This is a genomic window from Pseudomonas sp. S150 (assembly GCF_004526365.1).
In the GTDB taxonomy this organism is placed as follows: domain Bacteria; phylum Pseudomonadota; class Gammaproteobacteria; order Pseudomonadales; family Pseudomonadaceae; genus Aquipseudomonas; species Aquipseudomonas putida_A.
The window spans coordinates 2981336-3904081 of the sequence record NZ_CP038207.1 but is presented as its reverse complement, the minus strand read 5'-3'; the positions used below and the strand labels follow the sequence as shown (position 1 = coordinate 3904081).

The window sequence follows — 922746 nt, the reverse complement described above, 5'->3', positions numbered from 1 at the left end:
CCGTCAGCTTTATAGCGAGCAACGATGAAGTCGGCCTCGACGCCGCCGATCGTTGCACCCACCGCCATGATCCGACCATCCGCCATGCGTTGCGCGGCGCTCCACTGGCAACCACTGGGACCGATTTCCAGCAGATGCGGGTGGCCAGTGTCGTTGCGCCAGTCCGGGCGGCCGTTAGGATGCAGGCTCAGCGCCAGGCAGCGGATCGGATCGCGACTGCTGCCAAAACAGTGCAGATGTTCCTTTGACTCGATGACCTGACAGACCATCGCACTTTTGCCGTTGGCTTTGAAAGCCAGGAAGCCATCCACCGCGAAGCGCTCATCAAGACGCCCGTCAGGCAGGTAGCGCGCCACCAGCCCCTCCTGGGGAAAATCAATTGAGCCGGCGACAAGGATCCGCCCGTCCTTCTGCAATACGAGGCTGCTGAGCCACGTGTTGAGCAGCAAATGTCGAATCATCACGAAACCGCGCCCATTGAAGCTTGCATCGAGCGTCCCGTCTGGCGTCAGGCGGATCAGCATTCCGGCATGGTCGGCGAGTTCGAAGTGGTGATTGGCGATCAGCAGAATATGCCCGTCGTCCTGCACGGCGATGTCACAGGCTTCAGCACCCGGTACGCCGGGAGGCAGCCAGCAATCGCGGGAACCGATGGACAGGTCGCCGGGCAGGCGCACCACTTTTCGGCCATTTTCACCAAAGCTCGGGTCGGGGATACCCTCGGTGCTGAACAGGGCAAGGGCGGGCAGGGTGCGATGGGCGTTTTGATAATGCAGCCCGGCCAGCAGGATTCGTCCGTCGGGCAATACCTGGACCTTGCCACCGGTGGCCTCAAAACCGCGTTCGAACTCGCCAATCACGCTGCCATGCTGGCCGAAAGCGAGGTCGGCCGAACCGTCCGCGAGTAGGCGTGCCAGACCGAAACGACTGCCTTGAGCAGTGCCGACCTTGGCGGCGACCAGCACGCGCCCCTGTCGATCCAGTGCGACACCCTGAGTCATGCTGGAAACACTGCCGGCGAAATACACTTGGGCGACGCCAGTGTTGGCAAATTGTTTGTCGAGTTGCCCGGAACTGTTGAGTAGTGCCGGGCGCGCAAAGGCGTTCTCGGGTGACATGCATGCCTCTCCTTGCAAGTTGACCAGGCCCGAATGGGCGGTAACTGCATGAGCGGAACATTCAATCCCTGAATACACGCAAGTTCAACTGACAGAACTAACAGGTGGAGGGTCGCACTGTGCCATAACAGTGTCTTTTTGAACCAAACGAAAGCCTGCCAAGCAGTGGCGCCTGGCAGGTTGAAGAAAGTTGTACAGAAGTATTGAAGATAAACAGCAGCGGATAACTAACAAAGAACAGAGCGGATGACGTGAAAGTCATCCGCATCAGCCTCTGATCAATGTGGCATCGACCACGATTGCAGCAGGTAACCTTCTTTGCTCAATTCGGCGCGGGCCTGTTGCAACAGCAGTTCCAGTTGCGCCGGGTCAGAGTAGGCGCTGCTCGGAATCTGCTGGCGACCGATGTGCGAGTTGGTACGGTCGATGACGGTCAGGTTCAGTTCGCCATTGCCGTCTTGTGGGGCCCAGGCCACGCACTGAAAGGGTTTGAACGCGTGGTTGGCAATCAAAAGAGCTTCGTTGATACGGAGCGGGGCGGTCATTGGGGTCTTCTCTCTGTCGTGCCCATTCAAGTGATGTGCCGTCGGTTGGGCTTACCGTTCGGCTGGTTACTTGTACTGATGCACGCAACCCCGTGGCAGGTCACACACGAAACAAAGAAATTTCAACTTAATTGCTCAGGCTCAACATTCCGAACGTTTTTGAAAGCCTGGTGAAAGATAGCAACTCGATAGCTGACTAATAAACTTGCTTCTTATAACTCGTTAGCTTGTACACCTATAAGCAATCGATACAAGGCCCTGTCAATTTCTTGCTAATTTTACAGTCGGGTCTGCCAAATGACTGTTTTTACAATAATTTCCTTAAATTTGGCGCCAAGGAACAGTCATGATCGAAGCGCCTGCGTTACGACGTTTATTGGTGGTCGACCCGTGCGACGACTGTCACCGGTTATTACCTGGTTTGCGCTCGGTGGGCTGGGATGTCGACAGTTGTACCCTGGAAAATGCCGCCGATCGGACATGCGATGTCGGGCTGCTGCGACTGCAACCTTTTCACCTTGAACGTCCCGAAGCGGTCAAGGAACTGATCAGCCGTAGCGGCACAGAGTGGATCGCAGTGTTGAACCAGGAAGTCCTGCGGTTGCAGAACGTGGGTGACTTCGTTTGCGAATGGTTTTTCGATTTCCACACCTTGCCGTTCGATGTCTCACGGGTTCAGGTGACCCTGGGCCGCGCGTTCGGCATGGCGCGTTTGCGCGGGCAAGGCACGATTCACGTCGACCAGCCTGAACACGAGTTACTCGGCGACAGCAAGCCGATCCGCGAACTGCGCAAATTATTGAGCAAACTGGCACCGACCGAATCCCCGGTACTGATCCGCGGTGAAAGCGGCACCGGTAAAGAACTGGTGGCGCGCACGCTGCACCGCCAGTCCCAGCGCCACAGCAAGCCGTTTGTGGCGATCAATTGCGGGGCGATTCCCGAACATTTGATTCAATCCGAACTGTTCGGTCACGAAAAAGGCGCCTTTACTGGGGCGCATCAGCGCAAGGTCGGGCGCATCGAGGCCGCGAATGGTGGCACGCTGTTTCTTGATGAAATCGGCGATCTGCCGCTGGAATTGCAGGCCAATCTGCTGCGTTTTCTGCAGGAGAAACACATCGAGCGCGTCGGTGGCAGCCAGCCGATCCCGGTGGATGTTCGCGTGCTGGCGGCCACCCACGTCGACCTCGAAGCGGCGATCGAGAAAAAGCGTTTTCGCGAAGACCTGTATTACCGCCTCAATGTGCTGCAAGTGGTGACCGCGCCATTGCGCGAGCGCCACGGTGATCTGTCGATGCTGGCCAACCATTTCTCGCATTTCTACAGCCACGAAACCGGCCGCCGCCCGCGCAGCTTCAGTGAGGATGCGTTGATTGCCATGGGCAAGCACGACTGGCCAGGCAACGTTCGAGAACTGGCCAACCGAGTGCGACGGGGTCTGGTTCTGGCAGAAGGCCGACAGATCGAAGCCCGGGATCTGGGATTGCTCAGCCAGCACACGATTTCGACGCCGATGGGTACGCTGGAAGACTACAAGACGCGCGCTGAACGCCAGGCGCTGTGCGATGTGTTGAACCGTCACAGCGACAACCTCAGTGTGGCGGCGAAAGTGCTGGGGGTGTCGCGGCCGACGTTTTATCGCCTGCTGCACAAACACCAGATTCGCTAGAGACCAAAGCCCAAAAGATCGCAGCCTGCGGCAACTCTTACAGGGATTAACCCTGTAGGAGATGCCGCAGGCCGCGATCTTTTGCTTTAGAAGTAGTACGGGAATTTCAGGCTGAAGGAAAAGTCGGGGGCATCCGGGGTCATGCCGATCGACAGATTGGGCACGATAGTCAGGTTGTCCGTGGCGGCAATGGTCATGCCGACGTTGAAGTAGCCTGCGTTGGCGTCACTTGAGACCACCGATTGCCAATCCCCGCCATCGGGTTTGAGTTTGCTCCTGCGTTGCACCAGATCAGACATCGAAAACGACATACTCATCTTTTCGTTCAGTGCAAACGCAATACCGGCGCCGATCTGGAAGCTGTCGCCAATGCTGACCTTGCCCGGGGTTTTCTGGTTGACGGTCGAGCTGATGTCGTCGAACGACTCCTCCAGGTTGTGGGTGTAGGACAAGCTGCCGAACAGCACTGCCGGGTCGAACGTCTTGACCAGCGAAACCCCGGGTGTGATCGACCAGACACCGTTACCGGTTGGCAGCGTGTCAGGCACGAACAGGTTGGAGTTGGCGTCGGTCTGGCGCAGTTTGATGCCGAACGGATCCTTGCCGGTTGGCGCCTTGACCCGCAGGGTGACCACGGCGTCCGGCGTGTTGACCGACTCGTCGAGGAACTTGTACGCGATGCCGAAGTTGACGTCGCCGATGGTCGGGTCGCGCGAAACATCCTGTTCCGTCGTGACGTTGGACGCACCACCGTTGCCGCCACCGGACTGGTAGGTCGATTCGCGGTAAACCACCGGCACGTTCACGTCGAACTGCCAACGGTTGTCGAAGTTGTAGCGCCCGGTCAGATCCAGCGTCCAGGTGTCGGCCTTGATCCGGTCGAGGTTGATGTTGCCCAGAAAGATCGAGTCCAGCGCGAGGAAGCCGTTGAGGATCAGCTGTCGGGTGTCGTAACGCGAATAGGTCACGCCGGTTTCAAAGCTGAATTTACCGCCGCCGAAGAAGCCGCTGGCCTCGTCGTAGAGGTTGGACACACTCTGGGCCGGTTGCGAATCGTCGGCCAGCGACTGGCCGTAAGAAGCGCCGCTGCCCCCGGCGGCGCCCCCCGATGCTGCTGCCGCGCCAACTCCGGGAGCCCCGGTACCGGTCGCGACTTTTGGATTGCCTTTCATGTCAGACGGCGACTTGGCCAGCCGTTTGGGTTGCGGGGCTGCCGGTTGATCTTCGACCTGACGGACCCGTTGTTCGAGCACCGCCAGGGCCTTTTGTTGCACTTCGTATCGTTGCTTCAGCTCCAGAAGTTCCTGTTTCAGGGTCTCCACATCTGCGTCGGGTGCTGCTTGCAGCATCGCCGCGGGTAGAAGAGTACTCAGACATACAGCGGCACGCAGTGATACTGATCGATACATGAATAAGCCGTCCCTTTAAGCCCAATGATCGAGACTCAGCGTAGTTCAATATCCGATATTGCGTAGTGCCCTGAGTTGAGTCAGGTTGCAGTCCAGTGCGCCGGGGCTGATGCCGTTATTGTTAAGCACAACATTGAGTTGGGTCATGTTGTTGACCACGTTGGCGCTGCCGAGCAGGCGGGTGTTCTGCAGCAGGCCACCCTGGGCCACTTGTTGCAGGGCGGTGCCCTGATTGCCCGAGGCCTGAATGGCCATTTGCACGCCACTGTTGGTGGCCGAAACGGCGACACTGCCAGCGGCATTGCTGGCCCCGATAGTCTGCCCGGCCATCAGGGCCTGGCCTTGTGCGGGTGCCAGCGGAGGAGGGGTGTTGGCTTCTTTTACATTGATGGCCACATTGTTGCTGGCGGTGTTGCCGTCGCCGGCGGCGCGTACGCTTTGGGTCACGCCCTGGCTGCTGTTGAGTGCCGCGCCACCAATGACATTGCCAGTGCCCGGAGTCGGGGTGCTGCCGTTGCCCTGTTCCTTGATAGTCGAGACATAGAATTCCGGTTTGATCGTGGCGGCCTGGATTTGCATCGACGTCGCAGCGCCGATCAGATCACCGCTGGCGTTGCGCCAGGTACTGCTCATGACAATGCCGAAGCTGATGATCCGCCCCGGCATGACGTAACGACCACGAAGCTGGGACAGCTCCTGATCCTGAACTTCGATGGGTTTGAATCCTGCATTGGCATAGCCTGACGCGCTCGCTGCCAGGCAGGCGGCGGCCAGCCAGTATGAGGTTTTCATCTGCTGCTCCCGGGACATCCAGCCCCATTCTTTATAATCGGCGATTAAAAGAAGTCGCTCTGTATGAACCCGAAGTCCATCAATTCGGCATCTCTGACAGGGTTGAAGTTATCCAGCTTGTTCTTCGCGGTCAGCGGGGTCGGCGGCATGCGCAATGCATTGGTTTTGTCATAACCGGGGCCGACGATGGCGAAGACGATGCCGTTCCAACCTTTGACAAAGTCATCATGGGCGTAGCGTTTGTGGCCTAAGACGGGATCTCCGATATAAACCCAATCCTTGTCCGAACGCTGCAGCACCACGAAATGCTTGTAGCCGCGAATTTCCATCAGTACCACCACCGGGATTGTTACGTCGTCGAGTTTTTCCGGTGGAATCTTGTAGCCCCTGGCGCGCATGCCGATGCTTTCTATGTAGCGTTTCATGTCCAGCATGGAGAAACCTTGGGTACGAACAAGGTCCTGGTCAGCGTTGACCAGCATGCCTTTGATGATGTGCTCTTCATCGACGTCGAGCCAATAAGCCTGGCGCAGTACCGTGGCCAGTGCGGCGGCGCCGCAGCTGAAATCGGTTTTTTGTTCGACGATGTCGGCAAACTTGCGTTCACGAATGCTTTGCACGTTCTTGTAGATGAGTACGCCGCCAGGCAGGGCAGCGACGGGCATCTGGGCAGCCTGGGTCAGGCCGGACAGGCAAAGCAGGGCGATAAAGGCAGTCTTACGCATGATCGATACGCCTTTGCGGACTGAGGAAAAGCCCCGTTTCCGGGGCTTTCGTTTCGATCGCGATTACATGCAGGCTTTGCAACCTGCAGCGATGGACAGCGAGTTGCTTTGTTGGTTGCCAACACCGGCAGCGTTGTTGAAGCCACCGTTACCCGACCAGTTGTTGCCTACGTTGGTCATGCTGGCGTTGTTGGTAACTGGGTTTTTCCAGCCGTCTGGGGTCAGCACTTGTTGCGTGGTTACACCAGCAAGACCGAAGGCACCCACAGCTTCGAAGGTGGCTTTCTGATCTTTGCTGCCGCCATTGCCGCCATGGCCTTTGTCGTCGTTGCCATAACCGCCACCGCCGTGGCTGTCACCTTTGATGGTAGCTTCGCCCACGGCGCCGAATACGCCGACGGCGGCGACAGTGCCAGTGAGGGTGTCTTTTTTGTAGGTCTGAGTGCCGTTGTTGCCGACTTGCAGACCGGTAGTGCTTTGGTTGGCAGCAGCAGCGGCTTGCGCTACACGACCACCGGACACAGCGATTGCCAGGTTGTTTTTCTGTTGGTTGAAGTTGCCGGCAGCGTTGTTCACGCCAATGTTACCCGAGCCACTGTTGCCGACGTTGTTCATGCCGGCGTTGTTGGTGCTGGAGTAGTTGCCAACGGTGTTGTTGCTGTTGACTTGAGTGGCGCTGGAAGCGGACACCGCAGAGCCGAAGATGAAGCTTTCGTCAGCGGTGGCCAGAGCCGCGGCGTTGTCTTGCTGGTTGCCGTCACCGGCCACGTTGTTGGCCCCGATGTTGCCGTTGGCGCCGTTAAGCGAGCCACTGATGCCGGCGTTGTTCTGGGTGCCCTGGTTCAGGACGGTGTTACCGCCGTTGTTTTGCACGTCGAGCACTGCAGCACCGGCACCTGCGCCGATTTGCAGCAGTTCTTCCAGGGTAGGGCCTTTTGGTGGAGGAGGATTGTGACCGTGACCACCGTTGTTACCATGATCATTGCCGCCTGCTTGAGCCGCCATTGCCATTACTGCTGCAAGTGCGAAAACCAGTGGTTTGAGAGCCATTGTAGTTTTCATGGTGTTTCTCCATCGTGCTTATTAGTTGGTTAAGTGTTGGTACTTTCTAATTGCACTGCTTTTGTTGTTTGGGTCAGTCAGCGACCCGGATGCTCAGGGTGTTAGCCATACGGTTCCCCACCCCGGCACTCTGGTTCACCTGAATCACCCCTCGGCTGCCGGTGAAGGCCTGATCACTTGTCGTGACCTGGCGACTGCCGGGTGAGGTGCCAGTTGCTCCTGAGCTCGGTAAAAGCGCCACGTTCTGTTGCGACAGGGCGCTGTCGTCAACGCTTTGCGGGGCAGCACTGATGCTGACGCGCGTCACGTTGGCCATCTGGTTGTTGGCACCGGCGCCCTGGTTCACGCCCAGGATCCCGTTGCCATTACTGAAAGAGGTGCCGCCAATGGTGGCGCTGGCGTTCATCGACGGGTTGGCAGGGGTATCCAGCTTTTGCCTGACGATGGTGGTGGCACTGGCATTGGTGCCAATGGCGATCGCTTTGGTGTTGGTCTGTTGCATCTGGTCGCCGGCGGCCTGGTTGACATTGAAGTTGCCGCGGTACTGCACACCGGTATCCTGGATGTCTGCGTTGTTCACGGAACTCGGATCGGCCATGACGCTGGCACAGCTGAAGAGGGCAAGCAGCAGAAGGGAACGATTCATCTCATTGACCTCCAGCCATGCGAGTCAGCGGCGCCAGACCGGTGCTCAGCGAGCGATTGATCGTGTTGGAGATCGTGCCGCCACCGCCGCCGCCGTGACCGGCACTCATGCCAGGCAGGCCGTTGGGGTTGGTCAGCACGTTCATGCCGGGCATGTCCGAGTTCGGCGTGATCATGTTGCTGCGGATCGAAGCGCCGCTGGCGACACTGGCAAAGTCGCCATCACTGAGTTCGGTGCTGGTCATCGCTTGATGGATTCGATCGGAAGGGTTGGCGTTGACCGTGGTTGGATACGGGTCTTTGCCACCGCTGCGCCCGATTGCAATAGGCTGGACGTCGCGGTTGAGAACGATCACGCCATTGCCTTCGGCCTGAACGTTGAAACTGATGAATGTGCTGGCGGCTGATCCAATCAGCAGAAGGCAGGTCAGGCCTTTATTGATATTCCCCACGGCGGCAATTCCTTCTTCAGTGGGCTGGCTCTTGTCAGCGTTGGGAAGGAGAGAGCGAAAGCTGTGCCGCTTTTTAGTTGTCTATTGTTTTCAACGGGTTGGCGCTGCGGCACGCAATCTTGATACATAACCTGTTTCAGCGCTGAAACAGTCACGCCGACAGCGGCGGGGGCAGGGGCGGTGCAAAGCTCTGGAACAAGGGTTTGCCGGGGACTGTTTCACTGGCGTAACAGATGCCCTTGCAGAATGATGAAGGCCATTTAAACGGCTGCTTTGCGCGGAGTCGGGTGTTTCAAGAATGGACACTTGGGCTTCGAAAGGAGCTGTTTGCCAGGTCAATCAGCCATTAAACGCGCCACGGCTTCGAAAGCCTGAGACCGCCGCTCATCCCAATCGCCCTGAATGATCTGCAGCGGTTGCCGTTGTTGTTCCAGCCAGTCGCGGGTGGCCTGAAAGAACGCCATGCGTTCGCTGAGTTGCGGCTGGCAGCGTTGGCCGTCGTCGGTCCAGTCGATCTGCTCCGGCGACAACAGCAGATGCAGGTCGTAATGCCGGGCCAGCAGCTCGGGTTCCAGCCACGCCGGGCAGTCGCCAAACAGGGTCTGGCTCCAGAGGATGTTGCTCAGCAAATGGGTATCGAGAATCAGCAATTGCGGTTGCTGCGCCCGCGCCTGATCTTCCCATTGCAGCTGCCCACGGGCGATAGCGGGGATGTCGTTGAGGCAGGTATCGCGTGGATTCTGCTCGATGAACCAGCGCACGTATTCGTCCACCCGCAGGCCGCCGAAGCGCGCCTGAAGGCCAGCGGCCAGCCAGCTCTTGCCGGTGGATTCCGGGCCGGTGAGGACAACTACCTTCATCGCTGCAACGCCGGATCGGCGCGCCATTCGCGCCAGCCTTGCACAGCAATCAGGGTGAACAGGGCATACAGCGCGGCGGTGAGGTACAGACCCTTGTACAGGAACAGACCGACGAAAATCACATCCAGCACGAACCACAGCGCCCAGCATTGCAGGCGTTTCTGCGCCATCCACAATTGCGCAACCAGGCTGAACGCCGTCAGCGCGGCATCGAGCCACGGCTGCGCCGCGTCGGTCCAGTGCGCCATGGCCGCGCCGAGCAGCAGGCTGCCCAGTGCCCCGATACTCAGACCGAGCAGGATCGAGCGCCGATCCAGACGCGTGACTTCACGGCCGTCATGCATCGTCCCGGCGCGGGTCCATTGCCACCAGCCGTAGACTTGCAGCGCGGCGTAAATCACTTGCAGCAACATGTCCGAGTACAGCTTCACGTCATAGAAAATCCAGCTGTACAGCAAGACCATGACCAGCCCGATCGGCCAGCACCACGGATTCTGTTTGACCGTCAGCCAGACGGCGATCACACCGAGGGCGGCGGCAAACAGTTCAAGCCCGGACATGGGGGTTCCTTGGGGGAGTTGAGGAGGGAGCGGATTGTACCCAAAAACCTGTAGGAGTGAGCCTGCTCGCGATGGCGGTGGGTCAGCCGCTCTGTGGTTGACTGATACGACGCTATCGCGAGCAGGCTCACTCCTACAGGGGGAGCGGGGTCAGACGCGGAACTGGCGCAGAAGCTGGTTCAGCTGTTCACTCAATTGCCCCAACTTCACGCTCGCCGCACTCGACTGCTCCGCCGCCAGCGCCGTACTGTGCGACAGACCGGCGGCCTGCGTGACGTTCTGGTTGATGTCCTCGACCACATGCGCCTGTTGCAGTGTGGCGCTGGCAATCGAGGCATTCAGGCCGTTGAGATTGCGCAGCGCCTGGCCGATCGCGTTAAGGCTGGCACCGGCGAGGCCGGCCTGTTCGATGGTCAGTTGCGAGGCCTTGCTGCTGTCGCCAATGACTTTCACCGCCGCTTCGGAATGATTCTGCAGGCGTTCGATCATGCTCTGGATTTCCGCCGTCGACTTTTGCGTGCGCTGCGCCAGCAGCCGCACTTCATCGGCCACCACCGCAAAGCCCCGGCCCTGTTCCCCGGCGCGGGCCGCTTCGATGGCCGCGTTGAGCGCCAGCAGGTTGGTCTGCTCGGCAATCGAACGGATCACCTCCAGCACACTGCCGATCTGCGTACTTTCGGCCGCCAGGGTGCGAATCACTTCGACCGCTTGGTCAATGGTTCCGGACAACTTGTCGATCTGTTGCAGACTGCCGTCGATGTTGATCTGGCCCTGCTGCGCCTGAGCTTCGGCATCGCGCATTTCAGCGGCAGCATGTTCGGCGTTCTTCGCTACGTCCTGTACGCCGTAGGTGACTTCGTTGATCGCGGTCGCCACCAGTTCCATCTGCTGCGATTGCTGTTGGCTGCGCTGCTGGGCCTGAGTCGCATCGTTGCCCAGTTCACTGGACGACTGACCCAGCGCACTGGCCGAAACCTGCAGGTCACCGATGACCCGGCGCAACTTGGCGGTGAAGGCGTTGAAGTGATGCGCCAGTTGCGTGACTTCGTCCTGACCGTGGGTGTCGAGGCTGCGGGTCAGGTCGCTCTCGCCGCTGGCGATGTTGGCCATGGCGTTCACGGTTTCCTGTAACGGACGGACGATGCTGCGGGCAATCAAAATCACCAGCAGGGCCATGATCACGGCGATCACCAAACCAATCACTGAAGCCTTGATTAACTGCCCCCGGAACTCGCTCTGCACATCATCGACGTAAACCCCGGAACCGAGCACCCAGCCCCACGGTTCGAACAGTTTCACGTAGGAGGTTTTCGCCACCGGTTCGCTGGCACCGGGCTTGGGCCAGCGGTAATTGACCATGCCGGCGCCTTTGCTTTTGGCGATCGCGACCATCTCGTTGAACACCGCGAAACCGTCCGGGTCGCGGATCGCCGAGAGGTTCTGGCCTTCGAGTTTGGGGTTGGTCGGGTGCATGACCATCACGGGGGTGAGGTCGTTGATCCAAAAGTAATCGCTCTGGTCGTAGCGTAGGCCACGAATGGCGGTCAACGCCTGTTTCTGCGCGACGTCGCGGGTCAGGGTGCCGGCGGTTTCCAGGTCGTGGTAATAGGTCAGCAGGCCGCTGGCGGTCTGCACCACATGCTGGGTTTTCTGCGCCTTGGCGTGGTACAGGTCGTCGTGGATCTGCTTGAGCATCAACACGCCCAAGGTCAACAACATGACCACCGCCACAATCAAAATGAGCCACAAGCGTCGGCTGATCGACACACTGCGCAAGCTGTTCATAACGCTGTCACTCCGATTTCTTTTTCTTGTAATAAATCAACGCCAGCATCCAACCACGTTTGCGTGGTCAGGCATACGCGACCCAAGTCGTATAACGCCGCAGCACTATTAAGGCTTGTCTGTTAGGATTTCGGCCCCGCGCGTGAAAACCTGAATCCGAATTGATATTTCACGGAATTTTGACCGTTTCGTGTGGATCCTGTGCGCGCGGAATCGGTACAGCTACGCTGAACGCAGTGAACGTTAGAAAAATATTATCGGGGCATGCCCGCGTGCATCGCTCTTTGGGGGATTGATGGATCTTTGGACCGCCTTGCAGGCACTGATTCTTGGAGTTGTAGAGGGGCTGACGGAGTTTTTGCCCATTTCCAGTACCGGACACCAGATCATTGTTGCCGACCTGCTCGAGTTCGGCGGCGAACGGGCCATGGCGTTCAACATCATTATTCAGCTCGGCGCGATCCTTGCGGTGGTCTGGGAGTTTCGCCGCAAGATTCTCGACGTGGTGATCGGCTTGCCGACCCAGCCGAGTGCACGGCGTTTTACTGCCAACCTGCTGATCGCGTTTCTGCCGGCGGTGGTGCTGGGGGTGATTTTTGCCGACCTGATTCACCAATACCTGTTCAATCCGATCACCGTCGCGACCGCGCTGGTGGTGGGCGGTGTGATCATGCTGTGGGCCGAGCGTCGGCAACATGAAGTGCACGCCGAAACCGTGGACGAGATCACCTGGAAGGACGCGCTGAAAGTCGGTTTCGCCCAGTGTCTGGCGATGATCCCCGGCACCTCGCGTTCCGGCTCGACGATCATCGGCGGCCTGCTGTTTGGCCTGTCGCGCAAGACCGCGACCGAGTTCTCGTTCTTCCTGGCCATGCCGACCATGGTCGGTGCGGCGGTGTACTCCGGTTACAAGTATCGCCATCTGTTTGTGCCGGCGGACTTCCCGGTGTTCGCCATTGGTTTCATCACCGCGTTCATCTTCGCCATGATCGCCGTGCGCGGTCTGCTCAAGTTCATCGCCAGCCACAGTTACGCGGCATTCGCCTGGTACCGGATTGTTTTCGGTCTGGTGATTCTGGCGACCTGGCAGTTCGGCTGGGTGGATTGGTCGGCGGCGAAACCATGAGTGATTCCCGCGCGCGCCGCCCGGATGGACGACCGTCCGGTGGCGGCATTCAGCATCTGAAACTGAAACTGGCGGTGCTGCTGATCGTGTGCGCGCTGCCGCTGTTCGGCTCGCTGTCGATGTGGCTACGTGGCATCTCGCTGGTGCCGTTGACTGCTTATGGCGTGGTCAGCGTGCTGGCGTTTTTCATGTACTGGGCAGACAAGCGCAAGGCCCGCGCCGATGCGTGGCGCACACCGGAAAACATCCTGCATGCGCTGGAACTGGCCGGCGGCTGGCCCGGCGCGCTGATCGCCCAACAGGTATTCCGGCACAAGACGCGCAAGGTGTCGTTTCAGATTCTGTTCTGGGTGATTGTGGCGCTGCATCAGGTGTTCTGGATCGATCAGTTGTTTCTCGGTTCGAACCTGCTTTCACATATTTAAGCTTCACACATGACCCATGTGGGAGCGGGCTTGCTCGCGAAAGCGGTGTGCCAATGGACGAATATGTTGTCTGACACACCGCTTTCGCGAGCAAGCCCGCTCCCACCAAAATCAAAATCAAAAAGCTAGAGCAACAATCCGATTTGGGTTTTTTTGGGCAATTTGCCTACCACCAATTGATGCGAACGCGTCAGTAATCCCTGCAGCTCCTCGGCACCCAGCGGGTAGGGCGGGTGCATGATGATCCACTGCGCCCGCGCCAGATAAGGCGCAGGGTGAATGCCCGGGCGGTCGCAATGGCCGAGAAACAGATCCTTGTCGACCTTGAACGCCAATGAATCCCCGCGCAGCCCTTGCAGGGCAAACATCTTGTTGCCGGCAATCGAGAACACCCGCACGCCGCCCCATTTGTAATCCTCCCGCGCACCCGGCAAGGCCAGGCAGAAGGCAGCGACATCCGCTTCGTTCATTTTTCCCTTGTTCATAACAACCGCTCCCCACACGCATTGAACGATTCGACCAGATGATCGATCCATGCCCGCACCGCCGGCATCACCCCGCGTCGATGCGGATACACCGCCTGCAACCAGCCGCCGGGCAACGACCACTCGGGCAACAGTTGCACCAGCGCGCCGCTCTCAAGGTCGGCTTCGCAATACATCATCGGCAGCAGGGTAAAACCCTGGCCGGCGAGCACACAGGCCTTGCGCACGATGAAGTCATCGATGCCCAACCGCGCCTCCATGTTCAGTTCGACGCTGTTGCCTTGCTCATCCAGCAAGCGCACATGCACCATGCGATCGGCCTCCAGCGCGCCGAGCACCGGCAGGTTCTTCAAGTCCTGCGGATGAGTGATGGTTTTGCCCTCGACAAAGGCCGGGCTGGCGACGACGACCATTTGAGCCTGACGCAAACGTCGAGTCACCAGTAACGGATCTTCATCACCGAGTTCGCGCACACGCAACGCGACGTCGAAACCTTCAGCAACCAGATCCACCCGGCGATTGAGCAGCACCACCTCCAGTTGCACCTGAGGGAATTTGCCGAGGAATTCGCTGATCACCCACGGCAACATTTCCCGCGCCAGACCGGTAGGACAGGATACGCGCAGGCGGCCACGTGGCTCGCTGGACATGCTGGCGACCGCTTCGTCGGCCATCTCCGCTTCCAGCAACATCGCCTGACAGTGACGCAAGTAGCGCTCGCCAACAGCGGTCAGGTTCAACTGGCGCGTGGTGCGTTGCAGCAGACGGGCGCCGAGGCGTTCTTCGAGTTCGGCAATGCGCCGTGACAGGCGGGACTTGGGAATGCCCAGCAAACGCCCGGCTGCGGCGAAGCCACCGGCCTCGACCACCTTGGCGAAATAGTAGAGATCATTGAGGTCCTGCATGAAAAGTCCACCGTTCTATCAGTGGGACGAACTATCGCATTGTCGGCGGCTAATCAGCTATTGGTTTCTTCCGTAGGATTGTCTCCATTCCGTCGCCGCCGGCGATTCTTTACAGGAGATTCCACATGAAACTGCTGCACATCGATTCGAGCATTCTGGGCGACAACTCCGCTTCCCGTCAGCTGAGCAGCCAAGTCGTCAAAGCCTGGCAAGCCGCCGAGCCAACCGCCGTGGTCACCTACCGCGACCTGGCCGCCGACGCCATCAGCCACTTCTCGTCGACCACCCTGGTGGCCGCCGGTACCACCGCTGAACTGCGCGACGCCGCACAACAGCACGAAGCCGAGCTGAGCGCTTCGACCCTGGCTGAATTCATCGCTGCCGACGCCATCGTCATCGCCGCGCCGATGTACAACTTCACCGTACCGACCCAGCTCAAGGCCTGGATCGACCGCGTCGCCGTTGCCGGCCAGACTTTCCGCTACACCGAAGCCGGCCCTGAAGGCCTGTGCGGTGGCAAGAAAGTGGTGATCGTCTCCACCTCCGGCGGCATCCATGCCGGTCAGGCGAGCGGCATCGCTCACGAGGAATATCTGAAGCTGGTATTGGGCTTCCTCGGCATCACCGACATCGAAATCGTCCGTGCCGAAGGTCTGGCCTACGGTGATGAAGTGCGCAACAACGCGATGAGCGCTGCTCAGGCGAAGATCAGCGAGCAGTTGTTCGCCGCCGCGTAAGCATTGCGTAAAGACCAGCTGCCGTTCAGGTAGCCCCTCAAAAAACTCTGTATTCTGGTTCTGCAAGGGCCAGATGCGGAGTTTTTTGTTTCTGACTGTTGCATAATCTGGCCCGGGTTATGCAGTCAAACGATCAACGTCTGAGTGCACCGTTGCGCCGGATCTCCGAACCTCAGGGTTTGGGGCGTGTCGGAACACAAAGGATCTTTCGATTGAGTAACACAGGGTGGGCCATCCCATGATGCGTCTTTGTGCAACGTTACTGATTTGCCTGCTCGGCAGCCTCGGTTCAGTGCATGCCGCGCCCGGGCGACACCCTGTCTGGAGTGTCGGTTACCACGAAATGACATTCCTCGATCCGCTGGATCTGCAACCGATGCGCGCCATCGCCTTCTATCCTTCCAGCGACCGCGAACATAGCAGCCTGCTTGAGGGTTACACCGTCGAGGCCGGCGCTGACACCAAGGTGGCCATCGGTCGTTTTCCGATGCTGATGCTGTCTCACGGCAACACCGGAACGCCGCTGGCGCTGCATGACCTCGCCACCTCGCTGGCACGCAAGGGCTTTGTGGTGGTCGCGGTGATTCATCCCGGCGACAACTCCAAAGACCACAGCCGCCTCGGCACCCTGAGCAATCTGTATGGGCGGCCGATCCAGATTTCCGAAGCGATCACCGCGACCCTCGGCGACCCGATGCTCTCGCCGTTCGTCAACGCTGATCAGGTCGGGGTCATTGGTTATTCGGCCGGTGGCGAAACCGCGTTGATTCTCTCCGGCGCGCAGCCGGATCTGGATCGTCTGCGCCGCTACTGCCAGGAACGCCCGGACGACCATGATGCCTGCAACACCCAGGGTGAACTGATCGTCGACCGCGACGATTTGCAGCCAGTGGCCGATCCGCGTGTGCATGCGCTGCTGTTGATGGCACCGCTAAGCCTGAAATTCGGCCGTAGCACCCTGGCGGATGTGCATGTGCCGGTGCTGCTGTACAGCGGCGATGGCGACAAACTGGTGGCCTTCGACAAAAACGCCGCGGCTCTGGCGCGCAAACTGCCAACCGCACCGGACTTCAAATTACTGGCCGGGGCAGGGCACTTCGTATTCATGGCGCCGTGCAACGAAGAGCAGATCCGCGCCATGCCGGCGTTGTGCACCGACGCCGACGGCGTGGATCGCGAAGACATTCACCGCAACCTGATCTCCGAGGCCGGGCAGTTCTTCTCGCGCACGCTGGGCAAGCCGAGCCGGGCGGGGATGCAGACCGCGGATCAATAAACGACTCAATCTCCCCTGTGAGAGCGGGCTTGCTCGCGAATGCGATAGATCAGTCACTCTATATTTTGACTGACCCACCGCCTTCGCGAGCAAGCCCGCTCCCACAGTGATTTGTACGTAATTTCAGGATGTCGAGTGGTGCTTGAGTACCAAGGTCAACCCCAGCCCGATCACTGACAACAGCGCCGCACTGAAAAAAATCCACGCATACCCCAGATTCAACGCCACTGCGCCCATCAACGGCCCGGCAATCGCCAGCGCCAGATCAAAGAACACCGCATAAGCCCCCAACCCCGAGCCACGGCTGGAGCTGGGCACCTGCTTGATCGCCTCGACCCCCAGCGCCGCCGGATACACCAGCGACAAGCCAAATCCCGCCAGTCCCGCGCCGATCAGGGCGAACGCGGTAGAGGGCGCCAGCCATAGCAACACACCAGGCCGACGGTCTCGATGCTCATGCAGGCGATCGCCGAATTGAAACCGCCAAAGCGGCTGATCGCCGAAATGAACAGCAGCCGCGACAGGATGAAACATACACCGAATACCGTCAGGCAATACGCCGCGCCGCTCCAGCCACGGTTGAGGTAATAAAGGGTGATGAAGGTGGTCAGCGTGCCGTAACCGATCGACGCCAGAGTCAAACTGGCCCCATACGGTGCAATCCGCCCGAACACCGCCCAAAAAGGCAGCCGTTCGCCGCGTACCACCGGCACCGAAGGCTTATTGCGGATCAACACCAAGGCCCCGGCGGCCAATATCGACAGAGCGATGCCCAGGCTGGCAAAGCCGTAATCGGCGACCATGACCACGCCCAGTGGCGCGCCAATCGCTATTGCGCCATAGGAGGCAATACCGTTCCAGCCGATCGACCTCGCCGTGTGTTCGACGCCGACCTGGCCCATGCACCAACTGATGGTACCGACGCCGATCAGGCCCTGTGCGACGCCGAGCAGCAGTCGACCGATGATCAGAATGATCAGGCTCGGCATCGGGAAGTCCTGCAACAGCGTCGAGATCAGCGTCAGCAGCCCGCTGAGCACAATCCCCGACAAGCCAAAAACAATCGCCCGTTTGGTACCCAGCGTATCCGACATGCGTCCGGCCATCGGCCGACTGAGCAGGGTGGCCAGATACTGCGAGCCGATGACCAGCCCGGCAATAATGGCGCTGAAACCCAGCTGCTCATGCACATAACCGGGCAGCACCGCGATCGGCAGGCCGATGCACAGGAAGGCGACAAAGGTGTAGAACACGATGGAGACGATCTGCAGGGTGATCGCCAGGGAGCTTTGCGGAGGCGGTTGCTGCGCAGACATGTGGACTCGTTCGCGGGCGGCGGTGGGAGAGTCGGCATCATGGCTGGGTGCTGGAATAAAAGGAAGCAGGCTAACTATTTTTCCTGGCTATTCCGATTGTTGCTGGTGGCCTCATCGCGAGCAGGCTCACTCCTACAGGAGGGGGCGCATTTCAAATGTAGGAGTGAGCCTGCTCGCGATGGTGTTGGTGCCCGCATAAATATTGGCTCCGAAATGCAAAAAGCCCTGTCACACCGACAGGGCTTTCGCTTGAAGCTGGAGGCTCGTAGCTGCTCTTAGAACACCACACCCTGACTACGCAGGTAGTCATCGTAAGTGCCGCTGAAGTCAGTCACGCCGTTGGCGCTCAGCTCGATGATGCGCGTCGCCAGGGACGATACGAACTCACGGTCGTGACTGACAAAGATCAGCGTGCCCGGGTAGTTTTCCAGCGCCAGGTTCAGCGCCTCGATCGATTCCATGTCCAAGTGGTTGGTCGGTTCGTCCATGATCAGCACGTTCGGCTTTTGCAGGATCAGCTTGCCGAACAGCATGCGACCTTGCTCACCACCGGAAATCACTTTGACCGACTTGAGGGATCTCGTCGTTGGAGAACAGCATGCGGCCCAGAGTGCCGCGAATCATCTGCTCGCCCTGAGTCCACTGACCCATCCAGTCGAACAGCGTCACGTCGTCTTCGAAGTCGTGCGCATGGTCCTGAGCGTAGTAGCCCAGTTCCGCGGCGTCGGTCCACTTGACGCTACCGGCATCCGGGGTCAGTTCGTTGACCAGGGTACGCAGCAGGGGTGGTTTTGCCGATACCGTTCGGGCCGATGATCGCTACGCGCTCGCCGGCTTCAACCTGGAAGCTGAAGTCTTTGAACAGTGGCTTGCCGTCGAAGCCTTTGGCCATTTTTTCGACCATGACCGCCTGACGGTGCAGCTTTTTGTTCTGCTCGAAGCGGATGAACGGGCTCACGCGGCTGGAAGGCTTGACCTCGGCCAGCTGGATCTTGTCGATCGCCTTGGCGCGGGAAGTGGCCTGTTTGGCTTTCGAGGCGTTGGCCGAGAAGCGGCTGACGAACGATTGCAGCTCGGAAATCTGCGCTTTCTTCTTGGCGTTGTCCGACAGCAGTTGCTCGCGGGACTGGGTCGCCACGGTCATGTACTCGTCGTAGTTGCCCGGGAACAGGCGCAGCTCGCCGTAATCCAGGTCAGCCATGTGCGTGCACACGCTGTTCAGGAAGTGACGGTCGTGAGAGATGATGATCATCAGGCTGTTACGCTGGGTCAGAACGTTTTCCAGCCAGCGAATGGTGTTGATGTCCAGGTGGTTGGTCGGTTCGTCGAGCAACAGCACTTCCGGATCGGAGAACAGCGCCTGCGCCAGCAATACGCGCAGTTTCCAGCCTGGCGAGACTTCGCTCATCGGGCCGAAATGCTGTTCCAGCGGAATACCCAGACCCAGCAGCAGTTCACCAGCGCGGGATTCTGCGGTGTAGCCGTCCATCTCGGCGAACTCGGTTTCCAGCTCGGCCACAGCCATGCCGTCTTCTTCGCTCATTTCCGCCAGCGAGTAGATGCGATCGCGCTCGGCCTTGACCTTCCACAGCTCTTCGTGACCCATGATCACAGTATCGATCACGGTGAATTCTTCGTAGGCGAACTGGTCCTGGCGCAATTTACCCAGACGGACGTTCGGCTCGAGCATGACCTGACCGCCGGACGGATCGAGGTCGCCGCCGAGGATTTTCATGAAGGTCGACTTGCCGCAACCGTTGGCGCCGATCAGGCCGTAGCGGTTACCCGCGCCGAATTTGACCGAAACGTTTTCGAAGAGCGGCTTGGCGCCGAACTGCATCGTGATGTTAGCTGTAGAAATCAAAGGTTTTTCCTGCGAAGCATTCTGAGTAGCGAGGGTGCGGCTGGAGCGCTTGGCCCGAGTCAAAGTGCGCTGAAGCGGGACAGTCCCGTCATCAACCAAGGGGGGCGCGTAAAGTTTGGCGGCGATTGTACTGGTCTGGCTCTTTAAACGATAGGGCGATGACGTCGCGCCTGCTGTTTGGCAGATTCAGCGGACAGTTTTTCACAGATCAGGTTCACTATTGGTTACAAAGTATGGCTAAAATGCCATCCGATTACCCAATAGCCGTTAACGGCATGGGCTCAAGGAAGTGCCACCGGGATAGTATTTGTATTCATGCCACTGCATCAGACCCTGGGCCTCCGGCCGGCAGGCGCGCAGTTTGTTCACTTTTGACGTGTGACGATTTCCGTGAAACTCATCATTGCCGCTATTTATGTCATTTCGATTGCATACGTTCACCTTCGTGGACGTGTGCGTCACAAACTGGGCCGTCAACTGAGCGATCACTCGACGTTTCTGGCCCCGATCAACTGCTTCCTTTACCTGTTTTCGAAGAAGCCGAACAAACCGTATCTCGATCCGTCCGAGTTTCCGGACCTGAGCCCGTTGCAGGCGCATTGGGAAGAAATTCGCCAGGAAGGGCAGAACCTGCTGCGCGCCGGTGAGATCAAGCGCTCGAATCAGTACGATGACGTCGGTTTCAATTCGTTCTTCAAAAGTGGATGGAAGCGTTTCTACTTGAAATGGTACGGCGAGAGCCATCCGTCGGCGATGAAGCTGTGCCCGCGCACCACTGAGCTGGTGCAGAGCATCGGTTCGATCAAGGCGGCGATGTTCGCCGAGCTGCCACCTGGGTCGAAACTGGTTCGCCACCGTGACCCGTATGCCGGTTCGTACCGCTACCACCTGGGTCTCGATACGCCGAATGATGCCGGTTGCTACATCAATGTCGACGGCGAGAGCTACCACTGGCGCGACGGTGAAGCGGTGATGTTTGATGAGACTTACATCCACTACGCCGAAAACACCACCGACAAGAACCGCATCATCCTGTTCTGCGACATCGAGCGCCCGATGAAATATCGCTGGGCGGCGGCGTTCAACAGCTGGTTCAGCCGTACCGTGATGTCCGCGGCCGGTGCGCCGAATGACGCCGGTGACCGCACCGGTGGGATCAATCGCCTGTTTACCAAAATCTACAAGGTTCGCCTGCGTGGTAAAGAGCTGAAAAAGCGTAATCGTGCGCGTTACTACATGGAGAAGTGGGCGATTTTCGGCGGTTTGCTGGCGATCTTCATTTTGATCTGACCGGTGTATCGCGCCTGTTTATGCCATCGCCAGCAGGCTGGCTCCTACAGTGGAATGTGAGTTCAGGAAAGAACGCATTTCAACTGTGGGAGCGATGAGTCTCTCAAAGCCAACCTGTCAGCTTCCTGACAGGAACCGCATCTGATTACGCCCCCGAGGCCTTTTTGGTCTTTCTCGCCGGGGCTGCCTTACTGGCAGGCTTTTCTTTTGCCTTCGCTTTGGCCGGCGCTTTACCGCCCAGGCTACGTTTAAGCAACTCGGTCAAGTCGATAACATCCGCAGACTTGCGCTCCTCCTCGCCACCCACGGTCTCGACATCCTCGATCTTGCCTTCGTGGGCCTTTTTCTCGACCAGGGCCATGATCTTGTCTTCAAACTCGTCCTTGTAGTCCTCCGGGCTCCAGTCGCCGCTCATGTCCTGCACCAGACGTTTAGCCATGTCCAACTCGCCCTTGGCCAGTTGCGGTTTGGTCACTTCGCTGCCCAGCTCCAGCTCATCAAGGCCGCGGACTTCCTGCGGCCAGCGCAGTTTGACCAGCACCAATGCCGATTCCAGTGGCATCAGTGCCGCCAGATATTGCCGAGTGTGCAGGACGACACGGGCGAGGGCGACCTTGTTGGTTTTGCTCAATGTTTCACGCAGCAACGCGTAGACCTTGCCGCCGCGTTTGTCCGGGGCCAGGTAATAAGGCGTATCGATGTTTTGCAGCGGGATCTGCTCGGCATCGACGAAGGAGAAAATGTCGATGGTCTGTGTCGACACCGGGTGCGCCGAGCGGATCTCTTCCTCGCTGAGCACTACGTAGCGACCTTTTTCATAGGCCACACCTTTGACGATGTGCTCCTTGGTGACTTCCTTGCCGGTGACCTTGTTTACCCGTTTATAACCCACCGGATCCATGCTGCGGCTGTCGAGCCAGTCAAAGTCCACGCCGTGCGAAGAGGTTGCCGACACCAGCGCGACAGGGATGTGTACCAGTCCGAAACTGATCGCGCCTTTCCAGATTGCCCGAGCCATGGTGAGTTCTCCAAGTGATGATCAGGTGACCTGTGGCGCAGTGCGAAAGTTTCCGGCATTTGCGTGGCGCGCGGCGTTGCCGGTCAAGCCGTGTTACATCTTGTTTAAGGGCAACGGGTTAACAAATCCGAACCCGGGGCGTAGCGTGGACTCGAAGGCTCTATCACCTGTGCACCGCGAGGCCACCCCATGAAACGACTACTGCCAGGCATTATCGTTCTGCTCCTTGGGGCCGGTCTGGCGCATGCCGACGTCGCGGCACCGTCCGCGCCGCTATTGCTGGCGCAAAGTCCCACCGGCACCAACAACAATCCCTACAACAGCCCGATCCGCCGGGCCAATCCCAACAGCATGCAGGGCACGCAGCCCAGCGCGCCGGCGATTCGCGGGCCGAATACCGTGCCGACGCCCAGTACGCCCACCGTTGGTAACGGCGGGATTGGCAATGGTCAGCAGCAACGCTCGGTGCCGAGTACGCCGCCCAGATTCATCCCCAACCCACCGCCACGCGATGGAGACAGCAACCGTTGAACGGCGGGACTGCGTCCCTGTCAGCCTTTGAAATGAACAAAAGGAATCGTGCATGTTGCGTAAAACCCTTCTAGCCACGCTGTGCGCCAGCGCGCTGATCAGCGCTCCAGCTTTCGCCGCTGCTCCACAAGAGTTGCAAAGCGAGCAGGGCACCCTTGAAGTCACCACGGTCACCCAAGGCCTTCAGCACCCTTGGGCGCTGGCGTTTCTGCCAGATCGTCAGGGCATGCTGGTGACCGAGCGCCCGGGAACCCTGCGGCTGATTACAGCCGACGGCAAGCGTTCCGAGCCCATCAGTGGCGTGCCGAAGGTCTGGGCCAAGGGCCAGGGCGGTTTGCTCGACGTGGTGCTGTCGCCGGACTTCAAACAGGATCGACTGGTCTATCTGTCCTACGCCGAGGGCGGTGGTGCCGGGGACAAGGCCGGTACGGCGGTGGGGCGTGGGCGGCTGTCGGATGACCTGAAGACGATCAGCGATTTCAAGGTGATCTTCCGTCAGGAGCCGAAACTCTCGACCGGCAACCACTTCGGCTCACGACTGGTGTTCGACCGCGACGGTTATCTGTTCATCACCCTGGGCGAAAACAACGACCGACCGACCGCGCAGGATCTCGACAAGCTGCAGGGCAAGGTCGTGCGGATCTTCCCCGACGGCAAGGTGCCGGATGACAACCCGTTCGTGGGCCAATCCGGTGTGCGTCCGGAAATCTGGTCGTACGGCCAGCGCAACCCGCAGGGCGCGGCGCTCAATCCGTGGAATGGCACTATCTGGGAAAACGAACACGGCCCCCGTGGCGGCGATGAGGTGAACATCATTGAGCGCGGCAAGAACTACGGTTGGCCGCTGGCGACCCACGGCATCAACTATTCGCTGCAACCGATCCCGGAAGCCAAGGGCAAGAGTGTCGAGGGTGCGGTTGATCCGCACCATGTCTGGGAGAAGTCCCCCGGTGTCAGCGGGATGGCGTTCTATGACGCTGACCGCTTCAAGCCTTGGCAGCAGAATCTGTTTATCGGCGCGCTGGTCAGTCAGGAGCTGATTCGTTTGCAGTTTGACGGGGACAAGGTGGTGCACGAGGAACGGCTGCTGGGTGAGCTGAAACAGCGGATTCGTGATGTGCGGCAGGGGCCGGATGGCTATCTGTATGTGCTGACGGATGAGGAAGAGGGTTCTTTATACAAGGTCGGCCTGAAGTAACTTCACTTCAAATTTTCACAGATGTCCTGTGGCGAGGGAGCTTGCTCCCGTTGGGTTGCGCAGCAGCCCCAAAATCTTGTGAGCGCTACGCACTCATGCGGGAGCAAGCTCCCTCGCCACAAAAAAATCTCTAGAGCGTAACGATAGTTGGCGTAGCGCGGGCATACAAAACCACCGCCGCGCGCAATTTGCCACGCCCAAACCGGCTCATCTTCTCAAACTCGCCATGGCTGACCGGCACATGCTGGCAGTCCATCGGCTGACGATGCTGGCTGTGATCGACATCCGGATCGTGCAGATACACAAAGTCTTCATCGCAGTCGGTCACCATGACCCAATGCGGTGATTTGGAGCGGGTCAGGCGATAGCTGCTGATCAGCACCAGAGGCTGTCCGCCAGCCTGTAACAACTTCGGCAAATCCAGGTGGGTGCCAATCTGCCGATCGATGTCGGTTTCGTGCATTTGCGCAGTGAACTCCTCGTGCACCAGGCGCATGACGTCTTTTTTATGCTCATCGCGCACGCCATCGAGGAACAATGGCCCGGCCATACTCAGCTGCAAACGCACCTTAAAACCCCGTCGCCAGGCCGCCAGTGCCAAGCCCTGGGGGCTGCAGCCACCATGGCCGGAGGTCATGAACACCGTGGTCGCTTCACGCCAGATCTGCAATTCCTCACGCCGCTCCAGCAAGCGCTCAGGTTGCAGCGCGCCCATGGCCATCAGCAGGCAAGCCGGGCCACAGGTGAACTCAGTGGTTTGCGGGTAATAGGGCACCTTGATGTTGCGCGAATCACGGTGCTGAACAATGCGCTTTTCCAGACGCAACGCATCGGCGTGGTCTTCGTAGTAATCGTGAATCAACGCAAAGCGTCGGTAGCCGTTGCGCTCGTAAAGCGCGATGGCGGTGGGGTTGTCGATACGCACTTCCAGGCGCAGGTATGCGCAGTCATGCTCGACGGCGCAGGCCTCGATACGTTGCAGCAACTGTTTGCCCAATCCGCTGCCGCGAGCTTCCCCGGCAATGGCGATCGAGTACAGGCGCGCCAGCGAGGTGCCGCGATGAAACAGCACCAGTGCGTAGCCGAGCAATCGACCGTCGATCTCGGCGACCATTAGCTGCGCATGGGCGCGGGTGATCATCCATTGAAAGCTGCGGCTGGTGAGCCGGTCGGTGGTGAAACATTGCATTTCCAGGGCCAGCAACGCTGGCAGATCTTCAACTACCGCCAAACGAAAAACAGCACTCATATGACCACCGTAAAAGTTGCGTAACGAAACGGGACTTTCGAAAAACTTCGTGCTTAATAGAAATGGTCTTGTTCTCCAACGGATCAATCTCTATGTCAGCGGTACAGGGTCATTGGCGCGAAGTATCCGAGCAAAGTTTGCCGGCGGCAACTTTTTTAAATCCAGCCATCAGAACTTCCAGTCAAGTGTTGATTATCGTCGAACGCAAGGAAGACTGGGCCTCGTACTTTCCCAGCGAGGACATCGTCACGGCTCAGGAATATCTTGAGCAAACCCGTGACAGCGAGCCGGGCAAGCGGGTGCAGGTGATCAATCTGTGCCGCAGCTACAAGTACCTGGGCCACGGTTACTACTGCTCGCTGCTGGCTGAAGCCCGCGGCCACAAGGTGATTCCATCGGTACGTACCATCAGCGAGCTGACCAAAAAATCGCTTTACGGTCTGGCACTGGACGATCTCGATAAAACCCTGGAAAAGGCCCTCAGTCATCATCTCTACAGCGATACCGAAGGTTTTACTCTGACACTTTACTTCGGCAAGACGCATATCGAGCCGCTGCAGGATCTGGCTCGACAGTTATTCGAAGTGTTTCCTTGTCCGATCCTGTTAGTTGAGTTTCGGCGAACTAACGGTTGGCACATCGAAGGCATAAAGTCCGGCGCGCTGCACAAGTTGCGCGACGATCAGGAAGATCAGTTCGCCAATGCGCTGGACGGCTTCAGCCGTAAAGTCTGGCGGGCGCCACGCTCGCCACAAGTGGCGCGTTACGACCTGGCGATCCTGCACGATCCGCAGGAAGCCTTGCCGCCATCCAACGCCAAGGCGCTGGAAAACTTCGTGCGGGTCGGCAAACGCATGGGCATCGACGTCGAACTGATCGAGCGCAGGGATTATGCGCGGATCGCCGAGTACGACGGCTTGCTGATCCGCGAGACCACCAGCGTCGACAACCACACCTATCGCTTTGCAAAAAAAGCCGAAAGCGAAGGGCTGGTGGTCATGGATGATCCGACGTCGATCCTGCGCTGCACCAACAAGGTGTATCTGACCGACCTGCTCAACAGCCACCAACTGGGCATGCCCGCCACCGAAATTCTCTACAAGGAACGACCGGAAGACTTCGAGCGGGTCGGCGAACGCCTCGGTTTTCCGCTGGTGCTGAAGATTCCCGACGGCTGTTTTTCTCGCGGAGTGATCAAGGTCGAAAGCCAGCAGGCGTTGCTCGAAGCCACCGCCGAACTGTTCGAGCACTCGGTGTTGCTGCTGGCTCAGGAGTTTTTCTACACCGAGTACGACTGGCGCATCGGCGTGCTCAATCGCAAACCGATCTTCGCCTGCCAGTACTTCATGTCCAAGGGCCACTGGCAAATCTACAACCACAAAGCCAAGGGCCAGGACATCAACGGCGAGTGCCGCACCCTGGCGGTCCATGAGGCGCCGCGAGCGGTGGTGGAACTGGCGGTCAAGACCGCCAACCTGATCGGCGATGGCCTCTACGGGGTGGACCTGAAACAGGCCGGCGACAAAGTGGTAGTAATCGAGGTCAACGACAACCCCAACCTCGATGCCGGTATCGAAGACGCCTACTTGCAGGACGATCTGTATTCACTGGTGCTGGAGGAGTTCGTGCGACGGCTGGAGCTCAAACGTCGCGGCCAGGCCTGGTGACGCGCCGATGATCAGCAGTTTCGCATTGAGTCATGGCGCGTTGCAGCGGGTCGAGCGGCTGGACGCCGAGGTGATGCTGTTCAGCAATCCCGATGCGGCCGAGCGCGATTTGCTGCACAGCCACTACAAGGTCGACGAACACGCGTTGGCCTCGGCGCTGGACCCGGACGAGGTCTCGCGAATCGAGTTTCACCCCGATCACTTGTTCCTGATCTGGAAACGTCCGGAAAACTATTCCGGCGGTGGCAGCCTGGCGTTTGAGGTGTCGTCCTGCGGCCTGCTGTTCGCGCCCGGGCAACTGCTGGTGATCGCCACCGACGACACGCCGCTGCACGGCATCGGCACGCGCCAGCCGCTCAATGCACCGCTGGATGTGCTGCTCGATTTGCTGTTCAACAACATCCATCACTACCTCGGCCATCTGAAGGTGATCAAACTGGTGGCCCGCGAGCTTCAACAGAAATTCAACGCCTCGATGCAGAACCAGCATCTGGTGCAGATGTTCAACCTCAGCGAAAGCCTGATCTATTACATAAATGCTCTGCACAGCAACGGCGCGGTGCTGACGCGGCTGCGCAATCACGCGGAAAAACAGCATTTCGGCAGTGAAGCGATCGGGCTGATCGACGACCTGATCATCGAGAATAACCAGTGCTACAAGCAGGCGGAGATCTACTCCACGGTGTTCTCGGGGCTGATCGATGCGCGCGGCAATCTGATGAACAACAGCATGAACAACCTGCTGCGCAAACTGACGTTGATCAACGTGGTGTTTCTACCGTTGAACCTGATTGCGAGCATTGGCGGGATGTCGGAGTTCAGCATGATGACGGCGGGCACGCCGTGGTGGATTTCCTACCCGGTGTTTCTGCTGGTGATGTTGCTCGGGGCGGGGGGGATGTTGTTGGGGTTGCGGCGGTTGGCCAAGTGATCTGTTGTGACTTGGCCGACGCCTTCGCGAGCAAGCCCGCTCCCACAGTGGATTGCGGGTTGGCAGGGGATCTGTGCCTGATACAAATCCCTTGTGGGAGCGGGCTTGCTCGCGAAAGCTATTTCAGCAGCACCGGAGGCTCAGGATAAGCCCGCTGGATCTGGCACAATCACTTTCCGGCGCTCCCGAACCCCACGCACCACCAGATACAACAACGGCCCAATCGACACAAACACCGCCGTCAGCAACAGATACGGCACCACCGACCAGATCGACATTCCTCGCGCTCGCGCATCCTTGACCATCCATACCCCGGCCAACGTCGCCAGCAGATACAGATCAATCACCACCTGCGCCGTGTCCGGACGCGACATCAGGCTGATACCGAAGTCGATCAACGACTGTTCGGCCTGGAGCATCACCGATACGGTGTAGCCAGTAAACGCAATCAACGCAGTGAGGGGCAGGGCGACAGACATCATGCATTCCTTCCTTGGGGTGATGAGCAGAATCGCCAGCCTACCTTGGCGTCCGCAAATAAGCCATTGACTCGCCGGCCGCCGCCGGGCTAATTTCAGGCCCATGACTTCCACCGTATTGCGCTGCCAGCCAAGCATTATTACCGCCATTCCTCATTTGGCGGGCTAGCTCACGACTGCAGCACCCAACCCGCCCTAGAGGCGGGTTTTCATTTTCTGTCTCCAGGGTTTTAACAACGATGGCTCCCTGTAGGAGCTGCCGAAGGCTGCGATCTTTTGACTTTGTTTTACTCAAAAAAACAAGATAAAAAGATCGCAGCCTTCGGCAGCTCCTACACAGAGCGCCCGGAGATGACGATGAAATACAGCCCCGACCAGCAAGCCCTGCTTGAGCAGTACGTGAAAAGGATCCTCGCCGCGCCGGTCTACGACATTGCCGTGCGTACGCCGTTGCAGGCGGCGCCGGCGCTGTCCGAGGCGCTGGGCAACCGGATCCTGCTCAAGCGCGAAGACCTGCAACCGACGTTCTCCTTCAAGATCCGTGGCGCCTACAACAAGCTGGTGCAATTGAGCGATGCGCAGAAAGCACGCGGGGTGATCACCGCCTCGGCGGGCAATCATGCCCAAGGCGTGGCTCTGGCAGCGCGGGAGCTGGGGATCGCGGCGACCATCGTCATGCCCTCGACCACCCCCGAACTCAAGGTGCTTGGGGTACGAAGTCGGGGTGCCGAGGCGCTGCTGCACGGCGAGAGTTTTCCGTTTGCCCTGGCCCATGCGCTGCAACTCGCCGAGCAGACCGGGCGCACCTTTGTCTCTCCATTCGACGACCCGGACGTGATCGCCGGCCAAGGCACGGTTGCCATGGAAATCCTCCGTCAGCATCAGGGGCCGCTGGATGCGATCTTCGTTCCGGTGGGCGGTGGCGGTCTGATCGCCGGCATCGCGGCGTACGTCAAATACCTGCGTCCGGAGGTGCGGATCATCGGTGTCGAATCGGAGCACTCGGCCTGCCTGAAGGCGGCGCTGCAAGCGGATGCGCGCGTTGTGTTGCCCAGTGTCGGAACGTTCGCCGATGGCGTGGCGGTGGCGCAGATCGGCGCTTATGGTTTTGAGGTGTGCCGGTTCTGCGTGGACGAGGTGGTCACCGTCAGCAATGACGAGCTGTGCGCGGCGATCAAGAATATCTACGACGATACCCGCTCGATCACCGAGCCTTCCGGGGCATTGGCGGTGGCCGGTATCAAGCAATACGTGGCGCGCAGCGGTGTTCGCGGGCAGACCTTCGTCGCGATCGACTCCGGCGCGAATATCAACTTCGACAGCCTGCGCCACGTCGCCGAGCGCGCCGCGGTGTGCGGCGTCCCGGCGTGATACCGCTCAGGGCAGCAGTGGGCGCAGGAAACTGCGCTCGTAGCTGACGATGAATTTCTTCTGCACCAGTGATTCCACCAGCGCCGTGCTTTCCGGGTCGGTCAGCGCGATGTGCCGGTAGCTTTCGTAATCGGCCAGCGAAGGAAAGCTGAACAGGCAATAAGCGATGTTGCTCGCGCCCTCGGAGGGCAGGAAATAGCCGTGATGCGTGCCGCCCAAGCGCTCGACGATGCCCAGCCAGGCCTTGGCGTAGGCCTCGAATTCGGTCAGTTGGTACGGATCGATCACGTATCGCACATGGCAAGTAATCAAGATTGGCGCTCCCTGTTCAGGTCATTCCGCGATGGCAGTGCCGACCTTGTCCGAAGCAGACCAGATGCGATAGCGCACCTCGACATCTTTCGGGGCGTAGATCACCAGTGGCAGCTTGCTGTTGTAGCGCAGCATGAAGCCGTCACCGACAACCGGGACAAAGGCGCGTTTCTTCGCGGTGCCGGGTGGGCAGGCCATCAGCGTACTCATCGGGCCGATGACTTTTTCCAGGCGGTAGAACGGATAGCCCCAGCCTTCGAGGTTTTTCTCGTCCAGAGCGCCGCCCAGGCGCTGGCGATTGCAGTCGACTTCCAGGGTTTTGCCGGCGAGCACTTCAACCTGGAAGTTCTCCTCCTGATCCTGTTTGGGCAGGTAGATGACTTGGCGGGTGAAGCCGTTTTCCGCCTTGGGATACGGCGCGACGTCTTCGAGTTTGGCCGCGTGGGCGAGGGTAGACAGGCCGGCAACGAGCAGACCGATTGTCGCGCGAGCGCGTAAAGAACCCATGAAAGCCTCCTGGCGGGTGTAGGGTGGATGTCGGGCATTCTCACTATCATCAGCGATGAATGCAAACCGGCGTCGACTTGCAAATTGCAGTGCTCAGGAGGGTCGATCTTGCATTTTGCAACTGGCCAACTGCTGGCCAGCGCGCCAAGTGCTTGATTTCATGAGGGTCGAAATGACCCGATGAAAGGCACGTTTTATGCGTCGCTTTGGTGCAGCGCACCGGCTTCGGGCGCCTACACTCCAATGGGCATTTCGCAGTACAACCGTTTGCCGCACCAGGGAATCAGCGGGGACACACCCGTGCAGGGGCAGCAAAAGCGGTCAACGTGAAGAGTTGATTGGCAGTTTCATCAATAAGGAGAGGTTCACCATGTTTCTGTCTGCCTTGGAACTACGCAATATCATTGAAAGCAGTTTTCTGCCTAAACGCTGCCAGTGCACGCTGTCGCCAGACCTGTCGATGACCGTCAAGGTCTTCGGTGACCACCAGACTGACCAGGTTGATCTGCACGTCAGCGGTATCGACGCCAGCCATCTCAATGGCTGTCGCGAGATCAACGAACTGATTGCCGGCCTGCGTTCGGATCTGGCGCAACAAACCACGCCACAGCATTACAGTCCTCGCTCCAGAGCGCTTTAACTCACCGTTTCACCCAGTTCGACCGTCACGCGCCGGGCCTGCACAAAGCCAAGGCCCAGCGCGAACTCGACCAGCACCGCGAGCAGAATCCCGGGGCCAGCATGGCCGTTCAGCCATTCGCCAAAACCCAGTACCGCCAAACCAAAACAACCGACGATAAACCCGTTACTCAGCGCATTGCGACCCAGCGACGGCGGCGCGCTGCGCACCAGATAAAACATCACCCCCAACGCCGCAAACAGCACCGCACTGCGCCGCGCTACAAAACCGGCAGCGAACGAATACTCAATGCTCCAGATCGCCAGCAACACCTGCGGGAAAAAGCCCCAAGCCAGCGCGAGCACGAAACACAACAAAGACGTGATGATCGACAACGTGCGAAACGACAACTGCATGGCGAGTCCTTGCGGCAGTGAGAAGTGACCCCGAGCATAACCCGCGAACCCTTCACCGCCTACCGCAAAGCCGCAAATCAGAGCCTTCTGTCAGTTCTGGAAGCTGCAGGCGTCAGACATTTTCCGGTAGGTGATTTCCGCCGGCTTGCCTGCATTGTCGATGTACTTCATGTCAGCGGTGATGACCTTGCACTGCTGAGTCTGTGGCTCGGTCAGGGAAATCACTTTGTTCACATGCAACGGCATGCCGTACTGATAGGGAACGGGCTGGGTAGCAGCGTTGGTGTCATTGGCCTGAGCCAGCCCGGCGAATGCGCTGCAGGCGAGGGCGGAGGTGAGCAATAGCGTGCGAATGTTCATGAATCGGACTCCCGTGCGACGGAATAAGCGTTCGGCGCCTTACGGCCGAACCTGCCGCACTCGGCGCCAGCCAGGGGCTGAGGTGTGCGGTTCAGTAAAGTCTTGGACTGCGGCGTTAAGCGATGGTTAACCTCGCTGAACGCCGGCTGTCTGGCAGAGGGATGATTTCTCGGGAATGCGGTGCCGATTCCTACAAGGATGGATGCTTTGTCTGCTTCCGGCGGCGGGAACGGGGCGGTTATGGTTTGGCGTCGCTGCAAAATCAGCGATTCGGGTTTGGTCACCTGAGCACGACACCATTGCAGATGTGCCATCATTTTCGCTGCGGACTTCTATGTCTTTGCAGTGCGCTGTTATGGCGGCTGTGTGCAGGGCGCCTTCGGGCGAGCTGAGTTTTGGCGTTGTCTCAGTTGACCAATCCTGCATGCGGCCGCCTCCCACTGTTTGGTCACGGTACTGGCGGTTACTTTCTAAAATATCGAGTAATCAAAATGCCAATACTAAACCCGCTCCCAAACCGCTATCACCCGCTCAACAGCGGCGTCACCGACAGCGCGCCAATGGTCATCGACACCCAAGCCAACCCCCAAGACATCCTCGAGTCCGCCGTCCAGCGCATCCGCGCGTGCAGCGACCTGCTCGAAACCCTGCATTGCATGTGCTTCCGCCATGGTGATGTTCAGGACATTCCACACATTACCCATGCGCTGTACTTGCTGGCGCAGGACGGCAATGATTTGCTGCAGGTGGCACAGCAGCAGATGCTGGATTGGAAGGCGCCGGTTTGATTCGCAATTGACAGACGTAGACGCGGGTAGGGAGTGAGACTCGCCCGTGTTCAACGTAGCAAAGCCTCAGACTCAAACGGAAAAGCCGCGCTCGCGCTCTAAATCAATCAGTCTCGTGGTGGGGCCATCAGATCGTAGTCTTTCGGTAACAATTTCAGGCCAGCGATTACGTGAACGACGCTTTGCCCTCTCATATACAAATTCCTGGATCTTATTGGAAGGGTAAAAAATGATGTTGCTTATTAGCATTAGTGCGTCAGTGCCGGTAAGGAAATTTTTTCCGCCACTAGCTTCTTTTTTGTTTTGGATTATTTTTCGCCAGGCACTTAAATTTTCAGACTGCTTTAGATTTAATGCTAATTGGCTTTTCACAAACTCATCCGACTCGCTATGTTCTCCATTGTGGTCGAACCAAGGCCCATTGTTCATGTAGGAGCGAATGTATTCCCAGAATCCTTTTTGCATGTTTAATGATTTACCTGCTGGGGCGCCTAGGCTGACCATAATTGAGTTTTCAGGCTCTCCCAGTCGTTTCATCAATACTTCGAGTGAAGCGTGTCGAATGTTACCAGAGTAGATACCTACAATGTCAAACTCGAAGGCAACGGCTTCTATTCCTCGCCATGGTGTGTGGTAAAGTTCGCCATCGTTATCGAAGTAAATTTCTTTAATTCTTCGGTTGAAGATCACAGGAAGCGGCAGTTTTCGTCTCGCTTCAATAACAATCGGCACTGTGAATAAAGGTATGCCCAGGATTAACATCCAAGCAACACCATCCCATTTGCCGAGCAGCGCCATCCACACTCCAATAATAAGTGCAATTAAGGCTGAAACTCCTCCAAGGAGTCCGCTGAGTAAGCCGCGGTTTTGGTCTGTGCCAGTTTTTAGCGATAAATAATTTTCTGTGTGTTCATCAGTTATAAAAAGCTCTAGAGGCTTTTGCCCTGTCGGCGTGTGTTCATTGAGAGTCTCCGCAGGGGCGTTGCCATATTTGGCGATTATTTTTTGCATTGCTTCTTTTAGAACCATACCAGTTCCTTGATTTCGATGGGCGGTAACGTCATGCCTTCTAATGGGGAGTAAAAAAGCTGTCCATTAATATTGTTGATGGCTCTACCTTCGCGATCCAGATGATACACGCGTCTATATGTTGCGACCCATGGTTCTGTGCTGTCGTTCAAGGCGCAAATGCTGTAGGGTTATTTTGCCGCGCAGACGCTTCGTACCATGTTTTTGGTATATGCGTTCCTATAGTTGCTTTTCGCTAAAAGTGCTTCTCCTGAATAGTGCTGTGAGCCCTCGATTCCAGGCTGCGCCTGTTGCTAGTTTAGATATGGCGGAGTCTGTTTATAGTCGATTGTATAAAATTGCCCCAGAAGGTTATTTGCTTGTTTTTGATTGGCTGCGCGGATTCCAACTGTGGAAATAGTATTGCAGCCAAAGATAAAGAGGGGAGTTAATCAAGGGAGGTGCACCCTCCCATTCACAGATGTAAGCGGCGAGATCAACGCTAACAATTTAATAACGGCTTTTTGTGATGTTTTTTTAGTCGGAAAGCTCATCTTCGAGATCGTGATTTAAAAGCCAAATTCAGGCGTGAAATAAGAAAGAGGAGGATTGGAGGACTTCCAGTCTTTGGTGATTTTCTTTGCTTGATCGATCTCCTTGTTTGACATGCTACTTGCCAATGCCGGTAACTGTTTTTGTGCCAAGTCACCTGGGCTACTGTCACCGAGTTCTGAAAGAAGGCTGAATAGGGCGTAGGATTTTGATTTGTCGACCTCCACGCCATATTTTTTTCCGTGATCCTCAGATGAGAGAGCGGCGGCGTACTCAAACACTGCATCTACATATCCGGTCTTTGCTGAATTTATCAGTGTTTCTCTCGCGGCTTCTGGTTGACCTTCTTTCGCTAACTCCATAGCCCATTCAAACATCGCAGGAGGGTACCCACCGTCAGACGAGGCCTTGGCCAATTTCATAACGGCTTCTTTACGTTGAGATGGAAATAAAAACCATCCTTCACCCTCTTCGAAGCGATGCGCAAGAAGGCTCTGTGCCAAGGGGGTGCCGGCTTCTGCTGATTTTTTAAGCCATTCGACGTCAGCGGTTGCGTTGTACATCATCAGCAAGCATTTCTTTTCGCCGGCGTCTGCGCATTCTTTCGCGGTTTTACGTGCGGTGTTTATCCAGTATTTTTCATCCTGCTTGCATTCATCCGTCAACGTACAAATTTCTTTGTTCTCACCGAGTCTTAGCATTGAATACACATGACCTTTTGAAGCTGCCTTTTCGTACCAATATTGTGCGTCTTTGGTCATAAAAAGTTTTTGATGGCGTAATGCTTCTGCCAAGTAATATTGGGACTCTATGTCGCCAGCTTCAGCTGATACTTTCAGGTATGGCTCTAATTTGAACCATTGATTTTGATTGTATAGCTCAAGTCCGTGGCTTTTGGCGCTTGCTTGTTCAGGTGTAAGTGCACCAAATGACAGGCTGGGAATTAATGCCAGAAAAAATAAAGCTACAGTTTTATATTTCATTTTTGTCCTGAGTATACTGTTGTGGTTGTGTTGTAAGCGTCTGAGATAAAGCCCAGGGGACTGCTTTCAACGGTAGTGCTGCACAAATGATTTATATGCTGGCCCAAGTTGGCGACGTTTTTCTTGTATTCGGCGCGGCGCAAATCAATGGTCGTTCTCTCGGCTCCTAGTTTTCCGGTTTGCTCCTCCATAAATTTATTCAGGCGATACAAGTTTTTGCAGAAATCAAGTTTTGGCTCTTCGGAGGTTAATCCATGACGGTTCATGCGCGAAACGGCCTCTTCAAACTGACGTTGGGCTTCATTCGGTATCACTGCATTGAAAGGTTGTTTGGTTGGGGACTGAGCAATCCATTCAATACAAAAGCCAATGGCTTGCTGTTGATACATTATCGCCTGAGTTGAGTCAAAGCTCTTGGCGGTAGCCGTATCTGAAGAGTCCGTTGCCTTGAACCCCCGTGGAGTACTACAAAGTGTGTGAAGTAGTGGGCCAATCGCTTCAGGTTGAAGGCCCGCAAACCACTCTTTATAACCCATTTTATCCGGGAAGCTTGCAATGCTGTAGCCAATTAAGCTCGCCCGATTTCCATTCGTCATTGAGTCGTATAGCTGATTAACTCTTGCTTCAGTTTGGGCTGCATAAAAAGCGACGTCTCCCATGGTAACAATACCTAGGAAGGATAGTTTGCTTAAATAGCTAAATGCACTTTCATCAATCCATTCCAATCTATGCATGTCATTTTCAATAAGGGCGGTCCTAATCATCCTTAACCAATCACTTATACTTTTTGCGTCTATTTCAAAGCTGACAGAGCCAGTTGCCCCTAGACCAAAAAATAAAGAAGCTTTAGCATTTAATCTCAAACGGCCGTCTTTCATGCTAATAGAGAATGCACCATGTAGAGACGCGCCTGCGCCACCGGCTACGCTGACTTCAAGTTTTGCGAGTGTGTTCCAGGCATTTGTACGTGCATAGCCAGGGACTGGAGGGGCGGGGCGGATATTTACAGGGGGCTTCCATTTCAATTGTCCTGTTACTTGACAGCCGACTTGAGCGCCGAGAAATAGCTTTACATCGGGTTCGGTTTCTTTAGGTTTCGCAGGGTCTTGGCTTGCATCTTTTACCGTTTCTGTCGCTTTTTCAATGGCGTCATCGGACCCGCTAATTCCCAGTTTTCCGTGTTCGGCGCTGACTTTCAGGTCTCTGGCTAGAATCAAACTAGCGCCTACAAAGCCCCATGCTTTGGCGTTTATTTCTAAATAGTATTCGCCAAGATCCAGGGTTTTTGGTTCACCCTTGTAAGAAATATATTCCAAGGTTACAGGCTTTATGCTTGCCGGGTCAGGTAGCTTTAGATCAAGTATATCCACCTCTCCACGGGCTAAGGAAACTTCCATTCCGATTTCAATGCCCGCTAGCTTCTTATCCTTTAGTTTCGGTCCGCTAATTTCTGCTCTTCCATGTATGCTGGGAGCTGCTCCGCCGCCTAGCATTCTGACAAACATTGCGGCATAGCTATTATCAAAGAGAGCCAGTTGGCGCAAAGTATCGTCTTCGAAGATCATTGCTTGCAAGTTTTCTCCCCATGGTTTTTGGGCCGAAGGAGACCGGATGCTTTTGACTTTGAAGTGTTCCTTGTCAAGGAATTTGAAGAGGCGCTCAGGCTGAAAGAGTCCTTTATCAAACCAATCGGTGTTGATTTCTAATGACTTGCATCCCTTGCCAACCAAGTATTCAGTGAATGCAGCATCTTCATCTGATTTTGCAATGCCCTTAATCTTAGTGTTTTTTAATAGCTCATACATCCCCTTATTTGCATAAGCGCGTAAGTCCATAAGGCTTAGATGGGAAAGGGGTTTGCTAGAAGAGGCCATGCTGACCTCGCGAAGTGGGATGTTAGCCTTCACAAGAGAGTCAACTGGCTTAGGCGTATAGGCTTGCGGATCCCAGAGCAATAATCTGTATGGCTTTACAGCAGTTAAGTTTTTTTCTGCTTGTTGCCGCATCAAACGAGACTTTTCCTGAATCTCTAAATATTTGTTCTGGTTCTCAGTGAAAACTGAAGAGGGCGGTACTGCCCTGTCCCCAGTTGCGGCACACCACTTTTCAAAATCTGCGATAATTTTTTTTATCGTAGAGTCTAACTCTTTATCCAGTTGCATGTAGTCATGAAAGCGTAAGGTACCCGCACGTTGGCTTTCAGGATTGAGGGCGAATTCTGGAGTGGCAATTCCCAGGTCTGCGAGGTCGAGAATGATTTTCGTATATTCCGCTAGGACACTTTCCAAGTGTTCAATGCGCTTGCTAATATCCTCTTTTAATAGTCCGTCGACCTTTTTTTCTTTTTCTGTGCGTTCAAGAAGCTTTTCATAATGGGTGAGTAACTCCCAGATGGGCGCTTCACGCTTCAGGAAAAAGTCGTTTTCTGTAAATGCTTTCTTTTTAGAAGCTTCCCGGTATTTGCAGTAAGTTCCTATGAGGCCGCTAATTTTAATTTCTCGCGGACTGTACAGTCGGCCGTTCTCTTCGATATATCCTTTCGTTAGAGCTTCTTTCCGACCTTTATTTTCAAGTTGCTTTCGTTCTTCTGCTAAAGCGAGAACATCATTGCGAAGAGATAGATTTGCTGCATTTTCTGCCTCGTAAATGTCGATGCGGCGCCTTACTACATCGGTCTGAGCCTTAGCGGTGTCTAATGAGCTCTTGTTGGACGACTCTATCTTATTGATTTGGTCGTCAAGTTCATCAAAGCGTTTCTTGTCTTGTCCGTCTAGAAAAGAAGACAGCGCTGGAGAGGCGAAGCATGCCATTAGGCCGGCCTTGTCTAACTGCTGCATACGTTCGGCGCGATCCGTGACGGCCACTCGTTTCGACATGAGTACGGCGCTTTCTTCGAGTTGGTCCGCCACTTCCTTAGTGATTAACCAGAATTTTCTTTGTGCTGTTACATAAATAATATCTTCATATTCTTTAGCGCAGCCAGTGCCTGGATTATCTCCAAATTTTTCAGTGCTTTTTATTTTAACTTCAGTTGCAGGCTCTAATACTACAGGCGACTGTTTAGGTTGTTCAGTTGAAATTGTCATGGCTTTCATCCCTTAGCCAACGATTCGAGTTGTGCGGTTTTCTCATAAGCCTTTATATCTTTACGCAAAATCTCTTTTGCTTCGGGCATGAGGACAAAATCAGGATCGTTAAGAATCTGAGGAACCAACGATTGCAGGTGAGCCCCCTGATCGATTCCTGATTTAACTAATACATTAAGTTGATAAATGGCTTTTGAAAGATCAAGATCCCTTGCGTCTATATTTTGTTCAAAAGCTTGGTGGTAAATCCAGTACTGCCAACGCAAAGTTTCACTCATATCAAAAAAAACGTCGGGGATTTCTAACGGTAAGTCGGGCGTAGTGGAGGTTGTATTCGTATTTGGGTTGTCCCACCGACCCCATTTAAACTCATTGATGTTGCTATTTGGCAAAAGGGTCCAAACATGTTTGATTGGTCCGTATAATCTAGATTTGAAATTATCGTTTAATGAGTGGTGTAGGCAAGACCAGTTAATGGGGTCGTAATAGCGTGAATACACTAACCCATGTTGGCGGCAATTTTTTGTAAAGAGATACTGCAGGTGTTTGCGAACAGGGGATTCGGCAGCCAACAGAATCCCGCAGCGATCTACCTGTAGCTTTTGCCTGACATTGTCAGGTAGCAATCCTTGTTTTAAGTTCACAAGGATCGGGCTTGCATCCCCTAAGTGGCCGTGCGGAGAGCCTGCGAGTAGCGAACTCACTTCAATGTTATTGTCTTTGTAGAGCTCTTGTAGAATCTCTGGAGAGCGTACGCGATCAGCCAGAAGCCATAGGCTCATTCCAGCTTGAGCACGAGGGTAATCTGTAGGCGCTAATTCGTCACAAGATTTCAACATCAAATGCATGTGCAGTCCCCGCGAGTACAAATTCCATTAGATTGTTTACCGCACACTGGAATTACTTGTACCCCTGCTACGCTGGCTTTTTTAAAATTAATTAAGGCGGTCAACGGTATTTGGGGAACTGGCGATGTCGGAGCATCAAGAGGCAAGTTTGGTGGCAGAATCCCAATCCCGGTTCCCGCCCCCGGCGCCCCACCGGTATTGATCTTCACCTCAGCCCCGCTGATGGTCACCCCACCGGCATCGACCTTCACAAAACTCCCGCCAGCCTTGGCCGTGAGTTCCATACCTCCTTCAACCACCACCTTGTCACCCGCGTGATAGTGAATCTCGGTCCCGGCCTCGACAAACTGCGCCGTACCGACCTTCACATGCTGCGTCACGCCTACCGTCAGGTGGTCATCCGCGCGCATCTCGCTGATGCGATCCAGATGGGTAATCCGGTGTTCCTCAACCTTGAACTCGCTCAGGGCATTGGCCTCAACCGTGTCATGCCGCTCATTCCCCACACGGATCTTCTGGTCGTGCTCGATGTTCTCGTCCCAATCGCGCTGGGCATGGATGTAGATTTGCTCGGCACCCTTTTTGTCTTCAATCCGAAACTCGTTATAGCCCTTGCCGCCCGGGGAGCTGAGGGTTTTGAAGGTGCTGCGGGTTTTGTTCGCCGGCAGGTCGTAGGGGACGACGTTTTCCTTGTGGTACAGGCAGCCGGTGACGAGTGGCTGGTCGGGGTCGCCTTCGAGGAAGGTGACGAGGACTTCCATGCCGATGCGCGGGATGGCGATGCCGCCGTAGGCGGCGCCGGCCCAGCCGCTGGCGACGCGCAGCCAGCAGGTGGTTTTGTCGTCGGACTGGCCGTCGCGGTCCCAGTGGAACTGGACTTTGATGCGGCCGTACTGGTCGCAGTGGATTTCTTCACCGGCCGGGCCGGTGACGACCGCGGTCTGGCTGCCGAGGACTTTGGGTTTCGGGTGTTCGAGGGCAGGGCGGTAGTGCGCGTCCCACGGGGTGGCGAGGAAGCTGTTGCGGTAGCCCTGGTGGAAATCGCTTTTGTTGTCGGTGACGTCGCTGGTGACGTTTTCACCGAGCACTTGCGGTTGTTTGCCTTCGTGGAAGACTTCCAGCAGCAGCCACAAGTCGTTCCATTCAGCGCGCGGGTGTTCGGCCAAGGTCAGGAAGTGGCCGCTGGTCAGGGTCGGTTCGTCACCTTTGCCTTCGGCGAGTTTGTAGTCGCTGCGATGACGTTCGAGGGCGCGGGTCGAGAGGAATTTGCCGCGCTCGCGGGTGGTGAAGCGGCCGGGGTAATCGTAGTCCTCAAGGTCCGGGGCGAACTCGGATTTGACCGCGCCTTCGGGCAGGATCTTCGGTTTTTCGAAGTCGTAGTCGCGGCGGCTGACGCGGGTGGTGCGGGTTTCCAGGCGCAGGTTGAAGCGCTTGATCACCGGTTTATCGGCGCTCATGCCGGAGTCTTGCTGGTAGCTCACGGCCTTGAGTTTGCGGAACACTGTCTGATCGTCGCCGAACACCAGTTTGTGCCCGCTGCTGCTGTGCTGGAAATGGAAGTGAATGCCTTCCTCTTCGCACAGACGCTGGATGAAATGCAGGTCGGACTCGTCGTACTGCACGCAGTAATCGCGCTGCGGGTACTCGGCGTTGAGCTGGAAGCTGTAAGCGTCGGCCAGAATGCCGCGATCTTCGAGGACCTGGGCGATGATCTTCGGCACCGTGAGGTTCTGGAAAATCTGCTGGTCATGGTTGTGCCGCAGATAGGCCAGTTGCGGCACCAGGCTGATGCTGTAGCGGGTCAGGGTCTTGCCGGAATCGCCTTGTTCGATGCGATACACCAGGCCATGAATCTTGCCTTCGCCGGTGGCGCCGAAGGTCAGGACGCCGGGCTTGTGCAGCAACTCTTCGAGTTTGAGGTCGGGGCGGGCGCTGACCAGTTCGAGGTCGAAACGGAAAGGCTCGTTGAGGGCTTCGCGACCAGTGAAGCTCAGCACTTGCAGGTCGGCGGAGGCGCCTTCGAGGGTAAGGGTAATGTGGGTAGCGTTGGCGTCCAGCATGCCTTGAATTCCGTCCATTGAATAAGCAGGTGACGGATGATGGAGGATTAAACCGCCTCGTTCAAGGCGCAAATGCCGTAGAGAGGGGGCCCGCGCTGTATAGGGAAAACCCCTATGACGGCGTTTAAACCCAATGAAATCGGGGGCTTCGCAGTCGTGAGCCCTTGGTCAGCGCATGATTTGAGCCAATCGCAGGCCGAAGAATCGCCAGTCAGTTTCAGACTAAAGTCGCCTTCAACCCGTAAAAGCCATCTGCCATCATTGCAACTCACCCCTGCGTGTCCACTTCTTCCCGGCTGTTTTTGACCCGGGACGGGAGCTATTTTTCTGGCTGACTGCGCCCCGGCGCAAACGCTGTACTGTTGGAGTTTTTCATGCGTCCCCCATTCCCTCTCATCACCCCGCGCCAGTCGTTTGGCTTCGGAGCCGTTGTGCTGTGCGCCGGTTTTGCCGCGCAGGTTCAGGCCAGCGGTTTTCTCGAAGACACCACGGCGAAAATCGAATCGCGCACGGTGTACTTCAACCGCGATTTCCGTGATGGGCATACCTCCAGTGACCAGGGCGCTTCCAAGCGTGAAGAGTCGGCGCAAGGCTTTATTCTGAATCTGCAATCGGGTTACACCGAGGGCACGGTCGGCTTCGGTATCGATGCGCTGGGCATGCTCGGGTTTCAGCTCGACTCCAGCCCCGATCGCAGCAACAGCGGCTTGTTGCCGTCCAGCGGCGAGAACCCGCGCGGCTCGAAGGGCCAGTACGCGAAAATGGGCCTGACCGCCAAGGTCAAGGTTTCGGACACGGTGTTGAAGTACGGCGCACTGCTGCCGGATCTACCGCTGCTCAAGTACAACGACGGCCGCTTGCTGCCGACCATGTTCAACGGCGCCATGCTGACCTCCAGGGAAGTGAAGGATCTGACCTTCATGGCCGCGCGTCTGGACAAGTACACCGCGCGCGATTCCACCGATTCGCAAGACATCCGCGTGCACTGTAAGAACAAGCGCTACGCCTGCAACACTACCGCCGATCATTTCGACATGTACGGCATCGATTACAAGATCAACGATCGCCTGACCGCGCAGTATCACTACGCCGAGCTGGAAGACATCTATCGCCAGCACTTCATTGGCTTGCTCGGCAACCAACCGCTGGGTGACGGTGTGCTGAAGGCCGATCTGCGTTTGCTGAAAAGCGCCGACAGCGGTGATGCCAAAGCCGGCTCCATCGACAACCGCGCCTTGAGCGGCATGCTCTCGTACGGCATCAGCGGCCACACCTTCAGCGCCGGCTGGCAGCGCATGAACGGCGACAATTCGATGCCGTACCTCGATGGCAGCAATCCGTATCTGGTCAACTACGTGCAGGTCAACGACTTCGCCGCGGCGCAGGAACGCTCCTGGCAGCTGCGTTATGACTATGACTTCAAGGCCATCGGCATCAACGGCCTGAGCTTCCTGACCCGCTATGTCAACGGTGATCACATCAAGGTGCCGGGCAGTGATCAGGAGGGCAAAGAGTGGGAACGCGACAGCGAGTTGAAGTACGTGATCCAGACGGGCACGTTCAAGGATGTCAGCCTGCGCCTGCGCAATGCGACTTACCGCACCAACTATGAAAAGTTTGCCCGGGATGTGGATGAGACCCGGTTGATTGTGAGTTACAACTTTTCGGTGTTGTAACTGTGAGGGCTGCAGTGTCTGGATGACCGCCTTCGCGAGCAAGCCCGCTCCCACATTGGATCATGGGTGAACACAAATTTTGTGCTCGGCACTGATCCCCTGTGGGAGCGGGCTTGCTCGCGAAGGCGTCCTCACAGGCTCCCCTACAACCAATGCCAGAACCGGCTCCAGAAGCCGCGATTCAGATCCTCTTTGCACCCGGCATACTGCCGCGCATACACGTCGGAGCGCGCCTGCACCTTGCGTGCAGTCGGCATCAGCCAGGCCTTGCTGGCGTAGGTTTTGTTGCGAAAGCCGCCCCAGCCTTCGTGGTAGTTCAGGTACTGGTTATAGGCGTCGTACTTGTACACGCCGTTGATCGAAGTGGTCTTGTCCATGTACCAGCCGACGAAGTCGATGGCGTCGTCGAAGTCTTCGCGGTCGGCGCCGTGTCGGCCGGTGCTTTTCTGGTAGTCGGACCAGACTTCATCCTTGGCCTGGGCGTAGCCCGAGGCTGTGGTGACCCGGCCCCACGGAATCACCCACAACAGGTATTTGCGCGGGGTCTTGGCGTCGTAGCGGTAGCCGGACTCCTGATACATGATCGCGAAGGGCACCTGGATCGGCACGCCCCAACGCTTTTGCGTGACTTGCGCCGCATCGTACCAGTCGCTTTTCTCGCGGAAGATCGCGCAAATGTCTTCCGGCGAACGCGGCGGCGAGGTGCCGCAGCCGCTGAGTAATCCCGCCAGTATCAAAAGTCCCGCCGTCCGCCCCGACATCAAACCGTCATCCCCATGCGCGCAAAAAGGCCGACAGTCTACGCGCTCAGCTCAACTGGTGACGATAGGGCAAATCCGGACCGGTCTTGCTGCACGTAAGGGCGGCCGCCTGTACGGCAAACCTGAGCATCGCGTCGATCTGCTCGCGGCTGAGTTGTTGAACCCCTTCGACCGAATCCAGTGCTTGCTCGGTCAACCAGGTAATCAGCGCTGCTTGAAAGGTATCGCCGGCGCCGACGGTATCGGCGATTTTCACTGAAACCGCTGGTACCGACCATGAACCGTGAGCACGGCTGAACACCGTTGCGCCTTCGCCGCCACGGGTCAGGAACACCAACTGGCAGCGATGCTGCAGCCAGCCTTCGATCACGCGCTGCGGGTCCTGCTCGGGATACAGCAGGCTCAGGTCTTCGTCGCTGACCTTGATCATGTCGGCCAGTTGCACCAGGGTCGCCACGCGCTGGCGCCACAGGTCGATGTTCGGTTCCGGGTTGAGGCGCACGTTGGGATCGAGAGTGATCAGGCGCTTGCCGCTTTCGCGTTGCACCAGAGTCAACAGGGTGTCGGCGATCGGCTGCACCACCAGCGAGAACGAGCCGATGTGCAGACCACGGACTTCAGCGCCCAGTTGCGGCAGATGGGCGAGGCTTAATTGGCGATCAGCACAGCCCTCGCCGCGAAAACTGTAATGCGGCGAACCGTTGGCGCCGACCGCGACCATCGCCAGCGTGGTTGGCGCGGCGAAGTCGATCAGGTAGTCCGCACGCACACCTTCATCCTGCAGCACCTGCTGCAGACGTCGGCCGAGATAGTCGGTAGACAGCCCGGCAAACAGCGCCGAATCCACGCCCAGACGGCGTAAGCCGACCGCGACGTTGAACGGCGAGCCGCCGGCAATCGCCTTGAAATTGACTTTCGAGGCCAGACCTCTGGCATCGTCTTCGCTGAAGAAATCGAACAGGGCTTCGCCACACACCAAATACATAATTGTTTGCTCTTTATAGGGTTGCGACATGCTGTTGATAGCGTTCATAGGCCTGCTGGAACGCCGCGACATGGGCGGCGACCGGCAGGGTTTCACTGTGCAGATCGAGCTTCACGCAGCGCTGGCACAGATCGGCCAAAGTGTCTTCGTGGCCGTTCGACCATGACTTGCACCACGCCGCCTGAATCGCCGCGCCAAGGGCTGCGGCTTCGCTGTGTTCGGTGCAGATCACCGGGGTGTTCATGATGTCGGCGACGATCTGCCGCCACACTGCACTTTTCGAACCGCCGCCGATCAGGCAAATGCTGCGGCTTTGTAAACCATTGTGGCGCAACAGATCCAGTCCATAACGCAAACCGAAGGTGGTGCCTTCGACCACGGCGCGACACAGGTTGGCCTGGGTCAGGTTGCTCAGGGTCAGGCCGTGCAGGCTGCCGGTGGCATGGGGCAGTGCGGGGACGCGCTCTCCGTTGAGAAATGGCAGCATGCTCACGCCTTCGGCGCCGATCGGTGCTTGGGCCACGAGGTCGTTGAATTGTTCGAGATCAAGGTCGAACAGTTCGCGGATCGCGCCGGTGGCGTTGGTCAGGTTCATGGTGCAGATCAGCGGCAGCCAGCCGCCGCTGGACGAGCAGAAGGTCGCAACCGACGCATCCGCGCTAACCTGCGGTGCCTCGGCGTACGCGTACACCGTGCCGGAGGAGCCGAGGCTCATGGTGATCGCTCCCGGCTGAATGTTGCCGGTGCCGATGGCGCCCATCATGTTGTCGCCACCGCCGCTGGCGACCAGCGCATTCGGGCTGAGGCCGAGCTGTTCGGCAATCGCCGGCAGCAGGGTGCCGACCGCTTGATGCGCGTCGATCAGCTCCGGTAACGCGGCTTGCAGGCGACCCGTGGCGTCGATATCGCGCAGCAGTTGCAAGTCCCACTGACGGCTGCGCACGTTGAAATAGCCGGTGCCGGAGGCGTCGCCGTATTCGCTGCAGGCGCGGCCGGTGAGCCAGAAGTTCAGGTAGTCGTGGGGCAGAAGGATGCGCGCGATACGCGAGAACAACTCCGGGTGTTGTTCCTTGGTCCACAGCAGTTTCGACACTGTGTAGCCCGGCGCGATGACCACCCCGAGGCGCTCCAGCGAGCCTTTTTCGCCGCCGAGGTGCTTGAGCAGACGGTCATTTTCATCGGTGGTTTCGGTGTCGCACCACAGCTTGGCCGGACGCAGCACCTGGCCCTGATCGTCGAGCAGCACCAGACCGTGTTGCTGGCCGGATACGCCGATGCCGAGGATCGCCTGACCGTCAACATTGGCTAAGAGCAAGGCGCGGCGGGTGGCGAGGGCGAAGGCGTCGAGCCACTGTTGGGTGTCCTGCTCGCGCCGGCCATTGGCGCCGCTGATCATCGTGTGCGTGGCCGCGCCTTCGCCGAGCACCTGACCGTTGCTGGCATCGAGGATGATCGCCTTGGTGCCCTGGGTGCCGCAGTCGATGCCGAGGAAGAGTTGTCGGGTGGTCACAGTGAGGTCCTCAGGGTTTCAGATCTGCCAAGGTGAGGCTGCCATTCGCGAGCAAGCCCGCTCCCACATTTTGAAACGCGTTCCCCTGTGGGAGCGGGCTTGCTCGCGAAGGCGTCGGTGGTTTCACCGCTGAATTCAGGCCAAAACCCGCTCCAAAGTGCGCGTCACCCCCACCTCGCGCAAGCTGTTGCAGCACCATTCAAATGCCGCAACAAACTCCGCCGACCGTGGAATCGCCGTGCCGAAGATCTCCTCGACCGCCAGCAACCGCTGGGTAATCAGCGCATCATCCGCCACCAGTCCCTGACAGAATTCCGCCCGTGGATCGGGAATCGTATAAGTGTCGCCATTCTCATCCACGCCCTTCAAATACAACGCCCAGGCCGCCACCACCAACGCTGCGCGCTTGGTCTCCTGGCCATCGGTAATCAAGCGGTTGATCGTCGGAATGGTGAACTTGGGAAACTTCGACGAGCCGTCTGAACACACTCGTTCCAGCTGATCGGCAATCGCCTGATTAGAGAAGCGCGCGACCAGCGTATTTTTGTAGTCGGTCAGATCGATGCCCGGTACCGGCGCCAGTTGTGGGGTGACATCGAGGTCCATGTACGCACGCATGTAGCGCACGAACAGCGGGTCGTTCATGGTTTCGTGAACGAAGCGGTAGCCCTTCAGAAACCCCAGATAAGTCAGCGCCAGATGGCTGCCGTTGAGCAGTTTGATCTTCATTTCTTCGTAGGGCGAAACGTCATCGGTGAACTGCACGCCGACCTGTTCCCAGGCCGGGCGACCGTTGACGAATTTATCTTCCAGCACCCATTGCACAAACGGCTCGCAGACCACTGGCCAGGCATCGTCGACCGCGTGTTTGTCGGCCAGTTGCAGACGATGCGCGGTGCTGGTCATCGGCGTGATGCGGTCGACCATGGCGTTGGGGAAACTGACGTTCTGCTCGATCCAGTCGCGCAGCCTCGGGTCGCGCAGGGTGGCGAAGGCCAGCAGCGCCCTGCGGGTCACCGCGCCGTTATGCGGCAGGTTATCGCAGGACATGATCGTGAACGCCGGTATGCCCGCGCCACGGCGTTTTTCCAGCGCCGCGCAGAGGAAACCGAACACGGTTTTCGGCGTTTGCGGGTGTGCCAGATCGTGTTGAATCTGCGGCAGGTGCGCCATGAATTCGCCGTTGCTGTCGTCGATGCAGTAGCCGCCTTCGGTGATGGTCAGCGAGACGATACGGATCTGCGGATCGGCGAGTTTTTCGATCAGTGCCTGCGCGCCATCTTCGGCCAGGAGCATGTCGCGGATCGCACCGATCACCCGCACTTCGGTGTCATTGCTATCACCGAGTTCAAACAGGGTGAACAGGTAGTCCTGCTCCTTGAGGTCGTCACGGGCGCGGCGGTCTTCCGCGCGCAAGCCGACCCCACAGATCGCCCAGTCCGGCGCCTGGCCGGTGTTCATCAGCGCATCGGTGTAATACGCCTGATGCGCGCGGTGGAAGCCGCCGACGCCAATGTGCGCGATGCCCTGACGGGTGTCGCTGAGGTTGTAGGCCGGCAGTTGCACCTCGGGGGCGAGGCGATGCAGGTTTTGTTCATTCAGTTTCATCGGGCAGGTCTCGAAATTCAGGCCGCGGCGCGAAGCGGGCGGGTCAGCGCCACGCCATCGGCGTCGAACAGGTGGCAATGGCTGGCGTCCAGGTGCAGGTTCAGTTGCTCGCCGTAGCGGCTTGCCAAGTCGCCGCGCACGCGCATGGTCAGGGCTTCGCCCGCGTTGGTGGTGACGTGGCAGAAGGTGTCGCTGCCCAGGCGTTCGCTGACGTCGGCGGTGACTTGCAGGGTGCAGTCGCCCGGTTGTGCCAGCTCCAGATGTTCCGGGCGAATGCCCAGGGTCACCGCGCTGCCGACGCTCAGGTTGGCGGCGTTGAACGGCAATGTGATGCGCGTACCGGCGTCCAGCGAGACTTCGCAGGTCTGGCCGTCGATGCGGGCGATCTTGCCTTTGAGGAAGCCCATTTTCGGCGTGCCGAGGAACCCGGCGACGAACAGGTTGGCCGGGTTGTGATAGAGGTCCAGCGGCGAGCCGACCTGCTCGATTTTGCCGCCGTTGAGCACCACCACTTTGTCGGCCATGGTCATCGCTTCGACCTGATCGTGGGTCACGTAGATCATCGTGGCTTGCAGGTCCTTGTGCAGACGCAGCAGCTCCAGACGCATCTGCACCCGCAGCGCGGCGTCGAGGTTGGACAGCGGTTCGTCGAACAGAAAGATCTTCGGATTGCGCACGATCGCCCGGCCGATGGCGACCCGTTGCCGTTGGCCGCCGGACAGCTGTTTGGGCTTGCGCTCGAGCATCGGCCCGAGCTCGAGAATGCGCGCCGCTTCGCCGACCTTTTTCTCGACTTCGGCTTTCGGTACACCGGCCAGATCGAGGGCGAACGACATGTTTTTCTTCACGGTCATGTGCGGATACAGCGCGTAGGTCTGGAACACCATCGCCAGATCGCGCTTGGCCGGGCTGACTTCGGTGATGTCGCGGCCATCGAGCTCGATGGTGCCGCCGCTGACCTCTTCCAGCCCGGCGATCAGTCGCAGCAAGGTGGATTTGCCGCAGCCGGACGGGCCGACGAAGACCACGAATTCCTTGTCATTCACCTCAAGGTCGATGCCCTTGATGATGGAGAAACCTTCGAAGCCTTTTTGCAGATTCTTGATTTTCAGGTTGGCCATTTTGATGGGCCTCCACTTAAGTTAATTCAATGGCGCCGGGCATGCTTTTGGTGGGAGCGGGCTTGCTCGCGAAGGGGCCGTGTCAGTCACGATCATTGTTGGATGACCCACCGCTTTCGCGAGCAAGCCCGCTCCCACAGGGGAAGGTGTTGGTTCTGGAATATTCATTTCACGGCACCGAACGACAAGCCGCGCACCAGTTGTTTCTGGCTGATCCAGCCGAAGATCAGGATAGGTGCACAGGCCAAGGTCGAGACCGCCGACAACTTGGCCCAGAACAAGCCTTCGGGGCTTGAGTACGAGGCGATCAGCGCGGTCAGAGGCGCAGCTTTCGACGAGGTCAGGTTCAGCGACCAGAACGCTTCGTTCCAGCACAGGATCAGCGACAGCAACACGGTCGAGGCGAGGCCGCCCTTGGCGATCGGCAGCAGCACGCGGACCATTTCCTGCCACAGGGTGGCGCCGTCGAGGCGGGCGGCTTCGAGGATGTCTTTGGGGATGTCCTTGAAGTAGGTGTAAATCATCCAGACCACGATCGGCAGGTTGATCAGGGTGTAGATCACGATCAACGCGATGCGCGTGTCGAGCAGGCCGAAACTCTTGGCCAGCAGGTAGATCGGCATCAGCACGCCCACCGGCGGCAGCATCTTGGTCGAGAGCATCCACAGCAGCGTGCCTTTGGTGCGCTGGGTTTCGTAGAACGCCATCGAATAGGCGGCGGGCACCGCGATCAGCAGGCACAACGCCGTGGCACTGAACGAGATCACCACCGAATTCCAGGCAAAACTGAAGTAGTCGCTGCGCTCGTTGATGTGCAGGTAGTTCTCCAGCGTCGGCGTGAAGATGAACTGCGGCGGCGTGGCAAAGGCGTCGATTTCGGTTTTGAAACTGGTCATCACCATCCAGAAGATCGGGAAGAAAATCACGATCGCGATGGCCCAGGCCAGGGTGCCGAGCAGCAGGCTTTGCAGCCGGCGGGATTGTTGAAGAGTCATGGCAGGCCTCAGGCTTTGTCAGTCAGGTTTTTGCCGATCATCCGCACCAGAATGATCGCGGCGATGTTGGCGATGACCACGGCAATCAAGCCGCCCGCCGAGGCCATGCCGACGTCGAACTGCACCAGCGCCTGGTTGTAGATCAGGTAGGCGAGGTTGGTCGAGGCGTAGCCGGGGCCGCCGTTGGTGGTGGTGAAAATCTCGGCGAACACCGACAGCAGGAAGATCGTTTCGATCATCACCACCACCGCAATCGGCCGCGCCAGGTGTGGCAGGGTCAGGTGCCAGAAGATCGCCACCGGACCGGCACCATCGAGGCGCGCTGCTTCTTTCTGTTCCTGGTCAAGGGACTGCATGGCGGTCATCAGGATCAGGATCGCGAAGGGCAGCCATTGCCACGAGACAATGATGATGATCGACAGCAGCGGGTAATGCGCCAGCCAGTCCACCGGCTCGGCACCGAACAGCCGCCAGACGTAGGCGAAAATCCCCGACACCGGATGGAAAATCAGGTTCTTCCAGATCAGCGCACCGACGGTGGGCATGATGAAGAACGGCGAGATCAGCATCACCCGCACAATGCCGCGTCCGAGAAATTCGCTGGCCTCGAGCAACGCGCTGATCAACACCCCGAACACCACGCTGATCAGCAGCACGCTGCCCACCAGCAACAGGGTGTTGGTGGCGCCGGGCAGGAACCCGGAGTCGGTGAGGAAATAGCTGAAGTTCTCCAGCCCGACGAATTCGTTCACCCCCGGATCGAGCAGGTTGTAGCGAATCATCGAGAAGTAAATGGTCATGCCCAACGGCACGATCATCCACAGCAGCAACAGGGCCACCGAAGGGCTGACCAGAAACCAGCCGGGATTGCGTACGCGGACTTTGCGCTGAGGTTGCGACAAGTCGAGGTGGGCTTTGGCAGTTGAAGTATTCATGGTGATCACAACCGAGTCATACAGACCTATGGAGATCCCATGTGGGAGCGGGCTTGCTCGCGAAGGCGTCGTGTCAGTCAATACACATGACACTGACCCACCGCTTTCGCGAGCAAGCCCGCTCCCACAGGAGGCAGGAGCAAGTCGTTCAGTGGTTACTTGGGATAACCGGCGCGCTTCATCTCGCGTTCGGTGGTTTGCTGCGCGGCGGTAAGGGCCTGATCCACCGTGGTCTGGCCGATCAGCGCTGCCGAGAACAGCTTGCCGACCTGGGTGCCCACGCCCTGGAATTCAGGAATGGTCACCAGCTGAATGCCGATGTAAGGCACCGGTTTCAGCGTCGGTTTGCTCGGGTCTGCGGCCTTGAGCGATTCCAGCGTGACCTTGGCGAACGGCGCGGCGCTCATGTAAGCATCGCTGTAGGTCGAGGCGCGGGTGCCCGGTGGTACGTTGGCGATGCCGTCGGTCTTGGCCACCAGCTCGCCGTATTCCTTGGAGGTGGCCCAGGCGCTGAACGCTTTGGCGGCGTCCTTGGCCTTGGAACTGGTCGGAATCGCCAGTGCCCATGAATACAGCCACGCCGAACCTTTGTCAGTGACCTGATGCGGGGCGAAGGTGAAACCGACGTGATCGGCGACCTTGCTCTGGGTCTTGTCGGTGACGAACGAGCCGGCGACGGAAGCGTCCACCCAGATCGCGCACTTGCCGCTGTTGAACAGCGCCAGGTTCTCGTTGAACCCGTTACTGGAGGCGCCCGGCGGGCCGGATTTCTTCATGGTGTCGACGTAGAAGTTCAGCGCGTTTTTCCACTCCGGGCCGGTGAATTCCGGCTGCCATTTCTCATCGAACCAGCGCGCGCCGTAAGCATTGGCGACAGTGGTGATCAACGCCATGTTCTCGCCCCAGCCGGCCTTGCCGCGCAGGCAAATGCCGTACTGCTCTTTGTCCTTGTTGGTGAGTTTTTCGGCGAAACCGGCGATCTGTTCCCAGGTCGGGCGCTCGGGCATGCTCAGGCCGGCGTCCTTGAACAGGTCGGTGCGGTAATAGGTGATCGAGCTTTCGGCGTAGAACGGCAGGGCATACAGCGAACCCTTGACTGACAGGCCTTCGCGCACCGACGGGAACACGTCGTCGAGGGCGTAAGAAGCCGGCAGATCCTTCATCGGTTCGAGCCAGCCCTTGGCGCCCCAGAGTGCCGCTTCGTACATGCCGATGGTCAACACATCGAACTGCCCGCCCTGAGTGGCAATGTCGGTAGTCAGGCGCTGACGCAGGACGTTTTCTTCCAGCACCACCCAGTTGAGCTTGATCTCCGGATGCTCGGACTCGAAAGTTTTCGAGAGCTTTTGCATGCGGATCATGTCGCTGTTGTTGACGGTGGCGATGGTCAGGGTCTGGGCGCCAAGGCTGACGCTGCTGAGGGTCATGCAGGTGAGGGCTAGCAGAGCTTTTGCAGTGGGTTGCATCGTGCACTCCTTTTCTGCACCCGGCGGGCGGCAGAAGGACAGTTATTGTTTTTGTGTCTTCCGAATGCAGGAAGAATGTGCGCTGATTACAGCCCTCAATCGACGGACTGACAAATCATCCGTCGCACTCAAATCAATACTTTTTTGCACTGGGGTTTGTTGCGGTAGACGCAGGGAAGGGCTTTTCAGTGGGAAGGGGCTATCGAATCAGTACAGGTTTCATCGCATCAGATGCTCTTTGTGGGAGCGGGCTTGCTCGCGAAAGCGCTGTGTCAGTTTGCCGATCAGTTGACTGATACCCCGCTTTCGCGAGCAGGCTCACTCCTACAAGGGGCGGTAATATCAGCCGAGGTTTTGTTCAGTCAGGCGCTGCACCGCGAGGCGTCGATAGTGCGACGGCGTCATGCCCTTGAGTTGCTGGAAGCGCCGATTGAAGTTGGAAATGTTGTTGAACCCCGACTCGAAACACACCTCGGTCACCGGTTTGTCGCCGTCAGCGAGCAGTTCGCAGGATTTACTGATGCGCAGGCGATTGACGAACTCGATGAAGTTGCGCCCGGTGGCCTGTTTGAACACGCGGCTGAAATAGGTCGGCTTCATCCCCAGATGATCGGCGACTTCTTCCAGGGTCAATTCGCGGGCGTAATGGTCGAAGATGAAATCGACTGCGCGGTTGGTGCGGTCGATGTTGTGCTCGTCGGCCAGTTGCGTGTTAGTGGCGCCGGACAGCAATTGATAATCGTCAGTCGTCGCCAGCAGCTCCATCAGAATGAAAAAGTGTCCGAGACGGGTAACGCCGCGGGTGTCGGCAATTCGCTGCATCAACGTCATGGCCTGACGGATCGTATCCTTATCGCGAAATTCGATGCCATATTGCGCACGCTCCAGTAGCGGCGCCAAAGTCTTGAGTTCGGCGAACACCTGGTGCCCGCTGTCGAACAACTCATCGGTGAAGTTCACCAGCATGTCGCGCTTTTCCACCACCTCGTCGTCGGCCACCTGGCTGATCCAGTTGTGCGGCAGATTGGGCCCGGTGAGGAACAGTGTTTGCGGATAAAAGTTGCCGATGTAGTCGCCGATGAAGACCTTGCCGGAACTGGCAACTATCAGGTGCAGTTCGTATTCCTTGTGAAAATGCCAGCGCACTAATGGGCACGGAAAACCATGCTGACGGTAGATGATGGACAACCCGTTATGGTCGTCCATCAGTTCGTAGGAGGGATCAGTGATTCTGGTTGCCCGAGTCATGTCCGATGCGTCTTGTTGTGGTGTTCAGGTGCCCATCATGCACGCGCGCCACGGACAGTTCCAGCGCCTCAGTCCCGGGCCTTGCGTAGACCTTTGGACTGGTTGACCTGCTGGCAATGGCCGATCAGTGGAGTGCCACCGATGAAGTCGGCATTGATAATGCTGCACTTCGGCGCCCATCCCGAGTCTGGGCCAAACCATTGATCGAGTTCGTCGGTGATCCGCTTGACGCCGGCCAGTTCGCCATAGCTGGTGGCCGACAATGACCAGAGGCTGCCGGGTACCGGCGGGTTGGCCAGGGTTCGGGTGATGTGTTGCTTGAGTTGCTCTGGCGAGGTGATGTCCGACCCGCTCCATTCATGGCGGATTTTCGGCCAGTACAGGGGCGAATTGAAATCCGGGTGCGAGTCGCTTGCCAACACCACGCGTTGTAGCGAACTGGCCCTTTTAAGTTGTTCAAGGGTCAGATGACCGTTGTTTCGGGGAATAAGCCGCGAAGCCAGCTCCGTGGTGATGACTTCATGGAAACCCTTGTAATCGAATGGCTGATCGTTGGTGCCCTTGAGTTCATGTAAGTCCAATACGATGAACTCGTTCGGATTTTCATTGAGGAAAAAATTGAGACTTTTTACCAGCTCGCTCAAGGAGCGTCCCTGGAGCAGTTTCACGCCATGAAAGGTATGAAACTTCCTGATGCCCAGCCAGTGTTCATCTGAATGCAGACGCAAGTCGAAGGCGCGCACGCCTTCATTAAGTTGCTGAATGAACGGACCGTCCTGACAGACAAACCAGTTCTGGGCGGGTTGGAGATAAGTCGGGTACGGAAAATCAAAATCCAGCCCGGAATTATGCGCGCCGGGCCAGACCACTTCACTAAGGGTCAGTCGGTCCATATCCGGTGTAGCCGCCATCCAGTTTTTGAAAGGGTAATTACTCATGGTGCATTCCGTTGCAGATAAAGTTTAATTTCCGACCAGTCAACTTGTTTGGTCAGTTCGGAAGTTATTCTTTGGTGCAAACGGAAAAAGTACAAGCCAGCACTCTTTGCAAAGTATTGGCAATGTGCTTTTGCACTTTAATTATCAACTTTTCTGGTTCTTTGCTTCGATCCACTGCGCCATGTATTGAGTGCTTTTATGCAAGTGGTGACGCAACATGCTGCCAGTAAAGTTGGCGCGACGTAATGCTGACAAGTTGTCGCGGCAATATTGCAGGCGAGCGATCAGCGCCGGGCCGTGATCAGTCTGCCGATAGCGCGCATTCAACAACGCGACGCCGGCCTGCTGTGCATCAGCCCAGCGCAATCTGTCTTCGTGCAGCGCCACAGCGGTGTCGGCCAGGGCCTGGGCCGACTGAGCCACCGCACCGGGCCAGGGCAATGCGCCGCCCATGCCTTCGGCGCCGATGGGTGTCGTGACATTGGGCGTGCCGCAGAGCATCGCATCGACGATCTTGCCCTTGATCCCAGCGCCGAAACGCAAAGGCGCCAGGCAAACCCTGGCTTGCGACATCACTTGCAGCGCATCTTCTGCCCAGTTCATCACATGAAACCCCTGCGCCGCGTTGTGCAGGGCTGTGGCCTTGGGCGGCGTATAGGCACCGTAGATATGCAGTTGGGCGCCGGGCAATCGCTGGCGGATCAGCGGCCAGACGGCGGTCTTCATCCACAGCACGGCGTCCCAGTTGGGCGCGTGACGGAAGTTGCCGATACTCAGAAAGTGCGCCCGCTCTTCAAAGGGGACGAACGAATCGCGCGGTGGTTCGAGCATCAGCGGGCACCAGTGCAGCAGGTCGCCAGGGACTTGAAACTGTTCGACCAGCAACTGAATTTCAACTTCGGAAATCATCAGATTCAGATCGCAGCGATACAACGCGGCGATTTCCCGTTTGGCCAGGTCAGTGTCGGCCATCAACTCGAACTCTTCGCGCAGCGCCGGGGCGAACAGGGCGCTGAAGTCCTGATTGTCCGGGTCGTCTTTCAAACGTTCCTTGAGCCGTTGGTGGCGGGCGTGGCGCAGGCTCTGCAGGTCGGACGTCTCCAGTACGCGCAAGGCATTCGGGCATTGCTTTTCGACGCGCCAGCCGAACTGCTCTTCCATCATGAACTGGTCGAACAGCACGATATCCGGGGCCAGTTCACTGATGAAACTATCGAAGCTGCTGTTGTTGAGTTCGATCGGCACTTCGCGGATGCCCAGCGCGGTCAGGTCAGCCTTGTGCTCGCCCGGGCCGGCCGGGCTGCTGAAGGTGATGTCCCAGCCTTGCTGCAAAAACGTCTCGAGGATCTGCATCACATGCCCGCTGGCTGCCGAAGAGCGCGGTTCGGGCCAGACGTAACCGATGACCAGAACTTTGGTGGCGGGTGATGCAGTCATTGACGGGGGTTCCTTGCAGGCAGGCGGCTAAAAATGGCGCGCAATTAGAGCACATCCGCAGCCGCTGCCGAATCAAGGCCAATCACTGTTTCAGAATGGCCTTGACCTTGTCACGCAGTTGATCGATCGAGAATGGTTTGCCGATCACGTGCATATCCGCAGGCACGTCGATGTTTTCGGCGTATCCGCTGGCGAACAGCACGGGCAGAGAGGGGCGCATTTGACGTGCCTTTTCGGCCAGTTCACTACCTGTCATGTCCGGCAGACCGTGGTCGGTCATCATCAAGTCGATAAGCTTGCTCTGATTCCCGAGAATCTCCAGCGCAGACTCGCCGTCTGCCGCCTCCAACACCTTGAACTCCAGCTCCTCCAGCACATCGACGATGAGCATACGTACGATGTCGTCGTCTTCTACTACAAGGATGGTGGACTCTGGGGTGGACATAGGGATAGCTCTCAAGAAATGAAATCGGAACGGCGACCGGTCGAAAATGCCGGGCTCTTGCATGAGTAAGTGGCGCATGGCCACAAGTTCCCGAGCGGATACGAAAAAGATTAGCTGCAAATCGGGGCGGCAAGGATACCCGTTGCCTGATCGGGAAGTGCAGCAAATGTAGGAAATTGCCACCATGGCAGTGAGAAAAATGGATCCATAGTACCGTTTTGGGGCAAACTCCCGGGTTTCGACAGTTCGACAAGGCTGCCCCATGTCCACTCGGTCTACAGTTGACGAAACACGGTTCCGTAAACTCCTGACGCGCAACATCAGTCTGCCTTTGGGCGTCGGCGCGATCAGTGCAGTGTTTTTCATTTCGCTGATCACCTATTTGCTCTCGGTGATCCAGTGGGTGGAACACACCGACCGGGTGATCAATAACGCCAATGAAGCGGTGAAACTCACCGTTGATCTGGAAACCGGCATGCGCGGCTTCCTGCTCAGCGGCGACGAGCACTTCCTCGACCCGTACGAGACCGCCAAGCCGCGGATCAACGTGGCGCTCAATACCTTGCTCGAACTCACTGCCGACAATCCGATCCAGACCGACCGGTTGCGGCGTCTGCAGGCCTTGCAGACTGAGTGGAGCAACTACGCGCAATCGATGATCGATCTGCAGCGCTCCAGCGGTGACTACCGGGGCGCGGTCAAGGCCGGGCGCGGCAAGCGCCTGACCGATGAGATCCGCAAGCAGTTCGAAGACGTGATCGACATGGAGCAGCAGTTGCGCACCACGCGCAACGAAGAGGTGCGCCGTACCACGATCTGGAGCATCACCTTATACCTGCTGTTCATCGCCGCGATCAGCGGTTTGCTCGCGTATGTCGGTCGCCGCGATCTGGTCAGCCTGTCGGACAGCTACAGCGCCAACCTTGCGGCGCAGCAAGCCAGCGCCGAGCGTCTGGAGCGCCAGGCGTGGATGCGCAGCGGCCAGACCGAACTGGCGGAACAGGTGCTGGGGCAACTGACGCTTAACCTGCTGGGGCGCAACATCCTGCAGTTCTGCGCACAATATCTGGGCACTGCGGTGGCGGCGCTGTACGTACGCGAAGAACACGGCGGCCTCAAGCGCGTGGCGTCCTATGGATTCTCCCGCGAACAGGAAGAAAAAGATCAGCAGATCTACAGCGGCGAAGGCATCGTCGGCCAGGTTGCCCAGCAGGGGCAACTGATTCGTCTGGATTCCGTCCCCGCCGACTACTTCAAAGTCAGCTCCGGCCTGGGCGCAGGTCTGCCGCACAGTGTGCTGGTGGTGCCGACCAGTGATGATGACCGGGTCAACGGCGTGATCGAACTGGGCTTCCTGCGCCCGCTCACCGACCGCGATATCGATTTGCTGGAACTGATTGCCGGCAACATCGGCACCTCGATCGAAGCGGCGCGTTATCGCCAGCGTCTGCAGGAAGTGCTGGCCGAAACCCAGCAGCTCAACGAAGAGTTGCAGGTGCAGCAGGAAGAGCTGAAAACCGCAAACGAGGAGTTGGAAGAACAGTCGCGTATTCTCAAGGAATCCCAGGCGCATCTGGAAACCCAGCAAGTCGAGCTGGAGCAGACCAACGAGCAGTTGGCCGAACAGGCGCAGACTCTGGCCGAGCAGCGCGACGCCATGGACCAGAAGAACACAGAGCTCAATCAGGCTCAGGTGCAGCTCGAAGAACGCGCCGAAGAACTGCAGCGTTCGAGCAAGTACAAGTCCGAATTCCTCGCCAACATGTCCCACGAACTGCGCACGCCGCTGAACAGTTCGCTGATCCTCGCCAAGTTGCTGGCCGAGAACCCGCAGGACAATCTGACGGCCGAGCAGGTCAAGTTCGCCGAGTCGATCTATTCGGCGGGCAACGATCTGCTGAACCTGATCAACGACATTCTCGACATTTCCAAGGTCGAGGCCGGCAAGCTGGAAGTGATCCCGGAAAACACCAGTGTCGCGCGGCTGGCCGACGGCCTGCGCAGCGTGTTCGAACCGCTGGCGGCGGACAAGCAACTGACGTTCAGCGTCGAGTTGCAGCCGGATGCGCCGATCATGCTGTACACCGATCGCCAGCGTCTGGAGCAGGTGATCAAGAACCTGCTGTCCAACGCCGTGAAGTTCACCGAACACGGCGCGGTCAGCCTGACCATCGCCGGCCAGCCGAACGAACGCATTGCGTTCATCGTGCGCGATTCGGGGATCGGTATCGCCGCAGATCAGCAGGAAAGCATCTTCGAAGCGTTCCGCCAGGCCGATGGCACCACCAACCGCAAATACGGTGGCACCGGTCTGGGCTTGTCGATCTCGCGTGATCTGGCGGCCTTGCTCGGTGGCTCGATCAGCGTCAGCAGCGCACCGGGGCAGGGCAGTGTGTTTACCCTGGTGCTGCCGCAGCAATACAGCGAGCCGGGTGACAGCCCTGCGATCCCGCTGACCTTCACGCCGCCGGTATCGGCCCCGGCCCCGGTGGTGCAGCCGCCATCGATCGCGGTGTCGCCGCTGGCGCCGGTGCACATCCCGCGTTTTGCCGATGACCGTGGCAAGGCGCCGTTCGCCACGCGCTGCATTCTGGTGGTGGAAGACGAGCCGAATTTCGCCCACATCCTTTACGACCTGGCCCACGAACTGGGTTATCAGTGTCTGGTGGCGCACGGAGCGGATGAAGGTTATGACCTGGCCCGCGAGTTCGTGCCCGACGCGATCCTGCTCGATATGCGTCTGCCGGATCACTCCGGTCTGACCGTGCTGCAACGCCTGAAAGAACACGCCGAAACCCGGCACATCCCGGTGCACGTGATCTCGGTCGAAGACCGCGTTGAAGCGGCGATGCACATGGGCGCGATCGGTTATGCAGTCAAGCCGACCACCCGCGAAGAGCTCAAGGACGTGTTCGCCCGTCTCGAAGCCAAGCTGACTCAGAAGGTCAAGCGCGTGTTGCTGGTCGAAGATGACGATCTGCAACGCGAAAGCATTGCCCGCCTGATCGGTGATGAAGACATCGAGATCACCGCGGTCGGTCTGGCGCAAGACGCGCTGGAGAAGCTGCGCACGACGATTTACGACTGCATGGTGATCGACCTGAAATTGCCGGACATGCTCGGCAACGATCTGCTCAAGCGCATGTCGACCGAGGACATCTGCTCGTTCCCGCCGGTGATCGTCTACACCGGACGCAACCTGACCCGCGATGAAGAGGCCGAGCTGCGCAAATATTCGCGCTCGATCATCATCAAGGGCGCGCGCTCGCCGGAACGCCTGCTGGATGAGGTGACACTCTTTCTGCACAAAGTCGAATCGCAGTTGTCCCATGAACGGCAGAAGATGCTCAAGACCGCCCGCAGCCGCGACAAGGTCTTCGAAGGCCGCAAGGTGCTGCTGGTGGACGATGATGTGCGCAACATCTTCGCCCTGACCAGTGCGCTGGAGCACAAGGGCGCAGTCGTGGTGATCGGCCGTAATGGTCGCGAAGCGATTGATAAGTTGAATGAAATCGAGGACATCGACCTGGTGCTGATGGACGTGATGATGCCGGAGATGGATGGTTTTGAAGCCACCATTGAAATCCGCAAGGATCCGCGCTGGCGCAAACTGCCGATCATCGCAGTGACGGCCAAGGCCATGAAAGACGATCAGGAGCGCTGCCTGCAGGCGGGCGCCAACGATTATCTGGCCAAGCCGATCGATCTGGATCGCCTGTTCTCATTGATTCGCGTGTGGTTACCGAAGATGGAACGCATTTAGTGGATAGCAGTCACTCCGCGGAGCGCAACAGCGAAATCGAATTACGCTTGCTGATTGAGGCGATCTACCTCAAGTACAGCTACGATTTTCGCGATTACTCGGGCGCTTCGATCAAGCGCCGGGTGCAGCACGCCTTGAGTCAGTTCGAATGCGCAACGATCTCGGCGTTGCAGGAGAAAGTCCTGCACGATCCCACGGCGTTCATGCAGTTGCTGCAGTTGCTGACGATCCCGGTCAGCGAGATGTTCCGCGACCCGTCGCACTTCCTGGCAATCCGCAAGGAAGTGGTGCCGCTGCTGCGCACCTATCCGTCGCTGAAGATCTGGATCGCCGGGTGCAGCACTGGCGAGGAGGTTTACTCGATGGCGATCCTGCTGCGCGAAGAAGGCCTGCTCGACCGTACGATCATCTACGCCACCGACATCAACCCGCGCTCGCTGGACAAGGCCAAGCAGGGCATTTTCTCGATGGAGAATGTCCGGGCCTACACTGCCAATTACCAGCAAGCCGGCGGTCAGCGTTCCTTTGCCGATTACTACACCGCAGCCTATGGCTACGCGATCTTCGACAAGAGCCTGTGTGAGAACGTGACCTTCGCCGATCACAGCCTGGCGACGGACAGCGTGTTCTCCGAAACGCAGTTGATTTCCTGCCGCAACGTACTGATTTACTTCAACAAGAAACTTCAGGACCGTGCCTTCGGTCTGTTTCACGAATCGCTGTGCCACCGTGGCTTTCTGGTGCTGGGCAGCAAGGAAACGCTGGATTTTTCCGGTTACTCGAATCAGTTCGAACCGTTGGTCAAACAAGAACGGATCTACCGCAAATTATGAACGATGCCGTGGATTTGCCTCGTGTCGAGGCCATCGTGGTCGGTGCTTCAGCCGGTGGGGTTGAGGCCCTGCTGACTTTGCTCGCGCCGTTGCGCCAGGGTTACGTGTTGCCGATCATTGTTGTGTTGCACCTGCCGGAGGAGCGCCGCAGTCAGTTGGCCGAAGTGTTCTCCCGGCGCCTGATGCTGCCGGTGGCAGAGGCGACCGACAAGCAAGACATCATGCCCGGCACGGTTTATTTCGCCACGCCTGGGTATCACCTGTCGGTGGAGCAGGATCGCAGTCTGTCGCTGAGTCTTGAAGACCGCGTGCACCATTCCCGTCCGGCCATTGATTACTTGTTTGAATCCGCCGCTGATGTTTACGGCGAAACCCTGGCTGCCGTGTTGCTGACCGGTGCCAATCACGATGGCGCTCGCGGCCTGGCGCAAGTCAAGCAGCGTGGCGGACTGACCATCGTGCAAGACCCGCAGGACGCGCAGGTCGCCACCATGCCTCTGGCTGCGCTGAAAATTCAGCAGCCTGACCATGTCCTACCCATTCACGGCATCGGCCGTCTGCTTGTCGAGCTGGAACGAATCGCATGCTGAGTAATATCCAGGCCAAATTGCTGATCGTCGACGATCTGCCGGAGAACCTGCTGGCCCTCGAAGCGCTGATCAAGCGCGAGGACCGCACGGTGTACAAGGCGCTGTCGGCGGACGAGGCACTTTCGCTGCTGCTGCAACACGAGTTCGCCATGGCCATCCTCGACGTGCAGATGCCGGGGATGAACGGCTTCGAGCTCGCCGAGTTGATGCGCGGCACCGAGAAAACCAAGAACATTCCGATCATTTTCGTCAGCGCCGCCGGCCGTGAACTGAACTACGCGTTCAAGGGCTACGAGAGCGGGGCGGTGGACTTCCTGCACAAGCCGCTGGATATCCACGCGGTGAAGAGCAAGGTCAACGTATTCGTCGACCTGTACCGCCAGAGCAAGGCCATGAAACAACAGGTCGAAGCCCTGGAGCAGGCGCGTCGCGAGCAGGAAGCGCTGCTGCAACAACTGCAAAGCACGCAACTGGAGCTGGAGCAGGCGGTGCGTATGCGCGATGACTTCATGTCAATCGTCGCTCACGAAGTGCGCACGCCGCTCAATGGCCTGATACTCGAAACCCAGTTGCGCAAGATGCACCTGGCGCGGGACAACGCCGCGGCGTTCACTCTCGACAAGATGCACGCGATGGTCGATCGCGACGAGCGCCAGATCAAAAGCCTGATCCGGCTGATCGAAGACATGCTCGACGTCTCGCGTATCCGCACGGGCAAGCTGTCGATCCGGCCGAATCGTTTCGACCTGACGCAACTGGTGAGCAACCTGCTGCAGAATTTCGCCCAGCAGATAGAGGCGGCGGAGACCGAAGTGTCGTTCACCGCGCCGCAGCCGGTGGAAGGTTACTGGGACGAATTTCGCATCGAGCAGGTGGTCTCCAATTTGCTGACCAATGCCTTGCGCTACGGTGGCCGCAGCCCGATTCAGGTGCGCGTGTACCGTGAAGGCGACGAGGCGCGGGTTGAGGTTCAGGACCGTGGCATCGGCATCAGCGAAGAGAACCAGAAGCGCATTTTCCAACAGTTCGAACGGGTTTCCGCCAAGACGGTAGTGGCTGGTCTCGGGCTGGGTCTGTTCATTTCCGAGCAGATCGTCGCCGCCCATGGCGGTTCCATCGTCGTCGAGAGTCAAATCAACGAAGGCGCCCTGTTTCGCGTTTGTCTGCCAATCCAGGAAAACGGCATATCCGACGCAACCTCTGAGTGACCGCACGGTCGTATCAGCAGCTATTGACCGAACAAAGGCTTCCCATGAGCGTAGATGCACAAGATGTAGTACTCGTCGTCGAGGACGAACCGGTTATCTTGATGGTGCTGACAGATTACCTGTCGGGGCAGGGGTACCGCGTGTTGCAGGCCGAAAACGGCGAGCAGGCGTTCGAGATCCTCGCGAGCAAGCCGCATCTGGACATGCTGATCACTGACTTCCGCCTGCCGGGCGGGATCTCCGGCGTGCAGATCGCGGAGCCGGCAGTAAAACTGCGCCCGGATCTCAAGGTGATCTTCATCAGCGGCTACCCGCAGGAAATCCGCGAGACCGGCAGCCCGATCACGCGCAAGGCGCCGATCCTGGAAAAACCGTTCGATCTGGATGTATTGCAGGAAAAGATTCAGGAATTGCTGGCCTGATCCGTAGCGGCTGATGCTCCCCATGTAGGAGCTGCCGCAGGCTGCGATCTTTTGATCTTAAAAAACAAGATCAAAAGATCGCAGCCTGCGGCAGCTCCTACAGTCGTTTTGGGGGATCAGTTCTGGATCATCTCGCGCACTTTCGCCGTCAGCAGATCGAAAGTGAACGGTTTGGTGATCATCTGCATGCCCGGGTCGAGGAAACCACCGCGCACTGCCGCGTGCTCGGCATACCCAGTGATGAATAACACCTTCAGCCCCGGCCGATACTGCCGGCCGATTTCCGCCAGTTGCCGGCCGTTCATGCCTGGCAGGCCGACGTCACTGATCAGCAGGTCGATGCGCTGAGTCGAGTTGAGGATCGGCACGGCGCCGTCGGCATCGCCGGCTTCGACAAACGCATAACCCAACTCACTGAGCACCGCGCTGACCAGTACGCGTACGGCAGGGTCGTCCTCGACGATCAACACGGTTTCGCCATCCATTGCTTCCGGGGCCTGCTGAGCATCGGACACCGGATGCTCCAGCTCTTCGCCGCGAAAGCGCGGCAGGTACAGTTTGACCGTGGTGCCCTGATCGATTTCGCTGTCGATCGAGACGTGACCACGAGACTGCTTGCTGAAGCCGTAAATCATCGACAGACCCAGCCCGGTGCCCTGGCCGATCGGCTTGGTGGTGAAGAACGGATCGAACGCGCGGCTGACCACGCTCTGCGCCATGCCACTGCCGTTATCGGTGACGCTGAGCATCACGTAGTCGCCGGGTTCGAGATTCGGGTAGGCCTCGGTGAATTCCGGCTTAAGCACCTGATTGCTGGTTTCGACCACCAGTTTGCCGCCCTCGGGCATTGCATCGCGGGCGTTGAGTACCAGGTTGAGCAGGGCGCTTTCCAGTTGATTGGGATCCGCTTCGGCGATCCACAACTGGTCGTTGAGGCGCATCTCCAGCTGGATACTTTCGTTGAGGCTGCGCTGCAGCAGCTCGCCCATCGACAGCACCAGTGTGTTCATCTGCACGGCTTTGGAGTCCAGCGATTGCCGGCGGGAAAACGCCAGCAAACGGTGGGTCAGGCCGGCCGCGCGGTTGGCTGAAGTGACACCGAGATCGATCAGGCTGTCGAGGTCATCAAGGCGTCCGCGAGCCAGCCGCCGGCGCAGCAATTCAAGGCTGCCGATAATCCCGGTGAGCATGTTGTTGAAGTCGTGAGCGATGCCGCCGGTCAACTGACCGACCGCTTCCATTTTCTGTGACTGGCGCAGGGCTTCTTCGTTGTGGCGCAGTTGCGCGGTGCGTTCCTCGACCTGTTGCTCAAGAGTTTCCAGGGTCGATTGCAGTCGGCGTTCGCTTTCACTCAAATCGATCAGGCGGTCGCGGGCTTCGTACTGTCGTCGTCGCCCGCGCAGGGCGGTGGAGACCAGACTGACCAGGGTCGCCGGATGAAACGGGCGCTCAAGGAACGTGACGTTGCCCAGCAGTTTGCTCAGGCGCGAGGAGGGGCCCGGTTCCGGGCCGCCATGGTGGGTCAGCAAGACGATCGGCAGATCCGACCAAGCCGGCTGCTGTTCGAGAAAATGCAGAAGATTTTCCAGCTCGGGGCCGCGCAGGGCTTCGGTGGCGATCAACAAAAGTCCGGCGCCAGGCTCCAGTTCTGCGCACAGCGCGCCCAGATCCGGGGTGATGACGCCGCCGTAACCCGCCTCATTGAGGATCATCAGCGCCACTTGGCTGTCCCGGCCCATGGGCGCCAGAATCAGCGCCCGTTCCGGCAGTGATACGGAGGCTGTCACAAGGTTTCTTCCCGCAACAGCGGATTGCTCGCGCCGAGGTAAGTCGGCACGCCACGCAACACACCCTGGAACGCTTCCAGTGGTTCGCCGATGGTCATGCCCTGGCCCGAAATGCGGTATTCACGGATGGTCGATTCGTGGCTGCCGGTGCGTTTCTTGATAATGGAAATGGCTCGACGGACCTTGCCGATGGCTTCGAAGTAGCGCAGCAGGATCACCGTGTCGGCCAGGTAAGTGATGTCGACCGGCGCCTGCATGTCGCCGACCAGGCCATGCTGGGCAACGGTCATGAAGGTCGCCGCGCCTTTGCGGTTCAGATACAGCAGCAGCTCATGCATGTGCAGCACCAGCGCGTTTTCTTCCGGCATCGCGGCCTGATAGCCGTTGATGCTGTCGATTACCACGGTCTTGATGTTGCCTTCGTCTACGCAACGACGCACCCGGTGCGAGAACTCGCCGGGGGACAGCTCGGCGGCGTCCACTTGATCGATCAGCAGGTTGCCGGTGGCTTGCAGGGCCTTGAGGTCGATGCCGATGTTTTTCATGCGCTCGAACAGCAAGCCCAGCTCTTCATCAAAGATGAACAGCGCCGCTTTTTCGCCTCGGGCCACTGCGGCAGCGGCGAAGATCATCGAAATCAGCGATTTACCGGTACCGGCCGGGCCAAGAATCAGCGTGCTGGAGCCGGTTTCGACCCCGCCGCCGAGCAGGGCGTCCATTTCCTGAATCCCGCTGCTCAGTTGCAGGCGCGGGTAGTCGCTGCGGTGTTCGGCGGCGACCAGTCGTGGGAACACATGGACGCCGTCGCCCATGATGGTGAAGTCGTGGTAACCGCCACGGTATTTCTGGCCGCGATATTTGACGATGCGCACGCGGCGGCGCTCGGCACCGTAATTGGGCGTCAGTTCTTCGAGGCGGATTACACCGTGGGCGACACTGTGTACGGTCTTGTCGAGGGACTCGGTGGTCAGGTCGTCAAGCAGCAGCACGGTGGCGTCGTAACGCACGAAGTAATGTTTGATCGCCAGAATCTGCCGGCGGTAGCGCAGCGAACTCTGCGCCAGCAGGCGGATCTCCGACAGGCTGTCGAGAACCACGCGGGTGGGCTTGAAGCGCTCGACCACTTCGAAAATCTGCTTGGTGGCTTCGCCCAGCTCAAGGTCGGACGAGTACAGCAGGCTTTGCTGATGCTCGGCGTTGAGCAGGCTTTCGGGTGGCGTCAGCTCGAAGATTTCAATGTTCTCGTTCAGCTCCCAGCCGTGGGAGGCCGCGCCTTGACGCAATTCACGCTCGGTTTCCGACAGCGTGATGTAGAGACAGCGTTCGCCGGCCCGGGCGCCCGCCATCAGGAAATGCAACGCGACGGTGGTTTTGCCTGTACCGGGTTCACCTTCGAGCAAAAACACATGCCCTCGGGACAGACCACCGGCGAGGATGTCATCCAGGCCAATGATGCCGGTGGCGGCTTTTGCACTGATCAACTCGTTGGACGTAGACAAAGAATGCCCTCTCATGACTAGGGGAATCGAGGCAGCAGGCTGTATCAGCCGTTGTGCTCTACCTGATTACTTGACCGCTGCCAGTCATGACGGTTCCGATGTTTCGATATCAAAATGTCATTGAATCAGCGGGTAAGGGCTCAGAGTCCCTGCTGTAACGCCGGGTCATCAGGGTTCATCTGCTCCAGTTGCGCGAGCAGAATCTGCACGTTCTGCAACTGGCCGCTTTCCTTCCAGTAATTGATCAGCAGCACTCGCGCCTTGCGGTCGGCTGGGTGACGCTGGACGACTTCCTGCAACTGCTTTTGCGCCGCTTCCAGCTCTTCGGCAGCGTGCAGGGTGGTGGCGAGGTCGTAGCGGTAATCCTTGTTGTCCGGCTCCAGCTCCACCGCTTTGGACAAGCCGAGCAGGGCGAATTCACGCTGGCCGTGGTGCAACAGCCACAGTCCGAGCGCGTGTTGCAGGTAGGCGGAATCCGGTTGCGCCTGCAACTGTTTGGCGAGCAACTGGCGGGCGGCGTCGCTCTGACCCTGGCGGTCGAGGACATCGATCTGCATCACCAGTGCCGGCAGGTTGCCCGGTTCCAGCCGCAGGGTGTTGTCCAGCGCTTGTTGGGCCTGTTTGAGTTCGGCGTTGTGCAGATACAGGCGTGCCAGTTGCGCATAGGTGGCGGCGCTTTCCGGCTGTCCCTTGAGCGCTTGTTCCCAGCCATCGATCGCCTGCTGCAGCGGGGCGAAATACAGCCCCAGTTCATCCGGCGTCAGACCGAGCAGGGCGTTGATGGCGGCGAAGCGTACGCGTTGGTCTTCATCGTCGAGCATCGGCCCGAGCAGCAGACTGCGTTGTCCGCCGGGCACCAGCCCGACCACACTTTGAATCGCCGCCAGCCGTACTTCGGGGGCTTCGTTTTGCAGATGGGCGTCGGCCAGTTTTAGCGCTTGCGGGCTCGGATAGTTGGGCAGCTCGGCCAGCAGCCAGACACTGCGTTTGACCGACAGGTCCGGGCGACCCAATTGCTGATACAACTGTCGCGCGGCTCCCGGCTGACCGGAACGGGCGGCCGTCAGGGCTTCGCTGTAGCCGCGCTTGATCGCTTCCGGCACCACCGGGGCGGTGGAGCGCAGGGATAACCAGGCGATGACGACGAGCAGCACAAGGCCAAGGCTGATAAGCAGGTAGCGGCGGGACTGAGGCATGCAGATTTCCGTGAACTGGCGTTCTATAGCAGAACGGCAAGCTTCGACCAGCGAGGGCCGTGAGTCAAACCCCGTGCATGCGAATCGCCCTACAACATCTGTCGATTCAGTTACCCATCAGGCATTCGATGCAGAGTCTACGCTTGCAGGAGTCGCTTCGATGAGAGCCCCCATGCAAGCCCTGCGCAATTATTTCCAGGTCGTGATCCATCCCGGTCAGGCTGTCCTGCTGTTTGCCCTGCGCACCATTGCCGCCGGGCTGTTGACGCTGTATCTGGCGTTTTTGTTCGATCTCGACCAACCCAAGTGGTCGATCATGGCCGTCGTGATTGTCAGCCAGCCGTTGGCCGGCATGGCGCTGGCGCGTAGTTTCGGTCAAGTGATTGGCACCACGCTGGGTGCTGCGGTGGCGGTGTTGATCATGGCGATATTCCCGCAGGCGCCGCTTCCGTTCATCACAACGCTGGCACTGTGGCTGGCGCTCTGCACCGCGGGCGGCACGTTGCTGCGCTATACCAGTTCTCAGGCGTTTGTGCTCAGTGGTTATACCGCCGTGGTGGTGGCATTGCTGGCCATTCCCGACCAGGATGGCACCTTTCTGCTGGCTTTCACCCGCGTTACCGAAACCTTGCTGGCCGTAGCGTGCGTCTGCGTGGTCAGCCTGCTCACTGCGCGTCCGGAAGCAGTTGCCAAAGGTTACTTCGCCAAGGTCGATCAGGTGATCAAACTGGCTGCCAGTCACTCCGCTGCGGTGATTCGAACAGAAGAAAGTGAAGCCGACTTTCAGCGCCGTCAGATGCAGTTGCTCGGTGAAATCAGCGCGCTCGAAGGGTTGCGCCGCCATCTGTATTTCGATGCCCCACGGTTGCGCGGTGCCGACAATCTGGTGCTGCTGTTGGGTAATCAACTGATGTTGCTGACCTCGCGTTTGACTGCATTACGTCATCAGCGCGAATTGCTCACCGAACGTTGGGAGGGCGATCTTCCTCTGGACGTACAGCGCTTGCGTGCAGAAGAGCTCGCACTTCTCGACCAGTTGGCGCAGTTGGGCCGAGCGCTGCCCGCCGAGCGGCGGCATCAATTCATCACGCTGCAGCAGCAGTTTGAAACCTTGGCGTATGAGGCCGAACAACTGACCGAAGACATGAGCGCTATCCTGCGCTCGCTGGCGTGGGCGTTACGCTGGGAGCAGGCGCGGCTGTTGCAGCAACTGGAGCAGATTCTGGAGTTGAGTGATGCCATTCAGGAAGGGCGCGAAGCCAGTTGTCTGTATCGCGGTCAGGCCAGCCCGCTGCATCTTGATTTCACACTGGCTTCAATGAACGCCATCCGCGCCTTTACCGCATTACTGGTAGCCGGGTTGATCTGGATCGAAACCGCCTGGGATGGCGCGCGGGGCGGGATGATTCTGGTGGGGATTCTTTGTTCGCTGATGGCGACATTCCCGCGGCCACTGATGGCCGCGCAGAGTTACGCGCGTGGGTTGGGACTGGCACTGGTGGTCTCGGCGTTCTATCAATTCATGCTGGTGCCGACCATCAGTGATTTTGAGCCATTGGCGTTGATGCTGGCACCGCTGCTGTACGTGATCGCTGTCGGTTTGGCGAGCCCGACGACCGCGGGCATTGGTATGGGCCTGGGGTTGTCGAGTTTCCTCCTGCTCGGCCCACAGAATGTCGGCACCGGGCAGAACACTGCAATTCAATGGTTCGAATTCGCCGGCGCCTATGTCAGCGCGGCGATGCTCGCTTTGATGGTCTACGCATGGATTTTCCCGTTCCGTCCGGCATTGCGTCTCCGCCGCTTTTATAACGAGGCGCGTGAGCAGGTTTATGAACTGACCAAAAAACCGGCCACCGATGAACAGCAATTCGCTTTCGAAAGCCGTATGGTCGACCGACTGACCAGCATGCTTGGCTTGCTGCCGGCCGTGAGCGAGCGCGCCATGCAGCAGCTCTATGAAATCAGTCTGGCGTGCGTCGCATTGGGCGTAGCAATGCATCAACTCCGGCAGCAGGCGCAGAACAATGCATTGCTAACGGACGCGTTCAGCCAGCAATTGGCTTCGGCGCTGCGCAAGACCGGCCGTTTTGTGGCCGGGCGCCAGGACGTGCAATTGCAAGCGTTGTTGACCTCGCTCCAGCTATTGGGTGATGAGCTGGACGAGTTGCACGTCGCCAGCCACGAACATTTGTGGTCGGTGTTTCGCATGCGCGTGGCGCTGTTGATCGTCGTGTCTTTCCTGAAACGCCACGGCGAATACCTGCAACGTAACGTCTCGGAAGGAGAACCGGCCCTTGCCCATTGATTTCGAAATGGGTGGCGTTTATCTGCCACCCATTGCCCAGGCCCTATTGCTGGCGATACCGATATTTATGCTCCTGGACTGGTGGTTGCGACGTCTGGGTGTGTTGCGACTGGTCTGGCACGAGGCGCTGTTTGAGGGCGCCTTGTATGCATGCGTTTGTGCCTCGCTGATTTTGCTGATGGGAGCCTGATGCCTTGAAAGTGTTACTCGCTCGAACAACGACATTAGCGGTGGTGTTGCTGGCCATCGTGCTTGGCTGGTTTGCCTGGGAGCATTACACCCGTGCGCCTTGGACGCGGGATGCGCGGGTGAGGGCGGATGTGGTGACGCTATCAGCCGATGTTTCCGGGCGTATCGTCAGCCTCGTGGTGCAGGACAACCAGCATGTCGACAAGGGGCAATTGCTCATGGAGATCGATCCGGCGCGCTACAGCCTGGCAGTCGAGCATGCGCGGCGTTCGGTCGAGGTGGCGAAGGCGACGCTGGGGCAATCACAGGCATCCATCGTCGCCAGTGAAGCGCTGCTCAAACAACGCCAGAGCGAAGAGCGGCGCCGGCGTACGCTCAAGCAGGGTTTTGCAATTTCCGGGGAAGAATGGGAGAAGTCCAATACCGATGTGGCGGTGGCTCAGGCTGATCTGTTGCGCAATCAGGCCAATCTCGGGCTGGCCGAGGCCAATGTGCAATTGGCGATTGCTGCACTGACTCAGGCGGAACTGGACTTGCAGCGTACTCGTGTCGAATCGCCGGTCAGCGGTTACGTCACTAATCTGCTGACCCGACAGGGTGATTACGCGGTTGCGGGTGGTGCACTGCTGGCACTGGTCGACAGCGATTCGTTCTACGTCAGCGGTTACTTTGAAGAGACCAAATTGCCGCGAATCGAGGAGGGGGACCGCGTGCGCGTGCAGTTGATGAGCGGAGAAACCTTTGGTGGCACGGTCCAGAGCATCGCCTTTGCCATCGCCGACCGGGAAAACGCCACGGGTGGCCGACTGTTGGCCAATATCAATCCGAGTTACACCTGGGTGAAGCTGGCGCAGCGGGTGCCGGTGCGCATCGGCATTGATGGTGACTATGCCGGCAAGAATCGATTAAGGGCCGGTACGACAGCCACTGTCACTGTTCTGGAAGCGCAAAACCATCAGGCGAAAAAAAGCCCCGCGACCGAATGATACGCGGGGCAAAAAAATTGGTTGGTTGCGGCCAACCAAAGGAGCTCTTTAACAACTATTACTTACTGGCGACGGTTTCCGGCTGCCAGCCACCACCCAAGGCCTTGTAGATCGCGACGATGCCGCGATACAGATCAACTTCGGCCTGTGCCTGGCTGTCTTCGGCATTCAGGCGTTCGCGCTGAGCATCGAGCAGCACGAGGAAGTCGGTGGTGCCTTCGCGGTAGCGGATTTCCGCCAGATCGGCAGCCTTGCGGCTCGATTCACTCTGACGAATCAGCGAGATCAGCCGTTGCTGACGCTTGCCGTAATCGCTGAAGGCGTTTTCCGATTCTTCCAGCGCCAGCAGCACTTGTTGCTCGTAGGTGGCGAGTGCGCCTTCGGCGTCGGCATCGGCGCCGCGCAGACGAGCGCGCACGCTGCCCAGATCGAACGCCGCCCAGGTGATGCTCGGGCCGAGTGCCCAGGCGTTGGCCGCCGAGGAGCCGATCTGCGAACCACGCCCGGCCGTCCAGCCGAGGAACCCGCTGAGGCTGACCCGTGGAAACAGATCAGCCTTCGCCACACCGATTCGCGCGGTGGCTGAGGCCAGTTTGCGTTCGGCGCTGAGGATGTCCGGCCGGCGTTGCAGCAGTTCACCCGGATCGCCGATCGGCAGGGCCTTGGCAATCGCCGGCAAGTCTTTCGGGCTCAGATCCACGGTCAGTTTGTCGGGACGTTCACCCAACAGAGTGGCGATGCGGTTTTTCTGCCGAACCTGTTCCGCCTGCAATTGCGGCACGCTGGCTTCGACCGAGGCCAGACGCGCATCGGCACGTTCGACGTCGAGCTGATCGCCCACGCCGGCGTCACGCAGGCTGATGGTGATCTTGCGCGACTCCTGCTGGTTCTCCAGGTTGGCCACGGCGATCTTCTCGCGCAATTGCGCACCGCGCAGTTGACCGTAGGCGTCCACCAGTTCGGCAATCATGGTGACTTGCAGTTGGTACAGATCGGCTTCGGCCGCCTGCTGGTCGGCGTCGCTGGCTTCCAGATTGCGCTGGATACGCCCGAACAGGTCGAGTTCCAAGGCCATGTCCAGCCCCAGGTCGTAGCGTTCGCTGTTGACCCGTTTGGTGGTCTGGCCGGGGATTTGCCCCTTGGCCAGATCACTGCTCGCGCGGCTGGTGATGGTCGGCATCGCATCGTTGCTGACGTCGTCGCGGATCGCCCGGGCGGCTTTCCAGCGGGCGAACGCCACGCGCAGTTCACGGTTGCCTTGCAGCGATTGCGTCACCAACTGGTTGAGGGTCGGGTCGTCGAATTGCTGCCACCAGATGCCTTCGAATTTCGAACGGTCAAAGTTCTTCTGACCGGCAGCGCCGTCGGTGGCGGTCGTGATATTGGCCGCCTCCGTGGCTGGGGTCTTGTAGTCGGGGCCGACGGCGCAGGCGCTCAATGCCAGCACCAGCAGACTCGGCAGGAAGACTTTCAGACTCATTATTGCGCCTCCAGTGGCTTTTGAAGAGCTTGTGCCTTGGCCGCTTTGCGGGCTTCGCCGCGCTCGACGAAATTACGGATCAATACGTAGAACACTGGCGTCAGCAACAGACCGAAGAAGGTCACCCCGAGCATCCCGGAGAACACCGCTACACCCATGGCGTGACGCATCTCGGCACCGGCACCGCTGGAGAACACCAGTGGCACCACACCCATGATGAACGCGAAGGAGGTCATCAGGATCGGCCGCAGACGCAGACGGCAGGCTTCCAGTACCGCAGCCAGCGGATCGAGACCTTCCAGCTGTTTATCCTTGGCGAATTCGACGATCAGAATCGCGTTCTTGCACGCCAGACCCACCAGTACGATCAGGCCGATCTGGGTGAAGATGTTGTTGTCGCCGCCGGAGACAATCACCCCGGTGATGGCAGACAGCAGGGTCATCGGTACGATCAGGATCACCGCCAGTGGCAGGCTCCAGCTTTCGTACTGCGCCGCGAGCACCAGGAACGCCAGCAATACGCAGAGCGGGAACACGAACAGCGCGGTGTTGCCGGACAGAATCTGCTGGTAGGTCAGGTCGGTCCACTCGTAGGTCATGCCGTTCGGCAATTCATCCTTGAGCAGTTTCTCGATGGCTTTTTCGGCCTGGCCGGAGCTGTAGCCGGGGGCTGCCGCACCGTTGATTTCCGCAGTGATGAAGCCGTTGTAGTGCATCACGCGATCCGGACCCGAGGTGTCGCTGACCTTGATGAAGGTCGCCAGCGGGATCATTTCGCCCTTGTTGTTGCGCACTTTCAGTTGACCGATCTGGTCGGATTCGAGGCGGAACTGTTGCTCAGCCTGAACGTTGACCTGATAGGTGCGTCCGAAACGGTTGAAGTCGTTGGCATACAGCGAACCCAGGTAAATCTGCAGGGTGTCGAAGATGTCGCTGACGGCCACGCCGTGGGTCTTGGCTTTTTCGCGGTCGATGGCAGCATCGACCTGGGGTACGTTCACGGTGTAGCTGGTGAACAGCCCCGCAAGCTCAGGCACGCTGTGGCTCTTGGTGATGATGTTCATCGTCTCTTTGTACAGCTCGTCGTAGCCCAGGTTGCCCCGGTCTTCGATTTGCAGACGGAAACCGCCAATGGTGCCCAGACCTTGTACCGGCGGAGGCGGGAAGATCGCCATGTACGCTTCCTGAATGTTCGCGTACTGACCGTTCAAGGCCCCGGCGATGGCACCGGCGGACATGCTCGGGTCTTTACGCTCGTCGAACGGTTTCAGGGTCACGAACACGATGCCGGCGTTCGGGCTGTTGGTGAAGCCGTTGATCGACAGGCCCGGGAACGCTACGGCGCTTTCCACGCCCGGCTGTTTCAGCGCCAGGTCGGACATGCGCTTGATCACGTCTTCGGTGCGATCCAGGCTCGCGGCGTCCGGCAGTTGCGCGAAGGCCACCAGGTATTGCTTGTCCTGGCCAGGTACGAAACCGGTCGGTGTGCTGGAGAATCCGAAGAACGTCAGCACCATCAGGCCTGCATACAACAGCAGGGCGATGCCGCTGCCACGGATGACCCGGCGCACAGTACCGACGTAACCGTGACTGGCCTTTTCAAAGAAGCGGTTGAACGGACGGAACAACCAGCCACCAAAGATCTTGTCGAGCACTTTGGAGAAGCGGTCTTTCGGCGCGTCATGACTTTTCAGCAACACAGCGGCCAGCGCTGGCGACAGGGTCAGCGAGTTGAACGCGGAGATCACGGTCGAGATCGCAATGGTCAACGCAAACTGCTTGTAGAACTGCCCGGTGAGGCCGGAGATGAATGCCGCCGGAACGAACACCGCACACAGCACCAGCGCGGTTGCGATGATCGGGCCGGTCACTTCACGCATCGCTCGCTTGGTCGCTTCGACCGGGGTCAGTCCGAGCTCGATGTTCCGTTCGACGTTCTCCACCACCACGATGGCGTCGTCCACCACGATCCCGATCGCCAGTACCAGGCCGAACAGCGACAGGGCGTTGAGCGAGAAACCGAACAGGTGCATGACTGCAAACGTACCGATCAACGATACCGGCACCGCCACCAATGGAATGATCGAGGCGCGCCAGGTCTGCAGGAACAGGATCACCACCAGCACCACGAGGATCAGCGCTTCGAAGAGGGTGTGAACCACCGCCTCGATCGAGCCGCGTACGAAGATCGTCGGGTCATAGACGATGCTGTAGTCCATGCCTTGCGGGAAGCCTTTCTTCAACTCTTCCATCTTGCCGCGAACTTCGTTCGAGATATCGATGGCGTTGGAGCCTGGACGCTGGAAGATCGGGATCGCTACAGCGGGCTGGTTATTCAGCAGCGAACGCAGGGCGTACTGGCTGGAACCCAGCTCGACGCGCGCGATGTCCTTCAGACGAGTGATTTCACCGTTATCGCCTGCGCGAATGATGATGTTCTCGAACTCTTCTTCAGTGACCAGACGGCCCTGAGTGTTGACCGACAGCTGGAAGCTCTGGGCATTCGGGGCAGGGGGCGCACCGAGTTGACCGGCAGCGACCTGACGGTTCTGTTCACGAATTGCGGTCACCACGTCGGTGGCGGTCAGGTTGCGCGAAGCAGTCTTGTTCGGATCGAGCCAGACCCGCAGCGAGTAGTCGCCCATACCGAACAGCTGCACGTCACCGACACCACCCAGGCGCGCCAGCTCATCCTTGATGTTGAGGATCGCGTAGTTGGACAGGTAGAGCATGTCGTAGCGTTTGTCCGGCGAGGTCAAGTGCACAACCATGGTCAGGTCGGGCGAGGCTTTGTCGACGGTGATACCGATGCGCGTCACTTCTTCGGGAAGTTTCGGCTCGGTCCGGGTCACCCGGTTCTGCACCTGCACCTGCGCGTTGTCCAGGTCGGTGCCCAGAGCGAAGGTGATGGTCAGGGTGATCTTGCCGTCGGCGGTGGACTGCGAGGACATGTACAGCATGTTCTCGACGCCGGTGATGGCTTGCTCCAGCGGAGCGGCCACGGTTTCACCGATGACTTTGGGGTTGGCGCCCGGGAAGTTGGCACGCACCACCACGGTCGGTGGCACGACTTCCGGGTATTCGCTGATCGGCAGCTGGAACAGCGAGATCGCACCGGCGATCAGGATCAACAGCGAGAGCACCGCTGCGAAGATCGGCCGTGAAATGAAGAATTGGGAAAAATTCATCGGAGTTGTCGTCCCTTAACCGCGTGGGGTCGTAGCGGCCAGCTTCACAGCCGTACCCTGTGCACCTTTGGCGGGTGCGACTTTGGGCAGGTTGCTGGCTTCCAGCGCTTGACGTTGTTGAGCCAGAGCGGCAATGGTCTGCTCGCTGGCCATCGGGATCACTTCAGGGGTCACCGGCGAACCCGGACGTACCCGCTGCAGACCCTTGACGATGATCGTGTCGTCCTTGTTCAGACCGCTGCGCACAATGCGCAGGCCTTCGATCTTCGGCCCCAGTTCGACGGCGCGGTAAGCGGTCTTGTTGTCCGCATCCATCACCAGCACGAACTTCTTGCCCAGATCGGTACCGACCGCTTCGTCGTTGATCAGCATGGCGTTGTAGGTGCCGCTGCCGACCAGTTTCAAGCGTGCGTACAGGCCCGGGGTGTAGGTGCCGTCGCTGTTGTCGAACACCGCACGACCACGGATGGTGCCGGTTTTCGGGTTGACCTGGTTGTCGACGAAGTTCATCTGACCGAGGTGCGGATTGCCGTCCTCGTTGGACAGACCCATGTACACCGGGGTGGTGGCGCCACGTTGGCCGTTGCGGGCGAGTTGGGTGTATTTGAGGAACACACGCTCGTCGGCGTCGAAGTAGGCGTAGACCTTGTCGGTGGAAACCACGCTAGTCAGCGGGGTGGTGTCGGCAGTCACCAGGTTACCGGCGGTGATCTCGGCACGGCTGACGCGACCGCTGATGGGCGCGGTGACGCGGGTGAAGCTCAGGTTCAACTTGGCCAGATCCAGTTGCGCCTGCAGGGCGCCGACGGCGGCGCGGGCTTCCTGGGCGGCGCTGGTGCGAGAGTCGGCCAGTTCAGCGGAGATCGCGTTGCTCGCACGCAGACGTTCGCCACGCCCGGCTTCGTTTTCACTGCGAGTGGCATTGGCGCGGGCCTGGGCTACCAGGGCTTCGAGGCGGCGCACCTCAGCCTGGAAAGGACGCGGATCGATCTGGAACAGCAGGTCGCCTTTCTTGACCAGCGCACCTTCGGTGAACGCCACCTCGTCGATCTGGCCAGAGACCCGAGGACGAATTTCAACAGTTTCCGGCGCTTCGAGGCGCCCGGTGAATTCGTCCCACTCGTTGACCGGTTGTTCCAGCACCTTGGCCACGCTGACTTTAGCAGCGGGCATAGTGGCGGCAGTCTCCGGAGTCTTGCCGCAAGCGCTCATCACCAGCACGGCCAGCATGGCCAAGGGGAAGCGCAAATGTTTGAGTGACTGTTCCATGGAATCATCCGCCAATGTATTGAAGATGGGCGGATGATGCTCGGCGGGCTGTGATGGCACGAATCGAATGAAGCAAAGGTAACTATCATTCGGAATGATATAAGACCGATTCGAGCCCTCTAGCATGCACCTTTCGTTAGGGGGCTATCAATCTTTTCAAATGATATTCAGTGTTGCGGCATGTGCAAGAGTCGGTTGTGGCAATCGGGTGCGTCTCGCTCGTCGCGTGCAAGAGGCTGTGGATTGCCGCTTGAAAGGGGCTTGCTGTGCGTGACTGTAATTCTGGCAATCAAGTCCGTAAGCTCTACTTCGACATCCGTGCAATCTATGCATTACAAGAAAGGGAAGACATGTTTGAGACGTACAGTATTCAGTTGCCTGGCGCGAAGTATCCCTGTTCAAAGGACTACCAGACACTTCCGGCGAACGCCGAAAAATGGCAGCGGCTTCTGAAAAACGCACATGGTAAATCGGCCACTTGTTTATGTCTTGGCAACGGTCAAAAAGCATTGAATATCCGCCACCTCAAGGCTTTGAAGCGTTACGTGCTTGCCAGGTCTGCCAATTCAGGGCATGAACACGCGACGGATTGTCGATTTTTCAGTGAGGCCGAGTATCGGACGGGGTTGGGGTCATACGTTGAAGGGGTTGTTCAGGAGGGTAACGAAGACGACGTATCTGTCCGTCTCTCCCAAGCGATTCAGCTCAGGAAGAAGAACGATGACGCCGACCCCAAAGTTGACCTCCCATTCGATTCTCGTAAACCCGGGCGAACTCAGCGTGCAATGAGTCTCCTCGGTTTACTACATCTCCTGTGGACGCGTAGTGGCCTGAATACTTGGTTTCCAAAAATGGAAGGCAAGCGGGATGACTCCATTCTTCAATGGTTACTCGAGCGGACCGCCGAGAATATCAAAACCCATCGTATGACACTGGATCGCGTGCTGTTGAGTCCTGCAAAACATGGTTCGCGTAACCGTGAAGTCTTGGATAGGGCCAAAACCCACCAATACCGTTTGATTGCTGTGGGCGTGCTCCAGCCATTTTCCGGCGGTGTCGATGACACATTGGATGACCTGCAGTCACTGCCACTGATGAGCAGCGCCGGCATACCGACCATGTGGCTTAAAGGGAAGCCCTGGGCGGATGCGCGGCTTAGTTTTGCCCGCGAGCTCAACGCCTGGAAGTCTGGAGCAAAGACCGTTGCCATCGCGTTCTTGAGCCTTCGGGATAAGAGCAGATATTACGATGTTCTAGAAGTAGCGCTGATGCGCGTGAGCGAAATGCTAATCCCTTTGGACTCAGGTCTTGAAGGTAAAGTTGAAGCAATGTTGCGCGAACAAAAGCGTAAATTTTCCAAGCCGTTGCGTTTTGACGCTGATGACAAAACTATCCCGGACTTCTGGTTGAACGACCTGGACGACGAGTTCCCAATGGAAGTGTTCGGGATGAACACAACAGAGTACGTGCTACGCAAAAATACGAAGATCTCTCACTATCAGACTGAGTATGCACAACGCTTGGGGTGGTGGTACTGGGATGCCTGTAACAACTCCGATGTGACGAGCATACCGCCACTGCCGCCAGCTACACGGTAGCTTCATCGAGTTAATCCAGCCTGACCCGGTTTACCGTTTTGGGGCAGTTGGGAACAGTGGTATTTGATCTGGACCTGTAGCGATACCAGTCACTTTCTCGACATGGTGGAGCGTTTGACCGGCACTTTGCTACTCAGAATACGTCGCGCAGCATGTACCGCGCGCTCGGAGAGCATTTCCATGCGCGGCGATTGCAACTCCCAGGCGTGCCAATAAAGCTCTACATCGGTGAAGTGATTCGGCGCGACATCCACCAGTTCCCGACTTTTCAGCAAATCGCTGACCTGCATGTGCGGCACCATTCCATAACCCAGTCCACGGCGTATGGCTTTGAGGCGTGCCTCCGGAAGTGACAGGTAGTGCGTGGGATAAGCGTCTGCGGTAAGACCGAAACGCGACTGCATGAAATCCGACTGCAAGGTGTCCTTGCGCGAATAGGCGAATACCGGCGCCTTACGTGCAGTCGCGCGAGTCAGGCCCTTGGCAAACCAGCGCTGCTGAAACGCGGGCGATGCGACCAACTGATAGCGCATCGACCCCAGCAACTCGGCAAAACATCCCCGCATAGGCTGTGAACGCGTGCCGATGCAGCCAATAACCTGACCACTTTCCAGCAAGGCATAGGTGTGATCCTGATCGTCGACCACAACGTCGAGCAAAATATTCTCGCTGACGAAGATCTCGGCCAGTGCCGGAAAGAACCAGGTCGCCAGCGTGTCGCCATTGACCGCAATCACCACGCGCAGGTGATCCTGTTCATCGCCGCTCAGCTCGTTGAGCAGTTCCTCTTCAAGCACGGTTGCACGGCGCAGATAGAGCATCAGTTTTCTACCCGCCAGCGTCGGCTCGCACGGGCGCCCGCGCACCACAACCGAGCTGCCCAGACGCACTTCAAGGGCGTGTATGCGTTGCGACACCGCCGACGGCGTCACGTTTAGCCGTTCCGCAGCCTTCTCGAAACTGCCGCTGTCGACCACAGCGAGGAACGCCTGCATCTGTTTTGCGTCGAGTTGCATGGCTGTCGCTCTGGATAAGTATTTCTAATCTTTGCTGAAAGATACTGCGTTTTTCTTCACTTAAACATATGGCTGCTCAATCATTGCTCTGCGGTGACAGTGAGCGGCTTCAACCTGCACAACACACTGCACCGGGTGTCATCCGAACTTTCGCATGACAGCAATGAGGCTTGATTCAAAGAGAAGGGTGGGCGTGATGAGCAATCAAATATCCAGCGTCCGATACTGGCCATGAAACTCAATATGATCATCGCTGTGAGCGCAATTGCATTGGTCGGCAACTATGTCTGGCAGTCCCATGACCTGAAACTCGGTCCCTACGAGTACCAGGTCTCGGCAAAGACACTGCAGTCCCGACACACGCACTCCGAGGCCCGTCGGATGGCCCTTGATGGCGCCGAGAAAAAATGTGCATCGCTCGGCAAGCAGATCGACGTGTTTGACGTGCAATCGCGCCTGCCGCTCGATCCTGCGAATGAAGTAACCAATGTGACATTCGTCTGCAAGTAAGCAGCCCTTAATCAATCGGCGGTACACACTATGAAATTATTGATGATTGCGTTGTTTGCGACGCTGTTGAGCGCCTGTGTGACATCTGTGCAGGACTGGTCCAGGCCCGGCGCCAGTGCTGCTGATATCCAGCACGATAAAGCTGAATGCCAGTATCAGGCCAAGGCCGCGACCGCCAGCTACCATTCAACCCCGGCAGCGAACGATAAAACCCACGGCATGGGCAGCGCCGTGGGTGACGGGATTGTCATAGCGGAGAAACAGATCGACCTGACCAATGACTGCATGCGCGTCAAAGGTTACTCGGGCCAGTGAACAAGGCAGATTGATTGATCAAGACCTCGTATGCTCTACCGCATTGGACCCGATCAGTGTGGCTTGACCCTCTGATGGTGCGTCCCCTGAACGTCGACACATTCGGCAATCGGTATCAAGACACCGACAGATGGGCACAGATCGCTTGCGTACAATTACGCGCGATCATCAAAGAGTAATACGACGTTTAAATGAGTGATTCTACGGCGACAAACAACGGCAACTGGTACGCAGTCATTGCCTTGGCACTGGCTGCGTTCGTGTTCAACACCACCGAGTTCGTCCCGGTCGGTCTGTTGAGTTCGATCGGCAGCAGCTTCGACATGTCGACTGCGCAGGTCGGCCTCATGTTGACCATCTATGCGTGGGTGGTGTCTTTGACGTCGCTGCCGATCATGCTGCTGACGCGCAACGTCGAGCGGCGGAAATTGCTGATTGTGCTGTTCGGGATGTTTATCGCCAGTCACATTCTGTCGAGTCTGGCGACCAGCTTCGGTGTACTGCTGGTGAGCCGGATCGGTGTGGCGTTGTCGCATGCGTTGTTCTGGTCGATCACCGCGTCTCTGGCCGTGCGCCTGGCACCACCGGGCAAACAGGTTCAGGCCTTGGGCTTGCTGGCAACCGGTACTTCGCTGGCGATGGTGCTGGGGATTCCCCTCGGCCGCTTGCTGGGCGAGGCCATGGGCTGGCGCACCACGTTCATCGTGATTGCAGGCTTTGCCGCGGCGCTGGTGTTCTGCCTGGCGAAGGTACTGCCGCTGCTGCCCAGCCAGAACTCAGGCTCGCTCAAGAGCCTGCCGATATTGCTGAAGCGACCTGCGCTGGTGGCCGTCTATGTTCTGACGGCTCTGGTGGTGACGGCACAGTTCACCGCTTACAGCTACATCGAACCGTTCGTACTGACCGTGGCCAACATGAGCGGCGACGTGGTGACGCTGCTGCTGTTGCTATTCGGCGGTGCCGGTATCTTCGGCTCGCTGCTGTTCAGCTACCTGCACAGCTATAACCCCCAGCGCTTTCTGATCATCTGCGTATCGGTGCTCGCCTTGTGCCTGGCTTTGCTGTTGCCGTTGAGCGGCAACGTCTCCTACCTCGGCGTGCTGAGTGTGTTCTGGGGTATGGCGATCATGGGCTTCGGTCTGGCGTTGCAGTCAAAAGTCCTGGTGCTGGCGCCGGACGCCACCGACGTGGCGATGGCGCTGTTTTCAGGCATCTACAACATCGGTATCGGCGGCGGGGCACTGGTGGGCAGTTGGGTGGGCAGTCAGTTTGGTTTTGCTTACATCGGCGTGGTGGGGGGGATGCTGGCGGCTTCGGCGCTGGCGTTTTACTGTTTGTCGATTTATCGACTCGCCCGGTCCGGGGCCTGAGCTCGCGGACTTCCGTTCGCCGCCGGGCGCATTTCATTTCGAGGTTGCCTGCTCAATGCGCAGGCAACTCGAGACTGTCCGGGTCGCCAAAAAACATCTGAATCCGCGACCGCAACCAACGCTCCCCCGGATCGTTATCCTGCGACCCACGCCACGCCATATGCAGTTCGAACGTGCGCGTCGGCAACGGTGGATCCTCCGCCCGCACACCGCCGGCAGCCGTCAGTGCATCCGCGGTGTAGTCCGGCACGGTCGCAACAATGTCAGTGCCAGCGAGCAACGTACTCAAACCATTGAACTGCGGCACGGCCAGCACCACGTGGCGCTTGCGCCCGAGTTTCTCCAGCTCTTCATCAATAAAGCCACTGAGGTCACCGGCGAACGACACCAGTGCATGCGGACGCGCGCAGTAGTCATCCAGACTAAGCGGGCCGGGCACGGTGTCGGCGCGCAGCAGTTTCGGCTGGCTGCGGCGCAGCACCTTGCGCTTGGCGTTGGCCGGCAGGTCGGTGGTGTAGCTGACGCCGATGGAGATTTCGCCGGAGGCCAGCAGGCCCGGCATCAATATGTAGTTGACTCGGCGCACGACGAGGACGATGCCCGGTGCTTCGGCGCGCAGGCGTTTGAGCAGCATCGGCAGCAGGGCGAATTCGACGTCGTCGGACAGGCCGATGCGAAATACCGAAGTGCTGGTGGCGGGGTCGAATTCCGCCGCGCGGCTGACAGCCGTTGAAATCGAGTCGAGCGCCGGGGAGAGCAGGGCGAAGATTTCCACCGCGCGGGCGGACGGTTCCATGCTGCGTCCGGTGCGCACGAACAACGGGTCATCGAACAGGCTGCGCAGGCGCGAGAGCGCCGCACTGATCGCCGGCTGGCCGAGAAACAGCTTCTCGGCGGCGCGGGTCACGCTGCGTTCGTGCATCAGTGTTTCGAATACGATCAACAGGTTCAGGTCGACACGACGCAGGTCATTACGATTCATCTGGAGTCCTGGCAGAGTCATCAAGCTTGACGAGAGCGACCATATGAGAACAATGGCCGGCATGAATATTACGGGGAAAGGCTGGTACTCTGCACCGCTAAATTCAGCTTTACCGGGCCGGTGGCGGCATTTTTTCATCAATTTTGCCAATGCCGTTCATACTGCGGAATCAATGACAGGCATGTCGACTATTAATAGCCACTGATAGTCTTGGGTCAAAAGCCCAGATAGAGTTCAGGGCATTAGAGGTTACTTTGACGAGGTTTGCGATGTCCCGCACGATCCGTTTTCACAAGTTTGGTCCGGCCGAGGTGCTCAAATGCGAAGAGCATGCGGCCGCTCAGCCAGGTCCTGGCGAAGTGCAGGTGCGTGTCGAGGCGATCGGCATCAGCTGGTACGACATTCTCTGGCGTCAGAACCTGGCCTCGTCCCAGGCACGCCTGCCGTCCGGTCTCGGCCATGAAATGGCCGGTGTGGTCACCGCCGTCGGTGACGGTGTGGACGATCTGTCGGTCGGCGACAAGGTGGCCAGTTTCCCGGCCGAAAGCCCGAACGATTACCCGGTATATGGCGAGCAGATCGTGCTGCCACGTACCGCGCTGACCCGTTATCCGGATGTGCTCAGCCCGGTTGAGGCCAGCGTGCATTACACGCCGTTGTTGATCGCCTATTTTGCCTATGCGGATCTGGCGCGGGTCAAACCAGGGCAGTTTGCTCTGGTCACTGACGCCAGCCATTGCGCCGGTCCGTCCTTTGTCCAGTTGGGCAAGGCCATGGGCGTGCGGGTGATTGCCGCGACAAAAACCGCTGATGAGCGTGAATACCTGCTGTCGCTGGGTGCCGAGAAAGTCATCGTCACCGAGGAAGAAGACTTGTTGATGCGAATCAACAAGATCACCGACAACCGTGGCGTCGATGTGGTGTTCGACGGTCTTGGCGGCCCGCAGATGTCGTTGCTCGGTGATGTCCTCGCACCGCGTGGCAGCCTGGTCCTGTATGGTCTTCAGGGTGGCAACCAGACACCATTTCCGGCCTGTGCGGCGTTCCAGAAAAACATCCAGTTCTTTGTGCACTGCATCGGTAATTTCACCGGTAAACCCGAGTTGGGCATTGTTCAGGATCAAGTCGCCTTGCAACGTGCCCTGCGTGATATCAATCAGCTGACGGCCGACCGTGTGCTGCTGCCGCTCAAGACCCGGGTCTTCCCGTTCAACGAGTTCGTCGAAGCACATCGCTACATGGACGAATGCCCATGCCGCGAACGGGTCGCCCTGCAGGTCGAACCCGCGTAACGCCCTCCGAACAGAGTCCGTGGCCCCACGGACTCTTGCGTTTTTACCTCTCGCAAATAATCAGACAGACCAAGCATGGTGCGTGGCCGGTTGTGCATCTGAACCGGTTTTTGTCTGCCATCTGTATCTTCTATTCGCCATATAAGCCCTGATAATTGAATGATTACTTTCATCTCAAGGAATGAGCCATGTCTGTGCATTCTGTTTTTCATTTTGCGTTTAACGTTTCCCCTCATGGGCGATATAGCGGTTTTTGTTTAATGACTGTAGGGCATTTCCTATTGTTGTTCTGCTTTTGTTGTACTCAATGTTCGTGGGACGCTGTAAGAAGTTTCCTCAGATATTTTCTGATCAGAAAAAACTCAATGCTGACGGGGGTTTACGTTGTCTGAGGCGGTGGGGTTGCTGACTTCATTGCGTCAAGTGTTTCAAATAACTTCAAAATCATAAGTGTTAGTATTTGATCGTCTATTACTTATTGATGAATTTATTGCGCCAGCGTCATCGCTGATGCGCGATATGAATTTTTTATGCCGGGTAAAGTACTGATGAGCACGATCCATGATCAGGCAATGAACTATGTCTACCAGCAAGTATTGCAACGCCTGCTGAGTTTCTTTTCCAGAGCCGAGCGCACAGCGCTGCAGTTGCTGATCCAGCGTCTGGTGGTCGCCGCCGGCGGAATGGAGCGCATGGGTGAATACAAGGTCATGGTGACGCCATCCGGTACCCGTGACAGTTGCTACATGCTGGCGCTGCTGCGCGCCGCCCAGTTGAGTATTGCCGGCCGCGCCCCCGCCACGTTCCAGTTACGTGTGGCCACCTTGCGCCGCAGCGAATCGGGGACGGCGGCGCTGAACAACATGCACCGCAGCTTCGCTGCCTTGTTTCTGTATGACGACCCCCGTGTCGAGTTGCTCATGGTGGAACATCGACAAGTGTTGCCGTTCAACCATCTGGCGCCACTCGGAATGGACAGCGCGGACGCCCATCGCACCAATCTGCTGATGATGGGGCATCGACGTGCCAGGGGCGAGAAGCTTGAGTGGCGGGACGACGCCTGCCTGGCCTGGGCCGAATTTTACGGCCAGATTGCTCGCTGGAGTAACGGCGTGGATGCCTGGCTGGCCAGCGAATCGCCGCGTCGTCAGAAGCAGTTTGTCGAAGACCTGGACCGGGCCGTGCAGAAGGCCGGTATCGGGGCGCTGACGCCGAATTCCGGGACGTTCGATGAGCTGTTCGCTTTGCTGGACGGATTGGGAGGGGATTTGTATCGCGGTTTTTACTCCGAATCGGAGCGGCAATGCTGGCGTCCCGAGGGTGGCTTCGAGTCATGTCGTCGCACGACATTTGTCGACATTCATGACATGGCGGTCGGCAATCTTGAAGAACGCTGGCCGCTACTGAGCGAGTTTCTGGGGTTCGAGGCAGAGGAATGGGTGTTTCACCAGGGTGAGGGCGAATACGCCGACCCTTTGATCGAGGCCCATTTACGCGGCCTGGAAGCGGAGTTCATCAGCGATCGCAGCTATGAAGCGGGGTTCTCGGAACATGTCCAGCGCATGCTGGCGAACATGCAGCTGCAGCGGGTGCCGGAACCGGTCTGCGAGCAGATGATCGCAAGATTGGGGCAACGGCAGACCACGGAAGAACTGCGCGAAGCAGCGGCGAGCTGGCTGCACCAGACTTACGGTCTGAGCGAAGCACAATGGATCTGCCTGCTGTTCACGCCGTTCATCGAGCGTGGAGCCGGGCTCGAGCGGTTTCTGCGCAGCTGTCATCCCGGCATGTTGGTGGCGCTGCCTGATTTGCATCGGGCCATGCAGGGGCTGCACGGCCCGGAGCAGGTAATGCAGTGGATGATGGACGTCAGCGGTTTACCGGTTCGGCTCATCGGCCACCTCTACGCCATGGAACCCTTGCCTGCGCACGGTGCGGCCCGGCAAACACTGGAGACCGCACTCGACGCGGCAGGCCTCGATGGCTCCGGCGTGGGTGACCGGTCAGTGGAACGATGAAGTGAGCGAGCGATCCTTGGGCGCACCAACGGTTATGGTGTCCGTCTCATGAAGGCTGCACGGGAATCCGGTTTCGCCTACCAGGCAGTCTATCGATACCTGATGCGCTTGATGGCCGAGTCGGCTTACGATGGCAATTCACGGCTGCCATCGCTGCGTCAGTTGGCAGATCGCTTGAACGTGTCGATCTCGACCATTCAATACGCTTACTCGTTGCTCGAAAAGGAAGGGCGGATCTATTCGGTGGCCAAGTCCGGGTATTACGCCAGGGCGGTTTCGGGGGGGACGCCACCTGCCATGAGCAATGATCTGCTCGAAACGCTCTATGTCAACGCGCGGCACCCGGGTATGCGTTTGTTGAATGCTGATGATCCGGTTTCGCTGCAGTCACTGGACAGTCCATTGCTGTTGTTGGAGCGTGAGCTGCTGCGCCAGTATCCCCGCCAGCCGCCGTTGCTCGACCAGCCTTGTGGTGAACTGGAATTACGCGCCGTCCTGGCGGCCCGCTATACCACCTCGCCAAAGCAGTGCTGGCACGCCGAGGATGTTTACATCGGCGCGGATATGCGCGGGGTGCTGGAGATCCTGGTGGCCGTTCTGCAGCTCAGGCACACAACCATTCTGGTCGAGTCGCCCTGTGACTGGGTGATACTGCGGTTGCTGCAGGCGGCTGAGGTGCGTGTAATCGAACTGCCGTTGCAGGCCTGTGGCGGGCTGGAGCCGCAGCGGCTGGAAACACTGCTCAAGACCGAAGACGTGCGGCTGATTCTGCTGTCCTCGGGCCTGTGCATGCCGCGCGGTACACAGGTTCCAGCGGATAACCGCAACGCGATCGCCGGCCTGCTTGGCGAGCACGGCACCTGGGTGCTGGAAAACGACTGCTACGGTGAACTGGGCGAGGCAACGGGCGTCGAGCGTCTGCGTGATCAACTGGACCCTGACCGACTGCTGGTCTTCTCCACGTTCGAGAAATTCATCGGTATCGAAGCGCCTTACGGGTACGTGTTGTCGCGCCAATGGAAGCACGAAATGCAGCGGCATTTTCTGATGCGCTCGTTCCGGTTGTCGCCCGTTCGCCAGAAAGCCATTGCCCGGCTGTATGGAAACGGTCGGGTCGATCAGCATCTGCACGTACTTCGCCGGCTCCTCAAGGAACGCCGTACGCCGATGATCGACTTGTTGCGCGAACGTCTGGGCGAAGCGTTGCAGGTTGTCGAGCCACAAGGTGGGGCGACGGTCTGGGTGCGGGCACGGCGGCCGGTGGACATGCGCGATGTGTTTCAGCGCCTGCTCAGGCAACATGTGTTGATTGCGCCGGGCGAACTGTTCAGCTTGCAGGGATTGCACCGTCGGCATCTGCGCCTGAACCTGCTGGATCATGGCGAGAGCGGCTTGGGCGGAGCGCTCGAGAGGTTGGGAGAGGCGTTGCGCTTGGCGCCGCTGGAATGAACGTTGAAATCTGTCGGATAGATCCCGTCGCGCTGCGGTCGAAGTGTCAGTAAACTGCGCTCTATTTCCTGAACCACTCTATTTCAGAGGTTTTGCATGACTATCAGTCCTTTTGCGGGCAAACCGGCACCAGCAGAATTGTTGGTCGACATCCCGCGACTGGTAACGGCTTATTACACCGGCCAACCGGACGCTTCGATTGCCACCCAGTGTGTTGCATTCGGTACTTCCGGGCACCGCGGCAGCTCCTTCGACCTGAGTTTCAATGAATGGCACGTTCTGGCGATCAGCCAGGCGATCTGCCTGTATCGCGAAGCCCAGGGCATCGACGGCCCGTTGTTCGTCGGTATCGACACCCATGCGCTGTCGACCCCGGCCGGGGCCAGTGCGCTGGAAGTGCTGGCGGCCAACGGCGTGACCGTGATGATCGCCGAAGGTGACGAATACACGCCGACACCGGCGGTTTCGCATGCAATCCTCTGCTACAACCGTGGCCGCACCTCGGGCCTGGCCGATGGCATCGTGATTACGCCGTCGCACAATCCGCCACAAAGCGGGGGCTACAAATACAACCCTACCAACGGCGGCCCGGCCGACACCCACATCACCAAGTGGATCGAAGCCAAGGCCAACGAGCTGCTGGCCAACAAGCTGGCAGGCGTCAAACGCATCAGCTACGAGCAGGCGCTCAAGGCCAGCACCACCCACCGTCACGACTACCTCAACACCTACGTCGCTGACCTCATCAACGTGATCGACTTCGATGCCATCCGTGACGCCAAGCTGCGTCTGGGTGTAGATCCGTTGGGCGGAGCAGGGGTGCGCTACTGGTCGGCGATTGCCGAGCATTACCGTCTTGATCTGGATGTGGTGAATAAGCAGGTCGATCCGACTTTCCGCTTCATGACGGTCGACTGGGATGGACAGATCCGTATGGACCCGTCGTCCAGCCATGCCATGCAAGGTTTGATCGGTCTCAAGGAGCGTTACGACGTGGCCTTCGCCTGCGACCCGGATCACGATCGCCATGGCATCGTCACCCCGTCGGGTGGTCTGCTGGCACCGAACAACTATCTGGCGGTGTCCATCGATTACCTGTTCCAGAACCGTCCGCAATGGCGCGCCGACGCCGCCGTGGGTAAAACCGTGGTCAGCAGCGGTCTGATCGATCGTGTGGCCAAGCGTCTGGGACGTCGTCTGTACGAAGTGCCGGTCGGTTTCAAATGGTTTGCCGATGGCCTGTTCGATGGCTCGCTGGGTTTTGGTGGCGAAGAAAGCGCTGGCGCTTCGTTCCTGCGCAAGGACGGCGGCGTCTGGAGCACCGACAAGGACGGTCTGATTCCGGCGTTGTTGGCGGCGGAAATGACTGCTCGTACCGGGCGTGATCCAAGCCAGGCTTATCGCGCACTGACCGATGAGCTGGGCGAGCCGTTCTCGGTGCGCGTAGACGCCAAGGCCAACCCTGAGCAGAAAGCGCTGTTGAGCAAACTGTCGCCGGAGCAAGTAACGTCGACCGAACTGGCAGGCGAGAAGATTCAGAGCATTCTCAGCCATGCGCCGGGCAACGATCAGGCCATTGGTGGTCTGAAGGTGATGACCGAAAACGGCTGGTTCGCCGCACGTCCTTCGGGCACCGAAGACATCTACAAGATCTACGCCGAAAGCTTCATTCGCGATGACCACCTCAAGCAACTGGTGGCTGAAGCGCAAACGCTGGTGGATGGCGCAATCAGCACCAAGTGATCTTCAGGGGGGTGAGTTCTTCCTGTGGTGAGGGGATTTATCCCCGATGGACTGCGTAGCAGTCCGCTCCATTGAAAAGAAGGCCGCTTTGCGCCTATCGGGGATGAATCCCCTCGCCACAAAAGCTGCAAAAAAGGGGCGACCATGACGGTCGCCCCTTTTTTTACCTGCATATCAGGCGATCAAGCCAGATCCACCAACACGATTTCGCTGTCTTCGAGTGCCGTCACCGTCAGTATTGACTCATGCTCGACGGCGACACCGTCTCGAGCTTGTGCGCGCAAGCCATTGACTTCAATCAGACCGGTGGCGGGTACCAGATACGCTCGACGTCCGGCATCCAACTGATATTCAGCTGTTTCGCCGGCCTTGAGGTTGGCCGCGACCAACCGCGCATCACCGCGAATGCGCAGGCTCTGATCGTCGCCGTCCTTGCCGCTGGCGAGGGTCACGAAGCCTTCGCGCTGGCCTTTGGGGAACGGTTTGGCACCCCACGATGGCGGCGCGCCAGTTTCCGTCGGCAGAATCCAGATCTGAAAGATTCGGGTCTCTTTGTCTTCCAGGTTGTACTCGCTGTGTGCGATGCCGGTGCCGGCGCTCATGACCTGCACGTCGCCTGCTTCAGTACGGCCCTTGTTGCCAAGGTTGTCCTGGTGGGTAATCGCACCTTCACGCACGTAAGTGATGATTTCCATGTCGCGGTGCGGGTGCAGCGGGAATCCGGTGCCGGCGGCGATCACGTCATCGTTCCACACCCGCAGATTGCCCCAGTTCATGCGTTGCGGATCGTAGTATTCGGCGAACGAAAAGTGGTGATGGGCATCCAACCAGCCGTGGTGAGCGCCGCCCAGCGTATTGAAAGGTCTGAGTTCAAGCATGATCGTCTCCTCAAAAGGTTCGTCATGGGGCGTAACGCCAAAGCCATGAAGCGAGACCGTCGGTTATGACGGGCATCATCCATCAGGCAACCATCGAGAAAAAGCGTAAAAAGTGCGGCATTCTCATCGAATCCGTTGATGAGAAACTGGCTCGAAACGATCTCATCCAACTTTCAGTTCATCGCCTAAACCAATGAGCTGTAAGCATTTCGCTAGAACTCACGGGCGAATACGGCCACCATAGCCCCCAACAGCCTCACACACTGGAGCCCCTCAGCGTGGCGCAACACACTCCCGATCTTCCTCCCGAACTTCGCCCACTGGCCGAGATGCCATGGTTCAAGCGTCTGGCCGCGCGTTTTTTCGGCCACGGCCTGACGCGTTTGCGCGCCCAGCACCGAGCCTCTTGGCTGCACGGTCAGGCGGACGGTTTTCGCAGCGGACACACCGCTGGCGTGGAGTACGGCTTCAAAGAGGGAAAACTTGAAGGGCTGGAGGAAGGCCGCCAGGTTTTGCTGATTCGTGACAGTCGCAGCACCGAGCATCGTCCGCCGAGCGTCGATAATCATCTGTTCGACGACTGGCGTCTGCCGCTCAGCGCCGAGCTGAAGAAACGCATGAAAGCCGATGTGGCGCGCCTGCTGCCCGCGCATACCCAGCCAAGCCTCGCTCAATGGAAGATGATTTTCAGTGACACTCCTTCGACCTCGGTGATCGCCGGGGCCGGGGCAGGCAAGTCGACCACGTTGGTGCTGCGCATCCTGTTGCTCACGCATTATCTGGGCTTTGAGCTGGATTCAATGACCGTGGTGACCTTCACCCGTGAGTCGCGCAAGGATTTCATCAATAAGCTGATCGAGATGTTCGCGCTCTGGGGCCAGCCATTGAGCCTGCAACAGGCGCGGGAACTGGTGCGCACCTTTCACTCACGCATTTTGCCGATGGTACGCAGCCTGCCGGGGTTCGAACGCTTGCAGGCTTTTGAAAATCTCAGCAATCGGCCACAAGGCGCTGACGAGGAGGTCGACAGCAACCCGTTCGATCTGCGGATCAACGATGCCCAGCGCCAGCAGCTCAACGCGTGCTACCACCGTTTATTCAATCAGGACCAACGTTTCCGCCAGTTGATTCAACCACTGGCCAAGGCTGCCTTGCAGCTCAAGGAGCTTGAGCGCGATCACCCGGACGTGCAGAAGCGCATGGCGGTGACCGAACTGGCAGCCAAACGCGACGAAGAACTGTGCGATGCCATCGAAGACCTGTGGTTTCGCGCCGGTGCCTGGCCGATCAAGGGCATTGAGCCCAGCCGGCAGACGTTCGAGATCAACGGTTCGACCTTTCACTGCCACGGGTACATTCCCAGCCTCGATGCCTGGGTGGTGCTCGGCTTCGATCCCCGGGAAAACCCGCAAATCTGCCGTCCAAACGCCAAACTTAGCGTGCGTGCTGAATGGGCTGTGAAGCGCACCCTGTTTCAAGCTTTCTGTCGTAAGCCATTGATTTGGCTGGATAGCTATGAAATGTCAAAGCGGGTTCTGTCGACGTTGGCTGGCGATGCGAGCGCGGGTCCGGGGTTCGATTACAAGGTCAAAGGTGAACTGGTTTCGGCGCCGTTACTGGACTGTTTTGTTGCGGCGGCCGGCTTTATCGAAAACCTTGGGCTGGACGTGCCGGATGCCGTCGGCCGCATGAGTTTTGCCAAAGACGACCCGGACCGATTCTTCTTTGAGGCGCTGAGCCTGTTCTGGCGTGCCCTGGAAGATCATTTGCTCGATCAGAAGCCGCCGGTGATGACCTACAACCGAATGTTCGCGCTGTTCAGCGAACATTCGCCGGAGAACCTCAAGTTGCTCAGCGATGAGCTGCTGCGACCGATGTCGCACCTGATGATCGACGAGTTTCAGGACGTATCGCCGCAAATCGTCTCGTGGATCCGCGCCAGCCTCGCGGAAATCCGCAGTCGCGGCCCGGCCATGCATGTCGGGCGGGGTGCGCAGCGTTCTTCGTTGCTGTGTGTCGGCGACGATTGGCAGTCGATCTACGGCTGGCGCGGCAGTTCGCCGAGTTACTTCATGGAGTTCAACAAGGAATTCCCGTCACCGAGCACCACGCGGGTGATGCTCAGTGACAACTATCGCAGCCATCAGCACATCATCGATGCTGCCGAACACATCGTCCGCGCCGCGCCGGCAATCCCCGGCAAGAAGGCCAAGGCCAGCGGTGCTCCCAAGGCATTGCAGCCAGTCAATGTGCTGGAGCGCGATGATCAGGCCTTGGGACAGCGCCTGGCTGAACATTACAATCGTGGCGATTCGATCTTGATGCTCTATCGAAAAAGCAGCGATAAGTTATTGATAGAGCAGCATATTCAGCCTGTAGTTAATGTTGATTCGAGCTTGCCGTACGAAGCGCGACGGCTGAAACAGCTGACTTACCACAGCGCCAAGGGGCTGCAGGCTGATGCGGTGTTCCTGCTCGGTGACTGCCAGCACCTGACCAGTTCGCCCTACAAGAATCAAGTGTATCGCATGGCCGGCTTGGGCAAGGCTGGCGACAGTGAGCCTTATGACACGGCGCAGAAGGACGAGATTCTGCGGCTGGCCTACGTTGGTATCACCCGGGCGGTCAGCCATTGCTACTGGTACGTCGAGCCGCAGGATACCCAGGCGGTGAACATGCCAAGGGCGTCCGATCGGGTTGCCCAAGGCAAGGCATACTTCGTCGATCACCGAAAACAGCCGCAAAACGCGTAGCACGCAAGCACAAAAAAAGCCCGCCTGAATTGGCGGGCTTTTTTATATAAAACAATAGTTTATGCGTAACTCTTGAGAGATTCCGGAGGAATGAAAGCCTCCAGTTCGTCTTCCACAGCCTCAATGATGCGCTCGACATCGGCCGCGTTCATCACCGTCGCACAAGGAATACCGGCGATGGCGATCATGGTTTCACCGCTGGCACGATCAAACAGACGGGCAATCATGCTGCCCGGCGCATCCATCGTTGCCTCAAAACCCATGGGATGAAAGTGCCAACGCATCAGTTGGCACGCATTGGGAAACGTGACTTTACTGGAGCCTTTATTCATGTGTTGCCCGCCTTCTTCATCGAGCGCTTCCTTTTGCTCATGTTAGGTGGGAAGAGCCTTCATTGGCTCAACCGGTCAGTGACGTTAAAAGTAGCACCCGCGTGTGAATTTTCCGTGAGATTTTTCAGTTCATTTTGCGATTGCTGCGCGTTTTTTGATGTAAGTCACGTCGGGATCAGTCATCGCCAAATGGCCACTACGGTTTGCTCGTTGATCGTTTTGTCGAACTTGGGCAAGCTCGGTTCTTTTGCGCCGAGCCCTTTATGCACGCCGACGATGACGGCCCCGAACAGACCCCGGCCACGGCCGCCACGGTCATGCGCTACCACCTGAGCTGGAAGCACCGCGATCTGGACAGCGTCATGGCGCTGTATCACCCGGACGTCCAATACAACGATTTCTTTCAGAACCGGGTCCTCGGCCTCGACGAATTGCGTGAGTACGTGCGCGTGAGCATGCCGCGAGAATCCGACGAAGCGCTCGAGCATTGCGACCGGATTCGCGTGGATGGCAACACCGCGTTCATTCAATACGAAGTGACTTTGCGCGGTGGCGACGGGCTGGTGTCATTCCGATCCAGCGAAGCGATCACGGTCAAGGACGGCCTGATCTGGCGGGTCAACGAATACGCCTCGCTGGTCCGCACGCAAACCAACGGCGCTGTCGCACCCAGTCAGCGCCCGGCGGTCAGTCGCTTGGGGCTGTCGCCGCGCCAGATCAGTTTCATGGCCGAGGATCTGCAGCAATATTTCGAACGCCAGCAACCGTATCTCGATCCGGAACTGGATCTGCAACGGGTGGCAAAGGAGTGCGGCTACAGCCGCAATCAGATTTCCTATCTGCTCAATCAGGTGTTGGGCCAGAGCTTCTATCGCTACGTCAACCAGGCCCGCCTGCAGCACTTGCTCAAGTCACTGGATCAGGCCACGCCACCGCTGCGCATCGATGAGCTGGCGTTTGCTGCCGGTTTCAACTCGCTGTCAGCGTTCTACAGTTGTTTCCGCCAACACACCGGCCAGTCGCCGAAGGCCTACGCTAAACAAATTTCTTTGCGGGCACGCGCGCAAGACAGTGATTGAAGTCACACACTAGGATCGACGCCATCGAAGGTTTTCAGTGGCGGAGTCTTGCATGCCGGCGTGGCGCACTATCAGTTTGTGGATGGATCAACTCGACGAGCCGCTGATTGCGCGGCCGGCGCTGGAGCAGGATCTGGATGTCGACGTGGCGATCATCGGCGCCGGTTATACCGGGTTGTGGACCGCGTACTACCTGAAAAAACTCGCCCCCGGTCTCGATATCGCCATCGTCGAGGCGCAAACCGCCGGTTTCGGCGCGTCCGGGCGCAATGGCGGCTGGCTGATGGGTAACCTGCTGGGCGAGGATCGACTGTTCGCCGGTCTCTCTCCACAACAACGCCGCGCATCGTTTGATCTGCTGCACAGCATCCCCGATGAGGTGGAAGTTGTCCTCGAACGTGAGAGCATCCACTGCGATTACCGTAAAGGCGGGGTGCTGTACTGCGCCGCCCGTTACCCGGAGCAGGAAGCCAGCCTGCGCGAATACCTCGACAAACTGCACGCCCAAGGCCTGACCGACAACGATTACCGCTGGCTGAACCCCGAGCAACTGGCGCAACAGATTCGTGTGGCGAAACCCTACGGCGGCATTTACGCGCCGCACGTGGCGACCATTCACCCGGCGAAACTGGTGCGCGGTCTGGCGCGCACCGTGCAGAGCATGGGCGTGAAGATCTATGAAAACAGCCCAGTCACCCATTGGCAGTCCGGCAGTTTGCGCACGGCCAGGGCCAGTGTGCGCAGTCGCTGGATTGTGCCGGCGGTCGAAGGTTATTCGGTCACGCTCCCACCGTTGGGCCGCTATCAGTTGCCGGTGCAAAGCTTGATTGTCGCCACCGAGCCGTTGTCGGCAGCGACCTGGGATGAAATCGGCCTCAACCGTGGCCAGGCTTTCAGTGAGTTCAGCCGTCAGGTCACTTATGGCCAGCGCAGCGCCGATAACCGCCTGATCTTCGGCGCCCGCGGCGGTTACCAGTTCGCCGGCAAACTGCGCCACAACTTCGATCTGACCCGTGATGAGGTTGAGCTGCGCCGCTATCTGTTCGGCGAGCTGTTCCCGCAGTTGAAAAACGTGCAGATCACCCACGCCTGGGGCGGCAACCTCGGCATGTCCCGGCACTTCAAGCCGCACATGCTCTGCGATCGCGCCAATGGCATTGCGCTGTCCGGCGGTTATGGCGGGGAGGGTGTGGGTGCCAGCAATCTCGGCGGCCGCACCCTGGCCGATCTGATTCTTGAGCGCGATACCGAACTGGTGCATCAGCCGTGGGTGCTGTCGGACGGCGGAATTCATGCGCTACGCGCCTGGGAGCCGGAGCCGTGCCGCTGGCTTGGCTACAACGCGATCATCAAAAGTTTTGTCCACGAAGACCAGACCCTGGCCAACCCGGCCACTGCACCGTGGCGGCGCAAGCTTGCCAGCCAGGTCGCGGGCTTCATGGAAGGTTTCATGCACTAACCGCCATTTTCTTCAAAAGACAGGTCCCCCCATGAGCATTACGCAGTTCAAGAACACCGCCAGCCTGCAACTGGACGAATCCAGCCCGGTCGCCGTGCCACTCGGCGAGCCGGTCGCTATTGCCTCGACCACCAGCGTCGAGCGCGACGATGGCGTTGAAACCGGCGTCTGGGAATGCACCCCGGGGCGCTGGCGCCGGCAGATCACCGCACAGGAGTTCTGCCACTTCATCTCCGGCCGTTGCACGTTCACCCCGGACGACGACGGCGAAACCCTGCACATACAAGGTGGCGACGCACTGATGTTGCCGGCCAATACGCTCGGCATCTGGGATATCCAGGAGACCGTGCGCAAGAGCTACGTCCTTATTTTCTGATTGTTTGATCCTTTGATTGCCTGCCAACAAAAATAGCCACTACAGGAATCGACCCCATGATCCAGAAAACCCTCGCTCTGGCGCCGCTGCTGCTGGTCGCCTCCATTAGTCATGCCGCCGAAACGGTGAAGATTTACAACTGGTCGGACTACATCGCGCCGGACACCACGAAAAACTTCCAGAAAGACACCGGCATCGGCGTCACCTATGACGTCTACGACAGCAACGAAACCCTCGACGGCAAGTTGATGACCGGCAAATCCGGTTATGACGTGGTGTTCCCTTCCAACCACTTCATGGCGCGGCAGATCCAGGGCGGGGCGCTGAAGAAGCTCGACAAGAGCCAGTTGCCGAACTGGAAAAACCTCAACCCGGTGTTGCTCAAGGCCTTGCAGGTCAATGACCCGAACAACGAGCACGGTTTCCCGTATCTGTGGGGCAGCACCGGCATCGGCTACAACGTCGCCAAGGTCAAGGCGGTGCTGGGTGATAACGCGCCAGTGGATTCCTGGGATCTGATCTTCAAGCCCGAATACATGGAAAAACTGCAGAAGTGCGGCGTGGCGATCCTCGATAACGGCCCGGAACTGCTGCCGGCGGCGCTCAATTACCTGGGCTTGCCGCCCCACAGCAAGAACCCCGAGGACTACAAGAAAGCCGAAGCACTGCTGATGAAAGTGCGGCCGTATGTCAGCTACTTCCATTCCTCGAAATACACCAGCGACCTGGCCAATGGCGATATCTGCGTGGCGGTCGGTTTCTCCGGTGACATCCTGCAAGCGGAAAACCGCGCCAAGGAAGCGAAGAACGGCATCGACATCGGTTACGCGATTCCCAAGGAAGGCGCCGCCATCTGGTTCGACATGGTCGCCATGCCCGCCGATGCGCCGGACGAGAAGGCCGGTTACGCGTTCATGAACTATTTGCTGCGTCCGGATGTGATGGCCGGCATCAGCAATTACGTGCACTACGCCAATGGCAACCAGCAGGCCGACAGCCTGATCGATCCGGCAATCAAGGGTGACACCAAGGTCTATCCGAGCCCGGAGATGATGGGCAAGCTGTTTGCGCTGGAGGCAATGCCGCTGAACATCGATCGGATCCGCACGCGGGTGTGGAACAAGATCCGAACGGGTAGTTGATTCACTTCATTCCTGTGGGAGCGGGCTTGCTCGCGAATGCGTCCGTTCAGTCAGCAATTATGTTGATTGATAAGCCGCATTCGCGAGCAAGCCCGCTCCCACAATGTGTTTTCAGCGCAGCATTTTATTTGATATCAATACACTGGCATCGCACTAATAGAGTGCAGCAAAGTGAGACGTATCTATCAAAAAGCAACTTACCCATATTTAATATTTAAATAGAAAATCGTCAGACAATTAGGCGAGAACAAACACCTCATAACAATCTTTCGACCCCGCAGTCATTGTTTACGGGCATTTGACGGAACAGTCGGTTTTGATCTCAAAAAAATGCTAGACGACAGATTTCAAATTGTGTCAGGTTTCTTACGCCTTCATTGGGCGAGTGATAGGACGATCTCGCCAGGGATCGTCGCTATCTGACAAAAACTGTTCCATTGCTAAACAAGGAAGTGTGTTTATGTCGAAAGTAAAAGCGAACGCTATTGATATCACCGCAGACACATTCGTGCCTGTCGGCGCAGCGCAATCTCTGGCTGCGACCAGCTCTGCCTGGAACCAGATCAATAGCTTCAGCCATCAATACGATCGTGGCGGCAACCTCACGGTCAATGGCAAACCGTCCTTCTCGGTGGATCAAGCCGCCACTCAACTGTTGCGCGACGGTGCCTCCTGGCACGACCTGGACAACAGTGGCAAGATCGAACTGACCTACACCTTTTTGACCGCCAAAACCGCTAACTTCAGCGGCCTGGGCGTCACCGGTTTCAGTCAGTTCAGCTCCCTGCAGAAAGCCCAGGCCGTGCTCGCCATGCAATCCTGGGCGGATGTCGCCAACGTGACGTTCACCGAATCGGCCCGAGGTGGCGACGGGCACATGACCTTCGGTAACTACAGCGGCGGCCAGGAAGGCGCAGCGGCGTTTGCGTTCCTGCCAGGCACCGAGCCAGGCTATGACGGTCAATCCTGGTACCTGACCGGCAGTGGCTACGACGTCAACAAAACCCCGGGTCTGAACAATTACGGGCGTCAAACCCTGACCCACGAAATCGGCCACACCCTGGGCCTGTCTCACCCTGGCGACTACAACGCCGGCGAAGGCAATCCGACTTACAAGGATGCTTCCTACGGGCAAGACACCCGCGGTTACAGCCTCATGAGTTACTGGAGCGAAAGCAACACCGCCCAGAACTTCAGTAAGGGTGGTGTGGAAGCCTATGCTTCCGGCCCGCTGATGGATGACATCGCGGCCATCCAGAAGCTGTACGGTGCCAACATGAACACCCGTACCGGTGACACCACCTACGGCTTCAACTCCAACGCCGGTCGCGATTTCCTCAGCGCCTCGTCGTCGAGCGACAAGCTGGTGTTCTCGGTTTGGGACGCGGGCGGCAAGGACACCTTCGACTTCTCGGGTTTCACCCAGAACCAGAAGATCAATCTCAACGAAGCCTCGTTCTCCGACGTTGGCGGCATGATCGGTAACGTGTCCATCGCCAAGGGCGTGACCATCGAGAACGCCATTGGTGGTTCGGGCAACGACCTGCTGATCGGTAACAGTGCGTCCAACGAGCTGAAGGGCGGTGCCGGCAACGACATCATCTACGGCGCTGGTGGTGCGGACAAACTGTGGGGCGGTGCGGGTTCGGACACTTTCGTGTTCGCCTCCAGCTCCGACTCCAAGCCGGGTGCAATCGATCAGATCCTCGATTTCGTCAGCGGTCTGGACAAAATCGACCTGAGCGCCATCACCAACGGTTCCGGCCTGCACTTTGTCAGCAGCTTCACCGGTTCGGCCGGCGACGCGATCCTGACCTCGTCGGGCGGTAACAGCCTGTTGTCGGTGGATTTCTCCGGGCACGGCGTGGCGGACTTCCAGGTCAGCACCGTGGGCCAGGCAGCGACCAGCGACATCGTGGCGTGATGTGAAACGGGAAGCGGCGCTTGATGCGCCGCTTTCTTTGCTTGCATCGTGTTGATGGCTGGGCAAGGCTAGGTGCTGGAGCGAATTTTCTGATGATCTGTAAAGTTTTTACCTACAAGGCAATGGCGTGGCTTTCGGCGGCGTTCATCATGATTTCTGGAGAAACAACCATGGCAAGCAGCCTCAGACTTGAAGATCCATCGGTTTTTGCCGGGCAATGGCAGGCGACGTTGAGCACTGAAAATGACGCGCCCGAAGTGCAAAAGCTGCAGGATAAACCGTCGAACACCTGTGCCCTCGAACTGCAAGCCAATCAGACCGTCGGCAAGGGCGCCGAATGCCTCGGCGCATGGCTGGAAGATTCACCCATCGGTTGGTTTCCGGAACCCGACGGAGTTTCGATCACCGGCAAGGAAGGTTCAAGAATCGTGTTTTTCAGCCGACAAGGTGACGGGCTCTATTCCAGCACTTTGAAGTCGGGCCTGGTTGTTACACTCGAGCGCGCGACGAAATAAACGCTCAACTAATCCAGTTCGAATATATGGCAGTGTTTGAACGTTATAAGTGATCGTCGCAGTTGTTGAATGGTAAGCGAGTACTTGCAAAACATCTTTCGCAGGTAGGCGGAACATTAATTGAGCGCTCGTCGAAGTCTGGCGGGATCTATCATTTCAGGAAGAAACAATGAAGATGGCGAAGGCCCCAGCCACCGCTCCCTTGTTCAAGGCTTTGGGTGACTATAAAAGCATTCTGATCAGCGTCGGGTGCTTTACCGCACTGATTAACGTGCTGATGCTGGTGCCCTCCATTTATATGCTGCAGGTCTACGACCGCGTACTGTCTTCGCAGAACGAAACGACGTTGGCGATGCTGTCGTTGATGGTGGTTGGCTTCTTTGCCTTCATCGGCATGCTGGAGGTGGTGCGCAGCTTCATCGTGATCCGCATCGGCAGCCAACTGGAGCGCCGCTTCAACCTGCGGGTGTATCAGGCGGCGTTCGAACGCAACCTGTTCAAGGGCGAGGGCAACGCCGGGCAATCGCTGGGCGACCTGACTCACATTCGACAATTCGTCACCGGCCCGGCCCTGTTCGCGTTTTTCGACGCGCCGTGGTTCCCGGTCTATCTGTTTGTCATCTACCTGTTCAACGTCTGGCTGGGCGTGCTCGCCACAGCCGGCGCGCTGCTGCTGATTGCGCTGGCCTACCTCAACGAATACATGACCAAAAAACCGCTGGGCGAAGCCGCCGGTTACTCGCAGAAGTCCAGCCAACTGGCCACTAGTCACCTGCACAACGCGGAAACCATCCAGGCCATGGGCATGCTCGGCGCGTTGCGCAAGCGCTGGTTCGGTGTGCACTCGCGTTTCCTCGGTCTGCAGAATCAGGCCAGCGACACCGGCGCGGTGATCAGCTCGATCAGTAAGACCTTGCGCCTGTGCCTGCAATCGCTGGTGCTGGGCCTCGGTGCGTTGCTGGTGATCAAGGGCGACATGACCGCCGGGATGATGATTGCCGGTTCGATCCTGATGGGCCGCGTGCTGAGCCCGATCGACCAGTTGATCGCCGTGTGGAAACAGTGGAGCGGGGCGAAGCTGGCCTATCGTCGTCTGGACTCTTTGCTGCAGGCGTTCCCGCCGAGTGACGACGCCATGGCGCTGCCGGCGCCGAAAGGCCAGATCACTTTCGAGCAAGTCAGTGCCGGCCCTCCGGGGCAGCGCGCGGCAACCCTGCAGATGATCAATTTCAATCTGGGCGCTGGTGAAGTGCTCGGCGTGCTCGGTGCTTCCGGTTCCGGCAAGTCGACCCTGGCCCGTGTGCTGGTCGGCGTGTGGCCGACCCTCGGCGGCACGGTGCGCCTGGACAGTGCCGACATCCATCGCTGGAACCGCGACGAGCTCGGCCCGTACATCGGCTACCTGCCACAAGACATCGAACTGTTCAGCGGCAGCATCGCCGAGAACATCGCCCGTTTCAGCGAAGCCAACCCGGAGAAGGTCGTGGCCGCCGCGCAACAGGCCGGCGTCCACGAGATGATTCTGCGCCTGCCGCAAGGCTATGACACGCAACTGGGCGAGGACGGCAGTGGCCTGTCCGGCGGTCAAAAGCAGCGTGTGGCCCTGGCCCGTGCGATGTATGGCGATCCGAGCCTGGTGGTGCTCGATGAGCCGAACTCCAACCTCGACACTGTTGGTGAAGCCGCGCTGGCCAGCGCCATCGCCCAGCTCAAGGCCAAGGGCACCACCGTGGTGCTGGTGACGCATCGCTCTTCGGTACTGGCTCAGGCGGACAAACTGCTGGTGCTCAACGATGGCCGCTTGCAGGCGTTCGGCGCCAGTCAGGAAGTGCTCAAGGCGCTGTCCGGCGCTCAGGAACAACAACGGGAAAAATCCGCGCAGGCACCGGGCGGGCTCAGCATGAGCCGGCAGTACCAGCCCTCGACAAGGAATTCGGGTGTATGAGCAGCGCCAGCATGAACACTGAAAACGAAGCCTCCATGGAACACGCGTACGTCACCGAGCGCCCGGAGCGCGATGCGAAATTCTTCGCCCGCATGGGCTGGATTCTGGCCATCGTCGGCGCCGGCAGTTTCTTCACCTGGGCCGCACTGGCGCCGCTTGATCAGGGCATTCCGGTGCAGGGCACCGTGGTGGTCTCGGGCAAGCGCAAGGCTGTGCAGTCGATGAGCAGCGGCGTGGTCAGCCGGATTCTGGTGCGCGAAGGCGAGATCGTGAAGCAGGGTCAACCGCTGTTTCGCCTCGATCAGACCCAGGTGGCCGCCGACGTGCAGTCGCTGCAAGCCCAGTACCGCATGGCCTGGGCCAGCCTCGCACGCTGGCAGGCCGAGCGCGACAACCTCAAAGAAATCACCTTTCCTGCCGAACTGAGTAACGATCCGGATCCGCGTCTGGCGCTGGTTCTTGAAGGCCAGCGTCAACTGTTCAGCAGCCGTCGCGAAGCGTTCTACCGCGAGCAGGCCGGTCTGCGCGCCAGCATCGAAGGCGCCACCGCGCAGCTGGCGGGCATGCGTCGCGCCCGCACCGACCTCAATGCCCAGGCCGATTCGCTGCAACAGCAACTGAGCAACCTGCAGCCACTGGCGGACAACGGCTACATCCCGCGCAACCGCTTGATGGAGTACCAGCGTCAGCTGTCGCAAGTGCAGCAACAACTGGCGGAAAACACCGGTGAAAGCGGCCGGGTGGAGCAGGGCATCCTCGAATCGCGCCTGAAACTGCAACAGCATGGCGAGGAATATCAAAAGGAAGTGCGCACGCAACTGGCCGACGCGCAACTCAAAAGCGTGACCCTGTCCGAGCAACTGACCTCGGCCGGTTTCGACCTGCAACACAGCGAGATCCTCGCCACCGCCGACGGCGTGGCGGTCAACCTTGGCGTGCACACCGAAGGCGCTGTGGTGCGTCAGGGCGAAACCCTGCTGGAGATCGTCCCGCAAGGCACCACCCTGGAAGTCGAAGGGCACTTGCCGATCAACCTGATCGACAAGGTCGGCACGCATCTGCCGGTCGACATCCTGTTCACCGCGTTCAACCAGAGCAAGACCCCGCGTGTACCGGGTGAGGTCAGCCTGATTTCCGCCGACCAGATGGTCGACGAGAAAACCGGCGTGCCGTACTACGTGTTGCGCAGCAGCGTCAGTGATCAGGCGATGGAAAAACTCCATGGCCTGGTGATCAAGCCCGGTATGCCGGCAGAAATGTTCGTGCGCACGGGCGAACGGTCACTGCTCAACTACCTGTTCAAACCACTGCTCGATCGCGCTGGCTCTGCGTTGACTGAAGAATAAGGATGTTCGGCTGTATGAATAAGCTTTCGATGTTGGGAGCAGCGTTCGCGCTGCTCGCAGGAAACAGCGCGCTGGCGGCCATGGGGCCATTCGAAGTCTACGAACAGGCATTGCGCAACGATCCGGTGTTCCTCGGCGCGATCAAGGAGCGCGACGCGGGCCTGGAAAACCGCATCATCGGCCGCGCCGGGCTGTTGCCGAGACTGGGTTACAACTACAACCGGGGTCACAACACCTCGAAGGCCACGCAACTGACCGCTCGCGGCAACCTCACCGAAGACCGCAACTACAACAGCTATGGCTCGACCCTGACCTTGCAGCAACCGTTGCTCGACTACGAAGCCTACGCGGCGTATCGCAAAGGCGTGGCGCAGTCGCTGTTCGCCGACGAGGCGTTTCGCGGCAAGAGTCAGGAACTGCTGGTGCGGGTGCTGGATAACTACACCAAGGCCTTGTTCGCCCAGGATCAGATCGACATCGCCCAGGCCAAGAAAAAGGCCTATGAGCAGCAGTTCCAACAGAACGAGCACATGTTCAAGCAGGGCGAGGGCACCCGCACCGACATTCTCGAAGCCGAGTCGCGCTATGAACTGGCGACCGCCGAAGAGATCGAGGCGCGCAACGAGCAGGACGCGGCGCTGCGCGAGTTGGGCGCGCTGGTCGGCGTGCAGACGGTGGACATCAGCGAGCTGGCACCACTGGATCAGAATTTCCAGACCTTCGCGCTGATGCCGGCCAACTACGACACCTGGCATGAGCTGGCGATCAGCAACAATCCCAATCTGGCGTCGCAACGCCAGGCGGTGGAAGTGGCCAAGTACGAAGTCGAGCGCAACCGCGCCGGGCACCTGCCGAAAGTCAGTGCCTATGCGTCGATCCGCAAGACTGAATCGGACAGCGGCAACACCTATAACCAGCGCTATGACACCAACACCATCGGCTTTGAAGTCAACGTGCCACTGTACGCCGGTGGCGGGGTATCGGCCTCGACCCGTCAGGCCAGCCGCACCATGGAGCAGGCGGAATACGAACTCGACGGCAAGACCCGCGAGACGCTGATCGAACTGCGCCGCCAGTTCAGCGCCTGCCTGTCGGGCGTCAACAAACTGCGCGCCTACCAGAAGGCCCTGGCCTCGGCTGAAGCACTGGTGGTGTCGACCAAGCAAAGCATTCTTGGCGGTGAACGGACGAACCTCGATGCGCTGAACGCCGAACAGCAACTGTTTACCACCCGCCGCGATCTGGCCCAGGCGCGCTACGACTACTTGATGGCCTGGACCAAGCTGCATTACTACGCGGGGACGTTGAACGAACAGGATCTGGCGCGGGTGGATGAGGCGTTCGGTGTTGCTCATCGCTAATGTGCATGGCTTGGGAGTGGCCCTCACCCTAACCCTCTCCCAGAGGGAGAGGGGACTGAATGGGGGATGTTCCAGATGGGCACCGATATGAGCGAGCGGTGCTGAATCCATAATCGACTCGGTTTCTCAGGTCGATGCATGGCTCAAGACACCCGGATTGGCTCTCTCTCCCAGAGGGACAGGGGACTGAATGGGGGGTGTTCCAGATGGGCACCGATATGAGTGAGCGGTGCTGAATCCATAATCGACTCGGTTTCTCAGGTCGATGCATGGCTCAAGACACCCGGATTGGCTCCCTCTCCCTCTGGGAGAGGGCTGGGGTGAGGGTTTTACACCGCAGAAGAACCTGCATAAAACAATAAAAGTGAGTGGTGAACATGGAAGTACGCATCAAGCCGGCAGCGGTCGGCACCCTGTTGCTCGCAGTTTCCATCGCGCAAGCCAATGCGCAGTACCTTGAAACCGGCAAGCCCGGCGATCCCGCCAGTTGGCGCAGCGCCGAATTCCAGCGTGACTGGGGCCTTGCGCGGATGCAGGCGGATCAGGCCTACGCTGCCGGCATCACCGGCAAAGGCGTGAAGATCGGCGCCCTCGACTCCGGCTTCGATGCCGGCCACCCCGAGTTCGCCAGCGACCGCTACCACCCGGTGCTGGCCTCCGGCAGTTACGTCGACGGCTCACTGTTCAACGTCAACGGCACCCTCAACCCCAACAACGATTCCCACGGCACCCACGTGGTCGGCACCATGGGCGCGAGCCGTGACGGCACCGGCATGCACGGGGTGGCGTACAACGCGCAAATCTACGTCGGCAACACCAACAACAACGACAGCTTTCTGTTCGGCCCGAAACCCGACCCGCGTTATTTCAAAGCCGCGTATGACGCCCTGGCCGCTGCCGGCGTGCGCGCAATCAACAACAGTTGGGGCAGTCAGCCGCCGGATGTCAGCTATCGCACCCTGGCCGATCTGCATGCCGCTTACGCCCAGCACTGGAATCAGGGCACCTGGCTCGACGCGGCGGCGGACGTCTCGCGTCGTGGCGTGATCAACGTGTTCAGTGCCGGCAACAGCGGCTACCCGAACGCCAGCGTGCGCTCGGCGCTGCCGTACTTTCAGCCGGACCTCGAAGGCCACTGGCTGGCAGTTTCCGGGCTGGACCAAAGCAATCAGCAAAAGTACAACCAGTGCGGTATCGCCAAATACTGGTGCATCACCACGCCGGGGGCGAAGATCGACAGCACCATTCCGGGTGGCGATTACGCAATCAAGTCCGGCACCTCGATGGCCGCGCCGCACGCTACCGGGGCACTGGCGCTGGTGATGGAACGCTACCCGTACATGAATAATCAGCAGGCGCTCGAAGTGCTGCTGACCACCGCCACGCAACTCGACGGCTCGATTACCGATGCGCCGACCGAGCGGGTCGGCTGGGGCGTGGCCAACCTGAACCGGGCGATGCGCGGGCCGGGGCAGTTGCTTGGCGCGTTCGATGCCAACCTGGCGGCCGGGCAAAGCGATGTGTGGGGCAATGACATCTCCGACAAGGCATTGATTCAGCGCCAGCGCGAAGACCTCGCCGAACACGGCGCCTGGCAGCAGACCTTGCAGGACAAGGGCTGGCAGAACGGTATTCCGGCCGGCGCCACTCAGCAGGATCAGACCGACTACGCCGTCGGTATGGCGCGCGATGCCGCAGCGGCGACGCGGGTCTATCAGGGCAGCCTGATCAAGTCCGGGGCAGGGCGCTTGCTGCTGACCGGCGACAACACTTTCCGTGGCCCGACCACGGTCAATGGCGGCTTGTTGAGCGTCAACGGCTCGCTGGCCTCGGCGGTGACCGTCAACGACAGCGGCACCCTTGGCGGTTCGGGGAGGATCGCTTCGCTGATCGCCAACAGCGGTGGCCGCGTGGCGCCGGGCAACTCCATCGGCACCTTGAGCGTGGCCGGTGACGTGACTTTCGCCCCAGGCTCGACCTACGCGGTCGAGCTGTCGCCGACCAGCAGCGACCGCATCGTCGCTGGCGGCAGCGCGAGCATCAGCGGTGCCACGGTCAGCCTGTCGCTGGAAAACAGTCCGACCCTGCTCAGCACCACTGAAACCCGCAGCCTGCTCGGCCATTCGTACGACATTTTGCAAGCGGCCGGTGGTATTCAGGGCCAGTTCGGCGCGGTGCTGCCGGATTACCTGTTCATCGGCGGCAACCTCGACTACACGGCCAACGCCATTCAGCTCGACATTCAGCGCAACGCCACCTCGTTCGCCAGCGTCGGGCAGACCCCGAATCAGCGTGCGGTGGCGGCCGCCGTCGAAGGCCTCGGCGCCGGCAATTCGGTGTACGAAAGCCTGCTGCTGTCGGCGTCTGCCGCCTCGGCGCAGCAAGCCTTCCAGCAATTGAGCGGCGAAATCTACCCGGCGCTCGGCTCGATGCTGATCAATGACAGCCGCCAGTTGCGCGACGCGGTCGGTGAGCGTCTGCACGATGCCAACGCCACGCAAAGCAATGGCTGGATCAAGGCCCTCGGCGCCTGGGGTTCGACCAACTCAGGTAACGACACCTCGCGCTACAGCACCTCAATCGGCGGTTTGCTCGCCGGTGTTGACGGCGCGCTGGACGAGCAGACGCGCATCGGTCTGGTCACCGGTTACAGCGACAGCTCGCTGAACATGGGCTCGGACACGCATTCGTCGGCCAAGGTCGACAGCTATCACCTCGGCGCTTACGCCGGTCATGACATCGGCGCCTGGCGCCTGAGCACTGGCGCGGCCTACAGCTGGCATCGCGCCGATGTGAAGCGCGATCTGCAATACGGTGACGTCAGCGCCAAACAGAAAGCCAAGGTCGATGCGGCGACCACGCAGGTTTTCGGTGAAGCGGCTTACCGGCTGAACCTGCAGCCGCTGGCACTGGAGCCGTTCGCCAACCTCGCTTACGTGCATCTGGATACCGAAGGCTTCACGGAAAAGGGCGACGCGGCGGCGCTGAAAAGCTCCGGCGACCAGCGTGATGCGGTCCTCAGCACCCTCGGTGTGCGTGCGGTTAAGCGCTTCAATTTGTCGGCGCAACAGGCACTGGACGTCAGCGGCCACCTCGGCTGGCAGCACAGCCTCAGCGACATCGACGCCGAACAGCATCTGCGCTTTGCCAGCGGTAGCACACCGTACGCGGTCGAGAGTTCGGCATTGGTGCGTGACGCGGCGCTGGTCGGCGTACAAGCCAGCCTGGCGCTGAGCAAGGACGTGCGAGTCAACCTCGATTACAACGGACAACTGGCCAACCGCGAGAAGAGCCACGGCGTGGGGCTGAGCCTGAATTGGCAGTTCTGAAACAAACCCCGCAGGTCAGGTGAACACACACTTGTGGCGAGGGGATTTATCCCCGATCGACTGCGCAGCAGTCGCTCACCCGGACAACTCGGTTACTGGAAGCTGCTCGGGGTCGCTTCGCGCCCCATCGGGGATAAATCCCCTCGCCACAAGCGTTATTTCCCATGCCCGGGTGTGGGCCTGGTACACGGATTTTTCGCAACAACACTAAGGAAGGTCGCTGGATGAATAACAACAAAACCCCCGCGCAAACGGGCGGTCGCTTCGCCATGAAAACCCTCAATTGCGCCGTGATTTGTGCGCTGACCACCTGGGGCACCGCGCACGCGGCGCCTTACGTGGAAAGCGGCCGCACTGGCGATCCCGCCAGTTGGCGCAGCGCCGAGTTCCAGGCGGAATGGGGCCTGGGCGCCATTGGCGCGGATCACGCTTACGCCGCCGGTTACACCGGCAAAGGTGTGAAACTGGGGATCTTCGACCAGCCGGTGTACGCCGCGCACCCGGAGTTCTCCGGTGCCAATAAAGTCATCACCCTGGTCACCAGCGGAATCCGCGAATACACCGACCCGTACATCCCGGTCAAAGCCGGCGATGCGTTCCGTTATGACGGTTCGCCCTCGGTCGGTTCCGACGGCAAGCTCGGTGCCCACGGCACCCACGTCGGTGGCATCGCTGCCGGCAGCCGTGACGGCGGGCCGATGCACGGCGTGGCGTTCGGTGCGCAGATCATCAGCGCGGATAACGGCGACCCGGGCCCGGAAGACGGCATCGTCCGTGGCAACGACGGCGCGGTGTACAAGGCCGGTTGGGATGCGCTGATCGCCAGTGGCGCGCGGATCATCAACAACAGCTGGGGCATCGGCATCACTGACCGTTTCGACCTCGGCGGCCGCGACCCGGCGTATCCGCACTTCACCGTCAACGACGCGCAAGTGCAGTTCAACGAGATCCGCACACTGCTCGGCACCAAGCCCGGCGGCGCCTACGACGGCGCCATCGCCGCCGCCCGCAGCGGCATCGTGACGATCTTCGCCGCCGGTAACGATTACAACCTGAACAACCCGGACGCCATCGCCGGCCTCGGCTACTTCGTGCCGGACATCGCGCCGAACTGGATCACCGTCGCCGCGTTGCAGAAGAACCCGGATCTGGCCAGCGCCAATCCGTACATCATGAGTACGTTTTCCTCGCGCTGCGGCTACACCGCGAGCTTCTGCGTCTCGGCGCCGGGCACGCAGATCTACAGCTCGATCATCAGCGGCACCAACGCCGATAACCTGACCACCGGCTACAAGAACTACAACGGCACCTCGATGGCCGCACCGCATGTGGCGGGCTCGATGGCGGTGTTGATGGAGCGCTTCCCGTACATGACGGGCGATCAGGTCGCCACGGTGCTGCGTACCACCGCCACCGACCTCGGCGCACCGGGCGTCGACGCCTTGTACGGCTGGGGCATGATCAACCTGCGCAAAGGCATCGACGGCCCGGCGATGTTCGTCACCGAGCAGGACATCCCGGAAGAGTTCCGCATTCAGGGGGCCTACGGTTCCGGGCAGTTTGTCGCGGACTTGCCGGGCATCGGCGCGATCATCGACAAGGGCAAACCGACCGAGCGCCTGTGCACCGACATCACTTGCGGCCTCGACACCTGGCGCAACGACATTTCCGGTCACGGCGGCCTGACCAAGCAGGGCATCGGCACGCTGGTGCTGACCGGCAACAACACCTACAGCGGCCCGACTCTGGTCAATCAGGGGCGTCTGGCGATCAATGGCTCGCTGGCTTCGGCGGTCACGGTCAACGACAGCGGCATCCTCGGCGGTAACGGCCGCATCGGTGCACTGACCGCGAAAAGCGGCGGTACCGTCGCCCCGGGCAACTCGATCGGCACGCTGAACGTCGCCGGTGACGTGACCTTCGAGCGCGGTTCGACCTACGCGGTGGAAGTCTCGCCGACCAGCAGCGACAAGATCGTTGCTGGTGGCAAAGCGCTGATCGATGGCGCCACGGTCAGTCTGTCGCTGGAAAACAGCCCGACCTTGCTGACGACGACTGAAGTGAAGAGCCTGCTCGGTTCGCAGTTCAACATCCTGCAAGCGGCCGGTGGCATCCAAGGACAGTTCGGGCAAGTGCTGCCGAACTACGCGTTCCTCGGCGGCACCCTGGCGTACTCGGCAAACGGCGTGCAACTGGACGTCGGGCGCAACGGCGCGTCGTTCGCCAGTGTCGGCCTGACGCCGAACCAGCGTGCGGTTGGCGCGGCTGCCGAGGGTCTGGGCGCGGGCAATGCGCTGTTCGAAACCCTGCTGCTTTCGCCGAATGCGGCCTCGGCGCAACAAGCCTTCCAGCAACTGTCCGGCGAGATTCATCCCGCCATTGGGACGATGCTGATCAACGACAGTCGCTACCTGCGTGAAGCGGTGGGCGAGCGTCTGCGTGAGCGTGATCTGTTCAATGCCGACGCACCGACCGACGACCGCAGCAACGCCTGGGTCAAGGTACTGGGTTCGTGGGGCAAGAGCGATGGCGGCCATGAAAACGCCGACTCCAACAGCTCCATTGGCGGGCTGCTGGCCGGTGTCGACGGTTTGATTGCTGAAGATACGCGTCTGGGTTTCGTTACCGGTTATAGCGACAGCTCGTTGAACATGGGCAGCGACACGCATTCGTCGGCCTCGGTCGACAGCTACCACCTGGGTGCGTACCTGGGGCATCAGATTGATGCGCTGCGTCTGACCGCCGGTGCGGCTTACAGCTGGCATCGCGTGGATGTGAAGCGTGATCTGCAGTTCGCGGGCGTCAATGGCAAAGAGAAAACCAAGCACGATGCGGCGACCACTCAGGTGTTCACCGAAGCGGCTTACGATCTGCGCCTGCAACCGATGAATCTGGAGCCTTTCGCCAACCTGTCGTACGTGCACTTGAACACCGACAGCTTCACCGAGAAGGGTGATGCTGCGGCGCTCAAGAGCGGCGAAGACAACCGCGACGTGATGCTGTCGACCCTTGGCGTACGCGCCAAACGCAGCTTCGCGCTGTCGGACAAACATCAGCTGGAACTGGGCGCGACCCTCGGCTGGCAGCACAACCTGAGCAGTGTCGATGCTGACAGCCACCTGGCCTTCGCCAATGGCAACAGCGCCTTCACTGTGCAGAGTGTGTCGATGGATCGTGACGCGGCGGTGGTCGGCGTACGCGCCGGGCTGGCGCTCAATCGCGATGTCCGGGTCAACCTGGACTACAACGGACTGATCGGTAACAACGAGAAAGACCACGGTGTGGGTCTGACCCTCGACTGGCAGTTCTAAAAGCGTGCCGGCAGTCCCTTGGGGGCTGCCGGTTTTGAAGGAAGAGAGAGCACAACATGGGATTGTTCGATTATAAAAATGCCGACGGCAAAGCGTTGTACAGCGATGCCATCGCACTGACGCTGTATGCCTACACGCCAACCGGCCAGCCGTTGCCGGCCACCGCCTGGAAACCGCTCAGCGCCACGGCGCTGGGTTATCAGGGCAAGGTCGGCGCCCAAGGCACGTTCTTCGGCGAGAAGGACGGCTTCACCAGCGCCGAGGCCGAGGTGCTCGGCAAGTACGACGCCGGCGGCAAGCTGATCGGCATCGGCGTGGCCTTTCGCGGCACTGGCGGACTGGGTTACAGCGACACCTTCGGCGACATGAAGAACAACCTGCTGGCCGCCATCGGGCCATCGGATTACGCGAGCAACTACGCGAAAAATGCCTTCGACAACCTGCTCAAGTCCGTTGCCGCGTTTGCCATCGCCAACGGCATCGCCGCCAAGGACGTGCTGTTCAGCGGCCACAGCCTCGGTGGCCTCGGGGTCAACAGCGTGGCCGAGTTGAGTGCCAGCAACTGGGGCGGTTTCTTCAAGGATGCCAACTACATCGCGTTCGCTTCGCCGACCCAGAGCAGCACCGGCAATAACGTGCTGAACATCGGTTACGAAAACGATCCGGTGTTCCGTGCGTTGGACGGCACCACGTTCAGCAGCGGTTCGCTGGGCAAGCACGACGGGGCGCATGAGTCGACCACCGACAACATCGTCAATTTCACCGACAACTACGCGTCCACCGCGCAGAACCTGGTGCCGTTCAGCATCGTCAATCCGCTGAACTGGTCGGCCCACAGCTCGCTCGGGTATGCCGATGGCTTGAACCGGGTGATCGATTCGAAGTTCTACAACCTCACACACAAGGACTCGACCCTCATCGTCTCCAACCTTGAGGAATCGTCCCGGGGCAAGACCTGGGTCGAGGATCTGGGGCGCAGCGGCGAGCCGCACACCGGCAGCACCTTCATCATCGGCACGCAGAGCAACGACTGGCTCAAGGGCGGGGCGGGTAACGACTTCCTCGAAGGCCTGGGCGGCGATGACCGCTTCCGCGATGACGGTGGTTTCAACATCCTCCTCGGTGGTCAGGGCCACAACACCTTCGAGCTGCAGAAACCGCTGCAGAACTTCAGCTTCGCCAACGACGGTGACGGCACGCTGTACGTGCGCGACGCCTACGGCGGCATCAGCATGACCCGCGACATCGGCTCGCTGGTGAGCAAGGAGTCGGGTTCGTGGTGGGGCAGCAAGGAAATCACCTGGGGTGTCACGGCCAAGGGTTTGACCAATGGCAGCGAACTGACCCAGTACACCCATTCGCTCAACGGCGATGCGTATGGCAACGCACTACACGCCAGCGCCGAGGGTGACTGGCTGTTCGGGCTGGGTGGCGATGACAAGCTGATCAGCGACAAGGGCCACGTAACCTTCGTCGGCGGCGCCGGCAACGACGTGATGACGGCGGTGGGTGGCAACAACACCTTTCTGTTCAGCGGCGCGTTCGGTTTCGACGCGATCAATGGATATCAGGGCAGCGACAAACTGGTGTTCATGGGCGTCGAAGGCGCGGGGCAGGGCTACGACTACAAGCAGCATGCTGTGCAGTCGGGGGCCGATACCGTGCTGAAGATTGGCGAATATGCCGTGACCCTGGTCGGGGTGGGAGTGGCTAACCTGTCGGACTCGGCGTTCGTGTTCGCCTAGCTCCTTGTTAAGACAAACCCTGTAGGAGTGAGCCTGCTCGCGATCGCGGTCAGTCAGTCTCCATCCATGTTGCCTGACACGGTCTCATCGCGAGCAGGCTCACTCCTACAGTTAAAAGCAATGCAAGTAGTACTGAAATGCTCCGGGGCGTGCCCGTGAGGGGCGCCCTGGCTGTGAGCTATCTCTGACAATTCCAACAAAAGAGAGGCAATAGCAATGGGTGTGTATGACTACAAGAACTTCGGCACAGCCGATTCCAAGGCGCTGTTCAGCGATGCCATGGCGATCACGCTGTATTCCTACCACAACCTCGATAACGGCTTTGCCGCCGGTTATCAGCACAACGGCTTCGGTCTCGGCCTGCCGGCCACGTTGGTGACTGCGCTGCTCGGCGGTACTGATTCGCAAGGGGTGATCCCCGGTATTCCGTGGAACCCCGACTCGGAAAAACTCGCCCTCGACGCGGTGAAAAAGGCTGGCTGGACACCGATCACCGCCTCGCAACTGGGCTACGACGGCAAGACCGACGCGCGCGGAACCTTCTTCGGTGAGAAGGCCGGTTACACCACCGCTCAGGTGGAAATCCTCGGCAAGTACGACGCCCAGGGCCATATCACGGAAATCGGTATCGCCTTTCGCGGCACCAGCGGCCCGCGGGAAAACCTGATCCTCGATTCCATCGGCGACGTGATCAACGACCTGCTGGCAGCGTTCGGTCCCAAGGACTACGCCAAGAATTACGTCGGCGAAGCGTTCGGCAATCTACTGAATGACGTGGTGGCGTTCGCCAAGGCCAACGGCCTCAGCGGCAAGGACGTGCTGGTCAGCGGCCACAGCCTCGGCGGGTTGGCGGTCAACAGCATGGCTGACCTGAGTGGCGGCAAGTGGGGCGGGTTCTTCGCCGATTCCAACTACATCGCCTACGCCTCGCCGACCCAGAGCAGCACCGACAAAGTGCTCAACGTCGGTTACGAAAACGATCCGGTGTTCCGCGCCCTCGACGGCTCGACCTTCACCGGCGCCTCGGTCGGCGTGCACGACGCGCCCAAGGAATCGACCACCGACAACATCGTCAGCTTCAACGATCACTACGCCTCGACCGCGTGGAATCTGCTGCCGTTCTCGATTCTCAATATCCCGACCTGGATCTCGCACCTGCCGACCGCTTACGGCGACGGCATGAACCGCATCATCGAGTCGAAGTTCTACGACCTGACCAGCAAGGACTCGACGATCATCGTCGCCAACCTGTCGGACCCGGCGCGGGCCAACACCTGGGTGCAGGATCTGAACCGCAACGCCGAAACCCACAAGGGCAGCACGTTCATCATCGGCAGTGACAGTAATGACCTGATCCAGGGCGGCAGCGGCAACGACTACCTCGAAGGTCGCGCCGGCAATGACACTTTCCGTGACGGTGGTGGCTACAACGTGATTCTCGGTGGCGCCGGCAACAACACCCTCGATTTGCAGAAGTCGGTGAACACCTTCGACTTCGCCAACGACGGCGCCGGCAATCTGTACGTGCGCGACGCCAACGGCGGGATCAGCATCACCCGCGACATCGGTAGCATCGTCACCAAGGAGCCGGGCTTTCTCTGGGGGCTGTTCAAGGACGACGTGACCCACAGCGTCACGGCCAGCGGTCTGAAGGTCGGCAGCAACGTCACTCAGTATGAGTCCAGCGTCAAAGGCACCAGCGGCGCCGATACGCTCAAGGCGCATGCCGGCGGTGACTGGTTGTTTGGTCTGGATGGCAACGATCATTTGATTGGCGGCGTCGGCAACGACGTGTTTATCGGTGGCGCCGGCAATGACCTGATGGAATCGGGGGGCGGGGCGGATACGTTCCTGTTCAACGGCGCGTTCGGTCAGGATCGGGTGGTAGGTTTTACGTCGAACGACAAACTGGTGTTCCTTGGCGTGCAGGGTGTGTTGCCCAATGATGACTTCCGCGCGCATGCCTCGATGGTGGGGCAGGACACGGTGCTGAAGTTTGGCGGGGATTCGGTGACATTGGTTGGGGTGGCGCTGAATAGCCTCAGTGCCGATGGAATTGTGATCGCCTGATGCATCCGTAACCTGTGGCGAGGGAGCTTGCTCCCGCTGGGTCGCGAAGCGGCCCTGAAGATTTTGTGAGCGCTACGCGCTCAAGCGGGAGCAAGCTCCCTCGCCACAACTCGGTATCAAAAGTGACTCAACAGCCACACCCTGACTCAAAAGCTCTGCAAACAGCAGAAGCGGCCTAAAGCCAGCACGTGCACACACGTTCTATAGCCAGCCGCCATTGAGTACAGGAGATGCACACGTGAAAAGGTTCAAGGGGTATGTCGGGATTGTCGGACTGGCGCTGTTATCGGCCAATGCCTGGGCCGATCTGCCTCAAACCTCGATTTTGAGCCGCTACGGCATCAGCAGCGATCAATTGCCGAAACCGGCGAAGACCGAAGCAGCCGAGCCGGTCGAAGAGAAAAGCCTGTTTCAGATCCAGCCCGAACAGCCGTTCGTGACGTTTCGGCGCGGTGATGACAAACAAGCGCAAGCCACTGGCAATCTGAGCATTGACCGCATGACCCAACAGGATCTGGAGCGCTGCCGGCGTCTGCAAGCGGAGCTGGCGCGGCGCGGTGAGCAGCATTTCAGTTGCGATCACAGCATTGTGGGCCTGCCTGCTTTCGAATAACCCAGGCGGATAACACTTCCCCTGTAGGAGCTGCCGAAGGCTGCGATCTTTTGATTTTGATCTTGAAAAACAAAGTCAAAAGATCGCAGCCTTCGGCAGCTCCTACACGTACAGCAGGGTGTCAGTCTTCCTTGCGCACCGTCGCGACTTCGTCAGAGCGGACCTTCACCTTGGTCCCGGAAATATCCTCGAACTCATAGAACCCGTCCTTGTTCTTGGTTTTCGGCATGTCCTTGGTCAAATACTGAGTACCGTTCTGCAAGGTCACCACGGTCGGTGTCGAGCAGCCGCCCAATGCCAGGAAGGCTGCTACCGCCAGGGGAAGACCCAGAGTCTTGATGTTCATACCCACCTCAAATCCCTCATTCCATATCAATTGACCGACTTCGGTCTCTAACGCGGTTGGTGCCATCGAACGGGGAAAAGTTCGATGGCACCCTGAAAAAATCCCGATTGCGCTGCCACTGATCTTTTTCCGTTTGCACGCGACGGGGCAGAGCTGGTATCTGTACGCATAACCAGTATTCGCTCGCCATGGCCCTGAATTACCGTGACTGCCAACCCGCTCGACGATCCGTTCTATTACCTCAACAACTTCCGGCAAGTGCTTGATTGGCTTGAGCTTCGCTATGCCGATGTGATGAGCGAATCCGAGCACGGCTTTATCCGCGACTTCAAGGCCTTGCCACGCGCTTCGCAGGGTTTGCTGGTGCGCATGATAATGCGCAAGGGCGTGCATTTCCGCTTCGGCAAACTCAACTACCCGGAAATCGGGGACATCAGCAACGCCGCGCAGCCGTTGTTGCGTCACGGCTGGCTCGACGATCAGGCTTTATTGAGCATGCCCGAAGTGTTCGACGTGTTGCTCAAGGCTGAACTGCTGCAGGCGTTCGGCAGCTTTATCGAGCAACCCAAGGGCCGCAAGGACGACTGGCTGCCGCCGCTCGCCGAGCAATTCAGCGAGTCGCGCAGCCTCTCCGTTTGGGCACCGACGCTCGGCGACCGCTTGCTCAGCCTGACCATCATGGACCTCTGCGACCGCCTGCGTCTGATGTTCTTCGGCAATCTTTATCAGGACTGGTCGGAATTCGTCCTCGCCGACCTCGGGATCTTTACCTACGAAAAAGTCGAGTTCTGCGCTGACTCCCGTGGTCTGCGCAGCCGTGAAGACGTTGACGCCTGCCTGTTCCTGCATCATTGCCAACTGCTTTTCGAAGCCGGTGAACCGTTGGAGCCCATCGTCGAGCAGGTCCGCGCGTTGCAGTTCGACAACCCGTGGCTGCAGCGGCGGCGCGGCAAGGTGCTGTTCCAGATCGGCCAGTATTGCGAACGCATCACTGAGTTCGCCCTGGCGCTGAGCATTTACCGCGATTGCGCCTACCCCGGCGCCCGTCAGCGAATGATCCGCGTGCTGGAGCGCTGTGGCGAATACGCACTGGCGCTGGAGCTCGCCAGCCTCGCCGAACAGGCGCCGGAAAGCGCCGCCGAACAGCAGAGTCTGCAGCGGATGCTGCCACGGCTGCGACGCAAACTCGGCGGGCCGCCGCTCAAACGCGCAACGCCACGCCCGGTCGAGCGCCTCGATCTGCAACTGCCGCGCACTGATCCGGGATTGTCTGTGGAGTTTTACGTGCAGGCGCATTTGCACGAAGACAGCGGCCCGGTGCACTACGTCGAGAACAGCCTGATCAACTCGCTGTTCGGCCTGTTGTGCTGGCCGGCGATTTTTGCGCCGTTGCCGGGAGCGTTCTTTCATCCGTTCCAGCGCGGGCCGGTGGATCTGCTCAACGAAGACTTTCAGCAACGCCGCGCCGAACTGTTCCAGGCCTGTCTCGACCAACTCGACGACGGCCGTTATGCGGCGACCATTCGTGAGCGCTTCGCCGCCAAATGGGGCGTGCAGTCGCCGTTCGTGTTCTGGGGCGCGTTGAATGAGCAACTGCTGGAGCAGGCGCTGGCGTGTTTGCCGGCGGAACACCTCAAGCACTGGTTCAATCGCCTGCTGCTCGACATCAAGGCCAATCGCGCCGGCATGCCGGATCTGATCCAGTTCTGGCCGCAGCACAAGACCTACCGCATGATCGAAGTCAAAGGCCCCGGTGACCGCTTGCAGGACAACCAACTGCGCTGGCTGGAATTTTGCCACCAACACCAGATGCCGGTCGCCGTGTGCTACGTGCAATGGGCGGAGCAGAGCGCTTGAGCTACAGCATTGCCGTCCGCGCGCTGTGCGAGTTCACCGCCAAGACCGGCGACCTCGACCTGCGTTTTACCCCTTCACCGACAGCCCTCGAAGGCATGCTCGGGCACCGTACCGTGGCCTCGCGGCGTAGCGACAAATACCAAAGCGAAGTGGCACTGGAAGGCGAGTTTCTGCAATTGAAGGTCAGGGGCAGGGCGGACGGCTATGACCCGGCGCAGAACTGTCTGGAAGAAGTCAAAACCTATCGCGGCGACCTCAGCAAGCAACCGGCCAACCATCGGCAGCTGCATTGGGCACAGGCGAAAATCTACGGCTGGCTGATGTGCCGCAAGCTTGAACTTGCGCAGATCAATCTGGCGCTGGTGTATTTCGACATCGTCAGCGAAAAGGAAACCTGTCTGGTCGAGGCCTTCAATGCGCCGGTCTTGCAGGAATTTTTCGAACAACAATGCCGGCTGTTCCTGAACTGGGCCGAGCAGGAAATGGCCCATCGCGAGGCGCGCAATCTGGCCGGGCAGCAATTGGCCTTTCCCCATGCGGACTTTCGCCCCGGCCAACGGCATCTGGCCGAATCGGTGTTCAAAGCGGTCAGCACCGGCCGCTGCCTGATGGCCCAGGCGCCCACCGGGATCGGTAAAACCCTTGGCACGCTATTCCCGATGCTCAAGGCGCTGGCGCCGCAGCAACTGGACAAGGTGTTCTTTCTGACCGCCAAGACCCCGGGGCGCAAACTGGCGCTGGATGCCAGTCAGGTGTTGTTCGATCAGTCTGAACGCTTGCCGCTGCGGGTGCTGGAGATGGTCGCCCGCGACAAGGCCTGCGAACACCCGGACAAAGCCTGTCACGGTGAATCCTGCCCGTTGGCCCAGGGCTTTTATGATCGCCTGCCCGCCGCCCGGCAAGCGGCCAGCCGGATCAATCTGCTCGATCAGGCGGCGATGCGCGAAGTGGCCCGTGAGCACACGGTGTGCCCGTATTACTTGAGCCAGGAAATGGCCCGCTGGGCCGACGTGGTGGTGGCGGACTACAACTATTACTTCGATTTCAGCGCGCTGCTGTTCGGTCTGGCCCAGCTCAATCAGTGGAAGGTTGCGGTGCTGGCCGATGAAGCGCACAACCTGGTCGAACGCGGGCGCTCGATGTACAGCGCCAGTCTCGATCAGGCCGCGCTGGCCAGTGTGCGCAAGAGCGCTCCCGAGGTGCTGAAAAAATCCCTGCAACGGGTCAACCGCGAGTGGAACGCGCTGCATCAGCCGCAACTGGCGCCGTATCAAGCCTACGACAAGGCCCCGGAGAAACTGCTGCAAGCGGTGTCGCTGTGCAGCGCGGCCATTGGTGATTACCTCAACGACCATCCGCAGGGACTCGACAGCGCGCTGCAAACCTTCTATTTCGACATGCTGCAGTTCGGCCGGGTGGCGGAACTGTTCGACGAGCATTACCTGTTCGACATCAGCAAGCGCGACCTTGAGCGCAAGCGGCCGCTGTCGCAGTTGTGCCTGCGCAACGTGGTGCCGGCGGCGTTCATCGGCCCGCGCCTGAAAGCGGCGCGCAGCAGCGTGTTGTTCTCGGCGACGCTGAGCCCGCGACGCTATTACGCCGATCTGCTCGGCACGCCCGCCGACACGGTATGCATAGACGTCGAATCACCCTTCAGCGCCGAACAGCTGCAAGTGCAGATCGTCAGCCGTATCTCCACGCGCTTCAATCATCGCCAGGCGTCGCTGGAACCGATCGTCGAGCTGATCGCCCGCCAGTTCAGCGAGCGCCCGGGCAATTACCTGGCGTTCTTCAGCAGCTTCGATTACCTGCAACAAGTGCTGACGCTGCTCGCCGAACGCCATCCGCAGATCAATCTGTGGCAGCAGTCCCGGGGCATGGCGGAAGGACAGCGGCAGGCGTTTCTCGATCAGTTCACCGCCGACAGTCAGGGCATCGGCTTCGCCGTGTTGGGCGGTGCGTTTGGCGAGGGCATCGACTTGCCCGGGGCACGGCTGATCGGCGCGTTCATTGCGACCCTGGGGCTGGCCCAGCTCAACCCGGTCAACGAACAGTTGAAACGGCGCATGGCGGCGATTTTCGGCGCCGGTTACGACTACACCTATCTGTATCCGGGCGTGCAGAAAGTGGTGCAGGCCGCCGGGCGGGTGATCCGCACCCGTGAAGATCGTGGCGTGGTGATGCTGATCGATGACCGCTTCGCCGAACCGCGCATTCAGCAACTGCTGCCACGCTGGTGGTCGCTCGGCACCGACTCGTCCTCAATCAACCCATTGATCATGCCGTGAATAGAGGCGCGTTTGCACCTTCCCATGGCGCCGGATTGCCGCATACTTGCGCTAATGAAAACCAGCGGTGAATCTGATGAGTGACAAACCCGAGCAAAACTGCCGCGATCGAGGAGATGCGTTTCTGTCTGCTGATCGATGCGGTGGTCGATTATGCGATTTACATGATCGACCCGGACGGCATCATCACCAGCTGGAACTCCGGCGCCAAACGCTTCAAGGGCTACGAAGAGGCGGAGATTCTCGGCGAGCATTTCTCGCGCTTCTATACCGCCGATGATCGTGCGGCGGGTCTGCCGCAACGCGCGCTCGACACAGCGCTGCACGAAGGACGCTTCGAAGGCGAAGGCTGGCGGGTGCGCAAGGATGGCACCAGCTTCTGGTGCCATGTGGTCATCGATCCGATCATTGATCCCAACGGCAAACTGCTCGGCTATGCCAAGATCACCCGTGACCTGACCGACCGCAAGATGGCCGAGGAAACCCTCAAGCAAAGCGAACAGCAGTTTCGCCTGCTGGTGCAGGGTGTCACCGATTATGCGATCTACATGCTCAGCCCCGAAGGGTCGTGTGAGCAACTGGAATCAGGGCGCCCAGCGGATCAAGGGGTACCAGCCGGAAGAAATCATCGGCCAGCATTTTTCGGTTTTCTACACCCCGGAAGACCGTGTGGCCGGCGAACCGCAACGGGCACTGGAGATTGCCACCCGCGAGGGCCGTTTCGAGAACAAGAGCTGGCGCATGCGCAAGGATGGCACGCGGTTTCTGGCCCACGTGGTGGTCGATGCCATTCGCGGCGAAACCGGCACGCTGCTCGGGTTTGCCAAGATCACCCGCGATGTCACCGAAGCCCATGAGTCGCAAGTGGCGCTGGAAAAGACCCGCGAAGCGCTGTTTCAGGCGCAGAAGATGCAGGCCATCGGTCAGCTCAGCGGCGGCATCGCCCATGACTTCAACAATCTGCTGACGGTGATTCTGGGCAATCTGGAGATTCTGCAAAAACGCATCGGTGACGACCCGAAAAACAGTCGTCTGCTGGAAAACGCCACGCAGGGTGCATTGCGTGGCGTATCGCTGACCCAACGCATGCTGGCCTTCGCCCGCCGTCAGGAACTCAAGACCGAGCCGGTCGATATTCCGCAACTGGTGCAAGGCATCACCGGACTGTTGCGCAGCTCGATAGGCCCCGGGATTCGCATCGAGACACGCTTTCCCGAGGATCTGCAACCGGTGCTGGCCGACAGCAACCAACTGGAACTGGCGTTGCTCAATCTGGCGACCAACGCCCGCGACGCCATGGCCGACGGTGGCAGCCTGTGCATTTGCGCGCAGCCGGAAGTCGTGCTTGAGCAAAGCCATTCGTCAATGGCGGCGGGACGCTATGTGTGCCTGAGCGTGATCGACACGGGTGAGGGCATGGACGAAGCCACGCTGGGTTCGGCCAGGGATCCGTTTTTCACCACCAAGGGCGTGGGCAAGGGCACCGGGCTGGGCTTGTCGATGGTGCATGGCTTTATCGAGCAACTGGGTGGCCGTTTCATTCTCAAGAGCGAAAAAGGCCATGGCACCCGCGCTGAAATGTGGATACCGGTGGCGTTAGCCGGGGAGACGGCAAAAAACCTCTACCCGGCGGTCAAACCGGTGTTGGTGCCGCGCCTCAGCGTGCTGGTGGTGGACGACGATTCGCTGGTGATGACCAGCACCACGCTGCTGCTCGAAGACCTTGGCCATCGCGTGATCAGCGCCACGTCCGGTGCCAAGGCGCTGGCGTTGTTCGAGCAGGGCGAAGTCATCGATCTGATGATCACCGACATGGCCATGCCGCAGATGAGCGGCGCGCAACTGGCGCATGCGGTGCGTTTGCTCAAGCCGGATCTGCCGATCATTCTGGCCACCGGTTACGCCGAACGTCTGGAAGGCTTTGCCGCGCAATTGCCGCGTCTGCCCAAGCCATTCACCCAGCTCAACCTGGTGGAAATCATCGCGCAGTCGATGAAGTGAATCCGCCTGAACTTGTCCGTGGCGAGGGCCTTCTAAAAGGTTTCCCCGCCACGGAGTGCGCGTCCCTTGCCCCGCATACTGACTCAGCCCAGCGCTGAAGAGCACTTGACCGAACACGATGCCAAGATGTTCGGCTCACCTAAGGAACGGCTGGATTTCTATCGCAAGGAAATCCAGTACGAAACCAGCATCCTCGCCAATCGCACCGATGCCTATCTCGCGGCGCAGTCGTTTCTGGTGATTGCCTTCGCTTCGTGCATGGCCAACCTCAACCCCGAGTGGGGCAAGCTGTTCACGCTGGTGGTGCCGCCGTTTCTCGCACTGCTCGGGTTGCTCAGTTCGCTCAACGCCTGGCCGGGGATTCGTGCGGCGTACGACATCATCGATCACTGGCACTACAAGCAGAGCGAGTTGTTGCGCAGCGAGCCGATCATGGGCATGGCTTACGACGAGTCGCCGCTGTTCAGTGAAATGGAGTCGAGCCACAAGGGCTATCGCAAGTCGCTGTTGTTTTCGGTGCGCACGCCTTGGATCTTCGCCACGTTCTGGATCCTGCTCGGGGCTTATGCAGTGTTCATTCAGGTGACCAACCCCGGGGGCTGAACGCCGCCCAAAGAAAAAGCCCGGACATCGCTGCCGGGCTTTTTCTTGTGTGCTTTATTCGACGGTTTCAAGTTGCCGACGCAATTCCTGCGAGTGATGCGGTGACATTGGAATCGGCGGGAAGTCTTCGTTGAGGACGCACAAGTGATCGATGGCTTCCTCGAACTTCGCATCGGCTTTGCGGTGCAGTGCTCGATAGTGCTCAAACTGTTCGAGGTCCAGATTGTCCGCTTCCAGCAGCTCGTAAGCCGCTCGGTTGAGGGCGTGGGCATCTTCGAACAGTTGACGATTGCGTTCCAGGGCCAAAGCCCTGCAAGCCTTGATTTGTGCAGGAGTCGAGCATTCTTTCATGACCGTGACCTTGTTATCCAAAGATTCCTCTTCATGGGCTGCAAGCCGCAGGGGAACCGAACCTGCCGGACCTCGCCGAGTGCATCCAGCGAGGGGTTATGGTTGTGACTGTCGGTTTTGGCCGAGGGATCCATTTATTTTCAGAAAAAACTTCGATGGATTTCCCGACATATTGCCGCCGGAAAAATCAGTTTTTTCGTTTTTGCCGTTGTTCGTAGCGCGCCAGCAGCGGCTGGGTGCTGATGCCATGCAGTAAAATGCTCAGCGCTACCACGGACAGGGTGATGTTGGTGCACAACGTCGCGACTGAAGGACTGAGGCCATGGTTCAAGGCATAAAACAGATAGAACAGACTGCCGATCCCGCGAATGCCGAACCAACCGATCAACAGCCGCTGACCACCGTCGAGCAAAGTGCCCCAAGGCATCAACGCGACGCAGGCCGGACGCACCACGCAGAACAGCACCGCGCCAATGACCAACGCCCGCCAGTCCCAATGCGGCACCAGCACCACGCCGAGCAGGGTTACCAGAAACACTTCCATGGCCCGTTCCACCAGGCTGCCGAACGAGAGCATGTCGCCCATCATGATTCCGGCCGCGACCTGGCTGCTTTCCAGTCGTTCGGTATCACCGTGCACCGCGTGCTGCGGTTCGATGTTCTGATGGCCCACCACCGGTTGCACCAGGTGTTCGGCGGGTGGCTGGCTGGCGCCGGTGGATTTGACTTCTTCCTGACGCAAGCCGAGGCCGGCGGCGAATACCGACAGAAAACCATAACCGCCAATCGCATCTGCGCCGACATAAGCCAGAGCAATCAGCGACAGCGCCAGATAATCATTCGGGCTCAGGGTGCTGTCGTCGTTGCGGATGCGCAGCGACAGGGTCAATCGACCGATGCCGCGGCCCATCCAGTAACCGGTGAGCAAACCGACCGGCACCGCCCAGAGCAAACCGTGCAGCACCCAATCGGTCAAGGCGCCGGGTTGCGCGTCGGCCTGCAATAGCAGCAAGCCGAGAATCACGAACGGAAAAGCGATGCCGTCGTTCAGTCCGGCTTCACCGGAAAGACCAAAGCGCACGCTGTCGACATCCCGTGCGTCGTTGACCTGCACCAGCGCGGCCAGCACCGGGTCAGTCGGTGCGAGAATCGCGCCGATCAGCAGCGACGATCCCCAAGGCAGTTGCAGGCCCCAATGCAGCAATACGCTGACTCCGGCGATGGTCAACACCATCACCGGGCCGGCCAGCCCGAAAGCAATCCGCCAGCGCTTGTCGCGCAGTGGCAGACGCAGCTTGAGGCCGCAGACAAACAGCGAAAACAACACCGCCACTTCCGTGAGGTGTTCCATCCATACGGACGCGTTTTCCAGTGACAGTTTCAGCAAATCCAGACCGCTGGGGCCGATGCCGATCCCCAGCAGCAGGCACACGGCCGAAGTGGTGACCGGCATCCAGCGCAGGTACGACGAGGTCAGCGCGAGGGTCAGCAACACCGCGCCAAGCACCGCGACCCAGATGACAAAGCTCATGGAGGCTTACAACATCGGCTTGCCGCCGGTGACGCCATAGCGCTGACCGGTGATGTAACTGGCTTCATCGGAGGCGAGCAGCACATAGATTGGCGCCACTTCCACTGGTTGTCCGGGGCGACCGAGTGGGGTTTCGCTGCCGAAGTTCTGCACCTCTTCATCGGGCATGGTCGAGACGATCAGTGGCGTCCAGATTGGTCCGGGGGCCACGCAGTTCACGCGGATTTCTTTTGGCCCGAGTATCTGTGCCAGTCCGCCGGTGAAGTTGGCGATCGCGCCCTTGGTGGTGGCGTAGGCCAGCAGGGTCGGTTTGGGCATGTCCGAGTTGACCGAGCTGGTGTTGATGATCGACGCGCCGGGGCGCATGTGTTTGATCGCCGCCTGGCACAGCCGGAAAATCGCCGTGATGTTGACGTCGAAGGTCATCACCCATTCTTCGTCAGGGATTTCTTCGAAGGTCTCGTGGGTCATCTGGAACGCGGCGTTGTTCACCAGAATGTCGATGCGCCCGAAGCGTTCGACGGTCTTGTCCACCAGTTCCTGGCAATGGGCTTTGTGCGCGAGGTCGCCGGACAGCAACAGGCACTGGCGGCCTGCCTGTTCGACCCAGCGCGCGGTCTCTTTGGCATCTTCATGTTCATTCAGATAAGCCACGACCACGTCTGCACCTTCACGGGCAAAGGCGATCGCCACCGCGCGGCCAATGCCGCTGTCGGCACCGGTAATCAGCGCAATCTTGCCGGCCAGCCGCCCGGAGCCGACGTAGCTTTGCTCGCCGCAGTCGGGGTAGGGCTGCATTTTGCTTTGCGCACCGGGGACGGCTTGGGCTTGTGCGGGGAAGGGTGGTTTTGGATAGTCGGTCATCACAGATCTCCGAGGTTCTTAGGGCAGGTATGGGCGGTTGACCCGGACGGTTTGCCGTGAGTTCGATCGGATTTGCGCTGGATTGTTTGGCGATGACAATGCAAAACCCTGTGGGAGCGGGCTTGCTCGCGAATGCGGTGGTTCAGTCAACATTGATATCGGCTGACACACCGCCTTCGCGAGCAAGCCCGCTCCCACAGGGGATCATCTGTGTTTCAGGTATTGCGGTTGTTCAGGGCGCGCTCCATGCGGCGGATGCCCTCTTCGAGCAACGACCGTGGGCAGCCGAAGTTCAGGCGCACGAACTGTTGGTGTTGATCACCGAAATCCAACCCGGCGCTCAGACCGACCTTGGCCTGTTCGAGGAAGAACTGCTGAGGATTGTCCAGCTCCAGCGCCGAGCAATCGAGCCACGCCAGATACGTCCCTTGCGGCACATTGATGGTCACCCCCGGCAAGCGGCTGCGCACCGCGTCCACCAGCCAGTCGCGGTTGGCCTGCAGATAGGTTTTCAGTTCGGCCAGCCACGGCGCGCCTTCGCTGTAGGCGACGCGGGTGGCTTCCATGCCCAACGGATTGACGCTATCGACCATGCCACAACGTGCATGGTTCACGCGCTCGCGCAGGGCGGCGTCCTGGATGATCATGAACGAGGTCTTGAGGCCGGCGATGTTGTAGGCCTTGCTCGCCGACATCAGGGTGATGGTGCGCTTGGCGATTTCCGGGCTGAGGGACGCGGTCGGAATGTGCACGCGGCCGTCGAAGCACAGTTCGGCGTGGATCTCGTCGGAGATGATCCAGGCGTCCTGTGCCGCACAGATATCCGCTACGGCTTGCAGCTCCTCACGGCCAAACACCTTGCCGATCGGGTTGTGCGGGTTGCTCAAGAGCAGGGCGCCGCCACCGTTCAGCGATTCGCGCAGGGTCTCCAGCGGCGTGGCGTAAGTGCCATCGGCCTGGGGGATGAATTCCAGCTCGACCTTGTTCAGCCCCCAATGCCCCGGCGCATGCCGCAGCGGCGGGTAGTTCGGCACTTGCACCACGACGTTCTGCTGCGGCTGTACCAGGGCTTTCAAAGCCATGTTGAAACCGGATTCAACGCCCGGCAGGAAGATCAGCTCCTGCGGTTTGACCTTCCAGGCGAACTTGTCCCACAGGTCGGCGACGATCGCCTCACGCAAGTTGTCCTGCGCCACGCTGTAACCCACCAGTGGGTGCAACAGGCGCTGCTGCAGCGCCTCGATGATCACCGGTGGCGCGGCGAAATCCATATCAGCGACCCACATCGGCAACACATCCTCCGGGTAGCGGCTCCACTTGGTGCTGCCGGTGTTGTGGCGGTCGAATACCTGATCAAAATCGAAAGTCATGCGCGGTCTCGTGAAGGCGGGATGGGTCCTGGGCGCCATTCTAAGCCCAACGCGACGCATGTGGGAGCTGGCTTGCCAGCGATGGCGTCGTCACTGTCGCTATTAGTGTTGACTGATCCACCGCTTTCGCTGGCAAGCCAGCTCCCACAGGGTTTTGTGTTCGTTGGCGAATAGACCGACAAACGGCCGACGGTCGGTTTTCACACAGAGTGTGTGGTCATTGTCTACAGTGAAAAAGCCGGCAGGCATTCTGCCGTAACCGTGTTTGTCCAGAAAAAGCCCGGCTCAAGTACCGGGTTCCACCTGATCAGGAGTGCACGATGGATCTCAGCCGTCGTCAATTCTTCAAGGTCGCCGGTATCGGCCTTGCAGGCTCTAGCCTGGGCGCGTTGGGCATGGCCCCGACGCTGGCCTTCGCCGAGCAGGTGCGTCACTTCAAGCTTGCCCACACCCATGAAACCCGCAACACCTGCCCGTATTGCTCGGTCGGTTGCGGGTTGATCATGTACAGCCAGGGCGATGCCGCGAAGAACGTCGCGCAAAATATCATTCACATCGAGGGCGATGCCGACCACCCGGTCAACCGCGGCACCCTGTGCCCGAAAGGCGCGGGCCTGCTGGACTTCATTCACAGCCCGGGCCGCCTGCAATACCCGCAAATGCGCAAGCCCGGCAGCAGCGAATGGACCCGGATCAGCTGGGATGAAGCACTGGATCGCATCGCCGACCTGATGAAGGCCGACCGCGACGCCAACTTCATCGAGAAAAATTCCACTGGGCAAACGGTGAATCGCTGGCTGACCACCGGATTCCTCGCAGCGTCCGCAGCGTCCAACGAAGCCGGTTACATCACCCAGAAGGTGATTCGCAGTCTTGGCATGCTGGGGTTCGATAACCAGGCGCGTGTCTGACACGGCCCGACGGTGGCAAGTCTTGCCCCGACGTACGGCCGTGGAGCCATGACCAATACCTGGACCGATATCGCCAACGCGAATCTGATCCTGGTGATGGGTGGCAACGCAGCAGAAGCGCATCCATGCGGCTTCAAATGGGTGACCGAGGCCAAGGCACATAACGCTGCCCGGCTGATCGTGGTCGACCCGCGTTTTACCCGGACCGCTTCGGTGGCCGACTATTACGCGCCGATCCGTACCGGTACCGACATCGCCTTCATGGGCGGGCTGATCAATTACCTGCTGACTCAGGACAAGATCCAGCACGAATACGTGCGCAACTACACCGACGTCTCGTTCATCGTCAAAGCCGGCTATGGCTTTGAGGACGGCATCTTCAGCGGCTATGACGCGGCCAAACGCAGCTACACCGACAAATCCGGCTGGGGTTACGAGCTGGGTGAGGATGGCTTCGTCAAGGTCGACCCGACCCTGCAGGATCCGCAGTGCGTCTATCAATTGATGAAGCAGCATTACAGCCGCTACAACATTGATCTGGCGAGCCAGATCTGCGGCATGCCGGTCGATGCGATGCAGAAAATCTGGGATGAGATTGCCACGTGCTCCACGCCCGGCAAAACCATGACCATCCTCTATGCCCTCGGCTGGACGCAACACTCGATCGGCGCGCAGATCATCCGTAGCGCGGCGATGGTGCAACTGCTGCTGGGCAACGTCGGCATGCCGGGTGGCGGGGTCAATGCCTTGCGTGGGCACTCGAACATTCAGGGCCTGACCGACCTCGGGTTGTTGTCCAATTCGCTGCCGGGTTATCTGACCCTGGGTGGCGATGCCGAGCAGGACTACAACGCCTTTATCAAAAAGCGTACGCAAATGCCGTTGCGTCCGGGGCAGCTGTCCTACTGGCAGAACTACAGCAAATTCCACGTCAGCCTGATGAAGTCCTGGTACGGCGCCAACGCGACGCTGGAGAACAACTGGAATTACGACTACCTGCCGAAACTGGATATCCCCAACTACGACGTCCTGAAGATGTTCGACCTGATGAGCCAGGGCAAGGTCAACGGCTACATGTGCCAGGGCTTCAACCCGATCGCTGCGTTGCCGGACAAGAACCGGGTGATGGCTGCGCTGGCCAAACTCAAATGGCTGGTAGTGATGGATCCGCTGGCCACCGAAACCTCGGAGTTCTGGCAAAACGTCGGGCCCTACAACGATGTGAAAAGCGCCGAGATCCAGACCGAAGTGATTCGCCTGCCGACCACCTGCTTTGCCGAGGAGGACGGCTCGCTGGTCAACAGCAGCCGCTGGCTGCAATGGCACTGGAAAGGCGCCGACGGCCCCGGCGAAGCACAGACCGACATTCGCATCATGAGCGAACTGTTCTTGCGTCTGCGCAAACGTTATCAGGCCGAGGGCGGCAAGTTCCCCGATCCGCTGCTGAACCTGTCGTGGCCGTACAAGATCCCCGACGAGCCATCGCCGGAGGAGCTGGCCAAAGAGATCAACGGCAGCGCCATGGCCGACTTCACCGATGCCAGCGGCGTGGCGGTCAAGGCCGGTTCGCAACTGGCCGGGTTCGGCCTGCTCAAGGACGACGGCAGCACCGCGTCCGGTTGCTGGATCTTCGCCGGCAGCTGGACCGAGGCCGGCAACCAGATGGCCCGGCGTGACAATGCCGACCCGTATGGCATGCATCAGCATCAGGGCTGGGCCTGGGCGTGGCCGGCCAACCGGCGGATTCTCTACAACCGCGCTTCGGCGGACGTCGCGGGCAAACCGTGGGATCCGAAAAAACGTCTGGTGTGGTGGAACGGCAAGGCCTGGGGCGGCACCGATGTGCCGGACTACAAGGCCGATGTGCCGCCGGAAGCCGGGATGAACCCGTTCATCATGAACCCCGAAGGCGTGGCGCGGTTCTTCGCCGTCGACAAGATGAACGAAGGGCCTTTCCCCGAGCACTACGAGCCGTTCGAAACGCCGATCGGCATCAACCCGCTGCATCCGCAAAACAAGAAAGCTACCAGCAACCCGGCGGCGCGGATCTTCGATTCGGTCTGGGAAAGCCTCGGCGAAGCCAAGGACTTCCCATACGCCGGTACCAGTTACCGGCTGACCGAGCACTTCCACTTCTGGAGCAAGCATTGCAAGTTGAATGCGATTGCCCAGCCCGAGCAGTTCGTCGAAATCGGCGAAGTGCTGGCGAAGGAGAAGGGCATCGCCGCCGGAGATCGGGTGCGGGTCAGCTGCAAGCGCGGGTTCATCGAGGCCGTGGCGGTGGTGACCAAACGCATCCGGCCGCTGCAGGTCAACGGCCAGGTGGTGCATCAGATCGGTATCCCGCTGCACTGGGGATTCACCGGCCAGACGCGTCACGGTTACCTGACCAACACCCTGGTGCCGTTCCTCGGCGATGGCAACACACAGACCCCGGAATCCAAGTCATTCCTGGTCAACGTGGAGAAACTGTAAATGGCCAGCCAAGACATCATTGCCCGCTCGGCCACCACCACGGTGCCGCCCTCGGTGAGAAATCAGCAGGAAGTCGCCAAGCTGATCGACACCACCAAATGCATTGGCTGCAAGGCCTGCCAGGTCGCCTGCTCGGAATGGAACGAGCTGCGCGACGAGGTCGGCCACAACCACGGCACCTACGACAACCCGCAGGACCTGAGCGCAGAAACCTGGACCTTGATGCGCTTCACTGAACACGAAACCGACGCCGGCAACCTCGAGTGGCTGATCCGCAAGGACGGCTGCATGCATTGTGCCGAGCCGGGGTGCCTCGCGGCATGCCCAAGTCCCGGGGCGATCATCAAGCATGCCAACGGCATCGTCGATTTCGATCAGGATCACTGCATCGGTTGCGGCTACTGCATCACCGGTTGCCCGTTCAATATTCCGCGGATTTCGCAGAAGGATCACAAGGCCTACAAATGCACCTTGTGTTCCGACCGCGTCGCGGTAGGGCTGGAGCCGGCCTGCGTGAAAACCTGTCCCACCGGCGCCATTGTCTTCGGCACCAAAGAAGACATGAAGGAACACGCCGCCGAACGCATCGTCGACCTGAAAAGCCGTGGCTTCGACAACGCCGGGCTGTATGACCCGGAAGGCGTCGGCGGCACTCACGTGATGTACGTGCTGCACCACGCCGACACGCCGAAGATCTACGCCGGGTTGCCGGATGCGCCGGCCATCTGTCCGCTGGTGGGTCTGTGGAAAGGCATCAGCAAACCGCTGGGCCTGCTGGCGATGGGTGCGGCGGTGCTCGCCGGTTTCTTCCACTATGTGCGCATCGGGCCGAATCGCACCGAAGAGGATGATCATCCGACGCCGCCCGATACCTCGGTGCATGTCGTCGATCCGGCGGTGCACACCTTCGATCCACGCGGGGAGGACCGGCCATGAGCAACAAGACGATCCTGCGCTACACCGCCAACCAGCGCACCAATCACTGGCTGGTGGCGATTCTGTTCTTCATGGCCGGGCTGTCCGGGCTGGCGTTGTTTCATCCATCGATGTTCTGGCTGACCCACCTGTTCGGCGGCGGGCCGTGGACACGGATTCTGCACCCGTTCATGGGCGTGCTGATGTTCGTGTTGTTCCTCGGCTTGGTGTTCCGCTTCTGGCGCGCGAACTTCTTCATCGACAACGACTGGAAATGGATGCGCCGCATCGATCGAGTGCTGGTCAACGATGAAGAAAGCGTGCCGCCGGTGGGCAAGTACAACGCCGGGCAGAAGATGCTGTTCTGGACTTTACTGCTGTGCATGCTTGGTTTGCTATTCACCGGTCTGGTGATCTGGCGCGCGTATTTCAGCGCGTACTTCGGCATCACCGTGATCCGCTGGGCCATGCTCCTGCATGCGCTGGCCGGGTTTGTGCTGATCCTCAGCATCATCGTGCACATCTACGCCGGCCTGTGGATCAAAGGCTCAGTCGACGCAATGCTGCATGGCTGGGTCAGCCGCGCCTGGGCGAAGAAGCACCACGAACTGTGGTATCGCGACATCACCCGCGATGAACGCAATCCGGACGTGCCGGAGCGACCGATCACCAAAAAGGGCTGACTTTTGGCAACCATTCTTGAACCCGGGGAAATCGAGGCGGCGGCCAGTTCGCCGCCGTTTCTACACCTGCCGCCGCACAACCTGTTCACTTTGCGTGCCCAGCGCCTGGAGCAATTGGCTCAGGGGCATCCGCTGGCCGATTACCTGCGACTGATCGCCGGATTGTGCCGGACTCAGCAGCAGGTTTTCGACGATCCACCGCTGACGGTACCGTTTGATCAACAAAGAATTGAAGCCTGTCAGTTGCATGGTTTGCCGCCGTTTGCTGCCGACACATTGGTGCGCGAGGAGGGCTGGCAGGTTTATCTGGATGCTCTGTTGCAACGCTATGTGCCGCCCGATCAACCCGCCGTAGTCGACGCGCTCGCCACTCTGCGCAGCGCCAGTGCCGGCCAGTTGCGTGCGTGGGCGGTGGCGTTGGTCAGCGGTCAATATTCGATGGTGCCGGCGCAGTTGGTACCGTTTCTCGGCGCCGGGCTGCAAGCGGCGTGGAGCCACTGGCTGCTCAGCGCACCGAACCTGCAACTGAAACCCGGCGACAGCCTCAGCCAGTGCCCGGGCTGTGGTTCACCAGCGATGGCCGGGGTGATCCGCCATCGCGGCAAACACAACGGTCTGCGTTATCTGGTGTGTTCGTTGTGCGCCTGCGAATGGCATGTGGTGCGGGTCAAGTGCGTGTATTGCGAGTCGAGCAAGGGCCTGGATTACCTGAGCCTGGAGGACGATCGCCACGCCGCCAATCAGGCGCCGATTCGTGCGGAGGTCTGTCCGAGCTGCAACAGCTACCTGAAACTGGTCTATCTGGAGAACGATGCCGAAGGCGAAGCGTTGTCGGCGGATCTCAGCAGCCTGCTGCTCGACATGCGTCTGGCGCAGGACGGCTATCAGCGTCTGGCACCGAATCTGATGCTGGCGCCGGGAGACGAATGACCAGAACGTCTACACTCCTGAAAAACCTGTGGGAGGGGGCTTGCTCCCGAAGGGGCCGTGTCAGTCAGATCATTTGTGGCTGACTCACCGCATTCGCGAGCAAGCCCGCTCCCACAATTGGGGGCCGGTGTGCTGTATTTAGACGCGTTGCGTCAAGTCATGCCGGAGAGTCTTGTTTTCGGGAGTGGCTGATGTCTTCGAGTGTTGCCCTGCGGTTGCCTTCCATTGATGGTTTGTTGCGTCACCCGGCGTGTGCGCCGTTACTTGAGCGTCACGGCCGCGAGTCGTTGCTGGCCAGTTTGCGCCAGCTGCTAGATGAGTTGCGTTCCAGCGTGTTGAACGGCCAATTGTCAGCCGTCGAAATCAGCCCCGACGTACTCGCCGGGCGGGTTGCTGAGCGTCTGGCCCAGCAGCAGCGCAGCAACGTGCGGCGGGTGTTCAACCTGACCGGCACGGTGCTGCACACCAATCTTGGCCGGGCGCTGTTGCCGGATGAAGCCATCGACGCGGTGCAGATGGCCGCACGTTACCCGCTCAATCTGGAATTCGATCTGGCCAGTGGCAAGCGCGGTGATCGCGACGACCTGATCGAAGGCCTGATCCGCGAACTGACCGGCGCCGAAGCCGTCACCGTGGTCAACAACAATGCCGCTGCGGTGTTGCTGACGCTGAACAGCCTCGGCGCGCGCAAGGAAGGCATCATCTCGCGCGGCGAACTGATCGAAATCGGTGGCGCGTTCCGCATCCCCGACATCATGGCCCGCGCCGGTGTGCGCCTGCATGAAGTCGGCACCACCAACCGCACCAACGCCCGCGACTACGAAGCAGCGATCAGCCCGCGCAGTGGTTTGATCATGCGCGTGCATGCGAGCAACTACAGCATCGAAGGCTTTACCGCCCGGGTGCCCACCGCCGAGCTGGCCGAGCTGGCGCATCGGCATGGCTTGCCGCTACTGGAGGATCTCGGCAGCGGCAGTCTGCTGGACCTGACTCGTTGGGGCCTGCCAGCGGAACCCACGGTGCGTCAGGCGTTGCTGGATGGTGCGGACATCGTCACTTTCAGCGGCGACAAATTGCTCGGCGGACCACAGGCTGGCTTGATTGTCGGGCGCAAAGACCTGATCGCGAAGATCAAGAAAAATCCGTTGAAGCGTGCTTTGCGGGTCGACAAGTTGACCCTGGCGGCACTGGAGGCGGTGCTGGGTTTGTATCGCGATCCGGATCGCCTCGCCGAACGTCTGCCGAGTTTGCGGCTGTTGACTCGCCCCCAAGCCGACATCTTCGCCCAGGCTTGCCGTTTGCAACCGGCAATGGCTGAGGTCTTGGGCGAACCCTGGCAGGTCAGCGCCGTGCAGGCCTTGGGCATGATCGGCAGCGGCAGCCAACCGGTGGCGCGGTTGCCGAGTGCGGCGCTGTGTCTGCGCCCGCAAGTGTCCAAGCGTTTACGCGGACGCTTTCTGCTGAATCTGGAAGCGGCATTGCGTGCGTTGCCAATCCCTGTGCTCGGGCGCATTGACGACGATGCGCTATGGCTCGATCTACGCCAACTCGACGATGAGCCGACGTGGCTGGCGCAGTTGCCGCAGTTGCAGGTCGAGTCGTGATCGTCGGCACCGCCGGGCACATCGACCACGGCAAGACCTCGCTGCTGCAAGCGCTGACCGGCCAAACCGGCGACCGCCGCCCGCAGGAGCGCGAGCGCGGAATGACCATCGACCTCGGTTATCTCTACGCGGAGCTGGAACCCGGAGCCGGGCTGACCGGGTTTATCGATGTGCCGGGCCACGAGAAATTCACCCACAACATGCTCGCCGGGGCGCAGGGCATCGATCTGGTGTTGCTGGTGGTGGCGGCGGATGACGGGGTGATGCCGCAGACCCGCGAGCATCTGGCGATTGTTCAGTTGCTGGGCATTCCCCGGGCGCTGGTGGCGATCACCAAATGCGATCGGGTTGAAGCGGGCAGGGTGGAGGAGGTGCAGCACCAGGTTCTCGATCTGCTCGAAGCCGGGCCATTCGCCGATGCGCCGACGCTGGCGGTGTCGAGCGTGACCGGGCAGGGCGTCGATGAACTGCGCCAGAGCTTGCTGCAGATTCAAAGCGAAGTGCATGAGCGCAGCCGCGAAGGTGGTTTTCGCCTGGCCATCGACCGCGCCTTCAGCGTGGCGGGCGCCGGGATTGTGGTCACTGGCACGGCGTTGTCGGGAACGGTGTCAGTCGGGGACAAACTGGCCCTCGGGCCGTCCGGGAAATCGGTGCGGGTGCGGGGCTTGCACGCGCAAAACCAGCCCGCCGAGCAGGCCTTCGCCGGGCAACGGGTGGCACTGAACATCAGTGGCGATCGATTGACCCTTGAGCAGATCCATCGCGGCCAATGGCTGTTGCCCGAGTGGCTGCACGCACCGACGCAACGGGTCGATATCGAGTTTCAACTGTTGCCCGGTGAGCGCACCTTCGAACACTTTCACCCGGTGCATGTGCACCTCGGTACGCAAGACGTCATCGCCCGCGTGGCGTTGCTCGAAGGCCCGCGTTTGCGTGCAGGCGAACGCATGTTCGCGCAACTGCTGATCAACGCCCCGGTGCACGCGGTGAAGGGCGATCGCCTGATCCTGCGTGACCAGAGCGCGCAACGCACCCTCGGTGGCGGTCAAATACTCGACCCGTTCGCCCCGGCCCGCCAGCGCCGCAGCCCGGAACGGCTGGCGCAACTGCAGGCCCTGGCCGGCAGCGACAGTCTTGATCAAGCGTTACCACTGCTGCTCGACCACAGCGCTGGCGGCCTCGATCCGCAACGAATTGAGCGCCAGTTCAATCGTCAGCGTGAAGACTGGGCGCTACCAGCCAATGTGCGCCTGATCGACACCCGCCAGGGACCGGTGCTGTTCAACGTGCAGCGCTGGGGGCAGTTGAAGTTCACCCTGCTGGAGCAACTGGCGAAATTGCACGAGCTGGAACCGGACCAGATGGGACCGGATCGCGATCGCCTGCGACGCTTCAGTGGGACGGCGCTGGAGCGCTCGACCTTTGTCAGCCTGCTGGAAGAACTGCGCGCTGCCGGGGCGATCAACGCCAGCGGGCCGTGGTTGCATTTGCCCGATCATCAGGTGCGTTTGAGTGCTGAAGACGAAACCCTGTGGCAGCGCATGCAGCCGCTGTTCGAGCAGGCCGGGTTTGATCCGCCGTGGGTACGTGATGTCGCCAAAGTGTTGGGCGTGGAAGATGCGATGGTGCGCCTGCTGTTGCGCAAACTGGCGCGCTTGGGATTGATGCACCAAGTGGTGCGCGATCTGTTTCTGTCTGACGGGCAACTGCGGCGCATGGCCGACATTCTGTTGCAACTGGAACAGGAAAATCCGTCGATCCAGGTGACAACCTTCCGTGATGCGCTAGGCTTGGGACGCAAACGCTGTATTCAGTACCTGGAATACTTCGACCGCCTCGGCCTGACCCGGCGCATCGGCGAATCCCGGGTGATCCGCCACGACAACGCGCTGGCCAGTGCCGACGCACCCTGAGTTCAAAGGAAGGCAATCGCGCCCGGTGGCGCGGCCGGGCTTCAAACCCGGTTGGGGACGGCATCCGTTCCCGGGCAGGTTCGACTCCGGCTGCCTTCCGCCAATAAATTCCCGTCCTCGCCGCAGTGATGCTTGCTGTCGCGGCGCAACGGTCAAGGCTGATAGGGAATCAGCTTGTCCTTCTCCAACTCTCCCAGAAACTGATCCAGCATCTGCTGCTTGTTCTTGTTGTCCGGGATCGGCACGTACCACGCCATCACGCTCCAGCCTTCGCGGGAATAGTTATAGGTCTTGAGCAGTTTACCGTCCTTGAAGACCGAGCTGCGCAAGTTGTCCTGGTAGTGATAAGGCACTGGGAGGGTGAACAGGGTCAGAACATTGAACATGGCCAGATAATGGGTTTCGCCCGACCACGGCTGGGTAATCAGCAGGCTGTAGCCGTTGCGGGTGTAACCGCCGTCGAGCATGGAAAACGCACCGGAGTCTTTCAATGCAGAAATGGTTTCACGCTGACGATATTCTTCGTGCCGGGTATTGGCCGGGCCCAGGCTCAACGTCACCGGCACATAGGCTTGCGTAGCGTGATAATCGAGGGGCGGCAGGGTGTTGGCGCAACCGCCGAGTGCCATTAGCGCACTGAGCATGGCGCCGTTCTTGATCAAGGCCAGCTTCATTGGGCACTTCCCACGACAGGGATCAACCGGTCATGTTGAACGTCCTGGGCAAAGGCCCGTGCAATACGGCTGAGGTTCTGTCCTTCCAGCTCGCCACCCTGGTCGAGCAACCAGGTGTATTTCTGGGTGTTATTGCGATAGGTGTACTGCTTGAGGCGCTTGTCGCCTTGATACACCGAGAACTCGGCCTGCGTGTCGTATTCCTTCGAAAGCGGCAGCATGAACAGTGTGGCGCAACTCAACAACACCACCGGGAACGGCGGGAACTCGCGTTGCATGTTCAATTTGACTTGGACGTTGTACGCATCGTTTTGGCCGGACCCGGTTTCGACGTTGCGAAATACGCCAGTTTCGCGCAGATGATTGCGCAACGACGAAGACTGCAGAGGGTCGTCGATCATGACGTGGATCGGTGTCAGATAATCCTGTCCGTCGGCCAGTGTGCGCTCTGGCAAGGTGTTGGTGGCGGTACAACCGGCCAGCAGAGCGACGGTGGCAAGCGTGGTGATTTTTTTCATGGTTTGATGTCCGCGGCAACACCCGGCGGGGTATCGGCAAAAATATAGGGTTCGGCGCTTTTCAGATCGAGCTTCAGTGATTGCAGAGGTGGTAGTCCGGGAACCTGGCGCTGGGCGATCACGGCGTCGCGGGCGCGCTGATCGCGCCAGAGGAAGGTGCAGCCGATGCCGTTGAGGCAGAGCGAGCGATATTCGCCCATGTAATAGGCTTTTCCGGCTTCAAGACGTAGCGGAAGGTTGAATTTCTCACGCGCTTCCATCGAACTGTAAACGGTGCCAAGCCCCGGTGTGTATCGCGCAGAGAAGAACTGGAAATCGTAGAACTCGTAGTCGCCCGGTTTCAAAGCAAGGACGAAGACACTCGCGGCACCGCTAGCGTCCTGAATATCCTGCGGCGTTGAATAGGCACCGGCCATTTTCCAGATACCGGCAGCGCCGTACTGGGAGCCACGTTTGCGTATAAACAGGCGTTGGTTATCCGCCGGAGACAGTTTGAGCGAGCGCGGCCCGATAGACCCGATCAGATAAGCCACAGGCTCATTGGCCTTGGCCTGCAATGGTTCGCTGACCCATGACGCGCTTTCGGTGATACAACCACTGAGCAGCGAGGCCAGCAGGCCGGCGACCACTATTTTGAAGACATGAAACATGAACATCCCTGAATCTGCGTGATTGATGACGTTCAGTTGCGAAGGCCAATCAAAGCCTTCCTGGCCAAACGTTTTTGCGGGGCGCGCAGACTAAGTGATGTAGTGGCATTTGGCTAGCCAATAACGCAGGTCGGCTTCCGTCCGCGAATCACGCAATGTTCAATATGTCACTCGATCCCCTGGTTGGAGCCAGCCTGCTGGTGGTGGCCGGTGTGTCATTAACCTCAAAGTCGGCTGATCGGCCGCTTTCGCGAGCAGGCTCGCTCCCACAGGGGATCGGGGTTTCAGGCGGGTGGGTCGAGGTTGTCGAGGGCGCGGTTGACGGTCAGTTCGCCGAGCATCACGACTTGCTGAATGCCCAGCAGGGCTTCGTTGTCGGCGGCTTCGTGAAGTTTTTTGAGTCGATGGATTCGTAGGGCGACCTCGGGTCTGAGTCCGGGTTTAATCACGGGCCATCAGAACCCCAACGGGTACTGAATCACCACATAAATCCGGTCGATATCATCCCCGGCCTGTGCCTCGTTGGCCCGGTGCGAGACGTGCGACAGCTGCACCGACAGGTCCTTTGCCGTGCCCGATTGCACGATGTATTTCAGATCGATATCCCGTTCCCAATGCTTGCCGCCAGCGCCTTGCTGCGGCTGATAGTCGCCAGTCTCGGCATCGAACGGGTTGTACGCGCCGCCCTTGGGCGCGTGAGTGCCGTCGATGTGGTCGCCGGAGACGTAGCGGGTCATGAAGGTCAGGCCAGGGATGCCGAAGGCGCCGAGGTCAAGGTCGTAGCGTGCTTGCCAGGACCGTTCGCCAGCGCCGTTGAAATCGGCGTATTTGATCGAGTTGGCGAGGTAGATCGAGTCGCCGCCCACGAAATCGAACGACGTGTCGCCATTGACGCGTTGCCAGCCGAGCATGACCGCGTGCGGGCCGAAACTGTACTTGCCGGACAGGCTGAACGCGGTGTTGTCGATCGCGCCGGCCAGCGCCCGACCGGTATCGCGGGTGTGGTAGAGGTTGGCATCGAGCAACAGGCCGGACTGTTTGAAGTGCAGATTGGCGTAGTACTGGTGCCAGGTGTCAGTCAGATCCGAGGCGTAAAGCGATCCACCCACCGGACTGTCGCCGAACAGATCGGCGCCGAGAAAACTGATTCCGCCAGCCTCGGTAGTGGCGCCGTAACCGGAAAAGTCGCCGCGCCCTGAGGAGCTGTCCTGATTCTTGAATGCGGTGAAGTGTCCGGCCGTGAAGTTAACGTTGTCGATTTCACGACTGTTCACTAGCAAACCTGTGGCGTATTCCGGTTGCAGGCGTTTGTCCGAGGTGTCGAACACCGGCGTTTCCACGGTCATCTCGCCGAACGCGAGGGTGGTGCGCGAAGCTTTCAGTTTGAACGCGCCGCCAGCGCTGGAGTAGTTCGGTTCACTACGACCATTGCTGTCGACCGGCAACAGACCCGTGCCGGAATGTCCTTTGCCGCCATCGAGTTTCAGGCCGAGAAAGGCGTGGGCATCGATGCCGAACCCGACAGTGCCTGGCGTGTAGCCAGAGGTGAACGTGCCGATAAAGCCCTGGGCCCATTCCTGTTTATAGTTTTTGCCGGAGGGAGAGGGCGAGCGGTAGTCGTTGCTCAGGTAGAAGTTGCGGCTGAGCACTTCGGTTTTGGCGTCGTTGAAGAAGTCGCTGGCGAAAACAGTGTCGGTCGCTGCGCAAAGCAGGGCCAACAGTGCAAAGCGTGGTGTCGAGGGAGCCATCGTGAGGGACCGACAATCAGGGAAGGTCTGCTGATGATGGGCAGGATCAACCGGGCTGGATTGAGCCGATGTGCTGAGTTCAAGGCATACCTGATTCCGTTGTAGGAGTGAGCCTGCTCGCGATAGCGGTCGATCAGTTTAGATCGATGTTAATGACACACCGCTATCGCGAGCAGGCTCACTCCTACAAGGGGTATGTGTTACAGCACGCCATATTCGCGAGCCGTGCGATCTACGGTGATGCGTGTCTTGTCGACCAATTCATCCAGCTCCGCGCGCGTGGCGATCAATGCGGGGGCCATGATCATCCGGCCCAGCGTCGAGCGAATGATCAGGCCTTCCTCAAAACCAATGGTGCGGCAGCGCCAGGCGATGTCGTTCTCGTTGGCAAAGCGCTTGCGGGTGGCTTTGTCTTCGGCGAATTGTAGCGCCGCCACCAGCCCCACGCCCTGAACCTCACCCACCAGCGGATGGTTGCCGAACACCTCACGCAGGCAGTTCTGCAGATAAGGACCGGTGTCGTTTTTCACCTGAGTGACCACGCCTTCATCGCGCAACGCCTTGAGGTTGGCAATCGCCACCGCAGCCGCCACCGGGTGCCCGGAGTAGGTCAGGCCGTGAGCGAACACGCCGCCTTTTTCCACCAGTGCTTCGGCCATGCGTCGCGACAGGATCAGGCCGCCCATGGGAATGTAGCCGGAGGTCAGGCCTTTGGCGATGGACAGGGTGTCCGGTTCAAAACCGAAGGCCTGGTGCGCGAACCATTCGCCGGTGCGACCGAAACCGCCGATGACTTCGTCGGCGCACAGCAGCACATCATATTTGCGGCAGATACGCTGGATTTCCGGCCAATAGGTGGCGGGCGGAATGATCATGCCGCCGGCACCCTGGAACGGTTCGGCGACGAACGCGGCGACCTTGTCGGCGCCCAGTTCGAGGATCTTGTCTTCCAGTTGCCGTGCGGCGCGCAGGCCGAATTCTTCCGGGCTGAGGTTGCCTTCGTGGGCGAACCAGTACGGCTCGTCGATGTGCGCGACGTCAGGGATGGTGCCGCCCATTTCGTGCATGAATTTCATGCCGCCCAGCGCCGTCGCGGCCAGGGTCGAACCGTGGTAGCCGTTCCATCGGCCGATCATGATTTTCTTCTCGGGCTGGCCCATCACCTGCCAGAACTTGCGCACGGTGCGGATCAGCACTTCGTTGGCTTCCGAGCCGGAGTTGGTATAGATCGCGTGGCTGTAGTGCTGGGGCAGCAGGCTGAACAACAGTTCGGAGAGCTCGATCACCTGCGGGTGTGTGGTATGGAAGAACATGTTGTAGTAGGGCAGTCGTTGCAGCTGCGCGCTCGCGGCAGCGGCCAGGTCCTTGCGCCCGTAACCGAGGTTGGTGCACCACAGGCCGGACATGCCGTCCAGGTAGCGATTACCGTCGTTGTCCCACAGCGCCAGGCGATCACCGCTGACCATCACCCGCGGGCCTTCCTCGTTGAGGGCTTTCTGATCGACGAACGCGTGAATGTGGTGGGCGGCGTCGGCGGCCTGGTAATCGCGGGTGCTACGGGTCGGATCGAATTCGGCGGACATGGCGGTTCTCCAGAGAAACGGGGCAAGTGGGTGCGCGTTCATTCCAGCGGTGCACGGTTAATATTTGTCACTTAAAAATATTTTTGTAAAGAAAATATTTGTCGGTGAAAAAAGAAATCCGTAGGCTGACGCCGATCAGCAAGACAGGACATCAGCACCATGAGCGGGCTCAGAGAACGGCAAAAGGAACAGCGCAGGGAAGTCATCGCGCAGGCAGCGCTGGAGTTGTTCAAGACCAACGGTTTTGCGGCCACCACGCTGGACCAGATCGCGGTCCAGGCCGGGGTTTCCGCGCCGACGGTGGTCAATTATTTCGGTGGCAAACAGGAGATTCTGCTGGCCTTGCTCAAACAGCCGGACGAGCAGGCGATGCGCGAGGCGCGGGCCAATCTGGATGACGACAGCGATCCGCTGGAGGCGTTGTGCGAGTTCGAAGGCTTGATGACCGACTATCAACTGCAAGCGATGCCGGCCTCGTTGTGGCGTGAGTTGGCGCCGTTTCTGCTCACGGGTGAACTGGCAGAGGCGATGAGTCCGTGGAACGCCGTAGTTATTGAAGAAACCAAGGCTTTGCTGGAGCATTTTCAGCGGTTGGGCAAGGTGCGCGAGTCAGTTGATATCGATGTGGCTGCCAAGCTCTTCAATCAGTACGCGAATATGGCGTTCATTCGCCTTGCGACCGACGAGTCGGCAGACCGGGATGCTCACGCCGGGCATATGCGAAGTGTGTTGAATCTGATATGCGGGGGGATTTGTGCTCAAGGATGACGAGCCTTGGATTGTTCGGAGAAGCTAATCAAACCTAAATAAAAGGAACTGAACAAACTCTTACCTATTGCCAAATGAACTAAAAAACTGTCATTTTTTACAGTTAAAAAACATCCTCAGATCCTTGAATATGCAGATTCGTAGCAGTGCTGATGCAATACATTTGCTCTTATTCAAGGAGATAAAAAATGGGTGTTATTGTAGATACGATTAAACCTGGTAACGGCGTTACTTTCCCGAAGAGTGGGCAAACGGTCGTGGTTGAGTACACCGGTTTTCTTATAGATGGTCGGACGTTCGATTCAAGTAAGTATAAAGAGAAGCCCTTTAAGTTTAAAATTGGTCGAGGACAGGTCATTAAAGGCTGGGACGAGGGTATTGCTCAAATGAGTGTAGGTGAAACCAGCAAGCTGACAATCACTTCTGATTATGCCTACGGGCCGCTAGGGGGGCCGGGCGGCGCAATTCCACCTAATGCGACCCTTATCTACGAAATAGAACTTCTTGCCCTGGAGTAGCGACAACCTATTTACAAAGTCATGACGCCCCCGCTTGAACTACCCAAATAAACCAGGCATTGCCAATCTGTCTTGCGATAACGACGATGCTTGGTTTGTCAAATAACTTCCTCGCCAGAGAACGCCTATGAGCTCAACGCGAGTGGCTCATAACCGTCAAGGCACACCGTCCCCTACGATATACAGCGCGCTGAAGGGATAGCTCCGCACAGCGTCTGCCCATTCTTGTAGCTCAGTCCAGTTACCAGCTGCCACGTCTCGCTCATCAGATCTACAGAGGATATGTGTTTACCGGCGGATGGCCGTATACGATTGCCGCAGATCACTGGCCCAACCATCCAGCACGCCTTTGACGTCATCGGCGGTCAGCACCTGTTGGTCGTTTTCCAGCGGCAGCCCGATGCCCTTGCGCACGACTTCGGCGACCACTTCGCCGGTTGAGCCGTCTTCGAACGAGACTTCGGTGGTGATTTCACTGTCCTGGTCACGGATGCCGCTGGCGGTGCTCACGCCGGCGGCAACCAGAGTCACCGGGAGCCATTCATAAAAGCGCAGGCCCTGGGTGCTGGCGGCGACGCGGGTGATCGCCGGTCTGACGGTCAGGGTGTTCGGGCCGGGTTGCGATACCAGGTGCATGACCTTGCCCAGTTCCAGCCTGAGGGCGGCGTCGTAGTAGTCGGTGACGCCGGACAGCGTGCTCAGCGGGATCCGCTCGGTTGGCGCGGCGCTGGGGTAGAACTGGCTGGGCGCCAGATAGGCCTGGGTGTAACGCCCCCGCGCCAGCGCCGGGCTGACCCAACCCAGCACCGTCTGCCCAGATGGCGACTGGCGCTCGCTGAGCACGCTGTAATCGTGCAGAAATCCGGTGTACTTCTGCGGTTCGACGGTTTTGTTGCTGCAGGCCGAGAGGCTGAGGGACGCCGTACATAGCACCGACATCAAGCAATGGCTTCTGATCATGCGAATCCTTGTTTTGCGCTTTTGCCTCGCGTGGTTCAAGCGCGGGCAGTGATTGGGGAGGAGAGCGGCGGGGTGTTGTCCGAGCATTCGATGTGCAACTGGCCGTGGCTCATGATCCATTGGATCAGGTCGGCGGTCGGAATCGAATGCACGTACTCGACCCATTGCGAATCGCCGGGGCCGTACTGCTCGAAATAGCGGCGCAGGACGATGCGGCTTTGATCATCTGACAGGCCCAGGCAGAACTCCTGGAACAACAGCGGCGTATCCTGCTCGGGCGCGCTGGTGCGCTGGCTGAGAATCAACGGATAGCGGGCGTCGTGGCCCTCGGCGGTATAACGGTTGTGCAATGCGCTCATTGAAAGCCCCCCGGTTGTTGATGGCGTGCAGGGTGCCTTAGGGGTTTTGCCGCAGAATGTCCGCTTGATGTCCGGGGCGACGGAATGTTGCTCGATTGAAATATATGACCCGCCCGCCAGAATAGTTTTAGATGCGTTCTTTTTGGCCTGAGGATCCTGTGCCCGTGAGCAGACTGCTGATCGTCGACGATGACGTGGAAATTCTCGCCCTGCTGAAGAAGTTCTTCGTCCAGCACGCCTACGAGGTCGATGTCGCCGCCGACGGCGCAGCGATGTGGGCGGCAATTGCGCAGCAGCGCCCGGACACGATCATTCTCGACCTGATGCTGCCCGGCGAAGGTGGCCTGAGCCTGTGCCAGAAAGTGCGCGCGCAGATGGGCATTCCGATCATCATGTTGACCGCCATGGGCGAATTGAGCGACCGGATCGTTGGCCTCGAACTGGGCGCCGATGACTACGTCACCAAACCGTTCGCCCCGCGTGAATTGCTGGCTCGCCTGCGCGCCGTGCAGCGCCGCGCCGGTGAGCAGGTCAGCCCCGCGAGCGAGCCGTCACGGCCGGTGATCGCCTTCGCCGGTTGGCATCTGGACATCACCTGTCGCGAGCTGCGCTCCCCGGAAAACGTGATGATTCCGCTGTCCGGTGGCGAGTTCGATCTGCTGGTGGTGTTTCTCGAACACCCGCAGCGCATCCTCACCCGCGAGCAACTGATCGACCTGTCTCGTGGTCAGGGCCACGACGCCTTTGATCGCAGCATCGACGTGCAAGTCAGCCGCCTGCGGCGCAAGATCGAGCCGGACAGCAAGCGCCCGGATCTGATCCGCACCGTGCGTAACGGTGGTTACATGTTTACCGCCAAGGTCACGCGTTCATGATCCGTCGATTCCTGCGCCGTGATCCGCTGAGTCGGCGGATCGCCCTGACCATCGTCGCGGCCATGCTCGCGTCGCTGGCACTCAATTTCCTGTTCGTGGAGGTGGCCGGGACCTGGGCGCGACCACCGATTGAACGTACCGGGTTGCTGGAGCAGATTGCCGCGACCGTCAAAGTGATCGAGGCTGCACCAGCGCCTTTACGCCCGAAACTGGCGCACGCGGCAACCGGCCCGACGCAGGAGGTGACGTGGAGTGCGCAACGCGACGAACTTGGATTGCCAGCAGGTGGTACGCAGCTCATCGCCAACAAGACGTCGGGGTTGCATCAGTTGTTGGGCGATGAGCGAGACATTCGGGTGTTCAATCCCGCTGACTGGCCGAGCGGCAGTCCGCTGGCGCGCTATGCGGCGCTGATTCAACTGCCGGATTCCAGTTGGCTGTTGTTCTCTTCGCCCGAGCGCTCCTGGGGCCTGGACATCGGCACGCGCATCGCGATCATCATCGCCCTCGGCCTGATCGCCACCGTGCTGGTGGCCTGGCTGGCCACGCAGCAACTGGCCAAGCCACTGCAACGCTTTGCCAGCGCCGCCCGGCGTTTTGGCGGTGATCTGCGTGCGCCGCCGATCAAAGTCGAAGGCCCCGACGAGATCCGCCAGGCGATCATCGCCTTCAACACCATGCAGGCGCAGATTCAGCACTACATCAGCGAGCGCACGCACATGTTGGCGTCGATTTCCCACGATTTGCGCGCACCGTTGACCCGCATGCGCCTGCGCAGCGAGTTCATGGAGGATCTCGATCACCAGAGCAAACTGATCCGCGACATCGAAGAAATGCAGTCGATGATCAACGCGGCACTGGCGTTCTTTCGGGAAGACACTCAGCCGGAGCAAAGCACCGCGTTCGACCTGTCGGAACTGTTGCAGACGATCATCGACGACTACCGCGACCAGAACATTGCCATCGATTTCAACGGCCCGGCGCATCTGGTCTACGAGGGCCGGCCGCTGGGGATCAAACGGGTGATCGTCAATCTGCTGGAAAACGCCGAAAAGTACGCGCAGCAGCCGGCAATCGCGCTGAGCAGCGACGGTTACAGCGTGTGCATCGACGTCAGTGACAACGGGCCGGGAATTCCCGAAGCGTCGTTGCAGCGGGTGTTCGACCCGTTTTTCCGCCTGGAAACCTCGCGCAACCGGGAAACCGGTGGTGTCGGGCTCGGGCTGTCGGCGGCGCGGGCGATTGTGCGCGAGCAGGGCGGCGAACTGAGTTTGAGCAATCGCAGCAGCGGTGGCTTGCTGGCGCGGGTTGAGTTGCCTTTGTAATACTTTGAAACATTTGCGAGCGGCCGGCGGTCAACAGGACACATTCACTGCAAGAAGCGTCCATGAAAACCCCACGGCCCTCCGCACGTCTTGAACCCCTGTCGCAACTGCGCAATCTGAAAATGGCTCGCTCCGCCCACGCCTATGTCCGTGGCAGTACGGTGCAGTTTTATGAGTGGCTGCACAGCCAACCGGGCCGCAACTTACCGAAGGGGCCGGCGGTGTGGATCTGCGGCGATTGTCACGCCGGCAATCTCGGACCGACCGGCGACCTGAAAGGGCGCATCGACATACACATCCGCGACCTCGACCAAACCGTTATCGGCAACCCTGCGCATGATCTGGTGCGTCTGGCGCTTTCCTTGGCCACCGCCGCCCGAGGTTCGGACCTGCCCGGCGTCGCCACCGCGCGCATGCTTGAAGAGATGATGCGCGGCTATGAACAAGCATTCGAAGACGACGTCGACAAAGAGCCGCCAAGACCCGCGCAAGTCAAGGCCGGCATGCGCAGCGCGGTGCAGCGCACCTGGAAGCATCTGGCCCAGGAGCGCATCGAGAGCACCAAACCAACTATTCCGCTGGGCAAGCATTTCTGGTCGCTGTCACGGGAAGAACGCAGTGCGCTGAAGACCCTTTGCGCCACGCCAGACCTGCACACGCTGGTGACCTCATTGAAGGGCCGCAACAAGGACGACCGGGTGAAAATGCTCGACTCGGCTTATTGGGTCAAAGGCTGCAGTTCGCTGGGGCTCAAGCGTTATGCGGTGCTACTCGGTGTGGGCGAGGGCGACGATCAGGAATATTGTCTGCTGGATATCAAGGAAGCGATTGCCGCCGCCGCACCTCGGGTGGCCCGCGCCGCGATGCCTCGCGATAACGGCAAACGTGTGGTTGAAGGCGCGCGTTTTCTCTCGCCGGGCCTGGGCAATCGGATGATCGCCACCCGCGTGCTCGACCATGGCTTCTTCATCCGCGAACTGCTGCCGCAAGACATGAAACTGGAACTGGATCAATTGAGCCAGACCGACGCTATGCTCGCCGCCGGCTATCTGGCCCGCGTCGTGGGGCTGGCCCATGCCCGGCAGATGGACATGAGCACACGGGCGTCATGGATGCGTGAACTGCAAGCGTGCCGCTCGAAGACACTGGATGCGCCGTCGTGGCTGTGGACCAGTGTTGTGCAGTTGGTTGGCAAACATGAGAAAGGTTATTTGGAGCATTGCCGGCGTTATGCGCTGGAGCATTGATCTGCGTGGGTGAAACAGTTGTCGGTTGCCGATATGAAATTTGTTCTGTAGATTTTCATGAAATTATAAGAAATAAATTTCATGAGGCGCCGAATGTTTCAGCAATCCCAACAGCATGTCGCCAGTTATTACGCCCACAGTTGCGCCGATATTCTCAGCACACGGCCGGCGCTGGAAGGTGCGCACGACACCGACGTGGTGATCATCGGTGCCGGTTTCAGTGGGCTGCACACCGCGTTGCGCCTGGCCCTGGCCGGCAAGCGCGTCACCGTACTCGAAGCCAGTCGCGTGGCGTGGGCCGCGTCCGGGCGTAATGGCGGGCAGGCGATTTTGGGCTGGTCGTGCGACATGCCGCCGCTGGAGGCTGCGCTTGGATATGAGTGCGCCAGGCGTCTGTGGGACGGCATGCGTTGGGCCGCGCAGGAGCTGCGTGAATTGCCCGGGCGGCATGGTTTCGATTGCGACTATCGCCCGGGCCATTTGTGGACGTCGGTGATGCCGCGTCGAGTCAGCCTGCTGACTGAGTGGCAACACGAAGCCAGTCACAAGTGGGGCCACGACGGTCTGCAGTTCATCCCTCGCAAAGATTTGCCGCAATGGGTCGCCAGTGATCGTTATCAGGCCGGCCTCTTTGACGCCGAGGGCGCACACCTCAATCCGTTGAAGCTTGCCCTGGGGCTGGCCGCCGCCATCGAGCGTGCCGGCGGGCGTATTCATGAGCAAAGCAAAGCGTCGAGTTATCAGCAGGAGGGCAATGGCTTCCGGGTCAATACCGAGCGCGGTTCGGTGAAGGCCGATGTGCTGGTGCTGGCCTGCAACGCCTATCTCGATCAACTCGACCCGCAACTCTCCAGCTGCATCCTGCCGGTTGGCACCTATCAAGTCGCCACCGCACCGCTGACACCGGAGCAAGCCACCGCGCTGCTGCCGAGCAACGTCTGTGTGACCGACAACCAGTTTGTTCTCGATTACTTCCGTCGCACGCCGGACAACCGCTTGTTGTTCGGCGGTGGCTGCACTTATCTGGGCGGTATGCCCAAGGACATTGCGGCGGCGACTCGGCCGTTTCTCGAACGCGTGTTTCCGCAGCTTAAAGGTGTAGAGGTGGAATTCGCTTGGGGCGGGCATATCGATCTGACCATGAACCGCACGCCGGATGTCGGCGGCGAGGGCAATCGTTATTGGCTTCAGGGTTATTCGGGGCACGGCGTGTTGCCGACGCTGGCCGCCGCCCGTGCGGTGTCCGATGCGATTCTCGGCGAGGCGGATGAATTGGCGTTGTACCAGGGCCTGAGCAATGGCCGTTTCCCCGGCGGCAAGCACTTCGCAGCACCGCTGGAGGCTATCGGCAAGGCTTGGTATCGGCTGCGCGACAGCATTTGATGAGATTTTGACCATGAACAAGCAAGAAGAAATCGCTGCGCTGGCGATCCTGATCCACGACCTGCGCAAGCACAAGAAATACACCCTCAAAGAGCTGGCCGACAAGATCGGACGTTCGGTGGGCTTTCTCTCGCAAGTCGAACGCGGCTTGTCGCGCCCGACCGTGGCCGACCTCACCGCGATCAGCGAAACCCTCGGTGTGCCGACCACCTATTTCTACAGCCTGCCCAAAGCCAAACAAGTGCCGTGGGTCACCCGTCCGGACGAACGACGCACGCTGTATTACGCCAACGGCATCACCGACATTCTGGTGTCGCCGCAGATGCGTGCCTCGTTCTCCATGCTCGAAAGTCATCTGGAGCCGGGCGCGAGCAGCGGCGACCGGCACATGAGCGACAGCTCGGAGCAGGGCGGCTACGTCCTTGAAGGCGAACTGACCTTGTGGCTGGGCAACGACGACGAGCCGGTGACCTTAAAGGCCGGTGACAGCTTTCAATTCGACAGTCACACCCATTGCCGCTACGGCAACCGCACCGGGCAGCTCACCCGCGTGCTCTGGGTCTACACCTGATAACAACAAAGGATGAACACGATGGACGCTGTCTGCTCTGACCTGCTCGCCGAAGTGCGCGCGTTTCGCCAACGTTACCCCGAGGTGCGTTATGTCGACCTGATTTCCCTGGACATTCCGGGGCATTTTTACGGCAAACGCTATCCGGTGGACATGCTCGAAAAAGTCGCGGCGGGCAGCGCGCTGAAGCTGCCGCAGAACTGCGTGCTGCTCGGCGTGCAGGGCGGTCTGTTCAAGATTGGTGATTACTGTTTCAACGACGGCGACCCGGACGCCGTGCGCCGCTTGGTGCCGGGCACGCTCAAGCCCGTGACCTGGGAAGCGCAGCCGCTGGGGCAGATGCTGATTACCTCCGACGGCACCGCCAAACCGATCGAGTTCGAACCCCGCGAAGTGCTGGCGAAGGTACTGGATCGATTGGCGGGCAAAGGCATTCACCCGGTGGTGGCCTTCGAACTGGAGTTCTATCTGTTCGACAAAAAACTGCGCGACGGCCTCCCGCAATTCCCTCGGGACGAACTGACCGACGATGCCGATGATCAGCCGAACATGCACATCGAACGTCTGTCACGTTTCGCCCCGGTACTCGACGAAATGGTTGAAGCAACGCGGGCGCAGGGTATCGACGCCACGGTGATCACCGCCGAGCTGGGGCCGGGGCAGTTCGAAATCAATTTCGGCCATCTGGACGACGGTTTGTGCGCTGCGGACTGGGCGGCGCTGTTCTGTCGTAGCACCCGCGGGGTGGCGCTCAAGCACGGCTACCGCGCCAGTTTCATGGCCAAGCCGTACGTGGAGCATCCGGGCAGCGGCATGCACGTGCATGTCAGCCTGTATGACGCCGCTGGCAATAACCTGCTGGCCGCCAATCACCAGCAAGCGCTGCGCCATGCGGTGGCCGGCTGCCTGGATCTGCTGCCGCACAGCATGCCGATCTTCGCTCCAAACCAGAACGCCATGCGCCGCCTGAGCGGCACGGTGAACACCGCGACCCAGGCGAGCTGGGGTTACGAGGATCGTGACGCCTGCCTGCGCATTCCCGAATCGGACACGAAAAACCTGCGCATCGAATACCGACTGGCCGGCGCCGACGCCAACCCGTATCTGGTGCTGGCGGCGATTCTGGTGGGTCTGGAACATGGCCTGGAAACCGGTAAGGAGCCGATTCCGCCGCTCAACGATGACCGCAACAGCGGCATCGCTTTCCCCACGGAAATCCTCGACGCGGTGCGCGCCTTGCAGCATCAGCCACAACTGCGTGCGGGACTGGGCGCCGAGTTTGTCGACGTGTATTGCGAGAACAAACGTCAGGATCACCTGGCATTCATGCAGGAGATCAGCGCGCGGGAGTATCGCTGGTATTTGTGATCACTGGTTCAGCACACCACGTGAATCGGGTGCAGGGGCCGCGATGAGCGATCCACGAGGTATTTTGAACACCGGGCGTGAGGATGGCGAAATAACGGCTTGAATGACGTCTGGAGAAAATCCAACGCCATCCCATGCGGTGTCCGCGCTGAGTTGGAAATAGTTGACTTTGGCTGGCAGCTATCGGCCAGAAGGGGTCATTCAAAGGATGGTTGTCAGTCTCTAACTATTATTTCTTCACACTTCTTTTGCTTTATGGAGGTGCACCAAATAATTCATATGCGCTCCTTTTTGATGCTGTTGCAGCCGCATCTCCACAATTAAAGGCTCCGTTGGTCGTGGTTTATTTGCCAAAATGGTGCATAAAAAATAGTTTGACAGCGCAGTTCGGTTGAACATTAATTATCAGGGCGCTCAACTGGAATGTGAAACACACTCTGCTACGGTTCGTGTTTAAGGGTTGCTACTTCGTATTGACCAGTATGAGCGATTGGGCGCTCGACCGGTTGAGGCCGTTTCTACGATTGGCAGCTTGCGACTGTGCTAAGGGGGTTGACCATGTTTTTCGGCGTAAGATGGTATGATCGAGAGTATTTCGAAAAGAATCGAGATATATACAAGAATAAAATGCACGGCCACCTCTTTTCTAAGTTTGGTGTGAGCGCAGAAAGCTTTAAAGTCAATCATTTTGTAGCAGGCTGATTCGTGTGAAGGGGTCGCCATGGCAGGGAGCTATAGCGGCGTTCATACGAAGAAGGAAATTATGAATTGAGTACATTTCGAACGTATCTATGCCTGGAGTTATTGCTCTGGATCTACCTCGGATGTTGGAACACAACGCTGCCTCTGATTATTGTACAGCGGGGCAGCCTGTTTGAACTGGCTGTCTACGAAACAGCACTCGCATTCGCAGCGATAATTTCAATGTTGTGCTTTGCGCCACGCGTTGAGTCGATGCGCCGTAGTACTGCTCTTAAGGCAGGTTGTATTGTAATCTTGTTTGCCAGTGCATTGCGGTACTTATTTGCTTCTAACTGGTATTCGCTTGACGCCCTGATTCTCATCGACGTTATCGCCGTAGCAGCATTTGGAGTGGTCCAGCCTCTTTTTGGCATCTACCCTGCTGAAACTGTTGATAAACATCAAACGAGTGCTGCATTTCGCATTCGGCGTATTGTTGTTACCGTGGGTAGGGTTGCGGGGCCTTTGTTAGCGGGCATTGTAATTGCGGTGTATTCATTGGACATCTCGCTACTTTTTTCTTCAATACTGGGACTAGTAGCCGTAGTAATAGCAATGGCTCTACCGATAAGTGAAGCCCCCACAAAGCCGAGATCAACATCACATCGTATTAATGACATATTTCTTGGGCTTAAACTTAAATGCATTCTTCCGCCAGAACAATTTTTGACCTGTTCTGGGCTGCTACTTGGTTTGACCGTCACGGCGATCGTGCCGATGCTGGTTCCAACACTTATACATACTCGCAATCTTGCGGAAGGCAGTGCAGGCCTGTTGAATGCTGTCTTCGCGAGTGGAGCTATTGCAGGCTTGTTAATTTTGAGCCCAATTATTGCTAAAAGACAAAATCAGCGCAAAAAGTATCTTGGATGTTGGTCGTTACTGACTTTTTCACTTTGCGCGACGACGCAAAGCGATGAAGTTTGGCTATTGGTTCCTTGGCTATTTTTCGCGGGGGCGGCCAGTGCTTGTATTACCTTGATCGGGATGGATAAAAGAGTTGTGTCTATACCTTCGGGTGCACGCGTAAGATTGGTGGCGTCCACGTTGGTTATTAGTCAGTTGGGAAGCTCGGTTTCATTCGTGATGACTGGCGCTATCATGTCAAAATTCAGCACGGCGAGTCTGGTATGGCTGTATCTGGGAGTGTTTGCAGTTATCGTTTTATACTCCATGCGTTCAAAAGAGGTATGGCAATTCCTAGAGAATGATGCTGAGGTGGAGCTGTATTATCAAAATAAACATCCGAAGCTCGCGGCAGTTATGGCTACATGACATAGGCTTCAGGTAAATGGAAGGGTTTATTGTAAAATATCAAGGGATTGTGGTTGCTCGTGTACGTCATACAAACATGACCTTACCGTGATGGGCGCTCCATCGAGTAAAGGGCGTATTGCAGGTCTAGGACAGCTCTTGTAGGGGATGGGGGTGTCGAGTAGACGTCGGGCACCTCATATAGGTTGGAAGAGAGGCAGATACTACACAAATGCCAATACGTCCGCTTCTGGCCCAGAGTGTGTAAAAACGCTAGATCTCCTCTCGGTCTTCAAGGCTGACCCTGCTCTCGCGAAACGCGGGGTCGAAGTTATCTGATTTGGAACAGGCGGGAGATCGCGGTTATGGCCTTGTCTCCGTCAGTTTCATAGAGACCGAACAGGCGCGTTTGGTCGCTCAGACGATGAAGCCGAAAATGGTTATAGAACGCTTGGCCTAAGCGCTGATTATCGAATACACCGCGTTCCCAAAGAGTTAAAAACTCTTGATACGCAACGCGCTCAATTTCCAGTCTCGGCATGCTTTCCATATACACATCCATCTATGTCAGCGATGACCGAATCCTACTGACGCCGGACAGATGCGGCAATGCGTGTTTGGGGCGATTTTTAATCATCCGAGCTGGCTTTGGAGTTTTTATCGGGCAACTTCCGGTCAGAAGGCGACACTCGCGAGTGACCGCTTTCCCATAGCGGCCCTGCGCGAACGGCGGATAAAGAGGAAGTCTGTCGCTCTCGCTTAGCCCAACCTCACACCAGCGCATCATCCTGATGTGACAGCGGCTGCACCGCCAGGTGTGGCGTTTCGCCGAAGAACTCGATCAGCAGTTCAGTGAGCACACGAATTTTGCGCGCAGGGTGCGGACCCGGCGGGCGGATGATGTAGGCACCGGCCGGAGGGGGAGGATGGTTTGTCATGATCGGCACCAATGCGCCGGATGCCACGTGTTCATGGGTGAGGCAGTCGGGCAGGTAGGCGACACCCAGGCCTGCGGTCGCGGCGGCGACCAGGGCGATGCCGTTGTCGGCCTTGAAGCGGCCTTGCGGACGAACCGTGATGACTTTGTCGCCATCCATGAATTGCCAGGCTTCGGTGCCCTGCATGAGCGCCTGATGGGCAATCAGTTCATCCGGCGTCTGGGGTTCTCCATGCGCGTTGATGTAGGCGGGGCTGGCGACGAGCTTGGTGTAGATAGGGCCAATCCGTCTAGCGATCAGATTGGAGTCCTGCATATAGCCCACCCGGATGGCGCAATCGTAGCCCTCGGCAATGAGGTCAACGAAGCGATCGCTGTAACAGGTCTGGACGTGCAGCTGCGGATGCCGACGCGCCATTTCTGCCAGCATCGGGGCGAAGTGACTCTGGCCGAACGACAGCGGCACGGCCACGCGCAAGCGGCCGCGGAGGGCGCCGGCGGGCAGGATCGTTTCCTTGGCGATGTCGATCTCGGTGCAAACCCTGGCGGCGTAGTCCCGGAACGTCGCACCGGCCTCGGTAAGCGCCGCCCCGCGCGTGGAGCGTGCCAGCAATTGCACACCCAATTCGGTTTCAAGCCGAGCCAGGCGGCGGCTGACGATCGATTTCGACACGCCAAGACGCAGGGCAGCCTGCGAAATGCCCCCGGCATCAGCCACTTCCACGAAGGTCTGCAGTTCTTCGATGTCCACTCTTGCGTTCCTCTTTTCGCGACACAGCACGTCGCGCAATGCTACTACTGCGTCAAACATGGGAACAGCACAATGGATTTGCCGGGCATGGCGTCATTCGCACGTGTCTCGGAACCCATCACCCGCACAGGCTCCGGCCTGATTCACAAACGTGCGTCACCCATGAAAAGGATTTGCCAATGGCAAGCGAGACTCTCCGCAACCCCCATACCGATCAGCTACTGACCCCGGAAAACTCGGCGTTGATCATCATCGATTATCAGCCTGTTCAGGTTTCTTCGATCCGCTCGATGCCGCGTGATGAACTCGTCTTCAACATAACCAGCGTCGCGAAGGCGGCGGTCAACTACAACCTTCCGATCATCCACTCGACAGTCAATGTCGCGACCGGCCGCAACAAGCCGCCGATCCAGGAGCTGCAACAGGTGCTCGGTCATCTGCCGACCTATGACCGCACATCGATCAACAGTTGGGAGGACACGCAATTCAAGCAGGCAGTCAAGGCGCTCGGGCGCAAGAAGCTCATCATGACTGCACTCTGGACCGAAGCGTGCCTGACATTCCCGGTGCTCGACGCGATCCAGGAAGGTTATGACGTTTATGTGCCAGTCGATGCGGTCGGCGGCACATCGCTCGCCGCGCACGAGGCGGCGTTGCGCAGAATGGAACAGGCGGGCGCGAAGCTCATCAGCCGGGTGCAAATGTACTGCGAACTACAGCGCGACTGGGCGAGAGAAGTGACCGTGCCGGGCTTTCTGGGCGTATTCGAGAACTTCGACGGGTTCAACGCTGAAAAAGCGCTGGAAGAGGCGGACAAGAAGGCCTGATTAGCGGGCAATGAATGAAGGTGTCGCTCGCGAAAGCGGGCGCCACCTTATTTTTTACTGCTGCAAACGACTGCTTTTGTGCCGGCCCCGCCGCCGATTCAGTACCCTGAATGCGTCATGACCCTGTCAGATATCAACATGTGGATACTGGACAGTCGTGTCGCTAACTCATGTCTCAGGAAGAGGCTTCACCAAAACCAATACGGCAGAAACTTCGGTGTGGGTTCGATCATGAGTTCCAGGTGGTAGGTGATCGGGTTGAAGAAAAACATATCCAGTATCAGAAATGCCGCTACGCCAAACGACAGCGTCATGAACTCGCGATAGGGATGCTCGGCGAAGTACTGGTGTTTGCCATGGTAGAAGCTCAGCAGCGCAGACAATCCCAAGACTACGCCCAGGTAGTTGGGCTGTAACGGAACATCGGCGAAGTTGTTGTAGACCAGCACCGCCACCAGCATCCCCAACCCAAGCAGAGGCAACTTCAGGCAGAAATTCATCAGGCTGTTTTTGGCGCGGACCAAGGCGGCTTCCTTGCTGACGAAAAGGTAGGCGGCCAGCAGCGAAATGGCCGGGGTGATTGCGAGGATGTAGCGCGCTTTCTTCGAGCTGGGAATAGTGAACAGCACCAGCAGCACCAACAGCCACCCGGTCAGATACAGCAGCAGGTCGATGTCTTTATCGCGGGTCGAGCGGAAGAACAGTTTGTACTTCTTGAGAATTACATTAATGGCGTAAAACACCGTGATGCCGTAGGTCAACAAGCCTGCGGAGAAGTAGAAGTAATAGCGTGGCGCGTGGTCGGAACCGAAGCGTCCGATGCCCTGCATGTTCAGCACTTCCTCAAGGAACGCTTGCCCGCCTTGCAAGTAGGCCGCCCATGCCAGCAGCGCAACGCCAAGAGTCAGAATCACGCCCGAGAGCAATGAATACAGCAGCAACATGCGCCACTGCCGACTCAGCAAGTAATAAGCGCCAATGACACTCGCGGGCCCGATCAAGCCAATTGGCCCACGAAAGGCGAAACCCAGCGCCAGGCCGAGGTACAGAAACACCAGGCGCTGTGGGGCCTTTTTCATTTCGGCCGAATAGGCAAAGTAGAAGCACATCACCGTTAACAGCGCCGGATAGATATCCAGTGCCAGTGAGTTGACGCCGTCAAGAAAAGCCCAGGTGAGCAGGCTGAAAAGAACGCCATACGCGCCCCATTTCTTGCTGTGCAACGCGCCCAGCCGATAAATGAATACCAGCATCAGCGAAGCGGCCACGCAGGACGGAAGACCCATGGAAAGAATGGACACCCGGCCGAACGGCAAGGAAACCAGATAGACCAACAGGGTATTGAGAACCGTATAGTCGGGATAAGGCTTGATGTCGTCGGCAATCGGGAACAGTGTGATGCCGTGCAGCAACATGTACTCGGCAAAGTCGACAAAACGTGTTGTGTAGTTGAGGACAGCGGGTTTGTACTGCAACGCCATGAACACGGCCAGCGTCATGAAAAAAATGCTCAGGCATGGATTTCTTGTAATCAGTCCTTTCAACAACACTGCCCGCCAAGTGCGCTCTACAACAAGCGGGGCCTCATATCGATCCATCGGTAACCCTTTAGTGAAGATGTTCTTTTTTACCGCAGTCCTGAAAGCCCGGTAAGCCGTAAGTGAAGTTGTGTATTTCGGAAAATTGAATTTGAGCCTAGCCCACGGCATGGACTATTCAAGCATGACGTGCCTAAACACTCCCTGAACAAGACTAATCAAAGTCGACAAAAAACATTATTAACGAGGCGCGTCGAGCCGGGCTTTCTACGTATTTCGTGCTCGGCAATATTGGCGGTAGGTAGAAAAGGTTTGATGTGAGTTGATCCCTGTTTAATCTTGAAAGTAACAGCGGACTCCATCTGTGCCAGTCAGTAGGCAATGGGGTCGAAGCTCACTTTTTGATTGTTCGGGAACATAACTATTCCACCCAGACTACCGCGTCCAGGGTGAAAGCACTTTTGCGCCTGGCAAATTAGCTAGTCCATGGCTCCGCTGCGCAAGCGCCCGGCATCTCGGGCAGGAGGCAGGCCAAACATTCGCGCGTAGTCACGGCTGAATTGGGACGGACTCTCGTAGCCCACGCGGTAACCGGCACTCGCCGCATCCAGTGCTTCGGCCACCATCAGGCGCCGGGCTTCCTGCAGCCGAAGCAGACAGCGAAATTCGATCGGACTCATCGACGTCACCGCTTTGAAATGAGCATGAAAGGTGGAGCGGCTCATGCCTGCGATGTCGGCAATATCGTCAATGCGCAACGGTTCCTGATAATGGGCACGAAGCCAAGTAATCGCTTTGGCGATCTGGCCGAGGCGGCTGTCGGCCTTGGCCATTTGCCACAGCATGCCATTGCCACGGAGGGTGAGCAGGCGATAGAGCACCTCACGTACCACCAGCGGAGCCAGTTCGGCTGCGTCTTGCGGCGTGTCCAGTAAGCCAGCCAGCCTGGTCACCGCGTCGAGTAGCTCCGGCGTGCTGCCATTGAGTTCGATGCCGGTCGACACCACGGCCTTCTCGTGGCTGGTCGGAGGATTGCGCAAGGCCAGTTCGCTTAGCACCGTCATGTCCAGATCGAGCACCAGGCATAAATAGGGTTCTGCCTCGCTGGCTTCGATAACCGAACCCATCACCGGAATATCCACCGAGGCCACCAAGTAGTTGGCCGCGTCGTAAACGTAGGTCGTGCTGCCCACCAACACTTGCTTGCGGCCTTGCACGATGTAGCAGAGCGTCGGCTCATAAACCACGGGCATGGGCACTGTCGGGGTATCAGAACGCACCAGAGTAACGCCTGCCAGTGGTGTCAGGTGAAAACCATTTGACGGTGCATGACGGCTGATGAGGTCGATCAGCTTGTGCCGCGGATTCATGGCGTTTCCCAAAACGTTCTACTACGGAACGCAAAATGGTTCGGAGGATGATGCAAGGATGCTGGACGATACTGATACGTGCAAGTCGCGATCTCCACGCAAAATCTCCCTACAGAAAAACCTGTGTTTCGTAAGGAGTTCCTATGTCTACTCGTTCAGCACTCGATCACTACCGTCTGCTCGGCCGCTCCGGCATTCGTGTTTCCCCGCTCGCATTGGGCACGATGACCTTCGGATCTGACTGGGGGTGGGGGACGGACGCCGCCGGCGCCCGGCAAATTTTCGACGCCTATGTCGAGGCGGGTGGAAACTTTATCGACACCGCGGTCAATTACACGAACGGGGCTTCCGAGCGCATTCTTGGCCAATTGATGAAGGGCCGGCGCGAGCGCCTGGTTATTTCAACCAAGTACACCATGGCCCGTAATCCCGGTGATCCCAACTCAGGCGGCAATCAGCGCCTGAACCTGATGCGTTCGGTGGAAACCAGCCTTCGTCAACTGGACACTGATCGCATTGACCTGTTGTACCTGCATGCATGGGACTTCACCACGGGTGCGGAAGAAGTGATGCGCGGCCTGGATGACCTCGTGCGCAGCGGCAAGGTGGTGTATCTGGGCATCTGTAACACGCCCGCGTGGAAGGTGGCGCAAATGCAAACGCTTGCCGAGCTGCGCGGTTGGTCGCCCCTCGTGGCACTGCAAATCGAATACAGCCTGGTGGAGCGCACGGTGGAGCACGAGCTGCTACCAATGGCGCGAGAAATGGGACTGGGCGTAATGCCGTGGTCTCCGCTGGGCGGCGGTGTTCTGACCGGCAAATACGGGCGTGACGACCTGAGCAACAGTAACGAAGCCGGCATAGCGGCAAATCGCAAGGGCGTGATCAGTTCATCGGGCCACTTGACCGAGCGTTCGTTGCAAATCGCCAGTGTGGTGGTTGATATCGCTGGGGAGATCGGCGCGAAGCCGTCCCAGGTAGCGCTTGCGTGGACATTGCAAAACCCGGCCGTGGTGGCGCCCATTATCGGCGCGCGAACATTGGCGCAAGCCGAGGACAACTTGAAAGCACTGAGCATCGAGCTGGATCAATCGCATATCGCCCGCCTGGATCAGGCAAGCGCGCCGGAGCTGATTTTTCCAGGCCGGTTTGTGGCCAAGCCGATGGTTCAGCAATTGGTATTTGGCGGCATCAAGCTGCAGGGACGAGCGGGCTAAGTGCCGCAAGCAGGAACACTATCGATAGCAGGAGCAAATACCATGGCCAGAATCCGTTTCGCCAATCTCACCTACAAGCTTGTGTTCTGTGCTTTGCTTGCCTGTTTTGCGACTTGCGCCTCGGCCAATCTCGAGCAAGGACAGGGGGCGGTGGTCGCAAGCAACAAGGCCTTTGTTGCCGCGGCGTTCGACCGTTGGGCGGCTGGTGGGGCTGACTTCTTCAACGATGTTGTGGCCCCCAACGTCGTGTGGACCATTGAGGGATCAGGACCTCACTCCGGCACTTACCGTGGCCGCAACGACTTGATGGAGCGAGCCGTTCGCCCCCTGACCGTCCGCCTCAAGACGCCCATCCGGCCAGTGTCAAGGCAGCTTTGGGCCGATGGTGATTACGTCATCATCCACTGGAAAGGCGAAGCCGTCGCTCACGACGCAAAGCCCTATACCAACAGCTACGTCTGGATCTTCCGCATGGAGCAAGGGCGTGCGACAGAGGTGACGGCGTTCCTCGATCTGTCTGCTTATGGCGATGTGTTACGTCGAATTCCCCCGTCAGAGTAAAGCCAGGCGCCATGGTGAGCAGGTCGTTAATCTGTTCGGCTGTGGGGGGGCTCTGGTCGACATCATCGAGGAAGGATTTGAGAAGTTTTCCAGCGCGTTCAAGCGCTGGATCGAGTCGAAATTGTTTCAGCGCCAAGGTGGGCCATCTGAGACTTTACGGGCTCCGACTGCCGCTTGAGGCATGGCAAATCTCAGCTTGTGGCAAACGGCTGCCGCTCCTTGAACCACGTGAGCGCCTGTTGTTTGAACGCCTCGGCCGGCGGTGTCAGTGGATAACGCTGGTCGTGGGCGAGCACGATGCGTTGCACCGGCAATGGCTCGCGAATGGGGCGGCAGACCAGTGGCTGGCCGTCGTAACTGTGATCGCCGAAGGGCCGGGTATAGGTCAACGCCACGCCAAATCCGTTGGCCACCAGACTGCGCTGAAACTCGAAACTGTGGGTGTGCTGAACGCTGGCCGGGGCATAGCCATGGAAGTTGAACAAGTCCAGCACGTGCTGCCAGCTGTGGATCTGATCCGTCACCACCAGAGGGCATTCGCTTAGTGCTTGCAGGCAGACCTCGGCCGCACTGGCCAGCGGATGATCGGCCGGCAGCAGGGCGTGTGCGCGCAGCTGACAGAGCTCGACGCATGTGGTGTTGGCCGGCAAGCCCAGATCGTAGGTCAACGCCAACTCCAGCGTGCCCTCGGCCAGACGCTTGCCGAGATACTCGAACTCGCCTTCGCGCATGTCCACCGTGACCTGCGGGTGTTCCTGCTGCAAGCGTCGCAGGATCTGGGGCAGGCAGTACGGCGCCAGATCCGCGTAGCAGCCGAGCACCAGTTCTCCGGAAAAATCCGTGCTGTCAGCACCGATGTCGGCGAATGCCCGAGCCTCGCTCAACACGCGCTTGGCCTGAGTCATCAGCGTGCGCCCGAACGGCGTCAGCGAGACCCCAAGGCCTCGTTGACGAACGAACAACGGCTGGCCGAAAAGCTGTTCCAGTTCGGTAATCGCGGTGGAGATCGAGGGCTGTGAAACATGCAGTTCCTCGGCCGCCAGTGTCAGGTTGCCGTGCTTGGCCGCAGCGAGTGCGTAACGCAGTTGTCGCAGGCTGAACTTCATAAGATTTTCTTCGGTGACAGATCAAGACATATTATTTTCTCTTGGCTGAGTGTCATGGAATATTTGCCCTGCGCCTACTTTTATTTCTTGCGTGAGGGAGTTTCAGGTCATGACAGCCAGCGCTTACACCGTTAATGAAAAAGACATCGAAGCCTTCCAGCGCGATGGTGCGGTTTGCCTGCGCGGAGTGTTCTCCGGGTGGATCGACACGATTGCCGCCGGCATCGAGCGCAACCTCGCTGAACCGGGCGTGTATGCGAGCCGCTACGTTGAAAAAGATGACCAGCCGGGCGGATTTTTCGACGACTACTGCAACTGGCAACGGATCCCGGAATTTCGCCACATGGTCGAACAGTCCCCGGCCGCATCGGTCGCCGCTGCGATCATGCGTTCAAACTCGGCACAGTTCTTCCATGATCATGTGCTGGTCAAGGAGCCAGGCGCGCAGAAAGCCACGCCTTGGCATCAGGACATTCCCTATTACTTCGTTGAAGGCAGCCAGAGCGTGAGTTTCTGGATTCCGGTCGACCCGGTTCGCGAGTCGACGTTGCGCCTGCTGGCCGGGTCGCATCGTTGGGAGAAAGGCATCAAACCGGTGCACTGGGCTGATCAGAGTGACTTCTACCGCGATGCCGATGGCTATCGTGAAGCGCCGGATCCGGATTCGGAGGAGGGCATGCAAGTGCTGGAGTGGGAGATGCAGCCGGGCGATGCGGTGCTGTTCGATTTTCGCACCGTGCATGGCGCCCGAGGCAACGCGTCGGCGCAGCGTCGCCGGGTGCTATCGCTGCGCTGGCTCGGCGATGACATGCGCTACTTCGAGCGGCCGGGGCGGACTTCGCCGCCGTATCCGGGGCATGCGATGCAAACCGGTCAACGACTGCGCGAAGACTGGTTTCCGACGATTCATCGGCAAGCCTGAGTTGTGAATTGCTGACAGGTGCCCGTCACGTCGTGATGAGCACCTGTACCGCCGTAATCCTGTTCACTGTGTTGGAGCGTGCGATTGTGAAAAGAACAAACAGCCTGTTGGCCCCCCTGTTTTCCATCGGCCTGTTGGCCGTCAGTGCGTCGAGCCAGGCCGCCGGTTGGTGCGAGTCGGGCAAACCGGTGAAGTTCGCCGGGCTCAATTGGGAAAGTGGCATGTTGCTCACCGAGGTGCTGCAGATCGTGCTCAAGGATGGTTACGGCTGTGCCGTCGACACGCTGCCCGGCAACTCCATCACCATGGAAAGCGCCTTGGGCAGCAACGATATCCAAGTGTTGGCGGAAGAGTGGGTCGGGCGCAGCGAGGTCTGGAACAAGGCCGCCAGCAGCGGCAAGGTCGTGGGTGTCGGTGCGCCGATCATTGGCGCCACCGAAGGCTGGTATGTGCCGCGGTATCTGGTCGAGGGCGATGCCAAACGCAACCTCAAGCCCAAAGCGCCGAACCTGAAAAACATCGCCGATCTGCCGCAGTACGCCGCGCTGTTCAAGGATCCGGAAGAACCGGGCAAGGGCCGTTTCTACAACTGCCCGGCCGGTTGGACCTGCGAACTGGAAAACAGCGAGATGCTCAAGAGCTACGGCCTGCAAGCCAGCTACACCAACTTCCGCCCCGGCACCGGCCCGGCCCTCGATGCGGCGGTGCTGTCGAGCTACAAGCGCGGCGAGCCGATCCTGTTCTACTACTGGTCGCCAACCCCGCTGATGGGTCAGGTTGATCTGATCAAACTGGGCGAGAAACCCGGCGTCGATAAACAGATCAGCATCAAGGTCGGCCTGTCCAGCGTGTTCCATGCGCAGGCACCCGAACTGGTCGGCGTACTGGAAAAGGTCAATCTGCCCATCGATCTGCTGAACCAGAACCTGGCCCGCATGACCAACGAGCACATCGACTCGCCGAAACTGGCGAAGATATTCTTCAAGGAACACCCGGAAATCTGGCACACCTGGGTCAGCGATGCAGCGGCGAAAAAGATCGACGCGACGCTTTAGTTCGAATCCGGGCAGGGACGCCCGCTTGGCTAGATGACGCGACCTTTCTTCGACGGCGAATGATCGGCCGGCCCGGTTCTGGCGGTTTGCAACAACCGGGCGAACGCCGTTTTGTCTATTGGTCGACTCATGAAATAACCCTGCACCTCATTGCATTGATCCTTGCCGAGAATCTCCAGTTGCTCCTCGGTTTCCACGCCCTCGGCGGTGACGGTCAAGCCCATGGCTTTGCCCAGGCCGATGATCGCCTGAACCACGGCGCGATCGTTGGCGCCGTTGCTGATCGAGGCGATGAAGCGTTTGTCGATCTTGATCCCGTCGAACGGGTAGGCGCGCAGGTAGCCGAGCGACGAATAGCCGGTGCCGAAGTCGTCCATGTTCAGCCGCACCCCGAGTTGCTTCAGCGCATTCATCGTGGCCAGCGCGCCGTCGGTGTCGACGAGCATCACGTTTTCGGTGATTTCCAGTTCCAGGCGACTGGCCGGGAAACGGGTCTGGATCAGCGCTTCGCGCACGTCTTCGACGACATCGCTGAGGGCAAACTGTGCCGGGGACAGATTGACCGAGAGCAGAATGTCCGACGGCCAGCTCAGTGCGGTTTCACAGGCTTCACGCAATACCCAGCGCCCCAGCGCCACGATCAGGTCGGTCTGTTCCGCCAGGCCGATGAACACGTCCGGCCCCAGCAGGCCCTTGGTCGGGTGTTGCCAGCGTACCAATGCCTCGACCGAGACGATGTGCTTGCCGTCGACGGTGTAGCGCGGCTGGTAATGCAGGATGAATTCATCGTTTTTCAGCGCACCGCGCAAATCGCTTTCCATTTGCCGGCGGGTCTGGATCTGGTCGTTCATGTGCGCTTCGAAGTAGCACCAGGTGTTCTTGCCCTCGGACTTGGCCTGATACAGCGCGATGTCGGCGCAACGGATCAACTCGCTGGGCACGAAGCCCTGGCGGCGGCTCAGAGCGATACCGATACTGGCGCCGACGTGCAGCGGATGGTGCTCGAAGACCATCGGTTGATGCAGGCTCTCGACCAGCCGGGTACAAAAGCGGTCGACCTCTTGCCGAGTGTCCATACCATTGAGCACCACGACGAATTCGTCACCGCCCAGGCGGGCGACGATGTCGAGCTCACGGGTGCATTCGCGCAGGCGACTGGCGACTTCCTGCAACACCGCATCACCGGCCGGATGGCCGAGCGAGTCGTTGATCGGCTTGAAGTTGTCCAGATCGATCACCAGCAACGACAGTGGCGGGGCATGCTCTTTGAGCAGCAGCGCGTCATCCAGATAACGCGACAACTGATTGCGATTGGGCAGGCCGGTCAAGGCGTCGTGCATCGACAGGTGCTGGATCTGCGCATGGGCAGCGACTTCGTCGGTGATGTCACTGGCGGTGCCGCGATAGCCGACCACGCTTTGTTTCTCGATGATCGGCCGCGCTGATAGCCGGCAGTGGCGTTGCTGCCCGGCGTGATCGCGGTAGGTGCAGCGCAGGTCGCTGGCATTGCTGTCTTCGGTGAGTTTTTTCAGCCACAGCTCCAGCGGCGTGGTATCGCAGGACACCAGTTGCCCGATGCCTTGCCCCAGCCACTCGGTTTGCGGGTAACCGGTCACCTCGCTGAAGCGCGCCGAGAGATAGGTCAGGCGCAGTTGATTGTCAACTTCCCAGATCCAGTCCGATGCGGCTTCGGCCACGGCGCGAAAGCGTTCTTCACTGGCTTCCAGCGCGTGGTTGGCCGCCTCCAGCGCCTGATTCGAGGTCTTCAACGTGCTGAAACTCTGATCGACGTAGGTCGACGATCGCACGGCGTGACGCAGGAAATAGGCGGTCAACAGCATCAGCACTGCCAGCACGCTGCCGAGTGTTGGCAGCAATGACCACAACAATTGCTGCCCGGGTCGCTTCAGATCTGCCGTCAAGCTGAAACCGGTACTGTCCAGCGGCACGCGTGGTTGCTCCCCGCTGAGCTGTTCATCCGGAATCAGCGTCAGGTTGTTCAGTCCATAGGCCACGCCAAGCGCTTGCAGTTTGGCCGGCGTCAGCTTGTCGACGAATACCAGCACCGATGTCTGTTGCGGATCGCCCACCGGACGCTCATCGTTGGGCAGAATGGCCGCCGCCGTGACCAGCGCCGGCCAGCCGTCGAACAGCGAGTAAGTACTGACAGGCACAGTCAGATCAGACTGGTTTTGCACCTGATCAATCAACGACGCGGCAGGCACTGCGAGCCAGTGCGCGATGTCCGCGTCTTCCTGCTGTCCCTGCACCACGGCGTATTTGGTGCGCTGCCGATCCAGCACGAACACGCCGTCATAACCGTCAGTGGTGAACAGCGTCTTGCCAATGTTCTGTTGGGTGTACGCCCAGTCGGTATCGACCTGGGTGTGCAGGTGCTCATAGGCGGTGGTCCAGTCAGCGTAACTGGTGATGTAGCTCTTTGAGGTGCTGATGCGGTTTTCCAGGGCGCGGGCCGTGTAGAAACGGTTTTGCTCGACATCCTCGCGATCCAGGCGAGCGGCAATGCCGAGCAGGGTGCCGATAGCGGCAATCACCCCGACGATAAACAGCGTGCCGACCGCAAACGCCAGGCGGCGGGTGATTGCGCTTTGCTGAGGCGGAACCGGCGTGGCAGGAGCGAAACTGTCCATATGCTCGTCCTTGGTAGCTTGGGTTTGCTCATCTGGAACAGCGGCCCGAGCGCAATGTTCAATCTGTTGCTGACGATTGCGCTGCGGCGGATTTCTCAAGCGTAGTGAATGCGCGAGGATTTTGCCTTTGAGGCCACGCTATTGCGCTCTGAGCAACTGCCCCAACGCCTGCAGCTCAGCTTTCTCCACATCCGACACCAGCACGAAACGCATATAACTGGCCTGCCACGACACCACATTGAAGCCGCGCAAGCTTTGGCTTTGCACGGCTTTATCAGCCTCGCTCGTCGGCAGGATGAACACGTTGATGATGTGTTTGCCATGCCCATAGCTCAGGGCAGCGGTGGTCTGGTGTTGCAGGTAATCCAGGCGCCCGCCGAGCAAGGGAAAGCCCTGCGCCGAGTAGTCGGAAACCGGGGGCGAGAAGTCGAGTTTGCCGGTGAACCAGGGCTTGACGGTGTGGCGGTCGGATGACACCACGTCGTTGAGGTGTTCGCCCATCAACGAGCGCACATGGCTGGACACGGCCTCGTCGATCAAGGGTTGCTCGCTGCCCGGAGTGGCGACATACAGCACCATCGCCAGGGCCAGCGCTGCGGCGGAAAAGCCCGGAGCCAGCCATTTTTGCCAGCGCCGGATGCCCCCCGGCGCAGGTGTGTCGGCTGCGAATACGCTGGCCGCCAATGAGGCGGGGGCGGGGTAGTACGGCGCATGGCGCTTCACGCTGACCTTGAGCAACTTCGCTTGATCATGCAGCCGCGCGCACTCGGCGCAGGCGCTCAAGTGCGCTGCCACCTGCGTAGCTGTCGCCGGATCAAGTTCCTGATCCAGATAGCCGTGCAGCTGTGTCTGGCAAACCGTGCAGTCGAGTTCATTCATGATCGTGCAACTTCAGTAGTTCGAGCTTGAGCAGGGCCCGCGCCCGGGCCAACCTGGACATCACGGTGCCGATGGGAATATCGACCACCAGAGCGATGTCCTTGTAGGGCAGGTCTTCGAGTTCCTTGAGCACGATCACCTCGCGAAACGCCGGCGGCAGGGCGCACAGCGCTTGCTGCAGCAGCGCGGCGTTTTCCGTGTGAATGGCCAGCAATTCCGGGGTCTGGCTATGGCTCAGGTGGCCGTCGTCAGTCGCCATGTCGTCATCGATGGCGACCCAATGGCGTCCGGCCGAGGCCTTGAGCCAGGTGTAGCTTTCGTTGCGCACAATGGTCAGAAACCACGCCTTGGCGTTGCCATCGGCGAAACGCTGCAAAAACCGGAAGGCGCGCAGGGCGCTTTCCTGCACGACGTCGCGCGCGGCGCTGTCGTTGCCGGTGAGCCAGCGCGCAAGGTTGTAGGCCGCGTCCAGATGGGGCGCAATCAGTTCCTCAAATCGCTTCATGGTCGGTTCCGCACCGTCACACCCCTATAACCATGCTGCGGCGGGTTTTATTCGCGCCAAAAGATTTATTTTTTGCCGTGGAATAAAGCCTCGCGCGGCCAGGTTTACCTCGTGTCAGCTACCTCACTGTAGTTCGCCCGCGAGGACATACCGATGGACATTCAAGCAAAACATCCGTTGCGTACCGACGGCCCGCTCAACCCGGACCGGCGCACCCTGCTCAAATGCTCGGCGTGGGCCGGGGCAGGAGTCCTCTGGGCCTTGAGCGGCGGGATTCCCAAAGCCTTTGCGCTGGACGAGGCGGGTGACGTCAGCGATCCCAAAGCGCTGGCCAGCAGCTTTCACTTCGTACAGATCAGCGACTCGCACATCGGCTTCAACAAGGAAGCCAATCCGGAGCCGGTGAAGACCTTGCAAGTGGCGATCGACAAGGTCATCGCACTGCCCAAACGGCCGTCACTGATCCTGCACACCGGTGACATCACCCACCTGTCCAAACCTGAGGAATTCGACACCGCCGCACAGCTGCTCAAAGGCCTGCCATCCACCGTGCATTACGTGCCCGGCGAACACGACACCCTCGACGAGGGCGGCGGCAAGCTTTATCTGGAGCGCTACGGCAAGGGCACCAAAGGCAACGGCTGGTACAGCTTCGATGATCACGGCGTGCACTTCATTGGGCTGATCAACGTCTTCAACTTCCAGGCCGGTCACGAAGCCACTCTCGGCGCCGATCAACTGGCCTGGCTGGCGGATGACTTGCGTGCGGTCAGCAGCAGCACGCCCATCGTCGTGTTCACGCACATCCCGCTGTGGACGATTTATCAGCCGTGGGGCTGGGGCACCGAGGATGGCGATCAAGCAATAGCGATGCTGCGCAAGTACGGTTCAGTGACGGTGCTCAACGGGCACATCCATCAGGTGATCCAGAAAGTCGAAGGCAATATCACCTTCCACACCGCCCGTGGCACCGCGTATCCGCAGCCGGCACCGGGTGCTGCACCGTCGCCGGGGCCGATGACGGTGGCGGCCGATCAATTGCGTAATTACCTGGGGATCACCGACGTGCGCGCGACTCAGGGCGATCATCCGCTGGCACTGATTGATTCGACACTGGTGTAACCGAGGGCGAACCGATGAAAACGCGACTGTTGGCGCTGATGGGCCTGTTGCTGGCGATGCCGCTGTGGGCCGCGGAAGTGAAGATCGACATCAAGGAATTCATGTTCGCCCCCAAGGACCTGACCGTGGCCGTCGGCACCAAGGTGACGTGGGTCAATGACGATCAGATTCCGCACACGGTGGCAGAAACCCACAAGGTGTTTCGCTCGGGAGCGCTGGACACCAATGACAGCTTTTCCTGGGTGTTCGATACGCCGGGGGAGTTTGAATATTTTTGTGTTTTGCATCCGCAGATGATTGGGAAGGTGGTGGTGACGCAGTAGACGCTCTTTATCCAGCCGACAAAATCAAACGCCGCTCAGGGGATCTTTGCATAAACAGGATGACGTCGAAGATTCGACCTGGCTCTGTACTGAGTTCAGGATAGTTGCTCTGGAGAATTGCCTCGGTCAGCAGCGCTTTATTGTCGCGCCAGCATTGGCCCAAGGAAAATGGTAGATGGCAAATGCGCTGGCCAGCGGCTCTATAGGCGTTTTTTGGTAGAAGGTACTGTGTGCCGCTGAACCCGGATATTCCTGCACGTTGCAAACCCTTTCTGACCTGGCTGTCAAACGCGGGCATGAATCCAGTGATCAGTAGTAAAGCCTTCATTGGATAAGTGACGTTGGTATTGTTGATGAAGAGCGCATGCGCCAACGCCTCGAGGATACTTAGCAATTCAGTATCAAATTGGTTGAGCGAGCTGAAGGGTGTCTCTCGGATGAAGTTTCGACCGCCCGCAGGGTCTAGATCCAAAGCATCCAGTCCGATGCGGTCGAGGCACACAAGCCTGGAATGCAGCGCCTTGCTGCTCAGCGCTGCAGCGATGTGCTGAGTTGGACGGAGTATCGGAGCCTTGCGCGTACACGCTCCCCAGTTGGCCAATGCGGCGTATAAGGCCTCAGCGAGCTCGCCAGCACGCTCTATTGAAACATCAGCGGCAAGGTACCGACTGGAAATTTTGCGTACGTGAGCAAAATCAGCATGGTAAGAGGCGTTGAACGCATTGATTGCTGATTTGATATCGGTAGTCTGGCCAATCAACTGAAGCATTGTCTTTATCCGGATTGAAGTGAGCTGCGGAGCGAACAGAGCATATCGATACAACTGATAAGGGCAAGTGCCCGGACAGCCTGATCGCCACTTCAGGAAGTGCTCAGGTTGTAAACGAATCCAATTGTTCGTTCTCAGCCAGCGCCTTTACTGACGAGCACACACTTTTTCACAAAGACCTCCCGGGATCCAATCGGTGGCAGAATCTCCCTGACTTGAACGTTCAGGAGAACATCATGCTTCGTGTGTTTGAACGAAGACTCGACCCTTTCCCGCCTGACGAGGTGCCACCGCCACCCAACGGTCTGGCTAAATTTCTCTGGGCCTGCACTCGCGGCGCTCGCGGCTACATTCTGGCATTGGCGTTGCTCAGCGCTGCTGTGTCGATCTATGAAGCGTGGCTGTTTTCCTTCCTCGGCCAGGTCGTCGATTTGCTCTCCACGTGGCAGGCCGGCGGCGAAGCGGCGGTGCAGGAGAGCCGTGTGTTGTGGGGCATGGGCATCGTCATGGTCTTGAGTGTCGGGCTGGTGGCGTTGCGCACCATGGTCCAACACCAGATTCTGGCGATTAACCTGCCGCTGCGCCTGCGCTGGGATTTCCATCGGCTGATGCTGCGGCAGAGCCTTTCGTTTTTCTCCGACGAGTTCTCCGGCCGGGTCACGACCAAAGTCATGCAGTCGGCGCTTGCCGTGCGCGACGTGCTGTTCACCATGATCGAGATTCTGCCGGGGATTGGCGTGTACTTCATCGCGATCATTGCCCTGGCTGGCGGTTTTGCGCTGAAGCTGATGTTGCCGTTTCTTGCTTGGGTCGTGCTGTTCGGTCTGGCCATGTGGTACTTCGTGCCGCGCCTGGGCAAGGTCGGCCAGGAGCAGGCCAATGCGCGGTCGATGATGACCGGGCGTATCGCCGACGCGTACACCAACATCACCACCGTGAAGCTGTTTTCCCACTCCAACCGCGAAGCGCACTTTGCGCGGGCGGCGATGGAAGATTTCAAGCAGACCGGTTTTCGCCAGATGCGTCTGGTCAGTCTGTTCGAGATCGTCAATCAGGCCTTGGTGGTGGCATTGATCATGTCCGCCGGCGGCTATGCGCTGTGGCTGTGGCACCAGGGCGACGTCGGCGCCGGTGCGGTGGCGGCGATTACCGCCATGGCGTTGCGGATCAATGGCATGTCGAACTGGATCATGTGGCAAATGACCTCGCTGTTCGAAAGCATCGGCACCGTTCAGGACGGCATGGCGACGCTGACCCAAGGCACCAAAGTGCAAGACGCGCCGGATGCCGGCGTGCTGGTCACTTCTGGCGGCGCGGTGACGTTCGACAAGGTCAAGTTCAACTACGGTGGCGAGCGTCAGGTGCTCGATGGCCTGAGCCTGAGCATTCGTCCCGGTGAAAAAATCGGTCTGGTAGGGCGCTCAGGTGCGGGCAAATCGACGCTGATCAACCTGCTGCTGCGTTTCTATGACGTCGACAGCGGCGAGATTCGTATCGATGGCCAGAACATTGCGCACGTGACCCAGGACAGCCTGCGCAGCGCGATTGGTATGGTCACCCAGGACACTTCGCTGCTGCACCGTTCGATTCGCGACAACATCGCCTACGGCCGGCCCGATGCTACCGACGCACAGATCCGCCGCGCCGCTGCCAATGCGCAGGCTGATGAGTTCATCAGCCAACTCAGCGACCGCCAGGGCCATACCGGCTACGACACTCTGGTAGGTGAACGCGGGATCAAGCTGTCGGGCGGCCAGCGGCAACGGGTGGCGATCGCCCGGGTGATGCTGAAGAACGCGCCGATCCTGCTGCTGGACGAAGCCACCAGTGCACTGGACTCGGAAGTCGAAGTGGCGATTCAGGAAAGCCTCGATGACATGATGCAGGGCAAGACCGTGATCGCGATCGCACATCGACTGTCGACGATTGCAGCGATGGACCGGCTGATTGTCATGGATGACGGACGCATCATCGAGCAGGGCACCCATTCCGAATTGCTGGAGAAGAACGGCGTGTATGCGCGGCTGTGGGCGCATCAGAGTGGCGGGTTTCTGGGTGAAGACAAAGGCGTGGTTGAGGCTTTGGATCAGGCGTAAACGGGCAGGGCACATGGCCGGGGCATCTTGTGGGTTCCCGGCCGATTTGCCTCGGTTCATTCAAGCCAGATCGACACTCGCCATCATTCGAACGCTGGCAAACGTCGATTCGTTTCTCGCCTGATCGAGCGTTGTCAGTGTGTTGATCGATGATGGCGGCGTTATCCGTTTACGACTCATTGCAGAACCTGAGCGCTCGTCGCTCGGCGGCACCCCAAAGTGCTCGCGATAGCATTTTGAGAAATGCGGTGTGGAGGCAAAACCGCAGACATACGCCAGTTCCACGATCGACAGCGAGGTTTGCTTGAGCAGTTGTCGCGCGCGAATCAGCCGCAACTTCAAGTAGTAGCGTGACGGCGTGCATTGCAGGTATTTCTGAAACAGCCGCTCCAGCTGTCGGCGTGACAGATCGACGTATTCGGCAAGGTTGTCCAGCTCGATCGGTTCCTCAAGATTGGCCTCCATCAACGCAACGACTTCTTGCAGCTTGGGCTGATGCGTACCGACCACATGCTTGAGCGGTACGCGTTGATGGTCCTGCTCGTTGCGGATGCGCTCGTAAACAAACATCTCCGAGATGGCGGCTGATAACTCACGACCATGATCGCGGGCGATCAGGTGCAGCATCATGTCCAGCGGCGCTGTTCCTCCGGAACTGGTAAAGCGGTTGCGGTCGAGGGTGAAGAGGCTGGTGCTGACGTTTACGCGTGGGAAAGCTTCCTGCATGGCCGCCAGAAATTCCCAATGCACGCTGCACTCATAACCATCGAGCAATCCGGCTTTGGCGAGTGCCCAGCTACCGGTGCACACGCCGCCCAAGCGTCTGGATTGGCGCGCCAGGGCTTGCAGCCAAGTGGTGTGCTCACGGGTGATCGCGCTCTGGATGCCGACCCCGCCGCAGACAATCACCGTGTCCGCCACGCCGGGGTTGCTCCACGAGGCGTCCGGCGTGATCGGGACCCCGTCGCTGGCCCAGACCGGCGCTCCACCGGGGCTGAAGGTATGCCAGCGATACAGCGTTCGCCCCGACAATTGATTGGCCATGCGCAGTGGTTCGACGGCGGATGCCAGCGACATGAGGGTGAATTTATCCAACAGCAGAAACCCGACGGATTGGGTCTTACCGTCGGCCACGGAGGGGGTCGATGACATCGTGTCCTCACAGGAATCGGTCTGAGATGCAGGCGTCGGTCATTCCCTTGGTCTTCGCCAAGGGAATATCGGCTTCGGCGTGAACGCCTAGCCCACCGAGGTTGCGCGTGCCGCCGGGGCAGGGTGACGCGAAGTCATCAGGCCGATAAAGGAGATTGCCAGCGCCAGGCCAATGGTGGTGGTGACTTCGGTGCGGTGCTGCGGGGTGATCATCATGACCGCCAGCGCCGCGCAGATGAAGCCGATCACCAGCCACGTCAGCCACGGGAACAGCCACATGCGGAAGGTCAGCTCGACCTTGCGCTGTTGCAATATCCGCCGCATGCGCAGCTGCGACACCGCAATCGCCAGGTACACCAGAAGGGCAATCGCCCCGGAACTGGCCAGCAGGAACTCGAACAGCCCGGCGGGCATGAAGTAGCTCCACACGGTGATCGACGCACCCAGCACGGTGCTGGCGATCACGGCGGCGCGTGGCACACCGGCCGCGGAAGTCGCCTTCAGCGCTTTCGGTGCATCGCCGCGACGGCCCAGCGAGTACAGCATGCGCGAGGCAATGTAGATCGAGGAGTTCATGCAACTGGCCACGGCGATCAGCACGACAACGTCGACCATGAACTTGGCGTTTGGAATGTTCATGATTTCCAGGGCGCGCTGATACGAGCCCACCGAGGCCAGCAACGGATCATTCCAGGGCACCACGGAGATGACCACGAAGATCGACAGCAGGTAGAACACGCCGATGCGCCAGATCACCGAGCGGGTGGCCTTGGCGATGTTCTGCGCCGGGTTATTCGATTCGGCGGCCGCGATGGTCACCGCTTCAGTGCCGATGAAGCTGAACATGATCGTGATGAAAGCGCCGACCACCGCCGACAAGCCGTTGGGCGCAAACCCGCCGTGCTCGGCCATCAGGCCGCTCAACCCGCTGACTTCGCGGTCGGGCACCCAGCCCATCAACACGGCAAAACCGACCCCGATGAAGCCGATGATCGCCACAACCTTGGCCATGGCGAACCAGAACTCGAATTCACCATACTTGGACACGCTGAACAGGTTGGTCACCACCAACGCAATGATCGATCCCAACGCGAACAGCCAGGCATCGACCTGCGGAAACCATTGGTGCAGCACATGCCCGGCCGCCAGTGCTTCGATGGGAATCACCAACACCCAGAACCACCAGTACAGCCAACCGATGGTAAAACCGGCCCAGCGGCCGATGGCCTGGTCGGCGTAGGTGGAGAACGAACCGGTGTCCGGATTGGCCACCGCCATCTCGCCGAGCATGCGCATGACCAGCACGACAAGCAGACCTGAAAACAGATAGGCGAGCAGCACCGCCGGCCCTGCTGCGGCAATCGCGTGTCCTGAACCGACGAACAAACCGGCGCCGATAATCCCGGCGATGGACAACATTGTGACGTGACGAGGCTTGAAGCCCTGCGCCAATTGGCTACTCGAATCCATGGAGTTCGGGCTGATCATCGGTATTTTTATTCTCTGCTGATCGACATTTAAGCAATTGACCGGGCACACGACCGAGCACCATCGTTGCCTGCTGAAACTCCCGAAAGAAGCCCGTCCAACCGCCGCAGTTCTTATCAACCCCATGATCTGACCGGGATTGTTTTGATAGGAAGACACGGCACCTTAGCCGGCCTTGCTGCCGATTCAATAGCCTGATTGCGCCATGATCGTGTCTGATATCGACATGTGAATACCATCAGGTCGTATTGGAGACCTGTCGGTCACGCAAGGCTCTGGCAATCAAAACCCAGATTGACCAAGTCATGTTCGTTTTTGAGATGGGGCCTGAATTCGACGGTGAAGCCAAACTGGGCCCCACAAGTCAGGCTCTCTATACTGGCCTTCCAGGATGGTAAATAGAGCACAACCTATGCCCGTCGCACCCAATCAAAATTCCCCGGTCATTTTGGTCCCGGCTCAACCAAGCGACGTGGAAAATCTTGTAGCCATTCGAATTGAGGCCATGCGCGAAAGTCTGGAGCGTGTCGGGCGATTTGATCCGGTGCGTGCGCGTGAGCGGTTTCTTGGCGGTTTTGACGCTCGCAACACACGCTATATCGAGGTATCTGGAGAGAGGGTTGGTTTTGTAGTGGTCAAGCATCACCACAATGAACTCTTGCTCGACCACTTGTATGTGAGACCGAGCGCGCAAGGATCAGGTGTAGGGGCTGCTGTTCTCACTCAGATTTTCAAAGAGGCGGATGCGGCTGCGCTCCCTGTTAAAGTTGGCGCTCTCAAAGAAAGTGCTTCGAATCGCTTTTATACCCGCCATGGCTTCCAATTCACCGAAAGCAGTGAATTCGACAATTATTATGTGCGTCAGAGTGTTCCGGCGAAACAACGGTAGAAAGCGTTCTCAGGCTCGGTATATCCAGTAAACTTGGCGTCAATCTCGCGCCTTAGAGCGCCTGGGTATACAGAAGGAAACCGCCATGCTTGAACTCGAACCGCTGTGCTTCTCGTCCGACTGCCCTAGCCGGGCTTTATTCGAGCAGATCGCTGATAAATGGTCGATGATGGTATTAGCCGTGCTTGATGACGGTCCGCAACGCTTCAACGCGATCCGTCGTCGCCTGCAAGGCGTCACCCAAAAAGCGCTCACGCAATGTCTGCGCCGGCTGGAGCGCAACGGCCTGGTATCGCGCGAGGTGATTTCGCTTTCGCCAGTCGCGGTGCAGTACCAAATCACGCCGCTGGGCCGCACGCTGCAACAACCTTTTCGAGCACTGCATGAATGGACGCTCGCCAAGTTGCCGGAGGTTGATGCTGCCCGGCAGAAGTTCGACGCCGCTGCAATCGGACCAACAAGTACGTAGGGAAGGTTGCTTCACTGGATTACTTGAACGCGTTGTCGGCCGCCCATGCTGCGCTTCGGAACTTGTCATCCGATGGCTTGAAAAACACCGAAGATCTCAATCGAACCAGCGCGATCATGTAAGCATGAAACTCTGCCAACACTTTTGTTGTTGGCAGTGCGCTGGTTTTTGCCTTTCAACCGCGGGCAATCAATCTCGATACCTGCTTCAAACGAACCTTCACATCGATTGCTCAGGCCGTTCGATCATGAACGCAGAGCGTCCTGCTCTTGCGCGCGAGGCCCCTGTATACGGCTCGCCAGCCCCTACGCCGCCGACCATTTCCTGACGGTAGGTATCCTCAGACCTACCAGGTGTACGAACGGTGCCTAATTGACGCCAGGTTTATTATTGATACCTTGTCGACTGTCCTCATTTGAGGGAAGCGGTCCGAACCGGACCCTTCGTTCGCCACTCTTGCCGGCGGCTTGCAGCCAGCCAATCGAGCATCCAACAGAAGCATTTCTTTGGTCGAGCCGCACTTGAGAAATCGTTAGGCACGGGCGGACATTCAATAAAATTTATTCTGAGGAAAGTATGGGAAATTTTAAGCTTCTAACCCCCTTGAACAACGAAGAGCTCACTTTCAGAAATCGGGTGTTCATGGCGCCGATGACAAGAGGTCGATCCAAGGATCAGGTGGCCAACGAATTGACTGCGACCTATTACGCACAGCGTGCCTCGGCGGGCCTTATTTTTACCGAAGGCACCCAGATCAGCGCCCAGGCCGTCGGCTGGACGAATACCCCAGGGATCTATACGCCTGAACAGATTGCGGGCTGGAAGAAGGTAACTCAGGCAGTTCATGAAGCCGGCGGCCTCATTTTCGCCCAGCTTTGGCACACCGGTAGAGCATCTCATCCTGATTTTCATGGAGGAGAACTCCCGGTCGCGCCATCGTCAGTCCCCTTCAATAGCCAGGCGTTCACGCCAGAAGGCATCAAACCCTCGGTGACCCCACGCGAACTGACCATTGATGAAATCAAGTCCACCATTGCGGACTACGAAAAAGCTGCACAGGCCGCGAAAGATGCGGGCTTTGATGGTGTAGAGATACACGGTGCCAATGGTTATCTGCCCGCGCAGTTTCTGGAAGACGGCTCAAACAAACGCACCGACGAGTACGGCGGTACCATTGAGAAGCGGGCGAGGTTCTTGCTTGAAGCCACGGACGCTGCGATCAGAGTCTTCGGACCGGCCCGTATCTCGGTCAGGCTGTCGCCGCGCATTCCGTACAATGACATGGGCGACTCCAATCTCGAGCAGACCTACATGTACGCGGTAGAAGCGCTGGAAAAGAGAAACGTTGGAATTCTGCATTTCATGGAACCTGGGACTCTGCCGGAAGGCGCGAAACCCTTGGCGCCCGGGGCTCGCAAGCGGTTCTCAGGAATTTTCGTGTTGAATGTTGGTTATGACCGGAAGTCCGCGGAACAGGCCCTGCAAACCGGTCTGGCCGATGCAGTCACATTTGGCACGCTGTTCATCAGCAACCCTGATCTGCCGGAACGCTTCTTCCTTGATGCGCCGCTGGCTACTGCGGATGCCTCCACTTTTTACAGTGGTTCGGAAGAGGGCTATACCGACTACCCGCCGTTGGCCTAGAGATCGAAGCGCGATTTTCGTTTTGGTACCGACCAACAGTTTGATCATGGACGAGCAACTTGCCGCCTCACGACGGCAAGTTGCTTCAGGCTTTACAGAGTAAATGACAACGCAGAGAAGACCATCCCGCCACTGCCTGCCCAACCCATGCAAAACTGGTCTTTCTCGGCTTCGCCCCGACTCATCGCATCGAAGATGCCGTAGGGGATGGACGCGGTAATGATGTTGCCGGTCTTATGCCCGACGTGGTGCAGCTTGTGATCAATACCGATCAGTTGCCCAATGTGCTCCCACATCTTTGGCGAACCGGTATGAATAAACACTTTATGAACATCTGCTGCAGAGATGTTTTGCAGATTGAAGACTTTTATCGCTTCATTGCGGCCATCTTCATGCAAGGCTGCCGCGTAGGAGTTGAATTGATATTGCCCGCCGGTCGGTGCAATACGGGGAATATCCTCCTCATTGCAGAACAGTTTCCAGTCCGGCAGGGAAATGGTCGACAAGTCACTCAAGTCCGGCCGGTTGATGTACGAGAACTTGAAGTTGCCGGGGGCCTCATGACTGAGGATGGTGACCGTGACGGCTTCGCCAATGGTAAAACTCGGAAACTTGTAAGCCAGTTCCGCCGACGACTGTAAAGAGAAGTTCTTGGGCATGACCGGCCCGCCAGCAGACATGCCAAATTCCATATTGACGATCGCCGCGTAGCGAATCTCGCCGGCCTGCATCTTACTGTTGATGACATCCATGGCAGTCACCCAGCCATTGCAGGCGTCCACCACATCGAAGTTTCTGCAGCTCAGGCCCAGCGCCTTGGCGATGAACGTACTGTTGGCCGGCTCGATGAAGCCTCGCGTAACGTTCGGATAGATCAACAGATCCAGGTCGGTCTTGTCGATATTGGCCTGGGCGAGCGCGGAGTTGAATGCAGTCTCCATCAGTTGCATCGGCGTTTCGTCGGCGCCCAGCCAGTGGCGCGTGCCGCTGCCGCTTTTTTCAAGCAACTTGCTGATGGTCTTCAATGTTTTTGGCAAGTCTTCCTGGAAGGTATCTTTAGAGTGTTCCTCAACCAGGTTTATAACGTCTTGATTGCTGATAATGCGTGACGGGAGAATCCCGGACAGCCCAACTATTTTCATATGACTTCCTTGTTGAAAGTATGCATCCGTGGGCAATGGCTGCGGATGAGCAAACCCTTACTCATCCCTGTAAGGAGCCGCTGGCGGCAATACTTTTAGCACAAAGAAAATGCGGATCAAGGACGTTGCTCGTTATTTGCCTCAATCGAATTGAATCATGACCTGGGTCAATTTAACGGCTTTCCAGTTAATCGAAAAAACAGTCGGGCGGACCCTCGCGACGCGGTTGGCATCTGTGTTTGATGTCGTCGGCTATCGGCGAAAAGGACACACCTGAAGGGATAAACACCCCTCAATAGCCAATTTTCGTCACGTGGTTGCGTAAAAGCCCCAAGCTGGCCCTAAAATCCTCGAAAACCGAGGGAACTATTAACGTCCACCAACAGACTGAGCTGCTGTTGCGACCTTCATGCAAACGTCGCACGAAACGATTTCTACAATAAATGGAGCACACAATGGGCAGGGCACGCGATGAGTTTGATTTCTGGTGGGGTACTTCTGGGTCGTGGGTGGAACCGCCGAATGTGCGCCGCAGCGGCACCAGCGGTGTCCAGTTGATCGTTCAAGGTGACAAGACGTTTTTCGTAAAGCGCCAGACCGGCCATTTGTTCCGCAGTTTCCGTTACCCCACTGGCCGACCCACCGCACTGCGTGAAGGCGTTGCCCTTTCAAGACTCGAAGAGCTGGGCGTGAATGCGCCAAGACCGGTATTTTATGGCGCGAGAAAAGTCGACGGCGTATGGCAGGGGGTCTTGGTTACCAAAGACCTGGGCGGCTTCATCGATCTGGATACCTGGTATAGCCAGGGCGCTGCAAGCCTGTTGACCACAGAGCAACATCTGCGACTTCTTGAACGTTTGGCGCAAATGCTGGCGCGGATGCACTCGGGCAAATGGCAGCACGGTTGCATGCGCTCCAAACACATCTTTATCAAGGCGTCGATTACCGACACAGACTTCGATTTCGAACTGGCGCTGCTTGACCTGGAGAAATCTCGCGGTCGTGCTACGGCAATGGGCGCGGCGCGTCACGACATTCCTCAACTCAGACGGCATTCTTTCTGGGATGAATCGCAGTGGCGGCATTTCCTTTCGAGCTATGAGCAGGCCAGTGGTAGAACCCTGTAAGCAGGTGTGCAAAGCCATTGGTTAGAACAGGCTGTGGTGCGTGCTCAGCACATAAGTCACGCACCAGACTCCTGTGAATAATTACCACTGACCGCTTCCGAGGCAGGCGATTATTTCCCAGCCACTGAATTCCCACCAGGAATAGCGCTCATCAGAGCAACTTCTGGCCAGGCTGGCCGTCTGGATTTCTCCGGCTTTTCGCTGGGTTGAGAAAGGTGTGTCAATCGAGGCGGTCGCCTGCTTGACCGTCTGTGGAGCAGTGATGGTGGTTGGATGGAGGGCAGCGTTTGTGGCCGTTGCGGCGAGAGCGAGCGTCGCCGCGATGGCCAGAGTAGTCATGGACTTTTTCATGTTCGAATCCTTTCAGTTAGCTGACAGCGGGCTTATACATAGGCCCCGACCTGCCTTCTGAACAGATCGGGCATTCGCGTAATGTCACGCCAGAAAAGCCTACCACTGCGCTATCTATGGAACAGTCGCACAACTGCGCTATTGACAACTTGTTGAACGGCCGGTCTTCGCCATGGGCGCTGGATCAGAGTCAAATAATCTGAACCCCGCCCGAACGCCCACGCCTAACGATCAGCTTGTGTTCATTCGCACAGGCCCGGTGCCAATACCGGCACATTCCGAGAGGTGGTCAACGTGGCTAAAGACGAGAAGAAAAGCAAAAAAGACGACGCTTCGAAAGCCAGCAAGGACTTGAAAGACAAAAAGTCTTCGCCGGAAAAGAAATCAGCGGCAGCTTCGGCGCTTTCCAAGTCCTCCGACAAGAAAGACAAGAAGAAAGACGCCGAACCGAAAAAGTCTGCGAAAAAAGCCGATAGCAAGCCGGAAAAGGCCAAGGATGCTAAGAAGGCTGACAAGCCGGCGAAAAAGAAGAAGTAATACCTGCGACTCGCCAGGGCTTTACGCCCTGGCATCCCTCAGATCGCTCTTCAAGCCGTTTCTTCAACCCTGCGTGCGTCCCCCAGCGAATCACGCTGCATCGACTGCAGGTTTTTCTCGATGGTTTCGCACAGGGCTTCCATCTGGATTTGGTGCTCGCTATGGCGAAACGGGCTTTGCAGGTCAGTACCGATGCGTTCGATGGCCAGCAGCATGAAGCCCACCACCGTCGAGGCCAGCGGGGTGAACCAACCCAGCGATTCCACCAGCCCCACCGGCACAATCAGGCAGAACAGCGAGATAAACAGGCGCGGAAAATACACATAGGGGTAGGGCAGCGGTGTGTTGGCAATTCGCTCCATCCCGCCCTGGCTGTTGGACAGATCGACCATGGTCGATTCCAGCCGTGCCAGCCGAATGCTGTCCAGGCGCCCGGCCTTGTATTCCCGAGCGAGCAACGCCGCGGAACCGGTGAGGATGTCGTTGGCAAAGTTGTTGGTGGTGCCGCTGCGGGCGAATTCATCCGCCGGGATGAACGCGCGGACTTCTTCCGGGCAAGGCTGACCCTGCAGATGCGCGGCGAGGCAGTTGACGTACGCCACATGCCGGCGCAACAGCGTCGCCTTCACCGGGTTCACTTCGTTATCGGGATCATCCAGCAGCGTCAGCACCTGCCGGGCAAAGCTGCGCGAGCTGTTGATCATCATGCCCCACAGCGTGCGCGCTTCCCACCAACGGTTGTAGGCGCTGCTGTTGCGGAAACTGATCAGCACCACCAGAGCAGAACCGAGCAATGTCAACGGCATCAGCGGCAGGTTGATCTTGGCGTTGAGGAACAACATGAAGTCGACGGTGACGGCGATGTCCCAAAGCAATAGCCAGAACAGCGACCAGCCCACGTAGCCCATGGTCTTGATGATCAAACGGTATTTTTTGACGATGGCTGCTTTCAAACGGAAACCTCGTGGCGAGCGGTAAGCGTTAACGCCCTAGCTCCGACGCTGGTTCGGGGGTAAAGGTTCGGTGTCGAGTGAGCTTCTTGGTTACGACAATTTTCAGGCAATAAAAAACCCGGTCATTACGCCGGGTTTTTTATTGCCTGCAGTTCTGCCAGAAGTCAGAGCGAAGCTTTCACCTGCAAGCCAAACACCAACGCATTGTCGATGTCCTGACCGGAAAACGCGCCCGGTTCGATGATGTATTGCATGTTCGGGCGCAGCGTCAGCCACGGCGTGGCCTGATAGCCGTAGCCGAGTTCGATCAACTGCTCGCCACTGTCCAGGTTCGGGAACTGCGTGCCATTGGCCATGGCAGCGTCCTGTTGCACGTCGCGGCTGCGCGAGTTAGGCACGGCGCGGCCGTAGCCCAGAGCGATGGTGTCACGCGGGCGACCTTCGAACGGTTTGTACAGCACCAGACCGGTGCCGTACCACTTGCTGAATGGCGAAGCCGCTTCGCTGGCCGCCGAGTATTGGCCGAACGCATGCAGGCTGCGGCCCTCGGACGTTGGCGAACTCCATACGGCCTGATCGATCAGCAGGTAGTGACCGCCACGGCCGGAGACTTCTTTGTCGCTGCCAATGCGTTTCACGTCGGAGCTGTCGTAGTAGTAACCGAGCTTGTATTCGCCAGGCAATTGGCCCGCGTGCTTGTACACCAGTTCGATCGGCACCACGGTGCCGGTGGTGTGTTTCGGGCCCAGATGCCAGGCGCGGCTGGAGTTGCCGTTGCTTTCCGGATCGACGTTGAACGCGGCCACGCGCAGTTGCCACGATGGCGACAAGTCGTATTTCACCCGCACGCCCAGGTGCGCGTTGGGGTAGTTGGTCCAGCCACTGCCGCCGGACATGTTCAGCGGATGGCCGCAGAAACCGGCGTTCATGAAGTTGCACAGAATGCCGCTGTCGAGGCCGCCGAGGTCGTTGCCCATGGCCATGTAACCCAGCTTCACGTTGAGCGCCGGGGTGAACAGACTGCGCTCATAGCTCAGTTCGGTCAGGCGGGTGTAGAGGCCGCCGTAGTTTTCCTGGATCGGCAGACGGTTGCCAACCAGATCTTCGGAGGCGCTGTTGCCGCGGCGGTCGTTGATGGTCAGCTGAACCTTGCCGGCGTTCTCTACGCCATACAGCTTGCTCAGGTCGAACTGCGCGCCGAGCTTGATGTTCTGCGAATAACGACCGGAGCGGTGCAGGCCGCCGTCGGCGTTGTAAGCCATTTCGCCGGTGTAATCGCCGGTGAACTTGATGCCGTCTTCGTCCATCTGGTGGCGCAGGCCACCCCAGTCACCGGTCAGGGTGTTGCGGGTCAACAGGTTCGAATCGGTATCGGCGAAGGCGGGCAGGGTGGTGCAGGTCAGGCCCAACAACACGCCGTTGACCCAGCCGTTACGAGTAAAACCAAACATGGAGATCTTCCTGCTCAAAGCTGTAGCGATATCGGAAAGCGGCGCGGCACCCTCAGGTGCCGCGCGCAAAAAGAAAGCGCCCGTGTTCAACACGGGCGCTGCGGTTTACGGCAAGGCGTAAGCCATCACGTAGTCGCCGCGATCGGTCGACTGACGTGCACCACCAGCGGTGACGACGATGTACTGCTTGCCGGTCTTCGGCGAAACGAAGGTCATCGGGCCGCCCTGACTGCCAACCGGCAGACGCGCTTTCCACACTTCTTCGCCATTGGCGCTGTTGAAGGCGCGCAGGTAGAAGTCCTGGGTGCCGGCGATAAAGATCAGGCCACCTTGGGTCGACAGGGTGCCGCCGAGGGTTGGCAGACCGATCTTGATCGGCAGGTGCATGCGAATGCCCAAGGGACCTGTGTCTTCAACGGTGCCGACCGGAACCTGCCACGCGACTTTCTGGGTCTTCATATCAATGGCGGTCAGAGTGCCGAACGGCGGAGCCTGGCACGGAATGCCGGCCACCGACAGGAAGCGGTTTTTGTTGACCGCGTAAGGCGTGCCTTTGAGCGGTACCGCGCCCATACCGGTGTTCAACGCTTCGCCACCGGAGGAAGCTTGAGCCTTGTTCTGCGACGGGATCATCTGAATCCACAAACCCAGGCGCATGTCGTTGACGAAGATGAAACCGTGCACCGGGTCAGTGGAGATGCTGCCCCAGTTCATGCCGCCCAGGGAACCCGGGAAGCTCAGGGATTTATCGGTACCGGGCGCGGTGTACAGGCCGTCGTAACGCATCGATTTGAAATCAATCCGGCACAGCAACTGGTCGTACGGGGTGGCGCCCCACATGTCCGACTCAGTCAGATGCTGGGCACCGATCTGCGGCATGCCCACCGATTTTGGCTGGGTTGGCGAGTACGGTTCGTTCGGGATGTTCGCGGCTTTGACCGGGACTTCTTTAACCTCGGTCAACGGTTTGCCGGTGGCACGATCGAGCACGTAGATCTGCCCGGCCTTGGTGCCGATGACCAGCGCCGGAACGCTTTTGCCGTCCTTGGTGAAGTCGATCAGGCTCGGCTGCATCGGCAGGTCGAAGTCCCAGAGATCGTTGTGCACGGTCTGGAACACCCAGCGTTCATCACCGGTGGTGGCGTCCAGCGCGAGGATCGAGGCGCCGTAGGTGTGATCGAGTTTGCTGCGCTCGACACCATAGATGTCGGTGGACGAGCTGCCCATTGGCAGGAACACGGTGTTGGTTGCCGGATCGTAGGACATCGGCGCCCAGCTGTTCGGCGTGCTGCGCACATACGTGCTGCCGTCGGCCGGGGCCTTTTTGTCCTGCGGGTTGCCCGGGTCGAAGGCCCAGCGCATGGCGCCGGTGATTACGTCGAAACCACGGATCACGCCGCCCGGCATGTCGGTTTGCACGTTATCGGCTACGCGACCGCCGACCACCACAGTGGTGCCGGCCATCAGCGGAGCGGAGGAGAGCTGGTAGTAGCTGTCCGGTACGTCACCGAGACCGGCCTTCAGATCAACCTGGCCGTTGTTGCCGAAGCCCTGGCAGAACTCGCCGGTGTCGGCATCGACCGCGATCAGGCGGGCGTCGATGGTGTTGGTCAGCAGACGGCGCTGGCAATTGGCGGCCGGCGCCGGTTTGGCTTCGATGATGCTCGAATTGCTTGGCTGAGCGATGCTTTTGGTCGCATCGAAATAGGCCATGCCACGGCAACGCTGCCAGACTTTGGATTTGGCGTTGATCGCGTTCTTCCACAGCTCTTTGCCGGTGTCGGCATCCAGCGCGATCAGGTTGTTGTGCGGGGTGCAGATGAACACCTTGTTGCCGATCTGCAGCGGAGTGAGCTGGTCTTCGGCACCGTTGCCATCGCTCTCGGCGACGTCACCGGTGTGGTAGGTCCACGCTACTTTCAGCTTGTCGACGTTGTTGCGGTTGATCTGGTCCAGCGCAGCAAAGCGGCTGCCGCCCTCGGTATTGCCGTAGTGCGCCCAGTCTTTTTGCGCCTTGTCTGGCTCAACCGGGGTCAGGCCTGGGCCAGTGCCGGTGGCAGCGACGGTCGGATGCGCGACGAACATATTGCCGGCAGCCACCGCCAGTCCCACGGCCAGGACAGCGGCAACGGCGTAAGCGCCACGACCCGGAACACCACCGTTGGCACGCTTGAGCAGCGGATAGACCAGCGTCACCGCCAGACCCACGGCGCTGAACATGAACAGACGCGAAAACACCGGCCAGAACACCAGCCCGGCATCGCTCACCGCCCAGATCGCTGTCCCCACCAGAAACGCTGCAAACAGCCAGGCGCCGGCCGTCTTGAAGCGAGCGATCAGCAGACCGGAAACGGCCATCACCAGACCGCCCACGAGGAAGTACCACGACCCTCCCAGGCTGACCAGCTTCACTCCGCCAGCCGCAAGTGCCAGGCCGAGCAGGGCGATGATCACCCCCAGCCCGACCAGAATGAATTTTGATATGCCCGAGAGGCGTTGACTCTGCTTCACGTTGAATGTCCCGTTGAAATGAGGCGTGCATTATATAGATAGGTAACTACCTAGTTAAATCACTAATTCAGTAATGAACTGTTGTTCATTGCGAAATCCCCGTCCTGAGCGGGGACCTGCGCTTTCAAGGGCCTGGAAAGATATTTTGAATGCCTGAAAAAGCGCCTTTTTGTCAGAAAAAATGGGAGTTATGACAGCTGCCGTCATCAACCACGGTTATTGCGCAGAATCGAAAAATTCAACGCCGCCGCTACACACAGCCAGGCCAGATACGGAAACAGGATCAACCCGGTGATCAAATCCAGGCGCAACGCCATAAACACCATCACCGCGACCACCAGCCACAACAGCAGCAGAATCACCATGGCGGCGGCCACCTGATGCGCGCCGAAGAACACCGGCGTCCACAACGTGTTCAAGGCAATCTGCGCGGCCCATAGCGCCAGTACTGTCTGACTGCCAGGAATCAGGCTCAAGCGATAACCGGCCCAGGCCAGCAATAGATAGATTATTGTCCAGGCCACCGGAAACGCCCAATTGGGTGGAGTAAATCCGGGTTTATTGAGCCCTTCGTACCATGGCCCGGGTTTGAAAATCACCCCGGTAGTCGCCGCAGCGCCGCACGCGATCAGAAAAATCAGAAACGTCACCATTTATCACTCCTTGGCCGCAGCCACTCTCTCTGGGATTTCAGCGCCGCAACGGTCGCTCATTTGGATTTCATCGCCATCAGGTCGCTGACCCGCGCCACCAGCGTGTCGACGGCAAACGGCTTGGTCAGCACCTGCATGTCCGGGCCCAATTGACCGGCGCCAATCACCGCGTTTTCTGCGTACCCGGTAATGAACAGGGTCTTCAGATTCTGGCGGATTTCCCGGCCGGCATCGGCCAGTTGCCGACCGTTCATGCCGCCCGGCAAGCCGACGTCGGTGATCAGCAAGTCGATGTGTATGTCCGAGCGCAACATCTTCAGCCCGACCACACTGTCAGCGGCCTCTATCAAGGTGTAGCCGAGATCGCCGAGCACGTCAGTCAGCAGCGCACGCACCGTAGGCTCGTCGTCCACCACCAGAATCGTCTCGCCAGACTTGGGCAAGGCTGCCGGCGTGTTGTCCTTGTGATCCTGATTCGGCACGGGCTCGCCATGGTAGCGCGGCAGATAAATGCACATCTCGGTGCCCTGACCGACCTGCGAATGCACGCGCACCTGGCCACCGGACTGCTTGGCGAAACCGTAGATCATCGACAACCCCAACCCCGTGCCCTGGCCCAGCGGTTTGGTGGTGAAGAACGGGTCGAAGGCTTTGGCGATGACATCGGCGGTCATGCCGGTGCCGGTATCGGTCACGCACAGGCACAGGTATTCGCCCTCGGGCATGTCCAGGGTGCGCGCCGTCTCGCAGTCCAGCGCACGGTTGGCCGTTTCGATGGTGATGCGCCCGCCATCCGGCATCGCATCGCGCGCGTTGATGCAGAGGTTGAGCAGGGCGTTCTCCAACTGGCTGGCATCTACCAGCGTTGGCCAGAGCCCCGGCGCGCCGCGGGTTTCCAGAACGATGCTGGGGCCGACCGTACGCTGGATCAGTTCGGTCATGCCGGTCATCAGCGTGTTGACGTCGGTCGGCCGCGGATCGAGGGTCTGGCGTCTGGAGAACGCCAGCAGACGGTGGGTCAGGGCGGCGGCTCGCTTGACTGCGCCCTGGGCGGTCACCATGTACTTGTCGACCTCATTCAGCCGGCCCTGGCTGATGCGCGCGCCCATCAACTCCAGCGCGCCGGAAATGCCGGCCAGCAAATTGTTGAAGTCATGCGCCAGGCCCCCGGTCAGTTGGCCGACGGCTTCCATTTTCTGCGACTGACGCAGTTTCTCTTCGGCTTGCATCAGCTCTGAAGTGCGCGATGACACGCGCTGCTCCAGCGTATCATTGAGCGCGCGCAACGCGGCGATGGCGCGGTCGCGCTCCGCTTCGACATTGCGCCGTTCCTCGACATCGATCAGCACGCCGGGAAAGCGCAGCGGCGTTCCATCATCGGCACACTCAACACGGCCGTTGGCCTCGATCCACTGATATTTGCCGTCTGTGCGGCGCACACGGTACTGGTGGGAGTAGGCGCCACCACGGCCGATGGCTTCGTTGATCGCGGTGGTCAGGCCATCCTGGTCTTCGGGATGCACGGTCACCATGACTTGTTCGAGGCTGAGCCCTTCGCGGCCCAGCGCCGGGTCGAGGTCAAACACCCGGGCGAATGCTTCGTCCACGGCAAAGCGGTCGGTGAGCAGGTCCCAGTGCCAGGTGCCGATGATCGCACCGGCGGCAAGCGCCAGTTGCACACGCTCGACGTTCTCCCGCGCCAGCGCTTCACTGGCTCGCAAGCGCTCTTCGGCGTCGCGCCGCTGGGTGACGTCGTTGAACAGGATCGCGATCTGCCGGTCGGCAGGATCGCCGACCCGTACCGCGCGCACGTCGAACCAGCGTTCGAAGGTGTTGGCGTAATTTTCGAAGTTCGCCGGCTCTCCGGTCTTGGCCACGTGGCCATAGGTTTCGAACCAGAAGCTTTCCAGATTGGGCGCGAACTCGGTCACCCATTTGCCGCGCAGGTTGACCCCGCACTGGTGTTCGAACGCCGGGTTGGCTTCGACGAAGTAGTAATCGACGGGTTTATCGTCAGCGTCGAATTTGACCTTGACGATGGCGAACGCCGATTCGATGGTTTCCAGAATGGTGATGAAGCGTGCCTCGCTGCGGGCGAGCGCATCCCGACTGGCTTGCAGTTGCGCCGCCATGTCGCGATCGAGGTCAACGTCCTGCGTGTCGACCAGGGTGCTCTGAAGCGCCGCGCGCAATCGCCTTACCTCTGACTCAAGCGCTTCGCGACTAAGGTGTTCAAGGGTATCCATGTGACCTGCTTTATTGAATGTTCAGGGGCTGGCTTCATAGAGCGCGTAGGCACAACGCGAGCAGTGAACGTCGCGCTCGCAGTGGACTCGAGCGCCAATCATCCGTTGACCGGGCGCGCTGTGCTTAAGTTTCACCACCCGCGCAAGCGAGCGCTCATTTCAGATCGATTCGCCGTTATCCAGGCGCGCCAACAGGTTCTGCCCGCGTTGCCACAGCGCCTCCTGCTTGGCTGGCGGCATGCGGTCGAGGTTCTTGTACATCATCGCCATGCGCTGATTGCCGCGCAGTTGTTCACCGTGGCGCATCAGAAAATGCCAATACAACGCATTAAACGGGCAGGCATTGTCCGCGGTACTTTCGCTGACCTTGTAGGCGCAGCTTCGGCAGTAGTCGGACATGCGATTGATGTATTGGCCACTGGCGCAATAGGGTTTGGAACCGAGGTAACCGCCATCGGCATGCATGACCATGCCCAAGGTGTTGGGCAGCTCGACCCAGTCAAAGGCGTCCATATAGATCGCCAGATACCACTCACAGATCTGGCTCGGCGCGATGCCGGCGAGCAGGGCAAAATTGCCGGTGACCATCAGCCGCTGAATGTGATGCGCGTAGGCATGCTGCAGACTCTGGCCGATGGCCTGGCGCATGCAGTTCATCTGCGTCGCACCGGTCCAGTAGAACTCGGGCAGTGGCCGGTCGTTGCCGAATGCGTTGCCCAGTGCGTAGTCCGGCATTTTCAGCCAGTACACGCCGCGCACATATTCCCGCCAGCCGATCAGTTGCCGAATGAAGCCTTCGGCGGCATTCAGGGCAATCCTGCCGGCCCAATAGGCCGACTCGACGTCGCTGCACAACTGCCGCAAATCCAGCAGGCCAATATTGAGCGCAGCGCTGATGCGCGCGTGAAACAGAAACGGTTCGTCACTGGCCATGGCGTCCTGATAGTCGCCGAATCCTGCCAGGCCAAAATCCAGAAAATACTCCCACAGCGCCTGCGCGTCGGCATGGGTGACCGGGTAGTTGAAGTCGTCGAGTGCGCCATAGTGCTGACTGAAGCGTGCCCTCACCAGGGCGAGCACATCGCGGGTGATCGCGTCATTACCGAAACGGATCGGGTAGGGGGCTTTCACGCCTTTGGGCAGGGCCTTGCGATTCTCCGCATCGAAATTCCACGCACCACCCACCGGCGTGCCGTCGCCATTGAGCAGCAAGCGACTCTTGCGGCGCATCTCGCGATAGAAGAACTCCATGCGCAACTGCTTTTTGCCGGCGGCCCAGGCGGCGAACTCATCGCGACTGCAAAGAAAACGCGCATCGGCGTGCCAATGAATGGGCAAGCCACAGTCCCTGATCGATTGCTCCAGACGCCAGTCGCCGCATTCGGTGACGTGCACTTCTTCGACCTGCAACCGCTGTTGCCAGCGGCGTAATTCCCCCGGCACCGAGCCGCTGTTGTGCGGATCATCCAGGGTCACGTATTCGACATGAACGCCCTGGTCTCGCAGGGCCTGGGCGAAATGGCGCATGGCGCTGAAGATCAGGGCGATTTTTTGTGGATGGTGCGGCACATGGCTGGCTTCTTCCATGACCTCGACCAGCAGCACGCTGTCGCGCTCGCTATCGAGCGTCTGCAATGAAGCCAGCTCAAAGGACAACTGATCGCCCAGTACCAGGCACAACCGACGGTTCTGGTTCATTCACAGCATCCGTTTCATAACGCTGTGGTCAGCGAAAACGGAATCCGCAGCTCTTCGACGGGCCCGCTATCACGCCCGCACATTTCGTCGTGCACGCATTGCTGCACCAGCATGCAGGGGAATGCCGGCACAGTCTGCAGCAGGTCACGCAGATGGGTGATCGAGCGCAGATGCATCGGTTTGGCTGCATCGTCGAGCAAGGTGAACTGGCCGTGATCCAGACGGATGCGGGCCAGATAAAAACCACCTTCAAGCGACAGCAGCTCCAGCTCACGTATTTCGCTGTTGGCCGCACGTTCGGTCAGGGTTTGCAGATTCACGCTTCACTCCTTGCCTACCAGGGCAGGCGTTGTCCATCGTAGGCAAAGAACTGGCCGCTGTCGGCCGCGGTCAATTGGTCAATCAGGTTGAGTAACTGGTCAGCGGCGACATCTGCCGGACGCGCGCTGGAAGCGCCGCGAAAAGGTTGCGACAAGCCCGACACGACTGTGCCTGGATGCAAACTCAGCAAGCGGCTTTGTGGGCGGGTGCGCGCCAGTTCGATCGCCGCCGTCTTGATCAGCATGTTCAGTGCTGCTTTGGAGGCGCGATAGGCGTACCAGCCGCCCAAACGGTTGTCGCCGATGCTTCCGACCTTGGCCGAGAGCATCGCCATCGCCCCTTGGGGAGCGAGCAGCGGCAGAAAATGCCGCAACACCATTGCCGGTCCCAGCGTGTTGACTTGAAACACGGCTTGCAGCGCATCCGCCTCGATCGCGCTGTAGCTCTTTTCTGGCTTGATCCGCTCACGATGCAGCAGACCCGCAGCGTGCACGATCAACTGATAGGGCGCTTCTGCGGCCAATTCGGTGGCTGCGCTGGCGATGGTTTCCGGTTGCTCCAGATCCAGCGCCGGAACGGTACGACGCCCCAGCTCACGAACCCCGGCACAGCGCGGATCCTGACTGAGCTGCTGGCAAAACGCGCTACCGATAGCACCACTGGCACCAATCACCAGTGCGCGATAACCATCGCCCAGGGAAGCCATGCTGAACGGGCTGTTCATTGGTTTTCTCCCGCGCTCTGGCGACGGAAGAACAAGGTCACCTGACCGACTTCAACACCGAGTTTGGACATGCTGGTGCGGTTGATCAGCGTGTCCTCGTCCATCTGGTACATCCAGTCGTCCATGCTCATTTCATAGGTTGAGCCGTCGACCGGCAGATTCAGGCGATAACGCCAGTGCAGCGCATTGCCAGCGACCTGACCTGTAGCGACACCCACCACATCACCCGCACGCCCACTCCAGCGTCCCTGGCCCTCGGGCGTCAGGGTCCAGACGCGGCGTTGGCGCGTGCCGTCGCTGTACAGGAAGCGCTCATCGAGAATCAGGTTGTCGCCTTCACGATGGCTGACGATGTTGACCTCAAAGCGCTTGACCACTTCCCCGGAGCGCTTCTGAAACATCCCCCAGGCTTTCACGGGTTTGCTGAAAAAGCGTTGCAGATCCAGCGCCGGTTGCTGATCGGCATAGTGGCTGACATCCACGCTGCCGCAGCTTGCAACGCCGAGTACCAGAGCCAGTAAGAGCACAAGTCGGGCCATTGCCGTTCTCCCTGAGTGCACAGGTATGGGGGTGAAGTTGGGAATATCGTGCTTGTACAGTGGGTTTATCGTGTACAGGTTTATCGCGCCTGTCGAAGGTCGGAAATCAACTTCGCCGCCCGATCAATTGCAGGAACTCCTGACGCGTCGTGGAGCTGTCGCGAAAAGCACCGAGCATCACCGAAGAGGTCATGATCGAATTCTGCTTTTCGACGCCGCGCATCATCATGCACATGTGCCTGGCTTCAATGACCACGGCCACGCCAGAGGCATCGGTGATCTGCTGAATCGCCTCGGCGATTTGCCGGGTGAGGTTTTCCTGGATCTGCAGACGGCGGGCGAACATGTCCACCACGCGCGCTACTTTCGACAGTCCCAGCACCCTGCCGGTGGGGATGTACGCCACGTGCGCCTTGCCGATAAAGGGCAGCATGTGGTGCTCACACAAGGAATAGAGCTCGATGTCACTGACGATGACCATCTCATCGCTTTGCGATTCGAACAGGGCACCGTTGGTGACATCTTCCAGGCGCATCGAGTAGCCGTTGCACAGATACTGCATCGCTTTGGCCGCACGTTGGGGTGTGTCGAGCAGACCTTCGCGTTCGGGATTTTCACCGACACCGACGAGGATTTCGCGGTAATGGCTGGCTAGTAGTGGGTTCATTCAGGGTGCTCGCGGCAGTGCTGTGCGTGGGGGCCAATCCGTAGCGGAAGAGTTGTACGTAAAGAAGTGCTTTGTATAGGTTTTGTTCAAGATAGGCTGAAAAAATAAACCTGACAATCAATCGGCAATCTTTTTTGTGCAGATGCGAAAACCTCGCAGCGCAGCGCGCGAGGTTGCGGGTGTAGCGGGGGAGAAGAGGAAGCGCTCCCGGTGAGTGGGAGCGCTGTGCGAATTCGCGGAATTATTCGCTGTAGGTCGGGTAATCCACATAGCCTTCGGCATTGCCGCCGTAGACCGTCGCGGGATTCAGTGGATTGAGCGGCCAGTCATTGGCGATGCGCGCCGGCAGGTCCGGGTTAGCCATGAACGGACGGCCGAAAGCCACCAGATCCGCCAGTCCCGATTCAAGCAATTGCACACCGGATTCTGCGTTGTAGCGCCCGGCGTAGATAATCGCGCCATTGAAGGTATCGCGCACTGCACGGCGGAAGGTTTGCGGCATCGCGGGCGCGTCGTCCCAGTCCGCTTCGGCGATGGACAGGTAGGCGATGCCCACATCCTCAAGCACTTTGATCGCTTCGATGTAAGTGGTGTGCGGGTCCTCTTCGACCATGCCCAGATAGGTGCGCGCTTCATCGGTGGTGGTGAACAGCGGCGCGAAACGTACGCCGACTTTCTCTTTACCGATGCACTCGGCGACACCCGACACCACTTCGCGCAGAAAGCGCAGGCGATTGTGCAGCGAGCCACCGTATTGATCGGTGCGCACATTGCTGTGGGCAGAAATGAACTGGTTCACCAGATAGCCATTGGCGCAGTGCAGTTCGATCCCGTCGAAGCCGGCGTCCATCGCATTGCGCGCCGCCTGTATATAGAGCTGAACCAGTTCCTGGACTTCATCGGTGCTCAGTGCTCGCGGCGCGGATGGCGTAACCAGTTCGCCGGCGCCCGGCGCAGTTTCGATGAACACGCTGACTCGCTCGGTGGCGATGGCGGACGCTGAAACCGGTGCCGCCCCATCAGGCTGCAGCGCGGTGTGGGACACACGGCCGACGTGCCAAAGCTGGGCGAATATCACGCCGTCCTGTGCATGCACCGCTTCGGTGACTGTGCGCCATCCGGCAATTTGCTCAGGGGTGTGAATGCCGGGAGTCCAGGCGTAGCCCTGACCGCGAGGCTCGATCTGCGTGCCTTCGGTGACCAGCAGACCGGCGCCGGCGCGTTGCTGGTAATACTCGGCCATCAATGCGTTGGCGACATTGCCCGGTTGTGTGCTGCGCTGGCGGGTGAGGGGCGGCAGGACGATGCGGTTCTTCAGGGTGTGCAGGCCCAGTTTGACGGGGGTGAAGTAAGGGCTGTTTTTCATGTGATTCCTGTTTTGGCCTTATTAGACCAGTCGACTAGTAATGCGGTAAAAAAAACACCGTGCGGGATGCGCACGGTGTCTGGACGCTGGAGGGTTCAGGCCAACAGCTTCAGCAGTTTTTCGGCGACGGCTGCCGAGCTGGCAGGGTTTTGACCCGTCACCAGTTGGCCATCGGTCACCACGTGAACCTGCCAGTCAGCGACTTTGGAGTAGCGGCCGCCGAGACGCTGGAATTCGTCTTCGATCAGGAACGGCACGACATCGGTCAGGCCTACAGCGGCTTCTTCAGCGTTGGTGAAACCGGTGACGTCCCGGCCTTGAATCAACGGCTTGCCATCGGCAGCCACCACGTGACGCAGAACGCCCGGCGCATGGCAGACGAAACCGTGAGGTTTGTTGCTGCGGTCGAACGCTTCGATCAGCGCAATCGAGTGTTTGTCATCGGCCAGATCCCACAGCGGGCCATGGCCACCGGGATAAAACACGGCATCGAAATCCTCAGCGCTGACATCCGCCAGGCGCCCGGTATTAGCCAGCGCCTGCTGAGCAGCAGGGTCCTTGCGGAAGCGGTCGGTTTCAGCGGTTTGCGCATCGGGCTCATCGCTTTTCGGATCGAGCGGTGGCTGGCCGCCGGCCGGCGATACCAGAGAGTGATCTGCGCGCCGGCATCCTTGAAGGCGTAGTAGGGGGCCGCGAACTCTTCGAGCCAGAAGCCGGTTTTCTTGCCGGTGTTGCCAAGCTGATCGTGGGAAGTCAGAACCATCAAGATTTTCATAGAGCGCCCTGTATTGGTCTGGTGTCCTCGACGGGTTCGTCTGCGACACCTCGGAAGGAGTGACAGGCACAGAATAGATTCATATTAGACCGGTCGTCTAGTAAATTTTTACGCCCGTGTTTCCGCGCCATCACTGTGGCAAACTCCTGCCCATCAGAAATATACGACTGGTCTAATGTTTGGTATTTTGCGCCCCATGAAACCGACCTACGACGATACCCGCCAACACCTGCTCGACACCGGCCACCGCATGATGGCCGAAAAGGGCTTCACCAGCGTGGGCCTGAGCGAGATCCTGCAGACCGCCGGTGTGCCCAAGGGCTCGTTCTATCACTACTTCAAATCCAAGGAACTCTACGGCCAGGCGCTGCTGGAGGACTACTTTGTCGGCTACCTGGCAGATATGGAGCGACGCCTGACTCTGCCTGGGCTCAGTGCCTATGAGCGGCTGATGGATTACTGGCAGGGCTGGCAGAACCGCTGCACCCTGGAAGGCCATGGTGATGAATGCCTGGTGGTGAAGTTGAGCGCGGAAGTCGCCGACCTGTCCGAGTCGATGCGCCTGACCTTGCGCGACGGCGCCGAGCGCATCGTTGCGCGAATTACGACGTGCCTGGAAGAAGGGCAGCTGGATAAAAGTTTGCCGCAGACTGACGCTCGGCAACTGGCAGAAACGCTCTATCAACTGTGGTTGGGGGCGAGTTTATTGAACAAACTGCAGCGCACGGGGCAGTCGTTGCAGACGTCGATGGTGATGACCAAACAGCTTTTGCAAAGCTGAGGACACCCACAACCCTTTCTCCCGACCCGCCAAGGAAGCGTAAATGGGCGTGCGACATACTCTTTTTTTTCACATGCCAACAGGTTGCATCTTGGCATTGGCCGGCGTGCTTCTCAGCGGCTGCTCCAGCCACACGGTGCCCCGACCGGTCGAGCGCGACCCTTGCCTCGACGCAGGCCCGGTAAACAGTGTCGGGTACGATCACTGTGTGGCTGAGCGGGATCGCCAAAGGAAGGAAGCGCTTGAAGCGCTGCTTGACGATGACCCGGCTCATCTGCAGCGCTTGCAAGCCATCGAAATGCCCGAGAGCAAGTACCAATCTTCTGATTTCCCGGATACGCCCATCCCCATGTCCTACAGGGGAGTGGATTCGATTTCGCTGGCTGAAAAGCAAGCGCTGCCGTTCAAGGCCCGGATAGTCTGGAAATATTCTTCACCGAGCCTCCAGCCAGAGCGCCGGGACGCCCTGCAGATGGAGAAAATGCAGGTGCTGATCATGGCGGCGGTGCAGGAAAACGGGCTGGCGAAGTGGGTATGCACAGCCACCGGTGGGCAACAGCGGGAGTGGATCTTCTATACGCAAAGCGATGAGGCCTTCATCACCAAGGTACGAGCCGCTCTGGCGCAGACCGGTCCATATCCCGTCGAGTTAAAGGCACAGAGGGACGCGGCGCCCAGCGTCGGGAGGCAACCAGCACAAGATATCCGTGTCACCCCCAAATTGTGTATGGAATGAAACGCGTGCCGCGGGCGCGGCGATTACCATTTTTTCAGCACCACTGACGAGCGGCAGCCATAAAAAGTGGAACTACAACTCCCAGCCACCAGTCAACTTTTCTGTCGAGACTCAGAGCTTCCCACTTAAACGAAGGTTTATGAATCATGAAGAGTGAACAGGTAGAAGGCGTAGCGGAAAAGTTGGCTGGCAAGGCGCAGAGCGCGGTCGGGAAACTGATGGGTGATTCGAAGATGGAAGCTGAAGGTGCCGGACATCAGGCGGCTGGACAGCTGACTAAATCCTACGGCGATGCACTGGATAACGTATCGACCTTCGTCAAAGAAAAACCGATAGCTGCAATCGCGATAGGTGCTACGGCATTGATCCTGATAAACCGAATTTTTCGTCGCTGAGTGAGTGACCGGGTTTTTCACCAGACGTTGAAAGACAGGAAAATTGAATTAAAGGAAAGGGCCCTTAGGGGCTCTTTTTTTTAACCGGCCTTTCATGGACGTTATGGATTCAACGACATCCCGCTCAATGCGCGGGAAATGCAGTGTTCTTCTCAGTGATAGTGGATCATGTTCTGGAAGATGAGCGCGCCGCCCAATCCATCCCGTCGCTCAGTTCGCCGCCCAATCGGCTCGATACTGCAACAGGAAGTCGACGAATGCCCGAACCCGCTGAGGAACATAGCGGCCATGGGGGTAGAGCAGGGTGTAAGGCCTGGAGCGTCCATTGTAGGGCTGGAGTACCTCGACGAGGCTGCCATCGGCCAGTTCGCGCTCGACAATGAATTTGTAAGTCTGGAACAGACCCGCACTGTGTTTGGCCAGGGTAACGCCGCCCAGCACATCATCCGAGCAGCAATAACTGCCCTCAGTGAAGATCTCCCGATGTTTGCCCCCAACGTCGAACAGCCATGAGATGCGTCGACCGCTGCTCGGCAGTTCAAATTGAATGCACTCGTGAGCGACGAGGTCATCCAGTGTCGTTGGCGTGCCGGCCTTGCTCAGGTATTCAGGTGTTGCGACCACGACCAGTTGTGCGTCTTCGAGCAAGCGCGCAATCAGGGTCGAGTCCGGTTGAGCGCGAACCCGAATCGCCAGGTCATAGCCCTCCGCCACGAAGTCGATATTTCGGTTACCCAAGTGGATATCTACGCTGACGTCTGGATAAAGCGCTCGAAACTTCGGCAGAAGCGGCAAGATCCGGTGATGCCCATAGGTGGTCGGAAGACTGATACGCAGCCGCCCTGAAGGCATCGATTGAGCGCCCATGACTTCTTGCTGCGCTTCCACCAATTGAGTCAGGGCCTGTCGACATTGTTCGTAGAACACCCGCCCCGGTTCAGTCATCCGGATGCTGCGCGTGGTTCTCACGAACAGGCGTGATCCCAAACGCTCCTCAAGACGCAAAATCGATCGGCTTACTGCCGCAGGCGTCACACCGGCGACCTGCGCGGCTGCGGTAAAACTGCCGGTTTCCGAGGCGAGGCAAAACAGCTCGATGCTGCCTAACTGCAGGTCATCAAAATGGCGCTTCATATTAATCACACCGGGTATTCGCGAAGTGCCCGAAAGCATACCGATGTCGATGATGCAGTGGCGAGGACCGCGGATCGATTCATTACACCGCGTCACAAATGAAGTAACCGCAGCCGCATTTATTCATTGAAGGCAACCTCCTAGAGTTCACTCCACTTGCCGCCTCCTCATGCCGATGAGGCGCGAACTGGAGACTCTCCCGTGCCTTTCATCAGCGTTCGTATCACCCGCGACGGCGTTACCAAAGAACAGAAAGCCCAGGTCATCGCCGAGATCACCAAAACCATGCAGACGGTGCTCAACAAGGATCCGCACCTGACGCACATCGTGATCGAGGAAGTCGATACCGATAACTGGGGCTACGCAGGAATAACCACTACCGAGTACCGCCAGTCGCTGGTGGAGCCCAAGTAATCACGCCATCAGGCTCGTCTGTGTGTGAAACCCCTTTCGTAAACTATTGAGGAATTATCATGAGCCATTCAAAAAAAGTCGTTGTGGTCACTGGCGCATCCCAAGGGCTGGGCGCAGGCATCGTTGAAGGTTTTCGCAAACTCGGCTATCAAGTGGTGGCGACTTCGCGTTCCATCAAACCGTCAGCGGATCCGGACATCCTGACCGTCGCCGGTGACATTGCCGATCCGGTGACTGCCGAGAAAATCATCCGCGAAGGCGTAGCGCGTTTCGGCCGCATTGACACGTTGGTGAACAACGCCGGGATCTTCCTCGCCAAACCGTTCACAGCCTATACCCGCGAAGAGTATGTAAATACTGTGGCCACCAATATGGGCAGCTTCTTCCACATGTCGCAGCAGGCGATTGCCCAGATGGAGAAACAAGGTGAGGGTGGACACGTGGTCAGCATCACCACATCGCTGGTCGATCATGCCATCGATGGGGTGCCGTCGGTGCTGGCGTCGCTGACCAAAGGTGGCATGAACGCCGCGACCAAATCCCTGGCGATCGAGTACGCCAAGCGCGGCATCCGCGTTAACGCCGTATCGCCTGGCATCATCAAGACCCCGATGCATGGCGAGGAAAATCACGCCGCTCTGGGCAGCCTGCATCCGGTCGGACACATGGGCGAGGTGCAAGACATCGTTGCAGCGGTGCTGTACCTGGACAGCGCCAACTTCGTCACCGGCGAAATCCTGCATGTCGATGGCGGCCAAAGCGCCGGTCACTGATGAAGAAAGCGAGTCGACAAGAAGCCGCCCCAGGCGGCTTCTGCCTTACTTATCTGTCGCCATCACATCTGTTTGCCGTTACGCGCAGCGATCGCAACGGTGGTCGGCGAATCAGCCAGTGACACGAATTTGCGGGTCGCGCCATCCAGAGCATCGATGCATCCCGCTTCGATGTCGTAGACCCAGCCGTGCAGATTCATACGTCCCTGCTCAAGCGCCAGGGCCACCGATGGATGCGTCCGCAGATTCGCCAGTTGCGCGATCACGTTTTCCCGCACCAGACCATCAAGCTTGGCGCGGGGGGTGTCGAACTCATGTGCTGCGTTAATCGCTTTCGCGGCGTCCGAGTGACGTAGCCAGTTAGCGACCGCCGGAAGATGGTCCAGGCACGTGCAGCGTGAAATCGCGCCCATCGCCCCGCAGTCCGAGTGGCCGCAGATCACAATATCCTGTACCCCGAGCACGGCGACCGCATACTCGACGGTCGCCGACACGCCACCCGGTTCAGGGCCGTAAGACGGCACAATGTTGCCGGCGTTACGAATCACGAACAGTTCGCCCGGCTCGCGCTGCGTAAGGAGTTCCGGCACCACACGGCTGTCCGAGCAGGTGACGAACAACGCCTTTGGATTCTGTTCTGTCGCGAGCTGCTTGAACAGCTCGACGCGTTGCGGATAAACCTCGCGCTGAAAGCGCAGAAAGCCGTCAATAATGTCCTGCATGAAGTCCTCCAAACCCGAAAAGCAGATGTGGGCACGAGCACTCGATATGCCTTCGCGCCGCTGTGGTCGGCATTATTGCAGACGTCGCAGGTGTTGGCAGTAGTCGTGCAAGATGCACTTCGAGCCAAGTGATGTCGGCGACGAAGCTCTGGCATTGCTGGCGTCGTCGCTGCACAGCATTTCGATCCGCGCTTGGCGACTATTATTCTGCAACGGCGGTTACCTGATCACTTATAAGCTGAGCCAAAATTCGCACAGGCTCGGTGAAACTCTGTCGAGATCGATGTACCAGCCCGATATCCCGGTGAAAGGTGTGTTGTCCCAAATCGATCGCTCGTACACCTTCGGGCCATTCCTGATGGGGCTCTGTCTGTGGCACCAGCGCTATGCCTACACCTTTTTCCACCAGTTTGATGATGGCCTCCAGTTCATCCAGTTCGCAAACTTCCTGCAAGGTGAAATGCATCTGTCGCAGGAAACGATCAACCTGCCGGCCGCCGAAAGATGATCGGTCATAGCGAATGAATGGCTGGCTGGACAGCAGTTCCGACCAGTCATTTCCCTCCAGCTCGCGCGGCACGATCAGTCGGTAGGGCTCTCGCGCCAGCGTCGTCCAGCGCAGGTCACTTTGAAGAGAGAAAGGCGGTCGAATGATGACAGCCATGTCGATTTCGCCGGCGTCTACGAGGTTCACCATCTCCATTGAAAGCCCTGGAATGACACGTGTGCGGCATTGCGGACACTGCTGGTGAAACTTCGCCAGCGCATCGGGCAAATAGGAACGTTGCACGGATGCGATCGCACCGATGTTGATGAGTATGTTGGTAGGTTGGCCCTGCGCAGTGGAACCCAGATTGTCGAATAGCCTGAGTAACTCCTGCGCCTGCAGAAGTATCTGGTGACCCATTTTGTTCAGATGGGCCGAACGTCCTTTCCTGTCGAAAATCTCAAAACCGAGTTCGGTTTCCAGGCGCTGAATCTGCGCGCTGACAGCGGCCTGGGTCAGGCCGATTTTGTTCCCGGCAGCGGCGAATGTGCCTTCCCGCGCCACCGCAATGAGTGTTTTCAGTTCTTTGATCATTCACAAATATTAATTGTGTTTCTGAGAAATATATATTGATTTTTATGTTTGGTTTTCCGTCCTAGGATGTTTTCCATCCCCGGCACCGGCTGAACCCAGAGAGTTGATGACGGTGGAAATGTTCGCCAACCAACAAAAAATATTTGGAGTTCTGATGAGCCTCTCGCCATTTCACCTCGCGATCCCTGTTTATGACCTGGCTGCGGCGCGCACCTTCTACGGTGAGGTCTTTGGTCTTGAAGAAGGGCGCTCCAGCACGCAATGGGTCGATTTCGATTTTTATGGTCACCAACTGGTGATCCACGAACATCCGAAAACAGCCTCACAAGAGAGCGTTCACAGCAACCCGGTCGACGGACACGATGTCCCGGTTCCGCACTTCGGCATCATTTTGGGTTGGGAACAATGGGAAGCGCTGGCCGAACGTCTGAAGTCGTTTGGTACCGAGTTTGTGATCGAACCGTACATTCGGTTTAAAGGCCAAGTAGGCGAGCAAGCCACCATGTTTCTCTTTGACCCGTGCGGCAACGCTCTTGAATTCAAGGCGTTCAAGGATATGAGCCAGCTCTTCGCTAAATAGGAACACGCATGGCACAACCCGTTTGTGCCATTCGATCTCAAGTGAGCTGGAAGCTCATGACTCTAGCAACTGCGAATAGACGCAGACCTTTCATTCCAACAAGAAGGCTAGACATGAAACGTATTCCCTTGGTGTGGCAAATCGTTGCCGGGCTATTGCTTGGCGTGCTTGCAGGTTGGTACTTCAATACGCATCCGCACTATCAGACATGGGTGAGTGCGGAGATCCTCAAACCGCTCGGTGACATCTTTATCAAGATGATGAAGATGGTGGTTGTTCCGATCGTGTTCTGTTGCATGATTTTGGGGATCGCGGGCGGAGGTGACAGCAAATCGTTCGGGCGTATGGGTGTGAAGTCGCTCGGCTACTTCTTTGCGATTACCGCGCTGGCCATCGTCATAGGCCTGTGTTTTGCCAACCTCTTCGAACCAGGACGAGGAACCGATATTTCAGGCCTTTCGCATGGCGCTGCATCGATCACGCTTGAGCCGTCCAAAGGGGCGCTGGTGATTTTGCAGAACATCGTTCCAGACAACGTGATAGTGGCAATGTCAGAAGCGAAGTTGCTGTCGGTACTGTTCTTCGCTGTGCTGTTGGGGCTGGCGTTGAATGCTTTGCCCAAAGACAAAAGCGCGCCATTTATTGCGGTTGTTCAGAGCCTTTCCGATGCGATGTTCAAGGTGGTTTCCATTGTGATGGCCTACGCGCCGATAGGGGTGTTTGGCATGATCGGCGCGACCGTCGCGACGTTTGGTTTTGCCTCGCTGCTGCCGCTGCTCAAGTTGATTGGGGTGGTGTATCTGGCGCTGATGGTGTTCGCTTTAGTGGTACTGGGTGGCATTTGTTATTTGATTGGCGAAAACATCTTCAAGTTGATCCGCTACTTCCGTAATGAGTTGATTCTGGCGTTTTCCAGTGCCGCCTCAGCCGCCGTCATGCCGCAACTGATGACCAAACTGGAGAGCTACGGTGTACCGCGTCGGATCGTCAGTTTTGTGGTGCCGGTGGGGTATGCGTTCAATCTCGATGGCGCATCGATTTTTCTCGGTGTGGCGACCATTTTTGTGGCGCAACTCTATGGGATCGACCTGTCTCTGTCGCAGCAGATTCTGTTGGTCGTGACGATGGTACTGACCTCGAAGGGCGCCGCAGGTGTGCCTGGGTTTGCAATCGTGATCTTGTCAGCCACCTTGGCCTCTGCCGGTCTTCCGTTGGAAGGTGTGGCATTGATCGCCGGCATTTTCAGGATTATCGACAGCGGCACCACCACGCTCAATGTACTGGGCAATGCGATTGCGCCGCTGGTTATCAGCAAGTGGGAGAAAGTCGCGCTAGAGCCTTCACGAACGGGTCATACAAACGACCACCTGTGTGACCAGGTGCAACGCTGCCGGTAACAGTCGTGAACACGATGGCAGCTTTTGAAACAGCATCATCACCAGCAAACGCCTGCTGACAAAGAGGCGTATTTTTTTAACCCTTCACTAGACGACCGGTCTATTCAATCGAGGACTTTATGACGGCTAATACTTTTGACACCGACCTTTTTTCGCCCATGCAAATGGGCGCACTCCAATTGGCTAACCGAATTGTCATGGCACCTGTGACACGCAGCCGAATGGCCGAAGACGGCGTACCGAATGAAATGCACGCGACTTACTACGCCCAGCGCGCCAGTGCAGGCTTGATCATCGCCGAAGCGACCAATATTTCTCCCCAGGGGCGGGGTTACGCCATGACCCCGGGTATCTGGTCGGAGGCACAGGTAGCTGGCTGGAAAAAAGTCACTGACGCGGTGCACGCGGCGGGCGGAAAAATCGTCAGTCAGTTGTGGCACGTGGGGCGCTTTTCGAGTGTCGAGCTACAACCCAACGGAGAAGCGCCAGTAGCGCCTTCGGCGATCAAGGCCGAAGGCAGCACTTACACCGAGAAAGGCTTTGTCGAGGTGTCGATGCCTCGCGCATTGGAAACCTCGGAGATTCCAGGAATCATCGAGCAGTACAAACTGGCCGCAGAGAATGCCCGGCGAGCCGGTTTCGATGGTGTGGAAGTGCATTCCGCCAACAGCTATCTGCTTGACCAGTTCCTGCGCGACTCCACCAATCAACGCACTGACCCATATGGCGGCTCCATCGAGAACCGGGCTCGACTGACGCTGGAAGTCACCGCCGCCGTGATTTCGATCTGGGGTAGCGATCGGGTCGGTATTCGCCTCTCGCCAGTCACACCCGATGCCGGAAATACACCTCCCGACAGCAATGTCATGGCGACTTACGGTTACCTGATTCAGCAGCTCAATCAATTCAATCTGGCTTATCTGCATTTTGTCGAAGGCGCCACGGCGACCTCCCGCACGGTCCCGGAAGGCGTGGATCTGGACGCGCTGAGTGCGCAGTTCGAAGGGCCATTCATTGGCAATAACAACTACGACCTGCCGATGGCGCTAGAGCGTCGTGCGCAGGGGCGGATCGATGCGGTGGCGTTTGGTCGTTTGTTCATTGCCAACCCCGACCTCGTGGAGCGCTTGCGTCGCGGGATCGAGCTCACCATCGCGCCACGCGAGAGTTACTACGGCGGCGGTGCCAAGGGTTACATCGACTGGCCAACCGCGAACGCCTGAACGACGGCATTTATCGATAAGAGGTAATGAGCATGAATTATCTGCAAGACAAAGTAGCCATCGTCACCGGCGCGTCTTCCGGCATCGGCGCCGCCACCACCCGCGCGCTTGTCGCCCAAGGCGTGCGCGTAGTGGCCGCCGCACTGGATGAACAGGGTCTGGAAAGCTTTGTCGCCGAGTTGCGGGCGGGCGGTAACGAAGTGGTCGCTTTTACCACCGACGTGACTCAGGCGCATCAAACCCAAGCGCTCGCGCAATTTGCGCATGAGACCTACGGCACCGTAGACATTCTGGTGAACAACGCCGGGCTGATGCTTTTTTCCAACTGGGTCGACCTGGCGGTACAGGACTGGGAAAAGATGATCGACGTGAATATCAAAGGCTACCTCAACACTACGGCGGCGGTGCTGCCTTTCATGCTGGAGCGCAAGTCCGGGCAGATTCTCAATATGGACTCTGTTGCCGGTCATCAGGTCGGACCGGCGGCCGGTGTTTACAGCGCAACAAAATTTTTCGTTCAGGCCATGACCGAGTCCATGCGCAAGGAGCTCGGTGTGCAGCACGGCATCCGCGTCAACACGGTCAGCCCGGGTGTCATCAATACCGGCTGGGCCGACAAGGTCAGTGATCCTGAAGGGCGCAAGGCTGCCCAAGCGCTCAACCGAGTTGCCATCGCCCCCGACGATATCGCGGGGGCCGTGATTTACGCGCTCAACCAACCGGAAAACGTCACCGTCAACGACTTGATCATCTCGCCGACGCGCCAGGATTGGTGACTGTTTACCGAGCCTCGTCCGTAAACCTTCCTTGCTTTCTTCAGCCATTTACCAACTCAGGAATACCTCATGTCCACTTCAACTTATGTTCAGGAATACAACGCAATCGTCGACGTGCTCAGCCAGTACAACGAAGGTGGTGCCAAAGCTGACAGCGCCTTGATGAAGCCCGCATTCAACCAGCAGGCCACCATGTTCGGGGTCAACGAAGGCAAGCTCGTCGGCGGTGCGATCCAGAACCTGTACGACGTCATCGATAACGCGTTCCGCCCATCTCCGGAAGCGCAAGCAGCGATCGTTCGCATCGACATCGTAGGCACGGCAGCCAGCGCCCGGGTCGACACCGACAATGTTTCAGGATTCCGTTTCACCGACTTCTTCAACCTGCTGAAGGTTGAAGGTCAGTGGACGATTGTCAGCAAGATCTACCACACCCACCCAAGCGCCTAAGCCGTTGAATGCAATTGGCGAGGTGCGTCGCGCCTCGTCCTTACTGGAAGGACAGACCCATGTCGAAAAACATCAAGGCAGTACCCACCGCTGAGTACAACGCTGTCATCGCCATTGCCAATCAGTATGTTGAAGGGCTGCGTGTGGGCAGTGCACAGAGCGTTGCGCAGGCGTTTCATAAAGACGCTGTGATGTACGGATTCACCAATGGTGAACTGCTGGGCGGCCCGATCAGGAATCTGTTTGATTTCGTAGAGAAGAACGGCGATGCCCCGAACATCATCACCCGACTCGACGTACTGGCGATCACGCCAACCACCGCCGTGGTTCGTGTCGATATGGAACAGGATGCAATCGGCGCTGATTACAACGATTACCTGACCCTGATCAAAATCGACGGGGCCTGGAAGGTCATTGCCAAGGTTTATCACCAGTTCGAAGGTTGAGCGTCTTCCGATCCCGGTTGATCCATACCGGGACCGGATTTCATCCACCTCTGACGTGCGCAGAGGTCAGGTTCGAAAACAGTTGATTTTGAGGGTGTACACGATGTCGATGGTTGAGTTCTCCGCTGTCCTGGACAGCGATATAGCGCACGTCTGGAGCGTGTTGAAGAGGTTTGGTGAGATTGGTAAATGGCATCCCTCCATTGTGGAAAGCAGCATTGAGGACAACCAGCCCGATGGATTGATTGGCTGTATTCGCAAACTCACGTTGGTCGACGGTGCGGTGGTCAGGGAGCGTCTTTTGTCGGTCGATGATCGCAATACGATGCTGTCTTATCGCTTCGAGGAAGCTCCGTTACCGTTGGACAACTATGTAGCTACTGTTCAATTAGCCTCGCTGACTGGACAGTCAAAGACGTTCATCCGTTGGTCTGCAAGCTTCGATCTGCAAGATCTCACTACTGCCGAACACTATGAGGCGCTTGTTAGAGGACTGATCGTAGACGGCCACAACAGTCTCCAGTCATTTCTCCAGCGACAAGCTGAGGAGGGCGGTGAAGCAGGGTGAGGGCAGGGCCATGCCATTGGAAATGACAATTCAGCCATTGGAATGCCAGGAATGCGGTTAGAGTGACCCTCCGTCAATCCATCGTTATGTGAACAATGAATCGTCCGCTGTTTGTTTCTCTGGATGGGCCAAAAGGCACCGGCAAAACCACGCTGTTGGAGGCCGTTACGACGGCACTGAGGGCCGGCAACAGGAAAGTCATCCGGCTCTGCGAGAGAAAAAGCGATCCTTTCCGGGGTGAAACCATGGCCCTGATCAACTCGCTTGTCAGAAATCCTTCCCGGGATCTGGAATGGGCTGTGTGCCAGCGCCTGGCTGATAGTCGGCGCTGGATTTCCCGAAACGTGCTGACGGAGCAGCCGCTGGACAGCATCATCCTGATCGATCGCTGGTATCCGTCTGATGCAGCGTTTCGCCGATCTATCCCGTTTGCCGAGATTCTCCAGTTGAACCTGGATCGAGATGTGCGAGTGCCGGATCTGCATGTTGGCGTCGTCACCGATCCGGATATTTCATGGGCAAGGGCTGCGACAAGATCGCGAGGATTGGGCGGCACTGTGATTCAGAAGCACGCAGAGCATTTGTCGTGTACGGAGATGTTCGAGCAAGCGGTCAAGGAGCACGGTTGGGTTTTGTGCCGTAATGAGAGAACAATCGAAGACGCTACGATGCAGGTGGTTTCTGAGATTTATAGGGTGCTGGGGTGATTGTTGGAGTGGAGACAGATGTTGGTGCAGGAAGGCGCGTAGCGTAATACGTGGTTTAACAAGTGGGCGATGTCAAATGTTCATAAGCCTCCGAGATGCTTATCAGAGTTTGCTGAGCGATCGATAACTAGAAAGGACTGTTCACCGATTTATGTTCATGGCGCCTGGGCCGACACGGTGAGTGAGCTGTTTCCCTTCTTTGTTGCAGCCTGTTAGCCTGTTTTTCCCTTTGACTAAACCTCATGGATGCTTATGAAAATTCGCCGTTTCTCGCCAGGAGATGAGGCCGCGTTGTTTCGTGTCTTCTTCTCGAGCATTCATCAACTCGCGGCGGTTGATTACACTCAACATCAAATTGATGCTTGGGCACCAGAAGACATTGACCCGCAGTACTGGACGACACGGATGCGAACAATCAATCCGTTTGTCGCTGAACACAACGGCGAAATAGTGGGCTATGCCGATATTCAGTCCAATGGTTACATCGACCATTTTTTTGTTTCCGGTGTCCATGCTCGTCAAGGCATCGGCACTCTTCTTATGGGTCGTATCCTCGAAGAAGCGAATATGCTGGGAATTCGAGAACTCACTTCAGACGTCAGTCGCACCGCTGAGATCTTCTTTGAGCGTCACGGTTTTCATGTAGTGGAGAGAAAGCTCTCGGTCACCCGCGGTGTGTCGTTGCCGAATGCGCTGATGCGTAAAGAGCTGAAGTGAAAGGTGAGTTCGACCGACTTAGAACCTATAGTGCTGTAGCGCGAGGGTTTCCGGCTGGGGTCGGTTTTATGATCCTTTGCAAATCTTCGCCTCGGACGGGTAGTTGCAATATACGAAGTGAGGGTAGTGAGCGTTTTTTGGCCCACTCGGCAAGGTGACGGCGCTCCTGAAAGTTCACATCCGAGGTGAGAATGATCAGGTTTATCGCGCGATACCAAGCAAGGGATTTCAGGCAATCGCTGTCCCTGCGAACTTCAAAATTGTCGAAGATCAACGTTTCGAATCGATCTCCAGCTTCGAGCAGTTCTACAACCTCTTTTGCAGTGCTACGAAGCGTAATATTGAAAATCCCCAGGCGGTTAAGCAAGCGTGTGAACTCCAGCATCTCGCCAAAACGCTTTCCTATCACGACGACTCTCTCTTGAGTTCTCTGCATCGCTACGTCTCCAAAAAATCGCAAAAGCCTATGCAATTGATTGAGGGTTGTGCACAAGAAAAATCTTGTCTGGGGCCGGGTATATTCTCGAATATGCTCTGGGGCTCACGAATCCGTCGAGGCCAGAAAGTTATTCAAATCGCTGAGCAGGTTCTCAACGGACTGATACAGTTCATCAACGACTTTCGCAAACTCCGTACTATCGGGTCCTGAACAGGCAAGTTGCAATTGATCACAGGCGTTTATCACGCGGTTAGCCATTATGATTCTTGCTACCCCCTTCACGCGGTGGGCCAGGTCATATAAGCCGATATGGTCGTCCAGGGCGAACAACCTGAGAATATGCCGTAAATCTTCCTCGCTCTCGCGGATGATGTCGTGTAGCAATTTAGTCATGAGCTCGGCATCGTGACTTGCGAGTTGTGTCAGGTTGGCAATGTTAAAGCTCGTCTGTTGTTGCGAAGATTCGCTTTCTGAGTCACGTGCATCGACCGGCGTTGCCAGGTGTTGCAGGCGTTTTGCCAAATCATCCAAGCTGACAGGCTTGAACAAACAGTCATCCATTCCTGCTGCCTTGCACATTTCCACTTCACGCGCCTGAGCATTTGCGGTAAAGCCTAAGATAAGGCAAGGGGCTCTAGCTGACGTTTTCTCCACGTGACGGATTTTTTTGGCCAGGTCGTAGCCGTTCAGAATGGGCATATTGCAGTCAGTGAACACGACGTCGAACCCGCCTGCATTCCAGGCACGGAATCCACTGATACCATCAACTTCATCGGCCACCTGATGGCCGAGATAGATGAGTTGTTGGGTCAGCAACAAGCGATTGGCCGGATGATCATCCACCACCAGGATCTTCAGTTCGCGACTCATGGGCATTTCGAGGATGCTGACCGCGTTACGGAGCTCGGGTGGTGCAAATTCCACATTAAGAGTTAACTCAACCTCCGTACCTTTTCCAAAGACACTCCGAAGATTCAAGGTACCACCCATCATCGAAGACAGTGCCTTGCTGATATTCAATCCCAATCCTGACCCAACCGAAAGTGAAGCGCTATCAGTACCCACTTGGCTAAAAGGCGTAAACAGTTTTGGTATATCTTCGGCCTTAATTCCCACGCCGGTATCGCGGACACAGACGTTTAACGCCAAGTGGCTGGTACTCCATCGATGCGCGCTGACATCGACGGTGACATTACCCTGCGAGGTGAACTTGATCGCATTACTCAGCAAATTGGAAAGTATCTGTTTGAAACGAAGTGGATCGATAAACACCTCGCATTCAGCCAACGCATCAACCTTGACGTCAATACTAAGCCCTTTCTGTCGAGCGAGACTGTGAAAAACGCGCGTGGTCGAAATGATAAGATCCTTCAACGCCACACGCTCAGGTGCGAGTGTCAGATGCCCCGACTCGACGCGTATGATGTCTAGTGTATTTCCGATGATACCCACAAGGTTTTTCGAAGAGTCGTAAGCGACCTCGATCGCCAGACGATCAAGTACCCCCTGCCGGGCTTTGATCATGGCAAGTTCCAACATACCCACGACAGCGTTCATCGGCGTCCTGATTTCATGGCTTATGGTTGCTACAAATTTTGTTTTGGCTTGACTGGCGCTATCGGCCTCATGTTTTGCTTCTATGAGTTTTAATAGCAACGCTTCACGCTCTGTGATATCCACCCACCCGCCAATTACACCCTTGATCACGCCATCATCATCCTGGTAGGGAACAACCCAATGGAAGGCGGTAATCGAACGATCTCCAGGAAGGTAGAGCTTCATGTCCTCCGAGTATTGTTCGCCCGTCGCCATCACATGCAGGTATCTATTTTGAAAGACATTTGCATACTCTGGCGGTATGAATGAGTAATCGGTCAGAAGCGTCCCGGTTACGTCGCTCGATGATAATCCTGTTTCTGCCAGATAACGCTGATTGCAGGTGATCAAACGTGCAGTTTGATCCCTCACATACATGGGATGGGGGAGACTATTGATAAGAGTCTCCATGAACTTCATTTGATCTCGCAACGCCTTTTCAGCGATGACTCTCTGGTTGATGAGATGCCGAAGGTACAGGATCCAGACGATGGCGACCGCGAGAAGAAGAACGGCCGACACAATCCATCGGTGATAGACACTGCGTGCAGCGACCAGCTCGGTTTTATCGATAGCCACATCACCGCCCCAACGGCTGGCCAACGCTCTCAACTGTTCCGGGTTGAGCGATGCGACCGCAGCGTCGAGAATAGAATATAAAAGCATATTCTCAGGACGTGTCCCCAATGCGAAGTGAGAAAATTTACCATCCACGACATTGGCGATGCGCAACTCATCCTTCTGATCTTTCGCAAGAGCATACTTGGCCGTTGCAAAATTCCCGATGCTGGCATCCACTTGGCCTGTTTTGAGTAAGTGGAGCGATGTATAAATGCCATCGGAGGGCACCTGTATTATGTCTGGATATTCCCGCCTCAGATAATCCACAAATTCGAGATTGGTAGTGTCGAAAGCGACGCGACGTCCCGCCAGATCAGAAATTTGTGTGATCAACGTATCCGACGCCCGGGAGATCAGAACTCTCGGAGTCGAGAGAAACGAACGGGTATAAACGATCTCAGCATCGGGCCGGATACCGGACAAATTAAGTACGACATCAACCTCGCCATTCGCGAGCTTCGTTCTGACCTCTTTTCCCGAGGAGCACTCTACGATTCTAAAATGTAGACCTGTAACTTCGCTTATGTATTCAAAGACATCAGCAGCTATACCTCGGTAAGCATAGTTTTGATCGTGAAAGGAGATAGGCGGGTAATCGGTGACAAGACCAATTTTGACCGGTGAGTTTTCAGTGATCCAGTGGCGCTCGGCGGGTGTCAGTTTCAACTCAGAGAGGGGTGAGGTGTTGATTGTGGTACCAGTCCAGCGCTGTATGATGCCTGCTTGTTTCTCTTGGTTAACAGCCGACAATACCAGGTTGACCGCGCGCTGAAGATCTTGATCGGATCGGCGAAATCTAAAGCGTATTGTACTCGAGACCTCTTCAATAGGGCTTAAATACAAGCCAGAAAAAAAGTTGGCATTGATCACGTGCGTCGCATCCAGTGCGCCCCCCACAAAGCCATCTACCAACTCGAATTTAACAGCAGCGATTGCTTCCAGGGAGCTCGGGTAATTTGTGATCGTAACGTTAGGGTATGCCTTGTGCAGAGCCGCCAGTCCAATAGAAGACGTCACCGCAGATAAATGAAGCACCCGCTGCGAAGAGTTGAGAGGGGGAGTCTTCTGTCGAGTCACGATCACGCTGGGATCCACCCAATAAGGGGACGATTCAATAAAGGACTCCGTGGAAGCGCGTGTCAGCCCCCGGGGGCCCAAAATGTCGACCTCACCATTAAGTAACGCGGTTTCCACCGACGCCTCATCAACATATCGCCGGACGCGAATCTCCACACCCAGCGCGTCGGCAATCAGTTCAAGGTAATCGGCGGTAATTCCGCTGTACTCACCTTTTAACGTTCTGATTTCCAAAGGAGGGGCGCCCGCAAGGGAGGTACCAAATGTGATAGTTTTTTTCTGCTGTAACCAACCCTTATTGAGAATTTTTTCGGACTGGCTGAGTGGCACCATGTGCGATCGCCCGTTCAGCGGTAAGGACTCGACCGCAGCGCTCGCCGCAAATGAAACCAATGTCAAGCTCCAAATCGCCAAGACGCAAAGCAATTCTGTCCTGTACTTCATTTATATGAGGTTATTTCGTTTGGCGAAGGCGGCAAGATAAACCACCGAGCGTACTTGGAGTTTTTCGGCAAGTCGTGTCTTATACGTACTAACTGTCTTGTTGCTCAAGAGCATAGCCTCGCCGATTTCTTTATTGCTAAAGCCACGAGCTAATTGCTGCAAAATAGCGAGCTCACGGTTCGAGAGATTCTGGATCATCAACTGTTCGGATTTCTCTGTGTCCGTGCGACACACCGAGCTTGTTGGCAACTCGGGGAAGAAGGGATAGCCACTCATGATGGCTCTGACGGCTCTGCGCAGCTCCGCAAAGTCGCCGGTTTTACACACGTACCCGGCGGCACCGGCTTGCATGCAACGGCGAGCAAAAAAGTTTGGCTCTTGAGACGTAAAGATCAAAACCTTGGTCGTCAGCCCATAAGTACCTATACGCGTCAGAACCTCCAAGCCATCAAGCATTGGCATTGCGATGTCCAGTATCAGTAACTGCGGGGAATGCGTGCGTACCATCTGTACCGCCTCAGCGCCATCGCCGGTTTCAGCGACAATATCAAAATTTTCTTCCTTCAAGAGCATCCGTACACCCACACGGATAATAGGGTGATCGTCCACAATCATCGCTTTCACATCGACACCTCTGTAACACCAAACCTTGAATAGCTCAGGCTGTCACCATGAGCAGATCAAGGATAGGTCAGATAGGAGCCGCGGTAATGTAGGAAATTTCTTACGTCTCGCCAGCCTCGCTCTGAGGTGTGCGATCTAGCTTGTCTGTGGACTGTCCCCGCGTTCCAGGATGCTGGCTAGCAACGATGCTGGCATGAAAAGAAATAGATCGCCGCATTCTCCACAATTAGCCACTTGGGAAATTTCCTACAGATACCACAGCTGATCCTGCTTACAGTGCCGCCATCACGACTTACCCACTCCTTCTATATAGGGATTTGAAATACCGTGAAGCGTCAATTCCCAACATACCTCGAAAGCGAATCTGGAGTCAGAGCTGCAGCAGCAAGCACTGCCCACTCTCAGCTACATATTGTGGCTGATATCAAACGAGGTTTGAAGTCACAGGAATTTAAAGCCTTTATACAGCCCAAGATTCATCTGCTTGATCGCCAGGTCGTGGGCGGCGAGTTGTTGGCGCGGTGGAATCATCCTATCAGGGGAGTTTTGTCAGCAGGGGAGTTTATCCCAGCGATGGTGCAGCACGGGCTGATCGACTCACTGCTCTGGGTATTATTCAAACAGGGGTTGGCACTTCAGAGACAGCTGACGCAAATGGATGCTGTAGTGCCTCTTTCATTGAATTTACATCCAGTGCAACTAGCGAACAAAAATTTGGTAGAGAGGTTAATTGAAGAAATAGAAAGAAATAACGTAAGGCACAGCAGCATTGTTTTTGAAATTTTGGAGTCCGCGACGCTCCCCGGTAGTTCCGCCGCTTACGAAAATGCGTTGCATTTAAGACGTGCAGGATGTGGATTGTCATTGGACGATTTTGGCTCAGGGTACTCAACGCTGGAGAGACTTATCGTATTACCGTTTACCGAGGTGAAGCTCGATCGGCCATTTGTCCAAAGAGTTCCGGATAATTTTCAGGTTGAGGCGATCATCTCCTTCGCACTTGCGCTTACAGAGAAGCTGAGCATGTCAATGGTGGTAGAGGGCGTCGAAACTGCCACGCAATGTCAGCGTTTGATTCAGCTCGGTGTGCAATATGCACAAGGCTTCTTCTTTGCACGCTCTATGCCTTCGGAAGTATTTGTTGAATATTGCGGTAAATTCGGAAGGGGCGTCTCCAGCGCCCGTACTCGGTTGTTTTGAGAGGAATGTGCGGAGGTTATTTTTAATCGCCTTGTCACCAGGCGCGAATAAATCAAGATTAATCGCACGACAGTCATGGCTTCCTAAAATCTATTAATGCAACTGGAAAACTTATGAAACAATACCTTAAAACGTTCGCGGCCGTATCGGCTGTTATTGCTAGTGTCCACTCCGTAGCTGCCACAAACGTGTCAGGTGGCGTGATCTCTTTTAACGGCATGATCACCGACACCACTTGCACAATCAATGGCGGCAAGAGTGCCGACTTCACTGTCGCACTTGCGCCTATAACGGTGGCAGAGGCTGGGACGACTGTAGGTCCAATTTCGAAGAACAAGAAGTCATTTTCAATGACCTTTTCGGGCTGTAATGCGGCCAGCAGTTCCGCGACTACGCCAGCTGCGCCGACCACGCCACTGATGATGTACTTTTCGTCAGCGGATAATATCTCCACCGATGGAAAATATTTGCTGAATACCTCGGTTAACGAGAGTGACGCGGCGGTTGCCAAAAACGTTGGCTTTTCTCTGGGCTTACCTGGAACGCAAACACCTGTGCAACTGAACACGCCGTTTAATACCGGGATTATCGGCGCAAAGAAATCGCCCGATTCAGACACCCTAGTGTTCGACGCTTACTATTACAAAACAAACACGGCTGCTGCAAAGGTAGGAGCAATAAGCTCTAGTTTGATATATACCATTTCGTATCTCTGATACGCCCTTCGAAGATCCAGGCCGCTACAGCAGGCCTGGTTTGAGGCATGCGATGTTTAAGTTACTGATATTGGGGTGTTTTGCCTTGGGCTCGGCTTATGCTCAAGCAAACATAATTTTGAATGGTACACGAATTATTTATCATGAAAGTAAGGGGTTTGAAGCCGTACAACTGACGAGCACTGGGGCGGACGCTTCTTTGGTTCAGGCATGGATTGATGACGGAGATGTCAACTCTACGCCCGAAACAGCACAAGTGCCGTTTTTGTTATCACCTCCCATCGTCAAAGTGCTCGGCCACGGCGGCCAGCAACTCAGGATCGAAAAAACTGATCAACCGGTATATGGCGATCGTGAAAGTGTATTTTATTTGAATATTTTGGAAGTACCGGCATTTCCGGAGCACTTGCAAGGGCAAAATACGCTGCAATTAGCACTTAGAACGCGTGTCAAACTTTTTTATCGCCCGAGCACTTTGAAGTCCCGCCCTGACTTTAGTAGTGAAAATATCAGAATTGTGGCGCACAGCACGGGCGTGTCTGTTTTCAATGATAACGCCTATCACTTGACGATTGTACGAATTGCGGAAAAAAACTCGAGCGTTGAAATCGCGGGGTCCAACATGATCGCTCCTTATGCTTCGTTGGATATACCAGGCAAAAGTAAGCTTGAGCCTGATACTCAATATATTTTGACTTATGTTGACGACTTGGGTGCATACCGAGATGAAGTGGTCACATTGCGCTAAATCGATTTCTTACATAGAAACAATAAAGGCTTTCGCTTGTTTTAGCGTGCTACTGAACGTCTCAACGGTGATGCATGACGCGCGCGCGGAGTTGTTTGACACTTCGCTTCTGGCCGGCAGGTCGAAAGAATCAGATCTTTCCAGATTTTTGAGCAATGTTGAGCTGCCTGCTGGTCAACATACATTAGATGTTTATGTAAACGATCTATGGAAAGGCCGATATAAGGTGCTGCTTGGTAGCACACGAGAGGATGTTAAAATCGCTTCAGCCGCTATTTCAGAACTGGGGCTCCAAACCTCTTGGGCACCACCCGCTGCGGATTCCAATGATTGGATTCCGGTCCAGTACATTTCAGAGGGAACTACTTTTGTCTTGGATATCAGTACACAGAGCCTTCGCGTGAGTGTCCCTCAGGCCTATGTACGACGTACTGATGAAAGCTACATTGATCCGCAGTTCTGGGATCCTGGACTGCCTGCATTGATCCTTGGCTACAATGCTGTTTATAACCGGCTGGAAGCCCAAAGTACAAATGTCGCCACCAATGACTTTTACTCAGGCCTGAATCTAGGTGTAAATATCGGCGGGTGGCAGTTTAGAGAGCTTGGCTCGGCAAGTAAGCGGTACGACGAGCGGATCCAGTACCAGTCCAATCTACGTTATGCGCAAAATAATATTGCGTCACTGAAGTCCGTGGTAAGAGTCGGTGAGTTTTATTCCGGCGGGGAATTATTTGAATCTGTTAAAACCAAAGGCGTCGGGTTGTCTTCGGACATCAACATGCTTCCTAATTCAATGCAAGCATTTTCTCCAGTGGTCCGAGGAACCGCCAGAACTAATGCACTGGTGATAGTGAAGCAGAACGGCAGCATCATCTATCAGGAAAACGTACCGCCAGGTCCCTTCGTGATTGATGCATTACCGCATACCGGTTCGGCGGGGGATCTCACAGTGATTGTTCAAGAGGCTAGCGGAGAGGTCACTTCATTCACAATACCTTTTTCGTCTGTTCCAAGCATGCTGAAAGCTGGTGTCAGTAAATACGCTTTAACATTGGGCTCAGCAGTACAACCTAATACGAACTATACCCCGGATTTTTTTCAGGCTACCTGGCAACGAGGGCTTGATAATCGCTCAACGGGTTACCTCGGAAGTACAATGAGCTCCGAATATCAAGCGTACCTGATCGGCGGCGCCTTTAATTTGCCAGTGGGTGCTCTGTCTCTGGACGTTACCCATGCACGCACGGATCTAAAAAAGCAAAATTTCACCGGTCAGAGTATTCGAATCACCTACAGTAAACTTCTCGATGCCACTGCCACAAATTTTACGCTAGGCGCTTTTCGGTACTCAAGTGCAAATTTCTATACGTTCGATGATGCCATTTATGCGAAAGAAAACAATTTCAGCAAAAATCGAAAAAAATACCAGAATCGATTTGACATACATCAGACCGAAGACACCTCTGTGATTGACATGAAGACCTGGGATTCGTTAACCGGCGCACGGCCGCGTAACAATTTCAGCCTCAATATTAGTCAACGCCTGCCCGGCGAATGGGGGTCTGTATATTTCGCAGGCGTGCAGCGAGATTACTGGGGCTCCAACAAAAAAAGTCGGGAGTACCAGTTTGGCTTTTCAAAATCGTTCAACCAGGTATCCATTAGTCTGTCCGTCAACAAGGTTCGTGATTCACATGGGCATGAGCAGACGCGGTCGTATATTGGTTTTACTATTCCATTCGAGATGTTCTCCAATCGTGCAACGCTCGCCAGTAGTGTTTCATTTGCCGAATCACGTTATTCGCAAAGCAATACGAGTGTCAGCGGTAGCGCCCTGCAATCTCAACGGCTTAGTTATAGTGTAGCGGCGAGCCATGACCCTGAGAACCGTGCCATCAGTGTGGGCAGTACTTACCGCGCCAACAACGTCACCGTCGGGGGAACCCTCGGTGAAGCATCCGATTACCGGCAGTTTGGCTTGGACGCACGCGGCACCGTGGTCATGATTCCAGGAAAAATTCTGGCATCTAATGATATGGGTAATACGATGCTAGTTGTCGAAGCTCCCAAGGCAAAGGGAATGGTTGTCAATGGTGATGCCAGTGTCGTTACCGATGAAGATGGTTACGCGCTTGTACCTTACGCAAGCCCGTACCGCACAAATTCAATTATGCTGTCCGAGGGCGCTAATGCCTCGGGTGGGAGAGTTATAGGCAACGTTGCTCACAGCGTGCCGTTTGCCGACGCAGTAGCAAAGGTCACATTCAAAACTGACTTGCGTCAGGCGCTGAACTTTCGTGCTTTACATGCAAATGGTTCCCCGTTGCCCTTCGGCGCCGAGGTGCTGGATCAGGCCGGGAACTCTATCGGCTATGTTGGCCAAGCCAGTACGTTATACATAAATTATGACGTGCGACCATCACAGCTGACTGTGCGTATGCATGACAGTTTCTGCGCTGTAAACCTGCCGGATGTACTCGCCCCTCGAGCGTCCGTTTCGTGTCGATGAGTGGAGACGTACCGATGTCTGCTTGGTCAATTATCAAATTGTTTTTTGCCATTTTGCTATTGAGCCTTATTTTTAACTATGCCGCCAATGCAACGTGCTATGACGATATTACATCCCGAGGCCCTGATATTGTGCTGGATCTTTCGGAGCGCTTGAAAAAGGATATTTCCCCAACGTGGACGACGACAGTCTATACCAACTTTACGAATCGGCCGTTTAGTTGCTCTGGAGGCGAACAGCTGAAGTATCAATCTGCTCTTAAAAAATCCGGCGGGGTATTAATCGGATTTCACAATGGCGCCTATTGGATCCGGGTTGAAATAATCTCGATACCGGAATCCATACCCATGAAATCGGGTTCACATCGAGGCGCCGAGGTCAATACGGCCATTACGATGCGATTTACCTTGGAAAACGGGACGGGACCTGCCGAGACAAAATTTCAAAGTAGCGTGGCGCTGCTCAAGAACTTTGTAAATGTCATTGACGACTCGGGCATGGGTTGGCTTGAATGGCTTGGTTCGATTGTCAGCTCGGGGTACTATCTGATAGTAGGGGCACCCGATTGGAAAAGGAACATGTTTACTCAGAACTTGGCATTGATCTACACGCCTACCTATACTACTTGCAAGTTGGACAACCCCGGGCTCACCGTTAGTCTTCCGGAGGTCGGTATCTCGAGCGTTACTGCAGGTTCGCGGCCTGGCTATACTCCATTTAATTTGAACTTTAGCTGCGACAACCTCCGGGGAAATGGGTTATCGGACCGTATGGTTGACATCTTCCTCTCTAGTAATGACTTGGGCACTCGGGATACCTATCTAGTTGACCAGCGTCCTCTTGCAGCGCAAGGAGTCGGCATCATGCTGGTTGCTGCAAACAACCCATCGACGCCCGTGATATTTTCGCGATCCCCCATGGCACGCGGACGAGCGACTTCGATTCACAGGTTGCAACCCGGCAGTTATAGCCCCGATCTCTTTAGCGTCTCACTGGGTGCGTTCTACTTCCCGTTTGCGCCGAAAAAAGTAACTATCGGCCCTCTCAAGGCATCTGCTACCGTCAACATCACTTACCAATAGAAAAGCAGGTCTGAGCATGCTCTGAGGAAATCCTGAAAGTTACTCCCAAAAGTCAAAGGTACTCGTTATGACCGCACCGCCGGGTCTTTATATTTAAGGGGCAGGGCAATGGCGAAAGGGCATCAGGTGCTTGCGAGATGTCGATCTGGTTGGTATCACCCTGTCATTGGTTGGTAGCGTGTCCGGGGAGATGTGTCGCGCTGACAAGGATGGGGCTCGAGGTTGGGCATCATTGCGCCATATCGCACTTTGGGCGTTTATGACCAGGGTAGCGAAATGTAGGAAAAGGATCACTGGCCGCTTAAATCGCGACCGTCCAAATCATTCCAAATTGGAAATATATCTACCCAGCCCGTCAAGCAAGCGCGTGTACGCCTGTATCTCGCCAAAAGGCTTTCCTATCACGGCGACTCTGTCTTGAGCTCTCTGCATCGCTACGTCTTCAAAAAATCGCAAAATCCTATGCAATCGGTAGAGGGTTGTGCATGAGAAATTTCTTGTCTGGGGCCGGGTATATTCTCGAAGTGCCTGGTGCTCCACAGACATGCATGTGTTGGTTCAAATCCGAAGATATCATTAAGACCAGGCGTGGCTGATTTATACCGTTTTTTGGAAAGCGAGAAAAACGGACCGGCCGAGCTAGCCAGCTACACACATATTTGATGAAAATATTGCTTATGAGCCCCGCATTTTCATCAGATACTCAGGAGGTACGTCCTAAAAATTATGGTGACGACATGAGCAAAAAAGTCCTGATCGTTGATGATCATCCGTTGATTTGCCACGCGATCCGCTCAGCTTTGGCCCCGATCGGATTCGAGTCAGTGGGGGAGACTGCCGACGGCGTAGATGCCATACGCATGATCGAGTCGCTGACGCCGGACATTGTCATATTGGATATAGGTCTGGAAAAGCTTGATGGCTTGACCGTACTCAAACGCATCAGGCGGGATAAGCTGGATACCAGGGTGCTGGTGTTTACTTCCCAAGCAAAGGAGAATTACGCGTCACGCTGCCTGCAAGCCGGGGCCAGTGGCTTCGTCAGTAAAAACGAACCTATAAGCAAGCTGGTCAAGGCTATCGAGACGATTGCCGATGGATACATTTTTTTTCCGAAGGACGCCATGCCTCTGCTTGGCAACGTCGATGCGACGGCGGATCTCGAAGATCTTACCGACAGGGAATTACAGATTTTCAAGTTGCTGGCCGAGGGGCTTTCCAATAGTGATATCGCCAGCCGTCTCAGCTTGAGCAATAAAACCGTCAGTGGGCATAAGGTCAATATCCAGAGCAAACTTGGTGTTGCATCGGCAGTCGAGCTGGCAGACATTGCCCGCCGGCATCACGTCATTTGATCACCTTACGATGAAAATCTGCCTGCAAACCCTGTCGTTTGTGCTTTTTTTGATATTCAGCTACGGCAGCCCGTCGTACGCTCGAGACCTGAGCCCAATCGCCCGACAACCTCTTGACGATCTTAAAGTCCAGCTTTCTCAGAGGGAAAGGCAGTGGCTTGCGCAGAAAGGACTGTTGGTGGTCGGCGTTTTTGAAGATCCGCTGCCGCCTTATCGCATCTTCGAAGAGAATCAGAAATTCGAAGGCCTGATGGCCGATTATTTGGTGGCGCTGCAACGAGAGCTGGGTGTGGCAGTTCATTTGCGCTCTTTTGAAACGCGTGCTGCCATGTATGGCGCCTTGCGTGACGGCACCATCGACATGGTCAGCAACGTCACTCGGTTGATGGCGAAGAATCAAGGCATGAGTCTCAGCTCACCCTATGTCGTGACAGAGCTGGCGCTGTTTTCCGAGGCCGGGGATTTGCATGAATATAGTGCTGACGATGGGCAGACTCGGATTGCAGTCGCCAACGGCAAGATGCTGGAACTCTTCCAGAGTGTAGGGGGGCGCGGGAAGTTTCAACACTACCCATCGGCATTGTTGGCGATGTCGTCGGTTCTAACAGGGGAAAACCAGGTTTTTCTCGGGGATACGCTGTCCACTCATTACCTCTCGAGCCAAATATTCAGCAGCCAGTTGGTAGTTAACCAGAGCGCAAAGCTGTCGGAGGTGGACGTTGGTTTCGGACTCGAACCGGGCAACGTTATGCTGCAAGGCATCCTCGATCGGGCGCTGGGCGGACTCACTCGCTGCGAGATCATCAAGGCCCAGCAACTCTGGGGTGATACCGAAGATTGCAACGTCAGCAAGTTTCGCGATCGGCTTTCCTTGGCAGAACGTGAATGGCTGGATCGCACTTCAACTGTGCATCTGGTTGTCAGCGAGGATCTCGCTCCCTACGCATTTTTCAACAGCCGCGGGCGCTTCAATGGTATCGCGTCGGACGTGCTGGACATTATCCGGCGTAAAGCCGGGATCCGCTTTAATATCCATCGTGTCAGCTCGATCAGCGAGGCTACGGCTCAACTTGGGCGGGGGACAACGATTCTGAGTGTTCTACCCCAATCATCTGCGGATTCGTCCCGATTTCTTCATACTCGTCCGCTGACTTTTGCACCCTATCTATTCGTTGAGAGGCAGGAGGATGCGTCGTCAAACCTGAACTCGCAAAGCCAGGTTATCGTTGCAGTTGCCAAAGGCTATGCTGACCTGAGTATGCTCGGCAGCCAATACCCGAACCTGGTTTTCAAGCAGACTGACACCATAGGTGAGGCCTTTAAACTGGTACGTGACGGCGACGCTGACAGGGTTTTGGCTCCGGCGCACGTGGCGCGTTACTACCTCTCCTACAAATATGAAAACAGCATGAGGGTTGGAGGTGTCGTCAACGGGCCCGAGGCGCGAATAGTATTTGCGGCGCCTCAGGATCAAGCGCTTTTTATCTCTATTCTTAATAAGGCGATGCTGGATATCACGCCTCGAAAGAACCTTCAGATCATCGGTCGATGGCGTGCCAACTCTGCGACAGATGACCGGTATTGGGAGGGGCTGAGGACGAGCTTCTGGCGCTCTCTCGGGGGGCTGGCGGGGCTGCTCCTTGTAGCAGGTCTGCTGATTTTCGCCCAGCGTCGGCGCATTCTGCGCAAGCGACAGGATCTGCAACAGCGTCAGTTACTGCTCGACGAATTGCAGATCGCCAAAGAGTCTGCAGATCGGGCGAGTCGAGCCAAAACGGTGTTTCTTGCCACCATGAGCCATGAAATCCGTACACCGCTCAATGCCATCATCGGCATGCTGGAACTGGTACTCACACGCAAGAGCAACGTCGATCTAAATCAACAGTCGGTGCACATCGCCTATGAATCGGCAATCGGGTTGCTTGCCCTGATCGGCGATATTCTAGATATATCGCGTATCGAATCAGGCAAACTCACCCTGACGCCCGAGCCGGCCCGAATGAAGGATGTGCTGGAGTCGGTAAGCAACGTTTTCTCCGGACTTGCAAGACAAAAGGGGCTAAATCTGACACTCAACCTTGACTCGCTTGCCGCAGAGCAAGTGTGGATGGATGCAGTTAAGGTCAAACAGATCGTTTCAAATCTGCTGAGTAATGCGATTAAGTTTACCGAACGCGGAAATGTCGATCTTTCTTGCTCGGTGCACGTGGTTGAAGACTCCATCTTGAGTTTTCAGATCGCCGTCAGTGACACCGGGACGGGTATACCACCGTCTCATCTGGATCAAGTTTTAAAGCCGTTCTACCTGGTCGATGGTGTGACCAGCGATTCCAATTCCGGAGCTGGGTTGGGGCTGGCAATCAGTCAGGCGCTCTGCCAATTGATGCAGAGCACTCTGCAAGTGCAAAGCGAACTGGGCAAGGGTACTCGCATGAGCTTTTCGCTCGACCTGAACAGGGTGGTTGATGCGGCAGCAATGCACGAGGAGGGCAAGGGGGCTGCACGGAACACTGAAGAGTTGTTTACCGTCCTGATCGTCGAGGATCACCTGCCGAGTCAATATTTGCTCGTCCAGCAGATAAGCTATTTGGGGCATCGTCCGCTTACCGCGAACAACGGCCTGGAAGGGCTTGCGGTATGGAGCGAGCATGATGTCGACATCGTGATTACTGACTGCAACATGCCGGAAATGGACGGTCTCGAGATGGCCCGCGCCATGCGCCGGATGGAGCAGGGCAAAGGAATCAAACCGTGCCTGATCATTGGTCTCACCGCCGATGCGCAGCGGTCAGTGCAGCAGGCCTGCATCGACGCCGGAATGGACCATACGCTAGCCAAGCCGACAAACTTGGCAGTACTCAACCAAATGATTCCCAAATTTGGAAACGATCAATCACCCGTGCCGGACGGGACATCCTGGACCCAGGATATTCGTACCAGGATGGCCGAGGAGGTGTGCAGGAGCAATCAGAGGGAAAGTATTGCGCTGCGTGAGGCGCTGGATAGCGGAGACACACTCGCGATTCAAAACATCGCCCATAAGCTGAAAGGTACGGCTTATCTACTCAATCATCAGGTACTGCTGGAGCGCTGTGTCGAGATGGAAGAACTCTCGGCGGGAACACTCACTCAGGAACTGCTCGAAGCAGGGCAGATGCTTCTCGAATCTCTCGAGAGCATCAGTCTGTCGCTACAATCCCATTGAGGTGAGCTGAGGAACAGATTTGTCTTGGTAGAATTCAAGACGCGTCTTAGAGGACCTGGGCGATGACTCGCATACCCTTTGCGAATGATTTGAGCCAGGTTCTCTTGCACATGTTCACAGTATTCTCCCCTCCAACACCTACCCATGACGAACCACACCGTACGGTTGCTCCCGATGCAAACGAGATCCACAGAGGATTGCTAAAAGGGGAATTCCGGGCGTTTGTACAGCCGAAGTTCGATATTGTCAGCAACGCCGTTCTCTCGGTGGAAGTCCTTGCGCGCTGGCAGCATCCCGAATGCGGGATGCTGACGCCCGCGGCGTTCATCTCGACAATGGCTCGCGAAGACCTGCTCGATGACTTGTTATTCGCGCTGCTGGATCAAGGCCTGGCCGCTCAGGTCGAGTTGCGTAACCGGGGCCAGGTATTGGGTTTTGCTTTCAATCTCAGCCTTAATCAGTTGGCGAACGAAACGTGGGTCAGTGCTTTGATCGCACGCTTGCAGCGACATCCGATGTCGTTGTCGCTGGTGACTTTCGAGATTACGGAGGACGGCCCGGCAATTGCGAGCGCGCGCTGCGTACAGAACATCCTCCGCCTTCGCCAGATCGGGGTTCGTTTGTCAATCGATGATTACGGCACGGGGCACTCCTCGTTGTATCGTCTGTGCCAACTGCCGTTCGACGAAATCAAGCTCGCCGGCGAGTTTACGCGGGAGGTTCTTCGTTCCTCGCAGCATCAAAGCGTCGCCCGCGCCACTGTCCTGTTGGCGCGTGAGCTGGGTATGCGGCTGGTTGTTGAAGGCATTGAAACGCAAGAACAGCGTTTGTGCCTTGCGCAGATGGGGGTAAGGATCGGACAGGGATATCTTTGCGCCCGTCCGATGCCGGTTGAATGCCTGTACGGCTGGCTTTCGTCATCGAGCCGTGACTTTGCGGCCTGAGCAACACCGGTCGAGCGATCGATGCCCGACCTGTACACATCACCCTATCAGTTGTAGTCGAGGATGTAATTCAAAACCGCATCGGCTCTGCCGGGTTTTATCTTGGCGCTGCCTTTGCGCGCATATTTTGCATTGAACTCAAACGTATAGCGCTCGCCATCTTCTTCACTTTTTACCCATTGCATAGCTAACCCGGCCCATTTACTAAACGGAAGTTTCACCCCCGCTGGGGTGGTTAGGGCGACACCAATGCCTTCTGCTCCTCCGGGGGTCAAGTTGAGCAGTCCGGCGCCTTCGTTATTACCTTCAAAGTATATTTTCACGGGTAGATTCGATCCCGGAAGAAGGCCAGTGCACAGCACGCTCAAGCCGACAGTGCGAGGCGTCTGCTGTTCTAGAAGCGGAATAGCTACTTTGCCAAGGGGAATGTCCTGACGTTTTTCACCGGCGCATCCTGAGAAATAGTTACTGGAAATCACCTCTACTTGGCCAACGATATCTATTTCTGCTGCGTCCCAGTCTTCAACTTTCGCGTGTATTTTAATGTTTAAATTGAGTTCGCCTTTTTTGATGTCGCGGGCTGTACGTATGAGTTCTACATGCAAAGGGTCTGGTAGCCGACCGATCATTCTTGGGGCATTGGTATAGCTATTTTCAAAAGGCAGAGCTCTGTTCAATCTAAAATCTACGAGTCGAATTCCAATGCCGGATAGATTGGTGCGATAGACATCGTCGTATCCATCCTCCAAAGGCGCATCTATTGCGTAACTGTAGTGAATAGGGTTTATTTTTGTTGGGCACTTGAAGTCAATACTGCGGCTCGCAGCTTTCAAATAAAATGCTTGATAACTCATGCGCTGACCAATGGGTGCGAGATTCAGCGTTTTAGGAGTCATAGCTAAACTAAAGTAAGCTTTCCCTTGAACTGCCGCTAGTGGCGACCAAAAGCATTCTGCTGTGTTATCAGCAGTGGCGGCATTGCTGGCTGCTGTAAATAACAATGCCACAATACTATGTAATGCAAATTTCAACTTTTCACTCCTTGATCAGCCTGCAGACCGCAGGTCACGTTCATCTGGTCGTAAGTCAACGCAATGTTTTGGGGAGGGAGTCGATAGGGGGCCGAACAGATACCGTCAGCCCACTTTACTTTCAGCCAGCCTTCGTTTTTGATGCCGAAGACCAGCGCACGGGACTGGTTGTCGACCACGGCCAGTAATTTGCCGCCTTCGTCTTCTACCTGGGCGCCAAACGGCAGTTTTTTCCCGTCATGGAGGACAAGGTCAATCTGCACGCGCCGGCCGGACGACGCATCAAAATGCGCCTTGACCACGGCCCCACGACGCGGCACGACGCGGGCTGAGGTTTCGGTGACCTCAACGTCAGTGCCCAGAGTCTGGGTGTCCAGGTCGAGATCGTTGTAGCGATAGGGCTGAACGTAACTCTCGATGGCGTATCCGGCACTGTCTGTATGCGACGCGGCACCGTTGATACTGGCGCCCTTGACTCCCGGCACCTCCACCAGCGCGAAGGTTTCTCCCACCGGCTGGCCAAAGGTGACGCCGCCGCTGTGAGCAACGACCGACCCCGATGCAGACAGATCCATATGGCGTGCAGAGCCGGACATGCCGTAGTTGCCGGCAACCTTGGCCATTGGCGCATCCCACCCAATACCGATACTGCGTGAACGTTGATCGCCGTAGACGTCGGCCTGGGCGGAGTACGAGAGCCGGCCGTTATCGTCGAGATACCCCGAAACCCCGGTCTGAAGGCTGTCGTCGCTTTTGCCCGAGCGGGTGAAATTGCTGTACACGCGCTGCGACCGAGAGCGCGATCCAAAAGGAAAGCTCACCGACAGAGCGAGCTGATTGTCTGATTCATGCGAACGCCCCCCATCCTGCGTGTGCGAGGCGGTGATGCTGTAAGTGACTTCACCGACGTTGCCGCTGTAACCCAATTGCAGGCGTCGTGTGCTGCCGGCGCGATTCCAGTAACTGGTCTCTCCCGCGCTGACAAACACTGAACCGTGACCTCCGATGTTCTGATTGATGTTCAGGTCCAGTCGACTCTTGGGGCGACTGCTGATGAAGTTCTGCTGGTCAATTTCGCTCATCTCCTGGATATGCTCGCTAAGCGTGCGATAACCCGAAGTCGAGTAGCGGTAGCCCACCATGGTGAAGGTCGTATTGGTGTTGTTAAGTGTCTTTGAATAGAGAAAACGTACACTCTGGCCGGTACTCGCCTCGCCGTGAGCCGGTTGCGACTGACTATTGGTGATGTCCAGGGACATCCCGCCCAGAGCGGTGTTGAGGCCAAGACCAAAGTTGAAAGCGTTGTAATCCTCGGCGGCGAGCAAGCCTCCGTAGGTTGTCAGGTTGTCGGTGGCGCCATAGACCGCCGTGCCCTGCATCAAGTGAGGCGACTTCATTCCTTCGTTGCTGTATTTGCCCAATGACAGGCTGTACTGAAACGTACCTCGCCTCACCATGACCGGCAGATAGGAATAGGCTTGCGTATACTTTCGCTCGCGTCCATCGGACTCGATGATCGTCACCTCAAGGTCACCGTTGGAGCCACCCGGATAGATGTCGTGAATCTCGAATGCGCCTGGGGACACCGTCGTGGAATAGATGACGTAGCCGTTCTGGCGCACTTCAACAGTGGCATGCGTCTCGGCAATGCCGCGTACAACGGGCGCGTAACCCGATTCGTCATCGGGCAGCATGCCGATGTCCGAACCGAGTTGAATCCCACGAAAACGACTGCTGTCGAAGATGTCGCCATTGGTATAGAGCTGTCCGACTGCAAAGCGGCTCTTGAGTGAGGTAACGTCGTGTTCCAGATAGGTGCGGTTGCTGGAAAAGGTGCGTGATGCTCCAGTGCTCTGACTGAACGACGAATCGTTACGCAGGCGCCATTGACCGATGTTGAACCCGTTGCGCAAACCCAAGTAGCCGTAATCGTTTTTGAAACCGCCACCATTGTTGCGATTGAAGTTCAGTTGGTAGTTACTGAAGGCGGCGGTAATTCCCTCGTCCCACAGAGACGGATCGACGTAGCCGCGTGAGCGGCGCTTGATGTAAGCCTGCGGTACGCTGATGTAGAGAGCCAGTTGGGAGACATCCATCTCCACCGTCGCCCCCTCGATGCGCAGCACATTGACCGACTCGTCGTCCGTAATGTGCTCGGAAACAATGCCTTCTTTCTGCAGCCGCTCAACGTCCACGCCCATTTCGCGCAGCATGCCGAATTTCAGGATCGGCCGTGCATCAGCATTGGGCGCGTCTTCGTCGACAATAAAGGAAATGTCCTGGCGTCGTTCCAGGCGTTGGTTCAGATATACATCGACACTGTAGTCACCCGGTACGACACCATTGGATTGTTCGAAGTACCGCAAGTCGACCTTGGCTCCCTTGTCCTTGAGGAACATCGGGTTGAATTGTGTGGCGGATGCCGCCGAGGCACTTAACATGCTCGCGGCGGCCAGGCAGGAGAGATACTTGCCTGAGCGTTTTTGCGCGCGCTTCTTCCGAGACTTCCTGTTGTACTTTCTGATTCGCATGGAATAAGGCCAAACTTCCGTCAAAACACTACTTCCTGTGCACGAGGAGTCCTGGGATGCATATCCCAAGGCGTGCGCGGATGAAACGAGGGTGAAGCGGGAAAGGGGAGCGGCGTCAGAACTTGATCGAAGCCGTGTGTTCGATCAGTGCGCCGTAGTCATTGATCGATTCCCAAACGACCCGGGCATCGCCGCCCAGTGAGGCAGGTAATCCTTTGATTGCCATTTTCCGGGAACCTCTTGGGCCGATCATGGCGGGCTCCAGCGGGTATTCTTTTTCGCCGATCGTCACGCTCATCTTCGCGAAAGAAACATGAAAGGCTGAGTCATTGGTCGCCAGCAATACGGCTTGGCCGGCGGTTCTCAGAATGTTCCACTTCAAAGCTCCGGCGGCCTCTTCTGCGTTCCCTGGTAACCCGTTGGGGCGGTAGAACAGCTTCAGGCGCTGACGAAAAGCCACTTGCAGGCTGTTCTCGGAACTGCTGATTTGAGGGATTTCCTGCACGCTTACCCAGACCACCGATTCTCGATCCTCCGGCAGTCCTTTGCCCTGGTAAAAGATCCGCAACGTCTGTTGCTTACGGTGACCCAAGCGCGCCAGTGACGGGGTGATTGCAAAAGGAATCTCACGCTCGGCCTGACCTGGACCGGCCTCGATCCAGGACTGGATCATGATGTCATCGTTGCCTTCATTTCGAACCTGAAGCGAGGCTTCATGACTGGACGCCGGAAAGATGATCCTCGTGCCGCCCACTTGAATGCCCGCGTCGGAAGCATCGGATAGCAATGAAAGTGTCAGTAAAAGACAGATACGAACAAAATTACCGGTATTCATCATCGACTCGCAGAAAACGAGGGGCGTGTAAGCCCCTCTTTTTTGGACGATTTACTCGTACGTCAGGGTGAAAGGCAGAGTGCCGTTGGCAGTACCTGGCTTGAGTTCGGCACCGTTGGCCACATAAGAGGCCCGCATGCGCAAATCGGCGGAATACTTGGCGTCCTTACCTTCACCTTGGACCGTCAGTGGGGCGGAGTACGTTTCGTTTCCGGACATGTTGATCAGGTGGTTGTTGTCGTCGAACATGCCGATTCCCACACCCTCGGCACTCCCTGTGATCTTCAGCAGACTGTTGTTTTTCGGATCGACTCCGGAGCCGGACATCGGGTCGAAGCCAAACTTGACCGTCGTCAGGCCGGCGGCGGTGTTGCCGCAGTCCAGGTTGAGGTTGATGGCAGTACCGGCTGCAATGTTGCCTTCGCCCGCACCGTTGATGGCATCCATGCTGACCTTGCCGAGATTCACGTCAACGATCTGCTGACCAGCACCACCGCCCACCGTGGAACCGGCGCCGGCAGACGCGATGCACGACGCCGCGACAATTTCGCCGGTGAAATTGATGGTGCCGTCAGCCGCCATCGCCGTGCCGGTCATGGCGCACACAGCCGTGGACAGCATCAGAAACTTAATTGCTTTCATGGAGATAAAACTTCCTTGCAGTGTTAGATCAGGCAAAAAGCGCCGTGATGCAGCGCGAGGAAATTCTAGGAATCAGGGCGGGGGATAGGAACAAGAACAATCTTGAGTGATGAGGGGAAAATTCTTGAATGCAGTTGTGGTGTTTGCCTATTACCTGGGTTCGGCTACCACAACGTACAGTGCGCCTGATGCTGAGAAAACTGTGCAACGAGTTAACGGCGTCACTCGATCTCCGCTCAATGATTGGTCTGGAAAAAATTGGCAATGTCGTAAAGAGCGCCAATGCTCAAGATAACGTCAGATCTCCGCAGATTTGGTTGACGATCTACTATCGACGAGCAGACCATCGAGTTTCGCCTTGAAACCATGCAGACTCCGAGTCTTGACTCAGAAAAATGACGGGCAATTTAATCACAGTAGGGGCATCGCCGATGCAGTTGACGGCTGGCAAGCTCTCTGACTACCTATTTGCTCAATCGCCTGCGGGCTTTCCGGTAACTGATTGCAGCGCTGATTGTCACGCATGTGCATGCAATATGCGATGCGATGCGATGCGATGACCTTGCAGACCAGGAGAATGAGTTGTCCATTGATTAATAGAACGCATTGAATGATTACCGAGGAGAGTTAGCGGGAAATTTGCCCCTGCGCTCAACCAGCTCCAGATGTGCTTCAGAATGCTTTTGCACTGCCGATCATAGCCAGTGAGCGACCAGCTTAAACTCGACATTAAATGCTACGAAGAATCGACGAAAGATTGGCCAATTTAGAGAGGCGTAAAGCTATGTATCACTACTCGCTAGTGCAGCATACCGAGCCCACCGGTGTATGGTTGTCATGCACCGATATTCCGGAAATGAATGCCGAAGGCAGTACGCTGTGCGAAGCATTTGCCGAAGCCCTAAATGGTTTAGAGTCTGCGCTGTCGTTGTACGTAGAGCAGGGGCGCAGAATTCCAGCACCCTCGGCATCAAGCGCCACTGCGATGGTGCTGCACTTGCCGGTGCTGACTGTGGCCAAGATCTTGCTATGGAATACCATGTGTGATGAAGGCGTGAGCCGCGCCGAGCTTGCCCGGCGAATGGCCTGTTCGCGACAGGTTGTCGACCGTTTGGTGGACTTCATCCACGCCTCGAAAATTGAGCAGATCGAGCGTGCGCTTGCATTGCTGGGTCGGCGTCTGTCGCCGGTCCTGATGTAGCCTCATGCCGGAATCTATCATGTCCCAAGCACACCATTGACGCCTGCTGTTGGTCTGATACCACCGACGCCCTCGTGTATAGCCTAAGGCCGGGCTGGGTAGACTTCGAATATCAGTGGTCATTACCGATAGCTCAAATGTCATCGCTCGAAGAGTATGTGCTCAAGCAGCCTGGGCAGACCGACTTTTTCAACAGAGTCGGCCGAGATCCGCCGTTGCTGTTTAGGACAGAATTAGGGCATATGGGAGGCCGCTTGAGTCCGCTGTACGCCAACGGCGAAGCGTGAAAGCCCAGTTTTTGGTGGGCTAAAGCGGCCTGTAAGGACTCCAGAAGGGGTTTGAATCCCTACGGGACTCTCCTTGTATGTAGGCCATAACGGAAAATGCTCCGTATCTTTCGATACGGAGCATTTTTTTGAGCCATGTTCTGATTGCTAGGTTTTTAACACAGCCTGCTTATAGGCCCTTTTTTCTGCGGTCGATTCAATACGCATAAGGGGCTGGTCAGAGAGCACATTTTTTTGGCGATTCGAATGTTATGCCCGTTGATTGTTTGCTTGCTAAAATATAGTTCTCGTCGCCTAGCGATGCTTGGCGATAACTTAAGCCCATCTTGCATTCTGTGCCTGGATACATATCGAACTCGTATATCGATTGTCCAACAGCCCATTCTATTTGTTGGTCGTATCTATTTAGCAGAAGGAAAAATGTTGCTGGTGTCAAAGCCCAAATCGCCAAATAGAAAATTACCTGAAAAATAACTGTAGCAACGGCGTAGCGACTGCCTTTGTCATTAACCTTAACTCCAAAAATCCATTTCGTAAGTCGTGGTGCTTTTGTCGCAAAAGTCGATCCGTAAATGAAAAAGGGAGCCATTGCAACGGAGACAGGAATAAAGATTGCTCCCGCAGCAATAAAAAGAAACGGAATCGCGAATATTGCTAAAAAAGTCAAAGTATGAGGAAAGGTTGTAGGGGGTACATGAGCCATTCCACCGATTATTTTTCCCGAGACGCTGAGCGCGAGATTGGAGCCAACAGCAAATGCAATTGCGATCAACCCCTTGCCAACCGTGGTTTCATAGAGGATTGCGTAGATGCGATAAACATCATGCGCAGCCACTCCTAGGCAGTAAATAAAAAATATCATCGCGGTCGGTGCAAATAAATTGATGGGATCCAGCAAGTAAAGATATCCCAGAACAGGGAGGAACAGGATAACATTGAGATAAAGTTGATGATAGCGTTCAAGATTATCGTACCAGTTTGCTATGCCTCCCAAAAAACCAGCGAATTTATTGAGATCATATTTTTCTGGGTTCAGAATTTGCATAGTGCTAATTGCGACCGCGATACCAAGAAAAATCACAGTTGTTGAAAATGATACAAGTCGCCAATGAATCGGAGTGATGCAAAGAAAAAAGAAAAGAGCGATTCCGACTAATGAAACTCGCTTCGTGAGTTCGAGAAATTTTTCTCGCCTAGTAATGACAGCGCGCTCCCCGGAAGCAGTTTTGATAGTTCGCTTTACACTTCTCGTCATTGCTAATGATCCTGCATGAAATATTGTGATTGCGATGAGGTAGGATTACTGCGTTATCGGAATGAGAGTAAGAAACTTTAATGCTCTCCGTTTAAGTCATGGCCGCCCGACCTAAACTGAGATACCTTTCTTTCACCTACGCCAACTAGCCTTGTCCATAAGTCAGATGAGCTTTCCAATTTCGATCATGCCGGTATGGAGCGCCTAGGCGCGGTTGGAGGTTCAGAGAGGGCCTGAGCAAGGTTCAGGGTGTGGAAGCGGTGTATGTGGCGACGGGGTCACTCTACGAGCGGAATATGGGTTGGTTGCCTAGGGCGAATAAGGTTCATACGATACCCAGTGGGTACTGGAAGGTGATCTCCACAGGAAGTACGTCTGAATCGCCCCTGGTTTCCGATAGACAGCGGCAGCGGGCAGGATGGCGATTAGTACACTAGCAGCAATGGCTCCAGGCGTAAGGCGGAAATCACCGAAATACCCGATGCGCGGATCAAGGCCGCGCGCTGTACTCTGGGAATGTACACCTGCGACTCGTAAGAAATGTTTAGTGACTGGGCATCTTACCGTGCCGGGGGAGCTCTGCAATGACATCACAGCGCTGGGAGTCATTGACGGTTGCTCAAGCGTGCGAAGAAAATGCTGAACAACATACTACCCATCTGCGACCGCACCGGTTGTGGGTGTTGGGCGATCAACTGATGGATGCAAGGAACGCAAGTGAGTGATTTCAGAGGAGCTCGAGGTTCCAACACCGGCGACGACTTCCACGAGTTATGGGCCGCCCGGCATGCTATCCGCCTTCTAGACGACCGTGATCCGCTTCAAGCGTTGACTGTAGAAGGGATTGCTCCAAGTGACGAAGCTGGGTCATCCCCTTCTACGTGGGATGGCGTGGATTGCGCGTTGTACGAAGGCGGCGGCGACGCAAAGGAAGCTGATCGTATATTGCTGGAGCAACTGAAGTATTCCGCCGCGAATCCTCGCAGTTCGTGGACCGTCGCACGTATGGTGAGCGGCGATAAGCGCGAGGACAGCGTCCTGAATCGCTTGGCAAAAGCCTGGGCTGGGATACAAGCCCTGGAGCCAAAAGGAACAGTTGAAGTATCACTGGTAACCAACCAGCCGATCGCGGCTGAGTTAAAAACTGTTACAGCAAAGCTCGCAACAGGTAGCGTATCCGCTCCACGAAAACGACCTGGAAAGGATGAGCCAGACGAGCAAAAAATGGCGTTCGCCGCCGGACTGTCCAAATCTGTGCTGCCCGAATTTGCAAAGGCGCTTCGATTCAATGGTGGAGCAGGATCGCGCTTCGCGATTGAGAAAAAGTTGCTCGCTGATATTTCTGGATGGACCGATCTCGAGTTACAAGCACCAGTCTCTAATCTTCGCCAGTTCATTCGTCAGCGCATGCGTCCCGAATTCGCGGGCGAGTTAATAACGAAGGAGTCAGTTTTACTCGAACTCGGCGTCTCTACGATGGGCGCATTGTTCCCTTGCCCACCTGTCCTTGAACGAGTTGATGCACCGGTGCCACGGAGCAGCGTCGCTGACATTGCGAGCGAGATCGTTGCCGGCAAACAGCGAGTCTGTCTACATGGTCCTGGAGGGGTCGGCAAGACAACTGCGCTCCAGCAAATTGAGGCGGTGCTCCCGCCTCATTCGATCATGGTGACTTACGATTGTTATGGAGGTGGCACCTATCTAGATGCCGCTACTTTGCGTCATCGACATGTGGACGCGTTTTTACAGCTATCCAATGAGCTTGCCACGAGGCTGCGGCTGCCAATTTTGCTTAGCCGTCACCAGCTATCAGACCCTCCGCGTCTATTCTCGAATCGCCTAGGCCACGCAGCCCAGGCGCACGCGTCTGAATATCCGGACGCGCTGATCGTCATTGCCGTTGACGCCGCCGACAATGCCGTTACGGCTGCGACAACACGCAAACCGCCTGAGGCTTGCTTTGTACACGACTTCTTGGAACTGGGCGACTTGCCGCCCAATGTCCGGTTCATCGTTACGGCAAGGACAGGCCGTCTCGCTGAACTTGCCCTACCGTCTAGTTATAGCCTTTCAGAGATCGAGCCGTTTACCCGTGGTGAAACTGCAATCAATGTACAGCGGAAGTGGGCTGCAACAGATGATTGGATCGATGCGTTTCACAGGCTGACCATGGGAGTACCTAGAGTCCAAGCTTATGCTATGGATCTGGGCGATGCACCTCCCGAAAAAGCGATTGACCGCCTCTTGCCCGCAGGCCGGTCTCTGGACCAAGTATTTCGCGAGCAGTTTGAGCGAGCCCTGGGGAAAAGCGGAATCGCAACAGACCTTCCAAGGTTTTGTGCAGGTCTCATTGCTCTTGCGCGGCCGGTACCGATAGAAGATCTCAGCGCGATCATTGGTATCCAGGTGCCAGCGCTGATTGACATCTGCACCGACATGGCGCCAGCGATTCGGCTCATTGAAAACACTGTCGCCTTTGCGGACGAAGACTTCGAGCACTTCGTCCGCGAAGCGGGGGAGTCAATGCTAAGCGAAGTAACCCAGAGCGCTGCTGATTGGCTGATGAGCCGCTGCGAAAGCGATTCTTACGCTGCGCAGCACGTCGCAGGTCTACTCGCTGCGTCTGGCTTGGGCAATAAGCTGCTTGATCTCGTTGAACGCGAGCCTTCGCCGGCTGCAATTGATGATCCGGTGAAGCGGCGAGAAGCGGAACTTACGCGCTTACGGTTAGCTATCTCCTTCTGTCGGAAGGCGGGCGATAGTGAACGCGCACTGCGTTTCGTGCTCATCGGAGGCGAAGGGCTCAAGACTGAGCGCGCGCTACGGGCACTCCTGTCTAATAATCCAGACCTTGCGGTGCGATTCGCTGCTGACACTGCTGGGAGGCTCGTCCTTGCCGATCCGAAACAAACCGGCTACCACGGCGCTTTCCTGCTTCACAAACAAGTGATTGACTCGCTCAACGGTGATCGAATTTCGTTGCATGAGGGGCAGCGATTGATTGAAGCTTGGATGGCTGCACGTAAAGCCCTCCTTCAAAAGGCCCAGCATTGCGACTGGCGGCTTGAGGTTGCAGACGTTGCGGCCAGCATCGAAACAGCGCTTCGCAGTAATGGGCCAGAGTCTGCTTTGCAGTCGCTGTGGAAATGGAAGCCGAAGCGGGTTCGGCTGCTGGTGGCGCGCTGCCTGATTCCGCGGCTGATTGCGCAAGATGGCTCGGGGCTGCTTCAGGGAATACTGGACACACGTCATCTCAAACCCTGGGAAGAGCTTTTTGTACTCGTACCCTTGGTGGTGTCCGGTGCTCCCTTGGATACCAAAAGGCTCGCAAGAAGCCTGAGAGCTTTTTGCAAGCGCTGGATGTTATCTCCCAAGCGTCAGGGCGCACGCAGTCTGCTGGACAGCTTGTGGTCATGGATGATGGATGTTGCCATGACATCTTGTGAGCTTCTTGCCGCGGACCAGCTATCTGCGACTGTTGTAGATGGTTTCTTGGATGTAGTGCTTTTGCCTGAGAACCGGAGAGTCGACAAGGTTCATATCAGTAACATACGTCATATGGATCTGCTCTTTCGAGCGCACGCACTCCGAGCGGCCCGGTCCGGCGGGAAGTTGAAACCCGACGACCTCTACGAATCCAGGCCCGAGTCCGCGGAGAAAAAGGAGCGCGGCCGCGACACCTATCACCAAGAAGAGGCAGATCGTAAGCTAAACGAGCTGACCAATATGCTGTATCCCGTCTATGCGGCGACTGCAATAGCGATGTCCGGGAAGAATGACGACACAATCGCTAATGTTCTGGAACAAGCGACGAGGCGCAAAGAGAGCAACACATGGCGTCTCGCGCGCGATCACAGTGCTAGCGCGCTTGCCATGGCAGCCGCTCGTGGCGCGCTGTTGCTCGTAGGCCGTGAATTAGACGCGGAGTTCGTTCTACGCATCGCCAAGCGAATTCATGGTAGGTGGGGAGCCTCCGATTTGCAGCCGGATATAGAGTTTGCTGAGCGTATGATGCTGCGCCCAGAGCTGCAGACCGCACTTGTCGTGGATATTGACACAGCGGCTTCTGTTATGCGTACTCAACGCATTGGCGCCCGAGACAAATCCCAAGCGCTTCTAACCTACTCACGCCTGCTCCTGCCGTTCAGTCCCGACGATGCTAATGCTGTTTTTCATGATGCAATTGAGGCCGCCAGCCAACTCGATCGGGAAATCGTGGCACAACTACGCTTGCTCGGCCAGCTTTTCAAGCGAGGCACTAGTGACGTCGAGGACAGGAGAGTAGCCGCCCGCGATCTTTGTGAGGTGCTGGTTGACGCTGCCGTCCGTCTCGACGGCGATGAGAACCTGCCATGGAAAGAGGTCATGGAAACTGTTGCGGCTTTAGACCTTCCTCTCGCGCTCGCAAACACGGCGAAGTGGCAAGATGCCAATCTCGTCGACTTCTCACAAACACTGGCGCCGGTCCTCAACTCTGGACTCACCCAAGGGACACTAGGCCCAGCTGCGGCAATGGCATTGGAGTTGATCCTGCACGGCAATCATGCAATCGCTGATGCAGCATTGGATCACGTCGCCAACTGCGTTAACTCAGGATCTTATCTTGAGGAAGCGGCGTGGAACGCATTAGTCCGCCACAACGAACGTGATAACAGCAAGCTGCTCAATAGTCGTGGGATGGCGAAGTGGTCGGGGCAATGGAGCAGGGCACTCCGTGAGCGACAGGCATTTCTTGAAAGTCTGGAAGAGACAGGCTCTTCTCTGCCCGTTATCACGAAAGTAGCGACAGCAGAGCCTGAAGTTCGCTCCACAACGACTTGGACCCGGGAGAACCTGCTCAACGGCGAGGACTTTGCCAATGCTTTGAAAACTGCGCTTCAGACTGCACGTACTGCAGATAGATATGTTTCGCTATCGGATCTGATTGCAACTGCTGCGGAATGCGTTGAGATACGTGACCGCTTGGCTTTTCTCAAGGTCTTACGAGACCTAAAGGTTCGAGATGGTGCGAGCGTGGTCGAAACGATGCTGCTGATGCTCGATCGATGGAATACACCGGCCATTCGAAGATGGGCTGCATCGGAATTGCCCGAAGTTATCGTTGAGCGCCTTCCCGATTTTGCCAGATACATCGGACACAGCGAAACGTCTCTCCCTACAGCATTGAAGTGGACTGGTCTGGCCCCAGATGGAGCAGCAAATTTGCTTTTGCGTGGTGTGGAGCAGCATGGGCAAATGTTCGACGGAGAACAAGTCTTTGCTCTTGCGGGGCTAATTGCAGGGCATCTGGATCCGCACTCATCGTCAGTCATTGGCGTATGGTACGCAAACCGTCTTGCCGAACGTGTCTCTCCCGAAGATCGAGACCAAACCTGGCAACTGCGGGATGTACCTGTAAACGTTCCCGCATCGGTGGCGCGTTTCCTCTATGCATGCTTGGGCGACTATGATGTGCGAGTGCGATGGCGCGCAGCTCATGGGATACGGCGTTTGGCCAGACTTGATGCTGTCGAAGAGCTGAAAGCGCTAATCGACGAATACGGCCGTCGGGATGAGTCAATCTTTCGGTCATCTCGTCTCGACTTCTTCTGGATTGCCGCGCAACTGTGGTTTGTGATTGCCTGGGATCGCATTGCAGCTGAGCTGCCAGAAATAGGTGCTCAGGGGGGAGCACTACTGCTCGCCATCGCGTTGGATCAGACTTTTCCACATCTTCTTCTTGTCTCATTTGCGCGCGATGCTTGCCTCAAACTGGTAGACGCGGGCGCCCTTGCGCTTGATCCTTCCCAAATAGAACAACTGAATGCTACCGGGCGATCAGCGTTGATACCTCTGCCAGGGACGAGCCGCAGGCCACCTCGGGTCCGTAACGGCTCCGGGGAACCCGAACGCCGCTTTCAGTTCGACCCTATGGATACGGTGCCTTATTGGTACGATCCGATGCTTGATAGCTTTGCCAATGTTTCCCAAGATCTGTTGCTGACTACGGCAGAGAACTGGATTATTGATCGCTGGGGTTATCCTGGCGAGATTCGATCATACGAGGCAGAACGTCAGCAGGGACGTATCTCATCTCATGACTGGGTTCTCACGCGCAATGATCATGGTGCAAGTCCGACACTCGAGCGCCTGAGCACCCATCTCGAATGGCACGCGCTATGGTGTTCCCTTGGCGAGCTGCTACAAACCGAGCCGCTCGCTGAGGGAGAACACTCGGATTGGAGTTCGCTGTCTAATCGCATCGAACGTCAAATGCTAACCCAGCCGCCGTGCTGGTCGGCAGACCTCTTGGGGCCCGTTCCACTGCGGTCTGACTTCTGGCGAAAACCCGATGCACCGATAGATGTTTGGGTGGAGCAGGTCTCAGAGCTGAGGATGCGGAAAGAGTTGATACCGACCGATCGCCCTGGCCACATCCTTGTCGGCGGTGAATGGCGGCTTGTTAATGCCGATCGCGTTGAGACACTTTCTATTTCAAGCGCTCTGGTTGAGAAGGAACTTGGAGGATCTTTGGTACGCGCCTTACAGATGATGGAGAGCACGTGGGATTATTCGATCCCGACCGAGAGTGAGGACGCTTACGACGGCGATGACGGCGATTATCAGATGATTCCCTGGCTAAGCCGACCGTATTCAGATGGCGGAATCGATAGTCAAGATCCTTTGCGAGGCAACGCAACGCTCGTGGGCTGGATGCCAGCGAGCTGGATAATCGGCGAATACGGACTGGAATGCGATCCGGATGGCGGGAATGCCTGGTCGTTACCCGGTCAGGCAGCAATGTTTCGCTACGAAGTTTGGGGTGACCGTGAATCGGACGAAGATCACTACCAATCGTACCCTTCGAGCTCAGGATGCAGATTGCTGACCGAGCGTAATCAGTTAAGAGCGCTCCTACAGAATGAGGGGCTCGAGCTTGTCATCGTGATGGAGGTCAGACGTGAAGGACGCAGCAGTCGACGAGGCTATGACTCGGAAGAGCAGAATCCCGAGGCCACGTACGCTCGAGTCTACAGACTCGACGAAGAAGGGCAGCTCTATACCGCCGAAGGACGTATTGGATCTTGGGAGAGCGATTGTCCATCAGCTTGAAAACGAAACGCGTGGTGAGTTGGCGTCTCGCTGGATGGCTCATCATCTTGCAGAACTTATGGATCTCGCTGAGAACGGTGAAGGGGAGGTCCGACAGACAGCAAAAAAGCAAGCTGCGGAATTGATAATCAAGCTTTGGGCAAACCGCCGCTCTCTACCGGCATCGGTTGACCCAATGGGTGGTCAGATGGCCGCGGTAGAATTGCTGACTGCAATGCAGCCTACGGCGAATCCTTGGGCACGGTTTCGACGCACTCATTCGAAAGATGATCTGCTTCATGAAATGTTCGGTGTGCTCACACAGATCGTCATGAGCGGACTCCTGTTGACCCGTCCCGTGGAGGTTCGATCCATCGAAGATGCTGAATGGGATGCGCTAACGGAAGATGAACGATTCCTGACTGACCAGTTGGGACGGTGGAAGAAACTGTTAGTCATCCCAGCTTTAGAAGACCTCGACTTAGAGGCCTTCTATTCAAAATTTATCGACGATGACGTAGACACTGAACTGGAAGAACCAACAGGACCGTTAGCTGAGGAAGAGAAAGACGGGCCAGCTCCTAAGGACGAGCTGCGCGTGATCCTATCCAACCTCGAGACCTTTCAGTCAAAGCTTGCAGCACTCGTTGATCAGTGGCGTAATTCCCTGGATTCCGATGATGCAGTTGAGGCGGATGATGTGGACGAATCTGAATTACGGTAAGGGTAGATGACCTGAGCGACGCGTTCTCTACAAGTCAGCTCATCTTAATTCATAGCTCTATGCTCTTTAGCAAAACAGATGTCGCGAACAGCTACAAGAGGACTGAAATTTTAACAAAAACTGCAGCGCTCTGTATGTCGGAAGAGCATGAGCGCACACGCTCAGTTCTTGCCGCCTTCCGCCTGCCGTGCCCAGTAGAGACCGGCCAGAAACCTACATCCGCTATACACCTGCGCGTTCATTTACGTCGGCAGACCAAGTGAAGGGGCAGAGACAGCAACTGTTGGGCATTTGAAAGCAGAGGCAATCGCGGCTTGAGTTGGTGAAGTCAAAGGGAAAGGGGCCAGGGTAGAAATCGAACTTTTGCCTATCGTGCGAACTCGGAAGGGGGAATGCGTTGACGTCGCGCTCCAGCAGGTTTTTTCATCACCTTCCTCAAACGCTGAGCAGATTTCTTCCAGCTCGGAAGGCGAAGCAGGGCCAACGGCAAGCATTAACACATCACGGCGTTTCCGTTTACCTTCCAATTTTCAGAGAGGCTATTTTCCGGCTTTACAGGGAGTTTCATCGCTGCTGACCTCGATCTTCGGATCAAATTGGATGCTAGCACAAGCCTTCCAACCCACAGTCTTCCGTTGATTTCCTTTGCTTATGGAGCGTAATCCGTCAGATGCTCATTTCATCTCGCTTGGTAGTTCCATTCGAATTCGGGAAAACAGTTCATCGAGGGAGATCGGATTGTCCTGAAGCAAATAACAGCCTACGAGGATGGTCAGTGGATGAACGTCTAATACAGATGCCAGTTCGTCTACCTTCTCGATCGTAGGGCTCTTCAGACCGCGCTCCAGGGTGCTGAGATAGGTCCGACTACTGACGTCAGAGAAATCTTCCTGAGAAAGCTTCCTTTTCGATCTCAGCTTTTTCAGGGCCGCGCCAAATGCCTGTTTCAGTTCCATATTGCCGACCTCGCAAAAGGAACGATGAAGCCTTCGCGAGCTCTATAGGGCTACAATCTATAGTGTTCACTTTTGGGATGGCCGCAATGTTCATCACTCACAAACCAGCAGAGATTTTCCTCAGCGCGTACCTGGGTGATGACTCTATCCAGTACTGGCAGTACGTTGAGCAGACCACTCATTGTCCCTGGTTTTACGTCAGAGTGGGTCGACAACAAGGCGGTGAAGCGTTGGCTAGCATGGTTATGCTTCCCAGCATTTCAGCGCTTGAGCAGTTACTTAACGAACAAGGAGCAGACATCTGGCTGCTGGATGTCCAGTTGGTTTCACCGGCATATCTGAACGGAGGTGATGGGTGGAAGATGGAGAGGCTACTAGAGGTGCGTGAAACGGTGGATGACCTCAGTGAGGAGGCGGTATACATGTATAGCCTGGAGGGAGGGCATATCTACACTGAGGCCTTGGGGTCCAGCACATCCGATTTGCAAAATCCTCGTATCATTTTTTCGGCTACACCGGCATCTCGGCGAGCATGAGACCAACACGCTCGAACGGTTAACGGCATCTTCGACGCGCTAGCGATTAGGCAATCTAGCCTGCCCGCCGAATCAGTTGGCGGCGTTGGCAGCCTTTCTGCCACTTACCGTTTCCGCAACGGAGTCAGTATGTTTTCGACATCCAATCCTTTCAGCAGACAGTTGTGCGCAATTGCCGACAGTGCTTCATAGAGCTGGTCTCGCTGCTTTATCAAGTCGGCATTCTCCGCCTGCAGATTAGCAATACGTTCTTCGAGGCTTCTTCGGCGGCGGGCACCGTCTGGATCTCTCCCACTCTCCTTGAGTTGTGCGATACGGGCGGACTCGATTCGCCTCCCACGGTAACCCACTAATGTAGCTCGGCTAGTCAGGCCCAATCGACGCTGCACTTCGGGGCGTGAAATAGGTGCGAGCTCCAGCCCTAAGCTAATCATTTGAGCGAGGAGGGCGTCGATCGCCTCGTCCAAGGTGCCGCCCCTCAAGGTCTGTCGTTGCGCCATGGTCGCCTCTAATCATCCGAAACCGAACTGTGCCGTTGGTCCGTGTCCACAACTGTCATTGGATGCCCATTTGGAAACACGCGTTGCACACCTGCATTAGTGTCGCGAGCGAGGACGGATTTTAAATTGTTGAGCTTGTCTTCCTGATCCGCCAGCCATACATCGCTGCCTGCCTCTCCAGCGCCGGCATCGCGCATGATAGTAATTGCGGTCTTCAGATTCTCGGCTTGTGTCTCAAGGTTGGCCCGCTCCGATGGAGTGCCCATCAGATGGAGATGCGAGCAGCCATTCCAGCACTGAAGATGCTTAGGGCAGGGCGCTTGGGAGAAATCGTGTATGCAACCTCCGAAGGGTGTTACGTGTAGCGCCGTGGCGTGTACGGTGAGGAATGCTTCTGCAGTTGTCGTGCCTTTATCTGATAACAACGCATGGTAACTGTCGGTTAACGCGCCCTGAATACGTTTATCTCTTATGCCTGTATGCAGAAAATCGATGCGCTCGTGATGGCTATTGAACGCCAAGAACTCGTGATGCGCAGCAGTGTTTTCCTCAATGCTTGTGTGTTGGTAGTAGACATTCTGGTCGAGGCGTTTTCGCCCTAAGGCCAATGCTTGCTGAACATCACTCATACCGGTCAGATGATAAATAGTGTTTCGCCAGTGTCGAGGTTGGTGGCTAGTCAGTCGAATAGGCGCGCCGTTAGATTCTGTTAATGATCGGCGTGAAAAAATGGATGGATATTTTTCATCGTTCCCCAACGCGCGGTTAATGTCCAAGAGTGTCACTCGACGCGGGATTACTCGAAACACATTTGCTTCCCGCCCACCGAGGCGGAATTGACCATCAAACGCGATGGCTAATGTTTCGCTGGTTTTTAGGACAACACATAGTTTGCCTCCAACATTTTCAGTAAGCGCTGCATGATCGCGAAGTTTGGGAACAAGAAAACGCTCAATATCGCCAGCCAAGTATCTGCGTTTGATCGCCTTCCCTCGATCCTTGATCTCGTCGCAGGGATGAATTTCGTTTCGTAAAAAGTAAACGTATAGATTCCTAGCAGTGTCTCGGCCCTGGCTAAATCCGAGCCAACGCAGAACTTCATTCTCTGACATTGCAGTCTGCGGAGAGTAATCCCAGAGACGGCCAGGATGGGTCTCTTGCCACCTCGCGATTCCTCGTTGCTCTTGCGTCAGCACCTTCAATCGTTCGACCGCGCGCCTGGCTAAAGGAACGTCGCTTTCTGCGAACCAATGAACACGGGATTGAAACTGCTTTTCCGCAAAGTATTTGATCCCGCATTCAACCAGAGGCCTGCCATTGGCATCTACAACCACCTCACCTGTCACCCCTTTGATCGGTCTCTCGACCCAACAGTCATAGGGTATTACTGAAACCTCATTACCCCGTTGCCCAGTCGCGATCAGCAAGTCGATTACGCGCAGAAGAATTTCTTCACCCTCATTAAGTGGATTGTTCGAACATAAGGCGTAAGCTTCCATAGCCTCGCGAGAAGGCAATCTATCATCAGATTTGCGTTGTTTCACCGCACGATCAGGATCATGCAATGAAATGTAATCGTGTCGGCGTTTTTCTGGTTTCGCATCATGCTCGAAGTGGATGGCGATCTCGGTTAATTGCAGATTATCAATCGTATCCGCTATTACTTGGAGGTGAGAGATCGCGTCATAGAGATTTTTGTAACCGCTCTCACGGAGAAATACTACGACGCGATCAAAGTCGCCTCGCGTCAATTGTGTGGGCTCGGATACACCGCGCTCAAACAATGGGTTGTAGAGCCGCCGGACGGCAATACTGTATGCAGCGACCATCGAAAACTTCAGGTTTCGGGTACGTTGCAAATACACAATCAGGGCTTTGCTAAAATCCTGGAACGCGGAGGGGAGAGGTCCCTTGATAGGGGCAAGATAACCTGTCTTCTCGAGGGCTTGTCGGTGCGTCTCGAAGGTAAGAGCATGTTTGTTATGATCCCTTTGCGGTAACCAATTTCCTATACCCCACAATGGTTCTGGCCACGGTGTTGAAATCGGTAATGTCCGAAAAATCGCTTGCTCTTGTGTAATAAAGCTTTCAAGGTTCCGCCTTGCCCTAGACAGCGTCATCTTCGGCATCCTCCGTAAGCTGCCGGCAGCGTTCTATAGTAGCGCTTACCGCCAGTATGGTTGTCTGATGCTGGGCGAGGGGGCGGTTGTGAATGAGATCTCCAGCTTGTTCCGCCATGTCTATGAACCGTTGCGCTTCTCGTTGCAGCGCCTCTTTTACCTGCTCATGGCGGCCGTCAGCAAAGGGGTGAAACTTCTTGCAGGTGTAGCAGGCGTAGACGGGATTGTAGGGGCAGTGCGTATGAACCGGGAGGGCGCATGCACCGATGTCCCCAATGTACTGTGTGTCGATCACGCCACGGATCGCTCTTTCGGCAACGGTATCGCGGCGTTGCACGACTTCCCCGGTCAAGAGACTGCGCATAATGCGTTGATAGGCGGGACTCTTGCCGAGTGCTTTTTCTTTGATCCGGGCAATGTTGGGAGTTGCCGTGACGTAAGCGCGCGCCGCTACTGTGCTGTTGTGGCCAAGCAGTTCGGCAATCATGTCTGCCGGTGTTCCCTGGTCAGCCAAACCTTGCCCGAGGTGATGACGCAACAAGATAGTTACCTGGTTTGGCTTGTCTATCCCTGCTTCATGCAGTTCATATTTAAGGCCTATACCGATTTCGTTAACTGACAGACGTTTTCCATTAGGACTGACAAATAATGGTCCGCAGTCGCTGCCAAATTGGCGTTGAATTTCCGAGATGTGGCGTGAGATTTTTTCACCCAGTCGGGAGGTGACTTTGCGGGGCCGTCGCTCAGGCCTGCGCTGGCCGATCTTTTTGGCCATGGGTAGCCACAGGGTGTAGTACCTCTCATGATCAGCGCTTTCAATAAACTCAAAATCCGCGATGTCAAGCGTGTGGAATTGAATTGAGCGTGGTGCGAGTTCGAAACCTAAGTGAAGTACTATATTGAACTGGGCCTCCTCCCAAGAGATAGGTGAAACCTCTCGTTCAATGCGTTTGAGCAATCGAACTTCCTCATCGAGGTCTAAACCAGACTGCGAGAGAAAAATTCGCGCATACGGGTCAACTCGATCTGATTTCACATCCTTGATTTTTAAGTAGGTGATTGGATCGAAGCCATTGATTCCTCTATCCATTGCCCATCGGTAAAGCCTTCGAAATCCTATAAGTACTGCCCTCGTTTTTTTGAGTTCCTCGAGAGCAGTGACCAGTTGATGGGGTGCCCAAGGAAGTCCGGTCGCGAGATTTGTACTAGATAAAAAACGTAGGGTATCTACGAACATTACCGCGGTTCGAGGGGCATATTTCTCAAGTGCATAGGCCATAAAACCCTTGCCTATTTCGATTAGCTCCGAATTCAATTGGAGTGCAGTCCAATCGATTTTCATCGAGAGCCCACCGTCGTACCACCTCCACACCTTCAGCCTAGTATCGACGTATCGTGGCTGATCATTGGTGCGTGTTCGAATAGCGACCTGAGCCGGCCCTTGGAACAAATAACCCGTAAAAGAGGAGGAGGGTGAAGCGTGTTCTTGATCGGCTGATTTGGTCATGGCGAACCTCCCTCACTGTCAAGCCGGCTCCAGGCTGCCGAGGCACGCTGGGCATTGTGGTGGTTGGCCGACTCGGCTAGATAACGACTTGCATAACGGCGTGGCATCGTCGACGTATCAGACCAACCACAGATTCGCCGGAGTTCGTCCGTTGCGCGCTCGAGGTCATACCCACGTTGCTCGACAAGGTGAGCCAAAAACCGGTCGGCAAAGGTGTGGCGAAAGTCATGCGCGGAAAGTGTAGGCAACAACCCCGGATGAGCCAGTTCAATGGTCAGAAACAGCCGATCAAGGACGTTAGACAACGCGCGGATCGACAGAGGGCGCCCTCGATCCGAAATGAACAAATAGCGGTATGGCAATTTCATCGGCTTGCCGTCACGCATTGGGCGCCGCACGCTCTGGATATAGCGCTCATAGACCTCATACAACTGTGTGGAGATACCTACGGTCCGTCCGTGTGTTTTCAGCGCAGGCTCTTCAGCGCGCGGGTCACTTGGGTCATGTTCGCGATCATTGACGCTGACGTAGGCATGTTGTGAACCCTGATTGATGTCCGTGGTGTAGAGCTTCAGAAGCTCACCGCGCCGTATACCAGTCTCCAACAGTAATTCAATCATTAGCCAATTGCGCAACTGCAATCGTTCTGGAAACGGATTTTCCGCAGCGCTCGGGCGAATCAGTGTGCGAATGATCTGGAGTTGCGTATCTGTCAGGCTACGGTAACGAGCATGGTCGGGACGAACATTGATGATATGGCTCTCAAAGCGTCGTTCAATGACGTCGGCGACATCTGCAAATACCACCTCGATGTTAGCCAGGGTGGTTGAATTTTGACGAGCGCGCGGGATGTATCGGGCAACACACCAGGACAGGTATAGCTTCAGCAATCGCAGGTACTGGTCACGAGTACGAGGATCGATCTGCGGAAACGGTGCCATTTCAGCTGTGCCGATTCGGGCGATCAGGTTGTCGGCTTGACGGCCGCTTTGGAGCCAAATGGCGTAACCGTCCAGTAAAGCCAGGATCGATTCGAAGTGGCAGGCCAAGATGACCTCATCGAAATCCAGACCTCGAGTTTTGGCATAGGTGTAGAAAGCCTGGATCGCACGCAGATGTGCCGCCGCCGTGCTGTAAGCGCGGTACCTTAGCTTGAGTTGAACGTAGATGAACGGGACAAGCATAGGTAACGGCGCCACATCTCCGGTCTGCACGAGCAACGGTACACGCTGACCAGATGAGTAACGGCACTGAATCAGCTTCATCGGCAACTACCTCAATCTATGACTCGCCATGAACACAAAGGACATGGCCCGTTGAGAGAGTGGACTCCAGAAGCGGGTTTGTCGAATCAGTGGTTTAAGCGGCTCATGAACATCTATGACATGACCTGTCGTTTAACATAATATACATTACACGTAACAAGATGTTTCAGGATTAGCCCGGTTGCACGCCAGATTTCAATCCAGAGTTTTACCCTGAGTCCTCTTTTCAAAACCTCGGCCTTGCCTGCAATTGGCGACCTTCAATCAGCATCCCGCGTCAGTTTTTCAATCAGCATCCGGTGCTGTGGAAATCGCGCAATCAGTTTGCGTCGATCACCCATCTCCATATCCGCAAAATCAAATCCCGGCGACACGGCCTCGCTGATCAAGCCAAATCCATGTTCTCCCTCGAGCAGTCGCGAAGCTTTCCAGATTCCGCCAGGCACGTGCATTTGCAGATGCTGTCCCACCAGAATGTCGTTGCCCATTACCAGCGTTTCCAGCGAGCCGTCAGCATGGATCATGCTGTACTCGATGGGATCGCCCAGATGGAAAAAATGCACAATGTCGGAATGATTGAAATGAAACTGGCCCACTGGTGATTGCTCGGTCAACAGGTAGTAAATCGATGTCATCAGGTACCGTGGGCCACCGACGGTATCGAGCATCTCTCTATGATCGGCCTGATAGGTTCTGCGAAAATAACCGCCTTCCACGTGAGATTGCAGATCCAGCGCCTGAATCAAGGCCTGTGCGTTTACTGTGCGTTGAGACATGGTCTGCTCCGGTGGATGGCGGCTTATTTTACGATAGCTCTACTAAACGGCTATTTAGTGTAGTTAACAGTAGATCGCTGAATTTAGAAGATTTTACCCTCCTTTTAAGTGACCCTTTTATTCAAGAAAGCAATTCAGAAATCCACCGTTGCCGATAGCAGATAAGTCCTTGGCGTCGAAAGCGTCAAACCTGGTTCGCTGTCATCTGATGCGCCCGCCGAACTCCAATAGCGTTTATCCAATACGTTCTCGACATTGGCGCGTACGGTGATGGTCTTGTCGTCCAGTTTAAAGGCGTAACGCGTCCCCACGTCGAATCGCTCCCATGAGTCGATTTCCTTCTGGTTGGACTGATCCAGATACTGCGAACTCGAATAGATTCCACGGCCTGTCAGCGTCAGCCCCTGCATATTGGGTACATCCCACTCTGCGCCGAGATTGACGTTGTATTTGGGTGTCGCGGGCGCGCGGTTACCGTCAAAGGTTCCATTGGTGGTCTGGGTCAGTTCGCTGTCGATGTACATCACGCCGCCGAGCAATCGAAACCCTTTGAACGGCTCGCCGAACACACTCAATTCCACACCATCGTTCTGTCGTTTGCCGTTCGGGCCGAAGACTCGTGTCGAGGCGTTGGTTTCATAAGCAGGCTGTTTGATCCGGAACACAGACGCTGTAAGCGCATACGAACCCGCGTCATATTTGGCCCCGACTTCGACTTGTCGGCTGATAAAAGGCGGGAAGATTTCATCCTCGTTGATCGACGTCGATGGCGCAATTTTCCCTTGGCTGAGGCCTTCCATGTAGTTGGCGTAGAGCGAGAGCTTGTCCGTCGCCTTGAACAGAATGCCGCCCGATGGCGAGAGTTTTTCTTCGTCATACGCTGTGTCGCCCTTCACATCATCGCTCCAGTCGTCGACTTGAACCCTTTGCCAGCGAGCGCCAAGGGTCAGCAACAGGCGATCATCGAAGAACCCCAGCGTATCGGACAGTGCGACGCCGCTGAAGCGGTTTTCCGTGTAGACCCTGGCGTCGTAGCGTGTTGGCGTGCGCGGCTTTGCGGTTTCCACCGGGTCATACAGATTGCTGCGCCCTGCTGCATACCGCGCGCCGCCATTTTCGAAATCCATGTAGAAGTAGCTGGCCGCCAGATTGACCTCGTGGCTGACTGAACCGGTATGGAACCAGTTGCGCGCACCCGCCGTGGCAGTCCGGACATTTTCGTCACGGGTGAAATCCCGCGGCTGAACACTGAAGTCGCCGGCGTCGTTGGTCACCGACACCGCATGCCGAAGGAAATCGTGGTTACTTTTACGGGCGCCGACGCCGCCATACAACATGACCGAATCGCTGACGTCGAACTCGCCATTGAGCGTACCAAACGTATCTTTGGTTCGCGCCTGGCTCCAGGGTTGCGCGTAGTTGTCGCGCACATCATCAGCATCCGGAACTTTCGCGTTTGCACCGACCTGCACACGTTCTTGCGGTGCATCGGTATCGCGCTCGGTGTGACCGATATCGGTGGAAAGCCGCAGGCGCTCACCGCGAAAATCCAGGCCCAGCACGGCCATGTCGCGATCGACGCTCTGGTGATCCCATTCAGTGTCACCCGCTTGTTTGACGCCGTTGAAACGCAGGCCGAACTGGTTGTCCTCACCAAAACGACGGCCGATGTCGACGGCGCCGCCGAGTTGATTGTTCGAGGCGTAACTGGCCGTCAGCGATGTATTCGGCTGATCGCCGGCGCGCTTGGGCACCACGTTGATCCCCCCTCCTACACTGCCCCGCGGCGAAATCCCGTTGATCAGTTGGCTCGGGCCCTTGAGGATGTCGACGCGCTCGGCCATTTCCATGTCGATCGTGTAAGTGGGCAGAACCCCGTAGAGCCCGTTGTAGGAAACATCACTGTTGAACAGGCTGAAACCGCGGATGGTGAATTGCTCATAACGGCCGCCTGCCGGGTTGGTCGCACGCACCGAGGTATCGCTGGCGATCAGATCGCCCAGAGTGCGGGCCTGCTGGTTTTTCACCGTTTCGCTGGTGTAGGTGGTCATGCTGAACGGGGTCTCCATGAAATCCCTGGAACCCAGCAGTCCTTGCGAGCCTCGGCGCGCCACCTGGCCACCGGCAAAAACCTCTGAATCCGTGCCACCCGTCGATCCAAGAATCGAAGTGGCTGCCAGTTCCAGACTGCCGCCGTCTGGCGCAGGAATGACTGTGTAAGCGCGGTCGCCCGCCGGTTGCAGCTGTAGACCGGACCCCAGCAACAACCGGGTAAAGCCCTCCTCCACGCCAAACTCACCCGACAAACCATTGCTGTTGCGCCCGCTGACCAAGGCCGGATCTACCGACAGATTGACCCCGGCCAGTCCGGCAAAACGGGTCAGCGCAGCACCCAGGCTGCCGGCAGGCACCTGATAAGCGCGGCGGTCGGCGCTTTCCGCCCAACTGTTGGGGATCAACACAGGGCTGGCACTCAGGCTCAACAAAAGGCTCAACTGCAACAACGGACGCAAACGACCTGGAAATACTGCAGGCATAGGAAAAAGCTCTCGATTTGGTTCACTTGCCTGGAATGACCAGCGAGGCGAAAAAAAGGGACAGGTCTCAGACTGTTTTTTTGGACTGGGACAATTTTCGCGGAACGAGAGAGACCCAAAAGCGCGTGCGTTGCTGCACGTCGATCGGCAGGCTGGCCGCCAACAGTGAGAGCACTTGATCGGTGTTATCCAGGCGAAAACTGCCGGTGATGCGCAGCGCCTCCAGCTCCGGATCCCAGCGCAGCACGCCTGGGCGATAACGGCTCAATTCGCGCAGAAAATCCCCCAGCGGCTGGTTTTGCGCCATCAATACACCGTCGCGCCAGCTCGGCATCGATGCGTCAAACGCTCGGACAGCACCCGCGCCAGAAGCCTGCAGCCTGATCTGCTGGCCCTGATTGAGGACCAGCGCCGGCCCGCTTGACGGTTGCAACTGCACCGAGCCACGGACCACCGACACATTGCAGTCACGCTCATTGAGACGCACGCAAATCTCACTGTGACTGACGATGATTCGCCCGTACGGCACATTGATGATCAGGGCTGAGTTGCCTGGTACATCAAGGGCCATCTCTCCTCGCACCAGCGTCAGCTGACCGGCAGCAAGATCCACATTGACGGCACTGTCGGTATTGAGCTGCAACGAACTGCCATCGGCGAGTGGCAATGTCTTGTGTTCACCCGTGCCCGTCTGCAAATCCGCGCGCCAGACATCCAGCGGCAGTTGCCGACTGATCAGCCAGGCAGCCGGCACCAGTGCCGCGATACCAAGCGCGCGTTTCAGCACGGCCCGACGCGTTGCGTCCGGACGATCCAGCGTAGCCATGGCCAGCGCAGAAGGCAGAGCGGAAAACCGTTCGCGCAAGCGCTGGATTTTCTGCCACGCGTGTTCATGCCGGCTATCGCTGTTGCGCCAGACCTGCAATTGCGCATGATCGTCAGCGCCCGCTTCGCCGGACTCCATCAACGCCAGCCAGTGCGCGGCGGCGCGGGCGACTTCGCGGGCTTCATCACTGGGGGCTACGCGCATCAAAGCTCCACCAGCAGACAATGCTCGTAGGCCTGCGCCATGTAACGTTTGACGGTGCGCTCGGACACTTGCAGGCGCTCGGCGATTTCGCGGTAACCGAGGCCCTCAAGCTGACTCCACAAAAACGCCCGACGCACTGCTCGCGGCAAACCATCGAGCAACTCATCCAGCGCTTGCAGGGTTTCCAGCAGCAGCCAACGCTGCTCGGGCGATGGCACGCACTCTTCCGGCAGTTGCGCGAGGGCTTCGAGGTAGGCTTTTTCCAGACTGCGGCGGCTGTAGAAGTTGCTCAGTAGACGCTTGCCCACGGTCAGCAGATAGGCGCGGGGCTCACGCATGTCGGCAATCGGTTGCGCACTGCACAGCACGCGCATGAAGGTGTCCTGGCTCAGATCCGCCGCATCCCACGCGTTACCCATGCGTCGACGCAGCCAAGTTTCCAGCCAGCCTCGGTGATCGCGGTACAGCGCGTGCAGGCTCTGCTCAGATGGCGTGGCGGCTTCAATCATCTCAAGAGACCCTGCGCGAAGTTAGATTCAAATGAGACTGATTCTATTTAACTTCGCTTGGGACACAAAGATCTTTTTGCCCGTTACTGCAATCTCTAGCGTTTCAGCGTCTCGCTCGGCAGCTCTTTGAACAGCGCACGATAACTGCTGGAAAACCGCCCCAGATGCCAGAACGACCAGTGCATCGCCACCTCGGCCACAGTAGTTTCGGTAGGCCGGCGCTTGAGCAATTCGCGGTGTGCGCTGTTCAGCCGGCGCAGGCGTAGCCAGTGACTCGGGGTCATCCCGGTGTAGGCCTTGAATGCCTGCTGCAATTGTCGCAACGGCACCCCTGCGACCTTCGACAGTTCGAGCAGATTGACGGTGTCTTCCGGCGAATCTGCCGCCCACTCCCCTACTCGCTTCATGATCATCCGTTCTTCGCTACGCCGCTGTAATCCGCCGCGATCAAGACGGGTGTGTGCGTTGTCGAGGATGAACAGGCAGTCTTCGAGTAACTGCTGAGTCAGTGAGTCTTTATCAAACGGATCAACAGCTTGCGACAACTTCGTGAGAGTTGAGCTTAACCAGCGACTGAACAAGGCGTTCTGCCCGCAGTTAAGCGGCGCCATGAACAATCCTTCGAGTCTCGCCACATCCAGACCGTGCTGACGGACGAATTCCGGGCCGAACACCACGGCAATTTCCTGGTAGTTCTCCGGGGTGATCCAGATGTTGCGGCTGTCTTCGTTGAGCAGATACAGCGCGTTATCGCTGCGATCGAAACAGAAGGCCAAGGCACCCGACGGCGCGCTGAATGTCTGCTCGACACGGGTGTTCATCTGTTCTTCGTAGACCTGCACACCCTCCAGGTCCAGATAGCGGATCTGCCCGGCGAAATGCCCGGGAGACATCTGCTGGTAATGCTGGACCCAACCCGGCGTGGCGCGGATCTGTTCGCTGACATCAGCGGTATTGAAAGCCTGAACCTGTAGCGGATTACACGTTGTCATGGGAGACCTTGCGCACTCTTTTGGTGCGCTTTGGTGCTGCTTAAAGTGGATAGATGGAACGGCAAGGCACGCCCAAGATAGTCGTCAACGCGCCACAGGGGAAGGGGCGGAAGATGAAACCCGCCCTCCCCGGCGTCTATAAAACCAATAACGAGGTCTTTATGAATGCCCCTTTCGATCAGCTGTTCACGTGGCTGAAAGATCACAAGATTACCGAAGTTGAATGTGTGGTCAGCGACCTGACCGGCATTGCCCGCGGCAAGATCGCACCGACCAACAAGTTCCTGCATGAGCGAGGCATGCGCCTGCCGGAAAGTGTGCTGCTGCAAACGGTAACCGGGGATTTTGTCGACGACGACATCTACTACGACCTGCTCGACCCGGCCGACATCGACATGGTCTGCAAACCGGTGAGCGACGCCGTGTATGTGATTCCATGGGCGATCGAGCCGACCGCCATCGTCATCCACGACACCTTCGACAAGTTCGGCAACCCGATCGAACTGTCGCCGCGCAACGTGCTGAAGAAAGTCCTGCAGCTGTACACCGACAAGGGCTGGAAGCCGATCGTGGCGCCGGAAATGGAGTTCTACCTGACCCAGCGCTGCGAAGACCCGGACCTGCCACTCAAGGCACCACTGGGGCGTTCGGGCAGGGCTGAAAGCGGGCGGCAATCGTTCTCGATCGATGCCGCCAACGAATTCGATCCGCTGTTCGAAGACGTCTACGACTGGTGCGAGCTGCAAGGTCTGGATCTGGACACGCTGATCCATGAAGACGGCCCGGCGCAGATGGAAATCAACTTCCGTCACGGCGACGCACTGGATCTGGCCGACCAGATCACCGTGTTCAAACGCACCCTGCGCGAAGCGGCGCTCAAGCACAACGTCACTGCCACGTTCATGGCCAAGCCGATTGGTGACGAACCCGGCAGCGCCATGCACCTGCACCAGAGCGTCGTGGAGATCGCCACCGGCAAGCCGATCTTCGCCAATGCCGACGGCACAATGAGCGAGCTGTTCCGCCATCACATCGGCGGCCTGCAGAAGTACATCCCGAAAGTCCTGCCGATGTTCGCGCCGAACGTGAACTCGTTCCGCCGCTTCCTGCCGGACACTTCGGCACCGGTCAACGTCGAGTGGGGCGAAGAAAACCGCACCGTCGGCCTGCGTGTGCCGACCTCCGGGCCGGAAGCCATGCGCGTGGAAAACCGCCTGCCGGGCGCCGATGCCAACCCGTATCTGGCGATCGCCGCGAGCCTGCTGTGTGGCTACATCGGCATGGTCGAAGGCATCGAACCGAGTGCCGCCGTCGAAGGCCGCGCCTACGAACGCCGCAACCTGCGCCTGCCGATCACCATCGAAGACGCGCTGACGCAGATGGAAGAATGCGACACCGTTGCGCGTTACCTGGGCAACAAGTTCGTGCGCGGTTACGTCGCGGTCAAACGCGCCGAGCATGAAAACTTCAAGCGCGTGATCAGCTCCTGGGAGCGCGAGTTCCTGCTGCTGAGCGTCTGACTCCAGCACAAATCCCCTTCCTCCATGGCATGACTTTTTGTGGGAGGGGGCTTGCTCCCGAAAGCGGTGTATCAGCCAGCTGTAATGTTGGAGGTACCGGCCTCTTCGGGAGCAAGCCCCCTCCCACAAAGAGCAGGGGAACAATGATCCATCTGAAAATCCAGAACCACCTGAAAAACTCCAATAATTCCAAGAGGTGTCGATATGCGTCTATTGAAATCCATGGTTCCCGCCGCACTGGCGCTGCTGTGCAGCACCGCAGCCCTGGCCCAGCCACAGGTCAGCGTCTACAACTGGACCGACTACATCGGTGAAACCACCCTCGCCGACTTCCAGGCCAAGACCGGGATCAAGGTGATCTACGACGTTTTCGACTCCAATGAAACCCTGGAAGGCAAGCTGCTCGCCGGCCGTACCGGCTATGACGTGGTGGTGCCATCCAACCACTTTCTCGCGCGTCAGGTGAAGGCCGGGGCGTTCCTCAAACTCGATCGCGAGCAGTTGCCGAACTGGAAAAATCTCGATCCCAAGCTGCTTGAACTGCTCGAAAAGAACGACCCGGGCAATCAGCACTCGGTCCCATACCTGTGGGGCACCAACGGCATCGGCTACAACGTCGACAAGGTCAAGGCTGTGCTCGGCATCGATCACATCGATTCCTGGGCCGTGCTGTTCGAGCCGGAGAATCTGAAGAAACTCACCCAGTGCGGCGTGTCGATGATGGACTCGGCGGACGAAGTGTTCCCGGCGATCCTCAACTACATGGGCATGGACCCACGCAGCGAAAACCCGGAAGACTATAAAAAGGCCGAAGCGAAACTGCTGAGCATTCGCCCGTACATCACCTATTTCCACTCCTCGAAATACGTGTCCGATCTGGCCAATGGCGATATCTGCGTAGCCTTCGGTTACTCCGGCGACGTATTCCAGGCGGCCAACCGCGCCAAGGAAGCCAAGAACGGGGTGAACATCGCTTATGCGATTCCGAAGGAAGGCGCCAACCTGTGGTTCGACCTGCTGGCGATCCCGGCCGACGCCAGCAACACCAAGGAAGCCCACGCCTTCATCAATTACCTGCTCGATCCGCAAGTGATCGCCAAGGTCAGCGCTTCGGTCGGTTACGCCAACCCGAACCCGGCCGCCAAGCAGTACATGGATCAGGCGCTGGTGAACAATCCCGAGGTCTACCCATCCCAGGCGGTGCTGGACAAGCTCTACATCTCCTCTACCCCGCCCCAGTCGATCATGCGTCTGATGACCCGGTCCTGGAGCAAAGTGAAGTCGAACAAATGAATCAGTACAGCAAGGAACACGCCCGCTCCTATTACGCCGCTTCGGCCCGGGCCAGCACGCCCTGGCCGACACTCGACGGTGATCTCACCGCCGATGTCTGCGTGATCGGCGGCGGCTTCACCGGGGTCAACACCGCGATTGAACTGGCGCAGCGCGGGCTGTCGGTGGTGTTGATTGAAGCCCGACGCATTGGCTGGGGCGCCAGCGGGCGCAACGGCGGTCAGTTGATCCGCGGCATCGGTCATGAGGTCGAAGGCTTTGCCCGTTACGTCGGCAATGACGGCGTGCGTTACTTGCAGCGCGCCGGGATCGATTCGGTGGAACTGGTGCGCCAGCGCATCACCGAGAACGCCATCGAGTGCGACCTGCGTTGGGGCTTCTGCGAGCTGGCCAACACTCCGGCGCAATTCGCAGCGTTCAAGGACGAACAGGTCAGCCTCGACAAACTCGGTTATCAACACCAGACCCGTCTGGTCGGCCCGGAGCTGATCCGTCAGCAAGTGGTCAACGCCGACATCTACGCGGGTGGTCTGATCGACATGGGGTCCGGTCATCTGCACCCGCTGGATCTGGTGCAAGGCGAAGCGCGTCTGGCGGCGTCCCTCAGTGTGCGAATCTTCGAGCAAAGCCCGGTGCTGCAGATCATTCGTGGCGAAACCGTTGAAGTGCGCTGCGCCACTGGCAGCGTCCGCGCCGGCAGTCTGGTGCTCGGTTGCAATGCGCATCTGGATGAACTCGAACAGCAACTCAGCGGCAAGGTCCTGCCCGCCGGCAGTTACATCATCGCCACCGAGCCGCTGTCCGAGGAACGTACCGCGCAACTGATCCCGCACAACCTCGCGTTGTGCGACCAGAAAGTCGGCCTCGATTACTACCGGCTCTCGGCGGATCGACGCCTGCTGTTCGGCGGCGCCTGTCATTATTCCGGGCGCGACCCGGCGGATATCGCCGCCTACATGCGCCCGAAGATGCTCAAGGTCTTCCCGCAACTGGCGGACGTGCGCATCGACTATCAATGGGGCGGCAAGATCGGCATCACCGCCAACCGCTTCCCGCAGGTCGGCCGGCTCCAGCAGCAGCCGAACGTGTTCTACGCTCAGGGTTACTCCGGTCACGGCCTCAACGTCACCCATTGGTGCGCCAAGCTGCTGGGCGAGGCCATTCACGCCGGCCACAGTCAGGGCATGGACGTGTTCAGCGCCGTGCCGCACATGACCTTCCCCGGCGGCCCGGCCCTGCGTTCGCCGCTGCTGGCACTGGGCATGTTCTGGTATCGCCTGCGTGAAATCCTCGGCTGAGGCATCCACCACGTAACCATCTCCTCGCTTATTTGCTCTATCGCCAAGCACTTCTATATTGATGAAGTGCTTTTGCGTTCCTGACGCTCAGCATCCACAAAACCGAGGAGGACATGGATGAAGTCGTCAGCCGCCGATGAGCCACGAGCACCGGGCCAAGCGCCGATCAAGACGCGTCGCTTCAGTATTTCACTGGTGTGGATCGTGCCGATCGTCGCGGTGCTGGTCGGTATTTCGCTGGTGGTGCACAACCTGATGCAGGAAGGCCCGACCATCGTCGTCAACTTCAAGACCGGCAGCGGCCTGACCGCCAACAAAACCGAAGTCAAATACCGCAACGTGGTGATCGGTCAGGTGACTGACGTCGAGTTGAGCGGCGATCAGAAGAGCGTCGACGCCACGATCAAACTGGCCAAGCAGGCCGAAAGCTTTACCCGCGAAGACTCACACTTCTGGGTCGTGCGCCCGCGCATCGGCGCTGGTGGTGTGTCGGGCATCGACACCCTGCTCTCCGGCGACTACATCGGCGCCGACATCGGCCAGTCCGACAGCCGCGCCAAACACTTCAAGGGCCTGGAGAACCCGCCCCCGATCACTTACGGCGAACCGGGCAAGCGTTTCATGCTGCATGCGCCGGATCTCGGCTCGCTGGACATTGGTTCGCCGGTTTACTACCGCAAGATTCCGGTCGGTCAGGTGGTTACTTACACCCTCAATCCCGAGGGCAAAGGCGTGGACATCGAGGTGTTCATCCATTCGCCGAACGACGCGTTCGTCACCGAAAACACCCGGTTCTGGAACGCCAGCGGCATCGACATCAATGTCGGCGCCAACGGCTTTGCGGTGAAGACCGAATCGCTGTCGACCATGCTGGTCGGCGGCATTGCCTTCCGTGCGCCGGATTACAGCCCCAACGACGTTGCTGCCACGGACGACAAAGACTTCGAGCTGTTCGCCGATCAGCAGACCGCCCTCGCCCCGCCCAACGGCAAGGCACAATACATGGTGCTGCGTTTCGAGCAGTCCTTACGCGGGCTCAAGGTCGATGCGCCGGTGGAATTTCTCGGCATGGAAATCGGTCGGGTGGTCGGCATCAATCTCGATTTCGACGCGAAGAAACGCAGCTTCCCGCTTAACGTCGGCATCGTCATTTACCCGCAGCGCCTGGGGCAGGCCTACAAAAAGATGCTGACCGAATTCAAGCACGATCCCAACGACGAAGCCGCCGGCATTCGCCTGCTCGGCACCTTCGTCGACAATGGTCTGCGCGCCCAGGCCCGCAGCGGCAACCTGCTGACCGGGCAACTGTACATTGCGCTGGATTTCTTCCCGAAAGCCGAGAAAGTTGCGTTCGACGCGACGGCTCGGCCGGTGGTCTTGCCAACCGTGCCCGGCAGCCTCGAACAGTTGCAGGAAAAACTCGAAGCCGTGGTCGACAAGCTCAACAAACTGCCGGTCGAACGGATTGTCGGCAACCTCGACAGCAACCTCGTCGAGCTGCGCAAAGGCCTGACCCAGTTCAATGCGAAAACCCTGCCGAGCGTGCAGACCACCCTGGCCGACGTCAGCAAGACCTTGCAGTCCGCCAGTTCGACCCTGGCCGAAGATTCGCCACAGCGCGAGAAACTCACCGAGACCCTCGACGAACTCGGGCGCATGTCGCGTTCGCTGCGTGAGCTGTCGGATTATCTCGGTCGCCATCCGGAATCGCTGATTCGCGGTCGTCCCGACAACGCGGCGCCGCTGGATCTGAAAGGACCGCCGCGCAATTGAGCACAGGAGCTCCCCCATGGCTTTACCGCTGAAGATCACCGTGCTCGCTGCGTTCATGCTGCTGGGCGCCTGCCGCAGCGAGCCGATCAACTTTCACACCCTGACCCCGGTGCAACTGCCGGCGTCCCGCTCGGGCGCGCAGATTCCGATCGAGGGGATCAGCGTGCCGCCACAAGTCGACCGCCCGCAAATCGTCATCCGTCAGGGCAACAATGGCCTGGCGATTCTGGAAACCCAGTGGTGGGGGGCGAGTCTGGCGGATGAGCTGCGCAGTGCCTTGAACGATCAACTGAGCAATACCGGCAGTCGCGGCAACGTCTCGGTGCGCATCGATGTGCAGCGTTTCGACTCGATCCCCGGCCAGTACGGGCTGATCGACGTCAAATGGCGCCTGCGTCCCAGCGGTGCGGCGGACAATGCTCTGCTGACCTGCCATTCAACCTTGCAAACTCCGTCCGGCCCGAGCATCGACGAACTGGTGGCCGCGCAACAGAACAACGTCAAACTCCTGGCTGCATTGATCAATCAAGCGGCGGGTAATTCTCGCGTGTGCCCTTCGGCCTCCTGAGCCGCCGACAGCGTGACGGTGAAACGGCAGCCGTTGGGTTCGCGAGTCACCAACTGAACCTGCCAGCGCTGATGGCTGCAGATCCGCTGCACCAGCGACAATCCCAGCCCAAGGCCTTCACCGCGCTGCTCGTCACCGCGCACGAATGGCTGGAACATCGCATGACGTTTCTCTTCCGGAATACCGATGCCACTGTCCTCGACCACAAAGCTGTCCTTGAGCAGGGTCAACCTTACAAAGCCCTGATCGGTGTAGTGCCAGGCATTGCGCAGCAGATTGCCCATGACCGACTGCAAGAACGTCAGGTCATAACGCGTGGTGCCCGCCAGTTGCGGCTCGTAGATGAATTCCAGACCCTTTTCACGAATCAGTCGCCCCCAGATTTCCACTTGGGCGTCGGCGATCGATTTGAGTGTGCAGGTGGATTCGGTGCCAAGCTCTTCCGGCTTTCGCGCCAGCATCAAGAAAGTTTCGACCAGTTGGCGCATTTCAGCGCTGGCCCGGGCAATGCGTTTGACCTGCTGAGTGGAACGCTGATCCAGCGAGGGGTTGGCCAGCAACAGCTCGCAGGAGCTGGCCAGAATCATCAACGGTGTGCGCAGTTCATGACTGACATCACTGGTGAAGAGTTTTTCGCGGTTCAGGGTTTCGCGTAACCGGCCGAGTGTCTGGTCAAAAGACAGGGCCAGCTCTCCTACTTCATCATCGGCGTAGTCCGGATGCAGGGCCGGCGCCAACGCGATCAACTGATCACGATGCCGCACCTGCCCTGCCAGGCGAATCACCGGCGCCATGACCTGCCGCGCCAGCAGCCTGCCGAGCGCGACCGCCAGCATGACGCTGAGGATGAACCCGACTATCACCACCACGAACAGCAGGTGTTCACGCTGTTCGAAGCTTTCCTGATTGCGCAACAGCACATATTTGCGGCCACCGACCGCCTCGACCATCGCATAGAAGTCGTCGCCGTTGAGCGTGATCTCTTGAAACCCCACGGGCAGTTCCGCCAGTTGCGGCGTCAGCGCCATGGGCCCCGGGCCGTTCTCGAAAAAAAACAGTTCGCTCTTTTCCGGCTCGTGCCGCCATTGATTGATGTCGTCCATCGCCAACAACCGGCGCAGCCCACCGCTGAGGGCGGTCATGGTCAACTTGTGCTCCACGACATGCACGGTAGCCACAATGCCCATCGCGAAGACACCGGCCACCACCGCGCTCATCAAGGCGAACACAATCACGATCCGATTGGCGAGGCTTTGCTTGAGGTCCATCCGGTTCAATGACTCCAGTGCTGATGTCGGGGGCTGAAAGCAGCTGCGCCACGACGTTATCCAAAGTCGCAGCTTCGCCTCCACTGGCGCCATTGTTAAGTGGCCAAAACAAACAAAACGACTATTTGAGTTTAGTTATCAAATAGACTTTTCCGCTAATACCTGCGCTTCTCTCGCAAATTTTTCACATGTTCTTCACTGCCCCGCCACGACTCTGAACGTAGTGTTCAGCAGCCATTCAAGCAGATCCCCGTAAAGTAACTAATCTCCTGGAGCTTACGTTGCACTTTGCGTGTTGACTGAATGGAACTCGGGAATGACAAGGGGCAACGTTGTGGTTGAATTAGTACAAGTACAATCAGCGTCCAAGCGATGGGACCTGTCTCGTCCGCGCACCTGGGCAATCATTGCCGTCGGTTTGCTGCTGATCGCACTGATTTGCGGCTTCGTCTGGATGCAACGTTCGCCCGCCAACCTGCGCTATGCGAGTGCGTCGGCTACCCAGGAATGGGTGAAGGCCTGGCAGGCCGGTGAGGTCGTCGCACTGGTGCGACATACCGAACGTTGCGACCGCTCGACCAATCCCTGTCTGGGGCCGGCAGACGGTATCACCCAGGCTGGCAGCATTGCTGCAGCCGACGTCGGCCGTGGCTTTACGCAACTGGGTCTGGAAAAGACCCAGTTCTTCAGCAGCCCGTTGACGCGCACCATGCAGACTGCGCATTACATGCTTGGCCACGATGCCGTGGCGGCGGAATGGCTGGAAACCTGTGGCCCGACGATGCGCAATGAATTGGTGGCGCACAAGACCCCGGGACAGAACATGATTCTGGTAACCCACAGCGGCTGCATCGCCGATTTTGAACGGCAGACCGGTTACCCGCGCGCGGTCGCCGCCGAATATGGCAGCACTGTTTTGGCCCGGATAGATGCGCAAGGAAAACTTGATGTAATCGGCATCATGAATCCCGAAGGCTGGCAACGATTGGCCAAGTAATCATCAAACTTAGTCGAGAACAAACGGCCCGGCCAATGCTCTGGCACAGGGTATTGGCGTGTATGAAATTTGTAATAAGAAATGTTTTTCAGACTGAAAAAACTGGAAATATTTAATTTTAAAGCTTGTCTTCCCGAGGAGAACTTAAAGCTGGAAGCAGACCCGTTCTCTGAATGCAGGACACGCCCCTCGGCCATGCTCGCCTCTGCATTCATTCAACCCAGTGCCGCGCCTGCTACGGAAATCGCCGGGCCGTCACTGAAACGCACACTTTGTACTGCACCAAGGTCCAGTCATGACGTCTGAGAACAAACCGCTGCACCATGCAGCGCTGAATTTGCCGCGCCTCCACCAGAGCTCCCTGATCGAACGCTTTGCGATACCCGGTCTGGTGCTGGCATTCGTGGTGTTTTACCTGCTGCCGCTGATGACTCACGGTCTGTGGATTCCCGATGAAACCCGTTATGGGCAGATCAGCCAGGAAATGCTGCAGAGCGGCAACTGGGTGGCGCCGCACTTCATGGGCATTCGCTACTTCGAAAAACCGATTGCCGGCTACTGGATGATCGCCATCGGCCAGGCGATTTTCGGTGAAAACCTGTTCGGCGTACGCATCGCCTCGGCACTCAGCTCCGGGATTAGTGTGTGGCTGGCCTACCTGTTGGCCCGGCGCCTGTGGAACAACCCGCGAATCAGCGCCGCGTGCGCTCTCCTTTATATGAGCTTCGGCCTGATCGCAGGACAAGCCGGCTATGCCAACCTCGATCCGCAGTTCACCTTGTGGGTCAACCTGAGTCTGGTGGCGATCTGGTTTGCCATCGACAGCAACGCCCCGCGCGCGCGTCTGGGCGGCTGGGCTTTGTTGGGATTTGCCTGCGGCATGGGCCTGATGACCAAAGGTTTCCTCGCCCTGATGCTGCCGGTGCTGATCGCCCTGCCCTACATGATCTGGCAACGGCGCTTCGGTGAACTGGTGCGTTATGGACTGGTTGCCGTGGCGGTGGCCGCGCTGGTCAGCGTGCCATGGGCACTGGCCGTGCATGCGCGTGAACCGGATTTCTGGCGGTTCTTCTTCTGGCACGAACACATCCGCCGCTTCGCCGCCGGTGAAGACGCACAGCACGCACGACCATGGTGGTTCTACCTGCCGCTGCTGTTTGCGTCCACCTTGCCGTGGGCACTGCTGTTGCCTTCGACGCTGCTGCGTACCTGGCGCGAAAAGCGTGATCCGAAAATCGCCTTCCTCGCCTTGTGGTTCCTGCTGCCGCTGGCTTTTTTCAGCGCGAGCAGCGGCAAACTGCCGACTTACATCATGCCGTGCCTGCTGCCATTGGCTCTGTTGATGGGCTACACCGTGATGAACTGGATAGCTGACCAGAACGGCCGCGTCTTACGCATCAACGGTGTGGTCAACGTAGTGCTGGCCATCGCCGCACTGATCGCGCTGATTTATCTGCAAGCGACCCGTGAAATTTACGAACACACCGAAATGTTCAGCCTGTCGCTGGGCTATATCGTGCTGCTCGGCTGGCTGATTGCCGGATCGCTGCAAGCCTTGCGCCCTCTGGCGCTGTGGGCGATGCCGGCGTTGGGCATCGGCCTGCTCGTCGCATTGCTGCCAGCGGCGATGCCGGCGACCATCGTCAACAGCAAGATGCCGGATCAGTTCATTGCCGAACATCAGCAGGAACTGAGCGAAACCAGCTCGTTGCTGAGTAACGACCTTGGCGCTGCGTCGGCACTGTCCTGGCGCTTGCGTCGTCCGCAAGTCGACCTGTTCAACACCGTTGGCGAGCTCAAATACGGCCTCGATGACCCGGCCATGGCGTCACGCAAGGTCAGCCTCGACGGCGTAGGCGAATGGATGACCGAAGCGCGCAAAAAAGGCTCGGTGGGCGTGGTGATGCGCGTCAACAGCACCTCTGACGAGCAACAACTGGAGCTGTTGCCGATAGACGGCAAGCACTACCGCCGTGGCCAGATCGAAATCCTCATCTTCAGCCAGAGCCAGCCATGACCCAGACCAGGACTGAACGGAGGCAATTGCTGCTTCTGCTGGCGGCGACTGCCCTGCTGTTATTGCTCGGCCTGGGCAGTCGCGAGCTGTGGGGGCCGGAAACCCGCTGGGCCAACATCGCCTTGCAGATGCTGCAAAGCGGCGATTATTTCGACCCCTATCTCAAGGGCAGTCCTTATTACGACAAACCGCTGCTGTCGTACTGGCTGATCACCGCCACCTCGTGGTTCACCGGCGGACTGGGGCATTGGTCGTTGCGCCTGTCATCGGTGATTTCCGCGTGGTTCAGCGTGTGGCTGGTGTATCTGCTCGGCGAGCAACTGTTCCGCAAAGGCACCGGGCTGATCGCCGGCTGGATGCTGGCGACCACCTTCTATTTCGTGTTCTGGGCGCGAGTCGCCACCGCCGACATTCTCACCGTCTGCGGCGTGCTGGCGGCCGTCTGGTGGTACTGGCGCGGCCCGGATGACACCCGCTTCTGGCGCTATGTGGTGTTTTTCGGCTTGCTGTCGCTGACCTCGCTGTTCAAAGGCCTGATCGGTTTCATCCTGCCGGGGCTGGTGCTGCTGCCACACCTGCTCAGCGAACACCGCTGGAAACGTCATCTGAACCTGCGACTGTTCAGCGCGATATTGATCGCCGGGGCGTTTTACATGGCGCCGTTCCTGTTGTCTCACCTCTACGGTGCGCCCAACTACGAACAAAGCGGCCTCGGTCTGGTGCTGCGTGAAAACGTCGTGCGGTTTTTCCAGCCGTTCGATCAGTTCGGGCCGATTTACACCTACTTGATCTACCTGCCGGTTTACACCCTGCCCTGGGCACCGTGCTGGTTGATCGCCTTGTGGGTGGCCGCGCGCAACTGGAAGCACATCGAACCGGATACCCGCTGGCTGATTCAAGGGCTCGCGTTGCTGATGCTGTTCTTCACCGCCAGTGGCAGTCGCCGCAGCTATTACGTGTTGCCGCTGGTGCCCTTCGCGCAATTGCTGGGTGCCTGGTGGGTGACCCGGCGCATGGCCGCCCGCAAAAGCGAAGGCCGTGGGCTGAAGATCGGCTTCGCTGTCACTACTATACTGCTCGCTGCGGTACTGGGTGTGCTTTACCCATGGACCAACAGCGGCGGCGGTGTCATCCGCTTCGGCGAGCAGGTTCGCGAACAGGCCAGTCAGCAGGCACCGTTGAATCAATGGCGCATGGTCATGATCGAGGTCGACAACAAAGTACCGATGTACCTGCAAACCGGTGGTGCACCGTTCTACTACGTGCCGGAAACGATCGAGGACTTCCCGCACAATGGCGACACCGCGACGCTGATCGCCTGGCTGGAAAGGACCAGCGGGGAACATTGGGATCCGCAACGCACGATCTTCGTCGCGCAATATCGTTCCGGTGACGCCGTGCCACTGGATGCGCTGAAGGCTGATCATCAGGTCATCACCACCACCCCGACCCGTGGCGAACAGGTATTCCACGGGCGTGCAGACCAGAGCGTGGCTTACATTCCCCACTCCTGAGCAATGACGTTAAGACAAAAGGAGAGAGTCGCGGTAAATTTGAATGGCAATGACAAGTATTAACGGCTTCTTTGACGTTTTTTTCTCATTTGCCACCCTACATTGCCGCGACTCGACACTTGCAAATCGTTCGCATTGTTTCCTGCGAGGGTTTGCTCATAACGTCTGAAAACAGGAGCTGCCCGAATGAATCCACGCTTTCCATCCTTCTTCAAGCGCGCATTGCTGGCCACTGCGTTGCTCGGCACCGGGCAGGCTTTTGCCGCCGATTCGGTGGGTCTGGTGGTCTACAACGCGCAGCATGAAACGTTGACCAAGGCCTGGGTGGCCGGCTTCACCGAGGAAACCGGCATTCCGGTGACCATTCGCAACGGCGATGACACCGAGATGGGCAACCAGCTCGTGCAGGAAGGCGCCGCCTCGCCGGCAGACGTATTCCTCACCGAAAACTCGCCGGCGATGGTGCTGGTGGACAACGCCAAACTGTTCGCCCCTCTGGCGCCCGCTACCCTTGAGCAAGTCGATTCCGCCTACCGTCCGGCCCACGGCAATTGGGTCGGCATCGCCGCCCGTTCCACCGTGTTCGTCTACAACCCAAGCAAACTGACTGAAAAAGACCTGCCCAAATCCCTGCTCGACCTCGCCACCCCGGCCTGGAAAGGCCGTTGGGCCGCCTCCCCGGCTGGCGCGGACTTCCAGGCGATCGTCGCCGCTGTCCTGCAACAGAAAGGTGAAGCTGCCACGCTGGAATGGCTCAAGGGCATGAAGACCAACGCCACGATCTATCGCGGCAACAGTGCGGTGCTCAAAGCGGTGAACGCCGGGCAGATCGACAGCGGCGTGATCTATCACTATTACAGCTTCGTTGATCAGTCCAAGACCGGCGAAAACAGCAAAAACACCAAGCTGTACTACTTCAAACATCAGGATCCGGGCGCGTTCGTCAGCACCTCCGGCGCTGGCGTGCTGGCCTCGAGCAAGCATCAGGATGAAGCGCAGAAGTTCGTCAAATACATCACCAGCAAGGAAGGTCAGGAAGTTCTCGAAACCGGCACCTCCTTCGAATACGCCGTGGGTAAAGACGCGCCGTCCAATCCGAAGCTCACTCCGCTGAAAACCCTCGACGCGCCGAAAGTCGATGCGTCGACCCTCGACAGCAAAAAAGCCGTCGAGCTGATGACCCAGGCCGGATTGCTCTAAGTGATGCCCGAAACCTTGCCTGCACCGGCCGTTGCGACGGCCGCCGCCAGCCTCCTTCATACGCCCCGCGCGCTGGGCGGGCGTGGCAGCTCGTGGGTGGTGAGCTCGGCGGTGCTGGTGTCATTGCTGTCACTGCTGCCGATTGCGTTCGTGATCGGCGTGTCGTGGTACACCGGTTGGGCAACCATCGAAGCCCTGATCTTTCGCCCGCGGGTCGGCGAATTGCTGATCAACACCGTGCTGCTGGTGCTGATCACCCTGCCGCTGTGCATCCTGCTCGGAACCACCCTGGCCTGGCTGACCGAACGCAGCAATCTGCCCGGCCGACGCTTGTGGTCAGTGCTGGCGGTGGCTCCGCTGGCCGTGCCGGCGTTCGTCCACAGTTATGCGTGGGTCAGCCTGATTCCGTCGATCCACGGTCTGCCGGCCGGTGTGCTGGTGTCGGTGATCGCCTATTTCCCGTTTCTGTATTTGCCGATTGCCGCGACCTTGCGCCGTCTCGATCCGGCGATTGAAGACGTCGCGCAATCCTTGGGACTCAAGCCGTGGGCGGTGTTCTTTCGGGTGGTGTTGCCGCAATTGCGCTTGGCAATCTGCGGTGGCGCGTTGTTGGTCGGTCTGCATTTGCTGGCCGAGTACGGCTTGTACGCGATGATCCGTTTCGACACCTTCACCACGGCGATCTTCGATCAGTTCAAATCGACGTTTAACGGCCCGGCGGCCAACATGCTCGCTGGCGTTCTGGCGCTGTGCTGTCTGGCGATGCTCACCGCCGAATCTGCCGCCCGTGGCAACGCCCGCTATGCGCGAGTCGGTTCCGGCAGCGCCCGGGATCAGCGCAGCGTGCAACTGGGCCGAGGCGTGACAACCCTGGCTTTATTGCTGCAAACCTTGACCTGCCTGCTGGCACTCGGTGTGCCGTTGCTCACGCTGGGCCGCTGGCTGCTGGCCGGTGGCGTGCAGGTCTGGGAAGGTGACGAGTTGCTGCCGGCGCTGCTGCAGACCTTGTCTTACGGAGTGGCCGGCGCATTGCTGACCAGTGTCGCGGCGATTCCCATCGCGTGGCTGTCGATCCGCTCGCCGGGCAAACTGCAGCGCTTGCTGGAAGGCTGCAACTACATCACCAGCTCCCTGCCCGGCATTGTCGTCGCGCTGGCGTTGGTCACTGTGACCATTCATTTCGCCCGGCCGATCTACCAGACCACCATCACGGTGCTCTTGGCTTACCTGCTGATGTTCTTGCCGCGAGCACTGGTCAGCCTGCGCGCCGGTTTCGCACAGGCCCCGGTCGAGCTGGAAAACATCGCGCAAAGCCTTGGCCGCTCGCCGATACGCGCATTGTGGCTGATCACCGTACGCCTGGCAGCTCCCGGCGCGGCGGCAGGTGCGGCACTGGTGTTCCTGGCAATCACCAATGAACTGACCGCAACCCTGCTGCTCGCGCCCAACGGCACGCGCACCCTCGCCACCGGATTCTGGGCGATGACCAGCGAAATCGATTACGCCGCCGCCGCGCCCTACGCGTTCTTGATGATCCTGCTTTCACTGCCGCTGACGGCCATTCTCTATCACCAATCCAGGCGTACCGCTGGCCGATGAACGCTCTCGAACTGCTCAACCTCAGTAAAACCTTCGGCGCGCAGAAGGCGCTCGACGACGTCAGCCTCAACGTGCCGACCGGCAGCCGCACGGTGATCGTCGGCCCCTCCGGTTCCGGCAAGACCACGCTGTTGCGGATGATCGCCGGCTTCGAGTTTCCCGACAGCGGCAGCCTCACCCTCAACGGCCAGACGCTGGTCGACCGCAGCCACGCAGTGCCGGCCTATCAACGGCAGATCGGCTACGTCCCGCAGGACGGCGCGTTGTTCCCGCACATGACGGTGGCGGCGAACATCGGTTTCGGCCTGGCCCTGACCGGTGCGGCCCGCACCCAGCGTATCCTTGAGTTAATGGACAGCGTCGCCCTCGACGCCAACATGGCCAACCGTTGGCCCCACGAATTGTCCGGTGGCCAGCAACAGCGGGTCTCGCTGGCCCGCGCTCTGGCGCAGCAACCACGGCTGATGCTGCTCGATGAGCCGTTCTCCGCCCTCGACACCGGTTTGCGCAGTGCCATGCGCAAAATGGTCGCGCGCCTGCTCGAAGACGCCGGCGTCACCACCATTCTGGTGACTCACGATCAGAGCGAAGCGTTGTCGTTTGCCGATCAATTGGCGGTGATGCGCAGCGGCCGGCTGGTGCAGTCCGGGCATCCGATGGATCTCTACCGCTATCCGCAGGATGAACAGACCGCGCACTTTCTCGGCGAAGCGGTGGTCCTGCCCGCGCGAATCGAGGCGGGTTGGGCGCATTGCGATCTGGGTCAGGTGGCGGTGAACAGCAACGGCTTCAGCGGCGCCGCGCAGATCATGCTGCGCCCCGAGCAATTGCAGATCGCCGAAGGGGCGTCTGACAGTCAAGGCTGCCATGCGCTGGTCACCGACCGTGACTTTGCCGGCAACACCTGCACCCTGACCGTTGAACTGAGCTCATCCGCGACTCAGGATCCGCCCCGTTCGATTCTGGTGCGCAGCTCCGGCATGCACGCGCCGCCCGCCGGCAGCGCGGTGCAGCTGTCGGTACTCGGTGCGGCGCATGTGTTTGGCCTGAGCTGATCAGAGATCGAAGCGATCCACCGCCCGCCGCCGCTCGTTGTCATCGCGCACATCGTAGTTGGCGGTGGTCTGGATGTTGCTGTGATGCGCCAGTTTCTGCGCGATCGACAGGTCGTGCTCCTCGATCACCCGAGTGATGAACGAGCGACGGAAATCGTGGGGCATGATCTTCACCCCGACCTGCGTGCCGCGCTGGCGGGCGATGTAGTAGATCGCATGCTTGGTGATCCGCTCGCGGGTGATGTGGCTGCCACGGCGAATACGGTTGAACAGGAAGGCATCGTCGCTCTCGCCTTCCTTGAGTTGTGAACGGCGCAGTTCGAGCCACGCGTCGAGCTTGCTGAACGCCCATGCCGGAGCATATTTGATCAACTGCTTGTTGCCCTTGGCGGTGACGCACAGGCTGCGCTCGCTGAAGTCGACCTGATTCAGGTCCAGATCCACCGATTCCGACTTGCGCATACCGGTACCGTACAGCAGCGCGATGATTGCTGCATCACGCAAGCCCTGCGGGCGTGGGTCGGCGGCGCAGACTTCCATCAATTCGTGAATCAGCGTGCGCTTGAGATTGCGCCCCTGAGACAGCCGCGTGCCGGCAATGCCCTTGACCGAGCGCATCTTCAACAGATGTTCCTGGCTGATCAGACTCATGCGCCAGGCCTCATTCATCACCCCGCGCACCGCATTCACATACAACGAAGAAGTGTTCGGTGCGTAGTTGTCTGCGCGTAATGCAGCGACCAGCGCTACAACATCTTCCGGTTGCAAGGCATGCCAGGGAATCTCTTCGACATTCATGTCTTCAAAGCCCAGGCGATCGGCCGCATCTTGCAGCACATAGCGCATGGTCAGTTGGCTGGAGGGCGCCAAACGCGCGAGGTACAGGCTCATCGGGTTGGTTTTTGGAGCGTCGGGGGTTGCAGCAACTAAATCAATCAAACGTTAAACCTTGAGTAAAAAACGTACAGCACTACAACAACTAACAAATGCAATGTACTTGAAGTAAAGAAGGTACTTGAGCGGCACTGTCCGAGAAAAAACTGCGATGGACGGCAGAAGCCTGAACAGCGGCTGTATAAGTGACAGATAAACGATTCGCCAACCGGTTTTTCATGTTCCTTTCACAAAAACCGGCATAACCTTAATTCCCATAGGTTCGGTAGTGGCTATGCCCCAACCTGCCGGGCAAATCGTGAAAAGTCAATCAATCCCCGACGTCATGCTTTTTTTGCCAAGTTATTGATGCAGGAGCGCTTTTCTGTGTCTACGCTGTGGTTGGATCCAACAGTTACGTGAGTCCATCCTTTTATTTTTTGCAATGAGGTGCCCATGAGTCAGGCGTTTCTCCCCTTCTCCCGCCCAAGTATTGGCGATGAGGAAATTGCCGCTGTCGAGCAGGTGTTGCGCTCGGGCTGGATCACCACGGGACCGAAAAACCAGGCACTCGAAGAGCAGTTTGCGCAGTACGTGGGTTGCAAGCACGCGGTGGCCTTGTCTTCGGCCACCGGCGGCATGCACATCACGCTGCTGGCCCTGGGCATCGGCCCGGGCGACGAAGTCATCACCCCGTCGCAGACCTGGGTCTCGACCGCCAACATGATCTCCCTGCTGGGCGCCAAACCGGTGTTTGTCGATGTCGACCGCGACACGCTGATGACCGACGCTGCGCGCATCGAAGCGGCCATCACCCCGCGAACCAAGGCAATCATTCCAGTGCACTACGCCGGTGCTGCATTCGATCTCGATCCGCTGTATGCCCTGGCCGACAAGCACGGCATCCCGGTCATCGAAGACGCCGCCCACGCGGCCGGCACCCGCTACAAGGGGCGCCACGTCGGTTCGCAAGGCACGGCGATCTTCTCGTTCCATGCGATCAAGAACATGACCTGTGCCGAAGGCGCGATGTTCGTCACCGACGACGAAGCGCTCGCCAGCCGCGTGCGCATGCTCAAATTCCACGGCCTGGGCGTTGACGCCTATGACCGTCTGACCGGTGGCCGCAAGCCGCAGGCGCAAGTGATGGAACCGGGCTTCAAGTACAACCTGGCCGACATCAACGCCGCGATTGCCCTGGTGCAGCTGCAACGTCTGGACGAAATCAACGCCCGGCGCACCGAACTGGCCACCAGCTACCTGCAAAAATTCGAAGGCCTGCCGGTGCAACCGCTGGCCCTGCCCGCCTATGCCCAGCAACACGCCTGGCACCTGTTCATCCTGCGCATCGACAGCGAGCGTTGCGGCATGGATCGCGAAGCCTTCATGAAGGCGTTGCAGGATCAGGGCATCGGCACCGGTATCCATTTCATCGCCACCCACCTGCACACCTGGTATCGCCAGCGTGACCCCGACCTGTACCTGCCCAACACCGAATGGAACTCGGCGCGGCTGTGCTCGATTCCGCTGTTCCCCGACATGACCGGTCAAGACCTTGACCGGGTGGTCGGTGCCATCGCACACATCATGGAAAAACGCCTGTGAAACCTTATCCAATCCGTAGCGTGTCGATCGTCATCCCGGTCTACAACGAACAGGAAAGCCTGCCCGAGCTGCTGCGTCGTACCGAGGCGGCCTGCCGCCAACTGAATCACGATTTCGAAATCGTGCTGGTCGACGACGGCAGCCGCGACGAATCGGCGAACATGCTCGAAGAAGCCGCCGGGCGTGAAAACAGCCCGTTCGTGGCGGTCATTCTCAACCGCAACTATGGTCAGCACGCCGCGATCATGGCCGGTTTCGAACAGTGCAAGGGCGACGTGGTGATCACCCTCGACGCCGACCTGCAGAACCCGCCGGAAGAAATCCCCCGGCTGGTGGCCGAGGCCGAAAAAGGTTACGACGTGGTCGGCACCGTGCGCGGCAATCGTCAGGACTCGGCGCTGCGCCGTTATCCTTCGAAGCTGATCAACCTCGCCGTGCAGCGCTCCACCGGCGTCGCCATGAGCGACTACGGCTGCATGCTGCGTGCCTACCGCCGCACCATCATCGACGCGATGCTCGCCTGCCGCGAACGCAGTACGTTCATCCCGATCCTGGCCAACAGCTTCGCCCGTCATACCACCGAAATCGTCGTGGCCCACGCCGAGCGTGAACACGGCGACTCGAAATACAGCCCGATGCGCCTGATCAACCTGATGTTCGATCTGGTCACCTGCATGACCACCACCCCGCTGCGTCTGTTGAGCATCGTCGGCTTCGCCATGGCCGGATTGGGCGTGCTGTTCGCGATTGCGTTGATTGTCTTGCGTCTGGCCTTCGGTGCCGGTTGGGCCGGTGACGGTACCTTCGTGCTGTTCGCCGTACTGTTCGTGTTCACCGGTGGTCAGTTCATCGGCATGGGGCTGCTGGGTGAATACCTCGGCCGCATGTACAGCGATGTGCGCGCCCGTCCACGTTTCTTCATCGAAAAGGTGTTGCGCAGCCAGCCGGCCGATCCGGCCCCTGCCGTCACCGTTGATGGTCTTTCTTCTACCGCTACTTCTTCCACTTCCGATCAGGTTCTCTCATGAGTGCAAAAACTGTTGTCTTCGCCTACCACGATATTGGCTGCGCCGGCATTGAAGCCCTGCTCAACAGCGGCTTTGACATTGCAGCAGTGTTCACTCACGCCGATGATCCGAAAGAAAACGCGTTCTATGCGTCGGTTGCCCAGCTGTGCGCCAACAAAGGCATCCCGGTCCACGCCCCGGAAGACGCCAACCACCCACTGTGGATCGAGCGCATCGCCAAGCTGGACCCGGAGTACATTTTCTCCTTCTACTACCGCAACCTGCTGAGCGAACCACTGCTGGCCCTGGCCAAAAAAGGCGCGTTCAACCTGCACGGTTCGCTGCTGCCACGCTATCGCGGCCGCGCTCCGGCGAACTGGGTGCTGGTCAACGGCGAAACCGAAACCGGCGTTACCCTGCACCGCATGGTCAAGCGCGCTGATGCCGGCGCCATCGTTGCCCAGCAGCGCGTTGCCATCGAGCGCAGTGATACCGGCCTGACCCTGCACGCCAAACTGCGCACCGCCGCCAGCGACCTGCTGCGCGACACCCTGCCGAACATGCTGCAAGGCAAGATCACTGAAACTCCGCAAGACGAATCGAAAGCCACCGTGTTCGGTCGTCGCACGCCGGCGGACGGCAAACTGGTCTGGGCCAAACCGGCAGAAGAACTGTTCAACCTGGTGCGCGCCGTCACCCGTCCTTACCCGGGCGCGTTCTGCGCCGTGGGCGAACACAAACTGATCGTCTGGAGCGCTGAAGTCGTCAAGGGCAACGAAGGTCAGGCGCCAGGCCGCGTGATCAGCGTCGATCCGCTGCGCATTGCCTGCGGTCAGGACTCGCTGGTGATCAACGCCGGTCAGCGCAACGACAACGGCCTGTACCTCAGCGGCCCGCAACTGGCCAACGAACTGGGTCTGGTCGATGGCTCGCTGCTGCGCGGTGCCGAATCCGGTCGTGCGCCACGTCGTACTCGCGTACTGATCCTGGGCGTCAACGGTTTCATCGGTAACCACCTGTCCGAGCGCCTGCTGCGTGACGACCGCTACGAAGTCTACGGTCTGGACATCGGCTCCGACGCCATCGAGCGTCTGCGCAGCCACCCGAACTTCCACTTCGTCGAAGGCGACATCAGCATTCACTCCGAGTGGATCGAGTACCACATCAAGAAGTGCGACGTGGTCCTGCCGCTGGTGGCCATCGCCACCCCGATCGAATACACCCGCAACCCACTGCGCGTATTCGAGCTGGACTTCGAAGAAAACCTGAAACTGGTTCGCTACTGCGTCAAGTACAACAAGCGCGTGATTTTCCCGTCGACTTCGGAAGTCTATGGCATGTGCCAGGACAAGAACTTCGACGAAGACAGCTCGAACCTGATCGTCGGTCCGATCAACAAGCAGCGCTGGATCTACTCGGTCTCCAAACAACTGCTGGACCGCGTGATCTGGGCTTACGGCGCCAAGGGCCTGAACTTCACCCTGTTCCGTCCGTTCAACTGGATGGGCCCACGTCTGGACCGTCTGGATTCGGCGCGTATCGGCAGCTCCCGCGCCATCACCCAGTTGATCCTCAACCTGGTGGAAGGTACGCCGATCCGTCTGTTCGACGGTGGCGAGCAGAAGCGTTGCTTCACTGACATCGCTGACGGCGTTGAAGCCCTGGCGCGGATCATCGACAACGACAACGATGTCTGCAACGGCCAGATCATCAACATCGGCAACCCGGACAACGAAGCCAGCATCCGTCAGTTGGGCGAAGAGCTGCTGCGTCAGTTCGAAGCGCACCCGCTGCGTCACAACTTCCCTCCGTTCGCCGGTTTCCGCGACGTGGAAAGCAAGGCGTTCTACGGTGCCGGTTACCAGGACGTGGAACACCGCAAGCCAAGCATCGCCAACGCCAAGCGCCTGCTGAACTGGGAGCCGACCGTGGAAATGCGCGAGACCATCGGCAACACCCTGGACTTCTTCCTGCGTGAAGCCATGCTCGAAATCGCGGACAAGAAGTAATGCAGGCAGGTCTTCGTATCGATGTCGACACCTACCGTGGCACCCGTGAAGGTGTGCCGCGGTTGCTGGAGATGCTCGACGAGGCGCAGGTCAAGGCAACGTTTTTCTTCAGTGTCGGCCCGGACAACATGGGTCGGCATCTGTGGCGCCTGATCCGCCCGCAGTTCCTCTGGAAAATGCTGCGCTCCAACGCTGCCGGCCTCTACGGCTGGGACATTTTGCTGGCCGGCACTGCCTGGCCCGGCAAACCGATTGGCCGTGATCTCGGGCACCTGATGCGTCAGGCCCGGGACGCCGGTCACGAAGTCGGCCTGCACGCCTGGGATCACCATGGCTGGCAGGCCAACGCCGGGCGCTGGAGCGACGCGCAACTGATCGAACAGATTCGGCGCGGCGTCGACACCTTGAGCGACATCCTCGGCGAAAAGATCCAGTGTTCGGCCGCTGCCGGTTGGCGTGCGGACGAGCGCGTGATCGAGGCCAAGCAGACCTTCGGCTTTCGCTATAACAGCGATTGCCGCGGGCAGAGCCTGTTCCGTCCGCTGCTGGCGGACGGTTCGCTGGGCACTCCGCAGATTCCGGTGGACCTGCCGACCTTCGACGAAGTCGTCGGCCCGCACGTGGCGGCGAAGGACTTCAACGCCTTCATCCTCGACCGGTTCCAGGCGCAAGCACTCAACGTCTACACCATTCATGCCGAAGTAGAAGGGATTCTGATGGCTCAGGACTTTCGTCAATTGCTGGCCGATGCACGCCAGCGCAATATTGACTTCAAACCCTTGGGCGACTTGTTGCCCGAGTTTTTCAACACCCTGCCCGTGGGCCGCGTGCAACGCGGTGTGCTCGAAGGCCGTGAAGGCTGGCTGGGAGTGCAAGGCGCATGACCAGACGCTGGGCACTGCCGCTGTTGGTCGGCCTTTGTCTGCTGGCCTATCTGTTGCCGTTGAGCACCCATGGCCTGTGGATCCCCGACGAAACCCGCTACGCACAGATCAGCCAGGACATGCTGCTCAGTGGCAACTGGGTGTCGCCGCATTTCATGGGGCTGCGGTATTTCGAGAAACCGATTGCCGGCTACTGGATGATCGCCATCGGCCAGGAATTGTTCGGACAGAACCTGTTCGGCGTGCGCTTCGCCTCGGCACTCAGCACGGCGTTGAGTGTGCTGCTGGCCTACCTGGTCGCGCGCAGGTTATGGAACGATCCGCGCAAGAGCTTCGTCTGCGCCCTGCTCTACATGAGCTTTACAGTCGTCGCCGGTCAGGCCGGGTACGCCAACCTCGATCCGCAATTCACCTTCTGGGTCAACCTGAGCCTGGTGGCGCTGTGGTTTGCGCTTGACAGCAAAAGCACCGGGCACCGTCTGGGCGCCTGGGCGCTGCTGGGGCTGGCCTGCGGCATGGGTTTCATGACCAAGGGCTTTCTCGCCTGGTTGCTGCCGGTACTGATCGCGTTGCCGTGGATGCTCTGGCAGAAACGCTGGCGTGAACTACTGGTGTTCGGTCCGGTGGCGATTGCCATCGCGATCATCGTCAGCTTGCCGTGGGCACTGGCGGTGCACGCGCAGGAGCCGGATTACTGGCGGTTTTTCTTCTGGCACGAACACATTCGCCGCTTTGCCGGTGACGATGCGCAGCACGATGCACCGTGGTGGTTTTACCTGCCGCTGCTGGTGGCGTTCAGCCTGCCGTGGGTTGGCCTGTTGCCGACCGCGTTCAAGCAAGCCTGGCAAACCCGGGCCCAGCCGAACATGGTCTTTCTGTTGTTGTGGTTGTGGCTGCCGCTGGGCTTTTTCAGCCTGAGCAACGGCAAGCTGCCGACCTACATTCTGCCGTGCCTGTTGCCATTGGCACTGCTGCTGGGTAATGCGCTGGCTGATCGCCTGCGTCTGGAACAAGGTCGGGCACTGGGGATCAACGGTCTGCTGAACCTGCTGCTGGGTGTGGTCACGCTGATCGCACTGGTTTACCTGCAACTGAACAAACCGGTGTACGACCACGAACTGCACAGCCTGGTGCTGGTGTTCATCGCCCTGATCGGCTGGATCATCGCCAACCTGGCGCAAGCGTTCCTGCCGTTGCAGTGCTGGGCGGCACCGGCGCTGGGCAGTCTGTTACTGGCCGGGATCCTGCCGGCGGCGTTGCCCAAGTCGGTGGTGGCCAACAAGACCCCGGATCAGTTCGTCCGTCATCACGTCACTGAACTGTCCGGCGCTACGCATCTGCTGAGCAACGATCTGGGCGCGGCGGCGGCACTGGCCTGGCGCATGAAACAACCGGAGGTCGCGCTGTACAACACGGTCGGCGAACTCAAGTACGGTCTTTCCTACCCGGAAGGCGCCGAGCGCCGACTCACCAAGGACAACGTTCAACAATGGGTACGTGAAGCGCGCCGCAGCGGATCGGTCGGTGTGCTGATGCGCGTCAAGGGCCAGGACGAGCTCGAAGAGCTGGACTTGCTGCCCAAGGACGGTACCCGTTACGAATCGGGCAATCTGGTGATCATGGTGCTGCCCAAGGATCCGTCATGAGCTGGTTGCTGTTACTGACGGCGTGTCTGCTGACGTGCCTGGGGCAAGTCGCGCAGAAATTCGCCGTGGAGAGCTGGCGCGGCGTTGATTCGTCCTGGGTCGACAAACTGCGTTCGCCATGGTTGTGGCTGGCGCTGGTTTCTCTCGGCAGCGGGCTGCTGGTGTGGCTGCTGGTGTTGCAACGTCTTGAAGTGGGCATCGCTTACCCGATGCTCAGCCTCAACTTCGTGCTGATCACCCTGATCGCCCGCTTCGTCTTTCGCGAGCCCATCGACCGTCAGCATTGGCTGGGCGTGGCGCTGGTGATCGGCGGCGTGGTTTTGCTGGGGCAACAGTCATGAACCAGGCTCGAGGAATCGGTTTTGCTCTGGGCAGCGTAATGCTGGTCAGTGGCGCTCAACTGGGCATGCGCTGGAGCATGACGCGCCTGCCGCAACCGGAACAATGGCTGACGGCGCTGAGCGCCGGCAGTGTCGATCTGTCGGCACTGGCGGTGGTGCTGGTGGCAATTTTCGCCTACGCCCTGTCGATGCTCTGCTGGCTCGCGGCATTGCGCGATCTGCCGCTGGGCCGGGCTTATTCACTATTGAGCATCAGCTACGCGCTGGTGTACCTGCTGGCGGCCAGTCTGCCGCTGTTCAACGAATCGTTCAGTTTCACTAAATCGCTGGGCGTGGCACTGGTCATGCTCGGGGTCATCACTATTAACACTCGTCCGTCTCGTGCGCCCGAATTCAGGAGTGCTCCATGAAAATCACAGTATTTGGTAGCGGTTATGTCGGCCTGGTGCAGGCCGCCGTGTTGGCCGAAGTCGGTCACGACGTCGTGTGCATGGACATCGATCAGAAGAAAGTCGAACTGCTGCGCCAGGGTCACGTCAGTATCTTTGAACCGGGCCTGTCGAGCCTGGTACGCGAAGGCCTGGACTCCAGCCGCCTGCATTTCACGTCCGATGAAAAGCTCGCCGTACAACACGGTCGCGTCGCATTCATCGCCGTCGGTACGCCGTCCAGCGAAGACGGCTCGGCCGATCTGAAATACGTGCTGTCGGTAGGTGATGCCGTGGCTCGCCACCGTGAGCAGCCGCTGATCCTGGTGGAGAAATCCACCGTACCGGTCGGCACCGGCGACACCCTGCGTGCGCACATTCAGGCCGCGCTGGACAAGGCCGGTCGTGAGCTGCAGTTCGATATCGTCTCCAACCCGGAATTCCTCAAGGAGGGTTCGGCGGTGTCCGACTGCCGTCGTCCGGACCGCATCGTCATCGGCTGCGAAGGTGACGAAGTGCGCGATGTGATGCGCGACCTGTACTCGCCGTTCAACCGCAACCATGACCGCATCATGTTCATGGACCTGCGCAGCGCCGAGCTGACCAAATACGCCGCCAACTGCATGCTGGCGACCAAGATCAGCTTCATCAACCAGATCGCTGAACTAGCCGAACACCTGGGCGCCGACATCGAGTCGGTGCGTCAGGGCATCGGTGCCGACACGCGCATCGGTTACCACTTCATCTACCCAGGCTGCGGTTACGGCGGTTCGTGCTTCCCGAAAGACATGCGCGCGCTGATCCACAGTGCCGAACAGGCGCATTGCTCCAGCGACCTGCTGCAAGCGGTCGAAGCGATCAACGAGCGGCAGAAGCACAAGCTGTTCGACCGCATCAATGCGTTCTACAAAGGTGATCTGCGCGGCAAGACCTTCGCCCTGTGGGGCCTGGCGTTCAAGCCAAACACCGACGACATGCGCGACGCGCCGAGCCGTGTACTGCTCGATTCGTTGTTCGCTGCTGGCGCCAGCGTTCGCGCGTTCGACCCGGAAGCGATGCAGGAAACCCAGCATCTGTATCCGAACGAAGAAAAACTGATGCTGATGGGCACTCCGGAATCGGTGCTGGCGGGTTCCGATGCGCTGATCATCTGCACCGAATGGCAGCAGTTCAAGGCGCCGGACTTCGACCTGATCGAGCAACGCCTGAAAGCCCCGGTGATCTTCGACGGCCGCAACCTGTACGACGCCGAGCGTCTGGCACGCAACGGCTTCAAGTACTTCCCGATCGGCCGTGGCGATTCGCGCAAACTGCCGATCCCGCTGCAACAGTGGCCTAACAAAGCGGACGTCGCTTGATCACGTTGTCGCCTGTCATCCGCCGGCAGTCCCTGGTCGCAGGGCTGCTGGCATTGCTGTTGTTTATCGCCGGGGTTTACGGACAGGCTCCCATTGGCTTCGATTCACGGTTCGTACTGTTTGCCCAGGAAATGTTGCGACACGGGCCAACGGTATTCCCGACCACTTACGGTCAACCTTACGCCGACTATTCAGCGCTCTCGACGCTGTTCATCTGGTTGTTGTCGTTGCCCTTCGGCGCGATCAACACCCTGACGGCATGGCTGCCGAGCGCCATTGCCGGCGGCGTGATCGTGACGTTGATGTATCGGTTGCTGGCGGTGCATTCGCAACGCTGGGCCCTGATCAGCATCGCGCTGTTGATGCTCACCAGTACCTTCGTCACCGAAGTGCGCGCGGTGTCGCAAGACCTGATGCTCGCCGCCGTGGCGCTGTCGGTGTTTTACCTGGGCTACGCACACGACCACTTCGGCTCGCGCCGGCGCTGGCCGCTGATCTTTGTCCTGCTGTTGCTGGGCTTCGGGATTCGCGGGCCTATCGGCCTGGTGGTACCGACCGGCATGCTCTGCAGTTACTACCTGCTCAACCGTGAGTGGAAACGCCTCTTCGTGTTCGGCGTGATCGCTTCTGTGTTACTCGCAGCGTGTGTCAGCCTGCTGTTGTGGCTGGCGAAACTCAGCGGTGGCGAAGCCTTCCTGCAGGACGTGATCCGCATGCAGTTCATGGGGCGCATGGACGGCAGTGAGGGCGTCAGTGGTTCGCTGTATTACTTCACCAGCTCCATCGGCAACTACGCACTGGCGTATCCGCTGGCGATCCTGGCGTTGGCCGCGACCTGGCTGAGCAAACCGCATCAGCGCGGCCCGGCGTTGCGTCTGGTGCAATATTGCGCGGCTGCCGGGCTGATCGTCATGGTCGGTCTGTCGATTCCACAGGCGAAGAAGGCGCGTTACCTGCTGCCGATGTTGCCGATGGCGGCGATCATCGCGGCGTACCCGTTTCAGGTGCTGCACGGACGAGTGTTCCGCGTATTGCGTGGGGTAATTCAAGGCATTTGGCTGGTGACACCGGGGCTGTTGATGGTGGCCCTGCTGGTTGCCAAGCGCCGTTTTCCCGAGCAGCTGGACGGCATCACCCTGGTGCTGGTCGTGCTCGGCGTTCTGCAATTGCTCGCGTTGTCGCGCCTGATGGTCCCGCGCTGGCGGGCCGAAGTGTTGGCGCTGTGCTCGGTATTGGCGTTGTGGACGGTGTATGCCGCGGTGTTCGAACCGGTAGAGCGACGTCTGTACGACACGCAGGCCTTCAGTCGTGCTGCCTTCGCGCAGGTGCAGCAGAACCCGGCCCCGCTGGTGCTGCACGGCATGGGCAAAGACGCCAAGGCGATCAAGTTCATGGTCAACGTCGAGCAGGATCTGCAACCGCAGTTCACCGAAACAGTCCAGCAACTCGAAGCCCTCAAAGCCCCGGCCTGGCTGATGATGGACAGCAAGGACCTGCAATCGCTGCAAGGCACCTCGCTGGCCAGCCTGCAACCGGTGCTGACGGGGCGTTTCGACAAGAACGATTACGTGCTGTTGTATCTGAAGCCCTTGTAGGAACTGATTGAGGCTGCGATCTTTTGCGCTTTCAGGAAAAAGATCGCAGCCTGCGGCAGCTCCTACAGGGATTTTTACCATGAGTTTTGTTGTACGCCGGGCGCGGCAGAATGATGCCGCCGCCCTCCCCGCCATCGAACGCTCGGCCGCCGAGCTGTTTCGCACAGATCCGACCCTCGCCTGGCTTGCCGACACCGACGTGGCCAGCGCCGCGCAACACCGCCAAGCCATCGACAATGCCTACGTCTGGGTCGCCGAAACCACCTCGGCGCAACTGGCAGGGTTTATCCGCGCGCTGGATGTTGGCAACCAACTGCACATTGAGGAACTGTCCGTCGGCCTGGTGTTTCAGGGTCAGAGCGTGGGCCGTCAACTGCTGCTGGCCGCGATTGAACATGCCCGCCGTGAGCAGATGCACGCCGTGACCCTGACCACGTTTCGCGACGTGCCGTGGAATGCGCCGTTTTATCAGCGGATGGGGTTTGTGGAAGTCGCACCCGGTGAGCACGAAGCGCATTTGCTCGATGCTCTGCAGAAAGAAATCGAGCATGGCTTTGCCGCCGAGCGACGCTGCGCCATGCTCCTGCCCCTCTATTGATAACACCGCCAATCCCCTCTGTGGGAGCGGGCTTGCTCGCGAAGGCGGTGTGCCCGCTGATAACGATGCTGGATGTGCCGGCCCCTTCGCGAGCAAGCCCGCTCCCACACGGATTTGCGGTGTGTCAGGTTGACCGCTGAGCGGGACCCGGTGAGGATGACAACGCCGCCCGCGCATTCTGAAATAAGGACATTGACCTCTTCGTGGCCACCTACTCCCGCCTGATCCGCCGACTGATGATCACTTCGCTGAGCATCGTCATCAGCCGTGCCCTGATCAGTCCGCTGCTGACCCTGTTCCTCAGCAACAAACTGGGCCTCAACCCGCAGGACGTCGGTCTGCTGTTGGGCATCGCCGTGTTCAGTGCCACGCTGTTGTCGCTGTACGGCGGCTACATCATCGATCGACTCGACAAGCGCCAACTATTGATCCTGACCATGCTTTCCAGCGGTGTCGGCCTGATGCTGCTGACCTTCGCGCAGAATCTGTACCTGGTCACGCTGGTGCTGATCATCAGTGAAACGGCGTCGGCGCTGTTCCTGATCTGTTCCAAAGCGATGCTCAGTGAAAACCTGCCGGTCGGCCAGCGGGTCAAGGCGTTTTCGCTGAACTACACGCTGACCAACATTGGCTACGCTGTCGGCCCGATGATCGGCGTGGTGATTGCCGGGGTTCAGCCTTCAGCGCCGTTTATCGTCGCGGGGCTGATTGCCGCTGGCAGCGTTTTTCTGCTGCTGGGCGTGTCCCGCGAGGCCAGTCCGCTGTCGCAGGCCAGCCAACCGCAGAGCTTCCTGAACACCCTGATCATCCTGAAAAACGACCGCACGATGATCCTGTTCACCTTTGGTTGCCTGCTCAGCACCCTGGTTCACGGGCGATTCACCCTGTACCTGTCGCAGTACCTGCTGGTGACCCACACGCAGGATCAGACACTCGACACCATGGCCGCCCTGCTCGCCTGCAACGCGATCACGGTGATCCTGCTGCAGTACCAGATCGGGCGCTTTCTCAAACGTGAGCATCTGCGCTACTGGATTGCCGGCGGCACCGCGTTGTTCATCGTCGGTCTGATCGGCTTCAGCCTGGCCGACAGTCTGGTCGGCTGGTGCGTGGCGATGTTCATCTTCACCCTCGGCGAGATGATCATCTATCCGGCGGATTTCCTCTTCGTCGACACCCTCGCGCCCGAAGAGCTGCGCGGCAGTTACTACGGTGCGCAGAACCTCGCGGCACTGGGCGGTGCGCTGAGTCCGGTGATGTGCGGATTCCTGCTGATGCACACGCCAGCGCCAAGCATGTTCTACGCCTTGAGCGCTCTGGCGGCGCTGGGTGGGTATTTGTGTTTCGTCAGTGGACGCCGCGTGGCGACAACTCAAAAATAATGCACTGAAGCAGCATTTATATGAATTTGTCAGCATCGACTTTGCACGGCACACTGTGCACGTTCCTCCCCCAATAGTTGGAACGCTTCGAGGACTTTCCGAAACGGACAAGTCCTTTTTTTTGCCCCGAATTTACTGCAAGGACCCGATTCACATGCTCGCTCGCTGGTTGCCCGCCGCCATCAACACCCGCCCCACCGAATGGAGCCGCGCCGCGATCGGCATGGCGCTGGGCACCTTGTTCAGCGTCTGGGCGTGCAGTCAGGTGTTCGGCATCGAGGTCGCGTACCACCTGATCGGGCCGTTGGGCGCCTCGGCCGTGTTGCTGTTTGCCGTGTCTTCCGGCGCACTCGCGCAACCCTGGTCGATCATCGGCGGCTACCTGTGCGCCAGCGTGGTCGCGCTGCTGGTGGCCCACGTCCTCGGTCGCACCTTGGGGAGCGCCTGCCTGGCGGCGGGCATGGCGCTGATCCTGATGTGCTGGCTGCGTTGCCTGCATCCGCCGGCCGGCGCACTGGCGCTGACGCTGGTACTGGCCGATCCGGCCACCATCGCCATGGACTGGAAAGCCATGGAACCGGTGATGCTCGCCGCCGCCTGCATGCTGCTCAGCGCGCTGGCCTACAACAACCTGACGTGCATCCGCTACCCGAAACGCCCGGCCGAGCCTGCGCCGCTGCTGGCTCCCGTCGATAGCCAGGCAATTACCGCTGAGGATTTGAAACTGGCCTTGGCCGACATGGAAGCGTTCATCGACGTCACCCCCGAAGACCTCGAGCAACTGATCCACGCTAGCGAGCTGCATGCCAAACGGCGCAGCATCGGCGAAGTCTTCACCCGTTAAGCACCTGAATCTCTGTGGTGAGGGAGCTTGCTCCCGCTCGGCTGCGCAGCAGTCGTAAACCCGCGGTGTCGGGCCGCTTCGCAGCCCGGCGGGAGCAAGCTCCCTCGCCACAAAGGCAATCCTCAACCTGCTGCAAAAACGCAAACTCCCCCTGCACATATCCCGGTTGTACACGGCAAATTTGCACTGTTACGATCCGTCAACGCTCGCGCGCGAGCTTCTCGAATAAAGACAATAAAAGCAGGGAGTTAGTGATGACTGCTCAGGCTTCATCCCCGCGGACGCCGTCCATGGATGCCACGCCAGACGAAGTGCTGGCCGAGGTTCGCAATCACATCGGTCACCTGACCCTCAACCGCCCCGCCGGTCTCAACGCCATCACCCTCGACATGGTTCGTCAGTTGCAGCAGCAACTCGATGCCTGGGCGACTGACGCCAGCGTGCACGCCGTGGTGCTGCGCGGTGCCGGTGAGAAGGCGTTCTGCGCCGGTGGCGATATCCGTTCGCTGTACGACAGCTTCAAAAGCGGCGACACGCTGCACGAAGATTTCTTCGTCGAGGAATACGCCCTCGACCTGACGCTACATCACTACCGCAAACCGGTGCTGGCCTTGATGGACGGTTTTGTCCTCGGCGGCGGCATGGGCCTGGTCCAAGGCGCGGATCTGCGAGTGGTCACCGAAAAGAGCCGGCTGGCGATGCCGGAAGTGGCGATCGGGTATTTCCCCGATGTCGGCGGCAGCTATTTCCTCTCACGGATTCCCGGTGAACTGGGGATCTATCTGGGCGTCAGCGGCGTGCAGATTCGCGCGGCCGATGCGTTGTACTGCGGGTTGGCGGACTGGTTTGTCGACAGCAGCAAACTGTCGAGCCTCGACGAACAACTCGATCACCTGGAATGGCGCGACACGCCGCTCAAGGATCTGCAGGGCCTGCTGGCGAAAAACGGCGTGCAAACCCTCGCCGATGCGCCGCTGGAGAAACTGCGCCCGGCCATCGACCATTTCTTCGCCCTGCCGGACGTACCGAGCATCGTCGAGCAACTGCGCGCAGTCACCGTCGCCGACAGCCATGAGTGGGCGACTACCACGGCCGATCTGCTGGAAACCCGCTCGCCACTGGCGATGGCCGTGACCCTGGAGATGCTCCGTCGCGGTCGGCACTTGAGCTTGGAACACTGTTTCGCCCTCGAACTGCATCTGGATCGCCAGTGGTTCGCACGCGGCGACCTGATCGAGGGCGTGCGCGCCCTGCTGATCGACAAAGACAAGACACCACGCTGGAACCCGCCGACCCTCGCTGCGCTGGACGCCGGGCATGTCGCGAGTTTCTTCCACGGCTTTACTGAGAGCGGGAGCTGAGCCATGCACGATCTCGAACTGACTGAAGAACAAGTGATGATCCGCGACATGGCCCGAGACTTCGCCCGTGGCGAAATCGCGCCGCATGCGCAAGCCTGGGAAAAGGCCGGCTGGATCGACGACACACTGGTGGCGAAGATGGGCGAACTCGGTTTGCTCGGCATGGTGGTGCCCGAGGAATGGGGCGGCACTTACGTCGATTACGTGGCCTATGCGCTGGCGGTGGAAGAGATTTCTGCCGGCGACGGCGCCACCGGTGCGTTCATGAGCATCCACAACTCGGTGGGCTGCGGGCCGGTATTGAATTACGGCAGCGAAGAACAGAAAAAGACCTGGCTGGCGGATCTCGCCAGTGGCCAGACGATTGGCTGCTTCTGCCTCACCGAACCGCAGGCCGGCTCCGAAGCGCACAACCTGCGCACCCGCGCCGAACTGCGCGACGGCCAGTGGGTTATCAACGGCGCCAAGCAATTCGTCAGCAATGGCAAACGGGCGAAACTGGCGATCGTGTTTGCGGTGACCGATCCGGATCTGGGCAAGAAAGGCATTTCCGCGTTCCTGGTGCCCACCGATACTGCGGGTTTCATCGTCGATCGCACCGAACACAAGATGGGCATCCGCGCCTCCGACACCTGCGCGGTGACCCTGAACAACTGCAGCATTCCCGAGGCCAATCTGCTCGGCGAGCGCGGCAAGGGTCTGGCGATTGCCTTGTCCAACCTCGAAGGCGGCCGCATCGGCATCGCCGCGCAGGCTTTGGGTATCGCCCGGGCGGCGTTTGAAGCGGCGCTGGTGTATTCCCGCGATCGCATCCAGTTCGGCAAGCCGATCAACGAACACCAGAGCATCGCCAACCTGCTGGCCGACATGCACATGCAAATCAACGCGGCACGCTTGATGATCCTGCACGCGGCGCGCCTGCGCACGGCGGGCAAACCGTGCCTGTCGGAGGCCTCACAGGCCAAACTGTTCGCCTCGGAAATGGCCGAAAAGGTCTGTTCTTCGGCTATTCAGATTCATGGCGGGTATGGGTATCTGGAGGACTATCCGGTCGAGAAGTACTACCGCGATGCGCGGATTACCCAGATCTACGAGGGGTCGAGCGAGATTCAGCGGATGGTAATTGCGCGGGAGCTGAAGAACTATCAGTTGTAACGCCAAAAGCTTCGCGAGCAAGCCCGCTCCCACATTAGATCTGCGTCGTACACAAATCCCATGTGGGAGCGGGCTTGCTCGCGAAGGCGTCAGTTAGGTCAGCGCATTACTTGCCCTGAAACTCCGGCGTCCGCTTGGCCACAAACGCCGCCATGCCTTCCTTCTGATCCTGGGTGGCAAACGCCGCATGGAACACCCGGCGTTCGAAGCGCACGCCTTCAGTCAGGTTGACCTCAAAGGCGCGGTTGACGCTTTCCTTGATCATCATCGCAATCGGCAACGACTTGCTGGCGATCACTGCGGCGACTTTCAGCGCCTCGTCGAGCAGTTCATCACTCGGCACGATCCGCGCAACGATGCCGCAGCGTTCGGCTTCCACCGCATCGATCATCCGCCCGCTGAGGCACATTTCCATGGCCTTGGCCTTACCCACCGCGCGGGTCAGGCGCTGGGTGCCGCCCATGCCCGGGAGCACGCCGAGGTTGATTTCCGGCTGACCGAATTTGGCGTTGTCACCGGCCAGGATGAAGTCGCACATCAGCGCCAGTTCGCAGCCGCCACCGAGGGCGAAACCGTTGACCGCAGCAATGATCGGCTTACGGCGGTTGGCCACACGGTCGCTGTCGCTGAACAGATCATCCATGTAGATCTGCGGATAGGTCAGTTCGGCCATTTCCTTGATGTCGGCGCCGGCGGCGAAGGCTTTCTTCGAACCGGTGATGACGATGCAACCGATGTTCGCATCCGCTTCCAGACCATCGAGGGCATGGTTCACTTCGCTGACCAGTTGCGCGTTCAGGGCGTTCAGCGCCTGTGGGCGGTTGAGGGTGATCAGGCCGACGCGGCCGTGGTTTTCCAGCAGAATCGTTTCGTAAGTCATGGGCAAGATTCCTTGTCAGAGATTGCGCGAAATAACCATGCGCTGAATGTCGCTGGTGCCTTCGTAGATCTGGCACACGCGCACGTCGCGGTAGATGCGCTCCAGCGGGAAGTCGTTGAGGTAACCGTAACCGCCCAGCGTCTGCAACGCCATCGAGCAGACCTTCTCGGCCATTTCCGAGGCGAACAGTTTGGCCATCGAAGCCTCGACCAGCGCCGGCTGACCGCTATCGCGCAGGGCCGCGGCGTAATGCACCATCTGCCGGGCGACGGCGATCTGCGTGGCCATATCGGCGAGGCGGAAGGCCACGGCCTGGTGCTCGATGATCGGCTTGCCGAAAGTATCACGCTCACGGGCGTAATCGCGGGCCGCTTCGAACGCAGCGCGGGCCATGCCCACCGCTTGCGAGGCGATGCCGACCCGCCCGCCTTCGAGGTTGGCCAGGGCGATTTTGTAGCCTTCGCCCTCCTCACCCAAGCGGTTGGCGACCGGCACCTTCACGTCTTCAAACAGAATCTGGCAGGTGTCCGACGCGTGCTGGCCGAGCTTGTCTTCGACCCGGGCGACTTTGTAGCCGGGCGAATCGGTGGGCACGATGAACGCCGTGATGCCGCGTTTGCCGGCACTCGGATCGGTCACCGCAAACACGATCACGATCCCGGCGTTCTGCCCGGAGGTGATGAACTGTTTGCAGCCGTTGAGCACGTAGTGATCGCCCTCGAGGCGCGCGCGGGTTTTCAGGCTGCTGGCGTCGGAACCTGCCTGCGGTTCGGTCAAGGCGAAGGCGCCGAGCATGGCGCCGCTGGCCAGCGGTTTGAGGAAGCGCTCGCGCTGGTCGTCGTTGCCGAACTTGAGGATCGGCACGCAGCCCACCGAGTTGTGCACGCTCATGATGGTCGAGCAGGCGCCGTCGCCGGCGGCGATTTCTTCCAGGGCCATGGCGTACGCCAGGTAGCCGGTGTCACAGCCGCCCCACTGCTCCGGCACCAGCATGCCGAAGAAGCCCAGTTCGGCCATCTCGCCGATGGCTTCCTTGGGGAAACGATGCTCGCGATCCCACTCGGCGGCGAACGGTTTCAGCCGTTCCTCGGCGAACTGCCGGGCCATGTCGCGGATCTGGGATTGGTCTTCGTTGGGAATCATGGTGAATCCTTAAATTCAAGTCGCACCGCCTATTCATTGTGGGAGGGGGCTTGCTCCCGAATTGGCCGTGTCAGTCAGACAATTTCTGAATGACACACCGCCTTCGGGAGCAAGCCCCCTCCCACAGGGAGAAAGGGCGTTGGCCTCAGTAGATGCATTCCACGGCCATTGCCGTGGCTTCGCCGCCGCCGATGCAGATCGCCGCGATCCCGCGTTTCAGGTTTTTCTGGCGCAGGGCCGAGAGCAAGGTCACCAGAATCCGCGCGCCCGAGGCACCGATCGGATGGCCCAGCGCGCAGGCGCCGCCGTGCACGTTGAGCTTGTCGTGGGGGATTTCCAGGTGGGTCATCGCCGCCATCGCCACCACGGCGAACGCTTCGTTGATTTCGAACAGATCGACCTCGTTCAACGCCCAACCGGTTTTCTTCACCAGTTTCTTGATCGCGCCAATCGGTGCCACCGGGAACAGGCCCGGCGTGTCGGCAAACGCCGCATGACCGTGAATCACCGCCAGCGGTTTCAGTCCGAGTTTCTGCGCTTGCGACTGGCGCATCAGCACCAGCGCCGCCGCGCCATCGGAGATCGAGCTGGAGTTGGCCGCGGTTACCGTGCCGCCGTCGCGGAATGCCGGTTTCAGCGAGGCAACCTTGTCCAGTTTGGCTTTCGGCGGCTGCTCGTCGTTGCTGATCAGCACCTGTTCTTTGCCGACGGTCACGGTCAGCGGCACGATCTCGGCTTTGAAGCTGCCGTCGTTGATCGCCTGTTGGGCACGGGTGGTCGAAGCGATGGCAAACGCATCCTGGGCTTCGCGGCTGAAGTCGTTGGTTTCGGCGCAGTCTTCGGCAAAGGTGCCCATCAGACGGCCCTTGTCGTAGGCGTCTTCGAGGCCGTCGAGGAACATCGAGTCGAGCACCCGGCCATGGCCCATGCGGTAACCGGCGCGAGCACGGTCGAGCAAGTATGGCGAGTTGGACATGCTTTCCATACCGCCGGCGATCACCACATCGGCGCTGCCGGCCAGCAGCATGTCGTGGGCGAGAATGGTGGTTTCCATGCCCGAGCCGCACATTTTGTTGACGGTGGTGCAGCGTGTCGATTTATCCAGCCCGGCACCCAGTGCCGCCTGCCGCGCCGGCGCCTGACCGAGGCCGGCCGGCAATACGCAACCGAACAACACTTCATCAACCGCGTCGCTGGCAACCCCGGCGCGTTCAACCGCCGCTTTGATCGCGGCGGCGCCGAGTTGCGGCGCGGTGAGGCTTTTCAGTTCGCCCTGAAAGCCGCCCATCGGGGTGCGGACGGCGCTGACGATAACAATCGGATCGTTGGCAATAGTCATGACAAATCCTCCTTACTTGGCGGCCATGCGCAAGGCGCCGTCGAGACGGATCACCTCACCATTGAGCATGCTGTTTTCGATGATATGCCGAACCAGCGCGGCGTACTCGGCAGGTTTGCCAAGACGCGGCGGGAACGGCACGCCAGCGGCCAGCGACTCGCGCACTTCCGGGGTCATACCGGCCATCATCGGGGTTTCGAAAATGCCCGGGGCGATGGTCATCACGCGGATACCGAAGCGCGCCAGTTCGCGGGCGGCCGGCAGGGTCAGGCTGGCGATCGCGCCTTTGGAGGCGGAATACGCGGCCTGACCGATCTGGCCGTCGAACGCTGCGACCGAGGCGGTGTTGATGATTACCCCACGCTCGCCATCGGCATTGGCTTCGCTCTCGGCGATGGCCGCAGCCGCCAGTCGCAACATGTTGAAGCTGCCGATCAGGTTGACGTTGATCACTTGGGCAAAACTGGCCAGAGCATGCGGGCCGTTCTTGCCGAGGATCTTCTCACCCCGCACGATGCCGGCGCAGTTGACCAGACCGTTGAGGCTGCCAAAGGCTTTGAGCGTCGCCTGCACCGCCGCTTCGGCAGCGGCTTCGTTGCTGATGTCGGCCACCACGCTGTGCGCGCCGAGGCGCTGGGCCTGGGCGGCTACCGCTTCGGCGTTCATATCCACCAGCATCACTTTGGCGCCGGCGCTGACCAGCAATTCAGCGCTGGCCGCGCCCAGGCCGGAGGCGCCGCCGGTGACGATAAAAACCTTGTTCTCGATCTGCATGACTGACTTCCTGATTCAAGCTGAAACGTTGTGCGCCGCGGCCTCTTGAGCCTTGGCGATTTCCTGGTTGCGCAAGATAAAGCGCTGCAATTTGCCGCTTGGGGTTTTCGGCAATTCGCTGACAAATTCGATTTCACGCGGGTACGAATGCGCGGCCAGACGCTTGCGCACGTGTTGCCGCAGCTCTTCGGCCAGCGCCGGTTCGGCGCGGTATTGCGGGTTGAGCACGACGAAGGCTTTGACCAACTCGGTGCGCTCCGGGTCAGGCTTGCCGACCACGGCGGCTTCGACCACCGACGGGTGTTCGATCAGCGCGCTTTCGACGTCGAACGGGCCGACGCGGTAGCCGGAAGTGGTGATCACGTCATCACTACGCCCAACGAAGCTGATGCTGCCGTCCGGGTTCCATTCCACCGTGTCGCCGCTGAGGTAGTAATCGCCGACGAAGGCTTTGGTCGGCACGCCCTCGTAGCCGCCGAACCAGCACATCGGCGACTGGGTGCGGTCGATGGCGAGAATGCCCGGCTGACCGACACCGAGCTCGTTGTAGTGCTCGTCGAGCACCACGATGCGATGGCCCGGCGAGGCGAAACCGGCGGCACCGAGGTGGATCGGGTGTTCCAGGCCGTGGTGGTTGCACAGGACCATGCCCAGTTCGGTCTGGCCGTAATGGTCGTGAATGACTACGCCGAGGTTGTCGGCGAACCAGCGGATCACTTCCGGATTGAGCGGCTCGCCGGCGCTGCTGACGATGCGCAGCTTGCCCTTGATCGACTTGGCGAACTCGTTGCCGCCGGCAATCAACAATCGGTACGCGGTCGGCGAGCCAGTGAGGTTGGTGATGGCATATTTGTTGATCACCCGGCAGGTGCTTTCGAGGGTGAACGGGCCATCGTAAAAGGTGATCGGGTGCCCCATCGACATAGGGCCGGTGACGCCGAAATAGATGCCGTAGGCCCAGCCCGGATCGGCGACGTTCCAGAACGAATCTTCGGGACGCAGATCCACCGCGTCGCGGGTGTAGCTCTGGAACGCGACGATGGCCTTGAGCGGCACCGACAGTGCTTTCGACGGGCCGGTGGTGCCCGAGGTGAACATCAGCAGGAACGGATCTTCGCCGCTCAGCAGCACCGGCTCGCAAACGCTGGAATAGTTGGCCAGCTCGGCCCAGAAGCTGAAGTCGCCACGGACGATGCCCTGGCCCTTGGCGCCGCCGACGGTGACGATGGTCGGGCAATCGCGGACTTCAGCGAGCTTCGGCCGGTTGACCGCGTCGGTGACTACCACTTTGGCGCCGGAACTGTTCAGGCGATGTTCGATGGCCTTGGGGCCGAATGCGGTGAACAACGGCTGATACACCGCGCCGATGCGCCAGGTGGCGAACACGGTGATGAGCAACTCGATGTTGCGTGGCAGCAGACCGGCGACCTTGTCGCCCTTTTGCACGCCTTGTTCGCGAAGGAAATTGGCGAAACGCGCGGCTTGGTCTTGCAGCTCGCTGAAGGTGTACGTGGCACTCGCGCCGTCGCGGCCCTCCCAGAACAACGCAATGCGCCCCGGCAAGGCGTGGCGGTCGCAACATTCGACGCAGGCGTTGAGCGCCTCCAGCGTGCCGCTGAGCGCAGCGTCCACGGTGTGCTGATAGTTGAACTGTTCGGTGGCAGACAAGTAATCGCGCATTGCCAGAATCCCTCGGTGTTTTTATTAGGCTGGGAACCGTAAACAACACAGGGATAGTCGCGCTGCGGCGCGGAGGCGGCAATGGTCAAAGCTGTCAATCTGGCTGATTGGTTTGGCCAAGATTCCAGAGATGTGCCGCCTGGACTGGCGCCTTCGGGAGCAAGCCCCCTCCCACAAGGGAATTGCATTGCAAAGGGGGGATCACTGTGAAAGCTGCAATCACAGAAGATTGCATTTCAAAGAATGCTCCACCTGTGAAAACCAGGAAGGCTGCAATCACAGAAAGAATGCATTTCAAATGTGGGAGGGGGCTTGCTCCCGAAGAGGCCCGATCAGGCGACTGACAATCCGGATCAGACGGCTTCGTTGAGGATCAGCGTGCGGTAATGCCCCGGATTCGACCCGGACCACTTGCGAAAAGCCTTGTAGAACGAACTCGCATCGGCAAACCCCAGCCGCGTCGCGATTTCGACGAAGCTGATCGACGGTTCGGCCAGCCAGGTAATTGCCAGTTCCTTGCGCACGCTGTCCTTGAGCCCCTGATAGGTCTGCCCCTCCTCGGACAGTCGCCGGCGCAGGGTCGAGGCGGACATGCACAGTTGTTGCGCCAGCGCCTCAGTCTCCGGCCACTGTTCGGCGCGGGTAGCTGCCGCAGATCCTGCTTGATTCGGCTGGCGAGGCTTTCGGGGTCGCGGTATTTCACCAGAATGTTCGCCGGCGCATGGGCCAGAAAGCGTTTCAGTTCTTCGGCCGTACGCTTGATCGGCAGGTCGAGACAGTCGGCAGAAAATATCATCCGTGTGCGCGGACGGTCGAAGCGCAGGTTTTCCGAGAACATTACCCGGTAGTCGTCGCAGAAATCCGGCTCGGCGCAGCGCAGTTCGATCGCCAGAATCGGAATCCGCCGCCCCGCCAGCCAACAGGCCACGCCGTGGACGATCATCCAGTAGGTGAAATAGGTAAACGCCCGGCGCGGCTCGGGATCGTCTTCGAGCAGGACGATTTCCGCCAGGCTCTGCTGATGCGCCAATTGCGCGGGCATTTTTTCCAGCATCAAGGAGAGGAAATTCAGGCCCATGCTCAGGCCGACGGCCAGGGTCGGTTGCGCCATGGCGCTTCGACAAAGGAACTCAAGGCTGCCGGACTTGAGCTTGCGTGGATCCATGCCGAAGAACTCGTCATCGCCACGCCGGGCCAGCAAGCGCCAGAGTTTCGCGTATTGCGAGGCCGGCACCCGGCCTTGCTCGCTGTGCAGCAGCGCCGGAGCAATCCCGACCTTGTTCAAGACTTCATCCGTGGCCGCGCCCGGGGCACAACTTTGCAGCAGCGCTTCACGCACCAGTTGAACGGCAATGGTGTCTTTTTCCGACATGGAGCGAGGCAGACCTTGTTGTTTTCGAGTGACCGGCATCTTAACGCAGGATGCGAATTCAGCACGAATCCCCTGTGGGAGCGGGCTTGCTCGCGAAGGCGATGTGTCAGCAACATCCTTATCGACTGACGCGCCGCCTTCGCGAGCAAGCCCGCTCCCACAATTGGATCTGAGCAAGGCCAAGATAGGTGCCGTTCAGCGAATGTTCAGGTAAATGTCAACCATCCCCATTTGGGAATGAGTGTCATTATGTTACAACTTAGCCACCTATCTAAATCACTCGTGGTTGCCGCAATGCTCGTTCCCTTTCTGATCATGCTGCGCGAAGGCATTGAAGCCGCGCTGATCGTTGGCATCATCGCCAGCTACCTGCAACAGACCGGTCGTGGCCAGTGGATGCCGGCAGTGTGGATCGGCGTGTTTCTCGCTGCGGCCCTGGCGTTGCTGGTCGGTGGTGGCCTGGAACTGGTCAGCGCCGAATTCCCGCAGAAACAGCAGGAGTTGTTCGAAGGCATTGTCGGACTGGTCGCGGTGGGCATTCTCAGTTCGATGGTGTTCTGGATGCGCAAGGTTGCGCGCTCGATCAAGCATTCGCTGCAAGCCTCGCTCGATCACGCCCTGACCTCGTCAAAGCATCAGGTGATCGCGCTGATCGCCATGGTGTTCTTCGCCGTGGCTCGCGAAGGGCTGGAAACCGTGTTCTTCCTGCTCGCCGTATTTCAGCAGAGCGAAGGCCCGGGCGCGCCGATCGGTGCCCTGCTCGGCCTGGTGCTGGCGATTGTCGTCGGTTTCCTGATCTACAGCGGCAGCATGCGCCTGAACCTCTCGGCGTTCTTCAAGTGGACCGGGTTGTTCATTCTGGTGGTCGCCGCCGGGATCCTCGCCAACTCGGTGCAAGCCCTGCATGAAGCGGGCGTGTGGAATCACCTGCAAACCGTGCTGTTCGACTTCAGCGCGACGCTGCCGATGGACGGCCCGCTGGGTTCGGTGCTGGCCGGCATGTTCGGGTATCAGGATGCGCCGACCGTCAGCACTCTCGGTGCGTACCTGATCTATCTGGTGCTGGCGCTGGTGATGTTTTTCTACCCCGCCGCGCCGGCCTCCAGCGCTGACACCGCCGGCAAATCGTCTTCCGTTTCCAGCCAATAAGGGCCTCCATGTCAAAGCCTAATACTCCTCAGGCCTCGCCTCCCCGCGCCTTGCGCTGGGCGGTGGCCGGTTCGGTGGTCGTGATGATCGCCGCCGGTGGCCTGTTCTACTACGCCTCGAAAATGGCCGCGGCCAAGCGTCAGCACAACCATGACGAAGTGGTGGTCAACATCAACGCCCACAGCTGTGATCCGAACGAGTTGACGGTTCCCGCTGGCCGCGCCAGTTTCCGCATCGTCAACCGCTCCGACCGCGCAGTGGAGTGGGAAATCCTCGACGGCGTGCTGGTGATCGAAGAGCGCGAAAACATCGCGCCGGGCCTGAGCCAGGTGATCAACGCCAATCTGCAGCCCGGCGACTATGCGATCACTTGCGGTCTGCTGAGCAATCCACGTGGCGTACTGCACGTAACGCCGACTGCGGCTTCCGATGCTGCCGCCAAGGCCAAGCCATCGATGGTCGCCTTCGTTGGGCCACTGTCGGAATTCCGCGTGTATCTGGCGAGCCAGAGCAGCGCGCTGATCAAAGCCGTGACCGCCCTGAATCAGGCGATCAGCAGCGGCGACCTGAGTCAGGCGCAGGCGCTGTACCTGCCGGCGCGTGCCGCTTACCAGCGCCTGGCCCCAGCCGCGCAACGCCTGGCGGAACTGGACAACAGCATCAATGCCCGCGCCGATTACTTCGAAAAACGCGAACAGGATCCAGCGTTCGTCGGTTTCCACCGGATCGAATACGCGCTGTTTCAGCAACGCAACCTCGACGGCTTGAACCCGGTGGCCGAGCGTCTGCTGGCCGACGTCACCACCCTCAAACAGCAACTGCTGGCGCAATCGCTGCCACCGGAGCAACTGGTGAGCATCGTGGTGCGCAACCTCAACACCCTGGCCGACGTGCGCGCCGCCAGCGGCGAAGAGGAACGCTACAGCCACGCCGACCTCAATGGCTTCGCCAGCAACCTGGAAACCGCGCACAAAGTGGTCGAGCTGCTGCGGCCGATGCTGACCAAGTCAGCGCCGGATCTGCTGCCGAAAATCGACGCGGCGCTGAGCGATTTCGACAGCGTACTGAATAGCTTCAAGGTCAAGGACGGCTACGCCACTTACGACATGGTCAGTGGCGAACAACGCAAACAGATCGCCGACAAGGCTCAGGCCCTGGCTGACGCTCTGGATGGCATCGATCCCGCCCTCGGCCTTTCCGGCCTGTAAGCAGAAGACGAATACCGATGAAAGAATTGCAAAACCTCGATCTGCAACGTCGCCGCCTGCTGATGGGCATGGGTGTCGCCGGCGTCGCCCTGGCCGGTTCGGCCCTGAGCTGCCCGGCCATGGCTGCAGCGCCGGCGCAAGTCACCGAAGCGCCGAGCAGCGACAAGACCGAAGACCGCCACGATTTCCATGGGGTGCAACAGACCGGGATAGTCACCCCGCGTCCGGCGGCCGGCATGTTCGTGTCGTTCGACGTACTGGCCAGTGATCGCGCAGACCTGGAGCGGCTGTTCCGTACCCTCAACGAACGCATCGCGTTCCTGATGAAGGGCGGCCCGGTGGCACAGATCGACCCGAAACTGCCGCCGCCGGATTCCGGCATTCTCGGCCCGGTGGTGACCCCGGACAACCTGACCATCACCGTCTCGGTAGGCGAATCGCTGTTCGACGAGCGCTTCGGTCTGGCCGCCGCCAAACCGAAGCGCCTGCAACGCATGGTCGGCTTCCCCAACGATGCGCTGGAGGCCGATTGCTGCCACGGCGACTTGAGCCTGCAGTTCTGCTCGAACACTGCCGACACCAACATTCACGCCTTGCGCGACATCGTCAAGAACCTGCCGGACCTGCTGCTGGTGCGCTGGAAGCAGGAAGGCAGCGTGCCGCCGCAAGCTCCGGCCAAACCGGGTGTGCCGGCGCAATCGGCGCGTAACTTTCTCGGTTTCCGCGACGGCTCGGCCAACCCCGATTCCAACGACACCAGAGCGATGGACAAGATTGTGTGGGTGCAACCGGGCAGCGATGAGCCGGCGTGGGCGGCCCACGGCAGCTATCAAGCTGTACGGATCATCCGCAACTTCGTCGAGCGTTGGGACCGTACACCGTTGCAGGAACAGGAAAGCATCATCGGCCGGGTCAAGACCACGGGCGCACCGATGGGCGCGAATCACGAAACCGAAATCCCGGATTACAGCAAAGACCCGGAAGGCAAACTGACCAAGCTCGACGCGCACATTCGCCTGGCCAACCCGCGCACCGCCGCGAGCCAGGCCAACCTGATCCTGCGCCGGCCGTTCAACTACTCCAACGGCGTGAACAAGAACGGCCAGCTCGACATGGGCTTGCTGTTCATCTGCTACCAGGCCGATCTGGAAAAAGGCTTCATCACCGTGCAGACCCGGCTCAACGGCGAGCCGCTTGAGGAATACCTCAAACCGGTCGGCGGCGGTTATTTCTTCACCCTTCCGGGTGTCACCGGCGACAAGGATTTCATCGGTCGTTCGCTGCTCAATGCCACCCAACCCAAAACAGCTGCCTAACCATAAAAAACCTCGGAGCCGCTCCATGAAAAAGTCGCCACTCGCGTTACTGCTGACCCTCGGTTTGCTCAACACCCCGCTGTCGGCGTTCGCCGCGACGGCGCCACTGGATCTGGTCGGCCCGGTGTCGGACTACAAGATCTACGTCACCGTGCAACTGGATGAACTGGGCAGCCACACTAAACAATTCACCGATGCGGTGAAGAAAGGTGATCTGGCCACCGCGCAAAAGCTCTACGCGCCGACCCGCGTCTACTACGAGTCGATCGAGCCGATTGCCGAGCTGTTCAGTGACCTTGATGCGTCCATCGACTCGCGCGTCGACGACCACGAAAAAGGCGTGAAGGCTGAAGACTTCACCGGTTTTCACCGTATCGAATACTCGCTGTTCTCGGAGAAAACCACTGAAGGCCTGACCGCTCTGACTGACAAGCTCGATAGCGACGTGAAAGACCTGCAGACCCGCGTCGCCGGCCTGACCTTCCCGCCGGAGAAAGTCGTCGGTGGTGCGGCCGCGCTGCTGGAAGAAGTCGCCGCGACCAAGATCTCCGGTGAAGAAGACCGTTATAGTCACACCGACCTGTATGACTTCCAGGGCAACATCGACGGCGCGAAGAAAATCGTCGACCTGTTCCGTCCGCAGATCGAAAAACAGGACAAGGCGTTTGTTGCCAAAGTCGACAAGAACTTCGCCACCGTGGACAAGATCCTTGCCAAGTACAAGACCAAGGACGGTGGTTTCGAGACTTATGACAAAGTGAAGGATAACGACCGCAAAGCACTGGTCGGGCCGGTCAATACCTTGGCGGAAGACCTGTCCACATTGCGTGGCAAGCTCGGTCTGAACTGATTGATGTAGAGGCCTTAAGTGCCCCATCGCGAGCAGGCTCACTCCTACAGTTGGAATGCATTCCCCTGTAGGAGTGAGCCTGCTCGCGATAGCGGTTTAACCGCACCGAATAATCTGAAGGGTTACAAAATCCGGTAGAGCAACCGCTCGATCCGAACCCGACTCACCCGCTTGAGAAACTTCGCCACCCCCGCCGGGTACTCCGGCAAGGTCTCCAGGTTCTGGAAACTGGCAATCCGCGTGGTGTTGCGGAAGATCTCTTGCTGTTCCTTCGCCCGTGGCTCAAGCCACTCGCCCTGCGGATCATCGATCAACAGCGCGTTTTCCAGGTCGAGACGGAACGCCCGTGGATTGAGGTTGTTGCCGGTCAGCAGCGTATAGCGCTGGTCGACCCACATGCCCTTGAGGTGATAGCTGTTGTCGCCGTCACGCCACAGATGCAAGTTCAACTGGCCGCTGTCGATGTTGCGCTGATGCCGCTTGGCAAAACGCCGCAGGCTGATTTCGTACAGATACGGCAGCGCCGCAATCACCTTGAACGGCTCGCTCGGCGGAATGTAGAAATCGTTGGCCGTCTTGTCGCCGACCACGATGTCGATCTTCACCCCACGGGCCAGCGCACGGTTGACCTCGCGGATGATCGGCAGCGGCAGGTTGAAGTACGGCGTGCAGATGGTCAGCTGCTGTTGCGCACTGGCGATCAGCTCGACAATCACCCGGTTCAACGGGTTGTTCTTGCCCACGCCCAGCAACGGACTTACCGACAGGCCAGTGTGCGCCGTGCTGCCGGCGCTGGTGTCGTACGCCGCATATTTGAGACGGCTGCGCAGGTCGCCGATGTCGTTGCGCAAGCTGCGGGTAGTCGGCAGGTTCGGCAGGTCGAGGCGATGCACAGCCTTGGATTCGATCAGGCCGTGCTTGACCAGGTGATGCATTGAATCCGCCAGTTCGCGGCTGTGCAGCACGTGGTAGCGGTCGAAACGATACTTGTCGAACTTGTGCAGATAGACGTTATTCAGGCTTGCACCGCTGTAAACCACGCAATCGTCGATCACGAAGCCTTTCAGATGCAGGACGCCGAACAGTTCGCGGGTCTGCACCGGCACGCCGTAGACCGGCACTTCGCTCTGATGGGTGCGGGTCATTTCCTGGTACCACGCCGAGTTGCCCGGCTGTTTGCCGGCACCGATCAACCCGCGCTGGGCGCGCAGCCAGTCAACCACCACGACGATCTCCAGCTCCGGGCGCTTGAGCTTGGCGGCGTGCAAGGCATCGAGGATTTCCTGACCGGCCTCGTCGTGCTGCAGATACAGCGCAACGATGTAGATGCGCCGGGTCGCCTCGGCGATTTTCTCCAGCAGGCAACGACGGAACTCGGCGGCGCCGGACAGAATGGTCACGGCCTCGGCAGTCAGCGGAAAGCTGCGCAGTTTGGGCAGCAAAGAGCGTTTGAAAAGCAACGGCATAGGGCTCGCAATGGGTCGAATCCGAAGAACCCGAGAGCTTACACCATCAACCGGTTCGGGTCTTGTTACTGTCTGTAATGACCCCTTCGCGAGCAAGCTCGCTCCCACAGTGGATCGCATTTCAAATGTGGGAGCGGGCTTGCTCGCGAAAGCGGTATCGCAGACACAAAAATAACTGCTTGACCAAGGAGAACGATCGTTCTACTGTTCGCCACATGAACGAAATCAATGACACCTCGACCCGCGACATCATTCTGGATGTCACCGAAAAGTTGATCTACAAAAGTGGCATCGCGGCCACCGGCATGGATCTTCTGGTGAAAACCGCCGGCGTCTCCAGAAAAAGCATCTACCGCTACTTCGCCAACAAGGAGGAGCTGACCGTCGCTGCCTTGCAACGCCGCGATGTGCGCTGGATGCACTGGTACCGCAGCGCCGTCGATCAGGCCGAAACCCCGGCCGACCGCCTGCTCAACCTGTTTACCGTACTCAAAAGCTGGTTCGCCTCGGAAGGCTTCCGTGGCTGTGCCTTCATCAATACCAGTGGCGAGACCGGCGATCCTGAAGACCCGGTGCGCCAGGTCGCCAAAGACCATAAACAGAAGCTGCTCGACTACCTGTGCGAGCTGTGTACCGAACATGGCACCGAGGACCCGCAACGTCTGGCCAGACAGCTGCTGATCCTGATTGACGGCGCCATTACCGTAGCGCTTGTGATGGGTGATCACAGTGCCGCTGATAATGCGCAATGCATGGCGCGTAAGTTATTGGACCTGTAACGCCTTAAATAAGCCTCAACCGTTGTTTAATCGTTAATTAGATCGGGAGACTGAAAATGTCGACTGCTGCCCAAGTGCGTCCGCCTTTACCGCCGTTCAACCGTGAATCGGCTATCGAAAAAGTACGTCTGGCCGAAGATGGCTGGAACTCCCGCGATCCCGAGAAGGTGTCGCTGGCCTACACCCTGGATACCAAATGGCGCAACCGCGCCGAGTTCGCCAACAACCGCGAAGAAGCCAAGGCCTTCCTGACCCGTAAATGGGCCAAGGAACTCGACTACCGCCTGATCAAGGAACTCTGGGCCTACTCTGACACGCGGATTGCCGTGCGTTACGCCTATGAATGGCGCGACGATTCGGGCAACTGGTTTCGTTCCTACGGCAATGAAAACTGGGAGTTCGATGAGCACGGGCTGATGTTCCAGCGCTATGCCTGCATCAACGACATGCCGATCAAGGAAAGCGAGCGCAAGTTCCATTGGCCGCTGGGTCGGCGTCCGGATGATCATCCGGGGCTCTCCGATCTAGGCCTCTAAGTCCACATAGTTCCAATTGTAGGAGTGAGCCTGCTCGCGATAGCGGTGTGTCAGTCAGCCTGAATATTGACTGTTCATACGCAATCGCGAGCAGGCTCACTCCTACAGGTTTTTGTGGTGTTCAGGCTACTGCGGCAGTCCTTTCAGCCTCCAGCTCTCGCACCAACGGCAACACCCGCTTGCCGAAATACTCCACCTCCTCCTGAAAGTGCAGAAACCCCGCCAACACCAGATCCACCCCCACCGCTTTCAGCGCCACAATCCGCTCGGCAATCTGCTGTGGCGTGCCGATCAGGTTGGTCTTGAAGCCATCGTTGTATTGCACCAGATCCTCGAACGTCGATTTCGCCCAGTTACCCTCACCCTCCGGCGACGCCCTGCCCGCCTGCTTCGCGGCGTCACCGAAAGCGTTGACCGCGTCCGGGTCAGCCTGGTCGATGATCTGCGCCAGTACCGCACGCGCTTCTTCTTCAGTGTCGCGAGCAATCACGAAGGCGTTGACGCCGATCTTCACCGAGTGATTGTTGGCTGCCGCTTTGGCCCGGATGTCATCGACCTGCGCCTTGATCCCTTCGACGCTGTTGCCGTTGGTGAAATACCAGTCCGAGACCCGCGCCGCCATGTCTCGTGCCGCACGGGAACTACCGCCCTGAAAGATTTCCGGACGCCCGAGCGGTTTCGGTTTGAGGGTGTAATGGTCGAAGCGGTAGAAGTCGCCGCGAAAGCTGAAGTTATCCTGGCTCCAGATCCCGCGCAGCGAGCGGATGAATTCCTCGGAACGCCGGTAGCGCTCGTCGTGTTCCAGCCAATGTTCGCCGATGGCCTGGAATTCGCCCTTGAACCAACCGCTGACGATATTGACCGCAATCCGGCCGTTGGTGAGTTGATCGATGGTCGCCAACTGCTTGGCTGCCAGCGCCGGTTGCCAAGGCCCCGGCAGAATCGCCGCGATCACCTTCAGCTTGGTGGTAGCCGCCAGTAGCGCATGACTGAACGCCACCGACTCATGCTGGAACTCGGCACCGTAACCGGCGGTAAAGCGGATCTGCGTCAGGGCGTACTCGAACCCCGCCGCTTCGGCGAGTTGCGCGAGTTTGCGGTTGTAGTCGATGCCCCAGTCGGTGCGCTGCTCGATCTTGCTGACCACCAGGCCGCCACTGACGTTCGGCACCCAGTAGGCGAATTTCACGGCTTGCTTGCTCATTGGCGTGTCCTCGGGACATTGGGAAGGTCAATGGGACAGAGCAGCAAGCGTGCCAGCGTCCAGAGGGCCGGTTTTATTGGGCTTGAGGCTGATGGAGTTGCATTGTTGGAGGGTGATTTGTTGTCGAGGTGTTGGGTGGGCAACAGTTGAATAGGCGGTGCCTGAGCCGACCTCTTCGCGAGCAAGCCCGCTCCCACAGGTTGAATGCATTCCAGAATGTGGGAGCGGGCTTGCTCGCGAAGGCGTCAGACGGGTCGCCGCAACAGTTGGATACAGGTAACATGACCGCCTTCCCCGCAGCCCTTCTGCGCCCTGCCGAATAAGCCGATTCCATGCCTTTCGAACTCAGCGTTGACCTCACTACCCTGGCCGTTCTGGCCCTCGTCGCTTTCATTGCCGGTTTCATCGACGCCATCGCTGGCGGCGGCGGTCTGTTGACCACCCCGGCGCTGCTCACTGCCGGCCTGCCACCGCATCTGGTGTTGGGCACCAACAAACTGAGTTCGACGTTCGGCTCGGCCACCGCCAGTTTTACTTTCTACCGACGCAAACTGTTCCACCCTCGACAGTGGATGCACGCGATCGTCGGCACCCTGGTCGGCGCGCTCACCGGTGCCATCGTCGCGCACTACCTGCCGGCGGAATGGCTGAACAAGATGCTGCCGGTGATCGTCTTCGCCTGTGGCCTGTATCTGTTGTTCGGCGGCACGCCCAAAGCGCCGCTCGACAGCGACGCGCCGATCAAGAAGAAATGGCAATCGACCCAAGGCTTCAGCCTCGGTTTCTACGACGGCGTGGCCGGCCCTGGCACGGGTGCGTTCTGGACCGTCAGCAGCCTGCTGCTCTACCCGATCGACCTGGTCAAGGCCAGCGGTGTGGCGCGCAGCATGAACTTCGTCAGCAACATCGCGGCGCTGTCGGTGTTCGTGTTTTCCGGGCAAGTGGACTGGATCATCGGCCTGAGCATGGGCCTGTCGGTGATGGTCGGCGCGTTCTTCGGGGCGCGCACCGCGATCAGCGGCGGCGCCAAGTTCATTCGTCCGGTGTTCATCACCGTGGTATTGGGTTTGACCGTGCGCCTAGCCTGGCAACACTGGTTCAGCGTGGCCTAAGCGGCGCGCCACGTAGACGTCGATCAGGTACCGGGCAATCGATTTTGACGCCGGCAACGGCGGCAGGTCGTGCACGTTGAACCATTGGGCGTCTTCAATCTCGTCTTCCTGGCAGATGATCTCGCCCCCGGCATATTCGGCATGGAAACCGAGCATCATCGAATGCGGGAACGGCCAGCACTGGCTGCCCATGTACTGGATGTTCTTCACTTCGATGCTGACTTCCTCGCGTACTTCGCGAATCAGGCAATCCTCCGCCGACTCGCCCGGCTCGGCGAACCCGGCCAGCGTGCTGTAGACCCCGCTGACGAAACGCGGTGAGCGCGCCAGCAGGATCTCGTCGCCACGGGTCACCAGCACGATCATGCTCGGCGAAATCCGCGGGTAACTGCGCAGGTCGCACGGCTGGCAATACATCGCTCGCTCGCCTGGCACCTGCGTCATCGCCTGCCCACAGTTGCCGCAGAAGCGATGTTCACGCGCCCAGGTGCCGATCTGCGCGGCATAACCCAGCACTTTGTAAACGGTGTGATCGCCATCGAGCATGAACGCCCGCAGACCTTTCCAGTTGCAGCCCGGCACCTCGCTGGAACGGTGCAATTCCAGCAGATACACCGGCTCCCCATCGAGATGGCCGATGCCGTGTTCGGCGAGGATCGACAAGTCCTGGCGCTTGAGCCATTCCCGCGGGAACAGCGCGCCGTTGTCATCGAACAGAAAGCCTTCGGGGCTGCGCGCCACGGCCCAGCCGCCGGGTTGATCGGTGTCCAGTACTGCAGTGGTCCAGCGAGCTGTCATGGTTTCTCAATCCAGAAATTCGGGTTTCTGTTTACTCATATGGGCGGCCATGGCCACGCGCAAGTCGGTGGATTGCAACATGGCGGCGTTCCAGGTGGCAACGTATTCGAGGCCGTCGTCGATGCGATGGTCGCGCATGTAGCTGATCATTTCCTTGGTGCCGGTGACCGCGATTGGCGATTTGCTGGCGATCTCGCGAGCAATGTCCATCACGCCTTCGAGCAGCAGCTCCTTGTCAGCGTAAACACGATTGACCAGACCGATGCTGCGCGCTTCATCTGCGCCGAAAGTGCGCCCGGTGTAAGCCAGTTCACGCAGCATGCCGTCCCCGATGATCCGTGGCAACCGTTGCAAAGTGCCAACATCGGCAGCCATACCGATATCGATTTCCTTGATCGAGAACTGCGCGTCTTCGGCGGCGTAGCGCATATCGCACGCAGCAATCAGGTCAATCGCACCGCCGAGGCAGTAGCCCTGAATCGCCGCCAGTACCGGTTTGCGGCAGTTGTCGACGGCGTTGAACGAGGCTTGCAGGGTGAGAATCTTGCGCCGCAGCAGGCGCGCGTTACGGCCGACGTCCTTGCCCAGTTCGTTGGCGACGCCGGCGAGCATCATCAGGTCGATACCCGAGGAAAAGTGTTTGCCGTTGCCGCTCAGCACCACCACCCGCACTTCATCGGTGTCATCGATCCACTGGAAAATCTCGACGATCTCGCTCCAGAACGCGGCGTTCATCGAGTTGATCTTTTCCGGGCGATTGATCTGCACATGCGCGATGTTGTCGGCCAGTTCGACGCTGAAGGCGGTGTATTGAGTCATGGCAGTGATCCTTTACCGGGCTGAAAATGAGGCCCGAACTATAACAAGGCATCACGATGGCGGTTCGGCCAAATGCGGGACTGCTTCGAGAAATGGGGTGACAGGGCTGGCCTCTTCGCGAGCAAGCCCGCTCCCACAGGGTCAGGTTTGATCACAGACTTTGTGATCCACCCAAGACCTGTGGGAGCGTGGCTTGCCCGCGATAGGCTCACCGCCGATCTAACTAACCTTCACTGCCACATACGCCGCCGTCTCATAAGGCACCGTCAGCACATGCCGCCCACGCAACGCCGGCTCCGAGGCAATCAACGCGCGAATCTGCTCATCAACCTTGTCGCGCTGCGCCTGCGGCAAGGCCGCAATGAAACTGGTGGAGCGCACCCGATTGAAGATCACGTCCTCGGGCGAGCCGGTGTGCCCATGATGAAACTGCTGCAACTGCAACGGCCCGAACGCCGGATGCGGAAACGCCTGACGCCACTGGCCGGTGTAGTAACGCGGCGTGTCCCCCTCCAGCGCATTCACGATAGCGTCGAGTTTCGGCACCCAGCTGACCTGTGTATCGCGCAGGTTCCAGATCAGCCCGAGTCTGCCGCCAGGCTTGAGTACGCGGGCGATTTCCGTCAGGGCTTCCGGGGTGGCGAACCAATGGAACGCCTGCGCGCAGACCACTGCATCCACCGACGCGTCAGGCAGAGGCAGATCGGTCGCGGTACCGCTCACCGCCAACACCTGCGGCCAGGCCGCGGAAAGTTTTTCCAGCATCTGCGCCACCGGTTCCACGGCGATCACCTGCGCGTCAGTGGCCGCCAGCCGGCCGGTGAACTTGCCGGTACCGGCACCCAGATCGATGACGGTCTTGTGACTGTCCAGACCCAACGTCTGGGTCAGCCACTGACTGACCTGCGGCGGATAGTCCGGGCGGCCCTTAATGTAGGTGTCAGCGGCAGTCTTGTAGCCGGCAGCAGCGGAATGATGGACCTGATCTTTCATGGCAGTTCCTCGTGTGTCAGCGCCGGGGCATGGCAAAGCGCTGGATGGACGGCAGGCGTAGTCGAGCATAACCCCGCGATTTGCGCGTACCTTGAACAGAGCCTGACAAAGCAATGAATAAAATGCCGGGCTGTGGTGTTCAAAGTGAAACATAACCCTCTGTGGAGCCTTGCCCATGACTATCCGTTCCGTTATGTTCGCCGCCCCGTTGCTGCTGGTCACCGTGTTGTCCGCATCGATGGCGTTTGCCAACGGTGATGAAAGCGCGCCCGTGCAGAAGCCCAACTGCCCCAAAGGCCAGGTCTGGGACAGCAAATCACAGAAATGTGTGCTGCAGACCAGCAGCGCCGTACGGGATGCCGATCGCACCGACTATGCCTACCGATTGGCCAAGGACGGTCGCTACGAAGAGGCCCTGGCCCTGCTCGACACCCTGCAACAACCGAACACCGCCAAAGCCCTCAACTATCGCGGTTACGCCACGCGAAAACTGGGGCGTACCGATGAAGGCATCGGCTATTACCTGCAATCGGTGAAACTCGATCCGCAGTACGCGCAAGTGCGTGAATACCTCGGCGAAGCCTATGTGATCAAAGGCCGCGTCGACCTGGCGCAGGAGCAATTGCAGCAGATCAAATCGATTTGCGGCACCGCCTGCGAGGAATACCAGGACCTGGCTGAAGCCATCAACGATTCATCGAAAACCTGACATAGATAAAGGAACGCCATCATCGTCAGCGATCAGGCATTCAGAGCGGAACTCGGACAGCATCTGGCGCGGCTGTGGCGCTACGGCCTGCTGCTGTCGCGCAATCGGCACGTGGCCGAGGATCTGGTGCAGGCCACGTGCGTGCGGGCGCTGGAGCGTGCCGGGCAATATGTCGCCGGCACGCGCATGGATCGCTGGTTGCTGAGCATCCTGCATTCGATCTGGCTCAACGAAGTGCGCGCCCGCCGGGTGCGTCAGGGCGCCGGTCAGGTCGATGCCGACGCGCAACTGGCCTTCGATGGCGAATACGCCGCGCAGACTCATGTGATGGCTGCGCAGGTGATCCGCCGGGTCGATGCGTTGCCGGAAACCCAGCGCGAAACCGTGTATCTGGCTTATGTCGAAGGCCTGTCCTACCGTGAAGTCGCCGAGATCCTGCAGGTGCCGATCGGCACGGTGATGAGCCGTCTGGCCACCGCGCGCCTGAAACTGGCCGAATACCCGCCCCTGCAAGCCGTGCCGAAAACCACCGGAGGTGACCGCCCATGAACAAGCCCTCCGACGAACAACTGGTGGCCTACCTCGATGACGAGCTGGACCCCGCGTATCGCAGCCAGCTCGACAGCGCGATTGCCGACGATCCGTTGCTCAGCCTGCGCGTGCAATGGTTCGAACGCAGCAGCCTGCCGTACAAGGATGCCTATGACGAACTGGCGCAACAGGCACCGCTGGAACGTTTGCAGGCGCGCCTCGATGCCATCCCCGCCCCTCAGCAGCCAGGCCTGAGCCGACGCTGGTTCATCGGTGCGGCCGCCGCGAGTCTGCTGGCGGGCGGCGTGTTGGCCGATCGCCTGTTTCTCGCCTGGCAAACGCAGCAAACGCATAACTGGCGCGCCCTGGTGGGCGACTACATGGCACTGTATGTGCCGCAAACCCTCGATCACCTGCCCAGTGACGAAGCCAGCCAGCGCGCGCAACTGCGTGCGGTGGATGCACGATTGGGGCTGAGTCTGTCGCCGGCACTGGTGAGGTTACCGGGCGCCGAACTCAAACGTGCACAAATGCTCGAGTACGACGGTGTGCCGATTGCGCAACTGACCTATCTCGATGCGAAACACGGGCCGCTGGCCTTGTGCGTGACTCGCTCCAACAGTGGCAGCCAGCCTTTGGCGCACGAACGGCGCCACGAAATGAACGTGGTGTACTGGACCGAAGGTGAGCATGCGTGGATGTTGATCGGGCACAACCCGGCGCCGGCGCTGGAAGACCTGGCAAAACACCTGGTCGACAAGCTGGGCGCGTGAGTGCCGCTCCACTATGCTGAGCGGGTGATTATCCAAGGAGGAAGCCCCGATGCAGATTTCACCCCGCACCGCCCTGCTGGTCATTGACGTGCAGAACGACTTCATCCCCGGCGGCCAGTTGGCCGTGCCCGAAGGCGATCAGATCGTGCCGCTGATCAATCGCCTCGGTGGCCTGTTCAAACAGGTGGTGATTGCCCAGGACTGGCACCCGAGCGGCCACGCGTCCTTTGCCTCAAGCCACCCCGGACACCAGCCTTACGAGGTAATTCAGTTGCCCTACGGCGAGCAGGTACTCTGGCCGGAGCATTGTGTGCAAGGCACTGCCGGCGCCGAGTTTCACCCCGAGCTGAACCTGCCGCACGCGCAACTGATCATCCGCAAGGGCTGTAATCCGGACATCGACAGCTATTCGGCGTTTCTCGAGGCGGACCGGCGCACCACCACCGGTCTGGCCGGTTATCTGAAGGAGCGCGGTATCGACACGGTGTACATGGTCGGTCTGGCGCTGGATTTCTGCGTAATGTTTTCTGCGCTGGATGCACGGGCGGCGGGGTTCAACGCGTTCGTGGTGCTGGATGCCTGTCGTGCCATTGACAGGGATGGGTCACTGGCAGCGGCGATGGAGCGGATGCAGACGGCCGGGGTTGGCTTGATTCAGTCGAACCAACTGATCTGACCAACACAAACCCCCTGTGGGAGCGGGCTTGCTCGCGAAAGCGGTGTGTCAGATTAACTTATGTCGACTGACACTCCGCCTTCGCGAGCAAGCCCGCTCCCACGGGTTTCGGGTCAAGTCATGTCAGGCAACCACAACCTGAACCGCGCCCCACCCAGCGGCGAACTTTCAACCGTCAAGGTCCCGCCCTGCGCCTCCAGCGCCCGACGGCTGATGGCCAAGCCCAGACCAAAGCCGCCGGTAGCCCGATCACGACTGCGATCAAGTCGATAAAACGGTTCGAAAATCCGCTCACGCTCATCATCCGGGATGCCAATGCCATCGTCGTCGACCCAGATCTCGCAACCATCGGGGCTGACCTGCACGCCAATCTGAATGCGTTTTTCGCAATAGCGCATGGCATTGCGCAGCAGGTTCTGGATCGCCCGGGCGGTCAGGCGCGGATCCAGCGTGAAACGTTCGAGCTGACCGTGCAGCAGCACGTCGATGACGATGTCCGGCGAGTCCAGTTCTTCATCGACACTGCCCAGAATGCTGTCGATGAACTCATCCAGCGAAACCTCGACCTGTTCCGGCAACTGCGCCGGGTTCTGCAGGCGGCTGTAGGACAGCAGTTCCAGCACCAGCTCATCCAGTTCCCGAATGTGTGCGACCAGTCCTTGCAGGCGCTCGCGACTGGTCGCCGGCAAATCATCGGACAGCGCCAGGGCCAGACCGAAGTCCAGACGGGTCAGCGGCGTGCGCAATTCGTGGGACACCGCATTCAGCAGGTCGCGCTGCTGATTGAGCAGATTTTCGATATCGCCGGCCATGGTATCGAACACGTTGGCCAGGCTGCCGATGTTGGAGCTGGCGGGGATCTGCGTGCGCTCGTTCAGGTGGCCCTTGCCGAAGCGTTCGGCGGCGCCCTTGAGGCGTTCAAGATCGCGCCAGTGCGGACGAATCCACAGCAGCAGGCAGGCGAGCATGCTCGCGCCGATCAGCACGTTGATGCTCCAGTACAACAGATTGACGTCCAGCGGATCCGGCGGCACCACCATCTGCACGGCAACGTCATCGTTCAGCGGCGTGACCGCCAAGGTGCGCCATCCCCAATCGCCGATACGCACCACGTTTTCCCCGGCGCGCAAGCGCACTTGCTCGGGGGCGGTGAACCCGGCGTCGTCGATGCGCGCCAGTGCGATGTGCAGCGGCTGGAAGTCCTTGTCCATCGATTGCGCCAGTGCCGGCCACTGATCCTGCGGCACCGCGTGAAACTGCCGGGTGATCAGCGATTGCAGGCCGCGCGAGTAGTCGAGGTTGTAGGTGATGAAGCGCTCGCGGAACGCCATGATCACCAGATCCGGCACCAGATAGATCGCCGCGCTGTAGGAGACGATCGTCACCAGATACAGGCGAAACAGGATTCTGAACATCAGCTCAGCATTCCCATTCGGAACGGCTGAACAGGTAACCCTTGCCCCATACCGTCTTGATCTTGCGCGCCTCGCCCGCATGGTCGTCGAACTTGCGCCGCAGCTTGGAAATCGCCACGTCCACCGAGCGGTCGGTGCCGTTGAACTCGATGCCGCGCAGGCGTTGCAGGATCTGATCGCGGCTCAGCACTTCCCCGGCATGCCGGGCCAGCACCACCAGCAAATTGTATTCGCCGCTGGACAGTTCCACCGGTTGCTCGCGCCAGGTCACGGTGCGCTCGGACAGGTCGATGCACAGATTGCCCATGACGATGCGGTCATTGACCGTCATCGGTTCACCGAGGCTGCTGCGCCGCAGCAACGTACGCACCCGGGCCAGCAGAACCCGTGGCTCGCAGGGTTTGGTGACGTAATCGTCGGCGCCCATTTCCAGGCCCAGCACCTGATCGTGACTGTCGTCGCGAGCGGTCAACATCAGGATCGGCAGCGTCGCCGAATCGGCCCGCAGCAAGCGGCAGACCTGCAGGCCGTCGAGACCGGGCAGCATCAGGTCGAGGATCACCAGATCCGGCGGATTGATCCGTGCCCGCTCGCGCACGTGGTCACCACGGCCGATCACGCTGACGGAATAGCCGTTGCGCTCCAGGTAGCTGGAAATCAGTTCGGCGAGGGCGGTGTCGTCTTCGACCAGGAGGATGTTGGGCATGGGGTGTTCCAGGAAAGTGCTGTGGCGACTGTTTGGGCCTCATCGCGAGCAGGCTCACTCCTACAAGGTTCGTGTCTGACACAGTTCCAATGTAGGAGTGAGCCTGCTCGCGATGGCGGTTTATCTGTCGCAATAAATTTCAAGGCGTAAAGGATATACGCCCTCGCCCGTCCCTGAGTAAAACCCTTACACAATTTCACACAGCGCCTACAAAGCTTCACCGCTACCCTCGGCGTCTGGCCTTAGGATGCGGGCTTCAATATTGGGGGTGGTACATGTCAAAAAATCTTCTGGCCGGGCTCGGCCTGATCGCCGCTGCGCTGTTGCTGAGCGCCTGTGATTCGTCCTCGAAGGCCGAAGAAGAAGCGCCGCCAGCTACCGTGCGCATCGAGACCATCGAGGCCCGCCCCCTGTCGATCAGCAGCGAACTGAGCGGGCGTATCGCCGCCCCGCGCATCGCTGAAGTGCGTGCCCGAGTGGCCGGGGTGGTGTTGCAACGGACCTTCCGTGAAGGCAGCGACGTGAAAAAGGGTGACGTGCTGTTTCGCATCGACCCGGCACCGTTCAAGGCTGATCTCGATAGCGCCGAAGCCGCGTTGCGCAAGGCCGAGGCCAATGCCTTCCAGGCCAGGCTGCAGGAACAACGCTACGCGCAGTTGATCGACGACAAGGCCATCAGCGCTCAGGATTACGACAACGCCCGCGCCAATGCCCGGCAAACCGCCGCCGATGTGGCGGCCAATAAAGCTGCAGTGGAACGCGCGAAGCTGAACCTCGGCTACGCCACCGTCACCGCGCCGATTTCCGGGCGGGTCGGCCGTGCATTGGTCACTGAAGGTGCGCTGGTCGGGCAGAACGAAACCACGCCGCTGGCGCTGATTCAGCAGCTCAACCCGATCTACGCCGACCTTACTCAGTCGACCCGTGAACTCAACGAACTGCGTCGCGCGCTCCGTTCCGGGCAGTTGCAGGCAGTCGGTCAGGATCAGGTCAAGGCCACGCTGATTCAGGATGACGGCAGCCTCTATCCGTTGCCGGGTAAATTGCTGTTCAGCGACATCAGCGTCGATCCGGGCACCGGCCAGATCATTCTGCGCAGCGAGTTCCCCAATCCCGATCTCGACCTGCTGCCGGGCAGCTTCATCCGTGTACGTCTGCAACAAGCCACCGTACAGAACGGCATCACCGTGCCGCAACGTGCGGTGCAGCGTGACAGCGCGGGTATCGCCCAGGTGCTGACCGTCGACGAGCAGATGCGCGTCGCCCAGCAGCCGGTGCAACTGGGCGCGGTGCAGAACGACCGCTGGATCGTCACCGGCGGCCTCAAGCCCGGCGACCGCATTGTCATCGAAGGCCTGCAACACGCCCGTCCAGGCGAAAAAGTGCAGATCGACGACACCCCTCTTCCACTTGCCCAGACCTCTGGTCAGTAAGCAGGACGCTTTCATATGCCGCAGTTCTTTATCGATCGCCCGGTGTTCGCCTGGGTTGTCGCCCTGTTCATCCTGTTGGCCGGTGCGCTGGCCATTCCGCAATTGCCGGTGGCGCAGTACCCCGATGTCGCGCCGCCACAGATCGAAATCTACGCGGTGTACCCTGGCGCCTCGGCGCAGACCGTCGATGAAAGCGTGGTCAGCCTGATCGAAGAAGAACTCAACGGCGCCGATCACCTGCTGTACTTCGAATCGCAGAGCAGCCTCGGCAGCGCGACGATCAAAGCGACGTTCCAGCCGGGCACTAACCCGGAACTGGCGCAGGTCGATGTGCAGAACCGCCTCAAAGTGGTCGAGTCGCGCCTGCCGCAGGCAGTCAATCAGCAAGGCCTGCAGGTGGAGAAAGTCTCTGCCGGCTTCCTGCTGCTGATCACCCTGACCTCCAGCGACGGCAAGCTCGATGACGTAGCGCTCAGTGATTATCTGGCGCGCAACGTGATGAACGAGATCAAACGCATCGACGGCGTCGGCAAGGCGCAGCTGTATGGCGCCGAACGGGCGATGCGGATCTGGATCGATCCGCAGAAGCTGATCGGTTTCAACCTGACCCCGGCTGACGTCAACGCCGCCATCGTCGCGCAAAACGCCCAGGTTTCGGCGGGCAGTATTGGCGACTTGCCCAACCCATCCTCGCAGGAAATCACCGCGACCATTCTGGTCAAGGGGCAGTTGTCGACGCCGGAAGAGTTCGCCGACATCGTGCTCAAGGCCAATCCGGACGGCTCCACCGTGCGCATCGGCGATGTGGCACGGGTCGAAGTCGGCAGTCAGGAATACCAGTTCGGCACGCGCCTGAACGGCAAGCCGTCCACCGCCGTCGGCGTGCAGTTGGCGCCTGGGGCCAATGCGCTGGCGACCGCCACATTGATCCGGGCGAAGATGGACGAGCTGTCGCGCTACTTCCCGGCCGGCGTCGAATACAAAATTCCGTACGACACCTCACCGTTCGTCAAAGTCTCGATCACCAAGGTTGTCTACACCCTCGGTGAAGCGATGCTGCTGGTGTTTGCGGTGATGTTCCTGTTCCTGCAGAACATCCGCTACACACTGATCCCGACGCTGGTGGTGCCGGTGGCGTTGATGGGCACCTTCGCCACCATGCTCGCGCTGGGTTTCTCGATCAACGTACTGACCATGTTCGGCATGGTCCTGGCGATCGGCATTCTGGTGGACGATGCTATTGTCGTGGTGGAAAACGTCGAGCGCATCATGGCCACTGAAGGCCTGTCGCCGAAAGAAGCGACGCGCAAGGCGATGAAGCAGATTACCGGGGCGATCATCGGCATTACCCTGGTGCTGGTGGCGGTGTTCATCCCGATGGCATTCATGCAGGGTTCGGTGGGCGTGATTTACCGACAGTTCTCGCTGTCGATGGCGACCTCGATTCTGTTCTCGGCGTTTCTGGCCCTGACGCTGACGCCTGCACTGTGCGCCACGCTGCTCAAGCCAATTGCCAAGGGCGAGCACCACGAGAAAAGCGGATTCTTCGGCTGGTTCAACCGCCGCTTCGAGCAACTGACCGATCGCTATCAAGGCTGGGTCGGCTACGCGCTGAAGCGCAGCGGGCGTTATCTGCTGATCTACGGCGTGCTGCTGATCGGCATGGGGTTGTGCTTTGCGCGTCTGCCCTCCTCGTTCCTGCCGGTTGAGGATCAGGGTTACACCATCACCGATATTCAACTGCCACCCGGGGCCACCAAGAACCGTACGGTGCAAGTCGCCGAGCAGCTTGAAGCGCATAACGCTGGCGAGCCCGGTATCAGTGACAGTGTGGTGATTCTCGGATTCAGCTTCTCTGGTAGCGGGCAGAACGCGGCGCTGGCCTTTTCCACGCTGAAGGATTGGTCGCAGCGCAGCAGCGATGATGCGGCAAGCTCGATTGCCGACCGTGCCAACATCGCCCTGAGCCAGATCAAGGACGCCATGGCGTTCTCGGTATTGCCACCGCCCGTAGACGGCCTCGGCACGTCGAGCGGTTTCGAATTCCGTCTGCAGGATCGCGGCGGTCTCGGTCATGCGACATTGATGCAGGCGCGCACTGAACTGCTCGCCGCCGCCGAGAAAAGCCCGGTGCTGATGAACGTGCGCGAAAGCGCGCTGGCCGAAGCGCCGCAGGTACAACTGGAGGTAGACCGCAAGCAGGCCAATGCGCTGGGCGTGTCGTTCGCAGACATCGGCAGCATGTTGTCCACCGCCGTGGGTTCTTCCTACATCAACGACTTCCCCAATCAGGGGCGCATGCAGCGGGTGGTGGTGCAGGCCGAAGGCAATCAGCGCAGTCAGGTCGATGATCTGCTGAAAATGCACGTGCGCAACAATGCCGGGCACATGGTGCCGCTGTCGGCGTTCGTTCAGGCCAAGTGGACGCAAGGCCCGGCGCAACTGACCCGTTATAACGGTTATCCGGCGATTGCGATTTCCGGCGAACCGTCGCCGGGGCACAGTACCGGTGAAGCGATGGCGGAGATTGAACGCTTGGTCGCTCAGGGGCCGAAAGGTCTGGGTCAGGAATGGACCGGGCTGTCGTTGCAGGAACGTTTGTCCGGCAGTCAGGCGCCGATCCTGCTCGGTCTGTCGTTGCTGATCGTGTTCCTGTGCCTGGCGGCGCTGTACGAGAGCTGGTCGATTCCGACTTCGGTGCTGCTGGTGGTGCCGCTGGGTGTGCTCGGCGCAGTGCTGGCGGTGACCTTGCGCGGCATGCCCAACGACGTGTTCTTCAAGGTCGGGCTGATTACCATCATCGGTCTTTCGGCGAAGAACGCGATCCTGATCATCGAGTTCGCCAAGAGCCTGTACGACGAAGGTCATGACCTGATCGATGCGACGTTGCAAGCCGCGCGCCTGCGTCTGCGGCCGATCGTCATGACTTCGCTGGCGTTCATCCTCGGCGTGGTGCCGTTGGCCATCGCCACTGGCGCCAGTTCGGCGAGCCAGCAAGCTATCGGCACCGGAGTGATCGGCGGGATGATCACGGCGACGCTGGCGGTGATCTTCGTGCCGTTGTTCTTTGTGGTAGTGATGAAGCTCGTACGACGCTTCAGCAAACACCACTGATCCCTGTGGGAGCGGGCTTGCTCGCGAAGGCATCGTGTCAGTCAGCATTCATGTAGCTGACACACCGCTTTCGCGAGCAAGCCCGCTCCCACAAGGTCATCGAACAGTCACGTCAGTGGTCATCCGGTGATTTTCGTGCCGTTGTTCTTTGTGGTAGTGATGAAGCTCGTACAACGCCTCACTAAACACCACTGATCCCTGTGGGAGCGGGCTTGCTCGCGAAGGCGTCGTGTCAGTCAGTATTCATGTAGCTGACACACCGCTTTCGCGAGCAAGCCCGCTCCCACAAGGTCATTTGAGCAGTCAAGTCAGTGGTCATCCGAGACGTCGCTGGGCTAAGGTGTAAAAACATCCTGGCCCATCGAGTCCCCATGCGCTTTCTCGCCCGCACCCACCCTCGCCTGTCCGCCGCCGCTTTGGTCGGCCTTGCCACCGGCCTGCTGGTCCCTGCCGACTCCGTCGTCAGCAAAATCCTCATCGGCTGGAACGCCGGCGTCTGGACTTACCTGATCCTGATGTTCTGGCTCGCCACCCGGGCAAAGGCACCGGACGTCAAACGCATCGCCGTCGTCGAAGACGAGAATGCCGGACTGGTGCTGTTCGTGGTGTGCATCGCAGCATTGGCCAGCCTGGCCGCCATCACCCTGGAGTTGGCCGGCACCAAGGATCTGGATACCCATCACAAACTTCTGCATTACGCGTTCACCGCCGTCACCGTCGTAGGTTCCTGGCTGGTGATCGGGGTGATCTTCTGTGTGCACTACGCGCGCCTGTTTTACACCTGGGACGGCAAGGAACCGGCCCTGCGTTTCGCTGAAGGCCTGACCACGCCCAATTATTGGGACTTCCTGTATTTCTCCTTCACCATCGGCGTGGCGGTGCAGACTGCCGATGTCGGCGTGGCTACCCGCGATATTCGCAAGATCGTCCTGGCGCAATCATTGATCGGTTTTGTGTTCAACACCGCGATTCTGGGCTTTTCGATCAATATTGCTGCCGGCCTGTTTGGCTGAGCATTGCGCAGATACTTCAATAACGCTGAGCACCGCCCGTCGGCGCCAAGTTGAAGTACCACGCGCATTTACTTGACGGAGTGTCAGCATCTGGTGTTTCCTGAAACCGGTTTCATCGCCATCGCGGCGCATGAAACGAATAAATCCAATAATAGGTTTCAGACCGTGAACGACTTCTCCGCCGCCCAGCGCAGCCGCGTGACCATGCTTGATGTTGCCGAACGCGCCGGCGTATCCAAGGCCAGCGTCTCGCGCTTCATCGGCGACGACCGCGCCCTGCTCTCCGATGCCATCGCCCTGCGTATCGAGCAGGCGATCAGCGAGCTGGGTTACCGCCCGAACCAGATGGCCCGTGGCCTGAAACGCGGGCGCACGCGCCTGATCGGCATGCTGGTGGCCGATATCCGCAACCCTTATTCGATTGCCGTGATGCACGGGGTGGAAACCGCCTGCCGTGCGCACTGCTACAGCCTGGTGGTGTGCAACACCGACCGCGACGACGAGCAGGAGCGCCAGCATCTGGCGCTGTTGCGCTCGTACAACATCGAGGGGCTGATCGTGAACACCCTAGGCCATCACCGTGACGAACTCCACGAGTTGCACCGGGAAATGCCCTTGGTGCTGGTGGACCGCAAGGTCGATGGCCTCGACAGCGACATGGTCGGGCTGAACAATCCGCAAGCTGTTGAGATGGCGCTGAAGCACCTGGAACAGCGCGGCTATCGCGATGTGTTGCTGGTGACTGAGCCTTATGACGGCACCAGTTCGCGGATCGAGCGGGTCAGCAGTTTTCGGACGCAGATCGCCCAGCGCTCCGGGTTGACCGGGGCGGTGCTGGAAACCGGCGACGCACTCGCTACTCATCTTCAAATCTTTTTGGACACACCGGCGACCGGGCCGAAAGCACTGTTCTGCGCCAATGGCGTGGCAGCGCTGGCCTGTACCCTGGCCTTGCGCGAAATCGGTTGCCGATTGTTCGAGGATGTCGGGCTGATTGCCCTGGATGATCTGGATTGGTACCCGTTGGTCGGCAGCGGAATTACCGCCCTCGCCCAGCCCACAGCCGAGATTGGCGCGCGGGCGTTTGAGTGTTTGCTCAAGCGTTTGCGGGGGGATGTCGAGGTAGCGCGCAGAGTGGATTTTGCGCCGGTGCTGATTGAGCGCGGGTCTACCCGAGGATCTTTGCGGTGAATGTTATGGCGCCATCGCGAGCAGGCTCACTCCTACAGGGGGAACGCACTCCAAATGTAGGAGTGAGCCTGCTCGCGATGGCGCCCGAACGCCCGACGAAGATCAATCAGATTTTTTTGAACAAAAATGAAACCGGTTTCAGAGGTAGATAACAATGAATAAACCTGCCGTTTCCATCAGCCTTTCCAGCTACGGCGCCGAGCTTGTGCGCCAACGCGGGCAAGACTTCTTCATCGATGTGCTGGCTGCCGCCGGCGCTGATCGCATCGAGTGGCGCGAAGAGCTGCTGACTCGCGAAGTGCCCGAGCAACTGCAAGCCGCCACTCGGGCGCAGGGACTGCAAAGCATCTATTCGTCGCCTAGCGAACTGTGGCTCGCCGGTCAGGCGCGGCCCAATCCCGAGCTGATCAACGCCCTGCAACGCGCAGAGGCATTCGGCTCGAAATGGCTGAAAGTCTCGCTCGGTTACTTCACCGACAACTGTGATTTGCAGGCGCTGAAACAGCTGCTCGGCGCCAGCCCGGTGCAACTGCTGGTGGAAAACGACCAGACCTTGCAGGGCGGCCGCATCGAGCCGTTCCAGCGTTTTTTCGCGGCGGTGGAGCAGCATGATTTGCCGATCAAGATGACCTTCGATATCGGCAACTGGCAGTGGCAAGACCAGTCCGCCGCCAACGCCGCACGTCTGCTCGGACGCCACGTCGGCTACGTGCACTGCAAAGCCGTGGCCCGCCGCGCCGACGGCAAACTGGTCGCCGTGCCGCCCGCCGTCAGCGACCTGCATTTGTGGGAACAACTGCTGCGGCACATGGCCCAAGGCGTTATGCGTGCCGCCGAATACCCGTTGCAGGGCGATGACCTGGTGGCACTGACCACCGAGCACGTCGCCGCCCTCGCCCGCCTTGGTCAATCGCGTCTGGAGCCTGCCCATGTCTGACATCGATATTTTGTCGTTTGGCGAAACCATGGCGATGCTGGTCGCCGAGCAGACCGGAGATCTGGCTGCGGTCGAGCATTTTCACAAGCGCATTGCCGGCGCCGACAGCAATGTGGCGATCGGCCTGTCGCGGCTGGGTTTCAATGTGGCGTGGCTGAGCCGGGTCGGCGCCGATTCCCTCGGACGTTTTGTAGTCGAGACCTTGATCAAGGAAGGTCTGGATTGCAGTCACGTCGCGGTCGATCACCAGCACCCGACCGGTTTCCAGTTCAAGTCGCGTAACGACGACGGCAGCGACCCGCAGGTCGAGTATTTCCGCCGTGGCTCGGCGGCCAGTCATCTGTCCGTACAGTCGATCAGCGACACTTTGCTCAGTGCCCGCCACCTGCACGCCACCGGGATTCCACCGGCACTGTCGGCCAGTGCGCGGGAAATGTCGTTCGAGCTGATGACACGCATGCGTCATGCCGGGCGCAGCGTGTCGTTCGACCCCAATCTGCGCCCGAGCCTGTGGGCCACCGAGCAAGAGATGATCCGCGAGATAAATCGCCTCGCAGCCCTCGCCCACTGGGTACTGCCGGGTTTGAGCGAAGGTCGCTTGCTGACCGGGTTCGAAGATCCGGCGGACATCGCGGCGTTTTATCTCGATCAGGGCGCCGAAGCCGTGGCGATCAAGTTGGGGCCGCAAGGTGCTTATTACCGCACGCAGTTGGATCAGGGGTTTGTCGCCGGGGTGCCGGTGGCCAACGTGGTCGACACCGTGGGTGCGGGTGATGGCTTTGCGGTTGGCATGATCAGTGCCCTGCTGGAGCATCAGAGTTTTGCCGAGGCGGTGCAACGCGCGAACTGGATTGGCAGTCGGGCGGTGCAAAGTCGCGGGGACATGGAGGGGTTGCCGACCCGGTCTGAACTCATCGTTGAATTCGAGGCCGCTGATCGCGAGCAGGCTCACTCCTACAGTGGATCTCCGCCAGTCACAGCTGCAGCGGCAAACACATAACCCTTGTAGGAGTGAGCCTGCTCGCGATGAGGCCCGCTCAGACAACCCATTAATTGAACCTGCTGCGACAAAAACAACAAGCTCAGGAGCAACACCATGAAAACCGCAACCCTCGCCACCCGCCGCTGGTGGTACATCATGCCGATCGTGTTCATCACCTACAGCTTGGCGTATCTCGACCGCGCCAACTACGGCTTTGCCGCCGCCTCCGGCATGGCCGCCGACCTGATGATCACCCCGGGCCTGTCTTCATTGCTCGGCGCGCTGTTCTTCCTCGGTTATTTTTTCTTCCAGGTACCGGGAGCGATCTACGCGCAGAAGCACAGCGTGAAAAAGCTGATTTTCTTCAGCCTGATTTTCTGGGGCGGCCTCGCCACCCTGACCGGCGTCGTGTCCAACGCCTACTGGCTGATCGTGATTCGCTTCATGCTCGGCGTGGTCGAAGCCGCGGTGATGCCGGCGATGCTGGTTTACCTGTGCCACTGGTTCACTCGCGCCGAACGCTCGCGGGCCAACACCTTTCTGATCCTCGGCAACCCGGTAACGATGCTGTGGATGTCGGTGGTTTCGGGCTATCTGGTGCAGCACTTCAGCTGGCGCTGGATGTTCATCATCGAAGGTTTGCCGGCGGTGATCTGGGCGTTTATCTGGTGGAAGCTGGCCGATGATCGTCCTGCTCAGGCCAAGTGGCTGAGCGAACAGGAAAAGCACGACCTGGAAAGCGCTCTCGCCGCCGAACAGGTCGGGATCAAAGCGGTGAAGAACTACGCCGAAGCGTTCCGCTCGCCGAAGGTGATCATTCTGGCGCTGCAGTTTTTCTGCTGGAGCATCGGCGTCTACGGCTTCGTGCTGTGGCTGCCGTCGATCCTCAAGGCCGGCGCGCAAATGGACATGATCGAGGCCGGCTGGCTGTCGGCGCTGCCGTACCTGGCTGCAGTGATCGGCATGCTCGCGGTGTCGTGGGGCTCGGACAAACTGCAGAAGCGCAAACGCTTCGTATGGCCGCCACTGCTGATCGCCTCCATTGCGTTCTACGGTTCCTACGCCTTGGGCGCGGAACATTTCTGGTGGTCGTACACGCTGCTGGTGGTCGCCGGCGCCTGCATGTACGCGCCGTACGGGCCGTTCTTCGCCATCGTTCCGGAGATCCTCCCGGCCAACGTCGCCGGCGGTGCCATGGCGCTGATCAACAGCATGGGCGCGCTCGGTTCGTTCGGCGGCTCGTACCTGGTCGGCTACCTGAACAGCTCCACCGGTTCGCCCGGTGCTTCGTACCTGCTGATGAGCGGCGCGTTGCTGCTGTCTGTGGTGCTGACGATTTTTCTCAAGCCTGGCGCCAGTGATCGTGTCGTGGCCAAAGCCGTAGTCACGCGTCCCGTGCCGGCGCATTCCTGAAGAGATTTTTGCCCATGAAAAAGCAAGTCGTGCTGTACAAGAAACTGTCGCCAGCGCTGATGACGCGTCTGCAGCAACAGTGTGAAGTGACGTTGATCGAAAGCCTCGACGCCGACGGCCTGATGAAGCTGCGTGACGCCCTGCCCGGCGCCCATGGCTTGCTCGGCGCCAGCCTGAAACTCGACGCCGCGCTGCTCGATCTGGCGCCGCAGCTTGAGGCCATCGCCAGTGTCTCAGTGGGTGTCGACAACTACGACATCGACTACCTGACCCGGCGCAAGATCCTCCTTAGCAACACCCCGGACGTGCTCACCGAAACCACCGCCGACACCGGTTTCGCGCTGATCCTCGCCACCGCCCGGCGCGTAGTGGAACTGGCGAACATGGTGCGCAGCGGCCAATGGCATCGCAACATCGGCCCGGCGCATTTCGGCACCGATGTACACGGCAAGACCTTGGGCATCATCGGCATGGGCCGCATCGGCGAAGCGCTGGCGCAGCGCGGGCATTTCGGTTTTGGCATGCCGGTGCTCTATCACAGTCAGTCGCGTAAACCGGCGGTCGAGGCGCGTTTTGACGCGCAGTACCGTAGCCTTGAGGCGCTGCTGCAAGAGGCCGATTTCATCTGCCTGACCCTGCCGCTGACTGCGCAGACCGAAGGCCTGATCGGCGCCGAGCAATTTGCGCTGATGCGCCCCGAGAGCATCTTCATCAATATCTCGCGCGGCAAAGTGGTGGATGAAGCGGCGCTGATCGACGCGTTGCGCCACCAGCGGATTCGCGCAGCGGGGCTGGATGTATTCGAGCGTGAACCGCTGAATCATGATTCGCCGTTGTTGCAGCTGAATAATGTGGTGGCAACCCCGCACATGGGTTCGGCGACGCATGAGACACGCGAGGCGATGGCGCGGTGTGCGGTGGACAATCTGCTGGCGGCTTTGGCTGGGGAGAAGCCGGCGAATCTGGTGAATCCGGTGGCTTGGCAGGGCTGAAAAATGCGCTGAATGGCAGATTGCATTCGCGAGCAAGCCCGCTCCCACAGGGTTCGGTGTGTGTACAGATAACATTATGTACACACCCATCCACTGTGGGAGCGGGCTTGCTCGCGAAGAGGCCAGTTCAGACAACACAAGACTGTCAGGCACTACGCACCTGCAACAGTTGCACCGCACACAACGCAATCCGCGCACAGGCATCCGCCAGCCGCACCCGATCCAGAACCAGCCCGATGCGAATATGCCCCGCCGCACTCGGCCCGAACTTCGCCAGCCAGCACAGAGACCCCATAACCTTCCAGCAAGCGCTCGGCAAACCCCTGCGCGCCAAACCCGGTCTGGCGCACATCGACCATCACGAACATCCCGCCATCGGGCCGGATCGGCTGCAACCCCGGGCAACCGCGCAAACGCTCGCACACCAGATCGCGGCGCAACCGATATTCCTCGCGCATCTGCGTCACCTCCGGCAGATCGCTTGCCAACGCGACCTCCGCTGCTTTCTGCACGAAATCCGGCAGACCGAACAGCATGCTCAACGACAGGTTCACCAGATGCTCGGCCAGCACCTTCGGCCCGATCGACCAGCCGATGCGCCAACCGGTCATGGCATGGGATTTCGACAGGCTGTTGATGGTTGCCGTGCGTTCGGCCATGCCCGGCAGGCTCGCCGGACTGATGTGTTCGCCCTCGTAGAGCAGATCGCTGTAGACCTCATCACTGATCAGCCACAAATCGTGGCGCACGCACAGCGCCGCCAGCTCTTGCCAGATCAGCAGCGACAGGCTCGCGCCGGAAGGATTATTCGGACTGTTGAGCAACATCGCGCGGGTCTTCGGCGTGATCCGCGCGGCGACATCGGCGGGGTCAACGCGAAAGCCATTCTCCGGCCTGACCGGCACCGGCACCACTGTCGCGCCGCACGCGCCGAACACACCCTCATAGGTCACGTACATCGGCTCGGCGACGATCACTTCGTCACCCGGATCCAGCAGGCATTGCGCGACCGAATACACCGCGCATTGCGCGCCGGGCAGCACGATCACGTGCTCGGCATCCACCACCTGACCGCTGCGCCGCTGGTGGCGGGCGGCGATCAATTTGCGCAGCGCCAAGCGACCACGCACTTCGGAATAATGCGTATCGCCGGCCAGCAGACTGTCGATGGCGCCATGAATGATCGGCAGCGGCGTATCGAAATCCGGATCCCCCACGCTCAGCAGCAGGATATCGACGCCCTCGGCGCGCAGCTCCAGCGCTCGGTCATGAATCTGCCAGGCAGCGGCTCCCTCCCCGGCGATTCGTTGGGTCAAGGCTGAATAACGCATGCACGTCTCCTGATTGCGCGGTCTCCAGCCTTCACCCTAGGTCAAATCACAAACCGCGCCAGCCGCTTTGTCCTTTGGATGAATTTAAAGAAGAACTTCGTACTGTGGTCGATTAGCGGTCGACTGACTACCTGTCAGAGTTGACAGTAGCCCCGCTTCACAAACGCTCGCTTAATCAACATGAGGAAACAACTGCGGCCCCCTCTAATCGAAACGACGGAGTGTTGAAACGATGACGAATCTGAATGAAAAAACCCTCTTATTGGACGCACCGGAAATCCCCGATGCGCTACCCAATTTCCCTGGCAGTCAGGTTAACCTGTTGCCATTGAGTGCATTGGGATCTCCCCTGAAAGTGTTAATTCCAGAATGGTATAGTTCACCTTCTGATCCAGGCGTGCCCGTACTGTTAAGGCTGTTGTTAAACGGGAATAGGGTGGCGGACTATCCTTTTACGACACCCATCGACCCGGCGCTTTTCCCATTTGAGGCCCATATTCCTGAGGCACACCTGGTACAAGAAGGCGTATATGAGGTTTCATACATCCTCGATATTGGCGGGAATGAAGACATGGCCGCGAGCACGCCGATTACGGTCGATCTAACGGCTCCCAACTTCGGCAATCCGGGAGAACCTCCGCAATTTCCACCAGAAATCGACAGTGAGGGGATCACACCGCAGTATCTCGCCGCCCACAATGATGAAGTTCTGGTAACCATTGCCATCTATATGCAGCAGCGAGCCTGCGACAGCATCGAATTTCACTTTGGCTCACTTGCGGCGGAGCCAGTCATCATTAAAACGGTGCATGACGCAACTTCACCTACCGTTATCAAACTGAGTGGCGCGATTATCCGTGAGATAGGCTCCGGCACGATGTTCGCGTTTTACAGGCTGCGCGATCGTGCAGGAAACCTTGGGCAACAGTCTTCGTTTAAGCAAGTCAAAGTGGACCTGTCTTGAAGCGCTGACTCTTCGAGGTGGGCCGAACAATCATCTGGTTCGGCCCACTTCAGGCAACTGCGTATTTCTCAAATCACAAACCGCGCCACCATGGCATTCAAATCCACCGCCAGACGCGACAGTTCATGGGTTGCGGCGCTGGTTTGATTCGCGCCGGCGGCGGACTGCGTGGCCAGATCACGGATGTTGACCAGGTTGCGATCAACTTCACGGGAGACCTGCGCCTGTTCTTCCGAAGCGCTGGCGATCACCAGGTTGCGCTCGTTGATCTGATGGATCGACTGGGTGATCTGCTCCAGCGCCACACCCGCAGCGCGGGCCATTTCCAGAGTGGTCTGGGTGCGCTGGTTGCTTTGCTGCATCGACGACACCGCTTCGCCGGTACCGTTCTGGATGCCAGCGACCATTTTTTCGATTTCCTGAGTCGATTGCGCAGTGCGATGGGCCAAGGCGCGTACTTCGTCCGCTACCACCGCAAAACCGCGTCCGGCCTCACCGGCACGCGCTGCTTCGATCGCCGCGTTGAGGGCCAGCAGGTTGGTCTGTTCGGCGATGGCGCGGATCACATCCAGCACCTTGCCGATGTCGCGACCCTGCGCGGCGAGGCCTTCGATCATTTGCGCGGTGCTCTGCACGTCATGAGTCATGGTCTGGATCGCGTCGACGGTTTTCACCACTTGATCGCGACCTTCACGGGCGGCCTGGGTCGACTGGTTCGAGGCTTCGGAGGTCGATACCGCGTTGCGTGCGACTTCCTCCACAGCGGCGGTCATTTCGTTGACGGCGGTGGCGGCTTGTTCGATCTCGTTGTTCTGCTGTTGCAGGCCACGGGAAGCCTCTTCGGTGACCGCGCTCAGCTCTTCGGCAGCCGCGCCCAACTGAGTCGCGGAACCGGCGATCTGTTCGATGGTTTTGCGCAGGTTGATCTGCATCGTGGACAGGGCTTGCAGCAGTTGGGTGGCTTCGTCCTTGCCATCGACTTCGATGGACTGGGTCAAGTTGCCGCCGGCGATGGTTTGCGCAGCCTGTACGGCACGATTCAATGGGGTGACGATGCTGCGAGTCAGCAACAGGGCCAGCAGTACCGTGGCGAGCGCGGCGACCACGGCAACAACGATGATGCCGGTAATGGCGCTGTCGTAATGCTCACCGGCCTGATTGGAGGCGACTTTCGCGCCCGCCGCGTTGATTGCGATCAGCTTGTTCAGTTGTTCGCCCATCTGGTCGGTGCCGTCCTTGATCCGCGTGTTGATCAAGGTGCGCATCTCGTCGACCTTGTCCTGACGCGACAGCTCCATCATCTGGTTTTGCGCTTGCAGGTAGTTGTCGAGCGTGGTCGCGAACGTCTGATACAACGCACGCTCTTCGCTCTCTGCCGGCAACGCGGCGTAACTGGCCTGAGCACTGCGCACCTTGTCCACCAGCACGCCGATGCGTGTTTGCGCTTCTTGCAGACCTGCCGGGTCGCGGTTGACCAGAATCCGGAACGACAGAATCCGCAGGCGCAGAACGTTTTCCGTGACCACGCCAAGGTAGGTGACGCTGGGCAGTTGGTTGGTCTCCATGTCGATGGAAGCCTGGCGAATGGTCGACATGCGGTTGACGGCGAACACACCAAGGACAATCACCAGCAAGGCGATAAAGGCAAAACCGAGGAAGGCACGGGGCGCGATATTCAGGTTACGCAAGGACATGGTTGGACTCTCGGATAGAGGTAGCTGCGAGCGTCCTTGCCGTCATCACTGGCCCTTGGGGGCGGGACCAGTCAGGCGTCACTGTTCGAGGGAATCTGTGTGCGCCTAATCTCTGTATCGGCGGGGCTTTAGGAAGATTTCGTGTAAAGCGAAAATATTTTTCAAGGTGTTTCACCACTGAAACACCCTGACACCAACCCTCTGTGGCGAGGGGATTTATCCCCGATCGGCTGCGCAGCAGTCGCAAAATCTCAAAACTGGTTTTTTGCGAAAAACGCGGGGGGCTGCTTCGCAACCCATCGGGGATGAATCCCCTCGCCACAACATCTTCACGCAATCAGTTATTGAGTTTGGCCATCTGCCAGACGCGGGCAATGTCAGTCGCCCGTTCGCGCAACAAGCGTGGAGCTTCGGCACAGGCCTGCTCCAGGGTCATCGGGCCGCTGGTGACGGCGAATGCGGCGTCGATGCCGTGCTCGTAGAGTTCCTGATAACCCTCACCCAAGGTGCCGGCGATGACGATCACCGGCACGCCGTGCTGTTTGGCAATCCGCGCCACGCCGAACGGGGTCTTGCCGCGCAGGGTCTGCGCGTCGAAGCGCCCTTCTCCCGTGATCACCAGATCGGCGCCGTTGACCGCTTCGGCCAGGCCCACCAGTTCGGCAACCACTTCCACGCCGGCCTGAAATTGCGCACCGAGAAACGCCTTGGCCGCAAAACCCAATCCCCCCGCCGCACCACTGCCCGGCTCATCGCGAACGTCCTTGCCCAACGCTTGCGCGCAGAGCTCGGCGAAATGCCCCAGCGCCTGATCCAGTTGCTGCACGTGTGCCGGTGAAGCGCCCTTTTGCGGGCCGAAAATCGCCGAGGCGCCGTGCGGGCCGCACAGCGGGTTGTTGACGTCGGCGGCGATGTCGAAGCGCACGTGGGCCAGACGCGGATCAAGCTCGCTCAAGTCCAGTCGCGCCAGTTGTGCCAGCGCCAAGCCGCCCGGCACCAATGGCTGACCCTGCGCATCGAGCAATTTCACCCCAAGCGCCTGCATCGCGCCGGCGCCGCCGTCGTTGGTGGCGCTGCCGCCAATCGCCAGAATCACCCGTTGCGCGCCGGCATCCAGCGCGGCGCGAATCAGTTCGCCGGTGCCGAAAGTGCTGGTGATGCAGGCATCGCGTTGCCCCGTAGGCACTAATTGCAAACCACTGGCCTCGGCCATTTCGATGATCGCGGTGTGATTGTGTGGCAACCAGCCCCACGCGGCGTCGACCGGCGCACCCAGCGGCCCGCGTACTCGGGTGCGGCGCAGTTCACCCTCGCAAGCGGCGAGAATCGATTCCACCGTGCCCTCGCCGCCGTCGGCCATCGGGCATTTGACCAGTGTTGCTTGCGGCCAGACTTGCGCCAGCCCCAGCGCAATGGCCTCGGCAACGCCTTGGGCACTTAGGCTGTCCTTGAACGAATCGGGGGCGATGACGATCTTCATGCGAATTCTCCAGTTCCAATGCCGTTCATGCTGCCAGTCGGCCTGCGCATTGACGCCTGTCCGCTGCACAAGCGCGGTGGGCGTTTATTGTTCATTTCTACAAAAGCCTGTGTCGAATGTACCGACGCTTTCGCGAGCAAGCTCGCTCCCACAGGGGAATGCATTCCAAATGTGGGAGCGGGCTTGCTCGCGAAGGCGTCGGTGAAAACATCCGATCAGCCCGGATCAATGTGCGGCAGCAATTGCACCCCGAGATATAGCGCCAGCATCCCGTCGAGTTTCAGCGGATCAACCCCGCTCAACTCAGCAATCCGCTCCATTCGATAACGCAAGCTGTTGCGATGAATGCCCAGCGCATCGGCGCAGGCCTGACTCTGCCCGTCGTGTTCACACCAACTGCGCAGGGTCGCGAGCAACTGGCCATTGCCGTCCTTGGCGATAACTTTGCGCAACGGTTTGAGCAATTCATCCAGCGCATCATCGTTGCGATGGCGCCAGAGCATCACCGGCAAGCGATAGCGATTGAGCGTCAGCAAGCGCGAATTCGGCAGCACTTCCCGGCCATAAGCCAGCAGATCGCCAACCCGCCGATAACAGCGGCGTAACCCGGCCAGCCCATCCGCCTGCCCGCCCACAGCGATGCGCAGAATGTTCCAGCCGAGGCCATCGAGTTTTTCCAGCAGGCGATCATGCTCAACCGTTTGACTTGCGGGTCGGCACCACAGCAGCGACGACTTGGCCGAACTGACGCACCAGCTGTCCGGATAGCGCGAGGTCAGCCACGCGCTCAGCGCCTCGACGGTCTGCCCCGGCCCATGCTCCAGACCCAGTTCGAACAGATACGGCACCCGGGTCAACTGCGGCTTGAGCCCCAGTTGCTGCGCCTCATCGACCAGTCGCGGCGAGTCGCCGGCTTCGCTCAACAGCAACGCCAACAGGTCATCGCAACGCTGGCGCCGCCATTGCTGCTCGGCCTGCTGGTTGCGCTGACCGACGAGCATTTCGGCGGTCATGCGCACCAGTTCGGCGTAGGTGCGCAGTTGCTCCGGTTCGCCGGTAATACCGAGCACGCCGATCAGGCGTTGATCGAGCATCAGCGGCAGGTTGATCCCCGGCTGCACACCTTTCAAGTGCACAGCGGTTTGTGCATCGATCTCTACCACCCGCCCGTTGGCCAGCACCAGTTGCGCACCTTCGTGACGGGTGTTGATGCGCTCCGGCTCGCCGCTGCCAAGGATCAGGCCCTGGCTGTCCATGACGTTGACGTTGTAGGGCAAAATGGCCATGGCCCGGTCGACGATATCCTGAGCGAGGTCGTGATCGAGTTCGAACATGATCGGCAAAATCCTTAAGCAGCGGCGGCGGACGGTTGTTCACCCGCACAGGGTCTGGCGGCAAACCCTGTGCTCAGGCACAAAGACAATCCGGCCACAGGTGGCCGAGACTCTCGGGGCGATCAACGTTAACCTGTGCATCGCAAAAAATCATAATAAAGAGAGAGCCGCTATGTCGCAGAGCGCCGCAGCTACCCAGACCATCGACGACGGTAAAAACGCCGTCTACAAACGCATCACCCTGCGTTTGATCCCCTTCATCTTCATCTGCTACCTGTTCAACTACCTCGACCGGGTCAACGTTGGCTTCGCCAAACTGCAGATGCTCGACGCATTGAAGTTCAGTGAAACCGTATACGGCCTCGGTGCCGGGATCTTCTTCATCGGCTACGTGCTGTGCGGCGTGCCGAGCAACCTGGCGCTGACCCGATTCGGCCCGCGACGCTGGATCGCGCTGATGATGATCACTTGGGGCACGCTGTCGACCTGCCTGTTGTTCGTCACCACCCCGACCCAGTTCTACACCCTGCGCCTGTTCACCGGTGCGGCCGAAGCCGGGTTCTTCCCGGGTGTGGTGCTGTACCTCTCGCAGTGGTTCCCGACGTTCCGCCGTGGGCGGATCATGGCACTGTTCATGTCGGCGATCCCGGTCTCGGGCCTGCTCGGCAGCCCGTTCTCCGGCTGGATCCTCAATCACTTCGCCGCCGGGCAAGGCGGACTGGCCGGCTGGCAGTGGATGTTCCTGCTGCAAGGCATCCCGACCGTAATCCTCGGCGCCCTCGCCTATTTCCTGCTCAGCGACAGCTTCGCCAATGCCAAGTGGCTGAGCCCGCACGAGCGCGCGGTGCTTGAAGCCGATCAGGCCGAAGACCTGGCGAACAAACCGAAAACCACTTCCGACTCACTGCTCGCGGTGTTCAAGAACCCGGCAATCTGGGCCTTCGGCCTGATCTATTTCTGCATCCAGAGCGGCGTGTACGCGATCAACTTCTGGCTGCCGTCGATCATCAAGAACCTCGGTTTCAGCGACAACCTGGTGATCGGCTGGCTGAGTGCGATCCCCTATCTGCTGGCGGCGGTGTTCATGCTGCTGGTGGGGCGTTCGGCGGATTTGCGCAAAGAACGGCGCTGGCACTTGGTCGTACCGATGCTGATGGGCGCGCTCGGGCTGCTGATCGCGGTGAACTTCGCCGCCAACCCGGCCATCGCCATCCTCGGCCTGACCATTGCAACCATGGGCGCGCTGACCGGTCTGCCGATGTTCTGGCCAGTGCCGACTGCCCTGTTGAGCGCAGGCGCGGCGGCCGGTGGCCTGGCGTTGATCAACTCGATGGGGCAAATGGCCGGTTTCCTCAGCCCGTACCTGGTGGGTTGGGTCAAGGACAGCACCGGTTCGACCGATGCGGCGTTGTATCTGCTGGCGGGTGTGATTGTCGGCGGCAGCTTGCTGGCGTTGCGCATGACGCGGACGCTGCGGGCTTAATCATCACGCATCAAGATCAAAAGATCGCAGCCTGCGGCAGCGCCTACATGGAAATACGCGTTTCCCTGTAGGAGCTGCCGCAGGCTGCGATCTTTTTTTGCTCACTGATTGCAACGCCCGAACTTGCCAATCACGGAAAAATCCCGCAAAAACGCACGAATCTTTAAAGGATTTTTACCAATGAGCTCGATTCTCGATCTGGAGATCTTCGTCCGCGTGGCCGACTCCGGCAGCATCTCCGCCGCTGCCCGCGCGCTGGAACTGACGCCGGCCGCCGCAAGCATCGCGCTGAAGCGTCTGGAAACCCGCCTCGGCATCCGCCTGCTCGCGCGCTCCACCCGCAGCATGCGCCTGACCGAAGAAGGTCGGCGTTATCTCGACAGCGTACGCATTGCCCTCGGCGCACTGGCCGAAGGTGAACAAGCGCTCAGGCAACACGGCGAAGGCCTCAGCGGTGTGCTGCAACTGGCGGCGCCTTCGGACTTCGGGCGCAACGTGTTGTTGCCGTGGCTGGACGATTTCAAACGTGAACACCCGAATATTCAACTGCAATTGCTGCTCAACGATCGGCACGCCGATCTGTTCCGCGAAACCGTGGATGTCGCGCTGCGCTTTGGTGTGCCCAGTGATTCGACCCTGGTCGCGTTGCCGATTCTGCCGGCGCATCGCCGTGTTGCCTGCGCCAGCCCGGACTATCTCGCCCGCCATGGCACACCGCAACATCCCGGCGAACTGCGCGAACACAGCGCCCTGCTCTACCTGCGCAATGGTCGGCCCTACAACACCTGGCGCTTCAGTCGCGAGGACGAAACGCTGGAAATTGAAGTCCACGGCGACTACTTCAGCGATGACGGCGAAGTCGCGCGGCGCTGGGCCCTGGCCGGGCATGGCATTGCCTACAAAGCCTGGCTGGACGTCGCCGAGGATGTGCGCGGCGGACGCCTGCTGACGCTGTTTGATGACTGGCATGGCGAGAGCGTGCCGTTCAATCTGCTGTGCCCGCATCGGGTGCAGGTGTCCGAACGCGTTCGGGTGTTGCAGGCGTTTTTGCAGACGCGTTGCGCAGCACTGGGCCGATAATTCACTTTGCCCCGTCGGATGCTTCTGGTATTTGATTGGAGTTTTCCCACCCGATAAAAGGATTTCGGCATGAGCTACCGCACACTGGGGCATTCGGGGTTGCAGGTGTCCACCCTCACCCTCGGCACGATGATGTTTGGCGAGCAAACCAGCGCCGAGGACTCGCTGCGCATCATCGACAAGGCCTGGGATCAGGGCATCAATTTCATCGACACTGCCGACGTCTATACCAACGGCCGCTCGGAAGAAATTGTCGGCGAGGCGATCGCCCGCCATCGGCACGAATGGGTGTTGGCAACCAAGGTCGGTTTCGGCCCGGCGGACGGCGTGCCGAACCGCAGCGGCTTGAGCCGCAAGCACATCTTCAATGGTCTGGAGGCCAGCCTGACCCGTCTTGGCACCGACTATCTCGACATCTATTACCTGCACCGCGAAGACCACAACACGCCGCTGGAAGTCACGGTGTCGGCGATCGGCGACCTGATTCGTCAGGGCAAGATCCGTTACTGGGGCCTGTCGAACTATCGCGGCTGGCGCATCGCCGAGGTGATTCGCATCGCTGACAAGCTCGGTATCGACCGCCCGGTGATCAGCCAGCCGCTGTACAACATCGTCAACCGCCAGGCCGAGACCGAGCAGATCAGCGCCGCGCAAACCTATGGCCTCGGCGTGGTGCCTTACAGCCCGCTGGCCCGCGGCGTGCTCAGCGGCAAGTACGCACCCGACGCCACTCCCGACGCCAACAGCCGCGCCGGGCGTCAGGACAAACGCATTCTGGAAACCGAATGGCGCGTGGAATCGCTGCGCATCGCCCAGCAGATTCAGCAGTACACCCAGGGCCGTGGCGTCGGGATTGTCGAATTCGCGATTGCCTGGGTGCTGAACAACAGCGCGGTGAACTCGGCGATTGTCGGGCCGCGTACCGAACAGCAGTGGGACGCTTACACCAAGGCGCAGGCGGTGCAGATCACGGCGGAGGATGAAGCGTTTATCGACTCGCTGGTGACGCCGGGGCATGCTTCGACGCCGGGGTTTAACGATGTGAGCCATTTTGTGTCGGGCCGTAAACCGCGTTCGACGTGAGCCCCCCGCCCTCACCCTAGCCCTCTCCCGGAGGAGAGGGAACCGATCGGGGAATATTGAAGCTACGCTTTTGCCTGAAGCTGTTGTGTTGAATCCATAATCGACTCGGACTTTCACATCGCTGAATGTCGCGAGACCCTACGGTCAGTCCCCTCTCCCTCTGGGAGAGGGTTAGGGTGAGGGGCTTTTGGGTTCATGTAGAAAATATTGACCGCCCCGGCCAATATTCAGCACAAAAACCACGTATCCTGCGCGCCCTGTTTGATCACCCATCCGCGAGGACAGTTTGTCTAAAGGTATCGCTCTATCGGTTTCAGCTTCGGTGCTGTTTGCCGTCATGTATTACTACACCTCGCTGCTCACTCCGTTGAGCGGCGTGGAAATCTTCGGCTGGCGGATGCTGCTCACCGTGCCGTGCATGACCGTGTTCATGCTGGTGTCGGGTGAATGGCGGCGGGTGCTGGAGTTGCTGCGCAAGGTGGCGGGCTATCCAAAGCTGATTGGCGGTCTGATTGTTTCGTCGGGTTTGCTCGGCGTGCAGTTGTGGCTGTTCATGTGGGCGCCGCTCAACGGCTACAGCCTCGATGTGTCGCTGGGTTATTTCCTGTTGCCGCTGGCGATGGTACTGACCGGGCGCATTGTGTACGGCGACAGCCTGTCGTACCTGCAGAAAATCGCGGTGTTCTTTGCCGTTCTCGGCGTGGCGAACGAGCTCTATCGGGTCGGCGGATTTTCCTGGGCGACCCTGGTGGTCGTGGTCGGTTACCCGCTGTATTTCGTCCTGCGCAAACGCCTGAAGACCGACAACCTGGGCGGTCTGTGGGTCGACATGACCTTGATGCTGCCGGTGGCGTACTGGTTCGTGCGCGGTGGTGAGCAAGGTTTCGCCGTGTTCGATCAGTATCCGGGCTTGCTCTGGCTGATTCCGCTGCTCGGTCTGATCAGTGCTTCGGCGCTGGTGGTGTACATCATTGCCAGCCGCTTGCTGCCGTTCAGCCTGTTTGGTTTGCTCAGTTACGTCGAGCCGGTGTTGCTGCTCGGCGTGGCGCTGTTGCTCGGTGAAAGCATCAAGGCGGGTGAGTGGCTGACCTACATTCCGATCTGGCTCGCCGTTGTGGTGCTGATCTTCGAAGGCTTCAAACACCTGATGCGACAACGCAGGTCTTAAAAGCAACACAAAACTACTGTGGGAGGGGGCTTGCTCGCGAAAGCGTCAGTTCAGTCAACAAAGACCTTGAACGAAAGACCGAATTCGCGAGCAAGCCCGCTCCCACAGTTTTGCTGATGCAAAAAAAAATCCCGGCTGTGCATGACTGCAAGCCGGGATTTTTTCATTCTGGTGGAGGATTACTCGGTTGCGAGCACACCACGACGCACCTGATCACGCTCGATCGATTCGAACAGGGCCTTGAAGTTGCCCTCGCCGAAACCATCGTCGCCTTTACGCTGGATGAATTCGAAGAACACCGGGCCCATCAGGGTTTCCGAGAAGATCTGCAGCAGCAGGCGCTTGTCGTCCGGGTTCGACGAGCCGTCGAGCAGGATGCCGCGCGATTGCAGTTGATCCACCGGCTCGCCGTGGTTCGGCAGACGGCCTTCGAGCATTTCGTAGTAGGTGTCCGGCGGCGCGGTCATGAAGCGCATGCCGATCTTCTTCAACTGATCCCAGGTCTTGACCAGGTCGTCGGTGAGGAACGCCACGTGCTGAATGCCCTCGCCATTGAACTGCATCAGGAACTCTTCGATCTGCCCGGCGCCCTTGGACGACTCTTCGTTCAGCGGGATGCGGATCATGCCGTCCGGTGCGGTCATCGCTTTCGAGGTCAGGCCGGTGTATTCGCCCTTGATGTCGAAATAGCGGATCTCGCGGAAGTTGAACAGCTTCTCGTAGAAGTTGGCCCAGTAGGCCATGCGGCCGCGGTACACGTTGTGGGTCAGGTGGTCGATGATCTTCAGACCGGCACCGACCGGGTTGCGATCAACGCCCTCGATGAACACGAAGTCGATGTCATAGATCGAACTTCCTTCGCCGAAACGGTCGATCAGGTACAGCGGCGCGCCGCCGATGCCCTTTATCGCTGGCAGATTCAGCTCCATCGGGCCGGTTTCGATGTGGATCGGCTGAGCACCGAGTTCCAGTGCGCGGCTGTAGGCCTTTTGCGAATCCTTCACGCGGAACGCCATGCCGCACACCGACGGTCCATGCTCGGCCGCGAAATACGAGGCCACACTGTGCGGTTCGTTGTTGAGGATCAGGTTGATCGCGCCCTGACGGTACAGGTGCACGTTCTTGGAGCGGTGGGTCGCGACTTTGGTGAAGCCCATGATCTCGAAGATCGGCTCCAGGGTGCCAGGAGTCGGCGATGCGAACTCGATGAACTCAAAGCCCATCAGGCCCATTGGGTTTTCGTATAAATCTGCCATGGTGGCGCCTCATCATTCTTATCAATTAACCAGAGTTATTTGTCAGTAATGCTGAGACCGGCGGGAGGTGCGCAGGAGATGCCTCGCACACTGCGGGCGAGGAAGTCACCGTAGATCAGTTGAAACCCGAATATCTTCATTGTCGACCCAAGGCTCTTGCGGGCGAGGCTTCTGCTGCCAGAAGACGTTTATTATTGTATGCGTAACCCGATTCTACACAGCGTAAATAGGGTTGTCTGCCCTCTCTATAAAATCCGCCTTTTTCGCATCGGTGCAAGAGGTTTGTTGCGCACGTAAACAAGCTGAGCCTGTATCGCACTCGCCCCGCAGATCAATCGCCTGTAAGCGGCACAAGCGGCAACGGCCATCTATCATGCGTTTTGACTCCGCTGTTTTTCACAGGCGCGCCGTTGCCAGCCTGCATTCGAGAGTTTCACTCCATCGCAACAGGATGCGTCCATGCCCTTGACTGTCAAACCCCGCCGCAAACGTAGCGTGCGGATGATTGTGACCCTGCTTTGCGGCCTGCTGCCGGTGCTTTTGGGCACAGGGATTCTGTATCTGCAAGCCGAACGCACCTTGCAACAGAGCACGCAAAATACCGCCGAGGAGGCGCTGCGCCAGTTTGAACTGATGCTCGACAACACCGCCCAGGCCGCCAGCGAACTGCTGCCCCTGGCCGGCCAGCCCTGCGACAGCGTCAAACTGGCCTTGCGTGAGCAGGTGACCCGTCGACCTTTTGTACGCTCGACCAATCTGGTGTGGGACAACAACCTCTATTGCAGCTCGCTGTTCGGGGAGTTCAAGGAGGCCGTGAATCCGGGCGACTATACGCAGGGCAAACTGTGGTTGATGAATGGCAACCCCGTCACGCCCAACACCGCGCTGTTGGTGTATCGCCTCAGCGAAGGTCGCGGTGGCGCGCTGACCACCCTCGATGGTTATCACCTGAGCAACATCCTGCGCCTGATCGGCCGGCAGACGCTGCTGTTGTTGCAGGTCGGCGATAACTGGCTGTCCGTCGATGGCAAGGTGCATCAAGGCGCCCTGCCGCCGTTACCGGTGGCGCAGAGTATGCTCGCGTCTTCGCGCTATGCCTTCAGTGTCAGTGCAGGCTTCCCGCAGGGGCAAACGTGGCGCTACATGGCCGGCGAATACCCGCCGCTGTTCAGTCTGCTGATATTTTTCGGGGTGATCGCGGGCGCTATCGCCCATGTCCTGCAACGGCGCGCCACTTCGCCCAGCCATGAGATGCTGCGCGCGCTGGAGGCTGGCGAATTCATTCCCTACTTCCAGCCGGTGGTGCATGGCGACAGCCGGAAGTGGTCCGGCGCTGAAGTGCTGATGCGCTGGAATCACCCCAAGGAGGGTCTGGTGCGTCCGGATCTGTTCATTCCGTTTGCCGAACATTCAGGCCTGATCGTGCCCATGACTCGTTCGCTGATGCAGCAGACAGCCGCCCTGCTCGGCCCGTTGTCGGCGGAGTTCGACAAACCGTTCCACATCGGCATCAACATCACCGCCAGCCATTGCCAGGATCTGCAACTGGTCGAAGACTGTCGCGGGTTTCTCGCTGCTTTTGCCCCCGGCAGTATCAACCTGGTGCTGGAGCTGACCGAGCGCGAGCTGATTGAGCCAACCGATGTCACGCACCTATTGTTCGAGCAGTTGCACGCGCTGGGGGTGATGATCGCCATCGACGATTTCGGTACCGGTCATTCAAGTCTGGGCTACCTGCGAACATTCAATGTCGATTTTCTCAAGATCGACCAGAGTTTCGTCGCGATGATCGGCATTGATGCGCTGTCGCGGCATATTATGGACACGATTATCGAACTGTCGGCCAAGCTCGATTTGGGTATTGTTGCCGAAGGTGTAGAAACTCAGGCTCAGGCTGACTATCTGACCGCACACCACGTCAACTTCCTGCAGGGCTATCTGTTCGGAAAACCCATGCCTGGCGCCGACTTCATCGATGCATTAAGTCACCATTAACTAAAAATAAATTAAGCCCGGCGCTGCGACCGGGCGCACCAAATTGATACAAAACACCACTGTTGTTACATGACGACAAGATCAGGATTTACTCTTTGCGCATTAACTACTACAATTTTTTCAGCCTGTGCAAGATTGGCAGGTGAGCCATTATCACCGAGTCGCTTCAAGGCTCTTGGCTTATAGCTTTGTTTGCGGTTGGTATCAGCCAAACACACTATTGGAGTAAAGATATTGTCCAGACTCGCTGAATTTCGTGCAGCTGAAAAGGCCCTTCAGGAACAGCTCAAGCAGTTGGAATCGCTGAAGAACGATGCCGGGCTCAAGAAAGAAATCGAATTCGAAGAAAAGCTCCAGGGGCTGATGAAAACCTACGGCAAAGGCCTGAAAGACATCATCGCCATCCTCGATCCGAACCCGTCCAAGTCCGGCCTGCAAGTGTCTGCCGCACCGAAAACCCGCCGCGCTCGCGTGGTCAAGGTCTATCAGAACCCGCACACCGGTGAACTGATCGAAACCAAGGGCGGCAATCACCGCGGCCTGAAAGCCTGGAAAGAACAGTACGGTGCTGCCACCGTCGATTCCTGGTTGCGCGGTTAATCTTGCGTCAACAAACAAGCCCTGCTCTATGCAGGGCTTTTTTTCGACAATATCTAACAAAAGCAACGATTTCCGCCACGCTAATTATCAATCTGCTTTAACACCCACAAGCCGTGAGGCTAAACATTTTGCGCCGGGATGTTGCAACCGCAACGACCGCTAAACTTTATGCTTAATTCCTTCGGGTATCTAAACCCGTAGCGGTGCAAACAGACGCTTAAAGTTTCAAGCTGTTTCTCACTGCGACTATTTCCTCGGCGCTCGCCGTATAAACCTCAGCCTGACCCGCGTAAGAAAGTACATAAGCCTTATCCGTCGCGACCGCAGCAACCAATGTTTGCGACAACACATGACGGCCGTTTTCGGTGATCGTGCAGGTGGTCTCCAGTGCATCGAGAGCGGCGAGTTTTGCCGGATGTATCTTGTTGCAAACGCTTTGATAGCCGCCCTGGAAGAAGTCTTTCTGAATAGATTTGCGCATTTCCAGCAGGACACCCTGCACATTGACCTGATGGCCTGCCTCAACCTGGCTCATGGTCAACTCCATCACCATCACCTGATTGCCGTCGGTGTCGGTTTTCACCGCGCGCTGGCGCGAAACCTGAGGGGCTTGATCGGGCAGCGCCTCCACTTCCCAGCCTGCAGGCCAGGTGATACTGGGCTGATCCGCCAGCGCCGGAACGGCAAGCAGCGATGAGAAAAGGCAAACGAACAGCGCTTTGAACGGTCGGATCATTACCAGAGGCACTCGCAGATTGAGCAGCAAAGTCTGAGGCCCGGCCGCCCACAGAGCAAGCCGCGCATTCGGTTTGGCGATGCCGCCCCGCATGCGTATCATTGCGCCCATTCACTCGCCCCATTGTTACGGAGGGCCTATGAGCCTGCACGAACTGAACACTTTCCCCGGCGTCACCGCCACTCCAGACAGCGCAACCCGCAACTTCGTCTTCAACCACACCATGCTGCGTGTGAAGGACATCACCAAGTCGCTGGACTTCTACACCCGCGTCCTGGGTTTCTCGCTGGTCGAGAAGCGTGATTTCCCGGAAGCCGAATTCAGCCTGTACTTCCTCGCGCTGGTCGACAAGGCGCAGATCCCGGCCGACGCCGCCGCCCGCACCGAATGGATGAAGTCGATCCCCGGCATTCTGGAACTGACCCACAACCACGGCACCGAAAACGACGCCGACTTCGCCTATCACAATGGCAACACCGACCCACGCGGTTTCGGCCACATCTGCATCTCGGTGCCAGACATCGTTGCCGCGTGCGCACGTTTTGAAGAGCTGGGCTGTGATTTCCAGAAGCGCCTGACTGATGGCCATATGAAAAGCCTGGCGTTCATCAAGGACCCGGATGGCTACTGGGTTGAAATCATCCAGCCTGCGCCGCTGTAACTCACTGCAAATTTCTCCTGTAGGAGTGAGCCTGCTCGCGATAGCGGTGTGTCAGGCCATGATGTTTTGAATGTGCAGCCGCCATCGCGAGCAGGCTCACTCCTACAATTGGATTGTGTCAGGCATAAAAAAACCCATGATCGCTCATGGGTTTTTTCGTTTCAGCGACTGCCGTTTACGCCGGCGCAGAAGTACGGATCAAGTGATCGAACGCGCTGAGGGAAGCCTTGGCGCCCTCGCCCACTGCAATCACGATCTGCTTGTACGGCACAGTGGTCACGTCGCCGGCCGCGAAGATCCCCGGGATCGACGTCTCGCCACGGTTGTCGACGATGATTTCACCACGCGGCGACAGCTCGATGGTGCCTTTGAGCCAGTCGGTGTTCGGCAGCAGACCGATCTGTACGAAAATCCCTTCCAGCTCGACGCTGCGCAGTTCGTCAGTATTGCGATCCTTGTAACGCAGGCCGTTGACCTTCTCGCCATTACCGGTGACTTCAGTGGTTTGCGCACTGGTGATCACAGTGACGTTTGGCAGGCTGTGCAGTTTGCGTTGCAACACCGCGTCGGCACGCAGTTGCACGTCGAACTCCAGCAGTGTCACGTGGGCAACGATACCGGCCAGGTCGATGGCCGCTTCCACGCCGGAGTTACCGCCGCCGATCACCGCCACGCGCTTGCCTTTGAACAGCGGGCCGTCGCAGTGCGGGCAGTACGCCACGCCCTTGTTACGGTATTCCTGCTCGCCCGGCACGTTCATTTCACGCCAGCGTGCGCCGGTCGCCAGGATCACGCTCTTGGCTTTCAGGGTTGCACCACTGGCAAAGTGGACTTCGTGCAACTCGCCGTTCTTGCCGGGAATCAGCTTGTCGGCGCGCTGCAGGTTCATGATATCGACGTCGTACTGCTTGACGTGTTCTTCCAGCGCCGTCGCCAGTTTCGGGCCTTCGGTTTCCTGCACGGAAATGAAGTTCTCGATGGCCATGGTGTCCAGCACCTGACCGCCGAAGCGCTCAGCCGCAACACCGGTGCGAATGCCTTTACGGGCGGCATAGATCGCGGCCGACGCACCGGCCGGGCCACCTCCAACTACGAGCACATCAAAGGCTTGTTTGGCGCTGATTTTCTCGGCCTGACGCTCGATGGCGCCGGTGTCGAGTTTGGCGAGGATTTCTTCCAGGCCCATGCGGCCCTGGCCAAAGTTCTCACCGTTGAGGTAGATGCTCGGCACGGCCATGATCTTGCGATCGTTGACTTCGTCCTGGAACAACGCGCCGTCGATGGCGACGTGACGGATGTTCGGGTTCAACACAGCCATCAGGTTCAGCGCCTGGACCACGTCCGGGCAGTTCTGGCACGACAGCGAGAAGTAGGTTTCGAAGCTGAACTCGCCCTTGAGCGAGCGGATCTGTTCGATGACTTCAGCACTGGCTTTCGATGGGTGGCCGCCGACTTGCAACAGGGCCAGCACCAGCGAGGTGAATTCATGGCCCATCGGGATGCCGGCGAAACGCAGGCTGATATCGGCACCCGGACGATTGATCGAGAACGACGGTTTGCGGGCATCGGTACCGCTGTCGATCAAAGTAATTTGGCTCGAAAGACTGGCAACGTCTTTCAGCAGGTCAAGCATTTCCCGGGATTTCGCACCGTCGTCGAGGGAAGCAACGATCTCGATCGGCTGGGTAACCCGTTCCAGGTACGATTTCAACTGGGCTTTAAGATTGGCGTCCAACATACGGGCGATCTCCTGTGTCTTTATTCGAGGCGAAAAAAAGCCCGAGCGAATCTCGCCCGGGCTTTTTCAATGGGCGGTGCAGCTTACTGAAGTAGGTGCGGAGTCCCGCCCTGTATTGCGTGTCTCACAGACTCAGATCTTGCCGACCAGGTCCAGGGACGGAGCCAGAGTGGCCTCGCCTTCTTTCCACTTGGCTGGGCAAACTTCGCCTGGGTGAGCAGCAACGTATTGAGCAGCCTTGATCTTGCGCAGCAGCTCGGAAGCGTCACGGCCAACGCCGCCATCGTTCAGTTCAACGATTTTGATCTGGCCTTCAGGGTTGATCACGAAGGTGCCACGGTCAGCCAGGCCAGCTTCTTCGATCAGCACGTCGAAGTTGCGGGAGATGACGTGGGTCGGGTCGCCGATCATGGTGTATTCGATTTTGCCGATGGCTGGCGAGGTGTTGTGCCAGGCAGCGTGAGCAAAGTGGGTGTCGGTCGAAACGCTGTAGATTTCCACGCCCAGTTTCTGGAACGCAGCGTAGTTGTCGGCCAGGTCTTCCAGCTCGGTTGGGCACACGAAGGTGAAGTCGGCTGGGTAGAAGAACACTACGGACCATTTGCCTTTCAGGTCAGCGTCCGAGACTTGTACGAAGTCGCCGTTTTTGAATGCGGTAGCTTTGAACGGTTTTACTTGGCTGTTGATGATAGGCATTGATGACTCTCCGTCAGGGTTGTGAATTCGATGGGTGAATCCTACCCACTCACTCGACGGATGGCTCATTGGCAAACCTGATGCTGCTGATTTGTTTTCGCTATTAGCGGACTGTATTAATAGAAGAAAACCATATCTACGACGAAGCCGGTTTATCCGTAATCCGGGCCATCCCGTGAAAGGGGCTGGCTTCAACATAGCGCATGGCTGACTTCATATCCTTCCAGCCGACGTAACTCATCAGCGATTTCAGATCCCAGCCGCTTTGATGCGCCCACGTGGCAAAGCCGCGGCGCAGGGAATGGCTGGTGTAGCGCTCGGCCGGGATGCCGGCGCGCTCCAGCGCCTGACGCAGCAGCGGAATGATGCTGTTGGCGTGCAAGCCCTCCTCGCTCAGATGGCCCCAGCGGTCAACGCCGCGAAACACCGGGCCGCGTACCAGCGCTGCCTCGGTGATCCAGTCGATATAAGCCTGCACCGGGCACAGCTTGAGCAGCGCCGGCGCCTGATACGTCTGCCCGAGGTTGTCGCGGTCGCCCTTGCTGCGCGGCAGGTAGAGGGTGATGCCGCTGCCGGCGTGCGCTTGCACATGCTCGATCTGCAGACGGCACAACTCGTCGCTGCGGAAGCCACGCCAGAAGCCCAGCAAAATCAGCGCCCGATCGCGATAGGCCTTGAGCAACTGCGGACGATCCTCATTTTGTCTGGCACTACTGGCTTCCTGCTCCAGCCAGTCGACCACTTGCTGCAGATCGTGCAATTGCAACGGTTCGGCCTGTTTTTCCTGCGCCGGATGCAGTGCGCGAATGCCTTTGAACACTTTGCGCACCACCGGCGCCTTGGTCGGATCGGCAAAACCCTGACTGTTGTGCCACTGCGCCAGCGCTGACAGCCGCAGTTTCAGTGTGTTGATGGACAGCACCCCGGCATGCTCGACCAGATACCGCGCCACGCTGTCGGCGGTCGCTGGCAGGAAGCCGCCCCACTTCACTTCGAAATGCTCGATCGCAGAACGATAGCTGCGGCGGGTGTTGTCACGGGTGGCGGCTTGCAGATAGCGATCGATCTCGCTCATGGGCAGTGTTCTCGCAGGCGTACTGATTGCTGGATGAAAAAACCGATTCAGGGGTCTGACATTGGGTAATACCAGTATATCCCGCCTGTGATTAATCAAGCATTTAACTTTATTTTCAGCGTGGTACACTGCGTACTTTGGTGGCATGTACCACAGTACGTAATGGTAGGAGTTAAAATGGCCCGTGGTGGCGTTAACAAAGCAGTGGTGCAGATCGCGCGCTCAGCGATTCTGGCCCGAGGCGAACACCCCAGCATTGATGCAGTACGCATCGAACTGGGCAACACCGGTTCGAAAACCACGATCCATCGCTATCTGAAAGAGCTGGATGACGGCAGCCAACCGGTCGAAGCGTCCGCGGAACCGATCAATGACGAACTGACCGCACTGGTCTCGCGTCTCGCCCAGCGCCTGAAAGAACAGGCGCAAGAGCCGATCGAACAAGCGCGCGAGCAGTTCGAAGAGCAGCGCGAAACCCTGGAAGCGGAGCTCAAGCAGGTGCGCCAGGCACTTGAGCAACTGGAACAACAGCACGACATTCAAGGCGCGGCGCTGGCCAAGGAATCCGAAGCGCTAAAAGAAACCCGCTCGATGCTGCAGACCGAGCAAACCCGCAACGCCGGACTCAATCAGGCGCTGGCTGATTTCGAATTGCGCCTGCAGGACAAGGACGAGCAGATCCGCTCGCTGGAAGAGAAACACCTGCACGCCCGTGATGCTCTGGAGCACTACCGCAACGCCACTAAAGAGCAGCGCGAGCAGGAGCAGGCCCGTCACGAAGGACAGCTGCAGCAGTTGCAGATGGAATTGCGCCAGGCGCAACAAAGTGCACTGGTGCGTCAGGACGAGATCACTCAGTTGCATCGCGATAACGAACGCCTGCTCACGGAAAACCGTGGCACTCAGCGCGAACTGAGCCTGATGCAGGATCAGCTCAAGCACAGCAACCAGCGTCAGGATCAGTTGCTGGAGCAAGCCACTCGCGTCGACAACGAACGCACCCTCCTCCAGGAACGCCTGCGCGTGGCCCTGCTGGAAAGTCAGACGCTGAAACAGGATGCCGACGAACAGCGGCAGCTCAATCAGTCACTGGAAAAGGAACTGACCAAGACTCAGGCCAGCCTCGAGGACAGCTTGCGTCTGGCGGCTACCGTTGCGGCAGCGCCAGACACAGCCAAAGCGAAGGACGCTTAAGCGCCGACCGGCGTACGCATGGTGACGAACTCTTCGGCGGCCGTCGGGTGCACCCCGATCGTGTCGTCGAAGTCACGCTTGGTCGCGCCAGCCTTCAGCGCGATCGCCAAGCCTTGGACAATCTCCCCCGCGTCCGGACCGACCATGTGGCAACCGAGCACCTTGTCGGTCTTGCCGTCGACCACCAGTTTCATCAGGGTTTTCTCCTGACACTCGGTCAGCGTCAGCTTCATCGGGCGGAAGCGGCTCTCGTAAATCACCACTTCATGCCCCGCTTCCCGCGCCTCTTCTTCGGTCAAGCCGACAGTGCCGATGTTCGGCAGACTGAACACGGCGGTCGGGATCATCTTGTAATCCACCGGACGGTATTGCTCAGGCTTGAACAAGCGCCGCGCCACCGCCATGCCTTCGGCCAGTGCCACTGGCGTCAGTTGCACCCGACCGATCACATCACCCAGCGCCAGAATCGACGGCTCGCTGGTCTGGTATTGCTCGTCGACCTTGATGAAGCCCTTGTCGGTGAGCTGCACATCGGTGTTTTCCAGCCCAAGGTTGTCCAGCATCGGACGCCGGCCCGTGGCGTAGAACACGCAATCGGCTTCCAGCACGCGACCATCCTTGAGGGTCGCTTTCAGGCTGCCGTCAGGCTGTTTGTCGATGCGCGCGATGTCGGCGTTGAATTGCAGATCCATGCCGCGCTTGGTCAGCTCTTCCTGCAGATGCTTGCGCACCGAGCCATCGAAACCACGCAGGAACAGATCACCGCGATACAGCAGCGTAGTGTTCGCGCCCAGACCGTGGAAAATCCCGGCGAACTCGACAGCGATGTAACCACCACCGACCACCAGTACCCGCTTCGGCAGCTCTTTGAGGAAAAACGCCTGATTGGAACTGATCGCGTGTTCGTGCCCCGGGATTTCCGGAATCTGCGGCCAGCCACCCGTGGCAATCAGAATGTTTTTCGCGGTGAAGCGCTCACCGTTGACCTCGACCTCGTGCGGGCCGACGATCTTCGCGTGGGCTTCGTGCAGGGTCACGCCGCTGTTGACCAGCAGGTTGCGATAAATGCCGTTGAGGCGATTGATCTCGCGGTCCTTGTTGGCGATCAGGGTCGTCCAGTCGAAATTTGCTTCACCCAGACTCCAGCCGAAACCGGACGACTGTTCGAAGTCTTCGGCGAAATGGGCGCCGTACACCAGCAGTTTCTTCGGCACGCAGCCGACGTTGACGCAGGTGCCGCCCAGGTAACGGCTCTCGGCCACCGCCACTTTCGCGCCGAAACCGGCGGCGAAGCGCGCTGCACGTACACCGCCGGAACCGGCACCAATCACATAAAGGTCAAAATCGTAGGCCATTGCTATCTCCTCGGCAGGCCAACAGCATACCCGCCGCCGTCTATTGGGCAAGCGCCGTGAGCAGCTTTTCGCCCGTCTCGGCGAAGTCGGGAAATATCTCCAAATAATAATATTTCTTGTTTGTTACTAAATCGTCGTGCTGCGTCTCGTCTTTGAACCAATGGATTTTTTCCCTCGAAGACAAGGAGTCGGCTGCGATGTTCGCGCCCATTACCCGTTCCATGACCCTGACTGTCGGCTTGTTCAGCATGGCGTTGAGTCCCGATCTGCTGGCTGAAACCGATCCTGAAACAGCGCCACAATCCACCGCCCAGGCGCTGGAACTGGACGCCACCAGCGTCAGCGCCGAAGGCCTCGGCGTTAACACTGAAAACACTGATTCCTACACCACTGGCGCGATGAGCACCGCGACGCGGCTGAACCTGTCGATCAAGGAAACCCCGCAATCGGTGTCCGTGGTCACGCGCCAGCAGATGGATGATTTCAAGCTCGGTACCTTGTCCGAAGCCATGCGCCAGACCACCGGCATCGTTCGTGCAACACAACGACTCGGATCGGGTCAGCTATTCGGCGCGGGGTTACCCGATCAACAATTTCCAGATCGACGGAATGCTCAACACCTTCGGGCGCATGAAGTCAGACTCGGACACCATCATCTACGACCGCATCGAAGTGGTACGCGGCGCCACCGGCCTGACCACCGGCGCGGGTGATCCTTCAGCGACGATCAACATGGTGCGCAAGCGCCCGACTGCCCAGTGGCAGGCACTGGCCGGGGTCAGTGGCGGCAGCTACGACAACTACTACAGCTATGTCGATGTCGGCGGGCCGCTGGCCTTCGATGGTCGGCTGCGCGGGCGTACGGTACTGGCCTATCGCGACAGCCAGTCGTTCCGCGACAAATACGCGCTGCAGCGCGAGGTCGGCTACGGCATTCTCGAAGCTGATCTGACCGACTCCACGGTGCTTGCCGTCGGTTACGACTATCAGGACAAGCAGGTGCAAGGCACGTCCTGGGGGACGGTGCCGTACTGGAACGCCGACGGCAGCAAGGCCGGCCTAGGACGGTCGACCAACATGGCGACATCCTGGAGCTCCTGGCCGCTGAAGGACAAGACCGCGTTCGTTACCCTGGACCAGCAATTGGGTAATGGCTGGAAGCTGAAGGCCGCCTACACCCACCGCGAAAGTGATACCGACGGCAAGGTCTATTACGGCGGCTCCGGTTTTCCCGAGGCCGACCGCAGCGGCATGACGGCCTACATGGGGCACATGCTCGGCACGCAGAAAATGAGCGTGTACGACTTCAACCTGTCAGGGCCGTACCAGCTGTTCGGCCGCGAACACGAGATGATGTTCGGCTACGGCGAGGCGGAAAACCGCTCGACTTCGCCCTACGCCTTCAACAGTCCCCAAGCCGCCGACTACAGCAAGATCCGCGACTGGAAATACATGGGTGACATCGGCAAATTCGCCGACACTGTCACCAGCCTGCCGGGCGCGCGAGGCATCACTCGGCAAAAGGCCGGTTACCTCGCGACCCGTCTGAGCCTGACCGATGAGCTGCATGCAGTACTCGGCAGCCGCTATGGCAGCTGGGACGAATCCAGCACCGATTACTACTATGATGCGCAGCAAAAACTGACCAGCACCGATACCACCCATCAACGCCAGAATGATATCTGGACACCCTACGCCGGCCTGCTTTACGACCTGACGCCGGAGTACACGGTTTACGCCAGCTACACCGACATTTTCAAACCGCAGAGTAAGCGCGACAGCAAACGCAATTACCTCGACCCGGTGATCGGCAGCAACTATGAAGTCGGGCTCAAAGGCAGCCTGCTCGACGAACGCCTGAACCTGGCGACGGCAGTGTTCTGGAGCAAACAGGACAACGTCGCCGAGCGTGACAACTCGGCCCCCCCGGACCCGGTGAGCGGCGAGGAGTTTTTCAAGTCCGGCGGCAAGGGTAACAAGGTCAATGGCTTCGAGGCCGAAGTGTCCGGGGAAATTCTCAGCGGCTGGAACATGACCGCCGGCTACACCTACACCCATTCCGTCGACGGCGAAAAACAGCGCAGCAACACCGCTCAACCACTGAACATGCTGCGGCTGTCCACGGCCTATCGTCTGCCGGGCAACTGGCACGCATTGACCGTGGGTGGCGCGGTGAACTGGCAGAGCGACGTCTATGGCGCGGCTAACCGCCCGGTCGGGCGCGGCGCCAACGGCCGGATCATCACCGAACCGGCGCGGATCAACCAGGAGGCCTACACCGTGGTCAAGCTGATGTCGCGCTATGAGTTCGACAGGCATCTGTCGGCGTCGCTGAACGTCGATAACCTGTTCGACAAGAAGTATTACGACAACGTCGGCTTCTACAACGGCGTGTACTGGGGCGACCCGCGCACAGTGACGCTGAGCCTGGACTGGAAGCTCTGAGCGCACCGGTCCAACAAAACCCCTGTAGTGAGGGGATTCATCCCCGATGGGTCGCGAAGCGGCCCCACTCTCTCGGTGACGCGCAATGCGTCACCAAATCCCCTCGCCACCGCTGTTAACCCCGAGTTAATTCCCCGCCGGGACACTGTGCCCCGAGATCTGCTTCATGGACGAACGGCTCCGACGTTTTTCAGTAGGAGGCACCATGAAAACCACCACCGCCATTCTTGCCGGGCTACTCGCCCTCGGTTCCGCCAGCGCCTTTGCCGAGGGCGGCGCCGAACGCATGCGGCATTACTACGACAACTTCCCGGTCCACCACGCGCCAAGCGAACAGCCGACCGACAGCAAAGCAGCGGAACTGAAGGTTCCGAACGATCAGACCGCGCAAGTCACCGAGTCTTATCGCGACTGATTCACCGAGCAACCGATGGACCTCCGATGGCTCCGCTCTGGCCTCGGAGACGACAGTTGGGCGCCCTGTCCGGGGCGCCTTTTTTTATGCCTGCAGATCCTTGATCCAGAACAGCATACGGCCATGTTCCGGGTCGAACATGCCGGGGGCGAAGCCGAATTTGCGGTAGGAGTTCTGTGCCACCTCGTTGCCTTCGAGCACTTCCAGGGTGATCTTGCAGCAACCGCGCTGACGGCAGATTTCCTCGACCTTGCGCAGCATTTTCTGACTCAAGCCGAGGCCGCGAAATTTGCTCACGACCGCCACGTCATGGACATTGACCAGCGGCTTGCAGGCGAACGTCGAGAAACCTTCAAAGCAGTTCACCAGCCCTGCCGGCTCGCCACCGACGAACGCCAGCACACTGAACGCATGAGGCCTGCGCGCAAGTTCTTCCGGCACGCGACGCAACAGTTCCGGGTCAAGCGAATGGCCGCCGCCCATGGGATCTTCTGCGTAATGATTGAGCACGATGCCGATGGCTTCGGCGTGCAGTGGATTGGTGTAACTGGCTTGCAGCACAAGAATTTCTGCGGAATCCATTTCCATCCCCGATCATGGCCCCGGCGTGCAAAGTGCGCACCTGAAAGGCTGTTCGACCTTACCGCGAGGATGTTGCGGGCCACAACCGGATCTTTTGATTTCCAGGCTTCAGCGCCCCCAGATCAGCTCTTCGGTCCAGCCCAACTCGGCAAAATCCTGAGCACGCAACCCGCTCTCGCCGGCGCAGAAGAACTCATCCAGTTGCGGCGGTTTCACCGTGGTCGCGCTGAGCATCGCGTGCACCTGCCCACGATGATGAATCTGGTGCTCGAACAGGTGCGACAGCATACGCAAGCGACTGTCATGCTGCGGCGTTTCCCGGGCGATGGTGACGATCCGCCCCAGATCGGCATCGCGCAGTTGTTCGCAATAAGCGATCAGTCGACGATCGACGTGCGCCTGCTCTTCACGCAGCGCTGCGGCCTCGGTAAACGGCTCGTCATGGTTGAAAAACACATAGCAATCAGGATGCGGGTCGTCACCGCGCAACTCGCGTTCCAGTGCATCGACGTAGAACCAGTCGCACGTCAGGATGTGATTGAGGGTGAGGCGGATACTCGGAAAAAAGCTCGTTCGCGGCGCCGCCAGCTCAGCGGCGTCGAGCTGATTCCAGGCTTTGCCGAGGCGATGATTGGCCCACGCGTTCTGGTAGGCCATGGTCAGTAAATGATGCGACAGCGGTTGGCTCATACTCGCGCCCTCTTCGCTCAGGATTCGGCAAAACGCTGCAGCTGCATCTCCTGCAACCGGCTGAGGGTGCGCCGGAACGGGAATTCCAGATAACCCTCGGTGTACAGCGCCTCCATCGGTACCAGGGCCTCGATGTACAGCGGCACCTTACGGTCGTAACACTCGTCGACCAAAGCAATGAAGCGACGCACGCCGTCGTCGTGCACCGACAGTTGCGGCAACTCACGGTCACCGGCCACCACCTGCGCCGAGCCGTCCTCGGTGCCGCGAGCGATGCGCCCTTCGCGTTTCTGCGCGCTGAGGTTCGGCACGTCGCTCAACAGAATAGACCGATAGTTGTCGCACAGTGCGATGAAATCCATCGCGGCAAATGGTTGCTCGCAGAGATCGGCATAGCGGCACCAGAGCACCGTCGCACCGGCTTGCACCACGTTCAGCACACGATGGCCGACGGGCACCGGCTCGGCGCTGGCGGGCTGCCCGGCGTTGAGTGACTGGAAGACCTGCTCCAGAGCACTGCCCTGTCCCGGCGCAGCGACAAAATAGCGCTGCTGACCCGCGCCCGGATGCAGGCGATGATCCTCGGCACCATTTACCGCCACCACTTGCATGTGCGCCTTGATCGCGGCAATCGCCGGGACAAACCGGTCGCGGTTGAAGCCGTCGGCGTACAGCTCATCCGGCGGCAGGTTGGAGGTGCAGACCACCACCACGCCTTCGTCGAACATCACCTGAAACAGCCGCCCGAGAATGATCGCATCGCCGATGTCGTTGACGAACAGTTCGTCGAAGCACAACACCCGTACTTCCGCCGCCAACTCTTTGGCCAACGCCCGCAACGGATCGGCGATGCCAGTGAGCTGGAACGAGCGCTGATGCACCCAGCCCATGAAATGATGAAAGTGTTGACGTCGGGCCGGCACCCGCAGGCTCTGATAAAACTGATCCATCAACCAGGTCTTGCCGCGCCCGACCGGGCCCCACAAATACACGCCAGTGACCGACCGGGCACCGGTATGTAAGGCTTCATGGCATTTTTGCAGCGCCCAGACCGCATGCTCCTGGGCTTCATCCTGGATGAACCCCTTGTGCTCGATCGCGTGTTGCCAGGCGCTTAAAGGAGAGTCGAAAGTCATGCGCGGCAGTATGCCACGATGTCCCTGAAAAACAGGTGCCCTTTTGTGGGAGCGGGCTTGCTCGCGAAGGCGCCGGGGCAGCCAACATCACCGTTGAATGACACACCGCATTCGTGAGCAAGCCCACTCCCACATGGGTTCTGTGGGGAGTCGAAGATCGACTGTATATCTCGCGACCTCAAAACAGCGTGCAGGAACTGCCTGGAATACAACCCCCTGTGGGGAGTCGAAGATCGACTGTATATCTCGCGACCTCAAAACAGCGTGCAGCAACTGCCTGGAATACAACCTCCTGTGGGAGCGGGCTTGCTCGCGAAGGGGCCGGGGCAGCCAACATCACCGTTGAATGACACGCCGCATTCGTGAGCAAGCCCACTCCCACATGGGTTCTGTGGGGAGTCGAAGATCGACTGTATATCTCGCGACCTCAAAACAGCGTGCAGCAACTGCCTGGAATACAACCTCCTGTGGGAGCGGGCTTGCTCGCGAAGGCGTCAGGTCAGCCAGCAGCATCGTTGTATGACACACCGCTTTCGTGAGCAAGCCCACTCCCACATTGGCTTTGCGGTGTTTTAAAGGTCGACTTTGTGTCGAGCGGCGTAGAGGCAGAGCATTTCCATTGCCAGGGTGGCCGCTGCCAGCGACGTCACGTCCGCATGGTCATAGGCCGGCGCCACTTCCACCACGTCCATGCCCACCAGATTGATCCCGCGCAACCCGCCGAGGATTTCCAGCGCCTGCAGCGTGCTCAACCCGCCACACACCGGAGTGCCGGTGCCCGGGGCAAAGGCCGGATCCAGGCAATCGATATCAAACGTCAGGTACACCGGGTGATCGCCGACCCGCGCGCGAATCGCCTCGACAATCGCTTCGCAGCCACGCCGATGCACCTGGCGGGCGTCGAGCACGGCAAAGCCCTGATGATCGTCATTGGTGGTGCGCAAACCGATCTGCACCGAGCGCGCCGGATCCACCAGCCCTTCCCTGGCCGCGTGCCAGAACATGGTGCCGTGATCGACGCGTTTGCCGCCCTCGTCCGGCCAGGTGTCGCTGTGCGCATCGAAGTGGATCAGCGACAGCGCGCCGTGTTTACGCGCATGGGCCTTGAGCAGCGGATAGGTGATGAAATGGTCGCCGCCAAACGTCAGCATGGCGCTGCCAGCTTGAAGAACGCGTTCGGCGTGAGCCTCGATGCTTTCCGGGATGGTGTGCGGCGACCCGTAATCGAAATCGCAGTCGCCGTAGTCGATCACCGCCAGATGATCGAACGGATCGAACGCCCACGGCCAGTGGCGTTCCCAGGCGATCCCGGTGGATGCCGCGCGAATCCCCCGTGGCCCGAAGCGTGCGCCCGGGCGGTTGCTGGTGGCGGTGTCGAACGGAACCCCGCTGACCGCCACGTCGACGCCGCGCAAATCACGGCTGTAGCGGCGACGCATGAAACTGGTGATCCCGGCGTAGGTGCTTTCGGCGGCAGTGCCGTACAGGCTGTCACGGGTCAGGGCTTGGTCGTTGAGCATCGGCACGTCCATCGGTGTGCTCCTTTTGTTATTGATGGCTACGGAAAGTGGTCCACAGACGCGTGCGCTGACGCATGTCCTTGAGGCTCATGCTGCGGTCGGCGTACAAGCGATCGCGCATTTCGGCGGGTGGATAGATGTCTGGATCGTTACGCACCGCCTCATCCACCAGCGGCGTCGCGGCCTGGTTGGCGGTGGCGAAAAACAGCGTATTGGTCAGCTCGGCCACCGACTCGGGGCGCAGCATGAATTCGATGAACGACCGCGCCGCTTGCGGGTTTGGCGCGTCCTTGGGAATGGCCAGATTGTCCTGCCAGATCAACGTGCCTTCGCGCGGAATCCGGTAGGCGACTTCGTAGGCTTTGTTGGCCTTGTGCGCCTGATCGGCGGCCATGCTCACGTCGCCGTTGTAGGTCAGCGCCAGACAGACACTGCCATTGGCCAGATCGTTGATCTGCCGGCCGGTGGCGACATACAGCACCGACGGCTGGAGTTTCTGCAACAAGGCTTCGGCGGCGGCCAGATCATGCTTGTCGGTGCTGTAGGGATCCTTGCCGAGGTAATGCAGCGCCAGACCAATGACTTCCTGCGGCGAATCGAGCACGGCAATCCCGCAGTCCTTGAGTTTGCTGGCGTACTCGGGTTTGAACAGCAGATCGAGGCTGTTCAGCGGCACGTCCGGCAAGCGCTTTTTCACCGCCTCGACGTTCAGCCCCAACCCGAGTGTGCCCCAGGTATAAGGCACGGCGTAGCGATTGCCGGGATCGACGGCGGCGAGTTTTTCCAGCAGATCGGGATCAAGATTGGCGTAGCCCCGGAGGCCTTCATGCGGGATTTCCTTCAGCGCGCCCGCTGCCAAACCCCGGGCCAGCACGCTGGACGACGGCACCACCACGTCATAACCGCTGCCGCCGGTCAGCAGTTTGGTTTCCAGCACCTCGGACGTATCGAAGGTGTCGTAGCGCACATGAATGCCAGTCTCCTGCTCGAAACGCTGCAGCGTCTGCGCCGGCACGTAATCGGCCCAGCTGTAAAGATTGAGGGTTTTGTCCTCCGCCTGGGCATTGAGGGCCACGGACAGCAACAGCGCGGGAAAACATAGCTTGAACACGGGAGCCATGACGAACACCTGACCGGAGGAAGTGGTGGCAGGATGCGCCGTCGGATACATTGCAGAAATATCAAGTTTGTTAACCTGACTTTATCCCGGAGTAATGTAATGCTCGGTCAGCTTCACGACCTCGATTTGCAGTTGCTGCGCCTGTTTGTGCGGGTCGTGGAATGTGGCGGCTTCAGCGCGGCGCAAGGTGAGCTGGGCCTGAGCCAGTCGAGCATCAGCCAGCAAATGGCCAAATTGGAAACCCGCCTCGGCTATCGCCTGTGCAGCCGCGGCAAAGGCGGTTTCAACCTCACGCCCAAGGGTGAGCACCTGCTGATCGCGATTCGCGCCCTGTTCCAGTCCATCGAGACGTTCCGGCATCAATCCAACGGCGTCGCTGGACGGCTGATCGGTGAGGTGCGGTTGGGCCTGTCCGAGGCAGTTGATCAGTCGGTGCTGCTGCGGGTGGCAGATGCGATCCGGCGCTTTCGCGAGCGCGATGAGTCGGTGCGCATCGAGTTGATCAGCGCGATGCCCGGCGAGATGGAGCGCCTGCTGCTGCAACAGCGACTGGATCTGGCCATTGGTTATTTCTCTCAAGTGCAGAGCGCGTTCGATTACCGCGAACTGTTCCGGGAAACCCAGCATTTGTATTGCGCGCAGGGGCATCCGCTGTTCCGCGTGGATGAGCCGGATGACGCGGCGTTGCGGGCCTGCGACCGGGTGGATCATCCGTATCGGTTCATGCGCACGGGCGAGCCGTTCCCGGACAAGCGCTTTTCCGCGCGTTCGGAGCAGGTCGAGGGCACCCTTGCTTTTATTCTTTCCGGCAAGCATGTCGATTATCTGCCCGATCACTACGCGCGCGTCTGGGAGGACAAGGGCTTGCTGCGCGCGCTGCGGCCTGGGGAATTGAGTTTCGAAGTGGCGTTTCATCTGGCCCGGCACCGGGCGCAGCTGCCGGGGGATGCGCAGAAGGCGTTTGAGGAGGATTTGCTCGCAGCCTTCACCTGAAAAATTTCTGCCAGCAAATAACCCTGTAGCGAGGGAATTTATCCCCGATGGGCGCGAAGCGGCCCGGCTCTTTGGTATTCAGGAGCTGGGCCTGCTACGCAGTCCATCGGGGATAAATCTCCTCACCACAGAAACAGCAACCAGTTCAAACCCCGTATTTCTTGACCTTTCAGGCAATTTTTGCTCGTTGCCCTCGCCGTCCTCTTCCGGCATCCTGCGCCTCCATTTTCTGACCCGGCCCCGCCTCACGGCGCGCAAAACACCATGACCGCCTCTGAAAAAGTCCCGCGCAACAACGATCTGCTCTACGGCCTCAACGACCGTCCGCACCTCACCGCCACCGTCTTCGCTGCGCTGCAACACGTGTTGGCGAGCTTCGTCGGCATTATCACCCCGACCCTGATCATGGGCGGCGCCCTCGGTCTGCAAAGTGAAATTCCGTACCTGATCAGCATGGCGCTGTTCGTTTCAGGCCTCGGCACGTTCGTTCAAGCCAAGCGTTTCGGCCCGGTTGGTTCCGGTCTGCTGTGCCTGCAAGGCACCAGTTTTTCCTTTATCAGCGTGATTCTCAGCGCCGGATTCATGGTCAAGGCCCGGGGCGGCGGCACCGATGAAATTCTCTCGACGATCTTTGGCGTGTGCTTTTTCGCCGCGTTCATCGAAGTGGTGCTGAGCCAGTTCATCGGCAAACTGCGGATGCTGATCACCCCGGTGGTCACCGGCACCATCATCACCTTGATGGGCCTGTCGCTGATCAAAGTGGCGATGACCGACATCGCCGGCGGCTTCGGTGCGGCGGATCTGGGCGCGGCCAGCCATGTGTTTCTGGCGGCGTTGGTGATCGGCACTATCGTTGTGCTGAACCGTGTCGACGTGCCGTTTCTGCGCCTGGGCGCGATCGTCATCGGCCTGACCCTCGGCTACGTGGTCGCTTGGCTGATGGGCACGGTGGATTTCGCCTCGATGCCCGAAGTGCCGCTGGTCAGCGTGCCGGTGCCGTTCAAATACGGCTTCAATTTCGACTGGGTGGCGTTCGTGCCGGTGGCGGTGATCTTCCTGGTTTCGCCGCTGGAAGCGGCCGGTGACCTGACCGCCAACTCGATGATCTCGCGGCAACCGGTCAAGGGTCCGCTGTACATCCGCCGAATCAAATCCGGTCTGCTCGCCGATGGCCTCAACTCGGCGATGGCAGCGGTGTTCAACAGCATGCCGATGGTCACGTTCGCGCAGAATAACGGCGTGATCCAGTTGACTGGCGTGGCCAGCCGCTACGTGGCGTTCTTCATCGCCGGCCTGCTGGTGCTGCTGGGGCTGTTCCCGATGATCGGCGCGGTGCTGCAACTGATGCCTAAACCGGTGCTCGGCGGCGCTGAACTGGTGATGTTCGGCACCGTGGCCGTGGCCGGGATCAAAATCCTCGCCGAGGCCGGCCTGCATCGGCGCAACATGTTGATCGTGGCGATCTCCCTGGGCATGGGCCTGGGCATCGCCGCGGTGCCGGAAGTGCTGCGCGAGTTGCCGCAAGCGCTGCGTAACATCTTCGAATCGCCGATCACCGTCGGTGCGTTGTGCGCTATCGTGCTGAATATCTTCCTGCCGGAAGAATTCATTGAGCTGGAAGAAGACGATTTCGATCCGGAAGCGTCGATTCTGCAGGTCATGGAAAACCCCGATCTGCCGGCCAAAGCTGAACCTGCAACGGCCGCGGCGGTCGCACAGTTGAACCGCTGACGCTGCGCCATGAAAAAAGGGCTGAGCCGGCAACGGTTCAGCCCTTTTTCGTTGAGAGACTGTTTATGCGCCGCGTCCACGCCGTCATCCTGTCCCTGCTACTGTTGTCCCTGAGCGCCTGCGCGCTGTTTCCCAACCGCGATCCGGTGAACATCAACGTGGTCGGCCTCGAACCGTTGCCGAGCCAGGATCTGGAAGTGCGTTTCGCGATCAAGTTGCGGGTGCAGAACCCCAATGAGACGGCCATCGATTACAACGGCATCGCCCTGGATCTGGAGGTCAATGGCCGTCCACTGGCCTCGGGCGTCAGCGATCAGACCGGCTCGATCCCGCGCTTCTCGGAAACCGTGGTCAGCGTGCCGGTCAGCGTTTCCGCGTTCTCGGTACTGCGCCAGACTCTGGGTTTGAGCCAGACACAAACCCTCGACAACCTGCCCTACGTGCTGCGCGGCAAACTCGCGGGCGGCGTGTTCGGCACCATGCGTTTTGTCGACAGTGGCAAGCTGAGTTTGCCGAAGGCCACTGCTGCGACGTGGTAACCCACTAAACACACAAGTCTCCTGTAGGAGTGAGCCTGCTCGCGATAGCGTCACGTCAGTCAATAAAGGTGTTGGCTGATCTGACGCCATCGCGAGCAGGCTCACTCCTACAGGTTTTGTGTCGGCGCGGAAGTTATGCGGTGAAGCGTACGCCGGGTTTGGCCCGCTCATCGACACTCAGCTCAAACACATCCGGCCGCGCATAGTGGCCGACCACGTCATAGTCGTACCGCGCCCGCACCAGCTCATCAGTATCGATCTCAGCCGTCAGCAACCCGGCCTCGCCACGTAGCGGCCCGGCCAGCACATCGCCCATCGGCCCGACAATCACACTGCCGCCGGCAATCAGCGGCCGATCCGCCGGCCAGTTGGCAATCTCCACGCCCAGCTCGTTCGGCGAGGCCTGCACCTGACAGGCGCTGACCACAAAGCAGCGGCCCTCGTGGGCGATGTGACGCATGCTGACCTGCCACATCTCGCGCTCGTCCACGGTCGGCGCGCACCAGACTTCAATGCCCTTGGCGTACATCGCCGTGCGCAGCAGCGGCATCATGTTTTCCCAGCACACCACCGCGCCGAGTTTACCGACCTGAGTGTCGAGCACCGGCAGCGTCGAGCCATCACCCTTGCCCCAGATCAGCCGTTCGGTGCCGGTCGGCATCAGTTTGCGATGCTTGGCCACCAGCCCCGCTTGCGGATCGAAATACAGCGCCGTGCAATACAACGTGCTGCCGGCACGCTCGATCACGCCAATCACCAGATTGGCCCCGGTGCGCGCCGACAAACCGGCCAGTGCCTCGGTTTCTGCCCCCGGCACGTCAATGGCGTTGGCGAAGTAGCGGGCGTAGGCCTCACGCCCCTCGGGCAAGCGATAGCCCAACTGCGTGCCGAAGCCCTCACCTTTCGGATAGCCACCGAGCAACGCTTCAGGCATCACCACCAGTGCCGCGCCGGACTCGCTGATCGCGTCTTCCCAGCTCAGGATCTGTTCCAGAGTTTCAGCCTTGCCACCGGGCAAGGCGCCAATCTGCAGGGCGGCGACGATTGATTTGGGCATTGCGGTCACTCCATCGGGTTCAAGTGTTGCCGATTCTGCGGCGGCGCGGGATCATGAATAAACACCGATTCACTGCTGAATGATATGAGCCAAATGAATATCGCAACCGTCGACCTCAACCTGCTGAAAGTCTTCGAAGCCCTGCATGAGGAGTCCAGCGCCAGCCGTGCGGCGCTGCGTCTGGGCGTGACGCAATCGGCGGTCAGCGCGGCGTTGCGCCGGTTACGCGAGGTGTATGGCGATCAATTGTTCGTGCGCACTGGTCGCGGGTTGGCGCCGACGCTCAAGGCCAATCAACTGAAACCGGTGGTCAGCGAGGCGCTGAACAAATGTCGGCAGAGCCTGGCGATGGTCGATCCGGCGGCCCACCACTATGACGGCCGATCAGTCACCGTGGGCCTGTCGGATGATTTCGAAATCGCTTATGGCCGGCGCCTGATCGAAGCCATTGCTCGCAGCGCGCCCAAGCTGCGGCTGATCTTCCGCCAGACCCACAGCCAGATCGTCGCTCGCGCCCTGATGGAGCGCAGCATCGACCTGGCGATCACCGCCGGTGGGTTCGCCGAGCGTCTGCTCAGTCGTTCAGGTGCTGGGCGAAGGGGATTATGCGTGCCTGGTCGATCCGGGCAGTCTGGCGCCCGGCCAACAGCGCATCGATTTGCCGGAGTTCGTCGCGCGCGAGCACATTCTGGTGTCCTCGGGCGGTTTTATCGGCATCACCGATGAGGGGCTGGCGGCGCTGGGTCTGAGCCGGCGCGGGTCTGCGCCTCGACCACGCACTTTGCCGCGCTGCCGCATCTGCTCAAGGGCAGCGGCGCGGTGGCAACCATCCCCCGCCATGCCGCTCAGGCCATTGCCGAGCTCAGCGGACTGGTGCTGCTGCCCTGCCCGCTGGCGTTGCCGCGTTACCCGATCGAACTGGGCTGGCGCACCAGCACGCAGATCGATCCGGTGGTGATCAAGGTGCGTGAGGCGATTGTCGGTTGTTTCAACGCGGACTGAGGCGGGTGTTACTTGTTGGCTGCCATCAGTCGATTGACTTCACTGCGCACCATGTTGGCGAATTCCGGCGGGGACATGCCATCCAGCTCGGCGCGCACCCACTCGGCCCATTTGCCCTTGCGCTTGGAGCGTTCGCCGAACAACCGCGCGGCTTCGCCTTTGGCTTTGCCCAGATTGTTCTGCCAGAGTTCGAACAGACGGGATTTCTCGTCTTCCAGCGCTGCGCGCTCGGCGAGGGATTTGTCGGCCAGATTGAAACTCATGGGGAAATACCTGCTGCGTAAAATGGCGACATCTTACACGCTCGGCGGAAATCTCCCGCGCAGGTTTTTCTTTCGCACCTAAAATCAGTGCAACTTTTCAGTCAGCGCCACACTCCATTGATCACTGTTCATCCATCTGCAAGGAGTCACCCAATGGCCCGCAAATCCCGCGTGCAAGCCGTCGAAGACCAAATCAAGGATCAAGCCTTCAGCGAACTTCAGGCTTTGATCGAAGAGTCCGACAAACTGCTCAAGAGCAGCGCCTCACTGGTGGGCGAAGAAGCCGAGACCCTGCGCGGACAAATCGCCCTGAAACTGCAACAGGCACTGGATTCCGTATCGAGCGTGCGTGAGCGCACCAAACCGGCGGTCGAGGCTACCGAGAGCTACATTGGCGGCCATCCATGGCAGACCGTGGCGATTTCCGCCGGTTTCGGTCTGGTGGTGGGCCTGCTGCTCGGTCGTCGTTAAGTGACATTTGCCTGATCCCATTCTGTGGGATCAGGCAGTAAACCTGTGGCGAGGGAGCTTGCTCCCGCTGGACTGCGCAGCAGTCCCCTATTCTCAAGCAGATAAAAGGGGATCGCTTCGCAATCCGGCGGGAGCAAGCTCCCTCGCCACATGGGTTATCTGACAATTATTCCCCGGCCAATTCGCCCAACTGCGCCAGCGTCTGCTCCTCCAGCACAATCCCCTCGGCCAGCGATCTGGCCCGCTGCAAATGCCGACGATCACCCGGCAAGCGCTTCAACCCCACCCCATGCATCTGCCGCACCAGTTCTTCGCTGCGCTCGGCAAAGCTCTGCCCGGCGGACTTGCTCGGGTCGATGACGATCAGCAACTGCCCGGTCCACGGGGTCTTGGCCCCGGGATGGTTCGACCAGTCGAACTCGAAGGAGAAATTGCCCCCGGTCAACGCCGCCGCCAGCAGCTCGACCATCATCGACAGCGCCGACCCCTTATGCCCGCCAAACGGCAGCAGTGCGCCGCCTTCAAGAATGGCTTTCGGATCCTGCGTCGCCTGCCCAAGACCATCCACGCCCATTCCGGCGGGCAGACGTTCGCCCTTGCGCGCCGCGATCTGCACATCACCGTGAGCGATGGCGCTGGTCGCCAGATCAAAGACAATCGGCGCACCACCGGCCCGCGGCGCGGCAAAGGCAATCGGGTTGGTGCCGAACAGCGGCCGATCGGCGCCATGCGGCACCACGCAGGTCATGCTGTTGACCACGCTGAGCGCCACCAGCCCTTCTTCGGCAAACGGCTCGACGTCCGGCCACAGCGCCGCAAAATGATGGGAATTGCGAATCGCCAACACCGCGATCCCGGCGTTGCGCGCCTTTTCCACCAGCAACGAGCGGGCTGCGGCCAGCGCGGGCTGGGCGAAACCGTTGTCGGCATCGACTCGCACGAAACCCGAGGCTACGTCCTCGACTTGCGGCACAGCCTGACCATTGACCCAACCGCTATTGAGGGTCGAAACATATCCGGGGATACGGAACACGCCATGACTGTGCGCACCGTCGCGTTCGGCACCGGCGCAGTTGGCAGCCAGAGTGCGGGCGACGGACGCCGACGTACCGTGGCGCAGGAAAACCTTTTCAAGCAATTGCGTCAGCGCTTCGAGCGAGAGTGTGGACGCAACGGGGGAAGACACGGAATCGTGTGGCGCAGACATCTGAAGCTCCAGACTAATTATTGGAGGGAACAACAGCGTACGAACAGCTTGCCCAGCGATTAACCACGCCCGGTACGGGTGCTGTCAACCGTTGTGGTGCCGGCTTGTCGCGGCTAGCACATTGCGCTGCCGCTGGTGCGGTAACTATGTACCACCTCTGTTATCGATCCGGTCTTTAGTCTCGTGTCTCAATTTACCGGTGCACCGGACGGTGCCCTGAACGAGACCCGATGATGCCTGCTCCCATTCCTCCCCTGCTGTTCCAGCCCATCCTCAACTCCCCCGGATCGTGGCGCGAACTCGGCAATCTCCATCACTTGTCCAGCGCGGACTTCCAATGGTTGAGCCACGTGCAACTGGCGACCCACGCACTGCGCAGTCAGCAGACCCCGCCCATGCTTGCCCAGCGCATCCTGCTCAATACCAATGGTGCGCCAGCGGTGCCTCTGGCCGGCAGTTTCATACTCAGTGCCACCCCGGATGATCACGGGATCCTGTTGTACACACCTTTCGCCGGGCTGAAAAAACATGCCAGCCTCACCGCCCTGACCGCGCACCTGGAACAGCGTCTGAACAGCGCCAGCGAGGATGATCGGCTGCTGGCGTTCCTCGCCCTTTCCCAACGCAAACGACTGGCAGAACAGCACGGCATCAGCGTGACCTACCAGCTTGTCGAGGGCGATATCTTCGAAGATCAACGCGCCGTCATCGAGCATTGCCAGCAGCTCAACACGCAAGCGATGCTTGATGAATTGATGCAACTGCCCGAACTTGGCAGCCTGCTTCAGACCATTACCGACGAACTTCTGACGCCGACGATGCGCGGCGTCGACCAGACACACACGCGCGTGAACCTGTACGCGACCACGACCGCAACCGGCCCGGCATCGGCAGACCTCGCTTCGCGGCACGGGCTTGAAGCGCTGTCGCTTGGCGATGCGCTGCTGTTGCACTATCGCCACACCGGATGGCCGGTTGGCCAGACCCATGAGTTTTCGCACCCGAGTCGGACATTCCTGGCCAGTGATCAGCAACACTGGGAGACAGCCGTCACCACGGCATCAGGCAAACTGCTGGTGCTGCTGTACCAGCAAATGGAGCGCTACTGGAATGGGCCCAGTGCTAATGGGGCCTCGCGGCGCGACGTATTGGCGCAGATCATTCGGCAGCAGGCGCTGGCGGACTTTTTGCTCAAACGCGAGTCTGGCATCATCGATCAGCGCCAATTCGACAGCCTGCTGACGTCGCTGGGTTTCAGTGAAAGTCTGGCACCTCGCGCGGCCGTGGAAACCGTGCGTTTATGGGAGCACCAGGCAAACTTCGTGGAGCTGGCCGGCGCGCTGATGATCGGCCATTCCGAAAGCTGCCTGTATACCCCGACGCACGGCTTGCAGGTGCTCAAGGACTACGCAGATCTAAAATCCATGCTGCTCGGCAAGTTCGCCAGCCCCGGGCACGAAGACGAACTCTATGGTCTGCTGAGTCTCGAAGAGCGCCAGCGCTTCCTCGGTTTCGACCGGCCGCAGGTTTCCGGCAAATCGATCGCCGGAGACATGTTCAGCGTACTGCTCGAATTGATCATCACACCAAGCAACGACAGAACATCGACTATGCCTTGCAGTTGTACCGGCACAGCGACGGCGTCGTGGATATCCGCGCACTGTTCGATAAGGCCCTGGACATCCGCTCGATGCTCCACGAGCGCCTTGTCACCCTGGATGCTCGCGGGCGCTGGAGCACCCGGCCGATGCTCACCGGCAACCCATTGCCTTCAAGGGTGCTGGCGGACACCGCCGCAGCCGAAGTGCGCAAGTTCGCCAGCATCATGCCAACCATCGCCGCAGACTTCACCGCCCAGCCGTTGACCGTCACAGCGCTGCAGCGTACCTACCTGCAAGGTATCGCAGCGAAGCTGGCGCACGCCCTGTCTGTCGGCATCAATGGCGAAGCACGGTTGAGAGTCCTGGACGGAACGCTAAGCCGTCATGCGCAAGCCCTGGTCGACACCGTGTTCAATCCGGATCACCCGGATCGCAGCCACCGCAAGGCACTCAACGGGATTCGGCCGGATGCCTGGTCATTGACGTTACAGGTCGCCGGTGAGAGCGAAGTGCTGCCGCTGGCCAACTGCGTCCTGCTCACGGAACGCGGTGGCCTCGATACGCAGCACTCTGGACGCGCGATTTTGTGGACCCCGGCTCTGGGCCTGGAAGTCTTCCGCTCGATCGAGCACGCCAGACAGGTTTTGAGCCAGCGGCTGCTGGATCCGCAAAAACGCCTGGCGCTGCTGGAAAACCTTTCACCCCTGCACCAGAGGTTCCACCAACACTACACACTGGGACGGTTACAGCTGATCAGCGGCAATGTATTGCAGGATCGCACCGAATCAACGATCGAACATTTTCTCCAGCGCTGTGAACAGGTGCGGGGCCGCCAATGGCCAAAGCTGCGCGAAACCCAGATCCTCAAGACGTTGAGTGAGCAAGTCGTGGAGACCAATCTGCAACGCGCCAGCGCTCTGGCGCAGGCCCTCGCTAAACAGCATTCACTGCCTGCCTGGCTGGGAATGGCCAGGCTTGACGATCAGCAGTTGCACCTGGAACTGCTGGAACAGTGGCGTCACAGCGTCATCGACGATGAGGATTATCTCCACGCGCTGCCAACCTTGCGTGATTACATCCGGCAGACCCTAAAGACGCTGCTGAGCACCCGCTTGCACAGGCAGGATCTCGACCCCGAACAGATCACCGTCACTCCCGCGCTGAGCCTGATCGGGTCTGCAATGAGCCTGACCGATTTCGCCTTGAACCATGCGCATATTGCCCAGGACACTGCATTCTCCCTAAGTTCGCGCACCAACCGGGCGCTGCCGACCGGACTCGACCAACAAGCGGTCAGGAGCCTGCTGTTGTCCTTGAACGTTGCGACAACATTTGCCAATAAAATCACCTCGGTGTTGTCCGCGAATGACGTCGACGCCGAACAACGCAAGCTGCGTTTCATCCAGCAACTACCCTGGCAACTGCTGCAACATGCCCATCAGTTACAACTGCAACAACGCTTGTCGACAAAAGCCTTCGACTTGATTACACAGGTGCTCGACATGCCCGATGCCGTCGCTCGTGCGACCGTGCAAGGGGCCGATGCGATTGTCCGGCCGTTGGCGCTGATCAAGACCGCCGGGGCATCCGCGATCAAGGCGCTGGGGCTGTACTTGATCGGCCCTGCGGAAAAACCCGGCCCTCAGGTGCTTTATGCGCCCTACCATGGAGAGCACGCATTCAGTGAGTTCGAGGACGAGGCAGCAGTGATCGCCGCGCTGAATACGCCGGGCTCACTGCAGGACCTGCTGCTGCGCCGCTTGCCGGAAAGTCAACGTTCGATCTTCGGCGCGTTGTTCAAGGCGAGCAGCGGCCAGACGAGCGAGATGACCCTGGCCACCACCCCGATCAACGGCAACTTGCTGCTGCAGTTGTTCGAAGACAATCTGACCTTGTTGCCACACTTGCTGAGCAGCCATTCGCTGCCATCGGCGCAGGCGGATTGGGACGCCGCGAAGCACCTGTTCAGTTCAGGCTTCCAGCGGATCCGGGGCCTGCTGCCGGGCAAGCTCGCCTATGTGCAGTTTCTCTGGCAAAGCTACCAGGATTTTCTGGACTCGGCCGAAGCATTGCAGGATCACCACTGGAAACGTGCGCTGCAAACCTTTGTCGCCGGCGCAGCGGAGATGATCAGTCTCGGGCGACTGGCGCTGGAGTCACGTCTGGAATCTCAAGCCGTGGCAGCGCCGCAACCACTGCAGCCAACCACGCTGAGCGCCCCCGTCCTTGCGCAGACAAAGCCGACCGATCCGCTGCGCACCTCGCTGCAGACATTCGAAGCTCCGACTATCGCCCTGAAGGATCTGACTCACGATGCTGCCGAGGGCACGTATCAGGATCTGACAACCAAAGCGACTTACGCCCCTATCGCCGGCAAAGTCTATCCCGTGGAGCGGCCGGGAGCCGTCTGGCAGATCAAAGGCGCCGAGCAGCCAGGCCCGGTGTTGCAACACACCGCTTCCCGGCAACTGGTGCTGGACCCGGATCGCCATACCGTGCATTTCGGCAAGGCCATGTCGACGATGCTCAACCATTACGCCACCCATCGCCAGGCGCGGTACATGCTGAATATCGAAGCGCAAGGCATGGAAGAAATCCGCGCCCGCCATCCGGAGAAAGCCCGCATGTTGATCGAGGCAATTGATCTGGCCCGGCATTACGCGTTCAACAGCCTGCACAATCTTGCGCAGCTGAGAAACTATGTGCCGGGCACCCGCCTCGATACTTTTCTCAAGTCTTTTTTTGACGTGCAACGGATTGATGCCGACATTCTCGACAAGCTGAAGCAGGCCATCGTGCCGATCTGTGATGCCTTGGTCGATCCAACAGAAGACCTGTTGAACACCAGTCGCTTTGTGGTCGGCTCGAACAGACACAGCAGCTCGGGTGTAATCGCCTTTGTGCTGGGTGGCGATTTACTCAAGAAAGTCCATTTCACCGAAAAGTTCTTCAATCAAGGGCTGGATTGGTACAACACAGGCCTGACCGAACCGTTCAATGTTGACGGGCATGCACGGGCAGCGACGCTGATCCACGAGTTTTCCCATCAATTCAGCAAGACCGTCGACATTGCCTCCCTGGAAGCGCGGCGCCCGTTTGCTGATCTGATTGCTACGGTGACCGGTTACGGAGCTGCCCGCAAACAGGTACAGACACGATTTCAGCGCGAAGCACTGTCACTGTCCACGCGCCGTGAAGAGCTGTTTTCGCGCTGGAGCGACAACCTTCAGGAGTGGCTCGATATCGACGAGTTTGAGGGCATGGAACATGTGCGCAGGGAAGTTCTCAAGACCACGGGGACGAGGAATCTCGAGGACGCGCGAACGGCATTTCTCAGCCCGACCAACCCGCATCCACGCATCGACACCATATTGCGCAATGCCGATTCGATCGCCTTTCTGATTTGCGAAATGGGCCGCCAGCTGGATCCGGTAACCCAACCTCACGGAGGGCTCAACTGAGATAAAAAAAATGCGCAGGCGGTTGGCCTGCGCATGGTTCATCGCTGGGTGAACTCAGTCTTTCTGGTCACGCAATACATTGCCCGAGGCGCCATCGATGCGGAATTCATACACCGAACCGTCGGCCTTGCGGCCCTCGCCTTTCCAGTAGCCGTCATTGTCGGCCTCGATTTCATAGACTTCGACGTAACCGGCCTTGGTTTTCACGATCTCGATAGCCTTTTCGATGGTGACCCAGCCCGCACCGGGACGATCAGCCATGGCGGCACCGGCGCTGAACAAAGCGGCGGTGGCGATTGCAGCGGCTAAGGTTTTTTTGATCATTTTTTCACTCCATTTGTGGATGATGTTCCTCTGATGTCCTGTTTTTGGGCGTCTGACGGAAAAATAAGTTCCACTTTGATGGGCAATTGCCATGACGGATGTTCTCGGCGCAACGCCCGCAAGGTTAGAATGCAGCAAATCAGGACGAGTCAATGACCCAAGAATCCCTCTCGGAAGCCGAATACGATGCGATCACCGATGCCGCCGCGCACTGGTGCATGCGTCTGCACGCCGTAGACTGCTCCGCCGAGGAGCGTCTGGCTTTCGAGCAATGGCGCGATGCGCATCCGCTGCATGCATTCGAATACGAAGCGATGCTGGAGATCTGGGACGTTGCCGAACATCTGCCGCGTCCGCCGCTACCCCCAACGCTCAATGTGCCGCTGACCGCTGCGGTGCCCGCCTGGCGGCGCTACGCAATTGCCGCGAGCGTCTGCGCCCTGGCCTTGCCACTGGCGGCGTACGGTGGCTGGAATCTGGGCTGGTTGCCCAACAGCTATCAGCATTTCGCAGCCACCGACAATGTCCGTCAGGTCACCTTGAAGGATGGCAGTCAGGTCGAGCTCAACCTCAATACTGAGTTGACCTTCAGCAATTACAAGGATGAACGGCGGGTCACCCTGAAAAAAGGCGAGGCGTTTTTCGAAGTCAGCCATGACCTCTCCCACCCGTTCGTGGTCAGGGCCGGCGAAGGCAAGATCCGCGTGACCGGCACCCGCTTCAATGTCTGGCTCTACGAAGATCAGGTGCGGGTCAACCTGATCGAAGGCTCGGTTCTGGTAACCAGCAACGCCGCCCTGCCCGGCGACGGTCTGCGCCTGGGGCCGGCCATGCAGGCGCAGTACCGGCATGGCGACTACACGCCACAGATCAGCCAGACCTACGCCAACGATAACGCCCTGGCCTGGCGCAGCGGCAAACTGGTGCTCGACAACCTGGCGCTGAACGAAGCCTTGCCGCTGATCAATCGCTACCTGAGCAAACCGCTGAAACTGGCCGACGCCAACACCGGCGCGATCCGCGTCGGCGGCGTCTACAACATCAAAGAGCTCGGCGGCCTCGTCAACACCCTGCCCAAGGTGCTGCCGGTCTACCTTACGCGCAATACCGAGGGTGATCCGGTGATCAACTCGATGCCGCGGCAGCCACCAAAAACCTGAAAGCGGTTCCCGTCGGCCATGGCTGACTCAGGGCACAAAAAAGCCGCTGTTCCCGTCAAGGAGCAGCGGCTTTTTCGTTCAGCCTGACTTACTGCGCAACCACCTCGGTGCCCTTGCCCGCCACCTCGCGAACCGTTTGCACCTGATACTGCGGATCGGCAGCGATCTGCTGCTCAGTGAACGGCAACACGCTCCACTGCTTTTTCGAAAACGCCTCGGTCTGATCCCGGGAATATTTCGACTCAGGGTCGCTCGACAGCGAGAACGCCAGCAACCCTTGAGCGTGCGGGCCTTTGTCGTCGAAGGTCACCACTTGCAGGTAGCTGGTGCCGCTGACCACTTCGAGTTTGCCGTCTTCACGCGGCACGCTCTGGATCGCGTTGTAGATCCCCAGCGTTCCCGGCCCGCCGTGAATTGCGGTTTGTTGAGCGCCGCTGCTCGCCACCTGAATATCGCCCCAGCGGGTTTCAGGCTTGAGACCCATTTTCTGCGCAGTGGCAGCCGACGCCAGCAGCGCTTCACGCAGTGCCTTGCTCACGGCCGGTTGCTCGATCGCCAACCCGCGTGGCGTGTGTTGCGGGTCTTTTGGATCGAACGGCACACGCCAGACATCCGGCGACGCTTGCAGCGCCTGCATGATGTTCTGGAAATGCACCAGACCAATGCCCGAATCCAGATTCGCCCGGCCATCCCAACCCTTGAGACTGGCACAAACCGGCTTCAACGCGGCCGCGTCCGCACCCAGATCCGCAGCGCAGAACTTCAGCAGATCAGGCAGCACCTGAGTCGCCAGATAGACGTTGTCGTCCATCACCATCTGTTGCAGATCCTTCACCGCCAGCGGCCCTTTTTTGCCGAGTGTGTTCAGGCGCTCCAGCGCAAATCTTGATCGCAGGCCCAGCGGCTGGCCGTCCTGACTGATCAGCGGCGAGAACCCGGTCAGCGGTTGTGCCGGGTTCGCCAGCCACGCCGAATCGTTGGAATGCTGGACGAAGTCCTTGCGCAACAGTTGCGGCAGCTGGCTGGCGGCATAGATACCCTTCTGCGCAGCTTGCGGATCGATATCCCAGGCGCAAGCGCTGTTGGAACCGTCGAGCACGATCATCTGCAAGCCGATGCGCGGGTCGCTGCACTTGGCCAGTTTGTCGGCGCTGACGTTCGGCACCACCGACAGGTTCATGTACAGCGTCTGCCCCTTGTCATCCACGGCCAGGGTGTTGACCCAGGGGATGCCCTGAAGCTTGTGCACCGAATCCTGCAGAGCCTTGAGGCTCGACGCCTGGTTCATCGCGTACCACTGCGTCAGCACGCGATCATTGTCCAGGTTGGCGTCGCGCAGGCTGTAGGCGTACTGATGATCCCAGTCGAGTTTGCCCGGCCATTGCACGATCGGGCCGAACTGCGAGCTGTAGACATCGCGCGAGACCGGCACCACCTGACCGTCCGCCTGTTTGACCTGCACAGTGACCGTCTGCTTGTTCAACGGCAGCGACTTGCCGTCGAGCAGGTAGCGGGTCGGGTCTTTCGGGTCGAGTTGCAGACGATACAGGGTGAAATGTTTGGATGAATCCACCGTGTGGGTCCAGGCCAGATGCTGATTGAAACCGATGTTGATCATCGGCAACCCCGGCAAGGCTGCGCCCATGACGTCGAGTTTGCCCGGAATGGTCAGGTGCATCTGGTAAAAGCGCATGCCGCCAACCCATGGAAAATGCGGGTTGGCCAGCAGCATGCCGCGTCCGTTGAACGAGCGTTCGCTGCCCACCGCCACGGCATTGCTGCCGCGATCCAGAGCGAAGTGCTGCAGGCGCGCGTCCGCCAACTGATAGGCCCGGGCATCGCTGCCGAGCTGCGCCGTGGCCTGCGGCGGCGTCGCGCCAGCCAGGGCTTCGGCGAACTGTCCGACCCCGCCCTCGACCAGCAGGCGCCGAGTGAGTTTGACCAGATCTTCGGCGCTGATATCACGCACCCACTCACCCTGGCACTGTTGCGGGAGACCCTGCTGGCGGCGTTCGGCGAGATAACGGTTATAGCCCGCGGCATAACCTTCCACCAGGTCGTGCACCTGCGCCGGTTGCGCGTCCCAGAAGGCTTTCACCGCTGCGGGAGTGTTGAGCCAGGTGAAGAACAGGTCGCTGACGCGATTCTCGCGTTGTTCGACGGTGAACTGCTCCGGCCCGAAATAACGCGAGCGCTGGCCATTGACCGTGACGATCTCGTTGGCCAGCAGGCACAGGTTGTCCTGCGCGTAGGCGTAACCAATGCCGAAACCCAGTCCGCGTTCATTTTCCGCGCGGATGTGCGGCACGCCAAAGGAGGTGCGGCGGATATCGGCACTGGCTTGTGCAGCGGGACTGAACGCATGGGCGGACAGACTGAGTCCGAGAAACACACCGGCGAGGGCCAGTCCGGTTAACTGTCGTGAAATAATCACACTCGCTCCTGAACGACAAGACAAGGATCGGCGCTTGCGCCGGATCCACTCTGAAATTGATTCATGCGCCTGGGGCGCAAGACGGCTGTTCAGGAAACGAATGCGAGAAAAAAAATTTAGCCCGATTGAGGAAGGTGAAATTCACTGATTACGGGAAAACAACGAATAACCGACAAAATTTCTACATATTTCCTTTCATGATTTGTCGTGCTGAAACGTCTTGTTTACTGAGAGCAGTCAAAACGTTTCCTGATCGGGCTCTGAAAAGGAGTAACCCCATGTACAACTCGCAACTACCAATGGATGGTAGCCAGGCGTCACAAGGAGCTTCCATGAGTTCCCGCGCGAGCAGCTTCGCCCCCAGCCCCGAGCGTCAGGGCAATGAGCGTATTCGTCTGTTGCTGAAAAGCTTCGGCCTGCGCACCAGCCTGATTCGTCTGAAAGTCATCGACGCCCTGCTGGTCGCCGCACAAAGTGATCGACGCCTGGGCGTGCGCGGCGTACACAGTCAACTGCTGGACCTGGATATTCCGTTGTCCTTTCTCAGCGTGCGCGAAGTGTTGAAGCGTCTATGCGCCGAAGGGGTGGTCACCTTCAACCCGGACAAGAGTTACAGCCTGCATCCACAGGCTGCTGCCGTGCTCAATCACGATTGAAGCGTCCCGCGATCGCCGTCAGGGCTTGACCTTGCGGCGCATCACCCCGTTGATCACCACCACGACCACCGCCACACCCATGGCGATGTACTGGAACATCTTCTGACTGATCATCCCGGCATTTTGCAGCCAGGACAGGCCGAGCATGATCGCCAACACCGACAGGGCGATCAGGATCGAGTATTTCAAACGTTGCTTCTGGGTCATTGCAGGTTCCTGAAACTTTCAAATGTATCCGGTTTGTATCCGGTTGCATGCCATGCACATACCATGTTGCGGGGATGGGCCTGGCTGAACGCGGTCTCATGTTACAGCCGATGAAGAGTTTTGGCTTCATGCCGGCGTAACCATGAGGATCTTTGAAATGTTCCGTCGAATCACCTGGCTGATTCCTGTCCTTGCCGTTCTGACCTTGAGCGGCTGCATCATTTTCCCCCACGGCGGCTGGCATGACGACCACCATCGTTATCAGGAAGGCCCCGGTTATTACCATCGATAAAACAGGATCGTTCGCCCGCCGGTGCGCCTGAAATACCGGTCGGGATACCTCACCAGCCTTTTCAATGCCAACCATGCCCGCCCGCCAGCGGGCATTTTTGTTGGCGCGCCTGTGCCTCGCAAATGCCTTTTCGATCAGCCTGCAGGGGTCAGTAAATACGCTGTAAGTATTTGAAATTTCATGTCGCAGCAAAGGATTGGCTGCCGCGACAACTCTGCCTCTAGTCTCTGCGAACTTTTCTCGCTTACTGAAACAGGGATGTTTATGCAGAGAACCTTGATCGTAATGACGCCCGTGCAGATTATCGGATTCTGCCTGGCCATTACCGCTTTTGAACTGCTCACCTATATGGCCAGCGACATGATCATGCCGGCCATGTTGACGGTGACCGGCGAGTTCAACGCCGATACCCGGCATGTAGCCAACGCCTTCAACCTGTATCTGATTGGCGGCGTGTGCCTGCAATGGCTGATCGGCCCCCTTTCCGACCGTTACGGCCGGCGTCGCTTGCTGTTGCTCGGTTGTGCGCTGTTCGGCCTGGCGTGTAGCGCCGCAGTCATAACGCAGCGCATTGAAGCCTTTAATGCGTTGCGCCTGATCCAGGGCATGGGCCTGGGCTTTGTGGTCGCCGTCAGCTACCCGACCCTGCAGGAAGTGTTCTGCGAGGCCGATGCCGTGCGCCTCATGGCATTACTGGGCAACGTGGCGCTGCTGTCGCCGCTGCTCGGCCCTTTACTCGGCAGCCTGCTGCTGGAATGGCTGAGCTGGCGACAGATGTTTCTGGGGCTGGCGGTAACGAGTGTGGTTGTCTGGCTCGCTCTGTTTGCCTGGATGCCGGAAACGATCGACGTCGTGCGCCGTGACGGCCAGCGACAGCCTCCAGTGGCGTTTTCGCTCAGGCAGATCGGCCTGGGTTACCTCGCGCTGCTGCGCAACCGACGATTCATCGGCGCCTGTCTGACACTGGGCCTGATGAGCCTGCCGCTGATTGCCTGGATCGGACTGGCACCGGTGCTGCTCATGCAACGCCTGGAGCTGTCTGCGCTGGAATATGGCCTGTGGCAAATCCCGGTGTTTGCGGCGGTGATCCTCGGCAATTTACTACTGGATCGATTGCTCGTCGGGCACACGCTCGCCCAGGTGATCGGTCTGGCCCTGTGGCCGTTTTGCCTCGGACTGCTGGGGCTGATCGCTGCTGCCCTGAGTTCGGCTGCGCTGCCATTGGCCGTTTGCGCACTGGCCGTGTATGCACTGGGGCTTGGTATGAGCAACGCCGCGCTGTACCGCCTCGCGCTGTTCTCCAGCGATGCGGGCAAGGGGCTGGTGTCGGCCATGATCGGCATGCTGTCGATTGCCGTAATGGGCAGCGGCGGCTCGCTCATCGCCATCATCGGCGGTGGCTCGAACCTGCAATCCTTTTCCCTGCTCGCCGGCCTCGGCGGCCTGCTGTGCCTGCCCCTGCTCTACCGCCTTCTGCGGCACCCGCCGCGCCCACCACACATCAATAAGGATATTCGATGACTCTGTTCCCCCACAGCGATGCGCTTTGCGCATTGCCGCAGCCCTATTGCCAGGAGGCCGTCCCCAAAGGGCTGTTCAATCTGGCCATGAGCGAAATCACCCGGTTTCACGCTCGCCATACGCCCGGTTATGGCCACTGGTTGAACGCCCATGCAATCGCTGTCGATGACCTGGACGAGCTCGACGACTGGTCGCAATTGCCACCGATTTTCGCCAGTTTCTTCAAGCAGCAAATGCTGCTCAGTCCCACGGGCGAGGACGCCCTGGAACTGACCTCTTCAGGCACCAGCGGGCAGAAGAGCCGCATGCGCTATGACGCGCGCAGCCTCGGCGCCGCGCAGTACATGGTCGAACGGATTTTCGCCCAATATGGCTGGATTACCCCGCATGTCCCGTGCAACTACCTGTTGCTCGGCTATGAGCCCGAGCAGAAAAACACCTTGGGCACATCCTTCACCGATCAGTTCCTGTGCAGTTTTGCTCCCGCCAATCGGGTGGTTTACGCCCTGCGTCGCACTGGTGACGGCCACCAGTTTGATCTGTTCGGAGTGATCAGCGCCTTGCAGGCCTTTGCCGAAGAAGGTCTGCCGGTGCGCATCTTCGGCTTTCCCGCCTTTCTCTGGGAAACCCTGCAACGCATGCGCGCCACCGGCGTGGCGGACCTGCAACTGCCGGCCGGATCATTGTCATTTTTCGGCGGCGGCTGGAAAACCCGCGCCGCCGAAGAAGTCCCCAGACAAGCCTTATATGCACGGATCCAGCAACAACTGGGCATCGCTACCCAAGACTGTCGCGACGGTTACGGCGCCGTCGAACACGCGGTGCCTTACGTCGAATGCGCCCACCATCACTTTCATGTACCGGTCTACGCGAAAGTGTACATACGCTGTCCGGTGGATTTTTCGGTCTTGCCCTATGGCCAGCGCGGCCTGCTGAGTCTGGTCTCGCCCTACATTTCCTCAAGCCCGGCCCATGCCGTGGTCATGAGCGATCTGGCCACGCTGCATCCGGGCACCCGTTGTGCCTGCGGTCTGGCCAGCGACTGGTTCCAGTTGCATGGCCGCGCCGGCACCACGGCCGCGAGGAGCTGTGCCATGGCCGCGTCCGAACTGCTGGGGAGGCACTGATATGTACCTGATCAACGGTCACTTGCACACCGAGTGCAGCCTCGACAGCGCCTTGCACCAACTTCAGCGGGAGTTGCCACGAAGGCTACAGCTTCCACTGCAAACCAGCACGCTGCTCGCCACTGCCAAGGCCTTCGCCGAACGTCTGCAACAAGAAAAAACGGAACTGCCACTGGCTCCCGGTCAGCGCGAAGCACTGATCGATTTCTGCCAGCCTGCCGCCCTGCAAGCCAAGCTGGATCGTGAGCTGGGCTTGCGCCCCGATTCGCTGCGTCGCATCGACTATCGACAGTCACGCTTCGAGCGCTGGAGTCCGCTGGGCCTGGTGGTGCATATCACTCCGGCCAACGCGCCGCTGCTGGCGTTCTGTGCGGTGATCGAGAGTCTGCTGAGCGGCAACGTCAACTGGCTGCGCCCCAGCAGCAGTGACGCTGGCTTCACCGCGCGCCTGCTTCAGGCGTTGGTTGCATGCGACCCGAGCGGACAACTCAATGGTTACGTGGCGGTGCTGCCGACCCGCACCGAACAGATCGGTCAGTTGTGCAGGCACGCCAACGGTGTCGCGGCGTGGGGTGGTGAAACCGCGCTGCAAGCCATCCGCCAGCAGATCCCGCCAGGCTGTCGCTGGATCGACTGGGGGCACCGCATCAGCTTCGCCTACCTGACCCCGGACGCCGCATCGCCCGCCGTCCTCGATGCGATTGTCGATGAAGTCTGCCGCCTCGATCAGCAAGCCTGCTCCAGCCCGCAATGGTTGTTGGTGGACAGCGACGACGCGCGCGTACTGAACGAAATCGGGGCACAACTGGCCGCCGCGTTCGAGCGCCGTGCTGGTCAATGGCCTGCCCTTGCACCGACGCTTGAAGAGGCTTCGCAAATCACCACCTGCACGACAATGGCCCGGCTGGCCCAGAGTTTTGCCGGGCAGACCGGCCGGGTCTGGAGTGCCTCGGGCTGGCGGGTGATCTGGAGCCATGATCGCCAGCTCGAACCTTCTGCGCTGTTTCGCAGCCTGTTGCTCAAACCAATGCCCCGCGAGCGGCTCAGCGCCACGTTGCTGCCCTGGCGCAACGTGCTGCAGAGCTGCGCCTTGCTGTGCCCCGAGGCGCAGATCGCTGAACTGGCGCAAACGCTGATTGCCGCCGGTGTGACGCGCATTACCCCGATCGAGACTATTCACGATGGCTACGCCGGCGAACCCCACGACGGTGTTTATGCGCTGCAGCGCCTGAGTCGACGCGTATCGGTCAGTCTGCCGACGAACATACTGACCAGCCACTCCACGCTTGATCAGCTGCCTGCCCCACCACCACTGACCGGTCTGGCGATCATGGACAAAGGACAATTCGTCCGCCAGCCGCCGGATTCAGCGGCGCAGCTGTTCTTTCGCTCCGGCGGCAGCAGTGGCGCACCCGTGCTTTCCGGCTTCAGTTACCACGACTTCCAGCGCCAGATGCAGGCGGCCGCCGATGGCTTGCTCGCAGCCGGAATGGACCCGGCCCAGGACAGGGTCATGAACCTGTTTTTCAGCGGCGGGCTGTACGGCGGCTTTTCCAGTTTTGCCAAAGTGCTGGAACAACTGCAGGCCCGACACTGGCCGATGGGCGCACCGGCGGACGACGATTACCACGAGATCGCGCAGATGATCGAGGCTCAACGGATCACCGTGCTGATCGGCATGCCCGGCACCCTGCACCGGTTGTTTATCAACGAACAACAAATACTGCGGCGCTATGGTGGCGTCGCCAAGGTCTTTCTCGGTGGCGAACACCTGAGTGAGCAAACCCGCGAGCTCTTGCAAAGTTGCGGCGTCAGCCTGATCCGCTCGGCGATTTACGGCAGCGTTGATGCCGGTCCCCTGGGCCATGCCTGCCGGGCCACGGCAGATGGCGTTTTCCATCTGATGAGCGACATCCAGCACCTGGAAATTGTCGATTTCGAGCATGACGTGCCGGTCGGTGACGGCGAATCCGGTCGTCTGCTGGTGACCTCCCGCGAGCGTCAGGGTCAGTCCGTGCAGCGCTATGACATTGGCGACAGCGGACGCTGGTTACCCGGCCCGTGTGCCTGCGGTCTGACGTCGCCGCGCTTCGAACTGCTGCAACGCCACGGCAACCTGCTGCGCATCGGCACCGATTTTATTTCGCTGGCGATCCTGGAGCAGCACCTTCAGATGCCGTTTCAACTGGTCCTCGATCACGGCCCTGACGGCCTGGAACGCATGCGCCTGCACTGCCCTCTGGAGCCGGCCGAGGCCCACCGCCGACTGCAAAATTATTCGACGCTGATCACGCTGGTGCAGACCGGTTTGCTCACGCTGGACGTCGAGCAGTGTGCCGTCGAGCAGTTCGCCCGAAACCGGCACAGCGGCAAGACTCCCCTACTGATTGATACGCGCCGCTGACAGCAGCTATCTGCACGCGGCCCATCGCCACTTCATACAAGAAAAAATCATGAACACGATCGTTGAATTGAACAATTTGCTCGGTTACACCCGCCAACATTCGGCCTATTGCCGCGAACACTTCAGAGATGTCGCGGCACCCATCAGCTCATTGACCGAACTGCCCCTGATCGACCCTGAACAATACTGGCGTGACAGTCAGCATCCGCACCAATGGCCAGTGTTGTCAGGCCCGCTGGAAGACGCGATGGTCTTCAAGACCGGGGGCACCACCGGCTCAGGAAAACTCTCGCTGTTCACCCGCGCAGAATGGCAAACCCTGGTGCGCGATTTCGGCAGCCAACTCACGGCGCAACTGAACCCCGGCGACCGGGTCGCCAATCTGTTCTTCGTCGGCGACCTGTATGCCAGCTTCATTTTTCTTCACGACGCGCTGGCCCATGTCCAGACTCCCGTCAGCGAATTTCCCTTCACCGGGGCCGTCGACAGCGCCGTACTGGCCGAGTCGATCGTTGCGTACCGGATCAATGTGCTGGCCGGTCTGCCGGCGCAAATGCTCAAATTCGCCGCCTGGCTGGAACGCCAGTCACGGATCCTGGAGGGCGTCGAAACCCTGCTCTACGGCGGCGAAAGCCTGTTCGCCGCCCAACTGCAAACGCTCCAGCGGGTGTTCCCGAACGCACGCATTGCCTCTATCGGCTACGCCAGTGTCGATGCCGGACTGATCGGCGTCAGCACCCGCGATTGCAGCTTGGGCGAACACCGGATGCTGGAGCGGCACAGCGTGCTGGAGATCATCGATGAGGTGAGCGGTGCCGTCATCGAAGAGTGCAACCGTAACGGCAGGCTGGTCCTGACCAATCTCACCCGGCGCCTGATGCCGGTGATCCGCTATCCGGTCGGCGACCTCGCCTGCTGGCGTGAACCGGCAGGGACGCCGATGCGCAAGTTCGCCCTGATGGGCCGCAGCATGAACAGCCAGCGCGTGCGGGTGAGCGTGTTGAGTCTGGATACCGGTGACATCGGCGAGCTGGTGCGCAAGATCGCCGCCAGCGATGGCTGGCAACTGCTCATCGAACAGCGAGCAAGCAAAGATCTGCTGAGCCTCAAGTGGGTACCCTGCACGCGAACGGCTGACATCAGCCAGGCAAGCTCAACCCTGCGCCGTGCGCTGATCGACCAATACCCGCTGATCGAGAAGCTGCAGTCCGATCAATTGCTGGAGCTGAACGTGATCGCCTGTGCGAACGATGAACTGACCTGTCATCCACGCTCCGGCAAACATCAGCGGGTCGTGGATCGACGGCTTTATGACCATCCGCAGCAGGGGCAAGCGTGATGGACACGACAACCATCCGCCGCTATCGCGTCGCCGATGCGCCGGCAGTCAGCCGCCTGTTCGAAGAAATCTACGGCGTTCATTATCCTCAACCCCACGTGTATTTGCCCTGGATGATCAGCCAGAACCACAGTGTCGGTCGCTGGCACTCGCTGGTGGCGGTGGTAAACGAGCATATCTGCGGGCATGCCACGTTGTTTCGCCAATCTGGCCGAACCGCACTGGCGGAGCTGGCACTGACCGTGGTGCACCCGGACACTCGCGGGCAAAACATCGCCACCCAGTTGGGCCAGCAGTTGCTGATTCATGCCCAGGCGCTGGATTGCCGAGGCGTGACGATCAAGCAGGTCACGCATCACCCGTATACGCAGCGCATGGCCGCCGGCCTGGGGTTTCACAGCTGTGGTCTGTTGCCCGATTACGCGCCTTCGCCGTTCGGTGGAACCGGGCGGGAGACGATTGTTGTGGGTCACTGCAGCATCGACGGTCATCGGCGCCCGCTGCCGGCACTCGCCTGGCCGCAGGATTGCCGCGAGCTGATGGCGCGTCTGGAGGCGGTGTTTGGTACCACCGACCATACCGTGCCATGGAAAGGCCCGAAGATCCGCTTCGATCACGTATCCGGGCGCTACGACCTGCTGCTCAAGGCCCTCGATGACAACCTGCTCGAGCAATTGGGACAACTGCCGGCGCACTGGCTGATTTCGATCAGACTCAGACTCGCCCAAGGGTTTTCCAGCGCGCTGCGCAAACTGGCCGATGCCGGTTTCGCTTTCACCGGGATTGTCCCCGATGACCACAGCGACGGCTGGCTGGCACTGTTTCATCGTGGCTACCAGGCCTCCACGCTGAGCCTGCACTGTCCACACATGCAGCATCTGCAGGATCAGGCGCAGCAGGCCGGCGAAAGGTATCAGGACTAAAAACGAAAACGGCCCACCCAATCAATGGGTGGGCCGTGGGTGACCGGCTCAGGCCTTGGACTTGACGCCTTGGTCCACAGGTTTCGCCGCGTTGCCTTCACCGTAGGTTTTCAGGTTCTGCAGCACGTAGATCGCCTTTTTGTATTCAGGGATCAGGTTCTTGCCGTAGGCATTGCCATTGAGGCCATTGTTCTGAATGGCGTCGAGCTGGGTGGCGAAATACTCCAGCGCATTGAATTTTGCATCAGGGTCTTTGGTCACGCCGAAACGGTCGAACTTGTCGCCGGCATTGAGCAATGTAAAGGAGGTGATGTCGGAAATCAGCCCGCGTTCACGCAGAAAAACACTCAGATTGCTCAGTTGCTTGACCGAGACATTCGCCGGATCGAACCCCTTGATGTTCTTGCGCAGGCCCTGCTTGTCCATTTCGGCTGTGTTCAGCGCGTTAGGATTGGTGCCGACCTTGGCGAGCATCTGCTGCACCTTGAGGCTTTGTTTGACCTCTTTCTTCGCGCCTGTATTGCGAACCAGCACCCCTGCCTTGCTCTCCCAGCCGCCGACAATGCCGATCGTCATGAGAAGACTCCCTGTGAAATAACCATGAAATGCCCTTGCTGGACTACTTGAATGCCGGGAAGTATCTACCGGCGAACTGGTGGCACCAACCCTTTTAGTGCAGCCGCTTACAATTTTTGTACATTCTCGATACAAATTGCCAGAAGCTCACGGTGTCGCGGTTTCATGGCAGTTTGACGATTGCTCGCGAAGCTTTTTTTTGCGCTGGCTGACGGGAGGGTCGATCCATTTGTATCGGAGTCGACACGCCCCTTCCGTCAGCCCGACACTTTCTTGCACCAAAGTACTTAAAGCTTCCCCGTTCGCCGACGATACGCTGGTGTGACCCCGCCGTTTTTCCCTCGACCCCACAATAAGAATCGCAGCTCAAGGACCGGTATCCATGCCCGCACTCCGCACCATTCAGGCTCGCTACACGTTATTTCTGGTTCTGTTCATCCTGCTGCTGTCGGTGCTGACCGTGGTCGGTATCAGCCAATTGGTCGCGCCCAAGCTGCGGCATACCGAAGAACAGGTGGTGCTCAACCGGATTGCCGAAGTCGCCGAACAGATTCAGGGCGAACTGAACAAAGTCCAGGCGCAACAGCGCAGCATCACCCAGACCATTCCCCTGCTCGACAGCGCGGCCATCGACACAGTGTTGCCGGGCCTGGTGGATCAATACGGCGAGCTGAAAGTCTTCGGTGGCGGGATCTGGCCACTGCCGGGTCAGCGTGAGGCCGGGCGCAACAAGTTCAGCACGTTCTGGCACCGCGACGCCTCGGGCAAACTGGCGGTGAATACCTTCTGGAACAGCGACGCGGCGCCCAACTATTACGACCAGAGCTGGTATAAGGGCGGCATGCAGACCCCGCGCGGCCAATGTGCCTGGGCTGCGGCCTATAAAGATGACGCGAGTGCCGAGCCGCGCACCAACTGCGCCATGGCGATTCAGAAAAACGGTGCCGCGTGGGGCGTGTCGACCATCGACGTGACGCTGGGCTTCTTCAACGATCTGGTGGCGCGCAAGGAAAAAGACCTCAACGCCGAAATGCTGATCGTCGAGGCCGACGGCAAGATCATCAGCAACAGCTCGCGCATCAGCGGCCCGATCGTACTGAAGAACATCAGCGAACTGGCCGCCGGTTCGACCTTCGCCAGTCAGGTCAAGGCCGGCCTGCTGAACCGTGATCAGGCGCAACGCGTCGAGTTCGACAACAACGGCGAAGCCAGCACCTTCTTCATGCGCCCGATCGAAGGCACGCCGTGGTTCCTCGCCACCGCCCTGCCAACGAAAATGCTCACCGCCCAGCGTGACGACGTGCTCAGCAGCCTGAGCCTGTTGCAGATTCCGCTGGTGATCCTGCTGGTGCTGTTGCAGGTGTATGCGATCCGCCAACTGGTGTCGCGCATGAAAGCGCTGAAGGCCAACATCGACTTGCTGTCCAGCGGCGATGCCGACCTGACCCGACGCATCACCATCCGTGCCGAAGACGAGCTGGGCGCCATCGGCCACTCGGTCAACACCTTTATTGCCTACCTGCAAAACATGATCGGTGAAGTGACCCAGGCCACCGGCGCCATGGCTTCGAGCCTGGACGACCTGCAGCGTACGTCGGCCAACACCAGCCAGATTCTGCTGCGCCATGCTTCGGAAACCGATCAGACCGTTACCGCCATCACCGAAATGAGTTCGACGGCCGAAAGCGTCGCGCAGAATGCCGCTGAAACCGCTGCGTTCACCCAGCGCGCCAACGAAAACGCCGATCGCTCACGGGTGGTGGTTGGTGAAGCCACCAACAGCGTGGTGGCCTTGATCGACGAAGTGGCCAGCGCCACCCAGAAAGTCGAGAACATGCAGCAGGACGCGCAGCGCATCACCGAGATTCTCGGGGTGATCGGCGCAATCGCCGGGCAGACCAACCTGCTGGCGCTCAACGCCGCCATCGAAGCCGCCCGGGCCGGTGAACAGGGTCGCGGCTTTGCCGTGGTCGCCGACGAAGTCCGCGCCCTCGCCGCTCGCACCCAGGCCAGCACCTCGGAAATCAACGAGATGTTGACCCGCCTGACCCAAGGCGTGAGCTCGTCGGTCAGCGCCATGGAAAACACTCAGGCCAGCTGCCAGTCCGCCGCCGACGCCACGGCGCGGGTCAACTCCGGTCTGGATGAAATGGCCGGCTCGGTCAGCCACATCAACAGCCTCAGCACCCAGATCGCCACCGCTGCCGAACAGCAGAGTGCGGTCACCGAAGAGATCAACCGCAGCATGGTGCAGATCCGCCACATGGTCGAAGAACTGGTGCACAGCGGCCAGGCCAGCGAACTCAACACCCGCCAGTTGCTGGAAGCCAACAACCGGGTGAGCGCGATCATGGGGCGGTTCAAGGTTCGTTGAGCCTGACAGATTTGTAATCTCCCGCTCAGCAGGCTGTCAGGCTTGATCCATGATCATCCTGCCAGCCTGCCTTGTATCAACTTGAAACACTCCGTTGATGCCCGGCAGGATAATCCGGTCAAAATACTTTCCTTTTTGACCGTCATCCTTGTCGAGAGCCCACCATGCGAACCTCCCTGCGACTGGCCGCCCTCAGCGCCCTGCTCCTGTCCTCCCTGGCCCAGGCCGCCGAGCTGATCCCGATCGAAGTGCACCGCGACGCCAATTGCGGCTGCTGCAAGAAATGGATCAGCCACCTCGAAGCCAACGGCTTCAAAGTCGAAGACCATGTCGAAAGCGACATGAGCAGCTTCAAGCAGCAACACGGCGTGCCACCGCGCTTGGGCTCGTGCCATACCGCGCTGATCAACGGCAAGTTCGTTGAAGGCCATGTGCCGGCGGAACAAGTGCTGGCCCTGAGCAAGCGTGACGATCTGCTGGGTATCGCCGCGCCGGGCATGCCCATGGGGTCACCGGGCATGGAAATGGACGGCATGAGCGATGCCTATCAAGTGATCGGCCTGAAAAAGGACGGCACGGATGTGGTGGTGGCAGACTACCCGGCCCGCTGATGGCTGCCGGTTATGTCGGGCTGTTCGCGGCGGCGTTCGGCGCTGCGACGCTGTTGCCGCTGCAATCCGAAGCGCTGCTGGTCGGGCTGATCGCCAGCGACCGTTACTGGCTCTGGGGCCTGCTGGGCGTAGCGACGCTGGGCAACGTCCTCGGTTCGCTGGTCAACTGGTGGCTGGGGCGCGGCCTCGAACGCTTTCAGGATCGACGCTGGTTCCCCGTCAGCCCGAACCACATGGCCACCGCGCGCAAACACTACGAGCGCTATGGTCACTGGTCGCTGCTTCTGAGTTGGCTGCCGGTGATCGGTGATCCGCTGACCCTGATCGCCGGTGTCATGCGCGAGCCGCTCGGGCGCTTTCTGCTGATCGTCACGCTGGCCAAAGCTGCGCGTTACGCCGTGGTGGCGATGCTGACCCTGGGCTGGCTCGGTTGAACATTCCAGCCATGGCGTTGCCTGTGGTTAACGTCGCCCTAATCCGGGCGTTCCAGCATCGGCCGATTTCCATGGAGTTTGCCCTTATGTCCGTCACGCTATCCCGCTGGCTGCCTGGCCTGGTCCTGACTGCTGCGCTGCCGCTGTTCGCCCACGCTGCTGCGCCCACTGAAACTGCACCCGCCGATGGCCAGACCTATGGCCCGGAGCTGCAAGGTTTCCAATACCCCTACACGCTCAAACACTTTGCCTTTCAGTCCCAGGGTAAATCCCTGCAGATGGGCTACATGGACGTCGCCGCCCACGGCAAGGCCAACGGGCGCACCGTGGTGCTGATGCACGGCAAGAATTTTTGCGCCGCCACCTGGGACAGTTCGATCAAGGCCTTGAGCGAGGCCGGTTACCGGGTCGTCGCGCCTGATCAGATCGGCTTCTGCACCTCCAGCAAACCCGATCACTACCAGTACAGCTTCCAGCAACTGGCGACCAACACCCAACAGTTGCTCAAGGCCTTGGGCATCCAGAAAGCCACCCTGCTCGGCCATTCCACCGGCGGCATGCTCGCCACTCGCTACGCGCTGCTGTTCCCGGATCAGGTCGAACAACTGGCGCTGGTCAATCCGATCGGCCTGGAAGACTGGAAGGCCCTCGGCGTGCCGTACCGCACCGTGGATCAGTGGTATCAGCGCGAACTCAAAGTCACCGCCCAAGGCATTCGCGACTACGAGCGCAACACCTATTATGACGGCCGCTGGAAACCCGAATTCGACCGCTGGGTCGACATGCTCGCCGGCCTGAGCAACGGCCCGGGCAAAACCCAGGTGGCGTGGAACTCGGCGCTGATCTACGACATGATCTTCACCCAACCGGTGTACTACGAGTTCAAGGACCTGAAGATGCCGACCCTGCTGTTGATCGGCACGTCCGACACCACGGCCATCGGCAAGGACCTCGCGTCCCCCGAGGTCAAGGCGAAAATCGGCCACTATGAGGTGCTCGGCAAGCAGGTCGCCAAGCTGATTCCACAATCGACGCTGGTGGAGTTTCCCGGCATGGGCCACGCGCCGCAGATGGAAGAACCGGCGAAATTTCACCAGGCCCTGCTCGGCTGGCTGAACAACACCAATCCCGTTCGTTGATGAGGTAAGGCTGATGGCGGTGCAGATTGCAGTGATCGATGACTGGCAGGACGTGGCGCGGAACGTGGTTGACTGGTCGGTGCTCGACAGCATTGGCGAAGTGACGTTTGTGCATGACTACCCGGCGGACAACGCCACACTGGCCGCACGTCTGGGCCAGTACCAGGTGATCTGCGTGATGCGCGAGCGCACGCGTTTCGATCAGGACCTGCTGCAGCGCCTGCCCAATCTCAAGCTGCTGGTCACCGGTGGCATGCGTAACGCGGCGCTGGACATGCCGGCGGCCGCCGGGCTCGGGATCAAGGTCTGCGGCACCGACAGCTACAAACACGCGGCGCCGGAACTGACCTGGGCGCTGATCATGGCCGCTACGCGCAATCTGGTGAATGAAGCCAATTCCCTGCGCGCCGGCGGCTGGCAGCAAGGGCTGGGCGGTGATTTGCACGGCAAGACCCTGGGCATTCTCGGTCTGGGCAGCATCGGCCAGAAGGTCGCGCAATTCGGTCAGGTGTTTGGCATGCGCGTGATTGCCTGGAGCGAAAACCTCACCGCTGAACGCGCACAGCAGGCCGGCGTGACCTGGGTCAGCAAGCAGCAACTGTTCGAACAGGCTGACGTGCTGTCGGTGCATCTGGTGCTCAGCGAGCGCAGCCGCGGGCTGGTCGATGCGCAGGCGCTGGACTGGATGAAACCCACCGCGCTGCTGGTCAACACCGCCCGCGGGCCGATCGTCGATGAAGCGGCGCTGATCAAGGCGTTGCAGAAACAGAAGATCGCCGGCGCGGCGCTGGATGTATTCGATCAGGAGCCGCTGCCTGAACTGCACCCGTTCCGCACCTTGGACAACGTGCTGGCCACGCCACATGTGGGGTATGTCAGCCGACAGAACTACGAACAGTTCTTTGCGCAGATGATCGAGGATATTCAGGGGTGGGCCGCCGGGAACCCGCTGCGCCTGTTGAATTGATCGCAACGTTTCGATTGCGGTGAATTGACTGACGCCTTCGCGAGCAAGCCCGCTCCCACATTGGAAATGTGTCGTACCCGAATCAACTGTGGGAGCGAGCATGCTCGCGAAGGGGCCTGAATAGACAACACATCAACAAACTGCCCGCACCACAACAGTGCGCCCTGCCTCTCCACTAGCACAAAATCGTGACCAACTAGTCACCGTTTTAGCCCTCTCCCTCAAAAAAACCTGCCCTTCGTCGGTGCGTTCCTGCTTGCACACCACGGATTTCGCTGCCTGCAAACCGATTGTCGAACAATTTACCCGTTTGCTCTCGCCCGCTCTAGGATCTGGCCTAGACTGACTTTCGCGGATTAAAACCGGCCAGTCACAAACCCGAAAAATTGTCGAAACTTTTGCAGATGGCGGCGGGTCATCTGAAAGGCAGGGTCAACGCGACTGGTGCAATCCTTGCAACGGCCCCTTCACCCATTCTGCTTGCACGTGTTGGGTAGCGTTTGCTCACCGATGCGTGGCGCGTTTGCGCCCGGCCACAGGATTTGGCCACAGCTTGTTCGATACAAGAATCAGATCAACGACACGGGAGATTCATATGATCAGTGCGGCATTGGATATTCAGGGAGAGCGTGCTCAGCAGGCGGTTGGTGAATCGAGCACGGTGAGTCTTCCCGGCAGCCGGTCGATCAACGTCCCGGGCACTAAAACGCTGACGCCGGTCGCCAGCCAGAATCCCAACAAGAAGAAAGTGTTGTTCGTGACCTCGGAAATCGCCGATCTGGTGAAGACCGGCGGTCTGGGCGACGTCTCCGCCGCCCTGCCCCGCGCCATGGCGCACCTGCACGATGTGCGGGTGTTGATCCCCGGTTACCCGCAGGTGATGCACAGCGAAAACCCGATCCACATCATCGGCGAACTCGGCGGCCATGCTGCATTGCCTCCATGCAAGATCGGGCGCATGGACATGCCGGACGGGCTGGTGATCTACGTGCTGATCTGCCCCGAGCTGTATGAGCGTGAAGGCTCGCCGTACGGTGCCAACAACGGCCGCGACTGGCCGGACAACCATATTCGTTTCGCCCGCCTGGGCCTGGCCGCTGCCGACATCGCCGCCAACCTCGCACAAATTCACTGGTGCCCGGATCTGGTGCACGCCCATGACTGGCCCGCCGGTCTGGCCCCTGCCTATATGCACTGGCGCGGGCAGCGCACGCCAACCCTGTTCACCATTCACAACCTCGCCTATCAAGGCGTGACCAGCCTCGGCTCGTGCCCGGAGCTGGGTATTCCGACCCACGCCCTGCAACAGGAAGGCATGGAGTTCTACGGCAAGATGTCGTTCCTCAAGGCCGGCATGGCCTATTCGAGCCACATCACCACGGTCAGCGCCACCTACGCGCAGGAAATCACCACCCCGGATTTCGGCTGCGGTCTCGACGGTTTTCTCGCCGCCAAGACCCAGCAAGGCTTGCTCAGCGGCATCCCCAACGGCATCGACGAGAGCTGGGACGCGGCCACTGATCCACACCTGTTCGCGCCGTTCGCCATCGGCGACTGGGAAGGCAAAGCGGTCAACGCTGCCCATGTGCGTGAACTGTTTGGCTTGAACGATTCCAGCGGCCCGCTGTTTGCCGTGGTCTCGCGTCTGGTTTATCAGAAAGGTCTGGACCTGACTGAAGCCGTCTCCGAATACATCGTGCAGAACGGCGGCCAGATCGCAATCATCGGCCGTGGCGAGCCGGAAGAAGAACAGGCCATGCGTGAACTGGCGCTGCGCTTCCCCGGGCAGATCGGCGTGCGCATCGGCTTCAATGAAACCGACGCCCGGCGCATGTTCGCCGGCAGCGATTTCCTGCTGATGCCGTCGCGTTATGAACCCTGCGGCCTGAGCCAGATGTACGCCCAGCGCTTCGGCTCTTTGCCCGTGGCGCGCAATACCGGCGGCCTGGCCGACACCATCGAGAACGGTGTCACCGGGTTTCCTCTTTGACGAGTCCACTGTCGAGAGCTACCGCGAAGCCCTGAGCCGCGCGTTCAAGGTATTCGCCTTCCCCGACCTGCTCAACGCCATGCGCTGCAGAGCGATGGCCGCGCCGTTCAACTGGTGCAAAGCGGTCGAACCCTACGCCGAACTCTACGAACAACTGGTCGCCAAGGCGCTGGGTAAAGCCGGCCACAAATAACTCAGGGAGCTTTTCACAATGCCGTTACGGACCCAAGAAAACTGGCCCCACGGCGCGATCATGCAGGACGCCGAACACACTCAGTTTGCGCTGTGGGCACCGGATGCGTTTTACGTCAGTGTCGAACTTGAAGACGGCCAGTCCTTGCCGATGTTACCGCAGGCCGATGGCTGGTTCGTGATCAAGACCCGGTGCCCGGCGGGCACCCGCTACCGCTTCAACATCGATGGTGAACTGGAGGTGCCCGACCCGGCCTCCCGCGCCCAGGACGGCGACCTTGACGGCCACAGCGTGGTGGTCGATCCGCTGGCCTATCAGTGGCGCCACACCACCTGGCACGGCCGGCCGTGGAGCGAAGCGGTGATCTACGAGCTGCATGTCGGCGCGCTCGGCGGCTTTGCCGAAGTGGAGCAGCATCTGGCGCGCTTGGTCGAGCTGGGCATTACCGCCATCGAACTGATGCCTTTGGCGCAGTTTCCCGGCACGCGCAACTGGGGTTATGACGGCGTGCTGCCTTTCGCACCGCAAGCCTCCTATGGCACCCCGGAACAACTCAAACACCTGATCGACAGCGCCCACGGCCATGGGCTGGCGGTGATTCTCGACGTGGTCTACAACCACTTCGGCCCCGACGGCAATTACCTCGGACGCTACGCCAAAGGTTTTTTCCGCGAAGACAAGCACACGCCCTGGGGCGCGGCGATCGATTTCCGCCGCCGTGAAGTGCGGGACTTCTTCATTGAAAACGCGCTGATGTGGGTGCTCGAATACCGCTTCGACGGACTGCGCCTGGACGCGGTGCACGCCATCGAAAGCCCGGACTTCCTGCCCGAACTGGCGCAGCGTATTCGTCAGCAGATCGATCCAAGCCGCCACGTCTGGCTGACCGTCGAAAACGAGCTCAACCAGTCGAGCCTGCTTGAAGAGGATTACGACGCGCAGTGGAACGACGACGGCCACAACGCCCTGCACGTGCTGCTGACCGGCGAAACCGACGCCTACTACGCTGACTATGCGCTGCAACCCACCGAACAACTGGTGCGCTGCCTAAGCCAGGGCTTCGTGTTTCAGGGCCACATCACCCGCCACGGCGAACCGCGCGGCGAGCCCAGCGAACACCTGCCCTCCACCGCTTTCATCCTGTTCCTGCAGAACCACGACCAGATCGGCAACCGAGCCTTCGGCGAACGCTTGCATCAACTGGCCGATCCACGCGCCGTGCAGGCCGCCACCGTGCTGTTATTGCTGTCGCCGATGATTCCGCTGATGTTCATGGGCGACGAATTCGCCGCCGAGCAACCGTTCCTGTTCTTCACCAGCCACCACGGTGAACTGGCGGATCTGGTACGCGAAGGCCGGCGCAATGAATTCGCCGGGTTCAGCGCCTTCGCCGACCCGCACAAACGCGAAAAAATTCCCGATCCGAATGCCGAGCAGACCTTCCACGCCTCGCAGCCTCGCCTGGTCGGCAGCGGCAGCGCAAAACAGCAGGAAACCCTCGCGCTGTACCGGCAACTGCTGCAATTGCGCCACCGCTACATCATTCCCAATCTGTCCGGCACCCAGGCGCTTGGGGCGCACATGCTCGGCTTCGGTGCGGTCAGTGCACGCTGGCGCCTGGGCGATGGCAGTGAGCTGCGAATTGACCTGAACCTCAGCGATACGCCAGTGGTCAACCCTGCACAGACCGACGCCGTGTGGCTGTTTCAACAGCCGCCCGCCGTTGCCCTGTCGGAACCGGGCGTACTGCCCGCGTATTGCGCGCTTGTCAGCCTCACGGCCGCAACCCCCTTGCAACCTCTGGATGGAGAGCGCCTATGAGCGATGCGCAACTGGAAATACTCGCAAGCCGCGCCGGCCTCGCCGTCGACTGGATCGACGCCAACGGCCGCCCGCAGAAAGTCGCCCCGGCGGTGCTGCGCAATGTTCTCACCGGCCTGGGTCATCCAGCCAATACCGCGCAGGAAATCGACGCCAGCCTGCTGCAACTGCAACAGGTGCAACAGGATCGCCACCTGCCGCCGCTATTGACCGCAGATGTCGGAATCAGCGTTGATCTGGCCCGCTATTTCGAGCCTGAAACGCCTTGCGAAATCCACCTTGAAGACGGTTCACGCCTTAACCTCAAGCTCGATGCCGAGGCCAGACTGCCGGGGTTGATCCCGGTCGGCTATCAACAGGTGCACATCGCCGATCAATATTTCACCCTGGCCGTGGCCCCCGAACGCTGCTTCAGCGTCGGCGATGCGGTAGACAACCCGATCCCTCGCGTCTGGGGATTAAGCGCGCAACTGTACAGTCTGCGCCGCCCCGGCGATGGCGGTTTTGGTGACACTCAGGCGCTGGAAGAACTGGTGCGGGTGGCTGGCGAGCGTGGCGCCGATGCGCTGGCAATCAGTCCGCTGCATGCGATGTTCAGCGCCGACACCGGGCGCTACAGCCCGTATTCGCCGTCCAGCCGCCTGTTTCTTAACGCCTTGTATGCCGCACCGGGCGCCATCCTTGGCGAACGGGCCTTGCGCGATGCGATCGACGCCAGCGGTCTGGCCGAGCAATTCCGGCAACTGGAAGACTTGAAGCTGATCGACTGGCCCACCGCCGCCGACGCCAAACAGAAATTGCTGCAAGCCTTGTACGACGGCTTCGTCGCGGGCGAGCATCCGTTGCATCCGGACTTCGCCGGTTTCCGCCATGCCGGTGGCGAAGCCCTGGAAAACCATTGCCGCTTCGAAGCCATTCAGGAAATGCGCGCTGCCCGTGGCGAAAGCCTCGATTGGCGCGAATGGCCGGAACACTGGCACGACCCGCGCGGCGCCGCCCTCGAAGCCTTTGCCGAGGAATACGCCGAACGCATCAGTTACTTCGCCTTTTGCCAGTGGTTGATCCACCGCTGCCTGGAGCGCGCGCAAACGGCTGCGCGCAGCGCCGGCATGGGCATCGGCCTGATCGCTGACCTTGCGGTCGGTGCCGACGGCGCCGGCAGCCAGGCCTGGAGCTTTCAGGACGAACTGCTCGCCTCGCTCACCGTGGGTGCGCCGCCAGACATTCTCAATCGCTCCGGTCAGGGTTGGGGGATTTCCGCGTTTTCCCCCGAAGGTCTGATCCGCAACGGCTTTCGTGCGTTCATCGACATGCTGCGCGCCAACTTCGCCCACGCTGGCGGGCTGCGCATCGACCATGTCATGGGCCTGCAACGCCTGTGGGTGATCCCCAATGGCGCGGCGCCGGCCGATGGCGCTTATCTGTATTACCCGTTTGACGATCTGCTGCGCCTGCTGACCCTTGAGTCCCATCGACATCAGGCGATCGTCCTCGGCGAAGACCTCGGCACCGTGCCCGACGGTCTGCGGGAAAAACTCAGTGCGCGGGCGATTCTTGGCATGCGCGTGCTGCTGTTCGAACAGGACAACACTTATTTCAAACCGATCCTCGACTGGCCGGACAACGCGCTGGCGACCACCAGCACCCACGATCTGCCGACGCTCAACGGTTGGTGGCATGGCCGCGATATCGACTGGAATGCGCGTCTGGAATTTGTCGACGCCAACGGTGAAATCGAATGGCGCCGCCATCGCCAGCGCGAGCGCGAAGGCCTGCGCGGGGCCTTGAGTCAGGACCCGCAAAACTTTCGCGAAGAGTCCCACGAAGCCGATCAAGTGGTCGATGCCAGCGTGCGTTTCCTCGGCCACACCCGTGCACCGCTGGTGTTGCTGCCGCTGGAAGATGCGCTGGGCATCGACGAGCAGGCCAACCTGCCGGGCACCATCGACAGCCACCCGAACTGGTCGCGACGCCTGCCCGGCAACAGCGAAGCCTTGCTTGATGGCGCCGATGCCGCGCGCCGCCTGGAACTGCTGGCCTGCGCCCGCCTGCAAGCTGCCGAGCGTGACCAATGAACCAGACCCTCATCCAACCCCTGCGCGCCACCCTGCGCCTGCAATTTCACAAGGGTTTCACTCTGGAACAGGCGGTGCCGCTGGTGCCGTACTTTGCCCGCCTCGGCATCAGCCACATTTATGCCTCACCGCTGCTCGCGGCCCGCGCCGGCTCGATGCACGGCTACGACGTGGTCGACCCGACGCAAGTCAATCCGGAACTCGGCGGCGAACCGGCGCTGCGGCGTCTGGTCAGCACCCTGCGCGAACACGGCATGGGCTTGATCCTCGACATCGTCTCCAACCACATGGCCGTCGGCGGCGGTGACAACCCGTGGTGGCTCGATCTGCTGGAGTGGGGCCGACTGAGCCCTTACGGCGAGTTCTTCGACATCCAGTGGCACTCGCCGGACCCGTTGATGGAAGGCCAATTGTTGCTGCCGTTTCTCGGCAGCGATTACGGCGTCGCGCTGCAGGAAGGCACGCTGAAACTGCGCTTCGATGCGCAGCAAGGTCGCTTCCACGTCGAGCATTACGAGCACCACTTCCCGATCTGCCCGAATGACTACGGCGAGTTGCTCAAACCGCTCGAAGCGCTGAAATCCCTGGCCGATCGTTTCAGCACCCTCAGCTACCAGACCGACGCGCATGCGCTGGCGATGCCGCTCAAGGCTGAACTGAAAGAGCTGGCAAGCGATCCGCAGATTCTCGCCGCGATCGAGGAAAGTCTCGCGCATTACGACTCCACGACAGCAGAAGGCTTCGACAAGCTGCATCAGTTGCTCGAACGTCAAAGCTACCGCTTGGCCAGTTGGCGCACCGCAGCAGACGACATCAACTGGCGGCGCTTTTTCGACATCAACGAGCTCGGTGGCCTGCGCGTCGAGCGCCCGGCCGTGTTCGAAGCCACTCACGGCAAGATCTTTCAGTTGATTAGCGAAGGCCTGGTCGACGGCTTGCGCATCGACCACATCGACGGTCTCGCTGACCCGCGTGGCTATTGCCGCAAGCTGCGGCGGCGCCTCGACTTGCTTGCGCCGGATCGGCACTTGCCGATCTATGTCGAGAAGATTCTCGGTGCCGGCGAAACCCTGCGTACCGATTGGGCGGTGGATGGCAGCACCGGTTACGAGTTCATGAATCAGCTGTCGTTGCTGCAACACGACCCCGATGGCGAACATGTACTCGGCGACCTCTGGCAGCGACGCACCGAGCGTCCGGCGGCGTTCATTGAAGAAGCGCAACTGGCGAGGCAACAGATCCTCAACGGCTCGCTGGCCAGTGACTTCGAAAGCGTCGCCCAGGCGCTGCTGCAAGTGGCCCGCGATGACCTGATGACCCGCGACCTGACTCTCGGCGCAATTCGCCGGGTGTTGCAGGCGCTGATCGTGCATTTCCCGGTGTATCGCACTTACATCAATGCGCTGGGTCGCGCGGCTCAGGATGAACAGTTCTTCCAGCAGGCCATGGACGGCGCGCGGCAGACGCTGGGCGAAGGCGACTGGCCGGTGCTTGACTGTGTGGCGGCCTGGCTCGGTGGCACGCCCTGGCGGCAAAAGCCGCGCGGGCGCTCGCGCAAGATCCTCAAGCACGCCTGCGTGCGTTTCCAGCAACTGACGTCGCCGGCAGCGGCCAAAGCCGTGGAAGACACCGCGTTGTATCGCTCGGCGGTGCTGCTGTCGCGCAACGACGTCGGCTACAACACCGAGCAGTTCAGCGCGCCGGTCAGCGACTTCCATGCGGTCAATCAGCAACGCCTGGATGCGTTTCCCGACAATTTGCTGGCCACTGCGACCCACGACCACAAACGTGGCGAAGACACCCGTGCACGACTGGCAGTGCTCAGCGAACGCAGCCACTGGTATGCCGAGCAGGTCGAGTTGTGGCGCGCCCTCGCCCGGCCGCTGCGCGACGATGATCAAGTGCCGTCGTCCGGCGATGAACTGATCCTGTATCAGGCGTTGCTCGGCAGTTGGCCGCTGCAACTGAGCGATGACGATCAGTCAGGTTTCAGCGACTACGCCGAACGCATCTGGCAGTGGCAACAGAAAGCCCTGCGCGAAGCCAAGCTGCAAAGCAGTTGGAGTGCGCCGAATGAAGCCTATGAAAACGCTGCGCAGACGTTCACCCAACGCCTGCTCACCGGTGACGAAGGTGAGCTGCTGCGCGCCGCGCTGAGCAAGACCGTCAACAGCATCGCGGCAGCCGGCGCCCTTAACAGTCTGGCGCAAACCTTGCTGCGCATGACCGTGCCGGGGGTACCGGATCTGTATCAAGGCAACGAGTTCTGGGACTTCAGCCTGGTCGATCCGGACAACCGCCGGCCGGTGGATTACGCCGCGCGCGAGCAGGCTCTGGACGGACACGCGCCGCTCGAGGAACTGCTGGCGAACTGGCGTGACGGGCGCATCAAGCAAGCGTTGATCGCCCAGGTGTTGAACCTGCGCGCCGAACACGCCGAGCTGTTTCGCCGGGGCACGTATCAGGCCTTGGAGGTGCTGGGCGAGCAGGCGCACAACGTGCTCGCATTCGCCCGTGAGCACGAGGGCCGCTACGCCATCGTGATCGTGCCGATCCGCTGCGCGACGTTGCTGGAAAACAGTGCCGTGCCACAGGTGGATGCGCTGCGCTGGGGCGATACACGGGTGGTTTTACCGTTCGCCGCCTCTGACACAAACCTGAAGGGACTTTTTCACAGCAGCGCAGTCACAAAAAACAGGGAGCTGAACGTCAGCGCCGCGCTGGGGGATTTCCCGGTCAATCTGTTTACCCAACTCTTTACGTAACGACGAGTTCAGTTCAGGAGCATTGCGATGAGTACCGACGATAAACGCATCCGCGAGTTTGCCTATCAGATCTGGGAATCGGAGGGCAAACCTGAAGGTCATGAAGCGCGTCATTGGGAAATGGCGCGCAAACTGGCCGAAGCCGAGGCCCTCGCGCCGAAGAAGTCGCCAAAGGCTGCGGGCAGCAAAACTGCCGGCAAGACTGCGACCGGCAAGGCCACTGAAAGCAAGACCCCGGCGGCCAAGCCCAAGGCGCCAGCGGACGCCAAAGCCAAGCCATCCAGCGCCGCCAAAGTGATTCCACCGGGCGAAAAAGCCGCCGAGAAAAAGCCGCGCGCCCCACGCAAGCCCCCGGCCAACTGACACACCCGGATTATTGAACTGAATGACCGTGTGGCGGGTTCGCTCGCCACACAGGGACAACTCGTCCTCAGGAAACCTCAAACACCCCCTGTCAGGGACAGATGTCTGTGGTGAGGGGATTTATCCCCGATCGGCTGCGAAGCAGTCGCAGGGCCGCTGCGCGACCCATCGGGGATAAATCCCCTCACCACAGATTCTGTTCCCACAGTTGATCCGTTATTCGAACCAACCCGTTTTGCAGGAGCAATCATGTCCAGTCCAAAAAAAGCCGAGCCCGCAGCGCACGCTGAACCTTCGAGAATCCGTGAAGGCCTGCCCTTCCCGCTCGGTGCGACCTGGGATGGTCTGGGGGTTAACTTTGCACTGTTTTCCGCTAACGCCACCAAGGTCGAGCTGTGCATCTTCGACGATGCCGGCGAAGTCGAACTCGAGCGCATCGAACTGCCGGAATACACCGACGAGATCTACCACGGCTATCTGCCCGATGCCCATCCGGGGCTGATCTACGGCTACCGCGTGTATGGCCCGTATGACCCGGCGAACGGCCATCGCTTCAACCACAACAAACTGTTGATCGACCCGTACGCCAAACAACTGGTCGGCGAGTTGAAATGGTCGGAGGCGCTGTTCGGCTACACCATCGGCCACCCCGACGCCGACCTCAGTTTCGATGAACGCGACAGCGCGCCGTTCGTGCCCAAGTGCAAGGTCATCGACCCGGCGCACACTTGGGGCAACGACCACCGCGTCAGCGTGCCGTGGGACAAAACCATTATTTATGAAACCCACGTACGCGGCATCAGCATGCGTCACCCTTCGGTGCCGGAGAACGTGCGCGGTACGTTTGCCGGTCTGATGGTCGACGATGTGCTCGAGCACATCCGCAAACTCGGCGTGTCGAGCGTGGAACTGCTGCCGATCCATGCCTTCGTCAATGACCAGCACCTGCTGCAAAAGGGCATGACCAACTACTGGGGCTACAACAGCATCGCCTTTTTCGCCCCGGATCCGCGCTACCTGGCCAGCGGCAAGATCGCCGAGTTCAAGGAGATGGTCGCGCACCTGCACGAGGCCAATCTGGAAGTGATCCTCGACGTGGTCTACAACCACACCGCCGAGGGCAACGAGCAAGGCCCGACCCTGTCGATGCGCGGCATCGACAACGCCTCGTATTACCGGCTGATGCCGGACGACAAGCGCTACTACATCAACGATTCCGGCACCGGCAACACCCTCGACCTCAGTCACCCGTGCGTGCTGCAGATGGTCACCGACTCGCTGCGTTATTGGGCCAGCGAGATGCACGTCGACGGTTTCCGCTTCGATCTGGCGACGATTCTCGGGCGCTATCACGACGGTTTCGACGAGCGTCACAGCTTCCTCGTCGCCTGCCGTCAGGACCCGGTGCTGCGCCAGGTGAAAATGATCGCCGAGCCTTGGGACTGTGGCCCCGGTGGCTATCAGGTCGGCCACTTTCCGCCGGGCTGGGTCGAGTGGAACGACAAATTCCGCGACACCGTGCGCGCGTTCTGGAAAGGCGACGACGGCCAGGTTGCCGACTTCGCCAGCCGCATGACCGCGTCCGGCGAGATGTTCAACCAGCGCGGACGGCGGCCGTACTCGTCGGTGAACTTCATCACCGCCCATGACGGTTTCACCCTCAACGATCTGGTGTCATACAACGACAAGCACAACGAAGCCAACGACGAGAACAACCAGGACGGCAGCAACAACAACCTGTCGTGGAACCACGGCGTCGAAGGCCCGACCGACGACCCGGAGATCAATGCGCTGCGCCACCGGCAGATGCGCAACTTCTTCGCCACGCTGCTGCTGTCGCAGGGCACGCCGATGATCGTTGCCGGCGACGAATTTGCCCGCACCCAGGACGGCAACAACAACGCCTATTGCCAGGACAGCGAGATCGGCTGGGTCAACTGGGACCTGAGCGAGGACGGCAAGGCGCTGCTCAAATTCGTCAAACGCCTGATCAAGCTGCGTATGGCTTACCCGATCCTGCGTCGCGGGCGCTTCCTGGTTGGCGAATATAACGAGGACATCGGCGTCAAGGACGTCACCTGGCTGGCGCCGGACGGCACCGAGATGACCACAGAGCACTGGCATGACGCGCACAACCGTTGCCTGGGCATGCTCCTCGATGGTCGCGCACAGGAAACCGGGATCCGCCGCAAGGGTGCCGATGCGACGCTGCTGCTGGTGGTCAACGCCCACCACGACATCGTCAACTTCAGCCTGCCGGAAGTGCCGGAAGGCAGTTTCTGGACCTGCATGATCGACACCAATCAGCCATCGATTCGCGGTCAGGAACGCTTCGAGTTCGGCCATGAGTATTCGGTCACCGGACGTTCGCTGCTGCTGTTCGAACTGCAACGCGAAGAAGAAGACTGATATGGACCTGCACAGTTATCTGGCGCGCCGCCCGCCCGACTATCGCGACACCGCCGCACTCGGCCATTGCCTGCGGGCGCTGGTCGAGGCCGGTCTGGATCAGTTGCCGCTGCCCGGCAGCGGCCGCACGCTGGAGCGCTTTCAGCGTCTGGCCGAAGTCGGCGGACACGATCTGGGCTTGTGCAAACTCTACGAAGGCCACACCGACGCATTGGCGATCATCGAACAGCTTGGTGGCTCGCCCACACCGGGCAGCACTTGGGGCATGTGGGCGGCTGAACCACCGCAGGCTCGGGTGCAGGTGCGACCGGCCGGGCACATGGTGCGCCTCGACGGGCGCAAGGCCTGGTGTTCCGGGGCGGCGGTGCTCAGCCATGCGCTGCTCACCGCGTGGGACGTCGAAGACCGTCAGCAACTGGTCGCGGTGGCGCTGGATCAACCGGGCGTGACCATCACCGATCAGGGCTGGCAAGCGGTCGGCATGGGTGCCACCGGCAGCGTCGAAGTGCTGTTCGACGGCGCCGAGGCCCAGGCCATCGGCGAACCCGGCGACTACCTGAATCGTCCGGGTTTCTGGCAAGGCGGGATCGGCATTGCCGCGTGCTGGTACGGCGCGGCGCGGCAGATCTCCGAGGCGCTGCGTCAACACTGCGCGCAACGTCAGGAGCCGCATGCCCTCGCCCACCTCGGTGCGGTCGATGCGGCGCTGTACGCAGCGGCCAATGTGCTGCGTTTCAGTGCGTTGCACATCGATGCGCATCCCGAAGCCGATGCCGAACTGTTGGCCCGGCGTGCCCGCGCCGTGGTCGAGCAATCGGCTGAACAAGTGATGCGCGAGACCGGTCGGGCGCTGGGTGCCGCTCCGTTCTGCAAGGATCGGCACTTCGCCCGGTTGAGCGCCGATCTGCCGGTGTTCCTGCGCCAGAGCCATGCCGAGCGTGATCTGGCGGCCCTTGGCCAAACGCTGGCTGAACACCCCGAGGAGGCCTGGACGCTATGAATGCCGTGAACAAACCCGATCCGATCATCGGCCACCAAGGCACTTCGCTGCTGCAATGGCAACATTCCCGGCACCTCGCGGCGCTGGACAGCGTCGATGTCCTCAGTCTGGTGCCACCGGGCGCGCGGGCGGTGATTGTCGCCCCGCACCCGGACGACGAAGTGCTCGGCTGCGGCGGGATGTTGCAGTTGCTGGCCGCCGCCGGGCGTCAGTTGCAGTTGATCTCGGTCACCGATGGCAGCGCCAGTCACCCCGGCTCCGAGCGCTGGCCGGTGGAGCGTCTGAGCGTGGTGCGGCCGCAGGAATCAGCCGAAGCCCTGCGCCGCCTCGGCGTGCCGCTGCACCGGATGAAATGGCTGCGCGGCGGTTTCAGCGATAGCCAGGTCGCTGCGGATGAGCCGTCGCTGGTAGCGTTCATCGAACGCCACCTGCGCCCCGGCGACGTGGTGTTCAGCACCTGGTGCGAGGACGGCCACTGCGATCACGAAGCTGCCGGCCGCGCGAGTATCGAAGCCGCGCGGCGGGTCGGCGCCACCTGCCACGAATTGCCGGTATGGACCTGGCACTGGGCCTCCCCCGAAGACGCCTCAGTGCCATGGCAGCGCGCGCGCAAGATTCTGTTGTCGCCGGAGCAAGTGGCGCGCAAACGCCACGCGGTGCATGCGTTCGCCAGTCAGTTGGAGGGCGATCCGCAAGCCGGGCTGCAACCGGTATTGGCGCCGTACGTGCTGGATCGTCTGCTGCAACCGTTTGAAGTGGTGTTCCTATGAGTGTCGATGATCGTTACTTCGACGGATTATTCAGCGCTAACGATGATCCCTGGGCCTTCCGCGAGCGCTGGTACGAACAGCGCAAACGCGCTATCACCCTCGCCGCCCTGCCTCGCGCGCATTATCGGGCGATCTTCGAACCCGGTTGCGCCAATGGCGAACTCAGCGCCGAGCTCGCCGAGCGCTGCGACCGCCTGCTGTGTTGCGACACCGCCAGTGCCGCGGTGAATCTGGCGCGTACCCGATTGAGCCTGTTTGACCATGCCGAGGTGCGCCAAAGTCGCTTGCCCGGTGACTGGCCGGAGGAAAAATTCGACCTGATTGTATTTAGCGAAATCGGCTACTACCTCGATGCCCAGGATCTGACAGAAGTGATCCGCCGCATCAGTGAATCCCTGACGGCTGACGGCCAGTTGCTGGCCTGCCACTGGCGCCCGCCCATCGATGGCTGCCCGCTCAACGCGCGGCAGGTACATGACCTGATTCACGAGCAATTACCGCTACCGCGTCTGGCGCTGCATCAGGAAGCCGACTTCATTCTTGAAGTCTGGAGCCGTGAGCCGCGCTCGGTGGCCGCATTGGAGGGCCTGCGATGATCGGCATTCTGATTCCCGCGCACAACGAGCAAGACCTGCTCGAACAGTGCCTGAGCGCCGCCGTACGCGCCAGCAAACACGGGCTGCTGGCCGGCGAACCGGTCGAAGTGCTGGTGGTGCTCGACAGCTGCACCGATCGCTCGGCGCAGATCGTCAGCGGCTTTCCGGTACTGAGCCTGCACATCGACGCCCGCAACGTCGGCCAGGCCCGTGCCGCCGGCGCGCAGGTGTTGCTGGAGCGTGGCGCGCGCTGGATCTCCTGCACCGACGCCGACAGCCGTGTGGCCGAGGACTGGCTGGTGGCGCAGTTGGGTCTGGGTGCGGACGCGGTGTGCGGCACGGTGACCGTTGAACATTGGGATCCGACATTCGACGAAAGCGCGCAAATCCGCTATCACAGCCACTATCAGGCGCGGGACGGGCATCGCCATATCCACGGCGCCAATCTCGGGGTCAGTGCCGATGCTTATCGTTGGGCCGGGGGGTTCGCCCCCTTGACCTGTGATGAGGACGTGCAACTGGTGCGGCAACTGGAGTTGCTCGGTGCCGACATTGCCTGGAGCCATCGTCCGCAAGTGCACACCAGCGCCCGTCTGGACAGCCGTGCCCGGGGCGGTTTCGGGGACTACCTGCGAAAATTGGTACAGTTAGACATAAAAAAAGCGGATCAGATTGATCTGTAACGCGACGAACCGGTTTTCATGAGCAATACTCTGCTGCGCGGCAATCCAGGGTTGGGAGCGTCGCACAGCAATCCATTCGCCTTCACGGGTCGAGCGCACCTGCTTTTGCACGGTGCAGATTCGGCTGAGGGCCTGACTCGACAAGGACGTAGCACCCATGAAACCGTTATTCCTCAACGAAAACCCGCCGCCGGTACAGATCTGGAACAGTGCCCCGCAGCTGGACAACATTCCCGTCATCAACACCCATAGCCTCGTTCCCCGCGGTGCTCGCGCCGTCGTCGTCGCCCCGCATCCGGGTGATGAAGTGGTGACCTGTGGCGGCCTCCTGCAATTGCTCTCCAGCCTTGGCCATCCGCTGCAACTGCTGTCGATCACTGACGGCAGCGCCAGCCATCCCGGTTCGCGACAGTGGTCGGAAAAACGCCTGAGCGTGTTCCGTCCGCAAGAAAGCGTCGAAGCCCTGCGTCGGCTCGGCCTGCCGATGCACAGTCTGAAATGGGTGCGCGGCGGGTTCACCGACAACGCGCTGCTCGAGCGCGAGACGGAAATCAGCAGTTTCATCTCACGTTATCTGCGCCCCGGCGACGTGGTGTTCAGCACTTGGCGCAACGACGGCAACGACGACCACGAAGCGGTCGGACGTGCGAGTGCCAAAGCGGCAGCGCAAGCCGGAGCCACCTATCACGACGTGGCAGTCTGGGCCTGGCACTGGCCGGAGCGCGAGCAGAGCCTGATCCCCTGGGATCGTGCACGCAAACTGCGCCTCGACACCTGGACCGTGGCGCGCAAAAGCCACGCCACCCACGCCTATGCCAGCCAGCTCAAGGGCGAACCCGCGATCGGCATCGCGCCGATGCTGCCGCCGGTGATCCTCGAGCGGATGCGCCTGCCCTACGAAATTGTCTTCATCTGACACACCCATCCCCTGTGGGAGCGGGCTTGCTCGCGAAAGCGTCGGTTCAGTCACCTGTGATGTTGAATGTGCCGGCCTATTCGCGAGCGAGCCCGCTCCCACATTGATATGCGGCGAGCCAGTGGCTATGGCTCACGACCGTTCATCGCAAATACGTCCCTACCTGTAATTTCTGACAGTAGCCAGAGCCGTCATCTTCAGCGCTGAATAACTCCACGCCCTTTGTCTCCCGACAGTTCGCTTGGAGTTCCGACCATGCTCGTTCAGCCCAAGAAGAAAATCTCTGCCCCCCATTCATTGCTGGACCCGATAGTGCTCGGGCGCCTCCTGCCTTCCGGTCAGTGGGGGATCAACCGGGCGGCGGTGTTCACTTTTCCCGACCTCGGCCTGCTGGTCGTCATCCCCGTCTGGGCCACCAAGGCTGTCGGCGATACCGTCAAGCTGCTGCTCAATGACCGTGAGGTCGACGGGCGTCCCATCATTGACCAGACCGAGCTCAAACAACCGACCCTCTTGTGGGTGGCTCCTCGTCATCTGCAGACAGGTCCTTACGAACTCACCTACGAAATCAAACAGCCCAATCAAAAAGAAGAGCGTCCGGACAAGCCCCTCAACCTCTTCGTCAAACTGGAACTCCCCGGTGGCCAGGACATCGACCCGGGCCCTGGTCACTCCAACCTGTACATGTACATTCCCCCGGAAATCGTCAACGGCGGTGTGGACAAAGACGTTGCCGAAGCGGGGGTGCCGATTGTCATCAGGTCCGAGTCCGGCAGCGGCTTGCCTTACCCCGACATCGCGCAGGGCGACGTCATTCATCTCAGTTGGGGCGGCTTTTTTGAGTATTCCACACCGGTGACCCTGGAGCAGATCAACGATCCAGCGGCAAACCCGATATTAATCACGGTCTCCAAAGCCACTATTGAACGGGCTGGTGACACCGACCTCTTCGGTCTGGCGGTCACCTTCAAAGTGCGCGACATCGTCGGCAATGAATCGGAAGACTGGTGCAAGGCAACCCGCATCGTCGTCACCACCGGCATCGACCTGCTGGCCGCACCGATTGTTCAGGAGGCTGTCAATAATGAACTCGACGCCGATAAACAGGGCGATAACGACATCACGGTGCATGTCACGGCCACACGGCCAGACTTCGAGATGGATGACATCATTCACTTGACCATGCTCGGCACCACCCTGGAGGGCGAAAAAGTCGAAGTCACCGCCCTGCCCCAGACCGTCGACAATATCCCGCATAACTACGAGTTCAAGCTGTCCATTGCGGCCGTGCGTAAACTGGTCAATACCCAGGTCAGTTTCTTCTATCGGCTGGAACGCAGCGGCAGCAGTGACCCGTTAGGCTCAAAAAGGCAGTTTGTACAAGTCACCGGCGCAGCCCACCGCCTGGCCGCACCGATCATCGAAGAAGCCGAGGGAGAATTCATCGATCCCACGAAGACACCCATCAACGTCCGCATTCCGTTCGATCCGGCCATCGAGTACGGCATGGGCATTGAGCTGTTCCTGTTGGGTAAAAGTCCGGACGGCAGCACCTTCCTGCCTGAGTTGGAGTGGCACATTCCGGAGGAGGATGAAGTCGAGAATCCCGAAGGTTTTGTCATCACCGTCGATGACTACAACCTCAAGCTCCTTGACGGCGGAACCCTGAAGGGGTGGTACGACCTGCTGACAGCCGAAGGCGACGAGATCCTCAGACGGGAGTCGCTGCACACGAAATTGTTCAATGTGGGTGAACCGAAATTCGAGCTGGACGCCCCCATTGTCCTCGGGGTGGCGAACGGCTTCCTCGACCCGGCCACACTGCCCGGCGGTACCAGTAAACTGACCATCCCCAGGCCTGTGGTGAAGCCATGGGTAGCCAACGACGAGGCCACCTGGAAGTGGGTGGGCGACATCTCCGGCGAGGAACCCGGGTCCCGCACATTCAATGCCGTAACCGCCCAACAAGACTGGGTCATCAACCTGGACGCCGCCTTCGTCGCCCAACACATCGAACCGAACCGCGGCGGCAAGATCACCGTCCGCTACCAGCTCTGGCGCCATGCCACAGATGAGACCAGCCTTTCGAATCCATTGGTGTTCACCGTGGGCGTCGCGCTGGAACTGCTCGCCCCCTCGATCAAGGAGAACAACGGCGACAGCGCACTCAACCCGCTGCTGGTCAGGGACACCTTGACCATCGTGGTGCCGGACAACAGCGCGTTGCTGCCAAACCATGCAATCAGCGTCACCTGGACTGGCGCTGACGGCACACCGGCCGGCGGGTCGCACACCTCAGTGCCGCGTGCGGTAAGCGAAGGGCTTGAGTTTGCGATCCCCAACAGCGTGGTGGCGTTCAACCTGGGTAAGCAGGTAAAAATCTCCTACGTCGTGATCATTGATGGTCATCCAACACCGTCCCGGGAATTTGACCTGACGGTGCAAGCAATGCCGCAGAGCGCGTTGGCCAGCCCCACCATCGAGCAGGCCGACAACGACGGCGCCGGCCCGGAACTGCATACCGGCAACCTGACCCAAGCGTCCGTACGCATGGGTGACTGGCCGCTGATCGCCCTCAACCAATACGTCTGGTTGCGTCTGCGCGGGACCAATGCCGACGGCAGCGCCTACACACGCGAGATCTGGAGCGCACCGACGGCCTTCACCAACCCCGACTGGATCGCTGACCGGTTCTTCACTTTTCCGCTTCCAGCCGATGAGCTCCAAGCTCTGCAGGATGGCAGCAGCCTGGAATTGGCGTTTAAAGCGGCGCTTGGTCAGAGCACGGTGGAGAGTGAGGCGGTGGAGTTTCCGGTGCGTACTTATACGATCAAGGCGTTTGAGGATGTGCGGCCCACCATCATTTCGGCAAGAGACTCTGTGGGCCAGATGATTGTGTCTGGCCGTGATACTGCTGACAGAACGATAGTTCTGACCGGGGTCGCAAGCAGGGGCCAAAGAGTCGAAATTCTGGATAACCTGACAGCCATAGGCGAGGTCTTGGCAGACTCGCAAAACGGAGAATGGTCGTACACCTTGCTGGGGCTTGACGCGTTGACTCACATCTTCACAGCGAAGGTTCTAGATGGCAGTGATCAGACTTCTGCCCCGTACCTCATCGTTGTCATAGATGCAAAAGATGTTCTCAGTTTTTGGATGCAATTGCCGTCAGGAGGCGCCGGGTATCTTCCTCAAAACGGTAGCGTATTGTTATTTTCGAATTACGTCGGCTTGAGCTTGGGTTTTCAGGTCGTATCCCTCGCCATAGGAACTCATGTAGTAACGCTAAGTAGCCCCATGGTTGAGCTTCAAAGCAGGACTTTAGACATTAAATCTCCTGGTTCCCGTCAACTCGGATTATGGGGTATCAAACTCAACGGGCCGGGACTATATACGCTGAACTTTTTCGGCCCCACAGGAAAGCAGATAACTCCGCCCTTCACCGTCACATTCAATTGATAAGAAGGGTTTGCTCGCCTTAAACCCTAGTTGCTGAGAAGTGATAAGGGGACAGATTTATTTAATGGCAATCGCGAGCAGGCTCACTCATGCAATGGATCTTTGCCGGACACTTAACCTGTGACCAACGCAGATCCACTGTGGGAGCGGGCTTGCTCGCGAAGAGGCCAGAACTGTCAGCGCCTATTCCTTTGGCACAACATTATCCAGCGCCTGATTCACCGCCAACTCCCCCAGCATCACCACCTGCGCAATGCCCAACACCGTATTACGACTCGGCCCCTCCAGCGTGCCGGCGAAATCGCCCAGCATCACCGTGGCTGAGGCCAGGGATTCGCAGGCGTTGGCCAGCAGGGATTCGGTGTCGGTTTGTGGATTGACCAGGAACATGCTGCTGGGGGTGTAGGGTGTGGCCATGATTTGCGCGGGGGCCAGGTAGTGGTCCAGGGCGCGTTCGGCGGCTTCGTGGAGTTTTCTGGAGTTGAGGGATTCGTAGGGTGATAGCGGGTCTGTGACTGGCGGATTGGGTGGGGTTTCGGACATCAGATGGAACTCCGATCAAAGTACTTTGAAAGAATGACTCCCTGTAGGAGCTGCCGAAGGCTGCGATCTTTTGATCTTGTTTTTTAAAAGCAACATCAAAAGATCGCAGCCTTCGGCAGCTCCTACAGGGGGGACCGGGCAGTTAGTTCGGCACGCGGCGGCCATCGAGTACCCGGTTGACCATCAGTTCACTGAGCATGATCACCTGATGCAGCATCAGCATCGCCCGGCGCTGTGGGTTATCGACGGTGTAGCCGATGTCGCGGGCCATGTCACTGGCGGCGGCTAATGATTCGCAGGCTTCGACGAGCAAGGTTTCTTCGTCCACGGTGGGGTCGATGAGGAAGATTCTGTTCGCCTTGCATGACGAGGTTGAAGGGATCGAGATCTTCAGTGCGCCGGGGTTGAGGTAGAAGTTGATGGCGCGGTCGGTTGCCGCTTTTATCTTCTGCGGGTCGAGGGCTGGGTCGTACGGGATTGAGGTGTCTGGGGGGTTGGGTGTGGCTTTGAACATGGATGAAACTCCGTATCGAGAAATAGGAGCCATCACCCTCGCTACCAAACGATGGGTGGCGGCCATGCGCGGGTTGGTAGACCGGTCGATACGGAACCCGGCGCTCACGAATGAGCCCCACGCATGTCCACCATAAAACTGAGCCCCAAAAAGAGGCTGCATAAGGTGACGCCATACGACCGTACCGAAATGGGCTACCAAACCCGATCACTGTTTTCCAGTGACAGGGAAACGATAAGCTCAACGCATAGCCGTGTAAGCCGGCGGATTCTGGCGTACGCGTAGGTAACGGCGCAAGGCGTTGTAGCCGTTATGGCGTAACGGTTCGTGTACTTTAAACGTGGTTGCGGAGTTAGGTTTATATGCGCGGGGGTATCGAGAGTTACCCGGTTGTTTTGATGCTGTCTGGCAGGCCGCTTTCGCGAGCAAGCCCGCTCCCACAGTTGGAATGAGTGCATTCAGTTGGGAGGGTGATCGTCTTGTAGGCCGTCATCGCTGGCAAGCCAGCTCCCACCATTTGACCGAGTGCATTCAGTCGGAGATTGGTCGACTGTGAGGCCGCTTTCGCGAGCAGGCTCGCTCCCACAGGTTTCCTGGCGGCTCTGGTGATTTGTATTACGGCCTGAGGCATCTGGAAGGAACTGCCCGCTCACAGACCAGTCGCATGAACAGGAAGCCGTTTTTTCAGAGGAGTGAACGTGTCCAGCGATCCCAAGCGTCACGCCGTAGACGCACCCGTCATCCATCGCCTGCGCGTGTTGACGGTCAACACTCACAAGGGTTTTACCGCCCTCAACCGGCGCTTCATCCTGCCGGAACTGCGCGAAGCGGTGCGCAGCACCTCGGCTGATCTGGTGTTTCTGCAGGAGGTGGTGGGCGAACACGAGCGACATTCCAATCGCTACCACGAGTGGCCGCAAACCTCGCAATACGAATTTCTCGCCGACAGCATGTGGAGCGACTTTGCCTACGGGCGCAACGCGGTGTACCCCGATGGTCATCATGGCAATGCGCTGCTGTCGAAATACCCGATCCGCGAATACCGCAACCTCGACGTGTCGATCACCGGCCCCGAGCGCAGAGGCCTGCTGCACTGCGTGCTGGACGTACCCGGCCACGCCGAAGTCCACGCGATCTGCGTGCACCTGAGTCTGCTGGAAAGCCACCGCCAATTGCAGTTGCAGCTGCTTTGCCAGTTGCTCGAATCATTGCCCGACGATGCGCCGGTCATCATTGCCGGCGACTTCAATGACTGGCAGCTGCAGGGCAATGCCGCCCTCGCCCGCCGCGATTACCTGCACGAAGCCTTCGAACGCCACCACGGCCGCCCGGCCAAGACCTACCCTGCGCGTTTTCCACTGCTGCGCCTGGACCGCATCTACCTGCGCAATGCCAGCAGCCACGACCCGCAGATCCTCGGCAACAAGCCGTGGACGCACTTGTCGGATCATTTGCCGCTGGCGGTGGAAGTGCATTTGTAAGCACAGACAATGACTTGGATATGTGCAGAAAAACAAACGCTTGCAGCGCCTGATTTAGCTGTACCGCTCATCGTGCAGTTTCTTGACGCATGGGCATCGCTCTTCTTATCTCTACCTTACTACCCCCGGAATTACTCACCGGGGCGACCCTTACGGCACTCGCGAAATCGAGCGCCGCGGTTCGCCCCGCTCCATTCGGTCGCCCCTCGTTCGGGGTAGGAGAGACGCCAGAAAAGAGATCCCGCATGCGCTTGCAAGGTAGACCTCCATGAAAAGCTCATTCACCCCACAAGAGATCAAAGTGACGTTTTGCACAGTGTCGAGTTCGATTCTGCTGTGCTCATCCATGGAGGCGCAGGCCGGACCTGCGGCGGATGAAACCACTCCCTGGTATCACCAGGACATGCCCGTTCTGACCCTGCCGGCGACCGTTGTCACCCCCGAGCCACAACGCCTGAGTCCACGTCCCGATTTGCGCGGCACCGACCTGATCACCGAAGATCTGGCGCCGGCAGCCTGGGACCGGTTGTACGGACAAAGCGCCCGGCAAGCGCAAACCGACGTGCTGTCACCAGGTTTTGCCACCCCCGGTAACGGCGACTTCAAAGGCGCGCCAGTAATCACCGTGCAAAGCGCCGGCGGCCACACTCAGACCCTCGGCCTGATTGGCGGATACAACCAGATCCAGGCTAACAGCGGCGGCCCGATCAACAGCCGCGCCCTCGCCGACCCGGCCGTCGACACTCTGAACCTGCAAGGACAGAGCCTCGGCGCTTATTACCGCCTGACTGGCGCGCAAGGCTGGCATGTCGACCTGACGGCCAGCGGTGGCCGGGTCAGCGGTTTCAGTCGCAACGAACAAGGCGTGCGCCAGGCCACCGAAGGCAGTGCGATGACCTTCTCGGTCGAAGGTGGGTATCCGATCGGCCTGGGCGGCAACTGGGTGGTTGAACCCCAGGCGCAGCTGATCAATCAGCGCATCACCCTCGACACGCCGTACGCGGGCTCCGGCAATGCGTCGTCATCGGATCTGTCGGCATGGAGCGGCCGCGTCGGCGCCCGCCTCAAAGGTAGCTACGATGTGAACGGTCTGCCCGTGGAACCCTACGTGCGCACCAACCTCTGGCACACGGTGTATACCGGCAACACGGTGACCCTGGACCAGGTCGACAAGATCAGCAGCAGCCGCAAATCATCGACGGTCGAATTAGGGCTCGGATTAGTGGCGCGGGTGACGCCGGCGGTCAGCCTGTATGTCAGCGCCGATTACAGCAGTGATGTGGATGACAATGACTTGAACGGGTTGATTGGCAGCCTGGGGGTGCGGATGCGTTGGTGATTTCGGCTTGAGGGGCGATGGCCTCTGAGCTGACGCCATCGCGAGCAGGCTCACTCCTACAGGGAGACGCATTCCAAATGTAGGAGTGAGCCTGCTCGCGATGGCAGCGACGCGGTCGCGGATCAACCCTCCGGCTTGAGAATCAACACCGCCACAGCGGCGGCAGATTCAGTTCAAGCGACAACGACTGGCCATGGCTCGGCACCTCTTCGGTAAACGCCCCGCCGCCATTGCCATAATTCGAACCGGCGTAGGGTGTCGGCATCGCTGTTGAGCAGTTCGTTCCAGCGTCCGGCGAACGGTACGCCGACCCGGTACGACTGACGCGGCACCGGGGTGAAGTTGGCCACCACCAGCACCGGTTTGCCGTCCTTGCTCCAGCGCAGCCACGCGTACACGCTGTTGATCGCGTCATCGCCAATCAACCACTGGAAGCCCTGCGGTGCATCGTCCTGGTCGTGCAGCGCCGGTTCTTCGCGGTACAAGCGATTGAGGTCGCCGACCAGTTTCTGCACGCCTTTGTGTTCCGAGTATTGCAGCAGGTACCAGTCCAGTTGCTGATCGTGATTCCACTCGCGCCACTGGCCGAATTCGCAACCCATGAACAACAGCTTCTTGCCCGGATGGGTCCACATGAAACTCAGATAGGCGCGCAGGTTGGCGAATTTCTGCCAGCGGTCGCCGGGCATCTTGTCGATCAGCGAGTGCTTGCCGTGCACCACTTCGTCGTGGGAGATCGGCAGGATGAAGCGCTCGGACCAGGCATAGACCAGACCAAAACTCAGTTCGTTGTGATGGTGCGCGCGGTACACCGGATCCTGCTGGATGTAGTGCAGCGAGTCGTGCATCCAGCCCATGTTCCATTTGTAGGCGAAACCGAGACCACCCTGCTGGGTGCTTTGGCTGACGCCCGGCCATGCGGTGGATTCCTCGGCGATCACCAGCGCCCCCGGAGCTTCCAGTTCGACCACGTCATTCAAATGGCGGAGGAAATCGATCGCTTCCAGATTCTCGCGCCCGCCGTGACGGTTCGGCACCCATTCGCCGGCCTTGCGCGAATAGTCGCGATAAAGCATCGAGGCCACCGCATCGACGCGCAGACCGTCGATATGGAAATGCTTCAACCAGTGCAGCGCCGACGCCAACATGTAGCCGTGAACTTCGGTACGCCCGAGGTTGTAGATCAGCGTGTCCCAATCTTGGTGAAAGCCTTCCAGCGGGTTGCCATATTCGTACAGCGCGGTGCCGTCGAACTGCGCCAGACCGTGAGTATCTGTGGGGAAATGCGCCGGCACCCAGTCGAGGATCACGCCGATATCGGCGCGGTGACAGGCGTCGACGAACTCACCGAACTGCTCTGGCGTGCCGTATCGGGCACTCGGGGCGAATTGCGAGAGCAACTGATAACCCCATGAGCCGCCAAACGGGTGCTCCATGATCGGCATCAGTTCGATGTGGGTGAAACCCAGTTCCTTGACGTAAGGGATCAGCCGTTCGGCCAGTTCCGGCCAGGTGTAATGGCGGGCGACTTCGCCCAGATCGTCCAGTTCGCACTGCCACGAGCCGGCATGCAATTCGTAGATCGACAGCGGCGCTGAATGCTTCTGCCGTTCGCGACGGCCGTTCATCCAGTCCTGATCCTGCCAGTTGATCTGCAGCGGTGCGGCGACTTTCGACGCGGTGTCCGGCGGCAGACTGGTGGCCAGCGCCATCGGGTCAGCCTTCAGCGGCAGGATGCCGTGAGCGCCGAGGATTTCGTACTTGTACAACTCCCCTGCTTGCAGGCGCGGAATGAACAACTCCCAGACCCCGGACGGATGGCGCAGGCGCATCGGATGGCGGCGACCATCCCACACGTTGAAATCGCCGACCACCGACACTCGGCGAGCATTCGGCGCCCACACGGCAAAGCGCACACCGTCGACGCCATCGACGGTGGTCAGTTGCGCGCCGAGGCAGCTGCTCAGATCACGGTGATTGCCTTCAGCGAACAGATACAAATCCATTTCGCCGAGCAACTGGCCGAAGCTGTAGGGATCTTCCGCGACCTGTTCGCCGCCGGCCCAACGCGTGCGCAGCAGATACGGCCGCGCCTGATCGAAGTGACCGACAAACAATCCCGGTGTTTCGGTGGCTTGCAGTTCGCCGCGTTCTTCACCGCTGTCCTTGTCCAGCACTTCGACTTTCAATGCACCCGGCAGATAATCGCGGATGAACTGCCCACCGGCACCATCACCGTGCGGGCCGAGAATGGAAAACGGGTCGTGGTGTTCAGCGCGCACCAGGGCGTCGATGTCCCGCGCCGCCGGCAATAACGCTTCTTTAGCGTGACCCTGTTCCTTGTTCGAGAAACTCATGACTACTCTCCACCAAGATCGGAAAAGGGTTTAAGCCCCGTCAATAACCCATACAAACCGTGCAACGGCACGGGCAGCCACGTGGGGCGATTTTCGGCTTCATAGGCCACTTCATAGGCCGCCTTCTCCAGGCCGAACAGCGCAAGCGCAGCGTCGGCACCCGCAGGATCCTGCCAGGCATGATCAAGACTAGCTGCCGCTTGGCGATATGCCTGAACAAATGCCTCGCGCGCCTCACGCAGGTAGCGCTCGGCAACCCGATGCCGGGCCGCTTCCGACTCTGGACTGTGATCGACGTTGTGCACGTTGATCGTCATCGCCGCCGCGTAATCGAAGGAGCGCAGCACGCCGCTGACGTCCTTGTAAGGACTGTGTTTGCCGCGCCGTTCGTGCAGCGGCCGCGCCGGTTCACCCTCGAAATCGATCAGATAGGCATCGCCCTTGATCACCAGCACCTGACCCAAATGCAAGTCGCCGTGGACGCGAATACGCAAGCCGCCCACAGCTTTCTGCGCGAGTTCCTGCACATGGCCGAGGATGACTTTTTTGTTGTCGAGCAGCCGCGCGACCATTTTCTGATCCGCCGCGCTCAAGTGACTCTGATGTTGCTTGAGCAGCTTCAACGCATGCTCGACCTGCGCCGCGACGTCCTTGCCAGTGGCTTGGGCGTCCTTGGCGCTGGTGGTTTGCGGGGCGAAGTCGGGGTTGTCGCTCGGCGCCGCCAGCACCTGGTGCATTTCGCCCAGACGCTGGCCGAGCATGCCGGCAAAGTCCTTCAGTTCGCCGAGGGCGTTGTAATGCTGTTCCTGCTCGGACATCGAGTCGGCCAGCTCATCACGCAACGCCCGTTCGAGGTTGTTCTGCGTCCATTCCCAGGCATCGCCCTGATTGCTCAGATAGCCTTGGGCGATCATCAGCAGGTTGTCTTCGCCAGCGCCATCGCGGCGGATCACCGAGCCGAGCAGCGGCGAGATGTTGGCGAAACCGGCCTCGGTCAGGTACGCGCTCATTTCCAGTTCCGGGTGAACACCCGAGGCGACCTTGCGGATCAGCTTCAGCACCAGACTGTTGCCGATCACCACCGAACTGTTCGATTGCTCGGCCGACAGATAGCGCACCTCGGATTCGGCACCGAGGCCGAGTTTTTCCAGTTGCGCGGTCGGCGCGAAACGAATCTCGCCCTGTTCGGAATTGAGCACGGTGTTGCTCTGCATGCCTTGCAGCACCGCGTGCACAAACGTTTCGAGGCTGAACGCATCCGTGATCAGACCGACCTGACGCCCGCGACGAACACGCGACAATGCCAGTTGCTGCGGCAATGCCGGCCCGACCTGATCTTCAGCGATGAAGCCGAACGGCAGTTGATAGCGGCTGGTCTGCCCGGCGCTGGTGACTTCGATCTCGCTGAGCAGCACCGGATGCTGCGCATCGCCGAAGCGCACGCCGTAGGCCAGATTGACCTGTTCGATGGCTGCGTCCTTGCCGGCGAACCAGCGGCGGTTCTGCAGCCAGCTCGGCAGAATGCTCTGCTCCAGCGTGTTGCGGGTCGGCGTTTCGAGCAGTTCTTCCATGCGTTTTTTCAGCACCAGGGTGGTGAAGTCCGGCAGGCTCTGCGCCGGCTCCACGTGCCAGCTCGGCATCTGGTTTTCTGCAGCCAGGGCGAACCAGTAGAAACCGTACGGCGCCAGGGTCAGGAGGAAATTCAACTGGCCGATCGGCGGGAACGCATTACCGCCGAGCATCTCCACCGGGACCATGCCGACGTAGGCCGACAGATCGAGTTCCGCCGCCTGCGCGCTGCGCGAGACGTTGGCCACGCAAAGAATGATTTCGTGCTTGCCGTCGGCGTCGGTGAACTCGCGGGTGTAGGCCAAAATCCGTCGATTGCTCGGCGAAAGCATCTTCAGCGTACCGCGCCCGAAGGCCTTGGACTGCTTGCGCACAGCGAGCATGCGCCGCGTCCAGTTCAGCAGCGAATGCGGATCGCCGGCCTGGGTTTCGACGTTGACCGACAGATAACCGTATTGCGGGTCCATGATCGGCGGCAGCACCAGACTGGCCGGATCGGCGCGGGAGAAACCGCCATTGCGGTCAATCGACCATTGCATCGGCGTGCGCACGCCGTCGCGGTCGCCGAGGTAGATGTTGTCGCCCATGCCAATTTCGTCGCCGTAATACAGGGTCGGCGTGCCGGGCATCGACAGCAGCAGGCTGTTGAGCAGTTCAACGCGGCGGCGGTCACGCTCCATCAACGGCGCCAGACGCCGACGAATGCCGAGGTTGATCCGCGCGCGGCGGTCAGCGGCGTAGTAGTTCCACAGGTAGTCGCGCTCTTTGTCGGTGACCATCTCCAGCGTCAGCTCATCGTGGTTACGCAGGAAAATTGCCCACTGGCAGTTGGCCGGAATCTCGGGGGTTTGCCGCAGAATGTCGGTGATCGGGAAGCGATCTTCCTGGGCCAGCGCCATGTACATGCGCGGCATCAGCGGGAAGTGAAAGGCCATGTGGCATTCGTCGCCATTGACGCCCTCGGCATCGGTGTCGCCGAAGTACAGCTGGGTGTCTTCCGGCCATTGGTTGGCCTCGGCCAGCAGCATGCGGTCGGGGTAATTCGCGTCGATCTCGGCCCGGATCTGCTTGAGGACGTCGTGGGTCTCAGGCAGGTTTTCGTTGTTGGTGCCGTCGCGTTCGATCAGGTACGGAATCGCGTCGAGACGCAGGCCGTCGATGCCCATGTCCAGCCAGTAACGCATCACCGACAGCACTGCTTTCATTACTTGCGGGTTGTCGAAGTTGAGGTCGGGCTGGTGCGAGTAGAAACGGTGCCAGAAGTACTGGCCGGCGACCGGGTCCCAGGTCCAGTTGGACTTTTCGGTGTCGAGGAAGATGATCCGGGTGCCGTCGTATTTCTGGTCGTCATCCGACCACACATAAAAGTCGCGCGCCGCCGAACCGGGCTTGGCCTTGCGCGCCCGCTGGAACCACGGGTGCTGATCCGAGGTGTGGTTGATGACCAGTTCGGTGATCACCCGCAAACCACGCTTGTGCGCCTCGGCGATAAAGCGTTTGGCGTCGGCCATGGTCCCGTAGTCGCTGTGCACACCGCGGTATTCGGCGATGTCGTAACCGTCGTCGCGGCGTGGCGACGGGTAGAACGGCAGTAGCCAGATGGTGTTGACGCCGAGTTCGGCGATGTAGTCGAGTTTGGCGATCAGGCCGGGAAAGTCGCCGATGCCGTCGTTGTTTGAGTCGAAAAACGATTTGACGTGAACTTGATAGATCACCGCATCCTTGTACCAGAGCGGGTCTTTGATAAAGGTGGCTGCCTTGGGTTTCTTCGCCATGTGAAACTCCTGTTCAATTCTGTCAGACCACACGGATGCCCTGTGATGAGGGGCTCTGTGGTGAGGGGATTCATCCCCGACGGGCTGCGAAGCGGCCCTGCTTTTATTCAGTTTTACCCGGTTGTTCTTTGTGGCTGCTGCGCAGCCAGTCGGGGATGAATCCCCTCACCACAAGTTTTTGAGCAAGGTCTTACGCGGCAGTAATCCGCCAAATCCCGAACGGCTGGTACGCCGGGTCAATGCGCATGAACTGATACTTGCCATGCCAGTCCCAGCGATGCCCGTTCATCAAGTCCTCACCGTGGGTGGTCGCGTCGTCAGGCAGGCCCATCTCCCACAGCGGCAGTTCGAAATTGGCTTCCTGCACGTTGTGCGGATCGAGGCTCACCGCCACCAGAATGAAATTGCTGCCGTCAAAGCTGCGCTTGCCGAAGTACAGAATGTTGTCGTTCCACGCGTTGTAGATTTTCAACCCCAGGTGCGTGTGCAGCGCCGGGTTCTGCCGGCGGATGCGGTTGAGCTGGGCGATTTCGGCAATGATGTTGCCCGGCGCATTGAAGTCGCGGACGCGGATCTCGTACTTCTCCGAATCAAGGTATTCCTCCTTGCCCGGCACCGGCGCCGATTCGCACAGTTCATAACCGGAATACATGCCCCACAGGCCCGACCCCATGGTCGCCAGCGCCGCGCGGATCAGAAACCCCGGCCGCCCCGACTCATGCAGGAACGCCGGGTTGATGTCCGGCGTGTTGACGAAGAAGTTCGGCCGGTAGCATTCGCGCCACGGCGACTCGTTGAGTTCGGTGAAGTAGCTCGCCAGTTCCGACTTGGTATTGCGCCAGGTGAAGTAGGTGTAGCTCTGGCTGTAACCGACCTTGCCCAGACGCGCCATCATCGCCGGTGTGGTGAACGCCTCGGCGAGGAAAATCACCTCCGGGTGCAGCGCCCGCACATCGGCGATCAGCCATTGCCAGAACGGCAGCGGCTTGGTGTGCGGATTGTCGACGCGGAAGATTTTCACACCTTCGTTGACCCAGCCGACGACGATATCGCGCAGCTCGACCCACAGACTGGGGATCGCGTCCGGCGCATAGAAGTCGACATTGACGATGTCCTGGTATTTCTTCGGCGGGTTTTCCGCGTATTTGATCGTGCCGTCCGGGCGCCAGTTGAACCAGCCCGGATGCTGCTTGAGCCACGGGTGATCCTGCGAACACTGAATGGCGAAATCGAGGGCGATTTCCAGGCCATGCTCAGCGGCGGCGGCCACCAGCCGGCGGAAGTCTTCGCGAGTACCGAGCTGCGAGTGAATCGCCTCGTGCCCGCCCTCCTCACTGCCGATGGCATACGGACTGCCCGGATCTTCCGGGCCGGCGGTCAGGGAATTGTTGCGGCCCTTGCGGTGGGCGCGGCCGATCGGGTGGATCGGCGTGAAGTACAACACGTCGAAGCCCATGTCCTGAATCATCGGCAGACGCGAGTGCACGTCGTTGAACGTGCCGTGACGCTTGGGATCGTCAGTAATCGAGCGCGGAAACAGCTCGTACCAACTGGCAAACTCGGCCAGTTCCCGTTCAACATCCACCGGGAATTCGGCACTCAAGCTCAGATAGGCACGGTGATCGGCCTGCAACATCAATTGCGCACTGCGCGAGTGCAGAAACAGCGCCACCTGCTCGGTTTCGAGCAGGCCGGACAATTCATGATGCAAGGCGGCGAGCTGTTCGCTGAGCTGACCGTCGCTGCGTTCGGCGGCCTGCTGCACCATGCTGCCGCCCTTCCTGCAGTTCGAGCGACACCGGGACGGCGGCGTTGTGCTTCTTCTCCAGCTCGTACTGAAAACTGGCGAAATGGTCGATCCACGCTTCGATGCAGTACAGATAGCGACCCTGGCGCTCGGGACGAAACTGCCCCTGCCAACTGTTATTGCCCAGCTCGTTCATGACCTCGCTGTGCCAGCTCTCTTCGCCCTCCGCGCGCCAGCGGATGCGCACGGCCAGCTTGTCGTGGCCGTCGGCAAAGACCTTGCTGGTGACGATCACGTCACGCTCGACGATCGACTTGACGGCAAACTGCCCGCCATCGAGGGTCGGCATGGTGTTTTCGATCACGATGCGCGGCAGCAGCAATGCCTGCGACAGCGGCATGTGCGGGTTGTAGCTCTGCTCTGAAGGTTTTTCAGCAGACATCGAGCATCTCTCCTTAACGCCCCCAAGGACGCTCTTGTGCCGGAACAGTGTTCACAATGAGGCACCGGCCCCGACTTGAACTGACTTAGGTTCCGAGCGACCGGCGCGGGGAAAAGTTCACAGGGATTTGTCTGGACAGAAAAGCGGATCGAATTCATCACACGGTGGTCAATCCACTTAAGCACTTCTCACGCCATGTGCCACACGGAGGTCTACAGATGAACATCCCGATCCCGGCCGAAACGCCTGATCCGAACATCGACAAACCCACCCTGCCCGAGACCGAGCCACAACCGATCCCCGAGCAGGAACCCCCAGGCACCACGCCACCGCCGAAGGAAGAGCCGCCGACGACGATGCCACCGGTGATCGTCTAAGCACCCAGCCGATCGTTCCCACCATCATGGGAACGATCGGTTACAGGTGTTGGTTTTTCTCCCCATCCTTCTCAAACATCCTGACCACCCGTGGCATCACGCTGAAAATTCCCAGCGCCAGCAAAGTGCTGAGCAGCGCCGTCGCTTCCCTGCCCAACCCGGCCGCCACGCCGATCGCCGCCGTCATCCACAACCCGGCTGCTGTGGTCAGTCCTTTCACGTGCCCTTCGTCACCTTCCTGATTCTTCAGAATCGTCCCGGCGCCCAAAAAGCCGATCCCGGCGATCACTCCCTGCAACACCCGGCTCATCGCATCGGATTCAGCCCCCGAGGTCTGCGGCACCAGCACAAACAGCGCCGCCCCCAACGCCACCAGCATGTGCGTACGCACCCCGGCAGCCTTGCCCTTGTGCTCGCGTTCGAAACCGAGAATTCCGCCCAGCACCGCCGCCATCAACAGGCGCACGGTGATGCGCGTCAGTTGCGAGGCATCGCCGACGTCGGCGAACTCCGCTTGCAGCGTCACCCACACTTCATGCCACCAGGCGTTCATCGCTCCGTCCTTCTTATTTGTCGTTAGTGGATGGACAGCGGCGACCATTAATCAGTTGCGCAGAACGATTGGCAAAGCACGCGCCCTAACCTCTCAGGTACCCATGAAAAAGGACAGCCTCATGCCCGTTCGAATCGATGAATCCAATCCCGAATCCAAAGTGTGTTTTTTCACCGTCGAAAATGGTGAAGAAATTCGTATCTGCGACACGCTGGAAGTCAAAACCGATAGCGAAAAAGCCATGTCGTTCGTAGAGATTGAAGGCCGGCGCGTTTACATCACCGAAGCAGAAGCCGATGCACTGACCGTCGCCGGTGCGAAGGATGGCCGCAAGCACCTGAAGGCTGACGAGAGTGATTCGGTGATTTGACTGATCCGGATCAACATCCGGCGCAGACGCCTGCGATAGGCGTTTGCGCCTGCGTCTGCGGGCTGCTTCAAGTTGTCGCAGGATGTGTACCAAACGCCATCTGATACGCTTTTTATTAAAATAGCTGAGTCTGTTATGCAAACAGATCGGCGCTCATAGTTCGTCCGCCTGATGGAGGCTGATGAGCGAATGACCATGAGCGAACAAATCCCCGTCCGAACCGTAGAAGCAAGCCCCACCATAAAAAATGTGCCTGGTCGCCCGATGAAGGCGAAGGCCGGCTCCACCGACAATCACATCCACACCCGCAGTTTCACCGGCCTGTTCCGCACCTTGCGCATCAGCGGCGCGGGCTTTCTCTTTTTGCTGTTCTTCGGCACCGTGTGGCTGAACTGGGGCGGTCGTCAGGCCGTGCTGTGGGACTTGGCCGAAAGCAAATTCCACATCTTCGGCGCGACCTTCTGGCCACAGGATTTCATCTTGCTCTCGGCGCTGCTGATCATTGCTGCGTTCGGTCTGTTCGCCATCACCGTGTTCGCCGGCCGGGTCTGGTGCGGTTACACCTGCCCGCAGAGCTCGTGGACGTGGATCTTCATGTGGTGCGAAAAAGTCACCGAGGGCGAACGCAACCAGCGGATCAAACTGCAAGCGGCGCCCTGGGGTCTGAACAAACTGGCCCGGCGCGCGGCCAAGCACACTCTGTGGCTGGCGATCAGCGTGATGACCGGGCTGACGTTTGTCGGCTACTTCACGCCGATCCGGCCGCTGGCCGAAGAGCTGTTCACCCTGCAGATCGGCGGGGTCAGTCTGTTCTGGGTACTGTTCTTCACCGCCGCCACTTACATCAACGCCGGTTGGCTGCGCGAAGCGGTGTGCATGCATATGTGCCCGTATGCGCGGTTCCAGAGCGTGATGTTCGACAAGGACACCCTGGCGATTTCCTACGACGTCGCCCGTGGCGAAAACCGTGGCCCGCGCAAACGCGACGTGAAACCCGCCGAAGCCGGCCTCGGTGATTGCATCGATTGCCAGTTGTGCGTGCAGGTGTGCCCGACCGGCATCGACATCCGCGACGGCCTGCAGATGGAATGCATCGGCTGCGCAGCGTGCATCGACGCCTGTGATTCGATCATGGACAAAATGAATTACCCGCGCGGCCTGATCCGCTACAGTTCCGAACGCGAATTGCAGGGCGGCAAGACCCACTTGCTGCGGCCACGGCTGATCGGCTACGTCGCGGTGCTGCTGGTGATGATCGGCGCTCTGGCACTGGCCTTGGTCGAACGGCCGATGGTCTCGCTCGACGTGACCAAGGATCGCGGGCTGTTCCGCGAGAACGGTCAGGGCCAGATCGAGAACATCTACACCCTCAAGGTCATCAACAAGACCCAACAGCGCCAGGACTACACCCTGAGTCTCGTGGAGGGCGATGGCTTCCAGTTGCAGGGCAAGACCGAACTGAGCCTGGCGCCGGGAGAGATTGTCGATGTGCCCGTATCGGTGGCGATGACCACGGAACGCCCGGCCAGCAGCTCGCAGACCTTGAGCTTCAAGATCGCCGACAGCGACGAGCCCGAGATTTATAGCGTGGCGAAAAGCAGGTTTGTGGCGCCGATGAATCGCTGAGCCGTTAGAATCCTCCCCCTCACCCCAGCCCTTTCCCCCCGGGGGGCGAGGGGGAAAGGGAGCAGATCTCAGTGGCTTTCAAACCCGAGTTCGACTCCGGGCTTTCAAGTCGGCGTAACTCGAACATACAACCCGATCAGTCCCCGCTCCCTCCGGGAGAGGGCTAGGGTGAGGGGCTTTCCCTGACACCCTACACATCCAACCAGCACCAAGGCCCCCGATGAAACGCTACGAAAAATTCGCCGACGACATCGCTGAACTGATCCGCTCCGGCGTACTCGGCCCCGGGCAACGGGTGCCGTCGGTGCGCTACGCCAGCCAGACTTACGGGGTCAGCCCGTCCACGGTGTTCCAGGCCTATTACCTGCTGGAACGTCGCGGTCTGATCCGCGCACGGCCGCGCTCCGGTTACTTCGTCAACACTCACGCACCGAGTCCGTTCTCGGAGCCGGTGATCAGCAGCCACGTCAACGACTCCACCGAAGTCGACGTCAGCGAACTGGTGTTCTCGGTGCTGGAATCGATCAAGGACCCGAGCACCGTGCCCTTCGGCTCGGCGTTCCCCAGCCCGACCCTGTTCCCGCTGCAACGGCTGTCACGTTCGCTGGCCAGTGCGGCGCGGGAGATGGACCCGCGCATGGTGGTCACCGACATGTCGCCGGGCAACCCGCAACTGCGTCGGCAGATCGCCCTGCGCTACATGGTTGGCGGCTTGATGCTGCCGATGGAAGAACTGCTGATCACCAACGGCGCCCTCGAAGCGCTGAATCTGTGCCTGCAAGCAGTCACCGAGCCGGGCGATCTGGTGGCCATCGAAGCCCCGGCGTTCTACGCCAGCCTGCAAGTGCTGGAGCGCCTGAAACTCAAAGCCGTGGAAATCCCCGTGCACCCGCGCGACGGTATCGACCTCGGCGTGCTCGCCCAGACCCTGGAGCGCCATCCGATCAAGGCCTGCTGGTGCATGACCAGTTTCCAGAATCCGATGGGCGCGACCATGCCCGAGGCGAAGAAACAGGAACTGGTGGAACTGCTGCGCCGGCATCAGGTGCCGCTGATCGAGGACGATGTCTACGCCGAACTCTATTACGGTCAGCAGGCACCGAAACCGGCCAAGGCGTTCGACACCGAAGGGCTGGTGATGCACTGCGGTTCGTTCGCCAAGAGCCTGGCCCCCGGCTACCGCATCGGCTGGGTCGCTGCCGGGCGCTACGCACAGAAAATCGAACGGCTGAAACTGATGACCTCGCTCTGTGCCTCAATGCCGGCGCAAGCGGCCATCGCCGACTACCTGCAACACGGCGGCTACGACCGCCATCTGCGCAAACTGCGCTACGCCCTGGAAGAACAGCAAAGCGCGATGCTCGCAGCGATTGCCCGCTATTTCCCGGCGCAGACCCGCGTCAGCCAGCCGGCGGGCGGCTACTTCCTGTGGCTGGAACTGCCACCGCAGATGGATTCGTTGAAGTTGTTTCAGATGGCGTTGGCGCAAGGCATCAGCATCGCGCCGGGGCCGATCTTCTCGCCGACTCAGCGGTTCAGGAACTGCATTCGCCTGAATTACGGCAGCCCGTGGACCGAGGATTCGGAGAAGGCGATGGAGACGTTGGGGCGGATTGTGCGGTCGTTCTGACAGACAGATGTTGCCGCTTATGACGCCTTCGCGAGCAAGCCCGCTCCCACAGTAGACCGCGTTTCTCCAGATGGAATGCGGTCTACTGTGGGAGCGGGCTTGCTCGCGAAGAGGCCAGATCAGGCAACACAAATCCCAACGATCAGCGCCCGCCACCCAGATCAACAAACGTCCCGGTCGCATAAGATGCCTTGTCCGACAGCAACCACACAATCGCCTCCGCCACCTCATCCGGGCGTCCGCCCCGGGCCATCGGGATCGCCGACTCAAGCTTGCTGACCCGATCCGGATCGCCACTCAGTGCATGGAAATCGGTATAGATATAGCCCGGACGCACCGCGTTGACCCGAATCCCCTCACCCGCCACTTCCTTGGACAGACCGATGGTGAAGGTGTCGAGTGCGCCTTTGGACGCGGCGTAGTCGACGTACTCGTTGGGCGAGCCCAGGCGAGCGGCGACCGAGGAGACGTTGACGATGCTGCCGCCCTGCCCGCCGTGCTTGGGCGACATGCGCAGGATCGCGTGCTTGGCGCAGAGGATCGGCGCCAGGACGTTGGTTTTCATGATTTTGAGAATGCGGAATTCGGACATTTCATCGACCCGCGACTTGTGCCCGACGGTGCCGGCGTTGTTCACCAGCGCGGTGACCCGCCCCAATTCGGTGTCGACCCGCTGAAACAGCGCGATCACTTCGTCTTCGATGCTGACATCGGCGCGTACCGCAATGGCTTGCGCCCCCAGCGCCCGCACTTGCTCCAGCACGCTTTGCGCGGCCTGTTCATCCGACTGATAGTTGATGCAGATCCGATAGCCCTGCCCGGCAGCCAACAACGCCGTAGCGGCGCCAATTCCGCGCCCGCCACCGGTGATTACCATGACTTTATCCATGCTGGCCCTTCCCCCCAATGCACACGTAACAGTCGGGTTGAAGAATAACCGCCATTGGGCGGTTTTGCATGGGCTCTGTCAAAGACAAAACCCTGCATGAGACTGAGATGTTTTTTGTGGCGAGGGAGCTTGCTCCCGCTCGGCTGCGAAGCAGCCGTGATGCCGGGCAACACAGTAAAACCGAGTAAAAACGAGGCCGCTTCGCGCCCCGGCGGGAGCAAGCTCCCTCGCCACAGAATGCAGTCAGACTGCCGCCAAAGCCTCTCCACGGGCAATGTTCTGCATGAACGCATCCGCCGGCATCGGATGCCCCAACAGATAGCCCTGCAAAGAATCACAGCCCAACTGCGTGAGAAAATCCTGCTGCACGCCGGTCTCCACCCCCTCGGCAACAATGCGCAAACCGAGTGCCTGCCCCAACGCCACAATCGCCGAGACGATGGCCGCGTCATCGCTGTCGTGCTCCAGATCGCGGACAAAACCGCGGTCGATCTTCAGCTCGTTGGCCGGCAAACGCTTGAGGTACATCAGGCTCGAATAACCGGTGCCGAAGTCGTCGATCGACAGGTCGACGCCCATGTCGGACAACTCCTGCAACACCTTCATGCTCGCATCCGCGTCGCTCATGGCCGTGGTTTCGGTGATCTCCAGGGTCAGGCTGTTGGCCGGCAGATGGTGGGTCGCCAGCGCCTTGGCCACGCTCTGCACCAGCCCCGCGTGGCAGAACTGCAAGGCCGAGAGGTTCACCGCAATGCGCCAGTCGGTGTAACCGAGCACGTACCATTCGCGCATCTGCCGGCAAGCTTCGTTGAGCACCCACTCACCGATGGCGATGATCAGACCGGTCTTCTCTGCCAGATCGATAAACTTGTCCGGCAGCAACATGCCCTGGGTCGGATGCTGCCAGCGCAGCAGCGCTTCGGCACCGACCGGACGACCACTGATGGCGTCGAATTTGGGCTGGAAATACAGGCTGAACTGACTGTGTTCCAGCGCGGCGCGCAGATCTTGCAATAGCTGCAGCTGCTTGCGCGCGTTGCTGTTCATCGAAGCATCGAAGAAGCTGTAACCGTTTTTGCCGCTGCCCTTGGCGTGATACATCGCCGCGTCGGCATTCATCAGCAGTTCCTGGGCGCTCAGGCCGTTGCCCGGGTACAGGGCAATGCCGACGCTGGCAGAAATCTGCAAGTCGTGCTCGGCCACGCGGAACGCCTGACCGAGCAACCCGACCTGACGCGCGGCCAGCCCCAGAGCATCGTCGGGTTCGCTCAGACGCACCAGCAGCACGAACTCGTCGCCGCCAATTCGCGCGAGCGTATCCTGACTGCGCAGATCTTCGCGCAGGCGCACCCCGACTTCTCGCAGCAACTGGTCACCCATGTGGTGGCCGAAGGCATCGTTGACCGGTTTGAAACCGTCCAGATCGATAAACATCAACGCAAAACAGCCGCCCTGCTCCTCGACTTTTTTCATCGCCTGATTGATCCGGTCGTCCAGCAGCATGCGGTTCGGCAGGCCGGTCAGGGTGTCGTGCAACGCCAGTTGCGTCAGTTCACGGTTGGCCAGGGTCAGCGAATGCGCCAGATCGGCGGTACGCGCTTCAAGGCGCGCATCGAGAATCGAAGTGAGCAAGGCGATCGACAGCACCGCCAGCGTGGTGATCAGCACCAGATTGTCGAGGCCGTTGCCTTTTAGGCCGTCGAGCGTTGCGCCGCAGAAACTGCCATCAGGAAACTGCGCGGCGGCCATGCCGGTGTAGTGCATGCCGACAATCGCGATGCCCATGATCACTGCCGCACCACCACGAATCAGACGTACATAAGGCGAGTGCTGGCGCAGGCGGAAGGCGATCCATAACGCCGCCGCCGAGGCCCCGACCGCGATCAGCAATGAGGCGCCGAACAGGGTCGGGTCGTAATCGATGCCAGGCGTCATGCGCAGCGCGGCCATGCCGGTGTAATGCATTGCACTGATGCCGGCGCCCATGACCAAAGCGCCAAAGGCCAATTGCAAAATCGGCAGTTTCGGCTGGCTGACCAGCCACAGGGCAAACCCGCAGGACAGCACGGCAATCAGCAGCGACAGCGCGGTAATCGCAATGTCGTAGCCCAGGTCGATCGGCAGCTTGAAGGCCAACATGCCGATGAAGTGCATTGACCAGACGCCGACCCCCATCGCCAGTGCACCGCCGGCCGTCCAGAAATGCACTGCGCGCCCACGGGCGCTGGCGATGCGCCCGGTCAGATCGAGCGCGGTGTAGGACGCGAGGATCGCCACACACAAAGAAATGAAAACCAGGGTGAAGGAATAATTACCGATGAGCATGAAGATTCTCGCGACCACCCGCGCCGTACTGCGTCCATTCTCGGCTGGGCAAATGCGGCGATTGTACTGATTGCGCGGAAGAACGCACTGACAAAGTAATCATTTTGCCATCAACCCGATGAAACGCTTGTTTGATGGTTTTGCGAGGCTCTGGAACAACCATCACAACCTGTAGGAGCTGCGGCACGCTGCGATCTTTTGACCTTGTTTTTAAAGATCAAAAGATCGCAGCGTGCCGCAGCTCCTACACAGGCTATTCGGTGGCCAGTTGTCCGTCCCAGCCGCCACCCAGCGCCGCAATCAATTGCACACTGGCGATCAAGCGGTTCTGCAGAATGTTCAGCACAGTCCGCTCGTTGCTCAGCGCCGTGGCTTGCACCACAACCACATCGATGTAGGCAATCAACCCGGCCTTGTACTGGTTCTGGGTCAGGCGCAGCGAGTCGCGTGCAGCATCCAGTGCTTCCTGACGCACCGCCGCCTCGTCTTCATACACCTTCAGTTGCACCAGATAGTTTTCCACTTCGCGGAAGCCGTCGAGCACGGTCTGGCGGTACTTGGCAACGGTTTGGTCATACACCGCCTCGGTACGGTCAACCTCGGCCGAACGAATACCACCGTCGAATATCGGCAAATCCAGTTTCGGCCCGACCGACCAGAAACGGTTCGGCAGCGTTAAAAGATTTTTCGAGGTACTGCTGCTGTAGCCGCCGCTCATGCTTAAGGTCAGATCGGGGTAGTACGCCGCTTTGGCCACACCGATATTGGCGTTGGCGGCGATCACCGAACGCTCCGCCGAGGCAATGTCCGGGCGGCGTTCCAGTAGCTGCGACGGCAGGCTCAGGGGAATCTGCGGCAGATTCGGAATGTTCTGGGTTTCAGCGATGCTGAATTCGGCCGGCGCCTGCCCGGTGAGCACGGCGATGGCATTTTCAAACTGCGCCCGCTGCCAGATCAGGTCGACCAGATCGGCCTGGGTGGTTTTCAACTGGGTCTGCGCCTGCGCCACCGCATCACGCCCGGAAATCCCCGCGCGGTACTGGTTCTGGGTCATTTGCAGGGATTTTTCGTAGGCCGCGACGGTGGCTTCGAGCAGGCGTTTCTGCTGGTCGATAACTCGCAGTTGCAAGTAATTCTGCACCAGCTCCGACTGCTGGCTCAGGCGCATCGCGGCCAGATCGGCGAAGCTCGCCTGGGCGCTGGCCTCGTTGGCTTCCAGACCTCGGCGCAACTTGCCCCAGATATCCGCTTCCCAACTCACGCCCAACTGCGCGTTGTAGGTGTCGCGAATGCCGCTGGCGGAACTGCTCAGGCTCGAACTGCTGCTGCCGGTGCCCTGGCTGGAGCGGGTCTTGCCCACGCTCAGGTCGACACTGGGATAAAACGCTCCACGGGCGCTACGCACCAAGGCCTGGGCCTGACGAAACTGCGCTTCGGATTGCGCGACGGTCTGGTTGGAACTGTTGAGTTTTTCGATCAGGCCATTGAGTTGCTGATCGCCGTACAACTCCCACCAGGCGCCGCGCGCCAGCGAATCGCTCGGATTGGCCTGACGCCAGCCCTTGGCCTCCTTGTATTGCGCGACCTCGGCGGTCTGCGGACGCTGATAGTCCGGGCCCACAGCGCAGGCACTGAGCATCGCCACGCACAGTGACAGACTCAACAGGCGCGAGCCGCGCGCAGTGGCCAGATTGAGAAGCGAACGGTCAGTCATAGCGGAGTTTCCAGAGCGGCGTCAGTACGCACGCCACGCCACTTGTTGAAGCGGTGGCGCAGCTTGTCGAGATAGAGGTAAACCACAGGCGTGGTGTAAAGGGTCAGGACCTGGCTGAAGATCAGGCCGCCGATGATGGTCAGGCCCAACGGCTGGCGCATTTCTGCGCCTTCCGCGCGGCCGAGCAGCAACGGCAAGGCGCCGAGGATCGCCGCCAGGGTGGTCATCAGAATCGGCCGCAGCCGTTGCAGGCAAGCGCTGCGGATCGACTCCAGCGGCGACAGGCCTTGATGGCGTTCCAGTTGCAGCGCCAGGTCGATCATCAGGATCGCGTTTTTCTTCACCACCCCGATCAGCAGGAACAATCCGAGCAGGGAGATCAGGCTGAACTCGCCGCCCAGCGCATAGATCGACAACAGCGCACCGACCCCGGCCGAGGGCAAGGTCGAGAGAATCGTCAGCGGGTGAATGTAGCTTTCATACAGCACACCGAGCACCAGATACACCGCCAGCAGCGCACCGAGGATCATGAATGGCTGACTCTTCTGCGTGGCGGCAAAGGCATCGGCGGTGCCGGCCATTTTCGCGATCACGTCTTCCGGCAGACCGACCTTGGCAATCGCCCGCTCGATCGCGGCACTGCCCTGCTCCACGGTCACGCCTTCAGCCATGTCGAACGCGATGCTTTCGGAGGCGAACTGGCCTTCGTGGCTGACGCGGTCGTCTTCCAGGCTGTTTTCATAATGGGCGATGGTCGACAACGGAATCCGCGCACCGTCAGCGGTAATCACCTGCACCTGATTGAGCGTCACCGGATCCTGCGCGTATTTCGGATTGACCTCCATCACCACCTGATACTGGTTGAGGCTGTCGTAGATCGTCGAAATCTGACGCTGGCTGTAGGCATTGTTCAACACCGCCGTGACCATGTTCATGTCGACCCCGAGGCGTTTGGCCTGATCACGGTCGACAATCAACGTCACCTGCTGCGCGCCGCGCCCCTCGCGGGCATCAATGGCGGTCAGCTCGGGCAGTGCGCGCAGCGCGGTCACCACTTTCGGGTACCACTCGCGCAACGCCCCCAGATCCCCGCTTTGCAGGATGTAGCTGTATTGCGAGGTGGTCTGCTCGCGACCCCCGCCGAATTGCAGATCCTGATCGGCCATCAGCATCAACTGGGCACCGGGCACCTTGGGCATTTCCTTGCGCAGGCGCTCGATGACTTTCTGCGCCGACAGGTTGCGCTCCTTGATCGGCTTCAGGCGTACCAGCATGAACGCGTTGTTGGTGCCGTTGGTGCCGCCGATGAACCCGGCGACGCTTTCCACTGCTTCGTCCTTGAGCACGGCACGGCGGAAGGTTTCCATTTTCGGCTGCATCACGCTGAACGACAGACCGTCGTCACCCCGGACGAAACCGATCAACTGGCCGGTGTCCTGCTGCGGCATGAACGTCTTCGGCACCACCACGTAAAGCGCAACGTTGACCCCGACCGTGATGATCAGGCTGAGCAAGGTCAGGCGGCGGTGGCGCAGCACCCAGTCGAGGCTGGTCGCGTATTTGCCGACCATCCAGTCGTTGGCGCGGCGGCTCCAGCGTTGCAGGCGGTTTTCCTGGCCCGGCGTGTGCGGCTTGAGCCAGCGGGCGCAGAGCATTGGCGTCAGGGTCAGCGAGACCACCAGCGACACCACGATGGCTGCTGCCAGGGTGATGGAAAACTCACGGAACAGGCTCTCGACAATCCCGCCCATGAACAGGATCGACAGGAACACCGCCACCAGCGACACGTTCATCGACAGCAAGGTAAATCCGACTTCCTTGGCCCCGAGGTAGGCGGCCTGCATCGGTTTGACGCCTTCGTCGATGTGCCGGGAAATGTTCTCCAGCACCACGATGGCATCGTCCACCACCAGTCCGGTAGCCAGAATCAGCGCCATCAGCGACAAGTTGTTCAGCGAGAAGCCATAGAGGTACATCACCGCAAAGGTGCCGACCAGCGACACCGGCACTGCCAGCGTCGGAATCAGCGAGGCGCGGAAATTCCCGAGAAACAGGAACACCACCAGAATCACCAGCGCCACGGCGATCAGCAGGGTCATTTCCGCTTCGTGCAGCGTGGCCTTGATCACCGGCGAGCGGTCCATCGCCAGGTTCAGTTTGACGCTGGCCGGCAGCACCGCTTGCAACGCCGGCAACTGCGCCTTGATCTCGTTGACCGTCTCGATGATGTTGGCACCGGCCTGACGGTTGATCACCAGCAGTACCGCCGCGTCATCGTTGAAGAAGCCGCTGTTGTAACGGTCTTCGACGCCGTCGCTGACCTTGGCCACGTCCTTCAGGCGCAGGGCCGCGCCGTCCTTGTAATGGATGATCAGCGACTCGTAATCCTTGGCTTTCTCCAACTGGTCGTTGGCCTGGATCTGCCACAGGCGCTCGCCGTCTTCGACCGAGCCCTTGGGCCGGCGCACGTTGGCCCCGGCGATGGTCTTGCGCACATCGTCGAGCGCCACGCCGTACTGGTTAAGCGCCTGCGGTTCAAGTTCGATGCGCACCGCCGGCAGCGAACTGCCGCCGATCTGCACTTCACCGACACCCTGCACCTGGGACAGGCTCTGGGAGAGGATGGTCGAGGCCAGGTCATAGAGCTGGCCTTTTTCCAGCACATCCGAGGTCAGCGACAGCACCATGATCGGCGCCTGCGACGGGTTGACCTTCTTGTAGGTCGGCATGCTGCGCATCCCGCTCGGCAACAGGTTGCGTGAAGCGTTGATCGCCGCCTGCACTTCCCGCGCCGCGCCGTTGATATCACGGTCGAGGTCAAATTGCAGAATGACCCGGGTCGAACCCTGGCTGGAACGGCTGCTCATGGTGTTGACACCGGCAATCGCCCCGAACGAGCGCTCCAGCGGGGTCGCCACCGTGGACGCCATCACCTCGGGACTGGCGCCGGGCAGACTGGCCTGGACCACGATCACCGGGAAATCCATTTGCGGCAGCGGCGACACCGGCAACAAACCGAAACTGACACCGCCCAGCAGCATGATCGCCAGACTCAGGAGCATGGTCGCGACCGGGCGCTTGATGAAAGGACCGGACAGGTTCATTGACCGCAATCCCCAACATCACACCAGTCCCTTGTGGGAGCGGGCTTGCTCGCGAATACGGTCTGACATTCAACATTCATGTCGCCTGATACAGCGCTTTCGCGAGCAAGCCCGCTCCCACAGGGGGAATGTGTCCAGACAGTCATACCGGTACCTCTTTGGCATTGGTTTTGCCAAAGCGCCGACCGAGACGGTCGAAGTACAGATAGATCACCGGCGTGGTGAACAGGGTCAGCACCTGGCTCACCAGCAGACCGCCGACCATCACCAGACCCAGTGGCTGACGCAACTCAGCCCCGGAACCGGTGGCGAGCATCAACGGCACGGCGCCGAACAGCGCGGCCAAGGTGGTCATCAGAATCGGCCGGAAGCGCAGCAGCGCCGCCTGATAGATCGCCTGCTCCGGCGCCATGCCCTGGGTGCGTTCGGCGTCGAGGGCGAAGTCGATCATCATGATCGCGTTCTTCTTGACGATACCGATAAGCAGGATGATGCCGATGATCGCGATCATCCCCAGGTCATTGCCGCTGAGCAGCAACGCGAGCAAGGCGCCGACCGCCGCCGACGGCAGGGTCGAGAGAATGGTGATCGGGTGGATGTAACTTTCGTAAAGCACGCCGAGCACGATGTACATGGTCACCACCGCCGCCAGAATCAGCAGCAAGGTGCTCGACAGCGACGCCTGGAACGCTTCGGCCGCGCCCTGGAACTGGGTCTGCACGCCAATCGGCATGCCGATGTCCTTCTGCACCTGATCGATGATATCCACCGCATGTCCCAGCGCCACACCGGGAGCCAGGTTGAACGACATCATCACCGCAGGGAACTGGCCGATGTGGGTGATCGCCAGTTGCGCCTGACGCTCCTCGACATGGGCCAGGCTCGACAGGCGCACCTGCGCACCGTCAGTGGTCTTGACGTGAATCTGGTCCAGCGCCGCCGGGCCGATCTTCTCCCCGGCCTGCGCCTGCAGCACCACGCGGTACTGGCTGGCCTGGGTGTAAATGGTCGAGATCTGCCGCTGACCGAAGGCGTCATACAGCGCATCGGTGATGTTCTGCACCGAGACACCGAGGCGCGAAGCCGCATCGCGGTCGATCACCAGATAGACCTGCAGGCCTTTATCCTGCAAGTCGCTGGCAACGTCGGTCAGTTCCGGACGCTGGGCCAGGGCTTCGACCAGACGCCCGCTCCATTGGCTGAGCAGTTCGGCATCCGGCGAGGACATGCTGAACTGGTATTGGGTGCGGCTGACCCGATCCTCGATGGTCAGATCCTGCACCGGCTGCATGAACAGACGGATGCCGACCAGTTTGTCCAGTTGCGGTTGCAGGCGCGCGATCACCTCGGTGGCGCTCAGGTCACGCTGGCCATGCGGCTTGAGGTTGATCAGCAAGCGACCGCTGTTGAGCGTGGCGTTGTCGCCGTCGACACCGATGTAGGACGACAGGCTCTCCACCGCCGGATCTTCGAGAATCACTTTGGCCAGCGCCTGCTGGCGCTCGCCCATGGCCGCGAACGAAATCGACTGCGGCGCTTCGGAGATGCCCTGGATCACCCCGGTGTCCTGCACCGGGAAAAAGCCCTTGGGCACCACCATATAAAGGAACACCGTCAGCGCCAACGTACCGATAGCCACCAACAGGGTCAGCGGCTGGTGTTTGAGCACCCACTGCAACTTGCGCCCGTACGCGGCGATCATCCAGTCGATGACCGCGCCACTGGCCCGGTAGAAGCGGCCCTGTTCGTGGGCCTCCGGCTCACGCTTGAGCAAGCGCGCGCACATCATCGGCGTCAGGGTCAGCGAGACCACCAGCGAAATAAGGATCGCCACCGCCAGAGTGATGGCGAACTCGCGGAACAGCCGCCCGACCACGTCGGCCATGAACAGCAGCGGAATCAGTACCGCAATCAGTGACAGGGTCAGGGAGATCAGGGTGAAGCCGATCTGCTTCGCGCCTTTGAGCGCCGCCTGCAGCGGGCTGTCCCCTTCTTCAATGAAACGCGCGATGTTCTCCAGCATCACAATCGCATCGTCGACCACAAAACCGGTGGCGATGGTCAGCGCCATCAAGGTCAGGTTGTTGACCGAGAAGCCGGCCAGGTACATCACGCCAAACGTACCGATCAGCGACAGCGGCACCGCAACCGACGGGATGATCGTCGCGCTGGCACGCCGCAGAAACAGGAACGTCACCATCACCACCAATGCAATGGCGATCAGCAGTTCGTGCTGCACGTCAGTGACCGAGGCGCGGATGGTCTGGGTGCGGTCGGTGAGCACGGTGACGTCAAGGCCGGCCGGCAGGTTGTCGGTGATGCTCGGCAGCAACGCCTTGATCCGGTCGACCACCTCGATCACGTTGGCGCCCGGTTGACGCTGGATGTTCAGCAACACTGCCTGATTCTGATTGGCCCACGCGGCGAGACGTTCGTTCTCCGCGCCGTCGACGATTTCCGCCACATCCTTCAGACGCAGCGGCGCGCCGTTCTTGTAGGCGAGGATCAGGTTGGCGTAGTCCTTGGGCGATGTCAGTTGGTCGTTAGCGTCGAGCATCGAGACCCGGGTCGGGCCGTCGAAGTTACCTTTCGGCTGGTTGACATTGGACGCGCCGATCAGGGTGCGCACGTCTTCCAGGTTCAGGCTGTTCGCCGCGAGGGCTTCCGGGTTGACCTTGATCCGCACCGCCTGCCGCTGACCGCCGGCAATGCTGACCATGCCGACGCCGCTGATCTGGGCGATCTTCTGCGCCATGCGCGTATCGACCAGATCATTGAGCTTGGGCAGGAGCATGGTTTTCGAGGTGATCGCCAGGGTCAGCACCGGGGTATCCGCCGGGTTGACCTTGTTGTACACCGGCGGCGCCGGCAGGTCGGTCGGCAGCAGGTTGGTCGCGGCGTTGATCGCGGCTTGCACCTGCTGTTCGGCGACGTCCATGTTGATGTCGAGGCTGAAACGCAGGGTCAGCACCGAAGCGCCGCCGGAGCTGGTCGAGGCCATTTGCGTCAGGCCCGGCATCTGCCCGAACTGGCGTTCGAGCGGCGCGGTAACAGCACTGGTCATCACGTCCGGACTGGCGCCGGGATACAGGGTCATGACGCGAATGGTCGGATAATCGACCTGCGGCAATGCCGAGACCGGCAGCAGGCGATAAGCAATCAGGCCGGCCAGAACAATGGCCAGCATGCTCAGGGTGGTGGCTACCGGACGGAGGATGAACAGCCGCGAAATGTTCATGCGCCCTTCTTGGCCTTGTCAGCCGCGGCGGCGTCCGGCGCACTGGCGGCGGGTTTGCCCTGCAGGTGCCCGGTCGGGGTGGTCGGCACGTCATTGCTGTCGTTGACCACTTCCACTTCGCTGCCTTCTTTCAGGCGGTCGGTGCCTTCCAGCACCACGCGATCGCCCGCGGCGAGGCCTTCGGTGACCACGGTGTTGGTGCCGTCACTGGCGCCGATCTTCAGTTGGCGGATGGTGACTTTCTTGTCGCCGTCCAATGCGTAAACGAACGTGCCGTTGGTGCCGAACTGAATCGCCGCCGACGGTGCGAGTACCACGCCTTTCAAGGTATCGGCCAGCAGATGGACGTTGACGAACTGATTGGGGAACAGCGACTGGTCGCGGTTATCGTAACGGGCCTTGAATTTCAGGGTGCCGGTGGCGACGTCGATCTGGTTGTCGAGGCTTTGCAGCACGCCGCTGGCCTGGATCTTGGTATCGCCGCGATCCCATGCCTCGGCCGGCAGTTTGGCGCCGCTGTGGTAGCGCGCCAATACGGTTTCGAGACTGTTTTCCGGCAGGGTGAAGACCACGCTGATCGGTTGGGTCTGAGTGATGACCGCAAGGAACGTGGTGTCGTTGGCGGCGACGAGGTTGCCGACGTCGACCTGACGCAGACCGACGCGACCGGCAATCGGTGCGCGGATCTTGGTGAATTCGAGATTGAGCTTGGCGTCGTTGACCGCCGCCTGATTGGTCTTGACCGTGCCCAAGTACTGGCCGACCAGCGCTTCGGCGGTGTCCAAGGTCTGCTTGGCGATGCTGTCTTCCTTGTACAGGCCGCGATAACGCTCGACGTCGACCTGTGCGTTTTTCAACTGCGCCTGATTCTGCAGCAAGGTGCCTTCAGCCTGGAGCAAGGCGTTCTGGTACGGACGCGGATCGATCTCTGCCAGCAGGTCGCCGGCCTTGACCATCTGCCCTTCCTCGAAATTGATCTTCACCAGTTCACCGCCGACCCGGCTGCGCACGTTGATGGTGTTGAGCGCAGTCACCGTGCCCAGTGCCTTGTAATACAGCGGGAAGTCACCCGTGACCGCCGGCGCCACGCGCACCGGAATCGGCCCGGCCGCGCCGCCGAAGCCTGGCCGCATCATCCCCGAACGTCCGGCATGGCCGCTCGCCGCCTTGTCGGCGCCCTCCTTGTGGGCCGAACCGGCGGGCCAGAATTTCCAGCACAGGACGGCGATGACCAACAGGACGAGCAGGCTGATCAGCCAGCGACGGGAGTTGCGAGGGGACGATTGCATGGATTGATTAACCATTGGGCGCGTGGGCTTCTTTTACGGGAGGCTGAACGATAAGCACTGATCGGATTTAAGCAAAGCAGCTTTACCGGCAATTTACCTTCAACTTACGTTTCAAGGTGTGAGGCAAAACACTGATACACAAATGAAAACGGCCTGGACAGGGCCAGGCCGTTAACAATTGTAAAAGCGCTTATTTCAGAACGGCGAGTGCTGCGTCGTAGTTCGGCTCTTCAGCGATTTCCTTGACCAGTTCGCTGTGCAGGACGTTGTCGTTCTCGTCCAGCACCACCACGGCACGGGCGGTCAGGCCTTTGAGCGGGCCGTCAGCGATGGCTACGCCGTAGTTTTCGATGAATTCGGCACCGCGCAGGGTCGACAGGTTCTGCACGTTTTCCAGACCTTCGGCGCCGCAGAAGCGGGCCTGGGCGAATGGCAGGTCAGCCGAGATGCACAGCACCACGGTGTTGGCCAGTTCGTTGGCCTGAGCGTTGAACTTGCGTACCGAAGTGGCGCAGGTCGGAGTGTCGACGCTTGGGAAGATGTTCAGCACTTTGCGCTTGCCGGCAAAGTCTTTCAGGGTAACGTCGGACAGATTGCCGGCAACCAGAGAAAAGGCTGGCGCCTTGGAACCGGCTTGTGGCAACTGGCCGTTGACTTGAACCGGGTTGCCTTTGAGGGTGACTTGAGCCATGACTTTAGTCCTTCTTAACGTGGTGATTGAGCATGCAAGAGGCCGAAGTTAACCACGAAATTGTCCGACGACCTATGCCCTGCATGAAAATTGTCAGGGGCCTGCGCAAAAAATTGTATACAACCGCAAATCCTGTGGGAGCGAGCTTGCTCGCGAAAGCAATCTGCCAGTCAACGCTATGCTGAATGTGCCGCCGTCTTCGCGAGCAAGCTCGCTCCCACAGTGATCTTCGCGGAGCTCGAGTTTGCATCATTTACTTAGGAGTTCTGTCGATTCGTGAGGTGCCCGTTCGACTAAGCAGTGAATCAACCCCATTCCCTGGAGAAACCACCATGCGATTCATGATCCTTGTCAAAGCCAGCGTCGACTCCGAAGCCGGCATCATGCCCAGCGAAGAACTGATCACCGCCATGGGCAACTTCAACGAAGAACTGGTCAAGGCCGGCATCCTCATCGACGGCAATGGCCTGCACCCGAGCAGCAAAGGCGTCCGCGTGCATTTCTCCGGCGCCCAGCGCAGCGTCATCGACGGCCCGTTCATCGAGACCAAGGAGCTGGTGGCCGGGTACTGGATCTGGGAAGTCAAATCGAAGGAAGAAGCCATCGAATGGGTCAAGCGCTGCCCGAACCCGATGCCGGGCGACTCTGATATCGAGATACGGCAGATATTCTCCGCCGAGGATTTCGGTGCCGAATTCACGCCTGAGGCGCGGGCGCAGGAAGAACGTGTTCGCGAGCAAGCGAAGAAAAACCTGTAATCCCTGCCCCCTGTAGGAGCTGCCAAAGGCTGCGATCTTTTGATCTGGCTTTTAAAAAATCAAAGTCAAAAGATCGTCCGATCGCGGCCCGAGCCTGCGGCTGCTCCTACAAAGGCCCCAGCTTATTTGGACTTGAGCTTCACATACATCTGACGCATGTCATTGGCCCAGCCGTCGATGACAGGTTTGACGTCGGAGGCCTTCATCGCTTGAGTTTCATTTTCCAACGGTTTACCGGTGCCTTTGCGCACCACTTGCGCCACCACCTTGTTGCTCGCACCGTCGAGGAACACCGCTTCGGTGGCCAGGGTGGTTTCCTGATCGCGGATACCGCTGGCAGTGCTGACCGCTGCCGCGACCAGAGCGACCGGGATCACTTCATACGCGTGCAGGCCTTCGGTCTTGCTGCTCACGGCAGTGATCGCCGCCCGCACCACAATCACTCCTGGGCCGGGGCCGTTGGCCAACGGCAGATCCTTGCTGATTTCACGCTTGAGCGCCTGATCGTAATAGGAGGTGATGCCGTTGAGGGTCTGCTGCGAAATCTTCGCGGTCGGTTGCGGCTTTGGATAGAGCTGGGTTGGCTCGATGTACACGCTGGTGAACTTGCTGATGTCGACCTTCGGATCGATCCAGCGCATCACCTCGGCGCCGGACGGCGATTTGGCCTCCTTGAGCTGGCTGTAGTCCTTGAGAAAGCCGGAATACTCATCGGGAGCGACGGTTTTGCTGGAGCAACCCACCACCCCAAGGGTGGCGATGCAAAGGGCGCCCATCATTACTGCTAGCTTCATGCTGTAACTCCTGTCAGAAGGCCTGAATGTGCGTATGGGGGGAGTTACAGGTATAGCTAAAAGCGCGGCGATTGCGTTGCAAAACCACAAAATTCATACGAGACCCCGCGCGGCTTGGCAAACCTCATTTAAGCCACAGATGCAGATACCACTTAAGGCTGGAAGAAAATGAACATGAGCGATCCGGCGTTGAAGTAATCGCTGATCCCTTGTGGGAGCGGGCTTGCTCGCGAATGCATTCCCTCAGCCAACATCAAGGGTGACTGATGTACCGCATTCGCGAGCAAGCCCGCTCCCACAGGGTCAGTGTTGGTCTCGAACACTGAGTATTACCAGGAAGACGTCGCCCCGCTCTTCAACGCCATCTCGCGCCGGCTGTTGGCGCGCATCGCCTTGATCAGCGACACCGAGCCCACCAGCAGAATCGCAGCGCCGAACAGGAAGTCGATGTTGTACAGCTGGAAGTCCTGCACCGGCCCCACCAGCAGCACCCGCACCACGGCAATCGTCACCAGCGTGGCGAGGAAGTCGATCCCCGGCTCGTCACGATAGAACACGTGCAACAGCGGCAGGCACAGCACCAGCAGGAACAACAGCACCACGACCTTGAACGAGCCTTTGCGCTCGACGCTGAACGCGCATTCGTGCGGGCCGTAGGCCTTGTAATCCTCGTCGCGGATCATCGAGTTTTTCTCGTTGATGTACTCGACGCGGTTGTACTTCTGGATCGGCGTGAAGGTGTTGGACATCTCCATCAGCGTGGTGATGTTTTTGAAGCGCAGGTCGATGCGCTCGCTGCCCTTGAGGTAATACAGCACCGGTTTGTAGCCGTGGCGATAGGTGTCGAAGGGGAAGTCGGTGACCTGGCCCTGGACGCCGATCGGCCGTGGCTCAAGCTCGGCGTAGGCGCTTTTCGTTGGAGACGCGAGGTTGCGGCTCAGCGGCTGAACCTTGACCTGTTCGAGGAAGATCGGCGTCACGCCGTACGACCACTGCAACGGTTCCAGGCGCAGACGCAGTTCGTTGCGGCCCAGATCGTAACGGTTGAAGGTGCGTTCGGAGACCACCAGCGAGCCACTGAGCATGAACTCGCCGCGCAGGTTGTTGGTGACGCGCAAGGTCAGTTGATCCTTGCCCAACAGCGCCGCTTCGGTGGACGGCGGCGCGCCGCACCACGCGGTGCTTTCACCGGCGCCGCCCAACTGGCCGTCGCGGTTTTCCTTGAACACGTAGAAGTAACTGGCCCACAGCGTCAGCATCAACAGCAACGCCGTGAGGCCCAAAATCTTTTTGCCCGCACTCACTACCCAGACTCCCTTCTTCGTTCCGTCGTCCAGCCGAAAACCCGCTGGCGACGGGGACTCTACCAAAAGGCCAGCATCGACCCAAGGAAAAATCCGGGAATGGTGCGGGATGTAAGGGTTTCCCCTGTAGAGAAGGGGCCGCTAGGCAATTGTGATGAGGGGATTTATCCCCGACCGGCTGCGCGGCGGCCGCAGAACCAGCCAACAGGTTTTAGCTGAAGAAATGCTTCGGCAGATTTTAGGTCTGCTTCGCAGCCCATCGGGGATAAATCCCCTCACCACAAAGTATCTATCAAGCAATGGATATTCAGCGTCTACGAAACAGCGGGCGTGGCTCGATCACCGAGCGGCCGTACAGCACGCTCATGCCGGCCAGTCCCTTCAGCGCATCCTCAGCCGATTTGTCCTCGCGTACCGCAAAACTGTCGAACCCGCACTGACGCATATGGCTGAGCTGATCGCGCAGCACATCGCCAATCGCCCGCAGCTCACCGGCCCAGCCAAACCGGCTACGGAGCAGATACGCCTGACTGTAGGCGCGACCGTCGCGAAAGCTCGGAAAATCCAGGGCAATCAGCGGCAGCGAGGCCAGCCACGGCACCACGCTTTCAACTTCATCGTCCGGCCCCAGCCACACCGCGTGGGTCGAGGGCGATTGCAGCCAGTGCGCCAGCGGCAGGATCAACAATCCTTGCGGCCTGCCCTGCTCCGGCTCGCGAACCAGCGTCCATGGGTCGTCCTCGATCAGGCGTGCGACACCTTGCTCCAGACGCAGCAGATTGTTCATGCCGACGCCTCCAGCACTTTCGGGTAGACCCGTTCCTTGAAAGGCTCCAAGCCAATGCGCGCCACGGTGTCGACAAACAACTCCTCGCTTTCGCGGTATCGCACAAAAGTGCCGATGATCCGCTCGATCACCTGCGGCACTTCGGCCGCGCTGAACGATGGGCCGATGACTTTGCCCAAGGCGCTGTTTTTGCCCTGCGCGCCGCCAAGGGTGATCTGATACCACTCGCTGCCGTTCTTATCGACGCCGAGGATGCCGATATTGCCGATGTGGTGATGGCCGCAGGCGTTCATGCAACCGGAGATGTTCAGGCTGATGTCGCCCAGATCGTGCAGGTAGTCGAGGTTGTCGAAACGCGCCTGAATCGCCTGGGCAATCGGGATCGACTTGGCGTTGGCCAGCGCACAGAAATCGCCGCCAGGGCAGGCAATGATGTCGGTCAGCAGGCCAACGTTGGCGCTGCCCAGATTGCGCTCGCAGGCAAGCTGCCAGAGTTCGTACAGATCAGACTTTCGTACATCGGGCAGGACGATGTTCTGCTCGTGGGCAATGCGAATTTCGCCAAAACCGAAGCGCTCCGACCAGTCGGCCACCGCCAGCATCTGCAACCCGGTGACATCACCCGGCGGTGCGCTCAAACCGGGTTTGGTCGACAGCACCACGCTGGTGTAACCGGGTTTCTTGTGTGGCTGCACGTTGCGCGCAACCCAGCGGGCGAACGCCGGGCTTTCAGCCAGATGCGTGCCGAAATCCAGATCGGTATCGGCCAGGGTGTGATAGATCGGCGGCACGAAGGCACTGGCGACCCGCTCGTATTCAGCCTCGGTCAGCTGCGCCGGGCCGTCCTTGAGGTGTTGCCATTCTTCCTCGACCTCTTTGGCGAACGCCTCGATGCCCAGCGCCTTGACCAGAATCTTGATCCGCGCCTTGTACTTGTTGTCGCGCCGGCCATGGCGGTTGTAGACCCGCAGGATCGCCTCAACGTACGACAACAGGTGCTGCCACGGCAAACCTTCGCGGATCTGCAGACCGAGGATCGGCGTGCGCCCCAACCCGCCGCCGACGATCACCCGCAGCAGCATCTGCCCGTCGCGCCCCGGATAAAGATACAGGCCGATGTCATGCATCATGATCGCCGCGCGATCCTGCTTCGCCGAGCAGATGGCGATCTTGAACTTGCGTGGCAGGAAGAGGAATTCCGGGTTGATCGTCGACCATTGCCGCAAGATCTCGGCCAGCGGGCGCGGGTCGATCATCTCGTCCGCCGCGACCCCGGCAAACGCCTCGGTGGTGATGTTGCGCACGCAGTTGCCGGAGGTCTGGATCGCGTGCATGTTGACCTGCGCCAGCCGTTCAAGGATGTCCGGCACCTGCGCCAGTTCGATCCAGTTGAATTGCAGGTTCTGCCGCGTGGTGAAGTGGCCGTAGCCGCGATCGTAATCGGCGGCGATGCTCGCCAGCGTGCGCATCTGCTCGGCACTCAGGGTGCCGTAGGGAATCGCCACCCGCAGCATGTACGCGTACTTCTGCATATACAGGCCGTTTTGCAGGCGCAGCGGCAGGAACTCCTCCTCGCTCAACTCTCCGGCCATGAAGCGCTCGACCTGATCGCGAAATTGCGCAACGCGCTCGAACACCAACGCCCGGTCGTAATCATCGTATTGATACATGCAGCGGCTACCCCATCAGGTTTGATCCCAGATCAAAACTGTGGGAGCGAGCAAGCCCGCTCCCACAGGATTTTCCCCGACTATGGACGAGCAGCGCAGCACGCAACAGATTCACCTGAAGTCATAAAAACCATATCAGGGCGCGGCAGAACGCCGCAGGCAGGACTTGAATCTGATCCGTACAAATGAAAGATTCCTGAGCCTGTTTTGTTTCCAGTGGTGTTTCTACAGTGCAGCTCGTGCCAGACCAGGGTGGCCTGGCAAGACTTTGCAACCGTGGATGAACTGACCATGAGCACAGCAACAATCGGACAGGCTTATAACTACAAGGTCGTCCGCCAATTCGTTATCGCGACGGTTTTCTGGGGTGTTGTCGGCATGGCGATGGGGGTCTGGATCGCCTCGCAACTGGTGTGGCCGGACATGAACCTCGACCTGCCCTGGACCACCTTCGGCCGCTTGCGGCCATTGCACACCAGCCTGGTGATTTTCGGTTTCGCCGGCAGCGCGCAATTCGCCGCCAGTTACTACGCGGTGCAGCGCACCTGCCAGGTGCGGCTGTATTCGGACAAGCTCGCGGCCTTCACCTTCTGGGGCTGGCAATCGGTGATCGTGATCATGCTGATCACCCTGCCGCTGGGCTACACCACCACCAAGGAATACGCCGAGATCGAATTCTCCGGCGCGGTGTGGATGGCGGTGGTCTGGGTCGCGTACGCCATCGTGTTTTTCACCACCGTGGTGCAGCGCAAGACCAAACACATCTATGTCGGCAACTGGTTCTTCGGCGCGTTCATTCTGGTGATCGCCATGCTGCACGTGGTCAATCACCTGTCGATCCCGGTGGACTGGTTCAAATCCTATCCGGTGTATTCCGGGGCCACCGATGCCATGGTGCAGTGGTGGTACGGCCATAACGCGGTGGGTTTCTTCCTGACCACCGGCTTCCTCGGAATGATGTATTACTTCGTGCCAAAACAGGTGAATCGCCCGGTGTATTCGTATCGGTTGTCGATCGTGCATTTCTGGGCGCTGATCACCCTGTACATCTGGGCCGGCCCGCACCACTTGCACTACACCGCACTGCCGGACTGGGCGCAGTCGCTGGGCATGGCCATGTCACTGATCCTGCTGGCGCCGAGCTGGGGCGGCATGATCAACGGCATGATGACCTTGTCCGGTGCCTGGCATAAGTTGCGCACCGACCCGATTTTGCGCTTCCTGGTGCTGTCGCTGGCGTTCTACGGCATGTCGACCTTCGAAGGCCCGATGATGGCGATCAAGACGGTCAACGCTCTCTCCCACTACACCGACTGGACCATCGGCCACGTTCACGCCGGGGCTTTGGGCTGGGTGGCGATGATCACCTTCGGCGCGACGTATCACATGGTGCCGAAAGTCTTTGGCCGCGAGCAGATGTACAGCACGCCGCTGATCAACCTGCACTTCTGGCTGGCGACCATCGGCACGGTGTTGTACATCGCGTCGATGTGGGTCAACGGCATCACTCAGGGCCTGATGTGGCGAGCGATCAACGAGGACGGCACGCTGACCTACTCCTTCGTCGAAGCGCTGCAGGCCAGTCATCCGGGGTTCATCGTGCGCTTTGCCGGCGGGGTGTTCTTCCTCAGCGGCATGCTGCTGATGGCCTACAACGTCTGGCGCACGGTGCGGGTCGCCGACGTGGCGCTGGCACGCAGCCAGGCGCAGATCGCCTGAGGCAGGGAGCCGCAGAGGATGGATATTTTCTTGAATGTGCTGGGGGTGGTGTTTCTGTGGCTGGCGGTGGAGTACTGCCTGCGCCATCAGACTTCAGAGAGCCTCGACGATGCGAGCATGGTGCCGTTTGCTGATGATCCGGAGGTGGCACGGCGGGTGGAGCTGGCGACCGGCAAAACCGTGAAGGCGGTGGCGCCGGAAGAGGCGAAGCCGGGCTGGATCAACCTCGAGATGTAACCCCACCACCGCCCCTTTGTAGGAGTGAGCCTGCTCGCGATTGCGGTCATTCAGCCAACTGTATGGTGACTGATATACCGCTATCGCGAGCAGGCTCACTCCTACAGGGGACTTGTGCAAATCCTGAGATCTAGGCGCGATCGCGCGGGATCAGGCTCTGCAGCTGCTGCGCGAGAAAATCCGCATCAAACACAAACGTGTCGGGATCCTTCAAGCCATTGGTCTTGCGCCATTGCCACTCGCCGTTCGGCAGCCCGACCAACGAAATACTGCCGTAGCGCGCCGCCGTCAGGCCCATCACCGCCAGGGAAATCTGCCCGGTGCTGCCCATCACGTCTGGCACGAACTCCACCGCTTTGCCGGCGATCACGATGCTCAGTTTCTCCGTCTTGAAGGTCGAGGTTTCCACCGGCGTGCTCGGCCCGAATGCGACGTAAGCCTCGCGGCTCACCTCCAGCAGGTTCGGTGCCTGCACCGGTTCCAGCCATTGCTGGATCTGGCCGAACAGCTCGGTGATGCGGCTGGCCCACGCCTGTGACTGCGTTTCGAACAATTGCTTCTTGTGCGCTTCACTCTCGGCATAGTGACGAAGCATTTCGCCCAGTTGTTGTACGTCGTTCATCGGTACGTTCCTCGGGGAGAGCCTGCGATAGTCGATAGTGACAGATCGAGGCGCCGGCGTACGTTAAACCTCGATCGCCGGCACCGGGACACTTGGCAACAGGATCAACGGTACAGTTGCTTTGTACTGGCATCCGTCATTGAACCGATGGACACTCGGCCGGAGCCCGACTTTTCCAATACGGGCCATTGTTCGAGGAATTTCAATGCGCACCATCGGCCTGATCGGCGGCATGAGCTGGGAATCCAGCGCGGAATATTATCGTCTCATCAATCAACAGGTTCGTGACCGGCTCGGCTCGCTGCGCTCGGCGCAAATCCTGATGTACAGCGTCGACTTCGGCCCGGTCGAACAGGCCCAGCACGCCGGGCGCTGGGACGACGCAGCGGCGATTCTGGTGGATGCCGCGCGCAGGCTCGAGGCCGGCGGCGCCGAATGCGTGGTGCTGTGTACCAACACCATGCACAAGGTAGCGGCGCAGATTCAGGCAGCGATCAGCATTCCGTTCCTGCACATCGCCGAACCGGCGGCGCAGGCAGCATTGGCCATCGATGCGCGCACGGTCGGTCTGCTCGGCACGGCGTTCACCATGGAGCAGGATTTTCTCAAGCAGCGCCTGATTGCGCAGGGTCTGACGGTACTGGTGCCGGACGACGCCGAACGCAAGGACGTGCACCGGATCATCTATGACGAACTGTGCGTCGGGGTGATCAGTGACGAATCACGCAAAATCTATCAACGGGTGATCGAAGCGCTGACCGCGCGCGGCGCCCAGGCGATCATCCTCGGCTGCACGGAAATCGGCCTGCTGGTCAAACCCGAACACAGCGCCCTGCCCCTGCTCGACACCACCGAGCTGCATGCGCAGTCGGCGGTGGCGTTCGCTCTGGGCAACTGACTCCCACAGGATTTTTTGGCTTATCGACGACGCAGACGGGCCATGCTCAGGGTGTCGACCCATTGCCCGTCGCGCACGGCGTAGTCACGAAACAGGCCTTCGTTCTCGAAGCCGAACTTGCGGTAGAGACCGATGGCCGCCTGGTTGTCGGCGTACACCGAGAGTTCGACCCGGTGCAGGTTCATCCAGTTGTCGGCGACGTCCAGCGCCGCCGCCAGCAGTTTCGACCCGACACCCTTGCCTTGCCACGCCACAGCGACGGCCATGCCGACGCTGCCGGCGTGGGCGCGGCGAATCCGCGAATAGTTTTCCAGCCCGAGATGACCGACCACCGCGCCCTGATGCAGCGCCACCAGTTTGACCATCCGCTCGTTCTCCGCCAGCAGCCGTTGGCGCCAGATCTCGGTGGACTGAAACGGCATCTGCAACACCTGCCGGGTCACGGCCGGATCGTTGTACAGCGCGGTAACGGCCTCGATATGGGATTCGTTGAAGCGTTCGAGGGTGATGGCGGGGTTGTGGTCGGGCATGGCGGATCCTTCCTGGATCGATGTGTGGCTGATCACTCTAAACTGCCGGTTATCAATTTGGCGAGGTTTCAAACTGTGGGAGCGGGCTTGCTCGCGAATACGGTCTGAAATTCAGCACTTCTGTTGCCTGACACACCGCCTTCGCGAGCAAGCCCGCTCCCACAGTGGATTGGGGGTGTTGGGAAGATCAGGTCTGGAACCATTCCTGGCGTTCGTTGAAGGTGTGCTGGATCAGTTCGACCAGGGTTTGCACCTCGGCGACGTCCCGGGATTCAGCATTCACCGCCAGCCATGCCTGCAACTGCATCGGCTCGTCAAACAGCCCCGGCAGCGCAATCAGCCCGCGATCGAAACGGCTCATGTACGCCGGCAGCAACCCGATGCAAGCGCTGCAGCGGATCATTTCCAGCATCAGCTCATAGGACTGCATCTGCACCACGCCGGCTAGACGTTGTTCGACCAGTTCATTCCACGGCCGGAAGCTGTCGATCTGCCGGTCGTGCTGCCATTGCACCAGCATGAAATCGCTGAGGTCGTCGGCACTCGCCGGGCGCGCGGTGACGCGGGAATAGCGTTTGGCGATGTGCGGCAGGTAATCCAGACGCGCCAGGGCCTGCGGCTGACTGGTGGCGAAGGTCGGGCCGGGGCTGGAGGTTTCGCCGTGAGCCAGCCACAGCACCACGTCGGCGCTGACTGCGCGCAAGGCCAACTCGCTGTCCAGCGCAATGATCTCCAGGCGCACGCTGGCATTGCGCCGCAGCAACGCGATCAGGTCGCGACCGAGGATGTCATGCAGGATCGATTCGGCTACCGCCAGACGGATCAACGGTTGCTCGACCACCGGCAGTTTGCGTTCGTGGGCCAGCGCGACCAATTGCGCCTGCAACTGCTGACCTTCGCGGGTCAGGCTCAGGGCGCTGCCCTGAAAGCTGAACAGCGAGTGCTGCAGTTCCTGCTCAAGCTGCGCCAACTGCTTGCGCAGCAAGGTCGAGCGCACGTTGAGGCTGCGCGCGGCCTGCATGAAGCAACCGCAGCGGGCACTGACCAGAAAATATTGCGCGACCTCGGCATCGATGGTCGCGGCTTGCGCCAGCCAAGGCTCGCGCTCGCCCTGTGCCCAGCGACAGTCGGGGCTACCCTGTCGTCCTGCGGGTTCGGTGAATGACATCGATGACTCCCTGTCGATCTTTGTATTTTGGAAAACGCCACGGTTCTAATGTGGGAGCGGGCTTGCTCGCGAAGGGGCCATGCCAGCCAACTTGTTTGTTGAAAGACCCACCGCTTTCGCGAGCAAGCCCGCTCCCACCCGGGATCTGCGGTGAATCACCATCAGCGTTTCTCTTCGAGGACCTTGTTCAGCTCAGCCCCATCGATACTCAGCGTCGCGGTATTGAGCATCCCGTCCAGATACGCCTGAGCAATCTGCTCCTGACGTTGCGCACGCAAGGCTTGAGTCAATTGGTCGCGCAGTTCGTCGAGGGTCGCAGTACGTGCCGGTTGCTGTTCAGTGAGTTTGATCACATGGAAGCCGGCCGCGCTCTGCACTGGATCGGACACCGCACCGACCTTCAATTTCGCCACCGCACCCCTTACCTCCGGCACCAGTTGCTGCAACGGTTGCAGCCCGGTGTCGCCGCCGCGTTCGGCGGTCAGGCGATCCTGCGAATACTGAGTCGCCAGCGCGGCAAAATCCCCCGGTGTGCTCTGGGCCTTCTTGCTTAGCTCGGTGGCCTGCTTGCGCACAGCTTCCAGGCTCTGGGCATCCGGCACCGCGAGGAAAATCTGGCTCACCCGATACAACGCCGGAGTCTGCCAGTTGCCCTTGCCAGCGTCATACGCCTGCTGCAACTCGCTCGCACTCGGGTAGTCCGCCGGCACCGTGCTGACCGAGCGCAGGTAATCGCGAAAGACGATCTGCTCAGTGGCCGCGCGGGTTTGCCGCACCACGTCCGGACGCTGTGCCCAGCCCTGAGCGTCGGCCTGTTCCAACACGGCTTTTTCCGCCAACCGCGCACGAATCCAGCGCTCCAGCGCTTCACGGTTGCCGCGCAATTGCTCGCGAGTCGCCGGCGGGACGGTCGCCAGCAGCGCCTGCAACTCCTGCGGCGTCACTTGCTGATTGCCCAACCGCGCCACCGCAGGCCCCGCAGCAACCGCCGCCAACGGCGACGATTGCTGGGCGGCAACCGGGTCAGCACCCGGTCGCAGCACCAGCGCCACGGCTACCACCAACAGCGCCACTGCCCCGGCGCCGATCACCATGGCAGGCTTTTTCACAGCGCGACTTCCTCTTGCTCAGTGGTGGCGACTTTTGCTGTCGAAGCTTGTGCGGCCTGGCTGAAATCACGCAGGTAGACGATGAACTCCTGCAACAGGCGATCCCACAATTCCAGATTGCCGCGCAGGTGATCGTGGCTCACACCGGCCGCCAGCACCACGTCCATCTCCATCACCAGAAACTCGCCCTGCAACGACAACCGCGCAAAACGCCGGGTGGCGTTCCACTGTTCGGCCACGCCCTGTGGCAACTCACCTTGCACCCGCAGCGCGCAGCTGAAAGTGAAATCGACGTAGCTGCCCTGCTCCACCGCCGGGTTGCCGAAACGCACGGCATAACCGATGCCCTGACTGGCGCTGAGCAACTGTACGATGCCGTTCTGTTCGGTCTGGTTGACGCGATAACCGGCGGCTTGCAGGACGTCGGTCAGGGATTGTGGGGACACATGGCTGATCAATTGAGTCATGACTTCTTCCTTGTTGGTAAATCAGTGTGCGAGCGCGGCTTGTGGCGCGTCGAATTGAGTCTTGTACAGCTCGTCACCGAACCCCTGGGCCAACTCATCGAACTTGACCCGGGCACTACCCGCAAAGGGCTGGCGGATCTTCATCACCTCGGCCACATCGATGTTTTCGTAGGCGCTGAGGATCTGCTTGGCGACGCCATACATCTGCTGATTCTTGACTGAACATTGCTGCACTTGTGTGTCACGTTCAGCCAATTGCGCTTGAAGCTTAGACCGTTCTGCCTCTTTGGCACGGGCCATGACCAGCAACTCGTCGTAGGCCTTCTTGAACTTGCCGACCTGTTCGCTGCTGGCGGCGACTTGCGCTTGCGCCTGGTTGTGCAGGTTCTGCTGCTGGCCGGCCAACTGCTCGGCGACGCCTTTGGCCTTGGCCAGTTCGGCGGTCAATTGCTTGATCTGCGCCTGCGCAGCCTTGGCTTCGTTCTGCGCCGCCAGTTGCGCGGCGCTGGCTTGGGCCTGCTGGCTCTGCAGGGTCTGCAACTGCTGGGTGGTGCTGCGCAACTGGGTGCGCAGACGCTCCTCCATGCCTTCGGCGTGCGCGCCTTGTGCGATGAAAAAACTCAGCCCCAACAGAAAAACTCGTGCGTGCATGACCGTACTCCCGGCGCCTTAGAAGCGCGTGTTGATCTCAAGCTGCAAGACGTCGATGTCGAACGGCGCGCCGTACACCGCCTCGGTGCTCAGCCAGCGGCCGGTGGCGTAGACGTTCTTCGCCAGACCGTAATTGCCGCCGAGGAAATAGCCCTTGGCGTTGGTGCCGCCGAGGTGGAACGACGAATCGTTGAAGCCGTCGGGCAAGGCGTCCGGCTGGATGTACTTGTACCCGGCGAACATATTCCAGTCGCCCTGCTTCTTCAGGTCCAGCGCATTGCCGAGGGTGAACTGGACCATCCACGCATTGGCGCCGCTTTCGATCTCGCCGCTGCTGTTGAGGTTGTTGACGATCTGCCCCTCGGCGCGTTTGCGCATGTCGCCTTCGTCGTAACCGAGGTTGTGGATGTAGTTGCCCTGGCTGCGCAGCTTGAAGTCCTCTGGCAGATCGGCGTCCCACACCAGGTTCAGGTCGAGCAGGTTGAACTCCGATGCCAGGCCGACAAACTGCGGCTGCGGTGTGGTGGTCGGGTTGGCCGGGTTCGGCGTGATGTCGCGCAGCAGGAACACGCTGTTGCCCTTCTGCATGAACGCCGCACGGGTGCCATCGGTGTCGCAGCCCGGGGCGCCGGCCCAAGGTTCGCAAGGGCTGGAGCGTTGGCCTTGAATGTCGTCGAAGCGGTAGTAGGCCAGCGCACCTTTGAGGCGGTTGTTGCTGTTGATCGCCCACTTAGCGCCGAGCTGCGCGCCGTAGAGCCACTTGTTGTCGCTTTCTTCCTTGTCGAAACCGTTGCTGGTGGTGGTGTCGTTGGTGTAATCCACCGGGAACGCGCCGACGGTGCCGAACACACCCCAGTCGCGGTTGAGCTTGTGGTCGAAAATCGCCGCCACGCCGTCGAAATTCAGGTCGTTGGAATAGAGCATGTCGGTGGACATGAACGGGTTGGCGAAACGCCCGCCGGTCAGGGTCAGCTCATCGGTCGGCTTCCAGTTCAGGTAGCCCTGATCGAGCCAGATGTCTTTCTTGGCGAAGCCGCCGCCGAGGTTCTGCGTGGTCGACACCGGGTTGTTGTCCGAGCCGGTGCCGATGCGGATGCCGGCGGTCCATTCCGGCGAGATCACCGCTTTCATGCCCAGCCGTGCGCGCAGGCGGAATTGGTTGGTGCGGTCTTCACGGGTGTTGAGCAACGGCGGCAGGCTGGTGCTGCTGTTGGGGTTCACGTCGTACGGGCCGTTGTTGTTGAGTTTGGCGAAGTCGACGATTTCGTTGCTGTTGCTGCCCGAGTAGTAGCGCGATTCGTCGCGCAGGCGGATGTCGCCATCGAAGCTGATGCGCGAAGCCCAGTCCGGGAAGGTGTTGGGCGCCGCCCAGTTTTCCTGCTTGGCGGTGGCCATGACTTCGGCTTTGACCTGATCGCGGATCTGGTCGCGCACTGCCGCTGGCACGTACTGCACGCGCACATCGCCCGGTGCCGCCACCGGTCCGGCCGCTACGGCTGTCGAAGCCGCTGCCTGCTTGGCCTGGGCGGCTTCGTTCTGCGCCTGGGCGATCAGCGCGTCAGCCTTGTCCTGTTTCAGAATGCCCTGCTCGACCAGCAAGCGGATCAGATTGATCGTGGCGTTCTCCGAGGGCGCAGGCGCTGCCGCGGCCTGACCGACCAGGGTCGCAATGACCATGCCGACCGCCAGGGACAATCGATTCACGTTGGAAATCATCTGCACACAACTCCTTTTGGCAAAGCTTGAATGCTTGGCAATGAATAAGTGGGTTAACCCGGACGCCGCCCTTGCAGGGACAGGCGCACAGGCAAAGTGATGGAGGCCGGTGGCCGTTCGCTCAGATGGGGCGCGTTACGCAATGCGGCCAGCACCTGAGTGTCGATCTCGGGCTTGCCGCTGGACTTGACCAGCTCGACCCGGGTGATTTCGCCGACGCTGCTCAGCCACACATCGGCCTGCAGCGAGAATGCGAGGTTGCGCAGATCGGAGTTCTCGCGCAGCAAGCGCTGAAAAGTGAACGCGAGGAACTGGCTGTAAGTGCCGGTGCCCAGGCGTCCGCCACCCGCACCGGCCATGCCGCCACCCTTGCCAGCGCCGATGTTGAAAGCGTCGTTGCCACTCTGCGCGTCACCGTCCATTTGCATCGGGTTGGCCAGATCGTCCGCCGGCGATGGCGGCGCCTCTTCCTCGGGCTTGACCTCTTGCGGCTCGGGCGTGGGTTCGGGCTCGATGACTTTTTCTTCCACCGGGGTTTCCGGCTCCGGCGGCTTTTCCGGAGGTGGCGGCGGCGGAGGCGGCAACGGAATGATCGTCGGCACCTTCGGCGCTTCACGGCGCACGCCGCTCATGTCATTGGCCCACTGCCACAGGAACCACGCGGCGAGCGCGCCGAGCAGCAGCCCGGCGCCCCACTTTACAAAGCGCATCGGCGACCTTTTCACCGGCAGCGGCTCGATCGGAAGTTGTGCGGTCATCACTCAGCCCTGCGTCGGTTTGCCGGTCACCAGACCGACCTGAGACAGTTCGAGCCGGCGCAACAGATCCAGCACTTCAATGACCTTCTGGTACTGCACCGTGGCGTCGCCGCGCACGATCACCGGGAAGTCCGGGCTCTGCGCCTTCTCGATACGCAGGCGCTCTTCCAGCTCCGCAAGGGTCACCGGGTAGGCGTCGAGGAACACCTGACCGCCGTCGTTGACCGAAATCGCTTTGGTCTTGGCCTCCGACAGCGACACCGAGGCGCTGGCCTTGGGCAGGTTGATCTGGATCCCGGAGACCTGCGCGGTGGCGGTGAGGATAAACATCACCAGCACCACCATCAGCACGTCGACCAGCGGGGTGATGTTGATGCTGTCCACCGCTGCATCTTCGTCATCGTCGTGGGAGGCATTTACGGACGCCATGGCAGTGCTCCTCAGGCCGGTACGGAGTGGTTGGCGTGATGACCGCGCTGATGCGACGACTCACTGAACTGGCTCTCGCCGTGCATCTCCGCCAGACGCGTGATGAACTCGTCGACGAACACGCGCATGTCGGCGCTGACTTCCTTGTTGCGGGTGATCAGGCGGTTGTAGCCAAACAGCGCCGGGATCGCGACGAACAGGCCCATGGCGGTGGCCAGCAATGCGGCGGCCATGCCGGGCGCGATGGCGTTGATATTGACGTCGCCGGCCATGGCGGTGCCGAGGAACACCACCATGATCCCCAGCACGGTGCCGAGCAGGCCGATGTACGGGCCGCCGGCGATGGCGTTGGACAGGGTCGAAAGTTTCGAGCTGAGCGCCTGGTTCTCACGGGTACGCACGCCGTCCATCGAGCAGCGGATCGCTTCGATGGTTGCCGCCGACACCGAAGAGGTATCGGCGCCCTGCTCGCGGCGAGTACGGATTTCCTTGACCGCCACCGAGTACAGGCGCCACAGCGGCGAGTGCTGCAGACGCTGAGCGAGTTGCGCGTCGTCGGCGAACATCTCCAGACGGGTACCGACCTTGGCGAACTGCTCGCGGAAATCCTCGTTGGCCTTGCTCACGCGGCTGAGGGTGCGGTTCTTGCGCAGCATGATGATCCACGACTGGAACATCATCAGCACCAGCACGGCGATGATCACCCAGGCGTCCACCGGTACCGCGTTGAGCAGGAAACCGAGGCTGCCGAAGCCGAAACCGGACTGTTCTTCGTCGACGCCGTAGGCCACCAGTTTCGACTCGGCGCCTTGCGCGGTGGCGTCAGCCAGCAGCAACGGCGCCGGACGCGCGACTTTCGACAGGCGCAGTTCGTCGATGGCGCCCACGAACGGTTGGAACGGGCCAGCGGTCAGATCGCCGCCAATCGCCATCACCGAATTGAACGCCGGCATCGCTTGAGCGAGGGACGCGCCCTCACGACCGTTAATGTACAAGCTGACTTTCGAACCTTCGGCGGTCAGCGCGACGTGCTGCCATTGGCCTGGATTCAGCGGCTGAGTGGCCACGGCGCGCTGGCCGTCGATCTCCACAAACGGCACACCCTGATTGACCCCGACCAGCAGGCTGTTGGCGCCTTCGCGGCGGGCAAGGATCAGTTGCTCGCCATTGGCCTGATCCAGACGCAGCCAGACGCTGAAGGTGAACGCGCTGCCCGCGTTGTGCTGCAACGATGGGCTGGCCGGCAGCAGCAACGGCTGGCCGCTGAACTGCAAGGCGCGCCCGACCACGCCGTCAATCGCCGCGCCGGTGGCGCTTTGTGCGGTGTTGCCGTAAGCGGTGGTGTCCTTGGCCGGGGTGCCGGTGGTGCCGTCGAAGTGGTACAGCGCGGTGTAATTCGGATCGAAGGTCAACTGGCCGTTGCCGGTGGCCGGGGCCTTCTGATTGCCGTAGTACATCCAGATGTCCTGACGCTGGCTGCCCTCGACATTCGGCACATCGACCCAGATCAGCGCCATGCCCATCAGCGCATCGAAGCTTTCGATCTGGTGGTTGAGCACGGTCTTGTCATCGGCGGCGACGAAGCGCAAATCCGCGCCGTCTTCCTTGACCCCGTCGAAGGTGAAATTGCCGGTGTGCAGGCGCACCAGCAGCGCAGTGCGGCCCAGGGCCTGATTGATCCCGGCGCCCTGCGGCGTGGTGTCGACGGCGATCTGTTTGCGGTAATGCCAGTCGTCCTGCCACCAGGCCTGCGCCGTGGCCGGGAGCACGAAGCCCAGGCAGATCAACAACGAAAGAATGAGGCGCTGCATGAACGTGCTCCTTTAGAAAGTGGCTTGAAGGTTGAAGTGCAGGCGCGACTCCTGCTTCGAGGTGTTCGGCCCTTCGAGTAACGGGTAGCCCCAGTCGAGGCTGCCGGACAGCCATTTGCTCAGGCTGGCGCGGGTGCCGAGGCCGACGCTGGCCAGGGCGTAACTGGCGTCCTGGTCCGGCAGTTCGTCGCGCAGGTACAGTTGCGCGCCTTCGGCAAAGGCGTAGAAGCGCCATTCCTGCATCCAGCTGCCGGCGTATTTCGCCAGCGACGGCGTGCGCAGTTCCTGACTGAGCAGCACGCCGTCATCGCCGGTGCGCTCGGCCGCCAGATAGCCGCGCACCGAGGTCGCGCCGCCAGCGGAAAACTGTTCGTTGGAGACCAGTGGCCCCGACGCCAGCTGGAACGCGCCTTTGCTCGCGCTCTGCCAGTCGTTGTCGAAAGTCCAGGTGAAATTGCTGTCGCCCTTGAGCACGGCGAAACTCGGGTTGGCCCGGTAGCGTTTGTAGTCGAAGTCTTCGTCGGAGCTGCCGTAACCGAAAATGCTGCGGGTGGCTGCGACCAGGCTCAGGCCGAGTCCAAGCTGACTTTTTTCGGTGTAGCGGAAACCGTTGTAGGCGAAGGTGAACGGCGCGTATTTCAGCGGCACCTTGTCGCTCTCGCCGGACAGGGTCAGGCGCTCGTCGAAGTCCTTGAAGTCGATACCGGCCGACAGCGAGTTCGACCAGTTGCCACTGGACGGCAACGTGTAGATCGCCGACACGCCGTAGGAGTGCCCCTTGCCCAACACGTTACTGCCGCCGATGGTGGCGACGTTGCTGTCGGACTGATAACCGGAGAACTGCACGCTCCAGCGCTCGCTCAACGGCGCTGTGTAGGAAGCCGACCAGACCTTGGCGTTGTCGGTGTCTTGCGGCGCGGTGAAGAATGTCAGGTTGATGCTGTGGCCGAGCTGCCAGAGGTTGTTGTAGCCGAGACTGGTCACGGCGCGCAGCTTCTCGGTGTCGGCGCTGTAATCGTTGTTGAGGCCGACGCTGGCGCTCCACGGGTTCTGGTCTTCGACCTGCAAATCGACGTCCATGGTGCCGGGGCGTTGACCTTCGCGCACCAGCGGCATGACCTGGCGGCCCGGGGTTTTATTGAGCTGCGCCAGTTCGCCCTGAACCTTGGCGAAGTCCGGCACCTCGCCTTCTTTCAGCGCCGGGACGTTGTCGCGGATGTCCAGCGGCGAATAGTGTTTGGCGCCGACCACGCGCACCCGGCCGACCTTGGTTTCGCTGACTTGCAGATAGACGATGCCGTCCGCCACCGATTGCTCCGGCAACTCGACGAACACCGATTGGTAGCCACGCTCCTGATAGGCCTTCTGCAGGGCATCGCGGGCGCCTTCGATGTCAGTCATGGCTTTTTGCGGGCCGAGAAACGGGTACACCGCTTCTTCGATGGCCCTGGCGTCGAGCACGGTGTTGCCGCGCACGAAGTATTCGTTGACGTCCACCAGACGTTGCGGCGCGGCGCCTTGGGCGGCCTCTTCGGCGAATGCCGGTTGCGCGCCGGCCGTCACCAGCAGCCAGCCCCACAGCGCCAGCCGTGACGTGAAAATCTGATCCACACTACCCCCTGAATTCGCGATGACCTGTTGGCGCTGTTGCGCGCCTTGTGTGTTGCGTCAGTTGCTGACTGTCGAGACACCGCTGTGCTTGCCGAGCCAGGTGTGCAGCAGCGCGAAGTTCAACGAGAACTCGGGCATTTGCAGCAAGGCACCGCAGAACACTTCGCCGATGATTTTCTGGATGAGCTGCACCGCACGCGGGTTGTTGAGCAGCGTGGCGATGTCGCGACTGAGGACGTTGAAGCTCCAGACTTTCTGGTTCAGGCCAAGACCGACGAACCAGCGGAACAGCAGGTTGTAATTGAGTTGCTCATAAAGTTGCTGCTCGCTGGGCACCGAATACAGCAGTTGCAGGAGCAGGATGTGCATGACGGTTTGCGCGGGGATGAGCATGCCCGGCTCGACATTGAGCTCGTGCAGCAGGCCTTGGTGGGCGTCGAGCAAGTCATCAATCTGCGGGCGCAGCAACACCAGCGAATGGCCGGGCGGAATGTAGCTGGAGACCTCTTTCAAGGCGCCCTGCCAGTCATCCTGCGACACGATCCAGACCCACGGCGCGCCGTAGCGATATACCGAAACCGGCTTCTTGCGCGCGGCCTCGACGATCTTCGACAGGCGCTGATCGAGTTCCTGCATGCCCACTTTCGAGTAGCGTTCCATAGTCCCCATTGCCTCACTCCCGGCGTCCCGCCTCGGCTTGTGAAAAGCGCCCCGTTGGGCCCCTCAAGCGCGTTACATAGGCATGACCGGACTGGCTATGTGCTACCGAACTTTTGTCATAAAAGCTTCATTACAGAAATTGATCGGGATTTGACAGACAACACAAAACCCTGTGGGAGCGGGCTTGCTCGCGAATGCGGTGTGCCAGTCAAATAGATGCTGACCGACAGGACGCTTTCGCGAGCAAGCCCGCTCCCACAGGGGTATCTGAGGTGTTTTTGGGTCAGGTGTAGACCGGCCAGGTGTCGACAATCTTGCCGCCACGCACCGCCAGCAGATCACCGAATTGCAGGAGGACGGCTTCAGTCTGGGTCGGGCGCAGGAACACTTGATCTTCGATGGTCAGGCCCACGGCGTTGGAGCCGTTGACCATCTCCTGATTCGAACTGCGCCCGTACACCCCATTGCTCTGCAACCCTGGCGGGGATTCGAACTCGGCCATCCAGTTGCCGCCGTAGATGAAAAAAGTCTGCCGCTGGTTGGTGTCCCACCACGAGAACAACGTCGACTTGTCATCCAGCGCCGGGATATTCACCGCACCAGTGCTTTTCAGTACCGGCGTGGCGATGTAGGTCGCCGGCACGTGGTCAACCAGCGACGGCAGGTCGTAATGCGTCGGTTTGAGCATCGCCGTGCCCACCGACACCTCAGTGCTCAGTTTCTCGTTTTCGTGGATGCGGTAACTCGGGCTGCCGGCGGTGTTCAGGCACAGGTTTTCGTTCCACAACGCCGGAAACTGCTGGCGGGTGAAATCCACGCAGCGCTGATAAATCAGCATGACCTTGGCGAACAGTTCTTCCGGTGAGCCGAGTATCCCCGGCACGCCCATACCCACGAACGGGTCGTAACCCATGAACCCGGCGAACTGCAGATGCTGCGGATTGGCGCTGATGAGCGTGAGCATCTGCCCCAACACATTCACATCACTGACCCCACCGCGATGCAGGCCGACATCCAGCTCGATGTTGATGCGCATCCGCGTGCCCAGACCCTGCGCCAGCGCGAGGTATTGCTGCAAGCGCTCAGGCCCGTCGAGCAGCCATTGCAGTTGCCTGGAAGGATCGAACGAGCCTTTGTGAGTCTGATAAAACAGCTCGGCTGAACGCACCGGCAACGGCTTGCCGAGCAGGATGTCGGACTGGGGAAACGTGACGGCGTCGTGATTGAGGAACGGCTGGTGAAACGACATGAGTTTTTGCGTCCCGGCCCGTTGCGCGATGTAGCTCAACAAGCCCGGCGACGGCAGGGATTTTTCCACCAGACGCAATTGCTTGCCGCCGCGTTTGACCGACTGCACCACCACGTCGATGTTGTGATCGAGGCGATCCAGATCGATCAACAACACCGGGCGCATCGGGCCGTTGTCCTTCAATTCTTTATTCAGCGCGCGAAAATACTCGCTGTACGGGCCGCCACGATCACCCGGTCGCAGCCAGGCGCCCACGCCCACTAACAAAGCGCCGACACCCAGCGTGCCGAGGAGAAAATTGCGTCGATTGACCGCCATCAGCTCACCCCCAGAATCGACGACAGATGCGCATTGAGAAAGCGTCCGCTCGGATCCAGCGCCTGACGGACGTCGACAAACTCGTGCCAGCGCGGGTACAGCGGTTGCAGATTCTTCGCGTTGAGCGTGTGCAATTTGCCCCAGTGCGGGCGGCCGTTGTACTTCCAGAAGATCGGCTCGACCGCGGCGAAGAAGTTGTGGTGATCCATCTGGTAATGCTGGTGCACCGAGATCGAACAGCTGTCGCGGCCCTCGAACATGCTCAGCGGAATGTCGTCGGCCTTGACGTAGCGGTACTCGATGGGAAACCAGGTGCGCAGGTCCTTGTCCTGAATCAGCTTGAGGATTTCACGCAGACAGGCCGGGCCGTGTTCGGCGGGCACCGAGTATTCCATCTCGTTGAAGCGCACGGTGCGCACGTTGGCGTAGATGTCGAACGAGTCGCCGACCCGGTCATCGAAACTCGCCATATGCCGCAGGCTGTTAAGCAGCGTGCGGCGCAGCTCGGGGAAGTCGCTGCCGTATTTGTCGATCTTCTCGATCAGGGTCACGAACTCGTTGCCGCCCTCCTCCTCAGGGGGAATCGGCGGCGTGGCCGGGTCGCTGGTTTCGTTGAGGGCGATGGACAGCGCGTAGTCGGAATGGGTGACCACGAGCATTTCCCAGTGCTGATTTTCCCGGGTGTTTTTGTCGAGGTCTTCCAGCAGCTCTTCGGTCTTGGCGATCCACTGGCGTTCGCGCAGGCGGTAGGCCGGGCGATTTTGCAGACGGATTCTGGTGGCCACGCCAAGAGCGCCGAGCGAAACGCGAGCCGCGTTGAATACTTCAGGGTGACGCTGGCTGTCGCAGTCCAGCACCTCGCCGTCGGCCGTCACCAGTTGCAGGCCGCAGACATGCGCCGAGTACGACTGAAAGGTTTTCCCGGTGCCGTGGGTCGAGGTGGAAATTGCCCCGGCGAGAGTCTGGTAATCGATATCGGCCATGTTCTGCAGGGCCTGGCCGACGTCCTTCAGCGGCACGCCCATGCGCGACATTGGCGTACCGGCGCCGAATTCGGCCTGCAGGGTGTTCGGATCGTGGTCGAGCAGCCCGGTGAAGTAGCTCAGCGACAGCAAAGTGCCGTCGGTGGGCACCAGTGCGCTGAACGAATGCGCGGAACCGACCGGGCGGATTTTGCCCTGAGCCTGACGAATCGCAGCACTTAGTTCATCAAGATTCTTCGGCGCCAGCCGCGCCGCCGGCAGGCAACTCTGCCCGCCCGACCAGTTGCGCCAGGGAATCAGTCGCGGGGCGCGCATCAATTGTCCCAGCGCGGGATTGGCCGCCAATGCACTGAACGCGCCGACGATGCTTGCCCGTTGCAACACCTGACGCCGTGTCAGATCCATACTCATGCGCGCGCCCTTATTGTGGGAGGGGCTGGTCGGCCATGAAGCCGATCAGTTGCAGGAATTGTTCTTCGCTGCACTCGACACACTGGCCCATCGGCGGCATGCCGTTGTAGCCGTTGATGGCGTGGTCGAGCAGCGTGTCGGCGCCCTGGCGGATGCGTGGTTCCCAGGCTTGACGATCGCCAGTGAGCGGCGCATTGGCAGCCGGGTTGGCGTGACACAGCTGGCAGCTGTTGGTGTAGATCTGCGCCAGTGCCGGGTCGGTGGGAGTAGCATTGTGAGTGGTCGCCGGCGGTGCGGATTTTTCGTCGCAGCCGCACAGCGTCATCATCAGCGCCAGCAGTAAAGTGAGTGGGATTGCCCGCATAACGATCCTCGAGGGTGGCATCGCTTTTTGTTGTGATCACACCTTAAGGCAGGCACGGCAGCGGGTTGAGGGCATTGCCGGACAACGATGGGGCCAACCGGGGCCAGTAGAGAGTGTTCAGGCCACCCCATTCAACTGTGGGAGCGGGCTTGCTCGCGAATGCGGTGTGTCAGCCATGAGGATGTCAGTTGAAAGGACGCATTCGCGAGCAAGCCCGCTCCCACATTGGATTTCATAAACCAGTCAGAGCTCTGTTCCGCATCTCTGCGTGACATTCGCGTGACATTGGCGGGTTTAAATATCGGCGCATTCAGGCGTATAACCTGTAAAGACTTTTTGATCTGTATACGGACATCAACACGGGGTAGCGACATGACCACAGCAAACATCCTTGGCAATCTGTTCCCTTCTGTCAGCGACATCCCGGAAAAATACCGCCTCGACGGTCAGGTCGAGCAACGCGAATACCTCGTCGATGGCCAACTGCGGCGCTGGGACGGCCCACTCGCCACCGTGCGCAGCCCGGTGTATCTGCACGGCGAAAATGGCGATGAACAAGTGATTCTCGGCAGCACCCCGCTGCTCGACGCCGACACCGCCCTCACCGCCCTCGACGCCGCCGTGCGCGCCTACGATCGTGGTCAGGGCCTGTGGCCGACCATGCGCGTGGCCGAACGCATCCAGCACGTCGAAGCGTTCCTCGGCCGGATGCGCCAGCAGCGCGAAGCCGTGGTCAAGCTGCTGATGTGGGAGATCGGCAAGAACCTCAAGGACTCGGAAAAAGAGTTCGACCGCACCTGCGACTACATCGTCGACACCATCAACGCACTGAAAGAACTCGACCGCCGCTCCAGCCGTTTCGAACTGGAACAGGACACTCTCGGCCAGATCCGCCGCGTGCCGCTCGGCGTGGCACTGTGCATGGGGCCTTACAACTATCCACTGAACGAAACCTTCACCACGCTGATTCCGGCGCTGATCATGGGCAACACCGTGGTGTTCAAACCGGCCAAGCTCGGCGTGTTGCTGATCCGCCCGCTGCTCGAAGCGTTCCGCGACAGTTTCCCGACCGGCGTGATCAACGTGATCTACGGCAGCGGCCGCGAAACCGTCAGCGCGCTGATGGCCAGCGGCAAGATCGACATCTTTGCCTTCATCGGCACCAACAAGGCCGCCAGCGACCTGAAGAAACTGCACCCGAAACCACACCGCTTGCGCGCCGCGCTGGGCCTGGATGCGAAGAACCCCGGCATCGTCCTGCCGGAAGTCGATCTGGACAATGCGGTCAGCGAAGCGGTCACCGGTTCGCTGTCGTTCAACGGCCAGCGCTGCACCGCGCTGAAGATCCTCTTTGTGCACGAGGACGTGGTCGACGCCTTCATCGAAAAATTCAACGCCAAACTCGCCACCCTCAAGCCGGGCATGCCGTGGGACAGCGGCGTGGCGCTGACGCCGCTGCCGGAGTCGGGCAAGGTCGACTACCTGCACGGTCTGGTGGCCGACGCGCAGAGCAAGGGCGCACAAGTGGTCAACCCGAATGGCGGCGAGAGTCGCGAATCGTTCTTCTACCCCGCCGTGCTGTACCCGGTGACGCCGCAGATGCGCGTGTACAACGAAGAACAGTTCGGCCCGGTGGTGCCGATCGTGCCGTACCGTCACCTCGATACCGTGATCGACTACGTGCTGGAATCGGATTTCGGCCAACAACTGAGCCTGTTCGGCACCAACCCGGTGGCGATCGGCCGACTGGTCGATACCTTCGCCAATCAGGTCGGGCGGATCAACCTCAACGCCCAGTGCCAGCGCGGCCCGGACACCTACCCGTTCAACGGGCGCAAGAACTCCGCCGAGGGCACGCTGTCGGTACACGATGCCCTGCGGGTGTTTTCGATCCGCACACTGGTGGCGACCAAGTTCCAGGACAGCAACAAGGATCTGATCAGCGAAATCATTCGCGGCCGCGATTCGAGCTTCCTGACCACCGATTACATCTTCTGACGAGGACTTTGCACTGAGCACCTTCAGCACCCAACGACTGCCACCGCTGCTGCGGCGAATCCTGCGTCCGTTGCTGGACCCGTACCGCCGCTACCAGCACGCCCGATTGATTCACGCGGTGCGGGTAGCGCTGGGGCTGCTGGCGACCATCCTGCTGACCACCGGCATCAACCTGCCCCACGGCGAGTGGGGGTCGGTGACCATGCTGGTGGTGATTGGCGGCCTGCAACACCACGGCAACATCGGCAAGAAAGCCGCCGAACGCGCCACCGGCACCCTGATCGGTGCCGGCGTCGGTCTGCTGCTGGTGGCGCAACAGGCATGGCTGGGCCTGCCGTGGCTGACCTACTTTGCCATGGCGGTGGTCTGCGGGTTCTTCTCCTATCACGCGATCGGCAAGGGCGGGTACACCGCCCTGCTCTCGGCAATCACCGTATTCATTGTCGCCGGGCATGGCGACAACCCGATCACCGATGGCTTATGGCGCGGGGTCGACATCCTGATCGGCATCGCCCTGGCCCTGGCATTTTCCTTCGCCCTGCCGCTGTACGCCGTGTATTCGTGGCGCTACAACCTGGCCGATGCCTTGCGCGACTGCGCCACGTTGTACGGGCGGATCATCAGCGGCCAACCGGTCAGCGCCGATGAACATCTGAAGCTGATGGGCCGGGTGACTACGGTTATGGTGCAACTGCGCTCGCTGATGCCTTCGGTGTCCAAGGAAGTGAAAATCTCCATGACCGAACTGGACGCGATTCAACGCAACCTGCGCATGTGCGTCAGCACTCTGGAGATCCTCGGCAACACACGCCCGGATGCCAACGACCCTGAAGCCATGGCGCACCTGCAATCGGCACTGCGGGCCGAGCACCGGGTGATCCGCGTGCAACTGATCGGCATGGCCCGGGCCTTGAAGTCCGGCGCCACGCAACACCTGCAGCGACCGCTGGAATTACCGGACGCCAGCCTCGACACACCGCTCTACAACACGCTGGACGGCTACCGGTTGCTGACCCGACAACTGGCCGCAAACATTGGCGAGCTGCGCCAACGCCTGGCGATGACTGCACCGCGCTGGAACATCTGAGCCGTCGGAAAAAACCCATGTAACAAAGCTGACATCATCACTACAATGCGCCGCACAATGGATGTGACATGGACGCATAAATGCAATTCAGGAAGAGTATCAACGCCCTGCGGGCACTGGCCGTGCTTTCGGTCGTGCTGTTTCATTTCAAGGTGCCAGGGTTCGAGGGCGGATTCGTCGGCGTAGACGTGTTCTTCGTCATCTCCGGCTTCCTGATGACCGGCATCATCGTCAATGGCGTGCAGCAGCAGAACTTTTCCCTCCTCGGTTTCTATGCCTCCCGCGCCCGCCGCATCATTCCCGCCCTGCTGGTCCTGTGCGTTGCGCTGCTGATCTTCGGCTACTTTTATCTGTCGCTGGATGACTTGCGCGAAACCATCCGTACGATCAAGAGCAGTCTGCTGTTCAGCTCGAACTTCAGCTTTGCCCAAAGCGGCAATTACTTCGCGGCGCCGCTGCATGAAAACTGGTTGCTGCATACCTGGTCGCTGTCGGTCGAATGGCAGTTCTACCTGCTTTACCCCGTGCTGATCATGGGGCTGCACCGGTTCTTCGGCACCGATAAAACTCGCGTTGCCTTGCTGGCCGTGGCGCTGATTTCGCTGCTGGCGTCCATCATCGTGACCCGCGTCAACCCGACGTTCGCCTTCTACATGCTGCCCACCCGCGCCTGGGAAATGATCGCTGGCGGCCTGGTTTTTCTGTTTCCCCTGCGATTGAGCCAGCGCGGCGGCGCGATTTGCGAAGGGCTCGGTCTGCTGGCGATTGCCGTCAGCGTGCTGGTTTTTTCTGAGGCGGATCTGTGGCCGGGCTACCTGGCACTGGTGCCGGTGCTGGGGACGATGCTGGTGATTCACGCCAACACCCGGTCGATGTTCAGCGGCAATCCTGCGCTGCAATTTGTCGGGAGCATTTCCTACTCGGTGTACCTGTGGCATTGGCCGCTGGTGGTACTGCTTTACCTGTGCGGGCTGTTGAGCAGCTGGCCGCACGTGATCGGCGCAATCATCGCCTCGTTCGCCCTCGGCACCCTGTCGTTCTACCTGGTGGAATCGAAGGTGAAGAAAGGTACGAGCGCTACTCGAACAGTGGTCAAGTTCGCGTCACTGACGGTAGCGGTGGTGGCCGTGTCGGCAACGACGTCGTCGCTGGTCAAGCAACACCCCGACTGGCGCCCGGCACTGGTCGAACTTGGCCAGCCGGAATACACCAGCAAGCTGTATCCGCAGGAGTGCTACCCGAATGCCTATGCGGCGGCGGATTGCAAACTGGGCACGGGTGATGTGTCGGTAATTCTGTACGGCGACAGCCATGCGCAATCCACCGCAGCGGCGGTGCAGATGGAAAATCCTCAGGCGGCACTGTCATGGTCACGGGGCGGTTGCCCGACCCTGACGCACTTCGCCATGCACGACAAGACCGTCGAAAGCCAGTGCCGGGGCTTCAATCAGGAAAAGCTGCAACAACTGAAAACCGCGTACGCCGGCGTGCCGGTGGTGCTGTTCAGCCGTGCGGCGCTGTATGCGGATTCGGGCCGGGAAAACAGCTACCGGATTTCCTTTCCCGAGCGCCAGGCCACGTTTGCCGAAGCGTATACCGAAGAGTACGTCAGCACGGTCTGCTCGATCGCGGAAAACCATCCGGTGTACATCGTCAAACCGATCCCGGAGATGCCTTTCAGCGTCTACAAGGGCTTGAATCTGAATCAGCGTCTGTTCCGGCAAAACACAGACATTTCCTTGCCGTTGCAGGTCTATGAGAAGCGCAACCGCATCGCCATCGCAACCATCGAAGCCGCCGCCAGCCGCTGCAACGCGACGGTGATCGACCCGACGCCGTACCTGTGCCCCGACGGCAATTGCATGGGCTCCATGGACGGCGTGCCGCTGTACTTTGACGACAACCATCTGGTGGATGCCGGCAATCAGCAGCTCAAAGGCCTGTTCAAGGATCTGATCAAACCGATTTGAGCTGGCGCCGGGCTTTCAGGCCCCAGCCCTGTTGCATCCCGGCGGCGGCCAGCAGAATTGCTGCCACCCCGATCCATTGCAGGATCTGCAGGCGATGGCCGAAGGCGAACCAGTCGACGAAAATCGCCGCAATCGGGTAGATGAAGGACAGCGCACCGGTCAGGGCCGTCGGCAGCTTCTGGATCGCGCCGTACAGCAGCACATACATCAGGCCGGTGTGGACGATGCCCAGCGTCACCAGACTGGCCCAGGCTCCGTTGGTTTGCGGCAGGCCGTTGAAGTGCGCGAACGGCGCGAGCAACAGCACTCCGGTGCAGACCTGGATCAGCGCGATCAGATGCGGCGGCGTGCCAGTCAGGCGCTTGATGATCAGCGCCGCCATCGCGTAGAGCAACGCCGCCCCCAACGCCAGCGCAATCCCCAGCAGATATTCGCTACCGCCCTCGCCCTGCCCGCCATGGGCACTGACGATCGCCAGCATGCCGAGAAAGGAAATCGCCAGCCAGAACAGCTTTTGCAAGGTGATTTTCTCGCCGAGAAACAGCGCCGCCAAACCGACCAGCATGAACGGCTGCACGTTGTAGACCGCTGTGCCGATGGCAATCGAGGCGCGGGAATACGAGCCGAACAACAACACCCAGTTGCCGACAATCGCCACCCCACTGAGCACCGCGAGCAGGAACGTGGTGCGGGTCAGAATGCCCGGACGCAAGAAGCCGAACGCCGCGCATATCAGCAGCAAGGTGCCGGCGCCGAACACGCAACGCCAGAACACCACATCCAGCACCGGTTGCCCGGACACCAGCACGAACCAGCCGATGGTCCCGGAAATCAGCATGGCGGCGGTCATTTCCAATGAACCACGGCGGATTGTGTTGTCCATCATCGATCTCCCTAAGCGTTTGACGAAAGCGTGGCAAAAGTATGCCAAGCCGACCACGAGCGCCTCCAGCGCAAAAAGCAGGCTAAACTCGATTTCTGCCTTTTTTATCGCGGGTGGTTTCCCTCAAATGCCTAATACCGGAGTTGCCCCATGACCGACGATATCGACCAGATCCTCATCAGCGCCTTGATGGACGACTCGCGTCGCTCGCTCAAGGCATTGGCGCAAATCAGCGGCCTGTCCTCACCCAGCGTGGCCGAACGCCTGCGCCGCCTGGAGGAGCGCGGCGTGCTCAAGGGCTATACCGTCGAGATCGACCCCAAATGCTTCGGCTATCAGCTCCAGGCGATCGTCCGGGTGCGACCACTGCCGGGGCAATTGCAGGAGGTGGAGCGGCAAATCATGTCGATCCCGGAGTTCACCGAGTGCGACAAGGTCACCGGGGAAGATTGCTTCATCGCCCGATTGCATGTGCGTTCGATGGAACAGCTGGACACCCCTGCTCGATCGCCTCAATACGCTGGCCGAAACCAACACCGCGATCGTCAAGAAAACCCCGGTCAAGCGCCGGTTACCGCCGATGGCGTGAGTGCTTTTTGCGCCTGCTCGGCGTAGATTGAGGTTTTTCCGGCGAAAGGATTGGGCGGTAATGAAAATTCAGGCAGTGATGCTGACGGTGTTGATGCTCGGCGGGTGCGGGACGGTGCAGACCGTCGTGCTCAGCGACAAGGCTTCTGTGGACCAGCTGAAAACCAAGAAGAGCTACTGCGGCGCTGTTCCGCGCATTTATAGCGGTGCAACCTACGACTTCTGCATGCTGCACGCCGAAAAGCCGGATGACGTCGACGCGTTCAATTACAACAACGCCTCCCTTGGCCTGGTGGTCGATGCAGCAGTCTCAGGTGTGCTGGATACGTTTCTGCTGCCCTACACGATTTACAAGCAACAGGCCGATGGCAGCATCGTGATCAACTGATTGAAAACCTCCAGACGCCGAGACGTCTGGAGGCTGCTGCACTTTACTCGAGCAATTGCTGCAAGCTTGGGTCACGCATGACTTTTTGCTGAGGCTGCGAATTGTCGTCGCCTGTCTTGAGCATTTTCAACTTGAGGTTCTGAACCTTGGCGCAGGCGTTCTTGCCATCGGCGTAGATCCCGCTCATGTCACATTTCCATTCGAAATAATTAACCAGACCGCCTGACAGTTGCAGACTGTAGTCCGTGCTCTTGGTCCCTGGCGTGAACGGATGACCCGCCGGAATATTCTGGAACCACTTCATCCATTCCGCAGAACCCGGGCTCGGTATTTTGTCCTTGGGCTGGAAGGTGGGATTCATGATCGCCACCTGTGGCGACTCCCCCGTGGCGTGGCAGCTCAGGCAGGAACTGTTGGGGTTGTCTACAGGCCCGTTGAGGCGACCGTTCCAGCCCAGGTGGGTGGGCGGCAGTTCTTTGGTGTTGGCGTTGATTGCCGTCTGCTGCAATGCCGGGTTGATTCTGGTTTCAGTCGGCGTCGGATTGGTGAAGTCATTGCCGGTTTCTTTCGGATCGTTACCCCACATGATCCCGACCGGAACGAGATTGTCCCAACCGGGTTTGCCGGTTTTAGCCCCGTTGTACTGGAAGGTGCCGAAAATCCAGCCTGTGTCGCTCATACGGGTATCACGCACGGCGATGTCCATCTGAATGAGCGCAACATCTTTGATCTTGCGATTTGCGGACGTGAAAGTTTCAGTGATATAGCCTTGCCACAACACCGGGTTGACGAGGAACGGTACGGTGGTGCGATCAATATCGGCAAACAATGCCTTGCAGACTACGGTGCCATTGGCAAAGCTTTTGGGTTGCGAAGTGAAGCCAGGATCCGGGTTGTTCGGATCTTTCCAGACCTCGCCAATGGTGTAGGCGCCAATGTCGTTGTAAATGCCCACGGCGTAGGTCTGGCCGCTGGCGATCTGCGTCTGTGCCAGTTGTTTGACCGGAATTTGCGCTTCCTTGGTCAGACCATGAATACCTTCACGCCCCAGCGGGCCATAGTGCTGCCAAGGCATGTGGTACCACTGACGCAGCTTGTTCTTCTGTACATTCCAATCGACCTCGACATTGCCTTCCAGGCAATAGTCCTTCACCTCCTCCATGTAGGCACGCCAGGTTTCAAAGTTGTTGTCGGGTTTGGCCGGGAGTTTTTTGAAAAAATCCGGCAGCGCTCCTTGGGGAGCTTGGGTCGGGTAACTCTGGCTAAGTTCGAACAACGGGCCTGAATATTGGCTGGCGGGTGGCTGATAGCCAAAATCGGGGTAGACACCGGCAAGAGTCGAGGCACTGAACAGTGCTGTCGTGATAGCCAATACGGCACGCTTTCCTTGGGACTGGTTCATCGATGATCTCCTTGATTGGGACAACGCCTGCAGCGACCCATGAATCGAGTCCGACCACCAGGGCCTCCATTATTTTTTTGATAATCAGGGACTCGGCTTGCGGGCCGAGAGCAACTCACGGTTGAATCTGGGTAGGCTGGTTTGGAGGACCTCCTGTTTTCCGGATGAACGAATACGACAACCCGGGCGACGCTCCGGGCTTGAACAGAAGAAGAAACATGGGATGCGGGGGCTGTAGAAGGTGTTACTGCATGCCGACTCCTGTCGACCGCCTGCCGTTCTTCCTTGTCTTAGGTGTAGGCCAATTCCATAAAGGCGCCATGATTTCTTGAAAAAATGTCGGCGAAAGGCCACTACGTTTTCGCACGGGCAACAAAAAACCCGCCGAAGCGGGTTTTTTGTTGATTCACAAACAGCGATCAGTCGTCGCGGCTCATGATGCCGAAGATCTGCAACAAGCTGATGAACAGGTTGTAGATCGATACATACAGGCTGATGGTTGCCATGATGTAGTTGCGCTCGCCACCGTGGATGATCGCGCTGGTCTGGAACAGAATGCACACCGACGAGAACAGCACGAAACCGGCGCTGATCGCCAGTTGCAGGCCGCTGATCTGGAAGAACATGCTCGCCAGCGTTGCACCCAGCAACACGAAGAAACCGGCGGTGATGAAACCACCGAGGAAGCTCATGTCCTTGCGGGTGATCAGCACGTAGGCCGAGAGACCACCGAACACCAGCGCGGTCATCGCGAATGCCGAACTGACCACTTCAGCGCCGCCCTGCATGCCCAGGTAACGGTTGAGGATCGGGCCGAGCAGGAAACCCATGAAACCGGTCAGCGCAAAGGCGGACACCAGGCCCCACGCAGAATCACGGAGTTTGTTGGTGAGGAAGAACAGCCCGTAGAAACCGATCAGCACCACGAAAATGTTCGGATAGCCGACGCGCATCTGCTGGGCCACGAAAGCCATCACACCGCTGAATGCGAGGGTGAGCGCCAGTAGACCGTAAGTGTTGCGCAGGACGCGGCTAACCTCTAGCTGCTCAGCCTGCACGCTGTTGTGAACTGCGTAATCCTGTTCGCGCATGGCGACACTCCTGTTGGTTTGAAACGTTCAGTGGCAAAGATCATAACAGACGCTCTGTAACAAGCCATGCACAGAGTTTGACAGTGTGTTTCATTCAGGTATTATGGCGCCCGCAACGCAAACGGAGGTGTGGCCGAGTGGTTTAAGGCAACGGTCTTGAAAACCGTCGACTGTAACAGGTCCATGAGTTCGAATCCCATCGCCTCCGCCATATTTGATATGACAAAGCCCTGATTATTCAGGGCTTTGTCGTTTCTGCCGTTCTGAAAAATCTTCGCCCTTCAGGATGCGTTCCATAACTATTCTGGACGTGTTCCATAACTAACCGCTTTTCACTCCCTCCCCGGCGTCCTGCCGACGAATACCAATCCAAAATCCTACAGCTCGTCGCCTCGCCCTCGCCCACCTTGCGACACTCGATTACTGTACATGCATACAGCATTTGTACAGTGAATCCGTTCCCATGAATTTCGACCAGGCGAAAGCCCTCCGACTCCAGCGATGGCGCTCAACTCTCGATGATCAAGATTTCCGCATGCAAAACCCAGAGGGGCACCGCGAAACCCTTCATGAGATGTCAGCGGCGCTGCAAACAGAGGGACTGATCGACCAGCTTGAACAGTTCGAAATGAACGAGGTGGCAGACGCTGCTTACTGGCACGCCGTCGAGGAGCTGCAGAATTCGCCGGGCCATTACCGCGGTGCGTCGACCTACAGGGTCGTGCAGATCGACAACGGAAAGCTGCTGGGCACCATCAGCCGGTCCATATTCAACTTCGCATCTGCCACGCCGCGAGGCGCGTCATCCGCGTATGACGGGAAGGTTTACTCTGGTCCAGAAGGCATACATCTCAACCTGGGGCTATCAAGGAACATTGGCAAAATTTCCGGGCTGATCCTGGCCATGTATGGGCAGCAATATCAGTTGGTCGAAACTGAGCGGGTCATCGGTGGCGTCGACTACAGCCCCATCGACGACCCAGACACTTACCGCGCGCTGGTTGATGCTGGCCAAGTCGCAAAGGAAGAGCGCGATCTGCGTACTTTTGAAAAGGTGCGACCACACATTGAATCAGCGGTGTTCTGCACCTGCCCTGTGTGCCTTGATCAATTTGGCACGCGGGAAGACTGCCAGAGCTGCTCCGGAAAAGGTTTTGTGACAAAGCCAGCACCAGCAGGTCTACGCTGAAAGCTCATGCGAGGATCTGGCAATGTGCGGACGACTCTCCCAATACAGCGGCACTCACGACTTCGTGGCGGCGCTCAGCATGCCAAACGCCCTGATCAACTCAACCGGCGAGCAGCCCCTCGAGCGGTACAACGCCGCGCCGACAGCCCAGCTTACCCTCTTCCATCAGGAAGGTCAGTTCCTGCACGCCGACATGGTCCGCTGGGGATGGCGCCCGCACTGGGCCAAGGATCGCGCCGCACCGATCAACGCCAGGGTCGAGAAAGTCGCCCACGGTCCATTCTTCCGCGCCATCTGGCCGCACCGGGCGATCATTGCGATCAACAACTGGTTCGAGTGGGTTGACGAGGGTGGCCCGAAGAAGCAGCCGTACCTGATCCGGCACCGAGACCAGTCGCCAATCCTCTGCGCCGCGATCGGCCAGTATCCGAACGAAGAACATGGCCCGGGCGAGCATGACGGCTTTGTCATCATCACCGCCGACAGCGCGGGCGGCATGGTCGACATTCATGACCGGCGGCCGGTCGCGCTATCGCCGGAACTCGCTCGGGAATGGCTGGATCCGGCCACACCGAAAGAGCGCGCCGAGCAGATGGTGCTGCACCAGGGAGAGCCATCCGAGGCTTTCGAATGGTTCAAGGTCGACCGCGCCGTCGGCAATGTCCGCAACCAAGGCCCCGACCTGATCCGCCCCATCAGCGCGTGATTTCTCGCACGTACGCCTGGCAGGCCTGCAGCGCGATCAGTCCCCGGTCACCTTCGTCGGTGATGGCGACAATTCGTTGAGCATGCGCCGGGTCAAGTCGGGCTCGTACGGTTGCATGATCCACGCCGCCGGCGCCGGCGGTGTCAGGCACTGAACAGCCACCGGCTGCACCCGCATCGATGAGGACTGACAGCCGCAGATCAGAAGTGGCAAGGCGATCGCGCAGAAGAGCCTGGGCTTTTTGAGCATTGGTCATTTTCTCGGAGTGGGTTTTGTCACTGGCCGCCAGCCGCTGCTCGAGCGCCAGCCGCTTATCCTGCTCGGCCTGCTGCGCGGTGGCGGCGGCCATGGTCAGCTGATTCAGGGTTTCGGTGTGCAGCCGGGCCTGCTCGGCCAACTGCTTTCCGTAACGCCAGTCCTGAAACTGCCAGGCGCCGGCCCCGGCGGTCAGCGCCAGCATCAAAACGCCGATCAACCTCCACGGGACGGTCACGCCAGCACCGCCCGCGCCTTCTCCCACAGCGCGAGCCGATCCGCCAATCCGTTCAGTCCGCCATTGATCCGCCGGGTGATGGTGTTGAACTCGTCCCGGTCGGCCAAATCGTTTAATCCCTTCTGCTTCCAGAACCACGCCGCCGACATCGCGGCATGCTGCGGCAGCTCTAGCAGTTCGGGATGGCTGATCAAGTCGAGGCCCAGCGCTTCGCCGCACGCGGCATAGTTCGACCGCCCGGTGATCTGGATCAGGCCGCGCCCGCAATACTTTCGGCCGTCACCCGGCACGGTGTTGCCCAGGTCCTTGCGCCCCTCGTAACCGCGCTGCGCATCCGTCGGTCCCCAGATCTCGCGCACCCAGCGCAGTTGGCCGGACTCGTGGCCGATTTGCGCAATGAACGCGGCCGCGCGCTTCGGGCCTACGATCTGGTAGTGCTGCATGGCGGTGTTGAGAGCAGAAACAAAAACGCCCGCTTGGGTGCGGGCGTTCGGTAGGATCTTCAGCAGCTGCTGCTGGGTGATCGGCATGGCATTCTCCAGGCAAAAAAAGCCGGCTCGAAGGCCGACTCCTTAGGGTTTCGGTAGTTACGTCGTAACGGCTTTTTTGCGGCGCGGCTTGAAAAGCGATCTGCCAAGGGTGACGAACGGCCTTTCGACATATTTGTAAGAAGCCCACGACAAGGGCAGCGATGCCGCGACGGTTAACCCAGCGACTGTAAGCATGATCGCCAGCGGGTATGCCGTTAATAGGTGCTCCGAAAACAATTCAAGAATTGCAGTCGCAGTCCAATACAGCACCATGAAATGCAACAAATAAAAACTGTAAGAAACGCGCCCAACGAATTGCGAAAAGCGATTATCCAATATCGCAATGTTTCCCTTGATGGAATTGCCGCCCAAAAGCATTACAAGACAGGCGGATCCAATCACAAATAAAACATCTTGCGGAAGAACATGAACTAATGGAAAGAAAGCACTGCCTGCCAAGAGACAGACGATAGCAAACCAAATTAAAATTTTAATCATGGTAGGGGTGAGACAAGACGTGATCGAATCTCCATGCTTGGCAGTTGCAACGCCAGTCGCAAACATAAAGAAATAGTATGCCCACGACCAGCCGAACCCGGGCGCGATGGTGGACAGGGCAATAGCTATCGCCAGCATCACCAAAGTGGTTGCAATACCGCCACGCCCACCGATCAATAGAAGGAAAGGCAGAATCAGCGAACCGAGGACCTCAACCAACAAGGTCCATGAATTGGGGTTCAAACTGGGCGATTGCAGAAGAGCGTTGTTTATCACCACAGACGTTGATACCGGCTCGCGATACCAGCCATTGAACCAGACCGTGCCCGCTTCTTTCGCAACATAGCCGTCAGAAAAAACGAATATGCAAATTATCGCTAAAACAAGCGAAAACCAATAAGCGGGTATGATACGAAGCAACCGTCTTACTGAGTACTCGACTAATGCGAAGACATCGATGTTCCTTCTGGATATCGACTGCGCGAGTACATAGCCGCTTAAAACAAAAAACAAGTCAACTGCAGCAGCGCCACTGAATACAGCGATCAGCGCCCTCGCAATACTCGCTTGGATACCGTTCACATCAAATACTGACTTCACCCAAATAGCTGGTTCAGTAATGAATCTCAGCCAAATCAAAGAATGCCCGACAGCTACGCATATCGCGGCCAGGCCGCGCAGTGACTCCAGCCGTGTGGAGAAGTTTTTTTCGATGGCAATTGTCAACGTAATCCGCCCCTTATGATTGGGCGAATGTTATCAGAGCGGTGCCGACATCAGGCGCCTAATTTTACGATGGCAGAGATGGCCAAGAAGGTTCAGATTTAGTCAAATCTACAGCCGTGAGCGCACGGGAGTAAGCCTGCCAAGCTTTTGCAGATGCCGTTTCGGCCGCCGTCGCATCACCCAATTGAAGAGACAAAAGCAATGGGGTCATCGCGATCGATGCCTGGCTCTTCAAGGCGGAAAAGGTATCGGTGTTGGCCGCCAGTATTTCTTCGGGAGTGGGCGGCACAACAGGGATAGGCTCGTAATTGGCGACAACTACGTCCCCGCTATTTATAGCGGCCTGCAATGCAATCCACTCATCGGGTGTTTCCTTTTCGGTGCACTGAAACGGCATTCCGCGGTAGATACACACTATTTGTCCGGTCGAATCATAAGAACAATCGGTGAACATTATTGAAGCCTCCAGAAAAAACCGTACCAATATTGACCGGAAACAGCCGCAGTTATAGTTGTCCCGCCAGCTACCACAGTTGCAATCGGCGCGACACCTGTCTGCGACAAACCACCTGAAGCAAACGGCAAAGCAAACACAGACCACGTCCCCCCTGCCGGAGCGACCAGTGCCGAGTTCACCCCAGCAACGTTTGCTTGCCACGCACCCCGCCCAGGCACAGCAATTGGCTTCGGCGCCAGCCCAGCGTAGACCGCGGAATATGGGAATTGAGCGGATCCCCACATGGCCACCCAGGCACCGGCAGGAGAAGACTTACCAATAACGAGCGTATCGCCATTGCTCATTGCGATCGAGTTAACGACCGCACCATTGACGAATATCTGGTCGCTTCCAGATCTATTGACGTTCAGTGAGGCTGAAGCGCCCGACCAGATGTAAAAGGTGGCACCGTCTGGAACGCTGCTCAGGGCGGGCAGAGTCACATCGCCGGTGTAAGCGCCAGCCAGGTCGATGAAGGACCCTGCCTGCGATGCAGTCAGCGTCCTCGGTCCCGAAATGTATTGCGTAGTCTGGGAGAACTGAAAGCCGGCGTTTTTCACAAACTCAGTCGTTGCTACTCGCTTACTGAAATCAAACAGCGCAGGAGTTTGGAACAAAGAGCTACCGCGTAAAGCCGCGAGTATTTGATTCTGAGTACCTTTCGCTGGTGTGATTCCTGCGGCCGTCAAAATCGAGATGAGTTCTTCTTGAACATCGTTCAGCCAGTCCTCAGTAACGACAGTCGCTTGTACACCACCAACCGGATCGCCTTCCGTGAACTTGTTGTCGGCCGTGGCCCCGGGGCCATCAATTCTGTGCATTGATTATGCTCCATACGCGAAAATCGCGATCGTGTGTGCGGGTTTGAGTTGATTCAATTTGCATTCGAGGGTGTCATTACCCCATGTGCGTAGTCGCTCACCAGCGCCTGAAAGACCTGCTCGGAATTCCGTCACGCTGACTTCCGGCGCCCTGATAAGCCAAGTAAAAATCCATGGCCCATTGGTCAGAAGGTCTCCTGCGCTGGAGTGGCCGGCCCTGAAAGGCCTGTACTCCTCGATCGTCACCGTGTAGCCAAGTGAGGCGGCGAGCTCAATGAAATAGCCAGGCGATTGCCCGCCGGTGCTGGTGAGCTTTGTTAAAAGTGCGTTCTTGCGGCCCTGCAGGGTTTCCTCCAGCGCCCTGGAGCATTTGTCGGGAAGTCCAGCGACCCGCTCCCAATCGCTCAATAGCTCGTTGGTACTGGCGGGGTTCGCTTCTTTGGGGAGCGATTCGCCGCGGCCATCAACCCGAGCAAGCTCGATCGACATGCCATCCAGCAAGTCATGCAAGGTGGTACCGGCTTCCCGAGGGAATGCCTGACCGGGTGGCAGCAGCGTTTTCAGCTGCTCCAGGTAGTCGGCAGCTGTCGGCATTACGCCTCCTTAAAAGCTGGAGAAGGTGATGGTCCCAGGTACGGCCATGTGGCCGACGGCGTGCGCGACGTCGGATGTCGGGGTGACAATGGCGTTGTCAGCCTCGCCAGCCGCAATCGAAACTGCCTCGCGCAGTCGACTTATCAGGATTGGAGACCCCGGCTTCGAGTCGCGTACGATCAAATCAGCGACCTCCGCCCTAACTGCGGCCTGAACTGCGGCGGTGTTTGGCGACAGCTTCACGGTCATGTTGAGCGGATCATCTATTGGAGCAGCTACGAACACCTCAGCAGTAACCGGGCGCCGGGTGCTGTCATCGATGTAGTCCTGAACCTCCGCAACCTTGGCCGGCGTCGGGATTATGTCCGTCTCGCCATCGCACACGAACAGAACGGTAACGGTGCCGGCGCCCACTTGGCGTGGATAAACCCACACCCGGGTAACCCCCGGAACTTCAAGCGCCCAAAGCTCATAATCGGCCTCTGCCCCGCCGTGCGGTGGTTTCCTGGATTCGCTTCAATAAGCGACTGAGAAGCTGTGGGTCCGTCTCAACATCGAGCCCTCCTTCTATATCGCTCGCGGCAGACCCTGTGGACTGAACACCAGCAACGGGTGACAGTAGAAATAGCGGTGTGCCTGCTTGAGTGTCGCCCAAGGCACCGGCCTCCACTGCCACGATCGTCGGCTGCAACGTCGTATCGGTGAATATCCCGTCAGCCAAAACACGGTACTGCACCATCCTGCCGCTGGAGGATCGTTCCGGCCAGCACCGTGGAACCAATTGCGCCGGAGAGCAGAGCCGCCCCCGTCGCATAATCGGCGGACTTGCGAAATACCTTCCAGATGGCGGCCCATCGCTCAAGGTATTCTTTCTCGGCGGTGTCGATGATCGCTTGTTTCGCAGCCCACTCAAGGAATCCATAGAGCATATGGACGGCGCCTGCCTCAGATCGCGCGACAATCCCGAGCAGCGAGCGGCGCAGCACCGCACTTTGCACCCCGGTAACGCGGCCGCTGATATCAGTGGTCACCCGATCGATGAGTTCGGGCAAAGTCGGTCGAGCAAATGGCATCAGCCTGTCCTCTTGCCGGCCTGGGCCGACCATTCGTAGTTGTATTGGAATCGAACCGCTTGTCCGGTAGGCCGGTAGATATCGATCACCAGCTGCATCCAGCCCTGCGAAATGTACGACGCGACGACATCAATCCTCGTCGACACCAGGTCGTCGATCATCCAGGTCAGCGCCTCCCGGCAGTACTGCTCGGCGCGACTCAAGGTTTGTGGAAGCTGTTTTTCCCTGGCAAGCAACCAGAGCAGCGAACCGGTCTGGTCAGAAGCGGATGCATTGGTGATGTCACCCCAGTACCCGCGCAGGTCGTCCTGCGGATACTCAGGCGGAATTTGTTCTGCACTCGCCCGGCGATCGGTGAACAGGCTGATGATGACGGCCGTCTCGAGCCCGTCATCACGCTCAAGGTCGAACCCAAACAGCACCAGGTCGCCGCCGAACTCGGTCATTACCATCGCTGCGTCGGCCATCAAGTGGGCACTCCTGAGTTCGCACTGCCAACGGTCACGTTGCCATGCCGGTGGGTGCTGCCTATGTCCTTGCCGTTATTGGTGACGGTACCAGTGGTGGTGATGTTGCCGACTACCTCAAGATCGCCGATCAGCTTGATCGTCGGAGCCGTCACCTCAACGTGCTGAACGGCGGTCACCTTGACCATGTCCCGCAGGAGTTCGAATTTGTTGCCGAGATCGTCGTACATCGCGACCTCCCCCGCCTCCAGTGGTATTCGATAGCGTCGGTCATCGACTACCAGCACGATGCCCTGCTCTCGATTTCCACCAAGGAATGCCACGGCAACATCGCCGCCGGTTGGGTGACTGGTGAAGCCGTAGTTCTGCATGTGCTCAACGCCGTCACGCAGTTCGTTCTTCAAAAGCTCGACCTGCACTTGCTGCCTACCGTTCGCGTCATTTACACCGCGCAGAACACCGCGGCCGAACATCATCATCACTCGGTTGCCGAGGTCTCGAACTGGGTTACCCATCTTTCTTGTCCTCTTCCCCTATGGCCTCAGCCCAAATGTTTCGGCCGCCCTTCTTGGCGGTCTTCCCCTTTGCCCCTCTCTTGGAGTCCGGCGGTTCTGGCGAGAATGCCTGCGGGCTCACGATGTCAAGCTTGGTGGTGGTGCCGCCCTCACCGCGCTCGTATGTGACCTGGCGGATGATCATTTGACCATCCATCCGCAGCCACGGAGACTTGACCTGCACCAGCATGCCCGGCTCCCATAGCGGACCGCCCGGGCTCTGCCGCCAGCCCTGCACCGTGATGCTTGCTGAGGCCGATTTCCCTAGCCGGCTATTGGCCTCCCACGTTGCGCGCTCCTGGGCGCTGCCGCTCGTGCTTCCCGATTCGGCGACGACCAGCATTGGCCGGTAGCGCTTGACTCCACTGTCACTGGCACCAGCCTCAATGTGTGCCTCGGTCTCACCTTCACTGGCTGGGTCGTAAGCCGCCTGTCCCTTTACCAGGTAATTGCTGTAGCGCTGACTGTGATCGATGCTCCCCGACGCACTGAGAATGTTTTCTCCCTGCACCAACCCAACCGACGCTCGTCTGTTACCCGTCCGGGTGATCAACAATCCGCCGGCACCGTCAGGCATGAGCAACAGGCGGCGTTGCCGTGCATATCGCTCGAGCGCCTCGAAGGCCGTCTCGCCCTGTTGCAGCTTGCACACGTGAAACGGTTCACCAACCGGCACGTCGGCCGACACCCCGACACCAAACGGCTTTGCCAGGATCTGGGCAAAACGCAGCAAGTCGATGTTTTTCCACTCATCCGGGGTGTGCACAGCGCTGCAATCGATCAGGTCAGCAGTTCGGTCCCGCCCCTGAATGTTGATGGTGTGATCGTTCGCACTGAACGAAGGCTTGAAGATATCGACGTATCCGATCACCATCGATATCCCCCCCAACCTGACCTCACACCGGTCACCTGGCAGAATTGGCCAAGGCTCCGTTTGCGCGGTACGACCATCCTGCCCTTCCCAGCGCTCTGTCAGCGTCACCGTGAACGCCCCCGAAGAAGCATCCACGGCCCGGGTAACACCGACCTGGGTCCAGCCGGCGTAATTCATTCCATTGACCAGCAACTCAAGGTCATCCATTTACAAGCACCTCAAGCGATTGACCACCGGTCAAAAAACCAGGCCGTCGGGGATCATTGCGCGCAACGATGTCATCAGCCCGCCCGGCGTCCCCATAAAGCTGGTAGGCAACAACCAAAGAAGGCAGCGTCTGGCGCGGGGAGAACCTCGCAAGCCGAGGAAGATCCTGATCGGGATCAGGTACTGCCTGTACGACGGCCGTTCTCAAATCAGTTAGCGCGACGTACACCAGATCATCAATCGTAGATTCACTCTCCACATCCAGACGATCCGCGAGTTCCGTTCGCACAGCGATCGCCGATTCATAGCTGTCGTATTTAGTCGGGGACGAGACGGTCTTCGTACCCCCGTTCGAAACCTCTTCCGTGGTCTGCGTGACCACTGCGGCAGATGCCGCCTGCGAAATAGCTGATTGCCGTACAAGCGCTGAGATGGCTCTGGAGTTCTTCGCGACCTGCTTCCTGCTCGGCGTGGTGTTCGCCACCACAACGGGTACATCACCACCGTCACCGCTCGAAAAATACTGATCGTAAAGACTGGTCAGCATCTTGAAAGCGCTACCACCGAACGCTGAGCGGATACTGCCGATCGCGTCTACGACACTTTCGGCGAAATCGAACGGCGACTGGATCAGATCAAAGGCATCGGAACCGATACTCTTGACCCTGTCGTAGAAGTCCGAGACCGCCTGTATATCGCTGGAAACGATGAATTCTGGCGAACTCAGGAAATCACTCAAATCCTTGATTTGCGCGGTCGCGGCATCAGCCACAAACGACGGGTAGCCTTTCGTGAGGAAGTCGGAGACAAAGCTTCCCTTGGCGGCATCCGTGACTTCGTTGCCCTTTTCGCTGATTGCATTGACGCTATCGACCTTCGCCGATGGGTACGAAGCCTCGCCCGCCTCGAGGAACGTCATCGAGATAGTGCACTTGCCGCCTTCTTCCGACGACTCGCTGACGTTCAGCCCCCGGCAAACCACGGTCAGTTCGCCGCGGTATGGGTGAACCAGCACACCAGGGCCTGCCTGCTCGCACGCCTCGATCAGCTCTTCCCGGGCGACGTCATATTCCTTTCCCAGCAAGTAGCCGGTAATCCCGAACTCTCTCGACTTACGCCCCAGATCCTCGGTGTACGGGATATCCCGCTGCGCCGTTTCGTGTACCGCTTGGCGCCGGCCGTGACTGCTGTCTGCCGTGGCCACAAAAAAGCCCACGCCGCGAAAGGTCGCGGCGCGATAGTTGTCTCGCCAAGCCATGGGGAGCTCCAGTTATGGGGCCATCATTGAGAAGCCGATGTCGGTGTCGAAGGTGGCGCCCTGGCTGCCCTCGGTTTTCACCTTGGAGCCCGGCGGGACGTTGTTCAGGTCAACCTGCACCTTCACTGCCTGCGGCGGCTGCGCGAGTTGCTGCGCTGCTTCCTGGCCAATCTGTGCGGCACGACGGCCCAGATCGGTATCAGCCGCATAATTTCCGGCCACCGGAGCGGTGCCTTCAGCGACACCACTGACGACAGCACCATCAATACCGAGGAGTTTTTTTGCCCAGTCCGGTAAACCGTTCTTGATGGCAGCAACGGCTTCAGCGATTTTAGAACCCAGGATTACCCCTAGGTCCCAACCGGTCAGATATCTAATCAGTGCCGCGAAGGCATCCATCATCAGCGTGACCGGGTTCAGGCCCACCCAAATAGAAACAATTCCGGAGAGCTTTTCTCCAATGATCGCGGCAATGTCCCATCCGGTCAGGTATCTGATTAGGTTGCTGAATGCTTCCATCATCAGCGTGATCGGGTTCAGACCGGCCCAAATAGAAACAATGCCGGAGATTTTTTCTCCAATGATCGCGGCAATGTCCCATCCAGTCAGGTAACTGATTAAGCCGTTGAATGCCTCCATCATCAGCGTGACTGGGTTGTACTCCAGCCAGAGCTTTACAATCCCATTGATGATTCCGTCCGCAAACGCGGCTTTGACGCTCGCCCACTTTTCTTCAAAGAATTTGGCAATGGCGTCCCAGTTTCGATAAACGATGAACGCCGCAGCGCCGATCGCAGCGACCGCAGCGAGGAACCAGCCGACCGGGGTGAGGGTAATTGCTACGCCAAGCCCCTTCAGCGCCACTGCGAGATTCAGTACAGCCATGACCAGACCACCGCCGATGTACAGGCCGAGCGCAGTGAAGACCAAGTTGGCAGCACCAAAAGTGTCCGAGAGCGAACCGAAAATATCTATAACGGGTTTAACTCCGTCATAAAGTTCGCCGAGCAGACCGGTAATCTTCTCGATATTGCCTGGCAGATTCGCTGCGAATGACGTCGCAAACGCTTCAATCTGAGGCCGGTATTTGACGATCGTCTCAATCAGCTGAGTGCCGAGCTTATTGAGTTGCGGCACGAGGGCACTGCCGATCGTATTGCCCACGCCACTCAGCGCGGCATGGATCGTGTCGAGCGTATCGCCGAACGCCTCACCTTCCCGCACCGCGTCGTCGGAAATGACCAGCCCCAGACGGCGAGCCTCGTCGGACATTTCCTTGAGCCCGGCGCTACCGCCACGGATCAGCGGCAGCAATTCAGTGGCGCTCTTGCCGAAAATCTTCACAGCAGCCTGGGCCTGCAGCGACGGATCTTTGATCTTCGAAATTCGGTCGACGAAAGTATCGAACAGTGCATCAGAGCTTTTCAGCTTGCCTGATGCATCCTTGATGTTGATGCCCAGGCCCTTGAACATTTCCTTGAGTTCTTTCGAGCCGGCCGTGGCCGCGCCAACGTTGATCTGCATCTTCTGCAGGGCGCCGCCCAGCGTTTCCGCTGAAGAACCCGTCAGCTTCGCCGCAAAGCCCAGTTCCTGGAATCGCTCACGACTGATTCCGGTGCGTTCAGCCGTATCGCCGATAGCCCCGGTTGCATCGGCGAACCCTTGGAAGAACAGGTTCAACGCTGCGCCGGTAATGCCCAGGGTGGCGCCGAGCCCAAGCAAGCGCCGAGCACTCGAGTCCACGGCCTTGCCAATGCCAGCAACCGCTCCACCTACCCCTTTGAGGCTATTGGTGAATACCGGCAAACCTACTCGATCGAGCGCTCCGGTTATGCCCGCGCTAGCCGCCCTGACCTTGCCGAAGATTCCCCGCAACGGAGCGGTCACGCGGTCGACGGCCTTAATGATCAGGCTTAAGGAGTATCCTTTGTCTGCCATCCTACCCACTCCTCGGTGCGCTCAAGCCACCAGTTCAGTTCCTCGAAGTCCATTTCCATGACTTCCGATGGCTGAACGCTCATAACTTTGACGACGACGGTTACGCCTCCTTCCCACCCCCGAGGTGCTTCAGCAAAAAATCGCGCGCCTCGCCGATGACGGCTGCTTGATCGTCCTCGCTCAGCTCGTCGAGCAATGAAGGAGGATGGCCAACCATCTTGGCGCCGAGGTCAATCAGCGTGGCAAAATCCATGTCAGCGCCGCCGTTGCCCTTACCATCAGAGGTAATGCGCAAGGCGTGACCACGCAGGTATTTCAGCTTGCGGGTGACCGTCAGTTCGGTGAATGTGTCTTTGCCGAACGTGACCGGTTCAGTCAGGGGTAGCGTTTTTTCCTTTGCCATTACTTCACTTCCTCACAAGACATGCCTTCAAATCGGCAGGCGATGTTGCCTTCCTCGGTGTTGCCGGTGCCCTCGCCCGCGTACCAGGCATCGCTCAGCGCGATAACCTTGCCGTTTGCAAGTTCCAGCGTGATGGTCGCCTCATCAAGCGTGACCAGATCTTCGAGACTCAGCTCGTTACGATCTGTGATCTCCCCTTCAATGAAGGGAACCTGAGGCGTTTCCTTGTAGCCGTGAACAACGTCGGCGCCGACCACGCCTTCGCGTTTTGGTTTGCCGAGGTTGTAGGTGAAACTGCCTTTGGCGAAGTAGATGTCGCCATTGACCTTCAGGGCGATGGTTCCCCCGATACGGTTTTTGCCTGCCATGTGTTATCTCCTGGCGATCGCCGTTACAGGCGGAACTGAATTTTGGAACCGACGATGCGCAACTGATTGACCAGGTCAGGCGGCAACAACATGTCGAGCCGGTTCGGGTCACTCGCGTTTCGCTCGCTGATGAGGTTGGCCTTGAAGTCAGCCATGTTCTCGACCAGACCCAGGCGCTCCCACTCGCGAAACTTCGAGATGGCCTCTGCCTTCATCACCACTGGAGTCACTACAGGCTGGCCAGCGCCGTAGCGCGTACCGTCGTTCGCCAGTTTGTGACGCGGGTACTTGCGCAGGATGTAGTCACGCCAGTCATGGCGCAGGAACATCAGGGTGAGCAGGGTTTCACTGTCGAGGTAGCTGATGTCGGAGCCGCCGGCGGCATTGGTTTTATAGGTGGTGATCAGCCGCTCAACCTGCATCGTGCCGTCAGTGGCCACCTTGCTGGTGGCAATGCCATCAAACAGCAGCAGGTTGCGCTCTTCGTTGGTGAAGCGATCAGCCGCTACTGGCGGCAGGCACCAGGTGTAGGCCAGATTTTGAATCGGGCGGGCCGGGTCAATGGCCGCGTAATAAGCCGCAATGGCCATGGTCTCTGCCGCCTTTTCATAAGCAGGCATCGGTTCATCGTTGGCCATGATGATCGTCAGGTGCTGGCTGTTGTGGCTATCACCGATTGCCCCCAGCGTGCCCTGAGTGCCGCGCGCAGCTACGAAAGCATGCGCCTCGATCTCGCGATTCCAGGCGAAGCGGCTGGACAACTCGGTTTTGATGGTGGCCAGACTCGCGGAATCGGAGTACGGCACACCCCACGTTTGCAGCCACTCATCACCAAGGGCGGCCAGAGCGCTACCCAGAGCAGGGTTGCCAGAGCCACCGGAAAACGCGGTGAACGTAACGCCCACTCCGGCAGGCAGAACCTGACCCGTGTAGTAGTTGACCATGGCGTTCAGGCTGTTGCCCGCTTCGCCCTTGTGTCGACTGGTCAGCGTAACCGTGCCGGTGGCGGCAACCGCGGTCACCGGCATGTCGGCAGCAGCCGTGATTGCGGCGGCAGCAGCGGTGCCGATGGCGGTAGCAGTGTCGCCACTGATGACACCCACCGACACGCGGCGCCCCGCAATCAGCAGTTCAATGGTGCCAGAAGCAGTGGCAGGGCCGGTGAAGACGATAGTACCTGTAGCGGCAGCGCCGGCTGCGTTGTCGATCACCGGCATCACCTGCAACTCGGTGTAGGTGTCGATGGCCAGCGCCGCGCGCACCATGCCGGCAAGCATTGAGCCAGCTCCGAACAGCGTATCGGCCTGCGCTGCACTGGTCACACGAACCAGGACGTTTGCGATGGCGGTGCCGGCAGCAAGCTTCTGACCGATCAGTAGACGTCGATAAGTAACCGACTGTGGGCCGCGTACAGCCTGGCTGTTGTCGATCTCGCTGTAGGCGCCCGGCTTGCGAAGCGATCCAGGCCCTGTAATGGTGTCGAATCCGATAGCCATTATTTCTCACCTTTTGGGGTTTGGGCCTGAACTACAGGCTGTTCTGTTTCGATCACGACATCACCGGCCGCAGCCTTGCGAATCCAGTAGCTGTTGATTTCCAGCGTCTTGCCCTCAACAGGCAGCGCCTCATAGTTTCCGGGGATCCGCACCAGGCGTCCCTCGACAGGTTTAACCAGCACTCGGGTGGTCATGGGTTCAGGTCCTCAATGATCGTTTTTGCACGATCCGTCGAATTGGGTTGGGCGTTGTCCAGGCTGTACTCGGTAGTGACCGTGTCCAGATCGGGCAGGTTTTCGCTGAATAAGTCGTCTGGGTGGCGGTCGAAGTACTCCGCCTCGAAGATGAGGCGGCAAGCTCCGGTCAGCTGTTCGGACTGATCTAACAGCACCATTCGAGAGCGCAGTAGCTGCAGATCATTGGCGGTGTCGCCGAGTGTGTCGTCCATCAGCAGCAGTCGCTCGACCTGCCGGGCCAGCGTGTCGAGCGTGTCATCCAATGCGTCGTTGCCGTCGGCATGGATCTCCACCACCAACTCAACCCGGCGCCGATACTCGCGAGGAGCCTGATTAAAGATTTCGCTGGTCTCGTCCATGGTGAAAACGCAGATCGCCGGAAGATCGCTCTGCCAGCTGTTGGAAATAAACGGACGCACGCGGCTGGCATAAACGCTAGCCCCAGCGTTGGTAGCGCCCAGCAGCGACGCAACAGCCTTCTTGCGGATCAGTTCGCGGGGGTGAGCCATAGTCATGCTTTCCGAAGAATGATCGTCGCGCCAGCAACACCATCTGGCTGAACATCGTTGATCGTGAACAATTCACCCCGCGCCCTGACTCTGTCACGACTCGTCGGCTTGCTCGGTAGATCGACCAGGCGAACGCCAAGGATTGGGTTTTGGCTCGATATCGGCGCACCCGTTTCCGGATCTACCGTAACGTGCGCGCTATCGAACACGGCTTGGGCCAAGGGCACGCCCGGCTCCACCCCATCGGTCAGCCAGTACACGGCGCCATCAGGATCGATGGACGCCGATGGTTCGCTGAAGGTGCGGATCGAAACGCCGAGCATGCGCTGGGCCATTGAGGCCCAGCCCATTACACCGGCGCCGGAGCAGAAACGCCGTTGAGTCGGCAAGCACCGGTCGCGCTCGGGTTGGCCGCAATATCAGCAGCCATGCCAACCAGCACGAGGCCGGTTGCAGAAACGTTCGTGAGTGCCCGACTCGTGGTGTTCATGTAGATCAGATCTCCTTGAGCCCAGGCCTGCGCACTGATTTTAGTCAGGCCGAACACGCCGCAGAGTTTCAGCACCACCGGCGAACCAGCTGCTTCAGTAGTGGCGGCAACGCCGACGATCGCGCCGACTTTGTAAAGCTCGCCCGAGACGGTACCGCCGGCCGGGGCGATGACGGTGACGCAGTCGCCGTGCTGGATGAAAGTTTTCATGCATGGTCCCCTTCAGAGACTGGAACTGGAAAACAAAAAGGGCGCCGCGTGGCGCCCTTAGGGATTCGGCTAAATCCGGCCAATTAGTTGCCGGGGTTTTTGTAGGTGCCGCGGTAGTCGATCCAGCCTGCGCCAAATACCAGGCGAGCTTTGATTTCCATGCCGTCGACTTCGAAGCCTTCACGGGTTTCCGTGAACACGCCCTGCTCGCCTTCCAGGTACGCGTATTCGAACGTGTCTACGCCGCCAGGTGCAGAGAACAGATACCACTGGTTGCCAGTGATGCGCGCGTCCACGATCACTTGGAGCGATGCGTTCCGAACGTCGTTGATGTCGGAGTTCTTGGCTGGGACATAAACCGAACTGGTGAACTGGAAGGCTTCCAGTTCCTTGTCTGGGCCAACTACCAGGAACTCAGGCGACAAATTGAGGAATTCGCCCGCCTTCGATTTTTGCTTGCGCATCGCGGCACGAGCAGCTGCCAGAGTGGTGGTATTGATAGCGCCGCCGCTTGCGGCAAGGTTTCCGTGAGCGGCGTCGTAGAACGGAACGCTGTCGGTGAAGTTCGGATTGCCCAGCAGCAGGGCCCACACCACGTTCGACTCGGTAGCGGCGGCGGCATTACCCAGAGCGGCCGGGATACGAGTCAGTGCGCCCAGGTCATCGTTCACGATGGTTTCCCAGGTGATGGCGATGATCTTGCCGAACTTGGCGACCTTGATCGGTGCGCCGTCCTCGGACAGCGTGCCGTACTTGTACTCGCCATGCTCTTTGACCTGCTCCAGCGCAGCGATATCGCCCAGGGCGGCGCGGGTCACGGCACGGAAATCCGGAACGGTGGTCTGGCGACCCAGCGGACGCCAGGTCTGTGGTGCGTTGGTGTAAGCGTCGCGGAGGGTACGATTGACGGTACTGCCAAGCAGCAGCGGAAAGTCACTCGTGGAGTGCATGCCGGCAGCGCGAACGGCCTGACGGTCGCAACCCAGCGCAGCTCGGGCCAGTTCCTGTGGAGTCATGCCGCGCGCATTGCCGCCGGCCATTTCCACGAACTCGCGCGCCATGTCCACCAGGCGCATACCGCGGAACTCGCGGCCGGCGTCTTCCAGCTTGATGCTGGCATCACAACGATGCAGCAGAGCGTTCTGCATTGCTGAACGCTTGGCATTCAGAACGGTGACATCTTGACCACCGGTTACCATGGTCGGCTGGCTGCTGCGAGTGTTCGGCTGGTCCTTGGCCTGCCGCTCAGCAAGCTTGTCGATGATTGCTGCGCTGGCATCGGAGACAGGGACAGCACGAGCGATCAGGTCATCGACGAACGCTTCGTCATCCAGACTCGCCTTGCGCGCCATGGTGCGGATGGTGAGGCTGCGCAGGCGCTCGGCATCGGCGGCTTCACGGCGAAGCTTTTCCTCTGCCGCGCGCTTCTCTTCTTCGGTCATTGCATCTTCCTCTTGGATAGTAGGCACGGCGGCCGGTTCTTCGGATGGCTCAACGGCCGACCGAACTTCAAAAACTGTGGGGAATCGACGGCCCGTGTATTCGGCCGGGGTCGCGGCACTGCGGATATTGGCGCCATCGTCGAAAGCAATCGGCACCACCGAAAGCTCCAGCGGCTCCCAATCCACAGCCCGGTAAGTCGGAAGCTTTTCTTCGCTGTCTTCGGTGATCTGGTACCGGTGCACGACGTACTTGACGCTGATTTTTCGAAGAATTTTGTCTTGGACGTCTTGAAAGATTTTTTCAGCGTCATTGCGCTTGCTAAATCGAACGAGCGCGTGACCTAGCTCGCCTTCGAGCCAAGCGCGCTCAACAACACCAATAACGTCACCCAAGTCATCACACTTGTGGCTATTAAGAAGAGGAGCGCCATTGTTCAGCCTGTCCATTCGAACAGCTTCTGGACTGACCTCCAGTTCCTCCATATAGCTGCCGACGTCCCAATTCCATCTCGGCCCTTTGGCGCCAGTAGTCCAAGTCAGCTCGACGGTACGGGCTTCGACATCAATCGAGCCTTCGCGCACAGCGGCGCGCAGGCTCAGCACCGGCGTTTCATGGGTCTTGTTCGTCGTCGCCTGGTTCGGAGTTGGCATCGTCTGGTTTCTCTTCTGTGGTTGGTGGCTGGCTCGGTGAACCGGCGGCCGCAACTCGGCGCGGGTCGCAATCCAGCACCAACCCGTATTCGTCGATCATTTCGTTTGCTTTCTTGATTTGCTCGGCATGCCGCTTGGGATCCGTGATGCCGAGTTCGCGAAGGGCATCTGGCCATGTGGTCAGGCCGTTGCGCACGCGGGTGATGACGTTTTCGGTTTCGGCTTTTGGGTCGACCATGTCGCGGCGTGGCGGCACCCAGTAGGCCTTCACGTCATCGGTCACCCCGCCAGGCAGCAGCACCTGCGCTTCCATAAACCACCGCCACACCTGATCGCACAGCTGAGGAATCAACATGCGCCACTGCCACACGTCCACGCGCCGAGCGAAGTTGAGCCAACCCATGCGGCCGCTGGAGAAGTTAACGCCCTTGAGGTCTCCGGTGAGCAACTCATATGGAACGCCCAACCCGACAGCCATGGCGTGCAGTTGCTGCCATGAGTAGGCCGTGTAGCCATTGAAGGTCGGTGGGGTGCCGAAGGAAACACTCTCCCCAAACCCCAGCTCCTGCACCATTGCAGGTTCGACCCGATCAATCAGTGGAGGCTTTTTACCGCCAGGTGTACCACTGTTTTCATCCTTGGTGACGAAGGCTGCAAAGCAGGAGGCGATCTTCGCCTGCTCCATCACAGCGTCTTCCATCTCGTCGAAGTTGCGCATGCGCTGGATGACCGGGGCCAGCCAGCTGTAGCCGCGAGCCTGGCCTGGGCGCTTGCGCAAGAAGACGTGAATCACATCCTCGGCAGGAACCCGGCGCGATTGAAGCGATCCCCATACGGCGTTCGCGCCAGGGTGATCATCGAACAGCCAGTACGCAACGCGGCGCCCCAGAGCGTCGAACTCAACGCCCTGGATGATCCGGTTAAGCCCAACGATGTCCGCTTTCGACTCGTCGAGAAAGTCAGCCTCCAGCACCTGCAACTGCACAGGGACTGGCAATCCATCGGAACTGAAACGCCGGCGCCGGCGCACCAGGCACTCACCGCTCTCCGCAACCGCCTCCATGATCATGTGCTGCAGGCCGTAGAAATTATCCAGGCCGTCAGCATCGCAATCGGTCGTCTCGGCCCAGGCCTTCCACAGATCCATCAGCCGCAGACCATCGCGATCGCGCTTTGCCAGAGGTAGAGGCACGATGCCGGCGCCGACGGCGTTGTCGGCGATGCCGGTAATTCCGCGCTCTCCGAACGGGTTATTCCGGCGCTGATCCCGCGCCCGGTTGCGAAGCTTGGCCAAGGCCGGCGCGTTCTCAACGTTGGCATCAGCACCGGTGGCCCGCCAGCCATCATTGCGGCGACCGCCCGCGGCACCCTCGAAACGGCGCTCAATCATCTTGAGCGCCATGTCCGTGCGCGCTTTCTTCAGTCGCATTTCCGAACGCTTGGCCGCGTAACCGGGGAACAGATTTTCAATCATCCCCATGTCAGTACCCCTTCGAGAATGCAGCGTACCGGCGCCCGCCGTCATTGCAGGCGTTGAGCCCAAGCTCGGTGGCCATCAGCTTGAGGATTCGCATCATCTCGTCGAGTGATCGATAGGCGACGCTCTTGTCGGCATAGCGGACCGACAACGCCCCTTCGGCGATGGCCGCCTGCAGGGCGTTGTATTGCTCGATCGTGTAGGCCATCAGTTTTTATTCCAGTGAGAGGATTTCTTCCGCGGCCGTTCTTCTACGTCCGGTTCATTGCCACCAGTTACAGCAGCAACCAACAGATCGAGATCGAGCCCGAACCGCTGCTGGCAGATTCGCAGTGCGGCGAGCGCGTACACGAAGCAGTCGAGCGCCTCGTTTCGGCGTCCGCCGCTGTCCCAGCGCATCACGCGCTTGCCTTTGGATATGGCTGCTTTTTTCTTTTCTGAGGTGAGTTGCTTCACCTCCGATTCGTCGCAGATCGCGTCGTTGGCCGGAAGGTGAACTACCCCTGGCTGAGACACGCCCGCCTGGGAGGCAGGCAGCCGTATCGACGGGGAGCCCCATCCGGCTGTAGAGCAGTTCCTTGGCGTTGTCGGTACCGACCTCGGTGAGGAAGACCTTGTGCACCTTGTTCTTTGTGCGCGGGAAGTTCGCGATCGGCTTGCCGTAAACACAGTCGCGCCACGGATTGGAACAACCCAGTGCACGCCGTGCTTGCGGCTTTCTGCATAAACCTCGTCGGCATAGTGGCCGCCGGCGTCCCAGGTCCAGCGCTCCACCTTCATGATGGTGCCGTCCACGCGGGTGAACTGGCGGTGCAGTTCGAGACCAACCTTGCGCCGCAACTCTTCGCTTGCCGGGTCGCCCATCAGGATGAACCGGTGAACCAGCCAGGCTTCCTCGCCCGGACCGAACGCCCAGACACGACCCTCGAAGCGGTCGTCTTGGGTATCGATGCCGCCGACCAGAACCAGGCCAAGGGCCGGGACTTGCGGGTAAACCTCACGCCGCCCGTACAGAACCTCGTGGTCGAGCTTTTCGCCTTGGTCGTCGTCCCACGTTTCACCGCGAGTGGTGTTGATGAAGGTGATCAGCTTCGAGACGTCGCCTTTGATCTTCAGCCATTCTTCCACCAGGCTGAGCCAGGTACTCCAGGTGCTGTAGATCGCCCAGATGCTGTAGCTGACCGAGCGTGGCGTGCGGATGATTTCATCGTCAGCACCAAACCAGTCCATGCCGTCGCGAGTCCAGATGCCGGTGTGGTCGCAGATCCACCGGCCAGTCTTGGAGGCCTCGACCATCTCGTTGTGCCATATGACGCAAGCGGTGTGTTCGCACACGTACCAAGCTTTCTCGGCTTCGCCGAGCACATTCTTTTCCCACTTCAGGCCAAATTCGCAATCCTTGCCGCCCCACTTCAACGTCTGCTCCTGCCGGCAGTGAGGGCAGTTGATATGAAACTTGAGCAGGTATGGCGACTCTTCAACGGCCTTGGTGATCTGGCAGGAGCCAACGCGCTTCGGCGTTGAGCCGCGAATCGATTTCGGATAGATCGCGCCATTGAGTCGCTTGTCGCCCAGAGTGATCGGCGCACCCTCGCCTTCGACGCTTTCGTCAAAGTTCGACAGCTCGTCGTAGATCACCTCGTCGGCTGATTTCTCACGGTAGTTCCGCGAAGCCTTGCCGCCACGGATCCACAGCGTGCGGCGGTTGGCGAAGATCTTTTGGTCCAGCGTGTTATCGCTGTGCTTTTTCCCGAACCACGGAGCCAGGTCGCCCAGCACCGGAACGTCGCGGATCATGCCGTTGACGTGGCTCTTGCTGATGTCCTCGGCGTCCGGGTCAGTCGGGCTCCACATCATCACGTTGCGGCGCTTGTGCTGAATCTTGTAGCCGATGTTCGCCATCAACAGCTTGGTGTAACCGATCCGCGCCGACTTGATGAAGTTGACGACGTTGATCAGGTCGTTGCCCATGCTGTTCAGGATCGCAACCTGAAACGGCTCAGTCGTCCACTTGCCCTCGTTGTAGGAGGACTCGGCCGACATGTAGAAATTGGCATCAGCCCATTCAACGGCAGTCTGCGGTGGTTCTTTGTAAAGCGCCTGGAGTCCTAGCTTGATCGACTTGCGAAGGTCATTCAGCCATGGACTCAACGTACTCATCTAATAATTCCGGAAGTTGCTCGCCAAAGCTGGCGGCAATGTTTCGAGCGAGCGCGATCTCTCGCTCGACCGACTCGATGATCCGAGGGTCAACCTCCGGGTGACGCCGAGTGACGGTCTTGCCGACTGTGTCCAGTTTCGAGCCGATTTGTGCGGCGATTTTGGCAAGGGCGAATGTTGCGAATGGGACCGGGACCAGCTGCCTGTCCAGCACCTGGTTCTTCTTCTCCTGGGCGATGCGTTGGGCGGCGGTCAACCCGCGGCGCTCCTCGAGCAGCTTGTACTCGATCAGCGGATCGAGACCTTCGGTTCCCTCACCCACTGGTTGCTGTTTCCGTTGCGCGTGTTCAACGCGGTTTTCGACCACGTTCTGCACGGTGTAGAACGCCTCTCGACCAATGCGTGCGACAGGCGCAACTCCCCATTTGTCAAAGGCTTGCGGCGAAATCCCCAGGCTCGAAGCCATCTCGGATTTGTTCAACCAGCCGCGCTGTTTGGTTGTTTCGTTTTTGGCCATGATTAAACAACAACCAACCCCTGAAAAAAGGTCATACATATTTGGTGGGCGGGGCCCGAATTACCCGCAAGGGGCTGGAGTCCCGGGAAGGACCCAAAGGGGGGGGTGCCCCACCGCCCTGCCCGTCAGCCCCGGGCTGACGACAGCGCCTGATCCATCGCGCTGGCGAACTCTCGCTCTCGGTTCGCCTTCACGATGTTGTCTGCGATCTTGTAGAACGGAATGATCACTCGATACCCAGGCTCGCTGTCACTGAAGACAAAGACGGGCCGAACGGCATCACCGAATGCCGTCTTCCTCTTCTCCCAGATACCCTGTGTACCATCTACATCGCCGGCGAAATACTTGTCGGCGTTGCCCTTGCGCTTGCTGCGTTTGCTGCCTGTGGCATTGGCTTGCACGCCGCTGACCGTTTCGGCCGCACCAAGACCTGAAAGTATCTTCATGATCGTGCCGCGGGGAACGTTGCCGAACCGGTTAAGCGCTGAAGGTGCCGGTATTGCGTACTGACCTGGCTTCATGAGTCCTTTTGCGATCAGCGCTTTCTCGAATCGTTTGTGTGGCCGGCGGCCACCCTTCACTACCTGCTGAAGGTAGGTGTCAGCAGGCACGCCCGATGTCCACGCGTCCTTAAAGAATGTTCGCGCCTCGGGCTTACCCTTCTTGGCGACCTGGACATAGAGGCTGTTCATAGTGGTTGCAGTTGGCTGATCCAGGCGCTGCCGCATTACCGAAAGCTCACCCTTCTTCACCAGCACTGCCAACCGAGTTGCCATCAGCGCATATGCAAACGGCAACTGTTCTGCGCCCAACGTGCGCAGCGCTTTCGACAGCTCTTCCAAATTGGTGCTGGCATCGATTTTGACCATTGCTCTTCACCTATTCTGGCTGAGCAGGATCATCACTTGGCTGATGCAGCTTTGACTGCTGAACCACTCTGGCCACAGCGACGGCGATACTCAAAGCCATATTCACCACGGCGAAAACCAGAGGATCCACCGCGCCTTGAAACACAGACCAACCGGCCGCAGCGGCATTCAGCACAGCGCCTGCGATTGCCAACTGCACACTGGTCATGCGCCAGAACTTTCGCCATTCAGGGATTAATTTCATGGGTCGACTTCGCTGCTGGCAGTTTTTCGAGGCTTTCGGCATAGCGCTTCCACTCTTTGGCACTTTTCAGGGCCTCACGTAGGCGCTCGTCTTGGCCTGGCTGGCATTGTTCGCTGACGTATCGATACACGGTTGTGCGTTGAACCTTCAGGGGTTCGCGGATCGTTTCCTTGTGCGCACAGCCTGTGAGCAGAATGAGGACGATCAGCAGGCGATTCACTTGGGTCTACCTGTTTGGACGAAGGCCTTCAAGCTCTCCCCTACCTGGTCGATTTTGAACTCCTGACGCTGGGTGCTGACGCGGAGGGAGTCGACGAGCTTGTCGGTCGACTCCCTCGATCGCTCCAACGAGTCAACGCGCTGACCGATCAGGGCCTGATTGGTTTGGTAGGCGGCGAGCTGCACTTGAAGCGATCCAAGTGAGCCAACGACATAAACAAACGCACCAATGGCACCAGCCGACAGGATCGTTTGCAGTATCGGGACAGCGACCTTGAATGTGGTGCTGTCTGCAATGCGCGAGACTTCAGTCATTGGCGGTACCGTGCGAAATAAGTCAGCTCCAACAGCACTCCCAGCTCGGAGCAATGGGTGTGGTGGAGCCGAAAACGAAAAAGCCCCGGCAAATGCCGAGGCTCTGTGAATTCTAGAAAGCAAAAAGCCCATCTCAGAGACGGGCTTTGCACGCGGAAAAACCGCAAAGTAACTGAAATCTATAGCCAGACCCCGGGCCTGTCAAGCGGCTTGACGACGAATATCGAGCGCACCATCAATCCACGCGACTCCGGCCTTCCAGAGTTGCCTCGTCTTCTCTTCGCCGAACTTCATTTTCTTGCCGACTTCCATCAGCGACGTGTCCCGGCTGGTGTAGTAGCGCATCAGCACCTGACCGCATTCCGGGTAGCGCTTAAGCAGGCGACCCATCAACCCGTCAATCAACAACGCGTCGTCATCAGTAATCATCGGCGTGAGGATCGTGTTTTCGCGGGAAGCACAGCAGGAAACGCCAGAGCCCAGCACGACCCAGCGGCCCCAATGCTCAAGCAAATCCTCGGCGGTGCGCTCTTTAAATGTTGGTGTGAAGGCCATGCTCAATCCCCTTTATAAGACGAGCCGCCCGGCCCGCGACGGTTGACGTCTTGATACTGAGCAACAACCCCGTCAATCGCCGGCGGCAACGTTGCAATGTGCCGCTCTTGGCGGATCAGCATGCCGAGCTGAACGATCAGATCGTCCACCGGCAGCGGCTCCAGCGTTTCGGCGTGCACCAGGCCAGAAGCGTGGCAACCGATGCAGTCGAGCTGATGAAACAGGCCCTTGATCACCCCTTTCCCGGCACAGGATGGGCAGTCGGTGAGCGGGATCTGGCGGCGCACAAAGGCGGGGCCGTGTGTTCTTTTATCCATTTTTAAACCTCGCCTTTTATTGTTTCGTGATTTGGCTAGAAGCCGCGCCATTCAAGGCCTCGGCGGCATTCTGCGAATTTCCGTTTCTAGTCATGGTCAAGCGGTGAATCAGGCTGAAGCCCTTCCCGTCTAACCATTCGTGCCACTTGTTCAGGGCTTCGCGCTTGAGCAGTTCGGCGGATGTGTGGATGTAGGTCTGCACGTTGCGGGTCATCGTGTGGTTCACCAGCATCTCGCCGATGAGGAAGTCCACACCGAGGTCAGTCCAGCCGGTCCGCGCCACCTTTCGCAGGTCGTGGCTTGTCCACTCACCCTTGCCCAACCGCGTGAACACGGCGCAGGCCTGGCCATCGCTCAGGCATCCACCCGACCGCGCCGGGAACACGAACGCGCCTTTGTAGCCCTTTCCTGCCTGCCAATCCCGGTACCGCTCCAGCAGCGCGCAGACCTGCTGCGTCAGTGGCAGCCGATGTTCGCAACGGGTCTTCGTGTTCTCAGCCGGGATGAACCACTCGCCCTGCTCACCCAGGGTCAGGTGCTGCCATCGAGCCATCCGGGTTTCGCCGACCCGCGTACCGTGGCAGAGCATCATCAGCGCCAGCATGCAGTCCTGCGGCGCGCGGTCGAAGCCATCGGCAAGCTGTTCGATCACGTCCTCGAGTTGCACGGCGCGCAGGCGCGATGGTTTGGGCAGGATCCGGGCCTTGGTGAAGTCGGTGAACTTGAATCCGGCGATCGGGTTGGTGCTGATCAGGCGCAGCTTCTCGGCCTGCCGCATGGCCACCACCAGCACACCCCACACAAGCCGGACGTAGGACAGAGAGAACTCGGCCTGCATTGGCCACATCAGCTGCTTGTCCAGGGTGAACCGGTCGAGATCGTCCACCAGCAGCTCGCCGAGGCGCGGTTTTAAATGGAGGCTGATGATCGAGGTGTTCGTGGAGCGGCGCTTGTCCGAAAGGCTGCGGTCAACGGCCTGTCGGGCGGCGAACCAGTCCAGCAACTGGCCAAGGGTCTGCAGCGTGCCAGCCGACGCAGAGGCCTTCGGATCGGCGGCCAGGCGTTCGCGAATCTTCGGCAGTGCGTTGATCAAACCCTTCACCGGCAGATCCGGGAATCGGGCGATCTTTTCCCATTCCTTGCCGGACACCAAGTACCACGTGCCCCGCTCCCGGTTCTTGTGGAAACGGAAGTAGACGCCCGGAAACCGCGCGTCGCGCATGTCACGGATACCGACGTTGGCCGATTGCCGGCGGATCTCGGCGTCTGAAAACGTGATCAGCAGGCTCTGGCTCATGGCGTGTTCGCCTCCGGGTCAATTGGGTAATCCCGGATGTGCACGCGCACCTCGCCACCTGGCACCGGCTTGCCGATGTTGATCGTGGTCACGAAGTTCTTGTCGTCGATGCCCAGGCCGTCCGCAACACCGTCACGGCCGGCCTTGAAGCGGGCCAGCAGGTTGTCATCGTCATAGGCCCTGCGATTCGGCGGACAGAACGTGACCCAAAAGTACTTTTTGCCGCTGAGGCGCGGCGCATCCAGCGCCAGCGCGATAAGACCGCAGGTGCGGCGGTATGCCTTTGCGTGCTTGTGCTTTTGTTTCCAATGCACGCGCGCGTTTGGACTCAACTCCTTTGGCGGCCACGGCAGCGTTAGGTCGATCATGCAGCCCCCTTCACGGTAAGAATTCCGGCCCGGATCAGGCCTTCGTGGGTTTCGGCGATGGCGCGCGGCATGTCGGACCAATCGACCTCGCCAGCGGCGCGGCCATCGATGACGTCGTGACAGGAGCTGCAGGCGTACACCGCGACGGTGTCGAAGCCCTTCATGCCCATGCCCTTTTGTCCGCATGGCAGATGCGCGAGGACAGTGGTTTCCGTGTTGTGATTGCAGGTGCCCGGCATACGGACGGTGCAGTCCTGGCCTCGAGCCGAGTTGCGCAATTTCTTCGAACTCACTCGCATACGGGTTTCCCCGTGACGACGTCGACCACCTCAAAGGTGCCCGGCCACATCCAAGATCCGTAGCGTTTGGCCATGGCCTCGTCGGCGAACAGAGCGAGCGCGTGATCAGGTGGCGAGCTCAGGTCGAACTTGAAAGAGCAGCAGAACACCGCCCAACGGTAGGTTTCGATCTCAGGGACAGCGAGGCGGCGATCAGGCATGACGAACCCCACTCGAACGCATGGCGCGCAGCTCGGCCAGTGCCCTGTTTCCGACCTCAGGCGTGCGCCGGCCATCGACACGGGCGGGCAATGCCAGTGGCATTTTTTGCAGCGGCAGCCCATCGATCAAGCGGCGCACGGTGATCACGTAGTTCCGCTCGAACAGCTTGCGCGCCAGCGAGGTTTCCAAACGGTTCAGGCTTTCGAAGCCAGACTCCTTGGCCGTGTGCCAGATCGCGTCGTGCGACCAGTTCGCCTGTCCGGCCATCGACGGATGAACATTGCGGCACGCTTCGCGAAACGCCGTTTCGAGCGGCGGAAGACCGAGCATTTCTGGGGTGGGCTGGCACAGATTGATGAACTTGCCAACGCTCGGCGCGAAGTCCGAACCAAGCTTCCGGCACCGTTCGATGCCGAAGCGAATCTGCTCGATCGTCGTGATTTTCTCGGCCATGAAGGCCTTGGTCCACGTAGCTTTAGCGGCGTTGGTGGCCTCTTTGTCAGGCCATGCCTGCTTCCACGCTGGGAAGATTGCCATTAGCTCGCGAAACAAGGCGTTGATTACCTGCACAGTCCCCGGGTCAGCCTTTCACCGGCGCGACCTCGGCCGACGCTACGTTGGGCAACATTTGCAGCACATTCGAAACGGACTTCATCACAGACCTCCCAGGTCATCGCCCCAGCTGGTGTCGTTGAAATCAGGCTCTTGATCACGGCCTGCTGCCTGCACTCGCTCACGCTTCACCCCACTGGACCAAGCGGTAGCACCAGCCGGAGCCGGAATCGAGAGTGTTTGGCTTGGCGCAGTGAAAGCCCTTGAACTTGCGAACCGCTTCGTCAGGGACGCAGTCAGCCGGAAGCCCCGCGATAGCGATCTGATCCGACAACGCTTTCTCGTTGGGAACCCAGGTGACGAACATGGCGAAGCGTTGGCGATCATCCTGCGGCTCGATGGCAGCGCGGTTCTGTTCGGCGAGAGCGGCATCAATCTCGCGCTGCTGCAGCTGCTCTTCGGTTAATTGATGGTTAAGTGACGGATTGGGTGCAGCCGCTGCACCCCGTTCTGTCGTAGGTTGCACCCCGTTCTGTTCTGAACTGCACCCCGTGCCGTCATTTGCACCCCGATCAGAACGGGGTGCAGCATTTGCACCCCGCAATAGTTGAAGGTCGTAAACGACTGGGCGGCGGTCGTGGCGATCAATGTGAACAGCGGCAATCGCCTGATTGCCCTGCTTGATCAGACCGGACTTCTCCAGGTCATCAAGCTTGTAGCGGACGGTGCGCTCGGACAGGCCGGTGTCTTGGGCGAGCGTTGTCGCCGACGGGAAAGCACCCGCACCATTCGAGCCGGCGTAGTTGGCCAGGCACAGCAGCACGTGCCGCGCGCTGGCATCCTTGAGAACTTGCGTGGGCAAAGACAGCGCCCATGACATTGCTTGAACGCTCACTTCGAGGCTCCGATATTCAGTTCGGCCAAACGGGCAAGGCCCTTTGGGGTAACGAGAGGATCGAAAGCGGCACGCTCAGCGCCGGTTTCTGAGTCAGGCTTGAGAGCGGTGACTTTGTGGACCATGTGGCCCGAGGTGATTCGTGGCTGGTAGGCCGTCCAGCGACCGGAGCCCTGACGGCGGAAGATCCACCGGTTCTGCTGCATCCAGGCGAACAACCTCGAAGGCTTCAGTTGCAAGTGCTTCGCGGCGTCGGTGATGCAGATCGCACCGCCAGCGGCTGCCAGACGATTGATGGCCGCAACCTTCGGCGCCTGATCGAGGATGACCAGGCGCAGCGTTTGGTTGTCCTTCGCCTGATCAGCAGCAGCCTGCAGCGCCTCGGCGTAAGTGGCCGGGATCTGGAACTGGCCCGCCTGCGCTTCCAGCTCCTGCCAGCGATCAATGATCCGGGCGCGCAGCTCCACGCTGTAGCCAGACACGACGACGAGGGTATCGCGCTGCGATAGCAGGAACTCGCGATAGACCTGGCCGTTCTGCGGGTGCACGTAGGGGGTGTCGTTTGAAGAAACGACACCCTTCGCAACCAGCGCGCGGATGGTTTTCAGCACGTTGTCGTGAGAGCTACCGATCAGCTCGGCGATTTCACGCGACGACATGTGTCGCGACACGTTTTGGTCAATCGAAAAACGTGTCGTAGGAATTGGGGTATTGCCGGGGGTGACGTTCGTGTTCATACTGGCCCCTCAAGTTGTTGTGCGTTTTAAAGAAGCCGGGTTGCCGCCCGGCTTTTTTTCGTCTGCTGTTTTTCTACTGTATGGATTAACAGCTATTCCGAATCACTACTGCTAAACCTGTTGTCGCTGGATAATTGGCTCAACGGATCGAGGTGGTTAGGCGACCGCCAACTCCGGCCAGATTTGCTTCCAGTCATCCGGGCGCAGAGCCTGTCGGGTCACCTTCCCTTCGGTTGCTGATTCAGTTCGGGCAGCAATTTCGGCAGATGCTGTCTTGTGCCCGTAAGCAATCAGCCTCAGGTATGCGCGGCTGGTGCCCGTCTTTGCGACGGAAGCGTCAGTAGCCGTTTTCAACCACTCAAGAAGTTGAGGATTTTTTGTCCGCATGGCGGGCCTCCCTTTAGATGCCTCGGATTATTACCCGCAGGTAATCTCAAAGCAATACCCGAAGGGAATTTACCTGTTGGTAACAGTGAGGGATGATTTGCGGATGGATATTTCAGACATTCGCCGCGAAAATTTGCGGACACTCATGAAGCAGCGCTTCGATGGCAAGCAGGCAAGAATTGCCGATGCCTTGGGCAAGAGCGCGAACTACATTTCACGATGCCTATCGACAGCACCGTCATCTGCTGGTAGTAAAAACATCGGGGAGGACTTCGCTCGAGACATTGAGGCGAAGCTCGGACTTGATCGCTATTCGCTTGACCGACCAGGAATGCAACCGGTTAAACAAGTGGAGAGCAACGCTCAGTACCTGGGCCAGTTTTCGGTGTGGGACGATGACACACCGTTGGATGATGACGAGGTGTACGTGCCGTTCCTCAAGGAAGTAGAGCTGTCTGCCGGGAGCGGAAAGACAGTTGTAGAGCCATCGCACCAACAGAAATTGCGTTTCGGCAAGCAAACGCTTAGGCGTCAGAACGTGCAGCCAAGCGAGGCTGTATGCGTCACCGTGAGCGGAAATAGCATGGAGCCGGTGCTGCCTCATGGAAGCACTGTTGGAGTTGATCAAGGCAGCACCGCCATCACCGACGGCAAAATGTACGCCGTGAACCACGGTGGCCAGCTGAGGGTTAAAACCCTTTACAGGGTTCCTGGCGGCGGCATCAGAATGCGAAGCTATAACCAGTCCGAGCATCCTGACGAAGAGTACAGCGCTGACGAGATGCTTCAAAAAGACATCATCGTGATCGGCAAAGTGTTCTGGTATTCAGTTCTGTTGTAATCGGCACCCCAGTTTCATTTTCGAAAGGCCCGCACTCAAGCGGGCTTTTTTTCGCCCTCAGAAAAATAATTACCTATAGGTATTGACCGACATCGTTACCCACAGGTAATGTTTATCCATCGCCGGATAACAACCGGCCAGATGGAAGGCAGCGATGAACCGGCCTCAACGGTTCAGAGGGTTGGCAACTGACCCGGGCGTGCAGCGTAAAGCGCCAAATCGAGTTTTCCGGCGGACAGAGTCGCGGTCGGACGAACAACTTGAACGAGCCCGTACCGCGCCAGTAGCGCCGAAGGGACGCGGAAATTTTCACTGATGCACCTGGTTGGCCGGGTGCATTGGGAAAACAACCGGAGCAAACGAGATGCCAACGAAACGCGGAAGCGAAATTCAGATAGGCGACATGATTTATCTCGGTCTGGGCACGCGCACAGGAAGGGTCGTCGATTTCAAGGCACACCCCCGCCTTCCGGATTTCAATCCGGGCCTGACGGCGAGGATTGCTGTCACTGATCGCGGCTCGATAACGCTGATTGACCAGCAGCCAATAAGGATTCCGGAATGAAGATTTCACTGGCTGGCCTTGGCGACAGGGCCAGACGGGAAATCAACCGGGAGTCACAACGATGGAATCCGAAATCGTCAACGGCGCATGGAAGGGTCACCTGGGACGCGGGTTGGCTCCGCGAGAGCTTCAGTTCCTTTTGTGGGTTGCCCTCGGCCTCACCGCAAAGGAAATAGCCCGGGAGGCCGGCATATCGCCGGCCACCGTGTCGAAGCGGCTCACCAACGCAATGTTCAAGCTCGGCGTTACGCGCCGTGCAGCGCTCGTCGCTGAGGCCTTGAGGCGCCAGATCATCTCGCCGATGTGCTTCGTCCTGGCCGCGCTGATGGCCATGAACGCCATGGCCAATATCCAGTCAGTCGAACCAGCTCGGCGCGACCGCCGACCACCGACCGTTCGAATGGCCCAGATCCGTATCACTCGCCGCGCCGAAACACTCGAGCGCGCGGCATAAACCACTCAAAGGAAAAATCATGATCGAGCTCGGGCAGAAGGCAGAGGACAAGATCACCGGGTTCTATGGCGTCATCACCGCCAGATCCCAGCAGTTGAACGGGCCCGATCAATATCGTTTGCAGCCCCCATGTTCGAAGAACAACAACACGCTGCTCCAGGCTGAATGGTTCGATGAAGAGCGCATTCGGCCCCTCTTCGACCGAGGGCAACGGCGGGCCTGAAAACCTGAAAGCATAACTGCTGCACCTTGGCGACAGGGTGCATCGGGATGACAACCAGAATTCACTGGCTGACCTTGGCGACAGGGCCAGACGGGAAATCAAACGGAGACAGCAGCATGCAAATCAACCAGCAAAAGACGGTGCAGGTCGACGTGACCGAGTTGCGCACCTGTATGAAGGTTCGTGATCAGGTATGCGTAACGCTTCACGACGCGCAGGGCGATGAGGTGGCCGCCTATACCGGCTACGTCCCGGATTTCTTCCCGGGCGAGCACTACGGGGACTACCTGATGCTGAACATCGATCTGGAGACAGGGCAGATCAAAAACTGGAAGAAACCGGTCGCTGCCGACATCGAAAAGATGATCGAAGCCAGTGACGACGACTGACCAACCAGCGCCACGACAGCCTGTCGTTAACTGCCCGATCCTCTCTATGAGAGCGCATCGGGGTTTGATCTGAGGCCAAGCCTCGGGCAGCGGATGTGCCAACCGGTCGCCTACAGGGCTACCCCTTCCGCCAAATGCCGGTTGAGCCCCGGCCAGATCACACCCCGATGCGGGTAAGGCAAAAGATCAAAACCTAATCGTTCGCGACTTCTTGCTGATAAAGCTCTTCGGCCTCTTTCGAAACTGATTTCAATATCTCAATTAGTCCGGGGATCTCGTCACGGCTAAAAATCAGCGTCTGATCAGTACCTGGCTGCTCCTGCTTCAAACCAATCCGAAAATCTTCGGTGACAAAAGCTTCCACTCCGAAGCTCGGCTCAATTTTCCATGTCATGGACATCCCCTATGAAATTCACATACCAATTGAAAGACGGAATGTACATCTACAAAGGCCCTCGCGGCCATTCCGGAATTGCTTACTCGCTGGAGAAAATCAACGAGGTTCTGGCCCGCACTTATGGCGTTGGTGGTTACTCGCTTGAACAGTCCTGAGCGAAAGCATCACTTCTGCCCATTCACTGAGTGGGCAGCGGGATGCGGACGAAACTGCGGACTATAACCGCCCACCTGCATTTCAGATACCCCGGTACGGAGGATTGGCAGCCATGTGAACCTCAGTCAAAGCCCTCCTACCGGAGGCACTTTCACCCCCTTCACGTAGGGAGGTCTACGTGAAGACGAAAGCCCGGGTGCTACCGGGCTTTCTTTTGTCCGGCGTTTATTGCGTCAGCACTCTCCCCTGCGCCCAACGGCAACCAGCAGGTGGCACCGAGTGCTGACGAATGAACGCAACCCCACCACCGAGGGATCAGCCATGCACCCATCCTTGCAGCAACGCATCGACGGACTTCAGGCCCTGCGCCTGCGCAACGTAATCGCCACCGCCGAGTTTTATTCCAAGATCGGCAAGGAGCCTCCCGTGCAGAAGATTCGCTACCAGGTCGTGCCGAAGGGTGACCATGCGTTCCACATCGTGGAGCTGTCCACCGGCAAGGTGCGTGGCTTCCGTTTCAGCTACAAGGAAGCGGTCAATTATGCCCAGGAGCTGGAATCGCGGGCCGACGGTATCAAGGTGACGCTCTCGGGTGACCGGCAATGATCGGCGTCCCAATGCCAGATCCGCGCGAGCAGATCACCGACCACCTGAACCGGGCGCTGGAAGAGTTCTTCGGCGCCGGCGGCAAGGCTCTGCAAATCCCCGCTGGTGTCAGTGGCGACCCAAAGCTGTCCTCCACTCCGCATCACGACCGCCTTCGCAGCCAGCGGGACAAGCTTGCGCTCAAGCTGAAAAAGCTGGCCGAGGACGGTTGTTCGCTGAACAAGGCGGCGGAGTCAGTTGGCATCGGCTACAAGCGAGCCCGCCTTATCGCCAGCGAGAACGGATTCAAGTTCAACTCATGAAGCGCACCACCAACCGGGCGGCCACGCGCCGCCGACAGACCTGGCTGGACTTGCCGGCCAGCGGAATTGAAGAGGTAGGCCATGGCCAAGAGCAACGCGCAATTGCAAAAGGACAAGCGAGCCAAGGAGAAGGCGCTGCTCGACCGGATCGGCGCCGAGAAGCGATCGCTGATTGTGTCGAAAGCTTTAGATGACGCCCTTCATATTCTCGGCGAGCGCCACGGCTTCGAGGAATGGCAGGAGACGGTGTCGACGTTCATCATCAATCTGGCGGCAGCGCCCGCGGCTGATTCGGAACGCTTCGTAGCAATGTCGCGACCGGAATTGATAATTAAAGATAAGTGGTCGCGGCAGCTTGAAGCGTTCGCCGCGACCGGCGTTGAGCAGTGAGGTGATGCTACTCCGAAAATGGATCTTCGTTTTCAGGATAGCCATGAATTGCCCAGTGCTTTTCCATTTCTCGCCGTTCCTTTTCGTAAGGGGCGAGGTGCTTAAGGTGAGAATGGAGTTCGACGTGCGATACGCCTTTTTTTGATTCACTGACACGCAGCAAATTCTTGATCTCGTAATCCTCCGGGTTGAACCGGTTGGCATCTACCAAGGCTCTGACAGCGGCTCTGACCTCATCGACATCAGGCGCATTCGTAGCACTCGTGTCGAGGAAATCACGAACAAACCGCATCAGAACGTCGATCGCGTCGTCTACTTCTTGATCCGTAACCTGCCCCATTGCTACCCCCTTCGACTCAATCATTAATTCGTAATACCCCAACCCGAACCAAATTGCCACCGCGCTCTTGAGGGTGACGAAATGCCTGAGATGTATTCAGAGCGGCGTACTCGGCTGCTCAGGGAAATGATTGCCTACGATCCGCTTTCGGGTGTTTTCACTTGGAAGGTCGATCATTGCCGGCGCCAAGCGGGCGACCCTGCTGGCTCGCAAAAGCCAGACGGCTACGTATATCTGAAGCTGCTCGGGCAAACCTATGGCGCGCATCGCGTCGCCTGGATGATGGTCACCGGTGATTGGCCAGAAGTTGCTGTTGATCATCGTGACGGGGGTGCGAAGCAATAACGCTTGGGAAAATCTCCGTCTCGCAACGCGATCTCAAAACAACGCAAACGTACCGCCACGTGGATCTTCGGGCTTGAAAGGCGCGACTTACCATAAAGGCGATCGCTGCTGGAAAGCGCAGATCTACGCCAACGGCAAGAAGACCTACCTCGGCTCATTCCAGACACCTGAGCAAGCGCACGCCGCCTATGTTGAGGCGGCAGATAAATATCAGGGCGAGTTCGCGCACCACCGATCGCGCAGAACCTGAACCAATCCCGAATTCAACTATCACGCCAGCCGGCGAGGCCCACTGGTGCACGGAGGAACAATGAATGAGCTGGCTCTTTTCGCAGGCTCTGGTGGCGGAATACTCGGAGGCCACCTCCTCGGCTGGCGCACCGTCTGCGCAGTTGAGCGTGATGCCTACTCAGCACAAGTTCTGGCGCAACGACAAAACGATGGAGCCCTCCCAACTTTCCCGATTTGGTCTGACGTGTGCAGTTTTGACGGAACACCATGGCGCGGCCTTGTTGACGTGGTTTCTGGCGGATTCCCGTGTCAGGACATATCAGCTGCCGGGAATGGCGCCGGCATCGATGGCGCCCGGTCTGGGCTCTGGCGTGAAATGGCGAGAATCATCGGCGAAGTACGACCTGGACAGGTCTACCTGGAGAACTCACCACTGCTTGTGGGAAGAGGACTTGCCGTGGTCCTCGGTGACCTTGCCGAAATGGGGTATGACGCGCAGTGGTGCATTGTTTCAGCATCCGACTGCGGAGCGCCCCATCAGCGGGACAGGATATGGCTTGTTGCCAACGCCGTTAGCGGGAGACAGCCGGCGCGGGGATTGTCCGTCGGAACGCAAGCGGCGATCACCGAGTCTCGTCTCGGCAGCGCGACTATGGCCCACGCCGACTTCGACGGAATGCAGCGGCGGATCGCAGAGTGTCCACAAACGGAAAGCTGGCGGCCACCACATTCGGTTGAGGGATGCTGTCCACACTTGGCCGACGCCCGTGGCGAGCATGGCGAAAGGGTCTTCGCCGGCGGCGCTGACACGCAAGTCCGGAGCCGACCGATCGAACGATCGGCTGGATCACGCGGTGATGGCTTCAGACGGTGGCCAGCTGAACCCGGAATGGGTCGAGTGGCTGATGGGGTGGCCCATCGGGTGGACCGAATTAAAGCCCTTGGCAATGGACAGGTTCCGCGAGTGGCAGCAACAGCATTCACCATCCTCTCGACCGACAACGAATAACGCCGCATAACCCACCCTCCACCGCCCGGGCATGCCCCGGCATAGGACGCCATCCATGCTGAACATCTTCTGGCGAATCCTCGCCGAGGTACTCGCGCGCCCGGCAATCGCCGACTGGCTCATCGCCCGCGCCAAGCTCACCCCGTACCAGCACATCATGTCCGCCGACGGCACCGAGATGTACATGGGCCGCTGGTGGCTGTTCAACCCGTACAGCCGGGTGACGCACAAGGCGAGGTTCTGGTGGTGCCCGTGGTCGTTCCGGATCCACCACATCCTGCGGCCGGATGAAGATCGGGATCTTCATGATCACCCTTGGAACGCCCGGACAATCATCCTGCGCGGCTGGTACATGGAGCAGCGCCCGGCCAGTGAGAAATTCAAGAACTCGGTCAGGGCGAGAATGGTTGCCGAGCCCGATCAGAAATGGACCGTTTGGTTTATGAGTGGCGCCTGTCTGCGGATTAGACGCAACAAAGGCGACACCGCCCGCCTCAACCACGGCGAATACCACCGCATCGACCAGGTATCCCCCGGCGGCGTCTTCACTCTCTTCATCACCAGCAAGTGGCGCGGTGACTGGGGATTCCTCGTAAACGGCGTGAAGGTGCCTTGGCGCACCTACACCGGTACCGACAACTGATTGGAGATTGCATGATGCGCAACATACAAACGCGTGAAGGCTTCGAGTTCTGGGACAAACTGAATTCCCTGCCGCGCTACGCCTTCCTCCTTTCGCCATCCGGTAAGTCGGTGCAGAAGTTCGAAGACCAGGCCATGGGCAACTGGATCGACGTGCACGAAGCGCAGAAGATCGTTGACCAAGCTCAGGACGAGATCAATCAGTTCCGCGCCGAGCATGACGCCCTGCAGCAGCGGCTGAACGCAGCGGATCAACTGATCTCCGAGCAAAGAGTCGCGCTGATGCGAATTCACGACCGCGCTGAAGCCTTTGCCGAAGATGGATGCAGTATGCGGGTCGCCTCCGTTGAGGTGATCAGGGATATCGCGACCAGGGCGCTCGGCACGGACGGCAAGCCACCGACCTACAAGCCAGGCCTCTACGCCGTGCGCCACATCGACAACTGGGATGGCCAGCGCGATGTCGTGCTGACTTTCGCCATGCTGGACGCCGATGGCAAATGGACTGAAAAAGAAACCGGCGAGCCCCTGCTGACGTACAACGGGGACAAGGTTCTCACGGCGTGGCCGCTTGACTGCCCCGATGCGCCTGCGCCCCAGATTATCGGCGTTCCGCGCAACTGGCTGGAAGACTGGGCGCTTGAACTTGTCGAAGCCGCGCAGGACGGCGGCCAGATGTCGAACCAAGTCGAACACCTCCTCGAAATTCACGCAAAGCCATAACTCCCTCCCCCTTCAAAGTCAGCCGCTATAGCGGCAAGGACGAGCTCGCCCATGGAAACGATAAAACTGATTCAGCCGGCACCGGTTGTGCGCGATGAAAACGGGATGTACCAGCACCCAGAAATGCCCGACTTCGACGAAGGTGACGGCGACAAGTGCAAGGCCTGGATCGCCGAGCAAGGTCTTCAAGTTGGCATGGTCAGCCTGGAGTTCGCAGAACCAGCAATTGCCGACCGCTACTTCGAATCCCACGATCCGGATTGCAGCTACTGGGAGCCGGATCGTCCTGATGGCGAAGGCTGGTTCTGCCTCGCCATTCACGATACTGACGACGGCCCTGTCTGCTGGTGGGCACGCCGCGAGGTGACGCCATGACCGCAATCAAGGAACGGCCCATCCTGTTCTCGGCACCGATGGTGCGCGCCATCCTGGAAGGCCGGAAGACGGTCACGCGGCGGCCGGTGAAGGGATTTCAGATTCCAACCGAGGACACCTCAATTCCTGAGGGCGAACGCCATCGATGGAGTGGAACCGCCCAGCGCGATCCGCGTTACGGCTTCTGCGTGTTCGGAGCGACTGAAGCGGAGTGCGCCAAGGAGCTGGAAGAGTTTGCGCCTTGTCCGTACGGCAAGCCCGGCGACCGACTGTATGTCCGCGAGACTTTCAATCGCACCAACCCTGGCGGCGCAGAAGGCGTTTATTACTACCGCGCTGACGGGGAGTTTCCGAAATGCATCGGCGGTGGGAAGTTCACCGATGACGAGTCATGGAAGCCTTCGATTCACATGCCGCGGGCAGCAAGCCGCATCCTGCTGGAGATCACCGACGTCCGCGTCGAACGCTTGAAGGACATCAGCGAGCAACAGGCTTTGGCCGAGGGCATCTACAGCGACCCAGCTGTTAACGGCATGTACACCTACGACGGTGACCACTACACCAGCAAATCCGATGGGCCGGACCGAGCTTTCGCCGAGCTCTGGAACACCACAGGCGGCGACTGGGACGCCAACCCATGGGTTTGGTGCGTGAACTTCAAACGGGTGACGCCATGATCCTTTCCTGCATGGCCGGCTGCACCCTCTTCTTCTGGCTTCCATTGGTCCTGACCATAAAGGCGGTGATCGGATGAGCAAGCGAGCGATTCACCTTTACTCGTGGGACGGCGGCACCGAGGCCGATCAGGATCCGCCGGATCACGTTTACTGCGGCACCGATGGCAGCATGACCGACGACCAGCTCACCAATGACTGGCGTCACGTCACCTGCAAGCGCTGCCTGAAGATTCGGGAAAAGGAACTGGCCGCGCGGGCGGCGGACGATCGAGACCAGAAGGTCAAGCTGTTCGACGAAGCCCAGGCCATCACGATCACGCTCGGTCACCGAAATATCTCAACAGCCATCAAGGCTTTGATCAGGGAGCGCGACCAGCTCAAGGCTGAGCGCGACAACCTGCGCGAAGATCGCGACGGCCTACTCGAAGCAGGAGCGCACCTACTATGATCTTCGCCCCGCTCTACATGGCCTACCTCATCTACAAGGGGCCGTGGCGATGAACAGTTACCAGATCCTGATTGGCGACTGTGTGGAGCTGCTGCGGCGGATGCCCGATTGCAGCGTCGACAGCGTCGTGACAGACCCGCCCTATGGCATCAGATTCATGGGCAAAAGCTGGGATGGCCAGGACATTGAGGACCGCGCCGCGTACCGGGCTAGCATGCCTTCACACGCTAGCGCTTGTGGGCCGAATGGCGGTCATCGCTCGATCGCGGCCGAGGCCGGCAAGTACGACCTGACGCCCGATGGTATGCGGGCCTTTCAGGCTTTCACGCTTGAATGGGCCACAGAGTGTCTGCGCGTTCTCAAGCCAGGCGGTCACCTGCTGTCGTTCGCCGCAGCCCGGACCTACCACCACATGGCCGTAGGCATTGAAATGGCCGGGTTCGAAATCCGCGACCAGATCATGTGGGTTTTCGGCTCAGGCTTCCCGAAGTCGCATAACCTCAAGGGCGAGCATGAAGGATGGGGCACCGCGCTGAAGCCAGCGCACGAACCCATCTGCATGGCCCGCAAGCCGTTCCCCGGTACAGTTGCGGCCAATGTCGTCACGCACGGCACCGGGGCCTTGAACATTGACGCCTGCCGGATTCACGGCGCCGATGCGCAAGCCGCCGAGTACACCCAGAAGCGGATGGCGCCCGGCCACGTGGTCAACGACACCGGCGCCTGGAAACAGGACGCGCAGTTCACCGGCACGCTCAAGGCTGGCCGCTGGCCGGCGAACCTTATCCACGATGGAAGCCCTGGGGTGGTGGCGATGTTCCCTGCCGAGGCAGGCGCCGCATCGCGTGTTCGCGGCACAGAGGCGAGTGCAGCGAGTGCTGGGCTCATCACTGGGCGCCGCGACAGGGTCGAGGGTGCCTTTCACGGCGACAGCGGCAGCGCCGCCCGTTTCTTCTACTGCGCCAAGACCAGTCGCACCGATCGGCACGAGGGTCTGACCAACCCCGGCCCGCAGTTCACTCGCGGCACCACCCTGCGCAAGGTCGAGAACACCGCGACGACGGGGAACTCTCACCCTACCGTCAAGCCGACTGAACTGATGGCCTACTTGCTGCGCCTGATCACTCCGGTCGGAGGCGTTGCGCTTGATCCCTTCATGGGTTCCGGCAGTACCGGCAAGGCGGCAATGCGAGAAGGCTTCCAGTTCATCGGCTGCGAGATCGACGAGCAGTACGCAGCGATCGCCCGGGCACGCATCGATCACGAAGTGAACCGCCAGCAAGAGCTCCAAGCCGAATCCGACCAGCTCGACCTGTTCGGCACCGCGTAACCCCTCCCCCCTAGTAAACAGCCTGCCGGTGTACGGCGGGCGAGGAATCCCCGTGCTCACAATTGAAGAACAAATTGCGATCCTCACCGCTCCGCCTGCCCCAGCGATCGAGGTTGTTACCGTGCCCCGTGCGTTGGCGGAGCAAAGCCTGACGGCGCTTGAACAATCGGGCGCTAGCGCCTGTGACATCATCGATCTGCGCGGCATCCTTGCCGAGCCTACGTTGCAGCTCTGGGCAATTCACAGCCCAGGCCCGGGAGAAGAATACCCCTGCATGGACAGGGAAGATGCAGAGCGGCGGGCAAAAGAAATCCGCGACTGCGGTGACCAGATGAAAGCCGAGCGTATTGCGCGTGGCGAAAGCGTCGAGATGTGGACCGACTGGATTACGAACCTGATCCCGTCACCTTGGAAGCCAGCCGAGCACTTCGAGATCATGGCTCAGGAGTGGATGGATGACGCTGACCACCTGCGCCAGCACGCCCTAAAGCTGACTTCCGAGCGCGACGAGTTGCTGGCCGATCTGCGCGAGGCAGCCGCCACCCTGCGTCGATACGAGCAGCTGCACCGCGACAAAGGCACTGAAGAGAGCAAGGCGAAGGCCGAGGTAAATGCCGGACTCGCCGCGCGCTTCGAGCAAACCATCGCGAAAGCCACTCAGTAACCTCCGCCCACCCGGGCAAGGAAGTGCGCCATGACCATCACGAAGATCATCAAGGGCCCGCACCGCTTCGGCGGCTTCTGGTGGGTCGTCGCCGACTGCAACGGCATCACCCAGCACATGTCCTTCCGCACCGAACAACAGGCTCGCGCCATCGCCCCAGGGCAGGACAGCGTGACCCTTCATTAAAACCTTCTGCCGCCGCCGGCGGCGTGGAGAATCCCATGGAAACCGAAATCCTCTCCGACGAGGAATTGGCCGAACTCACCGGCTACAAGGCCAGGGCCTACCAACGCCGCTGGCTGATGGATCGCCAGTGGGTGTTCGTCGAAAGCCGTGGCAAGCGCCCGCTGGTTGGCCGCATGTACGCCCGCATGAAGCTGGGCATGATCAGCCCTACCATTGCCGACCCGAACCCGCCACCGGCCGCGCCGGCATGGACGCCAGACTTTTCGCGAGTGAACTGATATGCGCCCCCGCAAGACCGAGCACCACCACCTGCCCCCACGGATGTACAAACGATCCCGCAAACGGAAGAACGGAACCACCTGGACGGCCTACTACTACCGCGATCTGCTCGGAAAAGACATACCGCTGGGCAAGGATCTCGACAAAGCCCGGTTGAAATGGGCCGAGCTGGAAGCCAAGGAAAAGCCGCTCGACCTGCGCACCATGAAAGGCATCTTCGATCGGTACATCCGCGACGTGGTGCCCAAGAAGGCGCCGCGCACGCAGAAGGACAACTTGGCAGAGATCAAACAGCTGCGACCGATGTTTGACAGCGCGCCGATTGACTCGATCACTCCGGCGACGATTGCCGGATATCGTGATGCGCGATCGGCAAAGGTTCGGGCGAACCGCGAAATCGCTACCCTCTCCCATATTTTCAACATTGCCCGGGAGTGGGGCCTGACGACGAAGGAAAACCCCTGCCAGGGTGTGCGCAAGAACAAGGAAACGCCGAGGGACTATTACGCGAATGACGTGGTTTGGGAGGCGGTGTACAAGAAGGCAGCTCAAGAGCTGAAAGAAGCGATGGACCTGGCATATCTGACCGGTCAGAGGCCGGCAGACGTGCTGGTCATGAGGAAGGATGATGTTGAAGGCGGGTATCTGACCGTTCAGCAAAACAAGACTCAAAAGAAGCTTCGAATCCAGATCACGACCGGCGGGGAATCAAACAGCCTGGGCAAGCTGATCGCAGCAATCACAGAGCGAAATGCCCAACACGTTTCGAGTTACCTGATCATCAACCGGAGCGGTAAGCGGATGACGGCCACGATGCTCAGGAAGCGCTGGGACGCGGCGCGCGAAAAAGCAAAACAGGAGGCTTTCGAACAGGGTGATGAACTGTTGGCCAGCAGGATCGGAGAGTTCCAGTTCCGCGACATTCGACCGAAGGCAGCGTCGGAGATCAGTGATGTGGGCGACGCAAGCCTGTTGCTCGGGCACACGAAAGGCGACATCACCGAGCGGGTTTACCGTCGCGTCGGGGCCATTGCGAAGCCATCGAAATAGGCGAAAAATGCGTTCCATAACTCAAGAGGCGCCCCTTATAGAATGCGGTCTGTGGGGGTGCTGAAAATCGAAAGTAATGGAACGAAAAACAGCTACATATAGCAGCCCGTTTGAATCTATTCAACGGTCTTGAAAACCGTCGACTGTAACAGGTCCATGAGTTCGAATCCCATCGCCTCCGCCATCTTATGTACGACAAAGCCCTGATTATTCAGGGCTTTGTCGTTTCTGGGGGTTGAGGAAATCAATCGGCCGTCTCGTTTGGCACGGAAGCGTTCTCTGGGAGGCGTAAATGCCCTCCCGCCAAGCTTAACCAGCAAATAAAGGTCTGCCGAATCAAGCGGCATACGGAAAAACACGGATGACTTCTTTCAGAAATGCTGGTTTCTGGGGCAAAGTTTGGGCTTGTGCCTGGGTAATGTTCCTGCTGCTGAGTTCCGGCGATTCCGGCGCTAACTGGATGGATACAAGCTCATCCGGCCGCAAGCGCGTCTTCAGTCCTGGCTTTCTCGTGCTGTGCGTTTTTGTAGCTGTGATTGAGTTGATACTGCTCAACCACTTCTACGGTGCGCAAATGAACTGAAGACGAGATAGAGCATTCTTTCCACGCGGCTCGGCGTCATCACGCGGTGTTGCCTTCCTGATGCGGCAGATTTATCAGGCTTCAGTTCTTCCTGTTTTCACAGCAGCGTGAAAAACTGCGCGTTCTTTGTCACCCACTTTTTGCCTGCATTGATGGAACGGCCGATGGACATCATGGATACCCAGCAAGAAAACACCCTCGAAAAGTCACTCAGACTGGCGGCGGATGAACCCGCCCACCGACCTGATTTTTTCAAGACGCTGCTGAATTCGGAAATCTACGTCCTTGGCACCGCCGGCACTGGCGAAGGGCAAGTCAACCTTGAGGCAGGCAGCAACATCAGCATTGCGCACTGGCAAAAGCCCGACGGCTCCGCGGTCATCCCGTTTTTCACTTCGTTGCATACACTACAAAGATCCATAAACAGCGAGGAGTCCTATATAGAGATCCCGGCCAGATCGCTGTTTCAAATCACGCTGGGCACTCCTCTTTTCCTCAATCCGAAGTCTCCTTACGGGAAAGAATTTTTCCCCGAGGAAGTGCGCTACCTGCTCTCCGATGAGATCGGCCAGGGACCGGTGCAGCGCACGGTCGAAAAGGACACTCAGGTACTGCTCGGACAGCCGTCGCAATATCCCTCGAAGATGGTCAATTCGCTCAAGCAACTACTCGCCAGACATCGCAATGTGAAGCGCGCGTTTCTGGCATTGATGCATGACGCTTCGTCTGACCAAAAGCCTCATCTGATCATCGGGATCGAAGCGGACGGCGATTTTGAACAGGTCATGCGCGAAGCGGGCAGCGTTGCCGCGGACTTGGCTCCGGATGGCGAACCCGTTGACCTGTACCGCGTTCATGACGCAGATTCAGGCCTTAGTGATTACTTGCTCAAGCAAACCACGCCCTTCTATGAACGGAAGTCGGCAGGCTGGCTGCGTTCATTGTTTGGTTTTGACAAAGCATGAAGGAAGTCCAATTGCACGACTCCAAATATCTGGAAGACCTCCGCTCCCGCTTCAACGCTGGAGAGGAGCTGAACTATGTCTTTTTCTGGGGACACCAGCGAAGCAGGCACGGAGTCAGCGCTTCGTGCTTCAGCCAGTGGTTCGAAGCCGAATTTGTTGTCGACGGGCAACGCTACGCGACTGCCGAACATTTCATGATGGCAGAGAAAGCAGCCTTGTTCGGCGATCAGGACATTCGCGCTCAAGTGCTACGGGCGCCTACGCCCAACGCGGCCAAGGCGCTTGGCCGCAACGTGCGTGGATTCAACGAACACGATTGGTTGCAACAACGGTATGCAATTGTCGTCCGAGCCAACCAGGCCAAGTTCTCGCAAAACCCGGAGTTGAACGCATTCCTCAAGAATACCGGTTCTCGCATCATCGTTGAGGCCAGCCCGGTTGACAGCATCTGGGGCATCGGACTCGCCCAGGATCACGTAAACGCGAATAACCCCAACCTGTGGCAAGGTCTGAATCTGCTGGGGTTCGCGCTGATGCAGGTCCGCGACGAAACATGATTCGCCCACGTCGCAGTGGCGAACACCGCGACGGGCGTACCGCACAGAAGCCGGGCAACTTACGCGACCGCCCTCTCGTGCTCGCTTTTCCTTCGGGACGCTCAAACAATGAATGGGGGCGGACGCAGTTCCTGACGCGAAGAGTGCACCCTTTAACCAAACAGCAGAGCCACATCACATGCATTTCGTCCGCCACGGAGAGTACCTTGCCGCTTCACGTATTACTGGGCCTCGGCATAATCTCCTGCAACTGCGCCTAGGAGTTGGTGAGCAGCATGAGCCGATCTGTGAGTGTCTCCCGCCGCAGGGGGCATGTAATCACGAACCATTAGTTGAGGCTGTTATCGTTGCAAGCGTACTCGAAGGAACATCGGAGGCGAATCGACGCTTTGGCACCTCACATATCGTTACCCACATCCGGTACGCCCGAAATGACACCAAGCCTGAAGTAGTCTATGGCCTCTTGGCTCTCAAAATACTTGAGCAGTTGCATGTCGGCGGCACATTCGTTGAGGGCAGCAATACTACTTAGTCCTTACCTCAAGCAGACTTCTGGGCAGGTAGTTAAGAGGACTAGTACAGCGCGGCCCTAGAGTGGAGTTGCATTGAGTCGTCCCCAATTTCAGAGAGCCTCTCAGGCCTCAAGGATGTCTATCAAGATACTGTGAGAATGTCAGCTTGTGGCCGATTGCTGCCGTTCGCGACCGTCGGCTTTCGGCCAATAGCGGCCAGTCATCAAAGCCCCAAAAATGTCCCAAGGCGAATATCTAGTCACGCCAATCGGGCCCGTCATTGTGAGCAAGGCTAGAGGTTTCAACCATTTGCTAGCCGGAGGTAATCGCAAATAGATTTTTGCACAAATAGGCATCCTCTCTTGGGATGAAATCTTCGGGGCTTTCATTGCAGGAAAAAGCTTCGAAAACGTGGTTAATAATTTTTTTTGCTTGGTCCGTAGTAAGGACACGAATGTCTATCAGGTCAAGAAGAGCATCGGCTATCTCGTTTAAACTAATGCAGTATTCTTCAGCGGCAACCCTAAGCAGCGCTCGCATCTCCCTATATCTACTACCTGAATCTACATTGTTTTTCAGAAATTCAAGTGGCTCTTCCAGAATTTCAAAAGGATAAATCTTTTGATACCTGTCGCAGTATTCTATAAGGATCCGCCTAACCTTCACGCCATCAAATTTTTGAGAGCTAGCCCCTAACAGTGCATTAATTTTCGTATTAGCTATCCAGCTTTTCATCGCGAAATTTACCTTGCTTAGCGCTTATTTAAGGGACGTCGACTGGCGGATCTTGGCCGATTGCTGTCTGTCGTGAAGGGCTGCACCGGCACAAAGCTGACGGTAGGCTTTGCTCAGTTTCAGATTGAGCAAGCCGGTCTCTCCCCCAACCGCTCTACCAACCTTACGAGATAACCGTCGGGATCCTGGACGATGAATTCGCGCTGGCCTACTTCTACATTATCAGCCCGATACCAGGTGTCTTTGCATTCTCGATAGAGTGGAAATCCAGCCAGATCAAGTTTTTGGATGATGGGTGCGACAGCCTCAACATCAATCTGTAGGTTAATGCCCCTTCCAAACGGCTTAATCAACGGCGCAGCAAGCCATTGTCCCGCGTCCGAATCAATCTGCTCAAGCATCACTTGAGCACCATTCAAATCAAGGTATGCAAATCCGTCTTCCGGGCGTTGATAAGCTATTTTAAACCCTAAGCAAGAAACCCAAAAAGCTAGGCTACTATCCAGGTTGGTGACCATTAACTCCGGAACCAGTTTGTTACGCTCGAACATGAGATGACTTCCATTTCAAAATGCTAATTCGTGCAGGCGGCAGGTTCTGCACTTATGGCTTCGACGCCGCGACGTGATCGTGGCGAGCCCGATGATGCATGTTCGGGTTGGAATTATCGAGTCGCGTTGAGTGGCAGCTTTTGGCCGAAAGCGGTCTCTCATGAGCGGCTGGGTTCGGCCAAAAGCGGACGGTCAAGAGAGTGTCAGATTTTTTGTGTGCGAGCGGTGATGGCCTACCGTGACTCAGGCTTTCATTCGGCAGTCGCCACCTCCCCTTTTCCGGGACTGATGAGCAAACCTCATCAAGCTTTGCCGATTTACCCGTCTAGTCCTCAGTCGTTAGCGCGCTTACTGTTCTTCCCATGCCCAATGGAAGATCAACATGCACAAACGCACACTCGGCAACAGTTCACTCGAAGTATCCGCCCTCGGCCTCGGCTGCATGGGTCTGAGCCATGGTTATGGCCCGGCCACGGATACCGAACAAGCCATCGCACTGATCCGCTCAGCCGTTGAGCGAGGCGTCACCTTCTTCGATACCGCCGAATTCTACGGCCCCTATATCAATGAGCAAGTAGTCGGCGAGGCGCTGGCGCCAGTTCGCGACCAGGTCGTGATCGCCACAAAATTCGGCTTCGCCGTCGGCGCCGACAATACAAAGCAGACTCTGGACAGCCGCCCCGAACGTATTCGAATAGCCGTCGAGGGCTCGTTGCGTCGTTTGAAGACCGACTACATCGACTTGCTCTACCAGCACCGCGTCGATCCGAACGTACCGATCGAAGACGTAGCCGGCGTAGTGAAGGACTTGATTGGCGAAGGCAAGGTCAAGCACTTCGGCCTGTCGGAGGCCGGTGCGCAGACCATTCGCCGTGCGCATGCGGTGCAGCCGATCACAGCGCTGCAAAGCGAGTACTCACTGTGGTGGCGCGAGCCCGAGCAGGAAATCCTGCCGACGCTTTGGGATCTGGGCATTGGCTTCGTGCCGTTCAGTCCGCTGGGGAAGGGGTTTCTCACTGGCACGGTGACGGCTGAGACCACTTACGGCAGCGACGATTTCCGCAGCATCGTCCCGCGTTTCAGCCAATCGGCGCTCCAGGCCAATCAGGCGCTGGTGGTGTTGGTCCGTCAGATAGCCGCGCAGAAACAAGCGACACCGGCGCAGATCGCGCTGGCCTGGCTGCTCGCGCAGGCACCGTGGATTGTGCCGATTCCGGGCACGACCAAACTGCATCGCTTGGAAGAAAACCTCGGCGGCGCGGAGATCACGCTCGATGCGGCCGAACTCAAAGCGATTGATACTGCGCTGGGGCAAGTCCGCATCGAAGGCGAGCGCTACCCCGAATCCCTCAAGGCGCGTGTCGGCCGATGAGTAACGATTACGATCCGCTGCGGCGCACGGTGATCGCCGCATTGGCCAGCGCGCCACTGCTGTCGCTTGCCGACACGCAGAGTGCCGGTGAAACACCGCGTTCTGGCTCGCGCATTCTGGTCGCGTATTTTTCGCGCTCGGGCAATACCCGTGTAGTTGCCGGGCTGATCCAGCGTGGACTGGGTGCCGATCTGTTCGAGATTTGTCCGGCCCACGCTTACCCCGAGGACTATCTGCAAACCGTGGAGCAGGCCCGCCAGGAGCGTGACAGTGGCTTCGAGCCCGAGCTGCAGAACAAGGTTCATGCCCTCAGCGACTACGACACGATCTATCTCGGTTTTCCGATCTGGGGCGAAACCGCGCCGCCGGTCGTGCGCGCATTCCTCAGCGCCCACGACCTGACCGGCAAGACCCTCATCCCCTTCAACACCCACGGCGGTTACGGCTTGGGCAACAGCCGCAGTGTGCTGGTCAAGCACGCGCCGAAGGCCAAAGTGCTGGAAGGATTTGTGATGGAGGGTGAGCAGGAGCGCAAGACCATGGAACGCGTGAACGGCTGGCTGAACGATCACCCTCTCACGCATTAATCGAATTCTGTACGGAGTGACATCATGAAAAACCGCACGTTGGGCAATGGCCTGGAAGTGTCTGCATTGGGCCTTGGCTGCATGAGCATGACGTCGGCCTACGGGCCGGCAGCCGACCAAGCCAGCATGATCAAGCTGATTCGTTCGGCCCACGAGCAAGGCGTCACCTTGTTCGACACCGCCGAAGCGTATGGCCCGTTCGCCAATGAAGAGCTGCTGGGCGAGGCCTTGCAGCCGATCCGCGAGCAGGTCGTCATCGCCACCAAGTTCGGCTTCGATATCGACCCGATCACCGGCGCACGAGGCGGCGGCACCAATAGCCGGCCGGAGCGTATCCGCGCCGTCGCCGAGGCGTCATTGAAGCGCTTGCGTACCGATCACATCGACCTGTTTTATCAGCACCGCGTTGATCCGCAGGTGCCCATTGAAGACGTCGCCGGCACCATCAAGGAATTGATCACCGAGGGTAAGGTCAAGCATTTCGGCCTGTCTGAGGCAGGTGTGGAAACCATCCGCCGGGCCCACGCGGTACAACCGGTCACGGCGGTACAGAGCGAATACTCGCTGTTCTGGCGCGGCCCGGAACTGGAGCTGCTGGCGGTGCTGGAAGAACTGGGGATCGGCTTCGTACCGTTCAGCCCGCTGGGCGCCGGTTTTCTCACCGGTCAAATCGATGAGCACACGCAGTTCGACGCCAGCGACTTCCGCAACTTCGTCCCGCGTTTTTCCCCCGAAGCGCGCAAGGCCAACCTGGCGCTGGTCGATGTGGTGAAAGTCGTCGCTGAGCGTAAGCACGCGACACCTGCGCAAGTCGCGCTAGCCTGGTTGCTCGCACAAAAACCGTGGATTGTGCCGATCCCTGGCACGACCAAACCCCATCGACTGCAAGAGAATCTGGGCGCGGTCGAACTGCAATTGACCGGCGACGATCTGCGCGTGATCAACGAGCAGATCGCGCAGATTCAGGTGCACGGTGAACGCCTGCCGGAATCGGCACTGAAAATGACCGGACTCTGAGTCTGCCCAACGCGGCGCCACGGGCGGCGCCGCTTTTCTTGTCTGACCGGAGAACCAATCCGATGAACCGATTGATTGCGCCACTCGTTGCTTTGTCACTGATGGCGGCAGAGTCCCAGGCCGCCGGCGAAATCCGCATCACGCCAAACGGCGCGCAGCCCTCGGTCAAGGGCGCGGCGCAAAACTTTACCGGCACGGTGCGCGTTGATGGCCTGTTCAAAGGTGAACCGCCGGCGCGCATCGGCGGCGGCACAGTGACCTTCGAGCCGGGCGCACGCACGGCGTGGCACACCCATCCGCTGGGGCAAACGCTGATCGTCACTGCCGGCGTCGGCTATGTGCAGCAAGAGGGGGGCGCGCGTCAGGAGATCCGTCCGGGCGACAGTGTCTGGATTCCACCGAACACCCGTCACTGGCATGGCGCCACGGCCAGCAACGGCATGACCCACATCGCCATCGCTGAAGCCGAGGACGGCCAGACCGTCACTTGGGCAGAACAGGTCTCGGATGCGCAATACGCCGGTAAATGAAGTTACGGAATGTGTCGAAGGTGCGCTGCCGGCACGTTGGGGGCAATCGGCTAGTCGACGTCTAAGCCCCGAATCTGCGGGGTTGCGTCGGGATTTCTGCGATGACTGCTCCGTCGATTCATGAGTTCGGCTCAAGAACCCATGCGCAATATCAGGGTTAATCGCCATAACCAACCTCCGTACGATTCAGCGACACCGCAGCGCCCCGCAATGGATGGAGCCCTTCACGATGATCACTGACACCCGCAACAGCACTGCACTCCCTACACTCATGGCGCTCTGCCTTGGCGTCGGGGCGATGTTCAGCGTCACCACTCAAGCAGCCGAGGCTTCGCCCACCATGACCAGCACACCCGCCAGCGCAGCCAGCTTGTCGAGCCAGCAACAAGCCATTCCACTGATCGCGGCGTTCATGGCGACCAGCGACATGCCCAACCTCAACACGGCGCTCAACCAAGGGCTTGATGCCGGCCTGACCATTAGCGAAACCCGCGAAGTTCTCGTGCAGCTCTACGCCTACGTCGGCTTCCCGCGCAGCCTCAACGCCTTGAATGAATTGATGACCGTGGTGCAGGCGCGCAAACAACGCGGCCTTGACGATGCGCCGGGACGTGAGCCGAACCGGGCGATTCCGGTCGGGGATGAGCTATTGGCAGCGGGTATGGCGAATCAAACGAAAATCTCCGGCGCCCCGGTCAAAGGCCCGGTGTTCGAGTTCGCTCCGGTGATCAACCGGTTCCTGCAAACCCATCTGTTCGGCGACATTTTCGAGCGCGACAACCTCGACTGGCAAAGCCGCGAACTGGCGACAGTCGGGGCGCTGGCAGCGACCCCGGGCGTGGAATCGCAACTGCGTTCGCACATGGCGGCGAGCCTGCGCGTCGGGCTGAGTGCGGCACAGTTGCGCCAGGTCACCGAGCTGCTTGAAAAGCATGGCGATACACAGACTGCCAAGCGGGCAAGCGCAGCGCTGACCCTAGCGCTCGCACCAGCGGGGAAATGACATGAAATCTGCAAAGCATTTACTGAGCGTCACGCTGCTGAGCCTGTTGGCGGCCTGCGCGAACCACTCCGAAGGCCCGCTGCTGATCCAGAAACAAGGCAGCTTCGCCGCCGGCGGAACGATGATCACGGCACCGGGCACCTTCAACCCGCGCCAACCGATGACACCCAACGGCCAGACCTACCACGGGGACCACGCCTACGCCTTCTATCAAATCCCGGCGGACGCGCGAAAGCTGCCCATCGTCATGTGGCACGGCGCGGGTCAGTTTTCCAAGACCTGGGAAACCACCGCCGATGGTCGCGAGGGTTTTCAGAACATCTTTCTGCGCCGCCACTACGGCGTCTATCTGATCGATCAGCCCCGGCGTGGTGATGCCGGGCGCAGCATGGTCGAGACCACCATAAAGCCTGTGCCGGACGAACAACTGTGGTTCAACCAGTTCCGCATCGGGCTTTGGCCCCGCTACTTCAACGGCGTGCAAGTGGCACAGGACGCCCAGACCCGCGAGCAGTTTTTCAGGGCAATGACGCCGAACACCGGGCCGTTTGACATGGGCGTGGTCTCCGATGGTGTGTCGGCGCTGTTCGACAAAATCGGCCCCGGCATCCTGTTTACGCATTCTCAGGGTGGCGGGCCGGGCTGGTTGACGGCGATCAAGAACGACAAGGTCAAAGCCATCGTGGCGTTCGAACCGGGCAGCAGTTTCGTATTTGCTGACGGTGAAGTGCCGGCGCCGATTCCCAGCGCATTCGACACGGTGCAAGGCGCAGCGGTGCCGATGGAGCAATTCATGGCACTGACGCGCATTCCGATCCTGATCCTGTACGGCGACAACATCCCGGAACAGGCAGTCGATCTGCCCGCTCAGGACAGTTGGCGCGCACGCCTGAAAATGGCCCGGTTCTGGCGTGACGCGGTCAATCGCCATGGCGGTGATGTGCGATTGATACACCTGCCGGAGATTGGCATTCACGGCAATACCCATTTCCCCATGTCGGATCTGAACAACGTGCAGATCGCTGACCTGGTCGCGCAGTTCCTCAAAGAAAAACAGCTGGACTGACCCAAATACTTTTGCAACTGCCGCCTTTTTTTGCTCAGGAGCTTCACGTGAAGAACACTCTCAAAGCCACGTTCATGTCGGCATTGGTCGGCCTCTCGGCAGGCGAAGCCTTGGCCGCCGACTACAAGAAGAACCCGTTCACCCTCGCCTACGACGGCGCGATCACCCGCAACGAACCGGGCAAGGTCAACATTCACCCGGTCAGCTATAAGCTCAACGGTCTGGACATCGCCGCCAACGTCTACACTCCTGCCAACTACGACGCGAAGAAGAACTACCCGACCGTGGTGGTTGCGCATCCGAATGGCGGCGTAAAAGAGCAAGTCGCCGGTCTGTATGCCCAGCGCCTCGCCGAACAGGGCTACATCACCATCACGGCCGATGCGGCCTATCAGGGCGCCAGCGGTGGTCAGCCGCGCAGCATCGATAAACCGGCGTATCGCATCGAAGACATTCACGGCATGGCCGATTTCATCAGCCAGTTCGCTGGTGTGGATGACAATCGCCTGGGCCTGCTCGGCATTTGTGGCGGCGGTGGTGATTCGTTGGCGGCGGCGCAAACCGACAAACGCTTCAAATCCCTGGCGACGGTGAGCATATTCAACTCGGGTCGAGTACGCCGCAACGGCTACAACGACTCGCAAATGGACAGCATTCAGCAACGTTTGCAACAGGCATCAGTAGCGCGCGCGCAAGAGGCAGCGGGGGGCGCAGTGTTGTATTCGGGGGATGCCAACCTCACCGACGAGCAGATTGCCGAACTGCCTTTCGAACTGTATCGCCAAGGTTATGAGTACTACTGGAAAACCCACGCGCACCCGAACTCGACCTTCAAATACACCACCAGCAGCCTTATTGACCTTATGCGTTTCGACGCCACCGACCATATCGAGTTGATCAATCAACCCTTGCTGATGATCGCCGGCAGCAAGGCCGACAGCCTGTACATGACCCAGGATGCGTTCCCGAAAGCCATCGGCACCACTGACAAGGAAGTGTTCATCCTCGATGGCGCCACACACATCGAAACCTACTGGGTGCCGCGTTATGTCGATGCGGCGATCGGCAAACTGACGGATTTTTACGCACGCACCTTGTGATCAGCGCGCCAAGGGTCGCGCATCCGTGCGCGACCTGCTTTCATGGAATAATCACGCGCTCCTCATGAGAGGTACTCATCAATGTCCCGCCCCAATCTCAACGACCTGCAAGCCTTCGTGGTCATCACCCGCGAAGGCAGTTTTACCCGTGCTGCCGCGCAACTGGGCGTTTCGCAGTCGGCGCTGAGTCACACCATGCGCGCCCTAGAAACTCGGCTGGGCGTGCGCCTGTTGACGCGAACCACACGCAGCGTTTCGCCGACCGAGGCCGGCCAGCGCTTGTATCAGTCGATGGCGCCGCGCTTCGATGAGATCGAACTGGAACTGGCTGCTGTCAGTGAGTTTCGCGACACGCCGGCCGGCAACGTGCGGATCTCGGCGTCCGAACATGCAGCCAACAATATCCTCTGGCCGAAGCTGCTGAAGGTGTTGCCCGACTACCCGGACATCAAGGTCGAAATCACCGTCGACTACGCCCTCTCCGACATCGTCGCGCAGCGTTATGACGCAGGTGTGCGCCTGGGTGAACAGGTGGCCAAGGACATGATCGCCGTGCCGATCGGTCCATCCTTGCGTATTGCAGTTGTCGGCTCGCCTCAGTATTTCCGGCATCGGCCTTACCCGATGGAACCGGGAGATCTGGCGGCACACAACTGCATCAACCTGCGCCTGCCGACTCACGGCAGCCTGATGCAATGGGATTTCGAAAAGGATGGCCACGAACTCAAAGCTCGCGTCGAAGGCCAATGGACATTCAACAGCAGCGTGCCAATTCTGCGTGCGGCCGTGGCGGGATGTGGCTTGGCTTTCCTGCCAGAGGACATGGTGGCGAAGGAGCTTGGCGACGGTAGCCTTGTGCGGGTGTTGGAAGATTGGTGCCAACCCTTTGCCGGCTACCATCTCTACTACCCCAATCGTCGCGAACACTCATCAGCGTTTGGCGTTGTAGTTGAAGCGTTACTCTACAGGGGCTGAGACATCGACCTTCAAGGCGTCTGAATTTTTTCCGCCCCCTCATAACCGTGAATGAGCAGATGATTTTGATCGACTGCTTCGGGCGCGACCGACTGCAATGGGTGGTTTACTGCTCATTATGAATGGCAGCTATTGGCCGAAAGTCGCCGTTCGTGAGCGGCAGCTATCGGCCAGAAGCGGTCATTTCAAGACTCAAGCAGCATGCCTATATGTGAAAACAAGGCTCATTACATCTACATACATTTCGATCACTCGCCCTTGGTTGCGAGTGATACTGCCTTCTCAGGTCGAAACGCTAGTCAGAGTAGACAACTTACGCACCTCGACGTCACCACTACAAAACCACCCCCTGCATCCCCTGTGCGGGATGCTTTAGCACCAGACTCGGCTGCACACCGACACTCTTCATCAATTTGATACGACACCGATGCGCTGTAGGTTCGGTTCCTTCTTCACAAGCATAACTTGATTGCTGAGCATGAATTGATGGTCGAAGGTACACTTTCAGATGAGATTGGGTTTGCCCTAATCACGAGGGCTCGATCGATCAGCGAAATAGGTGAAGCAATTGTCCCGAATAGCTGGATACTTACAGATACGGGGTACGTCCCAATGGAGTTTTCTGCGACCCATCTCCTGAATGATCCAACGTTTAATCCCATCAGCCACAATAAATTTTTCGATGAATTGGCTTCAAAGCTTCGTGAACTGGGCCTATCTAACATACTTGGTCCTGCTTTGGCCTCAAGCTCTTTCGTGGAATCCCATCGACCTAGTGATTCCTCAATGATGATCGAACTAAGCGTTTTCGACGATAGAGCAAACGTTCTTCGATTTGTAACCGACCAAGTTTCGGAAGGCGATTTCATTGAAACTTATTGGCTTGCCGGCCCAGAGTCTGACGACATAAATCATCCCAGAGATCCAAAGCCTGACACTGCGCAGCCTCTACGTACATGCAAGCGTATTTGCCCGTCGGTTCAGAATCCACCCGTCCACCAAGGAACCTACCAACATTCATCGTCATAAAAACTTTTCATTACAGCAACGGCCGGCATGGGGCTCTTCATGAGAGCGAGTGTGCGCTGCACGTTGCAGCGACACCGCTTGAGTAACCCACGTGATGGGCACCTGGGTGGTGCGGAGACCTGATCCAGGCCACCCGCCGCCCTGCCGAGGGAGCTATGCAATCCGTGGCGCAGGTCCGCTTCTGGCCGTTTTCTGCCCTCCACGAACCCCACAGATCGGCCATTAGCCGCCACTCACAGGCAAACTCGCTTTTTTGTAGCAATCAAACCAATAGCGATCTCCTTCAACAGCGCGGCCATGGCCTGGGACGCCTTCGCCGCCTGCCTCAGTTATACCCTCCTGTCCACTGGAACCAACTGGGGGTTCAAGGATGCTGATGTCCCGATTTCCGAACGACTGCGTGTCAACTCGCCTGAGTGTATACGTGAGTATCGTCAACGCAGGATTGGGCATCGCGCAGGGGCCGGGGGCGAGCGAAGAAGAAATCAGTCAGCGCCTGCATCCTTCACGTCGATTTGCGTAATACCCACCAGGCTGGCCTGCTCCAGTATCTCTTCAGCAGTCGAGTCAGCTGTTGGCATGATCAGACTGTTCTCAGCATCCCCAAAATGCAGTTCCAGCAGATGCATGGCAGCGTCGTGAATGGAGAGCTTCGACTGCTGCAACGCGAGTTGATGCATACGGGACTCGCCGTTGAACAGATACTCGATGGTGTAGTTGCGCATTGATAACCTCAAAATCAGAGTGGCAGACAACTACCCTGACTTACCGGTCAATCGTTAGTTCAAGCGGATAAATGTTCTGCAGCTCAACTGCGAGAAAGCGTTTTCAGCCGCTCGACCAAAGCCGCTTCAAAAATGACGTACAGCCTTTCAGCATCGCCGGCACGCAGAACCTCGCTGGTTTCCAGCCCAAGCACGAAGCCATCCGCACGAGCCCCCGCCTTCACGGCGATGATCATCGAGTCTGCCCGGACAATCTGCGCCAGGAGCCGATCAGCTTCACGTTGCATCTTTTCGCTCAACACTACGCCTTCCACTTTCCTCACCTTTCATTCAATGCGACATCCAACATTTATGAGATCAAGGCTACGCCGCCGATAACGGCGCCTCAAGCCACACGCCAATGACGCTTCGCTATTGCAGCCATCAGGAACCTTTGATGTGAACGAATCCATTTTGTTTAGTATCAAAATGGGCAGTTTCAAAAGCGTTTAGCAGTCGCCAACTTAAAAAATCATGACCGGAGAACAATGCATGCCCCTCAGTGACACCATTGACAGAGCGTTGCTAAGCGCAGAGGAACGTTCCTCTATCGCTGAAATTGAAGCTACAACCAATATTCTGCAGCTTGTTACACGCATGACCGGGACGCGGTTCGCGGCGATCGCAAAATTCACCGACACGGACTGGATCGTCTGTTCCGCCTACGATCCGATCGAACTTGGGATCAACTCCGGCGACACGCTGGAATTGGAGACCACGCTGTGCAGCGAGTTTCGCAGAGACCCTCAGGTGCTTTTCGTGCCGCAGATAAGTCGCGACGGCAGGTTTTCCACACGTCCCGTGGTGAAGCAATATTTGATTGAAAGCTACGCAGGCGCGCCCATTTTCCTTCCTGACGGACAACTTTGGGGCGCGCTGTGTGCGTTGGACTCCAGGGCGGTGATTTTCGATGACCCGGATCTGGCAGACACGTTAGGCCTGTTCGCGAGACTGATCGGCTGTATCTTTTACGCGAATCTGACGGAGGCCGGCAGCGGCTACAGCAAAAACGTTTCAAGCGTTATCGGATAAACAAGAAACAGCCCTGAATATTCAGGGCTGTTTCATTTGTGGCCTGTGAGAATTTTGCTCCACCCTGCTACAAGGTGTAGGAAACGCCGACCTGCACGGTTCGCGGCGCCCCCGGGTAGGCATAGACGTTGCCGAATGCGCCCTCTTCATAATCTCGGTCAAAGAGGTTTTTCACGTCGAGATTAAGCCGCACCTTGTCATTGATCTTGTAGAAGCTGAGCAAGTCGACAACGGTATAGCTGCCCATCGAAAACGCGGTGTTGGCAGTTTGACCAGCGCGCTCGTCGACGTACTTGAGGCCAGTGCCCAGGCCCAGTCCCTTGAAGGTGCCGTCCTGGAACTCATACATGTTCAGCAGGCTGAAGCTGTTCTTCGGGATATTCATCAGCCGCGTGCCAGAGCGCAGCACATTGTCCTTGGTCACTTCGGCATCGACATAGGCGTAGCCACCCATCACCCGCCATTCGGGCGTCAGGTTGCCGGCCACGTTGACGTCGAATCCACGGCTGCGCACCTCGCCGGCCGCAACGCTGAAGGTCGAGTCAACCGGGTCGGTGGTCAGCACGTTACGTTTTTCGATCTGATAGATCGCCGCGTCGACGCTCAACTGCTGATCCAGCGCTTCCCACTTGAGTCCCATTTCATAGGACTTGCCCTTCTCTGGCTCGAACCCTCCGCCCTGGCGACTGGCGCCGGTGTTCGGCTTGAAAGAGCGCGCCGTGTCGGCATAGATCGCCAATGTCTCGGTCAGGTCATAGGTCACGCCGATGCGCGGAGTCACCGCGTTGTCACTGGCCTGCCAGCTCTTGCCACCGGGCACGTAAGTTTCGTAGTCATGTTCGAAGCGCTCGAAACGCGCCCCGGCCAACACCTTGAGTTTATCGGTCAACGCCACCTGATCCTGCACGAACGCGGCATACGTCTTGAGGTTTTCCTTGTCGTGCGTCGGCGTGCGGGTGAGCGCCGGGCGCGGCTGGCCGTAGACCGGGTCGAAGATGTCGATCGGGTACGCACCGACAGCGCCGCTGGAGCGCTGGATGATCGACTTGTAGTCGTAATCCTCGTACTCGATGCCGGTGAGCAACGTGTGCTGCAAACCCGCGGTAGCGAAATGCCCGGTCAGATTGAGCTGGGTATCCTTGTCGGTCCACTCCAGCTTGCGGTAGTTGAAATTGCGCCCGAGGGTGCGGCCGTCATCGGCAATGCCATTGGCCTCGATTGCGTTGCCCTTGAGCGAACCGTCGAGCCACTGGAAACCGCCGCCGAGGGTCCAGTCGTCATTGAGCATGTGCTCGAAACGCATTTGCGCCATGTTGTTGTCGTTATGCAGTTTGCCAGCGTCTTTTTCACCGAAAAAACTGTCGCGCGAAGCGGTTCCCGTCTGTTTTGCGTAACGGGTAAGGCCGCGATCCAGCGGCGCGTTGTTGCGCATGAAATCGCCTTCGAAAATCAGCTTGGTCGCGTCGGTTGCCTGCCAGGTGAGCACCGGTGCGATGCCGTAGCGCTCGGTTTCGACATGATCGCGGAAGGTGTCGCCGCCCTCGCCCACAACGTTCAAGCGATAGGCCAGACGCCCTTCTTCGTCGAGCGGGCCGGAAGCGTCCAGCGTGCCGCGTTTCATGCCCTGATCGTTGAGTTGGCTGCCCAGGGTGACGCTGCTTTCAGGCAACGGCTGCTTGGACACCACGTTGAAGGTGCCGCCAGGATCACCCCGACCGTAGAGCATGGTGGCCGGGCCGCGCAGCACTTCGAGGCGTTCGATTGTGTTGGCATCCGGCATGTTCGGATAGCCGCGGTTGATCGGGAAACCGTTGCGATAGAACTCGCCGGTGGTGAAGCCTCGCACGGTAAACGTGGTCAGGCCCTGACCACCAAAGTTGTTCGCCCGCCCCACGCCGCCGGCGTAGTCCAGCGCGTCCTGCAATCGGGTGGCGCCCAGATCTTCGACCGCATCCTTCGAGACCACGCTGATCGATTGCGCAGTTTCGTGGATCGAGGTGTCGGTGCGCGTGGCGCTGGCCGAGCGCGTCGCGCGATAACCCTGCACCGGGCCGTCCGCCCTTTCGTAATTCGCCGTACCGATGACATCGGTTGCGTCCAGCTCCAGCGTTGAGGGTGATGCCCCCGTTTGATCAGCCCATGAGGCAGGCGACAATGCTTGCAGCACACAAATGGAAAGCAGGGTTCGACGCATGGAGAGGGAAACCTTTACGAATAGGCCAATGCAGGGGGTGAATCCGCCAAAAAACTCCCGCGCATGCTATACAAAATTATTCGCAATTAATACAAATTCCCATTAACGGCGTTATCCCTGGTAAGGGAGACACCGTCGCTCTGCACCCTGCCCCGCGAATTTTTATGTTCCGCCCGAAAGCCCCTCGGTGGCCTGGACGAACCTCGCCCCGGCCTTGCGCACCAACTGGCGCCATTCAGTTGCTGTAATCAGCCTTTGCTGTTCCATGCTATCGGCCATTTTCAGCAACTCGTCGTATTGATCCTCGGCGTCCATACGGATCGCTGGCTCTTCCAGTAATTTTCGCCAGGCGGCCAACGCCTGCTCTTTCCCATCGTCGCTCATGGTCATTACCCCGGGTGACTTGTAAGTCGGTAGAGGGCTGCGGTTCTGGAGTGTTCAGCGGCGGCGACTGATGGCGCGACGGATGGTTTTCGTTGCGGCCTCGATAAATGAAGCGGCCAGTCGGACTCGACGACGCCCGGGCACACCACCGTGACGCGGATCTTGTCCGTTTCCTGGCACAAACCATCCGAGATAGCGCGGGCTGCGAGCTCGGCGAAGGGCTGGATGGGGCGAGTGCCTGCCATCGAGTGGGCTACGAAAGCCCGTCGCAATTCAGTCGCCAGTTTGGGTGTCCGCCATCAAAAGACACCCAGCGGGTTCCCACCCGGCATGAAAGTCAGCCTGACGGCGATCTATCGGATTAACGCCCACCGATCACTTCACAAACCGGTTACGCCCCAGCGTCTTGGCGTTATACAGCGCCTGATCGGCGACCTCGATCAACCCTTGCAAGGATTGCAGTTGCGCCCCCGAGGCCGTAGCGATGCCGATACTCACACTCAGCCGGCCGAATGGGCTGGACGGGTGTGCGATGTTCGCTTGCTCCAAGCGTTCGAGGATCAACTGCGCGACCACTGCAGCACCGTCACTGTCGGTGGCCGGCATGATCACGCTCAGCTCCTCGCCGCCGTAACGCGCCACCAGATCCGACGGGCGCCGCACACAACCTTCGAGGATTGTCCCGACCTTCTGCAGGCAGGCATCGCCGGCGACATGCCCGAACGAATCGTTGAACAGCTTGAAGTAATCGATATCGATCATCAGCAGCGCCAGCGTCGTGCCGTCACGTTGTGCGCGCCGGGCTTCCATGGCGAGGCTCTCATCGAAGCAGCGCCGGTTGGCCAGACCGGTCAAGGCGTCCTTCATCGCCAGTAACTCAAGCTGACGATTGGAGGAAAGCAACTGCTGCTGCGTCCCGCGCAATTGATCTTCAGCCCTGGTACGCCTGCGAATATCGAGAATCAGAAACCAGCCGATGAGCCCGGTAAGCCCCAGCAGCCCCGTGACCACCACTGCCGACAGCCAGGCTTCCATGCGCCACGCAGCAAGGGCTTCGCGTTTGCCGAGGGCGACGGTGGTGATCAGCGGCAGCCGGTCACTCTTGCGGAAAGCGTAGAGCCGCTCGACGCCATCGAGGCTGGAGGTAAACGACGCGGTACCGACGGATCGATCGACCAGATACTTCGCATAGATGGGCGACTTGGAAAAATTGCGGCCCATGTCCTGCTCACGGAAGGGATAGCGCACCAGCAACGTGCCGTCGGTGTAGGACAAGCCGATGGCCCCCTCCTGCCCGACGTCGATCTTGCCGAACAGGCGCAGGAAGTTTTCGATTCCCAGGGTCACCGCCACCACACCGGCAAACTCGCCGTGCGCGTCATTGAAACGGCGACTGACGGTGATCACCCACTCCTGATTGGAGCGGCTCTGGATCGGCGGACCGATAAAGGTCTCGCGGCTCGGGTCGTCACGATGATGGGTGAAGTAGACGCGATCACTGCTGTTGGCCCCGGCCGGAATCGGTCGGTTGGACGACATCAGCCAACGGCCCTGGTTGTCGTAGATGGTGATGCCGCTGAGCTGCGGCATCAGCGGTTCCTGACGATTGACCAGTGCGCTCAGACGCTGGATCTGCGCGGGGCCACTGCCTTCGGTTTCCAGACGTTCGACGATCCCGAGCAGCAGCAACGAACTCTGGCGAACGATCCCTTCGGAATAAGTCGCCAGCGCCTGGGTCAGGTTCAAGCCATGAACGTTGACTTCCTCCAGTGCGCGCTCTCGAGAGGCCAATACTTTCCACACCGTCAGTGACCCGAGGGAACAACCGATCACCAACAACAAAAGCACAACCAGGCGGGTATCACGCTTCACATTACTACCTTTGGGAAAGTCCGGTTTCCGTTCCTGCGGCGGGTCGACCGACTCGATGACTGCAGCCGCGTGTCCTTGTCGCGCGCAAGGATACAAGCAGCACTGGCTTGCTGCAGCAACAGATTATGTCGCGCAAAAAAGACATACTTCCGATTTGCGCTGCGTCGTCCGGAAAAAGCGTGCTAAAGACTTCAGGACAGGATTTGCGCTTGGCGAAACAGCGACAAGAATGCCAGACCAAACCATCGCCAGGCTTTCAGAATCCGCTTGGCGCCACACGCCTGAAGCCAACTTTCTGACGCCTGTTTCACGACCCTTTCGTGATGTGTTGCCAAGCATAAAATTTTGGCACTTTTGCACAACAAGTTGACATCCAAAAGCATGCCACGGGCCACCGATATCATTAGAGTATGCGCCCTTAAAAAGGAAAGGACTCTTGATGACTCAGTCACTCTCACGGCGCGTTGTGGCGATTACCGGCGCCCTGGGGAATCTCGGCGAGACCCTGGCGGACATGGCCGCAGCCCAGGGCGCGGATCTGGTGCTGATCGATCAGGCGACGATGGCGATGCCCAGTTCCCACAATCGACTGGTCCTGTCCGGCATCGATCTGACCTCCCTTGCCGATTGCCAGGCAGTCGCCCACCAGATCAATCGCTATTTCGGACGCCTCGACGCCCTGGTCAACGGCGCCGGAGGCTATGCGTGGGAGCCGTTGCTGGGCAGTGCGATAGAGGCCTGGGATCGGCTCTACTCGCTGAACCTTCGAACCGCATTGAACGCCAGCAAAGCCTTGCTGCCATTGCTGCTGCAATCCTCGGCGGGACGCATCGTCAATATCGGATCGAGCATGGCGGCGAAGGCCGGGCTGGGCATGGGCGCTTACGCCGCGTCGAAATCCAGCGTTTTGCGCCTAACCGAAAGCCTCGCCGAAGAACTCAAGGACATGAGCATCACGGTCAATGCCGTGTTACCGAGCGTGCTCGACACCCCGCAAAACCGTGAAGCCATGCCCGACGCCGAGCATCAGCGCTGGGTGACGCCCGCTCAACTGGCGGCGGTCATTCTGTTTCTGATCTCGGAACAAGCGTCGGCCGTCACTGGCACCGGTATTCCGGTGATCGGGCGCATGTAGGGTCTATTGACGCCGCGCGCCTTGGCGACGTCGCTTTCTTCACCTTTCGGAAAAGCAAGATCACCGGATTACCGGACTTCCCCTCCCCCCATGCGACCCGCCACTTCCAGCGCTGCTTTCGTTAACCACGTCCTTGATGTCGCCGAGCAATACGGCTGCGATGGCGATTGGCTTTTGCAGCAGACCGGACTCTCACGCGAGCAGTTGTCTGACTCGATCGTGCGCATTCCCATGCGCCAACTGCGTGCCTTGCTGGAACTGGCGGCGCTCAGCAGCAACCTGCCGCATTTCGGCCTGCTGGTCGGCGCCGCCGTACGCCCGGGCACCTACGGCGTGCTGGGTTATGTGCTGATGACCAGCGCGACACTAGGCGAGTCGCTGAACATGATTCTGCGTTTCGGCAAGATCGTTTACGACAGTCCGTCCAGCCAGACCCGAATCGTCATCGGCGACGGCCGCGTGACTCTCGAAGATCAACGTATCAGTGAACTGGAGCCCTATTGCGCCCTGCATCAGGAAGCGCTGATGGTCGGCTGGGCAGCGTTCGGCCGCTGGTTGATCGCGAGTCATCAGCCGATGCTGGAAGTCCGGATGATGCATTCGGCGGTGGGCGAACCGGCGCTGTATGAACACTTCTTTGGCTGTCCGGTGCAGTTCGAGGCCGGTTGCAATGCACTGGTGTTTGCCGAGTCGACGCTCTCGACGCGGATCCAGGGCGCCGACCCGCGCATGCATCGCAGCATGCTGCTGGAGGCGGACTGGCAGTTGTGCCTGTCGTATCCGGCGTTTTCGGTCACAGATCGATTGCGCGCGCTGCTCACCGAGCAATTGCCGACCGGTGATTTCAGCCTGAAAAGCCTGGCCCGACAATTGGCGATTTCGCCGCGCACCTTGCAGCGCAAACTGGCCGCCGAAGGGGAAAACTTCAATCAGGTGCTGGAAACCATGCGCATGGAACTGGCCGACCATTACCTGCGCCGCACCGAGACCAGCATCATGAACATCGCCCTGATGCTGGGTTACTCGCAGGCCAGTTCTTTCAGCCATTCCTTCCGTCAGGCCCGCGGGATTTCGCCGGTGGATTACCGCAAGTTGCTGCGCGCCCGATGAAGCGTCACTGGCCTATAGCTTGATTGGCCTGCGCTAAACCAGTGGACCTGACACCACTCGATTAAAACCGTGGGAGCGGGCTTGCTCGCGAAGAGGCCGTGTCAGCCAATTCATATGCTGACTGACACACCGCCTTCGCGAGCAAGCCCGCTCCCACATTAGTCTGTGCTAAGCCAGTGGTTCTGACACCAACCACAGGGGTCGGTCTGTGGCTGGCAGTAGAAACAGCGCGGGTTATTTGACCAGGCGTTTTTCCCTGGACGGGCGATAACCGAAAAACGCGCTGTAGCACTTGCTGAAATGGCTCGGCGAAACGAAACCGCAGGCCACCAGCACTTCCATCTGCGACAGCTCGGTGTGTTGCAGCAGGCGCCGGGCTTCGGTGATGCGCAATTCCAGATAATAGCGCTGCGGTGTGGTGCCGAGTTGCTCCTTGAACAAACGCTCCAGCTGCCGCCGCGAGCGACCGGCATACACTGCCAGTTGCTCCAGCTCCAGCGGCTCCTCGAGGTTGGCGTCCATCAGTTTGACCACCTCGCGCAACGGCGCGCTGACGCAGAGGTTTTCATCCGGTTTGATCCGCCGGTACCGCGACTCCTCGAACGCCAGAATGTCCTCGATGCCTTCGACCAGCGCCTTGCCGTGCAGGCCCTTGATCCAGTCCAGCGCCATATGGAACGCCCCGGACGGACTCGACGCGGTGAGTCGATCACGATCAATCACATACGGCTCGCTGCTGACCTGAGTGGCTTTGGCAATCTCCGTAAGCGCCGGACGATGTTCCGGGTGGATCGCACAACGATAGCCATCAAGGAGCCCAGCGCGGCCGAGAAACCACGCACCGTTCCACAAACCGGCCAGACTGACCCCGCGCTCCGCCGCCGAGCGCAGCAGGCTGTTCAACTCCTCGCTGGCCTTCAGCTCAGTGCGGTAGCCGCCGCACACCACCAGCAAGTCCAGATCCGCAAGGCTGGCGGCGTCAATCCGCGCATCCGGGCGAATCACCAGCCCCAGATCGCTGATCACTTCACCCTCACCCAGCCCGAACGTGCGCGAGCTGAACAGTCCGGCGCGCAACAGGTTGGCGGTGATAATGGTGTCCAGCGCCTGAGTGAAGGCCGGCAGTGAAAAGTGCTCCAGCAACAGGAAACCGGTGCGGGTGATGCGGGTCTCGGCGGCTTGCTCATTCAGATAGCGGAGGTTTTTACCCTTCATGCCTCCGCTGAATTGACGTCGTTCGATCAAGGTCTGGCCCATCGGTCATGTTGTTATGCGCCGATAGTTGGCTTGATGGGCCAAAGAGTCAATCACGCTTGCGGCTGATGACTGGTCACGCAGTGAATCCCGCCGCCGCCGGCAGCGATCGCATCGATGTTCAGCAGCTCGACTTTGCGCTGCGGGTACAGCTTCGACAGCAGGTCATAAGCCTTTTTATCCGCCTCCTTGTCGCCGAACTCCGGAGCGATGATCGCGCCGTTGATCACGAAGTAGTTGATGTAACCCGCAGCGAAGTCCGGGTTGTTCTGGTTGAACTTGCTCTTGCGCGGCTTGAGTGGCGGCGAAATCGTGTGGATCTGCAGCGGGCGACCATCAGCGTCGGTGGCTTTCTTGAGAATTTCCAGGTGCGCCAGCGTGACCTGGTGATCGTAGGACTGCGGGTCGGTGTCGAGGTTGACGATCACCACGCCGGGCCTGACGAACCGCGCATAGAAATCGACGTGGGCGTCGGTGATGTCCTTGCCCTTGATCCCCGGCAGCCAGATGATTTTGCGCAGGCCCAGACGTTCCTTCAATTCAGCCTCGACATCGGCCTTGCTCCAGCCGGGATTGCGGTTGCTGTTGATCCAGCTGCTTTCGGTCATGATCCCGGTGCCGTGGCCGTCGACCTCGATACCACCGCCCTCGCCCACCAGTTCACTGCGCAGGTAGGTCGCCTGTGCATCGGCGGCCACTCGCGCAGCGATTTTCGCATCCTTGCTGTGCCGCTGCTTGTTGCCCCAACCGTTGAAATTGAAGTCCACCGCGCCAAGCCCGCCTTTGTCATCGATGACAAAATTGGCGCCGATATCGCGCATCCAGATGTCATCGAGCGCGGCGGTTACGTAGGTGACATTGCGGGTGCCGCAGTACTCTTCGGCGAGGCTGCGTTCGCCGCTGCGACAGAACACCGTGAGCGGTTCATAACGGGCAATGGTGCGGGCGATGCGGCCCAGCGCAGCCTGCACATCGGCGGTGAAATCTTCCCAGATCGCATCCTGTGCGCCGAAAGCGATGAAAGCACGCTCGTGCTTGTCGCCCTCGTCGGGCATGAACCAATCCCCCGCACTGGCCGCCAGTAGTCTGCCCGGCGCCAGCCCGAGACCCATGACTGCGGCGCTGACACCTGTAGCGACCGATAGCTGTTTGATGAACTCACGACGCGTCGACATATCTGGTTTTCCTGAAAAGGGCCGGCGACCGGGCGCCGGCGGTTGAATCATGGCTGAGTGGCGGTTTTGAATTTGGTCCAGGTGCGCATCCGTGCGCGCATGTCGGCCTGGGGGATGTCCTTGCCCGGGATCAATCGAGCATAGGTCGCCTCGTCGAGGTAGATGTCCGGGTTATTGCGCATCGCGGCGTCGACGCTGTCCCGCGCCTTGGCGTTGGAAGTCGGGTAACCGGTGAAGTTACTGATCGCCGCCATGTTCTGCGGGCGCATCACGAAATTGATGAACGCGTAGGCGTATTCCGGGTGTTTCGCATCGACCGGAATCGCCATGGTGTCCATCCACACCGTGGTACCTTCGCGGGGGATGCGGTACTCAAATTTCGTGGTCTTGCCAGCGCTGTCCGAGGTGCGCTGGGCCTGGGTCATGTCGCCGCTGTAACCCAGCGACAGGCACAGGTTGCCGTTGACCAGATCGGTCACCGGTTGCGACTGGAACTTGCGCACATAAGGCCGCAGCTTCATCAGCAGCTCACTGGCCGCCGCCAGATCCGCCGGTTTCGCGCTGCGCGGATCGCGGCCCAGATAATTGAGCACGACTGCCAGCACTTCGTCCGGCGAGTCGATCAGCGAAATTCCACAGTCGGCGAACTTCGCCGCCAGCTCCGGCTTGAACAGCATGTCCAGGCTGTTGACCGGCGCGTCGGCCATGCGTTGCTTGATCTGCGCCGCGTTGTAGGTCAGGCCGATGGTGCCCCAGGTGTAAGGCACGGTGGCCTGGCTGGAATGCTCGTAGTGGCTGCGCAGTTTCTGCAAGCCGGGCTCGATGTCGGCCACCTCCGTGAGCTTCGATGGGTCCAGCGGCATCAGGCTGCCGGCGCGCATCAGGCGCTCGGCCACAGTGTCGCCGGGGAAGATCAGGTCGTAGCCGCTACCGCCAGAAAGCATTTTCGCTTCGAGGGTTTCACTGCCGTCCATGACGTCGTAAATCACCTTGATCCCGGTTTCGGCGGTGAAGCGGCTCAGGGTGTCTTCGGCAAAGTAATCGGCCCAGTTGTACAGGCGCAGGGTTTTGTCCTCGGCATGCAGCGCCGGAATCACGCAAGTCAGCGCCAGGCCCAGAACGCCGAACAGTCGTTTGTGATGCGCAGCCATATCAAACCCCTTGAGCGTTCCAGCGTGCATGAAGATTGCGACCATCCTGACTGAGCAGCGCGCCGTACATGTCCGGCCTGCGGTCGCGGTAAATGCCCCAGCTCAGGCGCTCTTCGCGCATCGCGTCGAGATCGAGGCGGTGCACCAGCACGCCCGTGCTGTCGCGGTCGGCTTCGGCGAGCAACTGGCCTTTGTGATCGCTGATGAACGACGAACCGTAGAAGCTCATCTGCAGCGACGGATCGGTGCTCGCCACTTCGCGCCCGACCCGGTTGGCCGCCACCACCGGCAGCAGATTGGCGGCGGCATGGCCGCGCATGGTCATCTGCCAGTGATCGCGCGAATCCAGCACCGCGCAGCCCGGCTCAGAGCCGATGGCCGTGGGAAACAGCAACACTTCAGCGCCCATCAACGCCAGACAACGCGCGGTCTCGGGAAACCACTGATCCCAACAGATACCCACGCCGAGGCGGCCGAACGCGGTGTCCCAAACACGGAAACCGCTATCGCCGGGGCTGAAATATTCCTTCTCCTGATAGCCGATGGCGTTGGGGATGTGGGTTTTGCGGTACACCCCCGACAGGCGCCCGTCGGCATCGGCCACGCTCAACGAATTGAAGAAGGCGTTGCCGGCCCTCTCGAACCAGCTCAGCGGCAACACCACGCCCAGCTCTTTGGCCAGCGCAGCGAAACGCTGCAGCACGCGACTTTCGCGATACTCCTCGGCCAGCGCCAGATGTTTGTGGCTCTGTTCGATGCAGAAATACGGCGTGGCGAACAGCTCCTGCAACAGGATCACCTGCGCGCCCTTCTCGGCGGCCTCACGCACCAGTTGCTCGGCCTGATCGAGGTTGCGCGGCAGATCCCAGGTGCACGGCATCTGGGTGGTGGCGATGGTCAGATGGCTCATCACTCAACCCTCCACCGGCCAGGCGGGTTGCTGCTGAGTGATGCAATGCACCCCGCCGCCGCCATGAGCCAGATGATTGATGCGCACCGGCACCACTTCGCGTCCGGGGAACGCCTGCGCCAGCACTTTGGCCGCCACCTCGTCGGCCTCGATGCCGTAGGCCGGCATGATGATCGCGCCGTTGGCGATGTAGAAATTGGTGTACGAGGCGCAGAACACTTCGGCGTCGCTGTCCACCGCTTCGCTGGCTTCGAACAGTTCGATCAACTCGAACCGGCGGCCTTGGGCGTCGGTTGCCAGCTCCAGCGCACGACGGTTTTCACGGACCACTTCGGCGTACACCGAGCTTTGGTCGTGGGTCGCATCCACCAGCAACACGCCGGGACGGGCGAAGGCGCAGACGCCATCAACGTGACCGTCAGTCATGTCGCCGGTGACGTAGTCCGGGTCGCCCGGCAGCCAGATGGTTTTCTTCACGCCGAGCAAACGGCTGAAAATCTCCTCCATTTCGGCCTTGCCAATGCCCGGGTTGCGATTGGGGTTGAGCAGCACCGACTCGGTGGTGATCAGCGTGCCCTCGCCGTCGACATGAATCGCCCCGCCCTCGTTGCTCAACGGCGTGCCGAAGCATTCCAGCCCCAGATGATTGAGTGCGCGCCGCGCCAGGCTTTCGTCCAGCTCATGCGCCGACTTGCCGCCCCAGGCATTGAAGCGCCAGCTGACACCGGCCAGCCCTTGTTGCGGGTGGCAGACAAAGCTCGGGCCAGAGTCGCGGCACCAGCTGTCGTTGACCGCCAGCGGGATCAGCTCGATGTTCGGCCCGCACAGGGCTTTGGCGCTCGCTAGCGCCGACGGATCGACGACCATTTTCACCGGTTCGAAGCGGGCGATGGCGTTGGCGACCCGGGCGAAATCCTCCTGCACCAGCGGCAAAGTCACGCGCCAGCCTGACTCCCACAGCGCCTTGTTGTGCGGCCAGACCATCCAGGTCGCGGCATGCGTCACCCATTCAGCAGGCATCATCCAAGCGTTGTTGTTATTCTCGTTGCGCGGCATGACAAGCACCTCTCGATTAAGCCATTGTGTTCAATGGAAATTGCCGTGATTTGGCTTGAGGTGAATGCTACGGAGCTAAAACCCCACCAACAAACGATGGATTTAGCGCACAACTGATTAGAGGAACTTATCGATATGCTCAAGCACTGGCCGCCGCTCAGCTCCCTGCGCGGCTTCGAAGCGGCTGCGCGCCTCGGCAGTTTTCACAAGGCGGCCGATGAGTTGAGCCTCACTCAGTCGGCGATCAGCCAGCAGATCCGCAGCCTCGAGGCGTACCTCGAACAGCCACTGTTCTTTCGCAACGGTCGCAGTGTCGCGCTGACCGATGCCGGCCACGATCTGCTCAGCACCACCCAGGCGATGCTGCAGCAACTGGCGGTCGGCATCCGGCGTCTGGGGCAATATCAGAAGCCCAATCAACTGGTGCTCAACACCACGCCGGCGTTTGCCCGGCACTGGTTGCTGCCGCGTCTGGCGGATTTTCGGCGCCAGCATCCGCAAGTCGATCTGTGGATTTTCAGCACCGATGAAGTGCCGGACATGGCCACGCAAACCATCGACCTGGCGGTGCGCGACGACATCAGCTCCCAGGCTGAATGCAGCTTCAAGGTGCTGCATGCCGACCGCCTGTTTCCGGCGTGTCATCCCAGCGTTTTGGCGCAGCCCGCCGCGCAGCGCACCACCCTGCACGGTGAGCGGGAAATGGACTGGAGCCACTGGGCGGTGGAGGCCGGCGTCGATGTCGGGCAACAGGATCAGGGGCTGAATTTTTCCGATCCGGGCTTGTTGCTCGATGCCGCTGCGGCAGGGCTGGGGATTGCGCTGGTCAGTCAGTTGCTCAGCCATCAGGCGCAGGAAAACGGGCGGTTGCAGCCCTTGGTGGAGCAAACCATTCGTGGCCCGAACTGGGCGCTGCTGACCCATCGCGACAGCGAGAATGACCCGATGGCGCGATGCTTCAGTGAATGGCTTTCAAGCCAACTGGCGGGACCTGATCCGCACGATCAGACGACCGTGAGATAACCCGCACCGAGCCGGCCTTCCAGACGACCGAACAGCACGTAATGCTGATAACCGCTGGTGAACGCACCCGTGGAAATCGCGTTTTTGACGTCCTGATTCATATGCAGGTATTGCGCTTCGTCGAAGTTATCCGCACTGACTTCACCGGTTCGCCCAAGCTTTTCGCTTTCGACCGACAGCCCCATGATCGTGCGCCGCTGGAAGTCGATAATGCGGTTGACGGCGTGACTTTCCAGCGGCCCCCGATTGGATTGGGTCGAGTAGATGTGCAAGCCGTTTTTTGCGCAGCGATTGCACATGTCGACGCAATTTTTCTGGGTGGACTTCAGGCCGGTCAATTGCGCCAGAGGCATGTCCAGATACTTGCCGACCTGGTATTCGGTCTGATTGAAAACGGAACAGCACAAAACGGTATTGCCGTTGCAGTCGAGCACCAGCCAGTCATCCTTGAGCGAGCACGCTTGCTTGGGATATTGACGGACCAGATTGACCAGATCGTCGAAGGGCGGCAGCGCCAGCCTTTTCAGGGTTTCATGATCGGTAGCCGTCACCGAAGGGTCGCGCTCGATCAGCGCCAGCGTTTTCTCCAGCGGCATCATCACTGAATACCCGGTGGAGAACTCGAAACCCAGACTCTGGCTGAATTCGCGCATCAGCCCTTCTTCTTCCATGTTGTCCAGATAACGGTGGTAGTAAACCTCGATGCGCGTACTCAAGCCATGTTGCTGCTTGAGTTCATGCAGTTTGATCATGTTGGCTTTGACCACTTCAATGTCGCCGCCCACGTGCCCCTGCCGGTAAGTCTCCTGGTAAAACCCGGACAACGAAATACGGAAGAACCACGGGTTGGCAAGCATGGCGGTTTCCATGTTCTTGGCCAGGTTCAAGTTGGAACTGATACCGCTCTGCAAACCGGCGGCATTGATGATCTCGACAAACTCACCGATTCGCGGGTGGATCAACGGCTCGGTCCAGTTGTACAGAAAGATCGTCTCGACCCCTTCGTTGCGGGCCTTCTCGACGATCTTGCGGAACATGTCGACTTGCATGGCTTTCTTGAAGTTGACGTTTTCCGAGTTGCCCATCGGGCACGAAGGGCAGCTTAAATTGCACGCGCCGACAATATCGATGTACATGTTCATGACGGGTGACGCTCCTTGAGTGAATAGCGGTGCATCCACAGCTGGCGACTGTCATGGTTGGCGTTATTCGTTAGTTATTTGACAGTCCCGGAGCGCGGCTCAGCAAGTTCCGGGCCATTACCATGGTGCGCCATCAACGCCACGATCCAATCGATAAATACCCTTAGCTTTTGGCTGATATGCCGGTTCGGCGGGTACGCCACGTAGAGCGGCATCGGCTCGAGTTGCCAGTCCTCGAACAGCGGCACCAACTCGCCCCGAGCCTGATGCGCGTGCGACATGTACCTGGGCAACCACAGCACACCCATGCCGGCCAGACCTGCCGCAAGGTAAGCGTTGCCGTCATCGACGGCGAGCACGTGGCGGCCCTTGATCTGCAGGTGTTCGCTGCCATTGTGCAAGGCGTAAGGCACGGGTTTGCCGGTGCGGGCCCAGAGAAATCCGACCACCCGATGATGCGAGTCCTCCAGCTCGCGTGGATGCTGCGGCGTGCCGGCGCGGGCCAGATAATCCGGCGCGGCGAAAACCCCGAGCTGAAGATCGGCCACCCGCCGCGCCATCAGTGACTGATCAAGCAATTCGCCGCCGCGCACCACGCAATCGACGTTCTCATCGATGATGTCGACGATGCGGTCGCTGACACCCATGTCGATCTGAATGTCCGGATAACGCGCATGAAACTCAGGCAATGCCGGCACCAGAATCAGCCTCGCCAGCGGGCTCGGCACATCTACGCGCAAGCGTCCTCTGGGCAATGCCGACGCGCCGGACAGACCGGTTTCAGCGTCGTCCATATCGGCCAACAGCTTGATCACTCGCTCGTAGTAAATTGCGCCATCGGCAGTGACGTTGACCTTGCGTGTGGTGCGGTTGAGCAACTTGACCCGCAGCCGGGCTTCCAGTTGCTGCACCAGTTGGGTCACGGTGGTCTTGCTCATGTGCAAGGTCTCGGCAGCCTTGGTGAAACTGCCCGCCTCAACCACCCGGGCGAACGCCTGCATTGCATCGAAACGGTCCACTTTGCGCCCTCGGATTGTTTGGAATCTGCAAACAGTGAACGCCAAGCTTGCGCGTTTATCGCCACTGCGCAAGCCCCTACAGTCACTCCATCAACAACCACCAAACAATGATGGAGACACCCATGACCCAGCGCGACGTCGTTTTTCCGCCAGCCCGCCATGCGCTTTACGAGCGCCATCGTTATTCGCCAGCGATTCGTTCCAACGGTTTTCTGTTCGTCTCGGGGCAAGTCGGCAGCCGTGAAGATGGTTCGCCCGAACCGGATCTGCAGAACCAGGTGCGCCTGGCGTTCAATAACCTCAATGCGATTCTCGACGCCGCCGGTTGCAGCTTCGCCGATGCGGTGGACGTCACGGTGTTCATGATCGATCCACAATCGACCTTCGAAACCATCTGGGAAGTGGTGCCGGAGTACTGGGGCAGTGCGCCGTATCCGACGATCACTGCGGTGGGCGTGACCTGGCTGGCCGGGTTTCAGTTCGAGATCAAGGTGATTGCCAAACTGCGCGAAACGGCCTGATCGTCCGGCGGATTTGCGCCGAGGGCCGGCAGTCTTCAGACTGTCCGGCCCGCTTGCCTTTGCTCGACAACCGCCATGTCAGACCTGTTATTGAAGCCCGCCCTGCCCGGTATCGCCCTGCGACGCTGGCGCCTGCTGCATCGCGTCAAACAGACTCACGCGGCGCAGTTGTTCAACGTCACCCAGTCGACCATTTCCCGCTGGGAAAGCGGTGTGCAGGCGATGGAACCTGCCGCGCAACTGCAACTGGAGCGTTTGCTGACTGCGCGCCTGGACAGCGCCGCCGATCAGGTCTTGGCGCGTCTGATCGGGGAAAGTCAGCGGCCGATGCACCTGATCTGCGACCTCACCCATCGCCTGCTGGCCTGCTCTCCTGCGCGTGCTGCCGAGTTCACCCGACCCTTGAGTACGTTGCTGGGACAATCGCTGTGGCGCTTCGCAACGCCGGAAATTGTGCTGAGAGAGTCGGCGCTGGCAACCAGCGGTTGGCACGAAGTTCAGGCGCCGCCAGCCGTGGAATTCAGCACCGGCAGCAATGCCTCCGACCTCGTGCCGATCCGCGCCGGCCGATGCCGCTGGACGCGCATTCCACTCTCCGACGGCAGCGCCGCGCGGCTGGTGGAAACCCTCTGAACGCATATTTTATGCGTGGACGCCAAGCCCCTGCGGTTCTAGGCTGAGCTTTTCGGCGTAATCAGCCAGGCAGACACATGAACCTCGAAATGATCAAAGGCCGCCTCGAATTCCTGCGCGAAGCAGAAAAACTCAAGGACGTGCTGCGCAGCGCGCACACCTCCAGCGGCCGCACCGAAAGCACCGCCGAACACAGCTGGCGCCTGTGCCTGATGGCGATTGTCTTCGCCGATCAACTGGCCGGCCTCGACCTGCTCAAGGTCCTGAAGATGTGCGTGATTCACGATTTGGGCGAAGCCATCAATGGTGACATTCCAGCGGTCAATCAGGCCGCGTTCCCCGACAAGGGTGAACAGGAACGCAACGACCTTCTGCTGCTGACCGGTGCGCTCGATGAGGCGCTGCGCAGCGAAATTCTAGCGCTGTGGGACGACTACGAAAATGCTCAGTCCGCCGAAGCCAAAGCGGTCAAGGCACTGGATAAACTGGAGACGCTGCTGCAACACAACCAGGGGCTGAACCCGGCGGATTTCGATTACGGTTTCAATCTGGGCTACGGCAAGAAATACACCAGTGCCGACCCGGTCTTCGCCACCCTGCGTGAGCTGATCGACCAAGACACGCAACAGCGCATCAGCGACGGCCAAAACAGCAACGAGCGATCCTGAATCGGCCGATTCATCTCGGATCAATCCACTGGCAAGAAACGTGGAGCAAAACATCACCGAGCACCCGCGCTGGCCTTTGAAAGCGCGGCTGCGTATAACCTCGCCGTTTCGTCTAACCTGATTGAGCGCCCGCGCGCGACACCGCGCCCGGTGGCGCTTAGAATGCGACGCTCATGTAACGGAGATTTCCATGCTCAAACGAACCCTGGCACTGACTGCTGCTCTGGCCCTGTCTTTTTCTGCTCTGGTGGCGCATGCCGCCGATGTGTTGCGGGTCAGCGCGATTCCCGATGAAGCCCCGACCGAATTGCTGCGCAAGTTCGAGCCGCTCGGTGCGTACCTGGAGCAGCAGTTGGGCATGAAAGTGCAGTTCGTTCCCGTGGCCGACTATCCGGCCGTGGTCGAAGCGCTGGCGACCGACCGCCTCGACATGGCCTGGCTGGGTGGCTTCACCTTTGTTCAGGCACGCCTGAAGACCGACGCCACCACCCCGGTGATCCCGCTGGTGCAGCGCGAGCAGGATGCGCAGTTCACCAGCAAGTTCATCAGCGCCGACCCGAACGTCAAGAGCCTGGCCGACCTCAAGGGCAAGACCTTTGCCTTCGGCTCGGTGTCGTCCACCTCCGGCAGCCTGATGCCGCGTTACTTCATGCTGAAGAACGACAACATCAAGCCTGAAGCCTATTTCAGCCGCGTTGCCTACTCCGGCGCCCACGACGCCACTGTCGCCTGGGTCCAGGCCGGCAAGGTCGATGCCGGTGTGCTGAACGCCAGCGTCTGGCAGAAACTGGTAGACGCCGGCAAGGTCGACACCAGCAAGGTCCACGTGTTCGCCACCACCCCGGCCTACTTCGATTACAACTGGACCGTGCGTGGCACCCTCGACCCGGCGCTGGCGGCGAAGATCAAGAAAGCTTTCCTTGACCTCGACCCGGCCAACCCCGAGCAAAAGAAGATTCTTGATCTGCAGGCTGCCAGCCGCTTCATCGACACCAAGCCCGAAAACTACAAGGGTATCGAGGAAGCTGCTCGCGCTGCCGATCTGTTGAAATGACCCTGAGCCTCAAACAAGCCAAACTGCACCACGTCAACGGGGTCGATGCGCTACGCGGCGTCGACCTGCAGATTGGCGCGGGCGAACAGGTGGCGATCATCGGCCCGTCCGGCGCCGGAAAATCCAGTCTGCTGAACTTGCTGGCCACCGCGTTGCGCCCCAGCAGCGGTGAAATCGAGGTGCTGGGCGAACGTCCCTGGCATCTCTCGGCCCGTCAACGGCAACGCCTGCGTGCGCGCATCGGCCTGGTGCATCAAGCCCCACCGCTGCCGCCGCGCCAGCGCGTGGTAACGGCGGTGCTGGCCGGTAAACTCGGCCAATGGAGTTTGGGCAAGAGCCTGCTGAATCTGCTGCATCCCACGGATATTCCCGGCGCCCGTGCGGCCCTCGCCCGCCTGGATCTGGGCGACAAACTCTTCGCTTACTGCCAGCAATTGTCCGGCGGCCAATTGCAGCGCGTAGGCATTGCCCGGGTGCTGTATCAGGCGCCGGAGATTCTGCTGGCGGACGAACCGGTGTCGGCGATGGACCCAGTACTCGCCGGGCACACCCTGTCGATCCTCTCGCAGCATGCCCGGGCACATAACGTCACGCTGGTGGCGAGCCTGCATGCAGTGGAACTGGCGCTGGCGCACTTTCCGCGCATCATCGGTTTGCGCGATGGCCAGATCCTGTTCGACAGCCCGGCCGAACAGGTCAGCCGAGAGATGCTCGACACGCTGTACGTCAACGAGCAATTGCAAAGCCCGACAACGCCCAGTGCGCCGCTGATTGTGCAGATCCCGCGATGCTGAGGGCCGATTCACGCGACCCGGCCGCCGCGCCGCGATTACTGCTGACCCTGCTGGCACTTGCCCTGCTGTGGCCGGGCATCCAGCTCAGCGAACTGGACCTTGGCGTGCTGCTGCACAGCGACAGCCAGACCGAAATGGGTCGTTTCATCTCCGGGTTCTGGCCACCGGCGCATGACCACGACTTTCTTCAGTTACTGTTCAAAGCCACTCTGCAAACACTGGCCATCGCCACCGCCGGCATGGCCCTGGCGCTGCTGCTGGCGGTACCGGCGAGCCTGATTGCCAGCCGCGCGCTGTCGTTGTCCGCCGCGTCCCGCGGCGGCATTCCCAGTCGGGTCGGGCGCTTGCTGCGCTGGCCGGTACGCGGGCTGCTGATCTTCTTGCGCAGCGTGCCGGAGATCGTCTGGGCACTGCTGTTTGTGCGTGCCGTGGGCCTAGGCCCGGCAGCCGGTGTGCTGGCGATCGCCATCACCTACAGCGGCATGCTCGGCAAGGTCTACGCGGAAATTTTCGAATCCACCGACCAACGCCCGGCGCACGCCTTGATGCAGGCCGGCAGCGGACGACTCGCGGCGTTTGCCTACGGGATTCTGCCGAATGTCGCGGCCGAGCTGCTGTCGTACACGGTGTATCGCTGGGAGTGCGCGATTCGTGCGTCGGTGGTGATGGGATTTGTCGGCGCCGGAGGCCTCGGCCAACAGATCGACCTGTCATTGCGCATGTTCGCCAGCGGTGAAGTGGCGAGCATGTTGCTGACGTTCCTGATTCTGGTGCTCGGTGCCGACCAACTCAGCCGCCTGCTGCGCTGGAGGCTGACATGAATCGCCTGATCAATCTGTTGCTGATCGTCGGCATTGGCGTCGCGGTTATCGCCTCGTTCGGTTACCTCGAACTCGATCTCGGTGAACTCGGCAGCGCCACCAGCCTCAAGCAGATGGGTGCCTACGCGCAGCGCTTTCTCAGCCCGGACCTGAGCGCCACGCATTTGCAGGCGATCCTCAAGGGCTCGCTGGAAACCCTGGCCATGTCGGCCCTCGGCACCCTGCTCGCGGCGGTGTTCGGCATCCTCCTCGCGCTGCCCGCCGCCGGACGTTTCGGCTGGCCGCTGCAAAGCGCTTCGCGCCTGCTGCTCAACGGTCTGCGGGCGATTCCGGAACTGGTGTGGGCGGCACTGATGGTGCTCGCCGCCGGCCTCGGCCCGAACGCCGGCACCCTGGCGCTGGCCCTGCACACCACCGGCGTGCTCGGCCGGTTGTTCGCCGAAGCGCTGGAAAACACCCCGCCGGAACCGGCCGAAGCGATCCGTTTGCAGGGCGGCAACCCGGTGCTCGCGTTCTGCTACGGCACCCTGCCCAACCTCGCTCCGCAATTGCTCGCGTATTGCCTGTATCGCTGGGAAAACAACATCCGCATGGCCAGCGTGCTGGGCTTCGTCGGTGCCGGTGGTTTGGGGCAGATGCTGTATGTCAGCCTCAGCCTGTTTCAGGAAGCGCAGGCGAGTACGGTGATTCTGGCGATGCTGATTCTGGTGCTGGGCGTGGATTCGCTGAGTGCCTGGAGCCGGCAGCGCTGGGTCAAGGCTTGAGGATCGGCCTTTCCTCATGGATGGCCAACCTCACTGACAAAACCACATAAGAGCGATACGTGTCATCTGCGTCGATGCTAACATCCCAAAAGATATAAAGACCTCGTTCAAGGATGCTCAGGGTTCAACATGCGCATGATTAAGTACACCAGCAAATATCTTTGCCAAGTTAATGATACAAATTTTTACTCAAATACGTTTGCTACCTCGACGAATTGCCTGGAGGCGTTTTTTTGATAATCAGTAAAATTCGCCTCGAAAATTTCCGAGGTTTTAAAAATTTTGACTTGGAAATGCATCCCAAGCTAACGATAATCGCGGGTATAAATGGCTTAGGCAAAACCACACTTACTAGTGCAGCAAGGCTTATATTGTGGTCCTATGTCAGAAACTATGGTGACGACGTGCGACACGGAATCGTCCCGAAAATAGAATTAGACGATGTACATTGCTTCCAAACCGAAACTTCCGAACGCGAATTGAAATTTCCCTGTTCCGTAAAAGGGATATTCAACTTTCCTGATGGTGATGGATTCGGTTATTTTGACGAAGATTTCGATGATGAATTCGCATTTGATATTGTGGGTTGCGAGTTAAAAAGCGAAAACTCAAAAATCAAATGGCTGCATGCAAACTCGGTAGATCTTGAGGCCACAAAAAAAGGCATGGATGCCGCATTCGAAGATCTTGATCGATTATTAGGCGAAGAATCCCGACCTACTAACCTTCCGGTTGTTGCATGCTATGGGACTAATCGTTTATGGAGAAAGCACGCGACGCCAAGAAAGTCCGCTCGAACCACACACAGATTTGTTGGCTACGACGGAGCAGTCAACCTCAACTCTCACTACTTTAAATTTGAGTGGTTCATTTTCTTAATTCTCGCATTTGAAAATCGGGAGTCTGCCGCGCTTCTTTTACTGTCGGTAAAAGAAGCCATACTCACTGTTACCAATTGGGAACTTCTTCTACCTCAAAAAGGTAATAAAGATATACTTTTCAAACTTGGGAAAGAAAAAATGAAACTTTCTCAACTAGGAGACGGCGTGCGCAGCATGATCGAACTGGTTGGCGATCTCGCTTGCCGTTGCGCACTATTAAACTCGTACTATAAAAAAGATGCGGTGAAGAAAACCTCTGGTGTTGTGCTTATCGATGAGATCGATATGCATCTGCACCCTAGATGGCAACAGACAATCCTGAAGCAACTGCAGGATGCCTTCCCGAAAATCCAGTTCATTGTCACAACGCACAGCCCACAAGTGCTGAGCACTGTAAGGAGGGAAAATATCAGGCTGCTGGAGCGGGACGCCAGCGGTCAGGTCTCGGCGAACGAACCCCTCGCCAGAACCTATGGCGAACCGAGCGGCGATATTTTGCATAGTGTCATGCAGGTCGATCCGCAGCCGCCAGTGGCCGAGAAAGCCGACCTTCAGCGACTGACTGAGCTAGTAGATAAAGGTCTTTACGATGAGCCGCAAGCTCTGCAGCTGGCTAGAGAACTTAGCCTATCCCTCGGGGAGCAACATCCCCAAATGCAGCGGCTAAAACGCAGCATTGCTCGGCAGAAGGTACTCAAAGGATGAGACACATCGTTCAACGGCGGTATGCCGGCTACCATTTGGATAAATCGCACGAAAACCCGCCACTAACGTCCGAAGATGCGACCAATCGCTGGGGTGGCTTTGATCATAAGCAAGAAGTGATGGGGTTCTTGCTGTCAGAGCAGTATTCATTGTGCTGTTACAGTGAACTACGTGCTGACGAGCATGAGCTTGGGTATCACATTGAGCATGTCGAAAACAAAAGACAAAACCCGCAGCGAACATTTGACTGCACCAATCTTGCAGCTTCTGCTCTGCGCACCGGAGACAAAGCTCCTCTATTGAATAACCTTCTTGAAGACGAGCAAGCAGGTGTCGTCTTCGGTGGACATGCTCCAGGCAAACAGAAATCGGTCGACATGCGACTCTTCGTTTCGCCACATCAGCCTGATTGCCGGCGTTTCTTCACTTATCTGTCTGACGGGCGCGTCGTCCCCGCGGACGGTTTGGAGAAAAGAGATGAAGATCGCGCTCAATACACTATTGACCTACTCAACCTTAACAGCCCCTTCCTATTGATAGAGCGGCGTCGGTGGTGGGACGAACTGGACGAGATTTTCATAGATCACGTTGAACAGGAAATGGATCTAGAATGCTTGATTGGTATCAATTTGATACCTTGCAATGACAAGCTGTATCCCTTTTTCAGCTTGACCCGAAGCTTTTTCGGTCGCATCGCTGAGGACGTAATCCAAAAGGCAGCTCCTCAGCTCATTTGATCGCCGTCTACATTTCAAATCGACTCCTTCACTGCCCCGTCGCCAGCCGGTACTGGCGCGGGGTAAATCCGGTCGAAGCCTTGAACTGCCGGGTGAACGCGCTGTGGTCGGTATAGCCGCACTGCAGCGCCACTTCGGTGATCGGCAAGTCGCCGTGCAACAGCCGATGCGCGTGCTCAAGACGCACTTTCTGGATCATCTGCCGCGGCGTGAGGTGGAACACGCGCTTGCAGTAACGCTCCAGTTGCGCCACTGAAATCCCGGCGATGCGCGTCAGTTCGCTCAGGCTGACGCGCTGATTGAAGTTTGCCCGGATGTACTCGTCCACCGCCGCCAGCCGCTGATACGCCGGATGGGTTTCGCTGGCGGTCTGCAAGTCGACGGAAATTCCCGCCAGGCCGATGATCCGATTGTTGCGGTCGTACAGCGGACGCTTGTGGGTCAGGCACCAGCCCGGTTCACGGCTGCCGTACAGATGCAGCTCCAGCTGATCTTCCAGCACAAATCCCTCTTCCAGTACGCGCCGATCCTGCTCGGTGTAGCCCGGGCCCAATTGCGCCGGAAACACCTCGGCGCTGGTCTTGCCCAGTAACGGTCGCAGGTCTTTCAAACCGCAGCGCTGCACCAGCGTCTGGTTGGCCATGACATAGCGCGCCTGCAGATCCTTGATGAAGATCGCCGCGTTGGGAATCACGTCGAGCATCGGCAACAGCAGCGCCATGCTGGCGAGCAGATCGTCGAGGCTCTGCGGTCGACTCGCCTCGTTCTGCTGGCTCAGGATCGCAAACGCGTTCTGCGGCATACCTCTCACTCCCCACTCGGTTTTATCACTTGCACGCAGATTGCCCGATGGCCGACAGCCTGTCGAGCCGGGCCTTTGCCGTTGGCCACTGTGCTGATTTCGTCATCGTCACCGGCAAAAAACATCAATCGCCCATCGCCCGATGAGTTCACTGTAGCGCCACTGCACGCCCCTCCAACAACCAACAAGAAGGCGACGCTATGACAGGCCAAGGCAAGTTCAAGAAACAACTTTCATTGATAGACCTCACGTTCATCGGACTGGGGGCGATCTTCGGTTCGGGCTGGTTGTTCGCCGCCAGTCACGTATCGGCCATCGCCGGCCCGGCAGGGATCTTTTCCTGGCTGCTCGGTGGTTTCGCCGTGTTGCTGCTGGGCATTGTCTACTGCGAATTGGGCGCCGCGTTGCCGCGTGCCGGTGGCGTGGTGCGTTACCCGGTTTACTCCCACGGCCCGCTGCTCGGGTACCTGATGGGTTTCATCACGCTGATCGCGTTTTCCAGTCTGGTGGCGATCGAAGTGGTCGCCTCGCGGCAATATGCGGCAGCGTGGTTTCCCGAGTTGACCAAGGTCGGCTCCAGCGACCCGACCGTGCTCGGCTGGTTCGTGCAGTTCGGGCTGTTGTGCCTGTTTTTCCTGCTCAACTACCGCAGCGTGAAGACCTTCGCCATGGCCAACAATCTGGTCAGCGTGTTCAAGTTCATCGTGCCGCTGCTGGTGATCGGCGTGCTGTTCACCTTCTTCAAACCGGCCAATTTCGAAGTGCATGGCTTTGCGCCGTTCGGTCTGTCCGGCATCGAAATGGCCGTGTCGGCCGGCGGGGTGATCTTCGCTTATCTGGGCCTGACGCCGATCATTTCCGTGGCCAGTGAAGTGAAGAATCCGCAACGCACAATCCCGATTGCGCTGATCCTGTCAGTGCTGCTGTCCACCGCGATTTACGTGTTGCTGCAAACCGCTTTCCTCGGCGGCATCCCGACCGAAATGCTCGCCAATGGCTGGGCCGGCGTCGCCAAGGAACTGGCCCTGCCGTACCGTGACATCGCTCTGGCACTGGGTGTCGGCTGGCTCGCGTATCTGGTGGTGGCCGATGCGGTGATCTCGCCCAGCGGCTGCGGCAACATCTACATGAACGCCACGCCACGGGTGATCTATGGCTGGGCGCAGACCGGGACGTTCTTCAAGATTTTCACCCGCATCGACGAAAAATCCGGCATCCCGCGCCCGGCGCTGTGGCTGACCTTTGGCCTGTCGGTGTTCTGGACCCTGCCGTTCCCGTCTTGGGAAGCGCTGATCAACGTTGTCTCTGCCGCGCTGGTATTGAGCTATGCGGTGGCGCCGGTGACGGTGGCCGCACTGCGCCGCAACGCGCCGGACATGCCGCGTCCGTTCCGGGTCAAGGGCATGAGCGTCCTCGGGCCGCTGTCGTTCATCATCGCCGCGCTGATCGTCTACTGGTCGGGCTGGGGCACCGTGTCGTGGTTGCTCGGCCTGCAAATCCTGATGTTTGTCATCTACCTGCTGTGCGGGCGCATGGTACCGACCGCGCACCTGAATCTCGGCCAGCAAGTGCGCTCTTCAGCGTGGCTGATCGGCTTCTACGCGGTGACCATCGTCCTCTCCAAGCTCGGCAGTTTCGGTGGTATCGGCGTGCTCAGTCATCCGTTCGACACCGTGATCGTCGCGGTCTGCGCGCTGGCCATCTACTACTGGGGCGCGGCCACCGGCGTACCGGCACACCTGATTCGTCTGGAAACCGAGGACGACGAAAGCGAAGCCGCTGAATCCTCCACCCATTCGGCACAGGGCCAGCGCCCTGCTCACGCCTGACCTTCACTCAAGGGACGAACCATGAAACGACTGCACATCATCGATTCCCATACCGGCGGCGAACCCACGCGTCTGGTGATGAAGGGCTTCCCCGAGCTGCCCGGCAACAGCATGGCCGAGAAGCGCGATGCCTTGCGCGAAGGCCACGATCAATGGCGCCGCGCCTGCCTGCTGGAACCGCGTGGCAACGACGTACTGGTCGGCGCGCTGTATTGCGCGCCGGTGTCGCCGGACGCCACTTGCGGGGTGATTTTCTTCAACAACGCCGGATACCTCGGCATGTGCGGCCACGGCACCATCGGCCTGGTCAACTCGCTGCATTACCTGGGGCAGATCGAACCGGGCGTGCACAAGATCGACACCCCGGTCGGCCCGGTCAGCGCCACCCTGCACGAGGACGGCGCGGTGACCCTTGGCAACGTCCCCGCCTGGCGCTACCGCAAACAGGTGCCGGTCGATGTGCCCGGTTACGGTCGCGTGTCCGGCGATATCGCTTGGGGCGGCAACTGGTTTTTCCTGGTTTCCGAACACAGCCAGGACCTGCAGATGAGCAACGTCGAAGCCCTCACCGAGTACACCTGGGCGATGCTCAAGGCCCTGGAGGCCCAAGGCATCCACGGTGAGGACGGCGCGCTGATCGACCACGTCGAACTGTTTGCCGACGACGCCCACGCCGACAGCCGCAACTTCGTCATGTGCCCGGGGAAGGCCTACGACCGCTCGCCCTGCGGCACCGGCACCAGCGCCAAACTGGCCTGCCTGGCCGCCGACGGCAAACTCGCCGAAGGCCAGGTCTGGACGCAAGCGAGCATCACCGGCAGCCAGTTCGAAGGGCGCTTCGAATGGCAAGGCGAACGCGTACGCCCATTCATTACCGGCCGCGCCTACATGACCGCCGACGCCACCCTGCTGATCGACGAGCAGGATCCTTTCGCCTGGGGCATCTGAGTGCCCCGCTTTTCTAACGATCCGAATGAATGTCCCGAGGAGCTACAACAATGAGCGATAACATCTTCACTGGCTGCATTCCCGCGCTGATGACTCCGTGCACCGCCGCGCGTAAACCCGACTTCGACGCCCTGGTGGCCAAGGGTCGCGAGCTGATCGATATCGGCATGAGCGCGGTGGTTTACTGCGGCTCGATGGGCGACTGGCCGCTGCTGACCGAGGCTGAGCGTCAGGAAGGCGTAGCGCGTCTGGTGGCCGCCGGGGTTCCGACCATCGTCGGCACTGGCGCGGTCAACAGCCGTGAAGCGGTGTCCCACGCTGCACATGCGGCGAAAGTCGGTGCCCATGGCCTGATGGTGATTCCGCGCGTCTTGTCCCGTGGTGCTTCGGCCACCGCGCAAAAAGCCCACTTCGCCGCGATCCTCAACGCCGCGCCGAACCTGCCGGCGGTGATCTACAACAGTCCCTACTACGGCTTCGCCACCCGCGCCGAGCTGTTCTTCGAACTGCGCCGTGAACACCCGAACCTGATCGGCTTCAAGGAGTTCGGCGGTGGCGCCGACTTGCGCTACGCCGCCGAAAACATCACCTCGCAGGACGATGCCGTGACCCTGATGGTCGGTGTCGATACCCAAGTGGTGCACGGTTTCGTCAACTGCAACGCCACTGGCGCGATCACCGGCATCGGCAACGCCCTGCCCCGCGAAGTGCTGCAATTGGTGGCGCTGAGCAAGCAAGCGGCCAAGGGCGATGCCAAGGCCCGACGTCTGGCGCGCGAACTGGAAGCGGCGCTGGCAGTGTTGTCGTCGTTCGATGAAGGCTGCGATCTGGTGCTGTATTACAAGCACCTGATGGTGCTCAACGGCGACCATGAGTACGCCCTGCACTTCAACGAAACCGACGCCTTGAGCGATGCCCAGCGCCGTTACGCCGAGACCCAGTACGCGCTGTTCCGCCAGTGGTACAAAAACTGGTCCGCCGAACAGAACCTCGCCTGATCGCAGTCCCTGCCCCGGTGTGATGCCGGGGCTTCACCTCTTTTATCAAGGAAGCGTCATGACTCTGACAGGCCACATGCTGATCGGCGGCCAAGCCATTGCCGGCAGCCGAGAAGCGATCCGCGCGATCAATCCCGCCACCGACGCGGTGCTGCAACCGGCCTACGCCGGTGGCACTGCAGAACATGTCGAACAGGCCTGCGCACTGGCGTGGCAAGCCTTTGATCGTTATCGCGAGACCTCCCTCAAAGCTCGCGCCGAATTTCTCGAAACCATCGCCAATGAGATCGAAGCCCTTGGCGATGCGCTGATCGACCGTGCCGTGGCCGAAACCGGCCTGCCACGCGCCCGTATCCAGGGCGAACGCGGACGCACCTGCGGGCAACTGCGCACCTTTGCCCGCACAGTGCGTGCTGGCGAGTGGCTGGACGTTCGCGTCGATCAATCACAACCACAGCGCCAGCCGCTGCCACGTTCTGATTTGCGCCAGCGGCAGATCGCGCTGGGGCCAGTGGCCGTGTTCGGCGCCAGCAACTTTCCGCTGGCGTTCTCGGTGGCCGGCGGCGACACCGCTTCGGCATTGGCCGCCGGTTGCCCGGTGATCGTCAAGGCGCATAGCGCACATCCCGGCACCAGTGAACTGGTCGGCCAGGCGCTGGCTCGCGCGGTGAAAAAATGCGGTTTGCCTGAAGGCGTGTTTTCGCTGCTGTTCGGTTCGGGCAATGAAGTGGGCATTGCGTTGGTCAGCGATTGGCGCATCAAGGCTGCGGGCTTCACCGGCTCGCGCAGTGGCGGCCTCGCCCTGAGCCAAGCGGCGCAGGCACGGCCGGAGCCGATTCCGGTGTACGCGGAAATGAGCTCGATCAATCCGGTGCTGCTGTTTCCCGCAGCGCTTGCCGCTCGCGGTGAGGCGTTGGCGCAGGGTTTTGTCGCCTCGCTGACTCAGGGTGCCGGGCAGTTCTGTACCAATCCCGGGCTGGTCATCGCTCACCAAGGGCCGGCGCTGGACAGTTTCATCGCCACCGCCGCCGAAGGGGTCCAGCGCAGCCCGGCGCAGACCATGCTCACGCCGGGGATTTTCCGCGCCTATGCAAGCGCCGTCGCCGCGTTGGCCGAACATCCGCAGGCGCAACACGTGGCGAGCGGTCTAGCGGCTGAAGGCCCGAACCAGTGCCAGACGCAATTGTTCATGACTCAGGCGCAGGACTTCCTCGCCGACGCACGCCTGCAAGGTGAAATCTTTGGTGCCGCATCACTGTTCGTACAGTGCGCCAACGACGATGAAATCCGTCAGATCTGCGAACACCTCGAAGGCCAGTTGACCGCCACCCTGCACCTGGATGACGCCGATCTGGATCAAGCCCGGGCCTTGTTGCCGACACTGGAGCGCAAGGCCGGACGTCTGCTGGTCAACGGCTGGCCGACCGGGGTCGAAGTGTGCGATGCGATGGTGCATGGCGGGCCGTTCCCGGCCACGTCGGACTCGCGCAGCACCTCGGTCGGCACGGCGGCGATCCTGCGCTTCCTGCGGCCGGTGTGTTATCAGGATTTTCCCGACAGCCTGCTGCCGCCGCCGCTGAAACAGGCAAATTCGCTGCAATTACGGCGCTTGCTCGACGGCCAGAGGGAAGCCTGAACATGCCCGACAACCTCACAGCGGACAACGCCGACATCGCGGTGATCGGCGCCGGCATCATCGGCGTCGCCTGCGCTCTGCAACTGGCGCGTCAGGGTAAACGGGTGGTGGTCATCGACAAGCAGCCGCCCGGTCATGGCGCCTCGTTCGGCAACGCCGGGCATCTGGCCACCGAGCAGGTGTTTCCGATTGCCGATGCGTCGATCCTCAAGCGCCTGCCGGCAATGCTGATGGACCCGATGGGGCCGCTGCGCCTGGACTGGAAGTACCTGCCGCGCGCTTTGCCGTGGTTCAGCCGATTACTGCTGAACCTGCGCCCGGCGCCGTTTCAGCGCACCGTGGCCGGTTTGCGCGCGCTCAACGAAAGCAGCCTCGACGCCTGGAAGCGCCTGCTGCACAGCATCGCCCACCCCGACCTGCTCAAGGAGGACGGCTCGCTGCTGGTGTTCGAGCGCGCCGAATCGCGACCCGCCGTCGAAGCCTTGCAGGCGCGCATGCGTCAGCAACAGGTACCGGTAGACTTCTGGTCGGCCAGCGCCGCGCGGGAAAGCGCGCCGCAGCTCAGCGAACAGGTTCAGGGCGGGTTGTTCTACCCACGCACCGGGCATTTTCTCGACCCGTATCAGGTGGTATGTGAACTGGTGAGCGCGGCCAAAACGGCCGGCGTGCAGTTCTTCCAGCAGGAGGTTCAGGGCGGCCAGTTGCAGGCGCATGGCGTGTCGCTGATCACCGATCAGGGACGTTTCACCGCGCGGCAGGTGCTGATCGCCTGTGGCGCGCATTCGGCGAAGCTCACCACTGCACTGACCGGTAAACGCGTGCCGCTGGACACCGAACGCGGCTATCACCTGATGTTGCCGCATGAGCAAGGACGCCTGCCGTTCGCCGTCACGTCGCTGGAGCGCAAGTTCATCATGACGCCGATGGCCGGCGGCTTGCGCCTGGCCGGCACCGTTGAGTTCGCCGGTCTGGAGCGCCCGCCGTTTATGGAACGCGCCTGGCAGTTACACCGTTTGAGCAAGGGCTTATTCCGCCGTGATTTGAACGCTGAAGACGCGACGCCGTGGATGGGCTTTCGTCCGTCGCTGCCGGACTCGCTGCCGATCATCGACAAGGTCTGCGACGGCAAGGTACTGCTCGCGTTCGGTCATCAGCATCTGGGGCTGACTCAAGCTGCGATTACCGCAGAGATGGTCGCGCATCTGGTGTCACCCTCAGCGAACTCCGGCTTGCCGGCACTGGATGCCTATCGACTCGGTCGCTTCTGAGATATCGATGAAACGTTTTTGGTTTCATACTGAGCGCCGACCTTGGCCCCGCGCATATGGAACCGACTATGACTTCATCAATGGATACCCAGACACCCGAGCCACAAGCAATCTGCAACCCGATCACCAGCAGCGCGATTTTCATCGTCGCCACGCTGCTGCCTGGCAGCGACGCCGCCAGTCAGGTGCGCGGCTGGTGCGGCGACATCGCCGCCCTCACCCGTTCGGTTGGCAAACGCGTGCCCAGCGGCAACCTGTCGTGTGTCTGCGGGTTCAGCGCCAGCGCCTGGGACGCCCTGTTCGGTAGTCCGCGCCCGGCCTCACTGCATCCATTCCGCGAATTCGGCGTCGAGGGCCGCCGTGCCGTGGCGACCCCGGGCGACATCCTGCTGCACATCCGTGCCGATCAGATGGACCTGTGTTTCGAACTGGCAACGCAGCTGTGCAGCGCACTCAATGGCGCGATCACGGTGGTGGATGAGGTGCAGGGTTTCCGCTACTTCGACATGCGCAGCATCATCGGTTTTGTCGATGGAACCGAGAACCCGGTGGGCCGCAAGGCAGGCCATTTCACCCTGATCGGCAACGAAGACCCGGCGTTCGAATCCGGCAGTTATGTGCTGGTGCAGAAGTACCTGCACAAGATGGAGGCGTGGAATGCATTGAGCGTCGAGGCTCAGGAGAAGGTGATCGGCCGCACCAAGCTGGCCGACATCGAACTCGGTGAAGAGGTCAAGCCGAGCAACTCCCACAGCGCCCTGACCACCATCACCAAGGACGGTCAGGAGCAGAAGATCCTGCGCGACAACATGCCGTTCGGTCGTCCGGGGGTTGGCGAGTTCGGCACCTATTTCATCGGTTACGCGCGCTCGCCGGAACCGATCGAGCAGATGCTGGAGAACATGTTTGTCGGCAAACCCGTCGGCAACTACGACCGTTTGCTGGACTTCAGCACGGCAGTCACCGGGGGGCTGTTCTTTGTGCCGTCAGCCGACCTGCTCGAAGAGCTGGCGGAGCGAGAGCCCGAGCAGGCGTGACACCGTAGCGCCACGCCCGCCCGTCACTCAGTGTGGCGCGCGCGGGATGGTTTTCAGCAGGTCTTCCGGGCTGATGTGGCCAACCACGCTGCCCGGTTGCGGCATGTTGAGGATGTGGCCTTTCATCTTGCCGATGATGTGCATCTCGCACGGCTTGCAGTCGAACTTCAGGGTCAGCACTTCGTCGCCGTGAATCAGCTGCATCGGCGCGACCTTGGTGCGCACACCGGTCACGCCCTTGGCCTGTTTCGGGCACAGGTTGAACGAGAAACGCAGGCAGTGCTTGGTGATCATCACCGGCACTTCACCGGCCTCTTCGTGCGCCTCGTAGGCCGCATCGATCAGCTTCACGCCATGACGGTGATAGAAGTCGCGCGCCTTCTGGTTGTAGACGTTGGCCAGGAACGACAGGTGCGACTCCGGGTACACCGGCGGTGGCGTGGTTTCAGCCTTGCGGCTGCCACGCGGATGCGCCGCGACACGGGCGGCCGTCAGGGCTTCGATGACTTCACGGCGCAAGGCCTTGAGCTGCGAGTTCGGAATGAAGAACGCCTGCGGTGCATCGAGCTTGATGTCGGTGGCGTGGTACTGGGTGGTACCGAGCTGACCGAGCAGATCCTGCAATTGCTCCAGCGCCTGTTCCGGCTTGTTGGCCACACCGAACGGACCGTTGAGGGTCACGCTGGCACTGATCCCCTCTTCACTGGTCGCGGTCACTTCCAGCTGTTCTTCACGCAGACGCGCGACCCAGCTCAATGCGATACGACGCTCGGCAGAGGTCTTCTGCAGCGCCTGTTGCCAGTTGTGGTCGAGATTGCGGTTCAGCGGATGATTCGGCCGCAGCTTGTACAGGCCTTCGGGCATTTCGTTCGGCTCGACGCGGTAGCGATAGCGCTTCTCGCCGTCTTCTTCGAACTCGCCCTTTGGCTCGGCGATGTTGGCGCGGAAACCCACGACTTCACGCTTGACCAGCACGTTGAGGCCATCGCCGTTGGACAGCGGTTCCTGCGTCACCACCTGGATGTCACGCTTGCCGACTTTCTCGACGGTGCCCACTGGCAGACCGGTGAAGGTCGGCGAATCGAACGCGCCGATGTCGATCTTGCGATCGGTGACGAAGTAGTCGGTGCTGCCACGGTGGAAAGTCTTTTCCGGGTCCGGCAGGAAGAAGTGCGCGGTACGGCCGCTGGAGGCGCGAGCCAGGTCCGGGCGGTCTTCGAGCACGTCGTCAAGGCGCTGGCGGTAATAGGCGGTGATGTTCTTCACATAGCCCATGTCCTTGTAGCGACCTTCGATCTTGAACGAGCGCACACCGGCTTCGACCAGCGCGCGAATGTTGGCGCTCTGGTTGTTGTCCTTCATCGACAGCAGGTGTTTTTCGTAGGCGATCACCCCACCCTTTTCGTCTTTCAGGGTGTACGGCAAACGGCAGGCCTGCGAGCAGTCGCCACGGTTGGCGCTGCGCCCGGTCTGCGCGTGGGAAATGTTGCACTGCCCGGAGAACGCCACGCACAGTGCGCCGTGAATGAAGAACTCGATGGCGGCATCGGTTTCGTCGGCGATGGCGCGGATTTCTTTCAGGTTCAGCTCGCGGGCCAGTACCAGTTGCGAGAAACCGGCCTGATCAAGGAACTTCGCCCGCTCCAGCGTGCGGATGTCAGTCTGGGTACTGGCATGCAGCTCGATCGGCGGGATGTCCAGTTCCATCACGCCCAGATCCTGGACGATCAGCGCGTCGACACCGGCGTCGTACAACTGGTGGATCAGCTTGCGCGCCGGCTCCAGTTCGTTGTCGTGCAGGATGGTGTTGATGGTGGTGAAAATGCGCGCGTGATAACGGCGGGCAAACTCCACCAGCTCGGCGATTTCGCTCACCTCGTTGCAGGCGTTGTGGCGCGCGCCGAAGCTCGGGCCACCGATGTACACGGCATCGGCGCCGTGCAGGATCGCCTCGCGGGCAATCGCCACGTCACGGGCGGGGCTGAGCAATTCCAGATGATGCTTGGGCAAGGACATAGTTTTTTTAGTCAGGCTGTCACGGTTAAGGCGCGCATTGTAGCCGCGAAACGCCCGAGCGGCACGCCTGTGCTGCCAAGTGGCAGATGACCTCGCTCCAATCCGACACGAGAGTCTCCTGTAGGAGTGAGCCTGCTCGCGATGATGGTGGCACAGTCAACGTTGATGGTGGCTGATTTACCGCTATCGCGAGCAGGCTCACTCCTACAGGGGGCGGTCAGGCCTTGGCAGCCATCGCGGTGACTTCCACGCGCATGCCTTCCACCGCCAGCGACGCCACGCCCACCGCGGCGCGCACCGGCCATGGCTTGGCGAAGAAGCGCTTGTAGACTTCGTTGAACGCCGCACGGTCGGCCATATCGGTGAGGTAGATGGTCAAGTGCATGACGCGATCCATCGAACTGCCGGCCCGCTCCAGCGCCACTTTCAGCGCCTGCAGGGTGCATTCGCTTTGCTGGGTGATGTCGCCCAGCTCCAGACTGCCGTCGGCGCGGGTCGGGATCTGGGTCGAAACCAGAATGCCGTTGAAACCGACGACGTCGGAGGAAATCGAATCTGCATCCGGATCAGGGGTGAAGCTGAGGTCTTGATTAGCCATGAAAGTCTCTTGTCTGGAGAGATTGAGGGTCGCCGGCCAACAACGCGCCGGGACTTTCGCGCGGGCAGTTTACATCAGTCCCCCGCTCCGGCTCAGGCAACTGTCAGCCCCAGCCACAAATCGCGCGCATAAAAAAACGCCAGCCCTTTCGGACTGGCGTTTTTTCTGAATATGGCAGGGGCGGCTGGATTCGAACCAACGCATGGCAGGATCAAAACCTGCTGCCTTACCGCTTGGCGACGCCCCTGTATCTCAAGCTCTGTAACAAGCTCTGCGAGAATGGGCCGCAATTTACCAACCTTTTTTTGATCTGGGAAGCCCTGAGTGCAAAAAAATTTGTTTTAAAACAGCCAGTTATTTCTGACCCAAGGCAAGCGCAACGATTCACTTCGAAAAATTCAGCGCAATCGCCTCGCGAATCAGCGCTTGCAAGGCCCGCTCATCGACCGGGTCGCCCTCGTGAAAATCAATCGCCCGGCGGGTGTTGCCCTCAAGGCTGGCGTTGAACAACCCCGCAGGATCAGCCAGCGCCGCGCCCTTGGCGAAGGTCATCTTCACCGCCGCCTTGTAAGTCTCCCCGGTGCAAATGATCCCGCCCCGTGACCACACCGGAACACCGCGCCACTTCCACTCCTCCACCACCTCGGGATCGGCCTGGTGCATGACCTTGCGAATCTCGCCGAGGATCGCTCCGCGCCAATCGTCCAGTTCAGCGATTCGAGCGTCGATGAGTGCCGAAGCATCGATGGGTGGTATTTTGGATTTCATGGCAAGTGTTCTCTTCGATGTGGTTTACAAGCCGATTTGCTTGAGCCCCTCACGCATCCCTTGATCCGCTTGCTCGCACCATTGCTTGAGGCTCAGATCCGGCGGCAGGTTGCCTTCCAGGCTCTTGTATTGACCGTCGGCCAACACTTCGCCCTTGCGACCGCGACCTTCGTTCTTGTCGCCATCGGCCTTGTCGAACTCGCCCGGCATATTCGCAACGAATGCCACCATCTTGTTGGCGTTTTCAGTGCTATCCGCTTTCAGGTAGCCCTTGTCGACGCAATGCTTGATCAGGCCCGACATGTTGCGACCGCTGTCATACATGCTTTTCAGGGTAGCGGGATCTGGTGCTTCTGCACGGGCCAGGGAAGAGGCGCCTAAAGTGGCAGCCAGTGCGAGGATCACAGCGGTGTTTTTCATGTTTAGTCCTTTAAATAGTATTGAAGAGTGATATCAGGTCATTTTCAAACCACGAGAACGCGATCAATTGCGACTTCATGTTGTCAGCCCTTTGACCCAGCCTCTGATCTTCCAATCTTGATTCACGAGATCAATTACAACGTGGAACCGGTGGTCAAACGGCTTCAATATTTCTTAATCGGCCATCCAGACATCTCCATAGCCAGCTGTATCGATGATGAAATTTGCGCCGGTGGGCAAACAAAGATAATTCACAGTCTGGGGCAGCATTTCACTCAGGTGGTGAACATGGACAGGCTTGTAAAAATCATCCGCCGCCGAGTACTCACCGCAGTGAATGAACCAACTGATATTGCCGTCCGTAGGCAATTGCACTCTTGTGCCGTAGATAGGCGACTGGCCAAGCGATTCGATAGCAACCGCAACCAGCTCTTCAGGCGGTTGCACAGGCATTCCATATTTACTACAGATTTCTTTCTGCGCTTCGTCCGGATAAACAGCTTCAGGCTTTTGCATTGATCAGATCCCCAGCTTGGTTTTCATACATTTTGAATACGATGATGTATGCCCACCCTGTTTTAGGCCATGGGGATGCTCTTCTACCCTGAAAATACACAACCGACAGGCACCATTGCCTGTCCGGGTGCCTGCTCAGAGATCAAACTCCGTGCCAGCCATCACCTAGCCATTATGGATCAAGGGGTTGGCGGCAATGCCTTTGTGTTTAGGCGTTTAAAATTTCGATAAACAGAAAAAAGTGCGCAAGAAGTTGCGCAGTACTGTGCAACTTCTTGCGCACTTGGCTGGAGGGCACGGTTTATAAGGGTTTGAAGTAGATTCTCGGGTGAAATCCGTGAAACAACTGCGCAACTTTTTGCGCAGTGGTGATGTTTAGATTTTCGACGCTGACGACGCCACTTGCAGTTGACGATAAGCGTCGACCAACTGCTGAAGATTGAACGCGAGGTTCCTCCCGCTCGGGTTCGGCAACACCCACACGTGCGCGCCGCCGAAGGTCCTTGCCTGCGGCCCCCACGCCACCACCTTCTGCCCCGACAACGCCGCATACGCAGACTTGCCGAGAAACGCCACATAGCGCGGCGCATGGCTGCTGATTTTCTGCTCAAAGCCCTGGGCGGCAGCGGCGAACTCTTGCGCCGCCAATTGATCCGCCCGCGCCGTCGGCCGATCGACCACCGCCGTCAAGCCGCAGCCAAATTGCAGGATGCTTCGATCCTCCTCCGCCGGCACCTCATGCGGGGTGAACCCGGCCAAGTGCAAGGTGCGCCAGAAGCGATTACTGCGCCCGGCAAAATGATGCCCCTGCGCCGCCGCGAGCAATCCCGGATTGATCCCGCAGAACACCACCGAAAGCCCCGGCGCCAGAATGTCTTCAAGCCCTTCACCCGCCATGCGCCCGCCCTCATTCGCAAACATTTGCACCACCACCCACGGCAAACCCTAGAATGGCCATCCCAGCCACAGAGCCAAGCACAACGATGGACGTTATTCAGACCCTGCGCTGCTTCGTCGCCGTGGCCCAGAGCGGCAGCTTCACCGCTGCGGCCGACGTGCTCGACACCACCACGACCAACGTCTCCAAAGCCGTCTCCAGCCTCGAAGCCCGGCTGCACACGCGCCTGATCAACCGCACCACTCGCCGCCTCGCCCTGACCGAAGCCGGCGTGCGTTATTTGCAGCGCGCCGAAAAAATCCTCGATGACCTGCGCGAAGCCGATGAAGAAGCCGGCACCGCCCAGACCTTGCCGGTCGGGCGTCTGAAGATCCACGCCATGGCCGCCATCGGCAACCACTACGTGATCAATGCAATCGCCCGTTACCGCGAGATTCACCCCACGGTGATGTTCGATCTGACCCTGAGCAATCGCCTGCCCGACCTGCTCGAAGAAAGCTACGACATGTCGATCGTCCTCGCCCGCGACCTGCCGGATTCCGGTTTCGTCGCGCAACGCCTGGGCAGCACTTACAGCATCCTCTGCGCCTCGCCGGCGTACCTGGCCAAACACGGCCACCCCGCCACACCCGCCGACCTCGCCGCGCACGACTGCCTGCGCATCGTCAACACGGTGATGCCCGCAGACAACTGGGTGTTCGAAGGGCCTCAAGGCATGGAAACCCAGAATATCCCCGACTCCCCTTTCCACATCAACACCGCCGACGGCATGGCCACGGCGATCAGAAATGGCATGGGCATCGGCATTCAGCCGCTGGCATCAGCCGTCGAAGGATTGGTCGGAGGCACACTGGTGCGGGTACTGCCGCAGTACCGCCTGGAGGAATACAACCTGTTCGCGATCTACCCGTCGCGCAAATTCGTCGACGCCAAAATCAAGACCTGGGTGGAGTTCCTGAAAACCGCCATCCCGCAACTGTTGGCATCGGATGAAGACATGGCTGGGGCCAAGCAACTCGCTGATGCTTAGTGCCGCAGACCTGGAGTGTCGACCCTCCAGCACCGGCATCGACCATTAACCGTTAGAGCAACCGCTGCCCATCACTTGGTATTGCACGACGTGTTGCGCGCCGGTTGAGTCGTCATAAGTCATCTGCACCGGCACCGCGCCGCACTGATTGGCAGTGTCGGAGATCGACACCACGTGAGCGATGTCGAGTTGGCTGGCGGAGTTGTACGCCTCGACTTGTGCGGTTTCATCCGCCGCAAAGGCTTGCGCGCCGATACCGCCTAGGGCCAGAAGAAGAGCGATTTTTGCAAGTTTCATGATGTTCACCGTCTCGTGGGGAACCGTGTTTGTTCACGGAGTGGAGACGATGTTAGGGGTTCAAGCGCACGGCAAAAATCGGTCGGCTGGACAAACACTGTGTCCAGAATGGTGATGAATAAGTCCAGACACCGTGGGTGCCCTTTTCGCGAGCAGGCTCACTCCTACAGTGGATTTTGCAGTGCTCACGAATGTTGTGGCGGGCGCAAAACCTGTAGGAGTGAGCCTGCTCGCGATGGCGCCAGCCCAGTCAACAAAGAACCCGAGACGACCGCCAGCGACCAGACAACACAAAACCCATGGCGAGAGGTTTAGCGATACGTCGCACCGTCCCGATGGGCCGCGAATCGGCCCCAAACCCCAAACTCACCTACTCCAACCCAAGCCCCGCACGCCCCATCGAATTCAGACGCTCCACCGGAAAACGCTCCACCCACGCCCGCTCATAATCCTCCCGCGGAAAATCATCCGGCGACGCCCCCTGCTCAAACGCCCTGAACACATCCCGCGCATAGCGCAGATTCTTCGCACACATCGGCGCCGCCGGCACGTACATCACGTTGCCCCAGCCCTGCTGATTCTCCACCGGCGCGACGCTATGGATCACATCGCAATGCCACCAAACCGAATCGCCGGCCTGCACATCCGGAATCGGACTTAGCCCCTCGATAAGCAGCGGATGCCATTGCCGCGATACCGGCAGCACCTTGCCCGGCGCCACCCCACACAACTCGTCTTCGGGCACGTCATCGAGCAGCGGCCGCAGCAGCAGGTACGCCATCGCCGTGGGGATCGGCAGGGTGTGCAGCACGCCTTGATCGGCCTGCATGTCCGACAGCGCAGTCCAGCCCTGAAACGTGCGAAACGCCGAACACTTCACCGTGTCCTTGTAGGCGTATTCATCCACCTCGGTACGAAACGCCGCATCCCACGGGTCGTAGGCCGCGAAGTCGTTGCTGTAGATTTTGTCGAAGACCTTCAAATACGCCGGATGCAGCCAGCGCTCCAGCGCCCCGGAATCGGTGTGCGGGCCAAGGCCTTTCGAGTGCGTGCCCGGCGGACGCCGACGTACCCGATCCGGATACAGCGCGTTGATGTCCGGATTGAACCAGTCCTGACCGTGCGAATGAGTCTTCCACAACCGATTGAGAAACGCCTGCGCCGTGCCCATCCGCTCATGCTGGCGCAACTGCATTTGCGCCGCCGACCAATAGATCGGAAAAATCTCCGGCCGCGACGCCTCAAGATTGCCGAAAAACTGGTCGGCCGGCCCACGGTAAAACGCATCGAACCGGTTCTTGTCGAGGTAATCCAGTAACCCCTGGTCCCACTGCAACACCTGCTCGCGGGGGAAGTGATTGCGGATCACCACGCAACCGCGACGCTTGATCAACGCCAGTTGCTCGGCAGTCACTGTGCCAGCGGCGATGTCAGCGAACTCCAGCACCGGCCAGCCCGACCCGGTCTGCGCCTCCTGGGCTTTGATCGACGCAATCTCGCCGGCAATAAACTCACTGACCTCGGCAAACAGCCCCTGCACATCGCCGATCTGCGCGCGCAAGGTGCGTTTCATTTTGACGATACTTTCGCGGTAATTCTCCGGAAGCGTTGCGCTCTCGAATGCCTGGTATTTGCTCATCGGGGGACCTGCAGACCTTGTTGTTGGTGCAGGTATGGGACCACTTCCGATGGTGTCGGCGGCAGCCTGATTTGCCGCGTCAAGTAATACGATTGTGGCGTTGTAGCGGCGCGCTGCTTACTGAAAGTGATGACCGTGCTGACGACGAAACTCCGAAGGCGTCAGCCCCTTCAACGCCTTGAACTGCCGATTGAACAGCGCCAGCGACGAGTACCCTACTTCGTCGGCAATCAGCGAAACCGTCGTATTCCCCTGCATCAACAACGCACAGGCGTGTCCGACTCTTAGCCGTACGATGTAGTCCAACGCCGTGCAGCGCGTATGACGGCGGAACATCCGATGGAACGCCGACACACTGACGCACGCCATCACGGCCAACGCTGGAATGCTGATGGCCTGGGCGTAGTGACCATGCAAATAATCCAGAACCCGGTGGATGCGCGGGTCTTCAACAATCTGGCTGCCAGCCTGCGAGTCCGACGCAGAGAGGATTCGCCTGGCATCGACGTCCCGCGTCAGTTTGCTCAACACGGTCAACAGCGCGATCAAACGCTCGGCCGGCTCCTGCTCAACCATCGCCTCGATCAGCGGCCGAATCTCCCGCGACGCTGCCGCACTGAAACTCAACGCCTGCCGCGCCGCCACAAGTAATTGCCGCAGCGACCCCATCTCCGGAAACAACGTCACCAGCGACTCCGCCCACGCCGCCGAAAACCAGATCACCAACGCCACATGCGGTTGCCCGGCGTCGACCCGCTCCGCCGACGACCAGCTATGCGGCACATTCGGCCCGACCAGAATCAGATCGCCGTCATCGTAAGCCGCGACGTCATTGCCGATATAGCGATGGCCACGACTGTTCAAGGTCAGCGTCAGTTCGTACTCGGGGTGGTGGTGCCACTCAAACGGAATTGCCCCTGGCAGGCGCCGGTTCAGCAGCGTCCAGGAGGCAGTGGCTTCGGTGGGGATTTTTTCGAAACTGGGTTTCATGGTGGACGATTCTGCTCTGTGGCGTGGGAGGCACGCCCCGATCGTATCACTCTGTTTACAACGGCAACGGTCGATCCTGCACCACGCGCTTCATCACCAGCGTCGAGGTCAGCCGCTGCACATTCGGCAAAGTCGAAAGGCACTCGTCATACAGGCGCTGAAACGCTGGCAAATCCTGAGCGATGACGTGCAGCAAATAATCCGGTTCGCCGAACAACCGTTGCGCATCCACCACCTGCGGAATCTCCACCAGCGCCGCCTCGAACGCCTCCACCGCTTGCCGGTCGCCTTCGCGCAACGTGGCGAAGACCATCGCGGAAAAGTTCAGGCCCAGTGCGGCGGGGTCGAGTTTTGCCCGGTAGCCGAGCAGCACCCCGGACTCTTCCAGCGCCCGCACGCGGCGGTGGCAGGGTGAAAGGCTCAGGCCCACGCGATCGGCCAGTTCGGTGACCGACAGCCGACCATCCTTTTGCAGCTCAGCAAGAATCTTCCGATCAGTTCTGTCCACGCAATAAAACCTTCTAATCTGATGCGCCATGACGAGCATCTTTGGAAAAATATTCTAGCCGAGTTTGCTTATTCTCCCTCAACCAAAAACTGCCGCACCGCTGCAACCGGCGCGGCACTTGATTGATGGAAAACCAACATGAGCAAAGCAACGCCACGTCAACGGCCATGGGTGACGCCATGACCTTCAGCGTATTCGCCGCTTTCTGGGCGGTATCGATTCTGTTTGTGATCACCCCCGGCGCCGACTGGGCCTACGCGATTTCCGCAGGCTTGAAGCACCGCGTCGTACTCCCCGCCGTGGGCGGTCTGCTGTCCGGGCACTTACTCGCGACGCTGATTGTGGCGGCCGGGGTAGGCACGCTGATCGCCGGACATCCGCTGGCCCTGACAGCACTGACCGTAGCCGGCGCCGGTTACCTGCTGTGGCTGGGCGCCAATCTGTTCGCCCGCCCTTCCACTCCGCACGCCGCAGCGAGCCAGACCAGCGACTCATGGGCGCGCTGGGCCTTGAAGGGTCTTTGCGTGAGCGGGCTCAACCCGAAAGTGTTCTTGCTGTTTCTCGCCCTGTTGCCGCAATTCACCGACGCCGGCGCGCCGTGGCCCGTGCCGCTGCAAATGGTCGCGCTCGGCCTGGTGCATACCGCCAGTTGCGCGGTGATCTATCTGCTGGTCGGGTTTGGCTCACAGGTGGTACTGCGCGCCCGGCCTGCAGCGGCACGCAGGGTCAGTCGAGTTTCAGGGCTGATCATGATTGCGATTGCGCTGGGGCTGCTGATCGAACAGCTGCACGCCTGATTCTTCCTCCTGACGAGATCTGCCAATGACCGAACACACCTCACCCTACGACACCACTGCCCTAACCAAGCCGGCAACACGCCTGCGCATCCCGCAGCTCAAACAGATGAAAGTCGAAGGGCGCAAATGGGCGATGCTGACCGCGTACGACATGTACAGCGCAGTAATTTTCGAGGACGCCGGCATTCCCGTCCTGCTGGTCGGCGACTCAGCGTCCAACAACGTGTTTGGCAACGACTCGACCTTGGCCGTGACCGTCGACGAACTGCTCCCGCTGGTGCGCGCCGTCACCCGATCAACCCGGCGGGCCTTGGTCATCGCCGACCTGCCCTTCGGCTCGTACCAGGTTTCACCCGAACAATGCCTGCAAACCGCCGTGCGTTTCATGAAGGAGGCTGGCGCCCATGCGGTGAAGATCGAGGGCGGTGTCGAATTGCTGCCACACATCGCCAAGCTCAGCGTCTCGGGCATCCCGGTCATGGCCCACATCGGTTTCACCCCGCAGATGGAACATCAATTGGGCGGCTATCGTGTACAAGGTCGGGGCGAAGACGGGCAGCGCCTGATCGACAGCGCCAAAGCGCTGGAAGCCGCCGGCGCGTTCGCCCTGCTGATCGAAATGGTGCCCGGCGACGTTGGCGCAGCGATCACTCAAGCGGTGGCGATCCCCACTGTGGGCATCGGCGCCGGCAATCAGTGCGACGCGCAAGTGCTGGTCTGGCAAGACATGGCCGGCCTGCGCCAGGGACGTCTGCCGCGCTTCGTCAAACAGTACGCCGACCTGCGCAGCGTCCTGCAAACGGCGGCCAGAGACTTCGCCGACGACGTACAGGCCGGCACCTTCCCCGGCCCCGAACACACCTTTTAACCAACCGCCAGCAGCAGGAGGCCCCCATGCAAACCCCGAGACAACGCGCCGCCGAAGGCCTCAAGGTGGGCGACCGCTTCAACGTCGTCCGCCGTTTCACACCCGACGACGTCCATCACTTCGCGCAACTGTCCCGCGACTACAACCCCGTCCACTGCGACGCGCACTATGCGCAACTGCGAGCATTCAAAGCGCCGATCACCCACGGCCTGCTCACGGCCAGCCTGATGACCGAAATCGGCGGCCAGATCGGCTGGCTCGCCACCGGCATGAACCTCCAGTTCAAGCGCCCCGTCTATCCCGGCGAAACCATCACCTGCCACTGGGCTCATCACCAGCATCGACGAGCGAGGCCACGCAACAGCCGAAGTCAGCGTCTTCAACGAACAACACATCACCGTGCTCGAAGCTATCACCACCGGCGTCCTGCCCGGCGCGCCAGAACGCGAATACATGAAACACATGCTGGCCGAGGGCGACCCTACCAATGGCGCGCGATGACGCGTTTAAACAGAGTTGTTTATATGACACCCGGTGTTACGTCCCCAAGGCTACAACGCCTTGCGCCATTGCCTACGACTACGCCAGAATCCGCCGGCTTGTGCGCCTAGAGTGCGGGTTCTATCGTGGGTCGGTCGCTGATAAAGCAGCGATCGGGTTTGGTAGCCCGGTTTCACACATGGCGCAAAACGTCACCTTACGCAGATGCCCTTCTGGCGCCTGTGTTTTATGGTGGCCATGCGCAGGGCGCTTTCGAGCGCGCCGGTTTTTCCATGTGTGCCGGTCTACCAACCTTCGTAATGGCCACCACCCTCGTTTGGTAGCGAATGTGATGGTTCCCTTAGCCACATATGGAGCGTCACTATGTTCAAGGTCACACCAAACCCACCCGTAACCGAAACGGTCTCACCCTACGAATCCTCCGATTCCCGAAAACTCAGCGAAGCCGCCGAACGCGCCCTCGACCACTACCTGAACCCCGCCAGCCAAATCATGGCCACGCCCTACACACCCAACGCCATGTTCCTGGCCAACCCCAAAATCGCCACCGAGGAATTGCTGGCGAACGCCAGTGAATCACTGGGTTCGGCAACGGTGATGTTGGGGGATGTGGCCGCGCTGGTGGAGGGGCCGATTCGCAAGACGCTGCTGGGCATTGCGCAGGTGGTGATGCTGGGGGAACTGGCGGTGAATCAGGCGTTGGATAATGTTGTGCCGACGGCATAACGAACGCTCCCTCCTTGGCGGCGTTAAATAGGTCGCCACGGAGGGACTAACTAGAAACAGGAACGCGTTAGGCATCTGCCTTCAGGACGAACCGATAGGCGAATTCTCAGATTCCCAACATCTCGCTCCGAAAGCTCAAGATCGCCCTGCTATGGTTTGCAGCCTGCCTCTATGCCAGACTTCGACTGCCGTTACTTCTACAAGGATGTTCAAGATGTCGGGCAAACCTGCCGCTCGTATTACCGATCCCACGTCCTGCCCACTACCAGGGCACGGAGTCAACCCAATAGCCTCTGGGTCTCCAGACGTTTTCTTCGATGGCTTGGCTGCCGCACGACAGACTGACAAGAGCGCATGTGGGAGCGCAATTGTCGGAGACGTCGCCTCCACGGTTCTCATCAATGGCTTGCCCGCAGCAACCTTGGGTAGCACGGGGGCTCATGGCAACAATGTCATCAGTGGCTCCGGTACCGTAATCATTGGCAATTCGCATACTCCCGCGCCGTTTACGCCTCCACTGCCGTTAGTCCTGCCTAATACCTTTGGTCAATCATTCAGCGTGCTCAATAGCGAGACCGGTGAGCCATTGGCACTCAGGGATTTTGTTGCAACCATCGACGGGGTAAAAATCACGGGCGTCACGGATGCAAATGGAGTTGCTCACGTAAAGGCGCCATCGAAAGACTCAAAAATCTCTCTGCACGTCATATTTAATGCTCCGGCAAGAACACTCGACGAACTGTCGGAGGGGCAGTAATGGCTGACAATTTCTCAACGAAAGCGACCGCTCAAAAAATCAAACCCGGCGAGTTCATGTGCCCCATCCCGGTAAAAGTCGATGATCGTGCGGCGACACGCGAAGCGATCATTCAAAGCTTTCGAAAGGCAGGTGGCGTCTTTACCGAACGCTCTAGTTGGGGAGCGGCCAAGGCCAAACCTGACATGGAAAAGGATTGGGACTATTCAATGATTGCTCTGCATCATGCCGGGCGCTCATACGAATGCACTCCAGGCGGAAGCAAGCAGATGAAAGGCGTTCAATCCCATCACATGGGTAACGGCTTTGACGATATCGGCTACCACTATGGGATCGCTTGCGACGGAACGGTTCTCGAAGGCCGTGACATCAGGTTTCTAGGGTCGAACGTTCACCTGTTCAACACAGGCGTGATCGGAATAGTGCTTCTGGAAAACCTGACTACTGCAGAGGAAGGCGGAGACATCGTTGCGAAAGGCAGGGAAACCCTGGAGTACTTCGGGGTTAGCACAACAAATGTCATACCTGCGGCACAGATTGACTCGTTACTGCGATTGATCAAAGTGCTTAAAGACGTTTTTCTGATCAAGAATTTTGGCGGCCACCGGGAGTACCCCGGCCAAGTGAGTGAAGGGAAAATCTGCCCCGGCAACATTGGCATGGAGCTTGTCAGAAACATCCGCACCAAGACCGGACTTCTCCCACCACCGAAGCCAGGCGCGGAATGAAATATTTTATATTTGCAGGATTGGTCTCGCTTTTAATCATCCTGAACGTGGGCTTCTATAACGAAGTATCTGATGGTGAGGTCAATCGAGTTTTCTTCATTAAGAAGGATCCAAGCATGCGTGTGAAATTTACAAACATCCATGCAAACGATGGGAATTACCGTCGAGTAGAAAAACTCACGAACGAGCAAAGGCAGGACATCATTGACTATTGCAAATACAGATTAGGTATTGACACAAAAGTGTCAACACAAGCTGAAATTGAAATGTGCGCAAAGAGATAAAACAAGACAAGCCGAATAACTGGATGTTCATTCAACCTGTTCAGGAAGCAAAATCAGCGCTCGATCTGATTTTTGATTCCATCAATGGTATTTTCGGCCAATGAATCTATATCGCGGCTTCGTTTACCTGACATTACTTCTCTGCGCTGGCTGTGTAAAAACAGCCAACATCCCGCCCGCCGACCTTACTTTATCGTCTTTCGAATTAGGACCGAATAATCTTTTTACTGTGAAATTCACTTCAACAGTAGATTTGGCTAGCGCATTCAATGATTTCGAGAACTCTAATCAGCTCACGCCAACGCTGATCTGCTCACTAGACGGCGATATGGATTTTTCGTCCAAGCATTCAATCAATATAAAGGCTGAAGGCCTGGTGAATGCGAGCAGCCAAACCAGACCAAATTACACTTTCACCTCAGAGCTTGTTTTCTACAACGCTAGACCCTACGGGACGCAACTCGATCTGAATGATTACGAAGCCGTCCGACCGCTACTAGCCAATAAAGCTTTCATACCCTGCAAGGTACGCATTACCGCGTATGGATATAAAACCTATTACACAAAGTCATTGATCATTCCAACCACGAAAATGACAGAACAGATATTTAAGAAGCCTTAGATAAAACCTAAGCAAGAACAACCTGAAGTATCTGACTGCTGCTGGATATACCTGGGGGTTATTGGTCGAAAGGAAACCTGCCTCCAGTGGCTCAATCTCCCGTCACAAACCTGTCACCCCCAACCTGCTAACCTCCCCTGCGCCTCCTCCCCACTTACTTAAGAGCCCCAACAAAAGGTGCCCCAAGGTGTACTCCGTCGCCCCACCCCGCCAAAAAATCATCCTCCGCTCCGAAAACCTCCACTCCGAAGACTTCGGCGCCCTCTTCTCCCGGCTCTTCGGCAATCGCTACGCCGACACCCCGCCGATCCCCTCCAACATCATCATCGGCGGCGTCTACGGGCGGCACGACGGGGTCAGTTTCCGGCGTATGCATTACCACGGTGATTTCACCGTCACCTTCCCCGACCCGCAGGACGAGATCACTTTTGTGATTCCCACGGCGGGCAAGATTGTGTTCAACCACCGCACCGAGTCCGTCGGTGTGGCGCAAGTGGGGTTGGCGATTGATAAGGCGGATATCCGCTCGATGCGGTTTCTCGACAATCACGCGCAGCACGGGATTTCGGTGAATCGGGGGCAACTGACGGAGCGGTTGGCGGCGTTGTTGGGGCGGCCCATTGTGCAGAAGATTGTATTTGAGCCGGTGGTGGATCTGCACTCGGCGGCGTTTGGCGGGATCAAGGCGTTGATTGATCTGGCGACGGGGACGGAGTTTGATTTGTTGCTCAACAGCGGGACGCTGATGCCGTCGCGGTTGCGCGAGATGTTGATCGATGCGGTGCTGGAGGCGTGGCCGCACAATTTTACCGAGGCGTTGCGCCAGCCGGCACCGAGGGTGGCGCCGCGGCATGTGAAGTTGGCGATGGAGTTTATTCAGGCGCATCCGGAGCAACTGGTGAGTGGCGTGGAGTTGGCGCGGTTGAGCAATGTCAGTCAGCGCGCATTGCAGGAGGGGTTTCGACGGTTTGTCGGGATGTCGATTGTGGCGTATCAGCGGCAGGTGCGGCTGGAGCGCGCTTTCGAGGCGCTGGGGCAGCGGCATTCGGCGTCGGTGACGGAGGTGGCGTTGCGCTTTGGCTTCAGTAATGTCGGGCGGTTTTGTCAGTATTTTCAGCAGGCGTATGGGGTGAGTCCGGCGCATCTGAGAGGGCGGGGTTGATTGGTTTATCGGCGGGGATGCTGGTGGATCAGTTGATGGTGATGTTGGCTGTCATGGCGCCTTCGCGAGCAAGCCCGCTCCCACAGGGTTATGCAGTGGACTCAAGACTGGCGCTGGTCGGTGACACGGCTGATGTGCTGGACTCAGGTTTGGCGGCTGGCGGGGATCTGAATGTGGGAGCGGGCTTGCTCGCGAATGCGATGGGTCAGCCAAGGTGATGTTGGCTGACATGGCGCCTTCGCGAGCAAGCTCGCTCCCACAGGGTTAGTTGGTGGACTCAAGACTGGCGCTGGTCGGTGACACGACTGATGTGATGGGCTCAGGTTTGGCGGCTGGCCGGGATCTGAATGTGGGAGCGGGCTTGCTCGCGAATGCTGTGGGTCAGGCGAGGTGATGGTGACTGACACGGCCTCTTCGCGAGCAAGCCCGCTCCCACAAGTTTTTGCGGTGACTCAGGGTTGGCCGTTCCCTGCTCCACCATATTTTGCTGGTGCTTTGTGAATGGTGGTCGTCCTTGACCTTGCGCGGTTGTCCCTGCTTTAGAACGCGTAACTGGCCTTCAGGCTGCCACTGAAACCGTGGCTGTCACCACCGCCGCTGGCACCGACTTCTGCGCCGACGCTGACCGCGCCGAGGCTGGCCATCAGGTTGACGCCGCCGCTGAACTGGTCGCGGTTGTCGAAGGCGGCGCGCTGTTCGATGTCGAGGCCCAGCAGGTGGCCCTGGCTGTTGACGTCGTTGTTGCCCAGGGTGCGTTCGTAGCCGACTCGTACGCCCGGCACCAGTTGCCAGGCGCCCATCGCCACCGGGGCAAATGCCACGTGGAGGTTGGCGACGGTGCTGCGGCGGGTGGCGGTGTTGTCGTCGATGTCGAGTGCCAGTTCGCTGCCCTTCTCTTTAAAGCCTTTGAGGTCGAGGTGGCTGATGCGCACGCCGAGGCTCGGTTCGAGGATCATGCCGTTGACCGGTGCGCGGTAACCCAGCGCCAACGTCGCGCCGGTGAGGTTGCCGTGAGTGTCGCCCTTGGCCGCGCCGAGGCCGCCACCGAGTTCGCGTTTGCTGTCGTAATCGACGTAGCCGGCGCTGGCGTTGGCGTCGACGAACAGGCCACGTTCCAGGCTAGTGAAGCCGTAGCGCGCGCCGAGGTTGAAGAAGGTGAAATCGGTATCGGCCTCGCCGCCCGCGCCGCCGACGGTGCCTTTGCTGTAGCCGAAGCCGCCGCGCGCGCTGAGTTGTTCGGAGAAGCGCTGGGTGATGCCGACCATCAGGCCTTGGCTGTGTTCGTTGCTGCTCTCGGCGTGGGACGAGCCGTCGGTACCGAGGTAACCGGCGAGCGCGGTGGTCCACAACCGGTATTGGCCGACTTTCAGATCGGTGCCGCTGGCGTAAGGCGCGGCGGCTTGTTCGATCAACGCGTTCTGCCGCAGCAGGTAGCTGGCGGCGTCGGCGTGAACCTGGCCGCCGACCTGGGACTCGACAACGCCGAGGGTGCCGGCGTCGATCGCCGATTGCAGGTAGTAGTTGTAGGCGCTGTAGGTGCCGGACAGGTTGCTGTTCTGCAATTGACGCAGCAATTCGGTACCGGCAGCAGCGTTGCCGATCAACCCCGCCTGACCCGGCAGGCTGTTGTACTCGACCAGTTTGCCGCGCAACACGTAAATGGTTTCCTGCGACAGGCCGAGGCCTTGTTTGAGGTAGTTGTCCATGCTGCCGTATTCGGCGGTGACCTCATCCAGACCGGCCTGGAGGTAACTGGCCTGCACGCCGAGCAGCGGCGCGTACACCGAAGCCATGCTTGGCGGCATTGCTTTAAGAGTCGCGGCGACGCGGGCGGCGGTGTAGTCGTTGGTCGCCAGGTAGTTGGCCATGATGGTCGCGTTATCGACCCCGGCGATGCTCTGCAGCACGGCGGCGGTCCAGCCGGTTCGGTCCTTGCCGGCGGTGCAATGGAACAATTGTGCGCCGTCGGTGGTAGCCAGTTCGTTGAACAGCTTGCCGAATTGACCGCGCATCCCGGCGTCGCTGACGAAGGCGCGGTTGGTCTGCTCCATCATGGCGATGGCGTCGGCGGCGCTTTTGAACGACACGGTGGTGATGTTCGCGCCCGAGGTAGTGCTGCCGATAATGTCGATGTTCTGGTAGGTCGCACCGCTCAGCATCGTATCCGGCGTGGCGGCGATTTCGCTCGGGGTGCGCAGGTCGTAGACGGCTTTGATGCCCAGGCTGTTGAGCGTCGCCAGATCCGCTGCCGACGGCGTGATCGCGTTGGAGCGGTAGAACACGCCGCCACGCATGGTGCCGTCGTGGGCGGTGGAATACGCAGTGGTCAGGCCGGCGACATCACGGAAGTTGTCGATGCTTTGCAGGCGCGGCGTGTCGAGCACCACAGGCTCGGCGGCGTGGGCAGCGGCGATGGACAGGCTCAGAACGGACAGCGAACACACAAGACGTTGAAACACAGTGCAGCCTCATTGGAATTAGCATTGGGCTGGCTACTATCTGCAATCAACTGATACCAAATATGACAGAACGACTGCGCACGCAAATGCCTGCGTGATTGGGCCGTGGGCTGCGTTTTTTGTCCGTATCTGCCGGAGAGCCACTGTAGGAGTGAGCCTGCTCGCGATAGCGGTGGGTCAGACAACGTAAATGTCAGCGATATACCGCTATCGCGAGCAGGCTCACTCCTACAGGGTTCGGTGAAGAATGTGGAGTTTTCGGTTGAAGGCGATTCCGTCCATAATCCCTCCCCCAAATGGACTGACACAGGAAATGTGAAATGGACACCACTCAATGGCTCGGTTTGTTCGAGCGGGCTTTTCGCGGCATGGAGAAGAATCTTGAGCAAGTGCTGCAACTCAACAGTTGCCGCGAGCATTGGATTCAAGCCCAGATCAGTCTGCAAGCCTGGTTCGAAGATGAGATCGAGATCTGGACGGATCTGCCGATAGGCGACCGACGCAAAGCGGACCTGTACTCATTGGACGACAACGGTGCGCCGAGGATGGTCGCCGAAATCAAATGCCTGGGCGATGTCTCGCAGGCCAAGTGCCTGGAAGGCGATTGGTCAGTGCGGGCCGATGTTGATCGGTTGCGCTCTTTCGAATGCCCCACCCGCCTGTTCGTCCTGGTCATCGCCAAAGGCGAGCGCGAAACCAATACCGGACGTCGCCTTCGCGAAGATGAATGGGTGGATGGCCGGACATGCGTCACTGTGGATCTGCAATTTGCCCTGGTTCGGATGTGGGCTTTGTAGGTCAAGTTCTTCATCCACTTCTGCACGCGACGTGGGCCGACATCGCGGCTCGCTCGGGTGCGCCGTTGCTCAACATCGAAGTGATTTGCTCGGATCGACGTGAGCATCGTCGTCGGGTTGAGCAGCGGCAATCAGACATCACGGGCCTGACATCACCGACCTAGTCCTCCGTGGCGAATCACGAATTTGAAGCCTGGGCGCAGCCGATCCTTCGGCTCGACACCACGAGTCTCTCCGTGGATCAGGCGGTGGAAATCATTGTGGGAACTGGCCTGCTGGCGATTGGGGCGAGCCTGCCAAAGTGATGGCCACTGACACGGCCCCTTCGCTGGCAAGCCAGCTCCCACAGGGGTTATGTGGTGGACTCAGGATTGACCGCCGCCCGAGTTCATTGCGGAGCTAGCCCTGCTAACGATTGCGGTGCATGACGATCTCCAGCCCCTCGCCCTGCTTCCGGCACCTGAAAGTAGCTGGTGATCAAATCTAACTCTGCATCCGAAGCGGCAAACTCGTGCTCCGCCAGCGCATTGCGTACATGTAGCCGGGCGCGGCAAGTATCGTCATCCACCGCGAGATAGTGCAGGCAATGCGGCACTTTTGCAGTATCCGCCAGCCCTCGCAGCCACTGCCGATCCGCCACGGTATTTGGCCGGAAAATCCAGCACCACACTCACCCCCGCGCTAAGCACATCGATCACCAACGGCCCCAGCACGCCGCGAATCTGCCGCGCACATCGAAGGTAATCCGCCACGGATTTGATCTGCTCCGGATACAGCCGCGACAGCCACTGATCCTCACTGAGCACCAGCGCGCGGTGCTCCTCAGCCAGTAATTGGGCCAGTGTCGATTTGCCCGAGGCGATCTTGCCGCACATCAGGTGTAGTGTGGGTGCACGCATTGGGGACGCTTCCTTTTGTCGATTGCTGGATAATGCCCAACGCCTGTCGGCGAGGCAATTGATGCGCATGACCCAACGAGGAACCCAGATGACCACAATCACCGCACGCCAATGCTCGTCCTGGGTGCTACTTACCCTGCTCGCCACCACCCTGGCGCTGACAGTCGGCTGTTCGAGCAAACGCTACGCCACCAACGGCTCGAACTGCTACGCCAAAGCCGTGCCCACTTCCGGCGAAGGCGGTTTGGCCTGGGGCGATACCTTGAGCATGGCGCGCAAGAAGTCGATGAATAACTGCATGCGTTATGCGAGCCGCTCCGGAGGGACGCCGAACACTTGCCAGGTGGTGCAGGCGCAGTGCAAGCGCTGAGAGCGCCGAAAGCGATGGCGACTGACACGCCCTCTTCGCGAGCAGGCTCGCTCCCACATGGGGTTGTGCAGTGGACTCAGAATTAGCGGCGGGTTCCCGCAGGTTTTGCGGCGGAGACGGGATTGGCGTCCAGTGTGCCGTCCTGATCCATGCGGTTCATGGCGTTGGCGTTCAAGTACACAGCAGTATTCGTGAGAGTCATTTTGCCGCCAACCTACAACCCGCCGTAAACCTCCTTGAAACCTTCCAGCACGCCGGCCAATGCACCGACGTTGCCACTGCCGGCAACATCGTAGAAATCGCCGACACCTTCGTAATCCACCTCGACGTCAGCCACCAGAAAGTTGAGCTGCTTCGACTTCACGACCGTCTCTTCAATCCTTGAATCTCCATGTCCCCACAATACTCACTTGTGGTGAGGGGATTTATCCCCGATGGACTGCGTAGCAGGCCCGCTTCTTTATTGGTTGAAGAAGCCGGGCCCACTTTGCGCGCCATCGGGGATAAATCCCCTCACGACAGGTTTACTCAGCAGAAGTGACCGTCTGCTATCAGCGATTCAACGCCGCCGCATTAGCCCGTGCCGCGTGCAGCTTCTTATAGCTGTCGATCAGACGCAGGTGACGATCCAGCCCTTCGAGCTTCATGCTGGTCGGTGTCAGACCGTAGAAACGCACACTGCCTTTGACCGAACCGATCGCCGCGTCCATGCGCTCGTCGCCGAACATGCGGCGGAAGTTGGCCTCGTAATCGGCCAGTTCCAGATCCTCGTCCAGTTCCATTTCCAGGCACACGTTCACCGCCTGATAAAACAAGCCGCGTTCGACGGTGTTGTCGTTGTATTGCAGGAAGGCTTCGACCAGATCCTTGGCCTGTTCGAATTTCTGCAGGGCGAGGTAGATCAGCAGGCGCAGTTCCAGAATCGTTAGTTTGCCCCACGGCGTGTTGTCGTCGAACTCGATACCGATCAGCGTGGTGATGTCGGTGTAATCATCCAGCTCGCTGTTTTCCAGGCCTTGAGCAAGGTTGCGCAGGCCGACCTTGCTCAGACTGTGCAGGTTGAGGATGTCGGCGCGGAATTGCAGGGCCTTGTTGGTGTTGTCCCAGATCAGGTCGTCCACCGGATAGATTTCCGAGTAGTCCGGCACCAGGATCCGGCAAGCGTTGGCGCCGAGGTCGTCGTAGACCGCCATGTAGGCTTCTTTGCCCATTTCCTCGAGGATGCCGAACAGCGTTGCGGCTTCTTCGGCGTTGGAGTTTTCGCCCTGCCCCGAGAAGTCCCACTCGACGAATTCGAAGTCAGACTTGGCACTGAAGAAGCGCCACGACACCACACCGCTGGAGTCGATAAAGTGCTCGACAAAGTTGTTCGGCTCGGTCACGGCCTGGCCCGAGAAAGTCGGTTGCGGCAGATCGTTCAAGCCTTCGAAACTGCGGCCCTGCAGCAGTTCGGTCAGGCTGCGTTCCAGCGCCACTTCCAGGCTCGGGTGCGCGCCGAACGAGGCGAACACGCCGCCAGTGCGCGGGTTCATCAGGGTCACGCACATCACCGGGAATTCACCGCCCAGCGACGCGTCCTTGACCAGCACCGGGAAGCCCTGCTCTTCCAGGCCTTTGATCCCGGCGAGAATGCTCGGGTACTTCTCCAGCACTTCCTGCGGCACGTCGGGCAAGGCCATTTCACCTTCGAGGATTTCGCGTTTGACCGCGCGCTCGAAGATCTCCGACAGACATTGCACCTGGGCTTCAGCCAGGGTGTTGCCGGCGCTCATGCCGTTGCTCAGGAACAGGTTTTCGATCAGGTTCGACGGGAAGTACACCACCTCGCCGTCCGACTGGCGCACGAACGGCAGCGAGCAGATGCCACGCTGGGTGTTGCCGGAGTTGGTGTCGAACAGGTGCGAGCCTTTGAGCTCGCCGTCGCGGTTGTAAATGTCCAGGCAGTATGGGTCGAGAATCTCTGCCGGCAGCTCGTCTTTCGGGCCCGGTTTGAACCAGCGCTCGTTCGGGTAATGCACGAACTCGGCGGCGGCGATGTCCTCGCCCCAGAACTGGTCGTTGTAGAAGAAGTTGCAGTTCAGGCGCTCGATGAACTCGCCCAGTGCCGAGGCCAGCGCGCCCTCTTTGGTCGCGCCTTTGCCGTTGGTGAAGCACATTGGCGAGTGCGCATCGCGAATGTGCAGCGACCAGACGTTAGGCACGATGTTGCGCCACGAGGCGATTTCGATCTTCATCCCCAGATCGGCGAGAATCCCCGACATGTTGGCGATGGTCTGCTCCAGCGGCAGATCTTTACCGGCAATGTAGGTGCCCGCTTCAGAGGTCGAATGCGGCATCAGCAAGGCCTGCGCATCGGCGTCGAGGTTCTCGACTTCTTCGATCACAAACTCGGGACCGGTCTGCACGACCTTCTTCACCGTGCAGCGATCAATCGAACGCAGGATGCCCAGACGATCCTTCTCGGAAATGTCCGCTGGCAATTCGACCTGGATCTTGAAGATCTGGTTGTAACGGTTTTCCGGGTCGACGATGTTGTTCTGCGACAGGCGAATATTCTCGGTCGGGATATTGCGCGTTTCGCAGTACAGCTTCACGAAGTAAGCCGCGCACAAGGCCGACGACGCCAGGAAGTAGTCGAACGGCCCCGGTGCCGAGCCATCGCCCTTGTAGCGAATGGGCTGATCGGCGATCACCGTGAAGTCGTCGAACTTGGCTTCAAGTCGAAGGTTGTCGAGAAAGTTGACCTTGATTTCCATGCGGGTTTACCAGAGAGCAGAAACGAATTGGCGGCCATTATCCGGGTTTTCAGCCTGACGTCTTGTGCTTTTGCGTAATCGCCGCCGGGTGGGCTCTGCTGCGTCTTGGCGGGTGCGAACGACAAAAATGCCCTGAGCAGTGAATTTTTTCGTGTCTTCTTGTATCTGACGGAAAGAACCCATGCCAGCAAAACAATGGCATCGAATCCGTTCAGCTATGAGTGACCCGCATGAAATCAAGGAAAAACAAGGTCAATCCCATCGGATTGAAAGACATCACGATTGTCGACGACGCCAAGATGCGCAAGGCGATCACCGCTGCCGCACTGGGCAACGCCATGGAATGGTTCGACTTCGGGGTGTACGGCTTCGTCGCCTATGCACTGGGCAAGATCTTCTTCCCCGGCGCCGATCCTGGCGTGCAGATGATCGCAGCGCTGGCGACCTTCTCGGTGCCGTTCCTGATCCGTCCGTTGGGCGGCCTGTTCTTCGGTGCGCTGGGCGACAAATACGGGCGGCAGAAAGTGCTGGCCGCGACCATCGTGATCATGTCGCTGAGTACCTTCGCCATCGGCCTGATACCGTCGTATGAGTCGATCGGCATCTGGGCGCCGATCCTGCTGTTGCTGGCGAAAATGGCTCAGGGCTTCTCGGTCGGCGGTGAGTACACCGGCGCCTCGATTTTCGTCGCCGAATATGCGCCCGACCGCAAGCGCGGTTTCCTTGGCAGTTGGCTGGACTTCGGCTCGATTGCCGGTTTCGTCCTCGGCGCCGGTGTGGTGGTGCTGATCTCGACGATCATCGGCGAAGAGAAATTCCTCGAATGGGGCTGGCGTCTGCCGTTCTTCCTCGCCCTGCCGCTGGGCATGATCGGCCTCTATCTGCGGCATGCGCTGGAAGAGACGCCGGCGTTTCAACAGCACGTCGAGAAACTCGAAGAAGGCGACCGTGAAGGTCTGGCGGGCGGGCCGAAGGTCTCGTTCAAGGAAGTCGCGACCAAACACTGGCGCAGTCTGATGACCTGCATTGGCGTGGTAGCGGTGACCAACGTCACCTATTACATGCTGCTGACCTACATGCCGAGCTACCTGTCGCACAACCTGCACTACAGCGAAAACCGTGGCGTGCTGATCATCATCGCGATCATGGTCGGCATGCTGTTCGTGCAGCCGGCGATCGGTTTTATCAGCGATAAGATCGGCCGCAAGCCCTTCATTGTGGTCGGCAGCATCGGCCTGTTCCTGCTGGCGATTCCGGCGTTCATGCTGATCAACAGCGGCAAGATCGGCCTGATCTTCTCCGGCTTGCTGATCCTCGCGGTGTTGCTGAACTTCTTCATCGGTGTCATGGCCTCGACCCTGCCGGCAATGTTCCCCACGCACATCCGCTACAGCGCACTGGCCGCCGCGTTCAACGTCTCGGTGTTGATCGCCGGTCTGACCCCGACTGCCGTGGCCTGGCTGGTAGAAAGCACCAACAACCTGTACATGCCGGCCTACTACCTGATGGTGATTGCCGTGGTCGGCCTGATCACCGGCGTGACCATGAAAGAGACCGCCAACAAACCGCTGCGCGGTGCCGCACCGGCGGCGTCGGATCTTGAGGAAGCCAAGGAACTGCTCAAGGAACATCACGACAACATCGAGCAGAAAATCGAAGACATCGACGCCGAAATCGCCGAACTGGAAGCCAAGCGCAAGGATTTGGTGCAGCAGCATCCGCGCATCAACTGATGTAATGACTGACGGCGGCCCTGCCCGGAGGCCGCCGTCGCTCAACGCGTCACAACACGAAGCCGTCACCGATCAAGCGCACCAGAACCTCCCCCGCCTCACTCAATTCACCCGGTGCCTGCATCAGGCGCAACTCGTGCAGCGGCAACTCGGGTAGCCCCTCCTCACTGCTCAACACGCGCAGGCCGGGTCGCACTTGCGCACGATCAACAATGCCCACCGCCAGTCCGGCCTCGATGGCTGTTTCCAGCGCGCTGGCACCGGCGCTGACAATCACTGCGCGCCACCGGCGTCCCTGCTCGCTCAATGCATCCACGGCAACGCTGCGATAGGGACAACCCTTGCCGTGCAAGGCCAGCGGTACCGGCCGGGTGAGATCCTGCGTGTAATTGTGCGCGGCAACCCACACGGGCTGGGTCAGGCCCAGCATCCTTACGCAACGCGTCGATGGCGGCGCGTCTGCGACGACCACCAGCAACGCCAGATCCAGTTGCCCGCGTTCCAGACGCGCACTCAACCGACCGCTGGCACCTGTTTCGACTTCCAATTCGATGTGCGGAAAATCTGCCGACAGGTGCGGCAACGTACAGCCCAGGACCGCGCCGGCGTATTCCTCGGAAATCCCCAGGCGAACCCGCCCGCTGGCCAGCGGCGTGCTGAAACTCGCCAGCAATTGATCGTGGTGGCGTAGCAAATCGGCGCTCTGCAGGGCGAAGCGTCGACCCAGTGGCGTGAGGTTGACCGTCTGGTTATCGCGCTCCAGCAAGCGCCCGCCCGCCAGCGCTTCCAGACGCCGCACATGCAGGCTGACCGCTGACGGGCTCTTGTTGAGGAAACTCGCGGCGGCGAGAAATTGCCCGAAGCGCACGATTGCCTGAAAGGTGCGCAACAGTTCGATATCAAGGGCTTCGGCCATGCTTGAGAATTCCTGCATCAGTGGTGCGGATCGTATCGTTTGAATGCATCAGTGCTTGATTCATATCATCGAACTCATTCCTCTGTCAGGTGCCATGCGATGAACGTCATGCCTGTTCGTTTTTTACTGCTGATGGCAATGGTGGTCAGCTGGAGTTCGGGGTTCATTGGCTATCGCTACGTCGCCGATCAGGGCAGCGTATACCTGGCCTCGTTGTGGCGTTTTGTATTGGCGGCATTGCTGTTGCTGCCGTTCGCCTGGCCCGGCTTGCGTGGTTTACGCGGCAAGGACATGTGGAATCAGGCACTGCTTGGGCTATTCGCGATGGGTGGCTACATCGGACCGATTGCCGCCTCGATTCAACTTGGCGTCACGCCTGGCACTGCGTCACTGTTTGCCAATCTGTTGCCGCTGACGATCGTGCTGCTGGCCGGCAGCGTCCCAGGCCAGCGCACACGTGGCTGGCAATGGCTGGGTGTGGCGCTATGCGTGATCGGCATGCTGCTGGCCAGCGCCGCGAGTGTCGAATGGGCCGGTGCGGGGTTGTGGGCCTACAGCTTGCCGTTACTGGCGGTATTGTCGCTGGCGGCGGCCACCTTGTTTGAGAAAGCCCGGCCGGGCATTGCAATACCGGCCACCACGGCGCTGTTCATTCAGGTATGCGCGGTGATTCCTGTATTTGCGCTGCTGGCTGGCCTTGAGGGTGAATTGCGCCCGCCCATCACTGCGGATTTCGTCAGTGGCGTGCTGTGGCTGGTGATCTTCTCGACGTTTGGTGGCTACGGATTTTATTGGCTGTGCTTGCAGCAATTCAGCATACAGCGCATCAGTGGCGCGCTGTTTCTGACGCCACCGGTGACATTGTTGTGGGCGTGGATGCAGTTCGACGATCCGCTGAGTGCCAGCGCGCTACTCGGTATCGGTCTGACCCTGGTCGGGTTGCCATTGCTGGTGCGAGCGCCGAGCGAAAAAGTGTGTGCCGTCGGCATTCGCCAGGAAACTAAATCCGCTGGCGACAAGTCACTGACTTAGCGGAGGTTGAGGCATTTCGCCGAACCTCGTTTATTGAAGATGCCAGCGTGGTCACTCATACCGATCGTCGCAACAACCTCTCGCTGGACAGCCTGAATTTCTTCCTCGCCGATGTGCGCGACGGGCTCGGGCCGTATCTGGCCATTTACCTGCTGGCCGTTCATCACTGGGAGCCGGCCAGCATCGGGCTGGTGATGACCCTCGCTGGCATTGCCGCCCTTGTCACCCAGACGCCCGCCGGGGCCCTGGTCGACAACACACGCAGTAAACGAGCGGTGATCGCGATTGCCGCGTTACTGGTGACCGGCAGTTGCGTGGTGTTGCCCTTCGTGACGTCCTTCAGTCTGGTAGCGATCACCCAAGCGCTGAGCGCCGCCGCGGCATCGGTGTTCGCTCCGGCCATTTCGGCGATCACCCTGGGCATCACCGGGCCGCGCGCGTTCACCCGACGCACCGGACGCAACGAGACCTTCAACCATGCCGGCAACGCCTGCGCGGCGCTGCTGGCCGGTGGATTCGCGTACCTGTTCGGGCCGGTGGCGGTGTTTTATCTGATGGCGGTCATGGCGCTGTGCAGTGTTATCGCCGTGAGCTTCGTCGATGCCAACGCGATCAACCATGATCTGGCCCGGGGCCTTGACCCCAGCGACGCCACTCACGCCAAGGCGCCTTCGGGATTGGCGGTGCTGCTGACCAACAAGGCGCTGCTGATGTTCGCCATCTGCTGCGCCCTCTTTCACCTGGCCAACGCAGCGATGCTGCCACTGGTGAGCCAGAAACTGGCGCAGGTCAATTTGCAGATGGCGACGCCACTGACCTCGGCCTGTATCGTTGCCGCACAACTGGTCATGGTGCCGGTCGCCTTGCTGGTCGGGGCCAAAGCCGATGTGTGGGGACGCAAGCCGCTGCTACTCGCAGGCTTCCTGATTCTGCCGCTGCGTGGCGTGCTTTATACGTTATCCGCCGACCCTTACTGGTTGGTAGCGGTGCAAATGCTCGACGGCGTCGGCGCGGGGATCTTCGGTGCGCTGTTCCCGGTGGTAGTGAAAGACCTGACGCTGGGCACTGGACACTTCAACATCAGCCTCGGCGCTCTCTCGACGGTGTTTGGTTTGGGCGCAGCATTGAGTGCCAGCGTGGCGGGCATTGTGCTGCAGGAGGCCGGTTACAACGCGGCATTTCTCACCCTGGCAGTGATTGCCGGAGTGGCGTTCGTGCTGTTGTGGCTGGCGGTGCCTGAGACATTGCCGCAGGTGGGGAATATTGAGCCGGCGCTGCAACCTGAGGAGGAAGGATTTGGCTAAGAATGTGCTTGAGTTCAGCGATAGTGATCTGGCGCAGATGCAACGCTTCAATCGCAAGCTCGCCTGGCTGCCGCGTTTTCGCATCCGCAATCGGCTGACGCCGCGTTTGATCCAGGCATTGCTGCGTGCCAGTCAGATTCTCAGCGCGGATAAAACGCTCAAGCATGATCTTCATGCGCAGAACATTGTGGTCCACTCACAAGGCACTTCAGTACCCGTCCGAATCATCCGCCCGCAAGGAAAGGCTCAAGGTGTGGTGCTGGATTACCACGGTGGCGGCTGGGTGATCGGCAATGCGCAGATGAACGACGACCTTAATATCGGCATGGTCAAGGCATGCAACGTGGCGGTGGTATCGGTCGACTATCGGTTGGCAGTCAATACGCCAGTTGAGGATCTCATGCAGGATTGTCTGTGCGCTGCACGCTGGCTGTTGAGCGATGATTGCACGGAGTTCGTCGGCCTGCCGGTAATCGTTGTCGGCGAATCGGCAGGCGCGCATCTGGCAGCTGCCACCCTGTTAGCGCTCAAAGCATCATCCGATCTGCTGCAGCGGGTCAGCGGCGCCCTGCTCTATTACGGCGTTTACGATCTCGCCGGCACCCCAAGCGTGCACGCAGCACCTGCTGACACGCTGGTACTCGACGGCCCGGGAATGGTCGAGGCGCTACGCTTGTTGACTCCAGGATTGAGCGATGATGAACGCCGGCAGGCGCCACTGTCTCCGCTGTACGGCGACTTGAGCGGATTGCCACCGGCGTTGATGTTCACCGGTGAACTGGATCCGCTGCGCGATGACACGCTGGAACTGGCTGAGCGCTGGCAACAATCAGCACCGGTTGAAATCCATCTACTGCCCTCGTCCGCCCATGGCTTTATCCATTTTCCGACCACCATGGCTAGTCGTGTTTTGTCCTACAGTCGGGCTTGGATTTCGCGTCAGATCAGGGCAAAAACAAGCAGTTAGGGCCTGTATTGGCAGGAAAATACTTTCCTGCGGGCAAAACAAAACCCCAACTGCTTTCGCAATTGGGGTTTCGGAATTTAATCTTGACGATGACCTACTCTCACATGGGGAAACCCCACACTACCATCGGCGATGCATCGTTTCACTTCTGAGTTCGGGATGGGATCAGGTGGTTCCAACGCTCTATGGTCGTCAAGAAATTCGGGTACTGACTCGTGACCGGTTGGCCTCGCTTCAGCAAATCGGGTATGTGATACAGGTGTTTGTGAGCATCGCGAACTTTCGGTTCATTGCGTCTTCACACACCGCAATCTGGTCTCTTTCGAGCATGCAGATTGGGGTGTTATATGGTCAAGCCTCACGGGCAATTAGTATTGGTTAGCTCAACGCCTCACAGCGCTTACACACCCAACCTATCAACGTCGTAGTCTTCGACGGCCCTTCAGGGAACTCAAGGTTCCAGTGAGATCTCATCTTGAGGCAAGTTTCCCGCTTAGATGCTTTCAGCGGTTATCTTTCCCGAACATAGCTACCCGGCAATGCCACTGGCGTGACAACCGGAACACCAGAGGTTCGTCCACTCCGGTCCTCTCGTACTAGGAGCAGCCCCTCTCAAATCTCAAACGTCCACGGCAGATAGGGACCGAACTGTCTCACGACGTTCTAAACCCAGCTCGCGTACCACTTTAAATGGCGAACAGCCATACCCTTGGGACCGGCTTCAGCCCCAGGATGTGATGAGCCGACATCGAGGTGCCAAACACCGCCGTCGATATGAACTCTTGGGCGGTATCAGCCTGTTATCCCCGGAGTACCTTTTATCCGTTGAGCGATGGCCCTTCCATACAGAACCACCGGATCACTAAGACCTACTTTCGTACCTGCTCGACGTGTCTGTCTCGCAGTCAAGCGCGCTTTTGCCTTTATACTCTACGACCGATTTCCGACCGGTCTGAGCGCACCTTCGTACTCCTCCGTTACTCTTTAGGAGGAGACCGCCCCAGTCAAACTACCCACCATACACTGTCCTCGATCCGGATAACGGACCTGAGTTAGAACCTCAAAGTTGCCAGGGTGGTATTTCAAGGATGGCTCCACGCGAACTGGCGTCCACGCTTCAAAGCCTCCCACCTATCCTACACAAGCAAATTCAAAGTCCAGTGCAAAGCTATAGTAAAGGTTCACGGGGTCTTTCCGTCTAGCCGCGGATACACTGCATCTTCACAGCGATTTCAATTTCACTGAGTCTCGGGTGGAGACAGCGCCGCCATCGTTACGCCATTCGTGCAGGTCGGAACTTACCCGACAAGGAATTTCGCTACCTTAGGACCGTTATAGTTACGGCCGCCGTTTACCGGGGCTTCGATCAAGAGCTTCGCGTTAGCTAACCCCATCAATTAACCTTCCGGCACCGGGCAGGCGTCACACCCTATACGTCCACTTTCGTGTTTGCAGAGTGCTGTGTTTTTAATAAACAGTCGCAGCGGCCTGGTATCTTCGACCGGCATGAGCTTACGGAGCAAGTCCTTCACCCTCACCGGCGCACCTTCTCCCGAAGTTACGGTGCCATTTTGCCTAGTTCCTTCACCCGAGTTCTCTCAAGCGCCTTGGTATTCTCTACCCAACCACCTGTGTCGGTTTGGGGTACGGTTCCTGGTTATCTGAAGCTTAGAAGCTTTTCTTGGAAGCATGGCATCAACCACTTCGTCACCTAAAAGGTAACTCGTCATCAGCTCTCGGCCTTAAGATCCCGGATTTACCTAAGATCTCAGCCTACCACCTTAAACTTGGACAACCAACGCCAAGCTGGCCTAGCCTTCTCCGTCCCTCCATCGCAATAACCAGAAGTACAGGAATATTAACCTGTTTTCCATCGACTACGCTTTTCAGCCTCGCCTTAGGGACCGACTAACCCTGCGTCGATTAACGTTGCGCAGGAAACCTTGGTCTTTCGGCGTGGGTGTTTTTCACACCCATTGTCGTTACTCATGTCAGCATTCGCACTTCTGATACCTCCAGCAAGCTTCTCAACTCACCTTCACAGGCTTACAGAACGCTCCTCTACCGCATCACTTGCGTGATACCCGTAGCTTCGGTGTATGGTTTGAGCCCCGTTACATCTTCCGCGCAGGCCGACTCGACTAGTGAGCTATTACGCTTTCTTTAAAGGGTGGCTGCTTCTAAGCCAACCTCCTAGCTGTCTAAGCCTTCCCACATCGTTTCCCACTTAACCATAACTTTGGGACCTTAGCTGACGGTCTGGGTTGTTTCCCTTTTCACGACGGACGTTAGCACCCGCCGTGTGTCTCCCATGCTCGGCACTTGTAGGTATTCGGAGTTTGCATCGGTTTGGTAAGTCGGGATGACCCCCTAGCCGAAACAGTGCTCTACCCCCTACAGTGATACATGAGGCGCTACCTAAATAGCTTTCGAGGAGAACCAGCTATCTCCGAGCTTGATTAGCCTTTCACTCCGATCCACAGGTCATCCGCTAACTTTTCAACGGTAGTCGGTTCGGTCCTCCAGTCAGTGTTACCTAACCTTCAACCTGCCCATGGATAGATCGCCCGGTTTCGGGTCTATTCCCAGCGACTAGACGCCCTATTAAGACTCGCTTTCGCTACGCCTCCCCTATTCGGTTAAGCTCGCCACTGAAAATAAGTCGCTGACCCATTATACAAAAGGTACGCAGTCACCCAACAAAGTGGGCTCCCACTGCTTGTACGCATACGGTTTCAGGATCTATTTCACTCCCCTCTCCGGGGTTCTTTTCGCCTTTCCCTCACGGTACTAGTTCACTATCGGTCAGTCAGTAGTATTTAGCCTTGGAGGATGGTCCCCCCATATTCAGACAAAGTTTCTCGTGCTCCGTCCTACTCGATTTCATGACTAAGAGACTTTCGCGTACAGGGCTATCACCCACTATGGCCGCACTTTCCAGAGCGTTCCGCTAATCTCAAAGCCACTTAAGGGCTAGTCCCCGTTCGCTCGCCACTACTAAGGGAATCTCGGTTGATTTCTTTTCCTCAGGGTACTTAGATGTTTCAGTTCCCCTGGTTCGCCTCTTGCACCTATGTATTCAGTACAAGATAACCATCTTATGATGGCTGGGTTCCCCCATTCAGACATCTCCGGATCAAAGTCTGTTTGCCGACTCCCCGAAGCTTTTCGCAGGCTACCACGTCTTTCATCGCCTCTGACTGCCAAGGCATCCACCGTATGCGCTTCTTCACTTGACCATATAACCCCAAGCAATCTGGTTATACTGTGAAGACGACATTCGCCGAAAATTCGCAAAACTCTTAAGAGTCACTCACAAATTTTACCTTAGCCTGATCCGTTACCAGTGAAAGTAACGTTCAGTCTATCTTTCTATCACATACCCAAATTTTTAAAGAACGATCTAATCAAAGACTAGAAATCAATATTCATTCACGAATATTCATTTCTAAACTCTAACAAGCAGAAGCAGTTAATGGTGGAGCCAAGCGGGATCGAACCGCTGACCTCCTGCGTGCAAGGCAGGCGCTCTCCCAGCTGAGCTATGGCCCCATACAAAATTGGTGGGTCTGGGCAGATTCGAACTGCCGACCTCACCCTTATCAGGGGTGCGCTCTAACCAACTGAGCTACAGACCCAATTTCGAGCGCGTAACTGATTAGCTAAGAGCTATCAGCTTGGAGCTTAAGCTGCTTCTATCGTCTTCTTCAATGAATCAAGCAATTCGTGTGGGAACTTATGGAGCACTGATGTCGTCGATTAAGGAGGTGATCCAGCCGCAGGTTCCCCTACGGCTACCTTGTTACGACTTCACCCCAGTCATGAATCACACCGTGGTAACCGTCCTCCCGAAGGTTAGACTAGCTACTTCTGGTGCAACCCACTCCCATGGTGTGACGGGCGGTGTGTACAAGGCCCGGGAACGTATTCACCGCGACATTCTGATTCGCGATTACTAGCGATTCCGACTTCACGCAGTCGAGTTGCAGACTGCGATCCGGACTACGATCGGTTTTGTGGGATTAGCTCCACCTCGCGGCTTGGCAACCCTCTGTACCGACCATTGTAGCACGTGTGTAGCCCAGGCCGTAAGGGCCATGATGACTTGACGTCATCCCCACCTTCCTCCGGTTTGTCACCGGCAGTCTCCTTAGAGTGCCCACCATAACGTGCTGGTAACTAAGGACAAGGGTTGCGCTCGTTACGGGACTTAACCCAACATCTCACGACACGAGCTGACGACAGCCATGCAGCACCTGTCTCAATGTTCCCGAAGGCACCAATCCATCTCTGGAAAGTTCATTGGATGTCAAGGCCTGGTAAGGTTCTTCGCGTTGCTTCGAATTAAACCACATGCTCCACCGCTTGTGCGGGCCCCCGTCAATTCATTTGAGTTTTAACCTTGCGGCCGTACTCCCCAGGCGGTCAACTTAATGCGTTAGCTGCGCCACTAAGAGCTCAAGGCTCCCAACGGCTAGTTGACATCGTTTACGGCGTGGACTACCAGGGTATCTAATCCTGTTTGCTCCCCACGCTTTCGCACCTCAGTGTCAGTATCAGTCCAGGTGGTCGCCTTCGCCACTGGTGTTCCTTCCTATATCTACGCATTTCACCGCTACACAGGAAATTCCACCACCCTCTACCATACTCTAGCTTGCCAGTTTTGGATGCAGTTCCCAGGTTGAGCCCGGGGATTTCACATCCAACTTAACAAACCACCTACGCGCGCTTTACGCCCAGTAATTCCGATTAACGCTTGCACCCTCTGTATTACCGCGGCTGCTGGCACAGAGTTAGCCGGTGCTTATTCTGTCGGTAACGTCAAAATTGCAGAGTATTAATCTACAACCCTTCCTCCCAACTTAAAGTGCTTTACAATCCGAAGACCTTCTTCACACACGCGGCATGGCTGGATCAGGCTTTCGCCCATTGTCCAATATTCCCCACTGCTGCCCGTAGGAGTCTGGACCGTGTCTCAGTTCCAGTGTGACTGATCATCCTCTCAGACCAGTTACGGATCGTCGCCTTGGTGAGCCATTACCTCACCAACTAGCTAATCCGACCTAGGCTCATCTGATAGCGCAAGGCCCGAAGGTCCCCTGCTTTCTCCCGTAGGACGTATGCGGTATTAGCGTTCCTTTCGAAACGTTGTCCCCCACTACCAGGCAGATTCCTAGGCATTACTCACCCGTCCGCCGCTGAATCCAGGAGCAAGCTCCTTTCATCCGCTCGACTTGCATGTGTTAGGCCTGCCGCCAGCGTTCAATCTGAGCCATGATCAAACTCTTCAGTTCAAACATTTGGGTTTTTAAGAAACCCTAAACTTGGCTCAGCAATCGTTGGTTACATCTTTGATTTCTCGCGAGTAACTTGTGATGCTGATAATCTTGTTGACTATCAGTCTGACTCCACAAGCACCCACACGAATTGCTTGATTCAGTTGTTAAAGAGCGGTTGGTTAAGATCTTTCGTCTCAACCGAGGCGCGCATTCTACAGCAGCCTCATTTGCTGTCAAGTGATTATTTTCAGAAGTTTTCGAAGATTTCTTCAACAACTTCAACCACTTGCGCTTCCGATCTCTCGTTAGCGGGAGGCGAATTCTACAGCGTTACACGCTGCTGTCAACACCTCTTTTTTTCCGCTTTCGATCGAGAAGATCGAACCGTCAAAAGAGCCAAACATCACCGCTCTTTCAACTCCTTCCAGGCTTCGATGAACTGAAGCAAGTCGCTGTCGAAAACTGCGTAACTCGTTGAATCTCAAGGAGTTTTCCGTTTCGACTGCGCCGGAAGTGGGGCGAATTATAGACCTCCTGAATCTGCCGTCAACCGTTAATTTCAGTTTTCTATCAATGCACCGAAAAAGCCTGCTTATATATAGACGCACCGTCAACAGATGCGCAGCATACGGTCCATCGCCTAAAACGACGCCTTCGGATGATGCCTCACAATGACAGCCCAACTTCCTGGATCCCGGCCCTTGCCCGGCTCCCGAATACGCCCTACCCCAGCGCCCCTGCTCAATCCAGGCGAGACCGTGGTGCTGTTCGACGGCGTCTGCAAGCTATGCAACGGCTGGGCGCGTTTTCTGATTCGCCACGACAACAAACAGCGAGTGCGCCTGGCGGCAGTGCAATCGCCAGAAGGTCAGGCATTGCTGGCATGGGCCGGTCTCCCGGTGGACGAATTCGACACTATGGCGGTGATCCGCGACGAGCATTACTGGGTGCGCTCCGATGCGTTCTTCGAAGTGATTGCACAACTGCCGGCTCGTTGGTCGCCGATCACGCTTCTGCGAGTTTTCCCACGAGCACTTAGAGACTGGACCTACGACCGCGTGGCACTGAATCGCTATCGGATCTTCGGCAAGTACGACAGTTGCCTGTTACCCGACCCCGATCACGAACGACGCTTTCTCAAGTCGCCAATGTGAATGCTCAGCTACATCAACTGCAGCCACTGCCCCGGCGTCATCTTCGTCACCATCATCAAAACAATTACGAACATCCCGAGAAACCCGCAAACACCCATCCAGAACCACTGCCGATAAACAGCCCGGTAATCAGCATCAAGCCTTGCGCCACATTGCACCGCGTCCGCCGCCATCCCCAGCAAACGTTTCTGCAGCAACAGCACCGGCAACCAAAGCGAGCCCACGATAAAGAACAGGATCAGCGACATCAGCACCCAGTCCTTGGTCAAGGGCAACCCGGAAAGCCTTGTCAGCCAATAACCCGTCGCGATCTGGATGAAGCCTGCCGGCGTGGTGATCCAGGCGTCATAGCGCACGACCATTCTCGCCACATGCGCAATCACTTGCGGATTGGCCGTGCGACTGGCGGCGATCAGGTACAGATAGGAACCCATGCCGAAGCCGAAGAGGAAAATCGCAGCGATGACATGCACGTACTTCACGCTCAGATAAAGCATGCTCAACGCATCCCGTCAGAGAACATCACGGACAGGCCAAGATTCTGCGGATCGTTGATCGCTGCCATGTATTCGTCGACGCTGATCTCACCGACACAAGGACGGCCCCCCGATTCGGGCAAGTAACCTCGAGCGATCTTCGCGGCCAGAGCGACGGCAGCACAACTAGGGATCTCCGGCCCCTTGTCATTCAGCGCGGTCAGTTGCGCCATCATCGACAACGGCTGGTCGTTCAAGCCGACACCTCGCACATCTATATACATCGCACTTTTGCCATCACCGAAACGCTCAAACCATGTCCCCCAGCGATGCAACCGGGCCGCCCACACCCTGTGGTCACGCACCAGCCCTTTCCTCATCCCCAGTGCAAACAGATAATTGGCCACGCCGCCGAGCTTGAGGCCAGCGCCTGCCTTGAAACTCAACGTGTGCGCACCAAACCGGCTGGCAAAGATGTCCATGTCCGGCACATCAACATTGGCCAGCGCACGAGTACCCAGGTTCTGCAGCTTGCGCAGGGTCAGGTCTTCCCAGCCCATCACCTCATGCACTTGACCATTGCGCAGTTGGCGGATCGGTTTGCCCGCATACGCCAGTACACCCTCGATCGTCGACAACCCCGGCATTTTCGCTGACGAGGAAATGCCGTGCTCGATCGAGTCGATGCGTTTGAAGTGATGGCGCTGCTCATCGATGATCGCCGACGACAGCGTCGGCACCGAACTGCAACCACTGAGGATGACGACACCGGCCTCTCTCGCTCGGGCATCGAGTATGCCGATGCCATTGACAAACGTCCGGCAGTCCGCCAGATCGCAATAATTGACGCCCGCCTCGATGCAGCTTTCGGCCACTGCATAGGATTGCCCCTGAAACGGGCCGCCCGTGTGAATCACCAGTTGAATATTCATTGCGCGCAGAGCAGCGGTGAAACCGGCGCCCATCGCATCACCACACCAGCGCTCGCAGCTCGCCCCCAACTCAGCGACCTTGCGCTCCAGCTTCTGCGGATCGCGCCCCGAGGTTGCCAGTTCGACGCCCGGCATGTCGATCAGATGCCGACAAACGATACTGCCAAAGTTTCCATACCCGCCAACCACCAACACCCTGAGTGCCATCAACGCTTCCCTGAACAATTCAACAACTGACCCGTAACCGGATTCGGCGCAGCTTCCCTGATATCACCGGGTCAGGCAAGCCTGCGTCAAAGGGCGGCGATGTAGTAACGTCAGCGCCTCGACAACGGAGGTTGATATGAGTAAACGAATCATCGTCATCGGCGCGGGAATCGTCGGCGCGTCAGTTGCGTATCATCTCGCCGCGAAAGGTGCACACGTCATAATGGTCGAGGCCGGTGAGATTGCGTCCGGTGTGACGGGCCGCTCCTTCGCCTGGATCAATACTTCGCACGGCGGACCGGATTGCATTGCGCCGTTGCGCGCAGCGGCCATCGCAGAATACCGCCGACTCGAATCCGAGCTGCCGGGGCTGAAGGTGCGCTGGACCGGTGCGCTGTCTTACGGCGATGGCCGGTTTCAAGCGCCTTCTATATATAGCGCGCAGATTCTCGAGCTTGAACCCAACCTCAAACATCCTCCAGAACGGGCGTTCTTTGCCGCCGAAGAAGGCGCGCTGGATGCCGTGCAGGCAACGCGGGCCTTGATTGCAGGTGCGCAGGCGCATGGAGCGACTCTGCTTACCCAGACGCCAGTGCTCGGTTTGCAGATTCTGGACGGTATCGTCAGCGGCGTGATCACTGCGACGGGCAAGCACGATGCCGACGTTGTCGTACTGGCAGCCGGAACCGCCACCCCGCTGTTGGTGGATCAACTGAACGTCACCCTGCCCATCGACGCCTCACCCGCAATATTCATCCGTTACAAAACCCAACCCCAACGAGTGAACACGATCATCTCCAGCCCCGAAATGGAAATCAGGCAAGACACTGACGGTACGTTGCTCGCTGCAGAAGACTACGTAGATGAGGCGCCGCAAAACAGCGCGCAAGCCATCGCACAGAGAACGGCCAAAGTCATCCAGCACGAACTGCACGGGGTGCTATCCATAGAGCCGCAAACGGCGTGCGTCGGCCTCAGACCAATGCCTGTCGATGGCATTCCAGTCATTGGCTATCTGCCGAACCTCAGCGGTGCCTATGTTTGCGTCATGCATCCGGGCGTGACATTGGCGGCAGTCGTAGGACGACTGGTGGCCGAGGAGATCGTCGGGGGAGGCTTTGCGACCGCGTTAGCGCCGTGTCGGCCAGATCGATTCCAATCAGCGTTTTGAGTAATTCACCCGCGATAAAATGCAGCGCTGAGAGTGTCAGATTTTTTGTGTGCGGGCCGGTAATGGCCTGCCGTCAGGCAGGCCTTCATTTCACCAGTTCGGCCTGATGAATCGGTCTCCATATAAAACCGCAAACTGATTCATGGCGCTTTTCCAGTCATGGGCGGCGCTGCCCCAGTTGGCGGTGATGTTTTTCAGCGCCAGCCAGATCAGTTTTGTCGCCGCCTCATCGGTTGGAAAGTGGCCTCTTGTCTTGATGATCTTGCGTAACTGCGAATTGATGCTTTCGATCGCGTTGGTGGTGTAGATCACTTTGCGTATCGCGGGTGGGAACACGAAAAATGGGATAACCGCTCCCAGGCGCGTCTCCAAGCCGCCGCTATCGTCGGATACTGCTTGCCCCACGGCCCCGCTTCGAAGGCGTCCAGAGCCTGTTCGGCGACATCGGCATTGAGAGCTTGATAAATCGGCTTAAGGGCCTTGGCCAGTTCACGGCGCTTGTCCCACGCCGCGTAATCAAGGCTGTTGCGGATCAAATGGACGATGCATGTCTGCAGCGTTGTCTCTGGAAACACCGCACTCAAAGCCTCCGGCATACCTTTGAGCCCGTCAGTTACCGCGATCAGCACGTCTTCGACGCCCCGGGTTTTGAGGTCATTGAAGACCTTCATCCAGAACTTGGCACCTTCAGTGTTCTCGATCCAGATCCCCAAAATATCTCGGGTCCCATCCGGCAGCACGCCCAGAGCCAAGTAGATGGCCTTATTGCGAACCACGCCTTCGTCACGGATCTTGACCCGCAGAGCATCGAAGAAAATGACCGGATACATGGGCTCAAGCGGGCGTTGCTGCCAGGTACTGACTTCCTCCAGAACCGCATCGGTGACGGAGCTGATGAAGTCATGAGAGACATCTGTGCCGTACTGTTCCGAGAGGAAAGCACGAATCTCGCGAACGCTCATGCCACGGGCATACATGGCGATGATTTTGTCGTCGAAACCCGTGAAACGGCGCTCGTGCTTGGGGATCAGGATCGGGGCGAAACTGCCGTCGCGGTCTCTGGGAATATCCAGACGCAACGGGCCGTCTTCGGTCAGCACGGTCTTGCTGCTTCTGCCATTACGCTGATTACTCGAATCCTCAGGGCGCTCCGCGCCCTGAGGATAACCAAGGTGGTGCCCCATCTCGGCGCCAAGGGCTCGCTCGATCAGCGCTTTCTTAAACGCCATCGCGGCATCCTGAATAGCGTCGGCACTCATCGGGCCGCTGACGAACTGGTCGATCAGCTCTTGGGGAATGGAAGGAAGGTCACGCTGGGCCTCTCGGGCCGGTCTCTTTTTGGTCGGCATACATGCACCTCTGCGACATGTTATGCCCGAACACAAAATTTATGACACTCCCGCAGCGCTGGCAACGGCATGCCATCTTGTACGATGTCTTATCACAGGGTATTACTACGTCTCCTCAACAAAAATAAAACCACGGAGATCGCTACATGGACTCATTCCTGTCCGCCAAGCCTCAAAGCCTTGATCAAGCGAAAGGCAATACCCGCCGCAGTTTCCTGAAACAGTCGCTCGCTGTTTCCGCCACGCTCGCCACTGTCGGCAGCGCCGCACTGCCCCGCTTCTCCGATGCCGCCGAACCCTTGAGTCAGCGCTACCCTGATCCACTGATTCATATCCTCGACGACAGTTTCCTGGAGCTACGCGTTTTCAACGCCAGTGTTGAAAAGCTCGCCACCGGCATGCGCTGGGCCGAAGGACCGGTGTGGGTCGGTGATGGCCGCTATCTGTTGGTCAGCGACATCCCCAATAATCGCATCATGCGCTGGGACGAAATCACCGACTCCTTCACGGTGTACCGCGAACACTCAAACTTCTCCAACGGCATGTGCCGGGATCGACAAGGGCGTCTGATCGTTTGCGAAGGCTCCACCACCACTAGCGAAGGGCGCCGCATCACGCGCACCGAACACAATGGCACGATCACCGTGCTGGCCGACAGTTTCGACGGCAAGCCCTTCAACTCGCCCAACGACATTGTCTGCAAAAGTGATGGCTCGATCTGGTTCACCGACCCGCCATTCCAGACCGGCAACAACTACGAAGGCCACAAAGTCACCCCGACCCAACCCCACGCCGTGTACCGCATCGACGGTGAGAGCCAAAAAGTCACTCGGGTAATCGACGACCTTAACGGCCCCAACGGCCTGTGCTTTTCTCCCGATGAAAAGACCCTGTATGTCGTCGAAGGTCGCGCCAAGCCCAATCGCTTGATCTGGGCGATTACGGTGAAAGACGACGGCACCCTGGGTGAACGCCGCAAGCACATCGAAGGCTTGGACTATGCCGCGATTGACGGCATCAAGTGCGACGAAGCGGGCAACCTGTGGTGCGGCTGGGGCGGTAATGGTGATCCCAAGGCGGACCTGGAAAAACTCGACGGCGTGCGTGTTTTCAATTTGCAGGGCAAGGCCATCGGGCACATTTCATTGCCAGAGCGCTGCCCGAACCTGTGCTTCGGCGGGCGCGAAGGCAATCGACTGTTCATGGCCAGTAGTCACTCGATCTACTCATTGTTTGTGAATACTCGCGGGACTACGTTTGCGTTGTAAAACCGACGTTGGTCTAGCGACAGTTCCGTGAGTAGCGAAACAAGATCCTGCCGCGCATCCGAGGCTGCGCGGTGACGATCCTTGTCGCTGAATTGTCGTTCGATAGCATGCCGCCCTGTATCGACGGCGCCGCCCAAGGGAGAAGTCAGAGTGCCTGGCCCTTGGCTATGCAATACGCGTTGACGAACGTTGCCGTGTGCTGCAAAGCCTGACGTATATCCGGTTTGGCTATTCCATGCCTGTTGGCAAATTGCTCGACCGCCGCGGTGTTGAAACGAGTGGTCTGGATAAAGTCCAGGGCTTCGGGTTTTGTATTCAAAAACCACGCGACCGGAGGAATACTCAGTAGCCACTTCAGCAGTCGGAGTGAAATGTGATGTTTGGGAGACTTCAAGCCCAAAGGTTTAGCCACCTGTGCCAGGAGTTCTCGCAAGTTTGGCGTTTGATCATCAAGCGCCAGCAGTTCCTCGCCCACCATGGCAGGATCAAAAACACAAACAGCCACCAGTTCGACCAGATAATCCACGGTGACCAGTGGCAGCCAGTGCTCGGCGGTACCGGGCACTGCAGTCAGCTTGCCCTGCACCAGGTTGCGTATCAGCGCCACCAGCGGCTGACCGTCGACGATATGCCCGGTGCGGCTGTGGCCACAGACCGTCGCAGGGTGGACAACGGTCATCTCACCCCCCTTGGCGGACATGACCTGCTGGGTCGCAAAATGCGCCTCCAGCTTGCTTGCCTCGTATCCACCGACACGTCGGTAGACGGCGGGCCAGTTCGTCAACTCCGGCTGACGAGGATCAATGCCGATGCGTTGCAGATGTTCATGATTGTTCAGCATGTAGCCGCCGATCATCACTAAACGGCTTTTTTGCTCAGCCGCCAACAGCGCCACACGCTTTGCCCCCTGCACATTCACCGCACGAGACTGCTCCATCGAAAGCCCCCATGCGAAGTGAGCGCCCAGATGGAATATGACGCTGGCGCGCCTCAGCACCTCCTGATCAGCCAAGCTCAGCCCGAGATTGTCCTGTTCCAGATCGCCAGCCACGGCAAATACCCGTGTCGCGCACCCGCCTAAACTATCAACTTGCTCGCGCAACGCAGCCAGCCGCTCCGGGCGACGCATCAATACCCGAAGGGTGTGACCTTTTGCACTCAGGTTCGCCAGCAAATGTTGACCGATGAAGCCGGTTCCCCCCGTGACAAAGCACTCCACGCTCATTTCCCTGCTCCTTGTTGAAGGTGAGAAATCAAGCGTAAAGTATCGACCCAACTCTACAGTCAAGCGGTGTTTTCATGAAAATCGGCGAACTCGAGGCTCGCAGCGGCGCCAGCCGTCATACGTTGCGTTACTACGAGCAGATCGGCCTGATCTCACCGCTGCGGCAAACCAACAACTATCGTGTCTACACCGAGCAAACCCTGCAGGATCTGGACTTTATCCAGCGCGCGCAAAGCATGGGATTTTCCTTGGGGGAAATAGGCGAGATTCTGGATGCGCAGCGCAACAAGCTGATCGACTGTGCTGACGGCGCGAAGCTGATTGAAAAGAAGATGGCCGAAATCAAACAGAAAATTGCCAACCTCCAAAGCATCCATCGGTATCTGGATGTAGAGCGTGCGACCCTCGAAGCGAGTGCTGCCAGGCAACTTGAGCTTCAACAGTTGAGCGACGCTGCCAATCATTGAACCTACGGCAAATGCGTGGGGAGGCTCCTGCGCAAAGTGTGCTGTGCCTACAACATCCTGCGCCAAAATGGTGTGCCGCTGGGCAAGGCGGATTATGTGCAGCACATGTTTGCGTATCTAAGGAAGTAATTGCAGCGCGAGCTTCGGGTCAATCAGGATTGACCCGGAGTTTTTGCAGAAGAAACGCCAGTGACTCCACCGCCCCGTGATAACTCTGCGTTGAACGCTGCGTATCCCATGACATGGCATCGTCCACACAGAAATCGCCAACGCATTCCATGCTCAGATCCTCATCGAGCAGTCCGAGCGGAATCCACACGTAAGGCGATTCGCGAAGCGGGTTGGGCACGGTCGAGCCGCATTGTGCGCAGAAGTCGTTTCTGTAGCCGCTGGGTTTGACCCAACTGTTAATCAAGTCCTGCCCTGCATCCCAGCGAAAGTCCCGAGCGTTGACCAGAGTGGCGAGGTTGAACCCGACACCGGTTTGCTTGCGACACAATGAGCAGTGGCAGCGATAGAAAAAGCGCGGTTCCACTGAGAGGGAAAAGCGTACTGCCGCGCAAAGACACTGCCCTGTTGTCATGGGGACCTCCTTGGAAAAACGATTGATCAGGCGCTGGCGTCAGGTTTAGAAACAAGCGCGCCGGCAGAACCTCAGGTTACAGACAGAATTTATTGCGCCAAGTGTTAACAGAGATTTGAATGGAATCGTCTATCGAGATGGCGATCCCTCCTCTTGCGCTCAAAGCCTAAATCAGCTTTTCGACCAAAACCGTGTCCGCCTCGATAGACATATCGCCAAAATCGCCCTCGAGAAATAGAACGTTTTCAACAAAGCTGATCCCTTCCAGCTCTCCGAGGACGCGAGAATTTTGAAGGTGCAGAGCACCGAGACTGATGGGCAACTCTGCGCCATCGATATTCCACGCCGTCAGTTTGCATCGGCAGCCGTCCTTCAGGCTGACGACCATTTCGAAACAGCGATGTGCCTGATCCAACGTGAACGATAAAACGTCGCTACTTTCGAGCGCTTGTACATCCATACTGAGCTTCTTATGTTTAAAAGCGCATTCTAACGATCTGCGAGGCCCCGGCCATGACTCAGATAAAAACCCCCGAAGACGCTCCCGCCGCATTCCAGGCAGCCTGGAACGCTCACGACATGGCGGCACTCGGAGCTCTGTTCGATCCGCAAGCGACGTTCGTCAATCGTTTCGGCCACTTCGTTCGGGGCGTCGAGCAGATCGTTGCGCTGCACGCGCCCATTCACCAGACGATCTATCGTGACTCCACTCTTGAGAATGAACTGATCGATATCGACCCTGTTGCTGACGGGGTGGCGATCATTCATTTCTGGAGTCGTTTGTCGGCCGGTGCTGCGCATCCGGCCGGGGCGCATGTGGTGGATACGCTGATTCTCGCGGTGCTGATCTGGCAGAACGAGGCTTGGCGCATCAGAGCGCTGGAGAATGTGACCCTGACCAACCCGCGCACAGGTGAAGCCACCCTGCGTGATTAGCGGTAATCCGTTTCAGCGCACCGCAAAAGGTTTTTCGCTGCATGCTGCATCCGTTTCACTCCCTGCTCCGTATATTCAACACCCTCATTCGAAGGGTCGAAGAACCAAGGAGACGCACCATGCACATGCTCATCAAACGCCTTGCTGTCGCTTGCTTCACCCTGCTCTGCCTCGGAGCCGGATCCAGCTTTGCCGCCGATACCGTGATGGTTGGCGGCGCGGCCATGTATCCGACCAAGACCATCGTCGAGAACGCAGTCAACTCCAAGGATCACACGACCCTGGTCGCTGCGGTCAAGGCCGCCGGGCTGGTGGATACGCTCAACAGCAAGGGACCGTTCACGGTCTTCGCCCCCACCAACGAAGCCTTCGCAAAACTGCCCGCCGGCACGGTCGATACATTGGTGAAGCCTGAACACAAGGCGGACCTGACGAAGATCCTGACTTACCACGTCGTCGCCGGCACTCACACGGCTAAACAGTTGATGGACGACGCCAAAATGCACGGCGGCAAAGTGATGCTGAAAACCGTCCAGGGCGAATCGCTGACCGTGATGTTGCACGACGGCAAGCTGTGGGTGCAGGACGCCAAAGGCGGCAAGGCGGCCATTACCATCGCGGACGTCATGCAATCCAATGGCGTGATTCATGTGGTCGATACGGTGCTGATGCCGAATTGACTGGCTGACGTTGGCGGGCTCTCGTCAGAGCGTCCGCCAACTTCACGATTGAAATGCCTTGCGACTCACACCGAACGCTTTTCCACCCAGCGCCGATATTGCCGGGTGCGAAACGCCATGGCGATCTGCTGCAAAATCAGCGCGCGTAACGGTGACACACCCGGATCAGGCTTTTTCGCCCGACTGAGTTTACCCAGCTGAAACTTCACCACCGCCATGTTCGCCAAGGCCGCAATGGCCTTGTTTTTCCAGGTGATCGGCGGCAATTGCGGGGCGTTGTCCTTGCCCTGCAGCCAGTCGCGCGGCAGGTGCGGATCGATGGCCAATGCGGTACCGATGCCGACCATGTCCACACCATTGTGCACGACGCTTTCGGCAACCGGACGACGGCGGATGCCGCCGGTGACCATCACTGGCATTTTGGCAACGGTCTGAAGGTCCCGGGCAAATTCGACGAAATAGGCCTCGCGAGCCAGAGTTCGACCATCGCGCGCCTCACCTTGCATGGCCGGAACTTCGTAGCTGCCACCGGACAGTTCCACCAGATCCACGCCCAGATCGTTGAGCAGCTCAACGACCTTTTTCGCGTCGTCAGCGGTGAATCCGCCGCGCTGGAAATCGGCGGAATTGAGTTTGACCGCTACGGCAAACTCTGCAGAAACCACGGCCCTGACTGCCTTGACGATCTCGACCAACAACCGCGCGCGGTTCTGCAGAGAGCCGCCCCACTCGTCCATCCGTTGATTGGTCAGAGGCGAGAGAAACTGGCTCAACAGATAGCCGTGGGCGGCGTGGATTTCCACGCCGGTGAACCCCGCCTGTTCACCCAGGCGTGCGGTATTCGCAAAACGCTGGATGACGTCCTTGATCACACTGGCGGTCATGGCGTGGGGCGTGGCGAAACGCTTGGACAGTTTGCCCAGGTCCAGCGGTACCGCTGACGGCGCCCAGGTTTTCTGCCCGAGGTTGGACTGCATCTGGCGCCCCGGATGATTGATCTGCAACCAGAACTGCGCACCGGCAGAACGGCCAATCCGCGCCCAGCGCTTGAACTTGTCCAGTTGTTGATCATCCTGCAACACCACGCCGCCCGGCCCGGTCATGGCGCGGCCGTCGACCATCACGTTGCCGGTGATGATCAGCCCGGCACCACCGTCGGCCCATGCCTGATACAGACGCATCAGTTCTGCAGAGGGCGCCTGGTCGGCGTCCGCCATGTTTTCCTCCATGGCGGCTTTGGCGATGCGGTTCTTGATGGTCGAACCGTTGGGTAAGGTCAGGGGGTCGAACACATTCATGGGGCAGTCCTCAACTGGAGATGAGGCCACCATAAGATTGAAGTCAACTTTAAGGTCAATAGCCTTTTTAGCTGATTCGCGCTTTAACGCGCCACATCGCGACACTCTGCAGCGCCCACCACACCTTGTTCGCGCAGTCGATTTATCAGCATTTGCGCATTGTCCGCGCACGCCACTCCCACGGGCTTGCCTTCAATGCCCTGGATGACGAGCTGAAGTTGTTCCTTGTTCTGCGCCAGCCGTTGCTGCAGCACCTCGATTTCTTCGACCTTTTGCTTCAAGCCACTGAGCAACTGGTCATGCTGCCAGCCACTCGCGTTCATCGGCATCAACTGACGGATTTCCTCCAGGGAGAAACCTGCCGCCTGCGCGCCGGTGATGATATGCAACACCCACTGTGTGTCGGGGGCGTAATCGCGATAACCATTGGCTTTGCGCGCGACTGAAGTGATCAACCCGCTCGCTTCGTAGAAGCGGATACGCGATGGCGCCAGTCCGCTGATTTTTGCCAGTTCACCAATTCTCATGTCCGACTCCGCAGCACGTTAACCTTGAAGCTGACTTTAAACCTGAAGGAGTGCAACAGCCAACACGGCAAATCACGCCAGCAACTCAGTCATCCACTGCACCTGCCGCGCAACCTCTTCCAGCCTCTCCTCGGGCACAGCCTGGCGCGCCTGTTTGAAACTGTTCAGGGTTTTCTGTTTCTGCCTTAAAGAACGCTGCCATTTAGCGAGGAATGCCGGGCTGCGTGCTTGCATCAGCAACGGGCCGAAGTACAACTGTTCGGCGCTATAACTCAGTGGTGCGCCGCGCTCGGCGACGATGATTTCGTAGAAGAAACGGTTTTCCTGCAGCACTTCCTCGTCGAGGATGCGGTAGCCGTTGTCCATCAGCCATTGGCGCAGGGGTTGCTCGCCGCCGTTGGGTTGCAGGATCAGCCGTTCGTGCCCGCGCAGGTGCGCCTTGCCGCTGTCGAGAATGTCGCGAATCGTCTCGCCGCCCATGCCGCAGAGGCTGATCGCGGTGATTCCGTCATCAGGCTCGATCGCCGCCAGGCCACTGGCCAGACGCACGCTGATGTGCTGCTGCAGATCGTTGTCGCGCACCGTGCGCACCGCGGCATGGAACGGCGTCAGCGCCACCTCGCCGGCCACCGCCGCAACGATGGCGCCACGTCGCATCAGGGCCACCGGCAGATAGCCGTGATCCGAGCCGATATCCGCCAAGCGCGCGCCGGCCGGTACATGCGCCGCCACCCGCTCCAGACGCATGGACAATGTGTGTTCGTTCAACTGCCGCCCTCTTCCCCAGCCATCGCCGGCGCTGCTGGCCGGACAAGGGGCGCGACTCTAGCGGGCAATGGTGGGTATTTCAAATCCGGACGGGCGCGGTCTTGTTTCGGATTCGGCCTGTCACTGCACAGTCGAGGCATCCACTATCTTCTTTGCAACCGGTCTACTAACCTGCGCGCAGCCGTATCTCAAAACAACAAATGCACTCATGGAAGATCAACCTTGAAAACAGCTCTCGGCGCCCTGCTTCTGCTTGGCCTGTCCACCAGCGCACTCGCGGACTCGCACCCCATCGGCTTCCACCGCACAACCCTGGCGGATCCGCAGCGGCCGCTGGAAATGGTCGTCTGGTACCCGGCGACAACCCATGCAACCGCGCAAGTGATTGACGACAGTCCGGTGTTCGTCAGTGCCTCTGCGGTGCGCGATGCGCCGCCGACCGCCGGCGAGCATCCGCTGGTGGTGCTGTCCCATGGTTACCGGGGCAACTGGAGCAATCAGATGTGGCTGGCAAGTGCGCTGGCCGATCAGGGTTACATCGTCGCGGCAGTCAACCATCCCGGCAGCACCACCCACGACCGCAGTCCGCAAGCGGCGGCGCAGCTGTGGCAGCGGCCGGTCGATCTGCGGCGGGCCATCGAAGCCGTTGTGGCGCAGCCGGGAAAATTTGGCGCGGTGGCGCCGCAGCGGATTGCCGTCGTCGGGCATTCGCTCGGTGGCTGGACGGCTCTGGAAATCGCCGGTGCACGCTTTGACCCCGAGCGTTTTGCCGAGGACTGCAAGGCCCATGCGCAGCTCGCCAGTTGCAACGTCTATAAGCAAATGAACCCCGCCAGCACCGCGCAAGGCAAAGCCGACCTGGCGGCCGACCGGCGTTACAAACCAGTCAGCGCCATCGTTTCGCTGGACCTGGGCCTGTCACGCGGAATGACCGACGCAAGCCTCGCGGCGTTGCCAGTACCGACGCTGGTGATCGCCGCCGGCGCACCTTCCGAAGACCTGCCGGCGCAACTGGAATCCGCCGATCTGGCCAAACGCCTGCCAGCGGCTACCACACGTTATGTCGAGATCAACGACGCCACTCACTTCAGCTTCACGTCGATCTGCAAACCGGGCGCGATCGAGATGCTCGAGGAAGACGCACCGGGCGATGGCGTCATTTGCCAGGATCGCGACAATGCGCGCCCGCGTGAAGTGATCCAGCAGCAGGTGGTAGCGTTGATCAGCGATTTTCTGGCAGCGTCGAAGCCTTGACCCCGGCCGCGGCACCCCTTTGCGAAATGGCTGATGACGGACACCGGTGAGCCGTTTGATCCTGCATCGCTGCAACAGACTCGCCAAATCGCTCCGAGCCGGTTTTAATGCGCGCTGGATGGGCATATGCCCGGCTCCCCTTCTCCGAGTAGAAACATGAACCGCCAAAAGAAACTGCAGCAGTTGTTCAAGGAAAAGGCCAAAAAGGCCAGCGCCAAACTCGCGCCGAAAAAGCCCAAGTACATCAGCAAGGCCGACCGCGCGAAACTGGCTGCCGAAGCGGCGGCCGAACCGGTTGAGACCCGTGAGAGCTGATTCGCTGCTTCAGGCGTCGATTAAACGTGCTTTACAGATACGCCTCGATGTTCGCGATCGCCCGATCGATGTAGAACTCTTTCTCGCCAACGGGCGTCACATAATGAAACGCGTTGCGGGTGGCCTCCACACCGGCCAGACGGGCGATGAACCAGGCCGCCATATATTGTGAGGACAGGCAACCGCCAGCGGTGGCGACATTGCCCTTGGCCATGAACGGCTGATTGAGCACCGCCACACCGGCCTCCTCCACCCAGGGCTTGGTGATCAGATCGGTACAGGCTGGGACGTCATTGAGCAGGCCGAGCTTTGCCAGGATCAGCGTGCCCGAGCACTGGGCGCCCAAGAGCTGGCGCTGCGGATCGAGCCGTAGCCGCGCCATCAGCTCGGTATCCGCCACGATATCCCGGGTCAGACTTCCGCTGCCCACCAGCACCGCGTCCGCGTCGCTCGCCTCCTCCAATGACACCTGAGCCTCGATCACCAGGCCATTCATCGAACGCACCTTTTCCGTCGGGCTGGCGATCGACACGCGCCAATCGGGCTGTTTCACCCGGTTGAGAATGCTGAACGCGATGAGCGAATCCAGTTCGTTGAAGCCTTCAAAGGTCAGGATGGCGATGTGCATGGTGAGTCTCTAAATGGGCGATGACTCATCGTAAAATCTGGCGCTTATCACAATCAAAAAATTGTCATGGGTACATTGCGGGCGACATCGACGGGCATTTGATACACCGGCTACGCGCCACGGAAAGGACGGCTGAACAACCGCGTCGTCTCGCCCTATACCTTCTCAGGCGACCACGCCTGCATGCCTGCCAGGAAAGATCGGGCTGTAGCTTTCAGCCAGTGGCTGTAGGAAAGTGGCGAACATCGAATGATGAAAAGGCCAACACCTCATGAAGCCGCTGGATCTGACGCGTTTCGACCTCAATCTTCTGGTGGTTCTTGAGGCGCTTTGGGCGCAAAGGCACGTCGGTCGTGCGGCGCAGCACCTGCATCTGTCGCAGTCGGCCACCAGCCATGCCCTGTCGCGTTTGCGCACGGCGTTTGATGATCAGTTGTTCATTCGCAACCCTCGCGGCATGGCACCGACGCCGCTGGCCATCGAGCTGATGCCCAGAGTGGCGGCGGTGCTCGAATCGGTGCGGCTGGTCGCCAGCCCACGGGGGCCGTTCGATCCAGCGCGTCTGCAGGCGACACTGCGGATAGCGGCCACCGATCACGCCGTGCTGACCGTCATCGCCCCGGCGCTGGCGAAAATTCAGGTTGCGGCGCCGGAGGTGGTGCTGAAACTCGGGCCGGTGGATGGCGAGTCGGCGATGCGCCAACTGGACGCCGGCGAGATCGACCTGGTGTTGGGTTCGGGTTCGTTTGCGCAAGTGCCGCAACGCTTTGATTGCCAGCTCGCGCACAAGGAGCGATTCGTCGGCATCGCCTGCAAAGGGCACCCGGCATTGGTCAAGCGCGGCAAACATTTGCATATGGAACTGGATGACTTCACGCGTCTGCCGCACGTTCTGATTTCGCCCCGGGGCGACGCGCGGGGCGCTGTCGATGACGCGCTGGAACAGCTCGGTCGCAGCCGCAAGGTTAGCGTCACCTGCCCGAGTTTTCTCGCAGTGCCATTCATGGTTGGCGCATCGGAATCGATTGCCGTGGTCGCCGAACGTGTCGCCTTGCAGATGCAGGAAACCGCACAACTGAGCCTGTTCGAATTGCCCCTGACGCTGCCCACCTGGGAGGTCTTTGTCGTCCGCGCACGCGGGCGCGCCAACGAGCCGGCGGTTGAATGGATCACCAGAATGCTGATCGGCGACTGATGATCGACCTCGTGCATCGAGAGGCTGCACCAATGCCATTGGATCGCGCGCCTCGGTGCTCCTAGAGTGCGGACATCCGTTCAACATCCCTGGAATTCTCATGCAAACCGAGCCCACGCTGGTCATGGTCCCTTGCTTCGCCGGTGCGCCGTGGCAGCTCAACCAACTCAGCCACTTGCAGCACCGCGCCATGCGTACGTTGCGCTTACCGGACGACGTCGCTGATCTGGAAACGCTCGCCAACGTCATCGTTGATCAAGTGAAAGATCTCGAATGCTACGTGCTGGTGGGCGACTCCTACGGCGCGGTCGCCTCGATCGCGGTTGCAACGCGCCAGCCAAAAGGCCTCAAGGGCCTGGTGCTGTCCGGCGGTTTCGCCAAAAACCCGATCACCTCGCCCCTGCTGAAAACGCTGGCCGCGCTGGCGCCGTTCTTCCCCGGGCCGTTTTATCGACAGACGACCCTGCGCCTCCACGCCGCACAACTGGCTTCGTCGTTCGACAAGGAAGGCGAAATTCCCTGGTCAACCGCCAGGAGCCGCGCCTTCTTCATCGAGCAAACCCCACACAAGGCCTACGTCAACCGCGTGCGCTCGATCGAGAAAGTCGACTCCACCGCCCTGCTGCCAAAGATCGACGTGCCGACGCTGATCCTTACGCCCGAGGAAGACAGGCTCATCGGCAAAGAGGCTTCGGGGATCCTGCTGAAGGGGATAAAGGCAGCGCAGGAAGTCGTCATGCCGAGAACCGGGCATATGTTCAGGTTCTCGCATCCGGCGGCGTATTCGCTGGAGGTCAGCAGGTTTCTGCAACGGGTGGCGCTTTGAGTGTACGTGGGGCAGTCAGATGCTGCGGGCCATGATCTATCCGAATTGCCGATTGTTGTTGCAGCCGCTAGCCTCAGCAAAAGTCAAAAGCACAAATCAGAGACCCGCATGACGCTACGCCCCGCCACCGATAGCGACCAGCCAACCCTCTTCGACTTGCATCGAGCAGTCTTCCGCGAACACATCGAAAAAATATGGGGCTGGGATGAGAGTTGGCAACGGGCAAATTTCGCGGTGGAATTCGCATGCACAGCCACTTCGGTTATTGAACAAGACGGCCGGCTTGTTGGCTATGTGCAAATACTCGACAAGGAAGACCGAATCCATGTTCAGAACATCGCTATTTCGCCCGAATATCAAGGCAAGGGCATCGGCTCGCAGATTCTGAAGAACCTCCAACTGGAAGCCGCTGCCCGCAAGGTGCCGTTGCAGTTGGGCGCTTTTCGCACGAACACTCTGGCGCAGAAGCTCTATGAACGACTGGGTTTTCGCAGGACTGGGGCGACGGACACGCATATCGAAATGTCGTGGACAGGCCATGACAGCCAGCAGCCGTGATCCGGATCCAACCGCATAACAGACCTTCCCCGATTCAACCTATCCGGGTTCGAGCACTCATGCCTGCCTGACATCACCTTCATGTCAGCCTGGCAACCGACCCTGTCGGCAATACCCCGTCCTTCTCAAGCGCAGTCAGTTTCGCGACAACTCGGGCACGCTCGCTTTCCGATGTTTCCCGGTCAGTAATCGAGTAAGTCTGGCCATAGACCCATGCACGCAACTGCTCAAGCACGGAAGGTTCAGCAGGTGTGCGAGACAGCTGCTGCAACAGATACCCGGCTTGTGTCCATTTGGGCATCAGTTCAAGCAGTGCCTGACGTCGAGAGGCGGACAGCGCTGGCCAGAGGGTCTCGAGCTGAGCGCTGAATGCTGACTCGATCACTTTCCATGGCTGCGGGCGCAGGCCGCGTACCCCGGCCTCGAACACCGGGCGTGACGGGTCCGCGATCGCCGCGATCAGTAAATCAGGCCTGCTCTCTCCTTCGAGGCTCAGGACCAGTGCCCGAACCTCGCCACTGTTTTGGCTGAGGGCAGCGTTCATCCACCCTTGCGGGATCGCCATGCCAAGCGACTGCGCCAACCCGAGTACGCCAAGCCAACGGGCTTTGGTAGCGGGAATCTCGCCTGCCAGTTGCGCTTGAAGTACCTGCAACGGGTCGACGCCATACTTTCTGGCGGCCCAGAGTGCAGTCGATCTTGCTGCAGACGATGGGTCGGTCAGAAAGTCTTCGATCAGTCGTGTGCGATCCGTTTGCAACTCAATGGCTTGCAGAAACGACAGGCGCCTGAGAATGCTGCTGTTGCTGGCGAGTCCATAGGCGATGGCCTTCTGCGCCGATTCCAGAGGCAGCGCCATTGCCCTGCCGAGCGCAGCTCGCCGCACACTGAAATCTGCATGATGAAGGCTCGCGACAAGAAACGCCTCCAGCTCATCTGCGCGCTTTGTCTGAGCGAGTACCCTGAAAAACAACCGCGTACAGGCGCCACGGCTGGTTTCGAAGGCAGCTGTGGTTTGCGCGAGGCATTCGGGTGTTGCCAGCAGCGCTTCAAGCTTTTGGATAGTAACGCCGTGGTCTTCGCGTCGGCGCTGCTCAAGGGCAAGGATGGCGGGAGTCTTGGCGATCAGCCAAGGGCCATACTCGGGGGTCAGGTAGTCTGCGAAAGCGTCTCTGGCCGCCGCACGTACCTGCGGCACCCAGTCGTTGAGCCGCACGATAATGGACGCCAGCCGCTCGGTCGATTGCGATGAGCGGATTTGCCGTAGACCGGCCTCCCTGTGGAATCCATCCCAGGACATGACCAGCCACTTCCAGTCACGCACTGGCAATACTTCAGGTGGATCTACTGGATCTACTGGATCTACTGAGCGTTCGGTTTTTGCAGTGGTGGATGTTTTTCCGGTGAGTCTTTGCAACAAAACTTTCCACATGGAGCTGACTATCCCTGACGTCCGAACATTGGCGTGAGCCATAGCATGCCTGTCACCGTCGCTTTTTTAAATGCAGGGTTCTCTCACAACCTATCTTTCAACCACAGCGAAACACGCAAGCCACACCGCCCCACTTCATCGACAAAACTCAAACCCACCCGAATCCCCGTCCGTTCGGCGATCGCCCTGACAATCGACAGCCCCAACCCGGACCCGGCCTCGCCGGTGCCCAGGCTGCGGTAAAACGGATCGAACACCAGCGCCTGTTCTTCGGCGCGGATGCCCGGCCCCGAGTCCTTGATTTCGATGCGCGCGCCCTGCTCCGTCCGTTCGACGCTGAGGTCGACTCGTCCGCCCGCCGGGGTATAGCGGATGGCGTTATCCACCAGGTTCTTGATCAGGATGATCAGATCCAGTTCGCTGATGACGACCTGCACATCCTCGACGCTCTCCACGCCGATATCGATGTCTTTGTTCTCTGCCAGTGGCAGCAGGTCTTCCAGCACTCGGCGGAACACTGCATGCACCGACACGGCGGCCTCGGCGCGTTGCGCGATTGATTGTGCGGCGGCCAGAGCGAGCAATTGCTCGATCAGCTTGCGACTGCGCTCGATCCCCTGAGCCAGCGGCAGAAAGTTCTGCCGGGTGTCAGCCGACATGGGCGTAGCGGCCAATCGCTCAGCCTGCAGCGACAGCGCCGTCATCGGCGAGCGCAGTTCATGGGCGGCATCGGCGATAAACCGTCGTTGCGCCTCCATCGCCTGCGCAACGCGGCGCAGCAATCGATTGATCGCCACGACGAAGGGCCGGATTTCGCTCGGCAAGTGCTGTTCATCAATCGCATGCAGCGCCTGTTGGTCGCGCTGATCGATTTCCGCCGAGAGCGTCGCGATCGGGCGAAACAGCTTGCGCACCAGATCCCCCACCACCAACAGCAGCACCGGAAACAGAATCAGAAATGGCAGCAGGCTGCGCCAGGCGCTTTCCCGGGCTTCCTTGTCGCGCACATCGGCTTCCTGCGCGACCGCAATGCGTTCGCCTGCCGAGGTGGTTCTGACCAGCACACGATAGTGTTCACCGGCGATATTCAGCGTCGCCAGACCATCGGCCAGGGTCAGGGGAAAGGGCAACGGAATGCTCGCGTCATCAGTGCCGACGGCTTTGCTGCTGTCGGCCAGGTATTGCACGGTGATCCGCGAGTCTTCGTCATCGCCAACGACCTGCCCGGCAGCGGGATAACCCAGGGTCATGTGCTGCCGATCGAACAGCAGCGCCACCTGACGCAGGCTTTCGTCCTGCATTTCGTGCGCTTCGTCGAGTGCCGAGAAGAACGCGAATGCACCGGCGAGCAAGGCGACAATGAGAATCGCCAGAGACAGCGTGATGGAAAGCCGTGACTGCACCGAGTCGCTCAAACGCCTTTTGAAACCATCCATCCCATCCCCCTGACATTCCTGATGACATGGTTGCCCAGTTTGCGCCGCAGCGAATGGATCAAAAACTCCACCGCGTTGCTTTCCACTTCATTGCCCCAGCCGTAAATCCGGTCCTCAAGCTCGCTGCGCGAGAGAATCGCCCCCGGACGAATCAACAGCGCCTGCAACAGCGCAAACTCGCGGCTGGAAAGCTGCACATCGGCGACTTGCGCGGTGGAGGCCTGTTTCGAAATCAGGTTCAGCGACACCTCGCCGTTATCCAGCAACGATTGGGCGTAACCGCCGCGACGGCGCAATACCGCTCGCATGCGTGCCAGCAACTCGGCCATGGCGAACGGTTTGAGCAGGAAGTCATCCGCGCCGCCATCGAGGCCACGCAGCCGGTCATCGAGGCCATCGCGGGCGGTGATAATCAGCAGCGGCACGGGGTTGTTGCGCGCGCGAATGGCATCCAGCACATCGAGCCCGTCCTTGCCGGGCAGGCCGAGGTCGAGCAACACCAGATCGTAGGTCTGGGTGTCCAGCGCCGCCAGCGCGGTGAGGCCGTTTTTCACCCAGTCGGTGGCGTAGCTCGCTTCCTTGAGCGCCGCCTCGATGGCTTCGCCAATCATCAGGTCATCTTCGACCAGCAGAATCCGCATGCAGCGCTCCGACAGAAAAAGGCGCGACGGTCATTGCCATCGCGCCTGTATTGAAGCACTTGAACCGACGTTTGTCCGCCGCCGGTTCAGCGCTGCGATCACTGCTTGCCGTTCATCGAATCGAAGGCCTTGAGCAGGTCGTCCATGGCCGCCTTGCAGTCAGCCTGCTTCGGCGAGTTGGCGCGCAGAGCATCCAGCGCGCGGTCAATGGCCTTGTCCAGTACATGCCAGTCGGCAGCGGCACGCGGCTTGATGCCGGCTTCGGCAGAGTCCCAGGAGGTCTCCAGATCCTTGATCCGGGTCTTGGCGCCGAGCAGGTCGTTTTTCTCGACCAGCGTGCTGACGTCAGCGGCGATGTTGCGGAACTCGCTCAGGTCACCCAGCTTCGAGCCCGATTGCGGCGGCGCGCTCAAAGAGCTGGTCGGCGTGCCGGCAGCGGGCTTGTCGGCGGGTTTCGAGCAGCCGGCGAGGCTGCCGAGCAGCACCAGAGACGAGATGATCGCGACGTGGCGAAAAGCCGTTTTGAAGGCGTGCATATTGATTCCTTGATGGGTATCCAAACGTTTATTGAGTGAGGGTTTTGCGATTGCCAAGGCTGATCTGCGCGACCGCCACCAGCAGCACGATGACGCTGAGGAAGATCGCACTGGTCCAGGCGGCGCCCATGCCCAGGCCACCGTAGGTCTTGGCCTGAGTCAGCAAGTCACCGAGAGAGGCGCCGAACGGACGGGTGAGGATGTAGGCGATCCAGAAGGTCAGCACCACGTTGGCCCCCATCCGCCAGGCCAACAGCGTCGCCGCGATCAGCGCGCCGAATATCACTGCACCGACGGTGAAGCCCAACCCCAACGCTTCGGTTGCCAGGTCCCCGGCGGCAGTGCCCAGGGCAAAGGTGCAGAGCACAGTGGACCAGTAAAAAAGCTCGCGCCGCGGCGTGTTGATTTCGCGGATCGACAGGTTGTTCTCCATCGTGAACCAGATCAGGAAGTTAACGGCCAGCAACACCGAGAACACCGCAGTGCTGACGTACAGGCTGATGTCGAGCATGTCGGTCATGATGTCGGTGATCTGCGTGCCGACGATGCTCACCAGCACCACGGTCAACCAGTAGATCCAGGGCGTATACGCGGTTTTACGCATTTGAAAGAACAGCGCGCACCCGAGTAACAGCGCCATGCCGATGCTGGTCCAGCCAGCACCGAAACCGGCATCCACGGCGAGAAAGTCGGCGCCGGTTTCACCCACGGTCGTCGAGAGAATCTTGATCACCCAGAAGGCCAGTGTCACTTCGGGGACTTTGTTAAGCCATCCGGCTTTAGCGGGATTCATGTGTGGATCGCCTCTCCTGTCCAGCGCTGAACTTGCGCTGGGGGGAAGATACGAGCCAATACTTAGCTGAGACTGAGGGTGTGCACGGCGCGGCCGATCCACTGGTCCACCCTGCTCACCTGAAATTTTCCGCCGTGCCCGGTTCGATCACCTAACCTCATAGCTGGTGTGATCAACGAGAACCGGCCCCTCTCATGCGCAACACATTGAAGTCATTGTTTTTTGTCGCGCTGCTGCTCGCTGCGGGCAGTTCGGCGTTGTGGGCGGCGGATTTGCCGGCGCCTTCGGCGACTACTGCGGCGCCGCTGGTGGAGGTCTCGCAAAGTGATCTGCAAGCCCTGCAACTGCGCCTCGATGGGCTGAAGCAGCAGATTTCCGCCGCCAACAACTACAACCAGCTCGAAGGCCCGCAAGACCGGGTACAGACGTTCATTCTGGACATCGATCGGTTGTCGGCTTCTCTGTTGCCGCAGCAGGCACAACTGGCGGTGCAACTGGGGGTGCTCGGCGCGGCGCCGGATACGCAGATTGCCGCCGAACAGGCGGAAATCGCCGCGCAACGGGCGCAGCTCAGCGAGCAGAAAAACAAGGTCGACGCCACGCTCAAAAGCCTTGCCGCGCTCAAACAAAGCGCCGCCGAGCTGATCACGCAAATCGCCGGCATCCGCCGCACACTGCTCGAAAGCGAACTGACGCTGCGCACCGACAGCATCCTGAGCCCGGACTTCTGGTCGCCATTGGTGTCGCCAGAGCCGGATGATCGTCAGCGCCTGAATTTTTTCATCAATCAGGTGAAACTCACCTGGACCACGGTCTGGGCGCCCGGCCAGCGGTTTTTCACCTGTGTGCTGATGCTGCTGGCGCTGGCTTTCTGGACGGTCGGCCGCCGACTCGCCGAGCGCGGGCTGACCTGGTTGTGCATCCACCGCATGCCGGAGGGGCGCCTGCGCCGCAGCGCGCTGGCGTTCGCTTCGGCGCTGGCGACCCTTGGCACCACGGCCATCGCCCTGCATCTGCTGTTCTACGCCTGCACCCGCCACGAACCACTGACGCCCATGCTGCAGACTTTTTCCGAGGAGTTTGAAAAAGCCGTTTACGCCTGCGTCCTGATCACCGCGTTGAGCCGCGCGCTGCTGTCGACTCAGCATCCTTCATGGCGGCTGCCGGCGATGGCCGACTCGGTGGCGCTGGCGTTGCGGCCCTATCCAAGGATTCTCGCTGCCACTCTGCTGGTGCTGGTAACGCTGGTGCAGGTCAGCAACGCCACCGGCATGAGCAGCCAGATCGTGATCGCCCAGCGCGGCGTAATTGCCATCGTGGTGATCGTGATTCTGGTGCCGCTGCTGTTGCGCGTCGGCAGAGTGCGCAAGGCGTTGCTCACCGCCAATGAACCGGAGGCCGGCAGCACGTTTGCCGGGGCGATCTACAGCATTGCCACGGTGTGCATGTGCGTGTCGGCGCTGGCCTTGCTCACCGGCTACGTGTCGCTGGCCCGCTTCGTCACCTATGAATTGGTCTGGGCCTATATCGTGCTGGCCGGGTTCTATTTGCTGGTGCAGGTGGTCAAGGATGCCTGCGAATACCTGTTCTCGCCGCGCTACTCCGCCGGCAAGACCATCAAGCAGACCCTGGGCATGGGCGACCGGCGGCTGGAGCAGATTTCGATTGTGCTGTCCGGTGCCAGCCGTGCCGGGCTGCTGTTGCTGGCGGTGATCACCCTGTTCGTCGGCGGCATCGGCACCACGTTCGGACAATTGACCACCAATGTCATGGGCATTCTCGGCGGCGCCGGGTTGCGCAAGCTGAACATCGTCCCGGCGCATCTGATCAATGCGGTACTGGCGCTGCTGATCGGCATCTACCTGATCCGCGCTTTGCGCCGCTGGCTCGACAACGAATTCCTGCCCAAGACCGACATGGATCCGGGCATGTGCGCGTCGTTGAGCACGCTGTTTTCCAACATCGGTTATGCCACGGTCATCCTCCTGACGCTGTCGTCGCTGGGCGTGCGCTGGACCAATCTGGCGTGGATCGTCAGTGCGCTCTCGGTGGGGATCGGTTTCGGCTTGCAGGAGATCGTCAAGAACTTCGTCTCCGGGCTGATCCTGCTCACCGAACGCCCGGTGAAGGTCGGCGACCTGATCAGCATCAGCGGCGTCGAGGGCGACATCCGCCGGATCAACGTGCGCGCCACGGAAATCCAGCTCAGCGACCGCTCCATCGTGATCGTGCCCAACTCTCAACTGATCTCGCAGAACCTGCGCAACGTCACCCTCGGCGGCAGCGCCCAGGGAGTGGCAAGCCTGGAGCTGATGTTCCCGCTGGACATCGACCCCGAACAGGTCAAGGAATTGCTGCTGAACACCTACCACGAAAACGAAAACATCCTCGACAAACCGGCGTCGTACGTGCGCTTCAGCAAGCTGTCGCCGGATGGCATCACCTTGACGGTGACCGGCTACGTCGGCAGCCCACGGATTGTCGGCGGGACCAAGAGTGATTTGCTGTTCGAAATTCTCAAGCGGTTGGGGGATGCGGGGATTGCGCTGGCGAAACCAGCCTCCGCCCCGTAACAGCCCCCCTGTGGGAGCGGGCTCTGCGTTAAACACGGAATGTATGCCTGTCATTAATCCATTGTGGGAGCGGGCTTGCTCGCGAAGACGCCGGCACAGGCAAAATCTCCGACAACCGACACACCACTTTCGCGAGCAAGCCCGCTCCCACATGGGCTCTGCGCTAAACACAGAATGCATGCCTGCCATTGATCCGTTGTGGGTGCGGGCTTGCTCGCGAAGAGGCCGGCACAGGCAAAACCTCCGGCGACTGACACTCCGCTTTCGCGAGCAAGCTCGCTCCCACAGGGGCTCTGCGCTAAACACAGAATGCATGCCTGCCATTGATCCATTGTGGGAGCGGGCTTGCTCGCGAAGACGCCGGCACAGGCAAAACCTCCGGCGACTGACACTCCGCTTTCGCGAGCAAGCTCGCTCCCACAGGGGCTCTGCGCTGAACACGGAATGCATGCCTGCCATTGATCCGTTGTGGGTGCGGGCTTGCTCGCGAAGAGGCCGGCACAGGCAAAACCTCCGGCGACTGACACTCCGCTTTCGCGAGCAAGCTCGCTCCCACAGGGGCTCTGCGCTAAACACAGAATGCATGCCTGCCATTGATCCATTGTGGGAGCGGGCTTGCTCGCGAAGACGCCGGCACAGGCAAAATCTCCGACAACCGACACTCCGCCTTCGCGAGCAGGCTCGCTCCCACAAGGGGTTCTACGCTAAACACGGAATGCATGCTTGTCATTAATCCATTGTGGGAACGAGCCTGTTCGCGATGAGCCTCACGCCGGCGCCCAACGCCGATGCAGCCAGCGCGCGAACGCATCCAGGGCAAAGCCCAGTACGCCGATCAGCAGTACCATCGCCATCAGTTCCGAATACGCCAGTCGATCACGCGTATCGAGGATGAAGTAGCCCAACCCGGCGCTGACGCCGAGCATCTCGCACGGCACCAGCACGATCCACAGAATGCCGATCGACAGCCGCACTCCGGTCAGCACATGGCCGAGTACGCCGGGCAGGATCACTTTGCGCAGGGTTTCCCAGCGGGTGGCGCTGAGGCTGCGGCTGAGTTGCAGCCAGCGCGGGTCGAGCTGGCGCACGCCGGCCACGGTGTTGAGCAGGATCGGCCACACGGCGGCTAAGGTCAGCAGGAAGTAGATCGGCTGATCGCCAACGCCCAGCAGCATCACCACCACCGGCATCCACGACAGCGGCGAAATCATCCGCAGAAACTGAAACGCCGGCGTGGTCGCCGCTTCCAGATGCCGGTAGCTGCCGATCATCAAGCCCAGTGGCACGCCGATCAGCAGCGCCAGCAGCAGACCGACTAGAATCCGCTTCAGGCTGACCAGCACATGCTCGTACAGCTCCGGGCGCAGCAGCAGTTCGCCGAGGCTCGCCAGGGTCGCCTCGGGTGAAAAGCGCAGCGCCAGGCTGTCGTTGCCGCCGAACACGTGTACGCCCAGCCACCACAGCAGCAACAGGCACAACAGCCCCGCCACACCCAACAAACCATGAACGGCCGAAGAAGATCGCTGACGCATCAGAGGCTGAACTCCTCGCTGCGATCAAAGCTTTCCGGTAATCCGAATGCCTTCATCCCGCCGACTGTAGCAATGGCATTACGCACGAAGCGATCGTCTACCAGATCCCGGGCGGTTTGCTGCGGATCGAGGTTGGCAAGGAAACCCTTGTCGCCCTCGATCAGCGTGTCCTTCAGACGTTTGACCAGTTCTTCGGTGTAGCTGGGGAACGGGTACGGCTGAAAATCGATGCGCTGCTCATCCCAGTGGCTGTGCTGGATCGCCCCGCTGGCCAGATACTGCTCGCGGTCGCTAGTGGCCGGCGACAGCACCCGGTCGAGCACCGGTTGCGCGTGCGGCGTGTAGCGATTTTCGCCGTCCCTGGACAGCAGTTTCGCCGCCCCGGCGCGGTTGTCGCGGGTCCAGACCTGCGCCTTGACGATGGCGTTGACCACTTTCTGCGACCACTCGGGACGGTTGTTCAGATCCTGCTCATGCATGAACACCACGCAGCAGGCGTGATTGCGCCAGACGTCGCCGGTAAAGCGCTGTACCCGACCGACCTTGAGTTCCTCGGCCAGGGCGTTGAACGGCTCGGCGACGATGTAGCCGGCGATGCGTTTGCTCGCCAGGGCTGGCGGCATGTCCGACGGCGGCAGCACCAGCAGATTGACTTCGTTCGGCGCCAGCGCGGCGCTCGCCGACTTGCTCACCGGCACCAGTCCGTGGTCGCGGAACAGTTGCTGCACCACCACGTTATGAATCGAGTACCAGAACGGAATCGCCACCGATTGCCCACCGAGTTGCTTGACCTCGGTGATGCCCGGCGCCACGGTCAGACCCGAGCCGCCGACGTGGTTCCACGCCACGACCTTGGCCGGCACCTTGCTGCCGTAGCGCGCCCACACGGTCATCGGCGACAGCAGGTGAATCACGTTGACCTGTCCGGAAATGAACGCCTCGATCACCTGCGCCCAACTGCGCAGCAGCACCGGGCGTTCAGCCTGAATACCTTCGGCCTCGAACAGGCCATTGTTGTGTGCGACCAGCAACGGCGTGGCGTCGGTGATCGGTAGATAACCGATGCGCACTGGCGCGTTCGGCTCGGCAGCGGCGCGCGCGCTGAGGCTGTTGAGCAGCGGCAACGCACCGCCGGCAGTCAGCAGCGCGCTGAGTTTGAGGAAGTCACGACGTGTGTGAGTGAAGTCGTCCAGGCACATGGTCAATCTCCGACGTAGCGGGCACAGGTTGAGTGAGGGGGTTGCGGCTCGCCCGCCGAAGGGTTTTGAGGATGTCGATGCGCAGCGCGCCCAGTTCCTCGACCAGCTCGGCACGCGGCTGAGGCAGGTCGATGCGCCACTCGCCGAGGATGTGCGCCGGGCTGTTACCCAGTAGCAGAATCCGCTCGGAAAGCAGCAGGGCTTCGTCGATGTCGTGGGTGATCAACACGGCAGCGGTGTGGTGCTCGGCGATCAATTGCAGGAGCAACTGCTGCATGTCGGCGCGGGTGATTTCATCCAGCGCGCCGAACGGTTCATCGAGCAACAGCACCTGCGGCTGCCGCGCCAGACAGCGGGCCAACGCGGTGCGTTGGGCCATGCCGCCGGACAACTGCATCGGGTGCTGCAACCGCGCGTGTTCGAGGCCGACCGCAGCGATGGCGTGGTCGATCCGCGCCTTGCGCTGCTCGGCCGTGAGATGCGGCTGGCGGGCGAAGTCGAGACCGAAGGCGACGTTCTTTTCCAAAGTCAGCCACGGCAACAGGCTCGGGTCCTGAAACGCCACCGCCACCCTTGGATGTGCGCCGGTCAGCGGCTCGCCAAGCAGGCTCACCCGCCCCTGTTGCGGCGTCTGCAAACCGGCCAGCACTCGCAGCAGACTGGATTTGCCGACACCGCTGGGGCCGAGAATGGTCACCACTTCACCGGGCTGCAATTGCAGGTCGAAGTGCTCCAGCACGGTGTGCCAGCCCTGCTCTCGCGGGTAGCCGAGGCTGATGCCCTGCGCCTCCAGCACCGGCGCCGTCATGCCGTCGCTTCCCGTTTCTGCCGCTGCAATTCGGCGCGCAGTTGCACCAGGCTCGGAGTGACAATCGGCACGAACGCCGACTCGCGCCAGCGCCGGGCGAAACCGCTGCCGTGCTCGGTCAGATAAGCCTTGCCGCCGCTGGATTGCAGTTCCAGTTGCACGGCGTTGGCAGCGGATTCGGCCAGCGCGATGCGGATCTGGAACAAGGCGCCCGGCTGGGTCAGGAAACGTCCGTCGTGCAGACCCTGCTTGAGCGCATCGACGCTCTGCGCCAGTTGCTCGCGTTGTTCCTGCAACGGCTCCAGCAGAATCGAACGGCCGTCCTGCAAATGTCCTTCGACCTCGGCCAGCGCCCGTCGCGCCAGACCAATCGCCATGCCGCACTGCAAGCCGAGGAACGCCGGGCGCACCGCTGGCAGAAACTTGCGCGCATCTTCATGCAGCAGCCATTCGCGTCCGACCGCCACTTGCGCGAAATCGATCGCAGCCGTGTTGCTCGATTGCAGCCCCATCAGTTGCAGATCGGCGGAACGTTGTACGCCGGCAGCGTCATCGGCGATCGCCAGCACGAACGGCGAACCGCCCTCCTCGTGCTCTATTGCCGCCGCCACCACGAAACCGCTTTTGCGCAGATTGGTCACCCAGTGCAGGCGCCCGTTCAAGGTCCAGCCGTCTGCGGTGTTGGCGGCACGCACTTGCAGTGCCTCGATGCCCGACAGGTATTTCATCGCGTTAGACAAACCGGTGGCGCCGGCCAGTTCGCCGCTGAGCAACGCCGGCAGCAGTTTTTCCCTCAGCGCAGTGTTGGGGCTGTGCAGCAGGTATTCGATAAAGGCCCGTTGGCCCCAGAACACAAACGCCGCCGCCAATGAATGGCTGGCGACGGCAGCCAGGGTTTCCACAGCATCACTGACGTGGCCACCGCTGCCGCCCAGCGCCGGGCTGATGCCGACCCGTAGCACCCCGGCCTGCGCCAGTTGCGTCAGCACCTGTTGCGGATCGCCGTCGCCCGCATCCAGGGCCTGGGCGTTGTGTTCCAGCCATTGCATCAATGCCGGATTGAGCATGTCGTTTCTCTCCTTGTACGCAGCCGCATCAACCATAGACGATGCGGCCTGAAGCGCTGGCCGATTACGCGCGATACGGCGCCAGCTCGGGGTTGAGCGGCGTGTCGGCGAACACGTTGGCGAAGTTGCACAGGGTCGCCAGGCTGATGCCGAGGATCACTTCCAGCGCATTGCCTTCGGTGTAGCCGGCAGCCTTGAACTGGTTGAAGGTCTGGTCGCTGACCTTGCCCCGGGTGGCAATCACTTCGCGGGCAAACGCGGCCAGGGTTTCCAGTTTTTCCACGGGCACGGTGGCTTTCTCACGCAGCGCACTGACCACTTCCGGCGGCAGTTTTGCCTTATTCAGCGCGACGGCGGTATGACCTGCGACACAGAAATCGCAACCATGGTGGGTGGCCGCAATCAGTTGCACCACTTCGCGCTCGGCGAGGCTGAGTTCGGACTTGCCATTGAGCGCCGATACCGTAACGTAGGTTTCCAGCGCGGCCGGGGCATTGGCCAGCACGGCCAGCAGGTTCGGAATGAATCCGGAGTTTTTCTGCGCATTTTCCAGAAACGGTTTGGCGGCTTCGGGAGCGCTTTGCACGGTGTGTAGAGTAAGGCGCGACATGGAGTGGACTCCTGCTGTTGAGTGTCCGGCCAGTCTGTTGGTTATAAAAATTTCGATCCATATTCTAAAGTAGCGATTACTTGCTCCTGAGTGTTTCCATTAGATGATTTCGTCCAGCCCACTGGTTGATTGGTTATTAGAAAGCCTCGAACTCGATGCGAGCCTGTTTCACATCGGCCGCTATTGCGGTGGCTGGCATGCAAGTACGCACGGACTGGCGCGCGCCAGTTTTCACTTGATCGTGCAGGGGCGTTGCTGGCTGCACATTGACGGGCAGGAGCAGCCAATTCCGCTGAACACCGGAGATGCGGTGTTTCTGCTGCGCGATCTGAACTACCGCCTCTCCAGCGCCGAAGAGCCGGCCCTCGCCCAAACGCTGCCGCGCAGGGCCATGACCGCGCTCGACAGTCAGGCACAGGATGGCGTCGGGCTGGTCTGCGGGTTCTTTCATTTCAAGTCCGGGCTGTCGTCGCTGATCATCGAAGGCCTGCCGGACTGGATCATCCTGCGCGCGGGCGACCCTTCTTCGAGCGCGGCGCGAGCCTTGTTCGAGTTGATCCTGCAAGAGTGCGAACGCTTGCCGGCGCCCTCCTCGGCGCTGCTCGAACGCTTGAGTCATCTGCTGTTTTTGTATGTGTTGCGCCAACAGATGGCCGACAACCAGAGCCTCGGCGGCCTCGTGGCTTTGGCGCGCAATCCGCAGTTCGCGCCGTTGCTGGACCAGTTGATCGAACAACCGCAATTGCCGTGGTCGCTGGAGAGCATGGCGGCGAGTATCGGCCTGTCGCGCTCGGCGTTTTTCAAACGCTTCAACGAACTGGCCGGGCAATCGCCGGGGCAAGTGCTGCTGGCGTTGCGCATTCGGCATGCCTGCCAGTTGCTGCGGGCCAATCACACGGTGGAACAGGTGTGCGCGGCCGTGGGCTATCAGTCGATCGCCGCATTTACCCGAGCGTTCGCCAAGTCGGTGGGGGTGCAACCGGGGGCTTATCGCAAGCAGCATGAGGGGCGCTGAGCGACCTATTTGCAGATGGCGTTTCTCAGCGTCGATCAGCACACCACACAACCTGTGGGAGCCGGGCTTGCCCGCGATGGTGGCGGTACATCCCGCACCTTCATTGCCTGACACACCGCTTTCGCTGGCAAGCCAGCTCCCACATTGGATCTGTACTGATCACCAACCGTGAGCACACCACACAACCTGTGGGAGCCGGGCTTGCCCGCGAAGGCGGCGGTACATCCAGCACCTTCATTGCCTGACACACCGCTTTCGCTGGCAAGCCAGCTCCCACATTGGATCTGTGCTGATCACCAACCGTGAGCACACCACACAACCTGTGGGAGCCGGGCTTGCCCGAGATGGTGGCGGTACATCCCGCATCTTCATTGCCTGACACACCGCTTTCGCTGGCAAGCCAGCTCCCACAGGGGAGATGTTTCGATCAGCGGATTTGTGTACACCACAAAACCTGTGGGAGCCGGGCTTGCCCGCGAAGGCGGCGGTACATTGAGCATCCAGGACTCGTTGGTTTCTTATTCCATTAATCAACCAAAAAACCACTTTTTAATCTTTTATGGCTATTAACCCCGCCCCTTATAATTGCGCGTCTGCACTAACTCATAAAAAGGGATATTCCATGCAAAGACGCCTGTTACTGGCTGCACTGTTTGTCGCTGTCGCCGGGTGCGCCAATCCTCCTGCTGTTTCGGTGCACACCAAAGACCCTGCCAGTTCGACCCTGCAAGGTGATGCCACGCGTCCGGCACAGGCACAGTGGATCCGCACCGAGCTGTACTTCTCGGTGGGCACCGTGGATGGCAAGGAAGGCGCGGTCAGCCCGGCGCGCTGGCGTGAGTTTCTCGACAAGGAAGTGACGTCGCGGTTTCCCGACGGTTTCACCGTGTTCGATGCCTATGGGCAGTGGCGTGATCATGGGGCGAAGGAGCCGGAGCGGCTGAGTACCAAAGTGATCGTGATCCTGCACGAGAACAATCCGCAGAACGCCGGCAACATCGAGGCAATTCGACTGGCGTACAAACGCATTACCGGGGATCTGTCGGTGCTGCGTCTGTCGCAACCGGCCGACGTATCGTTCTAATCGTTCATCTGTCCGAGAGCTTGCCGAGGCGTCGACGCTAGGCGGCTCAATCCCACCAGCAGCAGCGCACCGACCACCAACACGCCAATCCCCAGAAACGCGCCCCACCCCACCACCGTCACGCTCGAATAGAGCATGTACAGGCACAGCCCGAAAAACAGCAGCGGCAACAGCGGATACCACGGCACCCTCACCGGCCTCGGCACCTCAGGGAAACGCCGGCGCAGGATGATCAACGCCAGGCTGCTGAAGCTCAGAAATAGCCAGTACACCGGGGTCAGGTACTCGACCATGGTGTTGAAGCCGCTCTGGGTGAAACTGCCGAACAGCACCAGCAACAATGCCACCGCGCCCTCCGCCAGCAAGGCCTTGCGCGGCACGCCGTCGCGTTCGTGCCACTCGCCAAAACGACGCAACTGCGGCACATCGCGAGCAGCGGCATAGGTGGTGCGGGCGCCGACCAGCAAGGTCGAGTTGATCGTAGCGATGGCCGCGATGCCCACCATCAGCAGAATCAGCAGCACTCCCGGCGCACCGAATGCACGGTTCAACAGTTCCACCGCCGGTGCATTGCTCGCCGCCAGTCCGGCGAATCCCAGGCCTCGCACAAACGCCCAGTTAAGCGCCAGATAAATCGCCATCAGCAGCGTCAGCGCACCGAGCATGGCGATGAAAATCCCTCGCCGCCCATCGCGCACTTCCGCCGATAATGTGGCCGCATCGCTCCAGCCGCCAAACGCCAGAAACACAAAAATCATCGCCGCCGAAAACCCGGCCATACCGGTGTTTTCCGGCGCAACCGAAACGCTCGCTGGCGCTGCTTCAACCCCCTGCCACGCCAGCCACACCCCGGCGCTGGCGATGCTCAGAAAGCCCAGCGCCAACAAGCCCACCAGCAAGGTCTGAGTGATGAAACCGATGTGCTTGCCAGTGAGATTGAGCAGCACCAGCGCGGCGATCACCCCGCCGGCAAACAGCCCCGAGCCGTATCGACCGAGCGGCACCACGGCATTGACGTAATCGGCAAACATGAACGCCGACAAGGCGATCCAGCCGGTGTGCATCACCGAAAAGCGCGACCAGGCGAACAGGAAACCCATGCGCTCGCCATAGGCCGTGCGCAGAAAGTGATAGTCGCCGCCAGGATGTGGAAATGCCGCGGCCATTTCGGCAAAGCACAACGCCCCGGCCATCGACGCCAGGCCGCCGAGCACCCAGACCCAGTAGAACCAGGCAGGCCCGACGTTCAGCGCCACGGTTGGCGCGGTTTTCAGGATGTCGGTGGTGATCACCATGCCCAGCGTGATCAGCAACGCCTGCAGCACCGGCAGATGGCGCTTGGGGCCGTTGGAGTGATTCATGGAGAGTTCCGCAAAAAGTCCGCCATCCGTGGCGGATCGGCTCAGAAGCCGTAGGTGGCGCTGGCGTAGTAGTACGCGCCGTTGGTGCCGATCGGCGACAGCACGTCATACGGCAGGTTGCCGCCGTAATTGATCGCCGAGCCGGAGCGCTCCGGGTAGTTGTCGGTGAGGTTGTTGCCGCCCAGGGCGACGCTGAATTTCGGGGTGAATTTGTAGGTCACCTCGGCATCCAGTTGCCACACCGCGCCATAGGTCTGCTCCGGTTGCGAGTCGCCGAAATCGAACACCCGGGTGGTCTCGCCCTGACGGGTCAGACGCCCGAGCAGGCCCCAGTGTTCGCTGGCCCAGTTGGCGGAAAACACGAAACGATCCTTGGGCGCAGCGTCGGTCAGGGTGTTGGTTTCTTCGACACCGACCAGTGCATCGTTGCCGATACCCAACGCCGTCAGTTGCGAGGGTGTGCCTTTGGTGTTGGTGACTTTGGTGTGGTTGTAGGTGTACGCGGTGGTCAGGCCCAGTTGCCCTTCGTACAGCGGCTGATGGTAGTTGAGCACCAGTTCGGCGCCATGGGTGCTGGTGTCGGCGGCGTTGGTGAAGAAGTTCACATCATGCACCCCCGGCCACGCCGAAGTTGTCGTTGATGTATTGCTCCATGGCGTCGCTGCCGATGCGCTGCGACAGGGTGATGCGGTCCTTGACGTCGATGCGGAACACATCGAGCGAAGCGTCGAAGCGTTCGTTGAGCTGGAAGGTTAGCCCCAAGCTGAAGTTCTTCGAGGTTTCCGGATCGAGCTTCTCGGCCCCCAGCGCGCGGGCGATCGGGTCGTTGACCGAGAGCACACGAATATCGGTGAGCGTGCCGCCTTCGCCGAAGTTGCTGGTGGTGTTCTGGAAACCGCTCTGCGCCAGCGATGGCGCGCGGAAGTTGTTCGACACCGCACCGCGCAGCGCCCACTGCTCGGTCAGTTTGTAGCGACCGCTGAGCTTGCCGGTGAGTTTGCTGCCGGCATCATCGTAATGTTCCCAACGCGTGGCGGCGTCGACGAAGAAGCGCTCGGTGAGATCGCCCGACAACTCGGCGTAAGTCGCGAACACATTGCGGTCCAGGTCCGACTCTTCGCTGGGGCGCAGACCGTTGGCACCGTCAGCGCCGGAGCCAATGTAGGAGGCCTCGTCACCCGCGTAGGTCAGGTAGTTTTCGTAACGGTATTCACCACCCAGCGCCAGCACGAACGAGCGTCCACCGAGGCGCAGCTCGCGGCTGAAATCGAGGTTGGTGGTGGTCTGGCGCAGCTCGTAATCGCCGGTGTCGAATTTCGTCGGCGAGTCCTCGCCGAGGCTGACGTTAAGGGTGCGGCGGGTGGATCCGTCGAAGCGGTTACGGCCATGGGTAAGGCTGCTGTCGAAGTCCCAGTCTTCGCCGATCATGCCTTTGAAACCGGCGGTGGCAGAGACGTCCTTGTTGTCGCCCAGCGACTGCGGCAGGTAGCCGTTGGGATAGAACTGCGGCTGCTCGTAGGGGTAGCGATAGAATTCGGCGCCGGTGGTGTGGCGCTGGTTGTAAGTGCCGAAGCTGTAGGCTTTGCCGCCGGCCAGCGGCAGTTCGCTGTTGAACCACAGGTTGACGTCCCGCGCCAGGCCGTCGCCCATCACGTAATTGCGCTGGTCGGGGGTATCGGCAAAGCCATCGAAACCGGCGCGGTTGGTCGGGTTGCGATTTTTGTACTCGGTGCCGCCACGAATGAACCCGCCCTCTTCACCCAGACGCGTGCCGATCTTGGCCGTGGTCACGCTGTTCTGGCCGTCGGTGGTGGTTCTGCCGATGGCGTCCTGATGGGTGTGAAACGCGCCGTAGCTGGTGGACACTTCCCCGCCCTCGGGCGCGTCGTCGAGGATGATGTTGATCACCCCGGCAATCGCATCGGAACCGTACTGCGCACCGGCGCCGTCGCGCAGCACTTCGATGCGTTTGATCGCGCTGATGGGGATCGAGTTGAAGTCCACCGGCGCCGTACCGCGACCGATTTTCGACGAGTCGTTGACCACCGCTGAAGTGTGACGACGCTTGCCGTTGACCAGCACCAGCACCTGATCCGGGCTCATGCCGCGCAGCTGTGCGGCGCGCACGTGGTCGGCGCCACCGGAGTTGGACTGACGCGGCATGCTGAACGATGGCAGCAACGTTTGCAGCGCCTGACCCAGCTCACCGTCGGCCGCGCCGGTGGACTTGAGGTCGGTGGCAGTCAATATGTCAACCGGCACCGGAGAATCCAGCACCGTGCGAGCAGTGCCACGGGTGCCGGTGACCAGCACGGTACCCAGCCGTGTGTCATCGTTAACGCGCGTGGAAGTGTCTTCGGCTTGCGCCGGAACTTGCCAGATCGCACCGACAACCGCGATGGCCAGTAATGAACGGGAACGCTGATACATGGGACAGATCCTTTATCGCAGCTAATACCCGGCCGTTGCCGACAATAAAGGTTCGGCAATCAATGCACGGCAATGTCTGCTGTAGTTTTAGAAAGCAGGAAGGTGGTGAAGGCTGGTTAAACGTATTGAGTTGGTTAAGCGCAGAATCCCCAAAGTTAGTTATTTCCCCTTGAACACCGATGCTAGACGGGCAGAGGTTTGCCGTAAAAGAACCAATAACACTTAGGTTAGATCGGGTTGAATAATTGTATTTAGTCCAACACAAGTGTTGCTGGACAAACACTGAAGCCGTAACTAACACCAACTAATTCGAGATCAGACAAAGATCTTTTGTAGGAGTGAGCCTGCTCGCGATAGCTATCGTTCAGTCACCGAAAATATCGACTGGGCTGGCCCCTTCGCGAGCAAGCCCGCTCCCACAGGTCTGACTGGGTGAACACTGACTTCTCATCCACCACAGATCCAATGTAGGAGTGAGTCTGCTCGCGATAGCGGTGTATCAGCCACCAAATTAGTTGAATGTCCGGGCCCCATCGCGAGCAGGCTCACTCCTACAGGTTGATCGGGGTAAACGCATAGTTATCATCCATCACAGATCCAATGTAGGAGTGAGCCTGCTCGCGATAGCGGTATATCAGCCACCGAAGCAGTTGAATGTCCGGGCCCCATCGCGAGCAGGCTCACTCCTACAGGTTGATCGGGGTGAATACATTGCTTTCATCCACCGCAGATCCAATGTGGGAGCGGGCTTGCTCGCGAAGGGGCCAGTCCAGTCACCCGAGATGTTGACTGCAAACATGCGCAAACCTTTAGTCGAATTCCTTTTCCAGCCAGGCATCCGCGGCGATGTCCAGGGCCTGCGCACTGAAGCGTTGTTCCGCAAACGGGTCGGCGTGCAGGTGAAAGCCGTTGCGCTCCCAGAAACCGGGTTGTTCTTCGTCGACAAACTCCAGACCGCGCAGCCATTTGGCGCTCTTCCAGAAGTAGCGCCCGGCGACCACCAGCCGCAGTGGCCAGCCGTGCTGGGCGGTCAAGGGTTGGCCGGCGTAATGGGTGGCGAGCAGGCTGTCCGGGTGCAGCAGGTCGTCCAGCAACAGGTTGGTCTGGTAATCGTGATCGGCGTGGGCCATGACAAAACGTGAAGCGGGCTGGATCCCGAACTCGCTCAGCAGATCCTGCAGATGCACCCCGCTCCACTGCGTGTCGAACTTCGACCAGCGTGTCACGCAATGAATGTCACATTGCAGCTCGCGCTGCGGCAACCTTTGCAGGTCAGCAAAACTCAACTCGACGACACGTCCGACCTTGCCGAACAGGCGCAGTGACCAGGTTGCCAACTCATACTCCGGCACCGTGCCTTCGTGGAGGATCGGGAAGCGCTCCGTCAACACCTGCCCCGGCGGCAAGCGTTGACCGAGCGCCGGATCAGCCTTGGGTGCGCGGCTGTTGCGCAAGCGCATGGCTTTGTTGTGCATATTCACTCCCAAGCGCGTCAGGATGCCTGCCGCGCATACAGCGCATCACCCGGTGATAACGGCTGCATTTAGTTCGCCACAGGAATCCACTCGGCCCGCGCCACGTTGGCGGTATCACCGAACGCCGGGAGTTTCTGCGCCAGGTCGCGGACGTTTTTCACGTCCAGATCGAGCAATTGCTGACGGGTGATCAGGGTCGGTGGCACCAACACCTGATGTCCCGGATTTTCGCCGGCAATCAACATCGCCAGACTGCGCACGCTGATCGCCCCCGCCACTTGCGGATTGACCGCGGCGGTCGCCGCCCAGGCGCTGTCAGGTTCTTTCATGATCTGAATGTCGGCGGTGGAGATGTCGGCGCTGTAGATCTTCACCTTGCGCCCCAGACCGGCCTCGTCGACGGCGATCTTCGCGCCTTTGGCAAACTCGTCGAACGGCGCGAAGATCACGCTGATATCCGGATTGGCGCGCAACACCGCGCTGGCCTGATCCGCCACCGAGTTGGCAATCGGCGGGTTGAGCGTGCCGAAACGCGCCTTCTCGATGATGCCCGGATTGGCCTTTTTCACCTGACCCCAGATCTCGTCGCGGCGCTCCATCGGCGTGAAGCCGCTGATGTACACATAACCGGCATCGAACCGCGTGCCGTTGTCCTTCACCGCCTGATCCAGCGCCAGTCGCGCCAGTGCATGGTGATCCTGCTCGACCTGGGTCACCTGCGGGCTGTTCAGGTCAACGTCGAACGCCACCACCTTGATGCCTTTGGCGATCGCCCGGTCAATCGGTCCCTTGAGGGTTTCCGCCAGGCCCAGTTGCACGATGATCCCGTCTACGCCGAGGTCGATCGCCTGATCGATCATCTCGCCCTGACTCGCTGCCTGCTGCCGCGCATCGAACACCCGCAGATTGGCCCCCAGCGCCTCGGTCTGTTTCTCCACCCCGCGCAGGTACGCCTCGGGAAAGTCCCCGGAAAACAGATAGCCGACCAGCGCGATCTGCACCTGACCTTTATCGAACGGCGCCGGAGCACCTGGCAATGCCTTGGCCTGAGCACTCAAAGCCAATGCCGAGAGCACCGCGCCGGCGAGGCAATGGCGTGCGAACTGCTTGATTGAACCGTGCATACATCTTCCTTGCAGCGACAAATGAACCGGCTCAGCGCGCCCGATGCGCGAGGCCGAAGGTGAACATCAGGGCCAGCACCAGCACCAGTCCCTTGACGAAATCCTGCGCGTAATACGGCGCGTTGAGCATGGTCAGGCCATTGAGCAGCGACGCCACCAGCAGTGCGCCGACCAACGTGCCGAAGGCATTGGGCTTCTTCGCCCCGAGCACGGCAAAACCGATCAGCGCCGCGCCGAGGGCGTCGAGCACCAGACCGTTGCCGGAGCTGACATCACCCCGACCCAGGCGTGCCGCCAACAGCAACCCGCCAAGCGAAGCGAGCAATGCCGACAGTACGTAAGCGAGCAACTTGAAGCGCTGCACTGGCGCGCCTGCCAATCGCGCTGCCTGCTCGTTGCCGCCAATCGCATAAAACAACCGGCCGATGCGCGTGCGCTCAAGAAACAGCCACACCGCCAGCGCCACCAACGCAGTGATCAACACCGGCACCGGCACCACGTCCCACAAGCGTCCGCGGCCGAGGGCGAGAAACGCCGTACTGAACGTGCCTTCGGTTTCCACGCCACTGGGCAAGGTCATGCCCACCGCAATCGAGCGTCCGCCCGTGGGAATCAGTTGCACGCCGATCACCAGAAACATGCTGCCCAGCGTCGCGAGAATGTCCGGCACCCGCAGCTTGACGATCAGCCAGCCATTGAGCAGCCCGACCAGTGCGCCACCGGCCAGACTGATCAGCACCGCCGGCACCGCGCCCCAACCGAGCACCACCATCACGTAACTGGCGATCATCAGGCTCATCGCCGCCACCGCACCAATCGACAGATCAAGCCCGCCGACCGCCATGGTCAGGGTCACGCCAAGGGCCAGCAGTGCGACGATCGACACCGACTGCAAGATGCTGAACAGATTGCCGACGCGCCAAAACGCCGGCTCCGCGACACTGAAAAACACCACGATCAGCGCCAGCAGCCACAACAGGCCGTAGCGGATCAGCGCTTGCAGCAGGCGCTCGGCGGGTGCCGTAGCGGCAGACAACAATGAACTCGAATCAGGCACTCGCTCTGCTCCTTGGCGTGGCATGAAAGGGATTTTCGCTAGCGTCGCTGCCGGCCAGCGCAGCGACCAGGGTCGCGCGTTCAAGACCGGCGCGCGGGTATTCGGCGACCACCGCGTGATCGCGCACCAACAGAATGCGGTCGGCGATTTCCAGGGTTTCATCGACATCGGCGCAGATCACCAGGGTCGCGCGGCCGCCGGCACTGTCGCGCAGCAACTGGCCGATCTCGCGACGGGCGCGCACGTCGACACCCTGAAACGGTTCATCGAGAATCAGCACCCGCCCGTCCCCGAGCAGCCAGCGACCCAGCACAACTTTCTGTTGATTGCCGCCGGACAGCGCGCTCATCGGCACCTCGATGCCGGCGGTCTTGATCCCCAGCGCCGCGACTTGCGCCTCGACCGCTGCGGCTTCGGCGCGGTTGCGAATGAACCCGGCACGGGTGAAGCGCTGCAGAAACGGCAGCGTCAGGGTGCGGCGCAGGGAAAAGTCGGGCACCAACGATTGACTGGCGCGATCCTCCGCTGCGAGAAACACACCGCTGCGAATCGCCGCCCTTGGCGAACCCGGCAGCCAGTCCATGCCGTCCAGTTGCAGGCTGCCAGCCACGGCTTTACGCAAGCCGAACAGCACTTCGGCGATCTCGCTTTTGCCAGCGCCGAGCAGCCCGGTCAGCACCACCACTTCGCCTTGGTGCAGGTCGAAATCGAAACGACTGGAGCTCGGCAAAATCTGCAAACCGCGCACACCAAGGACTTTTCGGCCCACGCTGCCGGGCGTGTAGACATGCCCGTCCAGCGCCTGCCCGAGCATGGCGTGCACCGCTTCCGGCAACTGCCGTGCGCTGAATTCCCCGGCCAGTCGACCATCGCGCAGGACAATGGCGCGATCCGCCACCCGTTGCAGATCGGACAAGCGATGGGAGATGTACAGAATCGCCACGCCCCGGCTGCGCAGGGTATCGATCAACCCGAACAGCCGCTGCGCCTCGGCATCCGACAAGGCGGCGGTCGGCTCATCAAGAATCAGCAGACGCGGCTGCAGGGCAAAGGCCCGCGCCAGCACCACCAACTGCCGTTCGGCCAGGCCAAGGTGTTCAATCGGCTGCTCCAGCGGCAATTCCAGGCCCAGCCCGGCGGCGATACTCGCGGCGCGTTCCAGCAAGCGTTTGCGATTGAGCCAGAAGTCCGCGTCAGGCTTGCACAACTCATCGAGCAGCAGGTTTTCCGCCACGCTCAAACCGGGCGCAATGCCCTCGTTGATCTGCTGATGCACCGCGACAATCCCGACCCGGCGTGCCGACAGCGGCGAACTGAATTGCCGGGGCTGGCCGTCGATGTAAATCTCGCCGTCATCGGCGCGCTGGCTGCCGGCGAGAATCTTCACCAGCGTCGATTTGCCGGCACCGTTGGCACCGAGCAACGCCACCACTTCGGCGGGATGAATCTGCAGGCTGACGCGATCCAGTGCGCGGTTCGAGCCGAAGGTTTTGCTCAGTTCACGCACTTGAACCAGCGGCGCGCGGGCCACGACGACACTCATAAAATTCCTTAACGCCGATGGGCCAGCGAACGCACCAGCCGGTCGCCCAGGCTCTGCACGCCCTGCACCAGAATGACCAGCACCACCACGGTGGCGACCATCACTTCATTGTTGAAACGCTGATAGCCGTAACGGATCGCCAGATCACCGAGGCCGCCACCGCCAATCACCCCGGCCATGGATGAAAAACCGATCAGCATCACCAGCGTCAGGGTGATCCCCGCCAGTAGTGCCGGCAGCGCTTCGGGCAGCAGCACTTTGAAAATCACATGACGGATATCGCCGCCCATGGCGAGGATCGCTTCGATCCGGCCCTTGTCGACTTCGTCCAGCGCGTTCTCGACGATCCGCGCAAAAAACGGAAACGCGCCAATGGTGATCGGCACCACCGCCGCGGTGCTGCCGAGGGTGGTGCCGACCACCAGTCGGGTCAGCGGAATCAGCGCAATCAGCATCACCACAAAGGGTAGCGAGCGCCCCAGATTGACCAGCGAACCCAGCGCGGCATTGAGCCGTGGCAGCGGCCACAGGCCGTCGCGGCGACTGACAAACAGCAACACCCCGAGCGGCAAACCGATCAGTAGCGTGAACAGCCCGGCAAGCAAGACCATGTACAGGGTTTCGCCGGTGGCGTTGAACAGCAGTTGCAGGATTTCATCCCAGTTGATCGCGCGGTTCATGACTGGGCCGCCCGCACGCCGTATTGCTTGAGGAAGCTGAGCCCGGGGATGTCGTGGCCCAGCGGCAGGCCGCAGGTCGGACGTAACGAAGTGCCGAGACTCGATTGCGCATCGGCGAGCAAGCGCGGCACCGGGCCGGACTCGACCAGACGCCCGTCCGCCATCAACGCCGCGTGATCGCAGATCGACTTGACCACCTCCAGCTCATGGGTGATCAGCACGATGGTCACGCCCAGTTGCCGATTGATATCGCGCAGCAGCTCAAGAATCGACGCCGTGGTTTCCGGATCCAGTGCACTGGTGGCTTCGTCCGACAGCAGATACGCAGGCTCCGCTGCCAGGGCGCGGGCAATCCCCACCCGTTGTTTTTGCCCACCGGACAACTGCGAGGGAAACGCTTGCGCCTTGTCCGTCAAACCGACCAGTTCCAGCAGTTCGCGCACCCGCACATGGCGCCACGGTTTGCCGACGTTGGCGATTTCCAGCGGCACGGCGATGTTGTCGAACACGGTGCGCGAATGCAGCAGATTGAAGCCCTGGAAGATCATGCCGATGCGCTGACGCTGGCGGCGCAGGTCGCTGGGCGACAGGGTCAGCAGGTCCACGCCGTCGATCAGGATTCGCCCGCTGTCCGGGCGTTCAAGCAGATTGAGACATCGCAACAGGGTCGACTTGCCCGCCCCGCTGCGCCCGAGGATGCCGTAGATCGCGCCGTCGGGAATACTCAGCGACACCTGATCCAGTGCTGGTGCCGGCGCCGACGGGTAGGTCTTGCGCAACTGCTCGACGACGATCATGGCTTGCCATCCTCCACCGGAATCACCGAACCCTTGAAGTTATCAGTGATGTATTTCGCCACTTGCGGCGAGGTCAGGTCTTTGGCCAGTTGTGCGATGCGCGGATCGTTTTGCAGTGTCGGCGTGGTCACCAGAATGTTGGCGTACGGATTGTGCTCGGCCTTCTCCAGCCCCAGCGCATCCTGGGCCGGCACCAGTCCGGCTTCCAGCGCGTAGTTGCCGTTGATCACCGCAAGGTCGACATCGTCCAGGGCCCGAGGGATTTGCGGCGATTCGATTTCAAGGATCTTCAGCTGTTTCGGGTTCTCGGCGATGTCTTTGGGTGTGGCCTGATCGGCTGCCGGATCCTTGAAACCGGGCTTGAGTTTGATCAGCCCGTTGTCCTGTAACAGGTACAGCGCACGGCTCAGGTTGGTGACGTTGTTGGGAACCGCCACGGTGCCTTTTTCCGGCACGTCGGCGAAGCTTTTGTGCCGGCGCGAATAGATGCCCAGCGGCTCGATATGCACCGTGGCGGCCACCGCGAGTTTCTGCCCCAGCGCTTGTTCCTGGGATTTCAGATAAGGCAGATGCTGGAAGTAATTGGCATCGACATCGCCATGCACCAACAGCTCGTTGGAGTTCACGCCGTTGGGAATCTCGATGACCTTGAGCTTGAGTTGCGGATCGATTGTCTGGATGTACGCGAGAATCTGCGCGTGCGGTACCGGGTCGGCGGCCACCCGCAACGGCTCCAGTGCCTGAGCGCCGAACGAAGTCACCAGCGCGCCGAGCACGGCCAGGGTCAAACCTGCTTTTTTCAACATGTGCGGAGTCCTTGAGCGAGTGATGAATCAGGCGTTGGCGGTTTTACGAGCCGGTGCGGCGGGCATCAGCGCGTCGGCATAGAAGCGCCGGGCGACGTCGGGGTGCGAACGCAACCGACCCTTGAGGTAGTTCCAGCCGACATCGCGAAACAACGGATTGAGCGGATCACTCGCCGGGCCACGCGCTTCGCGCAGCAGCGCGGTGGGCAACGGATACAGCGGCACCACGGCATCGAGTTGCGCGCCGAGGAAGAAGGCGATGGACAAGCGTTCGCTGCCTGCGGGCGGCGACACCACTCGATGCACCGTGGCGCGCAGATAGCCGTTGGTGGCCAGCTCCAGCAGTTCACCGATGTTCACCACCAGCGTGTTGTCGCGGGGCAGCGCATCGATCCAGCGCCCTTCCTCGACCTCCACTTGCAGACCGGCCTGCTGGTCTTGCAGGAGAAAGCTCAGGAACCCGGAATCCTTGTGCGCGCCGACGCCTTGCTGGCTCGCGTTGGCGGCTTGGCCTGGATAGCGCATCAACTTGATGTGTTCGTTGGGTTTGTCGCCGTACAACTGATCGAACGCGTCCGCCCGCAGCGACAACGCCTGGGCAAAGGCACGCAGCAGACGCAACGCCATGCGCGTCATCGCCTGTTGCCATTCGAGCAGCAGTGGTTTCAGTTCTGGCAGCGCCGCCGGCCATTGGTTGGGCCCCTGCAACCGAGCCCACAACGGACTGTCCGCGTCCAGCGGCAACGCTTCGCGCTCGGCGCCGAGATCGAATTGCTCACGCCAGTCGGGTTGACCACGGGTGATCTCGGAAGCGGCACGGTTGTAACCGCGAAAATGCGGCGAATTGATCATGCCGACGGCGGTCTTTTCCTGCTCGGACAAGGCGAAGAACTGCCGGGCGTGATCCTGCACCTGCTTGAGCAGGTGGCTGTCGATGCCATGGCCGGTGAGATAGAAAAAGCCGACGTCACGCGCGGCGTGACGCAGGTTTTCAAGAAATTCATAACGCTGTTGCGCGGTGCCTTCGAACAACGAAAGGTCCAGCGTCGGCAGCGTGGTGATATCGAGGGTATGCGGCATGATTCACTCCCGTGTGAACCAAACCTGAAGAGCCTTTGATCGATTCAGCGTGTGCCGTCATGGCAATCGGGGGTCTATCGGTTTGATGCGTTCGATTCGTCGTGAGACAAAACTAAACGATCTTAAAAACCACGAACAAATACCCTTTTTGCATTAGCTTAGGCCTGACGCTCAAGTTCGCTGTCATCACGCAAACGCTACTTCTCCAACGGCAGGAATCTGAGGCAGGGAAATCCCGTCCTCATGCGCAATTGCTGGATGGGTTGAACACTCTCCTGATCGCCAACCTTCTTCATCACGACTATCCCGCAATGGTATTGGTCATGGTTCAAGACAGGGATGAGACCAGGCTTGTTTTCACTCCAGAAGCCGCTTTTGACGAGGTACGTCGCGCCAGCCTGCGGTGTGAAGGCAAACGGAATCTGACACTGCGCGCCACCCACCACGTTGGTGTAATTCAGGACAAGTTCTTTGTCTACGGCGACTTTCGACTCGATGTATTCACCGTTAGAGGGCAGCGGGGTGAACCCCGCGTAGCAGGTTTTTTCGCTGAAGGTGATGGCGTCCAGTGTGGTGCCAGAGCCAAATTTCAAGCGAACAGTGGCCGAAGGCTCGTCCGCGCGAGGAAACTCATACTGCTTGCCCATGAAAAGTGAAGTGCAGCCACTGAGCACGACAGTGCCCGCCACCAGCGCGCACCCAGCCAATTTGCGAAACCCGAACATCAAGCGCTCCCTGATACCTTCGCCTCTCCCTGTGATGAGCAGGAGTCGGACCTGTTTGAATATTGCCTACGGTCTGACTCGGCTGCTTGCGCAAAAACTTAATGCCAACGTCAACCTTTCTCGACAGTCATCGAGGTGAGGGGGCGCTTCAACTGATCAGCGGGCCGGGTCATAAAACGGCTCGACCGCCACCCGGCTGCCGACAAAGAAACTGTCAGCCACCAGCCGCAGTGGCTGCAGATCGACGTCGCTGGCCCGATCGCCAATCAGTTGCCGGAAGTGTCGATACACCGCGGTGTACTCGCCCTCTTCCGACACCACTTGGCGCACGCCGTCGATGCTCAGCAGCGCCCCGCCGTTGTCCAGGCGCAGCACCCCTTCGGCGCAGCGAATCTCGATGCTCCAGAGTTCGTCGTGACCGTGGTCGAAATCGAATTCCGCCTGCACGTCGAGCCGGTGCGCGTCGGACATCTTGATCGACGCGGCAATCGGCGACTGGCAGTTGTCCGGTACGCGCAGTTCGGCGGACTTCACAAACAGAGGCTGCGTCAGCAAATAGGTGACGATCGATAAGGCATTGATGCCCGGATCGAAAAACGCCCAGACCACCGGGTTGCCAGATCCACGTCTGCCCGGGATGCCACTTGCGCACGTCTTCCTTCCAGTCGATCTGCACGCTTTGCAGTGTGCGGCTGGCGAGCCAGTCGCGGGCGGCTTCGATACCGGGGGCGTAGCGCGAATGCCAGGCGAACAACGCACTGACACCCTGTTGCTGCGCTTGACTGACCAGGGCCAGCGCCTCACCCAGCGTCGCGCACGGCGGTTTTTCCACCAACACATGTTTGCCGGCGGCCAGCGCCTGCTGCACCAGGGCGAATCGACCTTGCGGCGGCGTACAAAACGCAATCGCATCCACCTCGGGGCCGTTCTCCAGCAACTCGCTCAACGAGTGAAAGTTCTCCACCCCGGCACAGGGTTTACCTTGCGTGGCGACCGCCACCAGACGAAATCCGGGATTGGCGTTGATCGCCGGAACATGTTGATCCTGGGCAATCTTGCCGTAGCCCACCAGACCGAGACGGATCGGTTGCATCAGTGACTCCTGTTTTTGTCTTGTTGTCGTCAGCGAGTGCGCAGATTAGCCGTAAACGTCAGGGAATACCCGGTGGCGGTGATCAAAAAACTGCTGGTGTGCGCGTTCGGTCAGCGCAACGGGTAGCAACGCTGATGCAGCGGCGCAAACGAATGAGCCGCTTTCTGTAAGTACCTTCCCAGGTAGCCGAGCATTAGCTGGCATGCCCCCGGAAACGACGCCGTGCTATGCTCCGAGAGAGAAAACGAGGGGTTCCAAATGACCAGATCAGCCACAGAGAGCGTCGCGACTGAAGTTCGCCTGCTCGCCAAAGCCCACAAGGTTACCGCCGACCGTGACAACCTCAGTTGCATGGCGGTGACGATCACGCGCCTGGCCGGTGATGTCGTGGAACTGGACGGTGTTGAGCAATTGCTCGTCAACCTCAAAAGAAAAGGCGTTCTGAGCAAGACAGAAATCATGGCCCTGCAAGGCAGGTACCTGCAGGAAAAAAGGCGTTGCAAAAAGCAACTGAGCGCATGAATTTCGACCCCTTCGGCGATTTTGAGACTGAAGGCTATCTTCAAAACTCGCTCAAACTCAAAGATCCCACTGAAGTCAAAGAATCCGAGCACCTCTCGTTTGAAGCCAGTATCGACGACGCTCTCGCCTATCTCATCAAGAAAAAGCCCATTGAGTGAGCATCAGTTGCAAAGCCCTCCCTGCGAATCCTCATCACGTTTGAGTTGGGCCGCACGCCTGCAGGCTGACAACGGAAAAAAAGCCTGCTTTTCAGGGCTAATGCTGCTCACTTAAGAAATTTTGCGTTCAATTGAAACCCGTGGCGAGGGAGCTTGCTCCCGCTGGACTGCGTAGCAGTCCCTCTTTTGGGGCCGCTTCGCGACCCAGCGGGAGCAAGCTCCCTCGCTACAGTCACAGTGTCGGGCTTAAGTGAACAGCATTAACTTTTCAGGGCAGGCTTTCATGTTCACGACGCTGCAGTCACTTTTGCTGCGCGGTCAACGCCGAGTAACTGTTCATCAGGTTCCGGTAGTTCGGAATCCGCTGCGACAGCAGATTGCCCAGCCCTTCGATGTCGTTGCGCCAGTCGCGGTGCAGCTCACAGGCGACCGAGAACCAGTTCATCATTTGCGCGCCGGCCTGGGTCATGCGGCTCCAGGCGGCTTGCTGGACGGTGGTGTTGAAGGTGCCGGAGGCGTCGGTGACGACGAATACGTCGAAGCCTTCGGCCAGTGCCGACAGGGTCGGGAACGCTACGCAGACGTCGGTGACCACACCGGCAATGATGATCTGCTTGCGGCCGGTGGCCTTGATCGCCTTGACGAAGTCTTCGTTGTCCCAGGCGTTGATCTGGCCTGGGCGGGCGATGTACGGCGCGTCGGGGAACATTTCTTTCAGTTCCGGAACCAGCGGGCCGTTGGGGCCTTGTTCGAAACTGGTGGTGAGAATGGTCGGCAGGTTGAAGAATTTTGCCAGGTCGGCCAAGGCCAGGACGTTGTTCTTGAACTCGTTCGGCGAGAAGTCCTGAACCAGAGAAATCAGACCGGTCTGGTGGTCGACCAGCAGGACTACGGCGTCGTCTTTGTTCAGGCGGTTGTAGGTTGCAGTGCTCATGTTTGAATCCCTTTTCTTGGTTGAGGTAGTGGGCGTTGCGTTGAACATGGGCACAGATTACTGACACGACCGGAACCGATAAATCGGTTGAAAAGTGTTTCACTGTCAACTCATAACGGACAATCCTGGCGACACAACACAGGCTTGCCAGCCTCCGACTCAGTTCGGCTCGAGCATTGGTTTGGCGATCATCAAACTGCACGGCGCCCGGTTCAGTACACTCTCGACGGTTGCACCGATGAAGTTCGGGCCTTGCGGGTAGGCGGTACCGAGCACCAGCATGTCAAACGCGTTCTGGCGGGCGAACTGCTCGATCATCTTGTGTGGTATCCCGGTCACCTGGTGTCGACGGTGAGACTCGATGGCGTAACGCTCGGCCAGAGCCTCGAAAGCCTCTTGCTGGGTGTCGTTGATCGCCTCGCACAGGCTGTGATCCAGACTCAGGGTCGGCACGCTCATCGCCGCATCGCCCAGCACTGACCAGTGGCTGACATTGAGCACATGCAGGGCAGCGCCACAGGCGTTTGCCAGCGTTGCCGCCAGTTCGAGGATGCGCTCGTTGAGGCCTTGGGTCAGATCCTCCAGATGTGACAGATCGACGGCGGCGAGAATGTTCAGCGGCAGTGGATGACGGGCTTCGGTGACCAGATGCACCGGGGCCGGACAGTCGCGCAGCAACAGCCAGTCCAGCGGTCGATGGAAAGCCCGATTCAGCGCCGGGACATGATGGGTATCCTTGATCACCAGATCGGCCCGATAGTCGTTGATGTACTCCAGCATGTGCGCCGGCGTGGCCCTGGACCACACCACTTCGCTGCTGACCTGTACGCCGCTGCCCGCCTGGAACCGCGCCTGTTGCTCCAGCCAGTGGCGGTGCACCTGCAAATAGCCCTCGCGCGCCTGGGCCATCGCGTCGTGGTCAAACAGACCGGCCACCGCCAGCGCCTGCACGTAATCGAACGCCACTATGTGCAGCGCCGCACCGGTTGCCCGGGCCAGGGCAACCGCGCGATCGAAGGCCGGGGTGCGGGTCATTTCGGTGGGGGCAATCAACAACATTCGTTTGAGTCTGAGCATACGAACCTCGTCCTGGCAGTGCGGTACTGGCGCAAGGGCCAGCCTGACATCCCTGTCGATCGGGTATCGACGACTTGCTCGGCCAGTATCCGGCGCCGCTCCCTGACGGCTCTGATTTTTATCAAGCAATGGTCGATCAGGGTCAGCCCGTGTCGGGGTTTGTGTCCGTTCGTCACTTGGCGCTGCCGGGACATGAATGAGATCGGTGTCCGGGTGGGTGACACCTATGCTTAACCCACCCCCGCCAGCGTGATCTCCCCCATGTCAGAAGCACCGGTTCTCCAGGCACAGCACCTCAAGACTGCTTGCTCCAACTGCAGCGTACTGGAGTTGTGTCTGCCGATCGGGATGAACGGTGCGGAGGTCGCGCGCCTGGATACGCTGATCGTGCAACGGGTCAAGGTCAAAAAGGGCGCGGCGCTGTACCGCACCGGCGATCCGCTGCGCTCGCTGTACGCGGTGCGAATCGGCTCGTTCAAGACCAGCATGCTGTCGGTGGACGGTCGTGAACAGGTTACCGGTTTTCACATCCCCGGCGAGATGCTCGGGCTGGACGCTATCAGCGCCGACGAGCATGCCTGCAACGCCTTTGCCCTGGAGGACAGCGAGGTCTGCCCGATCCACTTTGCGCAGCTGGAAAAGCTCGCGCAAAGCCTGCCGTCGCTGCAGCACAACCTCAACCGGTTGCTGAGCCGTGAAATCGTGCGCGACCACAGCATGTTGATGCTGATGGGCAACATGAACTCGGATGAGCGGCTGGCGGCGTTTCTGCTCAACCTGTCGCAACGCCTGAGCCTGCGCGGTTACTCCGCAAAGGATTTCGTGCTGAAAATGCGCCGCGAGGAAATCGGCTCCTATCTGGGGCTGCGCCTGGAAACTATCTGCCGGGGCATCGCCCACCTGCGGGATCAGGAGCTGGTGGAAATCAGCGGCCGCGACGTGCGGATCCAGAACATGGACGGTCTCAAGCAATTGGTTGCCGGCTGCTACCGCTCAGCGCGCTGAGCCAATTGCCCCCTGCCCGAACACCTCGATCGGCGACGCCATCGCGTGCGTCTGATCCAGATCAGATCCAGCCACCGGCAACCGCGTAGAAAAGAGTGAAAGAACGGTGCGTCTTCGCGTGCCAGCCTTTCCAACCGGATGGAGGATTACCCCATGCTTACTGTCAAAGATCACAACGATCGGGCCGTGGCCGCCTACGCCGCAGTCTCCGGGCAATACTGGATTGAAGCCGTCAAGGATGGGCGTCATGTGTTGATCCGTCCGTTGGTGGAAAAGGACCGCGAGCGCGAATACGCCTTCATCCAGCGCCTGTCGCCCGAGTCCCGGCACATGCGTTTTCTGGCGCAGATCAGCGAGCCCGGCACGGCGCTGCTCGATCAATTGATGGACATCGATAACCAGCAGCGCACGGCGTTCATCGCCCTGGTGCATGAAAACGGCCAGCTGATCGAAATCGGCATCAGCCGTTATGCCGCCATCGGCGAGCATGAATGCGAATGCGCCGTGACCGTTGCAGATGAATGGCAACATCTGGGCCTGGGGACGCTGTTGATGGAGCATCTGATCAAGGCTGCGCGCAGAAACGGCTTTCACCGCATGTATTCGGTGGACTCCGCCGGCAACGAAGCGATGCGTGAACTGGCGCGAAACCTGAACTTCGAAACCCATCACGATCCTGACGACAGCCGTCAGGTCATACACCGTCTTCAGCTGTAAAAAAACGCCCGGTGGCGAGTCTGCAAACGACTCGCCACCGGGCGTTTTTTTTCACGATTGCAAGGTATGTCCCGGTTTGATCGCCAGCACACTGCAAGGCGCACGATGCAGGATCTGTTCGGCAGTGGTGCCCAACAACTTGTTCAACCCATGGTGCTGCACCGTGCCCAACACGATCACGTCAATGTGATGTTCGACGGCAAACTCGCAAATGCTCGGTACCGGAGGCCCCTCGACAAAATGTCGGCAAGCCGTCGGTACACCTTGGCGCTCGGACAGGGCAGCAAATGCTTCGTGTTGCGCGCTGCCCAAGGCTTCATAAATTCCGGTGGCCAGCGGTAAGGCGCCGTAGCCCATGTCGGTGGCATACACCGCCGCCCAGTCGTAGACATGCAGCAATTCGAGCCGGGCATCACACTGCTCGGCCAGGCGCACGGCGGCTTCGACAATCTGATCGTTGAAGCGCAGATCCTGATCCTGACTGCGCAACACATCGATAATCGCCAGCACACTGCGTGGCCGTGGATGTGCGTCATCGGTGACCAGATGCACCGGCACCGGGCAATCGCGCAGCAATTGCCAATCCAGCGGGGTGTAAAACACCCGCTTCAACGCCGACTCCTGCTGCGCATCCTTGATGATCAGCGCCAACGGCATCTCGTTGACGAACTGCAGGACTTCTTCGTACGGGTGTTGCACCCAGACCACCTCACTGCTGACCTCGATACCGTGGCGCTCAAGCAATGTGGCCTGCTCGGCCAGCCACTGGCGATGCGTGCGCAGATAACCGTCGCGGGCCAGACGGATTTGCTCAGGGGCGAACAGGCCCGCCACCGCCAGCGCCTGCAGATAATCGAAGGCGACGATGTGCAACGGCAATTGCATGGCGACTGCCAACGCAGCGGCACGCTCGAACGCCGGTGAGTGGCTCATGGTGGGGGGAGCAATCAACAATAAACGTTGGGTCTGCGACATGGGGCACCTCGGCACGACGGCCATCTGGATCGAGTGAACAGATATCCAGATTGCGCGCTCCTGCTGCCGGCGAGTTGATCTTGATCAGTTCTGCATCGAACCTTCGCCGCCACTGTTTCAGTGCCACAAAGTGCCTGCCCACATCGCCAATGTCAGCAGCACCTGCCCGGGGATGACAATCGCAGCAAACCGTCTGCCTCCACTGACCCAGGCCACCACGCATTTGCTCAATGAGTTGCTGCTGATCGCGATCAGCGCGGGAGCGACAATCGCTTCCACCGGTAACAGACCGGCCTTGGCCAGCCCGGCGATAGAAGCGGTTGACGCGTGCGCATCGGCGAATCCGCTGAAGGTCGCGGTGAGCATCACGCCCACCTGGCCGAATTGACTGAGCATGGCCGACGAGACCAGGGTGATCGCGGTCATGGTCAATGCGATGATCACGGCGAGTTTCAGATTGAATGCGCCGCCCGCCGGCAGCGTCTCGTCAGTGCCTTGGGTCGACCGGGGCAACATCAGACCAGCGCTGTAGATCAGCGCCGCCACGCTGCCGGAGACTAACGGCAGCCACAGGCTGCGCAACAAGGCTGGATAGACGGTGGCGAGAATCAGCCCGGTCTGAATCATGGTGGCCAGATTGGACAGCAGCGCCGCCGCGCTGAGGATCCGCAGATTATTCGGCTCCCGGGCGACCCGTTGGCCCATGGTCGCAATGGTCAGGGTGCTGGAAGCGAAACCCGAAGCCATGGCGCTGATGACGTAGCCGTAACGAATGCCCAGCGTACGAACGGCGATGTGCCCTGCCGCTCCCACCAGCATCAGTAATACCGTCAAGGTGCAGATGGTGCGCAGATTGAGCGCGGCGTAGGGCCCGATGTAGCGATCCGGCGTCAACGGCAGCAGCACCAGCGCGGTAATCAGCAAGACCAGGCCGTCGCGCATTTCGGTTTCGCTCAACTGAGTGATCGCGAAGTGATGCAGCTTTTCGCGATACGTCAGCAATCCCGCCACCACCACGCCAATCGCCACCGCCAGTTCGGGCGCGCGCGTGCACAAAGCGCCCAGTATGAGCACGATGATCAGCGCCACTTCACTGGTCACGCCGGGGTCGTCATCGCGTCCACGCCAATAGGCGACGGTGATCAGCAAGGTCAAACCGATCGCGACCATGCCCACCAACAGCGCCGCCCCCACCACCATCGCGGCGTAGCCGAGCAATGCGCTGATCGCAAACGTGCGCAAACCTGCGCTGCCTCGACGTTCGCCGCTGCCCTTGTGCCGTTCGCGCTCAAGACCGATGAGCATGCCGATGCCCAGGGCGGCCGCTGCCTGCGTGATGCCAAGGGATTCATTCATCGTCGATCCGCCCTGCCCCGTCCATCAGCCCAACGGCTTCAGCCGACGACGGCGTCCGCCGCTCTGGCCGGCTGGCCTGCTTCTTGGCGCTCGCTGGCCTGCGGCCAGGGGTGCGGGGCGTCGATGCGGGCCCTGAGCCGACTGACGAATGCCCGCGCGTCTTCGAGGTGATCGAAGCTCACCTGCCAGTCGTCCAGGGACACGATCCAGCCATGCGGCGCCGCTGTTGCACTGATATCAATGTTCATCGAAAAGCCTCCGTCGAGTCGGAAAAAGGCCCTTGTTCAAGGGCTGATCGCGACCTTCATGACCCCGTCGCGCTGATGCGCAAACAACTCGTACGCCGCCTCGATGTCATCGAGTTTGAAGCGATGGGTCACCAGCGGCGATAAATCGACCGCGCCGCTTTGCACCACCGCCATCAAGCGACGCATGCGCTCCTTGCCACCGGGGCACAGGGTCGAGACGATGCTGTAATCGCCCAGCCCGGCGGCAAAGGCATCGAGCGGGATGCGCAGGTCGCTGGAATACACCCCCAGACTCGACAAACGGCCACCGGGACGCAGCACCCGCAATGCCGATTCGAACGTGCCCTGGGTGCCCAGCGCTTCGATGGACACGTCGACGCCACGGCCATCGGTCAACGCCATGATCTGCTCGACCACGTCGCCGTGCTTGAAGTTGACCACATGGGTCGCGCCCAACCGGCGGGCGACGCTCATGCGCTCCGGCACGCCATCGACGCCAATGATCGTGGTAGCGCCCTTGAGGCGCGCACCCGCCACGGCACACAAGCCGATCGGCCCGAGGGCAAATACCGCGACGGTATCGCCGATATTGATCTCGCCGCGCTCCGCCCCGGAAAACCCGGTGGACATGATGTCCGGGCACATCAGCACCTGCTCGTCGCTAAGGCCATCAGGGATCGGACACAGATTGGCCAGGGCGTCCGGCACCAGCACGTATTCGGCCTGGCAGCCGTCGATGGTGTTGCCGAACTTCCAGCCGCCAATCGCCTTGAAGCCGTGGCGAGTGTCCGGGCCGTCCTGCGAGCCGCAACCGCACAGACAGGCGTAACTCTGTCCGCTGGGCGTAATGGCTCCGGCGATCACCCGTTGTCCCTCGACGAAACCACGCACCTGCGAACCCAGCCGCTCAATAACGCCCACTGGCTCATGACCGATGGTCAGCCCTTTGGCCACCGGGTATTCGCCGCGCAGGATATGCACGTCGGTGCCGCAGAGGGTCGTGGTGGTGACGCGCACCAGCGCATCCAGTGGGCCGACTTGCGGAATCGGCTTGTCTTCGAGCACGATGCGGTTCTTTTCGACGAATATCGCCGCTTTCATCATGGCCATGGTCAATTCCCCTGAGCGCGTCGCAGCTTGAGATGTCCTCAAGACTGCGCCGTCGTCACGGCGCCGAAGTTGATAATGGTCAAACAATGCGTGGATCAGCCCACCGCTTTCGCGAGCAAGCCCGCTCCCACACTGGATCTCCGGCAGTCACCCAACCCGTGAACATCGCATATCCCCGTGGGAGCGGGCTTGCTCGCGAAGGGGCCATTACGGTCACCACATACCGCGCGTCCGATGAGCTGTACTGCCGAATCGTCCCGTTGACAAATATCAATCCCGCCCGCTATGCCGGCGCCACGATGGGCGCAAGGCTCACGGCACGAACACCGCGCCGCCTTTTCGCGTCGTGTGTGCGATCAACCACGGGAGATTTGTCATGTCTGAGCAATCGCGTTTCATGCTGGTGGTTTCGCCCCTGATGAAAAACAGCCCGGCTTTCGAACGCGCCGCCGCGCTGGCCAAGGCGTCTGACGCGGCCTTGCACATCGTTGCGTTCGATTATCTGGAAGGCCTGGCGACTGCCGGGCTGGTCAATGAACAGGCGCTGGAGCAAATGCGCCTGGGCTACGTCGAGCGCCATCACCAATGGCTCGAAGACCAGGCTCGGCCGCTGCGCAAACTCGGGGTGCACGTCACCACCGAGGTGGTCTGGGTCGAAAGTCCACTGGAGGAAATCCTCATTCACCTGCGCGAACAGCCGATGGCGGCGCTGATCAAGACACTGGAGCACGAATCGCTGCTGTCACGCCTGATGTTCACCCCGCTGGATGTGCATCTGCTGCGCGAGTGCCCGGTGCCGCTGCACTTTGTCAGCCATGTGCAACATGCTCTGCCACGGCGTATTGTCGCGGCGGTCGACCCGTTCCATCGCGATGGGCATTACCAGGGTCTGAACGACCGGATCCTGTACGAAGCCGGCAAACTGGCAAGTTTGTGTAAAGCCGAGCTGGACGTGATCTACGCCCACGACCTGTCCTCGATCAGCGCCGCCGAATTCGGTTTCGATTATGCCTCGGCGTTCTTTTCCTCCAGCGCCGCCAAGGCGCTGTTCGATGCCCAGGGCGAAGCCTTTCGTGAACTGGCCGAGCGCAACGATATTCCGGCAGAAAACCAGCACATGATCATGGGCGACCCGGCCAAGGTACTGGCCAGTTACGCCGACGCGTACGACATTGACGTAATCGTCATGGGCCGCGTCGCGCACCGGGGCATGGGCCGCCTGATCGGTAGCACCGTCGAACACCTGCTGTACCGGATGCCATGCAGTGTGTGGGTGGTGGCGCCGGAAAAGCTCGAATGAGGTTATGAGCTAATAACACCTTCATTAAACCGTCTTTCAAACGTTGTACTAGGATAGGATCCACATCCTGACATTTGCGTCGACCAGGGAACATGCTCGACGCAGGTCAGGAATGGGACTGTTTCACCTGCAACTCATGGATGATGTTTATGAATTCACACCTGTTTCCCCACATCGGTAAAGTCATTGCGAGCACCGGCAGCCGGCACTTTCCGCGGATGCTGCATGACCTGATCCAGACACAACTGGCGGTGGACGCCACACACATTCGCCAGATGCGCGTCGAGCCGGTGGGCCGCCCCGCCCATCGCAACCCGCCGGAAACCGGCAAAGACTCGGCCCAGCAGGCTGAAACGGTATTCTGCGAACAGATTGCCGCACGCTCGAGCGAGCCGATGGACACGCCAGACGCGGCCAGCGCCGATGCCTCGCAGCTGCACCTGACCCGGCGCAAGGACGGCTACCGCTATGTGATCTCGGTGTATCGCCACGATCAGTCACAACACTTCTCGGCTCAGGAGCAGAGTTTGTTGCAGGACATTTCTCCGGTGCTGTTGCCGATGGTGGAAAAACACATTCACGCCCTGCAACCTCAGCAGACCAGTACAGAAGACCCGTCGGCCGGCGCTGACGGCGCGCAACAGGGCCTGGAAAACCTGCGGCTGCGCTTCAACGAGCGTTTGCAGCAACTGGGCCTGAGCCTGTCCAATCGCGAAACCGAAGTGTGCATCGGCCTGCTCGCCGGGCGTACCGCACCGGAGCTGGCCGAACAGTTGCAGTTGAAGGTCAACACGGTGGAAAGCTATCTCAAGCGCGCGGCGATCAAACTGGGGATCAGTGGCCGTCATTCGTTGATGCGCTGGATGTACTCGCCGGAGGACACGTCCACCGCCACCAGCGCGGCCTGAGTCCGCCACTGAAGAAAAAAACCGCCGCCCTCCCCGGACGGCGGTTTTTTACATTGGGGGCCTAATCCTTCGGCACGACTCTATCCAGCGCCTGATTCACCGCCAACTCCCCCAGCATCACCACCTGCGCAATGCCCAACACCGTATTGCGGTTTGGCCCTTCTAGCGTGCCGGCGAAATCACCAAGCATGACGGTGGCCGAGGCCAGGGATTCGCAGGCGTTGGCCAGCAGGGATTCGGTGTCGGTTTGCGGGTTGACCAGGAACATGCTGCTGGGGGTGTACGGCGTTGCCATGATGTTCGCGGGCGCGAGGTAATGGTCGAGGGCGCGTTCGGCGGCTTCGTGGAGCTTTCTGGAGTTGAGGGATTCGTACGGCGATAGCGGGTCTGTGATTGGTGGATTGGGTGAGGTTTCGGGCATCAGCTGGAACTCCGATCGGGGCACTTTGAAAGGATTACTCACTGTAGGAGCTGCCGCAGGCTGCGATCTTTTGATCTTGTTTTTTAAAGCAACGTCAAAAGATCGCAGCCTGCGGCAGCTCCTACACGGGACCGGTGATTAGTTCGGCACGCGGCGGCCGTCCAGTACTCGGTTGACCATCAGTTCACTGAGCATGATCACCTGATGCAGCATCAGCATCGCCCGGCGCTGTGGGTTGTCGACGGTGTCGCCGATGTCGCGGGCCATATCGCTGGCGGCGGCTAATGATTCGCAGGCTTCGACGAGCAAGGTTTCTTCGTCCACGGTGGGGTCGATGAGGAAGATTCTGTTCGCCTTGCATGACGAGGTTGAAGGGATCGAGATCTTCAGGGCGCCGGGGTTGAGGTAGAAGTTGATGGCGCGGTCGGTTGCCGCTTTTATCTTCTGCGGGTCGAGGGCTGGGTCGTACGGGATCGAGGTGTCCGGGGGGTTGGGTGTGGCTTTGAACATAGGTGAAGCTCCTGCTTAGCAAAAGTAAGGAGCCATCACTCTCGCTACCAAACGAGGGTGGCGGCCATACGCGGGTTGGTAGACCGGTCTAAGCAGGAAAACCCGGCGCTCCCGAAGGAGCCCCACGCATGGCCACCATAAAAAATCGAGTCCCCCTGAAAAGGGACTGCATATGGCGTCGCCATCACACTTAGAAACGGGCTACCAAACCCGATCACTGATTTTCAGTGACAGGGAAACGATATAGCCCGACCCATAGTCGTGTAAGCCGGCGGATTCTGGCGTACGCGTAGGTAACGGCGCAAGGCGTTGTAGCCGTTATGGCGTAACGGTTCGTGTACTTTAAACGTGGTTGCGGGGTTATGTTTATGTGCGGGGTTTGCTCTGTTGTTTTGATGTTGTCTGGCAAGCCGCTTTCGCGAGCAAGCTCGCTCCCACAGTTGGAATGAGTGCATTCAGTGGGAGGGTGATCGTCTTGTAGGCCGCCATCGCTGGCAAGCCAGCTCCCACAATTTGACCGAGTGTATTCAGTTGGGGATTGGTCGACTGTGAGGCCGCTTTCGCGAGCAAGCCCGCTCCCACAGTTGGATTGCGTGCATTCAGGTGGGAGGTTGGTCGGCTGGTAGGCCGCCATCGCTGGCAAGCCAGCTCCCACAATTTGACCGAGTGTATTCAGTTGGGGATTGGTCGACTGTGAGGCCGCTTTCGCGAGCAAGCCCGCTCCCACAGTTGGATTGCGTGCATTCAGGTGGGAGGTTGGTCGGCGGGTAGGCCGCCATCGCTGGCAAGCCAGCTCCCACAGTTGGAAAGCGAAAAACAGGGACGGGTTCATCACCCGTCCCTTTCGATGTGTGCACTTCAGGCACGAGCCCGGCCAATCAGCTTCGGCAATTAGTCCCGCGCCAGCGCCTCAATCGGGTCCAGGCGCGATGCATTGCGCGCGGGGACGAAGCCGAAGACGATGCCGATCAGCGTCGAGCAGATCACCGCCGTCAGCACCGAGGCCATGGAGAACACCATCTCCCATTCCTTGATGAACAGCGAAAACAGATGGCCGATGGCATACGACAGGGAAATGCCGATGGCCCCGCCGAGCAGACAGACCATCACCGCCTCCACCAGAAACTGCTGACGGATGTCCGACTGCCGTGCGCCGACCGCCATGCGAATGCCGATCTCGCGGGTACGCTCGGTGACCGACACCAGCATGATGTTCATCACGCCGATGCCGCCGACCACCAGCGAAATCACCGCGATCAGCGACAGGAGCAAGGCCAGCGAGCGGCTGGTTTTCTGCACGGTCTGCATCACGCTGTCGAGGTTGTTGGTGTAGAAGTCCTTGATGCCGTGGCGTTGCAGCATCAATTGGGTGACGTGATTTTCCACCACTTTGCTCGACTGGCCGTCCTTGATCCGTACGCTGATGCTGTCGAGAAAACGTTGGCCCAGGATACGCCCGGCGGCGGTTTCATAGGGCACCCAGACGTTGAGGGTCTTGCCAGAGGCAAACAGGTTTTTGTTCTCGGCCGCCACGCCGATCACCGTGCATGGCAGGTTGCCGATCAGGATCACCTGGCCCAGCGGATCGACACCCTCGCCGAACAACCGATGCCGGGTGTTGTAGTCGATCACCACCACCTGCGCCTGGCGCCGCGCATCGCTCTCGCTGAAGGTGATGCCCGCCTCCAGTTTGATCCCGCGCACCTGGAAATACTGATCACTGACACCGTTGATCTGCGCATCGAGGTCGATGTTGCGATAACGCAAAAGCATGCTGCGGCCGACCACCGGGGTGGCGCTGTCGACGTAATACAGCTGATTCAGCGCGGTGACGTCGGCCGGCACCAGTGTCTCGATCGAGGCGGCGCGTTTGTCGCCGAAACTGCTGCCGGAATAGATATCGATGGTGTTGCTGCCGATCGCCGAAATGTCCTTGAGCACGTAGTTTTTCGCGCCCTCGCCGATCGCCGAAATCGACACCACCGAGGTGATGCCGATGACGATCCCGAGCATGGTCAGCAAGGTGCGCATGCGGTGCGAAATCAGCGCCACCCAGGCCATGTTGAAGGCCTCCTTGAACAGCCCGAGGCTGGCGACCAAACGGCGTGTCGCTGGTGGTTTGGGCGGCACCTCCTCTTCGTCCGACAGTTGCCCGGTGTCGCGCTGGTTGCGCCGGTCGCTGAGGATTTCACCGTCGCTGACTTCGATGATGCGTTCGGCGTTGGCCGCGACTTTCGGGTCGTGGGTCACCAGAATCACCGTGTGCCCGGCCGCGTGCAGCTCCAGCAGGATGCGCATCACTTCCTTGCCGCTGGCGGTGTCGAGGGCGCCGGTGGGTTCGTCGGCGAGAATCACTTCACCGCCATTCATCAAGGCCCGGGCGATACTCACCCGCTGCTGCTGACCGCCGGAGAGCTGACTCGGACGGTGCGTCAGGTGCCCGTCGAGACCCAGACGCGCCAGCAGCTCGCGGGCGCGGGCGTGGCGTTGCGGCGCGGGGATGCCGGCGTAGATCGCCGGCATCTCGACGTTGTGCATCGCGCTCAGGTGCGGCAGCAAGTGATAGCGCTGGAAGATGAAACCGAAGTAATCGCGGCGCAGCTCGGCCAGCGCCTGATCATCGAGGTCGCGGGTTTCCTGGCCATTGATCTTGTAGCTGCCAGCGGTGGCGTAATCGAGGCAGCCGAGGATGTTCATCAGGGTTGACTTGCCGGAACCGGAGGCGCCGATGATCGCCACCATTTCTCCGGCATTGATCGTCAGGTTGATGTCCTTCAGCGCGAGAAATTCGCGGTCGCCGGCAGTGAAACTGCGGGTGATGCCAGTCAGTTGCAGCAACGCTTGCGTCATGCTCAAGCCCCCGCCACGGCGGGCAACGGATCACCGATCACCACCCGCTCGCCTTCGCTGAGGCCCTGATTGATCTGCACTTTGACGTTGTTGTTGATCCCGGTCTGCACGTTGCGCGACTGCGCCTGGCCCTTGGCATCGAGCACCCGCACCGGAAAGCTGCCATCGGCGTTGCGTGGCCCAAGCGCGGCCACCGGCACGGTCAGCACCGATTGCGCGGTATCGAGGACGATGCGCACTTGCGCGGTCATCGAGATGCGCAAGCGATGGTCGGGATTGGGCACCTCGAACAGCGCGTTATAGAACACTGCGGTGTTTTGTTTTGGGGTGCCGGCCGGCGGCGTTTCGAGGAAGTTCTGCGGCGCCGGCTCAGTGCCGCGCAGCTTGCCGTAATAGCGTTTGTCTTCGCCGAGAATGGTGAAATACACCTGCTGCCCCGGCGCGATATGAATCACGTCGGCTTCCGACACTTGGGCCTTGATGGTCATGGTGTCCAGATCCGCCAGTTTCAGCAGGATCGGCGCCAACTGGTTAGCAATCACGGTCTGGCCTTCCTGGGTGACGATGCCGACCACGTCGCCGTCGATCGGCGCGACGATCCGCGTATACGCGAGGTTGACCTTGGCGGTGTCGATCTGGATGTGCGCGCTCTTGATCTGCGCATCCAGCGACAGCAGATTGGCCTGCTGCACCTCGTAGTCCGATTGCGCGGTTTCGAAGTCCTGACGCGAGATCGACGCATCTTCCTGCAGGTTCTGATAGCGCTGGTAAATCGCTTTGGTCTGCTTGAGCTGGGCTTGCGTGGCGCGCTTTTGCGCCTGCAGGTTTTCCTCATCGACCTGCGCCTGCCGCAGGGTGTTCTGCAGCACCAGCGGATCGATCTCGGCCAGCCACTGGCCCTTCTTCACCTTGTCGCCAACCTTGACCTTGAGCGACTTCAACTGCCCCGACACCTGGGCACCGACGTCCACTTGCTTGACGCCTTCCAGCAAACCGGTAGCTAGCACAGTGTTTTCGATATCCGAGCGTTCGACCGGGGCGGTCTGGTATTTCGGCGCTTCGGCCGGTGCCTGCACCGTGTACAGCACCAACCCGGCCACCGCCGCCAATGCCAACCCCATACCGACTTTGCGCAACTTCGACTTTTCCATAAATAACCACAAGTCCGTTCAGGGATGAACCCGGCCAGCGGCCGGGTCTTGATAGAACAACCACACTCAGGACAGCACTTCGCCGACCGTCAGCGCCAGGCCGTCATGCCACCACGCGGCGAAACTGAAGACGTTGGGCGCCTTGAGAATCGTGAAGTGGTTGCCCGGCCCGTACCACACCGCCAGATCGCTGACCTGCCGCTGCCAGCCTTCGAGCATCGCCGCCTGCTCGCGCTGATTGCCCCACTCGTCCAGCGTCGGGTCATCGACCAGCACCAGCCGCACCGGCCCGGTGTAGGCCAGACGCGGTTGATAGACCGTGCGCAATGCCGTGGCGAAGGTGCGTACCGGGCCATGCATCGCGTCCGGCGCCGCGCGCTCCGACAACACCCCGGCGCGCACCATGCCGTCGTGCAGCAGTCGCAGTTGCGTGGTGTCTTCGGCGTTGGCGAAGGTCGCAGGATCGATGCCCAGCGATTTGCCACAGGATAACTGCAGGGTGTCAATCAGCCGTTGCAGCGCGGCAGTGGCCGTGTACGGCTTGCCCGCCGTGCCGTCACCGCCCGGTGCCTCGCTGTCGATCAAGGTCAGCGAAGCCACCTCGCGCCCGGCCGCCTGCAACTGCGCAGCCATGGCATGCGCGACCCAGCCGCCGAACGAATGGCCGATCAGGTGCAGCGGCCCCTGCGGGTGGATCTGCTCGATGGCTTGCAGGTAGAACGCGGCAGCGGCTTCGACCGCGCTGTGCGGCACACTGACGCCGTCCAGCCCGCGCGGTTGCAGGCCGATGATCGGCCACTCCGGGCCGATCGCCTCGGTCAGGTGAATGAACCCGGTGACGCTGTCACCCGCCCCCGGCACACAGAAAATCGGCGCATGCCCCGGCTGCCCGGTCTGAATCGTCAGCAGCGGTTGATACAGCGCCGGTTCCGGCGTCACCAGGGTTTCCAGCGCCTGGGTAATGGCCTGGCCAAGCGCTTGGATGTGCGGGTGCTTCATCATGGTCCGGTGGTCGCCGGGGATGTCGATGCAGCGCAGCAAGCCAATGTCGAAGCGCTCTTCCCAGCCGCGCGTCGAGCTCGGCAATGACTGGCCTTCCATCAGTTCCTGTGCACGGAACAGGTGGATCGGCTGGCTCGCCGGGCTGACCCGGTAATGCGCCAGCGCCAGACGATGCGCCGCTTCGCGATCAAAGTAATGCCAGGCATCCACCGCACTGACCGTGGCCAGTTCCGGATCGGTCAGTTGCTGCGCCTGACAGCGCTTGAACAGCTCGGGGAAATCCAGTTGTTCGACTTGCGCTTCCAGCGCTTGCACCGCCGCCAGCGCCGTCTCGCTTCCAGCACCAAGCATCAGCGAACGCCCACGGCAATGGCCGAGCAACTGACGCTTGTCGAGGCCCTCGCCGCTCCACATCGTTTTGTCTTGGGCGAGTGGGTTTGGCGCATAGCTGTCGAGCATGCCGATGAAATCCACCGGCTCATCGAGGCCGAGCAATTGCTGCGCGACCTCATGCGCCAGCACCCCGCCGAACGACCAGCCCGCCAGCCGATACGGCCCGTGAGGCTGTACCGCGCGGATGATCCCGACCATGCGCTGCGCCATGCACTCAAGCGTGCGCAATTGCGGCTGACCGAGCGTCACGCCAGGCAGGCCGTAAATCGGGAACTCGCCACCGATGTGCTGGGCCAGCGTCGGGAAGTACACGTCCCTGCCGCTGAATTCATGCAGCAGGAACAGCGGCGTACCGTGCGCCCCGGCACGCACCACGACCAGCCCGTCAGGCTGACTGAGCGCCTCGCCCTGACTGAGCAGCGCGGCGGCAGACTCAATGGTCGGATGCTGGAACAGCTCGGCCAGCGACAGTGGCAGCCCGGCCCGCTGCAGCAGATTGACCAGCTTCACCGCCAGCAACGAATGCCCGCCCAGTTCAAAGAAGTTGTCATGGCGACCGACCTGTTCGACGCCGAGGACTTCACCCCAGATCTGCGCCAGCGCGGTTTCGACTTCACCCTGTGGCGCCACGTATGGGCGGTTGATCACCGCATCGGCCCCCGGCTCCGGCAAGGCCTTGCGGTCGATCTTGTCGTTTGGTGTCAGCGGCAAGGCGTCGAGCAACACGAACGCGCCCGGCACCATGTACTCCGGCAGACGCTCCAGCACATGGCTGCGCAACGTCTCAAGACTCGGTGCTTCTACGCCGGAACGCACGGTGTACCAGGCCACCAGACGCTCATCACGCACCATCACCACCGCTTGGCGAATCGCCGGATGCTCGATCAGCCGTGCCTCGATTTCCCCCGGCTCCAGGCGCAAGCCACGCAGCTTGATCTGGAAGTCGTTGCGGCCGAGGAATTCCAGTTCACCGTGGTTGTTGTAGCGCGCCAGATCTCCCGTGCGGTACAGGCGATCACCCGCCACAAACGGGCTGTCGATGAAGCGCTCGGCCTGCATCTCCGGCAGTCTGTGATAACCACGTGCCACGCCTACGCCGCCGATGTGTAACTCGCCGCTGACGCCTTGCGGCACCGGTTGAGCGTACGCATCGAGCACGTACAAACGGGTGTTGCTCAAGGCTGTGCCGATCGGCACCACGTTGTCCGGCACCGGCATGTCCGGTTCCAGCGTCCAGCCCGTACTGTCCACCGTGGTTTCAGTCGGGCCGTAAACGTTATGCAACCGCACCCACGGCAGGCGATCGCGCACCTGGCGGGCCAGCGCTGCACTGAGTTCACCACCACCGTTAAGCACATCGGTCAGGCTGGTGCACTGCTCGACACCGTCCTGCTCGATGAACTGCTGCAACAGCGCCGGAACGAACTTGACCACCGTCACCTGCTGCTCGCGAATGGTCTGCACCACATACGCCGAATCGCGGTTGCCGTCCGGTCGCGCCAATACCAGACGCATCCCGGAACACAGCGGCCAGAAGATCTCCCACACCGAACTGTCGAAGCTGAACGGCGCTTTTTGCAGCAGCGCACCGTGCTCGGTCGGCGGACTGAGCTGCGAACCCCAATGCACCATGTTGCAGGCGCTGCGGTGTTCGATCATCACGCCTTTCGGCAACCCGGTAGAACCCGAGGTGTAGATCATGTACGCAAGATTCGAAGCACTGAGGCCCGGCACTGGCGAATCGTGATCCGGCAGGTGCTGCCAGGTACTGCGGTCAAGGTCGATCACCGTGGCGACCGCGTCATCGAACAACCCGCGAGTAGCGGTCTGCACCAGCACCGCAGTCGGCGCGCTGTCCTTGAGCATGTAGGCCAGGCGCTCCGCAGGGTAGCTCGGGTCCAGCGGCACATAGGCACCACCGGCCTTGAGGATGCCGAGCAAACCGACTACCAGATCCAGCCCACGCTCGACGCAAATCGCCACCCGCGCATCCGGCTGCACACCGAGTTCGCGCAGGTGCTGGGCCAAGCGGTTGGCGCGCTGATTGAGCTCGCGGTAGGTCAGGTTGCCTTGCGCGGACTGCAGCGCGACAGCGTCCGGTTTGCGCCACACCTGCGCTTCGAACAAGCCATGCAACGGCTGCTCCAGCGGACAATCAACGGCGCTGGCATTGAAATCGACCAGCAAACGCTGCTGCTCCTGCGGTGCCAGCAACGGCACTCGCGCAAGCACCGCCTGATCATCGTTGACCAGCGCCGCCAGCAGCCGCTGGAAGTAGCCGACAAAACGCTGCACCGTCGACTCATCGAACAACGCCGTGGCATAGCGCAACGAACCGCGAATCCCGTCGGGCGAATCGCCGAGGCTCAGCGACAGATCGAATTTCACAAAGTGGCTGTCGCCGGCCACCCCTTCCAGGGTCAGGTCGCCGAGGGTCAGGCTCGGGTCGTCGTTGTTGTCCCAACTGAGCATGGTCTGGAACAACGCGCTGTGCGACAGACTGCGGACTGGTTTGCTGATGTCCACCACTTGCTCGAACGGCAGATCCTGATGCGCCTGAGCGTCCAGAGTCTGCGCCTTGACCCGCGCCAGCAGCGCCTCGCCGCTCGGCTCACCCGAGGTGTCGATGCGCAGCGCCAGGGTGTTGACGAACATGCCGATCAGGCCTTCGATCTCGGCGCGGGTGCGGTTGGCCACCGGCGAGCCGATCACCACGTCGCTGTGCCCGGACAACCGACTGAGCAACATCGCCCAGGCGCTCATGATCACCATGTACGGCGTCACCGCGCGACGCTGACACAAGGCTTTCAAACCGGCGCTCAAGTGTTGATCGAGCAGCAGGTCGACGCGGCTGCCGGAATAGTCCTGCTGTGGCGGACGCGGACGGTCGGTGGGCAGGGTCAGCAGGGCTGGCGCGCCGGCCAGGGTCTGCTGCCAGTAATCGCTCTGACGCTGCAGCACCTCGCCACTGAGCCAGCGCCGTTGCCACACCGCGTAGTCGGTGTATTGCAGCGCCAGCGGCGGCAGCGGATCGTCCTCGCCACGGCTGAACGCCTGATACAACGCCGCCAGCTCACGGGTCAGCACGCCCATCGACCAGCCATCGGCGATGATGTGGTGCAGCGTCAGCAACAGCACATGATGGTCGTCGGCCAGACGCACAAGACGTCCGCGCAGCAGCGCATCGTGCTGCAGATTGAACGAAGCGCAGGCCTGTTCCTCGATCAGACCACGCAAGGCATTGTCAGCCTGTGGGTGCTGACGCAGGTCTTCTACCGTCAGCAGCAGACCGCTCTCGGCCGGCAGAATCAGCACCTGCGGCTGATCGTCGATCTGGCTGAAGCGGCTGCGCAGGGTTTCGTGTCGGGCGACGATGCGTGCCAGAGCCCGTTGCAGCGCGTCTTCATCCAGTCGACCGCGCAGGCGCAAACCGACCGGGATGTTGTAGGCGCTGTTGCCGCCGTCCATCTGCGCCAGGAACCACAGGCGTTGCTGGGCGAATGACAGCGGCAATAGCTGGTCGCGGGGCGCCGGCAAAATCTCCGGCAAGGTGCTGCGCCCCGCCCGGCTCAGCACTTCGGCGACAGCGGCCAGCTCGGGATTGGCGAACAACTCGGCGAGTGTCAGCTCGACGCCCAACTGCTGGCGCACCTGCGACAGCATGCGCATCGCCAGCAACGAATGCCCGCCCAGTTCGAAGAAGTTGTCGTGACGACCGACCTGTTCGAGTTGCAGCAAACCGGCCCAGATCCGCGCCAAATGTTGTTCCAGCGCCGAGATCGGCGCCACATACACCCGGCTGAGCAGCGCTGCCTGCGTCGGTGCCGGCAGCGCCTTGCGGTCGACCTTGCCGTTGTTGTTCAACGGCAGTACATCCAGTTGTACCCAGGCGGTCGGCACCATGTATTCCGGCAGTCGCGCCAGCAACTGCGCGTGCAGATCCGCGCTGTCCAGACGGCCGGCGTGCGCGGTGTAGTAGGCCACCAGACGCGTGATGTCCTGACCATCGCGGCGCGCCAGCACCACCGCTTCCTTGATCCCTTGGCAGTTGAGCAGGCGGTTTTCGATTTCGCCCAACTCGATACGGAAACCGCGAATCTTCACCTGATCGTCATTGCGCCCGATGCAATCGAGCTGCCCCGGGGCCAGCCAGCGTGCGAGGTCGCCGGTGCGATACAGCAACGCACCCGGCTGCTCGCTGAACGGATCACACAGAAACTTCTCGGCGGTCAGATCGGCGCGATTCAGATAACCCAGCGCCACGCCCTGCCCGCCGATGTACAACTCGCCGGTCACGCCCATCGGCACCGGTTGCTGATGCGTGTCGAGCACATACACCTGAGTGTTGGAGATCGGCGCGCCAATCGGCACGCTCTCGGCGTTTTCCGCCACTTCACGCACTTCAAATGTCGTGGCGTAAGTGGTGGTTTCGGTCGGACCGTAGCAATGCACGATGCGCAGCGCGGGCGCCTCGGCCAGCAGTCGACGGAACGCCGCCGGATCGCCACGCTCACCACCACACAACAGAATGCGCAAGCCTTTCAGCGCCTGCGGAATCAGCTGCACATACTGGTTGAACAGCGCCGTGGTGACGAACAGCACGGTCGCCCCGGAGGCGCTCAATTCATGGCCGAACGCGTTCGGATCAAGCAAGGTCTGGTGATCGATCACCACCACGCGCCCGCCGTTGAGCAGCGGCCCCCAGATGTCCATGGTGCTGGCGTCGAACGCCGGGTTGGAGGCGAACACCACGCGATCCTGCGGGTTGAAATCGGCATAACCGTTGTTCAGCACCAGGCGGCCGATGGCGCGGTGCGGCACCATCACGCCTTTCGGGGTGCCGGTGGAGCCGGAGGTGTACATGATGTACGCCAGCGACTCCGAGGACTGCGCCAGATTCGGGTTGTGCGTCGGTTGGCCGCTGAGGGTCAAGCGGTCGAGGTCGATGCGTGGCGCAGCGTAGTCGATGACTTCACTGCTGAGGGTCAGCAACGCCGCCGCGTGACAGTCCTCGACCATGAACGCCTGCCGCTCGCTTGGCGCGTTGATGTCCAGCGGCACATAGGCCGCCGCGCACTTGGCAATCGCCAGTTGCGCCACCAGCAATTCCAGCGAACGCGGCAACAGGATCGCCACGTGGTCGCCGGGCTGCACGCCGTGGCTGATCAAGTGATGCGCCAGACGGTTGGCCTGGGCGTTCAGCTCAAAGTAGCTCAGCGAATGCTCGCCATGCACCGCCGCCACCGCTTTGGGATGCGCCGCTGCCTGTTGCTGGAAAATCCCGTGTACGGTCAGCGTTTGCGGATACTCGCGCGCCGTGGCGTTGAAGTCGTACAGCAAGCGCTGACGCTCAGACTCGGCGAGCAATTGCACCCGCTCCAGGACTGTCTGCTCATCGTTGACCATCGCCGCCAGCAGGCGCTGCAAGTAGCCGACGTAACGCTCGACGGTCGCTTGATCGAACAACGCCGTGGCGTATTCCAGCGAACCGCGAATCACCCCGTTGACCTCACCCAGGGTCAAAGTCAGGTCGAACTTGGCCACCCGGCCCGGCGCAGCCACACCTTCGAGGCGCAGATCGCCCAGCGCCAGGTGCGGGCCGACGCTGCTGTCCCAGCTCAGCGTGCTCTGGAACAACGGGCTGTGCGCCAGACTGCGCGCGGGCCGGGTGATTTCCACCACTTGCTCGAACGGCAGATCCTGATGCGCCTGCGCCTCCAGCGTGCGCGCCTTGACCCGCGCCAACAGCGTGGCCACGCTCGGTTCGCCCGAGGTGTCGATGCGCAGGGCCAGAGTATTGACGAACATGCCGATCAGGCCTTCGATCTCGGCCCGGGTGCGGTTGGCCACCGGCGAACCGATCACCACGTCGGACTGCCCGGAAAGACGACTCAGCAGCAGCGACCAGGCACTCATCAGGGTCATGAACAGGGTCACGCCGTGACGCTGACTCAAGGCTTTGAGCCCGGCACTCAGACGCTCATCCAGCCGTACTTCGACGCTGCTGCCGGCAAAGTCCTGCTGCGCCGGACGCGGACGGTCGGTGGGCAGGGTCAGCAAGGCCGGCGCGCCGTCGAGGGTCTGCTGCCAGTAATCGCTCTGCCGCTGCAGCACTTCACCGCTGAGCCAGCGCCGCTGCCACACGGCGTAGTCGCCGTATTGCAGCGCCAGTGGTGGCAATGGATCCGGCTGACCGTGACTGAAGGCCTGATACAGCGCCATCAGCTCGCGGGTCAGCACACCCATCGACCAACCGTCAGCGACGATGTGATGCACGGTCAGCAACAGCACATGGTGCTCGTCAGCCAGACGCAGCAGGCGTCCGCGAATCAGTGGATCGTGCTGCAGATCAAAGGCAGTCACGGCTTCCTGCGCGAGCAGTGCCTGCACCGTGGCTTCGGCCTGTGGAACCTGGCGCAGGTCCTCCACCTGCAGCAGCAGGCCGCTATCGACCGGTGCAATCGTCACCTGCGCCTGATCGTCGACGCTGACGAAACGGGTGCGCAGCGTTTCGTGCCGCGCAACGATCTGCGTCAGCGCGCGCTGCAAAGCTTCGACATCGAGCTGCCCGCGCAGGCGCAGGCCGATCGGAATGTTGTACGCCGAATTGCCGCCGTCCATTTGCGCGAGGAACCACAGGCGTTGCTGGGCGAAGGACAGCGGCAGCGCTTGATCCGGCGCGGCCGCGACGATCTCTGGCAGCGTGCTGCGCCCGGCGCGGGTCAGCACCTCGGCCACCGCGCTGAGATGCGGATCGGCAAACAACTCGCTCAGGGGCAGTTCGACGCCCAGACGCTGGCGCACCTGCGACAGCATGCGCATCGCCAGCAACGAATGACCGCCGAGTTCGAAGAAGTGGTCATGGCGGCCGATCTGTTCGACTTGCAGGGTCTCGGCCCAGATCTGCGCCAGCGCGGTTTCCAGTTCACCTTGCGGCGCAACGTATTCACGGGTGAACAACGCCGCAGCATCCGGTTCGGGCAAGGCTTTGCGATCGACTTTGCCGTTGTTGTTCAGCGGCAAGGTATCGAGCTGCACCCAGGCACTCGGCACCATGTATTCCGGCAATTGCGTCTGCAAATGCTCACGCAGGTCAGCCAGTTCCAGCGTGCCGTCGTGCGCGGTGTAGTAGGCCACCAGCCGCAGCGGTTCCTGACCATCGCGCCGGGCGAGCACCACCGCTTCGTTGATCCCCGGATAGCTCAGCAGACGATTTTCGATCTCACCGAGTTCGATGCGGAAACCACGAATTTTCACCTGATCGTCATTGCGCCCGATGCAATCGAGCTGCCCCGGCGCCAGCCAGCGCACGAGGTCGCCAGTGCGGTAGAGCAACGCGCCCGGACGGTCGCTGAACGGATCGGGCAGGAATTTTTCCGCCGTCAGATCGGCACGGTTCAAGTAACCGAGGGCCACGCCCTGCCCGCCGATGTACAACTCGCCGGTCACGCCCATCGGCACCGGTTGCTGATGCGCGTCGAGCACATACACCTGGGTGTTGGAGATAGGCCCGCCAATTGGCACGCTTTCGGCATTTTCCGCCACTTCGTGCACTTCAAACGTGGTGGCGTAAGTGGTGGTTTCGGTCGGGCCGTAGCAATGCACGATGCGCAACTGTGGCGCCTCGGCCCGCAAGCGACGGAAGCTTGCCGGATCGCCGCGTTCACCGCCGCACAGAACCATGCGCAAGCCTTTCAAGGCCTGCGGAATCAGTTGCACGTACTGGTTGAACAGCGCCGTGGTGACAAACAGGATTGTCGCGCCGCTGGCGCTCAATTCGCGACCGAATGCGTTCGGATCCAGCAGGGTCTGGTGATCGATCACCACCACGCGTCCGCCGTTGAGCAGCGGCCCCCAGATGTCCATGGTGCTGGCGTCGAACGCCGGGTTGGACGCAAACGCCACGCGATCCTGCGGGTTGAAATCGGCGTAGCCGTTGTTCAGCACCAGACGAGCGATGCCACGGTGCGGCACCATCACACCCTTCGGCGTACCGGTGGAACCGGAGGTGTACATGATGTACGCCAGCGCGTCCGAGCTTTGCGCCAGATTCGGATTGTGCGTCGACTGACCGCTGAGCTTGAGCCGGTCGAGGTCGATGCGCGGCGCGGCGTAGTCGATCTCTTCGCTGCTGAGTGTCAGCAACGCCACGGCGCGGCTGTCCTCAAGCATGAACGCCTGGCGCTCGCTCGGCGCGTTGATGTCCAGCGGCACATAAGCCGCCGCACACTTGGCAATCGCCAGCTGCGCGACCAACAGCTCCCGCGAGCGCGGCAGCAGGATCGCCACATGAGCGCCCGGCTTTGCGCCTTGAGCGATCAGGTAGTGGGCCAAACGGTTGGCCCGATCATTCAAATCGGCATAACTCGACATTTGCCCGCCATGCACCACAGCGATGGCGTGTGGATCTGCCGCCATTTGCCTTTCGAATAATGCGTGCACGGTCAGCGCACGCGGGTATTCCCGCTCGGTGGCATTGAACTCGACCAGCAATTGCCGGCGTTCGTCCGGCGCCAGAATCGACACTTGATCAATGCTCAGTTGCGGTGTCTGTTCCAGTGCCTGCAGCAGGTTGCTCACCGCCCGTTGCAGGTACTCGCAGATGCGTGCGGGATCAATGCCGGGAGCGGCCAGTGCGGTGAAGCCGAAACCTTCGCCGAGGTCATCGACACTCACGCTCAACTGGTAATTGGTGTGCTCCTGGGTATTGAGCAACTGCATGCCTTGCCACGCGTTCGCCGCCTCCGGGGAAGGCGTGCCGGCAGTTGCGCTGTGGCGATAGTTGAACAGCGTGCTGAATAACGGCGTGCCGGCGGGCATACCACTGCAACGCTGGGCCAGCGCCAATTGCGCATGCTCATGTTGCAGCAGCGCGTTCAACTGTTGGTGGGTGGCGAGCGCGGCTTCCTGCGCCGAGCGTTGCCCGAGATCGACGCGCAGCGGCAAGGTGTTGATGAACACCCCCAGCGCGCGTTCGGCGCCCTCGCCCGCCTGCAACCGCCCCAGCAACACGGTGCCGAACACCACCGCGTCTCGCCCGGAGAGTTTTCCCAGCACCTGCGCCCAGGCCAGATGCATCAGGCTCGCGGCGCTGATCCCCAGACGCCGGGCCTTGGCCCTGACGCGCTGACTCAGATCGAGGTCGAGTACCCGTCGTGCTTCTGCGGCGTGGCCCTCGGCAATGCTCTGCTGGCCGTACGGCGCGCTCGGTTCGCTGATGTCACCGAGCATTTCGCGGAAGAACGCTTCATGCGCCTGATCACTGATTGCGCCACGGCTGTGCGCCACATAATTGCGATACGGCACCGGCTCGGCCAGACGTTGCGGCTGGCCGCTGAGGAACGCCTGCATTTCGTGTTGCAGCACCTCCAGTGCCACGTGGTCCATCACCAGGTGATGGAACAGCAGCAACGCCACCACACGTTGATTGGCGGCGTCCCAGGCGTGCACCACGCGCATCAGTGGCGCCTGATTGACGGCCATGCGGTATTGCGCAGCGTCGAAGCGTTGGCGCAATTGCTCCAGTACATCGCCGTCCGCGTCATGCAGTTCCAGGTATTCGCACGCCAGCGGCGCCTCACGCCAGACCACTTGCACCGGGTCTTGCAGTCCGTCCCAGAACAACGAAGTGCGCAGGATGTCGTGGCGCTGGATTACGTGCTGCAAGGCTTGAGTAAAGATGTTCAGGCGTTGTTCATCGGCAAACGCGAACTGCGCCTGCAACACATACGGATCGCCCTGTGCGGCGGACAAATGGTGGAACAGGATGCCGGTCTGCAACGGCGCCAGCGGGTAAATATCCTGCACGTTGGCCACCCCGCCGGGGATGCTGGCGACGATGCGGTCAATGCTCGGCTGGTCGAGCGCCACCAGTGGCAGCAGCTCGGGGATGATGCGCATGCAGTCCGCCGGGATGAGGTTGGCCGGGACTTCGGCTTCCGGTTCACCGCCCACGGCAGCGGCCAGCGCGGCGAGGGTCGGCTGGTTGAACAGCACGCGAATGTCGGCGTTCAGGCCGGCACGACGCATCCGCGCCACCAGATTCACCGCCAGCAGCGAGTGGCCGCCGAGTTCAAAGAAATGATCGTGGCGCCCTACCCGCTCGACCTTGAGCAATTCAGCCCAGAGCTGCGCGAGCGTGGTTTCCACTTCACCGACCGGGGCTTCGTATTCACGGGCGGTCAGCGCCGCCTGATCCGGGGCCGGCAGCGCCTTGCGGTCAAGTTTGCCGTTGGGGCTCAGCGGCAATGCATCGAGATGCACGAACAGTGCGGGCACCATGTAGTCCGGCAAGTTTTCCAGCAGATGGCTGCGCAGCGTTTCGACTTCCAGCGGTGCGCCGGTGTAGTACGCCACCAGACGCTTGTCGCCGGATGCATCTTCGCGGGCGAGCACGGCGGCTTCCTGAATGCCGTCGATCTGGGTCAGACGTGCCTGGATTTCACCGAGTTCGATGCGCAGGCCACGGATCTTCACCTGGTCGTCGTTACGGCCCAGGTATTCGATATTGCCGTCCGCCAGATAGCGGGCGACGTCGCCGGTGCGGTACATCCGCCCATTGGCCTGGAACGGATCGGTGAGGAAGCGTTCGGCGTTCAATTGCGGGCGATTCAGATAACCACGCGCCACCTGCACGCCACCGATGTACAGCTCGCCGACCACGCCGTGCGGCACCGGTTGCTGCTGGGCATCGAGGATGTACATCCGGGTGTTGGCGATCGGTTTGCCGATCGGCGTGTTGTCTGGCGTTTGTTCCAGCGGCCCGGCACAATTCCACGCGGTCACGTCCACCGCGGCTTCGGTCGGGCCGTAGAGGTTGTGCAATTGGCTGCCCGGCAGTTGCTGCTTGAAACGCCGCACCACGCTGCCCGGCAACGCTTCGCCGCTGCACATGACTTGCCGCAGGCTGGCGCAACGCGCGGTGTCAGCATGAGCGAGAAATACATCGAGCATCGACGGGACAAAGTGCAACGTGGTGATGTGTTCGCGTTCGATGATTTCGCTGAGGTATTGCGGATCCTTGTGCCCTTCAGGTCGGGCCATGACCAGACGTGCGCCAGTCATCAACGGCCAGAAGAACTCCCAGACCGAGACGTCGAAGCTGAACGGGGTCTTCTGCAATACGTTGTCGGCCGACGTCAGTTGATAGGAGTCCTGCATCCACAGCAGGCGGTTGACCACCCCGCGATGTTCGTTGATCACGCCTTTCGGTTGGCCGGTGGAACCGGAGGTGTAGATCACGTAGGCGGTGTGCTGCGGAGTCAGTTCAGCGAGCGATAGATTGTCTGTCGGCAGCGCTTGCCAATGCGGCTGATCCAGGTCGATCAGCGGCACTGCGACTTCGCCGAGCAACGAACGCGTCGCACCCTGCACCAGCACCGCCAGCGGCGTGCTGTCTTCCAGCATGTAAGCCAGACGTTCTAGCGGATACGCCGGGTCCAGCGGCACATAACCGCTGCCGGCCTTAAGGATCGCCAACAGCCCGACCACCATGTCCAGACCGCGTTCGACGCAGATCGCCACCCGCGCATCCGGCCCTACGCCCAAATCACGCAGGTGCCGCGCCAGTTGATTGGCTCGGGCGTTGAGTTCGGCGTAACTCAGTTGCTGCTCCCCCGCGACCACGGCGGGTGCCTGCGGCGAGCGCGCCACTTGCGACTCGAACAAGCCGTGAATGGTCTGATCAAGGTTGTAATCGACCGCCGTGGCATTGAACTCGACCAGCAAACGCTGCTGTTCTTCCGGCGCCAGCAGCGGCGCCTGTTCCAGCAGCGCCTGATCGTTGGCGACCATCGACTGCAACAGACGCAGGAAGTAACCGGTGAAGCGCTCGACCGTGCTCTGGTCAAACAACGCAGTGGCGTATTCCAGCGATCCGCGAATGCTGCCGTTGGACTCACTGAGGCTCAGCGACAGGTCGAACTTGGCGAAGTGGCTCGGCTCGGCCACGCCTTCCAGCGTCAGTTCGCCGAGGGCCAGCGCCGGGCTTTCGAGGCCATCCCAACTGAGCAAGGTCTGGAACAACGGGCTGTGGGCCAGGCTGCGCACGGGCCGGGTGATTTCCACCACTTGCTCGAACGGCAGATCCTGATGCGCCTGCGCTTGCAGGGTTTGCGCCTTGACCCGCGCCAGCAGCGCTTCGACGCTCAGCTCGCCGGAGGTGTCAATGCGCAGCGCCAGGGTGTTGACGAACATGCCGATCAGGCTTTCGATCTCGGCGCGGGTGCGGTTGGCCACTGGCGAACCGATCACCACTTCAGCCTGCCCGGACAAGCGGCTGAGCAACATCGCCCAGGCACTCATCAGCGTCATGTACAGGGTCACGCCGTGACGCTGACCCAAGGCTTTGAGCCCGGCGCTCAAGCGTTCGTCGAGCACGACGGCAACGCTGCTGCCGGCATAGTCCTGCTGCGCCGGGCGCGGCCGATCGGTAGGCAGCATCAGCAGTGCCGGGGCACCAGCGAGGGTCTGTTGCCAGTACTCGCTCTGGCGTTGCAGCACCTCGCCGCTGAGCCAGCGCCGTTGCCACACCGCGTAGTCGGTGTATTGCAGCGCCAGGGGCGGCAATGGATCCGGCTGGCCATGACTGAACGCCTGATACAGCGCCATCAGTTCGCGGGTCAAAACACCCATCGACCAGCCGTCGGAGATGATGTGGTGCAGGGTCAGCAACAGCACATGGTGATCATCCGCCAGGCGTACCAGTCGCCCGCGAATCAACGGATCGTCCTGCAAGTCGAACGGCCCGGAGGCTTCGCCCTGAATCAGCGCCTGCAGGGTCTCGTCGGGTTGCGGGTGCTGGCGCAGGTCTTCGACCCGCAACAACAGGCCGGTGTCCACCGGGGCAATCAGCACTTGCGCTTCGTCGTTGAATTGCGCGAAGCGGCTGCGCAGGGTTTCGTGGCGGGCGACGATCCGCGCCAGCGCGCGTTGCAGCGCCGCGTCGTCGAGACGGCCACGCAGCCGCAGGGCCACGGGAATGTTGTAGGCGGTGTTGGCGCCTTCCATTTGCGCGAGGAACCACAGGCGTTGCTGGGCGAACGACAGCGGCAACGCGCCGTCACGCGGGACCGGCACGATCTGCGGTTGCGCACAGCGTCCGGCCTCGCTCAGCACTGCCGCGACCGCCGCCAGTTCGGCGTTGGCAAACAGATCGCTCAGCGCCAGCTCGACACCCAGACGCTGGCGCACTTGCGAGACCATGCGCATCGCCAGCAACGAATGCCCGCCGAGTTCGAAAAAGTGATCCTGACGCCCGACCCGCTCGACCTGCAGCACGTCGGCCCAGATCTGCGCCAGCGCGGTTTCCACCTCGCCTTCGGGCGCTGCGTACTCGCGGGTGAACAGCGCTGCCAGATCTGGCGCCGGCAAGGCCTTGCGGTCGACCTTGCCATTGGCGGTCAGCGGCAGCGCGGCGAGTTTGACGAACGCGGTCGGCACCATGTATTCCGGCAAACGGCTGAGCAATTGCGCGCGCAACTCGCCCACCGGCAGCGCTTCGACCTGCGCCTGCTCGGTGAAGTACGCCACAAGGCGCGGCTGGCCGGGTTGATCTTCGCGAGCGAGCAGCACCGCTTCCTGAATCCCCGGCAACTGGTTGAGGCAGGTTTCGATCTCGCCCAATTCGATGCGCACGCCACGGATTTTCACCTGATCGTCGTTGCGCCCCAGGTACTCGATGTTGCCGTCCTCGCGCCAGCGTGCAAGGTCGCCGGTGCGGTACATCCGCGCATTCGGCAAGGGGCTGAACGGGTCGCGCAGAAAGCGCTCGGCAGTCATGTCCGGGCGATTCAGGTAGCCACGGGCAACCCCGGCACCGCCGACGTACAGCTCGCCGGCAACGCCAAGAGGCACCGGGCGCTGTTGTTCGTCGAGCAGGTACACCGTGGCATTGCTCAGCGGTTTGCCGATGTGCAGCGCGTCGCCGCTTTGCACCAGACCTGAGGTCGCGACCACCGTGGCCTCGGTCGGGCCGTAGTTGTTGATCACGTCGAAATGCTGATTGCGATTGAACTGCCGCAAGCGGTCGCCGCCGATCAACAACGTGCGCAGGGTCGGGTGTTCGAGGTTCTGGCTGAAGGCGTATTCGGCCACCGGGGTCGGCAGGAAGCTCACGTCCAGCGGCTGCGCGCACCACCACGCGAGCAAGGCATCGATGTCTTCGCCGCCCTCGTGAGTCGGCGCCAGATGCAGGGACGCGCCCACGCACAGCGCCGGCCAGACTTCCCAGGCCATCGCATCGAAACCAAAGCCGGCGAGGCTTGAGGTGTGACGCCCGGCGCACAGGTCGAACGCGGTGCAGTGCCAGTCGACCAGATTGCTCAGCGTGTGGTGCTCGACCATCACCCCCTTGGGCAGGCCGGTGGAGCCGGAGGTGTAGATCACGTAGGCCAGATTTGCGGTGCTCAGGCCCGCTACCTGCGGGTTTTGTGTGGCAGTCAGCGGCCAAGTGCGGCGGTCGAGGTCAAGCACCGGCACGCTTAGCGCCGGCAGTCGCTCGCGCAGATGACTTTGGGTCAGTACGGCGACTGGCGCGCTGTCGTCGAGCAGGTAGTTCAAGCGCTCCGCCGGGTGCGCCGGATCAATCGGCACGTAACCGGCGCCGGCCTTGAGAATCGCCACCAGTCCCACCAGCGTGTCCAGCCCACGGCGGGCGACGATCGCCACGCGATCATCCGGTTTCACGCCCAAGCCGATCAGGTGCTGCGCCAAGGCGTTGGCCTGCTGATTGAGTTCGGCGTAAGTCAAATGCGCATCGGCAAACACCGCCGCCAGCGCGTCCGGCCGTTCGGCCACCTGCGCCTCGAAACGTTGCTGGATGGTCTGTGCAGTCGGGAAATCCACCTGGGTGGCATTGAAGTCGAGCAGTACCTGCGCAAGCTCCGCCGCCGGCAGGATCGGCAGTTGGTTGACCGGTGTCTGCGGCGCCTGCTCCAGCGCGAGCACGAGGTTTTCCAGCGCGCAGTGCAGGTAATCGCAGAGGCGCTGCGGATCGGTCTGGGTGCTGGCCAGCAAGGTCAGGCTGAAGGCGTCACCGAGGTCATCGACACTCAGGGTCAGCGGATAGTTGCTGCGCTCTTCGGAGTGCAACGTGGAGATACCGTCCCACGCCGCGAGGGTCTCGGCGCTGGCGGTGGCCATGTTGTGACTGTGGCGATAATTGAGCAGCGTGCTGAACAGCGGCGTCGGCGCCACCACGTGACTGCAGCGCTGAGCCAGGGCCAGCGGTGCGTGTTCGTGACGCATCAGCGTGGTCAGCCGAGCGTGGGTGGCGTTGACTGCCGCGCGCACATCCTGGCCGTCGATGTTCACCCGCAACGGCAAGGTGTTGATGAAAATCCCCAGCGCCCGGTCAATCGCTTCGGCGCCCTGCATGCGGCCCATCAGCACGGTGCCGAACACCACTTGCTGCTTGCCGGTCAGCGCGGCCAGCACCTGCGCCCAGCCGAGATGGAACAGGCTGGCGACACTGACGCCGAGCGTCCGTGCCTGCGCCCGCAGACGCTGGCCCAACAGCGCCGCGACCGGCACGCTGAGTTCGACGATTTCGCTGCCGTCACCCTGCACGTCCTGCAGGCCGTAAGGCAGCGTCGGTTCGTCGATGTCGCTGAGCATCTCGCGGAAGAACGCCTCGTGCTCGGCCTCGCTGACGCCCAGACGCGCCTGCGCCACGTAGTTGCGAAACGGCACCGGGCGCCCGAGCAGCTCACTCTGTCCGGTGAGGCACGCGCGCATTTCGTGGCGCACCACGTCGAGGGCCGAGTGGTCGAGCGCCATGTGATGGAACAACAGCGTGGCGATCACCCGTTGCCCGGCCTCATCCCAGGCGTGGGCCAGACGCATCAGCGGCGCCTGGGTAACATCGAGGCGGAAGTGCCGGGCGTCGAAGCGCTCATGCAGATACGCCAGAACATCGCTGGCGGCGTCTGGCAGCGTCACTTCTTCCACCGGCAGTTCGGCCCGGCGCCAGACCACCTGCACCGGCGCGTCCAGCCCTGCCCAATGCACAGCGGTGCGCAGAATGTCATGGCGGTCGATCACGCTTTGCAGGGCCTGGGCGAACGCCTGAAAACGCTCACGGCTGTCAAAGGCAAAGTGCGACTGCATGACGTACGGATCGCCCTCTCCGCCACTGACGTGGTGATAAAGGATGCCTTCCTGCAACGGCGCCAGCGGGTAGATGTCCTGCACGTTGGCGGCGCCGCCGGGGACTTGTGTGACGAGGTGGTCGATGGTGGTTTGATCGAGTTCGACCAGCGTCAGCATCGCCGGGGTGATGCGCGTGGTATCCGAGGCGATGCCATTGGCCGGCACCTCGACCTGGCCGTGCTTGCTGGCCGAGTACTGCCCGGCCTTGATCAGCTCGATCAGCGCCGGTTTGTGCTCGCGCAACAGCGCCAGCAACGCCGGGTCGTTCAACGCCTGCTTGTTGCCGTTGACCCGCAATTGGTCGTCCGCGACCGCCAGCTGGATATCTTTAGCCTTCAATGTGGCCAACAGTTCGATCACGTTCACAGGACGATCTCCATTCGTTCGGTAATTGCGGCGTAGCCGGCCAGGGTCGGATGTTCGAACAGCGACCTGACATCGGCTTCCATGCCTTCCTGACGCAGCCGGCCGATCAGACTGACCGCCAGCAGCGAGTGACCACCCAGTTCAAAGAAATGATCGTGGCGCCCTACCCGCTCGACGTTGAGCAACTCGGCCCAGAGCCGTGCGAGGGTGATTTCGACGTCGCCCACCGGGGCTTCGTATTCGCGCACCGGCAATGCGGCCTGATCCGGGGCCGGCAGTGCCTTGCGGTCGAGTTTGCCGTTGGGGCTCAGCGGCAACGCATCGAGATGCACGAACAGCGCGGGCACCATGTAGTCCGGCAGATGCTCCAGCAAGTGGCTGCGCAGCACGTCGATTTCCAGGCGTGCCCCGGTGTAGTACGCCACCAGACGCTTGTCGCCGGATGCGTCTTCGCGGGCCAGTACGGCGGCTTCCTGAATGCCGTCGATCTGGGTCAAACGCGCCTGAATCTCGCCGAGTTCGATGCGCAAGCCACGGATCTTCACCTGATCGTCGTTGCGGCCCAGGTATTCGATATTGCCGTCCGGCAGATAGCGGGCGACGTCGCCGGTGCGGTACATCCGCCCATTGGACTGGAACGGATCGGTGAGGAAGCGTTCGGCGTTCAGTTGCGGACGGTTCAAATAACCGCGCGCCACCTGCACGCCGCCGATGTACAGCTCGCCGACCACACCGTGCGGCACCGGTTGTTGCTGGGCATCGAGGATGTACATGCGGGTGTTGGCGATCGGTTTGCCGATCGGTGTGTTGTCCGGGGTGTTTTCCAGCGGCCCGGCGCAGTTCCACGCGGTCACGTCCACCGCCGCTTCAGTCGGGCCGTAGAGGTTGTGCAATTGACTGCCAGGCAGTTGCTGTTTGAAGCGCCGCACAACGCTGCCCGGCAACGCTTCGCCACTGCACATGACTTGCCGCAGGCTGTTGCAGCGTGCGGTGTCGGCGTGAGCGAGGAAAACGTCGAGCATCGATGGGACAAAGTGCAGCGTGGTGATGTTTTCACGCTCGATCACTTCACTGAGGTACTGCGGATCCTTGTGCCCCTCGGGCCGGGCCATGACCAATCGAGCGCCAGTCATCAGCGGCCAGAAGAATTCCCAGACCGAGACGTCGAAGCTGAACGGGGTTTTCTGCAACACCGTATCGGCTGCCGACAGTTGATAAGCGTCCTGCATCCACAGCAAACGGTTGACCACCCCGGCGTGTTCGTTGATCACGCCTTTTGGTTGGCCAGTGGAACCGGAGGTGTAAATCACGTAAGCAGTGTGCTGCGCGGTCAACTCAGCGAGCGATAGATTGTCAGTCGGCAGCGACTGCCAGTGCGGCTGATCCAGATCGATCACCGGCACGGCGACTTCGCCGAGCAACGAACGCGTCGACCCCTGCACCAGCACCGCCAGCGGCGCGCTGTCCTCCAGCATGTAGGCCAGACGTTCCAGCGGATACGCCGGGTCCAGCGGCACATAACCGCCGCCAGCCTTGAGGATCGCCAGCAGCCCGACCACCATGTCCAGACCGCGTTCGACGCAGATCGCCACCCGCGCATCCGGCCCTACGCCCAATTCGCGCAGGTGCCGCGCCAGTTGATTGGCTCGGCCGTTGAGTTCGGCGTAGCTCAGTTGCTGCTCACCCGCGACCACGGCGGGTGCCTGCGGCGAGCGCGCCGCTTGCGCTTCGAACAAGCCATGAATGGTCTGCTCAAGGTCGTAATCGACGTCCGTGGCATTGAGGCCGAACAGCAACTGCTGGCGCTCGGCATCCGCCAGCACCGGCAGGCGATTCAGGGCCTGCTGCGGTGTCTGCTCCAGCGCTTCGACCAGCCCCGCCAACGCCTGCTGCATGTAGCCACACACCCGCGCCGCGCCAATCTGCGCAGGGGTCATGGCCGTGAGGTCAAAGCCCTGACCCAGGTCATCGACGTTGAAGCTCAGCGGATAGTTGGTTCGTTCCTCGCTGGACAGATTTTCGATGCCTTGCCAGGCCAGGCGATTGGCTTGCAACTGTTCCGCGCTGACGCTGTGCCGGTAGTTGAGCATGGCGCTGAACAGCGGCGACGGCGCCGCCACCCCGCTGCAACGCTGGGCCAATGCCAACGACGCATGTTCATGGCCGAGCAATGCGGTCAGTTGCGCATGGGTGGCGCGCACCCCGGCACGCACCGAAACATCGCCCAAATCCACCCGCAGCGGCAGCGTGTTGATGAACATTCCCAGACCGCGATCAGCGCCGGTACCGCCCTGCATCCGCCCCAACAGCACGGTGCCGAACACCACGCGCTCATGTCCGGAAGTCGCCGCCAATACCTGGGCAAACGCCAGATGGAACAGGCTCGCGACGCTCACACCCAACTGCCGCGCCTGGCTGCGCAAGCGCCGCGCCAAGGCTTCGGGCACGCGCTGACGGACTTCTTCGATGTCATGGCCGTCACCGTGCACGTCCAGCAGACCGAACGGCAGCGTTGGCTCGTCGATCTCGCCGAGCATCGCGCGGAAGAATGCTTCATGCTCCTGCTCGCTGACACCCAGCCGGGTCTGCGCCACGTAATTGCGATACGGCACGGCGGGTATCAGCGCTTCGCCGTGACCGAAGAGCAGCGCCTGCAGTTCCTGCTGCACCACTTCCAGCGCCGTGTGATCCATGGCGATGTGATGGAACAGCAGCATGGCGACCACCCGGTCGTTGGCCGGATCTTGCGCATACACCAGACGAATCAACGGCGCCTGACTGAGGTCGATGCGGTAATGCCGCGCGTCGAAACGCTCAAACAATTGCGCGAGTACGTCGCCGCCCGCCGGATCGAATGCAACCTCCTGCAGCGGCAGCTCGGCTTCACGCCAGACCACTTGCACCGGCGTCGCCAGCCCTTCCCAGACCACACCGCTGCGCAGAATGTCGTGCCGGGTCATGACCTGACGCAGCGCGGCGGCAAAGGCCTGCAAGCGTTCAAGGCTGTCGAATGCCAGGCGTGATTGCAGCAGGTATGGATCGCCCTGCGCGGCGCTCAAGTGGTGATAAAGGATGCCTTCCTGCAACGGCGCCAGCGGATAAATGTCCTGCACATTGGCGGCACCACCCGGCACCGTGGCGACGATACGCTCGATGCTCTGCTGATCCAGTTTCAGCAGGGTCAGCATGTCTGGAGTGATATGCGTGCAACCAAACGGAATCAGGTTGTCCGGCACCGCGACTTCGCGACCGCTGCCGACGGCGGCAGCCAGCGCGGCGAGGGTCGGCTGGCTGAACAGCACGCGCACGTCAGTGCTCAGGCCGAGCTGACGCATGCGCTCGATCAGAGCCACCGCCAGCAGCGAGTGCCCGCCCAGTTCAAAGAAGTTGTCGTGCCGCCCGACCTGTTCCACCTGCAGCACCTCGGCCCAGACCTGCGCCAGCGCGGTTTCCACCGGCCCTTGCGGGGCTGCGTATTCGCGACTGAGCCAGGCGTCCTGATCCGGTTCGGGCAAGGCCTTGCGGTCGAGTTTGCCGTTGGCGGTCAGCGGCAGCGCCTCAAGCCGGACGTAGGCTGCCGGCACCAGTGCCTGCGGCAGACGCGCTTGCAGATGCGCGCGCAGCTCCTCGATATCGACTGCTGTGCGGGCAGTAAACCAGGCGATCAACCGCGCCTCGCGCACCAGCACCACCGCGTCCTGCACCGCCGGATGGCTGGACAGCGCGGCTTCGATTTCACCCAGTTCCACCCGCACGCCGCGCAGTTTGACCTGATCGTCGTTACGCCCCAGGTACTCGATATTGCCGTCGGCCAGCCAGCGCGCGAGATCGCCAGTGCGGTACATGCGCGCCTGCGGTTCGTCACTGAACGGGTCTTCGAGGAAGCGTTCGGCGGTCAGTTCGGGACGGTTCAGATAACCACGGGCCACGCCCGCGCCACCGACGTACAACTCGCCCGCCACGCCAACCGGCACCGGACGTTGCTGTTCATCGAGCAGGTAAACCCTGGCGTTGCTGATGGGCCGGCCGATGTGCAGCAATTGCCCGGCATGGATTTGACCGGAAGTCGCAACCACCGTGGCCTCGGTCGGGCCGTAGTTGTTGATCACGTCAAAGGTCTGCTCACGCGAGAACTGCCGCAACTTGTCGCCACCGATCAACAGCGTGCGCAAGGTCGGGTGACCCAACTCACGACTGAAGGCGTATTCGGCAATCGGCGTCGGCAGGAAACTTACCTGCAACGGCTGCGCGCGCCACCAGTCGAGCAGTTCATCGAGGTGTTCGTTGCTGATCGACGGCGGCGGCAGGTGCAGGGTCGCGCCGACACACAGCGCCGGCCAGACCTCCCAGGCCATCGCGTCGAAACCGCAACCGGCGACGCTCGCAGTGTGGCTGCCGGCGCGCAGGTCGAACGCCTCACAGTGCCAGTGCACAAGGTTTTCCAGGGTTGCGTGTTCGACCATCACGCCTTTCGGCTGGCCGGTCGAACCCGAGGTGTAGATCACGTAGGCCAGATGCGCCGGGGTCAGCGTCGGCAGTTGCGGATTGGTAGCCGGCAGGTGTTGCCAGAGGGCGTTGTCCAGATCGATCACCGGCACCCGGCCCAGCAGCTCGCGGGTTGCGCCCTGCGCCAGCACCGCCACCGGATCGCTGTCCTGCAACAGGTAGGCGATGCGTTCGGCCGGGTACGCCGGATCGACCGGCACGTAACCGGCGCCGGCCTTGAGAATCGCCAGCAGCGCCACCAGCATCTGCGGGCTGCGTTGCAGGCACACGGCAATCCGGTCGTCCGGCTGCACGCCGAGGCCGAGCAAGTGATGCGCCAGGCGATTGGCCTGCTGATTAAGTTGCGCATAGGTCAGTTGCTGCGTGCCCTGCACCACCGCCAATGCCTGCGGCTGCTGCTCGGCCTGCGCTTGCACCAGCGCCTGAATCGTCGCCCCGCGCGGGTAGGCTGCCGCAGTCGGGTTGAAACCGACCAGCAAGCGCTCGTATTCCTCGACCGCAAGAATCGGCAAGCGGTTGAGCGGACGTTGCGGCGCCTGTTCCAGCGCGTGCACCAGATGCTCCAGCGCGGTGTGCATGTAGCCGCAGATCCGTTGCGCGCCGATCTGCGCCAACGCCAGCACGGACAGGGAAAAGTCTTCGCCGAGATCGTCGACGCTGAGGGTCAGCGGATAGTTGCTGCGCTCTTCGCCGCCAAGCAATTGCACGCCTTCCCAGATGCCCTGACCGTCATGCGGCTGCGCTTCGGCAGCGGTATGCCGGTAGTTGAGCAGTGCGCTGAACAGCGGCGCCCCGGACACCGCGCTGCAACGCTGGGCCAGCGCCAATGGCGCGTGTTCATGGGCCAGCAACGCGGTCAGCCGTGCGTGGGTAGTCTTGACCGCAGCGCGCACGCCTTCGCTGACATCCACCCGCAGCGGCAAGGTATTGATGAACACGCCGAGGGTGCGATCCGCGCCCTCACCGCCCTGCAAACGCCCCAACAGCACCGTGCCGAACACCACGTCGCGGCGGTTGGCAAGCACCCCCACCACCTGCGCCCAGGCCAGGTGCATCAAGCTCGCCGGACTGACACCCAACTGCCGCGCCTGTTCACGCAGACGCAGGGTCAACCCGGCATCGACGGCTTGCTGCGCCTCTTCAATGTTGCCGCCATCGCCTTGCACGTCATGCAGACCGAACGGCAAGGTCGGTTCATCGATATCGCCGAGCATGTCGCGGAAGAACGTTTCGTGCTCCTGCTCGCTGGCGCCCAGACGCGCCTGCGCCACGTAGTTGCGGTACGGCATCGGCGTGCCGAGGCTGTCAGCCTGATCGAACATGAAAGCACGCATTTCCTGGCCCACCACCTCCATGGCGGTATGGTCGAGAATCAAGTGCTGGAACAGGATGATCGCCACCACCCGTTGCTGCGCCGGGTCTTCGGCATAGACGATGCGCATCAGCGGCGCCTGGCTCAGGTCGAGGCGGTTGTGCCGGGCATCGAACCGCGCGTGCAACTGTTCGAGGACGTCGCCCTGCGCCGGATCCAGCGGCACCGCTTGCACCACCACCGGCGCCTGACGCCAGACCACTTGCTGCGGACTCGCCAGCCCTTCCCAGACCACACTGGTGCGCAGAATGTCGTGGCGCGCGATGACCTGCTGCAAGGCTTGGCTGAACGTGCGCAGGCGCTCGACGCTGTCGAAGATCAGCCGCGATTGCAGCAGGTACGGATCGCCCTGTTCGGCGCTCAAGTGGTGGTAAAGAATGCCTTCCTGCAGCGGTGCCAGCGGATAGATGTCCTGCACGTTGGCGGCCCCGCCCGGCACGGTGGCGACGATACGCTCGATGCTGGCCTGATCGAGTTCAGTCAGGCTGAGCATGTTCGGAGTGATGTGCGTGCAGCTCGGCGGAATGCGGTTGGCCGGCACCTCGATTTCGCGACCGCTGCCCACAGCGGCGGCCAATGCGGCCAGGGTCGGCTGATTGAACAGCACGCGAACGTCGGCCGCGAGGTCGATCTGGCGCATGCGTTCGATCAGGCTCACCGCCAACAGCGAATGCCCGCCCAATTCGAAGAAGTTGTCGTGGCGCCCGACCCGCTCGACTTTCAGCACGTCGATCCAGATCTGCGCCAGCGCGTTTTCCACGGCACCTTGTGGCGCTTCATATTCGCGGCTGAGCCATGCGCCGTGCTCCGGTTCCGGCAAGGCCTTGCGGTCGATCTTGCCGTTGGCGGTCAGCGGCAATGCGTCCAGCCGCACGTAAGCCGCCGGCAACAGCGCATCCGGCAAGCGAGCCTGTAAATGCGAGTGCAACTGTTGAATATCGACCGCCGTGCGCTCGGTGAACCACGAAATCAGCCGTCCATCGCGAACCAGCACCACCGCCTCTTGCAGCGCAGCGTGGCTGCCGAGCGCGGCTTCGATTTCACCGAGTTCGATACGCACGCCACGCAGTTTGACCTGATCGTCGTTGCGCCCCAGGTACTCGATATTGCCGTCGGCCAGCCAACGCGCCTGATCGCCGGTGCGGTACATGCGTGCCTGCGGCTCGTCGCTGAACGGATCGAAGAGGAACTGCGCAGCGCTCAGCTCGGGGCGATTCAGATAACCCCGCGCCACGCCCGCTCCACCGACATACAACTCGCCCGCCACGCCCACCGGCACCGGACGCTGCTCGGCGTCCAGCACATAGATTCTGACGTTGGCGATCGGCCGGCCGATATGCAGCGGCTGATCCAGTTCGACCGGCCCCGAGGTGGCGACCACCGTGGCTTCGGTCGGGCCATAGTTGTTGATCACTTCGAAGGTTTGCTGGCGACTGAACTGACGCAGTCGGTCGCCGCCGATCAGCAGCGTGCGCAAGGTCGGGTGCTGCAATTGCCGGCTGAACGCGTATTCGGCCACCGGCGTCGGCAAGAAGCTGACCTGCAACGGCTGCGCGCACCACCAGTCGAGCATCTCGTCGAGGTGCTCGTTGCGGATCGACGGCGGCGGAAGGTGCAAGGTCGCGCCGACACACAGTGCCGGCCAGACTTCCCAGGCCATCGCATCGAAACCGAAGCCGGCGACACTCGCAGTCTGGCTGCCGGCCTGCAAGTCGAAGGCTTCAGCGTGCCAGTGCACGAGGTTTTCCAGGGTCGCATGCTCGACCATCACCCCTTTCGGTTGGCCGGTGGAGCCGGAGGTGTAGATCACGTACGCCAGATGCTTCGGCGTCAATGCCGGCACCTGCGGATTGGCATCCGACAGGTGCTGCCAGAGGTCGCGGTCCAGATCGATGACCGGCACGCCACCGAGCAGATCGCGAGTCGACGCCTGCGCCACCACCGCCACCGGGGCGCAGTCCTGCAACAGGTAGGCGATGCGTTCCGGCGGATACGCCGGATCGACCGGCACATAACCGGCGCCGGCCTTGAGGATCGCTAGCAACGCCACCAGCATGTCCGGGCTGCGCCGGGCACACAGGGCGACCCGGTCATCGGGCTGCACGCCAAGGCCGATCAGGTGATGCGCCAGACGATTGGCCCGCTGATTGAGTTCTCCATAGCTCACCTGCTGCGCACCTTGCACCGCCGCCAATGCCTCGGGGTGCGCGGCCGCCTGGGCCTCGAACAAACGCTGCACGGTTTGCGCCGGCGCGGGTAGTCGCGACCGGTGATGTTAAAGCCGACCAGGACCCGCTGCCGCTCGCTCGGCGACAGCACCGATATCTGCCGCAGCGACGTTGCTGGCGAGTGCTCCAGAGCGGTCAGCAAGTTGTGCAGCGCGGTTTGCAGGTAGTCGCAGACCCGCGCGCCATCCACTTGCGGCACCGCTTGCACGCTCAGGCGGAAACCGGTGCCGAGGTCATCGACGCTGACCACCAGCGGATAGTTGCTGCGCTCGCGAGCTGAGAATCTCGATCCCGTCCCAAGTCACGCCTGCCGGTTCCGCCGCGCTGTGACGATAGTTGAGCAAGCTGCTGAACAGCGGCAGCGACGCGGCAACACCGCTGCAACGCTGGGCCAGCGACAGCGAGGCCTGCTCATGCGCCAGCAATTGCGCCAGACGCTCATGAGTAGCGCGCACGCCTTGCTCTACCGAGGTAGCGCCAACACTGACCCGCAACGGCAAGGTGTTGATGAACATGCCGAGTGCGCGATCGGCGCCCTCGCCGCCCTGCATGCGCCCGAGCAGCACGGTGCCGAACACCACCTCTTCGCGCCCCGAAACCTGCGCCAGCACCTGGCCCCAGGCCTGGTGCACCAGACTGGCCGCGCTGATGCCGAGGCGGCGCGCCTGCTCGCGCAACCGCTCGGCCACGCCGGCGTCCAGCGCCTGCTCACTGTCAATGATCGTGCTGCCATCGCCATGCACATCCTGCACACCGAAGGCCACGGTCGGCTCGTCGATGTCGCCGAGCATGTCGCGGAAGAACGCTTCATGCGCCTGGGCATTGGCCTGTTGCTGCGCCTGCGCCACGTAGTTGCGGTACTGCACCGGCATCGGCAAATCGGCGCCGCTCGGGTACAGGCTGTCGTTCATTTCCGCGAGCAACACTTCCAGTGCGGTGTGGTCGAGCACGATGTGGTGCAGCAACAGGATGCCGACCCAGCGCTGTTGTTCACGGTCTTCGGTGTAGGCCAGACGCATCAGCGGCGCCCGGCGCAGGTCGAGGCGGTAGTGCCGTGGATCGAACCGCGCCTGCATCTGCTCCAGCACATCGCCCTCAAGCAGGTCGGCATCGACCCGTTCCAGCGCCAGCGGCGCCTCGCGCCAGACCACTTGCACTGGCTCCTCAAGCCCTTCCCAAACCACGCTGGTGCGCAGAATGTCGTGGCGCTCGATCACCGCATTCAACGCACGGACGAAAGCCTTGATCTGTGCCAGACCGGCGAAGGCGAATTGCGCCTGCAGCACGTACGGATCCCCGGCGCTGGTCGCCAGATGGTGGTAGAGAATCCCCGCCTGCAACGGCGCCAGGCCGTAAATATCCTGCACATTGCCGACGCCGCCGGGCACACTGGCGACCACGCGGTCGATGGCGGCCTGATCCAGCGTGGCCAGCGGCAGCATGTCCGGGGTGATCCGCGTGCAATCGGCGGCAATCAGATTTTCTGGAACCCGTAGGGCGTGACTGTGACTCAAGGTCGCCGCCAGCGCCGCAACGCTCGGCTGGCCGAACAGCACGCGCACGTCGCACTGCAAGTCGTGCTGGCGCATGCGTTCGATCAGTTTCACCGCCAACAGCGAATGGCCGCCGAGTTCGAAGAAATTGTCGTGCCGCCCGACCTGCTCGACACCGAGCAGGCTCTGCCAAATCCCGGCAATCAGGGTTTCGACTTCCCCCACTGGGACTTCGAAACCGCGACGGGCGAACGCATCGCTGTCCGGTTGCGGCAAGGCTTTGCGATCAAGCTTGCCGTTGGTGGTCAGCGGTATGGCGTCGAGGCGCACAAAGGCGCTCGGCACCATGTAGTCGGCGAGCGACAGCAGCAACTCGTCGCGCAATTGCGCGGCGCTCGGTTCAGTGCCTGCGGCGGCCAGCCAGTAGGCGACCAGACGCTTGTCACCGGGACTGTCTTCGCGGGCGATCACCAGCGCTTCGCGCACCCCGGCGCAGGCGGCGAGGCGAGCTTCGATTTCACCGAGTTCGATGCGGAAACCACGGATCTTCACTTGATCGTCGTTGCGCCCGAGGTATTCGAGGCTGCCGTCCGTGGTCCAGCGCGCCAGGTCACCGGTCTTGTACAGACGCGCCTCGGCACGGCCGCTGAACGGGTCGGCGATAAAGCGTTCAGCAGTCAGCGCTTCACGATTGAGGTAACCCCGGGCAACCCCGGCGCCGCCGACGTACAACTCGCCGATCACGCCGACCGGCACCGGTTCGCGCTGCGCGTCGAGCACGTACAGCTGCAGGTCGGGGATGCCGACGCCGATCGGGCTGCGTCCGACCAGCAGCGCGTCCGCTGCCTGCAGTGGGCGATAGGTCACGTGCACCGTGGTTTCAGTGATGCCGTACATGTTCACCAGCCGCGTACCGGCATTGCCGACCCGCGCGTACCACGGTTTGAGCAGGCCCGGTTCCAGCGCTTCGCCGCCGAAAATCACTTCGCGCAACGAGTGCTGCAACGGGCTGCGGCCCTGCGCGGCGATCAACTGGCGGAAGGCGCTCGGGGTCTGATTGAGTACGGTCACGCCGCTACGGCACAGCAATGCGTAGCAGTCGTCCGGCGAGCGGCTCACGGCCTGCGGCACCAGCAACAACTGGCCGCCAAACGCCAGCGCACCCCAGATTTCCCACACCGAGAAATCGAAGGCGAAGGAATGGAACAGCGCCCACACGTCTTGCGGGTTGAAGTTGAACCAGTCGTGGGTCGCCGAAAACAGTCGCACCACGTTGCGGTGTTCGACCATCACGCCTTTGGGTAGCCCGGTGGAACCCGAGGTGTAGATCACGTAGGCAAGATGACTCGGGCTCAGCTCGGGAATCTGCGGATTGCTGCTGAGTTCAGCCTGCAACTGCACGCTGTCCAGATCGATGATCGGCACGCCAAGCGCGCCAACCCGGTCCAGCGTATCGGCCTGGGTCAGCACCGCCACCGGGGCGCTGTCCTCCAGGGTGTAAGCGATGCGCTCCAGTGGATACGCCGGGTCGATCGGCACGTAACCGGCGCCCGCCTTGAGGATACCGAGCAGGCCGATGATCATCTGCGGGCCGCGCTCGACGCAGATCGCCACGCGCTGATCCGGACGAATCCCCCGCGCCAGCAGGTGATGCGCAAGCTGATTGGCGCGGCGATTGAGTTCGCCATAGCTCAGCGTCTGCTCCTCGAACAGCAGCGCTGTGGCCTCGGGGCGCGCCGCCGCGTGGGCTTCAAACTGCTGGTGAATCAGCGGGGTTTCCGGGAACTGTGGCAACGGCGAGTTGACCCCGTGCAGCAGATAATCGCGCTCGGTCGCCGGCAGAATGTTCAGACGTTGCAGCGGCGCATCCGGGGTCGATTGCAAGGCCTGCAGCAGGCTGTGCAACGCGGTGTGCAGATAAGCGGCGATGCGTTGCGCGCCCAGCGCCGCATCCGCCAGCGCGGTGATGCGCAAGTCTTCGCCGAGGTCGTCGATGTTGATCGTCAGCGGGTAGTTGGTGCGTTCGCGGGCGCCCAGCACTTGCACGCCGGGGGCCAGTTCGCTGACCTCGGCGATCTCTTCGCTGCTGCTGTGGCGATAGTTGAGGATCGCGCTGAACAACGGCGTCGGCACCGCCACCGCACTGCAACGCTGGGCCAGGGCCAGCGAGGTCTGTTCATGGCCGAGCAACGCGGTCAGGCGTCGATGGGTGGCCAGCACCCCGGCACGCACGCCGTCCTGCCCGACATCCACGCGCAGCGGCAATGTGTTGATGAACATCCCCAGCGCCTGTTCGCCGCCCTCGCCCGCCTCCATCCGCCCCAGCAGCACAGTGCCGAACACCACAGCCGTGCGCCCGGACAACTGGCCGAGCACCCGCGCCAGCGCCAGGTGCATCAGGCTCGCCACACTGACGCCGAGCTGACGTGCCTGGCCGCGCAGTTGCCGGCTGAAATCGGTGTCGAGCATCAGCAAGGCTTCTTCGATGCCTTGGCCATCGCCCTGCACATCCTGCAGACCACAGGGCAAGGTCGGCTCGTCGATGTCGGCGAGCATCTCGCGGAAAAACCCTTCATGGGATTTTTCGTCCAGGCCCATGCGCGCCTTGGCCAGGTGATCACGGTACGGCACCGGCGGCCCGACCTGCGCGGTCTGGCCCAGCAGATGCGCGCGGGTTTCACGGCGCACCACGTCGAGCGCGACGTGGTCCATGATCAGGTGATGAAACAGCAACAGCGCGACCACGCGCCCCGTTGGCCGGATCCATGGCGTACACCAGACGCAGCAGCGGCGCCTGCCGGATGTCGAGGCGGAAGAACCGTGGGTCGTGGCGCTCCAGCAGTTGCGTCAACACATCCGCGCCCGGGTCGAGGGCGATTTCTTCGCAGTGCAGACGAGCCTGACGCTGCACCACTTGCAGCGGTTCATCCAGGCGTTCCCAGACGAACGAGGTCCGCAGGATGTCGTGGCGTTCGATCATCCATTGCAGCGCCTCGGCGAAAGCCTCCAGCCGTTCGCGGCTGTCGAAGGCGAATCGCGCTTGCGACACGTAGGGGTCACCGGCGGGCGCCGACAGGTGCAGATAGAGCATGCCTTCCTGCAGCGGCGCCAGCGGGTAAATGTCCTGCAGGTTGGCGGCGCCGCCGGGTACTTTGGCTACCAGGCGATCGATGGTCGGCTGATCCAGAGTCACCAGCGGCAGCATGTCCGGGGTGATGCGAAACGCCGGGCTCAGCCAGTCGCCACCGTTTTGCGCGACCAGTTCCAGCAACTGCGCCTTGTGTTCGCTGAGGCTGTCCCACAACGCATCGTCCAGCGCGTCGTCGCTGCCCAGAATGACCAGGTCTTCATCTTCCTGTTGAAGGCGGATCGCATGGGTGGAAAGAACAGCCATCAGTTCGCTGAAATGCATGGGATAACCTGCTGTAAATACGAGAAAAAGGAGCGCGCAGCCGCGAGTCCGTGCCTGCTGTGCGCAGCCTGGAAAAACTAAAACATCGGGGCTTGCGGGGCTGACATGGGAAGCGGGGACAAGCCACAGGCTCGGCCGCCGCAATCCCCCACAGGGTTTGGTTTACACAATCAATTCCGGGCTAGAGCCGGCGTTTGCGGGTGAGGCTCGGGATGGTGGTTTGCGGGATCAACACTTGCTGCGCCTCGGGCGTGGTGCTGAGCGCCAGTGCCGCCAGCGTCGGCTGGCTGAACAGCGCCCGGGCGTCGGTGTGCAAACCGCTCTGACGCATGCGCGCCACCAGACTCACCGCCAGCAACGAATGCCCGCCGAGTTCGAAGAAGTTGTCATGGCGACCGACCTGTTCGACGCCAAGCACTTCGCTCCAGATCTGCGCCAGCGCGGTTTCGACTTCACCCTCGGGTGCCACGTATGGGCGATTGATGACTGCGTCGGCTCCCGGCTCCGGCAAGGCTTTGCGATCGATCTTGTCGTTTGGTGTCAGCGGCAAAGCGTCGAGCCGCACAAACGCGCCGGGCACCATGTACTCCGGCAAACGCTCCAGCACATGGCTGCGCAAGGTTTCCAACGATGGCGCGTCGATGCCGGCGCGCAAGCTGTACCAGGCCACCAGACGCTCATCGCGGACCATCACTACCGCTTGGCGAATCGCCGGATGTTCGATCAACCGCGCCTCGATTTCTCCCGGCTCCAGACGCAAGCCCCGCAGCTTGATCTGGAAGTCATTGCGGCCGAGGAATTCCAGTTCCCCATGATTGTTGTAGCGCGCCAGATCGCCAGTGCGGTACAGGCGATCCCCCGGCACAAACGGGCTGTCGATGAAGCGCTCGGCCTGCATCTCCGGCAAGCCGTGATAACCACGCGCCACACCGACGCCGCCGATATGCAACTCTCCGCTGACGCCTTGCGGCACCGGTTGACCATACGCATCAAGCACGTACAGGCGGGTGTTGCTCAAGGCTGTGCCGATCGGCACCACGTTGTCCGGCACCGGCATTTCCGGGTCCAGCGTCCAGCCCGTGCTGTCCACCGTGGTTTCAGTCGGCCCGTAAACGTTATGCAACCGCACCCACGGCAGGCGATCGCGCACCTGGCGCGCCAGCGCTGCACTGAGTTCGCCGCCACCGTTGAGCACATCGGTCAGGCTGGTGCACTGTTCGACACCGTCCTGCTCAATGAACTGCTGCAGTAACGCAGGAACGAATTTGACTACGGTGACCTGATGCTCGCGAATGGTCTGCACCACATAAGCCGAATCGCGGTTGCCATCCGGTCGCGCCAGTACCAGACGCATCCCCGAACACAGCGGCCAGAAGATCTCCCACACCGAACTGTCGAAGCTGAACGGCGCTTTTTGCAGCAGCGCACCGTGTTCGGTCGGCGGACTGAGCTGCGAGCCCCAATGCACCATGTTGCAGGCACTGCGATGCTCGATCATCACCCCTTTGGGCAACCCGGTGGAGCCCGAGGTGTAGATCATGTAAGCGAGGTTCGAAGCGCTCAGGCCCGGCACCTGCAGATTGTCTGACGGCTGCGGCTCCCAACTGCCGTGATCCAGATTGATCAGCGTCACACCCGGCTCGCCGAGCAATTGCCGCGTGGCGTCATGCACCAGCAGTGCGACCGGCGCGCTGTCCTGCAACATGTAGTTCAGACGCTCCAGCGGATAGTCCGGATCCAGCGGCACATAGGCGCCGCCGGCCTTGAGGATGCCGAGCAAACCAACGATCAGATCCAGTCCGCGCTCGACGCAGATTGCTACGCGCGAGTCCGGTTGCACGCCGAGTTCACGCAGGTGATGGGCCAGACGATTGGCGCGCTGATTGAGCTCAAGGTAAGTCAGGGTTCCCTGCGCGGATTGCAGCGCGATGGCGTCCGGCTTACGCCGCACCTGTGCTTCGAACAACGCGTGCAGTGGCTGGTCCAGCGGACAATCGACCTCGGTGGCGTTGAACGTGATCAGCAAACGTTGCAACTCCTCGGCTTGCAGGATCGGCAAGCGGTTCAACAGTTGTTGCGGAGTCTGCTCCAAGGCCTGTACCAGGCCGCTCAACGCGGTTTGCATGTAGCCGCAAATCCGCTGCGCGCCGATCTGCGCCACGGCCCTGCCGGTCAGGCGCAAGCCGTTGCCAAAATCATCCACGCTCATGGTCAGCGGGTAATTGGTGCGCTCCTCGTTGGCCAGGGTTTCGATGCCTTTCCAGGCATGGCTGGACGGCTCCAGCAGTTCGGACTCGTCACTGTGCCGATAATTGAGCAGCGCGCTGAACAACGGTGACGGCGAGGCGACGCCGCTGCAGCGCTGGGCCAGTGCCAGCGACGCGTGCTCATGCCCGAGCAGCGCGGTCAGCCGCGCATGGGTGGCGCGCACGGCGTCGAGCACTCCGGCATCGACATCGATGCGCAACGGCAAGCTGTTGATGAACACGCCCAAGGCCCGGTCAGCGCCCTCGCCGCCTTGCATGCGCCCCATCAGCACCGTGCCGAACACCACACGCTGCTGGCCGGATGTCGCCGCCAGCACCCGTGCCCACGCCAGATGAATCAGACTCGCCACGCTGACTCCGGCCTGTCGTGCTTGGGTGCGCAAGCGCTGATAGACGTCAGCCGGCAACGCCTGCTGCGCTTCGTCGATGTCGCGTCCGTCGCCCTGCACTTCCTGCAGGCCGAATGGCAGGGTCGGCTCATCAATGTCCGCCAGTTGCGCGCGGAAAAACGCCTCGTGTTCCTGCTCGCTGACGCCCAGCCGCGTCTGCGCCACGTAATTGCGATACGGCACGGGCGGCGCCAGCGCCACGACCTGCCCCGACAGACTGGCCCGCATTTCGCTGCGCATCACTTCAAGAGCGATGTGATCCATGGCCAAGTGATGGAACAGCAGAATTCCCACCACCCGATCCAGCGCCGGATCACGGGCATACACCAGGCGCATCAGCGGCGCCTGGCTAACGTCGAGGCGATAACGCCGGGCACTGAAGCGCTGGTGCAACTGGTCGATGATCGGGCCGTCGGCCGGGTCCAGCTCGACCTCCTGCAACGGCAGAATTGCCGCGCGCCACACCACCTGCACCGGGGTGTTCAGGCCTTCCCAGAGCACCGAAGTGCGCAGAATGTCGTGGCGCGCCATGACCTCGCGCAGTGCAGCGGCGAAAGCCTCGACGCGCTCAAGACTGTCGAACGCCAGTTGCGATTGCAGCAGGTACGGATCGCCCTGCTCAGCGGTGATGTGGTGGTAGAGAATGCCTTCCTGCAGCGGTGCCAACGGATAAATATCCTGCACGTTAGCCGCGCCGCCCGGCACCGTGGCGACGATCCGTTCGATGTCCGCCTGCTGCAGTTGCACCAGCGGCAGCATTGCCGGAGTGATATGGGTGCAATCGGCGGCGATGCGGTTGGCCGGCACTTCGATCTCCCGACCGCTGCCGACCGAAGCCGCCAGCGCCGCCAGGGTCGGCTGACTGAACAGCACGCGCACGTCGCTGCTCAGATCGAGCTGACGCATGCGCTCGATCAGAATCACCGCCAGCAACGAATGCCCGCCGAGTTCGAAGAAGTGATCGTGACGCCCGACCCGCTCGACTTGCAGGACTTCGGCCCAGATCTGCGCCAGGGCGATTTCGACCTCACCCTGCGGCGCCTCGTATTCGCGGCGGATCAGATCATCCGGCCCGGGCGCCGGCAGTGCCTTTCGATCGACCTTGCCGTTGGCGGTCAGCGGCAGCGCCGACAGACGCACATAGGCGCTCGGCAGCATGGCGCTGCTCAGGCGAGTTTTCAGCTGCGCGTGCAGCTCATTGATGTCCAGCGGCGCCTGCTCGGTGAACCACGCCAGCAATTGCCCGTCGCGCGCCAGCACCACCGCTTCGCGCACCGCTGGATGGCTGGCGAGTGCGCTCTCGATCTCCCCCGGCTCGATCCGGATGCCACGGATTTTCACCTGATCATCGTTGCGCCCCAGGTACTCCAGATTGCCGTCGGCGCGCCAGCGCGCGAGGTCGCCGGTGCGGTACAGGCGCGCGCCCGGTTCAGCACTGAACGGATCACGCAGGAAGCGTTCGGCGCTCAGCTCTGCGCGGTTCAGGTAACCGCGCGCCACCCCGGCCCCGCCGACGTACAACTCGCCCGTCACGCCCAGCGGCACCGGTTGCTGCTGCTCGTCGAGCAGATACACCGTGGCGTTGCTCACCGGTTTGCCGATGTGCAGCGCCTGCCCGGCGTCGATGCGCCCCGAGGTCGCCACCACGGTGGCTTCGGTCGGGCCGTAGTTGTTGATCACTTCGAACGATGGCTGACGCGGGAACTGGCGCAGGCGATCGCCACCGATCAGCAGCGTGCGCAACGTCGGGTGATCGAGCTGGCGGCTGAACGCGTATTCGGCGATTGGCGTCGGCAAGAAGCTCACGTCCAGCGGCTGCGCACGCCACCAGTCGAGCAGCGCATCGATGTCTTCGCTGCCCTCGCTGGCCGGCGCCAGGTGCAGGGTCGCGCCCACGCACAGCGCCGGCCAGACTTCCCAGGCCATCGCATCGAAACCGAAACCGGCCAGGCTTGAGGTATGGCTGCCGGCATGCAGGTCGAAGACATCAGCGTGCCAATCGACCAGATTGCACAGGGTGCGGTGCTCGACCATCACCCCCTTGGGCAGGCCGGTGGAGCCGGAGGTGTAAATCACATAAGCGAGGTTGGCCGGGGTCAGCCCCGGCACCTTCGGCGCGCCGACATGTTCGGCGGGCCAGCTCGGCTGATCCAGTTCGATCACCGGCACCGACAACGCCGGCAAATGCCCGCGTAGCGCGCGCTGGGTCAGCACCGCGATGGGCGCGCTGTCCTCCAGCAGGTAGCTCAGGCGCTCGGCTGGATGCGTCGGATCCAGCGGCACATAAGCGGCGCCAGCCTTGAGGATCGCCAACAGCCCGACCAGTGTGTCGAGGCCGCGCCGGGCAACGATCGCCACCCGGTCATCCGGGCGCACCCCGAGATCGAGCAGATGATGAGCCAGCGCGTTGGCGCGCTGATTGAGCTCGGCATAGGTCAGGCCTTGCCCTTGCTCAACCGCCGACAGCGCCTGCGGCCGTAGCGTCGCCTGCGCTTCGACACGCTGCTGAATGGTCGTCGGGGCCGGGTAGTCCACCCGCGTGGCATTCCACTGTTGCAGCAGCGCGGTTTCTTCCGGCGTGCTCAGATCGAAATCCGTCACCGCCAGGTTCACCGCTTCCAGCCCCTGCTCCAGAATCAGCAGCCAGCGTTCAGCCAGTGCCTGGACTTCATCGGCGTTGAAATACGCCTCGCTGTAGATCAGGTACAGCCGCGCGTCGTCATTGGCCAGATTGCTCAGCAAGTGCACCGCCAGCGGTGTGGCCTCTTCGACGTTCGAGGCCTTGATGATCCGTCCCGACGCCTCGCCGTAGCGATAATCGTGAGTGCCCTGCTCGTAGGAAACAGTGACTTCGAACAGCTGCGAGCGCTCCTCCCGCAGCAGGCCGAGGGCGCGGTTCATCTCACTCACGGGGAAGCGCTGATGGCGGAAATCCTTGCGCAGTTCCTCACGGATCGCTCTGACCAGTTCAGCGAACGTGCAGTGGCGACCGAAGCCCATGCGCACCGCACTGACCTGGGCGAACAGCCCAAGCGTGGATTTGAAGCGCGCGCCGGAGCGGTTGAGAATCGGCAATCCAACCACCCATTCGTCACGTTGTGCGGTGCGGCTGAAGTAGACATGCAGCGCCGCCAGCAACACATGGAACGCCGACGCGCCGAACGCTCGGGCCACCTGCTGCATGCGCTCGTGCAGCAACGCCGGCAAGGGCTGCGCGTAGACCTGCGTCTGAGCGGTCTGGCCGGCCAGACTCTGCTGATGCCGTGGCAGCAACAGCGGCTCGGGCAATTGTCGGTACTTGTCCAGCCAGTAGGCGCGATCCTGCGCATAACGCGGCGACGCTTGATAGCGCGCATTGTCCTCGATGAAGTCGATGTACGACGGCGCCGCGACCGGTGTCGGTTGGCCGTGCGCCAGCGCGTTGTAGATCTCGTCCAGCGACTTGAACATTTCGCCGAAGCCCCAGCCATCGACGATCAAGTGATGCGCCTGCACGGACAGCCAGTGTCGCTGGTCATCGAGGCGGATCCACAGAAAGCGCAACAGGCAGCCGCCGTCCAGCACAAAGGGTTGATCGATGCGTGCTTGCACCAATGCCCGCGCCGCCGATTCCGGGTCGCTGTGCGCCGACACATCGTCGATCGGCATCGGCACCGCTACTGACCGGGCGAACTGCTGCAAAGGCAGGCCATCGGCGCCGGCGCCCGGCAGTAGAATCGTGCGCAGCGCGTCATGCCGGGCTACCAGTGCTTCCAGCGCAGCCTGCATCCGCGCCGGATCCAGCGGCCCGCTGAGGTCCAGGTAGCCGCCGATGTTGTACAGCGGCGAATCCCCGCGACTCAGCTGATCCAGCCAGATATCCAGCTGCGCAGCGGTCAGCGGATACGTCTGGAGCGATGCGGACGGCGTGGCCACCGCAGGGGCAGAAATAGGCGGCATAAGATCCTTCTCATGTGATTTTGCGCCTATTCAAGCATCGGCCCCGATGCCGACATGACACGTAAAACCCGGACAACCCCGCCCCGGGGGCTGGCCTGTCAGCGCTTGTAGCCCCTGATTGGGTGGGAACCCACTAAAAGTTCGGAGAGGAAACACTGAAAATCCTGTAGGAAAAATGCCACACACCAGCGCTGCCATCGACCTGCGTTGTGACCTCAAAAAAACGCCACTGCCCCGGTTTTCAAGGTCTTGCCGTGACCAAACAGTCACGCGATGCGCAACACCTGTCGCAAACGGCGTCAGAAGCCCGGCGCCAACTTTCAGAAATGATGGCACTTTGTGTCCCTGTTTTCCCCTACAGACGTAGGACAAATCCATAGGCTTAAATCCCGCCCCAGATCAGTTTCAAGGAGAGACGATTGCGTGGGCGGCTTTTGCATAAACAGCGGACGACTCGGTGATGACTCGAAACCAGGGATGACAAGGATATGAATCTGACCGGCAGCATTCGCAACATGGAAAACCCGCATTTCTACTGGCAACTGGGGGAACTGATTGCCAGCACCGGCGACGATCATTTCGCCAGCAACCTGTTCCAGTTGGTCGACACCCTGGTGCCGGTCAATCGCGTCGATCTCAGTGAGTGGACGCTGGACGAACGTCAGGCCAGCGTGGTCGAGATCAAGGCGCTGGGCAGCGCCGGACTGCCGCAGACCTTCCCGCCACCGGACCCGTTGAAAAGTCCGGACGATCATCCGTTGTTGCAGAAGATGATCGAGATGAATGATTCCCTGCTGATTCAACTCAAAGCGTCGCTCCAGCCGCAACATCCGCAGCACAGCGTGCACCAGTGCAATCTGGTGTCCCGCACCTCTAATCGCCGCTGTGTCATCTCGTTCTACCGACCGCATACGCAACGAGGGTTTTCCTTGCCGGAGCTGTCGTTTCTTAAAAGCCTGTCCGACACGCTGTTGCCGCTGATCGAACGGCACGCGCAGCTCAGTCGGCAGATTGTCGCCAAACAGCCGCGCCTGCCCTTGGCCGATCTGGAGCAGGCGCGGTTGCAGCAGGTGTTCGACGAACGCCTGGCGCTGGGTGGCATCGTGCTGTCGGCGCGGGAAAAGGAAGTCTGCCTAGGTCTGCTGACCGGCGGTACCGTGCCGCAACTGGCCGAGAAGCTGCGGGTCAAGAGCAGTTCGGTCGAGACCTACCTCAAACGGGCGACCGCCAAACTGGGGGTCAGCGGACGGCACGGTCTGGCGCGCTGGATGGCTGGGGCATAACCGCGCGGCCGTGGTTCAACGGTGTTTGATGATGGTGTGGGGACGCAGTGCCCGGCACGTGTTTTTTCTGCATGAGAGCGTTCGATGCTGCGCATTTCCCTGCTGTCCCTCGCCGCCCTGCTGGCCGGTTGTTCGTTGATTCCCGAGTACCAGCGCCCTGCCTCACCGAGCGCGGCGCAGTATCCGCAAGGCGCGGTTTACCCGGCACCGAAACCCGCCGCAGCGCGCAATGAAGACTGGCGCACGCTGTTCAACGACCCGGCGCTGCAACAGTTGATTGAAAGCGCGCTGGTGAACAATCGCGACCTGCGGGTCGCGGCGCTGAACGTCGAGGCGTTCCAGGCGCAGTATCGGATCCAGCGCGCCGATCTGCTGCCGGCGGTATCGGCCAATGCCAGCGAGTCGCGCCAGCGCATGCCGCCCAGCGTGACCCGCAGCAAAGCCATGATCAATTCGACCTATGCGGTGAATCTGGGCGTCAGTGCCTATGAACTGGATTTTTTCGGCCGAGTGCGCAGCCTCAGCGAGCAGGCGCTGCAAACCTGGCTGGCGACCGAACAGGCGCGGCGCAGTGCCGAGCTGAGTCTGGTGGCCAACGTCGCCAATGCCTACCTGACCTGGCGCGCCGATCAAGAGTTGCTCGAACTGACGCGCCAGACCCTGGCCGCCGATCAGCAAAGTCTGCGCCTGACCACGCGCAACCGTGAGGCCGGCAAGTCTTCGGCGCTGGAACAGGCGCAGGCGCAAACCAGCGTCGACAGTTCGCGAGCCAATCTGGCGCGATACAAACGTCAGGTGGCGCAGGATCTCAACAGCCTGACACTGCTGGTTGGCGCGCCAGTCCCCGAGCAACTGCCGGCGCAACCACTGGCCAACGATCTGGTTCAGCAATTGCCGGCCGGGTTGCCGTCGGACCTCCTGCAACGGGGCCCGGACATTCTCCAGGCCGAGTACAAACTGAAAGCGGCCAACGCCAACATCGGTGCAGCGCGCGCGGCGTTTTTCCCCAGTGTCAGCCTGACCGCCAGCGCCGGCACCTCCAGCCGCGATCTGTCCGGCCTGTTCAGCGCCGGCTCCGGGGCATGGACGTTCCAGCCGCAAATCAACTTGCCGATTTTCAACGCCGGCAGCCTGCGCGCGAGTCTGGATTATTCGAAATTGCAGAAAGACGTCGCGGTCGCCGAATACGAGAAATCGATTCAAACCGCGTTTCAGGAAGTTGCCGACGGCCTGGCAGCGCGCAGCACTTATCAGCAGCAATTGCAGGCACAGCGCGATCTGGTGCAGGCCACTCAGGACTACTACAACCTGGCGCAACACCGTTACCAGAATGGCGTCGACAGCAGCCTGACGTTTCTTGATGCACAGCGTTCGCTGTTCAGTTCACAGCAGGGGCTGATCACTGATCGTCTTGCGCAGCTGGTTGCCGAGGTCAACCTGTACACCGCGCTGGGCGGCGGCTGGCAGGCCAATGAGGCCCGGGTTCAGTAGCCCCTCGTCACTTTTCCTTACACCTTTTGTCGCCCGATCCGACGCCGCGCGGCGATCCGTGGCCGGCGTCTGCCGTCAGTTTGGTATCATGCGCCGCTTTTACGGTTAACCCCCCGCCAGTCCTGCCGACTGACGGGCTGCAAAAGGCGGTATTAGATGACGGCTTTGTTGACTCGCCGCAAGGTGCTTGCGGGAATGGGCGTGCTGGGCCTGGGCCTGCTCGCCGGCTGCGACACCCGTGGCCAACTGTCGTACAAGTACGGCAAGGACCTGAGTGACAAGATCCTCGGACGCACCTTCAAGCTGAAGAACACCGACGGCGAAACCATGACGCTGTCGAGCTTTCGCGGGATGATGCCGATGATCTTCTTCGGCTTCACCCAATGCCCGGCGGTGTGCCCGACCACCCTCGCCCGCGCCGCGCAAATCAAGAAGCTGATGGGCAAGGACGGCGACCGTCTGCAGGTGATCTTCATCACCCTCGACCCGGAACGCGACACGCCGCAGATCCTCGACGCCTACGTCAAAGCCTTCGACCCGAGCTTCGTCGCACTGTACGGCACGCTGGAAGAAACCCAGGCCACCGCCAAGGAATTCGACGTGTTCTTCGAGAAGGTGCCGGCCGGCGACACCTATACGATCTCCCACACATCCACCAGTTACGTCTACGACTCGCGCGGCCAGTTGCGCCTGGGTCTGTCTGTATCGCTTTCGGCACAAGAGTGCACGGAAGATTTGCTCACCGTTATGGAGGTCTGCTGATGCACCCCGTTTTGAACAACATCAAACGCGCCGTTTTCGCCCTGTCCCTGCTGGGCCTGGCGTTTCAAGCCTCGGCTCAGACCAAGGTCGATGATGCCTGGGTGCGTGCGACCGTGCCGACCCAATCGGCCAGCGGCGCGTTCATGACCGTCACCGCGGACAGCGACAGCAAACTGCTGAGCGTGGCCTCGCCAGTGGCCAAGGATGTGCAGATCCACGAAATGTCGATGAAGAACGACGTGATGAGCATGGGCCCGGTCAAATCGGTCGACCTGCCAGCCGGCAAAGCCGTCACCTTCGACCCGAACGGCTACCACGTGATGCTGATGGGCCTGACCGGCCAGCTCAAGGAAGGCGAAAGCGTACCGCTGACCCTGACCGTGGAAAACGCCAAGGGCGAGAAAGAAACCGTCGAAGTCAAAGCCGAAGTGCGTGCGCTGACGCACATGGAAGGCCACGATCACAGCAAGATGCATTGATCTGACTTGGCGGTAATAAAAAGGGGCGGCCTGATTGATGATCAGGTCGCCCCTTTTTTATCGCGCATGTCAGCCGCGCTTGCGGGCCAGTGCATTGCGCACGCTTTCTCTCGACATCCCCGAGCGCGATGCCGCCGCAGTTTTCTCCACGGGCGCCGCCGCCAACTGCTGCTTGCGCTTCAACACCTGACTCCAGCGATAACCGAGATAACCGGCCGCCGCGAAGAATCCCAGCCAACCAGTGATCAGGTTGACCACCGTCCACAGCCCAAGGGTGATCAGTACGGTTTTCCAGGTGAACAGCTTCAGGTTGTTGTCGACGGGCACCGTTTCAACCGGTGCCTGCTGCGCCACTGGAATCTGCTGCACTCCATCCAGATCAAAGCGCAATGAGAAATCCGCCCCCGGTACCTGGACATTTATCTGATTGCCTTCAGCGGTATGCACCCGCACTTCGCCATTGACGACCGACACCGAGCTGAAACTGATCTGGGTTTCGTGATGAATCTCGCCGTTGACCAAGGTCACGACCGTTCGTTGTTCGCCATTGGGGGTGTCGCGCATGTCGATTCCTTGTGAACTCCACGTCGGACGACGTGCGAAGGGAAAGTCCGTTGGGCTCGAATGCTACTGAGTGGCCATAAGGCTGTCCAGAAACAACCACAGGCTTCAACTCTTTGGCGAGCCGTTATCAGCTACCCGCGCCGCCATGCGCCTCTTCAAAAAAGTAATCCTTCCAGCTGCCGGCCTTGTTCTTCAGCACGCCCAGTTCCTGCAATTTCTCGGCATAGATGAACGTGCGCTGCGGCACCACCGTGAAGTCGATTTCCGGGTCTTTGACGATCTGCTCGACCAGCGTCAGCGGCAGCTTCGACTGTTCGACGCGTATGTACGCCTGGGCAGCGGCGGGCTTGTCGGCCTTGATGATTTTTTCCGCTTCGGCCAACGCGTCGTAGAACGCCTTGTAGGTCCTGGGATTTTCGTCGTGGAATTTTTCCGTGGTGTAGAGCACGTTGAAGGTGGCCTGACCGCCGAGCACGTCGTAGGAACTCAGCACTTTGTGCACGTTGGGGTTTTGCAGCGCCTGATACTGGAACGGCGGACTGGAGAAGTGCGAGTTGATTTCCGAACCACCGGCAATCAGCGCCGCCGTGGCGTCCGGATGCGGCAGGCTGACCGAGATGTCGTCAAATTTTTTGTACTGGTCATTGCCGAATTCCTTGGCCGTTTCGATCTGCAGGGTCCGCGACTGGAACCCCACGCCCGCCGCCGGCACGGCGATGCGATCCTTGTCGCTGAAATCCTTCAGGGTCTTGATGTTCGGGTTGTTGGTCAGCAGGTAATTGGGCATCGAGCCGAGCGAGGCAATCGCCTTGACGTTCTGTTTGCCTCGGGTGCGATCCCACACGGTGAGCATCGGCGGCACCCCGGCGGAGACCACGTCCAGCGCGCCGGTCAGCAGCGCTTCGTTCATCGCAGTGGCGCCGGAGATGCTGTTCCAGTCGACCTTGATCTCCAGCCCCTGCGCCTTGCCGTGTTTTTCGATCAACTGCTGATCACGAACCACGTCGAGAATCAGATAACCGATGCCGAATTGCTGGGCGATGCTGATCTTGCCTTCGGCCTGAGCGCCGGTGCTGAACAGCAGACTGCCTGCCAGGGATGCGGCCAACAGAATCAGCGCAGAACGTTTGAACGGTATGGCCATGACAACCTCGCAGTCGGGTGAATTGGCTGAAAGGCCGAACTCTATCGCTATAAAAAACAGAAATTAAATACCGTTATCAAATATCCATAGCACGCTCACGTTTGCCGTCATGCGCTGATTTAAACAGCCTGAAACAATAAATCTGCCATCGATTACACGCTGTGCGTCAGCCGTCAGCGCGCTGACACCAACGCCAGTCACGGCCTCAAGCCCTGCGCCGTGCCTGCGAGAGCAGATCAGCCGTGTGTTTAAAAGGGCGATCAGACAGCCCACCCTTGGTATCATCGCGCACACTTTTATGACGGTTTGATGGCTGGAAGGTCTTTGTTTGTGAGCGTTTTATTGCGTTGGTTACGGCAGCCGCATGCCCGCCTGTTTTCCCTGATTCTGTTGGTGCTGATCGTACCGGTGTGCCTGCGCGCGGCGTTGGGCTGGTCGTCGTCGCTGGGCTATTTATCCGACCTGGCGATTGGCAGTTTGCTGGTGCTGTTGCTGCATCGCCGCGCGTGGTGGCTCGCGTTGCCGTTGCTGCTGTTCTGGGGGTTGCTGGCGGTGGCGACGGCGGAGTTGGTCAGCGCTGTCGGCCGGTTGCCGACCCCATCCGACCTGCATTACCTGATTGACCCGCAGTTCGTGGAAAACTCCACCGGTGGCGGCTTTGCCCATCCGGCGCTGGGCGTTGCCCTGTTGCTGGCGCTGCTGCTCTGGTTGCTGACGCGTTTCGCCAATCGCGCGCAGCCCGCTGCTGCCCTGCCCCGTGCCGTGTGGGCCGCACCGGCGCTGCTGTTCGCCGCGCACTGGGGCGTGCAAAACCAGTGGCCAAGCGAGGAAGATCCGTGGCGCCTGTACAACCTGCCGCATCAGTTGCTCGCCTCGCAAGTCGCCGAGCTGCAGTTGCAGGCCGAGGAGTGGCTGGACGGTGACGTCGAAGAGCCCGCGCCACAGATGGCCGGGTTGACCGATCTGGATCTCAATGGCCACAAGCTGCTGGCCGCACCGGGTCAGGCGCGCAATGTGCTGATCATCGCCCTGGAAGGCATCCCCGGCGCGTACATCCGCGCCAATCGCGAGGCCATCGGCAGTCATTATCAGGAAGACCTGATGCCCCATCTCAGCCGCTGGGCCGAGCGCGGCATGAACACCCCGGATTACGTGCTGCATACGCACCAGACCATTCGCGGCCTGTACGCCATGCTTTGTGGCGATTACGACAAGCTCAACAACGGCACGCCCAAAGGCGTGGAGATGCTCACTCAGCAGGAGCGCAATCAGGCCTGCCTGCCGGCGCAACTGCGGCAGAACGGCTTCAGCACTCATTACCTGCAAGGCGCCGGTCTGCGTTTCATGGCCAAAGACAAGATCATGCCGCACATCGGTTTCGATGCGACCCATGGTCTGGAATGGTTCACCAACGCCAACTATCTGGAGTTCCCGTGGGGCAAGGATGACAAGGCGTTCTTCGAAGGTGCGCTGGATTACGTCGGCCAACTGAAGAAGCAGAAGCAACCGTGGATGCTCACCCTGTTGACCGTCGGCACCCACCAGCCCTACTCCGCACCGGAAGACTATCTGGCGCGCTACGAGACGCCGAAACAGGCCGCCGTCGGTTATCTGGACGATGCGCTGGAGCAGTTCCTCAGCGGCCTCGAACGCCAGGGCGTGCTCAAGGACACGCTGGTGGTGATTACTTCGGACGAATCCCACGGCATCGATGGCGTGCGTCTGGCGTCGTCCTGGGGCTTCAACCTGACGCTGGCGCCGGAACACGAGCAACTGCCGCGACTGAATGCCGGGGTGTATGGGCATGTCGATCTGAGTGCGTCGATCCTCGACTATTTCGATCTGCCGGTGCCGTCGGCGCTGAGCGGCCGTTCGCTGTTTCGCGATTACGACAGCGGACGCGAAATCATGTCCTACACCAACGGTAAACTGCGCTACCACAACGGCCAGGGAATCTTTTCCGAGTGCGACATGCCGCGCCGTTGTCGCTACTACGAAAGCGCCGGTTTCATTGCCGAGCGCGCCACCTTCAAGGGTACCGAAAGCAGCCAGCAGGCCCGACAGATAGCCGCGCGGGCCATGGCGCTGGACCTGTCACTGCTGCGCACCCCGCTCAATCAGCGTTACCAGTTCGGCAGCAACAACGTCATCCCGCTACAGGCGCAGATCAAGGATGACTGGGCCGATAACCTGATCGGTGCGCAATACCTGGAAATGCCCAAGGGCTCGCACACTCGTGTGCGCCTGACCGTGCGCTCGGTGGACCCGCAGCAGGCGGCGTACATTCAGCTCAAGGCCAAGGAGTTCGAACAGGACGTGCAACTGGGCCTGCCGACCGAGATGGTCGCCACAGCCGATCAGCCGCTGGAGATGGATTTCAGCTTCGACAACCCGCAGCAACGCAAGGCTTTCTCGTTTCATTTGCTGGGTTATGGATTGGGTGCGGTCGAGGTCACGGATTTCAGTGTGATTACTGAATTGCCGGGGCAGGAAGATCCGCTGGATGCGTTGCCCGATGATGAGACTGTGCAATCGAGTTGAAATCAGGGAAGGGACGGATTGGCTGGATCCGTCCCTTTACGTTTGCTAAACAAGCTTGATATTAAAATCCCCCTCTATTTCCCCTCCATCAGGAAAATCAAAATAGATCTTTCCTGTAACGCCGACTCGCGCATGTTCCTTTTTCAAGAACGTCAGTTTTGCCCGTCCTGATTTAATAAGTTGATAATTGTCATTGTCAGCCGCGGTCCAACTCAAGTCACCTGTGTAGCACGTCACCTCATGAGGTCCGTCACCAACCAGGCTCTTTGGAACGCAGAAAGCTACATGCCCTCGATTGTTGTCATCAGCTCCAATAATCATGAAGTCATTTGCTGCTATATAAAAAGTCGCATTCTCCTTCGTCGCCGACAAGAAATTTCTTCCACCAATAGATGCACTGAACTCACCATTAGAGCCGCGACCAATCTCCTGCAGCAACGCATCAAGTTGCTCTTTTGTATTAATTGATTTGTTCATCCGAATGCATTCCAAAATAGTTTTATAGTGATGATTGGCTCTCAAAAAATCTTGAGACCGTTGCTTCCGCTGACAAAGCTAATGCGCCATTACTTCGAGCGCTACTGTCATATCTGACAGGCCGCTAGCCCAATTCGAAATAAAAAGTTCAATATTTAAAATCATTAACGGCGTTATCAAACCAGTTTTCGGCAAAGTATCAGCCAGCTATGGAATAGACCCGCGTTACCAGGGTCTCGAAAGACTGCGCCTATCACGCTCCAATAGTCGGCCTATTAGCTGACTGCCCAAGTCGGGTCTAGCCTTACTAGTCCGAAGTCGGCATGAGCCGGCCGCACAAGACCTGATAAGGACTCGAACATGGCAAACGAATCGAAATGCCCGTTCAACCACGCCGCCGGTGGTGGTACGACGAACCGTGACTGGTGGCCGAATCAACTGAACCTGAAGATCCTCAGCCAGCACTCGCCCAAGTCCGATCCGCTGGGCAAGGACTTCGACTACGCCAAAGCCTTCAAAAGCCTGGACTTCCAGGCCCTGAAACAAGACCTGCGTGCGCTGATGACCGACTCCCAGGACTGGTGGCCGGCCGACTTCGGCCACTACGGCCCGCTGTTCATCCGCATGGCCTGGCACAGCGCCGGCACCTATCGCACCGCCGATGGCCGTGGTGGCGCCGGTTCCGGGCAACAGCGTTTCGCTCCGCTCAACAGCTGGCCGGACAACGTCAGCCTCGACAAGGCCCGGCGACTGCTGTGGCCGATCAAACAGAAATACGGCCGCAATATTTCCTGGGCCGACCTGATCGTGCTCACCGGCAACGTCGCGCTGGAGTCGATGGGCTTCAAGACCTTCGGCTTCTCCGGTGGACGTCCCGATGTCTGGGAACCGGACGAAGACGTGTATTGGGGTTCGGAACGCGAATGGCTTGGCGGCGACAGTCGCTACGGCAAAGACAAGTCGGCCATGCAGGAACCGGGTGACGGTACGCTGGTGGCCGAACCGGACCTGCACGGCAAAGAGCAAAGCCGCACCGATCAGGGCGAACGCAATCTGGAAAACCCGCTGGCCGCCGTGCAGATGGGCCTGATCTACGTCAACCCGGAAGGCCCCGAGGGCAACCCGGATCCGGTGACTTCGGGTCGCGATATCCGCGAAACCTTCGGCCGCATGGCCATGAACGACGAAGAAACCGTGGCCCTGATCGCTGGCGGTCACGCCTTCGGCAAGACCCACGGCGCCGGCCCGGCCGATAATGTCGGGCCTGAGCCGGAAGCGGCCGGGCTGGAAGAACAAGGCCTCGGCTGGCGCAACGCATTCGGCACCGGCAAAGGCGCCGACACCATCACCAGCGGCCTCGAAGTCACCTGGACCACGACCCCGACTCAGTGGAGCAACAACTACCTGGAAAACCTGTTCGGTTTCGAGTGGGAACTGTTCAAAAGCCCGGCCGGTGCGCATCAGTGGAAACCAAAAAACGGCGCCGGGGCTGGCACTGTTCCCCATGCGCACGATCCGAGCAAAAAGCTCTCGCCGACCATGCTCACTTCCGACCTGGCGCTGCGTTTCGACCCGATCTACGAGCCGATCGCCCGCCGTTTCCTGGCCAATCCTGATCAATTGGCCGACGCCTTCGCCCGCGCCTGGTACAAACTGATCCACCGCGACATGGGTCCGCTGTCGCGCTACCTCGGCCCGGAACTGCCGAACGAAGAACTGCTGTGGCAAGACCCGATTCCCGATGCCACTCACCCACTGATCGACAGCAACGATGCGGCAGCGCTGAAAAGCAAAGTGCTGGCTTCCGGCCTGTCGGTGTCGCAACTGGTGTCCACCGCCTGGGCCGCGGCATCGACATTCCGTGGTTCGGACAAACGGGGGGGCGCCAACGGCGGACGTCTGCGTCTGGCCCCGCAGAAATTCTGGCAGGCCAACCAGCCGGAGCAACTGGACAAAGTGCTGAAGACCCTGGAGGGCATTCAGAACGAGTTCAACGCCGGATCATCCGGCAAGAAAGTCTCGCTGGCGGATCTGATCGTGCTGGCGGGTAACGCCGGGGTCGAGCAAGCGGCGAAAAACGCCGGGCACTCGGTTTCTGTGCCGTTCAATCCAGGACGCACCGACGCGACTCAGGAGCAAACCGACGTCGAGTCGTTTGGTTTCCTCGAACCGATTGCCGATGGTTTCCGCAACTACAGCAAGGGCAAATACACCGTGTCGGCCGAGGCGCTGCTGATCGACAAGGCGCAATTGCTCACCCTCTCCGCTCCGGAAATGACCGTACTGGTCGGTGGTCTGCGGGTATTGGGGGCGAATGTCGGGCAGAGCCGGCATGGCGTGTTCACCTCGCGCACGGAAACCCTGAGCAACGACTTCTTCACCCACCTGCTGGACATGGGTGTGGAGTGGAAGCCGACGTCGGCAGCGGCGGACGAGTTCGAAGGACGCGACCGTAAAACCGGTAGCGTGAAGTGGACGGCAACGCGGGTTGATCTGGTGTTTGGTTCCAACGCAATACTGCGTGCGCTGGCCGAGGTGTATGCGAGTGCTGACGCGAAAGAGCAGTTCGTCAAAGACTTCGTGGCGGCGTGGGCCAAGGTGATGGAGCTGGATCGATTCGACCTGAAATAACAGAAAACGCAAAAACCTGTGGGAGCTGGCTTGCTCGCGAATGCGGTATACCAGTCGACATCTCCGTGTCTGACACACCGCTTTCGCGAGCAAGCCCGCTCCCACATGTCGTTATGCGTTACGCCAGGCTTTTGCTCACCACTTCATATACGTCGCTGGACAGCTGACCGGAAGCCCGAATCCGCTCCAGCTCAGCCTTCATCAACGCCTGACGGGCGCTGTCGTATTTACGCCAGCGAGTCAGTGGCGCCAGTTGCCGCGAAGCAATCTGCGGGTTGAAGCCGTTCAGTTCGATCACCAGATCCGCGAGGAAGCGGTAGCCCGAACCGTCGGCGGCGTGGAAGTTGATCAGGTTCTGCCCGGCAAACGCACCGACCAGCGCACGCACCTTGTTCGGGTTCTTGATGTTGAACGCCGGGTGCTGCATCAACGCCTTGACCCGCGCCAGACCGCCCGGCAGTGTGCTGCCGGCCTGCACGCTGAACCACTGATCCATGACCAGCGGGTTGTCCTTGAAGTGCTCGGCGAAGCTCGCCAGCGCCAAGGCCTTCTGCTCTTCGAACGGCGAGTTGACCAGCACCGCCAACGCGGTCAGACGCTCGGTCATATTGTCGCTGTTTTCGAACTGCTCAAGGGTCGCGGCCAACACTTCCGGCTTGCCGCTGAGCATCAGGTACGACAGCGCAATGTTCTGCAGCGCACGCCGGGCGAAATGCTCGGCCTCGGCCACATACGGCGTTTGCCTGGACAGGTCGCGGTTGGCCTGATAACGCAGCCACAGCGCTTCGAACAGGTTGTCCGCCAGTTGCTTGCGGGCAAACTCGCGAGCGGTGTGGATCGCCTCGACATCCGCCACTTCGCTGATTTCGGTCAGATACGCTTCGCTCGGCAGCGAGAGCATTTCGGCGACCATGGCCTGATCCAGCGACTCGTCGGACAGCACGGTTTTCAGCGCCGAGATCAGACGCGGATCGAGCACCAGGCTCTCGCCCTTCTGCTGCTGGGCGATCAGCTCCTGCAGGACCTGCACCGACAGCTGCTGACCGGCATCCCAGCGGTTGAAGCCGTCGCTGTCGTGTTGCATCAGGAACATCAACTGGTCACGGTTGTACGGGAAGCTCAGTTTCACCGGTGCCGAGAAACCACGCAGCAACGATGGCAGCGGCTGTTCAGCGATGTCGACGAAGGTGAAGGTCTGCTCAGCCTCGGTCACCGAGATCACGCGGGTTGTGCCTTGCGCCGACGCTTCACCGGCCAGACGCAGCGCGATCTCGTTGCCTTTGCTGTCGAGCAGACCGAGTTCGACCGGAATCACGAAGGGCAGTTTTTCCACTTTGTCCGGGGTTTCCGGGCAGCTCTGGCGGAAGGTCAGGCTGTAGGTTTTCGCTGCGGCGTCGTAGGACTCGCTGACCGCCAGACGCGGCGTCCCGGCCTGGCTGTACCAGCGTTTGAACTGGGTCAGGTCGACACCGTTGGCATCTTCCATGGCCTTGACGAAGTCGTCGCAGGTCACGGCCTGGCCATCATGGCGTTCGAAGTACAGGTCACTGCCCTTGCGGAAGCCTTCGGCGCCCAGCAGGGTGTGAATCATGCCGACCACTTCCGAGCCTTTCTCGTACACGGTCAGGGTGTAGAAGTTGGAAATCTCGATGAAGCTGTCCGGGCGCACCGCGTGGGCCATCGGGCCGGCATCTTCGGCGAACTGGTGGGTACGCAGGTACGCCACGTCCTGGATGCGCTTGACCGTGGCCGAGTTCATGTCCGAGGAGAAACCGGCGTCGCGGAACACGGTGAAGCCTTCCTTGAGCGACAGCTGAAACCAGTCGCGGCAGGTCACGCGGTTGCCCGACCAGTTGTGGAAGTATTCGTGGGCGACGATCGCCTCGACCCGCTGGTGCGCGGCGTCGGTGGCGGTTTCGGCGCGGGCCAGCACGGCGCTGGAGTTGAAGATGTTGAGGCCCTTGTTCTCCATCGCGCCCATGTTGAAGTCGTTGACGGCGACGATCATGAAGATGTCCAGATCGTACTCGCGACCGTAGACCTCTTCGTCCCAGCGCATCGACTTCTTCAGGCTGTTCATCGCGTGCTGGCACTTGTCGATGTTTTCCGGCTCGACGTAAATGCGCAGTGCAACATTGCGATTGGTCATGGTGGTGAAGGTGTCTTCGACACACCACAAATCACCGGCCACCAGCGCGAACAGGTACGCCGGTTTCATGAACGGGTCTTCCCAGGTCGCCCAGTGTCGGCCGTCTTCGCCCGGGCCGGAGGCAATCGGGTTGCCGTTGGACAGCAGCACCGGATAGCTGTGCTGCTCGGCGACCACCGTGGTGGTGAACTTGCTCATCACGTCCGGGCGGTCGAGGTAATAGGTGATCTTGCGGAAGCCTTCGGCTTCGCACTGGGTACAGAACATCGTGCCGGACTTGTACAGGCCTTCCAGCGCGGTATTGGTTTCCGGATGGATCCTGACGCTGGTGTCGACGGTGAAGCTGGCGCTGGCCGGTTGCAGGGTCAGGGTGTTTTCGCTCAGCTGATAATCGCCGGCGCTCAGTTCCTGGTCGGCCAGGGTTACCGACAGCAGTTCCAGCTGCTGGCCGTCGAGCACCAGCGGCGGCAGGCCCGGGCCACGCTCCGGGTTGCGGCGCATCACCAGTTGCGCGTGGACCAGGCTGTGGTCCTCGAACAGCTCGAAGGTCAGGTGCGTCTCGTCGATCAGGTACTCGGGGGCCTGATAGTCCTTCAGGTAAATCATCTTCGGTTGTTCGGTGCGCATGCTGGAATCCTTATTGATGCACGGCGAGCTGATAGGCCGTGTATTTACGAATGTTGATCACGCCGGTGTCAAAAATCAGGTACTGACCCTTGATTCCCAGCAGCGTGCCTTCGGCAATCGGGTTCTTGTCCAGGTTGAAGCTGACGATTTTGGCCGGGTATTGCTCGACCGGATAGCGGATTTCGAGAGGTTCTACATCGGCAATCGTCTGAATTGCCTGTAGGCCGAATCGCTGTTGCAGGCCTTGCAAGCCCTCGGCGCAGCTTTCAAACAGCTGGTCGCGCACCTGGGCCAGATCCACCGCCGCCGCATCGCCCTTGAGCAAGGCGCGCCAGTTGGTCTTGTCGGCCACCTGGCTGCGGAACAGGTCTTCGACGAAGCCCGACTGCTGGCGCGTCGATACGCGCATGATCGGCAGCGCCTGACTCGCGCCCTGATCGAGCCAGCGGGTCGGCAACTGCGTGGCGCGGGTGATACCGACCTTGATCCCCGACGAGTTGGCCAGATACACCACATGATCAGTCATGCAGAACTTCTGCCCCCACTCAGGCTCCCGGCAGGTACCGGCCTCGAAGTGACAACGCTCCGGGCTCATGATGCACAGATCGCACTGCGCCAGTTTGGTCATGCACGGGTAGCAGTAACCCTGACTGAAACTGGTTTTGGTCTTGCGCCCGCAATGGGTGCAATGAATCGCCCCCAGGTACTCCAGACGCACCGTGGTGCCGATCATGGGGTTGACCGGGACCTCGACGTCATCCAGACGAAACGCGTATTGCACATTCGGCCCGTCCAGGCGCGCCGACATTTTGCTGATTGCACCGCGGCCAATCTCGATCAATGGATGGCATCCGACTTGAACAGGATGTTCGGTACTTCGATCGACTTCGACGCACATTCCTGCGGGCCCATGTAACCGGTGCGCTGGTCTTCAGGCAGGTTCTGGATTTCCCAGGCGATCATCGCCTGCAGCGACAGCTCGCGCTGTTCGGCGGTGAGTTTGCCGCCGTCGGACCACTTGCCGATTTCCACGGCCAGTTTCAGGCTCTCGTAGATGTCCGGGGTGATGTTCTTGATCATGTCGTTAAAAGAGGACATCAGGGTCTCCGTGCTCTTTATTCACTTAAAATTTCAGGCGGCCAGTTTACGGCGGTTATACAAACCGCCCAACAAACCGGTGAAGCATCCGATGAGTAACCCGCTGACGTGCGCGGCGTTGGCGATCTGGCCGAAACCGATCATCGAGACCAGTCCGGACATGCAAATCACCAGCCACACCAGCATCATCACCAGCACGCCTCGCGGCAGGCGATACGCCGGGTTCGGCGCCAGCAACTGGAAAATCCAGCAATGGCCGAGCAAACCGTAGAGCACGCCGGACAAGCCGCCAAACAGGCTCGGGCCGCTCCAGGCAAACTGCGCGTAGTTCGACACCAGGCTGAACAGCAGGGTCAGTCCGAGCAGGTTGATGCTGCCCTGACGTGACTCGATGCGCCGCCCCAGCTCCCAGTACCACATGCCGTTCATGGCCAGGTGCAGGATGCCGAAGTGCAGCAGCATCGGCGTGAACAGGCGCCACCACTGCCCCGCCGCCAGGCTGTCGGCCAGCGGCGTGAACTGGATGTACTCGCCGACCACGCGGAAGTCGAGGAAGGTCAGCCAGCGAATGGTGTCGAGGTTGTCACCCAGATAGGTCAGGCCACCGACCAGCAGGCTCAGCAGCAGGATCAACCCGGTGGCCTTGGCGTGTTTGAGTTGCTCGGCGAAGCTCGGACGCTTGAAAGTCGGCGCCAGCGGGATGTCCAGTTGCTGATCGGGGTCGCCGGCCGGGAAGCGCTCGTATAGCGAACGCACGTCCTCGCTGATTTCCGAAGGTGCCCACAGCACCTGCTCGCCCGCCTCTTCGCTGACTCGATGCGGCACCTGCATCCGTTGCAGCAGCTTGACGAAACCGCTCAGATCCACCGCCAACGGCAGACGCAATACCGCTACCGCACTCATTGCAGCACCTCCGGCCGCTCGACATCGACCCAGACAAATTTATGCGGATCCAGACGTGTTTCCTGATCCAGACGATAGGCCACCAGTTTGCCGTAGAGCACCGCGCTGTAATCGAGACAAGCGAGGTTCGGGCGGATCGGCGCCGGTTTGCCGCTGCGCCAGTAGTGGCCGACGAACAGCAACGGCTCGTCAATGCCGTAGCGCAGCAGATTGTTTTTTTCGCTGGAGGTCAGCGGCTTCTGCGCCACCGGCTCCGGCAATGCATCCGGCTGGAAGACGATGTCGCCGTAGGTTTTCGGGTCGTCTTCCCAGAATTTGGTGCGGAAGAACGAGCGCACCAGACCGTCGCCGCTGGTCATGGTCAAGCCATCCGGCAGGCGCATGTCGGTGCCGCGCAGCAAGCGGTCGAACACGGTGCAGGCGAAACTGCCGGGCACGGCCGAGGCCTGGAGAAAATGCTCGTCGATGCGCGCATCGGGAAACAGCCCGCGTAACGGTTCGATCAGGCTGGCATCCCAACAGGCGTGCACCACACGGAAGCGCCCGGCATCAACCACCAGCGGCAGCTCGTAGAACCAGTTGAGGAAGTCATGCCAGTCGCCCGGATGGTCTTCGAACTGGGTCAGGGTTTCGTGCAGCAGGCGCGCGTGCCGCGGCGTGTGCTCACGGACGAACTGCTTGCCGCTGCCCGGCAGCGCCGGCGTGCTCCAGCCCAGTGCGTTGAATTCGTGGTTGCCCATGATGCACAGCGCCTGCCCGGCCTCGACCATGTCGTGGACGATGTGCAGTGCCTCGCGGATTCGCGGGCCACGGTCGATGATGTCGCCGACGAACACGGCCATGCGCGATGGATGCCGCCAGACCCCGCCCTGCTTGTGATAACCGAGACGGTCAAGCAAGTGTTCGAGGGTCAGGGCGCATCCGTGCACGTCACCAATCAAGTCATAACTGCGCGCGGGATCGAGCATCAGTCGCCTCCACCACCCAACTTGCTGCCCCAGCCGAGCTTGGTCCGGCAGACTTCGTAGTAGTTGTGGTCGAGCGGGTGAATCAGCCGCAGCTTCTGGGCTTTCTTGCTCACGGTGATGGTGTCGCCCGGCGCGCAGGTGAAGTGGTTCTGCCCGTCGCAGGAGACTTGCGGGTAAATCTGCATGTTTTTCGACACGACGATTTTCAGCTCACTGTTGCCATCGACCACAATTGGCCGGCTCGACAACATATGGGGGTACATCGGCACGATCACAATGGCATCGAGCTTGGGATGCATGATCGGCCCGCCAGCGGACAACGCGTACGCGGTGGAACCGGTCGGCGTGGCGACGATCAGGCCGTCGGCCTTCTGGCTGCAGACGAACTGGCCGTCGATGTACAGCTCGAACTCGATCATCCGCGTCGATTTGCCCGGGTGCAGCACCACGTCGTTCAGTGCATCGCCCTGGCCAATGGCCTCGGCATGCCGGCGCACTTCGGCTTGCAGCAGGAAGCGGTTTTCCACCAGATAATGGCCGTCGAGCACCTTGGCCACTTCGACTTCCAGCTCATCGGGGCGAATGTCGGTGAGAAAACCGAGGCTGCCACGGTTGATCCCGAGTACCGGAATATTGTGCTTGGCCAGCGCCCGCGCGGCGCCGAGCAGGCTGCCGTCACCGCCGACGACGATGACCATGTCGCAGACTTCGCCGAGCATCTTGCGCGACGAGGTTTGCAGGCCGTGGCCCGGCAGGACTTCGGCGATGGTGTCTTCGAGAATCACGTGCAGGTGACGATCGAGCAGAAAGCGTTTCAGTCGGCGGACGGTATCCAGCACCTGGGAACTGCCCAGGCGACCGATGATGCCGATATTACGAAATTGCTCCATGGGACCTCTGCGGACAATCGAAAACGCGAAAAACACGATTATGGGCGAAAGCCCGCGATAGACAAAATCCTTTCAGCCTCAAGGGTGCGCGCGTGTTTAAGGCTATGCTCGCAAGATGATCCTGTTTCCCGACCTGCTTCAGTTGCCACACCAATTACGCCATCCCGAAGTGCGTGATCTGGCGTGGGTGATTCTCGCGCCGCCGATGTTGGCCGCAACGCCGTGGCCGCAGCGCCATCCGCTGGCCGGCAGCGACTGGGTCAGTGATCCGCAGCGCCTGGAGCACTGGCTGCGGCAACTTGATCGTGACAGTTATGGTTTGCTGCACTGGCTGTCGCAGGCGCGTACCCGGCGGCTGGGCCTTTATTACGAACGGTTGTGGCAGTTTGCCGTGGAGCATGCGCCGGGCATCGAACTGATTGCCGCCAACCTGCCGATCCGCCGCGAAGGCCACACCCTCGGTGAACTCGACATGCTGCTGCGCGACCGCGACGGCGTGCATCACCTGGAACTGGCGATCAAGCTCTACCTCGGCCCGCAGGAAGGCGACGGCCACGACCCGGCGCAATGGCTGGGGCCGGGTTGTCATGATCGACTGGACCGCAAACTGGCGCATCTGGCCGAACACCAACTGCCGATCTCGGCGCGCCCGGAAAGTCGCGAGGTGCTGGCGAAGCTGGATATCGAGGTGTTCAGTGCGCAGTTGTGGCTGGGCGGTTATCTGCTGTACCCGTGGCCCGGTCAGGCCGAACCACCGAAAGGCGCGCATCCGCAGCACCTGCGTGGCAGTTGGCTGCATCAGAAGGATTGGCCGGCGTTCGTCGCTCAACGTCCGGCCGGGCGCTGGCAACCCCTGCCCCGCCATGCGTGGCTGGCGCCGGCACACTACCCGGCGGATCAGACCTGGAGTGCTGAACATCTGCAGATGTGGCTGGACGACCTGGAACCGATGGCCCCGGCGCAACTGCTGGTGCGCCTGACCGAGAATGCGCAGGGCGAATGGGAAGAGGCGGAGCGGTTGTTTCTGGTGGCGGATCTTTGGCCGAATGTGCCGGGCCAGGCCTGAGTTTCTGCAGTGCCTGGACCGGCCCTTTCGCGAGCAAGCCCGCTCCCACAAGGGGATGGCATTCCAATTTCTACATTTGGAATGCTGCTCAAAATGTGGGAGCGGGCTTGCTCGCGAAGGGGCCAACGCGTTCTAGATGGATAACCGCAACGCCAACGCCGCCAAGGTAATCAACAACACCGGCACCGTCAGGACAATCCCGACCTTGAAGTAATACCCCCAACCAATCCGGATATCCTTGCGCGCCAGCACATGCAGCCACAACAAGGTCGCCAGGCTGCCGATCGGGGTGATTTTCGGCCCCAGATCGCTGCCGATCACGTTGGCGTAGATCATCGCTTCCTTGATCACACCGCTGGCCTGACTGGCATCGATCGACAACAAGCCGATCAGCACTGTCGGCAAGTTGTTCATGATCGATGACAACAACGCCGTCAGCACCCCGGTGCCCAGCGCCGCGCCCCATACGCCGTACCCGGCGAACACATCCAGCCAGCCAGCGAGATACCCGGTCAGCCCGGCATTGCGCAGGCCATACACCACCAGATACATGCCGAGGGAGAAAATCACGATCTGCCACGGCGCTTCTTTCAGCACCTTGCGCGTGGAAATCTTGTGGCCACGGGCGGCGATCCCCAGCAGCAGCGCCGCACAGACCGCCGAGATCGCGCTGATCGGGATGCCCAGCTGTTCGAGGAAGAAGCAGCCGATCAACAGAATCACCAGCACTACCCAACCGGCATAGAACGTGGCCTTATCGTGGATCGCCGTGTGCGGCTGTTCGAGCTGTTCGGGATCGTAAGCCTTAGGGATGTCGCGACGGAAAAACCACATCAGCACGCCCAGCGTCGCGGCCACGCTGACGAAGTTGACCGGCACCATCACCGCCGCATAGCGGTTGAAGCCGATGTGAAAGAAGTCCGCCGAAACGATGTTGACCAGGTTCGACACCACCAGCGGCAGGCTCGCGGTGTCGGCGATGAAGCCGGCGCCCATGACGAACGCCAAGGTCGCCGCCGGGGAAAAGCGCAGCGCCAGCAGCATCGAAATCACGATCGGCGTGAGGATCAGCGCCGCGCCGTCATTGGCGAACAACGCCGACACCAGCGCGCCGAGCAGCACCATGAAGGCAAACAGCTTGCGCCCACTGCCCCGCCCCCAGCGTGCTACATGCAGCGCAGCCCAGGCGAAGAACCCCGCTTCGTCGAGCAACAGGCTGATGATGATCAGCGCAACGAAGGTGCCGGTGGCGTTCCAGATGATCTGCCACACCAGCGGAATATCGCTCAGGTGCACGACGCCGAAGATCAGTGCCAGCACGGCGCCGAGCGTCGCGCTCCAGCCGACCCCGAGGCCTTTGGGTTGCCAGATGACAAGGGTGATGGTCAGCAGGAAGATCAGTGACGCAGCGAGCATTCGCGACAGCCTTCAATTATTCAATGAGTGGAGATCCAAACGTGGGAGCGGGCTTGCTCGCGAAAGCGGTGTGTCAGATGACAACTTTGTGTCTGACACACCGCTTTCGCGAGCAAGCCCGCTCCCACAGGATCTCTGTTTTATCGCAGCTCTGACCAGATTATTTTTTGTGTTGTTCCACAAATTCCCCATACGCATTGATGAAATTCTGCAGGAACGGTTTCACCGACTCGCTCAACTTGCCCGCCTCGTCAAACGCCGAACCCGCGCCACCCAGATACGCTTCCGGCTGCTGCATGCACGGCACATCGAGAAACACGAAGGACTGGCGCAAATGCTGGTTGGCGCCAAAACCGCCGATCGCCCCCGGCGACACGCTGATCACCGCACCCGGTTTGCCGCTCCAGACGGCTTTGCCATACGGCCGTGAACCCACGTCAATCGCATTCTTCAAAGGCGCCGGCACCGAGCGGTTATATTCCGGGGTGACGAACAGCACCGCGTCGGAAGAACCGACTTCCTGGCGGAAAGTGCTGTAGGCTGCCGGCGGTGAATCGCCGTCGATGTCTTCGTTATAGAGTGGCAGGTCGCCAATCTCGACAATCTTCAGTTTGAGGTTCGCCGGTGCCAGTTGGGCCAGCGCCAGCGCGACTTTGCGGTTGATCGATGCTTTGCGCAGGCTGCCGACGACTACAGCGACGTTGTAGACATTGCTCATGGAAGACTCTCGACTGTCGGTGGGAAGAGCCAGTAGTTATAGATGATTCGATGACAGTTTCACCAGCGAGCAAGGGAAATTCATGCGCGCTGATTATTTTTTTCCTGTAGGAAAACTTACAGGGCTTGATGACGGTCTACCAAGCCGCAAATCAAGCGTTTTATCTCCAGAGGTTCTAAGCAGATGGCAGCAGTACTCGTCGGTCAGTTCCATGCAAGAGATGCGGAAGGCCGCGTTTATTCCGTGCATGAGTTCCAGGAATCCACCCCGTCGGCAGACGGTTCCACTGGCTCGGAGCCGATTTACAAACTGGCCATTGGCGATCGCGTCAACAAAGTCAGTGACACCGAGTTTCTCCTGGTTCAGTCAGGTATCACCCTGACCCGCGAGCCTGAGACAACCGTCGCGTCATAACTGGCCGTTATGAGCAGAAGTCATATGCGCAGACTTGGGGTAGGATTCAGCCACTGACCCCACCTGCTGAACATGGACTTCACGCATGCGTTTACGTCATATCGAAGTGATTCAGGCGCTCTTGCAGACCGGTCACCTGGGCACCGCCGCCGAATGGCTGCAGCTCCCGGTGACCGAGGTCGAAGAGCGTTTGCGCGAAGCCGAGAGCGAGCTGGGGTTCATGCTGTTCGCCAGCGTACGCGGCCGGCTGCAATCGACGCCTGAAGCGCGGGCGTTGCAGGTGGAAATCGCTCATGTCTATCAGGCGCTGGAGCCGGTGCAGCGTCTGGCCAGCAGCCTCAAGCAATACCTCGCCCCGCCCCTGCGCATCATCGGCACCCCGCCGCTGGCGCAACAGCTGTTGCCGCAAAGTATCGCGCTGCTGCGCCGACGGTTGCCCGACGCTCCTTGCCGCTTGCTCAGCTCTCCGACCTGCGACATCGTCCGCAGCCTGCTGCTGCGCGAAAGCGATCTGGGCCTGAGCCTGCACGATCCGGAACACCCCGACATCCACTGCCAGCCATTGGCCCACGGCAAGCTGCAACTGCTCGCGCCCCACGGCTGGCTGCAACCGAAGCAGAAATACATTTCCCTGCAGGATCTGGCTGGCCAGGCAATGGTTGGCCTCGAAGGCCACGACCCATTGAGCCCGGCGCTGGAGAACAAACTCCAGGCCCTGCGCCCGGCGCCGAGCATCCAGACCCGAGTACAAACCCATCAGATGATGCGCAGCATGGTCGAGGCCGGCGAAGGCCTGGCCATCGTCGACCCGTTCACCGCCCTCGGCGCGCGGACGAGCGGACTGGATGTCTGCCCATTGTCACCGGCGGTTCCGATCAGCCTGTATGCCCTGACCTACCGACACAGCGCCACGCCCACAGCGATTCAGACGCTGCTGACGATTGTCACGGAACAAGCCGAGGCGATGCTGGCGAGCTGAGCGGGTTTTCCAGCGGGTTATCGAACAGCCGGTACCAGAACAGCGCGATTTCCGCGGTGTTCGGATCAATCCCGCGATAACGTAGATGGTCGATACCACCAATCTCGTAGCCACAACGCTCATACAAACGACAGGCGCCGAGGTTGTTGTTCTGCGTCTCGAGCATGATCCCCGGCAGTTTTTTCTTGCGACTCCAGAACTGCGCGACATCCAGCAGCGCCTTGGCCACACCATGCCGGCGCGCCGGTGCGTGCACCGCGAGTTCATCAATGTGAGCAAAGCCGTTCCAGTTGGTGCTGATCACCAGATGGCCGACCGGCTCGTCATCCAGATACGCCATGAAAATCTCGCTGTCGGCGGCATCGCGATAGCTGCTGAACTCTTCAGGATCAATGCCGTAGCACTTGCGATACGGCACGATCGGCGTCACCGCCCAGCGCTCGACCGGTTGGCCAATGACGGCGGCACCGTACGCGGCGACCTCGAAACTGAAGTCGCTGCCCCAGATGTACGCCGCGAAACCATCGTCGGCGACGCGCACCGACAGCCCTGGGTATTTCGGATTCATGACCGGTTGCATACTCGGAAAAGTCCTCATTCCTTGACGCAATCGACGGTGTACTGCCGTCCATTGCCCTCGTCTTCATGTTGCAGTCCATGCACATCAGCGACAAAACCGGGGAAGCTGCTATCGAACGTGCGGGCAAACTTCAGGTAGTCGATGATCGAGCGGGTTGCCTCGGTAAAGCGCTCCCCCGGCATGATCAACGGAATTCCCGGTGGATACGGCACCAGCATCACCGCCGCGATCCGTCCTTCCAGCTCATCGATCGGCACCGCCTCGACTTCGCCGCGCACCAGATGATCATAGGCATGGGCCGGCTTCATGGCGATTTCCGGCAGTACCGTGTACATGCGCTTCAGATGTTTGGCGGTGGCGTTGCTGCGGTAACAGGCGTGCAGTTGATCGCACAGGTCACGCAGGCCCATGCCGCGATAGCGCGCGGTGTCTTGCTGCGCCACGCAAGGCAGGCAAGTGGCCAGACTGACGTTGGCGTCGTAACTGCGCTTGAATTCCAGCAATTCGGTGAGCAGCGTGCTCCACTTGCCCTTGGTGATGCCCATCGAGAACAGCACCAGGAACGAATACAGCCCGGTCTTCTCCACCACCAGCCCGCGCTCCCAGAGGAACTTGCTGACCACCGCCGCCGGGATGCCCTTCTCGCTCAGCGCGCCACCGGCATTCAACCCGGGCATGACCAGGGTCACTTTGATCGGGTCGAGCAGCACATAGTTGTCACTGACTTCGCCGAAGCCGTGCCAGTCGGCGTCCGGCTGCAGCAGCCAGTCTTCAGTCTGCACCCGGTCGATGCCTTCGACGCCGGGCGGCTGCCAGATCGAGAACCACCAGTCGTCCGCCGCAATGTGCTGGCGCAGATTGGCCAGCGCCCGGCGAAAACTCAGCGCCTCATCGAAGGTTTCCTGCAGCAGCGAGCGCCCGGCCGGGCCTTCCATCATGGCCGAGGCCACATCCAGCGAAGCGATGATGCTGTACTGCGGCGAGGTTGAGATGTGCATCATGAACGCTTCGTTGAAACGGTCACGGTCCAGTTGCCGCGCGCCGCCGTCCTGCACATGAATCATCGAGGCCTGGCTGAATGCGGCGAGCAGCTTGTGCGTGGAATGGGTAGTGAACACGAGTGGGCTGTCTTCTGTGCGCGAGGTGGCCATGCCATAACGCCCGGCGAAGAACTCGTGAAACGCCGCGTAGGCGTACCACGCCTCATCGAAATGCAGCACTTCGACGCTGTTGCCCAGGCTCTGCTTGATCAGCTCGGCGTTGTAGCACAGGCCGTCGTAGGTCGAGTTGGTCACCACCGCCAGTTTGACTTTCGGCGCCCGGCCTTTGGTCAGCGGGCTGGCGTCGATCTTGGCCTGGATCGACTCGCGGCTGAATTCGCTCAGCGGAATCGGGCCGATGATCCCCAGCTCATTGCGCTCCGGGCACAGGTACAGCGGGATCGCGCCGGTCATGATGATCGCGTGCAGCACCGACTTGTGGCAGTTGCGATCGACCAGCACCAGATCATCCCGACCGACCATCGAGTGCCAGACGATCTTGTTGGCGGTCGAGGTGCCATTGATCACGAAAAACGTGTGATCGGCGCCGAAGTTGCGCGCCGCACGCTCTTCGGCCTCAGCCAGCGGGCCGGTGTGATCGAGCAGCGAACCGAGTTCCGGCACCGATACCGACAAGTCCGAACGCAGGGTGTTTTCGCCAAAGAACTGATGAAACGCCTGCCCCACCGGACTCTTGTGATAAGCCACGCCACCGCCATGCCCGGGGGTGTGCCAGGAATAGTTGGAGTCGGCGGTGTGCTGCACCAGCGCCTTGAAAAACGGCGGCAGCAGACCGTCCAGATACTTGCGCGCGGCCCGCGCCACTTGCCGCGCCAGAAACGGCACAGTGTCTTCGAACAGGTAGAGAATGCCGCGCAGTTGATTGAGCTCGGCCATGGCATCGGCGGGGGCGTTTTCCAGGGTGACCTGTTCGCCCAGCGCGAAGATCGGCAGATCCGGCGCCCGCACTCGCGCCAGACCGATCAGTTCAGCCATGTTTTGGAGTAGATGCGAGTTGGTGCTGGCGTCTTCGGCAGCGATCAGCATGCACGCCAGACCATGATGGGTGGAGGCCACCAACCGCCCTTCGGTGTAGTCGATGGCCGAAACGATATTGAAACCTTCCTGCTCCAACTCCCGGGCGATGCCACGGATACGGTCACCGGCGACCGTGTCGGCCTTGATGTCGCGGTGGACGATCAACACCGGAAACTTCAAATCTTTGTACATGAGGCTCAGTGTCCTGAGGCGGCGGATCAAAGTCTGCCAATGCACTCAGGGTAGAGGGTTGCAGCGAAAGTGGCGAGGGTGGCCAGTTGGCTTCATTCAGCCTGACTCGGCTTTTGTGGCGAGGGAGCTTGCTCCCGCTGGGGCGCGAAGCGGCCCCCAGTATTCGTTCAGCATCAATAGTGCATTCAGGTTTTATGACTGCTTCGCAGCCAAGCGGGAGCAAGCTCCCTCGCCACAGAGGGGGTCAAGCTTGAGCATCAGCCTCGGCAATCTGCGTCCACAACGCCGGCCCGCCCGCCGACTTGGCAATGATCTCCAGCCGCGCCATATGCGCCGCCAGTTCCTCTTCCGTCGCCCGAATGATCCGCGCAGGCTGACGACTCGCCGGCAGACGACGGATTTCGGTGGCGGAGTTGTCCGCGCCCTCGCCCGTGCCATTGCCGTCGGAAGCGTTGCCGGCCAGCGACAGACTGGTCTGGCCACCGGTCATGGTCAGGTAGACGTCGGCGAGAATCTCCGAGTCGAGCAAGGCGCCGTGCAGTTCACGGCCGGAGTTGTCGACGCCATAACGTTTGCACAAGGCGTCGAGGCTATTGCGCTGCCCCGGGTGACGTTCCCGGGCCATCATCAGGGTGTCGAGGATGGTGCAGTGCTGCGTGATGTCAGCGCGATCGTGCTGACCCATCAAGGCAAATTCGTTGTTGATGAAGCCAACGTCGAACGCCGCGTTATGGATGATCAGTTGCGCGCCGTTGATGAACTCGAAGAACTCGTCGGCCACTTCGGCGAAACGCGGTTTGCCGACGAGGAATTCGTTGGTGATGCCGTGAACGCCGATCGCGCCTTCGTCACTCTCGCGATCCGGTTGCAGGTAGACGTGAAAATGCCGGCCCGTCAGGCGCCGACCGATCAGTTCGACACAGCCGATTTCAATGATCCGGTGACCATCGGTCACCGGCATGCCGGTGGTTTCGGTATCGAGTACAACGGATCTGGTGGCCATCAGTGTTCAATTCTCAACGGGGTCAATCGTGCAAAAGCGGCGATGTTAACACGCTCGGTGGGGGTGTTTCAGGTAGACCGAGTCGCTCCATTCGCGAGCAAGCCCGCTCCCACAATTGATCTGCGGTGGACACAGTGCTGATGTACGCAGGAGATCCAGTGTGGGAGCGGGCTTGCTCGCGAAGGCCACGACTCGGTGCAACGGAGGGAATCAGCTCTGCTTGTACCCGCGAACTTCATCCACCCCACGGTTGGCCAATTGGTCCGCCCGTTCGTTACCGTGATGACCAATGTGCCCGCGCACCCACTTCCAGGTGACCTTGTGCCGGTTGACCTGCTCGTCCAGCTCTTTCCACAGATCAGCGTTTTTCACCGGCTCTTTCGCCGCCGTCTTCCAGCCGCGCTTTTTCCAGTTGGCCATCCACTCGTTGATGCCCTTCATCACGTATTGCGAGTCGGTCACCAGCAGCACTTCGCACGGCCGTTTCAAGGCTTCGAGGCCACGGATGGCGCCGAGCAGTTCCATGCGGTTGTTGGTGGTATTGGCTTCGCCGCCCCACAGTTCCTTTTCGACGCCCTTGCACACCAGCAAGGCGCCCCAGCCGCCCGGGCCGGGGTTGCCCTTGCAGGCACCGTCGGTGAACAGTTCTACGCTATCGACGCTTTCGCTCATGCCACTCTATCCAGAAAAATGCCTGGCCCCGTCAATCGCGGATCGACGATGGCCGCGGCCGGAACAAGTCCGGCCACTATAAAAAAGAAGGTTTACGGTTCGATACGACGGCGGTTGACCTTGGCCATCGGCAGCGGAATCAATCAGCTTGCCCATCGGCTCGCGGCGCTCCTGACGCACCGGGCGTAGGCCAACCACGATCTTGCGCGCGACCAATAAATAGAAGCCACCGCCCGACAGTTGCCAGTCGCCGGCCTTGCGTTCCCAGCCGGCCAGTCGGGCCTGCCACTTGGGCGACGCGAGCGGCGGACGATAGCACCCGAAGCGGCGTTTCTCCAGCGCAAAGCCCAGCAGATTGAGCCAGTCGGCGACCCGCGATGGCGAGATGCAGCGTGCCTGGCGCAAGGCGTCGTGGGCAAATACGTGGCGCAAACCCCAGGTGCTCCAGGGGTTGATGCCGATGATCAGCAGATGTCCGCCGGGGCGTACGCTGCTCGCCGCTTCGCGCAGCAAACCGTGGGGTGACAGGCAGAAATCCAGACCGTGCTGCAATACCACCACGTCGGCGGCGTGCTCACTCAATGGCCAGGCCTGTTCCTCGCAGACGATCTCGACACCCGGCAACGGTGCGCCGAGCCGCACGTTGCGCTGCACCTGCGGCGCCGACGGCGGGGTCTGGGCCGACGGCCCGTAATGCACCAGATAGCCGCCGAAGAACCGCCCCAACTCGTCTTCGAGCATGCGCCGTTCTTCATCCAGCAGAAATTGCCCGAGCGGGCCGGCCAGCCATTCACGGGCCGCGCCGATCAACGCCAGCCAGTCGGGATCGGCCTGAGCGAACGCTTTATCGGTCATGTCATTCTCCAACGCCGCTAGAAGCTCTAAGATGCGCCAATGTTTTCCGCTTGGCGAATTCCGACGATGATACAGATCAGTGCCCTGCCCGCGTTCACCGACAACTACATCTGGTTGTTACAGGATCACCGCACCCAGCGTTGCGCCGTGGTCGACCCGGGCGATGCCGCGCCGGTGCAGGCCTGGCTGGCCGCGCACCCGGGCTGGGTGTTGAGCGACATTCTGATCACCCATCACCATCACGATCACGTCGGCGGCGTCGAACGCCTGAAAGCGGCAAGCGGCGCCAAGGTCTACGGCCCGGCCAGCGAAAACATCCCGGGGCGCGACGTGGCGCTCAAGGACAACGACAAGGTCAGCGTGCTCGGCTGGGACTTCGATGTCTATGCGGTGCCCGGTCACACCCTCGGCCACATTGCCTATTACCACCACGGCCTGCTGTTTTGCGGCGACACCCTGTTCGCCGCCGGGTGCGGACGCCTGTTCGAAGGCACGCCGGAGCAGATGCACCACTCGCTCGGCCGTCTCGCCGCTTTGCCCGAGGATACGCTGGTGTATTGCACCCATGAATACACCCTGAGCAATCTGAAGTTTGCTGCGGCCGTCGAACCGAGCAACCCGGACATTGCCGCCCGTCTGGAAAAAGTCACCCAACAACGGGAAAAAGGCGTGATGACCCTGCCCTCGACCCTGGCCCTGGAAAAGCTCACAAATCCGTTTTTGCGTACCGCTGAAACATTAGTTACACAAAAAGTGGACGAACGGGCAGGCGCTCAAAACCGGGCGCCGAGTGAGGTTTTTGCGGCTCTGCGGGCATGGAAAGATAATTTCTAAGTGACTCACCAGCTGGTACAAAAATTCTGAATGGTTGACCGCAGGGGGTGCGCTTTCTAGAATCGCCCGACATTTTTGCCCGGAACTTACTTCCAGCCAATGTCGTCATCCATACGTAAGTCCGTCAATTCAGACACGCTGACCCGCCTGGCTCAAGCCATCGCGGTGGCTGTGTCCGCCACGTTGGCGGGCTGTTCCAGCCATGCTCCGCAGCCTGAAGCGAGCCATACGCCGAACATTGCTGCGCGAGCCAAGCAGAAACCGATCTGGCTCAGCGAAAAGCCCAGCCCGCAGGTGCCTCAGGACATCTGGGAGCGCATGCGCGGTGGTTTCCAGCTGCAGGACGGCCTGGGCGTCAACCCGCGCATCGAGCAGCAGCGCCTGTGGTTTGCCAGCAACCCGTCCTTTCTGGAGAACGCCGGCGAACGCGGCAGTCTCTACATTCATTACATCGTCGAGCGTCTCGAAGAGCGCAACATGCCACTGGAGCTGGCCCTGCTGCCAGTGATCGAGAGCGCCTACAACCCGATGGCCTATTCCCGGGCCGACGCTTCGGGCCTGTGGCAATTCATTCCGTCCACCGGTCGTTACTACAACCTGCGCCAGACCCGCTTCTATGATGGCCGTCGCGATATCACCGCCTCGACCACCGCCGCGATGGACTACCTGACTCGTCTGCACGACATGTTCAACGGTGACTGGCTGCTGGCCCTGGCGGCCTATAACGCCGGTGAAGGCACGGTGAGCCGCGCCATCGAGCGTAATGAGAAGCTTGGCCTGCCGACCGATTATTGGAACCTGTCGTCGTTGCCGGCGGAAACCCAGGCCTACGTGCCGAAGCTGCTGGCCCTGTCGCAAGTGGTGCTGGCCCCGGAAGCCTACGGGGTGAACCTCAACCCGATCGCCAACGAACCGTATTTCCAGGTCGTCGAAATCAACCAGCGCATGGACCTGTCCAAGGTTGCGGCGGTGGCCAACATCGACGAAGACGAGCTGTTCCAGCTCAACCCGGCCTTCAAGCAGCGCACCACCATCGACGGCCCGCAGCATCTGCTGGTGCCGACGTCGAAGGCGCAACTGCTGACCGCCAGCCTGCAGACCATGCGGCCTGAAGAGCTGATCAGTCCGCGCTCGCTGAAGCCGGTGTTCGACGGTGCTGATCCGACTGAAGTGGCGAAGCTCAAGCGCGCCTACCGGGTCAAACGCGGCGACAATCTTGGTTCCATCGCCAAGGCCAACAAGGTCGAAGTCAAGGATCTGCAGCGCTGGAACAAGCTGACCGGCAAGAACCTCAAGGTCGGCCAGACCCTGGTGATGCAGGACAACACCAAGCGCACCCCGGCGCGCAGCGGTGGCCGGGTCAACACGGTGATCGCCGCCAACAGCAAGAGCAAAGGCAAGGCAGACAACCAGCAGCAGACCCAGTACAAGGTCAAACGTGGCGACACCCTGTACGTGGTAGCCAAGCGTTTCAACGTCGAGATGCAGCATCTCAAGCGCTGGAACCCGGGTGCCGGCAAGGCCCTCAAGCCTGGGCAGATGCTCACGGTTTATCAGCCGCACTGACAGAAGAGCCCCTGAACTTTCAGGGGCTTTTTTTCGCCTGGCGCCTGGCTTGATTTTGTTTGCGCCCTCAAAATTTCTCCCCCTCACCCCAACCCTCTCCCCCAAGGGGGCGAGGGGGAAAGGGAGCAGATTGGGTTTTTTTTCAAACCTGGGTTCAACTCGATATTTCAGGTCGGCGTACTTCTCATAAACACCTCGGTCAGTCCCCTCTCCCTCCGGGAGAGGGTTAGGGTGAGGGGCTCTTGGCCTTGCCGATTAACCCCACATTAACCTCTGTCTTTTTCCTGTCCAGACAAGCTGTTACTGTACGGCCCACAAAGCCCAAGCCGCCTGGATCGGATCTGACTTGAAGCGTCCCCTCCTCCTGCTCCTGATCAGCCTGGCCTTGAGCTCACCCGCAAGCGCGACGATTACCGAAAGTCACGGTTATGCGCAGTTCGGCACGCTCAAGTACCCGGCCAGATTTACCCACTTCGACTGGGTCAACCCGCAAGCGCCCAAGGGCGGTACGTTGCGGGTGATGGCGTTCGGCACCTTCGATACGGTCAACCCATACACGTTCAAGGGCACCAGCCCGGTTACCACACCGAATTTCCTGCAGTACGGCATCAATGAGCTGAACGAGCCGCTGATGGTCGGCACCGGCCAGTATTCACCGTCCGGTGACGAGCCGGCATCGAGCTATGGCTTAATCGCGCAATCGGTGGAGTACAGCGAAGATCGCAGCTGGGTGGTGTTCAATCTGCGCCCGGAAGCGCGCTTTCACGACGGCACCCAGATCACCGCCTACGACGTGGCGTTCTCCTACCGAACACTGCTCAAGGACGGCCACCCGCTGTACCGCACCGCCCTGCAGGAAGTCTCGCGGGTCGACATCCTCAACCCGCAGCGCATTCGTTTCGTGATGAAACGCTCGGGCAATCCGTTACTGATCCTGCGCCTCGGCGAGTTGCCGGTGCTGCCGCAGCATTACTGGAAGGATCGCGACTTCAAGGCCACCACCTTCGAACCACCGCTGGGCAGCGGCCCGTACCGCATCACCTCGGTGACGCCGGGGCGGCAGCTGATTTTCGAGCGGGTCAAGGATTACTGGGGCAAGGATCTGCCGGTCAATCGCGGCAAGTACAACTTCGATCGCATGGAAGTCGAGTTCTACCGCGACAGCGACGTGGCCTTCGAAGCGTTCAAGGCCGGCGAATTCGACATCTACATCGAGCATCAGGCAAAGAACTGGGCCAACGGCTACAACTTTCCGGCCGTGCGCCGTGGCGAAGTGATCAAGGCGCAGATTCCGCACCAGATCCCGACGCAGAGCCAAGGCCTGTTCATGAACACCCGGCGTGTAACCTTCAGCGACGTCAAGGTGCGCGAAGCGCTGGGCCTGATGTTCGACTTCGAATGGACCAACCGCGCACTGTTCAGCGATGCCTACAAACGCACCACCAGCTACTACCCCAACAGCGAATTCAGCGCCGGCGGCCTGCCGGTCGGGCACGAATGGCTGATGCTCAAGCCGTATAAAGATCAGTTACCCGCGAAGCTATTCACCGAGCCGTTCACCCTGCCGCAAACCGATGGCCGTGGCATCCCGCGAGAGACCATGCGCAAGGCCCTGGCGCTGCTCGCCGAGGCCGGCTGGAAACTCAACGGCCAGCGTCTGCAAAACACCGCAGGGCAACCGCTGAGCTTCGAACTGCTGCTGGTCAATCCGAACCTTGAGCGGATCCTCCAGCCCTATATCGAGAACCTTAACAGCATCGGCATCGACGCACGCCTGCGCACGGTGGATCGCGCCCAGTACAAACAGCGCCTGGACCAGTTCGATTTCGACATGATCCTGATGACCCTCAACCAGACCCTCAGCCCGGGTCTGGAGCAATGGCAGTACTTCCATTCCAGTCAGGTCGGGGTCAAGGGCAGCAAGAATTACGCCGGTATTGCCAACCCGGTGGTCGATCACCTGCTCGAACAATTGCTCGCCGCGCAAACCCGCGACGAACAGGTCGCCGCCGGCAAGGCGCTGGACCGCGTGCTGCTCTGGCAGCACTACAGCATTCCCAACTGGTACCTCAATTATCACCGACTGGCCTACCGCAACCGGTTGGCCTTCGTCACCACGCCGCCCTACACCCTGGGCCTGAGCGCGTGGTGGCTGAAATCTTCGGAGAACAATAAATGACGCCCATCCGCGCCCTGCTCGTGCAGGCCAGCGGTCTGCTGTTCGCCGGGCTGGCGATTGCTGCCCCGCAACACGCTGTGACCCTGTACAACGAGCCGCCGAAATACCCGGCGGACTTCAAGCAGTTCGATTACGTGAACCCCGACGCGCCCAAGGGCGGGATCTTCCGTCAGGCCGGGTTCGGCGGCTTCGACAGCCTCAACCCGTTCATCAGCAAAGGCGTGCCGGCCGATGATATCGGGCAGATCTACGACACCCTGACCAAGCACAGCCTCGACGAGCCGTTCACCGAGTACGGCCTGATCGCCGCGAAGATCGAGAAAGCCCCGGACAACAGCTGGGTACGTTTCTACCTGCGCCCGGAAGCGCGTTTTCACGATGGCCATCCGGTGCGCGCCGAAGACGTGGTGTTCAGCTTCCAGACCCTGACCAAGGACGGCTCGCCGCTGTTTCGCGGCTACTACAGCGATGTCGAAGAGGCCATCGCCGAAGACCCGCTCAAGGTGTTGTTCAAGTTCAAGCACACCAACAATCGCGAGTTACCGCTGATCCTCGGTCAGCTCCCGGTGCTGCCGAAACACTGGTGGGCCAGTCGTGATTTTTCCAAGAGCAATCTGGAGATCCCGCTGGGCAGCGGCCCGTACAAGGTCGCCGAAGTGAAAGCCGGGCGCTCGGTGCGCTATGAGCGGGTCAAGGATTACTGGGGCAAGGATCTGCCGGTCAATCGCGGGTTCTACAACTTCGACGTAATGACCACCGATTACTACCGCGACAACACCGTCGCCGTCGAAGCGCTGAAGGCCGGCCAGTTCGATTACTGGCTGGAAATGACCGCGAAGAACTGGGCCAACGCTTACAACATCCCGGCGGTCACCGAAGGCCGCTTGATCAAGGAACAGATCGCCAACAGCAACCCGACCGGCATGCAGGGCTTCGTTTTCAACCTTCGCCGCCCGGTGTTTCAGGATGTGCGGGTGCGGCAGGCGCTCGGCCTGCTGTTCGATTTCGAGTGGACCAACAAGCAGCTGTTCAACGGTGCCTACTTCCGCACCCGCAGCTATTTCGAGAACTCGGAAATGGCTGCCACCGGCCTGCCCGACGCCGAGCAACGGGCGATCCTCGAACCGTTTCGCAGCAAACTGCCGGCCCAGGTGTTCAGCGAAGCCTTCGAGAACCCCAAGACCGACGCCAGCGGCATGATCCGCGCCCAGCAGCGCGAGGCCTATCAATTGCTGCAGGAGGCCGGCTGGAAGATCGTCGACGACAAAATGGTAGACGCCAACGGCAAACCGGTGGTCATTGAGTTCCTTCTGGCGCAGACCGAATTCGAACGCGTGCTGCTGCCGTTCAAACGCAATCTGGCCGACCTCGGCATCGATCTGGTGATCCGCCGTGTCGACGTTTCGCAATACATCAACCGCGTGCGCTCGCGGGACTTCGACATGATGGTCGGCAGCTTCCCGCAATCCAACTCGCCGGGTAACGAGCAGCGCGAATTCTGGATGAGCGCCGCCGCCGACAAACCGAGCAGCCGCAACACCATGGGCCTGAAGGATCCGATCGTCGATCAACTGGTGGAGAACCTGATCAACGCCGACTCGCGCAGCAGCCTGGTGGCCCATGCGCGAGCGCTGGATCGGGTGCTGCAATGGGGTTACTACGTGGTCCCCAACTGGCACATCAAGACCTGGCGCGTGGCGTACTGGAACCACATCGGTCACCCGAAAGTCTCGCCCAAATACGACATCGGGATTAACACCTGGTGGGTCAAGCCTGACGCGAAACCCGCCATAGAAGTCGAAACCAAACTGCAAGCCGACCCTGTGGGCACGGAGTAATCAGATGCTGGCGTATATCTTTCGGCGACTGCTACTGATCATCCCGACCCTGTTCGGCATCCTGCTGATCAACTTCGTGATCATCCAGGCCGCGCCCGGCGGCCCGGTGGAGCAGATGATCGCCAAGCTCGAAGGCTTCGAAGGCGCCACCAGCCGCATCGCCGGTGGCGGTGCCGAGGTCTCGGTGGCCGGCTCCGCCTATCGTGGCGCGCAAGGTCTGGACCCGGCGCTGATCAAGGAAATCGAGCACATGTACGGGTTCGACAAATCGGCCCCGGAACGTCTGTGGATCATGGTCAAGAACTACGCGAAGCTGGATTTCGGCGACAGTTTTTTCCGCGACGCCAAGGTCATCGACCTGATCAAGGAAAAGATGCCGGTATCGATCTCGCTCGGGCTGTGGAGCACGCTGATCATGTACCTGGTGTCGATCCCGCTGGGGATCGCCAAGGCCACGCGGCACGGCAGCCACTTCGACGTGTGGACCAGTTCGGCGATCATCATCGGCTATGCGATTCCGGCGTTCCTCTTTGCGATTCTGCTGATCGTGGTGTTTGCCGGCGGCAGCTATCTGGACTGGTTCCCGCTACGCGGGCTGACCTCGAACAACTTCGATGAGCTGAGCCTCGGCGGCAAGATCCTCGACTACTTCTGGCACCTCGCGCTGCCGGTGACCGCGCTGGTGATCGGCAACTTCGCGACCATGACCCTGCTGACCAAAAACAGCTTCCTCGACGAGATCAACAAGCAGTACGTGGTCACCGCCAAGGCCAAGGGCCTGACGCGCAACCGCGTGCTCTACGGCCACGTGTTCCGCAACGCCATGTTGCTGGTGATTGCCGGGTTCCCGTCGGCGTTCATCGGCATCTTCTTCACCGGCTCGTTGCTGGTGGAGGTGATCTTCTCCCTCGACGGTCTGGGTCTGATGAGTTTCGAAGCGGCGATCAACCGCGATTACCCGGTGGTGTTCGGCACTCTGTTCATCTTCACCCTGCTCGGTCTGGTGGTGAAACTGATCGGCGATCTCACCTACACCCTGGTCGATCCGCGCATCGACTTCGCCAGCCGGGAGCATTGAGATGAACCTGTCCCCTCTCAACCGCCGCCGGTTCGAACTGTTCAAGGCCAACAAGCGCGGCTGGTGGTCGCTGTGGCTGTTTCTGATCCTGTTCGGCCTGAGCCTCGGTGCCGAGCTGATCGCCAACGACAAGCCGCTGGTGGTGCATTACGACAACAACTGGTACTTCCCGGCGATCAAGCGCTACCCGGAAACCACCTTCGGCGGCGAATTCCCGCTGGAAGCCAACTACAAGAGCCCGTACATCCGCGAACTGCTCAAGGCCAAGGATGCGTGGGTGTTGTGGGCGCCGATCCCCTACAGCTACCAGAGCATCAACTACGACCTGAAAGTCCCGGCCCCAGCCCCGCCCTCGGCGGACAACCTGCTGGGTACCGACGATCAGGGCCGCGATGTGCTGGCACGGGTGATCTACGGCTTCCGCATTTCCGTACTGTTTGCCCTGACGCTGACCGTGCTCAGCTCGATCATCGGCGTGATCGCCGGCGCGCTGCAGGGTTTCTATGGCGGCTGGGTCGATCTGGCCGGGCAACGCTTTCTGGAGATCTGGTCGGGCTTGCCAGTGCTGTACCTGCTGATCATCCTCGCCAGTTTCGTCCAGCCGAATTTTTGGTGGCTGCTGGGGATCATGCTGTTGTTCTCGTGGATGAGCCTGGTCGACGTGGTGCGCGCCGAGTTCCTCCGTGGCCGCAACCTTGAATACGTGCGTGCGGCACGGGCGCTGGGCATGCAGAACGGTGCGATCATGTTCCGCCACATCCTGCCCAACGCGATGGTCTCGACCATGACCTTCATGCCGTTCATCCTTACCGGCGCCATCGGCACCCTGACTGCGCTGGACTTCCTCGGCTTCGGCTTGCCGGCCGGCAGTCCGTCGCTGGGTGAACTGGTGGCCCAGGGCAAATCCAACTTGCAGGCACCATGGCTGGGCATGAGCGCGTTCGCGGTGCTGGCGCTGATGTTGAGTTTGCTGGTGTTTATCGGCGAGTCCGCTCGCGATGCCTTCGACCCGAGGAAGTGAAATGAATCAGGACAATCTGATCGAAGTGCGCGACCTCGCCGTCGAGTTCGGCTTCAACGAGCGGCTGCACCGGGTGGTCGAGGGCGTGAGCTTCGACATCAAACGCGGCGAAACCCTGGCCCTGGTCGGCGAGTCCGGCTCGGGCAAATCGGTGACGGCGCACTCGATCCTGCGCCTGCTGCCCTACCCGCTGGCCCGTCATCCAGCCGGCAGCATCAACTATGCCGGGCAGAATCTGCTGGGGCTGAGCGAAAAGACCATCCGGCATATTCGTGGCAACCGGATCGCGATGATTTTTCAGGAGCCGATGACTTCGCTCAACCCGCTGCATTCGATCGAGAAGCAGATCAACGAGGTGCTGGGCATCCACAAGGGCCTGACCGGTAAAGTCGCAACCAAGCGCACCCTGGAGCTGCTGGAGATGGTTGGCATCCCCGAGCCGCACAAGCGCCTCAAGGCCCTGCCCCATGAATTGTCCGGCGGCCAGCGCCAGCGAGTGATGATCGCCATGGCCCTGGCCAACGAGCCGGAGTTGCTGATCGCCGACGAACCAACCACCGCACTGGACGTGACCGTTCAGCTGAAAATCCTCGATTTGCTCAAGGAACTTCAGGCTCGATTGGGCATGTCGCTGCTACTGATCAGTCACGATTTGAACCTGGTGCGAAGAATTGCGCATCGCGTATGTGTCATGCAGCGCGGTTGCATCGTCGAACAGGCATCGTGCGCAGAGCTGTTCCGTTCGCCGCAGCATCCGTACACTCGGGAATTGCTCGGCGCGGAGCCCAGCGGAGGCCCGGCGACCAATAAAATCGGGGCGCCGCTGCTCGAAGTCGAGAACCTCAAAGTCTGGTTCCCGATCAAGAAAGGCCTGCTCAAGCGCACGGTGGATTACGTCAAGGCAGTGGACGGCATCAATTTCAGCCTGCCTCAGGGACAGACGCTGGGGATCGTGGGGGAAAGCGGTTCCGGCAAATCCACCCTCGGTCTGGCAATTTTGCGGCTGATCGGCAGCAAAGGCGCGATTCGCTTTGAGGGCAAACAGCTAGACTGCCTGACGCAGAACGAGGTTCGCCCGTTGCGTCGGGAGATGCAGGTGGTGTTTCAGGATCCGTTCGGCAGCCTGAGCCCGCGGATGTGCGTCAGCGACATCGTTGGCGAAGGCCTGCGGATTCACAAGATGGGCACCGCCGCCGAGCAGGAAGCGGCGATTATTGCGGCATTGAAGGAGGTAGGTCTGGATCCGGAAACCCGGCACCGCTACCCTCACGAATTTTCCGGTGGGCAACGGCAACGTATCGCCATTGCCCGGGCTTTGGTGCTGAAACCGGCGCTGATCCTGCTGGACGAGCCGACTTCGGCGCTCGACCGCACGGTGCAGCGGCAAGTGGTGGAGCTGTTGCGTTCACTGCAAGCCAAGTACAACCTGACGTATTTGTTCATCAGCCATGACCTGGCTGTCGTCAAAGCGCTGAGCCACCAGCTGATGGTGGTCAAGCATGGCCAAGTGGTCGAACAGGGAGCTGCGCAAGATATTTTTGCCGCCCCCAAACATCCGTATACACAGCAGTTGCTGGAAGCCGCTTTTTTGGCACCAGCCACTGCGCAATAACCTGAAAGAGGAGCAACACATGGGTTTTCTCGCCGGTAAGCGCGTACTGATCGTCGGTGTCGCCAGCAAGCTGTCCATCGCATCCGGCATCGCTGCCGCCATGCATCGCGAGGGCGCTGAGCTTGCCTTCACTTATCAGAACGACAAACTGAAAGGTCGTGTTGAGGAATTCGCTCAAGGCTGGGGTTCGAGCCCTGAGCTGTGCTTCCCGTGCGACGTGGCCAGCGATGAAGAAATCGCCAAGGTCTTCGAAGAGTTGAGCAAGAAGTGGGACGGCCTGGACTGCATCGTGCACTCCGTCGGCTTCGCCCCGGGCGACCAACTGGACGGCGACTTCACCGAAGCCACCACCCGTGAAGGTTTCCGCATCGCTCACGACATCAGCGCCTACAGCTTCGTGGCCCTGGCCAAGGCTGGCCGCGAAATGATGAAAGGCCGCAACGGCAGCCTGCTGACCCTGTCGTATCTGGGCGCCGAGCGCACCATGCCGAACTACAACGTGATGGGCATGGCCAAGGCTTCGCTGGAAGCTGGCGTACGTTACCTGGCCGGCTCCCTGGGCCCGGACGGCACCCGCGTCAACTGCGTATCGGCTGGCCCGATCCGTACCCTGGCAGCCTCGGGCATCAAGAACTTCCGCAAGATGCTGGCCGCCAACGAAGCGCAAACCCCACTGCGCCGCAACGTCACCATCGAAGAAGTCGGCAACGCCGGCGCCTTCCTGTGCTCCGACCTGGCGTCGGGCATCAGCGGTGAAATCATGTACGTGGACGGCGGCTTCAACACCACCGCCATGGGCAACATCGAAGAGTAATCTCGTCGGTCTGCCGATAAAAAACCCGCCAATCGGCGGGTTTTTTTGTGCCTGCAATGTCTTCAACAACCCAAATCCCCTGTAGGAGTGAGCCTGATTTTCGTGAACAGCGGATAAACCTGTGGGAGTGGGCTTGCTCACGAAGAGGCCGGCACATTCAACATGGATATCGCCTGACCGGACGCTTTCGCGAGCAAGCCCGCTCCCACACTGTTTTTACGATATGCCTGAATATTGTGGGCAGCCGATAAACCTGTGGGAGTGGGCTTGCTCACGAAGAGGCTGGCACATTCAACATGGATATTGCCTGGCCGGACGCTTTCGCGAGCAAGCTCGCTCCCACAGGGTTCTGCGGTGTATCTGGATTTTGTGAGCACCCGATAAACCTGTGGGAGTGAGCTTGCTCACGAAGAGGCCGGCACATTCAACATGGATATCGCCTGACCGGACGTTTTCGCGAGCAAGCCCGCTCTCACAGGGTTCTGCGGTGTATCTGGATTTTGTGAGCAGCCGACAAACCTGTGGGAGTGAGCTTGCTCACGAAGAGGCCGGCAGATTCAACATGGATATCGCCTGAGCGGACGCTTTCGCGAGCAAGCCCGCTCCCACAGGGTTCTGCGGTGTATCTGGATTTTGTGAGCAGCCGATAAACCTGTGGGAGTGGGCTTGCTCACGAAGAGGCCGGCACATTCGACATGGATATCGCCTGAGCGGACGCTTTCGCGAGCAAGCCCGCTCCCACAGGGTTCTGCGGTGTATCTGGATTTTGTGAGCACCCGATAAACCTGTGGGAGTGGGCTTGCTCAGGAAGAGGCCGGCACATTCGACATGGATATCGCCTGACCGGACACTTTCGCGAGCAAGCTCGCTCCCACACTGTTTTGCGGTGTATCTGGATTTTGTGAGCAGCCGATAAACCTGTGGGAGTGAGCTTGCTCACGAAGAGGCCGGCACATTCGACATGGATATCGCCTGAGCGGACGCTTTCGCGAGCAAGCCCGCTCCCACACTGTTTTGCGGTGTATCTGGATTTTGTGAGCAGCCGACAAACCTGTGGGAGTGGGCTTGCTCACGAAGAGGCTGGCACATTCAACATGGATATTGCCTGGCCGGACGCTTTCGCGAGCAAGCTCGCTCCCACAGGGTTCTGCGGTGTATCTGGATTTTGTGAGCAGCCGATAAAACTGTGGGAGCTGGCTTGCCAGCGATGAGGCCTGAATCAGCGCCGTTTCAACGCCTGCTTGTGCGCATACATCGCCTCGTCGGCATCGGCCAGCAGTCGATCCACCGTTTCATGGCGTTGCGGATCGTATTCGATCTGGCCGACGCTGAAGCGAATCTCGTAGCCGCGCTGCAACATCGCATTGCGCTCGTCGAGGATTTCCTTGAGCCGGGCCATGATCGCTGTGGTTTCGACGTGACTGGAGCCGGTCAGCAGCGCCACGAATTCGTCACCGCCCAGGCGCCCGACCACGTCGCTCTCGCGAAAAGCGATGCGCAGCACATCGGCAAAGGTCTTCAGTGCACTGTCGCCCTCGGCATGGCCGTAACGATCGTTGATCTGTTTGAAGTCATTGAGATCGAAAAACAGCAGCGTCGCCGGTTTGTCCCGGTGTTTGCAGGCGTCCAGCGCATGCTGGGCCAGGGTCTTGAAGCCGCGGCGGTTGGACAGCAGCGTCAGCTCGTCCATGCTTGCCATCTGCACCGCCATCAACTCTTGCTCGGCCATGCCGGCGAGATCGCGCAACAGGGCACGCTCCTCGTCGTCGAGTTCACGCGGCTTGGTGTCGATCAGGCACAACGTGCCCATTTTGTTGCCGTTGGGCACGGTCAGCGGGTAGCCCGCGTAGAAACGAATCTTCGGCTCGCCGGTGACCAGCGGATTGTCATGAAAGCGCTTGTCCTGCTTGGCATCAGGCACCAGCAGCAATTCGTCCTGAAGAATCGCGTGCCCACAGAACGACACATCACGCGGGGTTTCGTTGACCTCGAGGCCGACGCACGACTTGAACCACTGCCGATCCTTGTCCACCAGCGTCACCAGCGCAATCGGCACGTTGAACAGGCGTTTGGCCAGCCGCGTGAGCCGGTCAAAACGCTCCTCCGGCGCCGAATCAAGAACCTTCAAGCCGTGCAGCGCTTGAATTCGGGTGGCTTCATTGGCGGGTTTGATCGGGGCCAGCATCACGCACTCCATCAGGGTCAATGACCGTTAGAGTAGCTTGATTCGCCAGCGACTCACACACTCAACCGCCCGCCACCGGACATGGCCCGCCAGCATCGGCCCAAAGCTTGAACTGGGCCACAAAAATGTCATGCGGTACCGGTACCGGCGTGCGCCCTGCCCCGGGATTCCATCCCCACAACACCAGTTTGTCGTCGCTGACATGTTTGATCAGCGCGGCGAAATCACGGTCGCCATTGCTCGAACGATCCTTGATCATTGCGCACAACTTGTCCGGCGGCAGGCCGATCCACGCCATCTTGTGCGCCGCCGGAGGCAAGCTCCAGTGCGGCGCTCCCGGAGGTGCATGCGGGCCATAACTGGCCGGCGGATTGCTCTCGGCGTGGCAGGTGGCGCAGGGCAAACCGGCGGCGCCCTTGCCGTCCATGCCACGCACCACATTCATCGCGTGTGGTTTGCCCGCATCGAACTGCAGCGGCGAGTCGCCGGGGATGTGGCAGTTCTGGCAGCGCGGGCTCTGGAACACCTTCTGCACCGTGCCGAACGCCTTGAGCGCTTCCTGATCATCGGCGAACAGGTCCGAGGCGTAGCCGCCCAGCCCCAGCAGTATCACCGTGCCCAACAGCAGATGTCGTTTCATCTCACACCCCCGACAGTTGCAGCGGCAGTTCACGCAAGCGCTGCCCGGTCAGCGCATACACGGCATTGGCCACCGCCGGCGCTGTGGGCGGAACACCGGCCTCACCGATGCCGCCGGGTTTGTCGCTGCTGGGCACGATATGCACCTCGACCAGCGGCATCTCGTTGAGCCGCAGCACTTGATAGTCGTGATAATTGGATTGCACCACCGCGCCGTCCTTGAGCGTCAGCTTGCTGTGCAGCGCCATGCCCAGGCCAAAGGTGATGCACGATTCCATCTGCGCCGCGATGCTCTGCGGATTGACCGCGATCCCGCAATCCACCGCACACACCACGCGGTGCACGCGGATCGCCAGATTTTCCTGCGAGACCTCGGCCACCTGCGCCACATAACTGCCGAACGACTCGTGTACCGCCACGCCCAATGCATGCCCGTCAGGCAACGGCGCTGTCCAGTTGGCCTTCTCCACCGCCAGATTCAGCACCCCGAGATGCCGCGCATGGTCCTTGAGCAAGGTGCGTCGATATTCGATCGGGTCCTTGCCCGCCGCCGTGGCCATCTCATCGATCAGCGACTCCATGACGAACGCGGTGTGGCTGTGCCCCACCGAACGCAGCCACAGCACATTGATCCCGGTCTGCGGCGAATGCAGCTCGACCTGTTGATGGGCCAGGCCCTTGATATACGGGCTGTCGGCCACGCCTTCGACCGAAGTCGCGTCGATGCCGTTCTTGACCATGGTCTGTTCGAGCATGGTGCCGGCCATGATCGACTGGCCGACCAGCACATGCTGCCAGCTCAGCGGCATGCCCTGCCCGTCGAGGCCGATGCGTGCCTGATGCAGGAACATCGAGCGGTAATACCCGCCGCGAATGTCGTCCTCGCGCGACCACACGGTTTTCACCGGCAGCCCGGCGGCTTTCGCCACTTGCACCGCTTCGGCGACGAAGTCCGAGGTCGGATTGGCCCGCCGCCCGAATCCGCCGCCAAGAAATTCGGTGTGAATTTCCACCTGTTCCGGTTTGAGTCCGGTGATCTTGCCGGCGACCATCTGATCGAGGGTCTGGAATTGCGTGCCGGTCCAGATCTCGCACTTTTCGGCGCTGATCTTCACTGTGCAGTTCAGCGGTTCCATCGGTGCGTGCGCCAGATACGGCACGCTGTATTCGACGTCGATTTTCTTCGCCGCCTTGTCGAAGTTGCCTTTCGGATCCCCAGCCTGGCTGGCGGAAGTGCCCGGTGTCGCTGCCAGTTTGCGGAAACTGTCGAGCAGGCCCTGGCTGCTCAGGTCAGCGTGCGGCCCGAGATCCCAATCGACCTTCAGCGCATCGCGACCAAGTTTCGCCGCCCAGTAATGATCGGCAATCACCGCCACACCGGTCGGCACCTGTACCACTTTGTGCACACCGGGCACCGCCAGTGCCTCGGCGCCCTCGAAGGATTTGACCGTGGCACCGAACACCGGCGCACGGGCGACCATCGCGGTCATCAAGCCCTCGAATTGCACGTCCATGCCGAACTTGGCGCGGCCGGTGATTTTCTCCGGGGTGTCGAGACGCTTGGTCGGCTTGCCGATGACCTTCCAGTCTTTGGCCTCCTTGAAGGTGATCGACTTTGGATCCGGCACTGGCAGTTGCCCGGCGGCGTCCGCCAGTTCGCCGTACGTCGCGCGTTTATCGCCGGCGATCACTACGCCGGACTCGGTGCGAATAGTCGACGCAGCGACGTTGAAGCGCTTGGCCGCCGCTTCCACCAGCATCTGCCGCGCCGTGGCCCCGGCGAGCCGGTAGCGGTCGAATTCCATCCAGGTCGAGGTCGAGCCGCCAGTAATCTGCATCCCGCCAAACGCGGGCATGCCGTAATTCGCCGCTGAGGCCGGCGAGTGTTCGACGCGGATCGTCGACCAGTCGGCGTCCAGTTCTTCGGCGATCAGCATGGTCAGACCGGTCCAGATGCCCTGACCCATTTCCGAATGCCCGAGCAACACCGTCACGCTGTTGTCGGCGGCAATGCGCAAAAACGCATTCGGCGCGAAGACCTTGCCTTCATTCTCCGCCGCCAGAGCAAAACGATGGGCACCAGGCACGACGAACGCCACCACCAGACCGCCCCCCAGCACGGCACTGCCCTTGAGAAATCCGCGACGCGATACAGGACTGTTCATCGTCTGTCTCCCAATCAGCCGAACTCGGCCGCACGTTTCACAGCCGCGCGGATTCGCGGATAGGTACCGCAGCGGCAAATATTCCCGGAGAGCGCCTGATCGATATCGTTGTCGGTGGGCTTGGGGATTTTCGCCAGCAGCGCGGCGGCAGACATGATCTGCCCCGACTGGCAGTAGCCGCACTGCACCACATCAAGTTCGGCCCAGGCCTGCTGCACCGGGTGCGAGCCATCGGTCGAAAGGCCTTCGATGGTGAGAATTTTCTGCCCGTTGGCCACGGCGGTGGCGGGCGTGATACAGGCACGCAATGGTGCGCCATCGACGTGTACGGTGCAGGCGCCGCACTGGGCCATGCCACAGCCGAATTTGGTACCGGTCAGGTGCGCAACGTCACGCAGGACCCAGAGCAACGGCATGTCGGCCGGCACATCGAGCTCCTGATCCTTGCCATTGATATTCAAGGTCAGCATCGGGGATTTTCCTCAGACTCACGGTGTTCTGAAGGGGCGTCGTTACGGCCATCGAAGCCTGTGCGCGCCTCGGCTTATCCCTTTCAGCAAAGCCTAATTTGCGCGTGAAGCCAGACGTGGCGACCACCGGTCATGCCCTATCGCAAAAATGTCGACTTTAATCCTCTGGCTGATAACGGCGCTTATCCGAACCCTCACGACCGGTCTGCGACGAGCGCGGTAACCCATCACAATGCTCAGGAGTCGCGAACATGGGATTTGTCACCACCAAAGACGGCGTCGATATTTTCTACAAGGACTGGGGCCCGAAGGACGCCCCGGTGATCCACTTCCACCACGGCTGGCCGCTCAGCTCGGATGACTGGGATGCGCAGATGCTGTTCTTCCTGGGCCAGGGTTTTCGAGTGATCGCCCATGACCGCCGGGGGCACGGAAGGTCGAGTCAGGTCTGGGACGGCCATGACATGGACCATTACGCCGACGATGCGCTGGCGGTGGTTCAGCACCTGGGGGTGAAGAACGTGGTGCATGTCGGCCACTCCACCGGCGGCGGCGAGGTCATCCACTACATCGCCCGTCATGGTCAGGACAACGTCGCCAAAGGCGTGTTGATCAGCGCGGTGCCACCGTTGATGGTGCAGACCGAAAGCAATCCGGGTGGCTTGCCGAAATCGGTGTTCGACGATTTTCAGGCGCAACTGGCGGACAATCGTGCGCAGTTCTACCGCGATATCCCCAGCGGGCCGTTTTATGGCTATAACCGCCCCGGGGCCAAGCCGTCTGAGGGGATCATCGGCAACTGGTGGCGTCAGGGCATGATCGGCGGCGCCAAGGCGCATTACGACGGGATCGTTGCGTTCTCGCAGACCGATTTCACTGAAGACCTGAAGAAAGTCACCGTGCCGGTGCTGGTGATGCATGGCGAGGACGATCAGATCGTACCGTATGCGAACTCGGGGCCTTTGTCGGCGAAACTGCTGCCAAATGGCACGCTGAAGTCATATCCGGGGTTTCCGCACGGGATGCCGACGACTGAGGCGGCGACGATCAATGCCGATTTGCTGGCGTTTATTCGCGGTTGAGATAACCGAAGTCAGCTGACTCCCCTGTAGGAACGGGCTTGCTCGCGAAGGCTATCTGTCTGTCGATATCAGGTTGACTGAATCACCGCTTTCGCGAGCAAGCTCGCTCCCACCAAGGTCGGTGGTGCAAACAATTCTATCTATCCAACACAAATCCTGTGGGAGCGGGCTTGCTCGCGAAGGCAATCGGTCTGTCGATATCGAGTTGGCTGAACCACCGCTTTCGCGAGCAAGCCCGCTCCCACCAGGGGACTCGGGCTTGCCCGGACTTTTTGCTATTCCTCGGTGCGCCCCGTGCGTTCGCGATCACGTTCGTAGTGGTGCGCCAGTGGCAGCGCCGGCAACCATGACTCGCGCCGCACAGTCCACAGCTCATAAGTCGGCTTGAGCTGGTTCGGCGCGTCCAGCGAGCCGACATTCACTTCAATTTCATCCCCCGAACGCGCCAGTACCGGCGAACCACAGCGCGGACAGAACACTCGCCCTTGATACTCGCCGGTCTTGCCGCTGACGGTCACCGCATTCTCGGGAAATATCGCCGAGGCATGAAACAACGCGCCGTGGTGTTTGCGGCAGTCGAGGCAGTGGCAGATGCCGACGCGGTAAGGTTGGCCTGATGCTTCGAAACGCACATCGCCGCACAGGCAACCGCCAGTTAATGGGTTCATGGTGTCTATCCTCTGCCAGACTCTGTTCAGCCTTTGAACATAGCAGCCAACAAGCGAACGCCCACAATCGGCTTATACCGGAGACAGCGCCATGCCCTCCCCTGAATCCATCTTGTTACAGAGCTGGCACGCCAACGCTGATGCCTGGATCGACGCGATCCGCAGCGGTGCCATCGAAAGCCGTCAGCAGGTCACCGATCAGGCGATCCTGCTGGCGATCATGGGCCGCCAACCGGAACACGTGCTGGATCTGGGTTGCGGCGAAGGCTGGATGTTGCGGGCGATGGCGGATCGCGGTATCGATGCGGCGGGCGTCGATGGCGATGCGACCTTGATAGAAGCTGCACGCGAGGCCGGTTCGGCCAAGGTACATGTGGCCAGTTATGCGGCATTGGTCGACGCCGAAATTGATATTGGCCGTGACTACGATTTGATCTGCGCCAACTTCTCGCTGCTGCATCAGGACATCATTCCATTGCTCGCCGCAATGCATGCGTTGCTGGTTCCGGGCGGCGCCATGATCATTCAGACCCTGCATCCGTGGGCCGTGGCGGCCGGCAATTATCAGGATGGCTGGCGTGAAGAGTCCTTCGCCGGGTTCAAGGGCCAGTGGCAGCCGATGCCGTGGTATTTCCGCACGCTGTCGAGCTGGTGCAACGCGCTGGACATGGCCGGGTTTCGACTGGTCAGCCTGCAAGAGCCGCAGCATCCGCAAAGCCCGGTGCCGCAGTCGCTGTTGCTGATCGCCGAATGGCGCTGACCGGGGCGACTCGAACCCCTTGTGGGAGCGAGCTTGCTCGCGAATGCGGAGTGTCTGACAGGCTCGTTGCCGCATGTGCCGACGCTTTCGCGAGCAGGCTCACTCCTACAGGGTTTGTCAGCCAGCAACGCAATTGTCGATCTACGGCACCGTCATTCGACCAAGGACTGACTACGCTGTAAATCCTGCGTGTGTAACCTGCCGAGGATGACTGCCATGCAACGCTTTCAAAAACTCACACCGTGCCTGTGGTTCGATGATCAGGCCGAAGCCGCCGCGAAGTTCTATTGCTCGATCTTCGATCATTCGAAAATCACCGGCCTGACCCACTACAGCAAGGTTGGCCAGGAATTTCACGGCAAGCCGGAAGGCGCGGTGATGACCGTCAGTTTCGAACTCGACGGCCAGACCTTCACCGGCCTCAACGGCGGGCCGATGTTCAAGTTCAGTGAGGCCATTTCGTTTCAGGTCAATTGCCAGAATCAGGAAGAGGTCGACCACTTCTGGGGCAATCTGTCGGCAGGCGGCCCGGTCGAGGCCCAGCAATGCGGCTGGCTCAAGGACAAGTTCGGGGTGTCGTGGCAGATCGTGCCGGTGGCGTTCATGCACATGATGCTGGACCCCGACACCAGCAAGTCGCAACGGGCAATGCAGGCCATGTTCAAGATGAAAAAACTCGACATCGCCGAACTGGAACGGGCCTTCGCCGGCCAGAGCTAATACACTCCGGTTCTGGCCTGCCGGGAACCATAACGATGAAACACGCTGCCGCCAAAAAACCTGAAAAAGCCCCTCGCTTCTGGCGCGACGATGCCCTGCCCTTCATCGAGGCACGGGCCATCGCCGATGGCCGTGAGGTCTGCTACTCGCGCCATTCCCATGCGCATTTTTCGATTGGCGCGATCACCGCCGGGCGGAGCATTTATGTGCATGAGCAATCGACGTTCGAAGTCGCCGCCGGCACCGTGGTGCTGATGAATCCCGGCGACGTGCATGCCTGCAACCCACTCGATGATCAGCCGTGGTCGTACTTGATGCTGTATGTCGAGACGCCGTGGCTGACGGATCTGCAGCATCAACTGGGGTTCAGTGCCGAGCTTGAGTTTCGGCGGTTTTCCACTACTCATCTGGATGACCCGCGACTGTTTCGTGACCTGCAAGGGCTTTACGCCACACTCGTCGACGAGCAACAGGACGTACTGCGCAAACACAGCGCAGCGGTGGAGTTTTTCAGCGATCTGCAACTACGCTTGAACCCGGCTGAACCACCGTTGCGCGAGCCGAATTTCAAGCTCGAACGCGCCGCTGACTTCATCCGCGAACACTGCACTGACCTGCTCAGCCTGGAGGACATCTGCACGGCGGCGCAGTTGTCACCGTCGTATCTGATCCGTGCGTTCAAACAGCATTACGGCATGACCCCGCATGCCTTTGTGGTCAACCAGCGCATCCAGTTCGCCCGCGAACGTCTGCGCAGCGGCCAGTTGATTGCTGATGTCGCACTGGAGGCAGGGTTTGCCGATCAGGCGCATTTTCAGCGCGCATTCAAACAGCATCTGGCGGCGACTCCCGGCCAATATCGCGGCTGATCCTGGCGCCGGGCTCACGGCAACAGCAGATAACCCGCGCTCGCCGCCAGCAACAAGGCCATCAACCGATTGAACAGGCGCATCCCCTTCGGATTGCCCAGATACCCACGCAGAAACGTCCCGGCATAGACCCAGCAACCGACCGACAGATAACAGATCACCAGATACACCGCGGCGAACTGCCAGACCAGCCGTGCCTCGCCATCGGCGACAAACGCGCCCATCCCTGCCACACACGCCAGCCAGGCTTTCGGGTTGAGCCATTGCATCACCGCGCCGTACAACATCGACGGCGCCCGCCCCGCCTCGCCGGCATGCAACTGGCCGTCATCGGCAGCCAGTTTCCAGGCCATGAACAACAGAAACGCCACCCCGGCCAATTGCACCACCCGGGTCAGAAATGGCCACAGTTTCAGGACTTCATGCAGGCCCAGGCCCATCAGTACCAGCAACAACACAAACCCCAGCGTCGCTCCCGCCACGTGCCGCTGACTGGCCCGAAAGCCGAACTGCGCACCGGAACTCAGCGCGACGATGTTCACCGGGCCCGGGGTTATGGACGCCACTAGCGCGAACGCCGCCATCGACACAATCAGACTCATAACGCACCTGCCGCAGATTGGGGAGAAAGAGACTCAGGCTAACTAAGGCATAGCCTCCTGTATTGAACAAAATTGCCCTCGTATCGACCGACAGGAAACATACATTGAAACCAATACTGCAGAACAAACCCTGACTGCGCCGATATAGTCGCCATGCGAAAACAAAACTTCGCTATACCCGTTTATTGACCCACCTATATAGCCATGGATGGACTGACACCCAATGACGACTTCAACCAATCTTTTTACCCCAGCACCTTTATCAAGTGAGCAACTTGAGCGACGTGATATTGCGCAGACAATGAGAGCCATGCTCGAAAAGTGGGAAAAGGCCAAGGCCAGCGACAACTATGCCTACCCCACCAACCGTGTTAATAACAAACAACTGTGCATATCGACTCTTGAGGGAAGTCTATTCAATCAAGCGCATTTTTCGGCACACATCGTCCTGCGCCAACTGGTACGTCAGCCACAATTCGTTGCAATCGTCGATACGTTAGAAATCAATGATGACAACTGGACACTGGTCAATAAAAAGGGCGAAATCTTTCAAGTCCATGAAATCCAAACAACTGTCGGGACGTTTATCGAGCGCATTGATATCACCCAGCAGATCAACGAGATTGATTCGTTGAAAGCCGACCTGCAACTGCTGGCCAGCAGTGCAGTCATGACAGGTGGCATCGTGTCTTCAAGCGACCGTCTGCCCTTGCTCAACTGGCTGCAGTTCCAGCAACTGAACCTGCCCGAGACCGCAGACCACTTGCAAAACCTGATTGCCTGGCTCGAACTGACGTTGCCGCTGCCACCGACGCATGGCAACTACTGGGGGATATCGAACGAAACCGGCGCAACAGAGCTGTGCATCGACGAAGATCAGCAATCGGCTATCTACCAGGTCATCCATAAGTTGATGGACAAGGGCGAGCCGCGCGCGGAACCGCTGATCAATTATCTGGCGGGCGCACTGCTCAAGAAAGAGACGCCGACAGCCCTGCGTGAATACCCGCGTCGCGCCTGGGCACTGCTGATCGAGACCGAAGAAGCCAAAGCTTTCGCCCAGTCCTGCTTCGAAGCGTTGAACGAGCCGTCCATGGCCAATGCGACTGTGCTGAGCACAGAGCAGCGCAGTCGCCTGCTGGTCGCAGCGGTCATGCTGGATTTGTCGTTGGGTCGCGAAGACAAGAACCAGAACTTCATCGAGCAGAATATCTATAACCCAGGTTACGTGCAGGCTACCTCCCATGAGGTCAACCTGAGACTGGAACAGGCACTCGGACGCCGACGTATCAAGGAATATGCAGTTCCCATGACGCTGGAACTGATCCTCGCCGGACTTGCACCTGAGTTCCTGGTCAGGACACCCGCGACTCTGCAGATCGGCACGCCTGGTTGGGTAATTCTGCGCAAATCGGTAAGTCTGGCCGAGAGCGTCGCGCCGGGCCTGTCCAGTCAGATGTCCTATGACAAGCTGCTTGAATTGGGCGCGATTTTGCCCACCAGTGCGCAACAGCAGACCCTGCATGACTGGGCGAACCTGCAAGGCATCATGGACTGGTCGATGCTGAATGGCCTGGAACCGGAAAATGCCAATGAACTGCCAACCCAAGACCTATTCAAGCTGGCTGCCACCCAATACAACGCCCACCTCGATGCGATCAGCGCCGCACTGACAACGCTCGCCACCCCACCGGTCAGTCGGCGCAAGCTGGCGAAAGCCGAGCTGTACGACATTGATTGCGATCCGACGACAGAAATATCGTTGCCGGTCGAATACGGATTCAAACGCAACTATCATTCCGTACTTGATGTTTATATGACGCGCAACCTGTTGTTCAAAAAGGACTATGACAGGCAATCCGGCACAAGTATCTACAAGGCACATCCGGATCTGCTGAGACTCGAACCAATCAATGATCTTTACAAGGCAAAAGTAAAAGAATACTTCAAGCAATACAAAGCGGCCATCAACACCACTATGCGCCTGACACTTTCACGACTGCCACAGGAAGAACGGATGGCACTTGAATTTGGCAAGGCAGCCATATTCATCGTTCGCGAATTCTCCATACAAACCCCGATAAACAGCAGCTTTGTGCCTTTTGATCCACGTAAAACAGCGCGCTTCGGCACCCTGCTGTTTTGCAAGTATGGATTGCAGTTTTACTGTTTTGAAATATTCCCCCTGCAAGGCATTTGCCGCAATAATCCGGCTCTTGCTGAGGCCTACGTCCGCGGCCAGACACTCGATGAGATCGGATGGTTTACCGAAGGGCCGAACGGCGACAACGACTTCAAGTCGCTGACGTATCTTCATACGCGAATCGAAAAAACCGCCTACTTCGAAGGCCAGCCCCCCTTGGGCGAGGAGCTGCGAGACAGGCCGGGCATCATTCTCGAACGCTTTGCCGAATTCGATGAGCCTGACGACGCGCTACCCTTTACGCGTAGCCCTATGCACAGTTTCAACTCGGAACGTTTCAACAAGATCGGCGAAATCATTGCCGAACATAATCCGCCGACCCATTACGATCAGTTTTATGCAATCAGTTACGACAAAACCGCCCTGGAGAAGAATCTTGATGACTGGGACAACATCACCGAAACCATTCTCGACGTCGTCATCCCGTTCCGCCAATGCATCAGGGGCCTGTCCTCCAGTGACCCGGATCTTCGCAGCGGCGCCATATTCAGTTGCGTGATGGACCTGACCGCGATCATTTTCGTCTTTGCCGGAGCGCTGGGGCCGTTCAGCAAGGCGCTGGGCAGCAGTACAAGACTGTTAAGCCTGAGCAAGGTCGGCGCAAGCGTTGCGCTGTCGGTGTTCAATCCGCTCGATGGCGTTCCGAAGCTGGTTTACGGTGGTGCCAGACTGGTCGGCAAAGGCGTGATGAAACTCAGCCATTTCGGCCATACCGTCATCCGGGCCGGAGCCGGACAACTCCGAGCGCTGAGCAGTACCAGCAGCGGCTCGTACGACCTGGTCAAGGCACTGAGCAAGACCGGCGCTGCAGCAGAGATTCGCATGACGTTGCCGACGCTGGCGCATGCACGGGCATTGTTCAAGGATGATGCACTCGAAACAGTCGAACAGCTCGTCACACGCCTGAGCCAGGACGTTGTTTCCATACCCAAGGGCGGCAATGCGACAGAACTGCAGCATCTGTTCAACGCTGCAACGAGGGAAGCGACTCAGTCCTCAAAGGGATTCCAGCAACTGGAATCGTTAATAGGTCATGCCGCGGCGAACGACGTACTGATCAGCTTCACCAAAAGCAGAGGCCCCCGGTTCAACGGCACAAAGTTCACTACAAAAGCTGGTGACTATTCGGAAATACTTGGATCAATGGCCGAGCTTGAATCCAGGAAAGTCATCTATCTGAAGAATCATCAGCAAAGCGTCTTGAAGACGGATCTGGGCAAGCCACCCTACAGCGACGTGATGCCCGAAACGGCGTTCAACCCGCAGGGTTTCACCGACAATGCGCAGAGAGCCGGAGCCTGGATGGTCAAGGGTTCGTCCTCCGACAACGAACTGGAGCACATTGTCGCGATCCTGCGCGAGTATACGAGCAACAATAAATCGCTCACCGATGCGAACGTGGTCAAAGAGATCCACGCTCGACTGGTGCCTCAACTGGCGGAGTCTGTGCGCGAGGTAGGACAGCCAACAAAATATGGTGGCAGCATCAGCGGTTATGCTTCGCTGGAACAACATCTGAAGACGCTCGATGCCGCCCATGAGCATGTCGACAAACACTTGCTGGCGGCCATCGCCGGTTTTCAAGGCTTCGGCGACGGCAATGGTCGTACCGCCAGCGCGGTGTATGCGATCAGCCAACTGCGCAACAATCGATTTGTACCGATGCCGAAACACGTGTTCATGTCGTTGAGCGATCTGGGCTAACCACTCAAAATCCGTGCCCCGTTTAACGTGGCACGGATTTCTTCATTCCCCGGAGAGCATCGCCGGCACGGTAAACCGAAACTCAGTGCCCTCACCCGGCTCACTGCTGGCCTCGATCCGCCCGCCATGGGCTTCAACAATCCCCTGCGTGATGTACAAGCCCAGTCCGGTTCCGGTCGGGTTGCCCTCCTTCACCGTCCAGTAGCGATCAAACACCCGCGCCAGGTTTTCCTTGGGAATGCCTTCGCCGGTATCGCGCACGGTAAACACGATCTCTTTGCCGTCAGACTTGGCCAACACGCCCACCGAACCTTTGCGCGGGGTGAACTTGATCGCGTTGCCGATCAGGTTCGACAGCACCTGAAACAGGCGCTCCGGGTCGGCGTGGATTTTCAGGTCGGGATCGGCCTCGAACGAGATATTGATGTCCTTGTCCATCGCCAGTGGCCCGAGCAGCGACTGGGTCTCCTCGAACATTTGCCCGACATCCAGGGTCTGCGGGGCGATGGTGTAACGCCCGGCGTCGATCTTCGAGGTGTCGAGCAGATCTTCCAGTAGCGTGTTCATCCGCCCAGCTGCCTGCTGCATGGTGTCGATAGCCGTGGAGATGCGCCGCGAGGTGTGCGGGCCGTCGGAACTGAAGGTCTTCTGCATCATGCCGCAGAGCATGGAAATCACCGTCATCGGGTTGCGCAGGTCGTGGGAAACCACCGCTACCAATTCATCACGGGCGCGCACTGCCTCCTGCTCACGGCGCACCTGACGGGCGAGGTCGTTTTCCAGTGCCGAACGGCGCAGGTCATTGGCCGCAAACAGATCACCGTGACTCCATTTGGTGGAGATTCCGGCCATCTCGACTTTCCAGATTTCGAACGAAGTACGCGGACGCAGACGCAGGCCGGCGTCGGAATTTTCCAGATCCAGCGGTTTGCGCGGGTCGCCGCTCCAGTTGATGTTTTCCTTGACCTCGGGACGGAACCACATCACCCCGTTGTCCACCGGTTTGGGCAGGCTCATGGCAAGCACGCCGCTGGCCACTTGCTGAAACTGCGCGGCTGGCGGGTAAACGCTCGCCAGATGATGGCTGGCGAACACCGGCTCACCGGTGTCCTGCAACCACTTGTGCAGGGCGCGAATGTCTTCCGGCTCCGGGCAGTTGCCGTAGCGATGCAATTGCTTGTCTTCGATGATCGCAATGCCCCCGGCCCCGGCCAGCGCCATCAGCACTTGCGGCTGCTGCGCCAGACCATCGAAGACATTTTCCGGCGAGTCGATCATCGCTTGATTGAGCAGCGCCAGCGCCTCGACTTTCTCTTCGCGCTGGCGGCTGATCTCCAGCGCCTCCATCGCGCTGATCTGCAGTGACAGCACCTGACCGATGGTCTGGCACGCGCTGCGCAGTTCGTGCGGCACATGCAGCGGCTGGCGATTACCGCAGCTGATCAGGCCCCAGAGCTTGTCGCCCTTGAGCAGCGAGATGCTCATCGACGACAGCACGCCCATGTTCTTCATGTACTGGCAATGAATCGGCGAGACGCTACGCAGAGTGGCAAAACTCAGGTCCAGCGGGGTCTGGGTGTCCGGGCGCAACTTGGGCACCAGCGGCACCGGCTGGTAATCGGCATTCGGGATGATCCGCAGCCAGTTGGTGCGGTACAGCTCGCGCGCCTGCTCGGGGATGTCCGAGGCCGGGAAAAACAGGCCGTTGAACACTTCCATCGACGGATCGGACGCCTCGGCGATCACCTGACCGTGGCCCTCCTCCTCGAAGCGGTAGATCAGCACCCGGTCGTAACCGGTCATCGCCTGGATTTCCTTGACGCTGATGTCGTACAGGGCCTGCAGCGAAGTGGCCGCTTGCAAGCGCTGGAGCATGCGCCCCAGATGGGTCTGGTTACCGGCGACGTTGCGCGGCTGGAAGTTTTCAACGTGGATTTCCAGTTCCAGAATCAACACGCCTTGATGCCGGTGCAGCAGACCTTCGAACGCGGTGCCGTTGAGGCGAAAGTGCAGCGGTGCGGCATCGGCAAATACCGGTTGTTGCAACGCCTCGCGCACGGCCACCGCGTGCTTCTCACCCAGCAATTCGTGCAGCGGCTGGCCGATCAGTTCCTGCGCCGGGCGTGCCAGCAGGGTCTCGACGTTGGCGCTGATCTGAATGATCTCCAGCGCCGGCTCGCTCAGGGTCAGCAACAGGCCATGGGGCTGGATTGCCCCGGGAAAGCGGATCGGTTCGTCGGCACAGTTGGCCAGCAGTTCTTCAAAGGCTTCTTGGTCTTGCGGGTTCATGCCAGTACCTCCCGGCTTTCGAGCCAGCGCTCGAAACAACTGAATGTGGTTCGGGCCGCCGCAACCACGGCTTCACGTTCGCTCGCATCCAGTGATCGACTGCCCAGGTATTCAATGAAAACGCGCCAGCGGCGGCCGGTGGCGGCGCCATAAATGTCGAGGAATGCCGCGCCATTGTCGGCGTTCAGGCTCAACCGCGAGGCGATTTCGCGGCGCAGGATCTGCCCGCCGAGGGTTGCCCCTTCCAGCACGTACGTCACTCCCAGACAGGCAGCGTTGGAGTCGATCACGGGCAGCGCCTGACACAGCGGCAAACGGGCGATAGCCTCGACCGACAGACCCTGGGCCCTCAGATCATTGAACAGGGTCGGTGCCTTGAGACGTGGCGCAAGATCGAAATCGACCGGGATCACGCCACTGTCGAGCAATGCGCTTTCCAGCGGCCGATAAAAGCCGTAGTAGGCCTGCATCAGCCGCAAAAAAGCGTTGGAATCGAGGGTATCGGAGAAAAAAGGAAGACGTTTTTCCAGTGCGATGTGCAGTTCGGCAGTGCCGGCTCGCAGATCTTGCAGCACCGGTGGCACATAAACTTCACGGGCCTTTGCTTGCATGTAGATCGCTCTTGGTGGGGCCGCTTCGGGGCCGGCAGGGTGTTTGCAGCTTTGGACGGATATTACACGGCAAACGCCTTTTTCTGACTTGGCGCACAGATTTTTCTGACGAAACCAGCGCCTTCAGACCTTTGAGAGTTTCGGCCAACCGGAAAAGTTCGACTCGATGGTCGGGCTGCTGATGCTGTACCGCGACAGCACCGCGTGACTGTACGGGTCAAGGCGCCCGCAGCCTGTGCTAAAAAAGCACCATCGTTTCCGGAGCCCAAGCCCATGGATCTCGCCACGCTCTCGCTGTTTCTCCCGGCCTGTTTCGCCCTGAACATGGCCCCCGGCCCGAACAACCTGCTGTCGGTCAGTAATGCCACCCGCTATGGCTATCGTCGGGCCTGCGCCGCCGGTATCGGGCGAATCGTTGCATTCGCCGCAATGATCGCCCTCGCCGGCGCGGGGCTGTCGGTGGTGCTGCAGACCTCGGAATGGCTGTTCCATGCGATCAAGATCATCGGCGCGGCGTACCTGCTTTACCTGGCCTGGCAACTGTGGCGGGCCAACCCCGAGGCTGAGCAGCAGATGGACGGAGCGTCGGTGGGGTTCTGGCGGCTGGCACGTCAGGAGTTTCTGGTGGCGGCGGGCAATCCGAAGGCGATCCTGTTGTTCACTGCGTTTCTGCCGCAATTCGTTGATCCGAGCCGCCCGGTGCCGGCGCAATTCGCCGTGCTCGGCGCGCTGTTTCTGCTGCTGGAATGGATTGCCATCGGCGCCTACGCGTGGATGGGCCTGCACATGCGCCGCTGGTTCGCCGAGCCGCGCGGCAAACGGATCTTCAACCGTTGCTGCGCAGGGCTGTTGTCGGCGGCGGCTTCGGTGTTGTTGCTCGCGAAACGGGCTTAAGTTTCGGACGGCCCTTTGAGTTCGACCTGATTGCCGTCCGGGTCGAAGCAATACAACGACAGGCCGTAGCCCTCGGCGCCGAAGCGTCTGGCGGCTTTTTCCACAGTCAGACCGTGCGCCTGCAAGTGCTCGGTCAGCGCAGATTCATCGAACGGCTCGATGCGCAGGCAGAAGTGATCGACGTTGCGCCGCTCGGCACCGGCCGCCGCGCCACCCTTTTTGCCGAGTTCGCCTTGCAAGTCGACGAGGTCGATCATCGAGGTGCCGGCGCGCAGGTGCACCAGCCCCAATGGTTCGTTGTGCCTGACCACCTCGGCGCCGAAGACCTGGCGGTAGAACTCGATACTGCGTTGCAGATCGGCGACACGCAGGACGATGTGATCGATGTGTTGAATGATGAACGGTGGCATGGTTGGCTCCAGCGAATCGGCGATCCGCTGATTGTGGTGCAGAATCGAAAAAATTCACTGTCGATTTTTCGGTGGAGCCATCGAAATCCTGGATTTAAGCTCTGCCCATGAACATACAAACCGCACTCCTGCCGCCCCACGCCGAGATGGTTCGCGCCATGCTCGAACGCGACACCGCCTACGAAGGGGTGTTCTTCACGGCCGTGAAAACCACCGGGATCTTCTGCCGCCCCAGCTGCACGGCGCGCAAGCCGAAACCGGAGAACGTCGAATTCTTCGCCCATGCCGATGAGTGCTTGAGCGCCGGTTATCGCGCCTGCCTGCGCTGCAAGCCGCTGGACGCCGCAGCCATCGCCCCCGACTGGGTGCAGCGCCTGCTCACCGCCGTCGATGCCGACCCGGAAATGCGCTGGAGCGATGCGCAACTGCTGGCCGAAGGCATCGAACCGCTGAAGCTGCGGCGCTGGTTCAAGCAGCATTTCGGCATGACCTTTCATGCCTGGCTGCGCACGCGCCGGCTCGGTATGGCGCTGGGCGGGATTCGCCAAGGCACCTCGATTGACCATGCGGCGTTCGACTCAGGCTATGAATCGCTCAGCGGTTTTCGCGATGCGTTCCAGAAGTCGTTCCACATCACCCCGGGCCGCGCGGCCAACAGTGAACCACTGTTGTTCACCCGCCTGACCACGCCGCTGGGGCCGATGATCGCCATGGCCGAACGTCGCGGACTGGTGTTGCTGGAGTTTCTCGATCGCCCGGCGCTGACCCGCGAAGTCGAAGAGCTGCAAAGCCGTCATGGCTACGTGGTCGCCCCGGGACACAACGCGCCTTTGCGGCAGATCGAAGAGCAACTCAACGAATATTTTGCCGGGACGCGCAGTGCATTCAGCGTCCCGCTGCATCTGCCCGGCAGCGCGTTCGACCAGCAAGTCTGGGAGCAACTGCTGCAAATTCCTTATGGCCAGACCAGCACCTACGGCGCCATCGCCTCACGCCTGGGCAAACCCGGCGCCAGTCGCGCGGTAGGCTTGGCCAATGGGCACAATCGGCTGTCGATCGTGGTCCCGTGCCATCGGGTGATCGGTGCGGACGGTTCGCTGACCGGCTATGGTGGTGGACAGCCGCGCAAGGCGTTTTTGCTGAGGCTGGAAAACGCTGCGGTGCAGCTCACGCAACCACTGGCTTTCTGACGCTTCGCACCACTCACAAGAAGGGATTTCGATGAACGCGCTCGACACTCGGTTCCACCAGTTACACCAGGAAGGTCTGCTGATCCTGACCAACGTCGCCGACGCCACCGGCGCGCGGCTGGTCGAGCACGCGGGTGGGCAAGCGGTCGCCACCAGCAGCGCGGCAGTCGCTTGGGCGCATGGCTATCCAGACGGCAACACCCTGCCCCTCGAACGGCTGATTTCAACCGTGGAATCCATCGCGCGGGTGATCCAGGTGCCGCTGAGCGTGGACATCGAGGCGGGTTATTCCGATGACCTTGGCCGTGTGGCCGAAGTGGTCGACGCGGTGCTCGCCGCAGGTGCGGTCGGGATCAATATCGAGGACGGCAGCGGCGCCCCGGAGCTGTTGGCGCGCAAGATTGAAGTGGCGCGGCAAGTCGCTCAGAAGCGTGGTGTGAAGCTGTTCATCAACGCGCGCACTGACGTCTACCTCAAGGGCCTGGTACCGGCCGAGGATCGCGTCGCCGAAACCCTGCACCGTTCAGCGTTGTACCAGGCCGCCGGGGCCGATGGCTTGTTTGCCGCTGGCGTGACCGCCGCTTATGAAATCGAGGCAATCTGCAAGGGCACGTCACTGCCGGTGAACGTGCTCGGCTTCGCCTGCCTGCCCTCGCCGTCCGAGCTGCAAGCTTTGGGCGTGCGGCGCCTGAGCGCCGGGTCCGGGATCGCCGAGTTCCTCTACGGCGCGATGGGTTCGCTGGTAAAAAGCTTCCTCGTCAGCGGCAAGCTCGACACCCACGACCTGAAGGCGCTGACCTACGGCGAAGTCAACGGACTGCTGAAATAGCATGCCGGATCGTTATCAGGCGGCCAGCGAATTTCTGGCCGCGCTCGACGAGGACTGGCAGCGCCACGTTGCAGCCGTCGGCCAGTGCCTGCATCAACCGCACCCGGCGCGTGATCCTTACGAATCGCTGGTGCGGGCGATTGCCTATCAGCAACTGCACGCCAAGGCTGGGGACGCAATTGTCGGTCGTCTGGTGGCGTTGTTTCCGGGGCAGACGTTTCCTCGGCCGGAACAGATTCTCGCGAGTGACTTCGATCAACTGCGCGGCTGCGGTTTTTCGGCGGGCAAGATTGCGACCATTCAGGGCATCGCCCGGGCAACGCTGGACGGTGTGGTGCCGGATTATCCCACCGCGCTGGCGATGGACGATGAAGCGCTGATCGAACGCCTGGTCAGCCTGCGCGGGGTTGGCCGCTGGACCGTGGAGATGCTGCTGATTTACAGCCTGGAGCGCATGGATATTCTGCCGGCGGATGATTTTGGCGTGCGCGAGGGCTATCGCCGATTGAAGGCGCTGGAGGTACAGCCGACGCGCAGGCAGATGATCGAGATCGGCTTGGCGTGGAGTCCGTATCGGACGGTGGCGGCGTGGTATTTGTGGCGCGTGCCAAAACCGCTGCCCTCACCCTAGCCCTCTCCCGGAGGGAGAGGGAACTGACTGGGGGAGATTGGAGATATCCGCCGACCTGAAATAGCGGCTGTGAATCCATAGTCGCCCCGGTTGGCTCCCTGTCCTTCCAGGAGAGGGAACTGACTGGGGGAGACTGGAGATGTTTGCCGACCTGTAATAGCTGCTGCGAATCCATAGTCGCCCAGGATTTTCAGGTCAATGTATTACGCAAGACTCCTCGGTCGGCTCCCTCTCCCTCCGGGAGAGGGCTGGGGTGAGGGTTGGCTTTTCAGAGGCCGGATTTCAACTTGCTGAACGCCCGAATCAAAGCCCGATTGAACGCCTTGCCATTGTCATTCTTGCTGTACAGCGAAGCCCGCACCGCCTCCGACGGATACGTCCCCGGATCATTACGGATCGATGCATCCACCAGACCATCCGCCGCCGTGATCGCATTGGCGTAGTGGATGGTGTCGGTGATCGGCGCGATCACCTCAGGGGTCATCAGGTAATCCATCAACGCCAGCCCCGCCTGCGGATGCGGCGCATCCTTGGGAATGACCATGGCGTCGAACCAGATCAACGTGCCCTCTTTGGGGATGCGGTAACTGAGCTGGAACGGCTTGTTCGCCGCTTGCGCCTGCCCGGCTGCAATCGCCACGTTGCCGTTCCACGACATCGCCACGCAGGTGTTGCCGTTGGCCAGGTCGCTGATGTTCAGGTCGTTGTCGAAGTAGCGAATGTACGGGCGGATCTTCGCCAGTTGCTGCTCGGCGAGTTTCAAGTCATCAAGGTTCTGCCGGTTGATGTCCAGGCCCAGGTACTTCATGACCGCCGCGAACACTTCGTTCGGGTCGTTGAGCAGACTCACCCCGCAATCGGCAAATTTCGCCACCACCGCCGGGTCGAACAGCATCGCCCAGCTGTCGGTCGGCGCGTTCGGCAGACGCTGCTTGATTGCCTGCTCCTGATAACCCACACCGGTGGTTCCCCAAGCATAAATACCGGCATAACGGTTGCCCGGATCGAACACCGCCATGTGCTGGCGGAACTCGTCACCGACTCCGGCAAAATGCGGCACCCGCGCCTTGTCCAGCGGCTGGATCGCACCGCTCTCGATGGCTCGCGACAGGTGTTGCCCGGCGGTCAGTACCAGGTCATAACCGCTGCGTCCGGTGAGCAGTTTGGTCTCCACGGTTTCCAGCGAATCGAAGTGATCGGCGACCACCTGAATACCGGTCTGCGCCTCGAAGTTCTTCAGCGTATCCGGGGCCAGGTACTCGCCCCAGATATACAGATTGACCACCGGTCTGGCGGGGTCGGCGGCCTGCACACACAGGGGTGCAAGCACCAGCAATAACGCTTGAGTCAGTTTGTGCAGGCCCATCATCACACCCCCTTGCGATTAGACGTGCCGGCGTATTGCGGCATGGTGATGCACGCGACGTTGCCGCCACCGAGGAGGATTTCCCGGGAGTTTTCGATGCCGACGATCTTGTGCTGCGGGAACAGTTCGGCGAGGGTCGCCAGCGCCACCTGATCGTTGCGATCACCGAACAGCGGCACCACGATCGAGCTGTTGCCGGCGTAGTAGTTGATATACGACGCACAGATTTGGGTGCCGGCCTGACGGGTGTGGGTACTGTCCTGCTGATCGAGGCCTTCGGCTTCCTCAGCGGTCCACTCCAGCACGTCCGGTTGCGGCAGTTTATGCACGATCAACTCGCGACCACGGCTGTCGCGGATGCTGCGCAGGATGTCGTAGGCCTCCTGATAGATTTCCCATTGCGGATCGTCGCGGTTGTCGGTCCACTGCAGCACCACTTCGCCGGGGCGCACGAAGCAGGCGAGGTCATCGACATGGCCATCGGTCTCGTCGAACTTGCAGCCGCGTGGCAGCCAGATCACCTGTTCGGCGCCGAGGTAATCGGTCAGGCGTCGAGTGACCTCGTCCTTGCCCAGATGCTGGTTGCGATTGCGGTTGAGCAGGCACTGTTCGGTGGTGAGGATGCTGCCCTGGCCATCGCTCTGGATGCCGCCGAGTTCGGCTATCAGCGGTGCGCGGTAACGGTCGAAGCGTTCGATTTCGAGGATCTTGCTGGCGATCTGATCGTCCTTGTCCCACGGGTAGTACAGCCCGCCGTCGAGGCCGCCATAGGCGTTGAATTCGAAGTCGACGCCGCGCACTTCGCCGTTCTGGTCGTTGACCACGAAGCACGGACCGCTGTCGCGGAACCAGGTGTCGTTGCAGGTCATCTCGACCACGCGCACTTGCGGCGGCAACTGGCGGCGGGCGGTGGCGAATTGCGCGGCGGAGGCGCAGACGGTGACCGGTTCGCTCTGCGCGATGGCGGTGACGATCTGCACCCAGACTTTCTGCGCCGGTTTCGCGCCGTTGCGCCACACGTCGGTGCGCTCCGGCCAGCCGAGCCAGCAGCCGGACTTGGCTTCGAATTCGCCGGGCAGACGGAAGCCGTCGCGCTTGGGGGTGGAGTCGAGCAAACGTGCCATGGTCAAACCTCGTCTTGGGGTTGGGAATGACCACAGGCTACGATCGCGGACGGCTGGCCCGCCAACGATGATTATTGCGGAACAGTTGAATTCAACTCATCAATCGGCCAGTTGATCGTTGAACCATTCGAGCATCTGCGCCACCGCCGGCCGCTCCAGGCGCAGCCGCTCGCAGACCAGCGCATATTGGCCCAGCGCGGTCATGCTCGATGCGAACGGCCGCACCAGCCGCCCGCTGAGCAAGTCCTCCTGCGCGGTGAGGTTGTCGCCCATCGCCACACCCTGCCCCTGCGCCGCCGCTTCCAGCGCCAGACCGGCGTGAGCGAAATACAACTGGCGCTGCGGGCGCAGATCGCCGGCGTGACTGGTGAGCCAGGCGGTCCAGGTCTTGCCGTCCTGATCGTCATGCAGCAGGCAGTGGCGCGCCAGGTCTTTCGGGGTTTTCAGAGTGCCCTGGTTGAACAGCCCCGGGCTGCATACCGGGAAGAATTGCAGCGCCGGCAACGGCCGTACGAAGTAGGCGCTGCTGTCCACCGGGCCGGTGCCGTAGGTGATCGCCAGGTCGATGTCTTCGCCCGGCGCGCTGGCGTCGATCGGCTGTTCGTAGAGATGCAGGGTGATGTGCGGATAGCGTGCGTAGAAATCGGTGAGGCGGTTCATCAGCCACTTTTGCGCCAGCTCGGCGGTGACCGCCAGGCGCAACACCGCCAGCGAGGAAGGATCGCGCAGTTCATCGCAGGCCTCGCCGATCAGTTCGAAGGCCTGCTGCAGGCTCTGCATCAGGCGTCCGGCGGCGATGGTCGGGCGGATCTGCCGGCCTTCGCGGATGAACAGCGAGACGCCCAGTTGCTCTTCGAGCTGACGGATCTGGTGGCTGACCGCGCTGTCGGTGACGCACAACTCGGCGGCAGCCCGGCCGAAATGCGCGTGGCGGGCGGCGCATTCGAAGGTTCGCAGGGCGGCCAGTGAGGGGAGTCTTCGCATGGGTTGGGGTGCCTTTTTTTGGGACATGCTGACCGGGCCTTGAGCAGGCGTCCAGTGGCACCGCGTTATCGTTCTTCGCGAGCAAGCCCGCTCCCACACTTTGAAATGCGTTCCCCTGTGGGAGCGGGCTTGCTCGCGAAGGCGTCAACATGATCACCACAAATCTTCTAGGCTCAACCGCACCCACTTCAGCCAACCGGAGGCCCAACATGCACCTCGAAGGCTCCTGCCATTGCGGCGCCGTCACTTTCAGCCTGACCAGCGCCCATCCCTACCCCTATCAACGCTGCTACTGCTCGATCTGCCGCAAGACTCAAGGCGGTGGCGGCTATGCGATCAACCTCGGTGGCGATGCGGCCAGCCTCAAGGTTCAGGGGCGCAAGCACATCAGCATCTACCACGCGAAGATGAAGGAAGCAGGTGAAAAACGTGCCCATCGCAGCACCGCCGAGCGGCATTTCTGCTCACAGTGCGGCAGCGGCTTGTGGCTGTTCAGCCCGGAATGGCCGGAGTTGATTCATCCATTCGCCTCGGCCATCGATACGCCACTGCCGGTGCCGCCGCAGCACACGCATTTGATGCTGGGGTCGAAGGCGCCCTGGGTCGAGGTGGATGCGAAACCCAAGGACAAGCAGTTTGCGGTGTATCCCGAGGAGTCGATTGCGCAGTGGCATGAGCGGTTGGGATTGGTCAAATGAGCAGGGGGTTGTGTTGTGATTGATGGCCCTATCGCGAGCAGGCTCACTCCTACAAGGGAATGCATTCCAAATGTAGGAGTGAGCCTGCTCGCGATAGGGCCCAACCTGTCTACACAAATCAGTCCAGATGCGCCCAGGTCATCCGGAACGACGCCCCACCCCACACTGATTCCCCGACCTCGACCTGCCCGCCATGAGACTGCGACACCCGCCGCACCAGCGCCAGACCCAGGCCGAAACCGCCGGTACGACGGTCGCGACTGGCATCCAGCCGCGAGAACGGCTCGAAGATTTTCTCCCGACCTTCCACCGGCACACCCGGGCCGTCGTCGTTGACCCGCACTTCGTAGTAATCGCCGCTGCGCACCAGCGTCACCTCGACACGGCGCTCGGCATAACGAATGGCGTTGCGCAGCAGATTGATCACTGCGCGCGCCATGAAGCGCGGCTCGATGCGTACGGTGTCGAGCAGGCAATCACCAATCAGCAACTGCACCCCCGCCGCTTCCGCCTCCAGCGCCACGCTGCCGACCACGCTGTCGAGCCAGTTGGCCGCTTGAATGTTTTCGCACTTGATCACCGTCGCGCCGCGCTCGAGGCTGGCGTAGGTCAGCAGCTCGGAGACCATTTCTTCCAGCTCGCCAAGGTCGGCGTACATGTCGGCGATCAGTTCGCGGTTCTGGCTGGCGTCCGGCTGTTGCTTGAGCTGGTCGAGTTCGAACGACAATCGCGCAATCGGCGTGCGCAGTTCGTGGGACACCGCGTTGGTCAGCTCACGCTGATTGGCGATCAAACTCTCGATGCGCGCCGCCATCAGGTTGAAGTGTTCAGCCAGATCGCGAATGTTCGAGCGCTTGGACAGTTGAATGCGCACCGACAGGTCGTTGTCGCCAAAGCGCTCGGCGGCCAGACGCAGTTTTTCCAGATCGCGCCAGTGCGGACGCACCCAGAAAACCAACACACAGCCGATCAGCACGGCGATCATCAAGTAGGCACCGGCAATGTAGAACGGCATCAGGCTGGGTTCGGCGGGCAAGCGAATGCTGAGCAGTTGCGAGCCGCCGTCGATGGCTGAAATGTATTGGGTGTATTTGTCGCGGATCACCAGCAAGCCTTGAGCAAGCTCGGCTTTTTCCTCGTCGCTGAGCGCCAGTTGATCGGCGTCGACCAAGGTCAACCCCAGGCCATAGTGCGGGCGCAGGGCCTGCAATTGTTTTTCACGGGCCGGGCTGTCGAGGTTGCGCAGCAACTCCCCCAGCGTCCAGGCCTGACCACGCACCGCCTCGCGGTTGTAGTCCTGCATCTGATAGTCGAGCAAGGCATCGAACGTACGCTCGACAGTTTGCAGGGCCAGGACCAGGCCCACCGTCATCACCAGAAACAGCCCGAGGAATAACCGCAGCATCTACAGCTCCCACGCGAACGGATTGAACAGATACCCCTTGCCCCACACGGTCTTGATGCACACCGGTTCGCGTGGGTTGTCCTTGAGTTTGTTGCGCAACTTGCTGATGTACACGTCGACGCTGCGGTTGAGCCCGTCAAAAGCGATACCGCGCATGCGATTGAGGATGTCATCGCGGGACAGGGTCTTGCCGGCGGCGCTGGCCAGCAACCACAGCAGCTCGAATTCCATGGTGGTCATTTCGATGATCTCGCCGGCCAGACGCACTTCGCGACAGCTGCGATCGATGCTCAAGCGCCCGAACTCCAGCGCACTGACCACGCCAGCTTCCGGCATCTGCCGCCGCTGCAAGGCGCGCAGCCGAGCGAGCAGTACCGGCGGTTTGATCGGTTTGATCACGTAGTCGTCGGCGCCGGATTCCAGGCCGAGAATATGGTCGAGGTCGTCTTCCTTGGCGGTAAGGATGACAATTGGCGTGTCCGACACGCTGCGGATTTCCCGGCACACGTGCAGGCCGCTCTGCCCCGGCAGCATCAGGTCGAGCACCACCACTTTGGGCTGGAACTCGAGAAACGCGGCCACTGCCAGATCACCGCGATGCACCGCGCGCACCTCGTAGCCATGTTGTTCGAGAAAGTGCGCAATCAACGTGGCCAGACGCTCATCGTCTTCGACCAGCAGGACTTTGCCAAAACCCAGGTTATCCATAACGACCGTCTGCCAACCCATGTGTGAAGTGGGCGACAGTATGGCGGGATTCGTCGGCGAGGCGTTGTTTCGGGCAGCAAAAACCGGCCGCAGGGGCCGGTTTTCGGTGATATTTCATACTCTTAAGAGTTTTTAACAGTTTGTGTTTCAGGCCGCGGCCGGCACACCACTGTGAAAGCGGAATTCTTCATCCGGCGACTCGATCAGCTCCTGCTCGGCCGCACGCACCTTGTCGATCACCTGAGCGATGTCCTTCGCGTCGCCGTACTGGTAAGCCAGTTTCAGATAACCCTGGAAGTGCCGCGCCTCGCTTTTCAGCAGGCCGAAATAGAACTTGCCGAGTTCTTCGTCCAGATGCGGCACCAGCGCTTCGAAACGCTCGCAACTGCGCGCTTCGATAAATGCGCCGACCACCAGGGTATCCACCAGTTTCACCGGCTCATGGCTGCGCACCACTTTGCGCAGGCCCGAGGCGTAGCGCCCGGCGTGCAACTGGCGCAGCTCGATCTTGCGGCGTTTCATGATGCGCATGACTTGTTCGTGGTGCACCAGCTCTTCCCGGGCCAGACGCGACATCATGTTGATCAGGTCGACGTGGGAATGGTACTTGGCAATCAGGCTCAACGCGGTACTGGCGGCCTTGAACTCGCAGTTCTTGTGGTCGATCAGCAGGGTTTCCTGATCGGCCAGTGCCGCCTGGACCCAGGCGTCGGGCGTGCGGCAGCCAAGGAATTCGTGGATTTCGGGAAGGATCATGGGGCTCACGGTAAAAGGTGTACGAGCAAAGGCCGCCGATTATACCGGCCTGCCCGCAGACCACCAGTCGCAGGCGTTGATATGTATCAAGTCGCAGGCGCATGAGCAGCAACTATAGTTGTGCAACGCCGTGCCTTTTCTTTGCTGGAGACTCCGCTCATGCAAGCCATTCGCAGCATTCTGGTGGTCATCGAACCCGAACATTCGGAAAGCCTGGCGCTCAAGCGCGCCAAGTTGATCGCCGGCGTGACCCAGGCCCATCTGCACCTGCTGGTGTGCGACCGCAAGCACGACCACGCCGGCATGCTCGGCGTGCTCAAAGCCGCGCTGCTGGCGGATGGCTACAGCGCGACCACCGAACAGGCGTGGAACGAGAGCCTGCATGAAACCATCATCGATGTGCAGCAGGCCGAAGGCTGCGGGCTGGTGGTCAAGCAGCACTATCCCGACAGTGCGCTGAAAAAGGCCCTGCTGACGCCGGCGGACTGGAAACTGCTGCGGCACTGCCCGACCCCGGTGCTATTGGTAAAAACATCCACTTCCTGGAAAGACCGGGTGATTCTTGCGGCCGTGGACGTGGGCAATGCCGATGGCGAACACCGGCATTTGCACACCACGATCATTGATCACGGCTACGACATTGCCAGCCTCGCCAAGGCGCATCTGCATGTGATCACGGCGCATCCGTCACCCATGCTCTCGGCAGCGGATCCGACCTTTCAACTCAAGGAAACCATCGAGGCGAAATACCGCGAACAGTGCAAGGCGTTTCAGGCCGAGTTCGATGTGGACGACGAACACCTGCACATCGAGGAAGGCCCGGCGGATGTGCTGATTCCGTTCATGGCGCACAAGCTGCAGGCGGCAGTGACCGTGATCGGCACCGTGGCGCGCACCGGGTTGTCGGGCGCACTGATCGGCAATACCGCCGAAGTGGTGCTGGATGCGCTGGAAAGCGACGTGCTGGTGCTCAAGCCGCAGGAGGTTGAGGATCATCTGGTGGAGTTGGCGGTGAAGCATTAAGGACTGCGGCGTTTGAAAGTCAGTCTTCGCGAGCAAGCCCGCTCCCACATTTGGAATGCAATCTCCTGTGGGAGCGGGCTTGCTCGCGAAGCTTTTGATCTTCAGGCGCCAAAGACGTCCTTGAGGAAGCCCGGGGCGATGTAGCGCTGATAATGCGCTTCCGACAGCAGGAAAAATTCCCGATCAATGGCATCGCGCAACGCCGGCAGGTTCCAGTCGCGGAACTCCGGCAACAACACCATCCCGTAGGCTTCCAGATTAATGATCACCCGCGCCCCGCGCGCAATCAGCTGATAGGCCCAGCAATATTCCGACTGATGCGGCACGAAGCGGATCTTGCGCTGTTCCAGCTGCTGGCGCAGGCGCGCCGGATCGAAGATCTCGACCTTGCTCGCCATCACTTGTGACAGCAATTGCTCCAGACGCAACCACACCGCACGCTTTTCCTCCTCGCCGTAACCATTCCAGTGGATCACTTCGTGGTGGAAACGCTTGCAGCCACGGCACACCAGATCTCCGTAAACAGTGGAGCAGAGGCCGACGCAGGGGGTCTTGATGGTCTGATTGGGCATAAATTGGCAAAACACTGAAACGCGGAACAGGCCGGCATGTTAGCCCTTTGTCGGGCATTGATCACCCCTCAAACGTCAGGGGCAAGCGCTGGCTCGCGGTTTGCCTCGCCCGCGCACAACGCCACCAAAGTCCAATAGAGCGCGACTTACCTTTAAATTTTTTTTGCCGTAGAATCAGCCAGCCTTTTAAGGCGCCAATGTCCGTTAGAAGCTGTTTTCAAAGCGTCACGAGCACAGTCGTTCCTTCAGAGCGGTGTTGGCGAAGGGTTTTTCCAGCGGGGAAAAGCCCAACGCCAACCCTCATCAGCTCCCCGTTCTGCAGGCGTAAAACTTTGAAAGCAGCTTCTGTAAGGAATTGCCGGTAATTCTGGCCAAACGACCCACAACGTCGTGCGGTGCATGAGTACGGCAATTTCGGGATGAGCGTCCCGGACACCCATTTGGGACCACTGATGAGGGTAATAACTGTGCTTGAAGCCTACCGCAAACATATCGAAGAGCGTGCAGCCCTGGGTATCGTTCCCCAGCCGCTTAACGCCGAACAAACTGCAGGCCTGGTCGAGCTGCTGAAGAATCCTCCGGCTGGCGAAGAAGCTTTCCTCGTTGACCTGATCACCAATCGCGTACCACCAGGAGTGGACGAAGCCGCTTACGTCAAAGCCGGTTTCCTGTCGGCCCTGGCCAAAGGCGAAGTCACCTCCCCTCTGCTGGACAAGAAGCGCGCTGTAGAACTGCTCGGCACCATGCAGGGCGGCTACAACATCGTGACTCTGGTTGAACTGCTGGACAACGCCGAGCTGGCGCCAGTGGCTGCCGAAGAACTCAAGCACACCCTGCTGATGTTCGATGCCTTCCACGACGTGGCTGAAAAAGCCAAGAACGGCAACGTTCACGCCAAGGCCGTGCTGCAATCCTGGGCTGACGGCGAGTGGTTCAAGAAACGCCCTGTCCTGGCCGACAAGATCAGCCTGCGCGTATTCAAGGTCACCGGCGAAACCAACACCGACGACCTGTCCCCGGCACCAGACGCCTGGTCGCGTCCTGACATCCCGCTGCACGCCCTGGCCATGCTGAAAATGGCCCGTGACGGCATCGTTCCGGACGAGCAAGGCAAGACCGGCCCGATGAAGCAGATCGAAGAAATGCGCGGTCAAGGCTTCCCGATCGCCTACGTCGGTGACGTGGTCGGTACCGGTTCCTCGCGTAAATCGGCAACCAACTCGGTGCTGTGGTTCTTCGGCGACGACATCCCTTACGTGCCGAACAAGCGCGCTGGCGGTTTCTGCTTCGGCAGCAAAATCGCTCCGATCTTCTACAACACCATGGAAGATGCCGGCGCACTGCCAATCGAGTTCGACGTGTCGAACATGAACATGGGCGACGTGATCGACCTGTACCCGCACGCTGGCAAAGTTTGCAAGCACGGTACCGACGAAGTCATCACCACCTTCGAAATGAAGACCCCTGTGCTGCTGGACGAAGTCCGTGCCGGCGGTCGTATTCCGCTGATCATCGGCCGTGGCCTGACCGAAAAGGCTCGCGCCGAACTGGGTCTGCCGGCATTCGATCTGTTCAAGAAGCCTGAAGCACCGGCTGAAAGCACCAAGGGCTTCACCCTGGCGCAGAAAATGGTCGGCAAGGCGTGCGGTCTGGCAGAAGGCCAAGGCGTTCGTCCTGGCACCTACTGCGAACCGAAAATGACCACCGTGGGCTCTCAGGACACCACCGGTCCGATGACCCGTGACGAACTGAAAGACCTGGCGTGCCTGGGCTTCTCCGCTGACCTGGTGATGCAGTCCTTCTGCCACACCGCGGCGTATCCGAAGCCGATCGACGTGACCACCCACCACACCCTGCCTGACTTCATCATGACCCGCGGCGGCGTTTCCCTGCGTCCGGGCGATGGCATCATCCACTCGTGGCTGAACCGCATGCTGCTGCCGGACACCGTAGGTACCGGTGGTGACTCGCACACCCGTTTCCCGATGGGCATCTCGTTCCCGGCCGGTTCCGGTCTGGTCGCGTTCGCCGCTGCCACCGGTGTCATGCCGCTGGACATGCCGGAATCGATCCTGGTGCGCTTCAAAGGCAAAATGAAACCTGGCATCACCCTGCGTGACCTGGTTCATGCCATTCCTTACTTCGCCATCCAGAACGGTCTGCTGACCGTCGAGAAGAAAGGCAAGAAAAACGCCTTCTCCGGCCGCATCCTGGAGATCGAAGGCCTGGAAGGTCTGACCCTGGAGCAGGCGTTCGAACTGTCCGACGCCTCGGCCGAACGTTCGGCTGCCGGTTGCACCATCAAGCTGTCGAAAGAGTCGATCACCGAGTACCTGCAGTCCAACATCACCCTGCTGCGCTGGATGATCGGCGAAGGCTACGGCGATGCACGCACCCTGGAACGTCGCGCGCAAGCGATGGAAGCCTGGATTGCCAACCCTGAGCTGATGGAAGCCGATGCCGACGCCGAATACGCCGAAGTCATCGAAATCGATCTGGCCGACATCAGCGAGCCGGTACTGTGCGCGCCGAACGATCCGGACGACGCCCGTCTGCTGTCCAGCGTGGCTGGCGAGAAGATCGACGAAGTGTTCATCGGTTCGTGCATGACCAACATCGGTCACTTCCGCGCTGCCGGTAAACTGCTGGATCAGGTCAAAGGTCAGCTGCCAACCCGTCTGTGGCTGTCGCCGCCGACCAAGATGGACGCTCACCAACTGACCGAAGAAGGCTACTACGGCATCTACGGCAAGGCCGGCGCACGCATGGAAATGCCAGGCTGCTCGCTGTGCATGGGTAACCAGGCACGCGTTGAGCCGAACAGCACCGTGGTCTCGACTTCGACCCGTAACTTCCCGAACCGTCTGGGCGACGGCGCGAACGTCTACCTGGCTTCGGCCGAGCTGGCGTCCGTGGCTTCGATCCTGGGTCGCCTGCCGACCGTCGAGGAGTACATGGAATACGCTGGCAAGATCGACAGCATGGCGGCCGATGTCTACCGCTACCTGTCCTTCGACCAGATCGCCGAGTTCCGTGAAGCTGCTGCGAACGCCAAGATTCCGGTCGTTCAAGCCTAACGTTACAAAGCAATAGAAAACGCCGCCCATCGTGAGATGCGCGGCGTTTTTTTATGCCTTGGAATACCGTCCCCTGTAGGAGTGAGCCTGCTCGCGATAGCGGTGTGTCAGATACATTTGTATCGACTGACACACCGCTATCGCGAGCAGGCTCACTCCTACAGGGGGGTTAAGTGTTGAGTTTGAGGGCTTGCCGGACCGCGCCATCAACGCTCAGCCCGCTAAGCGTCACGCCATTTGCTTGCACTTCAGGCAACACCTCCAGCACCGCCAGCGCCTCATGCTTGAGTCGCGCCAGAATCAGGCGCTTGCCCTCCTGATGCACCCGTAGGAAGAACTCCTGGATCGCCTCGATGCTGGTGCCGTCCAGATCCGGGGTTTCCTCCAGACTGAGAATCACCGTGTGCAGCGCCACGTCCGAATGACGAATCAAGTGCAAAGCTGCACCAAGAACTCGCTCGACGTTAGCAAAGAACAACGCCTCACTGGGCCGCACAATCAGCACTCCCGGCTCAGTCACCGCCGTTGGGTGACGCTGCAGATCGACAAAATCATGCCCGCCGTCGATCCGACCGAGCACCTGAATGTCCGCCGCCGACATCTGTTTGAGCATCAGCAACACGCTGATGGCCACCGACACCAGCAAGCCGTCGAGAATGCCCAGCACCAACACCGCCCCCACCGCGCACAACACCAGCACCCGATCCCGGCGCCAGACGAAATAGCGCCCCAGCGGCTGCAGACTCAAGCCCCGCGCCAGCGCATGAACCACGATGGCCGCCAGAATCGGCTCCGGTGTCAGGGCGATCCACGGCAGCACCGTCAGCACGATCACCAGCACCACCAGCGCCGCCACCCCACCGGCCCAGCGAGAAGTCGCGCCAGCGGCCTCGTTCGCCGACGTTGCCGAATACCCGGCCCCCGCCGGCATGCCATGGAACAATCCGGACAACAAGTTCGCTGCGCCGAGCGCCAGCAGATCGCGGTTGGAGGTCACACGATCACCGTGCTTGAGGGCGAACGAACTGATCGAGCCGTACGACTCGGCGTACAGAATCATCACCAGCGCAAACCCCACCTCCCCCAGCCGCAGCCAGTCGGCAAACGGCAGCACCGGCAGGCTTGGCACCTCCAGGCTCAGGTCGATCAAGCCAATCATGTTCACGCCATACGCCGGAAGGTTCAGCCATTGCCCGGCCACAATGCCGATCACCACCACCAGCAAACCGCCAGGCACCCGTGGAAAACGCGAGAACAGTCCCAACAGCACCAGCGCCACCGCTGCGACAGCCGCCGCCGACCAGTTCCATTGCGGCAGTTGTTCGAGCAGTTGCGGGGCGAAGCGCACCAGATTGGCATCGGTCAGATGCACACCGACCACACTGGCGACCTGCTTGAGGATGATGGTCAGCGCGAGGCCGAAGGCGAAGCCGCGCAGCACCGGTTTGGCGATAAACGCAGTGACGCTGCCGAAACGAAAGATCCCCGCCAGCAAGAACAGCCCACCGGTGACCAGCACCAACCCGACCGCCAGCGTCGCGCGTAGCTGCGGGTCGCCATTGGCCATGGTCGCGGTGGCCGCCGCCAGCACCGCCGCTGACGAAGACGTGGCCGAGACAATGGCAAAGCGGCTGGTGCCAAACAACCCATAGCACAGCAACCCGGCAAACAGCGCAATCACCCCGGCCTGGGGCGCCAGTGCGGCGATGGTCGAATAGGCGACCGCTTCGGGTAATAGCAGACCGGCAATCGACAGACCGGCGAGGATATCCTGCCAGCGATTGGGTGGCTCTACAGATTGGGGCGCGCTCGACAATCCACTGTCTCCAGACGAAAAAAAGCCGCTGTGCGTATCACGCACAGCGGCCACTGTAGCTGAGTCTCTGGCGCTTTGGCTTACGCCGTCAGCGAATAAATCACCGCCGAAATGGCCACCAGACCGACCAGGGTAACGAATACGTTCGACGCCTGACCGCGATAGCGCGCCATCGCCGGTACTTTACGAATCGCGTACATCGGCATCAGGAACAGGATCGCCGCAATCACCGGACCGCCGACGGCCTCGATCATCCCGAGAATGCTCGGGTTCAGGGTTGCAACGATCCAGCACACCACCAGCATGAACGCCGCGACTATGCGATCCAGCGCTTTGGCGCCCGGACGCTTGCCGCTCTTGACGATCAGGCCCTTGAGGCCTTCGCTGGCACCGATGTAGTGGCCGAGAAACGACTTGGAAATCGCCACAAAGGCAATCAACGGCGCCGCGAAGGCGATGGCCGGGTTGCTGAAGTGGTTGGCCAGGTACGACAGGATCGACAGATTCTGCGCCTTGGCTTCGGCCAGTTGTTCCGGCGACAGGGTCAGCACGCAACTGAAGACGAAGAACAGCACCATCACCACCATCAGCAGGTGGGCGCGGCAGAGGATCTGCGAGCTGCGCTGCTCCGCATTGGCACCGTAACGACGCTTCTGGTCCACCGCGAAGGCCGAGATGATCGGCGAGTGGTTGAACGAGAACACCATCACCGGAATCGCCAGCCACAGTGTGTGCAGCAGTGCCGACGGTGCCGGCACTTGCGAAGCGGTGGTGAGAATGCCGCCATTCCAGTGCGGAATCAGGTACACCGCGAGGAACAGCAACGCGACGATGAACGGATACACCATCAGGCTCATCGCCTTGACGATCGCCTGCTCGCCGCAACGCACCACGGCCAGCAGGCCGAGGATCAGCACGAACGACAGCAGCGCGCGCGGTGGCGGGGTGATGTGCAGTTGGTGTTCGAGGAAGCTGGCGACCGTGTTGGTCAGGCCGACGCTGTAGATCAGCAGGATCGGGAAGATGGCGAAGAAGTACAGCAGGGTGATCAGCGCGCCGGCCTTGATGCCGAAATGCTGCTCGACCACCTCGGTGATGTCGGCGCCTTCGCGACCGGAGAGCACGAAGCGGGTCAGGCCGCGGTGAGCGAAGAATGTCATCGGGAAGGCCAGCAGCGCGAGGATCACCAGCGGCCAGAAGCCACCCAGACCCGCGTTGATCGGCAAAAACAGGGTACCGGCGCCAATGGCCGTCCCGAACAGTCCCAACATCCACGTGGTGTCATGGCGATTCCAGCTCGACAGTTCAGCTGGTGCTGCCGCTTCATAGCGTGCGTCGACGCTATTGGCCTGATCATTCATCCGGTCGGATCTCCGCATTCCGGTCACTTGCCACTCGGTCAGGACGCGTCGGAAAAAACCGACAGACATGCTCCGGCCGAAACAGGGGCGCGATTCTCCGCGATAAATGAGCAGAAGCAAAGACTTAGCTGAGGAATGGTTGTACGGAGCAGATCAGCGGGTTGTCGTTTTCGGGAAAATGGCTGTCGGCTCCGGATACGTGAGATGTCGTTTTCCGGCAAGTTTCAATGTAATACGAGCGGGAAGACTTGATCAGATTGATCGAGCCAGCATGAATCCGAGTGACATGCAAAACAGGCCGAACACCAGCATTCCCCAGATTGGGTACATATCGCCCTTGTTTTTAATGCGCATTTTTTCAACGTCCTCATCGTATTCTCGATCTGCCCGTTCAATCATGGCCTGACGGTCAAATGTACTCATGGTGATTTCCTTTTTTAGAGAGGGGTCTGAATGGTACAAACGCAAACACTTAAACCTTGAGTGAAAGTCCTACTACGGCTGCTGTTGCGGTCAACACCCCAGTGACTACCGCAAACGGATAAAAATACGTATCCCACCTCAACTTCTTTTCTTCCGCTATAAGCTTTTTTCTCTCGGCCGCCAGTTTCCGTATTTCACTCATTATCCTTTCGAGTTCCAGGTGTTCTCGATTGTTTTGAAGCATTTGCCTTCCTTGGCTGTTGGTAGTCACTGCCCAAGCTACTTTGTGCCTCCATGATTTCGCGTTCATCACCATTCCGGTAGCAGACGCATCCGCCAAATTCGTAGGCAAAATCCGCGAAAAACGTAGGTAGCCTCGTACAAAAACAGCGGCGAGCTCATCACCCCACACTTTCAATCTGGCCGACATGTTCTAGCGTGAGATCAGTCCCCTGCCTCACGGAGTCTCTGCCCATGCCCCTCGTCCGCGTCGAAATCAAAAAACACTCTGACCCCACCTTCGCCAAACGCATCGGCGAGCAGATCTACGCCGCCATGCGCAGCACCATCAACGTGCCGGAGCACGACAACTTCCAGATCCTCAACGAGCACGACGGCGAGCATTTCATCTTCGACCCGCAGTACCTGGGCATCCAGCGCAGCGATCGGTTGGTGATCATCCAGATCACCCTCAATGAAGGCCGGACGCTGGAGCAGAAAAAAGCCCTGTACCAGACCATCGCGCACAACCTGAACACCCAACTGGGCATCCGCCTGGAAGACGTGTTCATCAATCTGGTGGAAGTCAAAAAGGAGAATTGGTCGTTCGGCAACGGCATCGCTCAATACGCCAGTTGACAGCCCTTCGCCGCCGCCAGCATGATCGGCGGCATGAACCTTCGCCCGCTGCACCTCACCCGTACCACCACGACCGCCACCGGCGGGTCGTGGTGTTGCTGCCTGAGGTGAATCCAGCGCAGTGAACCCAAGGCCCCGCCAGCAATGGACGGGGCCTTGTTGTTTCTCCCGTCCGTGCGGCTTTTGCAGCCCTCAAGGAGAAACATCATGTCCGCAGCATTGTTGATCATCGATATGCAGGTCGGTCTGTTCCATGGCCCGGAAAAACCCCATGACGGGGAGCGCGTGCTCGCCAACATCCAGCAGCTGATCCGCCAGGCACGCCAGCAACACGTGCCGATCTACGCCGTACGCCACACCGGCCCGACAGGTTCGCCGATTGCCGCCGGCAGCCCCTTCTGGCAATTGCTGCCGGAACTTGACCTGAATGCCGAGTCCGACCACGTGTTCGACAAGTCCCGACCCAACGCCTTCCATGGCACCGATCTGGCGCAGCAGCTCAACGCTAATCAGATCGACGACCTTTACCTGGTCGGCATGAAAACCCAGTTCTGCATCGACGCCACCTGCCGTGTCGCTGCGGATCTTGGCTTCAAGCCGTTGCTGGTGGCCGACGCCCACACTTGCATGGACACCCCCGCATTACCCGCCCACATCATCATCGAGCACCATAACGCCACCCTCGGCGGAGCATTTGCACGGCTGATCAACAGCGCCGACGTGAGCTTCTGACGAAGCGTCCGCGCGCTCCCCGTTTCAGCTCCTACACTGGCTGAAGCGGGGCTGCGGCCACCATTGCCAAACCGCTCTGGAATCAGCACTCTGACAAGACTTTCGCGACCACACCGTCATAGATCACAGGAGCCGCGCAATGCCCGCCACCGTTCTGGTACTGGTTGAAACCATCAATGACTATTTGCCGATTCTCGAGCATCAGGGCTTTCATCTGATCCTCGCACCAACCCCTGCCGAACGTGCGCAAGCCATCGCCAGCCACGGCGCACGGATCGACGCGGTGCTGACCCGTGGCCCGCTGGGACTGACCGCTGAGGAAATCGCCGCCCTGCCGGCGCTGAAAATCATCACCGTGATCGGCGCCGGTTATGAACACGTTGACCTGCAGGCTGCCAGCGATCGCGGGATCACCGTGACCAATGGTGCCGGGGTCAACGCCTCGTCGGTGGCCGATCATGCGATGGCGATGCTGTTGGCGCTGGTGCGCGACATTCCGCGCTGCGACGCGGCGGTGCGCCGGGGTGAATGGCCGAAGATCATGCGCCCGTCGCTGGCCAATAAACGCCTGGGCATTCTCGGCCTGGGCGCGGTGGGCATGCCGATTGCCAAACGTGCTCACCTCGGTTTCGACATGCAGATCAGTTACCACAACCGTCAGTTGCGCAGTGATGTGCCCTATACGTTCTGCTCGACGCCGACCGAACTGGCGCGGGCCTCGGACTTTCTGATCGTCGCCACGCCGGGCGGGATTGGCACCCAGCATCTGGTGACTCGCCCGGTGCTCGACGCCCTTGGCCCGAACGGTTTCATCGTCAACATCGCGCGGGCCAGTGTGATCGCCACCGCTGAGCTGATCAGCGCCCTTGAGCAACGGCGGATTGCCGGCGCCGCACTGGACGTGTTCGATCACGAACCGAAGGTGCCGGATGCGCTGAAAACCCTGAGTAATGTGATTCTCACGCCACACGTCGCCGGCCTGTCACCCGAGGCCACCCAAGGCACGGTGGAACTGGTGGGAAAAAACCTCGTGGCGTTCTTCTCAGGGCAACCGGTGCTGACGCCCATCGCCCTGCCCCCCAGGCTCAACAACCAGCGCGTGCATTGAAAAGAGCCGGCAGCGCCCTGCTGCCGTACCTATTCGAAACGCTGATTATCCTGCAACACGCTAACCTATAAGACCGCTGCGCGCTTGTGGCCGCCCGAGTGCGCCATTAGATTAGCCAATGATGTCTGGCCTCCAAAATAAGCAGAAGGGATAAGCATGGCGCTTACTGACCAGTCCACCCGGATCCGCTCTGGCGAAGAACTCGATGCCAGCCTGATCGATCCATACTTGAAGGCGCACATTCCGGACCTGACCGGCACCCCGCAGATCAGCCAGTTCCCCGGCGGTGCGTCGAACCTGACTTACCTTCTGGAATACCCGCAGCAGGAGTTCGTGCTGCGCCGGCCGCCGTTCGGCCACAAGGCCAAATCCGCCCACGACATGGGCCGCGAATTCCGCATCCTCAATCAACTGCGCGACGGTTTCCCCTACTGCCCGAAAGCCTACGTGCACTGCACCGACGAGTCGGTGATCGGTGCCGAGTTCTATGTGATGGAACGGGTCAAGGGCATCATCCTGCGCTCCGACCTGCCGCCAGAACTGGGCCTCGATGCAGCGAAAACCGAAGCGCTGTGCAAGAGCTTCATCGACCGTTTCGTCGAACTGCACCGGGTTGACTACAACGCCTGCGGCCTCGGCGATCTGGGCAAGCCGGAAGGCTACGTCGCCCGCCAGATCAAGGGCTGGAGCGAGCGCTACGAAAAAGCCCTGACCCCGGACGCGCCGCACTGGGAGAAAGTCAAAGCCTGGCTCAACGACAAGATGCCGGCCGACCATCCGACCTCGAGCATCGTCCACAACGACTATCGCTTCGACAACGTGATCCTCGACCCGAACAACCCGATGCAGATCATCGGCGTGCTTGACTGGGAACTGACTACCCTCGGCGATCCGCTGATGGATCTGGGCAACACCCTCGCCTACTGGATTCAGGCCGATGATCCGGCACCGGTGCAACTGATGCGCCGCCAGCCGAGCCACGCCCCGGGCATGCTGACCCGCCGCGAATTCGTCGATTACTACGCCGAACGCTCGGGCATCCAGATCGACAATTTCGACTTCTACTACACCTACGGCCTGTTCCGTCTGGCCGGCATCGTGCAGCAGATCTACTACCGCTTCTACCACGGCCAGACCCAGGACAAACGCTTCGCGCAGTTCATTCACATGAACAAACTGCTGGAGCACATGAGCCTGCAGGTCATTGCGAAATCGAGCCTCTGACGGCCCACACCAAGGAACCTTTATGTCCAAGACTCAGTTGTTCGACCTCGACGGCAAAATCGCATTCGTCTCCGGCGCCAGCCGTGGCATCGGTGAAGCCATCGCCAAACTGCTGGCCCAGCAAGGCGCCCACGTGATCGTCTCGAGCCGCAAGCTCGAAGGCTGCCAGCACGTCGCCGACGCGATCATTGCCGCCGGCGGCAAGGCCACCGCGGTGGCCTGCCACATTGGTGAAATGGAACAGATCAGCCAGGTCTTCGCCGGGATCAAGGAACAGTTCGGTCGCCTCGATATTCTGGTGAACAACGCGGCGACCAACCCGCAGTTCTGCAACGTGCTGGACACCGATCTGGGTGCGTTCCAGAAGACTGTCGACGTGAACATCCGTGGCTACTTCTTCATGTCGGTTGAAGCCGGCAAGCTGATGCGCGAGAACGGTGGCGGCAGCATCATCAACGTCGCCTCGATCAACGGGATTTCACCGGGCGTGTTCCAAGGCATCTACTCGGTGACCAAGGCCGCCGTGATCAACATGACCAAAGTCTTCGCCAAGGAATGCGCGCAATTCGGCATCCGCTGCAACGCCTTGCTGCCGGGCCTGACCGACACCAAATTCGCTTCGGCCTTGGTGAAGAATGACGCGATCCTCAAGCAGGCACTGACGCAGATCCCGCTCAAGCGCGTGGCCGACCCGAGTGAAATGGCCGGGGCGGTGCTGTATCTGGCAAGTGATGCATCGAGCTACACCACCGGGGTTTCGCTGAATGTGGACGGTGGGTTCCTGTCCTGATCTCTCTGACAACCCTGTGGGAGCGGGCTTGCTCGCGAAGTCGGAGTGTCAGGCAGCATTGCCTTGAATGACACACCGCATTCGCGAGCAAGCCCGCTCCCACAGGGGTTATCCGTAAGACAGTGACTTTGGGTAATTGCCTGACAAAGTGCACCGGCAAGCACCCCTACAGCACTACTGCGTGACACACCGGGTGGTGGTGATATGCCGAGTGACCTGCTCGTCAACATACATATCGCCCGACACCTGAGTGTTTTCCAGGGTCTGACAGGTACGCACCGGCGGTGGTGGCGGTGCAGCAGGAGGCGGTGGCGGAGGACTGGCGCAGCCGCTCAATAGCGCGACAGAGAAAGCCAGCGACAACGGCAGATACACGCGTTTCCCAGGATTATTCATAGGACGACCCGCGATGAATGGAAGAGCCACTTCCGCAATCGCGCACGAATACCGCGCATGACGGAAGACCTGACCACTCATTCTTTATAGCCGACCACCCTGTAAGCGCCAGTGAAATGGAGGGGGATAAGAGAATTGGCTGTCGATTTTGCGGGGAGTAAATCTGTGTGGGAGGGGTACATCAACAAGAATTTTTTTGACTGGAAGGCCGCCATCGCTGGCAAGCCAGCTCCCACAGGGGTTGAGTATTCCTGACTGAAATGGGTCAGCTGTCAGGCCGCCTTCGCGAGCAAGCCCGCTCCCACAGTTGGGCCGGGTGCATCAGCAAAAAATTGGTCGGCTGTCAGGCCGCCATCGCCAGCAGGCTGACTCCTGCAATTCAGAGAGCGAGCCCCCCATGCGGCGAAGCCGCCCCACTCAACACAATGAGCGTTAGCTCGAGTACCGCTTTTGATCTGAGGGCCCGTCGGCAGGCTGAGTGGAGGGATTTGTCCGGGGGTGGGAGCGCAGCGACCGTTTGGCGCAGCCAAACACAGCGAGAGGAGGTGCAGCGAAGCAAACCGTAGGCGCTGCCCCCCGGATGAATCCCGCAGCGAAGGAACCCGAGCCTAAGCGAGGGCCGAACGTCAGGGCACAGACCTTTTGGTTACTTTTGGCTGGGCCGGCTTCCGGGCGTTTGCCAAAAGTGACCCGCCGTAAGGGCGGAACCCTAATCAGCAACACCCGCAGCAACGGATATACACCCAAAACAAACCAACACCAAAACCCTAGGCCATATCCGGATCCCGAGCAGCCCGCAAAGAATTGCTCTCCAACTCATACCGCAACTCATCAACCAACGCCGCCACAGCCTCCGGCGTACGCAACGCATTGAGCTTCAACCCGCTGATCACCAGATCCACCTGCCCCGAATCCGGGTGATACAACTTCACCGTCAGCGAATGATCCCCATCCACTGAACACTCGCACGCCAAGGGCGAAAAACTCTGTTCGAGGCTGGCGCGCAACTGCGCAAGATTCATCATGGAGCCTGTTCCTTTAGCTGTTTCGAAGGGAGACGATCCCAAGCCAAACAGGCTCGTATCGCACCCCAACAGACTAAGAACTGCCCTATCTCACCAGAACCTGCATTTGCACCGCATCAGCTAGTGCATTTGCACCTACCGCTGACCCTTCGCGCCGCGCTCGCCAGAAAACAGACCACGCTCCCGCGCCCAGACAATCGCCTCGCTGCGACTGTGTACATCAAGCTTGGAATACACGGTCGCCACATGATTGCGCACGGTATTCGGCGCGAGTTTCAGGCGGGCGGCGATCTCCTTGTCGGCCAGGCCTTCGCAGATCAGCCCCAGCACGTCGCGCTCACGCGCCGTCAGGTCAGTGAACGACACGCTCGGCAGTTGCGGCGAGTTGACTTTCTTCACATTGGCCAGTTTTTCGATCAGCGTCCGGCTGAACCACGAAGCATCCTTCATCACCTCTTCAATCGCCGCCACCAGCTCCAGCTCGGTGCGCTTGCGCTCGGTGATGTCCATCAGCACCAGCAGATAGCACGGCGTGTCCTGAATATTCACGGTGTCCGCAGACACCGCGCACTCCAGCAGATCCGCGTCCTTCTTGCGCACCCGCACATCGACCCGATCCACTCGTCCGCTTTTCGCCAAGGCGGTCAGCAGTCGGGCCCGCGCACCATCGTCGTCAATGAAATTCAGCTGCGTCACGGTTTTGCCGACGACGTCGTCACTCTCGTACGCCAGGGTGTCGAGGAACGCCTGATTGACATCGATCACCTGCTGTTCGTCGGCGGTACAGATCAGAATCGGCACCGGAGTCAGGCGGAACGCCTTGGCAAAGCGCTCTTCGCTCTGACGCAGCGCCACCTCGGCCTTGTGGCGCAGCTCCATGTCGACGAAAGAAAACAGCATGCAATCCTCATCATTGAGCACCAACGGTTGCCCGGCGACGATCACTTGCTTGCTGCCGCCATCGGGCAGGCGCAATTGAGCCTGCATCTGCGGAATGGTCGCCACATCGCGCAGGCGCTGGATCGCCAGATCCTTTTGCTCGGCCTGCTCGAAGATGTCGATTTCATAGGCCGAGGTGCCGATCACCTGCTCACGGGTGTAACCGGTCATCTCCAGAAACCCCGGATTGACCTTGATGTAGCGCAAATCGCTGAGGCGGCAGATCACCGCCGGCGCCGGGTTGGCATTGAAGGTCTTTTCGAAGCGCTGCTCGGCGTTCGCCCAATCGGTGACATCGCTCATGATCAGCACCAGTGACTCCGGCTGCCCTTCGCGATCAGTCAGGATCATGCTGCGCACGCTGTGCACCCAGACGTGCTCGGGATCATTCACGGCAGACACTTCGATCAGCACGTCGTTGAAGGCTTCGCAGCGTGCGGCGCGGCTGATCGGATAGTGTTCCGGGGGCACCGTATGATTGTTGCGATAGCGCAGGCTGAAGCGCTTGGCATACTCATCGGCATTAGTGCCCAGCTCACCGATCCGGCTGACACCGTGCATCGCCAGCGCCGCCTCATTGGCCCAGAGGATGCTCTGATCGAGCTCCAGCAGAATCACCCCGTCGGACAGCCCGGCGATGATCTGCTGCAGCTGGCGACGGTTGGTTTCAGTGGTCAGGACTTCCTGGCTCATTGGATCTCCACAGGGAATTCGCGTGTGAAGATTACGACCGCAGGCGTTCGTGATCGTGCCGAACTCTTCAACAACACCACAAATCCCTGTAGGAGTGAGCCTGCTCGCGATAGCGGTCTGTCAGCCACATCAACTCTGACTGACACACTGCTATCGCGAGCAGGCTCACTCCTACAGGGGATCAATGGTGATCTGAAGTTTCCACCAACTCCCGCAACGTATCGAGAAACAACCTGAGCACCGGCGAAGCATCGTCAGCGCGGTAAGTCGCATACAACGGCACCTCCGGCAGCGCCGGTGTCAGCTTGCGAAACACCAACCCAGCCGGGGCCAACTGCTCGATAGAAGCAGGCAGCAGCGCCACCCCGAAACCGGCGCGCACCAGACTGAGCAAGGTCTGCACCTCGATCACCTGCTGGCGGATCTGCGGGGTGAATCCGGCCTGAATGCAGCACTGATAAAGGAAGTTGGCGAACCGCGACTGCTTCAGTTCCAGCGCGACAAACGGTTCCTGTGCCAGATCCGCCGGGGCCAGAAGCTCGCGGCTGGCCAGCGGATGATCGGCCGGCATCACCACATGAATCGGCTCGTAGATCAACAACTCGTTGCGCAGCAACGGATCGTCATAACCCACGCGAAACACGCAGGCGTCGATACGTTTTTCCTTCAACGCCTTGACCTGCGCCGCCGGGGTCATTTCATGCAGGCGCCAGTTCACCTGCGGATAGCGCTCGCGAAACAGGTGCAGGGCTCTGGGCAGCACGCCGACCATCACCGAGCTGATCATGCCGATTTCCAGCTCGCCAAGCTGCCCGCGCCCGGTCTGGCGCGTCAGGTCCAGCGCCCGTTCCAGTTGTTCGAACACCAGCGGCGCCTGCTCCTTGAGCATCTGCCCCGCCGCTGTCAGTTCGACCCGGTGGTGACTGCGCTCGAACAACGGCGTGCCCAGCTCCTCCTCCAGCAGGCGAATCTGCTGGCTCAGCGGTGGCTGGCAGATGTGCAAACGCTCCGCCGCCCGACCGAAATGCAGCTCATCGGCCAGGGCCATGAAGTACCGCAGCAGGCGCAGGTCCATGGCGCTTACCCCGGACTCAGCGGCGTTGAGCGCTGGCGCACGCCGGTCAGCGCAAACAAGGCGTTGGCAATCGCCGGCGCCACCGACGGACTTCCCAACTCGCCTACGCCACCGGGCTTGCCCGGCTCGCCATCCAGCACCACGATATCGGTGGCCGGCATGTCCGACATGCGGGTCACGCGGTAGTCGTGGAAATTGCTCTGCACCACCCTGCCCTGTTGAATGTCGAGGCGATCAAACAACGCATGGCCCAAGCCCCACATCAGTCCGCCGTAGATCTGCTCCTCGACCCCGCCCGGCGACACCGCCAGACCGCAATCGACCACGCAGGTCAGCTTCTCGACTTTCGACTTGCCATCGACCGTCGCGACCCGCGCCACCACCGCGATAAAACTGGTGTAACCCTGATTGGTCGCAATCCCCAACGCAGTGCCGGGCGGTAACGGCTGGCCCCATCCGGCGCGTTCGGCAGCCTGTTTCAGCACCGCCACATGCCGTGGCCGCTCCTGCATGTTGGCCAGACGGAACGCCAGCGGATCCGCGCCTGCCGCATGGGCCAGTTCGTCCATGAAACTCTCGACGGCGAACACATTGGGAATAAAGCTCACCGAGCGATACCAGCCGCTGGGCACATGGCTTTCGTGCTTGACCCAGTTCAACTCCAGGTGCGGCGGACGGTAGGCGAAGTCCCACGCGGTGATCGCTTCGGTGGTGCTGTAATCCATGTGATCCGGGCGTTCGAAATAGCCCGGCTCCCACTGCTCCGGCGAGGCCGGTGACACCGCGTGCAGTTGCAGTGCGTTGAGTTTGCCTTGGGCATCCAGCGCGCCTCTGACCCGGTGCAGCGTCGCCGGGTGATTGAACAGTGCGTGCATTTCATCTTCGCGACTGTTCAGTAATTTCACCGGCACACCCATCTGCTGCGCCAGATACGCCACCTCGAACAACCAGTATTTGGCCTCCCGCGCGCCGAAGCTGCCGCCGGACACCAGCTCATTGATGGTGACCTTGTCCTTGGCGATGCCGCATACGGTTTGCGCCGCTTCCAGCGCCGACGACGGCACCTGCACGCCGCCCCAATAGGTGATTGCGCTGTCCTGCACGTGCGCGGTGATGCAGATTGGTTCCAGCGGGTTCTGCACCTTGTACGGCATGCGGTAATCGGCTTCGATCAGCTTCGCCGCGTGCGGCCATTGCGCGCCGACATCGCCATGCGTCATGGCTTTGATGGTTTGGCTGTTCGGGTCGGAAATAGCGGCAGCCTGGGCCTTGGCCAGTTCCGCGCTGTCGAACCCGGCCAGCGGCGAATCGCTCCATTTGATCTCCAGCACTTTGCGCCCCTGCTGCGCCGCCCAGAACGTCTCGGCCAGCACCGCGACGCCTTCCAGATTGCCGCCGAGCACGTCCGGGCGCCCGGGGACTGCAAGCACCTGGCGCACGCCCGGCACCTGCAATGCCGCCGCCGAATTCACGCTGACGACTTTCGCCCCGACCACCGGCGCGCGCTGAATCACTGCCACCAGCATCCCCGGCAACTGCACGTCGATGCTGTACTTGAAGCGTCCGCAGACCTTGGCCGCGGCATCGCGCTTGTGCCGCAGTTTGCCGATGTATTTGAACTGCGCCGGATCCTTCAGCCTGACACTGGCCGGTGCCGGCAGACGCGCCGCCACGCCGACCAGTTCGCCGTAGCCGAGGCTGCGTTTGCTGGGCAGATGAACCACCCGACCTTCTTCGGTGCTGCAGCTGTCGGGGCTGACTTTCCATTGCTTCGCCGCAGCGGCGATCAACAACGCCCGCGCTGTGGCCCCGGCCATACGCAGGCGCTCGTATTCCAGCGACACACTGGTGCTGCCGCCGGTGGAAAAGACTTTCCAGACCGGGTGAATGTAGGTGTCGAAGAACGGATCTTCCGGGGTGATGACCTGCACGGTCATCGGGTTCACATCCAGCTCTTCGGCCACACACGCGGCCAACGCCGTTTGCGTGCCGGTGCCGGAATCGTGTTTGTGCACCACCAGTTTCACTGTGCCGTCGGGGAAGATCCGCACCCAGGCGTTGGGCTCGAATTCGGTGGCCGGCGCCGGAGCTTTCGGGTCGCTGGCGGCGCTGCCGGACGGCAGATACAAGGCAATCGCCAGGCCCGAAGCCACCGTCGCCGCTTGCTTGAGAAAGACCCGGCGTGACGGTTCGAGCAAGGTGTCGTCGCGCAGGCTCATCACGCCTCCTTCGGCGCGTTCGCCGCGCGCTTGATCGCTTTGTTGATCCGCGCGTAAGTGCCGCAACGGCAGATATTGCCGGTCATCGCATTGCGGATCGAATCGTCGGTTACCGCCGCGCCGGTGTTGAGCAGCGCGGCGGCGGACATGATCTGCCCGGATTGACAGTAGCCGCATTGCGGCACATCTTCGGCGACCCAGGCCAGTTGCAGCGGATGGCTTTCGTTCGGCGACAAACCTTCGATGGTGGTGATGCTGTGGCCCGCGACGGCGGCCAGCGGCAACTGGCAGGAACGCACCGCGACGCCGTCCAGATGCACGGTGCAGGCACCGCACAGGCCCATGCCGCAGCCGAATTTGGTGCCGGTGAGTTTCAGTTGATCACGCAGTACCCATAACAAGGGCATGGAGGGGGACGCCTCATCCAGCTCGCGTCGTTCGCCGTTAACCGTGAATGCGATCATTGTCAGGCTCCAAAAGAGCGGCCCGTCTTTGTGCGGGCCTGGTGACCGATTATTGGAAGCCCACGCAACACGCGGCCAGCGACGATTTCTGCCAACCGGTGTAAGCAGGACTAACAACATGTACAAGCGATACCCGTCGGTGCAGTCCATGAGCGCGTTCATCCAAGCGGCGCGCAGCGGCAGTTTCTCCAGTGCCGCGCGCAAGCTCGACCTGACGCACAGTGCGATCAGCCAGCAGATTCGCGCACTGGAAGATTTCATCGGTCAGCCGCTGTTCGTACGTGAGGGCGGCGGCAGCAACCTCACCGATGCCGGGCAGTTGTTTGCCAGCGTGCTAGCGGACGGGCTGGCGCAGATCGACCGGGCCCTGTCCTCGGTGAAAAACCGCAGCGTGGCGCAGCGCCTGACCCTGGACGTGGACAGTGAACTGGCGCAGAGCTGGCTCAATCCGCGCCTGCCGGAGTTGCTCGACGGACTGCCGGATTACGAGGTGACGCTGCTGTCGATGCCGCGCAGTGATCGCAGCAGCTTCGAGCGAGTGGATCTGGCGTTGCGTTACGGCTATGGCGATTGGGATGACTGCGAGATGACGCAGATCTGCGGCGACCGGGTGCTGGCGGTGGCTTCACCGGCGCTGCTTGAGCGCTATGGTTTGCAGTTGCCGCTGAGCCCGGCGCAGATTCTTGAATTGCCGCTGTTGGGCTATACGCGGCGCTCGTGGATACCGTGGCTGGATGCGGCCGGAATGCCCCCGGTAGAGCCAGCGGCGCGGGTGATTTTCGATAATGCGGCGAACCTGATTGCGGCTGCCGAAGCCGGGGTTGGTGCCGGGCTGGTGCGCGGTTTACTCGCCGCCGATGCGTTGCGCAGTGGGCGGCTGGTGGCGTTGAACGAGGCGCAGATTGCTGCGCATTACAACCTGTATGCGGTTTGGCCGCATGGGCAGGCCGAGCGTGTGGCGCCGGTGGTTGAGGTCATCAAACAGTTGGCTCTGTGTACGCTTGAGAACGCTGCCCTCACCCTAGCCCTCTCCCAGAGGGAGAGGGGACCGATTGGGGAATATTGACGAATTACGCCGACGTGAAAGCTCAGCTGTGAATCCATAATCGACTGGATCTTTCAGGTCGATGTAAACCGAAAGACACCTCCGTAAGTTCCCTCTCCCAGAGGTAGAGGGGACCGATTGGGGAATATTGACGAATTACGCCGACGTGAAAGCTCAGCTGTGAATCCATAATCGACTGGATCTTTCAGGTCGATTTAAACCGATAGACACCTCCGTAGGTTCCCTCTCCCTCCGGGAGAGGGCTAGGGTGAGGGCAAGGCTCTTGATCCAAGGCCCATATCCCAGAAGTATCACCACCCCACCCAATTAATATTGTACGAACCCTCCCCCGCCTTCCAATACTCGCCCTCAGCAACCACCCACCCGGGCCGGATGCGAACAGGCGAGGGAATGCGCGAGTGCTGCGCATAGAAATGGCCGATAGCCCGGGGCGTGGATGCCGAGAGCCGCAAGGCTCCCTTCCCCGCTATCAGGAGATCGACTTCAATGATCATCGATATCAGCTGCTATCCCACGGATCTCGTGGACCTCGCCTGGAGGCATGACGGTGACCCGTTCACCGGCGAGCGTTTGCTGGAGATGATGGATGGCCCGTACATGGTCAACGGCAAACCTCGCCGGATCGACAAAGCCTTCATCCAGCCGCCGCAGGGCAACACCATTTACACCTGGACCGACGGCGAACTCTCGGGCCGCGAATCCATCGACGCCTACATGGCCTACACCCTGAAAATGGTGCAGACCTACCCCGATCGTTTCATCGGCTGCTTCGTCTACAACCCGCGCTGCGGCGTGGAAAACGGCGTCGAGGCGATCGAGCGCTACGTCAAGGAACACGGCTTCAAGATGGTGCAGATGCAGGCCAATATGCACGCCTACCGGCCTGATCGTGCACTGGACTGGGTGCGCCCGTGCTTCGAGAAATGCGCCGAACTGGGCATCCCGGTCAAGCTGCACACCGGTGACGGGCCGTACAGCATCCCGTCGGAATGGGTGCCGATGATCAAGGAATTCCCCAACGTGAATTTCATCATGGCCCACTTCGGCGTGCAGACCGGCGGGGTCTACGTGTTCGAACCGATGCAATGGGCGATGGAGCTGCCCAATGTCTACTGCGAATCGGGCTGGTGCCTGCAATCGCGGATCGTCGAGTTCGCCAAGGTCTTGCCGACGCACAAGATCCTGTTCGGCACCGACACCCCGCCGAACGAACCGGGCATGTGGCTGCGCCTGCTCGAAGTGTTGTGCCACGAGCCGCCGCAAGGCCTGAACCTCGACGAAGACACCCTCGAGGAATACCTGGGCAACAACACCGCGCGGATGATCGGCCTCGAACCGACCCCGCCGCCGCGTTCCGTTTCCGAAGCAGAGGCGCAACTCAAGCGCCCCGTCACCACGCAACTGGCCAGGAGCTGAACCGATGATCATCGACACCCATCTGCACCCCACCAATCTGGTCGACGAGGCCTGGCGCCACACCGGCGAACCGTTCACCGGCGAGCGCATGCTCAAACTGATGGACGGCCCGTACATGATCAACGGCAAACCGCGCCGCATCGACATGGGTTTCATCCAGCCGCCACCGGGCAACACCGGTTATCGCGACGGTAACCGCCGTGGCCGCGAGGGCGTGCGTGACTACATGTCGTACGTCGCCGAACTCTGTGTGAAGTACCCGGATCGCTTCATCGGCAACTTCAACTTCAACCCGCGCTGGGGACCGGAAAACGGTGCGGCGGAGCTGGAATTCCACATCAAGGAATACGGCTTCAAGATGCTCAAGCTGCACGCCAACATGCACGGCTATCGCCCGGATCGGGCGCTAGACTGGTTGCGCCCGGCAATGAAAGTCTGCGCCAAGTACAACATCGTGGTGCTGATCCATACCGGCGACGGCCCGTACACCATTCCGACGATGTTCTACCCGATCATCCGTGAGTTCCCGATGGTCAATTTCATCATCGGCCACTTCGGCATCCAGACCGGCGGCAACTACTCGTTCGAGGCGTTCTGGATGGCGATGGACACGCCGAACGTGTACTGCGAATCGGGTTGGTGCTTCCAGTCGCGGATCGTCGAATTCGCCAAGGAACTGCCGCGCAACAAGATCGTGTTCGGCACCGACTCGCCGCCGAACGAACCGGGCATGTGGCTGCGCGAACTGGAGGTGTTGTGCTCACCGGCGCCGCAAGGTCTTGGCATCGATGAGGATCATCTGGAGGACTACCTGGGCAACAACATCGCCCGGTTGTGCGGGATCGAACCGACGCCACCGCCGAAGGATCTGGTTGAGGCGGATATACGCCTGACCACCACGTACTTGTAGCCACACACAATCCATGTGGGAGCGGGCTTGCTCGCGAAAGCGGTGCGTCATTCAACAATGAAGGTGGCTGATCCACCGCATTCGCGAGCAAGCCCGCTCCCACATTGGGGCCGTGTTACGACAGTTACACAGCGACTTTACAGGCACGAAGATGACCCGGCGTTCCCTCGACCGGCAGGCCAACGGCTGCTCGATCGAACGCCCTCTCACCCCTGCGTGCCTGCTTTTTACGAGGTGAAACCATGACCCGTTCGACGCTCGGCGATTCTCAGGATTTTCACGTGTTCATCGACGCCTATCGCCGTGAGTACCCGGACGATGTGCTGACCATCACCCAACCCGTTTCTGCCGATCAGGACATCACCGCCCTGGTCGATGCCCTCGCCACACAGGGCCGCGATCCATTGCTGATCTGCGACAACGTCGGCGGCCTCAAGGTACCGGTGGCAACTAACCTGTTCGCCTCCCGCACCCGCATTGCCCGGTTGTTCGATGTCACCCCGGCACAACTGCACGAAACCTTCCAGCGCCGCGCCAACCAGCCCATCGCCCCGCGCTACGTGGAAAGCGGCCCCGTGCTTGATGAAGTGTTCGAAGGCGAAGCCGTAGATCTGGCGCTGCTGCCGATGCTCAAGCATTTCGACAGCGATCGCGGGCCGTACATCACCAACGCGATCATCATCGCCGAGGACCCGCTGACCGGCATCGCCAACATGAGCTACCACCGCTCGATGCGCCACGCGCGCCAGTCCCTGGCGACCAGCCTGCACTCGCGCGGACACCTGTGGCGGATGCTGCAGACCGCCCGTGAGCGCGGCGAAGAATTGCGCGTGGCGATGGTGGTCGGTGCACATCCGTTGTTCATGCTCGCGGCGGCAGCGCGTTTGCCCTACGGCAGCGATGAACGCGCCGTCGCCGGCGGCTTGTTCGGCGCACCGTTGGAACTGGTCAAGACCCCGCGCTATGGCATCGGCGTCCCGGCATACGCCGAGTTCGTCCTCGAAGGCGCCATTGACCCGACGGCCTACGCCGAGGAAGGCCCGTTCGGCGAGTTCAGCGGTTATTCCTCGGATCGCTCGACCAACAACGTGCTGCGCGTCGACACCCTGTTGCGGCGCAAGGACGCCTGGCTGGTGGACGTGATGGGCGGCCGCTACGCCGAGCATCTGACCCTCGCCCGGCTGCCGCGCGAAGCGGAAATGAGCGAAAAGCTAAAGGCGCGTTTCCCCGCCGTCACCGCCGTGCATTACCCGAACTCCGGCACGCATTTTCATTGCTACGTGGCACTGGATCAGAGCCGCGACGGTGAGGCGCGGCAAATCATGCTGGCCCTGCTCGGCTGGGATCCTTATCTGAAAAGCGTGATCGCGGTGGACAGCGATATCGACATTACTGACGACAGCCAAGTGTTGTGGGCGCTGGCCACGCATTTCCAGCCGCATCTGGATCTGTTCATGATCGACGGCTTGCCCGGCAGCCCGCTGGATCCGTCGTCCTCGGTCAACGGCACCACTTCGCGCATGGGCCTGGACGCCACCCGTGGCTCGGGCTTCGACGGGATCAAGGCGCAGCTCGATCAGGACGTGCTCGAACGTGCCCGGCAACTGCTCAAAGGGCTGGCATCGTGAACCGCCAGCGGCTGGTGGTTGGCATCAGCGGCGCGTCCGGCTTCATCTACGGCGTGCGCCTGCTGCAATTGCTCGCCGAACTGGATATCGAAAGCCACCTGATCATCAGCCGCGCCGCGCTGCTGACCATGGCCCACGAGACCGATTACAAACTGGCCGATGTCACTGCGCTTGCCAGCCACTACCACCGCGCCGATGACGTCGCGGCCGGGATCGCCAGCGGTTCGTTTCGCTGCCTGGGCATGGTGGTCGCGCCGTGTTCGATGCGCACCCTGGCGGAGATCGCCACCGGCACGTCTTCCGGGCTGATCGGCCGCGCCGCCGACGTCACCCTCAAGGAACGCCGCACGCTGGTGCTGATGGCCCGCGAAACGCCGCTGACCCTCGCCCACCTGCGCAACATGACTGCCGTGACCGAGATGGGCGGAATCATCGCCCCGCCGGTGCCGGCGTTCTACGCCCGGCCCGAGAGCCTGGCGCAGATGGTCGATCACAGCCTCGGCAGAGTGCTCGACCTGTTCGGCCTCGATGCCGGCGTTGCCACCCGCTGGAAAGAACACCGAGAACCCTGTGGGAGCGGGCTTGCTCGCGAATGCGGTGGGTCATTCAACAATGATGGTGGCTGAACCACCGCATTCGCGAGCAAGCCCGCTCCCACCCAAAGCAAATCCGCGTCCATCAAGGAGCTGCATATGAACACCCCCTTCAACGCCCCAACCCCCAACACCAAAATCCCCGTGACCATCCTCACCGGTTTTCTCGGTGCCGGCAAAACCACCCTGCTCAACTACATCCTCAAGGAAAACCACGGGCGCAAGATTGCCGTGATCGAAAACGAGTTCGGCGAGGTCGGCATCGACGGCGATCTGGTGCTCAGCTCGGAGACCGAAGAGATCTACGAAATGGTCAACGGCTGCGTGTGCTGCACCGCCGAGGTTCGTGAGGACCTGGTGCGCATCGTCCGCGAGCTGGTGGCGCGTCCGGTGCGCCTCGATCACATCCTCATCGAGACCAGCGGGCTGGCCGATCCGTACCCGGTGGCGCAGAGCTTTTTCATCAATGACCCGATTGCCGAGGAAGTCGAACTCGATGCGATCGTGACCATGGTCGACGCCAAGCACATCGCCCAGCACCTGGAGGATCTGCAACTGGATGGCGTCGACAATCAGGCGGTGGATCAGATCGTCTGCGCCGACCGCATCGTGATCAACAAGGTCGATCTGGTCAGCCCTGAAGAGGTGGAAATCCTGCGCGGCAAGATCCGTGGTTTGAACGCCACCGCAGATCTGGTGACCTCCACCCACGCGCAGATCGACCTGACGAAAATCCTCGGCATCGGTGCGTTCGAGTGCACGCAGAAGCTTATGGAAATCGGCGCGGAACCTGAGCATCACGACCATGACCACCACCATGAATCAGAAGACCACGAACACGATCCGAGCGTGTCATCGGTGGGCATCGCCGTCGACGGCGCGGTCAATCTGATGGCGTTCCACCGCTGGATCAGCGAGCTGCGCTCGTCTCAGGCCGACAACCTGTACCGCATGAAGGGCGTGCTCGCCGTGGCCAACGAAGACCAGCGCTACGTGCTGCAAGGCGTGCACAGCCTGGTGGAGTTTCGCGCCTCGACCGCATGGGGCACGGAGCCTCGTTCGAGCAAGATCGTGTTCATCGGCCGCGACCTGGACCGCGCGGCGCTGAACCAGGGCTTTGCCGCCTGCCTGGCAGGCTGAACAAGGCATCGGAGCCGGTGGATGGCGGCTTCGCAGCACGAATGACTGATGTTCTTTCGCCTGGCGCAGAACATGTGGGAGCGGGCTTGCTCGCGAATGCGGTGGGTCATTGCACAGTGATGTCGACTGACACAACGCTTTCGCGAGCAAGCCCGCTCCCACAGGGTTACACCGTGTTCTGGCGCTACGCGGCATCAGACGAATACCCCTCTCTACCGCATAAAAACAGCCAGAGGTGATTCCATGTCGTCAGCCACTCCTTCCTCCACCGTGCACCCCGTCGACCGCGTTTTGCCGGTGCGACAGATGCTCACCCTCGGCCTGCAACACATGGCCGTCTCGTACATCGGCGCCATCGCCGTGCCGTTGATTGTCGCCAGTGCTCTGAAAATGTCCCATGCCGATACCGTGGTGCTGATCAGTACCACGCTGTTCTGCTCCGGCATCGCCACCCTTTTGCAAACCGTCGGTTTCTGGAAATTCGGCGTGCGTCTGCCGATTCTGCAAGGCGTGGCGTTCAGCAGCGTCGGTCCGGTGATTGCCATCGGCAGCAACCCCGACGTGGGGTTTGCGGGAGTCTGCGGCGCGGTGATCGGCGCCGGGATTTTCACCCTGCTGATGGCGCCGTTTGTGGGCCGATTACGGCGGTTTTTTCCGCCGGTGGTCACCGGCTGCATCGTCACGGTGATCGGCTTGCAGCTGTTCCCGATCGCCTATGAATGGGTCGGTGGCGGGCGCAACGCGAGCAACTTCGGCGCCCCGGCATTTCTCGCGGTGGCGGTGGTGGTGCTGCTGACCATTCTGCTGGTCAATCGCTATGGCAGTCCGCTGCTGCGCAACATGGCGGTGCTGGTGGGGATGCTGATCGGCGCCGGTCTGGCCTACGGTCTGGGCATGGGCAATTTCCACAGTGTCGAAGAGGCGCCCTGGCTGACCGTGCCCTACCCGTTCTACTTCGGCTTGCCGACTTTCAGCCTGATCCCCATCGCGACCATGGTGGTGGTGATGATCGTGCAGATGGTCGAGTCGATGGGGCTGTTCGTGGCCATCGGCGACATCGTCGACAAACCGGTGGAAGACCAGCAAGTGGTCAATGGCCTGCGCGCCAATGGCCTGGCCAGCACCATCGCCGGGATGTTCGCCGCGTTTCCGTTCATTGCCTTCATGGAAAACGTCGGTCTGGTGATCCTGACCGGCGTGCGCAGCCGCTGGGTGGTCGCCGTCAGTGGCCTGTTGATGTGTTCGATTGCGCTAGTGCCCAAGGCTGGGGCGATCATCGCGTCGATGCCGACCGCAGCGCTGGGCGGTGCCGGCATTGCGATGTTCGGCGTGGTCGCGGCGGCGGGGATTCAGACCCTGGCCAAGGTCGATTACGAGCGCAATCGCTACAACGTATTGATCGTCGGTTTCACCATCGCCGCCGCGCTGGTACCGGTGCTCGCCCCGACCCTGTTCAAACAAATGCCCGAGTGGTCACAGCCGTTCCTGCACAGCAGCGTGGTCATCGCCTGCCTGGTGTCGGTGCTGCTCAACGCGGCGCTCAACGGCGTCAGCGTGCCAGACACCACACCCGGCAAATCCGCCTCGCACATTCTCTGACTGGAGCCTGCCCATGACTCGACTTCAAAACATCCTGATCAAAAACCCCGTAGCGGTGATGACCGGCCTGCGCGGCCCGCGTGCCCGGGCCGGGGCGGTGGACATTCGCGTGGTCAACGGCCGCATCGCCGAAATGGCCGCCGACCTTCAAGCGCAACCCGGCGAGCGCGTGATCGATGCACGCAACTGCGTGGTCTATCCGGGCTGGATCAACACCCACCATCACCTGTTCCAGAACCTGCTCAAAGCCGTGCCCGAAGGTTTGAATCAGGATCTGCAAGGCTGGCTGGCGAGCGTGCCCTACCCAAGGTTGAACCGCTTTACCCCGCAATTGGCAAGGATCGCCGCCCGTCTGGGCATGGTCGAGTTGCTGTTGTCCGGGGTGACGACCTGCGCCGATCATCATTATCTCTACCACGCCCACGGCAGCACCGAGACCGGGGATTTGCTGTTCGATCTGGCGGACGAATTCGGCCTGCGCTTTGTGCTGTGTCGCGGTGGCGCGCTGGAATCCGCCAGCGCGCACCCGGGTTTCTCGAAAACCGCGCTGCAACCGGAAAGCCTCGAACAAATGGTCGGCGATATCGAGCGACTGAAATCGCTGTATCACCAGGACACCCCGGATGCCCTGCGCCGGGTGGTCGTCGCGCCAACCACACCGACCTTTTCGCTGCCGCCGACCCTGCTGCGCGAACTGGCGCACACCGCGCGCGGCCTCGGTTTGCGCCTGCACACGCACCTGTCGGAAACGCAGAACTACGTGAATTTCTGCCGCGAGAAATACAACTGCCTGCCGGTGGAGTTCGTCGCCGAACACGAATGGCTCGGCCCCGACGTGTGGTTCGCCCACGCCGTGCACCTGCAACCCGGCGAAATCCGCATGCTCGCCCAGACCGGCAGCGGCATCTCGCATTGCCCGGTGAGCAACGCGCGCCTGGGCAGCGGCGTCGCGCCGGTTCCGCAAATGTATGAGGCCGGCGTACCGATCTCCCTCGGCGTCGACGGCGTCGCGTCCAACGAATCCGGAAGCATGGTCGGCGAAGCCAACACCGCGTGGCTGATCCACCGCGCCGAACAGGGCGCCTCGGCGACCACTGCCGAAGACGTGATCCACTGGGGCACGGCGGGCGGCGCGCAGGTATTGGGACTGGGCGCGGTCGGTACGCTGGAGGTCGGGCAAGCGGCGGATCTGGTGATCTACAGCCTTGATCATCCACGGTTCTTCGGCTTCCACGATTGCGCGGTTGCACCGGTGGTCGCGGGGGAACCGATCACGGTGAAGTACAGCCTGGTGGGCGGCCGGATCGTGGTCGATAACGGCGTGATTCCGGGGCTGGATATTGAGCGGATGCGCGCCGAGGCGTGGGAAGGTGTGCAGGCGATGATGAATATCGACGATTGACCGCGGATCCGCATGCAATGCAAAACCTGTAGGAGTGAGCCTGCTCGCGATAGCGGTGTGTCAGCTGACATTTGCGCTACTGACACACCGCTATCGCGAGCAGGCTCACTCCTACAGGGAACAACGCCACATTCGCGGACTCGAGGATTCTCGACTAAGGTTATTCCCTCATCGGATTGAGCCCCTGCCAGATCCACCGGGCTCTTGATCAAGGAGAGACTGATGACGTCGCGTCGCAACATCGAACAGACTTATCGCACCTGGTCCAGCCCGATTCTGCTGGAGCTGAAAAAGCGCGAACACCAAATGGCGCCGGTCGAGCGTCAGGCGCTGGAGAATGTTTTGGTCGAACGACGGTTGCTGGATGTCGGCAACCCCAACGGCCCCGACCGACGCCAGGGCACAGCGGGCAAGAATGACCGGCCCGGCTGATCACTTTACTCAACTGAACAAAAACCTGTGGGAGCTGGCTTGCCAGCGATGACGGACTTTCAGTTAATCCAGTGTCGACTGGTCCACCGCCATCGCTGGCGAGCCAGCTCCCACAGGTCACGCCGCGTTTTCAGGCCGCGCGCTGCCCCTCCGCCACCATCGCCGAAGCCGCCAGCATCGCCCGCAACAACACCGCACACCCGGCCGCCAGATCTTCCGGCGCGGCATTCTCGATTTCGTTGTGGCTGATCCCGCCTTCGCACGGTACGAAAATCATCCCCGCAGGACCGAGTTCGGCGAGGAAGATCGCGTCATGCCCGGCGCCGCTGACGATGTCCATGTGCGACAGTCCAAGGCCTTTTGCCGCGCCGCGTACCGCCTCGACGCAGCCCTTTTCGAAGTACAGCGGCGGAAAGTCTGCAGTCGGGGTCAGCTCATAGGTCAGGCCGTGTTCCTCGCAGGTGGCGTCGATGACCTGCTTCACCTCGGCGATCATTGAGTCCAGCCGCTCCGGTTGCAGATGCCGGAAGTCGAGGGTCATGCGCACTTCGCCGGGGATGACGTTGCGCGAGCCGGGGTAGGCTTGCAGGCAACCGACCGTGCCGCAGGCGTGGGGTTGATGGCCGAGGGCGGCGCGGTTGACCGCACCAACGATGACCGAGGCGCCGACCAGCGCGTCCTTGCGCAGGTGCATCGGCGTGGGCCCGGCGTGGGCTTCTACGCCGCGCAGTTTCAGGTCGAACCACTTCTGCCCGAGAGCGCCGAGTACCACGCCGATGGTTTTCTGTTCGTCTTCGAGGATCGGGCCTTGCTCGATGTGTGCCTCGAAATAGGCACCGACCTTATGTCCGCTGACCTTGCGTGACCCGGCATAGCCGATGGCATTCAGGGCTTGGCCGACGGTGACGCCGTCGGCATCGACCTTGGCCAGAGTTTCTTCAAGGGTGAATTTCTCGGCGAACACGCCGGAACCCATCATGCACGGAGCAAAGCGCGAGCCTTCTTCGTTGGTCCAGACCACCACTTCCAGCGGCGCTTCGGTTTCTACGCCGAGGTCATTGAGGGTGCGCAGCACTTCGACGCCGGCGAGCACGCCGAAACAGCCGTCGAACTTGCCGCCGGTGGGCTGGGTGTCGATGTGGCTGCCGGTCATCACCGGCGGCAGGTTCGGATTGCGCCCGGGACGGCGGGCGAAGATGTTGCCGACTTCATCCACCGTGACGCTGCACCCGGCGTCCTTGCACCACTGCACGAACAGGTCACGAGCCTGACGGTCGAGGTCGGTCAGGGCCAGACGACAGACCCCGCCCTTGACCGTGGCACCGAGCTTGGCCAGTTCCATGAGCGAGGCCCAGAGGCGGTCGCGGTTGATGTGCTGATGGGTGGATTGCAGAACGTCTACGGCTGCGTTCATGTTGATCTCCTCAGGCAGTTTTTTTATGAGTTTCTACAGGCAGTTCTTGTGTGTATTTGAGGCCGTCTTCGCGAGCAAGCCCGCTCCCACATTTGGAATGCGTTCACCCTGTGGGAGCGGGCTTGCTCGCGAAGGGGCCATTCCTCACACCGAAGATTTCACAACAGAGGGGCTGCTTCGCATCGAACACAACCCGTAATAAATCACCCCACCCAGCGCCGAACCGGTAAACCAGCCGTAGCTGTAAAACCAACTGAACGCATCGCTGCCCAGCGACAGCAAGGTCAGCACCACCGGCACGCCAAATGCGGTAAACCCGGCCCAGTTCCACGCCGGATACACGTCGTCGCGATAAAGCCCGGCCAGGTCCAGCTGCTGTTTCTTGATCAGGAAATAGTCCACCACCATGATCCCGGCGATCGGCCCGAGCAGGCTCGAATAGCCCAGCAGCCAGTTGGAATACACGGTTTCCAGGCTGACATCGGAAACGATCAGCCCGAGCTTTTTCAGCAACTCGTGGGCCATCAACGCCAACCCGACGAAGCCCGTGAGCAACACCGCTTTGGTGCGGTTGATCACCTTGGGCGCGATGTTCTGGAAGTCGTTGGTCGGCGAGACAATATTCGCTGCGGTATTGGTCGACAGCGTGGCGATGATGATCAGTGCCATGGCCACCGCCACCCACAGCGGGCTCTGGATATGGCCGATCAGGCTCACCGGGTCGGACACCGTCACGCCGACCAGTTTCACCGACGCGGCAGTCATCACCACACCCAGCGAAGCGAACAGGAACATGGTCAGCGGCAGACCGAAAATCTGCCCGAGGATCTGGTCCTTCTGGCTCTTGGCGTAACGGCTGAAGTCAGGAATGTTCAGCGACAGCGTGGCCCAGAAGCCGACCATCGCCGTCAGCCCGGCGGCGAAGTAACTGACCACGCTCGCGCCCTCAGGACGCTTGGGTGGAATCGCCAGCAGCTCGGTCATCGACACATTGGGCATCGCCCACATCAGCAGGCCGATGCCGACCGCCACCAGCAACGGCGCGGACAGGGTTTCAAGCCACTTGATCGACTCGGCCCCGCGGATCACCACCCACAGATTCAGCGACCAGAAGATCATGAAGCCGATCACCTCCCCTGTTCCACCGAGTGACTTCCAGCCGTCGAAGATCGAGCCGAGAAACAGGTGAATCGCCAGCCCGCCGAACATGGTCTGAATGCCGAACCAGCCACACGCCACCAGCGCACGAATCAGGCACGGCACGTTGGAGCCAAGCACGCCGAACGACGAGCGCAGCAGCACCGGGAATGGAATGCCGTACTTGGTGCCGGGGAAAGCATTGAGGGTCAACGGGATCAGCACGATGACGTTGGCCAGCAGAATCGCCATCAGCGCTTCGCCGACGGTCAGGCCGAAATACGCGGTAAGTACGCCGCCGAGGGTGTAAGTCGGCACGCACACCGACATGCCGACCCACAGCGCGGTGATGTGCCATTTATTCCAGGTTCGTTCGCGCACCTTGGTCGGTGCCATGTCGTGGTTGTAACGGGGACTGTCGAGGACGTCACTGCCGGCTTCGAGTTCGAACAAGCCGTCGCGCTCGGTCACTTGCGATCTGTTCTGTTGCATGGCCGCTCCACTGTTCTTCTGATTATTTTTTTGCTCATCAGGCGGCTGCACACGGGGTGCGAGCCGGACGATGGCCGGAGGAACTGACAACTTTCGTGTACCGGCCATGGTGTCAGCGGCGGCATCAATAAACGTGCCGGGTGCCCCGCTTAACGGTAGGGCCGTGGTTCAAACACATTGCAACTTTCTGATATTGCTCGGTTTTAATTATTCACCGAAAGAGTCCGCGATAACTTGTCTGCACGCTCAGGCCAAACGTTTGCCAAGTTGTTCGAACTGTCAGGACTCAATCTGGTGCACTGCTCTTTTTTTCATCATGGGCAATCAGCCGCAGCTCAACTTCAAGCGGCTGATTTCACATAGGAAATCTTGCTCATATTTCCATCCTGTCAAGTGCGTCAAAATGGTGAACAGCCTCACCATTTTGGTGATTTAGGTTTTTTATAGTTATTTTTCATACACTTAAAACAGTCATAAGCTTATAAAAAATAATCTTGATCAATTTCAAAACTGCGACTAGCTTCTATTCCTGACAGCGCTGACAGGAATACGCCGATCAGCGTTGTACATCAATAAAACATTTAGAACCGGCACAAGTCGGTCATGCCTGCGAGGAACTCGGAATGTCTCTGTTGATCCGTGGCGCCACCGTTGTTACCCATGATGAAAGTTATCGCGCCGACGTCTATTGCGCCGACGGCGTGATCAAAGCCATTGGTCAGAACCTGGATGTTCCCGCCGGCGCCGAAGTGCTCGACGGCAGCGGCCAATACCTGATGCCCGGCGGCATCGACCCACACACTCACATGCAACTGCCTTTCATGGGCACCGTGGCCAGCGAAGACTTCTACAGCGGCACCGCTGCAGGTCTGGCCGGCGGCACTACCTCGATCATCGACTTCGTGATTCCCAATCCACAGCAGTCGTTGATGGAAGCGTTTCATCAGTGGCGCGGCTGGGCCGAGAAGTCGGCATCGGACTATGGCTTCCACGTCGCGATCACCTGGTGGAGCGAGCAAGTGCGTGAGGAAATGGCCGAGCTGGTCAGCCATCACGGGATCAACAGCTTCAAGCATTTCATGGCCTACAAGAACGCGATCATGGCCGCCGACGACACGCTGGTGGCAAGTTTTGAACGCTGCCTGGAACTCGGCGCCGTGCCGACCGTGCACGCGGAAAACGGTGAGCTGGTCTATCACCTGCAACGCAAGTTGATGGCCCAAGGCATTACCGGGCCGGAAGCGCATCCACTGTCGCGGCCATCGCAGGTGGAAGGCGAAGCGGCGAGCCGGGCGATCCGTATTGCCGAGACCATCGGCACGCCGTTGTATCTGGTGCACGTTTCCACCAAGGAAGCGCTGGACGAAATCACCTACGCCCGCAGCAAGGGTCAACCGGTGTACGGCGAGGTGCTGGCCGGGCATCTGCTGCTCGACGACAGCGTCTACCAGCACCCGGACTGGCAGACCGCCGCCGGTTACGTGATGAGCCCGCCGTTCCGCCCGCGCGGCCATCAGGAAGCGCTGTGGCACGGTCTGCAAAGCGGCAATCTGCACACCACCGCCACCGACCATTGCTGCTTCTGCGCCGAGCAAAAAGCCGCCGGACGCGACGACTTCAGCAAGATCCCCAATGGCACCGCCGGCATCGAAGACCGCATGGCGGTGCTGTGGGATGAAGGGGTCAACAGCGGACGTTTGTCGATGCAGGACTTCGTCGCCCTCACCTCCACCAACACCGCGAAAATCTTCAACCTCTACCCGCGCAAAGGCACGATCCGCGTCGGCGCCGATGCCGACCTGGTGCTGTGGGACCCGCAAGGCACCCGCACCATCTCCGCCAAGACCCACCATCAGCAGGTGGACTTCAACATCTTCGAAGGCAAGACCGTGCGCGGCGTACCGAGCCATACCGTCAGCCAAGGCAAAGTGGTCTGGGCCGACGGCGACCTGCGCGCCGAGCGCGGGGCCGGGCGGTACATCGAACGGCCGGCGTATCCGGCAGTGTTTGATTTGCTGAACAAGCGGGCTGAATTACAAAAGCCGACTGCGGTGAAACGCTGAAATCCAGGCCTTCGGCCTTCGCGAGCAAGCTCGCTCCCACAGGGTGTACTCATTCCAAATGTGGGAGCGAGCTTGCTCGCGAAGGGGCCCGTCCAGACAACAAAAAAACCACTGCCCATCAGAGGCAGAGAACCTCAATAACCGTGAGGCAAAAAACCGTGATCGAGACCCTGAACCATCTCCCGCACCCGCACGAAAGCGCGGCCGCCCTCGCCGGTCATTTCACCGATCTGGCGCCACCGCTCAACGCCCGGCAGGCGCATCTGGAAGCCTCGCGCTGCCTGTATTGCTACGACGCGCCATGCGTCAACGCGTGCCCAAGCGAGATCGATATTCCGTCGTTCATCCGCAACATCCATCAGGACAACGTGCCCGGTGCGGCGCAAAAAATTCTCTCGGCGAACATCCTCGGCGGCAGTTGCGCCCGGGTCTGCCCGACGGAAATCCTCTGCCAGCAAGCCTGCGTGCGCAACAACGCCCAGGAATGCGCGCCAGTGCTGATCGGCCTGTTGCAACGCTACGCCGTGGACAACGCGCACTTCACCGAGCACCCGTTCCAGCGTGCGGCGAGCACCGGCAAGCGCATCGCCGTGGTCGGCGCCGGGCCAGCGGGTTTGTCCTGCGCCCACCGCAGTGCGATGCACGGGCATGACGTGGTGATTTTCGAAGCACGGGAGAAGGCTGGCGGCCTCAATGAATACGGGATCGCCAAGTACAAACTGGTCGATGACTATGCGCAGAAAGAGCTGGATTTTCTCCTGCAGATCGGCGGCATCGAAATCCGCCACGGACAGAAACTCGGCGAGAATCTGACCCTCAGCGAGCTGCATCAGCAGTTCGACGCGGTGTTCCTCGGCCTCGGCCTCAACGCCAGCAAACAGCTCGGTCTGGCCCACGAAGACGCGCCCGGCCTGCTCGCCGCCACCGACTACATCCGCGAACTGCGCCAGGCCGATGACCTGACGCAACTGCCACTGGCCGAACGCTGCATCGTCCTCGGCGCCGGCAACACCGCGATCGACATGGCCGTGCAAATGGCCCGCCTCGGAGCGCGTGACGTGAATCTGGTATATCGCCGGGGCGCGGCGGACATGGGCGCCACCGGTCACGAACAAGACATCGCCAAAGCCAATCAGGTGCGCCTGCTGACCTGGGCACAACCGGAGGAAGTGCTGCTCGACGCGCAAGGCAAGGTGCGCGGCATGCGCTTCGCCCGTACACAACTGGTCGACGGTCGCCTGCAAACCACTGGCGAAACTTTCGAGCTGGCCGCCGACGCGATCTTCAAAGCCATCGGCCAGGCCTTCGACAGCAGCGCCCTCGCCGACCCGCTGGCCCGTGAACTCAAGCGTCAGGGCGAACGGATTCAGGTCGATGACAACCTGCGCACGAGCATTCCCGGCGTGTATGCCGGCGGCGACTGCACCAGCCTCGATCAGGACCTCACCGTGCAAGCGGTGCAGCATGGCAAACTCGCCGCCGAGGCGATCAACGCGCAACTGATGCTCAACGTGGAGGCTGCGTAAATGGCCGATCTCTCGATAGTCTTCGCCGGTATCAAAGCGCCCAATCCGTTCTGGCTGGCCTCCGCGCCACCGACCGACAAGGCCTACAACGTGGTCCGCGCCTTCGAGGCCGGCTGGGGTGGCGTGGTCTGGAAAACCCTCGGCGAGGACCCGGCAGCGGTCAACGTCTCCTCGCGCTACTCGGCACACTACGGCAACAACCGCGAGGTGCTGGGCATCAACAACATCGAACTGATCACCGACCGCTCGCTGGAAATCAACCTGCGCGAGATCACACAGGTCAAGAAGGACTGGCCGGACCGTGCGCTGATCGTCTCGCTGATGGTGCCGTGCGTCGAGGAATCGTGGAAACACATCCTGCCGCTGGTGGAAGCCACCGGTGCCGACGGCATCGAGCTGAATTTCGGTTGCCCGCACGGTATGCCCGAGCGTGGCATGGGCGCAGCGGTGGGTCAGGTGCCGGAGTACGTCGAGCAGGTGACGCGCTGGTGCAAGACCTATTGCTCGCTACCGGTGATCGTCAAGCTGACACCGAACATCACCGACATCCGCGTCGCCGCCCGTGCTGCCCATCGCGGGGGCGCCGATGCGGTGTCGCTGATCAACACCATCAACTCGATCACCAGCGTCGACCTGGAACACATGGTCGCCCTGCCCACCGTCGGCAGCAAAAGCACCCACGGCGGTTACTGCGGCTCGGCCGTCAAACCGATCGCGCTGAACATGGTCGCCGAAATCGCCCGTGATCCACAGACCCAGGGCCTGCCGATCTGCGGCATTGGCGGCATCGGCAGTTGGCGTGACGCGGCGGAGTTCATCGCGCTGGGCAGTGGCGCGGTGCAGGTGTGCACGGCGGCGATGCTCCACGGTTTCCGGATTGTCGAGGAGATGAAGGACGGTCTGTCGCGCTGGATGGACAGCCAAGGCTACGCCAACATCGCCGAGTTCTCCGGGCGCGCAGTGGGCAATACCACCGACTGGAAGTACCTCGACATCAACTACCAGGTAATCGCCAGGATCGACCAGGACGCGTGCATCGGTTGCGGGCGCTGCCACATTGCTTGCGAAGACACTTCACACCAGGCGATCAGCAGCTTGAAACAGGCCGACGGCACGCATAAATATGAAGTGATCGATGAGGAGTGTGTGGGGTGTAACTTGTGCCAGATCACTTGTCCGGTGGCGGACTGTATCGAGATGGTGCCGATGGAGACCGGCAAGCCGTTTCTGGACTGGAATCATGATCCGAGGAATCCTTACCACGTTGCCGTCTAGATCGCCGGCTGATCCAACAGCCCCCTCACCCTAACCCTCTCCCAAAGGGAGAGGGGACTGATTGGGGGATATTTCAGAAATCCACCGACTTGAGCGATTTACTTTGAATCCAAAATCGATACATGCACAGGCACGGACGGCTTTGAATCCAAAATCGATGCATGCACATGCTCGGACGGCTTTTTGAGTCCATATTCGACTGGATTTTTCAGGTCGATGTAACTCGCAAGACACCTCGGTCGCCCCCCTCTCCCTCCGGGAGAGGGCTGGGGTGAGGGTCAGCTTTTGCTTCAGGGCTCCAACCCGATCCCGCGCAAGATCACACTGGTCACCGTCTGCACCGCCCGTTCGAACTGCATGTCCGACAGCGGCTGATGCTCGTTGAGAATATTCACCTGATGGTCGAAGTCGGCGTAATGCTGGGTTGAGGCCCAGATCATGTACAGCAGGCTCGACGGCTCCACCGGCAGAATCCGCTTGTCCTCGACCCACTGGCGGATCTTCGCTTCCTTCATTTTCGCCCAGTCATACAGGCTCAGATCCAGCGCTTCACCCAAGGTCGGGGCGCCGTGGATGATCTCGTTGGCCCAGACTTTCGAGCCGTACGGCCGGCTGCGTGAGTGGTTCATCTTGGCGCGGATGTAGCTGCTGAGCACCACCCGTGGGTCATCGAACATCTCGAAGCACAGTGCGTCCTGCTTCCACACTTCCAGCAGGTCGAACAGCACCGCGCTGTACAGTTCGCTCTTGGTGGAAAAGTAGTAATGCAGATTGGAGCGCGGCAGTTGCACTTCGGCGGCGATGTCGGCCATGGCGGTGCCGCCGAAACCTTTTTCGGCGAAGACTTTTTCCGCCGCGAGCAGGATTTTCTCGACGTTACTGCGACGGATCTCGATCTTGTGATTGCCCATGAGGGCTCCCTGACAACGACGTTGTTGAAGACTAGCATCCGCTCTGGCCTCGGGGCGACCGCTGCAAACAAAACTTCGTATGAAGGCCGGCGCATGGCTAAACTGGCGCTTCTTTGTCCTGCCTCAGAGGTATCCGCGATGCTGTTCAAGAACGTCCTGACCACCACTGCCCTGCTCGCTTCGCTGTTCGCCGCATCTTCGGTTTTCGCCCACGCCCACCTGAAAAGTGCCACCCCGGCCGCCGACAGCACCGTCGCCACGCCGGCCGATCTGCGCCTGACCTTTTCTGAAGGCGTCGAAGCCAGTTTCACCAAAGTCAGCCTGACCCACGACGGCGCCCCGGTCGCAATCAAACCGCTGACCACCGAAGGCGACAAGAAAACCCTGATCGTCACCCCCGCCGCACCTCTCGGCGCCGGTGAATACAAAGTCGAATGGCACGCGGTGTCGGTCGACACACACAAGAGCGAAGGCGCCTACCAGTTCAAGGTTGGCCAGTAATTCATGAGTGAAGCGCTGGTGCTGTGCCGCTTTGTGCATTTCAGCGCGGTGTTGATGCTGTTCGGCGCCTGGCTGTTCCGGCCGTTGCTGCTCAAGACGCCAGTGCCGACACTGGATCGGCATCTGGCGCAAATGGCGCGCTGGCTGACCGCGATTGCGCTGCTCAGCGGTGTCACCTGGGCACTGTTGATCACCGCGAGCATGGCCGGTTCGGCGGCGGCAGCGTTCGATCCGGACACTGTTGGCGTGGTGCTCGGCAACACCTTTTTCGGCCAGGTCTGGCGCTGGCATCTGCTGATCAACGCGCTGTTGCTGGCACTGCTGTTCACGCCGTGGCGTTCGAATGTGCTGCTGCGCCTGGGCTTGAGTGCGCTGCTCTTGGCGACCCTGGCGCCGGTCGGTCACGGCGCGATGCTCGACGGCCTCAGCGGGCAACTGCTGATCCTCAACCAGATCGTTCATCTGACTTGCGTCGCTGCATGGCTGGGCGGCTTGTTGCTGTTGGTGTTGATCCTGCGTCAGCCGAGCACAGCGATGGGGCGGATCCTGCAACGCTTCAGCGGTGTCGGTTATGCGATCGTTGGCGGGCTGCTGATTACCGGGTTGATCAACGTGCGCGTGCTGACCGGGCGATGGTGGCCGACGCCGCTGTTTGCAGGGTTTGCCTTGATTCTGCTGATCAAGGCCTTGCTGGTGCTGGGCATGCTCGCGCTGGCGCTGTTCAATCGCTTGCGGATTGACGATTGCGAGCAACGAATGGGCGCGCTCAAACGCAGTGTGGTGCTGGAGTGGTTGTTGGGGATGGGTGCGGTGGCGGCCGTCTCCCTGCTCGGTACCCTGCCGCCGATGATTGCTGGATAAACCCAATCAGACTGTGGGAGCGGGCTTGCTCGCGAAGGCTGTGTATCAGATACGAAAATATCGCCTGACACACCGCTTTCGCGAGCAAGCCCGCTCCCACATTTTTGATCTGCGCAGGTCAATGCGGTTGTGTGTCGCCCGCTGCGGTGTCGATGCTGACCACCACCGACATCCCCGGGCGCAAGCGCTCCTCTTCCTGCTGCCCCTCATCAATGGTGATCCGCACCGGCACGCGCTGAGCGATTTTCACGAAGTTGCCGGTGGCGTTGTCGGCCTGCAACAGGGCAAATTCCGAACCGGTGCCGGGCGAAATGTGCTGCACATGGCCGGTGAACTTGCGGTGGTTCAGCGCATCGACGGTGAAGCGCACCGGCTGCCCGACACGCACGTTGTTCATCTGGGTTTCCTTCATGTTGGCGATCACCCATTTCTGGTTCGGCACCAACGCCATCAACTGCGCGCCGGAGTTGACGTAAGCGCCCAGGCGCACGCCGATCTGCCCGAGCTGGCCGTCGCGCGGGGCGACGATGCGCGTATTCGACAAGTCGATCCGCGCCAGTTGCACCGCTGCTTCCGCGCTGGCCACCGCGGCTTCCAGCGAGCCGCGATTGACGATCACCGTTTGCAGATCCTGCCGGGCGATTTCCAGATTGGCCTTGGCCTGCGCCACGGCGGCGATGCCTTGCGCGTTGGCGGCGAGCGCCACGTCCATCTCGCGTTTCGACACCGAGCCGTCTCCCACCAGCTCCTTGTTACGCCGCAGATCCGCCTCGCTTTTGCGCAACTGCGCCTCGCTGTCGGCCACCACCGCCTGACGCAGTTTGATCGTCGCTTCGGCGCTGTTGCGTTGCTGCACCACGTTGGCCAGCGCGGCTTTCTGCACCGCCAGTTGCGCCAGCGACTGGTCGAGGCGCTGCTGATAAATCCGGTCGTCCAGGCGCACCAGCAGGTCGCCGGCCTTCACGTACTGGAAGTCCTGCACCGGCACCTCGAACACGTAACCGCTGAGCTGCGGGCCGATGATCGTCACCTGGCCACGCACCAGGGCGTTTTCAGTGGTTTCGACCGCACTGCTGAACGGCGGCAACTGCCAGGCGTAGAGCACGATCAGCACACCGACGATGGCAATCGCGGCAAAGCCCAGTGACGAGATGATCCGCACCCGCAACGAGCGCGGCTCGGTGTTCGGTGATGACGGCGGTGCCACGCCTTCCGGGGTGGCGGCGATGGCATTGGTGGTTGTGGTGGTCGGTTCGGTCATGAATTGGAAGCACCGCTAGGAGGTACGGAAGGCGCGGGGTCGACGGCTTTGGTGGTGCTCATCAGCCACAGCGCACGAATAGACAGCCAGATCATGGTCAGCACCGCAATCACGGCGATCAGCATGAATACATCGTTATAGGCCAGCACGTTGGCTTCGCGAGTCGCGGCATTCGCCAGGCTGCGAATCCCGGCCAGATTGCGCAGGCTCGGGTCGGCCAGCAAGGAACCGTAAGCCGACCCGCCGCTCTGCACACGAGCAGCCACCAGCGGATCGGACAACGTCAGATGCTCGACCAGGTGACTGGAATGGAATTTCTCGCGCACGATCTGGAACGTGCCCAACAACGCCGCGCCGAGCAAGCCGCCGAGGTTGTTGCAGATCCCGAACAACACCGAAAAACTCACCAGATTGCGCGGATTGGTCAGCACGTTGCGGGTGCCGAACACCATGGTCGGTCCCAGAAAAAACGTGCTGCCGAAGGCCAGCAGAAACTGGCTGAAATACAGGTTTTGCGGGCGGGTCAGGTTATTGGAAAAACTGTCCATCACCGAACCGGTAGCCATCAGCGCCAGCGAGATGATCAGCGGCATCAGCAGGTGCTTGGGGTCGATGGTCAGTGCGCTGGTCGCCAGCCCGGCGACGCTGCCGATCAGCATCACCACATACAGGCTGTGCAACTGCTCATAACCCATGTTGAGGTTCTGCATGAAACCGACGGCGCCGGTGGACTGTTCCGAGGTGACCATGCGGATCAGGGTCACCGCCAGCGCCAGGCGGATCATCGTGCCGCTGCCGAGCCAGCGGGTCATCAGCATCGGGTTACTGCGATTGTGCTCGATCGCCAGGCCGGCGAGGATCAGGGCAATCGAGGCCGCCAGCGCGTAGCCGATCCAGTTGGCTTCCAGCCACCAGTCGATCCGCCCCAGCGACAACACCGCGCAGAGCAGCGCCACGCCGCTGGCGAGAATGGCGAAGGTCAGAAAGTCCAGCGGCTCGAAGGTTTTGAAGCGATCACCGGGCGGCAACTTGAGCAGCAGCACGCAGCCCAGCGACAGCAAGGCCATGCCCAATTCGAACAGGTACAGGCCGCGCCATTCGGCAATCTGCAGCAAGTCTTCGGAGAACAGACGCGCCAGCGGCAGCGCCAGTTGCGAGGCGCCGAGGCCCAGCACCAGCGCCTTCAACCGCCATTTGGCCGGAAACGCCTGAACCATGTAATACAGACCCAGCGAACTCAGCGCCGCACCGACCATGCCGTGCGCCGCCCGCACCGCGATGGCCGAGCTCAAGTCGTTGACGAACAGATGACCGAACGTCACTAGCGCATACAGCACCAGAAACACTTCGGTGAATGCACGCAGGCCAAACTGCTGGCGAAACTTCACCAGCAGCAGGTTCATCGACACGTTGGTCATCACGTACGCAGCCGGCAGCCAGGCCATCTCCGCCGTGGTCGCGCCCAGCGCGCCTTGCAGGTAAGGCAGGTTGGCGACCACCAGCGAGTTACCCAAACCACCGGTCACCGCCACCAGCAGCCCGACCAGCGCATAGGCCAGGCGCTTGGGGTTGGAGTGCAGCGGCGTCGAGGGGGAACCGGGCAGGCTGGGCTTCTCGTGAGGCTGCCAGTCGCGCGGGGCGTATCGATCCATTGAAAGGCCTTGTGCTTGTGTTGCCGGGAGTTTGCCGCAAATCTTGCGGCAAACCCACAATCCTGTGGGAGCTGGCTTGCCGGCGATGACGGCAGTCGGCTCGGCAACAGGCTGACTGGCAGACCGTTATCGCGGGCACGCCCGCTCCCACAGGGTTCGCGGTGGATTCGTAAATTCTGTTTAAAGGTCCTCTCGCCCGCAACGGATTTTTCCCGCGGCGGGCAACTGCCACCCTTGCAGCCCTTCTCAACCTGCAAGGTGCCCGTTATGACCACGCCCCACCGGCAACGCTCCCCACGCCTGCTGAAAAACCTTCTGGCTGCCGCCCTGTTGCTGCCCGCCCTCGCCTTCGCCCAGGAACGCCCGTGGCCGGACGGCTCGCAACTGGTGATTTCGGTGTCGATGCAGTTCGAAACCGGCGGCCAGCCCGAAGGTGCGGAAAGTCCGTTTTCCGGCAGCCCATTGCCCAAGGGCTACCCGGATCTGCCGGCGCAGACCTGGTTTGATTATGGCTACAAGGAAGGCCTGTGGCGGATGCTCGACCTGTGGGATCGCACCGGGATCAAGGTCACCTCGCATGTGGTCGGCGAAGCGGCGCTCAAGCACCCGGAACTGGCGAAAGCGATTGCCGAGCGCGGCCACGAACTGGCAGCCCACGGCATGCGTTGGGCCGATTCCTACAACATGAGTTACGACCAGGAAAAACAGTTCATCGGCGACGGTGTCAACGCGGTGGAAAAACTCACCGGCCAGCGCTCGGTGGGCTACAACGCCAACTGGCTGCGGCGCAGCCCCAACACGCTGAAGGTCCTGCAAGACCTGAATTTCACCTACCACATCGATGATGTCAGCCGCGACGAACCGTTCGTGACCATGGTCCGTGGGCGCAAATTCGCCGTGGTGCCGTATACCTTGCGCAACAACGACATCGTGTTGATTGAGGGTCGGCATTTCTCCGCCGAGCAGTTCTATTAGCAATTGGTGCTGGAATTTGATCGTCTGTACGCGGAAGGCGCGAGCAAGCGGCGGATGATGTCGGTGAGTCTGCACGACCGCATCGGCGGCACCCCGGCGATGGTCGAGGCGATGGAACGTTTTATCCGCTATGCGCAGTCCCATCCGAAAGTGACATTCATGCGCAAGGACCAGATCGCCCGGATCGTCCTGACCGAGAAAAACCCGCTGATCGACAACACAGAGGCGCTCTATAACCGGTAAACCCGCCGAAAACAGCCCTCTTCGCAGCATTTGGAGGGCTGCCAAATCGCGCAAAACAATCGTAACAAGCCCTGTTGACTTTTGCGGAAAACCTCGCAACTATCCGCAACCATGTTGTACGACGACGTATGACAAATAATAAAAACAACAACAGGGAGCGTCACAGTGAGCACACTCGTCTGCAATTCCGTTCGCACGTCCCGTATTTCCTTCCCCCGCCCGTGTTCCACCCTGAGTTTGATCGGCTGCAGCAGCCTCGCCCTGGTTTTGCCGATGAGCGCAGACGCCGAAGGCTTCCTCGAAGACAGCAAAGCCACGCTGAACCTGCGCAACGCCTACTTCAATCGCAACTTCGTCAACCCGAACTACCCGCAGGGCAAGGCTGAAGAGTGGACGCAAAACTTCATCCTTGATGCCAAATCCGGCTTCACCCAAGGCACCGTCGGCTTCGGTCTCGATGTGCTGGGGATGTATTCGCAAAAACTCGATGGCGGCAAGGGCACCGGCGGTACGCAACTGTTGCCGATTCACGATGACGGGCGTCCGGCGGACAACTTCGGTCGCCTCGGCGTGGCGCTGAAGGCCAAGGTGTCGAAGACCGAATTGAAGGTTGGCGAATGGATGCCGGTGCTGCCGATCCTGCGCTCGGACGATGGCCGCTCGTTGCCGCAGACCTTTCGCGGTGGCCAGATCACCTCCACCGAAATCAACGGCCTGACCCTCTACGGTGGGCAGTTCCGTGGCAACAGCCCGCGCAACGACGCCAGCATGGAAGACATGTCGATGAACGGCCGCGGCGCCTTCACCTCCGACCGTTTCAACTTCGGCGGCGGCGAATACACCTTCAACGACAAGCGCACCCTGGTCGGCGTGTGGTACGCCGAACTCAGCGACATCTACCAGCAGCAGTATTTCAACCTCAGCCACAGCCAGCCGCTAGGTGACTGGACGCTGGGCGCCAACCTCGGTTTCTTCACCGGCAAGGAAGACGGCAGCGCCCAGGCCGGCGACCTCGATAACAAGACCGCGTTCGCCATGCTGTCGGCCCGCTACGGCGGCAACACCTTCTATGTCGGCCTGCAAAAACTCAGCGGCGACGACGCGTGGATGCGGGTCAACGGCACCAGCGGCGGCACCCTGGCCAACGACAGCTACAACGCCAGTTATGACAACGCCAAAGAGCGCTCCTGGCAGTTGCGTCATGACTACAACTTCGTCGCCCTCGGGATTCCCGGCCTGACCCTGATGAACCGCTACATCAGCGGCGATAACGTGCATACCGGGACGATTACCGACGGCAAGGAATGGGGTCGCGAGTCGGAACTGGGATACACCGTGCAGAGCGGGCCGCTGAAAAACCTCAACGTGAGATGGCGCAACGCGACGATACGCCGGGACTTCAGCACCAATGAGTTCGATGAGAACCGGATCTTTGTCAGCTACCCGATTTCGTTGTTGTAAAGCCAGTCCTCACACCGGGTTTCCCTGTGGGAGCGAGCTTGCTCGCGAATGCGTCGGGTCAGTCAATTTACCTTTTAATGACACACCGCTTTCGCGAGCAAGCCCGCTCCCATAGGGGGATTGCATTGCAACGAAGGCGTCGCGGTGATTGAAAAGTGAATGAGCCCCTTCCGTCATTTACCCCAAAAGTCGCGTTGACAAGTTCCGGAAACCCTACCGATACTTCAGCGCAGTCATACGACAACCTACAACAAACCTAATAACAACGTGTAAGGGATTGCCATGACGTCTACCTCTACTCCCCGCGCCCCGTTCAACCGTCTGCTGCTGACCGGCGCTGCCGGTGGCCTGGGCAAAGTCCTGCGCGAACGTATGCGCCCTTATGCCCATGTCCTGCGCCTGTCGGACATCGCGGCTCTCGCCCCAGCCATTGATGATCGCGAAGAAATCGTCCCCTGCGACCTTGCCGACAAACAGGCAGTGCACCAACTGGTCGAAGGCGTCGACGCGATCCTGCATTTCGGCGGTGTCTCCGTGGAGCGGCCCTTCGAAGAAATCCTCGGCGCCAACATTTGCGGCGTATTTCACATCTACGAAGCTGCACGCCGCCATGGTGTGAAGCGAGTGATCTTCGCCAGTTCCAACCACGTCATCGGCTTCTACAAACAGGACGAGCCGCTCGATGCCAGCTGCGCCCGCCGCCCCGACGGCTACTACGGATTGTCCAAGTCCTACGGCGAAGACATGGCCAGTTTCTACTTCGATCGCTACGGCATCGAGACGGTCAGCATCCGCATCGGCTCCTCATTTCCCGAGCCGCAGAACCGCCGAATGATGCACACCTGGCTGAGCTTCGACGACCTCACCCAATTGCTCGAGCGCGCGCTGTACACGCCAAACGTTGGCCATACCGTGGTCTATGGCATGTCCGCCAACAAGGACGTCTGGTGGGACAACCGCTTCGCCAGTCACCTCGGTTTTGAGGCCAGGGACAGCTCCGAAGTGTTCCGCGAAAAAGTCGAAGCGCAGCCTATGCCCGCCGCCGATGACCCGGCGCGGATCTATCAGGGCGGCGCGTTCGTCGCGGCCGGCCCCTTCGGCGACTGAACACTCTGCCAACGACGCAAAGGAATGAGTATGCAAGCCGAATTGATCGTCGATGCGCGCAACGCCGTGGGCGAAAGCCCGGTCTGGGTGCCGCAGGAAAACGCGCTGTATTGGGTCGATATTCCCAACGGCGGACTGCAACGCTGGAACGCTGACACCGGCCATGTGCAGGCCTGGAAAACCCCTGAAATGCTCGCCTGCATCGCCCGTCACAGCGGTGGCGGCTGGGTTGCCGGCATGGAGAGCGGCTTTTTTCATCTGCACCCGCACAGCGACGGCAGCCTCGACAGCGAATGGCTCGCCACCGTCGAGCACAGCCGAGAAGACATGCGCCTCAACGACGGTCGCTGCGACCGCCAGGGCCGTTTCTGGGCTGGCAGCATGGTGCTGAACATGGGCCTGAACGCGTCCGAAGGCCGGCTCTACCGCTACGGCGCCGGGCAGTCTGGTGTGATCGAAGCGCAACTCGACGGCTTCATCGTGCCCAACGGCCTCGGCTTCAGCCCTGACGGCAAGACGATGTACCTGTCCGATTCACATCCGCACGTGCAATTGATCTGGGCCTTCGATTACGACACCGAGACCGGCACACCATCGAATCGGCGGATCTTTGTTGACATGCACCACTTCCCCGGCCGGCCGGATGGCGCTGCCGTGGATGCCGAAGGCTGCTACTGGATCTGCGCCAACGACGCCGGACTGATTCACCGTTTTGCCCCGGACGGCCGCCTCGATTTCTCGCTGGAAGTGCCGGTGAAGAAACCGACGATGTGTGCCTTCGGCGGCAGCCGCATGGACACCCTCTTCGTGACCTCGATTCGCCCCGGCGACGACCGCGATCCGCAATCCCTGGCCGGCGGCGTGTTCGCCCTCAACCCCGGGGTCAAAGGCCTGGAAGAACCGCTGTTCGACGATTCCCTGTAACACCCGCCTCTGCTGCACCGCTGCGCCTTGAACACAACAATAACAAGACTGGAGACTCCCCCCCATGAACTTCAAACGCACCTTGCTGGCCGCTGCACTCCCGCTGATGTTCACCTTCACTGGCGCCGCCCAGGCCCTGCAACTCAAATTCGCTGACATCCATCCCGCCGGTTATCCCACCGTGGTAGCCGAAGAAAACATGGGCAAGACCCTGACCCGGGAAACCAACGGCGAGCTGACCTTCCAATACTTTCCCGGGGGTGTGCTGGGCTCAGAAAAGGAAGTCATCGAGCAGATGCAAGTCGGCGCGGTACAGCTGTCTCGCGTCAGCCTGGGTATCGTCGGCCCGGTAGTGCCGGATGTGAACGTGTTCAACATGCCGTTCATCTTCCGCGACCATCAACACATGCGTAACGTCATCGACGGCGCAGTGGGCGACGAGATCCTCGACAAAATCACCAACTCCGAATTCGGCCTCGTGGCGCTGGCCTGGATGGACGGCGGCACGCGCAACGTCTACACCAAGAAACCGGTGCGCAAGCTCGAAGACCTCAAGGGCATGAAGATTCGTGTCCAGGGCAACCCGATGTTCATCGACATGATGAACGCCATGGGCGGAAACGGTATCGCCATGGACACCGGGGAAATCTTCAGCGCCTTGCAAACCGGCGTGATCGACGGCGCGGAAAACAACCCGCCGACCCTGCTCGAACACAACCACTTCCAGAACGCCAAGTTCTACAGCCTGACCGGTCACTTGATCCTGCCAGAGCCGATTGTGATGTCGAAAATCACCTGGGAAAAACTCACCCCGGATCAACAGGCGCTGGTCAAGAACGCCGCCAAGGCTGCCCAGGCTGAAGAGCGTGTGCTGTGGGACAAGAAGTCCGCTGCCAGCGAAGAAAAACTCAAGGCCGCTGGCGTCGAGTTCATCCAGGTCGACAAGAAACCCTTCTACGACGCCACCGCACCGGTGCGGGAAAAGTACGGTGCGAAGTACGCCGACCTGATCAAGAAAATCGAAGCCGTGCAGTAACGCCTCCCGCTCCGTCCTCATTAACCAGGCCCGGCGCACCTGATGACACAGGCGCGCCCGGTTACGGTGGAACCCGATGAAGAATCTACTGCTGCGTATCAACGACAAGATCTACATGACGTGCATCTGGGTCGCCGGCCTTTCCGTCCTGGCGATTTCCCTGATGATTCCCTGGGGCGTCTTCGCCCGCTACGTGCTGGGCACCGGTTCGAGCTGGCCAGAGCCCACGGCGATCCTGCTGATGATGGTGTTCACCTTCATCGGTGCCGCCGCCAGTTACCGCGCCGGTGCGCACATGGCCGTGGCCATGCTCACCGACCGCATGCCACCCCGGCTGAGATCTGCGGCGGCGATATTCTCGCAACTGCTCATGGCGTCGATCTGCATTTTCATGACCATCTGGGGCGCCAAGTTGTGCCTGTCCACCTGGAACCAGTTCATGGCGGCCCTCCCCGATCTGCGGGTTGGCGTGACCTATCTGCCGATTCCCGTGGGCGGCTTGCTGACGCTGGTTTTCGTCCTGGAAAAACTCTTGCTCGGTGACCAGAGCAAACGGCGGGTCGTGCAGTTCGATCTGGTTGAAGAAAGTGAAGGTGGCGCTTAATGGACGCTCTGATTCTGCTGGGCAGTTTTATCGTATTGATCCTGATCGGCATGCCGGTCGCCTATGCGCTGGGCGCCGCCGCGCTGATCGGTGCGTGGTGGATCGACATCCCGTTCCAGGCAGTGATGATCCAGGTCGCGTCGGGGGTGAACAAGTTCTCGCTGCTGGCCATTCCGTTCTTCGTCCTGGCCGGCGCGATCATGGCCGAGGGCGGCATGTCCCGGCGTTTGGTGGCGTGTGCCGGGGTGCTGGTGGGTTTTGTGCGCGGAGGCCTGTCGCTGGTCAACATTGTCGCCTCGACCTTCTTCGGCGCGATCTCCGGTTCCTCGGTGGCCGACACCGCGTCGGTGGGTTCGGTGCTGATTCCGGAAATGGAACGCAAAGGCTATCCACGGGATTTCTCCACCGCAGTGACCGTCAGCGGCTCGGTGCAAGCCCTGCTCACGCCACCCAGCCATAACTCGGTGCTCTACTCCCTGGCCGCCGGTGGTACGGTTTCGATTGCCTCGCTGTTCATGGCCGGCATCGTGCCGGGCTTGATGATGAGCGCCTGCCTGATGGTGCTGTGCCTGATCTTCGCGAAAAAGCGCAACTACCCCAAGGGTGAAGTGATCCCGATGCGCCAGGCGCTGAAAATCGTCGGCGAAGCCCTCTGGGGCCTGATGGCGATGGTGATCATCCTCGGCGGCATCCTCTCGGGGATTTTCACCGCCACGGAATCGGCGGCCATCGCCGTGTTGTGGTCGTTTTTCGTGACCATGTTCATCTACCGCGATTACAAGTGGCGTGAACTGCCGAAACTGATGCACCGCACGGTACGCACCATTTCCATCGTGATGATCCTGATCGGTTTCGCCGCAAGCTTCGGCTACATCATGACCCTGATGCAGATTCCGGCGAAAATCACCACGCTGTTCCTGACCCTGTCGGACAACCGCTACGTGATCCTGATGTGCATCAACGTCATGCTGCTGTTGCTCGGCACGGTGATGGACATGGCGCCGCTGATCCTGATTCTGACGCCGATCCTGATGCCGGTGATTCTCGGCATCGGTGTCGATCCAGTGCAGTTCGGCATGATCATGCTGGTCAACCTCGGGATCGGGCTGATAACACCGCCGGTGGGTGCGGTGCTGTTTGTCGGTTCGGCGGTGGGCAAGGTCAGTATCGAAAGCACCGTGAAGGCGCTGCTGCCGTTTTATGCGGTGCTGTTTCTGGTGTTGATGCTGGTCACTTACATCCCCGCCATTTCCCTGTGGCTACCGCATCTGGTGTTGTAACAGCCTGAAAGATCGCAGCCTCGTTTCACTCGACAGCTCCTGCATGGGAATGCGCTTCCTGTAGGAGCTGCCGAAGGCTGCGATCTTTTGATCTGCCAACATTCAGGCACGCAACAACATATACCCCGCCACCACCAGACACACGCTGGCAAACCCCACCTGCAACGTCCGCGCTGGCACCCGCGCGCACAGTTTGCGGCCGATGATCATGCCGACGATGCTGGCCACGATAAACGCCGCGCCCTGAGCATCAATCCGCACGCCCGCGTGAAACGAGCCGATCACGCCAATCGCCGAAATCAGGCTGATCACCATCAGCGACGTCGCGACAATCCCGCGCATTTGCACATCGGTCAGTTGCTTGAACGCCGGCACGATCAGGAAGCCACCGCCAACGCCGAGCAAGCCCGAGACCACGCCGGTCACCGCACCCAGCGCCGCGAGGGTCGCGGTGCATTTGGCGGTCCAGTCGAAACGCCCGGTCTGCTCATTGAGCATGCAGTTTTTCTGCCCCCAACTGGCGTGGCCGTGGTCGCTCGGCCCCGTTTGCGCACGCTCGCGGCGCAGCATGCGCCAGGCCACCATGACCATCAGCAGGCTGAAGAGGATCATCAGGATCTTCTCCGGCAACTGGTGCGCAAAATAGATGCCCAGTGGCGAAAATACCGCGCCAAGCGCGGCGATCAGCAGCGCCGCGCGGTAGCGCACCAGCCCATGGCGCAAACCGTCGATCGCGCCCACTGCCGCCGCACTGCCGACGGCGAACAACGCCACGGGCGCGGCCTGAGTCATGCTCCAGCCGAGACCAAGCACCAATGCCGGCACCGCGAGAATCCCACCGCCCGCCCCGGTCAGTCCGAGAATCAGCCCCATCAACACGCCAAACAGACTTGCCAGCAACATAGGGAGTTCTCAGTCGACTTTGGACAAACCGGTCAGCCACTCGCGGCCCTTGAGCATGCCGTTCCAGTAGAACCACGGCAGCAGCGTCGCCTTGAGGAACCACGCCGAGCGGCGCGGCACGGTCGCATCGAGGGCGAAGGTCGGCAGCAACTTTCCGCCGTAACCGAACTCGGCGAGGATCACCTTGCCCTTCTCCACCGTCAGCGGGCACGAACCGTAGCCGTCGTACTTCAGTGGCAGCGGTTGTTGCTTGCGCACGGCCAGCAGATTTTCCGCGACCACCACAATCTGCTTGCGCACCGCCGCAGCGGTTTTCGCATTGCTGGTGCCGCAGATATCACCGAGGCCGAACACCTCGGGGTAACGCGGATGCTGCAGGCTGTGTGGATTGACTTCGCACCAGCCGGCAGCGTCGGCCAGCGGGCTCTGGGCGATGAAATCCGGCGAGACTTGCGGCGGCACCACGTGCAGCAGATCGAAGGTTTTCGCCTGTGTGGTGAGGTTGCCGTCGGCGTCCTTGATCTCGAACCACGCGGTTTTCGCCGGGCCGTCGACCTTGACCAGGTTGGAGTTGAAGGCCAGTTGCGCGTTGTACTTTTCGATGTACTTCATCAGCGGTGGGACGAAGGTCGCGACGCCAAACAGCGCCGCGCCGGCCAGGTTGAATTCGACGTCAATGTTGTTCAGCACGCCGGTTTTGCGCCAGTGATCGCACGACAGGTACAACGCCTTTTGCGGCGCGCCGGCGCATTTGATCGGCATCGCCGGCTGAGTGAACAACGCCTTGCCGCCGCGCAGTTTCTGCACCTGATCCCAGGTGTACTGCGAGTGCTGATAGCTGTAGTTGGAGGTCACGCCATGCTGGCCGAGGCTTTCCTGCAGGCCTTCGATCTTCTCCCAGGCCAGCCGCAGGCCGGGGCAGACGATCAGGTTCTGGTAAGTGACGGTGCGCTGATCGTTGAGGGTCAACTGGCGCAGATCGGGATCGATACCGGTCACCGCCGCCTGAATCCAGGTGGCCTGACGCGGCATCACTTTGCTCATCGGCCGCACGGTGTCCTTGACGTCGTAGGCGCCACCGCCGACCAGCGTCCACGCCGGTTGGTAGTAGTGCTGGACGCTTGGCTCGATCACAGTGACTTTAAGAGTGGGATCACGCTTGAGCAGACTGGCGACGAAGCCGATGCCGGCGGTGCCGCCGCCGATGACCACGATATCGGCACTGATGGATGGGCCCCAGTGTTGATCGTTCATTGCTTGTTCCTTATTGCTGCATGCAAGGATTTCTTGGCCATCGCACAAATCCATTGTAGGAGTGAGCCTGCTCGCGATAGCGGTATGTCAGTCTATGAAGATGTTGGCTGATACACCGCTATCGCGAGCAGGCTCACTCCTACAGAGATTGTGTGGTGGCTGACATTTATTGATGGCCCAGGCTTTTCAGCACCGCTCCGCAATACAACCCGGACAGGGTCTTCATCTCACCTGAATCACTTCAGGACTGGCCAGACCGTAAAAGATGTATTTGCCTTCACGACGAGTCGCCACCAGCCCTTCATCGCGCAGGATGCCCAGTTGCTGGGACAGGGTCGGCTGGCGCACGCCGGTCATTTTTTCCAGCTCGCCGACATTGCGCTCGCCCTGGGTCAGCTGGCACAGGATCAACAGGCGATCCTCATTGGCCAGCGCCTTGAGCGCGCAGGCCTTGGAGGCGGACGCCCGCAATTGGGCGACTTCACATTCGGTCAGACTGGATTGCATTTGCACGATGCCTTCAACGTCACTTAAGCTGCGAACATTATGTTTTTAGATAAAGTGTTGCAACCCATTTCCCTGATTCAGGTTGGTGTCCATGCCCGCGCAGATTGAAGCTTTCCTCGACCCCGCCTCCTCGACCTACAGCTACGTGGTCTATGAAGCCGATGGCGGGCAGTGTGCAATCGTCGATCCGGTACTCGATTACGACGGCGCCGCCGGACGCACCTGCACCACGCAGGCCGACAAAATCATCACCTTCGTCCGAGAACACCGCTTGCAGGTGCAATGGCTACTGGAAACCCACGCTCACGCCGACCACCTGTCCGCTGCGCCGTACTTGCGCCGCGAACTGGGCGGCAAGATTGCGATCGGCCAGTCCATCAGCAAGGTGCAGAACGTGTTCAAGGCGCTGTTCAACCTGGAACCGGAATTCTGCGTCGACGGCTCGCAGTTCGATCACCTGTTCGCGCCGAACGAGTCGTTCATGATCGGCAACCTCAAGGCCACCGCCCTGCACGTCCCCGGCCACACCCCGGCGGACATGGCTTACCTGATCGACGGCGAACAGATTCTGGTCGGCGACACGCTGTTCATGCCCGATGTCGGCACCGCCCGCTGCGACTTCCCCGGCGGCAACGCCCATCAACTGTTCAACTCGATCCACAAACTGCTGGCCTTCCCCGCCAGCGTCAAACTCTACGTCTGCCACGACTACCCGCCGGAAGGCCGCGCCGCGCAGTGCCAGACCACCGTCGGTGAACAGCGCAAGAGCAATATTCATGTGCATGACGGGATTGATGAAGCGGCGTTTGTCGAGATGCGTACCAAGCGCGATGCCGGGTTGGGCATGCCGACGCTGTTGCTGCCGGCGATTCAGGTGAATGTGCGGGCGGGGAATTTTCCGGCGGCCGAAGACAATGGTGTGGTTTATCTGAAAGTGCCGATCAACCAGCTTTAAGTGCCCAGCGTCAAACCATTCGCCGGCAACGGCAACGCCGTCTTGTAGCGCACCTGCTTCAAGGCAAAACTCGAGCGGATATTCGCCACCCCCGGCACCTTGGTCAGAAAGTCCATCATGAACCTCTCCAGCGCCTGAATCGTCGGCACCAGCACCCGGATCAGATAGTCCGGGTCGCCGGCCATCAGGTAGCACTCCATCACCTCGGGGCGGTCGGAGATCGCCTCTTCGAAATGCTGCAACGCCTCCTCGACCTGTTTCTCCAGGCTGACGTGAATGAACACGTTCACATGCAGGCCCAGCAGATCGGCATCGAGCAGCGTCACCTGCTCGCGAATCAGCCCTAACTCCTCCATCGCCTTGACCCGGTTGAAACACGGCGTCGGCGACAGATTCACCGAGCGCGCGAGGTCGGCGTTAGTGATGCGCGCATTCTCCTGAAGGCTGTTGAGAATGCCGATGTCGGTACGGTCCAGTTTGCGCATGAGACAAAACCACCTGTTTTTTATGTTTATGCAGAATTTCTATCTGCAAATCGTCTCCAGCGCAACGAAACAGAGAGAAATATTCTTCTGGCCCGGGCCTATGATTGTTGTAGGACAAGATTTCTTTCACCCAAGAATGATTGCCAGCTCACTACAAGAAATTCACAAGATCGAGCGTAGAAGCCATGACCCAAGCGTATGAACCGCTGCGTCTGCACGTCCCTGAACCCTCGGGCCGCCCAGGCTGCAAAACCGACTTCTCCTACCTGCATCTGACCGATGCCGGCACGGTGCGCAAACCTTCCATCGACGTCGAACCCGCCGACACCGCCGACCTGGCGCGTGGGCTGATTCGGGTGCTCGATGATCAGGGCAACGCCCTCGGCCCCTGGGCTGAAAACGTGCCGGTCGAGATCCTGCGCAAGGGCATGCGCGCCATGCTCAAGACGCGGATCTACGATAACCGCATGGTGGTCGCCCAGCGCCAGAAAAAAATGTCGTTCTACATGCAGAGCCTTGGCGAAGAAGCCATCGGCAGCGCCCAGGCCCTGGCCTTGAACATCGACGACATGTGCTTTCCGACCTACCGCCAGCAAAGCATCCTGATGGCCCGCGAAGTGCCGCTGGTCGACCTGATCTGCCAGTTGCTGTCCAACGAGCGCGATCCGCTCAAGGGCCGGCAGTTGCCGATCATGTACTCGGTCAAGGACGCCGGTTTCTTCACCATCTCCGGCAACCTCGCGACTCAATTCATTCAGGCCGTCGGCTGGGGCATGGCCTCGGCGATCAAGGGCGACACGAAAATCGCCTCGGCCTGGATCGGTGACGGCGCCACCGCCGAATCGGACTTCCACACCGCCCTCACCTTCGCTCACGTTTACCGCGCGCCGGTGATCCTCAACGTGGTCAACAACCAGTGGGCGATCTCGACCTTCCAGGCCATTGCCGGCGGTGAAGCCACCACTTTCGCCGGACGCGGCGTCGGTTGCGGCATCGCCTCGTTGCGGGTCGATGGCAACGACTTCTACGCGGTCTACGCCGCTTCCGCCTGGGCTGCCGAACGCGCCCGGCGCAACCTCGGCCCGACCATGATCGAATGGGTCACCTACCGCGCCGGCCCGCACTCGACCTCCGACGATCCGTCGAAATACCGTCCTGCCGATGACTGGAGCCACTTCCCACTGGGCGACCCGATTTCCCGCCTGAAACAGCACCTGATCAAGGTCGGCCACTGGTCGGAAGAAGAGCACGCCGCCGTCAGCGCCGAGCTCGAAGCTGAAGTGATTGCCGCGCAGAAACAGGCCGAACAGTACGGCACCCTCGCCGGCGGCCAGATTCCAAGCGCCGCAACCATGTTCGAAGACGTCTACAAAGAGATGCCGGAGCACTTGAAGCGCCAGCGTCAGCAGTTGGGGATCTGACATGAACGATCACAACAACAATATTCAGTTGGAAACCGCCATGACCACGACCACCATGACCATGATCCAGGCCCTGCGCTCGGCCATGGATGTGATGCTTGAGCGTGACGACAATGTGGTGGTGTTCGGTCAGGACGTCGGCTACTTCGGCGGCGTGTTCCGTTGCACCGAAGGCCTGCAGACCAAGTACGGCACCTCGCGGGTATTCGACGCGCCGATCTCCGAAAGCGGCATTGTCGGTGTTGCGGTGGGCATGGGCGCTTACGGCCTGCGCCCGGTGGCCGAGATTCAGTTCGCCGACTACGTTTACCCCGCTTCCGACCAGATCATTTCCGAAGCGGCGCGCCTGCGTTATCGCTCGGCCGGCGAGTTCACCGCGCCGATGACCCTGCGCATGCCGTGCGGCGGCGGGATCTACGGCGGCCAGACCCACAGCCAGAGCATTGAGGCGATGTTCACTCAAGTCTGCGGCCTGCGCACCGTCATGCCATCCAACCCGTACGACGCCAAGGGCCTGCTGATCGCCTCCATCGAAAACGATGACCCGGTGATCTTCCTAGAGCCGAAACGCCTGTACAACGGCCCGTTCGACGGCCACCACGACCGCCCCGTAACCCCGTGGTCGAAACACCCGCAAGCCCAGGTGCCGGACGGTTACTACACCGTGCCGCTGGACGTTGCCGCCATCACCCGTCCGGGCAAAGACGTGACTGTGCTGACCTACGGCACCACCGTGTACGTGTCGCAAGTGGCCGCCGAAGAATCCGGCGTTGACGCTGAAGTCATCGACCTGCGCAGCCTGTGGCCGCTGGACCTGGAAACCATCGTCAAGTCGGTGAAGAAAACCGGCCGCTGCGTGGTGGTGCACGAAGCCACCCGTACCTGCGGTTTCGGCGCCGAACTGGTGGCGCTGGTGCAAGAGCATTGCTTCCATCACCTGGAAGCGCCGATCGAACGCGTCACCGGTTGGGACACCCCCTACCCGCACGCGCAAGAGTGGGCGTATTTCCCAGGGCCGTCCCGAGTGGGCGCGGCGTTGAAACGGGTCATGGAGGTCTGAATGGGCACGCACGTTATCAAGATGCCGGACATCGGCGAAGGCATCGCAGAAGTAGAACTGTCGCAGTGGCACGTCAAGGTCGGCGACCTGGTGGTTGAAGATCAAGTGTTGGCGGACGTGATGACCGACAAGGCAATGGTCGATATTCCATCGCCGGTCCACGGCAAGGTGATTGCGCTCGGCGGTCAGCCGGGTGAAGTGATGGCGGTCGGCAGTGTGCTGATCAGCATCGAAGTTGAAGGCGCCGGAAACCTGAAGGAATCCGCCGCATCAGCACCGGTTGCTACGAAAGAGGCACCTGCTGCGTCGAAAGTTGAAGCCGCAGTCGAGAGCAAACCTGCCGCCGCTGCTGCACCGCGTTCCGCACCGGTTTGCCAAGGCCCGATGGTTGCCCGCGAGGCTGATGAACGTCCGCTGGCTTCGCCGGCCGTGCGCAAACATGCGCTGGATCTGGGCATTCAGCTGCGTCTGGTACGCGGCACCGGCCCGGCCGGTCGTGTGCTGCACGAAGACCTCGACGCTTATTTGGCCCAGGGTCAATCAAACGCTTCGGCACCGGCAACCGCCGCGTACGCCCAGCGTCACGATGAAGAACAGATTCAAGTGATCGGCATGCGCCGCAAGATCGCCCAGCGCATGCAGGACGCCACTCAGCGTGCCGCGCACTTCAGCTACGTCGAGGAAATCGACGTCACCGCCATCGAAGAACTGCGCGCGCATCTGAATGAAAAACACGGTGCCACCCGGGGCAAGTTGACCTTGCTGCCGTTCCTGGTCCGCGCACTGGTCGTCGCCCTGCGTGACTTCCCGCAGATGAACGCCCGTTACGACGACGAAGCCCAGGTCATCACCCGCCTCGGCGCAGTGCATGTCGGTGTCGCCACGCAAAGCGATGTCGGCCTGATGGTGCCGGTGGTGCGTCACGCCGAAGCGCGCAGCCTGTGGGACAGCGCCGCGGAAATCTCGCGTCTGGCCAATGCCGCACGCAATGGCAAGGCCAGCCGCGACGAATTATCCGGCTCGACCATCACCCTCACCAGCCTCGGTGCGCTGGGCGGCATCGTCAGCACCCCGGTGCTGAACCTGCCGGAAGTGGCGATCGTCGGCGTGAACAAAATCGTCGAACGGCCAATGGTCGTCAAAGGCCAGGTGGTGATCCGCAAGATGATGAACCTCTCCAGCTCCTTCGATCACCGCGTGGTCGACGGCATGGACGCGGCGCTCTTCATCCAGGCCATTCGTGGCTTGATCGAACAACCCGCAACCCTGTTTGTGGAGTGATGCAATGCAAACCTTGAACACCACGCTGCTGATTATCGGCGGCGGCCCCGGCGGTTACGTCACGGCGATTCGCGCCGGGCAACTGGGCATTTCGACGATTCTGGTCGAAGGCCAATCGCTGGGTGGCACTTGCCTGAACATCGGCTGCATTCCGTCCAAAGCGTTGATTCACGTGGCCGAGCAGTTCCACCAGACCCGCCATCACAGCCAGCATTCGGCGCTGGGCATCAGCGTCTCGGCGCCAACCCTCGACATCAGCAAGAGCGTCGAGTGGAAGGACGGCATCGTCGATCGCCTGACCACCGGCGTCGCCGCACTGCTGAAAAAGAACAAGGTCCAGGTCATCAATGGCTGGGCCAAAGTCATCGACGGCAAAACCGTGGAAGTCGGCGATACGCGGATCCAGTGCGAACATCTGGTGCTGGCCACCGGTTCGACCAGCGTCAACCTGCCGATCCTGCCAATCGGCGGGCCGATCATCTCCTCCACCGAAGCGCTGGCACCGAAGTCCGTGCCCAAACGTCTGGTGGTGGTCGGCGGCGGTTACATCGGTCTGGAGCTGGGCATTGCTTACCGCAAGCTCGGCGCCGAGGTCAGTGTGGTCGAGGCGCAGGATCGTATCCTGCCGGCCTACGATGCCGAGCTGACCCAACCGGTCCACGAAGCACTGAAGCAACTGGGCGTGAAGCTCTATCTCAAGCACAGCGTGCTGGGTTTCGACGGCACCTTGCAGGTGCGTGACCCGAACGGCGACACCCTCAATCTGGAAACCGATCAGGTGCTGGTGGCGGTCGGTCGCAAGCCGAATACGCAGGGCTGGAACCTTGAAGCGCTGAACCTGGACATGAACGGCTCGGCGATCAAGATAGACAGCCGCTGCCAGACCAGCATGCGCAACGTCTACGCCATCGGCGACCTCAGCGGCGAGCCGATGCTCGCCCATCGCGCCATGGCTCAGGGCGAAATGGTTGCCGAACTGATCAGCGGCAAATCCCGCGAATTCAACCCGACCGCCATCGCCGCCGTGTGCTTTACCGACCCGGAACTGGTGGTGGTCGGCCAGACCCCGGACGAAGCCAAGGCTGCCGGGCTGGATTGCATCGTTTCCAGCTTCCCGTTCGCTGCCAATGGCCGGGCGATGACCCTGGAATCAAAAAGCGGCTTCGTGCGGGTGGTCGCGCGGCGCGACAATCATGTGATTGTCGGCTGGCAGGCGGTCGGGGCAGGCGTTTCCGAGTTGTCGACCGCGTTCGCGCAAAGCCTGGAAATGGGTGCGCGCCTCGAAGACATCGGCGGCACCATTCATGCGCATCCGACCCTGGGTGAAGCGGTGCAGGAAGCGGCGTTGCGGGCGTTGGGGCATGCGTTGCATCTGTGATGGATGGTGGCAGTGGTGGCCTCTTCGCGAGCAAGCCCGCTCCCACAGGGAAATGTATTCCAAAATGTGGGAGCGGCTTCTTCAGGGAAATGCATTCCCCCTGTGGGAGCGGGCTTGCTCGCGAATTCTTGAGGCCGACACGATTTATCTGCCTGTCATCCGATAGTCCGGGCTGCGAAACCGCGCAAGAATGAAGTATTGTTGTGCCCATCCAAAAAAACGTCAGAAGCCTTGAACCGTTTCGACGGTTGTTCAGTGATAGAGGGTGTCATGGGTAACGAAAGCATCAATTGGGACAAGCTGGGTTTTGACTACATCAAGACCGACAAACGCTATCTGTCGTACTTTCGCAATGGCGAGTGGGACAAAGGCACCCTGACCGAAGACAACGTGCTGCACATCAGCGAAGGCTCGACTGCCCTTCACTATGGCCAGCAGTGCTTCGAAGGCCTGAAGGCTTATCGTTGCAAGGACGGCTCGATCAACCTGTTCCGTCCTGACCAGAACGCCGCGCGCATGCAACGCAGCTGCGCTCGCCTGCTGATGCCGCACGTGTCGACCGAGCAGTTCATCGAAGCGTGCAAGGAAGTGGTTCGCGCCAACGAGCGCTTCATCCCGCCATACGGCACCGGCGGCGCGCTGTACCTGCGTCCGTTCGTGATCGGCGTGGGTGACAACATCGGCGTGCGTACCGCGCCGGAGTTCATCTTCTCGGTATTCGCGATCCCGGTCGGCGCCTACTTCAAGGGTGGCCTGACTCCGCACAACTTCCAGATCTCCAGCTTCGACCGCGCCGCCCCACAAGGCACTGGTGCGGCCAAGGTCGGTGGCAACTATGCCGCCAGCCTGATGCCGGGCTCCCAGGCCAAGAAAGCGCACTTCGCTGACGCCATCTACCTGGATCCGCTGACTCACAAGAAGATCGAGGAAGTCGGTTCGGCCAACTTCTTCGGGATCACCCACGACAACAAGTTCATCACCCCGAACTCGCCGTCGGTCCTGCCAGGCATCACCCGTCTGTCGCTGATCGAACTGGCGAAAACCCGTCTGGGTCTAGAAGTGATTGAAGGCGACGTGCTGATCGACAAGCTGTCGGACTTCAAGGAAGCCGGCGCCTGCGGTACCGCGGCGGTGATCACCCCGATCGGCGGGATCAGTTACAACGACCACCTGCACGTGTTCCACAGCGAAACCGAAGTCGGCCCGGTCACCCAGAAGCTCTACAAAGAGCTGACCGGCGTGCAGACCGGCGACATCGAAGCGCCAGCAGGCTGGATCGTCAAGGTTTGATCTGACGGCTGCTGATGCACAAAAGCCCCCATCGACTGATCGATGGGGGCTTTTTCATGGGCGCTGTTGCTGTAGCCACTCAATCAACACTTTGGTGTGCGCCGACGCTTGCGGGGCAACGCCGTAGTAATAGCGTGGCAGCGGCATGCGCAGATCCGGCAACGGACAGATCAGGCGACCACTCGACAAATGCGTGCCGAGCAAAGTAGTCGGACACAGCGCGATGCCCTCGCCCGCCACGGCCGCTTCCAGCACCCGGTGCATGTAATCAAACTGGCGGATCACCTGGCTACTGCTCTGGCTCTGGCCAAAATGCATGGCCCAGTGGTGCCAGTCTTCACGCCGCGCCCTGACGGTCAGCAAGGTATGCGCACTGAGGCCGGCGAGATTTGTCAGTGGCAGTCGCTCAATCAATGCCGGCGCCGCGACCATGACCAATTCATCCTCGAACAACGCGTGCGCCTCCAGCGTCGGCGCCCAATCGTCACGGCCCCGGCGGATGACAATGTCGAAATCGTCGCGGGCCGGATCCGGCGATTGAGTCTGCGTGACGACCTGGGTGTCGATGTGCGGATGCTGCACCGAAAAGTCCGCCAAACGAGGCGTCAGCCATAACAGGGCGAAGGACGGCCGGACATTGATCGTGATCGTCGGCCGCGCTGCCTGTCGCCTCAACTCGGCAGCGGCGTCGGCAATCTGCGCCAGACCGGCGCTGACTTGCTGATAAAAAAGCTCACCCGCCGGCGTCAGCAGCGACTGCCTGATGCGCCGTTCAAACAACAAAACGCCCAGATGTTCTTCAAGCAATTTGACGTGGCGGCTGACCGCACTATGGCTGACATGCAGCTCGTCGGCCGCCAGGCTGAAACTCTGATGACGAGCAGCCACAGCGAAGGCGCGAACCGCATTGAGCGGGGGAAGTGAATTTTTCATGGGTCTAATTTAGTCACATATGCACTGCATTTAAAGCGTTTGTCAGCGCGTCGCCTCCACGCCAATCTGCCCGCACGCAGATACGCGAATCGACGGAGCAACATCATGCACAGTTACGGACTCTTTGTACTGTTCGCCGCCCTGACCATTTTGAGCCCCGGCCCGGGCGTGGTGCTGACCCTGTCCAACGCCGTGCGCCTGGGCTGGACCGGCGCAGTACCCGGCATTCTGGGCATCGCCTCGGGCGCTTTCGTGGTGGCTGCCCTCAGCGCCACCAGCGTCGGCTTGATCCTCAGCGCCTCGGCCGAGGCGTTTACCGTGCTGAAATACGCCGGAGCTGCATACCTGTTGTACTTGGGCTTCAAGAGCTGGCGTTCAGATCGTTTCCGTAGCCTGCAGCAGGTTCGCCCTTCTCGTCCGGGCTACCGTTTTCTCGAAGCCGCGTCCCTGCAGTTTCTCAATCCGAAAGCGATCTTCTTCTTTCTGGCCGTATTCCCGCAGTTCATCGACACTGAACAGGTTTTTTACCCGCAGTTCTTCAAACTGGTGGCCTCTTACGCGGTGCTGGTAATTCTGGTGCACGGCAGCTACGCCCTGCTCGCCAATGCGGCCAAAGGCTGGCTGTCGAGCCCGAAAGGATCCTGGCTGGCGGCAAAAGTCTCGGGCGTGACCTTTGCCGGTTTTGGTCTGCTGATGGCATCGGCAACCCGCTGATCGACCTGCTCAGGCTCATTCTGTTTCAAGGCAATTCGCTTGCCGGCTCGCGCGGCTATCCCGCTGGCCTGACCATTTTGCTGTTTGCCCGTGCGCGCCTGGGTAATCAGCCCGGGAATCAACTCCCCTTCCGGCAGATTCTTCCAGAACCGCATCGGCAAATGCCCTTGCATGACCTTCTCGTTCAATCGCGCCGGGTTGAAGATGTGGCTGTAGTACGTCAGCCATAACTCGCCGTGCGGATCATCGACGTTCTGCGCCAGTTGCTGCCATTCCACCGGGCACTGGCGCTGATGAATCAACTGTTCACCGTCGTAATAAACCCCGTCACGCGGCGTGGCGATCAACCAGCGATGCCGGCCCATGCGTCCGATGAAATGTTCGCTGGCACTGTGCAGGATGTCGTGGGCCGGTTCGTGCCACGCGACGTATTGCGGGCCTGGCTGATCCTGCGGGCGTTCGATGAAACGCACGAACGCATGCAAATGGTGGGCTTCGCGCTGCACCTGCTTGATCCGCCGCTGCAACTCGCTGCCAAGCTTGTCGCCGGCCATCATCGCCGTGCGATCGCCATGGCTGACTCGCCACAGCACTTCATACAACAGACTCCAGCGCTGGTCGCCCCGGTAGCGCGCGGCTTGCTCCAGGGTGTCGAGCAGTGCGCGGGGGATGCGTGCCTGAAACGGCCCCTGCCCCTCGGGCACCGAAACGTCACTGGCAAACAGATCGCTCACCCCTTCCGACGCCCAACTCACCAGACTCGGGTCGACTTCATGGCTGAGCAGCCAGCGTGCCTGCTGGCGCCAGGTGTCGAACAGGTCGTCGCAATCGAGATTGATCATCCCCACAACCCCATCTGCTGCGGCTGCGGCCGGTCGCGCAGTTGCTGGTAAAGCATATGACTGGTGACTTCGGCCTGTTGCGGGTGGTAGTCGCTGGTGATGATGAACGGCTTGGCCTTGGCCAGCACACAACGCATGCGCGCCACATCTTCGTAGCGGATGCGCCGTTGCTGGCGCAATTGCACCAGACGTTCGGTTGTACGCAGGCCGATGCCGGGGATTCGTGCGATCAGCGACGGCTCGGCGCGGTTCAGGTCCAGCGGAAACACCTCGCGATTCTGCAGCGCCCAAGCCAGTTTCGGATCGATATCCAGCGCCAGATTACCCGGGCCCTTGAGCAACTCATCGGCGCTGTAGCCGTAGCTGCGCAAGAGGAAATCGGCTTGATACAAACGATGTTCGCGCATCAGCGGTGGTGCGGCCAATGGCACGCTTTTCGGGCTATAGGGAATCGGGCTGAAGGCCGAATAGTAGACGCGCCGCAAGCGGTAGTTGCCATACAGCGACTGGGCGCTGTGCAGGATCGTGCTGTCGTCGGTGTCATCCGCGCCGACGATCATTTGCGTGCTCTGCCCGGCGGGAGCGAATTTTGCCGAACGCGGTTCGTTGAGCACCGTTTGTACGCCGGTGTAAATGGTGTTCATTGCCTGCTTGATCGAACCGATCTGCTTCTCCGGCGCCAGGGTTTGCAGGCTGGCATCAGTGGGCAGTTCAATGTTGACGCTGAGGCGATCGGCATAACGCCCGGCCTCTTCGATCAATGCCGGATCGGCCTCGGGAATGGTCTTGAGGTGAATGTAGCCGCGAAACTCGTGCTGCTCGCGCAACAGCTTCGCCACGCGCACCAGTTGTTCCATGGTGTAGTCCGCCGAACGGATGATCCCCGAACTGAGAAACAGCCCGCTGACGCAGTTACGCCGATAGAAATCCAGGGTCAGCGTGACCACTTCCTCGGGGGTGAAGCGTGCGCGCGGCACATCGCTGGAGCGGCGGTTGACGCAATACTGGCAGTCGTAGAGACAGAAATTGGTCAGGAGGATTTTCAGCAGCGACACGCAACGGCCGTCCGGCGTGTAGCTGTGGCAGATGCCCATGCCATCGGTCGAGCCCAACCCGCTCTTGCCTTCGGAGCTGCGCTTGGGCGCACCGCTGCTGGCGCAGGAGGCGTCGTACTTGGCGGCGTCGGCGAGAATGCTGAGCTTGTCGATGATTTGCATGGCGCGGGCTCTTTACTGTGTGGATATACAGTATAGGTCCGAGCACGGGGTTACAAGGTGCCAGAAGCGCACCTCGTCGGGCAGAAGCTCAAGATCAAAGGATCGCAGCCTTCGGCAGCTCCTACATGGATTGGGCAGGGTCGAGATTTATCGGGTGTACGCGATTACTGTAGGAGCTGCCGCAGGCTGCGATCTTTTGATCTTCGCGTCTAAAGGCAACTCAAGACCAAACCGCTTACCCATTTCCTTTCGCCCCGCCACGGTGAGCGCCAACGCTCGACTATCAAGATCCTGCGTCACCCACTTGCGTTTCAACGCCATCTGCAACAACGCCGCGCCCAACGATCCGCCCAGATGCGGCCGGCGCATGCTCCAGTCCAGGCACGGGCAAGCAAACTTGCGGCGCAAGGTACTCAAGTCCTGCACCTCAATTCCCAAGCTCGCAAACAACGCGTCGCCGGTGCCGCTCAAGCGATAAACCCGCTCATCGGTTTCCACCAGCCACCCCGCCTCGAGCAAACGGTCGTGGAGCAACACCGCGAGCGTCCCAGCCATGTGGTCGTAGCAGGTGCGGGCGAATTGCAGGCGATCCGGGGTGTGCGGCTTGAAGCCCGGCGCGGCGTTCTGTCCGATCACCATCAACGCTTCCAGCGCCTGAGCCACCCGCTGATCGGCGAGGCTGTAATAACGATGGCGGCCCTGCACGTGCAGGCGCACCAGTGCCAGATCCTTGAGCTTGGCCAGATGTGCACTGGCGGTGGAGGCGCTGACTTCCGCCACGGCCGCTAATTCAGTGCTGGTGCGGGCGTGGCCGTCCATCAGCGAGCAGAGAATTTTCGTGCGTGCCGGTTCGGCGATGGCGGCCGCCACCTGCGAAACGCCGATGTCTTGATGTTCTGCGTGCATATTTCGCTCCCCGACGAATCGTCGTCGCTGCGAACTGAAGATACTCGCATCACTTTCCCGACCACAAGGCTGTGAACCATGGACCCGATCATCGCTGCGACGCATGCCGATCCCTACCCCTACTACGCCAAACTGCGCGCCGAGGGCGGACTGACCTTTGATCATGGATTGAAGCTGTGGGTCGCCAGCAGCGCCCGAGCGGTGCGTGCGGTGCTGACGCATGCCGATTGTCGGGTGCGACCGTTGCAGGAACCGGTGCCCAAGGCGATTGCCTCGGGGCTGGCCGGCAAGGTGTTCGGGCAGTTGATGCGGATGAACGATGGCGAACGTCAGCGCTGTCCGCGTGCGGCAATCGAGCCGTCACTGCAGTTGATAGATGACGAGCAGGTACGCGCACTGGTGGCCGCGCGTCTGATTACAGCGGACGCCGACGGCTTAAATAAGGCGATGTTTCGCGGCCCGGTGTGCGTGGTCGCGGCGCTGCTCGGCTTCACCCCGGCGCAGGGCCGGGCGATCAGTGATCTGACCGCGGACTTCGTCGCCTGCCTGTCGCCGCTGAGCAATGACCTGCAACTGGCGGCGGCGCATGCGGCGGCGGAGCAATTGCGCGGTTACTTCGTCGAGTTGCTGGCCGAACCTCCTAGCGATTTGCTCAAGGCCGTCGGGCAGCGATTTGATGGCGATGAGGAGACCATGATTGCCAACCTGATCGGCCTCTGTTCGCAGACGCTCGAGGCCAGTGCGGGACTGATCGGCAATGCACTGATTGCGCTGCGACGTCAGCCCGAATTGCGCCATGCCTCAGTGGACGCACTGTTGGCCGAGGTTCAGCGCTTTGATCCGCCAGTGCAGAACACTCGGCGCTTTGTCGCGCAGACTTGCGAGATCAATGGCGTGCGGCTTGAGGCCGGTGAGGTGATTCTGGTGCTGCTGGCCTCGGCCAACCGCGACCCTTTGTTGAATGCAGAGCCCGAGCGGTTTCTGCTGGATCGTCCTGACCGGCGCAGTTTCAGCTTTGGCAGCGGCCGGCATCAGTGTCCGGGGCAGACGCTGGCGTTGAGCATTGCCGCTGCGACTGTCAGAGAAATCCTTGATCAGGGTATGAATCTGCAACAACTGACGTGGCATTACCGCCCATCGCTCAATGGGCGGATTCCACTGTTCAGCGCAATGCAGCCTTAAGCGCTGCGCAGCTCAATGGTCAGGTGCGACAGCTCATGCACCGGCGCCAGCCGCTCGCGGATCGCCTCCGCTGTCACGCCCGCCGCCGCGACCACACTGACAATCGCCGCCCGCGCCTGCGGGCCGACCTGCCAGACATGCAGGTCGCTGATGCGCACGTTGTCCGAGGTTTCCAGCAGTTCGCGAATCTCTGCGGCAACCGGTTCGTCGGTGGTGTCGAGCAGCACCGCAGCGCTGTCGCGCATCAGGTTGTAAGCCCATTTCGCGATGACAATGGAGCCGACAATTCCCATCGCCGGGTCCAGCCACACCCAACCGAGGTAACGCCCGGCCAGCAACGCGGCAATCGCCAGCACCGAGGTCAGGGCATCGGCCAGTACATGGACATAGGCTGAACGCAGATTGTTGTCGTGATGGTGATGATGATCGTGGCCGTGCGCGTGATCATGCTGATGGCCATGGTCGTGGCCGTGATGGCCAATCAGCAGGAAGGCGCTGAGGATGTTTACGCCCAACCCGACAATCGCGATCAGGGTCGCTTCGCCGAACGCCACGGTAGTTGGTTCAAACAAGCGAAAAATCGACTCGCCGGCAATGCCCAGCGACACCAGCCCCAGCACCATGGCTGAAGCAAAACCGGCCAGATCGCCGACCTTGCCGGTGCCGAAACTGTAGCGGCGGTTGTTGGCGTTGCGCCGGGCGAAACCATAGGCCGCAGCAGCAATGCCCAACGCCCCGGCATGGGTCGCCATGTGGAAACCGTCGGCCAGCAGGGCCATGGAGCCGGTGAGATAACCGGCGGCGATCTCGCCGATCATCATCACAAATGTCAGTGCCACCACCCACAGGGTGCGGCGGGCGTTTTCGTCGTGAGACGCGCCGAGGAATTGGTGATCGTGGCTGAAACGCTCAGCACTTGGGGTCAGGCTCATGATACGGATGCTCTATTTGGAATAACGGCGGATGGCTTGCAACAGATCTTCGGCGCCCTGAGCGCGCTGTTCATCGGTGAGATCGGGATGCGCCACGTGCTCACGGGTGTGGGCCTCAATGAACTGCTCCATCAACCCGTTGACCGCCCCGCGAATCGCCGCCACCAGATGCAAGGTCTTGGCGCAATCGGCATCGCCCTCGAGCGCTTTCTCGACGGCCTGTACCTGGCCGGCAATGCGTCGTACACGGTTGAGCAGATCGTCCTTGTGTTCATGAATGTGCGACATACCTATACCCCCTACCCCTATGTGGCGCGCATAGTCGCCGAAGGCTTGGGCAATCGCAAGCTCGGTGAGTGTTCAAAGGATGAACGGGATGCGGAAAGCGACCTCACTCCCGTTGTAGGAGTGAGCCTGCTCGCGATAGCGGTGTGTCTGGAAACAAAGATGCTGGATGTACCGGCCCCTTCGCGAGCAGGCTCACTCCTACATTTTTCCGGTGGGTGCTCGGGTTCCGCGCCGTAAGCAGATTCCCCTGTAGGAGCCAGCCTGCTGGCGATCGCAGCCTGAAAAATGCAGCATCATTTCGGCATCATCCAAGAGGCTACATCGCCTTGCGCCTTTGCCTACAACTGCGCCAGAATCCGCCGGCTTGTGCGGTTTGGGGGGCATCGGTAACTTGGCTCGCGTCACTGAATGATCAGTGATCGGGTTTAGTCGCTCGGTGTTATCTCAAGTTCGCAAGCTGTTATTCAGTCAGGCATCTCTACGCCTGCGCTCAATGGCGGCTGTGCGCAGGGCGCCTTCGGGCGCGCCAGTAATGCTTGGGTACTGGTCGACTAACCTGCGTACAGCTGCCACCTATTGTTTAGTCGCAAGTGCGTGTCAGCCTCATTGAGGTTACCCAGCAAATGTTTAAAGTGACGCCAAATCCGCCTGAAGCGGACGCAATACCTGACCCGGAATCAACATCCCCCTACTCCGACCCCAATTCCAGAAAACTCCACGAAGCCGCCGAACGCGCCCTCGATCACTACCTGAAACCGCAAGCCCCGCCCGAGCGCAAACCCAGCCACATGTTTGTCGTCGCCCCGAACATGGACAACGAAGAACTGCTGGCCCACGCCTGCGAATCCATGGCCTCGGCCAGCATCATGCTCAGCGACTTCGCCAGCCTGCTCGACACGCCCTACCGCAACACCGTGCTCGGCATCCAGCAAGTGGTGATGCTAGGCGAACTCGCCGTCAACCGCGCCCTCGACAACCTCGAGCCCCCGATCAGCAATTGAAAAAGCGTCCCCGTGGCGAGGGAGCTTGCTCCCGCTCGACTGCACAGCAGTCGAAAATCCGGATCCGAACCGGATCGATGGGGCTTGGGGTCGCTTCGCAACCCAGCGGGAGCAAGCTCCCTCGCCACAAGAAAAACGACGCAAAGGAGAATTTCACATGGCCAATAAAACAGATGCCCACGTCGTCGCCGCATTAGTCGCCATGGGCCTCAACGAACGGGATCGCCGCTGGGCGCAGAACGCATGCCTGGTGTTGTTTGAAAGCGAGCAGGAAACAATTGTGGCCTCGGCCGTGAACGCTCTAGGGAAACTTGATGGGCTTGAAATGGAGGCTGTGCTGCCAGCGCTGCAGCGGGTGAAACGCCGTTTTCCTGCACTGGAACGGACGGTGGCAGAAACGTTGGGCGAGATTGCGATGGTTGCCTGAGTAAAAATGGCGAGGGCTTGATGGATCGCGGAGCAATGCCCCAACAAGGCCTGCTGCGCAGTCCATCGGGGATAAATCCCTTCGCCACAGGTTGCATGGACACTGATTGATCGGCGTTTATTCGCCTCAATCGTCCCGCGTCAAAACCTCCAGCAACTCGATCTCAAACACCAGATTCGAATTCGGCGGAATCTTGCCCATCGTCCGCTCGCCATACCCCAGATGCGCCGGCACCAGCAGTTTGCGCTTGCCGCCCACTTGCATGCCCATCAGCCCCTGATCCCAGCCTTTTCGGATATGACCCCGAACGAAACGGGCTTGGCTCAGATGCCGCAGGCGATTGTTACTTGGCTGTGGCGGCGGCGATATCGAAGTCCGGATGCAGCACGTACGCACGGCCAACGGCGGTTAAGACCACGAATTTCCCGGATGCAGAGTATTCGAACGAAATCATTTCCCTTGCTTCAAGCACATCTAACGCGCCATCCGTCTGCAAGAACGTAAGACCGGTGTGAGTCGGAATCGCCGTCGTTGGGCACGTCTTGCCTGCACTACCATAGATGGCAATAGTCCCTATCACCCTATCCTGCACAGTAGTCAGAGGGAGCAACGCCGGAGCTTTCAACTCTGCAATCTTCGCATAAGCGGTGTTTAGTTCTTTCTCAGCATCCTCTAAAGCTCGGTTCGCATCGTTGATGCCCCAAAGCCCAACCCCGATAAGAAGCAAGACACAGATAGTCAGGCCAACAAGCATCCAAAGCTGAATGGGGAAAGACTGCTCCAACAAGCTCCACGTGTTTGCCAACCCAGTACCTACAGCTGTAGATGCGGAGCCGAAAAGTGAAACATCGTAATAGTTATCGAAGATTTTCGTAGCGATCCAAGCCGCGAGGGTGCCGCCTGTCCACCCCAGAATTTTCTTCAGTCTCGACCTCTGCGCTGCGTCGCTCGTCTGCATGTGAACTCCCGTACCCGCCCGATTTCGCGGATGTTAACAGAGTCATTCCTCTGAAAACGAACCGATGTGGCACACCCAAGCGACACAACCCTTGAAGCCGCTTGAAGGCACACATACTGTACGCACACACAGTGCAAGAGTTAGCGGCATGAGTGACGACTTCGTGGGCATGGTGGATGATGGGTTGATCGATGAAACGGGGTTCGAGCTGGGAATGCCGACGCACACGGAAATGCTCCAGCGCTACAACTTACTACTGGAAGCTGAGCTGACAACGTGTCAACGCGACTTGCTGAAAGCCATAAGGACATTGCAGGGTTGATCGTGATGTACCAGGGGAGCGTGGCCGAATTGTCAGGACTGAAGGTTGAACACGAGAGGATCACCCGATGCTTGAGCGAGCGCTATGAAGCCGACCGGGACAGCAAACCGACACTCGGGTATGCCTACGGTGATTATGAAAGAGGTGATGTGGGGAATGAGCAAATGCCGCCCCTGAGCGTCAATTTCTTGTGATAGGGTTCGCGCCCGCAAAAATCCTCTAAACCATCTTTTCCGACTGAAAAACAGTGACAAACGGTGCAGCTCAGCAGGTTCGCGGCCTACACGGGAATTCTTGGTTTCTTACACAATTTAAGCACAGGGTTATCCACAGACAGTACGTTGTAAGCCCCGCAAAAACGCATTATCTTGTAGCCAGCGCCAAGCAACATCCCTACATATGGGGTTTTTGGTGACTATCGGGCCTCGTATAGAGGCAGGGAAAGGAAGAAAGCTTGCAGGTGAATACGGCTTTAGTTGTGGCGACCGAGACCGTATCCACCCGCACCAATCCAGAACCTAAAACCGAAATGAATCGTCGGCCCTGACGGTTGATCATTGAGCCAAAGATGAATGTGTTTAGCAACCATTGATTCGGCCCGTTGGTCTCCTCAGGAACGACAACCTAATGTTGTACCAATGGGGATTACGGCCATGCCGACTCTGCTTATCACCTGCAACGCAGGTAAATTGGGCACCAAACGTCAACAGCTGATCGCTGAGATCTACAAATTCTCAGCTACTCGGCTTACGCCTTCGGTTTTCGCAATTCAGACGGACTGCACTCCCAAGGAAATTTTCAAGCGACTTAAACCCTTCATCGAGCATGACGAAAGCCTGTACGTTTCCCAGATCGATGCGACTGTCGGTCACGGGGACTCGGACGTGAACAAATGGCTGGAGATGAACCTCAACGGTGGAACTCTTCACTGAGACGAGGAAGCCCCGGAAACGGGGCTTTTGCATCATGATCAGGCAGCTTTTCAAAACATTGTTATATAAACCAATCAGGCCGTTCATTTGACACTAACGGCTACACACTCGGCGTTCTTTGTTTCATACCAAGGGGAAGCAAGACGTTGCAACCCTTGCTGAGCTATTGCAGCGACAAAAAGACAGGCATCAAGATTCTGAACATTGTAATCAACTTTACGCGAGCAGTTATAAATCCAAGCCTTGCATATAGTAACTTGCATTACAGCACCCTCACGTGTGTAACCTGTGGTTGAAGTTGCGATACTAGTTTGCTCTATCTTGTTGGCTGCAATTGCAGCGACAACCAGAACCAGAACACCTACACCAATCCACTTGATGACTTTACTCATTCTTACGCCTGTATTTTCTGATTAAAAGAATCCCAAGCACTGGAGGTTAGCAGAGAATACAGTCGCGAAATCCACCACTTTATAGCTAGTGGCCACCATTCAAACGCTTTCCCCAAGAGTTTATCCTTCGCCCCTCAGCAAACGACACGAAATACAGGGAACCATCTGCAAGGCTTTTGGGATTAGTCCTACAGCCACCGCGTTCACTTCTGGATAACGTCAATGCTGCCCCAGCTTCGGCTGGAACTCACCAAGGAAGAAAGGAAGAAAGGAAGCTGCATGTCTGGCTATGTACCCAACCCACCAAAGGGCTACCGCTACAGCGGCGTTGAGCCTGTTGATATGCACGCCCAGCGTTGGGCTGATTACAAAGACCTTCCCCCCAAAGAGGAAGCCAAGCCAAATAGCTTGGGGTGTGTGTTCGCCAAGAGCTGCGATCTTCCAGACGGCGTGATCGACCACAAGAATCCAGCCGGATTCGTCCCCGTCGAGAAGGTGGCTAACTACGGCGAGTTTGCCATTCTCGGCGGCAATGAAACGGATGCAGACGGGAACATCCCGCTCAAGAAAATCAGTGGTAACGCTCTACCAACTGCACTGGGCAGCCTTCTATTAGGTGGTGCTGCGGCTGCTGGTGCGTCTTGTGGTGGCCTGTGTACTGCCGGAGTTGCTGTTGCTGGCGGGAATGCTGCAACGAGTGCAGGTGCTGCGGGAGCTGCGGGTGCGGGAGCTGGAATAGTTACTGCTGGCGTAGTTCTTGGCTCTTTACTGGGCGCTATCGGGCTGATGGTGCCCGGTAATCTCGGAGACAGCAGCTTGTACTCCGAAGAGCAACTGAAGGCGTTAAAGGAAGGCCGCACACGGGTTCGGATTCACGTAGAACAGCAAGCAGATGGCACTCTGAAAGGGTATGGGTACAACACCCAGAACCGCACTGACTGGGAGATGATTCCGGTTGTGCAATTTGTGGAGCAAGGTTCTCAACAAGTGGCGGACTTTGGCGATGGTGTGACCCTGATCTGGACACCAGCCGTTGACCCGTCCAGCACGTCAGGCATCCCACCGTTAGAGGGTGCACCTCAAGCCCCGCAGATCTGGATTTATCCGCCGTCCGAAAAAGCGGATAGCATCATCGTCAACCCGATCTATCCGCCCGAGTACAAAGACTTCATCCTCGTGTTCCCGGCGGATTCTGGCATACAGCCGCTATACATTGTCATCAGCGCTCGCTACTCACCGGGCGTTGTCACGGGTCGCGGCGAGGATGTCTCTGGTATATGGCTTGCTGGCGCTACAACAGGGCTAGGTGCACCTATCCCTACCCGAATAGCGGATTCATTAAGAGGACAAACCTTTAAAAGCTTCGATACTTTCAGAGGTGCGTTCTGGAGAGCAGTTAGCAACGATCCTGAGCTATTTAGCCAACTGAGTGCGGACGATCAGGCGCGTGTGCTAACTGGTAACGCCCCTACTGTTCGATTCAGAGACTCGGTAGGCAAACGGGTTACCTATGAAATACACCATGTCGAGCTAATTAAAGATGGCGGCGCGGTCTATGACGTGGATAACTTAAGGGTTAACACCCCACGAAATCACATTGATCTTCACAGAAGGAAATAGGCACAGCATGGAAAATATTTCTGACTTTACCGAAGCCGAATTCATTGCCTTTATCAAAAATATACGTGTCGTTAACAAAGGAGGCACGGACGAAGAGCTTGGCGAGTTGCTTGAAAAGTTCAGTCGACTTGCGGGGCATCCAGATGGCTACGACCTGATTTTCCACCCGGAACCCGGGGCGGACAACTCTGCCGAAGGTGTAACACGAACAGTGAAGGAATGGCGTGCAGCTCAAGGCCTACCAGGCTTTAAGGAATGACAGCAAGCTAGAAACAATTGTGGCCTCGGCAGTGGCCGCTCTCGGGAAACTCGATGAGCTTGAGATGGAGGCTGTGCTGCCCGCGCTGCAGCGGGTGAAACGGCGGTTTCCGTCACTTGAAAGGACAGTGGCTGACACGTTGACCGAGATTGCGATGGTTGCCTGAGTAAAAATGGCGAGGGCTTGATGGATCGCGGAGCAATGCCCCAACAAGGCCTGCTGCGCAGTCCATCGGGGATAAATCCCCTCGCCACAGGTTGCATGGACACTGATTGATCGGCGTTTATTCGCCTCAATCGTCCCGCGTCAAAACCTCCAACAACTCAATCTCGAACACCAGATTCGAATGTGGCGGAATCTTGCCCATCGTCCGCTCGCCATAGCCCAGATGCGCCGGCACCAGCAGTTTGCGCTTGCCGCCCACTTGCATCCCCATCAGCCCCTGATCCCAACCCTTGATCACCCGGCCCGTTCCAATCACGCACTGAAAAGGTTTGCCTCGGCTGTGGGAAGAGTCGAACTCGCTGCCGTCTTCCAGCCAGCCGGTGTAGTGGGTGGTGATGAGCGCGCCTTTGACGGCAGCCTTGCCCTCGCCCACCTGAAGATCGATTACCTGCAGTTCATCATTCATGACATTCACTCTATTGCTCAACTGGCCGCCGTTTTCCCAGAAATGTCGGCTGTTCGCAACTCATTGACGAAAATTGGCGCTGTATCCGAAGTGACTGACAACCCATTAAGATAGCCAACCGCCATTACTTCACGGATCGATTCTTCATGCTGGCAGTTCCCGAATGACTTACCTCTGGATCAGCCTTGCCCTTGGCGTTGTCATGATTGGATTGATCGTCGTCTTGATCTGGCGAGCGCGCGGTTTGCGCAAGCAACTGGACGAATACCGCGAGTTGCTGACCCGCGCCGCCGAACGGCAGAACATCCATCAGGACGGTGACGCCGAGCGTTTCAAACGCAGCCAATATTTTGCGCGGATCGGCACTTGGGATTGGGAAGTCGACACCGATCGGCTGTACTGGTCAGACGCGATCTATGGCATGTTCGGGTTCAAGATCGGCGAGATCACGCCGTCTTATGCGCTGTTCTGCTCCTGCGTGCACCCGGACGACCGCGTCAGAGTGCGCGACGGTGAATTGCGTTGCCTGGAGACCGGTGAAAACCACGATGAGGAATACCGCGTGGTCTGGCCCGACGGCACGATTCGCTGGCTCCGCGAGACTGGTAATGTGGTGCGCAACGACCACGACGCCGTCATCAAAATGATGGGCGTGGTGCGCGACATTACCGAGGAGAAAGCCTCGGCGAGTTACCTCCAGCACCTCGCCCACTTCGACCCGTTGACCGGTCTGCCCAATCGTCTGGTGCTCGAGGAGCGTTTATCCGAAGCACTGGAACAGGCGCGCCGCAGCCTGACCCGGGTGGCACTGGTGTTTATCGATCTCAACGGTTTCAAGGCGATCAATGACCACTACGGTCATGCCGCCGGCGACCGCGTGCTGATCACCACTGCGACTCGTCTGAAACGCATCCTGCGCGCCACCGACACCGTCGCGCGGATTGGCGGCGACGAATTCGTGGTGATTCTGCAAGGCCTGGCCCCGAGCCTCAACCTGCAGGACGAAGCCCGCAGCATCTGTCAGAAAATTTTCATCGAACTGTCCCCACCGATCTGCATCGGCAACGACCAGCGCCATGTCGGTACCAGCCTTGGGGTCGCGGTGTTTCCGGACCATGCGCCAACCATGGATCGGCTGCTGCACATTGCCGATCTGGCGATGTATGAGGCCAAGCGCAGTGGGAATAATCAGTATCGTTTGGGGGGCGAGAGCCCTGCACGGATGCATGCGCAGGGCCTTTGAGTCCGGTGATTAACGCTCGACAGGCTGCATCTCAACGATGGTGCCATTGGTGATCATGACCATCACGTACTTGTCATTGATCTGCACCCACTGCGCCTGATCGACCGGGGCTTTCAAGCCTTTCTGTTTCCAGTTTTTCAACGCTTTGTCGCTGCGCTGATAAACGTCTGGGGCCCGGTCGTTGACCTTCAACTCACGGTCGCTGGTCGGCGACTGGACGGCAGGTTCGTTCGAGGTTTGCGCCGCTTGAACAAGTGGACTGATCCCGGCAATGCCGGCAACGAGGGCCAGGCTGGCGATTAGGGTTTTGGTGTTCATCGGTGAACCTCCTTCGGATGTGTGATACCTGAACTCCGACTGCGGAGGACTGGAATCATTCCTTGTTTTTTTGCCTGGGCTGGCTGGGGGATTGTAGTTGGCAGACAGGCAGCCTTCGCGCGCAGGCTCACTCCCACAGGATCCGGGCTCAACTGCATGCTTTTGCGCTAATATGCCGCGCGTAAAATCCCGCCGAGTGAATAAGGACATCACCGTGAACACCTATCTTGTCGTCAATCTGGTTTTGCTCGGTCTTTGCGCCCTCTACGCGGTTCGCGCATTCAACTCGCTGGTCGCACGCCGCAACGAAATCAAGAACGCCTTCGCGCAAGTCGAAGTCCAGCTCAAGCGTCGCTACGACCTGATTCCCAATCTGGTTGCCATTGCCAAGGGCGCTCTGGCCCACGAGCGCGAAACCCTTGAAGCCGTGATCGCGGCACGCAATGCCGCGGTGGCCGTACTTGAGGCCGCGCAGGCACAACCGGGGAACGCGCAAAACATCGAACATCTGGGTCAGGCCGACAGCGCGCTCAATACTGCCGTGGATCGTCTGAATGTCACGCTGGAGGCTTATCCCGATCTCAAGGCCTCGCAGAACATGCTGCAGTTGAGTGAAGAATTGAGCAGTACTGAAAACAGAGTGAGTTTTGCCCGCCAGGCTTACAACGATGCGGTGATGACCTACAACACCCTCAAGCAGAGTTTTCCGACAGTGTTGCTAGCCCCCAGCTTCGGCCATCGCGATGATGCGGCACCGCTCAAATTTGCCGACACTCTGGCGATCAAGACGGCTCCCAAAGTTTCTTTCTAACCCCCTTGCCCACGGAAGGCCCGATGAACTTTTTCGAACAACAACGCCAGGCGAAAAACCAGACCGCGCGCCTGATCAACATGATGATCCTGTCCATTGTCATGTTGATCGGTCTGACGAGCCTGCCTTTCGTCTTCAGTGGTTTTGAGGATTATCTGAGCGGAACCGGAAGTCTGCTGGATGCCTTTATGGCGCTGGGCGTTATCGCAACAATCGTCGGCGGCATCGTGGTGATCGGCGGCCTCCTGAAATACCGGGAGTTACGGGCGGGCGGCAAAGTGGTGGCCGAGAAGCTTGGCGGGCGTTGGCTCAACGGATTTGCGATGACGCCGGGCGAAAAACGGCTGATGAACGTTGTCGAGGAAATGGCTATCGCCTCTGGCAGCGTAATGCCAGCGGTGTACCTGTTACCGGATCAAAGTATCAACGCCTTCGCCGCGGGGTTTACACCTGAGGACGCGGTCATCGGCGTAACCCAGGGCGCAGTCACCCAACTGACTCGCGAAGAGCTGCAAGGGGTGATCGCCCATGAGTTCAGCCACATTTTCAATGGCGATATGCGCCTGAACACGCAACTCGTGGCAGTGGTACACGGCCTTCTGGTGCTAGGGCTTTCCGGCGGTCTGTTGATGGCAAGCCTGCTCAAGGGTGGAAAGCGCGACGTGCGCTTGATGCTGCTGGCGTTATTCGCTGGCTTTTTGCTGTGTCTGGCCGGTTGCATCGGCAATTTTTTTGGCAATCTGGTCAAGGCCGGCGTGAGCCGCCAGCGCGAGTTCCTGGCCGATGCCAGTGCGGTGCAATTCACTCGCAACCCTCAGGCACTCGTCAGCGCCCTGAAAAAAATCGGCGCTCAAGGTTCGTCAATCAGCGCTGCCCGGGCCGGTGAGTACAGTCATTTGTACTTCAGCACAGGCGTCTCGACCACGCTGAGTCGCATGTTTGCTACCCATCCCGATCTGAGCGTACGTATCCGGCGTATCGATCCACAATGGGACGGCCAGCTTACTGCGTCGTCCGCGCAGTAACCGCCAGCCCCCCTGAACACGATACGACAGGCGCACCCGACATCTTCCGGACTTTACGATGAATTTCTTCCAGCAACAGCGCCAGGCCAAGCGCCGCTCGGTGCTGCTCGTTATTTTGATGGGCCTCGCTGTACTCAGTCTGATCCTCATGTCGTGCTTGCTGATGACGCTGCCGGTTTCCGACGGCGACGGCAATACGGTCATGGACCTTGAGTTAAGCTGGGAAATGTTCACCGCCGTTTCGGTGGTGGTGACAAGCATTGTGCTGGTCGGCGGCCTGGTCAAATACGCCGAATTATCGGCCGGCGGCAAAGTGATCGCACGTCGGCTGGGCGGACGTCTGATCAATCACAGCGCGCAAACTCTGGAAGAGCAGCGCCTGGTCAATGTGGTCGAGGAAATGGCCCTGGCGTCGGGCACCGTCGTGCCTTCGGTGTACCTGCTACCGGATTTGGGCATCAACGCATTCGCCGCAGGTTTTACCGCGCAAGACGCGGTCATCGGTGTGACGCAGGGAGCGATCACCCTACTGTCGCGTGATGAACTGCAAGGCGTAATCGCCCACGAGTTCAGTCACATCTACAACGGTGACATGCGTTTGAACACTCGCCTGGTCGCCGTCGTCCACGGCATCCTAGTGATCGGCCTGACTGGCAGCTTCATTTTGCGCGGCATGGATGACGTGCGTCGCTCCCCAGTCAATCGCACTCAACCGGCCATCCTCACCGTGATGTTTGGCACCGTGCTGTGCATCGTCGGGTATGGCGGGACTGTGTTCGGCAATCTCATCAAGGCGGCGGTCAGCCGGCAGCGCGAATTCCTTGCCGATGCAACAGCGGTGCAGTACACCCGCGACCCAAATAGCATTGCCGGTGCATTGAAGAAGATCGGCGGCTACGCGTTGGGCGCGAAGATCAACGCGGCGCGCGCCGCCGAGTTCAGCCATCTGTATTTCGGTTCGGGTACTTCAAGCTTTGACTTGATGTCCAGTCATCCGGATTTGAGCGAGCGTATTCGTCGCATCGATGCCAGTTGGGATGGCACGTTCGTGAAAATTGCCGCGCCGCCGCAGGACTCAATGGTGGCCAGAGCCGTGTTGCCGGTCCCGGATGCCTTCAGCGGCGTGCCGGACACAGCGATGTCCGTGGTGTACGACATGAACGCCGTGCAGGCATCCGTGGCCGCTATCGGTGCGCCACGCGCCGAACATCTGATCGAAGCGCGCCGGGTGCTGGAGAAAATTCCACAAAAGCTAAAGCTCAAACTTGCGGCACGCAGCACCGACAGCGCGCAAGCTTTGGTATACGGCCTGTTGTTGTCACGCTCCGACTCGCTGCGGGCACTGCAATTATCTCTGCTGGAGAGTCGAGCCTCGACCGCACGCTGTTCAACATCCTCAATGCCATGCGCGAGCATTTGTCACTACTCAATCCGGGCCTGCGCCTGCCGTTGCTGGATCTTCTGATTCCCAGCCTTAAGCGCCTTGGCAAGAAACCTTTCGCGACGATGAAGCAGAACATGAACCTGCTGATTGACGCCGATAACGAAACCGAGCTACTGGAGTGGACACTGCTACGCATAGTCGAACGCAATGTCGAGGGCGCGCCAGCGGTTCAGTTCAAGTTCGGCTTGTTCCAGTGCGCCGAACAACTGCTGGTGCTGCTGAATGCGATGGCGCGCGCCGGTCAGCAGAATCAGCAAGTGGCGTTGCAGGCGCTGCACTTTGCCTGGGAGGGATTGCCATTCGAGCGACCGTCGGAATTACCGGTCGAACTTGAGGATCTGCAAGGGCTCGAAGCCGCAATCAAACGCCTGCGCCACTTGATGCCAGAAGAACGGCCTGCCCTGCTCAATGCGATGACCCGCTGTGTGATGCATGACGGGGTAATCACTGTGGCGGAAGCCGAGTTGTTTCGTGCGGTGGCGGATCTGCTCGACTGCCCGCTGCCACCCTTTCTGATCACAGAGCCCGACACGGGAACGAGCATGAATGGGAGTGCAGACTAACCGGGCGGCACTTCCAGCACTCGCTTTATCTGACACAACGCCTTCGCGAGCAAGCTCGCTCCCACAGAGCAGTTGGTGGGAGCAAGGTTTGCAGTCAATCCGGAAACTTGTGGGAGCGGGCTTGCTCGCGAAGAGGCCGGCACATTCAACACTTTTCCGCCTGAACCACCGCTTTCGCGAGCAAGCTCGCTCCCACAGGTTAGACGGTGTTTTCAGGATTGATCCGCTTGGTGCATCAATCCATGCCAACAATGCAATTAACATCCTGTTACAGCTGCGCGACCATCCGCCGCAATAACAACCGTGCGCCGCTTCCACGTCGCGCACGTCATAAAAGCGGTGGAGATTTTTCTATGACAGCCTCAATCCCACACGGCGGCTCGCGGGCCGGCGCCATTTTCCGGGTCACCTCGGGCAACTTCCTCGAACAGTTCGACTTCTTTCTGTTCGGCTTCTACGCCACGCAGATCGCGGCGGTGTTCTTCCCGGCGAGCAGTGAGTTCGCTTCCCTGATGATGACCTTTGCCGTATTCGGCGCAGGCTTTCTGATGCGTCCGCTGGGCGCCATCGTGCTGGGTGCGTACATCGATGACGTCGGTCGGCGCAAAGGGTTGATCGTCACCCTGTCGATCATGGCCAGCGGCACGATCCTGATTGTGCTGGTGCCCGGATACGAGACCATTGGTCTGTTTGCGCCAGCGCTGGTGCTGGTCGGACGGCTATTGCAAGGCTTCTCCGCCGGTGCGGAACTGGGCGGTGTTTCGGTGTACTTGTCGGAAATCGCCACCCCTGGCCGCAAGGGCTTTTTCACTGCCTGGCAGTCGGCCAGTCAGCAAGTGGCGATCATCGTCGCGGCAGCCTTGGGCTATGCGTTGAACGCGTGGATGGCGCCAGACGTGATTGCCGATTGGGGCTGGCGCATTCCGTTTTTCGTCGGTTGCATGATCGTGCCCTTCATCTTTTTCCTGCGCCGTAACCTGGCAGAAACCGAAGAGTTCGCCGCACGCAAACACCGCCCGAGCATGAAGGAAGTGTTCCGCACGCTTGGCCAGAACTGGGGCGTGGTGCTGGGCGGCATGCTGATGGTCGCGCTGACCACCACCGCGTTCTACCTGATCACCGTGTACGCGCCGACCTTCGGCAAGACCGTGCTGCACCTGAGCACTTCCGATGCGTTGCTGGTGACCTTGCTGGTGGGCGTGTCGAACTTCTTCTGGCTGCCGATTGGCGGCATGTTGTCCGACCGTATCGGCCGGCGCCCGGTGCTGATCGCCATGGCGCTGCTGGCACTGGCCACCACCTATCCGGCGCTGTCGTACCTGGTGCAGGCGCCGAGCTTCAGCCATATGTTGCTGTCGCTGCTGTGGCTGTCGTTCATCTACGGCATGTACAACGGCGCGATGATTCCGGCGCTGACCGAGATCATGCCGGTGGAAGTGCGAGTAGCCGGTTTCTCCCTCGCCTACAGCCTGGCGACCGCGATTTTCGGCGGTTTCACCCCGGCGATGTCGACCTTCCTGATCCAGTACACCGGCGACAAAGCGGCGCCGGGTTACTGGATGAGCGTCGGCGCACTGTGCGCGTTGTGCGCCACGTTGTACCTCTATCGCCGCGCAGGCGGCCGTTTGCAACCGGTTGCCGCATAAGGAGCAATCACCTTGAAAAAACTGATCAATCTCAGCGCCATCGCCCTCTTCGCTTTCAGCGCCCTGGCCCATGCTGAACAGCTGAATGTGATGACGTCGGGCGGCTTCACCGCCGCCTACAAAATCCTCGGCCCGAAATTCGCGGCCGCCACCGGCAACACCCTCGACACCCAACTCGGCCCGTCGATGGGCAAGGCGCCGGAAGCCATCCCTAATCGCCTCGCTCGCGGTGAGCACGCCGACGTGGTGATCATGGTCGGCTACGCCCTCGATGACCTGATCAAACAGGGCAAGGTCGACCCGGCCTCGCGGGTCGAACTGGCGGATTCACGGATCGGTCTGGTGGTGCGTGAAGGCGCGCCGAAGCCGGACATCAGCAGCGTCGAAAGCCTGAAGAAAACCCTGCTCGACGCAAAATCGGTGGCCTACTCCGACAGCGCCAGCGGCGTGTACATCGAGAAGGAGTTGTTCAACAAACTCGGTGTCGAGGATCAACTGAAACCGAAAGCGAAGATGGTCCCGAAAGTCCCGGTCGGTTCGGTGGTTGCCACCGGCGATTACCAACTGGGCTTCCAGCAGGTCAGCGAATTGCTGCCGGTGCCGGGGGTGACGTTTGTCGGCAAGATTCCGGAGTCGGTGCAGTCGGTGACGCGCTTCGCCGCCGGCATCCCGGTCGGCGCACAGCATCCAAAAGAGGCCAAGGCCCTGCTCGACTATCTTGCCGCGCCTGCCGCCCAGGCTGACGTGCAAGCCACCGGGCTGGATTCGGTCAAGCGCTAAGCGTTGGCGGCTGGACTTTCATTTCCACTACCAGCCGCTCCAGTTCCAATGCTGCCGGGGTCAACGTGCGACCCCGGCGCTTGAGGATGCCGACACTGCGCATCACTTGCGGATCGGTCAGCGGCACCCGCGTCAGGATCGGATGATCCGGCCCGGGCATCGCCATCAGCGGCACCGCCGCCACCCCCAGCCCCGCCTCCACCAGACCAATCATCGTCGTCACATGCCGCGTCTCGCAGATGCTCGGGCGCTGCGGCACCACGCTGCTCAAGGCCTGATCGAGCAGGAAACGGTTGCCGGACGTCTTGTCCAGCGAGATGTAATCCTGCTGATAGAACTCGTCCCAGGTCACGCTGCTGCGTCCGGCCAAAGGGTGATCGCGCCGGCAAGCGACGACATAGCACTCCTGCACAAGCGGTTCGAAATCGACTTTGGCATCCTGCGTGCCCAGAAAACTCAAACCGAAATCCGCCTCGCCGTTGACCACTGCGCTCAACACGTCGTGGGCGCTGGAGTCGAGGACTTTGACCTTGATCCGCGGAAACTGCTGGTGATAGCGAGCGACCACCCGCGGCATGAAGTAGTACGCCGCCGAGGGTACGCAAGCCACGGTGACATGACCGAGTCGGGTCGATGCGACTTCACTGATGCCCAGCAGCGCCACGTCCAGATCATCCAGCAAACGCTCGACGCTGGGCATGAAGCCACGCCCGGCCTGGGTCAGGCTGACTTTGCGCGTGGTGCGCTCGAACAGCTTTACGCCGAGGGCGTCTTCAAGCTTCTCGATGCGTCGGCTCAGGGCCGGTTGTGACAGGCGCACGGTGTCGGCGGCCTTGCGGAAACTGCCCTGCTCGACCACGGCGCGAAAGGCTTGCAGGTCGTTGAGGTCGAAGTTGATGGCCATGGCGGACTCGAAAAGATTGATTCGTGAAGGCTATCAATGTAACCAAATGATGCAATTTATTACAGATTTGATGATATCGCCCTAGTGGGAGCGGGCTTGCTCGCGAATGCGGTGTCACAGTCGCCATCAACATCGACTGAACCAGCGCTTTCGCGAGCAAGCCCGCTCCCACAGGGTTTTGTGGTGGATTGACGAGCGGCGCAGCCTTTATCCTTGTCCCCCCCGCCGTACCGCTGTCAGGAGTCAACCCATGCCCCATGAAGGCAACCTGTTACAAGCCGCTGTCGTGTTTCTCTTCGCAGCCGTGCTCACCGTGCCACTGGCCAAGCGTCTGCAACTGGGCGCGGTGCTCGGTTATCTGTTGGCGGGGGTGATCATCGGCCCGTCGGTGCTCGGCCTGATCGGCAATCCGCAGAGCGTTGCGCATATTTCCGAACTGGGCGTGGTGTTGCTGTTGTTCATCATCGGCCTTGAGCTGTCACCCCGTCGCTTGTGGGTAATGCGCAAGTCGGTGTTCGGCGTGGGTCTGGCGCAGGTGCTGCTGACGGCGGCGGTGATCGGCGTGCTGGCGTTGTACGTGTTCGGTCAGCCGCTGAACAGTGCGATTGTGCTCGGTCTTGGCCTGGCGCTGTCGTCCACCGCATTCGGCCTGCAAAGCCTGGCCGAGCGCAAGGAGCTGACCAGCCCGCATGGGCGACTGGCGTTTGCGATTTTGCTGTTTCAGGACATCGCCGCGATCCCGTTGATCGCGCTGGTGCCGATGCTCGCCGGCAGCGCCCACGCCAGCAGCAACGCGGAAAGCCTGAACCACGGTTTGCAAGTGCTCGGCGGGATCGCCGTGGTGGTAGTCGGTGGACGTTATCTGCTACGCCCGGTATTTCGCGTAGTGGCGAAAACCGGTCTGCCGGAGGTCTCCACCGCCACCGCCTTGCTGGTGGTGATCGGTACGGCGTGGCTGATGGATCTGGTCGGCGTGTCGATGGCGCTCGGGGCTTTCCTCGCCGGCCTGCTGCTGGCGGACTCGGAGTATCGCCATGAACTGGAAGCGCAGATCGAGCCGTTCAAAGGCCTGCTGCTCGGGCTGTTTTTCATCAGCGTCGGCATGGGCGCCAACCTGAGTCTGCTGCTGAGTGCGCCGATCACCGTGCTGGGCCTGACGCTGCTGCTGATCGGCTTGAAGTTGCCGCTGCTGTTTGTGGTCGGGCGTCTGGCCGGTGGGCTGACCAAAGTCAGTGCGATTCGCTTGGGTATCGTGCTCGCCGCCGGCGGTGAATTTGCCTTTGTGGTGTTCAAGATCGGGCGCGATCAGGGTCTGTTCGAACCGCGCCTGTATGACTTGCTGGTGCTGACCATCACCTTGTCGATGGCGTTAACGCCGTTGCTGCTGTTGATATGTGCACGTTTGGTCAGCCCGAAAGTGCAGCCAGTGGAGGTGCCGGAGAAATTCCGCGAAATCGACACCGAGGCACCGCGCGTGGTGATTGCCGGCATGGGCCGGATGGGCCAGATCGTGGCGCGGATTCTGCGGGCGCAGAACATCAAGTTCGTGGCGCTGGACACCTCGGTGGAAACCATCGAACTGTCGCGCAGTTTTGGCGGCGTGCCGGTGTTCTACGGCGACCCGATGCGCCCGGAAATCCTCAATGCGGCGAAGGTTGGCGAGGCGGAGTATTTCGTGATTGCCACGGATGATCCGGAGACCAACATCAAGACCGCCGAGATCGTGCGCAAGCTGTATCCGCACATGAAGATCATCGCTCGCGCACGTAACCGTCAGCACGTGCACCGCCTGGTCGATGTCGGTGCCGAAGCGATTCGCGAGACCTATTACTCCAGCCTGGAAATGAGCCGCCGTACCCTGGTCGGCCTCGGTCTGACCCAGGCCCAGGCCGATGCGCGGATCAAGCGTTTCAAACACCATGACGAACAGGTGCTGGAAGCCCAGCACGCGGTCTACGACGACGCGGCCAAAGTCCTGCAGACCGCCCAGGAAGCCCGGGCGGAACTGGCGCGGTTGTTCGAGTCGGATCAACTGGAAGAGGAAGCGCGCAAGGCCTGAATTCACCACAATTCCAATTGTAGGAGTGAGCCTGCTCGCGATTGCAATCTATCAGTAGCCATCTCTGTTACTGACACACCGCCATCGCGAGCAGGCTCACTCCTACAGGGATTGTGGATGGGCTCAGGCCATTTCCAATTCACGCTCTTGCTTGACCGGTACAGTCTCAAACCGATCCGCCAGGAACGGTGTGATATCCAGCGGCAGCGCTTCCTGATTGACCAGTTTGTCCAGCAGCACGCCGGTGATCGCTGAGGTCAGAATACCGGTGCGGAAGTGTCCGCAGGCATTCAGGTAACCCTCCACCCCACGCATCGGCCCGAGGATCGGCAGCTCATCCGGCGAGCCCGGACGCAATCCGGCCCAGGTGCGCTTTAGATTGACGTCCTTGAGTTCCGGCAGGCACCGCACCGCGCCCTGCACCAGTCCGGCGATTTCCGGGTAGGTGGTGGTGACGTCGAAGCCTTTGTCTTCGGTGGTGCTGCCGATCAGGATCTCGCCGTTGTCCTTCTGTGCCACATAGCAGTCGCTGGTGGTCAGGCAGCCGTTGAGGATCTTCGGCATGCGTTCGGTCAGCAGAATCTGGCCCTTGACCGGTTTCACCGGGATACGAATCCCCGTCGCCCACTCACTCAAGTCCGCCGCCCAGGCACCAGCGGCGTTGATCAGGGTCTTGCAGTGGAACACGCCCTCCTCGGCCGTCTGCACGCCAGTCACGCGGCTGCCGTGGTGCAAGACACCGGTGACGTTGGTGTTGACGAAGATGTCGACGCCATTCTGCCGCGCGCCTTCCATGTAGGCGTCGGCGAGACGGAACGGGCTGACCTGGTGATCGCAAAGAAACTCCAGCGCGCCACGGGCCTCATGGCTGACGCTCGGTTCCGCTTCACGCAGCGCCGCCTGATCGAGCCAGCGTACCTGATCGGCCAGATGCGGAATGCAACTGACGATGTGCTCGGCGTAGAGGCGGTCTTCGTCGTCATAGATGACGAACTTCAGCCCGGTCTTTTCGAACTTGAAATCCATCCCGTGCTTGTCTTTAAGCTCGCGGTGCAACGCCGGGTACAGCGCGTTGGACTGCAAGGCGAAATCGAAGAACGACTCCGGCAGGATGTGCGGCGTGCTGGCGTCCACCGCGACCGCCGCGCCCTGGGTTTCGCGCTTGCGGTTGGCCGACATCATGCGGAAGAAAATCACCCCGCAGCCCAGCCCCACCGACTCGCCGATGGCCCACAAACCTCCGGCCGAAGCGCGGGTCGCGTTGCCCGGGCGCTTGGCGTCGATCACCGCCACCTTGAGGCCCTGGCGCTTGGACAATTGATAGGCGCAGGACGCCCCGATCACGCCGCCGCCGGCAATGATCACGTCATAGAACTTACTCATGGGATGCGGCCTCCGTGCCGACGGACTGGAACGCGGAAAAAGGGATCGGATCAATCGGGAAGCGCGGACGCAGCCAGCCGACGTCCTTGCGCCCGGTGGCCTGACGCAAGCGGTCGCTGCAATAGCCGACGCACATCCGTCCCTGACAATCGCCCATGCTGACGCGAGTGCGCATCTTCAGGCTGGCGATGTCCTGCACGCCCTGCTCCAGCGCCAGATCGATGTCCGCGCGGGTGGCGTGTTCGCAGCGGCAGATCACGGTGTCGGCGGCCGGCAAAGCGGTCTGGCCGACACCGCGTTCGGTGTAACGGTCGACGGCCGCACGGAAGCGCACGATGGATTTGAGTTTGCCCAGATAACGATCGCGGCGAACCCGCGCCAGCTCTTCTTCGATCACCCCGCGTTGCAGCAGGATCGAGGTCGCGGCGATCTTGCCGGCGAGCATCGCCGCTTCACCGCCGCGAATCCCGCCCATGTCACCGGCCAGATGCACGTGCGGCTCGTTGCTTTGCTGCCAGTTGTTCGAATTGGCGCGCAGGTAACCGTCGTCGCTGAAACCGTGATCGAGGCCCATCTGCTGACTGAGCTGGGTGCGCGGAATGAAGCCGTAACCGACCGCCAGGGTCTGCGCTTCGAAGCGCTCGATGCGCGTCAGGTCCGGCTCCCAGGTGGCCGAGTAAGGTGCCACGGTGACGCTTTTCAGCTCGCCGTCGCCGTGGGCTTCGACCACGCCCCAGCCGTAGTTCATCGGGATGCCGTGCAGTTTAAGGTAAGCAAGCATGCTCAAACCGTCGAGGAACAGCTGCGGCTTGTTCAGCAACGCCAGGCTTTCGCGGGCGATCTTGCCGAAGGCGCAGGCTTCGTACACGCCCGCGACCTTGACGCCGGACGCGTGCAGCTGCGTTGCCACCAATGGCAGCAACGGCCCGGTCCCGGCGATGACCACCGGCCCCTGCGGCTTGACCACGCCACTTTTGATTTGCAGTTGCAGGCCGCCGAGCATGATCACCCCCGGCAGGGTCCAGCCGGGAAACGGCACGCTGCGTTCGTGGCAGCCGGCGGCCAGCAGCAATTGCGGATATTCGATCTCGTGCAGTTGCTCGTCGCCGTCGAGCACCACCAGCGCGCGGGTGCCTTCGGCGCCGACCACGCGATGATTGAGGCGCACGTCGATCAACCCGGACTGTTCCTGGAAATCACCGTGCAGTTTGCTCAGGGCTTCGGAATAGCGCGGCCCCAGATAATCCAGTTGCACGCCGTCGCGCAGCGGCCCGCGATAGACCACGCCACCAAGACGCGAGGCCTCTTCGAGCAAGGTGCAGCGCACCCCATGACGCGCCAGCTCGATGGCCGCCGCCATCCCCGCCGGACCACCGCCTACGATCACCGGTTGCAGGCTCATACGACCTCCTGCTCGTTGATGCGGTTGACCTGGGTTTCGATCTGCATGCCGTCGCGCACCACGGTCTGGCAGGCACGGCGCTTGTGGCGGCCGTTGATCTTCACCAGGCAGCACTGGCACACGCCCATGCCGCAGTAGGCGCCGCTGATCTGGTTGTGATCGTTGCGTGCGACCTGGCGCACGCCAAGGGACTGGATAACGCTCAGGACGGTTTCGCCAATGGCCGCCGTCACCGGTTGACCATTGATGTGGACGGTCATATCCGCCTGGGTCAGGGGCTGGATATCGAAAGTGCGTTCTAGGCAGTGCATTACGAAGTTCATCCGTGAAAAGGTTCAGGGGGAAGGTATTGCGTCAGCTCCTTGCTGCTCTACACCGTGCGGCCCGTTTAATTGTTCGATTACAGGCGGGCTCGCGGGTACTTCGTCAGCGCAGCAAAGTGCGCGTGAAGCACTGTAGTTCAAACCTCAGCGAAGGCCTGGAACATTTACGTTAGGGGAAGTTACAAACGCGAATATTGATCCAGGCCAGTGAAAGCGGTCGGATTGTTCAACGATTCGGTTGAAGAAGACGAATGGTGCACGCCAGAAAGCAAAAAGCCGCTTTCACCGTGAAGTGAAAGCGGCCGAGGCATAGGCCTCAATGGAGCATTGGAATCAGTGTACGAACAGGGCGATCAGGATGATGATCGGGATTGGCACACCGAGGAAAAACAGTAATAGAGAGCGCATGGTGATTCTCCTTGTTAACGGACTGGAGGCAGAGTGGTCGTGGTGGCGTAGGTCTCGACTTCAACGTACTCAACCGCATCCCGGCGACGACCGCCGAAGGTGGCGGCGAGACTGGCGAAGAACGCACCGGCCAGCAACGCGATGAACATCCACAGCGAGGTCCAGGCAGCAACTTTCGCAGCGGTGTCGGCAGCCTGTTGGGCTTTGACTTTGGCGTCGGCGATGGCCTTCTGAGTGCGGGCATACACTTCATCGACACGCTTCTCGGCGTCGGCCTGACTCAGATTGGTTCGTTGTGCGACCAGTTGCGCGAGGTAGGTACGGTCTTCCGGACTGAGTTGGCCGTTGGCCAGGCTCTGGGCGAAGATCCGCGCTACGGCGCCATGGGCGGCATCATCACTGACCGACGCTGGACGGTCATCGCGGAACAGATTGTCGATGTAGTAACCGTACTGATTGCTGTCAGTGTTGGCCGCTGCGCTACCGGCAGCCTGAGTCGCGGCAGCCGCTGCGCCACCGGCGACACTGGCACCGGCCTGCACACCGCCACTGATCACACTGCTGACCGAGCCGACTACCAATACTGCGGTGACCAGCGTGGCCACACACCAGGCGAGGAAGCCATGGGCAGTATCACGAAAATACACTTCATCCCCGTGCATGTTGGCCCACTTCACCCGCAGCCGACCGGCGATGTAGCCACCCAGACCGGAGGCGATGATTTGCGTCGCCGCTAGCCAGACAATCGTCGAAATCCCCAGACCCTTGGCGCTGATGCCCTCCCCGGCCCAAGGTGAAACGGCAGAGAATCCCAAACCGAAGCCAAGCAGCACTAAAATCATCGACAGTGCTGCGGCCGCCGCTGCGCCCGCGAAAATCGCGCCCCAGGACACGCCTGACACGTTGCTCGACTCTCCTTCGAAGGCAGGATAAAACCCATCAGAGGATCTATTCATTGTTGTAGTGCTCCAGGCATGAAAAATGGTGTTACAACTCGTCACGAGATGAATTGCAGCGACCGTGCCAGTCGAGAGCACGAAATAAATCTTTCAATTTCAACGATTTAAAAAGACTGAACTTCTACATTCATTGCAATTTGCAACAATGGACGGAAAGCAGCGGGTTTTATGCATTGACGCCAACGCCGCGAAGCGCCCCGAATTGACGTTTGTGACAGGCTATACATGAAAGTTAATTTAAAGCGCGACGCAAAATACTTGGCAAAATGCTGCCATTCCGTTTGAACCGATCAAGGCCTGCCCTATGACGCGTATTTTGACCATCGAAGACGACGCCGTGACTGCCCGTGAAATCGTTGCCGAACTCAGCAGCCACGGCCTGCAAGTGGATTGGGTCGACAATGGCCGCGAGGGCCTGGACCGCGCCGTCAGCGGCAACTACGACCTGATCACCCTCGACCGCATGCTGCCGGAACTCGATGGCCTGGCGATCGTCACCACCCTGCGCACCATGGGCGTGGCCACGCCGATTCTGATGATCAGCGCCCTCTCCGATGTCGATGAGCGCGTGCGCGGCTTGCGCGCCGGCGGCGATGATTACCTGACCAAACCGTTCGCCACCGACGAGATGGCCGCACGCGTGGAAGTGCTGCTGCGCCGGCAGAACAGCGTTGCCACCCAGGCCACCACGTTGCAGGTTGCCGACCTCGAACTGGACTTGATCAGCCACGAAGCACGCCGCGCCGGGCAGGTGCTGACGCTGCTGCCCACCGAATACAAGCTGCTGGAATTCCTCATGCGCAACAGCGGGCAGATCCTGTCGCGGATGATGATTTTCGAAGAAGTCTGGGGTTATCACTTCGACCCGGGCACCAATCTGATCGACGTACACATCGGTCGTCTGCGCAAGAAGATCGACGCGGCGGGCAATGTTCCGCTGATTCGCACGGTACGGGGCTCGGGTTATGTCATTGCCGAACCCGTCTGACGGCTGGCGCTCCTCCAGCAGTCGACTGCTGGCGCTGTACAGTTCGCTGTTCGTGGCCTGGAGCGCGATCCTCATGGGGGTCATGTATTTCGAGGTCTCCAGCTATCTCGATAACCTCGCCAAGCATTCGCTGATGCAACGTCAGCATCTGTTTTCGCACTTTCGCGGTGAACAACTGGAAGAAGCGCTCGCCGCCAGCATGACCTTTGACATCCGCGGCATCGACGCCTATGGCCTGTTCGACGCCCAGGGCGTTTACCTCGGCGGTGCCTTGCAGCAACTGCCCGAAGGCCTGCCGCTGGATGGCAAGATCCACACCCTGGATGACTGCGCCGATTCCGATGACCCGACCCTGCCCGCCGACAGCTGCGACGCGGTGGCAACCCAGACCCGCGACGGTCGCTGGCTGGTGTTGTTGCGCGATAACGGTTCGTTGTTCGCCGTGACGCGGATCATTCTGCACGCGTTGTTCTGGGGGGTATCACTGACGATTCTGCCGGGGATTGCCGGTTGGCATCTGCTGCGCCGCCGACCAATGCGCCGCATCCGCGCGATTCAGGACAGCGCCCAGGCGATTGTCGCTGGCGACCTGACCCACCGTTTGCCGCTGTCCAACCGCCGCGACGAACTGGACATGCTCGCCGCCATCGTCAACGCCATGCTCGATCGCATCGAACGGCTGATGCATGAAGTCAAAGGCGTGTGCGACAACATCGCCCACGATTTGCGCACGCCGCTGACGCGTTTGCGCGCGCAGTTGTATCGCATGCAACAGCAGGCGGGTGAAGGCTCACAGGAGGCGGCGCAACTGGACCTGGTGCTGGCCGAGGCGGACACGCTGATGGCGCGGTTTCGCGGGTTGCTGCGGATTTCCGAATTGGAAGATCGTCAGCGCCGCTCAGGTTTTGTCGAGCTCGATCCGGTGCAACTGCTGGAAGAACTGCATGAGTTTTATCTGCCACTGGCCGAGGAAGGCGAACTGCTGTTCGTACTGAACATGCCGGAAACCCTGCCACCGCTCAATGGCGACCGGGCGTTGTTGTTCGAGGCGCTGGCCAATCTGTTGAGCAACTCGATCAAGTTCACTCCGGCAGGCGGTACGGTGATTTTGCGTGGTGTGAATGACGGCGGGCACACGCGGATTGAAGTCCACGACTCCGGACCGGGGATTCCCGAAGCCGAGCGTGAGGCGGTGTTTCAGCGTTTCTATCGTGCCGAGGGCGGGCAACCGCAGAGTGGCTTTGGCCTGGGTCTATCGATTGTCGCGGCGATTGTCAGCCTGCATGGCTTCAATCTTGAGGTGGGCAGCAGTGAGCTGGGCGGTGCGCAGCTGGTGCTGGATTGTCGGCAGAGTTTGATTTCGCAGTCCTGAGAATCACCGCGCTGCATTGTAGGAGTGAGCCTGCTCGCGATATCGGTGGGTCAGCCAACATAATTGTTGAATGATCGACCGCTATCGCGAGCAGGCTCACTCCTACAAAGGTTTTTGTGGTGTTCAATCAGGCTGGGTAATTGGCCCGCAGCGCCTCAAGGCCACCCTGATAGATGCCGGTGAACAGCGCCACCACTTCCTCATCGCTCACGCCCTTGGCGTTGAAGCGTCCCGACCACGTCACTCGAGCGCCCTGCCCCTGAGCTTCAACCTTGATCGTCGCCAGATAGTCAGTCGCCGGGAACGGTGCCTGTTCGATCGAGTAGCTGTAGGTCCTGGCAGCGTTGTCGAACGCTTGCAGACGCTCGATCACCACCGCGCCATCGGCGGTTTGCAGGGTGCGCACGCGTCCGCCTTCGCTCAGTTCACTCTTGGGAATCAACGGCAGCCAGTCCGGCAGCGTGTTGAAGCCGCCGATCAATTGCCAGACCTGATCGGCCGAAGCCGGGATGTCGATGGTTGCTGATGCAGTTGCCATAAATAAACGCTTCTCCAGAGTCTTCGCGGTTCAGATCGCCATACTGTCGACTACACCGCCATCCACGCGCAAGGCCGCGCCAGTGGTGGCGGAGGAAAACGGCGAAGCGATGTACGTGACCAGATGCGCCACCTCGGCAACATCGGCCACCCGCTGGATGATCGACGTCGGCCGCGCTCTGCGCACAAACGCATCAGCCTCTTCACGCAGATTACGGCCGGACTCGGCGGCAGCATCCTTGAGCATGTGTTCCACGCCACCGGTAAACGTCGGCCCCGGCAGGATCGCATTGACCGTCACACCGGTGCCCGCCAGACGCTTGGCCAGGCCATGGGACACCGCAAGGTTGGCGCTTTTGGTCACGCCGTAATTAAGCATGTCGGCCGGGGTCGCCACGCCGGATTCCGAGGACAGGAAAATCACCCGTCCCCAGCCCTGCTCGACCATCGCCGGCACGTAATGCCGCGACAGGCGCACGCCGGAAATCACGTTGACCTCGTAGAAACGTGTCCACTCGCTGTCCGGGGTGTCAAAGAAATCCACGGCGTCGAAAATGCCGAGGTTGTTCACCAGAATGTCTGCGCGCGGTTCAGCGGCGAACAGTTTTTCCGCACCTTCGGCAGTGCCCAGATCGGCCGTCAGACCGCGCAGTTGCGCACCCGGCACCTGCTGGCGAATGCTCGCCAGCGCTTGCTCGACCTTGGCCGTTTCACGCCCGATCACCACAACCGTGGCTCCGGCCTCGGCCAGTGACTGACTGATGCCCAGACCAATGCCACCCGTGCTGCCGCTGACGATGGCCAGTTTTCCACTCAAGTCGATTTTCATGGGTTCACCTCTTTGATGGGCAATACACGGACAAATAGAAGGAATGAATCAGCGTAGACGCGATGTTGGCCGGATGAAGGCGTTGCCGACCAAAGACTGGTCACGACCGATCCGACGCCTACGCGAGCAAGCCCGCTCCCACTGGGGATTGTCGGTCGATGGAGGCTCTCGGGCTGGCCATGATCAAGGATGGGAGTGGGCTTGCTCACGAAGGGGCCGGGACATCCGGCATCAATGGTGACTGACCTGACGCCTTCGCGAGCAAGCCCGCTCCCACTGGGGATTGTCGGTGGATGGAGATTCTCGGGCTGGCGGGGATCAAGGGTGGGAGTGGGCTTGCTCACGAAGGGGCCGGGACATCCGGCATCAATGGTCACTGACCCGACGCCTTCACGGGTTCAGCGGCGTCCTACACTGAAAGGATCAGCCGCTTTTCAAGAGATGACCATGAAAATGTCTGCGCAAATGACCGTGGTTGCGGTGCTCGCCACCCTCGCCTACCTGGGCCTTGCGGTGTGGGGCATTGGTGGGCCGGCGGTGTTCTTTTCGCATGGGGCGCTGGTGCTGGTGGCGCTGGCCACGGTGCTGATGGTGGTGGCGTCGCTGTTCACCGATGTAAACATGAGCTCGGGCGAGCGCGAGGACCGCGCCAATCGCTGGGTGATTCCGGCGTTCGGCGTGATCGGTCTGGTCAGCGGATTTCTCCCGGCGTACTGCGATCGCATCGACTTCTGGACCTTCGGCGCTGAAGGCGTGCGCTGGCTCGGCGCGCTGTTGTTTATCGTCGGTGGCACGCTGCGGCTGTGGCCGGTGTTTGTGCTGGGCCGTCGGTTCAGCGGCCTGGTGGCGATTCAGCCGGGGCATCGGCTGGTCACCGACGGCATTTACACACGCCTGCGCAATCCGAGCTATCTGGGGCTGGTGGTCAACGCCGTGGGCTGGGCGCTGGCGTTTCGTTCCAGTGTCGGGTTGATTCTGGCGGCGCTGACGCTGATTCCACTGATCGCACGTATTCACTCGGAAGAGGCGCTGCTGCGCGGGCAGTTTGGTGCAGAGTACGAGGCTTATTGCGCGCGTAGCTGGCGATTGTTGCCGAGGGTTTACTGACGCCATCACCAGCAGACTGAACCGGCTCCTGCAGTGTTGGATAGCGGGCAACATTTACGGCCCGACATTGATCGAATGTGGGAGCGGGCTTGCTCGCGAATGCGCTGAATCAGTCGACATCGCATGCAACTGAAAGACCGCATTCGCGAGCAAGCCCGCTCCCACATGGGACTTTGTAGTGTCAGGCCTTTTGCAGGTGCAGTTGACCTTGGCTATCGACGACAACGCTCAGCGGCTCATAACTGTCGATAGTCGCGTGGCGGGTTTCGAGGGGATGCTGGTGCGTCGTGGTGATGATCATCAGCGCTGCACCTGCCGCTTCAGCAGCCTGGATGCCGACGGTGGCATCTTCGAAAATCAGGCAGTCGCCAACCTCAGGCCCTAGGCGCTTTGCCGCCAGACGATAACCCGCCGGATCAGGCTTGCCAGCCGCCACATCCTCCGCCGTAATCATCACCGCAGGCTCGGAAATCCCCGCCGCGGCCATCCGCCGCAACGCAAGATCCCGTGGCGCCGACGTCACCATCGCCCAGCGCTCACTTGGCAAGGCTTCGAGAAACGCCGCGGCCCCAGGTATCTGCACAATCCCTTCGACATCATCGATTTCCGCCTGCGCGATGAACGCCGCTTGCGCCTCGGCGTCCACTCCCGGCAGGTTCAGCCGGCGGATGGTGTCGATGGCGCGAGCACCGTGGATGGTCGGCAGGAAACGCTCGACATCAACCCCGTGGCGCTCGGCCCACGCGGCCCAGACGCGCTCGGCAGCGGCGATGGAATTGAGGACGGTGCCGTCCATGTCGAACAGGAACGCGCCGAACGCGCGGTCGAAGACGTTATCGTGAGCAGACAAAAGGTCGCATCCTTTGACAGAACTGGGCGGATTGGCCGGGCAATGTAGCATTTTTGCCCGGCGATTCGACCCGGCGCTTCAATGCAAGCGTGGCGCCTTGGACTTGAACGCGCTATCGACACAATCCAGCAACTGGCCGATGGCCCACGGCTTTTTGATGAACGCCACCGGATGCTTGACCCCGGAAGTCTCGGGGGTTTCATAACCGGACATGACCATTACCGGTTTGTCCGGCCAGCGCTCGCCGACCAGATTGGCCAGCCCCGCCCCGTTGATTTCACCGGGCATGGTGATGTCGGTGAGCAGCAGCGCGACTTCCGGCGCGTGCTCTTCCAGATACAGCTTGGCGGCATCCGCGCTGGTTTGCGGCTCGACCTTGAAACCTTCCTCCTGAAGAATTTCGCAGAGAAACTCCAGAATCAACGGGTCGTCCTCAACCACCAGAATCAACCCGTCAGGAAGGTGCTCGCTCGCCGTCGGTGTTGGACTCATGAACTGGCACTCCCTGAATTGCATTAACGATTTAGCGGCTTGTTTCCGCTGCTTATCAGGTATGAGCAGCGCGCCCTGCATAAATTCATTTTTGATACAGGTCTTTTCTTAACAGTCCTGATCAGCGTTCGGCAACGGGCGTTCGCCAAGCGGTTTTTGTGGTTAAAATGCCGGCCCTTTTGCTTGCCGACCGTGACTGATGAACCCTGAAGCCCTCGCCACCCTCCGCGCCCATCTGCTGCCTGCACTCGCCGCGGCACCGAGCGAAACCCGCCGCCTGTTCCATGGGCGCGGGCGTTGCTGGCCGGGGCTGGAGCAAGTGACGGTGGACTGGCTGCAAGGCGTGGTGCTGGTCTCGCTGTTCAAAGAACCTGTGCCCGAGCAGCTCGAAGCGCTCAAACACTTGTTGCTCGACATCAGCACCTCGGCAGAATGGCAACAGTCCGGCGCCCACACCTTGCTGGTGCAACATCGGTATTTGCCGCAGAGCACCGCCGAATGGCTGCTGGGCAATGAAATCGAGGAGATGAGCATCGTCGAGGGCGGCTTGCACTACCGCGTCGACCTGGGCCGCAAGCAAAACGCCGGGCTTTTTCTCGACATGCGCTACGGGCGCAACTGGGTGCGTGAACAAGCGGCGGGCAAACGGGTGCTGAACCTGTTCGCCTACACCTGCGGGTTTTCCGTGGCAGCGATCGAAGGCGGCGCCAGCCATGTGGTCAACCTCGACATGTCCCGCGCCGCGCTGAGCCGCGGTCGTGACAATCACCGGCTGAACGGGCATGACCTGAGCAAGGTGAGTTTCCTTGGCCACGACCTGTTCAAGTCCTGGGGCAAGGTGATCAACAGCGGCCCGTACGACCTGGTCATCATCGACCCGCCGTCGTTCCAGAAAGGCAGCTTTCTGCTGACCAAGGATTACCAGCGCGTGCTGCGCCGCCTGCCGGAACTGCTCACGGCGCACGGCACGGTGCTGGCGTGCATGAATGATCCGTCATTTGGTTCGGATTTTTTGATCGATGGCGTGACGCAAGAGGCGCCAAGCTTGCGCTTTGAGCAGCGGCTGGAGAATCCGCCTGAGTTTCCGGATATTGATCCTGAGAGCGGCCTGAAGGCGCTCGTCTTCAAACGCCTCGACTGACCCGACATCCCGCGAACCCCGCTCATCCCTGTAGGAGTGAGCCTGCTCGCGAAGGCTGACTCACCGGCAACCCATTTCTTCAGAAGGACAAAACCCGCCGCCCCGATCAACCGGGGCGGCGGGTTTTGTCGTTCAGGCCGAGATCAAACCGTCCCCGTCTTCAACGAATGATCATTGAGCACGCTGCTGATGATTGCCGCGCTGTCCTGCCCACCCGCAATCACCTCAGCGCCCCCCGACCGTTCATCGCAAATACCTCCTCACCTGTAATTTCTGACAGTAGCCAGAGCCGTCATCTTCAGCGCTGAATAACTCCATGCCCTTTGTCTCCCGACAGTTCGCTTGGAGTTCCGTCCATGCTCGTTCAGCCCAAGAAGAAAATCTCTGCCCCCCATTCATTGCTGGACCCGATAGTGCTCGGGCGCCTCCTGCCTTCCGGTCAGTGGGGGATCAACCGGGCGGCGGTGTTCACTTTTCCCGACCTCGGCCTGCTGGTCGTCATCCCCGTCTGGGCCACCAAGGCTGTCGGCGATACCGTCAAGCTGCTGCTCAATGACCGTGAGGTCGACGGGCGTCCCATCATTGACCAGACCGAGCTCAAACAACCGACCCTCTTGTGGGTGGCTCCTCGTCATCTGCAGACAGGTCCTTACGAACTCACCTACGAAATCAAACAGCCCAATCAAAAAGAAGAGCGTCCGGACAAGCCCCTCAACCTCTTCGTCAAACTGGAACTCCCCGGTGGCCAGGACATCGACCCGGGCCCTGGTCACTCCAACCTGTACATGTACATTCCCCCGGAAATCGTCAACGGCGGTGTGGACAAAGACGTTGCCGAAGCGCGGGGGTGCCGATTGTCATCAGGTCCGAGTCCGGCAGCGGCTTGCCTTACCCCGACATCGCGCAGGGCGACGTCATTCATCTCAGTTGGGGCGGCTTTTTTGAGTATTCCACACCGGTGACCCAGGAGCAGATCAACGATCCAGCGGCAAACCCGATATTAATCACGGTCTCCAAAGCCACTATTAAAGAGGCTGGTGACACCGACCTCTTCGGTCTGGCGGTCACCTTCAAAGTGCGCGATATCGTCGGCAATGAATCGGAAGACTGGTGCAAGGCAACCCGCATCGTCGTCACCACCGGCATCGACCTGCTGGCCGCACCGATTGTTCAGGAGGCTGTCAATAATGAACTCGACGCCGATAAACAGGGCGATAACGACATCACGGTGCATGTCACGGCCACACGGCCAGACTTCGAGATGGATGACATCATTCACTTGACCATGCTCGGCACCACCCTGGAGGGCGAAAAAGTCGAAGTCACCGCCCTGCCCCAGACTGTCGACAATATCCCGCATAACTACGAGTTCAAGCTGTCCATTGCGGCCGTGCGCAAACTGGTCAATACCCAGGTCAGTTTCTTCTATCGGCTGGAACGCAGCGGCAGCAGTGACCCGTTACGCTCAAAAGGGCAATTTGTACAAGTCACCGGCGCAGCCCACCGCCTGGCCGCACCGATCATCGAAGAAGCCGAGGGTGACTTCATCGATCCCACGAAGACCCCCATCAACGTCCGCATTCCGTTCGATCCGGCCATCGAGTACGGCATGGGCATTGAGCTGTTCCTGTTGGGTAAAAGTCCGGACGGCAGCACCTTCCTGCCTGAGTTGGAGTGGCACATTCCGGAGGAGGATGAAGTCGAGAATCCCGAAGGTTTCGTCATCACCGTCGATGACTACAACCTCAAGCTCCTTGACGGCGGAACCCTGAAGGGGTGGTACGACCTGCTGATAGCCGAAGGCGACGAGATCCTCAGACGCGAGTCGCTGCACACGAAATTGCTCAATGTGGGTGAACCGAAATTCGAGCTGGACGCCCCCATTGTCCTCGGGGTGGCGAACGGCTTCCTCGACCCGGCCACACTGCCCGGCGGTACCAGTAGACTGACCATCCCCAGGCCTGTGGTGAAGCCATGGGTAGCCAACGACGAGGCCACCTGGAAGTGGGTGGGCGACATCTCCGGCGAGGAACCCGGGTCCCGCACATTCAATGCCGTAACCGCCCAACAAGACTGGGTCATCAACCTGGACGCCGCCTTCGTCGCCCAGCACATCGAACCGAACCGCGGCAGCAAGATCACCGTCCGCTACCAGCTCTGGCGCCATGCCACAGATGAGACCAGCCTTTCGAATCCATTGGTGTTCACCGTGGGCGTCGCGCTGGAACTGCTCGCCCCCTCGATCAAGGAGAACAACGGCGACAGCGCACTCAACCCGCTGCTGGTCAGGGACACCTTGACCATCGTGGTGCCGGACAACAGCGCGTTGCTGCCAACTGATGAAATCATCACCACCTGGACTGGCGCACAGGGTACGCCCGCAGGCGGTTCGCACACCTCTGTTCCTCGGCCGCTGGGCAGCAACCGGGAGTTTGCGATTCCAAATAGTGTGGTCGCGTTCAACCTGAACAAAGATGTGAAGGTGTCCTACGTCGTCATCCGCGACGGCAAGCCGCTGCCGTCCCTCGTCTTTGATTTGACTGTGTTGAGCATGCCGCAGAATGAACTGCTCAAACCGATCATCAAGGACGCGGACAACAACGGCGAAGGCCCGGAGTTCAACGTAGGGAATCTGACCACCAATGCCACCTATCGCATGGGCGTCTGGCCGTTGATTGCCACAGGCCAATATGTCTGGCTGCGTCTGAAAGGGACGAACGCTGATGGCAGCGACTACACCCTGCAGATCCATACGGCACCAGGCTCAATGGTCAGCGCCCAGTGGCTCAATCAAGGTTATTACGAGCGGAGCATCGCCCTTGAAGGCTTGAGAAACCTCAAGGATGGCAGCCCGCTGACCATGGAGTTCAAGGCCGCGTTCGGCAAGAACACGAATGAGAGCGAGGCAGTGGACTTCCCTGTGCGCACCTACATGATCAAAGCGTTTGAGGATGTTCGGCCAGAAATTACCGGATCGAAAGACTCCAAAGGGAATGAGATTCTCCCGGGCGCCACGACCGTTGACACTTCGATCAAGCTTGAAGGGAAAGGGGCTAAAGGTCAGAAAGTCCTGATCAAAGACGGCAACATCGAGATAGGCATTGCCGACGTCGATCCACAGAGTGGTGACTGGGAGTTTCCGGTGACGGGGCTGGCCCTTGTCTCCCATAGTTTCACCGCCACTGCCCAGTACGGCAATGGGCAGATATCGGATCAGTGGGTCGTGGTCGTGACCGCTCCTACCGCGCCAACTATCACTCGGGTGGAAAACTCCAAAGGGGAAGAAATTCTCCCGGGCGCCACGACCGTTGACACCTCGATCAAGCTTGAAGGGAAAGGCGCTAAAGGTCAGAAAGTCCTGATCAAGGATGGCAATATCGAGATAGGCATTGCCGACATCGATCCACAGAGTGGTGACTGGGAGTTCCCGGTGACGGGGCTGAGCGCCGACACCCATAGTTTCACCGCTACTGCGCGGTATGGTAATGAGGAGGTATCGCTTCCGCGGATCGTGGTCGTGGTGGCTGCCGACACACCGGCCATCACATCAGTAAAAGACGAGAGCAACTGGAACATCCGCGAAAACGGTTACACCGTGCACACCAGCATCACGCTCACTGGCTCTGCGCCGGCCGGCCAGGAGGTGGAAGTTTTTCTCGGTGCGGTCTCCAAAGGCAAGGCCAAGGCAGAAAGCAACTCCATCTGGAGCCGTCCCGTTAGCGGGTTGTCGTTGGACGTGTTGCATACTTTCACGGCCATTGGTCAATACGCAAATAACCCGCCGTCGAATCCCTGGCGCCTGACCGTATTGAATGGGGTCCGGCCGGCGATCACCGGTGCGGAAGATTCCAACGGGCAGCCAATCAGCAATGATGGAAGCACCGGTGACACCACTGTTCGTCTGAGGGGGACGGCGACCAAGCATCTTGAGGTGGAAATTTTCGACGGTAACAGCTCCACAGGCAAAAGGGTCGAGGCCAATGCAGATGGAATATGGACGGTTGAACTGACCGGACTGACGCGTACGAAGCATGTGTTCAAAGCCAAGGCGTTGTATGGCAGCGGGATGGAGTCGGGAGAGTGGATAGTGAACGTGGTCGATTTCGTTGACCTCGTCGAAGACTTTAAGTCATATCCAAAAGAAGTACTGATTTCAAATCCAGGGGGATCTCTCGAGGGGACGCACACCAAAGTAACGTTGAATACAAATACAGGGGGGATGCGGCACCAGGGCGTTTTGGTGACCGACATGGGTTCGACACCGTGGTTTCGGGGCAGTATGCACGGCGCGGATAGTTCAGCCACACTTGCGTACTCCTTAGGATTGAAACAAGGGAGTGCCAAGAGCGCAACAATCTACGGCATCTTTTCCATAACTCTTTCTATCCGCGTCCAGCTTGAGTTTCTACGGAACAATTTTGTGGTGTTCTCAATGTTGTATTACGAGGGTAAGCCACCTGAAGAATATTATGAACGGGACGTCGCCCCAGACAATGGCCAAGCGTTCGATACACTCAAGTTCGTGGTGACTACGAATTTTGGGAATGAATCCGCGCATTGGATTGACATCGGCAGGGTCACATTCAAAAGCTAAACAGTTCCCGTGACCTCTCCAAGAGCATCACTGCCCGAAAACGGGTAATCCACGCTAGGCACCTCTCCTTGGTGGGGAGGTGCTTAGCACTTTCGCCTAAAGCTGGTGTGTTTTCAATGAACTGAAGTGAACCCAGGAGGTTATTGGCCGGGGTAACGATTTCCCACGATAGTGTTACCCCGATCAATTAACCCGAGCACAGCTGTATCCGAATACTCACCTACATTACTCAAAACATATGCAGGCCAATTCTTGGCCTGCGAAAAACAATCTGGAATAAGGCGGGAGAAGGGGACGAATTTATTTAATAGACTCACGCCTACAAGGGATCTTTGCCGGGCACTTAACCCGTGACCAACGCAGATCCACTGTAGGAGCGAGCCTGCTCGCGAAGAGGCCAGAACTGTCAGCACCTATTCCTTGGGCACAACATTATCCAGCACCTGATTCACCGCCAACTCCCCCAGCATCACCACCTGCGCAATGCCCAACACCGTATTACGACTCGGCCCCTCCAGCGTGCCGGCGAAATCACCGAGCATGACCGTGGCCGAAGGCCAGGGATTCGCAGGCGTTGGCCAGCAGGGATTCGGTGTCGGTTTGTGGGTTGACCAGGAACATGCTGCTGGGGGTGTACGGCGTTGCCATGATGTTCGCGGGCGCGAGGTAATGGTCGAGGGCGCGTTCGGCGGCTTCGTGGAGTTTTCTGGAGTTGAGGGATTCGTAGGGAGATAGCGGGTCTGTGATTGGCGGATTGGTTGAGGTTTCGGACATCAGCTGGAACTCCGATCGGGGCACTTTGAAAGGATTACTCACTGTAGGAGCTGCCGCAGGCTGCGATCTATTGATCTTGATCTTGAAAAACAAAATCAAAAGATCGCAGTCTGCGGCAGCTCCTCCAGGGGGACCGGGCAGTTAGTTCGGCACGCGGCGGCCATCGAGTACCCGGTTGACCATCAGTTCACTGAGCATGATCACCTGATGCAGCATCAGCATGGCCCGGCGCTGTGGGTTGTCGACGGAGTCGCCGATGTCGCGGGCCATGTCGCTGGCGGCGGCCAGGGATTCGCAGGCTTCGACGAGCAAGGTTTCTTCGTCCACGGTGGGGTCGATGAGGAAGATTCTGTTCGCCTTGCATTACGAGGTTGAAGGGATCGAGATCTTCAGGGCGCCGGGGTTGAGGTAGAAGTTGATGGCGCGGTCGGTTGCCGCTTTTATCTTCTGCGGGTCGAGGGCTGGGTCGTATGGGATCGAAGTGTCCGGGGGATTGGGTGTGGCTTTGAACATGGATGTACTCCTATTGCAGTTATTCAGGAGCCATCACTCTCGCTACCAAACGAGGGGTGGTGGCCATACGCGGGTTGGTAGACCGGCTGCAATAGGAACCCGGCGCTCACGAGTGAGCCCCACGCATGACCACCATAAAAACGAGCCCCACAAAGGGACTGCAAAGGTGTTGCCATACAGCTATTACAGACGGGCTACCAAACCCGATCACTGATTTTCAGTGACAGGGAAACGATAAGCCCGTCGCATAGCCGTGTAAGCCGGCGGATTCTGGCGTACGCGTAGGTAACGGCGCAAGGCGTTGTAGCCGGTATGGCGTAACGGTTCGTGTACTTTAAACGTGGTTGCGGGGTTATGTTTATGTGCGGGGTTTGCTCTGTTGTTTTGATGTTGTCTGGCAAGCCGCTTTCGCGAGCAAGCTCGCTCCCACAGTTGGAATGAGTGCATTCAGTGGGAGGGTGATCGTCTTGTAGGCCGCCATCGCTGGCAAGCCAGCTCCCACAATTTGACCGAGTGTATTCAGTCAGGGATTGGTCGACTTTGAGGCCGCTTTCGCGAGCAAGCCCGCTCCCACAGTTGGATTGCGTGCATTCAGGTGGGAGTTGGTCGGCGGGTAGGCCGTCATCGCTGGCAAGCCAGCTCCCACAGGAATTTGTGGTGGGTCAGGGGGTGGGTGGGCGCAACACCAGCGCAAACAGCTCGCCATGCCCGTTCACATTGAGCTTGTGATAGAGATTGCGCCGATGCACTTTCACCGTCTCCGGCGAGATGCCCATCTGCTGGGCGATGGCCTTGCTGGAAAAGCCCTGCAGAATCAGCCGCGCGGTGTCGACTTCACGGGTGGTCAGGCGCGCATCTAAGCGATCGAGCAGCGTTGCCAGATCCCCCGCCACCGGCTCGGTGCCGGTCCCTTGTGGCGGCAACAGCTGCACGTGTCGGCGCATCGCCGCCAGCACCCAGTCGCGCACGCACAGCAGACGACCCTGTTCGGCCAGATCGAAAGCCGTCGAGCGTCCGAGTGACAGGCCAAGCACGCCGCCCTCGATGTTGATCATGAACTGCAACTCGTCCTCACCGACCACCGAGCGAAAGTAGCTCTGGTAATACTCGCTGTGCAGAAACTGGTCCGGCGCCACCGAGGCCAGGCTATGCAGGCCGTCGGCGATGCCGGTCGAGGCGGTTTGGTAGAACGGATCGAGCAGGTACATGCCAGCGGTGTAGCTAGCCAGTTCTTCCTGCTCGTCGGCGCGGCCCTTGCTGTCGAAGTCGATCAGCAATTGCGGTGCCTGCCCCGCCTTCATCAACGCCACCAGCGCGTTGTCCAGCGGCACCAGCAGGCGCAGCGTGTCGACCAACGCGCGCCAGAAAGCGTCCTGGCCGACGGCGGCAAACACCCGCGCCAGACTTTGGTGCACCGGCAACTCCTGCAACAACGCGTCCACGCTCTACCCCTTTTGAGTAACCCATGATGGGAATGGGTCAGGCGTGCCCGCCCCGATAGGCTGAGCACTCCTGTCAATCACCGGCCTGCCGCAGGCCAGGAGTGCCGCATCATGCGTTGTCGTCGTGGCTATATCAACCGGGGCATCAACCTTGGCCTGCTCGCCTGTTTTGGCGTCGCATCCGTCGCCAGTGCCGCCGATGCGCCGAGCGTGCACGTCTACAACTGGTACGACTACATCGGCCCCACGACGTTGGCTGACTTCAAGCGCGACAGCGGCATTCAACCGGTTTACGACACCTTCGACAGCGCCGAAGTGCTCGAAGGCAAACTGCTGACCAGCCGCAGCGGTTACGACGTGGTGGTGGCGAGCAACTTCAGCCTGCCGACGCTGATCAAGGCCGGCGCCCTCGCGCCGCTGCCTCGCGATCAACTGCCGGGCTGGAACAATCTGGACAGCGATCTGCTGAGCAAACTGGCCAACAACGATCCCGGCAATCAATACGCCGTGCCTTATCTGTGGGGCACCAACGGCATCGGCTACAACGTCGACAAAGTGCGCGCCGCACTCGGCGACAAGGCGCCGCTGGATTCGTGGGATCTGGTGTTCAAGGAAGAGAACCTCGCCAAGCTTGGCCAGTGCGGGGTGGCGATGCTTGATTCGCCGTCGGAGATGCTCCCGGTCGCCCTGCACTACTTGGGCTTGCCGCCCAACAGCACCAACCCCGAGGACTATCAGAAAGCCGAAGCGCTGCTGCTCAAATTGCGCCCGCACATTGCCTACTTCAACTCGTCGAAATTCATCAGTGACCTGTCCAACGGCAACATCTGCGTAGCGGTCGGCTGGTCCGGCGCAATGCTCGAAGCCAAAACCAACGCCGAACAGGCGAACAACGGCGTGAAGATCGCCTACAGCCTGCCCAAGGAAGGCGCGCCGGTGTGGTTCGATACGCTGGTGCTGCTCAAGGATGCGCCGAACCGCGCTCAGGGTCTGGCGTTTATCGACTACCTGCTGCGCCCGGAAGTGATCGCGCCGGTCAGTGATCACCTGTCGTACCCCAACGGCAACCGCGCCGCGACGCCACTGGTGGCCGAGGCCACGCGGGATAACCCGGCGGTGTATCCGTCGGCGGCGGCGATGGCCACCTTGTACACCCTGGAACCGCTGCCGAAAGCCACCGAACGCGTGCGCACGCGGGTGTGGAGCAAGGTCAAGAACGGCCAGTAACCCCAACACATTTCCCTGTGGGAGCGAGCTTGCTCGCGAATGCGTCGGGTCAGTCAACATCTCCTTTGAATGACACACCGCCTTCGCGGGCAAGCCGCGCTCCCACAGGGTTTTGTGTTCAGCCCCGCTCATTCATTTCTGCCTTGTTATAGAGAGACAAACCATGAAATCCCGTGCCCGTGACCTCAACATCCGCATCGGCCAACTGCAACCCGGCCCGCTCAATGCCATCACCGACGTCCCCGGCGTGCGCGTCGGCCACAGTAACGTGCGTGGCCGCAGCGACAGCGGACGTGACATCTGCACCGGCGTCACGGTGATCGAACCGCGTCGCGGCTCGACCAACCAGCAACCGTGTTTCGCCGGGGTGCATGTGCTCAATGGCAATGGCGATGCCACCGGCCTTGAGTGGATTCGCGAGGCCGGGCTGCTGACCAGTCCCATCGCCTTCACCAACACCCACAGTCTTGGCGTGGTGCGCGATGCGTTGATTGCGCTGGATCGTCAGCAGCAACCGGACGACGGGCGCCTCTACTGGAACATGCCGGTGGTGCTGGAAACTTTCGATGGCTTGCTCAATGACATCAATGGTTTTCACGTCAAACCCGAGCATGTCGCCGAGGCGCTGAGCTCAGCGCATGACGGCGCAGTAGAAGAAGGCGCCGTTGGTGGCGGCAGCGGCATGATCTGCCATGAATTCAAGGGCGGCATCGGCAGCGCGTCACGCCGGTTGAGCAGCGCTCAGGGCGGTTGGACCGTGGGGGCGATCGTGCAGGCCAACCACGGCATTCGCAGTGAGTTGCGGGTAGACGGTTATCCGGTGGGCCGCTACATGGAGCAGGTAGATTCGCCGTTCCTGCGGGCTTCGCTGCCGCATCCAGGCATGGGTTCGATCGTGGTCTGCCTGGCCACCGACGCACCGCTGCTGCCGCATCAATGCACGCGCCTGGCACAGCGCGCCAGCCTCGGTCTGGCGCGCAGCGGCGGCGGTAACGAAGACCACAGCGGCGACATCTTCATCGCCTTCGCCACCGGCAACGATCACGTGCCGCCCGCCGCCTACGAGGGCAAAGGCGCGCCAACCTGCGACGGCTTGCGCATGGTCAACAACGACCACATCAGCGAGCTGTTCCTCGCCGCCACCGAAGCGGTCGAAGAAGCGATCATCAACGCCCTGCTCGCCAGCGAGAGCACCGAGGGCAACGGGCATGCAGTGCCTGGGCTGGATAAGGAAACTCTGCTCGCCGCCCTCGCCAAGGCCGGCTGGCCCGGCGCCCGCTGACCTGTAGGAGCTGCGGCACGCTGCGATCTTTTGACCTTGCTTTCATAAATCAAAAGATCGCAGCCTTCGGCAGCTGCTGCAGGAGGTGAGGTTCAGGTGAACATCTGGGCGCCGATATGTCGCGCCGTTTGCAGATGCTCCTGCGGATCACGCACCTCCGACTCCACCATCAGCGTCGAGCTGACCACCGTCGCCCCGCTGTAATCGAAAATCCCGTGTTCGATCTGCGCCTTCATCGCCGGGCCATAACCGTGGCGTTCGTAGGCGCGTTCGTCGGCCCCCGCAAGCCCGACCAGATGCACGCGCAGGCGCTGCAGCTTCTTCACATGCTTGAGGTCGCCAGCGAAATCAAACGCCCAGCCGTTGCTGAACACCCGATCAATCCAACCCTTGAGCAACGCCGGCATCGACCACCAGTACACCGGGAACACCAGCACCAGAGCGTCGGCCCGATCAATCCGTGCCTGTTCCGCCAATACGTCGGCTGGCGGCCGCGCCTCACGGTGATGCACGGCGAAATCCGCTGCGCCGAACACCGGCTGAAATCCCTCGGCGTAAAGATCGGCGATTTCCCGGGTATTGGCAGGGTTGGCGCGGGTCAAGCCCTCGGCAATCTGCGTTGCCACGCTGTGGGTCAGCGAACGCGGTTCGTGATGCGCCACAACAATCAATGCGTGCATGGTCATTCTCCTGTAAGTTTGCGCTGACCAAGGGCTATATACTCTTGGTAAGTTACGAACAGTAAGTTACGTTTGGTATATAAGCGATGTCAACCATAGAAATGACCGAACCCGATTCCCCTGCCCAGCCGCGACGTCGCCTGTCGCGCGAAGATCGCAATCGCCAGTTGCTCGACGTCGCCTGGCAGATCATTCGGGCCGAGGGCACCGATGCCCTGACCCTGGGTTACCTGGCGGACAAGGCCGGAGTGACCAAACCGGTGGTCTACGACCACTTCACCACTCGCTCGGGCTTGCTCGCGGCGCTGTATCGCGACTTCGATACTCGCCAGACTGCGGTGATGGATGCAGCGATCGACCAGTGCCCGCCAACGCTGATCGACACCGCGACGGTGATCGCCACGGCGTACGTCGATTGCGTGTTATTGCAGGGCAATGAGATTCCGGGGGTGATTGCCGCGCTGGGCAGCACGCCGGAGCTGGAAAAGATCAAGCGCGACTACGAGGCAATCTTCCTCGAAAAGTGCCGCAGTGTGCTGCAACCGCTGGCTGCTGGCGGGGAAATCACCCAGGCCGGTTTGCGCGCGATGCTCGGTGCCGCCGAGGCGTTGTCGAATGCTGCCGCCAGTGCTGAAATCAGTGCCGGGCAAGCGAAGGACGAATTGTTCGCGACCATCATCGCGATGGTGGAACGGGCCGCCGCCCGTGCGACTAGCGGTACTTGAGTCGGCCCCCGCGCGTTCCCATGATGAAGGTACGCAGGCGCTTCACTCCTGAGCGACTGCGTAGGGAACGGGTGTTCTGAACCCCAAATCAAGCCTGTTCCCTGTTTCATGCGCAGCTTGAGCCTCATGGGCTCTACTTCTCCCCATCAAAGAGCCTTGAGGCTCTTTTTTTGTCCGTTTTTTGCGCCGGACTCAGGACTCAGTGCAGCGTCAGGCGCTGACGGACAAATTCTTCGACGTGACGGGTAGTTTGATCCAGATGCCGGTCGCGCTGTTTTTCGGCATCGAGCATCGCGCGCTTGCCGTTTTTCTGCAGCAGGTAGGTGTGGATCTGCTGCACTTCCAGCGAGCGATAGATCGGTGTGGTGTCGATGAAACCGCGCAGGCCATTGCTGCGGTAATGCCGGGTGCTCATCAACACTTGGGTTTCGCGCGCGCCGATCACCTCGAAACCCAGCGCCTCGAAGTACGGCACCTTGCCGACGCTGCAGGTCAGTTCGGCATGCGGATAACGGCTGACCATCTCGCCGATCATCGCCCGTGCCACGCCCTGGCGCCGATAGCCTTCGCGCACGGCCATGTAGGCGACGCTGCACGCTTCCCAATCGCCTTGCACCGGCAGGTACAAGAGGAAACCGGTGACCCGCTCCGGGTCGTCCTCGGCCGTCGCCACCAGCAATTCCACCTCAGTGCCCTTCTCGCCATTCAGCGCCTCCAGATACAGATGCACCTCATAGCCGACCGCGTACTGATAGACGTTGTACAGCAGATTGCTCGGGCCAAGACCGACCGCGCTGATGTCGGTCAGGTAATCGACCACCAGTTGCAGAATCTGGCTGTTGACGCTTTCGGGGCATGGGGATTGGTAGTGGGTGATGCGTGGCATGACAACTGAACTCCGGCGGAAAACCGCGACATCATACCGTGTCCCGACGCCTGCCACCGTCGCAGGAAATACCGAAGCAAGCTGACGGTTGACCTGAAGAAAATTTCATCTGCCAAGGCTCGGATCTTTCGCCGATTTAGCGTCCAATTCTTCAGCTGCGTTCACTTTTTTAACGCAGGCCTTGAGGAGTTCACATGAACGTTTTGCGTTCTCTGTTCAAATGGCGGCAAGCCTTGTTGCTGGTGCCGCTGACCCTGGCAGCGCTGGCCAGCACCCCGGTGTTTGCACAACCCCCGGTTTACATTCAGCAGGCACCGCCGCCGATGCGCATGGAAGTGATGCCCGGGCCGCGCCCCGGTTATGTCTGGGATCAGGGCCATTGGCGCTGGGAAGGACGCGGCTACGTGTGGATGCCCGGTCATTGGCAACCGGTGAGGTACGGCGCGCACTGGCGACCAGGTCACTGGCAGGCGCGCGGTCCTAACTGGTACTGGGTCGAAGGCCACTGGGCCCGTTGAACCCGCTCGGCAACAACAACTTATCTACCGGGAAGACCACCATGTCGCGAAACCTGAAAACCCTGCTCGCCGCCTCACTGGTCGCGATCACCCTGTCGGGCTGCATTGTCGAACCGGTACGGCCGCATCGGCCACCGCCGCCGGTGGAAGTCGTGCCGGTCATGCCAGCGCCCGGTTATCACTGGGTCGCCGGTCACTATCGTTGGGATGGACGTGAGTGGCGCTGGGCACCGGGACACTGGCGCGCCTACTGACCTGAGCGGCTGGCGTCACTGCTGTGGCGCCACCACCTTGAACTTGATCGCGATGTCGTTGGACACCACAGTGTCCGTCCACTCCCCCGCCCCGAGTCCGAACTGGTCACGCTTGAGCACCAGCTCACCGTCGAAAATGCCGATCGAACTGTCCGGTTTCAGCTCGACCGGCACCTGCACCTCGCGGGTGATGCCCTTGAGGGTGAGCTGGCCGGCGATCAGATAATGATTGCCCGTGACCCGGGTAAAACGGCTGGACTCGAACACCGCCACGGGAAAGCGCTGCGTATCGAACCACGCCGGTTTCACCAGTTCGGTGTTGGCGTCGGTGCTGCCGGCGTCGATGCTGTTGAGGTCGATGTGCAATGTGGTGTGGGCGCCGGCGAGGTTGTCGCTGTCGAACTGCAGTGTCGCGTCGAACTTGCCGAAGGTGCCGTACATCAGCGAGCCCATCTGGCTGTAGGTGAAACTGATCTGGCTGGCGGTGGTGTTGACGCGGTTGTATTCAGCAGCCTGCGCCGCGCTCGTGACGCACAGGCAGGCAAACAGTGCCGCAGCGGTGAATCGGGCACGCATGGGATTCTCCGGACAGGGCAAACCTTCGAGGCCTCGACTGACTTAAGCAAACAACCGGCGAATGCGCCATGTCATTTGTCTGCCGATGTGGCTCGGGCTCAGACCAGCCGCTCGATCTTCTGATGCTGCCAGACCAGTTTGTAATACAGCGTCTGCAACACCAGCATGCCCAGATACGCCACCGGGAACGCCATCCAAACGCCCTGCAAACCGTACTGACCGTCCAGCCAGTAAGCTGCCGGCAACTGCACGCCGACCACGCAGACAATCGCAATAATCACCGGCACCAGCACCGTTCCGCTGGCGCGCATGATGCCGCCGATGATCGCCTGGAAGCCGAACACCAACAGGCTCCACAACATGATGTGCAGCAAGTGCTCAGCCATCGCCCGGGTCGAATCTTCGGTCAGGAACAGTCCCAGCAACCAGTGCGACAACAGGTAACCGAGCACAATCAAACCGCCGGTCAGGCACACGTTGATCAACAGCCCGGTGCGCAGGATCGCTGCCAGGCGTTGCAGTTGCCCGGCACCAATGGCCTGGGCGCCAAGGATCGAGGCGGTGATGGCAATCGACAGCGCCGGAAACTGTACGTAGTTGACGATCTGCGTCACCGCGCCATAGGCCGCTGTCGCCTGCGAGCCGTGCTGGTTGACCAGCGCCAGAATCACCAGCTCCGACAGCGACAACACGATCATCTGCACCCCGGTCGGCAGGCCGATGCGCAGCACCTTGCCGAGAATCGCCGCGTCCAGCCGCAGTGCCGCGAAGAACTCGCGGTCCGGCGCCAGCGGATGGTCCTTGCGAATCAGCCGCCACGCCAGCCACGTCATGGCCGACAGGTTACCGGCCAGACCGGCGAAGGCGGCACTCTGAATGCCCAACTGTGGCAGACCGAACCAGCCGCGAATCAACGCCGGGGTCAGCGCCAGCCCGACCGAGGTCGACACGATCAGCGCCAACAGTGGCGACACGGTGTCGCTGACTCCGCGCAGCAATTGCGTGAACAGCACAAACACCAGCATCGACGGCAGAATCCACATCATCACATGCGCATACGCCACTGCGTCGTCCAGTACATCCGCCGGCGTTCCTAACCCTTGCAATGCCTGACGCGCAAACACGCTGCCGAGTACCGCCGCCAGCAAACCGATCAACACCCCCAGCAACAGCGTTGCCCCGGCGATCGCCTTGACCATGTGTGCCTCGCGCGCGCCCCACGCCTGGCCGATCAACACCCCGGCGCCCGCGCCCAGGCCGATCACCAGCGCGATAAAGAAAAAGATCACCGGAAACATCCCCGACACCGCCGCCAGCGCTTGCGTACCGAGCATCTGCCCAATGTAAATGCTGTTGACCGTGCCCGACATCGATTGCAGGAAGTTGGACAACACCATCGGCGCAAGGAACAGCAGGTAGGTTTGCCAGAGCGGTTTGATGGTGCTGGGGGTTTGCATTGAGGATCGTTCTCGGGGTGGGAGATGCGAGGGATATTACGCTAGATGGGCGGGATAAAGTCGGTCGACATCGCCTCTGCTCAAGGCTTAAATGTCGGCACTATTTTTTGTGGAACGCGCCTGCCCATGACTCCGTTGCGAAATGCTCTGACCTGTTCCCTGCTGGTTCTGTTCAGCCACGCTGCCGGCGCCGCCGAGGCCCCTGTTTCCTCCGAATCGTTGCGTCCGTTGCTGACAACCTTGAACGAACGCCTGAACATCGGCGACCTCGTCGCCCTGACAAAATGGGACAGTGGCAAGCCGATTCAGGACAGCCCGCGCGAAGCCCAGGTCATCGCCAATGCCCGCACCCTGGCGACCGAACACCAGCTCGACCCCGAAGAAGTCGCCCAGTTGATCGCTGCACAAATGGAGGCAAACAAACTGGTGCAGTACGGATTGCTCGCGCAATGGCAGGCGGCTGGTGCGGCGCCGGACACCCCGCGACCGGATCTGGCCGGGCAGATTCGTCCGCGCCTGGACGAGCTGCAAACCCGCCTGCTGCGCCAGTACGCCGACTTCGCGCCGCATCGCCGCGACCCGAATTGCCCGGTCTGGCTGGCCAAGGCCCGGCAGGGCCTGACACACGACGCACTGCATGATCTGGCCCTGACCCGCGCCACCGGAGAACTATGCATTCGGGCGCAGAAGCTCTGAATCCGGACTTGCGGCATACATCGCTGGCGTCGATAGTCACCATCACGCCAATGAAGTTCTCATAAAAAATCCGCGGCGTAACATCAGCTCCATACCAACCCAATACACCCCGGAGCACACGATCATGAAACGCCAAACCATCCTCGGCATCGCTTTCTCGGTTCTTGCAGTCAACGCTTTTGCAGCAACACCCGTTCACACCTTGGTCGCTGAAGGCGGCTCGGACAAGTTGATTGAAAGCCGTCTGGCTGAAGGTGGTTCTGATCGTTTGCTGGAGCGCCGTGTCGCTGAAGGTGGCTCGGATCGTCTGCTGGAGCGCCGCGTCGCTGAAGGTGGTTCGGATCGTCTGCAAGAACGCCGTGTCGCTGAAGGTGGCTCGGATCGTCTGCAGGAACGCCGTGTCGCTGAAGGTGGTTCGGATCGTCTGCAGGAACGCCGCGTCGCTGAAGGTGGTTCGGATCGTCTGCAGGAACGCCGCGTCGCTGAAGGTGGTTCGGATCGTCTGCAAGAACGCCGTGTCGCTGAAGGTGGTTCGGATCGTCTGATCGAAAGCCGCAATGCATAAAACAACGGCTCTAAAGCAGTCAAAGAAGCCCGGCCTGATCAGCCGGGCTTTTGCATTTCGTCGTTTGCTGGCGTGGTTCTTTTCAACAACCCGCGTCAGAAAGGATCTTGCCTTGTAGGGCATTGGCGAAACTTCCGACGGTGCTTATCCGAAGCGACCGACTGGCAGCCCGACGCTTAATGCGCATACCATGCGGCCACAACGTCCAAACAGAATTTGCCTGCCCATGCTCAAAGCCAGTCTGCGAAGTCACCTGACCCTCTGGTTCGCCGGTTTGTCCCTGCTGACCCTGGCAATCGTCGGCTTCTATGTCGGGCATATCGCCACCGAACAGATGAAACAGGTCAGCGGCAATTCACTGCTCAATACCGCGCGTTCTGCGGCAACGTTGCTCGGTGACCAATTACGCGAGCGCCAGCTGGAGGTCTACCTGCTCAGCCGTGCGCCGCATCTGGAACGCGGCGACCTCGACAACCCGGCGATTCTCAAATCGATGCAACTGCGCACCCAGGCCCGGGCCGAGTATGCGTGGATGGGCGTGACCGATGCCGAGGGCCATGTGCATCAAGCGGTCAATAATTTGCTGGTCGGGCAATCGGTGCAGCAACGACCATGGTTCCAGGCTGGCCTGCGGGGTGAGTACACCGGTGACCCGCACGAAGCGGTGTTGCTGGCCAAACTGCTGCCGGGAACGCCCAACGGCGAACCGCTGCGTTTCATCGACTTCGCCGCCCCGATCCGCAACGCCGACGGCCAGGTGATTGGCGTGCTGGGCGCGCATGCGCACTGGAGCTGGGTGACGCGTATCGTCGAATCGGCAGCGTTCTCGCATAAAAATGCGTCGCCGGATATCGAAGCGCTGATCATCGATCACGACGGCAAGGTGCTGTACCCGGAAGCCCTGATGGGCCAGCAACTGGCGGTGAATGATTCGAAGTCGCCGGGCTGGTCGGTCGGCAACGGTTACCTGACCAGCATGGTCACCGTACCGACGCCTTCGAGTACGGCGTTGTCCTGGTCGATTGCCGTGCGCCAGCCACTGGACACCGCTCTGGAGCCGGCGCGCCTGCTGCTCTATAAATTGTTGCTGCTGGGTGTGGCCGCCGCCGTGGCATTCGGGCTGGTGGCGTACTATCTGGCGCAGTATCTGAGCCGGCCGATCGAGCAACTCGCGCACTCGGCCAAACAGGTGCAGGACCAGCAGCCCGGCGCACACTTCCCGCTGCAGCACCCGGTGCGGGAAATCGCCCAGCTTGGGCAGTCGATCGACGCCATGACCCGGTCGCTGCTGGCCAAGGAGCGCGAACTGCAGGAAGCCAACGCCTCGCTGGAAGCCACCGTCGCCCAGCGCACCGCGGCACTGATGCAGGCCAATGCCGACCTGTTGAACCTGGCGACCCACGACGCCCTGACCGGCGTCTACAACCGTCGCCGCTTCGATGAAAAACTCAGCGAATACAGTCTGCTGTTCCGCCGCACCGGGCGACCGTTTGCCCTGCTGCTGATCGACGCCGATCACTTCAAGCGTATCAACGACACCTACGGCCACGCGATTGGCGACGACGTGTTGCAGCAATTGGCGCAGCTCATTCAGGTCAGCGTGCGCGCCACAGACTTCGTCGCCCGTTATGGCGGCGAGGAATTCGCCGTACTGCTGCCGGAAGTCGCCCAGCCTGATACTCCAGAGGTGGTCGCCGAAAAGATCCGTGTCGCCGTGGCCCAGGCGCACTTTCCCGAGATCGGACAGGTCACGGTGAGCATTGGCGTCGCGCTGGCCGACCCGGCGGACAACAGCCACACGATGCTGATCAAACGTGCCGACCAGCAGCTGTATCTGGCGAAAGCGGCGGGCCGTAATCAGGTGGCTTGATCAGCCCTCTTTGACTTCGCAAATGCCGTTGGCCTGGTTTGCCGGGCCGGCCGAGCAAAATCTTTAATTGGAGAACTGCTGCAGATACGCCAGCAAATTATCGATCTTCTCCTCGTCACTCAGCCCCCAGAAAATCATTCGTGTGCCCGGCACCACGCCCTTTGGATCTTTCAGATACGCCGTCAGTGTTTCGCGGTCCCAGGTCTTGCCCGAGTTTTTCATCGCCTCGGAATACACGTAATTGGCCGAGGTGCCGGCCGCTCGACCGATGATGCCGTTGAGTTGCGGGCCGAACCCCGGGCGCGCATCCGGGCCAACCTGGTGGCAGCCGCCGCACAGGCGCGGGAAGATCTTTTCGCCGGCCTGCGGATCGCCTGCGGCGCGGGTAGTCGAGCTGAACAGTACGGCGGTGGCGGTCAAGGCAAGCAAGAGTGCAACGGTGTTTTTCATCTAGGGTTCCGGAACGGCTTGAATCTGGCTGCGCAAGGGTAACATCTGTCCCTCGGGCCTTGTTTTACAGGTAAGCGGCGATGACCTTCCTGACGGTGGTCAAGGCCTGCCGCAACACATCCATTTCCACCGAACCCAGGGCCAGTCGAATCGCATGCGGCACATGCGCCGATACGGCGAACGGCTCGGCCGTGGTGACCGAAATCTGCTTCTGCATCAGCTCCACCACAATCTGATCGGCACGCACGTCTTCCGGCAAGGGCAGCCACAGGAAATACGAGTTCGGATGGGCGACGCATGGCAACCCTTTGAGCAACTCGGCAGCCAGTGCCTGGCGCGCCTGAGCATCGTGGCGTTTTTGCGCTTCCAGTTCGATCACGGTGCCGTCGTCGAGCCAGCCGCAGACGATCGCGGTCATCAGTCCCGGGGTGTTCCAGGTGGTTGCGCGAATCACCCGCTCCAGTGCCGGAACGTGGGCCGCAGGCGCAGCAATGAAACCGACGCGCAGGCCGGTGGCGATGTTCTTCGAAAGGCCCGAAACGTAGACCGTGCGCTCAGGCGCCAGGTCGATCAGAGGACGCGGCGGGTCTTCCACCAGAAAAGCGTAGGCCGCGTCTTCGATAAGGGTCAGATCATGCCGCCGCGCGATGGCAGCCAATTCTTCGCGCTGCTCGATAGGCATCACCCAACCAAGCGGGTTGTGCAGGGTCGGCATGCTGTACACCGCACGCACCGAGCGACTGCGGCAGAGTTTTTCCAGCGCGGCCAGATCCGGCCCCTGCTCGTTGACCGGGATCGCCACCACTTCCAGATGCAACGCCTCGGCCAGCACTTTGAACCCGGAATAGGTCAGCGCATCGGCGGCGATCACATCGCCGGGCTTGAGCAACGCCATCAGCGTCACCGCCAGCCCCTGCTGGGCGCCGTTGACCAGCAGCACTTGTTCGGCGTCGACGCTGACACCGCGACTGAGCAAATGGCGCGCGACCGAAGCCCGTTCGTGGGCCCGGCCGGCATGGGGCTGATAGCGCAACAACGCTTCCAGATCTCCCGACAACGCCAACTGGCGCAGTGCGGTGCGCAACAATTGCGTCTGACCGGGCAAGGACGGGTAGTTGAAATTCAGGTCGATCATGCCGACGGCCACGTCTTTCTGGTCGATGCCCTGCCCCGGCGACAACGAGGTTTCGCGCACGAAGGTGCCGCGCCCGGTTTCGCCGCTGACCAGCCCCATGGCTTCGAGTTCGGCGTACACCCGCGAGGCCGTGACCAGCGCCAGCCCTTCCTGCGTGGCCAGTTGCCGGTGCGTCGGCAGACGGGTGCCGGGCGCCAGACGTCCGGTGCGAATGTCGGCGGCGTAAGTGTCGACGAGGGTCTTGTAGCGAGAGCGGGACATGTCGGGATGTATCCATGACAATTTTTTGATTGTCCTGATTCTCAATCATAGGATTCTCTCAAAGCAACCCACAATGAGTGTGAATCGTATGGAACGGACTTCAAACGTGAGCAACCCGGCACTGGAAAAAACCAGCGGCTGGATCAACGGCTTTATTGGCGTGGTGTGCTTCAGCGGCTCGCTGCCGGCGACGCGCCTGGCCGTGCTGGAGTTTGACCCGGTGTTTCTCACCGTCGCGCGCGCCGCCATTGCCGGCGTCCTGGCCGTTGCCCTGTTGTGGTTGTTCCGTGAGCGGCGACCGTCCAGAGATCAGTGGTTTTCGTTGTTGATCGTGGCATTGGGCGTCGTGCTCGGTTTCCCGCTGCTGACGGCGTTGGCATTGCAGCACGTGACATCGGCACATTCGATCGTCTTTGTCGGCTTGCTGCCATTGGCCACTGCGCTGTTTGGCGTCTTGCGCGGTGGCGAGCGTCCGCGCCCGGTATTCTGGTTCTTCTCGATCCTCGGCAGTGCTCTGGTGGTGGGGTTCGCCTTGTCACAGGGATTGTCCGCCTCGCCCACCGGTGACCTGCTGATGCTCGCCTCGATTCTGGTCTGCGGTCTGGGTTATGCCGAAGGCGCAAAACTGTCGCGCACCCTGGGTGGCTGGCAGGTGATCTGTTGGGCGCTGGTCTTGTCGCTGCCCCCGATGGCAATTGCGAGCCTGTGGCTGGCCCCACCATCCTTCAGCGGCATCAGCGTGTCGGCATGGGTCTGTCTGGGCTACGTTTCGCTGTTCAGCATGCTGATCGCGTTCGTGTTCTGGTATCGCGGCCTGGCCCAGGGCGGGATTGCCGCGGTTGGTCAACTGCAGTTGCTGCAACCGTTTTTCGGCCTGGCGCTGGCAGCGACGTTGCTGCATGAGCAAGTCAGCATCGGCATGCTGGTGGTGACGGTGGGCGTGATTCTTTGTGTGGCCGGGGCGAAGAAGTTCTCCCGATAGTGATCTTTGGCATCGCCTCTGTGGGAGCGGGCTTGCTCGAAGGCGTAGTGGCAGTCGATACCGTTTCACCGACATACCGCCTTCGCGAGCAAGCCGCGCCCACAACTGCACTCAGTGGTGTTCGACGCCGGCGCGTTTCAACAGCTTCTTGCAGCGCTCGGAGAGATGAAACACCTGCAGCTCCTTGCCCGCCTTTTCGTAACGCTCGCGCAGGGTCTTCAACGCGGCAATCGCCGAGTAATCGACGAAGCTCAAATGCCGGCAATCGAGGGTCACTCGTACTGGGTCATTGGCCGGGTCGAACTGGTTGAGGAACGGCGTGGTCGAGGCGAAAAACAGCGTGCCGTGCAGGCGGTAGAGTTTGCTGCCGTCGGCTTCAAGATGCTCATCGGCGTACAACTCGCGGGCCTGCTGCCAGGCGAAATTCAGCGCGGCGATGATGATCCCGCAGAGCACGGCCGTGGCCAGGTCGGTGAACACGGTGATAGTGGTCACGGCGATGATCACCAGTACATCGTTGAGCGGCACTTTGTTCAACACCCGCAACGAAGCCCAGGCGAAGGTCTGCTGCGAGACCACGAACATCACCCCTACCAGTGCCGCCAGCGGAATACACTCGATCAGCGGCGACAGAAACAGGATGAACAGCAGAATCAGCACCCCCGCCACCACCCCGGACAAACGCCCGCGGCCGCCGGAGCTGAGGTTGATCACGGTCTGGCCGATCATCGCGCAACCGCCCATGCCACCGAACGCGCCCGAGACCACGTTCGCCGCGCCCAGCGCCACGCACTCGCGATCCGGGTAGCCGCGGGTTTCGGTGATTTCGTCGGTGAGGTTCAGGGTCAGCAGGGTTTCCAGCAGACCGACCAGCGCCATCAGAATCGCGTACGGGGCGATGATGCGCAGGGTTTCCAGCGTCCACGGGATGTCCGGCAGCGCGAAAGTCGGCAGACCGCCGGCGATGTGCGCCATGTCGCCAAGGGTGCGGGTCGGCAGACCGAACAGGTAGACCAGCAGGCCCACGCCGAGGATCGCCACCAATGCCGGCGGCACTGCGCGGGTCAGGCGCGGCAGGATGTAGACGATGGCCATGGTCAGCAGCACCAGCCCGGTCATCAGGTACAGCGGCGTGCCGCTGAGCCAATGTTCACCGCTCTTGAAATGCTCCAGTTGCGCCAGTGCAATGATGATTGCCAGGCCGTTGACGAAACCGAGCATCACCGGATGCGGCACCATGCGCACCAGTTTGCCCAGGCGCAACAAGCCGAACGCCATCATGATCAAACCGCCGAGCAACACCGTCGCCAGCAAGTACTGCACGCCGTGCTGCACCACCAGCGCGACGATCACCACCGCCATCGAACCCGCCGCCCCGGAGACCATTCCCGGCCGGCCACCGAACAACGCGGTCAGCGTACAAATGATGAAGGCGCCGTACAGGCCCATCAGCGGATTGAGATGCGCCACCAGCGCGAACGCAATGCATTCGGGCAACAGGGCAAACGAGGTGGTGAGTCCGGCCAGGACATCGGCGCGCAGACGTTTCGGTTTCATGGCTTACCTGACTGAGCGGCCAACGAGGGTGGCCGCGGATGTTCGCGAAAATGAGGGGTGCGGATGTTACGGAATAGTTCGGAATCGGGCCAGTGATCGCTGACACCCGTCGACGCGCGATTTATCCTGACGCGCTTCTGCCCATTGAGTACGACCATGACTGCATTGCTGACCGCCCGCGACGTTTGCCAGCGCTTGCGCGAGGCTGCGCTGGGCGTGCTGATGTTCAATAGATCCGAGACGCCCGCTGATACCGGACTGGTTACGGTCGATATCGAGGGCTGGCGCTTGTTGCTGGATTTTGAGGGTGGGCGCTTGCATCACTGTGAACAGTGCCGCTGCCCGGATGGCCGCGAATGGCAATTCAACAGCCGTTACGGCACCGACCCGGTGAATCTGCTCAGTACCTGGGAACTGGCGCAGATCGAGAATTTGTTGAAGCTCTGAGCGCTTCACGATGAAGTCGGTTGCCCAATGATGGCACTCTGCCCATAATTCGCCCCCCTTATTCCTCACGCAAGGAAACGCCGTGAAAAAGTCTCTGTTGTTGATCCCGATGCTGGCAGTGCTGCTGCAAGGTTGTGGCATGACCATGACTCGCTATGAGCCGAGCTTCGAAAACGTTCAGAAGCTCAAGCAGACTCCGCCGCTGCAGGCGATCAGCAATCCTCAGGTAACTGCCGAATCCGGTGAAGGTTCGCTGACTGTGCGGGCCAACCCGGTGCGCTCGCCATCCGGCAGCATCCCGGCGCATATCCAGGACGCGATCACCGAAGAACTGCGCAAGGCCGGTCTGCTTGATCCGCAGGCTCAGCGTCAGTTGAAAGTGCTGGTGGTGAAGAACAACCTGTCGGCCGGCATGGGCACAGGCGAAGGCCAACTCGCGGCACGCTTCACCCTGCTCAATGGCCAGAATGTGGTTTACGACGCGACCAAGCATGTCAGCAGCCAGTGGAGCAGCAGCTTCTTCGGTTTCATTGCGATTCCAAATGCGGTCAACGCCTACAACCCGATGCTGCGTGACTTGCTGAAAGAACTGTACAGCGATCCTCAGTTCATCCAGGCCCTGAAGTAAGGGCGAAAAAAGAGCCGCGATTGCGGCTCTTTTTTTTTGCCATCAGGCCCGTGGAGTACGGGGCTCGAGTGCCGAGTATTTCAGGTTGTTGTTGTCGATCATCTGCTTGAGCAGCGCGTTGACCTGACGGGCGAAGGTGTCGTTGACCGCAGCCTTCGGAGTGTTGCCCATCAGCGGAATGAACCAGATGCCGATCCAGGTACCGACCGCATCATGGTTGCTCGCGGTGGTCAGGGCCTGACCCGTTCCGTCCACCGCTTCGAGACTCATGGTGTACTGATCGGTGCCGTATGCCGGGATCACCCCCAGGCTGAAACCACTGATGAAGCCCAGCACCATCGAACCGGCATTCGGCGGATGGTTGTACATTTTCAGACGCAGGCTGTAGTCGCCCGGTTGCTTCTGGAACTCGTCCAAGGTGACACGGCCGAACAGGCCCGAATCGGTCAGAATCTTTTGCAGCTCAGGCTTGAGCTGATCACGCGCCTGCGGCACTTCTACGGCCGAAGCGCTTTTCGGCTCGCCCTGATAGAAGTCGAAGTCCACATAGACATTGGGTTTGTTGGCATAGCTGGCCATCGATGGCAGTTTGACCGGCGCCACTTCGTCTTTGGTGAAACTGGCACAACCACCGAGCGCAAGCACCAGGCCCAGCGCCAGGATTTTCCCGAATTGCATGTTGTCTTCCCTATGTGAACCGAGCCAAATGATATCAAAGAGCCTCCATTGCGAAGGCCGGGCGGATTCTAGAGAGAGCGCTCGCTTGAGGAAAGACTGAATCGGGAAATTTACACAAAAATATCCGCTCAGCCCTGTCGCAAGTGGAACAGTTAGCTGGCTTCTCCGCTATATAGTTTTGTATATTGCGAAACCGAAATTGCCCGTATCTGCCCATGCCTTCTATTCACACCGTGTTCCCATGAGCGCCATCCGCGTACGCAACGAGCAACTGATCCTCGCCGCCGCCAGCGAAGAGTTCGCCGCCAACGGCTTCGACGCGACCCAGACCCGCGACATCGCCGCCCGTGCCGGCGTGCCCAAGGCCAACCTGTATTACTACTTCCAGACCAAGGAAAACCTGTACTCGAAAGTCCTCCTGGGATTTGTCGAACCGCTGCTGGAAGCCTCGGCGGCGTTGCGCGAAAGCGATGACCCGCTGATCGGCCTGCGCGCCTACATCGCCGCACGCATCCGCATCGCCCGCGAACACCCGGCGATTGCCAGGGTATTCAGCGGCGAGCTGCTGCTCGGCGGGCGCCAGTTGCCAGACGAATGCCGCGACCTGTTGCACGCCGAAGCCCGACGCAACGTCGAGTGCCTGCGCAGCTGGATCGAGCGCGGCCTGCTGGCCCCGGTGGACCCGGAACGCCTGATGCTGTTCATCTGGTCGGCGACCCGCACCTACACCAATATTGGCTGGCAGATGGGCTGCATCACCGGGCGCGCAGTGCCGCAGGATGAGGATTATCAGACGGCGGCGCAGACGATTACGCGGATGGTGCTGGAGGGCGTCGTGGCCCCGCGGGTTGGGGCGATTCGTGGGGTTCTGTTTGCGACTTGAAGTGTGAGGGCTGCTACGCAGCCGGCGCGAGCAAGCTCGCTCGCCACAGGGAACTCATGCTGGACATGGGAATTGGTGAACACCTTCAATCATTGTGGGAGCGGGCTCGCTCGCGAAGGCGTCGGATCAGCCAACACATGCGTCACAGACCCACCGTTTTCGCGAGCAAGCCCGCTCCCACAGGGGATTTGTGCTGGGCAAGGAATCTGTGAACACCTTCAATCATTGTGGGAGTGGGCTTGCCCGCGAAGGCGTCGGGTCAGCCAACACATGCGTCACAGGCCCACCGATTTCGCGAGCAAGCCCGCTCCCACAGGGGATTTGTGCTGGGCAAGGAATCTGTGAACACCTTCAATCATTGTGGGAGTGGGCTTGCCCGCGAAGGCGTCGGGTCAGCCAATACATGCTTCACAGGCCCACCGATTTCGCGAGCAAGCTCGCTCCCACAGGGGATTTGTGCCGGACGTGGGAATCTGTAAACACCATCAATCATTGTGGGAGTGGGCTTGCTCGCGAAGGCGTCGGGTCAGCCAACACATGCATCACAGACCCACCGCTTTCGCGAGCAAGCCCGCTCCCACAGGGGATTTGTGCTGGGCAAGGAATCTGTGAACACCACCAATCATTGTGGGAGTGGGCTTGCTCGCGAAGGCGTCGGGTCAGCCAACACATGCTTCACAGGCCCACCGCTTTCGCGAGCAAGCTCGCTCCCACAGGGGATTTGTGCTGGACGTGGGAATTGGTGAACACCTTCAATCATTGTGGGAGTGGGCTTGCTCGCGAAGGCGTCGGGTCAGCCAACACATGCGTCACAGACCCACCGTTTTCGCGAGCAAGCCCGCTCCCACAGGGGATTTGTGCTGGGCAAGGAATCTGTGAACTCCTTCAATCATTGTGGGAGTGGGCTTGCTCGCGAAGGCGTGGGGTCAGCCAACACATGCATCACAGACACACCGTTTTCGCGAGCAAGCCCGCTCCCACAGGGGATTTGTGCTGGACATGGGAATCCGTGAACACCATCAATCATTGTGGGAGCGGGCTTGCTCGCGAAGGCGTCGGGTCAGCCAACACATGCATCACAGACCCACCGTTTTCGCGAGCAAGCCCGCTCCCACAGGGGTATGCGCTGGTTTTAGAAAGTGATCTCGGCTGCGGGTTTGACGTCGACCCGGGCCGTGGCGCCCGTCAGGTGCGCCAGGTCCTTGTTGTGTTCGGCGATGATGTCTTCGGCGCTCATGGTGCCGTTGTCGAGGGTGGAATGGGCGTCTGCCACAAGCACCACGTCGTAACCCAACTGATGAGCCTGGCGCACGGTGGCGTTGACGCAGTAGTCGGTCTGCAGGCCGCAAATGATCAGGCGTTCGAAGTCTTCGCTGGGCAGCAGTTTGCCCAGCTCGGTCTGATAGAACGAATCCGGGGTGGTTTTGCGTACGCGCAGGTCTTGCTCCGTCGTCAGCAGGCCGTCGGCGAGTTGCCAGCCTTCGGCCCCATGGGCCAGCGGGCTGTCCTTTTCCTCATGCTGAATCAGCACTACCGGCACACCCGCCTCACGCGCACGCGTGCTGAGCTGGTTAATGGTGTCGATCACACGGTGGATGTCGAAGCACTGATACTCGCCTGAGCAGAGAGCCTGTTGGACGTCGATGATCAGCAATGCAGTAGACATGATGAGTCTTCCTTGATCGATCCTTGAAACAGGGGCGGACCTGAGCCCACCCCGTTTTTACGCCTCTTAATAACCCAGCGACAACCCGGTATTGCGCCGTGGATCGTTAGCTCCGTAGAAACGGTTTTTGCCCACCGGTTTACCGCCCAGCGACGGCGCGCCGACCAAGATCGCGGCGATGTGGTTGGCATCCTGCGGCCCGGCGAACTTGTGGCCCCAGCTTTCGAGGATTTTCTTCGTGTCGGGACTGGCGGCGTAGTCTTCGAGGTTGGTCTGCTCGGGCATCCATTGCTGGTGGAAGCGTGGCGCGTCGACCGCTTCCTGCAGGCCCATGCCGTAGTCGATGACGTTGAGCATGGTCAGCAAGGTCGCGGTGATGATCCGACTGCCACCCGGCGTACCAACCACCATCACCACTTTGCCGTCCTTGGTGACGATGGTCGGGCTCATCGACGACAGCGGGGTTTTGCCCGGAGCGATGGCATTGGCCTCGCCCTGCACCAGACCGTACATGTTCGGCACACCGACCTTGGAGGTGAAGTCGTCCATCTCGTCGTTTAGGATCACCCCGGTCTTGCTCGCCATCACCCCGGCGCCGAACCAGTCGTTGAGGGTGTAGGTCACCGACACTGCGTTGCCCCACTTGTCGACGATCGAATAGTGCGTGGTGTTGTTGCCCTCATGCGGGGCGACGCCGGGTTTCAGCTCGGCGGAGATCCCGGCCTTCTGCGGCTGGATCGCGTTGCGCAGCTTGGTCGCGTAGTTCTTGTCCAGCAGATGCTCGATCGGGTTCTTCACAAAATCCGGGTCACCCAGATAGCTGTTGCGGTCCACGTAAGCGTGACGCATCGCTTCGATCTGGTAGTGCATGCCTTGGGCCGAATGGAAGCCCAGATCCTTCATCGGATAGCCTTCAAGAATGTTCATGATCTCGCAGATCACCACCCCGCCGGAGCTTGGCGGTGGCGCCGAGACCACATGGTAGCCACGGTAATCGCACTCCACCGGGGCCAGTTCGCGGGTCTTGTATTTGTCGAGGTCGGCCTGGGTGATGATGCCCTTGTTGGCCTGACTGGACGTAACGATGGCGTCGGCCACCCAGCCTTTATAGAAACCGTCAGCGCCTTTTTCGGAAATGGTGCGCAGGGTCTTCGCCAGATCCTTCTGCACCAGCTTCTGCCCGACCTGCATCGGCTCGCCGTTGTGCAGGAAGATCGAGCCGGAATCACGCATGTCCTTTTTGAACACATCGGTGGCGTAGTCCAACAGATCGACGTCGCCCTGCTCCAGCTCGAAGCCGTCTTCCGCCAGTTTGATCGCCGGGGCGATCATGTCCTTGCGCGGTTTGGTGCCGTACTTGCTCAGCGCCAGCTCCATGCCCGACACGGTGCCCGGCACCGCCACGGCGAGGTGACCACGAGTGCTCAGATCCGGGACGACGTTGCCGTCCTTGTCCAGGTACATGTTGGCCGTCGCCGCCAGCGGGGCTTTTTCGCGGAAGTCGAGGAACGTCTTGCGCCCGTCCGCCAGTTGAATGGTCATGAAACCGCCACCGCCGAGGTTGCCTGCGGCGGGATACACCACCGCCAGCGCATAGCCCACAGCGACCGCCGCATCCACCGCGTTACCGCCGTTTTTCAACACATCGACACCGACATGCGAGGCCAGGTGTTGAGCGGTGACCACCATGCCGTTTTCGGCGGCAACCGGTGCTACGGAAGCGGCGTGGGCCATGAGGCAGCTCAGTGCCAGTGACGTCGCAATCAGCGTTTTGGCCAAAGGTTCGTACTTCATGAGTCGATCTCTTTTTTGTTTTCGGGTTCTGTGCAGAACAGAGGGGAACGCTGCAAAAGCACCAAGCAGTATGGTCGCTATTACGATTTGCGCCTCCCCGCTCAGGCAGTATGCTGGGCGCTCTCGCCGTACCGATCCGGAGTTCTGCCCATGTCGTACACGTTCATCACCCTGCCCTCACCGGTCGGCGAATTGAAGCTGGTTGCGAACGGCTCACGACTGGCGGCCATCCTCTGGGAAAACGACAAACCGGGCCGGGTGCGCCTCGGTCCGATGAGCGAAGCGCCGGACAATCCGCTGCTGCAGCGAACCGCGCAGCAGCTTGAGGAATATTTTGCCGGCAAGCGTGATCGCTTCGACCTGGAACTGGATTTTGTCGGCACCGAATTTCAGATGAAGGTCTGGGCGGCGCTGCTGACTATCCCCTTTGGCGAGACGCGCACTTACAGCCAGATCGCCGAGCAGATCGGCAACCCGACGGCGGTGCGTGCGGTGGGCGCGGCGAACGGGCGTAACCCGATCTCGATTGTGGCGCCGTGTCATCGGGTGATCGGCGCGTCGGGGAAGTTGACCGGGTTTGCGGGTGGGCTTGAGGCCAAGGAGCGGTTGCTGACGCTGGAGGGCGGGGACTGGTCTGATGTCGGTAGAACAGGGGACCTGTTTTAACCCCGTAAATGCCATTGTGTAGCGAGGGCGCTTGCTCCCGCTCCAGTGCGCAGCACGGGCAAAAACCTGGGGCCGCTGCGCAGCCCAGCGGGAGCAAGCTCCCTCGCCACAATGGATTGGCGTTGAATCAGCTGTCGAAAAGGTTATTCATCGCCGCGTATTGCAGCAGCATGATGGTCTTGGCGTCGCAGATCTCGCCGCGCTGAAACGCCGCCAGTGCCTCATCGAAGCGCCACTCCAGCACTTCCAGTTCTTCGGTTTCCTCTTCCAGGCCGCCGCCCTCGCTGACCTTCGACTTCGCGTCGTATTCGGCGATAAAAAAGTGCAGCTTCTCGGTCACCGAGCCGGGGCTCATGTAGGCCTCGAAGACCTTCTTCACCTCATGCACGCGGTAACCGGTTTCCTCTTCGGCCTCGTCGCGGATCCGCTGTTCCGGCGCCGCACCTTCCAGCAGCCCCGCCGCCACTTCGATCAACAAGCCGTCGTGGCCGTTGACGAACACCGGCAAGCGAAATTGGCGGGTCAGCACCACCGTGCGCTTTTCGCGGTTGAACAACAGAATCGCCGCGCCATTGCCACGGTCGTAGACTTCGCGAGTCTGCCGCTGCCAGTCACCGTTGTTGCGCAGATAGTCGAAGGTGATTTTCTGCAACAGATACCAGTCGTGGGACAACACCTGAGTATCGACAATGTTGACCCGCTCGGCTGTCTTGGTCATGACGCCTGTTCCTTGTGCCATCGGAAAACGCCCATAGTCGAATAATCGCGCGCACAAAAAAAGCCCGGCAATGCTGTCGGGCCTGTTTACTGGTGTTCGCGGAGGGTGTCAGAGATCGACCAGGTGCCGGTCGATGCGCTTGAGCACGCCTTTGATCAGGTTCATCGCACTGTCGGCGCGAAACGGCAGGTTAAGCGAAGGCTCGCAAATCTCCATTTCCATGATCATCGGCCGACCGTCATAGTCGCGGATCACGTCGACCCGGCCGTAGAGCAACGGCAGCTCAAGCCCGAGCACCTCGGCAGAAGCCACCAGCGCCGATAGCGCCACCGCCTGCTCCTCGGCATCCGCCTCGCGCGGCTGGCGAAATTCGGGGGTCGGCACATTCACCGTACCGTCCGCCATGAGCATGGCGCCCTTGCGGATGGAATGGCTGAAGGTGTTATCGAAGAAGGTCAGGTCCGTCTCGCCGTAAGTGTCGATGGTGGTGATGTACGGCTGGATGATCACGTGCGAACCGCGCTTTTGCAGCGCGCGAATGTGCGCCAGCGCGGCCTGGGAACCGCCGCGGACAAATCTTTTCACTCCGCGCGAATACGAGCCGATCGTCGGTTTGACGACAAATTCGTGGCTGTCGGTGTTCGCGTCGAGGAAGTCAGCCAGATAACCCTCGGGAGCGTCGTCGGGCGCCAGGAACACACTCGGAATAATCGGCACGCCGCGCGCAGCAATGTCCTTCAGGTACAACTTGTTCAAGCCCCACCGGGCCACGGACGGCACGTTCAACAGGCAGGTCAGTGCATGCACCTTGTCGCACCAGGCAAAGAATTCGTCGAGGCTTTCAATGCAGTCCCACGGTGAACGGATCAATACGGCGGTATACGCCGCCCAATCGATTGACGGATCGTCCCAGAAGCACACATCGGCGTTGATCGACAGTTGCTTGCAGGCTTCAAGCAATGGCGGCATGTCGTAGTCAATGTGCAGGTTCGGCTTATCGGTGACGAGTGCAAGCTTAATCATGAAGAATCCTTTCTACTGAACAGTTGGAAGCAGAAAAACAGCGACGACTCACCAGGGAATCACGCGGTCCTGATGGCGGTAAGTGCCCGTGGGGCCATCGGCACCGATCAATGCCAGAGCGACACTGGTCCGCGCGCCTTCCTGCACATCGAGATCACCGGCGCCGTCATTCATGCCGGTTTTGGTGTAACCGGGGTGCACGGCATTGACCTTGACGGGCGTGTCGCGAAGCTCGTAAGCCAGATGAACCGTCCACGAATTCACCCCGCTTTTACTGGCGCTGTAGCCCGGCAAGGATTTGAACATCGGTGAATAGGCGTAAGAATCGACGTCCGTATGGGTGGTGAGCGATGCCAGCAGACTGGATACGTTGACGATGCGTCCGGCCGCAGATTGACGAATCAGCGGCAGACAATGCTGGGTCACCGCGACCATGCCGAACAGGTTGGTTTCAAACGTCTGGCGCCACTGTTGAAGTGGTTGTTGCGAAGGGTTCAACCCGTAGGATTCGATACGGATCGCAGCGTTATTGATCAGGATATCCAGTCGGCCGAACTTCGCCTCCAGCAATTTGACCGCCGAGGCGATGCTGTCTTCATCCGTGACATCCAGCAGGCACGGGAACGCCTTCAGGCCCATGTCGACCAATTCGTCGGCCGCCTGAGCGACAGCCTGATAATTCCTGCCACTGAGCACCACCGTCACGCCCTCGGCGGCCAGTTGTCGCGCCACCTCGAAACCGATGCCACGGTTGGCACCGGTCACCAATGCAACCTTGTCAAAATCGTTCATCGTGCAACTCCAGACAACGCTCCGCCCTGCCCGCAGGAAGGACGGAACCAATACGATTCATGAAATGTTCCAGCAGCGGCCCGAACGCCCGCAGATCGGTCAGAAAGGCGTCGTGGCCGTCCGGGCAATCGAGCCGGACAAAGGTCACCTCGGCACCATCCTGCTCGAGCCCTTGAGCGATGTGCTGCTGTTGCGCAACAGGAAACAGCGTGTCGCTCTCGACGCCGACCACCAGAACCTGCTCCAGCCCGGCAGTCTGAAAACCGCCCTGCGGCGGCGTCAGACAGGCATAAAGATCAATCGCGCGGCTTAGCTGCAGATAACTGTTAGGGTCGAAATCCCGTGCGAATCGCCAGGCATTGGCCTGCAGATAATCCTCGACTTCAAAGTCGTGGGTCATGCCGGCGGATTTCCCCGCCGCCTGATCGCTGCGGCTGAAACGGCGATTCAATTGCGCGCCGGAGCGATAACTCAACAGGCCGATCTTGCGGGCTAGCGTCATGCCGTGGATCGGGCGCGCATCCGGCGAATACTCGCCACCGGCCCACAGCGGATCACTGCGAATGGCTTCCCGCTGCAATGAACGCAAGGCCGTGGACACGGGAAGCGAACTGGCCGCGCCGCACAGGTTGATGTGATGCCGGACAAACCCCGGATGCCGGGTCAACAGGGCCAGCGCACACATGCCCCCCATCGAAGCGCCGATCAGGCAGGTCACTTGCGCCATGCCCAGCGCTTTCACGGCCATGACGATCGTGTCGACGATGTCTTCGATGCTCAGCTCGGGAAAGCGCGACTGGTAAGGCCTGCCACTCGCCCGCTCGGTGGACAGCGGCCCCGTCGAGCCCTTGCAACCCCCCAGATAGTTGAAACAGATCACATACCAGCGGTCTGTATCGATCGGCTTGCCAGAACCGGCGAAGTCCTCCCACCAGCCCGCCTCAGGATCGCGGGCGACACTGCAGACGTGGCTGTTGGCGGACATGCCGGGCAGCACCAGGACGATGTTGTCGCGACGATCATTCAGTTGCCCGAACGTCTCATACGTCAGCCTGAAATCTTCCAGTACACCTCCACGATGCATTGGAAACGGGCGCGCGAACTCGATGTAATCTGCTGCCGGAAGAGTTTCCACCATGATGCTAATCCCTTAGAGCGCCTGCTTCGCCAAGTAACCGGTTGCCTGTTACGGCTCGAGCGACTGCAACCAGTCATCGTCGGAACCTTCGGCGATGCCGTCCATCAGGAACGTCGAGAGATAACGTTCACCGGTATCCGGCAACATGGCCAGCAGCACCGAACCGGCCGCTGCGGTCTCGGCAACCTTCAACGCTGCGGCGACCGAAGCGCCCGAAGAAATGCCGACGAAGATCCCCTCTTCCCTGGCCAGGCGCTGCGAAGTGTCACGTGCTTCGTACTCGTTCACGGTCAGGACTTTGTCGATGACGGTCTTGTCCATGATGGTCGGCGTGAAGTTGGGCGCGAGTCCCTGAATCTGGTGCACGCCCCAGGTGCCGCCCGACAGCAACGCAGCATTTTCCGGTTCTGCGGCAACGATCTGCACCGCAGGTCGCGCGACTCGCAGCATCTGGCCAACGCCGGTCAGTGTGCCGCTGGTGCCGAAACCGGTGACAAAGTAGTCCAGGCGTTTACCGGCAAAATCACCGAGGATTTCGGTGGCGGTGGTTTCGCGGTGATAGGAAGGGTTGGCCGGGTTATCGAATTGTCGCGATCTGAACCAGCCAAACTTCTGCGCCAGTTCATCGGCAATCTGGTTGCCGCCGCTGCTGCCCAGGTGAGCAGGAAACAGCAGAACCTTGCCGCCATAGGCACGAATCAGCTTGCGCCGTTCGATCGAGTAACTGTCGGACATGATCGCCACGAAGTTATAGCCGCGTGCCGCGGCAACCATCGCCAACGCAATGCCGACGTTGCCGGAGGTGCATTCGGCGATCGTATCGCCAGGCTTCAACAGGCCTCTGGCTTCGGCGTCGAGTACCACCGCCAGCGCCAGCCGGTCCTTGACCGAACCGCCGGGGTTGAACGACTCGACCTTCACATAAATGCTGACGTGTTCCGGGGCGAGCCTTTGCAGCTTGACGATTGGCGTACGGCCGATCGTGTCCAGAATGCTTTCATACAACGGCATGAGCGAGTTCTCCATCAAATACGAATTCAGCAGGGCCGGAGAGGTACATCGCGGACAAGTCACTCTCCCATGTCACTTCAAGGGTTCCGCCGGGCAGTTCGACATCGACCGAGCGGTCGACCCGCCCGGCCCGCGCCAGCACCGCGACCGCCGCGCAGGCACCGCTGCCGCAGGCCAGCGTCTCGCCTGCGCCGAATTCGTAGACCTTGAGTTTTATCCTGTTGCGCGATTGCAGCTGTACAAACCCGACGTTGACGTCAGGAGAGAAATACCCGGAGTTTTGCAGGGCACTGCCGACAGTTGGAATCTCATACTGATCACGCTCGGCTTCGATCACCGCATGCGGGTTGCCCATCGATACCGCCGCACACGCCAGGTGTTGCCCGGCGAGTTCGAGTTGATAAGCCGACTGCGCCTGGTCGAAGCCGAACACCGGGATGGCGGCGGGCGAGAAATTCGGTGCGCCCATGCTGATCTGATAGTTGCCGTCCTCCATGACCCGGACCCGGTGGGTACCGGAGGGACTGTCGAGGGTGAACTCGGACGCCTCCGTCAGGCCTGCCCGAACCAGCCATGCGGCGACACACCGCGCGCCGTTGCCGCATTGCCGGGAGGACTCGCCCTGCGCCGTCCAGATATCGAACGAGGCCACGGACGATGGATTGCGCGCCGCCTTGACGCCCAGAACCATATCGGCGCCGATACCTTTATGGCGGTTAGCCAGGTACTTGCACAATTCGCGCGACGGATCCTGCGCATCACGCAGATCGAGAATGATCATGTCATTGCCCGCACCGTGCATCTTGCTGAAACGCAGCCGGGCAGCAGCAGGCGGCTTATGCATGGCACACACTCGCCTCAAGACACGCTTTGGACAGGAGCGGGTCAACGATATCGATGATGCACTGGGTCGCACGCTGTGCCGTCGCCGCATCGCAGGAGGCGTTGAACTCGGCGATTTCCAGGCCGACGATCTGCTCCAGCGGAATCGCTCCCAGGATCGCCGCGAGCTGTTGCGGCAGCAGACCGTCAGGCACTGCGTAGTCGGCGGGCACGTAGCCAGGCTCAAGAGAGTCCCAATCGATGTGCACCCAGACCTTCGATTGGCCGATCGCGCTGCGCACCGCTTCGGCGGTGGCCTGCTGCGGAGAAAGCGTGCGCACATTATTGGCGCTCAGCAGACGCTGCTCTTGCCCGTCGATGTCACGCGCGCCGACCAGAATAACGTTCTCCGCACGCACACCGGCGCCACAGCCGCTGTCCCAGAGGCCACATAAGGCAGACACCACCATCCCGCCCAGGTAGCCCGTGTCAGTGGTCGTCGGAATATTGAAGTCACCATGGGCATCGACCCACACCAGACAAAGGTCCGGGTAATGCCTGGCAACCGCAGGTACGCTGCCCAGGCTGGCCGGGCAGGTGCCGTTGATGACCACTGTGAGTTGCTGCTCCTCTACCGCACAGGCCACGGCGCGATGCAGCGAATCGATCTGCTCACGTCCTGCCGGCAGACTGACTGTCCAGTCATCCGCCGCCGGCTCGCAGCTGCCGTCACCGATATACAGCGGCGCTACACCGTACTTTGCTTCAAGTGCCGACGCGGCCTTCAACGCGCCGATACGGGTAAATGCCGTGCGGTCTGCCACTCTGCCGTTGGATACAATCAACTTGAACATCAGGCTTCCTCTTTATTTTCATGGCTGGAATGTTTGAACGGGCAAACATCCGTGCGCTCTGCATTTTCTTCAATCAAACCGTATTGCCACCACTCTTTGGCGTCAGAGCCGAAGCCGCCCAATTGCAAGGCGTGGGGTACCGAATCATATTTAAGGATGCGTTTGCGTATATTGGCGCGAACATTACGTCCGCCCACGGTATCGCCGGCAAATACATCGAAGCGTTCACGCGGATTAATGACTAACGCAAATCTCGACCCGAGGTTTCTGCTCTTGCGAAGTTTGTGTGCGGGAGAACTCATATTCACAAACAGTTGCATTCCCGCGAAGCACATCGACCAGAACGGTGACTCCGGGTCGACATCGACGCTGTCCGGCCACGGGCTTTCATCCAGCCAGTGCAGGCTCTGCAGCACGCCCCACCCGGCGGCCTGATACTCCTGCGCGGTACTCGCCGATATCGCATCGGTTGAAAAGAACACGATGAGCGGATAAGCGTCCTCGATTGAACCACTCCATGTTCTGGAAAGCGTTACATACTCTTTCAAGCCTTCAGCCAGTTTCGCCAGCCCTTGAGCATCCAAAGTGTCGACAAATACAAACTTGATCGAAGACTTCTTGAATGCATTCTTGGAAAAGATGCAGGGAAAGTCGGACCCTGCTCCAAGTCGCTCTTCCAGTTCATTCAAGGCCTCTTTCTCCCAATCGGCCCCATGATGATTAACCTCATCCTGAGAAAGCATGACCCGATAAGAAACCTGCGCATCAAAGTTCCGCATACTCATTCCTTTATGCTGCACAACTTAGAGAGATGGCCGAGTGTGGCATCCAGCCGTCTGGCACTTTGCGCTGTCACACCTGCCACGAACTTACGTCTGGCATGACAACTTGCTTACTTGATCTGCGTCTGGAATCAGAAGACCGGCCACAGGTCCCGGGCGTTATTCGCCACTCGACGAACGCTCAGGTTGTTGACTGACCTGCTGCTGATGAATCGATGAATCCGCGCCATCGCGTCTTCGATGTCCGGCAATGCCGGCAACGTGACCACGCGGAAATGGTCGGGCGCGGGCCAGTTGAACGCGGTTCCCTGAACCACCAGCAGCCTTTCCGACATCAGCAGTTCGAGGACAAACTTCTCGTCATCCTTGATCGGGCAAATTTTCGGATCGATCCTTGGAAATGCGTACAGCGCGCCCATCGGCTTGACGCAACTGACGCCGGGAATAGCGTTGAGCAGTTCATGCACCCGGTTGCGCTGTTCGAGCAGGCGCCCCTGAGGCAAGACCAGGTCATTGATACTCTGGTAACCCCCCAGCGCGGTCTGGATCGCATGCTGGGCCGGAACGTTGGCGCACAGGCGCATGTTCGCCAGCATGTCGATGCCTTCGATGTAGCCGGCGGCATGCTGCTTCGGCCCGGAAATCACCAGCCAGCCGGAGCGGAAACCGGCCACCCGGTACGACTTGGACAACCCGTTGAAGGTCAGGCACAGCAGGTCCGGCGCCAGCGAGGCGGTGCTGATGTGCACAGCTTCGTCGTAGAGAATCTTGTCGTAGATCTCGTCGGAGAACACCACCAGATTGTGCTGGCGCGCGATCTCCAGCATTCCCAGCAGCACGTCTCGCGGATACACCGCACCGGTGGGATTGTTGGGGTTGATGATCACCAGCGCTCGGGTGTTGGGGGTGATTTTGGCCCGTATGTCATCGAGGTCCGGCCACCAGTCCTGCTGCTCGTCGCACCTGTAGTGCACCGCATTGCCCCCGGCAAGACTCACCGCGGCGGTCCACAACGGATAATCCGGAGCAGGCACCAGCACTTCGTCGCGGTTGTTCAGCAGCGCCTGCAGTGACATCACAATGAGCTCGGAGACGCCATTGCCCAGGTAGATATCGTCGACGCCGACGCCCTCGATCTGCTTCTGCTGACAGTACTGCATGACGGCCTTGCGGGCGCTGAACAAGCCTTTGGAGTCACTGTAACCTTGCGCCGTCGGCAAATTACGGATCACATCCTGGAGTATCTCGTCGGGCGCCTCGAAACCGAAGGGCGCGGGATTGCCGATATTCAACTTGAGAATGCGCTGGCCGTCCTCCTCCATCTTTCTGGCCTGCTCCAGTGCCGGGCCACGAATGTCATAACACACACTGTTCAACTTCAGCGATTTCAGATACTGCACGACTACACATCCTTGTTTTTTTTATCAGGGTCGCAGCAACAGCAAACTCAGGTCCGAGAGACTGCCTTCAACTGTTCTTCCGGGGACTTCGACAGTGCCCGCGACATATTCAGGAAAACGAACAACACGACAATCGGAATGGCGATAAACAGTGCCAGGCCACGAACGCCCAGTTCGGAAAAGGAACTGACCAGCAAACCGTAACCGGCCCCCGCCGCCATCTGGAAAAAGAAAAACTGCCCGGAGGAGATACCGATATCGCGACTGACACTCTTCAATAGCCCGGCCTGAGTCGCGGGAATCACCATCCCGACCGACAACAGAATGAACACCATCGGAATCAGCAGCGCCGGCAGCACACTGCCAAACACCGACAGCAGAATGCCCAGCAACATGCACCCGGCCATGCCTACCCTGCTTCCAAGCAGCAGGATCTCGTTCAACGCCCACCTGGCGCTCAATGCTCGCGCCAACGTACTGCCAATCACATAACCGACGGCGCACAGGGAGATCACCGCGCCGTAACCCAGGCTGGACATGCCCAGTTCCGTCTGCAACGCATAAGTCGAACAGGACAGGAACACGAAGTAACTCATCCACACCAGACTGATGCCGGCGGCATAAGCCAGATAATCCGCATTTCTGAAGTTGGCGGCATAAACGGCAATGATGCTGCGCCCCGTCGAATCCGATGCCCCCGGAGAGGTGTCGACCTGCCAGAAAAGCACCAATGCCGCGAGATTGAACATCCCCACGCCGCCCATCATCCAGCGCCATCCCAGCGAAGGTAACAACATGCCGCCGAGCAACGGTGCGATACACGGCGTGAGCGCTATCGCCGAGGCAAGGGTGGTGAGAATTCGCAGGCGTTTGCTTTCCGGATAATCGGATTTCACGATCAGCCTGGTGGTTACGGTCCCTACACACCCTCCGAGGGCCTGCATGAAACGCGCAACCGCAAACAGGTAAAAGGAGTCCGAGAACGCTGCAAGCAGGCACCCGGCAGCACAAATCAGTAACCCCGAAATCTGTACGCGACGGGCTCCGATACGATCGGCAAGAATCCCCGCCAATACCACGGACAACGCATACCCGATCATGTAAACAACAAACGTTTCCTGAATCGCCTCATGGGGGACTCGAAACTCCTCCGCCAGTTTTGCAACGGTGGGCGTCATCAGGCCGAGTCCAAGCTGCGGCACGATTACGGCCGACAACAACGCTGCAGGTAACAGGATTCCGGGGCGGCTGGATTTCACGCAGAAAGCTCCTTGAGGTATTGATCAGTCGTCAGCAAATGCGGCAGAACCCGATCGATCTGACGTGTGATCATGGCCAGTGAACTGGTGTAGTAATGGTTACCGGCAGCCAGTTGGCCCAAGGCATAAATAGCGTCGCTGGCCTTGCCACTGCGGTCGATGACCTTGTGCGAGCCGAATGACACGTGCAGTCCACCAAACGGATGGTGCTGAGCGACGCCATTGTTGACCATCGAAGACACCAGCTCGGTACCGGTCTGCCCGACACCACCGGTTTCAGATCGCGTGGCGTTGATGACCCAGTCGGCATGACAGGCGCCTGCCTGGTAATTCAGGACGAAACCGCCTCCGGGACTCAGTTCCACGCCCTTCAGGCCAGGACGAATCACGAGGTGCCCGGATTCGAGCATGTTGCGCAACTTGTTGGCCGTTGCCGGAGGCATCGGGTTGCACAGGCTCATGAAAATCGAGTGATAGTTGGCCATGTAATAACTGCGATCGCCCGCACTCAGGCTGTCCCAGGCCAGCTCGACGTAGTCGTTGGCAATATCAATCAGGATGGACAGCCACTTTTCGCCGCGGGCCGACGCCTGAAGATGGCGCTCCAGCCGCTCGAACGGCAGTTGACCTGGCGCCAGTTCAGCCTTGAGCTTCTCCAGATCCACGCCTTGGGCTGTCAGTTCGAAGGTGATCAGGCCAAGCCATTTCGACCAGGAGATCATCCCCGCTTCATCACGCAGCTCTTCGATGCGTTCGCGGGTGATGACCTTGTAAGTGAAGTCGTGATGCGGCATGCGCACCGCTGGCAGCAGCGCATTGCGCGACAGCATGACGATCTTGCCGCGGTGTCCCTGGGCATTCAGGGCCAGGACTGCATCGACAGCGGAGAGGCTGGAACCAATGATCGCCACCTGATCGTCGCCGCCAATCGCGGAAAACTTGGTCCACATCGGATACGGATTGCCGATGTAGTTTTGGGAGCAGGCCAACGAGAAGATATCCGCCGGTTCAGCGGTACCGATGCACAGAATCACCCGGTCGAACACTTGTTGCGGCCCGTTTTCGACACCGACGACTGCTTTGTCATCGTGCATTGTCAGGCTGGTGACCTTTTGCCCGATCACCCGAATCGGCCGCTTGAGGTCGCGCGCCAGCGCCACTTGCTCGGCAAAACAATCGGACAGGTACTCACCAAAATAGTGACGGGGCAAGAAATCAAGTTGCGCCAGTGCACTTCCATATTTATGAGTGACCCATCCTACAAAGTGCCGGGGATCGTCACTTTTCACGGACATGAAGCGGGCTTGGCGATTAATCAATCCATAATCACCATCGTTTTGATAAGCGCGACCTGGACCTATTTTCTTGTCAGGCTCATAGAGGGTAATTGCAACATCCATATTTTTCAGCTTAACGTCGCGCTGCAACGCATCAATTACACTAATCGCTGTTGCACCCCCTCCGACTATCGCAATCTTTAGTTGCGGCTCGCGATGATTAGTCTTATTGAGTGTTGACAGTTTTTCAAAAGCAGTCATTGCCGACGATATCCCTATACCAATCCAGTTTCTCTTGACCCCAATGACTCGCGCGCCACCCCTCAACGCGTTAGCTTGAGCGGCGTTGAGCGTATTTGTATGCCGCGCTAAGATGAAGATCCATTAAATGGATTTTGGTGTGTACCACTATGACCAGAGGTAAGCGGCCAGTTGGCCTCGACCTAGTCTTGCCGTTCGAATTGACCGAACATTCGCTGTCCACCAAACATCAGCTTTTGTGCCGTTTCCTTGAACACCTGATCAGCTCCGGTCGGCTCCAATCCGGCGAAGCGCTGCCCTCCACGCGTACGCTTGCGCAAAGATGGGGAGTTTCCCGAGGGACCCTGGAAACTGTTTTCGATCAATTGCGCGAAGAAGGTTTCATCATTCGCAAGCGAGGTGCCGGCTCGGTAGTCTGCGCAACATTGCCGGATAATCTGATCGCCGCCGCCAGAACTAAGGAACTGCAAGTCGAACTTGATACTCACCGGTCATCCGATTCACCTGCTCCCATTACTTATTTACAGCCGTATGTACCGTTTATTGCCAGACTGGCCGATCCGGGATTGCTCGAAGAAAAAGATGTAAAGTCGTTATGCACACCTTCCGCCAAAGACCTCGCCACCGCAGTATCGGCCTCGTCACTCGGCGGTGACGAGAACTTGCGCAAGTCCATTTGCGACCATATCCAGATCTACCGGGGAATTGACTGCTCACCTCAGGACATCGTGATTACCCACGGCATCAGGCACTGTCTCGACCTCATCAGCCGGGTATTGGGAAAAGAGGCCGTCGTTGCCATGGAAGATCCCGGCTATTACTGGGCCCGGCGGATATTCAATTGTTCCGGCAACACAATCATCGATATTCCAGTGGACGATGCAGGTCTGATCGTTGAAGCGTTGTCACCCGCCAGTCCGGTTCAGGCCATTTATGTCACGCCCTCTCACCAGGCTCCTTTGGGTGTCTGCATGAGCATGGCACGCCGCAAGGCTCTGCTGGCCTCGGCGACCGCAGCCAATGCGATCATCATCGAGGACGACTACGACAGCGAATACAACTATGGCAGTGCTCCCCTGCCCGCCATCAAATCAATAGATACAAACGACCGGGTGATTTTCTGCGGCAGCTTCAATAAAACCCTGTTCAGCAACTTTCGTCTGGGCTTCATGGTCATTCCCAAACATTTACAGAAGAAAGTCATCAACCTCATCGAAGACACCGGCCAGACGCCAGGCATACTGGGTCAGCTCGCACTCAACCAGTTTCTCTGCACCGGAAAATATGTACGGCATTTGCGCATCTCGCGACAGACGTATCAACATCGACGCGATTTGCTGATCTCAAAGCTGCGAGAAAACCCTGATCTGCAGATTTCCGGCGAGCAATCCGGATTACATTTTGTGCTCTGGTTACCCACAGACATTGATGAAAGAGAATTCTGCGCACGGGCTGCCCTCTTCAATCTTTGCCTGCAACCGGTATCCGCATTCACCAGCAGTCACGCGGTCAAACCCGGCGTGCTGATTGGCTACGCGGCGCTTACCGATACGCAGATCAATCAGGCGGCTGCCTGCTTGCTGGATCTCGTCCAGTCATTCACTCAATGTATCGAGCGCGTCCCAATCGGATAAGCAACCCGCTCCGCTATGACTCACACCCGAGCATTGTTTGCCTGGCCCACGCAAAAAAGCCCGGCAGCGCTACCGGGCTCTTTAATTGCTGCTAACGGGCGACGCGCGACAACGTGTCATCCGTTTCCTGTGCCGCTGTTTTCGCTCCGTGAATCAGCGGTCCATAACGCCGACTGAATTCCCAGCCATACGGCACGCGATCCTTGCTGACGCCGTTGTCCCAGTTTACCGACCAGGTCATCAGGCCCTTGATCGGCAGCCCTTTGATCGCCAGACGTTTGAGCGCATTGCCGACGGCGGTGCTGTCGATCACGTAACCGGTGGCAGCCGCATCGACGTTGGCCGGCAGGCCGATGACGAATTTGTCCGCCGGGATTTTGGTGAAGCCCCGGGTGCCGGTCACCAGACTTTCGGTCAGGTAATAGAGGAAGTCCTCTTTCAGCGCATCGTTGTTCTGCGCGATCCATGCACCATTGCCATTATTGGCTTCCGGCACCCAGACCCCGTCGCCGCCCTGGTTGTAGAACTGCGGCGCGATGAAGTCGTAATAGCCTTCAAGTGCCTGCAGGTAACCGACGTATTTGCCATTGGTGGTCAGGTACGGAAACTCCGGGGCCATGCTGATGATGAAGTGCTTGCCCTGGCCTGCGTAGTGATCCTTGACCAGTTTCAGCGCGGCCGGCAGCACGGTCTTGTTGGCGGCGAAATCAATCGCGCTCTGTTCAAGATCGATGTCCAGCCCATCGAAGCCGTAGGTTTCCACCAGACGGATAATCTCATTGGCCAGTGGTTGTTCCTGTCCGGCCCGCAACTCGATGTGCGCATCGGCGCCACCCAGGGACAAGAGCACCGCCCGCCCCTGGCTGTTGAGCACGCCGACCTGACGCCGGAACTCGGCATCGGAGACGTTGTACGGCTTGAAGGTTGGAATCCCGCTGCCCTTCATGAACGCCACCGCGACCACGTTGTACTCCTTGGGCACCGCTTCCAGAGCTATTTCGGCGAAGCGGCCCTGACGATAGCCGTCACTTGGACCCGCCGGCCAGTTGTGCCAGAAGCCCATGAGTATTTTTTTGCCGGCGATGCTCGGCATCAGCGAGGCCGCGTCGGCCGCCTGGTTTTGCACTAGCGTGAAGTCGATATTTGACATGTTCTAATCCTTCAGAACCTGTGAGTTGAGCGTAACGCCGTTATTTGAAGTCGACGTCGAACGCCTGATAGAACGCGTTGCCGGTGTTGGCGACGATCCACATCAGCACGATGACGTGACGGCCCTTTTTGGTGGCCGGCAATTTCACCGAATGATTGACCTTGGCCTTCAATTCCCCCGGATAGCTGTAATACGGCACTTGAGTGTAGAAGTCTTCGGCGAAAGGCTGCGCTTCGAGTTGTGCACGGGAAATACGCTGTTTCGGATCCCAGCCATCCTTGGTGATCAGCCAGCGATAACCACGGGTGGTGTGTGGCGCGGTGTATTCCCACTTCACTTCCAGTGTCTGGCCCGGGGTGACACTGAGCAGTGGCCAGCTGAACGGACGATTGAGCTTTTTGCTCATTTCCTCGTCGGTGAAGTTCACGCAGTCACGGGCATCGGTCTTGCCACCGCTGAGGATGTAACCGTCGGCGGGCGGCGTGACACTGTCACTGTCGCTGCCATAGGGAGCAGGAAAAGGTCCTGCCGTCAGCGCCGGGAAGTTCTTGCCGCCTTCCATTTCGTTGACCTGCCAGGCACCGAGCAATCCTTGCTCGATGGCTACCGCACCGCGGCTGGCTGGGGAGGTGACGCGACCGTGTCGCAGTTGGGTTTGAGCTTGTGGTTGATTCATGTTTTTCACTCCGTTGATTTAAGAACTCTCCTGTCCGAGGAGAGGCCTTCAAGCTAACGGAGGTGGTTTTTTTGTCCATCGGCGGTTTTGTCGCAGTCAATCGGCGTCTCAAGTCAAAAACGCCGAAAACACTGGATGAATATACAGTCAATTACGACAAGACCCACCCAACGCATGGCCAAAGGCCTACACGCCGACACTGCAAAAACTGGCATTCAGTACTCATGGCAGTTGCGCCTGGTACTCCTTTTCGTACTGGCCAGCGAGCTGTTCCTTTTGCTTGTCATCGAGCAATTTTCCGGCCATCTGGAAGAACTTCTGCTCTTCTTCCTTGAGATGGTGATGGACTTTGTCGGAGAGCTTCTTCGCCGTTGCCAGCCACGCCGGGCTGGACATCTCGGTCTCGTCCAGCTCTTCCATCATCTCGTCCATTTCATGGTGCTCGGAGATGGCGTGGCGACTGAGGTCAACACCGTTGTCGAACTCCATCAGCGGGATGTAGAAGTGGCGCTCTTCGGCGGTTTCGTGGGCCTGCAGCTCGGCTTTCAGTTGTTTATAGGCTTCAACCCGCTCCGGGGTGTCGCCGCTGGTTTCGACCAGGGCTTTGGCGTAACTGCGCTGGCGGTCGTGGCTTTCGCGAAGGGCTTCGAAAATATTCATGGGGGATCCTCATCAACCGCGTTCGGAATGACGCTGTAAAAGCTAGACCCCGGCGCGACAGCGGCGGTTCCAAAGGGATGAGGAAGGACTTGGAAGACGCTCCCCGGGCAGGATAGGCTGGCGGTTCATCTCACAAGGAAGTTGCACATGACGTTGCGAATCGAGCTGTCGCAGAACCCTACGGAAGAACAGCGCAAAGCCATTCTCGAGCCTTTGATTGCGTATAACGACGCCCGGACCGGTGGTTCCACATCTGAACCTTTCGCCCTGCTGGTGCGCGATGAACAGGGCACGATTCTCGGCGGTTTGTACGGCCGGGTGATCTTCCAGTGGATGTACATCGAGTTGCTGTGCGTCCCGGAACAGGGTCGCGGCCAACGCATCGGCTCGGAACTGATGGCCATGGCGGAAAATCTGGCCAAGGAGAAGAACTGCCTGGGCATCTGGCTGGACACCTTCGATTTTCAGGCGCCGGAGTTTTACAAGAAGCTGGGATTCAGCCAGTTTGGCGAGATCGTTGATTACCCGCCGGGGCATAGCCGGCATTATTTCCAGAAGCGCTTGATCGGTTGAATTCATTGGCCTCATCGCGAGCAGGCTCACTCCTACAGGATCGGTGGCAAACACAAATCCAGTGTGGGAGCCAGCCTGCTGGCGATAACGGCAGCCGCTTCAACGCATGATCAGAGGCAGGTCGCCAACGCCGCCAACCGGCGTTTGGCAACAAAATCATCCTTCTGCGCGTAGTAGTTGAGCACGGTTCCCGACGCATCGCTGGTCACGTCGACAAATGACTCTGCGGAACGGGTGTACACCGTCGAGCCACCCTTCTTGCCCGGTTGCAGATACGCTCCGGCGTCCACGCCAAACACTGCTTCGTCCTGCCAGCCGAACTGTACGCACTGAGCGACAACTTTCTCCGGCTTGTCCGAGGTCAGAACCTTGTACGGGGCTTTGGTGCGAGAATCGTCCATCACCGAACCCGCGCAACCAGCCAGCACGGTCGCGGCCAGCGCTACCATCAGAATTCGCATTGCATTCGCTCATTCAGAAAAAAGCGGACTGTATCACCGCAACAGGCAAAATCGTTCTGCTTTACTGCATTTATAGCGCGACATGCGACAGCCGCTCCGGCACCCTAAGGTCATCAGCCTCACAAGGAACACACATGGCGCCCACCGACCAGCGACATGAACAAGCCCTGAAATTGTTTCTCGACGCGCGCCCCGAATTGCGCGAAACCCTCGATCATCTCAATCCGCTGCTGGCCCAGGCCAAGGGTGAAACCGCTGCGCAATATCGTGAAGAACGTCTGCACGAAGCCTTCGAGGCCGAAGCTGAAGAACAGGGGCTGTTCGCCTGGGAACTGACCTTGCTCCTGACGGCCGCTACGCCCGAGGAGTATCAGGCCCAGCGCATGGAGGTGCATCGCGAGGTAGCGGAAATGGCCCACATGAGCTGGAAGGATTACTGCGATCTGTATGGGCTGGAACCGTAAACGCCGCTGAAGGATATCGTCGCCGATGCTGCCCTCCACTTCGACTCACCGCGCCACCTCCGGGCATCTGCATCGGCAGAAATGGCGCGGGCGCATCGGTCTGGCGCTGGTGGCCAGCCTGTCAGTGCTGGCGGGCATGACCGACGCGATCGGCTTCATGGCCAGCGGCGATTTCGTTTCTTTCATGAGCGGTAATACCACGCGGCTGGCGGTGGCGATCAGTGACGGCGACCTCGGACTGACTTTGCGCCTGATCATCCTCGTCGTCACCTTCGTGATCGGTAATGCCTTGGGGATCGTGATCGGGCGCCTCGGTGGTCGGCGCACATTGCCCTTGTTGCTGTGCATCGCCACCCTGCTTTGCCTGGCGGCGGCATGGCCGTACGACACGCAACTGCCGGCGCTGCTGGCGGCGATCATCGCGATGGGCATGCTCAACGCGGCGGTCGAGGAAGTGAATGGCCTGCCAGTGGGCCTGACGTACGTGACCGGAGCGCTGTCGCGGTTCGGCCGTGGACTGGGGCGCTGGATGCTCGGCGAACGCCGTAATGGCTGGCGGGTGCAACTGGTGCCGTGGAGCGGGATGTTCATCGGCGCGATACTCGGCGCAGTGCTGGAACATCATTTCGGACTTCGGGCATTGTTCGCCAGCGGCTTGCTGGCGGCGGTGCTGGGCGTGCTGTCCCTGAGCATTCCGCGGCGCTGGCAACTGGGCTATATGCCGCGCTGAAATACGATCCTGTGGGAGCGGGCTTGCTCGCGAAAGCGGTGCATCAGTCAAAGATGTGTCGAATGACCCAACGCCTTCGCGAGCAAGCCCGCTCCCACAGAGGGCATGTGCTTCACTTGGTTTCGCGGCTGCCTTCATAAAGCTTTATCATGGCCGCAGTTTTGCTGATCGAGTCCGTCATGAAGTTCGCCATTGCGCTGTTTTCCGCCGCCCATGCGCCCTCCTCGCGCCGTGCCCTGCTGTTTGCGCAGGCTGCGCTGGCCGGCGGGCATGAGATTGTCCGGCTGTTTTTTTATCAGGACGGCGTGTACAACGCCTCCGACGCGGTGGTCACCCCGCAGGACGAACTGGACCTGCCCAAACAGTGGCGCGCGTTCATCAGCGAGCAGCAACTGGACGGCGTGGTGTGCATCGCCGCCGCCCTGCGCCGTGGCGTGCTGAATGACGAAGAAGCCAAACGCTACCAGCGTGATGCAGTCGCGGTCAGCGCGCCGTGGGAGTTGTCCGGCCTCGGCCAGTTGCACGACGCGGTGCAGGACGCCGATCGACTGATCTGTTTCGGAGGCGCGTGAAATGGCCAAATCCCTGTTGATCATCAGCCGCCAGTCGCCATGGTCCGGCCCCGGCGCCCGCGAAGCGCTGGACGTCGTTCTGGCCGGCGGCGCGTTCGATCTGCCGATCGGCCTGCTGTTTCTCGACGATGGCGTATTGCAACTGGCCGCCGGGCAGAACGCCAAGGCCCTGCAACAGAAAGACCTCAGCGCCAACCTGCAGGCGCTGCCGATGTTCGGCGTTGAAGAACTGTTCTACTGCACCGACAGCGCCAGCGCCCGTGGCCTGAGCACGCTGTCGCTGGACGAAGCGCAGCCGCTCGGCGCCAGCGAAATCACCGCCCTTATTGACCGTTACGACCAGGTGATCACCCTCTGATGTCGACTTTGCATGTGTTGTCTCATTCCCCGTTCGGCGATGATCGCCTGAGCAGTTGCCTGCGCGTGATCGGCGCTGCCGACGCCTTAGTGTTATCCGGCGACGCGGTCTACGCCCTGCAACCGGGCACTGCGCCATTCGCCACGCTGAACGAGCGCCGGGTCAAGCTATTCGCCCTCGCCGAAGACCTGCAGGCCCGCGCCATCGTTGCTCCCGACTGGGCCGAAGCCATCGATTACCCGGCCTTCGTCGAACTGTCGATCCACCACGACAAGGTCAACAGCTGGCTATGAACTCGATGACTGTCGGCGCCCGCGCCATCGAACTGGACAAGGACGGCTTTCTGGTCGACCTCGACGACTGGTCTCATGACGTTGCCAGCGCCCTCGCCGCTACTGAAGACATCGACCTGACCCCCGAACACTGGGAAGTCCTCGATCTGCTGCGCAGCTTCTATGCAGAATTCCAGCTGTCGCCGGCTACTCGCCCGCTGATCAAATACACCGCACTCAAACTCGGCCCGGACAAAGGCAACAGCCTGCACCTGAACCGACTGTTCAAAGGCACCCCTGCCAAACTCGCCGCGAAACTGGCGGGCCTGCCCAAACCGACGAATTGCTTATGACCGACTTTCCAGCGCTGACCCTCGAAACGCCCGCCGAACACCCGTTCGCACCATTCGTACGGATCCTCGGCAAGGGCAAACGTGGCGCCCGCGACCTGACCCGTGAAGAAGCCCGGGAAGCCATGGGCATGGTGCTCGACGACAAAGTCGAAGACACCCAGCTCGGCGCCTTTCTGATGCTGCTTCGGCACAAGGAAGAAAGCGCGGAGGAAATGGCCGGTTTCACCGAAGCCTTGCGCGAGCGCCTGTCAGCGCCAACGCTGAATGTCGATCTGGACTGGCCGACCTATGCCGGCAAGAAACGCCATCTGCCGTGGTACCTGCTGTCGGCCAAGTGCCTGGCGCAAAACGGCGTGCGGATTTTCATGCACGGCGGCGGCGCGCACACCGCCGGACGTCTGTACACCGAACAACTGCTTGGCGAGCTGAACATCCCGCTGTGCCGCACCTGGCAGCAAGTCGGCAGCGCGCTGGACCACGGCGGTCTGGCGTTCATGCCGCTGATCGACTGGGCGCCACAGTTGCAGAAGATGATCGACCTGCGCAACACCATGGGCCTGCGCTCGCCGATTCACTCGCTGGCACGCATCCTCAATCCACTGCGCGCCCGTTGTGGCCTGCAAAGTATTTTCCACCCGGGCTATCAAGCGGTGCATCGCGAGGCCAGCGGTCTGCTCGGCGACACGGCGATCGTGGTCAAGGGCGATGGCGGCGAAATCGAGATCAACCCGGATGCCGACAGCCATCTTTACGGCACCAGGGGCGGCGAGAGCTGGGACGAGGAATGGCCGCAGCTGTCGAGCCAGCGCCACGTCAAACCGGCCTCGCTGGACGTCGAACATCTCAAGGCTGTGTGGCGCGGCGAGGTGGTCGACAGCTATCCGCAAATGGCCCTGATTTCGACCATGGCCTTGGCCCTGCGCGGTCTCGGTCAAAGTCGCGAGCAGGCGTTCGAAACCGCCGAGCAATACTGGGCGGCGCGTAACAAATCGATTTAACCGATCATCGACGCCCGATCTTTGCGCTTTTTGTTCGAACTCATCGGAATAGACTCGGCTCCAACGCTTATTGGATTCAGGAGTCTTGATCATGGGTTTACTCGTCGACGGCCACTGGCAGGACAAGTGGTACGAAAGCAGCAAGGACGGCGCGTTCCAGCGCGAACAGGCGCAGCGCCGTCACTGGGTCACCACTGACGGCCAGGCAGGGTCGAGCGGTGAAGGCGGTTTCGCCGCCGAAGCCGGGCGCTATCACCTTTACGTTTCCCTCGCCTGCCCGTGGGCACACCGCACGCTGATCCTGCGCAAGCTCAAAGGTCTGGAAAGCCTGATCGACGTGTCCGTGGTCAGCTGGCTGATGCTGGAAAACGGCTGGACCTTCGACCAGACCCTTGGCTCGACCGGCGACAAGCTCGACCACTTCGACTTCATGCATCAGCGCTACACCGCCGACACCCCGGACTACACCGGCCGTGTCACTGTGCCGGTGCTGTGGGACAAAAAGCTCAAGCGCATTGTCAGCAATGAGTCGGCGGAAATCATCCGCATGTTCAACAGCGCGTTCGATGGCCTGACCGGTAACGAACTGGACTTCTACCCGGCACCGTTACGCGGCGAGATTGATGCACTGAACGAACGGATTTATCCGGCGGTGAACAACGGTGTGTATCGCGCCGGCTTTGCCACCTCGCAACAGGCTTATGAAGAGGCGTTCGATGAGGTGTTTGCCGAGCTGGATCACTTGGAACGGGTGCTGGGCGCCAATCGCTATCTGACGGGGGAATACCTGACCGAGGCCGATGTGCGACTGTTCACCACGCTGATTCGCTTCGATGCGGTGTACCACGGGCACTTCAAGTGCAATCTGCGGCGGATTGCCGATTACCCGAACCTGTCGAACTGGCTGCGAGAGCTGTATCAGTGGCCGGGGATTGGCGAGACGGTGGATTTTCAGCACATCAAAAACCACTACTACGGTAGCCACAAGACCATCAATCCGACGGGGATTGTGCCGAAGGGGCCGAAGCAGGATTTCACCATCGCTCATGATCGGGAGCGGCTGAGCGGGAAAGGAGTTTGGCGGCGGGGTTAATTGATTCGGTGTTTTTGAGGGCCTCTTCGCGAGCAAGCCCGCTCCCACATTGGATTTGTGCATGACACAGATCCAATGTGGGAGCGGGCTTGCTCGCGAATGAGGGCAACTCGGTTTTCAGACCTGCGCCTGAGCCCCTTCGAACCACGCCAGCTTCTCGCGCAGCTGCACCACTTCCCCCACGATCACCAGCGTCGGCGCATGCACTTCATGCTCCGCCACCAGACGCGGCAGGTCGGCCAGCGTGCCGGTGAAGACTCGCTGATTGACTGTGGTGCCCTGCTGGATCAACGCCGCCGGGGTATCCGCGCTGCGGCCGTGCTTGATCAACTGCTCGCAGATCACCGGCAAGCCCACCAGGCCCATGTAGAACACCAGCGTCTGCGCCGGGGCGACGAGGTCGGCCCACGGCAGATCGGTGGAGCCGTCCTTCAGGTGGCCGGTGACGAAGCGCACCGACTGCGCGTAATCGCGATGGGTCAGCGGAATCCCGGCATACGCCGCGCAACCGCTGGCCGCCGTGATCCCCGGCACCACCTGGAACGGAATCCCGTGGGCTGCCAGCTCTTCGATCTCTTCACCGCCGCGACCGAAGATGAACGGGTCGCCGCCCTTCAAGCGCACCACGCGTTTGCCGGCCTTGGCCAGATCCACCAGTTGCTGGTTGATCTGATCCTGTGGCACCGCATGATCAGAGCGACGCTTGCCGACATAGACGCGCTCGGCATCGCGACGGCACAGCTCAAGAATCGCCGGAGCGACCAAGCGGTCGTACAGCACTACGTCGGCTTGCTGCATCAGGCGCAAGGCGCGGAAGGTCAGCAGATCCGGATCACCCGGCCCTGCCCCCACCAGATACACCTCGCCGGTAGTAACAGTCGCTTCGCCATCAATCTTGGCCTGCAACAGCCGCTCGGCCTCAGTGCCCTGCCCGGCCAGTTGCCGGTCGGCAATCGGGCCCTGAAACACGTCTTCCCAGAAACCACGGCGCTGCTGCACATCCGGAAACAGGTTTTTCACCTGATTGCGGAAACGCGCGGCAAGACCGGCCAGTTGGCCGTAGGTCGAAGGAATCCAGGTTTCGATCTTGGCGCGAATCAGCCGCGCCAGCACTGGCGCATCGCCGCCGCTGGACACCGCGATGATCAGCGGCGAGCGATCGACGATCGCCGGGAAGATCACGCTGCACAGCTGCGGCGCATCGACCACGTTGACCGGCACGCAACGCCGATGGGCATCGCTGGAGACCTGCGCATTCAGCGTTTCGTCGTCGGTGGCGGCGATGATCAGCCCGCAACCGTCCAGATCCGCTTCCACGTAACCACGCAACAGACACTCGCCACCGCTGGCGGCAACCAGTTCGCGCAGTTGCGCTTCGATTTCAGGTGCGACCACCCGCAGCAGCGCACCGGCATCGGCCAGCAGGCGGGATTTGCGCAAGGCAATTTCCCCCCCACCGACCACCAACACACGACTGCCGCGCAGGTTGTGAAACAGCGGCAGATATTTCATTTAGCCGATGACCTCGAGGCCACCCATGTACGGCTTCAGTACGTCCGGCACGCGGATCGAACCGTCGGCCTGCTGGTAGTTTTCCAGCACCGCCACCAGCGTACGACCGACCGCCAGACCCGAACCGTTGAGAGTGTGTACCAGCTCAGGCTTGCCGGTTTCCGGGTTGCGGAAACGCGCCTGCATGCGGCGGGCCTGGAAGTCGCCGCAGTTGGAGCACGACGAAATTTCGCGGTACTTGTCCTGGCTCGGAATCCACACTTCGAGGTCGTAGGTTTTCACGGCACTGAAGCCCATGTCGCCGGTGCACAGCGCCAGGGTGCGGTAAGGCAGACCCAGCAGTTGCAGGACTTTTTCGGCGTTGGCGGTCAGGCCTTCCAGCGCTTCCATCGAAGTCGACGGCTCGACGATCTGGACCATTTCAACCTTGTCGAACTGGTGCTGACGGATCATGCCGCGGGTGTCGCGACCCGACGCACCGGCTTCGCTGCGGAAGCAAGGGGTGTGGGCGACGAACTTGATCGGCAGCAGTTTCGAGTCGACGATTTCACCGGCCACAATGTTGGTCAGCGACACTTCGGCGGTCGGGATCAGGTACAGATCGGCTTCGCCTTCGCGAGCGATCTTGAACAGGTCTTCTTCGAACTTCGGCAGCTGACCGGTGCCTTGCAGCGCCGGGGCCTGGACCAGATAAGGCGTGTAGGCCTCTTCGTAGCCGTGCTCGTTGACGTGCAGGTTGATCATGAACTGCGCCAGAGCGCGGTGCAGACGGGCGATCGGACCGCGCAGCAGAGCAAAACGGGCGCCGGACAGCTTGGCGGCGGTTTCAAAGTCCAGCCAGCCGAACTTCTCGCCCAGCGCGACATGGTCTTTCACTTCGAAATAGAAAGCAGTCGGCGTGCCCCAGCGGCGCACTTCAACGTTATCGTCTTCGTCTTTGCCGACCGGTACCGATTCGTGCGGCAGGTTGGGGATACCCAGCAGAATCGAGTCCAGCTCGGTCTGGATCGCGTCCAGCTCGACTTTACCGGCACTCAGCTCGCCCGCCATGCGCTCGACGTCCGCCATCAGCGGCGCGATGTCTTCGCCGCGCTGCTTGGCCTGACCGATGGATTTGGAACGCGCGTTACGCTCAGCCTGCAGTGCTTCGGTGCGGGTCTGGACGGTCTTGCGCTGTTCTTCCAGCGCTTCGATGCGCGCGGTATCCAGGGCAAAGCCACGGGAAGCCAGGCGGTCCGCTACGTCCTGAAGGTTGCTACGTAACAGTTTGGAATCGAGCATGTCGGTTTCTCGTTATCAAAGTTTGGTCAGGGACAGGCCGGCCCACGTCGCGAGCAGCCCGCCGAATACGCTGATCGCCGCGTAGCCCAGGGCCAGCGGCACTTGCCCGCTTTCCAGCAGGCGCACCGTATCCAGTGAAAAGGATGAAAAAGTCGTCAGCCCCCCGAGGAAGCCGACCATCAACCCGGCACGCACCTCGATCGGCACCTCCGGGCGTATCAAAAACAGGCCGTACAACACGCCAATCAGCAGACAGCCCACGATATTAACGGCCAGCGTCGCGGTATAGAAGTGCCGCGGCCAATTGGCGTTGACCCAATTGCCGGTGGCGAAGCGCAACAGGGTGCCGGCAATCCCGCCGACGGAGACCGCAACGATCAATGGAAGCACTATTTTCTCCGCTGTCTTGGGCTTAAACGGTCGAGTTGGGCGAGGTGGTTGAGCTTCTCGCCGATCTTCAATTCCAGGCCACGGGGCACCGGTTGATAGAACGGGATCGGCTCGAGCTCTTCCGGGAAATAATCTTCGCCGGCGGCATAGGCATCCGGTTCGTCGTGGGCGTAGCGGTATTCGTCGCCATAGCCCAATTGTTTCATCAGCTTGGTCGGTGCATTGCGCAAGTGCAGCGGCACTTCCAGCGAACCGTATTCGGCAGCGGCGCGCAGTGCAGTCTTGAAACCCATATACACCGCGTTGCTTTTTGGCGCGCAGGCCAGATAGGTGATGGCCTGAGCCACCGCCAATTCGCCTTCCGGGCTGCCGAGGCGCTCCTGCACCTCCCACGCCGCCAGGCACAAGCTCAGGGCGCGTGGGTCGGCGTTGCCAATGTCTTCGCTGGCCATGCGCACCACGCGCCGCGCCAGGTACAACGGATCGCAGCCGCCGTCGATCATCCGCGCGAACCAGTACAGCGCGCCGTCGGGGTTGGAGCCGCGTACCGATTTGTGCAGCGCGGAGATCTGGTCGTAGAACGCTTCGCCGCCCTTGTCGAAGCGCCGTCGGGTGTCGCCGAGCAGGCTTTGCAGCAGCTCGGTGCCCATCTCGCTGTTGTCTTCGGCCAGATCCGAGGCGTTCTCCAGCAGATTGAGCAGGCGCCGGCCATCGCCATCGGCGGCCGACAGCAGCATCTGGAAGCCTTCATCACTGAGGGTCAGGTTGCGCTTGCCCAGCCCGCGCTCTTCGGTGAGCGCGCGATGCACCAGTTTGCGCAGCGCCGTCTCATCGAGGCTTTTCAGCACATAGACGCGGGCCCGCGACAACAGCGCGTTGTTCAATTCAAACGAAGGATTTTCGGTGGTGGCACCGATGAAAATCAGCGTGCCGTCCTCAACATACGGCAGAAACGCATCCTGCTGCGATTTGTTGAAGCGGTGCACTTCATCGACGAACAGGATCGTGCGCTTGCCGTACTGGCCGGCCTGCTGTTTGGCGATTTCAACGGCCTGACGGATCTCCTTGACCCCGGCAAGCACCGCCGAGACCGTTTCGAAGTGCGCATCCGAGACTTCCGCGAGCAATCGCGCCAGGGTGGTCTTGCCCACGCCCGGCGGCCCCCAGAAGATCATCGAATGCAGGGCACCCTGCTCCAGCGCCTCACGCAGAGGCTTGCCGCGAGCGAGCACGTGCTCCTGACCAACATACTCATCCAGATTGGTCGCACGCAAACGCGCGGCCAGTGGCTGGGCAATCGGTGCACTGCGAAACATATCCATCACGTAGCGTTGAAACCTCTATCAGATCTTGAGACCGATCATTTACCCCTGTGGGAGCGGGCTTGCTCGCGAAAGCGGTGTATCAGTCACCTTAAATGTTGAATGACAGATCGCATTCGCGAGCAAGCCCGCTCCCACAGGGGGTTGGGGTTTATTCCTGGATAACGTCAGCACCCTTCGGGATGTCGAACTTGAACTTCGACGCCGACACCGCTTCGTTGGCCTTGACCCCGGTGAACAGGATGTTGGTGCGCTGACCAACGCTGTCGATCAGTTGCATGTCATTGACCAGGCCGTTGCGGAACGACAGGCGCAGGCTGTCGAACAGGGTGTCCTTGGTCTTCGGCTTGAGGGTGAAGTCGATCACGCCACCTGCCTCTTTCGCGCTGATCTCGAAGCTCTGGCTGATCTTCGACACGTCACCGGACAGCAGCAGCGCCGGGGTCTGGGTCAGACGCTCGTCGAGCTTCTTGATGGTTGCCTGCTCCAGATCCGGGTCCCACAGGGTGACTTTCTTGCCATCGGAGACCATGGTCTGCTCGTTTGGCGCTTCGGTGTGCCAGTAGAACAGACCCGGACGCTGCAGAACCATATCGCCGCGAGTTTCCTGCAACTGCGTGCCGCTGCCGTCGAGGGTCAGCTGCGAGAAGTTCGCGGTCAGGGTTTTCGATGTTTCCAGCAATTGGGTCAGACGCGCCACGTCCTTGTCGTCGGCGTGGGCCGTGAACGTGGTCAGCGCCAGTACTGGCAACAGCATGCGGATAAGACGCATGGGAGTCCTCTTGAATACTCGTTGGGAGAGCGGCGGCACATCATTGTCCCGCCCTTTGCTTTTGCAATCAGTCGCGAACCGGGCCCGGGGCCAGAACTTCACGCGAACCGTTGGTGTTCATTGAGGTGACGACCCCGGCCATTTCCATGGCTTCGATCATGCGCGCAGCGCGGTTGTAACCAATCTTCAGCTTGCGCTGTACCGCGGAAATCGACGCCCGGCGGCTTTCCAGGACGAACTGTACGGCTTCGTCATACAGCGCGTCGGCTTCCGGATCATCACCGTCACCGCCACCCGCTGCTGCCTTCGAAACCGCTGCCCGCCTCTTCGACACCGTTGAGGATGTCATCGTTGTATTCCGGTGCGCCACGCAGTTTCCAGGCTTCGACCACGCGGTGCACTTCATCGTCGGAAACGAACGCGCCGTGCACCCGGATCGGCAGGCTGGTGCCCGGTGGCATGTAGAGCATGTCACCGTGACCGAGCAGTTGTTCGGCGCCACCCTGGTCGATGATGGTCCGCGAGTCGATCTTGCTCGACACCTGGAACGCCATACGCGTCGGAATGTTGGCCTTGATCAGACCGGTGATCACGTCCACCGAAGGTCGCTGGGTCGCGAGGATCAGGTGAATACCGGCGGCACGCGCTTTCTGTGCGATACGCGCAATCAGTTCTTCAACCTTCTTGCCGACGATCATCATCATGTCGGCGAATTCGTCGACCACCACGACGATGGTCGGCAGCTTCTGCAGCAGCGGCGCTTCGTCGTGAATGCTTTCGCGCTTGTACAACGGATCGCTCAACGGCTCGCCGGCATCCTGCGCTTCCTTGACCTTGGCGTTGAAGCCGGACAGGTTACGCACGCCCATCTTCGCCATCAGCTTGTAGCGACGTTCCATCTCGGCAACGCTCCAGCGCAGGGCGTTGGCAGCGTCTTTCATGTCGGTCACTACCGGACACAGCAGGTGCGGAATGCCTTCGTAGATCGACAGCTCGAGCATTTTCGGGTCGATCATGATCAGTTTGGCGTCGTCCGGCCCGGATTTGAACAGGATCGACAGGATCATCGCGTTCACGCCCACCGACTTACCGGAGCCAGTGGTACCGGCGACCAGCAGGTGCGGCATCTTCGCCAGGTCGGTGATGACCGGTTTGCCGCCGATGTCGTGGCCCAGGGCCAGGGTGACCGGCGACTTGAAGTTGTCGTACTCGGGGGTCGACAGCACTTCGGAGAAACGCACGATCTGCCGGTCTTCGTTGGGGATCTCGATACCGACCGTGGTCTTGCCCGGAATCACCTCGACCACCCGCACACTGGTCACGGCCAGCGAACGTGCAAGGTCTTTCGCCAGGTTGGCGATGCGGCTGACTTTGACGCCGGCTGCAGGCTGGATTTCGTAACGGGTAATCACCGGGCCCGGGTGGATCGAGTCCACGGTGACTTCGACGCCGAATTCCTTGAGCTTGATCTCCAGCAAGTGGCCGACTGCTGCCAGGGATTCCGGCGAATAGTTGAGTTGTTTCTTTTCCGCAGGATCGAGGATCGAGATCGGCGGCAAGGTGCCTTCCACGGCGCTGTCGACGAACAACGGCACCTGTTTCTCTTTCTGCACACGCTTGCTTGGCTCGGGCGCCTTGACCGGAGCCGGGGCGATAACCGGCGGCACCTGCTTCTCGCGATCGGACATGTGCTTGCTCAGGGCCTGTTCGCGCTCGATGAGGCGCTCCTTGACCTTGGCCTGTTCACGCTTGTCGGTAACGGTCGGCGCCACCACGTCGTGGACGCGATCATCGACTTCACGCAGCTGCGCAACCAGTTGCTTACGCTCGGTACGCGCCGACCACCAGCGGTTGATCGCGCCCTGGAACAGTTCGAACAGGTCGAGGGTGATCTTGCCGGTGACGTCCATCACCTTGAACCACGACAGGTCAGTGAATACGGTCAGGCCGAACAGGAACAGTGCAATGAACAGCAGCGTGCTGCCCTGGATATTCAGCGCGTTACGCGCCAGATCACCGAGACTTTCGCCCAGCGCCCCGCCGGCGCCCGCCGGCAGGCCGGTGGCCGCATGAAAATGGATATGCGCCAGCGCGGCGCCCGACAGCACCAGAAACACCAGACCAATCAGGCGCCAGGAGAACAGCCAGCCGCTCCACTGCCACGGCTCGTGGCGTTGACGGAAGATCTGATACGCCTTGACCGCCAGCAGCAGCGGGAAGATGTACGCGAAGTAACCCAGCACCATGAACAGGATGTCGGCGCTGTAAGAACCGGCGGGGCCGCCGAAATTCTGCACATCGTCGATCTTGCTGTTGTGGCTCCAGCCCGGATCGTCCTTGCCGTAGGTCAGCAAGGCCATCATCAGGAACAGGCACAAGGCTCCGATGGCGATCAATGCACCTTCCTTGAGCCGGTAGTGCAATTGCTGGCGCCAGAGCGGAACGACTGTTTTTGGTGCTGCGGTGGATTTCTTCAAAACGCTTCTTTTCCTGCGCCCGGGGCGCGTCCATCTATTGAATGTCGATAAAAAACTGCCCAATCCAGGCAGGTAAAAAAGTGAACCGGCGCATCTGAGACTACTTTTAACACTGTGCCGCAGCTTTTATAAACACAGCCATAAACACAGCGCTCTACAAATATTCTGTAACAGCCCGGCATTGTACGGGTTTGTGCGGCTGATGCCATGCTTCAACCCATAGCTGAGCATAGCCAAGCGCACAAATACTGCGTTTCAATTTGAGCATGCATTGTCTTTTGTGACAAAGGCTTATGAGGTGTATTTGATGAACGCAGCGAAGCATTCACGCCTGATCATTCTCGGCTCCGGCCCTGCCGGTTACAGCGCCGCCGTGTACGCCGCCCGTGCCAACCTCAAACCGGTGGTGATTACCGGACTGCAGGCCGGTGGTCAGCTCACCACCACCGTCGAAGTCGACAACTGGCCTGGCGACGTCGAAGGCCTGACCGGTCCGGTGCTGATGGAGCGCATGCAAAAACACGCCGAGCGCTTTGCCACAGAGATCGTTTACGACCACATCCACACCGCCAAGTTGCAGCAGCGCCCGTTCGAACTCATCGGCGACAGCGGCACTTACACCTGCGACGCGCTGATTATCGCCACCGGCGCCTCGGCGCAGTATCTGGGTCTACCTTCGGAAGAAGCCTTCGCCGGCAAAGGGGTTTCGGCGTGCGCGACCTGTGACGGCTTCTTCTATCGCAATCAGGTGGTCGCCGTGGTGGGCGGCGGCAATACCGCTGTCGAGGAGGCGCTGTACCTGTCGAACATCGCCAAAGAGGTGCATTTGATCCATCGCCGCGACAAATTGCGCTCGGAGAAAATCCTTCAGGACAAACTGTTCGAAAAAGCCGCCAACGGCAACGTTCGCCTGCACTGGAACCAGAATCTGGACGAAGTGCTGGGCGATGCCAGCGGCGTGACCGGTGCGCGCCTGCGTGACAGCCATACCGGGCAGACCCGCGAACTGCCACTGGCTGGCGTGTTCATCGCCATCGGCCACAAACCCAACACCGACCTGTTTCAGGGTCAGTTGCCAATGCGCGACGGCTACCTGCTGGTCAAGGGCGGCAGCGACGGCGACGCCACCTCCACGGAGATCCCCGGCGTCTTCGCTGCCGGCGATGTGGCCGACCACGTCTACCGCCAGGCCGTGACCTCGGCCGGCGCCGGCTGCATGGCGGCACTGGACGCGGAGAAGTATCTGGACGACATTCCTGTCATTTAACGGCACACTTTATCGCGGGCCTGATGCCCCCACTGCCCTCCCCTTCTGCAAGCCTGGACGCCATGCTGACTTGGTTACAACGCAATTCCCTGACCTTCCCGCCCCTGGAAAAGGCCATGCGCGATCCCAATGGATTGCTGGCTGCCGGTGGCGATCTGTCCGCCGATCGGCTGGTGCAGGCTTACCGGCACGGCTGTTTTCCGTGGTTCTCCGAAGGCCAGCCGATCCTCTGGTGGTCGCCGGACCCACGCACCGTGCTGTTTCCCGACGAACTGCATGTCTCGCGCAGCCTCGGCAAATTGCTGCGCAAGCAACGCTACCAGGTGACCTTCGATCAGAATTTCGACGCCGTGATTCGTGCCTGCGCCGCCCCCAGGGATTACGCCGACGGCACCTGGATCACCGAAGCCATGCAGGACGCCTACCTCGAACTGCACCGCCGCGGCTTCGCCCACTCGGTCGAGGTCTGGGATCAGGGCCAACTGGTCGGCGGCCTGTATGGCCTGGCGATGGGTCAGCTGTTTTTCGGCGAATCGATGTTCAGCCGCGCCGACAACGCCTCCAAATTCGGCTTTGCCACGCTGGTGCAGCATTTGAAAGACGCTGGATTCGTTCTGATTGACTGCCAGATGCCGACCGATCATCTGCACAGCCTCGGCGCCCGCGCGATCCCCCGCCACGAATTCGCCGACTATCTGGCTCGCCACCTGGATCAACCGAGTCGTGCCACCTGGGTTTGCTGAGCGACTTTTGCGCGCGTGGCTTACACTTAATTCACCAGCTTATCCCGAGGGTTGATCATGACCGAGTTGGCGCGCTTGAAGTTCTATGCCACTCAACCTCATTCCTGCAGTTATCTGCCCGAGGAGCAGGCGACGACGCTGTTTCTCGATCCGAGTCAGCCCATGGATGTGCACGTCTACGCAGACCTGTCGGAAATGGGTTTTCGTCGCAGCGGCGATCATCTGTATCGGCCCCATTGCCAGAATTGCAATGCGTGCGTGCCTGCACGCATCCCGGTGGCGCAGTTCCTGCCCAACCGCCAGCAGAAACGCATTTTCAAACGCAATGCCGATCTGCAGGTACGCCCGGTAAAACCGCACTTCAGCGAAGAATATTTCGATCTGTATCAGCGCTATATCGAGCAGCGACACGCCGACGGCGATATGTACCCGCCGAGCCGGGACCAGTTCTCGACCTTTCTGGTGCGCGATCTGCCCTTCTCGCGCTTTTATGAATTTCGTCTCGACGGACGGTTACTCGCCGTCGCGGTGACCGATCTGCTGCCCAATGGCTTGTCAGCGGTCTATACCTTCTACGAACCTGACGAGGAACGCCGCAGCCTGGGGCGTTTCGCAATCCTGTGGCAAATCACCGAAAGCCAGCGCCTGGGGCTAGAGGCGGTGTATCTCGGTTACTGGATCAAGAACTGCAAAAAGATGAACTACAAGACCCAGTATCGCCCCATTGAATTGCTGATTAATCAGCGCTGGGTGATTCTTAACTGATCGCAAGCCGTAAACCCCTTGGCTTAAACCCCCTTTTTCGGGCACAATGCACGCCGCTTTTGCCTGGCGCAGTTGCACCGGGCCATTCATTGGACACCGAGGGCTTTACTGCATGTCGAAAGAAGACAGCTTCGAAATGGAAGGCACTGTCGTCGACACCCTGCCCAACACCATGTTTCGTGTGGAGTTGGAAAATGGGCACGTCGTAACCGCGCATATCTCCGGCAAGATGCGCAAGAACTACATTCGTATTCTTACCGGTGACAAAGTGCGCGTCGAGCTGACGCCCTATGACTTGAGCAAAGGGCGCATTACTTACCGCGCTCGTTAATCAAGTCAATACAAGACGCCCGGCTTTGCCGGGCGTTTTTGTTTGTCTGCGATTTGGGTTTGGGTTTGGGCTTGTGAGCATATCCGTTGCTGCGGGGGTTGCTGATTACGGTTCCGCCCTTACGGCGGGTCACTTTTTCCAAACGCCGAAAAAGTAACCAAAAAGGCTTCCCCCGGCGTACGGCACTTCGCTGAGGCTCAGTGTTCCCTCGCTACGGTGCCCATCAGGGGGCATCGCCTCCGGTTTGCTTCGCTGCACCTCCTCTCGATGGATGCGGCTTCGCCGCATGGCGCTGCGCGCCCACCCCCCTGATGGACACCTTCGCTCGGCCTGCCGAAGGGGCTGAAGATCAAAAGCCACATCAAAAGCCAAAGCCAAAGCCAAAGCCAAAGCCAAAGCAGATCAAAAGATCACAGCCTTCGGCAGTTCCTGCATGGCACTGGATGCATTCAGTTAGAAATTGGTCGGCTGACAGGCCGCCTTCGCGAGCAAGCCCGCTCCCACAGTGGATTGGGGTAGGCAGTTGGAGATTGGCAGACTGGTCGGCCGCCATCGCTGGCAGGCCAGCTCCCACAATTGGGCCGGGTGCATCAGCAAGAGATTGGTCGGCTGTCAGGCCGCCATCGCCAGCAGGCTGGCTCCTACAATTCAGAGAGCGTGCAACCCTGCGGCGAAGCCGCCCCACTCAACACAATGAGCGTTAGCTCGAGTAAAGCTTTTGATCTGAGGGCCCGTCGGCAGGCTGAGTGGAGGGATTTATCCGGGGTGGGAGCGCAGCGACCGTTTGGCGCAGCCAAACACAGCGAGAGGAGGTGCAGCGAAGCAAACCGTAGGCGCTGCCCCCCAGATGAATCACGCAGCGAAGGAACCCGAGCCTAAGCGAGGGCCGAACGTCAGGGTAAAGCCCTTTTGGTTACTTTTGGGGCGTTTGCCAAAAGTGACCCGCCGTCAGGGCGGAACCCTAGGCGGCCGTTACCGCAGCAACGGATATACACCCAAAAACCCCAGACAACAAAAAAGGCGCCCGAAGGCGCCTTTCGCTTTACAACAGACCAACAACCGTCAGGCCATCTCCGCCGTGGTTTCGAAGTCAAACGTCAACTCACCATCCTTGATGTCGATGTGCACCACACCGCCATGCTCGGCCAGCTCGCCAAACAGAATCTCCTCCGCCAGCGGACGCTTGATCTTGTCCTGGATCAGACGCGCCATCGGACGTGCGCCCATCGCCGAGTCATAACCACCGGCCGCCAGCCAACTGCGCGCCGCATCGGTAACCTCCAGCAACACACGCTTGTCTTCCAGCTGCGCCTGCAGTTCGGTAAGGAACTTGTCCACCACGCTTTTGATGACCTCATGGCTGAGGCGACCAAACTGGATAATGGTGTCCAGACGGTTACGGAATTCCGGCGTGAAGCTCTTCTTGATCACTTCCATCGCATCAGACGAGTGGTCCTGATGGGTGAAACCGATCGAAGCACGCGCCGCGGTTTCGGCACCGGCGTTGGTGGTCATGATCACGATCACGTTGCGGAAATCCGCCTTGCGCCCGTTGTTGTCGGTGAGCGTGCCGTGGTCCATCACCTGCAGCAGCAGGTTGAAGACTTCCGGATGCGCCTTCTCGATTTCATCGAGCAGCAATACGCAGTGCGGTTGCTTGGTGATCGCTTCGGTCAACAGACCGCCCTGATCAAAGCCGACATAGCCCGGAGGCGCACCGATCAGACGCGATACGGTGTGGCGCTCCATGTACTCGGACATGTCGAAGCGCACCAGTTCGATACCCAACGCCTTGGCCAGTTGCCGCGCGGCCTCGGTTTTACCGACACCGGTAGGACCTGCGAACAGGAACGAGCCGACTGGCTTGTCCGGCGACTTGAGCCCGGCACGGGACAGTTTGATAGCGGTCGACAGCGAATCGATCGCCGCATCCTGACCAAACACCGTCAGCTTCAGGTCGCGCTCCAGGTTACGCAGCAATTCCTTGTCGGAGCTGGTGACGTGTTTTGGCGGAATCCGCGCGATCTTCGCCACAATGTCTTCAACCTGCGGCACTTCGATGCGCTTGACGCGCATCTCGACCGGCTGCAGGCGCTGATAGGCACCCGCCTCGTCGATCACGTCGATGGCCTTGTCCGGCATATGCCGGTCATTGATGTAGCGCGATGCCAGCTCGGCAGCGGCGCGCAACGACTCATCGCTGTATTCGATGTTGTGGTGCTGTTCGAAGCGCCCTTTCAGGCCGCGCAGGATACCGATGGTGTCTTCCACCGACGGCTCGACAACATCGACCTTCTGGAAGCGTCGTGCCAGCGCACGATCCTTCTCGAAGATTCCGCGGAATTCCTGGAACGTGGTCGAGCCGATGCAGCGAATGTCGCCAGACGACAGCAGCGGCTTGAGCAGGTTCGAGGCATCCATCACGCCACCGGACGCAGCACCCGCACCGATGATGGTGTGAATCTCGTCGATGAACAGGATCGCCTGCGGACGTTTTTTCAGTTCATTGAGCAGCGCCTTGAAGCGCTTCTCGAAATCACCGCGATACTTGGTGCCTGCGAGCAGTGCACCGAGGTCGAGCGAATAGACGACGCTGTTGGCCAGCAGATCCGGCACCTGGTTGTCGACAATGCGCTTGGCCAGGCCTTCGGCAATCGCGGTTTTACCCACACCTGCCTCGCCGACCAGCAACGGATTGTTCTTGCGCCGACGCGCGAGAATCTGCGCGACACGCTCGACTTCCATCTCGCGGCCGACCAGCGGGTCGATCCGACCCTGGCGCGCGAGTTCGTTGAGATTGCTGGCATAAGCATCCAGCGGATTGCCTGAAGAAGAAGACTCACCGCCCTCGTCGTCCTGCATATCTTGTTCACCTTCAGAGTGATCGCCGTGCCCTGGCACTTTGGAAATGCCGTGGGCGATGTAATTGACGACATCAATGCGCGCAACGCTCTGCTGTTTCAGCAGGAATACGGCCTGACTCTCTTGCTCACTGAAGATTGCAACCAGCACGTTGGCGCCGGTTACTTCGCGTTTGCCCGAGCTCTGCACATGAAAGACAGCACGTTGCAGTACACGCTGGAAGCCCAGGGTTGGCTGGGTTTCGCGATCTTCGTCGTGGACGGGGATCAATGGCGTGGTGGAGTCGATGAACTCCTGCAGGTCGTGCTTGAGTTTGTCGAGGTTTGCGCCGCAGGCACGCAATACGGTGGCGGCAGCCTCATTGTCCAATAGGGCCAGCAGCAGGTGTTCGACGGTCATGAATTCATGACGCTTCGAACGAGCCTCCTTGAAGGCAAGATTGAGGGTGACTTCGAGCTCGCGGTTTAACATAGCTTCACCTCATACCCAAGTGGTCGGCGATTAACCGTCCTTCTCGATTTCACAGAGTAGCGGATGCTGGCTTTCCCTGGCGTACTGGTTGACCTGCATGGCCTTTGTCTCGGCGATGTCGCGGGTAAACACTCCACATACTGCCCGTCCTTCTGTGTGAACGGCCAGCATGACCTTGGTCGCCAGCTCGCGATTCAGGTTAAAAAACACCTCGAGCACTTCGACGACGAAATCCATCGGTGTGTAGTCATCGTTGAACAAAACCACCTTGTACATCGGCGGCGCCTGTAACGCAGGCTTTGCTTCCTGAACAGCAACGCCTGCCGAATCGTCGTCGTGCTCCTCTGGATGATCCTTTTGGAGAAGCGGGCGATCCTGATTGAATGTTAGTCGAATCTGGCTGATTGCATGCATGGAAAGAAAGGTTCGTCAGTTGTGCAAATACAGTGGTGGGGGCGGCTGTACACCTTTTCAACTCCGACTGCCCGGTCACCTTGACTATCGGGAAAACGGTGTTACAACCAATAGAGCCCACAGTGGGTAAAAAAGATCCGCGGAGTCAATCCTTTTAACGGATTAGATTGCGGATGTCCTGGATGATACTCCAGCGATGGAGTCTGTTGCAGAGGGATTTGAGCATGGCTGTCGGCAAGGTCAAGTGGTTCAACAATGCCAAGGGATTCGGCTTCATCAACACCGATGCCCGGGAAGGACGTGACGAGGACGGCAAAGAGGTCGATTTCTTTGCCCACTACTCGGCCATTGAGATGGACGGGTATAAAACTCTCAAGGCCGGGCAGATCGTCAGTTTCGACATCGTCCAGGGGCCCAAAGGCCTGCACGCGGTAAAGATCAAAGCGGCAACCGTGGCAGGCGAAGCGGCTATGCATGCCCCTCATACAGAAACGGTATCAGGCTGACTCAACCGTCACCCAGTCATGAAAAAACCGCCCGAAGGCGGTTTTTTTGTACCTGCACGATTTACATGTGCTTGATGATCGCCTCACCAAAGCCCGAAGAAGACACCAGCGTGGCGCCTTCCATCAGACGTTCGAAGTCATAGGTCACGGTCTTGGCCTTGATGGCGCCGTTAGTGCCCTTGATGATGAGATCCGCTGCTTCGGTCCAGCCCAGATGACGCAACATCATCTCGGCCGACAGAATCACCGAACCCGGGTTGACCTGGTCCTTGCCGGCGTACTTCGGCGCGGTACCGTGGGTCGCCTCAAACATGGCCACGGTGTCGGACAGGTTGGCGCCCGGCGCGATACCGATACCGCCCACTTCCGCCGCCAGGGCGTCGGAGAGGTAGTCACCGTTGAGGTTCAGCGTGGCGATTACGTCGTACTCGGCTGGACGCAGCAGGATCTGCTGAAGCATGGCGTCGGCGATGGCGTCCTTGACGATGACTTCACGGCCGGTTTTCGGGTTCTTGAATTTCATCCATGGGCCGCCATCGAGCAGCTCGGCGCCGAATTCTTCCTTCGCCACCTCGTAGCCCCAGTCCTTGAAGGCACCTTCGGTGAATTTCATGATGTTGCCCTTGTGCACGATGGTCAGCGACTTGCGGTCGTTGTCCACCACGTATTGCAGGGCCTTGCGCACCAGACGTTTGGTGCCTTCCTTGGAAACAGGCTTGATGCCGATACCGCAATCCTGGTCGAAACGGATCTTGGTGACGCCCATTTCTTCTTTCAGAAACTTGATGACCTTGGTGGCCTCAGGGGAGCCGGCCTTCCATTCGATACCGGCATAAATGTCTTCCGAGTTCTCGCGGAAAATCACCATGTCGACGTCGCCAGGCTTTTTCACCGGGCTCGGCACACCTTCGAACCACACTACGGGACGCAGGCAGACATAAAGGTCGAGTTGCTGGCGCAGGGCCACGTTGAGGGAGCGGATGCCACCACCGACCGGGGTGGTCAGCGGGCCCTTGATAGAGACCACGTAATCCTTGACGGCGTCCAGGGTTTCCTGGGGCAGCCAGGTGTCCTGGTCATAGACTTGAGTCGCTTTTTCGCCAGCATAAACCTCCATCCAGGAAATCTTGCGCTTGCCCCCGTAGGCCTTGGCCACGGCAGCATCAACCACTTTGATCATCACCGGACTGACGTCGACGCCAATGCCGTCACCTTCGATGAAGGGGATGATCGGGTTATCAGGAACATTGAGAGAATGGTCTGCATTGACGGTGATTTTGTCGCCGACGGCTGGAACCTGAATCTTCTTGTAACCCATGCTGAACTCCATTGTTTGGATTGAACATCTGGCTTGGTTCGAGCGTAACCCAGTTAAATCAACACGCAAACCCTCTGTTCACGGCGCGGGCACATCTGGTTTCGTACAAGCCTGAAAGCAAAGGGAAAAGCGCCAAACTCAAGCATTCGCAGCGACTCTACGCCCCACCCGCCCCTGCGACCTTTAGACCAATGGACGAGAATCGTTGCATATGAACCATCGGCAGATTGCCAGCTACCTATGTATAATGCCGCCCGCTGACCAAAGGGTCACGACGGCTGGCCTCTCTAGCACGAGACTTTCCGCCTGATTGGTCGGGTTGTTACCGCAGTCCGACTGCTTGACGCTCTACTGATGCACCCAACATCACCGCGAAGAATCTCGACATTCGGTTCATGGATGACTTTGAACGAACGCGCTTACCCGGCGCCCCTCGAGTTTCTGCGCACGCTTTAGCAAAGAAGAGAGAGTTAATCCGAATATGCCCACCCGCTCGAAGATCATCTATACCTTCACCGACGAAGCTCCAGCCCTCGCCACCTATTCCCTGCTGCCGATCATCGAGGCTTACACCGCCTCGGCCGATATCGCCGTGGAAACCCGCGATATCTCTCTTGCAGCACGCATCCTGGCCAGCTTCCCCGAGCAACTGGGCGACAAAGCCGTAGCCGACCACCTCGCCGAACTGGGCGACCTGGCCGTTACGCCTGAAGCCAACATCATCAAGCTGCCGAACATCAGTGCTTCGGTGCCTCAGCTGCAAGCGGCGATCAAAGAGCTGCAAGCCCAGGGTTACAACCTGCCGGACTACCCGGAAACCGTGACCAACGACGCCGAAAAAGAAGCCAAGGCGCGTTACGACAAGGTCAAGGGCAGCGCCGTGAACCCGGTTCTGCGTGAAGGCAACTCCGACCGCCGCGCTCCGCTGTCGGTAAAAAACTACGCTCGCAAGCACCCGCACAAAATGGGCGCCTGGGCCAAAGACTCCAAATCCCACGTCGCTCACATGAGCACCGGCGATTTCTACGGCAGCGAAAAAGCTGCCCTGATCGACGCCGCTGACGCTGTGAAAATCGAGCTGATCGCCAAAGACGGCACCGCAACCGTCCTGAAAGAAAAAACCAGCGTTCAGGCCGGCGAGATCCTCGACTGCGCCGTGATGAGCAAAAACGCCCTGCGCGCGTTCATCGCCGCTGAAATCGAAAGCGCCAAGGCCCAGGGCGTGCTGCTCTCGGTTCACCTGAAAGCGACCATGATGAAGGTCTCCGACCCGATCATGTTCGGCCAGATCGTTGCCGAGTTCTATAAAGACGCCCTGACCAAGCACGCTGACGTGCTGGCCCAGATCGGCTTCAACCTGAACAACGGCATTGGCGATCTGTACGCGCGCATCAAGGCCCTGCCGGCCGAGCAGCAAGCACAGATCGAAGCTGACATCGCGGCGGTCTACGCTGCTCGCCCATCGCTGGCGATGGTCAACTCCGACAAGGGCATCACCAACCTGCACGTGCCGAGCGACGTCATCGTCGACGCCTCGATGCCAGCGATGATCCGCGACTCCGGCAAGATGTGGGGCACCGACGGTCAGCTGCACGACACCAAGGCTGTAATCCCGGATCGTTGCTACGCAACCATCTACCAGGCTGTGATCGAAGATTGCAAAGCCAATGGCGCGTTCGATCCGACCACCATGGGCAGCGTGCCAAACGTTGGCCTGATGGCGAAGAAAGCCGAAGAGTACGGCTCGCACGACAAGACCTTCCAGATCAAGGCTGACGGCGTGGTTCGCGTCACCGACAGCAAGGGCAACCTGCTGATGGAACAGACTGTCGAAGCCGGCGACATCTTCCGCATGTGCCAGACCAAAGACGCGCCGATCCAGGACTGGGTCAAACTGGCTGTCAACCGTGCTCGCGCCAGCAGCACCCCGGCGATCTTCTGGCTGGACCCGATGCGCGCCCACGACGGTGTAGTGATCGAGAAGGTTCAGGCTTACCTGAAGGATCACGACACCAGCGGTCTGGACATCCAGATCATGGCGCCGGTCGATGCCATGAAGTACACCCTGCAGCGCACCCGCGAAGGCAAGGACACCATCTCGGTGACCGGCAACGTACTGCGCGACTACCTGACCGACCTGTTCCCGATCATGGAACTGGGCACCAGCGCCAAGATGCTGTCGATCGTGCCGCTGATGAACGGCGGTGGCCTGTTCGAAACCGGCGCCGGCGGTTCGGCGCCGAAGCACGTGCAGCAACTGGTTGAAGAGAACTTCCTGCGCTGGGATTCGCTGGGCGAATTCCTGGCTCTGGCAGCCTCCCTCGAGCATTTGGGTGTGAACTACAACAACCCGAAAGCGCTGGTTCTGTCGAAAACCCTGGATCAGGCCACCGGTCAGTTCCTCGACAACAACAAGTCGCCATCGCGCAAGGTCGGCAACATCGACAACCGCGGCAGCCACTTCTACCTGGCGCTGTACTGGGCTCAGGCCCTGGCCGCCCAGACCGAAGACACTGCACTGCAAGCGCAGTTCGCGACTCTGGCCAAAACCCTGACCGAGAACGAGGCGACCATCGTTGCAGAGCTCAACGCCGTGCAGGGCAAGCCAGTGGACATCGGTGGTTACTACCACGCCGACGCCGAGCTGATCAGCAAGGCCATGCGCCCAAGCGCAACCTTCAACGCGGCGATTGCTGCGCTGGTTTAAGCTTGTAATGCTGCAAAGAAGCCCCGGCCCAGTGCCGGGGTTTCTGTTTCCGAATACAACACGAACCCCCTGTGGGAGCGGGCTTGCTCGCGAATGCGGTTTATCATTCAACATCGTCATTGACTGACCCACCGCTTTCGCGAGCAAGCCCGCTCCCACAGGGGATTGGGGTTTAACCAATAGATTGAGGAGGAAGATTTATGGAATGGCTCCCCCACATCACCGTTGCCACCATCGTCGAAGACAACGGTCGCTTCCTGATGGTCGAAGAACACAAGGCCGGGCGTAACGTGCTCAACCAGCCGGCCGGTCATCTGGACCCGAACGAGACCCTGATCGACGCCGCCATCCGCGAAACCCTTGAGGAAACCGGCTGGGACGTCGAACCCACCGGCGTGATCGGCATTTATCTGTATACCGCGCCGAGCAACGGCGTGACTTATCAACGCGTGTGCTTCAGCGCCAAAGCGGTGAAACACCACCCGGACTATCAACTCGACGATGGCATCGTCGGCGCCAAGTGGTTGACCCGCAGCGAATTAATCGCCCAGCGCGACAACTGGCGCAGCGAGCTGATCATCCGCTGCATCGACGACTATCTGGCCGGTCATCACTTCAGTCTCGAACTGATCCGCCCTTCTCTTTAGCCTTGAGGGCCGTGAGCCTGCTAGAATCGCGTCCTTTTTCAAGACACTCATTGAATCCCTATGCGTGATCCAGCCCCTTCTGACACATCCAAGAAGCGCGTCATTGTCGGCATGTCCGGCGGCGTGGACTCTTCCGTTTCCGCTCTCCTGCTGATCGAGCAGGGTTACGAGGTGGAAGGCCTGTTCATGAAGAACTGGGAAGAAGACGACGGAACGGAATACTGCACCGCCATGGACGACCTGGCGGATGCCCAGGCCGTGTGCGACAAGATCGGCATCAAGCTGCACACCGCCAACTTCGCCGCCGAGTACTGGGACAACGTGTTCGAGCACTTCCTGGCCGAATACAAGGCCGGTCGCACGCCGAACCCGGACATCCTGTGCAACCGCGAGATCAAGTTCAAAGCGTTCCTCGACTACGCCATGATGCTTGGCGCCGACCTGATCGCCACCGGCCACTACGTGCGCCGTCGCGACATCGATGGTCGTACCGAACTGCTCAAGGGCCTCGATCCGAACAAGGACCAGAGCTACTTCCTGCACGCTGTCGGCGGCGAACAGATCGCCAAGACCCTGTTCCCGGTCGGTGAACTGGAAAAGCCCGAAGTGCGCGCCATTGCCGAGAAATACGAGCTGGCGACCGCCAAGAAGAAGGATTCCACCGGGATCTGCTTCATCGGTGAGCGACGTTTCAGCGACTTCCTCAAGCAATACCTGCCGGCACAACCGGGCGAGATCAAGACCACCGAAGGCGAAGTCATCGGCCGTCACCACGGCTTGATGTACCACACCATCGGTCAGCGTCAGGGCCTGGGTATCGGCGGCCTGAAAGACGCGGGCGACGAGCCGTGGTACGTGCTGCGCAAGGATCTGGACAGCAACGAGCTGATCGTCGGCCAGGGCAACAACCATCCGTGGCTGTTCTCCAGCGCCCTGCTCGCTTCGGAAATCTACTGGGTCAATCCGATCGACCTGAGCCAGCCGCTGCGCCTGACCGCCAAAGTGCGTTATCGCCAGAGCGATCAGGCTTGCACCCTGGAAAAAACCGAAAACGGCTACCGCGCCGTGTTCGACGAACCGCAACGCGCGGTAACCCCGGGTCAGTCCGTGGTGTTCTATGACGGTGAAATCTGCCTCGGTGGCGGCGTGATCGAGGTTGCCGAGCCGTGGAGCGGCCAGGCATGAGCCCGACTCAGGAGCAACTGACGGCGCTGGGCGGCGTGTTCCTCGCCGCGGTGCTGGTCGACCGCATCGCCAAGACCGGCCAGACCAGCGAGGCCGGCCTGAGCTGCATGCTCGGCAGCCTGCTGGTACGCGACCCGAAGGACACACTGGACGTGTACGGCGGCGACGACCTCAATCTGCGCGAGGGTTATCGGGCATTGATCGGCGCCCTCGAGCGCGACCCGAGCACCCTGCAACGCGAACCGCTGCGCTATGCCCTGTCGATGCTCGGCCTGGAACGCCAACTGGCCAAACGTGACGACATGCTCGACACCATTGGCAAACGCCTGCCGCAGATCCAGTCGCAGGTCGAACACTTCGGCCCGGCCCACGAAAACGTGATCGCCGCCTGCGGTGCGCTGTATCAGGACACCCTGAGCACGCTGCGCCAGCGGATTCAGGTGCATGGCGACATGCGCAACCTGCAGCAACCGAGCAACGCCTCGAAGATCCGCGCCCTGCTGCTGGCCGGCATCCGTTCGGCACGCCTGTGGCGACAGCTCGGCGGCCACCGCTGGCAGTTGGTGATCAGCCGGCGCAAGCTGCTCAAAGAGCTGTATCCGTTGATGCGCAGCGAGTAAATCGTCGCGCAATAAAAGTTTTGTAGTCTGTAGCGCGTAATACGCCGGTCAGTTGGCAACGGACCGGCGGATTTTTTCATGTATGATACGCGCCCCATTTCGTTGCCCGACTGTCCGAGAACACCCCATGCAGCTCTCTTCGCTCACTGCGGTTTCCCCTGTTGACGGCCGCTACGCCGGCAAAACCCAGGCCCTGCGCCCGATTTTCAGCGAGTACGGCCTGATCCGTGCCCGCGTCCTGGTTGAAGTGCGCTGGCTCCAGCGCCTGGCCGCCCACGCCGGTATCCCGGAAGTGCCAGCCTTCTCCGCCGAGGCCAACGCCGTTCTCAATGAACTGGCTGAAAACTTCTCGCTGGAGCACGCCGAGCGCGTCAAAGAGATCGAGCGCACCACCAACCACGACGTCAAGGCGATCGAATACCTGCTCAAGGAGCAGGCGGCCAAGCTGCCGGAGCTGGCCAAGGTCAGCGAGTTCATCCACTTTGCCTGCACCAGCGAGCGAAGACATCAACAATGTCCCACGCCCTGATGCTGCGCGAAGGCCGTGACGACGTGATGCTGCCGCTGATGCGCCAGACTGCCAACGCCATCCGCGAACTGGCGATCCGTTTCGCCGACGTGCCGATGCTGTCGCGCACCCACGGCCAACCGGCCTCCCCGACTACTCTGGGTAAAGAGCTGGCGAACGTGGTTTACCGTCTCGAGCGTCAGATCGCTCAAGTCGCTGCCGTGCCGCTGCTGGGCAAGATCAACGGCGCCGTAGGCAACTACAACGCGCACCTGTCGGCCTACCCGCAGATCGACTGGGAAGCCAACGCCCGCGCCTTCATCGAAGACGAACTGGGCCTGGGCTTCAACCCGTACACCACGCAGATCGAACCGCATGACTACATCGCCGAGCTGTTCGACGCGATCGCGCGCTTCAACACCATCCTGATCGACTTCGACCGTGACATCTGGGGCTACATCTCCCTGGGTTATTTCAAACAGCGCACCATCGCTGGCGAAATCGGTTCGTCGACCATGCCACACAAGGTCAACCCGATCGACTTCGAAAACTCCGAAGGCAACCTGGGCATCGCCAATGCACTGTTCCAGCACCTGGCGAGCAAACTGCCAATTTCCCGCTGGCAGCGCGACCTGACCGACTCCACCGTACTGCGCAACCTCGGTGTGGGCTTCGCTCACAGCGTGATCGCCTACGAAGCCAGCCTCAAAGGCATCAGCAAGCTTGAGCTGAACGCCGACAAGATCGCTGCCGATCTGGACGCTTGCTGGGA

Annotated in this window: 778 protein-coding genes, 6 tRNA genes, 3 rRNA genes and 41 pseudogenes (2 of these 828 only partly in view); 417 read left to right on the top strand and 411 right to left on the bottom strand. The window is 59.8% G+C overall.

Translation table 11 applies throughout. From position 1 onward, the window contains the following. Both E3Z29_RS17830 and E3Z29_RS17825 read right to left on the bottom strand, forming a co-directional pair. Nucleotides 1-1118, bottom strand: partial view of a hypothetical protein gene (locus E3Z29_RS17830; RefSeq protein WP_134786492.1) — the 5' portion only. Its footprint begins 172 nt before the window's first position; 1118 of the gene's 1290 nt are visible here — the first part of the coding sequence; its start codon is at nucleotides 1116-1118; the stop codon falls past the left edge of the window. 278 nt (nucleotides 1119-1396) lie between these two features. Next, the gene (locus E3Z29_RS17825; protein WP_003225374.1) at nucleotides 1397-1663 is read right to left on the bottom strand and encodes a hypothetical protein; all 267 of its coding nucleotides are present in this window, start codon (nucleotides 1661-1663) and stop codon (nucleotides 1397-1399) included. A gap of 346 nt (nucleotides 1664-2009) precedes the next feature. Here E3Z29_RS17825 and E3Z29_RS17820 point away from each other — a divergent pair, with 346 nt between their 5' ends. Next, nucleotides 2010-3335 carry a sigma-54 dependent transcriptional regulator gene (locus tag E3Z29_RS17820; RefSeq protein WP_134786491.1) on the top strand — a complete coding sequence of 442 codons (1326 nt, stop codon included), beginning with the start codon at nucleotides 2010-2012 and terminating at the stop codon, nucleotides 3333-3335. A gap of 86 nt (nucleotides 3336-3421) precedes the next feature. Here E3Z29_RS17820 and E3Z29_RS17815 read toward each other — a convergent pair whose 3' ends face one another. The 9 genes from E3Z29_RS17815 to E3Z29_RS17770 all read right to left on the bottom strand — a co-directional run bounded on the left by E3Z29_RS17815 (nucleotide 3422) and on the right by E3Z29_RS17770 (nucleotide 11625). Then, nucleotides 3422-4744: a hypothetical protein gene (locus E3Z29_RS17815; RefSeq protein WP_098964145.1), complete on the bottom strand. Its 1323-nt coding sequence runs from the start codon at nucleotides 4742-4744 to the stop codon at nucleotides 3422-3424. A 45-nt stretch (nucleotides 4745-4789) separates the two neighbouring features. Next, nucleotides 4790-5536 (bottom strand): hypothetical protein, encoded by a 747-nt coding sequence (locus tag E3Z29_RS17810; RefSeq protein WP_027612700.1) that lies wholly within the window; start codon nucleotides 5534-5536, stop codon nucleotides 4790-4792. Nucleotides 5537-5580: 44 nt separating this feature from the next. Then, a complete protein-coding gene (locus tag E3Z29_RS17805; RefSeq protein WP_134786490.1) occupies nucleotides 5581-6261 on the bottom strand; it encodes a C39 family peptidase in 681 nt (226 codons plus the stop codon). Between the two features lie 63 nt (nucleotides 6262-6324). Beyond that, nucleotides 6325-7323 carry a heme utilization protein gene (locus E3Z29_RS17800; protein WP_098964144.1) on the bottom strand — a complete coding sequence of 333 codons (999 nt, stop codon included), beginning with the start codon at nucleotides 7321-7323 and terminating at the stop codon, nucleotides 6325-6327. Nucleotides 7324-7396: 73 nt separating this feature from the next. Then, complete coding sequence (locus tag E3Z29_RS17795; protein ID WP_098964143.1) at nucleotides 7397-7969, bottom strand: adhesin; 573 nt, start codon at nucleotides 7967-7969, stop codon at nucleotides 7397-7399. A gap of 1 nt (nucleotide 7970) precedes the next feature. Beyond that, a complete protein-coding gene (locus E3Z29_RS17790; protein WP_098964142.1) occupies nucleotides 7971-8420 on the bottom strand; it encodes a hypothetical protein in 450 nt (149 codons plus the stop codon). 335 nt (nucleotides 8421-8755) lie between these two features. Beyond that, nucleotides 8756-9280 (bottom strand): AAA family ATPase, encoded by a 525-nt coding sequence (locus E3Z29_RS17785; protein ID WP_027612704.1) that lies wholly within the window; start codon nucleotides 9278-9280, stop codon nucleotides 8756-8758. Continuing rightward, nucleotides 9277-9840 (bottom strand): nicotinamide riboside transporter PnuC, encoded by a 564-nt coding sequence (pnuC, locus tag E3Z29_RS17780; RefSeq protein WP_134786489.1) that lies wholly within the window; start codon nucleotides 9838-9840, stop codon nucleotides 9277-9279. Before pnuC ends, E3Z29_RS17785 begins: the two co-directional genes overlap by 4 nt. Before the next feature lie 150 nt (nucleotides 9841-9990). Beyond that, nucleotides 9991-11625, bottom strand: coding sequence for a methyl-accepting chemotaxis protein (locus E3Z29_RS17770; protein ID WP_134786488.1), 1635 nt, complete (start codon nucleotides 11623-11625; stop codon nucleotides 9991-9993). 295 nt (nucleotides 11626-11920) lie between these two features. Here E3Z29_RS17770 and E3Z29_RS17765 point away from each other — a divergent pair, with 295 nt between their 5' ends. Together E3Z29_RS17765 and E3Z29_RS17760 are read left to right on the top strand one after the other, a co-directional pair. Next, entirely contained in the window at nucleotides 11921-12751 is an 831-nt protein-coding gene (locus E3Z29_RS17765; protein ID WP_098964138.1) for an undecaprenyl-diphosphate phosphatase, read from the top strand. After that, the gene (locus tag E3Z29_RS17760) at nucleotides 12748-13176 is read left to right on the top strand and encodes a DUF1294 domain-containing protein (protein ID WP_027612708.1); all 429 of its coding nucleotides are present in this window, start codon (nucleotides 12748-12750) and stop codon (nucleotides 13174-13176) included. The genes E3Z29_RS17765 and E3Z29_RS17760 overlap by 4 nt, the downstream gene beginning before the upstream one ends. Nucleotides 13177-13301: 125 nt before the next feature. On the opposite strand, the gene E3Z29_RS17755 is transcribed toward E3Z29_RS17760, so the two are convergent. Both E3Z29_RS17755 and E3Z29_RS17750 read right to left on the bottom strand, forming a co-directional pair. Continuing rightward, complete coding sequence (locus tag E3Z29_RS17755) at nucleotides 13302-13661, bottom strand: MmcQ/YjbR family DNA-binding protein (protein ID WP_027612709.1); 360 nt, start codon at nucleotides 13659-13661, stop codon at nucleotides 13302-13304. Continuing rightward, on the bottom strand, nucleotides 13658-14566 hold the full coding sequence (locus E3Z29_RS17750; protein ID WP_007964611.1) for a LysR substrate-binding domain-containing protein: 909 nt from the start codon (nucleotides 14564-14566) through the stop codon (nucleotides 13658-13660). The genes E3Z29_RS17755 and E3Z29_RS17750 overlap by 4 nt, the downstream gene beginning before the upstream one ends. A gap of 125 nt (nucleotides 14567-14691) precedes the next feature. Between E3Z29_RS17750 and E3Z29_RS17745 the strand changes: the two genes are divergently transcribed. After that, the gene (locus tag E3Z29_RS17745; protein ID WP_027612710.1) at nucleotides 14692-15303 is read left to right on the top strand and encodes an FMN-dependent NADH-azoreductase; all 612 of its coding nucleotides are present in this window, start codon (nucleotides 14692-14694) and stop codon (nucleotides 15301-15303) included. A gap of 238 nt (nucleotides 15304-15541) precedes the next feature. Beyond that, the gene (locus E3Z29_RS17740; RefSeq protein ID WP_123586467.1) at nucleotides 15542-16579 is read left to right on the top strand and encodes a dienelactone hydrolase; all 1038 of its coding nucleotides are present in this window, start codon (nucleotides 15542-15544) and stop codon (nucleotides 16577-16579) included. 123 nt (nucleotides 16580-16702) lie between these two features. Here E3Z29_RS17740 and E3Z29_RS17735 read toward each other — a convergent pair. Together E3Z29_RS17735 and E3Z29_RS17730 are read right to left on the bottom strand one after the other, a co-directional pair. Next, nucleotides 16703-17895: pseudogene (locus tag E3Z29_RS17735) on the bottom strand (MFS transporter). Between the two features lie 275 nt (nucleotides 17896-18170). Then, a pseudogene (locus E3Z29_RS17730) lies at nucleotides 18171-19759 on the bottom strand (ABC-F family ATPase). A gap of 390 nt (nucleotides 19760-20149) precedes the next feature. Between E3Z29_RS17730 and lpxO the strand changes: the two are divergent. Next, entirely contained in the window at nucleotides 20150-21049 is a 900-nt protein-coding gene (lpxO, locus tag E3Z29_RS17725) for a lipid A hydroxylase LpxO (protein WP_098968420.1), read from the top strand. Between the two features lie 145 nt (nucleotides 21050-21194). On the opposite strand, the gene E3Z29_RS17720 is transcribed toward lpxO, so the two are convergent. Next, entirely contained in the window at nucleotides 21195-22067 is an 873-nt protein-coding gene (locus E3Z29_RS17720; protein WP_134786487.1) for a Ku protein, read from the bottom strand. A gap of 189 nt (nucleotides 22068-22256) precedes the next feature. On the opposite strand from E3Z29_RS17720, the gene E3Z29_RS17715 reads away from it, so the two are divergent. Beyond that, nucleotides 22257-22598: a hypothetical protein gene (locus tag E3Z29_RS17715; protein ID WP_098964134.1), complete on the top strand. Its 342-nt coding sequence runs from the start codon at nucleotides 22257-22259 to the stop codon at nucleotides 22596-22598. A 52-nt stretch (nucleotides 22599-22650) separates the two neighbouring features. Next, nucleotides 22651-23796: a PQQ-dependent sugar dehydrogenase gene (locus E3Z29_RS17710; protein WP_134786486.1), complete on the top strand. Its 1146-nt coding sequence runs from the start codon at nucleotides 22651-22653 to the stop codon at nucleotides 23794-23796. A 130-nt stretch (nucleotides 23797-23926) separates the two neighbouring features. On the opposite strand, the gene rimI is transcribed toward E3Z29_RS17710, so the two are convergent. Further along, nucleotides 23927-25045: a ribosomal protein S18-alanine N-acetyltransferase gene (gene rimI / locus E3Z29_RS17705; protein ID WP_134786485.1), complete on the bottom strand. Its 1119-nt coding sequence runs from the start codon at nucleotides 25043-25045 to the stop codon at nucleotides 23927-23929. Nucleotides 25046-25137: 92 nt separating this feature from the next. Here rimI and E3Z29_RS17700 point away from each other — a divergent pair, with 92 nt between their 5' ends. Further along, nucleotides 25138-26712, top strand: coding sequence for a RimK family protein (locus E3Z29_RS17700; protein ID WP_096796561.1), 1575 nt, complete (start codon nucleotides 25138-25140; stop codon nucleotides 26710-26712). 7 nt (nucleotides 26713-26719) lie between these two features. Next, nucleotides 26720-27643 carry a magnesium transporter CorA family protein gene (locus tag E3Z29_RS17695; RefSeq protein ID WP_096796562.1) on the top strand — a complete coding sequence of 308 codons (924 nt, stop codon included), beginning with the start codon at nucleotides 26720-26722 and terminating at the stop codon, nucleotides 27641-27643. 140 nt (nucleotides 27644-27783) lie between these two features. On the opposite strand, the gene E3Z29_RS17690 is transcribed toward E3Z29_RS17695, so the two are convergent. Then, a complete protein-coding gene (locus E3Z29_RS17690) occupies nucleotides 27784-28125 on the bottom strand; it encodes a DUF2834 domain-containing protein (RefSeq protein WP_134786484.1) in 342 nt (113 codons plus the stop codon). Between the two features lie 348 nt (nucleotides 28126-28473). Here E3Z29_RS17690 and ilvA point away from each other — a divergent pair. After that, nucleotides 28474-29469, top strand: a pseudogene (gene ilvA / locus E3Z29_RS17685) (threonine ammonia-lyase, biosynthetic); the annotation flags it as partial. Between the two features lie 30 nt (nucleotides 29470-29499). Here ilvA and E3Z29_RS17680 read toward each other — a convergent pair. Beyond that, nucleotides 29500-29805, bottom strand: coding sequence for an NIPSNAP family protein (locus E3Z29_RS17680; protein ID WP_003225174.1), 306 nt, complete (start codon nucleotides 29803-29805; stop codon nucleotides 29500-29502). Between the two features lie 21 nt (nucleotides 29806-29826). Then, entirely contained in the window at nucleotides 29827-30312 is a 486-nt protein-coding gene (gene eco / locus E3Z29_RS17675) for a serine protease inhibitor ecotin (protein ID WP_096796565.1), read from the bottom strand. A gap of 370 nt (nucleotides 30313-30682) precedes the next feature. Here eco and E3Z29_RS17670 point away from each other — a divergent pair, with 370 nt between their 5' ends. Then, a complete protein-coding gene (locus E3Z29_RS17670) occupies nucleotides 30683-30952 on the top strand; it encodes a DUF1652 domain-containing protein (RefSeq protein ID WP_007964586.1) in 270 nt (89 codons plus the stop codon). Here E3Z29_RS17670 and E3Z29_RS17665 read toward each other — a convergent pair. Together E3Z29_RS17665 and E3Z29_RS17660 are read right to left on the bottom strand one after the other, a co-directional pair. After that, nucleotides 30949-31347 (bottom strand): hypothetical protein, encoded by a 399-nt coding sequence (locus tag E3Z29_RS17665; RefSeq protein ID WP_134786482.1) that lies wholly within the window; start codon nucleotides 31345-31347, stop codon nucleotides 30949-30951. The genes E3Z29_RS17670 and E3Z29_RS17665 overlap by 4 nt on opposite strands. Nucleotides 31348-31437: 90 nt before the next feature. Beyond that, on the bottom strand, nucleotides 31438-31707 hold the full coding sequence (locus tag E3Z29_RS17660; RefSeq protein ID WP_027612725.1) for a DUF2790 domain-containing protein: 270 nt from the start codon (nucleotides 31705-31707) through the stop codon (nucleotides 31438-31440). 491 nt (nucleotides 31708-32198) lie between these two features. On the opposite strand from E3Z29_RS17660, the gene E3Z29_RS17650 reads away from it, so the two are divergent. Then, nucleotides 32199-32495, top strand: coding sequence for a hypothetical protein (locus tag E3Z29_RS17650; RefSeq protein ID WP_047597132.1), 297 nt, complete (start codon nucleotides 32199-32201; stop codon nucleotides 32493-32495). A 72-nt stretch (nucleotides 32496-32567) separates the two neighbouring features. Here the strand turns inward: E3Z29_RS17650 and E3Z29_RS29680 are convergent, their stop codons facing one another. The 5 genes from E3Z29_RS29680 to E3Z29_RS17625 all read right to left on the bottom strand — a co-directional run bounded on the left by E3Z29_RS29680 (nucleotide 32568) and on the right by E3Z29_RS17625 (nucleotide 41032). Further along, on the bottom strand, nucleotides 32568-33524 hold the full coding sequence (locus E3Z29_RS29680; RefSeq protein ID WP_256662014.1) for a hypothetical protein: 957 nt from the start codon (nucleotides 33522-33524) through the stop codon (nucleotides 32568-32570). Between the two features lie 548 nt (nucleotides 33525-34072). Then, on the bottom strand, nucleotides 34073-35038 hold the full coding sequence (locus E3Z29_RS17640) for a tetratricopeptide repeat protein (protein WP_134786481.1): 966 nt from the start codon (nucleotides 35036-35038) through the stop codon (nucleotides 34073-34075). Further along, a complete protein-coding gene (locus tag E3Z29_RS17635; protein WP_134786480.1) occupies nucleotides 35035-38124 on the bottom strand; it encodes a hypothetical protein in 3090 nt (1029 codons plus the stop codon). Before E3Z29_RS17635 ends, E3Z29_RS17640 begins: the two co-directional genes overlap by 4 nt. Nucleotides 38125-38129: 5 nt before the next feature. Next, nucleotides 38130-38972: a DUF4123 domain-containing protein gene (locus tag E3Z29_RS17630; RefSeq protein ID WP_098964123.1), complete on the bottom strand. Its 843-nt coding sequence runs from the start codon at nucleotides 38970-38972 to the stop codon at nucleotides 38130-38132. Further along, nucleotides 38963-41032 carry a type VI secretion system tip protein VgrG gene (locus tag E3Z29_RS17625; protein ID WP_134786479.1) on the bottom strand — a complete coding sequence of 690 codons (2070 nt, stop codon included), beginning with the start codon at nucleotides 41030-41032 and terminating at the stop codon, nucleotides 38963-38965. The genes E3Z29_RS17630 and E3Z29_RS17625 overlap by 10 nt, the downstream gene beginning before the upstream one ends. Nucleotides 41033-41406: 374 nt before the next feature. On the opposite strand from E3Z29_RS17625, the gene E3Z29_RS17620 reads away from it, so the two are divergent. Continuing rightward, on the top strand, nucleotides 41407-42708 hold the full coding sequence (locus tag E3Z29_RS17620) for an OprD family porin (protein ID WP_134786478.1): 1302 nt from the start codon (nucleotides 41407-41409) through the stop codon (nucleotides 42706-42708). Nucleotides 42709-42851: 143 nt separating this feature from the next. Here the strand turns inward: E3Z29_RS17620 and E3Z29_RS17615 are convergent, their stop codons facing one another. The 12 genes from E3Z29_RS17615 to E3Z29_RS17550 form a co-directional block, all read right to left on the bottom strand. Further along, nucleotides 42852-43469, bottom strand: a complete 618-nt coding sequence (locus E3Z29_RS17615) for a hypothetical protein (protein WP_372241192.1) — start codon at nucleotides 43467-43469, stop codon at nucleotides 42852-42854. A gap of 46 nt (nucleotides 43470-43515) precedes the next feature. Further along, nucleotides 43516-44454, bottom strand: coding sequence for a carbohydrate kinase (locus E3Z29_RS17610; protein WP_134786476.1), 939 nt, complete (start codon nucleotides 44452-44454; stop codon nucleotides 43516-43518). A 13-nt stretch (nucleotides 44455-44467) separates the two neighbouring features. Beyond that, nucleotides 44468-45964, bottom strand: a complete 1497-nt coding sequence (gene xylB / locus E3Z29_RS17605; protein WP_134786475.1) for a xylulokinase — start codon at nucleotides 45962-45964, stop codon at nucleotides 44468-44470. A gap of 135 nt (nucleotides 45965-46099) precedes the next feature. Beyond that, on the bottom strand, nucleotides 46100-47572 hold the full coding sequence (locus E3Z29_RS17595) for a mannitol dehydrogenase family protein (protein WP_134786473.1): 1473 nt from the start codon (nucleotides 47570-47572) through the stop codon (nucleotides 46100-46102). 17 nt (nucleotides 47573-47589) lie between these two features. Beyond that, a complete protein-coding gene (locus E3Z29_RS17590) occupies nucleotides 47590-48693 on the bottom strand; it encodes an ABC transporter ATP-binding protein (protein ID WP_134786472.1) in 1104 nt (367 codons plus the stop codon). A gap of 164 nt (nucleotides 48694-48857) precedes the next feature. Then, complete coding sequence (locus E3Z29_RS17580) at nucleotides 48858-49688, bottom strand: carbohydrate ABC transporter permease (RefSeq protein WP_003225143.1); 831 nt, start codon at nucleotides 49686-49688, stop codon at nucleotides 48858-48860. Between the two features lie 8 nt (nucleotides 49689-49696). Further along, nucleotides 49697-50623, bottom strand: a complete 927-nt coding sequence (locus E3Z29_RS17575; protein WP_134786471.1) for a carbohydrate ABC transporter permease — start codon at nucleotides 50621-50623, stop codon at nucleotides 49697-49699. Nucleotides 50624-50778: 155 nt separating this feature from the next. Beyond that, nucleotides 50779-52089 (bottom strand): sugar ABC transporter substrate-binding protein, encoded by a 1311-nt coding sequence (locus E3Z29_RS17570; protein ID WP_103367022.1) that lies wholly within the window; start codon nucleotides 52087-52089, stop codon nucleotides 50779-50781. A 342-nt stretch (nucleotides 52090-52431) separates the two neighbouring features. Beyond that, nucleotides 52432-53337 (bottom strand): AraC family transcriptional regulator, encoded by a 906-nt coding sequence (locus tag E3Z29_RS17565; RefSeq protein ID WP_134786470.1) that lies wholly within the window; start codon nucleotides 53335-53337, stop codon nucleotides 52432-52434. A 68-nt stretch (nucleotides 53338-53405) separates the two neighbouring features. Next, on the bottom strand, nucleotides 53406-54275 hold the full coding sequence (locus E3Z29_RS17560) for a phosphatidylinositol-specific phospholipase C domain-containing protein (protein WP_134786469.1): 870 nt from the start codon (nucleotides 54273-54275) through the stop codon (nucleotides 53406-53408). A 144-nt stretch (nucleotides 54276-54419) separates the two neighbouring features. Then, a complete protein-coding gene (locus E3Z29_RS17555) occupies nucleotides 54420-55712 on the bottom strand; it encodes a glycosyltransferase (protein ID WP_134786468.1) in 1293 nt (430 codons plus the stop codon). 82 nt (nucleotides 55713-55794) lie between these two features. After that, nucleotides 55795-56157 (bottom strand): response regulator, encoded by a 363-nt coding sequence (locus E3Z29_RS17550; RefSeq protein WP_134787589.1) that lies wholly within the window; start codon nucleotides 56155-56157, stop codon nucleotides 55795-55797. Between the two features lie 262 nt (nucleotides 56158-56419). On the opposite strand from E3Z29_RS17550, the gene E3Z29_RS17545 reads away from it, so the two are divergent. Genes E3Z29_RS17545 through E3Z29_RS17525 form a run of 5 tightly spaced genes read left to right on the top strand, consistent with a single transcriptional unit; the run spans nucleotide 56420 to nucleotide 62973 of the window. Then, nucleotides 56420-59920, top strand: a complete 3501-nt coding sequence (locus E3Z29_RS17545; protein ID WP_134786467.1) for a response regulator — start codon at nucleotides 56420-56422, stop codon at nucleotides 59918-59920. Next, nucleotides 59920-60753 (top strand): protein-glutamate O-methyltransferase CheR, encoded by an 834-nt coding sequence (locus tag E3Z29_RS17540; protein WP_027612745.1) that lies wholly within the window; start codon nucleotides 59920-59922, stop codon nucleotides 60751-60753. The genes E3Z29_RS17545 and E3Z29_RS17540 overlap by 1 nt, the downstream gene beginning before the upstream one ends. Next, nucleotides 60750-61343 (top strand): chemotaxis protein CheB, encoded by a 594-nt coding sequence (locus E3Z29_RS17535; protein WP_097087405.1) that lies wholly within the window; start codon nucleotides 60750-60752, stop codon nucleotides 61341-61343. The genes E3Z29_RS17540 and E3Z29_RS17535 overlap by 4 nt, the downstream gene beginning before the upstream one ends. Then, complete coding sequence (locus E3Z29_RS17530; protein ID WP_027612747.1) at nucleotides 61337-62551, top strand: hybrid sensor histidine kinase/response regulator; 1215 nt, start codon at nucleotides 61337-61339, stop codon at nucleotides 62549-62551. Before E3Z29_RS17535 ends, E3Z29_RS17530 begins: the two co-directional genes overlap by 7 nt. A gap of 44 nt (nucleotides 62552-62595) precedes the next feature. Then, nucleotides 62596-62973, top strand: coding sequence for a response regulator (locus E3Z29_RS17525; protein ID WP_003225116.1), 378 nt, complete (start codon nucleotides 62596-62598; stop codon nucleotides 62971-62973). Between the two features lie 116 nt (nucleotides 62974-63089). Here E3Z29_RS17525 and E3Z29_RS17520 read toward each other — a convergent pair whose 3' ends face one another. The 3 genes from E3Z29_RS17520 to E3Z29_RS17510 form a co-directional block, all read right to left on the bottom strand. After that, nucleotides 63090-64760, bottom strand: coding sequence for an ATP-binding protein (locus E3Z29_RS17520; RefSeq protein ID WP_134786466.1), 1671 nt, complete (start codon nucleotides 64758-64760; stop codon nucleotides 63090-63092). After that, nucleotides 64757-66259 (bottom strand): ATPase domain-containing protein, encoded by a 1503-nt coding sequence (locus E3Z29_RS17515; RefSeq protein WP_098964109.1) that lies wholly within the window; start codon nucleotides 66257-66259, stop codon nucleotides 64757-64759. The genes E3Z29_RS17520 and E3Z29_RS17515 overlap by 4 nt, the downstream gene beginning before the upstream one ends. A gap of 140 nt (nucleotides 66260-66399) precedes the next feature. Continuing rightward, complete coding sequence (locus E3Z29_RS17510) at nucleotides 66400-67455, bottom strand: tetratricopeptide repeat protein (RefSeq protein ID WP_134786465.1); 1056 nt, start codon at nucleotides 67453-67455, stop codon at nucleotides 66400-66402. A 172-nt stretch (nucleotides 67456-67627) separates the two neighbouring features. Here E3Z29_RS17510 and E3Z29_RS17505 point away from each other — a divergent pair, with 172 nt between their 5' ends. Genes E3Z29_RS17505 through E3Z29_RS17495 form a run of 3 tightly spaced genes read left to right on the top strand, consistent with a single transcriptional unit; the run spans nucleotide 67628 to nucleotide 70938 of the window. After that, complete coding sequence (locus tag E3Z29_RS17505) at nucleotides 67628-69763, top strand: FUSC family protein (protein ID WP_134787588.1); 2136 nt, start codon at nucleotides 67628-67630, stop codon at nucleotides 69761-69763. Further along, complete coding sequence (locus E3Z29_RS17500; RefSeq protein ID WP_134786464.1) at nucleotides 69753-69953, top strand: DUF1656 domain-containing protein; 201 nt, start codon at nucleotides 69753-69755, stop codon at nucleotides 69951-69953. Before E3Z29_RS17505 ends, E3Z29_RS17500 begins: the two co-directional genes overlap by 11 nt. 4 nt (nucleotides 69954-69957) lie before the next feature. After that, the gene (locus E3Z29_RS17495; protein ID WP_027612753.1) at nucleotides 69958-70938 is read left to right on the top strand and encodes an HlyD family secretion protein; all 981 of its coding nucleotides are present in this window, start codon (nucleotides 69958-69960) and stop codon (nucleotides 70936-70938) included. A 58-nt stretch (nucleotides 70939-70996) separates the two neighbouring features. Here the strand turns inward: E3Z29_RS17495 and E3Z29_RS17490 are convergent, their stop codons facing one another. The 3 genes from E3Z29_RS17490 to mexE are packed head-to-tail and all read right to left on the bottom strand — an operon-like array spanning nucleotide 70997 to nucleotide 76875. Next, nucleotides 70997-72418, bottom strand: coding sequence for an efflux transporter outer membrane subunit (locus E3Z29_RS17490; RefSeq protein ID WP_134786463.1), 1422 nt, complete (start codon nucleotides 72416-72418; stop codon nucleotides 70997-70999). Continuing rightward, nucleotides 72418-75606, bottom strand: coding sequence for an efflux RND transporter permease subunit (locus E3Z29_RS17485; protein WP_098964106.1), 3189 nt, complete (start codon nucleotides 75604-75606; stop codon nucleotides 72418-72420). The genes E3Z29_RS17490 and E3Z29_RS17485 overlap by 1 nt, the downstream gene beginning before the upstream one ends. Before the next feature lie 15 nt (nucleotides 75607-75621). Further along, nucleotides 75622-76875, bottom strand: coding sequence for a multidrug efflux RND transporter periplasmic adaptor subunit MexE (gene mexE / locus E3Z29_RS17480; RefSeq protein WP_098964105.1), 1254 nt, complete (start codon nucleotides 76873-76875; stop codon nucleotides 75622-75624). 266 nt (nucleotides 76876-77141) lie between these two features. Here mexE and E3Z29_RS17475 point away from each other — a divergent pair, with 266 nt between their 5' ends. Further along, nucleotides 77142-78473, top strand: coding sequence for a DUF1173 family protein (locus E3Z29_RS17475; RefSeq protein WP_134786462.1), 1332 nt, complete (start codon nucleotides 77142-77144; stop codon nucleotides 78471-78473). 89 nt (nucleotides 78474-78562) lie between these two features. Here the strand turns inward: E3Z29_RS17475 and argP are convergent, their stop codons facing one another. Beyond that, the gene (gene argP / locus E3Z29_RS17470; RefSeq protein WP_134786461.1) at nucleotides 78563-79489 is read right to left on the bottom strand and encodes an HTH-type transcriptional regulator ArgP; all 927 of its coding nucleotides are present in this window, start codon (nucleotides 79487-79489) and stop codon (nucleotides 78563-78565) included. Between the two features lie 231 nt (nucleotides 79490-79720). Between argP and E3Z29_RS17465 the strand changes: the two genes are divergently transcribed. The 3 genes from E3Z29_RS17465 to E3Z29_RS17455 all read left to right on the top strand — a co-directional run bounded on the left by E3Z29_RS17465 (nucleotide 79721) and on the right by E3Z29_RS17455 (nucleotide 81684). Continuing rightward, complete coding sequence (locus E3Z29_RS17465) at nucleotides 79721-79999, top strand: hypothetical protein (RefSeq protein WP_134786460.1); 279 nt, start codon at nucleotides 79721-79723, stop codon at nucleotides 79997-79999. A gap of 42 nt (nucleotides 80000-80041) precedes the next feature. Next, nucleotides 80042-80314 (top strand): hypothetical protein, encoded by a 273-nt coding sequence (locus tag E3Z29_RS17460; protein WP_098964101.1) that lies wholly within the window; start codon nucleotides 80042-80044, stop codon nucleotides 80312-80314. Between the two features lie 191 nt (nucleotides 80315-80505). Then, nucleotides 80506-81684 carry a sugar transporter gene (locus E3Z29_RS17455; RefSeq protein WP_134786459.1) on the top strand — a complete coding sequence of 393 codons (1179 nt, stop codon included), beginning with the start codon at nucleotides 80506-80508 and terminating at the stop codon, nucleotides 81682-81684. 52 nt (nucleotides 81685-81736) lie between these two features. Here the strand turns inward: E3Z29_RS17455 and E3Z29_RS17450 are convergent, their stop codons facing one another. After that, nucleotides 81737-82666 (bottom strand): LysR family transcriptional regulator, encoded by a 930-nt coding sequence (locus tag E3Z29_RS17450; RefSeq protein ID WP_007963542.1) that lies wholly within the window; start codon nucleotides 82664-82666, stop codon nucleotides 81737-81739. Between the two features lie 269 nt (nucleotides 82667-82935). Between E3Z29_RS17450 and E3Z29_RS17445 the strand changes: the two genes are divergently transcribed. The 4 genes from E3Z29_RS17445 (at nucleotide 82936) to pgm (ending at nucleotide 89168) form a co-directional block, all read left to right on the top strand. Beyond that, nucleotides 82936-83958, top strand: coding sequence for a zinc-dependent alcohol dehydrogenase family protein (locus E3Z29_RS17445; RefSeq protein WP_027612770.1), 1023 nt, complete (start codon nucleotides 82936-82938; stop codon nucleotides 83956-83958). A 548-nt stretch (nucleotides 83959-84506) separates the two neighbouring features. After that, nucleotides 84507-85976 (top strand): hypothetical protein, encoded by a 1470-nt coding sequence (locus tag E3Z29_RS17440; protein ID WP_134786458.1) that lies wholly within the window; start codon nucleotides 84507-84509, stop codon nucleotides 85974-85976. A gap of 48 nt (nucleotides 85977-86024) precedes the next feature. Continuing rightward, nucleotides 86025-87425: a PLP-dependent aminotransferase family protein gene (locus E3Z29_RS17435; RefSeq protein ID WP_134786457.1), complete on the top strand. Its 1401-nt coding sequence runs from the start codon at nucleotides 86025-86027 to the stop codon at nucleotides 87423-87425. Between the two features lie 96 nt (nucleotides 87426-87521). Next, on the top strand, nucleotides 87522-89168 hold the full coding sequence (gene pgm / locus E3Z29_RS17430) for a phosphoglucomutase (alpha-D-glucose-1,6-bisphosphate-dependent) (protein WP_134786456.1): 1647 nt from the start codon (nucleotides 87522-87524) through the stop codon (nucleotides 89166-89168). A 182-nt stretch (nucleotides 89169-89350) separates the two neighbouring features. On the opposite strand, the gene E3Z29_RS17425 is transcribed toward pgm, so the two are convergent. After that, the gene (locus E3Z29_RS17425) at nucleotides 89351-90046 is read right to left on the bottom strand and encodes a pirin family protein (RefSeq protein ID WP_027612774.1); all 696 of its coding nucleotides are present in this window, start codon (nucleotides 90044-90046) and stop codon (nucleotides 89351-89353) included. A 278-nt stretch (nucleotides 90047-90324) separates the two neighbouring features. Between E3Z29_RS17425 and E3Z29_RS17420 the strand changes: the two genes are divergently transcribed. Further along, complete coding sequence (locus tag E3Z29_RS17420) at nucleotides 90325-92799, top strand: UvrD-helicase domain-containing protein (RefSeq protein WP_134786455.1); 2475 nt, start codon at nucleotides 90325-90327, stop codon at nucleotides 92797-92799. A gap of 59 nt (nucleotides 92800-92858) precedes the next feature. Here E3Z29_RS17420 and E3Z29_RS17415 read toward each other — a convergent pair whose 3' ends face one another. Then, the gene (locus tag E3Z29_RS17415; protein ID WP_025109621.1) at nucleotides 92859-93131 is read right to left on the bottom strand and encodes a DUF1652 domain-containing protein; all 273 of its coding nucleotides are present in this window, start codon (nucleotides 93129-93131) and stop codon (nucleotides 92859-92861) included. Nucleotides 93132-93394: 263 nt separating this feature from the next. Here E3Z29_RS17415 and E3Z29_RS17410 point away from each other — a divergent pair, with 263 nt between their 5' ends. The 14 genes from E3Z29_RS17410 (at nucleotide 93395) to E3Z29_RS17340 (ending at nucleotide 115346) form a co-directional block, all read left to right on the top strand. Then, entirely contained in the window at nucleotides 93395-94210 is an 816-nt protein-coding gene (locus tag E3Z29_RS17410) for an AraC family transcriptional regulator (protein ID WP_134786454.1), read from the top strand. Between the two features lie 52 nt (nucleotides 94211-94262). After that, a complete protein-coding gene (locus tag E3Z29_RS17405; protein ID WP_134786453.1) occupies nucleotides 94263-95669 on the top strand; it encodes an FAD-binding oxidoreductase in 1407 nt (468 codons plus the stop codon). 31 nt (nucleotides 95670-95700) lie between these two features. Continuing rightward, nucleotides 95701-96045 (top strand): cupin domain-containing protein, encoded by a 345-nt coding sequence (locus E3Z29_RS17400; protein ID WP_134786452.1) that lies wholly within the window; start codon nucleotides 95701-95703, stop codon nucleotides 96043-96045. Between the two features lie 56 nt (nucleotides 96046-96101). Then, entirely contained in the window at nucleotides 96102-97187 is a 1086-nt protein-coding gene (locus tag E3Z29_RS17395) for a polyamine ABC transporter substrate-binding protein (protein WP_134786451.1), read from the top strand. 460 nt (nucleotides 97188-97647) lie between these two features. Further along, nucleotides 97648-99111, top strand: a complete 1464-nt coding sequence (locus tag E3Z29_RS17385) for a serralysin family metalloprotease (protein WP_134786450.1) — start codon at nucleotides 97648-97650, stop codon at nucleotides 99109-99111. A gap of 92 nt (nucleotides 99112-99203) precedes the next feature. Next, on the top strand, nucleotides 99204-99626 hold the full coding sequence (locus E3Z29_RS17380) for an AprI/Inh family metalloprotease inhibitor (protein WP_167734209.1): 423 nt from the start codon (nucleotides 99204-99206) through the stop codon (nucleotides 99624-99626). 169 nt (nucleotides 99627-99795) lie between these two features. Further along, nucleotides 99796-101571 carry a type I secretion system permease/ATPase gene (locus E3Z29_RS17375; RefSeq protein ID WP_134786449.1) on the top strand — a complete coding sequence of 592 codons (1776 nt, stop codon included), beginning with the start codon at nucleotides 99796-99798 and terminating at the stop codon, nucleotides 101569-101571. After that, nucleotides 101568-102917, top strand: a complete 1350-nt coding sequence (locus E3Z29_RS17370) for an HlyD family type I secretion periplasmic adaptor subunit (RefSeq protein WP_003225006.1) — start codon at nucleotides 101568-101570, stop codon at nucleotides 102915-102917. The genes E3Z29_RS17375 and E3Z29_RS17370 overlap by 4 nt, the downstream gene beginning before the upstream one ends. Before the next feature lie 2 nt (nucleotides 102918-102919). After that, nucleotides 102920-104278 (top strand): TolC family outer membrane protein, encoded by a 1359-nt coding sequence (locus E3Z29_RS17365; RefSeq protein ID WP_098964081.1) that lies wholly within the window; start codon nucleotides 102920-102922, stop codon nucleotides 104276-104278. Nucleotides 104279-104655: 377 nt separating this feature from the next. After that, nucleotides 104656-107607, top strand: coding sequence for an autotransporter serine protease (locus E3Z29_RS17360; protein WP_134786448.1), 2952 nt, complete (start codon nucleotides 104656-104658; stop codon nucleotides 107605-107607). 224 nt (nucleotides 107608-107831) lie between these two features. After that, complete coding sequence (locus E3Z29_RS17355) at nucleotides 107832-110918, top strand: autotransporter serine protease (protein WP_134786447.1); 3087 nt, start codon at nucleotides 107832-107834, stop codon at nucleotides 110916-110918. A 56-nt stretch (nucleotides 110919-110974) separates the two neighbouring features. Next, the gene (locus E3Z29_RS17350) at nucleotides 110975-112663 is read left to right on the top strand and encodes a polyurethanase (RefSeq protein ID WP_134786446.1); all 1689 of its coding nucleotides are present in this window, start codon (nucleotides 110975-110977) and stop codon (nucleotides 112661-112663) included. A gap of 216 nt (nucleotides 112664-112879) precedes the next feature. Next, the gene (locus tag E3Z29_RS17345; protein WP_134786445.1) at nucleotides 112880-114733 is read left to right on the top strand and encodes a polyurethanase; all 1854 of its coding nucleotides are present in this window, start codon (nucleotides 112880-112882) and stop codon (nucleotides 114731-114733) included. Nucleotides 114734-114971: 238 nt separating this feature from the next. Next, nucleotides 114972-115346 (top strand): hypothetical protein, encoded by a 375-nt coding sequence (locus E3Z29_RS17340; RefSeq protein WP_134786444.1) that lies wholly within the window; start codon nucleotides 114972-114974, stop codon nucleotides 115344-115346. Between the two features lie 121 nt (nucleotides 115347-115467). Here E3Z29_RS17340 and E3Z29_RS17335 read toward each other — a convergent pair whose 3' ends face one another. Beyond that, the gene (locus E3Z29_RS17335) at nucleotides 115468-115692 is read right to left on the bottom strand and encodes a YgdI/YgdR family lipoprotein (RefSeq protein ID WP_041064149.1); all 225 of its coding nucleotides are present in this window, start codon (nucleotides 115690-115692) and stop codon (nucleotides 115468-115470) included. A gap of 204 nt (nucleotides 115693-115896) precedes the next feature. Here E3Z29_RS17335 and E3Z29_RS17330 point away from each other — a divergent pair, with 204 nt between their 5' ends. The 4 genes and pseudogenes from E3Z29_RS17330 to E3Z29_RS17315 all read left to right on the top strand — a co-directional run bounded on the left by E3Z29_RS17330 (nucleotide 115897) and on the right by E3Z29_RS17315 (nucleotide 122441). Then, on the top strand, nucleotides 115897-117549 hold the full coding sequence (locus E3Z29_RS17330; protein WP_134786443.1) for a VRR-NUC domain-containing protein: 1653 nt from the start codon (nucleotides 115897-115899) through the stop codon (nucleotides 117547-117549). Further along, entirely contained in the window at nucleotides 117546-119837 is a 2292-nt protein-coding gene (locus E3Z29_RS17325; RefSeq protein ID WP_134786442.1) for an ATP-dependent DNA helicase, read from the top strand. Before E3Z29_RS17330 ends, E3Z29_RS17325 begins: the two co-directional genes overlap by 4 nt. A 116-nt stretch (nucleotides 119838-119953) precedes the next feature. After that, nucleotides 119954-121838 (top strand): annotated as a pseudogene (locus E3Z29_RS17320) (PAS domain S-box protein). A gap of 66 nt (nucleotides 121839-121904) precedes the next feature. Next, nucleotides 121905-122441: a hypothetical protein gene (locus E3Z29_RS17315; RefSeq protein WP_047597231.1), complete on the top strand. Its 537-nt coding sequence runs from the start codon at nucleotides 121905-121907 to the stop codon at nucleotides 122439-122441. Nucleotides 122442-122495: 54 nt separating this feature from the next. Here E3Z29_RS17315 and E3Z29_RS17310 read toward each other — a convergent pair whose 3' ends face one another. The 4 genes from E3Z29_RS17310 to E3Z29_RS17290 form a co-directional block, all read right to left on the bottom strand. Continuing rightward, nucleotides 122496-122792: a hypothetical protein gene (locus E3Z29_RS17310; RefSeq protein WP_134787586.1), complete on the bottom strand. Its 297-nt coding sequence runs from the start codon at nucleotides 122790-122792 to the stop codon at nucleotides 122496-122498. 187 nt (nucleotides 122793-122979) lie between these two features. Then, nucleotides 122980-124323, bottom strand: a complete 1344-nt coding sequence (locus E3Z29_RS17305) for a sodium:proton antiporter (RefSeq protein WP_134786441.1) — start codon at nucleotides 124321-124323, stop codon at nucleotides 122980-122982. Between the two features lie 6 nt (nucleotides 124324-124329). Then, nucleotides 124330-125187 (bottom strand): glucose 1-dehydrogenase, encoded by an 858-nt coding sequence (locus E3Z29_RS17300; RefSeq protein WP_027612798.1) that lies wholly within the window; start codon nucleotides 125185-125187, stop codon nucleotides 124330-124332. A gap of 215 nt (nucleotides 125188-125402) precedes the next feature. Next, entirely contained in the window at nucleotides 125403-126557 is a 1155-nt protein-coding gene (locus E3Z29_RS17290; RefSeq protein WP_134786440.1) for a MalY/PatB family protein, read from the bottom strand. A gap of 320 nt (nucleotides 126558-126877) precedes the next feature. Here E3Z29_RS17290 and fdnG point away from each other — a divergent pair, with 320 nt between their 5' ends. The 7 genes from fdnG to E3Z29_RS17250 all read left to right on the top strand — a co-directional run bounded on the left by fdnG (nucleotide 126878) and on the right by E3Z29_RS17250 (nucleotide 136091). Further along, nucleotides 126878-129943 (top strand): formate dehydrogenase-N subunit alpha, encoded by a 3066-nt coding sequence (gene fdnG, locus E3Z29_RS17280; RefSeq protein ID WP_167734146.1) that lies wholly within the window; start codon nucleotides 126878-126880, stop codon nucleotides 129941-129943. Continuing rightward, nucleotides 129944-130879 carry a formate dehydrogenase subunit beta gene (gene fdxH / locus E3Z29_RS17275; RefSeq protein ID WP_134786438.1) on the top strand — a complete coding sequence of 312 codons (936 nt, stop codon included), beginning with the start codon at nucleotides 129944-129946 and terminating at the stop codon, nucleotides 130877-130879. Beyond that, on the top strand, nucleotides 130876-131541 hold the full coding sequence (locus E3Z29_RS17270) for a formate dehydrogenase subunit gamma (protein ID WP_047597242.1): 666 nt from the start codon (nucleotides 130876-130878) through the stop codon (nucleotides 131539-131541). Before fdxH ends, E3Z29_RS17270 begins: the two co-directional genes overlap by 4 nt. 3 nt (nucleotides 131542-131544) lie before the next feature. Then, nucleotides 131545-132471 carry a formate dehydrogenase accessory protein FdhE gene (gene fdhE / locus E3Z29_RS17265; protein ID WP_134786437.1) on the top strand — a complete coding sequence of 309 codons (927 nt, stop codon included), beginning with the start codon at nucleotides 131545-131547 and terminating at the stop codon, nucleotides 132469-132471. 191 nt (nucleotides 132472-132662) lie between these two features. After that, nucleotides 132663-134075 carry an L-seryl-tRNA(Sec) selenium transferase gene (gene selA, locus E3Z29_RS17260; RefSeq protein WP_134786436.1) on the top strand — a complete coding sequence of 471 codons (1413 nt, stop codon included), beginning with the start codon at nucleotides 132663-132665 and terminating at the stop codon, nucleotides 134073-134075. Beyond that, a complete protein-coding gene (gene selB / locus E3Z29_RS17255; protein ID WP_134787585.1) occupies nucleotides 134072-135988 on the top strand; it encodes a selenocysteine-specific translation elongation factor in 1917 nt (638 codons plus the stop codon). Before selA ends, selB begins: the two co-directional genes overlap by 4 nt. 7 nt (nucleotides 135989-135995) lie before the next feature. Next, a tRNA-Sec gene (locus tag E3Z29_RS17250) sits at nucleotides 135996-136091 on the top strand. A 49-nt stretch (nucleotides 136092-136140) separates the two neighbouring features. Here E3Z29_RS17250 and E3Z29_RS17245 read toward each other — a convergent pair. The 6 genes and pseudogenes from E3Z29_RS17245 to E3Z29_RS17220 all read right to left on the bottom strand — a co-directional run bounded on the left by E3Z29_RS17245 (nucleotide 136141) and on the right by E3Z29_RS17220 (nucleotide 141161). After that, entirely contained in the window at nucleotides 136141-136662 is a 522-nt protein-coding gene (locus E3Z29_RS17245; RefSeq protein WP_134786435.1) for a hypothetical protein, read from the bottom strand. Then, a complete protein-coding gene (locus tag E3Z29_RS17240; RefSeq protein ID WP_134786434.1) occupies nucleotides 136659-137180 on the bottom strand; it encodes a hypothetical protein in 522 nt (173 codons plus the stop codon). Before E3Z29_RS17240 ends, E3Z29_RS17245 begins: the two co-directional genes overlap by 4 nt. Continuing rightward, a complete protein-coding gene (locus E3Z29_RS17235; protein ID WP_134786433.1) occupies nucleotides 137177-137830 on the bottom strand; it encodes a hypothetical protein in 654 nt (217 codons plus the stop codon). The genes E3Z29_RS17240 and E3Z29_RS17235 overlap by 4 nt, the downstream gene beginning before the upstream one ends. A gap of 284 nt (nucleotides 137831-138114) precedes the next feature. Next, nucleotides 138115-138201, bottom strand: a pseudogene (locus E3Z29_RS29950) (DUF6124 family protein); the annotation flags it as partial. A gap of 84 nt (nucleotides 138202-138285) precedes the next feature. Next, entirely contained in the window at nucleotides 138286-139578 is a 1293-nt protein-coding gene (locus E3Z29_RS17230; protein WP_134786432.1) for an OprD family porin, read from the bottom strand. Between the two features lie 200 nt (nucleotides 139579-139778). Next, nucleotides 139779-141161: an aspartate aminotransferase family protein gene (locus tag E3Z29_RS17220; protein ID WP_134786431.1), complete on the bottom strand. Its 1383-nt coding sequence runs from the start codon at nucleotides 141159-141161 to the stop codon at nucleotides 139779-139781. A 159-nt stretch (nucleotides 141162-141320) separates the two neighbouring features. Between E3Z29_RS17220 and E3Z29_RS17215 the strand changes: the two genes are divergently transcribed. Together E3Z29_RS17215 and E3Z29_RS17210 are read left to right on the top strand one after the other, a co-directional pair. After that, the gene (locus E3Z29_RS17215) at nucleotides 141321-141929 is read left to right on the top strand and encodes a TetR/AcrR family transcriptional regulator (RefSeq protein ID WP_134786430.1); all 609 of its coding nucleotides are present in this window, start codon (nucleotides 141321-141323) and stop codon (nucleotides 141927-141929) included. A 188-nt stretch (nucleotides 141930-142117) separates the two neighbouring features. Next, entirely contained in the window at nucleotides 142118-142447 is a 330-nt protein-coding gene (locus E3Z29_RS17210; RefSeq protein WP_134786429.1) for an FKBP-type peptidyl-prolyl cis-trans isomerase, read from the top strand. A 288-nt stretch (nucleotides 142448-142735) separates the two neighbouring features. On the opposite strand, the gene E3Z29_RS17205 is transcribed toward E3Z29_RS17210, so the two are convergent. Then, nucleotides 142736-143386 carry a DUF3313 domain-containing protein gene (locus E3Z29_RS17205; protein WP_372241191.1) on the bottom strand — a complete coding sequence of 217 codons (651 nt, stop codon included), beginning with the start codon at nucleotides 143384-143386 and terminating at the stop codon, nucleotides 142736-142738. A gap of 56 nt (nucleotides 143387-143442) precedes the next feature. Beyond that, the gene (locus E3Z29_RS17200) at nucleotides 143443-143766 is read right to left on the bottom strand and encodes a hypothetical protein (protein ID WP_097089845.1); all 324 of its coding nucleotides are present in this window, start codon (nucleotides 143764-143766) and stop codon (nucleotides 143443-143445) included. Nucleotides 143767-143897: 131 nt separating this feature from the next. Here E3Z29_RS17200 and E3Z29_RS17195 point away from each other — a divergent pair, with 131 nt between their 5' ends. The 7 genes from E3Z29_RS17195 (at nucleotide 143898) to E3Z29_RS17165 (ending at nucleotide 152551) form a co-directional block, all read left to right on the top strand. Continuing rightward, entirely contained in the window at nucleotides 143898-144641 is a 744-nt protein-coding gene (locus E3Z29_RS17195) for a response regulator (protein ID WP_098964057.1), read from the top strand. Then, nucleotides 144638-145966 (top strand): ATP-binding protein, encoded by a 1329-nt coding sequence (locus E3Z29_RS17190; RefSeq protein WP_134786427.1) that lies wholly within the window; start codon nucleotides 144638-144640, stop codon nucleotides 145964-145966. Before E3Z29_RS17195 ends, E3Z29_RS17190 begins: the two co-directional genes overlap by 4 nt. 62 nt (nucleotides 145967-146028) lie before the next feature. After that, nucleotides 146029-147213: a DUF2252 family protein gene (locus tag E3Z29_RS17185; protein ID WP_098964055.1), complete on the top strand. Its 1185-nt coding sequence runs from the start codon at nucleotides 146029-146031 to the stop codon at nucleotides 147211-147213. 93 nt (nucleotides 147214-147306) lie between these two features. Beyond that, entirely contained in the window at nucleotides 147307-148596 is a 1290-nt protein-coding gene (locus tag E3Z29_RS17180; protein WP_134786426.1) for an FAD-binding oxidoreductase, read from the top strand. A 13-nt stretch (nucleotides 148597-148609) separates the two neighbouring features. Next, nucleotides 148610-149167: a helix-turn-helix domain-containing protein gene (locus E3Z29_RS17175; RefSeq protein ID WP_134786425.1), complete on the top strand. Its 558-nt coding sequence runs from the start codon at nucleotides 148610-148612 to the stop codon at nucleotides 149165-149167. Nucleotides 149168-149188: 21 nt separating this feature from the next. Further along, on the top strand, nucleotides 149189-150535 hold the full coding sequence (locus E3Z29_RS17170; RefSeq protein ID WP_134786424.1) for a glutamine synthetase family protein: 1347 nt from the start codon (nucleotides 149189-149191) through the stop codon (nucleotides 150533-150535). Between the two features lie 768 nt (nucleotides 150536-151303). Further along, nucleotides 151304-152551, top strand: a complete 1248-nt coding sequence (locus E3Z29_RS17165; protein WP_134786423.1) for an MFS transporter — start codon at nucleotides 151304-151306, stop codon at nucleotides 152549-152551. A 310-nt stretch (nucleotides 152552-152861) separates the two neighbouring features. Here E3Z29_RS17165 and E3Z29_RS17160 read toward each other — a convergent pair whose 3' ends face one another. Then, complete coding sequence (locus tag E3Z29_RS17160; RefSeq protein WP_134786422.1) at nucleotides 152862-153080, bottom strand: hypothetical protein; 219 nt, start codon at nucleotides 153078-153080, stop codon at nucleotides 152862-152864. A gap of 220 nt (nucleotides 153081-153300) precedes the next feature. Next, a complete protein-coding gene (locus tag E3Z29_RS17155; RefSeq protein ID WP_134786421.1) occupies nucleotides 153301-154218 on the bottom strand; it encodes a LysR family transcriptional regulator in 918 nt (305 codons plus the stop codon). 179 nt (nucleotides 154219-154397) lie between these two features. Between E3Z29_RS17155 and E3Z29_RS17150 the strand changes: the two genes are divergently transcribed. After that, nucleotides 154398-155045, top strand: coding sequence for a hydrolase (locus tag E3Z29_RS17150; RefSeq protein ID WP_134786420.1), 648 nt, complete (start codon nucleotides 154398-154400; stop codon nucleotides 155043-155045). 188 nt (nucleotides 155046-155233) lie between these two features. Here E3Z29_RS17150 and E3Z29_RS17145 read toward each other — a convergent pair whose 3' ends face one another. Then, nucleotides 155234-156544, bottom strand: coding sequence for a glycosyltransferase family 39 protein (locus tag E3Z29_RS17145; RefSeq protein WP_134787584.1), 1311 nt, complete (start codon nucleotides 156542-156544; stop codon nucleotides 155234-155236). A gap of 518 nt (nucleotides 156545-157062) precedes the next feature. Further along, the gene (locus E3Z29_RS17140) at nucleotides 157063-157953 is read right to left on the bottom strand and encodes an AraC family transcriptional regulator (protein ID WP_134786419.1); all 891 of its coding nucleotides are present in this window, start codon (nucleotides 157951-157953) and stop codon (nucleotides 157063-157065) included. Between the two features lie 143 nt (nucleotides 157954-158096). On the opposite strand from E3Z29_RS17140, the gene E3Z29_RS17135 reads away from it, so the two are divergent. Further along, nucleotides 158097-159170, top strand: coding sequence for an aldo/keto reductase (locus E3Z29_RS17135; protein WP_134786418.1), 1074 nt, complete (start codon nucleotides 158097-158099; stop codon nucleotides 159168-159170). A 42-nt stretch (nucleotides 159171-159212) separates the two neighbouring features. Beyond that, on the top strand, nucleotides 159213-159731 hold the full coding sequence (locus E3Z29_RS17130) for a nuclear transport factor 2 family protein (RefSeq protein ID WP_134786417.1): 519 nt from the start codon (nucleotides 159213-159215) through the stop codon (nucleotides 159729-159731). A gap of 191 nt (nucleotides 159732-159922) precedes the next feature. Here the strand turns inward: E3Z29_RS17130 and E3Z29_RS17125 are convergent, their stop codons facing one another. Further along, nucleotides 159923-160837, bottom strand: coding sequence for a LysR family transcriptional regulator (locus tag E3Z29_RS17125; protein WP_134786416.1), 915 nt, complete (start codon nucleotides 160835-160837; stop codon nucleotides 159923-159925). 109 nt (nucleotides 160838-160946) lie between these two features. Between E3Z29_RS17125 and E3Z29_RS17120 the strand changes: the two genes are divergently transcribed. Together E3Z29_RS17120 and E3Z29_RS17115 are read left to right on the top strand one after the other, a co-directional pair. Further along, entirely contained in the window at nucleotides 160947-161759 is an 813-nt protein-coding gene (locus E3Z29_RS17120) for a phytanoyl-CoA dioxygenase family protein (protein ID WP_134786415.1), read from the top strand. Between the two features lie 86 nt (nucleotides 161760-161845). After that, on the top strand, nucleotides 161846-162814 hold the full coding sequence (locus tag E3Z29_RS17115) for an ABC transporter substrate-binding protein (protein ID WP_086791533.1): 969 nt from the start codon (nucleotides 161846-161848) through the stop codon (nucleotides 162812-162814). Nucleotides 162815-162843: 29 nt separating this feature from the next. Here E3Z29_RS17115 and E3Z29_RS17110 read toward each other — a convergent pair whose 3' ends face one another. The 3 genes from E3Z29_RS17110 to E3Z29_RS17100 form a co-directional block, all read right to left on the bottom strand. Then, entirely contained in the window at nucleotides 162844-165465 is a 2622-nt protein-coding gene (locus tag E3Z29_RS17110; RefSeq protein WP_134786414.1) for an EAL domain-containing protein, read from the bottom strand. Nucleotides 165466-165603: 138 nt separating this feature from the next. Beyond that, nucleotides 165604-166344, bottom strand: coding sequence for an anti-sigma factor (locus E3Z29_RS17105; RefSeq protein WP_134786413.1), 741 nt, complete (start codon nucleotides 166342-166344; stop codon nucleotides 165604-165606). Further along, entirely contained in the window at nucleotides 166337-166849 is a 513-nt protein-coding gene (locus tag E3Z29_RS17100) for a sigma-70 family RNA polymerase sigma factor (RefSeq protein ID WP_134786412.1), read from the bottom strand. Before E3Z29_RS17100 ends, E3Z29_RS17105 begins: the two co-directional genes overlap by 8 nt. A 153-nt stretch (nucleotides 166850-167002) precedes the next feature. On the opposite strand from E3Z29_RS17100, the gene E3Z29_RS17095 reads away from it, so the two are divergent. Next, the gene (locus E3Z29_RS17095; RefSeq protein WP_134786411.1) at nucleotides 167003-167971 is read left to right on the top strand and encodes a metallophosphoesterase; all 969 of its coding nucleotides are present in this window, start codon (nucleotides 167003-167005) and stop codon (nucleotides 167969-167971) included. Between the two features lie 14 nt (nucleotides 167972-167985). Further along, nucleotides 167986-168294: a plastocyanin/azurin family copper-binding protein gene (locus E3Z29_RS17090; RefSeq protein WP_098964039.1), complete on the top strand. Its 309-nt coding sequence runs from the start codon at nucleotides 167986-167988 to the stop codon at nucleotides 168292-168294. Nucleotides 168295-168301: 7 nt separating this feature from the next. Here the strand turns inward: E3Z29_RS17090 and E3Z29_RS17085 are convergent, their stop codons facing one another. Next, nucleotides 168302-169063, bottom strand: coding sequence for a hypothetical protein (locus E3Z29_RS17085; RefSeq protein WP_134786410.1), 762 nt, complete (start codon nucleotides 169061-169063; stop codon nucleotides 168302-168304). A 236-nt stretch (nucleotides 169064-169299) separates the two neighbouring features. On the opposite strand from E3Z29_RS17085, the gene E3Z29_RS17080 reads away from it, so the two are divergent. Further along, on the top strand, nucleotides 169300-171159 hold the full coding sequence (locus E3Z29_RS17080; RefSeq protein ID WP_134786409.1) for an ABC transporter ATP-binding protein: 1860 nt from the start codon (nucleotides 169300-169302) through the stop codon (nucleotides 171157-171159). Between the two features lie 60 nt (nucleotides 171160-171219). On the opposite strand, the gene E3Z29_RS17075 is transcribed toward E3Z29_RS17080, so the two are convergent. Beyond that, nucleotides 171220-172311 carry a GlxA family transcriptional regulator gene (locus E3Z29_RS17075; protein WP_134786408.1) on the bottom strand — a complete coding sequence of 364 codons (1092 nt, stop codon included), beginning with the start codon at nucleotides 172309-172311 and terminating at the stop codon, nucleotides 171220-171222. A gap of 87 nt (nucleotides 172312-172398) precedes the next feature. Then, the gene (gene gabP / locus E3Z29_RS17070) at nucleotides 172399-173799 is read right to left on the bottom strand and encodes a GABA permease (RefSeq protein ID WP_047597273.1); all 1401 of its coding nucleotides are present in this window, start codon (nucleotides 173797-173799) and stop codon (nucleotides 172399-172401) included. A 412-nt stretch (nucleotides 173800-174211) separates the two neighbouring features. Between gabP and E3Z29_RS17065 the strand changes: the two genes are divergently transcribed. From E3Z29_RS17065 to E3Z29_RS17055, 3 genes are all read left to right on the top strand, one after another. After that, complete coding sequence (locus tag E3Z29_RS17065) at nucleotides 174212-174688, top strand: GNAT family N-acetyltransferase (protein WP_134786407.1); 477 nt, start codon at nucleotides 174212-174214, stop codon at nucleotides 174686-174688. Nucleotides 174689-174773: 85 nt separating this feature from the next. Further along, nucleotides 174774-175157 carry a helix-turn-helix domain-containing protein gene (locus tag E3Z29_RS17060; RefSeq protein WP_027611764.1) on the top strand — a complete coding sequence of 128 codons (384 nt, stop codon included), beginning with the start codon at nucleotides 174774-174776 and terminating at the stop codon, nucleotides 175155-175157. A gap of 576 nt (nucleotides 175158-175733) precedes the next feature. After that, the gene (locus tag E3Z29_RS17055; protein WP_134786406.1) at nucleotides 175734-176801 is read left to right on the top strand and encodes an alkene reductase; all 1068 of its coding nucleotides are present in this window, start codon (nucleotides 175734-175736) and stop codon (nucleotides 176799-176801) included. Between the two features lie 92 nt (nucleotides 176802-176893). On the opposite strand, the gene E3Z29_RS17050 is transcribed toward E3Z29_RS17055, so the two are convergent. Then, complete coding sequence (locus E3Z29_RS17050) at nucleotides 176894-177943, bottom strand: 3-oxoacyl-[acyl-carrier-protein] synthase III C-terminal domain-containing protein (protein ID WP_134786405.1); 1050 nt, start codon at nucleotides 177941-177943, stop codon at nucleotides 176894-176896. A 455-nt stretch (nucleotides 177944-178398) separates the two neighbouring features. Between E3Z29_RS17050 and E3Z29_RS17045 the strand changes: the two genes are divergently transcribed. Further along, nucleotides 178399-179070 carry a lipopolysaccharide kinase InaA family protein gene (locus E3Z29_RS17045; RefSeq protein ID WP_134786404.1) on the top strand — a complete coding sequence of 224 codons (672 nt, stop codon included), beginning with the start codon at nucleotides 178399-178401 and terminating at the stop codon, nucleotides 179068-179070. An 81-nt stretch (nucleotides 179071-179151) separates the two neighbouring features. On the opposite strand, the gene E3Z29_RS17040 is transcribed toward E3Z29_RS17045, so the two are convergent. Continuing rightward, nucleotides 179152-179421, bottom strand: a complete 270-nt coding sequence (locus E3Z29_RS17040; protein WP_134786403.1) for a hypothetical protein — start codon at nucleotides 179419-179421, stop codon at nucleotides 179152-179154. 294 nt (nucleotides 179422-179715) lie between these two features. On the opposite strand from E3Z29_RS17040, the gene E3Z29_RS17035 reads away from it, so the two are divergent. After that, nucleotides 179716-179958: a hypothetical protein gene (locus E3Z29_RS17035; protein WP_103367089.1), complete on the top strand. Its 243-nt coding sequence runs from the start codon at nucleotides 179716-179718 to the stop codon at nucleotides 179956-179958. 50 nt (nucleotides 179959-180008) lie between these two features. Here E3Z29_RS17035 and E3Z29_RS17030 read toward each other — a convergent pair whose 3' ends face one another. Continuing rightward, nucleotides 180009-180911 (bottom strand): bestrophin family protein, encoded by a 903-nt coding sequence (locus E3Z29_RS17030; RefSeq protein ID WP_007967141.1) that lies wholly within the window; start codon nucleotides 180909-180911, stop codon nucleotides 180009-180011. A gap of 164 nt (nucleotides 180912-181075) precedes the next feature. Further along, nucleotides 181076-182362, bottom strand: a complete 1287-nt coding sequence (locus tag E3Z29_RS17025) for a carbohydrate porin (RefSeq protein ID WP_134786402.1) — start codon at nucleotides 182360-182362, stop codon at nucleotides 181076-181078. On the opposite strand from E3Z29_RS17025, the gene E3Z29_RS29675 reads away from it, so the two are divergent. Beyond that, the gene (locus E3Z29_RS29675) at nucleotides 182361-182483 is read left to right on the top strand and encodes a hypothetical protein (protein ID WP_256662010.1); all 123 of its coding nucleotides are present in this window, start codon (nucleotides 182361-182363) and stop codon (nucleotides 182481-182483) included. The genes E3Z29_RS17025 and E3Z29_RS29675 overlap by 2 nt on opposite strands. Here the strand turns inward: E3Z29_RS29675 and E3Z29_RS17020 are convergent. From E3Z29_RS17020 to E3Z29_RS16975, 10 genes and pseudogenes are all read right to left on the bottom strand, one after another. Further along, a complete protein-coding gene (locus tag E3Z29_RS17020; protein WP_134786401.1) occupies nucleotides 182468-184873 on the bottom strand; it encodes a glucose/quinate/shikimate family membrane-bound PQQ-dependent dehydrogenase in 2406 nt (801 codons plus the stop codon). The genes E3Z29_RS29675 and E3Z29_RS17020 overlap by 16 nt on opposite strands. Nucleotides 184874-185079: 206 nt before the next feature. After that, nucleotides 185080-185523 (bottom strand): TspO/MBR family protein, encoded by a 444-nt coding sequence (locus E3Z29_RS17015; protein ID WP_027611782.1) that lies wholly within the window; start codon nucleotides 185521-185523, stop codon nucleotides 185080-185082. A gap of 59 nt (nucleotides 185524-185582) precedes the next feature. Next, the gene (locus E3Z29_RS17010) at nucleotides 185583-187772 is read right to left on the bottom strand and encodes an ATP-binding protein (RefSeq protein WP_134786400.1); all 2190 of its coding nucleotides are present in this window, start codon (nucleotides 187770-187772) and stop codon (nucleotides 185583-185585) included. Between the two features lie 159 nt (nucleotides 187773-187931). Next, nucleotides 187932-189470 (bottom strand): cryptochrome/photolyase family protein, encoded by a 1539-nt coding sequence (locus tag E3Z29_RS17005; protein WP_134786399.1) that lies wholly within the window; start codon nucleotides 189468-189470, stop codon nucleotides 187932-187934. Between the two features lie 14 nt (nucleotides 189471-189484). Beyond that, nucleotides 189485-189790 (bottom strand): DUF6482 family protein, encoded by a 306-nt coding sequence (locus E3Z29_RS17000; protein WP_134786398.1) that lies wholly within the window; start codon nucleotides 189788-189790, stop codon nucleotides 189485-189487. A gap of 14 nt (nucleotides 189791-189804) precedes the next feature. After that, entirely contained in the window at nucleotides 189805-190515 is a 711-nt protein-coding gene (locus tag E3Z29_RS16995) for an SDR family NAD(P)-dependent oxidoreductase (protein WP_134786397.1), read from the bottom strand. Further along, nucleotides 190512-191054, bottom strand: coding sequence for a DUF3833 domain-containing protein (locus E3Z29_RS16990; protein ID WP_098964021.1), 543 nt, complete (start codon nucleotides 191052-191054; stop codon nucleotides 190512-190514). Before E3Z29_RS16990 ends, E3Z29_RS16995 begins: the two co-directional genes overlap by 4 nt. Nucleotides 191055-191160: 106 nt before the next feature. After that, nucleotides 191161-191721 (bottom strand): GTP cyclohydrolase I FolE, encoded by a 561-nt coding sequence (folE, locus tag E3Z29_RS16985; protein WP_098964020.1) that lies wholly within the window; start codon nucleotides 191719-191721, stop codon nucleotides 191161-191163. A gap of 241 nt (nucleotides 191722-191962) precedes the next feature. Continuing rightward, a complete protein-coding gene (locus E3Z29_RS16980; protein WP_134786396.1) occupies nucleotides 191963-193087 on the bottom strand; it encodes an alkene reductase in 1125 nt (374 codons plus the stop codon). Nucleotides 193088-193182: 95 nt separating this feature from the next. Further along, nucleotides 193183-193862 (bottom strand): annotated as a pseudogene (locus E3Z29_RS16975) (type 1 glutamine amidotransferase domain-containing protein). 196 nt (nucleotides 193863-194058) lie between these two features. On the opposite strand from E3Z29_RS16975, the gene E3Z29_RS16970 reads away from it, so the two are divergent. From E3Z29_RS16970 to E3Z29_RS16960, 3 genes are all read left to right on the top strand, one after another. Further along, nucleotides 194059-194643 (top strand): TetR/AcrR family transcriptional regulator, encoded by a 585-nt coding sequence (locus E3Z29_RS16970; protein ID WP_007967154.1) that lies wholly within the window; start codon nucleotides 194059-194061, stop codon nucleotides 194641-194643. Between the two features lie 43 nt (nucleotides 194644-194686). After that, on the top strand, nucleotides 194687-195379 hold the full coding sequence (locus tag E3Z29_RS16965) for a DUF695 domain-containing protein (protein WP_256662009.1): 693 nt from the start codon (nucleotides 194687-194689) through the stop codon (nucleotides 195377-195379). A gap of 146 nt (nucleotides 195380-195525) precedes the next feature. Further along, on the top strand, nucleotides 195526-195774 hold the full coding sequence (locus tag E3Z29_RS16960; RefSeq protein WP_134786395.1) for a CsbD family protein: 249 nt from the start codon (nucleotides 195526-195528) through the stop codon (nucleotides 195772-195774). A 210-nt stretch (nucleotides 195775-195984) separates the two neighbouring features. Here the strand turns inward: E3Z29_RS16960 and E3Z29_RS16955 are convergent, their stop codons facing one another. Beyond that, entirely contained in the window at nucleotides 195985-196908 is a 924-nt protein-coding gene (locus tag E3Z29_RS16955; protein ID WP_134786394.1) for a LysR family transcriptional regulator, read from the bottom strand. Nucleotides 196909-197109: 201 nt separating this feature from the next. On the opposite strand from E3Z29_RS16955, the gene E3Z29_RS16950 reads away from it, so the two are divergent. Both E3Z29_RS16950 and E3Z29_RS16945 read left to right on the top strand, forming a co-directional pair. After that, a complete protein-coding gene (locus tag E3Z29_RS16950) occupies nucleotides 197110-197322 on the top strand; it encodes a 4-oxalocrotonate tautomerase family protein (protein ID WP_095135811.1) in 213 nt (70 codons plus the stop codon). Between the two features lie 59 nt (nucleotides 197323-197381). Then, nucleotides 197382-198095: an SDR family NAD(P)-dependent oxidoreductase gene (locus E3Z29_RS16945; RefSeq protein WP_098964016.1), complete on the top strand. Its 714-nt coding sequence runs from the start codon at nucleotides 197382-197384 to the stop codon at nucleotides 198093-198095. Nucleotides 198096-198157: 62 nt separating this feature from the next. Here the strand turns inward: E3Z29_RS16945 and E3Z29_RS16940 are convergent, their stop codons facing one another. Together E3Z29_RS16940 and E3Z29_RS16935 are read right to left on the bottom strand one after the other, a co-directional pair. Next, nucleotides 198158-198817 (bottom strand): carbonic anhydrase, encoded by a 660-nt coding sequence (locus E3Z29_RS16940; RefSeq protein ID WP_095135815.1) that lies wholly within the window; start codon nucleotides 198815-198817, stop codon nucleotides 198158-198160. A gap of 202 nt (nucleotides 198818-199019) precedes the next feature. After that, complete coding sequence (locus E3Z29_RS16935; protein ID WP_134786393.1) at nucleotides 199020-199898, bottom strand: LysR substrate-binding domain-containing protein; 879 nt, start codon at nucleotides 199896-199898, stop codon at nucleotides 199020-199022. A gap of 154 nt (nucleotides 199899-200052) precedes the next feature. Here E3Z29_RS16935 and E3Z29_RS16930 point away from each other — a divergent pair, with 154 nt between their 5' ends. The 9 genes from E3Z29_RS16930 (at nucleotide 200053) to E3Z29_RS16890 (ending at nucleotide 206762) form a co-directional block, all read left to right on the top strand. After that, a complete protein-coding gene (locus E3Z29_RS16930; protein WP_039762906.1) occupies nucleotides 200053-200478 on the top strand; it encodes a VOC family protein in 426 nt (141 codons plus the stop codon). A gap of 113 nt (nucleotides 200479-200591) precedes the next feature. After that, nucleotides 200592-201875, top strand: a complete 1284-nt coding sequence (locus tag E3Z29_RS16925) for a cation:dicarboxylate symporter family transporter (RefSeq protein ID WP_134786392.1) — start codon at nucleotides 200592-200594, stop codon at nucleotides 201873-201875. Nucleotides 201876-201994: 119 nt separating this feature from the next. Further along, on the top strand, nucleotides 201995-203098 hold the full coding sequence (locus E3Z29_RS16920; protein WP_027611807.1) for an alkene reductase: 1104 nt from the start codon (nucleotides 201995-201997) through the stop codon (nucleotides 203096-203098). A gap of 32 nt (nucleotides 203099-203130) precedes the next feature. Beyond that, nucleotides 203131-203874, top strand: coding sequence for an SDR family oxidoreductase (locus E3Z29_RS16915; protein ID WP_134786391.1), 744 nt, complete (start codon nucleotides 203131-203133; stop codon nucleotides 203872-203874). Between the two features lie 69 nt (nucleotides 203875-203943). After that, a complete protein-coding gene (locus tag E3Z29_RS16910; RefSeq protein ID WP_134786390.1) occupies nucleotides 203944-204324 on the top strand; it encodes a nuclear transport factor 2 family protein in 381 nt (126 codons plus the stop codon). A 59-nt stretch (nucleotides 204325-204383) separates the two neighbouring features. Beyond that, nucleotides 204384-204770, top strand: coding sequence for a nuclear transport factor 2 family protein (locus E3Z29_RS16905; protein WP_096796037.1), 387 nt, complete (start codon nucleotides 204384-204386; stop codon nucleotides 204768-204770). Between the two features lie 103 nt (nucleotides 204771-204873). Further along, nucleotides 204874-205338: an SRPBCC family protein gene (locus E3Z29_RS16900; protein WP_134786389.1), complete on the top strand. Its 465-nt coding sequence runs from the start codon at nucleotides 204874-204876 to the stop codon at nucleotides 205336-205338. 95 nt (nucleotides 205339-205433) lie between these two features. Continuing rightward, the gene (locus tag E3Z29_RS16895) at nucleotides 205434-206045 is read left to right on the top strand and encodes a dTMP kinase (protein WP_098964012.1); all 612 of its coding nucleotides are present in this window, start codon (nucleotides 205434-205436) and stop codon (nucleotides 206043-206045) included. 252 nt (nucleotides 206046-206297) lie between these two features. Then, on the top strand, nucleotides 206298-206762 hold the full coding sequence (locus tag E3Z29_RS16890; RefSeq protein WP_134786388.1) for a GNAT family N-acetyltransferase: 465 nt from the start codon (nucleotides 206298-206300) through the stop codon (nucleotides 206760-206762). A 25-nt stretch (nucleotides 206763-206787) separates the two neighbouring features. Here the strand turns inward: E3Z29_RS16890 and E3Z29_RS16885 are convergent, their stop codons facing one another. The 3 genes from E3Z29_RS16885 to E3Z29_RS16875 form a co-directional block, all read right to left on the bottom strand. After that, a complete protein-coding gene (locus E3Z29_RS16885; RefSeq protein ID WP_134786387.1) occupies nucleotides 206788-207198 on the bottom strand; it encodes a hypothetical protein in 411 nt (136 codons plus the stop codon). Between the two features lie 105 nt (nucleotides 207199-207303). Beyond that, the gene (locus E3Z29_RS16880; RefSeq protein ID WP_167734142.1) at nucleotides 207304-210828 is read right to left on the bottom strand and encodes a transporter substrate-binding domain-containing protein; all 3525 of its coding nucleotides are present in this window, start codon (nucleotides 210826-210828) and stop codon (nucleotides 207304-207306) included. Nucleotides 210829-210939: 111 nt separating this feature from the next. Continuing rightward, on the bottom strand, nucleotides 210940-211554 hold the full coding sequence (locus E3Z29_RS16875; RefSeq protein WP_134787582.1) for a response regulator transcription factor: 615 nt from the start codon (nucleotides 211552-211554) through the stop codon (nucleotides 210940-210942). 336 nt (nucleotides 211555-211890) lie between these two features. On the opposite strand from E3Z29_RS16875, the gene E3Z29_RS16870 reads away from it, so the two are divergent. The 9 genes and pseudogenes from E3Z29_RS16870 to E3Z29_RS16830 all read left to right on the top strand — a co-directional run bounded on the left by E3Z29_RS16870 (nucleotide 211891) and on the right by E3Z29_RS16830 (nucleotide 223325). Continuing rightward, entirely contained in the window at nucleotides 211891-212763 is an 873-nt protein-coding gene (locus E3Z29_RS16870; protein ID WP_134786385.1) for an EAL domain-containing protein, read from the top strand. 113 nt (nucleotides 212764-212876) lie between these two features. After that, nucleotides 212877-213479: a fimbrial protein gene (locus tag E3Z29_RS16865; protein ID WP_134786384.1), complete on the top strand. Its 603-nt coding sequence runs from the start codon at nucleotides 212877-212879 to the stop codon at nucleotides 213477-213479. A gap of 52 nt (nucleotides 213480-213531) precedes the next feature. After that, nucleotides 213532-214227: a molecular chaperone gene (locus E3Z29_RS16860; RefSeq protein ID WP_134786383.1), complete on the top strand. Its 696-nt coding sequence runs from the start codon at nucleotides 213532-213534 to the stop codon at nucleotides 214225-214227. Then, a complete protein-coding gene (locus E3Z29_RS16855) occupies nucleotides 214205-216739 on the top strand; it encodes a fimbria/pilus outer membrane usher protein (RefSeq protein ID WP_167734140.1) in 2535 nt (844 codons plus the stop codon). The genes E3Z29_RS16860 and E3Z29_RS16855 overlap by 23 nt, the downstream gene beginning before the upstream one ends. A 14-nt stretch (nucleotides 216740-216753) precedes the next feature. Next, a complete protein-coding gene (locus E3Z29_RS16850; protein WP_167734138.1) occupies nucleotides 216754-217821 on the top strand; it encodes a fimbrial protein in 1068 nt (355 codons plus the stop codon). A gap of 137 nt (nucleotides 217822-217958) precedes the next feature. Further along, a pseudogene (locus E3Z29_RS29670) lies at nucleotides 217959-218071 on the top strand (phage holin family protein); the annotation flags it as partial. Nucleotides 218072-218558: 487 nt separating this feature from the next. Then, a complete protein-coding gene (locus E3Z29_RS16840) occupies nucleotides 218559-219176 on the top strand; it encodes a response regulator transcription factor (protein ID WP_134786380.1) in 618 nt (205 codons plus the stop codon). Continuing rightward, on the top strand, nucleotides 219121-222381 hold the full coding sequence (locus E3Z29_RS16835; RefSeq protein WP_256662008.1) for an ATP-binding protein: 3261 nt from the start codon (nucleotides 219121-219123) through the stop codon (nucleotides 222379-222381). Before E3Z29_RS16840 ends, E3Z29_RS16835 begins: the two co-directional genes overlap by 56 nt. A gap of 110 nt (nucleotides 222382-222491) precedes the next feature. After that, complete coding sequence (locus E3Z29_RS16830; protein ID WP_167734136.1) at nucleotides 222492-223325, top strand: EAL domain-containing protein; 834 nt, start codon at nucleotides 222492-222494, stop codon at nucleotides 223323-223325. A gap of 47 nt (nucleotides 223326-223372) precedes the next feature. Here the strand turns inward: E3Z29_RS16830 and E3Z29_RS16825 are convergent, their stop codons facing one another. From E3Z29_RS16825 to E3Z29_RS16810, 4 genes are all read right to left on the bottom strand, one after another. Further along, entirely contained in the window at nucleotides 223373-224356 is a 984-nt protein-coding gene (locus E3Z29_RS16825) for a fimbrial protein (RefSeq protein ID WP_134786377.1), read from the bottom strand. Further along, on the bottom strand, nucleotides 224353-226797 hold the full coding sequence (locus E3Z29_RS16820) for a fimbria/pilus outer membrane usher protein (RefSeq protein ID WP_134787580.1): 2445 nt from the start codon (nucleotides 226795-226797) through the stop codon (nucleotides 224353-224355). The genes E3Z29_RS16825 and E3Z29_RS16820 overlap by 4 nt, the downstream gene beginning before the upstream one ends. 205 nt (nucleotides 226798-227002) lie before the next feature. Next, nucleotides 227003-227722, bottom strand: coding sequence for a molecular chaperone (locus tag E3Z29_RS16815; RefSeq protein ID WP_134786376.1), 720 nt, complete (start codon nucleotides 227720-227722; stop codon nucleotides 227003-227005). Nucleotides 227723-227773: 51 nt separating this feature from the next. Continuing rightward, nucleotides 227774-228364, bottom strand: coding sequence for a fimbrial protein (locus E3Z29_RS16810; protein WP_167734134.1), 591 nt, complete (start codon nucleotides 228362-228364; stop codon nucleotides 227774-227776). A gap of 784 nt (nucleotides 228365-229148) precedes the next feature. Here E3Z29_RS16810 and E3Z29_RS16805 point away from each other — a divergent pair. Beyond that, entirely contained in the window at nucleotides 229149-229565 is a 417-nt protein-coding gene (locus tag E3Z29_RS16805) for a type II toxin-antitoxin system HicB family antitoxin (protein ID WP_134786375.1), read from the top strand. A 504-nt stretch (nucleotides 229566-230069) separates the two neighbouring features. Here E3Z29_RS16805 and E3Z29_RS16800 read toward each other — a convergent pair. Continuing rightward, a complete protein-coding gene (locus tag E3Z29_RS16800) occupies nucleotides 230070-231107 on the bottom strand; it encodes a hypothetical protein (protein WP_134786374.1) in 1038 nt (345 codons plus the stop codon). A gap of 717 nt (nucleotides 231108-231824) precedes the next feature. On the opposite strand from E3Z29_RS16800, the gene E3Z29_RS16790 reads away from it, so the two are divergent. Both E3Z29_RS16790 and E3Z29_RS16785 read left to right on the top strand, forming a co-directional pair. Beyond that, nucleotides 231825-238199, top strand: a complete 6375-nt coding sequence (locus E3Z29_RS16790; protein ID WP_134786373.1) for an ATP-binding protein — start codon at nucleotides 231825-231827, stop codon at nucleotides 238197-238199. Nucleotides 238200-238233: 34 nt separating this feature from the next. Beyond that, nucleotides 238234-238902: a hypothetical protein gene (locus E3Z29_RS16785; protein ID WP_134786372.1), complete on the top strand. Its 669-nt coding sequence runs from the start codon at nucleotides 238234-238236 to the stop codon at nucleotides 238900-238902. A gap of 674 nt (nucleotides 238903-239576) precedes the next feature. Here E3Z29_RS16785 and E3Z29_RS16780 read toward each other — a convergent pair. Continuing rightward, nucleotides 239577-239858 (bottom strand): helix-turn-helix domain-containing protein, encoded by a 282-nt coding sequence (locus E3Z29_RS16780; protein WP_134786371.1) that lies wholly within the window; start codon nucleotides 239856-239858, stop codon nucleotides 239577-239579. An 86-nt stretch (nucleotides 239859-239944) separates the two neighbouring features. Here E3Z29_RS16780 and E3Z29_RS16775 point away from each other — a divergent pair, with 86 nt between their 5' ends. Further along, complete coding sequence (locus E3Z29_RS16775; RefSeq protein WP_134786370.1) at nucleotides 239945-240394, top strand: hypothetical protein; 450 nt, start codon at nucleotides 239945-239947, stop codon at nucleotides 240392-240394. Nucleotides 240395-240498: 104 nt separating this feature from the next. On the opposite strand, the gene E3Z29_RS16770 is transcribed toward E3Z29_RS16775, so the two are convergent. From E3Z29_RS16770 to E3Z29_RS16730, 9 genes are all read right to left on the bottom strand, one after another. Continuing rightward, nucleotides 240499-240861, bottom strand: a complete 363-nt coding sequence (locus E3Z29_RS16770) for a hypothetical protein (protein WP_256662006.1) — start codon at nucleotides 240859-240861, stop codon at nucleotides 240499-240501. A 41-nt stretch (nucleotides 240862-240902) separates the two neighbouring features. Further along, complete coding sequence (locus E3Z29_RS16765) at nucleotides 240903-243014, bottom strand: hypothetical protein (protein WP_134786368.1); 2112 nt, start codon at nucleotides 243012-243014, stop codon at nucleotides 240903-240905. After that, a complete protein-coding gene (locus E3Z29_RS16760; protein WP_134786367.1) occupies nucleotides 243001-244521 on the bottom strand; it encodes a site-specific recombinase in 1521 nt (506 codons plus the stop codon). The genes E3Z29_RS16765 and E3Z29_RS16760 overlap by 14 nt, the downstream gene beginning before the upstream one ends. Then, complete coding sequence (locus E3Z29_RS16755) at nucleotides 244518-245786, bottom strand: site-specific integrase (protein WP_134786366.1); 1269 nt, start codon at nucleotides 245784-245786, stop codon at nucleotides 244518-244520. Before E3Z29_RS16755 ends, E3Z29_RS16760 begins: the two co-directional genes overlap by 4 nt. Nucleotides 245787-246046: 260 nt before the next feature. After that, nucleotides 246047-246562, bottom strand: coding sequence for a cupin domain-containing protein (locus tag E3Z29_RS16750; RefSeq protein WP_098964011.1), 516 nt, complete (start codon nucleotides 246560-246562; stop codon nucleotides 246047-246049). 134 nt (nucleotides 246563-246696) lie between these two features. Continuing rightward, nucleotides 246697-249099: a TonB-dependent receptor gene (locus E3Z29_RS16745; protein WP_134786365.1), complete on the bottom strand. Its 2403-nt coding sequence runs from the start codon at nucleotides 249097-249099 to the stop codon at nucleotides 246697-246699. Between the two features lie 67 nt (nucleotides 249100-249166). Then, complete coding sequence (locus tag E3Z29_RS16740) at nucleotides 249167-250129, bottom strand: FecR domain-containing protein (RefSeq protein WP_134786364.1); 963 nt, start codon at nucleotides 250127-250129, stop codon at nucleotides 249167-249169. Further along, nucleotides 250129-250638, bottom strand: coding sequence for a sigma-70 family RNA polymerase sigma factor (locus tag E3Z29_RS16735; protein ID WP_098964008.1), 510 nt, complete (start codon nucleotides 250636-250638; stop codon nucleotides 250129-250131). The genes E3Z29_RS16740 and E3Z29_RS16735 overlap by 1 nt, the downstream gene beginning before the upstream one ends. A gap of 95 nt (nucleotides 250639-250733) precedes the next feature. Next, the gene (locus E3Z29_RS16730; RefSeq protein ID WP_134786363.1) at nucleotides 250734-251630 is read right to left on the bottom strand and encodes a helix-turn-helix domain-containing protein; all 897 of its coding nucleotides are present in this window, start codon (nucleotides 251628-251630) and stop codon (nucleotides 250734-250736) included. A 161-nt stretch (nucleotides 251631-251791) separates the two neighbouring features. Here E3Z29_RS16730 and E3Z29_RS16725 point away from each other — a divergent pair, with 161 nt between their 5' ends. From E3Z29_RS16725 to E3Z29_RS16705, 5 genes are all read left to right on the top strand, one after another. Beyond that, complete coding sequence (locus E3Z29_RS16725; RefSeq protein ID WP_095135836.1) at nucleotides 251792-253150, top strand: glutamine synthetase family protein; 1359 nt, start codon at nucleotides 251792-251794, stop codon at nucleotides 253148-253150. A 204-nt stretch (nucleotides 253151-253354) separates the two neighbouring features. Next, nucleotides 253355-254443, top strand: coding sequence for a polyamine ABC transporter substrate-binding protein (locus E3Z29_RS16720; RefSeq protein WP_041063835.1), 1089 nt, complete (start codon nucleotides 253355-253357; stop codon nucleotides 254441-254443). Then, nucleotides 254440-255741: an FAD-binding oxidoreductase gene (locus E3Z29_RS16715; protein WP_134786362.1), complete on the top strand. Its 1302-nt coding sequence runs from the start codon at nucleotides 254440-254442 to the stop codon at nucleotides 255739-255741. The genes E3Z29_RS16720 and E3Z29_RS16715 overlap by 4 nt, the downstream gene beginning before the upstream one ends. A gap of 117 nt (nucleotides 255742-255858) precedes the next feature. Beyond that, nucleotides 255859-257514 (top strand): intermembrane transport protein PqiB, encoded by a 1656-nt coding sequence (locus E3Z29_RS16710; RefSeq protein ID WP_134786361.1) that lies wholly within the window; start codon nucleotides 255859-255861, stop codon nucleotides 257512-257514. A 16-nt stretch (nucleotides 257515-257530) separates the two neighbouring features. After that, on the top strand, nucleotides 257531-258082 hold the full coding sequence (locus tag E3Z29_RS16705; RefSeq protein WP_134786360.1) for a membrane integrity-associated transporter subunit PqiC: 552 nt from the start codon (nucleotides 257531-257533) through the stop codon (nucleotides 258080-258082). Here the strand turns inward: E3Z29_RS16705 and E3Z29_RS16700 are convergent. Continuing rightward, nucleotides 258040-259350 (bottom strand): HAMP domain-containing sensor histidine kinase, encoded by a 1311-nt coding sequence (locus E3Z29_RS16700; protein WP_134786359.1) that lies wholly within the window; start codon nucleotides 259348-259350, stop codon nucleotides 258040-258042. The two genes, E3Z29_RS16705 and E3Z29_RS16700, sit on opposite strands and share 43 nt — an antisense overlap. 316 nt (nucleotides 259351-259666) lie before the next feature. Here E3Z29_RS16700 and E3Z29_RS16695 point away from each other — a divergent pair, with 316 nt between their 5' ends. The 6 genes from E3Z29_RS16695 to E3Z29_RS16670 all read left to right on the top strand — a co-directional run bounded on the left by E3Z29_RS16695 (nucleotide 259667) and on the right by E3Z29_RS16670 (nucleotide 267732). Next, nucleotides 259667-260347, top strand: a complete 681-nt coding sequence (locus E3Z29_RS16695) for a histidine phosphatase family protein (RefSeq protein WP_134786358.1) — start codon at nucleotides 259667-259669, stop codon at nucleotides 260345-260347. Between the two features lie 295 nt (nucleotides 260348-260642). Further along, nucleotides 260643-262364: a lipid IV(A) 4-amino-4-deoxy-L-arabinosyltransferase gene (gene arnT, locus E3Z29_RS16690; protein WP_134786357.1), complete on the top strand. Its 1722-nt coding sequence runs from the start codon at nucleotides 260643-260645 to the stop codon at nucleotides 262362-262364. Beyond that, nucleotides 262361-263878 (top strand): glycosyltransferase family 39 protein, encoded by a 1518-nt coding sequence (locus E3Z29_RS16685; protein ID WP_134786356.1) that lies wholly within the window; start codon nucleotides 262361-262363, stop codon nucleotides 263876-263878. Before arnT (E3Z29_RS16690) ends, E3Z29_RS16685 begins: the two co-directional genes overlap by 4 nt. A 186-nt stretch (nucleotides 263879-264064) precedes the next feature. Next, the gene (locus E3Z29_RS16680) at nucleotides 264065-265078 is read left to right on the top strand and encodes an iron ABC transporter substrate-binding protein (protein ID WP_134786355.1); all 1014 of its coding nucleotides are present in this window, start codon (nucleotides 264065-264067) and stop codon (nucleotides 265076-265078) included. 3 nt (nucleotides 265079-265081) lie between these two features. Next, complete coding sequence (locus E3Z29_RS16675; RefSeq protein ID WP_134786354.1) at nucleotides 265082-266677, top strand: iron ABC transporter permease; 1596 nt, start codon at nucleotides 265082-265084, stop codon at nucleotides 266675-266677. Next, complete coding sequence (locus tag E3Z29_RS16670; RefSeq protein WP_134786353.1) at nucleotides 266674-267732, top strand: ABC transporter ATP-binding protein; 1059 nt, start codon at nucleotides 266674-266676, stop codon at nucleotides 267730-267732. Before E3Z29_RS16675 ends, E3Z29_RS16670 begins: the two co-directional genes overlap by 4 nt. Here the strand turns inward: E3Z29_RS16670 and xerC are convergent, their stop codons facing one another. Continuing rightward, entirely contained in the window at nucleotides 267733-268623 is an 891-nt protein-coding gene (gene xerC / locus E3Z29_RS16665; RefSeq protein ID WP_027611947.1) for a tyrosine recombinase XerC, read from the bottom strand. It lies immediately after the preceding gene. Between the two features lie 438 nt (nucleotides 268624-269061). On the opposite strand from xerC, the gene arnB reads away from it, so the two are divergent. The 14 genes from arnB to E3Z29_RS16595 all read left to right on the top strand — a co-directional run bounded on the left by arnB (nucleotide 269062) and on the right by E3Z29_RS16595 (nucleotide 284818). Beyond that, the gene (arnB, locus tag E3Z29_RS16660; RefSeq protein WP_027611948.1) at nucleotides 269062-270210 is read left to right on the top strand and encodes a UDP-4-amino-4-deoxy-L-arabinose aminotransferase; all 1149 of its coding nucleotides are present in this window, start codon (nucleotides 269062-269064) and stop codon (nucleotides 270208-270210) included. After that, nucleotides 270207-271238, top strand: coding sequence for an undecaprenyl-phosphate 4-deoxy-4-formamido-L-arabinose transferase (arnC, locus tag E3Z29_RS16655; protein ID WP_134786352.1), 1032 nt, complete (start codon nucleotides 270207-270209; stop codon nucleotides 271236-271238). Before arnB ends, arnC begins: the two co-directional genes overlap by 4 nt. Further along, a complete protein-coding gene (arnA, locus tag E3Z29_RS16650; RefSeq protein WP_003224731.1) occupies nucleotides 271235-273226 on the top strand; it encodes a bifunctional UDP-4-amino-4-deoxy-L-arabinose formyltransferase/UDP-glucuronic acid oxidase ArnA in 1992 nt (663 codons plus the stop codon). The genes arnC and arnA overlap by 4 nt, the downstream gene beginning before the upstream one ends. Further along, entirely contained in the window at nucleotides 273226-274110 is an 885-nt protein-coding gene (arnD, locus tag E3Z29_RS16645) for a 4-deoxy-4-formamido-L-arabinose-phosphoundecaprenol deformylase (RefSeq protein WP_098963996.1), read from the top strand. Before arnA ends, arnD begins: the two co-directional genes overlap by 1 nt. After that, nucleotides 274107-275756, top strand: a complete 1650-nt coding sequence (gene arnT / locus E3Z29_RS16640; protein WP_134786351.1) for a lipid IV(A) 4-amino-4-deoxy-L-arabinosyltransferase — start codon at nucleotides 274107-274109, stop codon at nucleotides 275754-275756. Before arnD ends, arnT (E3Z29_RS16640) begins: the two co-directional genes overlap by 4 nt. Next, nucleotides 275753-276097, top strand: a complete 345-nt coding sequence (gene arnE / locus E3Z29_RS16635) for a 4-amino-4-deoxy-L-arabinose-phosphoundecaprenol flippase subunit ArnE (RefSeq protein ID WP_134786350.1) — start codon at nucleotides 275753-275755, stop codon at nucleotides 276095-276097. The genes arnT (E3Z29_RS16640) and arnE overlap by 4 nt, the downstream gene beginning before the upstream one ends. Beyond that, on the top strand, nucleotides 276094-276507 hold the full coding sequence (gene arnF / locus E3Z29_RS16630) for a 4-amino-4-deoxy-L-arabinose-phosphoundecaprenol flippase subunit ArnF (protein WP_134786349.1): 414 nt from the start codon (nucleotides 276094-276096) through the stop codon (nucleotides 276505-276507). Before arnE ends, arnF begins: the two co-directional genes overlap by 4 nt. Beyond that, complete coding sequence (locus E3Z29_RS16625; protein ID WP_134786348.1) at nucleotides 276504-277883, top strand: UDP-glucose/GDP-mannose dehydrogenase family protein; 1380 nt, start codon at nucleotides 276504-276506, stop codon at nucleotides 277881-277883. The genes arnF and E3Z29_RS16625 overlap by 4 nt, the downstream gene beginning before the upstream one ends. After that, nucleotides 277880-279478 carry a glycosyltransferase family 39 protein gene (locus E3Z29_RS16620; RefSeq protein ID WP_134786347.1) on the top strand — a complete coding sequence of 533 codons (1599 nt, stop codon included), beginning with the start codon at nucleotides 277880-277882 and terminating at the stop codon, nucleotides 279476-279478. Before E3Z29_RS16625 ends, E3Z29_RS16620 begins: the two co-directional genes overlap by 4 nt. Before the next feature lie 79 nt (nucleotides 279479-279557). Then, a complete protein-coding gene (locus E3Z29_RS16615) occupies nucleotides 279558-280076 on the top strand; it encodes a GNAT family N-acetyltransferase (protein ID WP_134786346.1) in 519 nt (172 codons plus the stop codon). A 203-nt stretch (nucleotides 280077-280279) separates the two neighbouring features. Next, a complete protein-coding gene (locus E3Z29_RS16610; RefSeq protein WP_134786345.1) occupies nucleotides 280280-281458 on the top strand; it encodes an MFS transporter in 1179 nt (392 codons plus the stop codon). Between the two features lie 154 nt (nucleotides 281459-281612). After that, nucleotides 281613-282302, top strand: a complete 690-nt coding sequence (locus tag E3Z29_RS16605) for an HPP family protein (protein WP_134786344.1) — start codon at nucleotides 281613-281615, stop codon at nucleotides 282300-282302. A gap of 254 nt (nucleotides 282303-282556) precedes the next feature. Then, nucleotides 282557-283663, top strand: coding sequence for an enoyl-CoA hydratase/isomerase family protein (locus tag E3Z29_RS16600; RefSeq protein ID WP_134786343.1), 1107 nt, complete (start codon nucleotides 282557-282559; stop codon nucleotides 283661-283663). Nucleotides 283664-283666: 3 nt separating this feature from the next. Next, complete coding sequence (locus tag E3Z29_RS16595; RefSeq protein WP_134786342.1) at nucleotides 283667-284818, top strand: acyl-CoA dehydrogenase family protein; 1152 nt, start codon at nucleotides 283667-283669, stop codon at nucleotides 284816-284818. A 106-nt stretch (nucleotides 284819-284924) separates the two neighbouring features. Here E3Z29_RS16595 and E3Z29_RS16590 read toward each other — a convergent pair whose 3' ends face one another. The 6 genes and pseudogenes from E3Z29_RS16590 to E3Z29_RS16565 form a co-directional block, all read right to left on the bottom strand. After that, nucleotides 284925-285698 (bottom strand): enoyl-CoA hydratase, encoded by a 774-nt coding sequence (locus tag E3Z29_RS16590; protein WP_098963986.1) that lies wholly within the window; start codon nucleotides 285696-285698, stop codon nucleotides 284925-284927. 15 nt (nucleotides 285699-285713) lie between these two features. Next, nucleotides 285714-286841, bottom strand: coding sequence for an acyl-CoA dehydrogenase (locus E3Z29_RS16585; RefSeq protein ID WP_134786341.1), 1128 nt, complete (start codon nucleotides 286839-286841; stop codon nucleotides 285714-285716). A gap of 145 nt (nucleotides 286842-286986) precedes the next feature. Further along, the gene (locus tag E3Z29_RS16580; protein ID WP_134786340.1) at nucleotides 286987-288180 is read right to left on the bottom strand and encodes an acetyl-CoA C-acyltransferase; all 1194 of its coding nucleotides are present in this window, start codon (nucleotides 288178-288180) and stop codon (nucleotides 286987-286989) included. A gap of 12 nt (nucleotides 288181-288192) precedes the next feature. Next, nucleotides 288193-288954, bottom strand: a complete 762-nt coding sequence (locus E3Z29_RS16575; protein WP_134786339.1) for an SDR family NAD(P)-dependent oxidoreductase — start codon at nucleotides 288952-288954, stop codon at nucleotides 288193-288195. Between the two features lie 15 nt (nucleotides 288955-288969). Then, entirely contained in the window at nucleotides 288970-290634 is a 1665-nt protein-coding gene (locus E3Z29_RS16570) for an AMP-binding protein (RefSeq protein WP_134786338.1), read from the bottom strand. Between the two features lie 353 nt (nucleotides 290635-290987). Then, nucleotides 290988-292006 (bottom strand): annotated as a pseudogene (locus E3Z29_RS16565) (AraC family transcriptional regulator). A 294-nt stretch (nucleotides 292007-292300) separates the two neighbouring features. Here E3Z29_RS16565 and efeU point away from each other — a divergent pair. From efeU to efeO (E3Z29_RS16545), 4 genes are read left to right on the top strand one after another with little or no spacing between them, the layout of a single operon-like run. Further along, nucleotides 292301-293155: an iron uptake transporter permease EfeU gene (gene efeU, locus E3Z29_RS16560; protein WP_095669210.1), complete on the top strand. Its 855-nt coding sequence runs from the start codon at nucleotides 292301-292303 to the stop codon at nucleotides 293153-293155. Between the two features lie 8 nt (nucleotides 293156-293163). Continuing rightward, the gene (gene efeO / locus E3Z29_RS16555; RefSeq protein ID WP_134786337.1) at nucleotides 293164-294363 is read left to right on the top strand and encodes an iron uptake system protein EfeO; all 1200 of its coding nucleotides are present in this window, start codon (nucleotides 293164-293166) and stop codon (nucleotides 294361-294363) included. A 17-nt stretch (nucleotides 294364-294380) separates the two neighbouring features. Next, nucleotides 294381-295679 (top strand): iron uptake transporter deferrochelatase/peroxidase subunit, encoded by a 1299-nt coding sequence (gene efeB / locus E3Z29_RS16550; protein ID WP_134786336.1) that lies wholly within the window; start codon nucleotides 294381-294383, stop codon nucleotides 295677-295679. A gap of 25 nt (nucleotides 295680-295704) precedes the next feature. Next, a complete protein-coding gene (gene efeO / locus E3Z29_RS16545; protein ID WP_134786335.1) occupies nucleotides 295705-296529 on the top strand; it encodes an iron uptake system protein EfeO in 825 nt (274 codons plus the stop codon). A 122-nt stretch (nucleotides 296530-296651) separates the two neighbouring features. On the opposite strand, the gene pssA is transcribed toward efeO (E3Z29_RS16545), so the two are convergent. Further along, a complete protein-coding gene (gene pssA / locus E3Z29_RS16540; RefSeq protein ID WP_115989828.1) occupies nucleotides 296652-297995 on the bottom strand; it encodes a CDP-diacylglycerol--serine O-phosphatidyltransferase in 1344 nt (447 codons plus the stop codon). 215 nt (nucleotides 297996-298210) lie between these two features. On the opposite strand from pssA, the gene E3Z29_RS16535 reads away from it, so the two are divergent. Together E3Z29_RS16535 and E3Z29_RS16530 are read left to right on the top strand one after the other, a co-directional pair. After that, entirely contained in the window at nucleotides 298211-298774 is a 564-nt protein-coding gene (locus E3Z29_RS16535) for a TetR/AcrR family transcriptional regulator (protein WP_134786334.1), read from the top strand. Between the two features lie 56 nt (nucleotides 298775-298830). After that, nucleotides 298831-299310 (top strand): nuclear transport factor 2 family protein, encoded by a 480-nt coding sequence (locus tag E3Z29_RS16530; RefSeq protein ID WP_007963424.1) that lies wholly within the window; start codon nucleotides 298831-298833, stop codon nucleotides 299308-299310. Between the two features lie 121 nt (nucleotides 299311-299431). On the opposite strand, the gene sfnG is transcribed toward E3Z29_RS16530, so the two are convergent. Further along, complete coding sequence (gene sfnG, locus E3Z29_RS16525; RefSeq protein WP_134786333.1) at nucleotides 299432-300514, bottom strand: dimethylsulfone monooxygenase SfnG; 1083 nt, start codon at nucleotides 300512-300514, stop codon at nucleotides 299432-299434. 332 nt (nucleotides 300515-300846) lie between these two features. On the opposite strand from sfnG, the gene E3Z29_RS16520 reads away from it, so the two are divergent. Continuing rightward, nucleotides 300847-301626 (top strand): TSUP family transporter, encoded by a 780-nt coding sequence (locus tag E3Z29_RS16520; RefSeq protein WP_027611974.1) that lies wholly within the window; start codon nucleotides 300847-300849, stop codon nucleotides 301624-301626. Here the strand turns inward: E3Z29_RS16520 and nudC are convergent. From nudC to E3Z29_RS16505, 3 genes are all read right to left on the bottom strand, one after another. Further along, entirely contained in the window at nucleotides 301594-302424 is an 831-nt protein-coding gene (gene nudC, locus E3Z29_RS16515; RefSeq protein WP_134786332.1) for an NAD(+) diphosphatase, read from the bottom strand. The two genes, E3Z29_RS16520 and nudC, sit on opposite strands and share 33 nt — an antisense overlap. Before the next feature lie 6 nt (nucleotides 302425-302430). Beyond that, nucleotides 302431-303243 (bottom strand): crotonase/enoyl-CoA hydratase family protein, encoded by an 813-nt coding sequence (locus tag E3Z29_RS16510; protein ID WP_027611976.1) that lies wholly within the window; start codon nucleotides 303241-303243, stop codon nucleotides 302431-302433. Nucleotides 303244-303462: 219 nt separating this feature from the next. Next, nucleotides 303463-304236 (bottom strand): class I SAM-dependent methyltransferase, encoded by a 774-nt coding sequence (locus tag E3Z29_RS16505; RefSeq protein ID WP_134786331.1) that lies wholly within the window; start codon nucleotides 304234-304236, stop codon nucleotides 303463-303465. A 175-nt stretch (nucleotides 304237-304411) separates the two neighbouring features. Here E3Z29_RS16505 and E3Z29_RS16500 point away from each other — a divergent pair, with 175 nt between their 5' ends. The 4 genes from E3Z29_RS16500 (at nucleotide 304412) to pncA (ending at nucleotide 306925) form a co-directional block, all read left to right on the top strand. Further along, complete coding sequence (locus tag E3Z29_RS16500) at nucleotides 304412-304945, top strand: tetratricopeptide repeat protein (protein ID WP_027611978.1); 534 nt, start codon at nucleotides 304412-304414, stop codon at nucleotides 304943-304945. Nucleotides 304946-305035: 90 nt separating this feature from the next. Next, nucleotides 305036-305494: a sigma-70 family RNA polymerase sigma factor gene (locus tag E3Z29_RS16495; RefSeq protein ID WP_245223462.1), complete on the top strand. Its 459-nt coding sequence runs from the start codon at nucleotides 305036-305038 to the stop codon at nucleotides 305492-305494. Beyond that, nucleotides 305491-306249 (top strand): anti-sigma factor, encoded by a 759-nt coding sequence (locus tag E3Z29_RS16490; RefSeq protein WP_134786330.1) that lies wholly within the window; start codon nucleotides 305491-305493, stop codon nucleotides 306247-306249. Before E3Z29_RS16495 ends, E3Z29_RS16490 begins: the two co-directional genes overlap by 4 nt. A gap of 49 nt (nucleotides 306250-306298) precedes the next feature. Further along, nucleotides 306299-306925, top strand: coding sequence for a bifunctional nicotinamidase/pyrazinamidase (gene pncA / locus E3Z29_RS16485; RefSeq protein ID WP_098963969.1), 627 nt, complete (start codon nucleotides 306299-306301; stop codon nucleotides 306923-306925). Between the two features lie 113 nt (nucleotides 306926-307038). On the opposite strand, the gene E3Z29_RS16480 is transcribed toward pncA, so the two are convergent. Next, nucleotides 307039-308340: an ATP-binding protein gene (locus E3Z29_RS16480; RefSeq protein ID WP_027611982.1), complete on the bottom strand. Its 1302-nt coding sequence runs from the start codon at nucleotides 308338-308340 to the stop codon at nucleotides 307039-307041. A gap of 4 nt (nucleotides 308341-308344) precedes the next feature. After that, a complete protein-coding gene (locus E3Z29_RS16475) occupies nucleotides 308345-309046 on the bottom strand; it encodes a response regulator transcription factor (RefSeq protein ID WP_003224662.1) in 702 nt (233 codons plus the stop codon). Nucleotides 309047-309321: 275 nt separating this feature from the next. Here E3Z29_RS16475 and E3Z29_RS16470 point away from each other — a divergent pair, with 275 nt between their 5' ends. The 8 genes and pseudogenes from E3Z29_RS16470 (at nucleotide 309322) to E3Z29_RS16435 (ending at nucleotide 320121) form a co-directional block, all read left to right on the top strand. Continuing rightward, nucleotides 309322-310479 (top strand): efflux RND transporter periplasmic adaptor subunit, encoded by a 1158-nt coding sequence (locus E3Z29_RS16470; RefSeq protein WP_134786329.1) that lies wholly within the window; start codon nucleotides 309322-309324, stop codon nucleotides 310477-310479. Between the two features lie 15 nt (nucleotides 310480-310494). Then, entirely contained in the window at nucleotides 310495-313593 is a 3099-nt protein-coding gene (locus E3Z29_RS16465) for an efflux RND transporter permease subunit (RefSeq protein ID WP_134786328.1), read from the top strand. Nucleotides 313594-313964: 371 nt separating this feature from the next. Then, a complete protein-coding gene (locus E3Z29_RS16460) occupies nucleotides 313965-314606 on the top strand; it encodes a DUF1345 domain-containing protein (protein WP_027611985.1) in 642 nt (213 codons plus the stop codon). A 165-nt stretch (nucleotides 314607-314771) separates the two neighbouring features. Further along, the gene (locus E3Z29_RS16455; protein ID WP_134786327.1) at nucleotides 314772-315797 is read left to right on the top strand and encodes a LacI family DNA-binding transcriptional regulator; all 1026 of its coding nucleotides are present in this window, start codon (nucleotides 314772-314774) and stop codon (nucleotides 315795-315797) included. A gap of 154 nt (nucleotides 315798-315951) precedes the next feature. Further along, nucleotides 315952-316734: a sugar phosphate isomerase/epimerase gene (locus tag E3Z29_RS16450; protein WP_134786326.1), complete on the top strand. Its 783-nt coding sequence runs from the start codon at nucleotides 315952-315954 to the stop codon at nucleotides 316732-316734. After that, a complete protein-coding gene (locus E3Z29_RS16445) occupies nucleotides 316727-317734 on the top strand; it encodes a sugar kinase (RefSeq protein WP_134786325.1) in 1008 nt (335 codons plus the stop codon). Before E3Z29_RS16450 ends, E3Z29_RS16445 begins: the two co-directional genes overlap by 8 nt. Nucleotides 317735-317830: 96 nt before the next feature. Further along, nucleotides 317831-319122: pseudogene (locus E3Z29_RS16440) on the top strand (MFS transporter); the annotation flags it as partial. A 21-nt stretch (nucleotides 319123-319143) separates the two neighbouring features. Then, entirely contained in the window at nucleotides 319144-320121 is a 978-nt protein-coding gene (locus tag E3Z29_RS16435; protein WP_134786323.1) for a D-glycerate dehydrogenase, read from the top strand. A gap of 145 nt (nucleotides 320122-320266) precedes the next feature. Here E3Z29_RS16435 and E3Z29_RS16430 read toward each other — a convergent pair. After that, nucleotides 320267-321452, bottom strand: a pseudogene (locus E3Z29_RS16430) (pyridoxal phosphate-dependent aminotransferase). Nucleotides 321453-321684: 232 nt separating this feature from the next. Here E3Z29_RS16430 and E3Z29_RS16425 point away from each other — a divergent pair. Beyond that, nucleotides 321685-322416 (top strand): hypothetical protein, encoded by a 732-nt coding sequence (locus E3Z29_RS16425; RefSeq protein ID WP_134786322.1) that lies wholly within the window; start codon nucleotides 321685-321687, stop codon nucleotides 322414-322416. Between the two features lie 68 nt (nucleotides 322417-322484). Here the strand turns inward: E3Z29_RS16425 and E3Z29_RS16420 are convergent, their stop codons facing one another. The 3 genes from E3Z29_RS16420 to E3Z29_RS16405 all read right to left on the bottom strand — a co-directional run bounded on the left by E3Z29_RS16420 (nucleotide 322485) and on the right by E3Z29_RS16405 (nucleotide 326924). After that, a complete protein-coding gene (locus tag E3Z29_RS16420; protein ID WP_134786321.1) occupies nucleotides 322485-324110 on the bottom strand; it encodes a methyl-accepting chemotaxis protein in 1626 nt (541 codons plus the stop codon). Nucleotides 324111-324447: 337 nt separating this feature from the next. Beyond that, nucleotides 324448-325590: a glycerate kinase gene (locus tag E3Z29_RS16415; protein ID WP_134786320.1), complete on the bottom strand. Its 1143-nt coding sequence runs from the start codon at nucleotides 325588-325590 to the stop codon at nucleotides 324448-324450. Nucleotides 325591-325805: 215 nt separating this feature from the next. Further along, entirely contained in the window at nucleotides 325806-326924 is a 1119-nt protein-coding gene (locus E3Z29_RS16405) for a sugar diacid recognition domain-containing protein (protein ID WP_134786318.1), read from the bottom strand. Nucleotides 326925-327096: 172 nt separating this feature from the next. Between E3Z29_RS16405 and E3Z29_RS16400 the strand changes: the two genes are divergently transcribed. The 4 genes from E3Z29_RS16400 (at nucleotide 327097) to rarD (ending at nucleotide 331738) form a co-directional block, all read left to right on the top strand. Next, nucleotides 327097-328407: an MFS transporter gene (locus tag E3Z29_RS16400; protein WP_027611996.1), complete on the top strand. Its 1311-nt coding sequence runs from the start codon at nucleotides 327097-327099 to the stop codon at nucleotides 328405-328407. Nucleotides 328408-328587: 180 nt separating this feature from the next. Next, nucleotides 328588-329487, top strand: a complete 900-nt coding sequence (locus E3Z29_RS16395) for a LysR family transcriptional regulator (protein WP_134786317.1) — start codon at nucleotides 328588-328590, stop codon at nucleotides 329485-329487. A gap of 69 nt (nucleotides 329488-329556) precedes the next feature. After that, on the top strand, nucleotides 329557-330570 hold the full coding sequence (locus tag E3Z29_RS16390; protein WP_134786316.1) for an aldo/keto reductase: 1014 nt from the start codon (nucleotides 329557-329559) through the stop codon (nucleotides 330568-330570). A gap of 286 nt (nucleotides 330571-330856) precedes the next feature. Further along, nucleotides 330857-331738, top strand: a complete 882-nt coding sequence (gene rarD, locus E3Z29_RS16385; RefSeq protein WP_027611999.1) for an EamA family transporter RarD — start codon at nucleotides 330857-330859, stop codon at nucleotides 331736-331738. Nucleotides 331739-331917: 179 nt separating this feature from the next. Here the strand turns inward: rarD and hppD are convergent, their stop codons facing one another. Further along, nucleotides 331918-332994, bottom strand: coding sequence for a 4-hydroxyphenylpyruvate dioxygenase (gene hppD / locus E3Z29_RS16380; RefSeq protein WP_103368986.1), 1077 nt, complete (start codon nucleotides 332992-332994; stop codon nucleotides 331918-331920). A 459-nt stretch (nucleotides 332995-333453) separates the two neighbouring features. On the opposite strand from hppD, the gene E3Z29_RS16375 reads away from it, so the two are divergent. Both E3Z29_RS16375 and E3Z29_RS16370 read left to right on the top strand, forming a co-directional pair. After that, nucleotides 333454-334989, top strand: coding sequence for an EAL domain-containing protein (locus E3Z29_RS16375; protein ID WP_134786315.1), 1536 nt, complete (start codon nucleotides 333454-333456; stop codon nucleotides 334987-334989). 234 nt (nucleotides 334990-335223) lie between these two features. Then, entirely contained in the window at nucleotides 335224-335589 is a 366-nt protein-coding gene (locus E3Z29_RS16370; RefSeq protein ID WP_003224630.1) for a histone-like nucleoid-structuring protein, MvaT/MvaU family, read from the top strand. Nucleotides 335590-335806: 217 nt separating this feature from the next. Here E3Z29_RS16370 and E3Z29_RS16365 read toward each other — a convergent pair whose 3' ends face one another. Further along, nucleotides 335807-336325, bottom strand: coding sequence for a DUF4946 domain-containing protein (locus E3Z29_RS16365; RefSeq protein ID WP_167734207.1), 519 nt, complete (start codon nucleotides 336323-336325; stop codon nucleotides 335807-335809). Nucleotides 336326-336464: 139 nt separating this feature from the next. On the opposite strand from E3Z29_RS16365, the gene gloA reads away from it, so the two are divergent. Continuing rightward, nucleotides 336465-336986, top strand: a complete 522-nt coding sequence (gloA, locus tag E3Z29_RS16360; RefSeq protein ID WP_134786314.1) for a lactoylglutathione lyase — start codon at nucleotides 336465-336467, stop codon at nucleotides 336984-336986. A gap of 175 nt (nucleotides 336987-337161) precedes the next feature. Here gloA and ahpF read toward each other — a convergent pair whose 3' ends face one another. The 3 genes from ahpF to E3Z29_RS16345 form a co-directional block, all read right to left on the bottom strand. Continuing rightward, on the bottom strand, nucleotides 337162-338724 hold the full coding sequence (gene ahpF, locus E3Z29_RS16355) for an alkyl hydroperoxide reductase subunit F (protein WP_027612006.1): 1563 nt from the start codon (nucleotides 338722-338724) through the stop codon (nucleotides 337162-337164). Nucleotides 338725-338856: 132 nt separating this feature from the next. Beyond that, nucleotides 338857-339420, bottom strand: a complete 564-nt coding sequence (ahpC, locus tag E3Z29_RS16350; RefSeq protein WP_003224621.1) for an alkyl hydroperoxide reductase subunit C — start codon at nucleotides 339418-339420, stop codon at nucleotides 338857-338859. 136 nt (nucleotides 339421-339556) lie between these two features. After that, nucleotides 339557-340495 (bottom strand): site-specific integrase, encoded by a 939-nt coding sequence (locus E3Z29_RS16345; protein ID WP_134786313.1) that lies wholly within the window; start codon nucleotides 340493-340495, stop codon nucleotides 339557-339559. 177 nt (nucleotides 340496-340672) lie between these two features. On the opposite strand from E3Z29_RS16345, the gene E3Z29_RS16340 reads away from it, so the two are divergent. After that, nucleotides 340673-341689, top strand: coding sequence for a DNA-binding protein (locus tag E3Z29_RS16340; RefSeq protein ID WP_103368981.1), 1017 nt, complete (start codon nucleotides 340673-340675; stop codon nucleotides 341687-341689). Here the strand turns inward: E3Z29_RS16340 and gorA are convergent. Beyond that, nucleotides 341686-343044 carry a glutathione-disulfide reductase gene (gene gorA, locus E3Z29_RS16335; protein ID WP_134786312.1) on the bottom strand — a complete coding sequence of 453 codons (1359 nt, stop codon included), beginning with the start codon at nucleotides 343042-343044 and terminating at the stop codon, nucleotides 341686-341688. The two genes, E3Z29_RS16340 and gorA, sit on opposite strands and share 4 nt — an antisense overlap. A gap of 40 nt (nucleotides 343045-343084) precedes the next feature. Beyond that, nucleotides 343085-343255: a GPO family capsid scaffolding protein gene (locus E3Z29_RS29435; protein ID WP_143503118.1), complete on the bottom strand. Its 171-nt coding sequence runs from the start codon at nucleotides 343253-343255 to the stop codon at nucleotides 343085-343087. Between E3Z29_RS29435 and E3Z29_RS16330 the strand changes: the two are divergent. Together E3Z29_RS16330 and E3Z29_RS16325 are read left to right on the top strand one after the other, a co-directional pair. After that, nucleotides 343242-345489 (top strand): annotated as a pseudogene (locus tag E3Z29_RS16330) (TonB-dependent siderophore receptor). The gene E3Z29_RS29435 and the pseudogene E3Z29_RS16330 sit on opposite strands and share 14 nt — an antisense overlap. A gap of 205 nt (nucleotides 345490-345694) precedes the next feature. Continuing rightward, a complete protein-coding gene (locus E3Z29_RS16325) occupies nucleotides 345695-345904 on the top strand; it encodes a hypothetical protein (protein WP_097089648.1) in 210 nt (69 codons plus the stop codon). 84 nt (nucleotides 345905-345988) lie between these two features. On the opposite strand, the gene E3Z29_RS16320 is transcribed toward E3Z29_RS16325, so the two are convergent. The 5 genes from E3Z29_RS16320 to E3Z29_RS16300 form a co-directional block, all read right to left on the bottom strand. After that, on the bottom strand, nucleotides 345989-346486 hold the full coding sequence (locus E3Z29_RS16320; protein WP_098968408.1) for a GNAT family N-acetyltransferase: 498 nt from the start codon (nucleotides 346484-346486) through the stop codon (nucleotides 345989-345991). A gap of 108 nt (nucleotides 346487-346594) precedes the next feature. Further along, nucleotides 346595-347176, bottom strand: coding sequence for a DinB family protein (locus tag E3Z29_RS16315; protein WP_134786311.1), 582 nt, complete (start codon nucleotides 347174-347176; stop codon nucleotides 346595-346597). Nucleotides 347177-347193: 17 nt separating this feature from the next. Further along, a complete protein-coding gene (zapE, locus tag E3Z29_RS16310; RefSeq protein ID WP_134786310.1) occupies nucleotides 347194-348312 on the bottom strand; it encodes a cell division protein ZapE in 1119 nt (372 codons plus the stop codon). Between the two features lie 572 nt (nucleotides 348313-348884). Next, the gene (speB, locus tag E3Z29_RS16305; RefSeq protein ID WP_134786309.1) at nucleotides 348885-349844 is read right to left on the bottom strand and encodes an agmatinase; all 960 of its coding nucleotides are present in this window, start codon (nucleotides 349842-349844) and stop codon (nucleotides 348885-348887) included. 16 nt (nucleotides 349845-349860) lie between these two features. Beyond that, on the bottom strand, nucleotides 349861-350952 hold the full coding sequence (locus E3Z29_RS16300; RefSeq protein WP_134786308.1) for a polyamine ABC transporter substrate-binding protein: 1092 nt from the start codon (nucleotides 350950-350952) through the stop codon (nucleotides 349861-349863). Nucleotides 350953-351051: 99 nt separating this feature from the next. Between E3Z29_RS16300 and E3Z29_RS16295 the strand changes: the two genes are divergently transcribed. The 3 genes from E3Z29_RS16295 to E3Z29_RS16285 all read left to right on the top strand — a co-directional run bounded on the left by E3Z29_RS16295 (nucleotide 351052) and on the right by E3Z29_RS16285 (nucleotide 354215). After that, nucleotides 351052-351945, top strand: coding sequence for a LysR family transcriptional regulator (locus E3Z29_RS16295; RefSeq protein WP_134786307.1), 894 nt, complete (start codon nucleotides 351052-351054; stop codon nucleotides 351943-351945). Nucleotides 351946-352209: 264 nt separating this feature from the next. Then, nucleotides 352210-353676: a nucleobase:cation symporter-2 family protein gene (locus E3Z29_RS16290; RefSeq protein WP_134786306.1), complete on the top strand. Its 1467-nt coding sequence runs from the start codon at nucleotides 352210-352212 to the stop codon at nucleotides 353674-353676. 65 nt (nucleotides 353677-353741) lie between these two features. Further along, a complete protein-coding gene (locus tag E3Z29_RS16285; RefSeq protein WP_086791096.1) occupies nucleotides 353742-354215 on the top strand; it encodes an LEA type 2 family protein in 474 nt (157 codons plus the stop codon). A gap of 133 nt (nucleotides 354216-354348) precedes the next feature. Here E3Z29_RS16285 and E3Z29_RS16275 read toward each other — a convergent pair whose 3' ends face one another. Beyond that, nucleotides 354349-355272: a carbon-nitrogen hydrolase family protein gene (locus tag E3Z29_RS16275; RefSeq protein ID WP_134786305.1), complete on the bottom strand. Its 924-nt coding sequence runs from the start codon at nucleotides 355270-355272 to the stop codon at nucleotides 354349-354351. A gap of 84 nt (nucleotides 355273-355356) precedes the next feature. Between E3Z29_RS16275 and E3Z29_RS16270 the strand changes: the two are divergent. Further along, nucleotides 355357-356274 (top strand): annotated as a pseudogene (locus E3Z29_RS16270) (LysR family transcriptional regulator). Between the two features lie 8 nt (nucleotides 356275-356282). Here E3Z29_RS16270 and E3Z29_RS16265 read toward each other — a convergent pair. Next, entirely contained in the window at nucleotides 356283-356537 is a 255-nt protein-coding gene (locus tag E3Z29_RS16265; protein WP_003224595.1) for a hypothetical protein, read from the bottom strand. A gap of 153 nt (nucleotides 356538-356690) precedes the next feature. Between E3Z29_RS16265 and E3Z29_RS16260 the strand changes: the two genes are divergently transcribed. Continuing rightward, nucleotides 356691-357008, top strand: a complete 318-nt coding sequence (locus E3Z29_RS16260; protein WP_007961870.1) for a YqjD family protein — start codon at nucleotides 356691-356693, stop codon at nucleotides 357006-357008. Between the two features lie 166 nt (nucleotides 357009-357174). On the opposite strand, the gene E3Z29_RS16255 is transcribed toward E3Z29_RS16260, so the two are convergent. After that, a complete protein-coding gene (locus E3Z29_RS16255) occupies nucleotides 357175-358215 on the bottom strand; it encodes an Ldh family oxidoreductase (protein ID WP_134786304.1) in 1041 nt (346 codons plus the stop codon). 1615 nt (nucleotides 358216-359830) lie between these two features. On the opposite strand from E3Z29_RS16255, the gene E3Z29_RS16250 reads away from it, so the two are divergent. After that, complete coding sequence (locus E3Z29_RS16250) at nucleotides 359831-363277, top strand: DUF6543 domain-containing protein (RefSeq protein ID WP_305955818.1); 3447 nt, start codon at nucleotides 359831-359833, stop codon at nucleotides 363275-363277. Nucleotides 363278-363331: 54 nt separating this feature from the next. Here E3Z29_RS16250 and E3Z29_RS16245 read toward each other — a convergent pair whose 3' ends face one another. Next, entirely contained in the window at nucleotides 363332-363601 is a 270-nt protein-coding gene (locus tag E3Z29_RS16245; RefSeq protein WP_007961867.1) for a PepSY domain-containing protein, read from the bottom strand. A 152-nt stretch (nucleotides 363602-363753) separates the two neighbouring features. Here E3Z29_RS16245 and E3Z29_RS16240 point away from each other — a divergent pair, with 152 nt between their 5' ends. Further along, the gene (locus tag E3Z29_RS16240) at nucleotides 363754-364761 is read left to right on the top strand and encodes a FecR family protein (RefSeq protein ID WP_134786303.1); all 1008 of its coding nucleotides are present in this window, start codon (nucleotides 363754-363756) and stop codon (nucleotides 364759-364761) included. A gap of 88 nt (nucleotides 364762-364849) precedes the next feature. On the opposite strand, the gene E3Z29_RS16235 is transcribed toward E3Z29_RS16240, so the two are convergent. Then, a complete protein-coding gene (locus E3Z29_RS16235; RefSeq protein WP_134786302.1) occupies nucleotides 364850-367195 on the bottom strand; it encodes an acylase in 2346 nt (781 codons plus the stop codon). A 278-nt stretch (nucleotides 367196-367473) separates the two neighbouring features. Here E3Z29_RS16235 and E3Z29_RS16230 point away from each other — a divergent pair, with 278 nt between their 5' ends. Further along, a complete protein-coding gene (locus E3Z29_RS16230) occupies nucleotides 367474-367851 on the top strand; it encodes a fe2+ zn2+ uptake regulation protein (protein WP_027612026.1) in 378 nt (125 codons plus the stop codon). A gap of 18 nt (nucleotides 367852-367869) precedes the next feature. On the opposite strand, the gene E3Z29_RS16225 is transcribed toward E3Z29_RS16230, so the two are convergent. Next, nucleotides 367870-368058: a hypothetical protein gene (locus E3Z29_RS16225; RefSeq protein ID WP_007961862.1), complete on the bottom strand. Its 189-nt coding sequence runs from the start codon at nucleotides 368056-368058 to the stop codon at nucleotides 367870-367872. 157 nt (nucleotides 368059-368215) lie between these two features. Here E3Z29_RS16225 and E3Z29_RS29665 point away from each other — a divergent pair, with 157 nt between their 5' ends. The 6 genes from E3Z29_RS29665 to E3Z29_RS16200 all read left to right on the top strand — a co-directional run bounded on the left by E3Z29_RS29665 (nucleotide 368216) and on the right by E3Z29_RS16200 (nucleotide 375664). Then, a complete protein-coding gene (locus E3Z29_RS29665) occupies nucleotides 368216-368350 on the top strand; it encodes a hypothetical protein (RefSeq protein WP_007961861.1) in 135 nt (44 codons plus the stop codon). Between the two features lie 264 nt (nucleotides 368351-368614). Then, a complete protein-coding gene (locus E3Z29_RS16220) occupies nucleotides 368615-369871 on the top strand; it encodes an MFS transporter (protein WP_134786301.1) in 1257 nt (418 codons plus the stop codon). Then, entirely contained in the window at nucleotides 369868-370998 is a 1131-nt protein-coding gene (locus E3Z29_RS16215) for an acyl-protein synthase (RefSeq protein WP_134786300.1), read from the top strand. Before E3Z29_RS16220 ends, E3Z29_RS16215 begins: the two co-directional genes overlap by 4 nt. A 1-nt stretch (nucleotide 370999) precedes the next feature. Then, a complete protein-coding gene (locus tag E3Z29_RS16210) occupies nucleotides 371000-373402 on the top strand; it encodes an aldehyde dehydrogenase family protein (RefSeq protein ID WP_134786299.1) in 2403 nt (800 codons plus the stop codon). A 49-nt stretch (nucleotides 373403-373451) separates the two neighbouring features. Then, nucleotides 373452-374741 (top strand): phenylacetate--CoA ligase family protein, encoded by a 1290-nt coding sequence (locus tag E3Z29_RS16205; protein WP_134786298.1) that lies wholly within the window; start codon nucleotides 373452-373454, stop codon nucleotides 374739-374741. Continuing rightward, nucleotides 374741-375664: a GNAT family N-acetyltransferase gene (locus E3Z29_RS16200; RefSeq protein WP_134786297.1), complete on the top strand. Its 924-nt coding sequence runs from the start codon at nucleotides 374741-374743 to the stop codon at nucleotides 375662-375664. The genes E3Z29_RS16205 and E3Z29_RS16200 overlap by 1 nt, the downstream gene beginning before the upstream one ends. A 48-nt stretch (nucleotides 375665-375712) precedes the next feature. On the opposite strand, the gene E3Z29_RS16195 is transcribed toward E3Z29_RS16200, so the two are convergent. Beyond that, on the bottom strand, nucleotides 375713-376240 hold the full coding sequence (locus tag E3Z29_RS16195; protein WP_098963937.1) for a hypothetical protein: 528 nt from the start codon (nucleotides 376238-376240) through the stop codon (nucleotides 375713-375715). 382 nt (nucleotides 376241-376622) lie between these two features. Here E3Z29_RS16195 and E3Z29_RS29945 point away from each other — a divergent pair. From E3Z29_RS29945 to E3Z29_RS16110, 18 genes and pseudogenes are all read left to right on the top strand, one after another. After that, nucleotides 376623-377705: pseudogene (locus E3Z29_RS29945) on the top strand (cache domain-containing protein); the annotation flags it as partial. Between the two features lie 381 nt (nucleotides 377706-378086). Next, a pseudogene (locus E3Z29_RS29940) lies at nucleotides 378087-378614 on the top strand (methyl-accepting chemotaxis protein); the annotation flags it as partial. 164 nt (nucleotides 378615-378778) lie between these two features. Beyond that, complete coding sequence (locus tag E3Z29_RS16185; protein WP_098963935.1) at nucleotides 378779-379225, top strand: DUF411 domain-containing protein; 447 nt, start codon at nucleotides 378779-378781, stop codon at nucleotides 379223-379225. Continuing rightward, a complete protein-coding gene (locus tag E3Z29_RS16180; protein ID WP_097089622.1) occupies nucleotides 379225-379659 on the top strand; it encodes a YqaA family protein in 435 nt (144 codons plus the stop codon). The genes E3Z29_RS16185 and E3Z29_RS16180 overlap by 1 nt, the downstream gene beginning before the upstream one ends. An 86-nt stretch (nucleotides 379660-379745) precedes the next feature. Further along, nucleotides 379746-380798, top strand: a complete 1053-nt coding sequence (locus E3Z29_RS16175; RefSeq protein ID WP_134786295.1) for an alpha/beta fold hydrolase — start codon at nucleotides 379746-379748, stop codon at nucleotides 380796-380798. Between the two features lie 13 nt (nucleotides 380799-380811). Then, the gene (locus E3Z29_RS16170) at nucleotides 380812-381765 is read left to right on the top strand and encodes a D-2-hydroxyacid dehydrogenase family protein (RefSeq protein ID WP_134786294.1); all 954 of its coding nucleotides are present in this window, start codon (nucleotides 380812-380814) and stop codon (nucleotides 381763-381765) included. A gap of 595 nt (nucleotides 381766-382360) precedes the next feature. Further along, nucleotides 382361-383948: pseudogene (gene glgA / locus E3Z29_RS16165) on the top strand (glycogen synthase GlgA). Nucleotides 383949-383966: 18 nt separating this feature from the next. Then, nucleotides 383967-385769, top strand: coding sequence for a malto-oligosyltrehalose trehalohydrolase (treZ, locus tag E3Z29_RS16160; protein ID WP_134786293.1), 1803 nt, complete (start codon nucleotides 383967-383969; stop codon nucleotides 385767-385769). Beyond that, nucleotides 385766-387844 (top strand): 4-alpha-glucanotransferase, encoded by a 2079-nt coding sequence (malQ, locus tag E3Z29_RS16155; protein ID WP_134786292.1) that lies wholly within the window; start codon nucleotides 385766-385768, stop codon nucleotides 387842-387844. Before treZ ends, malQ begins: the two co-directional genes overlap by 4 nt. Continuing rightward, nucleotides 387841-390609, top strand: a complete 2769-nt coding sequence (locus tag E3Z29_RS16150; RefSeq protein ID WP_134786291.1) for a malto-oligosyltrehalose synthase — start codon at nucleotides 387841-387843, stop codon at nucleotides 390607-390609. The genes malQ and E3Z29_RS16150 overlap by 4 nt, the downstream gene beginning before the upstream one ends. A 27-nt stretch (nucleotides 390610-390636) precedes the next feature. Next, nucleotides 390637-390972: a DUF2934 domain-containing protein gene (locus tag E3Z29_RS16145; RefSeq protein ID WP_047602241.1), complete on the top strand. Its 336-nt coding sequence runs from the start codon at nucleotides 390637-390639 to the stop codon at nucleotides 390970-390972. A gap of 249 nt (nucleotides 390973-391221) precedes the next feature. Further along, nucleotides 391222-393381, top strand: a complete 2160-nt coding sequence (gene glgX / locus E3Z29_RS16140; protein ID WP_098963927.1) for a glycogen debranching protein GlgX — start codon at nucleotides 391222-391224, stop codon at nucleotides 393379-393381. A gap of 1 nt (nucleotide 393382) precedes the next feature. Continuing rightward, nucleotides 393383-394381: an acyl-CoA dehydrogenase family protein gene (locus tag E3Z29_RS16135; protein ID WP_134786290.1), complete on the top strand. Its 999-nt coding sequence runs from the start codon at nucleotides 393383-393385 to the stop codon at nucleotides 394379-394381. Then, nucleotides 394378-395151 carry a PIG-L deacetylase family protein gene (locus tag E3Z29_RS16130; protein WP_134786289.1) on the top strand — a complete coding sequence of 258 codons (774 nt, stop codon included), beginning with the start codon at nucleotides 394378-394380 and terminating at the stop codon, nucleotides 395149-395151. The genes E3Z29_RS16135 and E3Z29_RS16130 overlap by 4 nt, the downstream gene beginning before the upstream one ends. Beyond that, nucleotides 395148-395747: an SAM-dependent methyltransferase gene (locus E3Z29_RS16125; RefSeq protein WP_049827864.1), complete on the top strand. Its 600-nt coding sequence runs from the start codon at nucleotides 395148-395150 to the stop codon at nucleotides 395745-395747. Before E3Z29_RS16130 ends, E3Z29_RS16125 begins: the two co-directional genes overlap by 4 nt. Further along, nucleotides 395744-396430 carry a glycosyltransferase family 2 protein gene (locus E3Z29_RS16120; RefSeq protein ID WP_134786288.1) on the top strand — a complete coding sequence of 229 codons (687 nt, stop codon included), beginning with the start codon at nucleotides 395744-395746 and terminating at the stop codon, nucleotides 396428-396430. Before E3Z29_RS16125 ends, E3Z29_RS16120 begins: the two co-directional genes overlap by 4 nt. Nucleotides 396431-396587: 157 nt before the next feature. Further along, complete coding sequence (locus E3Z29_RS16115; protein WP_134786287.1) at nucleotides 396588-397346, top strand: PIG-L deacetylase family protein; 759 nt, start codon at nucleotides 396588-396590, stop codon at nucleotides 397344-397346. A 255-nt stretch (nucleotides 397347-397601) separates the two neighbouring features. Then, a complete protein-coding gene (locus E3Z29_RS16110) occupies nucleotides 397602-400805 on the top strand; it encodes a hypothetical protein (RefSeq protein ID WP_134786286.1) in 3204 nt (1067 codons plus the stop codon). Nucleotides 400806-400988: 183 nt separating this feature from the next. Here the strand turns inward: E3Z29_RS16110 and E3Z29_RS16105 are convergent, their stop codons facing one another. After that, a complete protein-coding gene (locus E3Z29_RS16105) occupies nucleotides 400989-401348 on the bottom strand; it encodes a DUF6124 family protein (RefSeq protein WP_098963921.1) in 360 nt (119 codons plus the stop codon). 142 nt (nucleotides 401349-401490) lie between these two features. Continuing rightward, nucleotides 401491-401862 carry a DUF6124 family protein gene (locus tag E3Z29_RS16100; protein WP_134786285.1) on the bottom strand — a complete coding sequence of 124 codons (372 nt, stop codon included), beginning with the start codon at nucleotides 401860-401862 and terminating at the stop codon, nucleotides 401491-401493. Nucleotides 401863-402560: 698 nt separating this feature from the next. Between E3Z29_RS16100 and E3Z29_RS16095 the strand changes: the two genes are divergently transcribed. Further along, on the top strand, nucleotides 402561-403343 hold the full coding sequence (locus E3Z29_RS16095) for an endonuclease/exonuclease/phosphatase family protein (RefSeq protein WP_098963919.1): 783 nt from the start codon (nucleotides 402561-402563) through the stop codon (nucleotides 403341-403343). 268 nt (nucleotides 403344-403611) lie between these two features. After that, the gene (locus E3Z29_RS16090; protein ID WP_134786284.1) at nucleotides 403612-404682 is read left to right on the top strand and encodes an autotransporter outer membrane beta-barrel domain-containing protein; all 1071 of its coding nucleotides are present in this window, start codon (nucleotides 403612-403614) and stop codon (nucleotides 404680-404682) included. 122 nt (nucleotides 404683-404804) lie between these two features. Here E3Z29_RS16090 and glgB read toward each other — a convergent pair. From glgB to E3Z29_RS16075, 3 genes and pseudogenes are all read right to left on the bottom strand, one after another. Further along, nucleotides 404805-407039, bottom strand: a pseudogene (gene glgB / locus E3Z29_RS16085) (1,4-alpha-glucan branching protein GlgB). 2 nt (nucleotides 407040-407041) lie between these two features. After that, nucleotides 407042-410383 carry a maltose alpha-D-glucosyltransferase gene (gene treS / locus E3Z29_RS16080; protein WP_134786283.1) on the bottom strand — a complete coding sequence of 1114 codons (3342 nt, stop codon included), beginning with the start codon at nucleotides 410381-410383 and terminating at the stop codon, nucleotides 407042-407044. A 190-nt stretch (nucleotides 410384-410573) separates the two neighbouring features. Continuing rightward, nucleotides 410574-412572 (bottom strand): annotated as a pseudogene (locus E3Z29_RS16075) (alpha-1,4-glucan--maltose-1-phosphate maltosyltransferase). Between the two features lie 218 nt (nucleotides 412573-412790). Between E3Z29_RS16075 and E3Z29_RS29430 the strand changes: the two are divergent. Then, nucleotides 412791-412949, top strand: a complete 159-nt coding sequence (locus tag E3Z29_RS29430) for a hypothetical protein (protein WP_003224520.1) — start codon at nucleotides 412791-412793, stop codon at nucleotides 412947-412949. A 40-nt stretch (nucleotides 412950-412989) separates the two neighbouring features. Here the strand turns inward: E3Z29_RS29430 and E3Z29_RS16070 are convergent, their stop codons facing one another. Continuing rightward, a complete protein-coding gene (locus E3Z29_RS16070; protein ID WP_027613723.1) occupies nucleotides 412990-413502 on the bottom strand; it encodes an MgtC/SapB family protein in 513 nt (170 codons plus the stop codon). 121 nt (nucleotides 413503-413623) lie between these two features. On the opposite strand from E3Z29_RS16070, the gene E3Z29_RS16065 reads away from it, so the two are divergent. The 3 genes from E3Z29_RS16065 (at nucleotide 413624) to mapR (ending at nucleotide 417128) form a co-directional block, all read left to right on the top strand. Continuing rightward, nucleotides 413624-413872, top strand: coding sequence for a DUF3203 family protein (locus tag E3Z29_RS16065; RefSeq protein WP_134786282.1), 249 nt, complete (start codon nucleotides 413624-413626; stop codon nucleotides 413870-413872). Nucleotides 413873-414067: 195 nt separating this feature from the next. Beyond that, nucleotides 414068-415498 (top strand): cytochrome c oxidase accessory protein CcoG, encoded by a 1431-nt coding sequence (ccoG, locus tag E3Z29_RS16060; protein WP_096797351.1) that lies wholly within the window; start codon nucleotides 414068-414070, stop codon nucleotides 415496-415498. A gap of 220 nt (nucleotides 415499-415718) precedes the next feature. Continuing rightward, the gene (gene mapR / locus E3Z29_RS16055) at nucleotides 415719-417128 is read left to right on the top strand and encodes a GntR family transcriptional regulator MpaR (protein WP_008087199.1); all 1410 of its coding nucleotides are present in this window, start codon (nucleotides 415719-415721) and stop codon (nucleotides 417126-417128) included. Between the two features lie 142 nt (nucleotides 417129-417270). Here the strand turns inward: mapR and E3Z29_RS16050 are convergent, their stop codons facing one another. The 7 genes from E3Z29_RS16050 to tpx form a co-directional block, all read right to left on the bottom strand. Next, nucleotides 417271-418017: an SDR family oxidoreductase gene (locus tag E3Z29_RS16050; RefSeq protein ID WP_007968514.1), complete on the bottom strand. Its 747-nt coding sequence runs from the start codon at nucleotides 418015-418017 to the stop codon at nucleotides 417271-417273. A 243-nt stretch (nucleotides 418018-418260) separates the two neighbouring features. Then, complete coding sequence (locus E3Z29_RS16045; RefSeq protein ID WP_134786281.1) at nucleotides 418261-420342, bottom strand: bifunctional diguanylate cyclase/phosphodiesterase; 2082 nt, start codon at nucleotides 420340-420342, stop codon at nucleotides 418261-418263. Nucleotides 420343-420595: 253 nt separating this feature from the next. Further along, nucleotides 420596-422056, bottom strand: coding sequence for an efflux transporter outer membrane subunit (locus E3Z29_RS16040; protein ID WP_134786280.1), 1461 nt, complete (start codon nucleotides 422054-422056; stop codon nucleotides 420596-420598). Next, nucleotides 422053-425160 carry an efflux RND transporter permease subunit gene (locus E3Z29_RS16035; RefSeq protein ID WP_027613729.1) on the bottom strand — a complete coding sequence of 1036 codons (3108 nt, stop codon included), beginning with the start codon at nucleotides 425158-425160 and terminating at the stop codon, nucleotides 422053-422055. The genes E3Z29_RS16040 and E3Z29_RS16035 overlap by 4 nt, the downstream gene beginning before the upstream one ends. Before the next feature lie 142 nt (nucleotides 425161-425302). Next, nucleotides 425303-428398 (bottom strand): MdtB/MuxB family multidrug efflux RND transporter permease subunit, encoded by a 3096-nt coding sequence (locus E3Z29_RS16030; protein WP_134786279.1) that lies wholly within the window; start codon nucleotides 428396-428398, stop codon nucleotides 425303-425305. Beyond that, entirely contained in the window at nucleotides 428395-429702 is a 1308-nt protein-coding gene (locus tag E3Z29_RS16025; RefSeq protein WP_027613731.1) for an MdtA/MuxA family multidrug efflux RND transporter periplasmic adaptor subunit, read from the bottom strand. The genes E3Z29_RS16030 and E3Z29_RS16025 overlap by 4 nt, the downstream gene beginning before the upstream one ends. A 175-nt stretch (nucleotides 429703-429877) precedes the next feature. After that, nucleotides 429878-430378 carry a thiol peroxidase gene (gene tpx, locus E3Z29_RS16020; protein ID WP_007968505.1) on the bottom strand — a complete coding sequence of 167 codons (501 nt, stop codon included), beginning with the start codon at nucleotides 430376-430378 and terminating at the stop codon, nucleotides 429878-429880. Between the two features lie 332 nt (nucleotides 430379-430710). Here tpx and E3Z29_RS16015 point away from each other — a divergent pair, with 332 nt between their 5' ends. Beyond that, the gene (locus tag E3Z29_RS16015) at nucleotides 430711-431136 is read left to right on the top strand and encodes a YciI family protein (RefSeq protein ID WP_134786278.1); all 426 of its coding nucleotides are present in this window, start codon (nucleotides 430711-430713) and stop codon (nucleotides 431134-431136) included. A 122-nt stretch (nucleotides 431137-431258) separates the two neighbouring features. On the opposite strand, the gene E3Z29_RS16010 is transcribed toward E3Z29_RS16015, so the two are convergent. From E3Z29_RS16010 to E3Z29_RS15995, 4 genes are all read right to left on the bottom strand, one after another. Then, nucleotides 431259-431930, bottom strand: coding sequence for a DUF3313 domain-containing protein (locus tag E3Z29_RS16010; protein WP_134786277.1), 672 nt, complete (start codon nucleotides 431928-431930; stop codon nucleotides 431259-431261). A gap of 329 nt (nucleotides 431931-432259) precedes the next feature. Further along, nucleotides 432260-433234 (bottom strand): hypothetical protein, encoded by a 975-nt coding sequence (locus tag E3Z29_RS16005; protein WP_134786276.1) that lies wholly within the window; start codon nucleotides 433232-433234, stop codon nucleotides 432260-432262. 307 nt (nucleotides 433235-433541) lie between these two features. Next, nucleotides 433542-434021, bottom strand: coding sequence for a DUF934 domain-containing protein (locus tag E3Z29_RS16000; RefSeq protein WP_096797324.1), 480 nt, complete (start codon nucleotides 434019-434021; stop codon nucleotides 433542-433544). After that, entirely contained in the window at nucleotides 434018-435691 is a 1674-nt protein-coding gene (locus tag E3Z29_RS15995) for a nitrite/sulfite reductase (RefSeq protein ID WP_134786275.1), read from the bottom strand. The genes E3Z29_RS16000 and E3Z29_RS15995 overlap by 4 nt, the downstream gene beginning before the upstream one ends. A gap of 291 nt (nucleotides 435692-435982) precedes the next feature. On the opposite strand from E3Z29_RS15995, the gene ccoN reads away from it, so the two are divergent. Together ccoN and E3Z29_RS15980 are read left to right on the top strand one after the other, a co-directional pair. After that, complete coding sequence (gene ccoN, locus E3Z29_RS15985) at nucleotides 435983-437410, top strand: cytochrome-c oxidase, cbb3-type subunit I (protein ID WP_047294666.1); 1428 nt, start codon at nucleotides 435983-435985, stop codon at nucleotides 437408-437410. 18 nt (nucleotides 437411-437428) lie between these two features. After that, nucleotides 437429-437647 carry a hypothetical protein gene (locus tag E3Z29_RS15980; protein WP_027613752.1) on the top strand — a complete coding sequence of 73 codons (219 nt, stop codon included), beginning with the start codon at nucleotides 437429-437431 and terminating at the stop codon, nucleotides 437645-437647. A 130-nt stretch (nucleotides 437648-437777) separates the two neighbouring features. Here the strand turns inward: E3Z29_RS15980 and E3Z29_RS15975 are convergent, their stop codons facing one another. Continuing rightward, nucleotides 437778-438269, bottom strand: a complete 492-nt coding sequence (locus E3Z29_RS15975; protein ID WP_134786274.1) for a hypothetical protein — start codon at nucleotides 438267-438269, stop codon at nucleotides 437778-437780. 205 nt (nucleotides 438270-438474) lie between these two features. Between E3Z29_RS15975 and E3Z29_RS15970 the strand changes: the two genes are divergently transcribed. After that, nucleotides 438475-439167 (top strand): aspartate/glutamate racemase family protein, encoded by a 693-nt coding sequence (locus tag E3Z29_RS15970; protein ID WP_098963905.1) that lies wholly within the window; start codon nucleotides 438475-438477, stop codon nucleotides 439165-439167. Nucleotides 439168-439187: 20 nt separating this feature from the next. Here E3Z29_RS15970 and E3Z29_RS15965 read toward each other — a convergent pair whose 3' ends face one another. From E3Z29_RS15965 to E3Z29_RS15895, 14 genes are all read right to left on the bottom strand, one after another. Beyond that, nucleotides 439188-439697, bottom strand: coding sequence for a GNAT family N-acetyltransferase (locus E3Z29_RS15965; RefSeq protein ID WP_134786273.1), 510 nt, complete (start codon nucleotides 439695-439697; stop codon nucleotides 439188-439190). A gap of 187 nt (nucleotides 439698-439884) precedes the next feature. Continuing rightward, complete coding sequence (locus E3Z29_RS15955; RefSeq protein WP_134786272.1) at nucleotides 439885-440865, bottom strand: LysR family transcriptional regulator; 981 nt, start codon at nucleotides 440863-440865, stop codon at nucleotides 439885-439887. Nucleotides 440866-441026: 161 nt separating this feature from the next. Next, nucleotides 441027-441974 (bottom strand): peptidylprolyl isomerase, encoded by a 948-nt coding sequence (locus tag E3Z29_RS15950; protein ID WP_134786271.1) that lies wholly within the window; start codon nucleotides 441972-441974, stop codon nucleotides 441027-441029. Next, complete coding sequence (locus tag E3Z29_RS15945) at nucleotides 441971-442441, bottom strand: YbjN domain-containing protein (RefSeq protein WP_134786270.1); 471 nt, start codon at nucleotides 442439-442441, stop codon at nucleotides 441971-441973. Before E3Z29_RS15945 ends, E3Z29_RS15950 begins: the two co-directional genes overlap by 4 nt. Nucleotides 442442-442462: 21 nt before the next feature. After that, a complete protein-coding gene (locus tag E3Z29_RS15940; RefSeq protein WP_134786269.1) occupies nucleotides 442463-443092 on the bottom strand; it encodes a DNA repair protein in 630 nt (209 codons plus the stop codon). An 18-nt stretch (nucleotides 443093-443110) separates the two neighbouring features. Beyond that, the gene (locus E3Z29_RS15935; RefSeq protein WP_134786268.1) at nucleotides 443111-444808 is read right to left on the bottom strand and encodes a putative porin; all 1698 of its coding nucleotides are present in this window, start codon (nucleotides 444806-444808) and stop codon (nucleotides 443111-443113) included. A gap of 53 nt (nucleotides 444809-444861) precedes the next feature. Further along, complete coding sequence (locus tag E3Z29_RS15930; RefSeq protein WP_134786267.1) at nucleotides 444862-445566, bottom strand: energy transducer TonB; 705 nt, start codon at nucleotides 445564-445566, stop codon at nucleotides 444862-444864. A 3-nt stretch (nucleotides 445567-445569) separates the two neighbouring features. Beyond that, on the bottom strand, nucleotides 445570-445995 hold the full coding sequence (locus E3Z29_RS15925) for a biopolymer transporter ExbD (RefSeq protein WP_003224462.1): 426 nt from the start codon (nucleotides 445993-445995) through the stop codon (nucleotides 445570-445572). Nucleotides 445996-446006: 11 nt separating this feature from the next. Next, a complete protein-coding gene (locus tag E3Z29_RS15920) occupies nucleotides 446007-447806 on the bottom strand; it encodes a DUF2341 domain-containing protein (protein WP_134786266.1) in 1800 nt (599 codons plus the stop codon). Nucleotides 447807-447818: 12 nt separating this feature from the next. Continuing rightward, nucleotides 447819-449417: a ShlB/FhaC/HecB family hemolysin secretion/activation protein gene (locus E3Z29_RS15915; RefSeq protein ID WP_134786265.1), complete on the bottom strand. Its 1599-nt coding sequence runs from the start codon at nucleotides 449415-449417 to the stop codon at nucleotides 447819-447821. Nucleotides 449418-449474: 57 nt separating this feature from the next. Next, entirely contained in the window at nucleotides 449475-450086 is a 612-nt protein-coding gene (locus tag E3Z29_RS15910; RefSeq protein ID WP_098963896.1) for a transposase, read from the bottom strand. Nucleotides 450087-450360: 274 nt separating this feature from the next. After that, nucleotides 450361-451569: a DSD1 family PLP-dependent enzyme gene (locus E3Z29_RS15905; RefSeq protein WP_167734205.1), complete on the bottom strand. Its 1209-nt coding sequence runs from the start codon at nucleotides 451567-451569 to the stop codon at nucleotides 450361-450363. A 74-nt stretch (nucleotides 451570-451643) separates the two neighbouring features. Continuing rightward, a complete protein-coding gene (locus E3Z29_RS15900; RefSeq protein ID WP_167734203.1) occupies nucleotides 451644-452972 on the bottom strand; it encodes a D-arabinono-1,4-lactone oxidase in 1329 nt (442 codons plus the stop codon). Nucleotides 452973-453048: 76 nt separating this feature from the next. Beyond that, nucleotides 453049-453402, bottom strand: a complete 354-nt coding sequence (locus E3Z29_RS15895) for a cytochrome c5 family protein (RefSeq protein WP_134786262.1) — start codon at nucleotides 453400-453402, stop codon at nucleotides 453049-453051. 372 nt (nucleotides 453403-453774) lie between these two features. Between E3Z29_RS15895 and E3Z29_RS15890 the strand changes: the two genes are divergently transcribed. The 3 genes from E3Z29_RS15890 (at nucleotide 453775) to E3Z29_RS15880 (ending at nucleotide 458457) form a co-directional block, all read left to right on the top strand. Further along, nucleotides 453775-455400 carry an NADP-dependent glyceraldehyde-3-phosphate dehydrogenase gene (locus tag E3Z29_RS15890; protein ID WP_027613768.1) on the top strand — a complete coding sequence of 542 codons (1626 nt, stop codon included), beginning with the start codon at nucleotides 453775-453777 and terminating at the stop codon, nucleotides 455398-455400. Between the two features lie 46 nt (nucleotides 455401-455446). Next, nucleotides 455447-456487 (top strand): FUSC family protein, encoded by a 1041-nt coding sequence (locus E3Z29_RS15885; protein ID WP_177416210.1) that lies wholly within the window; start codon nucleotides 455447-455449, stop codon nucleotides 456485-456487. A gap of 80 nt (nucleotides 456488-456567) precedes the next feature. Continuing rightward, the gene (locus E3Z29_RS15880; RefSeq protein WP_134786260.1) at nucleotides 456568-458457 is read left to right on the top strand and encodes an acyltransferase family protein; all 1890 of its coding nucleotides are present in this window, start codon (nucleotides 456568-456570) and stop codon (nucleotides 458455-458457) included. Here the strand turns inward: E3Z29_RS15880 and E3Z29_RS15875 are convergent. Further along, nucleotides 458444-459340, bottom strand: coding sequence for a DMT family transporter (locus tag E3Z29_RS15875; protein ID WP_027613771.1), 897 nt, complete (start codon nucleotides 459338-459340; stop codon nucleotides 458444-458446). The genes E3Z29_RS15880 and E3Z29_RS15875 overlap by 14 nt on opposite strands. Nucleotides 459341-459490: 150 nt before the next feature. Here E3Z29_RS15875 and E3Z29_RS15870 point away from each other — a divergent pair. Both E3Z29_RS15870 and E3Z29_RS15865 read left to right on the top strand, forming a co-directional pair. Next, nucleotides 459491-459929: pseudogene (locus E3Z29_RS15870) on the top strand (Lrp/AsnC family transcriptional regulator). 60 nt (nucleotides 459930-459989) lie between these two features. Then, nucleotides 459990-460316, top strand: coding sequence for a YceK/YidQ family lipoprotein (locus tag E3Z29_RS15865; RefSeq protein ID WP_134786259.1), 327 nt, complete (start codon nucleotides 459990-459992; stop codon nucleotides 460314-460316). A 43-nt stretch (nucleotides 460317-460359) separates the two neighbouring features. Here E3Z29_RS15865 and E3Z29_RS15860 read toward each other — a convergent pair whose 3' ends face one another. Both E3Z29_RS15860 and E3Z29_RS15855 read right to left on the bottom strand, forming a co-directional pair. Further along, a complete protein-coding gene (locus E3Z29_RS15860; protein WP_134786258.1) occupies nucleotides 460360-461718 on the bottom strand; it encodes a hypothetical protein in 1359 nt (452 codons plus the stop codon). 419 nt (nucleotides 461719-462137) lie between these two features. Then, nucleotides 462138-462809: a Bax inhibitor-1/YccA family protein gene (locus tag E3Z29_RS15855; RefSeq protein WP_027613775.1), complete on the bottom strand. Its 672-nt coding sequence runs from the start codon at nucleotides 462807-462809 to the stop codon at nucleotides 462138-462140. 123 nt (nucleotides 462810-462932) lie between these two features. Between E3Z29_RS15855 and E3Z29_RS15850 the strand changes: the two genes are divergently transcribed. The 3 genes from E3Z29_RS15850 to E3Z29_RS15840 all read left to right on the top strand — a co-directional run bounded on the left by E3Z29_RS15850 (nucleotide 462933) and on the right by E3Z29_RS15840 (nucleotide 464704). Beyond that, nucleotides 462933-463020, top strand: a tRNA-Ser gene (locus E3Z29_RS15850). 252 nt (nucleotides 463021-463272) lie between these two features. Beyond that, on the top strand, nucleotides 463273-463998 hold the full coding sequence (locus E3Z29_RS15845; protein WP_134786257.1) for a hypothetical protein: 726 nt from the start codon (nucleotides 463273-463275) through the stop codon (nucleotides 463996-463998). A 22-nt stretch (nucleotides 463999-464020) separates the two neighbouring features. Beyond that, nucleotides 464021-464704, top strand: coding sequence for an SOS response-associated peptidase family protein (locus E3Z29_RS15840; RefSeq protein WP_134786256.1), 684 nt, complete (start codon nucleotides 464021-464023; stop codon nucleotides 464702-464704). 36 nt (nucleotides 464705-464740) lie between these two features. Here the strand turns inward: E3Z29_RS15840 and E3Z29_RS29935 are convergent, their stop codons facing one another. The 39 genes and pseudogenes from E3Z29_RS29935 to E3Z29_RS15650 form a co-directional block, all read right to left on the bottom strand. Further along, nucleotides 464741-464881 carry a lysis system o-spanin lipoprotein Rz1 gene (locus E3Z29_RS29935; protein ID WP_372241223.1) on the bottom strand — a complete coding sequence of 47 codons (141 nt, stop codon included), beginning with the start codon at nucleotides 464879-464881 and terminating at the stop codon, nucleotides 464741-464743. A 312-nt stretch (nucleotides 464882-465193) separates the two neighbouring features. Further along, complete coding sequence (locus tag E3Z29_RS15830) at nucleotides 465194-465727, bottom strand: glycoside hydrolase family 19 protein (RefSeq protein ID WP_134786254.1); 534 nt, start codon at nucleotides 465725-465727, stop codon at nucleotides 465194-465196. Nucleotides 465728-465784: 57 nt separating this feature from the next. Continuing rightward, nucleotides 465785-466951, bottom strand: coding sequence for an acyltransferase (locus tag E3Z29_RS15825; RefSeq protein ID WP_167734132.1), 1167 nt, complete (start codon nucleotides 466949-466951; stop codon nucleotides 465785-465787). 64 nt (nucleotides 466952-467015) lie between these two features. Further along, entirely contained in the window at nucleotides 467016-467405 is a 390-nt protein-coding gene (locus tag E3Z29_RS15820) for a tail fiber assembly protein (RefSeq protein WP_134786252.1), read from the bottom strand. After that, nucleotides 467405-468268, bottom strand: coding sequence for a hypothetical protein (locus E3Z29_RS15815; RefSeq protein WP_134786251.1), 864 nt, complete (start codon nucleotides 468266-468268; stop codon nucleotides 467405-467407). Before E3Z29_RS15815 ends, E3Z29_RS15820 begins: the two co-directional genes overlap by 1 nt. Nucleotides 468269-468271: 3 nt before the next feature. Next, a complete protein-coding gene (locus tag E3Z29_RS15810; protein WP_134786250.1) occupies nucleotides 468272-468862 on the bottom strand; it encodes a YmfQ family protein in 591 nt (196 codons plus the stop codon). 9 nt (nucleotides 468863-468871) lie between these two features. Then, nucleotides 468872-469312 (bottom strand): annotated as a pseudogene (locus E3Z29_RS29515) (baseplate J/gp47 family protein); the annotation flags it as partial. Between the two features lie 19 nt (nucleotides 469313-469331). Next, a pseudogene (locus E3Z29_RS29930) lies at nucleotides 469332-469791 on the bottom strand (baseplate J/gp47 family protein). Nucleotides 469792-469934: 143 nt separating this feature from the next. Then, nucleotides 469935-470402 carry a phage GP46 family protein gene (locus tag E3Z29_RS15800; protein WP_134786249.1) on the bottom strand — a complete coding sequence of 156 codons (468 nt, stop codon included), beginning with the start codon at nucleotides 470400-470402 and terminating at the stop codon, nucleotides 469935-469937. Further along, nucleotides 470402-470917 carry a phage baseplate assembly protein V gene (locus E3Z29_RS15795; RefSeq protein WP_134786248.1) on the bottom strand — a complete coding sequence of 172 codons (516 nt, stop codon included), beginning with the start codon at nucleotides 470915-470917 and terminating at the stop codon, nucleotides 470402-470404. The genes E3Z29_RS15800 and E3Z29_RS15795 overlap by 1 nt, the downstream gene beginning before the upstream one ends. Next, on the bottom strand, nucleotides 470910-472037 hold the full coding sequence (locus tag E3Z29_RS15790) for a phage baseplate assembly protein (RefSeq protein ID WP_134786247.1): 1128 nt from the start codon (nucleotides 472035-472037) through the stop codon (nucleotides 470910-470912). Before E3Z29_RS15790 ends, E3Z29_RS15795 begins: the two co-directional genes overlap by 8 nt. Continuing rightward, entirely contained in the window at nucleotides 472030-473295 is a 1266-nt protein-coding gene (locus E3Z29_RS15785; RefSeq protein WP_134786246.1) for a DNA circularization protein, read from the bottom strand. The genes E3Z29_RS15790 and E3Z29_RS15785 overlap by 8 nt, the downstream gene beginning before the upstream one ends. Nucleotides 473296-473307: 12 nt before the next feature. Then, complete coding sequence (locus tag E3Z29_RS15780; protein WP_134786245.1) at nucleotides 473308-475233, bottom strand: phage tail tape measure protein; 1926 nt, start codon at nucleotides 475231-475233, stop codon at nucleotides 473308-473310. A gap of 100 nt (nucleotides 475234-475333) precedes the next feature. Beyond that, nucleotides 475334-475636, bottom strand: a complete 303-nt coding sequence (locus E3Z29_RS15775) for a hypothetical protein (RefSeq protein ID WP_134786244.1) — start codon at nucleotides 475634-475636, stop codon at nucleotides 475334-475336. Then, complete coding sequence (locus E3Z29_RS15770; protein ID WP_134786243.1) at nucleotides 475636-476004, bottom strand: phage tail tube protein; 369 nt, start codon at nucleotides 476002-476004, stop codon at nucleotides 475636-475638. The genes E3Z29_RS15775 and E3Z29_RS15770 overlap by 1 nt, the downstream gene beginning before the upstream one ends. Nucleotides 476005-476027: 23 nt before the next feature. Next, nucleotides 476028-477500: a phage tail sheath subtilisin-like domain-containing protein gene (locus E3Z29_RS15765; protein ID WP_134786242.1), complete on the bottom strand. Its 1473-nt coding sequence runs from the start codon at nucleotides 477498-477500 to the stop codon at nucleotides 476028-476030. Further along, on the bottom strand, nucleotides 477500-477694 hold the full coding sequence (locus tag E3Z29_RS15760; protein ID WP_256662005.1) for a DUF2635 domain-containing protein: 195 nt from the start codon (nucleotides 477692-477694) through the stop codon (nucleotides 477500-477502). Before E3Z29_RS15760 ends, E3Z29_RS15765 begins: the two co-directional genes overlap by 1 nt. Further along, nucleotides 477691-478245, bottom strand: coding sequence for a hypothetical protein (locus E3Z29_RS15755; RefSeq protein WP_134786241.1), 555 nt, complete (start codon nucleotides 478243-478245; stop codon nucleotides 477691-477693). Before E3Z29_RS15755 ends, E3Z29_RS15760 begins: the two co-directional genes overlap by 4 nt. Before the next feature lie 2 nt (nucleotides 478246-478247). Continuing rightward, nucleotides 478248-478580, bottom strand: coding sequence for a hypothetical protein (locus E3Z29_RS15750; protein ID WP_134786240.1), 333 nt, complete (start codon nucleotides 478578-478580; stop codon nucleotides 478248-478250). Nucleotides 478581-478594: 14 nt separating this feature from the next. Continuing rightward, entirely contained in the window at nucleotides 478595-478945 is a 351-nt protein-coding gene (locus E3Z29_RS15745; protein WP_134786239.1) for a DUF2190 family protein, read from the bottom strand. 83 nt (nucleotides 478946-479028) lie between these two features. After that, nucleotides 479029-481038: a prohead protease/major capsid protein fusion protein gene (locus E3Z29_RS15740; RefSeq protein WP_256662004.1), complete on the bottom strand. Its 2010-nt coding sequence runs from the start codon at nucleotides 481036-481038 to the stop codon at nucleotides 479029-479031. Beyond that, nucleotides 480998-482518 (bottom strand): phage portal protein, encoded by a 1521-nt coding sequence (locus E3Z29_RS15735; RefSeq protein ID WP_134786238.1) that lies wholly within the window; start codon nucleotides 482516-482518, stop codon nucleotides 480998-481000. Before E3Z29_RS15735 ends, E3Z29_RS15740 begins: the two co-directional genes overlap by 41 nt. A gap of 1 nt (nucleotide 482519) precedes the next feature. After that, nucleotides 482520-482723, bottom strand: coding sequence for a phage head-tail joining protein (locus E3Z29_RS15730; protein WP_134786237.1), 204 nt, complete (start codon nucleotides 482721-482723; stop codon nucleotides 482520-482522). Further along, nucleotides 482723-484675 carry a phage terminase large subunit family protein gene (locus E3Z29_RS15725; protein ID WP_134786236.1) on the bottom strand — a complete coding sequence of 651 codons (1953 nt, stop codon included), beginning with the start codon at nucleotides 484673-484675 and terminating at the stop codon, nucleotides 482723-482725. The genes E3Z29_RS15730 and E3Z29_RS15725 overlap by 1 nt, the downstream gene beginning before the upstream one ends. Beyond that, nucleotides 484647-485192, bottom strand: coding sequence for a terminase small subunit (locus E3Z29_RS15720; RefSeq protein ID WP_134786235.1), 546 nt, complete (start codon nucleotides 485190-485192; stop codon nucleotides 484647-484649). Before E3Z29_RS15720 ends, E3Z29_RS15725 begins: the two co-directional genes overlap by 29 nt. 125 nt (nucleotides 485193-485317) lie before the next feature. After that, nucleotides 485318-486061: a hypothetical protein gene (locus E3Z29_RS15715; protein WP_134786234.1), complete on the bottom strand. Its 744-nt coding sequence runs from the start codon at nucleotides 486059-486061 to the stop codon at nucleotides 485318-485320. A gap of 10 nt (nucleotides 486062-486071) precedes the next feature. Further along, on the bottom strand, nucleotides 486072-486305 hold the full coding sequence (locus tag E3Z29_RS15710; RefSeq protein WP_134786233.1) for a hypothetical protein: 234 nt from the start codon (nucleotides 486303-486305) through the stop codon (nucleotides 486072-486074). After that, nucleotides 486289-486525 carry a hypothetical protein gene (locus E3Z29_RS15705; protein ID WP_122747186.1) on the bottom strand — a complete coding sequence of 79 codons (237 nt, stop codon included), beginning with the start codon at nucleotides 486523-486525 and terminating at the stop codon, nucleotides 486289-486291. Before E3Z29_RS15705 ends, E3Z29_RS15710 begins: the two co-directional genes overlap by 17 nt. After that, entirely contained in the window at nucleotides 486522-486839 is a 318-nt protein-coding gene (locus tag E3Z29_RS15700; protein WP_134786232.1) for a hypothetical protein, read from the bottom strand. The genes E3Z29_RS15705 and E3Z29_RS15700 overlap by 4 nt, the downstream gene beginning before the upstream one ends. Before the next feature lie 201 nt (nucleotides 486840-487040). Then, nucleotides 487041-487394, bottom strand: coding sequence for an antiterminator Q family protein (locus E3Z29_RS15695; RefSeq protein ID WP_134786231.1), 354 nt, complete (start codon nucleotides 487392-487394; stop codon nucleotides 487041-487043). 2 nt (nucleotides 487395-487396) lie between these two features. Further along, nucleotides 487397-487711, bottom strand: a complete 315-nt coding sequence (locus tag E3Z29_RS15690) for a hypothetical protein (RefSeq protein ID WP_134786230.1) — start codon at nucleotides 487709-487711, stop codon at nucleotides 487397-487399. A gap of 16 nt (nucleotides 487712-487727) precedes the next feature. Continuing rightward, entirely contained in the window at nucleotides 487728-489008 is a 1281-nt protein-coding gene (locus tag E3Z29_RS15685; protein WP_134786229.1) for a tyrosine-type recombinase/integrase, read from the bottom strand. Further along, nucleotides 489005-489376, bottom strand: a complete 372-nt coding sequence (locus tag E3Z29_RS15680) for an endodeoxyribonuclease RusA (RefSeq protein WP_134786228.1) — start codon at nucleotides 489374-489376, stop codon at nucleotides 489005-489007. The genes E3Z29_RS15685 and E3Z29_RS15680 overlap by 4 nt, the downstream gene beginning before the upstream one ends. Beyond that, on the bottom strand, nucleotides 489373-489675 hold the full coding sequence (locus tag E3Z29_RS15675) for a nuclease domain-containing protein (RefSeq protein WP_134786227.1): 303 nt from the start codon (nucleotides 489673-489675) through the stop codon (nucleotides 489373-489375). The genes E3Z29_RS15680 and E3Z29_RS15675 overlap by 4 nt, the downstream gene beginning before the upstream one ends. Beyond that, the gene (locus tag E3Z29_RS15670; protein ID WP_134786226.1) at nucleotides 489666-489875 is read right to left on the bottom strand and encodes a hypothetical protein; all 210 of its coding nucleotides are present in this window, start codon (nucleotides 489873-489875) and stop codon (nucleotides 489666-489668) included. Before E3Z29_RS15670 ends, E3Z29_RS15675 begins: the two co-directional genes overlap by 10 nt. Then, nucleotides 489868-490413, bottom strand: a complete 546-nt coding sequence (locus E3Z29_RS15665) for a replication protein P (protein ID WP_134787575.1) — start codon at nucleotides 490411-490413, stop codon at nucleotides 489868-489870. Before E3Z29_RS15665 ends, E3Z29_RS15670 begins: the two co-directional genes overlap by 8 nt. Nucleotides 490414-490609: 196 nt before the next feature. After that, a complete protein-coding gene (locus E3Z29_RS15660; protein ID WP_305955817.1) occupies nucleotides 490610-491323 on the bottom strand; it encodes a helix-turn-helix domain-containing protein in 714 nt (237 codons plus the stop codon). Continuing rightward, on the bottom strand, nucleotides 491320-491982 hold the full coding sequence (locus tag E3Z29_RS15655) for a phage regulatory protein/antirepressor Ant (protein WP_134787574.1): 663 nt from the start codon (nucleotides 491980-491982) through the stop codon (nucleotides 491320-491322). Before E3Z29_RS15655 ends, E3Z29_RS15660 begins: the two co-directional genes overlap by 4 nt. Nucleotides 491983-492216: 234 nt before the next feature. Next, on the bottom strand, nucleotides 492217-492447 hold the full coding sequence (locus tag E3Z29_RS15650) for a YdaS family helix-turn-helix protein (RefSeq protein WP_134786225.1): 231 nt from the start codon (nucleotides 492445-492447) through the stop codon (nucleotides 492217-492219). Here E3Z29_RS15650 and E3Z29_RS15645 point away from each other — a divergent pair. The 5 genes from E3Z29_RS15645 to E3Z29_RS15625 all read left to right on the top strand — a co-directional run bounded on the left by E3Z29_RS15645 (nucleotide 492446) and on the right by E3Z29_RS15625 (nucleotide 494919). Next, nucleotides 492446-493288, top strand: coding sequence for a helix-turn-helix transcriptional regulator (locus E3Z29_RS15645; protein ID WP_305955816.1), 843 nt, complete (start codon nucleotides 492446-492448; stop codon nucleotides 493286-493288). The two genes, E3Z29_RS15650 and E3Z29_RS15645, sit on opposite strands and share 2 nt — an antisense overlap. Before the next feature lie 364 nt (nucleotides 493289-493652). Beyond that, nucleotides 493653-493853 carry a hypothetical protein gene (locus E3Z29_RS15640; RefSeq protein ID WP_134786224.1) on the top strand — a complete coding sequence of 67 codons (201 nt, stop codon included), beginning with the start codon at nucleotides 493653-493655 and terminating at the stop codon, nucleotides 493851-493853. A 61-nt stretch (nucleotides 493854-493914) separates the two neighbouring features. Next, entirely contained in the window at nucleotides 493915-494307 is a 393-nt protein-coding gene (locus tag E3Z29_RS15635) for a response regulator transcription factor (protein WP_134786223.1), read from the top strand. A 19-nt stretch (nucleotides 494308-494326) separates the two neighbouring features. After that, complete coding sequence (locus E3Z29_RS15630; protein ID WP_134786222.1) at nucleotides 494327-494530, top strand: hypothetical protein; 204 nt, start codon at nucleotides 494327-494329, stop codon at nucleotides 494528-494530. A 116-nt stretch (nucleotides 494531-494646) separates the two neighbouring features. Further along, nucleotides 494647-494919, top strand: a complete 273-nt coding sequence (locus tag E3Z29_RS15625) for a hypothetical protein (protein WP_134786221.1) — start codon at nucleotides 494647-494649, stop codon at nucleotides 494917-494919. 193 nt (nucleotides 494920-495112) lie between these two features. Here E3Z29_RS15625 and E3Z29_RS15620 read toward each other — a convergent pair whose 3' ends face one another. Then, nucleotides 495113-495313, bottom strand: coding sequence for a hypothetical protein (locus E3Z29_RS15620; protein WP_134786220.1), 201 nt, complete (start codon nucleotides 495311-495313; stop codon nucleotides 495113-495115). An 11-nt stretch (nucleotides 495314-495324) separates the two neighbouring features. Between E3Z29_RS15620 and E3Z29_RS29425 the strand changes: the two genes are divergently transcribed. The 4 genes from E3Z29_RS29425 to E3Z29_RS15605 all read left to right on the top strand — a co-directional run bounded on the left by E3Z29_RS29425 (nucleotide 495325) and on the right by E3Z29_RS15605 (nucleotide 496770). Then, entirely contained in the window at nucleotides 495325-495471 is a 147-nt protein-coding gene (locus tag E3Z29_RS29425; protein WP_167734130.1) for a hypothetical protein, read from the top strand. Nucleotides 495472-495793: 322 nt separating this feature from the next. After that, nucleotides 495794-496078 carry a hypothetical protein gene (locus E3Z29_RS15615; protein WP_134786219.1) on the top strand — a complete coding sequence of 95 codons (285 nt, stop codon included), beginning with the start codon at nucleotides 495794-495796 and terminating at the stop codon, nucleotides 496076-496078. Continuing rightward, nucleotides 496075-496380: a hypothetical protein gene (locus E3Z29_RS15610; RefSeq protein WP_134786218.1), complete on the top strand. Its 306-nt coding sequence runs from the start codon at nucleotides 496075-496077 to the stop codon at nucleotides 496378-496380. The genes E3Z29_RS15615 and E3Z29_RS15610 overlap by 4 nt, the downstream gene beginning before the upstream one ends. A gap of 81 nt (nucleotides 496381-496461) precedes the next feature. Beyond that, complete coding sequence (locus E3Z29_RS15605) at nucleotides 496462-496770, top strand: hypothetical protein (protein WP_134786217.1); 309 nt, start codon at nucleotides 496462-496464, stop codon at nucleotides 496768-496770. A 7-nt stretch (nucleotides 496771-496777) separates the two neighbouring features. On the opposite strand, the gene E3Z29_RS15600 is transcribed toward E3Z29_RS15605, so the two are convergent. Further along, nucleotides 496778-497170, bottom strand: a complete 393-nt coding sequence (locus tag E3Z29_RS15600) for a hypothetical protein (RefSeq protein WP_134786216.1) — start codon at nucleotides 497168-497170, stop codon at nucleotides 496778-496780. Nucleotides 497171-497191: 21 nt separating this feature from the next. Between E3Z29_RS15600 and E3Z29_RS15595 the strand changes: the two genes are divergently transcribed. From E3Z29_RS15595 to E3Z29_RS15525, 17 genes are all read left to right on the top strand, one after another. After that, on the top strand, nucleotides 497192-497455 hold the full coding sequence (locus E3Z29_RS15595) for an HNH endonuclease (protein ID WP_134786215.1): 264 nt from the start codon (nucleotides 497192-497194) through the stop codon (nucleotides 497453-497455). A gap of 73 nt (nucleotides 497456-497528) precedes the next feature. Further along, nucleotides 497529-497705, top strand: a complete 177-nt coding sequence (locus E3Z29_RS29660) for an AP2 domain-containing protein (RefSeq protein ID WP_256662003.1) — start codon at nucleotides 497529-497531, stop codon at nucleotides 497703-497705. Nucleotides 497706-497765: 60 nt separating this feature from the next. Next, nucleotides 497766-498695, top strand: a complete 930-nt coding sequence (locus tag E3Z29_RS15585; protein WP_134786213.1) for a DNA cytosine methyltransferase — start codon at nucleotides 497766-497768, stop codon at nucleotides 498693-498695. A gap of 55 nt (nucleotides 498696-498750) precedes the next feature. Further along, entirely contained in the window at nucleotides 498751-499338 is a 588-nt protein-coding gene (locus tag E3Z29_RS15580) for a hypothetical protein (protein ID WP_134786212.1), read from the top strand. An 11-nt stretch (nucleotides 499339-499349) separates the two neighbouring features. Beyond that, the gene (locus tag E3Z29_RS29655) at nucleotides 499350-500060 is read left to right on the top strand and encodes a hypothetical protein (RefSeq protein WP_256662002.1); all 711 of its coding nucleotides are present in this window, start codon (nucleotides 499350-499352) and stop codon (nucleotides 500058-500060) included. Between the two features lie 51 nt (nucleotides 500061-500111). Continuing rightward, nucleotides 500112-500435: a hypothetical protein gene (locus E3Z29_RS15570; RefSeq protein ID WP_134786211.1), complete on the top strand. Its 324-nt coding sequence runs from the start codon at nucleotides 500112-500114 to the stop codon at nucleotides 500433-500435. Beyond that, nucleotides 500432-501112 carry a hypothetical protein gene (locus tag E3Z29_RS15565; protein WP_134786210.1) on the top strand — a complete coding sequence of 227 codons (681 nt, stop codon included), beginning with the start codon at nucleotides 500432-500434 and terminating at the stop codon, nucleotides 501110-501112. Before E3Z29_RS15570 ends, E3Z29_RS15565 begins: the two co-directional genes overlap by 4 nt. 73 nt (nucleotides 501113-501185) lie before the next feature. Continuing rightward, entirely contained in the window at nucleotides 501186-501560 is a 375-nt protein-coding gene (locus E3Z29_RS15560) for a hypothetical protein (RefSeq protein ID WP_134786209.1), read from the top strand. Nucleotides 501561-501609: 49 nt separating this feature from the next. Next, nucleotides 501610-502890: a site-specific DNA-methyltransferase gene (locus E3Z29_RS15555; RefSeq protein WP_134786208.1), complete on the top strand. Its 1281-nt coding sequence runs from the start codon at nucleotides 501610-501612 to the stop codon at nucleotides 502888-502890. Between the two features lie 52 nt (nucleotides 502891-502942). After that, complete coding sequence (locus tag E3Z29_RS15550; RefSeq protein WP_134786207.1) at nucleotides 502943-503554, top strand: hypothetical protein; 612 nt, start codon at nucleotides 502943-502945, stop codon at nucleotides 503552-503554. A gap of 30 nt (nucleotides 503555-503584) precedes the next feature. Then, a complete protein-coding gene (locus E3Z29_RS29420; protein ID WP_167734128.1) occupies nucleotides 503585-503740 on the top strand; it encodes a hypothetical protein in 156 nt (51 codons plus the stop codon). A gap of 35 nt (nucleotides 503741-503775) precedes the next feature. Next, nucleotides 503776-504018, top strand: a complete 243-nt coding sequence (locus tag E3Z29_RS15545) for a DUF4224 domain-containing protein (RefSeq protein ID WP_134786206.1) — start codon at nucleotides 503776-503778, stop codon at nucleotides 504016-504018. Nucleotide 504019: 1 nt separating this feature from the next. Next, the gene (locus E3Z29_RS15540) at nucleotides 504020-505069 is read left to right on the top strand and encodes a tyrosine-type recombinase/integrase (protein WP_134786205.1); all 1050 of its coding nucleotides are present in this window, start codon (nucleotides 504020-504022) and stop codon (nucleotides 505067-505069) included. 53 nt (nucleotides 505070-505122) lie between these two features. Next, nucleotides 505123-505253, top strand: a tRNA-Ser gene (locus E3Z29_RS29415). Between the two features lie 177 nt (nucleotides 505254-505430). Further along, nucleotides 505431-505652: a hypothetical protein gene (locus E3Z29_RS15535; protein WP_098963790.1), complete on the top strand. Its 222-nt coding sequence runs from the start codon at nucleotides 505431-505433 to the stop codon at nucleotides 505650-505652. 164 nt (nucleotides 505653-505816) lie between these two features. Then, a complete protein-coding gene (gene sseB / locus E3Z29_RS15530) occupies nucleotides 505817-506617 on the top strand; it encodes an enhanced serine sensitivity protein SseB (protein ID WP_134786204.1) in 801 nt (266 codons plus the stop codon). 11 nt (nucleotides 506618-506628) lie between these two features. Then, complete coding sequence (locus E3Z29_RS15525; protein WP_134786203.1) at nucleotides 506629-507174, top strand: NADAR family protein; 546 nt, start codon at nucleotides 506629-506631, stop codon at nucleotides 507172-507174. An 824-nt stretch (nucleotides 507175-507998) separates the two neighbouring features. Here E3Z29_RS15525 and E3Z29_RS15520 read toward each other — a convergent pair. Together E3Z29_RS15520 and E3Z29_RS15515 are read right to left on the bottom strand one after the other, a co-directional pair. Further along, on the bottom strand, nucleotides 507999-508421 hold the full coding sequence (locus E3Z29_RS15520; RefSeq protein ID WP_098963787.1) for a hypothetical protein: 423 nt from the start codon (nucleotides 508419-508421) through the stop codon (nucleotides 507999-508001). A gap of 119 nt (nucleotides 508422-508540) precedes the next feature. Further along, nucleotides 508541-508972 carry a VOC family protein gene (locus E3Z29_RS15515; protein ID WP_098963786.1) on the bottom strand — a complete coding sequence of 144 codons (432 nt, stop codon included), beginning with the start codon at nucleotides 508970-508972 and terminating at the stop codon, nucleotides 508541-508543. A 382-nt stretch (nucleotides 508973-509354) separates the two neighbouring features. Here E3Z29_RS15515 and E3Z29_RS15510 point away from each other — a divergent pair, with 382 nt between their 5' ends. The 9 genes and pseudogenes from E3Z29_RS15510 to E3Z29_RS29805 all read left to right on the top strand — a co-directional run. Further along, nucleotides 509355-510344 carry an aldo/keto reductase gene (locus E3Z29_RS15510; protein WP_134786202.1) on the top strand — a complete coding sequence of 330 codons (990 nt, stop codon included), beginning with the start codon at nucleotides 509355-509357 and terminating at the stop codon, nucleotides 510342-510344. Beyond that, a complete protein-coding gene (locus tag E3Z29_RS15505; protein WP_134786201.1) occupies nucleotides 510341-510931 on the top strand; it encodes a flavodoxin in 591 nt (196 codons plus the stop codon). Before E3Z29_RS15510 ends, E3Z29_RS15505 begins: the two co-directional genes overlap by 4 nt. Before the next feature lie 24 nt (nucleotides 510932-510955). Then, a complete protein-coding gene (locus E3Z29_RS15500; RefSeq protein ID WP_134786200.1) occupies nucleotides 510956-511948 on the top strand; it encodes an aldo/keto reductase in 993 nt (330 codons plus the stop codon). Between the two features lie 62 nt (nucleotides 511949-512010). Next, nucleotides 512011-512478, top strand: coding sequence for a cupin domain-containing protein (locus E3Z29_RS15495; RefSeq protein WP_134786199.1), 468 nt, complete (start codon nucleotides 512011-512013; stop codon nucleotides 512476-512478). A 229-nt stretch (nucleotides 512479-512707) separates the two neighbouring features. Next, nucleotides 512708-513481 carry a carboxymuconolactone decarboxylase family protein gene (locus E3Z29_RS15490; RefSeq protein ID WP_134786198.1) on the top strand — a complete coding sequence of 258 codons (774 nt, stop codon included), beginning with the start codon at nucleotides 512708-512710 and terminating at the stop codon, nucleotides 513479-513481. A gap of 121 nt (nucleotides 513482-513602) precedes the next feature. Then, a complete protein-coding gene (locus tag E3Z29_RS15485) occupies nucleotides 513603-514547 on the top strand; it encodes an alpha/beta fold hydrolase (protein ID WP_171061861.1) in 945 nt (314 codons plus the stop codon). Nucleotides 514548-514594: 47 nt separating this feature from the next. Next, nucleotides 514595-515647, top strand: coding sequence for an alpha/beta hydrolase (locus E3Z29_RS15480; protein WP_134786196.1), 1053 nt, complete (start codon nucleotides 514595-514597; stop codon nucleotides 515645-515647). Between the two features lie 81 nt (nucleotides 515648-515728). Then, a complete protein-coding gene (locus tag E3Z29_RS15475) occupies nucleotides 515729-516622 on the top strand; it encodes a LysR family transcriptional regulator (RefSeq protein ID WP_134786195.1) in 894 nt (297 codons plus the stop codon). 1350 nt (nucleotides 516623-517972) lie between these two features. Continuing rightward, a pseudogene (locus E3Z29_RS29805) lies at nucleotides 517973-518135 on the top strand (LysR family transcriptional regulator); the annotation flags it as partial. Nucleotide 518136: 1 nt separating this feature from the next. On the opposite strand, the gene E3Z29_RS15465 reads toward E3Z29_RS29805, so the two are convergent. Together E3Z29_RS15465 and E3Z29_RS15460 are read right to left on the bottom strand one after the other, a co-directional pair. Further along, nucleotides 518137-518376: a hypothetical protein gene (locus tag E3Z29_RS15465; protein ID WP_134786194.1), complete on the bottom strand. Its 240-nt coding sequence runs from the start codon at nucleotides 518374-518376 to the stop codon at nucleotides 518137-518139. An 83-nt stretch (nucleotides 518377-518459) separates the two neighbouring features. Beyond that, nucleotides 518460-518690, bottom strand: a complete 231-nt coding sequence (locus tag E3Z29_RS15460; RefSeq protein WP_096796848.1) for a hypothetical protein — start codon at nucleotides 518688-518690, stop codon at nucleotides 518460-518462. 217 nt (nucleotides 518691-518907) lie between these two features. On the opposite strand from E3Z29_RS15460, the gene E3Z29_RS15455 reads away from it, so the two are divergent. Further along, nucleotides 518908-519447 carry a GAF domain-containing protein gene (locus tag E3Z29_RS15455; protein WP_095135414.1) on the top strand — a complete coding sequence of 180 codons (540 nt, stop codon included), beginning with the start codon at nucleotides 518908-518910 and terminating at the stop codon, nucleotides 519445-519447. A 67-nt stretch (nucleotides 519448-519514) separates the two neighbouring features. Here E3Z29_RS15455 and E3Z29_RS15450 read toward each other — a convergent pair whose 3' ends face one another. From E3Z29_RS15450 to E3Z29_RS15430, 4 genes and pseudogenes are all read right to left on the bottom strand, one after another. After that, the gene (locus tag E3Z29_RS15450) at nucleotides 519515-521641 is read right to left on the bottom strand and encodes a TonB-dependent siderophore receptor (protein WP_134786193.1); all 2127 of its coding nucleotides are present in this window, start codon (nucleotides 521639-521641) and stop codon (nucleotides 519515-519517) included. Nucleotides 521642-521803: 162 nt separating this feature from the next. Continuing rightward, on the bottom strand, nucleotides 521804-522025 hold the full coding sequence (locus E3Z29_RS15445; RefSeq protein WP_098968507.1) for a hypothetical protein: 222 nt from the start codon (nucleotides 522023-522025) through the stop codon (nucleotides 521804-521806). Nucleotides 522026-522144: 119 nt separating this feature from the next. Further along, nucleotides 522145-522231 (bottom strand): annotated as a pseudogene (locus E3Z29_RS29650) (oxidoreductase); the annotation flags it as partial. Between the two features lie 169 nt (nucleotides 522232-522400). After that, a complete protein-coding gene (locus tag E3Z29_RS15430; protein ID WP_098968397.1) occupies nucleotides 522401-523897 on the bottom strand; it encodes a sensor domain-containing diguanylate cyclase in 1497 nt (498 codons plus the stop codon). Nucleotides 523898-524336: 439 nt separating this feature from the next. Here E3Z29_RS15430 and E3Z29_RS15425 point away from each other — a divergent pair, with 439 nt between their 5' ends. Both E3Z29_RS15425 and E3Z29_RS15420 read left to right on the top strand, forming a co-directional pair. After that, entirely contained in the window at nucleotides 524337-525032 is a 696-nt protein-coding gene (locus E3Z29_RS15425) for an SDR family NAD(P)-dependent oxidoreductase (protein ID WP_027613831.1), read from the top strand. Nucleotides 525033-525122: 90 nt separating this feature from the next. Further along, nucleotides 525123-526142 (top strand): AraC family transcriptional regulator, encoded by a 1020-nt coding sequence (locus E3Z29_RS15420; protein ID WP_134786192.1) that lies wholly within the window; start codon nucleotides 525123-525125, stop codon nucleotides 526140-526142. A gap of 234 nt (nucleotides 526143-526376) precedes the next feature. On the opposite strand, the gene E3Z29_RS15415 is transcribed toward E3Z29_RS15420, so the two are convergent. Genes E3Z29_RS15415 through E3Z29_RS15395 form a run of 5 tightly spaced genes read right to left on the bottom strand, consistent with a single transcriptional unit; the run spans nucleotide 526377 to nucleotide 531688 of the window. Continuing rightward, the gene (locus E3Z29_RS15415) at nucleotides 526377-527399 is read right to left on the bottom strand and encodes a GlxA family transcriptional regulator (protein ID WP_098968395.1); all 1023 of its coding nucleotides are present in this window, start codon (nucleotides 527397-527399) and stop codon (nucleotides 526377-526379) included. A gap of 50 nt (nucleotides 527400-527449) precedes the next feature. Then, on the bottom strand, nucleotides 527450-528571 hold the full coding sequence (locus E3Z29_RS15410; protein WP_134786191.1) for an agmatine/peptidylarginine deiminase: 1122 nt from the start codon (nucleotides 528569-528571) through the stop codon (nucleotides 527450-527452). Nucleotides 528572-528618: 47 nt separating this feature from the next. Continuing rightward, a complete protein-coding gene (locus tag E3Z29_RS15405) occupies nucleotides 528619-529722 on the bottom strand; it encodes an extracellular solute-binding protein (RefSeq protein ID WP_134786190.1) in 1104 nt (367 codons plus the stop codon). A gap of 1 nt (nucleotide 529723) precedes the next feature. After that, complete coding sequence (aguB, locus tag E3Z29_RS15400) at nucleotides 529724-530632, bottom strand: N-carbamoylputrescine amidase (RefSeq protein WP_134786189.1); 909 nt, start codon at nucleotides 530630-530632, stop codon at nucleotides 529724-529726. Between the two features lie 3 nt (nucleotides 530633-530635). After that, the gene (locus tag E3Z29_RS15395; RefSeq protein ID WP_134786188.1) at nucleotides 530636-531688 is read right to left on the bottom strand and encodes an agmatine/peptidylarginine deiminase; all 1053 of its coding nucleotides are present in this window, start codon (nucleotides 531686-531688) and stop codon (nucleotides 530636-530638) included. Nucleotides 531689-531823: 135 nt separating this feature from the next. On the opposite strand from E3Z29_RS15395, the gene E3Z29_RS15390 reads away from it, so the two are divergent. Continuing rightward, the gene (locus tag E3Z29_RS15390; RefSeq protein ID WP_098968390.1) at nucleotides 531824-532711 is read left to right on the top strand and encodes a LysR substrate-binding domain-containing protein; all 888 of its coding nucleotides are present in this window, start codon (nucleotides 531824-531826) and stop codon (nucleotides 532709-532711) included. On the opposite strand, the gene E3Z29_RS15385 is transcribed toward E3Z29_RS15390, so the two are convergent. Together E3Z29_RS15385 and E3Z29_RS15380 are read right to left on the bottom strand one after the other, a co-directional pair. Beyond that, entirely contained in the window at nucleotides 532693-533853 is a 1161-nt protein-coding gene (locus tag E3Z29_RS15385; protein WP_134786187.1) for a radical SAM protein, read from the bottom strand. The genes E3Z29_RS15390 and E3Z29_RS15385 overlap by 19 nt on opposite strands. 74 nt (nucleotides 533854-533927) lie before the next feature. Continuing rightward, on the bottom strand, nucleotides 533928-534872 hold the full coding sequence (locus tag E3Z29_RS15380; RefSeq protein WP_134786186.1) for a LysR family transcriptional regulator: 945 nt from the start codon (nucleotides 534870-534872) through the stop codon (nucleotides 533928-533930). 122 nt (nucleotides 534873-534994) lie between these two features. On the opposite strand from E3Z29_RS15380, the gene E3Z29_RS15375 reads away from it, so the two are divergent. The 9 genes from E3Z29_RS15375 (at nucleotide 534995) to E3Z29_RS15335 (ending at nucleotide 542450) form a co-directional block, all read left to right on the top strand. Beyond that, a complete protein-coding gene (locus E3Z29_RS15375) occupies nucleotides 534995-535393 on the top strand; it encodes a RidA family protein (RefSeq protein ID WP_134786185.1) in 399 nt (132 codons plus the stop codon). Nucleotides 535394-535468: 75 nt separating this feature from the next. Further along, entirely contained in the window at nucleotides 535469-536026 is a 558-nt protein-coding gene (locus E3Z29_RS15370; RefSeq protein ID WP_134786184.1) for a helix-turn-helix transcriptional regulator, read from the top strand. A gap of 77 nt (nucleotides 536027-536103) precedes the next feature. Next, nucleotides 536104-536694 (top strand): HD family hydrolase, encoded by a 591-nt coding sequence (locus E3Z29_RS15365; protein ID WP_134786183.1) that lies wholly within the window; start codon nucleotides 536104-536106, stop codon nucleotides 536692-536694. 190 nt (nucleotides 536695-536884) lie between these two features. Further along, nucleotides 536885-537748: a putative selenate ABC transporter substrate-binding protein gene (locus E3Z29_RS15360; protein ID WP_134786182.1), complete on the top strand. Its 864-nt coding sequence runs from the start codon at nucleotides 536885-536887 to the stop codon at nucleotides 537746-537748. Next, nucleotides 537745-538542, top strand: a complete 798-nt coding sequence (locus tag E3Z29_RS15355) for a phosphonate ABC transporter ATP-binding protein (RefSeq protein WP_134786181.1) — start codon at nucleotides 537745-537747, stop codon at nucleotides 538540-538542. Before E3Z29_RS15360 ends, E3Z29_RS15355 begins: the two co-directional genes overlap by 4 nt. Continuing rightward, on the top strand, nucleotides 538536-539363 hold the full coding sequence (locus E3Z29_RS15350) for an ABC transporter permease (protein ID WP_103485021.1): 828 nt from the start codon (nucleotides 538536-538538) through the stop codon (nucleotides 539361-539363). Before E3Z29_RS15355 ends, E3Z29_RS15350 begins: the two co-directional genes overlap by 7 nt. After that, nucleotides 539360-540127, top strand: a complete 768-nt coding sequence (gene phnE / locus E3Z29_RS15345) for a phosphonate ABC transporter, permease protein PhnE (RefSeq protein ID WP_003224391.1) — start codon at nucleotides 539360-539362, stop codon at nucleotides 540125-540127. The genes E3Z29_RS15350 and phnE overlap by 4 nt, the downstream gene beginning before the upstream one ends. Nucleotides 540128-540360: 233 nt before the next feature. After that, the gene (locus E3Z29_RS15340; RefSeq protein WP_158556648.1) at nucleotides 540361-541713 is read left to right on the top strand and encodes an AAA family ATPase; all 1353 of its coding nucleotides are present in this window, start codon (nucleotides 540361-540363) and stop codon (nucleotides 541711-541713) included. After that, the gene (locus E3Z29_RS15335) at nucleotides 541710-542450 is read left to right on the top strand and encodes a retron system putative HNH endonuclease (RefSeq protein WP_134786180.1); all 741 of its coding nucleotides are present in this window, start codon (nucleotides 541710-541712) and stop codon (nucleotides 542448-542450) included. The genes E3Z29_RS15340 and E3Z29_RS15335 overlap by 4 nt, the downstream gene beginning before the upstream one ends. Nucleotides 542451-542478: 28 nt before the next feature. Here the strand turns inward: E3Z29_RS15335 and E3Z29_RS15330 are convergent, their stop codons facing one another. After that, a complete protein-coding gene (locus E3Z29_RS15330; protein WP_134786179.1) occupies nucleotides 542479-543252 on the bottom strand; it encodes an AraC family transcriptional regulator in 774 nt (257 codons plus the stop codon). 200 nt (nucleotides 543253-543452) lie between these two features. Between E3Z29_RS15330 and E3Z29_RS15325 the strand changes: the two genes are divergently transcribed. The 6 genes from E3Z29_RS15325 to E3Z29_RS15300 all read left to right on the top strand — a co-directional run bounded on the left by E3Z29_RS15325 (nucleotide 543453) and on the right by E3Z29_RS15300 (nucleotide 550968). Beyond that, on the top strand, nucleotides 543453-545081 hold the full coding sequence (locus E3Z29_RS15325) for an APC family permease (protein WP_134786178.1): 1629 nt from the start codon (nucleotides 543453-543455) through the stop codon (nucleotides 545079-545081). Between the two features lie 21 nt (nucleotides 545082-545102). Continuing rightward, the gene (locus tag E3Z29_RS15320; protein WP_134786177.1) at nucleotides 545103-546029 is read left to right on the top strand and encodes a 4-hydroxyproline epimerase; all 927 of its coding nucleotides are present in this window, start codon (nucleotides 545103-545105) and stop codon (nucleotides 546027-546029) included. 50 nt (nucleotides 546030-546079) lie between these two features. Further along, a complete protein-coding gene (locus tag E3Z29_RS15315; RefSeq protein ID WP_134786176.1) occupies nucleotides 546080-547027 on the top strand; it encodes a dihydrodipicolinate synthase family protein in 948 nt (315 codons plus the stop codon). 58 nt (nucleotides 547028-547085) lie between these two features. Then, nucleotides 547086-548663: an aldehyde dehydrogenase (NADP(+)) gene (locus E3Z29_RS15310; protein WP_134786175.1), complete on the top strand. Its 1578-nt coding sequence runs from the start codon at nucleotides 547086-547088 to the stop codon at nucleotides 548661-548663. A 2-nt stretch (nucleotides 548664-548665) separates the two neighbouring features. Beyond that, nucleotides 548666-549931, top strand: a complete 1266-nt coding sequence (locus E3Z29_RS15305; RefSeq protein ID WP_134786174.1) for an FAD-dependent oxidoreductase — start codon at nucleotides 548666-548668, stop codon at nucleotides 549929-549931. Between the two features lie 68 nt (nucleotides 549932-549999). Then, nucleotides 550000-550968 carry a Dyp-type peroxidase gene (locus tag E3Z29_RS15300; RefSeq protein ID WP_134786173.1) on the top strand — a complete coding sequence of 323 codons (969 nt, stop codon included), beginning with the start codon at nucleotides 550000-550002 and terminating at the stop codon, nucleotides 550966-550968. Between the two features lie 27 nt (nucleotides 550969-550995). On the opposite strand, the gene E3Z29_RS15295 is transcribed toward E3Z29_RS15300, so the two are convergent. From E3Z29_RS15295 to mug, 7 genes are all read right to left on the bottom strand, one after another. After that, the gene (locus tag E3Z29_RS15295; RefSeq protein WP_098968376.1) at nucleotides 550996-552984 is read right to left on the bottom strand and encodes a U32 family peptidase; all 1989 of its coding nucleotides are present in this window, start codon (nucleotides 552982-552984) and stop codon (nucleotides 550996-550998) included. Between the two features lie 217 nt (nucleotides 552985-553201). Further along, nucleotides 553202-553582: a RidA family protein gene (locus tag E3Z29_RS15285; protein ID WP_007969250.1), complete on the bottom strand. Its 381-nt coding sequence runs from the start codon at nucleotides 553580-553582 to the stop codon at nucleotides 553202-553204. Between the two features lie 172 nt (nucleotides 553583-553754). After that, a tRNA-Gln gene (locus E3Z29_RS15280) sits at nucleotides 553755-553829 on the bottom strand. Nucleotides 553830-553966: 137 nt separating this feature from the next. Beyond that, entirely contained in the window at nucleotides 553967-554350 is a 384-nt protein-coding gene (locus E3Z29_RS15275; RefSeq protein WP_134786171.1) for a DUF1801 domain-containing protein, read from the bottom strand. Between the two features lie 24 nt (nucleotides 554351-554374). After that, a complete protein-coding gene (locus E3Z29_RS15270) occupies nucleotides 554375-554770 on the bottom strand; it encodes a hypothetical protein (protein ID WP_134786170.1) in 396 nt (131 codons plus the stop codon). A 174-nt stretch (nucleotides 554771-554944) separates the two neighbouring features. Next, a complete protein-coding gene (locus E3Z29_RS15265) occupies nucleotides 554945-555286 on the bottom strand; it encodes a hypothetical protein (RefSeq protein ID WP_098968373.1) in 342 nt (113 codons plus the stop codon). A 375-nt stretch (nucleotides 555287-555661) separates the two neighbouring features. Next, nucleotides 555662-556183, bottom strand: a complete 522-nt coding sequence (gene mug, locus E3Z29_RS15260) for a G/U mismatch-specific DNA glycosylase (RefSeq protein WP_134787571.1) — start codon at nucleotides 556181-556183, stop codon at nucleotides 555662-555664. An 86-nt stretch (nucleotides 556184-556269) separates the two neighbouring features. On the opposite strand from mug, the gene E3Z29_RS15255 reads away from it, so the two are divergent. After that, a complete protein-coding gene (locus E3Z29_RS15255) occupies nucleotides 556270-557214 on the top strand; it encodes a LysR family transcriptional regulator (protein WP_134786169.1) in 945 nt (314 codons plus the stop codon). A gap of 45 nt (nucleotides 557215-557259) precedes the next feature. Here the strand turns inward: E3Z29_RS15255 and E3Z29_RS15250 are convergent, their stop codons facing one another. The 4 genes from E3Z29_RS15250 to E3Z29_RS15235 all read right to left on the bottom strand — a co-directional run bounded on the left by E3Z29_RS15250 (nucleotide 557260) and on the right by E3Z29_RS15235 (nucleotide 560648). Next, nucleotides 557260-557511, bottom strand: coding sequence for a DUF2790 domain-containing protein (locus E3Z29_RS15250; RefSeq protein WP_098968370.1), 252 nt, complete (start codon nucleotides 557509-557511; stop codon nucleotides 557260-557262). A 370-nt stretch (nucleotides 557512-557881) separates the two neighbouring features. Then, nucleotides 557882-559150, bottom strand: a complete 1269-nt coding sequence (locus E3Z29_RS15245) for a DUF1479 domain-containing protein (protein WP_134786168.1) — start codon at nucleotides 559148-559150, stop codon at nucleotides 557882-557884. Nucleotides 559151-559267: 117 nt separating this feature from the next. After that, nucleotides 559268-560140 (bottom strand): AraC family transcriptional regulator, encoded by an 873-nt coding sequence (locus E3Z29_RS15240; RefSeq protein WP_134786167.1) that lies wholly within the window; start codon nucleotides 560138-560140, stop codon nucleotides 559268-559270. Nucleotides 560141-560195: 55 nt separating this feature from the next. Next, nucleotides 560196-560648 (bottom strand): Lrp/AsnC family transcriptional regulator, encoded by a 453-nt coding sequence (locus E3Z29_RS15235; RefSeq protein WP_045122414.1) that lies wholly within the window; start codon nucleotides 560646-560648, stop codon nucleotides 560196-560198. 179 nt (nucleotides 560649-560827) lie between these two features. On the opposite strand from E3Z29_RS15235, the gene E3Z29_RS15230 reads away from it, so the two are divergent. The 8 genes and pseudogenes from E3Z29_RS15230 to E3Z29_RS15185 all read left to right on the top strand — a co-directional run bounded on the left by E3Z29_RS15230 (nucleotide 560828) and on the right by E3Z29_RS15185 (nucleotide 567093). Beyond that, a complete protein-coding gene (locus tag E3Z29_RS15230) occupies nucleotides 560828-561445 on the top strand; it encodes a LysE family translocator (protein WP_098968506.1) in 618 nt (205 codons plus the stop codon). Between the two features lie 25 nt (nucleotides 561446-561470). After that, entirely contained in the window at nucleotides 561471-562313 is an 843-nt protein-coding gene (gene panB / locus E3Z29_RS15225; RefSeq protein ID WP_003224363.1) for a 3-methyl-2-oxobutanoate hydroxymethyltransferase, read from the top strand. Nucleotides 562314-562339: 26 nt separating this feature from the next. Beyond that, a pseudogene (locus tag E3Z29_RS15220) lies at nucleotides 562340-562814 on the top strand (MaoC family dehydratase). Nucleotides 562815-563177: 363 nt separating this feature from the next. Continuing rightward, nucleotides 563178-563540, top strand: coding sequence for a DUF6124 family protein (locus E3Z29_RS15215; RefSeq protein WP_134786166.1), 363 nt, complete (start codon nucleotides 563178-563180; stop codon nucleotides 563538-563540). 214 nt (nucleotides 563541-563754) lie between these two features. Next, complete coding sequence (locus E3Z29_RS15210) at nucleotides 563755-564297, top strand: PAAR domain-containing protein (protein WP_098968364.1); 543 nt, start codon at nucleotides 563755-563757, stop codon at nucleotides 564295-564297. Further along, nucleotides 564297-565025, top strand: coding sequence for a peptidoglycan recognition family protein (locus tag E3Z29_RS15205; RefSeq protein ID WP_098968363.1), 729 nt, complete (start codon nucleotides 564297-564299; stop codon nucleotides 565023-565025). The genes E3Z29_RS15210 and E3Z29_RS15205 overlap by 1 nt, the downstream gene beginning before the upstream one ends. Nucleotides 565026-565409: 384 nt before the next feature. Beyond that, nucleotides 565410-565931: a hypothetical protein gene (locus E3Z29_RS15190; RefSeq protein WP_098968361.1), complete on the top strand. Its 522-nt coding sequence runs from the start codon at nucleotides 565410-565412 to the stop codon at nucleotides 565929-565931. Between the two features lie 187 nt (nucleotides 565932-566118). Then, on the top strand, nucleotides 566119-567093 hold the full coding sequence (locus E3Z29_RS15185) for a helix-turn-helix transcriptional regulator (protein ID WP_134786165.1): 975 nt from the start codon (nucleotides 566119-566121) through the stop codon (nucleotides 567091-567093). Between the two features lie 539 nt (nucleotides 567094-567632). On the opposite strand, the gene E3Z29_RS15180 is transcribed toward E3Z29_RS15185, so the two are convergent. Then, entirely contained in the window at nucleotides 567633-569552 is a 1920-nt protein-coding gene (locus tag E3Z29_RS15180) for a tyrosine-protein phosphatase (RefSeq protein ID WP_134786164.1), read from the bottom strand. A gap of 320 nt (nucleotides 569553-569872) precedes the next feature. Here E3Z29_RS15180 and E3Z29_RS15175 point away from each other — a divergent pair, with 320 nt between their 5' ends. Next, a complete protein-coding gene (locus E3Z29_RS15175; RefSeq protein WP_098968357.1) occupies nucleotides 569873-570349 on the top strand; it encodes a hypothetical protein in 477 nt (158 codons plus the stop codon). 408 nt (nucleotides 570350-570757) lie between these two features. Here E3Z29_RS15175 and E3Z29_RS15170 read toward each other — a convergent pair. Further along, nucleotides 570758-571248 (bottom strand): annotated as a pseudogene (locus E3Z29_RS15170) (AAA family ATPase). 88 nt (nucleotides 571249-571336) lie between these two features. Between E3Z29_RS15170 and E3Z29_RS15165 the strand changes: the two are divergent. After that, entirely contained in the window at nucleotides 571337-571618 is a 282-nt protein-coding gene (locus tag E3Z29_RS15165) for a hypothetical protein (protein ID WP_027613788.1), read from the top strand. A gap of 214 nt (nucleotides 571619-571832) precedes the next feature. Here E3Z29_RS15165 and E3Z29_RS29645 read toward each other — a convergent pair whose 3' ends face one another. Together E3Z29_RS29645 and E3Z29_RS15155 are read right to left on the bottom strand one after the other, a co-directional pair. Then, nucleotides 571833-571982: a hypothetical protein gene (locus E3Z29_RS29645; protein ID WP_256662001.1), complete on the bottom strand. Its 150-nt coding sequence runs from the start codon at nucleotides 571980-571982 to the stop codon at nucleotides 571833-571835. Nucleotides 571983-572169: 187 nt separating this feature from the next. Further along, the gene (locus tag E3Z29_RS15155) at nucleotides 572170-574374 is read right to left on the bottom strand and encodes an OsmC domain/YcaO domain-containing protein (protein ID WP_134786163.1); all 2205 of its coding nucleotides are present in this window, start codon (nucleotides 574372-574374) and stop codon (nucleotides 572170-572172) included. 230 nt (nucleotides 574375-574604) lie between these two features. On the opposite strand from E3Z29_RS15155, the gene proP reads away from it, so the two are divergent. Next, the gene (gene proP, locus E3Z29_RS15150; protein ID WP_134786162.1) at nucleotides 574605-576107 is read left to right on the top strand and encodes a glycine betaine/L-proline transporter ProP; all 1503 of its coding nucleotides are present in this window, start codon (nucleotides 574605-574607) and stop codon (nucleotides 576105-576107) included. Between the two features lie 49 nt (nucleotides 576108-576156). On the opposite strand, the gene E3Z29_RS15145 is transcribed toward proP, so the two are convergent. Then, complete coding sequence (locus tag E3Z29_RS15145) at nucleotides 576157-577023, bottom strand: LysR substrate-binding domain-containing protein (RefSeq protein WP_134786161.1); 867 nt, start codon at nucleotides 577021-577023, stop codon at nucleotides 576157-576159. Between the two features lie 99 nt (nucleotides 577024-577122). On the opposite strand from E3Z29_RS15145, the gene E3Z29_RS15140 reads away from it, so the two are divergent. From E3Z29_RS15140 to E3Z29_RS15130, 3 genes are read left to right on the top strand one after another with little or no spacing between them, the layout of a single operon-like run. Then, nucleotides 577123-578055 (top strand): DMT family transporter, encoded by a 933-nt coding sequence (locus E3Z29_RS15140; protein ID WP_256662000.1) that lies wholly within the window; start codon nucleotides 577123-577125, stop codon nucleotides 578053-578055. Nucleotides 578056-578102: 47 nt separating this feature from the next. After that, nucleotides 578103-579359: an MFS transporter gene (locus tag E3Z29_RS15135; protein ID WP_134786160.1), complete on the top strand. Its 1257-nt coding sequence runs from the start codon at nucleotides 578103-578105 to the stop codon at nucleotides 579357-579359. 37 nt (nucleotides 579360-579396) lie between these two features. Further along, the gene (locus tag E3Z29_RS15130; RefSeq protein WP_134787570.1) at nucleotides 579397-580326 is read left to right on the top strand and encodes an alpha/beta hydrolase fold domain-containing protein; all 930 of its coding nucleotides are present in this window, start codon (nucleotides 579397-579399) and stop codon (nucleotides 580324-580326) included. Nucleotides 580327-580407: 81 nt separating this feature from the next. On the opposite strand, the gene rrf is transcribed toward E3Z29_RS15130, so the two are convergent. The 5 genes from rrf to E3Z29_RS15105 form a co-directional block, all read right to left on the bottom strand. Continuing rightward, nucleotides 580408-580523, bottom strand: a 5S ribosomal RNA gene (gene rrf, locus E3Z29_RS15125). A gap of 150 nt (nucleotides 580524-580673) precedes the next feature. After that, nucleotides 580674-583565: ribosomal RNA gene (locus E3Z29_RS15120) — 23S ribosomal RNA — on the bottom strand. 237 nt (nucleotides 583566-583802) lie between these two features. Continuing rightward, nucleotides 583803-583878 (bottom strand) — tRNA-Ala (locus E3Z29_RS15115). A 9-nt stretch (nucleotides 583879-583887) separates the two neighbouring features. Beyond that, nucleotides 583888-583964: transfer RNA gene (locus E3Z29_RS15110), tRNA-Ile, on the bottom strand. Between the two features lie 122 nt (nucleotides 583965-584086). Then, nucleotides 584087-585620, bottom strand: a 16S ribosomal RNA gene (locus tag E3Z29_RS15105). The 16S, 23S and 5S rRNA genes sit together here with 2 tRNA genes alongside, the layout of an rRNA operon. A gap of 686 nt (nucleotides 585621-586306) precedes the next feature. On the opposite strand from E3Z29_RS15105, the gene E3Z29_RS15095 reads away from it, so the two are divergent. Beyond that, on the top strand, nucleotides 586307-586759 hold the full coding sequence (locus E3Z29_RS15095) for a thiol-disulfide oxidoreductase DCC family protein (protein WP_098968351.1): 453 nt from the start codon (nucleotides 586307-586309) through the stop codon (nucleotides 586757-586759). An 8-nt stretch (nucleotides 586760-586767) separates the two neighbouring features. On the opposite strand, the gene E3Z29_RS15090 is transcribed toward E3Z29_RS15095, so the two are convergent. Next, the gene (locus E3Z29_RS15090) at nucleotides 586768-587256 is read right to left on the bottom strand and encodes a DUF2269 domain-containing protein (RefSeq protein ID WP_134786159.1); all 489 of its coding nucleotides are present in this window, start codon (nucleotides 587254-587256) and stop codon (nucleotides 586768-586770) included. A 2-nt stretch (nucleotides 587257-587258) separates the two neighbouring features. Further along, entirely contained in the window at nucleotides 587259-588374 is a 1116-nt protein-coding gene (locus E3Z29_RS15085; RefSeq protein WP_134786158.1) for a saccharopine dehydrogenase family protein, read from the bottom strand. A gap of 136 nt (nucleotides 588375-588510) precedes the next feature. Here E3Z29_RS15085 and E3Z29_RS15080 point away from each other — a divergent pair, with 136 nt between their 5' ends. Next, nucleotides 588511-589545, top strand: coding sequence for an FAD-binding oxidoreductase (locus E3Z29_RS15080; protein WP_134786157.1), 1035 nt, complete (start codon nucleotides 588511-588513; stop codon nucleotides 589543-589545). 90 nt (nucleotides 589546-589635) lie between these two features. Here the strand turns inward: E3Z29_RS15080 and E3Z29_RS15075 are convergent. After that, nucleotides 589636-590774, bottom strand: a pseudogene (locus tag E3Z29_RS15075) (IS256 family transposase). Between the two features lie 266 nt (nucleotides 590775-591040). Between E3Z29_RS15075 and E3Z29_RS15070 the strand changes: the two are divergent. Beyond that, a complete protein-coding gene (locus E3Z29_RS15070; protein WP_098968347.1) occupies nucleotides 591041-592162 on the top strand; it encodes an SMP-30/gluconolactonase/LRE family protein in 1122 nt (373 codons plus the stop codon). Nucleotides 592163-592307: 145 nt separating this feature from the next. Here E3Z29_RS15070 and E3Z29_RS15065 read toward each other — a convergent pair whose 3' ends face one another. Beyond that, the gene (locus tag E3Z29_RS15065) at nucleotides 592308-593387 is read right to left on the bottom strand and encodes an SDR family oxidoreductase (protein WP_134786156.1); all 1080 of its coding nucleotides are present in this window, start codon (nucleotides 593385-593387) and stop codon (nucleotides 592308-592310) included. Between the two features lie 74 nt (nucleotides 593388-593461). On the opposite strand from E3Z29_RS15065, the gene E3Z29_RS15060 reads away from it, so the two are divergent. Then, nucleotides 593462-593854 carry a MerR family transcriptional regulator gene (locus E3Z29_RS15060; protein ID WP_041074696.1) on the top strand — a complete coding sequence of 131 codons (393 nt, stop codon included), beginning with the start codon at nucleotides 593462-593464 and terminating at the stop codon, nucleotides 593852-593854. 45 nt (nucleotides 593855-593899) lie between these two features. Next, a pseudogene (locus E3Z29_RS15055) lies at nucleotides 593900-593983 on the top strand (DUF1993 family protein); the annotation flags it as partial. Between the two features lie 19 nt (nucleotides 593984-594002). Here E3Z29_RS15055 and E3Z29_RS15050 read toward each other — a convergent pair. Further along, the gene (locus E3Z29_RS15050; RefSeq protein WP_098968345.1) at nucleotides 594003-594437 is read right to left on the bottom strand and encodes a GFA family protein; all 435 of its coding nucleotides are present in this window, start codon (nucleotides 594435-594437) and stop codon (nucleotides 594003-594005) included. A gap of 166 nt (nucleotides 594438-594603) precedes the next feature. Beyond that, on the bottom strand, nucleotides 594604-594897 hold the full coding sequence (locus E3Z29_RS15045; RefSeq protein ID WP_134786155.1) for a hypothetical protein: 294 nt from the start codon (nucleotides 594895-594897) through the stop codon (nucleotides 594604-594606). A gap of 53 nt (nucleotides 594898-594950) precedes the next feature. On the opposite strand from E3Z29_RS15045, the gene E3Z29_RS15040 reads away from it, so the two are divergent. Both E3Z29_RS15040 and E3Z29_RS15035 read left to right on the top strand, forming a co-directional pair. Next, the gene (locus tag E3Z29_RS15040) at nucleotides 594951-595373 is read left to right on the top strand and encodes an SgcJ/EcaC family oxidoreductase (RefSeq protein WP_098968343.1); all 423 of its coding nucleotides are present in this window, start codon (nucleotides 594951-594953) and stop codon (nucleotides 595371-595373) included. 119 nt (nucleotides 595374-595492) lie between these two features. After that, nucleotides 595493-596053 (top strand): fasciclin domain-containing protein, encoded by a 561-nt coding sequence (locus E3Z29_RS15035; RefSeq protein ID WP_097087837.1) that lies wholly within the window; start codon nucleotides 595493-595495, stop codon nucleotides 596051-596053. A 65-nt stretch (nucleotides 596054-596118) separates the two neighbouring features. Here the strand turns inward: E3Z29_RS15035 and E3Z29_RS15030 are convergent, their stop codons facing one another. The 3 genes from E3Z29_RS15030 to E3Z29_RS15020 form a co-directional block, all read right to left on the bottom strand. Continuing rightward, on the bottom strand, nucleotides 596119-597351 hold the full coding sequence (locus E3Z29_RS15030; protein WP_134786154.1) for an NADH:flavin oxidoreductase/NADH oxidase family protein: 1233 nt from the start codon (nucleotides 597349-597351) through the stop codon (nucleotides 596119-596121). 83 nt (nucleotides 597352-597434) lie between these two features. Then, the gene (locus tag E3Z29_RS15025) at nucleotides 597435-597878 is read right to left on the bottom strand and encodes a MerR family transcriptional regulator (RefSeq protein ID WP_098968341.1); all 444 of its coding nucleotides are present in this window, start codon (nucleotides 597876-597878) and stop codon (nucleotides 597435-597437) included. A gap of 72 nt (nucleotides 597879-597950) precedes the next feature. Then, nucleotides 597951-598646, bottom strand: a complete 696-nt coding sequence (locus E3Z29_RS15020) for a tRNA (adenine(22)-N(1))-methyltransferase TrmK (RefSeq protein ID WP_134786153.1) — start codon at nucleotides 598644-598646, stop codon at nucleotides 597951-597953. Between the two features lie 222 nt (nucleotides 598647-598868). Here E3Z29_RS15020 and E3Z29_RS15015 point away from each other — a divergent pair, with 222 nt between their 5' ends. Continuing rightward, complete coding sequence (locus E3Z29_RS15015; protein WP_098968339.1) at nucleotides 598869-599900, top strand: alpha/beta fold hydrolase; 1032 nt, start codon at nucleotides 598869-598871, stop codon at nucleotides 599898-599900. A gap of 156 nt (nucleotides 599901-600056) precedes the next feature. Continuing rightward, nucleotides 600057-600215 (top strand): DUF2986 domain-containing protein, encoded by a 159-nt coding sequence (locus E3Z29_RS15010; RefSeq protein ID WP_081730283.1) that lies wholly within the window; start codon nucleotides 600057-600059, stop codon nucleotides 600213-600215. A 31-nt stretch (nucleotides 600216-600246) separates the two neighbouring features. On the opposite strand, the gene E3Z29_RS15005 is transcribed toward E3Z29_RS15010, so the two are convergent. Further along, the gene (locus E3Z29_RS15005; RefSeq protein WP_134786152.1) at nucleotides 600247-600843 is read right to left on the bottom strand and encodes a DJ-1/PfpI family protein; all 597 of its coding nucleotides are present in this window, start codon (nucleotides 600841-600843) and stop codon (nucleotides 600247-600249) included. A gap of 271 nt (nucleotides 600844-601114) precedes the next feature. On the opposite strand from E3Z29_RS15005, the gene E3Z29_RS15000 reads away from it, so the two are divergent. The 3 genes from E3Z29_RS15000 (at nucleotide 601115) to E3Z29_RS14990 (ending at nucleotide 603422) form a co-directional block, all read left to right on the top strand. Next, on the top strand, nucleotides 601115-602038 hold the full coding sequence (locus E3Z29_RS15000; RefSeq protein ID WP_134786151.1) for a LysR family transcriptional regulator: 924 nt from the start codon (nucleotides 601115-601117) through the stop codon (nucleotides 602036-602038). Nucleotides 602039-602138: 100 nt separating this feature from the next. Then, on the top strand, nucleotides 602139-602864 hold the full coding sequence (locus E3Z29_RS14995) for an alpha/beta fold hydrolase (RefSeq protein ID WP_134786150.1): 726 nt from the start codon (nucleotides 602139-602141) through the stop codon (nucleotides 602862-602864). Nucleotides 602865-602972: 108 nt separating this feature from the next. Beyond that, complete coding sequence (locus E3Z29_RS14990) at nucleotides 602973-603422, top strand: GNAT family N-acetyltransferase (RefSeq protein ID WP_134786149.1); 450 nt, start codon at nucleotides 602973-602975, stop codon at nucleotides 603420-603422. Nucleotides 603423-603501: 79 nt separating this feature from the next. Here the strand turns inward: E3Z29_RS14990 and E3Z29_RS14985 are convergent, their stop codons facing one another. From E3Z29_RS14985 to E3Z29_RS14965, 5 genes are all read right to left on the bottom strand, one after another. Next, nucleotides 603502-604854 (bottom strand): hypothetical protein, encoded by a 1353-nt coding sequence (locus E3Z29_RS14985; RefSeq protein ID WP_134786148.1) that lies wholly within the window; start codon nucleotides 604852-604854, stop codon nucleotides 603502-603504. A gap of 83 nt (nucleotides 604855-604937) precedes the next feature. Then, entirely contained in the window at nucleotides 604938-606290 is a 1353-nt protein-coding gene (locus tag E3Z29_RS14980; protein ID WP_134786147.1) for an ATP-binding protein, read from the bottom strand. Then, a complete protein-coding gene (locus E3Z29_RS14975) occupies nucleotides 606266-606931 on the bottom strand; it encodes a response regulator (protein ID WP_134786146.1) in 666 nt (221 codons plus the stop codon). The genes E3Z29_RS14980 and E3Z29_RS14975 overlap by 25 nt, the downstream gene beginning before the upstream one ends. A 98-nt stretch (nucleotides 606932-607029) precedes the next feature. After that, nucleotides 607030-607467, bottom strand: a complete 438-nt coding sequence (locus E3Z29_RS14970; RefSeq protein WP_098968330.1) for a hypothetical protein — start codon at nucleotides 607465-607467, stop codon at nucleotides 607030-607032. A gap of 28 nt (nucleotides 607468-607495) precedes the next feature. Continuing rightward, nucleotides 607496-608260 carry a hypothetical protein gene (locus tag E3Z29_RS14965; protein WP_098968329.1) on the bottom strand — a complete coding sequence of 255 codons (765 nt, stop codon included), beginning with the start codon at nucleotides 608258-608260 and terminating at the stop codon, nucleotides 607496-607498. A 194-nt stretch (nucleotides 608261-608454) separates the two neighbouring features. On the opposite strand from E3Z29_RS14965, the gene E3Z29_RS14960 reads away from it, so the two are divergent. Next, nucleotides 608455-610833, top strand: coding sequence for a DUF3772 domain-containing protein (locus tag E3Z29_RS14960; RefSeq protein WP_134786145.1), 2379 nt, complete (start codon nucleotides 608455-608457; stop codon nucleotides 610831-610833). A 767-nt stretch (nucleotides 610834-611600) separates the two neighbouring features. Here the strand turns inward: E3Z29_RS14960 and E3Z29_RS14950 are convergent. The 5 genes from E3Z29_RS14950 to E3Z29_RS14930 all read right to left on the bottom strand — a co-directional run bounded on the left by E3Z29_RS14950 (nucleotide 611601) and on the right by E3Z29_RS14930 (nucleotide 616049). Continuing rightward, nucleotides 611601-612365 (bottom strand): ABC transporter permease, encoded by a 765-nt coding sequence (locus E3Z29_RS14950; protein WP_134786143.1) that lies wholly within the window; start codon nucleotides 612363-612365, stop codon nucleotides 611601-611603. After that, a complete protein-coding gene (locus E3Z29_RS14945; protein WP_134786142.1) occupies nucleotides 612365-613564 on the bottom strand; it encodes an ABC transporter substrate-binding protein in 1200 nt (399 codons plus the stop codon). Before E3Z29_RS14945 ends, E3Z29_RS14950 begins: the two co-directional genes overlap by 1 nt. Then, entirely contained in the window at nucleotides 613530-614372 is an 843-nt protein-coding gene (locus E3Z29_RS14940) for an ABC transporter ATP-binding protein (protein ID WP_134786141.1), read from the bottom strand. Before E3Z29_RS14940 ends, E3Z29_RS14945 begins: the two co-directional genes overlap by 35 nt. Continuing rightward, nucleotides 614369-615439, bottom strand: a complete 1071-nt coding sequence (locus E3Z29_RS14935) for an acyl-CoA dehydrogenase family protein (RefSeq protein WP_027614172.1) — start codon at nucleotides 615437-615439, stop codon at nucleotides 614369-614371. Before E3Z29_RS14935 ends, E3Z29_RS14940 begins: the two co-directional genes overlap by 4 nt. A 64-nt stretch (nucleotides 615440-615503) precedes the next feature. Further along, complete coding sequence (locus E3Z29_RS14930) at nucleotides 615504-616049, bottom strand: carboxymuconolactone decarboxylase family protein (protein ID WP_003224264.1); 546 nt, start codon at nucleotides 616047-616049, stop codon at nucleotides 615504-615506. A 103-nt stretch (nucleotides 616050-616152) separates the two neighbouring features. On the opposite strand from E3Z29_RS14930, the gene E3Z29_RS14925 reads away from it, so the two are divergent. Together E3Z29_RS14925 and E3Z29_RS14920 are read left to right on the top strand one after the other, a co-directional pair. Further along, the gene (locus E3Z29_RS14925; RefSeq protein WP_027614170.1) at nucleotides 616153-617064 is read left to right on the top strand and encodes an AraC family transcriptional regulator; all 912 of its coding nucleotides are present in this window, start codon (nucleotides 616153-616155) and stop codon (nucleotides 617062-617064) included. 622 nt (nucleotides 617065-617686) lie between these two features. Next, entirely contained in the window at nucleotides 617687-618148 is a 462-nt protein-coding gene (locus E3Z29_RS14920; RefSeq protein WP_134786140.1) for a DUF3574 domain-containing protein, read from the top strand. On the opposite strand, the gene E3Z29_RS14915 is transcribed toward E3Z29_RS14920, so the two are convergent. From E3Z29_RS14915 to E3Z29_RS14860, 12 genes and pseudogenes are all read right to left on the bottom strand, one after another. Then, nucleotides 618145-619509 (bottom strand): APC family permease, encoded by a 1365-nt coding sequence (locus E3Z29_RS14915; protein ID WP_134786139.1) that lies wholly within the window; start codon nucleotides 619507-619509, stop codon nucleotides 618145-618147. The two genes, E3Z29_RS14920 and E3Z29_RS14915, sit on opposite strands and share 4 nt — an antisense overlap. Before the next feature lie 41 nt (nucleotides 619510-619550). Next, nucleotides 619551-621939: pseudogene (locus tag E3Z29_RS14910) on the bottom strand (TonB-dependent receptor plug domain-containing protein). 809 nt (nucleotides 621940-622748) lie between these two features. Continuing rightward, nucleotides 622749-623414, bottom strand: coding sequence for a sulfite oxidase-like oxidoreductase (locus E3Z29_RS14905; protein WP_003224252.1), 666 nt, complete (start codon nucleotides 623412-623414; stop codon nucleotides 622749-622751). Between the two features lie 68 nt (nucleotides 623415-623482). After that, entirely contained in the window at nucleotides 623483-624538 is a 1056-nt protein-coding gene (locus E3Z29_RS14900; RefSeq protein WP_134786138.1) for a substrate-binding domain-containing protein, read from the bottom strand. A 31-nt stretch (nucleotides 624539-624569) separates the two neighbouring features. Beyond that, on the bottom strand, nucleotides 624570-625595 hold the full coding sequence (locus tag E3Z29_RS14895) for an ABC transporter permease (RefSeq protein WP_098968320.1): 1026 nt from the start codon (nucleotides 625593-625595) through the stop codon (nucleotides 624570-624572). Next, nucleotides 625588-627138, bottom strand: a complete 1551-nt coding sequence (locus tag E3Z29_RS14890; protein ID WP_134786137.1) for a sugar ABC transporter ATP-binding protein — start codon at nucleotides 627136-627138, stop codon at nucleotides 625588-625590. Before E3Z29_RS14890 ends, E3Z29_RS14895 begins: the two co-directional genes overlap by 8 nt. Nucleotides 627139-627146: 8 nt before the next feature. Continuing rightward, nucleotides 627147-627818, bottom strand: coding sequence for a methionine ABC transporter permease (locus E3Z29_RS14885; protein ID WP_134786136.1), 672 nt, complete (start codon nucleotides 627816-627818; stop codon nucleotides 627147-627149). Beyond that, nucleotides 627815-628615, bottom strand: coding sequence for a methionine ABC transporter ATP-binding protein (locus tag E3Z29_RS14880; protein WP_134786135.1), 801 nt, complete (start codon nucleotides 628613-628615; stop codon nucleotides 627815-627817). Before E3Z29_RS14880 ends, E3Z29_RS14885 begins: the two co-directional genes overlap by 4 nt. Further along, nucleotides 628612-629421: a MetQ/NlpA family ABC transporter substrate-binding protein gene (locus E3Z29_RS14875; RefSeq protein ID WP_134786134.1), complete on the bottom strand. Its 810-nt coding sequence runs from the start codon at nucleotides 629419-629421 to the stop codon at nucleotides 628612-628614. Before E3Z29_RS14875 ends, E3Z29_RS14880 begins: the two co-directional genes overlap by 4 nt. A gap of 27 nt (nucleotides 629422-629448) precedes the next feature. Further along, nucleotides 629449-630501: an isopenicillin N synthase family oxygenase gene (locus tag E3Z29_RS14870; protein WP_134786133.1), complete on the bottom strand. Its 1053-nt coding sequence runs from the start codon at nucleotides 630499-630501 to the stop codon at nucleotides 629449-629451. Nucleotides 630502-630698: 197 nt separating this feature from the next. After that, entirely contained in the window at nucleotides 630699-631226 is a 528-nt protein-coding gene (locus E3Z29_RS14865; RefSeq protein WP_134786132.1) for a hypothetical protein, read from the bottom strand. 156 nt (nucleotides 631227-631382) lie between these two features. After that, nucleotides 631383-632319, bottom strand: a pseudogene (locus tag E3Z29_RS14860) (Gfo/Idh/MocA family protein). A 258-nt stretch (nucleotides 632320-632577) separates the two neighbouring features. Here E3Z29_RS14860 and E3Z29_RS14855 point away from each other — a divergent pair. Together E3Z29_RS14855 and E3Z29_RS14850 are read left to right on the top strand one after the other, a co-directional pair. Further along, nucleotides 632578-632841, top strand: a complete 264-nt coding sequence (locus E3Z29_RS14855) for a hypothetical protein (protein WP_003224234.1) — start codon at nucleotides 632578-632580, stop codon at nucleotides 632839-632841. Continuing rightward, nucleotides 632838-632996 (top strand): annotated as a pseudogene (locus E3Z29_RS14850) (cell filamentation protein Fic); the annotation flags it as partial. The gene E3Z29_RS14855 and the pseudogene E3Z29_RS14850, both read left to right, overlap by 4 nt. Before the next feature lie 304 nt (nucleotides 632997-633300). Here the strand turns inward: E3Z29_RS14850 and ycaC are convergent. Both ycaC and E3Z29_RS14840 read right to left on the bottom strand, forming a co-directional pair. Then, nucleotides 633301-633933 carry an isochorismate family cysteine hydrolase YcaC gene (ycaC, locus tag E3Z29_RS14845; RefSeq protein ID WP_007966399.1) on the bottom strand — a complete coding sequence of 211 codons (633 nt, stop codon included), beginning with the start codon at nucleotides 633931-633933 and terminating at the stop codon, nucleotides 633301-633303. A 159-nt stretch (nucleotides 633934-634092) separates the two neighbouring features. After that, a complete protein-coding gene (locus E3Z29_RS14840; protein ID WP_134786131.1) occupies nucleotides 634093-635010 on the bottom strand; it encodes a universal stress protein in 918 nt (305 codons plus the stop codon). Nucleotides 635011-635271: 261 nt separating this feature from the next. Here E3Z29_RS14840 and fnr point away from each other — a divergent pair, with 261 nt between their 5' ends. Continuing rightward, nucleotides 635272-636015, top strand: coding sequence for a fumarate/nitrate reduction transcriptional regulator Fnr (gene fnr, locus E3Z29_RS14835; RefSeq protein ID WP_134786130.1), 744 nt, complete (start codon nucleotides 635272-635274; stop codon nucleotides 636013-636015). 153 nt (nucleotides 636016-636168) lie between these two features. After that, the gene (locus E3Z29_RS14830; RefSeq protein WP_134786129.1) at nucleotides 636169-636732 is read left to right on the top strand and encodes a GNAT family N-acetyltransferase; all 564 of its coding nucleotides are present in this window, start codon (nucleotides 636169-636171) and stop codon (nucleotides 636730-636732) included. A 51-nt stretch (nucleotides 636733-636783) separates the two neighbouring features. On the opposite strand, the gene E3Z29_RS14825 is transcribed toward E3Z29_RS14830, so the two are convergent. From E3Z29_RS14825 to E3Z29_RS14810, 4 genes are all read right to left on the bottom strand, one after another. After that, entirely contained in the window at nucleotides 636784-637707 is a 924-nt protein-coding gene (locus E3Z29_RS14825) for a universal stress protein (protein WP_098968310.1), read from the bottom strand. Between the two features lie 117 nt (nucleotides 637708-637824). Continuing rightward, the gene (locus E3Z29_RS14820) at nucleotides 637825-639063 is read right to left on the bottom strand and encodes a DUF4010 domain-containing protein (RefSeq protein ID WP_134786128.1); all 1239 of its coding nucleotides are present in this window, start codon (nucleotides 639061-639063) and stop codon (nucleotides 637825-637827) included. A gap of 38 nt (nucleotides 639064-639101) precedes the next feature. Beyond that, nucleotides 639102-639311 carry a hypothetical protein gene (locus E3Z29_RS14815; protein ID WP_098968308.1) on the bottom strand — a complete coding sequence of 70 codons (210 nt, stop codon included), beginning with the start codon at nucleotides 639309-639311 and terminating at the stop codon, nucleotides 639102-639104. Between the two features lie 36 nt (nucleotides 639312-639347). Further along, a complete protein-coding gene (locus E3Z29_RS14810; protein WP_134786127.1) occupies nucleotides 639348-640421 on the bottom strand; it encodes an NAD(P)-dependent alcohol dehydrogenase in 1074 nt (357 codons plus the stop codon). A gap of 376 nt (nucleotides 640422-640797) precedes the next feature. Here E3Z29_RS14810 and E3Z29_RS14805 point away from each other — a divergent pair, with 376 nt between their 5' ends. Next, a complete protein-coding gene (locus E3Z29_RS14805; protein WP_134786126.1) occupies nucleotides 640798-641721 on the top strand; it encodes a universal stress protein in 924 nt (307 codons plus the stop codon). Between the two features lie 149 nt (nucleotides 641722-641870). Next, nucleotides 641871-642629: a helix-turn-helix transcriptional regulator gene (locus E3Z29_RS14800; protein WP_134786125.1), complete on the top strand. Its 759-nt coding sequence runs from the start codon at nucleotides 641871-641873 to the stop codon at nucleotides 642627-642629. Between the two features lie 61 nt (nucleotides 642630-642690). Here E3Z29_RS14800 and E3Z29_RS14795 read toward each other — a convergent pair whose 3' ends face one another. From E3Z29_RS14795 to E3Z29_RS14765, 7 genes and pseudogenes are all read right to left on the bottom strand, one after another. Then, nucleotides 642691-643050 (bottom strand): DUF6124 family protein, encoded by a 360-nt coding sequence (locus E3Z29_RS14795; RefSeq protein ID WP_134786124.1) that lies wholly within the window; start codon nucleotides 643048-643050, stop codon nucleotides 642691-642693. A 138-nt stretch (nucleotides 643051-643188) separates the two neighbouring features. Then, nucleotides 643189-643560, bottom strand: a complete 372-nt coding sequence (locus tag E3Z29_RS14790) for a DUF6124 family protein (protein WP_097093106.1) — start codon at nucleotides 643558-643560, stop codon at nucleotides 643189-643191. Nucleotides 643561-644451: 891 nt separating this feature from the next. Beyond that, nucleotides 644452-646410: a MacB family efflux pump subunit gene (locus E3Z29_RS14785; RefSeq protein WP_134786123.1), complete on the bottom strand. Its 1959-nt coding sequence runs from the start codon at nucleotides 646408-646410 to the stop codon at nucleotides 644452-644454. Nucleotides 646411-646412: 2 nt separating this feature from the next. Next, nucleotides 646413-647561, bottom strand: coding sequence for a macrolide transporter subunit MacA (gene macA, locus E3Z29_RS14780; protein ID WP_096797354.1), 1149 nt, complete (start codon nucleotides 647559-647561; stop codon nucleotides 646413-646415). A gap of 66 nt (nucleotides 647562-647627) precedes the next feature. Continuing rightward, a complete protein-coding gene (locus E3Z29_RS14775) occupies nucleotides 647628-665471 on the bottom strand; it encodes a non-ribosomal peptide synthase/polyketide synthase (RefSeq protein WP_134786122.1) in 17844 nt (5947 codons plus the stop codon). Then, nucleotides 665468-678482 (bottom strand): annotated as a pseudogene (locus tag E3Z29_RS14770) (amino acid adenylation domain-containing protein). The gene E3Z29_RS14775 and the pseudogene E3Z29_RS14770 overlap by 4 nt, the downstream one beginning before the upstream one ends. A gap of 181 nt (nucleotides 678483-678663) precedes the next feature. Next, a complete protein-coding gene (locus E3Z29_RS14765; RefSeq protein ID WP_134786121.1) occupies nucleotides 678664-685077 on the bottom strand; it encodes a non-ribosomal peptide synthetase in 6414 nt (2137 codons plus the stop codon). Between the two features lie 488 nt (nucleotides 685078-685565). On the opposite strand from E3Z29_RS14765, the gene E3Z29_RS14760 reads away from it, so the two are divergent. From E3Z29_RS14760 to E3Z29_RS14745, 4 genes are all read left to right on the top strand, one after another. After that, entirely contained in the window at nucleotides 685566-686360 is a 795-nt protein-coding gene (locus tag E3Z29_RS14760) for a helix-turn-helix transcriptional regulator (protein WP_134786120.1), read from the top strand. Between the two features lie 84 nt (nucleotides 686361-686444). Further along, a complete protein-coding gene (locus E3Z29_RS14755; protein WP_305955814.1) occupies nucleotides 686445-687851 on the top strand; it encodes an efflux transporter outer membrane subunit in 1407 nt (468 codons plus the stop codon). 156 nt (nucleotides 687852-688007) lie between these two features. Further along, entirely contained in the window at nucleotides 688008-688613 is a 606-nt protein-coding gene (locus tag E3Z29_RS14750) for an SCO family protein (protein ID WP_003224200.1), read from the top strand. Then, nucleotides 688613-689092, top strand: a complete 480-nt coding sequence (locus E3Z29_RS14745) for a copper chaperone PCu(A)C (RefSeq protein WP_027613130.1) — start codon at nucleotides 688613-688615, stop codon at nucleotides 689090-689092. The genes E3Z29_RS14750 and E3Z29_RS14745 overlap by 1 nt, the downstream gene beginning before the upstream one ends. A 69-nt stretch (nucleotides 689093-689161) precedes the next feature. On the opposite strand, the gene E3Z29_RS14740 is transcribed toward E3Z29_RS14745, so the two are convergent. Next, entirely contained in the window at nucleotides 689162-689656 is a 495-nt protein-coding gene (locus tag E3Z29_RS14740; RefSeq protein ID WP_098968295.1) for a hypothetical protein, read from the bottom strand. Between the two features lie 127 nt (nucleotides 689657-689783). Then, nucleotides 689784-690800 (bottom strand): ABC transporter substrate-binding protein, encoded by a 1017-nt coding sequence (locus E3Z29_RS14735; RefSeq protein ID WP_134786119.1) that lies wholly within the window; start codon nucleotides 690798-690800, stop codon nucleotides 689784-689786. Between the two features lie 309 nt (nucleotides 690801-691109). On the opposite strand from E3Z29_RS14735, the gene E3Z29_RS14730 reads away from it, so the two are divergent. Continuing rightward, nucleotides 691110-693341 carry an LTA synthase family protein gene (locus tag E3Z29_RS14730; RefSeq protein ID WP_134786118.1) on the top strand — a complete coding sequence of 744 codons (2232 nt, stop codon included), beginning with the start codon at nucleotides 691110-691112 and terminating at the stop codon, nucleotides 693339-693341. Between the two features lie 45 nt (nucleotides 693342-693386). Here E3Z29_RS14730 and E3Z29_RS14725 read toward each other — a convergent pair whose 3' ends face one another. Continuing rightward, nucleotides 693387-693818: a hypothetical protein gene (locus E3Z29_RS14725; protein WP_098968292.1), complete on the bottom strand. Its 432-nt coding sequence runs from the start codon at nucleotides 693816-693818 to the stop codon at nucleotides 693387-693389. A 360-nt stretch (nucleotides 693819-694178) separates the two neighbouring features. On the opposite strand from E3Z29_RS14725, the gene katG reads away from it, so the two are divergent. Continuing rightward, nucleotides 694179-696449, top strand: a complete 2271-nt coding sequence (gene katG, locus E3Z29_RS14720; protein ID WP_134786117.1) for a catalase/peroxidase HPI — start codon at nucleotides 694179-694181, stop codon at nucleotides 696447-696449. 118 nt (nucleotides 696450-696567) lie between these two features. Here katG and pepN read toward each other — a convergent pair whose 3' ends face one another. Genes pepN through E3Z29_RS14690 form a run of 6 tightly spaced genes read right to left on the bottom strand, consistent with a single transcriptional unit; the run spans nucleotide 696568 to nucleotide 703084 of the window. Then, nucleotides 696568-699225, bottom strand: a complete 2658-nt coding sequence (gene pepN / locus E3Z29_RS14715; RefSeq protein WP_134786116.1) for an aminopeptidase N — start codon at nucleotides 699223-699225, stop codon at nucleotides 696568-696570. A gap of 10 nt (nucleotides 699226-699235) precedes the next feature. Beyond that, nucleotides 699236-700066 (bottom strand): DUF2797 domain-containing protein, encoded by an 831-nt coding sequence (locus tag E3Z29_RS14710; protein ID WP_027613137.1) that lies wholly within the window; start codon nucleotides 700064-700066, stop codon nucleotides 699236-699238. After that, the gene (locus E3Z29_RS14705; RefSeq protein WP_003224178.1) at nucleotides 700063-700323 is read right to left on the bottom strand and encodes a YeaC family protein; all 261 of its coding nucleotides are present in this window, start codon (nucleotides 700321-700323) and stop codon (nucleotides 700063-700065) included. Before E3Z29_RS14705 ends, E3Z29_RS14710 begins: the two co-directional genes overlap by 4 nt. Before the next feature lie 33 nt (nucleotides 700324-700356). Beyond that, nucleotides 700357-701226 (bottom strand): rhomboid family intramembrane serine protease, encoded by an 870-nt coding sequence (locus E3Z29_RS14700; RefSeq protein ID WP_027613138.1) that lies wholly within the window; start codon nucleotides 701224-701226, stop codon nucleotides 700357-700359. Further along, the gene (locus E3Z29_RS14695) at nucleotides 701223-702197 is read right to left on the bottom strand and encodes a metallophosphoesterase (protein ID WP_372241222.1); all 975 of its coding nucleotides are present in this window, start codon (nucleotides 702195-702197) and stop codon (nucleotides 701223-701225) included. The genes E3Z29_RS14700 and E3Z29_RS14695 overlap by 4 nt, the downstream gene beginning before the upstream one ends. Beyond that, nucleotides 702194-703084 (bottom strand): NAD(+) kinase, encoded by an 891-nt coding sequence (locus E3Z29_RS14690; protein WP_003224174.1) that lies wholly within the window; start codon nucleotides 703082-703084, stop codon nucleotides 702194-702196. Before E3Z29_RS14690 ends, E3Z29_RS14695 begins: the two co-directional genes overlap by 4 nt. 115 nt (nucleotides 703085-703199) lie before the next feature. On the opposite strand from E3Z29_RS14690, the gene E3Z29_RS14685 reads away from it, so the two are divergent. Continuing rightward, a complete protein-coding gene (locus E3Z29_RS14685; RefSeq protein WP_134786115.1) occupies nucleotides 703200-704150 on the top strand; it encodes a DUF1853 family protein in 951 nt (316 codons plus the stop codon). 132 nt (nucleotides 704151-704282) lie between these two features. On the opposite strand, the gene E3Z29_RS14680 is transcribed toward E3Z29_RS14685, so the two are convergent. Then, nucleotides 704283-705566, bottom strand: a complete 1284-nt coding sequence (locus tag E3Z29_RS14680; protein ID WP_098968286.1) for an arsenic transporter — start codon at nucleotides 705564-705566, stop codon at nucleotides 704283-704285. 160 nt (nucleotides 705567-705726) lie between these two features. Further along, complete coding sequence (locus E3Z29_RS14675; protein ID WP_134786114.1) at nucleotides 705727-706284, bottom strand: NADPH-dependent FMN reductase; 558 nt, start codon at nucleotides 706282-706284, stop codon at nucleotides 705727-705729. A gap of 183 nt (nucleotides 706285-706467) precedes the next feature. Here E3Z29_RS14675 and E3Z29_RS14670 point away from each other — a divergent pair, with 183 nt between their 5' ends. Continuing rightward, nucleotides 706468-706698: a hypothetical protein gene (locus E3Z29_RS14670; RefSeq protein WP_007965845.1), complete on the top strand. Its 231-nt coding sequence runs from the start codon at nucleotides 706468-706470 to the stop codon at nucleotides 706696-706698. Between the two features lie 85 nt (nucleotides 706699-706783). After that, nucleotides 706784-707677 (top strand): LysR substrate-binding domain-containing protein, encoded by an 894-nt coding sequence (locus tag E3Z29_RS14665; protein ID WP_134786113.1) that lies wholly within the window; start codon nucleotides 706784-706786, stop codon nucleotides 707675-707677. Here E3Z29_RS14665 and E3Z29_RS14660 read toward each other — a convergent pair. The 5 genes and pseudogenes from E3Z29_RS14660 to E3Z29_RS14640 form a co-directional block, all read right to left on the bottom strand. Further along, nucleotides 707643-708257, bottom strand: coding sequence for a GNAT family N-acetyltransferase (locus tag E3Z29_RS14660; RefSeq protein ID WP_134786112.1), 615 nt, complete (start codon nucleotides 708255-708257; stop codon nucleotides 707643-707645). The two genes, E3Z29_RS14665 and E3Z29_RS14660, sit on opposite strands and share 35 nt — an antisense overlap. A gap of 14 nt (nucleotides 708258-708271) precedes the next feature. Beyond that, the gene (locus E3Z29_RS14655; RefSeq protein WP_134786111.1) at nucleotides 708272-710527 is read right to left on the bottom strand and encodes an Orn/Lys/Arg decarboxylase N-terminal domain-containing protein; all 2256 of its coding nucleotides are present in this window, start codon (nucleotides 710525-710527) and stop codon (nucleotides 708272-708274) included. A 244-nt stretch (nucleotides 710528-710771) separates the two neighbouring features. Further along, nucleotides 710772-711530 carry a DNA polymerase III subunit epsilon gene (gene dnaQ, locus E3Z29_RS14650; protein ID WP_027613146.1) on the bottom strand — a complete coding sequence of 253 codons (759 nt, stop codon included), beginning with the start codon at nucleotides 711528-711530 and terminating at the stop codon, nucleotides 710772-710774. 210 nt (nucleotides 711531-711740) lie between these two features. After that, the gene (gene rnhA, locus E3Z29_RS14645; RefSeq protein ID WP_003224162.1) at nucleotides 711741-712202 is read right to left on the bottom strand and encodes a ribonuclease HI; all 462 of its coding nucleotides are present in this window, start codon (nucleotides 712200-712202) and stop codon (nucleotides 711741-711743) included. 92 nt (nucleotides 712203-712294) lie between these two features. Further along, nucleotides 712295-713057: pseudogene (locus E3Z29_RS14640) on the bottom strand (methyltransferase domain-containing protein). Between the two features lie 66 nt (nucleotides 713058-713123). Here E3Z29_RS14640 and gloB point away from each other — a divergent pair. From gloB to fabI, 8 genes are all read left to right on the top strand, one after another. Next, the gene (gloB, locus tag E3Z29_RS14635; protein WP_098968281.1) at nucleotides 713124-713891 is read left to right on the top strand and encodes a hydroxyacylglutathione hydrolase; all 768 of its coding nucleotides are present in this window, start codon (nucleotides 713124-713126) and stop codon (nucleotides 713889-713891) included. A gap of 99 nt (nucleotides 713892-713990) precedes the next feature. Continuing rightward, nucleotides 713991-715457 carry a LysM peptidoglycan-binding domain-containing protein gene (locus E3Z29_RS14630; protein ID WP_134786110.1) on the top strand — a complete coding sequence of 489 codons (1467 nt, stop codon included), beginning with the start codon at nucleotides 713991-713993 and terminating at the stop codon, nucleotides 715455-715457. A gap of 346 nt (nucleotides 715458-715803) precedes the next feature. After that, nucleotides 715804-717636, top strand: a complete 1833-nt coding sequence (locus E3Z29_RS14625; RefSeq protein WP_134786109.1) for an extracellular solute-binding protein — start codon at nucleotides 715804-715806, stop codon at nucleotides 717634-717636. Beyond that, complete coding sequence (locus tag E3Z29_RS14620) at nucleotides 717633-719474, top strand: extracellular solute-binding protein (protein WP_134786108.1); 1842 nt, start codon at nucleotides 717633-717635, stop codon at nucleotides 719472-719474. The genes E3Z29_RS14625 and E3Z29_RS14620 overlap by 4 nt, the downstream gene beginning before the upstream one ends. 4 nt (nucleotides 719475-719478) lie before the next feature. Beyond that, nucleotides 719479-720552 (top strand): microcin C ABC transporter permease YejB, encoded by a 1074-nt coding sequence (locus E3Z29_RS14615; protein ID WP_003224148.1) that lies wholly within the window; start codon nucleotides 719479-719481, stop codon nucleotides 720550-720552. A gap of 1 nt (nucleotide 720553) precedes the next feature. Further along, complete coding sequence (locus tag E3Z29_RS14610; RefSeq protein WP_064587187.1) at nucleotides 720554-721573, top strand: ABC transporter permease; 1020 nt, start codon at nucleotides 720554-720556, stop codon at nucleotides 721571-721573. Between the two features lies 1 nt (nucleotide 721574). Further along, nucleotides 721575-723185, top strand: coding sequence for an ABC transporter ATP-binding protein (locus E3Z29_RS14605; protein ID WP_134786107.1), 1611 nt, complete (start codon nucleotides 721575-721577; stop codon nucleotides 723183-723185). Between the two features lie 19 nt (nucleotides 723186-723204). Continuing rightward, nucleotides 723205-723999, top strand: coding sequence for an enoyl-ACP reductase FabI (gene fabI / locus E3Z29_RS14600; RefSeq protein WP_003202751.1), 795 nt, complete (start codon nucleotides 723205-723207; stop codon nucleotides 723997-723999). 1219 nt (nucleotides 724000-725218) lie between these two features. Here the strand turns inward: fabI and E3Z29_RS14590 are convergent. From E3Z29_RS14590 to E3Z29_RS14575, 4 genes are all read right to left on the bottom strand, one after another. Beyond that, nucleotides 725219-726184: a sensor domain-containing diguanylate cyclase gene (locus E3Z29_RS14590; RefSeq protein ID WP_134786105.1), complete on the bottom strand. Its 966-nt coding sequence runs from the start codon at nucleotides 726182-726184 to the stop codon at nucleotides 725219-725221. A gap of 61 nt (nucleotides 726185-726245) precedes the next feature. After that, entirely contained in the window at nucleotides 726246-726824 is a 579-nt protein-coding gene (locus E3Z29_RS14585; protein WP_134786104.1) for a hypothetical protein, read from the bottom strand. A gap of 1 nt (nucleotide 726825) precedes the next feature. Next, nucleotides 726826-728988, bottom strand: a complete 2163-nt coding sequence (locus tag E3Z29_RS14580; protein ID WP_134786103.1) for a xanthine dehydrogenase family protein molybdopterin-binding subunit — start codon at nucleotides 728986-728988, stop codon at nucleotides 726826-726828. A 14-nt stretch (nucleotides 728989-729002) separates the two neighbouring features. Next, entirely contained in the window at nucleotides 729003-729458 is a 456-nt protein-coding gene (locus tag E3Z29_RS14575; RefSeq protein ID WP_134786102.1) for a (2Fe-2S)-binding protein, read from the bottom strand. A 251-nt stretch (nucleotides 729459-729709) separates the two neighbouring features. Here E3Z29_RS14575 and E3Z29_RS14570 point away from each other — a divergent pair, with 251 nt between their 5' ends. Beyond that, nucleotides 729710-730540: an alpha/beta fold hydrolase gene (locus tag E3Z29_RS14570; RefSeq protein WP_134786101.1), complete on the top strand. Its 831-nt coding sequence runs from the start codon at nucleotides 729710-729712 to the stop codon at nucleotides 730538-730540. Between the two features lie 275 nt (nucleotides 730541-730815). Here E3Z29_RS14570 and E3Z29_RS14560 read toward each other — a convergent pair whose 3' ends face one another. Then, a complete protein-coding gene (locus E3Z29_RS14560; protein ID WP_134786099.1) occupies nucleotides 730816-731208 on the bottom strand; it encodes a GFA family protein in 393 nt (130 codons plus the stop codon). Between the two features lie 91 nt (nucleotides 731209-731299). Here E3Z29_RS14560 and E3Z29_RS14555 point away from each other — a divergent pair, with 91 nt between their 5' ends. The 3 genes from E3Z29_RS14555 (at nucleotide 731300) to E3Z29_RS14540 (ending at nucleotide 733557) form a co-directional block, all read left to right on the top strand. Next, a complete protein-coding gene (locus E3Z29_RS14555) occupies nucleotides 731300-731968 on the top strand; it encodes a bifunctional 2-polyprenyl-6-hydroxyphenol methylase/3-demethylubiquinol 3-O-methyltransferase UbiG (protein ID WP_134786098.1) in 669 nt (222 codons plus the stop codon). A 216-nt stretch (nucleotides 731969-732184) separates the two neighbouring features. Then, entirely contained in the window at nucleotides 732185-732688 is a 504-nt protein-coding gene (locus E3Z29_RS14545) for a VOC family protein (protein ID WP_096795948.1), read from the top strand. A 35-nt stretch (nucleotides 732689-732723) separates the two neighbouring features. After that, nucleotides 732724-733557 (top strand): AraC family transcriptional regulator, encoded by an 834-nt coding sequence (locus E3Z29_RS14540; protein WP_134786097.1) that lies wholly within the window; start codon nucleotides 732724-732726, stop codon nucleotides 733555-733557. A 14-nt stretch (nucleotides 733558-733571) separates the two neighbouring features. Here E3Z29_RS14540 and E3Z29_RS14535 read toward each other — a convergent pair whose 3' ends face one another. Further along, nucleotides 733572-734159: a LysE family translocator gene (locus E3Z29_RS14535; protein WP_095139638.1), complete on the bottom strand. Its 588-nt coding sequence runs from the start codon at nucleotides 734157-734159 to the stop codon at nucleotides 733572-733574. A gap of 223 nt (nucleotides 734160-734382) precedes the next feature. Between E3Z29_RS14535 and E3Z29_RS29410 the strand changes: the two genes are divergently transcribed. Then, entirely contained in the window at nucleotides 734383-738066 is a 3684-nt protein-coding gene (locus E3Z29_RS29410) for a hypothetical protein (RefSeq protein WP_167734124.1), read from the top strand. Between the two features lie 42 nt (nucleotides 738067-738108). Here E3Z29_RS29410 and E3Z29_RS14525 read toward each other — a convergent pair whose 3' ends face one another. Together E3Z29_RS14525 and E3Z29_RS14520 are read right to left on the bottom strand one after the other, a co-directional pair. After that, nucleotides 738109-740355 carry an ATP-binding protein gene (locus E3Z29_RS14525; RefSeq protein WP_134786096.1) on the bottom strand — a complete coding sequence of 749 codons (2247 nt, stop codon included), beginning with the start codon at nucleotides 740353-740355 and terminating at the stop codon, nucleotides 738109-738111. Continuing rightward, the gene (locus E3Z29_RS14520) at nucleotides 740352-740966 is read right to left on the bottom strand and encodes a biliverdin-producing heme oxygenase (RefSeq protein WP_134786095.1); all 615 of its coding nucleotides are present in this window, start codon (nucleotides 740964-740966) and stop codon (nucleotides 740352-740354) included. The genes E3Z29_RS14525 and E3Z29_RS14520 overlap by 4 nt, the downstream gene beginning before the upstream one ends. Nucleotides 740967-741239: 273 nt before the next feature. On the opposite strand from E3Z29_RS14520, the gene E3Z29_RS14515 reads away from it, so the two are divergent. After that, nucleotides 741240-741860, top strand: a complete 621-nt coding sequence (locus tag E3Z29_RS14515; RefSeq protein ID WP_134786094.1) for a LysE family translocator — start codon at nucleotides 741240-741242, stop codon at nucleotides 741858-741860. Here E3Z29_RS14515 and E3Z29_RS14510 read toward each other — a convergent pair. Continuing rightward, complete coding sequence (locus tag E3Z29_RS14510) at nucleotides 741857-742270, bottom strand: VOC family protein (RefSeq protein ID WP_134786093.1); 414 nt, start codon at nucleotides 742268-742270, stop codon at nucleotides 741857-741859. The two genes, E3Z29_RS14515 and E3Z29_RS14510, sit on opposite strands and share 4 nt — an antisense overlap. Nucleotides 742271-742377: 107 nt before the next feature. Here E3Z29_RS14510 and E3Z29_RS14505 point away from each other — a divergent pair, with 107 nt between their 5' ends. The 3 genes from E3Z29_RS14505 to E3Z29_RS14495 are packed head-to-tail and all read left to right on the top strand — an operon-like array spanning nucleotide 742378 to nucleotide 744920. Then, complete coding sequence (locus E3Z29_RS14505; RefSeq protein WP_134786092.1) at nucleotides 742378-743460, top strand: bifunctional transcriptional activator/DNA repair enzyme AdaA; 1083 nt, start codon at nucleotides 742378-742380, stop codon at nucleotides 743458-743460. A 31-nt stretch (nucleotides 743461-743491) separates the two neighbouring features. Further along, the gene (locus E3Z29_RS14500; RefSeq protein ID WP_134786091.1) at nucleotides 743492-744289 is read left to right on the top strand and encodes an isocitrate lyase/phosphoenolpyruvate mutase family protein; all 798 of its coding nucleotides are present in this window, start codon (nucleotides 743492-743494) and stop codon (nucleotides 744287-744289) included. 1 nt (nucleotide 744290) lies between these two features. Continuing rightward, nucleotides 744291-744920 (top strand): DNA-3-methyladenine glycosylase, encoded by a 630-nt coding sequence (locus E3Z29_RS14495; RefSeq protein ID WP_134786090.1) that lies wholly within the window; start codon nucleotides 744291-744293, stop codon nucleotides 744918-744920. 268 nt (nucleotides 744921-745188) lie between these two features. Here the strand turns inward: E3Z29_RS14495 and E3Z29_RS14490 are convergent, their stop codons facing one another. The 3 genes from E3Z29_RS14490 to E3Z29_RS14480 form a co-directional block, all read right to left on the bottom strand. Then, a complete protein-coding gene (locus E3Z29_RS14490; protein ID WP_134786089.1) occupies nucleotides 745189-746286 on the bottom strand; it encodes an extracellular solute-binding protein in 1098 nt (365 codons plus the stop codon). Between the two features lie 2 nt (nucleotides 746287-746288). Continuing rightward, nucleotides 746289-747410, bottom strand: coding sequence for an agmatine deiminase (gene aguA / locus E3Z29_RS14485; RefSeq protein ID WP_134786088.1), 1122 nt, complete (start codon nucleotides 747408-747410; stop codon nucleotides 746289-746291). Between the two features lie 99 nt (nucleotides 747411-747509). After that, nucleotides 747510-748394 (bottom strand): LysR substrate-binding domain-containing protein, encoded by an 885-nt coding sequence (locus tag E3Z29_RS14480; protein WP_098968259.1) that lies wholly within the window; start codon nucleotides 748392-748394, stop codon nucleotides 747510-747512. 209 nt (nucleotides 748395-748603) lie between these two features. Here E3Z29_RS14480 and E3Z29_RS14475 point away from each other — a divergent pair, with 209 nt between their 5' ends. Continuing rightward, complete coding sequence (locus tag E3Z29_RS14475; protein ID WP_041067362.1) at nucleotides 748604-749092, top strand: GFA family protein; 489 nt, start codon at nucleotides 748604-748606, stop codon at nucleotides 749090-749092. Between the two features lie 118 nt (nucleotides 749093-749210). On the opposite strand, the gene E3Z29_RS14470 is transcribed toward E3Z29_RS14475, so the two are convergent. The 3 genes from E3Z29_RS14470 to E3Z29_RS14460 all read right to left on the bottom strand — a co-directional run bounded on the left by E3Z29_RS14470 (nucleotide 749211) and on the right by E3Z29_RS14460 (nucleotide 751961). Further along, on the bottom strand, nucleotides 749211-750497 hold the full coding sequence (locus E3Z29_RS14470; RefSeq protein WP_134786087.1) for an ATP-binding protein: 1287 nt from the start codon (nucleotides 750495-750497) through the stop codon (nucleotides 749211-749213). Further along, nucleotides 750498-751205 (bottom strand): response regulator, encoded by a 708-nt coding sequence (locus tag E3Z29_RS14465; RefSeq protein ID WP_027613172.1) that lies wholly within the window; start codon nucleotides 751203-751205, stop codon nucleotides 750498-750500. A gap of 147 nt (nucleotides 751206-751352) precedes the next feature. Then, nucleotides 751353-751961, bottom strand: a complete 609-nt coding sequence (locus E3Z29_RS14460) for a tRNA-(ms[2]io[6]A)-hydroxylase (protein ID WP_007965776.1) — start codon at nucleotides 751959-751961, stop codon at nucleotides 751353-751355. A gap of 159 nt (nucleotides 751962-752120) precedes the next feature. On the opposite strand from E3Z29_RS14460, the gene E3Z29_RS14455 reads away from it, so the two are divergent. Then, complete coding sequence (locus E3Z29_RS14455; RefSeq protein ID WP_098968255.1) at nucleotides 752121-752984, top strand: universal stress protein; 864 nt, start codon at nucleotides 752121-752123, stop codon at nucleotides 752982-752984. 101 nt (nucleotides 752985-753085) lie between these two features. Here the strand turns inward: E3Z29_RS14455 and E3Z29_RS14450 are convergent, their stop codons facing one another. Beyond that, nucleotides 753086-753556 carry a DUF1289 domain-containing protein gene (locus tag E3Z29_RS14450; RefSeq protein ID WP_134786086.1) on the bottom strand — a complete coding sequence of 157 codons (471 nt, stop codon included), beginning with the start codon at nucleotides 753554-753556 and terminating at the stop codon, nucleotides 753086-753088. Nucleotides 753557-754023: 467 nt separating this feature from the next. On the opposite strand from E3Z29_RS14450, the gene acnB reads away from it, so the two are divergent. Beyond that, the gene (gene acnB, locus E3Z29_RS14445) at nucleotides 754024-756633 is read left to right on the top strand and encodes a bifunctional aconitate hydratase 2/2-methylisocitrate dehydratase (protein ID WP_134787568.1); all 2610 of its coding nucleotides are present in this window, start codon (nucleotides 754024-754026) and stop codon (nucleotides 756631-756633) included. 169 nt (nucleotides 756634-756802) lie between these two features. Here the strand turns inward: acnB and E3Z29_RS14435 are convergent, their stop codons facing one another. The 4 genes from E3Z29_RS14435 to E3Z29_RS29800 all read right to left on the bottom strand — a co-directional run bounded on the left by E3Z29_RS14435 (nucleotide 756803) and on the right by E3Z29_RS29800 (nucleotide 760663). Beyond that, nucleotides 756803-758449, bottom strand: coding sequence for a SulP family inorganic anion transporter (locus tag E3Z29_RS14435; RefSeq protein ID WP_134786085.1), 1647 nt, complete (start codon nucleotides 758447-758449; stop codon nucleotides 756803-756805). 80 nt (nucleotides 758450-758529) lie between these two features. Continuing rightward, nucleotides 758530-759810, bottom strand: a complete 1281-nt coding sequence (locus E3Z29_RS14430) for an HAAAP family serine/threonine permease (RefSeq protein WP_027613177.1) — start codon at nucleotides 759808-759810, stop codon at nucleotides 758530-758532. Nucleotides 759811-760062: 252 nt separating this feature from the next. After that, nucleotides 760063-760233, bottom strand: a complete 171-nt coding sequence (locus tag E3Z29_RS29405) for a hypothetical protein (protein WP_167734122.1) — start codon at nucleotides 760231-760233, stop codon at nucleotides 760063-760065. 49 nt (nucleotides 760234-760282) lie between these two features. After that, entirely contained in the window at nucleotides 760283-760663 is a 381-nt protein-coding gene (locus E3Z29_RS29800) for a hypothetical protein (protein ID WP_305955837.1), read from the bottom strand. 44 nt (nucleotides 760664-760707) lie between these two features. Here E3Z29_RS29800 and E3Z29_RS14420 point away from each other — a divergent pair, with 44 nt between their 5' ends. The 5 genes from E3Z29_RS14420 (at nucleotide 760708) to E3Z29_RS14400 (ending at nucleotide 764945) form a co-directional block, all read left to right on the top strand. Beyond that, the gene (locus tag E3Z29_RS14420; RefSeq protein ID WP_134786084.1) at nucleotides 760708-761091 is read left to right on the top strand and encodes a tautomerase family protein; all 384 of its coding nucleotides are present in this window, start codon (nucleotides 760708-760710) and stop codon (nucleotides 761089-761091) included. Nucleotides 761092-761298: 207 nt separating this feature from the next. Next, entirely contained in the window at nucleotides 761299-761823 is a 525-nt protein-coding gene (locus tag E3Z29_RS14415; protein ID WP_134786083.1) for a cysteine hydrolase family protein, read from the top strand. Between the two features lie 139 nt (nucleotides 761824-761962). Then, nucleotides 761963-762931, top strand: coding sequence for a 2-hydroxyacid dehydrogenase (locus E3Z29_RS14410; protein ID WP_134786082.1), 969 nt, complete (start codon nucleotides 761963-761965; stop codon nucleotides 762929-762931). A gap of 156 nt (nucleotides 762932-763087) precedes the next feature. Continuing rightward, nucleotides 763088-764155, top strand: a complete 1068-nt coding sequence (locus E3Z29_RS14405; protein WP_098968248.1) for a phosphotransferase family protein — start codon at nucleotides 763088-763090, stop codon at nucleotides 764153-764155. 22 nt (nucleotides 764156-764177) lie between these two features. Beyond that, the gene (locus tag E3Z29_RS14400; protein ID WP_007965755.1) at nucleotides 764178-764945 is read left to right on the top strand and encodes an SDR family oxidoreductase; all 768 of its coding nucleotides are present in this window, start codon (nucleotides 764178-764180) and stop codon (nucleotides 764943-764945) included. A 1163-nt stretch (nucleotides 764946-766108) separates the two neighbouring features. Here the strand turns inward: E3Z29_RS14400 and E3Z29_RS14390 are convergent. From E3Z29_RS14390 to E3Z29_RS14365, 5 genes are all read right to left on the bottom strand, one after another. Further along, nucleotides 766109-766366 (bottom strand): DUF1652 domain-containing protein, encoded by a 258-nt coding sequence (locus tag E3Z29_RS14390; protein ID WP_027613184.1) that lies wholly within the window; start codon nucleotides 766364-766366, stop codon nucleotides 766109-766111. Nucleotides 766367-766501: 135 nt separating this feature from the next. Then, complete coding sequence (locus tag E3Z29_RS14385; RefSeq protein WP_134786081.1) at nucleotides 766502-767998, bottom strand: helix-turn-helix transcriptional regulator; 1497 nt, start codon at nucleotides 767996-767998, stop codon at nucleotides 766502-766504. 181 nt (nucleotides 767999-768179) lie between these two features. Then, the gene (locus E3Z29_RS14375; RefSeq protein WP_134786080.1) at nucleotides 768180-769073 is read right to left on the bottom strand and encodes a LysR substrate-binding domain-containing protein; all 894 of its coding nucleotides are present in this window, start codon (nucleotides 769071-769073) and stop codon (nucleotides 768180-768182) included. Nucleotides 769074-769078: 5 nt separating this feature from the next. After that, a complete protein-coding gene (locus tag E3Z29_RS14370; RefSeq protein WP_134786079.1) occupies nucleotides 769079-771292 on the bottom strand; it encodes a xanthine dehydrogenase family protein molybdopterin-binding subunit in 2214 nt (737 codons plus the stop codon). Continuing rightward, nucleotides 771292-771756: a (2Fe-2S)-binding protein gene (locus E3Z29_RS14365; protein ID WP_027613188.1), complete on the bottom strand. Its 465-nt coding sequence runs from the start codon at nucleotides 771754-771756 to the stop codon at nucleotides 771292-771294. The genes E3Z29_RS14370 and E3Z29_RS14365 overlap by 1 nt, the downstream gene beginning before the upstream one ends. 118 nt (nucleotides 771757-771874) lie before the next feature. On the opposite strand from E3Z29_RS14365, the gene E3Z29_RS14360 reads away from it, so the two are divergent. From E3Z29_RS14360 to E3Z29_RS14310, 9 genes are all read left to right on the top strand, one after another. Beyond that, on the top strand, nucleotides 771875-772822 hold the full coding sequence (locus tag E3Z29_RS14360) for a LysR substrate-binding domain-containing protein (RefSeq protein WP_256662084.1): 948 nt from the start codon (nucleotides 771875-771877) through the stop codon (nucleotides 772820-772822). Between the two features lie 486 nt (nucleotides 772823-773308). After that, a complete protein-coding gene (locus E3Z29_RS14355) occupies nucleotides 773309-774238 on the top strand; it encodes an amidohydrolase family protein (protein WP_007965237.1) in 930 nt (309 codons plus the stop codon). 4 nt (nucleotides 774239-774242) lie between these two features. Further along, a complete protein-coding gene (locus tag E3Z29_RS14350) occupies nucleotides 774243-775148 on the top strand; it encodes an amidohydrolase family protein (RefSeq protein ID WP_003224037.1) in 906 nt (301 codons plus the stop codon). Between the two features lie 242 nt (nucleotides 775149-775390). Beyond that, entirely contained in the window at nucleotides 775391-776776 is a 1386-nt protein-coding gene (locus E3Z29_RS14340) for a UbiD family decarboxylase (protein ID WP_134786078.1), read from the top strand. After that, complete coding sequence (locus E3Z29_RS14335; RefSeq protein ID WP_134786077.1) at nucleotides 776773-777402, top strand: UbiX family flavin prenyltransferase; 630 nt, start codon at nucleotides 776773-776775, stop codon at nucleotides 777400-777402. Before E3Z29_RS14340 ends, E3Z29_RS14335 begins: the two co-directional genes overlap by 4 nt. Nucleotides 777403-777468: 66 nt before the next feature. Then, a complete protein-coding gene (locus E3Z29_RS14330) occupies nucleotides 777469-778509 on the top strand; it encodes a GTP-binding protein (protein ID WP_134786076.1) in 1041 nt (346 codons plus the stop codon). Between the two features lie 243 nt (nucleotides 778510-778752). Beyond that, complete coding sequence (locus E3Z29_RS14320) at nucleotides 778753-780108, top strand: nucleobase:cation symporter-2 family protein (protein ID WP_134786075.1); 1356 nt, start codon at nucleotides 778753-778755, stop codon at nucleotides 780106-780108. A 13-nt stretch (nucleotides 780109-780121) separates the two neighbouring features. Further along, nucleotides 780122-781510 (top strand): amidohydrolase family protein, encoded by a 1389-nt coding sequence (locus E3Z29_RS14315; RefSeq protein WP_134786074.1) that lies wholly within the window; start codon nucleotides 780122-780124, stop codon nucleotides 781508-781510. Between the two features lie 222 nt (nucleotides 781511-781732). Further along, on the top strand, nucleotides 781733-781942 hold the full coding sequence (locus E3Z29_RS14310; protein WP_003224027.1) for a hypothetical protein: 210 nt from the start codon (nucleotides 781733-781735) through the stop codon (nucleotides 781940-781942). 130 nt (nucleotides 781943-782072) lie between these two features. Here the strand turns inward: E3Z29_RS14310 and E3Z29_RS14305 are convergent, their stop codons facing one another. Both E3Z29_RS14305 and E3Z29_RS14300 read right to left on the bottom strand, forming a co-directional pair. Continuing rightward, nucleotides 782073-783356: a Zn-dependent hydrolase gene (locus E3Z29_RS14305; protein WP_134786073.1), complete on the bottom strand. Its 1284-nt coding sequence runs from the start codon at nucleotides 783354-783356 to the stop codon at nucleotides 782073-782075. A 144-nt stretch (nucleotides 783357-783500) separates the two neighbouring features. Then, a complete protein-coding gene (locus tag E3Z29_RS14300) occupies nucleotides 783501-784985 on the bottom strand; it encodes an NCS1 family nucleobase:cation symporter-1 (RefSeq protein WP_134786072.1) in 1485 nt (494 codons plus the stop codon). Between the two features lie 623 nt (nucleotides 784986-785608). Between E3Z29_RS14300 and hydA the strand changes: the two genes are divergently transcribed. The 3 genes from hydA (at nucleotide 785609) to preA (ending at nucleotide 789849) form a co-directional block, all read left to right on the top strand. Further along, nucleotides 785609-787048, top strand: coding sequence for a dihydropyrimidinase (gene hydA / locus E3Z29_RS14295; RefSeq protein ID WP_134786071.1), 1440 nt, complete (start codon nucleotides 785609-785611; stop codon nucleotides 787046-787048). Nucleotides 787049-787206: 158 nt separating this feature from the next. Next, entirely contained in the window at nucleotides 787207-788574 is a 1368-nt protein-coding gene (locus E3Z29_RS14290; RefSeq protein WP_098968233.1) for an NAD(P)-dependent oxidoreductase, read from the top strand. Further along, nucleotides 788575-789849, top strand: coding sequence for an NAD-dependent dihydropyrimidine dehydrogenase subunit PreA (gene preA / locus E3Z29_RS14285; RefSeq protein WP_134786070.1), 1275 nt, complete (start codon nucleotides 788575-788577; stop codon nucleotides 789847-789849). Nucleotides 789850-790139: 290 nt separating this feature from the next. On the opposite strand, the gene E3Z29_RS14280 is transcribed toward preA, so the two are convergent. Then, on the bottom strand, nucleotides 790140-790760 hold the full coding sequence (locus E3Z29_RS14280; RefSeq protein WP_027613201.1) for a TetR/AcrR family transcriptional regulator: 621 nt from the start codon (nucleotides 790758-790760) through the stop codon (nucleotides 790140-790142). A gap of 138 nt (nucleotides 790761-790898) precedes the next feature. Here E3Z29_RS14280 and copC point away from each other — a divergent pair, with 138 nt between their 5' ends. After that, nucleotides 790899-791261 carry a copper homeostasis periplasmic binding protein CopC gene (copC, locus tag E3Z29_RS14275; protein WP_098968231.1) on the top strand — a complete coding sequence of 121 codons (363 nt, stop codon included), beginning with the start codon at nucleotides 790899-790901 and terminating at the stop codon, nucleotides 791259-791261. A gap of 3 nt (nucleotides 791262-791264) precedes the next feature. Continuing rightward, on the top strand, nucleotides 791265-792122 hold the full coding sequence (gene copD, locus E3Z29_RS14270; RefSeq protein ID WP_134786069.1) for a copper homeostasis membrane protein CopD: 858 nt from the start codon (nucleotides 791265-791267) through the stop codon (nucleotides 792120-792122). 118 nt (nucleotides 792123-792240) lie between these two features. On the opposite strand, the gene E3Z29_RS14265 is transcribed toward copD, so the two are convergent. Both E3Z29_RS14265 and E3Z29_RS14260 read right to left on the bottom strand, forming a co-directional pair. Continuing rightward, a complete protein-coding gene (locus E3Z29_RS14265) occupies nucleotides 792241-793383 on the bottom strand; it encodes an HlyD family secretion protein (RefSeq protein ID WP_134786068.1) in 1143 nt (380 codons plus the stop codon). Continuing rightward, on the bottom strand, nucleotides 793380-795035 hold the full coding sequence (locus E3Z29_RS14260; protein WP_134786067.1) for an MFS transporter: 1656 nt from the start codon (nucleotides 795033-795035) through the stop codon (nucleotides 793380-793382). The genes E3Z29_RS14265 and E3Z29_RS14260 overlap by 4 nt, the downstream gene beginning before the upstream one ends. Before the next feature lie 267 nt (nucleotides 795036-795302). On the opposite strand from E3Z29_RS14260, the pseudogene E3Z29_RS14255 reads away from it, so the two are divergent. The 7 genes and pseudogenes from E3Z29_RS14255 (at nucleotide 795303) to E3Z29_RS14225 (ending at nucleotide 802665) form a co-directional block, all read left to right on the top strand. Beyond that, nucleotides 795303-796253: pseudogene (locus E3Z29_RS14255) on the top strand (polysaccharide deacetylase family protein). 165 nt (nucleotides 796254-796418) lie between these two features. Next, nucleotides 796419-797714 (top strand): OprD family porin, encoded by a 1296-nt coding sequence (locus tag E3Z29_RS14250; protein WP_096795910.1) that lies wholly within the window; start codon nucleotides 796419-796421, stop codon nucleotides 797712-797714. 282 nt (nucleotides 797715-797996) lie between these two features. Then, the gene (locus E3Z29_RS14245; RefSeq protein WP_134786066.1) at nucleotides 797997-798821 is read left to right on the top strand and encodes an NAD(P)-dependent oxidoreductase; all 825 of its coding nucleotides are present in this window, start codon (nucleotides 797997-797999) and stop codon (nucleotides 798819-798821) included. 30 nt (nucleotides 798822-798851) lie between these two features. Next, nucleotides 798852-799745, top strand: coding sequence for an SMP-30/gluconolactonase/LRE family protein (locus E3Z29_RS14240; protein ID WP_134786065.1), 894 nt, complete (start codon nucleotides 798852-798854; stop codon nucleotides 799743-799745). Between the two features lie 64 nt (nucleotides 799746-799809). Continuing rightward, a complete protein-coding gene (locus tag E3Z29_RS14235; protein ID WP_134786064.1) occupies nucleotides 799810-800781 on the top strand; it encodes a TRAP transporter substrate-binding protein in 972 nt (323 codons plus the stop codon). Between the two features lie 76 nt (nucleotides 800782-800857). Then, the gene (locus E3Z29_RS14230) at nucleotides 800858-801385 is read left to right on the top strand and encodes a TRAP transporter small permease (RefSeq protein WP_098968224.1); all 528 of its coding nucleotides are present in this window, start codon (nucleotides 800858-800860) and stop codon (nucleotides 801383-801385) included. Continuing rightward, nucleotides 801385-802665: a TRAP transporter large permease gene (locus tag E3Z29_RS14225; protein ID WP_134786063.1), complete on the top strand. Its 1281-nt coding sequence runs from the start codon at nucleotides 801385-801387 to the stop codon at nucleotides 802663-802665. Before E3Z29_RS14230 ends, E3Z29_RS14225 begins: the two co-directional genes overlap by 1 nt. Nucleotides 802666-802767: 102 nt before the next feature. On the opposite strand, the gene E3Z29_RS14220 is transcribed toward E3Z29_RS14225, so the two are convergent. The 3 genes and pseudogenes from E3Z29_RS14220 to E3Z29_RS14210 form a co-directional block, all read right to left on the bottom strand. After that, nucleotides 802768-803568 carry a sulfite exporter TauE/SafE family protein gene (locus E3Z29_RS14220; RefSeq protein WP_098968223.1) on the bottom strand — a complete coding sequence of 267 codons (801 nt, stop codon included), beginning with the start codon at nucleotides 803566-803568 and terminating at the stop codon, nucleotides 802768-802770. Between the two features lie 9 nt (nucleotides 803569-803577). Next, nucleotides 803578-804822 carry an FAD/NAD(P)-binding oxidoreductase gene (locus E3Z29_RS14215; protein WP_134786062.1) on the bottom strand — a complete coding sequence of 415 codons (1245 nt, stop codon included), beginning with the start codon at nucleotides 804820-804822 and terminating at the stop codon, nucleotides 803578-803580. Nucleotides 804823-804988: 166 nt separating this feature from the next. Next, nucleotides 804989-805329 (bottom strand): annotated as a pseudogene (locus E3Z29_RS14210) (ArsR/SmtB family transcription factor). A gap of 91 nt (nucleotides 805330-805420) precedes the next feature. Between E3Z29_RS14210 and E3Z29_RS14205 the strand changes: the two are divergent. Further along, the gene (locus E3Z29_RS14205; protein WP_134786061.1) at nucleotides 805421-806284 is read left to right on the top strand and encodes an MBL fold metallo-hydrolase; all 864 of its coding nucleotides are present in this window, start codon (nucleotides 805421-805423) and stop codon (nucleotides 806282-806284) included. Here E3Z29_RS14205 and bkdR read toward each other — a convergent pair. Then, nucleotides 806281-806769 carry a Bkd operon transcriptional regulator BkdR gene (bkdR, locus tag E3Z29_RS14200; protein WP_007965286.1) on the bottom strand — a complete coding sequence of 163 codons (489 nt, stop codon included), beginning with the start codon at nucleotides 806767-806769 and terminating at the stop codon, nucleotides 806281-806283. The genes E3Z29_RS14205 and bkdR overlap by 4 nt on opposite strands. 185 nt (nucleotides 806770-806954) lie before the next feature. Here bkdR and E3Z29_RS14195 point away from each other — a divergent pair, with 185 nt between their 5' ends. From E3Z29_RS14195 to E3Z29_RS14175, 5 genes are all read left to right on the top strand, one after another. Further along, nucleotides 806955-808190: a 3-methyl-2-oxobutanoate dehydrogenase (2-methylpropanoyl-transferring) subunit alpha gene (locus E3Z29_RS14195; RefSeq protein WP_134786060.1), complete on the top strand. Its 1236-nt coding sequence runs from the start codon at nucleotides 806955-806957 to the stop codon at nucleotides 808188-808190. 1 nt (nucleotide 808191) lies between these two features. Next, nucleotides 808192-809250 carry an alpha-ketoacid dehydrogenase subunit beta gene (locus tag E3Z29_RS14190; RefSeq protein ID WP_123462612.1) on the top strand — a complete coding sequence of 353 codons (1059 nt, stop codon included), beginning with the start codon at nucleotides 808192-808194 and terminating at the stop codon, nucleotides 809248-809250. Continuing rightward, on the top strand, nucleotides 809251-810531 hold the full coding sequence (locus E3Z29_RS14185) for a dihydrolipoamide acetyltransferase family protein (RefSeq protein ID WP_098968219.1): 1281 nt from the start codon (nucleotides 809251-809253) through the stop codon (nucleotides 810529-810531). It abuts the gene before it with no gap. A 4-nt stretch (nucleotides 810532-810535) separates the two neighbouring features. Continuing rightward, on the top strand, nucleotides 810536-811909 hold the full coding sequence (gene lpdA, locus E3Z29_RS14180) for a dihydrolipoyl dehydrogenase (protein ID WP_134786059.1): 1374 nt from the start codon (nucleotides 810536-810538) through the stop codon (nucleotides 811907-811909). Between the two features lie 270 nt (nucleotides 811910-812179). Further along, a complete protein-coding gene (locus tag E3Z29_RS14175; protein ID WP_027613221.1) occupies nucleotides 812180-813199 on the top strand; it encodes a branched-chain amino acid aminotransferase in 1020 nt (339 codons plus the stop codon). 54 nt (nucleotides 813200-813253) lie between these two features. On the opposite strand, the gene E3Z29_RS14170 is transcribed toward E3Z29_RS14175, so the two are convergent. Continuing rightward, nucleotides 813254-814132, bottom strand: a complete 879-nt coding sequence (locus E3Z29_RS14170; RefSeq protein WP_098968217.1) for a LysR substrate-binding domain-containing protein — start codon at nucleotides 814130-814132, stop codon at nucleotides 813254-813256. A gap of 105 nt (nucleotides 814133-814237) precedes the next feature. Between E3Z29_RS14170 and E3Z29_RS14165 the strand changes: the two genes are divergently transcribed. Next, complete coding sequence (locus E3Z29_RS14165; RefSeq protein ID WP_134786058.1) at nucleotides 814238-814846, top strand: LysE family translocator; 609 nt, start codon at nucleotides 814238-814240, stop codon at nucleotides 814844-814846. A 23-nt stretch (nucleotides 814847-814869) separates the two neighbouring features. Here the strand turns inward: E3Z29_RS14165 and E3Z29_RS14160 are convergent. The 3 genes and pseudogenes from E3Z29_RS14160 to E3Z29_RS14150 all read right to left on the bottom strand — a co-directional run. Beyond that, nucleotides 814870-815688 (bottom strand): annotated as a pseudogene (locus tag E3Z29_RS14160) (TIGR03915 family putative DNA repair protein); the annotation flags it as partial. Then, nucleotides 815685-816905 (bottom strand): putative DNA modification/repair radical SAM protein, encoded by a 1221-nt coding sequence (locus E3Z29_RS14155; protein WP_134786057.1) that lies wholly within the window; start codon nucleotides 816903-816905, stop codon nucleotides 815685-815687. The gene E3Z29_RS14155 and the pseudogene E3Z29_RS14160, both read right to left, overlap by 4 nt. Nucleotides 816906-817052: 147 nt before the next feature. Beyond that, the gene (locus E3Z29_RS14150; RefSeq protein ID WP_134786056.1) at nucleotides 817053-817811 is read right to left on the bottom strand and encodes a helix-turn-helix transcriptional regulator; all 759 of its coding nucleotides are present in this window, start codon (nucleotides 817809-817811) and stop codon (nucleotides 817053-817055) included. Nucleotides 817812-817889: 78 nt separating this feature from the next. Between E3Z29_RS14150 and E3Z29_RS14145 the strand changes: the two genes are divergently transcribed. Further along, nucleotides 817890-818993: a cytochrome P450 gene (locus E3Z29_RS14145; RefSeq protein ID WP_134786055.1), complete on the top strand. Its 1104-nt coding sequence runs from the start codon at nucleotides 817890-817892 to the stop codon at nucleotides 818991-818993. On the opposite strand, the gene dmeF is transcribed toward E3Z29_RS14145, so the two are convergent. Together dmeF and E3Z29_RS14135 are read right to left on the bottom strand one after the other, a co-directional pair. Continuing rightward, nucleotides 818990-819925 (bottom strand): CDF family Co(II)/Ni(II) efflux transporter DmeF, encoded by a 936-nt coding sequence (gene dmeF, locus E3Z29_RS14140; protein WP_134786054.1) that lies wholly within the window; start codon nucleotides 819923-819925, stop codon nucleotides 818990-818992. The genes E3Z29_RS14145 and dmeF overlap by 4 nt on opposite strands. 12 nt (nucleotides 819926-819937) lie before the next feature. Continuing rightward, nucleotides 819938-820213 carry a metal/formaldehyde-sensitive transcriptional repressor gene (locus tag E3Z29_RS14135; RefSeq protein ID WP_134786053.1) on the bottom strand — a complete coding sequence of 92 codons (276 nt, stop codon included), beginning with the start codon at nucleotides 820211-820213 and terminating at the stop codon, nucleotides 819938-819940. A 623-nt stretch (nucleotides 820214-820836) separates the two neighbouring features. Between E3Z29_RS14135 and E3Z29_RS14125 the strand changes: the two genes are divergently transcribed. After that, complete coding sequence (locus tag E3Z29_RS14125) at nucleotides 820837-821214, top strand: DUF6124 family protein (protein ID WP_134786052.1); 378 nt, start codon at nucleotides 820837-820839, stop codon at nucleotides 821212-821214. A gap of 157 nt (nucleotides 821215-821371) precedes the next feature. After that, complete coding sequence (locus E3Z29_RS14120) at nucleotides 821372-821641, top strand: hypothetical protein (RefSeq protein ID WP_134786051.1); 270 nt, start codon at nucleotides 821372-821374, stop codon at nucleotides 821639-821641. Nucleotides 821642-821767: 126 nt separating this feature from the next. Here the strand turns inward: E3Z29_RS14120 and E3Z29_RS14115 are convergent. Both E3Z29_RS14115 and E3Z29_RS14110 read right to left on the bottom strand, forming a co-directional pair. Beyond that, a pseudogene (locus E3Z29_RS14115) lies at nucleotides 821768-821944 on the bottom strand (FKBP-type peptidyl-prolyl cis-trans isomerase); the annotation flags it as partial. 40 nt (nucleotides 821945-821984) lie between these two features. Then, on the bottom strand, nucleotides 821985-822599 hold the full coding sequence (locus E3Z29_RS14110; protein ID WP_134786050.1) for a hypothetical protein: 615 nt from the start codon (nucleotides 822597-822599) through the stop codon (nucleotides 821985-821987). A gap of 148 nt (nucleotides 822600-822747) precedes the next feature. Here E3Z29_RS14110 and E3Z29_RS29400 point away from each other — a divergent pair, with 148 nt between their 5' ends. Both E3Z29_RS29400 and E3Z29_RS14105 read left to right on the top strand, forming a co-directional pair. Then, complete coding sequence (locus E3Z29_RS29400; protein WP_167734120.1) at nucleotides 822748-822921, top strand: hypothetical protein; 174 nt, start codon at nucleotides 822748-822750, stop codon at nucleotides 822919-822921. A gap of 653 nt (nucleotides 822922-823574) precedes the next feature. Continuing rightward, on the top strand, nucleotides 823575-823853 hold the full coding sequence (locus E3Z29_RS14105; protein ID WP_134786049.1) for a hypothetical protein: 279 nt from the start codon (nucleotides 823575-823577) through the stop codon (nucleotides 823851-823853). A gap of 83 nt (nucleotides 823854-823936) precedes the next feature. Here the strand turns inward: E3Z29_RS14105 and E3Z29_RS14100 are convergent, their stop codons facing one another. After that, entirely contained in the window at nucleotides 823937-824245 is a 309-nt protein-coding gene (locus tag E3Z29_RS14100) for a hypothetical protein (protein ID WP_134786048.1), read from the bottom strand. A 279-nt stretch (nucleotides 824246-824524) separates the two neighbouring features. On the opposite strand from E3Z29_RS14100, the gene E3Z29_RS14095 reads away from it, so the two are divergent. Together E3Z29_RS14095 and E3Z29_RS14090 are read left to right on the top strand one after the other, a co-directional pair. Further along, nucleotides 824525-825865: an S-type pyocin domain-containing protein gene (locus tag E3Z29_RS14095; RefSeq protein ID WP_134787567.1), complete on the top strand. Its 1341-nt coding sequence runs from the start codon at nucleotides 824525-824527 to the stop codon at nucleotides 825863-825865. A 7-nt stretch (nucleotides 825866-825872) separates the two neighbouring features. Then, nucleotides 825873-826124 (top strand): bacteriocin immunity protein, encoded by a 252-nt coding sequence (locus tag E3Z29_RS14090; RefSeq protein WP_134786047.1) that lies wholly within the window; start codon nucleotides 825873-825875, stop codon nucleotides 826122-826124. Between the two features lie 292 nt (nucleotides 826125-826416). On the opposite strand, the gene E3Z29_RS14080 is transcribed toward E3Z29_RS14090, so the two are convergent. After that, entirely contained in the window at nucleotides 826417-826755 is a 339-nt protein-coding gene (locus E3Z29_RS14080; protein ID WP_134786045.1) for an FKBP-type peptidyl-prolyl cis-trans isomerase, read from the bottom strand. A 163-nt stretch (nucleotides 826756-826918) separates the two neighbouring features. Here E3Z29_RS14080 and E3Z29_RS14075 point away from each other — a divergent pair, with 163 nt between their 5' ends. Next, nucleotides 826919-827998: a sensor domain-containing diguanylate cyclase gene (locus E3Z29_RS14075; RefSeq protein ID WP_134786044.1), complete on the top strand. Its 1080-nt coding sequence runs from the start codon at nucleotides 826919-826921 to the stop codon at nucleotides 827996-827998. A 9-nt stretch (nucleotides 827999-828007) separates the two neighbouring features. On the opposite strand, the gene E3Z29_RS14070 is transcribed toward E3Z29_RS14075, so the two are convergent. Beyond that, complete coding sequence (locus tag E3Z29_RS14070; RefSeq protein ID WP_134786043.1) at nucleotides 828008-828316, bottom strand: RcnB family protein; 309 nt, start codon at nucleotides 828314-828316, stop codon at nucleotides 828008-828010. Nucleotides 828317-828530: 214 nt separating this feature from the next. Here E3Z29_RS14070 and E3Z29_RS14065 point away from each other — a divergent pair, with 214 nt between their 5' ends. The 6 genes from E3Z29_RS14065 to E3Z29_RS14040 all read left to right on the top strand — a co-directional run bounded on the left by E3Z29_RS14065 (nucleotide 828531) and on the right by E3Z29_RS14040 (nucleotide 834585). Further along, nucleotides 828531-829127 carry a LemA family protein gene (locus E3Z29_RS14065; RefSeq protein ID WP_372241212.1) on the top strand — a complete coding sequence of 199 codons (597 nt, stop codon included), beginning with the start codon at nucleotides 828531-828533 and terminating at the stop codon, nucleotides 829125-829127. A 23-nt stretch (nucleotides 829128-829150) separates the two neighbouring features. Further along, nucleotides 829151-830152 (top strand): M48 family metalloprotease, encoded by a 1002-nt coding sequence (locus E3Z29_RS14060; protein WP_095139685.1) that lies wholly within the window; start codon nucleotides 829151-829153, stop codon nucleotides 830150-830152. Nucleotides 830153-830210: 58 nt separating this feature from the next. Further along, the gene (locus tag E3Z29_RS14055; protein WP_134786042.1) at nucleotides 830211-831617 is read left to right on the top strand and encodes a M48 family metallopeptidase; all 1407 of its coding nucleotides are present in this window, start codon (nucleotides 830211-830213) and stop codon (nucleotides 831615-831617) included. A gap of 53 nt (nucleotides 831618-831670) precedes the next feature. Further along, nucleotides 831671-832159, top strand: coding sequence for a hypothetical protein (locus E3Z29_RS29795; protein WP_134786041.1), 489 nt, complete (start codon nucleotides 831671-831673; stop codon nucleotides 832157-832159). A gap of 353 nt (nucleotides 832160-832512) precedes the next feature. Continuing rightward, nucleotides 832513-833805, top strand: coding sequence for an MFS transporter (locus E3Z29_RS14045; RefSeq protein WP_098968204.1), 1293 nt, complete (start codon nucleotides 832513-832515; stop codon nucleotides 833803-833805). Between the two features lie 12 nt (nucleotides 833806-833817). Continuing rightward, complete coding sequence (locus tag E3Z29_RS14040) at nucleotides 833818-834585, top strand: substrate-binding domain-containing protein (RefSeq protein WP_098968203.1); 768 nt, start codon at nucleotides 833818-833820, stop codon at nucleotides 834583-834585. On the opposite strand, the gene E3Z29_RS14035 is transcribed toward E3Z29_RS14040, so the two are convergent. Then, complete coding sequence (locus tag E3Z29_RS14035; RefSeq protein WP_097088034.1) at nucleotides 834575-835489, bottom strand: LysR family transcriptional regulator; 915 nt, start codon at nucleotides 835487-835489, stop codon at nucleotides 834575-834577. The genes E3Z29_RS14040 and E3Z29_RS14035 overlap by 11 nt on opposite strands. Before the next feature lie 250 nt (nucleotides 835490-835739). On the opposite strand from E3Z29_RS14035, the gene E3Z29_RS14030 reads away from it, so the two are divergent. Beyond that, nucleotides 835740-837548: a monovalent cation:proton antiporter-2 (CPA2) family protein gene (locus tag E3Z29_RS14030; protein WP_134786040.1), complete on the top strand. Its 1809-nt coding sequence runs from the start codon at nucleotides 835740-835742 to the stop codon at nucleotides 837546-837548. A 123-nt stretch (nucleotides 837549-837671) separates the two neighbouring features. On the opposite strand, the gene hcnC is transcribed toward E3Z29_RS14030, so the two are convergent. The 4 genes from hcnC to E3Z29_RS14010 form a co-directional block, all read right to left on the bottom strand. Next, nucleotides 837672-838931 carry a cyanide-forming glycine dehydrogenase subunit HcnC gene (hcnC, locus tag E3Z29_RS14025; protein ID WP_098968200.1) on the bottom strand — a complete coding sequence of 420 codons (1260 nt, stop codon included), beginning with the start codon at nucleotides 838929-838931 and terminating at the stop codon, nucleotides 837672-837674. After that, nucleotides 838924-840333 carry a cyanide-forming glycine dehydrogenase subunit HcnB gene (gene hcnB / locus E3Z29_RS14020; RefSeq protein WP_115990141.1) on the bottom strand — a complete coding sequence of 470 codons (1410 nt, stop codon included), beginning with the start codon at nucleotides 840331-840333 and terminating at the stop codon, nucleotides 838924-838926. Before hcnB ends, hcnC begins: the two co-directional genes overlap by 8 nt. Further along, entirely contained in the window at nucleotides 840330-840644 is a 315-nt protein-coding gene (hcnA, locus tag E3Z29_RS14015) for a cyanide-forming glycine dehydrogenase subunit HcnA (protein WP_047602019.1), read from the bottom strand. The genes hcnB and hcnA overlap by 4 nt, the downstream gene beginning before the upstream one ends. A 434-nt stretch (nucleotides 840645-841078) precedes the next feature. After that, entirely contained in the window at nucleotides 841079-842020 is a 942-nt protein-coding gene (locus tag E3Z29_RS14010; RefSeq protein ID WP_027613238.1) for a hypothetical protein, read from the bottom strand. 307 nt (nucleotides 842021-842327) lie between these two features. Between E3Z29_RS14010 and E3Z29_RS14005 the strand changes: the two genes are divergently transcribed. Next, nucleotides 842328-843011 carry a response regulator transcription factor gene (locus E3Z29_RS14005; RefSeq protein ID WP_027613239.1) on the top strand — a complete coding sequence of 228 codons (684 nt, stop codon included), beginning with the start codon at nucleotides 842328-842330 and terminating at the stop codon, nucleotides 843009-843011. Next, nucleotides 842989-844383 (top strand): HAMP domain-containing sensor histidine kinase, encoded by a 1395-nt coding sequence (locus E3Z29_RS14000; protein ID WP_027613240.1) that lies wholly within the window; start codon nucleotides 842989-842991, stop codon nucleotides 844381-844383. The genes E3Z29_RS14005 and E3Z29_RS14000 overlap by 23 nt, the downstream gene beginning before the upstream one ends. Nucleotides 844384-844510: 127 nt before the next feature. Here E3Z29_RS14000 and E3Z29_RS13995 read toward each other — a convergent pair whose 3' ends face one another. Together E3Z29_RS13995 and E3Z29_RS13990 are read right to left on the bottom strand one after the other, a co-directional pair. Further along, complete coding sequence (locus E3Z29_RS13995) at nucleotides 844511-844921, bottom strand: SRPBCC family protein (RefSeq protein ID WP_098968198.1); 411 nt, start codon at nucleotides 844919-844921, stop codon at nucleotides 844511-844513. Between the two features lie 30 nt (nucleotides 844922-844951). Beyond that, a complete protein-coding gene (locus E3Z29_RS13990; RefSeq protein ID WP_027613242.1) occupies nucleotides 844952-845749 on the bottom strand; it encodes an SDR family NAD(P)-dependent oxidoreductase in 798 nt (265 codons plus the stop codon). Between the two features lie 447 nt (nucleotides 845750-846196). On the opposite strand from E3Z29_RS13990, the gene E3Z29_RS13985 reads away from it, so the two are divergent. Further along, a complete protein-coding gene (locus tag E3Z29_RS13985) occupies nucleotides 846197-846856 on the top strand; it encodes an isoprenylcysteine carboxylmethyltransferase family protein (protein ID WP_134786039.1) in 660 nt (219 codons plus the stop codon). 181 nt (nucleotides 846857-847037) lie between these two features. On the opposite strand, the gene E3Z29_RS13980 is transcribed toward E3Z29_RS13985, so the two are convergent. Continuing rightward, nucleotides 847038-847706: an HAD-IA family hydrolase gene (locus E3Z29_RS13980; protein WP_134786038.1), complete on the bottom strand. Its 669-nt coding sequence runs from the start codon at nucleotides 847704-847706 to the stop codon at nucleotides 847038-847040. A gap of 78 nt (nucleotides 847707-847784) precedes the next feature. After that, entirely contained in the window at nucleotides 847785-848198 is a 414-nt protein-coding gene (locus E3Z29_RS13975) for a response regulator (RefSeq protein WP_134786037.1), read from the bottom strand. A 199-nt stretch (nucleotides 848199-848397) separates the two neighbouring features. On the opposite strand from E3Z29_RS13975, the gene E3Z29_RS13970 reads away from it, so the two are divergent. The 3 genes from E3Z29_RS13970 to E3Z29_RS13960 all read left to right on the top strand — a co-directional run bounded on the left by E3Z29_RS13970 (nucleotide 848398) and on the right by E3Z29_RS13960 (nucleotide 853933). Then, the gene (locus E3Z29_RS13970) at nucleotides 848398-849339 is read left to right on the top strand and encodes a class I SAM-dependent methyltransferase (protein ID WP_134786036.1); all 942 of its coding nucleotides are present in this window, start codon (nucleotides 848398-848400) and stop codon (nucleotides 849337-849339) included. Between the two features lie 356 nt (nucleotides 849340-849695). Continuing rightward, nucleotides 849696-850301, top strand: a complete 606-nt coding sequence (locus E3Z29_RS13965; protein WP_134786035.1) for a hypothetical protein — start codon at nucleotides 849696-849698, stop codon at nucleotides 850299-850301. Further along, nucleotides 850223-853933, top strand: a complete 3711-nt coding sequence (locus E3Z29_RS13960; protein WP_134786034.1) for a hypothetical protein — start codon at nucleotides 850223-850225, stop codon at nucleotides 853931-853933. Before E3Z29_RS13965 ends, E3Z29_RS13960 begins: the two co-directional genes overlap by 79 nt. 413 nt (nucleotides 853934-854346) lie before the next feature. On the opposite strand, the pseudogene E3Z29_RS13955 reads toward E3Z29_RS13960, so the two are convergent. The 3 genes and pseudogenes from E3Z29_RS13955 to E3Z29_RS13945 form a co-directional block, all read right to left on the bottom strand. After that, nucleotides 854347-854707 (bottom strand): annotated as a pseudogene (locus tag E3Z29_RS13955) (DUF6124 family protein). A 141-nt stretch (nucleotides 854708-854848) separates the two neighbouring features. Further along, nucleotides 854849-855220, bottom strand: a pseudogene (locus E3Z29_RS13950) (DUF6124 family protein). A 662-nt stretch (nucleotides 855221-855882) separates the two neighbouring features. Continuing rightward, on the bottom strand, nucleotides 855883-856662 hold the full coding sequence (locus E3Z29_RS13945) for a LuxR C-terminal-related transcriptional regulator (RefSeq protein WP_134786033.1): 780 nt from the start codon (nucleotides 856660-856662) through the stop codon (nucleotides 855883-855885). 111 nt (nucleotides 856663-856773) lie between these two features. Here E3Z29_RS13945 and E3Z29_RS13940 point away from each other — a divergent pair, with 111 nt between their 5' ends. Together E3Z29_RS13940 and E3Z29_RS13930 are read left to right on the top strand one after the other, a co-directional pair. Then, nucleotides 856774-857889: a polyamine ABC transporter substrate-binding protein gene (locus tag E3Z29_RS13940; RefSeq protein ID WP_134786032.1), complete on the top strand. Its 1116-nt coding sequence runs from the start codon at nucleotides 856774-856776 to the stop codon at nucleotides 857887-857889. 163 nt (nucleotides 857890-858052) lie between these two features. Continuing rightward, nucleotides 858053-859171: a P1 family peptidase gene (locus tag E3Z29_RS13930; protein WP_134786030.1), complete on the top strand. Its 1119-nt coding sequence runs from the start codon at nucleotides 858053-858055 to the stop codon at nucleotides 859169-859171. Between the two features lie 92 nt (nucleotides 859172-859263). Here E3Z29_RS13930 and E3Z29_RS13925 read toward each other — a convergent pair whose 3' ends face one another. After that, nucleotides 859264-859851, bottom strand: a complete 588-nt coding sequence (locus E3Z29_RS13925) for an NAD(P)H-dependent oxidoreductase (RefSeq protein ID WP_027614717.1) — start codon at nucleotides 859849-859851, stop codon at nucleotides 859264-859266. 86 nt (nucleotides 859852-859937) lie between these two features. Here E3Z29_RS13925 and E3Z29_RS13920 point away from each other — a divergent pair, with 86 nt between their 5' ends. Further along, the gene (locus E3Z29_RS13920; RefSeq protein ID WP_134786029.1) at nucleotides 859938-860576 is read left to right on the top strand and encodes a TetR/AcrR family transcriptional regulator; all 639 of its coding nucleotides are present in this window, start codon (nucleotides 859938-859940) and stop codon (nucleotides 860574-860576) included. 199 nt (nucleotides 860577-860775) lie between these two features. Here E3Z29_RS13920 and E3Z29_RS13915 read toward each other — a convergent pair whose 3' ends face one another. Further along, complete coding sequence (locus E3Z29_RS13915; RefSeq protein WP_134786028.1) at nucleotides 860776-861462, bottom strand: GNAT family N-acetyltransferase; 687 nt, start codon at nucleotides 861460-861462, stop codon at nucleotides 860776-860778. 194 nt (nucleotides 861463-861656) lie between these two features. Between E3Z29_RS13915 and E3Z29_RS13910 the strand changes: the two genes are divergently transcribed. Beyond that, nucleotides 861657-861980, top strand: a complete 324-nt coding sequence (locus E3Z29_RS13910) for a YXWGXW repeat-containing protein (protein WP_097088058.1) — start codon at nucleotides 861657-861659, stop codon at nucleotides 861978-861980. A 41-nt stretch (nucleotides 861981-862021) separates the two neighbouring features. Continuing rightward, a complete protein-coding gene (locus E3Z29_RS13905) occupies nucleotides 862022-862234 on the top strand; it encodes a YXWGXW repeat-containing protein (protein WP_027614713.1) in 213 nt (70 codons plus the stop codon). 15 nt (nucleotides 862235-862249) lie between these two features. On the opposite strand, the gene E3Z29_RS13900 is transcribed toward E3Z29_RS13905, so the two are convergent. Next, nucleotides 862250-862810: a YceI family protein gene (locus tag E3Z29_RS13900; RefSeq protein WP_134786027.1), complete on the bottom strand. Its 561-nt coding sequence runs from the start codon at nucleotides 862808-862810 to the stop codon at nucleotides 862250-862252. Nucleotides 862811-862908: 98 nt separating this feature from the next. Next, nucleotides 862909-864267, bottom strand: coding sequence for an MATE family efflux transporter (locus E3Z29_RS13895; protein WP_027614711.1), 1359 nt, complete (start codon nucleotides 864265-864267; stop codon nucleotides 862909-862911). Nucleotides 864268-864393: 126 nt separating this feature from the next. Here E3Z29_RS13895 and E3Z29_RS13890 point away from each other — a divergent pair, with 126 nt between their 5' ends. From E3Z29_RS13890 to E3Z29_RS13880, 3 genes are all read left to right on the top strand, one after another. After that, nucleotides 864394-864963 (top strand): chorismate mutase, encoded by a 570-nt coding sequence (locus tag E3Z29_RS13890; protein WP_134786026.1) that lies wholly within the window; start codon nucleotides 864394-864396, stop codon nucleotides 864961-864963. A 124-nt stretch (nucleotides 864964-865087) separates the two neighbouring features. After that, on the top strand, nucleotides 865088-865528 hold the full coding sequence (locus E3Z29_RS13885; RefSeq protein WP_134786025.1) for a phage infection protein: 441 nt from the start codon (nucleotides 865088-865090) through the stop codon (nucleotides 865526-865528). Between the two features lie 226 nt (nucleotides 865529-865754). Beyond that, nucleotides 865755-867398, top strand: a complete 1644-nt coding sequence (locus E3Z29_RS13880; RefSeq protein WP_134786024.1) for a sensor domain-containing diguanylate cyclase — start codon at nucleotides 865755-865757, stop codon at nucleotides 867396-867398. 63 nt (nucleotides 867399-867461) lie between these two features. Here E3Z29_RS13880 and E3Z29_RS13875 read toward each other — a convergent pair whose 3' ends face one another. Continuing rightward, nucleotides 867462-867848, bottom strand: a complete 387-nt coding sequence (locus E3Z29_RS13875; protein ID WP_027614707.1) for a cytochrome c family protein — start codon at nucleotides 867846-867848, stop codon at nucleotides 867462-867464. 64 nt (nucleotides 867849-867912) lie between these two features. Beyond that, nucleotides 867913-869244, bottom strand: coding sequence for a PLP-dependent aminotransferase family protein (locus E3Z29_RS13870; protein ID WP_098968180.1), 1332 nt, complete (start codon nucleotides 869242-869244; stop codon nucleotides 867913-867915). Nucleotides 869245-869332: 88 nt separating this feature from the next. Between E3Z29_RS13870 and E3Z29_RS13865 the strand changes: the two genes are divergently transcribed. After that, the gene (locus E3Z29_RS13865) at nucleotides 869333-870226 is read left to right on the top strand and encodes a DMT family transporter (RefSeq protein WP_096795618.1); all 894 of its coding nucleotides are present in this window, start codon (nucleotides 869333-869335) and stop codon (nucleotides 870224-870226) included. Nucleotides 870227-870337: 111 nt separating this feature from the next. Here the strand turns inward: E3Z29_RS13865 and E3Z29_RS13860 are convergent, their stop codons facing one another. After that, nucleotides 870338-871783, bottom strand: a complete 1446-nt coding sequence (locus E3Z29_RS13860) for a SulP family inorganic anion transporter (RefSeq protein WP_134786023.1) — start codon at nucleotides 871781-871783, stop codon at nucleotides 870338-870340. Between the two features lie 156 nt (nucleotides 871784-871939). Here E3Z29_RS13860 and E3Z29_RS13855 point away from each other — a divergent pair, with 156 nt between their 5' ends. Then, nucleotides 871940-872230, top strand: a complete 291-nt coding sequence (locus E3Z29_RS13855) for a hypothetical protein (protein WP_098968178.1) — start codon at nucleotides 871940-871942, stop codon at nucleotides 872228-872230. Between the two features lie 82 nt (nucleotides 872231-872312). Beyond that, complete coding sequence (locus E3Z29_RS13850) at nucleotides 872313-872858, top strand: hypothetical protein (RefSeq protein ID WP_027614702.1); 546 nt, start codon at nucleotides 872313-872315, stop codon at nucleotides 872856-872858. Between the two features lie 42 nt (nucleotides 872859-872900). On the opposite strand, the gene E3Z29_RS13845 is transcribed toward E3Z29_RS13850, so the two are convergent. Next, a complete protein-coding gene (locus E3Z29_RS13845; protein ID WP_098968177.1) occupies nucleotides 872901-873536 on the bottom strand; it encodes a hypothetical protein in 636 nt (211 codons plus the stop codon). A 241-nt stretch (nucleotides 873537-873777) separates the two neighbouring features. On the opposite strand from E3Z29_RS13845, the gene E3Z29_RS13840 reads away from it, so the two are divergent. Next, a complete protein-coding gene (locus tag E3Z29_RS13840; protein WP_134786022.1) occupies nucleotides 873778-874419 on the top strand; it encodes a TetR/AcrR family transcriptional regulator in 642 nt (213 codons plus the stop codon). Nucleotides 874420-875551: 1132 nt separating this feature from the next. Here E3Z29_RS13840 and E3Z29_RS13835 read toward each other — a convergent pair. Next, nucleotides 875552-876085 (bottom strand): cysteine hydrolase family protein, encoded by a 534-nt coding sequence (locus E3Z29_RS13835; RefSeq protein ID WP_134786021.1) that lies wholly within the window; start codon nucleotides 876083-876085, stop codon nucleotides 875552-875554. Nucleotides 876086-876151: 66 nt separating this feature from the next. Continuing rightward, on the bottom strand, nucleotides 876152-877879 hold the full coding sequence (ggt, locus tag E3Z29_RS13830; protein WP_134786020.1) for a gamma-glutamyltransferase: 1728 nt from the start codon (nucleotides 877877-877879) through the stop codon (nucleotides 876152-876154). A gap of 150 nt (nucleotides 877880-878029) precedes the next feature. On the opposite strand from ggt, the gene E3Z29_RS13825 reads away from it, so the two are divergent. Next, on the top strand, nucleotides 878030-878545 hold the full coding sequence (locus tag E3Z29_RS13825; protein WP_134786019.1) for a methylated-DNA--[protein]-cysteine S-methyltransferase: 516 nt from the start codon (nucleotides 878030-878032) through the stop codon (nucleotides 878543-878545). A gap of 127 nt (nucleotides 878546-878672) precedes the next feature. Here the strand turns inward: E3Z29_RS13825 and E3Z29_RS13820 are convergent, their stop codons facing one another. The 11 genes and pseudogenes from E3Z29_RS13820 to E3Z29_RS13770 form a co-directional block, all read right to left on the bottom strand. Continuing rightward, on the bottom strand, nucleotides 878673-879263 hold the full coding sequence (locus E3Z29_RS13820; RefSeq protein ID WP_096795624.1) for an NUDIX domain-containing protein: 591 nt from the start codon (nucleotides 879261-879263) through the stop codon (nucleotides 878673-878675). A gap of 108 nt (nucleotides 879264-879371) precedes the next feature. Beyond that, nucleotides 879372-880286: a RimK family alpha-L-glutamate ligase gene (locus E3Z29_RS13815; RefSeq protein WP_134786018.1), complete on the bottom strand. Its 915-nt coding sequence runs from the start codon at nucleotides 880284-880286 to the stop codon at nucleotides 879372-879374. A gap of 48 nt (nucleotides 880287-880334) precedes the next feature. Next, entirely contained in the window at nucleotides 880335-881078 is a 744-nt protein-coding gene (locus E3Z29_RS13810; protein ID WP_134786017.1) for an SDR family oxidoreductase, read from the bottom strand. Beyond that, the gene (locus tag E3Z29_RS13805) at nucleotides 881065-882216 is read right to left on the bottom strand and encodes a homoserine O-acetyltransferase (protein ID WP_081730311.1); all 1152 of its coding nucleotides are present in this window, start codon (nucleotides 882214-882216) and stop codon (nucleotides 881065-881067) included. Before E3Z29_RS13805 ends, E3Z29_RS13810 begins: the two co-directional genes overlap by 14 nt. Before the next feature lie 48 nt (nucleotides 882217-882264). Next, entirely contained in the window at nucleotides 882265-883227 is a 963-nt protein-coding gene (gene cysK / locus E3Z29_RS13800; protein WP_027614693.1) for a cysteine synthase A, read from the bottom strand. Next, a complete protein-coding gene (dapF, locus tag E3Z29_RS13795) occupies nucleotides 883214-884071 on the bottom strand; it encodes a diaminopimelate epimerase (protein WP_167734118.1) in 858 nt (285 codons plus the stop codon). Before dapF ends, cysK begins: the two co-directional genes overlap by 14 nt. Then, on the bottom strand, nucleotides 884064-884903 hold the full coding sequence (locus E3Z29_RS13790) for an arginase family protein (protein WP_049827968.1): 840 nt from the start codon (nucleotides 884901-884903) through the stop codon (nucleotides 884064-884066). The genes dapF and E3Z29_RS13790 overlap by 8 nt, the downstream gene beginning before the upstream one ends. Then, entirely contained in the window at nucleotides 884903-885682 is a 780-nt protein-coding gene (locus tag E3Z29_RS13785; RefSeq protein WP_049827967.1) for a YqcI/YcgG family protein, read from the bottom strand. Before E3Z29_RS13785 ends, E3Z29_RS13790 begins: the two co-directional genes overlap by 1 nt. Before the next feature lie 209 nt (nucleotides 885683-885891). Continuing rightward, nucleotides 885892-887085: pseudogene (locus E3Z29_RS13780) on the bottom strand (pyridoxal phosphate-dependent aminotransferase); the annotation flags it as partial. A gap of 47 nt (nucleotides 887086-887132) precedes the next feature. Next, entirely contained in the window at nucleotides 887133-888344 is a 1212-nt protein-coding gene (locus E3Z29_RS13775; RefSeq protein WP_134786016.1) for an MFS transporter, read from the bottom strand. Beyond that, a complete protein-coding gene (locus E3Z29_RS13770; RefSeq protein WP_081730309.1) occupies nucleotides 888341-889882 on the bottom strand; it encodes an FAD/NAD(P)-binding protein in 1542 nt (513 codons plus the stop codon). Before E3Z29_RS13770 ends, E3Z29_RS13775 begins: the two co-directional genes overlap by 4 nt. A gap of 188 nt (nucleotides 889883-890070) precedes the next feature. Here E3Z29_RS13770 and E3Z29_RS13765 point away from each other — a divergent pair, with 188 nt between their 5' ends. Then, on the top strand, nucleotides 890071-891516 hold the full coding sequence (locus E3Z29_RS13765) for a PLP-dependent aminotransferase family protein (protein WP_167734116.1): 1446 nt from the start codon (nucleotides 890071-890073) through the stop codon (nucleotides 891514-891516). Nucleotides 891517-891643: 127 nt separating this feature from the next. Here the strand turns inward: E3Z29_RS13765 and E3Z29_RS13760 are convergent. The 3 genes and pseudogenes from E3Z29_RS13760 to E3Z29_RS13750 all read right to left on the bottom strand — a co-directional run. Then, nucleotides 891644-892666: pseudogene (locus E3Z29_RS13760) on the bottom strand (chitinase); the annotation flags it as partial. Nucleotides 892667-892706: 40 nt separating this feature from the next. Further along, nucleotides 892707-893342, bottom strand: coding sequence for a lytic polysaccharide monooxygenase auxiliary activity family 9 protein (locus E3Z29_RS13755; RefSeq protein ID WP_027614688.1), 636 nt, complete (start codon nucleotides 893340-893342; stop codon nucleotides 892707-892709). Between the two features lie 222 nt (nucleotides 893343-893564). Then, nucleotides 893565-894002: a hemerythrin domain-containing protein gene (locus E3Z29_RS13750; RefSeq protein WP_027614687.1), complete on the bottom strand. Its 438-nt coding sequence runs from the start codon at nucleotides 894000-894002 to the stop codon at nucleotides 893565-893567. Nucleotides 894003-894149: 147 nt separating this feature from the next. On the opposite strand from E3Z29_RS13750, the gene E3Z29_RS13745 reads away from it, so the two are divergent. After that, nucleotides 894150-894575, top strand: a complete 426-nt coding sequence (locus E3Z29_RS13745; protein WP_134786014.1) for a GNAT family N-acetyltransferase — start codon at nucleotides 894150-894152, stop codon at nucleotides 894573-894575. A 110-nt stretch (nucleotides 894576-894685) separates the two neighbouring features. On the opposite strand, the gene E3Z29_RS13740 is transcribed toward E3Z29_RS13745, so the two are convergent. Further along, entirely contained in the window at nucleotides 894686-895036 is a 351-nt protein-coding gene (locus E3Z29_RS13740; protein ID WP_047601654.1) for a hypothetical protein, read from the bottom strand. Nucleotides 895037-895170: 134 nt separating this feature from the next. On the opposite strand from E3Z29_RS13740, the gene E3Z29_RS13730 reads away from it, so the two are divergent. From E3Z29_RS13730 to E3Z29_RS13695, 8 genes are all read left to right on the top strand, one after another. After that, nucleotides 895171-895500, top strand: a complete 330-nt coding sequence (locus E3Z29_RS13730) for a DUF6388 family protein (RefSeq protein WP_134787564.1) — start codon at nucleotides 895171-895173, stop codon at nucleotides 895498-895500. A 25-nt stretch (nucleotides 895501-895525) separates the two neighbouring features. Next, nucleotides 895526-896230, top strand: coding sequence for a YoaK family protein (locus E3Z29_RS13725; protein ID WP_027614683.1), 705 nt, complete (start codon nucleotides 895526-895528; stop codon nucleotides 896228-896230). Nucleotides 896231-896409: 179 nt separating this feature from the next. Next, nucleotides 896410-896802: a sulfurtransferase complex subunit TusD gene (tusD, locus tag E3Z29_RS13720; RefSeq protein WP_027614682.1), complete on the top strand. Its 393-nt coding sequence runs from the start codon at nucleotides 896410-896412 to the stop codon at nucleotides 896800-896802. A 1-nt stretch (nucleotide 896803) separates the two neighbouring features. Further along, on the top strand, nucleotides 896804-897160 hold the full coding sequence (gene tusC / locus E3Z29_RS13715) for a sulfurtransferase complex subunit TusC (RefSeq protein WP_027614681.1): 357 nt from the start codon (nucleotides 896804-896806) through the stop codon (nucleotides 897158-897160). Further along, nucleotides 897160-897453, top strand: a complete 294-nt coding sequence (tusB, locus tag E3Z29_RS13710; protein WP_134786013.1) for a sulfurtransferase complex subunit TusB — start codon at nucleotides 897160-897162, stop codon at nucleotides 897451-897453. The genes tusC and tusB overlap by 1 nt, the downstream gene beginning before the upstream one ends. Then, nucleotides 897450-897785 (top strand): TusE/DsrC/DsvC family sulfur relay protein, encoded by a 336-nt coding sequence (locus tag E3Z29_RS13705; RefSeq protein WP_134786012.1) that lies wholly within the window; start codon nucleotides 897450-897452, stop codon nucleotides 897783-897785. The genes tusB and E3Z29_RS13705 overlap by 4 nt, the downstream gene beginning before the upstream one ends. After that, entirely contained in the window at nucleotides 897782-898783 is a 1002-nt protein-coding gene (locus E3Z29_RS13700; RefSeq protein WP_134786011.1) for a glycosyl transferase family protein, read from the top strand. Before E3Z29_RS13705 ends, E3Z29_RS13700 begins: the two co-directional genes overlap by 4 nt. 91 nt (nucleotides 898784-898874) lie before the next feature. Next, the gene (locus tag E3Z29_RS13695; protein ID WP_134786010.1) at nucleotides 898875-899876 is read left to right on the top strand and encodes a glutathione S-transferase family protein; all 1002 of its coding nucleotides are present in this window, start codon (nucleotides 898875-898877) and stop codon (nucleotides 899874-899876) included. Between the two features lie 117 nt (nucleotides 899877-899993). Here the strand turns inward: E3Z29_RS13695 and cysG are convergent, their stop codons facing one another. The 6 genes and pseudogenes from cysG to E3Z29_RS13660 form a co-directional block, all read right to left on the bottom strand. Continuing rightward, entirely contained in the window at nucleotides 899994-901388 is a 1395-nt protein-coding gene (gene cysG / locus E3Z29_RS13690; RefSeq protein ID WP_134786009.1) for a siroheme synthase CysG, read from the bottom strand. After that, the gene (gene serS, locus E3Z29_RS13685; protein WP_134786008.1) at nucleotides 901389-902669 is read right to left on the bottom strand and encodes a serine--tRNA ligase; all 1281 of its coding nucleotides are present in this window, start codon (nucleotides 902667-902669) and stop codon (nucleotides 901389-901391) included. It abuts the gene before it with no gap. 15 nt (nucleotides 902670-902684) lie between these two features. Next, nucleotides 902685-903059, bottom strand: coding sequence for a fluoride efflux transporter CrcB (gene crcB / locus E3Z29_RS13680; RefSeq protein ID WP_027614675.1), 375 nt, complete (start codon nucleotides 903057-903059; stop codon nucleotides 902685-902687). After that, nucleotides 903059-904381 (bottom strand): replication-associated recombination protein A, encoded by a 1323-nt coding sequence (locus tag E3Z29_RS13675; protein WP_134786007.1) that lies wholly within the window; start codon nucleotides 904379-904381, stop codon nucleotides 903059-903061. Before E3Z29_RS13675 ends, crcB begins: the two co-directional genes overlap by 1 nt. A 151-nt stretch (nucleotides 904382-904532) precedes the next feature. Next, nucleotides 904533-905153, bottom strand: coding sequence for an outer membrane lipoprotein chaperone LolA (gene lolA / locus E3Z29_RS13665; RefSeq protein ID WP_007966612.1), 621 nt, complete (start codon nucleotides 905151-905153; stop codon nucleotides 904533-904535). 67 nt (nucleotides 905154-905220) lie between these two features. Continuing rightward, a pseudogene (locus E3Z29_RS13660) lies at nucleotides 905221-907693 on the bottom strand (DNA translocase FtsK). A 244-nt stretch (nucleotides 907694-907937) separates the two neighbouring features. Here E3Z29_RS13660 and trxB point away from each other — a divergent pair. The 4 genes from trxB (at nucleotide 907938) to infA (ending at nucleotide 910736) form a co-directional block, all read left to right on the top strand. Beyond that, nucleotides 907938-908897 (top strand): thioredoxin-disulfide reductase, encoded by a 960-nt coding sequence (gene trxB, locus E3Z29_RS13655; protein ID WP_134786006.1) that lies wholly within the window; start codon nucleotides 907938-907940, stop codon nucleotides 908895-908897. Between the two features lie 62 nt (nucleotides 908898-908959). Then, nucleotides 908960-909640: a leucyl/phenylalanyl-tRNA--protein transferase gene (gene aat / locus E3Z29_RS13650; RefSeq protein ID WP_134786005.1), complete on the top strand. Its 681-nt coding sequence runs from the start codon at nucleotides 908960-908962 to the stop codon at nucleotides 909638-909640. A gap of 57 nt (nucleotides 909641-909697) precedes the next feature. Beyond that, the gene (locus E3Z29_RS13645; RefSeq protein ID WP_027614671.1) at nucleotides 909698-910405 is read left to right on the top strand and encodes an arginyltransferase; all 708 of its coding nucleotides are present in this window, start codon (nucleotides 909698-909700) and stop codon (nucleotides 910403-910405) included. Between the two features lie 112 nt (nucleotides 910406-910517). Continuing rightward, a complete protein-coding gene (infA, locus tag E3Z29_RS13640) occupies nucleotides 910518-910736 on the top strand; it encodes a translation initiation factor IF-1 (protein WP_002553999.1) in 219 nt (72 codons plus the stop codon). 1062 nt (nucleotides 910737-911798) lie between these two features. On the opposite strand, the gene clpA is transcribed toward infA, so the two are convergent. Both clpA and clpS read right to left on the bottom strand, forming a co-directional pair. Then, entirely contained in the window at nucleotides 911799-914069 is a 2271-nt protein-coding gene (gene clpA, locus E3Z29_RS13635; RefSeq protein WP_097088113.1) for an ATP-dependent Clp protease ATP-binding subunit ClpA, read from the bottom strand. Between the two features lie 30 nt (nucleotides 914070-914099). Further along, nucleotides 914100-914483, bottom strand: a complete 384-nt coding sequence (gene clpS, locus E3Z29_RS13630; RefSeq protein ID WP_027614670.1) for an ATP-dependent Clp protease adapter ClpS — start codon at nucleotides 914481-914483, stop codon at nucleotides 914100-914102. Nucleotides 914484-914707: 224 nt separating this feature from the next. Here clpS and E3Z29_RS13625 point away from each other — a divergent pair, with 224 nt between their 5' ends. Then, complete coding sequence (locus E3Z29_RS13625) at nucleotides 914708-914989, top strand: cold shock domain-containing protein (protein WP_098968501.1); 282 nt, start codon at nucleotides 914708-914710, stop codon at nucleotides 914987-914989. A gap of 61 nt (nucleotides 914990-915050) precedes the next feature. Here the strand turns inward: E3Z29_RS13625 and icd are convergent, their stop codons facing one another. Beyond that, nucleotides 915051-916307 carry an NADP-dependent isocitrate dehydrogenase gene (icd, locus tag E3Z29_RS13620; RefSeq protein ID WP_003223831.1) on the bottom strand — a complete coding sequence of 419 codons (1257 nt, stop codon included), beginning with the start codon at nucleotides 916305-916307 and terminating at the stop codon, nucleotides 915051-915053. Between the two features lie 481 nt (nucleotides 916308-916788). Here icd and E3Z29_RS13610 point away from each other — a divergent pair, with 481 nt between their 5' ends. The 5 genes and pseudogenes from E3Z29_RS13610 to purB all read left to right on the top strand — a co-directional run. Then, complete coding sequence (locus E3Z29_RS13610; protein WP_134786004.1) at nucleotides 916789-919014, top strand: NADP-dependent isocitrate dehydrogenase; 2226 nt, start codon at nucleotides 916789-916791, stop codon at nucleotides 919012-919014. A gap of 200 nt (nucleotides 919015-919214) precedes the next feature. Beyond that, a complete protein-coding gene (locus E3Z29_RS13605; protein ID WP_007964846.1) occupies nucleotides 919215-919661 on the top strand; it encodes an NUDIX hydrolase in 447 nt (148 codons plus the stop codon). Between the two features lie 60 nt (nucleotides 919662-919721). Next, nucleotides 919722-920846, top strand: coding sequence for a tRNA 2-thiouridine(34) synthase MnmA (gene mnmA / locus E3Z29_RS13600; RefSeq protein WP_096795638.1), 1125 nt, complete (start codon nucleotides 919722-919724; stop codon nucleotides 920844-920846). Then, the gene (gene hflD, locus E3Z29_RS13595) at nucleotides 920843-921466 is read left to right on the top strand and encodes a high frequency lysogenization protein HflD (RefSeq protein ID WP_003223824.1); all 624 of its coding nucleotides are present in this window, start codon (nucleotides 920843-920845) and stop codon (nucleotides 921464-921466) included. Before mnmA ends, hflD begins: the two co-directional genes overlap by 4 nt. Before the next feature lie 127 nt (nucleotides 921467-921593). Beyond that, nucleotides 921594-922746: pseudogene (purB, locus tag E3Z29_RS13590) on the top strand (adenylosuccinate lyase); it runs 220 nt beyond the window's last position.

Bases quoted from the DNA above. Each gene is read 5' to 3' on its own strand.
- E3Z29_RS17620 (WP_134786478.1), top strand. From the start codon at position 41,407: ATGCGTCCCCCATTCCCTCTCATCACCCCGCGCCAGTCGTTTGGCTTC.
- E3Z29_RS14190 (WP_123462612.1), top strand. From the start codon at position 808,192: ATGAACGATCACAACAACAATATTCAGTTGGAAACCGCCATGACCACG.
- E3Z29_RS17150 (WP_134786420.1), top strand. From the start codon at position 154,398: ATGGCAAGCGAGACTCTCCGCAACCCCCATACCGATCAGCTACTGACC.
- E3Z29_RS14745 (WP_027613130.1), top strand. From the start codon at position 688,613: ATGCACCCCGTTTTGAACAACATCAAACGCGCCGTTTTCGCCCTGTCC.
- E3Z29_RS15650 (WP_134786225.1), bottom strand. From the start codon at position 492,447: ATGCGGACAAAAAATCCTCAACTTCTTGAGTGGTTGAAAACGGCTACT.
- E3Z29_RS14665 (WP_134786113.1), top strand. From the start codon at position 706,784: ATGCGTTTACGTCATATCGAAGTGATTCAGGCGCTCTTGCAGACCGGT.
- E3Z29_RS14125 (WP_134786052.1), top strand. From the start codon at position 820,837: ATGTTTAAAGTGACGCCAAATCCGCCTGAAGCGGACGCAATACCTGAC.
- E3Z29_RS14920 (WP_134786140.1), top strand. From the start codon at position 617,687: ATGCAAAGACGCCTGTTACTGGCTGCACTGTTTGTCGCTGTCGCCGGG.
- E3Z29_RS15720 (WP_134786235.1), bottom strand. From the start codon at position 485,192: ATGGCCAAAAACGAAACAACCAAACAGCGCGGCTGGTTGAACAAATCC.
- E3Z29_RS17650 (WP_047597132.1), top strand. From the start codon at position 32,199: ATGCCAATACTAAACCCGCTCCCAAACCGCTATCACCCGCTCAACAGC.
- E3Z29_RS17175 (WP_134786425.1), top strand. From the start codon at position 148,610: ATGAACAAGCAAGAAGAAATCGCTGCGCTGGCGATCCTGATCCACGAC.
- E3Z29_RS17575 (WP_134786471.1), bottom strand. From the start codon at position 50,623: ATGAATACTTCAACTGCCAAAGCCCACCTCGACTTGTCGCAACCTCAG.
- E3Z29_RS29665 (WP_007961861.1), top strand. From the start codon at position 368,216: ATGTTCCGTCGAATCACCTGGCTGATTCCTGTCCTTGCCGTTCTGACC.
- folE (WP_098964020.1), bottom strand. From the start codon at position 191,721: ATGAACCCACTACTAGCCAGCCATTACCGCGAAATCCTCGTCGGTGTC.
- E3Z29_RS15210 (WP_098968364.1), top strand. From the start codon at position 563,755: ATGTCGGGCAAACCTGCCGCTCGTATTACCGATCCCACGTCCTGCCCA.
- E3Z29_RS15975 (WP_134786274.1), bottom strand. From the start codon at position 438,269: ATGAACGACGTACAACAACTGGGCGAAATGCTTCGTCACTATGCCGAG.
- E3Z29_RS16365 (WP_167734207.1), bottom strand. From the start codon at position 336,325: ATGATCCGACCGTTCAAAGCGCTGTTCGTTTGCCTTTTCTCATCGCTG.
- E3Z29_RS15395 (WP_134786188.1), bottom strand. From the start codon at position 531,688: ATGCCGCGCAACGAGAATAACAACAACGCTTGGATGATGCCTGCTGAA.
- ggt (WP_134786020.1), bottom strand. From the start codon at position 877,879: ATGAAGTACGAACCTTTGGCCAAAACGCTGATTGCGACGTCACTGGCA.
- E3Z29_RS13835 (WP_134786021.1), bottom strand. From the start codon at position 876,085: ATGTCTACTGCATTGCTGATCATCGACGTCCAACAGGCTCTCTGCTCA.
- E3Z29_RS15640 (WP_134786224.1), top strand. From the start codon at position 493,653: ATGCCAACGAAACGCGGAAGCGAAATTCAGATAGGCGACATGATTTAT.
- E3Z29_RS15865 (WP_134786259.1), top strand. From the start codon at position 459,990: ATGAAAATTCAGGCAGTGATGCTGACGGTGTTGATGCTCGGCGGGTGC.
- E3Z29_RS17800 (WP_098964144.1), bottom strand. From the start codon at position 7,323: ATGAAAACTACAATGGCTCTCAAACCACTGGTTTTCGCACTTGCAGCA.
- E3Z29_RS15165 (WP_027613788.1), top strand. From the start codon at position 571,337: ATGACCACAATCACCGCACGCCAATGCTCGTCCTGGGTGCTACTTACC.
- E3Z29_RS16290 (WP_134786306.1), top strand. From the start codon at position 352,210: ATGACCGCCTCTGAAAAAGTCCCGCGCAACAACGATCTGCTCTACGGC.
- E3Z29_RS15510 (WP_134786202.1), top strand. From the start codon at position 509,355: ATGCACAAACGCACACTCGGCAACAGTTCACTCGAAGTATCCGCCCTC.
- E3Z29_RS17610 (WP_134786476.1), bottom strand. From the start codon at position 44,454: ATGTATTTGGTGTGTGGCGAAGCCCTGTTCGATTTCTTCAGCGAAGAC.
- zapE (WP_134786310.1), bottom strand. From the start codon at position 348,312: ATGACTTTCGACTCTCCTTTAAGCGCCTGGCAACACGCGATCGAGCAC.
- lolA (WP_007966612.1), bottom strand. From the start codon at position 905,153: ATGCGTCTTATCCGCATGCTGTTGCCAGTACTGGCGCTGACCACGTTC.
- E3Z29_RS16435 (WP_134786323.1), top strand. From the start codon at position 319,144: ATGAAAAAGCAAGTCGTGCTGTACAAGAAACTGTCGCCAGCGCTGATG.
- pnuC (WP_134786489.1), bottom strand. From the start codon at position 9,840: ATGTCCGGGCTTGAACTGTTTGCCGCCGCCCTCGGTGTGATCGCCGTC.
- E3Z29_RS17710 (WP_134786486.1), top strand. From the start codon at position 22,651: ATGTTGCGTAAAACCCTTCTAGCCACGCTGTGCGCCAGCGCGCTGATC.
- E3Z29_RS16415 (WP_134786320.1), bottom strand. From the start codon at position 325,590: ATGAAGATCGTCATCGCCCCCGATTCGTTCAAGGACAGCCTAAGTGCC.
- E3Z29_RS14260 (WP_134786067.1), bottom strand. From the start codon at position 795,035: ATGGATCGATACGCCCCGCGCGACTGGCAGCCTCACGAGAAGCCCAGC.
- E3Z29_RS16460 (WP_027611985.1), top strand. From the start codon at position 313,965: ATGCGCTTTCTCGCCCGCACCCACCCTCGCCTGTCCGCCGCCGCTTTG.
- E3Z29_RS16510 (WP_027611976.1), bottom strand. From the start codon at position 303,243: ATGACTCAATACACCGCCTTCAGCGTCGAACTGGCCGACAACATCGCG.
- E3Z29_RS17080 (WP_134786409.1), top strand. From the start codon at position 169,300: ATGCTTCGTGTGTTTGAACGAAGACTCGACCCTTTCCCGCCTGACGAG.
- E3Z29_RS16395 (WP_134786317.1), top strand. From the start codon at position 328,588: ATGAGCTCGATTCTCGATCTGGAGATCTTCGTCCGCGTGGCCGACTCC.
- E3Z29_RS14165 (WP_134786058.1), top strand. From the start codon at position 814,238: ATGCACAGTTACGGACTCTTTGTACTGTTCGCCGCCCTGACCATTTTG.
- E3Z29_RS16805 (WP_134786375.1), top strand. From the start codon at position 229,149: ATGTATCACTACTCGCTAGTGCAGCATACCGAGCCCACCGGTGTATGG.
- E3Z29_RS13730 (WP_134787564.1), top strand. From the start codon at position 895,171: ATGGCGCCCACCGACCAGCGACATGAACAAGCCCTGAAATTGTTTCTC.
- E3Z29_RS14560 (WP_134786099.1), bottom strand. From the start codon at position 731,208: ATGAACCCATTAACTGGCGGTTGCCTGTGCGGCGATGTGCGTTTCGAA.
- E3Z29_RS16520 (WP_027611974.1), top strand. From the start codon at position 300,847: ATGCCTTTCGAACTCAGCGTTGACCTCACTACCCTGGCCGTTCTGGCC.
- E3Z29_RS16915 (WP_134786391.1), top strand. From the start codon at position 203,131: ATGAATTATCTGCAAGACAAAGTAGCCATCGTCACCGGCGCGTCTTCC.
- E3Z29_RS16445 (WP_134786325.1), top strand. From the start codon at position 316,727: ATGTCTGACATCGATATTTTGTCGTTTGGCGAAACCATGGCGATGCTG.
- E3Z29_RS16070 (WP_027613723.1), bottom strand. From the start codon at position 413,502: ATGAACGCCTGGTGGCATGAAGTGTGGGTGACGCTGCAAGCGGAGTTC.
- E3Z29_RS15405 (WP_134786190.1), bottom strand. From the start codon at position 529,722: ATGGCTGCGCATCACAAACGACTGTTCGGCGTTCTGGGCCTGGCGCTG.
- xerC (WP_027611947.1), bottom strand. From the start codon at position 268,623: ATGAGCCTGTACCTCGCGCGTTTGGCGCCCTCCAGCCAACTGACCATG.
- E3Z29_RS17220 (WP_134786431.1), bottom strand. From the start codon at position 141,161: ATGTCCGCCGAATTCGATCCGACCCGTAGCACCCGCGATTACCAGGCC.
- E3Z29_RS16045 (WP_134786281.1), bottom strand. From the start codon at position 420,342: ATGCTCATCGGTAATTATTCCTTCACCCTGGTTTTCATTTCTTTGTGT.
- hcnA (WP_047602019.1), bottom strand. From the start codon at position 840,644: ATGCACTGCCTAGAACGCACTTTCGATATCCAGCCCCTGACCCAGGCG.
- E3Z29_RS13790 (WP_049827968.1), bottom strand. From the start codon at position 884,903: ATGTTCAAGTTGATTGTATCCAACGGCAGAGTGGCAGACCGCACGGCA.
- E3Z29_RS14305 (WP_134786073.1), bottom strand. From the start codon at position 783,356: ATGAACGCAGCCGTAGACGTTCTGCAATCCACCCATCAGCACATCAAC.
- E3Z29_RS15130 (WP_134787570.1), top strand. From the start codon at position 579,397: ATGCAACGCTTCAATCGCAAGCTCGCCTGGCTGCCGCGTTTTCGCATC.
- E3Z29_RS16960 (WP_134786395.1), top strand. From the start codon at position 195,526: ATGAAGAGTGAACAGGTAGAAGGCGTAGCGGAAAAGTTGGCTGGCAAG.
- E3Z29_RS14735 (WP_134786119.1), bottom strand. From the start codon at position 690,800: ATGGCCATACCGTTCAAACGTTCTGCGCTGATTCTGTTGGCCGCATCC.
- aguA (WP_134786088.1), bottom strand. From the start codon at position 747,410: ATGGCACGTTTGCTCGACTCCACCCCCAAGCGCGACGGCTTCCGTCTG.
- E3Z29_RS17485 (WP_098964106.1), bottom strand. From the start codon at position 75,606: ATGAATTTTTCCCAATTCTTCATTTCACGGCCGATCTTCGCAGCGGTG.
- E3Z29_RS15050 (WP_098968345.1), bottom strand. From the start codon at position 594,437: ATGACAACAGGGCAGTGTCTTTGCGCGGCAGTACGCTTTTCCCTCTCA.
- E3Z29_RS14495 (WP_134786090.1), top strand. From the start codon at position 744,291: ATGCCGGATCGTTATCAGGCGGCCAGCGAATTTCTGGCCGCGCTCGAC.
- E3Z29_RS15155 (WP_134786163.1), bottom strand. From the start codon at position 574,374: ATGGAAATCAAGGTCAACTTTCTCGACAACCTTCGACTTGAAGCCAAG.
- E3Z29_RS17640 (WP_134786481.1), bottom strand. From the start codon at position 35,038: ATGAAATATAAAACTGTAGCTTTATTTTTTCTGGCATTAATTCCCAGC.
- E3Z29_RS16740 (WP_134786364.1), bottom strand. From the start codon at position 250,129: ATGCGCGTAGCCCCCAGTGATGAAGCCCGCGAAGTCGCCCGCGCCGCC.
- E3Z29_RS15390 (WP_098968390.1), top strand. From the start codon at position 531,824: ATGCTCAAGCACTGGCCGCCGCTCAGCTCCCTGCGCGGCTTCGAAGCG.
- E3Z29_RS15745 (WP_134786239.1), bottom strand. From the start codon at position 478,945: ATGAAAACTTTCATCCAGCACGGCGACTGCGTCACCGTCATCGCCCCG.
- E3Z29_RS16710 (WP_134786361.1), top strand. From the start codon at position 255,859: ATGAAGTCGTCAGCCGCCGATGAGCCACGAGCACCGGGCCAAGCGCCG.
- E3Z29_RS15675 (WP_134786227.1), bottom strand. From the start codon at position 489,675: ATGCGAGTGAGTTCGAAGAAATTGCGCAACTCGGCTCGAGGCCAGGAC.
- E3Z29_RS14995 (WP_134786150.1), top strand. From the start codon at position 602,139: ATGCAAACCGAGCCCACGCTGGTCATGGTCCCTTGCTTCGCCGGTGCG.
- E3Z29_RS15620 (WP_134786220.1), bottom strand. From the start codon at position 495,313: ATGACATGGAAAATTGAGCCGAGCTTCGGAGTGGAAGCTTTTGTCACC.
- E3Z29_RS13940 (WP_134786032.1), top strand. From the start codon at position 856,774: ATGCGTTGTCGTCGTGGCTATATCAACCGGGGCATCAACCTTGGCCTG.
- E3Z29_RS14110 (WP_134786050.1), bottom strand. From the start codon at position 822,599: ATGCAGACGAGCGACGCAGCGCAGAGGTCGAGACTGAAGAAAATTCTG.
- E3Z29_RS14815 (WP_098968308.1), bottom strand. From the start codon at position 639,311: ATGAACATTGATATCAGTGCAACAGCGGCGCCGCATGGCTGGATCGTG.
- E3Z29_RS17060 (WP_027611764.1), top strand. From the start codon at position 174,774: ATGCTTGAACTCGAACCGCTGTGCTTCTCGTCCGACTGCCCTAGCCGG.
- E3Z29_RS14060 (WP_095139685.1), top strand. From the start codon at position 829,151: ATGAACTTTTTCGAACAACAACGCCAGGCGAAAAACCAGACCGCGCGC.
- E3Z29_RS16500 (WP_027611978.1), top strand. From the start codon at position 304,412: ATGACTATCCGTTCCGTTATGTTCGCCGCCCCGTTGCTGCTGGTCACC.
- E3Z29_RS14510 (WP_134786093.1), bottom strand. From the start codon at position 742,270: ATGCCACCGTTCATCATTCAACACATCGATCACATCGTCCTGCGTGTC.
- E3Z29_RS15190 (WP_098968361.1), top strand. From the start codon at position 565,410: ATGAATCTATATCGCGGCTTCGTTTACCTGACATTACTTCTCTGCGCT.
- E3Z29_RS16970 (WP_007967154.1), top strand. From the start codon at position 194,059: ATGAAACCGACCTACGACGATACCCGCCAACACCTGCTCGACACCGGC.
- E3Z29_RS16800 (WP_134786374.1), bottom strand. From the start codon at position 231,107: ATGACGAGAAGTGTAAAGCGAACTATCAAAACTGCTTCCGGGGAGCGC.
- E3Z29_RS17535 (WP_097087405.1), top strand. From the start codon at position 60,750: ATGAACGATGCCGTGGATTTGCCTCGTGTCGAGGCCATCGTGGTCGGT.
- E3Z29_RS15410 (WP_134786191.1), bottom strand. From the start codon at position 528,571: ATGTCGACGCGTCGTGAGTTCATCAAACAGCTATCGGTCGCTACAGGT.
- E3Z29_RS17635 (WP_134786480.1), bottom strand. From the start codon at position 38,124: ATGACAATTTCAACTGAACAACCTAAACAGTCGCCTGTAGTATTAGAG.
- E3Z29_RS16775 (WP_134786370.1), top strand. From the start codon at position 239,945: ATGTTCATCACTCACAAACCAGCAGAGATTTTCCTCAGCGCGTACCTG.
- E3Z29_RS17720 (WP_134786487.1), bottom strand. From the start codon at position 22,067: ATGGCTCGGGCAATCTGGAAAGGCGCGATCAGTTTCGGACTGGTACAC.
- E3Z29_RS14915 (WP_134786139.1), bottom strand. From the start codon at position 619,509: ATGAATCACTCCAACGGCCCCAAGCGCCATCTGCCGGTGCTGCAGGCG.
- E3Z29_RS14100 (WP_134786048.1), bottom strand. From the start codon at position 824,245: ATGAGTAAAGTCATCAAGTGGATTGGTGTAGGTGTTCTGGTTCTGGTT.
- E3Z29_RS17805 (WP_134786490.1), bottom strand. From the start codon at position 6,261: ATGCGTAAGACTGCCTTTATCGCCCTGCTTTGCCTGTCCGGCCTGACC.
- E3Z29_RS13725 (WP_027614683.1), top strand. From the start codon at position 895,526: ATGCTGCCCTCCACTTCGACTCACCGCGCCACCTCCGGGCATCTGCAT.
- E3Z29_RS17700 (WP_096796561.1), top strand. From the start codon at position 25,138: ATGTCAGCGGTACAGGGTCATTGGCGCGAAGTATCCGAGCAAAGTTTG.
- E3Z29_RS15330 (WP_134786179.1), bottom strand. From the start codon at position 543,252: ATGCCGCAGAACGCGTTTGCGATCCTGAGCCAGCAGAACGAGGCGAGT.
- E3Z29_RS16105 (WP_098963921.1), bottom strand. From the start codon at position 401,348: ATGTCCGAAACCCCACCCAATCCGCCAGTCACAGACCCGCTATCACCC.
- E3Z29_RS15255 (WP_134786169.1), top strand. From the start codon at position 556,270: ATGGACGTTATTCAGACCCTGCGCTGCTTCGTCGCCGTGGCCCAGAGC.
- E3Z29_RS15665 (WP_134787575.1), bottom strand. From the start codon at position 490,413: ATGGCAATCTTCCCAGCGTGGAAGCAGGCATGGCCTGACAAAGAGGCC.
- rnhA (WP_003224162.1), bottom strand. From the start codon at position 712,202: ATGAGCGAAAGCGTCGATAGCGTAGAACTGTTCACCGACGGTGCCTGC.
- pgm (WP_134786456.1), top strand. From the start codon at position 87,522: ATGACTATCAGTCCTTTTGCGGGCAAACCGGCACCAGCAGAATTGTTG.
- E3Z29_RS13705 (WP_134786012.1), top strand. From the start codon at position 897,450: ATGAACTCGATGACTGTCGGCGCCCGCGCCATCGAACTGGACAAGGAC.
- E3Z29_RS15215 (WP_134786166.1), top strand. From the start codon at position 563,178: ATGTTCAAGGTCACACCAAACCCACCCGTAACCGAAACGGTCTCACCC.
- E3Z29_RS14155 (WP_134786057.1), bottom strand. From the start codon at position 816,905: ATGCAAATCATCGACAAGCTCAGCATTCTCGCCGACGCCGCCAAGTAC.
- E3Z29_RS14235 (WP_134786064.1), top strand. From the start codon at position 799,810: ATGAACTTCAAACGCACCTTGCTGGCCGCTGCACTCCCGCTGATGTTC.
- E3Z29_RS15670 (WP_134786226.1), bottom strand. From the start codon at position 489,875: ATGCCTGATCGCCGCCTCGCTGTCCCTGAGATCGAAACCTACCGTTGG.
- E3Z29_RS15810 (WP_134786250.1), bottom strand. From the start codon at position 468,862: ATGCCGACAGCTGCCGACTACCTGGAGCAGCTGAAAACGCTGCTGCCA.
- E3Z29_RS16115 (WP_134786287.1), top strand. From the start codon at position 396,588: ATGAAACCGTTATTCCTCAACGAAAACCCGCCGCCGGTACAGATCTGG.
- E3Z29_RS16585 (WP_134786341.1), bottom strand. From the start codon at position 286,841: ATGATTCCCAACGAAGACCAATCCCAGATCCGCGACATGGCCCGGCAG.
- hppD (WP_103368986.1), bottom strand. From the start codon at position 332,994: ATGGCAGATTTATACGAAAACCCAATGGGCCTGATGGGCTTTGAGTTC.
- E3Z29_RS29405 (WP_167734122.1), bottom strand. From the start codon at position 760,233: ATGAGTACATTTGACCGTCAGGCCATGATTGAACGGGCAGATCGAGAA.
- E3Z29_RS16465 (WP_134786328.1), top strand. From the start codon at position 310,495: ATGCCGCAGTTCTTTATCGATCGCCCGGTGTTCGCCTGGGTTGTCGCC.
- E3Z29_RS14120 (WP_134786051.1), top strand. From the start codon at position 821,372: ATGGCCAATAAAACAGATGCCCACGTCGTCGCCGCATTAGTCGCCATG.
- E3Z29_RS17300 (WP_027612798.1), bottom strand. From the start codon at position 125,187: ATGACCGACTATCCAAAACCACCCTTCCCCGCACAAGCCCAAGCCGTC.
- E3Z29_RS16405 (WP_134786318.1), bottom strand. From the start codon at position 326,924: ATGTTCGAACTCGATCACGACCTCGCTCAGGATATCGTCGACCGGGCC.
- E3Z29_RS16285 (WP_086791096.1), top strand. From the start codon at position 353,742: ATGCGCCGCGTCCACGCCGTCATCCTGTCCCTGCTACTGTTGTCCCTG.
- E3Z29_RS16185 (WP_098963935.1), top strand. From the start codon at position 378,779: ATGCGAACCTCCCTGCGACTGGCCGCCCTCAGCGCCCTGCTCCTGTCC.
- E3Z29_RS17530 (WP_027612747.1), top strand. From the start codon at position 61,337: ATGCTGAGTAATATCCAGGCCAAATTGCTGATCGTCGACGATCTGCCG.
- E3Z29_RS17105 (WP_134786413.1), bottom strand. From the start codon at position 166,344: ATGAATGAACTCGACTGCACGGTTTGCCAGACACAGCTGCACGGCTAT.
- E3Z29_RS17555 (WP_134786468.1), bottom strand. From the start codon at position 55,712: ATGACTGCATCACCCGCCACCAAAGTTCTGGTCATCGGTTACGTCTGG.
- E3Z29_RS16980 (WP_134786396.1), bottom strand. From the start codon at position 193,087: ATGAAAAACAGCCCTTACTTCACCCCCGTCAAACTGGGCCTGCACACC.
- E3Z29_RS13840 (WP_134786022.1), top strand. From the start codon at position 873,778: ATGAGCGCCATCCGCGTACGCAACGAGCAACTGATCCTCGCCGCCGCC.
- infA (WP_002553999.1), top strand. From the start codon at position 910,518: ATGTCGAAAGAAGACAGCTTCGAAATGGAAGGCACTGTCGTCGACACC.
- E3Z29_RS14090 (WP_134786047.1), top strand. From the start codon at position 825,873: ATGGAAAATATTTCTGACTTTACCGAAGCCGAATTCATTGCCTTTATC.
- E3Z29_RS17040 (WP_134786403.1), bottom strand. From the start codon at position 179,421: ATGAAAAAGTCCATGACTACTCTGGCCATCGCGGCGACGCTCGCTCTC.
- E3Z29_RS15025 (WP_098968341.1), bottom strand. From the start codon at position 597,878: ATGAGAATTGGTGAACTGGCAAAAATCAGCGGACTGGCGCCATCGCGT.
- E3Z29_RS29400 (WP_167734120.1), top strand. From the start codon at position 822,748: ATGAGTGACGACTTCGTGGGCATGGTGGATGATGGGTTGATCGATGAA.
- E3Z29_RS13605 (WP_007964846.1), top strand. From the start codon at position 919,215: ATGGAATGGCTCCCCCACATCACCGTTGCCACCATCGTCGAAGACAAC.
- fnr (WP_134786130.1), top strand. From the start codon at position 635,272: ATGTCAGAAGCACCGGTTCTCCAGGCACAGCACCTCAAGACTGCTTGC.
- E3Z29_RS15655 (WP_134787574.1), bottom strand. From the start codon at position 491,982: ATGTCGTCGCGTGAAATCGCCGAGCTGATCGGTAGCTCTCACGACAAC.
- E3Z29_RS16625 (WP_134786348.1), top strand. From the start codon at position 276,504: ATGAAAATCACAGTATTTGGTAGCGGTTATGTCGGCCTGGTGCAGGCC.
- E3Z29_RS15315 (WP_134786176.1), top strand. From the start codon at position 546,080: ATGAGCGATAACATCTTCACTGGCTGCATTCCCGCGCTGATGACTCCG.
- E3Z29_RS17055 (WP_134786406.1), top strand. From the start codon at position 175,734: ATGGGAAATTTTAAGCTTCTAACCCCCTTGAACAACGAAGAGCTCACT.
- E3Z29_RS16785 (WP_134786372.1), top strand. From the start codon at position 238,234: ATGGCTCATCATCTTGCAGAACTTATGGATCTCGCTGAGAACGGTGAA.
- E3Z29_RS16120 (WP_134786288.1), top strand. From the start codon at position 395,744: ATGATCGGCATTCTGATTCCCGCGCACAACGAGCAAGACCTGCTCGAA.
- E3Z29_RS16720 (WP_041063835.1), top strand. From the start codon at position 253,355: ATGCGTCTATTGAAATCCATGGTTCCCGCCGCACTGGCGCTGCTGTGC.
- sseB (WP_134786204.1), top strand. From the start codon at position 505,817: ATGGACATCATGGATACCCAGCAAGAAAACACCCTCGAAAAGTCACTC.
- E3Z29_RS16125 (WP_049827864.1), top strand. From the start codon at position 395,148: ATGAGTGTCGATGATCGTTACTTCGACGGATTATTCAGCGCTAACGAT.
- E3Z29_RS16000 (WP_096797324.1), bottom strand. From the start codon at position 434,021: ATGAACAATCTGCTGCGTCTGGAGCAAGGTGTCGCACGCCTGATCGAG.
- E3Z29_RS15710 (WP_134786233.1), bottom strand. From the start codon at position 486,305: ATGAAATTAATCCCTGAATGGCGAAAGTTCTGGCGCATGACCAGTGTG.
- copD (WP_134786069.1), top strand. From the start codon at position 791,265: ATGAGTGAAGCGCTGGTGCTGTGCCGCTTTGTGCATTTCAGCGCGGTG.
- copC (WP_098968231.1), top strand. From the start codon at position 790,899: ATGCTGTTCAAGAACGTCCTGACCACCACTGCCCTGCTCGCTTCGCTG.
- E3Z29_RS14810 (WP_134786127.1), bottom strand. From the start codon at position 640,421: ATGGCCATGATGAAAGCGGCGATATTCGTCGAAAAGAACCGCATCGTG.
- preA (WP_134786070.1), top strand. From the start codon at position 788,575: ATGGCCGATCTCTCGATAGTCTTCGCCGGTATCAAAGCGCCCAATCCG.
- E3Z29_RS14000 (WP_027613240.1), top strand. From the start codon at position 842,989: ATGTCATTGCCGAACCCGTCTGACGGCTGGCGCTCCTCCAGCAGTCGA.
- E3Z29_RS17455 (WP_134786459.1), top strand. From the start codon at position 80,506: ATGAGTGATTCTACGGCGACAAACAACGGCAACTGGTACGCAGTCATT.
- E3Z29_RS13925 (WP_027614717.1), bottom strand. From the start codon at position 859,851: ATGCACGCATTGATTGTTGTGGCGCATCACGAACCGCGTTCGCTGACC.
- E3Z29_RS17400 (WP_134786452.1), top strand. From the start codon at position 95,701: ATGAGCATTACGCAGTTCAAGAACACCGCCAGCCTGCAACTGGACGAA.
- E3Z29_RS15515 (WP_098963786.1), bottom strand. From the start codon at position 508,972: ATGTTCGAGCGTAACAAACTGGTTCCGGAGTTAATGGTCACCAACCTG.
- E3Z29_RS15065 (WP_134786156.1), bottom strand. From the start codon at position 593,387: ATGAGCGTGGAGTGCTTTGTCACGGGGGGAACCGGCTTCATCGGTCAA.
- E3Z29_RS13975 (WP_134786037.1), bottom strand. From the start codon at position 848,198: ATGAGTCCAACACCGACGGCGAGCGAGCACCTTCCTGACGGGTTGATT.
- E3Z29_RS15295 (WP_098968376.1), bottom strand. From the start codon at position 552,984: ATGTCCTTGCCCAAGCATCATCTGGAATTGCTCAGCCCCGCCCGTGAC.
- E3Z29_RS14985 (WP_134786148.1), bottom strand. From the start codon at position 604,854: ATGTGGAAAGTTTTGTTGCAAAGACTCACCGGAAAAACATCCACCACT.
- E3Z29_RS16150 (WP_134786291.1), top strand. From the start codon at position 387,841: ATGAACCAGACCCTCATCCAACCCCTGCGCGCCACCCTGCGCCTGCAA.
- E3Z29_RS15800 (WP_134786249.1), bottom strand. From the start codon at position 470,402: ATGGCCGACGCAGCGATGGTAATGACCGAGTTCGGCGGCGACCTGGTG.
- E3Z29_RS13965 (WP_134786035.1), top strand. From the start codon at position 849,696: ATGCTCGTTCAGCCCAAGAAGAAAATCTCTGCCCCCCATTCATTGCTG.
- E3Z29_RS17625 (WP_134786479.1), bottom strand. From the start codon at position 41,032: ATGCTGGACGCCAACGCTACCCACATTACCCTTACCCTCGAAGGCGCC.
- E3Z29_RS15880 (WP_134786260.1), top strand. From the start codon at position 456,568: ATGCAATTCAGGAAGAGTATCAACGCCCTGCGGGCACTGGCCGTGCTT.
- E3Z29_RS14540 (WP_134786097.1), top strand. From the start codon at position 732,724: ATGAAACACGCTGCCGCCAAAAAACCTGAAAAAGCCCCTCGCTTCTGG.
- E3Z29_RS17545 (WP_134786467.1), top strand. From the start codon at position 56,420: ATGTCCACTCGGTCTACAGTTGACGAAACACGGTTCCGTAAACTCCTG.
- E3Z29_RS16210 (WP_134786299.1), top strand. From the start codon at position 371,000: ATGTACCTGATCAACGGTCACTTGCACACCGAGTGCAGCCTCGACAGC.
- E3Z29_RS13695 (WP_134786010.1), top strand. From the start codon at position 898,875: ATGGGTTTACTCGTCGACGGCCACTGGCAGGACAAGTGGTACGAAAGC.
- E3Z29_RS17660 (WP_027612725.1), bottom strand. From the start codon at position 31,707: ATGAACATTCGCACGCTATTGCTCACCTCCGCCCTCGCCTGCAGCGCA.
- E3Z29_RS15140 (WP_256662000.1), top strand. From the start codon at position 577,123: ATGAACGTCATGCCTGTTCGTTTTTTACTGCTGATGGCAATGGTGGTC.
- E3Z29_RS16600 (WP_134786343.1), top strand. From the start codon at position 282,557: ATGACTGCTCAGGCTTCATCCCCGCGGACGCCGTCCATGGATGCCACG.
- E3Z29_RS16765 (WP_134786368.1), bottom strand. From the start codon at position 243,014: ATGACGCTGTCTAGGGCAAGGCGGAACCTTGAAAGCTTTATTACACAA.
- E3Z29_RS16230 (WP_027612026.1), top strand. From the start codon at position 367,474: ATGTACAACTCGCAACTACCAATGGATGGTAGCCAGGCGTCACAAGGA.
- E3Z29_RS17335 (WP_041064149.1), bottom strand. From the start codon at position 115,692: ATGAACATCAAGACTCTGGGTCTTCCCCTGGCGGTAGCAGCCTTCCTG.
- E3Z29_RS14315 (WP_134786074.1), top strand. From the start codon at position 780,122: ATGACTCGACTTCAAAACATCCTGATCAAAAACCCCGTAGCGGTGATG.
- E3Z29_RS14620 (WP_134786108.1), top strand. From the start codon at position 717,633: ATGACGCCCATCCGCGCCCTGCTCGTGCAGGCCAGCGGTCTGCTGTTC.
- E3Z29_RS16745 (WP_134786365.1), bottom strand. From the start codon at position 249,099: ATGCCTGCAGTATTTCCAGGTCGTTTGCGTCCGTTGTTGCAGTTGAGC.
- E3Z29_RS16570 (WP_134786338.1), bottom strand. From the start codon at position 290,634: ATGCGCGATTACTTGTCTGCCACCGAACAGTTCAACTATCAGCACACC.
- E3Z29_RS14215 (WP_134786062.1), bottom strand. From the start codon at position 804,822: ATGAACGATCAACACTGGGGCCCATCCATCAGTGCCGATATCGTGGTC.
- E3Z29_RS16265 (WP_003224595.1), bottom strand. From the start codon at position 356,537: ATGAGTTTCAATCTGGCCGACAAATCCCTCGCCGAGCGCGCAGCGCTG.
- E3Z29_RS16945 (WP_098964016.1), top strand. From the start codon at position 197,382: ATGAGCCATTCAAAAAAAGTCGTTGTGGTCACTGGCGCATCCCAAGGG.
- E3Z29_RS14480 (WP_098968259.1), bottom strand. From the start codon at position 748,394: ATGCGAAGACTCCCCTCACTGGCCGCCCTGCGAACCTTCGAATGCGCC.
- E3Z29_RS15350 (WP_103485021.1), top strand. From the start codon at position 538,536: ATGCTGAGGGCCGATTCACGCGACCCGGCCGCCGCGCCGCGATTACTG.
- E3Z29_RS15045 (WP_134786155.1), bottom strand. From the start codon at position 594,897: ATGGATGTACAAGCGCTCGAAAGTAGCGACGTTTTATCGTTCACGTTG.
- E3Z29_RS16040 (WP_134786280.1), bottom strand. From the start codon at position 422,056: ATGACTGACCGTTCGCTTCTCAATCTGGCCACTGCGCGCGGCTCGCGC.
- E3Z29_RS15520 (WP_098963787.1), bottom strand. From the start codon at position 508,421: ATGAAAAGCTGGATAGCTAATACGAAAATTAATGCACTGTTAGGGGCT.
- E3Z29_RS29410 (WP_167734124.1), top strand. From the start codon at position 734,383: ATGACGACTTCAACCAATCTTTTTACCCCAGCACCTTTATCAAGTGAG.
- E3Z29_RS15355 (WP_134786181.1), top strand. From the start codon at position 537,745: ATGACCCTGAGCCTCAAACAAGCCAAACTGCACCACGTCAACGGGGTC.
- arnF (WP_134786349.1), top strand. From the start codon at position 276,094: ATGAACCAGGCTCGAGGAATCGGTTTTGCTCTGGGCAGCGTAATGCTG.
- E3Z29_RS16225 (WP_007961862.1), bottom strand. From the start codon at position 368,058: ATGACCCAGAAGCAACGTTTGAAATACTCGATCCTGATCGCCCTGTCG.
- E3Z29_RS16990 (WP_098964021.1), bottom strand. From the start codon at position 191,054: ATGGCCCGACTTGTGCTCTTACTGGCTCTGGTACTCGGCGTTGCAAGC.
- E3Z29_RS15795 (WP_134786248.1), bottom strand. From the start codon at position 470,917: ATGGGTAACCCAGTTCGAGACCTCGGCAACCGAGTGATGATGATGTTC.
- E3Z29_RS15485 (WP_171061861.1), top strand. From the start codon at position 513,603: ATGATCACGGCACCGGGCACCTTCAACCCGCGCCAACCGATGACACCC.
- E3Z29_RS15820 (WP_134786252.1), bottom strand. From the start codon at position 467,405: ATGTTCACCGATTGTTCTTATGATTCGACCGGACAAATAGTGTGTATC.
- E3Z29_RS15715 (WP_134786234.1), bottom strand. From the start codon at position 486,061: ATGGTCAAAATCGATGCCAGCACCAATTTGGAAGAGCTGTCGAAAGCG.
- E3Z29_RS14420 (WP_134786084.1), top strand. From the start codon at position 760,708: ATGCCCCTCGTCCGCGTCGAAATCAAAAAACACTCTGACCCCACCTTC.
- E3Z29_RS17375 (WP_134786449.1), top strand. From the start codon at position 99,796: ATGAAGATGGCGAAGGCCCCAGCCACCGCTCCCTTGTTCAAGGCTTTG.
- E3Z29_RS17690 (WP_134786484.1), bottom strand. From the start codon at position 28,125: ATGATGTCTGTCGCCCTGCCCCTCACTGCGTTGATTGCGTTTACTGGC.
- E3Z29_RS14660 (WP_134786112.1), bottom strand. From the start codon at position 708,257: ATGCAACCGGTCATGAATCCGAAATACCCAGGGCTGTCGGTGCGCGTC.
- E3Z29_RS13820 (WP_096795624.1), bottom strand. From the start codon at position 879,263: ATGACCAAGACAGCCGAGCGGGTCAACATTGTCGATACTCAGGTGTTG.
- E3Z29_RS15360 (WP_134786182.1), top strand. From the start codon at position 536,885: ATGCTCAAACGAACCCTGGCACTGACTGCTGCTCTGGCCCTGTCTTTT.
- E3Z29_RS13845 (WP_098968177.1), bottom strand. From the start codon at position 873,536: ATGCAATTCGGGAAAATCCTGGCGCTGGGCCTGGTGCTTGCGCTCGGT.
- treZ (WP_134786293.1), top strand. From the start codon at position 383,967: ATGCCGTTACGGACCCAAGAAAACTGGCCCCACGGCGCGATCATGCAG.
- E3Z29_RS29435 (WP_143503118.1), bottom strand. From the start codon at position 343,255: ATGGGCGCGAACATCGCAGCCGACTCCTTGTCTTCGAGGGAAAAAATC.
- E3Z29_RS16670 (WP_134786353.1), top strand. From the start codon at position 266,674: ATGAACGCTCTCGAACTGCTCAACCTCAGTAAAACCTTCGGCGCGCAG.
- arnA (WP_003224731.1), top strand. From the start codon at position 271,235: ATGAGTGCAAAAACTGTTGTCTTCGCCTACCACGATATTGGCTGCGCC.
- E3Z29_RS17820 (WP_134786491.1), top strand. From the start codon at position 2,010: ATGATCGAAGCGCCTGCGTTACGACGTTTATTGGTGGTCGACCCGTGC.
- E3Z29_RS16195 (WP_098963937.1), bottom strand. From the start codon at position 376,240: ATGACGATCGGCATTGTCGGCGGCTGGGAGAGCAAGGCAGGGGTGCTG.
- E3Z29_RS13755 (WP_027614688.1), bottom strand. From the start codon at position 893,342: ATGAATCAACCACAAGCTCAAACCCAACTGCGACACGGTCGCGTCACC.
- E3Z29_RS15995 (WP_134786275.1), bottom strand. From the start codon at position 435,691: ATGTATCAATACGATGATTACGACCGGGCGTTGGTGTTCGAGCGCGTT.
- E3Z29_RS14035 (WP_097088034.1), bottom strand. From the start codon at position 835,489: ATGGCCATCAACTTCGACCTCAACGACCTGCAAGCCTTTCGCGCCGTG.
- E3Z29_RS14615 (WP_003224148.1), top strand. From the start codon at position 719,479: ATGCTGGCGTATATCTTTCGGCGACTGCTACTGATCATCCCGACCCTG.
- E3Z29_RS16180 (WP_097089622.1), top strand. From the start codon at position 379,225: ATGGCTGCCGGTTATGTCGGGCTGTTCGCGGCGGCGTTCGGCGCTGCG.
- E3Z29_RS14195 (WP_134786060.1), top strand. From the start codon at position 806,955: ATGACCCAAGCGTATGAACCGCTGCGTCTGCACGTCCCTGAACCCTCG.
- E3Z29_RS16480 (WP_027611982.1), bottom strand. From the start codon at position 308,340: ATGTTCAGAATCCTGTTTCGCCTGTATCTGGTGACGATCGTCTCCTAC.
- E3Z29_RS14700 (WP_027613138.1), bottom strand. From the start codon at position 701,226: ATGAGTGCGGTAGCGGTATTGCGTCTGCCGTTGGCGGTGGATCTGAGC.
- E3Z29_RS14170 (WP_098968217.1), bottom strand. From the start codon at position 814,132: ATGAAAAATTCACTTCCCCCGCTCAATGCGGTTCGCGCCTTCGCTGTG.
- E3Z29_RS16220 (WP_134786301.1), top strand. From the start codon at position 368,615: ATGCAGAGAACCTTGATCGTAATGACGCCCGTGCAGATTATCGGATTC.
- E3Z29_RS17355 (WP_134786447.1), top strand. From the start codon at position 107,832: ATGAATAACAACAAAACCCCCGCGCAAACGGGCGGTCGCTTCGCCATG.
- E3Z29_RS14865 (WP_134786132.1), bottom strand. From the start codon at position 631,226: ATGTTCGGGTTTCGCAAATTGGCTGGGTGCGCGCTGGTGGCGGGCACT.
- tpx (WP_007968505.1), bottom strand. From the start codon at position 430,378: ATGGCTCAAGTCACCCTCAAAGGCAACCCGGTTCAAGTCAACGGCCAG.
- E3Z29_RS17505 (WP_134787588.1), top strand. From the start codon at position 67,628: ATGCAAGCCCTGCGCAATTATTTCCAGGTCGTGATCCATCCCGGTCAG.
- E3Z29_RS17100 (WP_134786412.1), bottom strand. From the start codon at position 166,849: ATGAAGCGATTTGAGGAACTGATTGCGCCCCATCTGGACGCGGCCTAC.
- E3Z29_RS16815 (WP_134786376.1), bottom strand. From the start codon at position 227,722: ATGAATACCGGTAATTTTGTTCGTATCTGTCTTTTACTGACACTTTCA.
- pncA (WP_098963969.1), top strand. From the start codon at position 306,299: ATGCAGATTTCACCCCGCACCGCCCTGCTGGTCATTGACGTGCAGAAC.
- E3Z29_RS16320 (WP_098968408.1), bottom strand. From the start codon at position 346,486: ATGGATTCCGCAGAAATTCTTGTGCTGCAAGCCAGTTACACCAATCCA.
- E3Z29_RS14535 (WP_095139638.1), bottom strand. From the start codon at position 734,159: ATGAGTCTGATTGTGTCGATGGCGGCGTTCGCGCTAGTGGCGTCCATA.
- E3Z29_RS17630 (WP_098964123.1), bottom strand. From the start codon at position 38,972: ATGCATTTGATGTTGAAATCTTGTGACGAATTAGCGCCTACAGATTAC.
- E3Z29_RS17110 (WP_134786414.1), bottom strand. From the start codon at position 165,465: ATGGACAGTTTCGCTCCTGCCACGCCGGTTCCGCCTCAGCAAAGCGCA.
- E3Z29_RS16675 (WP_134786354.1), top strand. From the start codon at position 265,082: ATGCCCGAAACCTTGCCTGCACCGGCCGTTGCGACGGCCGCCGCCAGC.
- E3Z29_RS17240 (WP_134786434.1), bottom strand. From the start codon at position 137,180: ATGAAAAAAATCACCACGCTTGCCACCGTCGCTCTGCTGGCCGGTTGT.
- E3Z29_RS13895 (WP_027614711.1), bottom strand. From the start codon at position 864,267: ATGCAAACCCCCAGCACCATCAAACCGCTCTGGCAAACCTACCTGCTG.
- E3Z29_RS17345 (WP_134786445.1), top strand. From the start codon at position 112,880: ATGGGTGTGTATGACTACAAGAACTTCGGCACAGCCGATTCCAAGGCG.
- E3Z29_RS14525 (WP_134786096.1), bottom strand. From the start codon at position 740,355: ATGAACCCGCAAGACCAAGAAGCCTTTGAAGAACTGCTGGCCAACTGT.
- dapF (WP_167734118.1), bottom strand. From the start codon at position 884,071: ATGCATAAGCCGCCTGCTGCTGCCCGGCTGCGTTTCAGCAAGATGCAC.
- fabI (WP_003202751.1), top strand. From the start codon at position 723,205: ATGGGTTTTCTCGCCGGTAAGCGCGTACTGATCGTCGGTGTCGCCAGC.
- ccoG (WP_096797351.1), top strand. From the start codon at position 414,068: ATGAGCGAACAAATCCCCGTCCGAACCGTAGAAGCAAGCCCCACCATA.
- E3Z29_RS16595 (WP_134786342.1), top strand. From the start codon at position 283,667: ATGCACGATCTCGAACTGACTGAAGAACAAGTGATGATCCGCGACATG.
- E3Z29_RS15945 (WP_134786270.1), bottom strand. From the start codon at position 442,441: ATGACTCAATTGATCAGCCATGTGTCCCCACAATCCCTGACCGACGTC.
- E3Z29_RS14360 (WP_256662084.1), top strand. From the start codon at position 771,875: ATGTACAAGCGATACCCGTCGGTGCAGTCCATGAGCGCGTTCATCCAA.
- E3Z29_RS14460 (WP_007965776.1), bottom strand. From the start codon at position 751,961: ATGATCCTTCCCGAAATCCACGAATTCCTTGGCTGCCGCACGCCCGAC.
- E3Z29_RS17435 (WP_134786457.1), top strand. From the start codon at position 86,025: ATGAAGGCTGCACGGGAATCCGGTTTCGCCTACCAGGCAGTCTATCGA.
- E3Z29_RS29420 (WP_167734128.1), top strand. From the start codon at position 503,585: ATGACCATCACGAAGATCATCAAGGGCCCGCACCGCTTCGGCGGCTTC.
- E3Z29_RS14385 (WP_134786081.1), bottom strand. From the start codon at position 767,998: ATGAGCCAGGAAGTCCTGACCACTGAAACCAACCGTCGCCAGCTGCAG.
- E3Z29_RS15785 (WP_134786246.1), bottom strand. From the start codon at position 473,295: ATGGCTTGGCGAGACAACTATCGCGCCGCGACCTTTCGCGGCGTGGGC.
- E3Z29_RS14905 (WP_003224252.1), bottom strand. From the start codon at position 623,414: ATGCACAACAAAGCCATGCGCTTGCGCAACAGCCGCGCACCCAAGGCT.
- arnE (WP_134786350.1), top strand. From the start codon at position 275,753: ATGAGCTGGTTGCTGTTACTGACGGCGTGTCTGCTGACGTGCCTGGGG.
- E3Z29_RS15300 (WP_134786173.1), top strand. From the start codon at position 550,000: ATGACTTCATCAATGGATACCCAGACACCCGAGCCACAAGCAATCTGC.
- E3Z29_RS13740 (WP_047601654.1), bottom strand. From the start codon at position 895,036: ATGCGAATTCTGATGGTAGCGCTGGCCGCGACCGTGCTGGCTGGTTGC.
- E3Z29_RS14070 (WP_134786043.1), bottom strand. From the start codon at position 828,316: ATGAACACCAAAACCCTAATCGCCAGCCTGGCCCTCGTTGCCGGCATT.
- E3Z29_RS16340 (WP_103368981.1), top strand. From the start codon at position 340,673: ATGGCCCGTGGTGGCGTTAACAAAGCAGTGGTGCAGATCGCGCGCTCA.
- E3Z29_RS17025 (WP_134786402.1), bottom strand. From the start codon at position 182,362: ATGTTTGGTTTTACTCGTAACGGCTGGGTCAACGGCGTGTTGTTGGGC.
- E3Z29_RS14350 (WP_003224037.1), top strand. From the start codon at position 774,243: ATGATCATCGACACCCATCTGCACCCCACCAATCTGGTCGACGAGGCC.
- E3Z29_RS15425 (WP_027613831.1), top strand. From the start codon at position 524,337: ATGACTCAGTCACTCTCACGGCGCGTTGTGGCGATTACCGGCGCCCTG.
- ahpC (WP_003224621.1), bottom strand. From the start codon at position 339,420: ATGCCTATCATCAACAGCCAAGTAAAACCGTTCAAAGCTACCGCATTC.
- E3Z29_RS13885 (WP_134786025.1), top strand. From the start codon at position 865,088: ATGAAACGCCAAACCATCCTCGGCATCGCTTTCTCGGTTCTTGCAGTC.
- mapR (WP_008087199.1), top strand. From the start codon at position 415,719: ATGAAACGCTACGAAAAATTCGCCGACGACATCGCTGAACTGATCCGC.
- E3Z29_RS14220 (WP_098968223.1), bottom strand. From the start codon at position 803,568: ATGTTGCTGGCAAGTCTGTTTGGCGTGTTGATGGGGCTGATTCTCGGA.
- E3Z29_RS15565 (WP_134786210.1), top strand. From the start codon at position 500,432: ATGACCGCAATCAAGGAACGGCCCATCCTGTTCTCGGCACCGATGGTG.
- E3Z29_RS17365 (WP_098964081.1), top strand. From the start codon at position 102,920: ATGTTCGGCTGTATGAATAAGCTTTCGATGTTGGGAGCAGCGTTCGCG.
- E3Z29_RS16275 (WP_134786305.1), bottom strand. From the start codon at position 355,272: ATGCCCAAATCAATCGTCGCCGCCCTGCAGATTGGCGCCTTGCCCGGT.
- E3Z29_RS14580 (WP_134786103.1), bottom strand. From the start codon at position 728,988: ATGAACAGTCCTGTATCGCGTCGCGGATTTCTCAAGGGCAGTGCCGTG.
- efeB (WP_134786336.1), top strand. From the start codon at position 294,381: ATGAAAGAATTGCAAAACCTCGATCTGCAACGTCGCCGCCTGCTGATG.
- hydA (WP_134786071.1), top strand. From the start codon at position 785,609: ATGTCTCTGTTGATCCGTGGCGCCACCGTTGTTACCCATGATGAAAGT.
- E3Z29_RS15690 (WP_134786230.1), bottom strand. From the start codon at position 487,711: ATGGATAAAAGAACACACGGCCCCGCCTTTGTGCGCCGCCAGATCCCG.
- E3Z29_RS16855 (WP_167734140.1), top strand. From the start codon at position 214,205: ATGAAGTGGTCACATTGCGCTAAATCGATTTCTTACATAGAAACAATA.
- E3Z29_RS15500 (WP_134786200.1), top strand. From the start codon at position 510,956: ATGAAAAACCGCACGTTGGGCAATGGCCTGGAAGTGTCTGCATTGGGC.
- E3Z29_RS15930 (WP_134786267.1), bottom strand. From the start codon at position 445,566: ATGACCGCACAACTTCCGATCGAGCCGCTGCCGGTGAAAAGGTCGCCG.
- E3Z29_RS16015 (WP_134786278.1), top strand. From the start codon at position 430,711: ATGCGATTCATGATCCTTGTCAAAGCCAGCGTCGACTCCGAAGCCGGC.
- E3Z29_RS15205 (WP_098968363.1), top strand. From the start codon at position 564,297: ATGGCTGACAATTTCTCAACGAAAGCGACCGCTCAAAAAATCAAACCC.
- E3Z29_RS14310 (WP_003224027.1), top strand. From the start codon at position 781,733: ATGACGTCGCGTCGCAACATCGAACAGACTTATCGCACCTGGTCCAGC.
- E3Z29_RS16030 (WP_134786279.1), bottom strand. From the start codon at position 428,398: ATGAACATTTCGCGGCTGTTCATCCTCCGTCCGGTAGCCACCACCCTG.
- E3Z29_RS14885 (WP_134786136.1), bottom strand. From the start codon at position 627,818: ATGAACCGCGCGATCAACTGGGATGAAATCCTGCAACTGCTGTTCAAC.
- E3Z29_RS14785 (WP_134786123.1), bottom strand. From the start codon at position 646,410: ATGACGCAAGCGTTGCTGCAACTGACTGGCATCACCCGCAGTTTCACT.
- E3Z29_RS15555 (WP_134786208.1), top strand. From the start codon at position 501,610: ATGAACAGTTACCAGATCCTGATTGGCGACTGTGTGGAGCTGCTGCGG.
- E3Z29_RS14750 (WP_003224200.1), top strand. From the start codon at position 688,008: ATGACGGCTTTGTTGACTCGCCGCAAGGTGCTTGCGGGAATGGGCGTG.
- gabP (WP_047597273.1), bottom strand. From the start codon at position 173,799: ATGATCAGCCCGAACTCCATGGATTCGAGTAGCCAATTGGCGCAGGGC.
- E3Z29_RS16215 (WP_134786300.1), top strand. From the start codon at position 369,868: ATGACTCTGTTCCCCCACAGCGATGCGCTTTGCGCATTGCCGCAGCCC.
- E3Z29_RS16130 (WP_134786289.1), top strand. From the start codon at position 394,378: ATGAATGCCGTGAACAAACCCGATCCGATCATCGGCCACCAAGGCACT.
- E3Z29_RS17010 (WP_134786400.1), bottom strand. From the start codon at position 187,772: ATGGATACCCTTGAACACCTTAGTCGCGAAGCGCTTGAGTCAGAGGTA.
- E3Z29_RS15700 (WP_134786232.1), bottom strand. From the start codon at position 486,839: ATGACTGAAGTCTCGCGCATTGCAGACAGCACCACATTCAAGGTCGCT.
- E3Z29_RS17310 (WP_134787586.1), bottom strand. From the start codon at position 122,792: ATGAAAGAATGCTCGACTCCTGCACAAATCAAGGCTTGCAGGGCTTTG.
- E3Z29_RS15245 (WP_134786168.1), bottom strand. From the start codon at position 559,150: ATGAGCAAATACCAGGCATTCGAGAGCGCAACGCTTCCGGAGAATTAC.
- E3Z29_RS29430 (WP_003224520.1), top strand. From the start codon at position 412,791: ATGAACATCCCGATCCCGGCCGAAACGCCTGATCCGAACATCGACAAA.
- hflD (WP_003223824.1), top strand. From the start codon at position 920,843: ATGAGCCCGACTCAGGAGCAACTGACGGCGCTGGGCGGCGTGTTCCTC.
- E3Z29_RS16885 (WP_134786387.1), bottom strand. From the start codon at position 207,198: ATGCAGAGAACTCAAGAGAGAGTCGTCGTGATAGGAAAGCGTTTTGGC.
- E3Z29_RS15070 (WP_098968347.1), top strand. From the start codon at position 591,041: ATGGACTCATTCCTGTCCGCCAAGCCTCAAAGCCTTGATCAAGCGAAA.
- E3Z29_RS16760 (WP_134786367.1), bottom strand. From the start codon at position 244,521: ATGACCAAATCAGCCGATCAAGAACACGCTTCACCCTCCTCCTCTTTT.
- E3Z29_RS17370 (WP_003225006.1), top strand. From the start codon at position 101,568: ATGAGCAGCGCCAGCATGAACACTGAAAACGAAGCCTCCATGGAACAC.
- E3Z29_RS16820 (WP_134787580.1), bottom strand. From the start codon at position 226,797: ATGTTAAGTGCCTCGGCGGCATCCGCCACACAATTCAACCCGATGTTC.
- E3Z29_RS13880 (WP_134786024.1), top strand. From the start codon at position 865,755: ATGCTCAAAGCCAGTCTGCGAAGTCACCTGACCCTCTGGTTCGCCGGT.
- E3Z29_RS16905 (WP_096796037.1), top strand. From the start codon at position 204,384: ATGTCGAAAAACATCAAGGCAGTACCCACCGCTGAGTACAACGCTGTC.
- E3Z29_RS16025 (WP_027613731.1), bottom strand. From the start codon at position 429,702: ATGGTTAATCAATCCATGCAATCGTCCCCTCGCAACTCCCGTCGCTGG.
- E3Z29_RS16880 (WP_167734142.1), bottom strand. From the start codon at position 210,828: ATGGTGCCACTCAGCCAGTCCGAAAAAATTCTCAATAAGGGTTGGTTA.
- E3Z29_RS13890 (WP_134786026.1), top strand. From the start codon at position 864,394: ATGACTCCGTTGCGAAATGCTCTGACCTGTTCCCTGCTGGTTCTGTTC.
- E3Z29_RS16750 (WP_098964011.1), bottom strand. From the start codon at position 246,562: ATGTCTCAACGCACAGTAAACGCACAGGCCTTGATTCAGGCGCTGGAT.
- E3Z29_RS16890 (WP_134786388.1), top strand. From the start codon at position 206,298: ATGAAAATTCGCCGTTTCTCGCCAGGAGATGAGGCCGCGTTGTTTCGT.
- arnD (WP_098963996.1), top strand. From the start codon at position 273,226: ATGCAGGCAGGTCTTCGTATCGATGTCGACACCTACCGTGGCACCCGT.
- E3Z29_RS16260 (WP_007961870.1), top strand. From the start codon at position 356,691: ATGGCCCGCAAATCCCGCGTGCAAGCCGTCGAAGACCAAATCAAGGAT.
- E3Z29_RS15455 (WP_095135414.1), top strand. From the start codon at position 518,908: ATGCCCCTCAGTGACACCATTGACAGAGCGTTGCTAAGCGCAGAGGAA.
- fdxH (WP_134786438.1), top strand. From the start codon at position 129,944: ATGGCCAGCCAAGACATCATTGCCCGCTCGGCCACCACCACGGTGCCG.
- E3Z29_RS14685 (WP_134786115.1), top strand. From the start codon at position 703,200: ATGATCCTGTTTCCCGACCTGCTTCAGTTGCCACACCAATTACGCCAT.
- E3Z29_RS14145 (WP_134786055.1), top strand. From the start codon at position 817,890: ATGGACCCGATCATCGCTGCGACGCATGCCGATCCCTACCCCTACTAC.
- E3Z29_RS14005 (WP_027613239.1), top strand. From the start codon at position 842,328: ATGACGCGTATTTTGACCATCGAAGACGACGCCGTGACTGCCCGTGAA.
- E3Z29_RS15415 (WP_098968395.1), bottom strand. From the start codon at position 527,399: ATGGGCCAGACCTTGATCGAACGACGTCAATTCAGCGGAGGCATGAAG.
- E3Z29_RS15465 (WP_134786194.1), bottom strand. From the start codon at position 518,376: ATGCGCAACTACACCATCGAGTATCTGTTCAACGGCGAGTCCCGTATG.
- E3Z29_RS17580 (WP_003225143.1), bottom strand. From the start codon at position 49,688: ATGACTCTTCAACAATCCCGCCGGCTGCAAAGCCTGCTGCTCGGCACC.
- E3Z29_RS17005 (WP_134786399.1), bottom strand. From the start codon at position 189,470: ATGAACCAGAACCGTCGGTTGTGCCTGGTACTGGGCGATCAGTTGTCC.
- E3Z29_RS16255 (WP_134786304.1), bottom strand. From the start codon at position 358,215: ATGTCTGCGCCACACGATTCCGTGTCTTCCCCCGTTGCGTCCACACTC.
- E3Z29_RS15490 (WP_134786198.1), top strand. From the start codon at position 512,708: ATGATCACTGACACCCGCAACAGCACTGCACTCCCTACACTCATGGCG.
- E3Z29_RS14355 (WP_007965237.1), top strand. From the start codon at position 773,309: ATGATCATCGATATCAGCTGCTATCCCACGGATCTCGTGGACCTCGCC.
- tusC (WP_027614681.1), top strand. From the start codon at position 896,804: ATGGCCAAATCCCTGTTGATCATCAGCCGCCAGTCGCCATGGTCCGGC.
- E3Z29_RS17245 (WP_134786435.1), bottom strand. From the start codon at position 136,662: ATGAAGCTGGCCTTGATCAAGAACGGCGCCATGCTCAGTGCGCTAATG.
- E3Z29_RS16965 (WP_256662009.1), top strand. From the start codon at position 194,687: ATGGGCGTGCGACATACTCTTTTTTTTCACATGCCAACAGGTTGCATC.
- E3Z29_RS14280 (WP_027613201.1), bottom strand. From the start codon at position 790,760: ATGGGCAATCACAAGATCGAGATCCGTCGCAGTAACGTCGAGAAAATC.
- glgX (WP_098963927.1), top strand. From the start codon at position 391,222: ATGTCCAGTCCAAAAAAAGCCGAGCCCGCAGCGCACGCTGAACCTTCG.
- E3Z29_RS14725 (WP_098968292.1), bottom strand. From the start codon at position 693,818: ATGAACAAATCAATTAATACAAAAGAGCAACTTGATGCGTTGCTGCAG.
- E3Z29_RS13745 (WP_134786014.1), top strand. From the start codon at position 894,150: ATGACGTTGCGAATCGAGCTGTCGCAGAACCCTACGGAAGAACAGCGC.
- E3Z29_RS14555 (WP_134786098.1), top strand. From the start codon at position 731,300: ATGCCCTCCCCTGAATCCATCTTGTTACAGAGCTGGCACGCCAACGCT.
- E3Z29_RS15630 (WP_134786222.1), top strand. From the start codon at position 494,327: ATGATCGAGCTCGGGCAGAAGGCAGAGGACAAGATCACCGGGTTCTAT.
- E3Z29_RS17085 (WP_134786410.1), bottom strand. From the start codon at position 169,063: ATGCTTCAGTTGATTGGCCAGACTACCGATATCAAATCAGCAATCAAT.
- E3Z29_RS16375 (WP_134786315.1), top strand. From the start codon at position 333,454: ATGCCCTTGACTGTCAAACCCCGCCGCAAACGTAGCGTGCGGATGATT.
- E3Z29_RS14505 (WP_134786092.1), top strand. From the start codon at position 742,378: ATGAACATACAAACCGCACTCCTGCCGCCCCACGCCGAGATGGTTCGC.
- E3Z29_RS16245 (WP_007961867.1), bottom strand. From the start codon at position 363,601: ATGATCAAAAAAACCTTAGCCGCTGCAATCGCCACCGCCGCTTTGTTC.
- E3Z29_RS17385 (WP_134786450.1), top strand. From the start codon at position 97,648: ATGTCGAAAGTAAAAGCGAACGCTATTGATATCACCGCAGACACATTC.
- clpA (WP_097088113.1), bottom strand. From the start codon at position 914,069: ATGTTAAACCGCGAGCTCGAAGTCACCCTCAATCTTGCCTTCAAGGAG.
- E3Z29_RS15085 (WP_134786158.1), bottom strand. From the start codon at position 588,374: ATGGCACTCAGGGTGTTGGTGGTTGGCGGGTATGGAAACTTTGGCAGT.
- E3Z29_RS13810 (WP_134786017.1), bottom strand. From the start codon at position 881,078: ATGAACGATTTTGACAAGGTTGCATTGGTGACCGGTGCCAACCGTGGC.
- E3Z29_RS16490 (WP_134786330.1), top strand. From the start codon at position 305,491: ATGAACAAGCCCTCCGACGAACAACTGGTGGCCTACCTCGATGACGAG.
- E3Z29_RS14515 (WP_134786094.1), top strand. From the start codon at position 741,240: ATGGATCTCGCCACGCTCTCGCTGTTTCTCCCGGCCTGTTTCGCCCTG.
- E3Z29_RS15370 (WP_134786184.1), top strand. From the start codon at position 535,469: ATGTCAGACCTGTTATTGAAGCCCGCCCTGCCCGGTATCGCCCTGCGA.
- E3Z29_RS15250 (WP_098968370.1), bottom strand. From the start codon at position 557,511: ATGAAACTTGCAAAAATCGCTCTTCTTCTGGCCCTAGGCGGTATCGGC.
- E3Z29_RS13915 (WP_134786028.1), bottom strand. From the start codon at position 861,462: ATGCCACGCATCACCCACTACCAATCCCCATGCCCCGAAAGCGTCAAC.
- E3Z29_RS15535 (WP_098963790.1), top strand. From the start codon at position 505,431: ATGACTTCTTTCAGAAATGCTGGTTTCTGGGGCAAAGTTTGGGCTTGT.
- E3Z29_RS17740 (WP_123586467.1), top strand. From the start codon at position 15,542: ATGATGCGTCTTTGTGCAACGTTACTGATTTGCCTGCTCGGCAGCCTC.
- E3Z29_RS14630 (WP_134786110.1), top strand. From the start codon at position 713,991: ATGTCGTCATCCATACGTAAGTCCGTCAATTCAGACACGCTGACCCGC.
- E3Z29_RS15695 (WP_134786231.1), bottom strand. From the start codon at position 487,394: ATGGCCTTCACACCAACATTTAAAGAGCGCACCGCCGAGGATTTGCTT.
- E3Z29_RS15010 (WP_081730283.1), top strand. From the start codon at position 600,057: ATGAACCGCCAAAAGAAACTGCAGCAGTTGTTCAAGGAAAAGGCCAAA.
- E3Z29_RS14755 (WP_305955814.1), top strand. From the start codon at position 686,445: ATGCTGCGCATTTCCCTGCTGTCCCTCGCCGCCCTGCTGGCCGGTTGT.
- E3Z29_RS17360 (WP_134786448.1), top strand. From the start codon at position 104,656: ATGGAAGTACGCATCAAGCCGGCAGCGGTCGGCACCCTGTTGCTCGCA.
- E3Z29_RS16530 (WP_007963424.1), top strand. From the start codon at position 298,831: ATGTCGACTGCTGCCCAAGTGCGTCCGCCTTTACCGCCGTTCAACCGT.
- E3Z29_RS17350 (WP_134786446.1), top strand. From the start codon at position 110,975: ATGGGATTGTTCGATTATAAAAATGCCGACGGCAAAGCGTTGTACAGC.
- E3Z29_RS15285 (WP_007969250.1), bottom strand. From the start codon at position 553,582: ATGGCTAATCAAGACCTCAGCTTCACCCCTGATCCGGATGCAGATTCG.
- E3Z29_RS16935 (WP_134786393.1), bottom strand. From the start codon at position 199,898: ATGATCAAAGAACTGAAAACACTCATTGCGGTGGCGCGGGAAGGCACA.
- E3Z29_RS15775 (WP_134786244.1), bottom strand. From the start codon at position 475,636: ATGGCAAAGGAAAAAACGCTACCCCTGACTGAACCGGTCACGTTCGGC.
- E3Z29_RS17415 (WP_025109621.1), bottom strand. From the start codon at position 93,131: ATGAATAAAGGCTCCAGTAAAGTCACGTTTCCCAATGCGTGCCAACTG.
- E3Z29_RS14045 (WP_098968204.1), top strand. From the start codon at position 832,513: ATGACAGCCTCAATCCCACACGGCGGCTCGCGGGCCGGCGCCATTTTC.
- E3Z29_RS13990 (WP_027613242.1), bottom strand. From the start codon at position 845,749: ATGAAAATCGACTTGAGTGGAAAACTGGCCATCGTCAGCGGCAGCACG.
- E3Z29_RS29680 (WP_256662014.1), bottom strand. From the start codon at position 33,524: ATGGTTCTAAAAGAAGCAATGCAAAAAATAATCGCCAAATATGGCAAC.
- E3Z29_RS17210 (WP_134786429.1), top strand. From the start codon at position 142,118: ATGGGTGTTATTGTAGATACGATTAAACCTGGTAACGGCGTTACTTTC.
- E3Z29_RS13855 (WP_098968178.1), top strand. From the start codon at position 871,940: ATGACTGCATTGCTGACCGCCCGCGACGTTTGCCAGCGCTTGCGCGAG.
- E3Z29_RS14390 (WP_027613184.1), bottom strand. From the start codon at position 766,366: ATGATGAATCTTGCGCAGTTGCGCGCCAGCCTCGAACAGAGTTTTTCG.
- E3Z29_RS16865 (WP_134786384.1), top strand. From the start codon at position 212,877: ATGAAACAATACCTTAAAACGTTCGCGGCCGTATCGGCTGTTATTGCT.
- E3Z29_RS17825 (WP_003225374.1), bottom strand. From the start codon at position 1,663: ATGACCGCCCCGCTCCGTATCAACGAAGCTCTTTTGATTGCCAACCAC.
- E3Z29_RS17305 (WP_134786441.1), bottom strand. From the start codon at position 124,323: ATGAGCTTTGTCATCTGGGTCGCGGTGCTTGGCGCGGTGTTGCTGACC.
- E3Z29_RS14450 (WP_134786086.1), bottom strand. From the start codon at position 753,556: ATGCCCAATCAGACCATCAAGACCCCCTGCGTCGGCCTCTGCTCCACT.
- arnB (WP_027611948.1), top strand. From the start codon at position 269,062: ATGAGTCAGGCGTTTCTCCCCTTCTCCCGCCCAAGTATTGGCGATGAG.
- E3Z29_RS16240 (WP_134786303.1), top strand. From the start codon at position 363,754: ATGACCCAAGAATCCCTCTCGGAAGCCGAATACGATGCGATCACCGAT.
- E3Z29_RS15935 (WP_134786268.1), bottom strand. From the start codon at position 444,808: ATGATTTCCAACGTGAATCGATTGTCCCTGGCGGTCGGCATGGTCATT.
- E3Z29_RS17135 (WP_134786418.1), top strand. From the start codon at position 158,097: ATGTCTACTCGTTCAGCACTCGATCACTACCGTCTGCTCGGCCGCTCC.
- E3Z29_RS29935 (WP_372241223.1), bottom strand. From the start codon at position 464,881: ATGCGGGTGCAGCCGGTGGCTGTTCAGTGCCTGACACCGCCGGCGCCG.
- serS (WP_134786008.1), bottom strand. From the start codon at position 902,669: ATGCTCGATTCCAAACTGTTACGTAGCAACCTTCAGGACGTAGCGGAC.
- E3Z29_RS14940 (WP_134786141.1), bottom strand. From the start codon at position 614,372: ATGACGGCGCCGGTGCTGGAGGCGCAGGGCATCAGCCTCGGCTACCCG.
- E3Z29_RS17140 (WP_134786419.1), bottom strand. From the start codon at position 157,953: ATGAATCCGCGGCACAAGCTGATCGACCTCATCAGCCGTCATGCACCG.
- E3Z29_RS16605 (WP_134786344.1), top strand. From the start codon at position 281,613: ATGCTCGCTCGCTGGTTGCCCGCCGCCATCAACACCCGCCCCACCGAA.
- efeO (WP_134786337.1), top strand. From the start codon at position 293,164: ATGTCAAAGCCTAATACTCCTCAGGCCTCGCCTCCCCGCGCCTTGCGC.
- E3Z29_RS13700 (WP_134786011.1), top strand. From the start codon at position 897,782: ATGACCGACTTTCCAGCGCTGACCCTCGAAACGCCCGCCGAACACCCG.
- E3Z29_RS16035 (WP_027613729.1), bottom strand. From the start codon at position 425,160: ATGAACCTGTCCGGTCCTTTCATCAAGCGCCCGGTCGCGACCATGCTC.
- E3Z29_RS16735 (WP_098964008.1), bottom strand. From the start codon at position 250,638: ATGATTGAAGCCGCCACGCCATCTGAGCAGAGCCTGCACGCGCTGTAC.
- E3Z29_RS16100 (WP_134786285.1), bottom strand. From the start codon at position 401,862: ATGTTCAAAGCCACACCCAACCCCCCAGACACCTCAATCCCGTACGAC.
- E3Z29_RS15030 (WP_134786154.1), bottom strand. From the start codon at position 597,351: ATGAATGTGTTCGACCCCCTGACCTTACCCAACGGTTCGACCATCAAG.
- E3Z29_RS16695 (WP_134786358.1), top strand. From the start codon at position 259,667: ATGACAAGGGGCAACGTTGTGGTTGAATTAGTACAAGTACAATCAGCG.
- katG (WP_134786117.1), top strand. From the start codon at position 694,179: ATGGCAAACGAATCGAAATGCCCGTTCAACCACGCCGCCGGTGGTGGT.
- rimI (WP_134786485.1), bottom strand. From the start codon at position 25,045: ATGAGTGCTGTTTTTCGTTTGGCGGTAGTTGAAGATCTGCCAGCGTTG.
- E3Z29_RS14655 (WP_134786111.1), bottom strand. From the start codon at position 710,527: ATGTACAAAGATTTGAAGTTTCCGGTGTTGATCGTCCACCGCGACATC.
- E3Z29_RS17230 (WP_134786432.1), bottom strand. From the start codon at position 139,578: ATGGCTCCCTCGACACCACGCTTTGCACTGTTGGCCCTGCTTTGCGCA.
- nudC (WP_134786332.1), bottom strand. From the start codon at position 302,424: ATGACAGCTCGCTGGACCACTGCAGTACTGGACACCGATCAACCCGGC.
- E3Z29_RS14490 (WP_134786089.1), bottom strand. From the start codon at position 746,286: ATGGGCCTGCACAAACTGACTCAAGCGTTATTGCTGGTGCTTGCACCC.
- E3Z29_RS15560 (WP_134786209.1), top strand. From the start codon at position 501,186: ATGAGCAAGCGAGCGATTCACCTTTACTCGTGGGACGGCGGCACCGAG.
- E3Z29_RS16170 (WP_134786294.1), top strand. From the start codon at position 380,812: ATGGCGGTGCAGATTGCAGTGATCGATGACTGGCAGGACGTGGCGCGG.
- E3Z29_RS14825 (WP_098968310.1), bottom strand. From the start codon at position 637,707: ATGTCGCAGACCCAACGTTTATTGTTGATTGCTCCCCCCACCATGAGC.
- E3Z29_RS17460 (WP_098964101.1), top strand. From the start codon at position 80,042: ATGATTGCGTTGTTTGCGACGCTGTTGAGCGCCTGTGTGACATCTGTG.
- E3Z29_RS15730 (WP_134786237.1), bottom strand. From the start codon at position 482,723: ATGGCCTACACGATCGAGCAATACAACGCCCTGCAGGCGGCCATCGCC.
- E3Z29_RS15320 (WP_134786177.1), top strand. From the start codon at position 545,103: ATGAAACGACTGCACATCATCGATTCCCATACCGGCGGCGAACCCACG.
- E3Z29_RS15335 (WP_134786180.1), top strand. From the start codon at position 541,710: ATGAGACACATCGTTCAACGGCGGTATGCCGGCTACCATTTGGATAAA.
- E3Z29_RS14765 (WP_134786121.1), bottom strand. From the start codon at position 685,077: ATGCCGCCTATTTCTGCCCCTGCGGTGGCCACGCCGTCCGCATCGCTC.
- E3Z29_RS14900 (WP_134786138.1), bottom strand. From the start codon at position 624,538: ATGCACGGTTCAATCAAGCAGTTCGCACGCCATTGCCTCGCCGGCGCG.
- E3Z29_RS16010 (WP_134786277.1), bottom strand. From the start codon at position 431,930: ATGAAGCTAGCAGTAATGATGGGCGCCCTTTGCATCGCCACCCTTGGG.
- E3Z29_RS15610 (WP_134786218.1), top strand. From the start codon at position 496,075: ATGATCGGCGTCCCAATGCCAGATCCGCGCGAGCAGATCACCGACCAC.
- E3Z29_RS17560 (WP_134786469.1), bottom strand. From the start codon at position 54,275: ATGAGTAATTACCCTTTCAAAAACTGGATGGCGGCTACACCGGATATG.
- E3Z29_RS14945 (WP_134786142.1), bottom strand. From the start codon at position 613,564: ATGTGCCTGGACGACTTCACTCACACACGTCGTGACTTCCTCAAACTC.
- E3Z29_RS15475 (WP_134786195.1), top strand. From the start codon at position 515,729: ATGTCCCGCCCCAATCTCAACGACCTGCAAGCCTTCGTGGTCATCACC.
- E3Z29_RS16725 (WP_095135836.1), top strand. From the start codon at position 251,792: ATGAATGCCCCTTTCGATCAGCTGTTCACGTGGCTGAAAGATCACAAG.
- E3Z29_RS13865 (WP_096795618.1), top strand. From the start codon at position 869,333: ATGGAACGGACTTCAAACGTGAGCAACCCGGCACTGGAAAAAACCAGC.
- E3Z29_RS13985 (WP_134786039.1), top strand. From the start codon at position 846,197: ATGAAAATGTCTGCGCAAATGACCGTGGTTGCGGTGCTCGCCACCCTC.
- E3Z29_RS13805 (WP_081730311.1), bottom strand. From the start codon at position 882,216: ATGGTGGAAACTCTTCCGGCAGCAGATTACATCGAGTTCGCGCGCCCG.
- E3Z29_RS14930 (WP_003224264.1), bottom strand. From the start codon at position 616,049: ATGTCGCGCCTTACTCTACACACCGTGCAAAGCGCTCCCGAAGCCGCC.
- E3Z29_RS16730 (WP_134786363.1), bottom strand. From the start codon at position 251,630: ATGACAACGTGTAATCCGCTACAGGTTCAGGCTTTCAATACCGCTGAT.
- E3Z29_RS15595 (WP_134786215.1), top strand. From the start codon at position 497,192: ATGCCTGAGATGTATTCAGAGCGGCGTACTCGGCTGCTCAGGGAAATG.
- E3Z29_RS29425 (WP_167734130.1), top strand. From the start codon at position 495,325: ATGAAATTCACATACCAATTGAAAGACGGAATGTACATCTACAAAGGC.
- E3Z29_RS15420 (WP_134786192.1), top strand. From the start codon at position 525,123: ATGCGACCCGCCACTTCCAGCGCTGCTTTCGTTAACCACGTCCTTGAT.
- E3Z29_RS13905 (WP_027614713.1), top strand. From the start codon at position 862,022: ATGTCGCGAAACCTGAAAACCCTGCTCGCCGCCTCACTGGTCGCGATC.
- E3Z29_RS17410 (WP_134786454.1), top strand. From the start codon at position 93,395: ATGCACGCCGACGATGACGGCCCCGAACAGACCCCGGCCACGGCCGCC.
- E3Z29_RS15445 (WP_098968507.1), bottom strand. From the start codon at position 522,025: ATGAGCGACGATGGGAAAGAGCAGGCGTTGGCCGCCTGGCGAAAATTA.
- E3Z29_RS15365 (WP_134786183.1), top strand. From the start codon at position 536,104: ATGAACCTCGAAATGATCAAAGGCCGCCTCGAATTCCTGCGCGAAGCA.
- E3Z29_RS13930 (WP_134786030.1), top strand. From the start codon at position 858,053: ATGAAATCCCGTGCCCGTGACCTCAACATCCGCATCGGCCAACTGCAA.
- E3Z29_RS14800 (WP_134786125.1), top strand. From the start codon at position 641,871: ATGAATTCACACCTGTTTCCCCACATCGGTAAAGTCATTGCGAGCACC.
- E3Z29_RS15980 (WP_027613752.1), top strand. From the start codon at position 437,429: ATGGATATTTTCTTGAATGTGCTGGGGGTGGTGTTTCTGTGGCTGGCG.
- E3Z29_RS15495 (WP_134786199.1), top strand. From the start codon at position 512,011: ATGAACCGATTGATTGCGCCACTCGTTGCTTTGTCACTGATGGCGGCA.
- E3Z29_RS14840 (WP_134786131.1), bottom strand. From the start codon at position 635,010: ATGCTCAGACTCAAACGAATGTTGTTGATTGCCCCCACCGAAATGACC.
- E3Z29_RS17160 (WP_134786422.1), bottom strand. From the start codon at position 153,080: ATGGAAAGCATGCCGAGACTGGAAATTGAGCGCGTTGCGTATCAAGAG.
- E3Z29_RS14080 (WP_134786045.1), bottom strand. From the start codon at position 826,755: ATGAATGATGAACTGCAGGTAATCGATCTTCAGGTGGGCGAGGGCAAG.
- E3Z29_RS14960 (WP_134786145.1), top strand. From the start codon at position 608,455: ATGCGCAACACATTGAAGTCATTGTTTTTTGTCGCGCTGCTGCTCGCT.
- E3Z29_RS13815 (WP_134786018.1), bottom strand. From the start codon at position 880,286: ATGATTAAGCTTGCACTCGTCACCGATAAGCCGAACCTGCACATTGAC.
- ahpF (WP_027612006.1), bottom strand. From the start codon at position 338,724: ATGTTGGACGCCAATCTTAAAGCCCAGTTGAAATCGTACCTGGAACGG.
- E3Z29_RS16315 (WP_134786311.1), bottom strand. From the start codon at position 347,176: ATGAGCCAACCGCTGTCGCATCATTTACTGACCATGGCCTACCAGAAC.
- E3Z29_RS17270 (WP_047597242.1), top strand. From the start codon at position 130,876: ATGAGCAACAAGACGATCCTGCGCTACACCGCCAACCAGCGCACCAAT.
- E3Z29_RS16940 (WP_095135815.1), bottom strand. From the start codon at position 198,817: ATGCAGGACATTATTGACGGCTTTCTGCGCTTTCAGCGCGAGGTTTAT.
- E3Z29_RS15955 (WP_134786272.1), bottom strand. From the start codon at position 440,865: ATGTCATTCACCGAACCCGCAGGACGACAGGGTAGCCCCGACTGTCGC.
- pepN (WP_134786116.1), bottom strand. From the start codon at position 699,225: ATGCGCACCGAACAACCGAAGATGATTTACCTGAAGGACTATCAGGCC.
- E3Z29_RS15000 (WP_134786151.1), top strand. From the start codon at position 601,115: ATGAAGCCGCTGGATCTGACGCGTTTCGACCTCAATCTTCTGGTGGTT.
- E3Z29_RS14010 (WP_027613238.1), bottom strand. From the start codon at position 842,020: ATGAATAGATCCTCTGATGGGTTTTATCCTGCCTTCGAAGGAGAGTCG.
- E3Z29_RS14740 (WP_098968295.1), bottom strand. From the start codon at position 689,656: ATGCGCGACACCCCCAATGGCGAACAACGAACGGTCGTGACCTTGGTC.
- E3Z29_RS16705 (WP_134786360.1), top strand. From the start codon at position 257,531: ATGGCTTTACCGCTGAAGATCACCGTGCTCGCTGCGTTCATGCTGCTG.
- gorA (WP_134786312.1), bottom strand. From the start codon at position 343,044: ATGGCCTACGATTTTGACCTTTATGTGATTGGTGCCGGTTCCGGCGGT.
- E3Z29_RS14475 (WP_041067362.1), top strand. From the start codon at position 748,604: ATGCACCTCGAAGGCTCCTGCCATTGCGGCGCCGTCACTTTCAGCCTG.
- E3Z29_RS17565 (WP_134786470.1), bottom strand. From the start codon at position 53,337: ATGACTCGGGCAACCAGAATCACTGATCCCTCCTACGAACTGATGGAC.
- E3Z29_RS13825 (WP_134786019.1), top strand. From the start codon at position 878,030: ATGTCGTACACGTTCATCACCCTGCCCTCACCGGTCGGCGAATTGAAG.
- E3Z29_RS16175 (WP_134786295.1), top strand. From the start codon at position 379,746: ATGTCCGTCACGCTATCCCGCTGGCTGCCTGGCCTGGTCCTGACTGCT.
- E3Z29_RS14205 (WP_134786061.1), top strand. From the start codon at position 805,421: ATGCCCGCGCAGATTGAAGCTTTCCTCGACCCCGCCTCCTCGACCTAC.
- E3Z29_RS17235 (WP_134786433.1), bottom strand. From the start codon at position 137,830: ATGTTTCATGTCTTCAAAATAGTGGTCGCCGGCCTGCTGGCCTCGCTG.
- E3Z29_RS17195 (WP_098964057.1), top strand. From the start codon at position 143,898: ATGCGTTCTTTTTGGCCTGAGGATCCTGTGCCCGTGAGCAGACTGCTG.
- E3Z29_RS17755 (WP_027612709.1), bottom strand. From the start codon at position 13,661: ATGAACAAGGGAAAAATGAACGAAGCGGATGTCGCTGCCTTCTGCCTG.
- E3Z29_RS15925 (WP_003224462.1), bottom strand. From the start codon at position 445,995: ATGGCGTCCGTAAATGCCTCCCACGACGATGACGAAGATGCAGCGGTG.
- E3Z29_RS17670 (WP_007964586.1), top strand. From the start codon at position 30,683: ATGTTTCTGTCTGCCTTGGAACTACGCAATATCATTGAAAGCAGTTTT.
- trxB (WP_134786006.1), top strand. From the start codon at position 907,938: ATGAACGCAGCGAAGCATTCACGCCTGATCATTCTCGGCTCCGGCCCT.
- E3Z29_RS14465 (WP_027613172.1), bottom strand. From the start codon at position 751,205: ATGGATAACCTGGGTTTTGGCAAAGTCCTGCTGGTCGAAGACGATGAG.
- E3Z29_RS17425 (WP_027612774.1), bottom strand. From the start codon at position 90,046: ATGCTTGAACTCAGACCTTTCAATACGCTGGGCGGCGCTCACCACGGC.
- E3Z29_RS14675 (WP_134786114.1), bottom strand. From the start codon at position 706,284: ATGAGCAATGTCTACAACGTCGCTGTAGTCGTCGGCAGCCTGCGCAAA.
- E3Z29_RS14375 (WP_134786080.1), bottom strand. From the start codon at position 769,073: ATGGACCTGCGCCTGCTGCGGTACTTCATGGCCCTGGCCGATGAGCTG.
- phnE (WP_003224391.1), top strand. From the start codon at position 539,360: ATGAATCGCCTGATCAATCTGTTGCTGATCGTCGGCATTGGCGTCGCG.
- E3Z29_RS17050 (WP_134786405.1), bottom strand. From the start codon at position 177,943: ATGAAAATAGTTGGGCTGTCCGGGATTCTCCCGTCACGCATTATCAGC.
- E3Z29_RS17395 (WP_134786451.1), top strand. From the start codon at position 96,102: ATGATCCAGAAAACCCTCGCTCTGGCGCCGCTGCTGCTGGTCGCCTCC.
- E3Z29_RS17510 (WP_134786465.1), bottom strand. From the start codon at position 67,455: ATGCCTCAGTCCCGCCGCTACCTGCTTATCAGCCTTGGCCTTGTGCTG.
- E3Z29_RS13750 (WP_027614687.1), bottom strand. From the start codon at position 894,002: ATGAATATTTTCGAAGCCCTTCGCGAAAGCCACGACCGCCAGCGCAGT.
- E3Z29_RS13860 (WP_134786023.1), bottom strand. From the start codon at position 871,783: ATGAAACCGAAACGTCTGCGCGCCGATGTCCTGGCCGGACTCACCACC.
- E3Z29_RS16700 (WP_134786359.1), bottom strand. From the start codon at position 259,350: ATGGACCTCAAGCAAAGCCTCGCCAATCGGATCGTGATTGTGTTCGCC.
- tusB (WP_134786013.1), top strand. From the start codon at position 897,160: ATGTCGACTTTGCATGTGTTGTCTCATTCCCCGTTCGGCGATGATCGC.
- E3Z29_RS14990 (WP_134786149.1), top strand. From the start codon at position 602,973: ATGACGCTACGCCCCGCCACCGATAGCGACCAGCCAACCCTCTTCGAC.
- E3Z29_RS16420 (WP_134786321.1), bottom strand. From the start codon at position 324,110: ATGTCCTTGCGTAACCTGAATATCGCGCCCCGTGCCTTCCTCGGTTTT.
- E3Z29_RS16090 (WP_134786284.1), top strand. From the start codon at position 403,612: ATGAAAAGCTCATTCACCCCACAAGAGATCAAAGTGACGTTTTGCACA.
- pssA (WP_115989828.1), bottom strand. From the start codon at position 297,995: ATGCCGTTGCTTTTCAAACGCTCTTTGCTGCCCAAACTGCGCAGCTTT.
- E3Z29_RS13625 (WP_098968501.1), top strand. From the start codon at position 914,708: ATGGCTGTCGGCAAGGTCAAGTGGTTCAACAATGCCAAGGGATTCGGC.
- E3Z29_RS14950 (WP_134786143.1), bottom strand. From the start codon at position 612,365: ATGCGTCAGCGATCTTCTTCGGCCGTTCATGGTTTGTTGGGTGTGGCG.
- E3Z29_RS14980 (WP_134786147.1), bottom strand. From the start codon at position 606,290: ATGGATGGTTTCAAAAGGCGTTTGAGCGACTCGGTGCAGTCACGGCTT.
- selA (WP_134786436.1), top strand. From the start codon at position 132,663: ATGTCTTCGAGTGTTGCCCTGCGGTTGCCTTCCATTGATGGTTTGTTG.
- E3Z29_RS16200 (WP_134786297.1), top strand. From the start codon at position 374,741: ATGGACACGACAACCATCCGCCGCTATCGCGTCGCCGATGCGCCGGCA.
- E3Z29_RS15540 (WP_134786205.1), top strand. From the start codon at position 504,020: ATGCGCCCCCGCAAGACCGAGCACCACCACCTGCCCCCACGGATGTAC.
- E3Z29_RS17450 (WP_007963542.1), bottom strand. From the start codon at position 82,666: ATGAATCGTAATGACCTGCGTCGTGTCGACCTGAACCTGTTGATCGTA.
- E3Z29_RS15855 (WP_027613775.1), bottom strand. From the start codon at position 462,809: ATGCGCGAACAGGATTACGCAGTTCACAACAGCGTGCAGGCTGAGCAG.
- E3Z29_RS15605 (WP_134786217.1), top strand. From the start codon at position 496,462: ATGGCCAAGAGCAACGCGCAATTGCAAAAGGACAAGCGAGCCAAGGAG.
- E3Z29_RS15270 (WP_134786170.1), bottom strand. From the start codon at position 554,770: ATGAAAAACACCGCTGTGATCCTCGCACTGGCTGCCACTTTAGGCGCC.
- E3Z29_RS14405 (WP_098968248.1), top strand. From the start codon at position 763,088: ATGGCGCTTACTGACCAGTCCACCCGGATCCGCTCTGGCGAAGAACTC.
- E3Z29_RS15940 (WP_134786269.1), bottom strand. From the start codon at position 443,092: ATGCACGCACGAGTTTTTCTGTTGGGGCTGAGTTTTTTCATCGCACAA.
- mexE (WP_098964105.1), bottom strand. From the start codon at position 76,875: ATGGAACAGTCACTCAAACATTTGCGCTTCCCCTTGGCCATGCTGGCC.
- eco (WP_096796565.1), bottom strand. From the start codon at position 30,312: ATGGGTTCTTTACGCGCTCGCGCGACAATCGGTCTGCTCGTTGCCGGC.
- E3Z29_RS16925 (WP_134786392.1), top strand. From the start codon at position 200,592: ATGAAACGTATTCCCTTGGTGTGGCAAATCGTTGCCGGGCTATTGCTT.
- E3Z29_RS17590 (WP_134786472.1), bottom strand. From the start codon at position 48,693: ATGGCCAACCTGAAAATCAAGAATCTGCAAAAAGGCTTCGAAGGTTTC.
- ycaC (WP_007966399.1), bottom strand. From the start codon at position 633,933: ATGAGCACTGCAACCTACAACCGCCTGAACAAAGACGACGCCGTAGTC.
- E3Z29_RS16390 (WP_134786316.1), top strand. From the start codon at position 329,557: ATGAGCTACCGCACACTGGGGCATTCGGGGTTGCAGGTGTCCACCCTC.
- E3Z29_RS15625 (WP_134786221.1), top strand. From the start codon at position 494,647: ATGCAAATCAACCAGCAAAAGACGGTGCAGGTCGACGTGACCGAGTTG.
- E3Z29_RS16470 (WP_134786329.1), top strand. From the start codon at position 309,322: ATGTCAAAAAATCTTCTGGCCGGGCTCGGCCTGATCGCCGCTGCGCTG.
- E3Z29_RS15580 (WP_134786212.1), top strand. From the start codon at position 498,751: ATGCTGAACATCTTCTGGCGAATCCTCGCCGAGGTACTCGCGCGCCCG.
- E3Z29_RS17405 (WP_134786453.1), top strand. From the start codon at position 94,263: ATGCCGGCGTGGCGCACTATCAGTTTGTGGATGGATCAACTCGACGAG.
- E3Z29_RS15815 (WP_134786251.1), bottom strand. From the start codon at position 468,268: ATGCACAGAATTGATGGCCCCGGGGCCACGGCCGACAACAAGTTCACG.
- E3Z29_RS14605 (WP_134786107.1), top strand. From the start codon at position 721,575: ATGAATCAGGACAATCTGATCGAAGTGCGCGACCTCGCCGTCGAGTTC.
- E3Z29_RS15875 (WP_027613771.1), bottom strand. From the start codon at position 459,340: ATGGACAACACAATCCGCCGTGGTTCATTGGAAATGACCGCCGCCATG.
- E3Z29_RS15645 (WP_305955816.1), top strand. From the start codon at position 492,446: ATGGCGGGCCTCCCTTTAGATGCCTCGGATTATTACCCGCAGGTAATC.
- malQ (WP_134786292.1), top strand. From the start codon at position 385,766: ATGAGCGATGCGCAACTGGAAATACTCGCAAGCCGCGCCGGCCTCGCC.
- E3Z29_RS17045 (WP_134786404.1), top strand. From the start codon at position 178,399: ATGGGCAGGGCACGCGATGAGTTTGATTTCTGGTGGGGTACTTCTGGG.
- E3Z29_RS13910 (WP_097088058.1), top strand. From the start codon at position 861,657: ATGAACGTTTTGCGTTCTCTGTTCAAATGGCGGCAAGCCTTGTTGCTG.
- panB (WP_003224363.1), top strand. From the start codon at position 561,471: ATGACCGAACACACCTCACCCTACGACACCACTGCCCTAACCAAGCCG.
- E3Z29_RS15545 (WP_134786206.1), top strand. From the start codon at position 503,776: ATGGAAACCGAAATCCTCTCCGACGAGGAATTGGCCGAACTCACCGGC.
- E3Z29_RS14590 (WP_134786105.1), bottom strand. From the start codon at position 726,184: ATGCTGGCCCCGATCAAACCCGCCAATGAAGCCACCCGAATTCAAGCG.
- E3Z29_RS15770 (WP_134786243.1), bottom strand. From the start codon at position 476,004: ATGGCAGGCAAAAACCGTATCGGGGGAACCATCGCCCTGAAGGTCAAT.
- E3Z29_RS17200 (WP_097089845.1), bottom strand. From the start codon at position 143,766: ATGAGCGCATTGCACAACCGTTATACCGCCGAGGGCCACGACGCCCGC.
- E3Z29_RS17795 (WP_098964143.1), bottom strand. From the start codon at position 7,969: ATGAATCGTTCCCTTCTGCTGCTTGCCCTCTTCAGCTGTGCCAGCGTC.
- E3Z29_RS13645 (WP_027614671.1), top strand. From the start codon at position 909,698: ATGACCGAGTTGGCGCGCTTGAAGTTCTATGCCACTCAACCTCATTCC.
- E3Z29_RS14730 (WP_134786118.1), top strand. From the start codon at position 691,110: ATGGCTGGAAGGTCTTTGTTTGTGAGCGTTTTATTGCGTTGGTTACGG.
- E3Z29_RS14690 (WP_003224174.1), bottom strand. From the start codon at position 703,084: ATGGAGCAATTTCGTAATATCGGCATCATCGGTCGCCTGGGCAGTTCC.
- E3Z29_RS16995 (WP_134786397.1), bottom strand. From the start codon at position 190,515: ATGAACAGCCCGTTCAGCATGGCTTCCCTGGGCGATGGTTATCGCGCA.
- E3Z29_RS15450 (WP_134786193.1), bottom strand. From the start codon at position 521,641: ATGCGTCGAACCCTGCTTTCCATTTGTGTGCTGCAAGCATTGTCGCCT.
- E3Z29_RS16535 (WP_134786334.1), top strand. From the start codon at position 298,211: ATGAACGAAATCAATGACACCTCGACCCGCGACATCATTCTGGATGTC.
- E3Z29_RS17490 (WP_134786463.1), bottom strand. From the start codon at position 72,418: ATGAGTCTGAAAGTCTTCCTGCCGAGTCTGCTGGTGCTGGCATTGAGC.
- E3Z29_RS17065 (WP_134786407.1), top strand. From the start codon at position 174,212: ATGCCCGTCGCACCCAATCAAAATTCCCCGGTCATTTTGGTCCCGGCT.
- E3Z29_RS16715 (WP_134786362.1), top strand. From the start codon at position 254,440: ATGAATCAGTACAGCAAGGAACACGCCCGCTCCTATTACGCCGCTTCG.
- E3Z29_RS14965 (WP_098968329.1), bottom strand. From the start codon at position 608,260: ATGAATCCCGCTAAAGCCGGATGGCTTAACAAAGTCCCCGAAGTGACA.
- lpdA (WP_134786059.1), top strand. From the start codon at position 810,536: ATGCAAACCTTGAACACCACGCTGCTGATTATCGGCGGCGGCCCCGGC.
- E3Z29_RS17185 (WP_098964055.1), top strand. From the start codon at position 146,029: ATGAAAACCCCACGGCCCTCCGCACGTCTTGAACCCCTGTCGCAACTG.
- E3Z29_RS15240 (WP_134786167.1), bottom strand. From the start codon at position 560,140: ATGAAACCCAGTTTCGAAAAAATCCCCACCGAAGCCACTGCCTCCTGG.
- E3Z29_RS14320 (WP_134786075.1), top strand. From the start codon at position 778,753: ATGTCGTCAGCCACTCCTTCCTCCACCGTGCACCCCGTCGACCGCGTT.
- E3Z29_RS15615 (WP_134786219.1), top strand. From the start codon at position 495,794: ATGCACCCATCCTTGCAGCAACGCATCGACGGACTTCAGGCCCTGCGC.
- E3Z29_RS17180 (WP_134786426.1), top strand. From the start codon at position 147,307: ATGTTTCAGCAATCCCAACAGCATGTCGCCAGTTATTACGCCCACAGT.
- E3Z29_RS17290 (WP_134786440.1), bottom strand. From the start codon at position 126,557: ATGACTTTCGATTTTGATCAGGTATTCGACCGCCACAACACCGGCAGC.
- E3Z29_RS13675 (WP_134786007.1), bottom strand. From the start codon at position 904,381: ATGGATATGTTTCGCAGTGCACCGATTGCCCAGCCACTGGCCGCGCGT.
- E3Z29_RS16345 (WP_134786313.1), bottom strand. From the start codon at position 340,495: ATGAGCGAGATCGATCGCTATCTGCAAGCCGCCACCCGTGACAACACC.
- hcnC (WP_098968200.1), bottom strand. From the start codon at position 838,931: ATGAGTAAGTTCTATGACGTGATCATTGCCGGCGGCGGCGTGATCGGG.
- E3Z29_RS14935 (WP_027614172.1), bottom strand. From the start codon at position 615,439: ATGCTCAATCCGGCATTGATGCAATGGCTGGAACACAACGCCCAGGCC.
- E3Z29_RS14790 (WP_097093106.1), bottom strand. From the start codon at position 643,560: ATGTTCAAAGCCACACCCAACCCCCCGGACACCTCGATCCCGTACGAC.
- E3Z29_RS16450 (WP_134786326.1), top strand. From the start codon at position 315,952: ATGAATAAACCTGCCGTTTCCATCAGCCTTTCCAGCTACGGCGCCGAG.
- argP (WP_134786461.1), bottom strand. From the start codon at position 79,489: ATGCAACTCGACGCAAAACAGATGCAGGCGTTCCTCGCTGTGGTCGAC.
- E3Z29_RS15325 (WP_134786178.1), top strand. From the start codon at position 543,453: ATGACAGGCCAAGGCAAGTTCAAGAAACAACTTTCATTGATAGACCTC.
- E3Z29_RS14890 (WP_134786137.1), bottom strand. From the start codon at position 627,138: ATGAGTGTCGTCGTGGCCCGCGCGCCGCTGGTTCAAGTGCGTGAACTG.
- E3Z29_RS15060 (WP_041074696.1), top strand. From the start codon at position 593,462: ATGAAAATCGGCGAACTCGAGGCTCGCAGCGGCGCCAGCCGTCATACG.
- E3Z29_RS15375 (WP_134786185.1), top strand. From the start codon at position 534,995: ATGACCCAGCGCGACGTCGTTTTTCCGCCAGCCCGCCATGCGCTTTAC.
- E3Z29_RS14265 (WP_134786068.1), bottom strand. From the start codon at position 793,383: ATGACCGAACCGACCACCACAACCACCAATGCCATCGCCGCCACCCCG.
- E3Z29_RS15035 (WP_097087837.1), top strand. From the start codon at position 595,493: ATGCACATGCTCATCAAACGCCTTGCTGTCGCTTGCTTCACCCTGCTC.
- E3Z29_RS16680 (WP_134786355.1), top strand. From the start codon at position 264,065: ATGAATCCACGCTTTCCATCCTTCTTCAAGCGCGCATTGCTGGCCACT.
- E3Z29_RS15970 (WP_098963905.1), top strand. From the start codon at position 438,475: ATGCGCACCATCGGCCTGATCGGCGGCATGAGCTGGGAATCCAGCGCG.
- E3Z29_RS15265 (WP_098968373.1), bottom strand. From the start codon at position 555,286: ATGCAAAAGCCTGAAGCTGTTTATCCGGACGAAGCGCAGAAAGAAATC.
- E3Z29_RS16685 (WP_134786356.1), top strand. From the start codon at position 262,361: ATGACCCAGACCAGGACTGAACGGAGGCAATTGCTGCTTCTGCTGGCG.
- E3Z29_RS15080 (WP_134786157.1), top strand. From the start codon at position 588,511: ATGAGTAAACGAATCATCGTCATCGGCGCGGGAATCGTCGGCGCGTCA.
- E3Z29_RS17785 (WP_027612704.1), bottom strand. From the start codon at position 9,280: ATGAAGGTAGTTGTCCTCACCGGCCCGGAATCCACCGGCAAGAGCTGG.
- E3Z29_RS16475 (WP_003224662.1), bottom strand. From the start codon at position 309,046: ATGCCCAACATCCTCCTGGTCGAAGACGACACCGCCCTCGCCGAACTG.
- E3Z29_RS14400 (WP_007965755.1), top strand. From the start codon at position 764,178: ATGTCCAAGACTCAGTTGTTCGACCTCGACGGCAAAATCGCATTCGTC.
- sfnG (WP_134786333.1), bottom strand. From the start codon at position 300,514: ATGAGCAAGCAAGCCGTGAAATTCGCCTACTGGGTGCCGAACGTCAGT.
- gloB (WP_098968281.1), top strand. From the start codon at position 713,124: ATGATACAGATCAGTGCCCTGCCCGCGTTCACCGACAACTACATCTGG.
- E3Z29_RS15860 (WP_134786258.1), bottom strand. From the start codon at position 461,718: ATGAACCAGTCCCAAGGAAAGCGTGCCGTATTGGCTATCACGACAGCA.
- icd (WP_003223831.1), bottom strand. From the start codon at position 916,307: ATGGGTTACAAGAAGATTCAGGTTCCAGCCGTCGGCGACAAAATCACC.
- E3Z29_RS17570 (WP_103367022.1), bottom strand. From the start codon at position 52,089: ATGCAACCCACTGCAAAAGCTCTGCTAGCCCTCACCTGCATGACCCTC.
- E3Z29_RS15895 (WP_134786262.1), bottom strand. From the start codon at position 453,402: ATGCGGGCAATCCCACTCACTTTACTGCTGGCGCTGATGATGACGCTG.
- E3Z29_RS16145 (WP_047602241.1), top strand. From the start codon at position 390,637: ATGAGTACCGACGATAAACGCATCCGCGAGTTTGCCTATCAGATCTGG.
- speB (WP_134786309.1), bottom strand. From the start codon at position 349,844: ATGGACGTGCCGATGCTCAACGACCAAGCCCTGACCCGTGACAGCCTG.
- E3Z29_RS16425 (WP_134786322.1), top strand. From the start codon at position 321,685: ATGACGAATCTGAATGAAAAAACCCTCTTATTGGACGCACCGGAAATC.
- E3Z29_RS13770 (WP_081730309.1), bottom strand. From the start codon at position 889,882: ATGACTGCTTTTGAAAAACTGTCAACACTCAATAAGACTAATCATCGC.
- E3Z29_RS17215 (WP_134786430.1), top strand. From the start codon at position 141,321: ATGAGCGGGCTCAGAGAACGGCAAAAGGAACAGCGCAGGGAAGTCATC.
- E3Z29_RS15310 (WP_134786175.1), top strand. From the start codon at position 547,086: ATGACTCTGACAGGCCACATGCTGATCGGCGGCCAAGCCATTGCCGGC.
- E3Z29_RS16860 (WP_134786383.1), top strand. From the start codon at position 213,532: ATGTTTAAGTTACTGATATTGGGGTGTTTTGCCTTGGGCTCGGCTTAT.
- E3Z29_RS14705 (WP_003224178.1), bottom strand. From the start codon at position 700,323: ATGTCCTCTTTTAACGACATGATCAAGAACATCACCCCGGACATCTAC.
- efeO (WP_134786335.1), top strand. From the start codon at position 295,705: ATGAAAAAGTCGCCACTCGCGTTACTGCTGACCCTCGGTTTGCTCAAC.
- E3Z29_RS17595 (WP_134786473.1), bottom strand. From the start codon at position 47,572: ATGAAACTGAATGAACAAAACCTGCATCGCCTCGCCCCCGAGGTGCAA.
- E3Z29_RS15735 (WP_134786238.1), bottom strand. From the start codon at position 482,518: ATGGGGATGATTGAAAATCTGTTCCCCGGTTACGCGGCCAAGCGTTCG.
- cysG (WP_134786009.1), bottom strand. From the start codon at position 901,388: ATGAAATATCTGCCGCTGTTTCACAACCTGCGCGGCAGTCGTGTGTTG.
- E3Z29_RS17090 (WP_098964039.1), top strand. From the start codon at position 167,986: ATGAAAACGCGACTGTTGGCGCTGATGGGCCTGTTGCTGGCGATGCCG.
- E3Z29_RS15385 (WP_134786187.1), bottom strand. From the start codon at position 533,853: ATGAACATGTACATCGATATTGTCGGCGCGTGCAATTTAAGCTGCCCT.
- E3Z29_RS14545 (WP_096795948.1), top strand. From the start codon at position 732,185: ATGCAACGCTTTCAAAAACTCACACCGTGCCTGTGGTTCGATGATCAG.
- E3Z29_RS17615 (WP_372241192.1), bottom strand. From the start codon at position 43,469: ATGTCGGGGCGGACGGCGGGACTTTTGATACTGGCGGGATTACTCAGC.
- E3Z29_RS16050 (WP_007968514.1), bottom strand. From the start codon at position 418,017: ATGGATAAAGTCATGGTAATCACCGGTGGCGGGCGCGGAATTGGCGCC.
- E3Z29_RS13870 (WP_098968180.1), bottom strand. From the start codon at position 869,244: ATGTCCCGCTCTCGCTACAAGACCCTCGTCGACACTTACGCCGCCGAC.
- E3Z29_RS15760 (WP_256662005.1), bottom strand. From the start codon at position 477,694: ATGACCACCCGAGTGCTGGTTAAACCTGTCGAGGGACGCCTGGTGCGG.
- E3Z29_RS16590 (WP_098963986.1), bottom strand. From the start codon at position 285,698: ATGACTTACGAAACGATTCTGCTGGAAAACCACGGCCGCGTCGGCCTG.
- E3Z29_RS14430 (WP_027613177.1), bottom strand. From the start codon at position 759,810: ATGAATGATCAGGCCAATAGCGTCGACGCACGCTATGAAGCGGCAGCA.
- E3Z29_RS16840 (WP_134786380.1), top strand. From the start codon at position 218,559: ATGAGCAAAAAAGTCCTGATCGTTGATGATCATCCGTTGATTTGCCAC.
- arnT (WP_134786357.1), top strand. From the start codon at position 260,643: ATGACGTCTGAGAACAAACCGCTGCACCATGCAGCGCTGAATTTGCCG.
- E3Z29_RS17695 (WP_096796562.1), top strand. From the start codon at position 26,720: ATGATCAGCAGTTTCGCATTGAGTCATGGCGCGTTGCAGCGGGTCGAG.
- E3Z29_RS14095 (WP_134787567.1), top strand. From the start codon at position 824,525: ATGTCTGGCTATGTACCCAACCCACCAAAGGGCTACCGCTACAGCGGC.
- E3Z29_RS14175 (WP_027613221.1), top strand. From the start codon at position 812,180: ATGGGTAACGAAAGCATCAATTGGGACAAGCTGGGTTTTGACTACATC.
- E3Z29_RS14055 (WP_134786042.1), top strand. From the start codon at position 830,211: ATGAATTTCTTCCAGCAACAGCGCCAGGCCAAGCGCCGCTCGGTGCTG.
- E3Z29_RS15845 (WP_134786257.1), top strand. From the start codon at position 463,273: ATGAATTTCGACCAGGCGAAAGCCCTCCGACTCCAGCGATGGCGCTCA.
- E3Z29_RS17765 (WP_098964138.1), top strand. From the start codon at position 11,921: ATGGATCTTTGGACCGCCTTGCAGGCACTGATTCTTGGAGTTGTAGAG.
- E3Z29_RS16930 (WP_039762906.1), top strand. From the start codon at position 200,053: ATGAGCCTCTCGCCATTTCACCTCGCGATCCCTGTTTATGACCTGGCT.
- E3Z29_RS14230 (WP_098968224.1), top strand. From the start codon at position 800,858: ATGAAGAATCTACTGCTGCGTATCAACGACAAGATCTACATGACGTGC.
- E3Z29_RS14830 (WP_134786129.1), top strand. From the start codon at position 636,169: ATGCTTACTGTCAAAGATCACAACGATCGGGCCGTGGCCGCCTACGCC.
- E3Z29_RS17145 (WP_134787584.1), bottom strand. From the start codon at position 156,544: ATGACGCTGGCCGTGTTCATGGCGTTGCAGTACAAACCCGCTGTCCTC.
- tusD (WP_027614682.1), top strand. From the start codon at position 896,410: ATGAAGTTCGCCATTGCGCTGTTTTCCGCCGCCCATGCGCCCTCCTCG.
- clpS (WP_027614670.1), bottom strand. From the start codon at position 914,483: ATGCATGCAATCAGCCAGATTCGACTAACATTCAATCAGGATCGCCCG.
- dmeF (WP_134786054.1), bottom strand. From the start codon at position 819,925: ATGAGCCTGACCCCAAGTGCTGAGCGTTTCAGCCACGATCACCAATTC.
- efeU (WP_095669210.1), top strand. From the start codon at position 292,301: ATGCTCGTTCCCTTTCTGATCATGCTGCGCGAAGGCATTGAAGCCGCG.
- E3Z29_RS13785 (WP_049827967.1), bottom strand. From the start codon at position 885,682: ATGCGGAACTTTGATGCGCAGGTTTCTTATCGGGTCATGCTTTCTCAG.
- E3Z29_RS16325 (WP_097089648.1), top strand. From the start codon at position 345,695: ATGAAAACCACCACCGCCATTCTTGCCGGGCTACTCGCCCTCGGTTCC.
- E3Z29_RS14880 (WP_134786135.1), bottom strand. From the start codon at position 628,615: ATGATCGTCGTCGAGCAGTTGCGCAAGACCTACCCGTCGGCGCCGGCA.
- E3Z29_RS15725 (WP_134786236.1), bottom strand. From the start codon at position 484,675: ATGAGTACGTTGAGTCCATGGCTGAATGACCTTCGCAAGTCGATCAAG.
- E3Z29_RS14075 (WP_134786044.1), top strand. From the start codon at position 826,919: ATGACTTACCTCTGGATCAGCCTTGCCCTTGGCGTTGTCATGATTGGA.
- E3Z29_RS14870 (WP_134786133.1), bottom strand. From the start codon at position 630,501: ATGCCGCATACCCTCGATATCACCACGCTGCCGACGCTGGACCTTTCG.
- E3Z29_RS15230 (WP_098968506.1), top strand. From the start codon at position 560,828: ATGACCTTCAGCGTATTCGCCGCTTTCTGGGCGGTATCGATTCTGTTT.
- E3Z29_RS17440 (WP_134786458.1), top strand. From the start codon at position 84,507: ATGAGCACGATCCATGATCAGGCAATGAACTATGTCTACCAGCAAGTA.
- mug (WP_134787571.1), bottom strand. From the start codon at position 556,183: ATGGCGGGTGAAGGGCTTGAAGACATTCTGGCGCCGGGGCTTTCGGTG.
- E3Z29_RS15040 (WP_098968343.1), top strand. From the start codon at position 594,951: ATGACTCAGATAAAAACCCCCGAAGACGCTCCCGCCGCATTCCAGGCA.
- E3Z29_RS17095 (WP_134786411.1), top strand. From the start codon at position 167,003: ATGGACATTCAAGCAAAACATCCGTTGCGTACCGACGGCCCGCTCAAC.
- E3Z29_RS16910 (WP_134786390.1), top strand. From the start codon at position 203,944: ATGTCCACTTCAACTTATGTTCAGGAATACAACGCAATCGTCGACGTG.
- E3Z29_RS16300 (WP_134786308.1), bottom strand. From the start codon at position 350,952: ATGGCTCCCGTGTTCAAGCTATGTTTTCCCGCGCTGTTGCTGTCCGTG.
- E3Z29_RS15830 (WP_134786254.1), bottom strand. From the start codon at position 465,727: ATGCCGATCACCCAGCAGCAGCTGCTGAAGATCCTACCGAACGCCCGC.
- E3Z29_RS17170 (WP_134786424.1), top strand. From the start codon at position 149,189: ATGGACGCTGTCTGCTCTGACCTGCTCGCCGAAGTGCGCGCGTTTCGC.
- E3Z29_RS15175 (WP_098968357.1), top strand. From the start codon at position 569,873: ATGGACACCACTCAATGGCTCGGTTTGTTCGAGCGGGCTTTTCGCGGC.
- E3Z29_RS14135 (WP_134786053.1), bottom strand. From the start codon at position 820,213: ATGTCGCACATTCATGAACACAAGGACGATCTGCTCAACCGTGTACGA.
- E3Z29_RS14030 (WP_134786040.1), top strand. From the start codon at position 835,740: ATGCCCCATGAAGGCAACCTGTTACAAGCCGCTGTCGTGTTTCTCTTC.
- E3Z29_RS14185 (WP_098968219.1), top strand. From the start codon at position 809,251: ATGGGCACGCACGTTATCAAGATGCCGGACATCGGCGAAGGCATCGCA.
- dnaQ (WP_027613146.1), bottom strand. From the start codon at position 711,530: ATGGCCACCAGATCCGTTGTACTCGATACCGAAACCACCGGCATGCCG.
- E3Z29_RS17130 (WP_134786417.1), top strand. From the start codon at position 159,213: ATGGCCAGAATCCGTTTCGCCAATCTCACCTACAAGCTTGTGTTCTGT.
- E3Z29_RS16755 (WP_134786366.1), bottom strand. From the start codon at position 245,786: ATGAAGCTGATTCAGTGCCGTTACTCATCTGGTCAGCGTGTACCGTTG.
- E3Z29_RS29795 (WP_134786041.1), top strand. From the start codon at position 831,671: ATGAACCTGCTGATTGACGCCGATAACGAAACCGAGCTACTGGAGTGG.
- aguB (WP_134786189.1), bottom strand. From the start codon at position 530,632: ATGAGCCATCTGACCATCGCCACCACCCAGATGCCGTGCACCTGGGAT.
- E3Z29_RS29655 (WP_256662002.1), top strand. From the start codon at position 499,350: ATGATGCGCAACATACAAACGCGTGAAGGCTTCGAGTTCTGGGACAAA.
- E3Z29_RS16895 (WP_098964012.1), top strand. From the start codon at position 205,434: ATGAATCGTCCGCTGTTTGTTTCTCTGGATGGGCCAAAAGGCACCGGC.
- E3Z29_RS17815 (WP_098964145.1), bottom strand. From the start codon at position 4,744: ATGTATCGATCAGTATCACTGCGTGCCGCTGTATGTCTGAGTACTCTT.
- hcnB (WP_115990141.1), bottom strand. From the start codon at position 840,333: ATGAGCCTGCAACCGGTGATCGTAGGCGGTGGTCCGGCGGGGATGGCG.
- E3Z29_RS16875 (WP_134787582.1), bottom strand. From the start codon at position 211,554: ATGATTGTGGACGATCACCCTATTATCCGTGTGGGTGTACGGATGCTC.
- E3Z29_RS14570 (WP_134786101.1), top strand. From the start codon at position 729,710: ATGGGATTTGTCACCACCAAAGACGGCGTCGATATTTTCTACAAGGAC.
- E3Z29_RS14500 (WP_134786091.1), top strand. From the start codon at position 743,492: ATGAACGCGCTCGACACTCGGTTCCACCAGTTACACCAGGAAGGTCTG.
- E3Z29_RS14855 (WP_003224234.1), top strand. From the start codon at position 632,578: ATGACCAGATCAGCCACAGAGAGCGTCGCGACTGAAGTTCGCCTGCTC.
- E3Z29_RS16920 (WP_027611807.1), top strand. From the start codon at position 201,995: ATGACGGCTAATACTTTTGACACCGACCTTTTTTCGCCCATGCAAATG.
- E3Z29_RS17380 (WP_167734209.1), top strand. From the start codon at position 99,204: ATGATCTGTAAAGTTTTTACCTACAAGGCAATGGCGTGGCTTTCGGCG.
- E3Z29_RS15635 (WP_134786223.1), top strand. From the start codon at position 493,915: ATGGAATCCGAAATCGTCAACGGCGCATGGAAGGGTCACCTGGGACGC.
- E3Z29_RS15305 (WP_134786174.1), top strand. From the start codon at position 548,666: ATGCCCGACAACCTCACAGCGGACAACGCCGACATCGCGGTGATCGGC.
- E3Z29_RS17205 (WP_372241191.1), bottom strand. From the start codon at position 143,386: ATGTCGGTGCTATGTACGGCGTCCCTCAGCCTCTCGGCCTGCAGCAAC.
- E3Z29_RS17120 (WP_134786415.1), top strand. From the start codon at position 160,947: ATGACAGCCAGCGCTTACACCGTTAATGAAAAAGACATCGAAGCCTTC.
- E3Z29_RS16615 (WP_134786346.1), top strand. From the start codon at position 279,558: ATGAGTTTTGTTGTACGCCGGGCGCGGCAGAATGATGCCGCCGCCCTC.
- E3Z29_RS15910 (WP_098963896.1), bottom strand. From the start codon at position 450,086: ATGGGGACTATGGAACGCTACTCGAAAGTGGGCATGCAGGAACTCGAT.
- E3Z29_RS17715 (WP_098964134.1), top strand. From the start codon at position 22,257: ATGAAACGACTACTGCCAGGCATTATCGTTCTGCTCCTTGGGGCCGGT.
- E3Z29_RS16505 (WP_134786331.1), bottom strand. From the start codon at position 304,236: ATGAAAGATCAGGTCCATCATTCCGCTGCTGCCGGCTACAAGACTGCC.
- E3Z29_RS14370 (WP_134786079.1), bottom strand. From the start codon at position 771,292: ATGAGCCTGCGCGACGACACCTTGCTCGAACCGTCACGCCGGGTCTTT.
- E3Z29_RS16110 (WP_134786286.1), top strand. From the start codon at position 397,602: ATGCTCGTTCAGCCCAAGAAGAAAATCTCTGCCCCCCATTCATTGCTG.
- E3Z29_RS15090 (WP_134786159.1), bottom strand. From the start codon at position 587,256: ATGCTTTATCTGAGCGTGAAGTACGTGCATGTCATCGCTGCGATTTTC.
- E3Z29_RS14805 (WP_134786126.1), top strand. From the start codon at position 640,798: ATGTCTGAGCAATCGCGTTTCATGCTGGTGGTTTCGCCCCTGATGAAA.
- E3Z29_RS15145 (WP_134786161.1), bottom strand. From the start codon at position 577,023: ATGGCCGAAGCCCTTGATATCGAACTGTTGCGCACCTTTCAGGCAATC.
- E3Z29_RS16850 (WP_167734138.1), top strand. From the start codon at position 216,754: ATGTCTGCTTGGTCAATTATCAAATTGTTTTTTGCCATTTTGCTATTG.
- E3Z29_RS13610 (WP_134786004.1), top strand. From the start codon at position 916,789: ATGCCCACCCGCTCGAAGATCATCTATACCTTCACCGACGAAGCTCCA.
- E3Z29_RS17125 (WP_134786416.1), bottom strand. From the start codon at position 160,837: ATGAAGTTCAGCCTGCGACAACTGCGTTACGCACTCGCTGCGGCCAAG.
- E3Z29_RS15920 (WP_134786266.1), bottom strand. From the start codon at position 447,806: ATGCAGCGCCTCATTCTTTCGTTGTTGATCTGCCTGGGCTTCGTGCTC.
- E3Z29_RS14970 (WP_098968330.1), bottom strand. From the start codon at position 607,467: ATGCACGCCTTCAAAACGGCTTTTCGCCACGTCGCGATCATCTCGTCT.
- E3Z29_RS16575 (WP_134786339.1), bottom strand. From the start codon at position 288,954: ATGCAGATCGAGAACAAGGTTTTTATCGTCACCGGCGGCGCCTCCGGC.
- E3Z29_RS14105 (WP_134786049.1), top strand. From the start codon at position 823,575: ATGCCGACTCTGCTTATCACCTGCAACGCAGGTAAATTGGGCACCAAA.
- E3Z29_RS14365 (WP_027613188.1), bottom strand. From the start codon at position 771,756: ATGATCGCATTCACGGTTAACGGCGAACGACGCGAGCTGGATGAGGCG.
- E3Z29_RS16580 (WP_134786340.1), bottom strand. From the start codon at position 288,180: ATGACTATTGCCAACGATCCGATTGTTATCGTCAGCGCCGTCCGCACC.
- E3Z29_RS15685 (WP_134786229.1), bottom strand. From the start codon at position 489,008: ATGAGCCAGAGCCTGCTGATCACGTTTTCAGACGCCGAGATCCGCCGG.
- E3Z29_RS14300 (WP_134786072.1), bottom strand. From the start codon at position 784,985: ATGCAACAGAACAGATCGCAAGTGACCGAGCGCGACGGCTTGTTCGAA.
- E3Z29_RS14975 (WP_134786146.1), bottom strand. From the start codon at position 606,931: ATGCGGATTCTGCTGGTCGAAGATGACCTGATGATTGGCGAAGCCATC.
- E3Z29_RS15790 (WP_134786247.1), bottom strand. From the start codon at position 472,037: ATGGATGACCTTGAGTTGCTGGTCAATGGAATGAATTACGCCGGCTGG.
- E3Z29_RS14245 (WP_134786066.1), top strand. From the start codon at position 797,997: ATGACGTCTACCTCTACTCCCCGCGCCCCGTTCAACCGTCTGCTGCTG.
- gloA (WP_134786314.1), top strand. From the start codon at position 336,465: ATGAGCCTGCACGAACTGAACACTTTCCCCGGCGTCACCGCCACTCCA.
- E3Z29_RS17075 (WP_134786408.1), bottom strand. From the start codon at position 172,311: ATGTCATCGACCCCCTCCGTGGCCGACGGTAAGACCCAATCCGTCGGG.
- E3Z29_RS14795 (WP_134786124.1), bottom strand. From the start codon at position 643,050: ATGCCCGAAACCTCACCCAATCCACCAATCACAGACCCGCTATCGCCG.
- E3Z29_RS15765 (WP_134786242.1), bottom strand. From the start codon at position 477,500: ATGGCTATCGGATTCGACACCATTACAGGGCCTGGATCGCTTCGCAAG.
- E3Z29_RS15680 (WP_134786228.1), bottom strand. From the start codon at position 489,376: ATGATCGACCTAACGCTGCCGTGGCCGCCAAAGGAGTTGAGTCCAAAC.
- E3Z29_RS14925 (WP_027614170.1), top strand. From the start codon at position 616,153: ATGATTTCGTCCAGCCCACTGGTTGATTGGTTATTAGAAAGCCTCGAA.
- arnT (WP_134786351.1), top strand. From the start codon at position 274,107: ATGACCAGACGCTGGGCACTGCCGCTGTTGGTCGGCCTTTGTCTGCTG.
- E3Z29_RS14340 (WP_134786078.1), top strand. From the start codon at position 775,391: ATGACCCGTTCGACGCTCGGCGATTCTCAGGATTTTCACGTGTTCATC.
- E3Z29_RS14820 (WP_134786128.1), bottom strand. From the start codon at position 639,063: ATGAATGAATCCCTTGGCATCACGCAGGCAGCGGCCGCCCTGGGCATC.
- proP (WP_134786162.1), top strand. From the start codon at position 574,605: ATGAAATCAAGGAAAAACAAGGTCAATCCCATCGGATTGAAAGACATC.
- E3Z29_RS14670 (WP_007965845.1), top strand. From the start codon at position 706,468: ATGGCAGCAGTACTCGTCGGTCAGTTCCATGCAAGAGATGCGGAAGGC.
- E3Z29_RS14610 (WP_064587187.1), top strand. From the start codon at position 720,554: ATGAACCTGTCCCCTCTCAACCGCCGCCGGTTCGAACTGTTCAAGGCC.
- E3Z29_RS16135 (WP_134786290.1), top strand. From the start codon at position 393,383: ATGGACCTGCACAGTTATCTGGCGCGCCGCCCGCCCGACTATCGCGAC.
- E3Z29_RS15740 (WP_256662004.1), bottom strand. From the start codon at position 481,038: ATGCCAACTCCGAACCAGGCGACGACGAACAAGACCCATGAAACGCCG.
- E3Z29_RS16780 (WP_134786371.1), bottom strand. From the start codon at position 239,858: ATGGAACTGAAACAGGCATTTGGCGCGGCCCTGAAAAAGCTGAGATCG.
- E3Z29_RS15005 (WP_134786152.1), bottom strand. From the start codon at position 600,843: ATGCACATCGCCATCCTGACCTTTGAAGGCTTCAACGAACTGGATTCG.
- E3Z29_RS14760 (WP_134786120.1), top strand. From the start codon at position 685,566: ATGAATCTGACCGGCAGCATTCGCAACATGGAAAACCCGCATTTCTAC.
- E3Z29_RS14575 (WP_134786102.1), bottom strand. From the start codon at position 729,458: ATGCTGACCTTGAATATCAATGGCAAGGATCAGGAGCTCGATGTGCCG.
- E3Z29_RS14225 (WP_134786063.1), top strand. From the start codon at position 801,385: ATGGACGCTCTGATTCTGCTGGGCAGTTTTATCGTATTGATCCTGATC.
- E3Z29_RS17525 (WP_003225116.1), top strand. From the start codon at position 62,596: ATGAGCGTAGATGCACAAGATGTAGTACTCGTCGTCGAGGACGAACCG.
- E3Z29_RS17550 (WP_134787589.1), bottom strand. From the start codon at position 56,157: ATGTCCACCCCAGAGTCCACCATCCTTGTAGTAGAAGACGACGACATC.
- E3Z29_RS17750 (WP_007964611.1), bottom strand. From the start codon at position 14,566: ATGCAGGACCTCAATGATCTCTACTATTTCGCCAAGGTGGTCGAGGCC.
- E3Z29_RS15890 (WP_027613768.1), top strand. From the start codon at position 453,775: ATGACCACAGCAAACATCCTTGGCAATCTGTTCCCTTCTGTCAGCGAC.
- E3Z29_RS14875 (WP_134786134.1), bottom strand. From the start codon at position 629,421: ATGTTGAAAAAAGCAGGTTTGACCCTGGCCGTGCTCGGCGCGCTGGTG.
- E3Z29_RS15965 (WP_134786273.1), bottom strand. From the start codon at position 439,697: ATGCCCGACCACAACCCCGCCATCACCCTCGAACGCTTCAACGAATCC.
- E3Z29_RS15780 (WP_134786245.1), bottom strand. From the start codon at position 475,233: ATGGCAGACAAAGGATACTCCTTAAGCCTGATCATTAAGGCCGTCGAC.
- E3Z29_RS17465 (WP_134786460.1), top strand. From the start codon at position 79,721: ATGAAACTCAATATGATCATCGCTGTGAGCGCAATTGCATTGGTCGGC.
- E3Z29_RS15570 (WP_134786211.1), top strand. From the start codon at position 500,112: ATGGAAACGATAAAACTGATTCAGCCGGCACCGGTTGTGCGCGATGAA.
- E3Z29_RS16295 (WP_134786307.1), top strand. From the start codon at position 351,052: ATGCTCGGTCAGCTTCACGACCTCGATTTGCAGTTGCTGCGCCTGTTT.
- E3Z29_RS13970 (WP_134786036.1), top strand. From the start codon at position 848,398: ATGAACCCTGAAGCCCTCGCCACCCTCCGCGCCCATCTGCTGCCTGCA.
- E3Z29_RS14470 (WP_134786087.1), bottom strand. From the start codon at position 750,497: ATGCTGCGGTTATTCCTCGGGCTGTTTCTGGTGATGACGGTGGGCCTG.
- E3Z29_RS17770 (WP_134786488.1), bottom strand. From the start codon at position 11,625: ATGAACAGCTTGCGCAGTGTGTCGATCAGCCGACGCTTGTGGCTCATT.
- bkdR (WP_007965286.1), bottom strand. From the start codon at position 806,769: ATGCGCAAACTGGACCGTACCGACATCGGCATTCTCAACAGCCTTCAG.
- E3Z29_RS17810 (WP_027612700.1), bottom strand. From the start codon at position 5,536: ATGAAAACCTCATACTGGCTGGCCGCCGCCTGCCTGGCAGCGAGCGCG.
- E3Z29_RS14520 (WP_134786095.1), bottom strand. From the start codon at position 740,966: ATGCAAGCAAAGGCCCGTGAAGTTTATGTGCCACCGGTGCTGCAAGAT.
- E3Z29_RS16810 (WP_167734134.1), bottom strand. From the start codon at position 228,364: ATGAAAGCAATTAAGTTTCTGATGCTGTCCACGGCTGTGTGCGCCATG.
- E3Z29_RS17190 (WP_134786427.1), top strand. From the start codon at position 144,638: ATGATCCGTCGATTCCTGCGCCGTGATCCGCTGAGTCGGCGGATCGCC.
- E3Z29_RS15585 (WP_134786213.1), top strand. From the start codon at position 497,766: ATGAATGAGCTGGCTCTTTTCGCAGGCTCTGGTGGCGGAATACTCGGA.
- E3Z29_RS14330 (WP_134786076.1), top strand. From the start codon at position 777,469: ATGAACACCCCCTTCAACGCCCCAACCCCCAACACCAAAATCCCCGTG.
- E3Z29_RS13875 (WP_027614707.1), bottom strand. From the start codon at position 867,848: ATGAAAAACACCGTTGCACTCTTGCTTGCCTTGACCGCCACCGCCGTA.
- E3Z29_RS17745 (WP_027612710.1), top strand. From the start codon at position 14,692: ATGAAACTGCTGCACATCGATTCGAGCATTCTGGGCGACAACTCCGCT.
- ccoN (WP_047294666.1), top strand. From the start codon at position 435,983: ATGAGCACAGCAACAATCGGACAGGCTTATAACTACAAGGTCGTCCGC.
- E3Z29_RS14410 (WP_134786082.1), top strand. From the start codon at position 761,963: ATGCCCGCCACCGTTCTGGTACTGGTTGAAACCATCAATGACTATTTG.
- E3Z29_RS15755 (WP_134786241.1), bottom strand. From the start codon at position 478,245: ATGGCTCACCCCCGCGAACTGATCCGCAAGAAGGCTGTTGCGTCGCTG.
- E3Z29_RS15750 (WP_134786240.1), bottom strand. From the start codon at position 478,580: ATGGCCCAGCGCATGCTCGGCGTTTCGATCCGCACCTTCAGCGAACCA.
- E3Z29_RS14680 (WP_098968286.1), bottom strand. From the start codon at position 705,566: ATGCTCGCTGCGTCACTGATCTTCCTGCTGACCATCACCCTTGTCATC.
- E3Z29_RS17665 (WP_134786482.1), bottom strand. From the start codon at position 31,347: ATGCAGTTGTCGTTTCGCACGTTGTCGATCATCACGTCTTTGTTGTGT.
- E3Z29_RS15840 (WP_134786256.1), top strand. From the start codon at position 464,021: ATGTGCGGACGACTCTCCCAATACAGCGGCACTCACGACTTCGTGGCG.
- E3Z29_RS17445 (WP_027612770.1), top strand. From the start codon at position 82,936: ATGTCCCGCACGATCCGTTTTCACAAGTTTGGTCCGGCCGAGGTGCTC.
- mnmA (WP_096795638.1), top strand. From the start codon at position 919,722: ATGCGTGATCCAGCCCCTTCTGACACATCCAAGAAGCGCGTCATTGTC.
- E3Z29_RS29800 (WP_305955837.1), bottom strand. From the start codon at position 760,663: ATGTCGGCCAGATTGAAAGTGTGGGGTGATGAGCTCGCCGCTGTTTTT.
- E3Z29_RS16065 (WP_134786282.1), top strand. From the start codon at position 413,624: ATGCCCGTTCGAATCGATGAATCCAATCCCGAATCCAAAGTGTGTTTT.
- E3Z29_RS29675 (WP_256662010.1), top strand. From the start codon at position 182,361: ATGGAGATCTTCCTGCTCAAAGCTGTAGCGATATCGGAAAGCGGCGCG.
- E3Z29_RS14150 (WP_134786056.1), bottom strand. From the start codon at position 817,811: ATGCACGCAGAACATCAAGACATCGGCGTTTCGCAGGTGGCGGCCGCC.
- E3Z29_RS16400 (WP_027611996.1), top strand. From the start codon at position 327,097: ATGTCGCAGAGCGCCGCAGCTACCCAGACCATCGACGACGGTAAAAAC.
- E3Z29_RS13900 (WP_134786027.1), bottom strand. From the start codon at position 862,810: ATGCGTGCCCGATTCACCGCTGCGGCACTGTTTGCCTGCCTGTGCGTC.
- E3Z29_RS16205 (WP_134786298.1), top strand. From the start codon at position 373,452: ATGAACACGATCGTTGAATTGAACAATTTGCTCGGTTACACCCGCCAA.
- E3Z29_RS17760 (WP_027612708.1), top strand. From the start codon at position 12,748: ATGAGTGATTCCCGCGCGCGCCGCCCGGATGGACGACCGTCCGGTGGC.
- E3Z29_RS14455 (WP_098968255.1), top strand. From the start codon at position 752,121: ATGCAAGCCATTCGCAGCATTCTGGTGGTCATCGAACCCGAACATTCG.
- E3Z29_RS13995 (WP_098968198.1), bottom strand. From the start codon at position 844,921: ATGGCAACTGCATCAGCAACCATCGACATCCCGGCTTCGGCCGATCAG.
- E3Z29_RS13920 (WP_134786029.1), top strand. From the start codon at position 859,938: ATGTCAACCATAGAAATGACCGAACCCGATTCCCCTGCCCAGCCGCGA.
- cysK (WP_027614693.1), bottom strand. From the start codon at position 883,227: ATGCCGTTGTATGAAAGCATTCTGGACACGATCGGCCGTACGCCAATC.
- E3Z29_RS16830 (WP_167734136.1), top strand. From the start codon at position 222,492: ATGTTCACAGTATTCTCCCCTCCAACACCTACCCATGACGAACCACAC.
- aat (WP_134786005.1), top strand. From the start codon at position 908,960: ATGCTGACTTGGTTACAACGCAATTCCCTGACCTTCCCGCCCCTGGAA.
- macA (WP_096797354.1), bottom strand. From the start codon at position 647,561: ATGGAAAAGTCGAAGTTGCGCAAAGTCGGTATGGGGTTGGCATTGGCG.
- E3Z29_RS14415 (WP_134786083.1), top strand. From the start codon at position 761,299: ATGTCCGCAGCATTGTTGATCATCGATATGCAGGTCGGTCTGTTCCAT.
- E3Z29_RS15505 (WP_134786201.1), top strand. From the start codon at position 510,341: ATGAGTAACGATTACGATCCGCTGCGGCGCACGGTGATCGCCGCATTG.
- E3Z29_RS14585 (WP_134786104.1), bottom strand. From the start codon at position 726,824: ATGAAACGACATCTGCTGTTGGGCACGGTGATACTGCTGGGGCTGGGC.
- E3Z29_RS14240 (WP_134786065.1), top strand. From the start codon at position 798,852: ATGCAAGCCGAATTGATCGTCGATGCGCGCAACGCCGTGGGCGAAAGC.
- E3Z29_RS15275 (WP_134786171.1), bottom strand. From the start codon at position 554,350: ATGAAATCCAAAATACCACCCATCGATGCTTCGGCACTCATCGACGCT.
- E3Z29_RS16900 (WP_134786389.1), top strand. From the start codon at position 204,874: ATGTCGATGGTTGAGTTCTCCGCTGTCCTGGACAGCGATATAGCGCAC.
- treS (WP_134786283.1), bottom strand. From the start codon at position 410,383: ATGGCGAAGAAACCCAAGGCAGCCACCTTTATCAAAGACCCGCTCTGG.
- E3Z29_RS16955 (WP_134786394.1), bottom strand. From the start codon at position 196,908: ATGAAGCGCCATTTTGATGACCTGCAGTTAGGCAGCATCGAGCTGTTT.